This is a genomic window from Leucobacter exalbidus, from assembly GCF_017834145.1.
Lineage (GTDB): Bacteria > Actinomycetota > Actinomycetes > Actinomycetales > Microbacteriaceae > Leucobacter > Leucobacter exalbidus.
The window spans coordinates 1,842,797-2,765,542 of sequence record NZ_JAFIDA010000001.1; the positions used below are offsets into that span (position 1 = coordinate 1,842,797).

A 922,746-nucleotide genomic window follows, 5' to 3' on the forward strand; every position below is an offset into this window, starting at 1 on the left:
GTGCCGGCTTCCTTGCCGTCGGGCGCCACCACGATGATCGTGGCGCTTGTGCCACTCACCTCGGGAAAGGTGCGGCCGAGGGCATCGATCGCCGCCTGCGACTCAGTGCCGGGGATGGTGATCGGGGCATTCGCGCCCTGGGAGAAGAGGCCCGCGCCAATCCCCAAGACCGCGAGGATCGCGATCCAGACGATGAGCACCAGCCATTTCGCCTTGGTAGCCCAGAGTCCGATCGCGTGGAGCAGAGTCGACATGCGGCGCACGCCTTTCGTTGAAAGGTCTGTTCACGACGGGCTCGGGCGCTTGCAAGATCGAACCAGCGGGGTCGAACGCGAGCGCCAGGCGCCTTCGCGAGGGTTCGATACACGAGTGTATCCGATTCGATACACTCATGTATCCAGGTATCATTCAGGTGACAGCGTTCGCCGCAATGAGCGGCCGTCGGCGGGAACTGCCGCCGCATTCTTACCCGAAAGGTGGGCTTTCTCGATGACCGATGTACCCGCATCGACAGCGCCCAGCGCCCGCCGCCAGGCCACCCGCGAGCGCCTGCTTGAGGCCGCCTCTGAGGTATTTGTCGAAGACGGGTTTCAGGGCGCCGCCGTCGAGGCCATCTGCCAGCGCGCCGGGTTTACCCGCGGCGCCTTCTACTCCAATTTTTCGAGCAAGGAAGAGCTCTTCCTGGCACTGCTCGAGCGCGAGTTTGCGCGCCGCGCCGCGAACCTCGAGGCTAAAACGGCAGCCCTCTCCCCCGCGCTTCGGGGCCACGAGGGCATCATTGATCCGGCGCAGGCCGCCGAATACATCACCGCGTATCTGGCGCCCGATGGCGACGCCGCCACCTGGTACGTCTTAGAGACCGAGTTCGCGCTGCTCGCGATGCGCGACCCCGCCAACTCCCCCGGATACTCCGCGCTCATCGCCCGCTCACACGCGAGCATGGCGGGCCTCGTGGTCGCTGCGATTTCGGCGGCCGGGCGCCGCTTCACGCTGCCCGCCGAACACGCCATCGCGATCTTGGCGGGAGAGTACGAGCGCGCGCTGCGCATCACGGTGCTCGAGGGCGACGGCGCCTCGGGCGGCCTCAAACACGTTCCCGCGCTCATCAGCGAGCTGCTGTTCGCCATCACGGAGCCCACCCGCGGCTGACGGTCGCCGCGGATCAGCCCAGCTCAACTCAACTCCGCTCAACTCAGCAGCGTCGACCCCAGTCGCGCCGCTTCAGTCGATGCGGCCGCAAATGCCGCCGCGGCTTCCTCGGCACCCAGTTCAGGGATCATCCCGGCAAGCGTGCGGCTCGTGCCCACCACGTGCACATCCATCCCAAACACCGTGCCGAGCAGGTGACTCAGCGGCGCCGTCACGAAGTCTTCAATGCCGGGTTCGAGCGGACCGCCCTGCGCCGTGATGATCACGACGGGCTTTCCGCGCAGCGGAGCGGCGGGAGCATCGGGTCCACCAAACGGCGCCGTCACGCCCGGCACGTGCACCAGGTCTACCCATGCCTTCAGCGTCGACGCCATGTTGTAGTTGTACATCGGTGCGCCGATCACCACGACGTCGGCCGTGATCAGCTCGGCGATCAACGCGTCTTGCAGCCCAGCAGTCGCCGCGTCGAGCTCGGCACCCCCGTCGGCTAACGTGCCGCCAGCTTCGGCGGCCGCGCCCCGCAGGTGAGGCGGCCAGTGCTGCGCCCGCTGCGAAAGGTGCGGCGGCTGATCGGCGTGCAGGTCGCGCGTCACGACGTCAAACGAGTCACCGCGGGCCGCCCACGAGCGCGCCAGGTCAGCTGTGAGCTGGCGGGTGCGCGACTCGGCATCTGCGAGCGCCGAATCGATCTGCAACAGTACGGGCATGAATGAGCTCCTTTACTCGATGCCGGGCGCCAACACGAGAAGTTGAATCGAGAGGACGATCTCACCCGGCACGCCTAGAATAGTGGTTGTGCTGCTTTCAGACCGCGATATTCAGGCCGAACTCGCTTCAGGGCGAATCGGACTCACCCCGAGCGAACCCGAGATGGTTCAGCCCTCGAGCGTCGATGTGCGCCTCGACCGCTTCTTTCGACTCTTCGATAACCACAAGTACGCGGTCATCGACCCGTCGGTTGATCAGCCCGAGCTGACCCGTCACATCGAGGTCGATCCCGAAGAGGGGTTCATTTTGCACCCCGGCGAGTTCGTGCTCGGTTCGACGTACGAGCAGGTGAGCCTGCCCGACGACATCGCGGCGCGCCTCGAGGGCAAGAGCTCGCTCGGCCGACTGGGCCTACTGACCCACTCCACCGCGGGCTTCATTGATCCCGGGTTCACCGGTCACGTCACGCTCGAACTGTCGAACGTGGCGACCCTGCCGATTCGCCTGTGGCCCGGCATGAAAATCGGCCAGCTGTGCTTCTTCCAGCTGTCGTCGCCCTCTGAACGCCCATACGGCTCGGGCGCGACCTTCTCGCGCTACCTCGGCCAGCGCGGCCCCACGGCCTCGCGCTCGCACCTCAACTTCCACCGCGCTGACGTCACCGCGAGCGACGCTGGCGCCCCCGAGGCGTAACCCGCTGCCCGCGCACGCCGCTCATGCTGCGCGGCATCGCGGCAATAAAATAAGCTCCGGATCAGGCATTCAACCCGATCCGGAGCTTCATTTTTGCCCGCTTACCGCGTGACCTTTGAGTCGCGCGAGGCCTGCTTCGCGAGCATCTCGTTGTAGGCATTCAGCTCGGCGTCGCCCGAGCGGTCGGCCGCACGATCACTGCGCTTCTGCTCCTTCTTGTCGCTGCGCGCCCACTGCACCGCGACGATGAGGGCGAGCGCGAGGGTCGGCAATTCGCCGATGCCCCAGGCGATGCCGCCGCCCGCCTCTTGGTCGTCGAGCGGGGTCGCCCCCCAGGTGCGGCCCATCGCGCCGAACCAGTCGGCGAGCATCAGCCCGTTGCCCGTCATGATCGTGACGCCGAAGAACGCGTGCGAGGCCATCGTGGCGAACAGGGTCACGATGCGCAGCGCGAACGGGAACCGGTACGGCACCGGATCGATACCGATCATCGACAGCGCGAACAGGTAGCCTGAGATCAAGAAGTGGATGATCATCCACTGGTGACCCAGGTGCTCTGACATCGCCCACCTGAAGATGGGGGTGAAGTAGAACACCCACAGCGAGCCGGCGAACACGACCGCCGCGACCGCGGGGTGCGTGACGACCTTCGAGTAGGGCGAGTGTACCGCCCACATGATCCATTCGCGGCCGCCCCACGACCCGTCGTCGCGTTTGTGCGTGGCACGCAGCGCGAGCGTGACGGGCGCGCCCAACACGAGCACCAACGGAATCAGCATCGTCAGCATCATGTGGCCGAGCATGTGCACGCTAAACAGGTACTGTTCGTACGCGTTGAACGGGCCGTTCGTGGTGTAGAACAGCAGCGCGATACCGATCACCCAGGCGATCAATCGGCCCACGGGCCACTTGTCGCCGCGGCGCGCGAGCCTGATCGCGGCCGCGAGATACAGGCCGAGTGCGAACGCGCACACGAGCGCCCACGCGAGGTCGAACTTCCACTCGGTGAGGTAGCTCAGCGGGGTGAGCTCGGGCGGCAGCGGGTCACCGGTGAGCCATTCGGCTGGGCTGATGCCATCGCCCTGGTCACGGGCGGGCTCGAGCGCGACGGGGGTCGCGGTGCGGCCGAGGGCGCCGGCGATGCCGCTCGCGACGCCCATCACGGCGAGCTCGGCGAGCACGAACCACGTGAACATGCGGCCGCCCTTCGCCTCGGCGCCGATGCGGGCGATGACGCGTGTGCGCTGCAGCGCACCGAAGAGGCCGAGCACGACGAGCGCGCCGGTCTTCCACAGCACCAGCTGCCCGTACCCGGTGTTCACAAGCGCGTCCCACGTGCCGATGCGCAGCCACGCGCTCACGATGCCCGAGGCGGCCACACCGATGAAGGCGAGCAGCGCGAGCGACGAGTAGCGCGCGGTGATCACGGCGAGCCGCGGGCGGTCGACCGTGCGCGCGATGAACGCGAGCGTGATCAGGCCGCCCAGCCACACAGCGGCACCCACGAGGTGCACGAGCAGTGAGTTCACGGCCTGGCTGTGGCCTGAGGCCCCGGCTGCGTGGCCCTGCTGCGCGAGCGGCAGGGTGGTGAGCAGCGCCGCGACCAGCACGATCAGGGTGGCTCTGCGGCCCCTAATAGCGAAGGCCAGCACCGTCGTCACCGCGGCGAGCAGCAGCTCGTACATCCACAGCTGCCCCAGCTCAATCTCGGTGACGAACTGGGCGAGACCGGCCCCAAACATGGGGTCGCCCGAGAACGGCAGCCCCGATACGTCAACGTAGGTGAAGATGATCGTCGCCCCCACCGCCACCGTGAGCACGGCGGCCGCGGCTGCGGCGAGATCCATCGCGGCCCGGGTCTCGGCTTTCTCGCTGGCGAGCGCCCACACCGACATCAGCACCGAGCCGATCAGCACGGCGATCGACACGTTCACGAGGGTGCGCGAAATCGGCAGGCCGTAGCGCACCACGGCGCCCGGATCAGCGAGGGCGCGGGGTGCGGCTGCTTCGCCAATATGCAGACCCAACAGCAAAAATGCGAGAGTCGCGGCGAGCAAAATGGCGGGAGCTAATACGCGCAGGTAACGGGGCACCCCGCAAGCCTACGCGGTGCGGCTGAGCCGAAACGGGGTGCGGTACCGCGCACCCGTCACCAGCGGTTGTGCACCTCTTCTGCCCAGCCCTCGATGCCCGCGAACTCGATGCGTTCGCCAGCTGCCGTGGTGAAGGTGCCCGACCATTCGCCGAAGCACTGATCGGTGCGGCCCGAGAGCACCACGAAGTTGGTGCGCGAGCGTTTGTTGTAGTTCGGGGTGAAGGTGGCGTCGAGGCCGCCGCCCGTAATGCGCCAGGGCGTACGCCAGTTCTCGATGTCGTACTGCCAGCTGGTTTCGCCGTGGATCTTGTGCATGATGCCGTCCACAAAGAACGCGTTTTCTGACACCGAGGTGCTCGCCGTCCATTCGGCTCCCACCTGCACACCGATGACGCGGCCGTGCGAACGGCCCGATCCGGCGCCCCAGTTCCACTGGATGTCGTAGGGCCAGCGGCCGCGCCCGTGATCGAGCACCGCCCATGATTCGCCAGCCGGCACCGCGATCTCGACGCCGTCGAGCCGCAGGGTGCCCGATGCGGGCCGCGCCACGTCCTTCACTGTGTACTGGAATCGGTTCTGCGACCACGGCACCACGAGCGCCAACCGCTCGTGGCCCGCGGGCAGCTCGGCGACGATGTCAAATGAGGCGCCCCCGATCTCGGCGCGCAGCCGAGTGCCGCCGGGCACCTCATCAATGTCGATCGCGAGGCCGCGATCGCGCGCCGATGAGGAGCCCTGCTCGAGCCTGGGGGCCAGGGTGGCGCCCCGCGCCGGAATCAGCGTGGAGCCCTTGTGCCATTCGCGGCCGGTCGACCGGTCGAGCACCCACACCTCGTGCACGCACGCGTAGTCAATCGATGACACCGTGAGCGCGATGATGTGGGTGGGCGTCATCACGTTCCAGTATTCCCAGCGCTTATTGCGCCCGCGGCCGCCGCCCAGCGACGCCGTGTCAATAATGGGCTGTGTTGCCCACCCGATCGCGGCCGGGTTCAACCGGTTGCCCTTCCCCACGAGCGGGGCGGGGCCCTCGATCTTGGGTTCGTACAGCGCGTGTGCCTGCGTACTCATCTCTCGATATCTCCGTTGCGTGTCGATTGATCGGGGCGGCGATCCTGCGCCGGATCGCGCGAGGTTCATCAGCCAGCCAGCAGCGCAGCCAGACCGCGTGTGCCAACCCCGGGTAGTGCGTCGAGTGTATCGAGCGCAACCAACACGACGCACACCCGTTGGAGATCTCCCCCAGACAGCACAAAACCCCCGGCTCTACGAGCCAGGGGTTTCGTTCAACGTGAAGTTACTTCACAGCAGCCTTGAGCTTCGAACCAACCGAAACCTTTACGCGCTTGCCAGCAGCGATCTCGATGGTCTCACCGGTGCGGGGGTTGCGGCCGGTGCGAGCAGCAGTGGTTGCCGTCTCGAACGAAAGCCAGCCGGGGATCGAAACCTTCTCGCCAGCGGCAACGGTCTCAGAAACGGCGGTGAAGAAACCGTCGATCACGCTGGAAACCGCGGCCTGGCTCTGGCCAGTCTCAGCGGCGATCTTGGCAACGAGCTCGGTCTTGTTGAGTGCCATGTTGTGTCCTTCCAGGGCGCTACCGCAAATATTGCGTGGCCCCTGATCTGGTTCAGGTATCCCACCACCGTGGCGGGTCCGATCGGTTGATCGCTACGAATCTACCCTAATCTGGCGTAATGATGCGGATTTTCACGAAGATTCGCGGGGAACATCCTGAAAATACGCCACACGAGAACAGATAGGCCCGTGAATCAAAAAATGGGCGCAGATCCCAAAGGATCTGCGCCCATTTAAAAGCTCGTGCTTACCAGCTCGACTTGGTGATACCGGGCAGTTCGCCACGGTGTGCCATGTCGCGGAAGCGAACACGTGAGATGCCGAACTTCGTCAGCACGCCACGGGGGCGGCCGTCGATTACGTCGCGGCTACGCACGCGTACCGGTGACGCGTTGCGGGGCAGCTTCTGCAGACCCACGCGTGCGGCTTCGCGGCTCTCGTCGGTCCCGTTGGGATCGATGAGTGCCTTCTTCAGCTCAAGGCGCTTCGCGGCGTAACGCTCCACGATGACCTGGCGCTGCTTGTTCTTAGCAATCATGCTCTTCTTAGCCATGTTTAGCGCTCCTCTCGGAAATCTACGTGCTTGCGGACAACCGGATCGTACTTCTTGAGCACGAGGCGGTCGGGGGTGTTGCGACGGTTCTTGCGGGTCACGTAAGTGAACCCGGTACCGGCCGTCGAACGGAGCTTGATAATCGGACGGACGTCCTTATCTTTAGCCATTAGAACTTCACCCCACGCTTCTGAAGGTCAGCCATAACCGACTCGATGCCACGAGCATCGATCATCTTGATGCCCTTAACCGACAGGGTGAGAGTCACCTTGCGGCCGAGTGAGGGCACGAAGTAAGTCTTCTTCTGGATATTCGGATCGAACCGACGCTTCGTGCGACGGTGCGAGTGCGAAATGCTGTGACCGAAGCCGGGAACGGCGCCTGTCACCTGGCACACTGCTGCCATGATATTTCCTCTCATACCGTGAGACCGGACGGCCTCACCCAAGATTTCTTGTCTGCCAGAGCGTACAGACCAAAACAATTTCGGCCTGCGTTTGATCGCTCCTGCGGTCTGCGCACTGGGACGGCGCACAGCCAAGGGTTAAGCTTAGGTGAGGATCGCAGTGGGCGCAAGTTTTTCTTGCGCCCACTTTTCACGGCTGGGCTGCGGCTCGCGAGCTACTCCCCCGCGGGCATTCTGATGACCGCGCGCCCGGTGAGCGTTCCCGCGCCGAACTGCGCGTACGCGTCTTCGAGCTGATCAAACGGAAACTCAACAATGGGGCTCTGCAACAGGCCGCGCTGAGCCAGCGAGATCACGCCGCGCAGCTCATTAACCGAGGAGCCTTGGTAGGTGAACACTTCGCCGTCGCGGGGCAGGTCGTGAAACCAGCCCTGCTGGGAGGGCAGTGATCCGCCCGCGGCCCCAACTACACCGTACGAACCACCGCGGGCTGTCGCTTGCACACCGGCCGAGATGGTGGCGTCGACTCCCACAAAGTCGAGCACGACGTCGGCGCCGCGGCCGCCGGTGCGCTCCTTGATCGCCGCCACGGTGCCCTCATCGACCCCGTCAATGGCTTCGTCGGCGCCGAGCTTCAGGGCGAGTTCGCGGCGCTGCTCGTTGGGCTCGACCGCGATTACGTGGGCGCCGCTGAGCAGGTGCAAGAACTGCACGGCGTATCCGCCGAGGCCGCCCGTGCCGATCACGACGGCGGTGGTATCGGGGGTGAGCTTGTGCAGCACGCGATTGACGCCGTGGTAGGCGGTGGCGCCCGCGTCGGCGAGCGGCGCCGCGATCACGGGGTCGAGGTCGCCGATCGACACCAGCTGGCGCGGCGAGGTCACGATGACGTACTCGGCAAGCCCGCCGTCGTCGCCGTAGCCGCGACCGCTCGTGACGACGCAGTTCTGGTCTTTGCCGCGCAGGCAGTACCAGCAGCTTCCGCACGGGTTTGCGGCTGAGGCCACGACTGCGTCGCCGATTTCGACGCCAGTGGCGCCGGCGCCGAGGGCGGCCACGGTGCCCGAGATTTCGTGGCCGAGAGTGAAGGGCACCTTCCAGTTCAGCTGCGATGCGAAGTCGGCCGGGTAGCTCGGCAGCGCAATATCGGTGTGGCACAGCCCCACCGCAGATACCTTCAGCAGCACCTGACCGGGCCCGGGCGTGGGCACCGGCACCTGGTTAAATACTGGGGCGCTCTGCCACCCTGGAATCTGAAATGCGCGCATCTCGGCCATATTGTTCTCCCTCGAACGACCGCCGCGGAGCTTCCGCGGCTCGACTTCAGGCTATCGAGGCGGCCGCTCCCGAGTAAATACGCGCGCGCCAATCTGCTGCGGCGCTGGCTGGCTGGGCGCACTGCTGCTCCGGATCACGCGGTGCCCGACCACCCTCGACCCACGCGCTGGTCGCAGGTAACCAGCTGCGACTATACGGAGAGCGGTGGCGTTACCACGATCATTGCTGAAGCGCTCTCGTCGGTCCGATTATTCATACGGTGCGGCGAGGACGATCGAAACTGAAGCACATCACCCTCCGAGATCTGGTGCTCATCCGAACCAATCGTCACGCTCAGCCGGCCATGTGTACACATAAGAAACTCATCAGCGTCCCCGTAGACGTAATTCGCTTCACCCGATGACTGGCCAGGCTGCAGAGTTATCGAGTAGATCTCCACATTTGGATGAGCCGGCGGTGAAAGAAGCCGCTTCGAGTATCCCTCGGTGAGCCCCAGCTCTGGCAGATCACGAGCCCGCAAAAGTACGGTGTCGCTGTGATCAGTATCGAAAAGCTGAGTGAATCGAATACCCAAAGCACTCGCGAGGCGCCTGGCCGTGGCCACGGTCGCCCCCGTCTTGCCTCGCTCAAGCTGACTTAAAAACCCTGGAGTAACTCCTGCACGTTCAGCAAGCTGTTGCTGATTCATATGCCGCAGTTTGCGAAGTTGGCGCACCCTTGCGCCAAGCTCGTTCTCGTTGTGCTCGGCCTGCATGTTGCCCCTCGCTCACATTAGATGATTAATTCGAACATACCCCACTAAACCTTTTCGTAGTTTCACTTACAAAAAATTAAGTGATACTGTCGAAACGTCGTGAGCTCGCATTCGGATGCGCAGTAGCTCCGCACACCAAACAATGTAGTTAGGAACCAGGCCGAACACCGGAGTTCGAAGCCACGGAGAGGTAATGCAAAATGACTGAACCAGCATCAGTTGCGTTAGATGCCAAGGATTCCCCAGCGATGGGTGTTGATGAGGCTCGCACGAGAGTAGTAGACCTCAGCATCTCTTCCAAGGATCGAATGATCATGGAAGACACACGGCTACTGGGTCAGCCCATGCCGCTCCTGTACATCTTCAGTCTCGAGTTCTGGGAGCGGTTCTCGTTCTATGGCTTGCAGGCCATTCTCGCCATCTACATCTACTTCTCGGTCGCAGACGGCGGACTCGGGCTGGGCACAGGCACAGCAGTCGGCATTATTGCCGCCTACGGCGGAACCGTCTACCTCTCGACCCTCCTCGGAGCGTGGGTCTCTGATCGCCTCTTTGGTGCCGAACGCACCATTTTCTACTCAGCGGTCATTGTGGTCATCGGTCACGTCACCCTCGCTCTGGTTCCCGGTTTAGCTGGGCTACTGGTCGCACTGGTACTGACCGCAGTCGGAGCTGGCGGCGTGAAAGCAAACGCAGCGGCAATGGTTGGGCAGTTGTATAGTCCTGGCAGCCAGCGAAAAGACGGCGGCTTTGTTCTCTACTACATGTCAATCACTATCGGCGCGTTGTTCGGTCCGCTCCTCACCGGGCTGGCTCAGTCAGAACTCGGCTTCCACTACGGATTCGGTCTAGCCGCAATCGGCATGACTATCGGCCTCGTCATTTATTCGCTCACCAAAAAGCACCTCCCCGACAGCGCGAAGTTGGTGCCCAATCCGCTCCCCGTAAATCAACGGTGGATGATCCTCGTAGCCGCAGCTGCAGTGGTGGGCGCGTTTACGATCATCGTTTCCACAGGGCTTCTCAATATGGGGAACGTGAGCCAGTGGGTGTCCGGCATCTCCCTGGCAATGCTCATCATGTTTTACTACGTCTTCGTCACCTCGAAGAAGGTGAATCGCGCTGAACGGAAGCGAACGATTGCTTTCATTCCGGCACTGGTCAGCACAGTTGTCTATTTTGCGCTCCACTTCCAAGTGTTTGGGTTGCTCACCACCTACGCTGACACGAGCATGAATCGAAAGATCGGCGACTGGGAAATGCCCGTTGCGTGGCTGGTCACTATGTACGCAGTGCTCATCACAGTTGCCGCCCCGTTCCTGAGCCGCCTGTGGACACGACTTCGCAACAAACAGCCTTCCTCTTCGATGAAACTGGGCCTTGGCCTTCCGATCACTGGCGTTGCATTCTTGATGTTCATCCCGTTCGCAAATGCAACCGAACCAAACTCGACGCCCGTACTCTGGGTCGCGCTGATCTTGTTCTTGATCGGCATCGGTGAGCTCCTGGTCGGCCCCGTGGGTGTATCACTGGCCACAACCGTTGCACCAGCAGCTTTCAAGGCACAGACCGTCGGCGTGTACTACCTCTCCATCGCTTTGGGTAGCGCTCTCTCAGGAGTCCTTGGCCAGTTCTACGACCCCATGAACCAGGTCCCTTACTGGATCACTATGGGCGCCCTCGGACTGATCGCTGGGGCGGTTCAAATCATCATCGCCCGCCCCGTTTCGCGAGTCCTCGTACCCACCGTCTAACCGCCCACCCTGGGCATCATCCAACAGAAAGCAAGGAAAAGTGTCTCGATTGCGCATCGCGGTTATTGGTACCGGAACGATGGGGTCCCAAGCTCTATGGCAGCTCTCACAACAGGATTGTGACGTGGTCGGCTACGAGCTTTACCAACCCGGTCACGCTCGTGGCGCTGCTGCTGGCGAGAACCGAGTGTTCAATTTCATCGAGCTTGAAGACTTACGGGTGCTTCCCATGACTGATCGAGCAGATCAGCTCTATCGGCGACTCGAAGAAGACTCCGGAGTCGAATTACGAGACCTTCAAGGTGTTCTGGCGATCGGCGAAGAAAGCGCTGAGCCTACCCAGATTGCGCTAGAAACTGCGCGAAAATATCCCGACCGTTTTCAGGTACTCAGCAACGCCGAGACCCGTGCCAAGTATCCGAAGTTCAATATTCATGACAATGAGATCGCCATCTTCGACAAGGAAGGTGGAATCATCTTCCCTGATCGGACCATTCAGGCTGCATCCGCGTTAGCCGTAGAAAACGGGGCGATCTTGCACACTGAGGCCCGCGTAGCGAGCATCGAACAGCGTGACGGAAAAGTATATGTCACGAACACAGACCAAGAAGTTGAGACTTTCGACAGGGTAGTGGTCGCTGCTGGCGCTTGGACCGGTCAACTGCTGCCGTCCATGGACAAGTACTTCGCCATGCGCCGGCTCATCTCAACTTGGTTCCGGCCGAAGTTCCGGGAAACCATGGAAGGGCTACCCGCTTACGTCAGGACAGAGCCGAATTACTCATACGGCCTTCCGTCCCCAGACGGGACCGCTCTGAAGGTCGGCCTCGGTTTCAAGAATCACCTTGCGATCGCTTCACCAGATTCATCTGAGTACACGCTCAGTGATGCGGATCTTCTACCTCTGCGAAATCTTGTCCGCGATCTATTCCCATCGCTCGGAGATTACCCTTCCCGATTTACGGTGTGCCACGAGAGTTACACCAAATCGCGAATTGAATGGGTTCAGCCGCACCCCGAGATGAGCAACGTTCTGGTCATGGCGGGGTTCTCCGGTAAGGGCTTCAAGAACTCACCTGCACTCGGCGAAATTGGTGCCCGCTGGGCTTTGGGCCTACCCACGGAACCACATGCTGAGTTCCTGTTTGAACTCGATCATCTCCCGTTCGAAGAAACCGAAGCTGTAGCCCAGGGATAACTTAGCGAGGGCTCATAGCTCGATCAGGTTCTCCTCAGTGGCCCCCGCGCATATAGCGACGTGCACGGGGGTCGCACGGCCACCCTCGATCGCGAACCCGCGGCCCGGAGGAAAGTCGGCCCGCTTGACGCGGCCCAGGTGTTCTCGAAACGGGCTCTGGCTTTCACCCTCGTCGGGTTGCAACGCGAGCCCCCACGTGGGCTGTTTCAGCGCCGCGAACAGATCCCAAATCGCGCCGCCGGTGCCCTGCTCGAACTCGACGAGCACCAGGGCATCGGCCCGCCGCGCCGTTTTCACGAGCGCCACGAGTTCTGCGAGCGCCTCCGTTCCCTCAGCGGTTGAGGCCCGCTCGATCACGATCACGGGCCGCGAAACGGGTGCGGGGGTGGGCGACGCGGGATCCGGGACCAGATCAGGTACTGCTCCCGGCGCCTCCGCGCCGTGCACCGCATCGACCGGGCCGCCGATGAGCCCGGGCAAGAGTTGCGGGCCGCGCGGCGGCTTACCGCCTAGCCTGATCGTGAGCTCGCGGGCGAGATCGCGCACCGCGTCCTCTTCGTGCGCGATCCGGTCCCAGATGCCGCGCCGCCGCAATCCGTCGTCGGTGAGGGTGAGCAGGATGAGTTCTGTCGTTTCGCCGCGCGCCCGTGCCCCGCGCGCCGCCGCGATGGCGCAGGTCGCGGCCGCCGTGGATAGCCCGGCGCCCGAGGGCCCCGCGATCACGCCGAGCCCGCGGGTGGGCAGGGTGATCGGCGCGAGATCGCTCGTGTCGATGCCGTAGGTGGGGCGGTCGCCGATGCTCGCGGCGAGGTCGTTCAGTGCGATGAACGTGGGCGCCTTGCGCACCTCGGCGACCGGGGGCAGTTGGGCGTGACGCAGCTGCTCGGCGAGGGTTTCGACGGCTCGGGTTTGGGCGCGCAGTTCGGGCTCCCCACCCGCGAGCGCGAACTGCAGCTCGGTGAGCTGCGGCCCGCGGCGGCGGCCTGATGTTCCAGGGACGCCCGGGGCGCCGCTGGATCCTGCGGCTCCGGCGGTGTGCTGCGCTCCGCCCACGAGTACGGCTCGGCCGGGGCCCGCGCCGTCGAGCATTTCGGCGGCTCCGGCGAAGTAGCCGTAGTCGGCCGGGTTGGCGAGGCGCAGCACGTATTGTTCTTGCACGCTTGCGGCGAGCGCGGTGGGGATCGCCCCGGGTCGGTCGCAGGTCATGATGACGTGCACGCCGGCGGCCCGCCCGGTGGCCATGATGTCGGTGAGTTGTTGGAGCTGGGTGTGGGGGCCTGCGGGGGCTTCTGCGGCTTGGCGCAGCGCGGCGAATCCGTCGATGAGCAGCACGATGCGGGATGCGGTGGCCGTGCGGCGGTAGGCCGCGAGGCCGTTGCAGCGGGCGGCCGCGAATCGGCTCGCGCGTTCGGTGAGGGCGTCGAGTACCCGGCGCAGTACCCGGCCGGTGAGTTCGGTGTCGGCGAGGGGCACTACGGCTCCCACGGTAGGCAGGGAGCGGATCGCGTCGAGCGCCCCGCCTCCCGCATCGATGCCGTACAGCTCGACCGGGTGGTCCATGGCCTGCGCCGAGAGTGCCTGGGCCAGTGTGATCAGTGCACTCGTTTTGCCGGTGCCGCTCGCACCGATGATGGCGACGTTGCCGGTGTGTTCGAGGTCGATCATGACGGGTTGCTGGGCCTGTAGTTCGGGGAGATCGCTGAGCCCGATGGCCACCGCGTCGCTGCGTTCGGCGGAGCTTAAGGAACCAGCGGAGCCTGCTGCATCAGCCGTGCCCGCGGGCCGCAGTTCCGCGAGCCCCGCGAGCCCGAGCACCCTCGGCAGCTCATCGAGCCAGGGTTTGCGGGGCGCCGCCACACCCGCTTCGTGGGCGGCAGCCACGAGGTTGTCGCGCAGGCGTTCGATGTCGCGCGGCGGCTTGGCACGCACGGCATGATCCGGGGCAGCATTCAGCGCCTCAGCCAGCCGGCGGCCCCCAGGTTCGGGCGGCACCGCCCACGGCTCGCCCTCGGCGAATCCGAGGGAGCGGATTTCGAGGGTCGGCACGGGCGCCCGTTCGGTGGCCCGCCCACCCAAGTACCCCGTTTGGAAGTGCGCGATGCGGCCCGGGCCCACTTTGATCGCGCCCCGCCCCGGGGTTTCGGCGGCGAAGAATGCGGCGTCTTTCACGCCGATGACGTCGCTGCTGTCGGCTTCGTCGGCCATGCGCAGCGCCACCCGCAGGTTCGTGTTGGCCCGCAGGTTGTCTTTGATGACGCCCGCGGGGCGCTGCGTGGCAAGAATCAGGTGGAGCCCGAGCGAGCGCCCCCGCTGGGCCACGTCGACGACGCCCTCGACGAATTCGGGGACGTCGCTCGCGAGCGCAGCAAACTCGTCGATCACGATGACGAGCGCGGGCGGGGCTGCTGGGTCGCTACGGCGCTCCATCGTGGCGAGATCTTTGGCGCCGTGCTCAGCGAGCAGTTCTTCGCGGTACCGCAGCTCGGCGCGCAGCGAAGTCAGGGCCCGCCGCACCAGGTGTGGGCTGAGGTCGGTCACAAGGCCCACCGTGTGTGGCAGGTCGACGCACTCGGCGAACGCGGCGCCGCCTTTATAGTCGACCAGCAGATACGTGAGCCGGTCGGGGCTGATGAGGGCTGCGAGGCTCATGATCCAGGTCTGCAGAAACTCTGATTTGCCGGATCCGGTCGTGCCGCCCACGAGGGCGTGCGGGCCGTGGCGGCGCAGATCGATCATGGCGGGGCCAGCGGGCCCCTGCCCCACGGGGGCCGCGAGCGAGACCTCGTCGCGTTCGCTGCCGCGCACCCAGTTCGAGGCAAGCGTGCCCTGCCAGGCCCGCAGAATCGGCGCGGGCCCCGTGGCGAGATCGATCGGGTGGAGTTCGCGCAGCGCGACCTGTTTGGGGAGGTCGCTTTCGTCGAGCGCGCGGGCGGCGGCATCTTCGACGGGCGCGAGGGTGCGTGCGAGCTGCACCGCCACCGGCAGGTCGACGAATTCGGCCCGGCTGAGGGCCACGCGGGTGCCCGTGCGCACGAACCCCACCGTGCTTCCGGCCCGATCGAGGTCGACAAAGGTGCGGCACGCGGCGGGCAGCTCGGCACGCGATCGGGCCACCCAGATCAGGTGCACCCCCACGTCGGGCCCTGCCTCGGCCACCCCAATCAGGCGCGAGAGCGTCGCCGCGTCGGGTGCTGCGCCGTCGGCGAGCACGAGCGCGACCACCGCGGGCAACGGCCGCAGACTCTTCACCGCCTCACCTCGCCCCTCATCATTGCGGGTGTCGGCGGCCAAGTGCGAGCGCACTCCGCTGCCAGGTACTGCCCCGGATCTCCCCTCAATAAGCGCCTCGATCGCGATCAGTAACCGTGTGGTGGAGGCCTCGTCATCGGCGAGCTGCCAGGCGCCAATCGGGCTCGTCACCGGGGAGGAATGGGGCAACCATTTCAACCATTCCCAGGGCGCCCCGGTGATTGTTCCACCGCCCGCACGACCACCGCCCGCGAAGCACGCCAGCACGAGTTCTTCTGGCGAATGGAGCCCGGCCAGTTGCAGCACGAGGGACCTGGCCAGCCCCGAGGCGTACACGGGGTCACCGGCCACTCCGATCGATCCGCACCGGTCGAAGCGTTCAAGCACCGGCACCGGGTGCGCGGTGGCAAATTCGGTCTCGAGCGCACGCACCTCCGCCCAGTCTTCGTGGGGGCCGTCGCCCCGTGCAGGCGCGGTGAGGGTGGTGCGGCTGGGCAGTTCGCCTTCCCCCAGCCGTGCCTCTAGGAACGCACCGTGTTCGGGGCGCCTCGCCCACAGCAGGCCTGAGCGTGCGCTCATGGCGTCGGCGATCTCGGGAACAGTGGGAGTTTCGGTGCCGCGCACCGCTATTTCTTGTTCAAGCAGGGCTTCAAGCTCGGTGCGTTCTGCGGCGAGCGCCGCACGAAAGCGCTGACCTGCGCGGCGCTGCTTGCGGCGCTTGGTCACCGCGCCGTCGACCCAGCTGCCCAGCATCATGACGGGCGTGAACGCCATCATCATGAGCATCAACGCCTGCCCGGTGACGAGAAACAGTACGCCGCCCATGATGACCGGTGCAATGAGGGCCAGTGTGGGGATGCGGGTGGTTTGTGTGGCGGGCGGCGGCGCGGGGAGCTGCCTGTTCGTCTGTGGAAATACCGGGTCGATGCGCGGCGATCGGGTGTGGAGCGCCCGGTGCGGCAGCACTCGAGCAGACATTGTGTGGGTCGGCAGAATCTGGGGTGGCGGGCCCGGGGTGAATTTCAGCACCACGTCGCCCACTTGTAATTCAGTAGGGCCCCGCAGCCGCACACCCGCTGAGTTGTCGCTGTTCCTCGCGTGGCCGCCCTCGCGGTTTTTCTCGTCGGCCCCGTGATCACCGACACCGCCACCGGCACCAGCACCAGCACCAGCGTTCTCTGGCAGGGCGACTCGGGTGCCGTTCGCGCTTCCCAGGTCGTGCAGTCTGGTCTCGCCGTCGGTGCCGCACTCGATGGCGGCGTGCCTGCGCGAGACGCTGGGATCCTTCAGGTGCGCTCGTGAGCCGGGGTCTCGCCCCACCAGGTTCATCCCCGGCACCAGGCTGAAGAGCGCTCCCGCCTGTGATCCGGTCAGCACTTCGAGGTACCCCGCCGGGGTGACGAGCCGCTCGGCCGGCGCACCCCCGAACTCGGCCACCGGTTCGATCGTCCACCCCGACTGCAGCCCTGAGCCCGCAACCGGGCTGCCCGGGTCGAGCAGCACGGGCGGCGCAGTAGCGGTGCTGCTCCCACGGATAGTCACGGGGCGCAGCCGCTCGGCGGCGATGCGGCCGAGCAGCGGGTCGGCTGCGAGCCCCGCCCGAATAAGGGTGCGGGCCAGATCGGCGACCGTCGCGGTGACATCGCACGCAAGCGTGACATCGTGAGTGCCGCCGTCGGGCAGCTGCAGCGCGACCCGAAACTTCACGCGGTACTCCCGCTGCTGGCTGCAGCCTCGGTGCTCCTGGCGGCTCCGCCGCGGCTCACCTGCGCGGTCACGCACCGCTGGCCTATGCCCCGCTGATCCATGCCCTTCTGATCCATGCCACGCTCATTCATGTCCCGACGGTAGCCCGCAGCGGCCTTTCCGCGAGCGGACGGACGGGGTTCTGTGAAGAACTTGATCCGGGCCCTGAAAATGCGCCGTTGGGGACGAATCGCAGCAGCAGCCAGTGCGGCAAGACCTGGCGCGCAGCCGGCAGCGGTTCACCACACACTGAGATTTCACTAACTTCAGAGCGAAAGGCTCGAAAATCTCTGGAATTAGTGAAATCTCTGAACCTGGTGAAAGTGGTGGGACTGCTGCGGGCGACAGGGTGGCTGCGCGTGGTGCAGTGGCGGTGGGCACCGGGCAGTGGCGGGCTGGCAGTGCGCAAAAGCGGCCCGGATCAGTCAAGATCCGGGCCGCTTGGCAGGGTGTGGGCAGGGCCCATGCGCTCAGCAATACGTGTGCTGCAATACGCGCTGCAGCGCGAGGTCACGCGAGCGAGTGCTTCACCTCAGCGTCGCCGCCGTCAACGGCGTCTACCGTTTCGTCGGCTTCGCTCTGTGCCTGCGCTCCCAAGTTGCCCTTGGTGAGTTTGTTGAGGATCAGCGCGAGTGCGCCGTCGCCCGTCACGTTGGTGGCGGTGCCGAAGCTGTCGAGCGCGATGTACGCTGCGAACATCAGGCCGATTTCCATCTCGCCGAAGCCGAGCATCTGCGAGAGCAGGCCCGCGGCCGCAGCGATTGCGCCGCCGGGAACGCCGGGGGCCGCGATCATCATCACGCCGAGCATCAGCAGGAACGGGAAGTAGGCGCCGAACGACACGTCGCCGCCGGTGAGCAGCAGCACGGCGACCGAGAAGCAGGTGATCTTCACCATCGAACCCGACAGGTGGATCGTCGCGCACAGCGGCACCACGAACCCAGCCACCGCATCGGTGACCCCGTTTTTCTTCGTCGAGGCGAGCGTCACCGGAATGGTGGCGGCCGATGACGAGGTGCCGAGCGCGGTGAAGTATGCGTCGCGCATGTTCCACAGCGCCTTCAGCGGGTTCAGGCCGTTCATCAACCCACCAATGGTGAACTGCACCAGCAGCACCACGAGCGTGAGCGCGAACGACACAATGACCACGAGCAAGAACTTGGTGACGACCGTCACGGCCGAACCGCTCGCCGACAGGTCGAGGAAGATACCGAAGATGAACAGCGGCAGGGCGGGCACGATGATGCGGCGAATGACCGCCTCGATCACTGTGCGGAACTCGACGGCGCCGCGGAACAGCACCCGGCTCTTGAACCCAGTGATGCCAATACCCACCACGAACGCGAGCACGAGCGCGCTCATCACGTCGATCACTGGGGAGAGCACGATCTCGGTCGCTGAGCCGGTCGCGCTGGCGCCAAGGGTGATGTAGGGGGCGAAGCCCGATCCCGCGCCATCAGCGAGCGATTCGAGCCCGCCGCCGCCGAGCGACGCGGTGAACAGCCAACGGCTGACGACGTACGCGAGCAGGCCGGCGAGAATCGTCGAGCCGTACGCGAGGCCGGCGGTGAGGCCGAGCCACTTGCCGGCGCCCTTGCCCAGCTCTGCGATGGCGGGGGTAACGAGGCCCAAAATGATCAGGGGGACGGTGAACCCGAGGAAGCCCGAGAAGATCGAGTTGTAGGTGAGGAACACGTTTCCGAGCCAGATCGGCATGATCGGGCCGGTGAGAATTCCGAGGATGATCGCGAGGACAATCCAAGCAAGCAGCGGCATCGCGCGCAAAAGTTTCATGAGGTTCCTTGAGTTTTCGACTCGCGTCGTCGCGGGCCGTGCCACGCGCAGACGCACTCCATTGTGGAGAGCCTTCATAGATAGTAAGCGATGCCGCGAGATCCCCTGCCATGTGGCAGTCCCGCAGCCGCACGCGCCCAGCCCGCAGGCATAAGCTGAGTGGGTGAGCAAAGAACCCGGGCACGCACGTATTCGCTATGTCGCCATTGGTGACAGCTTCACCGAGGGCGTCGGTGACGAGCAGCCCGATAGATCGGTGCGCGGCTGGGCCGACCTCGTCGCACAGGGCATCGCCGACGCAGTGGGCGAACCGATCGCGTACGCCAACCTCGCCATCAGAGGCCGTCTGCTCGCGGCCATCATCGCCGAACAGCTTGAGCCCGCGCTCTCCCTCGGTCCTACGCTCATCAGCTTCAACGGCGGCGGCAACGACATGCTGCGCCCCGGCACCGATATGCCGTGGATCATCGCAGAATCTGAGCGCGCCCTCACCCGCATCGCCGAGGCTGGTGCGGCCCCCCTGTTGATCACGGGGGCGAACCCAACGGTGGGCATTCCGAACGGCGACAGCGTGCGCGCGAAGGGCGATCAGCTGACGCAGGCCGCGACCGGGCTCGCCACGAAACTCGATGTGCAGTACTGCAACAACTGGAGCGATGAGGTGCTCGCGCGCCGCGAATACTGGTCGACTGACCGCCTGCATCTTGCCCCGGTGGGTCACCACCGGGTTGCCGCGAACGTGCTTACCGCGCTCGGCTACGCGACCCCGGCCGACTGGGTGCTCGATGCCGCACCGCGGCCCGCACCCACGGTGCGCGATCAGCTGAAGTACACCCGCCAGCACGTACTGCCGTGGATCGGGCGCCGGCTCACCGGCCGCTCGAGTGGCGACGGTCGCAGCGCGAAGTACGCTTCATGGGTCGAGATCGCACCGCGCACGGGCGCGTAATCCTTGCGCACTAGCTGGCGCGCGAACTCGCAAACTCGCGGGTAACGCTCGCGCCCGCATCTCATCCCTGGGTATGAGGTGGTTGGTACCTCGGGTGGACGCGCCTCGCGCGGCCCCTGGCCAGGATGGAATGGTAGACCCCTATGCCCGTTGGCATGCGGTGGGTCGCTCGTCCGTTCCGTGAAAGGCCTCATGCATTTCCTCACCCTCGTCAGCCTCAAGAACCGGCTGATCGTCGGCCTCGCGACCATCGCGGTCGCCGTGATCGGCGTGTTCTCCATGGGAGCGCTCAAACAAGAGCTCATGCCCACCATGCAGGCCCCCATGGCCTACGTCTCGGTGCAATCCCAGGGCCTCGCCCCCGAGGAAATGTCTCGCGTGGTCAGCGAACCCCTCGAGCAGGCGATCGCCGCCGTACCCGGAGTGACCGACGTCACCTCGTACACCTCGAGCGGATACGCCAGCATCAACGCCTCGTGGAAGTTCACCGAGGGTGACGACGAGACCATGCAGGCCCTGCGCGCCGCGACCGATGCGGTGCGCGCTGGCCTGCCCACGGGCACCGAGGTCGAGGTGTACTCGGGCGGCACCGACGGCATGCCCGCGATGATGCTCAGCGCGGGCACCACGGGCGATGAGGCCGCCTTCGGTGACGCCCTGCAGCAGACCGTCGTGCCTGCGCTGCAGAGCATCGCCGGGGTGCAAAAGGTCGATTTGGGCGGGCGCCTAGACGAGCGCGTGGTCATCTCGCTGCGTGAGGAAGACGCCAACCGGCTCGGGGTGGAACCCACCCAGATTGCCGCGGTGCTGCAGGCGAACGGCGTCGCGTTGCCCGCGGGCGAAGCACGCAGCAAATCCGGATCAATGTCAGTCACCGTCGGCACCGCCCTCGGCGCCACCACCACCGATGAGGCGATCGAGGCCATCGGTGCGCTGCCAATTCAGGGCAAGGATGGCGTGGTGCGCGTCTCTGACTTCGCCGACGTCGCCTTTGAAACCGTGCCCGCCGAGTCGATCTCGCGGGTCAACGGGAAGCCCGCCCTCACGCTGCAGATCACCCCGGCGCAGGGCGCCAACGTCGTCGACATTTCGCACGAGGTGAACGCACAGCTCGACGAGCTCGCACCCTCACTCAAGGCCGAGTTTGTGGCCCTGTTTGATCAGGCCCCCTACATTGAACAGTCGATTCACGACCTGTCGGTCGAGGGCGGCCTCGGGCTGCTGTTCGCCGTGCTCGTCATTCTCGCGTTCTTGGGTTCCTGGCGGTCGACGGTGATTGCGGCAGTGTCGATTCCGCTGTCGCTGCTGATCACGCTCATCGGGTTGCAGTGGACCGAGAACACCCTCAATATGCTCACCCTGGGTGCGCTCACCATCGCGATCGGCCGCGTGGTCGATGACTCGATCGTCGTGATCGAGAACATCAGTCGTCGCCGCGGCACGGGCGAACTCACCCCCGCCGGGGTCGTGGCGTCGGTGCGCCAGGTCGCCGGGGCAATCACGGCGTCAACGCTCACCACGGTCGCCGTGTTCTTGCCGATCGCCCTCGTGTCGGGCGTCGCCGGTCAGCTGTTTCGCCCGTTCGCCGTCACGGTGAGCATCGCGCTGCTCGCATCACTCTTTGTCGCACTCACGATCGTGCCGGTGCTCGCGTTCTGGTTCATGCGCGGTGGCAAGTCCCAGCGCACGGGCGGCGCCTCAGCCAGCCATCCCGCTTCAGACCTCGATGAGATTCACACACCGCCCGACCGGCTGCAGCGGGCGATCATGCCGGCGCTCAGTGCTACGCGGCGCCGCCCCGCGATCACGCTCATCGTGTCGAGCCTGATGCTGGTCGGTTCGCTTGCGCTGATGCCGTTCATTACGACCGATTTCTTGGGGTCATCGGGCAATGAGAGCCTGCAGCTCACCCAAACCCCTCCCAAGGGCACCACGGGCAGCAAGAAGCTCATCGCGGCGGCCGAACCGGTCGAGGCGGCGCTCAGCAAGGTGCCGGGTGTGCGAGATGTGATGACGACGATTCCCGTGGGCGCGGGCGAATCGGGTGCCGGGCCCACCACCATTTCGTACAGTGTGCAGCTCGCCGACGATGCCCAGGTCGACGTTGTTGAGCCGGCTGTGCAGCGCACGCTCGACAAGCTCGAGAACGCGGGCGAGCTGATGTTGCTCACCGAAGATTCGTACACCGCGGGCGCTGGCGGCGACGATATTGCGCTGCAGATTCAGGGCAATGATCCGGCCGCGTTGCGTGCCGCAAGTGACCTTCTCGAGCAGCAGCTCACGGCGGTGCAGGGCGTGAAGGCGGTGAAGAGCGAGCTTTCGGGCGAGCAGCCGGTGCTGCGCGTGAAGCTCGATGAGGCGAAGGCGATGAGCCTGGGCTTCGACCGGGCCATGGTGGCGACCGCGATTCGTGACGCGCTCGAGGGTTCGAACGTGGGCCAGCTGATGTTTGAGGGCCAGGAGCGCGCGATCATCGTGCGCACCCCGGGCACTGAGCGCAGCGCGAAGAAGCTCGGTGAGCTGCTGCTGCCGGTCACCCCGCAGCAGACCGCCAACGCCCAGAAGGTCGAGGGCGATCGCCTGCAAGAGGAGGCGAAGGCTGAGGCCGAAGCCGCCCGCATGCAGGCGAACACCGAGCTGAGCAATCAGATCATCGAGGCCGCGAATGCGCGGGCCGAGGCGGCCGCGCAGCTGCCCGCGCTCAACGCGCAGCTCGAGGCGCTGCTGGCCGCGCCCGTCGCGCCCGAGCCGCCCCGCACCCCCGAAGAGGATTCGCAGGTGCGCGCAAGCACCGAGCGCGCCGAACAAATCGCGGCGCTTCAGGGTGCGATCGCGGGCGCCCAGGGTGGCATCGAGGGTCTCGATGAGCAGATCGCGGCGCTGCAGACGGCCCAGACCGAGGCCGCGAACCAGCTCGCTGAGCAGCAGGCCGCTGAGGCCGAGCAGAAGGCCGCCGCCGAGGTGACGGGCAAGCCGCTGCCGCTGTCGGCCATCGCGACGGTCGAGGAGGAGCTCACCTCACCCACCATTATGCGGGCCAACGGCGAGCGCCAGGTGACGCTGATGGTGACCCCCGAGAAGGGTCAGATGGATGCGGCGAGCGCGGCCATCGACGACGCCATTGCGACGGCCGATCTGCCCGCCGGGGTGTCGTTCCAGCTGAGCGGTGTCGGCGCTGAGCAAGACGATGCGTTCGCGCAGCTGGGCGTGGCGATGCTCGCGGCGATCATGCTGGTGCTGCTGGTGATGGTGGCGACGTTCCGCAACTTCCGCGGGCCGTTCGTACTGCTGGTGTCGATTCCGTTCGCGGCGACGGGCGCGATCTTGGGGCTGCTGCTCACGGATACGCCGCTTGGGCTGCCTGCGCTGATCGGGCTGCTGATGTTGATCGGTATCGTGGTGACGAACGCAATCGTGCTGATGGATCTCATCAACCGTCTACGGGCGGGCGGTGCGACCCTGAATGAGGCCGTGGAGCACGGCACGCGCCTGCGGCTGCGCCCCATCTTGATGACGGCCGCGGCGACGATCTTCGCGCTGATTCCGATGTCGCTGGGGCTCACGGGCGGCGGAGTGTTTATCTCGAAGCCGCTCGCGATCGTGGTGATCGGCGGCCTGATCTCATCGACGCTACTCACCCTCGTGCTGGTGCCCGTGCTCTACACGATGGTGGAGCGCAGTCGCGACCGCAAACTCATCAAGCGCCGGGCCCGCGCAGTGCGGCGGCTGGCTGGGCGTGACGCGCAGGCGGCGGCCGGAACAGGCTCGCTGAGTGAGCTTGGCGAGTTGAGCGAGCTCAGTGAGCTGAGCGACCTGGGCGAGCCCGGATCGCAGAGCAAGGGCGCGGGGAACTAAACTCAAGAAACTAACGAGGGCTCAGGCTCGGCGCGATAAGCCCGAGCCTGAGCCCTCGCTCGTTTCACCCCGCATTGCCCAGCCCACCTTGCCCCGCCACAAGAGTTAGGTGGCCACGTATCGGGGTACTTCCTGGCTCGGTACCCCGATACGTGGCCACCTAATGCTTCGTCGCTCGCGGTGAGGGTCTCAGCTGAGGCTCGACCTACCAAACCCATGCCTGTGGGTGCGGCCTCAGCCTGCTGCTGAAGCCTGTGTCTTAAGCCTGCTGCTGGGTACGGCAGGCCGCGCAGATGCCGAACAGGTCGATGACGTGCTCGATGTCAGAGAAGCCGTGTTCGGCACCAACGGCGCGCGCCCACTCCTCAACGACGGTTGCTTCGAGCTCGCGGGCTGCCCCGCAGCTACGGCAGATGAGATGGTGGTGGTGACTCTTCGAGCCGCACGAGAGAAACAGGTTCTCGCCCTCGGGCGCCTGGATCGTGTCGGCCTCGCCGTCTTCGGTGAGGCTGGCGAGGGCGCGGTAGACGGTCGCAAGCCCGATGGTCGAGCCACCGTCGCGCAGCGTCTGGTGCAACTGCTGGGCGCTCACGAATCCGTGCGCGCCAACGAGTGCGGCGCGCACCGCTTCACGCTGCCACGTGTTCCGTTTCGGCTTCACGCGCTACCTCCTACGTCGATCTGGTCCCCTTCACGGTACCGAACTTTTCTGGTCTCACGCGCACGAAGCCTGTTTGCGCCGCGCAGACCGGAGCTGATGATCAGGGCGACGAGGAACAATCCGGCCATGGTGAGGCCGATCGCACCGCCCGCTGCGACCGAGAACTCGCGTGAGATCCACAGCCCCACGAGCCCGCCGGCAACACCGAGGGCGGCGGCAATGGGGGGCACCCATTCGACGCGGGGGGCGAGCACGCGCGCGGCCGCGGCCGGGCCGATGAGCACGGCGACGCCCAAGATGGCGCCCACCGCGGGCATCGCTACGACCACGGCGGCCGTGATGATGGCGGTGACCACGAGTTCGACGGGCCACTGGCGGTAGCCCGCCGCACGAAATCCGGTGGGGTCAAAAGTGTGAAACAGCATGCGGCGGCCATACGTTGCCGCGACCACCAGTGTGACGAGCAGCACGATGGCCGTGATGCCGATGTCGGTGGGGGTGACCGCGAGCGGCGATCCCACGAGCAGCGCATCGACGGGCACGCCGAGCCCCGGGTTGAGGCTGGTGAGCAGGGTGCCGAGCGCGAACCCAAAGGCGAGCACGATGCCACTGGCGACCTGGCGGCCCTGCCCGGGTACGCGTGCGAGGGCCGTCATTACGAGCACCAGCACAACCGCGAACAGGGCTTGGCCGAGCAGCAGATTCCAGCCGGCGATTGCGAATACCACGCCGCCAGGAAAAGTGGCGTGGCTGAGCGCGACGGCGAAGAAGGAGCGGCGGCGCAGCACGATCAGTGTGCCGGCGATGCCCGAGAGCAGGCCGAGCAGGGTGAGTTCGATGGCCGCGAGTGCGAAATAGCTCATGCGCGCTCCCCCGACTGATCTCGCGCAGAGTGCGAACGCCCAGGCTGCGCGCTCCCCGGCTGAACTTTCCCAGGCTGAGCGTTCCCTGGCCGAGCTTTCAGAGGCGTAGCCTTCCGCACTGCAGCGCCCGTCAGCAACCGTGCCGCGACCGCAACCGCATAGAGCGCCACGAGAATGAGCACGACCACGGCGCCGGGTGACACGGTGGCGCCGAGGCGCACCGACCAGTCAAAGGCGAGCGTGAGCCCGGTGATGCCGGCGATGAGCGGGGTGAGGATCGCGATCGGCACGAGCCACGCGAAGCGGCGGGTCACAAGCCTGGCGACCGCCATCGGCACCACGGTGAGGGCGATCACCATGAGCACGCCGAGGGCCTGCACGCCGGCCACCACGAGCAGCGCGACCGCGACTGACAGTGCGAGGTCGGTGCGCAGCACGCTGAACCCGGCGGCCTCTGAGCCCACCCGGTCGAACGCGCGAAAGAGCTGGGCGCGGCCGGTGACCACGATCACGGCGACCGCCAGCACCGCCACGATGGCGATCTGCCACAGCTGCGTGCTCGTCACCGTGAGCAACCGCCCAAAGAGCAATTCTTGCAACTGCGAAACGTAGCCGTCTTGGCGCGAGACGAGCACCACGCCGAGGCTGAACAGGCCCGTCAGTACCACGGCGATGGCTGAGTCGGCGTCGATGCCGCGGCGTTCAAGCAGGGTAAAGAGCACGGCCGCGATTAGGGCTGCGGCGAGCGCTCCGGGCAGCACGGCGTCGGTGCCGCCGAAGGCCGCGCCGATGACGAGGCCGGGCAGTACGGCGTGCACGAGGCCGTCGCTCACGAATTCGAGGTCGCGAAAGCTGACGAAGAGCCCGACGACGCCCGAGGCGACCGCGAGCAGTGCGATGGTGACGAGCGCGCGCCACATGAATGGGAGCGCGAAGAAGCTGAACGGGCCGAGATCTGCGAGCTGGATCAGTTGCACCAGCGCCGTCACCCCTCAGTCTCGCGGGTGGTGGTGACGGTGTGCTGGTCGAGTTCGACGGTGACGTCTTGGAACGCGTGTTGCACGGCGCCGAGGGTGAGCGCTTCGTCGACCAGCCCGAAGGCTGCGGGGTGCCCGGGTTGGTGGGGCTCGTGCCCGCTCGACAGCAGCAGTGCGTGGGTGCACGCCTGCTGCGCGATTTCGAGGTCGTGGGTCGACACGATGAGGGTGCGGCCCTCGCTACTGAGCTCGCGCACGAGCTCAAGCAGGGTGTCGCGGTTCTCACGGTCGAGGCCGTTAAAGGGTTCGTCGAGCAGCAGCAGCTGGGGGTTGGCGACGAGCGCGCGAGCCAGAATGCCGCGCTGCTGTTGGCCGCCAGAGAGCTCACCAAACCGGCGGTTGGCGAAGGCCGCGAGTCCCACCCGTTCGAGGGTGTCGTTCACAGCGGCACGACCCGCTCGCCCGATGGGGCGCAGTGCCCCGCGGCTGCGGTAGAGCCCCATCGTGACGACCTGGCGCAGCGAGACCGGCAGGGTGGTGTCGCGGGTGTCGGCCTGGGGCAGGGTGCCCACCCGACTGCGTGCCCGCTCAGGGGTCTCCCCGAGCACGCGCACGCGGCCCGAGGTGTTCTCGGCCAGCCCCAGGATGCCGCGCAGCAGCGTTGATTTGCCTGAGCCGTTGGGCCCGATGAGGGCGACTGCAGCTCCGGTCGGAATGTCGAGGTTCAGCCGTTCGACCCGGGCGACGCCGTCGTAGCCGAAGGCGGCCTGTTCAAGCCGAATAGCGGGGTCACCAGAGACCGATGTGGTCTCCAGCACCCCGCTGACAGCGCAGTCTGTGCTGCGGGTCACCCAGTGACCTCGGCTGACTCGCTCAAGTCGGCGGCCTCGGGCGATCCGGAGCTTGCTGCGGCCGCAGGCAGCGGGTCGACCGTGAAGCCCCAGGCTTCGAGGATCACGCGGGCGTTGTGAGCTGTGGCGTCGATGTAGGTTTCGGCGCCCGAGTCGGCGGCACCCAGCGCATCGGCGTAGAGCGCGTCGGCGTCGACCACCGTTGTCCCCGATTCACGGGCGATGGTGCGCGCGAGCTTCGGGCTCATCGAGGACTCCACGAAGATGGCCTTCACGCCAAGGCTCTGCACCTCGGCGACGAGCGCATCGATGTCTTTCGCGCTGGGCTCGGCGTTGTCCTCGAAGCTCGGCAGAATCGCGCCGGCGAAGGTGATGTCGTAGTCGTGCAGGTAGTAGCTCAGGGAGTCGTGGCCGGTGACGAGCACCCGCTCCTTCGCGGGCACCTGCGCGAACTGCGCGGTCGTCCACTCATCGAGCGCGGCGAGGCGTTCGTTATAGGCGGTGGCGCGGGCTTCGTAGGCAGTTGCATGATCCGGATCGGCCTCAGCCAGCCCCCGGGCGACCTCATCGACCATGCTCTGCGCCTGGCGCGGGGAGGTCCAAATGTGCGGGTTGATCGCGCCGTGGTCGTGGCCCTCGTGCGACTCGGTCGCGGTGCCGGCCTCGGCCTCGTCGGTGTGCGCGGCGTGCTCTTCGGCAGTCTCGCCAGCGTGCTCGTCCTCAGCTTCAGCAGCATGCTCGGCGTGCTCTTCAGCAGTCTCGCCAGCGTGCTCGTCCTCAGCTTCAGCAGCGTGTTCGGCGTGCCCCTCAGCCGTCTCGCCCGCATGCTCTTCAGCCGTTTCGCCCGCATGCTCGCCTTCAGTTTCAGCCCCAGCTTCAGCTTCGCCGGAGTGCTCGGCATGCTCAGCTGCGCTTTCGGCGCCGCCCGCCATTTCGGCACTCACGGTTTCGGCCGCTTCGAGGTCGATCCCGTCGCTCGCCGTCACGATCTCGCCCTTGAACCCAGAGGATTCGATGGCGCTGTCGATGAAGGGCTCGAGCCCCAGGCCATTAACGACGAGTACATCAGCCTCGGCCAGCGCGAGCAGATCAGAGGGGCTCGGATCAAAGTGGTGGGCTGAGGCGCCGGGCTGCATCAGGCCATGCATCTCGATGTCATCGCCGCCCACCTCGCTCACGAAGTCTTCGAGCTGCGTGGTCGTGGTGACGACGCGCAGCTGATCTCCCGGTTGAGAGGCCGCTGCGCCGCTGCCGGGTGCCGCGCAGGCACTCAGCACCAGGAGGCCTGAAAGGCCTGCGACGAGCGCGAGCGAACGGGTGATTTTCGAACCGGTGGCCGAAGCATTATGAGTCATAACGAACTTTCTAAATGAGAATGAGTCTCAGTCTACCTGCTTGTGAGAACCATTCGCAACAACGTGTCGCATTGCCCCGACTCACACCGCAACATCAGCCGTAAACACGCCGCCAGCCACACCATCAGCCACGCCGCGACCCACCCCGTACCCCACGCCGCTGCACGACACTCGCCCACCCTCACGCAGGCGCAGCAGTAGGCTAGGGGTCATGAGTGAGACGCTGTCGCCACGAACTGCCAAGCAACTCCCCGAGTCTGCATATGTTCTGCGAGAAGCACTTCGCCACGGCGAGGTAACTTCGCGAGAGATTGTTGAGCGCTCCCTCGCTCGCATCGAGGCGTGGCCTGCGCTGGGCGCGTTCACCACGGTCACCGCCGAAAGCGCGCTCGCCGAGGCAGACGCCGCTGACCGCATACTTGCCGCCGACCGTATCGTGGCCGACCCGAGCAACCCGAACCCCGCCACGGGCACCCTCGAGTTCGCGCCCCTGCGCGGCCTCCCCCTCGCGTACAAGGATCTGCTCGACGTCGCCGGCACCCCCACCACCCGCGGATCAGCCGCCCTGCCCCACCCCATCGCGAAGCGTGACGATGCGGGCGTTGCCGTGCTGCGCACCGCGGGCGCCATCTCGCTCGGCAAGACGCAGGTGCCCGAGTTCGGCCTCAATTCGTACTCCGAGAACCTCATCGCGCCTCCGGCCCGCAACCCCCTCGATCCCTCCCGCACCCCGGGTGGATCATCGGGCGGCATCGCGGCCGCGGTGGCCGCGGGTCTCGTGCCGATGGCGCCGGGCACTGACGGGGGCGGGTCGATCCGGATCCCAGCCCTGGCCTGCGGGCTCGTCGGCCTGAAGCCCGGGCTCGGCTCGATTCCCAGCGATGTAATCGACGGGGTCACCGATGAATTTGGGGCACCGAAGCTCACCGTTTCAGGGCCGATCGCGCGCGACGCGCTCGATGCCGCGATGCTCTACGACGCGATGCGGGTGAAGCGTGCCGAGCCCTCGGTTGCCGCGGTGCGCGGTGCAGACGGACTGCTGGGGCTGCGCGTGGGTGTGAGCTTCGCGAGCCCGTTCGCAGCGGCCCACCCGACACCCATCTCGCCCGAGGAGCGCGCCGCGGTCGAAACCGCCGCGGCCATTCTTGAGGCCCGCGGGCACACCGTTGAGGATGCCGATCTGGCGTACGATCCGCGGTATCCCGAGGTGTTTGGGCGCGCCTGGACCGCGGGATTGTCGCTGCTGAAGCTGAACGCCGAAGCCGAATCGCGCCTCACCACGCTCACCCGCACCTTTCGCGACCGCGCGCTCGCACGCACGACGGCCGAGCATGAGGCGGCCGGGGCCGAGCTCTCTAAGATCGGGCGTGGCATGCGCGAGGCGTGGGGTGCGTACGACGTAATTCTCACCCCCGGGCTCGCGTTTGCGCCGCCCCGCATTGGCGATTTCATGGCCCTCGATGCCGATGGCGATTACCAGATGCAGTGCGAGTGGACGCCATTCACGTCGATGGTAAACGTGGCCGGGCTGCCTGCGATCGCGGTGCCCGTACAGACGCTGCCATCGGGGCTTTCGGTGGGCGTGCAACTGATTGGCGGGCCGGGTCGCGAACCTCGGCTGCTGCAGCTCGCCGCCCAGCTGATGGGCTAGGGCCGGCTACGCAGCCCAGCCAGCCGGGCGCCCGGGCCATCTAGCGCCCGGGCCGCAACCACCCCGCCCTACTCGTACGCGCCGGGAACGTTCTGATCCCAGTCGATGATCGAGCCCGTCACAACGCCGCTGCGTTCGCTGAGCAAGAAAACGATCGCATCGGCGATCTCTTCGGGCTGCCCAAGCTTGCCCATCGGCTGCGCGGCCGAGGCCTCGTCGAGCCAGTTTTCGGCCGCCCCGTGAAATGTGTGCTGTGTGACCGCTTCACCCGGAGTAGCCGTCCACCCAATGTTGAGCCCGTTGATGCGAATGCGGTCGAAACGGTGCGCGAAGGCGGCGTTCTTGGTGAGGCCCGCGAGCCCTGCCTTCGACGCCACGTAGGGTGCGAGGTAGGGCTGGCCGCCGTGCATTGACATCGTGATGACGTTGACGATGGTGCCGGGTGCGCCGCGCGACTGCATGTCGGCGACGGCTCCCTGCATCGTCATGAACGGCACGACGAGGTTCAGCGTGAGGTGATCGTTCAACAGCTCGCGAGAGGTGTCGAGCAGCGTGCCCCGGCTGGTGGCGCCCGCCGCGTTCACCAGCGAGTCGATGCGCCCAAAGTGTGCGATGGTCTCGGCGACCGCGCGCTCGGCTTCGCCCTCGACGCTCAGATCGGCGAGCACGGCGTGGGTGGCGACGCCCGATGCTGCGGCGCCGGTTCCTTCGGCGCCCGCTGCTTCGGCACCGTTACCCGCTGCACCGGATCCCGCGGCCGCAATCGCGGCCAGCGCGATCTCGGCCTTCGCTGCGCTGCGCCCCACGATGACAACGCCGGCCGCGCCCTCGCGCGCCGCTGCCTCGGCGACCGCAAGGCCAAGGCCTTGCGTGCCACCCGTGACCAATACAATTTTGCCCTGCATGAGTGCCTGCATGATCCATCCCACCTTTGGGTTTGTGTGAGTAAATAACCTTTTCGTACGGGCCAGTTAGTCGGTCAATCGGCCCGGGCGCACCGGCAGCCCTGCCGCGAGGTAGATGTCGTCGATGAGCGCCATAGTGGCGCGCGATCGAGCCAACCGTGCGGGGTCTTTGACGCCGCCGCGCAGCTCGGCGCGAATGCGCTCGAGCTGGAAGACGTAGGTAGCGGCAGTGCCCGCACGCTCCTCGCGGACCACTTCGCCCGCGTCGGTGACCGTGCGCACGATGATGCGGTCGTCGTCTTGCGGCTTCACGTAGCTCGGCGCGAAGACCGTGCCCGTCGTGCCGATGAGTTCGAGGCTGAAATCAACGGTGTCGTGCACCATGCTCGCGCGCAGGGTGACGGGTACGGTGCCGTTTTCAACACCGCCGTCCGCAGCACCAGCACCAGCACGCGTGAGCGTCAGTTGCGCGTCGACGAGCGAATCAACGAGGGGGTCGGCGGGCCAAAGTTCGGCGACGACCGAATCGACGGCGATGTTCGATCCGGTCGTTTCGGCCAGCAGCAACAGCGCGTGCACGGCGTAGCAACCCACGTCCATCATGGCGCCGCCGGCAAGCGCGAACTCCCACCGTGGGTCTGATGCGTCGGGCTCTTCCATGCGCATGCTCAGCTTGATCTCGCGAAGCTCGCCGATCTCGCCAGACGCGAGAATCTCGAGTACCCGTTGCATGAGCGGGTGGTCGTCGTAGTGGAAGGCTTCCCAGATCCATCCTTCACCCGCTTCGAGGCGCGCGGTCACCCGGTCGAACTCTGCGAGGTTGGCCGCGAACGGCTTCTCGACGAGCACCGAGCGCCCGGCCTCGAGGGCCTTTGCCGACCATTCGGCATGAAACCCGTTGGGCAGACCGATGTAGATCAGGTCGAGGGAGTCGTCTTCGACGAGCTCGGTGTAGCTGTCGCGAATACCGGCAAAACCGTGCTCGGCAGCATAGGCGCGCGCCCGCTTGGGGTCGCGCGCGGCGACGGCAGTGAGCTCGTCGCCCGTGTGCTGGCTCGCATCGATGACGGCCGACTGGGCAATGCGCGAGGCGCCCAGCAGCCCGAGGCGCATGGCCTCGAGCTGCTGGCTCCCAGCGCGCTGCGGCTCAGCCGACTGGGCCGCGGCCTGCAGGGCAGCTGCGTGCGCAGCATTGTGCGCCGGATCACTCGTCGACCGGGCGTCCACAACAGGCTGCTGATCTGGGGCTGGCATCGGCGTGCGATCCGGCGCGGCGGTCAACTTGCGACCGCCTGACGGATGAACTCGACGCTCAGGCGAGCGTTCTCGAGTGCGCGAGCGGCATCGGCTTCGTTCTCGACGACCGTGTCTTGCTCGAGCACGTACCACCCGTTGTAGCCGGCGGCGATGAGTGCCTCGACGATTTCACCGACGCGGGCGTCGCCCTTGCCGAGTGCCTGGTACATGCCTTGGCGTACGCCCTCGCGGTAGTCGATCTCACCGGCCTTCACGCGGTCGGACACCGCGACGCTGACGTCTTTGAGGTGTGCGTGCACGATGCGATCAGCGTGCTTGGTGACCAGGTCGATGGGGTCGCCGCCGCCAAGCGTGTAGTGACCCGTGTCGAGGCACAGGCCGATCGTGGAGCCGGCGACGACGCGTGCGACCGCGTCGGGGCTCTCAACGACGGTGCCGAGGTGGGGGTGCAGCGTGGCAACAACGCCCACTGCGGCGGCCGCGGCCTGGGCGCGGTCGAGGTTTGCGAACAGGGTCGCCCACTCGGCGTCGCTGAGCTCTGCGGCGCCGTCGTAGCCGGCCTCGCCGGTCACGGCCGAGAGCACGAGCGTGCTCGCGCCCGCAGCAACATACGCCTCGAGCTCGCGCTCGATCGCGGGGAGCGGATCTTGGTCGGCACGGTGCAGCACGGCGGGCACAAAGCCGCCGACGGCGCTCAGGCCGGCATCGGCGAGCACGCTGGCGCGATCGGCGGGAGCGTCGGGCAGAAAGCCCTCGGGGCCGAACTCGGTTGCGGTGATGCCGAGCGATACCATCTCTGACAGCACGCGGTCGCGGTCAAGCTGTACACCCCAGTCGGGTACCTCGATGACTCCCCAGCTGATGGGCGCCGATGCGATGCGTGCGTTCATTGATGAAACTCCTTTGTCATGACTTACGATATCGAGGTCTTACCGCGAACGGCAGTGCCAATTGTGCGAGCGGCGCTGTTGAGCGGGCCGCGCCGGGGCGATCGCCTGTGTGAGTCGATCGCCCCGGTAATGCGGTTTCGCGCGTAGTTACGCGATTGCGGCAGTGGTGCCCGCGACGGGTGCGCTCTGTGCCCAGCTGCGGTCTGCAGCCGAACGCTCAGCGGCCGAGCACACCTGAGCGGCCGACAGCGCATCCTGAATGTTCGAGTTGATGGCGGTGCGGCCAACAACGGCCTCGAGGAACTTCTTGGCCTCAATGACCTTGAGGTCGTCGTAGCCCATCGAGGTGCCTGCGCCAGGCTGGAAGCGGCTGAAGTCGCCCATCTCGGGGCCCGCCATGATGCGGGTGTAGCCCTGGCGATCGGCGCCCAGGCCGCTCGCGATGTGCAGCTCGTTCATGCGCTCGAAGTCCCAGTGAGCTGAGCCGTTCGTACCGTAGATCTCGATGCCGTAGCTGGCGCGGGGGCCCACGGCGACGCGCGATGCCTCGAGCGTGCCGACGGCACCAGCAGCCACTGCGTCACCCGAGAGGCGCACGAGCATGGCGGCGTAGTCTTCATTCTCAACGGGCTTCATGACGCCGTCTTCGATCACCGCGAAGTGCGTGCCGGTGCCCATGGGCAGCTCGGGGCGCTCGGTGTACACGGTAGAGGTGAGCGCGCTGACCTCGGCAATGGGGCCGAGCGAGTACTGCACGAGGTCGACGAGGTGACCCATCAGGTCACCGAGTACGCCCGAGCCCGCGAGGTTGCGCACGAAGCGCCACGACAGTGCACCCTTGGGGTCGGCCGAGTAGTCGGCGAACATGTGGCCGCGCACGTTGGTGATGCGCCCGAGCTCGCCGTCAGCGATGAGCTTCTTCAGGTGCTCGATCGCGGGGGCGTGACGGTAGTTAAAGCCGATGGTGCTGACGACGCCAGCCTCGGCTGCGGCCTCAGAGACGGCGAGCGTCTCTTCTTCGCCGCGGCCTACGGGCTTCTCAACCCAGAAGTGCTTGCCGGCTTTGGCCGCTGCGATCGCGATCTCGGCGTGCAAAAAGTTGGGGGCGCAGATCGATACGACGTCGACCTCGGGGTCGTTCAAGACCTCATGGTAATCGGCCGAGGCGCGCTCGTAGCCGAGCACTTCAACGGCTTCGGTGATGCGCGCGGGCGCCGTGTCTGCGGCGTGCACGAGGCGCGTGTGGATCCCCAGATCGGGGTACACGTAGCGCAGGTTTGAGTAAGCCCGGCTGTGCAGCTGGCCCATCCAGCCAACGCTAATCAGGCCAACGCCGATTGTGATGCTGCCGTCGTCATTCTTCTGCATGTTGGTTCTTTCTATCGAACTGGCTAGGAGCAGCGGCTGCACCGTTGCATGGCGTGATCCGGATCAATGGACCGGTCCAAATTGTAAGTACATACTACGCCAAGTGTCAAGCCAACACCTGGATTGTCGCCGCGCGCCGCCTCCTTGGCTAGCGTGCCGCCAGAACCAGAGATTCCACTTGACCCAGAGAGAATCTCGAAATTCGCTCTGCTCGAGCTGAAATCTCTGAGCGGAGCTAAATCAAGGCAAAGAGGGGCGCCCATTTGGGCACCCCTCTTCGCGATCCGGCATCGAACTACAGTTAGCGGCCGTCGTCCTCTTCCATCGGAATCACCTTGACGACTTCGGTGACGCTGATGCGACCCACGCCCGCAGCCCCGTCTTCCTCAATTTCGTCGCGAATGGTGCGCACGGTATCGGTGCTCGTACCCACCTGGCGCAACTCGTGCACGAGCTGTTCGAGCTCGGCACCGCCTGCCATCAGCCCCGTGAGCTCCTCGAGCGAGATATTCTCCTTCTCGTGGTAACCGATGCTCTGGCCGCGCTTCAGCAGCAAGAATCGGTCGCCCACCGGGTAGGCGTGGTGCGGGTTGTGCGTGATGAATACCACGCCCAGGCCACGGTCGCGGGCCTGGATGATGTAGCGCAGCACGACACCCGACTGCTTCACGCCGAGGGCGGCAGTGGGCTCGTCGAGGATGAGTACCTTTGCGCCAAAGTACACCGCGCGCGCAATCGCCACACACTGCCGCTCGCCACCCGAGAGGGTGCCGATTGGCTGGTCGACATCGCGCAAGTCGATGCCCATGTCGAGCAGCTCACGCTTGGCGGTCGCACGCATGAACTCGACGTCGAGGCGCTTGAACGGCCCCTTGCCCTTGGACTTTTCAGAGCCGAGGAAGAAGTTGCGCCACACCGGCATCAGCGGGGCCACCGCGAGATCCTGGTACACCGTTGCGATACCGCGGTTGAGCGCCTCACGGGGTGACCCCAGCTTGACGGCTTCGCCCTCGATCAAGAATTCGCCGCCGGTGTGCTGGTGCAGACCTGCAATGATCTTGATGAGCGTGGATTTGCCCGCGCCGTTGTCGCCCAGCACGCACATCACCTCGCCTGCGCTCACCTTCAGGCTGACATCGCGCAGGGCGATGATGTTGCCGTAGCGCTTCTCGGCCTCGCGTAGCTCTACGAGCGGTGCGTTGGCAGTAATTGTAGCGTTCACTTTTTACCTCCCCGGGCTGCGCGTCGCTGCAGCGTGAAGTTGAGCACGGTCGCTCCCAGAAGCATGGCGCCCAAGAAGAACTTGAGCCAGTCAGGGTTCCACTCTGCGTACACGACACCCTTGAGGGCCATGCCGTAGATCAGGGCGCCGATGGCGCCGCCGATGGCCGAACCGTAACCGCCGGTCATGAGGCAACCACCGACCACCGCGGCGATGATGTAGAGGAACTCGTTACCAATGCCCTCACCCGACTGCACCGTCTTGAATGCGAACAGCTGGTGCATGCCGAGCAGCCAGGCGCAGAAACCCACGCCCATGTACAGCAGAATCTTGGTGCGCACCACGGGCACGCCCACGGCGCGAGCCGCATCGGGAGCGCCGCCCGAGGCGAAGATCCAGTTACCGGCGCGGGTGCGCTTCAGGATCCAGGTAGCGATGATCACGAGCAGGATCCAGTAGAAGACCGTGATCTTCACCTTGACCCCGAATACCGGAATATCCGACGCAAACACTGCGGCTGCCGACTCGAAGCCGGGCCAGTTTGCGATCGAAGGGGCCGCAACCCCGCCCGTGATCAGACGCGTGACACCCAGGTTCAAGCCCGTCAACATGAAGAACGTGGCCAGGGTGATGATGAAACTCGAGAGCTTCGTCTTGGTCAACAGCCAACCGTTAATCAACCCCACCAGCAGCGAGAAGACGAGACCGATGATCGCGCCGACCCACACGTTGCCGCCGAACCAGTACATGAATAGCGAGGCAGACAGGGCAGATGAGATGACGCCGACGCCGGCCGACAGATCGACCTCGCCGCCAATCATCAGCAGCGAGACACCCACGGCCATGATGCCCACGGTAGAGGCACCGTAGAGGATCGTGGCAATGGATTCAGGCTGGGTGAACTGCGGTGACACCACCGCAAACATGATCGCCAAGACGATGGCGGCGGTCGCAGCACCCGATTCAGGCTTCGTAAAGAAGCGCGTGAACAGGTTGCCCGAGGCCACTCGTTCGTCAAACTTTGGCGCAGTAGCTGTAGACATAGAATTCAACTCTCTCGCGGCATTACTTGAACTGCGCGGCAACGCTCTCGGCGTTGTCTGCGTTCACGACTGCGGGACCGGTGAGCACGGCCTGGCCACCACCGAGGACGTAACCGCCATCGGTGAACAGGCGCACAGCCTCAACTGACTCGTAGCCCTGCATGAACGGCTGCTGGTCGATACCGAAGAGCATCGTGCCATCCTTAATGGCTGCGTAAACGTCGGGGTTCAGGTCGGTGGTGGCTAGTTTTGCCGAGCTCCCCGCATCTGAGATCGCGTCAACCGCTGTCATGGCGAACGGAGCGCCGAGCGTCAGCACGGCGTCGATGTCCTTGTTGGTCTGCAGTTTCGAGGTGATCGTCGAGGAGACGTTCGTCATATCAGTGCCCTGTACGTACAGGACCTCAGAGGTGCCCTCGAACTTATCGGCAAGACCCTCGCAACGCGCCTCAAGGCCGACGTGGCCCTGCTCCTGGATCACGCAGATGGCCTTCTTCAGACCCGCATCGTTGAGCTGTTCAGCTGCAGCCTGGCCAGCGATGAACTCGTTCTGGCCGAAGTGCGCCAGAATGCCCAGATCCTTATATTCCTCTTCGCCCGCATTGATGCTGAAGACGGGGATGCCAGCGGCGATCGCCTTCTCGACCTCGCCCGACATGGCGTCGGCCTTGGCGAGGGTGACGACGATGCCGTCGACGTCCTGGTCGACAGCCTGCTGCACGAGCTGTGCCTGGCGGGCACCATCGGGGTCAGAGGTGTAGAGCAGGTTGATGTTGTTGAGATCCGCTGCGTTCTCGGCGCCCGCGCGAATGGTGTCCCAGAAGGTGTCTCCGGGGGCTGCGTGCGTGATCAGCGCAACCTTCAGCTCTTCCGTCTTGGGTGCTGCGTCGTCACCACCAGCGGCTCCTCCGCCCGCACCAGCGGGGCTTCCACAGGCGGCAAGGAGCAGGGCTCCGGTTGCTGCGACGCCGGCAAAACCGGCACGGCTCCAACGCTTCATATTTGACTTCATTGTCTTCACTCCATCGTGTTGATTGAACTAATGTCGTTACAAAGATTAGCTCTGACTTGTACAGTACCCCAAGATCCGCGCTCTGGCGACTTTTCGGGTAAAGGTTGGGTAACAACCCGCTAACTTCTGGGCAAAGCTTTCGAAACAGCCTCGGCTGCCATTTGAAATGTCGCTGCCATCGCGGCTTTTGACAGCCCGGTGGTGTGCGGGCTCAAGAGCACACGCGGGTCGTGCGCAAGCGGGTGTGCGTGCGTGGGCTCGCTCTCGAACACGTCAAGACCCACCCCTCCCAGTTGGCCAGACTCCAACCCCCACACGATCGTGGCGGTCGAAATCAGCTCAGCCCGGGCACAGTTCACCACTACCAGGCCGGGCTTCGCCGTGGCCAGCAGCTCGCGCGGCACGAGCTCGCCGTCTCCCCCGGGCAAATGCAGTGTGAGTGCATCTGCGCGAGCGACGGCCTCAGCCAGCGACACATTCTCGAAGTCGTCGGCCTGTACGAAGGGATCGTGAATCAGCACACGCATGCCAAAGGCGGTCGCGAACCCGGCCACGATGCGGCCGATACGGCCATAGCCCAAGATCGCCAGCGTCAAACCGTGCGCGTCGCCGGGCACCGGCACCGGGCCCGATCCCCACTCATCAGCAGCGACGTAGCGGTGCGATTCGGGTACGCGCTTCACCAGCGACAGCAGCATCGCAAACGCGCCCTCGGCAACCGCCCTGGCGTTACTTCCCGGCGTGGTGGCGACCACGATGCCCCGGGCTTCAGCCTCGGCGACGTCGACCCGCTCGACCCCCACGCCGGTGCGCGCCACCACTCGCAGAGCGGGCATGCGATCAAGCAGCGGGCCGTCAACATCGTAGGCCGCGCGCACGATGGCGCCCTGCGCCACCGCGAAGTCGCCCGGCGAGGGATTGCTCACGAACTGCACGTCCTCGCCCAGAAATGGCGTCACGAGCGCCGGATCGACGGGCCCGAGACCCACGACGATCGGGCCCAGTACGGCGGGCGGCTGAAGAGCGGACGCCTGATCTCCGGGACTGCCCACACCGGCGGTCATGATGCACGCCCTAGGTTGGGCAGCGCACCGCGCACCGTCGCGGCCAGCAGCGTCGCGTCTGATCCGATGGCGATAAAAGTGAAGCCGCGTGCGAGATACGCCTCGGCGCCCGCTCGATCGTTCGTCAAAATACCCGCCACTTTTCCGTGTGCCGCGCACGACGCAACCACGCGGTCGAGGGCGGCCTGAAACACCGGTTCATCGAAGCGCCTGGGCACCCCCAGCGCATAACTGAGGTCTTGCGGGCCAACGAACAATACGTCGGCCCCTGGCGTCGCCGCGATCGCGTCGAGTTCGTCCATCGCCCCCGCGGTTTCGATCTGCACGATTCCCACCGCGCGGTCATTCGCGGCGTCGAGAGCAGCGACCTCGCCGCCCCAGCGGGCCGCACGATTGTAGGTCGCCACCCCGCGATCGCCCTCGGGCGGATAGAGCCGGTGGCGCAATGCGTCAGCTGCCTCTGCTGCACTCGAGATGCGGGGCAGCATGACCCCAGCCGCCCCAGCGTCGAGCACGCGCCCAACACGAATGCGATCGGGAGTTTCCACGCGCACGAGCGTGGCCACGCCGTAAGCCCCGGCCGCGGCAACGACGGCACCGACCTCGGCCTCGTCACCGCCGCCATGTTCAAGATCAACGAGCACCCAGTCGAGTCCGGCCGAGGCACACACCTCGGCCGAGGTCACTGACCCGAGCCCGAGGAAGGTGCCCACGGTGGGCTCCCGCGCGAGAAAGCGTGCGCGCAGGGCGCGGCCCGCGGCGAGCGGGCTGGTGCTCACCTGAACGGCGTTTGCCTGAGCAGAGCCTGCCTGTGCGGCGCTCATCCGTGCCACCGCTGATTCGCGCGGCCCTCAAGGTAGCTCGCGAGTTCAGCGCTCGTGTCGGGCCCCGCTGACTCTTCAGCCGGCGAAACATCCCACCACACCTCAGAGCCGGGCAGATCCACGTGCGGAATGGTCGGCACGACAATCACGACCGGGCCCTGCACATCGCGGGTCTCGGCGAGTGCCTGACGCACTTCATCGGCGGTGTACGGCTTGCGCACCACGGCACCCAGGCCTGCCGCGATCTGCACGAGATCGATGTTCAAGTAGTCGCCCTCGAGCCGGCCAGCGTCAGAGCCTGCGAGCGAGCCGCCCTCTTCTCGGTACCGAAACTCGTTGGCGAAGTGCTCGCCGGTGCGCCACATCTGCAGCCGACGAATCACCTGGTAGCCGTGGTTTTCAGAAACCACGAGGGTGAAGGGAATGCGTTCTTGCGCCGCCGTCACGATCTCGGTGGGCGCCATCACAAACGTGCCGTCGCCGATGAACGCGGTGACGCGGTGGCTGTGGTCGGGGTCAGCAAGCCGCACACCCATCGCGGCGGGCAGCTCGTAGCCCATGCACGAGAACCCAAACTCGAGGTGCGCGTGACGCCCGTTGGTGGCATCCCACACCTTCTGCAGGTCGCCGGGAGGGCCACCGGCCGCCGCCACGATCGTGTCGCCCGGCTGCGCGTGCTCCTGCAGCAGGCCAATGAGCTGGCCCTGCGTCAGGATGGCATCAGTATCGGGCACCTCTGGGCGGGTGGCCTTATCAAACACCTGATCCGGATCAAGCGCCGCCGCGCGCACCGGAGCCCACTTCGCGCGCGCTGCCGCAATATCAGCGGCCCATTCGGCATCAACCTGGTAGCTCTGCAGCACCCCGGTGAGCAGCTCGAGCGCGAGCCGGGCGTCGGCGACCGCGGCAAACGCGCCCTGTTTCACCGCGTCGTGTTCGACCACGTTGATCGAGGCAAACTGCACCTCGGGGTGCTGGAAAATCGACTGCGAGGCCGTCGCAAAATCGGTCAGGCGCGTGCCAATGTGCAGCACGAAATCGGCGCGCTCAACCAGCCGGTTCGTCTCGGGCGACCCCTCGAGGCCGATCCCATCGACGCGGAACGGACCATCTTCAGACACCGCGCCCTTGCCCGCGAAGGTCTCGCTGATGGGCAGGCCGGTGCGGCGCCCCAGCTCGGTGAGCTGCTCTTGCGCATCAGAGTAGATCACGCCGCCGCCCGCAATAATCAGGGGCCGGCGCGCACGCCTGAGCTTGCTCGCGATCTCGGCGATCTCGGCGGCATCGGGCACGCGGCGCCGGATCACCCAGTCGCGATCCTCAAAGAACTCGACGGGGAAGTCATAGGCGTGCGACTGCACGTCTTGCGGCAACGAGAGCACGACGGCGCCCGTTTCTTCGGGGTTCGCCAGCACCCGAAACGCCTGCGGCAGCGCCGTGAGCAGCTGCTCGGGGCGATTGATGCGATCAAAGAAGCGCGAGATTGGGCGGAACGCGTCGTTCACGGTGACATCGGGGGTGCCCGGCAGATCGATCTGCTGCAGCACGGGGCCCTGGCGGCGGGTGGCGTAGGTGTCGCCGGGCAACAGCAGTAGTGGGATCCGGTTGACGGTGGCGAGTGCCGCCGCGGTCAAGAGGTTCGTGGCGCCCGGGCCCACCGAGGCCGTGACGGCGAGGGTTTGGCGGCGCTTGGCCGCCTTTGCGAACCCCGTGGCGAGGTGCGCAATTGCCTGCTCGTTGCGGCCCTGCACGAAGGGCAGCACGTCTGCGTACTGCGCAAACGCCTGGCCGAGCCCGGCGACGTTACCGTGGCCGAAAATGCCCAGTGCGGCGGGCACGAAACGCCGCCGTACGCCATCGGCGACCGTGTACTGGGCTGCCGTGTACCGAACGATTGCTTGAGAAACTGTAAGCCTGACGGTGTTACCCGAGAGTCCTTGCACCATTGCTGTGCTCCTTGCTGAGCGATTAAAAGTGTGAAAAGTGGTGGCGGCGCGTTAGCTGTGCATGATGACGGTCTTGACCTCGGTCATCTCTTCGACCGTGGAGCGCACGCCCTCCTTGCCGTAGCCACTGGCCTTGAACCCGCCATACGGCATCAGGTCAGCGCGCCACAGCGGCGTCCATCCCAGGTGCACACTGCCGGCATCGATCTCGCGCATGGCCCGGATCCCCTCGGCGAGGGTGCCCCCGAAGACACCGGCGGCGAGGCCGTACGGGGTGCCGTTTGCAGCCTCGATGGCGGCGTCAAACGAGTCGACCGCAGTGACGGCGACAGCAGGGCCGAACAGCTCCTCCTGGGCAATCGCCTGGCGCGTGTGCACCCCGGCCACGATTGCAGGCGAGACGAATCCGCCGTCTCGGACGCCACCCGTCAACAACTGTGCGCCCTCGCTCACGGCCTGCGCCAGGCTACGTTCGACACGCTCTGCCTCGCGCTCGGTGATGAGCGGGCCGAGCGTCGTACCGGTCGCGAAGGGATCGCCCATGCGAATCGCCTCGACCTTGGGTACGAGGGCGTCAAGAAAGTCTCGCTCGATATCGCTGTGCACGATGACGCGCTGCACCGAGATGCAGACCTGACCGCCGTTGACGTAGCCGCCAGCGGCCACCGCGGTCGCGGCCTTTTCGAGGTCGGCGCCCGGCAGAATCAGCGTCGGCGATGAGGCACCGAGCTCAAGGGAGAGCTTCTTGATGCCGGCGAGGCGAGAAATGCGTTCGCCCACCCCCGTTGATCCGGTGAATGAAATCTTGCGCACTCGGGCGTCGCTCACGAGTGCGTCGCCGATGGTGCCGCCCGATCCGGTGACGACCGACAGCACGCCCTCGGGGAGGCCGGCCTCGACAAACAGCTGCGCGAGGGCGAGCGCGGTGAGCGGCGTAGCGCCCGCGGGCTTCAGAATGACCGCGTTGCCCGCGGCGAGCGCGGGAGCGAGCTTGTGCAGCACGAGCAGCGCCGGGTAGTTGAAGGGGGTGATTGCGACGACGATGCCCACGGGCTGGCGCAGCGTAAAACCGACCTTGTTCTGGCCCGTGCCGGGGTTGGCGTCGAGGGGCAGGGAGTCGCCGTAGAGCTGGGTGCCCTCGTGCGCGGCGAGCCTGATGATCGCGCCCGAGCGGCGGGCTTCACCCAGCGCCTCGCCGAGCGGTTTGCCGTTCTCGGCCGAGATGATGGCGCCGATGCTGTCGGCCCGCTCGTCGGCGAGGTTGGCGGCGCGCTGCAGGATCGCGGCGCGCTCGTGGGCCGGGGTACGGCGCCAGACGGCGGCGCCGCGTTCGGCTGCGTTGAGTGCGGCTTCGACGTCGGCCTCATTTGCAAGGGCGACCTCTCCGACGGCTCGACCGTCGAACGGTGAGCGTACCTCGCCGCGGGCGCCCGTGGCTGCCTCGCGCCACTCACCTCCGATGAGGAGACCGAAGTTACCGTGTTCGTGTGTGCCGTGATTACTCATGTCGTGCGCCCTTGCCTTGCCCGTCGACGTTGATCTGGACCGATGATTTGGACCGGTCCAAATTGTAAGCACATGTGGCCTGCCACGTCAACCTCGCCTGCGCCGGGCGCGGGCCGCTGCCTTTGGGGCGAGCCCGGCATGGCACGATAGACGCGTGACCACACGTGATGATGCGACTGCCCTCGAACGCGACTCGAGCACCGCGCTCCCTGCCCGGCCCACCATGCAGGATGTCGCCGATCGCGTGGGAATGTCGCGCCAACTCGTGTCCATCGTGCTGCGTGGAGCTCCTGGCGCGAGCGAAGCGTCGAAGGATCGCATCCTCGCGGCGGCACGCGAGTTGGGCTACCACCCCGACGACTCGGCACGCATGCTGCGCAGGCGCCACAGCGGCCAGATCGGCGTGCTCTTCACCATGCGTCAGCCGTTCGAGGTCGATCTGGTTGAGGCGCTGTATCGCCGCGCGGGCGATTACGGGTTCTCCCTCGCGCTGAGCACCATGGGTTCCACGCGCTCGCAGGAGACAGCCCTTGCTGAGCTCATGCGCCAGCGCATCGAGGCGCTGATTGTGCTGGATGCGGGCGACAGTGACAACGAGCAAGTGCCACTGCCCACCGGTGTCCCCGCACTCCTACTGGGCGGCCCGAACTCAGCCGCCCCCCATGACCGGGTCACGCTTGAAAACGGCGCCGGCCTGGAGCTAGCGGTCTCACACCTGACCAATCTGGGCCACGAACGCATCGCCTACTTGGGGCCACAGTCAGGGCCCAACGCGGCCGACCGCCTACACGGCTATCTCGCGGCAATGGCCACTCGCGCATTCCCTGCCCGCGTGATCGAAAGCGACTTCACCGAAGCGGGCGGCCACCGCGCCGCCACCGAAATCTTGCAAGAACTGGACAGCCCACAGGGACCCACCGCGCTCGTGTGCGTGAACGACCACTGCGCGATCGGCGCGCTGCAGACCCTGGTGCGCGCCGGGGTGCGGGTTCCCGAGGATGTGTCAGTGATCGGATTCGACGACAGCAGTGCGGCAGCGCTGCCGTTCGTGCGACTCACGAGCGTGCGGCCCGATCCGGATCATATGGCACAGCTCGCCCTCGAGGCCGTTCGTGCCCGCCTCGATCAGCCTGCGAGCGAGCTCTCGGTGTCGCGCGTCACTCCGACGCTGTGGGTGCGCGACAGCACAGCAGCACCGCGGTAGCGGGGGCGGCAACAGTGCTGCGATGCTTCCCTATTCGAACCATTAGCACGTGCTAGTAGTTCTTTGCTAGGGTGATGCAACTGCCACATTTGGCTTGCTCACCCCGCGAAGGAGCACCGTGACCACTGCACCGAGCCTGCTGGCGACCTGTTGGACCACCGCGGGCACCGCCCTGCCGCTTGCCGGCCAATCACTTAGCCCCATTCCCGTCGCCGAGCGCATCGCCGCCACGGCCGCGGGCGGCTGGCAGGGCTTCGGGCTCGTGCACGCCGACCTCGAGGCATTTCTTATCGACCACACGCTGGCCGATTTGCGGCTCATGCTGGCCGACAACGGCATCACTCACGTTGAGGTCGAACTTATCGAGCACTGGTGGGCTAGTGACGAGCGGCGGCCCAAGTCCGACCGAGTGCGGCGCGAACTCCTCGAGGCAGCGGAGGTGCTCGGCGCCCAAACCATCAAGGTGGGCCCCGAAACGGGCGGGCATCCCGTCGACCCGACCACCTTCGCCGAAGCGTTCGACGCCCTCGCGACCGAGGCCGCCGCACACGGCACCCGCATCGCCTACGAGTTTCTGCCATTCGCCACCCACGGCCCCTCGCTCGAGGCCGGCATCGAGCTGGTGACGCAGGTCGCGAACCCGACGGGCGGGCTGTGCATCGACATCTGGCACGTCGCCCGGCCCGGCACCGACTACGCGGTGATCGCCGAATCACTGCCCGGCGAGTACGTGTTCTCGGTCGAGCTCAACGACGCGGCGCCCGAAACGATCGGCACCCTCTTCGAGGACACCATTCACCGCCGGCTGCTGCCCGGCGATGGCAGCTTTGATGTGCCCGCGTTTATCAACGCGGTGCGCGCGACGGGCTTCGACGGCCCCTGGGGCGTCGAGATCCTCTCGGATCACCACCGCACGCTGCCCCTCGCCGAGGGGCTCGCCGCCGCTCGCGAGGCGACGCTCGCCTGCTTCGCGGAGGCCGATCGGCGCCTGGTCGCGTAGTTAGGTGGCCTAGGGCGCAGCGACTCCACGCAAACGTTCATTTTCTGGGTGGCAGATATGCTCGGAGTACTCATACTGATGACGGCTATTGAAAACTCGTCTCACTTCTTTGACCACAGGTGTCCCCGCGTCGAGTCCGAAGAACTCCGAATTGACCCCCAAGAGCATCGCTTGAAACTCGAACTCAGCATGGTGCGTTCGCGCACCGCTTTCCCGCAGCAACATCTCCATACTTTCTGTTTCGAGGCGCTCCGGCGCAAAGTCCATGTATTCGGATAGGACCCAGTTCTCGAGAACGGCGATGGGCTCATCATTCGCGCTGCGGTGCCTCAACGTGTGAGCAATGCGAGCTCCGATCGGCAGCTCTGTGAGATCTGCGAGCTCATCATCGATGATGAGCTCTTCAAAGACGAGCAACTTCGTGACTGGGCGCCGAGCCGAAGCAGAAATCTCGTCAAAAATAGTTGCAAAACTACCCGGCGTTCGGGTAATTGGTGCTGCACGGAGGATCCGCGTGCCTTTACCCCTCCCCCGTTCCCTGGAGACGATGCCGCGGTCCTCAAGTCTCGACATCGCCCTACGAAGAGTTGAGCGGGCAACATTAAACCCGGCACATAGCTCTGACTCCGAAGGGAGTAGGGCGTCTTGGGTCAACCGTCCACCGCGCAATGCACCATCAACCTGGAAAACGATCTGCAGGTACAACGGTATTGAACTTGCGTGGTCAACTGGTTCGAACGCAGTATCGAATTCGATTCGCATCACAGCTCCCCTTCCATTGCGCTGAATCGTGCCCACCTTCAGTCATGCTAAGGCCTTCCACTCACTAACACTGCACGTAAATCCGCAACGCGGAGGGGCCAGATAGCGAATCTGACCCCTCCGCTCTGCATTTCACAATGGAAGGTTACTGGCGGTTCGAGCGCCAGAAATCCTGCCACTTGACTGTGTTCTTATAGTCGTCCTCAAGGTATTCCGTACTGAATGGCTGTGCTTCGTTTGCGATCAGAGGATCGAGACCATGACTGTCCTCGGGCGCCACAACTTCGGGGTTATACGACCGCTTTCCATCCGGCATGATGAACTCCATGCCTTCCTGACTGGTGGCAAAGTGGATGTATAGTTTCGCAGCGTTGGGGCTCTTGCTCTTCGTTACGTACTGCATGGTCTGCGGAGTCGGGGTTGCAACGAAGGGTTCCAGGCCTGCACAGGGAGCATTGAAGAATCCCTTTTCGTCATTATTCCTGTACTTGGCAGCAAACATTTGCCCCATGGAAGGGTTCGCCTGACCTGGGGCACCTACGGCTTCCGAAACTTCTTCATCGCTCTTAAAAACCGCCGGGGAATTCCCAGCAAACCGCTTCAGCCACTCCTGAAACGCACTCGCTTCATCAGTTTCGAGAGCCTTGCCATAGAGCTTCTCATACGCTCCTGCGAAGGCTTCATCCTGATCCCGCGCTGCTTGGTTCCAGATATTGCTGTACATGGCACGAGCCTCCGGATCAGGCATGGAAATCTTGCCCTTCCAGTCCTCGTCAGTCAGTTCCCAGATATTTGAAACTGGGCAAGTATCTCCGTAAACCTCTGTGTTGTAGGTCCACCACAGCCAGTTGCCGCTCGTTAGGTAGGGATAGCGCGCCTCCTCAGGCAGCTTGTCGTAGGTGTCTCCTGGAACCCAGTTCGTGACGATTTCATCTGCGAGCAGCTCGGTATATACGGTCGCTGGGTCCGAAATGGCTAGCACGTCAGCGATGATGTTGTTAGAAGCACTCTCGCGCTTGATCTTGTCGACAGCATTGGCTTCGATCTTGATGCCCTCAGCCTCGATCCCGTACTTGGCGGTAAAGGCCTCAGCGATTTGCGTGACCTTGCCCGTCTCGTCATAGATCGTGATCGGGCCCTCACCCTTTGCCGCGTCAATAAGCGCGTCGAGGTCAAACCCGTCAGCAGTTTCGTCGGGCTGCAGTTCCACCGTGCGCTTGTCATCTTTTTGCACGTCTTCGCTCGCGGTGGCCCCTGGAGGGGCGCAGGCAGTAAGCCCGAACCCGAAAACCATAGTTAACGCGGCAGCGGCGACGGCTTTGTTCTTCATACTCTTACTCACCATTGAGCTCTTCTCTATTCTTGGTTGAAGTTTCTAAGTTGTAACCAGTGGCCGGTTGCTCTGGGTTCGCATGATCTCGTGCAGTACGTCGAACTTCGCGTCAGGAATCGCGGCCAAGTAGTGCGGGTGCGCATAGTCACGACTCTGGGGCTGCGCAGCTCCCGATTGGTATGCGACGTAGGTACCCCCGGCTTGGCGCACGATGAAGGCTGACGCAGCAACATCCCACGAGTTCGCACCAAACGAAATCGTGGCATCGATCCACCCGGCGGCAACCCAGCACAGCGAGATACAGCTGCTACCGAGCGCCCTCACTTGGGCAAACTGTTCAGTGACGTCGGCAAACTGCTCAAGGGCCAGGTCGCGGAAGTGTACAAGGTCACGAGGGAGCGGGAAGTTGCAAGCGACAGTTGCCTGCGCAGGCTCTGCGAAACCCCAGCTCCGTAAGGGCTCTTCCCCAAGAAAGGCGCCGCGTTCATCCGCCCAGAAAAGGTGGTCATTTGCAGGGTCGTACACAACTCCCACCGCAATCTCTCCATCGATCGCAATCCCAATACTTACCGCCCAAAGGGCCATGCCTCTGGCAAAGTTTGCAGTGCCATCGATGGGATCAATGTGCCAAGCAAGGCGGCCTGTTCCTTCGCTCGCCCCGTCTTCCTCGCCGATGATGGTGGAGTCAGGGTAGGCCGCGAGGATGGCGTCACGGATATGCACTTCGCATGCACGGTCATACTTCGTGACCATGTCGTGAAAATCGGCCTTGAGGTCAATACCCAAGTCCCTACTGCGAAAGCCTTCCATCGCGATCGCGCCTGCTTCGAGAGCAATTCTCTTAGTGAATTCGGTCAGTTGACGAATATCGGTCATGCTTCTACCACCTCAATACGGTTGTTCTCTAAATCAAATACGTGCACGTGATCAGCAGCCGTGACAAGTTCGACCTCATCACCGGTCTGCCAGTGTCCTCGTTGAAGAGTGGTTGCATACATGCGCTGTCCCCCAACCGTCACTTCGACGGTCCAGCTCCCACCCGTCGGCATTATCGACACGATCCGGCCAGGAAAAACGAGATCGCCAGCTGCTCGCCCAAGATCGGGAGCTTCAACCGCAATTGCCTCGGGCCGAATCCCCATTGATCCCACCTGCGCCGGCTGCGCGACTCGGCGCTCCAAGAAGCGGCCCGCCGCTGATCGTTGCGGGGTGGATTCATCCATCTCAATAAAGTTCATCGGTGGGACCCCTAGGAAACTGGCCACGAACCGATTGACAGGACGATCGTAGATATCCATAGGGCTCCCGACCTGCTGCAGAACCCCCTCGTTCATTACTGCGACACGCGTCGCCAATGTCATGGCTTCCCACTGATCATGGGTGACAAAGACGACGGTGGCCTTGAATTCTTCGTGAATTCGCTTGAGCTCCGCACGCATTTCTAGCCTAAGCCGGGAGTCCAGGTTTGACAGCGGTTCGTCCAACAACATGAGCTTGGGACTCACCGCGAGCATTCGAGCCAGTGCCACGCGTTGCTGCTGCCCACCAGACAGCTGTGACGGATAGCGGTCGCGATACTGTCCGATGCCAAGCGTCTTGGTCATCTTCTCAACCTGGGACGTGCGCTCCGCCTTGGGCATCTTCCGCAACTTCAGACCGTATTCCACATTTTCAGCCACAGTCAGATGCGGCCACAGCGCGTAGCTCTGGAATACGAGCCCGATGTCCCGCTTCTCTGGAGCCACGAATTGCTGAGTCATCGGCTCATCAACGACCGTGTCTCCAATGGTGACACGTCCGTCGGTGATGTTCTCAAGCCCCGCGATCATTCGCACCGTCGTCGTCTTCCCGCACCCTGACGGGCCGAGGAGGCACATGAAGTCACCGTCGTTAATCGTCAGGTCAAGCTTTTCAACCGCGTTTGAATCTGAACCGTAGTTCTTGAATACGCCTTCGAGTGAGATCGTGGGCATCTCAACCTCCCATTCCCTGAGCAAGATCTGTTTTCATTATTTTCTGGACGCTATATGTTCCGGCAAAGGCGATAATCGCTACCAGTAGGACCACCGCGTTGCCAGCTTGGGAGTACCCAACGTCGAGGAGCCTGATCGACAATGTTGTAAGTACGTCCATTCCCGGAACCGCAAGAATTACCACCAGGCTCAGGCTCTTCACCCCTGAAATAAATGCCATAACCATTCCGGTTGCGAGTGCGCCCTTCTGGATGGGAAGGACGATCGTAACGAACCGACGCCACCAGCCGGCGCCGGCCATTTGGGCGGCTTCTTCTGGGTCGGACCCCAACTGCATCATCGCGGAGATTCCGGCTCGCGAAGCGAATGGCATCTGTTCGGTGAAGTAGATCAGTACGAGCAGTGCGGCCGTTCCGTAAAGCGCAGGAATCGGCCCCCGCTGAACCGCAAAAAGTGACAGGTACGCCACCGCAAACGCGATGCCCGGCACCAAGTAGGGGAAGAATACGATCTGCCGGAGGGCTCCCGAAATGAATCGGGACTGGGAACGTACCACGACATAACCAACGATGATTCCCATGACGCCCGCCATCACCGAGGCCATCCCGACAATCCAGAGGCTGTTCCATGCAGCACTCCACACCTCAGTGTTAAATAGCACTCCATCAGGGAAACCCACAGTCGACAGGTTCTGGCCTACCCAGTACTGCAAGGTGAAGTTCTCGGCACTGAATACCCCCGGTAGCTTCATTACCGTTGAAAGGGCGAGAACCGTGAGCGGGATCGCGACGCTAATAAGGAATAGGCCAGTGCAGCCAAGGGTTGCAAAGATCCGGCTCACCCCAAGCTTCGTGACCGAGCCGCCCGCACCGCTCTTTCCTGAGATCGTGACAAATCGTTTCGCCTCACGCAGAAAGTGCATGTCGACCCAGAGCGAGATCGCGCCGATCATCACGATCACCGCCACCATGACCGCGGCGGATCCCTTCTGGTCGCTGTAAATATTTCGGTAAAGGCTTGTGGCAAGCACATTCATGTTCACCGGCAAGCCGAGAATGTATGCCACACCGAACTCACCCAACACCTTTGCGAGAATCAACGTAACCGCTGAGATCAGGGCAGGCCGCAATATCGGCAGCACAATCGAAAGCGCAGCCTTTCCGCGCGATGCACCCAATAGCCTTGCTGATTCCTCAAGGGTGGAGTCGAAACGTTTGAGCGCATTTCCTACGAGCATGATCACAAATGGCGAGAAGTGCGCGGCAAAAATTAAGATGATAGGTACTTTGCCATATGACAACCAGTCAGGGACGGCAACCCCCAGGTTTTCAAGCCAACCTGCTTGGCCACCCGTGGTTCGGTTTTTGAACATCGTCACCCACGACAGCGCGAACGTCCACGCAGGCAGCATATATGGAACAATCAGCGCGGTTGCAAACCACTTACGGCCCCACATGTTCGTGCGCACCATGAGCCAGGCGACGGTCACACCCACAATTAGCGCGAGGGCAATGCTTGAGAGCGCAATCACGAGAGTATTGGTCAGCGGCTCCCAGAAAATCGTCATGGCCTGAGGCGAAGCAAACACACGCCAGAGGTAGTAGGAGGTGAACGCCCCCTCCCCCTGTTGCGTAATCGCCGTGTCCTGGCGGTGTACGACCACCCCATCAACCAACAGGGAGATAATTGGCGCAATGATCAGGTAGCTGAACAGGAGCAGCGCGAGAACACCGATCGTTACAACTGGGTTCTGCGCATACAGACGGATTCGATAGCCGAGCGGGGGCTTTAGCGCGGCCCGGCCTTTCCGTTTCTTGACCCGATCCTTCCTCGGATCCGGAATGAGAATTGTCGTAGTCACATCGACGCCCTTGTCTAAGTTTAAACATACCTCGTTGGGTACCTTTAGAGTATGGCTCGACAAAGGTACCTTTGTCAATACCTTTTAGCAATGATTCTAAGATCGGACAACACCCAAGACTGGGCTCGGGTACGGGGACCGAAAAGGGAACGCCGCCGACCGCAGAGACCCACGAAACCCGGAACCGACAGGCAGCGGTCAGAACCTCAGCGCATGAGCTTTCCTGACCACGAAGCCAAGTCAGCCGACAGCAATCGGACTCAGCCCGTAACCGACGAGCCCCGCACCACAAGCCGCGGCTCGATGAGCACCTCGAGGCCCCGATCCGGAGCGTCAGCATCGAGCGCCGTGAGCAGCGCGGTCGCGGCATCGCGGCCGATGCGGCGGTTGCCCGGATCGACGCTCGTGAGTGAGATGCGCGGAATCGCCGCGAGCGAGGTGTCGTCGTAGCCGGCGACGCGGCAGCCAGCGGGCACTGCGATGCCCGCGGATTCGAGCGCTGAGATCACCCCGACGGCAGAGAGATCGTTGACCGCGATGATGGCCTCGGGCAACCGTTCCTCGGCGAGCATGCGCTCGACGGCGCGGCGGGCACCAGCCTCGGTAAAATCGGCTGATTCAACCCACGATCCGGCCCCGAGGCCGCGGCGAGCGATGGATTCACGGAAGGCAGTGGCGCGCGAGGCGGAGACCGTTCCGCCCTCGCCGCCCACGAGGGCGATGCGCGCGACACCCTGTGCGACCAGGTGCGCGATGACCAGGTCGACGCCGGCGTTGTCGTCGCTGCGCACCGTCGCCACAACGTCGGGGGTCGCGTCGATCGCGCTGGCGACGACGGTGGGGATCGTGGCCGCAAGCTCGGTGAGTTCGGCAAAACCGGGGATCGTACCCACCGTGATGAGCCCCGAGGGGCGCAGGTCGCGCAGCATGGCGATGTTGTCTTGGTCGAGCATCGCCGAGCCGCCGCCGTCGTCGACCTGGGCGCTCACGATCATGGTGCGCCGGCCCGCCTCGGCGAGCTGTGCTTTCGCGGCCCCCACGATCTCAGCAAACAGGGGGTTGTGCAGGTTCGAAACCAAAATGGCGACGATGTCGCGGCGCCCAGCAGACAGTGACTGCGCGACGAGGTTGGGGCGGTAGCCCAGCCGCTCTGCGGCGTGGAGCACCCGCAGGCGACGCTCCTCGCTGACGTTCTCGCCGCCGTTAAACACGAGCGATACGAGCGATTTCGACACTTCAGCCTCGCGCGCGACATCTCGAATCGTCGGCGGGCGGTGGGGCGCGCTTGTCGCGGCCCCTATTGGGTCAGTCATCGCACCTCCTTGCACGGGTCAATCCTATGGGCTGCCGAGGCAGGGCCCGGGTCGCGGCGGGTTCGCGCGTGATCCGGGCCCGTTCTCGGCGCCCCACTCCAGCGTTCAGAGCCGGTGTTTTCCGGTGCCAACGCTGAGCAGCAGCATCCGTGCAGGTAGCTAGCGCCCGTCGCCAAATGCGGCAGCAAAGGCATCGAGCGCGGCGTCGGAGTCGCCGCTCGCCCAGGCCTCCATGCCGATAACGCCCTCGTAGCCGAGCGAGCGCAGCGCACTGGCGACCGCCTCGTAGCGAATCTCTCCGGTGCCGGGTTCGCAGCGGCCCGGCACATCGGCGACCTGAATTTCGCCGACCCAGGGCAGCGCCTCGGTGACGAGTGACACCAGGTTTCCCTCGCCAATTTGTGCGTGGTAGAGATCGAGGTTGAGGCGCAGGTGCGGGTGGTTGACCCCGCGCACGAGTGCGAGGGTGTCGGCGGCCCGCGCAAACGGCACCCCGGGGTGGTCGACCGCGAGGTTCAGGTTTTCGAGCACGAAGATGCGCCCGGCAGCCTGGCCCAGTTCGGCGACTTGCCGCAGCGTCTCGGCCGCGTGCACCCAGTCCTCACCGGTGGTGTGTTCGTGTGGCACGACCGGGATTCCGCCGTCGCCGAGGCCGGTGCCGTGCAGGTTCAGCCGGGGTGAATCGAGGATCTCAGCGGCCGCGAGTGACTCGCGCGCCGTCGCGAGCAGCGCTTCGCGGCCCGCCTTCGTCGTGAGGTCACCGCGCAAGTACCCGGTCATCGAAGAGAACTCGGCCCCCGTTGCGGCGAGCGCTTCGAGGTCTTTGTTGCTCCAGTCCCAGATCTCCACAAGAAACCCGCGCTCGTGGATGCGTTTGACGCGCTCCACGAACGGTAGGTCGAGATATAGCATCTCTGCGCAGGCGGCCAACCGATATGTCGTCATGACCAGGCTCCGTGTCTCGGGCCGTTACAGCGCAACCGAGACGGCGACACCCTCGGTGGCCGAACGCTGTGCAGCGTCGGCGAGCACGAGGGCCGCGCGGCCGTCTTCGAACGTGGGGCTCGTGGATGCTTCGCCGCGCACGAGCTTGACGAACTCGCGCAGTTCTTCGGCGTAGGCCTCGGCGTAGCGCTCAAGGAAGAACGTCTCGTACGGTGGCTTCGCTTCGACCGCGTCGGCGGTCGACAGGCTCACAAGGCTTGTGGGTGCGTTGGCAACCTGCAGCGAGCCCTTCGCGCCGAAGGCCTCGATGCGCTGGTCGTAGCCCACCGCGCTGTGGCGCGAGTTGATGATGGTGACGATGGCCCCCGAGGCTGCGCGCAGCGTGGTCACCGCGGTATCGAAGTCGCCGTGCTCGCGGGCTCCGTCGTCGAAGGTCTGCGTGCCAGTAGCGCTCACCGAAATTATGTCGTCGAGGAAGAAGCGGGCCATGTCGAAGTCGTGGATCGTCATGTCGCGGAAGATGCCACCTGAGATCTTGACGTAGTCGGCGGGCGGCGCTGCGGGGTCGCGGCTGATGATGGTGAGCTGCTCGAGCTCGCCAATTTCTCCGGCGGCGACGCGGGCACGGGCGCTTGCAAACGCCGGATCGAAGCGGCGGTTGAAGCCGAGCGCTACCGGTACGCCTGATTCGGCGACCAGCGGGCGCAGCGCGTTGACGCGCTCGATATCGAGGTCGATGGGCTTCTCGCACAGCACGGGGATGCCCGCGCGCACCGCGGCGGCGATCAGGTCAACGTGGGTGGGAGTGGGCGACGCGATCAGCACGGCATCGATTTCGCCCGAGGCGATGAGCTCTTCGGGGTTATCGGTGACTGTGCCGCCGAAGCGTGCGGCGACGCCCTTCGCGCCCTCGATGAACGGGTCTGCGATCCAGCTCAGTGTCGCACCGGGGAGTGCGGCGATTGTGGCGGCGTGTACCTGGCCGATGCGGCCGGTGCCGATGAGTCCAAAACGAACGGGTTGCTGCGTCATTGCGATCCCCTTGGGGTCTGGATCGCGCTCACTTAGCACGATCTAAATTGATAAGACAATAAGATTATTCTACGGGGTACAGTGCCGCCTTTCCAAGCACAATGACTGACCTGCGCCGCTGTGTATGCTGCCGCCCTCGGAATGCGAGAATAAACACCATGGGCGAGGACACAGCTGCGCGTTACACCAGGCCGCCATCGCGCAGCGCCACAAAACGCGGCGTCTGGATTGGGGTCGCGCTCTTCGCTGCGAGCCTGATCGTGTGGGTGGGCGGCCCGCTCTCGGCGCCCCTGTTTCCCGAAGAAGTAATGACCAACTGCACGGTGCAGCAATCCTCGGCTTCGCGACGGCCCCGAGCACGCGTCTTGAGCGACTGCGGCAGCTTCAGATCGAAGAAGACCGCCGTCTGCACCGCCGACCCGAGCTTGCGAGTGCAGCTGGTCGCCGGCACTGACTACGACTTCGTGGTGCGCGGCGCCCACATCCCCCTCGTGCTCTCGCGCACACTAGCCTCGGCGACGGTCTCAGAAAATCAGCCTGCGCCCCCAGACAGAGGGGCGAAACTGCGCGCTGCCGCCGATGCGCTTGAAGAGCTTCAGCGCAGCAATGAGAGCAATTCGGCCGGCCCCGCAGAGCCCCCTGCCGAAGACCCTGAGGACGCCGAATTTCGCGAGAGCATCAAAAGACTCGAGGATCAGTTCTCGCCCGAGACACTGCGCGCGTTTGATTACGAGCAGCCCCCGTACTCGCCCGAGTGCGATGCGTCACGCAGGGTAATGACCACCCGGGGGCCGCAGATCATGAAGCCCGACCGCGCGGCCGAGGTATTGCGTGTACCGGCCGGCACCACCGCGCGCGACCCACTGATTCCGTGCGATCCCAATGAATGCCGCCGGTTCGACATCGAATAGCTCACGGCGAGGTCTAGTACGCCGCAACCGATCCGCGCGCAACCAGGCGGGGCGTGAAGCTGCGCGATGCAATCTGCGTGGCACCGCCCTCAAGCTTCGCGATGAGCACCTGTCCTGCGGCCTCCCCCAGCTCGCGGGGGTCACCGCTCACACTGGTGAGCGACACGAGCCCGTACGCCGCGATCGGCGAATCGTCGTAGCCGACCACCGACAGGTCGCCCGGTACCGCAATCCCCAGCTCGCGAGCGGCGCCGATGACGCCGACCGCCATCGGGTCGTTCACCGCAAAGACCGCGGTGGGGCGCGGCGCCTGCGCTGACTCAGCGCGGGCCAGCAGCTCCGCAGCCACCTCGCGGGCCGCGGCTTCGCCCGTGTCGGGCGCCCGCACGACCGTGGGCGTGAGACCCAATTCGGCGATGGCGTCGCAGTAGCCGCGCTCACGCCGTGCCGCGCTCGCGCCGGGGGCCGAGACACACGCGATGTCGCGGTGGCCCTGCACGGCCAGGTGCATCGTCGCAAGGCGGCCGCCCGCCGCTTCATCGCTAGCAATGACGGGCAACTCGGCCAGTTCGGCGCCGAGATCGCGCACGCCGAGCACGACGGCGGGCACCCCGCTGCGCGCGACCGCCGGGGCCGAGGCTTCGCCAGCCAACACAATGCCGTCGACGCGCAGTGCCCGAAATGCCTCGATGGGGTCGATGCCCAGGTGGGCGTTGAGGCTCGCGTCGGCGACGCTTAAGGCGTAGCCGCCTTCGGCGAGCGCGGTGCGCAGCCCAGCAAGCGCCTCAACGAACCAGAGGTTGGAGAAGTCGTCGATGATGACGCCGACGCTGCGCGTACGGGTGCCCGCGAGGCCTGCGGCGAGCCGGCTCGGGGTGTAGTTCAGCGCGGTCACGGCCTCGAGTACGGCTTCGCGCTTCGCGTCGCTCACCCGGGGTGAATCGCGCAACACGAGCGACACGAGTGACTTCGAGACGCCTGCGCGTTCGGCTACGTCGTAGATGGTCGGTCGTTTCTTCACGGTCATCTCTTTCTGTTCCCCTCGACGATACTGCGTTTACGCAAGCGCGGGGTTCCCAGCGACACGCAGCTTTCAACATTGACAGAACAAAGCTCCACGGGATAGCGTACTCATCATTGGAGCGCTCCAATACTAGCTAAAGACTACAGAACAACCGCGAGCGCCCCACACTGCTTCACCAGCCCCCCTGCAACACCCGCGGCCCTCAAGCCCTGTGAAAGGAACCACCGTGACCTCATCAATCGGCGTCGCCGTCATCGGCGCAGGCATGGCAGGCAAGGCCCACGCGGCCGCCTTCCGTGCAGCCTCTACCGTCTACTCTCCCGTACTACCCGAGATTCGCCTCGTGGCCATCGGTGATGTGTACGCCCCGCTCGGCCAGGAGGCCGCGAAGCGGTTTGGGTTTGAGCGTCACGAATCAGACTGGAAGGCCATCGCGGCCGCCGACGACATTGACGTCGTGAGCGTGGTCGTGGCGAACTCGCTGCACCGCGAGATCGTCGAGGGCCTGCTCGCCGCCGGCAAGCACGTGCTCTGCGAGAAGCCGCTCAGTGACACGATCGAAGACGCCCGCGCCATGGCCGACGCCGCCCGAGAGGCAGAGGCCCGCGGCACCGTCGCCCGCATCGGCTTCAGCTACCTGCGTGCCCCCGGCATCGCGTTCATGCGTCAGCTCATCGACGACGGCCGCATCGGCGACGTGTTCCACTTCTCGGCCCACTACTGGACCGACTACGGCTGCCGCCCCGATGTGCCCATCAGCTGGCGCTACCAGGGCCCCGCTGGATCAGGAGCGCTCGGCGACGTTGGCAGCCACCTGAGCTACATCGCCGAGCATCTGTGCGGCGGCGTGCAAGAGGTCTCGGGCGGCCGGTTCCACACCTCGATCACCGAGCGCCCCAAGCCCATCGGTCAGGTCGTGGGCCACAGCCGCGGCAACGTCAGCACCGAAATGTCACCCGTCACGAACGACGACTACGCCACGTTCAATGCCAAATTTGAACGCTGCGTCGGCTCCATCGAGGTATCCCGCGTCGCCGCAGGCCACCCCAACAGCCTCTCCATTGAGGTGTTCGGATCGAAGGGCGCCGCACGCTGGAGTCAGACCAACCCATCACAGGTGGAGGTCATGCTGCATGACGAGCTCGGCGACCTCGCCGGCTACCGCACCGTGCCCCTCGGCCCCGCGCACCCGCACTACGCGGGCGGCTGGGCGATGGATGCCCCGGGCGTCGGCATCGGCCAGAACGATCTGTTCGTGCACCAGGCGCGCGCGTTCCTCGAGGAGGTCGCGGGCCTGCCCGAGGCCGAATCACTGCCGCGCTGCAAGAGCTTCGACGACGGCGTGCACAACATGGAGTTTCTCGCCGCAGTTGCCGAGTCGGCCGCGCAGGGCGGGGCCACAGTTCAGGTTCCCGCCAACGCCGCCGGCACCACCAACACCGTCGGCACCAACACCCAGGAGGTCGCACGATGAAACTCGGTGTCTACAACGCGATTCTGCACGACCGCAGCCTGCCCGAGGCGATCGAGGTCATCAAGAACCTGGGCCTTTCGGGCATCGAGCTCAACTCGGGCGGCTTTCTGCCCGCCCACCACATCCCCACCTTTGACGACATTCTCGTCTCAGATACTGCCCGCGACGACTTTCTCGAACTCTTCGAGGGCACGGGCGTCAGCATTGCCGGCCTCAACGCGAACGGCAACCCGCTGCACCCCAACCGTGCGATCGGCGATGCGCACGCTGCTGACGTGCGCCGTTCGATTCAGCTCGCCAACCGGCTCGGGCAAGATCGCGTGGTCACGATGTCGGGGCTGCCCGGCGGCGAGGCCAGCGCCAGCGTCACCAACTGGGTGGTCAACGCCTGGAACTCGGCGGCGCTTGACGTGCTCGACTACCAGTGGGATGTCGCGACCAAGTTTTGGCGCGAGATGGATGGCTTCGCGGCCGAGCACGGCGTGAAGGTGGCGCTCGAGCTGCACCCGCAGAACCTGGTGTTCAATTCGGCTGACGTGCACAAGCTCATTGAGCTCACGGGCGCCACGCACGTGGGCGTTGAGCTCGACGCGTCGCACCTGTTCTGGCAGCAGATGGATCCTGTGGCCGTGGTGCGCCACCTGGGCGAGCTCGTGTTCCACGCGGCCGCCAAGGATGTGCGGGTGAACCCCGAGTGGGCCAGCATTAACGGCGTGCTCGACAACTCATTCCGTCGCCTCGCCCCCGAAGAGCCGCGCACCAACCTGGGCGGCGACGAGTGGGCCAACGAGTGGCCCAAGAATTCGGCGTGGGATTTCGTGGCGCTGGGCCGCGGCCACGACACCGCATTCTGGACCGAGTTCTTGCGGGCACTGCACGAGGTCGACCCCGAAATGTGGGTCAACATCGAGCACGAAGACGTTTCGCTCGGCCGCATCGAGGGCCTCGAGGTCGCCGCGCAGGTGCTGCGGGCGGCCAACGCGGCGCTGTAAGACAGGGCGCGATCCGGGGCTCAGCAGGTCTTTGCCTCGGATCGCGCTTTAGCCCGCCGTGCCCCGCGTCACCGCGCGCGCCAGCACCCGCGTACCCTGGGGGTATGCCTTCTCAATACGATGCCGCTTTGCAACTTGATATTCCGCTGGAAATGGCGCGACGTCACGGCATCCCCTCGAACATCTCGCAGGCCGATCTCAATGAGATCGACCAAAACCCGCCGGCCTGGCTCGCCCAGTCGCGCGCCAACCGCACCGGCAAGAAGAAGGTGTGGGCGACGCTGCAGTGCGCGATCTGCAGTTACTCAGAGCAGGCGCGCCCCAAGAAGTGGTGGCCCGAGTTCACGCTGCTCGCGTGCTACGACCACGAGGCGCACGAACTGCCCAAGCCGTTTAGTGCCGCAACCACGCGCACCTTTGTGTACGGTGTGGGCAGCCGCTTCACCGGCGTCATCGACGCCGACGAGAGCGCAGAAGGTGAATCAGCCGAAGCTCCCGAAGCCTAAGCCAACCGTCACATAAGCGCACCTTCGCCCCGCAACCGCGCGGGTGCGCTAGCATTTCAAGTAAACATACGTGCTCCGGGGTCGGTGAAATTCCGAACCGGCGGTGATAGTCCGCGACCCGAGGCCCCTAGGGCTGAGGTTGAATCGGTGAAATTCCGATACCGACAGTAAAGTCTGGATGAGAGAAGCACATGCGTGGGCGACACCATTTCGTGTACCCGCGTACCCTCGGCGACATGAACCCGAGAGGAACGCCTGCCCATCATGCACTGCTTGATCGAAGCTTTTAATTCTCAGTGGGTGCTACCCGGCGGCCAAACACTGCTCGTGCGCGAAGTCGTCGGCAACGTGTTTGGGCTCGCGAGCGCATTCGGCGGCATGCGGCGCAAGATCTGGGCGTGGCCCGTCGGCATCGTGGGCAATCTGCTGCTGCTCACCGTGTTTCTGGGGTCGATCATTAGCCCGGATCACGAACTGCCGAACCTTCTCGGCCAGGCTGGCCGACAGGTCATGTTTATCGCTGTTGCCGTGTTTGGTTGGGTGCGGTGGCGCCAGGCCAGCAGCAACGGCGGGCAGGTGACGCCCCGCTGGGCCTCAAATCCCACCCGCATTGGCCTCGTGCTGACGCTCGTGCTCGGCACGGTCGCACTCACGCCGCTGTTTCGCGCGCTGGGTTCGTGGGATCCTGTGTGGGCCGATGCGTGGACATTTGTCGGGTCGCTGCTGGCCACCTACGGCATGGCGAAGGGCTGGACCGAGTTCTGGCTGATCTGGATCGCCGTCGACGTAGTCGGGGTGCCGCTGTTGTTTAGCACCGGCTACTACGCGACCGGGTTTATGTACGTCTTCTACGGCATCTTTACCGCCATCGGCTTTGTGGTGTGGGCCCGGGCCCAGTCGCACAGTAAGCCGCGCATCGACAACATCATGCCCGACCCGCGCGTGAGCCGGGCCACAGAGCCCGCTGAGTAGTCGGGCAGCAACTCACGCAAAAGGCACCTTCCCCAGCGGGGAAGGTGCCTTTCGGTTTCAGCCTGGCTGGTGAGTGCTAACTACTAGCCCTTGCGGGGCACGTAGATCGCGCCCGTTGTGATGTCTGAGTCGAGCTCTTCGAGGGTGCGACCGCGCGTCTCGGGCACGAACTTCAAGATGAAGAAGAACGAGATCACGTTGACGATGGCGAAGATCACGAAGAGGCCCATACCCACCGCGCCAACAATGGTCGGCACGAAGGTGGCGACGATACCGTTGGTGACCCAGAGCACGCACACCGACAGGCCCATGCCCACGCCGCGCATGTGCTGCGGGAATACCTCAGACAGATACACCCAGGTCGCGATGTTGAGGAACAGCTGGATCGAGCCGATCATTACGACGATCAGCACCAGGAACACCCAGGGTCGGGCGGGGTTGCCCACGGGGAACAGGGCCATCATCGCGACGGCGATCAGCACGTGCGACAGCGCGGTCATACCGTAGCCCCAGAGGAAGTTGGTGCGGCGGTTGATGCGGTCCATGTAGATCACGGCGATGATGCCGCCAATGACGGCGATGATGCCGGGGGCGATGTTGACCCAGCCGATCATGTCCTCGCTGAAGCCGGCCTCGGCGAGCATGCGCTGGCCGTAGTACATGATGGCGTTGACGCCGGTGAACTGCTGGGCGACGCCCAGGCCGCAGGCGACGAGCAAAATCATGAGCAGGTTGCGGTTCTTCAGCACGGCCTTGAGGCCGAGCTGGCCACGAGCGGCTACTCGATCCTGAGCGGTACCGGCCTGAATGTCGGCGAACTCGGCTTCAGCGCGATCCTTCGAACGCACGGTATTGAGTACGGCGAGGGCCTCTGCATCGCGTCCCTTTTCGATCAGCCAGCGGGGTGACTCGGGCATGCGCAGCATGCCGAAGAATAGGAAGATAGCGGGCACGGCACACACGGCGAACATGATGCGCCACACGCCATCTTCGTGGCCCCAGAGTGCCGCGATAATCGCGTTGACCACGAAGGCTGCGAGCTGGCCGATGACGATCATCAGCTCGTTGCGGCCCGAGAGCGAGCCGCGAATTTCGTAGGGTGCCATCTCTGACAGGTAGACGGGCACGACCGCCGAGGCGCCGCCGACCGCGAGACCGAGCGTGATGCGCCCAAGGATCAGCATCGAGTAACCGATGGTGGTGTGGGTGCCGTGCTCGGGGCCGCCCGGTGAGGTGATAACGAGGATCGTGCCGAGGAAGAATAGCGTCGAGAGCACGATGATCGTGGGGCGGCGGCCGATCTTGTCGGCGAGGCGGCCACACACCATGGCACCCACAGCGGCTGCGAAAACGAGCGCGCTGATCACGATGCCGATCTGCAGCGAGTTGAAGCCCATTTCGGCTTGCAGTGGCCGCTCAGCACCATTGGCTACGCCGGTGTCGTAACCAAACAGCAGTCCACCGAAGGTTGCTACAAGAGCAACCGTTCCGAGCCTTTTGCGATGCGGCCCGTCCGTGAGGGGTGGCAACTTTGCAGTTGCTTGCGCTGAATGGACGGACATATTAAGACTCCTTCGTCATGAGCACGCAACGGGAATGTTCGTATGCGTGATCATGAAAGCCTAACAATGTCATATCAAAAGGACAAAACGCCCTCACACCTGGCTCCCAGAGTGCGAACCCCTGATCGCGCAATAGTTCCACCTCTCAGTCAATTATTGCCTGATAGCAACATGTTTTACCCATACCGCTCGAATTTCATCGCGCGTCACAAATTTGTCAGCACAAACGTGTCGGGTGCGTTGACCCCATAGTCTGTACTGGTGATGACGCTGCTGCCGACCCTGCCCCCGTTTGCTTGGGCGTTGCTCGCGTGCGCCGCGATGCTCGTCGGCTTCTCCAAAACCGCGGTGCCCGGCATCAACACCATCTCCATCGCGATCTTTGCCGCAATTCTACCGGCGCGCGCCTCCACGGGCGCCCTGCTATTGCTGCTGATCATCGGCGATATCTTTGCCCTCATCACCTATCGCCGGCATGCTAACTGGGGCACCCTCGTGCGTCTCATCCCGGCGGTTGTGGTCGGCGTTGCGGCCGGGGCGCTGTTTCTGGCGTACGCCAACGACAGCTCGGTGCGCCGCGTCATCGGCGCCATTCTGTTGCTCGTCATCGGCTTCACGCTGTGGCAGCGCTGGCGCACCGCCCGCATCGCCAGCGCGGGCAGCGGCGCGACCAGACCCAGCGCTGCGGCGAGTGCGGGGCAAGCGGGGCAGCTGGGCGAGTCGGGATCCGGATCAAATTCGACCCCCCAGCCCGCCCCCAAAGCCGCGGGCTCCGGCGCCCTGATGCGCTCGGGATACGGAGCGCTGGGCGGGTTCACGACCATGGTGGCGAACGCCGGCGGCCCCGTGATGTCGATGTATTTTCTCGCCGCCAAGTTCGAGGTGAAGGCGTTTTTGGGCACGGCGGCCTGGTTCTTCGCGGTCATCAACCTCGCGAAGGTGCCGGTGTCGGTCGGCCTCGGCCTGATCACGCCGGGGGCGCTCGCGCTCGACGCGCTGCTCGCCCCGGGCGTCGTGATTGGCGCGCTCATTGGGCGCCGGATCGCCTCTCGTATGAAGCAGACGACGTTCGAATGGGCCGTCACGGTGGGCACGGTGCTGGGCGCGGTGTACCTGCTCGTGGGCTAGTTTGCGCCGTTCGACGTATGGTTGTGCGGTGACCTCTAACTCCACGACGCTGCAGGCCCTTCGACATCCGCGCCGGTTTACGACCGAGGTGCTCGCGGGCATCGTGACCACGCTGGCGCTGATTCCCGAGGTGATTTCGTTCTCGGTGATCGCCGGGGTCGACCCCAAGGTGAGCCTCATTGCCTCGGTTGTGCTTGCGATCTCGATGTCGATTTTGGGCGGCCGGCCCGCCATGATTACGGCGGCCGCGGGCGCGGTGGCGCTCGTCGTCGCCCCCATGGTGCACGAACACGGTGCCGAGTATCTGCTGCCCACCGTGGTGCTCGCGGGGCTCGTACAGATTCTGTTTGGCGTGACGGGGCTGGCCCGCCTGATGCGGTTTATTCCGCGTTCGGTGATGGTGGGGTTTGTGAATGCCCTCGGCATTCTGATCTTCGCCGCGCAGGTGCCGCACCTGCTCGGGGTGCCCTGGCTCGTGTACCCGCTGTTTGCCCTCACCCTGGTGATCGTGATCGGGCTGCCCCGACTCACGAAGGCGGTGCCGGCGCCACTCGTCGCGATCGTGGTCGTCACCGCGATCGTGATGATCGCGCACTTCACGGTGCCGACCGTGGGCGATCAGGGTGCGGTGGCGGGCGGGTTGCCTGGCATTACGCAGCTGCTCGTACCACTCAACCTCGAGACCCTCACGATCATCGGGCCGACCGCCCTCAGTGTCGCGTTTGTGGGGCTGCTTGAAACCCTGCTCACGGCGAAGCTCGTTGATGATCTCACCGCATCGAAGTCGAACAAGGGCCGCGAGTCATGGGCGCTGGGCGTCGCAAACATTCTCGCCGGGTTTTGGGGCGGTATCGCGGGCTGCGCCATGATCGGGCAGACCATGGTGAACGTGAAGCTGGGGCAGGCGCGCACCCGCATCTCAACGTTTATTGCGGGCGTCGCGCTGCTCGCCCTCGTCACAATATTCAGCGACGTGATGGAGCAGATTCCAATGATCGCCCTCGCCGCGGTGATGATGGTCGTGGCGGTGTCAACCGTCGACTTCCACAGCGTGCGCCCGGCGACGCTAAAGCGCATGCCCATCTCAGAGACCGCGGTAATGGTGTTCACCGTGGTGGTCACGGTGTCGACCGGTAACCTCGCCATCGGCGTGGGGCTGGGAGTAGTGCTCGCCATGGTTTTGTTTGCCCGTCGCGTCGCCCACGTGGTGACTGTGAAGCGAGCGGTGCAGGTGTCGGGCCTGCATGTTCCCGATGCGGTCGTGTACACGGTGCGCGGGCCGCTGTTCTTTGGCAGCAGCAACGACCTCGTCGAGCAGTTCTCGTACGCCGACGACCCCACATCGGTGACGATAGATTTCTCGCAGGCGCAGATCTGGGACGCCTCGACGGTTGCCGCCCTTGATTCAGTGCAGGCGAAGTACGCCGAGCAACACATCAAGGTGCGCTTCACGGGGCTCGACGAGCGCTCAGATCAGTTTCACGGCAGACTGACGGGCACGCTGGGGTAGCTCGGGGTCATATCTGGGGTGAGTGGGTTTTGACGGTCGACGTCATTTCATCACTACAGTTAGCTAGATGGGAACCATTGATTCGCGGCCTACCAGCAACGCTACGCCGAGCGAGCAAGTCAAACTCATAGGTGGGCGCTTGCGGAGGGCGCGCGAAGACCGAGGTCTTACGATCCCCGAAACGGCCGCCTACACAGGCCTCACCAAGGGCTTCATTTCTCAAGTAGAGCTAGGTCGAACCTCGGCCTCAATTGCTTCTCTAGCTTCAATCTGTGATGCCCTCAACTTGCCCATGGCATCGCTCTTTGAACCGCCCGCCGTATACAAAGTCGCTTCAGATGCACGCGAGTCAACTAAGTTCCCCGGCAGAGATGTCTCAGACACCGTGTTGACTCCCCCCGGGCTGGGAGGGATGCAAATCATTGAGACGATCATCCAGCCCGGTGGAGGCAGCGACCCTAAGCCTTACCGGCTGCCCTTCGATCAAGAGTTTGTGACCGTCTTGGAAGGCGTTCTCCACATGACTATCGAGGGCAGCCAGATTGAACTATTAACTGGCGACTCTTTGACCTTTCGAGCGTCACTGCCTCACACCTGGTGGAACCCCTCAGAAGAGCAAGAGACGCGGGTCATGTGGGTGCTCACCCAACTCGCTCCATAAACCTAGATGTAGCTCTATTGAGCCCAAAGGCACATGTACTCATAGGCAACATGAGCTGCGGCGAGCGCGGTAACATCGGCGTGGTCGTAAGCGGGCGCCACCTCGACAACGTCCGCCCCCACTAAGTTCAGGCCCTTGAGCCCTCTCAACATGTGCAGCAGTTCTCGGCTTGAGAGCCCCCCGGGTTCCGGTGTGCCCGTTCCGGGCGCAAATGCAGGGTCCAAGACATCAATGTCAACAGAGATGTACAACGGTCGATCACCTACACGAGCTCGGATCTGCTCAACGATTCCGTCGATTCCAGTTCCGATGAATTCACTCGCCCTAATGCGCTGAAACCCTGTCGCATCGTCTTCGAGGTTGTCTTCGGGACCATAGACAGAGCCCCTCACCCCCACATGCATGCACCCCTCAGGGTCGAGGAGCCCATCTTCAAATGCACGCCTGAACGGCGCACCATGGTGCAAGTTTGCCCCAAAATAGGGGCCCCAAGTGTCGAGGTGAGCATCAAAATGTACGACTGCGATCGGCCCGTGCAGACGATGTAGGGACTTCAGCGATGGGTAAGCAATTGTGTGGTCGCCGCCCAGTAGTACCAGACGCTGGCTTCGTTCTGAAGCCTCATCGAGCCCTCGAACCATAGAAGCTACAGCAGACTCGATGCTGAATGGCGTCACCGGGATATTCCCCAGGTCAGCAACTTGGTGGCCCGCAAACGGGTATGCATCCATTTCTACGTGGTAAGGACGTAGCAGGCGGCTCGCACCACGGATCGCCTCCGGGCCAAACCTTGCACCAGGGCGAAAAGTCACCGCTGAGTCGAAAGGAATTCCGATGACACCGACCTGATATTCACTGACCTGGTCAAGCCTCGGAAGCCCGGCAAATGTAGGTGCAGACGCATACCTTGGGGTTGCCGCGAAGTCAATCTGCGTGAGGATTTGCTCCCCCGCCGGTGTCTGCAGCGAGCTGTGCTCAGGTAGCGGACTCATAATGTTTGCTCCGTTTCTGTACTTAGGATTCTGAAGTGATGCGGAGCCCCTCGGGTGCTTCCACAAGGATGACGGTGAGACGGGGCGAAGCCGCAGCTTCTCGGAGCGCCTCTGTGAGCTGCCCCGGTGACTGTACCTGCACAGGAGTCGCCCCTAGGCCAGCCGTCAGCGCAGTAAAATCTGGGGCGCTGGTAGCGACACCTACCGGTTCGATTTCTACTCGATCGAATGAAGCTTCAATTTCGCGATAACCACCGTTGATCCATATCACTACGGTGAGCTGCCTATTGAGGTCGACTGCGGTCGCGAGCTCAGCGATCGTGAACAGTGAGCTTCCATCCCCAGCAACGGCGATTACCGGCCGTTCAGGCTGCGCAATCGCAGCACCGACTGCCATGGGGAGAGCGGGCCCAAGCGTGCCATATCCGTAAGGCGACAACCATGTTGCCCCACTCGGAAGCTCCATGAACTGATGAGCTTGGTATGCCAACTGCGCCGAGTCCACCGCGATGATCGCATCATCGGGCAGCCCCTTGCGAAATGCTTCCACCCATTCGTAGTAAGGATCACTCGTGTAAGCGCTAGTCCACGAACGTCGAGCTGCAGCGGCCCGGTCAACACCGCGGGCAGCCCTCAACGACCTGGGGGTCGCCGTAAGGAGTGCCCTCAACCGCTGAAGGAACTCTGCGGCATCCGCGCAAATGGTGGGGGTTTCTTGGTCTTGATGCGAAGCTGAAGGGTCAATATCCACTCTGATGATGTTGTTGAGACGAACGGGCGTTGATCCGGTCGCAATGTATTCGAAATCTGACAGCTCTGTTCCGATGGCGAGAACGAGATCGGCGTCTTGCAGAAGTTGTTGTGTCCCCTCAAACGGTGTTGAGACATTAACATTTAGCGGGTTGTGATCAGATAACAGCCCTTTAGAGTTCGTGGTCAGCACCACTGGAGCGTCTAACCGTTCAGCAACGTCAGCCAGCAAGGCACCTGCGTTACGGCACCCTCCGCCGGCGACGATCACGGGAGCGTCAGCTGTGGCTAGCAGCGCTGCGACGCGCTCCATTTCTTGCGTGTCTACTTCGGGCAAGGCTTCTGGAGTGGTGTCTGCCCTCGAAGGAAGTTCCACAAGCTCTGCCAACACGTCAAGCGGAACACCGATGTAGACCGGGCGCGGGCGCTCTGTGCGCCATCGGTCGTACATTTCGTCCACTGAATCGCTAAATTCTGCGATCGAAGAAATATTTTTGCTGAAGAGCGTATACGGGCGCAAGGTGTCTGCAATGTCTGGGGTGTCATGCAGTGTCCCCCGGTGCTTGCCTACCTGCGAGGACTCCACCGTAGACGCCACGATCAACATAGGAATGGAGTCGTGCCACGCCTGGGCAATTGCGGTCAACGCGTTCAAGACACCAGGCCCAGTCACCAGGAAGCACACACCCGCCCGGCCACTGGTTCGGGCAAACCCATCAGCCATGAAACCGGCACCTTGCTCGTGTCTCGGCACCACTGCGGTGATTCCATTACGTTTGAGCCCGCGAAAAAGCTCCAGCGTGTGCACCCCAGGAATTCCAAACACCGTGTCAACGCCCTTGGACGACAGCACCGCACAGATTGCTTCACCGAATCGCATCATTGCGATCTCCTCCGTTTTTACCACTGTGGTCCTCTTCGATTCAGATTCCGGTTCATCACTTTGGCCGGCTCACAACACTCGCCGATGGGGAACCCGTTTCATGCCATTCAGCAATGTAACGCGCCGGATCGGTCTCGTAGTGACGCAGAGCTGCGTCAGATAGATATGCCGCGTGAGGCGTGAGGATTGATCGCGGGTGGACTCTCAATGGATGGTCGGCCACTGGCGGTTCACCCACCAGCACATCGAACCCGACGCCCGAGAGCTTGCCTGAGTCGAGTGCATCCACACAGGCCTGCAAATCCACGAGCTCGCCCCGTGAGACATTGATAAGTACGGCATGATCACGCATCTTGTCGATCACGTCGGCGTTGACTACCTCACGCGTGTCCTCAGTCAACGGTAGGTGCAGGGACACAATGTCTGCAGATGCTAGGACCTCGTCAAACGCTGCCGCTTTCGCGACCCCGTCCGACGGAGGGCTAAACGGATCATGCGCTAGAACCTGTTTGAAGAGCGGCGACGCGATGCGGGCGAGTTCGGCCCCGATACGCCCATAGCCGATCAGCCCTAACGTGAGCTCGCTCGTGCGCCGGGGAACCCGCGTGAGCTCGTCAACCCAGCCCCCCGAGCTCACTACTCGTGTCATCTCGGGAAGCTCACGAATGGTCGCGAGCGCAAGTGTGAGCGCGTGAGTCGCGACTTCCTGAGTCGCAGCCGTGCCCAGATTAGTGACCCAGATTCCCCGCGCGACTGCAGCTTCCAAATCAATCATGTTCGTACCATTACTAGAAGCAGCAATGATCCCGAGCCTAGGTAGCTGATCGATAATGCCCGCGGTGATCTGCGAATAACCAGCGATAATCGCGATTGCGTCACGTTGAGAGGCAGCAATCACTCCGTTACGATCCATGCTTAAAAGTTCTGTACGCAGCCCCTGTGCGGAGAGGAGCGCCCGAGCGGGTTCCGGGTCAAGATCTGAATATTCGGCAAAAAGCACAAGTGGCTGACTCACTGCGGTCTCCTTTGGTTAAGCGGCGGCTTCGCGACCCCGTTGGCAAGCAAGAAACTAAAGAACCTTAGAAAGGAAATTGCGCGTTCGTTCGTGCTGTGGATTGCCAATCACATCAGCGGGGTTGCCGCTTTCGACAACTTGCCCGTCGTGCAAGAAAGCAACCTGATCACAGACCTCTCTCGCAAAACCGATCTCGTGAGTGACGATGATCATTGTCATGCCACCGTCGGCGAGCCCACGCATAACATCGAGCACTTCTCCCACAAGCTCAGGATCAAGAGCGCTCGTCGGCTCGTCAAAAAGCATGACCTCTGGCTCCATTGCAAGCGCACGCGCGATCGCGACTCGCTGCTGCTGTCCACCCGAGAGCTGGTTTGGATAGTGTGCGTGGTGCGATGTGAGCCCCACCCGTTCGAGCAGCCTTTGAGCACGCTCAATCGCATCTCGACGCGAAAGTTTCAGAACGCTCATTGGCGCTTCGATCAAATTCTCGAGCACTGTCATGTGCGCAAACAGATTGAATTTTTGGAACACCATGCCCGTACGCAAGCGGCTCTTCGTCAGCGCGGCTTCATCGAGGTCATAGAGCTTCCCGTTTTGGGCACGGTAGCCTACGAGCTCGCCGTCGACCCAAATACGGCCCCCATCAATCTTTTCAAGGCTGTTGATGCAGCGCAGGAATGTCGATTTACCGCTTCCGCTCGCACCGAGCAAAGAAACCACTCCGCCTCGCTGGATATCGAGGTCAATTCCTTTGAGCACATGGTTGTCTCCGAATGATTTTTGAACGTTTCGAGCCGCAACCATGGGCAGCAACGAAGACGGTTGGACAGCAGTGACCTGACTCATGATCGACGTCCCTCCCGCTTCTCCTGAACTACTTCCAAGATTTGAGTGTTTGACAACCGCCCTGGGATAAGCCCCTTAGCTACCCTCTTCCCTATCCGCGGATGGGTCTGGCTAAAGCCGCGAGCGAAACGCTTCTCAATCTGCATCTGCAGAAGCGTGAAGATCGTAGTGAAAACGAGGTACCAGACGGTAGCAACAATCAGCAGCTCAAACACATAGAAGTTTCTCGCCGAAACTATTTGAGCCCGATTAAGCAGATCAGGGACCGCGATGACGGACACCAAAGATGTCATTTTCAACATGGTGATCAGGTTGTTACCCACCGGTGGGATGATGACGCGCATGGCTTGCGGCAAGATGATGCGCGACATGATTCGCCTACTACGCAACCCCAAGGCAGATGCGGCTTCCACTTGGCCTCGGTCAACTGACTGAATACCGCCTCGCACGATTTCCGCCATGTACGCACCTTCGTTGAGCCCAAGCCCAAGCAGTGCGGCCATGAATGGTGTCATGAAAATATTGGTGTCGACCGAAATCTCACCAAATCCCAGCCGAGGGAAGAAGAGAGCCAGGTTGAACCAGAGCAATAGCTGCACCAGCAATGGTGTGCCGCGGAACAGCCAGATATAGCCGTTTGAAACTGATTGGAGAACCCTGTTCGAGGACAACCGAGCGACCGCTAGGACGGTGCCCAACGTCAGGCCAATTGCCATCGCCAGTGCAGTGAGGAGCAGGGTGGTACCGAGGCCACGGAGAATTCCAGGGGCCGCAAGATTGTCAAACACAATTGACCATTTGATGTTCTCGTTGGTGGCCATCCGCCAGGCCAATGCAGCCAACAGAAGGATAACGAGAACGCCAGCTACGGCCTGCCATGGATGCTTCACAGAGACCGAGTGAATTGCCCCCGTTCCCTGCGCTTCTTGTTCGAGCTTTTCGATCTGATGATCGTTCAGCGCACTCGTGGTCACAGCGGGTTCACCTCAGACTGTTCGATTGCGCCCGATTCCAAGTTATTCTCCGTCAAAATTTCGAGGTATCGCCCCGAGGCGATAAGTTCATTCATCGCAGCGAGTACTGCGTCTCTCAGCTCTGGATCATCCTTACGGAACGCCTTGCCGAGGGTCTGCGGCTCGAGCTCAGGAAGCAAAATCGCCTCGAAGGTTTCACCTTCCCCAAAGGTCTCCGCGTTGTACTGTGCTGCTGGGAACTGAGCGAGGTGAGTATCAGCTCGGCCACTCTGCAGTTGCTGTAGGGCGTCACTGTCTGCGGGGAATGCCAGGATCTCCATCGGATCGTTTTTACACAGGTCCTCGTTTAAGCCTTGGAGGACATCAAGCTGATGCGACGCGTCGAGAACCGACACGTTGAGGCCACACAGATCGCTTGTTTCTTCAATGCCCAGAGGGTTACCTGCGAGAACAGTCACGCCCTGTGGCGTACTGAAATATGAAATAAAATCGTACTTCTCAACGCGCGTCTCGTTGATGCCAATCGCGGCGCTGATCATGTCAATTCGCCCGGCGTCAAGAGCTGGGAGGAGGCCATCCCATGCCATGTTCTCCAACTTGATCTTGACCCCGAGGACCTCTCCCAACGCATAAACGATGTCAGGATCCACACCAATGATGGTTTCCTGGTCCTCATCGAAATACTCGTGGGGCGGATAGAAAGCTTCCGTGCCCACTTTAATTTCGCCGGCCTCTTGGATACGGTCAGGAAGCAAAGCATGCAACTCCGGATCCGCTTCAAGGACGGGCCCTTCCTCAGCTTCCGGAGCACTCGAGCAGCCCATCAGCAAAACAGCAGCCGCGGAAGTTGCCGCGATGGAAGACAATACAGTTCTTTTACGAATAGACATTAAAGGACTCCTACTGGGTTTACTTTCAACCACCGAGCGGCTACTTTGCCTCTCGCGGGTTTGCCAAATGGCGGCAATGTGCATGGTGAGATTTCCGCATTACACTGGCCACCCCGAGGGACGCCAGGCCTCGCCAAAGCGCAATAACGGACCAATCTCTCGCTCGTCGATGAGCGACTCTCTTCCAAAAGATTAAAGAAAGAAGATCAGCAGTGCTGCTCTCGAGTATAGTATAGCAATACTTTATGATTGCGATAGTGGCACATTCGGGCAATCTCAAGTTGCTTCAGCGCATCAGTGAAAACAGTCATTGACTATTGCTTTGAGGCGTGCAGGAGTGGGGCCGCGATCAGGCCCTCTTGAAACGCCGCAGTCGATAGCGTCTTGAGACCACGAAGGTTCACCAAGCCAGGCAAGCAACGCATAAAGCGAGGCCCGTTAACTCAGAGTCGGCCGAGACCAGGCTGCTCAGCGCTCGAGCACTACCGTGCCAGCTTCATCGCGCGTCACTCGGCCTGCGTACGAGACGGTGACTGTGACCCGCGGCTCTTCCAGCCTCGCGAGGTAGGTTGCCGCGAGCTCATACTCTTGGCCCGTCAGCACAAGGTCGGGCCCGGTTTGGCGAAACCACGACACCGATATCGCTGCGGGGTCAGCGACGTCGCGTAGGGCCTCGACGAGCTCGCTCGGGCACGAGGGGCCGGTCAGTCCCTCGTCTTCGCAGGCGCCCTGCAACCGCTGAATTTCGGCGGCGACCGCAGGTTCAACGTCGGGCCTAAACGTGGGCCTGATGGCGTGGAGATCGTCGGTGGGGGTCTGCACCGTGAAGGCGGAGTCCTCAGCATCGGTCATCTCGAGCAACCCGGTCGGGTCGGCGTAGGTGAAGTCGTAGCGTGCGGGCAGCAGGGTGATACTGCCACTCTCAACCTCACTCGGCGTGAATGTGAATGCGTCGTTGATGGTGAGCGTGCCCGCATACGGCAGAAGCGAGATGTGCACCGACAGATGCGACCCCAGCCCGGTGATCTTCGGCACCCCGTCTTGAGTGCGCGCCCGCAGCTCGAGTGTTTCGGGGTGAGCCTGGTCATCGAGCACGTACTCGACCTGCGCGGTTACCCCGGTCCAGCCGTCACCCACGGTGCTCACAATGCGCGCATCAGATGGGATGGCTGCCGAGGCCGCGTACAGGTCATCGTCGATGAGCGCCGCGTCGAAATCTACGTCGGTGAGCGCGGCGGCGGCCGTCGCCTCGCCCGCTTCGAGGTGATCGAAAAACTGCTCGATGACCTCGATGCTGCCCGAATTATCGGGGGCGGGCGCCGAGGCCGCGCAGCCAACGAGGGCGACCGAGCCGGCCGCGACGAGGGCGATGCTGGCCACCACGCGGGCGGGCCCGCGTCGCCCGGCGAGCTCGCGCAGCCTGACAGATACAGGGAGCGCGCCGCCGGCTCGATGATCGATGCGGCTCATGGCGGGCTCCTCACACAGGTACGTCTCACGCAGGTACGTCGCGCACGCGCGAGTCACGCGCCACAACGGCCCCATCGTACCCCGGGGTACTCGCACCTCTCGGCAGAGCACCCCGGCAGGGAACACCCCCAGCGGTTACGCGTTCGCGATCAGTTCCTTGAGCATCGCCAGCTGCTCACGTGAGCAGTCATCGGCGTGCTCGTTCTCGGCGAAGACGTTCGACACGATGAGTGCGTCTTCGCGATCGAGGTAGCCCGTCGCCTTAAGCGTGCCGAACAGTTCGGCCCAGTCAACGTCGCCGTCACCGATCGACAGGTGCTGGTGCACGCGCACCGCGTTCCCCGGAGGGTTCGTGATGTAGCGCAGCCCGTTCGAGCGGTTGTGGTCGAACGTGTCGGCCGCGTACACGGCGCCGAGGCGGTCGCCCAGCTCGGGGATCAGTGTGGTGGCCTGATCGCCCATGTGGAACGAGTGTGAGGCGACGTACACGAAGCCCACCTGCGTTGAGTTCAGGCCGCGAATGATGCGCCAAGCCTCAAGCCCGTCCTCGACGAAGTCATCGGGGTGCGGGTCGATGTTCAGCTGGATGCCCTCGCGCTCGAGCACGGGAATCAGCTCTTCCATGGAGCGGTAGAACCCGGCCTCAGAGTCTTCCTCGCGCTCGGGGCGACCCGAGAACTCGGTGTTGACCATGGGCACACCGAGCTCTGCAGCGATCTCGATGTAGCGCTTCATGTTGCGCACGGCAGCCTCACGCTGCGGCTCTTCGGGCCACGAGAAGCGCTGCACCGGCAGCACCGACGTGATCGTTACCCCGGCGTCGCTCGCACGCTTCTTCAGTGCCTGCACCATTGAGGTGTCGACCTTCGGGTAGTGAAAGTGCCGCCCAAAATCGGGGTTGGGCGTGAGCTGCAGATACTCGTACCCGAGCCCCGCGACGAGGTCGGGGAAGTCGAGCAGGTGCACCGTGTCGTTGTACGGCGTCGGATCAAGCGCAATGCGAACCATGATGTCTCCTTGAAAACCTAGTGCAAGCTATGCGTAGAACGCGGGGCGTTCGGGGGCGGTGACGGGCACGATGCCGCCCCCGTGCATGGCCTTCACGCCGGCCTCGCACGACAGGGCCACAAGGTAGCCGTCCCACGCATTGGGGCCGTCGACGAGGTCGCCGCGGCGCACCGCATCAACCCAGCGCTGAATCTGCGCGTCGTAGGCCGAAGCAAAACGAGTCACGAACGTCTCGTGCTCCTTCACGATGTGGTTGCCGCGCTCCCAGCGCTGCATGCCCGAGGGCTGGCCGATGCGGGCAACGCCCTGCTCGAACACGGCCTCGGTGGCGACCTGGTAACCAAACCCAACGCTGACGTTCATTTCGACGTCGACGAGTACGCCGTTCTCGAGCTCCATGATCACGAGAATCGGCTCGCGCAGACGCTCGGGGGCGTGTGAGTTGCGGCGGGGGAACTTCACCTCAACGCTCGCGACGGGTGAGCCAGCAAGCCACGGCACGACATCGAACTCGTGTACCACCGAGTCGGTGATGAGCATGTCGTTTGTGTAGCTGTCGGGCACCGACGGGTTGCGGTGCACGGCGCGCACCATCATCAGGTCGCCGCTCGCGCCCGATTCCACGAGCTGACGCAGCTCCTGGTATTCGGCGTCGAACCGGCGCATGAAGCCCACCTGAATGTGGGGCTTGTCGAGTTTCTGCTCGAGCTCGAGTACCTCCCACGAGCTCGCCGAATCCTGCGTCAGCGGCTTCTCGCACAGAATGGGCAGGCCCGCATCGAGCGCGGGGCGCAACACGGGTGCGTGGAACTGGCCCGGCACCGCGATGAGCACGGCGTCGAGGGCGTCGGCCGCGATTGCGTCCTCGACGCTCGCGAACACAAGCGCTCCGGGCGCGTTTGCCGCAGCCGCAGCGGCGCGGTCGGCATCGGGCTCGACGACCGCCGAAACCCGGGCCCCCGCGATCCGGTGCGTAATGCGCTTAATGTGGTCGGCGCCCATCATGCCGGCGCCGACGACGGCGATACGAAGTTCGTTTGTCATGGTGTTTCCTCTCAGGAAATTCGGGCCAGGTGGGTGCATCCGAAGATATGTTCGCGGGTGCGCTTGGCGATGGGGAAGGGTGTATCGACGCCGCAGCCGTACATGTCTTGCTCGACGATCGCGAAGATCTCAGAATCGATATTGGCGACCGCTTCGATCACCGGCGCGAGATCGGGGATGCCCTGCGGCGGTTCGATCATGATGCCCTGCGTGACCGCATCGGCAAACGGCGTATCGTTCTTCAGCACGTCGAACAGCAGCGTCGGATCGACCTGCTTCAGGTGCAAGTATCCGATGCGTTCGGGTCGCTCCTCGATGAGCTTGACGTTGTCGCCGCCGTAGTATGCGAAGTGGCCTGTATCGAGGCAGAGGTTCGTGTAGCGCTCGTCGGTTTCGTCGAGGAAGCGTACGACCTCGCGTGTGGTGCCGATGTGGCTGTCGGCGTGCGAGTGGAACTGCTGCTTCATGCCGAATTCTTCGAGCAGGGCCTTGCCGAGGCGGTCGTGACCGGCGCCCAGCTTCTTCCACTGCGCATCATCGAGCGTGCGTGCCTCGAGCACCTCGCTCGTGGCGTCGCTGCGCCACAAATCAGGGATCACCACGAGGTGTTCTGCGCCAAGCTTTGAGGCGAGGCCCGCGACATTGAGCGCCTGGTCCCAGGCACGCTTCCACTCGTCTTCACCCTTGTGGAACCCGGTGAAAACGGTGCCGGCCGAGAGCTTCAGGCCGCGCTTACCAAGTTCGTCCTCTAGCTGGTGAGGTTCGGTGGGCAGGTACCCGTAGGGGCCCAGCTCGATCCACTCGTAGCCTGAGGCGACTACCTCATCAAGAAACCGTTCCCAGGGCACCTGGTTCGGGTCATTCGGAAACCACACGCCCCAGGAATCGGGGGCGGTGCCAATGCGCAGGCCCGGGTTCTGGGCCAACTGTTCATTCACGGTTCAAACTCCATCGTCGCGCGCTCGTGCTGGCGAAACCCCTACGGTCACGCCTTTGATATGACAATAGGCCAAAATGAGGGTGTTTTCCAGTTGCGCGCGCACGTCGCGGCAACAAATTTGAGAGAGCTCAGGTGAACCGCAGGTTTGGTGCCACGGGAGCACTGGGCAGGTATTTAAGATACCCAGAGAAATTAGATACCCATGAGCGCGATAGGCCCACAAAACGCAAGAATCCCCCACCGATACCCCAAGAGTGAACTGGGAATACCTGCGGGGGACTTGACTGTGGCGCGTGGCCAGGCTCAGCGCACAGCCCGGCTTAGCCAGCGGCGCTTGTTAGCCTAACAGCGGCTTCTGCGCGGCCTGCTGCTCGAGGTACTCGGCACGGGCGCGCTGCGTCGACTCGAGATCTGACACCTGGGGCACGGGCACGTCCCACCAGCCAGCGCCATCGGGTGCGTAGAGCAGCGGGTCGCTGTTGATGTGGATGAACGTGGCGCGATCCGAAGCCTTCGCCTGGGCCATTGCGGCCTCAAGATCCTGGATCGCCGAGGCACCCGGATCTACCTCGATGACGTCCATGCCGTAGCTGCGGGCGTTCATCGCGAGGTCGACGGGCAGAATCTGCTCGCCCTGGAAGTTCTTCGCTTCCTCGTCGTATTCGCGGTACCAGGTGCCGAAGCGCTCTGACCCGACGGTCTCAGACAGGTGACCGATCGACGCGTAGCCGTGGTTCTGAATGAGCACCACAATGATCTTGATGCCCTCGGCAACGGCGGTGACAAGCTCGGTGCTGAGCATCAGGTACGAACCGTCGCCCACCATCACGATGACATCGCGGTCGTCGCCGGCCTCGACGAGGCCGCGCTTGGCGCCCATGCCGCCCGCGATCTCGTAACCCATGCACGAGAACGCGTATTCGACGTGGTAGCCGAGAGCGTCACGCACGCGCCACAGCTTGTGGAGATCACCGGGCAGCGATCCGGCCGCCTGCACGATGACGTCCTTCGGGTCAGACGAGCGCTGCACCGCGCCAATGATTTCTGACTGCCCAGGGAGCTCGAGGCCCGAGGGCTCGAAAGCCTCATCGACCAGCGCATCCCACTCAGCCTTCAGCGCAGCGATGCGCTCGGCGTAGGCAGGTTCGACACGCAGCTCGTCGGCGGCGCCTGACCCGTGGGCGTCGATCAGCTCAAGGAGCATCTCGCGGGCGTCAGCGACAACGGCGATCTGCGTGCCGTGCTTGTAGGCGTCGAATGACGCAACGTTAATGTTGACGAACTTCACGCCGGGGTGCTGGAACGCGGTGCGCGAGGCGGTGGTGAAGTCGCTGTAGCGCGTACCGATGCCGATGATGACGTCGGCTTCGGCCGCAACCTTGTTCGCCGCGAGGGTGCCGGTCGCGCCCACGCCGCCAAGGTTCTGCGGGTGATCCCAGGCGAGCACGCCGCCGCCGGCCTGCGAGGTGCCAACGGGAATACCGGTGGCCTCAACGAAGGCGCGCAGCTGCTCTTCGGCGTCGGAGTACAGCACGCCGCCGCCGGCGATGATCATGGGGCGCTTTGCGCCGCGAATAGCCTCGAGCGCCAGTGCAAACGCGTCGCGCTCGGGGCGCGGGCGGCGAATGCGCCACTCACGCGGCTGCAAGAACTCCTCGGGCACGTCCATGGCCTCGGCCTGTACGTCCTCGGGCAGCGAGATGGTCACGGCGCCGGTCTCGGCCGGGTCGGTGAGCACGCGCATCGCGGCGAGCGCGATCGAGAACAGCTGCTCGGGGCGCTGCACGCGATCGAAGAACTTCGAGATCGGGCGGAACGCATCGTTGACCGTGAGGCCGATGTCGTGGGGCTGCTCAAGCTGCTGCAGCACCGGATCAGCGACACGGGTCGCAAAGGTGTCGCTGGGGAGCAACAGCGCGGGCAGGCGGTTGGTCGTGGCAAGCGCCGCGCCCGTCAGCATGTTGGCGGCGCCGGGGCCCACCGATGCGGCCGACGCGTAGGTGCCGCGGCGGCGGTGCATGCGGGCGTAGCCGACCGACTGGTGCACCATGGCCTGCTCGTTGCGGGCCTGGTAGTACGGCATCAGGTCAGGGGTGTGCACGTTGGCCTGCTTCAGCGCCTGGCCGATGCCTGCCACGTTGCCGTGACCGAAGATGCCGAACATACCAGGGATGGTGCGCTCGCGAATCTCGTTGCCTTCGGCATCGCGATCGACCGTCCACTGGTTGGCAAGAAACTCGACCAGCGCCTGGCTGACCGTCATACGGCGGGTGTTCATCGGGTCTCCTCGGTGGTGGTCGATACGGTGTTTGATGCCGCGTCTGCAGCGGCAGCGGTCTTGTACGGCAGGCGAGAGTCGAACTCTTGACCCTCCCAGGTGTCGCGCACCCAGCCGTGGGCCGGGTCATCGCTGATCAGCCAGCTGCGCTCGGGGTCGGGGCCCGCCATAACGTTCAGGTAGTACATGTCGTAGCCGGGGGCTGCGACGGCGGGGCCGTGGTAGCCGTAGGGCACGAGGGCGACGTCGCCGGTGAAGACGCGTGCGTCAATGTCGATGTCGCCTGCGGGTGACGAATAGGTGCTGAACATGCCAAAGGCGTGCTCTTCACTGACGTCCGCGGGGGCACCCTTGGTGGGTGCGACCTCGAAGTAGTAGATCTCTTCGAGCTCTGACTCGTGGTCAGGCTCGTGGATGTCGTGCTTGTGAGGCGGGTACGACGACCAGTTTTCAGACGGCGTAATCACCTCGACGACGATGAAGCGGGCCGCGTCGAGTGACTCCTTGCGACCGAAGTTGTGCACCTGACGGCTTGAAGCGCCGGCGCCGCGCAGCTCGACGGGCACCTCGTCAACCGGCATGTACGCCGAGGGGCGCACGATGTCGGTCGGTGAGGTCGCGACGAGGAAGCGCGTTTCACCAGCGGTGCGAGCCGTCACGGTCGCGGTGCTGGCAGACGAGAGGTAGAGCACATCGGTGGGGCCGTCGAAGACCGAGTTGCGGCCGTTGAGCACGGTCACCTCGTCGTCGTGTGCGATCTCGAAGGATCCCGATAGCGGAACGATCAGTCGTTCAACTCCGGTGCCCTCGAGCGCGATCGATTCGCCCTCGGCGAGCCGTGCCACACGCAATCCGGTGTGTTCCCACCCGGGAACGCGCTCGTCTACAACGGTTTCCCAACCGCCCTCGGCGAGTTCGCCGCGGCGGTGAAACCAGCGTTCGACCTGCTCAGTCATGTGCTCTACCCCTCGTACGGTGTACTACTTAGTCGTTCTGCGGGAAACCGAGGTTGATGCCGCCGTGCTTTGCGGGATCAAGCCAGCGGCTCGTGATGGCCTTCTCGCGGGTGAAGAAGTCGAAGCCCTGTACGCCGTACGCCTTTGCGTCACCGAACAGCGAAGCCTTCCAGCCGCCGAACGAGTGGTACGCAACGGGCACGGGGATCGGCACGTTGATGCCGATCATACCGACGTGGATCTCGTGCTGGAAGCGGCGAGCTGCGCCACCGTCGTTCGTGAAGATCGCGGTGCCGTTGCCGTACGCGCCCGAGTTGATGAGCTTGACGCCCTCTTCGAAGGACTCGATGCGCACAATCTGCAGCACCGGCCCGAAGATCTCTTCGGTGTAGGCACGTGACTCGGTCGACAGGTTGTCGATGAGGGTGGGGCCGAAGAAGAAGCCGTCCTCGTGGCCCTCGACCTTGAGGTCGCGGCCGTCAACAACGATGCGGCCGCCATCGGCCTCAGCAATGTCTACGTAGTTCTTAACCTTGGCGCGGTGCTCAGCGGTGATCAGCGGGCCGAGATCGGGCTCACCCGCCTCGTTACCTGCACCGTTGCCGACGCGCAGCGTTGCGATGCGCTCCTTGATCTTCTCGATCAGCTCGTCTGCGACGGGCTCAACAGCCAGCACGACCGAGAGGGCCATGCAGCGCTCGCCTGCGGCACCGTAACCGGCGTTTACGGCCTGGTCAGCGACGAGGTTGAGATCAGCGTCAGGGAGTACGAGCATATGGTTCTTGGCGCCGCCAAGAGCCTGAACGCGCTTGCCGTTCTTGGCAGCGGTCTCGTAGATGTACTGAGCGATGGGCGTCGAGCCAACGAACGAGATCGACTGCACCTCGGGGGCGTTCAGCAGGCCGTCAACGGCCTCCTTGTCGCCGTTGAGAACGTTGAAGACACCGTCGGGCAGACCGGCTTCCTTCCACAGCTCAGCCATCCACAGGGCAGCTGAGGGATCCTTCTCAGAGGGCTTCACGATGACCGAGTTACCGGCCGCGATGGCGATGGGGAAGAACCACATCGGCACCATCACAGGGAAGTTGAAGGGCGAGATAATGCCCACAACGCCGAGGGGCTGCTTCAGCGAGTACACGTCGATGCCAGTCGATACGTTCTCTGAGAACGCACCCTTGATGAGGTGGGGGAAGCCCGTTGCGAGCTCCACAACTTCCTGGCCACGAGCGATTTCGCCCATTGCGTCAGAAAGCACCTTGCCGTGCTCTTCGGTGACGATCGCGGCAAGCTCGGTCTTCTTGTTGTTCAGCAGCTCGCGGAACTTGAAGATGATCGCCTGGCGGCGAGCCATCGACATCTCGCTCCAGATCTCAAAACCCTTCTGCGCCGAAGCGACCGCTGCTGCGATCTCTGCTTCGTTCGCGAGGGCGACCTGTGCGATGACCTCGCCCGTGGCGGGGTTGTGCACGGGTGCGGTGCGGCCACTCGTCGACTCGCTGCGCGCGCCGTCGATCCAGTGGGGAATCACGGGGGTGGTTGCATTGCTCATAATGTGTGCTTCCTTACTTGGAAAGGGTATTGATCCGGATCGATGCTTGCGCACCCAATAAAGCCCGGTGGTCTGATTAAACGAGGCCCGAGTGCACGAGGCGTGCAGCGGTGTCGACGGCGTCTTCGACGCTGCCGCTCGCGGGGTAGAGCAGCGTGCGGCCAACGGTCAGGCCCCGCACACCGGGAAGCGCGAGGGCGCGTTCCCACTCAGCGAACGTGTCTTCGGGATCGCCGCCGTTGTCGCCGCCAAGCAGCAGCGTCGGCATGGTCGTTGCTTCCATGACGCGCTCCATTTCGGGCACGACGGGCAGCTTCATCCACGTGTAGGCGCTCGAGTTGCCAAGGCCTGAGGCGATCGCGGTCGACAGGATCACGGCGTCGGCGGTGAGGTCGTTGCCGACCTTGCCGTTGACGCGGCTGCTCAAGAACGGCTCGAGCATGATCGGCAGCTTGGCGGCCGCAGCAGCATCAACGGCGCGGGCGGTGGCCTCGAGCGTTGCTGCGGTGCCGGCGTCGTTCAGGTCAACGCGAATCAGCGTCTTCGCGAAGTCGAGGCCGTCGCGCACCATCGAGTCAACGTCGTAGGCGGTGTAGCGGTCGTCGAGTTCGAACGAGGCGCCGCGCAGGCCGCCGCGGTTCATCGAGCCGACGACGATCTTGTCGTCGAGCAGGCCGAGAGCCGCGAGGTCATCGATGATGTCGGGGGTGCCGAGCACTCCGTCAACGCCGGGGCGTGACAGTGCGATCGCCATGCGCTCGAGCAGGTCGTAGCGGTTGGCCATGGCCGTCGGGTTCGAGCCGACCGCAATCGCACCGCGGGCCGGGTGATCGGCCGCAACGATGAAGAGGCGACCGTCGCCCTGCACGACGCTGCGGCGCTTGCGCGTCGCGAATCGCTCGGCGATGGTGTCGGGGGCAGCGGCGCGCAGTTCGCGCAGCGCGGCGAAGTCGAGGCTCACAGTGCAGCCCCGTTCAATACGGCTTCGATCTCTTCAGCGTTGGGCATCGCCGTGGAGCACTCGAGGCGAGTAGCGACGATGGCGCCAGCCACGTTCGCGAACTTCAGAATGCGCTCAAGATCCCAGCCCTGCAGCAGGCCGTGGCAGAGGGCGCCGCCGAAAGCGTCACCCGAGCCGAGCCCGTTGACGACATCAACGAAGTGGGGCGGCACCTCAACGCGCTCGTTGCGCGTCTTCGCCATAACACCCTTGGGGCCCTGCTTCACGATGGCAAGTTCGATGCCACGCTCAAGCAGGGCATCTGCGGCGCGATCCGGATCAGTCTCGCCGACAGCCACCTCGCACTCTTCCTTATTGCCCACCGCGACCGTGACGCCCTCGAGCGCCTGTGCGACCTGCGCCGAAGCCTCGGCGGGATCGGCCCAGAACATGGGGCGGTAGTCGAGATCAAGGATCGTGTGCGCGCGGCGGCCGCGGATAGCGAGTGCCGCGTGGTGTGCGGCGCGGCTGGGCTCCTGGCTCAGGCCGGTGACCGTGAGCCACAGGATCTTCGCGTTCTCGATCGCCGCGGCGTCGAGATCTGCGGGCGCGATCTCGAGATCGGGCGCCTTGGGCTCGCGGTAGAAGTACAGCGGGAAGTCATCGGGCGGGAAAATCTCGCAGAACGTGACCGGGGTGCTGTACTGCGGGTCGGTCTTGACCTCGCGGGGATCGACGCCGAGGCGATCGAGCTCACGCAGCAGGTACTTACCGAAGGGGTCGTTGCCCACGCGCGAAATCAGCGCGCTGTTGTGGCCGTAGCGTGCCGCGGCAACAGACACGTTTGCCGCGCTGCCCCCGAGGTACTTCCCAAAGCTCGTTACGTCCTCGAGACCGACGCCACCTTGCAGAGGGTAGACATCTACTCCGAGGCGTCCCATAACCAGCACGTCATCAGGACGTCGTTGTTCCGACATTCAGCCGCCGCCTTTCATAGCGCAATGCGACGCCTACCGCGTCGCTGCATTTGTCCTAACAATAGCACGAAGAGCGTTCAACGACATAGTTGTTTCGGATTTGGCGGTAATGTTGTCAGCACAATGCATCAATAGGACCGCACGATGTTGTGTTGTCCACCCAAGGAGCACCTTATGAGCACCGAGCCAGTCTGGCCCGCAGAGCTATTCACCGATCTTGACCGCACCGGCCCGATCCCCCTCTACTACCAAATCTCGAGTCGCCTCGAACGCGCGATTCGCGTGGGCACGATCCCCGCGGGGGCCCGCCTCGAGAACGAGATCTCGATCGGAGAGCAGCTGGGCCTGTCGCGCCCCACCGTGCGCCGCGCCATTCAAGAGCTCGTCGACAAGGGGCTCTTGGTGCGCCGCCGTGGCATCGGCACCCAGGTCGTGCAGGCGCGCGTCAGCCGCCCCGTCGAGCTGACGAGTTTGCATGAGGATCTCAACCGCAGCGGCATCAGCCCCACCACGCGGGTACTATCGCTCGAGCGGATGCCCGCAGACGCGGCCACCGCACAGCTGCTGAACGTCGCCGTGGGCACCGAAATTACGCGCATTCGCCGGCTGCGCAGCGCCGATGGCACCCCCATGGCCGTGCTTGAGAACATGCTGCCGCCCGAGTTCGCCGACATCACTATTGAGCACCTTGAAGCCAAGGGACTCTACGAGATTCTGCGCGCACGCGGCATCACCATCAAGATCGCGAACCAGACGATCGGCGCGCGCCGCACCCACGGCGATGAGCACGAACTGCTCGATCTGCCCAAGGGCAGCCCGTTGCTCACCATGGAGCGCGTGGCGTTTGACCAGGGTGGCCGAGTGATCGAGGCGGGGCAGCACTGCTACCGCCCCGACCTCTACTCGTTCTCGACGACGCTGGTTGCGCGGTAGGGCTGTTTCGTTTAGGCTACCCGGCCTGAACTTCCTCGGCTCGGGGTTCTTTCACTCCGGGCTTCATTAGCTCAGGTTGGTGGCGGCCCAGATTTTCATGGCGCCGTTGATGACCTCGGCGTTGGGCTGCCCACCGTAGGTCGCAGCAAACCGCGCGTCGGCGACATACAGCTCGGCCAGCCCCGTGTACTCCTCGAGGTTGGGTGCACGACCGCCCCAATATTCGGTGACCCACCGGTGATGATGTGCAACCAGGGCCTGAAACGGTGCACCCGCGGGGTCATCGCCTGATTCGGCTGCGCTGCGCAGGGCGGCGTTCACGTCGAGGCTGCGTTGGTCGTCGTCGCGCTGCTGCTCGGCGCCCATATTGTCGCGGCGCTTGGCGCTTGCTTCCCAGGCACTGTCGCCCCAGCGCTCGCGCACCTCGCCCTCGTACTGGCCATGGTCAAACCCGGCGAAGATCTCTTCAATGCTCATGGTGCGGCCCTTCTGCAAGGTGTCGAGGGTGAGCTGCACAGCGGCAATTTGTTGCGCGGTGGCTACTTGCCGCGCTTCGAGCAGTGCGAGATGGTCAGCGATGGCCCGTTCAAGGGTCGATTCATCGGCAAGGGCGACCTGAATTGAGGCGAGCGGCAAGTCGAGCGCCCGCAGCGACAGGATGCGGTAGAGCCGAGAGAGCTCGGGCTCACCATAAAATCGGTACCCGTTGCTCGCCACCCGAGAGGGCAGCAGCAGGCCAATCTTTTCGTAGTGGCGCAGCGCACGGCTCGTCGGCCCGGTCGCCCGCGCCACGTCTTTAATGGGCCATTCAGCCCCGCCGGCACGGTGTTGTTGGTTCGTCTTTTTGTTCATGCCCATCACTCTGCCGGTTGACGTTGCGGCAGAGTCAAGGCCGTTACGCGGTACGGCCGGCGCAGGCCAGCGAGTAGGCCTCGACGAGGCGCTCACCCGATGCGATCCAGCTGCTGTTCACGGCGTGCTCGCGTGCCGCGGCGCCCATACGCTCGAGGCGTTCGGCGTCGCCCAGCAGGTTGGCGACCTCGGTCGCCCATACCTGCGGGTCATCTCCGGTCACCAGTACACCAGTCGTGCCGTCGATGACGGCTTCGCGCAGGCCACCGGTGGCGCGGGCGATCACGGGAACGCCTGAGGCCGCGGCCTCGAGGGCGACGAGGCCAAAGGTTTCGGAGTGCGAGGGCACGACCATGATCGTCGCCGCGCGAATGCGCTCGGCGAGCTCTGAACGGCGCAGCGCACCATCAAAGGCGGTGGTGCTGAGCATGCCGTGGCGCGCGACGGCCTCGTGCAGACCCTGCGCGTACTCGTCGCCATCGGGCGGCGGTGCACCCACGAGGCGCAGCACCGGGCGGGTTTCGGCGGGCATGAGCGCAATGGCCTCGATGATCAGGTCGAATCCCTTGAGGGGGTGCAGCCGGCCCACGACGATCACTTCGGGGCGGCCGCCGCGCTTCAGCCAGTCGCGCTGTTCGGCGCAGACGGTGGTGACGCACGGGTAGAACAGCTCGGTATCGACGCCCAGGGGCACAACTCGAATTTGATCCGGATCGCCACCCAGGCGGTCGATCACGGTCTGCCGTTCGGCTTCGCTCACCGCGATGATGAGGTCGGCTTCGCTGGCAAGAAGTTTCTCGCCCGCGAGGCGCCCCGGGGACTCGGGGCGTTCGCCGTCGGTCAGCGGCGAATCGGGCTCGGCCGCGATGGAGTGGTAGCTCTGCACGAGCGGAATCTTGCGGCCGCGCGCCACCGACAGCGCAGCGATGCCTGAGAACCAGTGCTCGGCGTGGAGCAGGTCGACGGGGTCAAGCTCGAGTTCGGCGTCAAGCAGGTGGCCGAACTCGTCCATCACTGCTTCGTGTTCGCCCTTGGCCAGCAGGCGGGCGGGGCCAGCGTCGAGGTGAATCACCGCGAGTCCGGGCTGCACTTCGACCCGCTTGGGTACCGCAGCGTCGCTGCGGCGGGTGTAGATGCGCACGTCGTGGCCGGCGCGGGCAAGCGCCTCGGCCTGGGCTTGAACGACGACGTTCATGCCCCCGGCGTCTTTGGTCCCCGGAATGTCGAGCGGTGATGTGTGCAGCATCACAAACCCGATCGTCAACGCTGCAGAGTTCATGGCTTTAGCGTACCCGGTGCGAACTACACGCCCGCTGGACTCAGGCCGCTCGGCGCGGCTTTGACTCGGTACATGGCCTCAATTTTCATTTACCTGCACCCGCAGTTGTCCTGCAGGCTTTGTCATGTGTGCTTTGTGACATGGAATGGCCATGGCGACCGCCAGCGGAACGCTCTTGGCGCGGACTCAAGGTCCGCGCCAAGAGCGCCAAATATCGCCCGCACAATGTGGGATGGCTGCGTAGATTTCGCAGTGTTTACAGCTTCACGCCCACACCAGGTCGCCACCGGTCCCAGGCACCTGACCGCTCAAACTCATGGTCGAGAGGCACCCCCGTACGATCCTTCAGGAGAGACGTCCCTACGAGCCCAAGCGCTGTCATGAAGAGCAGATATGCGACGATCGCCCAGGTGCTACCGAAGGACTGCAGGAGGAGCTGTGCAATGGTTGGCGCGAAAGCGCCACCGAGAACTCCACCGAGTGCATAGCTGATAGAGATGCCCGAGTATCGGACGGATGCTGGGAATGACTCCGCATACCAAACGGCCTGGGGGCCATACGTGAGACCGAGACCTAGGGCGAGCAAGCAAGTACCAGTGAGTACTCCGAGCACGCCACCGCCAGTGACGAACTGGAAGAGGGGGATGACGCCTGCCGCCTGCACAAACCAGCCAACAGTCACGACTGGTTTACGGCCAAAACGATCTGTCAAAATACCAGAGAGCACGGTCGACGCTGCCCAGACCACAGCCGCAGTGAGTACCGCAAGTTGCACGTGAACCGGGTTGTAGCCCAGCCCTCCCTGGTCCTCGGGCCGAGAGGCGAGACCTTGCACGTAGCCGCCGGTCAGCATGTAACCAACGGAGTTGTTACCGGCGAAGAAGAGCGCACAGATGATGATAAGAGGCGTGTGGCGCTTGAACACCCGTGCGACGGGGGCGGATTCTTGTTGTTTGGTCTGTGCAATTTCCTCAAATACAGGGGACTCCTCGACAGAGCTACGAATCACAAATCCAACGATGATCAGCACAAGAGAGAACAAGAAGGGTACGCGCCATCCCCAAGCAATGAACGCGTCGCCAGGTGCGACGAACTGCATAATCGCGAGCATCGCGGAAGCGAGCAGCATACCGAACGGCACTCCGAGCTGGGGAAAGATACCGTACAGGCCGCGTTTACGAACTGGCGCGTGTTCAACCGACATGAGCACGGCGCCACCCCATTCACCACCGGCAGAAAGGCCCTGCAAGATCCTGAGGAACATCAGGATTATAGGAGCCGCCATACCGATCGTGTCGTAGGTGGGCAGCAGCCCTATTCCGGTTGTGGCCACCCCCATAAGCAGCAACGTGATGACGAGCATAGGCCGACGGCCAAGTTTGTCCCCAAAGTGGCCCGCGAGGAACGCACCGAGCGGGCGGAAGAGGAAGGAGAGCCCAATCGTCACAAGAGACAGGATCTGCATCATTTCAGGCCCCGCGGGCTGGAAGAAGAGTTGGGCGAGCACTAAGTTCGCGGCGAACGCATAAATAAAGAAGTCGTACCACTCAATCGTGGTGCCAATAATAGAGGCCGCGACAACCTTACGGCGCTCGCGAGCACTGGTAGGCTGCGGCCGGGGTTGGGTGAGAGTCATGAGTGACGTCCTTGTCGAATCTGCATGGCGGGTGATGGATGCCCTGGCCTGACGGCCCGAACGGATGGAAAGGTGAAATAGGCGTGGGGTTATGAAACAGCCCCGAAAGGCGTTACCAGGTGATGGGAAGCTCGGTGATCCCGCGAAATACCCAACCGTCCCAGCTCGGCGAACGATCCGGTGCCAGATCGATGCCGGGAATCCGTTCGTAGAGACGGGGCAGTGCGTGTTCAGCGATAGCGTCTTTCGCGGCCCAGCGCCCGGCACACATATGAACCCCGCTACCGAACGCGAGGTGTCCACGTGCGGTTCGGTGCACGTCGAATCGGTCTGCGTCGGAGAATATCGAGGTGTCACGATTGGCGCTCGCAAGCAGCAGTCCTACGTTCGTGCCGGCCGGGAGGAAGGTCCCTTGAATCTCGGTGTCGATCGCAACTTCCCGCGGCACCATGCCGATCGGTGACTGCCAACGTGCAGTTTCTTCGAACACATCACCCCAGTTGACCTCGCCAGCGAGCACCGTGGCACGCTGATCTGGGTGCATCGACAGGGCCCACACAAGGTTGGTGATCATATGCTGTGGCTCGTTCATGCCACCGGAGATAGTGAGCTGAACGTTGGCCCGCACTATTTCTTCCGAGAGGCCCACCTGTAACAAGTGAGACGTAATCGACTCGTTGGGTTCGGTGCGAAGCCGAGGGAGGAGCTCGTCGAGAACTGCGTTGACCTCGGCTTGGCTTTGATCTGCACGACGCCAGATCTCGGGGTCATCGAGGAGATTTCCGATCCCCGCAATGTAAGAGGTCGACCACCGGCGCATATCCTCAACGGCGACGTCCGCGGGGAACCCCAGTAGATCAATCAGATTCTGACTGGCCAAGGGGGCCGCGAAGTCGCGGTTGAGATCGGCATCTGCAGGTCCAACCTCAAGCAGGTGCCCAATCCAACGTTCCACGTTCGCTTCAAAGCGCGGCGACCAAACCTGGGTTACGGCCCGGGGTCGCAGCGTCGGGTTAATTGCAGAGCGTTCGGCTGCGTGGCTTGGGTCATCTTTACGGAGCATCGGCCGCCCGCCGAGTGATCGAACCATGGTGAGATTGGTCTCGGAATACGAGCTAAAGATCTCAGGCCTGTGCTCAGCCTCGGCGACCGCAGCGTGCGTAGTCAAGAACACTCGGTTCACAACGGGAGCGTTCACGACCGGACCGAGTGCCCGGAGGCGCTCAAACTGTGGATAAGGGTCCCTCATTGCAGATTGGGGATCAAACCACTCCGCAACGGGAACCTCGAGCGTGGTGGGCGTGTTCGTCATCGTGCGGCTCCTTTGCCATGTCGTCGACGGGAAGACCCGAGTTCATGACCATCATGGCCAGAAACCATCCACGGCTCAAACGGTCATTTCCGGGATCATTCCCGGAGCAAACCGGGGAACCCTTGCCGGTGCGCTGTCTTAGATAGGAGTCACCCGAAGGCGGCTTCAAACTCGGGGCGCAGCTGCTGGACGCATGCAAGCACCGCCGTAACGCGAGGCGGAATTGGATTGTGCGGCCACACCATAAGGATCTGTGTGGCGCGGGGCGGCGGATCGATATTCAAGTAGGCGAGCCGGCTGCCATCCCAGGCCTCAGTCGTCAGGTCGCGGCGCATCAGCAGCGTGTAGCCAAGGCCGCGTCCGACGAGTGCCCGGCAGAGCTCATAGTCAGTCGTGCGGTGTTGAATTCGGGGTGTGATGCCCTGCGTGGACATCAGCTCAAGTGTGTGCGTGCGACTCGCCACGATGTCGAGCAACACCATAGGTTCATGAGCAACCTCGGCGAGAGAGACGGTTCCACGGGTAGCCAACGGATGCCCTGCAGCGACCACAAGCATGGCCTGAGTGGTCGTGATCGGGATCCGGGGGTATTCTGGCGGCACTCCGATATCAAACGTCACGACGAGGTCGAGTTCGCCGCTGTTTGTAGCCGTCAGCAAGCTCTCGAGGTCACCCGTTCGGTACTCAATGTGGATCCCTGGATAGGTGCGTTGCGTGGCGACAATGAGGCGAGGCAGGATCACGCTAGCAAGCGTTCCGATCACGCCGATCCGCACGGGCCCCACGACCGCGCTCAGCTCGTGCCCTACAGACGCACTGAGCTCGGCACCCTCGGTGAGTATCCGGCGCGCGATCGGAACGATCGTGATCCCGTCAGATGTGAGAGTGGCCCCACGGGAACGCTTCCGTCGGAATAGCTCCGCATCCAGCGCCCGTTCGAGCGCGGTAATGGAATCGGACACAGCGGAGTCTGAGGCATTGAGCGCAACTGCGGCGCGCGCAATTGATCCGGATGCAGCTACAGCGAGGAAGCATTCGAGCTGCCGCAGTGTGTATGGCAGGGGTGGGGTTTTCGCGGCAGAACTCAGTGGAGTGGCATCGATGTCGCTCATATGAATCAGTATCCCGGATTCTTCGGGAAAGTACAGCGGGTATTCCCGCTTCCATAGAGGTAGGCAAGTGCATGAGGATAGGAGCAGCGCGGAGAACTCACCGCAGCACAGAGCAGTGCAAGGAGCCAACGATGCCAAAAATTACCTATGTGGCAAAGGACGGGACCCCCGTCGAGATCACCGCCGAACCCGGGCAGAGCGTGATGCGCACGGCGATCCTCAACGGCGTTGACGGGATTGTAGGCGAATGTGGTGGCCAGGCAATGTGCGCCACCTGTCACGTTTTCGTCGAGCAGGTTAATGGAGGCGCTCCCGACCCCGGGGTCCTACCCGAGATCAGCGACGATGAGGACGAGATGCTTGACTGCACAGCCGATCCGCGTCAGCCCATCAGCCGATTAGGGTGTCAGCTCAAGGCTGGTACCGATTTCAACGACATCATTGTGCGACTCCCCGAAACGCAGGTGTGACATGCGCGGCAACGTAGTTGTGATCGGTGCGGGCCAAGCAGGACTGACCGCGGCTGTAACGCTGCGAGAGCGTGGCTGGTCTGGCGAGATTCATCTCATCGGGGAAGAGGCAGAAGATCCGTACCAGCGGCCTCCGCTTTCGAAGGGCTATCTGCATGGGAGTGAGAGCCGTAGCGACCTCCTCCTGCGCTCCCCTGACGCGCTCGCCCGAGACGGGATTCTGTTCCATCGCGGGAGCCAGGCAATCAGCATTGATCGTAAAGCCTGTGTCGTGACTCTTGATTCCGGTGTAGCGCTGAAGTACGAGGCATTGATCCTTGCAACGGGGTCTCAGCCCAGGCAGCTCACCCTGCCAGGAAGCGAGCTGGCTGGAATCCACTCAGTGCGCACGATTGCCGACTGCGATGAGCTCCGCGCTGATCTCGCCAACGGCGGCGACACGGTGTTTATCGGCGGTGGTTTCCTCAACCTCGAGGTTGCCATAGAAGCCAAACGGTACGGGGCCGTCACTGTTCTCGAGATGGCCCCCCAGATCCTTGGTCGGGTGTTGAGTCGAGAAGCGGCAAATGTTCTCGCCGAATACCACGAAGGGCTCGGGATTCGGATTAGCTGTGGCGCTGAGATCGTCGGCCTCACGGACTCACACGAGGGAGCAGATTCAGCGCCCCGCAGAGTCACCGGGGTGCAGCTGTCAGACGGCAGCGTAATCCAGGCTGAACGCGTAGTTGTGGCTATCGGTGCCGAACCACGTGATGAGCTTGCCCAGTCAACGGGCATCGAAGTCTCTGGCGGGATCGTAGTTAATTCGTCTCTGCGTACGAGCGATGAACGGATCTTCGCAATTGGGGACTGCGCCCGTTTCCCTAGTGTGCATGCCGGGGCGAAGATGCGTGTCGAATCGGTACAGAATGCGACGGATCAAGCTCGCTTCGTCGCCGCGCAACTCACCGGCACCGCATCAGACCGTTACGATGACGTGCCGTGGTTCTGGAGCACCCAGGGGGAACGACGGCTGCAGATCGCGGGCATCGCCCACCCCAGCGATGAGGCCAGGGTTACACTCGCCGAGGAGGGCGGCAAACTAGTGGTCGAGCGCATCCGAGACGGAGAAGTGGTCGCAGTCGAAACGATCAATGCGCCCGGCCCGCACATGCGCGCGCGGCGAGCACTCGCCATATCGGAGGCGACAGTCGCATAACCGATGTAACAGGTCGACCCCGAGCCGCAGCCTATCCATAGATAAGGTCGGCTCGGGTACGCCAATGTTGATCCAACGTTGTCTCGCAAGCTTCACCGAATGAGCTTGTACTGCTCCGAAACAGCAAAGCTCCCTGTGCTTGGCACCTGGCATCCGGAACCCTACGCCCTGCACCCTAGAAGGGTTCGTCGTCGCACCAATCTGGTGGGGAATCGGCGGGGTCGTTCTCACTGGGATGACTCTTGATGGAGTCGCTCTGGGTGGAGTAATTCTCGGTGGAGTCACGCTCGGTGGAGTCATTCGCCATGCACTTTGCCCCGATACGCGGCACGAAAGGCTTGTCCCAGCCGGGCCCCCACACTGATTCCGCCGAGACCCGCTCCACCGGAGGCCGTTCCGCCACTTCAGTTATTTCAGTTGCTTCAGTTGCTTCAGTTGCTTCAGTCGAGGGTGATTGCCCTGCCCCAGGTGGTCGATCAGGGGATGGCCCATCGGGGGTTTCAGGCCCACCTGTCCCCTCACCCGGGGGATCTGGCCTGAATCTCACCGCACTCTCGGGTATATCCTCATATTTCCGTCCCGTAGGACTCGTCCACGTATACACGCCATTCTGGTCTTGGATCACTTCCCAGGGAGTGGCGTGTTTAAGGGTATGGTGTCGGCGACAGATGTGGCCCAAATTGTCACTGCTCGTCGCCCCACCCAGAGCCGCATCAATGGTGTGATCAATGTCGCATTTTCGTAACGGCATGCGACACCCAAAGAACCGGCAATGCTGATCCCTCGCCCCCAAGAACCTTCGCAACTCTGCCGAGGGCCGATACGTGTCCACGGTGATGATGGTGCCCGTCTCCGCATCCACCTTCACCTGTTCCCAGCTACTGGTCGCGCAAGCCAGGTCTTTCGCGGTATCAGTATCGATGGGACCGTACCCCGCAAGCGAAGCCGGGTGACCCCTGTCACTTCCCGCCGTGTCTTCGGTCGCAGTTCCCGTGGTGGCCCCGGTCGCCTCTTCGGTCGCCGTCCCAGTGGCGGTTCCCGTGAGCCGGGTGATCGGCACGATCACCTGCACCCGCGCCGTGATACCACCCATCGGGGTGCCCGTCGTCATCGTCTTCAAGGGATCACTCACCAACAACATGTCACACAACAGATCGGCACGCACCTGATCCGTGGTGCGGGTATCCACAATCTCGGGAGATCTTGTCTCCCCGGATTCGCTCACACCGTCCTCGGGTGCCGCGGCTTCTCCCCCAGCACCGCCCTTACCGGCGGTGTCGCCGAAGGTTTCGGTATTACGGTTCGCGATGATGTGGTGGGAAAGCTGATCAACCTTGTCCTTGATGCCATGCGCGAGGGCTGCGGGGAGATGGGCGATCAGATCAGCCATCCCGTCTTCCCGGTCAATCACCATCACGTTGCGGCCCGCACACGCCCGCTCGTGACGTTCATCGATGGTCACTTCGGCACATCGCTCGGCCAGTTCCTTCACGATCGGGCGCACCCGCCCCACCGTTTCCGCCTCCGCCAACTGCAATGCTTCCCGCTCATACTTCTCGCGCCGCTTCGCGTCGGTAATAATGACGCCCGCATCCACGATCGCGCGCACGTGCCCTTCAGATACCCGGCCCGCGGCCAATGCCCGGTATGTGCCGGGGTAGTCGGTGATGAGGTCGGTCGCGCGCTCCATTTTCGCGGCCACTGTGCGATCTGATTCATGTACCGCGGCCCCGATATCTGTGTGGACCATGCGGTAAGCCATCGCTTGGCTCTTCGCGAGCGAACGACCCGACTGCACCCCGTGGGGAATGCACTGCGCGATCCCCTCAGCAATCGTCGACCCTGCCTGAAGGAGAAGTGCTTCGGCTGCTTGCAGGGAACTGATTTGCGCACGCACTGCCTGGATTCCTGACACGACGTTATCGAGTGCAGCGAGCAACTCCGTCGGTGGTTCCAGCAGTGAGAACTTCATGTAAACATTGTCTCAGGGACCCCCGACATTCAACTTCGATGGGGCGTTCTGCCGCGAGAATCCGCGGAATACGGGCGGTCAAGGACCTCAGTAACCAACGCCCGGCACCAACAACTGACAAACTGAAATTCAAACTTCAAATCTCAGTTTGAAACTTTAAATTACAGTTTCGAAGTTCAAATTACAGTTTTCTGTTTCGGTCGGGTCAACCACCCGGCATACGGTATTTCAGCGCCCCTGACCACTGGTCATTTCCACTTCGCCACCTGAAAGCGCTCGCTTTAACGCACAATCGGAGCTGTCCCGGCGAGAATCTCAACTCTTCGTGCAGTTCTCGCAAGCTTGCTTCCCCGCGCTGGCGAATTATCCCGAGAACTAGAGCCTCGTTTTAAAGTTCAAATTCAAACTTTAAATTGCGGTTTCACAGTTTCAATTGCAGTTTCACATTTGAGCGATTTTACGTCTCATCGCAGCGAATGTCTGTGGCATGCGCCAGACTGAAACCGTGAACATCTCGTCGTATGCGCTTGAGATCGTCAAGCAGGTCACTCCCCGCCTCGCGGTCGAGGAGGCGATGAGGTATGTGGCTCGGCAGCAGGTCGAGCTCACCCGCGTGGTTCGGTCGGGCAAACAGCTCTCCGCGCACGTACTTATCTCGGCGCTCAGCGGCGAGGAATCCGTCGAGATCAGCATCTTCGCCGATAACAGCATCGATTACACCTGCTCCTGCCAGGTTCAGCACCTCTGCGCGCACACCGCAGCCGGCCTACTGGTGCTCATTGCCGAGCACGGCACCGCGAGCTCACCTCGCACCCCGGCATCGACCGCCGAGGCAGTACCCAGCATGCCAGACGTAGACCGCTCACGATCACGGTCACTTGCAGGGCCAGGCTCCGGGCTATCGCGCCTCCAGCGCACCCAGCCACACCTGCCACCCCCGCCCCCACCACTGCCCGCTTGGCAGCGCGAGCTCGATCGCATTCTGCCGGGGGCACAGCGCGCCGCGCAGACCGAACTCTGCCTGTTCCTCACCGTTTTGCCCGCCGACCGGTCAGAGCATCGCCGCTTCGCTGCCCCCGGCCTTTCTCTGCGCCCCGGAGTGCGTGGCAGCCGCAACAAATGGATTCGAGGGAATGCCCGCTGGAGCAGCCTCGAGCACTTGGGTGCTTCACGTGAAACAACCCGAGCGTTCTTGCGGTTGCGGCGAGCGCTTGAGCTATCTGGCCTCTATTACTGGAGTGAGCACGACTGGATTGATGTGCTCGAGGTTGCTGGCGCCGATCTGTGGCCCGCGCTGCAAGATCTTCATGCCGCGGGAATCCCCATCGTCTCGGCGGGGAAGGCGCAGCATCAGGTCGAGTTTGTCCCCGAGATGGCCCAGATTTCGGGGTCCATCGTGCGCAGGGAGCACGGTCTCGAGATCACGGCGACGCTGCAGCTTGGTGATGATCAGATCGACGAGCGCACCGATGACACCTTTTGGTGGGTGGGTGCGCCCAGCACCGCGTTTGCCCTCGTTGCCGACGCTGCGGGGCCCACCGAGCACATCACGCTGGTCGGTCTCGATCGACCTGTCTCTGGGATCGCCGCGAAGCTGCTCGATTCGGCCGCCCCGCTCATCATTCCCGATGCTGACCTTGAGGCGTTCGAGGACCAGTATCTTCCCCGGTTCTTGGTGGCGCTGCCTTCGATCTCCCCCGACGGCAGTTTCGAGATGCCTGAGGCACCCCGGTCGCGGCTGCGCCTCACTGCCCGCTATGACGAGTGGCATACGCATCTTTCGTGGGCGTGGCATCACCCCGCGGGCCTCGCCCGCAATGCTGCCGCGGAGCGCGAGGTGCTGCAGGCCGTCGTGACCGCTGCGGGTGATCTGCTGCCCGAAATTTGGCCCGGGCAGGATCTGAGCGGGCCACCGCCGGCCTGCAAGTTGGGGCGGGCGCACAGTGTCCACTTCGTCACCGATCTGCTGCCTCAGCTGCGCGATCTTGACGGCGTCGAGATCCTCGAAGAGGCGGCTCCGCCCGAGTATCGCGCCGCCGAAATCGCACCGTTTGTCACCATTCGTCCCGAGGCCACCGGCGATTGGTTCGATCTGCACGTGACGATCGATATTGCGGGCGAAACGGTCGAGTTTGCTGAGCTCTTCACGGCCCTCGCGCTCAACGAGCCACTGTTTGTGTTGCCCAGCGGCACTTATTTCTCCCTGATGGCACCCGAGTTCGACAAGTTGCGAGAGATCCTCGACGAGGCCCGCGCGCTCACCGATGGCAGCACCGCGGCCTTCGCCCATGGGGTGCGCGTCAACCGCCACAATGTCGATCTGTGGGCCGAGCTGAGCGAACTCGGCATTGTGGCCGCGCAAGAGGCCGACTGGTGGCGGGCAATGAAGTCGCTCGCGCCCGGCACCGCGATCGCCCCCGTCGCCACTCCCCACGGAATCCACGCGACCCTGCGCGACTACCAAGAGCAGGGCCTCGCCTGGCTCCATTTTCTGCGCACCCACGGCCTCGGCGGCATCCTCGCCGACGATATGGGGCTGGGCAAGACGCTGCAGACCATTGCGATGATGGAAATTGCGCGCGAAGAGGATCCGGATCGCGCCCCGTTTCTCGTCGTTGCCCCCACGAGCGTCGTCAGTAATTGGGCGAGCGAGTGCGAGAAATTTGCGCCCGAGCTGCGCGTGGCCGTGATTGCGGGGATGGAAAGCAAGCGCGGGAAGCCGCTAGCCGAGGCCGTGGGTGACGCCCACGTCGTGCTCACGAGCTATGCCCTGTTTCGCGGTGAGGCTGAGGCTTATCGCGAGCTCGAATGGTCGGGGCTCATCCTTGATGAGGCCCAGCAGATTAAGAACCATGCCTCACATGGGCACCGCGCAGCCCGCACTCTGGGCGCTCCGTTCACGCTCGTGGTGACTGGAACTCCGCTCGAGAATAACCTGCTTGAACTGTGGTCGCTGGCGTCACTCGCGGCGCCTGGGCTGCTCGGTAATCGCACGAAGTTCACCGAGTTTTATCGCAACCCCATTGAGAAAGACCGCGATGCGGGCCGGCTTGCGCTGCTGCAGCGTCGCCTCGCCCCGTTCCTGCTGCGCAGAACTAAAGATCTGGTCGCCGCTGATCTACCGCCCAAGCAGGAGCAGGTGCTTGAGATCGAGCTGCACCCCAAGCATCGCAAGCAGTATGACCTGCGGTTTCAGCGCGAGCGGCAGAAAATTTTGGGGCTCGTGGGCGATATGGAGTCGAATCGGTTTCAGATCTTCTCGGCGCTCACCACGCTGCGGCAGCTCGCTCTCGACCCCGAGCTCGTCGGTGCGGGCAGTGCCCCGTCGGCGAAGCTTGATGCCCTCGTTGATCTGCTCACCGAGGCCGCCGACGAGGGGCACCGTGTGCTCGTGCTGAGCCAGTTCACGCGGTTCTTGGGGTCGGCCCGCGATCGCACCGAAGCGGCTGGCCTCGCCTCGTGTTATCTCGACGGCTCAACCACCAATCGGGGCGATGTGATCGCCGAGTTTCGCACCGGCGATGCTCCCGTCTTTTTCGTATCGCTCAAGGCCGGTGGCTTCGGCCTCAACCTGGTTGAGGCCGACTATGTGGTGTTGCTCGATCCGTGGTGGAACCCCGCGGTCGAGGCGCAGGCGATCGATCGCACCCACCGCATCGGGCAAGAGCGGCCCGTGTTCGTGTACCGCCTCGTGGCCGCCAACACGATTGAGCGCAAGGTGATCGCCCTGCGTGAGGCGAAGGCTGATCTCTTTAACCGCGTGCTCGACGGTGGCACGGGCGCCCCCAGCGGGCTTACCGCCGACGACATTCGCGACCTACTCGCGTAGCCGGGTCACGAGCCGTCCGGGTTGCGAATCATCGGAGCGCTAGCTGGCCGGGCGCCACAGCAGCGCACGCCGGCTGAGTCGCGAGCAAAACTTCAGCGTTTCAGCCAGATTCTTGTCATTTCCGCTTTACTTAGATACCCCCCGGGGGTATTGTTGGGAGCGTCGGGCCCCTCGTGTTCTCCACAGGAGCTTGAACGCAACCCAAATCTTGAGAAATACAGGGAGCATCATGAGCACCACCACCGAATTTCAGGTCACCGGCATGACCTGCGGCCACTGCGAGCAGGCCGTACGCGAAGAGCTTGGCGCCGTTGAAGGCATCACCGAGATCGCGGTCAGCGCCGAAACCGGCAAGCTCACCATCACGCACGACGCCCCGATCGCTGACGACGCCGTCATCGCGGCCGTCGATGAAGCCGGCTACGTGGCGGTGCGTAGCTAACACGCTGGCTCGCTGACCCGGTGTGCTTCCTGCGCCCGCAGCACAACGCGCACGGCAGCACCACGTGCACCGTAGTACTGCCGCACCGCTACATCAGCACCCACGGCGGCACCACCGCACGAGCGTCTCTCGGCCCCATCCACCTCGACTCCCCCGCGTTTCTCTCCACGTAAGGATCACACCATGTCACTCGCCAACTCCTTCGACCTCGAAATCGGCGGAATGACGTGTGCCTCCTGCGCGAACCGCATCGAGAAAAAGCTGAACAAGCTCGAGGGCGTTGAAGCCTCCGTGAACTACGCGACCGAGAAGGCGCGCGTGCATACCCCCGAGGGGTACGACCCGCAGCTGCTCATCGCCGAGATCGAGAAGACGGGGTACACGGCCGAGCTGCCCCCGCCGCCCGCAAGCGCACAAGCGGGCGATTCTGGCGCAAACGCGACAACTCCCCCAGTAGACCCCGAGCTCGTCTCGCTGCGCCAGCGCCTCATCGGCTCGGTGTGGCTGTCGGTGCCCGTGATCGTCATCTCGATGGTGCCGGCGCTGCAGTTCACGTACTGGCAGTGGGCGATGCTCGCCCTCACCTCACCCGTGATCGTGTGGGCGGCCTGGCCGTTCCACCGCGCCGCCTGGATCAACGCCCGACACGGCGCCGCCACGATGGACACCTTGGTGTCGGTGGGCACGGGCGCCGCCTACCTGTGGTCGCTGTACGCCCTCTTCTTGGGCACGGCCGGCGAAAAGGGCATGACCCACGCCTTTGAACTCACCATCCACCCGCACGACGGCGCCGGCAACATGTATCTCGAGGTTGCCGCGGGCGTCACCATGTTCTTGCTTGCGGGCCGCTACTTCGAAAAGCGAGCCAAGCGCCAGGCTGGCGCGGCCCTCCGCGCGCTCCTCGAGGTGGGCGCGAAAGACGTCGCCGCCATCAAAAACGGTGTCGAGACCCGCATCCCCGTGTCAGAGCTGCAGGTCGGCGACCACTTTGTGGTGCGCCCGGGCGAAAAGATCGCCACCGACGGCGTGATCATGAGCGGCGCGACCGCGATCGATGCGTCGATGCTCACCGGCGAATCGGTGCCCGTCGAGGCGACCGCGGGTGACCCCGTCACTGGCGGCACCGTCTCCACGAGCGGCCGCATCGAGGTGCGCGCGACCGCCGTCGGCGCTGACACGCAGCTCGCCCACATGGCCCAACTGGTGGAGGATGCGCAGTCGGGCAAGGCCGATGTGCAGCGCCTCGCCGACCGCGTCTCGGGCGTCTTTGTGCCCATCGTGATCGTGATCGCACTCGGCACACTCATCACCTGGCTCGCCCTCGGCTTCTCGGTGGCTGCGGCCTTCACCGCGGCCGTTGCCGTGCTGATCATCGCCTGCCCCTGCGCGCTCGGCCTCGCCACCCCCACGGCGCTGCTCGTGGGCACGGGCCGCGGTGCCCAGCTCGGCACGCTCATCAAGGGGCCTGAGGTGCTCGAGTCCACGCGCCGCGTCGACACGATCGTGCTCGACAAGACCGGCACCGTCACGACCGGCAAGATGACCCTCACCGATGCCGTGCCCGCCGCGGGCCAGAACCGCGATGAGCTGCTGCGTCTCGCCGGAGCCCTCGAGGCCGCCTCCGAGCACCCCATCGCCCAGGCGATTGCGCGCGGGGCCGCCACTGAATTGGGCGCTGCCCTCCCCGCTGTCGCCAACTTCGCCAATATCGCGGGCAAGGGCGTCACCGGCATGGTCGACGACCGCACGGTGCTGGTGGGGCGCGAGACGCTGCTGGCTGAGTGGGCCATTGATCCGGATCCCTCGCTGCTCGCCGAGCGCGACCGTCTCGAGCTCACGGGCCGCACCGTGGCCCTCGTGGCGTGGGATGGTGCGGTGCGTGGGCTCGTCGCGGTGGCCGACACCGTGAAGCCGACGAGCGCAGAGGCCATCGGCCAGCTCATCAAGCTTGGCCTCACCCCGATTCTGCTCACCGGCGACAACCGGGCTGTCGCCGAGCAGGTCGCTGCCGAGGTGGGTATCGAGCGCGTGCACGCCCAGGTGCTGCCGGGCGAGAAGGTCGACGTCATCAAGCAGTTGCAGGCCGAGGGTCGTGTCGTGGCCATGGTCGGTGACGGCGTCAATGACGCCGCGGCGCTCGCGCAGGCCGACCTCGGGCTCGCCATGGGCACCGGCACCGACGCCGCCATCGAGGCCGCCGACATTACCCTGGTGCGCGGCGATCTGCGCAGTGCCGCCGACGCGATCAGGCTCTCGCGCCGCACGCTCGGCACGATCAAGGGCAACCTGTTTTGGGCGTTCGCGTACAACGTTGCAGCGATTCCGCTCGCGGCCATGGGCCTGTTGAACCCGATGATCGCGGGGGCGGCGATGGCGTTTTCGAGCGTGTTCGTGGTGGGCAACAGCCTGCGGCTGCGCGGGTTTAAGAGTGTGACGCAAAAGGCATCTGTATGACCCCACCAACCAATCACGACTCGCAGAGCCCCGCACCCGGGGGCGACTGCGACCCTGATTTCAGTGCCGGGCACCCCGCCCGGCCAGCGGCCGCGGCCGCAGCGAGCGGGCACTCACACAGCCATTCCCACTCACATACCCACGGGCCTGATGCAGATCTCGCTCCGGCGGCCGGGGCAGACCTGCAGGGCGCGGCCACCGCGACCGGCAAGCACCGCAAGCGGCTCATCTGGGTGCTGTCGATCACCCTCGGGGTGTTCGTCGTGCAGCTCATCGGCGCGTTCATCTCGAACTCTCTGTCGCTGCTCGCCGACGCCGGGCACATGCTCACCGATGCAACCGGCGTCGCGATCGCGCTGATCGCGAGCCTGATTGCGGCGCTGCCCGCGACATCGAAGCGCACCTTTGGGTACCTGCGCGTCGAAGTACTCGCGGCCCTCGCCAACGGCATCGTGTTGGGCGTCATCGCGGTCGTGATTCTCGTGCAAGCGATTTCGCGCTTCGGCAGCGAGGTCGAGGTGCACTCGACCCCCATGCTCATCGCGGCCATTATTGGCGCCGTCGCCAACCTGATCTCACTGCTCGTACTGCAGTCTGCGCAGAAGGAAAGCCTGAACGTGCGGGGCGCCTACCTCGAGGTGCTGGGTGACCTACTCGGCTCGATCGCCGTCATCGTGGCCGGCCTCATCATCATGTACACGGGATGGAATATGGTCGATCAGATCGCTTCGATCCTGATCGCGCTGCTCATCTTCCCCCGCGCCGTGAGCCTGCTGCGCGAGGTGGTCAACGTGCTGCTCGAAGCTTCGCCCAAGAACCTCGACGTCGAGGTGGCGCGAAAGCACATGCTCGCGGTGCCCGGCGTCGCCGAGGTGCACGACCTGCACGCGTGGACGATCACCTCGGGGGTGCCGGCGTTCTCGGCGCACGTCACCGTCACCGATGATGCGTGGGATGAGCGCGGTTACCACGCCATTCTCGACGAGTTGAAAGCCTGCCTTATGACCCACTTCGACGTGGATCACTCAACCATCCAGCTCGAGCCCGCGAGTCACCACATCGCGACGAAGAACCCGCACGCCTAGCTGGTTGGATCGCGGGCACAGCGGGCCGGCCCAGCGGGGTGGGCGATCCGGAGCAGCAGGCTCAGCGAACCAGCACAGCACCCCAGAACCAAGACAGCGGGGCCGGAGGAAATGATTCCTCCGGCCCCGCTGCGGTACTGCAACTAGAACTTAGTTAGCTGCGTACTGGTCGCGCAGGATCTGACCCAGGTTCGCGTCAACGTTCGTCCAGTACTGGAAGAAGCGCTCGCGAATCTCGTCGATCGTGATCGACTGAGCCTGGCCGCCGAGGGTCGCGTGGAAGCGAGCCTTCTCGTCTGCCGAGTACACGTCGCGGTAGAGGATGCCGGCCTGACCGAAGTCGCCGTCATCTTCGCGCAGCGTGTAGGCGGTGCGCATGAGCTCGCCGTCTGACTCGAAGTTGCCCTCGACGCCAGCCTGTGCGTCAGCTGCGGGTCCACCGGCTGCACCAAACGAGTTGGGGTGGTAGACGCGCTGAGCTGCACTGGGGAAGTGGTACTGCATGTTGCCCTGGTGCATGTAGTTGTTCGCCTCGGTTGCGTGAGGCTGGTTCACGGGCAGCTGGTTGTAGTTCGTGCCGATGCGGTAACGCTGTGCATCGGGGTACGAGAATACGCGAGCCATGAGCATCTTGTCGGGCGAGATGCCGGTGCCGGGAACCTGGTTTCCGGGTGAGAACGCTGCCTGCTCGATCTCAGCGAAGAAGTTCTCGGGGTTGCGGTTCAGCGTGAACGTGCCCACCTTGATGCGGGGGTAGTCAGCCTTGGGCCAGGTCTTCGTGAGGTCGAAGGGGTTGATGCGGTACGTCTTTGCATCTTCGTTCGACATGATCTGCACGTAGACATCCCACGACGGGAAGTTGCCCTCGGCGATGGCGTTGAACAGGTCGCGACGGTGGAAGTCAGCATCGGTGCCCGCAAGCGCGTCTGCCTCTTCGCCCGAGATGTTCTTGACACCCTGCTGCGACATGAAGTGGTACTTGACCCAGAACTTCTCACCCTCAGCGTTGATCCACTGGTAGGTGTGTGAGCCGTAGCCGTTGACCTCGCGCCAGCTGGCGGGCAGACCACGGTCGCCCATGAGGTAGGTCACCTGGTGAGCCGACTCGGGTGAGAGGGTCCAGAAATCCCACTGCATGTCGGCGTCGCGCAGACCCGAGTCAGCCAGACGCTTCTGCGAGTGGATGAAGTCGGGGAACTTGATGCCGTCACGGATGAAGAACGTGGGGGTGTTGTTGCCCACAATGTCGAGGTTGCCCTCGGTCGTGTAGAAACGCAGCGAGAAGCCGCGCACGTCGCGCCAGGTGTCGGGTGAACCCTGCTCGCCGGCAACGGTCGAGAAACGGATCAGCGTCTCTGACTTAGCGCCGGGCTGGAACACAGCCGCGCGGGTGTACTTCGAAACATCTTCGGTGACTACGAACTCACCGAAGGCTCCGCCGCCCTTGGCGTGCGGGTTGCGCTCGGGGGTGCGCTCGCGGTTGAACGCGGCCAGCTTCTCAACGAGGTAGCGGTCGTGCAGCACGGTGGGGCCATTGGCGCCGACGGTGAGCGAGTGCTCGTCGTTGGCGATGGGCGTGCCAGTCTGCGTGGTGGTCAGCTTCTGATCTGTCATGAGACCTCTCCTGATTAGGTGAACAATGGTGAATGAAAACTTGTGGGGCCGCGGTGCCGCACCGGGTGGGCGCTAGGCCGCGGCGTTCGCGCGACAGCTGGGACAGATGCCCCGGTAGGTGACGTCTGCGGCAACAATCTCGTAGCCGTGGTCGTCGCTTGCGGTGAGGCAGGGTGCCTCGCCAATGGCGCAGGGCACATCGCGCAGCTCGCCGCACTCCACGCACACGATGTGGTGGTGGTTGTCACCCTCGTGCATCTCGAACAGCGCGGCGCCGCCCGATGTCTCGATCTTGCGCACCAGCCGCACCTCGGTGAGGGCGTTCAAGATGCCGTAGATCGCCTGCACCGAGGTGCCCGGCAGCTCAACGCGCACCGCTTCGAACACGTCGGTGGCGCTCCAGTGGCTGCCCCCATTGAGCAGCCGCAGCACGGCCGCTCGTGGTGTCGTGGAACGCAGCCCGGTCGCCCGCAAACGGTCGCGCAGTTCTGCGTCCGTTGCTGGGGTCAAGGTGTGTTCCATAGTTTCCAGTCTATCCGTTATTTTGAGTAATTCAAATTAACTTTTGCACCGTGTTTCGCATTCCATGGGCTCTCTGGCGCGCAAAAGGCGAACACAAGCGGCCCTGGCGGCCACGAACACACTGCTTTGGCACGCTCACGATCGCGCCGCCACGGCGGGCTTGGGCTGGGCAGCGCCAGGCACCTCACCGGCCTGTCCAACGGGGCTCGCGTCACCGCCCAATTCCTCACGCACCTCCAGCAGCCAGCGCACAAACTCGCGGGGTGCGAGCTGCGTCGGCAGCTCACCAGCCAGCGCGCCAGGCAGCGAAGCACCGCGCACCACGGTCAGCAAGAACGTCTGCGTCTCTTCGGGGCTGTCGCCGCCGTGCCCGCCGGCATCAACGTGCCCGTGATCGGTGGTGATCGCCACGATCCAGGTCTCGCCGTGCTCTTTCACGCGCGCATCAACCGCCGCGAGCAGGCCCGCCACCCGCGCATCGGTCGAGGCGATGGCCTCCTCATACTGCGGCGTGAATGTGCCGTAGTAGTGGCCGGCATCGTCGGTCTCGCAGAAGTACACGAATGACAGATCGGGGCCGCCGTGCCGCACCGCGAGCTGTGCACGCGCCGAAATCTCGGGGTCGATAACGCGGTAGCCGTAGAGCTCACCGTTCAGGCTGATGACGTGGTGCTGCCCCGTGCCAATCTGCTCGGGGCGCAGCCGAATGATCGGGCCAAGCCCGGCAGGGTCGGTGATGTTCGGCCATCCCGCAGCGGCATATGTGGTGGTCGCCGGGTTGCGCTGCCACTCACGCGTGAGAAAGTCGGGGTGGTCGGCGAGCCGGTGCTCGCGCATCATATTGTCGGATATGCCATGTTCGGCATGTGTCGCGCCGGTGAGGATGGTGGCCCAGCTCGGGCCCGAGATCGTCGGCCCCTCCACCTCCGAGCGCACGAAGTGACCCGCCTCACGCAGCGCGTCGAGGGTGGGCGCGAGACCCGTGCCGAAAGCGCGGTCGATGCGCAGCCCATCGATGCCGATCAGCAGCAGCTTGACGGCGCCAACGGGTGCAGCCTGGCTGACGTCGGTCACGGCGCTCATGCGTGCACCCCGCCCTCGGTGGCGAGCACACGCGTGCTCGATTCCATCGGCCGCGCCAGCGTCACCCGCACCCGGTCGCCCGTGCGCAGCGCGGTTGCGCGGCTCGTGGGCAGGTCGACGCGCACGCTGTGCTCGAGGTCGGCCAGCATCACGGTCGCGCTCGTCAGCCCGCCGCGCAGGGTGATGTCGGTGACGAGCCCGCCGCCGTCGATCTGCGAGGTGAGTTCGAGGTCTTCGGGGCGCATCAGCACGGCGCCGTCAGCGGTGACCGTCACCGAGGCTCGCGGCACCGTCGAACCAAACAGCCGCACCTCGGTCGAGGTGATGAAGCGCGGCGTCACCCGGTTCATGACACCGATGAAGCCCGCCACAAAGCCGGGCTCGGGTGAGCGGTAGATCGCCTGCGGAGTGTCGAACTGGGCGATGCGCCCCTCGTTCATCACGGCGACGCGGTCGGCCATGGCGAGGGCTTCTTCTTGGTCGTGGGTGACCATGATGGTGGTCGTGCCGCGCTCGCGGTGGATGCGCACGATCTCTTCGCGCAGGCGCTCGCGCACGAGCGCGTCGAGCGCCGACAGCGGCTCATCAAGCAGCAGCACCCGGGGTGCCACCGCGAGGGCGCGCGCCAGGGCGATGCGCTGCTGCTGCCCGCCCGAGAGCTGGTGCGGGTACTTCGCGCCGTGTTCTTCAAGCCCCACGAGGGCCAGCAGCTCTTCAACGCGTGAGCGGCGCTCGGGCCGGGCCATGCGCTGCACCTTCAACCCAAACTCGATGTTTTGTGCCGCCGTGATGTGGGGAAACAGCGAGTACTGCTGAAACACGATGCCGGTGCCGCGCGAGCGTGCGGGCAGCTGCGTGACATCGGTGTTGCCGATGGTGACCCGGCCGGCGTCTGCCCGCTCGAACCCACCGATGATCTTCAGCGCCGTCGACTTACCGCAGCCCGAGGGGCCCAGCAGCGACACCAGTTCGCCCGGGCGCACATCGAGATCGATCGCGCGCAGCACGGTCTTATCGCCGTACGTCTTTGAGACGCCGGTCAGCGACAGGCCCTCGGGGGTGGGGCCTTGTACGGGGTAGTGCGAGTTCACGGGAAGCCTTTCAAATGGAGAACTGGGTGGCCCGGTGCGCGGTGCCGCGGCGGCTGCCCGCAAACACCATGGCGGCCATAAGCAGCCACGATCCAACGATCGTGATGAAACTGAGGGCGGCCGCGAGCCGCACCTGCGATTGCCCCAGCTCAACGAGCAGGGTGGGGAAGGTGGTGTGCAGCAGCAGCGAGGCCATCACGAGCTCACCCGATGACATCATCACGACGAGCAGCGAGCCCGACACGATTGCGGGCCACAAGTTCGGCAGCACGACCCGAAAGAACGTGGTGAAGATGCCGCAGCCGAGGCTTTCGCTCGCCCGCATCAGGGTAGGCAGATCGAGCGCGCGCAGCCCCGAATCAATCGTGCGAAACATGAAGGGCAGCGTCATCAGCACGTAAAACGGCAGCAGGCTGTACAGGCTCACGAAGAACCCGGGGGCGAGCGGCCGCAGCACGAGATTCACGCCGCCCACGAGCGCAATCGCGGGGATCACGTAGGGCAGCAGCGAGGCCGTTTCGGCGGCGGGCAGCAGCTTGGGGGCGCGCAGGTGCATCCACACGAGCGTGGGAATCACGAGCGCGTACCCGATCACGACCGTGAGCAGTGTCAGCACCACCGTGTTAGTGACGGCCTTCACCGCTTTGGCCTCGCCAAAGAGTTCGAGCACCGGAGCGATCGTGAATCCGTCGACGACGTTGGTGAACCCGAAGACGCCCACCGACGCGAGCGGCAGAATTGCCACGACGAGAAACGTGATCAAGATGATGCGCGGCAGCGCATGCTTCGTGAAACTGCGCTTGGCGGCGAGCGGTGCCAGGGGCGCTGACGGCGCCGGCGGGGTGAACGGCCGAGGCTCTGCTGACAGGTCTTGCTGGGCGAACGGCGCAAGCAGATCCGGATCAACAAGCGCGCCCGCAGCGGGAGATGGGGTGTAAGTGGGCTGGGTCATGATCCGGCGCTCCATCGGGTTGCACGCTTGAGCAGCAGGCTTCGCAAGCCCATCGCGACCAGCATGATCGCGACCATGCCCGTGATCAGCGCGGAGGCGAGGCCCTGGTTGACGAGCACGTTGCCCGATAGGAAGAAGCCGATGAGAATCGGTACGAGGTTCGCGCCGCTGCCCGCCATGGCGTAGGCCGCGGCGTACCCGCTGAACGCGTTGGCGAACAGCAGCAAGAAGCCGCCCACGAGCGAGGGTGCGAGGATCGGCAGCGTCACCGTGAACAGGATGCGTGCGCGGCCCGCTCCGAGGCTCATGCCGCCGTCGAGCCATTCGCGCCGCACGCCCTGCAGCGCGGGAATAGACAGAATCGTCATCAGCGGGATTTGAAAATATAGGTAGGCGAGCACAATGCCCCAGAACGAGCTGACGGGAATCACCTGGTTGAGTTCGAAGCCAAACAGTTCGCGCAACCAGACCGTGAGGATGCCCTGCGCACCGATGAAGGCGATGAACGCGTACGCGAGCGGCGGGCCACCCATTTGTGAGGCGACGGCCGCGAGCGAGGTGACGCAGCGGTCGAGCCAGGCGGGCCCACGCAGATTGATGAGTGCCCAGCCGAGCACGAGGCCCACAATCGCGCCGATCACCGAGGTGACGAGCGAGAGGTTGATCGAGTTCATGAAGGCGTTGCGGTACTGCGCTTCACCCAGGGCGGCGAAGTTCGCGAGCGTGAATTCGCCCTCGGCGCCGATAAACGCCTTGGCCGTGGTCACGATCACGGGCACGACCAGAAACACACCGATGAAGAGGAAGTAGGGCAGCGTGCCGAGGGCGTTCACTGCGGCCCGCAGCCGCCAGCGCGGTGCAGCTGGTGCCGCGCCAGCGGCTGCGGGCTGCGCGGCGGGGGCAGCCCGGTGGGGCTGCCCCTCGCGTTCAGCGGTGAGGGTGTCGGGCATGAGCGTGCTAGAAGCCCGTCTTCGAGGCGACCTTTTCGCCCCAGCCGGCCATGATGGCTTCGGTGGCGGCGTCGTTCTCGCTCGGCGAGGGGAACACGATCTGCTCAACGATTTCGGCGGGCGGCAGCTGCTTCAGCACGTCGGCCGGAATCGCGTCGTTCTCGACGAGGGTCTGGTAGCGAGCGGGAATCGCGCCCGACTTCGCGTACGACACCGCTCCCTCATCGCTCAAGAGCCACTCGATCCAGAGGGCGCCTGCGTTCGGCTGCGGGCTATCGATCGTGAGCGGCTGCGCGTAGTAGGTGCCGAAGACGCCGTCTGACGGGGTCGCAACCTGCAGGTCAACGCCCGACTTGGCCATCTCCTCGACAATGCCGGGGAAGTTGAAGTTCCAGTCGAGCATGACCGCGGCTTCACCGGTCGACAGTGCCTGCGCGCCCGACTCTGCCGAGACAAGGTAGCCGTCGTCAGCGAGGCCCGCGAAGAATTCGATGCCCTTGCTGATGTCGTCGAGCGAGCCACCGTTTGCGAGGCCCGCGGCGAACACCGCGGCGAGCTGCGAGGCACCCTCGCGCGGGTCGCCGATGTAGATCTTGCCCTTGTACTGGGGATCCTTCAGGTCTTCCCATGTCTGAGGCACGTCGACCTCGTTCGCGTTGACGCCGATGCTCATGACACCGTAGTATGCGGCGGTCCAGTTGCCGTCGGCGTCCTTCAAATTCTCGGGGATCTCGTCGAACGTTGACGGCTTGTACGGTTCGATGAGATCTTCGTCGATGGCCTGCTTCGTGAACGTCGCGCCGATGTCAAGCACGTCGGGCTGCGTGGCCTGACCCTTGAGCGTGCGCACGGCTTCGAGCTCTTCTGCGCTCGAGCCGTCGGGGTTTGAGACCTCAACCTCAATGCCGAACTTCTCGGTGAAGCCCTCGAAAGATTCGCCGTAGTTCGCCCACGTCTTGGGGTAGGCGATGAGGTGCACCGAGCCCTCGTCTTTGGCGAACGTGGTGATCTCTTCGAGCGATGAGCCGAGCTCAGCCGAGGCTGCAGTTTCTGCTCCTGCAGCACTGCTGCATGCCGTGAGGCCGATGAGTCCAGCGGCAATTGCGGCCGCAATGAACATGCGAGCGCTGGAGGTCTTCGTCTGACGCAATGTGGGTTCTTTCTCTCAGAAAACTGATGACTATTTCAGTGTGAGAGGGCAACCTAACCGGTGAGCAACAACGGGGTTGCCACACGGTGAACAGCGCATGGAGGGTGGACGGGAGAGGAGCTCCCTCAGAGTGAGCCGCCACCCTCCAAAGATCGCTACCCGTGAGCGTCTATACCGCTTATGCCGCCTGGGCGACCATTCCCGTTGCCGCGGCCTCGTCGATCATGCGCGCCGCCTCATCCTCGGTCACCTGCAGCGCCAAGCTCAGCTCGACGGCGACGCGCGCACGGGCCTGGCGCAGCATCTGGCCCTCAGCCGATGCGGGAGGCTTCGGCCCGGCGAGGGTGATTTCGCGAATCACACGGCAGGTTTCTTTAATGTCGCCGCCGCTCAGTCGTTCGTTAAAATCCTTGATTCGGCGGGTCCACTGCAGGGGCTTGCCGCTGGGCGTTGCGGCGAGCAGGCCGAGATACTCAGACACCTGCTCGGGCGAGGAGACGGGGCGCAACCCGATCTCGTCTGCCCGGTGCACCGGCACCGCGATATCCAGGTCGATGGTGAGCACTCTGAGCTGCAGAAATGGGATCGTTTGACCGTTCACCTTGCGGTCGATGACCCCCTCCACCAGCACCGGGCCGTGGAAAGGGTGGACGATGGTCTGACCTTCGCTGAAGGGCACTCTTCACCTCGTACGTTAGGCGTAAATATCCGTCTCGTCATCTCTCGCCTGCGGGTCAGCAGGCGGAGTCGGCAACTGCGGCGTGGCTAGCGCCAGCGGGCACGGAACACTCTCACAAAGCATGGGCTTTGCACGAGTGCACTGCGAGTTCGACAGTTCCTATTGTATCGGGGCGCGCCGAAAAATGCCCGGTGCGGGCAGCAAAAAACGCGCGATGCAGGTTTCCCCCGCATCGCGCGTCTTATTGTGTGTACCGCGAGAACTTTAGTCGAGCAGCAGCGCCGGCTCCTCGAGCACCGAGGCCACGTCGGCCACGAAACGCGAGATCACGTCGCCGTCCACCACGCGGTGATCGAACGATCCGCCGACCGTGGTGACCATGCGCGGGCGCACCTCGCCGTCAACGACCCACGGCTTCAGCTTGATGGTGCCCATCGCCATGATGCCCACCTCGCCGGGGTTCAGAATGGGGGTACCGAAGTCCATGCCGAACACGCCAATGTTCGAGATGGTGATGGTGCCCTTCTGCATGTCGGCGGGCGGTGTGCGGCCGTCACGGGCCGTCAGCGTGAGCTGCTCGATCGCGCGCGCCAGGTCGAGCAGGCTGAGATCCTGCGCGTCCTTAATGTTGGGCACGATGAGGCCGCGCGGCGTTGCGGCCGCGATGCCGAGGTTCACGAAGTTGTGCCGAATGATCTCGGTTTCGGTGAACGACGAGTTGATCTCGGGGTTGCGGCGTACCGCCCACAGCATCGCCTTTGCGAAGATCAGCAATGGCGACACCTTCACGCCAGCAAAATCGGTGGACGACTTGAGGCGCTTCACGAACTCCATGGTGCGGGTCGCGTCGACGTCGGTAAATACGCTGACATGGGGAGCCTCGAACGCGCTCGTCACCATCGCCTGCGCGGTGATCTTGCGAATGCCCTTGAGGGGAATGCGCACCTCGCGCTCGGCGGCCGGCTCGGGCGTCTCGATGTTGCGAAACACCCGCACCTGCGATGCGTTGCGCACCACGTCATCGCGCAGAATCTCGCCCGCGATGCCCGTGCCCTCGATGCCGGCGAGGTCAACGCCGAGATCCTTCGCAAGCTTGCGAATCGGGGGCTTTGCGATCACCGGCGCGGCATCTGCCACGGGAATCACGCTGGGCTTCGAGGCCGCGAGCAGCGGTTCTCCGCCGCTGCGGCGGCGCGACTTCACTGCACCGCCCGTGCCGTAGCCGACGAGCACCGCGTTACCCGCGGGTGCCTCAGCAGCCGGAGCGGCAGCGTCAGCAGCAGGAGCGGCGGCCTGCGCGGGGGCCGCCGGTGCGGCAGCGGCCGGCTCAGCGGCCGACTCCCCTGCCACGGTGACGCGCAAGATGCCCTCGCCCACCGGCACGGTCTGTCCGATCTCGACCAGCAGCTCGGTGACCACGCCCGCGAAGGGCGACGGCAGCTCGACGAGCGACTTGGCGGTCTCGATCTCACAGATCACCTGGTTGAGGGTGACCGTGTCGCCGGGGGCGACGAACCAGCTGACGATCTCGGCCTCGGTGAGGCCCTCGCCTACGTCAGGGAGGGGGAAGGTCATCTCGCTCATGTCGGCTCCTTCGTGCGGTGCTGCAGGCAAACGCTGCGGCAGGGGTACTGTGGGTGGGTAGAAAAGTGGGCGGTACGCCGGGGCGTCCGCCTAGTAGTGCATGGTGCGGTCGACCGCTTCGAGGATGCGGTCGGCATCGGGCAAGAACACACCCTCAAGGTGTGCGGGCGGGAAGGGTACGTCGTAGCTCGATACCCGCAGCACGGGCGCTTCGAGCGAGTAGAACGCATGCTCGGCAACGTATGCGGCGATCTCGCTGCCGACGCTCGAATTACCCGAGGCCTCCTGCGCAACGACCAGGCGGCCGGTCTTGCGCACCGAGGCGAGCAGCGGCTCGTAATCGATGGGCGAGATGCTGCGCAGATCGACGACCTCGAGGCTCGTGCCCTCGGCGCCGGCCACCTCTGCGGCCTGCATCAGCGTGGTGACCATTGCGCCGTAGCCGACGACGGTGCAGTCGGTGCCGGTGCGGGCTACGCGGGCCGCGTGCAGCTCAGCGATGGGCTCTGCAAAGTTCACATCGCCCTTCTGCCAATACTTCGCCTTGGGCTCAAAAAACAGCACCGGATCAGGTGACTCGATCGCCTGCTGCATCATCCAATAGGCGTCGTTCGCGGTCGACGGGGCAACCACGCGCAGGCCCGGGGTGTGCGCAAAGTACGCCTCGGGGCTTTCTTGGTGGTGCTCGATCGCGCCGATGTGCCCGCCGTAGGGCACCCGAATCACAATCGGCATTTGGTAGGCGCCATCGTGGCGGCTCGTGATCTTGGCGAGCTGCGTGACGATCTGGTTGAAGGCGGGGAAGATGAAGCCGTCGAACTGAATCTCGATGACGGGGCGGTAGCCGCGCATTGCCAGCCCAATCGCGCTGCCCACAATGCCGGCTTCGGCGAGGGGGGTGTCGAGCACGCGAGCCGAACCGAACTCTTCCTGCAGCTTGTCGGTGACGCGAAAGACGCCGCCGAGGGGGCCGATGTCTTCGCCCATCAAGATGACCTTGTCGTTGGCGGTCATCGCCGCGCGCAGGCCCTCATTGATGGCCTTGGCGATGGGAAGCTCGCGCACCTGGGGTGCCGTAATCGTGGGGTCGCTCATGCTCCCGCCTCCTGATCTTCAAACGATGCTTCGTAGTGGGCGAGCCATTCACGCTGCTCTTCAATGCGAGGATGCGCCTCGGAGTATACGTTTGCGAACATCGAGTCAGCGTCAGGGGTGGGCAGGGTCAAGATGGCCTCGCGCACGCGCTTGGCCTCGTGGTCTGCGGCTTCGTGGGTCTCGGTGAAGAACTCCTCGGTGACCCCCAGTGAGCGAAGGTATGCCTCAAAGCGCATAAGCGGATCTTTGAGCTTCCACTCCTCGAGCTCTGACGCCTCACGGTAGCGGGTGGGGTCATCACTCGTGGTGTGCGCACCGATGCGGTAGGTGAGGGCCTCGATGTAGCCGGGGCCGCCGCCGTTGCGTGCCTCACGCAGGTACTTGCGCCCGACCGCGAATGCGGCGAGCGGGTCGTTGCCGTCGATCTGCACGGCACGCAGGCCGAAGCCGAGCGCGCGACGGTACAGCGGCGTGCGCGACTGACGCGCGACGGGCACCGAGATCGCCCAGCCGTTGTTCTGCACTACGAACACCTCGGGCGTCTGGTAGCTCGCCGCGAAGATCATCGACTCGTTCGAGTCGCCCTGGCTTGAGGTACCATCGCCGTAGAACACGATGGTGGCTTCGCCCGTTGAAGTCGCGGCCTCGCCAGCGTCGAGCTGCGTGCCGACCGGGTCGCCAGCGGCGGCAAGCCGCTGCTTCGCATCAAGCAGCTGCCCCAGCGCGTACCCGGTGGCGTGCTGCGTCTGCGCAGCGAGCACCAGCGTGTACAGGTGGAAGTTGCCGTTGGCGGGATCCGTGGGATCCCAGCCGCCGTGCGTGACCCCGCGAAACAGCGCGGCAATGCGCTCAAACGGCACACCGCGCACGTGACCGACGGTGTGCTCGCGGTATGCGGGGAAGATGTGGTCTTGGGGTTCGCTCGCGTGTGCGATGCCAACCTGGCAGCCTTCTTGGCCGACGCTCGGCACCCAGAGTGCGAGCTGGCCCTGGCGTTGCAGGTGCGTGCACTCGGTGTCGAAGGCGCGAGTCCACGCCATATCGCGGTACCACTGCTTGAAGTCGTCGACACCGACGCCCTCAAGTTCGGCCGCAAATTCTGCTGCCGAACCGGTGGGCGCATACGTGCCTGACTCGTCGAGAAAACGAATCGGCTCGGGGTCTATGCCTGTGTGCAGGGGTCCCGTTGGGGGGCGCTGGGCGCTCGAAGTAGTCTGCTCAGTCATCTAGGCCAGTGTAATCGGGCCCTATGCGCGCGGCCGGATATGCTCGGCGATCCGGGGTAAATTCCCGGTGAGTGCCGGGATCCGGATCATCGCGCTAGCGCGCGATCGTCGCGAGATGCGCGCGTATGATGCGCAGCACCTCGGGCAGGCTTTCGGGCTCGCCGATCGAGATGCGCACGCCGTGGCCGGGGAAGGGGCGCACGAGCGTTCCCGCCTCAGAGAAGTCTGCGGCGAGCGCCTGGGCACTGGGCACGCCGGCGCCAGATTCGGGGATCCACACGAAGTTGCCCTGTGCGGCGGGAATCTGCAGGCCAAGGTCGCGCAGCGCGGTCGCGAGTTCGTCGCGGCGTGCGGCGAGGGCGGCGATGCGGTCGTCGTTGGTGGCGCGGGCGGCGGGGGCGAGGGAGGCAATCGCGGCCGATTCGGCGATGCCGGTGACCGAGAGCGGAATGCCGACGCTGGCCGCGGCGGCGATGATCGAGGGCTCGCCGATGCCGTAGCCGATGCGCAGGCCGGCGAGGCCGTACGCCTTTGAGAAGGTGCGCAGCACGACGAGGTTCTTGTGCGCTCCGATGACATCGGCGCCGCGCACTGCCTCGGGGTCGGTGACGAATTCGGCGTAGGCCTCGTCGAGAATGACGAGCACGTCGGCGGGCACCCGCGCCATGAACCGGTCGAAGTCGCCGCGGCGAATGATCGGGCCCGTGGGGTTGTTGGGGGTGCACAGCAAGATCGCGCGGGTGCGGTCGGTGATCGCGTCGGCCATGGCGTCGAGGTCGTGCTCGCTGCGCTCAGTGAGCGGCACCCCGATGGCGGTGGCGCCCGAGGCGAGGCCCAGCGAGGGGTACGCCTCGAAGCTCGGCCAGGCGTGCAGGTACTCGTCGCCGGGGCCCGCGGCCGCCTGCACGAGCTGGAAGAGGATGGTGACTGACCCGGCGCCGAAGTGCACGTGGTCGGGGGAGACTGACCATTCGGCGGCGAGTAGGCCCCGCAGCTCGGTCATTGCGGCCGCCGCGTACCGGTTGCTGTCTTCGGCGCGGGCCGCGATCGCGGCAACGACCTCGGGGAGGGTGTCAAACGGGTTCTCGTTACTCGAGAGTTTGAAGCCGGGCTTCGTGGGCGCCGCCCCCTGTCGGTATGCGGGCACCGCGAGTACGCTCTCGCGGAGTTTGACGGGGGGAGTCGCCTGTTCGCTCATGAGCACCAGTGTAGTGATGGCGGGCCGCTGTTTTGTGCACGGGGCGGTGGCGGTCGCGTACCTGAGAGCCGGGTTCGTGGGGCAGTGGAAGAATAACCCCATGCGTACCATTATTCGAGTGCTCGTAGGCGCGTTCGCGCTGTGGCTGACCATCCTCTTCATGGGCGGCGAGGGTGATCAGCGCGTCTGGATCGTGCCGATCCCGTCTGACCACTTTCCACAGGTGCTCACGCTGCTGTTGGTGGCGCTCGTCTTTGGTCTCGTCAACAGCACGCTCGGCCGCATCGTGCGGTTCGTCTCGATTCCGCTGTACATCATCACGCTGGGGCTGTTCGGCCTGATTATCAACGGCGCGATGCTCGCGCTCGTCGCCTGGATCTCAGACCAGGTCGGTTTTGGCCTGCGCATCGAGACCTTCTGGTGGGGAGTCGTGGCGGCACTCGTGATGTCGATTCTGTCGGGCATCATGAACGCACTGCTCGGCACCAACAAGAAGAAGCGCCGCGGCGCATAAATCGCGGCCACGGCGCTCCGTTTCACCCGGCCCTCACGGTGGGCTGCTGCCGGTCGTTACCGGCAGCAGCGGCTCGCCTGGGGCCGGTCAGCTCGTTACCAACCGCTGAACGAGGCGTCCACAATGCTGGGCTTGCCATCACGCCAGCTGATGGAGCCCGAGAGCGATGAGTGGGCGGTGTCGAGCCGCGCACTCGCCGAGCTGCTGCGCACCTCGAACTCGTAGCTGTCAGTGGTGAAGTACTTTGCGTCGATCCCCGAGAAACTGCTCGGGTACTTCAGCACCCGCAGCTCAGATAGGCGCGTGTTGCGGGTGATGCTCGGGCAGGCCGCATCCATGTTGCTCGTGACGACCGAATTGCCGCCGATCGAGACGCAGCCGTCAGCGTAGCTCGTGGCCTGCGACAGGATCTCGGCCTCGAATGCCTCGTTGAGGAACGCGCTCAGCTCGACCGTGGCGAGCGAACCATCGAGCCTCGTGGTCAGCGACTGGCTGGTGCCCTCGAGGTAGGTGCCCAGATCGCCCGCGGCCACCGGGTACACACCGGGGTACACCCACACAGTGGTGGAATCTGCGCCCGTCATCGTTTCTGCGAGCAACACCTCGGTGCCCGCGAAATCAACCGCGGCCGGCACGTTGCCCGCGCTCACGGGCCCGGTGAGCGCGACGGTGGCTTCGACGACGAGCGGATCGTTGAGCTCCCACGTCTCGAGCACCAGCATCTCGTTGTCGCCGTGGTCGACCGTAAATTCGCGCTCGAATTCTTCGCCCGCGAGCGAGAGCTGCGCGATCACACGGGCACCCTCGGCATCGCGTTCAACGGTCTCGACCGAACGCACCAGCAGGCGCTCCTCGGCCGCACCGAGCACCTCGTCGGTGAGCAACGCATCGTTGTCGACGCCCGGGCTCACCAGCTTCGAGGCGGCCTGTGCCTTGCCGCTCGCGAGCAGGTCAAGATACTCCTCAACCTGCGCCGCCGGATCGCGGGAATCGTTCATCGATTTCACCGCAATAGCCGCACCGCCCGCAAGCAGCGCAACCCCCACGCCCACACTCACCCAGGTGATGAGGCGGCGCCGTGCCCTGCGCGACTCGGGGGTGGGTGCGGGGCGTGCCTGCGGCATCGGCAGCGGCCCGGCCGGTGGCCCCTGCGGCGGCGCCATCAAGCCCACCACGGGCGGGGCCAGCTGCGCGGGCGGAGTGCTCAACGGCGCGGTGGGCGGGGCAGCGGCCGGTGCAGCCATCGGTTGGCCCACGGGCGGCGGCATCGTGGGCGGCTCCCAGGCCCCCGTGGTCGGCGGCGCAATCTGGGGTGCGGGCGGCGCCGGAGGTGGGGGCGGCCCCGTCGGCGAAACCGTCGGCCCTTCAGACTGCGCGGGCACCGGGAGCGGCTGCGGGGGAAGCCAGGGCTTGGGTTCAGTCGGCGGGGGCTGCGTCATACGCCGAGCTTAGCAACGGGCACGCACCGCCCACCGATTCAGTGTGCACACCCCGCACGGGCACGAAATGGGCATGTGGGGGGATCCGGAGCGAGCCCATGAGCCGCCCCGGGCGCAGGCGGCCGCAGAGAGTGGGACAATAGGGGGAGCTTTGCCCGATATTCGCCGATTTGCACGGAGACATCATGACGCCTTTGCCCCCTCAGCCCATCAGCCCCCTCGACGGCCGGTATCGCGCCGCGGTCACCGAGCTTGGCAACACGCTTTCAGAAGCGGGCCTGAACAAGGCACGCGTGCACGTCGAGGTGGAGTGGCTGGCCTACCTCACCGAGCACTCGCTGCTGGGTGGGGCTCCGATGCCCGCCGAGCAGCTCGCGAGCCTGCGCGAGTGGGCCGCAAACTTCGGCCAGTCAGAAATTGACGAGCTAGCCGAGACCGAGAAGACCACGCAGCACGACGTCAAGGCCGTGGAGTACCTCGTGCGCGCACGCCTCGCGAAGCAGGGCCTGGGTCACCTCGCCGAGCTCACCCACGTGTGCTGCACCAGCGAAGATATCAACAACCTGTCATACGCGCTCACCGTGAAGCAGGCCGTCGCCGATGTGTGGCGCCCCCGCTTCGAGCGCGTCATCGCAGAGATCGCGCGCCAGGCCGAAGAGTACCGCGAGCTGCCCATGATGAGCCGCACGCACGGTCAGCCGGCGACGCCGACCACCCTGGGCAAGGAGCTCGCGGTGTTCGTCTACCGTCTCGAGCGCCAGCTCAACCAGATCGACGACAACGAGTACCTCGGTAAGTTTTCGGGCGCGACCGGCACGTTTGCCGCGCACCTCGCCGCAGACCCCGACACCGATTGGGCGCAGGTCTCGCAGGAGTTCGTTGAGGGCCTCGGCCTTGACTGGAACCCGCTGACCACGCAAATCGAGTCGCACGACTGGCAGGCCGAGCTCTACGGTCGCATCGCGCACGCCAACCGCATTCTGCACAACCTGGCCACCGATATCTGGAGCTACATCTCCATCGGCTACTTCCGCCAGATTCCCGTTGCGGGCGCCACCGGTTCTTCGACCATGCCCCACAAGGTGAACCCGATTCGCTTCGAGAACGCCGAGGCCAACCTCGAGCTCTCGAACGCGATTCTTGATTCGCTGTCTGAAACGCTCGTCACGAGCCGCTGGCAGCGCGACCTCACCGACTCGTCGGCACAGCGCAACATCGGTGTCGGCTTCGGTCACTCGGTGCTCGCCCTCGACAACATCCTCAAGGGCCTCGGCCAGATCTCGGCAGCGCCCGAGGTGCTCGCCGCTGATCTCGACTCAAACTGGGAGGTGCTCGGCGAGGCGATCCAGACGGTGATTCGCGCTGAGGTGGCCGCCGGCCGGTCAACGATCTCTGACCCGTACGCGGCACTCAAGGAGCTCACGCGCGGTCGCCGCATCGGCCAAGCCGAGCTCGTCGAGTTCGTCTCGGCGCTCGAAATTGGTGCCGAAGCGAAGCAGCGCCTGCTCGAACTGACGCCCGCCACCTACATCGGTGACGCTGTGCGTCTGGTTGATTTCCTGCAGCGCTAACCTCTCGCGGTTCGCTGGTGTGCGGTCCTGGGGTGCCCCTGGGGTCGCACACTAGCTCTCGCATCCGGCCTGGCCTCGTGTTTGATTGGGCCGCAGTTCGCCCCCTTCGCGGCACCCGTCTTGGGAGCCCCCGCAGGGGGCGAATTTTTGTGCACGGCTACGATGGATCCCATGGAGAGCTTCCCAAGCCAGAAGCGACGACGCTTCTCGGTCACCACCTTTCTCGACGAATTTTTCTTCATCGTCGCGGGGGTCGCGGCGGTGTGGCTCGGTTGGCTGCTGCTGAGCGACAGCCTCAGATTTGGCTGGTTCGGCATCCTCTATTTCTTCGTGTTCTGGGTGGTGCTCGCCTACCTCACCCTGCCGCGCCTGCACCGCATCCTCACGAACATCTACGTGCCCGACTACTTCATCGGCCGCACCCGCACGAGTGACGGGCTGCTCGGCGACCCCGTCAACCTCGCGCTGCGCGGCACTGAAGCCGATCTGCATGCGACCCTCGCGCGTGCCGGCTGGACCCGCGCCGACGACGTCACGCTGCGTTCGAGCCTGCGCATCGTCACCTCGACGGTGTCGCGCTCGAGCTACCCCGAAGCCCCGGTCAGCCCTCTGTTTCTCTTCGGCCGCATGCAGTCCTTTGCGTACCAGCAAGAGGTGGCTGGCAACCCGGCCAAGCGTCACCATGTGCGGTTCTGGCGCACTCCCGATGGCTGGCTACTGCCCGGCGGCGCCCTGGTCGACTGGCTGGCCGCGGGTACCTTTGACCGGGCCGTCGGCTTCTCGCTGTTTACGCTGCAAATCACGCACCGGATCGACGCCAACATTGACGTCGAACGCGATTTTGTGGTGCAGAGCCTTACCGCCGCAGGCCCCCACGTCAGCGTCGAGCACCTGCGCGATTTCTCCACGGGCTATCACTCGCGCAACGGTGGCGGCGATAGTGTGCACACGGATGGAGATCTGCCCATCATTGAAGTCGCTGCGGCAGCAACCGAAGCGATCGAAGGGGCGACGCACCATGGCTGAGTTGCAGCAGAAACGAAGCGCTGCGCCAGACGCGGCTTCGCAGCGGGATGACGCGGCGACCCCTGGTTCTAAGCGCCCCACGGTGCTCACGCTCGGTGCACTGCTCGTGTTTTTGCGCGCCGCGGGCGGAGTCATTTGGACAGTCAGCTTCATCCTGAATTGGCATCACGTAGCCAAGACGTACGACCTCGACAATGAGCTCGGTGCGGTGCTGTTCACGATCGTGTGCGTTACTGAGGCGATCTGGCTCGTGGTGCTCGTACTGCTGGCGTGGCTCGTGCTGCGTGGTTCTACGGTCGCGCGCATGCTCGTCATGGTGGGTTCGACGATCGGTATTTCGGTGGCCGCGTTCGACTATTTCACGGCCGGCCAAGAAATCACGATGCGCACCACGCTGTTGACGCTCACGCTCGATATTCTGCTGCTTTTGGCGTTGTCAAGCAGAGACACGCGCGCTTGGACCAGGGGTCGCAAGCGCGCGCGTCAGTTACCGCGTCGTAAGGCTTAGTGCCAAACGTCGTCGGGGCGCTGCAGATCTTTGCGGGCCGCTTCGTCTTCTGCGCTGGGCTTACCGCCCAGGCCGATGAGGGCGACCATCATGACGGTCACGATGAAGGCGACCGCCGCGAAGATTCCGCCGAGCACGATATCGCGCGTGGTGAGGAGAACAACTACGCCGGCAAAAACGGCGAGGACTGTCGAGAAGCCGACCAGCTCAAGCGGTCGCAGCCGGTCCTTGCGTGACGGGGTCACGGGCTCGGGAGTTGCGGCGGGCTCAGGTGTGCGAGGCATCGTGTGCTTTCTTGGCTATCAGCTAGGGGAGTTGGTGTCGAGAAGAGCGGAGGATTTGGCCGCAGCACCGCGACCATCAAAAGCTGAAATACCGAGGAATACGCCGGTGATAATCGCGTATGCGCCAAAGAATCCGACCACGGCTACGGGGTCTTCTCGTGCGAGCAGCGTAAACAGGGCGAGCAGTATGCCGGCGCCGCCGACGATCGTTGTGTCTTGGCGTACGCCCGGGTTTACTACGGCGCTCAAAAACTCGAGCAGCGAAGAAATCAGTGCCCACGCGGCGATCACCAGTGCATAACCCACCACCGACACCGTGAACGGTACGGCGATGGCTGCGGCTAGGCTAACGATGCCGAGCGAAAGCGCCACTCCGCTGCCCACGCGACCGCGGCAGACCATCGCGTGCGCCAGGTGAGCAAGTGCGATACCAGCCAGCCCGCACACGGTGACCGCCACATCGAACGCGAGGCGTTCGTGCTGGGTCGCTGTGAAGGTGATGGCCATGCCGACCGCGAGCAACATCGCCACACGAGTGAGACGGATAGCGCGCGGAGTCGCAGAATCAGGGGTCACCGATGTCACACTCTGAGATACAGCCGTGGTCATGAGGCCCCTTTCAACACATTTATTGTATCGCTTGCCCGCACCTGTCACCTGGGTGACGTGTGAGGCACGTTTAGATGCCGCTGGGCATGTCTTGGAATCTCGAGTAGTGACCCTGGAATGCGACGGTCACGGTGCCCGTGGGGCCGTTACGCTGCTTCGCAAGAATGAAGTCGGCCTCACCGGCGCGGGGGCTATCGCGGTCGCCCACGGCCTCGCGGTGCAGCAGGATCACCATATCGGCGTCTTGCTCGAGCGAGCCCGATTCACGCAGGTCGCTAATGGCGGGCATCTTGTCGGCGCGCTGCTCTGAGGCACGGTTCAGCTGTGACAGCGCAATCACGGGCACGTCGAGCTCTTTGGAGAGCAGTTTCAGTGCACGAGAGAACTCACTGACCTCTTGCTGGCGGCTCTCGACCTTTTTACCGCTCGACAGCAGCTGCAGGTAGTCAATGACGACCATGCGTAGACCGTGCTGCTGCTTCAGACGGCGGCACTTCGCGCGAATCTCAACGAGGGTGAGGTTGGGGCTGTCGTCGATGAACAGCGGCTTCTCGGCAATGCGCGCCTGGGTGGCGGCGAGCTTTTGAAAGTCACGGTTATCGAGCGTGCCCTTACGCAGGGTCTGCATGGGGATCGTGGCTTCGGCCGCGAGCAGACGCATCGCGATCTCGGCACGGCCCATCTCGAGCGAGAAGAAAACGGTGGGGGCGTCGGCGTGCACCGAAGCGTTGCGGGCGACATCGAGAGCAAGCGTCGACTTACCCATTGCGGGTCGCGCCGCGATGATGATCATCTGGCCGCCAGCAAAACCGTTCGTCATGGCGTCGAGCTCACTGAAGCCAGTGGGCACACCCATCATGCCGCCCGTGGCGCTGTTGGCCTTGTTAATTTCTTCAAGCGCCGCGTCGACCGCGAGCGACAGGGGGACATAGTCCTCGCCCTGGGCTTCGCCCGTGACACCGTAGATCTCAGACTGGGCAACGTTCACCAGGTCAATGGCTTCGCCCTCGCCCGCATAGCCCATCTGCACGATGCGGGTGCCCGCCTCAACGAGGCGACGCAGCAGCGCCTTCTCGGCGACGATCTCGGCGTAGAAGCTCGCGTTTGCCGCGGTCGGCACGATACTCGTGACCGTGTGCAGGTAATCCATACCGCCCGCGCGCTGCAGTTCACCGGCTTTGGTGAGCGCATCGGTGACAGTAATAACGTCGGTGGGTTCGCCGCGTGAGTAGAGCGACAGCACGGCTTCATAAATGACCTCGTGCTTGGGCACGTAGAAGTCGTTGCCCTTCAGGATGCCGGTGACGTCGGCGACCGCGTCCTTTGAGAGCAGCATGCCGCCGAGCGCACTCTGCTCGGCGAGGAGGTCGTAGGGCGGCGTGCGTTCGAAGCCGCGTGATTCTTCCTGCTCAAATTCGTCGGGGATCCCGAGGTGTGCGTTCGACACGCGACTGCTCCTTACACTGCAGATGGGGCGGTGCGCGCCCCGTGACTACTGGACCCCTCTGGTTCACGCTAGGCGTCAACAACAAAGAGGGCAACACCCACCAATTTAGCCTGTGGATAACTTTGTGCACAACTCCCGAGATTTCGCGGGATTCTGTCCACATGCTTGGGGATAACCTGTGGAGGAGTTTTATGCGACTCGCTAAAACTTGCTCTTGATCAGGTATTTACACTATCCACAGGGGAGAAAGTTATTCAACCTTCAGGCGTGAGGTGAAATGTTGTGTGCTGTGCATCATTGTGGAGAACTCGTACACATATTCGGATCATCCACACGCGACAGCACCGAGCTTCACCGGTACTACTTCATGCGCTGTTCTCTTAATATTGAGGGGAGAAAACGCAAACGGGGCGACAGTTCCATACAGAACCATCGCCCCGAGAGGCTGCTACTGAGCGGGATTAGCGCTGAGCAATAACCTGCAGCGTGATCCGCGCGTCAACGCCCTCGTGCAGGTGCACGACAGCCTTGTACTCGCCAGTCGTCTTGATCGCGGGAAGCACGACCTTACGCTTGTCGATCTCGCCGATGCCGGCTTCCGATACGGCTGCAGCCACCGAAGCGGGCTTTACCGAACCGAACAGGCGTCCACCAACGCCAGCCTTAGCGAACAGACGGATCTTGCCGTCCTGGAGCTTCGCCTTGAGCGCCTGAGCGTCCTCGGCCGAAGCGAGCGCACGTGCGTCGCGAGCTGCGCGCAACAGCGCAACCTGAGCTTCGCCACCGCGGGTCCAGTGGGCCGCGAAGCCCTGAGGAACCAGGTAGTTACGTGCGTAACCGGTCTTGACGTCAACAACGTCACCGGCGGATCCGAGGCCCTGGACCTCGTGAGTAAGAATTACCTTCGCCATGATTGCGCTTCTCCTTAGCGGCCAGAGCCGGCGTAGGGGAGGAGTGCCATCTCGCGGGCGTTCTTCACGGCCTTCGCGATCAGTCGCTGCTCCTGGACGGACACACCGGTGATACGGCGGGCGCGGATCTTTCCACGCTCAGAGATGAACTTGCGCAGCGTTGCGACATCTTTGTAATCGATGACGCCGACGGTCTGCTTTTTAGCGGGTGCGATGGTCTTCGCGTTCTTGCCGCGAGTCGGCTTGCGGCTTGCGCCGCTAGACTTGCCTGCCATTTTGGTCTCTTTTCGTGATGCGTTCCGGTTAAGGGAACAAGAAGTAAATCGAAGCTCGTGCCCTAGAAGGGCTGCTCGTCGTCAAAACCGCCGCCGAAGCCACCAGTAGCTGCGCCCTGACCAGAGTTGGTCCAGGGGTTATCTACGGGAGCTGCGGGTGCAGGCTGAGCCTGCGGTGCGGCTGCCGGCTGTCCCCAGCTCGGCTGACCAGCGGGCTGCGCGCCGCCGCCAAAGCCACCCACCTGGCCACGCGCTTGACCGCGTGACACCTGTGTAGTTGCAAAGCGGAGCGACGGGCCCACCTCTTCGACCTCAAGGTCGAGAGAGGTGCGCTGCTGCCCTTGGTTATCCGTGTAGCTGCGCTGAGTCAAACGACCCTGCACAATTACGCGCATGCCCTTCGTGAGCGATGCCGCGATGTTGTCGGCGTATTCGCCGTACGCGCGGCATCCGAGCCACAGCGGTTCGCCGTCCGACCAGTCACCCGACTGGCGGTCACGCACGCGCGGCGTCGAGGCGATCCGGAAGGTCACCCACGACTTGCCGGCCTGGCTTACGCGAGGCTCGGGGTCGGCAACTAGGTTCCCGACAACTGTGATCAGCGGCTCTCCGGCCATGGGCTACGCGCCAGCCTTAGCGGCGGCGCGAGCTGCCTTAGCCTGGTCGCGCTTCGTCTGTGCAGCGCGCTGAGCGATGAGCTCGTCAGAGCGGAGCACCTTCGTGCGCAGAACGGCCTCTGAAAGGCCCAGCTGACGATCGAGCTCAGCAGTGGCTTCGTAGGTTGCCGTGAAGTTCACAACAACGTAGATGCCCTCGGTCTGCTTCTTGATCTCGTATGCGAGGCGACGCTTGCCCCAGATGTCGATGTTCTCGATAACGCCTTCCGCATTGCGGATAACGCTCAGGAACTTCTCCATGCTGGGAGCTACGGTACGCTCGTCGATACCCGGATCGAGGATCACCATGAGTTCGTACGGATGCATGTACTACCCACCTCCTTCGGACTTCACGGCCACAGGATTTCTGTGGCAGGAGGGTGTTTGTGCATCGTGCCAACGTGCGACAAGGACCGTCACACGCAGACAACCTGTCCATACTATCACCTCTTGCCCCGCTTTTCAGGTCGGGAGAGGATCTAATTATGCAGAAGGTTATTCGGCCTGGCTGTCTCGCCCGGTGACCAGGCGAAATGATTCCAGATGTTCGATGCGCTCACGCTGACCGCCGACGTGCACGATCGAGTCACCGTCAACGGTGAGCTGCGTACCGTACGCGTGCATCGCCGAAATCTTGCGCCCCATCCACGGCGTCACGTCGTGGATTTCGACGCGTGCGGTGTCATCGACCGGGGCCGCGGGGGAGTCTTCTGACACGATCTCCCAGAACGGCAGGCCAAGCGCATCGGCGATCGCGCGCGACAGCCGGTGTGCGAGCACGTGATCGGGGTGGCCATACCCGCCACCGTCGTCGTAGCTCACAATGGCCTGCGCGCCTGCGAGCTGCGCGGCGGTGAGCAAATCGGTGAGCGGCTCAACGACCGGCACGCTGGTGAGCGCATCGGGGCCGACGTTGCTGGCGGGAATCGCGCGCGGGGGAGTTTCGGGGTGAGCCGGGTCGATCTCTGCCCACTCCATGCCCGAATCCTCATAGATGTAGGGGGCGCGGCCCTCGGCACGCGCCGGATCAACACCCAAGAAGACGTGTCGTTCGAGGCCCAGCATCACAAGCGCCGCAGTCAGCTCGGCCTGGCGGTGCGGGGCAAGCCCATCGGTGCCCTCGAGAGACGAGAAGGGGCCTGGCACAACCTCGCCGCGTTCGCCGCGCGTCAGCGTGACGAGCAACGGCTCGCGGCCGGCCTCGGCGAGGGCGGCGAGCGTGCCGCCCGTGGTGATGGTCTCGTCATCGGGGTGCGCGTGCACAAACATTACGCGTGCGCGGCCGTCAAACCAGTCTTGTGCATTCGTCATTACTGCGCATCCTTTTCAATCGTCGCCCACCAGGCCAAGAGGCGCTCAGTGGCAACCTCTTCGCCCACGGGGCCCTCATCGAGTCGCAGCTCGAGCAAAAATTTGTATGCCTGGCCGATAACCGGCCCGGGCTTGACGCCGAGCAGCGCCATAATCTGTTCGCCATCGAGCTCGGGGCGCACCGCCGCAAGCTCCTCAGCCTCGGCGAGCTCATCGATCCGGCGCTCGATATCGTCGTATGCGTGGTCGAGCCGCTCGGCCTTGCGCCGGTTGCGCGTGGTGACGTCAGCGCGGGTAAGAATGTGCAGCTGGCCGAGCTCGGTGCCGGCGTCGCGCACGTAGCGGCGCACGGCCGAGTCGGTCCAGGGCTGGTCACTGTAGCCGAAGAAGCGCAGGTGCAGCTCAATCAGCCGGGCCACACGCTTCACCGTGTCGTTATCGAAGCGCAACTCGCGCAGCCGCTTCTTCGCGAGTTTCGCGCCCACCATGTCGTGGTGGTGAAAAGTGACGCCGCTGGGTTCGAAGCGACGCGTCGCGGGCTTGCCGATGTCGTGCAGCAGCGCAGCGAGGCGCAGCACGATATCGGGGCCGGCCTCGGGGTCTTCGCGGCGCGCGATCTCCATCTCGATGGTCTGCGTGAGCACGGTGAGGCTGTGCTCGTACACGTCTTTATGGCGGCCGTGATCGTCTTGGGTGGCGACGAGCGCGGTGAGTTCGGGCAGAAAACGCTCGGCGAGCGTCGTGTCCACGAGCAGCCTGATGCCGGGGATCGGGTCGTGCGCGCACAGCAGCTTCACGAGCTCGTCTCTGATGCGTTCGGCCGAGATGATGTCGAGACGGTCGGCGAGACGCACCATCGCCTCTTGCGTATCGGGCACGACCTCGAAGCCGAGCTGGGCCGCGAACCGGGCCGCGCGCAGCATGCGCAGCGGATCATCAGAGAACGATGATTCTGCTGAGCCCGGGGTACGAATCTTGCGCGCGAGCAGATCTTCGACACCGCCCGACACGTCAACGAGCCGCATCTCGGGCAGCATCAGCGCCATCGAGTTGATCGTGAAGTCGCGTCGCACGAGGTCACCCTCGATGGTGTCGCCAAACGTGACCTCGGGTTTGCGCGAGTCGTCGCGGTAGATCTCGGCGCGGTAGGTCGTGATCTCGACGGTCTCACCCAGCACACGCGCGGCGATGGTGCCGAAGTCGCGGCCCACATCCCAAATCTTTGCGCCCATCTCGGTGAGAATGGCGCTGGTTTCCTCGGGTTGGGCCGAGGTCGTGAAATCGAGGTCGGTGACGGGGCGCCCGAGCATCGCATCGCGCACGGGGCCGCCCACGAGCGCAAACTCGTGCTCGTGGCGGGCGAAGGCGTTGGCGAGTGCAACAACGGGAGCGGCCGCGGCGATCTCTCGCAGCGCGACCATGGAATCGGCAACAGAGGGCATCTAGTTATCGTACCTGGGGGTGATGGCTCGGCACGCTCCTTACACTGGGTGCATGCGCATTCGCTCCCTCTTCACGGCCGCTCTGTCGGTCGCGCTCGTTCTTGGCGGCACGCTTTCGGCGCACGCGGTTCTTCCTATGGCCCCGGATCGCCCCGCGAATAGCGCCCGCACCGAAGCACGTGTCTCGCCGGCCGAGGCTACCGATGCCGAGATCGAGACTGATTCCGAGGGGTCGGGGGCCAAGGCCGATCGTGCGGCGGCAAAAGCCGAGGCTACAGCTGAAGATGACGCGGTTGCGCCCGCACCCTCGCTGATGGTGGCCCCGTCGCAGCCGATTCTGGCCGACGCAAAAACCAATCTCGAGCTCAGTGCGCAGCTGACAAACCCCACTGAGACCGAGGTTGCAGCCGGCGAACTGCTGATCGAGGTGAGTGAGGAGCCCGTCAAGAGCGTCGCCGCGCTCACCGACGCCGTGAACACCGCGATCCCTGGCGACAGCGCCGCTACCGACGCCGCTGCTGCCGACTCCGGCGCGCCCGGCACCGCGTTCACCACGCTGAAGACCGCTCACTTGGGGGCGACCGGGCCTGAGAGTGAACAGCGCACCACCGTCAATGTCACGCCCGAAGAGCTGCCGTTCACCGATCTGACGCCCCCGGGAACCTATCTCGTGCGCGCCAGCCTCACGCTCGAGGGCGCGTCCACCCCACACTCCGCCGCGACGACCCCTGTGGTGTGGCGCGGCACCGGCAAAACCAAAATCGATCTGAGCATGATCGTGCCGTTCGTACTGCCAGCCAAGATTCAAGCGATGCCCTCGCGTGAGCAGCTCTCTGACCTGGTGCGCGAGTGGGATGCGCTGCTCACCGCAGCCGAACAGGCGAAGGCAACCCTCGCGATCGACCCCCGCATCGTCGCCGGCATTCGCAGCTACGGCGTCGAGGCTTCGGGGCCGGCGCGCGAATTCTTGGCTCGCCTCGAGGCGAGCCCCAACCCGAGCTTTCTGCTGCAGTTCGCTGATGCCGATGTCGCCGCGCAGGCCGCCATAGGATTCACCTCGCTCGTCGAACCCACGAACCTTGATTTCGTGACGCGCTTTGGCAAGTTCGAGGCGCCGGTTCCTGCAGCTGACGCTGATGGGAAAGATACGGGCGGGGAAGATGCTAGTGGGGAAACCACTGACGCAGACACCACGGGCACCGAAGCCGCTGACGTAGACACTGACGTAGCGAACACCGAAGCCGCCAATGCGGAGGGTGCCGCCGAGGCACCCGTGGAAGCAGAAGCTCCTGCCGGGGTTGAAGCCGGCAGCGCGACCGAAACCGGTGCTGAGGCCAACGCTGACACCGACGCCAACGGCGAGCCCAGCACCAGCAACGGCGCTGAGGTTGACGCTGACGCCAAGCCTGAAACCAACGCAGAAACCGACAGCGATACCACCCCCGACGCAAATACCGGCGCCGAAACCGACGGTGAGGTGACCGAGGTTGCCCCGCCCACCCTCGCTGAGCTGCTCCAGTGGAAGACCGCGAGCGGCGAACCCGGCAGCAATAACAGTAACAACGCAGGCACAAGCAGCGGCAGCACAGACAGCGGCAGCGGCACCGCCGCGGGCACCGTGACCGGCGAGGTCGCTACCGCAGCGTGGCCCGCCGAGGGCGATGTTGACCGGGGCACCCTCGGTCTGCTCGCAGAGTCGAATATCACCTCGGTGGTGCTCGACTCGAGCAACGTGCGGCACTCGGGCGGCCCCCGCATCGCGCTCAACGACGGCGAAGCCATCATCACCGAGGCCTCCCTCGCTGATTCGGCGACCGCCGCGCTCGCGGGCGACACCGAGATTGAACGCGCGGCCGGCCTCTCGGCGCTCGCGGGCGAACTGTTCGTGCGCGCCCAGGCCGAAAGCACCGGGGTAGTGCTCGGGCTGAATCGGGGCAGTGTCGCCGATACGCAGGATCCGGCGTCGCTGCTTACCGCCATTGCCGAGCTCTCGTTCGTGCGCGCCACCAGCGTGGCCGATCAGCCCGAGGGCACCGGCACGCTGCGGGCCGCGGGGCCGCTTGAGCCCCGGCTCGCGCTGCTGCGTTCGGCCGCCAACCGTGAGGCGTCGGTGAACGAGGTGGGCGCGGTGCTCGTGCACCCGCAGTACCTCAGCGGCTACCAGCGCGTGCGCCTGATGTCGCTGTTCAGCACGCGATACGCGCCCGCCGAAAGCAACTTCGATGAGGTCTCGACGAAGTTTCGCACCCGAGATTCGAAGCTGCTCGAGGGCGTGCAGGCCATCAGCACCGAGCACACCCAACTCGTGGGCGTGTCAACGAGCGTGCCCGTGCAGCTGCACAACTCGCTGCCCTTTGACGCCAATGTCACCGTCGGCGTCGTGCCCGTCTCTGCCGCGATCGAGCTCGAAGAGCGCGTGTTCAGCGGGGTCATCGTGGGTGCTGAAGCCAACGAACGCGTGCTCGTGCCCGTGCGCAGCCGCGTGTCATCGGGGGAGTCGGGGCTCGTCGTCACCGTCAGCGCACACGGCGGCGAACCGACCGTCTACACCGGCACGCTCGACCTGAGCATCAGCAGCAGCGTCGAAGCCGTCGCCCTGTGGGTGCTCGGTGTGAGCGCCTCGCTGCTGCTGATCTTCGGCGTCTATCGCAGCGTGCGCAAACGCCGTAAGGCCTCAGCTGCCGCTCAGCCGAGCATCGCCACCAGCGAAACGGAAACCCCCGCGGAATAGTCCGCACCTAGGATGGGTTATATCGGAGGCGACGGGCATCGTGCGTCGCTTAGATCCGTCACACAAGCGAGGAGCCTCATGCGCCAGATCATCATCATCGGATCCGGTCCCGCCGGTTTTACTGCCGCCATTTACGCGGCGCGTGCGGGTCTCGAGCCGCTGATGTTCGCGAGCTCGGTCGGTATCGGTGGCGAGCTCATGAACACCACCGACGTCGAGAACTTCCCCGGGTTCCCCGAGGGCATTCAGGGCCCCGAGCTCATGCAGCGGATGCAAGAGCAGGCCGAGAAGTTTGGCACCGAGGTCGTCTACGACGACATCACCGACGTTGATTTCTCGGGCGACGTGAAGCGCGTCACCTCGGGTGACGGCGTCGTTCACGAGGCCAGCGCAGTGATCTATGCCACCGGTTCGGCGTACCGCAAGCTCGGCGTCGAGGGCGAAGAGAAGCTTTCTGGCCACGGCGTCTCATGGTGCGCAACCTGCGACGGTTTCTTCTTCCGCCAGAAGACGATCGCCGTGGTTGGCGGCGGCGACTCGGCGATGGAAGAGGCCACGTTCCTCACCCGCTTCGCCGACAAGGTGTACGTGATTCACCGTCGCGACGAGCTCAAGGCGTCGAAGATCATGCAGCAGCGTGCCTTCGACAACGAGAAGATCGAGTTCGTGTGGAACTCTGAGGTCGCAGAGGTTGTGGGCGACACCGAGGTGACCGGCGTGAAGCTGCGCAACACGGTCGATGGCACCGAGAGCGATCTCGCCATCGAGGGCCTGTTCGTCGCGGTCGGCAACGACCCGCGCACCCACCTGGTGCACGGCAAGCTGGATCTCACGTCTGAGGGCACGATCGCCGTTGACGGCCGCAGCTCACGCACATCGGCCGCGGGCGTTTTCGCCGCGGGCGATGTCATCGATGCTTCGTACCGCCAGGCCATCACGGCCGCCGGATCGGGCACCGCGGCCGCCCTTGACGCCGAGCACTACCTCGCAGCGCTCGACCAGGCCGCACTCGCGGCTGCCAAGTAATTCTCTGACACTTTCTCACCGACCAGGAGGTCACCATGAACGAACCGATTATCGTCGACGAGCAGTCCTTCGACAAGCTTGTTATGCAGAGCGAAGTTCCCGTGCTGGTGGATTTCTGGGCCGCTTGGTGCGGGCCGTGCCGCGCAGTCTCGCCCATCCTCGACAAGATCGCGGCTGAGCAAGAGGGCAAGATCATCATTGCGAAGCTCAACATTGATGAGAACCCCAACATTGCGGCAAAGTTCCGCATCACTTCGATCCCCGCGATGAAGGTCTTCCAGGGCGGCGAAGAGGTGCGCGAGATCATCGGCGCCATGCCCAAGCAGATGATCGAGGAGCACCTCAAGGGAATCATTTAATCCCTGTGGATTGATCCGGATCCCCTTCGCTCAGCTGCGTGCTGAGCGAAGGGGATTTTTGTTTAATTGGGGGCGCTGAATATTAACGGCTGCGATCTCGTCGCCTGTTATCGGGCGTAGTGCCAGTCAGCAAGGTGCCGAAGCTCTTTGGCGGCGCCCCAGCTGCCGCCTTCTGGGTAGGCCGCCTGCGATGTTGGCGCAGGGTGTGCCTGCGCGATCCGGCGCATCCAAGGTCTCTTTTCGATGGAGTGGACCCATGTCGCACTGCGGCCGGTGCGGCGCGGCTGCACCGCCGTGACGATGTCCTTTGCGGTGGGCATCTCGGGGAACGTTCCGGCCAGAAACTCTGCGTAGGCGTAAGGCCGACCACTTTCTTGGACTTCGTGGAGGTAGACGGTCACCCATTTTCCCGGCTGGATACGGATGGCCCACACGTCGCCCGCTGCGGCCGGGCCGCTGCCTGTGGACGCTGCGGGCTTGTCGGCTTTGGGAACGAGTCTGCGCATGCGTGCGCTGAGCCCGCCACTGAGCAGGTCTTTGAGGGCAGGGTGCGGAGCGGGTCGAGGAGCATCAAGGTGGACGGGTGGAATATTGAGTGGGCCGAAAATAGCATCTACTACTTCAGTGCGAATACCTGCGTCACCAGCTGTCGTGTCCCACCATGCCAACGGTGCTTGCACTTCGACTTTGATATTGGGGCGCTGATCGCGCTCCCGATAGGTGGTAAATTTCTCCCACATGCCGGGGCGGTCTGTGGGCGCCAGCACTCCGATGAGGGCGAGGTCTTCGAGCACCGCGTTGACCGCGCGTTTGTCGGGGAGAATTTTGGCCGCGGTGATCGCTTTGGCAGCCGCGGTGTAGCGAGATCCGGCTGGCAAAGAACGAATCACGGATATGATCGCGCCCAGCGCCCAGCGGTCATATTCAGTTGGCTCGGGTCGTTCTGCCGCCAGCCAGGCGAGCGCCTGAGCGTAGCCGGAAGGTTCACCGTCGAGCGGCGTACCCTCGGTGAGATAGGACGACCAGGCCGCTACCAGCTGCTGGGGTCGGTCACGATACCCGCACACTTGGCACAGATCTGTAACGGAGTTGCTCCACGGGGTAAACGGGTGTTCTGGAAGCTGCCGTTCGATCAGTACGCCCAGCAGTACCGCGCGCCACGCAGCCGGAGCGGACCATAGGCCAGCGACAAAAGCAGCGGCCGCATCGGGGACCGCCCAGTCTGCCGCTGCGACTCGGAGCTGCTGAATCGAGTCGCCGTGTGTGGGCCATTCGACTACATGCGGGTCGATCCCAGCTGCGGTGAGCGCTTCGATCAGTGGCGCATACTGCGGCAGTACCGGTGGACGATGCCACGAACCACCGATCTGCGCGTCCCAAGTGAGCGGCGATGCTTTCTCCAGGAGGCGCCAGCGTGCAACGTGGTCACCTAACGCACAGTCATGGGTCTCAGGTATCAAGAATCCGCTCATTACTGCGCCTTCCTGCTGAGATAAGCGTTGGCTTGTCATTCATGATTGAAGTCAATCACAACGGTGAGCACCGCGTGAGGGGAGCAGGGCGTGGATCTTGTGCCTCGTTCCTTGCGCAGAACCGCAATTTGGCACGAACACGCAAAATGGCCCTGCTGCACCGACAATGAAGTCGGCGAAGCAGGGCCAGTTTTAGCAGTGCTAAAGGTTTTCGCTACCCAAACCCGGGGTCACCCAGGTTGCTCAGCACGCGCTTGAGATCAGCGATCGTCGCGAAGTCGATAATAATCTGCCCCTTCTTCGCGCCCAGCTTCACCGCCACGCGTGTGTCGAAGCGGTCACCCAGGCGGTCAGCAATCTCGCCGAGCTGCGCCTGCACGCCGCCGGCACGCGCCTTGGGCACCTTCGGCTTGGGTTGTTCGGCGGCAAGGGCTTCGGCGGCACGCACCGACAGGCCCTCGTTCACGATCTTGTCTGCGAGGTGCAGCATCGCTTCGTAGTCACCATCGAGCGACAGGATCGCGCGCGCATGGCCTGCCGAGAGGACACCAGCGGCGACCTTGGCCTGCACCGATTCGGGCAGGCGCAGCAGGCGGATCGTGTTCGAGATCTGCGGGCGCGAGCGACCGATGCGGGTCGCGAGCTGCTCTTGAGTAATACCAAAGTCACCGAGCAGCTGCTGGTACGCCGAAGCTTCTTCGAGCGGGTTCAGCTGTGCGCGGTGGAGGTTCTCGAGCAGCGCATCACGCAGCATGTGCTCGTCGGCGGTGCTGCGCACGATCGCGGGAATCGTATCCAGCCCGGCACGACGCGATGCACGCAGACGACGCTCACCCATGATGAGTTCAAACCGCGGGCCCTCAGCTGGCGCGGGGTCGATCTCGCGCACCACGATGGGCTGGAACACACCGAACTCGCGCACGCTGTGCGTGAGCTCGTCGAGCGCATCCTCATCGAACTCGCGACGCGGCTGCAGCCGGTTCGGAACAATGTCGGCAACCGGCAGGCGAGTAAGCCGCGCACCGGGTACGTCTTGCAGATCGTCGGTCGCGGTGACCTCGGGAGCTTCAACGGGCTCGGGCGTCGCGCTCGAGGATCCGCTCGCAGGGAAGAACACATCGACCGGGCGTTCGCCACTCGTCGACGACTGCGGAATCAGGGCGCCAATACCGCGCCCCAGCCCGCTTCGTTTCTTAGCCGTCATCGGTTAAGCCCCTTCCATCACTTGAGTCTGCGCGGGTGCGCCGCGCTCGGCCACCTCAGCTGCGGCTTCGAGATACGCCAGGGCGCCAATCGATGCCGGATCATACGCGTGCACGGTTTGACCGTAGCTTGGTGCCTCAGAGATACGAACCGAACGCGGAATAACCGCGCCGATGACCTCAGCGGGGAAGTGTGCGCGAACCTCGCTGGCGACCTCGTGTGCAAGGTTGGTGCGAGCGTCATACATGGTCAGCATGATCGTCGACACGTGCAGGTCGGGGTTCAGGTGCTTCTGAATGAGCTTGATGTTGCTGAGTAGCTGACTCAGCCCCTCGAGTGCGTAGTACTCACACTGAATCGGAATCAGTACCTCGTCAGCGGCCACAAACGCGTTCACCGTGAGCAGGCCCAGCGAGGGCGGGCAGTCGATGAAGACGTAGTGGTAGGTGCGCTCAGAGGCATCCAAGAAGGTCTGCAGTGCGGTGCGCAGTCGCTGCTCACGTGCCACGAGTGACACGAGCTCGATCTCGGCGCCGGCCAGGTGGATGGTCGAGGGCACGCACGTCAGGTTCTCGTGATCCGTGGTGGGTGCCTCGGCGTCGGCGATCTCAGCATCGCCCAGTAACACGTCGTAGACGCTCGTCACTTCGGGGCGGTGGGGGACACCGAGCGCGGTCGAGGAGTTGCCCTGGGGGTCGAGATCGATCACTAAGACGTTGGCGCCACGACGAGCGAGCGCCGAGGCCAGGTTGACGGTCGTCGTGGTTTTACCCACGCCGCCCTTCTGGTTAGACACCGTGATGATGCGGGTGTGCTCGGGCAGCGGCGAAACTGTCTCGGCAAGCTTTCGGCGTCGCCGAATCTTGTCAACGAGGTGGTCGCCAACGATGGACTTCTCAGCTTCAGCCATGTCTCACGATTTTAGCTCGAAATACTCGGGTGGTCTCTACGTCTAGGCCCGCGCCAAGCTCTTCCACGGCGATTTCACGCACGCGGTGCTTGCGCAGCGCCTTCTCGGCCGCCTCGATCTCAGTCTGAATCGAGGCGCCCTTCAAGAAGAGCATCTCGCCGCCGTCGCGCAGCAGCGGCGCGGTCAGGGGGACGAGCTTCTTCAGCGCGGTGACCGCGCGTGCGGTCACCTGGTCGACCTCGAAGGCGTCGTGGAACTCTTCGACGCGACCGCGGCGCACCTCGGCGTTGGTAAGACCCAAGCGCTCGATCTGCTCGGTCAGCCAAGCGCAGCGGCGCTCCATCGGCTCGATGAAGAGGAAATGTGCATCGGGGCGCACAATCGCCAGGATCAGCCCGGGCATACCGCCGCCGGTGCCGATGTCGGCAACCGTCGCGCCTGACTGCACCAGGGGAGCGAGCAGCGCGCTATTAACAATGTGCCGGCTCCACAGTCGTGGGGCCTCGAGCGGACCAATCAGGCCCAGCTCTTCTCCGCGCTCACCCAGATCCTGGGTGAAGGCGCGCAGTACATCGATCCGGTCGCCAGCGAGCACAGCAGCCGCTGCGGGCTCTGGCTCAATGGCGGCCGGATCGGTTTCACGTGAAACGGTCACGACACCCTCTACTAAGACGCAGTGATGACGAGGCGGCGGTCGCGGCCTTCGCCTTGAGATTCTGAGCGGTACCCGCGCGAGGCGACCTCGTCGTGCACGAGCTTGCGCTCGTATGACGACATCGGCTCGAGCGCTACCTGTTCGCGGCCCGCGGCGATCTGTGCGATCGCCGCGTCTACGAGCCCGCGCAGCTGAATCGTGCGCGCGTCTCGTGAGCCACCAACATCAACAATGAGGCGTGAAAACCGGCCCGTGTGGGTCTGCACCGTGAGACGCGTAAGATCTTGCAGCGCCTGCACCACGTCGGGCGTGGCGATGCGCTCAAGCTCTGCGTCGCCGCCGGTCACCGAGACGTAGACGCGGCCGTTGGCCACGTCAATGTCGATATCGCCATCAAGATCAGCGATATCGAGCAAGCCCTCGATGTAGTCTGCGGCGCGATCGCCATCGGCCTCAAGCTCTTCGAGCGTCAGGTCTTCAGCGGGTCGGTCCTGTGGTGAACCAGTTGTCACGGGTGCCTCACTTGTTTTTCTTCTTCTTAGCGCGCTTGGCGCTGACGGGCTGCTGGCGCTGGCCCGCGTCAAGCTGCTCAGATGCGGGAGCCGCATCATCTTCCTTGAGCTTACCCTTTGCCTTGAGCCTGGCCTGGCGTGCGCGCCAGGCTTCGCTGCCGGGAGTGGGCATGCTGCGAATAACAATGAACTGCTGACCCATGGTCCACAGGTTCGATGAGAACCAGTAAATGTTCAGTGCGAGCGGGAACGTAACGCCCGAGAACAGGAACGCGAAGGGGATGATGTACAGCATGATCTTCTGCTGGCGGTACATCGAGGAGTTCTTCGTTTCATCAGAAACGTTCTTCGACATGATCTGCAGCTGAGTGAAGAACTGCGAGGCGATCATCAGCAGCATGATGGCGCCGAGCATGACGACAACCATCCAGTTGCCCTGCTCCCAGCCCTGGGTGAAGGTCATCTTGATGGGCGCACCGAAGATGGTGGCCGCGTTGAAGCTCTCGGTGAGCTCCTGCGTCATCATGCCGATGCCGGCCTGGCCGGTGCCGTCGCCGCCGCTGCCCGCAGCGCCCGAAGCCTGGCGCAGCACGTAGAACAGTGAGAAGAAGATCGGCATCTGGATCAAGATGGGCAGGCACGAAGCGAACGGGTTCGTACCGTGCTTCTTGTACAGGCCCATCGTCTCGCGGCTCATGGCTTCGCGAGAGAACTGGTCCTTCTTGCCCTTGTACTTGTCCTGGATCTTCTTCATCTCGGGCGCAAGATCCATCATGCGTCGCTGAGATTTGATCTGTCGCACCGTCACAGGGATCAGCGCCGAGCGCACCACAACCACCAGGCCGATAATTGCGAGCACCCAGGTGGCGCCCGCAGCCGGGTCCATCCCCACCCACGTCAGCAGCTGATGCCAGACCGCAAGCACGAGCTCAACGAGCCAGCGCAGCGGCCACAATATGGTTTCGATGAATTCCACCGGATTAGGCCTTTCGATGAGGGGAGCGGACGAAGCCGCGTGGTGAAAGCGTAAAGCGTGGGTGCGCGACTACCGGTACGTCATCGATACCGCCACCACTAAAGGGGTTGCAGCGCACAAGTCGCCACGCAGTCAGAGCGACGCCAATGATGAAACCTCGCTGCTGGTATGCCTCAAGAGAATATCGGGAGCACGATGGGTAATACCTGCACACCTCACCGTAGAGCGGGGAGATGAGTTTGCGATAGCAAATCATGAATCCGATCATCAGGTTTCGCGGCAGCAAGTAGCACTCAATCAGGGCTCGCACGGCGGTTACGCTTCCGCGGGCCGTGCGCGCAAGGCGCGCGTGAGCGCGCGATTGACTTCAGTCTCGAGTTCTTCGAAGCTGGCTTCGGTAATCGAGGGGAACGCGCGAAAGACAATGTCGACGCCCGCGGTGCCCTCAGCGATGCGGCGCTCGACAATCGTCTTCAGTCTGCGCCGAATCAGATTGCGGGTCACGGCATTGCCCACTGCCTTCGTGATGATGAATCCGAAGCGAGCGGGAGACGTGGGGGCAGAGAAAACCGCGTGGGTGATGCAATAAGCACCACCCACGCGGCGGCCGGAACGCACAGTGCGCCGGTAATCCTCTCCCCGAATAATTCGATGCTGCCTCGCGGGCATGATCGTAAAGGGGAGGCTGCTAGTTACGCGCTGAGCTTCGTGCGGCCCTTGCCGCGACGCGCAGCGAGGATGGCACGGCCGGCGCGGGTACGCATGCGGGTACGGAAACCGTGGACCTTTGCGCGGCGACGGTTGTTGGGCTGGAAAGTGCGCTTGCTCATAGTTGTACAGACTCCGTGACTTTTGGAACAGATCCCCAAGCACTCATTTGATGCTGAGGAAGTCGATTTTGGGCAGGACAGCGGAAAGCTGTCGCCCATACAAGATTGACACTCTACGCGCTTTTACGCGCAGCGTCAATGCAAGTGGTTTTGTCTCGATTCTAGCGTGCATATACATGAGAACAAACCTGGCGCCTGAAATAGGCATCAACCCTCGAATGAAAAGCCGAAACTTGCCTGTGGACAAATCTGTGACTAACGTTGGCGCAGGTGTTTTATCGGCGCGAGTAACTCACGGGTTTATGCGCCACAAGCCCCTCTGGCTTGTGGATAACTCTGGGTATAACATTGAATCATCTCACCCCACAATTAGAGTCGAGAAAACGCGTGACAGACGACGAAATTCAGCAGATCTGGGAACGGGTCACCCAAGCGGTGATGGGCGACCCCAGTGTGGGTGCCCCCGTCGGCGCCCAGCTCGCACTTGCACTTCCTCGAGGTGTCGCTGCGGGAACGCTGTACCTCGCTGTGCAGCTTGACTTCACCCTCAAGCTGCTCGAGAACCGACTGCGCCCGGCGATCATGGCCGCCCTCGCGAGCATCCCCGAAGCATCAGGGATCGATAACTACATTGTGATCGTTGACGAAGACGCTCACCCCTCGCTTGATCCGGAGCCGGTCGAAACGATCGCTCCCCCCGCGCCCCTCAACCATGCGGCATCGGCCCCGGCCGAATTTCGCGGTGAGCCGGCAGCGCGCCCTGTGTCTGAGCCCCGCACGCGCCACGGCGCGGGTGAGCCTGGCGAGGGTCGTCTCAACGCCAAGTACCTGTTCGAGAGTTTCGTCATCGGGCAGTCGAACCGGTTTGCCCACGCGGCTGCCGTCGCCGTCGCCGAGGCGCCGGCCCGAGCGTACAACCCGCTCTTCATCTATGGTGATTCGGGCCTGGGCAAAACCCACCTGTTGCACGCCATCGGTCACTACGCCCGTGAGCTCTTCCCTGACGTGCGCGTGCGCTACGTCAGCTCTGAAGATTTCACCAACGACTTCATTAACTCCATTGCCAATAACCAGGGCGCAGCTTTTCACGCCCGGTACCGCAGTGTCGATATTTTGCTCGTGGATGATATTCAGTTCTTGGCCGACAAGGTTGAGACGCAGGAAGCTTTCTTTCACACGTTCAACACCCTGCACGACCACAACAAGCAGGTTGTCATCACGAGTGATGTGCAGCCCAAGCAGCTGCGTGGCTTTGAAGAGCGCATGCTGTCGCGCTTCGAGTGGGGCCTGCTCACTGATATTCAGGTGCCTGACCTCGAAACGCGTATTGCGATCCTGCGCAAGAAGGCACAGCGCGAGAACCTCGAGATCGATCACAACATTCTCGAATTCATCGCTAGCAAGCTCACCTCGAATATTCGTGAGCTCGAGGGCACCCTCATTCGCGTCACCGCCTATGCGAGCTTGAACCAGCAGCGCATCGATATGCCTCTCGTGCACACGGTGCTCAAGGATCTCATCACCCTTGACGCCGACAACGAAGTGCAGCCGGCAGACATCATCACCCGCACAGCTGAATACTTTGAGCTGTCGGTCGATGATCTGTACGGGCCCACCCGTGCACAGCAGATCGCGACGGCCCGTCAGATTGCGATGTACCTGTGCCGCGAACTGACTCCGCTGTCGCTGCCCAAGATCGGACAGCTCTTTGGTGGCCGCGATCACACGACCGTGATGTACGCCCACAAGAAGATCTCGCAGCTGATCGCTGAGCGTCGCTCGATCTACAACCAGGTCACAGAGCTCACGACCCGCATCAAGCAGGCGTCGAAGTAAATGCCCATGGCACGCCAGAGCACAAGTTACCCCCAGGTTTATACCCCCCTGTGGATAACTGTGGATAGCTCGCGTGTCGCTGTGGACAACTTTGCTGACCCTGTGAGGGAGGGCTCGAGCCCCTCGAACTGGTCCCCAACCGAGTTTCCACATTTTTCAATTTCAGTGCACACCCGAGATACCCCCGGATCCCTTGCGTCATATGGCCCCTCGGGAGTTATCCACAGACTCCACAAGCGTTAACACTGTTAACACATCAATCTTTATACACGGGCACTCGATCACAAGATCCGAAAAATCGTGTTAACAGCTCTTGAGCCTGTGGAACAGCGCTTCACGGGGAGAGTGTGCAAAGATTGTGACGCTAGAACTACACGCGGGCTGTAGTTCACCGAAGGGAGCGAGATGCGATTCACCGTTAATCGTGACGTGTTCAGCGAGGCCGTCTCGTTCGCGGTCAAGTTGCTACCTCAGCGACCCACCCAACCTTTGTTGAGTGGTGCACTTATCGAGGCTCAGAACGGCGAGCTCACTGTCTCGACGTTCGACTATGAAGTGTCATCACGAACTGTCATTACGGCAGAGATCGTCGAAGCCGGTCGCGCACTGGTCTCAGGCAAGATGCTGAGTGAGATTGCGCAGCGCTTGCCGCACTCAGACGTAGAAGTGACGCTGATTGAAAATCGCGTTGAAGTTCGATGTGGTTCGGTGTCATTCAGCCTTCCCGCAATGCCCGTGGAAGAATACCCACAGCTGCCGAACATCACAGCCGTGTCTGGCTCAGTGCCGGCTGATGCTTTCTCAGAAGCTATTGCACAGGTTTCACTCGCGGCGTCAAAGGATGACGTCACGCCCGTGATCACTGGTGTGCAGCTCGAAATCCAGGAAAACTCGCTCACGCTGACGGCAACTGACCGTTACCGCGTAGCGACCCGCAGCATTGACTGGGAGAACCAGTCGGATCAGGGCGCCCTGAGCGCACTGGTTCCTGCGAAGATTGTGACCGAGGTCGGTAAAACCTTCGGTAACGATGGCATTGTGAAGATTGCCATTGTGAAGGACGACGATCGTGAGGTTATCGCGTTCACCGGTGGCAACAAGACCGTGACGTCGCTGTTGATCAAGGGCAACTACCCGCCGGTTGGCCGCCTGTTTCCCAGCAACGTTGATAACTACGCTGTGATGAGCACGAGTGAACTGGTTGACGCTGTCGGACGCGTGGGCATTGTGCTCGAGCGTGAGGCTGCGCTGCGGTTCTCATTCGCTGATGGTAACGTCACGCTCGAAGCAGCCGGCAACGAATCTGCGAAGGCTGTGGAAACCGTTGATGTGCACCTGATGGGGGAGGAGATGACGGTTTCATTGAAGCCTCAGTACCTGCTCGACGGTTTGCGCTCAACGCACTCTGAGTTTGCGCGCATTTCGTTTACTCGCACCGATAACCCTGCAAAGCCGGGTCCTGTGCTCATCACGAGCCAGCGCAGCAAGGAAGACTCTGACGACACGAGCTTCCGTTACTTGCTGCAGCCCAACTTGCTGCTGCGGTAGATCCTTATGCGCGTCGCGCATCTTTCGCTTCGAGATTTTCGAAACTACGTCACCGCGGAGCTTCCCCTCGAAGCGGGAGCAAACCTCTTAGTCGGTCGCAACGGCCAGGGTAAAACAAACCTGGCCGAAGCGATCGGCTATTTTTCAAGCCTTCGCTCTCACCGCGTATCCAATGACGGGCCGCTCGTGAGATTTGGAGAGCAGGCCGCATTTTTGCGGCTGCGCGTCGAAGCCAATCAGCGCACGGTGTTGCTTGACCTGCAGATTAATCGCGACGGCGCCAATCGCGCGCAGGTGAATGGCAACTCGGTGCCACCACGCGAGCTCATGCGATGGTTCGCAGCGGTAGCTTTTGTGCCAGAAGACCTCAGTATCGTTCGTGGAGAGCCCTCCGTTCGTCGGCGGTTCCTCGACGACGCACTCACTTCTCGCCATCCGGCGGCTGCGGGCGTGCTGCAGGACTACGATCGAGTGCTGCGACAGCGCACCGCGCTACTGAAATCTGCACGCGGCCGCTTGGCGCAGATTGAATCCACGCTGAGCGTTTGGGACGAGCAGCTCGTGTCGCTCGGCACTCAGATCATGTTGGCGCGACGAGAGTATGTCGCGGATTCGGCACCGCACCTCGTCGAATCGTATGCCGCTCTCGTGGGGGAGGACCACCACCCTCGCTGCGGCATGGTCGAGTCTGCGCTGGGCAATGTTTCACGTGGAACACTGCCCGTGGCCGATTCCGTTGATGTTTCACGTGAAACTCTCGAGTCGAAGTTTCGCGAAACCCTCGCACTTGTGCGCGGCAAAGAGGTCGATCGCGGTATGACGCTCGCCGGCCCGCACCGCGATGATCTCGAGATGTCTCTCAACGGGCTCCCCGTGAAGGGGTTTGCGAGCCATGGAGAATCATGGTCATTTGCGCTGGGGTTGAAGCTCGCGCTCGCTCAAGTACTGAAGGAGCAGTCATCGGCGGGCGATCCGGTGATGATTCTTGATGACGTATTTGCTGAGCTTGATAGCGAACGGCGGTCGAGACTCATGCGCTCAGTGAGCGCTTTTGAGCAGGTAATTGTCACCGCGGCCGTCGAAAGCGACGTGCCCAGCGACGTGGAATGGCACAAGGTACACGTCAGCGCCGGCACACTCTCGACTGAGGATCTCAGCCTATGAAATCCGCAAAACAGGGACCGTCATTTCCTACCGAAGCCTATCTGCGGGCGAAATCGGTGTGGCGCGGCGTCCCTGCACACATTCGCCGGAAGCGACTGGGGCAGGAGCCCGGGGGGAGTGCGTTCAGCAAGGGCCGCGATCCTAAAGCTTTGAGCGACGTGCTGCTGGTGATCTCTAACGACATGGGTTGGAGTGCCGATCTTGAGCGCGCTCGCCTGATCGAGGAGTGGCCCGTATTTGCTGGGGAAAGCACCGCCGAGCACACCACAATCATTGGCATCACGAACGATGTGTTGCACGTGCAATGTGACTCCACGACCTGGGCGACTGAGCTGCGCCGGCTGCGCGGTGAGATTTACTCGCGCATGCTGAAGGAGTATCCCGAGATCGACGTGAAGGACATTCGGTTCCTATCGCCGGGCGCACCCACCTGGCGTCATGGTCCACGCACGGTACAGGGGCGTGGGCCCCGAGACACCTACGGATAACGGCCAAATTTGCGCAGAACGAGGGTTCCTGTGCAGTGGCCCTCATGAATGCCCGAGACCAGGGAAAAGATTACCCCGCTAACGCCCGCTAACCGGGGTTTCGCGGGGTAATTTTGATAGGCTGGAGTGGGGAAGTGTTCCGGGTGGGAAAACGCCCTGAAACGGCCAGAAAAGGATTATTCAACGTATGAACTCAGAACAGGCCGCTGCCGCGGAAAGTTATGGCGCTGGAGCGATCCAGGTGCTGGAAGGCCTCGAGGCGGTTCGCAAGCGTCCGGGTATGTACATTGGATCAACCGGTCCTCGTGGTTTGCACCACCTCGTGTACGAGATCGTTGATAACTCAGTGGACGAGGCGCTTGCCGGCCACTGCGACAAGATCTTGGTGACGATCCTTGAAGATGGTGGCGTTCGCGTCATCGATAACGGGCGTGGTATTCCCGTCGATATGCACCCAACGGAGGGGCGTTCGACGGTTGAAGTTGTTTTGACGGTGCTGCACGCTGGTGGCAAGTTCGGTGGCGGCGGTTATGCCGTTTCGGGCGGCCTGCACGGTGTGGGCTCCTCGGTCGTGAACGCGCTCTCGAGCAAGTTCACAGTCGCCGTGAAGCGTCAAGGTTTCACGTGGAACATGTCATTTACCGATAGCGTTCCCGATGCCCCGCTTGCGAAGGGGGAGGCCAGTGAAGACACTGGCACCACGATTAACTTCTGGCCCAGCGCCGAAATTTTCGAAACTGTAGAGTTCGATTACGAGACGCTGCGTACGCGATTCCAGCAGATGGCCTTCTTGAACAAGGGCCTCACGATTGAGCTCACTGACCTGCGCCCGCGCGAGGCCGTTGAGAACGAAGCTGGCGAGCTGGTTCAGCCCGAGCCTCAGCACCACTCGTTCTGCTACGAAAAGGGCATCGAGGACTACGTACGCCACATCAACTCAGCCAAGCGCGCTGAAGTGGTGAACGAAGACATCATCTCGTTCGAATTCGAAGACACCGAGCGCAAGATTGCGCTTGAGGTTGCGATGCAGTGGACCACCTCGTATTCCGAGAGCGTGCACACCTACGCCAACACGATCAACACTCACGAGGGTGGCACCCACGAAGAGGGCTTCCGCGCCGCTCTGACGACGTTGATCAACCGGTACGCACGTGAAAAGAACATTATTCGCGAAAAGGACGAGAATCTCTCGGGCGACGACGTTCGTGAGGGACTGACCGCGGTAATCTCGGTGAAGCTCGCTGAACCCCAGTTTGAGGGTCAGACGAAGACAAAGCTCGGTAACACCGAAGTGAAGTCGTTCGTGCAGAAGGTCGTCACGGATCAGCTGGGGGACTGGCTTGAGCGTAACCCCGGTAACGCCAAGGATGTCATTCGTAAGGCGATCCAGGCGGCGACCGCACGCTTGGCTGCACGCAAGGCACGTGAAACTGCCCGCCGTAAGGGGCTCCTCGAGTCGGGCGGCATGCCCGGCAAGCTTTCGGACTGCACGAGCAAGGACCCGACGGTCTCTGAAATCTTCATCGTGGAGGGCGATTCGGCAGGCGGCTCAGCCAAAACCGGCCGAAACCCCTACACACAGGCCATCCTGCCGCTGCGCGGCAAGATTCTGAACGTTGAGAAGGCCCGGCTTGATCGCGCGCTGAACAACGCTGAAGTGCAGGCCATGATCACCGCGTTTGGCGCGGGTATTGGTGAGGACTTCAACCCTGACAAGGCGCGCTACCACAAGATCGTGCTGATGGCCGATGCTGATGTGGATGGCCAGCACATCACGACGCTGCTCTTGACGCTGCTGTTCAGGTACATGCGTCCCCTGATTGATCAGGGCTACGTGTACCTCGCCCAGCCGCCGCTGTACCGCATCAAGTGGACCAACGCCGAGCACGAGTACGTGTTCAGCGATGAGGAACGCGATGTGCGCCTCGCAGCCGGCGCCGCGAACGGTCGCCGCCTGCTCAAGGAGAGCGGCGTGCAGCGCTACAAGGGCCTCGGCGAGATGAACCATGAAGAGCTGTGGGACACCACTATGAACCCTGAAACCCGCACCCTGTTGCAGGTCACCATGGAAGACGCCGTGATCGCCGATGAAATCTTCTCAACACTCATGGGGGAGGACGTGGAAGCACGTCGTACCTTCATCCAGCAAAACGCAAAGGATGTGCGATTCCTGGATATCTAGCCGCTCGCCGGCAGATACCGAATCGGCAGCAGACTTGAAAGCAGAATCTTGATGAGCGACGACGTAACCACGAATACTCCTGAAAGCTCCGACGACGCGGTTCCCTTCGAGGACCCGGCAAATGAGCACCCCAACCACGGCCGCATCGATCAGGTCGAACTAAAGGTCGAGATGCAGCGCTCGTACCTCGACTACGCCATGAGCGTGATCGTGGGCCGCGCGCTTCCTGACGTGCGCGATGGCTTGAAGCCAGTGCACCGTCGCGTGATCTACACGATGTACGACGGGGGATACCGCCCCGATAAGGCCTTCTCGAAGTGCACCCGTGTCATCGGTGACGTCATGGGTCAGTTCCACCCGCACGGTGACACCGCCGTGTACGACTCGCTCGTGCGTTTGGTGCAGCCCTGGTCGCTGCGCTACCCGTTGGCGCTGGGTCAGGGTAACTTCGGCTCTCCCGGTAACGATGGCGCTGCTGCCCACCGTTACACCGAGACCAAAATGTCGCCCCTCGCCATGGAGATGGTGCGCGACATTGACGAAGACACCGTCGACTTCCAAGATAACTACGATGGTCGCACCCAAGAACCGACCGTTCTGACGAGCCGGTTCCCCAACCTGCTAGTTAATGGTTCAGTGGGTATTGCCGTCGGTATGGCGACCAATATCCCGCCCCACAACCTGCGGGAGGTCTCCGAGGCCGCCATCTGGCACCTGGAGAACCCGGACGCGACGCGTGACGAGCTGCTTGATGCCCTCATGGAGCGCGTCAAGGGCCCTGATTTCCCCACCGGCGCACAGATTCTGGGCACCAAGGGCATTCGCGACGCCTACCGCACGGGCCGTGGCTCGATCACGATGCGTGCTGTGGTGAGCATCGAGGAGTTGCAGGGACGTACCTGCCTCGTCATCACTGAGCTGCCGTACCAGGTGAATCCCGATAACCTCGCGGTGAAGATTGCTGACCTGGTCAAGGAAGGCCGCGTTCAGGGCATTGCTGACATTCGCGATGAGACGAGTGGCCGCACGGGCCAGCGTCTCGTTATCGTACTGAAGCGCGATGCGATCGCAAAGGTAGTGCTTAATAACCTCTATAAGCACACACAGCTTCAGGACAACTTCGGCGCAAATATGCTGGCGATCGTGGATGGTGTGCCCCGCACGCTGCCCCTCGACGGCTTCATTACCGCCTGGGCGAAGCACCAGATCGAAGTTATCGTGCGTCGCACCGAATTTAGGTTGCGTAAGGCCGAGGCCGAGGCGCACATTCAGCGCGGTTACCTGAAGGCGCTTGACGCACTCGATGAGGTCATTGCGCTGATCCGTCGCTCACCGACCGTTGACGAAGCCCGTGAGGGCCTGATGTCGTTGCTCGTTGTTGACCAGCTGCAGGCTGACGCCATTTTGGGTCTGCAGCTTCGCCGTCTTGCCGCTCTTGAACGCCAGAAGATTCTTGACCTCGCGGCCAAGCTCGAGCAGCAGATCGCTGAGTACGAGGCGATTATCGCTTCGCCGTCACAGCAGCGCGCCATCGTTGTGGCCGAGCTTGGCGAGGTCGTGCATAAGTACGCCGACGAACGCCGCAGCACGATTCTGCACGGCTACGACGGTGACATGTCGATGGAAGACCTCATCCCCGAGGAAGAGATGGTCGTAACGGTCACCCGTGGCGGCTACGTCAAGCGCACGCGCATCGACAACTACCGCTCGCAGCACCGCGGTGGTAAGGGTGTCAAGGGAGCGCAGCTGCGCGCCGATGACATCGTCGAGCACTTCTTTGTGACCACCACGCACCACTGGCTGATGTTCTTCACGAACACGGGCCGTGTGTACCGCGCGAAGACCTACGAGATTCCCGAGGGAGGTCGTGACGCAAAGGGTCAGCACCTCGCAAACCTGCTCGCACTGGCTCCTGACGAGTCAGTCACGCAGATTCTCGATATTCCTGACTACGAGGCCGGCTTCCTGCTGCTTGCGACCCGTGATGGCCTGGTGAAGAAGACCGCGCTCTCTGAGTACGACACCAACCGCACCGGTGGCATCATTGCCATCAAGCTGCGCGAGGGCGACGAACTTGTGTCTGCGCTGATCGCAGAGTCAGACGACGACATTCTGGTGGTCTCCAAACAGGGCATGTCGGTTCGCTTTACCGCCTCTGATCAGGCATTGCGCCCCATGGGTCGCTCGACGAGTGGTGTGCGTGGTATGAACTTCCGTGAGGGTGACACACTGCTGTCGGCCTCTCGCGTGAACGATGATCAGGGCTTCGTGTTCGTGGTCACCGAGGGTGGCTACGCCAAGCGCACCTCAGTGGGGGAGTACCGCGTACAGAACCGTGGCGGCTACGGCATCAAGGTTGCGAAGCTCGACGAGAACCGCGGCGACCTGGTCGGCGCACTGATCGTCGATGAGGGTGACGAGGTGTTGGTGGTGCTCGCGAGCGGTAAGGTAGTTCGATCGCACGTCGCAGAGGTGCCAGCAAAGGGTCGTAACACTATGGGAGTCGTATTCGCGCGATTCCCAGAGCGTGACCGTATTATTGGCATCGCGCGAAATTCGGAGCGTGGGCTTGAAGAGGAAGAGCCCGAGGGCCCAGCCGTCGAGACCGCTGAGAACGAGGATAACCTGAATGAGTAACACTGTCGCCGACAAGCTGGCTAAAAAAACGCGCAAAAAAGCGCCTGCAAAACAGGTGCGATTGAAGCTCGTTTACCTCGACTTCTGGTCGGCCGTGAAGTTCTCCTTCTTGGTATCGATTTGCCTCGCCATCGTGAGCGTGGTCGCCATTATCTTGATTTACACGGTGCTCGTGCAGACCGGTGTACTCGATCAGGTCGACTCGTTGTTCATGGATATCGTGGGCGAAGATAACAGCCTGATGAAGATCATCGGCTTCTCACAGATCGTCGGATTCGCGGTCGTTGTGGGCATTCTGAACACGATTGTGGGCACCGCGCTGGGCGCGATTGCTTCGCTGATTTACAACCTGCTGGTGCGCGTGCTGGGTGGTTTCCAGCTCGGTTTCACGAGCAACTAAGGCCGCCAAACGGCGGTAACACCGGAGGGAACACTCCCGGAATACGCGGTTGATTTTCCATTAACAATCGCATCGGGTAATGTTTTCTCAGGTCAGGGGCTATAGCTCAGGTGGTTAGAGCGCTTCACTGATAATGAAGAGGTCCCAGGTTCAAATCCTGGTAGCCCCACCGAGACTCAGATAGTGTAGTATGGTTGAGTCTCAAGCAAAAGAAATAGAATAAGGGTCCTTAACTCAGTTGGTAGAGTGCCTGCTTTGCAAGCAGGATGTCGGGAGTTCGATTCTCCCAGGATCCACAGTAATTTACCCCCTCGCTGATCATCAGATCGGCGAGGGGGTTTTGCTTTTTCTGCCGGGAAACGGAGCCGAGCGCGACACGCCGAAGCGCGAAAGTCAGTTCGGGAAGAACGCAAATCTCACCGGAAGTAGGGGAAACCCGAATCTAATGATCTGGCTGCCTCGGTGTTGAAAGCTGCGGGCTCGGCATAGCGTAGAAGCTATGACAGAGACACCCGACCAACAGCCGACCTTGCCGTTTGCGGCCGGCGCGCTCGCGGGCCTTCCCGGCGCGACACCTGCGCAGCCGACAGCGGTGCTGCCTGAGATCACGCAGCCGCACGCACACACCTCGGTGCTGAGCACTGAGCAGGTTACTGCGCCGCTGCCGGGATCGGCCCCCACGACGACATTGGCTCCCATGGCGGCACCGGATCCCACGACGGCACCGGCTACGGCCTCGATGCCGGCCCCCGCGGGCCAGCCCGTATTCGCGCCGGCCCAGATGTCGGCTCCTGCGGGGCGGCCAGCGCCCACAGCGGTGCCTTACGCGCAGCAGCAGCCCCCGCAGGTGCCTCAGGCAGCCCAGCACGGCCCTCAGGCGCCTCAGCGGCCCGCACAGCACCCGACGGTGCCCCAGGCGGCCAAACAGCCGCGAGAGGCCCGCCAGGGGCCGCCGTTTCGCATTGCGCTCACGATTTTGCAGCTGGCCGCGATCGGTCCCGTCGGATCGATGCTCGTCACGACGCTCTTTGGCTCATTCGGGCTCGGCATCGGGCTGAGCTTGTTGCTGGGCGTGGGTCTGCTGCTGCTCGTGGCTCTTGTCTACGCGGTGTTTGGCGTGGCCTGGTTCGAAAGCCAGCGCATCAGCGGGCTGTATGGCATCGCGGTGCCGACCATCGTCTGGCAGCCGCAAACTGAGCCCGGCTTCAAAGCCTGGTTCAAAGCGCTGTGCCAGCAGGCCATCAACGGCCGCATGTGGCGCTCGGTCGCAAACTTCGTGATCGCGAGCCTCATGGGCATGGGCGTGCTGTGGCTCGCCCAGGGATTCGTGCACGGCCTAATCTCGATGTTCAACACCACGAGCAGTGTGCTGCAGCCCGGCATCGTCGGCATGCTGCTGTGCGGTGGCGCGATCGTGGGCCTCGCCCTGCTGCACCGCATCGTGTCGGTCGCGATCCTCGGATCAGCCGTCGCAGAGGAGCAGCTCGAAACTCAGGTGCGCGTCACCTCGCAGCAACGCGAGGGAGCGGTGCGCGCCGCAGACGTCGAGCGCACCCGCATCGAGCGTGACCTGCATGACGGCGTGCAGCCCCGGCTCGTGTCGGTCGCGATGACGCTGGGCCTCGCCCAGCAGAAGATTGAGACCGACCCCGCCGGCGCGAAAGAACTCGTCGCTGAGGCACACACCTCGACGAAGGCCGCCATCACCGAGCTGCGGCAGTTGGCCCGCGGCATCTACGCTTCGGTGCTCGACGATCGCGGGCTCGACGCCGCGCTCTCAGCGCTCGCGGCGCGCTCACACATTCCGGTGCAGCTCGATGTGCGGCTCGCTGACCGCTACGAGCGCACGGCCGAGGCCGCGATCTATTTTGCGATCGCAGAATCGCTCACCAACGCTGCCAAGCACTCCCGCGCAAGCGAGTGCAGGGTGATGGTGCGCGAGCGCAGCGACGGCATGCTGTGGGCCCGGGTCGAAGACAACGGCATCGGCAACGCCCGCGTGGTGGCGGGCGGTGGCCTCGACGGCATCATGAACCGCGTGCTCGCCGCCGGCGGCACGACCCGACTCGACAGCCCGCAGGGCGGCCCGACCACACTGGAGGTGAGCGTGCCATGCGCATTCTGATTTGTGAAGATTCCGTGCTGCTGCGCGAGGGGCTCGTGCGACTGCTTGAGCACGGCGGCCACGAGGTGGTTGCTGCGCTGCCAGACGCGCGAGAGCTGATGGGGGAGGTGTCGACCGCTGATCCGGATCTCTGCATTCTCGACGTTCGCCTGCCACCGAGTTACACCGATGAGGGGATTCGGGCGGCGCATGAGCTGCGGCGCACGCGCCCGCAGCTGCCGGTGCTCGTGCTGTCGCAGTATGTCGAGGAGCGGTACGCGAGCGAGATGATTGCGGCGCAGGGCGGGGCCTTTGGGTACCTGCTGAAGGATCGCGTGGCCGATGTGGGCGAGTTCATCGAATCGGTCGAGCGCATCGCGCAGGGCGCGACGGTGCTCGACCCCGAGGTCGTTGCCCAGCTGCTCACCCGCCGCAGCCGCGATGACCGCATGCAGCAGCTCACCGATCGCGAGCGCACCGTGCTGTCTGCGCTCGCCGAGGGGCGCTCGAACCAGTCGATCGCCGCGCTGCTGTTTCTGTCGGAGGCGAGCGTGGAGAAGCACATCACCGCGATCTTCCAAAAGCTGGGCCTCGGGGCCGACGAGGGCGGCAATCGTCGCGTGCTCGCGGCCATTGCGCACCTCGAGAACGTGGGTGGCCCGGTGGCGGCCTCCATGCTCAACGACCATAATTCGACGACTCAGAGCGGAACAGCATCATGACCTACCCCAACCCGCCCCAGGGCGCGCAACGCTCCACGACGACCCGCACCGTGATTCTGATCGCCACCTCGGTGGTGGGCGGCCTCGCGCTGCTGGGATCGATGGGCTCGGCAATCGCCGGCATTCGTGCGGAACAGGCCTTCGAGCTGGCGCCGCCGCTCGAGGAGCAGTACTCCTCAGAGCCCGCCGAAACCACGCTCTATGCCGACGTCGCGGGCGCCACAGAGATCGAGATTGCGGCCTCGGCGGCCAACTTCAAGCTGGTGTACGGCGACGTGCCTGAAGCGCAGCTGAAGATTCGCGGCACCTGGGAGGGCGGCAACGACGGTTCAGACGGCTGGATCCTCGAGCGCAACGACAGCACCCTGGTCGTTGAGCGCGAGGGGCAGCTCTCCACCCAGGCGCAAAAAGTCACGCTGACGCTGCCCCGCGAGCTCGGTGAGCAGCGCGCCGCAAGCCTCGATGTGCAGCTCGCAACGGGCGCGTTCGAGGGATCCGGATCCTTCGATGAGCTCAGCCTCAGCGTCGCAGTGGGCGAGCTAAAGTTCACGGGCGATGCGGCTGAGCTGAACGTGGGCGTGAAGGTGGGGGAGGCCACCGTGGAGGTGGCCGACGTCACTGAGGCGAGCGTCGAGGTGACCACGGGCAACGGCCGAGTGACGCTCACCGGCGAGGCACCCAGCAACGTTGAGCTCAGCGCCCAGATGGGCAGCCTGACGGTGCAGCTGCCGCGCACGAAGTATCTCGTGGATACGCGCGGAGTGGTGGGCGAGATTGATAACCGGCTCGCGACGAGTGAAAAATCGGAGCGCCGCGTCGATGTTGAGGCCCGGGCCGCCGACGTCACCATCAAATAGATCCTGATGACACGGGGCTTCGGGGTGTTCCCCGAAGCCCCTAAGCTGTTGGCATGGCAGTGTGGCGCGAAGATATTCTCGGCGACGGCTTTGAATGCACCGATCTCGAGCTTGGGGTCGATGATGAGGGGCCGGCCGTGGCGACGCTCGTGCGCGCGAAGCCCACACGCCGGCCGTGGCTCACGAGGATGTTTCACGGGAAACGTCGCCTCGCAGACACCCGCGTGCTGTACGTGCACGGCTGGTCTGACTACTTCTTTCAGCGCGACCTCGCCGCCTACTGGACCGCCCAGGGTGCGACGTTTTACGCGCTCGACCTGCGCAAGTACGGCCGCAGCCTGCGTGAGGGCCAAACCGCGGGGTACTGTGATGACCTCGAGGAATATCACGAAGAAATCGAGCTCGCCCTCGCGATTATGCGTGAGGACGCCGGCGAACCGGCCACTGTTGCGGAGCCTGATGCGGAGCCTGCCCAGCGTCGCGGCCGCCTCATCTTGATGGGGCACTCGACCGGGGGACTGGTGCTCAGTCTGTGGGCAGACCGCAACCCGGGCCAGTGTGACGCCCTGATCTTGAACAGCCCCTGGCTCGAGTTTCAGCTCGCCGGGCCTGGCCGCAACCTGCTGAAACCGCTCGTCAACCTGGGGGCGCGCGTCAACGCACGCGAGATGGTGCCGCAACTCGATTACGGCTTCTATACGCGCGCCCAGCGGCTGGCTGCGACGAAGAATGAGCTCGACGACGTCAATCTCGTGTGGCGCCCCGAGCGCAGCCACCCGGTGCTGACGGGCTGGCTGCGGGCCGTGCTTGACGGGCATGCACGGGTGAGCCATGGGCTGAGCATCGAAACACCGGTCGGCGTGCTGCTCTCGGCCCGGTCAGCATTCACCCTGCGTTGGAACGAAGAGTGCGCCCGCGCCGACACCGTGCTCGAGGTTGACGAGATTGCGCGGGCCGCCCTGAAGCTCGGGCCCACGGTCACCATGATGCGCATCGACGGTGGGCTGCACGACGTGTTCCTGTCGGCCGCTGAGCCCCGCGCCGCGGCATACACCGCCCTCGACCGCTGGGTGACCGGCTGGAACGCCGCATACGGGCGATAATCGACGATCTGCGCCCGATCACCCAGTGATCACCCGCACCCCCGCGCGGCCACGGCTCAGCTTGCGCGCGACAGGATAAGCTTCACAACATGGATCTTCGAGTAGCCGCCTACGCGGTGGTAGAGCGGCGCGGCAAGATCCTGCTCACTCACTGGCGCCGAGGCCACCTGCACGGGTGGACGCTGCCGGGCGGCGGGCTCGATGCGGGGGAGGATCCCCGCGATGCTGTCGTGCGCGAAGTGCTCGAAGAAACCGGCCTTGAAGCCAAGGTTGGCAAGCTGCTCGGCATCGATTCGCGCGTAATGGTGCGCGAAGATGTGCCCGAGGGTGTCGAGCCCGAGCTGCACACGATCAGAATTGTCTACCGCGCGACCGTGAAAGACGGCCCGCTGCGTAACGAGATCGGCGGCTCGTCTGACGAGGCCCGCTGGGTTCCGCTGCGTGAGATCAAGACGCTGCGCACCCTGTCGCTCGTGCAGACCGGCCTGCGCATGGCCGGCATTACCCTGCGCAAGTCTCCCGTGAAAAGCAGCAAGGCGGGGCAGCCGAAGCAGGGCGCAAAGAACCCGGCCAAGCAGCCCAAACAAGGGCAGCCCCGGCAGAATCAGCCCAAGCAAAACCAGCCCAAACAGGGCCAGCCCAAGCAGAACCAGCCGAAGCAAGGGCCGGCCAAGCAGGGCCAACCCAAACAAGAGCAGAAGCCCGCGCAGCGCTCGGGCCAGCGGCACGGGCGGGCGCGGCGTCGCGCCGACAACACCGGCGGCGCGCAAAACGCTGCCGCGCAGACCTCTGCGCACACTCCCACTGCCGAATAACTGACGGGCCGCGGCGATTGATCCGGATCAAAGATCGCCAGTAGCCGCGCACCCGAGGTTTCGTGCACCGTAGCCGCTGGGGAACGCACAAGGGGGCGCAGGCGCTCCTGAGAACGTCTGCGCCCCCTTGCTTGGGCTCTCGCGAGGGTTAGCTCTCGGGGGCGATCCACAGCTCATCGTCGGTGCGGAAGGCCTGCCACAGGGCGTAGCCGACGCCAGCCGCCGCCGCGACGCCGAGGCCGATCGCGATGATGCCGCCGGTGCGGTTCTTCTTGGCGGGCTTCAAGTAGCCGCTGCGCTCACCGAAGCCGCGCACCTGCTTGGCCGCAACGGGGTTATCGAGCTCGTCGAGCGTGCGAATCGTGCGGGCCAGCGCGTTCGCCACGAACGGCGCCGAGACCCGGCGCACGCTGTCAGCGGCGCGTCGTGCCGACGCAACGCTGCGATCAACCGCGGGACGAACCGCTTCGAGCGTGTCGTCGACGCGCGGGGCAAGATGCTCGTCGCTCAGCTGCTTCGCCTGACGGCCAGCCTCCTGCAGCACAACGCCGGCGTGCCCGAGCACGACCCGCTGCTGATCAAGTAGCTCCTGGGCCGTTCCCTTGAGCTGGCGCAGCTCGCGGCGACGCTTCCGTGAGAGTGTCATACCTGTCCTCCTCGATTGGCCGGGCAATTACCCGTTGCGTGATCGCTTCGTAGACTCCACGCTACACCGAAGGAGCCGCCGCATACACTAGTGCTATGACCATTCACACTTCCGTTGCAACCATTCACACCAACCACGGCGATATCGTCATCAACCTCTTCGGCGATCACGCGCCCAAGACGGTGAAGAACTTCACCGACCTCGTAGAGAAGGATTTCTACAACGGCGTGATCTTCCACCGCATCATCAAGGACTTCATGATCCAGGGTGGCGACCCCACGGGCACCGGCACCGGCGGCCCCGGCTACAACTTCGACGATGAGATCCACCCCGAGCTCTCGTTTGACCGCAAGTACCAGCTCGCCATGGCGAACGCCGGCAAGCGCCCCGACATGACGGGCCGCCTCTCGGGCACCAACGGTTCACAGTTCTTCATCACCACGACCGCTCCCGAGTGGCTCACAGGCAAGCACACCATCTTCGGTGAGGTTGCAGACGACGCTTCGAAGGCCGTCGTTGACGCCATCCAGTCGGTCAAGACCGGTGCCATGGATCGCCCGGCAGACGACGTAGTCATCACCAGCGTCGACGTCGTCGAGGCGTAGGACTCACTTTGGCAGGCGCACCAAGCTTCGGCGAACGGGCGGCTTACGGGCCCAACGACGTCTGCTATCGGCACCCCAGCGTGCACAGCTTTGCGCTGTGTCAGCGCTGCGGCCGCACCATCTGTGGCGAATGCCAGGTGGTGTCGGCCGTGGGGGTGCTGTGCCCCGACTGCGTACGCCAGATGCAGCCCTCGGGCAGCACGCGCGCAAAGCGCAGCACCAAGGTACTCGGGCGGCGCATCGCGGCGCTCGATACCCCGGTAACGTACGCGATCATGGCGCTGTGCGTGGTCGTGTACCTCGCGCAGCTCGCCACCCACTACTTCGGTAACGATGAAGTGACGCGAGCGCTGTGGTACGCACCGCTGTATTCGGTGCCGCCATCTATGTTGCCGGCGGGGTTGGACTTTGAGCCCTGGCGCATGGTGACCTCGATGTTCACGCACTCGACCGGGTTCGTGTTTCACATCTTGTTCAACATGTACGCGCTGTGGCTGTTTGGGCGCAATCTCGAGGGAATGCTGGGGAAGTGGCGCTTCGCGGCGCTCTACCTGCTCTCAGGCCTTGGCGGATCCCTCGTGGTGATGCTGTGGTCGTACGCAGACCCCAACGCGCTCATGACGCCGACAGTGGGCGCCTCTGGCGCGATCTTCGGCGTGCTGGGAGCGACGCTCGTCGCCGCTCGAGCGGCACGCGTGAACGTCACCTCGCTGCTGGTGCTCGTCGCGATTAACTTCGGTATCGGGCTCATCCCCGGCGCCAACGTGTCGTGGCAGGCTCACCTGGGTGGGCTGATCGTGGGCGCTGGCACGATGTGGGCGCTGCTGCAGCTGCGACGCAGCTCGCCAGCAAAGCGCACTCTCGCGCTGAGCGGGATCGCGGGCGTGCTGGTGCTCGCCAGCTTTGCGTTCTTCTTCGCACTGCCGGTGTAAACCAGCTCAGACAACGAAAGGCCCGGGGGAGACCCCGGGCCTTTCGCTGTTATCCACAGCTTTGTCCCCAGCCTGGGGAGGAATTACATCGGTGTGATTTAGAAGTGGTGTGTGCGGGGAAAAGTTACTTCCACCAGGGCGTCATCAAGAATCCGACGAGCACGAGGCCGAATCCGACAAAGATGTTGGCCTGACCCAGCATGGGAAGCGGAAGCGGTGTGATCATCGAGCTCGTGACGTAATAGAGCACGATCCAGATCAGCCCGAGCAGCATGAAGCCGAACATTACCGGCTTAAACCACACGGGGTTGGGGGCGTCCTTGTGGGCCTCCTGACGCTCTGCGCGTGCCTGAGCTTTTGCGAGGTCGCCCGACTTCTGCTTGTCTACGTTCTTTCCTGCTGCTGCCATGTGTGAGAGTCTACCCGGAACGCAGCCCGACCTCAGTGTTCGCGGCTTAGAATGTGAGAGTGAAAGAGAAGCGTTCCGGTCGCGTACGTCGTGCGAGTCTGAGCCCGCTGACGGTAATCGGCGAACTTTTGCTGGTGGCCGGGCTGGGTGTCTTCGGATATATCGTGTGGCAACCGTGGCACACGGGCGTCGCCGTCACCGCGAAGCAGACCGAACTCGCGGCCCAAGACTCGGCCGAATGGGCTGATGCCGCGCCCGCTGTTGAATGGGATGGCGTGATTCCCGTCGCCGAGCGCCCGGGCCCCGCCGAGAACTTCGCTGTGCTGCACGTGCCCTCTTTCGGTACGACGTTTGCTAACCGCGTGGCCGAGACCACCGACTGGTGGACGGTGCTGAATCTTGATGACAAGGGTATCGGCCACTACGAAACCACCCAAATGCCGGGGGAGCCGGGTAACTTTGCGCTTGCCGGGCATCGATCCGGGCCCCTCATTAACTCATTTCGTGAGGTGATGAACCTGCGCGTTGGCGACCCGCTCTTCGTGGAAACGAAGGAGGGGTGGTACACGTATCGGTTCCGCTCGATCGAATATGTGCTGCCCGACGCGGTCGACGTGCTTAACCCGTTTCCCCGCATCGAGGGCACTCCGGGCGAAGACCAGATTCTGACCCTCACGACCTGCCACCCCAAAATGTCGGGCAGCGATGAGCGCGCAATCGCGTACTCGGTGCTTGAAGGGTTTCAGCCGCACAGCGCGGGCGTTCCCGCCGAGCTGATCGAGCTCAACCCAAGCCAGGGTGCCACGCAGGCACCGAGAGGAGACGCGGAATAATGTTTTCGCTGCTGTGGAGATTCTTCCCCGGGCCCGCCTGGCTGCGCGTCATCGTGCTGCTGATCGTGCTGGCCGCGATCGTGTACGCGCTCATTACGTATGTCTACCCGTGGGTTGCATCTCAACTCCCCGAAGAAGAGGTAACGGTCGGAACATGACCCATATTTTAGTGATCGATAACTACGACAGTTTCGTCTACACGATTGCCGGCTATCTGCAGCAGCTGGGCGCCACCGTGAAGGTCATTCGCAATGATGACCTGAGCATCGGTGAGCTCGAGAGCGCCCTCGCCGATTACGACGGCGTGCTCGTGTCGCCCGGGCCCGGCACCCCCGCAGATGCCGGGATCTCGATCCCCATGATCAATATCGCCCTGCGCACCGGTATCCCCGTGCTGGGCGTCTGCCTGGGCCACCAGGCCATCGCAGAGGCCCTGGGAGCGACGGTCACGCACGCTGAGGAGCTGATGCACGGCAAGGTGTCGCGCGTGCGCCACACGGGCGACCAGTTCTACGCTGACGTGCCCACCGAGTTCGACGCGACCAGGTATCACTCGCTCGCGGTCGTGCGCGACACGATTCCTGAGGTGCTCGAGATCACTGCCGAAACCGAGGGCGGCGTCGTGATGGCGCTGCGGCACCGCGAACGCCCCATTTTTGGGGTGCAGTACCACCCCGAGTCAGTGCTCACCGAGGGCGGCTACCAGCAGTTCGGCAACTGGCTCGAGCTCGTCGGCGCCAAGGGAGCGGCTGAGCGGGCGAAGTCACTGTCGCCGCTGATCATCACGCACTAGCCACTGAAACACAAAAGGCGCGTCCCCGCTTGGGGACGCGCCTTTTGCGTATGGAACGCAGTGCTGCGGGGCTTAGCCCCAGCAGTAGGACAGCTGCAGATCAGAACCCTGAGGCTGTGCCCCCACGGCTGACTGCCAGATCACGGGGTAGCCCGGCTGAGTCTGGCATGCTGAATCTTGAGTCGAGGTGACGTTGAGCCCCGAACCATCAAACATCTTGATCGCGACATCGAGCGGCTGGCCCTGTACGTCAGGAACCTGTACCTGCCCGCTCGAGACCTGAATCTCAACGCTTGAGCCAGACTCGAGCGAGGTACCGGGCTCGGGAATGACACCCAGTACTCGATCCTTCTTCTGGATCGGATCATCAACCGTCGACACCAGGCCCACCGAGAGACCGAGGTCTTCCAGAGCCTTGGTGTACTCGGCAAGCGACATGCGGTCAGGGGCCGGCACAGCAGCCGACTTCGGGCCACTCGAAATGTAGAGCGTGATCTCGTCGCCCACCGAAAGCACAGTGCCCGCTTCGGGGTCGGTCGAGATCACGTTTCCAGCGGCAATTTCTTCGTCGGTCTGCTCAACCTGCTTGGGCTTCAGCTCTTGCTTCAGCAGCGTATCCATCGCCGCCGTGCGATCGACATCAATCAGCGCAGGAATCTCGCGAGAGGTATCGGGAATGAACTGCTTGGGCGCCAATGTCACGAGCCAGAACACCACGGCGATGATGACGGCGCCAATGGTCAAAATCGCAGCCCAGGTCCACATCACCGGCGGGCGGCTCTGTGTGCGTGCGCCGCCGCCCTCAGACAGCTGACGCAGTGCGAGGTCAGACTCTGACACCTCGTCGCCGCCCGAGAACAGCACGGCCTCAGGGGCGTGCGTCGCCAGGTCGGGCATTTCACCGCGGGCCGCGGTGCGCAGGGCATCGCGAAACTCTGCGGCGGTTTGGAATCGCTTCGCGCGATCTTTCGCGAGGCCGTACAGCACCACACGATCAAGTTCAGGGGTGACCTGCGGGTTCACGACGCTGGGCGCCTTGGGGCGCTCGCTGACGTGCTGGTAGGCGACCGCTACGGCGGTGTCGCCGCGGAACGGTACGTCGCCGGCGATCAGTTCGTACAGCAGCACGGCGGTCGAGTACAGGTCGGTGCGCGCATCGATCGACTCGCCCTTGGCCTGCTCGGGTGAGAAGTAGGCCGCGGTGCCGAGAATTGCCGTGGTCTGCTGCAGCGTCGAAGACGTGTCTGACACGGCACGGGCAATACCAAAGTCCATCACCTTGACCTGGCCGGTCGTGGTGATCATGATGTTCGCGGGTTTGATGTCGCGGTGCACGATACCGGCGCGGTGTGAGTATTCCAGTGCCGTGAGCACCGAATCCACGATGCGGCAGACCTCAGCGTGCGACAGCTTGTTCTCTGCAGTGAGCTGGCGCAGGTTGGTGCCCTCGACGTACTCCATCACGATGAACGGCAGCCGTTTCGGGCCGTCAACCGTTTGGATCAGGTCATCGCCAGCATCGAACACGCGCACCACAGTGGGGTGCGCCATGCGTGAGGCAGAGCGGGCTTCCTGGCGAAAACGTGAGCGAAACTGCTCATCGTTTGCCAGATCTGCCTTCATCACCTTGATGGCAACCTGGCGACCGAGTTTTGTATCGGTGCCGCGGTAGACCGTAGCCATACCACCCTGACCGATGAACTCGCCGATGGCATAGCGTCCAGCGAGAATGCGCTGGGCACCGACGTCGGCCGTCTCGGGCATATCAACCTCTTCCGTGCTCATATGAGTGTTCTCAAAGTGTAGCGTTGCTGCGATAGAGGGAGCCGCAATACGCCATCTTTAATTAGTTTGATCCAGAAGACGCAGCGTCAGCGGTGTTTGTGCCGGTGGCGGCCGTCGTGCCCTGGCTTGAAGTCGAGCTTGAAGCCTTGCCCGCATCGGCGTCTGAATCGGCCTCTGAACCTGATTTAGAATCTGCTCTTGAATCTGAGTCTGAATCAGAATCTGAGTCAGCTTCAGGCTCCGGATCGGGCTCAGGGGCGGCCTCAACCGTGATCTCGAGCTTGTCAGAGGTGGGGGAAGCCATCGATGACGAGCCGTCTGAACAGCCAAACTTGTAATAAATGTTGAGGGTGCCGGGGGCGATCGCCTTTACCTGCACTGAGCTATTGGCCAGCTGGCTCATGAGGAGGCCAGTGTCTTCGGTGTAGGTGATATCAAAATCTTGCGGCAACAGCGGGGTCGGGCAGCTACCCGAGATGTTCTGCACGACGAAGGTATCGCCAACCTGCACGGTGGACGGCCCCGTGGGCGTGCCAGGGGTTTCGATCTCGCCGTACGGGATGGTATGCGTGACCAAGATGGTCTCAGACAGCGGCACCTTTGCGCCCGTGGGGTTCACACTGGTCACCAGCCCGGCCTGGTCGGCCGGAACCGACTCGCCCTCGAGCGTGCGCACATCGGTGAAACCGAGATTGATGAGCCGCTGAACAGCGTCGTCGAAGTGCAAGCCGATGAGCTGTGAGCCGTCAATCTCACCGGTGGTCGGAACGACATCTTCCTTCGGCGGCGTGGGCTTGGGCTTCGGCTCGACGGTGGGCGTCTCAGCCGTGTTGTTCGCGCCATTGATCAGGGCTACAGCGGTGCCGCCGCCCACAATCAAGAGCAGCGCGATCAACGTGATCAGCGGCCAGGTCCAGGCGCTCTTCTTTTTCTTCTTGGGCGCTTCCTCTTCACCAGCCAGGCCAGCTGCCGCTGCGGCTCCGGGGGCACCGGGGTTCGTCAGCGGGCTGGTCTGCGGCAGCGCGGTCGTGGCGGCGTCACCAGCGGTCGTGCTCGGAAGCACGGTGGTTGCCGGATCCTGCTGGCCCATGACCTGCGGCACGTAGCTTGCGGCGAGGGCCACGTTGCCACGGTGCAGCGCGGTGGCGGCCTGTGCCAGCTTTGCCGAGGTCAGCGGTCGCCCAGCCGAGTCCTTTGCGAGGCACGCGTATACGAGGTTGCGCACGTGCTCGGGTACGTCAGCGGGCAGCGCGGGCGGGGTGTCGTTGATCTGCGCCATGGCGATCGCGACCTGCGATTCACCGGTGAACGGGCGCTTGCCTGCGAGGCATTCGTACGCCACGATACCGAGCGAATAGATGTCGGTGGCGGGGGTGGCGGTGTGGCCACTTGCCTGCTCGGGCGCGAGGTACTGCACCGTGCCCATCACCTGGCCGGTCGCGGTGAGCGGCACCTGGTCGGCGATGCGCGCGATACCGAAGTCGGTGATCTTGACGCGGCCCTCGGGCGTGATCAGCAGGTTGCCCGGCTTGATATCACGGTGCACGAGGCCGGCGTCGTGCGCGGCCTGCAACGAGGTCGCGGTCTGCGCCACAATGCCCAGCACGCGGTTGGCCGGAATGCGGCCCTCGCGTTCAATGATCGCCGAGAGCGGTTCGCCAGGAACCAGCTCCATCACGATGTAGGCGCTGCCCTGTTCCTCACCGTAGTCGAAGACATTCGCGATGCCCTCGTGATTGACGAGCGCTGCGTGGCGGGCTTCAGCCCGAAAACGCTCGAGGAACCCGGGGTCCCCCATGTACTCGTCTTTCAAGATCTTAATCGCTACGGTGCGACCGATGATGCTGTCGCTTGCTTTCCAAACCTCGCCCATGCCGCCGACGGCGACTCGTGAGCTCAGCTCGTAGCGCCCGCCGAATGTGATCCCTGCCGCTGGCCTCATTCGCTCAACACCGCTTCCATAACTCGTTTTCCGACAGCTGTGGGGAGATCGAATGACCCACCCTCAAAACCATAGTTGGCACCGCCGCCATTTTCGATGACGACTGCGACTGCAACCTGTGGGTCTTCCACCGGCGCGAAGCCGGTGAACCACAGGGTGAACGGCACATCAGTACCGTCTTCGGCAACGCCATTCTCAGCGGTACCGGTCTTTCCTGCTACGCGCACACCGTCAATGGCGGCTTTCTGCGCGAGGCCCTCGGGGGTCGAAACGCCCTTCTCCATCATCCCAGTGACGGCCTCAGCCGTTTTTTCTGAGATCGGCTTCGAGAACTGCTCGGGCGTGTACTCTTTCTCGACGCGCAGATCGGGGGTGATGATCTTGTCGATGAGCTGCGGCTTCATGACGGTGCCGCCGTTCGCGATACCCGCAGAGACCATAGCGATCTGCATGGGCGTTGAACGCACATCGAGCTGACCGATCGACGACAGCGCGACCTGAGACTGATCATTTGGTTCGGGTGACGCACTCGGGGTGACCTTCAACGGGATCGTGATTTCTTGCTCGAACCCGAACGCGTGCGCCATGTTGGGCACCGCGTTCTTGTCCATGCTCATCGCCAGCTCGGCGATGGGAATGTTGCACGACATCACGATGGCCTGCTCGAGCGTCGCCTTTGATCCGGTGCCGCAGGTCGTGCGCGAAGCATTCTGCATCTCGTGCGTCGACTGCGGCAGCTTCAGCTTGTCGGGGTTCTCGAACGACGACGAGGGCTTCGCGTCGCCGGCCTCAATCGCGGCGGCCGCGACGATGAGCTTGTACACCGACCCTGGGTGGTACAGGTCGCCGGCGATCGCGCGGTTCTTGAGCGGCTGCGAGGGTTCGTCAGCGAGCTGACCGTAGTTCGCAATGATCTCGGCATCGTCGTTGCCCGACAGCAGATTCGGATCAAAACTGGGGGTCGAGGTCATGGCGAGCACGCGGCCGGTCTTGGGATCGAGCGCGACGACTGCGCCATCGACACCCAGCTCGCTCATGGCCTCGCTTGCGGCGCGCTGCACCTTCGCCTGGATGGTGGTCTGCACCGAGCTGCCCTGCGGCGATACCCCGTTGAGGGTGTTCTGAATGCGGGTGAAGAACTGCGCGTTGCCGATGCCCGAGAGGTCTTGGTTCATGGCCAACTCGAGGCCGCTCATGCCCTGGCTGTGCGAGAAGTAGCCCGTGATCGGGGCGTACAGCGAACCGGCCGAGTACTGGCGCACATACTTGTAAGAGTCGCCGGTGGGCGTCGAGTACGCGACGGGGTCGCCGTCGACGAGAATCGAGCCGCGCTCAACCTCGTAGCCGTTCTTGATGGTGCGCCCGTTGAGTTCGTTCGCACGCAGATCATCAGCCTGCACCACTTGCACCATGGTGACCGCGAAAAAGAGCACGATAAACAGCGCGAAGATCGTTCGCGTGAGTGCTTTCAGCTGCTTGTTCATGCGCGGATCACCAGCTTCGGTCGGTTACGAATGGAGCCTGACAGCAAGATCAAGATCGCGATTATGATCCAGTTCGAGACCAGGGATGAACCACCCGCGGCAAGGAACGGGGCGGTGAGGCCGGTGAGGGGAATCACGCGGGTGATGCCACCGACGACGATGAACACCTGAAACGCGAGCGAGAACGAGAGGCCAGCCGCGAGCAGCTTGCCGAAGTCGTCTTGGCCGGCGAAACCGATGCGCAGCCCACGGCCCACGAGCAGCAGGTACGCAGCGAGAATCACAAACAGGCCGATCAGGCCGAGCTCTTCGCCGAGGCTGGCGATGATGTAGTCGCTCTGCGAGAACGTGGTCATCTCGGGGTATCCCTGGCCGAGCCCGGTGCCGGTCATGCCGCCGTTGGCCATGCCAAAGAGCCCCGTCACCATCTGGTGACCGGCTCCGTAGGGGTCTGCGAAGGGATCGAGCCAGTTGTTGAAGCGCACCTTCACGTAGGCGAGGGTTTGGCTGGCAATGATGCCGCCCGCAAGAAACAGGCCGACGCCCAGCACGACCCAGCCGACGCGGCCGGTGGCGATGTAGAGCATCGACAGGAACAGACCGAAGTAGAGCAGCGAGGTGCCGAGGTCGCGCTGAAACACGAGCACGACCATCGCGGCGAGCCAGAATACGAGCAGCGGCCCGAGGTCGCGGGCACGCGGGAATCGAATGCCCAGAATCTTCTTGCCCACCATGGCGAGCGAGTCGCGGCTCTGCACCAGGTAGCCAGCGAAGAAGATCGCGAGCAAGATCTTGGCGATCTCACCGGGCTGGAATGAGAACCCGCCGATGTGAATCCACACGCGTGCGCCGTTGATTTCTTGCCCCACGAAGGGCAGCATCGGCAGCAGCAAGAAGACGAAGGCGCCCAGCCCCGAGAGGTAGGTGTATCGCAGCAGCACGAGGTGGTTGCGCACCACGGCCAGCACCGCGATTGCGCCCAGCACCGCGACCGATGACCATACGAGCTGGCGCACCGAAGTGGAATCCCAGCCGGTGAGCCCGGTGGCGAGGTCAATGCGGTAAATCATGGCCACGCCGATTACGTTCAAGAACGTGGCGATGGGCATGATCAGCGGGTCGGCATCGGGCGCAATGCGCCTGATCGTGAGGTGCAGAGCCAGCAAGGACACCACAAACAGTGCACCGGTCGGCAGCAGCGTCGTCGAAACCTCACCGTTCACGGTGAGGTCGATGATGAGCACCGCGGCGACGCCGATCGCAATGGCAAAAATGAGCAGCGACAGCTCAAGCCCGAGCAACAACTTGGGCGCGCGCAGCGCCGTGATCCGGTGCAGCACGGTTTCGCTCGTGCGCGTCTTCTCGAAAGAGCGAGGCTGCTGTGCTTCGTTACTCACTGGTCGGCCCCAATCTCAATACAATTTCGCGCGCTTCATCGATGGAGCTCGCGCTGAGCGTGCGCTCCACCTGGCGTTTGGCCAGCCCGTCGAGCTGGTCGAGGGGGATGCCCGTGTCTTCGGCTTCGGAGTGCAGCGATATCGAGCCGAGATCCTGCTGCACGCCCTGGTAAATGATGACGGTATCTCCGTTGGTGCCGACGAAGTAGCGCGACTGGGTCCACTGGTAGCCAACGACCAAGGTGCCGCCGATGGCGAGCAGCACGCACAGCCCACCGAGCGCCCACAGGAGGCGGCGGTTGCGGTTGCGGCGACGCGTTTCAGATATCAGCTCGGCGAGATACTCGTCAACGCGAGGCTCGAAGTGGCTCTCTTCAACGACCGGGGCGCGGCGCACCGCGCGGCGACCCATGATGCGGGTGCGCGCGGTCGAGACCGAGCCATCGCGGGGCTCTGGCGAGCTCGCAGCCGAGCCAGCGAAGCGCTGCTCTGACGGGCGCAGCTCGGTCGTCGTGTTGGGATCAAAATCGGGGGCCGCGACGGTCTCGACGACGACACAGGTGACGTTATCGGGGGCGCCGTGCGCGAGGCTCTTGTCGATGAGGCCGTCGACCGCGTTCTGCAGCGATGTGCGGCGGCGCAGAATCTTCTCGATATCGACGTCTTCGACGTAGCCGCAGAGGCCATCAGAGCACAGCAACCAGACGTCACCGGGGCGCGTATCGAGCACCTCGGTGTCGATCTGGGGCGATGAATCAACATCGCCCAGCACGCGCATCAGCACCGACCGGCGCGGGTGCGTTTTGGCTTCCTCTTCGGTGATCTTGCCGCTGTCAACGAGGCGCTGCACGAAGGTGTGATCCTTCGTGACCTGGCTCAGGTTGTTGTCGCGCAGCAGGTACAGGCGTGAGTCACCGATGTGAGCGAGGGCGAGCTTGTCGCCAATCGTGAGAAACCCAGAGAACGTGGTGCCCATGCCGGCGAGCTCGGGCCGGTCGCGCACGGTGGCGCGCAGCTTCGCGTTCGTTTCGAGCAGTGCGTGGCGCAGCCTGGATGCCGCGGCCGCGGGAATGCCCGCTGGCTCGGTGTCGAGCGCGGCCATGGCCTTGGTGGTGATGGCCGAGGCGACATCGCCGCCGGCGTGGCCGCCCATGCCGTCAGCGACGAGGAAGAGCTGCCCGCCCGCAAAGCCGGAGTCTTGGTTGTTGGAGCGCACCATGCCCACGTGGGAGCCGATGGCGCTGTCATAACTGACGGTCACGCCTATGGCCTCAGCTCGAACGTCGTCGTGCCGATGGTGACCGGTGTGTACGGAGGCACGGGCACGGGGTGCGTGACGCGCGCGCCATCGAGCCGGGTGCCGTTCGTCGAGTCAAGGTCGGTGAGGATCCACTGGTTGCCGCTGAGCGACAGGCGTGCGTGGTAGGTCGACGTGTATTCGTCAACGATGACGAGGGTCGATTCGCTCGAGCGGCCAATGGTGAAAATGCCGTCATCGAGGGGGATCGAGGTGCCGGCTGCCACGCCCGTCGTGATGACGAGGTTCTTTGCAGCTCCGGATCCGCCCGCAGTGGGCAGCGCACCGCCGCTGGGCGTGATGACCGGGGCGGCTGAGCCCAAGGCACCGGTGAGTGCGACGCCGGTGAGGGCATCGGGTGATCCCTGCGGTGCTTGCGCGACCGGGGCGGCCACGACGGGGGCCTGGCCCACAGGAACGAGGGACTGCACGTGCGGCCCAGCTGAGTCGCCCTTGAGCTTGCGCACGGGGGCGCCGAAGAGATCGCTGCGCAGCGCGTACACAATGGCGAAAATGAAGGCCCACAGCACCAGCAAGAAGCCGACGCGCAGAATCATCAGGGTAAGTTCGCTCATATCGCTCATAGGCCACTCCAAAAGTCTTGGTCGATGCCTGGCGTCTTGCCAGCGGCCCCAGTTTCGGGCCTTGCGCTTCGAGGTTCGGGGGCGGGTGCGCTCACAGGGGGAGGCGTAGGTGCCTGCCTGTTGGGGAGAGCGCTGGTGGGCGGCGGGGTCGCGGGGCGAGCCGCAGCCGCGCTGCCACTTGAGTGGCCCGGCACCAGTTGGAACTGGAGCGCGGTCTGCCCGATCGTGATGACAATACCGGGGGCGAGCGCCGCTTCGCGGAAACGCTCCCCGTTAATCTTTGAGCCGTTGGTGGAGCCCAGGTCGCGGGCGAGGCCCGCGGTGCCGTCCCACAGCAGGTTCAGGTGCTGGCGTGATGCCGCGGTGTCGCCGATGCGAATGCCGCAGTCGGTGCCGCGCCCCACCGTGGTGGTACCGCGCTTCAGTTCGTGCCGCACACCGTCAACGTCGATCGCCGCGATCCAATCGACCGCACCCTCGACGCGGGTGGCATCCACTTCAAAGACTCCGGCGGTGAGCTCGCGGTCAGCCCGCACCTCAACATCGGCCTCACCGAGCAGCTGGTAGTTTCCACGCTTCGCGTGCTTCATTACTACGCTGCGGAGTTCTTGTTCGAGGGTCGCGCCGAGGGCCTGCAGTCGAGCCGCATCCTTCTCAGCCACGCGCACCACGAAGTGATTGGGGGCGAGCACGCGGTCGCGATCAACCACGACTGCACCGATATCAAGCTCGCGCTTAATCGCAGAAGCAATCTCTACGGGCTGCACGCCCGAGCGGAAGGTCCTGGCGAATGCGCCGTTTACGGCGCGCTCAAGCCCACGCTCCACGCTATCTAGAATGCCCACGTGCCCTCCTCGCTCCGAATATAACTATCCCGCATGTCACTTGGCAGTTTAGCCCGCTTTGGTGTGAAGCGTCATGATCTGCTAAGCTATGGGAGTTGCTTGAAGCGGAAACGCTTCAGATCGACACTCGCGCGAGTGGCGGAATGGCAGACGCGCTGGCTTCAGGTGCCAGTGTCCGAAAGGGCGTGGGGGTTCAAGTCCCCCTTCGCGCACAAGATATACACGAAAGGCCCAGATCAGGTTTCTGATCTGGGCCTTTTGCGTTCCCCACGGCGGTTTCGCGCCACGCCCGGCCTGCGCGCTTTCGAGGTGCACATGGACCAATTTGGGGTCATTTTGCGCGCTTTTCGGCGCCCGAAGCTGCGGGGACCGGGGGCGCCGTGGCCCGGATCGGGGGCAAAATGCGCCCCTTGAGTGGCTCAACACGCCCGAAATGACGGGTTCGTGTGGGGCGAATCACAAGAATTGTCGGGGTCGTCTCGGAGTGCGGGGGCAGCGTCGTTTGCGGCGGGCGGGGGATTCTGCGCCTTCCGTCGTTGCCGTCGAGCTGCCGAGATGCGATCGATGAGCACGCCAGTGATAAGCGCGAACAGCACGCCAAAGACAGCGCTGAGCAATGGTTGATCAGTGAGCCAGTGGCCGGCGACAAACCCAATCAGCGCGCTGTAGGCCGCCCAGGTCACCGCGGCGACACCACTGAGAGGCAGAAATCGCCGCCACGGGTAGCGCAGTGCCCCCGCCGACATGTTGACGGCCACGCGGCCGATCGGAATGTAGCGGGCACCGAGGATCAATGGGGTGCCGCGGGTGCTCAGGGTGTTGCCTGCGCGGGTGAACGCCGCCGCTACTCGTGGGTGACGCATCCAACGAAACCGTGTGGCGCCGACCTTGCGGCCGATGCCGTAGGCGATGTTGTCTCCCAGCAGCGCGCCCACCGCGGCGACCAGGCACAGCAGCGCGATCGTCGAGAACGTGCCCGTCGCTGCCGCCACGGCGACCGTGGCAACGAGCACCGTTTCAGACGGCACGGGTGGGAAGAACCCGTCAATCATGGCCACCGCGAACATAACGAGCAATAACCACGGTGAGGCTGCCGCTTGGAGAATGAATTCGTTGATGACGTCCATATATAGAACCTAAGAACAAGTTCTTCGGTCGCGCATCATGCGGTGGTACCGACCTACCCTTACCGGGGTACCACTTATTGAGGGTGCAGCAGTTATGCAGGGGTCGCGTCGCTGTTCGCCCGGTAGAGATCGGTCATGGCCTCTGCCACGAGGTGTGCGCGCTCGGCGCCGAGCACATCGATGAAGCCTGCTCGATTGTGGGCCGCCACGGTGCTCGCAAGCTCGGTTGAGAGCGTCAGCCCCTCGGGGGTGAGCTCGAGAAACACTGCGCGGCGGTCATCGGTGCAGACGATGCGCTGGGTGAGGCCGCGAGTGGTGAGCTTGTCGGCGATTTTAGTGAAGCCGCCCGTTGAGAAGCCTGCCGACTTGGCGAGAAAGTTGTGTCGCGATCGATTCTCTGGGCAACGGAAGAGGCTTAGCAGGGTCTCGACCTCAGCTTCATTGAGGTTGAATTGCGCCTTCAGTTTGGCGTGCAGGCCACGATTGGTGACCTGAAACCCGTGGATCACCCGCCCCCACAGCTCAACCGCCGTCGCGTCATCGATGGGAGGTGATTGCTGGCTGTTCATGGGGTGCTCCTCGAGGGGCCACTGGGGGCTGTGGGTGTGTTCGTTAATAGTACTCTCGCAAATAGCTTGCGCGAAAGCTACTTCTGTGTAATCCTTTATGCATGCGCTTGCATGAAAGAAGCGCGGTTCATTATCGCGGCCTGACGGCCGAGCACCCACAGGAGTATCGTGACTAAGATCGCCATCATCACCGGTTCCACCCGCCCCGGCCGCATCAACTACGGTCTGGCTGAGTGGGTATTTGACCGCGCAGTCGAGCGTGGCGATGCCGAGTACGAGCTCGTTGATATCGCGGATTACAACCTGCCGATGCTCGACGAGGGCATGCCCGCTGCGTACGCACAGTATGCACAGGAGCACACCAAGACCTGGGCCGCCAAGATCGCCGAGTTCGACGGCTTCATCTTCATCACCGGTGAGTACAACCACTCGGTGCCGCCGGCCCTCGCAAACGCGATCAGCTACTTGAACGGTGAATGGGCCAACAAGGCTGCAGGCATCGTGAGCTACGGCTCAGCAATGGGCGTGCGTGCTGCCGAGCACCTGCGGGGCATCCTCTCAGAGCTGCAGATCGCTCACGTGCAGAAGCAAGGCATGTTCTCGCTCTTCACCGACTTCGAGAACTTCTCGACGTTCAAGCCCACCGAACTGCAGGCAGCCTCGGTCGAGCCGATGTTCGATCAGCTCACCGCGTGGACGCAGGCAATGCAGCAGGTGCGCAGCGGCGCACAGGCTGCCGCCTAAGCAGCTCAGCTGCTGACCGGGTGCTCTGCATGAGCACCCGGTAACCATTCCCCTTCCTCAGACGTACGCGTCAGAGGAAGGGGAATTTGTTATTTTACGGACTTACACATGGTGCATTTTAGGGAGGGAATGTAATGTCGGAGCTCCACGCGAACAACACCTGTTCAAGGCATCATGCGGCTTACGCCAACGCTGCCTGGTCTAGTGCGGAGGACCGAAAAGTTGAAAACACTCACTGCGTCAGCGCTGGCCGTAGGAACGGTCTTGGTTCTAGCGGGGTGTGCAACGTCTGCCCCACAGGGCGAGAGCAACGCCGCCTTCGTGACGCCGGTCTACGCAGACGCGCACACGATCGATTCGGCGATCGCCTTTCTCGAAACTGACTATGAACCGCTGCAGTCAAACCGAGAGGTCGCCGAGATTTCTGATGTCATCGTGCAGGGCAAAATCGTGACGGTGCGCGAGGGCCCCCAGTACGGGCGTTTGGGTGATGACCTGACTGATCTTTCCTCCGTCGTGATCGAAGTGCAATCAGAGAACATCGTGCAGGGCACACTTGCGGGCGACACCCTCTATGTGTCGATGCTCTCCCCGGCCGGTAACTCAATTGCTGACTGGAACCGCGGGCTGCCGGCAGGCGTCGACGTTGTCGTCTATGCCGAGCAATCATCTGAGGGTGTTGCCGGCGAAACCGGAGAGATCGACACCAATAATTGGGGCGCGGGCCGCCCTGATGGGGCCGCATTGTATTTGCCTCAGCCGCAAGGATTCGTCGTGCAGACAGGGGAAAACCGGCTGGTTTGGCCGCTCACCGGGGTGACCCGCGAGGCAACATTTGCTGATGCGCTCCCGGGCGACACCGCGGTCGGCGTGCCGCTGCCGGGTGAGGGCACACCCGCGCTCGACACCGTGGCATAACGCCCAGAAACTCGCGGCGCCGGTTACCGGCGGGGTGCCCCGGCGCGGGGCCTGCGCGGCACCCAGCACGACACCCGCTCACGGTACGCCGCGAAGTCTGGCCCGAATTTTGCCTCGAGGTCGGCTTCCTCGTGCGGCCGCACGACCCAATTCCAGATCAGCGAACCGCACAGGGCATAGACCACGACAAGCCACGACGAGGCGATGAGCCCGACCGCAATGCCCTGGGTGATACCCGCGACAGCCATCGGATTGCGCACGAAACGGTACGGGCCCGCAATTACGAGCAGGCGTGGCATTGCTGAAGGAAGCGGGGTGCCCGACCCCAGGGTCGACATCGTCACCGCCGACCAAATACCAAGCGCGCTCGCGACGAGCAGCAGCACCCCGCCCGCAATGCGCGCCCAGAGGGGCAGCTGAATACTGAGCCCCCAACGTGACTCGACGACCGCGATGATGCCCGGAATAAGCACGAGGCACGCGCCCCAAAACACCACGATCTGGCCGAATGTTTGGCCGAGATACCCAGCGCGGCCCGCGGGGGCGGCGCGAAAGCGAAACGGACCAAACACGATCCATTCGGTGGGAATGCGCTTAAGCCATACCAGCAGGCCCGCGGCCAAACCGCCACCGCTCGCCGCCACCATGATCAGTACGCCCCAGCCGGCGAGCCCGGTAACGGTGGCATACACCGCCAGGCCCATCGTGACGATCACCGTCCATGGCACCACCACCCAGACGAAGGATCGCAGTCCCAGCGCAACTGCCGCCGACGCCAGCACAAATAATGGGATGTCGAGGGCGCCGACCACCACGGGGTTCAGCTCACCCAGGGTGGTGTGGCGTACCCACGGCAGCGTGAAAACGCCGACCCACCACAGCGCGCCCGCGGCGGCCTGCAGCGTGAAATACAGGCGGCCGAGGCGTACCGCGAATGTGCCAGGTGTCACCGCATGGGTGTTTTCACCTGGCTGTGCTGTGCGGCTTGAAGGCAGTGGGAGCCTAGTCAATCGCGATCAAACGCGTGAACAAGCGCAGGGCCTTCTTGAACCCGTGGCTCGAGAGTGTTTCACCCCACGCCGGGTCAGCTGCGCGGTCGAGCGCCACGAACACCGAAGATGCCCCTGCTGCTGCAAAGGGAGCGAGCGCGGCTTCGAGAGCAGCGCCGTCGGCCGCGTACCCGGGCTCGGGCTGGCAACCGACCAACACGTCTGAGGTGACCCAGGTGTCATCGGGCCCCTCTTCAAGCCCGATCGCGAGGATCTCGGAGCCCTCCTCGAGGAGCACCTCGAGGCGATCATCATCGATGTCGCGTGCGCCCTGCGGTGCCCCACCCGTGGTCGGATCGGGGCGCAGCCAAGTCTCACCCTGCTCAACAAAGCCCGCGCGCTCATAGAACTTCAGGGCTGATTCGTTGCCGGTCATCACCTCGAGCGCGGTGACCTCTGCACCCCACTGCTCAATGGCTTCAGCTTCTGCTTCTTCCAGTAGCCAGCCGCCGAGGCCCTGGCCGCGCATCTCAGGTAGCACGACGAGGCTCTCAATAGTGACGACCGGGCCTTCGCTGATCTCTTCAATTGGCTCATCGGCGTAGGCGAGGGCGTAGCCGACGACCAGTTTGCCCTGGCGGGCCACGAGTACAAACGCCGGCTGCTGCTCGAAAATGCGGTGGTAGCGGGCGATGCGCAGCGGCCAGTTATCGCCCTGAGGCTGCACGGCCAGGCCCGCGGCGCCGCCGGCAACGTGGTGCTCAAACAGCGACTCCCAAAGGGGGCGCACTGAGGGCAGTAGCTCGGTGCCACCGAGTTCGACCTCGATGGCCTCTGAAGCAGAATTGGGGATGGATGATTCAACGTCGCGCATGTCAGCGATTGTACCGGCGTGCCGGCGCAGACGGCAGGGCGGGGCGCCAAGCCGGCCATGCAAGCAGCGTCGCGGTGAGCCCGAGGGGCATGAGAAAGAAGTGATGGCCGCAGCTCTGAGGCACCAGAGTGCCAGGGAGCTACGGCCACCAACGTTTCTTCGTTATGCGGTGATGCGGTTATACGTTTCTGCGGCGGCGCAATCCTGCAACCGTGAAGACGGTGCCGATGCCCAGCACGCTCACCCCTGCCGCGATCAACATGCCCAGGTCGCTACCGGTGGCTGCCAAGCCGCCTGCCTTGGGTGACTCAGTGGATGGGTCGGTCGGCGTGTCAGTCGGCGTCTGGGCCGGTGAATCTGCCGGTGAATCAGCGGGTGATTCTGCCGGTGATTCACCGGGAACCTCGGCGGGGGGAGCCGTGGGCTCTTCCGTGGGCGGAACTGTGGGCTCTTCCGTGGGCGGAACCGTGGGTTCTTCCGTCGGAGGAACCGTGGGGTCATCCGTCGGCGGTACAACCGGGGGATCAACCGGGGGATCAACCGGGGGATCGACGGGCGGTACCGGAGTCACGGCCTCAGCCGTCTCCACCTGGGGGTTATCGATCGCCCAGAACCAACCACCAGCTGGCGCCACCAGTTGCCAAGACACGGTCATCTGCTTCGCCCCATTGGGAACCGGCACCTCAGTGGTGACCAGATCAGCGGTGATGGCATCGGTGAGCTGCGCAATCTCGGTGGGCTCGCCGTCATCGAACGTGACCGACACCGTGGCGGTTTGGCCGTCTGCGGGGCGGTACTGCGTCATGAATGACACCGTCGTAAAGTCCAACCCGGTCACGTTGTACGGCTCAGAAGTGATCGTGGAATCGAAGCCGCCGGTGTGCTCAGCTGCACCCCACGCATCGGGGTCTGCCACAGCCCAGGTATCGCGCCCGCGCACGAAGTGCTCACGTTCTTCGAACTGGTTCGTGCCACTCCAGAACACATCGGTGGTGAGGCTCCAGCCACCCCACTCGGTGATGCCGCCGGTGCCCATGGCGTCATTGTTGACCGACCAGCCCTCGGGCATCTCGTGCGTCCACCCTGAATAGGCGGCGCCGGGGCCCGTGGCGTCCACTGCGGCCTGCAGCTTCGGCTTCATGGTGTCGAAGGGATCCTCAGACGCCGTGCCGAGCGGGATGCCATCGAGTGACGGATCAAGCTCGAAGCCCATGTGCGTCAGCGCGGTCGCCGCGACATCGACGATCTCGGGGTCACGCTCAGCGTTCACCTGGTTCGGGATCCCGGCACCCGCGGCGTAGACAAACACGCGACGCTCGTCGAGCGACGGCCCGCCGTGCCCTGTGCCAATGAAACCGTGATCGGGCGCCACCATGACGACCCATTCCTCGTCTGCGTAGCTCGCGCGAGACTGAACGGCCTCAAGCAGGCGGCCGATCCGGTCGTCGGTGTTTTCTGCCGCGATCCGGTACTTATCGGTGTCGCGACCGTGTGCGTGGCCCTGATCATCAGGAGAACCGTAGTACACGTACGCGACATCGGGGTTCTGAGTCGCAAGGATCTCTTGCATCGCGACCGTGGCCGCTTCATCGGCCGCGGGGTACCCGGGGTAGGCGCTCGGGCTGACCGGCATCGAGACATCGATGCCAGCTCCAAATACGCCAGCGTCGTAGAGCGCGAGCCAGCTGGCGGTCGAGATAGTCGAGAGCTCAGGGTTCAGCTGCTCCATGCGCGTGAGCATGTCGGGGTACTCGGTGAAGTTGCTCCCCGAGAAGGAGTTGTTGACGATACCCGACTTATCGGGCCAGACTCCCGTGAGCTGGGTCGCGTAGCCAGGCCCGCTTGAGGTGTCTGCAAACGTGGGCGCGTAGAGGTACGACGATCCCGCAAGACCGCTTGCCTGGATCTTATTGAGGTTTGGCATGTTGAACTTGGGGATGTGCTCCCATGCGAGCCCGTCGACGCCCACCATGAGCACCTTTTTCTTGCTGGTGCCCTCGGGTACGACGGGAACGGCGAGATCCGGATCAAAGCGTGGCTGCACCTGCACGTACCCGCTCTCGGGCATCGTGAACTGGTTCGCAGAAATGATGAGATTCGAGGGGTTCACCACGACCCACTCGCCCAGGTGGTAGCCCTCGGCGGGCGTCGCGGTCAACGTGACGACCTCGCCGCCGGCCGCACTTTCGACGCTCGCGGTCGCTGACCCGTTGTCTGACGGCAGGATGGTGATGCTGCCCTCTTCGGGAACCGAGCCTTCGGGCGCGACCGCACGGAACGCGGTAGACACCTGCTGCGCGTTCAGTGGCACATCGTAGAACGCAAAATCATCAAATGAGCCGCTCACCCACGTGGTGGGATACGCGTCCATGATGGCGCCCGTGCCGTCGGTGCCGAGGCGGAAAGGCAGCCCCGAAGTGAGGGTGCGTTCGCCGATATTGGCGGTGTTGACGAGGGCACCGTTGCGATAGGTCGACTGTGTCTGACCGGCGCTGTCCACCACGATGGTGATGTGGTTCCACTTGGGCAACGAATCGATTGTGCCAGATTCGAGGTTGAAGAGATCGCCCGTGCGGTTGCCGTTGAGCGCAACGTACGCGGCGGCTGACTCGGTGTTGCGGTTTGCAAGGGTGAGCCCGGGGTTTGACCCCGTGCTCCAGTTCTGGTTACTGAAAACGGCGCCGTCTGAGGAGTGTTCAGACTGCTGGTACCAGAATGACGCGGTCATGCCCGCGCTGCCGGGCTGGATGTCGCTGGGGAGCGAAACGTAGTTCTTTCCCTGGGTGACAGTGAGCGCCTGGCCGTTGACGCCCGCGCCGAATGCCGGATCATGCCCGAGGCGCGGTTCAGCACCGCGGCCTTGACCCGTTGCGTCAGCAAGGTCACCATCAAAGTTGTAGCTCACGGCGGGAGCCGGGGGAGTTTCTGCAGAAGCCGCTGTAGTGGGGAGTGCGACGAACGCACCCGCTGCGATCGGGAGAATGAGTAGCCCGGCAAGCAATCGAGACGAGCTACGGCTGCTCGGTCTGTGTTGGCGCATGGTGACCTTTCGGGAAGGGAATCTTCAAGAGCACCTCCAACTAACCGGGTCTGGGTCACCATCGGGTGAACGTAAGGTTGCCACTGGTGGGCGTGCATGTCGGATTACCCGAGAATCCTCAGACCTGTGTGCACAGTGGGTATTCCCACCCCGAGGCGGGCGTTACTGTTGTGCTTCGCCGGGCGAAAGCTGCGACGCCGCGAGCACTTCAAAAACGATCGTGCCGGGCACATAGCGGTCGTCATTTGACCAGAGGGGGCGTCCATCTTGGGTTACTGCGACATGCCGCACGCGGGTCAGCGGGCTTGACCGCCGCACGCCGAGTGTTGTCGCATCGACTGAGTTTGCTGCGACCGAGTCAATGAGATGCCGGCCGAGTGCCACTGAAACCCCACTCGCCCCAAATGACTGCACGATCGACGGCGTCGCGACCGGTAGATCGAACACGTGGCCCGCCAGCCATTCTGGAAAATAGGTGCGCTCAAGCATGACGATGCGGGCGTCTAGTGTTCTGACTCTCAGCACGCGGTACCCGTGGTCTCGGGTGCTGATGCGGAGGTCACGTGCCTCGGCAGCGCTGGGGTGCGCCCGTACTCGTTCAAGAATCTCGCCACCGCCCTGCATGCCGCGGCTCTGCGCCCATTGCGCAAACCCCATGAGGTGCGCAAATCCCTGCGTCTGTGACGTTGAACGAATGACCCAGCCGGTGCCCCTGACCGGCGCGACCACGCCCTTTCGTTCGAGGAGGGCGAGCGCGCTGCGAATGGTGCTTCGCGAGACCGCAAATTCTGAGGCCAGGGCCATTTCAGCCGGCAGCGAGGAGCCGATCGAAAATTCGCCCTGGTGGATTCGTGTACCGATGCGAGACGCGATATCTCGGTACTTTGCGGTCATACCGTCATAGTAGCGAGATGCTGGGGCTGGCCTTTGCTGTGGCCCTGACCGCTGCAGATAGGTGACCGCAAGTCAAACACGAGGTGCGTTCCGGCGTCACCGTCACCGGCATCGGCAGCGGCGCCGGATCCGGCGGGTACGCGCCTGAACCAACAAGTGTGCGTACCGGCCAGGGCGGGTACGCACACGAAGTGGTGGTTTAGAAGCCGTAATCCTTGCCCGCGGTGATGCCGCCGTCGACCACGAACTCGGCGCCCGTTGAGAATGATGACTCGTCGCTCGCGAGGTACACCACCAGGGCTGAGATCTCGGCCGGGGCCGCATCGCGGGTCATCGTGCTTTCAGTGAAGTCGATGGCGGGCTGCTCCTTGCCAAACGCCGTCATGGGCGTCTGCACGGCGCCCGGGTGCACCGAGTTCACGCGTACTCGCGATGATGCGAGCTCGAGCGAGGTCGACTTCGTGAGGCCGCGCACCCCAAACTTCGAGGCGGTGTAGGCGTGCATGGCCGCGATGCCCTCGAGGCCAGCGGCCGAAGAGATGTTGACGATCGAGCTGGGAGCCGAAGCCTTCAGTGCCTCGAGCGCGGCGGTGGTGCCCAAGAAAGGGCCGGTGAGGTTGATCGCGAGCGTGCGATTCCACTGCTCAATGGTGAAGGCACCCAGTGCACCGCTATCCAAAATGCCGGCGTTATTGACGAGCACGTTCAGCGCGCCGAACTCGGCCACGGTGAACGCGACCGCGGCCGCCCATTCGTCAGCGTCGGTGACGTTGAGGTGAATGTAGCGGGCGTTATCGCCCAGCTCGGCCGCTAACGCCTGACCAGCTTCGTCGCTGATGTCTGCGAGAACGACCTTCGCGCCGTGTGACACAAATGCCCGAGCGTGCGATGCGCCCATGCCGCTGGCTGCTCCGGTTACGAGGGCGACTTTGCCCGCGAGTCTGTTGCTCATGTACGTGTATTCCTGTCTGTGGGTGTCCAGGTAAATCCTGTTGCTGTGGAGACTATCGATGTTCGTTTCGCGAGGCTAGGGCGAGTGGTGTACGTTCCCGACCAGCGGGATTTACCTGATCTGGCAGGGTATTTGGACTAACCTGGATCATTTCTTGCGGCCGTAAATTGTGGCGCGCGGCCGGGAATAATGAATAGTTATCTGTAGTTACAGTTAATTAGTGAGTGAAATCCTCTAAGCGAAAGGCACACCATGCCGAACATCGGTCGTATCGCTACTGCGCGCAGCACACTTGAGTGACTAGCTAGACCTCGGGGGTCGCCGCAGTTGCCGCGTGGGGTGGCCTGCGCAGAGCGTCGAGGCCCTCCTGCTGTGTGAGCCGCTGCGCGAAACCGGCGATGGTCGCGAGATCCTCGTCTGGAATGAGTGCAAAGAACTCCTCCTCGACGCGTGCGAGGTGGGCCGCCGAGGCTCGAGAGATGAGATCGACTCCGGCGGGGGTGAGGTCGATGAGCACGATGCGGGCGTCGCTGGGGCATGCTGTGCGCGAGATGAGTGACATGCGCTCGAGCTGCTTTAAGAGATTGGTCGTGGAGCCCGAACTGTAAAGCAGGGCACGCCCCAGTTCGCTGGCGTTCACCGGCTCGCCGTGGGTGACTGTGAGTGCGCGAAGGGCCTCGAACTGCGCGATGGTGAGGCCGAAGTCACGCTTGAGTTCGGCGGTGAGGCGCAGCAGAATCGACCGCTGGCCGAACAAAAGATTGCCCCATATCGTGGCGCGGCTGTCGTTCGTCATGGTGGCCTCCGTGGAGATGTCAGCGCAGCATGCACGACATGCGCCTGTAATTACAGTTAATTGTACGACGGTGAATGAACTACCGAAGGGATCCTGACATGGCTGCCAATACTGACGCCAATACCGAGGCCAACGCAACGCAGGTTTCGCGACCGTCAAATTCCCCAGCCCGCACCATGCAGAGTGGGGTGTGGCCCGACCTGCCCGCCGCGCTGAGTGAGCAAGCGGTGCTGCCAGAGCACGCTGACTACTGGCGGCTGCGCTCAAGCTATATGCGCGTGGGTACACCCGGCGTCGTGCTGCGGCCGCGGCACGAAGACGAGGTCGCCTTGGCGATTGGGTACGCCGGCACGGTGCGGGGCGAGCTGGGCACAGCGGTGCCCTTCAGTGTGCGATCGGGTGGGCACGGCATCTCGGGCAGCTCAACCAACACCGATGGGATCGTGCTCGACCTCTCGCACCTGCGAGATATCGAGCTGCTCGATGTGCAGGCGGGCACATTTCGGGTGGGTGCTGGCGCCACCTGGGGCGACGTGGCAGCGGTGCTCACCCCGCACGATCTCGCGTTGAGCACGGGCAACTTCGGCGACACGGGGGTGGGTGGCCTCGCGACCGCTGGCGGGGTGGGCTATCTCGCCCGCTCGCAGGGGCTCACCATTGATCATGTGCAGCGGGTGAAACTTGCCACCGCCGACGGCCGTGTGCGCTGGGTCGATGCGCACCATGAGCCCGACCTGTTTTGGGCCGTGCGCGGTGGCGCCACCCAGGTGGGCATCGCGCTCGAGTTTGAAATCACCGCACCCCGATTGCACAGCAGCTCAGGCGATGCCGCGATCATTCATCAGCACATTCAATACCAGGTGAGTGACCTACCGGCCTTCACCGAAGCGTGGGGAGACTGGATTCGCGCGGCACCACGAGAGGCCGAAAGCTTCTTGATGATTCAGCCAGCTGGCAACGGCCGGGCCGTGGTCGAGGCCCGCAATGTGTGGGCCAACGATGACACCGATGCTGCGATTCCCACGCTGCAGGCGGCCGAAAGCCTCGGGCGGGTACTGGGAAACCAGGCTCAAATCTGCTCGTACCCCGCCATTATTCCGACCCCGCGGCAGCAGCACACGGGCCAGCAGCGCATACAGATGCGCGACGTGCTCGTCGATCGCGCCGACGCCGAGCTGGGTGCCGCGCTCGCCGCATCGCTCACCCATAGCGCCACGCTGCTCACCGAGCTGCGGGCGTTGGGCGGCGCCGTCTCAGACGTAGATGCGCTCGCGACCGCGTGGGCGGGCCGGCACCAAGAAGTGCTCGCCGCGACCTGGGTGCATCCTCGCGACATCGCCGCGATCGATGCATCATTCGCACCGATCCAGGCGCTGGGCACGGGCATGTACGGGGCGTACTCCTCTGACACGCGCCCGTCGGCCGCGCAGCTGACGTGGCCGGGCGAGACCGGCCGCAAGCTGCGTGCGGTTACCGAACAGGCTGATCCGGATCTGCTATTTGATCAGGGACTCCACCTGAGAGCCACGCCTACTCAGTGAGGGCGACCCGGGTGAAACTGGCGACACAACGCAGGGCCTCCCGCGAGCTGGAGCAACGCGGGAGACCCTGGGTGAAGCGCACGGCCGCAGCGGGCCGTGGCCGCTAGGCTGTGGCGGTAGCGGCCGATGAGCCAGTGCCCGCAGAGCCCTGGGTGTCGGCGGAGCGATCGGTATCGGTTGAATCCTTCGTGTCGGTTGATCCCTTCGAGTCCTTGGTGTCGGCGGAGTCCTTCGAGTCCTTTGAATCCTTCGTGGAGTCAGTGCCCTCGGCGCCGCCGCGGCCCTCGGTGTCTTGCCCGCGCTGGCTGCCCTGACCTTCAGAGCCGCCCTCGCGGCCACCCTCGAACCCGCCGTCACGGTCGCCACGGGAGCCGCCGTCGCCCTTGCCGCCGCGCTCGCCGTCGCGGCCGTGACCGTGGCCGCCAAAGTCACCCTCGCCCTGTTCCATCTGGGCGTGGTGGCCGCCGCGCCCGCCGTGGCCATCGTCACCGATGGCGTTGCCGATGCCGGCTCCGATGCCCAAGAGTAGTACGCCCGCCACGATCGGGGCGGTAATGAGCACCCACTTGCGCTTCATTAAGGGCGTGGGCTGGGCGTCCGCTGCCTCAGCGGCGGGCTGAGCAGTTGCGCCGTCGGTGCCGTCGCTGTTGCTGTGGTGATCGGCGCCATCGGCTGCGTCGCCGGTTGCGGGGGAGTTAGTTGCAGGAGCGCCGTGGTCGCCCGCTGAATAGGTTGCGGCGTGTGCCTCGCCGGGCGCCGGCAGCACGAGGGGCTCGACGCTTGCGGGCACTCCCGCCGAGGTGACCTCGGGGTTGATGGGGGTGGTGGGCTGGTTGTTCGGGTTGCTGTTGGTGTCGTTGTCCTTCGTCATATCTCTAGCTTTCTGGGCGGGCTCTAAGATCTCTCCAAGAGTTGATGCCGCCCAGCGATCTCCCAGCACAATGCTTCTCCTGTGTGAATTCTTAGTCCAGACTGGGCATGCTGAGAAGGTATTGAGTCAGGCCAAGATTCGCCGCCGGTGATCTGCCATTAGAAGGAGCACGTGATGCAGCATCATCGGAGGGGATCAGACCCCGATCACACCGCAGTGCGCCAGGTGGCGCGCAAGATCGGATTCAGGGTGGCGCTGTTAAGCGCCGTCATGGTTATCGCCGGCGTGCTGCTGCTCTTCAGCTACCTGTGGGTTGACGACCAGCAGCGCAGGCCGCACGGCCCACCCGGGTCTTCGCAGAGCGAGCACCGGGGCCGCGGCCTCGACGTGAAGCTTGACGTCGACGACCTCGTGCAGATCGCCCCGCTCGTCGGTATCGCCGTGATCGTGTTGGCGGGCGGCGGCGCGATGCTCTTTGCGCGGCAGGCCGTGCAGCCGCTCGAGGAGTCGATGCGGCGGCAGCGCAATTTCATCGGGGATGCCAGCCACGAGCTGCGCACGCCGCTGGCGGTGCTTGATGCGCGCATTCAGCAGGCGCAGATCATGGCCGGCAACGATGCATCACTGCAGCCTGTGCTCGCCGAACTGCGCACTGACTCACGGGTGATGGCCGATATCGTCAACGATCTACTCGCGGCGGTGTCTGACGCCGAGGTTGATTTTGATCCGGCGCAGCTCGCCACGATTCTGCACGAGGTGTACGCCGAGATGAGCGTCATCGCAGCTCATCAAGGCATCGAATTGCGGGTGACGGGGCGGGCCGCGGCCGACCCGGGGCTCTGTGTCGGCGTGCCCGAGATCGCCCTGCGCCGCAGCATTTTGGCGCTGGTCGATAACGCTCTGGGGCACACGCAAGAGGGCCGCCCGGTCACGATCGAGGCCACGGTCTCGGGCCGCTGGGCCATCGTGCGCGTGATTGATGAAGGCCGCGGGATCACGGGGATTGATCCGGATCAGGTTTTTGAGCGGTTCGCCCGGGGCGCGCAGCCCGCGGGCAGTGAGGCGCGGGCCTCCCACGGCATCGGTCTCGCACTCGTGCACGACGTGGCGACCCGCCACGGCGGCACCGTGGGGGTCGAGCGCACCGGCGCCACCGGCACCGTGATGCGCCTGCAGGTGCCCATTGTGAAGAAGAAGTGAGGCCACACATGACCGACGACGCACTCAAACTCTTGTTGCTCGAAGACGACCCCAAGCTCGGCCCCATCATGCGCGATATTTTGGCGCTGGATTGGGAGGTGACGCTCGCCACCGATCTCGCGGCGGCGCGTGCGTGCGCCGAGGCTGACATTTTTGACGTCGCGGTCGTCGACCGGCGCCTCCCCGACGGCGACGGCACCGAATTCATCACCTGGCTGCGCGGGCGGGGCAGCGGGATGCCGATATTGATGCTCACCGCGCTCGGCGAGATCGGCGACAAGGTCTCTGGTCTTGACGCAGGCGCCAACGATTACCTCGTAAAGCCCTTCGATTTTCAAGAGCTTGGGGCGCGGCTGCGGGCCCTCACCCGCGACTATTCACGCCGCGGCGAGGGCGTTGAGATTGGCGGCTGGACCTACTTTGCGCACAACGGCACGATCGAATCCCCCTATACCGGGCGGGTGGTGCTCACCGAGAAAGAGGCGGCGCTGCTGGGCGAGCTCGTGAAACAGCCCGACACCGCGTTCACCCGCCAGCAGTTGCTCACCGCGGTGTTTGACCGTGGTGAGCAAGAGGGCACGGTCGACACCTACGTGCACTACATTCGCCGCAAAACCGAGCGCAGCCTCATCGAAACGGTGCGCGGGGTGGGCTACCGGTTGGGCACCCCGGCGTAGCGCTTCGGGTGACATGGCCTCGCGAAAGCAGAAAGCACCATCTCACCGCGCATACGGGGCGCTGGATGAGATGGTGCGATCCGGGTCGAGAATTACCAGCCGCGCCCCGTGGTGGCGCCGCCGTCGACGACGAGGTCGTGGCCGGTGACGTACTGGGCCTCATCGGAGGCGAGGAAGACTGCGCCGTATCCCATCAGGTGCGGCTGAGCGGCGTAGCCGACGGGCTGCAGGCCGTCGAGCAGATCAGCCATGCTCGGGTTCGATGCGGCCATCGCGGTGAGCATCGTGCCGGGGGAGAGCGTGTTCACGCGCACGCCCGTGGGGGCCAGCTCGATCGCGGCCGCCTTGCTCATCGAGACGATGGCGCCCTTCGTGCCGCAGTACACGGCCATGCCGGCGGTGGGCGACACTGCACCGTTCGAGGCGGTGTTGATGATCGAGCCGAAGCCCTGCTCCTTCATCACGTTGCCTGCGGCGCGCAGACCGTAGAAGGCGCCGCCGAAATTGACCGCGGTGTTGCGCGCGAAGCCCTCATCGGTGGTCTCCAAGACGGGGCCGCCCAAGAAGATACCGGCGTTGTTGAACATGACGTCGAGGCGACCGTGCTCCTTGACGACACCCGCGACGAGGGCGTCGACCTCGGCCGACTTGCTGACGTCGGTGGGCACAAACTGCACACCGAGGGCCTTCAGGTCGGCAGCCACCTCGGGTGAATCGAGGTCAGCAACAATAACCGTGGCCCCCTCATTGAGGAAGAGTTGGGCTGAAGCGCGGCCGAGGCCCGAGCCACCTCCGGTGATGATTGCAATCTTTCCGGCAAGACGACCTGCTGACATGACAACTCCTTTGTTATGCGTCGTGAGGCATCATCGCGTCACGCGGGCAGTCTATGACGGAAGAGTCAGAAGGTGCCACGAAATGCTGCTGAGTGAAACCTGGGTGGTGTCGAGTGGTGCTGAGTGGTACTGGCGCCCATGCGCGCCCGCTGTAAATGCCGCGTCACACCGGCCGGTGTAGCTGGCGCAGACACTCCTTTGGGTTGGGGTTGAACCCTTCTCAGGTCGACGGAGGTAGCCTGTGCCCCATCTGACATTAGGTGACATTCGAGGCAGGGTTATGCTGTGGACATGGCAGAGTCAACGATTAGAGACATCACGCGCCGGGCTGTGCGAGCTCAGATCGTGCAGGCCGCAGACGTCCTTTTCGCCGAGCAGGGCTACGACGCCACCACGATCGATCAGATCGCTGAGCGGGTGGGCATCTCCCCGCGCACGTTTTTTCGGTACATCGGTTCGAAGGAAGAACTGGTGCTCGCCCACTTCACGAGGCTGAGCGAGAGCTTCGTTGAGCGGCTCGCAGCGCGACCCGAGGGCGAAGACGCCTGGGCCTCGCTGCGCCGCATGTTCGACCAGATTGTCGTCGTGAACAACGACCCCGAACTACACAAATATGGCTGGTTGGCGCAAGACATCGTCGAATCGAGCCCCACGCTGCTCGCCACCCACCTCGAGCGCATGGAAAGCGTGCAGCGCGAACTCACCGGCATTCTGCTGCGCAAGCACCAGGGTGACGACTGGCGCGGCACGCGGGCGCTCGTGGGCTCGGCTTTTGCCTGCATGAGTTCGGTGGTGTCGCGCCGCGACGATGCCCCGGCTGTAACCGACATGGCGGGCGAGCTCGATCGCGTCATGGGCAGTGTGCGCCCACTCACCCAGGCACCAAACTAACCCAGATCTCCGCCGGCCCGTCCCTCGTGCCGTCGACCACGCGTTCACCCGCACGAAGGAACCCAGCGACCACCTCACCTGCGCGCCAGTCGCCTCAGTCTCGCGGCACCAACGCGGGGTTTGCCCTCTCAATTTTCAGTCTGACGGCCATGATGGCGGGCGCGAGTGCCCCCTCGCCCTTCTACCCCGTGCTCGCCGAGACCATCGGCTTCAACGCCTCGGCTATCACCGTGATCTTCGCGGTGTACGCCCTCACGCTGCTGCTCACCTTGCTGACCGCGGGCTCGCTCTCCGACCACATCGGGCGCCGCCCAGTGGCGAGCACCGGGCTGGTGCTACTCGCCGCGAGCGTGCTCGTGTTCTGGCAGGCCGACACCGTCGCCCTGCTCGTCATCGCGCGGGTGGTGCAGGGCATCGCGAGCGGGTTGCTGCTCTCTGCGGTGTCTGCTGTGATTGTTGATTGCGAACCCCCATCACGCCCCGGATCAGCCGCCGCCTGGACCGCGGTCGCCCCGATGCTCGGGCTCGGCATCGGATCCCTCGTCGCGGGCATCGTGCTCGATCACGCAGACAATGCGATGGCGCTCGTCTTCGCCCCGCTCGTGGTGCTGTACCTCGTACTCGCGGTGCTGTGCTGGCTCGTATCCGAAACCTCGGCGCGCAAACCCGGTGCCTGGGCCTCGCTGCAGTTTCGGCTGACGGTGCCCGCCGCGATGCGCGCAGACTTCCTGCGCGGCGCCCCCGCGATCTTCGCCGGCTGGGCCACCGGCGGGCTCTTCCTCTCACTCGGCGCCAATATCGTGCACGCCGAGCTGGGCGGCGTCGCCCACATCTGGCAGGGCCTCGCCGTCGGCGTGCTCGCCGGCGCTGGCGCGATTGCCGCGTTCGCACTGCGTCGCCGCTCGGCGCGCACCATCTCGATCTACGGCACGGCCGCGCTCGCGCTCGGCACCGCCCTGTCGATCGTGGCGCTCGCCGCGGGCTCGCTGCCCGCATATCTTGTGGCCGTCGCGGTCACCGGCTCGGGATTTGGCACCGCATTCTTCGGCGTCGTCAGTTCGCTCGCCCCGCACATTCCGGCGAGCCAGCGCGCAGATGTCTTCGCCGTGATCTTCTTGGTGTCGTACCTCGCGTTCGGCATCCCCACTGTGATCGCGGGCGCACTCGTGCCCACCTTCGGGCTCACCCCCGTGAGCTACGGCTACGGCGCCGTGGTGATTGTGCTCGCGGCAACGGCCTGCATCCTCACAATGCGGCAGCGCCCCGCCGCGCCTACCCGTTCCTGAACGCGGCCGTGCCATAAAGCGCCTAGGCTAGGTAGATGCCTCAAAACTCTGCTGCCGACTCATCACGCCCCCCGATTCCCGTTACCATCTCGCTGAAAATGCGTATGGAGGTTGCGGTGAAGCTGTACGGCGAGGCTGAGGTCGTCACGCGCGCCCTCTCACTCATCGACGGCAACAACGAGGGCGAAGACTTCTTGCTGTTTGTGGGCGGCGAGCACGCCCAGGGCATCCTCGACGGCGCCCCCGTGCTCTACTGGCCCGAGCTGTGGGGCATGCGCTCCCTGCTGTACGTCTGGAACGACACGGCGACCCCCGCCGTCGTCAACGCCCTGCACAACACGGCCTGGCGCGTACGCGAGATGGCCGCCCGCGTCATCGCTGAACGCAGCCTGCCCGCCACGATGGAGCTCATTGAGCTGCTCGGTGATGACACCCCGCGCGTGCGCATCGCGGTGGCCCGAGCCCTCGCTGCGGTCGGCACGCTCGACAATATCGAAGACATTCGTCCGCTCACCAAAGACACCGAGATTGAGGTGCGCCGCGGCGCGCAGCAGTCGATCGACGCGCTGCGCGCCCGGTTCCCCAAGAAGTAACTTACTTGCGGCACTGTGGCCCGGTCGCCTAGCGACTGGCCTGCGCGAGTACGGGCTCCCCTGAGGCATCCTCGGGGGAGCCTTTGTCGTTGCTGCCATTGCTGTCGTTGCTGTCGTTGCTGCCGGGGATCACGGGTGCTGCGACCCGCTCGACGTCAGCTTTCGCTGCCGGAATGAATGCCACAATCACGGCCGCGATGAGGGCGACGCCCGCGCCGATGATCAGCACCGTGTGGAACCCGGCTTCGCTGGGTACCGTGGCACCCCGATACTGGATGGTCATCTGCGCGAGCACAATGCCCACGATCGACGAACCAATCGTTGTGCCGAGCGAGCGCATCAGCGTATTGAAGCCGTTGGCGGCACCGGTTTCGCTGCGCGGCACCGCACTCATGATGATGGCGGGCATGGCGCCATAGGCGAAGGCGACACCACTGTTGACGACGAGGCCAGCGAGCAGAATGCCCCACGCGTGGCTCATGGCGAGCAGTGCGACGCCGTAGCCCGCGGCGAGAATCACGACGCCGACGAAGAAGGTGAACTTCGGGCCGCGTGTGTTACTCATGCGGCCGCCAACGGGCGAGAGCACGAGCATCATGAGGCCAGCCGGGGCCATCCACAGGCCCGCCGCGAGGATGGACTGGCCCAGGCCGTAGCCGGTGCCCGACGACAGCTGCAGCACCTGGGGAAACACGAGCGAGCTGGCATACATGCCAAAGCCGACGAATACTGAGGCGACGTTGGTGAGCAGCACGCGCGGCTTCACCGTCGTGCGCAGATCAATCAGTGGATCAGTGGTGCGCGTCTCCCACACTCCCCACAGCACAAACACGACGGCGGCCGCGATCAGCAGCGACAGCGTGAGGGGTGAGCCCCAGCCCCAGACGGAGCCCTTCGAGACACCGAGGATGAGCGCGACGAGGCCCACCGCGAGGCCGGCCGCTCCCACGCCATCGAAGCGCTGACCCTTGGCTCCCGCGGGCACCGCCGGCACGATCAGCCAGATGGTGAGCACGATGAGGCCGGTGACCACGGCGGCCGCCCAGAACAGGATGCGCCACGACGAGAACTCGATGACCGCGGCGGCGATAGGAAGCCCGATGGCGGCGCCGGCCCCCAGCGTCGCACTGACGGTGGCGATACCCGAGGCGAGGCGCTCCTTCGGTACGACGTCGCGCAGAATCGCGATGCCGAGCGGCACCATGCCTGAGCCAAGGCCCTGCATGGCGCGGCCGGCGATCATGACCTGCACGTTCGGGGCCAGTGCACACATGATGGCGCCGATAATCAGCGGGATCGCAAGAATAAAGATCATGCGGCGCTTGCCAAACAGGTCACCGAGACGCCCCGAGATGGGCACCGCGATGGCAGCGGCGAGCAGTGTCGCCGTGAAGATCCAGGCCGTGTTTTCGGCGGTGGTGTCAAAGATGCCGGGCAAAAGCGCGACGAGCGGGGTGACCATCGTCTGCGTGAATGCCGAGGAAATGCCGGCTGATGCGAGCGCGGCAATGACTAATCCTGGGCGGGGTGCGGCCTTGGCCATGGGTGCGAGTCCTTCCAAAGAGCGACACATACCGTGATCATGTATGCATCATGCACAAGTAGTATATGCCTGTTTCTGGGAACCGTCTGTGGCGCAAAGCGTGATCGCCACGATGCTGTGGGTGACGAAAATTGAGACATGTGAGGTGTGTGAGCTGGCGAATGGAGTCGACTGCGTGGGGGTGCATCGGGTGATGCGACGGGTGACTCGTGGGGTGAAATAATTCCCTCAATCTAGGAGTATAAAGCGCAGATGAGCAGCGTTTTTACGGCCACTATGATTGATGCGCGATTTGCGCTGTACGTTGGCTCACCCGCTTCGATATGGTGGGGACAGCACACGCAGGGTGTGCATGGGGAGAGGGATTATTTTGCGCGTACTAGTTACCAGTTCTCGAAACACATTTGCGCTTGACATCATTCGCAAGCTCGGCAGCACCGGGCACACCGTTGTGGCGAGCGACACCTACGCGGGCGCGATCGGCAGCCACTCCAAGTACCTCGAGGCGCACGCGGTCACCGCTTCTCCCCGTTTCAAGACTGACCAGTTCATCGCTGATATCAGCGAGCTTGTGACGAAGCACAACATCGACCTCATTATTCCGAGCTTTGAAGAGGCGTTTTACCTCTCGGCTCGGGTGCATGACCTGCCCGCGGGGGTTACCCTGTTTGCCGGTGACTTCGAGAGCCTGGCACGCCTGCACGACAAGGCAAGCTTCCAGCGTCTCGCCGAGCAAGCCGGTGTACCGATTCCCGAAACCCTGGTGGTCACGAACACTGATGAGCTCAACGCCGCCATCGCACGGTACCCGCGCTACTTCGCCCGCGCTGCGTTCTCGCGCGGCGGCGTCGGCCTGCTCACCAACACCGGCCCCTTGGCCGGCAAGATGCAGCCCGAAGACTGCCACCCTACGGTTGATCAGCCGTGGCTCGTGCAGCCCTTCGTTGATGGCCCGATGGTGTGCACGTACAGCACCATCGTCAAGGGTCGCGTCACTGCACACTGCACCTACCGCGCCCCCGAGCAGTGGGCACACAGCACGGGCATCGACTTCTTGGCCATCGACAGCACCGACACCCTCGCGTACACCGAGAAGCTGGTGGGCGAACTCGACCCGAACTTCACCGGTCAGCTTTCCTTCGACTTCGTTGACCACGAGGGCGGGCTCAAGGCCATCGAGTGCAACCCGCGCTCAACCAACGGTGTCATTCTGATCGAGGCCGACGCACTGGCTGCGGCGCTCGAGGGCACGAACGAGACCACCGTGGTCGTAGAGCCCGGCGTCGAGCGCCAGGTCAGCCTCGCGGTGCTCGCCGACGCATTCACCGAGCCGATCAAGCACCTCCCCACCTCGCTGCACGACCTGATCAAGGTACGCGACATCGGTGCCGGATGGCACGACAGCATCGCCATGATGTGGAGCCCCGCCACGCTGATTCACGGCGCCAAGATGGCACACGGTAAGCGTCAAGAGATTCTCGGCGCACTGGGCGAAGACATCGTCTGGAACGGCGAAGAAATCGACGGCATGTCTGAGAGCGACGCCGCAGCGCTCGAAGCCGTGCACGGCCAGCGGGTCTAACTGCTGCCGGGCGGGTAGATACGCCCAACACGAGGCCCTGGGGGCGGTGCTGTGCACCGCCCCCAGGGCCCCGCATGTTTATACCTGCATGAACCGTTCGACCGCGAGTGCGGCCTGCAGCAGCGCGGGAAACCGGGCAGAAATGCCCCGCTTGGGCAGCTGATTGAGGGCGACCGTGTCGGCGGGGAGCTGCTCCTGCTGCCCGTTGACCAGCCGCCGAATCGCATTCAGCAGCGCCACCGGGTGCGTATCGAGTGCGCTGTGCCCGTTGTCGATCTCCACCAGCACCGCGTCGGGCGCTGCGGCCGCCACGCGTCGGGCGATCGCGGTGGGGGTGCGCAAATCGCGGGCACCCGTCAGCAGCACGAGCGGCCACGAGAAGTTCGCCGCCTGCGCCTGCAGATCGAATGGTTCGTGGGCGAAGGGCGGAAACTGATCGGCGATGAGGCCGTAGGTCAGTGCAGGGTCGAGTGGTCGACCATCGCGCGGTGCACCGTAGCCCAGCTCGCGAAACCCGATCGCCCCCACGAGATCAAACTCGTAGATGCCGGGCAGCTGGGCAATCGAGGCATCGCGGGTGGCATACGACGCGAGGAGCTTCCAGGTGAGACTGCCGCGGTGCCGGATCCGGCGGCGCAACAGCCGGGTGAGGAACGTGGCGCCGCAGAGCTCATATGCTGCCCGCACTACGTCGAGCAGTTCGCGCTCATCGATGCCGGTCGCCGCGAGCTCGTGTACCAGCGTGGGCAGCGGCTCATTGCCCTCCCAGAGCAGGTCGCGCAGCACCTCGCGCTCAAGATCGTGGTCGCTCGCCGACTGTAGCGCCGAATCGAGCAGCATGCCGGCCACCCGGTCACCGTGCCGAGCGCCGAACGAACTCGCGAGGTAGCTGCCGTACGAAGATCCGGCGATAAATGCCGTGCGCACGCCTTCGCGGTCGAGCACCGCAGCAATATCGTCGACCGCCTCAGTCACCCACATCGCCGAGACGGGAAGGTCGTGGCCGGCAAGATCGGTGCGCGAGCGCCCCACGCCGCGGTGCTCCACCATGATGAGATCGAGACCGCCGCGAGCGGCAAGCCGCCGCAACCGGCGATAGGGCAGCACCGAACCGAGCCCAGGCCCGCCAGGAATGATGACCGTGGGGGTGCTCGTGCGCGGGCCGGTGCGCACGTAGGCAAGATCGAAAGCGGGGGAGTTGTCGGTGGCCGGGCGGTGCACCTTGCGCAGCCCGGTCGTGCGGGCGGTGGCGATGAGCAGCAGCTTCGATGATGCGTTCATGAGTGGTCCTAACGAATAGCGGGGTCGAAGAACGCGAGCCACACAAACAACAGGCCGGCGGCGCACAGCAGCGCAGCGAGGTAGAAGCGGTAATCCCAAGTTTGGGCGGCCGCATAGAACCGGGTGATGCGGTCAGAGAGCCCCGGAATGCGCGCCCACACCCAGGCCAGTGCGAAGAACGGGGCCACCAGCGCCGCCAAGAACACGACGTAGGCGATCACGCGCAGCAGCAGATCGGGGGTGAGCCCCGCGATGAGGCGGCCGGTCAGATACATGATGGGCAGCGTGGTGAACCCGACGCAGGCGCCCAGCCCCAAGAAGAAGTAGCTGTAGGGGCGCGCACTGGGTTTGGGTGACTTAGCCGCTTTCCTCGGAAGCTGCGGGGTGCGCCGCTTCCACCACAGCACAACCCCCGCCGCGATCAGAAACAGGGCAGCAGCGATGATGTCAATGGTCTGGTTGACGAGCACGGCATCGAGCTTGCCGCGAGAGGCCTGCACAATACTCGTCGGGTTGACGCTGTGAAACAACGCCAGCAGCAGGGTGGCGCCCACGACGAGGCCCGCGGCCATCCATCGCAGCCGGGCGGTGGCCTGCACGTTGCGCGCCAACATGTCGGCGGTGGCGCCGTAGAGGGCGGGGTTCACGCCCATCGCAAGCCCGAATCCGACCAGCGTGAGCAGCCCTGGCCCCCACGCAATCACGCTGCTCATCGTGCCCCCAGGTCACGGGGTGCACGGGAAGCAGTCACGGCTCGACTGCGCTTGGCGCACATCACCTAGAACGCCGTCAGATCGACCTCGAACATGTTCGCGGTGGCCCGAGCCGTGGGGGAGCCCGCGTTGATGTCGGCACCGTGCTTCATCAGAATCGAGATCACCTCGGTGGCACGCTTAAACACGGCGCCCGCAATGGGGGTCTGCCCGCGATCGTTCTGGCGGTCAATGTCGGCATCTCGCTCAACCAGCGCCGCAACGAGCTCGGCGTGGCCGTGATAGGCCGCGAGCATGATCAGGGTGTTGCCCTTCTCGTCGGTGAGGTTGACGGGCACCCCCTGATCGATCGCGCTCGCCACAAACGCGACGTCGCCGCTGCGTGCCGCGTCAAAGAGACGGTGCGCAAACTCAAGGGCGTCATCGGGCAGTGCGGCTTCTGTTTCAGTCATGCGCCCATTCTTGCAAAGAATGCACGGTAGAGGGGGAGCGCGTGCCGGGCGGAGCGGTTGGGCCGGCTGCGGGGCCTGCTGCTGGCTCGGCAGCAGACCTCGCCACTGGCCAATTGGCTAGGGCACAGGCTGGCCTCGTAGCCGGGGTGCGGCGCGCACGATTCGCCAAAACTAGAAGCATGAACGACAACACGATCCCGGCCATTCACGCCGCCGGCCTCCACAAATCCTTTGGCGACTACGCCGCGGTCGAAGACGTCAGCTTTCTTGTGCCCTACGGCCGCGTGGTGGGGCTGCTCGGCCCCAACGGTGCGGGCAAGACCACCACGATGCGCATGCTCGTCGGCCTCGCCACCCCCACCCAGGGGGTCTCACACATCGCGGGCCGCCCCTACGCGGCACTGAGCCGCCCTGCCCAACAGATCGGGGTGGTGCTCGACGCGGGCGGGCTGCACCCCTCGCGCACCGCGAGGCAGCACCTGCGCATTGCCGCCGCCATGGCCCACATCGATGCGGCCCGGGTGACCGACGTGCTGAACGAGACCGGCATGATGGCCGCCGCAGACCGCCCCATTAAGGGGTACTCGCTCGGCATGCGGCAGCGGCTCGCACTCGCCACCGCCCTGCTCGGCGACCCCCGGGTGCTGATTCTCGACGAACCGGCGAATGGCCTCGATCCGGCGGGAATTCGGTGGCTGCGCGAGAACCTGCGCGCGTTCGCCGCCGCGGGCGGAGCGGTGCTGGTGTCTTCGCACCTGCTCGCTGAAATCGAGCACGTCGCCGATGATGTCGTCGTCATCGCACACGGCCGAGTGGCCGCTGCGGGCGAGCTGACGGCCCTCACCGCCCACCACGGCGGCGATCTCGAATCCTTCTACCTCGACCTCACCGCAACCACCACGGAGGTGCGCTCATGTTTCGCGCAGAACTGCTGAAGCTCTCAACCATTCGCTCCACCCAGATCGCCGCCTTCATTGGCATCGTGGGCATCGCGCTCACCCAGGGGCTGATGTTCTGGTTCGTGCCAGCCCTCACCTTGGGCCTCATTGACGTGCCAGCTGACATCGGGCTGCCCGCGTTCGACACGGGTAGCCACGCATTCCAAATCGCGGCACTCAACCTGGTGAGCGGGGGATCCGGATCAGGCTCCCTCAGCCTCGCACTCATCGCGATCGTATCGATCGGGGTGCTCGCGGCGACCACCGACTACCGCTTTGGCGGCATGGCCACCGCTGCCCTCGCCCAGCCCCGCCGCGTGAACATTCTCGCGGGCAAGGTCGCGGCCACCGCCCTGATCGTGGCGATCATCGGCGTCGTCTACGCCCTCGTGAGCGTGGGCGTGCTGTGGCTCGCGACGCAGACCGCGCAGGAGGCGCTCGTGATCTCGGGCGGCGACATCCTGTCGGCCGCGGCCCGCAGCATCGCCGCCCTCGCCCTGCTCTCACTCGCCGCGCTCGCTGTAGGCCTGCTGGTGCGCAGCACACTCGCCGCGTTTCTGGTCGTGATTGGGGTGGTGACGATCGAGCCCATCATTCAGGGGATCGGCATGATGACGGGGTCGGCCGCGGGCTGGATGCAGTGGCTGCCCCTCGCCCTCGCACAGACCGCCGCTGGCGACTTCGCCGCGGCCCCCGGGCCGAACCCGCTCACCGCGCTGGGCATGCTCGCCGCGGGCACCCTCGTGCTGCTCGTGATCGCGGGTGCGGTGCTGCGCCGCCGCGATCTCTAATCCGCGTGCGCCAGCCGGGCCACCGCGACCAGTATCCTCGCATCAGCCGACCCCACCCAGGATAATGAACACTATGCATGCGCCCGCCAGCCCCTCCGCCCTCTCGCGGCTCTGGCGGGCGCTGCCTGTGGTGGTGATCCTGGCGCTCGCCACCGTGTACGTGCTCACCGTCTCAGCGGGCATCTTGGGGGCGGTGACGGCGGCAGAGTTCTGGGTGATCGTCACAGCCCTCGTCGGCCAGGCCGCCCTGCTCGCGGCGCGGTATCGGTGGCCGCTGGCCGTGCTGCTGGGCGTGATCGTGCTCGATTGGCCGATGCTGATGATCTGGCACGGCGAGGTCACGGTGGGCTCTGCCGCGGTGATGATGGCGATGTACACCGTGCGGCGCACGAGCCCGGCCTCCCGGGCCTACCTGTGGGCCGCCGCCGGAGCCCTCGCGACCGCCGCCGTGATGTACATCACGCTGGGGGCGAGCGATGAATTGCTGGCCGAGTGGCGCTTGCCCGCCGCGGCTGGGCAGGCCGTCGCCACCTTCGCCCTGCCGCTGGTGATCGCCGAGGTCGTGCTCGTGCAGACCCGCCTCGCCACGGTGCTGCGCGAGCGTGCCGAGCTCGCCGAGCGCGACCGCGAGCGCAACGCCCGCGAGGCGGTGCAGCTCGAACGCAACCTGATCGCGCGCGAGCTGCACGACATCGCAGCCCACCACCTGACGGGCATCATCCTCACGAATCAGGCGGCGCGGGCGCTGCTGAAGCGTGATCCGGATCAGGTCAGTGGCTACCTCGATACCATTCAGACCGAGGCCCGCACCGCGCTCGAAAATGTACGGCAGACGGTCGGGTTGCTGCGCACCGACGGCGAAACCGATCTCGCCCCGGCGCCCGCGCTCAGCGACCTGCCCCAGCTCATCGCCGAGTATCGCGAGCGGGGCCTGGCGATCGAGTTCGCCGAGACCGGCGAGCGTGTGGCGCTCGGCCCGATCGCGGGGATCTCTGCCTACCGCACGGTGCAGGAGTCACTTGCGAACGCCGCCAAACACGCCCCCGGATCAGCCTGCGCCGTCACCGTCGAGTGGGGCGGCGGTGACACCGTTGCGGGGCTCCCCAGCTTGCGCATCAGCGTCACCAACACCCAGGCCACCCGCGCCGCGGCGATCGAAACGTCGCTGATTCCCGCGGGCGGCAACGGCCTAATCGGCATGCGTGAGCGTGCAGCGCTCACCGGAGGCACCCTCGTGGCCGGCCCCCGCGTTGATGGCGGGTGGGCCGTCGAACTCACGATCCCAGCAGAGAGCAGCCCATGATTCGCGTACTCATCGCCGACGACCAAGCCATCGTGCGCGCGGGCCTCACCGTCGTACTCGAGGCCGAAACAGACCTCACGGTCGTGGGCCAGGCCGCCGATGGCTACGAAGCGGCCAGGCTTGCCGCCGAGCTGCAGCCCGATGTCGTGTGCATGGACATTCGCATGCCCGGGCGCGACGGCATTCAAGCCACCCGCGACATCGTTGCCGAGCACCCCCACATCGGGGTGCTTGTGGTCACCACGTTCGATCTTGACGACTACGTCTTTGGTGCGCTCGAAGCGGGGGCTGCCGGGTTCCTACTGAAAGGGTCAGACGAGACCACCATCACCCAGGCCATTCGCTCGGTCGCCGCGGGCGACGGCACCCTCGACCAGCGACTCACGCGGCGCGTGCTCACCGAGTTCGCGCAGCGGCGACCCGCCCCCGAAGCCCAACGCACGAACATCGCCGAGCACCTCACCCCGCGCGAAATCGAGATTCTCGTGCTGCTGAGCCAGGGGCACTCAAACAAAGAGATCGCGGCGCAGCTGTTCATCGAGCCCACCACCGTGAAATACCACCTGGCCAGCCTGCTCACGAAAACCGGCACGAGAGACCGACTGCAGGTGGCGCTGTGGGCGCTGCGCAGCGGCATCGTGCAGTAACCGGGCCCTGCACGGCCAGGCGCTCGCCGCCGTGCGAAGATGACACCATGACGAACGCGGCCCAGCTCACCCCCACCGAAGCGATTGCCCTCGCGGCTCGCGCCGAAGCCATCGCGACGATTCTGCACCGCGGGCAGGCCGACAGAAACGGTGACGACTACATTGAGCACCCGCGCCGGGTCGCGGCACGATTCGACCCCGAGACCGACCCGCTGGCACACGCAGCGGCCTGGCTGCACGACACAATCGAAGACTGCGAAGTACTGCCCGAAGACCTGCGCGATGCGAAGATTCCCCACCCGGTGATTGACGCCGTGCTGTTTCTGACGCGACGCCCGGGCCTCGCCGATGATGACTACTACCGGGCGATCAGACGCGACCCCATCGCCCTGCGCGTGAAGCTCGCCGATATTGATGACAACACCGACCCCGTGCGCACCGCACAGCTTGACGAGGCTACACGCGAGCGGCTCGCACGCAAGTACGCCCACGCCCGCGAGGTGCTGCTGGGCTGACGCCACAGCTCAGCGCCGCGCCGCAGCGGCCCGGCACCGTGTCATTCAAAAGGATGATTTTGTAACCAACACTGCGCGCGATGCCGCCGGGGGCGCGACCGGCTTGGCTTGAAACATGACTCAAACTGGCATGTTTACGGGCCCTTCGCGGGGGCTGGCGGGGAAGCTTTCGCGTGGGCTCACTTCGCGGCGGGGCGCCCGCATCTCACTTATCGCGGTGCTCGTGGGGGTACTCGCACTCTTTGGGCTGCTCTCGGGCGCCGAGGCCCCTGGCGGCAACGCGCAGGCCCCGGCCACCTCTGAATCGATGCGGGCCAGCGAGCTGCTGGCAATATTTGAGGGCGCCGATGTGCAACCCGTGTTGGTGGTGGCCACGCGCACCGCGGGCGGCCCGCTTACGCAGGCTGACCAGGCCGCCCTGCAGGCGCTCGCCCCGCAGCTCACGCAGCTGTCTGATAACGAAGCCACGGGGCCCATGCTCAGCGATGACGGTGAGGCGGGGGTACTCGTCGTGCCGGTGAACGCACCCGCTCACTCAACCAACACTGACTCAGCCACCGCCGACTCAGCGAGTGACGCCCCGACCACCGCCGACGCGGTGGCGCAGCTGCGGGCCGACCTCGGGGAGCACGAGGTGCCCGGCCTCACCATGCAGGTGACCGGCGGCCCTGCCTTCGGCGCCGATGTCGCCGCCGCCTTTGATGGCGCCGACTTCACCCTGCTCTTCGTGACCATTCTGATCGTCGCCATCCTGCTGATCGCCACCTACCGCTCACCCGTGCTGTGGCTCGTGCCGCTCACCGTGGTGGCCCTGTCAGACTGGCTGGCCAGCCTCGCTACCGCGGCGCTGGGCAGCGCCCTCGAGCTACAGTTCGACGCCGGCATCATCAGCGTGCTCGTGTTTGGCGCCGGCACCAATTACGCCCTGCTGCTGATCTCGAGGTATCGCGAAGAACTGCTGCTCACCGACGACCATCGGCGGGCGCTCGCCGCGGCCTGGCGGGGGAGCGCCCCCGCCATCGTGGCCTCGAACGTCACCGTCGTGCTGTCGCTTGCGACCCTCGCCTTCGCGGTGATCCCCGGCACGCGCGGGCTCGGCCTGTCTGCCGCGTTGGGGCTCGTCATCGCCCTCGGCATGGTGCTGTTTGCCCTGCCGCCCGTGCTCGCGATCTGCGGCCGGCGCGTGTTCTGGCCGTTCGTGCCGCGCCCAGGCCAAGCGCCCAAGCGGGCCGGGCTGTGGCAGCGCACCGCCTCCTTCGTGGTGCGCACACCCGGCCGCTCGATCATCGCCGCGGGCCTCTTGCTCGCGGTCATGATGACCGGGCTTGCGGGCACCACCGTCGGCCTCACCCAGCTCGACAAGTTTCGGGTGCCCGCAGAGTCGGCGGCCGGGCTCGAAACGCTGTCACAGCATTTCCCCGCCGGCGAAGCGCAGCCCACACTCATCGTGACGCAGTCGGCGCAGGCGGGCGACGTGGTGGCCGCCGTGCGCGACATCGACGGTGTGGTGCGCGCACACCCCGCGGGCGAAACAAAGAACGGTGAGCTCACCAAAATCATGGTGACGGGCGAATACGCGCCCGGGTCACCGGCCGCGCTCGACCAGGTCACGCAGATTCGCGCGGCCGTGCACGCGATCCCGGCAGCCGAAGCGCTCGTGGGCGGCGGCGGGGCCACCGACCTTGACGCCCGGGCGGGCAACGAACGTGACCTGCTCGTCATTGCGCCGCTGATTTTGCTCGTCAGCTTTGTGGTGCTGCTCGTGCTGCTGCGGTCACTCGTCGCCCCAGTGTTGCTGCTGATCACCAACGTCGCCAGCGCCGCCGCCGCAATCGGGGCCGGTGCGTGGCTGAGCCGCACGCTCATGGGCCAGCACGCGCTCGACGCACAGGTTCCACTGTTGGCCTTCCTGTTTCTGGTGGCGCTGGGTATCGACTACTCGATCTTTCTGGTGCATCGGGCCCGCGACGAGGCCGTCGCACACGGCACCCGCGACGGCATGGTGCGCGCCGTCACCCACACCGGCGGTGTGATTACGAGCGCAGGAATCGTGCTGGCCGCCGTCTTCGCGGCGCTCGGGGTGCTGCCGCTCGTCGTGCTCGGGCAGCTGGGCCTCATCGTGGGCGTCGGTGTGATCGTTGACACCCTCGTCGTGCGCACGGTGATCGTTCCCGCCCTGTTTGGGTTGCTGGGTGACCGCATCTGGTGGCCCGGCGGAGGGGCACGTCGCGCAAACGACGCCGCGGCCTCACACTAATGACATGGACATCGTGAGCTCACCCCTGGACCAGGCCGCGACTGCCGCGGGGCGTCTCGGCCCTGCGGCAGCGACCGCGCGGGCCATGCGCCTCGGGCAGTACGCCATCGCGGCGGTGCTCACGGTGATCGGGGTGGTGCGCGCGATCACCGACGGCACGGCTGCCCCGGCCGCGGTTGCCGCGGGCCTCGCGGTGCTGGTGTGGCACGGCGCGGGCGCGCTGCTGCCCGCGAAATCCCGGCGCGTCACGATCGTGTGGTGGTTCGTGGGGCTGGCCGTGGTGTGGGGCGTTGCCGTCGCGGTTTCGGCCGAGTTTGTGTGGCTCGCATTCTTGCTCTGGCTGCTCGCCGGCCACCTGCTGCCCGGCTGGTGGGCCCTCGGGTTCTCGGCGCTCGTGTACGCCGTGGTCGTGGCCGCGCCGCTCATTCACCACGGCGCTACGAGTTACGCCAACCTCTTCGGCCCCCTCATCGGCGGGGTGTTCGCGCTGGGAATCTCGCGTGGCTACCTGCAACTGCTGCACGATGCGGTCGAACGCGAACGGCTCGTCGACTCATTGACGCGCGCCCGACACGAAACCGAGCTGCTGCAAGACGAACTCGCCCTCACCCAGCGCCGCTCGGGAGCGATGGGCGAGCGCGCCCGCATCGCCCGCGACATTCATGACACGGTCGCCCAGGGCCTGTCTTCGATCAGGCTCATCGCGCACGCCGAGGCGCTCGACCGCATCGAAATGATCGCGGGCGAGAGCCTCACCGATGTGCGCCGGATCATTGCAGCCCTCACCCCCGCCGAGCTTGAAGACGGTGCGCTCGAGGGGGCGCTGGCGCGCCTCGTGGCGCGCTTCGTGCAGGACAGCGATACTGGGCTGCCGCCCCAGGCCACCCCCATGCGCGCGCAGCTGCACGTCGACCCCGCGACGCCCCAGTTGTCGGTGGCCACCGAGGTGGCGCTTCTGCGCGTGGCCCAGTCGGCGCTCGCGAATGTGCGCCAGCACGCGGGGGCGACGCGCACCGAGGTGACGCTGTCGGCCGCGGGTGGGCAGGTGCGCCTTGACGTGCGTGACGACGGCGTCGGGTTTACCGTGACTGAGTGGGAAGCGGGCAACGGTGTGCCAAACGATGCCGGGCGCACCAGCTTTGGGCTGCGCCTGATGCGTGATCGCCTGCGCGATCTTGGCGGCGGGCTCGATATTGAAAGCGCGCCAGGCGAGGGCTGCGCGGTGAGCGCCTATCTGCCTATCGGTGCCGCCTCAACGCCACTACCGACGCCGGCCCCAACCCCAGCTGCGGCCCCGACCCAACCTAGTTCGCAGCAGTTAGATGAGACGGAGGCCACCCGATGACCACGAGCGTGATGCTGATCGATGACCACCCCGTCGTGCGCAGCGGGCTGCGCGCGGTGCTCGAACAACACGGCGGCATCACGGTGGTCGGCGAAGCCGGCACCGGGGAGGCCGGCGTTGAACTCGCACGGGCGGTGCGGCCCGATGTGGTGCTGTGTGATCTGCGGCTGGGATCCGGAATCGATGGAATCGAGACCACCCGGCAGCTGTGCGCCCTCCCTGAGCCGCCCGCCGTGTTGATTCTCACCACCTTCGACCGCGATGCCGAGCTCATCGGTGCGGTGGAGGCGGGGGCCGCCGGCTACCTTTTAAAGGACGTGGCGCCCGAGGCCATCATTGCGGGCATCGAACAGGCGGCGGCGGGCGGGCTGTACCTGCCGGGCGAGCTCGCGGCGCGGGTGCTCGACGTGATGCGCCGGCCGCGCCCCCAGCTGACACAGCGCGAGATTGAGGTACTCACCCTCGCGGCCACCGGGGCTGCGAATCGCGAGATCGCGCGCGACCTGTTCGTGTCTGAGGCCACCGTGAAAAGTCACCTGTCGCATATTTTTGGCAAGCTCGGCGTGGATAGTCGGTCGCGGGCGATCAGGGTCGCCGGTGACGCCGGGCTGATTTAACGCCCGCCGCCCCCAAAATTGGGGCAGCACCCAGTTAGTGTCTCGGGTTGCAGACACACTTCGCCGGGCTGTTGCGGTCACCGATGCTGGGTCGCAAACGGGGCACAATGAGGGATTTTCGAGGCAATGAGGGGGCGGCGCGGCGTTGTCATCAGAATGTAACAGAGCAGTTCGGGCGACAATATTGGCGAATTCATGCGAATAATACGCGCCGCACCATACCTGCTATTGAGCCTGGTAGACAGAATTTCTGGGGCTCCGCAGAAGGGGCAGTACACTCAAAATGACACGTACCCTCGGGCTTGTTACGTTCGCACTTGACAACCCCGAACTTCCCAACATGGAGTGATCAATGAAGATTCGCTACGCGCTTCCTGCCTTTGCTGCAGCCGCGCTTCTCACCCTGACCGGCTGCGTCAACAACGACTCAGGCACCGACACCGAAGCCCCCGCCGAATCGGGCGGTTCTTCGGTCACCGTCGACGAGGCAGCGGTTGCGCTGCTGCCAGCCGAGGTGAAGGAATCTGGCGAGCTACTCATCGGCACCGACGCCGAGTACCCGCCCAACGAATACAAGGACGGTGACGGCAACCCCGTCGGCTGGGGCGTTGAGCTCGCGACCGCCGTTTCAGAAAAGCTCGGGCTGACCCCCTCATGGGAGATCCTCGGCTTCGACAGCATTATTCCGCGCATTCAAGAGGGCGGCCTAAACATGGGCTCGTCTTCGTTCACCGACACCGTTGAGCGTCAGAAGTCAGTCGACTTCGTCAACTTCCTCAACGCCGGTAGCCAGTGGGCTGCGGCTCCCGGCTCAGACGTCGACCCCGAGAACGCGTGCGGGCTGACGATTGCTGTGCAGGCCACGACGGTGCAAGACACCGACGAGCTGCCCGCGAAGTCGAAGGCGTGCACCGACGCCGGCGAAAAGGCCATCGAGGTGTTGCGCTTTGACGGCCAGCCCGAGGTCACGCAGGCCGTGATCGACGGCCGCGCCGCCGCATTCTCGGCCGACTCGCCCGTCACCGGCGACGCGGTCACGAAGCTCGACGGCCAGCTCGAGCTGGTCGGCGACCTGTTCGACGCCGCCCCCTACGGTTTCGCTACGCAGAAGGACAGCGACATGACGGCGGCCGTGCAGGCAGCACTGCAGTCACTCATGGATGACGGTACCTACCTCGAGATTCTGACCTCGGCCGGTATCGAGTCGGGTGCGCTCACCGAGGCGACCATCAACGCAGGCGCCAACTAACCCACCGATCGAGATGCTGTGCCCCTCATTCGCTCGGCACGCGCAGGGACATGATCCCGGTGCCTGTCGAGCGAATGGCGGTTATAGCCACCATGCACAACCAGCTGACACACACTGATCGAGGTAAGAATCAATGAAGATCAAACTCGCTATTCCGGCGATTGCCGCCGCAGCCCTTCTCGCCCTCACCGGGTGCACCAACGCTGACGGCGTTGAGCGCGAACAGGTGAGCACCGACGTCATCGAGGGCATCAAAGCCGATCCAGCCGCTGTTAAACTGCTGCCCGCAGACGTTGCAGAATCGGGCGAGCTGCGCATCGGCGTCAACCCGAACTACGCCCCCATCGAGTACAAAGATGAGAACGGTGTGGCCATCGGCTGGGGCATTGACCTCGGCGATGCTGTGGCTGCAAAGCTCGGGCTCACTCCCAAATGGGAGCACATGAACTTCGACAGCATCATTCCGCGCGTGCAAGAGGGCGGGCTCGACATGAGCTCGTCGTCGTTCACCGACACGGTGGAGCGTCAGAAGTCAGTCGACTTCGTGAACTACCTCAACGCTGGCTCGCAGTGGGCCGCGAAGGTGGGCGAAGACGTTGACCCCGAGAACGCGTGCGGGCTGACCGTCGCGGTCAAGGCCACCACCATCCAAGAGCAGACTGAGCTGCCCGCGCGCAGCGAAAAGTGCGTCGCTGCCGGCAAAGAGCCGATCGAGATTCTGATTCTCGACCAGCAGCCCGAGGTAACGCAGGCCGTCATCGACGGTCGCGCCGTGGCATTCTCGGCAGACTCACCCGTCTCGGGTGATGCCGCCGTGCAGCTGTCAGATCAGATTGAGCTCGTCGGCGAGGTGTTTGACGCCGCACCATACGGTCTCGTAACCCCCAAGGACAGCGAGCTCACGAAGGCCGTGCAGGCGGCTATGCAGTCGCTGATGGACGACGGCACCTACCTCGAGATCCTCACCAGCGCGGGCGCGCAGGATGGTGCGCTGACCGAAGCCACGATCAACGCCGGTGAGAAGTAGAAGGACTCATCATGACTGAACAACAACCCTCTGGGGGCGGGGCAGTGACGCACCGCGAACCCGAGCAGTTACAAGCGATCAAGCTCAGGCATCCCTGGCGCAACGTGTTTGCAGCCGTGATCATTCTGGTCGCCGTTCTCTTCATCTATGACACCGCGTTCAACCGCTCGGTGTACAACTGGGGCGAGGTGGGCAAGTACCTCTTCGACGTGCGCATCATGCAGGGCGTGGGGTACACGCTGCAGCTCACGATCTACTCCATGGTGATCGCGGTCGCCCTGGGCATCACGATGGCCGTGATGCGCCAGTCGCCCAACCCCGTGGTGAGCTCGGTGGCCTGGGTGTACCTGTGGCTGTTCCGCGGCACCCCCGTGTACGTGCAGCTCGTGTTCTGGGGCCTCGTGCCCACGATCTACAAGTCCCTCGAGCTGGGTATCCCGTGGACCGAGGCCGTGGTCTCGCTCAACACGAAGGATCTGCTCAGCTACTTCACGCTCGCCGTGATCGGCCTCGCGCTCAACGAGGCCGCCTATATGGCCGAGATCGTGCGCGCCGGCCTGCTCTCGGTCGATGAGGGTCAGGCCGAGGCGTCGAAGGCGCTTGGCCTCGGCTGGTGGCACACAATGAGCCGGGTGATCTTGCCGCAGGCGATGCGCGTGATCATTCCGCCGACGGGCAACGAGCTCATCTCGATGCTGAAAACGACCTCGCTGGTGACGGCGGTGCCGTTCACACTCGACGTCTACGGGCGGCAGCGCGACATCGCCGCCGTGACCTACCAGCCGGTGCCGATGCTGATCGTGGCGTCGGTCTGGTATCTCGTGGTGACCTCGATTCTGATGGTGGGCCAGTACTTCCTTGAGAAGCACTTCGCCAAGGGCGTCACGAAGCGCCCCGACGTAATGAAGCCGTCAATCGAAACCTCAAGCATTTCGGTGGTCGGTGAGCACGGGGGCCAGACAACCCCCACGTACCCCAGTGCAGGAGGCGGCAGAAGTATCGTGCCGCCGCATGAACGACCAGGAGGGGGCGGAGCATGAGCACGCACGCGACCAGCACACCCATGGTGAAGGCCGAGGCCGTTTCAAAGGCCTACGGCTCGAACCTTGTACTGAAGTCGATCTCGCTCGAGGTGCAGCGGGGCGAGGTGCTCTGCCTCGTGGGGCCCTCGGGCTCGGGCAAATCGACCTTCCTGCGCTGCATCAATCACCTCGAGACGGTCAACGCCGGCCGGCTCTCGGTCGACGGTGAGCTCGTGGGCTATCGCCAGAAGGGCGACAAGCTCTACGAGATGCACCCGCGCGAGGCTGCAGCACAGCGCCGCGACATCGGCATGGTGTTTCAGCGGTTCAACCTCTTCCCGCACATGACGGCGCTCGAGAATGTGATGGCCGCCCCCATGCTGCTCAAAAAGGGCAGCAAGGCGCAGCTGAAGGCGCGCGCGCTCGAGCTGTTGGCCCGGGTGGGTCTGGGCGAACGCCATGATTACTACCCGGCACACCTGTCGGGCGGGCAGCAGCAGCGCGTGGCGATCGCGCGGGCGCTCGCCATGGAGCCCAAGCTGATGCTGTTTGATGAGCCGACCAGCGCGCTCGACCCCGAGCTTGTGGGCGAGGTGCTCGATGTCATGAAGGGCCTCGCCGAGAGTGGCATGACGATGATCGTTGTGACGCACGAGATGGGGTTCGCGCGCGAGGTGGCCGACAAGCTCGTGTTTATGGACGGCGGCGTGGTCGTCGAAGAGGGTGACCCGGCCCAGGTGCTGTCGAACCCCCAGCGCGAGCGCACGAAGGCCTTCCTGTCGAAGGTGCTGTAGGCGCTGAGGCGCTGAGGCAGGATCCGGATCGGGCGGTGCCGCAGAATTTTTCTGCGGCACCGCCCGCCGTGTCAGTTCGTGCACCGAGGTGACGTGGCCGCGCGGGCGCGATACGCTCGACGTTCGGGGTGCAGCGAAATGTAAGGGGAAGCCCGGATGAGCCTGGTCGATATCGCGGTGTATCTTGATGGCGTGCGCGTGCCCGGGGCAGGCACGCTGCCTGAGGCCGCCGCACAGGCGCGCGAGCTGGGCGGATTCGTGTGGCTGGGGCTGCTGAACCCGAGCGATGCCGAGGTGCAGCAGCTGGGCGAGGTCTTTGGCCTGCACCCGCTGGCGCTTGAGGACGTGTCGCAGGGGCATCAGCGCCCAAAACTTGAGCGCTATGACGACTCCACGTTCTTGGTGCTGCGCCCCGCACGGTATCTGCCCGATACCGAGCTCGTCGAGTTTGGTGAGCTGCACGTCTTCATCGGCCCGAACTTTATTGTCTCGATTCGCCTGGCCGAGCACCCGAAGCTTTCGGGCATGCGGCAGGATCTTGAGCAGCAACCCGAGGTGTTGCGGCTCGGGCCTCCTGCGGTGCTGCACGCGCTGCTCGACCGCGTGGTCGATGACTACGAACCCGTGGTGCGCGGCATCGAGAAAGCCGTCGATGAGATCGAAGACGAACTCTTTGACGGCTCGGGGAGCAGGCGTCAGCTTGCCCGGCGCATCTACCTGCTCTCGCGCGAGGTGATTACGTTTCAGCGGGCGGCCCGGCCGCTGCTGGAAGCGATCAAAGACCCGCACCAGGTGGAGGCGGCGGGGCTCACCCAGGTCGAGCTGCGGCGCTACCTGCGCGACGTCGTCGATCACCTGATTCCGATCTGTGACCGGATCGACAATTACCGCCAGCTGCTGCAGAACGCACTGACGGTGCACTTGAGCTTGGCAACGCAGGCGCGTGAAGAAGAGATGGCCCAGATGACGCAGACGAGCATTGAGCAGTCTGAGGCCATGAAGAAGATTTCGAGCTGGGCCGCCATTATTTTCGCGCCCACGCTGATCAGCGGCATCTACGGCATGAACTTTGCCACGATGCCCGAGCTTGACTGGGGCATCGGGTACCCGCTTGCGATGCTTGCCATGGGCGGGTTTGCGGTGACGCTGTACGTGATCTTCAAGCGCAAGAACTGGTTGTGATCGGCGCATAACGCAATCGAGCGGAGTGACCCCTGGGCAGGGGCCACTCCGCTCGCGCGGGTGCGCGGCATCAGCGCGCGGCAGTATCTAGGAGTTGACGCCGAGATCTCGCTTGATCTTGGTCGTCGAAACACCCTCGGTGCGGTCGAGGTAGATGACCTCGCAGTAGTCGCGCAGAATCTCGAAGCGGGGGTCGCCCTCCCAGTCGCCACCCATGACTACGGTGTCAATCTCGTACTTCTGCACGTCGCGAATCTTCTGATCCCACTCGGTCTCGGGAATCACGAGATCGACGTAGCGCACGGCCTCGAGCATATTCTTGCGAGTTTCGAAGTCGTGGTAGGTCTTCTTGCCCTTGCCCTCGTTGAACTCTTCGGTCGACGATGCGACGACGAGGTAGTCGCCGAGCGAGCGAGCACGGCGCAAGAGCCGAATGTGGCCCCAGTGCAGAAGGTCAAAGGTGCCGTAGGTGAGAATACGCTTCATCCCTCCATAGTAGAGTCACTGCCGCGCCAATGCGGTATCCAGGCTGTGAGGTTGCGGGCAGCGAGGCGCAGCCCTTTCGGGTTTGGGCGTGCGAGCGTAGGCTGTGGGTACGGGCCGGCAGTGCTGCGGCCCCGCCAGTTGAAGGAGGGCATGATGCTTTTTTCAGATGAGGTTCGAAGCCGTGACCACGATTCTGACCCCGCGCACACTCCAGGTGATGGTTGGGTAGGCGAGGGCGGCGCGTCACACCTGGGGCCGGCGACACATACCGGGTCGGCGCACGTCGACCACGATGATGATGAACCCGCAGACGACGACGGTGATACCGACACTGATGAGGATGCCTCAGCGGGCGAGTGAGCTGAGAAGCCCAGCAGGGGCGGGCGCGTAGGCTGAGCGCATGAGTGAGTATCGCCACATTGTGCGCAAGTGGGTAAAGCCCGAAGACCTCAATCAGCACGGCGCGCTCTTTGGCGGTCGGCTGTTGCAGTGGGTCGACGAAGAGGCCGCCATTATCGCGGTCGCCCAGCTGGGCCGCATCGACGTGGTGACCCGTCACATGTCGGAGCTGAACTTCGTGTCACGCGCCGACCGGGGCGACCTGCTCGAGCTCGATTACCGGGTCACCCGGTTCGGGCGCACCTCGATGACGCTGTCGTGCCACGTGGAAAACGCGGTCACGGGGGCCGCGGTGCTTACCCTCGACGAGATCGTGTTTGTCTCGGTCGATGAGGCGGGTGCCCCGGTGGCGCACGGCATCACCGAGTCCACCAGCGGCACCGAGCGGTTACGCGGGCGATAGATCGTAGGTCACCCACGGCGTCTGCTTCGCAACGCGATCGTAGACGCTGCGGGCGGCCGCGTTATCTTCGGCCGTGATCCAACGCACAAGCGCTGCGCGCTCATCGCGGGCGATCTCGGCCAGGCGCGTGATGATAGCCCCCGCGGCACCCGACCCACGTGCTGCGGGCGCGGTGAACAGGTCATCGAGGTAGAGGCCCCGCCCGCCGTCGATGGGGCGCGCAAAACTGCGAAAGTGCCCGAGCGCTACAGGGATGCCGTTCTTCAGCGCGAGTAAGCAACGGCTCTCGTGGCTCGTGTCCATCAGCCACGACCACACCGTGTCATAGACGGCCGGGTCGTGCGGCTTGTGATAGAAATCACGGTAGCCGCGGTAAAGCTCAGCCCACGTCTCACGGTCGCCGGCCTCGACTGGGCGCACCACGAGTGCGTCGCTCACGACAGACGCTCGATCTCAACGAAGACGATGGGGGAGGCCGAGGTGCGATTTTCGACCTGGTGCTCAGACCCGGCGGGCCGCGTGTAGCTCACCCCGGCCTCAAGCTCGGCGAGAATCACACCACCATCGGCCAGCACAACGTGCATGCGATCGGTGACCATCGGCACCACCACATACTCGTAGTCGTGCCGGTGCATGGGAATCACGCCCCCAGGCTGAATGGTCCACTCGGTCACCCGAAAGAATTCGTTCTCGAGCTGTACGACGCCGTTTGCTCCGGTACTCATGATCCTCCTTGATCGGTGCTGTTGAGCACAGCGTACCGGCCAGATGGAGGGGAAGAGAAGAGGCCCGTCGGCTACTTCAGCGCGGCGAGCGATTCGGCGGTGATGTCATCCTCGCTCTTCGCGAGAGTGATGTACTTGCGCAGCAGTACGAGCGACGCCGAAGACTTATCGAACTCGGCCGCCACGAAGCGATCGGCAGCAATCAACCCCAGCGCATCGCGCGCCGGCATCACGGCGCCGCGCATCAGGTGACGACGGTCACCGGGCACGACCGCGCGCAGCTCATCCATCGAGGTGAACAGGGGCAGCACGAGTTTGCCGGTGGTCGACCGGATCGTGCGAATGCGGTGCCGCTTCTTCTTCGACGGCTCACCCGTCACATCGACGACGAGGTAGCCCTCGCGCAGCGCATTCAAGAACGCCGCCAGGTGCTCGTAATCGGGCGTCGCCTGAAACGCGGTCAAGGCGGCTTGCGCCGATTCGTTCACATAATCGGGGTGAACGTCGTCGGGAATCTGCTCGGGAGTCTCTTCGGCCATGCCTCTAGCCTACGCCCGCGGTCGCGCCCGATGATCCGGATCATGATCACCCACGCCGCGAGCGGCCAGTGCCTCGCCCATCGCCTGGGCGTGGGCGACCGTGCGCAGCACGAGTGGCACGACCCGCGCCCGCAGGCTGCGGTCGAGCCCGCGTGCGCGCGCCGCCTGCTGCGTCTGCCGGGCGATCGTCACGATGCTGGGGATGGTCGAGATGGTGATCGAGAACGCGAGCGCGACCCGATCGGGGTCGACGCCGAAGCGGGCAAGCGGGCGCATGAGCCAGGCCACCGTGTCGAGCATGTCGGTCGCGGCGGTCGACGCCGTGACGGCGCTCGCGGCCAGAATCAGCGCGAGCAGATTGCCCACGATCGAGAAGCCCTGCAGTGGGCCGTGCTGCCACGCCTGAAACGCAAACAGCGGCACTCCAATGAGCAGAAAACCGCGTGCCACGCGCCATAAATCACGCCCGCGCAGCCCCGAGGCAAGCGCGAATGCGATGCCCAGCGCCAGCCACGCGGCGGTCCACCAGGGCCCCGAGGTCGTCATCACTGCGATGGCAAACAGGAACATGCCCAAGAGCTTGGCGCCCGGGCGCAGCCGATGGAGTGGCCCGCGACCGGGGCGGTAGGCGCCGAGGGGCGAGGGGGAGCTCACGCGTGAGCCCGATACCAGGCGATGGCGGCAGCGGGGGCACCGTCAAAGGCGACGCGGCCGTCGGCGATCACAACGGTGCGGTCGGCGCGGGCCGCGAGCTCAAGATCGTGCGTCACGATCACCGTTTGCTGGGGGAGGCCGATCAAAAGGTCTCCGATGCGGCGTGCATTTTTGAGGTCGAGCAGCGTGGTGGGCTCATCGGCAACCAGAATGCTCGGCTCGGTGGCGAGCACCGAGGCAATGGCGAGCAGCTGACGCTGGCCACCCGAGAGCGCGTGCACGCTGTGATCGGCGAGGTGGGCGAGCCCAAAACGGTCGAGGGCGCTCAGCGCGGCGGCGCGGCGCTCAGGCTTCTTGCGGTGCGTGCGGCGCAGCGAGAGCTCAACGTCTTCGATCACGGTGGGCATGATCATCTGCGCGGCGGGGTCGGTGAACACGAAGCCCACCGTGCGGCGCACGGCGTGACCGTCGTGGGCGGTGTCGAGCGCGGGGCTTGAGGAAGTGGGAGCGGAAGCGGGCGTGGCCGTGGCCCCGGCCGCACCGACTGCCCCGGTCGCCCCAGCTGCGCTCTCAGTGACCGGGTTCTGCGGCGTGATCGATACATGGCCAGTGGTGGGCTCAATGAGGCCGTTGATGAGGCGGGCGAGGGTGGATTTACCCGAGCCGTTGCCGCCGATGATCGAAATCTTGGGTTCGGTGAACGTGAGACTCACGGGGTGCAGAATCGTCAGGTCGCCGGTTTGGGTGGGGGCGACCACCGTTGCTTCGTGGAACTCGATCACGTTGGGAGAGCTTACTCGGTGGGGGCAGCGCCCGGGCGGGCGGTGGTTGTACGGGAAGCGGCCGGGCGGCGGCGCGAGGGCAGCAGTGCAGGGAATGCGCGGTGCACGGCGGTGGCCACGACCGCCACGAGCAGTGTCTTCAGCAGGTCGCCGGGCCAGAAGGCCAGGTCGAAGATGAAGGCGGCGCCCACCGGCATATCGGCGCGCCAGGCCAGGCCGAGCGGGCCGAGCAAGTGGATGCTCAGCACGTTTGCGATGACTCCCGCGAGAAAGATGAGCGGAACGCTCGACGCGGCCTTCCCACGGGGCAGCCGCTCGACGAGAAACCCGGTGATCCAGGCGACGAGGGGAAATGCCACGAGATAGCCCACGGTGGGGCCGGCGAACGGGGCGAGCCCGGCCGCCCCGCCGGTAAACACGGGGAGCCCGATGGCACCGACCGCAAGGTACAGCAGCACAGCGAGAAACCCGCGGGAAGCTCCGAGTACGGCACCGCACAGAATCACGGCGAAGGTCTGCAGCGTGATCGGGGCCGGGCCCAGGCTGAACCCCGGCACAATCGAGCACACCGCGATGAGCGCCGCGAACGTGGCGATCAGCGCGAGATCGGTGGCGGTGCTGCGACGGCGCGGCCGCGGGCCGGGGCGCACAGTCGCCGCGTCGATGGGCGGCTGGGAAGCTGCGTTGGCGGTCATGATCTCCCTCGGGGTGAAACGTTCGGCGCTCTACCTGAATAGTGTTCTGGTGAACGGTGTTCAGGTTAGCTGTAGAGTGAACGCATGCGCAACTCTTTGGCCGACGTCGTTGCCGCGGCCCTGCGCGTGCTTGGCGCACAGGGGCTCGAAAACTGTTCGATGCGTCGGGTGGCCGCAGAGCTCGGGGTGCAGCCGAGTGCGCTGTACCACCACGTGCCCGACAAGCAGACGCTGCTTGCACTCATGGCCGACGAGATCGTGGCCGGGGTCAACCTCGGCGCAGTCTCGGCGGGGCAGGCTGAGTCACGTATGGATGGCCCCGCGGCTGCGCGCCGCGTATGCGCCGAACTTCGGGCGGCCATGCTGGCGGTGCGCGACGGCGCCGACGTGGTGTCGACCGCATCGGCATTCAGGCTCGGTTCTTCGCTGGCCGAGGATTACCTCGCTGAACTGGTTGGCCGAGACGGGGCGCGCACGCTGCTGCTCTACACGTTTGGGCACGCGCAGGCCACCCAAATGCACCGCCACGCGGCGGCGTTCGGTGCGCTCATCGGCGGCGACCAGGTGAGTGAAACGAGCGGGGCAGATGACCTCGACGGGTCATACGTGCGCGGTCTCGACATCATTATCGCGGGCCTCGCCGTAGCCTAGGACGTCGCGATTGCATGCGATCCGGATCTGACGAGAGCGACCCGCTAGAACAGCGTGTTTTTGTCTTCCATGCCGCGCATCGCGTCGTAGTCGAGCACGAGGCAGCGAATGCCTCGATCCTCGGCCAGCGTGCGTGCCTGCGGCTTGATCTCCTGCGCCGCAAACACTCCGGTCACGGGGGCCAGCAGCGGGTCGCGGTTCATGAGTTCGAGGTAGCGGGTGAGCTGTTCGACGCCGTCGATTTCGCCGCGGCGCTTAATTTCGATTGCGATCGCGGTGCCCGAGGCATCGCGGGCAAGAATGTCGACGGGGCCGATCGCCGTCATGTACTCACGGCGTACGAGCGTGTGGCCGTCACCGACGAGGTCGATCTGCTCGGCGAGCAGCTCTTGCAGGTGCGCCTCGACGCCATCCTTCACGAGGCCGGGGTCGATGCCGAGGTCTTGTGCGTAGTCGTGAAACACCTCAAAGATTGACACGACGAGCTGGTCGGCGGTCTTTTTCTGCGTCACTTGCCAGGCCTCAACGATGCCGGCGGCGACCTGATCGTCGGTGAGCTCAAGGTCGGTGTGAGAGCACGGCGGGCTCATCCAGTTCAGCGGTTTATATGACCCGCCATCGGAGTGCACCAAGATGCTTCCGTCGTTTTTGAGCATGAGCACGCGCTTTGCCCTCGGAAGGTGGGCAGAGAGGCGCCCCGCGTAATTAACGGAGCAGTCAGCAACAACGATTCGCACTGGGTCAGTCTACCTAAGTCTTTCTAGCCCTTGAGGTCAAACACGGGGGCAATGCTGGCGTTCACGAGCGCCGGGCGGTCAGCGCGAAACGGTTCGATGGGGTGCTGCGAGCGGCCCTCGATGATGAGCTCGGCGAGAATCTCACCGAGCAAACCACAAAACTTGCCGGCGTGTGCGGCCCCCGAGCCGACGATCACGTTGGGGTGGCCCGGCATGAAATCGAGGATGAAGTCGCGATCGGGCGTCATATCGTAGGGGCAGGTTTTCGCGAGTACGACGCGGCCCGCGGCCTCGGGCAACCGCTCCGCCAAAAAGTCATGCAGCAGCGCGGTCTCTTCGGGGCGCGGTGCGGCGCTGCGGGTGTCTTGGGTGACCACGCGGCGTAGGTTCTCGCGGGCAAGCTTCACCGCGATTTCGCCGTACATCGGAAAGCCGTAGTAGAAGTCATCGCCGTGCCAGCACCAGATCGGAAAGTTCTCGACCGCGAAGGGCTTGAGGTCCTTCGGCTGCACATACACAACCTGTTCTTCGGTGACGGTCGTCTGCCAGGTCTGGCCGAGCGGCTGCAGCAGTGCATCGGTCCATGACGCGGCGCACACCACCACCTTGTCTGCCGTGAACACCTCGCCGTCGGTGATCACGCGCACGGTGCGGGTGCCGGTGCCTGTGCCGGCGCCAGCCGCTGAGCCCGCAACGCTCTCAATCGCGCGGGCCGCCGTGTGCTCGCGCACCTCGACCCCGAGGTTTTGCGCCATAGCGATGTGGGTGGCGGTGGCGCGGCGAATATCGATGAACCCCGACTCCTCCTGAAAAGTCGCCCGCACCTCGTCTTCGGCGATGTGCCACTGCGGAAACCGCTTCGCAAGCTGCGCCTTGTTGAGCGTCTCGAAGGGCACCCCGTTCGCCGCCATCACAGCGCGGTAGCGCTCGAGTGACGCGGTGCCAGGCGTCCCCTCGATCGCGATGTCGAGACCGCCCGTTTTGATGAACACCTGCTGCCCTGAGGCCGCCTCGAGCGCGGCCCAGTTGTCATACATGGGGCGGGTGAGCCGCCCGTAAATATCGTCGTGGTAGCTGTGCCGAATGATGCGGTGGTGATCGTTTGACGAGCCGTTCGCGTGCCCGAGCTCAAACTGCTCGAGCACCAGCACATCGCGCTGCCCGCCCTTGGCGAGCCAGTAGGCCGTCGCGCTGCCGATGGCTCCCGCGCCGATCACAATGGTGGAGTAGTGGGTGGGCATGCGGTCTCCTTCGGGTGCGATGCGTGGAATGCGTGTGGTGATCGGGGGTTTGTGTCAGCTCACGCAGCGGGTTGCGCCGGCGGCGCGGGCTCCTTCGCCGAGCGCGCGAGCACAAACGCGAGCGCGGCAAACGCGACGAGTGGCCAGAACGCGCTGAGCAGCCCGAAGTACTCGCCCAAAAACCCGATGAGCATCGGGCCGAGCAGCAGCGCGGTGTACGCGATCGCGGCGACGGCCGCGACATCGCGCGTCGCCGTCGCCGGGTTATCGGCGGCGGCAGAGATGCCAACAGGGAACCCGAGCGAGGCGCCCATGCCCCACAGCACCACACCCAGCACGCTCGCCCACGGGGCCGCGACGAGAATGACGATGGCGACACCGCAGAGCACGAGCACCGCACTGACGCGCAGCACGGGCACGCGGCCGAAGCGATGCAGCAGCCACGAGCCTGCGAACCGAGTCGCCGTCATCGAAACAAAGAACACGGTGAGCATCAGCGTGGCGTACTGGTTCGTCGCCCCGCGGCCATCGGCGAAGGCGAGCGGCAACCAGTCGCTCGCGGTGCCCTCGGCGAGGCTCATGCTCATCACGATGACGCCGACGGCGAGCACGCGGGGGTCGCGCCAGGGACTGCGGGTCTTGACGGGCGGGGTGGGCACGGCGGGGGTTGATCCGGATCCGGCCCCAGCATCAGCGCCTGCCGCCGTGCCCGCATCGGCGCCGGCACCCGCGTGCGTGGCCTGGCCGTGCGGCACGAAGCGCAGCGCGGTGAACACCCCGATGGTGATCAGCGCATACATGATGCCCAGGTGCACCGGCACCGCGATGCCCCCGGCCTCAGCGAGCGCGCCGATGCCCGTGGCTGCGACGCTGCCGAGGCTGAATCCGGCGTGCAGCAGCGGCATGCGGGGCTTGCCGAGCGCCTGCTCAGCACTCGCGCCGCTGACATTCATGGCGACGTCAGAGGTGCCAAACACGAAGCCAAAGATCGCGAGGCACGCGACCGCCGGGGGCACCATGCCCATCCAAAAGAACACGGTCGCGGTGGGCATCGCGAACAGCTGCACGACCACGCCGATCGCGAGGGTGCGGCGCGGGCCCAGCCACGACACCGTGTGCCCGGCGAGCACGAGGCCGAGCACCGATCCGGTCGCGAGCACGAAGCCAAACACGCTCATCTCGAGGGTGCTGGCCCCCAGATGGTCGCGCACCGCGGGAATGCGGCTGAGCCAGCTGCCAAATCCCAACCCCATGAGGGTGAAAATGGCGAGCACGCCATACGTCCAGCGCGTGGCAAATCGGCTGTGTTCGGAGGCCTGAGAGTGCACGATACTCCTGCGGTCGCGCGGCCCGGGTGAGCCGACGCTTCAGCGTACCAACGGGGCGCTCACCGGCGCATCACGCGCGCATTATGGGCGGCTCACCGGGGACCCGGATCTTCATCAGGCGCCCAGCACCAGCCAACGATCGCCGCGTGCGCGCAGCCCCAGGGTGACCGCGCGCGCCAGCATAAACACGATCGTAAAGCCCGCGGTGAGCGCAACGAGCCCGGCAGTGCCGGCGGGCGCCGCGGTCGTGAGCGCCCACAGTGCGGGGAGGTAGACGGCGAGGTTCACGAGGCTCGTCCAAGCGAGGTAGCGGGCGTCGCCCGCGCCCATCAGCACCCCGTCGAGCACGAATACGAAACCGCCGAGCGGCAGCGAAATGCCGAGTGTGAGGATCGCGGCGGGCAGCATCGCGAGCACCGCGGCGTCGTTTGTGAACACGCGCCCAATGACCGGGCTCGTCGCGGCCAGCACGACGCCGATGCCCACCCCGCAGCCCACCGCCCAAAAGATACAGCGCTTGACCACGGCCCGCGCACGGGCCTCGTCGCGCGAGCCGTGCGCCTCACCCACGAGCGCCTGCGCGGCAATCGCGAGCGCATCGAGGGCGAAGGCCGCGGTCGAGAAAATTGTGAAGACCACCTGGTACCCGGCGGTCGCTGCGGTGCCATGGCTCGTCGCCGCGAACAGGGTGGCGAGCAGCGCGGCCCGCAACCCGATCGTGCGAATAAACAGCCAGCCGCCGCTGCGACCGGCATGCCCCAACCCGTCACGATGGGGCAGCGGGCCAACACCCGCGCGCTTCGCATGCCGCGCAATCACCGCGAGATACACGGCCACCATGCCCCACTGGGCGATCACGGTGCCCCACGCGCTGCCGGCGACGCCCCACCCCAGTACATAGATAAAGACCCAGTTCAGCACGACATTTGCGGCAAAAGCGATCGTCGCGACGATGAGCGGGGTGCGCGTATCCATCAGGCCGCGCAGCAGCCCGCTCGCCGCAAACACCAGCAGCATCGCGGGCACGCCAAGGCATGAAATCGCCAGGTAGGTGCGGGCGTGCACCGCGGTCGCGGCATCGAGGTCGAACGCCGCGACGAGGGGATCGGTGAGCGCCCACAGCAGCCCGCCCACCACGATGCCGATGCCGAGCGCGAGCCACAGCCCGTCGATGCCCGCCTGCACCGCCCCCGTGAGGTCGCCCGCGCCGCGTCGCCGCGCCACCAGCGGGGTCGTCGAGTACGCCAGAAACACCATCAGCCCGACCGCGGTCTGCAAAATCGCGCCGGCGACCGCAAGACCCGCAAGCGGCGAAGCACCTAGGTGGCCGATCATTGCCGAGTCGGCGATCAGAAACAGGGGCTCGGCGATCAGTGCACCCAGCGCGGGGAACGCGAGTGCGCCGATCGCGCGGTCGATGCGGCGGTGCCCGGTGGCAGAAGAGCTCATGACTCACAGAATAGGTGGTGGGGCAGACATTGGCGCGTGTACTCCATCCGCTGCGCTCGAACCGCTGTGCCAGAACCGCTGTGCCTGCGGCGAACTCCTCACACCTCAACCCAGGGCTGATCGATAGGCTGGGGGCATGAGCAACGCAGCGCACGCTTCAGGCATCGACCTCGCAGAACTCGACCCCGAGACCCGCCCGCAAGACGATCTCTATCGTCACGTCAACGGGCGTTGGATGGATCGTACCGAGATTCCATCAGACAAGGCCCGCTACGGCTCATTCGCCGTGCTCGCCGAAAACGCTGAGGCCGCGGTGCGCGACATCATCACCGGCACCCCGGCACCCGCCGCGGGCGAGGGCGCACAGACCCAGGCCGATAAGGTCGCGGCCCTCTACGCCAGCTTTATGGACACCGAGCTGGCTGACACGTTGGGAGCCGCGCCCATCGCCGGCGTACTCAACCGCGTCAGCAAGATCGCCTCGATCCCCGAGCTGATCACCGTGGTCGGTGACCTCGAGCGCCAGGGCCTCGGCGGCTTCTACGGCATGTACATCGACAACGATCCGGGCGACCCCGCCCGCTACATCGTGTTCGTGATGCAGGGCGGCCTCGGCCTGCCCGACGAGTCCTACTACCGCGAAGACCAGTTCGCCGAGATTCGCGAGCAGTACCAGGCACACATCGCGCGCATGCTCGAACTGGCCGGCGCCACCGAGCCCGACACCACCGACGCCTGCGAGACGCCCGGCGAAACCCCGTCAGAGCACGTCGCGGGCCTCGCCTACGGCCTCGAGCAGCGCATCGCCGCCACCCACTGGGACAAGGTCGCCAGCCGCGACATCCAGAAGATGTACAACCTGCGCAGCTTCGCCGAGCTCGCCGAGCTCACCCCGCAGCTCGACTGGACGGCCTACCTCGCCGCGATGGGCGCCCCCGAGAGCGCGCTTGCCGAGGTCGTCGCCGCACAGCCCGACGCCATCTCGGGCCTCGCCGCCCTGCTCGTCGAAGACGAACTTGAAGCCTGGAAGGCCTGGCTGACCTGGGCCGTTGTGCGCGGCTCGGCTTCGCTGCTGTCGCAGGAGCTCTCGCTCGCCAACTTCGAGTTCTACGGCACCGCCCTCACCGGTGCCCCTGAGCAGCGCGACCGCTGGCGCCGCGGCGTCTCATTCGTCGAGGGTTCGATGGGCGAGGCCGTCGGCCAGCTCTACGTCGAACGCCACTTTGATGAGAACGCCAAGGGCGCCATGGACGAGCTCGTCGGCCACCTCATTGAGGCCTACCGCGACTCGATCACCGGCCTCGCCTGGATGAGCCCCGAGACCCGCGAACGCGCCCTCGAGAAGCTCAACAAGTTCACCCCCAAGATCGGCTACCCCGTGAAGTGGCGCGACTACTCGGCGCTCGCCGTCGACTCGGGCGACCTGTTTGGCAACTCACGCCGCGTCTCTGAGTACGAGTTCGCCCGTGAGCTGGCCAAGATCGGCAAGCCCATCGACCGCGATGAGTGGTTCATGACCCCGCAGACGGTCAACGCGTACTACAACCCGGGCTTCAATGAGATCGTGTTCCCCGCTGCGATCCTGCAGCCCCCGTTCTTCGACGTGACGTGGGATGCCGCGACCAACTTTGGCGCGATCGGCGCTGTTATCGGCCACGAGATCGGCCACGGCTTCGACGACCAGGGCTCGCGCTACGACGGCGACGGCAAGCTCGTTGACTGGTGGACTGAGGCCGACCGCACCGCGTTCGAGAAGCTCACCGGTGCCCTCATCGAGCAGTACAACGCACTGTCACCCGAGGGGGCCGACGGCCAGCTGGTCAACGGCGAGCTCACCATCGGTGAGAACATCGGCGACCTCTCGGGTCTCGAGATCGCGTGGAAGGCGTACCTGCGCTCGCTGGGCGGCGCCGAATCACCCGTGATCGACGGGCTCACCGGTGCCGAGCGCTTCTTCCTTGCCTGGTCACAGGCCTGGCAGCAGAAGTCGCGCCCCGAAGAGACGAAGCGCCTGCTGGCGATCGACCCGCACTCGCCCAATGAGTTTCGGTGCAACCAGATCGTAAAGAACCTCGCGGCCTTCCACGAGGCCTTCGCGACGAAGCCCGGCGATGCGCTGTGGCTCGACGAGGCCGAGCGCGTCTCGATCTGGTAGCGCTGGGTTCATGACCGCCGCCCCTGTCAGCGCCCCATTTAACGGGGAGCTGACAGGGGCGGCGGTGTGTTTGTGCCCCGGATTTGGGCGGGTCCTGCGGCAGCGGCCCTTAAGCGCTAGGCGCCTGGCCGGTGTAGAACCCAAAGGTCGCATCGGCCGAGCGCTGCGCCTGCTCGATCGAGGCACCCGCGGCCACGTGGGCCACGGCCCAGTGATCGGCAGCGCCCCGGTAGAAGCTCTGCCCCTCAGCGGTCGTGGCCCACGCCTCGGCCTCTGCGGGGGAGAGGCTGCCCGCCACGGCGCCCAGGTGCAAGGAAAGCCCGAGCAGGCCGCCGTCCCAGCCGACCCCCGTCGCGCCCGGGCCAAACGTCTCCCACATATCTGCGGGAACGTCTGCGGCGAGGGCCGCGTGCTCGAGCTCGAAACGGGTTTGAGCCGGGCCCTGAGAGGAAAGGCGCACCGTCAGCCAGGTGGCGCCGCCACCCATCTCCCACGTCACGCGATACCCGGCGGTGCGGGCCGCGGGCGCTGAGGTCTCGGTCTCACTCGTGTCAGCTGATTCACCGCTCTCGCCAGAGTCGGCCACGGGTGGGTGGCACTCGAGCACCTCGCCGCCAGCGTTGCCCGCGAACTGGTAGCGCCCACCGAGCGAGAGGTCACCCGTGAGCGGCAGAAACCAGGCGGCGATGCGGTCTGCGCGGCTCACCGCAGCCCACACCTCATCGAGCGATGTCGGCAGCGACTGCGTGAGCGTTTGCACGTTGAGGGGTGCGCCGTCGAGCTCGGTGAAACGCAGGCTGCGGGTTACTGAATTGAGCTGCTGAGAAACTTCAATGGGGGTCGTCACGCCTCCATGCTCGCGAGTGCTGCCGTCGGCGTCAACACAAAAACAGTGAGAGCCCTGCGATACGCAGAAATATCTCAGGCCCCCTGCGCGTTGCTCCTCATAACAACCGCGCGTGCGGTGGGGCGAGCGATTCGGGCTTTCAGAAAACGAATGGCTCACATTGACATAATTGAAGTATGAGCGCGACGAAGGACACCGACTTGAGTACTGCAATCTCCGCGCACGATGACTGGCGCACGAACCGGCACACCTCGCTGACCGGTCCCACCGGCAACCTCAGCCTGACCCTCACCCGGTGGTTCCCCACCGGCACCACCGAGGCTGAAGCTGCGGCCGAGGTGTCGGCCGCGCGCGCAGACGCCGCCGACGGTGTCACCGTGACCGAGCTGTCGCGCCGCAACATCAACACCGATGCGCCCGAGTTTGGGCTGCGCGTGTGGGACGCGAACTCTGCTGCGATTCAGGCGTTCACGGGCGTGGACGCCTTCGACTACAACCCCGACTGGGTCGTTGACGCGCAGTTCACCCCCGTGAGCTCAGACCGCACCGTGCCCTTCGAACACATTCGCGACGCCGGCGGCACCCGCAACCTCGTGGTGCCCGGCGACATCACGTTCGAGCGCGATGGCCAAACCTTTACGCTCGCCGCGTTTGACGACGATGGCACGCTGCTGCTCGTCTTCGGTGATCCCACCAACCGGGCCACCGATGACACACAGACCTATGGTGCGGGCCGGTTCTTGTTCGTCGAGTTCGTTGAGGGTGAGACGAACCACGCTGCTGGCGGTGCGGTGCGCCTCGATTTCAACCGCGCCTTCGTGCCGCCGTGTGGCTTCTCGGTGCAGTACAACTGCCCGATGCCGCCCGCACAGAACCGGCTGCCGTGGGCCGTGCACGCCGGCGAGAAGCTGCCCCGCTTCTCAGATGGCTTCGACATCTACGCGTAACCGCAGCTTCAAGGTGTTTGATGGCCACAAATCGTGGTTTTCGGCCCCGATAACAACGATTTGTGGCCACCAAACCCTCCCGAACCCCCTCAAACTTCTCTCCCACACAAAGGAACCCCTCATGCCTTCCCTGAAGAAGCACTTCTTCACCGCAGCGGGCGTCATCGCCGTCTCGGCGATCGCGCTCACCGGTTGCGCAGGATCGAGCGGAGGCAGCGGCGCGACCGGCGCCGACGCCACGATCAACATCGGCTCACTGTACGAGCCGGTCAACCTGAGTAACACCGCGGGCGGCGGCCAGGGTGTCACCGAGGCCCTCACCGGCAACGTGTACGAGAGCCTGTCAAAGCTGAACGACGACGGCACGATCTCGCCGATGCTCGCCACCGATCACGAGGTGAGCGAAGACGGCCTCACCTACACGTACAAGCTGCGCGAAGACGTGTCGTTCCAGTCGGGCAAGCAGCTCACCTCTGCAGACGTGAAGGCCAGCATTGAGGCCGTGCTCGCCCCCGATTCGCAGTCGGCACGCAAGGGCAGCCTCGAGGTCATCACCGGCATCGAAACCCCCGACGACTACACGGTCGTGCTGACGCTGAGCCAGCCGTCGATCTCGCTGCACTACCTGCTGTCGTACATCTGGATCGTCAACGCCGATGCCACCGACATCGAGAAGGAAGCCGACGGCACCGGCCCCTACACGCTCGGTCAGTGGAAGCGCGGCTCGACGCTCACGCTCGAGCGCTGGGATGACTACTGGGGTGAGCCCGCCTCAAACAAGCAGGTCGTGTTCAACTACTTCACCGACGCTACCGCCGAAGACACGGCGCTGAGCAGCGGCCGCGTCGACCTCATCACGAGCGTGCAGAACCCCGATTCGCTCGCGCAGTTTGAGTCGGGCGACAAGTTCACCATCAGCGAGGGGCAGTCGACCACGAAGGAGCTGCTCGCGTTCAATGACCGCGTCGCTCCCTTCGACGACGCCAAGGTGCGCCAGGCCGTGTACTCGGCGGTTGATCGCGAGAAGCTGCTGAACGCTATCTGGGGCGACTACGGCACCCTGATCGGTTCGATGGTGCCGCCGAGCGACCCCTGGTACGAGGATCTCAACGACCTCAACCCCTACGACGTTGACCGCTCGAAGAAGCTGCTCGCTGAAGCCGGCCTTGAAGACGGCTTCTCGTTCACGCTCGACACCCCGAGCTACGACCCGCACCCGGCGGTCGCCGAGCTGCTGCAGTCAGAGCTCAAAAAGGTGGGCATCGAGGTCAAGATCAACACGATCAGCGCCGACGAGTGGTACACCAAGGTGTTCAAGGAGCGCGACTTCGAGGCGACGCTGCAAGAGCACGTCAACGACCGCGACGTCGTTTGGTACGGCAACCCCGACTTCTACTGGGGCTACGACAACGCCGAGGTCACCGAGTGGGTCTCGCGCGCCGAGCAGGCCCCCACCGAGGCCGAGCAGACCGAGCTGTTGAAGAAGGCCAACAAGCAGATCGCCACCGATGCGGCAAGCGTGTGGCTCTACCTGTACCCGCAGATTGTGGTCGCCTCGACCGATGTTGAGGGATACCCGATCAACGGCCTGAACTCGCAGTTCTTCGCTTACGATATCGTCAAGAACTAATTGAATTCAGCCCTGTGCCGCGCACCCCGATAACGGGGTGCGCGGCATCTGGCTGCCAGGAAGGACACCCGATGCTCGGATACGTGCTGCGACGTGGCGCGCTCCTGCTCGGATCATTCGCAATTGCGATGGTGCTGATCTTTGTGCTGCTGCGGCTGTTGCCCGGCGACCCCGCGAACGCGCTGCTGTCGGTGGGCGCGACCGATGAACAGATCGCGGCCGCGCAGGCGCAGGTGGGCTCTGACCAGCCACTGATCATGCAGTTTGGGGCCTGGGCCGCACAGATTCTGCGGTTCGACCTGGGCGAATCGGTGATCACCGGCGCCGCAATCGGCCCCGATGTGGCCGCGAGACTGCAGGTCACGCTGCCGCTCACCCTGATGGCGTTTGTGATCGCCGTCGTGGTCGCCCTCGTGGCCGGTGTGACGAGCGCCGTGCGCGCCGACAAATGGTACGGCGTCGCCCTCTCGGGGGTCGCGCAGCTGGGCATCGCGGTGCCCGTGTTTTGGATCGGCATGATCCTCGTGTGGGTATTTGGGTTGCTGCTGGGCTGGTTTCCCACCGGCGGGTTTCCGACCGACGACTGGGCGTACCCGAGCGACGCGATCTCGTCGCTCGCGCTGCCCGCGATCGCTATTGCGATCGTGATGGGGGCCTCCCTCACGCGGTATGTGCGCTCGGCCACGCTCGATGTGCTCGGCAGCGACTACCTGCGCACCGCCCGCGCCCACGGCTCGGGCTTTGGCGAGGCGCTGTGGCGTCATGGGCTGCGCAACGGTGCGGTGCCCGTGATCTCGGTGCTTGGCATTGAACTTGCGTCGACGCTGCTGGGCGCCGTGGTGGTGGAGAGCGTGTTTGCGCTGCCCGGCCTCGGCAGCTACCTCGTCGACGGCATCGCGAAGCACGACTTCGCCGCTATCCAGGGAGTGCTTGTGGTCACCACACTGATGGTGCTGCTCGTCGGCTTTGCCGCCGATATTGCGCAGCGCATCGTCGACCCGCGGCTGCGGGCCCAGACGAAGGCCAGCGCATGACCGCCCCGATCACCGGCGCCACCGAGCTGCCCGGTGGAGCTGGGGGAGCCGGGGGATCCGGATCAAAGAACGCAACTCAGCCCGCAACCACGAACGCACCCCAGCGCCGCCCGCGCTTGAGCGCCACCCTGTGGGTCGGCGCCGCGATGGTCGCGCTGATCGTTGTGATCGCGCTCGTGTCGCTCGTGTGGCTGCCGTACCCGCTCGATGACACCACCGGTGGCCGGCTCGAGGGCCCGAACGCGCAGCACCTGCTCGGCACCGACAAGCTCGGCCGCGACCTCGTCAGCCAGCTGATGGTGGGCGCGCGCATCGCGCTGATGGTGGGCGCCGGGTCAGTCGTGATCGCGGCCGTCATCGGTGTCACCGTGGGCATCATTGCCGCGCTCGCCACCTCGTGGGTCGACGACGCGATCTCGGCGTTCATCGACGTCGCCATCGCGTTCCCGGTGTTGCTCACCGCGATGCTGATCGTGGCGCTGCAGCCGCCGTCGCTGGGGTCTGCGATCGTCGCGATCGGACTCGCGATGTCGGCCGTGGTCGCCCGCATCGCCCGCATTCTCGCGAAAACGACCGCGTCGGCGCAGTTCGTCACCGCGGCCCGCACGAGCGGCACGGGCACCTGGGGCATCGTGCGCCGGCACCTGCTGCCGAACATGGCGCCCACGCTGTACGTCACGTTTGCGCTGCAGTTTGGCGCGGCCGTGCTCGCCGAGGCGAGCCTGTCGTATCTGGGGCTCGGCGCCCCGCCGCCAAACGCGTCGTGGGGCCGGTTGTTGCAGGAGGCCCAGGGCACCGTGCTCACCGCGCCCGCTGGAGCCATCGCGCCCGGCCTCGCTCTCGTCGTGCTGGTGCTCGGCGTGAATTTTGTCGCCGATGGCCTGCGTGACGTCGCCGATCCCACGAGACGAAAGAAGAGCAAGGTATGAGCGCCCAGGCATCCGAACTGCTGCGCGTGAGCGACCTCACGGTGCACGCGGGCGACACCCCCCTCGTGGCCAGCATGTCGTTCTCGGTCGCGCCCGGTGAGCGGGTGGGGCTGATTGGCGAATCCGGATCAGGGAAATCCCTCACCTCCCTCGCCCTCACCGCCCTGCTTCCGGCCGGCCTCACGGCCGCGGGATCGGTGCGGTTGACCGGGGTGGAGACCGTGGGCGCGAGCGAGGCCGCGCTGAAGCCGCTGCGCGGCGCGGTCGCCGCCATGGTGTTTCAGGAGCCGCTCACCGCGCTCGACCCGCTGATGCGGGTGGGCAAGCAGATCGCCGAACCCATGCGCCGTCACCTCGGGCTGCGCGGCGCTGCCCTCGAGGCCGCCGTCACGGCGGCGCTCGCCGAGGTCAGCCTGTCGGAGTCGCGGCTCGCACGCGCGTTTCCCCACGAGCTCTCGGGCGGGCAGCGGCAGCGCGTCGCCATCGCGATCGCCCTCGCGGCGCAGCCGCAGCTACTCGTCGCCGATGAACCGACGACCGCGCTCGACGTCACCGTGCAGGCCGAGGTGCTCGCACTGCTCGGCCGGCTCGTGGTGGAGCGCGGCATGGGGCTGCTATTTGTGAGCCACGACCTCGCCGTCGTCTCGCGCATGACCGACCGCGTGCTGGTGCTGCAGCACGGGCGCACCGTTGAGGAGGGCGCCGTGCTCGATCTGCTGCGCGCCCCGCAGCACCCCTACACGGCGCAGCTCGTGGCACACGCCCGCGCGCTCGACACAGCGCTCGACGGTGCTGGTGCTGGCGCTGATGCTGGCAATGCCGGGCTTGGCGCTGAGGCCGATTCACGCAGTGCGGGAGCCCCTCGCGCAGAAGGCGGTGCACAGTGACGCTTCTGGAAGCCCGCGACGTCGACTTTTCATACGGCAAGCGGCTCACCCTCGAGGGCATCAACCTCGCGGTTGCCGCCGGCGACTCGGTGGGCATTGTGGGGGAGTCGGGGGCAGGTAAATCGACCCTGCTATCGCTGCTCTTGGGGCTTGCCGCCCCGAGTCGCGGCGAGATCTTGTTCGAGGGTGCCCCTCTGCAGCTGCGCAACCGCGCCCTCATGCGCAAGTTTCGTGGCTCGGTGCAGGCGGTCTTCCAAGACCCCTACTCGTCGCTCGACCCGCGCCAGCGCATCGACCGCATCGTCGCCGAGCCCCTGGAATCGTTGGGGCTCGCGCGCGGCGCTGAGGCGCGCACCCGGGTGCTCGCGGCGCTCGAATCGGTGGGGCTCCCCAGCGATGCTGCGACCCGATACCCGCACGAATTCTCGGGCGGCCAGCGCCAGCGCATCGCCATCGCTCGCGCCACGGTGGTGGCGCCACGCGTGCTCATCGCCGATGAACCGGTCAGCGCGCTCGACGTCAGCACTCGCACCCAGGTCATTGAGCTCGTCAACGAGCTGCGCGCCAGCCACGGGCTCGCGCTCGTGATGGTGTCGCACGACCTCGGCACCGTCGCGGCCACCTGTGATCGCACCGCGGTGCTCGAGCGCGGCCGCCTCGTCGAGGTCGGCCCCACAAGCGAGATTCTGGTGTCACCGCGCGAGGCCTACACGCAGCGCCTCATCTCGGCGATTCCGCGGCTGCCGGCGTAACCAGACCTCAGCCGGCGAACCTCGACCTACTCGGCGGCGCCGTCTGGGGCGGTGGGCCTGCGGCGGCCCGCGATCCGGAGCCGCTTGGTGCCCGGTTCGCGGGGTGCGCGCGGGGGTTTGGGTGCGCGGATTGCTTTTGGCGGGCGGGGTTCGATCTCGGCGAGGCCGGGCGGCAGGGTGAAGGGGGCCGCCCCGAACGCGGTGCGCGAGCGGGCGAGTACGCGGCGCGCGAGCACGTGGTTGCCCGTCGCGCCCACGACGGCGCCGACGCCGTAGGGCAGCGCCTTGCCGATGACCGAGGCGCTGCCGGCCTTGGCGGCCTTGCGCATGAACAGGCCCTTGAGCTGGTCAGCGACCGGGCCCACGAGCTGGCGGGGCAGCGAGGATCCGACGAGATTGCCCCAGAACGATTTGCGGGAGTCGCCGCCCGTTGCCTGGCCGGTGACCTGGCGCAGCAACATCAGGCCCTCATCGCCCACGAGCAGCGTGAGCACGAGGATGCGGGCGCGATCGGGGTCGGTGAGCGTGAGCCCGTGCAGCTCGGCGAGCGACTGGGCGTAGAGGGCCGTGGCCTCGAGAAAGCCGATGGTTTCGGCGCTCGACAGCGCGAGGGCCGTTACCGTGCCCACCCCGGGTACCGCGGCGGTTGCGCCGACGGCGGCACCTCCGGCGGTGACCGCAGCCAGGTACCGGTTCTCGAGCTTGCGCACCAGCTGGGCCGGGGTGGCCTGCGGGTTGCGCGCCCGCAGCTGCCGCAGGTGGGCCAGCACGAGCGGCCGCTGCACCGAGAACACCTTGTCTGCCGTGCGGTCAAGAAACGGTGCCCGGCCGGCGGGCTGGGGGAGCTCCTCGTACGGAGCGTAGACAGGGTATGGGGCGTAGACCGGGGGTGGAGCGTAGGCAGCGTTCGGAGCGAGCTGGGCGGGCCGTGCGGCCCGCCGCTCGAGCTCTGGGTCGAAAGCGTTATCTGAGTCGTGCACCCCTGCAGCGTAAACGCGCAAACTGAGTGTTTGATCCCGCGTTCGCCAGGGGCGTGCGTGGGATTCGCGAGCCGCCGCGTGGGCTGCTGCGGTGGGTTACTGCGCGGTCTGCTTCGCTGTGGCCGCGTGCTCTGCGCACACGACTTGCTCGTGCGTTGCGCACGCCACGAAGCGATTGCGGCAGTCGCGCGCTGCCGAGCAGTCGGCGAGCTGGTTCGAGGGCTCGTCGCACACGAGGCAGCGGCCGAGCACGGCAGCACCGGGGGCGAAATCGAGCGCCTCGCGGCCGTCAAACACCGCGAGGGAACCCTCCCACAGCCCGTCGTTGCCAAACGTTTCGCCGTAGCGCACGATGCCACCGTCGACCTGGTACACCTCGTCGAAGCCGCGCTTCACCATGGCTGCCGAGAGAATCTCGCAGCGAATGCCGCCCGTGCAGTAGGTCACGACGGGGCGGCCCTTGAGGCTGTCGTAGGCGCCCGACTCGATCTGCGAAATGAAATCGTGGGTGGTGCGCACATCGGGCACGATGGCGTCTTTAAACTTGCCGATCTCGGCTTCCCATGCGTTGCGCCCGTCGAAGAAGACGACGTCATCGCCGCGCTCCTCCACGAGGTCATTGACGGCCTGGGGCGAGAGGTGCTTACCGCCGCCGACCACACCGGCGGGGGAGACCTCGGTCTCGTCGGGGATGCCGAACGCGACGAGTTCGTCACGCACCTTCACGCTGAGCTTGGGAAAGTCGGTGAGGCGCTGCCACGGCACCGTGCGATCAACGCCGTGCAATCGCACCGGCTTGGTCTCGGCGAACCCGGTGCCCTCGCTCCACTTCACCTCGAGGCCTGCGAAAGGCGTGTACTCGCGGGTGCTGCGCAGGTACTGCTTGCAGGCATCGATCTCGCCGCCGACGGTGCCATTAATGCCGTGCTTCGAGATGATGATGCGCCCGCGCAGGCCAAGCGATTCACACAGCTCACGCTGCCACAGCTTGACCGCCTCGGGGTCGGCAACGGGCGCGAATACGTAGTACAGCAAAATCTTCGGGTGGCTCACCCATCCATCGTACGGGCTCGGGCTCCAAAGACGCACCTGACCGCTGCTCCGGATCCCATCGTAGAGTCAGCACGACCCTCACCGGCACGGCTACAGTAGCGCCCGCGCCCCCGCATAGGCGTCGGTCTCGTCGCGTACGGGCAGGTCGAAGACGCGGCTCGGGCCCAGGCCACCCCGGTCGGGCTCCCACCCGGGGTCACCGTGCTGGGCGAAGCGCACGAGGGCCCCGTGCACAGCGTCTGCGAGCTCTTGCGGCGGATGCTCACCGGCCACCCGGTGTACCCCGGGGGCTGCCAGCTGATCGAACACGAACGGTACATCGATGCAGTGCCCGGCCCGGGGAGGCTCGTCGGCGTGCCAGGCGAAGCGGTAGCTCCAGGTGGGGCCGGCCTGGCCCGTCGTGCGGGCGGCCGCGATGCGTGGCACCCACGAGCGAAACACGGCATCGGTGACATAGCGCCCGAGCAGCACGGCGCTGCTGTCGGTCGCCTGCGCCTGATCGCTCGCCAGCCAGCGGTCGGCGGCCGCAGCGCTCGCCCCCAGCGCGCGCACGGCGGCCCGCCTGGGCATATGGTCGAACACGGTGCCCGGCTTAAACATGCCGAGCAGCTCATCGTCTGCGGTGCCGAGCACGAGTGGCACCGCAGCGCTCGGCCCGTGAGCCACCCCGTGCTCAACGGGGCCAGGCACGATGCTGCCGTCAGCGACGGGGCCGATGAGTAGCCCGTCGCGCAACATTCCGTGCAGGTCGCGCAAGAGACGGGGCGCCGAGGGCGACGCGATTTTGGGCTGCAGCTCGAGAATGCGCGCTTCGGTCAGCTCAGAGAATCCATGCAGATCGGGCGTCACACGGGCCAGCTTGGCAAGCCGGTGGGAGCGGTCGCGGGCCGCATCCACCGAGGGGTCGGCGATGGCGGCGCTGAGCGCGTAGCCGCCGCTGAAGAGCCCGCGTGCGGCCGGGGCGCCCAGCAACGTGAGCACCGCACCGCCGCCAGCAGACTGACCAGCGATCGTGACGCGCTGGGGGTCGCCGCCAAACGAAGCGATGTTGAGTTGCACCCACTCGAGTGCGCAAATCCAGTCGAGCACCCCGCGGTTGGGCACGGCGCCGTCGATCCACCCGAACCCGGTAAACCCGATCCGGTACGACAGCGTGACGAGCACCACGCCGTCACGGGCGAAGGCGCTGCCGTCGTACCAGGTGCTGGCGGGGGAGCCCGAGGTGAACCCGCCGCCGTGAATCCACACGACCACGGGCAGCTGGGCCGCGGGGTCGAGCGTGGGCGTCCACACATTGACGTTGAGGGTGTCGTCGCCGGGCACGCTCGTCTCGGGGATGAGGGTGATGCCGGTATCGCCGCGCTGCGGCGTCGGGCCAAACTGGGTGGCATCAAGGATGCCGGCCCAGGGTTCACGCGGCACCGGAGCCGCGAAGCGCAACGGCCCCACCGGAGCCTGTGCGTAGGGGATACCGCGGAACGCCGCGATGGGCGGGGTCGACTGTGCCCACGTGCCGATCATGCGGCCCGATGGGGTGTCGGCTACCGGGGCTTCGGCATCACGCTGAACGGAGGGGAGCATGCTTGCATGCTATCGAGACGCCCAGCAGCGGGGGAAGAGCGGCGGCTAGACCTGCTCCTGCAGCTTGTCGTCTTGCACCTCGATGGCGTTCTCGATGCGCTGCTGCTGCTCGGGGGTGCGTGACAGCGCTGGAACGACCTCGTGCTGGTCGTTTACGATCACGACGTCGTGATCAACGTGATCAACCATGGCGTGCACCGCGTCGATGAAGTCACGGCGGCGAATTGCGTCGAGCACTCGGGCGTGGTCGCGTTCCATTTCAGCACCCGTGGCCACGTTTGCGAGACGGCCGCGGTGCTCGGGGAGGCGCAGCTGGTCGTTGACACCGGCATACAGCGAGGCGAGCAGGCGGTTCTTTGCCGAGTCAAACACGAGGCGGTGGAACTTGCTGTCGAACGCGTTGTCATCGTCGCTCGCGAAACCCATCACGGGGCAGCGGGTGCAGCCGCGCTCTTCTGCGGCGGCGCGTTCGAGCGCCACGAGGTCTTCTTCGGTGCGGTGAATGGAGGCGTGCTGTGCAGCCTCAATCTCGAGCGCACGACGGTAGCTCAGAATTTCTTCGAGCGTGAAGTCGGCCAGAAACTGGTTCAACAGCGCGCTTGTGGGGGCCGCCGAGCGCACAAATGTGCCGCGCCCAGGCAACGTTTCAATCATGCCCACTGATGCGAGTGACCGCACGGCCTCGCGCACGGTCGACCGGCCGACACCGGTCTGCTCTGCGAGTTCGGGTTCGATGGGAATGCGACTTCCCACCTCCCACTCGCCAGTGGTGATCTTGCGGCGAAGGTAAGCGAGAGTCGCGCGAGCGCGCTCAGATCCCGTAGTTCCAGCCATGTTGCCCCTTGTCTGGCGCCGAAATGCACCGAAGCCTAGTTCCCCGAGTATACCGGCGACTCTCAGTGGCAACCGGGAGATAACTGTCGCGGCGCCAAAGAGCCTCGCAGCGCGTGGTGGGAGGGCGGTGATCACGCAGCGGTAATCGTGTGGCTGTCAGGTGAGTGCGAAACGGGGTGAAAAACGGGGGTGATAACCGTGAGATCTAGCTTTCAGGGGTGGCCAGCTCGTACGCTGAAAACAGAGGCAATACCGGTGCGGTTGCCTCACACCTGTGCCAAGTAAGCATCCCCCCGCTCCTTGGCACGGTGAGACTTGTCCCCCCAAATGACATGTCTGGAATCCAAGGAGGTAGCGCGACGTCCCCCCGCCGCGCTACCTCCGATTCCTTCTTAAATGGTCATGCTTGCACGGTCGCGCGCACACGCTTCGAGCGATGCGCCGCAGCGATGATGGCCCACACCAGAGGCAACACGGCAAGCCACGCAAACACCATGCGTACGGGCGCGCTCCCGCTCGGGCCGACGCTCCACTCCATCACCGCGAGCGCACTGAGCCCGAGGATCGGGCCCGCGAGCTGACCGAGCACCCCCACCGCACTAAACGTGCCAATGTACCGCCCGCTACGCTGTGCTGGCGCGTGTTCGAGGGCGGTGGCCAACAGTGCGGAGCTATTGACCCCGACGGCAAAACCGCTCAGGGCAGCCGTCAGCAGCATTGCCCAGATGGGTAGGTCAACGGCGCGCAGTGCAAGTGAAGCTGCGAGCGATACGCCCGTGAATATGAGCACGCGGCGTGCGTTTGCGAGCAGTGTCGGGCGCACCAAGAGCACGATGCTTGCCGCGATGAGCCCGATGGCCGCCGCGATCAGCACTCCGACGGTGAGACGCGTCGCGGCATCTCCCGTCGCGCCGACTCGTTCCACAACGTCGAGCGGGTGATAGGTCACAAACGCGGCGAGTACGGCGCCAGCCATGCCCTGCACCAGCAGCACGAACCCCCGCGAAAGTTGCGCGGGGCCGGCAATGCTGGGCGCTGACGGGGCGGCCGCGGGCGCTTCTTGGGGCGGAACAATACGCCGCACCGAAGCCAAGAAAATGAACGGAATGGCGAGGCTCAGGGCCGCAAACCCGAGTGTTGTCTCCCAGATACGGCTGGGCATCAGCATCAGGGCGACCAGCGCGAGCGACATGCCACCGTACCCACCAAGCACGAGGAACACGGCGCCCCGCCGGCGTTGCGACGTGAGCGCACTGCCCAAGATGGTGCGTAAGACGGCCATGGAGCCCGAAAACCCGAGCTGGGCGATGCTCCAGCCGGCGATCAATTGCGGCACGGAAGCCGCAAAACTCAGCGTCACCAGCCCGGCAGCACCGATGGCCGACCCCAGCGCCACCCAATACCAGCGTTGATGGGCGCGCGTGAGACGCATATCGGAAAGCGCACCGAAGCTGAGCGCCCCAATGATCGCGCAGATGGATCCGATCGTGGCGGTCGTGGTCACGAGCGCTGCGGTTTCTAGGGCGTGCTGTTCGGCGCCGCCGAATTGCGTGGCACGCTGTGCGATGCCGGTGACGATGGGCGGGGTCAGCGCGGCGAGCTGAACAAACTTAGCGAGGTTGACGAACACCGCGATGTTTCGCGATGCCGCCTGATCACTGAGCTGATGCATCTGACTCGGGGTCAACGTTCAAGAGCCCGGCCTCACCAGCATTTCTGATGGCCTCGGCCCGGGATCGTGCGCCCAGTTTGCGGTACACCTGCTTGAGCTGGGACTTAGTGGTTGCGGGGCTCACGAAGAGCGCAGCTGCAGCTGCAGCGGTGCTGCCGTGCTCGACCACGGCAATGAAGGTGCGATGCTCGGCGGGCGTCAGCGGCACAATCTCGCGTACAGAACTCTGCAGGCTGAATTCGGCGGGGAGTTCGGGCACGAGACGTGCCAGGGCTTCAGCTGCATCGCGGGGGATCACCCGCATCGGGAGCGTGAGCGCATACTCCTGCATCAGGTTTGCCGCGCGCTGGGCTGCAGTGCGTGCGCCGTCGAGGTCGTCGACGCGTCGAGCGCACTCTGCCTGCAGCAGTAGATACTCGGCGCGCCTGCGGGGCTGGTTCGCGACGATCTCTTGGCGTTCAAGCCCCGCTGCGATGGCCCCGGCGATGAGCGGCTCCCCGCGTCGCAGCTCGGTAAAGACCGACTCAATGCCGTCGCCGAGGAGGCGTTTGCGGGGCGAGAGGGGTTGGCCTGACTGCCACTGCAGCCGGGCTTTCAGCTCTTGCAACACCTGGTGGGTGGCGCCAAAGAGGGTCGTGGCATTGCGCCTGCGGGTGATGTTTGTGGTGAGCCGGTGCAGGGCCTCATTCGGGCCGAGGCGAGTTTCAGTGATGAGCGCATCGAGCACCACCAGGTATGGCCAGTGTTCGATGGTTTCGAAGTGAGGGGCAAGTGCTTCGAGATGCTGGGCCGCGGTATCGGCGTCACCCGTCTCGAGCGCGCTGAGCGCAGCCGCGATGCGGTACCCGGTGCCGATATAGGCGCTGTCCCAGCCGACGGGCACCTGGGTGTCTTGGGCCTCGCTGATGAGCGTGTGCGCGGCGGGCATATCGCCACGCCACGCGGCAGACCACGTGATGAGCGCCAGCGCGTGTGCGCGTGCCGCGTGCAACATGAGTGTGGAGTCAGTGCGCAGGGGCTGCACCATGCGCTCGGCCTCGGCAAATTGGCCCGCGTGCAGCAGCGTAATTGCCGAGTGGGTGAGCGCCAGCTGCAGCGGCCCGCCGTACGTTTTGATGTCATCATCGGTGAGGGTGCCGAGGGTGATCCGCACGCGCTCGACCATACGCAGCGCGAGTGATTCGTTGCCCACGAGCCTGCCGGCCACCATGCGCAGGCCAGCCGCCACCGCACCGGTAATGCCTACGCTTTCAGATTCCACCGCGAGCGGGCGGCCGGCCAATATTTTGAGCCCATTGATGGCTCGGCCGGCGCGATTGGATGGATACGCATACTCTTCGAGCAGCGCAAACGTCTCAATCACGGGGTAGCGCTCCCGAACCGACGCCGGAATATCAGATAACCAAAGCTGCGGTCTTCTGCGCACAATGGCGGCCGAAGTGACCCGACGCACCAGCAGCTCGGAAACGAGGTCCCACTGCTCTGACTTCACGGCGCTCACCACCGCGAACTGCACTCGCACATCACGAAACGCGTGTGCGGCGCGCGCGTGCACGGCCTGCAACTGCTGCGGGGTGAGTAACGCCGCAGCCCGAGCGGCCAACTCGACGCGCAGCAGGTCGTGGTGCCGATACCACCTCGTGCCGTGGTCATCGACCCAGTGCGCGAAACTTGCCTCGAGGCCAGCCTCAAGGGTGTCTGCTACGAACTCTGGGGGCATCTGCAGTATCGCTGCAAGGGCCGGGGCAGAAACCTCGTCGAAGAGCGCCGAGACGCACACCACCTGCTGCACCTCGGGCGCACTGGAGTCGAGCAGCCGCGTCACCAGATTGCGAATGAAGGCACTCGGCCGTGACGGGCCCTGCGGTGAACCGACACCCGCCTGGCCCTGATCATTGCGTTCCACAATGAGGGCTTGAGCTGCGAGCGGCCACCCTTTTGACGAGCGATACACTTGCTCGGCGATGCCCGCCCGTTCGCTCGCTGGCAGCTGCGGCGCTCGAAGCCGCACGAGCTCATCAACCTCGGGTCGGGTGAGCGCAAGGTCGACGCCAGTGAGCTCAGCAATGGGAATGGATAACCGGGCTGCCGGTGAAAGTAACTCGGGGTGCGTCTGCCGGGTGGTGACGAGAATGGTTAACGCCGACGTCGATTCAAGCGCACGAATGATGTCGAGTGCGCCGGGGCCATCAAGCACCGTGTGGATGTCGTCGAGCACCAGAAACAGCTTGCGTGCATGCTCAGTTAATGCCCGCGCCGCCGTGTGCGGGTCAACATGTGAGACGCCACCGGTCACGATGCGCTCGGCCAGGCTGTCGGGTGTGAAGAGCCTCGCCTCGTGAATCGTGTCAAAGATTCGCTGCCAGACGCCGTCTGATCCGGCATCGTTTTCTTCGAAGGGCACCCATACCGCGTCAGTGTGATGCGGGTCTCGAGCCACGAACGCTGCTGCGATCTGCGCGGCGATCACCGATTTACCGCTGCCCCCGCCACCCCGCAGCACAATCAGTGCTGGGTCGCCGTGAAGCGCGCGGTTCACGAGATCTGGGCGCGCCAAAACGGCGTACCGGTGCACGGGAAAGAAGTGAGTGCTGCGAGTGTCGACCATTGACCTGCTGTTCGCCCCCAAGGAAAACGTGCGCTTCAACCGAAGCTACCCAGCCAACTATAAGGGGCACAGAAGTGAACGCTATGAACGGGGGCAGAAAGCGCCGATACACTGCGGGGAGGAGAACGATCTGCGCTCCAGCCGCGGCATACGCGGGCAGATCACCATTACGAGAAAGGGCTCGAAACGTGGCACATGAGATCCAAGGGCGGGGCATCTTCAATCCCTACGCCGGTATGCGACAGGTCGCATCATTCACCCTGCTGAGCGATGACATTCGCGACGGCGAACCCCTGCCCGCCGAGGTGTACGCAGAGTACGCAGGCGGCGCCAATAGTTCACCTCAGCTCAGCTGGTCAGGTTTCCCCGCCGAAACGAAGAGCTTCGTCGTCACCTGCTTCGACCCCGATGCCCCCACCGGCTCGGGCTTCTGGCACTGGGCCGTCGCCAACATTCCCGCCGCAGTCACCGAGCTGTCAGCCGGTGCTGGCGCCGAGGGGGCCACGCACCTGCTGCCCGAGGGCGCCATCACGATGCCCAACGAGAAGCGTGAACCCTCATTCACGGGAGCCGGCCCGCCCGAGCACACCGGCGTGCACCACTACTGGTTCGTCGTGCACGCCCTCGACGTCGACCACATCGACATCGACCCGCAGTCCACCCCGGCCGTGCTCGGATTCATGATGCGCGAAGCCGTGCTCGCCCGCGCGATCATTGTCGCCACCGGCGAATTCGGGGGAGCGGCCTAACCGGCACACCCCACCCCACACCCCGCCGCCCCGTCACCAGATCGACCCCACGGGGCGGCGGCACTGTCACCAACCACCCATAAACACCCGCCCACGCGAGCAACGGCTTGGTTACAAAGCCACACCCGTTTGGGTGAATGCGCGGTGGGGCGGTTACGATGCTGGAAACGGCGTATTGCTGCGCCGTTCACCCACTCGCCTCGGCACCGCTGCCGCGGCCAGCATCGTAAGGATTCGATAGCACATGAGCCAGATCTCATTTCGCCGCCGCGCGCTCACACTCGTAGGCATTGCCGCGGCCGCAACCCTCACCCTTTCTTCCTGCTCATCGGCTCCCGCCGAGAGCTCGGGCGCAGACGCCGCAGAGAAGATCACGATCGGCATCAGCCAGCTCGCACCGCACCCCGCGCTCGACGCTGCCACCGAGGGCTTCAAGCAGGCCTTCTTCGACGCCGGCTACGAAGATGACAAAACCGTCGAGTTCGACGTGCAGAACGCCAACGGTGAGCAGTCGACTGCCGTCACGATCGCGCAGAGCTTCGCCTCCTCAGACCTCGACCTCGTGCTCGCCGTCGCCACCCCCGCAGCGCAGGCCGCAGCGCAGGCGATCACCGACAAGCCCGTGCTCTTCACCGCCGTCACCGACGCGCTCGCCGCAGAGCTCGTCGATTCAGACGAAAAGCCCGGCGCTAACGTCACCGGCACGGTCGACGCGGTTCCCGAGGATGCCCTCGTGACCCAGTTCGAGCTCATCAAGGAGATTGACCCCGACGCCAAGAAGGTCGGCATCGTGTACGCATCGGGCGAGGTGAACTCTGAGGTGCAGGTCAAGAACGCTGAGTCCGTCGCCAAGGATCTCGACCTCGAGATCGTCACGAAGACCGTCACCACGGCCAACGACATCGCGCAGGCCACCGAGGCGCTCGGCGACGTTGACGCGATCTACGTACCCACCGACAACATGGTTGTCAACGGCATCGCCTCGCTCGTGCAGGTGGCAGAGACCAAGCAGATCCCCGTGATCGGCGCCGAGCCCGGCACCGTCGAGGGCGGCGCCGTTGCCACCTACGGCATCGATTACACCAAGCTCGGTAAGCAGACCGGCGAGATGGCTATCCGCATCCTCGAGGGCGCAGACCCTGCCACCACCCCCGTTGAAGAGCCGAGCGAGCTCAGCTACGTTGTGAACACCGCGGCTGCGAAGCGCATGGGCGTGGAGATCCCCAAGGGGATTCTCGACCAGGCAACGGTCGTCGAGTAACCAACGGTTTCTCGACTCGCGGGCCAGCAAGCTCGTAGGGGCGCGGTAACGTATCACGCATACCCTCACCGGCCCCCGCCGCCCATCAATCGGGCAGCGCGGGGGCCACAGTGCCAGGCGCGCATCGCGCCTGGCACTCGCCTTATCTTCGAGGCGAATGAACGCATGAAGGAACGGATAACGCATGATCGGTGCGATCGAACTTGGCCTCATCTACGGGGTGATGGCGCTTGGCGTCTATCTGACATTTCGGGTGCTGAACTTCCCTGACCTCACGGTCGACGGAAGTTTCACCACCGGAGCGGCCACCGCGGCCGCGCTGATCACCGCGGGCCACAACCCCGTGCTCGCCACTGCCGCGGGCGCCATCGTCGGCGTGATCGCGGGCGCCATCACGGGCCTGCTGCACACGAAGGGCAAGATCGACGGGCTGCTCGCCGGTATCTTGACCATGATCGCCCTGTGGTCGATCAACCTGCGCATCATGGGCACGGTGAAAGAGAACTCGGCGGTCGCGGCCAACCTGCCGCTGCTGCGCGCCGAGACCCTGTTCACCCCGCTGCGCGACGCGAACCTGCTCGGCAGCTGGGCAGGCATCGCGATCATCGCGGTGGGCGTGCTCGTGCTGAAGTTCTTGGTCGACTGGTTCTTGACCACCAACCTGGGTCTCGCGATTCAGGCCACGGGCGATAACGGCCCGATGATCCGCAGCTTCGGCGTCAGCACCGACGGCACCAAGATCCTCACGCTCGCAATTTCGAACGGCTTCGTGGGCCTGTGCGGCGCGCTCGTCGCCCAGTACCAGGGGTTCTCAGACATCAGCATGGGCGTCGGCCTGATTCTCGTCGGCCTCGCCTCGGTGATTCTCGGCCAGGCGATCTTCGGCCAGCGCTTCATCTGGGTCGCGACCCTCGCCGTGATCTTCGGCGCGGTGCTCTACCGCCTCATCATCTTCTATGCACTGCGCGTCGGCCTCGACCCCAACGACATGAAGCTCGTCACCGCGCTGCTCGTGGTGGCCGCGCTGCTGCTGCCCCGCTGGGGCTTGCTGCGCAAGATCCCCAAGCTGGGCAAGCGCGGCGGCAGCGTCGTGTTCGAGACGGTTCCTGCGGCGCCCAAACACGCTGATCCGGATCATGGCCCCGCGGCCGCGGCCGCCCCGGGCGCCGATGCCAGCGAGGCACCCGCACGAACGAGCGAGAGGTAAGCGCATGCTCAACATCGACACCATTGAGAAGACGTTCTTTGCGGGCACGATCAACGAACGGCGCGCGCTCGCCGGCCTGAACCTGCAGCTCGCCGAGGGTGATTTTGTCACTGTCATCGGGTCAAACGGTGCGGGCAAGTCGACGCTGCTGAACGCGATTTCAGGTCGCTACACCGTTGATTCGGGCAGTATCGAGATCGATGGCACCCGGGTTAACAAGCTCAGCGAGCACCAGCGCGCGAAGTTCATCGGCCGGGTGTTTCAAGACCCGATGGCGGGCACGGCCCCCGAGCTCACCATCGAGCAGAACCTGGCGCTCGCGGTGCGCCGCGGCAAGGTGCGTGGCTTAGGCCCCGCGCTCACCCGCCCGCTGCGCGAACGCTTTCGCACTGAACTGCAGTCGCTCGAGCTGGGGCTCGAGAACCGGCTCACCGCCAAGGTGGGGCTGCTGTCTGGCGGGCAACGCCAGGCGCTGTCGCTGTTGATGGCTGGGTTCACGCACCCGCGCATTCTGCTGCTCGATGAGCACACGGCGGCGCTTGATCCGCAGCGCGCCGCGCTCGTGACCGAGCTCACCGATCGCATCGTGTCGCAGGGCGGCCTCACCACATTGATGGTGACGCACAACATGGAGCAGGCGATTCAGCTGGGCAACCGCCTCATCATGATGCACGAGGGGCGCATCGTCTTCGAGGCTTCGGCCGAGCAGAAGAAAGCCCTCACGGTGCCGCTGCTGCTGGCCGAGTTCGCGAAGATCAAGGGCGCACAGCTCGACGATCGCGCGCTGCTCGCGTAGCGCGCCTCACCGCGCTCGCAGCGCACGCGACATACAGTGGGCGTATGCCCGCCGTCGTCATCACCGCTGAACCGTTCTGGGACGAGCTTGTTGACCGCGCACTCGCGCGTGCGACGGCCTGGAACGCCACCTCTCGTGACCTGTTTGCGGGGGTGACGGGCGACCCCGAGGGCGTCGAGTTCACCAGGCGACTGTTTGAACTGTTGCTCGGCGATGATGACGCCGTCACGTCGGCGCTCGAGCTGAAGCGGCTCGCCCCCGAGGCGCCAGCGTCGATGCCCGCCCCCGACCGCCTGCTGCTGCGGGCGGGCGGGGCGGTGTCGCTCGGGCTGCCGTGGGCGGTGATGCCGGTGGTGCGCCGTTGGCTGCGTGACCGGCTCACCCACCTGGTGTTGGCCACGAGGTCACCGGGCGCAATCGCCGAGGCGCTGCGCCGGCACACCGACGCCCGCGTGATGCCCGTCGTGCGCCCGCTCGGTGACCGGGTGATCGGCCCGGCCGGGGTGGCCCGCGAGACGGCCCGCCTCATCGCACTCGCCTCGATGCCGGCGGTGACGCACCTCGTTGTCGACCCCGCGCGGCTCGTGCCCGGTGGCAGTGACTGGTCGGCCGACGCTGATGCCGCGGCGACCGCGTGCGCGCTGCGCCCTATTTTGTTGGCCGCGCTCGAGCACCACACCGCGGTGCTGATCGAACCCACGAGTGTGCGCTGGGCGCGCCTCATCCCCACCATTCTTGAACTCGCGCTCGTCGACTCAGTGTTCGACCGGTTGCGGGTGGGCGTGGGCATCTTCGCCGAGCTGCCCGAATCAAGAGAGCTCTACAGCCAGGTCAGTCGGTGGGCGCTGCGCCGCGTCGCCGACGGCGGCGCCCCCGTTGAAGCCAGCATTAGCGTGGGCGGGGTCGCCGCGCACGAGCGGGTGAGCGCGGTGCGCTCGGGGCTGCCCGTGCCCGTGGTGGAAGACGATGTGGCCATCGCCGCCCAGCAGCTGGCGCTGATCGAACTCGCCCTGCACGCGGGCCGCGCGGCCGCGCTGCGCCCCATCATCGCGACCGAAGACCCGCTGATCATCGCCGCCGCCATTGAGGCCGCCGCGAAGCTCGGCTCACACGACCTGTTCTCGGTGCGCATGCGCGCGGGGGTGGCCCCTGGCTTCGCCGAACGGCTCGCGGCCGAACGCCGCGTGGCCGGGACACCCGAGATTCCTGAGGTGCGCGTGTGCCTGCCGGTGACTGATCCGCGCGAGTACAACGGCGCGATCGATCTGCTGGTGCCGCTCGCCTTCGAGGGCGCCGCGCGCGCCCCCGAACGCGAGGAAGCGCGCGAAACGGTCTTTCGTGATGCCGCGGTGCTCGCCTGCCGCGATGCGCGCACCTCGCACCGCACCCAGTCGCGCAGCCGCGAGTGGGATCCCACCGAGCGCGACAGCGCACTGTTTTATCGCGCCCCCGATGAGGCAGCGCGCTTTGACACCGGCGGCCTCACCGCCGCGGTGCTGGGCCTCACCCGCGGCGAAACCGGCGAGATCGTGCTCACCGAGGTGACCGAGGCCCGCGCGATCCCCGTGGTCTCGGCGACCGGGTTCGCCAACGAACCCGACACCGATGCCTCGCGCGCCGAGAACCGCGACTGGGCACGCCGCATCGTGACGCTCGCCCGCGCCGACGTCGCTGCTGCTGCTGGTGCTGATGTGGTTGACGAAGCTCGCGTACCCGGTGCTGGGGGCGCGGCGAATGATCCGGATCCCGCGGCCAGTCACGCCATCGACACCGTTGACGCCCTCACCGCCGCGGCCCGCTGGCGCCGGCTTGGGCACGGTCAGCGCGCGATTCACCTGCGCCGGCTCGCGCTCGGCGCCGTGGCGGCGCGCGACCGCCTGCTGCGCACGCTTATCGCTGAGACCGGGGCGCCCGTGCGCGATATTGACGCAGAAATCGGCCGCATTGTCGACGCCGCGCGCTACACCGGGCAGCTCGCCGAGGGCCTCGCCGCCGTGCGCGGCGCGACCTTCACCCCCGACGAGCTCGCGCTCGTGACGGGCGACGCCTGGGCCGGTATCGCTGCCCACGCCGAAGCCGTGCTCGCGGCGCTGGGGGCCGGCAGCGGGGTGCTGTGGGTGGCCCCGGCAAGCCTTGCGCAATCGGCCCGTGCGCTGCTCGAAGAGTGGGCCGCCGCGGGGCTGCCCGCCGGTAGCGTCACCCTCGAAGTGCTCACGCACCCTGAGCAGCTCGCCGAACTTGACGAGGTGGGCGGGGTCGATCGTGCCATCGTGCTCGGTGATCGCTCCGCGGCGACCGCGCTCGCACATCGCCGCCCCGAGCTCACCGTCGAGGGCCGCTTTCTCGCCCGCGGCAGCATCATCGTGATGCCCTCGGCCGAGCTCTCGCACGCGGTCGATGACGTGATTGCCTCGGCGTTCACCGGCTCGCTGCTCGCCCGCGCCAACCAGGTGATTGTGGTGGGCAGTGTGGGGCGCGTGCGCCGCTTCACGCAGGCGCTCGCCGATGCGGTGCGCAGCCTGCGCGTGGGGGACTCTTCGCGCTCGCTTGCGGGCGACAGTACCGGTGAGGGTGGCGAGCACGATCCGCTCGCGGCCTGGGTTGGCCCGCTGCCCGTGCCGCCCACCGCCGCACAGCTGCGCGCGCTCACGACCCTCGAGCGTGGCGAACGCTGGGCCCAGCAGCCGGAGCCGCTCGCGGGCGATACCGGGAGCGACGCCGATCGTGATCGCAGCCGTGACCGTGACCGCGGCCCCGACAGCGATGGCCACCGTGACCCGGGCGAAGCTCACGCGGCCAGCGGGAGACTGCGGCGCCCCGGCGTGCGCGCGGGCGTTGCCGCACACTCACCCTTCTGGGCTGCCGCGGCGGGGCTACCCGTCATCGGTGTGGTGCATGCGCACACGCTGGCTGAGGGGATCCGGATCCAAAATTCGGCCGGCAGCGGTGCGGTCGCAGGCCTGCAATCGACCTCGCCCTCTGAGGTCGGGGTGTGGCTCGAGAACGCCGAAGCGGCCACGCTCTCGCTCAACCGAGCCACGAGCGATGTGCGCGTCGAACGGCAGCCCGTTGGCGGTTGGAACGACGCCGGCATGGGGCTCGCGCCGCTCTCGGCCGGCCCCAATCGGCTCGTCACCCTCGGGTCGTGGCGGTTGCGGCCGGGCACCCCCAGCAGCACGCTGCACCTGCGCGGTCTGGCCCCGCAGGTCACCCAGCTCATCGAAACGATGCAGCCCGAGCTCTCATACGACGACTTCGATGAGCTGCGACGTGCGGCGCTCGCAGACTCGCTCGCGTGGCGCACCAGCTTCGCCCCCGACCGCGACACCGCGGGCCTCGGCACCGAACGCAACATGCTGCGCTACCACCCCGTGCCCTCGCTGATCAGGCTTTCTGAGGGCGCCCGCGTGGTGGAGCTCGTGCGCGTGATCGCGGTGGCGCTGCTCGTGGATGCCCCCATCACGGTGTCGACGGGGGAGGAATTACCCGCATCGCTCGCCATTCACCTCTACAAAAACGGCATCGAAGTGTCACAAGAGGGTGACGACGAATGGGTCGAGGCGGCGCTGGCCACCAAGGATGTGCCGCACGAAGCGTTCGAGCGACGCGTGCGCCTCATCGGAGGGGATGCCGAGCACCACGCGGCCGAGTTTGGCGGGCGCGACCTCGTCGCGCTGTGGGCCGAGCCGGTCACGATGGCTGGGCCGGTCGAAATTTTGTCGCTCGTGCGCGAACAAGCTGTGTCGGCTCGTGCACATCGGCACGGGCTCGCGGTGCCCGTGCCGGGGCTCGACGCGCGCTAGCGAATACGCATCTCGACGTGCGGAATATCGTCTTCGAGAAACACGTCACCGGTGACGCGAAACCCAAACCGGGCGTACCAATCAGCGAGGTGCGCCTGCGCATGAATTCTGATGGCGGCCGTGCCGCAGTGCGCAATCGCTGCCCGCAGCAGTGCTCCCGCGGCGCCGCGACCGCGCCAGGCGGGGGCGGTAACGACGCGGCCAATGCTCATGAGCCCCGCCTCATCTGCGGTTTCGTCGAGAATGCGCACCGAGGTGGCGATCTCGCCTGCTGGCCCCTCGGCCCACATCTGTAAGCATCCGGGCTCGAGATCGCGGCCATCAAGATCGAGATACACGCAGTTCTGCTCAACCACGAAGATCTCTTGGCGCAGCTTCGCGATCGCGTAAAAGGTGCGCGCGGGCAGCTCATCGAGGCTCTCAGTGATGCGCAGCGTGAGGCCGTCGGGCAGCTCGATCTGGTCGGGTGTGATGCTCATGAAGCAAGTGTGCCACGCCCATGTGCACTCGATTTCCATTCAGGGGCTCGAGCCGGTATCTTTAATTCTGGTTGTGCATGCACGATCATTTTGGCGGATTGCCCGAGCGGCCAAAGGGAGCTGACTGTAAATCAGCCGCGCAAGCTACGTGAGTTCGAATCTCGCATCCGCCACCAAGTAAAACCCGATCAGATCTCATCTGGTCGGGTTTTTTGGTACCCGCTCTCATCTGGTCAGGCGGGGCGCCTACCGCGAGATACGATGACGACGACGCCTGACACGGTCGTCACCTCGATGCGAAGGAGCCCCCATGGAAACCGCCCCGATTCTTGCTTGGACGTTGCGCAACGAAATTGCCATTCCGCAAGATGTCATCTCGCTGCTGCTGGAGGGCGAGCAGGCGGTGGCCTCGTTCCAAACTTTTCGAGACTCTGCGACCTTTACGACGAAACGACTCATCGTGCGTGATGCCCAGGGCATGACCGGCAAAAAGGTTGAGGTGTACTCGCTGCCCTACAGCTCAATCAACATGTGGTCGTCAGAGAACGCTGGCGGAATTTTGGACCGCGACGGCGAGATTGAACTCTGGACGCGTGCGGGGCACATCAAGGTGAAGCTCGGTAAGGGCGCCGATGTGCGACGCATCGACAGCCTGATCGCGTGGGCCGTGTTGCAGTCTCACTAACGGCCTGACTCCCCGGCAGCGCGCGGGCCGCTGCCGGGCTGGCAGCTTCGCCCCCTGTGGGCGGGCGCAGCCGTGCAAAAGTACGCGCGCCGGGGTGTTGACGCGGGGCTAAGGTTCATGAGGTAGGCAGGCGCACTGTGGCGCCCGCCTGGATCACCGGAGATCCGGAAGGAAACATCATGAATGACACACCCAAACCTGCGCACCTCGCCGATGAGGAGCATCTCGCCGTTCTCGGCTACGAAGGCAAGTTTGACCGCTCCATGAGCCTGTGGGCGAACTTCGCCCTCGGGTTCACCTACCTCTCGCCGCTCGTGGGCGTTTATTCGCTGCTCGCGATCGCCCTGTCGACCGGTGGCCCGCCCTCGATCTGGTGGATCGTGATCGTCGCCTGCGGGCAACTGCTCGTTTCGCTCGTGTTCGGCGAGATCGTCTCGCAGTTTCCCATTCACGGCGGCATCTACCCCTGGGCGCGCAGGCTGTGGGGCCGCCGCTACGCCTGGATGGCCGCGTGGGTCTACATCTGGGCGATGATCGTCACGATCACCTCGGTGGCCGAGTTTGGCGCGGGCTTCGTCACGAGCCTGCTGGGCATCGAACTCACCCCGCTGTCAACGCTGATCACCGCCCTCGGGCTGCTGCTTTTGGCCCTCGCCATCAACTTCACCGGCACCAAATCGCTTGCGCGTATCGCCCGCCTGGGCCTCTTCGCCGAACTCATCGGTGTCATCGGGCTCGGGCTCTACCTGCTGCTCTTTCAGCGCGTGCATGACTTCTCGGTGTTCTTCGACACCATGGGCACCGCGGGCGACGGCTCATACCTGCCCGTGTTCATGGCCTCGGCGCTCGCCGGCCTGTTCTTGTTCTACGGCTTCGAAGCGTGCGGCGATGTCGCAGAAGAGGTGGCTGATCCGGCGCGACGCATTCCCCGCGCCATGATCATGACTATTCTCGTGGGCGCCGTATCTGCGCTGTTCTCCTTCGGCGGCTACGTGCTGGCCGCCCCCAACCTGGAAGACATCGTGGCGGGCAAGGTCGCCGACCCGATCCCCGCGATCCTCGAGGCAACCCTCGGCACGGTGGGCGCCAAGGCATTCTTGGTGATCGCCGTGCTCGCGTTCATCTCGTGCGTGCTGAGCCTGCAGGCCGCCGCCAGCCGCCTGCTCTACTCCTTCGCGCGCGACGGCATGCTGCCCGGCTACAAGTGGCTGTCGCAGGTGTCGCCCCGCACCAAGGTGCCCAACAACGCGTTGATCGTGGCGTGCACGGTGCCCGCGCTGATCTGCGTGCTGATCTTCGTCAACGACGGCATTCTCGTGGCCGTCACGTCGTTTGCGATCCTCGGCATCTACCTGTCGTTCCAGATGGTCGTGCTCGCCAGCCTGAAGCAGCGGCTGCAGGGGTGGAAGCCCGCAGGCCCCTTCAACCTGCGCACCGCCGGCTTCGTGATTAACGTGCTCGCGCTGGCCTACGGCATCTTCGCCATGGTGCTGCTGGCGACACCTGGCAGCTCGGGCGATTTCTTTGCCGATCACATCGTGTTGATCGGCCTGGGCGTGGTGCTCGTGACCGGGTTCGCATACCTGTTTATCGCCCGCCCCGACGTGAAGTCAGATGCGCCGCAGGGCGACGCGAAGGTCGTCGCAGACGAGATTCGTCGCCGCACCGGGCAGATCTCAGTGCGGTAGCCACCAGGCTGCAACCGAGCCGCTTTGCGGCAGCACAAACGCAGCGAGGGCCGCTGCCGACCGGAGTGATCCGGTGGGCAGCGGCCCTCGCTGCGTGCGTTCAGCGGTGCCGACGCGTGGTGTGAAGCGGCATGCCCAGATCGCTCTTCAGCGGCAGAAACCCGTGAGAATCCCCCGATGAAAAGGGGTCAGGCATGCAAAAATCGCCTGGTGTGACAGCTCAGCTGGTACACCAGGGCGACTCAAAAATTATGCGAAACGGCCGCGCAGCTCGGCTGCGTGGCGAATGTCTCCCTCGAGGGAAGCCAACTGCTCGTCTGAGAGGCTGCCACGCTTCTTAGCGGCGTCGAGGCGCTCAAGGCCGTTTTCTACTTCTTGGTCGAGCCCGTCGGTGACGAGGCGCTGCACGCTGTCAGGCAGACGTTGAAAGCTGGAAGTGTCCATGTGGTCAGAATACCCCGAACTGGCCCCCAGATGCTGCACCAAGTTGTTAAGCACCAAATGTCGTGCTGTGTTCTCGGTGCACAAACAACCTCTGTGCGATGAATATTGCGATGCAATGGGTGAGCGAAATTGCGTGACTCTCGCCGGTTGGTGCACCCGCGCGAGGGCGAACGCTCGGTAGACTCGCGCTTATGAGCGAATTCGTCGTGTCACTGCCGAGCGATCCTGGTCTTCTTGAGGCCGTACAACACACGCTGGGGGAGACCCCCAACGTGCGATTTGTTGAGTGGGACTTAATTACCCCAGCACCCGCTGACTCAATAAACATTGTTGTTCCTCCCTATTGGGGCGGAGCGCGCAGGCTTGCGAATCTCGCCGCGGTGAACCCGCAGCTCGTGCAGTGGCAGTCGATCGGTTACAACGGTGTAGGGGATCACCTGCCCGAGGGCCTGCCGTTCGCAAACGCGAGCAGCGTGCACGAAGCCTCGACCGCTGAGCTAGCGCTCGGCCTCACCCTCGCCTCGCAGCGCGGCATCGACGCGTTTGTGCGCCAGGCCACGACTCACACTTGGGATCTGCGCTCGTACCCGAGCCTCGCCGATCGGCGCGTGCTGATCGTCGGCTACGGCGGCGTCAGCAAGGCCATCGAGGCCCGGCTCGCCGGCTTCGAGGTTGATGTGACCCGGATCGCGCGCACCGCGCGCCAAGACACCTCACTCACGGGCGCATCGGTGCCCGTGCACGGCATGGACGAGCTGAAGGCGTGCCTGGCCAATGCCGAGATTGTGATTTTGGCGGTGCCGCTGACGGCTGAGACGACGAGCCTGCTGGGCGCCGACGAACTCGCCGCGCTGCCCGATGGCGCACTGATCGTCAACGTCGCGCGCGGCCCCGTGGTCAACACTGACGCGCTCATGGCTGAGCTCAACGCCGGCCGGTTGCGCGCGGCGCTCGACGTCACCGACCCCGAGCCGTTGCCCGCCGACCACCCGCTGTGGGACTGCCCCAACCTCATCGTCACGCCCCACGCTGGCGGCGACTCGAGCGCGATGCTGCCCCGCATGTCGGCGCTCATCACCCGCCAGATCACGCACCTGCTGGCCGGCGAGTCCCCCGAAAACCTCGTGCAGGTCGGTTAGCCACGACCCACGATTCACGCGCGGCAGTGACCTGAGAATCTCTCGGGAATTGCCGCGCGCATGGTGGCCTCAATGCCACCATGAAAAGCACAGGCACGGCATTCGTGCGCTGTTCACTGAGACAGGAAACGATAACAATGGCGAAGTATCGAGTTCAAAACCCCGCGACGGGCGAGATTGTCGAGACCTTCGAATCTGCAACCGATGCGCAGATCGAGCAGTCGCTCGCAAGCGCAGACGCTGTATACCGCGAGTGGCGTGAGCGCAGCGTGCAAGAGCGCGCGCAGGTCGTCAAGCGCGTGGCCGAGCTGTTTGCGGAGCGCAAAGAAGAGCTCGCCGGCATCATCGCACTCGAGATGGGCAAGTCACTCGCCGAGTCAATCGACGAGGTCGAGTTCGCGATCGAGATCATCGAGTACTACGCGGTGCACGGGCCCAACCTCATCACCGATGTTGAGATCCCCAGCACCGTTCCCGGCAAGGCCACCATCGAGCAGCTGCCCGTGGGTGCGCTTCTGGGCATCATGCCCTGGAACTTCCCGTACTACCAGGCGGCTCGCTTCGCGGCACCCAACCTGCTGCTGGGCAACACGATCCTGCTGAAGCACGCCGATGTGTGCGCGCGTTCGTCGCTCACCATTCAGGCCATCATGGAAGAGGCCGGCGTGCCCGTCGGCGGCTACCAGAACGTGTTTGCCTCGCACGACCAGATCGCCACGATGATCGCTGACCCCCGCGTGCAGGGCGTCTCGCTCACCGGATCAGAGCGTGCCGGCGCCATCATCGGCGCCCAGGCTGGCGCGCACCTGAAGAAGTGCGTGCTCGAGCTCGGCGGCATCGACCCGATGGTCGTGCTCGACTCTGACAACGTGGCAGATGTGGCCCGCCAGGCGTGGGAGTTTCGCACCTACAACGTCGGCCAGGTGTGCAACTCGAACAAGCGCCTCATCGTGATGGATGACATCTACGACGAGTTCGTTGCCGAGCTCGTGCGCCTCGCTGAGGGCCTCACCCCCGGCGACCAGCTGAACCTGGGCGAGGGCGAATTCGTGCCGATGTCGACCCGTGCCGCGGCCGAAACGGTCAACGCGCAGGTGCAGAAGGCTGTTGCCTCGGGCGCCCGGCTGCTCGCGGGCGGCGTGCTGTCTGATGGCCCCTCGGCGCACTACTCGCCGGCCGTGCTCGTCGACGTGCCCCGCGACTCTGAGTCGTACGGCGAAGAGCTGTTTGGCCCGGTCGCCACGGTCTACCGCGTCTCGAGCGACGCTGAGGCGCTCGAACTCGCGAACGACTGCGCACTGGGCCTGGGCGGCTCGGTGTTCTCAACCGACGAGGCCCGCGCTGCACGCGTCGCCTCGAAGCTCGAGGTCGGCATGGCGCACGTCAACACGATCGCGGCTGAGGCCGCAGAGCTGCCCTTCGGCGGTGTGAAGCGCTCGGGCTTCGGCCGCGAGATGGGCCCGCTCGGCATCGGCGAATTCGCCAACAAGCGCCTCTACTTCGTCGCGAAGTAGCGCGCTGCACTAACGCCCCCGCGGGAATTTCCGCGGGGGCGTTGTGCTGCCCTCGATCCGGGTCCTGATGCGGCCGCGATGGCGTGCGCAGCGAGCCGCGCTGCGGTCGGAATGAGCGGATCCGGATCATGCCGCGCCGCCGCGACCCCGTCCTGGGCGCGCGAGCAAGCGGGCACCTGGGGCACCGGGAGCTTGCGAGAGTAGACTTGGTGGGGAGTGCGCCGGAATTCCGGCGTGCGTTCCCAAGATCCCCGCTTGCACCTTGGAGTGAAAAGAACATGGCTGAACAGTCCCGCCTTGATAAGGTCATCGCCCTTGCCCGCCACCGCGGCTTCGTATTTCAGGCGGGTGAGATCTACGGCGGATCTCGCTCGGCATGGGATTACGGCCCGCTCGGCACCGCGTTGAAAGAGAACATCAAGCGCCAGTGGTGGAAGACCATGGTGCAGAAGCGCGAAGACGTCGTCGGTATCGACTCGAGCGTCATCCTGCCCAAGAAGGTGTGGGAGGCCTCAGGCCACGTTGAGGTATTCAGCGACCCGCTCATCGAGTGCCTCAGCTGCCACAAGCGCTACCGCGAAGACCACCTGATCGAGGCCTTCGAGGACAAGAAGGGCCGCGCGCCCAAGGACGGCATGGCAGAAATCGTCTGCACCAACTGCGGCACCCGCGGTGAATGGACCGAGCCGCGCGCCTTCTCGGGCCTGCTCAAGACCTTCCTCGGCCCCGTTGATGACGAAGCCGGCATGCACTACCTGCGCCCCGAAACCGCTCAGGGCATCTTCGTGAACTTCGCGAACGTGCTGCAGGCCGCTCGCATGAAGCCCCCGTTCGGCATCGGCCAGATCGGCAAGAGCTTCCGCAACGAGATCACGCCCGGTAACTTCATCTTCCGCACCCGCGAGTTCGAGCAGATGGAGATGGAATTCTTCGTCGAGCCCGGCACCGATGAAGAGTGGCAGGAATACTGGATGGCCGAGCGCATGGCTTGGTACACCGGCCTCGGCATCAAGGCAGACAACCTGCGTTTCTTCGACCACCCGAAGGAAAAGCTGTCGCACTACTCGAAGCGCACCACCGACATCGAGTACCGCTTCGGCTTCACCGGCGGCGAGTGGGGCGAGCTCGAGGGCATCGCCAACCGCACCGACTTCGACCTGAAGACGCACTCTGAGCACTCGGGCAAGGATCTCAACTTCTTCGACCAGACCAATGACGCGCGCTACACGCCCTACGTTATTGAGCCCGCGGCAGGCCTCACCCGCTCGCTGATGGCCTTCTTGGTCGACGCCTACCGCGAAGAAGAAGTGCCCAACTCGAAGGGCGGCACCGACAAGCGCACCGTGCTGGGTCTCGACCCGCGCCTCGCGCCGATCAAGGTTGCCGTGCTGCCGCTGAGCCGCAATGAGAAGCTGTCACCCATGGCGCGCGAGCTCGCTGCAGAACTGCGCGAAGACTGGAACATCGACTTCGACGACTCGGGCGCCATTGGCCGCCGCTACCGTCGTCAGGACGAGATCGGCACGCCGTTCTGCGTCACGATCGACTTCGATTCGCTCGATGACAAGGCCGTGACCGTGCGCGAGCGCGACACCATGCAGCAGGAGCGCGTGCCGCTCGACAAGTTGTACGGCTACCTCGCCGAGCGTTTGCGCGGTGCATAACCACGCAACACGCGCGTGAAAACGAATCCTCTCACCCACGTCACCAGACGCGGGTGAGAGGATTGTTTGTATGACGAGCAGCACACCGAGCGATTTGAACTCGGCGCCACAGGATTCGCCCGCCCCGCCGCAGCCGGGGGCGACGCCGCAGCCCGCCCAGCCTGCGATGCCGCAGTGGGCGGCCCAGCGGCGCGTCTGGCGCACCGTCGAGACCGAACCGCTCGAATACCACCGCCTGCTGCGCGGCACCGCCGGGTATCGGTGGTGGAAGCCGCTGCTATTGCTGCTGCTGTCGGGCGTCTACTTCGGCGTCTTTACGGTCGTCGTGGGCTTCGCTTCGATCCCGCTGATGATGTGGCTTGATCCGTCGTACCTCAACGACATCGCAGCGGGCACCGGCGAGATTCTCGATACCCAGCGCCCCGTGTCGGTGTTCGTGAGCCTCGTCTCGATCATCGTCATGATTCCGGCCGTGATGCTCGCCATGCTGAGCATGGGGATGCGCCCCGTGGGTCGTATCTGGTCGGTGGCTGGCCGCATGCGCTGGGGCCTGTTTGGCAAGCTGATGGGGGTGGCGGTCGCCTCGGTGGTCGTCATGAACCTCGTGGGCATTGTCGCGGGTCTCGTGCTTGACCCCGCCACAGCGAGCGCCCCGCTGGCGTCGCAAGACGACAGCTTCAGCTGGCAGCTCGCCGGTATCTCGATGCTGCTCGTGCTCTTGCTGGTGCCGTTTCAGGCCGCAGCCGAAGAAGTTGTGTTTCGCGGCCTGTTCATGCAGGTTCTGGGCTCATGGGTGAAGAACCCGTGGCTCGCGATCTTGCTGCCCACGCTGGGCTTTGCCGCTGCCCACATCTATGACATGTGGGGGCTCGCCGCCGTCGGCCTGATGGGTGGCGTCGCCGCCTGGCTGAGCTGGCGCACCGGTGGCCTCGAAGCCGCCATCGCCATTCACATCGTCAACAACCTCATCGCGTTTGGGTTCATGGCCGCGGGGCTTGCCGGTTCGACCGCGCAGACCGAGTCGAGCGGCGGCGCAGGCACGCTGATCGGTGAAATCGCAGGTCTGGGCACCTTTATCTGGCTCACGCTGATCGTGTTTCGACGCGGCGGATACGGCCGACAGCGCATCGACCTCGTAAACATTGAGATGCCTGCTGCGCCCGCCGGGGCTGCGCCGATGGCTGCGCCTGCTGCGCCGATTGCCGCGCCGGCTGCACCTGTTGCGCCCGTTGCCACACCAACGCCCGAAGTCGGCACCGAAACCACCCCCGAGAACGGATCTTCACATGCTTGACGCCTACGTTGTCGGCCACGGCATTACCGAGCTCGCCGCCGCCCTTGAGCTGGCCGAGGTGGGGTTGCGCGTGCGCATCGCCGCCCCCGCGCAGGCCAGCGCACCCGCTGCTGCCGAAGCCAGCGCTGCCGGTCCGAGCCCCGAGGCCCCCGATCGCGGTGAGCCAGACGATGACGGCGCGATTCGTGCCCTGCTGGCCCACCTGGCCGCCCCAATTGGCACCAAGCCAGGGGAGGAGCGCGCAGCGAACACCGCTGTGCATACCGCGGCGGGGCTTGCGGCCATTACCTGCCCGCCCGGGCGCACGCTGCTGCGTGGCGCGAACGGGCAGTGGGCGCCGCTGCCCGAGGTAAATGTGTGGGGTATCCCCGCGGTGCCGATGTCGGGCGAAGCCGCGGCATTGCTGGGCGGCAGGGGTGCATTGCGCGCCTCGGTCGATCGGGTGCGCCCGGTGCTGACGATCGGTAAAACGGTGGGCCTGGGTGCGCTCGTGCGCAGCCGCATGGGCCAGCAGGTGCTCGACCGCGTGGTCAACACGCTCGTGGGTGCCCGCTATGGTGTGCCGGCCGACAATGTCGACGTCGCGATCGCGGCGCCGGGCCTGAATGGCGCGCTCACCAGCGCCGGATCGCTCTCTGGCGCAGTGCTCACCGAAGCCGAGAGCTACGTTGCACGTGAAACGCTTGTACGCCCCGCTGTGGGCTGGGCGGGGCTGCGTGCCGCGCTGCTCGAGCGCCTCGCGCTGTACAACGTGCAGTTTGGCGCCGCGGCGACCACGGTCACCGAACTCGCGGTTGATGCAGAGGCCCCCAACCAGCACATGACCCCGCACTGGCAGGTGCGCGAGGACACCGGAGAGGTCTTCGACGTGGTCGCACTCGCGGCCGGCCGCGACGGCTCGCGCGAAACACCGGCCGCGCTGCAGTCCATCGAACTCGGGCTGCACGCTGTGCCGGGGGCGGTCATCTGGCGCCCTCAGCTGACGGCCGTGGTGCCCGAGGCGAGCGTGCCCGAGCACGTGCTCACCGCGGTGGCTGCGCTCGAGGCGGCGGCGGGTGAGGGACACGGACGTGGATCAACACCCCACACCGTAAGCATCGGCACCGCAGCGATCGAGCCACTGGCCGTGGGCGCGGGCTGGTCGGTGCGGTACGAAGAAGCGGGCGCGGGCCACTGGCGCGTGACCGCCGCGGGGCCCGCGCAGATTGCCGCTGACGCCCTGAACACTGCCGATACGCCCCGCGCGCTGAGCGCCGACGCGCTCGCCCAGGTGCACGCCGAGGTGCCCGCGCTCGCGGGTGCCCGCGCCGCCTGGGTGCTCGCGCCCTGGGCGACCGTCACCGAGCGCGACGCGGCGGAGGCGGCGCTTGCGGCCGAGCGCAGCGACCGTGAATGGCTGCTGCACGCGGGCCGCGAGCTGCACGCAGGCAACCTTGCAGACAGCATCGCCGATGCTCGACAGGCCGCCGTGCACCTCAGGCGCAGGCTTGTGGGCATCAGCGACTAACTACATATTCCGCAACCGGTATGCGCGCCCCGGGCTTGGGCGGGTAGGCTGGCTGCATCTCACGAAACGCCATTGAGCGGGAGGCATCATGAAGGGCAAAGTCGCATTCGTACTCGGCGCAACAGTCGGGTATGTGTTGGGCACGCGAGCCGGTCGCGAGCGGTACGCACAGATTAAACGCGGTGCACAGACCGTGTGGGAAACCGCACCCGTGCAGCGCGGTGTCGCCTGCGTACGCGGGGCCGTGCAGCAGCGCGTTGACAACGCGAAAGCCGCGGCAACACGTGCAGGAAAGAGCGCGTTCGCCGCGTTTGTGCAGTCAGACACGCAGCCTCGCGGCACCGTGCCGCCCGAAGCGGGTGCACAGTGAGTCGCCGGGGCAACGAACCGCGCACGATCGAACTGCTGGCGCGGTTGCCACAGCAGATCGTCAACCTCGCGAAGATTGAATACGACAACGCCAAGCGCGAGGTCGTCTCGAAGGCGAAGAACGCCGGCATCGGACTCGGCGCGATTGTGGTCGCGCTGTTCTTCCTGTTCTTCATGCTCGAAGCGCTCGTGATCGCTGCGATTGCGGCGCTTGCGCTCGTGTGGCCCTGGTGGCTCGCCGCGCTGACGGTCGCGGCCGCACTGCTCGTGCTCGCCGCCGCCGCGGTGCTGGGTGGCGTGATGCTCATCAAGCGGGGCAACCCGGTGCCCACCGAGACCCTCGGCCGCCTTGAAAGCGATGCCGCCGTGCTCGCCGAGGTGCGCGTGAACTCTGACGCAGACACCGCCAAATCGCGCGGAGACATGCCGCAGGCAAACCAGGAAGGAAATTGGCGATGAACGCCGAGCAGAAGCAGCGGGGAATCGCTGATGCCGCCCGTGCCCGCGACGAGCTGTACGGCACGCTGGGGCAGCTGACTCATCAGCTGAACTACGCGCGCCGTATTGACGAGGCGATCGACGAGGCAAAAATTCGGGTTGGCGAGATGAAGCGAACCCGCCCCGTCGCCTTTGTTGCGGGCGTTGCCTGCGCCGCCGCTGTGGTGGGCCTTGGCGTGTGGGGTGTCGTGCGAGCGGTCTCGAAGCGCGTATAGTTCAGATGAGCCGAGGTTACGGTTCGGCTACATTTGCCGATCGGCGTGCCCTCGTTTTGCGTCAAGAGGGACACAGAGTAAGAATAGGGACAACGGATTTCCGTCGTCAGCCGGGTCAATGCTTTCAGGTATTGACTGCAGGCTTCAATGTTTAATGCGAGTGAGTTGGGGTCTATGTCGGCTGAGGCGAAACCGCTCAGTGGCCTGCGAGTGCTGGTCCCGCGCGGAGGCACTTGGGGTGATCTTGTCTCGAAAGCACTTCGTGAGCGAGGCGCACACACTGTCATTGCGCCGCTCGTTGACTTTGCTCACACGAGCGAAGAAGACAAGCTTGTCGCCGCTCTGAAGGATCTCGAGGCTGGCAAGTTTGATTGGATGACTGCGACCAGCTCGACGGTCGCCGATGTCATGCAGCACCATAATGCAGTGATCCACCCAGATACACGGGTCGCCCTCGTCGGCGAGGCCACCGCCGTGGCCTTCCACGACGCTGGCTACCAGATCACTCGCACCCCCAGTGAAGAGAACAGCACCCACGCACTGCTGCGTGAGTGGCCTGAGATCGACACCGGCGAGGTGTTGCGTGTGCTGACACTGCGCTCTGACGTTGCTATTCCCGTGGTCACTCAGGGCCTGATCGGTCGCGGCCACGATGTCACTCAGGTGCTCGCTTTCCGCACGGTCGGTGTGCCCGCTTCGGTGCACATTCGTGAAGACGTCGAATCGGGTCGCATTAACGCGATCGTGGTCGCATCGGCCAAGATCGCGCAAGAGGTGGCCACCCAGTTCCCCGAGTTGCACGAGGACACGCTGCTGGCGTGCGTCGGCGCCAACACGGTCGAAACGGTCGCTGCGCTGGGTCTGCCGGTTGAGGCAGACGACCCCGAGCACCCGCTGTACGCAACGAAGCGGGCTCTGCTCGACGCCGTCGAGTCAGTGATCGACCAGAGCGACACACTGGACTAACGCCATGGCTCGCGTCGAAGTGCACGCCGACCGCATCGTGATTCAACTCACCGCGGCCGAGAAACTTGCTGCCGTGCGTCGTCACGACATCACGCTTGATCGCTCAATGATCACCTCAGCGGTGATCACCGAGGATCCGTGGGTCTGGATTCACGGCGTGCGGTCACCCGGTACCCACGTGCCAGGCAAATATGCCGCCGGCACCTGGCGCAACCTAACGGGCCGAGACTTTGTGCTCGCGCGTTCGGGGCGCACCGCCGTGGTCATCGACTTCGAACGACCCGAGCACCCCGACGAAGAAAAGGGCTGGGTCGGCGAGTTCGACCGCTACTCACGCGTCATCTTGTCAACGGTGCACGCCGCAGATCTCGTGCGGGCGCTGCGCCTCGATGACTCAGGTGCTGATGCCGAGGTCGGGTACAGCGCAGGCTAACTCAGATCACGGGCGGTCACGCCGCCGGGCCAGATACACGCTCGAGCACATACACAAAAGCCGCGTGCCACGCCTCCCAGCAGGGAAACGCGGCACGCGGCTTTGTTGGTGTTAGTCGCGCACGATCACGATCTCATCGAGCTCGAACCGGGTGCGGGGTGCCAGCTCGCGCTCGCGCAGCGCCTCGGGCAGGTTATCTGCCGAGCCGATGGCGCCCACCGCGGTGATCGAGATCGGCTGGAAGCGGGCCTCGAGCTCAAACGACTCTGAGATGGCTGCGCGGTCAAAGCCGCCCATCTGGTGCAGGTGGAAACCCTCGCTCTGCGCCTGCACCGAGAGGTGCGCGACGGCCTGGCCCAGGTCGTACTCGGCCCACGGCAGGGCCTTGCCCTCGGCGTCGCTGAGCTCGGCGATGTTCACGATGAGCGCGGCTGCGCTGCCGGCCCACATCTGGTTGAAGCCCATGAGCGTGGCCTCGATCTTCGCGAAGCTCTCAGAACCGCGACGGGCGAGAATGAAGCGCCAGGGCTGCGTGTTGCTCGCGCTGGGAGCCCAACGAGCCGCCTCGAACATGCCGCGCAGGGCGTTCTCGGGGAACGCGTGTGCGTCGTCGAATGCGCGGGGGCTCCAACGCTCGGCGAGAGCGGGGAGTACGGGGGCGCTGGTCTGGGCGATACGCGGGTTCAAGGGGGCTCCTCTGAGTCAGTGGTTCGTGCCGTGAAAGTGAAACACTATCGCGGGCAGAATATTCCCGGGGTGCCGACTGAGTTTTGGCCGTTCAAGATCTGGGATCCGGATCAGCAATCAGCGCCCCGCCCGTGCGCCTCAGCCGAGTGCGGCCGCGGCCTCTTCGGCGATGATCGTCGAGAGCGTATCGAGCACGGGGGAGCGCAGGTTCCAGCGCTGCCAGTAGAGCGGCAGCGCGATTGCGGGCTCGTGGCCGAGCGCGACAAGGACACCGGTGGCGAGGCCCGGTGCGCACTGGAGCTGGGGGAGCATGCCCCAGCCCATGCCCAGCTCAATGGCGTGCGCGAACTCAGTGGATGAGGGCACGAAGTGGCGCGGGGGAGCGATCGCCGCCGAGGTGTGCTGGCGAATGAAGCGCGACTGGAAGGCATCGTGCCGGTCGAACTCGACGATCGGGGCGGCGGCAAGCGACTCTCCCGTGACACCAGCGGCAAAGTGCTCGGCCACAAATGCGGGGCTCGCGACGGCACGATAATGATCGGCGCCAATGCTCGTGGAGGTACAGCCGGGCACTGCCTCGGCCGTCGCGGTGAGGGCCGCCATCACCTCGCCGCTGCGCAGCTTCTCAGTCGACATGGTTTCGTCAGCACGCAGCACCTCGAAGCGGGCGCCGGTCTCGCGCGCCGCGCGTGCCAGCGCCGGCACAAACCAGGTCGCGAGTGAATCGGCGTTCACCACAATAGGGATGAGGGTGCCGCCCGCAGGCCCCGGCTCAAGCTCCGTGGCCACATCGCTTACGATCTGCGCGATCTGGCGGGCCGCGCGCAGCACCGTCGCGCCGGCCGAGGTCGTGGTGACCGGGCGAGTGCGACGCAGCAGCACCGAACCGGTGCGCTGCTCCATCGCGCGCACCCGCTGGCTCACGGCAGAGGGCGTGATGTGTAGCCGTCGGGCCGCGCCCTCGAAGCTGCCCTCCTCAATAATCACGGCGAAGGTCTGCAGGTGTTCGACGGGAAGCTCCATGTGCCTAAGTTAAGCACCACTAATGCAACTGAAGAAAGATGATGCACGCTGATGTAGCGGCCGGGGGCAGCGAGGCCGTACCGTCGAAGGGTGATCATCCCCATCCTCATTGGTATCGGCAGCGGCCTCTCCCTCATCATGGCCATCGGTGCGCAGAACGCGTTCGTACTGCGGCAGGGCATTCGCCGCGAACACGTGCTGCCCGTCGTGCTGATCTGCGGGCTCACCGACGCCCTGCTCGAAACGCTGGGCGTCGCCGGCATCGGCTTTGTGATCGAGCGGGCACCCGCCGTGCTCGAGATCGTGCGCTGGGGCGGAGTCGCGTTCTTGCTTTGGTACGCGTGGACCGCCGTGCGCCGAGCAATGAAACCGCAAGCCCTCGTCGTGGAGGGCGAGAGCGCCGGGTCATTGAAGCGCACCGTGCTCGCCTGCCTCGCCATCACCTATCTCAATCCGCACGTCTATCTCGACACCATGGTGCTGATGGGCTCGATCGGTAATGCACAGGGCGACCCGGCGAAATGGTGGTTCGCGTTGGGTGGGGCGCTCGCAAGCGTGATGTGGTTCTTTGCCCTGGGGTATGGGGCCCGCATGCTGACCCGCTTCTTTGCCACCCCCAAGTCATGGCAGATCCTTGACGGCTTCGTCGCCCTCGTCATGCTGGTGATCGCCGCCCGCCTCGCCTTTGGTGGCATGGGGGTGTGACGGTGCCGGTTTCCTCGCGCTGTTCGGCACATAGGTAGTGCGCCGCCGCAGCGTGAATATTGGGTGGATTTGGCATGAATACTCGCAACACGCCCGCGATAGTGGCGCGAGTTGCCCTCGCCCCCGCATCTGCGTATTGTTATCTCTTGTCGCTGCAACGCTGCCGGGCCGGAACAACAGTCCGGCTCATTAGCTTGCGCAAATACTTGCCAGTAGTTGTGGTAGGTTAGACAGGTTGCTCTTCGGAAGGCTTTGGCTGGTACGGGGGGTGTCTGGTCCTTGAGAACTCAATAGTGTGCACTTAAATTGTCAAATGCCAATTTATTTAAGAACCTGGTGCTTCGGTGCTGGGTTCGATTTTGGACAAATTATATGAACGTCAGTAATGATGTTCGTTTTTGTCAGGTTGAACTCGCTCCGTTCAGAGACTTTTTCCGTTTCTGTGTGGGGCATGTAATTTTTTACGGAGAGTTTGATCCTGGCTCAGGACGAACGCTGGCGGCGTGCTTAACACATGCAAGTCGAACGCTGAAGCCCTAGCTTGCTGGGGTGGATGAGTGGCGAACGGGTGAGTAACACGTGAGTAACCTGCCCATCACTCTGGGATAAGCACTGGAAACGGTGTCTAATACTGGATATGCACAGCGGCCGCATGGTCAGTTGTGGGAAAGATTTATCGGTGATGGATGGACTCGCGGCCTATCAGCTTGTTGGTGAGGTAATGGCTCACCAAGGCGACGACGGGTAGCCGGCCTGAGAGGGTGATCGGCCACACTGGGACTGAGACACGGCCCAGACTCCTACGGGAGGCAGCAGTGGGGAATATTGCACAATGGGCGCAAGCCTGATGCAGCAACGCCGCGTGAGGGATGAAGGCCTTCGGGTTGTAAACCTCTTTTAGTAGGGAAGAAGCGAAAGTGACGGTACCTGCAGAAAAAGCACCGGCTAACTACGTGCCAGCAGCCGCGGTAATACGTAGGGTGCAAGCGTTGTCCGGAATTATTGGGCGTAAAGAGCTCGTAGGCGGCTTGTCGCGTCTGCTGTGAAAACCCGAGGCTCAACCTCGGGCTTGCAGTGGGTACGGGCAGGCTAGAGTGCGGTAGGGGAGATTGGAATTCCTGGTGTAGCGGTGGAATGCGCAGATATCAGGAGGAACACCGATGGCGAAGGCAGATCTCTGGGCCGCTACTGACGCTGAGGAGCGAAAGCATGGGGAGCGAACAGGATTAGATACCCTGGTAGTCCATGCCGTAAACGTTGGGAACTAGATGTAGGGCCTGTTCCACGGGTTCTGTGTCGTAGCTAACGCATTAAGTTCCCCGCCTGGGGAGTACGGCCGCAAGGCTAAAACTCAAAGGAATTGACGGGGGCCCGCACAAGCGGCGGAGCATGCGGATTAATTCGATGCAACGCGAAGAACCTTACCAAGGCTTGACATGTAGAAGAACGGGCGAGAGATCGTCAACTCTTTGGACACTTCTATACAGGTGGTGCATGGTTGTCGTCAGCTCGTGTCGTGAGATGTTCGGTTAAGTCCGGCAACGAGCGCAACCCTCGTCCTATGTTGCCAGCACGTTATGGTGGGAACTCATGGGATACTGCCGTGGTCAACACGGAGGAAGGTGGGGATGACGTCAAATCATCATGCCCCTTATGTCTTGGGCTTCACGCATGCTACAATGGCCGGTACAATGGGCTGCGATACCGCGAGGTGGAGCGAATCCCAAAAAGCCGGTCTCAGTTCGGATTGGGGTCTGCAACTCGACCCCATGAAGTCGGAGTCGCTAGTAATCGCAGATCAGCAACGCTGCGGTGAATACGTTCCCGGGCCTTGTACACACCGCCCGTCAAGTCATGAAAGTCGGTAACACCCGAAGCCGGTGGCCTAACCCCTTGTGGGAGGGAGCTGTCGAAGGTGGGACTGGTGATTAGGACTAAGTCGTAACAAGGTAGCCGTACCGGAAGGTGCGGCTGGATCACCTCCTTTCTAAGGAGCACTCAACAACATTGTTGTTGCAGAATGTTCAGGACATCACCGTACGTGTGATGCTGAACGCTCATGGGTGGAACATTCGACAAAGTAAACTTTGATTTGCTCGTCTGTGCAAGTACGCCAGGTCCTTTACGGGGCAGGGTTGGAAAGCGTGGGTGAGTGGGTTCTAGTTTCAAGACAGTGCATACTATTGGGTCCTGAAGGCCCAGCCAGCTGCTCCTGTATGGGGGTGGGTGTTTGGTTTCTTCGGGCCCTTCTGCGTCGCACTTGTTGGTGGCGTGGTTGGGATCGACCGTACGTTGAGAACTACACAGTGGACGCGAGCATCTAACAACAACCTACGGGTTGTTGTTGATACTAAATTTTTTTCATTGGTCGCATTATTTATAATGTGATTTTTTTGATACTTATGTGATTTCAAATCTTTAAGAGCAAACGGTGGATGCCTTGGCATCTGGAGCCGAAGAAGGACGTAGTAATCTGCGATAAGCCTCGGGGAGCCGATAAACGGGCTGTGATTCGAGGATTTCCGAATGGGGAAACCCCGCCAGGGCACTTGTGTACCTGGTGACTCCCGCCTGAATATATAGGGCGGGTAGAGGGAACGGGGGGAAGTGAAACATCTCAGTACCCCCAGGAAGAGAAAACAAAAGTGATTCCGGTAGTAGTGGCGAGCGAACCCGGATGAGGCTAAACCGGTCATGTGTGATACCCGGCAGGGGTTGCATGGTCGGGGTTGTGGGACTTGTTGGATGGGTCTGCCGGCCTGTCAACGTGAGAGTGAAGCTATAGGAGAACGACTTGGAATGGTCGACCGGAGTGGGTGAGAGTCCCGTATCCGAAATGGTTTTACCGCGTGATGAGTATCCCAAGTAGCACGGGGCCCGAGAAATCCCGTGTGAATCTGTCAGGACCACCTGATAAGCCTAAATACTTCCAGATGACCGATAGCGGACTAGTACCGTGAGGGAAAGGTGAAAAGTACCCCGGGAGGGGAGTGAAATAGTACCTGAAACCGTTTGCTTACAATCCGTCGGAGCTAGCTTGTTCTAGTGACGGCGTGCCTTTTGAAGAATGAGCCTGCGAGTTAGCGATATGTGGCGAGGTTAACCCGTGTGGGGTAGCCGTAGCGAAAGCGAGTCTGAATAGGGCGATTCAGTCGCATGTCCTAGACCCGAAGCGAAGTGATCTATCCATGGCCAGGTTGAAGCGCGTGTAAGAGCGCGTGGAGGACCGAACCCACTTAGGTTGAAAACTGAGGGGATGAGCTGTGGATAGGGGTGAAAGGCCAATCAAACTTCGTGATAGCTGGTTCTCTCCGAAATGCATTTAGGTGCAGCGTTGCGTGTTTCTTGCCGGAGGTAGAGCTACTGGATGGCCGATGGGCCCGAAAAGGTTACTGACGTCAGCTAAACTCCGAATGCCGGTAAGTGAGAGCGCAGCAGTGAGACTGTGGGGGATAAGCTTCATAGTCGAGAGGGAAACAACCCAGATCACCATCTAAGGTCCCAAAGCGCGTGCTAAGTGGAAAAGGATGTGGAGTTGCTGTGACAACCAGGAGGTTGGCTTAGAAGCAGCCACCCTTGAAAGAGTGCGTAATAGCTCACTGGTCAAGTGATTCCGCGCCGACAATGTAACGGGGCTCAAGCACGCCACCGAAGTTGTGGCATTTAACGTATAGACAAGCCTTTTGTGGTTCAGTCCGTTGGATGGGTAGGAGAGCGTCGTGTGGCCATTGAAGCGGCGGTGTGAACCAGCCGTGGAGGCTACACGAGTGAGAATGCAGGCATGAGTAGCGAAAGACGGGTGAGAAACCCGTCCTCCGGAAGACCAAGGGTTCCAGGGTCAAGCTAATCTTCCCTGGGTAAGTCGGGACCTAAGGCGAGGCCGACAGGCGTAGTCGATGGACAACGGGTTGATATTCCCGTACCGGCGGTAAACCGTCAAAGGCCTAACGAGTAGTGCTAAGCAAACCTAAGCTTGCATGGATCCTTCGGGTGATGTGTGGGTGGTGGCTGCGAACCCAAAGCTCGGGTGGTGAGCGTGAGGTGTGACGCAGGAAGGTAGCCTGTGCCGGGCGATGGTTGTCCCGGTGTAAGTATGTAGCCTGTTCCTTATTAATAGTTTGGGACATGAAGGGTGAGATACGATGCGGACCCTTTGGGGGAAGCAGGTGATCCTATGCTGCCTAGAAAAGCATCGACGTGAGGTTTGCTGTTGCCCGTACCCCAAACCGACTCAGGTGGTCAGGTAGAGAATACTCAGGAGATCGAGATAATCATGGTGAAGGAACTCGGCAAAATGCCCCCGTAACTTCGGGAGAAGGGGGGCCATCCGCTTATTAGACTTTACGTTGAAAGGGTGTGGTGGCCGCAGAGACCAGTGGGGAACGACTGTTTACTAAAAACACAGGTCCGTGCTAACACGCAAGTGGATGTATACGGACTGACGCCTGCCCGGTGCTGGAAGGTTAAGAGGAGAGGTTAGGACCTTTGGGTTCGAAGCTTTGAATTTAAGCCCCAGTAAACGGCGGTGGTAACTATAACCATCCTAAGGTAGCGAAATTCCTTGTCGGGTAAGTTCCGACCTGCACGAATGGCGTAACGATTCCCCAGCTGTCTCCACCGTGAACTCGGCGAAATTGCAATACGAGTAAAGATGCTCGTTACGCGCAGAAGGACGGAAAGACCCCGTGACCTTTACTACAGCTTGGTATTGGTGTTCGGTGTGGCCTGTGTAGGATAGGTGGGAGACTGTGAAGCTGTGACGCTAGTTATGGTGGAGTCGTTGTTGAAATACCACTCTGGTCATATTGGATATCTAACTATGGACCCTGATCGGGTTCTGGGACAGTGCCTGGTGGGTAGTTTAACTGGGGCGGTTGCCTCCTAAAGAGTAACGGAGGCGCCCAAAGGTTCCCTCAGCCTGGTTGGTAATCAGGTGGCGAGTGTAAGTGCACAAGGGAGCTTGACTGTGAGACTGACAGGTCGAGCAGGGACGAAAGTCGGGACTAGTGATCCGGCAGTGGCTTGTGGAAGCGCTGTCGCTCAACGGATAAAAGGTACCTCGGGGATAACAGGCTGATCTTGCCCAAGAGTCCATATCGACGGCATGGTTTGGCACCTCGATGTCGGCTCGTCGCATCCTGGGGCTGGAGTTGGTCCCAAGGGTTGGGCTGTTCGCCCATTAAAGCGGTACGCGAGCTGGGTTTAGAACGTCGTGAGACAGTTCGGTCCCTATCCTCTGCGCGCGTTGGAAATTTGAGAGGATCTGACCCTAGTACGAGAGGACCGGGTTGGACAGACCTCTGGTGTGCCAGTTGTTCTGCCAAGGGCATGGCTGGTTGGCTACGTTTGGGATGGATAACCGCTGAAAGCATCTAAGCGGGAAGCCGGCCTCGAGATGAGATTTCCGTACACCATTTGGTGTGTGAGGCTCCCAGTAGATTACTGGGTTGATAGGCCAGATGTGGAAGCCCGGTAACGGGTGGAGCTGACTGGTACTAATAAGCCGATGGTTTGATTTCTTCCCACTTGTTGGGCATAAGATTTTTAGTGTAACGATTGTTCGCGTCTACTTTGTGGTTCCCAACGGACGGCCACACCCCCAAACAAGTCACTTTTTGGTGTCAGGGTTTGGGTGTGGTTTGTGTGTTGATAGAGTTACGGTGGTTATAGCATCAGGGAAACGCCCGGTCACATTCCGAACCCGGAAGCTAAGACTGATTGCGCCGATGGTACTGCACTCGGGAGGGTGTGGGAGAGTAGGTCACCGCCGGACACCTTTTCATGAAGGGGTCGTTAGGATGTTCACGATTGAGTGAGCGTGTCCTGACGGCCCCTTTGTTTTACCCACTACCACCATAGACGGTACAAGCTCGTTTCGGGTGTGTAAAACATTCAGCCCCAGGTCAAAGCCCGGCCCACCGCCGCGATACGATTTGGGTATGCAACTCAGTGATACCGATCAGAAGTACCTGGGCCTCGCCATCGAGCAGGCCGAAATTGGATGGGGCGAGGGGGGCGTGCCCATCGGCGCCGCACTCGTCCACCACGGCAAAGACGGCGACAAGGTACTCGCCGTCGGCCGCAACCGTCGCGTGCAGATGGGCAGTGCTATTCGCCACGGCGAAACCGACTGCCTCGAGACCGCCGGCCGCCTTCCCACCAGCGTCTACCGCGAGTGCACGCTCTACACGACCCTGTCGCCCTGCACGATGTGCGCCGGCACCGCGATCCTGTACGAGATCCCCCGCATCGTCATTGGCGAGAACCAGAGCTTCGAAGCCTCAGAAGAATGGCTGCTGAGCAAGGGCACCGAGCTCGTCATCGCCGAAGACGCCACCTGCGTCTCGCTGATGGAACGCATGATGACCGAACGCCCCGAGATCTGGGCAGAAGACATCGGCGTGGAAACCTCTGACCTGCGCCCGTCTGAGCCGACCGCGTGAGCACACCTGACACCTCGCGACCCGTCGCGGGTCAGGGCGGCGACCGCGCTGTAGGCGACGCCGGTGGCGATTCGGAATTCGCAGCTCACCAGACGACCGGGGGCGCCGAAGCCGCCACGGCCACTGTGATCGACAAAGACTACCCGGTGACCCCGGTACCCACTCACGCGCGCAAGGGCTTCTTCTCGCTCGCCGTGGTACTGCTGGGCTTCACCGTCTTCACGCCGACCATGGTGGCCGGCGCGCAACTGGGCGTGAGCTTCAACCTCAACGATCTCATCATCGTGATCGCGCTCGGTTCGCTCGTGCTCGGCGCCTACGTCGCCGCGCTCGGCTGGATCGGCGCGCGCACCGGGCTCACCACCGTCGTCATGGCCCGCTACACCCTGGGCACCCGCGGCTCGAAGCTCGCCTCCCTTTTGCTCGGCGGCACACAAATCGGCTGGTACGGCGTGTGTATCGGCATGATCGGTGACCTCACCGCGCAAGCGCTCGGCTGGGACACCTTCGCGGCCAAGGCCGCCATCATGATCGCCGTTAGTGCGCTGATGTGCATCACCGCCTGCTACGGCTACCGCGGCATGTACTGGGTGTCGCTGATCTCGACCCCGCTGATCTTGGTGCTCGCGTTTTGGGTGATGTCGCGCTCCCTCGCCGAAGTGGGCGGCTGGGCCGGCCTCGCCGCCATCGAACCTGAATCTCAGATGAGCATCGCGGTCGCCATTACCGCCGTGGTGGGCACCTTTGTGTCAGCTGGCACGCAGGCTCCCAACTGGACCCGCTTCGCCCGCTCAGGGCGGCAAGCCGTGATCGCCTGCCTCACCGGGTTCCTCATCGGCAATGCGCTGATGATCTTCTTCGGCGCCATCGGTGCGATCACGTTCGGTGAGGGCGACTTCGTGCTCATTCTCTACCGCATGGGGCTCGTCGGCTGGGGCCTGTTCTTGTTGTTCGGTAACCTGTGGAAGTCGAACGCCGACGCCGCCTACTCCTTTGGCGTCGCGGGCGCCGAAGCCTTCGAGAAGCCCAGCAAGACCCGCTTCATCGTGGTCGGCTCGATCATCGGCACCGTGCTCGCCCTCATCGGCGTGCACGAGCACCTGCCGCAGTATCTCGGGTTGCTGGGTACGTTCATCCCGCCGCTCGGCGGCGTGATCATCGGCGACTATCTCGCACGCTGGCGCCGCACGCAGATGCCAGAGGGGGAGAAGCTGCCCCGCTTCAACCTCGTCACGCTCGGCATTTATGTCGTCTCGTGCGCGCTCGCGTGGAGCGCCGGCGAACTCGCGATCGGCATTCCGCCCGTGATTGGCATTCTCGCCGCACTGGTGCTGTCACTGGCGCTCGCAAAGCTGTCGCCTAAGCGGTAGTCGCGCACGTAAGAGCACCCGCTGAGGCGGTGATGGGCTGAGGCCCGTCACCGCCTCGCGTGCTTTTATGCGCCGGCGAGTTCGGCGAGCAGCGCGTCGACCTGCCCCTCGCTCGTATCGAAGGCGCACATCAGGCGAAACAGCCCGGGAGTTGTGGGCCACTGCCCAAAATGGAACCGCTCGCGGGCGCGCGCCGCGGTGGCCTCGGGGAGTACCGCGAACACGGCGTTGGACTGCACGGGGTGGGCGATCCGGATCCCAGTATTCTGCGTCTCGAGCCGCGCGATACCGGCCCCCAAGCGCGCCGCCATCGCATTGGCGTGCTGCGCCGACCGCAGCCACAGGTCGCCCTCGTAGAGTGCGTTCAGCTGCGCCGAGATGAACCGCATCTTCGAGGCGAGCTGCAGGTTGATCTTGCGCAGGTACTTCATGCCGGGCGCCGCCGCGGGCCGAAGCACGATGACGGCCTCGGCCCCCATCAGCCCGTTCTTGGTGCCACCGAGGCTGAGCACGTCGATGCCGGTGTCGGTGGTGAGCTCAGCAAGGCTGGTGCCCAGGTGCGCGGCAGCGTTGCCGAGACGCGAGCCGTCGAGGTGCAGCAGCATGCCGTGCGCGTGAGCCTGCTCGGCGAGCGCGGTGATCTCAGCCGCCGTGTAACACGTGCCGAGCTCGGTGACCTGCGAGATCGAGACCGCCAGCGGCTCAGCGCGGTGCTCATTGCCCCAGCCCCAAGCCTCCTGCGCGACGAGCTCGGGAGTGAGCTTGCCATCGGGCGTCTCAACCGTGAGCAACTTCAGGCCGCCCGTTTTCTCGGGGGCACCCGTCTCATCACAGTGAATGTGAGCGGTGCGGGCACAGATCACCGCGCCCCAGCGAGGCAGCATCGCCTGCAGCGCGAGCACGTTCGCGCCGGTGCCATTGAGCACGGGGAAGGCCTCGGCGTGAGCGCCAAACAGGGTCTTGGCGAGTGCGTGGAATCGCGCGGTGTGGGAGTCGCCACCGTACGCAGGTTCGGCGCCCTGGTTGGCTGCGACGAGCGCATCGAGCACCTCGGGGTGCACCCCCGCCCAATTGTCTGAGGCAAATGATGGAATGGGTGCGCTGTGTGGGTTCGAGTGAGTCACACGATCAGTTTACGGCCCGGGTGCGCACGCCGCCGTAGGCGACTGCGGCGACCGCTGTGCACAGGTTGGGTGAGCTATCCACCGATCTATCCCCGAAGTTATCCACAATAGTTTCCACCTGTGCATAACTCCTGTGGATTCCTCCACAACCGGTGGAGAAACGTGAACTTGGTGTGCTGGTGCGGCAGACGCGAGAGGCGCGCCCGGCCCGTAAACGCGGTTTTCACAACTTACCCACACATTTATCCCCAGCTGTGAGTAATTACATGCGTGTAGTTCGATAAGTGTGTGGAATTTGCGCACTCGTGCATGGAGCGGGGAGCGGGGCGGCCCCGAAATGAACCCGTTTGCACATGGACACCCGGGTAAAACGGCCTTCGGGGGAGCCTTGGCGACGAAGCCACCCGCAAATCGCGATATTTGCTCCCCAATCGGACCGCGCAGGGGTGTGCAAAGTGAAGTGCCTGTGGATAGTTACAGCCGTGTAATTCACCGCCTGTGAACAGGGAAAATGGCCAAAATTCGGTGTGATCTCAACGAAGTTCGCCGCGCCCGGGCGACGAAACAAGAAAATCTTACACAGACTTCCCCACAGGCTGCGGCCGTAATTGTGGATAACTTTCTCGCGTGCGATCTTTGGCATCCACCGACCGGTGGATGCCAAAGATCAGCCTCCCCATGGCTGACGCTGCCAGGGGAAGCGAGCCAAGATGGAGACATGGATAACAGCAGCGGTGCGCACGGCACCAGCGCGGTGCGTGTGAGTGGCCTCACCAAGACCTACGGCACGCAACAGGTGCTGCGAGGCGTCGACCTCGACATCGCTGTCGGCGAGACCTATGCGCTGCTCGGCCCCAACGGTGCGGGCAAGAGCACGACTATCGAGGTGTTCGAGGGTATTCGTCGGGGTGACACAGGCTCGGTGCGGGTGCTCGGGGTTGACCCGCTCACCGCGCCGCGGCAGTGGCGGTCGCGGGTGGGCATCGTGGCGCAGAGCACGGGCGACCTGGGGCCCTTTACCCCGCGCGAACTGATCGGCTACTTCGGCTCGCTCGCCACCGCACCGCGCGGCGTTGACGAGGTGCTCGAGCTCGTGGGCCTGACGGCGCACGCCGGCAAGAGGGCAGCCAAACTCTCGGGCGGCCAGCAGCGCCGACTCGATGTGGCGCTGGGCATCGTCGGGCGACCCGAGGTGCTGTTTCTTGATGAGCCCACGACGGGCTTCGACCCCGAGGCCAGGCACCAGTTCTGGGACATGATCGCGGGGCTGTCGGCCGAGGGCACATCAATTCTGTTGACCACGCACTATCTCGACGAGGCGGCCCAGCTGGCCGACCGCGTCGGGGTGCTGTCGGGTGGCCGCATCGTTGCTGAAGCGACCCCCGAGCTGCTCGGCGGCGCTGAAGCGCGGGTGCCGGTGGTGCGGTGGCGAGACGTGAACGGTGACTGGTGTGAAGAACGCACCGAGCAGCCGGGGGAGCTGGTGGGCCGACTCTGCGCTGAGGCGCGAACGGCGGGCCTCGCGGGCGGGGAGCCCGAGGGCCTCGAAGTGCGCAGGCCCTCACTGGAAGACATTTACCTGGGGCTCATCGCCGCAGACGAAACCGAACGCGCAGCAGCGGAGGCCCAGCGATGAACACACAACCCACGAACGCGGGCCACGGCACCGGTTCACCTGCTCGCCCCCATGCCAGTGGTCTCCACGAACCACTCGCCGATGCTCGCCGCACACCCCGCGCCGGCGGAATCCTACGGCTAGGGCTCGCGGCCATCACCCTTGAGCTGCGCGCCTACTTTCGCACCTCTGACACCGTCTTCTTCACCTTCCTGTTTCCCATCTTGATGCTGTGCATCTTTGGGGTCGCCTTCGAATCGGTCGGCGAGATCGGCGCTGCACCCGACGGCACGGGCGGCATTACGATGGCCGCGTACTACCTGCCGGGCATGGTGGCCGCCGGGCTGCTACTCACCGGGGTGCAGAACCTCGCCATCGATATCGCCCGCGAACGTAGCGAGGGGTGGCTGCGTCGCTTGGGAGGCACCGCGATGTCGCCGGTGTCATACTTCATCGGCAAAGCGGGCATGATTCTCGTGACCTCTGTCGTGCAGCTTGCGCTGCTGCTCGCCTTCGCAAAGTTTGCGCTGCGGGTCGACCTGCCCGCAGAGCCTGCGCTATGGCTACGCTTCAGCTGGCTGTACCTGCTGGGCATTGTGACCATGACGCTGCTCGGTATCGCGCTGTCGGCGCTGCCCCGCTCATCGCGCAGCGCCTCGGCCGTCGTGCTGCCCGTCGTGTTGCTGCTGCAGTTCATTTCAGGTGTCTACCTGCAGTTCACAATGCTGCCGGGCTGGTTGCAAGACTTCGCCTCACTGTTCCCGCTGAAGTGGCTCGCGCAGGGGATGCGCAGCGTGTTCTTGCCCGAGCACTTCGCGCTCGCTGAACAGGGCGGCGGGTGGGACCTGGGCCTGGTGGCTCTCAACCTCGCGGGGTGGCTCATCGCGGGCCTCGTGCTGAGTCTCATCACCTTCAAATGGGTGCGCCGATCGTGAGAAGCTGAAGCCATGAACGCGCAGACGGCTGGCAATGCTGGGGCGTCGCGGCACCCCGCGGCAGCCCCGCAGCCGATTCCCGCCCCGCGCTCACGCCCACTGCTGTGGTGGGACGTGGGTGTTACGGCGCTCATCTTGCTGATGTGCGTACCCGGCGGTACCGGCGCACTCGACTGGTCTGACACCGCGGCGGGCTGGGGTGGCCGGCTCGCCCTCCACCTGGGGGCGCTCGCCGCATTCGTGCTGCTGTACCTCGCCCTCGGCCGCGCGGCCCTGCGCCGCGGCATCCAAGACATTCCACCGACCGCCGCGAGCTACGCGTTCTCGGCGCTGCTCCTAATAGTCGTCGGCGCTGCAGTCGCGATCGAACCGAGCTACGCCACCCTGCAAGCACTGGCGTACCCCATGTTCTGGGTGATGACGCCCCGCTACCGCAACGCGGTGATCTGGAGCGGGCTGCTCGCGACCGCGGTGGGTGTGGGGTCGGCTTACGCCTATCTGGTGCGCGCGATCGAGGATCCCTACTGGACCGCCCTCGCGGTCGCCATACTGTCCTTCGGTTTCTCGGTGGTGCTCGGCACCTGGATCACGCGGGTGTTCGAACAGGGCGAACGCCACCGCCTCATCGCTGAGCAGCTGCGGCAGTCCCAGCGCGAGGTTGCCGCGCTGTCTAGCGAGGCCGGGGCCGCGAGCGAGCGCGAGCGGCTCTCGCGCGAGTTGCACGATACCCTCACACAAACCCTGGCCGGGCTGGTGATGCTGAGCGAGCAGGCGACGCGGGCGCTCGATGCTGGGGATCCGGATCGTGCCCACGACCGCCTCAGCCGCGTCGAATCGGCAGCGCGTGAGGCGGTGGCCGAGGCGCGAGCGCTCGTCGCCACCTCGCAGCCGCTCGGCGATGGCGGCCTGCAGGCCGCCATCGAGCGCGTGGTGACCCGCATGGGCGCCGATACTGGGCTGAGCATCGATTGGGCGATGACCCCGGTGACCCTGAGCCGTGCACACCAAGTGATGCTGCTGCGCGCGGTGCAGGAGGGGCTGGCAAACGTACGTAAGCACGCCCGCGCGACGTGGGCGGGGGTCACCCTGACCGAAGATGTTGACGGTGCGCTGCTGCGCGTCGCTGATAACGGCATGGGTGTCGCGCACGACAGTGTAAGCGGGTTCGGGCTGAGTGGCCTTGCCGACCGGGTGGGCGCCGCAGGCGGTACCGTGAGCTTTGGCCCGGGCCCCGAGGGTGGCGCGCTGCTTGAGGTGCGCATTCCGCACCCGATGACTAACTCGGGGCCGACATCCCATCCAGAACAAGGAGCACCCGCGTGATCAAGATCTTGGTGGTCGACGACCACCCCATCGTGCGCGCTGGCGTCTCAGGGCTGCTCGAAACCGAGCCCGACTTCGACGTCGTGGGCGAGGCCGCGTCAGGCGAAGAAGCGCTCGCGCTCGCCGCAGCGACGGCCCCCGATGTGATCTTGATGGATCTGCGCATGCCCGGCATGGGCGGGGTCGAAGCTACCAGACGGCTCACACGGCAGCACGGACAGCAGGGCGGTCAGCATCCCGCGCAGGGTGAGGGTGCCCCGCCGCGCGTGCTGGTGTTTACGACCTACGAGGATGACGACGAAATTCTGGCGGCCATCGAGGCCGGCGCGAGCGGGTACCTCGTGAAGGCCGGGCCCGCCACCGAACTCGCCGCCGGGGTGCGCGCCGTGGCCGCGGGGCAGACGGTGCTCGCCCCCACCATTGCCGCGCAGATCGTCGCGCGGGCGCAGAAGGTTCCGGTCGCACTGACTCCGCGCGAGACCCAGATTCTGGGGCTCGTGGCCGAGGGGCTCAGCAACCCGGCCATCGCGGTGCGCCTGCACATCGGTGAATCGACGGTGAAAACGCACCTCTTGCACGTGTTCGAGAAGCTCGAGGTGTCAGACCGCACCCGCGCCGTGACGCGGGCCATGGAGCTTAAGCTGTTGCCGGCTCTTCCTGGCGCCACTGCGTCGTAACATCGACCCACTGCACTGAACCACTGAGCGTTTCGAGCGCATCGATCGACAGCTCGACGGCAGAAGTCGCGCTGCCCGCGGCGGGGAACACAGAATCGAAGCGGCGCAGCGACTCATCGAGAAATACGCGCGTCTGGGTGGGGTTCGCAAACGGGCAGACGCCGCCGATGGGGTGCCCGGTAAAGGCGAGCACGTCGTCGCGGCTGAGCATGCGCGGCTTGCCGCCAAACTGACGTTTGAACATGCCGCCGTTGACCTTCGCGTCACCCGCGGCGACGATGAGCACGGCGCCCTCGGGTGCCTCGGGGTCGTAGAATCCCAGTGTTTTGGCGATGCGCTGTGAGTCGACGCCCACCTTTTGGGCGGCCAACTCGACGGTCGCGCTGGAGTCGTCGAACTCGAGAATCTCGCCCGCCCACCCCCGCTCGGTGAGGTGTGTGCGTACCCGGTTGACTCCCATGTCTGACCCTCTCGTCAAGCGCGGCACCCGCAGTTTGGCGCCGATTCGTGATTGCTGCTTCGACACTATCTGGGTGCGCTGCTGCACCCAAACCTTGACGTAACAGTCCCGAGGTGTGTAGGTTCATTAGTGAAGTAACCAACCAACGAGGTTGGGTGGGGCGGCTGGTGATCCGGAGCCGCTTGCTCGCCCAGCACAGTCCCACAGAACGGAGGTCGCCGGTGTTTGACGACACACGCCCGATCTTCCAACAGCTCGCGGATCGGCTCGCAGATGAGATTCTGCGCGGCGTTTACCGAGAAGAAGAACAGGTTCCCTCAACGAACGAGCTCGCCGTGCAGCTGCGCATCAACCCCGCGACGGCGGGGAAGGCACTCACGCTGCTGGTCGAGCGGGGGGTGCTGTACAAGAAGCGGGGCATCGGTATGTTCGTTGCCCCCAACGCCCCAGCCATCATCGAGACCGAACGGCAGCAAGCATTTTCTGCCCGTTATCTCGTACCGCTGCTGGCCGAAGCGCGGGCGCTCGGCCTCAGCCCCTCAGACATCATCGAGCTCATTGAGAACGCCACCAGCGAGAGCTCGCCCCAGCCAGTAAAGGACATCGCATCATGACCGCAATTGCCATCGAGACGCGGGGGCTTACCCGAAGCTTTCGCGGCACCGTCGCCCTCGACGACGTCACGCTCGACATCCACGAAAACGTCATCACCGGGCTGCTCGGCCGCAACGGCTCGGGCAAAACGACGCTCATGTCACTCATCACCGCGCAGGATCAGGCCACCTCAGGTGTCGTGCACGTGGGCGGCGTCAGCCCCTTTGAGCACGCCGAGGTCATCGAGCGCATGTGTTTCATTCGCGACAACCAGCGCTACCCCGACGACTACAAGCTGAAGCACGCGCTTCGCGCCGCCGCCATCGGGTTTCCGAACTGGTCACAGGAGACCGCCGACCGGCTCGTGAAGCTGTTTCGTATTCCGACGAAGCCCATCGTGAAGAAGTTCTCGCGAGGCCAGCTCTCGGCGCTCGGCATTGTGCTCGGGCTCGCCGCGCGCGCACCCATCACCTTCTTCGATGAGCCCTACCTGGGCCTCGATGCCACCGCGCGCTCCATCTTCTACGAAGAACTGATGCGCGACTACGGTGAGCACCCCCGCACGATCATCGTCTCCACCCACCTCATCGACGAGATGGACCAGCTGCTCGAGCGGGTCATCGTGCTCGATCGTGGCCGTGTGGTGCGCCACTCTGACGTCGAAGAGATGCGCGGCGGAGTCTTCCAGCTCTCGGGCCGCGCGAGCGTGGTTGCTTCGTTCGTTACCGAGCTCGGTCTTGAAACGGTGTCGCAGCGCACGATCGGCGGGCTCGGCACCGCCGTGATCGAGGGCGTGCTGTCACCCGAGAACCGCGCGGCCGCAGCGGCCGGCGGCCTCGAGATCACTCCGGTCTCGCTGCAAGACCTCGTCGCCGCGTATGGGGTGGGGGAGCCCGACGGTGCCGCGGGTGGCGCCGCAGGCGCTTCGTCTGCTGCCGCCGCAACGTCCCCGGCATCGTCAGATTCATCAGATCAGTCAGGCCCGTCAGTCTCGCTCGAAAGGAGCGCATCATGAACCGCATCACTCGGGTGACTCGTTTTCACCTTGTCAAACGCCTCGAGTTCTTCGTGGTGCCGCTGTCGATCCTGCTGCTCGTGCTGGCGGTGTCGATCATCGTGGCGCTCGCGATTCAGCGCACGGGCGCCGATACCTCCTCGCCCGACTACATCGCCGGTGCCAAGCAGAACATGGCCATCATCTGGTCGATGCCCGGCTTCTTGATCTACTACGGCGTGCAGGCCGTGGCCACGAGCTACCCGCTCGCCCTCAGCCTCGGAACGACCCGGCGCAACTTCATTCTGGGCACGTTCATCGCCAATGCGATCCAGTCGGCCTTCGTGGCCATTCTGCTCGTGGCCATGCTGGGCCTCGAACTCGTCACCAACCACTGGTTCATGTCGGTGTACGTGCTCGACACCTTCCTGATGGGCGACGGCAACCCGATCACGCTCTTCATCACCGCGTTCATTGGGGTGCTGGTCTGCCTCACCCTCGGCGGCTTCTTCGGGGCCGTGTGGGTGCGCTTTGGCCCCAAGGGACCCATGGTCGTAGGTCTTGCGCTCGGATTGCTGCTGGCGCTGACAGTGCTCATCATCGCGCCGCGCATCGGTGAGGTGTTCGCCGCGATCACGAGCGCCAAGATGACCATCGCTGCCGCGGTAGTGCTCGTGCTGGCCCTCGGCGGCACCTGGTTCGCGATGCGCCGGGCGTCGGTGCGGTAGTCACGCGTCATCTCGGGCCTCATTATCGCCTGGTTGCACCGCGCTTCGGCGCGATCGCGGCCAGGCGACGTGGTTTCTGAGGCGGGGTCGAGTACCCTTGAGGCATGGCTGATTCCTCATTTGACGTTGTAAGCAAAGTCGACTCTATGGAGGTCGAGAATGCAGTGAACCAGGCCCGCAAGGAGGTCGAGCAGCGCTACGACTTCAAGGGTGTGGGCGCAGACGTCTCACTCTCGGGTGAGTCGATCATGATCAAGGCAAACACCGAAGAGCGCGCGCTGGCGATCCTCGACGTACTGCAGTCGAAGTTCATCAAGCGTGGCATGTCGATCAAGGTACTCGACACGGGCGAGCCCTACCCCAGCGGCAAGGAGACTCGCATCGAGTCGAAGCTGAAGGAGGGCATTGACCAGGCGACCGCGAAGAAGCTGAACAAGCTGATTCGCGATGAGGGCCCCAAGACGGTGAAGAGCCAGATTCAGGGCGACGAACTGCGTGTCTCGTCCAAGAGCCGCGACGATCTGCAGGCCACGATGGCACTGCTGAAGGGCGCCGACATCGACGTCGCCCTGCAGTTTGTGAACTACCGCTAAGGCGGCATCACGCAGTAAGTATTGCGATCCCTGTTTCGCAGCGCACAACGGCCCGTCACCTCTTGGAGGTGGCGGGCCGTTGTGCTTGGGGCTGCATGCCCCGGATCACGGGAGCCGAGCGCTTGCTGATCTTTGGGGCGTTGCTGAGACCGCCTGATCTGTGGAGATGGCTCGCCCTGAGCTAAGCGCGCGCGGTCATAGCTGCGCAGTCAGCGTAGCGATTGCTTCCACTTCGAGGAACATGCCAGGGGTCCCAAAGTTTCCGGTTTGGACAATCACACTTGCCGGTCGCGCTGCGCCCAAGAATGCACGGCGTTGGGGTACGAGCGCTGCCGTGTTGTCGATGTCAGAGAGGTAGATCGTCAAGCGAATCACATCACTCGGCGAGGAACCGCTGGCGGTGAGCAGTGTTGCGAGGCGTTCAAAGACGAAACGCGCCTGAGCATCAAAGTCCGTTGCAATGAGATCCCAGTTCGAATCGAGGGGCATCTGGCCCGTGGTGAAGACCATACCGTTGGCCACAACGGCATCGGAATAGAGCTGAGACTCCGTTGGCGGAGTGAGATTGACGTCTTTTCTGGGCATGAGCGGCTCCAACTTCCTTAAATGGGGATCTGTCTTTCGAGGGTTTCAGCGTGATCAGACCCAAGCGTTAGTGAGGTTTCCTATCGGATCGCAGATTTACTGTAATTTAAACGAGTGCCGGGGGGTCTCCCGATGGCTTACTTTGGGGATATACCACTCCGAGTTACCAATCAAAGAGGATTTTGCAGATGAGCCTGTCTGAGCGTTACTCAGTTCTTTTCGAGTCAGTGCAACTCGGCCCGAAGACTGCAAAGAATCGTTTCTGGGCGACGCCCCATGCGATTGGCTTTGGCAGTGACAGCTCTGGGTCAGCTGCTGGGTACCGCGGAACGCGTGCAGCGGGCGGCTGGGGTGTCGTTTTCACCGAGGCAACCACCATTGCCCCCGAGATGGACAAGACTCCACACCGAATGTCTCGTCTTTGGGACGAAGGCGACGTGCGCAACCTGGCACACGTAGCGTCGGCCATTCAAGAGCACGGTGCGCTCGCCGGCATCGAGCTCGAATACAACGCCGCCGTTGGTGTGATGAGTGAGGGCCGAGGGCTGACCCCGCGCAGCCCGGTTTCGACGCCAGGTGAGTCGGCACTCGCGGTACCTTACGCCGGTGGGCTGATCGAGCTCGACCACGATGGGATCGAAGAGATCAAGCAGATCTATGTATCGGCTGCTCTTCGTGCGAAGGACGCGGGCTTCGACCTCATCACGTTCCACTGCGGTCACGCCGCTTCGATTCTCGCTCACTTCCTTATTCCTTATTACAACACTCGCACCGACGAATACGGCGGGTCTCTCGAGAACCGCTCACGCTTTGCACGCGAGATGCTCCAAGCCGCGCGTGAAGCCGTAGGCCCCGATATTGCCATTGGCCTGCGTCTCGGCGTTGACACGCTTGACGGGCCGTTTGGGCTCGGAGACCGCGGCATCCGCTCAGGCGGCGACACCCCGCTGTTCATCGAACACATGGATGACCTCGTGGACTACTGGGACTTCGTCATCGGCGGATTCGATTGGGCGCAAGACGCACAGTCGTCACGCACGGTCGGAGAAAACTTTGAGAAGCCGTATGTCGACGGTCTCAAGCGATACACCAAGAAGCCGGTCGTCAACGTAGGGCGTTTGAACAGCCCTGACACGATGGTCGACATTATTCAGGCGGGTCAGTGTGACTTCATCGGTGCGGCCCGCGCAGGCATCGCCGATCCGTTCCTTCCCGAGAAGGTTCGCACGGGCAACATTGAGGATATTCGGGAGTGCATCGGTTGCAACTTCTGTGTATCGCGTGACATTGGTACGGCACCGATCGCGTGTACGCAGAACGCGACGACGGGCGAGGAATTCCGTCGTGGCTGGAAGCCCGAGGTCTACCTGCAGGCTAAGAATCACGAGAATGACGTTCTCGTCATTGGTGCAGGCGCAGCGGGTATGGAATGCGCCATGGTGCTCGGCAAGCGAGGCATGCGAAACGTGCACCTCGTTGATTCAGCATCGGCTATTGGCGGGAGCATCAACTGGGTATCGAAGCTGCCCGGGCGCCACGAATGGCGCCGGCTGATCGAGTACCGAGAGCACCAGCTGAGCAAACTCAGCAACGTTGAGGTCATTCTCGACACTGAGTTCACCGCTGAAGAAGCGCTCGATTACGGTGCTGGAATCGTCATCGTGGCCACGGGCTCGCACTACACGCGCAATGGTATCGACCCCCAGAACCGTTTGCCTTTCGGGCTAGAGCCGGCGTTTGGTGACAAACTCCTGACCCCTGAGCAGGTTGTACGAGACGAAGTTCCTGTGGGTCGCCGCGTGCTCGTGGTTGACTCTGACGGTTACTTCATGGGTCCCGGCATCGCAGAGCTCCTGGCTAAGAACGGCCACGAGGTGGTGCTCGCCACCAAGGGTGAGCACATTGGTGAGTACCAGCGCTACACCCGCGAGATCACGCACACGATCAACGATCTCCTTGGTCTAGGCGTGAAGCTTCGCACGGAGACCGCGGTAACAGCGGCCGGCCCGTCCACCGCGCTGCTGACCTCGCCCTACCGCGAGCCCGAACAATTCGAATTCGACAACATTGTTCTTGTGGGCACACGCAGCTCTGACAACTCCATCTTCCAGGGCCTGCTGCAGCGTCGTGGCGACTGGGAAGAGAACGAGATTTCAGCGGTGCACCGTATCGGCGACTGCGTGCGCCCCAATTTCATCGCTGATGCGATCTTCTCAGGGCACCGGCTTGCGCGCGAGATCGATAGTCCCAACCCGGCGCAGTCGTTGCCCTTCATTCGCGAGCGCCGCATTATTGGCGGCAGCGACGCTGACTTTGAACTGGGTGCACGGGCGCTCTTGCCCTTGTACTAAGCACAACAATTTTCACAACAGTCTGGAGCTCACATGGCACACGCGACACGTAATGTTTTGATCACTGGCGCAGGTAGCGGCATTGGTGCAGGGGTAGCTGCAGAGTTTGCGGCACACGGCGACCATGTACACCTGCTCGACATCTCGGCCGAGCGCCTTGCCGCTGTGGCGGCAGAACTGCCGAGCGATCTCGTCAGCACCTACACGGTCGACGTCACCGACTACGACGGAGTGGCCGCAGTGGTCGCCGAGATCGCCGGTAAGGGCTCCATCGATGTGTTCGCCGGCTGTGCTGGTGTGTTTGATGGCCTTGCTGGTATTGAGCAGACGACGCGCGAATTGTGGGACCGGATCATTGACATCAACCTCACCGGCACCTTCAACGTGGTGAAGCCCGTGGCGACCGAAATGATCAAGCAGAAGTCGGGCAGCATCGTGTTGATCGGCTCGATCGCTGCGTCGCGCGCGCTTCCCGATGGGCTGGCTTACGACACTTCGAAGGCGGCACTCGAGGGTATGACTCGTCGTCTGGCGGTTGATCTTGGTCAGTACGGAATCAACGCAAACCTGGTGGCCCCCGGCGTTGTAAAGACCAGTATTCGTGCGACCTCAGAAGAGATTCTTGGCGACATCGTTCCCGACACAAACGTCGGCGTTGGCACCAGTCCCGAGCTCATGAAGATGCTCATTCCGATGCAGCGCGGCGGGCTCCCCTCCGAGGTCGCCGCCACGGTCTACTTCTTGTCGAGCGAGGGTGCTGCCTACATCAGCGGCGACGTGATTCACGTCGACGGCGGTTGGATCGCGGCCTAACGCAGGCCTCGTTGAAGAAGGGTTGAACGCATGGCACTACAGCTTCCTGAAGGCAAACGCTTAGCGATTTCGTTGAGCCCTGACTTCGACGCCCACAGCGTTTGGATGGGAACGTTTCGTACCTCATCACAAACGGCGCTGTCGCGAGGAGAGTTCGGCGCTGAGGTTGGTGGACCGCGTCTGCTCGATACGTTTGACCGCTACGGCATCACGACGACCTGGTGCATTCCCACGCACACTATGCAAACGTTCCCCGATGCCGTTGCCTCGGTGGTTGATCGAGGTCACGAGATCGCTGCCCACGGCGTCTATCACGAGTACGTGCCCAAGCTAGAGCTTGACGAAGAGCGTCGACTCATGGAGTTGCAGCTGAAGCTCCACGAAGAACTCATAGGACTGCGACCTCGCGGGTACCGGTCGCCGGCGCTTGACGTCACCGACAACACGCTCGCGGTGCTGCACGAGTTTGGTTTGGAATGGGACTCATCGCTGATGGGCCGCGACTTTGAGCCCTACCATCCACGCATGGTCACCGTGATCGACCGTGAGGCGGGTAACCAGTTTGGGGAGCCATCACCGCTGCTCGAATTTCCAGTGTCGTGGGGGCTCGATGACTTCCCTGAGCTGGAGATGATCAACGGCAATGCGACGCAGCAGGCAAACGCCGTGGTGCTGCAGCGGTGGAAGGACGCGTTTGATTTTGCTTATGAACGCTGCCCCGGCGGCATGATGACGTGGACGCTTCACCCGCAAACGATCGGGCGCTCGCACAATCTGCTCATGCTTGAGCAGTTCATTGAATATGTGCAGTCGCACGACGGCGTATGGTTCCCGACGATCTCCGAGGCAGCTGATGCCTGGGTTGATCCGGTTTCATAAACACTTTCATTCTTCCATCGCGAAAGGGCGATCATGGCATCACGACATATTACGGCTGGTCTGACTGAGGAACATGTTGCGTTGCGCGGCATGGTTCGTGAGTTCGTTGATGCGTGGGTGATGCCCACCGCCAGCGAGCGTGAAGAAAAAGATGAGTACCCCGATGATCTGATTCCGAAGCTTGCAGAGCTCGGAATGTTCGGGATCACTGTCTCCGAAGAGTACGGCGGGTCTGACATGGACTACGTCAGCTACGGCCTGATCTTTGAAGAGCTCGCCCGTGGCTGGATGGCGCTGGCTAGCCTCGTCTACACGACGAGCTCGGGCGGTTACCTCATCAGCAGTTTCGGCACTGAAGAGCAGAAGGCGCGTTTGCTCCCCGACATCGTGGCGGGCAAGCGCATGAGCGGCATTGCGCTCACCGAGCCGTCGACGGGCAGCGATCTCAAAGAGATTAAGCTGACCGCTCGCCGTGAAGGCGATAATTACATCGTCAACGGCACCAAGATCTTCATCACTCACGGGAAGCACGCCAACCCGCTTGTGACGTTGGTGAACACAGACCCCTCGATTAAGCCGGCGCACCGCGGTGGAATCAGTCTGTTGCTGATCGAACACGATACTCCGGGCCTCAGCTACGGCGCCGATTTTAAGAAGATGGGCCACCGTGGCCTCGAACTGTGCGAAGTGATTTTCGAGAACGCTGTCGTTCCCGCGTCCAACCTGCTGGGCGGTGTCGAAGGCAAGGGCTTCTACCAGATGATGGGCGCCCTTGACCGCGGCCGTATTTATATGGCTGGCGCATCGACGGGCATGGCCCGTGCCAGCCTCGAGGTCGCACTTGATTATGCAAAGCAGCGAGAGACATTCGGCAAGCCCATCGGCGAACACCAAGCCATCCAGCACAAGCTTGCAGACATGGCCATCAAGGTCGAGGCCGCACGCTTGCTGTATATCAACGCTGCGTTGAAGACCGAGGCCGAAGGGCGCGCGAGCGCAGCGTCGGGCATGGCAAAGATCTACGCCACAGAAATGGGCGTAGAAGTTGCCTATGAGGCGATGCGCGTACTGGGTGGATACGGTTACATCAAGGAGTTCCCGCTTGAGCGAATTCTGCGAGACCAGGCGCTTATGCCCATCGGAGAGGGAACGAACGAGATTCTGCGCGGAGTTGTCGCGAAAGAAATTCTCGCTAACGGACTTTAGTCGTCTTACACGCAACTGATTGGAGATCAATTCAATGACTACACCTCGCGTACAGGTGGTTTGGGCGCACCCTAGAACCGCATCGCTGACGGCCACGATCACAGCGGACGTCATTGCGGAGCTGCACGCAGCGGGCATGGCCGTAGATGAGATCGACCTCTACCGCATTCCGTTTGACCCGGTATTGCGCGAGCAAGACGAGCCCCAGTGGGATGATCTCGATGCCCAGTACAGCGAAACTGTTATGGCCAGTATCGCTCAAACACGAGAGGCAGACGCGGTCGTGTTTGTTTTTCCCGTGTGGTGGTACTCATTCCCGGCAATACTCAAGGGATACATCGACCGGGTATGGAATCACGGCTATTTCTACGGCGGTGGGCGGCGGATCGGGGTGAAATCTATCCTGTGGCTTGGGCTTGCGGGGGACACCGACGTTGCTTTTGCGAAACGGAATTATGCTGACATGATGGCCAACCACCTCAACGTCGGTATTGCAGGTTACTGCGGTGCTCAGAGCAGCCGGCTTGAGCTTCTGTACAACACCCTGGGCGATGGCATTGAAGATATGCCGGGTCACGTGGCCAAGCTGCGCGAGACCGCGAGGGTATCTGTGCGCACGCTTGCTGAGGAACTTCCGAGTCTGTAACGGATACACCCACCCCTGACTATCGCGGCCAGACGACGGCTGCGATAGTCAGGGGTGTTTTTAATTTGTGCCGGATCAACGCACAAGAGGCCAGCACCCCTACCTTCGGGGGCTGGCCTCTTGTGCGTTATCGGGGAGATTACTGGCGCTTGAACATGACGTTCCAGATGCCCTCCTGGCAGACCTCACCGCGCTGGTTGAGCACCTTGACGTCGAAGGCAACGATGCCGCGGTCGGTTTTTGACCGTGAGGGGCGTACCTCAGTAACCGTCTCCACAACGTGAATCGTGTCGCCGATTTTCACGGGGGCGAGCATGTTCCAAGTCATGCCGAGAAACGCGATGGCCGTCTCTGATTTGATACCCAAGGTTGACTCTAGCCCGGTAGCAATAGCGAATACGCCGGGGCCGTGAAAGATCCGTCCACCGAACTGAGTCGTCTTGGCATACTCCTCATCAATGTGCAGAGGGTTGAAGTCACCTGAGATACCGGCGAATGCTGTGACCTCGGCGTCAGTGATGGTTCGCTTGGGGGTTACCCAATTCTGTCCGACCTCAAACTCCTCGAGATACAGCCCTGTGGCTCGGGTGGTTGTTGCGTCAGTTATTGTCATGAGTGCGTATTTCCTTTCGAAGCAGTGATCCTACTTAAATTCTGCTTCGAACGGGGGTGAAACGTAGCTGGAACTTGACCGAAGGAAACGCAGAGACGCTGTACACTTACCAACAATCTTCGGTTGGTTAGTACCGCATGCTCTTGGGAGGTTGAGTGACAGAGGTCACCCTCGAGGAAGCGTGCCGTGTTGAGGCGGATGGGACCCCCACTTTCGAAGCCCCCTCATCGGCGCCTAGGGTGCCGCGGTTGTCATGTTCACCATGTGCTGGGGTTGTTTGGAGATCTACGAGGTCAAGCGCCGTGGTTGCTAGGAAGAGTGAGGCGATAGCGGCTGGATCGTTGAGCTTCAAATCAAGCAGTTCCTCGACCTTGGCAAGTCTGTAGCGCAACGTATTGTGGTGAATGCCTAATGAGTCGGCCGTGGCATTAGTGTTCTGATCGTGTTCAAAATAGCGGCGGAGAGCCTGGAGCATCGGCTCCCGCTGGAGCAGCGGCTCTAGGAATGAGCGAGAAGTGTGTGCCATCTGTTCGAGGCCAACTGAGGCAAATACTCGAGTGGCAAAATCAAACTGCTCGTAAGACATACTCGAGTCATCGTGGCGGCCAGATTGGATGGTTCGGATCGCAATGAGAGCATCGGCATGTGCGCTTGGAATATCACCGATGGTATTGATTTCTCGTCCGACGCCAAAGAGCAGCGTCCCGAGGGCAGATTTGTTGATGCGCTGTATGCGCGTAATTGTGTCGACGCTGGCCTGAATGAGATAGACCGCTGTAGCCTCCCGTTCAGTGCTCAGAAATGGCGTGTCTGAGGCAAGCAGCGCGTTCTTGAGGGCTTGCCAAAGCTGCTGTGCGGACGACCGAGAGGTCGTTATCTGCTGGAGTCCTACGGACGCGACGACGAGCCTAAGTGGTGCGTTGAAGTCGATTCCAAGTGCACTCATTCGGCTTGCTAACTCAGGGGAATCTGGTTTCGGCGTCAGTGCTAGCACCTCGTCAAAGATTGAGGCCCTGATCGCATTCTCTTGCTTCTTTGTAGATAGCTGGATGCGCCTTGCGGCTTCGATCAACGAAGCTACAATGTGTGCCGCTGCACTATCTTGGCTGGTAGGAAACTCGCGCCTACGTGCGGCAACAATGAGCCAATCGGTTTTCTCTTGTTGTGAGGCATCGGCACTTTTGAGGCGAATCGCTTGCCCCTGCCAGCCCTCGACCGAAACATGTTGAGTGGCTGCTTCGGTCTTGCGTATTTGTTCAAGAAAGAGGCTGAGGGGCAGGCTCCCAGCGCTCTCTCGAACGCGACCCAAGTGGTCGACAACAAGGCAGGCGGCGTTCGATACCTTCTGGAGTCGACGCAGCAATTCATCGATCGCGTCCTCGTGTTCAAGCGCCTGGCTGAAGCTACGCTGCAAAGCAGTCAGTCGTCGAAGCTCATTAACGCTGGGAGATAACGAGAGCTGAGAAAGGGCGGTGAAAACTTCGGCAGCATCTTCGATGCGTGCCAATTGCATAGCGGCATGAGAGGAAGACTCTAGCTGAAGCTCCACGAGGGCTTCTTCTGACCAGCCGCAGAAAGCCCAGGCGTGAGTAGGAGAAGCGTGGAGCTGTGTGCGTAACGCTCTGACAGCGACCCGATCGATGGTCGCTGGCACGACAATGAGGGTATCGCGTCCCAATGAAACAGTGCCTTTGTGCCAAAGAGCTGCGGTGCGAACGGTAATCACATCTAGGTCGGCCTCCGTGGCGACCATGCGTGCGGGGCTGCCAATCGCTAAGGCAAGCGCGGGGAGACTGACCAGCCGCTGTGGACCTTCCATGGTGGGTCACCCTTCATTCAAACGCAAGAACGAGATATGGCACGTGCACATCTCTGTGTCTCGGTAAAAGTATCACAGGCAATACGCCTGATCTTTGGAGAAATTACGAATCATCGAATGCTTCCGTGAACCTAGCTTTGAACTATTACCCGAAATGCGGTGCAAGAGAAAGAAATCGTGATGAGTGAACCTACCCCTAAGTACTGGCAAACGTCGGTTAGCCAGATCACGCCCGAGCATGTTTACGTTCGAGGCTACGATCTGGAAGATTTGATTGGTATTCCCTTCGGGGCAGCAACTTACCTGCTTATCAAGGGCGAGCTTCCCACGCCGCAGCAGGCTAAAGTCGTCGATGCCTTGCTTACCGGCGTGCTGGATTATGGCCTTGAGAAAGCCGGCACCGTTGCTGCTCGCGCTGTAGTCTCTAGCAATCCCAACGTGCAGGCAGGTCTTGCCACTGCGATTCTTGCTGCGGGTGAGCACAGCCTCGCCCCGGAGAACGCGGCTCGATTCATCGCGACGCAGTATGCCGCGTTCGAGGCTTCTGAACTTGAACTCGAGGAGTTTGCCGCGCAGGTTGTGGCGCAAGCAAGAGCCGATCGCCTACGCATCCCCGGGTTTGGTCATCCTGTATTTCGGGGAGAGGACCCACGCGGCCAGAAGCTGAAACACATTGCCGTGAGCGAAGGGCTTTGGAACGGTCCCGCAGTGTTGTATGAGGCCATTCACCAAGAGTTTGTGAAGAACCCGAAGGTCGCCCACTTTCCGATTAATGATGTCGGAGTCATTGCGGCAATCTCTACGGCGCTTGGGTTCACACCAGAGGAGTCAACCGCGCTTGCGGTCATTGGCACGCTTCCGGGAATTGCGGCGCATGTGACGGAAGAACTGCGCTCGGGCCATTTGGTACGCCAGATTCCAGCTGGTGACGTGGATTACTCGGGTGAACAGCGCGATTATCGCGAGGATGCTGCTGCACGCGGCTGGTCCGATCCTGGTACTTTGAGCTAAAGATCGGCAAAGTCGCCGAATTAATGAGCCTTGTGAGGATGTGGACAGACGTGAACCCCGTACTTGATTCAGCTGACGTAGTCGTTGTGGGGGCCGGCATCGCCGGTATTACCACGGCATTGGAACTTCGTAACAGGGGATTTGACGTTGTAGTGGTAGAGCAACGATTCCCTGGATATGGGGCTTCAGGGCGGGGGATCGGCGCAATTTGGCTGCAGACTTGTCGTGCGGGCATCGAACTAGATCTTGCCCGAGCAGGGCGGGATAAGTACCTGGAGTACATTGAGGATCTTGGAAACGTCTTCGACTACCGCCAGAATGGCGGCCTCTTTTTCTTTGAGACTGAGGCTCAAGGTGCCATCCTTGAGAGCTATGTCGCGGATCGAGCTCGGGCGGGACTCGAAGTATCTTTCCTCAACGTTGACGAAGCTCGTTCGCACAGCTCGTTGCTCCCCGAGACCGCAATCGGTGCAGTGTTCTGCGCCGATGATGCCCAGGTCGACGCGACCCGATTCGTCAATGCTGTTGCGGGGGCCTGCGCTCGCAAAGGTGTAAGGATCTACGAGAACACTTCGGTCATTTCAACGATCCGTCGGGGTGAATCTACTCTGGGTGTGCGAACCATTCGAGGTGACGTTGTGGCGCCGGCCGTGGTCTGGGCTACAGGTGCGTGGACGGTCAATCTTTCGACCGAGGGTCTTGAAATTCCCATTAGTACTGCGCGGCAGGGGCAGATCTTGACGCAGAAGGTTGCACCAGTGCAATCGCCCATCATGCATGGACCTCGTGGAGTGAAATGGGCGGGGGCTCTCACCGCCCTCCCCGGGTACAACGCCAGTGACTTTGCCGCACCACAATCGGGTGGTAATAGCGCCAAGATCGAATATGACGACATTATTGCCCAGAACAGCGAAGGTGCACTTTTCGTTGGCTCCAGTATTGACGAGCCCGGGGCTCTGAACCCGCACATTGGCATACAAGCGACAACGGCATTGCTGGGTTCTGCACTAGACCGTTATCCGGAACATGCTTCACTTGGCATTGTCGGGCTGTGGGCAGGCATCGCGAGTTGGACGCAGGATAACCTGCCGTTGATTGGGCGTACCGATGGCATCTACCTGAATGCGGGACACTCACAAGGAGTCGCGACCGGGCCGATCGGCAGCGAGGTCATGGCCGCAGCCCTGTCGGGTGAATCACATCCATTCGCAGATCGGGTGCGGCCAGCCCGCTAATCGAGGGCGCGTAAACGTTTCCGACTGAAAATTGGAGCTTTTACTACGACCCTGTCACTTCTCTTGAATCTTTACTAACTTCGGCCCGGAACTCCCATTCTAGGCTGGGGTCACAGGCCCGAAGCCGTACATCGGAAATAGGGCGTGATTCAGGATCGAAGGGATCAATGGTGACGCACAGTCCTCGGATGAGTAACTACCTCCACACGTTGACGCAAGTCGGTCAAGAACGAGGTAAGGCTCTCGCGCTTACTGACGAACTGGGTGAGGTGAGCTACCAAGACCTGCTGGAGCAAATAGCGATCCGGGCAGTTGCACTACAGCGCGCCGGCGTCTCCTCGGGCGACAGGGTGGCTTTCGTAGCTGAGAACTCGACTCACTACGTGGTGAATGTCCTCGCTGTTTGGCAAGCGGATGGCGTGCCTGTGACGATCTATCCCTCCACTACCGCTGCCGATCTCAGCTCAACTTTGCTCGACGCAGATCCAGTTTTGGTGCTGAGCGACCAGTACACGAACGAACTTGTTTGCTCGGCTGTGCGCGAGGGGCTTCCTACTGCGCGAATCGATGAGCCTTTCCAGCTCGAAAGCGTTGCCGAAGGAGCCATCTCGACTCCGCAAGCGGTGCAGGGCGAGCTCGCCCTAATCTGTTATTCATCGGGCACTACTGCCCGGCCGAAGGCTATTATGCTCTCGGCCCAGGCGCTGTTGAACTCTGCACAAACTTTTAGCGAGACTTGGCGTTTGACCGTGGCCGATGTGACACTTGTGTGCCTGCCTATGGCCTGGCTGTTTGGGCTCACTACCGCGTCACTTTCTACCCTTTTTGTTGGCGGCACTGTGGTCAGTCGGCGTCGTTCGAAGCCTGAGCTACTGGCGACAGCGATTGAACAGCAAGGTGTTACGTTCTTGCCGGCGGTGACTACCGTGCTCACTAAATTTGCGAACTACCTTGACGCAGACGCGCGCGTTTGGGACTTATCTTCGCTGCGCTTCATTATTTCTGGTGGAGAACCGCGTAACGAGCAATCCTTCGCTCTGCTGAAGCGGTACACGAACATTTCGGTGCATGACAACTATTGCGCCTCAGAGATGCAGCCGCTGGTCACCTACGATCCGTTAGTTGATCCCGAGCCGCGCGAAGGATCGGCCGGCCGTCTAGTGCCGCGTTCAGAGCTTCGCCTCCTGGACGCTGATGGTAACGACGTTCAGCCAGGCGAAACAGGTGAAGCGATCTCTCGCGGACCCGGAATCATGCTTGGGTACTGGAACGATCCAGAACTCACTGCTGAAACGTTGACCCCAGAGGGCTGGTATCGCACAAAAGATCTGTTGAGAGTCGACAGCGAAGGTTACATCTACGTGGTTGGGCGCACTTCGGACATGATCATTCGTGGCGGAAGTAACGTATCACCGGGGGAGATCGAGTCGGAGCTGCGCCAGCACGCAGATGTCTTGGATGTCGCGGTGGTGGGCCTTCCCGACGCGTTGTATGGCGAAGAAGTCGTAGCTGCCGTGCAGTTCCGTGACGGTGCCGTTGTTGATGCAGATGCATTGCGTGAGTTCGCTGCAGCCCGTCTTTCGGGATTTAAAGTGCCGACTCGTTTCGTGCAGATAGATCAACTCCCGCACAACTCCACCACCCACAAGGTCAACCGCAAAGCTGTGAAAGCAATGCTCCTGGAAGGGGCCCCGGCATGACAAACCTCAGAGTAGCAAGCGTGCAGTTCTCATTGCGGCGAGAGACTTCACTCGACACCCACATCGCAGAGATGGATCGGCTTGTTGCTCAGGCCGTGGCAGGTGGAGCTGAAGTTGTTGTCTTCCCAGAATTCTCGAGTATGGGCCTTCTTGGAGCCATTGACGACCATGAGGTCATTGGCGAAACGGTCGCTGATGACTATCGCGAGTTTCTCGCACCGTTATTCCCTGAGATTTCGGAACAGGTGCGACAGCTGGCGCAGCGCTACCGAGTCACCGTCTTGGGCGGTAGCCATAATCGCATTGCCGCAGATGGCTCGCTCCGTAACACTGCGATTCTGGCCCACCCTGACGGACGTGTCGAGCTGCAGGACAAAATACACCTCACTCCGCCCGAACACGCTATGGGGGCAATTGGCGGTGACGAGATGCTCGTGACCAAGATCGGCGCGTTCACCGTTGGCGTGCTGATTTGTGCAGATGTGCAGTTCCCTGAACTCGCGCGTCACCTGGTTGCCAGGGGAGTGGATCTGATCCTCTGCCCGTCGCTGACTTGGAACCGACGAGGGGTCTACCGAGTGCGGACAGGTTGCTCGGCCCGGGCCATTGAGAACCAATGCTACGTGGTCATGAGCCCGCTCGTCGGTTCGAGCGGGCTACCGGCTGATGCTCCTATGTACGCTGTGGGGCGCTCAATTGTGACGACCCCGGTTGATAAGACATTTGGCCTGAACGATGGTGTGCTTGCTCAAGCACACGACGACAGCGAAGAGATCATCTTTGCTGATCTTGATCACGCAGTTCTAATCGCTTCTCGCGAGCGCCCTGAAGCGCCAGGGCTTAAGCTCCAGCGCCCTGAGCTCTACGCGAAGTTGCGCGAAGTGGTGAATATCTAATGACCCATTTCTTGCATCGCGTGCGCTATCACGAGGTAGATAAGCAGGGATACCTATTCAACGGTCGTTATTTTGAGATCGCTGATGTCGCGATGACCGAATACTTTCGTGACTTGGGCTGGAATTACGACGAACTGAATCGGCTTGGTGCTGACCCGTCGGTAGTCCACATCGAAGCAGACTTTGCTTCGCCCGCTCAATTTGATGACGAGCTTGACGTCACGACCGAATGTACCCGCGTCGGTACTAGTAGTTTCTCGCTCAGAACCGAGATTAGGAACCAGCTCAATCTGGTCGCGACGCTTCAGATCGTGTATGTCAATGTCGAAGCACAACTAGGAGAATCACTGCCGCTACCGGAGTTGGTGGCGGCGAAGATGCGCAGCTCAGTGACGCTGCAGGAAGTTGGCTCTAATGGCTAATCGGCACATTATTGATGTAATCGCAGGAGACGGCATCGGTCGCGAGGTTATGCCTGCCGCGATTCGCTGCCTCGACAAGCTGTCTGCAGTGCACGGGTTCGAGCTCGAATGGCGCGAACGTGACTGGAACTCCGAGCGTTACCTGCGCGACGGTGCAATGATGCCCAAGAATGGCATCGAGCAGATGTCTGACGGGGACGCGATTTTCCTGGGGGCAGTGGGCACCCCGGAAATTCCTGATGACGTTACGCTCTGGGGGCTTTTGATCCCAATCCGACGAGACTTCATGCAGTACATCAATTTGCGTCCGACCAAGTTGCTGCCCGGGCTTGAAGCACGGGTCAGGGGAGTCGATAGCATCGATTTGATGGTCGTGCGTGAGAACGTTGAGGGCGAATACTCCGAGGTGGGAGGCCGTGTTTACCGAGGCCGGCCTGAAGAGATCGCGATCCAGGAAGCGATCTTTACCCGTACGGGTGTCGACCGAGTCGCACGTTTTGCGTTTGATCTCGCTGCGCGCCGAACCGGGCGTCTGGTCTCAGCGACAAAGTCCAACGGAATTATTCATTCCATGCCGTTCTGGGACGAAGTGGTGGCTGGCGTTGGCGCAGAATACCCGCAGGTGGAGCTTGAATCGGTTCTGATTGATGCTCTCGCTGCTCGAGGGGTGCTTCACCCATCGTCTTTCGACGTGGTTGTTGCCTCGAACCTCTTCGGCGATATTCTCTCGGACCTTTTCTCAGCAGTAGCCGGATCCATTGGGATTGCCCCATCTGCAAACCTCAACCCCGAGCGTGAGTTCCCCTCACTCTTTGAACCGGTACATGGTTCGGCTCCCGACATCGCGGGCAAGGGCCTCGCGAATCCGGTTGGGCAGATGTGGGCTGGTGCGATGATGCTAGACCACCTCGGCGAGACCGCGGCGGCAGCCGAAATAATCTCGGCTTTTGAAGGAGTGCTCGCATCGGGCAACTCCACTCGCGATCTGGGTGGTTCGCTCAGCACGGATGATTTCACCGATGCTGTGTTCGACCGCCTCGGCGCCTAACTCCACTGATTTAGACAAGTAAAGGAAACATCATGAAGATCTTGGTGCTCATCAAGGAAGTACCCGACACCGCAGCAACGCGAATGCTGAACTCTGAGACCGGCATTCTTGATCGGGTGGCATCGGAGCCAGTCCCTGACGAGATCAATGAGCGCACGCTGGAGCATGCTTTGCGTTACCGTGACGGCGGTGCTGAGGCAGAGATCGTGGTTCTCGCTGTTGTCCCTGACACCGCGGTGACTTCGGTACGCAAGTTCCTCGCCATGGGCGCTGACTCTGCAGTGATCGTCTCAGACCCGAACATCGCCGGTGCAGACGCGGCCCGTACGTCTCAGATCATTGCTGCCGCCGTTGAACGGATCGCTCCTGATCTGGTTCTTGCCGGTAATGAGTCAACTGATGGCCGTGGCGGCGTTGTTCCGTCCATGGTTGCCGAGTACTTGGGCTGGCCCGTTCTGCCTTCACTCAACGAGCTCGAGATCACTGAGGGCACGGTTGCTGGCTCTGTCACGGTTGAGGCAGAGACGTTGCGACTCTCTGCGTCCCTTCCTGCAGTGGCGTCGGTGACCGAACGCTCTGCAGAGGCCCGCTTCCCGAACTTTAAGGGGATCATGCAGGCGAAGAAGAAGCCGCTTGAGACCTGGACCCTTGCTGACGTTGCTGTTGGCGAAGAGCGTGCCGCGAACTCTGTGATGGTCTCGGCAGCGCTTCGCCCGGCACGCACTGCCGGCACCAAGGTCGAAGACGACGGCACCGCAGTGGCGGCACTTGTTGATTTCATGGCTTCGAACCGCCTGATCTAGCTACCAGCGCATCGCAATTACTGAACTTAGGAATCGAAAAATGGCAAACATCCTTGCATTTGTTGAAACTTCACGCGATGGTGCGCTCAAGGCAAATGCTGCCGGCCTCCTCGCTGCGGCTGCTGAGGCGGGTACTCCGCAAGCAGTAGTACTGCTTCCCTCTGGAGTGGACAGCACCCCAGTCGTAGCGCAGCTCGGGAAGCTCGGCGCGACGACAGTGTATGTCGGATCGCTGACGGGAAGCGGCTTTGGCGTGAGCCAGGTGGACGCTATTGCGGCGGCTGTTGCCGTTTCTGCACCGCACGCGGTATTGCTTCCGAATACTAATGATTCACGCTCACTCGCGGGCAGGCTCACGATCCGGCTGAACGGAGCACTGGCTGTAGATGCGACTGGCCTTCGTTTTGATGCCGACGGTGACGAAGTTATCGTGGAGCACTCAGTATTCGGTGGCGACTACCGCACTGAGTCCGCTGTTGACGGGGGGATTCTTGTCGCAACGGTTCGGGCAGGCGCCGTCGAAGGGCAGGCTCCGGCGATAGAGAATCCTGAGAGCGTCGTGCTTGACGCGCCTCAGAGCGCGGGCAGAGCGGCTGAGACCGTTGCGGTTGAAGCATTGGTCGCGGAGTCCGACCGACCGGCCCTGCGTGAGGCAGGCACCGTCGTCTCGGGCGGCCGCGGTCTAGGAAGTAAGGAGCAGTTCGCACTCGTCGAACAGCTTGCTGACGCGCTTGGCGCCGGCGTGGGTGCCTCGCGTGCTGCGGTAGATGCTGGATACGTGCCCCAGTCATACCAGGTCGGTCAGACGGGTATCACCGTGACACCTCAGCTCTACATTGCACTTGGCATCTCGGGTGCGATCCAGCACCGTGCCGGCATGCAAACCTCGAAGTTCATCGTCGCAATTAACAAGGACGCAGACGCACCGATTTTCGAGGTCGCAGACTTTGGAATCGTAGGCGATGTATTCACCGTTGTGCCGCAGTTGATCGAAGCGATCAACCAGCGTCGCGCAGCGTAACCACACAACCCACTGAGGAAGCATCATGTCAGAGGAAGTCAGCAATTCGGCTCCGCGTAAGCAGCGCATGGGGGCTCCGCGCCCGCAAACGCCTCCAGTAGAGGCGGCAGCAGAATCAGCGGCGCCGACTGTAGCTGCGGCACCGCGTCAGCGCACCCGCATGGGCGGCGTGCACGCCGCGTCAAGTGCCCCGGCCGCCGAAGCGGCGCCAGCAGCAGCGGCTACTCCTCCAGTGGCTCGTACCCGCATGGGAGGCGCAAAGGCCTCTCCTGAGGCTCAGACGCCCCCCGGTGCATCCGCCACAGGGGCGCCCCCGGTCGCGCGAGCACGCATGGGAGCGCAGCCCATGCCAGAAGGCCAGGCCCCATCCCGCATGCGAGCCGCTGCGCCACCGACACAGCCTGCGGCAGCCACACCGGTGGTAGCCAAAGCTCCTGATAAGCCGTCAAAGTCTGGCTTGTCGGCGCGGGTGCCGTGGCGAAAGGTGCTGCCACTTATTGGTGGGGTAGTGGTGCTCGTTGTGGTGGCGGTGTTAGCTGCTCGATGGCTACGTACTCTGCCTGAGGTGCAGGATTTTCTACTGAGGAATCCGGGAAGTCCAACGCTTCCTGACTCCGCACCAACAGGTCTTCCTGGATGGATGGGCTGGCAGCACTTCTTCAACATGTTCTTCATGGTGTTGATCGTGCGCACTGGATTGCAGGTGCGCAACGAGAAGAAGGCGCCCGCATACTTCACTCCCAAGGCGCGCTCATTCTTCTCCCCGAAGGGGAGCACACCCAAGAAGGTCAGCATTTCGCAGTGGATTCATCAGGCACTCGATGTTTTCTGGATGCTTAACGGACTGATCTTTGTCGTGCTGCTCTTCGTGACCGGGCAGTGGATGAAGATTGTGCCAACCAGCTGGGATGTTTTCCCGAACATGGTGTCAGCCGGGTTGCAGTATGTATCGCTCAACTGGCCGCACGAAAATGGCTGGCTGCACTACAACGCACTGCAGATGATCGCTTACTTCGTCACGGTATTCATTGCAGCTCCCCTCGCCGTGATCTCAGGCATCCGGTTCTCGACGTGGTGGCCAGATCAGAATTCGCGCTTGACCAAGATCTATCCGGTTGAGTGGGCGCGCGCCATCCACTTCCCGGTGATGATCTACTTCGTAGCGTTCACCGCTGTGCACGTCTTCCTCGTGATGTTCACGGGCGTGCTCAAGAACCTGAACCACATGTATACCTCGCGAGACGTTGTTGACGGCTGGGGTCTTGCGATCTTTGTGGGTTCGCTGATCGTCATTGCCGCTGGCTGGGTACTGACGAAGCCGCTCTTCATGCAGCCCATTGCAGAGAAGTTCGGCTCGCTTTCTAAGTAGCTTTGAACTGATTCATGAACATATCCGGAAAGGTGCGTTTCAAATGAGCACAATCGACACACCCACTCTCCCTCTGCTGGAGCACATCATCGGTGGCGAGAGAGTCGCTGGGAACACGACGCTCCCGGTCTTCGACCCGAGCACGGGCAAGGAAATCGCTGCGCAGGCAGTCGCCACCGAACAGCACGTCGACATGGCCGTCAACGCTGCCTCACTCGCCTTCAAAACCTGGCGTCGCACGAGCGCGGCCGAGCGTTCCGAGTTGCTCCACAAGCTCGCAGACGCTGTCGCGGCTGAGCAAGAGAACTTTGCGCGTCTTGAGTCGCTTGACGTTGGAAAACCAATTAGTGCTGCCCGCGCAGACATGCCATATCACTGGGACACACTGCGGTACTTCGCGGGCGCCATTAGGGTCGCTCACGGGACAAGCCTGGGTGAGGTCGCGCCGGGCCTCCACTCTCGAGTCGAACGTGAACCTTTGGGAGTCGTTGGACTCGTCATTCCGTGGAACGCACCGCTGTTGGAAGCCCTATGGAAAATTGCGCCCGCCCTCGCCGCAGGTAATACGCTGGTAATGAAGGTGAGCCGGGTAACTCCGCTCACCACCACGCGCCTGTTTGAACTCGCGAGCGAGATCTTCCCTCCCGGCGTAGTCAACCTTGTGCTCGGCGATTCACTGGGCGGCAAGGCCCTTGCAGCACACCCCCGCGTCTCGCTGCTATCGCTTACCGGTTCAACGAATACGGGCAAGCAAGTTGCAGCGACTGGCGCCGGATCGCTGAAGCGCATGCACTTGGAACTGGGCGGCAAAGCACCTGTTCTTGTGCACCCCGGTATTGACCTCGCGAAAGCGGCCGCGGAGCTCGTGGCTACCGGTTACGTGGGGGCGGGACAGGATTGCACGGCAGCGTGCCGGGTAATCGTCCACGAAGCCGCATACGATGAATTCGTACCCCACTACCTTGCAGAGGTAGATCGGATTCGCATGGGCGCCGGGCTCGACGAGGCATCCACGATGGGGCCGCTAGTTTCAGACGTGCAGCGTGACTCGGTCCAGGGGTACGTTGATCGTGCGAAGTCCTACGCGACGATCGCTCGTGGCGGCGAAGGGTTCGTTGGTGATGGCTACTTTGTTCAGCCAACTGTCGTGCTTGATGCGGCACAGGACTCAGAGATCATCCAGCAAGAGGTGTTTGGTCCCGTGGTATCGATTCAGCGCGCTCGAAACGAAGAAGAAATGCTCACCTGGGCGAATGGCACGCCTTACGGGCTCGCCGCGAGCGTCTGGACGAACGACCTGAACGTCTCCCAGAGGGCAACCCGCGAACTCGACTTCGGCACGGTGTGGGTGAATACCCACATGCAGGTTATTCCGGATGCACCCTTCGGCGGCTTCGGCGAATCGGGATACGGAAAAGAGCTTTCCATGATGGCGATCGAGGAGTATTCCCGGTACAAGCACGTCATGGTCCAGTCCAACTAAGAATAACTCTCAGGTAAGGAAGTTCAGTGATGACAACGAATCCAACAATTCTTGATGTGTTTCATAAGCAGATGGCGGCATACGGCGAACGTAACGTCGAGCAGCTGATGACCACATTTAGTGAGGACTGTGTTCTGCAGGACATGGCCGACCCCGCGGCCCCCTTCGAGGGGCACGCTGCAGCTCGTGGCTTCCTCGTCGACTACTTCGCAGACCTTGCGAATGTAGACGTCAATATCACTAAGGTTGCCCAGAACGAAGACACCGTTTTTGGGGAACTTGATGTGACCGCGGACTGGGTAAGTGAGCCTTTCTCCCCCGAATCTCCCCGACGAGTGAACTTCAAGTACGTCATCGTCGACACCTTTAGAGACGGGCTTGTGGTGCACGAGCGGTTCTACTGGGACAGCGAGTCGCTGCAGAAGCAGCTGGTGGTGAGCGAAGACGCATAACGCCAAGCAGCTGTTTTGGTGCCGGCATTACGGGGACGATTCATATCCCGCAGTTCAGACTGCGGCGTATGAGTCGGCCCCGTTTTTGTGTTGTCAAAGTACTAAACAGCTCGTGGCGATTTGTAATATTACCGAATGGCGATAGCGCAAAGAATTCTAGATTGATAGGAGAGCAGAGCTCGATTAAGAGTTCAATCTATTCTTTGTTGCAAAGGAGCATCAGTCATGAGTACAGAGACCGGCCTAGCCGCAATCATCCCGCCTGACATTCGTGAGGAAGGCCAATTACACGGAAACCTAGGCGTCATCGACGTCATGTTTACCGTCATTGCCTATAACGGCCCAGCCGTCGTTTTTATGGGATTCCTCCCCGTGCTTATCCTGTGGGGTAACGGGGTAGGGGCGCCGGCAATGATCCTCGCTGCCGGCTCGCTGCTGCTGGTGATTGCGAGCGGATTGATTAATGTCTCGTCAGCGTTGAAGCGGCCCGGTGGTTTTTATGCTTTGGTCTCTGCGGGACTTGGCCGAATGGCTGGTCTTGGAACCGGGTTTACTGCTATTTTCACGTACTTCGCCGCGGTATTGAGTGTGTACGCTATTGCGGGCACGGCATTCTCCGATCTTCTGGAGAACTTCTTCGGTGCTGAGCGGGTTCCGTGGTGGACGGTAGGTCTGGTCTGCGTGGTAGCAGTAGGTTTTCTAGGGTATTTCAACATTCAGCTGTCAGCCAAAGTGTTGTACGTTTTCCTGACACTGGAGTTTTTGCTCATCATTGCGTACATCATTGCCGTGATTGCGCAGGGCGGCGCAAACGGCTTTGGACTTGACTCGTTTAAGCCGGAGTACATGTTTTCTGGAGCGCTGGCTGTCGGAGCGCTCTTTGCAATCACTATTTTTGGTGGGTTTGAAGCAACGGTAATCTTCAGAGAAGAAGTACGCGACCCGGACCGCACTATCAAGCGCGCTACGTACGGCGTTATTGCGCTTCTGGCGATTTGCTACGCGCTGCTCTCGTGGGTATTTATCTACGCGTACGGTCCCGGAGTTATTTTGGAAGTCTTAGGTCAGGACATCGCAGGTGCCGCGGGCCAGAGCGTTCGCGAATACGTTGGAGAAGCGGCCTACCTCTTCGCAAATATTTTGCTATTTACTAGTGCCTTCGCCTTGCAGTTGGCCTCGCATAACATTCTGACGCGCTACGTCTATAACTTTGGCAAGGATCGTATTCTGCCGAAGTCACTTGCTGCGATTCATCCTAAGAATGTTTCGCCGTACAAAGCATCGATTGCGGTATCGGTGGTGTGTGCAGTCGGCGTTGCTGGAATTGCGATCTCTGGGGTTCCAGACGACATCCTCTACGCAACAATTGCCTCGTTCCTCACTTACGGCATGGTGATCCTTGTGACGATGGTGTCATTCGCGATTGGCGTTTACATGCTCAAACACAAGACAAGCAACCTGTTCCATGCGGCCTTGATGTTCATCGGGGGTGGAATCTTTGCGATTACTACAGTGTTCGCAACGGTTCGATTCGATCTGTTGAGTGGGCTTGTTGGCACCCCGGCATTGATAATGCTTTCGGTGTGCTGGGCATTCATCCTCAGCGGTGTCGGCCTTGGGTATTACCTGAAGAAGAAGAAGCCCGAGATTTATCGCAACGTCGGGCGCCGCGACAACTAGGTACAAGGAAGCGTCTCTGTCTGTGCGGTGTGCTAGCGCTGCACAAACAGAGACGCCGCGGCAGCTCCGCACACCCGCCTCGGTGATTTCACAAACTCTCTAGGACATCGTTGGTGAAGCGCACAATCCCACTGGCTCTTTGAACGAGAGAGACTTGTGAAGAGGCCATCCGTGACGACCAAAGGAGTTCCAATCATGACACCTCAGATACAACGGGCCAATGATGAGCCGGCCGATGTCTTGATCGTCGGAGCAGGTGCCTCGGGTGCCACCGCTGCCCGAATCCTTGCGGAGAGCGGCTTCTCTGTCACCTGCCTAGAGCAGGGCGGATGGGTGAGCCGGCTCGACTTACCGAGCGCTAAGCCCGAGCGTGAGGTATTCACCGCTCGCGAGTGGAACCCGAACCCGAATGTTCGCAAAGGTGCTTGGGACTACCCGTGTGACGTTACGGACGCTGAAGTCCACCCGATTAACTTCAATGGCGTCGGCGGAAGTACGGTCTTCTTCGGAGCCGAGTGGCCTAGGTTCATCCCCTCCGATTTTCGCATCAAGAGTTTGTATGGCTTCGCTGATGACTGGCCTATGAGCTATGAAGACCTTGAGCCGTACTACGATCTCGTGGACGAGATGATCGGTTCTTCAGGACGGCCCGGAGATCCCGCGTATCCAGGTGGCGTGACGCCCCCGATGCGTGAGGCTCCGATTGGGCGACTTGGCGTTAAAGCTGCCGCGGGCATGAACAAATTGGGTTGGCACTGGTGGCCTGGCACGCACGCCATCATGACCAAGAACCAAGGCGACCGTGGCGCATGTGCCCGGTGGGCCATGTGTATGTCAGGCTGCCCTGAGGGCGCCAAGGGCGCGTTTGACGTGGCTATGTGGCCAGCCGCGATCGCGGCAGGTGCACAGATTATTACCGAGGCACGCGTGCGCGAGGTGACGGTCAATAAGCGAGGGCTGGCAACCGGAGCGACCTGGATCGACGCAGAAGGCAAAGAACACCACACTTCCGCCAAAACCGTTATCGTGTGCGGCAATGGCATTGGGACGCCGCGCCTGCTGCAGATGTCGACCTCGAGCCTGTTCCCTGACGGTCTCGCGAACTCCTCGGGGCTCGTCGGTAAGAACCTCATGATGCATCCGTTCGTCGGGGTGCTCGGAATCTACGAGGAGAATCTTGAGAGCTGGATGGGGCCGCTGGGCGCCAACCTGTACTCCCTTCAATTCGCGGAAACAGACCTGAGCCGCGGGTTCCAGCGGGGCGCGAAGTGGGCCGCCATGGGCATTCCTGGCCCGATGGATGTACTGGAACGCTATTCAGATCTGCCGCTGGCAGAGCGAACTGGGGCCGCCGGCCAGCGCATCGTGGAACGGGCGCTCGGAAAATCCTTTGAGTGGACGGCCTCCATCGAAGATATGCCGAGTGAGAGCAACTTCGTATCGCTGAGCAAGGATCTCACCGATGGTTCGGGCCTTCCTGCCCCCAAGATCACCTACCGCCTCTCGGATGACAGCAAGCGCAACCTTGACTGGAACGTGGAGCGCATGGAAGAGGCACATATGGCGGCCGGCGCTATCGAGACTAAGACGGTTCCCTGGATGCCCGCGGTTGGTTGGCACACCCTGGGCACCGCCCGAGCCGGCAACGATCCCGAACGTTCGGTCGTTGATGGATTCGGTCGCTCGCACGACGTGCCGAACTTGTTTGTGATGGACGGCAGCGTGTTCACCACCTCGTCGTCAGTAAACCCGACCCCGACCATTGCAGCTTTCGCGGCACGCGCCGCAGAACACCTCATGGAAACCGCGGCAGATCAGGAAGTGCCACTGTGAATCTAGACATCACCACCCGACTGGATGAAGCTACGCGTGCTGAAGTGACACGCATCATGGATGTGCTGCTTCCCGGCACTGACACGCTGCCGAGCGCGTCCGCGGTAGATGCCCAGGGCGAGCTGCTCGATATGGTGCTGCGCGCCGACCCCACGCTCGAGCCCCTTGTGCGGCTCGCGGGTGAGCGTGCGGCCGGTGTGGAGCTCAGTTTTGATGTTATTGAGAGCTGGTTCGGGGAAGACGCTGAACGCTTGGTGTTCGCGCTCCATGCTGCTTATTACATGTCTACCCAGGTGCGCGAGAAGCTCAGCTACCCGGGCCAAGTACGGGCACCCGTGTCTCTCGCAACTCCAGACCAGCTGTGCAGCGAAGAGCTGATTGCCCCCGTAGAGGCACGTGGTCCTATTTTCGTGCCCACTCCCACAGAAGCCTGACGGTGACCAAATGACTCAGCAGACAACGACACCAAGGACAATGTGCGCCTTGGTTGCTCGGGGCGGGGCGGTGGCGTTTGAAGAGCGTGACGTGCCCAGCGTGGGCCCAAGGGATATCTTGGTGCGCACCACGGCGGCTTCGATGTGCTCGGCAGACCCGGCAGCAGCCTCAGGCTCCTTCGATGTGGTTGCCGCCGAAGGAGACGCTGAATCTGTGCTTCCTGGCATTATCATCGGCCATGAAGCGGTAGGCGTGGTTCAAGAGATCGGCTCAATGGTCACGGGGTTCGCGGTGGGCGATCGTGCCGTTTCTGCCTCGACGACTCCCTGTGGCCGGTGCGCGAACTGTCAACGTGGCTTTGGCGGGCATTGCCGCGGAGAGATGTGGGGTGGCTATTCACCCGGAGTGTCCAGGGACGGCACGCTCGCAGAATATTTCATCGTGCCCGATGCCGAAGTGAACCTTGCTAAGGTCCCTGACGCGGTCTCAGACGCCGGCGCCGTATTTATCTCTGACTCCTTTTCGACAGGCTCAACCGCAATCGAAGAAACCGGTTTGCCGCTTGGCGGTACCGTTGTGGTCTTCGGTCAGGGGCATATCGGCCTGGGTGCGATTGCCGCGGCCAGCGTTGCGGGTGCCGGGCTTGTCATCGCAGTGCGTTCGCGCGCGGGCAGCGAAGACGTGGCACAGCGCATGGGGGCAGATATGGCTCTCAACCACGCCGAACATGACGTTATGGCAGAGATCCTCCGGCTCACAGACGGAGTAGGCGTTGATCTTGCGGTTGAAGCTTCTGGTTCAAAAGCAGCGTTCGCGCAGGCAATCGAAGCTACCCGTCTCGGGGGAGAAATAAGCGTGATCGCGACCTACGCCGGTGGCGACGACAGCCTCACCATTCCGCTTCCGAGCTGGGGCTGGGGCGTTGGAGATAAGACCATTCGTTCCAGGTTCCAGCGCTCTGGCGGAGAACGTACAGGGCGATTGCTCCGTCTCATCGAACGACACCGAGTGGATGTCACGCCAGTGTTCACGCACGAGTACTCGTTCGACGCTGCACTGCAGGCGTTCGCTGACGTGCGTGATGGTGCTCCAGGGCTCATTAAGCCTTTGATCCGATTTAACTAAACCACGAAAAATTAATTTAGAGGAAGAATACGTGATGTCAGAAGAACGCTGGGACGTTGTAGTCATCGGTGCTGGTTTCTCCGGCCTGACCGCGGCACGTGATTTGAGCGAGCAGGGCCGACGAGTCCTCGTCTTGGAAGGCCGCGATCGACCGGGCGGACGTACCTGGTACCGCAACTTTGCAGACACCGACCACCTCGTTGAAATGGGCGGTACCTGGATCTCTAACGTGTGGATGACCGCCCTCATGGAAGAGGTCAACCGGTACGGGGTTGAACTCGTTGACCAAGAAGGCATGGACTCCTTCTCGTGGGCCACTGGCGGGGAGGTGCGTAAGCACGCCCCGATTCCACCCGAGGAATTCGCAGCCGCGGAGCCGGCGTTAATCGCGCTCCACCAGGCCTTCCTTCGTACGCCAGATGGGGAGCTTCGAGAGGGGGACGACTACTCGGATCTTGACGTTCCTGTGTCGGAGTGGCCTCCCTTCGTTGCGCTCCCGACCGCGACCAAGGAGTTCGTCTTCGCCTGGGCCGCGATGTATGCCGGTTGTGGTCCTGAGAACGTCTCGGTCATGCACTTCAGCATGATGCTCTCAGGCTTTGGGAACAACGTGAGTGCACTCCACTACGGCTTGTCGCAGCGCTATTCGCACGGCACCAAGGAGCTCATTAACGCGCTCGCGAATAATCTTGACGTGCGTTACAACGAGGCGGTTAGCCGCATCGAAGACACCGCAGACGGCGTGGTGATCACTACGGAGACAGGCACCTTCGTAGCCAAGCGCGTTATTTGCACAGTTCCCATTAACTCGCTTCACCGCGTCACGTTCTCGCCCGAGCTTCCTGAGGCAGCCCGTGGTATGGCAAAGAAGGGTACTACGTCGCAGTCGATCAAGTCCTGGGCGCTCTGCCGTAACGTTCCGAAGGGCTTCCTCGGGATCGGTTGGAAGACCGGGTTCGAGTGGTCTGCAGAGGTCTACCGACTTGAAGACGAGACCTCATTGGTTTGCAGTTTTGGTGTTGAAGATAACTTGGTAAACGCCACCGATATTGAAAGTGTGCAGAATGCGCTGCGACGCTTTGAACCAGGCATCGAAGTCATCAAAATTGATAGCCACGATTGGCGCGCAGATAGGTTTGCAGACGGCACCTCGATGATCGTGGAGCCGGGTTGGATCGTAAATAACGACTGCCACGCATTTGCGGCTCCACATGGTTCGGTGTATTTCGCCGGCGCTGACCACTCGGTGCAGTGGACCGGCTGGATGGAGGGCGCAGTGCGCAGCGGAAAAGCTGTCTCTGCGCAGGTCCACGAGTCGCTGTAACCTCGCGGTTCTCTGTAAACCAACAACGGCCCGTCACCTCTCGGAGGTGACGGGCCGTTGTGCTTAGGGTTACGAAACTAGCCGCGCGGCACCACGATGACGCCGCGGTAAGCGGGGTCGCCCCAGCGGGTGACAAGGTCGACACCCGAAAACGGCATGGGCATCTCGCTCGTATCGACCCAGGTTTCACCCTGCTCAGACTCGACCCACGGGTCAGACACGATCAACGCGTCACCGATGACATCGTGCGCGAGCACCCAGTGCGGGGTCGGGTCGCCGATGAGCGGGTCGAGGTCAATGAGCAAGAACACGTCTGAACCCTCGGCCACGAGCTCAGCGATCTCTTCGACTGGCACCCAGCGGCGCTCGATCTCTACCCCGAGCTCTTTGGCCGCCCGCTGCGAGTCACGCTGCAGCTGCTCGCGCAGCCGGTACTCGTGCGGCTGATCGGCGTACCACTCAAGCAGCACGAGATCTTCGGCGCTCAAGATCACGCGGGGGAGCCCACGCGTAACCCCGGTCGCGGTGATCTCTTCGGCGGTGGCGACCGCGAGGCCCACCGGTTCGCACGCCGGCATGTTGGTGGCCCGGCGCCAGAACGACAGCTCACGGCTCTGGTTGGCGTCACCGTCAGCCCCGAACTTCGTCAGCCCCGCGCCCTCGAACATCATCAGTGACGTGACGGCCCCGCAGGTGACGTCGGTGGTCTGCCCGTAATACGGCGCGCGCCGGGTGGGGGCCGCACCGAGCCACTTCGACCAGCCGCGTGCGTGCGTTGCTGACCCTGGCCGGGTGCTCTCCACCGACGGCACCGGATCAACATCGCGCACAAACCCCAGATCGGCAAGGATCTCGGCGTGAGCCTCAGTGAGCGGGGCTGCGCCCGGGTGCTCCTCAAACTTGATGACGATGGGCTCGGGGCGGGTATCGCTCACGAAGCCGCGATCGGCCACGGCCGCCGCAACGGCGTCGCGAAACGCCTCGTCGGTGTCGGCGAACACGTCGACGATTTTGCGGGCCGAGGTGTGGGGGCGGCCAGCGGTGAGGGTCGAGGCGACGACGCGGCCGGGCTCGGCCTGCGTGGCACCTGCTTCGTGCACGCGCACGGTGCGCGGTGCCCAAAGTTCGCGCGGCGTGCTCCACAGGGTGGCGCGTGCTTCGCTTGTGATGGCTTCGGGGGCGAGTGCACCATCGGTGACGTGAATCTCGTGTGTGGTCATCGGGGATCCTCCTCAGGGGACAGCGTGCCGGGGGCCAGCGGGGCTGGCGCCAGCGTATCGGGCGTGACCTGGGTAGTCGTGGGTGCGGCCGGTGCGACTGAGATGGTACCGGCCGGGGCCTCGTTGGGTGCCGCGGCGCTCGCAGTGGCGTTGTCCGCAGCGGAGTCGCTCGGGTCAGTCGCCGGAGCCCGCTGAATGCTGTCAGCGGTGGCCGCCGCGACCAACACCTGCGTGTACGGATGCTGCGGGTTGCGCAGCACCTCGCTGGTGGCGCCGGCCTCAACGATTTCGCCCTGGCGCAGCACGATTGCACGGCTTGCGATCTGTGCGACGACCCCCAGATCGTGCGTGATGAAGAGCATGGCGAGACCGAGCTCATCGCGCAGCCGGGCAAGCAAACGCAGAATCTGTGCCTGCACCGACACATCGAGCGCCGAGACACTCTCGTCACAGATCAGCAGCCGTGGGTTGGGCGCCAGCGCACGGGCAATGGCCACGCGCTGGCGCTGCCCGCCCGAGAGCTGCGAGGGGCGACGATCGGCCAGGGCCACATCGAGTTCGACAAGCTGCAACAGCTCGTCGACCGATGACGCGGGCCGCTGGGCGGCGCTGAGCGCCTCCTGCAACGCCTGGCGCACCGTGAACGACGGGTTGAGCGTGGAGTAGGGGTCTTGGAAGACGATCTGCATCTCACCCGGGGTGCGGCCCTTGCGGCCGGTGGGGAGCGAGAGCCCGTCGAGCGTGACCGTGCCGGTGTCGGGCACATCGAGGCCCGCGATGCAGCGCGCGAGCGTTGATTTGCCAGAGCCCGATTCGCCGACGACGGCGACGACTTCGCCCGCGGCCACCGTAACCGAGGCATCACTGAGCGCCTGCACGCTGGCGAACCGCTTGGACAGGCCCTGCGCTTCAAGCACGACGGTGCCGCGGGCGGCGCCTGCTGCTGCCGCCGCTGTGCCAGGTGTCGATGCCGGATCAGCGGCTGCCGCAGAGTCGAACACCTGCTCGCCGGGCCCATCAGTAATGCTGGGGTTCGCGTCGATGAGCGCCCGCGTATACGGGTGCTGCGGATCGCTGAGCACCCGCTCAGTCGCCCCGCGCTCGACCACTTCGCCCGAGCGCATCACGAGCAGCTCGTTTGCGCGGCCAGAAACCACGCCCAGGTCGTGACTGATCAGAATGAGGCTCATGTGGTGCATGCGCTGCAGTTCGGCGAGCAGATCAAGCACCTCGCCCTGCGTGCTCGCATCGAGCGCCGTGGTGGGCTCATCGGCGATCAGCAGGCGCGGCTCGGCAGCGAGGGCCGCCGCGATCGCGACGCGCTGACGCATACCGCCCGACAGCTCAGACGGGTAGCGGCGTGCAATGGTGGCGGGCAGCCGCACCTCTGCGAGCCGCTTCGTGACTTCGGCCGAGAGCGCGGATCGTGACGGTGCCGGCTGGCCGGCAGCGCGTGCCCGCGCACGAATCGTGGCCGCGATCTGGGCACCGCAACGCATCACGGGGCTGAGGCTCGTGAACGGATCCTGCAGCAGCAGCACCGCGCGGCGACCGCGCACCTGCGCCCAGGTGTCATCGCGGGTGTCAGCCAAATCAGTGGCGTGCGCGTCGATGACGGCGATGCCCGTGGCTGAGGTGCCGCGGGGCAGTAGGCCGGTGAGGGCGCGGGCGGTCATGGATTTGCCTGATCCGGATTCGCCAATGATCGCGAGCGTGTGGCCCGGGCGCACATCGAAATCGAGCGGCTCGACGATCGTGCCCGCGGGGCCCGAGACAGACAGTCCCGTGACCGTGAGGCCTGAAACCGTGGGGCTTGTGGGCGAAAGATCGGTAGCGGTTTCGCTCACTGGAGCCCCCGTTCGCGCAGGCGCTCACCGAGGTGATCGCCGAGCAAGTTGATGGCCATGGTGACGAACACAATCAGCAGCGCCGGCACGATCAGCATGGCGGGATTGTCGCCCATGAGGCTGCGCCCGTCAGAAATTTGGCGGCCCCAATCGGGGGTGCCCGGGGCGACGCCGATGCCGAGGAACGACAGGGAGGAGAGCGTGACGATTGCGATGCCCAGATTGAGCAGCAGGTTCGTGAGGATCAGCGGCCAGACATTGGGCACGATGTGGCGGTACATGATGCGGGCGGGCGACAGTGACAGCATCTGCGCCGCCTCGACGTAGGGGCGGGGCGTCTGCTCGGTGACGCCGGCGCGCACGATGCGAATGTCTGACGGGCAAAACAGCAGCACCAGCAGCGCCACGGTCACCCAGTAGCCCGCACCGAAAATACCGGCGACCACGATCGCGAGCAGCATCACGGGCAGCGACAGCAGCACATCAACGATGCGCCCAATCACGGTGTCGGTGATGCCGCCGAGGTATCCCGCGAGGGTGCCAAACACGATGGCAAGCAGCATCGAGCCCACGGCGATGACGGCGGGGCCGGCGATGGCTGATCCTGATCCAGCGAGCGTGAGCAACAAAATATCGCGGCCCAGCTCATCGGTACCGAGCAGGTGCCCCGGGCTGCCCGGCGGCAGCAGCGAATCGAGAATGCTCTGCTTGGTGGCGAGGCCCACGAGCAGCGGGGAGATCGCGGCCGTGATCGTGACGGCCACCAGCAGCACGGCCGAGGTCACAACGGTCCAGTCGCGTCGCTTGCGCGCGGTGAACGTGCCCGCGCCGGTGCGCGGGGTGCGGGGGAGTGCGGTGGTCATCGGTTCAGCTCCTTCGCGCGCACGCGGGGATCGAGCAGCACGTAGCTGAGATCGACGAAGATCGTGATGACCGCGATGGTCGCGGCGACGAGCAGCGTCACCGCCTGCACCACGGGCAGGTCTTTAAACAGCACCGATTCTTGCAGCAGCGAGCCGATGCCGGGCAGCGCGAACACCGTTTCCACGATGATGGTGCCGCCCACGATGAAGGTGAGAATCAGGCCGGCTCCGGTGACGATGGGAATCGCGGCCGAGCGCAGGGCGACGGTGCGCACCTCGCGCTCAGACAGCCCGCGGGATCTTGCGAACGTGACCGCGTCGCTTTGCAGCTCGCGCAGCACCGCGGCACGGGTCATGCGCATCAGGATCGCCCCGATGCCGGCGGCAAGCGCGCACGCGGGGAGCACGAGATGCCAGAGCGTATCGAGGCCGCCGGTGCCGCCGCCGTACGCAGGAAACAGCGGAATTAGCATCGCGAACAGGTAGAGCAGCAAAATCGCGAGCGCAAATGAGGGCGCCGAGAGGCCGAGCAGCGCGAGCGCGCTTGCGACACGGTCAGTGGCCTTGCCCTCGCGTGCCGCGCTCAGAATGCCCAGCGGAATCGCGGTGACGACCGCCACGAGAAACGCGAGCACGATCAGCGCGACGGTGCTGCCGAGGCGCTGCCCGATCACCGTGGTGACGGGCTGTTGCATGCGAATCGAGACCCCAAAATCGCCACGCAGGGCGCTCCAGAGCCAGTCGAGATAGCGCACAAAGAACGGGTCATCGAGGTGATATTGCGCCCGAATGGCCGCGATCGCGTCGGGTGAGGCCGGCCTAGTGCCGAGCAGGTTCTTCACGAGGTCGCCCGGTGCGAGATACATCAGCGAGAACGTGAGAAATGAGATGACGATCAGGATCACGATGACCCCGATGATGCGCGCCGCAATGGCGCGACCGAGCGCCCGCCCCTGGCCTCCCGCGCGTTGCCGCGGGGAGTTCAGGGGCGGGGCCGGATTGAGATCGATCGAGGTCACCGGGTCACCATGTCATTGAGATTACTTGGTTGCGAACAGCTGCGAGCCCCACGACCCGAGGAACGTGTACGGCGTGAAGTCGTGCACCCCGATGCCGTTGTCGAAGTAGGTGAGGCTCTGGCCCCACCACAGGGGCGCGTTGACGGTCTGATCGGCGTTCAGCTGCTCGAGCTCAAGCAGCACATCGATGCGCTCGGCCGGGTCGGTGGTCGCGCCCGACTGGGCGACGAGATCAACCGCTTCTTGGTTCTCGAAGTGGTTGGGGTTCTCAAGCCCCAGCATGTAGCTGTTCACCTCGGCGGGGTCACCGGTGGTGGAGAAGTACCACATGAAACCGAGGCCGTGTTCGCCGTCACCGATCGTGGCGAGCCATTCCTCGAGAGGTACCTCGCGCACCTTGACCGTGATGCCGATCTCCTTCAGGTTCTCGGCGAGTGACTGTGCCGCGGTGCCGAGCTGCGGGCCCGTGTTGGGGAACGTGAGCTCGGTGGTGAAGCCGTCTGCAGAGCCCGACTTCTCGAGCAGTTTCTTTGCCTGGTCGAGATCGAAGTCGTGCTGCGTAATGCCCGCGAGCAGCTTGCGTGCCTCTTCGGCGCTGTACGCCTTGCTGAGCGACTCGGGCGTCATGATGGTCGTGGCCTTCTCGCCGTAACCGCGCAGCAGCTTGTCGACAATCGCGTCGCGGTCAACCGCGCTGGCGATAGCGGCGCGCACATCGGGGTCATCAAACGGTGCAACGTTCTGATCGAACATCAGGCCGACGTATGACAGGTCGTTGACGGCCTCGACGCGACCGTCGCCAATCTTCTTCCACTGCTCGGCCTGGTTGAGGGGCACGTTGAACGCAATGTCGATGTCACCCTTCTGGGCGGCCAGCAGGCGGGTGTTCTCGTCGGGAATGAAGTCAACGCGAATCTGCTTCACCTTGGGCAGTTCGCCCCACCAGGTGTCGACGCGCTCGAGGGTGACGTGCGAGTTCGGCTGGAACTCGGTGACCTCGTAGGGGCCGGTGCCCATCAGCAGGGACTGGCTGGTGCCGACCTTGCCGTCGTTGTCTTCCCAGAACTTCTGCTGGGTGACGGTCAACGCGCCCACGTTTGAGAGCGCAGTGAGGAACGAAGCATCGGGTGCCGTCGTAGTGACGGTGACCTCATGGTCGCCGGTCTTCTTCACCGAGTCAAGTGACATCAGGTAGTACGCCGTGTTGGGCGAGGTCTCGGGGTTGGCGGCCTGCTCGAGGCTGAACACCACGTCCTCGGGGGTGACCAGGTCACCGTTCTGGAAGGTGGCGTCGTCGCGCAGCGTGAAGACGTAGGTCGTGTCGTCGGGAGTCTCCCACTCGGAAGCGATGGCGGGGCCGAACTGGCCATCGGCGCCAATGCCGACGAGACCCTCCTGCACGGTGGCAGCGAGGTAGTAGTTCAAGATACCGGCCTCTTGGCCGATGTAAAGGTTGGCGAGTGAGCCGGGGAAGGCGACGGTGATCGAGTCGACCTCCTGGCCGCTATCCACGAGCTCTGTGGTGGGGGCTGCAGAGCCGCCGCCCGAGCACGCGCTCAGCACGAGAGCAGCAGCTGCGGCCACGGCCGCCAAGATCGCGCGGCGTGGGCGCCGGGCAGTAGTGGAGTGACGCATAGACAAGCTCCTTCATCGGACGAAATGGAATGCACCAATGGCTTAGATTATCGCGAGATAGCGGCTCGTGGAGCGAAACATACAGAATGTGACAATGGGCGTGACATTGCGCGTGAAAAGCACTCATGTTTTGTGTCATACGGGGCCCGGCTACACCGTCAGTACCAGCGGGTAGGCTGGCCCCATGATCGGCGAAAACCTCCTGGCCCCAGAGCCCACCCTGCTTGGCGAAGACACGGCGTTCGCGGCGCTCGCCGCCGGCGGCGACCCCGAGACCATCGTGCGCGCGCACCCCGAGTCACCGCTCGCATGGGCGACCCTCGCAGACGCTGCCAGCGCCGAAGGCCGCGAGATTGAGGCGTATGCCTTTGCCCGCGTCGGCTACCACCGCGGGCTCGATGCGCTGCGGCGCGCAGGCTGGCGCGGAACAGGCCCCGTGCCCTGGTCGCACGAACCCAACCGCGGCGTACTGAACGCGCTCTACGCGCTGCGCCGGGGCGCCATCGCCATCGGCGAGACGAGTGAAATCGATCGCCTCACCGAGTTTTTGAACGGCGCTGATCCGGCCGCGATTGCCGCGATCGAGGCTGCGTAAGCGATGAAACAGCCGTTCTTGCCCGACGCATCGGGGAAGAACGGGAGCGCACCCAGTCGATCGTCGGTAGACTGGACGAGTAAGTGCCGTGTCCGCAAAGGAAGGGGCTGAAATGCCCGCAGTTCTCATCACCGGTGCCCAGTGGGGCGACGAAGGCAAGGGTCGCGCGACTGACCTGCTCGGTAGTCGAGTTGATTATGTCGTGAAGTTCAACGGCGGTAACAACGCCGGCCACACCGTCGTCGTTGGCGAAGAGAAGTATGCGCTGCATCTGCTCCCCTCCGGCATTCTGACCCCCGGCGTCACCCCGGTCATCTCGAACGGTGTCGTTGTCGACCTGGAGGTGCTGAAGGGCGAGCTCGAAGCCCTCGGCGGCCGCGGCGTCGACGTATCGCGCCTGAAGGTCAGCGCCAATGCGCACGTCATCACGGCGTACCACCGCACGCTTGACAAGGTCAACGAACGCTTCCTTGGCAAGCGTCAGATCGGTACCACCGGCCGCGGCATTGGCCCGGCATACGCCGACAAGATCAACCGCGTCGGTATTCGCATTCAAGACATCTTCGACGAGGGAATCCTGCGTCAGAAGGTTGAAGCGGCACTCGAGTTCAAGAACCAGGTGCTCGTTAAGATCTACAACCGTCGCGCCATCTCGGCTGACGAGGTTGTTGAAGACCTGCTGAGCTACCGCGAGATGCTCGAGCCCATGGTCTGCGACACCGGTCTGCTGCTGCACAACGCAATGGAAGACGACAAGACCATTCTCTTCGAGGCCGGTCAGGCCACGATGCTCGACATCGATCACGGCACGTACCCGTTCGTGACCTCGTCGAATGCGACCGCTGGCGGCGCAAGCACCGGATCAGGTCTGCCCCCGCACGCACTCACCCGCGTGATCTCGGTGATCAAGGCCTACACGACTCGCGTCGGCGCCGGCCCGTTCCCCACCGAGCTCTTTGACGAGTCGGGCGACTACCTGCGCAAGCAGGGCTTCGAATTCGGCACCACCACGGGCCGCCCGCGCCGCTGTGGCTGGTACGACGCCCCGATGGCTCGCTTCGCCGCGCGCATCAACGGTGTCACTGACTTCGTGCTCACGAAGCTCGACGTGCTCTCGGGCCTCGAGACGATCCCCGTCTGCGTCGCCTACGACGTCAACGGTGAGCGCCACGACGAAATGCCCGTCAACCAGAGCGATTACCACCACGCGACTCCGATTTACGAAGAGTTCCCCGGCTGGAGCGAAGACATCTCGGGTGCGCGCAAGTTCGAGGATCTGCCGAAGAACGCCCAGGACTACATCGTGGCACTCGAGAAGATGAGCGGTTCGCGCATCTCTGCCGTGGGTGTGGGCCCCGAGCGCGAGCAGGTTGTCGTTCTGCACGATCTGCTGGGCTAACGCGCATGGCTGACGTGACTCCCGAGCAGCGCCTCGGTCGCCTGCGATCCAGCATCGACAACATCGATGCTGCGCTCGTGCACATGCTTGCTGAGCGGTTTCGCTGCACGCAAGAGGTCGGAATCTTGAAGGCCGAGCACGAGATGCCCGCCTCTGATCCGGCGCGCGAATCACGTCAGATCGCCAGGCTGCGCAGCCTCGCTGAGGACGCGAATCTTGACCCCGAATTCGCTGAAAAGTGGTTCAACTTTGTGGTTGCTGAAGTGATTCATCACCACACCGAGATCGCGGCAGAGCGCTAAACGAGCGTTCACCGCAGCTGTTGCACAGGCCGAGGGCCGTCACCCATCTGGGTGGCGGCCCTCGGTCGTAAGTGGGGTGCTGCGATCTTGATCCGGATCCCAGCTCGCAAAAACCCGCTTAGCGCGCGTGCTTTGCGGCCGCGATGGCGTCGAGGAGGCGAGCCCGAATCGCGTTGCCGCGCTCGGCAAAGCCCCGCTGCAGGCGCGCGTATTCCCGCTTCCCATCAGCATTTTCGATCGTGATGGGGGTGAGGGGTGCGCCGTCGGCGCCGTCGTATCCGGTGACGTCATAGGGAGACGCGCGCATGTCGACCTCGCGAATATCGCGGGCGAACACGAACGCGTCGAGCAGCACCTCGCCCGGCACGATCGGGCCCAGCTTCGCCGCCCACTTATAGAGATCCATGCCGGCGTGCAGGCAGCCAGCCTGCTCAGTGTCTTGCTGCGTGTCGCGGCTCAGCGGCAGCGTGTTCAGCGGCGCCGCATCGGGGGTGAAGAACCGAAACGCGTCGAAGTGCGTGCACCCGATCGTGTGCGTCTCGACGACCTCGTTGGTGGCCTCCTGCCCAATGCGCAGGGGCAGTGAGGTGTGCCGCAGCTGCTCGGGGGTCATGCGGTACACCATGGCCCACTCGTGCAGCCCAAAGCAGCCGTACCTGGGGGTGTGCGCGAGCGTCGCGGTGAGCAGCTCCTCGATGAAATTCACGGTGGCCTCGCGGCGGGCAAAATACGCCTCGATATCAACGATCGCGGCGGGGGAGCCATTGGGCGAAGCGACCTGGCCGTAGTACTTCCAAGCCGCGCGCTCTTCGGCCGCGCCTTCGAGTGCGACACCAGCCCCGGGATGCCACTTGTGCAGCTCGTTCGGCTTCACCGAATAGTAGGTCCAGAGGAAATCCTCGATGGGGTGCGTCTCGCCGCGCTGCTTGCGCGCGCGATGCGCATCGGTGAGCGCGTGGCTGCGCAGTGCGTGGGCCGCGGCGGCCTCGCGCCAGGTTGAAGAATCAATTGCGTGCACCACGAGAGTGTACCCCCGCCCGCGGTGTGCGTTGCCGCAGAGCGGGCCGCAAGGCGTTTACGATCCGGGCCCAGCCCACCGATCTGAGCCCGCCAGGGGCTTAGCCCAGTTCGTCCTCGGGCTCCATGCCCATGCCGCCATCTTGATCGCGCCCGCGCAGCCGATCGATGTCGCGACGCTCGCGCTTCGTGGGCCGCCCTGCGCCACGATCGCGAATAATATCGGCGGGCCGTTCTTCGCGCGGCGGGGTGGGCGGAGTGTGATCCTCGAAGTGCTTCGCAGCTTCGGTCGCACTGCCGCGGCGCGTGGGCAGCCCGGTGACCTTATAGATACGGTCGAATCCGTGTTGGCGCACGCGCACCTCGTCGCCGAGCTTGACGGCCTGCGAGGCCTTCGCGGTGTTGCCGTTGACGCGCACGTGGCCCGCGCGGCACGCGGTAGTCGCCTGGCTGCGGGTTTTTGCCAGCCGCACACCCCATACCCAACTATCTACGCGCACGCTCATGCCCCGATCGTAGCGCGAGATGCTGCCAGGCGGTGGCGGGAGGGCGCGCGCGAACTGCGAGAATGGGCAGATGACCGATCGCACGCAGTACGAAACGATCTCGGGCCGCACCGAAACCGAGATTGAGATCTCGCGCTCGCGATTTTTGACCCGGATCGAGCGCATCAGCGACGAAACCGCCGCGCGCGAGGTGATCGCCGAGGTGCGTGCCGAACACCCGCGTGCGCGGCACCACTGCACCGCCTTCGTGATCGGGCCCGATGGGCGGGTGCAGCGCTCGAGTGACGATGGCGAGCCGAGCGGCACCGCGGGGGCGCCGATGCTTGACGCGCTTGTATCGGCGGGGCTCAGTGACGTGGTCGCGGTGGTCACGCGGTACTTCGGGGGCGTGCTGCTGGGCGCGGGCGGGCTGACCCGCGCGTATCGTGCCTCGGTGGCCGAGGCCGTGCTGGCCGCCACGCGAGTGCCACGCGGGCTGCGATACCCCACCGTGGTGACGTCGGCGTACGATGTGGCGGCGCAGATTGAAGCCGAAGCGCGCAGGCGGGGCTTTGCGGTGGGGGAGGCCGCGTACTCCGACCGGGTAGCGCAAGAGTTTCTGGTGTCGGCAGATGAGCAGGCGGCGCTGACTGCGCTGGCGGCCGAACTCAGTGCGGGGAGCGCCGAGCTTGCGGTGAGCGAGCCGCGATACATCGACCTCGCGTAGTTCGGCGGTGCTTCGTGGGGCGCGATGTCAGCGGCGCACGGTACCCTTTCGGCATGGAGTTCTGGGCAGATATCGTCGGTCAGCAGGTCGCCGCACAGACCCTTGAACGGGCATCAGCGCCGGGGGGTTCTCCCTCGCACGCGTGGCTGATCACCGGCCCGCCCGGCTCGGGTCGTTCGAACATCGCATACCGGTTTGCGGCAGCGCTCATCGCGCGCACCCCGGCAGACCGCGAGCGCGTGTACGACCAGGTAGTTGCGCGCACGCACCCCGATCTGGGGGTGCTCACCACGCAGACCGCGATCATCAAGATCGATGCGGCTCGTGAGGTGGTCGCGAGCTCCTATTACGCCCCAGCAGAGGGGCGCTACCGGGTGTTTGTGATCGAAGACGCCGACCGCATGACCGAGCACACTTCGAACGTGCTGCTGAAGGCGCTCGAAGAGCCGCCCGAGCGCACCGTGTGGGTATTGTGTGCCCCGAGTGAGGCCGATCTGCTGCCCACAATTCGGTCGCGCACGAGATCGCTGCGGCTCGTCACGCCAGCCGTGGCCGAGATCGCTGCGCTGCTGCACGAGCGCGAGGGCATTGACCTCGCCGTGGCCGAGCGGGCGGCACGCCTTGCGCAGAGCCACATTGGTATGGCGCGCAGCCTCGCGCGCGATCCCGAAGCGTTGGAGCGCCGTGAGCGCGTGATCCGGTCTGCGCTCAGCGTCGAAACGCTGGGCGACGCGATGGCCACCGCGGCGCGGCTCATGAAGGTCGCCGAGGCCGATGCGGCCGCGGCCACCGAGCGCCGCGAGGTGCGCGAGCGCGAAGAAGCGATGCGCAGTTTGGGGCTCGCCCCGGGCGCCGCGATTCCGCCGCAGATGCGTTCGCAGATGCGCGCGCTCGAAGACGACCAGAAGCAGCGTGCCAAGCGTGGCGTGCGTGACGGGGTCGACCGTATTCTGACCGATGTGCTGTCGCTCTACCGTGACGTTGCGATGGTTGCGCTGATGCCCGAAGCCGAACTCGTGAACGCCGAGCACGCACGCCGCATCGGCGAGCTTGCTGAGCTGTGGCGCGGCGGGGGCGCACTGGCCGCCGTTGACGCGGTCGAAACGGCGCGCGATCGGCTGCGCAGGCAAATCACGCCGGGGCTGGTGCTTGAGGCGCTGTTCGCTGGTGTCGTGAACGCGGGGAGCGAGCGGTGAGTGACATGCGTGGCGAGATCCGGAATCAAACGCGCGAGCAGGTACGCCCGCAGCGCCGCAAGGCCGGGTGGGCCGTGGTTGCCGCCGTGGCGGCCGCAGCCCTCGCACTGAGCGGCTGCTCGGCATTGAGTGCCCTCGTGCCCGGCAACGGTTCGGCCGAGGTGCAGTCGAACGGGGGTGCCCCGCAAGAGCTCCCTGAAAAGCCCGCGGGGTCGGTCGTCGGCATGGGCGAGCAATCCCCCAACTGGCGTGACTGCGCTGAAGGGCTGCAGTGCGCTGACGTGTACGCGCCGCTGAACTGGGGCGACCCAGCAGGCGAGCTCATCACGTTGCGCATCGTGAAGCACGAGGCCACCGGAAGTGACCCGATCGGCACGCTCTTTGTAAACCCGGGCGGCCCCGGCGCCTCAGGCGTCGATTACGTGACGAACGCGTTGGATTATGCGATTCCGAGTGAGGTGCAGCGCGAGTACGACGTGATTGGGTGGGATCCGCGAGGGGTGGGATCGTCCTCTCCGATTACCTGCCTCGATGCTGCGGGCATGGATGAGTACCTGTTTGGGCTGGGCGATGGCGAGAATCTCGAGCCGGGCAGCGCAGACTGGATCACCGAGGTGCGCGCAGAATCGCGCCAGTTTGGTGCCGACTGCCAAAACTCAACGGGTGACCTGCTCGGCCACGTGTCCACCGACGACACCGTGCAAGACCTCGACATGCTGCGTGCGATCGTAGGCGACGAGCAGCTCAACTACCTGGGCTTCTCATACGGCACCTACATCGGGGCGCGGTACGCCGACGCCTACCCCCAAAACGTTGGCCGGCTCGTGCTCGACGGGGCCATGGACCCGGCATCGACCATGAGCGACGTGGTGCGCGAACAAACCCGCGGGTTCGAGCTCGCACTGCGCGCCTACGTCACGAACTGCCTCACCCAATCAGACTGCCCGCTGAGCGGCACGGTTGATGAGGCGATGCAGCAAATCTCGGTGCTGCTCGACGAAGCAGACACCCAACCGCTGCAGGGCAAAGACGGCCGGTGGTTGAGCGCCAACACGCTGCTCACCGCCATCATCACGCCGCTGTACGCCGAGAGCAACTGGGGCATGCTCGACCAGCTGTTTGCGGCGGTGCTGCAGGGCAACCCCGAGGTGGGGTTGGCGCTCGCCGACCTGTATTACGACCGCGAAGGCGGCGCCTACCTCTCGAACTCAACCGAGGCGTTCTCGGCCATCAACTGCCTCGATTACCCCGAGCGCGCAGTCGATGTGCAGCAGATGCGGGCCGAGGCCGCGCAGCTCACCGAGATTGCGCCCACCATCGGTCGTTTCCAGGGCTATGGGGCGCTGTCGTGCGCCGAGTGGCCCGTCGATTCGAGTTCTGACCGCGGGCCAGTGACCGCAACCGGCGCGGCCCCCATTTTGGTGGTCGGCACCACCGGTGACCCCGCCACCCCGTACCGCTGGGCGGAGTCGCTCGCCGAGCAGCTCGACAGCGGCGTGCTGCTCACTTACGAGGGTGAGGGACACACCGCCTACGGCGAAAGTAACTGCATTGATGAAGTGATTAATGCCTATCTGCTCACCGGCGAAGCCCCCGCCAAACCGGTCACCTGCAGCAGGTAAACGCCGGGTGACACGCGAGGGCGTCGCGCGTGAGTCGTGAGGGAGTGCAATCGCGTGCTATCGTGTTCCCTGGTATGCGAGAGATTGCAGACCACGCCGCCTTAGCTCAGTTGGTAGAGCGATTCACTCGTAATGAATAGGTCGCCAGTTCGATTCTGGCAGGCGGCTCGACTCGGCCCCCACCTCCTCGGTGGGGGCCGTTCCTGTTTCTAGCCACTCGACCGGCACGCCGGTAGCCTCCGACCATGCACGCAGGTACAACCCGCGCGGTGCGCGCTTGCCCTGCTCGTAGTTGGTTATCGAAGTACGCGAGATTCCCGACCGCTCGGCGAATTCGATCTGATCCAAGCCCGTTGTCTCGCGAGCTTTGCGAAGCCGATCCGCGAGCGTCCACTCGGGGATCATCGTTGCCATAGGCGCTAGTAGTGTCATGTGACACATTCTAGCAAACGTGAGCAAAAGATCACAGGGCGGCGTGTCAATCGGCATATATTGCAATCGTTTGCCAATGTGGTCATATGACCACACCCGCACTAATCACCACGAGGCAGCTTGCCGAGCGCCGAGGCTGCACTCGTCAGCATATTGCCCGCCTCGTGCGCGAAGGCAAACTCACCCCCGTAACGACACTCGACAACGGCGCGCACCTGTTCACCGAGGATCAGGGCGAGGTCACCAAGTGAGCATCGACGCCAGTGCAATCGTGTGGGCACACTCCGAGGCCACCGGCTCCGAACTCCTCGTGCTCCTCGCAATCGCTGACCACGAGGGCGACGGCGGCGCATGGCCCGCAATGGAGACCCTCGCACGCCGAGGCCGCGTCACCCGAGACGCCGCCCGCAAGATCGTTCGCCGCCTCGAACTACGCGGCGAGATCACCACCGACCTGAACGGCGGCGGCGGCTTACGCACGGCAGCACACATGCGCACGAACCGCTACGAAGTCAACCTGAAATGCCCCGAATGGTGCGACCGAACAGCCCGTCACCGTGACCTCAGAGAGGTCAAAGCAGACCCCCCAGCCGCAGGAACTGCCCCCAGCCGGTCGGCTGGGAGCCCCCCAGCCGCAGGAACTGCCGAACCATCCATTAACCACCCTAATAAACAAACACCTAGTAGCTCTGAGGTTATGGCGCAGCCAGAACTCGAAATTGATTCAAATCAGAGTGGTGAAAATTACAGCGAATGGTCGCCCGCAGATCAGCTCGCCAAAGCTCGACGCCGCATGGTCGAGGCCCGCGACCCGAAGCCCAAGACATCACACACTCGCCCCGGCTTCACCGTGCCGCCCGCGCCGCATGTGCCACGCTTCGACTCCCGCAGCCTCGCACCAGCCCCCGAGCACGTCAGCCCCGAGCAGCAGGCCGCCAACGGAGCAGCTGCGCAGCTCCGATGCCCGGCTCAGGGCGGCAAGTACCGGCACCTAATCCCACCGGCCACCGGTACGCACTGCGCACGCTGCAACGCCGCAGCTCACGACATCATCAACAGCCAGGAGGCCCACGCATGACCACCAAGATCCGCGCCAACGTCACCAAGATAAACGGCTGGTGGCTCACTCTGGCATACGTGACAGGTGAAAACCTCGTGCCCTCACAACACGCCTGGTCTAAATCTCACCCCGAGGCCATGCAAGCAGCACACATGCTCATATCCGACTTCAACGCCCGACTCATGGACGCCGTCAATGAGAGCCGCGCACGACGACGCAAGGAGTTCACAGCATGAAGCGACGCCCCGCCAACGGCACCCAAGCCCGCATCCTCACCGAACTCGCGAAACGGCTAGACACCTACGACGATCCCGCCGCTCGCGCTCGCGCCGCCGGCATCCGAGGCAGGCTCCCCGACATCCGCCTCATGTCACACAAAGCCGCCCGGCAGATGGCCGTCGATGCAGCGATGCACCTGCAGGAACTCGAAGAGGACAACTAATGGAACTCATGGCATCGACCGGGCTCGGCTCGTGCATCGTGCTCGCGATCATCACCGGCTACATCTTCGCGCTCATCGGCAAGGGCGACACCAAGTGAGCCGACACCACCGGGCGCAGAAGTGGAGCACGCACTCGCCCAAGCTCCGCAAGCTGATCGAGCCGCAGCTACCGCTGCCGTGCGTCGAGTGCCGTCGCCCGGTCATGCCCGGCGCGAAGTTCGATGTCGCGCACATCCAGGGCGCAGAGCACGGCGGCGCGCCTGCGCTCGGCAACGTCGGCCCGGCTCACCCTCAGTGCAACCGCAGCGCGGGCGGCAAGCGCGGTGCACAGATCACAAACCAAGGTCGTCGCGCGGCGACCAACCGAAGCAAAGGCATTCGCAATTGGTGACCGAAACCGAAACGCAAACACAAATTCCGCGCGCATTCTTTGAGATGTGGCCGGAACCTTCGCCTGGGGGCAGCACGACTTTTCTCCCCCCACTCCTAAAAATTTGGGAGAAGAACAGAGCGCGCGGAATCACCCCGAGGTGGCACGGAAAGCTAGACAATACGCCCGAGTTGAGGGCAGAGTTCCTACTCGGCGCATCACTCATGGGGTACGAGCTCGTCGACCTCAGCGACACCGCCTACATTGACGAGCTCGCGCTCATGGATCCGCCGCGCATGCCGCTGCAGCCGCAGCAACTCCTCGTCGCTGACGCGATCAATGCCGGCACGAAGCGCAACGCGATCGAGATGCCGCGCCGCTCGTCGAAGTCGACGACACTGTTCATGCTCCTCCTCGGCCGGTGCGCATCACGCCCCGGCTACCGGGTGACGTTCTCCGCGCAGACCGGCACCGCCGGCACCGAGATGTTCGAGGAGTGGGTGAAAGACGGCCTCGACTACGTGCAGCCGCCCGCCGACGCTGACCTCGCGCCCTGGATGCGTGGCCCGCGCGCGCTGCACACCAAAGCCGAGTCTCGGCAGATCGCCCTGTTCGGTGAAGTACTCGGCCCGGTCGACCTCGACGAGGGGCCGCGTAGCCTGAACAGCTCGGGACGCACGTTCACGACGCGCGTGGGGAACTCGCGCCCCGGTATCCGCTTCGACAACCACAGCACGTTTCGTATCCTCAAGCCCGAGGCTGGCGCATACCGAGGCAAAGCGGCCGACGTGTCGTGGCTCGACGAAGCCCAAGAGATTGACCCCTCCGAGGGGAACTCGATTATCGCCGGTGTGCTCCCACTCCAGGACACCCGCCCCGGCGCCCAGATCATCGTGTCCGGCACCGCCGGTGAAGCCAAGGCCGGCCCTTTCTGGCTGTTCCTCGAACGCCTCCGCAAGGGGGACCCCGCACTCGGCGGCGTCGACTTCGCCGCCCCCGTCACGACCGACTGGGACGAGATCGAAGACGAAGCCCAAGCGATGGCCCTCGTCAAGGCCAACCACCCCGGCGTGGACACCCTCACCACGATGGACGTCATGCGCGACAACTACCGCGACCCGACGATGGGCAAGCCCCAGTGGGCGCGCGAGTACCTCTCGATGTGGCCAGACGTCGGCCAGCTCTCAGTGATCACCGCCGCCGACTGGGACGCCACCGCGCTCGAACAGTGGCCAGACCGCCCCAAGCGTGTCGCGTTCGGCATGGACATCAAACCGGGCGGCGGCGCGGTCGCCGCGATCTGCGCAGCATGGCGCGACCGCGACGGCCTCGCATACATCGAGGTCGTCGACCATCAGCCCGGCACCGCATGGCTCGTGCCCAGAATGCAGTACCTCACCCGTGAGCGATACCGCGGCAGCTCGGTCGCGTTCGACAAGATCAGCGAGGGCGAAGCGACCTACGTCGCAAGCCGGTACGCGCACCCGCGCGCCAAACTCCAGATCCAGACGTGGAGCGAGACCGCGGCAGGATGCGTCACGTTTATGCGCGAGCTCGAAGCCGGAACGCTACGCCACTACGCCGCGCAAGGCGCGCTGAACGGGGCCGTCATGATCGCGAAGAAACGCGAGATCCGCGGCAACGACCGCGGCGTGTGGATCTTCACCGCCGAGCAGCAGCAGGACGTCACGACGCTCCTCGCCGCGGTGCGCGCCCTGCGCAACTGGGACCAACATTACGCCCGCCCCGAGGCGGCAGAGCAGACAGGAATCATCAGCGCATGACCGGTATCGAGTTCGACGAATCAACCAACAACGTGCTCCTCGTCTGCCACGACTGCCACGGCACATGGCGGGCGTTCGCCTGGGACATGGACGACGCAGAGACACGCGCCGCCGCGCACGAGGAGCGCTGCCACAAGGAGTCGCGCATCGTTCGCGACCGGCTCATAGCGCGACGCGCCCAACGCAAGAAACGACGCATAGTGGCCTAATGTCAAGGGGCCGGGTGTCTGGTTGTTCTTATGGCACTTCGGGATCTCTTTAAGCGACGCGGCGGCACTGGCACCCCGGTACTCAACACACCGGGCGTCGGTGTCGCCGTGTCTGGCATTGCGTCGCCGTGGTCAGACGCGCAGCTCTCGGGCCTCGTCTGGTCTGACATCTTCGGCGAAGAACATCGGCCCGTCACGCGCGCCGATGCGCTCCGCGTGCCCTCAGTCGCTGCCGCCCGTAACCGCGTCATCGAGAAGCTCGCAGGCCGCCCCCTCGTCGACTACACGGCGACCGGTCGCACAGCCTCGCAGCCGTTGTGGATCGAGCGCACCGACAACACCCTCGCAGTGTCGCCGTGGCACCGCATGGCCGCGACCCTCGACGACCTCATGTTCTACGGCTGGTCGCTCTGGGCAGTGCAGCGCGCAAGCGACGGCAACGTCACCCAGGCACTCCACATCCCATTTGAGCGATGGAGCGCCGAGGCCGACGGCACGATTTTGTTCGACGGCGAAGAGGCACCCGCAGATCAGGTCGTGCTTATCCCCGGCCCTCACGAGGGAATCTTGACCTGCGCAGCTGACACGATCCGCGCGGGCCTCGACCTCGAACGCGCATGGCGCTCGCGAGCCCGCAACCCGGCCCCGAACATCATCCTCGAAGAACGCGAGGACAACGGCATGACCGTCGAAGAAGCTACCCCATACGTCAAAGCCGTAGCAGCCGCGCGACGTAACCCCGACGGCGCGGTCATGTTTACCCCCTACAAGATCAACGCCCGCATCGAGGGCAACAGCGGCGAGAGCTTCCTCGAATCAGCGCGTAACGCGATCCGCATCGACGTCGCCGCCTATTTTGATCTGACCGCGCAGTCAATCGAAGCGTCAAAGGCTCAGAGCACGCTCACCTACGAGACCGCCGAGACCGCCGAAGCACAGGCCACCGACCGCATGGCGTTCTGGTCTGAGCCCATCGAACACCGGCTCTCACTCGACGACGTAGTGCCACGCGGCCACCGTATCCGCTTCAACTTCCACGCAGCAGACAATGCCCTCACCGGCACCCCAACGGAGGACTAACCCCATGCAAATCACATTCGAGGCAAACACCCTCACCGCAAACGAGGACGACCGCATCATTAGCGGCGTGCTCGTCCCGTACGGTGAACAAGGCAAGAGCAACCTCGGTGCATTCAGTGTGCCGCGCGGCGCGTTCGAGATCCCCACCGACCCCTCGCAGATGGGCGTCAACGTCGAGCACGCCCGCGAGGCCGCATTCGGTCACGGCGTCACGATCACCGACAGCCCCCGCGGCGTCATGTTCGCCGCCCGCGCCGCCGAGACGCCCGAGGGTGACCAAGCCCTTGCCGACGCCCGCAGCGGCAAGCGAACTCACTGGTCAGTCGAAGCCGCGAACGTCGTAGTTAAAGCAGGACAGGCCGTAGCAGGCCGGATCTTCGGCGCTGCACTCGTCGCGAAACCCGCGTTCCCGAGCGCCACCCTCATGGCCGCGTTCGAGGACGACGACCTCACCGAGATCACCACCGAGGACACCGACGCCGAACCAGTCGAGGGCGAGCCCCAGGAGACCACCGAGACCCACGTCGACGAATACGTCGACGAGGACGGGAACACCGTGACCGAGACCCGCACGACCACGACCGTGGTCGACGGGAACACGACCACGATCACGACCGAAACCGAAATTACCGAGACCCCCACCGAGACCCCCGACCCCGCCCAGGAGGACAACATCGTGAGTACCCTCACCGCATCAGCACGCCGCGGATCCACCCGCCCCAACCGCAAGCCCGCGACCGAGCCCGATAGCCTCGGCCTGACCGCGCTCTGCTCGCTCATCTCCGACGCAGCCACGTCGCAGAACCACGGCACCCTCATGGCCGCGCTCACCGATATTCCGTTCACCGGCACGACGGGCAAGGCGCTCGGCGAAAAGACGAGCGTGCCCGAGTTTCTCGGCCAGCTATGGAATGGCTCGCCGAACCCGCGCCGCGTTATCCCGTTGCTCTCAAACGGCACACTGAACAGTATCAAGGCCAAGGGCTGGCGCTTCACCACCGAGCCCGACGTGACGGAATGGGCCGGTAACAAGACGGCAGTGCCCTCGGGCACCGTCGAGGTCGAAGAAGTTACCTACGACTTCCAGCGATTCGCGGGCGCGTGGGACATTGCACGCGAGTACATCGACTTCGGTGAGACCGAGGTTATCGAGCAGTTCCTGCTCAAGGCCACCGAGAACTACAAGAAGAACACCGACACGTGGGCGCTCACCAAGCTCAAGGAGTTCGCCACGGTCGCCGAGGTGGGCACGCTGCCCGCCGAAGTGCCCGAGGTCGTCGGCAAGCTCGTGCGCGGTGCGCTTCGCGTCATCACCGCCGACGCGCTGCCGACCTACGCGCTCATCGCACCCGACCTATACGAACAGCTCCTCTTCACGAAGAAAGACGACGTACTCGCCTACCTCGAAATGAGTCTCGGGCTCTCAGAGGGCACGGTCGACAACTTCGCACTCGTGCCCGAGAAGCGCCTCGCCGCGGGCGAGGTACTCGTCGGAGCGAAGCAGGCCGCATGGTTCGACGAGCTCGGCGGCTCGCCGATCCGCGTCAACGCCCTCGACATCGCCAAGGGCGGCATCGACGAGGCCCTGTTCGGTTACGGCCGCTTCCGCGGCGAGTACGCCGACGCCGTGCAGCTCGTCACGAGCGCAGCGGTCGGAGGCTAACAGCATGCCCGCGCCGCAGCCCGACTACGGGACACCCCGCGACTGGCACGACGTCGCGAGCCTACGCACGCCACCCGTCGATACGGTCGGCGACCAGCCCGCAGTATGGGAAGCCGCCGACCATATCCCCGACGCGCTCCTCGGCGATCTCCTCGACGTCGCCCGAGACAGCGTGATCGCGTTCGCCCCAGTGCTTCCCGAGGACTACCCCCTCGGGAAGTGCCCGGCGTCGTACCGTCTGGCACACCTCATGCAAACCCGCAACCTATGGAACGCGGTCGAGGTCGACAGCAGCGGCGGCTTCGGCGATGGGGAATACACCATCCGCCCGATGCCCCTCGACTGGATCATCAAGCAGATTCTTCGCCCCAAGACCGGCGTACCGGTGGCGCTATGAACACTTCCCAGGTACGCGCGCAGCTCGGCGCAGCTCTCACCGAGGTGCTCCCCTCGGGGAAGTACCACATCGTGTCAAACGTGGGAACCGTCGACCGACTCGCGAAGCGACTCGTGCAGATCGAACTCTCGTCGTTCTCCCCATCGAACAACGCCAAAGGTGTGCGCACCGTCGAACTCACCATTCACGTTGCTACCCACCTCGACGGCACCACCGCCGCCGCCGAGGACGACGCCGAGGCAGCAGCATTCGAGGTATTCGCAGCCCTCGAAACGTTCGGGTGGGCGAACCCCACCCGCGCCGAGAAAACCGTTTACAAAGACAAATACCTCGGCTTCGACATCACTACCGAAATCCTCACGAAAAGGAACTAGACCATGCCAGTAATTGATATTGCCCCGCTCTACATGGACGGTGCAGACCTGAGCATCGAGGGCGACGATTACGCCGCCCATATCTCGGGCGCATCATTCGTCCCCACCTCGTCGACGGTGACGTGGACAGGCGCGAAGCCTAACGCCACGTTCACACGTCAGAGCCGCGCGACATGGGTGCTCACGCTCAACTACGCGCAGGATTGGGAATCGGCGAAGTCGCTCTCGCAGTACCTCCACGACCACGAGGGCAAAGTCGTCGACATCATCCTCGCGCCAGTGACCGGCGGCAAAGCGTTCACCGCGTCGGTCACCATCGCTCCGGGAACCATCGGAGCAGAGATCAACACGTTCGGCACTTCGACCGTGTCGCTCGGGCTGAACGGTCGCCCCGAGTACACCGTCATCGCACCGTAACCGAGAGGACTAGCGGCCATGCTCAGGATCGACGTGAACAGCTCACGCGAGCTACAGGCGTTGATCCTGAGCATTCGCAGGTCTGAGAAAGAAGTACAGGCCCAGATCCGCAAACACACCAAACCGATGGTGCAGTCGGCATGGCAGCAGGGACTCGCGCAGCACGCGAGCACCCGGTTCGAGCACAAGGTACTCGTCGAGACGGCGCGCGTCGCCGTCTCGAATCAAAACGTGAAACTGAAATCGGGCGGGCTCGCGAAGAAGCTTTCGGGCGGTGGGCGTGCGCGCGAACTCTACGTCGCCGCTGAATTCGGAGCGGATCAAAACCGAGAAACCCAGTACGGGCAGATCAGCAAGAACGGCAAACGATACAGCGTCACCCGCCATTCGGCCCGGCAGCTCCGCCCGCGCAACAAAAAGGGCTATGTGGTCTATCCAACCGCTGCCGAGATAATCCCCCGCCTCGCCGCACTCTGGACGCAGACCGCAGTGCGCACCCTCTACGAAGCATTCGAGAAGAAAGGCTAACCCAGTGGCAGGCTTTGAAATTGATATTGCCGCAAACGCGCGCGACTTCCAACGCGGAACCAAGGATGTCGAAGCGGCTCTCGAAGATGTCGCCGACGCCCTCGACGACGTCGCGCGCGACGCCCAGCTCGCGGGCGAGGAAATGGGCGACGGACTCGGCGACGGTGCGCAAGACGGTGCAAAGCAAACCGCAAAGTCGACCGGCGATATGTCACGCTCACTCAAAGAGGTGGGCGACGACGCCGAGCGCGCAGGCCGTGAGCTCGGCGACGAGATCGGCGACGGCGCGAAAGACGCCGAGCGCGCCACAGAGCGCGCCACCGACGATATATCGAAGTCGCTCAAAGACGTCGAGAAAGACGCCGAGCGCGCAGGCCGTGAACTCGGCGACGAGATCGGCGACGGCGCGAAAGACGCAGGCACCAGCGTCGAGCGCGTCGAAAAAAGCTTCAAGGAACTCGCCGACGCATCCAAACGCTCCACCACGAAAGTGGGCAACGACCTCAAGACAGACGTCAAACGAGGCACAGACGGTGCCAGCGAAGCCGTCGGCGAGTTCAAAGACGAAGCAATATCGAACCTCTCCGAGACCGTATCGAGCTTCCGCGGCGAAGCCGAGGACATCGCACAAATCGCGCAGGACACCCTCGGCGGCGTGGTCGCGAACCTCGGCCCGGTAGGCATGGCGGCAGGCGTCGCGGGCGCAGTCGGCATCGGCCTTATCATCGCCGAAATCGAGAAAGCCAAAGAGGCCGAACAAGAATTTCGCGAGAACGTCGCCGAGCTGGCCGACACCCTCATCGAGACGGGCGGTGACGGTGCCGACGCAATCGCCGCTATAGCCGACCGTATGCGCGGCCTCGCCACCGAGACCGATAAAAACGCGATGGACTTCGACAAGCTCCGAGGCATGGCCGAGGACATGAAAGTTCCGTTCGCTGACCTCGCGCAGGCCTATGCATCCGGCGACGGCGACCTCCAAAAATATATTAAAAATCTTGACAAACGTATCGACGCCGAGATTCTGGCCGCCCAGGAATCGACGAAGTACGTCGAGGGTGCCACCCTGGGCACCACCGCTCTCGGCCTCGAACTCGAAAAGCAGCGCGACCAGCTCAAGGGCGTCGCTGACCAATACAAGGAAGCGGGCGAAGACGCCGCCGCATGGGAAGAATCAGGCGGTGCAGCTATCGCGGCCCGCGCCGAAGCGATGGACACCCTCCAAGGGGAACTCGACGAGGCTATCGGCACATGGGGCGACTACATCGACGCCGAGACAGGCGCGGTCGACCCCGCTGGATACCTAGAGGGTATGCAAGCGCGCATGGACGCGACCGCGAATTTCAACACCAACGTGCAAGACATGGCCACGGAGTTCGGCCTGACCCAGGAAGAGGTGCAGACGATCCTCGACCAGGGCGTCGAGTTCGCGCCCATGCTGCAATCCATCCTGGATAGCGGCATGGGCGAGACCTACGCCGAGCAGGTGCGCTCCATGCTCGGCGGCGGGCAAGCGATCCTCGACGGCACCCCACTAAACTCTACGATCACCGCCGAGTCAAACACCGAGGACGCAGAAGCCGGCCTCGAAAAGACCCGCGCGACCGAGCGCACCGCGACCGTCAAAGGCACCGCCGACACCCGCGACGCCGACCGGTCACTCGAAGCAACCCGCGCCAAGCGGCGCACGGCCACGATCACTGGACGTGCTGACACCAGCGCCGCAGAACGGTCGCTCGAAGCGACCCGCTCGAAAACGCGCACCGCGATCATCGCCGCGAAAGCCGACACGACGGCCGCCCGCGCGAGCCTAGACGGCCTCACTAAAGCGCTCACGATCAGCGTGGGCGTGAACCTCTACCAGGCAGAGCGCGACCTCAACGCGTTCGTGACCCGTGCCCGCACCGCGATCGTCGACGTGCAAACCCGCAACGGAAAGGCCGTGCCCTAGTGAGTGTCATCGTCTCGTCGACCGCGTTCGACACACCCCCGGTCGCCCCCATCCTCGTCGAGGGCTGGGAAACCTCACGCGCTGCACGAAACGTCGTGCACGAGCGCCTGTTCAACGCTGACCCCATCGTGTCTATCCGGCCCGCGACCACCCGCAAGGGCACGCTCCGCTATCTGTTTGCGACCGCGAGCGCCGCGCAAGCCTGTTTCGAGATGCACGCCGCTCAGGCCGTTTTTACCGTCACCACGACAATCTCCGATGAACTCCCCGTCACCCTGCGCTACGTCGCCACCGACGAGGTAAAACAACTCCTCGACCCTGAGACCTCGCTCGTCACCATCATCGAAATCCCATACCGAGAGGCACCCCAGTGAGTACACTCATCGACTCGCACGAGATCATCGCGCGCATAGCAGGCCGCGAGGTCGAGGTAATCGACGCATCGCTCACCCTCGACCGTGGCTGGGCACCCTACGTGCAGGGCACGCTCACAATCCGCGACCCTCAGATTCGCGGCCTGCTCGACCCGCGCCAGCGCCCCCGCGTACACCTACAGCTCACCCGCCGCTACTCCGCATCACGCACCCTCGGCTATCTGTCAACCCAGTTTGCCGGGCAGACCATCGCCGCGATGTCGGCAGCATGGACAGGGAAAACGTTAGGGCAGGTATCAGCGCTATACCGCGAGGTATGGAACCCCGGCGGCCGCTGGGGGTCAGACGAGCCCCTCGCCGTGTCCTCGTTCCTGACAGGCTCGCGCCGACGACTCTCCGAGCCTGACCTATGGGAGATCAGTTTTCAGGGCGGCGAGTACCCGCTACAGACCCGCGCCTCAGAGACGATGCGGTGGACATCGCAGAACGCAACCGTGCGCGGCCTCGTGAACGATGTTCTCGCGAGGTTCGGATACACGCCTCTACAGCCCGGCACCGCGAACGCGACCGTGGAGGTCGACGAGGACGGCGAGGGGCCAGTCTGGGAGGCTGGCGTCACGGTGTGGGACTACCTCAACCCCATCGTGCAGGCCGCCGAGCTGCGGCTGTATTGCGACGAGAACCACCTCTGGCAGCTCGTCGGCGACGACGCAAACGCGGCCGGGTCGCACGACCTCGGCCCCGAAGCGATCGAGTGCGAGGACTCATGGAGTGCCGACGGCAGATTCTTTGACGGCGCGATCCTGATCTATGAGTGGGAGACCCGCAACGGCACCGCGAAAAAGGCCCTCGACACCTACAAGGTCGGCAAAGTCGCGACGTATGTCGAGCACATCGCGGGCAAGCTCACACGGCCCGGCCGCGCGAAGCGCATCGTCACCCGAGCGGTGCGCCGTGCGCTCGCGCAGACATGGGAATCAGTCGCCGACTATCAACTCAGACCAGGCCAGAAAGTCACCCTCCCGGCGGGTGAGACAGGCCGCATCGACTCGATCACCTGGACATATCCCGACGCCCGCATGACCGTACAGGTCATCGACGTCACTACCCCCGCACCCTAGAAAGGCATCATCATGGCACTCTTCACCCGCTACAAGTCGACCGACCTCGCCGACCCAGTACACACGCTCCTCAACCGGGCACCCCTCGAACTCGAAGCCGAACTCGAAGCCGCCAACGCCGCCATTTTCGGCCTCAACGTGAACGCCGACATGCTCAACGTGACGCGCACCGCAACCATCGACAGGATCGAATCCCGTGTGAGTTTCTCAGGCAATTCGTGGGTCGAACGTCGCGGGAACACGGTCGCGTTCACGCTCGGTGTTACGCTCAACGTCGCCGGTCTGATCGACTCCGGCGCCTATTTCCTGATCGGTCAGATCATGCCGACGCAGTTCCGGCCGACGCAGACCCGCTACCTGACATCGCGGGCAGCATCGGCGGGCTTCGCGCCCGCCGAGATTCGACCGAACGGCGAGGTCTATCTGCGAAAGTTCTCGAACTCGCCGCAGCCGTCGGCCGTCACGCTCGAATTCTCCGACACCTACCTCGGGGCGGGCAACATCGTATGACCGCCCTCGACCAGTGGGCGGGCGGTGTCGCGGGGCGTTTGGTCGACCGCGATGCTGCCCCCGCGCAGTACATCTACCAGTGTCACGACGTGTGGCTCGACTACCTCTACGAGGTCATCGGCGGGCAGCCTGGCGACGGGCACGCGCCCGGCGACGAGGGCTTCACCGTCGAGGTGTGGGCACGGTTCCCGCACCACCGGCCGCGCCTCGCGACCCTGTTCACGAAGCATTACGGGTCGCGTGGTATCCGCCCCGGCGATGTCGTGTTCTGGCCCGTCGGATCAGCCAACCACCCGGCATCGCACGTCGTGGTCGCACTCACCGGCATCGCACCGAACGGCACGTTTGAGTGCATCACGCAGAACCCCGGCCCCGCCGTGCGCGCCACCCTATCCATCTACCAGGTCGCAGGCTATCTGCGACCCATCACCGACCCCATGGAGGAACCCGTGACCCAGGAAGAAATCCAGAAGATCGCCGAGGCATCGGCACGCGCGACCGTCGACCGGCTGCTCGAAACCAAGATCACGATCAGCCCGGCCGCCAAGGGCCAGAAGATGACCATCGCGGGCATTCTCGGGACGATGCCCCGCCACATCGGCACGATCCGGTCACGCCTCGCGACGCTCCTCGACCGCAAGTAACCCGCGTGTCTGATCCCATCATCATCGTGATCATCACCACCGCAGCGGGCGGCGTCTCGGCCGCCTACCTGCGCATGTGGCGACGGATCATCGCGCTCGAAAAATCAGAGCGGCGTCTGTGGTGGTGGGCACGCATCATCGCAGACCACTACTACCGATACCGGCGCGAGGGCAGCCCCGACCTACCCCCGCCACCCAGCCCCGACGACAAGGAAACCACATGACTGCCAAAGAAATCATCCGCCTCGCGATCTACGGCCTAGCCGCCGTGACCGCTGCCGTGCTCGCGATCCTCGCGTACCTCCGAGGCGACACCGCGACCGTGACCGTCGCGCTGGGCTGGATCGCGACCAACGTGCTATCGGTGTTCAACGTCGGCAATACCTCGACCGGCGGCGATCACGCGGCGTAGGAACAGCAAAGACCGGCTACTCGAAAGTAGCCGGTCTTTGGTGGTCCTGTAATCACCGGTCGTCTACTGTGGGCTCCCAATCGTAACGATTGTCTTTGTACGCTTGACGGATAGCGTCATCGAGTTCCCAGAGCCCATCGCGGATCTCTTCGTGCAGCCTGTGGATCGCATCCGTGTCGGTGCTTGTCAACCAGCAAGGTTTTACCGGATCATGTTCCCACTCTGAGATCGTCCCCGTGGCCAAATGACGAGATTTAATCATGCGCCCATATGTGTTCGCTTCCCAAGCTTTTATGAACACCTTGTCTCCATCCTGTTCGACGCGGTATACAACCCAGGGCCACCTACGGGCGAGTGATTTTCTTCGAGCCATGAGTTGATCCTATGCGGCAAGCCTCAGGTTCAGCGATAGCGAATTGATTGCAGTCACTTTGGCACTCCATTGAGTGTCGGTGTAAATCTGAGTAGTCGATATATCGACGTGCCTCATGAGTTCCTGCACAACTCGCATGTCGGCCCCGCCCTGCACCAGTTCGGTGCCGTATGAATGGCGCAGCATATGGGGCGTGGCCTGATCGTACCCGGCGCGCACCATTGCACGCTTGATTGCCTGCCCCACGGCCTGCCTGCCGACGCACCCCTCGACGGTGTACGCCGGAAACCAGAAACCCGTGCGCGGCATCGTCTCTGCAAGCGCGCGAAGATCGGGGTGCAGTGGCACGATCTCGACCGCGCCACCCTTACCAACGATCAAGAGGGTATCCCGGTCGAGGTCGATGTCCTCACCGCGAATCTTCGCGATCTCGTGCACCCGCATACCCGCGAGTACCGCGAGCAGAACATAGGCCCGCGTGCGCGCACGGTTCGCGGCCGCGTACACCGACCGCACCGCAGCGATCGAAAGCGGCCGGGGCCGTGTCCTGGCCCGCTTCGGGCGCGGTGTATCGAGGGTCGGATCGTCGCCGCGTACTTTCGCCCGGATCATCCACACGCAGAACGCGCGCACGGTCGCGTGGTAACTCGCTTTGCTCGACGATGACAGACCGCGCCGCCCGCAGTAGGCAACGATGTCGCGCGGGGCGAGGGTGCGCGGTGTCGCGCCCGTCGTCGCGAAGAGGTGGCGCATCGTGCCCTCGCGCTCGCCGATCGTTCGGGCCGAGAGGTCTTGCGCTTCCTGCCACGCCTGCCAATCATCGAGCAGCGCGTCGGTGTCGTCCCAAAGGGTCGGTGTAGTCGTCATGACTAATTCTCACGCTCGCGCAGGTCGACGACCTCGTGATCGTAAACCCACGTCGGGCGAGGCGCGACAGTGCGATCGCCCCGGTGCTCGCCGTCGTGCCCGGCCTCGCGATAGCACTTCACGCGGAACTGCCCCCACTCGTCAATGAACGCGGCGGGCGACTTGCAAACGCGCGCGCCCATCAGACGCTCACCGTCCAAAGTGCGACTAGCTCGTCGACGGTATCGGGGCATCCGATTACCTTGTAATGAATAGGTCGCCAGTTCGATTCTGGCAGGCGGCTCTGAGATAAATAATCGAGAAAAAGTTCCCTCCGCCTCACGGCAGGGGGAACTTTTTTCGTTGGTGCGTCAATTTTTGCATCAATTGAGTGGTTCGCCGAGTGCGCGAAGTTCAGCACTGACGCAGCGCCGCAGCCGCATTGACGCAGCGGCGCTGACGCGACACTGACGCGGCAGCGGCCGTGAGGGGCTTCTTATGCGGTGCGCGCTAGTCTAAGCGCACGCGCAAAAGTCTGGAGGTCTACGGTGAGCACAAACGCACAGGGCGACGCGCCGCAGCTTACGCCCCAGGCGCCCGCCCGGCCCCCGCGCATCGCGCTCTGGGACAACGCGCGTTTTCTGCTGATCGTACTCGTGGTGATCGGGCACTCGATCTCGACCGTGCGCACCGACTCGACGCTCACGTTTGGGCTCTACACCTACATCTACCTGTTCCACATGCCCGCGATGATCTTCCTCTCGGGGTTCTTCTCGCGCCCCGAAGTCTCCCCGAAGGCCATCAAATCGACGCTGCAACTCATCGTGGTGTGGCTGATGTGGGAGGGCATCTGGGCGCTGATTCATCTGGGCGTCGACGACAAAGCCCCGGGCGATCGCTTCTTGGTGTCGCCAGCCTGGACCCTCTGGTTCTTGGTCAGCCTCGCGACCATGCGCATTCTGTTGCCCTATCTGGCGATGCTGCGCCGGCCCCTGCTGCTCGCGGTGGTGCTCGCGCTCGTTAGCGGGCTCGTGCCCGCCATGGGTACCGAATTCTCTGCCGCGCGCACCCTCTCGTTCATGCCGTTCTTCGTGGCTGGCTGGCTGGCAAGCTCACGCGGCTGGCTGACGCACGACTGGTTCACCAAGCCCACAGCGCGAGTGCGGGCAGCGGGCTGGGGCCTACTCGTCGCCATCGGCTGCCTGCTGGCATTCATCCCCAATCTCTACGAGGTCTGGCGCGTCGACACCTGGCTGACCTGGCGCGACGACGACGCCTGGCTGCTGCGCAACGCCCCCATCGATGAGTGGCATGCACCGAGCGAAGCCGCCGGAATGGCCACGGGCCTCGGCATCACTCTGCTGCTGCTCGTGATCGCAACGGCGATGACCCTCGCGCTGCTGCTCGTCGTGCCCCGCGGGCACAGCCGCATCACGCGCTGGGGCACCCGCACACTGTTCGTCTACCTGCTGCACGCGCCCATTATTTGGACGCTGCGCGAGACCGGTGCCATCGACGCGATCTATGGGCTGGGCCTCGGCGGCGTCGCGCTGCTGCTCACGCTAAGCATCGCGCTCGCGGTGTTGCTCTCGACGAATCTGGTGGCCCGGGTGACGCGGCCCTTCATCGAGCCCCGGATCACCTGGCTGTTTCCCCGTGACCGCCAGGGCGTGGCTAATGGCCAAAAAAGTGGACGGTGACCGAAGAAAGTAGACCGGCCACGCACTTCGCGATAGCGTCAGAGGCGACAACCCCGGGGAGTGATGATGCGGCACGGTAGCGGCAAGCAGCGAGCGCAGGTGGCTCGAGGGATGAGCGCTGCGGTAACGGTGACAGCGATGGGACTGCTGCTGGGCTGCGCACAGCTGCCCGCTGACACCAATTGGAGTCCACCCGACTGGCCCGCGCCAGCCACCATGGTGACCGTTGTGACGGCTGCAGGGGAGCCTGCGGAGGCGTCAGAGACAGTCGAGCCCGCGAAACCTGCAGCGAAGGCAGACGCGGCTGAAGCGACGAGCGCGGCACCGCTTGTGCCCGCCGACGCAGATCTCGCTGGTTTTATTGACGGCCGCATTCGCAACGATCGCGCGGGCGTGCAGATTCGCTATGTCGAGATCGTGGGCGCCGACTCCTTCAATGCGAGCGTGGCCACCATCATCGATGACGCGATCGCCAGCACCGGCATCTCAAGTTTCACCCCCGAAGTATTTGACACGGGCGCGGGGCTCGCCGAGCGGGGCTGCGTGGCCGGGTCTCTGGCGATCCCGGCCGCCGAGCTGCTGAAAGACCCCGCGTACGGGCCAGTTGACGGGGATGGCACCGCAGTGGTGTGCGAGGTCACCGCCGCATTTGGGCCCGTTGTGGGGGTCTCGTTTCGCATGGTTGCCGGCCTCGACGGCGATATCACCCGCGACACCACCACCGCCCTGTTTGCGAACCTCGAAACGGGCGGCGTGACCGCTGGCGCAGAATTGTGGACCGCGGAGGCCGCGGGGGAGCTGTGGCAGGGCACCGTTGATGGGCTGCGACGCGACGCGTGGGCATTAAGCGCAGCGCCCACGCAGCCGCCCAGCGACGAGCAGCTCGCGCTGGCACAGGCCGCGCTCGCGGGCGCCGGGTTTACCGGCGCGGGCGCCCGGTTGACGCTGCCCGCAGGCATCACCTCAGCCGAGCTGACCGCGTTGGGGGCGGGCGCTACGACCGTGCCCCTCACCGTCGAGGTTGACTCGCTCGACGGCTGGCTGACACCGGCGGGAGACGCGATCCTCGCGCTGCGGGGCACCCCGTTTGTGGGGGTGCCCGCCTGGAACGGCGCCCACCCGGTGAGCTGCGCGATCGATGCCTGCGTGGCGGTGACCTACGATGATGGACCCTCGGGGTTCACCGCAGAGCTGCTCGATACGTTCGCCGCGCACGAGTCGGCGGCCACGTTCTTCATGCTGGGCAACGCCGTGCTGGGCAACCCTGAGGTGGTCGCACGCGCTGCTGGCGCCGGGCATGAGCTCGCCAGCCACACCATGAGCCACCCCGATCTCACCACCATCTCGCCGAAGAAGGCACGCAGGCAGGTGCATCAGGCGGGCACGGCGATTACCGATGCTGCCGGGGTACCTGTGACGATGTACCGGCCGCCCTATGGGGCGGTGGATGCGGCGGTGATCTCGGCCGTGGGGTGGCCAGCGATCCTGTGGAGCATCGACACCCTCGACTGGCAGCAGCCCGGGCAGAAAGCGCTCGTGAAGCGGTCGGCGCAGGCCGCGACTCCCGGTGACATCATCCTGTTTCACGACACCCACGCCGACACCGTGAATGCCGCGGATGCCGTGGTGGAGGGGCTGCGCAACCGCGGCTTCACCCTCGTCACCGTCACCCAGCTCTTCGACGGCGAAGTACCGGGCGGGCGGGTGTCGAGCCGATGAGCCGCAAGGCGGCACAGGTGCCGTTCACCGAGGACGACCTCGTCTCCGGTGAGCTGCGCGGCGCACCCCGCACGCGCCGATGGCTCACGGTGACGGTGGTGACCGTGTCGTTAGTAGTGGTGGGTGCGGTAGCCTACTTGGCCGTGTTCGCGCCCGATCACTACGCCCAGTTCCACGCTGAGCGTGCCGCCGGATCAACCCAGGCGGTGGTGGGTGACGGCGTCACAGTGACGCCCGGCGAGGGGTGGGTGTCGCAGCCACGTGTGACAGACCTGCTGAACTGGAGCCCGCTGCCCCCGCTGCGTGACTGGGCGGTGCTCACGGGCGCAGAGACCGGGGTGCAGCTGCGCAGCCCCGATCACGAGCTGACGGTTGAACTGTCGATTGATCACGGTGAGGGGCCGCGCGCCGCACTCTGGCTGGGCGATGGCACCGTGCGCACCGAAACGCTCGCCTCAGGGGCGCAGCTGCAGCACGTCGATGGCGAGCACGAGATGCGCGCGATCGTCACGCTGGGCGCCCGTGAGGTGCGCGTGACGGCCCACACAGAGGGCGACCTCGCCGCGTACCGGCCGGCGCTGTCGGCGCTGCTCGAATCACTGAACGCGAGCTAACGCCTACGACACGTTAGAGCGTGTAAGTTTCGGTCGGGTACACGCCGTACGTCTCGAGCTCCTGAAGCAACTGCACCTCGCTGGGGGACTGCACTGAGAGGAACGAGGCTTCACGAAGCCTGCGGTTCGTGGCAGACGTGGTGACGTAGCCGCGACCACCCACGAGCGTGAGCTCGTGCCGTGTGGTGACGCCAGCGAGGCGTGCGATTTGGTAGCGCAGCACCGTGACCGAGCGGTGATCGACGGTGTCGATCCCGTCGATGTAGGCGTGCAGCGTCTGATCGAGCTCCTGCAGCTCCTGGGCGAGCTGCGCGTGGCGTGCAGCGAGCACACCGCCGGGGCCCTGAAGCTGCTTCGCCGCCTCTTCGAGCGAACGGCCCGCGAGTCCCGCGCAGAATGCGGCCTGCAACAGCAGGTGGGTGCTGCGGCGTGCGCGGCAGGCGTCGAACGAGTTCGCCACAACTGCTTCGGCGCCGACAAAGACCCCTTCGAACTGCAGCATGGCCGACCGCGTCGCGCCGAGCGCGAGGAGATCCTGCACCTCACGCGTGCTGAGGCCCTCTGATCCGATCGTGGTCACGAGAATGACCCGCTCGCCCGAGTCAGTGGCATCGTCAAGCGACGATGCAACGCGAGCCGGGAACACGACGACTGATCCGGGGGCGATGTTTGATGCCCAGGCAATGCGGCCGGTGACGCGGTAGCCGTCGCCTTCGCGCACCGCGAGCGTCGGCACAGCGCCGACGCCAGAAATCTCTTGCATGGCGGTCGCCATGGCGATTGATCCGGCGCGGCGACCCGCGAGCAGTTCGTCGAGTAACGCATCGAAGCCGCCTGCGGCCCGCAGGTACTCGATCACCATGCGGTGCGCCCAGAGTGAGAACGCAGAACTCATGCACTCGCCGGCGACGGATTCGAGGAGGCGCAGGTAGGCACTGAGATCTGATCCGCCATCTGCAGCAGCAGCAGCAGCTGCGTCGCGGTCGAGACCGAGGCGCAGCGCCCCGAGAGCACCGAGGCGCTCGAGCGCGGTCTCGCCCTGCAGGCCGTCGCGGTCAGTTTCGGCCGCGGCCTGCGCAGCGAGCGCGGCGGCCGCCCGCACGAGCTCCTCCTCGGCCGGCGTGAGCGAATAGCGCTCACCAGATACAGGAGCTACGGTGCTTGGGGCGAGGGTGTTCATGAGTGCTGCCTTCCGGTGCGGGAAAGAACGAGGTTGTGGAGGCCGCGGAAGACGCGGTCTAAGAGGAATCCGAGGAGGCCGATCGCCAGCATGGTGGCGGCGAGGGCCGAGTAATCAACGTTGTCGCGGCTGTTCAGTACGGCGTACCCGAGACCGTTGGTGACGCCGAGCATCTCTGCCGGCACGAGCACCACCCACGAGATGCCGAGGGCCACACGAATCGCGCCGGTCACCGGAGGGGCAAGCGCGGGGATGGTGGTGGAGCGGGCGGTCTCCCAACGGGTCGCGCCGAGGGAGCGCGCGACCGCCGCAAAACCCGGATCGAGCGCGCGCACGCCAGCCGATACTCCAAGCACGATCGGCCACACGGCGGCGAGGGAGATAAGCGCGATCACAGAGGCCGAACCGGTGCCGAGCAGCACGAGGGCGAGGGGCGCCCACGCAAGCGGTGAGGTCATGCGCAGCAGCTGCACGATGGGATCGGTGGCCTGCTCGACGATGCCGCGCGACCCGAAGAGCGCGCCGAGCGGGATGCCAATCAGCACCCCGAGGCCGAGGCCAGCAAGCAGCCGGTAGAGCGAAACTGCGATGGCATCGAGGAACGTTGCCTCGCCGAGAAGCCGCACGAGTCCCGTGAACGTGCTGACGGGCCCCATCTTCGAAACGACCGGGTTGGCGGCGAACACAACATCGGCGACGAGCCACCAGAGCACAATCGCGGCAACGATGACGCCGGCGCGTGTAGCAATTCGAGTAATCACGGCTGCAAGAGCTCCTGTCGCGATGCTGTGGCCCCGAAGGAAGCGAGACCGCCCGCTGATTCGACGGCGCGCAGATTGATGTCGGTGCTCACCAGATCGTTGTGCACCGCGGCGGCATCGACGCGGTCAAGCCAGGCGGTGCTGGCATCCATCTTGGTGAGCCGCAGTTCTTCAACGAGGCGTTCGGTGTAGCTCGGGTATGCGTAGGGCTGGAAGCCAATACGCGGCTGCTCCCACTCTGGGTGCACGACCGCGCCCGTCGCGGCGTAGGCCGCATGATCGTCGTCGTGCTCGATGAGCACCTTCGCGATGACCGGGGCAGGCTGAGGGAGGTAGCCGCCCTCGCTCAGCCGCGCGGCCGCGCCTGCCCGGTCATCGAGGATGGTGCGCTGGGCGGCGACGATCGCGTCTGCCACCCGCTGCGCCAGCTCGGGACGCTCATCGATCAGGTCTTCCCGCACCACCGTGACGCAGCAGGCGTGCTCACGCCACACGTCGCCGGTGAAGCGCAAAATCTTGCCACTTTCTTGTGCTTCGGCGACGGCGCAGAACGGTTCAGCGACGATGTAGCCCGCGATCGACCCGTTGCTGAGGGCCACGGGCATATCGGCGGGCGCGAGCACGGTGAGCTGGACGGTGCCCGCTTCTTGGCTCGGCGGAGTGTTAATGACAGCGGTCAGGCCCGCGGCCCGCAGCTGCTGCTGAAGCACAACGTTGTGGATGGAATACCAACCGGGAATCGCCACGGTGGTGCCCGCAAGCGACGCGACGTCGTCAACCTCATGCCTGACGGTGAGGGCTGACCCGTTGACATGGTTCCACGCGAGCACCTTCACCGGCACCTTGGCCTCATAGCGCAGCTGCATGGCGAGCGGCATGAGGAGGTGAGCGACGTCGATGCTGCCACCCTGAAGCGCTTCGACGAGCGACGCCCAGCTGCGGAAGAGCGTGGGCTCGGGGGTCTGGATACCGCGTTCTGCAAACGCTCCCGAATCGTGTGCAATCAGCAGCGGCGCCGCGTCGGTGATGGGGAGGTAGCCGAGCCTTAGCTCGGTGTTTTCCGCCGGCTCACTCGCGTCGCCCGGGTCTGCGCCCTGGGCCTGAGCTGAGGTGGATGCTGAGGCCGATGAACGATTCGCGAACGCGCTGGCGATCACGGGGAGCGCAATGAGCGCCCCGGCGCCAGCGACGGTCAAAATTTCACGCCGGCTTCGCTGTTTGGGCACGCGGGCCGCGGTGCGCTCTGCGGGCGCGCTCTCTTTTTCTTCGCTCGCGAAGCCAGAGAAGCTCAGCAGCAGCTTCTGCTCCAGCGCGACGTGGTCACCGCTGCTCGCGTCGAAGACCTCGGTGGCACCCCCGGGCTTCAGCACAACTACGCGATCGCCCAGTCGAATTGCCTCGGCGAGATCGTGGGTGACGAGCACCGTGCTGAGACCCAGCTTCTGATGCACCTCGCGCAGCCACTGCTGGGTATCCGTGCGTGTGAGGGAGTCGAGCGCCGAGAACGGCTCATCGAGCAGCAACAGCGTGGGATCGGCCGCAACGGCGCGGGCGATTGCGACTCGCTGTGCTTGCCCGCCCGACAACTCCTTGGGCATCCGATCGCCCAGTTCGCCGATACCGAGTTCGGTCAGCAGGGTCTCTACACGATTGTCTGCATCGTGAGCGTGGCCCAGGCCTCGCCCACCGTTGGCCTTGAACTCGAGCCCCAACCGAATGTTCTCTGCGGCCGTGCGCCAGGGCAACAGGCGAGGCTGCTGGAAGACGAGCCGGGTTGAACCACCATGTGCTTCTGGGCGGTCTACTTCGCCAGAGGTCGGCTGCAATAGGCCGGTGAGCAGGCTCAGCAGTGTCGACTTGCCCGCGCCAGAAGGGCCAACAATGGTGAGGAGCTCGCCGCGACGCACGTCGAGCGTGAGGTCCTTGAGGATTGCATTGTGTCCCAGGGTGAGGTTAACCCCGCGAAGCGCAGCAATGGGCTGGGCATCTGGTTTTCGCTGCGTCACGTTGAAGCTCCGTTGATCTGGGCGGGGCGGGTATTGTCGCCGAGCCTAGCAATCAACCAGACTTGTCTGTTCGCTCACGTGAAACATTACGTTACATAATGCGTGCCAGTCAAACTGCTTATGTGTCGGAGGTGTGCGCGGTGGGCAGAATTGCCGCCTTGACCAGCTCGCGTGCGCGCCGAATCGGCTGTGGCGATTGGGCGGCCTTTGCGCCAAATAGCGCCCCGTCGTAGGTGACCTGAATTTCTTCTGCCATGCGCACGGCATCTTGGGCCGGGCTGAGAGCTTCGATCCACTGATCGCGAATCCAGTCGCGATGCCTGCGAACTGCCAATGCCACGGGATGGGCGGGGTCAGGGAACTCGTTGAGCGCGTTCGCATAGACGCAGCCCACATAGTTCTCGCCTGCTGCGGCCTTTTCTGCCAGGTCAAAGGGCACAAAGACCTGGGCGATACCCTCGTCGGTGACGGCGGCCTGCTTGCGGTAGGCGCGCCTGTCGGCGACGTCACGCTGCTCGAGGTAGGCGACAACGAGGGCCTCTTTGGAGCCGAACGCGTGGTACAGGGTTGCCTTCGCGGTACCGGCCTCGGCAAGGATGCGGTCGATGCCGACGGCCCTGATGCCCTCTTTGGCAAATAGTGCACTTGCGGTGCGAAGGAGGCGATCGGCGGCTGGAGTTTGCGAAGTCACAACTTCATGTTACGGCCCGTGACTGGCAAAAAGACAGTGCTCTCGCTGGCTCGTTGGTGCTTGAGCGGATTTGGGTGTGCGTCCCGAGATGCATCGACTATGCTCAACCCAAGCGATCAGACAGGTCTGTTCGATCAACCCGAAAGGAATCACCATGTCACTGTTTCTTGTTGAAGCTGAACTGAACACGTCTGACCGAGCTGGGTCAAGCGCGGCGATTGAGGCAATCGCCGCCGCCTACGCCGCCTCGGGCGGCAGCCTGGTCGAAGCTCAGGTGCCGGCCTCGCACGCACACGCGTTCGTGATCCTGGAGGGTGACGCATGCGCTGGCGTTGTGCTCGACGCAGCAGACCTGCCCGGCGTCACCGAAATCAGCGAGGCCGTGGCCGTGCGCATCGTCGGCGCGACCGTTGAAGAAGTACGCTCACGCGGCACGGCAGCCGGCTACCTCGTGGAGTGGGATATCCCCGAGGAGATCACGATGGACAAGTACCTCTCGGCCAAGGAAAAGAAGACGCCGCTGTACGACGACCTCGACGACGTTGCCTTTCTCCGCACCTACGTACGCGAAGACACCCAGAAGTGCCTGTGCTTCTACGATGCTGACACCGAGGCCGCGGTGCGCAACGCCCGCGACGTCGTCAGCACCCCGATCAGCCGCCTGCACGAGCTCGACGGTGCCGCGGTTACTGCCTCCTAAGTGAGGTGACGTTCCTGCTCTGGCCGGCCACACACCGCTCAGAGCAGGAACTGCTCGCGCTGCACGGGATCGGGCCGAAGGCGATCCGGATCCTGCGTGAGAGCGGGGTGCAGTTTCGTGAGGACTAGGGCATGTCTCGTAAATGTTGTGTCCAGGCGATGACCGCGTGAAGTAACACTGCTGCCCGGTACGTCAACGACAGTTTGTCGTACCGGGTTGCGATGCCTCGCCACTGTTTCACGTGGCAGAACCGTCGCTCGATCACGTTACGTCCTCGATAGTTCTCGGCGTCGAGTTTGGGTGGGCGACCGCCCTGACTTCCGCGGCGTTTGCGATGCCCGATCTGGTCTCTCGGTTCAGGGATGACCGCCTCAATGCTGCGCTCGCGTAGATGGGCGCGAATTGCGCGAGACGAGTATGCCTTGTCGCCGCGGACCGCGTCCGGGCGAGTGCGCGGCCTGCCAGGCCCGGTTCGTTCCACACGCAGAATCTCAAGCAGCGGCAATAACATCGGCGAATCGCCGTCTTGCCCGGCCGTGCAGACAGTCACCAGCGGCAACCCGTTGCCGTCTACGAGCTGATGAATTTTAGTCGAGAGGCCGCCGCGAGAACGACCCACCGCATGATCAAGCGGCTCGGTCAGCAGATTCTTGTAATTCGATGTATCCCTTTTTTAGGCGCGTCACGTTCGTTGCGTGCTGATGCGCGCGAGCGATCGTGGAGTCCACCGAAATCGACCAATCAACCATTCCGGCAGCATCTGCCTCCGCCATCAATTGGCCAAGGAGGGCATCCCAGGTGCCGTCTGCGGCCATGCGGCGATGCCACCGCCACACTGTCTGCCAAGGTCCGAACGCGGCAGGAAGATCACGCCAAGCAATGCCGCACCGGTAGCGATAAATGATGCCCTCGACCATGGTGCGGGCATCGGCATAGGGGCGCCCTTGTCGACCAGTCGGGCCAGGAAGCGATCCCGAAATCAGGTTCCACTGGTCATCGTTGAGGAGCTGGAATCTTGACACGCATCAACGATCCCAGACTCCACCCCAAATCTTTACGAGACACGCCCTAGACCGAACCCCGTTCGCACAAGCTGCCGGCCACGGCCCATATTTCCTTGCCAAGTACTGGACCACGCAGCTAACGCGGTGCCGTGGGCAAGGTTCCTCGGAAGTATTTCGTCTTCCCGTGCGATGAACGGTTCGAGTAACCGGTCAACTTCATCGAATCGGCCTGCGTGCAACAGCGTAATGGAAGTTTGCGTCAGAGCGACCTCGAGTGAGTGGCTGTGAAGCACAGCATCATTATTGGGGATCTGATCCAGCGTCCCTTGCACTCGTTCTGCCATCTGCACTGCGAGGCTTTCATTTCCACTGAGACGGGACCCCACCATTCGCAAGACAGCGGCGGTCATCCCGGGAAGCCCAGACTCCTCAGACTCTTTCGCAAGTCTTGGTCCGGCGAGTAGTTTGAGGCCTGCAATCACTTGTCCGAATCTGCCCGAAGGAAACGCATACTCATCAATCAGAGCGAACGCTGCGATCACGGGATATTGCTCCCTGACATCACTGGGAATGTTATTCATCCAGACTGAAGGCCGTTCTCGGCGAAGCGAAAGATGCATCTGACTGATGAGGAGATCGGACAGGAGTTCCCATGCTTGCGCGTGGATAGCGGCCTCTTTAGCGAAGCGTGGTCGTACTTTTTTCAGCGCAATCGCTGCCCCCATATATATTTTGCGGAGCGAGGCGGCACCAATGACTGTATCGGCGTGCGATTGAAGCTCTACGCGGATCAGATCATGGTGTCGGTACCATCTTGTACCGCCCTCATCGACCCAGAATCCGAAGCTATGCTCGAACGCGCTCTCAAGGAGAGTATCTGCTTCGTCCGTTGAAAGCTCGAGCATCGTTCCTAGTGCTTCGGCGGAGATCTCTTCGAAGATCGCTGATGCGCACAGGGCAATTTGGACGCCTGGATCGTTCGATTCAATTAGATGGCTGACAAACTCGCGCACGAATGAACCATGACTGACTCTTCCGGTGACGTTGCGATTCGATGCCCTCTCGACGATCAGAGCGTGCGCGGCAAGAGGCCAGCCCCGACTCTGTTGAAGAATGGATTCAGCCAGAGAAACACTTTGTTCCGCAGCGAGCTTCGGGAAGTGAACCCGTAAGAGTTCGTTATTTTCCTCTGAAGAGAGGGCGAGGTCTCCTCCATCCAGTTCCCGGACTGGAACACGCATACGCGCGCTCGTAGAAGTCACACGTGGCAGGGAATGCCGGGTGGTGAGGAGGACGGTCAGTGTTGGCGTCAGTTCGAGCACATCGAGCAGGCTCTTCTCCATCGTGTCGGTAACAGTGTGATGAGCGTCGTCGATCACGATGAGAAATCTGCCGGGAAGCTCGGAGAAGGCAGAGGTGATGATGCTCGTTGATACCGTGGAGAGCCCGCCCTGGACAAGGCGTGCAGCAATTGAATCCCGGGACACAACGCCCGACTGGTTGACGGTTTGGAACACCCGCAACCAGAAATGCTCGTAACTGATGTCCTCGGGGTCTAGCCGCACCCATACTGCGAATGCATTCTGACGTGTCGAACTATGAGTGGTAGTTCGGCGTTCTGCAAATGCGCGAGCAATCTGCGCAGCGGCGATTGTCTTTCCGCTGCCGTGCTCAAGGGCGAGGTTGTTGACGCAACCTTCATGTCGGCCAAGGCGCTCGCTGCGTTCCTCGCCGAGACCATCGAACAGGCGCAAGCAGAAAACGTGCTGTACTCGCTGCACCTCAAGGCCACCATGATGAAGGTCAGCGACCCGATCCTCTTCGGTCACGCAGTCACCGCTTACTTCGCTGACGTTTTCGAGAAGCACGGCGCCGCTATCGAGCAGGCTGGCCTCACTCCCCGCAACGGCCTCGGCTCGATCCTCGCTGGCCTCGACGCCATCCCCGGTGGCCAGGTTATCGCCGATGAGATCGCCGAGCGTATCGCCACAGGCCCGCGTCTGTCGTACGTCAACAGCGACAAGGGCATCACTAACCTGCACGTGCCCAGCGATGTAATCGTTGACGCCTCGATGCCCGCACTCGTGCGCAACGGTGGCAAGCTCTGGGGTGTTGACGGCGCTGAAGATGACACCATCGCCGTGATTCCCGACTCTTCGTACGCGGGTGTTTACCAGGCCACCATCGAAGACGTTATCGCGAACGGTCCGCTCGATCCGGCTGTCATCGGCACCGTATCGAACGTCGGCCTGATGGCACAGGCAGCCGAGGAATACGGCAGCCACGACAAGACCTTCGAGATCGCAGGCGCAGGCCGCGTTGACGTCATTAACGCTGCGGGAGAAGTTCTGCTCTCGCACGAAGTTGAGGCCGGCGACATCTGGCGCGCCACCCAGGCCAAGGATCTGCCGATTCGCGACTGGGTCAAGCTTGCTGTGACCCGCGCTCGCGCCACCGGTGCTCCCGCGGTGTTCTGGCTCAATGAGGCACGCGCACACGATGCCAACCTCATTGCGAAGGTCAACACTTACCTCGCAGACCACGACACCGAGGGCCTCACAATTGAGATCCTGAACCCCGCAGATGCAACGATCTACTCGCTCGCGCGCATGCGCCGCGGCGAAGACACCATCTCGGTAACCGGTAACGTGCTGCGCGACTACCTGACCGACCTGTTCCCGATTCTTGAGGTCGGCACGAGCGCAAAGATGCTTTCGATCGTTCCCCTGCTCGCAGGCGGCGGCCTCTTCGAGACCGGCGCTGGCGGATCGGCTCCCAAGCACGTGCAGCAGCTCGTGGAAGAAGACTACCTGCGCTGGGACTCGCTGGGCGAGTTCTTCGCGCTCGCCGCATCGCTCGAGCACTACGGCGACTTCACCGGCAACAAGAAGGCCAACGTGCTTGCCGCCGCGCTCGACCGCGCCACCGGCACTTTCCTTGAGCTGGATCGTTCGCCCGGTCGCAAGATCGGCACGACCGACAACCGCGGTAGCCACTACTACCTCGCACAGTACTGGGCGCAGGAACTGGCACAGCAGACCGAAGACGCAGAGCTCGCAGCGGTGTTCGCGCCGATCGCTGAGCAGCTGACGTCTCAGGAAGCAAAGATCGTCGAAGAGCTCGTCGCTGTGCAGGGTAAGCCCGTTGAAATTGGCGGCTACTACCTCACCGATGCAGCGCTCGTTTCGCAGATCATGCGCCCGTCGGCCACGCTGAACGAGATCATCGACTCGATCGCGTAACGACGAGTGGGTGAGCCCGGCCCAATCGGCCGGGCTCACCCACTAGGGTCGAGCCCAGTCGGCGTTCTCGACCGACAGTCCCTGGCGCATCTCTTCCAGGAAACGAATTACCACGTCGCGCTCTGCGCGGCTCAGCTTGGCAGCAGCGTGAAACCTGCTTGCCTGCTGTTTACCAACGGTATTCATCGCTGAGGCTTCGGTGGAAGGGGTCACCGAGATTGCCATGGCTCGGCGATCCATCGGGTGCATCTGGCGTTCGATGTGGCCGCCGCTTTCTAAGCGATTGAGTAGTTTCGTCGTCGAGGCCTTAGAAATATCGAGGTAGCTCGAGAGCATCCCCGGCTGCACTAGCTCGCCTCGGTTTTTAGCAACGATCAGATAGTGCAGCGCTCGCATGTCTTGTGCGCCGAGCTTCATGTACTTTTGCGATGCGTCTGAGAGCGCCTGCTCGGTTTCGCGCAGCGCCGACAGCGTCTTCATGAGCTTGCTAATGTGAGCGATCTCTTCGGGAGAAAGCTCTGACCGGTCCACAAGCTGGCTGCGAGGATCACTGGACTCAACTTCATACATGTGAGCTGAGGTTGATTCCTGGGGTGTAGGAGTCATTTGCCGCGTCTTTTCGTCGTCTCAATATCGTTTACCATTGGCCGCTATAGTGACCATTGCGTTATTGTATCTTATGGGATACAGGAATCTTCCTGTCTCGTGTCATAGTCTTCACGGCATGACTACTCGTTCTGTTGTTCGCGTCTTTCTGGGCGGCTTTCTTGCCTTTGCCGGTATCGCCCACCTCACCTTTGCCCGCAAGGAGTTCAGCGCGCAGGTGCCCGATTTTGTGCCGCTTGATGTTGATACGACCGTGGTGGCTTCGGGTGCTGTTGAAATCGGGCTGGGAGCGGCAATGCTCACCTCTCGCCGTCACCGCGGGCTCGTCGGCATCATCACCGGACTCTTCTTTATTGCAGTGTTTCCGGGCAACCTGTCGCAGTGGATCAATGGTCGAGACGGGTTCGGGCTCGACACCGACACGAAGCGATTCGTGAGGCTGTTCTTCCAGCCACTGATGGTGTGGGCGGCGATCTGGTCGACGCGTCTGCCCAAAGACAAGCGCGCACTTAAGGAGAACCGCGACCGCAAGTAACCCTTAACTCGCAGTTGTGGCGCCTCACCTGTGAGGGGGCGGGCGCCGCAACTGCGAGCCGAAGCGTTGCTGCGGGCTGGGGCTAGCCGCGCAGGCCGGGAATCAGTGCCGGGGTGCGCTTGCGGTACGCGATGTACTCGGGGTCATCGCCCCATTTGCGCTTGGCCTTTTCGTCGAGCATGGGGATTCCGGTGACCTTGGTGATGAGTAGCACCACGAAGATGGGCGACAAGATTGCGACCCACTGCCACCCCTGCAGGGCGGGCAGTGCAACGATGAGTACGCCGGTCCAGAGCATCATCTCGCCGAGGTAGTTGGGGTGGCGCACGACTGACCACAGGCCAGTTCTGATGAATTTGCCCGCATTGCTCGGGTCTGCCTTGAACTTGGTCTTCTGTTGGTCAGCGATGACCTCAATGCCGAAGCCGGTCGCCCAGACTGCCACGCCCACCCAGCTGATCCAGTTCATCGGAGACGTGTGATCTGAGGTGATGGTGATCCAGGCGGCTGCGGCAGTCAGGCTGATCCACAAGCCCTGAAGGGTCCAGACTGACAGGAACCTTGCGGGCGATGACTTAATGTCGTCGAACCGGTCATCGCCGCCTGAGCGAATGTTGCGGGTAAAGAGGAACGTGCCAAGGCGCCCCGCCCAGATGATGACCAGGGCACCGATAATGATGCTGCGCAGGTCAAGTTCGGGGGCAATCAGTAGTAGAGCTACCGTGCCGCTGATGTAGGTGAGGCTGGCGGTGAGATCAAAATACCGGTCCGTGCGCGTGATTGCGGCGGGGATAAAGACGATCCACTGCACTGCGTAGGCGATGCCGACAGCGAGGACGAACCCTGGTAGCGGCCCCAGTAGCCAGCCATTTTGGGCACCGGCGAACGCCAGCGCTGCGCCGATCAGTACTGCAACTACGGTGATTGCCACAGAGGTAGAAAGTTGTCTAGGCACGTGAGCTCCTTGTTGAGTGGGGCTGATTAAAAGAGAGGGAAGTAAGTTAGGGGTTAGCGGTATAGCTCGTCAACGACGGACGTCAGTTCGGCGACGAGGGCCTGGCGCTTGAGCTTCATTGTGGGTGTGACGAAGCGGTCAGTGGCGTCTTCGCCGATCGAGATGTTGCGCCAGTACTGCACACGCTGTGACGGTGAGACAGACGCGTTGGCCGCTTCGACAGCGTGCGCGAGTTCGGCGGTGAGCTGTACGTCGTTACACACGGCAACGTCTGCCGTGGTAACTGCGCTTGGGACAGGCATGTCGAGTGATTTGAACCAGGCGGCGGTGGCTTCTTGGTCGAGCACAAGGAGGGCGGTGAGGTACGGGCGGTCCGTGCCTACGAGGGTGGCGTGGGCCACGAGGGGGTGAGCCTCTACCGCCTGTTCCCAGGCCTCTGGCGACACGGTGTAGCCGGTGGAGGTGACGATAACGTGCTTGAGGCGCCCGTGCAGGCTGAGCGAACCGTCAGCGTGCAGCTTTCCGAGGTCACCGGTGCGAAAGTAGCCGTCAACGAAGGCGGCCGCGTTCTGAGCTTGGTCGCGGTAGCCCGCGAATACGCCCACGCCCTGGGCGAGCACCTCGCCGTTTTCTGAGATTCTGACGGAGTTACCGGGGAGCGGCCTGCCGACATTGCCGGCGACGAGACTGCCGGGGCGACCGCCAGTGAGGGGAGCGGTGGTCTCGGTGAGGCCGTAGCCCTCGATGACGGGAACGCCGATGCCCCGAAAGAAGCGCGCCAGTTCGGGTTGCAGGGTTGCGGCGCCAGACAGCAGATATTCGATCCGGTTGCCCATGACCGCGCGCAGGCGCTTGTAGAACAGGCGGTCGAAGACTGCGCGCTGCACGCGCAGCCAAATCGGCGCTCGGGTCGCCTGGTGCTGGTCGAGGTTCTCGAGGTGCACGCCCCAGCTCTGCGCGACGGTGACGGCGGCCGACCACAGCGGTTCAACCTTCTTCTGTCGCGCCGAAGCTGCCGCAGCGGCCTGAATTTTTTCGAGCACGCGCGGTACCACCACGAGGAACGTGGGCTGCAAAATGGCGAGCGCCTGCACGACGTCCTTGGGGTTGGAGAGGTGCGCGACCCGCATACCGTTTGCCACGCAAATGAGCTGCAGTGCGCGCCCGAGCACGTGCGTGAGTGGCAGGAAGAGAATCGTATTGCCGCTCTCCTTGACGACCTCGCGGTAGGCATCGGCGGTGTTGAGCACCTGTCCCACGAGGTTGCGGTGGGTGATGAGTGCGCCCTTGGGGGTGCCGGTGGTTCCCGAGGTGTACACGATCGTCGCAATATCATCGAGCGCGGCGGTCACGCGACGAGTTTCGAGCTCGTCTGGTGTGACGAGGGTGCCGAGGGCTGCCAGTTCGGTCATCGAGCCGACATCGCCTGTTCTTGCCGAGTGCGGTGCGTAGTCGAACACCCACGTGGCCACTGTCGAGCCGTTGGCATAGGTGGCGGCTGCCGCCAAACGTCGCGCAATGACATCGTCTCCGGCAAAGGCGGCCGCGGGCTGCGCGTCGATAATGATTGCCCGCAATTGTTCGTCGGAGGCGGTGTCATACACCGGCACGACCACCGCGCCGGTAAAGAGTGCGGCGTGGTCGGCGACGGCCCACAGGTACTGGGTTTGCGCCATGATGAGTACTCGGTCGCCAGCCTGTACGCCGCTGGCGATGAGGCCGCGAGCCGCTGCAGCGACCTCGTCCATGAACTCGCTTGTGCTGATCTGGCGCCAGGGTGCGCTCAGGCTGGCGCCGTGGGAGCGGGCTTCAAAAGCGATGTGCTGCGGTGCCTGCTTGAACCGGTTCACCAGCAGATCGGTGACGTTTTGTACGCCTGATATGTCGACCAGCTGGGGGGTTGAAGAATTTTTGGAGGCGACGTGGGGGCCTGTCGGCGCCTGCGCAGGCGTGTGCCGTTCATTGAGGCTGGGCCCTGCATGGTTGGGCGAAGGGAAGGGCTCGTTCACGGGAGTGCTCCGATCGTAATGAAGAAGATGTGCAAAGTCGTCGGTGCTTCGTCTCGCGAACCGGTGCGGCTCAGGGCGTCTGAACCACACCGGATTCGTAACTATATGGATACTGTATCTAAATGTAAACAACTTGGCAACAGTGATCACCCCGTTGCTCAGTTTCCCGGTGAGATCCCTACGCTCTGTGCCAGTGGTTTGAAACCAAGAAGCACCGCGTGACCCAAACGAAACAGGGTCACGCGGTGCTTCTCACGCGTCCGCGAACTTACGATGCAAAAAACGTGTGCTGGGGTTTAGTTCTCGGTGGCGGGGGGCATCAGCACGGTGTCTACGAGGTAGACAACAGCGTTGGCCGTCTGCACGCCGCCGCACACCACGCTGACGTCGTTGACCTTGAGATCATCACCCGAACCGGTCACCTCAAGCTCTGCGCCGTTCACGGTCTCGTGCATGCCGGCAATGTCAGCGGGCTCGATCTGCCCGGGGACTACGTGGTAGGTCAGAATCGACGAGAGTAGATCACTGTCGGTCTTGAGTGTATCGATGGTGCCGGCATCGATCTTGCCGAACGCGTCATCGACCGGGGCGAACACGGTGAACTCGCCACCGTTGAGCGTCTCCACGAGATCAACATCCGGGTTCAACTGACCGCTGACAGCTGACACGAGCGTGGTGAGGAGCGGATTGTTTGATGCCGCAACCGCTACCGGGTCCTGAGACATTCCCATGATTGATCCGGCGCCATCGGGCACCGCTTCTGCGTATGCCGCGCAGCCCGGGCCCACCAGGTTCGCTGCGGGATCCATCTCAGTGGTCATCTCCTCAGTAACTTCCTGCTCCTGCATGGTGTCTACCTTGGGCTCATCCGTTGAGTCCATTGAACAGCCGGTGAGCGTTGCAGCCCCGATGAGCGTCAATGCAAATGCGGTGCCGACAGCCTTCTTAGCGAACATGAGTTCCTCCTCAGAATTTCGTTTCCACGGATTCCCGCGGCTTATCGAGCACTTCGGAGCCCTCGAAAAAGTGGATTGGAAAGTTTTTAAAAAAGTTTTCGGGCCCGAAACGGGCGTCGCCGCAATCCAAATGCCCCCGGGTTCCGAATACCCCAGTAACGAGAAAGGTGCACTCATGGATATCGTGCTTATTGGATTGCTGGGCGGCCTGATCACCGGCATCTCGCCCTGCATTCTGCCGGTGCTCCCGGTCATCTTCTTGACCGCGGGCGCAAAACCTGCTGTGCCGGGCAAGACCCCCGAGGTGATCCCCGCCAAGCGCAGCCGGCCATTCTGGATCATCGGCGGCCTAGTCGTCAGCTTCTCGGTGGTGACGATGCTGGGCTCGCTGCTGCTGGGGCTGCTGTCGATTCCGCAATCGACGATTCGCTGGGTTGGGGTCGGCGTGCTGCTGCTCATCGGCGTCGGAATGCTGTTCCCCGGTTTCGAGCAGCTGCTCGAAAAGCCGTTTCAACGGCTCCCGCGCCGCAAAGTGGGTGACGGCGGCAACGGGTTTGGAATGGGTCTAGCCCTCGGCACGGTCTTCGTGCCGTGCGCCGGCCCCGTGCTCGCCGCGATCATCGTGGCCGGCGCCACCGGCACGATCGGCACCGAAACGGTGTTGCTCACGCTCTCTTTCGCGATCGGCGTCGCGGTGCCACTGCTCGTGTTTGCCCTCGCCGGCAGCAGCGTGGCCCAGCGCATTCGCGGCTTCAGGAAGCGCGAACGCGCGATCCGGATCACGGGGGGCATCGCGCTCATCGCGCTCGCCACCGGACTCGCCTTCGATGTTCCCCAGGCGCTGCAGCGCCTGATTCCCGACTACACCGCGGGGCTCCAGAAGGAGCTCGCAGACAGTGATGCCGGGCAGCGGGCGCTCAGCCTCGGCGGCCTCGTGACCGATGAGAATCGCGAGCTCGACAACTGCATGGAAGACCCAGAAACGCTGCATTCGTGCGGTATTGCGCCGCCGCTGAAAGGCATCGACACCTGGATTAACACCCCTGACGGGGCCGCCATTGACCTGGAAGAACTGCGGGGTCAAGTCGTGCTGGTTGATTTCTGGGCCTACTCGTGCATCAACTGCCAACGGTCGATTCCGCACCTGGTCGCGTGGGACGAAACGTATCGAGATGCGGGGCTCACTGTGATCGGCGTGCACTCACCCGAGTACGCGTTTGAGAAAGAGACCGCGAACGTCAGCGCCGGTGCTAAGAAGTTCGGCATCGAATACCCCGTCGCGCTCGACAACAATCTTGCGACCTGGACGAACTACCGCAACCGATACTGGCCCGCCCGCTACCTCATTGATGCCACGGGCACCGTGCGACACATCTACTTTGGCGAGGGAGAATATGACACCACGGAGCGGCTCATCAGGGAGCTGCTGACCGATGCGAACCCCGGCATCAAGCTGCCACAGAAGACTGACATCGCTGATGCAACGCCCGAGCTGGGCAGCACGACCGCGGAAACGTTTCTAGGCTCGTCAAAGGATCGAAACTATGCGGGTCCCGGTGACTATCGCCCGGGTGACAACGACTTCGTGCTTCCCGAACAGCAAGCCGTCGATACCTTCGCGCTCGAGGGGGCGTGGAACATCGCCACCCAGTACGCCACCCCCACTGCCGAGTCCGGGGGCACCGTGCGCCTGAACTATCGGGCGCAAGAGACTCGCGTAGTGGTCGCCGGTGAAGGCGCGCTCGAAGCGGTGTTGCCGGGAGGTGAGGTGCACAAGGTGAAAGTCAGCGGCGCCCCGCAGTCGTACCAGCTCGTCGGTCCTGGTGACCCGACCGAGGGTGTGCTTGAGCTGCGAGTACCGCAGGGGCTGAACCTTTACTCATTCACATTCGGATAACACTCGCGCACAAACACACAGGACACGGGGGAGGTGAGTAAGCCATGATGGTGGAGATGGTAATCGATGGGATTGATATACCGGAGGACGGCGAACTCGCTGACCCTGCCGATGATGCCCTTGCGCGTGCCGGGCAGGGAGACAGGCAGGCATTCGGGCGGTTCTATGATCTGCTCTCTGCCCGCGTCTTTGGCCTGATTCTTCGTGTGCTCGTCGATCGCTCGCAGAGCGAAGAAGTCCTGCAAGAGGTGTTTCTCGAGGCGTGGCAGTCGGCCGCAAACTTCAACCCCGAGCGCGGGCACGCACGATCATGGGTGCTAACAATTGCGCATCGCCGGGCAGTCGACCGGGTGCGCGCGGTGCACGCAGAGCGGCGACGTGATGTAGTCGCAGGAGCCAAAGAACTGGCCACATCCCCACCGGGAGTCGAAGAAGAAGTGGAACTCATCGTGGATGGTTCAACCGCCGTTCACGGGCTCAATGAGCTTCCTGAACCCCAGCGCCAAGCGATCGTACTGGCATACTTCGGCGGCTACAGCCAACGCGAAGTGGCGGTGCTCGTGGGAGCGCCGCTGGGCACCGTAAAAGCCCGTATTCGAGACGGACTCACCAAACTGCGAGCTGTATTGGAGGCCACGAGATGAACGAAACAGAGTTCCGTGAGCTCTCTGCGGCGCGTGCGCTCCACGCCCTCTCACCCGAAGAAGAACAGCAGTTCTCTGCGGCCTGGGCGACGCACCCCGAGTGGACCCACATCGTTGACGCTGACCGCGAAACCGCGGCGGCATTGGGCGAACTGACCGAAGAGGTCGAACCGCCCGCGCCACTTCGTGCTTCCATTCTCGACGCGATCATGAGTGCCTCGCAGGACCTGCCCGCCGGTGAAACCAAAGCGCCTGCTGTGCCTGTTGCGCCTGATGTGGCTGGCGTGCCTGGCGCGCCCGCTGCTGAATCGGCGCACGCGGGCGGTTCCGAGGACGCAGACGTCGCAGCGGTTCAAGGTTCCAACAAGAAGCGACGAGCCGGGTGGTTTGCGCTCGCCGCCTCGGCGGCGGTGCTGCTGGCGCTGACGTTAACGCCCGCGATACGTGCATCTCTGACGCCTGTTGATCCGGTCGCCGTCGCGCTCGAGCAGGTTGCCGCAGCCCCAGACCTCAGCACCGTTTCGGCGGCGTTTGATGGGCAGGGGCGCGCGACGCTGCACTGGTCTGAGGCCGAACAGAGCACCGTGTTCTTGGCTGAGGGGCTGCCCGAGCTGTCTGCCGACCACGATTTCGAGCTCTGGATCGTGCGTGACGGTGAGCCGATCTCACGCGGCGTCGTCAAGGCTGATCACGCCAGGGATACCGCAGCGATCGTTGAAGGGTTCGAGCCCGGCGACGTCGTGGCCGTGACGATTGAGGATCGCGGCGGTTCGCCCGACGGTCTGCCCACGACCGACCCCATTCTCGCGGTTGATTCAGCGTAGGGGAGATCGCTCCGGGGCGGCTGTGCAAGCTATCGGTGTGATGAGGGGACTCGAATGACAACGCTCGTGTGGTTTCGAGATGACCTCAGAATTGCCGACCACCCCGCGCTCGCCGCGGGGTGCGAGGACCCCGAGGGCATCGTGGCGCTGTACCTGCTTGATGAGGAATCTGAGGGGATCAGGCCCCTGGGTGGCGCCGCGCGCTGGTGGCTGCACGAGTCACTCACCCGGCTGAGCGCGGTGCTCGCTGAGCGGGGCATTCCGTTGATTCTGCGCCGGGGTACCGCTGCCCAGGTGGTGCCACAGGTCGTGGCCGAGAGCGGCGCGGGGCGGGTGCTGTGGAACAGGCGCTACGGAGCTGAACGCCACCACGATGCTGAGCTGAAGCAGCGGCTGCGCGCTGACGGCGTCGAGGCGCACTCGTTTCGGGGTGGGCTGCTCTTCGAGCCAGGTCAGATCACCACCCGCACGGGCGATCTCTACCGCGTGTATTCGCCGTTTTGGCGCGCCTGCCTCGCGGCCCCGGCGCCCGCCAAGCCGCTGCCCGAACCTGCCCACGGGCAAGCCGCCGCCGCGCAACCCGCGAGCGATGATCTTGCCGACTGGGAGCTGCGGCGCGGGGCGGCCCGCTGGTGCGGCGAGATTGCCGGGCGCTGGGACGTGGGGGAGGCGGCCGCGGTTGCGCAGCTGCGCAGCTTTCTGCGCGACCGGGCCGCCACCTACGAGGCCAAGCGAGACACCCCCTCAATCGATGCCGGATCAGGCCTCTCTCCCTATCTGCGCTGGGGCGAGATCAGCCCCCGCACGGTTTGGCACGTTGCGCTTGAATCGGGTGCCAACGTCGGCAAGTTTCTGTCTGAACTGGGGTGGCGTGAGTTCGCCGCGCACACCGCGTTCGCACACTCAGACCTGCACCTGCGCGGGCTTGATCGCCGCTTCGACGCGTTCCCGTGGCGTGAGGAGCAGGACTACGCGGAAGACCTCACTGCGTGGCAGCGCGGCCAGACCGGGTTCCCGCTCGTTGATGCGGGCATGCAAGAACTGTGGCGTACCGGCATCATGCACAACCGTGTGCGCATGGTCGTGGCATCGTTCCTCACCAAGAACCTGCTGATCGACTGGCGCGTGGGCGAGGCGTGGTTCTGGGACACCCTCGTTGATGCCGACGCGGCGAGCAACCCGTTTAACTGGCAGTGGGTGGCCGGCTGCGGCGTCGATTCAGCACCGTACTTTCGGGTGTTCAACCCGAGCACGCAGCTTGCGAAGTTTGATCCGGAACGAAGGTATGCCGATCAGTGGGCTCCCGAGAGCCTGTTGCACCCAGAAATCGTGGACCTGCGCGCGACCCGCGTGCGCGCGCTTGCGGGGTACGACGTAGTGCGGCACGCGCCGCCTGCGTAACAGGCGAGGAGGTCGCGCGCGCAGCTGTTTGCCCAGCTGTTGCGCAGTCCGCCCGACGCAGGCTACAGCGGCTCTTACCGGTCTGTGAGCGCCGCGTCGATTGCGCCCGCCGCTGTGGCGTGGGTGAAGCTGAAGCCCGTTTTGGTGAGCACCCTAGGCTGCACCCGGGCATCGGCGAGCAGCAGCGAGTCGGCCGCGGTGCGGCCGAGCCCCAGCCGCAGCGCCCAGGCGGGGGCGGGCACCAGAAACGGGCGATGCATGCGCCGGGCCAGGTGGCGGCCGATGGTGGTTGCGCTCGCGGGCTCGGGGCCCGTGAGATTCACGGGGCCCGTGATCCGGTGCTGAAGAATGTGGCGAATTGCGCGCACCTCGTCCTCGAGCGAGATCCACGGCCAGATCTGGCGGCCTGAGCCCAGCGGCCCCAGCAGGCCAAACCGGGCGAGCGGAATGAGCGGTTTGAGCACTGCCTGCGGGTGCAAAATGGAGGCTGTGCGCAGCAGCGCGACGGGCACTTCGGGCCCCGCCTCGAGCGCTTCGCGCTCCCACCGAGCAGTGAGTTGAGCGAGAAATGTGTCGCCCGGGTTGCTCGCTTCGGTGAGCGTCAGGCCAGGCTGGCTACCGTAGATTCCCACGGCAGAGGCCGACAGGAACATCGGGGCGCCCGGGCCCAGTGCGCGCAGTGCCGTGGCGAGTGTGCGGGTGGGCAGAACGCGCGAACGCAGCAGGGTCTCACGGTAGCTCTTTGTCCAGGGCAGCTTGCCGATGCTTGCGCCATTGAGGTTCACCACGGCAGAGGCTCCGTCGAGCACCCCGGGGTCTAGCTCGTGTGCCCCGGGGTGCCACTCCACCTCGGTCGGGTTTTCGGCTGGTCGCCTGACGAGCCAGATGACATCGATGCCGTCGCTACGAAGTGAATCGGTGAACGCGCGGCCAATGAGGCCGCTAGCGCCAGATATGACGATTCTGCTATTCATTTGGTGCCTCCCAAAGGGGTTCGTTGCAGCGAGCCTAACGGCGTTCAGATAGCCCGGCCAATAGGCCTTTCAGGTGTTTCCCATAGAGTGGAAGACTGCTGTGCGTCGACGATGACGGTATTTTTCGGGTTCGCGCACGAGTAGAGAACTCTTGAAAAACAAAACATTGATGGCCGGGGGAGAGCCCCTCTGCTCGAAAGGTTTAAGTGCGACAGCAAAAGAGAATTGCGATTATCGGAGCGGGGCCCAGCGGTATGGCGGCCCTGCGAGCATTCGCGGCAGCGGAGCTCCAGGGCGACACGAACCCTGAAATCATTTGCTACGAGAAGCAAGACGACTGGGGCGGCCAGTGGAACTTCTCGTGGCGCACTGGCACTGATCACTACGGTGAGCCGGTGCACTCAAGCATGTACCGAAACCTCTGGTCGAACGGGCCCAAAGAGGCGCTCGAGTTCGCCGAGTACACCTTCGACGATCACTTCGGCCGGCCCATCTCGTCCTACCCTCCACGCGAGGTGCTGTGGGACTACATCAACGGCCGGGCAATGCAGTCGGGTGTGAAGGCTCGCGTACGGTTCGCTCACGCGGTGCGCTGGGTGGATTACAGCGAAGAAGCAGCGCAGTTCACGGTGACCGTGGACAACCTGCGTACCAAAGAAACGGTACGCGAGACGTTCGATGAGGTCATCGTCGCCACCGGTCACTTCGCGTTCCCCAATGTTCCTAACTTCACCGGCATCGAGACATTCCCCGGCGAAGTGATTCATGCCCACGAATTTCGTGGTGCTGAGCGGCTGAAAGACAAACGCGTCTTACTGATCGGTGGCTCCTATTCGGCCGAAGACATCGGCGTGCAAGCTCACAAGATGGGTGCGCAGCAGGTCACCATGAGCTACCGCTCGCAGCCACAGGGCTTTGCCTGGCCCGAGGGCATGCAAGAGGTGCCTGAAATCGTCGGCTTTGACGGTCAGACAGCAACGTTCGTAGACGGACAGGTTCGCGAATTCGACACGGTGATCTTGTGCACCGGGTACCTGCATCACTACCCGTTTTTGTCACGGGAGTTGCACATTGAATCGCCCAATAATCTGTACCCCGAGGGACTGTATCGCGGCGTTGTGTGGCAAAACAACCCGGGTCTGTGCTACTTGGGCGCGCAAGACCAGTGGTTTACCTTCAACATGTTTGACGCGCAGGCGTGGTACGTGCGCGACCTGATTCTGGGACGTGCAGAGCTGCCGAGTGCTGAGGCGCGGGCAGAGCATGCGCGGGCATGGCTCGAACGCTTCGAGGCGGCCCAAACGGTCGCGCAGCAGGTGCAGTTCCAGGCCGACTACATTCGCGACCTCATCGACGCCACCGACTACCCGTCATTCGACCTCGACGAGGTGGTGCGCATCTTCCTGGCGTGGAAGGCAGATAAGCAGGCGAATATTCTCACCTACCGCGACTGCACGTACCCCTCGGTGATCACGGGCACGATGGCGGTGCGCCACCACACCGACTGGCTTGACGAGTTCGATGACTCAATCGAACGCTACCTGGAAACACCCAAGCCGCAGGTCACACAGTAGCGCGGCCCCGGCGGCCCCGCGGGGCCGCCGGGCGTCAGAACCTGGTGAAGGTGTCGCCCTCGCCCCACTGCACAACCGGCGTCTCGAACGACGGAAACCCCTGAGCGTCCATCGGCGTCTCAAACTCTGTGAGCCGGTAACGCGGCATCGCACCGACCGCGTGGTCGTCGCCGCCCTGGTCTACCGGAGCGAGCACCCAGTCGTACGGCTGCAGCGCGAAGTTCATGCGGCCGATCGTGACAAAATGCCCCTCGAGTTCGTCCTCACGCGGCCCCATCAGCTCGTAGTCGTACGCTTCTTCCTCGATGGGAGAGAAGGACCCGCGTAGCCCGCGATCACGCAGCAGTTTCTCAACCTGCTCCACGACTTCGCTGACCTCCCAGTCGATGGGAAAGACCGCCAGCTGGTCAAGATCGGCCGCGGGGTTCGCCTGCGAGGTCGCCCAGATCACGGGCAGCTGCGGCTCGGGCACATGCGTGGGCATCGCCGCCGGATACACCGAATACTGCTCGAACAGCGAAGAGTCGAGCCCCATGATGGTCTGAACACCGAGCACTTCGAAGGCCCAATACCCATAGAACTTGGGGTTCGGCGATCCGGAATTTGAGGGGATCAGCACCTCGTCGCGCCTCCAGACGTCGCCCCAAGAATTGAGGTGCCGCGCCACCGCAGCCACCGGATTCTCGACAATAAACGTCTCGGTGAGCACGCGCGTGGACTTCGGAAACAGCAGCTTCTGGCTCACCGGGTGCTCGGCGTCGCGCCACACGATCAGCGAATCGATGAGGCGGTCGCCGTGCACGGGGGCTGAGGCGCGCTGGGCAGCCGCAAACTGCTCGTCGGTCACACCCATCGAAACCGCGAGCGACAACAGCCACAAGAACGTGCGATAGTCGGCGATATCGGTGCGGGTCTGGTACGCCGCGCGGTCGATGTAAGCCGCGGCGTGGGCGGCCCGGTCGCCCGCCTCGATCGCGGTCAAGAGCACCGGCCGCAGCTGCTCGGGCTCGTAGCCGCGGGAGTACATGGCGCTGAACTGGTTCAGGCTGAAGGTGAGATGCTCGTCCCAATCAAGAAAATCGGCGAGCGCGTCGGGGGTCTCGCGGGCCGCAATATCGCCCCGGATCTCGTTGATCGACGCCACGATTTCGGCGATTGCGTAGTCGAAGTAGGCATGGTCTTCGGGAACGTTGCGCATCGGAGGGATCCTCACTGGTTGTGCCTGCTGCTGACGATTGTGTCACGTGCGGTTACGAATGAGAGCACACTTCGCCGGATCGGCATTTTTACGGCGACTTCCTTCCGAGACGCTTTCGGGATACCATCAATTCGATACACGAACTTCTTTTCGCACAACGAAAAGAAGTGAGGGAAGTAAGCGGGTGGTAACCCATCCGTGGCGGCGTGCAAGGAGGCAGACGTTGATAGACAAGATCGTGCCATCGGTTGAAGCGGCGGTGGCAGGAATCACCGACGGTTCAACGGTGATGATTGGTGGGTTTGGCCGCGCAGGCCAGCCCGTAGAGTTGATCGACGCCCTCATCGAGCAGGGGGCGAGCGACCTCACCATCGTGAACAATAACGCCGGCAACGGCGACGTTGGGCTCGCGGCATTGCTCGCGAAGCGACGGGTCAAGAAGATCATCTGCTCATTTCCGCGACAGAGCGACTCGTGGGTGTTCGACGGCCTGTACCGTGACGGCGATATCGAGCTCGAACTCGTGCCGCAGGGCAATCTCGCCGAGCGCATCAGAGCCGCTGGCGCAGGCATCGGTGCCTTCTATACACCCACGGGAGTGGGTACCGAACTTGCCGCGGGTAAAGAGACGCGCGAGATCGACGGCCGCGTGTACGCCCTCGAATACCCGATCCGGGCAGACTTTGCGCTGATCAGCGCGCTGCAGGCAGACCGATGGGGCAACCTCGTCTATCGTGAAACCGCACGTAACTTTGGCCCCATCATGGCCTCGGCTGCGAAAACCACCATCGTGCAGGTGGATCAGACAGTAGAACTCGGCGCGATCAACCCCGAGCACGTCGTCACCCCGGGCATCTACGTCGACCGCGTGGTCGCTATCGGCGAGCGGCCCTGGCTGCGCAACGGTGAGTTCGTTGGCGGCGTCGATCTCGAAGGCAACAAACTGGCCGCCGATCCGGCAGCAAAATCGACCGCAGGGGAGGCAGCATAATGACCACTCGAATCAGCCGACAAGACCTCGCAGCCCGCATCGCCGCAGATATTCCCGAGGGCTCCATCGTCAACCTGGGCATCGGCGCCCCCACGCTGGTCGCGAACTACCTACCCGAAGACGAAGAGATTATTCTTCACACCGAAAACGGGATGCTCGGCATGGGCGAGGCACCCGCGGCGGGCAGCGTCGATCCCGATCTGATTAACGCAGGCAAGCAGGCCGTGACCGCGGCCCTCGGTGCCGCATATTTTCATCACGCAGACTCATTCGGCATGATGCGCGGTGGCCACCTCGACGTGTGCGTGCTGGGCGCGTTTCAGGTCGCCGAGACTGGCGACCTTGCGAACTGGTCGACGGGCGCACCCGGCGCGATTCCCGCGGTGGGTGGCGCGATGGACCTCGCGATTGGCGCGAAGAACGTGTACGTCATGACCGACCTGCTCACGAAGCAGGGTGACTCGAAGCTCGTCGCGGCCTGCACCTACCCGCTCACGGGGGCCGGATGCGTGTCGCGCGTCTACACCGACCACGCCGTGTTCGACGTCACGCCCGATGGCTTCTCGGTGCGCGAACTCTTCGGCGAAAACACGGTCGCCTCGCTGAATGAGCTGACCGGTCTCGCCCTCGCCGACGGCACCGGCGCATGAACGCCCGCACGCAGAAAGACAAGGATTACTAATGACCACCACCTATATCTATGACGCTGTGCGCACCCCGTTCGGTCGGGCCGGCGGAGCGCTCTCGACCGTACGCCCCGACGACCTCGCTGCCGTAGTTATGCGTGCAGCCGTAGACCGCACTGGTGTCGACCCGGCCCGCATCGAAGACGTGATCTTCGGCGATGCAAACCAGGCGGGCGAAGACAACCGCAACGTGGCACGCTTCGGTGCGCTGCTCGCCGGGTTTCCCACCACGGTGACCGGCGTCACCGTCAACCGACTGTGCGCCTCGTCGGTTGAGGCAGTGATTCAGGGGTCGCGGGCGATTGGATCGGGTGACGCAGACCTGATTCTCGCGGGCGGCGTCGAGTCAATGAGTCGCGCACCCTTCGTGGTCGAGAAGGCGGCGAAGCCGTGGCAGGCCGTTGGCAACCAGACGATGTGGAACACCTCGATCGGATGGCGCATGACCAACCGCGCGCTGCCCGTCCACTGGACTGTCTCGAACGGCGAGGCTGCCGAGCAGACTGCGCGCGAGTGGGGCATCACCCGCGAGGCGCAAGATCAGTTTGCCGTACGTTCGCACAAGCTCGCCGCCGAGGCGTGGGCTGCGGGGCACTATGATGCCGAGATCGTGCAGGTGCCTGGCGCCGAGCTGGCGCGCGACGAGGGCATTCGCGACGGGTCGACCGTTGAGAAGCTCGCGACCCTGAAACCGCTGTTCGCCGCCGACGGCAGCGTCACTGCGGGCAACTCGTCATCGATTAACGACGGTGCTTCGGCCGTGCTGCTCGGGCGCGAGGGGGTGCTCGACGCCGAACCGCTCGCGCGCGTCACCGGTCGCGCAGCACACGGCGTCGACCCCAACCAGTTTCCGACCGCCCCCATCGAGGCGGCCAACAAGGCGCTCGCGCGCGCGGGCAAGACCTGGGCCGACGTCGACTTTGTCGAACTGAACGAGGCGTTCGCGTCACAGTCACTCGCTTGTCTCAAGGGCTGGCCCGACCTCGACCTGGCGAAGCTCAACCCGCACGGTGGCGCTCTCGCCATCGGGCACCCGCTCGGTGCTTCGGGTGGCCGCATCATTGGCCACGCTGCGCACGAGCTGAAGCGCCGCGGGGGCGGTGTCGCCGTCGTCGCGATCTGCATCGGCGTGGGCCAGGGCCTCGCTATCGTGCTTGAGCGGTAGTGTGGATGCGTGAATAAACCTGTAACGAGTCGGTCGGCGGAGCCTGCGTCGGCCGACTTCGTGCAGTCCCTCGCGCGCGGCCTCGCCGTCATTAAAGCGTTCGACAGCGACCACCCCGAGCTTAGCCTCAGCGAGGTGGCCCGTCGCAGTGAGATGCCTGCCGCCGCCGCGCGCCGCTTCCTGCGCACCCTCGAAACTCTCGGCTATGTCTACGCGACGGGTCGCAGCTTCATGCTGGCCCCCCGCGTGCTCGAACTCGGATTCAGTTACCTTTCGGCGCTCAGCCTGCCCGAGGTGATGCAGCCGCACCTCGAACGGCTGTCGGCCGAGGTAGGGGAGTCGGTCTCTGCAGCCGTGCTCTCGGGCAGCGACATCGTCTACGTTGCCCGCGTGCCCGCGCGGCGCATCATGAGCGTGCGCATCAGCATCGGCACGCGATTTCCTGCGTACGCGACCAGCATGGGGCGTGTGCTGCTCGCTTTTGCGTCGGACCAAGACACACTCGATGCCCTCGTCGCCGAGCCCCCGCGACAGCTCACCGACCGCACCCTCACTCGCACCGACGAGTTGCTCGCCGAGTTCGCGCAGGTGCGCGACCGGGGCTGGGCACTCAATGATGGTGAACTCGAAGAGGGCCTCAGATCTATCGCCGTGCCTATTCGGGGGCGTGACGGGCGGGTGGTTGCCGCGGTAAACATTTCGACGAGCGCGACGCGCGACTCGGTCGAACACCTCATGGAGCACCACCTTCCGCTCGCGCTCGCCGCCGCCGCCGACATTGAGGTTGATCTGCGCCTGCTGTAGTGGTGGTGGCTTGCTCGGCTCGCCCTATTAGGGGGCAAAACCAAGGGACTGGAGCAAATTCTTGAAATGGGGTGTCCATCTTGTTGCCAATGACGCGCGCAGCGCGCCAGTCAGCGCGCGTTAGCAAGGGCAGCTTGTCAGCGTTTGTAGCGGGCCTGCTACATACGCATGCCTGATCGTGAAGAGGTATGGGCGAACGCGAAACACAAGACAGGCGGGAGGGAAAAGTTCTTGCGGAAGTACGCCGCGTTCAAAATTCTTATGTTTGATGAGGGACTCCTGGACCTGTCAGATGAGAGTCTGCGGTCGATGTTGTTCGAGTTGATCGAGCGGTGAGTATGCCGATGCGTTTACCGTGTTTTGCGCGCAGCATGCGTAGAAAGACTGGCATCAACGGCTGGGTGGTGGGGTACATGTTGACGCGATCATGTAGCATATTGTGCATTTCGCGGTGTGGGTAGAGACGGGCAGTATGAATATGCGCAAGTACGCTGCAGCCCGGCTGGCTTAACTGACGTGCCGGCGGGTGCTAGGGCATGTCTCGTAAATGTTGTGTCCAGGCGATGACCGCGTGAAGTAACACTGCTGCCCGGTACGTCAACGACAGTTTGTCGTACCGGGTTGCGATGCCTCGCCACTGTTTCACGTGGCAGAACCGTCGCTCGATCACGTTACGTCCTCGATAGTTCTCGGCGTCGAGTTTGGGTGGGCGACCGCCCTGACTTCCGCGGCGTTTGCGATGCCCGATCTGGTCTCTCGGTTCAGGGATGACCGCCTCAATGCTGCGCTCGCGTAGATGGGCGCGAATTGCGCGAGACGAGTATGCCTTGTCGCCGCGGACCGCGTCCGGGCGAGTGCGCGGCCTGCCAGGCCCGGTTCGTTCCACACGCAGAATCTCAAGCAGCGGCAATAACATCGGCGAATCGCCGTCTTGCCCGGCCGTGCAGACAGTCACCAGCGGCAACCCGTTGCCGTCTACGAGCTGATGAATTTTAGTCGAGAGGCCGCCGCGAGAACGACCCACCGCATGATCAAGCGGCTCGGTCAGCAGATTCTTGTAATTCGATGTATCCCTTTTTTAGGCGCGTCACGTTCGTTGCGTGCTGATGCGCGCGAGCGATCGTGGAGTCCACCGAAATCGACCAATCAACCATTCCGGCAGCATCTGCCTCCGCCATCAATTGGCCAAGGAGGGCATCCCAGGTGCCGTCTGCGGCCATGCGGCGATGCCACCGCCACACTGTCTGCCAAGGTCCGAACGCGGCAGGAAGATCACGCCAAGCAATGCCGCACCGGTAGCGATAAATGATGCCCTCGACCATGGTGCGGGCATCGGCATAGGGGCGCCCTTGTCGACCAGTCGGGCCAGGAAGCGATCCCGAAATCAGGTTCCACTGGTCATCGTTGAGGAGCTGGAATCTTGACACGCATCAACGATCCCAGACTCCACCCCAAATCTTTACGAGACACGCCCTAGGCGCCTTGGGGTCTAGTCGGCGCTGTCCTCGGCGACGAGCAGCTGGTGCTGCGCGAGTTCGCGGTACAGCGGCGTGCTCTCGACGAGCTCGGCGTGGGTGCCCTCGCCGACCACGCGGCCGCCGTCGAGCACAATGATCTTGTCGCTGTCGACGACGGTCGAGAGACGGTGGGCGATCACGACGAGGGTGCGGCCCGTGGCCACCGAATCGAGAGCCTCGCGCATGAGGCGTTCGTTCACGCCGTCGAGGCTCGCCGTCGACTCATCAAGCAGCAAGAACGGGGGAGCGGTGAGCAGGGCGCGCGCGATCGCGAGGCGCTGTTTCTCGCCGCCCGATAGCATCACGCCGTTCTCGCCCACCTGCATGTCGAGCGCGCTCGCCAGCCAGCCAGCGGGCCGCGCATCTGAGCGCGGCTGCGTGTCGGTGGATGATCCGGATCGATCAAGCAGCGAGCCCAGGTTCACCGCGCGCAGCACGCGCTCGCACGCGGCATCGCTCGCGTCGGGGGCGGCGAGGATGAGGTTGTCGCGCAGCGAGCCCGCGAGCACCGCAGCGTCTTGTTCGACGTACCCGAACTGGGCGCGCAGTTCGCGGCGGTCGAGGGCGCGCAGGTCGTTGCCGTAGAGCGCGACCTGGCCAGAGTCGGGGTCGTAGAACCGCTCGATCAGCGCGAGCATGGTCGATTTGCCGGCACCCGAGGGGCCGACGAGGGCGACGCGTGAGCCGCGCGGCACCGAGAAGCTCACCCCGTGCAGCACGGGGGTTTCGACGAGCTCGGCCGGGGCCGCCTCGGCGTCGCGTCGGGCCCCACGGCTGCCGCCGCGCACGAGATCGCGGGCGTCAGTGCGGGCGGGGGCCGCTGAGCGGTAGGTGAAGTGCACATCGGTGAATTCGAGCGCCGGGGCGAGGCCCGCGTCGTGCAGCGGCTCAATGCGGCCGGTGGGCGAGAGCGCGGCATCGTGCTCAGTCTCGGTGGGCAGCGAGGTGATCTCTTGGATACGGCCGAGCGCACCCAGCGCCTGGCTCACCGCCGAGATCGCGCCGAATGCCTGGCCGAGCGGCATCACCATTAAGAACAGGAAGATGATGAACGTGACGAGCTGCGAGATCGCGATTGAGCCGGTGGCGACGCGGTAACCGCCCAGGCCAATGACGACGAGAAATGACAGCTGCATCGCGAGGAACGAGACGGGCACGATGAACGCCGAGATGCGGGCGACGCGCACGCCAAACACGTAGGCCTCTTCGGCGTCCTTCTCGGTGGCGCGCTGCTCGCGTTCGGTGGCTCCGGCGGCACGAATCGTGCGAATCGACGAGAGCGAGCGGTCGACCTGGGCGGCGAGATCGCCGACCTTCTCTTGCGAGCGGGCCACAGCCGGGCGAATGCGGCCCGACACGACGACGACCACGACGAGTGCCGACACGATCACCGCAAACGTGACGAGAAACAGCGGGGCATCGATGACGAGCATGCCCACGAGAGCACCCACGAACACGAGCATGCCGCTGATGGCCTCAACAAAACCCTGCGTCAGCACCGCGCGCAACAGCGTCGTATCGCTGCCAACGCGCGACACAAGGTCGCCCGTGCGGCGGCGATCGAACTCAGAGATCGGCAGCTGCAGCATGCGCCCGATGAGGCGCTTGCGACTGGCGAGCACCACACCCTCGCCCATGCGCTGCAATACGTAGTGCTGCAAGCCGCCGAGTACCGCGCCGATGACCACGATGATGCACAGCGCACCGAGCAGCCAACCGAGCGGCTGTGACTCTTCAACGCGGGTGATCAGCTGGCCGAGCAGCAGCGGCTGCGCGAGCGACATTACGGCACCGACGAGCCCAAAGACCACGGCGAGCGTGAGCAATTTGCGCTGCTCGAACAAGTACGGCAGCAGCTGCTTCAGCGAGGCGCGCGGGCCGCGATGCTGCGGCTGCGGGCGCTTGCCTCGCCTGCGCGATGCGCCTTCTGAGGCGGCAACGCCAGCCGTCTGCTTCGCGGTATCTGGTGCGTTTTCTGGGTGCCCGGTCACGGCCCCACTCTAGGCCGACACCCCTGACAGTTCGCCCGAAGTGGCTGCGGGGCGGCTGCTGGGCGGCAGAGCCGCGAGCGCCGAATCGGGGTGCGCGGGCGCACGGCCCGATCCGGCATCGCGGTGTCTGTTGAATTAGCCCCGGATCGCGCGCATGGTCGCGAGCAGGTGCAGCGCGGCCTCTGCGGCCTCGCGGCCCTTTGATTCGGGGGCGCCGGGGCGGCCCGAACGGTCGAGCGCCTGCTGCTCGGTGTCGACGGTGAGCACGCCGAAACCGACCGGGCGGCCGGTGTCGAGCTGCACGCGCGTGAGGCCGTCGGTGACCGCGTTGCAGACGTAATCGAAGTGGGGCGTGCCGCCGCGCACGATCACGCCGAGGCACACGGCCGCGTCGAAGCGGGGTTCATCTCCCGGGGCCGCTGAGAGCGCGGCCTGCGCGGCGAGGGGCATCTCGAAGGCCCCCGCCACGCGAAACAGTTCGGCCGTGGCGCCCGACGCGGCGACCGCGCGCTGGGCCTCCTCGATCATGGGGGTGAGGATTTCGTCGTGCCAGTGGCCCGCGATGATGGCGACCCTGGTGCCGCTCGCATCGACGGACAGGTCTGGAGCTCCGGCTCCGCTCATGGGGTACTCCTTAGGTGAGGGAAACGTGGTGTGGTGATGGTGCGGTGCCGCTGGCTGGCCGTGGGTGCCGCTGGTGCGGTGCCGCAGTGTGCCGTGCCGCAGTTACGGCAGTGTGATGTCGGTGGGCAGCTCGTGCCGCATGCGGTCGCGCTTGGCCGACATGTAGCCGATGTTGACCTCATTGACGCCCACAACGAGCGGCACTCGCTCGGCGACCTCGATGCCGTGCGCGCGCAGCTGCTCGACCTTGTCAGGGTTATTGGTGAGCAGGCGAATGTCGGAAACACCCAGGTCAGCGAGGATATCTGCGGCCGCGGTGTAGTCGCGGGCGTCGCCGGGCAGGCCGAGCTGCAGGTTGGCATCGAGGGTGTCGACGCCCTGCTCCTGCAGCTGGTAGGCGCGCAGTTTGTTCGCGAGACCGATGCCGCGGCCCTCGTGGCCGCGCAGGTAGACGAGCACGCCGCCCTTTTCGTGGATCAGCTTCATCGAGGCCTGCAGCTGCGGGCCGCACTCGCACTTCAGCGAGCCAAATGCCTCGCCAGTGATGCACTCGGAGTGCACGCGCACGAGTGATCCGGCCCCGGGTGCCGAGCCATCGGGAGCGTTCGCAACGAGGGCAAGGTGATCGACGCCCGCGCGACGGTCGCGGTAGGCGCTCGTCTGAAATTCGCCGTGCTCGGTGGGGAGCAGGGTGCGGGCGCGCATGCTGATGCGGCGCTGGCTGGACGTGGCGGCGGTGCCGTGCTGGCTGGCCTGGCCGCTCTGGCCGTTCTCGTCGGCGATCGGGTCGACCTCGTTGAGGTGCTCGATGAGCTGCTCAATGGTGATCACGGGGATGCCCTCGGCGGCCCCGAGCTCGATGAGGCCGGGGAGGCGCATCATCTCGCCGTCTTCGGCCACGATCTCGCCGATCACGGCGACGGGTGAGAGACCCGCAAGCTTCATGAGCTCGACGCCGGCCTCGGTGTGGCCCGCGCGGGCGCGCACGCCGCCCGGCACCGCGCGCAGCGGCAGAATGTGGCCGGGGCGATTCACGTCGGTCGGCACACCTTCGGGGTTCGCGAGGGCGCGCAGCGTCGTGGCGCGATCGCTCGCGCTGATGCCGGTGGTGACCCCCTGGGCCGCATCGACCGTCACCGTGTAGGCGGTGCCGCGGGCGTCTTCGTTGCGCTCGACCATCATAGGCAGGTCGAGTTGGTTGGCGACCTCATCGGTCATCGGCGCGCACAGTAGCCCTGACGACCAGCGCACCGCCCAGCCGATCCACTCGGGGGTGGCGAGCTGGGCCGACAGGATGACATCGCCCTCGTTCTCGCGATCTTCATCGTCGGCGACAATGACGGGGCGGCCGGCCTTGATGGCGGCGACGGCCTCGGCAATGGAAGAAATGCCTGAAACGGTCATGATGCGGGTCCTTCGGTTGGGATGGTGGAGAGCGGAGAAGAAGAGGGGGTGCCCGGGGTGAACCCCATGCGCAGCATGCGGGCGACGTGGCGGGCGAGAATATCGGTCTCGACATTGACGAGATCGCCCGCGGTGAGGCGGCCGAGCGTGGTCGCCGTGAGGGTTTCTGGAATCAGTGAGACCTCGAACCAGTGCTCGGGCTGCTCGGGCGCCGACACGTTCGAGACGGTCAGTGACACCCCCGAGACCGTGATTGAGCCCTTATCGACGAGCAGCGCAGCGATGTCGTGTGCCACGGCGAAGCGCAGCACCCGCCACGCTTCGTGCTCGGTCACCGACACCAGGCGTGCGGTGCCATCGACGTGGCCCTGCACGATGTGTCCGCCGAGCCTGGTGTCCATGCGCACCGCACGCTCGAGGTTCACGCCCGACCCGGCAGCGAGCCCGCCGATCGTTGACATGTTGAGCGTTTGGGCCATCACATCTGCGGTGAACTGGCCGGGAGTGCTGCGGTCAATAACGGTGAGGCACACCCCCGATACGCAGATCGAGGCGCCATGATCGGCGTCGCTTGTGACGAGCGGGCCCGCGATGGTGAGCCTGAGTGAGTCATCGATAGGGGTAACCGCAACGATCTCCCCGATCTCCTCAATGAGTCCGGTAAACATTACATTCCCTTCGGAGTATGTGTGGGTAAAAGCGCGGGGGCGGCCGCAGGGTCTGCGGAAAGCGCGGGCGCAAGGTTTGGGGTGGGCGCGTGGGTCTGCCCGGGGCGGTAATCGAACTCTGCCGCGATGAGCCAGTCTGTGCCGAGCTGGGTCACGGTTGCATACCTGAGGGGCAATATGTCGGCGATGCTGCTGATCTCGAGATCTCCCAGCGCACACCGCGGGCCCCCGAGCAGCGACGGGGCGACATAGACGAGCGCCTCATCGGCCAGGCCCGCCGCGATCACCGCACTGATGATGGCGGGGCCGCCCTCGATGAACACGCTCGTTATGCCCTGGGCGGCGAGTGCGGCAAAGTCGGCGGCGAAATCCTCGCCCGTGAACTGCAACGGGGCGGTACGGCCGTGGGCGGCAAGCGCCGGGTGCTCATGAATGCGGGCGTCCGCGGGAATGGGACGCCGGCCGAGCACCACAGGAATTGGCTGCTCGGCCGCGGGCACCAACAGGCTGCCGTCGCTGGCGCGTGCGGTGAGGCTGGGATCGTCGGCGAGCAGTGTGCCCGTGCCAACCAGAATGGCATCGGCGGCGGCGCGCCTGCGGTGCACATCGGCGCGGGCTTCGGGGCCCGTGATCCACTGGCTCGAACCGTCGGCCGCGGCGGCGCGCCCGTCAAGGGTCTGCGCCCACTTCACGATGACGCGGGGGCGCTGCAGGCCGGTCGGCTGTTCGGGCTGTTCGGTCTGCGAGGCCTGCGCGGCTAACCAATCGCGCAGCAGCTCGCGCGCCTCGGCCGCGAGCACACCACTCTCAACTGCCACGCCAGCCGCGCGCAAGGTCTCGGCGCCGCCGGCAGAAGCCCCGCCAGAGGAGGCCCCGCCGGGGTCGGGCATCGCGTACACAACGGCCCCAATGCCGGCCTCGCGCAGTGCCACCGCGCACGGACCGGTGCGGCCCGTGTGGTTGCACGGCTCGAGCGTCACTACGGCGGTGAGCTCACCGGCGCGCGCACGCCACGACTCGGGCAGCCGGGCAAGGGCGGCGGCTTCGGCGTGGGGGGATCCGGATCCCAAATGCCAGCCCTCGGCCACGATCGCGCCTGAGCCATCGAGCAGCACGCAACCCACCTGGGGGTTTGCGTCGGGGGCGGGGCCGCGGCGCGCGATACGCAGCGCACGGTGCATCGCGTCTTCGATGAGTGCTGTATCAAGCATGGCGGCCGCCGTTTCCTGCATGCCGGGTACGCCAGAAGTCGCGTCAATTCGCGACTGCTTGCGTTCCTCTCATCCGGACTAGAGCAAAACCTACTTGCCCATCACCGTCGGTACCGGAGTTTCACCGGTTCAACATCGCGGATGCGACGCTCGCGGACTATCACCGCCGGTTCGGATTCTCACCGACCCCGGAACACATTTCCTATCGTAGCTCTTCGGCATCCCCGGGCGATAGGCCGTTCGGTGCAAGCGAACGGAGCTAGCTGATGAAGTCGGCCAGGAGTTTGCCGTTTGCGAGCACGTTGATGATGAGGCCGATGATGAGCGCGTTGAAGAAAAACGCGAGCGTCGTGTGCCACACGATCGTCCACCGCATGCGCGTGGAGAGCACCTGCACGTCTGACACCGAGAAGTTGGTGGCGTTGGTGAACGCGAGATACGCGAAGTCCACCAGCCGCGGATCATCGGTGCCGGGGAAGGCCAGCGGGGGCACCTTGGCGCGGTGATAGAGCGAGAAATAGATGCGCGCGTACCCCCAATTGAACATCACCCACGCCAGCATCATGGCCCACACCCCCGCCGCTTCGAACGCGGTGTCGTGCCGGTCGTGCCCCAGATCGGTGATGATGTCGATGGCGACGACGAGGCCGATGAGGCTGGCCCCAAAGGTGAACACCACCGAGAGTAGCCGCGACAGCGGGTGCCCGATCACGGTGCGCGTGAGCTGCGAATCTGCGTGCGGTGATTGGGCCTTCACGCTCAGGGTGATCGCCGTGGCGCCGAGATACACCGTCGCAATAATGCACCAGGTGAGCAGTACGGTCAGGTCGTCGGGATCGTTGGGGTGATCGGGGCCCCACAGCAGGTCGGCGCCCACCCACACGAGCCATACCTGCATCAGGATGCCTACGATTGCGGTGGTGAGCACGACCGCGGAATGCAGCGGGGACTCGGTCTGCGGCGGGCGCTTCGTGAGTGGGGTTGGCGCCGGATCGGCGGGTTGTTCGAAGGCCATCAGGGGGTGCCTCGGTGCGCGGTATCGGTGGGCGCTGACTGAGCTGTGGGTTTGGGCGCTGCGGGTTTGGGTGCTGCGGGCTCAGGCTTTGCAGTGGCCGACGCCACCAGATCGCGCAGTGACGCATCGGGCAGATAGGCGCGCGTGAGCGCGATGCCAATGCGCGGCAGATCGCCCTCGTCGCGGTAGATCAGGTGCAGTGACTCGTGACGCGGATTGAACTTCTGCTTGAAGCGGTGCAGCGACTTGAACCCGTAAAGGGGCTCGATGAGCCCACCCAACTGTTCGAGCACCTGGTCGATCGGGCCGGTCTCGGCATCGGCCGGGCGCACCAGGGGTGCACCCGAGAGTGACACAAATTCGTAGCCCTGCTCTGAGAAGTGCTGAGCCGAGGAGGCGATGAGAAACTCCATCACCGGGCCGAAGCCGCCGTCTCGGCGCCGCATCAGGTCGAGGGTCCAGCCGATAATGCGGGGTTCGCCCGTGACGGTATCTGCGGGGCCGTAGACGGGCAGCCACGAGGTGACGCCGTGCAGACTGCCCTCCTCATCGACCGCGATCCCCACGAGCACCCGAGGGTCAAGCGCTTCCTCGACCGTACCGAGCGTGAAGCGCATCTCGGGGAGTCCCTTATCGCCCGTCCACTGCTCAGAAATGGCGCGCACCTGGGCGAGTGTCGACCATGGTTCTTCTGAGAGACGCACCATACGAAACGTGATGTTCTCGCGGGTGGCTCGGTTGATAGAAGTGCGCACCGCGCCCCAGGGCTTGCCCTTAAATTCGAGGCCGGGTAGATCGACGATGGTGTCTTCCGCCACGATGACTGACCGCCAGCCGCGGGGGCGGGCCTCGGCCACCGCAGAGCTGACCGAGAACGCACACGGGGTGAGGCCTGCCTGCTGCGTGGTGTGCGCGAACTCCTTGAGCGCGGCCTGCGCGGTACTAGCGGCAACGATGGGGTCGCCGAGCATGACGGCTACTCCCGAGTGCGCTTGGTATGCGATCGCGCCGTGAGTTGCGGTCGTCCCTGAAATGACGGCGGCGGTGTTTGCGGTGAGTGCGGGGGCCGCTGAGTCTCCGGTGGCCGCTGAGGTCACGGTGGCAGATGTCGTCGAGGTCGCCGCGATGCGCTGATTCAGATCCCACGTGGTCATCCACGAGATGGTGCCCCCGCCAAAGCGCTCGAGCTGCGCAATGAGCTGTTCGCGGGTCAAACGATCAGATGCAAGCACGCGTTTGGAGCGTCGCCACGGCACCCTGAATGCGCCGCGTCCGACAAAGACCACGACCAGCAACGCGGCCCACAGCAAGCTGGGCGCGAGCGCGAGACCGAGCACATCGAGTGGCTCGTCGATGAGGCGCCACTCGATCAGCAGCGGAATCGCGAAGAAAGTGATGGCCGCGGTGACCAGGTTATAGAACCCCAAGACGAGGGTGGTGGCCCAGGCGAGCTTGTACCCCAGGCGTAGCCCATTGGCCACCAGCGCGATCACGACCACATCGACGGCCACGTCGATGAACGAGGCGATTGGCTGGTTTTTGCCGAGAGGGCCGTCGTACGGAACGAGCAGGTCGAGAAGCTGAATCACGCCGATGGCAATGATGCCAAAGAACGCTAGGAGGCGCCATTCGCGTTCGCTCGGTCGCCCGGCGCGGTGTCTAAACGCGGGAAGCATGCCGCTCACGATGAGCGCTGCGGTCATGGCAACCGCGTGTTCAAGGTCGTGCAGCCTGCCCAGGTAGAGCACCGAAATGGCCACCCACAGCACCACACCGATGCGGGCGCGTAACCGCCAGGGGGAGGGGAGCGTCGCAATCGCAAACACGAGCGCGGCGAGAGCTCCGCACGAGGGGCCAACGTCAGACACCGTCGTGAGGTGCACCGCCCAGTGCCATCCGGTCTGCGAAACCGCGGCGAGAATAGCGGCGGCGCCCAAAATGCCGACCACGTGACCGGCCGCGAAGATTGCGATGGTGCGCAGCGTGCCAAACCGCCACTCGGCCCAGCCCACACCGCCGATCAGCAGCGGAGTGATGCCGAGATATACCCACGGGTGATCCATGAGAAACGGCGAACTGAATATCGTCCACCATCGCGCCTCATGAAATGCGGGGAGGCCGGTCGCGACCTCCGAGAACCACGGCTGGTCGACCGCGGCCGACCACAGGCTCCCCGAAACAACGCCCACGACCAGCATCGCCAACACCAGCACGGTGGTGAACGGGGTGCGCCTGATCACCCGCAGCGCGGGGGCGAAACTGCGTTTGGAAGGGGATCCCGTGGGGGAAGACGAGACCGCGGTGTCACTCATATGCACAGTCTACGAAATTCGCGAACAGCTGTGGAATAATCACGCCGCAATGTTTGAGCGGTGTCCATGTTTTTCGTGCCCCGTGGCGTGGTGATACAGCAACGCCTGGGGCGGTGAAGCCCCAGGCGTGCAGCAGGTTATTGCGTCAACGGTGTGCGGTGACTTAGCGCAGCAGGCCCATGCGCTCGTAGACGAGCGACAGGGTCTGGTTGGCAACCTCGTTCGCGCGGTCGGCGCCCTGCGCAAGCAGGCGATCGAGCTCGGCGGGGTCTGCGAGCAGCTCCTCGGTGCGTGCGCGCACGGGGGCGAGGCTGCCCTCAACCACCTCAACGAGACCCTTCTTCAGATCGCCGTATCCGCGACCCGCGTACTCGTCGACAATCGAATCGATCGTGCGCTCTGCGAGCACCGAGTAAATGGTGAGGAGGTTCGATACCCCAGGCTTGGCGTCGCGATCGAAGCGCACCTCGCCCTCGTCATCGGTCACCGCGCGCATGATCTTCTTCTTGGTGACGTTGGCGGGGTCGAGTACCTTGATGAGGCCGGCTTCAGACTCTGCCGACTTTGACATCTTTGCGGTGGGCAGCTGCAGGTCGTAGACCTTTGCGGTGCCCTTTGCGATCTGCGCCTCGGGTACCACGAACGTGTCACCGAAACGTGAGTTGAAGCGGGTCGCGAGGTCGCGGGTGAGCTCAACGTGCTGGCGCTGGTCTTCGCCCACGGGCACCGAATTGGCCTGGTAGAGCAGAATATCGGCAGCCATCAGCACGGGGTAGGTAAACAGGCCCACCGAGGCGCTGTCGGCGCCGTAGCGCTGCGACTTGTCCTTGAACTGGGTCATGCGGCCGGCCTCACCAAACCCGGTGAGGGTGTTGAGTACCCATGCGAGTTCGGCGTGCGCTGAGACGTGCGACTGCACGAACAGCGTCGACTTCGCGGGGTCGATGCCCGCGGCAATGTACTGCGCGGCGGTGCGGCGGGTGCGGGCCACGAGCTCTGCCGGATCCTGCGGAACCGTGATCGCGTGCAGGTTGACGACGCAGTAGAACGCGTCGAAGTCCTCCTGCATTTTGGTCCACTGGCTCAGCGCGCCGATGTAGTTGCCGAGCTGGAGCGAATCGCTCGAGGGCTGCATGCCAGAAAAAAGGACGGGCTTGGACGTTTCAGTCATGATGGCTTCTTCTGTATAAGAGGTAATGGGAATAAGTAGTGGGGGTGGCGATGGCTGGGGCTTGCGCTCACCGCTTGGCTGGGTCTGGCAGGAGCGGCGGCGAAGCCGGTGCGACCGGAGGGCGGTGGGTGCAAGCCCCAGCCGTCACCAGCGAGCGACTTTAGACGCGGTAGTCAACGACGACGGGGGCGTGGTCTGACCAGCGCTCGTCGTAGGAGGCTGCACGGTCAATGACGTAGTTCTCGACGCGCTCACCGAGCTCGGGGGTGACGACGTGGTAATCGATGCGCCAACCGGTGTCGTTGTCGAACGCCTGGCCGCGGTTTGACCACCACGAGTAGGGGCCGTCAACCTCGCCGGCCCACTTGCGACCCACGTCAACCCAGCCGAGGCCGGGGCCTTCGCTGCCGTCGACACCGGTCACGGTTTCGCCCTTGGGGCCGAAGAACCGGTCGAAGTAGGCGCGCTCCTGGGGCAGGAACCCAGACTTCTTTACGTTGCCCTTCCAGTTCTTGATGTCGAACTCGCGGTGACCCACGTTGAAGTCACCCACGATCGAGACGAGCGCGCCCTCGGCGGCGAGCTCGCTCATGCGGGTGCCCATGGCGTCAAGGAAGGCCCACTTGGCTTCCTGGCGGGGGCTGCCCACCTCACCCGAGTGGGTGTAGTTGCTGATGACGGTGAAGGGCTTGCCGCCCAGCTCAAAGTCGGCCTCAATCCAGCGACCCGACGACTGAATGCGCTCTTGCGCATCAGCGGCGCCGAGGCCGACGCGGTGCGCGGTGGCGGGCACACGGCTCGCGATCGCGACACCCGCGCGACCCTTGATATCGCACGGATCGTGCAGCCAGTGCCAGCCGGCATCGCCGAGAAACTGCTGCAGGTGCTCGTCTTGGGCTCGCACCTCCTGCAGTGCGAGGACATCGACATCGCGAGCGGCAAGCCACTCACCCATGCCCTTGCGGTATGCGGCACGAATGCCGTTGACGTTGACGGAGGCGACGCGCAGTGTTTCGACCATGTGTTCCAGTGTACTTAGAAGACCATGGGGCGGTCGTACTCATCCTCAAAGGTGCCGCCGAGCAGGCTCGGTTCGATGTCGGCGACGACGGGCACGTGGTCGCTCGGGCCATCGCCGCGGCGTTCGTCGCGGTGGATCGAGGCGCCGGTGACGGCGTCAGCGAATCCTGGCGCGGCCATGATGAAGTCGATGCGCATGCCCTCGTCTTTGGGGAAGCGGCCGGCCTTGTAATCCCAGAAGGTGAATCCCTCGGGAACGATCGGGCGCACCACGTCATCCACGAGCGGCGTGAACGATTCGAACATCTCGCGCTCGACGGCAGAGACGTGGGTGGACTTGCCGACGGTGAACGAGGGGTCACCCATGTCGGCTTCGAGCGGAGCGATGTTCCAGTCGCCCATGAGCGCGAGGGCCAAATCGGGGTCCTCTTCAAGCCACGCCTCGGTGTTGCGGCGCAGCGCCGCGAGCCACTCGAGCTTGTATGCGAAGTGGGGGTCGTCAATGCCGCGCCCGTTGGGCACGTAGAGGCTCCACAGGCGCAGGTCGCCCACGGTCACGCCGAGGGCGCGGGCCTCGAGTGGCAGGTCGTTGGGGCCGGTGCCCTGCACGTCTTCTTGTCCCTTGATGGGCTTGCCGAAGCCGGGCATGCCGTCGAATTCGCGGGCGACGTCGGTCATTTCGTGGCGGCTCGCGAAGGCGACACCGTTCCACTGGTTGAGGCCGTGCAGCTCGAGGTGGTAGCCCGCGCGCTCAAAAGCTTCGACGGGAAATTGATCGGGGCGGCACTTGATCTCTTGCATGGCGAGTACGTCGATGTCTTCGCGAACGAGCCAGTCGACGACGCGGCCGACGCGAGTACGGATCGAGTTGACGTTCCAAGTGGCGATGCGCATGCCTCTAAGCCTAGGGCGTGCGCCTCCCTCGCGGCGTCCCCGCGGGTCGCCGATCAGCAAATACGTAATTTGCCCCGATGTCAATTTTGGCCACCGTCCATAGTCTGCACTTAAGGTAACAGCGCACACGGGGCGGTCACCGAGCGTCTGACGCGTGCGCATGAGCATTGGTGGAGAAGATGAATTCACGTGTGCGTGACACGGGCCGTAAGCCCGGGTCGCAACGTCGACCTGGTCGCAGCATTGCCGCGATCGTGTTTGCGGCGGCTCTCACAATGGGGCCAGGAGTGTTGGCCGCGCAGGCCGATGCCCCCGATCCCACGGTGGTGACGGCGGCGATCGAGCCCGCTGTGACCGAAGCCCTTCCGGCAGCGGAGCTTGCTCCCGAAGCTGCTCCGGATCCCGCCCCAGCCGCAGCGCCCCTGGCTGAGCCGGCGCCCGAGCCGGTCGCGGTCCCCGAGCCCGAACCCGTGGTGATCCCGGAACCCGTCGTGGTTCCCGCACCCGTGGTGGAACCTGCGCCGGTCGTAGTGCCCGAGCCCGTCGTGGTTCCCGAACCAGTGGTGGTTCCCGAGCCAGAGGTAGCCCCCGTGGTTGTGCCGGTGCCCGTCGAAGTTGACGAGACCGATGCCGCCCCCGCAGCAGATGAGTCTGATGCAGAAGAAACTATTGCGCCCGTGGCAGCGAAGTCACTCGCAAAGACTGCTGAGCAGCCGAAGACAGACGCACCGAAGGCAGAGTCGCCGAAGACAGTCGCACCGAAGACCGAGTCAAAGGGCAACGGCAACGACAACCCCGGCGAAAACGTACAGATCTGCCACGCCACCGGTAAAGCCGGCAAGTGGGTGATGAACTCGCCCAATAAGAACGGCAACGTGAGCGGTCACGCCGGTCACCAGGGTGGGCGCGACATCATTCCGGCGTTCGAATACAAGCACAACGGTGAAACGCTCTGGTTCCCCGGGCAGAACTGGGACGAAGCAGGCCAGGCCATTTTCAATAACGGTTGTGTGACTCCTGATGATCCGGATCCTAGCGACGATCCCGGGCTGACCATCACGCCCCCCGACTGCGTTGCAGCAGGTGAAGAATCACCCGCGAGCTTTACCGCAGTAGTGACCGTGCCCGAGGGGCGCGATTCCCTGAAACTGGTTGTCACCTCGGGTGAGTGGTCAGCCACCGTAGACGTAGACGGCTCAGGTACCTACGCGGTACCGCTCAATGGGCTCGGCGATTACCAGGTGGCGCTCTACGGCGAGGGTGATCTCGAAGCAAGCGAAAGCTTCACGCTCGCAGCATGCGACGACCCGGTCACTCCCGATCCCGCCAGCATCACGCTCGCAATTGACGAGTGCACCGTACCCGGTGGCGACATCGAAGAGACCGGCACCGTAGGCATCAGCGGCGCACAGGTTGGCGAAACCTACCTCGTGACCCTCGCACTCGACGGCAGTGAAACCTACAGCGTCGAGGTCGTCGCTGACAGTGCAGACTTCACCGTAGAGGTGCCGCTGGCCGGTGCAGGCGAGTACACGGCGACCGTTACCTCGGGCGACGAATCCAGCTCGGTAACGGCAGTCGTCACCGAGTGCCCGCCGGTAGTTCCTGAGCCGCCGGTAGTTCCCGAGCCCCCGGTAGTTCCCGAGCCGCCCGTGGTTCCTGAGCCTCCCGTGGTTCCCGAGCCGCCCGTAGTGCCTGAGGCTCCCGTAACGCCGGTGCCGCCGGCCGCAGTGGTGCCTCCGGTCGCCACCCCGGTGGTTACGCCTCCCGCAACGGTCACCCCGGCGCCCAAGGCCGCACTGGCCGTGACCGGCGCGAACGACGCAGGCGCACAAGCGGGGATCGCGGCACTCGCGCTCGCCGCAGGAATCGCGCTCATGATTGGTGCGAAGCGGAGGCGCAACGCGCTGACGCATCGCCCGTAAGCGGCGAAGCCAATACTGGTTCGACGCTGAGTGACACACATGGCCGCGGTGAAATTCACCGCGGCCATGTTTGTTATTCCAGGGCGTGCACAGTGGATTCGGGTAGATTTAAGGCTCGGTCATGTGCGCATCGCGCATCTATAGGCACGGGGAATACTGAATGGGCAAGAAACTCGCTGACGGAACACAGCGTTCAACGTTTGTGCGTCACGGCAAACTGCGCCGGTCAAAGAGCTGGAGCAATGCACTGCGCATCCTGCTGACGACCGCAATTGTGGTGGTGCTCAGCGGCGTCGCCACGGTGTCATACGCGGTGTGGGGCCTGGCGAAAGACATTCGCACGGTCGAACTCGCGGGTGGCCCCAACGGAGTGGGCGCCGGCGCCGAATCAATCGACGGCGCACTCACGATTCTGCTCGTGGGCTCAGACTCGCGGCAGGGTCAAGCCATCGATGATGGCGAAGAGGGCGAACTCAATGATGTGAACCTGATGCTGCACGTCTCGGCCGATCACCAGAACGCCACGGTTGTCAGCTTTCCGCGTGACCTCATGGTGCCGTTTCCGAGCTGCCCCGGCCCGAACGGTGAGCCCGAGTACTACTCGCCGATGAGTGAGCAGCAGCTCAACAGCGCGATGATGTACGGCGGGCTGCCGTGTGTGGCCGCCACGCTGTCTGAGCTGACCGGCATGCCGATTCCCTACGCTGGGCTCGTCACCTTTGACGGTGTGATTGGCATCTCGAACGCCCTCGGCGGCGTTGACGTGTGCTTGGCTCAGCCCATCGTTGACCCGAATGCAGATCTCGATCTGCCCGCGGGCATGAACAATCTTGTGGGCATGGATGCGCTGCAGTTCTTGCGCACCCGCCACGGCGTTGGCGACGGCGGCGACACCAGCCGCATCAGCAACCAGCAGATCTTCATGTCGGCGATGCTGCGCAAGCTGAAAGACGGCGATACGCTCTCTGACCCCGTGAAGGTGTACGGCCTCGCCAAGGCTGGCGTCGAGAATATGACGCTGTCGAGCAATATGGCGAGCGTGCAGTTCATGCAGTCGGTGGCTGGAACCGTTAAGGACATTGACCTCGAGCGCATCAACTTTGTGCAGTACCCGTCGTCTTCGCACCCGTACGAAAAGGGTCGCCTGACGCCGAACTACCTTGACGCCGAGACCCTGTTCGAGGTCATTCAGAGCGGCCAGCCGTTCGAGGTCGCCAGCGTGGGCGAAGGCGTTGAAGTCGAAGGCGAGGGCGACCCCGCTGTTGACCCTGCGACCGATCCCGCCGTTGACCCGGCCGCTGAGCCAGATCCTGCGGTTGACCCCGCAACTGATCCGGCTGTCGATCCCGCCGCAGAGCCAGATCCTGCGGTTGACCCTGCGACCGATCCCGCAGCCGAGCCTGCGCCGGTTGAGGATTCGGGCCCGATCAAGCTGCCCGAGAACATCACAGGCCAGCAGGCCAGCAGCGCGACCTGCTCGCTCGGGCGCACCGTCTTCTAGCCCCTGATAGCTCGGCCGCATCTCGCGCTTTATTTGCGGGATGCGGCACGAGTTTGAAGACACGCCGACATTTACCCCCGCGCCGATTTCTCGTGAGCGGGGTGCGTCCGGTAAGGTGGGGAACGGTGTTTACACCAGGAGACGTGCCGGAGCGGCCGAACGGACTTCACTGCTAATGAAGGGTTGGGGTTAACTCAACCGGGGGTTCAAATCCCCCCGTCTCCGCCAGATAGGTAACGTTAGAACCCCCGACAAGCGAAAGTTTGTCGGGGGTTTCTTGCTGCCTGCTCCCGGTCTGCCCGACGCCGTCGCGCACGACGGCCAACACGGCCTCGGCAACAGGGGTCAGGGTGACGGTGCCCGCTGGGACGGTCTCTGCTGCCGACACGGTGGCCTGGTCGCCGTGCTCGTCGTGTAGCTCCACCTTGAGTTGCGCAAACAGCGCATGCAACAGGTGCTGCTTCGCGTTCTCTGGCGCGACCCTGTAAAGCTGTGCGGCGTCGTGTGCCATCGCAATCACTTCATCGAGCCTCTGGTGCAGCTTGGCCGCGTCCGCTCCGTGTTCGGCCTCCTGTGCCTGCAACGCGGCCATTTCTCTTGAGATGGCCTCTTGGCGTGGCTTTAGGTCTTCCGCCGCGATGGCCTCGGCCATGTAAGCGTCAATGAGTTTCTGCTTGTCGCGTTCCAGCTTCTTTAGGCGCCTGGTGGCCTGCGCGGCCTTGTCGGCAGTACCTGTGAGTTCTTCGTCAAGGAGTTGGTGAGCGCGTGCGCCCCCAGCCTCAACTTGCTGCCCCGAGATGCTGACTTGTGTCTCGATAATGTGCAGCACATGCGCTTCCAGCCGCCCCTGCTCAATGTACGGCAGGTCGCAGGTGGTGCGTTTCGTGTGTCTGCCGAGACAGAAAAAGTAGTAATACTGTCCACCTCTGCCGTTACTTGGCCCATAGCCCATCCGACTGCCGCAGCGCCCACAAGTGAGTAGCCCCTTGAGGTGGTGCGTGTGTCGCCATGAGCGATCGCCACGGAGCCTGCGTTCAGCGAGGAGATCTTGCACCTTGAACCACACCCCATCCGGGACGAGTGACGTATGCGCCCCATCCAGCAGCTGCCCTTGGTAGAGAATCTGCTCCCGGTAGTACGGGTTTTTGAGCAGCCGGTGCACTTGTGACTCGGACAATGCTTTTGACCGGTAGCGGGCGGTTTCGCGCCCGCGTAGCCCGCGCACCTCAAGCTCGGCGGTCAGCCGTGAGATGCTCCACTCGCCGGTCGTGTACGCCTCGTATGCCCAGATGACGTGGTGCGCTCGGTCTTCATCAATAACGACCGTCTTGACGTCACGCCCAGCGATGCGTTCGACGGAGTTGAGGTAGCCGATCGGAGCGACACCATGCGTGCCACCGTTCTTCGCATTTTGGGCCATGCCCTTCTTTGCCTCGGTGGAGAGGTTGGCTGAATAGTACTCAGCAAGGCTCGCCATGATGCCGTGCATGAGTTTGCCGCCCGGTGTATCGTCAATCTGCTCTGACACCGACACCAGCTCGGCACCGCCCTGCTTAATCGCGGCGATAATCTCCACGTCGTCGGCACGGTTACGTGCGAGACGGTCAATCTTGTGCACGATGACAAAGTCAGCGCCCAGGCCTTCTGCAGTTTTGGAATCCTTCAGCCAGCCGAGCATTCGCTGTAGCTCTGGCCGGTTCGCCGACCGTGCTGACGCTCCACGGTCGACGAACTCCTCCACAACCTCCGCACCCAGCTCTTGAGCTTTGCGGTAGCAGTACTCCCGCTGCTGCGGAATTGAATATCCCTCCGCCGAGTCGCCTTTGGAGGCCTGCCGTGCAGTTGACACACGCAGGTAAATCACCGCGCGCTTGGGTGCGGTAACTATCTCCTGAACTGGTGAAATCTGTGTCTGTCTATCCATACTGCATGCATGTTCGCTCTTCTTGTCAGATAAGTCCAGTCCTCGGTAAACCTCATACTCCCGCGACCGACCACGGCGTAACAGGGGTCACTTACCCAAAACGGTGGCCACGTGAGTTGATGATGTAGAAAATGCAACGGGCATTGCAGAACAGAGGTGCGCTAGAGGCCGAGGCTTGCGCTCACGCTACCTGTCCGTCGCGCCGCTCACGGCCAGCTCCGATGCCCAGCAATGAGTCACCTCCACTTTGGTTCGAACTGTAGCGGAGTTCCGCCGCAAAGGGTGGAACCCTCTGGCGAGCGGAACGTCTACGGAAGCGTCTTCAACTCTGACCCCAAAGGAGTATCAGAATTCAGGGATCCAGCCGAAATCTCTGGATTGCGCTGTTGCTATCAAGCAAGTGAGAGGAAAAGCTTCTCGAGTTCTTCGGCGTCCGGTGCTCCATTCCCATCGGGGTCGGTGAGGCATTCACGGAGCGCTGTAGAGATGACGAGGAAACCGGCGCGGTCGAGGGCCTTGGAAACGGCCGACAACTGCTGAACCACGTCGCGGCAGGGGGCATCGCTTTCAATGGCGTTGATTACTCCGTCGAGTTGGCCTCGTGCCCTGCGTAACCGGTTCGCGATCTTGTGCTGTGCATCTGGGTCGGTGAGCGTATCCCGGGTCTGTGATGTTGTCATGTCGTCTCCTTTCGGCAATTTTAGACTTGACACTCATTATACCCCATGGGGTATAGTATAGATACCCCCGGGGGTATAATTGTGACGAGGAGTGAATGATGTGTCGAGCTGTGAAATGCCGCACCTGCGGTAAGACAACATGGGCCGGATGTGGACAGCATGTCCAATCGGTTAAGCGAACAGTACCGGCATCTGAGTGGTGCGGCGGTAGCCATACGCAGGCGCAACTTGATGCGGCAGCAGTGCGACGTGGGTGCTTCTTCTCCCGTCTTTTCGGCAGGTAAAGGAGGTTCATTGTGAGTACGCGAGACTTGACGTTAAAGGATTTTGGGAGCACCGTCACCGGTAGTGGCATCACTGTTGTCGACTTCTGGGCTGGATGGTGCGCTCCGTGTATCGGCTTCGCGCCGGTGTTTGAAGCGGCCGCGCAGCGGCACCCCGACATCGTGTTCGGGAAGGTGGATACGGAGGCTGAGCAACAGCTAGCCGCGTCGGCGCGGATTTCGTCGATTCCAACATTGATGGTGTTTCGTGATGGCGTGCTGGTCTTCTCGCAGCCTGGTGCCCTACGCGACCCACAGCTGGAGCAACTCATAGAGAACGCTCGAGCGCTAGATATGGACGATGTGCGTCGCCAGATAGCTGAGCGAGAAGCGAGCACCCTAGCTGGCTGAACGACCGAGTATCTGCTGGACAAATGAAAGGAGTTCAAGATGTGTGCACCTGCGACCTGCCCGATATGTGGCAAGAAAACGTGGACCGGATGCGGTCAGCATGTTGAAGAGGCACTGGCTGGCGTTCCCGCGAGCGACCGCTGTACCTGCAACAACTAAGAATAACCGACAAGAAACCAAGCAGTTGAGGAGGATCGCTTATGTTGATCAAACACATTTACGACGAAGATCTCGCCCAGGCGAGTTACTTCATCGGATGTCAGGCTAAGGGCGAGGCGATCGTCGTGGACCCCCGTCGCGATATTGACGAGTACCTGAATCTCGCGACCGAGAACGGGATGACAATTACGGCGGTCACTGAGACGCATATTCACGCTGACTACCTCTCGGGCACTCGGGAGCTGGCGAGTAGAACCGGCGCGACGATGTACGTCTCGGATGAAGGTGGCCCGGACTGGACCTATGGTGAGGCATTTGATGGCGCAGTACGGATGCGTGATGGCCATGAGATTACTCTCGGCAACATCATCGTAGAGGCAGTGCACACCCCAGGGCACACCCCAGAGCATTTGTCGTTCCTGATCACTGATGGTGTTCAAGCAGACGCGCCCGGGTTCATGCTCACCGGCGACTTCGTGTTCGTAGGTGATCTGGGTCGGCCGGACCTGCTGGATGAAGCAGCCGGTGGTATTGATACACGATTTCAAGGCGCGAAAGACCTCTTCGCGAGTTTGCGCGACCGGTTCCTCACTCTGCCCGATTATGTGCAAGTGCTGCCCGCCCATGGCGCTGGCAGCGCCTGTGGCAAGGCGCTCGGCGCAGTTCCCACTTCCACGGTCGGGTACGAGCGAGCATTTTCGTGGTGGGCACCGTATCTCGCGGCTAATGACGAGCAGGGTTTTATTGATGAGCTTCTGTCAGGACAGCCAGACGCGCACGCCTACTTCGCCCGTATGAAGGCGCAGAACAAGCTCGGCCCGGCTGTCATGGGTGAGCCGCTCGTCCTCGTGGAATATTCAGTAGATCAGCTAAATGTGGCGCTGCAAGCCGATGAGATCGTTTTCATCGACACCCGCCACAACTCGCTCGTGCATGAAGGAACCCTTCCCGATTCGCTAAACGTTCCGGGTGCCGCGAAAGCCGCCAGTTATGGGGCGTGGGTCTATGATCCCGAGCGCGAGCAGCGGCCAATCGTGCTACTTGCCGGATCCGCTGAGGAGGCCAGTGAGCTACGCGACCATTTCGTGCGGGTCGGTATCGACAACGTCACCGGCTACATCACCTCACTTGACGGTCTCGATCTCGTCACCCCAAAACTGGTGAAGCCGGAAGAGCTTGGCACCTTCGAGCACACGCTGCTGTTGGATGTGCGCAACAAGACTGAGTTCGCAGCAGGCCATCTGCCCGAGGCGGTGAACATCAGTGGTGGCCGTGTGCTGTGGGCGCTAGACCAATTGCCCAACAACGGCACGATCGTCACCTATTGCCAGAGCGGTGTCCGCAATAGCATCGCCGCCAGCGTCTTGCGCAGTCAGGGTTATGACGTAGTTGAACTTGAGGGCTCATACCTGGGGTGGGTTGCCGTCTCCGGCAATACACCAGTGACTGAACCGGATTTGATCGAGGCGGCATGATGGCGGATATTACCGTCAGCGAGGCGTGGCGTCGGGTCGGTGGTGACACGCAGTTCATCGATGTACGAGAAGACTTTGAAGTCGCGGACGGCATGATTCCGGGCGCACGCCACATCTCTCTATCAACGCTTTCTGCACGCCTAGGTGAGATCGACCGGACTCGTCCGGCGATCGCTGTCTGCCGGTCGGGTAACCGATCAGCGCAAGCGACGGACATTCTCTGGGCGGCGGGGTACCGCGTGGATAACATGGGAGGGGGAATGCTCGCGTGGCAGCAGGCGGGCCTCCCGATGGACCGTTAACTGGCTATGGACGCAACCATTCTTATTGCGCTCCTGCTAGCACTGCTGGTTGGAGTTTCACTCGGGCTGCTGGGTGGCGGAGGCTCGATCCTCACCGTCCCCATACTCACCTATGTGCTGGGTATGCCTCCACAGGAAGCGATTGCCGCATCCCTGTTCGTCGTGGGAGTCACCAGCGCTGTCAGCGTGTTCTCCCACGCACGTACGGGACGCGTGCGTTGGAAGACCGGACTGATCTTCGGTGCCGCAGGAATGGTCGGTGCGTTCATCGGGGGTTTCGTGGGCGGATTCATCCCCGGCGCGATCCTCATGGTGCTGTTCGCCGTTATGATGGTCGCCACCGCAACCGCAATGATCCGTGGGCGCAAGAAGACCTCTAGTAGGGACCGACCTGAGGGATTGCCACTTACCCGGATCATTCTCGACGGCGCACTGGTAGGAGTTGCCACCGGTCTTGTCGGCGCGGGCGGCGGCTTTCTGATCGTGCCCGCCCTCACGTTGCTAGGTGGCCTGCCGATGGCTGTCGCCATCGGCACCTCCCTCCTGGTGATCGCTATGAAATCTGCGGCTGGACTGGGTGGATACCTGTTCACCGTGCAGCTGCAATGGCCGATCGTCCTCGCTTTCACTGGCGCTGCCGTAGCCGGATCATTCTTCGGCACGATGCTGACTGGGAAGATCCCTGAGAACACACTCCGCAAAGGATTCGGTATTTTCGTACTTGTCATGGGTGTGTTCGTGCTAACCCAGGAAATTCCTCAGCTTTTCACTCTATTGGGGAGCACATGAGCCAGCCTCGCTTGTCTTTTGACGTGAACAGGCTCGCGAGCACCGGAAGGTATGCCTGATGAGATCGACAGTGCCACCCACTCCACGCATCGGGGTTTTGCGACCCGACTACGACGTCCCCGTCATTAACGAACGGGCAGTGCGAGCCGGGGCCGGTATCCTCTTTCTCGGCGGAGCGATCGCCTTCGGACTCAGTCTGGCCAATGACACGACCGCCCCGCTGCAGCCCTTCGGCATGCTGTTTATGATCGACATGCTGCTCCGCGTCACCGCCGGTGACCGCTGGTCGCCCACGCTCACGCTCGGACGACTCGTCGTGTACCGTCAGCAACCCGAGTGGGTCGGTGCACCACAAAAAGCATTCGCCTGGTGGCTAGGGTTCGCCCTCGCCCTCGTCGCCTGCTCCAGTATGGGTCTACTCGCCGCTCCACTCTGGCTCACCCTTGCCCTATGCGGGCTATGCCTCTCACTGTTGTTCCTAGAAACAGCGTTCGGCATCTGCGTCGGCTGCGCCCTGCAGCGAGTCCTCAGCAAAACATCGCCCCAGTACTGCCCGGGAGGCACCTGCACAACTAACTAACAACTCAATAGGAGACATTCATGAAAACACGTATTATCACCATTATCATCGGCGCCGCACTACTTATAGGAGCAGGCTTCTTCTTCATAAATAGATCATCCGAGCCAGCCACCGTTGCTGTCACCGAGCAGACTATTATTCTTGATGTGCGAACTCCCGCCGAGTTTGCCGAGGGTCACCTTGAGTGGGCCGAACTGCTTGACCTTAGTGGCGGACAACTCAGCGCAGCGATCTCGACTATGGATCCAGACGCTCAGTACTTCGTGTACTGCCGGTCTGGGAACCGCTCGGCACAAGCCGTACAGGTCATGAAAGACGCTGGTTTTACTGACGTCACAGACCTGGGATCACTCGACCAGGCCGCATCGGCTACGGGACTCACCAAAAACAGATCGTAGCTGCGACCTACAGTGGCAGCGGTCAGGGAAGCTGCCCGAAGAACGCTGCGGGTAGTCCTGTGGCTTCACCTTCCCGAGCAGGCAGACATTTGGTGGTGCACTGACCCTGATAAACAGGGTCAGTCACTGCCACTTTTTCCACAAAAATGGCGGATTCCCGCCGCAAGGGGTGGAACCCTCAGTCGAGCGGAACGTCTACGGAAACGTCTCGGGGTGGCGGTTGCACAGAAGCTCAGACTGCCACGGAGTATAGGAAGTCGCCGGCCTCCGCTCCATTTGACCGATCCGCCCTCATCTTGGAAAATAAGGCGCAGCATCTATATAAGCAAGACCACCATGAATGAAAGCAAGGCATCCACAACCCAAACGGCACAATCTGGCTCTCAACTGCAGGAGTTTCGACGCCGCTATGCATGCAATTGTCTCTATCTTTCCCTCAGTGTGCCCGCCAAAGTTAAGAATACAGGAAGCCTCGAACAACGTTGAAATTTCAACGAAGTTCGGGGCTTTCTGCTTGTTTGTGCCGCCATGATCACTAGTTGGCGCGCGTTGGCATGCCAACACATCGCAGTGCTGCGAAGAGTGCAGGCGTCGAGTGCCGCGGCCTGCGTCGTTGATGTCAGAGAGCGGGGGTTGGGGGCATCTCGACTACTTGAAGAGAGATGATGCCCAACATCTCTCCTCAACTGGCATTTAGGTAGAGGTGTGGGCTTAGAACTCTTTGAAAGTAGCGAGTGGCATGCCAACACATCGCAGCGCCGCGACAGCATTCGCTGCTGCATCACACCAACTCCGGAGATCTCACTAACTCCGGAGGTTGACAGTCAACTTGCTCCGGAACTACTGAAAGCTCCGGAGTTGGTTCAGGCGGGTGCTAGAGCGCATTAAAGGGCCGTGAGCATTTGCCATCAAGCCGAACCTAGATTGCCCGGCCGAATCTTACTCGCGCAGCCTCACTCGCCAGTTGGCCACGCGAAAGCGCCCGCGAAGTCGAGCAGTGCGCGGCTGCGCGCGGTGAGTGGCCGGTCGGGCGCCCAGATCGCCTCGACCGTGACTGGCGTCACCGGCGGCGTGATGGTTCGCGCGACGAGCGGTAGGCCCTCGTAACTCAGCGGGTTCGCGGTGCGTGACACCAGAATGCCGTAGCCGAGGCCTCGCGCCACGAGCGTGCGCACCATCTCGTAGCTGGCCGTGCGGTGCCGAATGCGGGGGCGCAGCCCGCGCTCGGTGAACACCGCGAGGGTGTGTTCGCCCGAGGGCGGGGCATCGAGCAGAATCAGGTCTTCCTCGATCACGTCCTCGAGGCGCACACTTGGGGCCTCGGCGAGCGGGTGCCCCGCCGGCAACACCATGTGCGCGCTCAGGTCAAAGAGTTTGGCCCGGTGCATCTCGCCAGGCACGAGGGTGTCGTACACGAACGCGACATCGATTTTGCCGGTGATGAAATCATCGGCCAGTTGATCTTGCGTGGCCTCAACGATTGAGAGACTCACGCCGGGGTGCAGCCGCGCAAACTCTTGAAACAGTGTCGGCACGATGAGCGGAGCGAGCGTGGGGTAACACCCGATCGTGACGGGCCCCGAGAGCTCAATCTGGCCGCGGCCCATTGCGTGCGTGAGCTCATCGGCCTCGGTGAGCATACGCCTGGCCACCCCCATCAGCAGTTGACCTGCGGGAGTGAGGGTGAGGCCGTGAGCGCGTCGCCGCACACAGAGGCGCTCACCCATCGCGGTTTCGAGTTCAGTGATGGCGTCTGACATGGCTGAGGCTGAAACGTGCAGGGCCGCCGCTGCCTCGGCGATCGTGCCGGCATCGGCCGCCGCGGTAAAATAGGCCAGCTGCTTAAGCGTAAAGGGTGGCACCGCATGGGGCGCGGGTGTCTGCTGCGTTGAAGACGTCATAACTCCAATCTAATCGAAGTATCACTCCCAATAAACCCGCTTTTCTTGTGGTGAGATTCGAGTCATACTCGGGGCATAGGACCGGCTGATGCTGATGCTGAAGCCAAACGAGAGCCACACCGCGAGCAATCGCACACAAAAACAAACGCAACGCACACCACCGCACAACACAAGGACGTGACCATGGCGAGCAAAGAAGCTCCGGTAGCTGACTGGGTAACCATTGCCGATCTGCATCGGGATCCCTTCCCCATCTACGAGCGGCTGCGCGCCGAGGGCGGAGTGCACTGGGTGCCCGCCGTGGGCCGCTACCTCGTGACCTCGTACGCCGCGGTGCACGAGACCGAACTCGACCAGCAGATCTTCTCGGCTGACGAGGAGGGCTCACTGCAGATCCGGGCCATGGGACACTCGATGCTGCGGCGCGATGACCCCGAGCACTACATCGAGCGGCGCGCGTGGCAGCCCATGTTGCGGCCGAGTGCGGTGAAGCGCATCTGGAAATCGACGTTCCAGCGCAACGCCGAGCACTACCTCGAAGAGCTCATCAAGAAGGGCTCGGGCGCCGATCTGGTGTGGGATTTCGCAGCACCCTACGCAGCCGAAAGCCTGCGCGAGATCATCGGCCTACACAACGCGACCCAGCAGGATCTGCAGCGCTGGTCGCAGACCATGATCGATGCGACCGGCAATTACGCCGACGACCCCGAGGTGTGGGCGCTCGGCAAGCAGTCTTTCGACGAGGTCGATGTCGCGCTCGACGAGATGCTGCAGTGGCATGCGCAGAATCCCAATGATTCGCTGCTCTCGCACCTGCTGCAGATCCCCGATTACAAGATGCCGATCGAGAGCATCCGCGCGAACGTCAAGATGACGATCGGCGGCGGGCTCAACGAGCCGCGCGATGCGCTCGGCGTGGCTGCCTGGGCGCTGCTGCAGAACCCGGATCAGCTCGCCTCCGTCGAATCCGACCCGTCACTGTGGGGCGCCACTTTCGATGAAACCATTCGCTGGGTCGCCCCGATCGGGCTGTACTCGCGGCAGGTGAAACAGGACACCGTGCTGGCCGGGGTGAAGCTGCCCGCGGGCGCGCGCCTGGGCATCTGCATTCTGTCGGCGAACCGCGACGAAGACGTGTGGGATGACGCCGCAGACTTCAACATTCACCGCGAGGTGAAGCCGCACCTGGCCTTTGGCAAGGGGGTGCACGTCTGCCTCGGCGCCTGGGTGGCCCGGTCAGAAATCGCCGACGTCGCACTGCCGCTGCTGTTCTCGTCGCTCGAGGGCCTCGCGCTCATCGACGACCAGCCCGCCGAGATCGGCGGCTGGGTATTTCGCGGCATGACCAAGCTGCCGGTGACCTGGACGGGGCGCCGCACCGCGGCTCGCGCGCAGACAGGCGCGCAGGGCGCCGGGGTTGCTGCGGGAGTGGGAAGCAGCGCCGGATCCGGAGCCGCTGCTGCCGGAGAACCGGCCGCAGCCGCTCCGCGCGTGGCCATTGTCGGATCGGGCCCCGCGGGCAGCTTCACCGCGCAGGCGCTGCGTCGCACGTTCCCGGGGGCGCCGATCGAGGTCTTCGACGAGATGCCCACTCCGTATGGGCTGGTGCGTTACGGCGTGGCCGCCGATCACCAGGGCACGAAGGCCGTGGCCCGGCAATTCGACCGCCTCTTCACCGAAGAGGGCGTGGTGTTTCGCGGCAACAGCAAGCTCGGGGTGGATTTCTCGCTCGATGAGCTGCGGCGCAACTACGACGCCGTCGTGCTCGCGACCGGGGTGCACGGTGATGCGCAACTCAGCGTGCCCGGGGCGCAGCTCGCGGGCGTGCGCGGAGCCGGGGCGGTCACCCGTTATCTGAACGGCCACCCCGACGAGGCCGCGCCTGAGCCCCTGGGCAGTGACGTGTTGGTCGTCGGCCACGGCAACGTGGCGATGGACGTGGTGCGGCTGTTGGTGCGCGACGCCGACGGGCTACGCGGCTCAGACCTCGACGACGATGCTCATGGCAGGTTCGTTGGCGCCGTACGCACGGTGCGGGTCGTGGGGCGTAGCGCGCCGCACGAGGCCAAGTTCGACCCCGTGATGGTGCGCGAACTCGCAGGTCTCCGCGGCGTTGAGCACGTGGTGCACGGCGCGGGGGAGCTTGCCGCCGACGGCCGAGACGCCCGCGTTGATGCGGTGCGGGCGCTCATCGACGCCGGGGCAGCGGCCGCGCAGCTCGCAGCCTTAGGCACCCCGCCGCGGGTGCGCGTGGAATGGTGGTTCGGGGTGAGCCCGCAGGCGTTCACCGGGGCAGAGCGCGTCGAAGCCGCAGTGCTGTCGAGCGCCGCGGGCGACATCACGCTCCCCGCCACCGATGTGATCACCGCGGTCGGTTTCACCGCCGACGCTGGCTCCCCGGTCGCGCCCGGCGCGCACCCCGATGGGCGCATCGAACCGGGGCTCTACGTTGCCGGATGGCTGCGGCGCGGCCCGCGCGGCACGATCCCCGATCAGCGGGCCGACGCACGCGACCTTGCCCGCTTGATCGCGGCCGACGTGCAAGCGGGCACAGGCGTTGCGGGAACAAAGCCAGCGGCGGGCGCGCAGGGACTCGTGCCCCTCGAGGGAACTGTTGACTTTGACGGCTGGCGCCGCATCGATCAGCTCGAACGCGCGGCGGCAGCGCCGAATCGTGAGAGGTCGAAGCTTCTCACCCGTGAGGCCCAGTTGGCGGCCGCGACCGACCTGAGCATTGCGCTGCCGGTGCTGGCTGCGGGTGGGGCCGAATCCATCGGCGCCGGCGTGCCCACCACCATCCTGTTTGGCACCGAATCGGGCGGGGCCGAACTCGTCGCCGACGAGCTCAGCCGCATGTTTGGGGAGGACGCTGACGTCGAGGTGCAAGATCTCGCCGACACGACGGTGACCGAACTCGATGTATCGCGCATGCACCTGGTGGTCTGCTCGACCTACGGTGACGGTGAGGTGCCGACCTCGGTGATTCCTTTCTATGAGGCCCTTGAAACCATGCGCCCCGAGCTTGCCGGGGTGCGGTATGCGATGTTTGGGATGGGTGATCGCAGCTACGACCGCACCTACTCGCGCGGCAGCGAGCTCGTCGACGAAGCCCTGCAGGGGTGCGGGGCGGTGCGCGTGGGCGAATACGGGCGACACGACGCTGGCGGGTCGATTGCGGCGGCCGATGCCGCCCGCGACTGGGCTGCCGGGGTATTTGCTGAGGTGCTCGCCTCAGCGGCCAGCTTGTAGCAGTGCGAAATCCGTTGAACCCACCAAAATGAACACCGTTCTCGGCGGTGCGCTTTGCGCACCGCCGAGCATTTCATTAGTCAGTCGATCTTGCACAGCCCGCCCCCTTGGCACTGTGCAGTATCGCGTAGCCGACTGCCCGGGGTGCCCCGTAGCCTGTGCAAGTCACCCGCACTGACGCGACGAAGGGGCAGCTATGCGAGCGAACTACAATAAACCTATTTCTCCAGCAACATCGGTAGCCCAGGTCATCACTGACTCTGACCCGAACGCACCTAAGAAGTTGCGTTCACGACACATCACGATGATCACGCTCGGCGGCATTATCGGCGCCAGTCTGTTCGTAGGCTCCGGCAACGTGATCCGCAACGTGGGCCCCGCCGCCCTGGTCTCCTACCTCATCGGCGGCCTCCTGGTCTTCCTCGCGATGCGCATGCTCGGCGAGATGGCCGCGGCACGCCCCTCAACGGGCTCCTTCATGGAGTACGCCCGCGTCGGCCTCGGCGACTGGGCCGCCTACTTCGTGGGCTGGCTCTACTGGTACTTCTGGGTCGGCGTGATCGCGTTCGAAGCCGTGGTGAGCGGTGCGATTCTGCACGGCTGGATGCCCGGCATCCCTGAATGGGTGTTCTCGATCGCAATGATGCTGATCTTCACGGGCACCAACATCATCTCGGTGCGCTCGTTCGGTGAGGTGGAGTTCTGGCTCGCCAGCATCAAGGTCGTCGCCATCATCGTGTTCCTCGGCGTGGGCGTGCTCTTCGCCCTCGGCTTCTGGCCCGGCGGCTCATTTTCGCTGCCGAACCTGTGGGAGCATGGCGGGTTCGCCCCCAAGGGCGTCTGGCCCATCATCGCCGGCGTCGCCGTCGTGATCTTCTCGTACTTCGGCACCGAGATCGCCGTGATGGCCGCCTCAGAGTCTGAAGACCCGGCCAAGGGCGTTCGCCAGGCCACCACCACGGTCATCTGGCGCATCCTGCTGTTCTTCGTGGGCGCTGTTGCACTGATCGTCATCATCGTGCCCTGGAACGAACTGCCCGACCCCCAGGTGATGGGCCCGTTCGTCTACCTGTTCACCCTTTACGGCATCCCCGCCGCCGGCCTCATCATGACCGCGGTCACTCTGACCGCGGTGTGCTCGGTGCTGAACTCGGGTCTCTACTCGGCCGCCCGCATGTTCGCGGCGCTGGCTGATCAGGGCTACGCCCCCGGCATCATCGCCAAGCGCTCACGCAACGGTGTGCCGATCGCGGCTGTGCTCGCGTCGACGCTCGGTGGCTACGCGGCCGTGATCGTGAACTTCGCGGCCCCAGAGTCGGGCATCTTCGACTTCATCATGAACTCGGCCGGCCTCGTTGCGCTGTTCGTGTACGCGTTCATCGCCCTCACCCAGATTCGCCTGCGTCAGCGCATGACGCCCGACGAGGTGAAGGGCTTGAAGCTCAAGATGTGGCTGCACCCGTGGCTCGGCATCCTCGTGATCGCGGCGGTGGCAGCCATTGTGGTCATCATGGTTGTGAGCGGCGAGGGCACCCGCACGCAGGTGTGGACGAGCCTCGTCTCGGTCGCCGTGCTTGCCGTGTTCTGGCCCGCCGTGCGCAAGCGCCTGGCGAAGGTGCGGGCGCAGCGCGCAACCGTCGAGCTTTCGGCAGACGAGCGCGCTCCCAAGCGCCTCGACGCAGATGCCGCCGGATCAGACGAAGTGCCCGCGGGCACCGGATCCGACCGCTAACGCAGCAGCCCGCCCCGGGATTGATCCGGGGCGGGCACGCAATCTCTCACAGGGAGCGAAGCCATCCAGGCTTCGCTCCCTGTGTGCGTTGCGGCGCGAAAACGAGGCGCACGAACGGCGCGATCTCGCGCGGGGAACGGGCACGACGGCCCATGATCCGGACCAAACAGCGCCGCAGCGCGTATCGCCGCCAGCAACGCCTCAGCAGCGTGGGCCCACGAGCAGGCACGCCCAGAAACGCAGCAGGGGGCGGGCCAGAGCGATTGCTCCGGCCCGCCCCCTGGGGTGCGTTAGCGCCTTAGATGCGGGCTCCGAGGAGCCGCGAGATCTCGTTGGCCGCAGCGACCGCCTGCGGTGCGAGCCGCTCGATGGAGGTGCCGGGGTGCTCGAGCAGAATCGACGAGACCGACATTCCGTAGGCAGCCTCTCCCCGGTGATTGAAGATCGGCGCCGAGACGCACACGGTGCCGATCTCGTTCTCGCCGAGATCGAGCGCATAGCCGCGCGAGTTCACGCGGGCCAGCTCTTCCAAGAGCAGCTCAACATCGGTGTATGTGGCATCGGTGCGAGCGGGCAGCCCGGTGCGCTCGGCGTATGCGCGCACGAATTCTTCCTCGCGGTAGGCCATCGTGGCCTTGCCCATGCCGGTCGAATGCATCGGAATCGCCAGCCCCACGCGCGAACGCATGCGGTACGGCTTCGATGAATCGGTGCGAATGAGATAGACCATCTCATCGCCGGTGACCGCACCAACGTGCACGGTGCAGTCAACATCGGCGACCAGCCGGTCGACGATGGGCTGCGCGAGGGCCGCAATATCGAGCTTGGACAGTGCACGGCCAGCGAGCGTCATGAAGCGACGACCCGCGTGGTACCCGTCGGTGGCATCTCCGGTGATGAACTCTGACTCGACGAGAAAGGCAAGGAGGCGGTGCACTGTCGATTTGGGCAGTTGCGCGGTGTCGACAATGTCGGTGAAGCGTTCGTTTAACAGTGCGGCTTCAAGCACCGCGAGCGTTTTCTGGCCCGCGCTTTGAGCGGCGGGTTTCGCTGTTTCTGGCATCGACATCCTTCCTTGAACTAAGTGGGGGCATTTACAGATTACAGAGCCCCGCCCCTCATCTACCTGCGATGAGGGACAGGGCCCACTTTCATGTGCGCTGTGCGCGCTTAGACCATCTCGCTGATCTGCACGTGATCCATGTCGTCAAACGACTGGTTCTCGCCGGCCATGGCCCACACGAAGGCGTATGCCTGCGTGCCGACACCCGAGTGGATCGACCAGCTGGGCGACATCACGAGCTGCTCAGAAGCGACCATCATATGACGGGTCTCTTCGGGCTCGCCCATGAGGTGAACGACGCGCTCGTTGGCGGGTACATCGAAGTACAGGTAGAACTCGGTGCGGCGCTCGTGTGTGTGCGCGGGCATCGTGTTCCACATGCTGCCGGCCTGCAGGCGGGTGACGCCCATAACGATCTGGCAGCTACGAATGCCGTTCTCGTGGATGACCTGGCGCAGGCGACGCGTGTTCGCCGTGGTCTGGTCGCCCAGCTCGCGGATCGTTCCCTCATCGGGGCCGGCCAGCGTATTGGGGAAGGCCGTGTGGGCCGGTGCCGAGAAGCCGTAGTACTTGGCGGGGGTGCCACCATCGGCCGAGTAGAACGTGACGTCGCGGGTGCCGCGACCCAGGTACAGCACGGCCTCGGGGGCCATGTCGTACTCGACGCCGTCAGCAACGATGGTGCCCTGGGCGCCGACGTTTACGAAACCGATCTCGCGGTGCTCGAGGAAGAACTCCGAACGGATCTCGGGCACGGCCTCAAGCTTGAGCGGTGCATCGGTGGGGACTGCGCCCACTGCGACGATGCGGTCGTAGTGCGTGGCAAAGGTGCGGGTCTCGCCGGGCACGAGCACTTTTTCGATGAGCAGGTGATCGCGCAGCTCCTGCTGCGAGAAACCAACGATCTGGTCGGGTCCGATTGGGCGAATCATGTTTGAAGCCATGAAATCCTCCTGGTAGTGATGTGGGTGTTAGTTGAGCAGCCCGGCCATGCGAGGCAGCCAGAGTGAAATCTCGGGGACGAAAACGATCACGAACAGCATCACGATGAGTGCGAGCATGAACGGCATCAGCTTCACGATGACCGGCTCGAGGCGCACCTTGGCGACTTGCGCGCCGACAAAGAGCACCGGGGCCGATGGCGGGGATATCACCGCGATCGACAGGTTGAAGACCATGATGATGCCGAAGTGCACCGGATCGATACCGTATGACACCGCAATGGGCAAGAAGATCGGCACGAAGATCAGCATCGCGGGCGTGGGGTCGAGCGGAATGCCGATGAGGAGCAGGATGCCCATCATGATCAGCATCACGATGACCTTCGAGTCGGTCCAGCCGAAGAGACCGTCAGCGATGATCTGGGGGAGCCTTGAGTAGGTCATGACGTAACCCATGATCGAGGAGACCGCGATCAAGAAGATCACGATGGTGCTCGTGCGGCAGGCGTCGTACAGAATCTTGCCGAGATCGCGCAGGCCGATCGTGCGGTAGATGAAGGAAAGCAGCAGCGCGTAGACAACGGCGACGGCCGAGCCCTCGGTGGGGGTGAAGAAGCCGACGATGATGCCGCCGATGGCGACAACGATGAGACCGAGTGAGGGGAGCGCCTTGAGGAACGTGGTGAAGAATACGTTCCAGCCGGGGAAGCTGGTGCCCTTGAGCTCGGGGTGCTTGCGTGCGTACAGCGCAATGATGAACGCACAGGTCGCGGCCCAGAGCAGACCGGGGATGTAGCCGGCCATGAACAGTGCACCGATGGAGGTGCCGCCCGCGGCGAGCGAGTAAATGATGAGCGTGTTGCTCGGGGGAATGAGCATGCCTGCGGGGGCCGAGGCAACGTTGGCGGCTGCCGACATCGAACGGTCGTAGCCTTCCTTGCGCATCATCGGGCTCACGGTTGAACCGACGGCGGCGGCGGTGGCCACGGCCGAACCTGACACGGCACCGAAGATCGTGTTGGCCACGACGGTGGTCTGCATCAGTGATGCGGGGGCGCGGCCGACAAGCACGCGAGCGAAGTTAATCAGCCGCTCGGCGATACCGCCGTTATTCATAATGACGCCGGCAAGCACAAAGAAGGGGATAGCGAGCAGTGCGAACGAGTTGGTGCCGCGCAGCATTTGCTGGGCCGAGGTGATGGCGCCGCGATCGAAACCGGCGACGAGGAACATGCAGACTGCCGAGGGCAGACCGATGGAGACAGATACGGGGGCGCCGAGCGCGAGCAGCACAACCATGCCGCCGAGCAGTACGAGCCCGATGATGAGCGGATCAACCATTAGCAGGGAGCCCCAATTCCTGTGTTACTGCCTCAAGCTCGTCGTCGACGACCCTGTGACCCGGGTAGCTCTTCGAGAGCGTCCCTACGATGTGAAGAATGACGTAGAACGTCAGCAGTACGCCCGAAACGGGCAGCGCGAGGCTGAGCTGACCCTGCGTGAACGGCAGCAGCGGGTTCGTCTGCGTCCATGACATGGCCGACTGCATGTAGCCGCCGTAGAGCATGACGTACACAACAAACGCGAGCACTGCGAAGTACGCGAGCAGATCGACGTAGCGCTGAATCGCGCGGGGAAGCTTCTCGACGACGAAGTCCATGACCACATCTGCCTTTTCACCCACGGCGACACTGATGCCGATGAGGCTGAGCCATACGAAGGCGTAGCGGGCTGCTTCTTCACTCCAGGCGCTCGGGCTGTGGAGTACCAGGCGGGTGAATACCTGCCACACCACCAGCAGCACCAGCAGTGCAAACAGGGCGATGCAGAGGGCTCGTAGAGCTCTATCTAGCCAAAGGCGGAATATGGTCATGGACGTTCCTCGATTACGAAAAGCTCGAAATTACTTGGCGGCAGCGATGGCGTCGTAGATGGTCTGCGTCGTCTCGGTGGTCAGCATCTCCTTGTGGAGAGGCAGAACCTCCTTCTTGAACGCTTCAACGTCGGTCTCAACGAACGTGGCGCCACCCTCTTCTGCGCGCTTCTTCGCATCGCTGACTGCGGTGTCGAAGGCCGCGAGCTGCACGTCGACCGACTCGTCGAGCAGAGTCTCAAAGATCTCGCGTGACTCTTCGTCCATGTCGGCGATGACCTTGGGGTTGCCCACCAGGTAATCGGGCATCATGAGGTGCTTGGTGTACGAGTACACGGGGGCGATCTCGTAGTGCGACATGGTGCCGTAGATCAGCTCGTTGTTCTCGCCGCCGTCGAGCACGCCCGACTGCATTGCGGTGTAGACCTCATCCTGGGCCATCGGAGTGCCGACGCCACCCATGAGCTCCATCAGGCGCACGTTGGTGGGCGAGCCGATGACGCGAATCTTCTGGCCAGCGAGGTCTGCGGGCTTCTCAACGGCCTTGCTCGAGTAGACGTTGCGCACGCCACCGTGAACGGCAGCCAGAATCTCGATGTCTTGATCGAGCAGGGTGTCGTAGAGGTCGCCGACGATCTCAGGATCGTTGAGCACCTCCATCTGGTGCTCGGGTGACTCGTAGATGTAGGGCAGGTTCACGACCGAGAAGTCAGGGTTGAAGCTCTCAAGCAGTGAGCCAGCGATGAAGGCGAGATCGATGGTGCCCGACTGGACCTGCTCGATGGAGGCCTCCTGCGAGCCCAGCGTGCCATCGGCGAACAGTTCGAGCTTGTACTTGCCGTCGGTCTGCTCTTCGAGCTTGTCTGACAGATCAAGGATGGCCTCGGCCTGGGGGTGCGTGGGGGACTGGTTGAACGCAACACGGAAGACGGTCGTGTCGGCGCTGTCGCCGCCCGCTCCGTTGCTGCTGCAACCGGTCATTCCGAGTGCGAGTGCAGCAACTGCCGCGATCGCGAAAGCTGCAAAGGCACGCTTATTCATTCGTTTTCTCCTCATTGAGTAATTCGCGGGGATCTGGAGCAAAGCATCAGATAGGGACACAGTACATGAAAATGGAACCAAGTTCCAATTAGTGATACTGTGAGTGGAACAGTGTTCCATGATTGCACAACTTTGGACGCTGCTTGGACTGTTTTGCTCAGAGAAGAGAGAAATACGATGGCACGTGAGAATTATGCAGGTGGCGGTCGCGCAGCCCAGTACATCGGTGACGGTGATATGCGTGTGGTGGATCAGCCCGTTCCCACCCCCGGCCCCGGCCAGGTACGCATCAAGGTTGCATTCTGCGGTATCTGCGGCACCGATCTGCACATCTTGCACGGCAACATGGACTCGCGCGTCGAAACGCCGCAGGCCATCGGCCACGAGATGAGCGGCACCATCGACGCCGTGGGTGAGGGCGTCACCGCACTCGCTCCCGGCGCCGGCGTCACCGTGATGCCGCTCGACTGGTGTGGCACCTGCCCGGCGTGTGAAGCCGGTCACCAGCACATCTGCCAGAACCTCGACTTCGTGGGTATCGAAACGACCGGCGCAATGCAGCAGTTCTGGGTCGTCCCCGAATCGCTCGTTGTGCCGCTGCCCGAGGGCCTCGCGCTCGACCACGCCGCGCTCATCGAGCCGCTCGCTGTCGCCGCACACGATGTGCGACGCTCACGCCTCACCGCGGGCGAAACCGCCGTCATCGTCGGCGGTGGCCCGATCGGTCAGCTCATCTCGCTCGTGGCACAGGGCACGGGCGCTCGCGTCATTCTGGCCGAGCCCAACGCCGACCGCCGCGCTTTCGCCGAGCGCAACGGCGCCCAGGTCGTCAACCCGGTCGAAGAGAACCTCGCCGCCATCGTTGAAGCTGAAACGGGCGGCGCAGGCGCCGACGTCGTCTTCGAGGTCGCCGGCATCGCCGCGACCGCGCTCGAAGCGCCCCGCTTGGCACGCACCCGCGGCCGCGTCGTCATGGTCGCAATCCACGCCCAGCCGGTGCCCATCGACCTGCACCGTGTGTTCTGGCGCGAGCTCGAACTGATCGGCGCCCGCGTCTACGAACGCGAAGACTTCGAACGCGCCATCGAGCTGCTGGCCAGCGGCCACGTGCCCGCAGACGAGCTCATCACCCGCAAGGTGCCGCTCGCCGAGACCAAGACGGCCTTCAACGATCTCACCGATGCACGAGCACTGAAGGTGCTCATCGACGTACAGAACTAGCACGAAACAAGGAGACACAGAAGTCATGAATGAACTGTTCAACCTCACCGGCCTCACCGCAGTCGTCACCGGCGCACGCCGCGGCATCGGCTTCGCCATCGCTGAAGCACTCGCCGCTGCAGGCGCCGACATCATCGCCGCCTCGGCCACGCAGGAGCTTGAGGGCAGCGCCATCGAGAAGCGCGTGCGCGAACTCGGCCGCAACTTTGAAGCACACGCCGTTGATTTCAAGAGCCGCGAGGCCGTGCTGGCCTTCGCTGATCTCGTGAGCGACCGCGCCGACATTCTGGTCAACAACGCGGGCACGATTCGCCGCGCCCCCGCAGCCGAGCACCCCCTCGAGTGGTGGGACGAAGTGATCGACGTCAACCTCGACAGCCAGTTCGTGCTCACGCAGAGCATCGGCAAGAAGATGATCGAGCGCGGCAGCGGCAAGGTCATCTTCACCGCAAGCCTGCTGAGCTTCCAGGGTGGCATCAACGTTCCCGGCTACACCGCAGCAAAGTCGGCCATCCTCGGCCTGACGCGCGCACTCTCGAACGAGTGGGCCGCCAGCGGCGTCACCGTGAACGCGATCGCCCCCGGCTACATCGCCACCGACAACACCGAGGCCCTGCGCGATGACGCAGCCCGCTCGGCATCGATCCTCGAGCGCATCCCCGCGGGTCGCTGGGGCGAAGCCTCAGACCTCGGCGGTGCCGCAGTGTTCCTCGCGAGCCGCGCAGCCGACTACGTCACCGGCACGGTGCTGCCGGTCGATGGCGGATGGCTCGGCCGTTGAGCGCCGCAGCACGCAGCGTCTTCGACTTTCAGGTCGTTCCGCTCGCCGCGATCTCAGACCTTGACCGGGTGGCGGTCGTCGGCGACGGCCTCGTCGCGGGCGGGCTGCCCGTGGTCGAGGTGGCGCTTCGCGGCGACCTCGGTCTCGCGGCCCTCGAACAGTTCGCCAATCGCGGCGACCTGACGGTGGGCGCAGGCACCGTGCTGAGCGTCGACCAAGCCCGCAAGGTGCTCGACCTGGGCGCCTCGTTCGTCGTCACCCCGGGGCTCGACCCCGAGGTTGTGAAGTTTGTGCAGGATGCGGGGGTGCCGATCATTCCCGGCACGCTCACCCCGTCTGAAATTCAGGCTGCACGCGCGATGGGCCTGCACAAGGTCAAGCTGTTCCCCGCGGGTAACTTCGGTGGCCTGAACCTGATTAAGGCCTACGCCGGCGTCTTTCGCGACATGCAGTTCATGCCGTCTGGCGGCGTGAACCCCGCCACGGTGGCCGACTACCTGGCGCACCCCTCGGTGTTTGCCGCCAGTGGTAGCTGGATCGTTGAAGCCCCCAGCGTTGATGAGATTGCGGCGCTCGCTGCGCAAATTGGAAACGGAACCGCCTAATGTCCCTCCCCACGCTTCACGACGTCCTCACACTGGGCGAGAGCCTCGCGCTCATTACCGCGGCCGAAAACGGCAAGCTGCGCCGCGGGAGTGCACTCGAGCTCTCCTTTGGCGGGGCCGAAAGTAACGTCGCCATCGGGGTTTCGCGCCTCGGCGGTAACTCGGCCTGGATGGGACGCCTGGGGCGTGACGCGATCGGTGAGCTGATTCTTCGCGAGCTTCGTGCCGAATGCGTCACGACGTACGAATCCCGCGATGACGAGGTGCCCACCGCGCTGATGGTGAAGGAGCGACCCTTCCCCGGCCAGAGCCGACTCGCGTACTACCGTCGTGGGCAGGCCGGCAGCCAGCTGAGCCCCGCCGCAATCGATGAGCAGGCCATCGCTTCGGCGCAGGTGCTGCACATCACCGGCATCACCGCTGGCCTAGGCGAGGTGCCCACGAGCGCCCTGCACGCGGCGATTGATGCCGCCCAGGCCGCGGGCCGCACCGTCTCCTTCGACGTGAACCACCGCTCAACGCTGTGGAAGAGCGGCGAAGAAGCCGGTGCAGTGTACCGCGAAATCGCCAAGCGCGTGAACCTCATCTTTGCGGGTGAGGACGAGGCCGAACTGCTGGTCGGTGAGACCGACGTCGATCGCCAGATCGACGCGCTCTTCGCGCTCGGCGAGGCCTCGATCGTCGTCATCAAGCTGGGTGACGAGGGCGCGGTGGCGGCCACCCGTGAGGGCGAGCGGCTGCGCATGCCCGCCACTAAAATCAGCGTGGTCGACACGGTGGGCGCGGGCGACGCGTTCGTGGCCGGTTGGTTGGCCGAGCACGTGCAGGGCAAGGGGCTGCAGGAGTGCCTCGACACCGCGGTAGCCTGCGGGGCCTTCGCATGCACCGGCCTGGGCGACTGGGAGTCGCTGCCGACCCGCGACGAACTCGCGTGGTTGAACGCGGGCGACGCCGACCCCGTCATGCGGTAACTTCACTGCGTGACTGCGTAGGCAGCACAAACACTTCGCCCCGGCGACATCTAAAGATGTCACCGGGGCGAAGTGCGTTTCTTACTTCTTGCCGCGTGCGAGTTTCGACGGCCACCACAGCGTGCGACCGATATCGGTCGCGAGCGCGGGCACCAGTAGCGAGCGCACGATGAACGTGTCAAGCAGCACACCAAACGCCACGATGAACGCGATCTGGGCGAGGAACAGAATCGGAATCACCGCGAGCGCCGCAAATGTCGCCGCGAGCACGAGCCCGGCCGAGGTGATGACCCCGCCCGTGATGGTGAGGCCGCGACCGATGCCCTCGCGGGTGCCGTGCTCGAGGGATTCCTCGCGCACCCGGGTCATCAAGAAGATGTTGTAGTCGATGCCCAACGCCACCAAGAACACGAACCCATACAGCGGCACCGCCGGGTCTGCGCCGGGGAAGTGGAAGACGTGGGTGAACACGAGCGCGGCCACCCCCAGCGCCGTGCCAAACGACAGCACGGTCGTGGCCACCAAAATGAGCGGGGCCACGATCGAGCGCAGCAACAGCATCAAGATCAGCGTGATCACGAGCAGCACCACCGGAATAATCAGGGTGCGGTCGTGAATCGAGGCATCGTTGGTGTCAATCGCGGTCGCGGTGACGCCGCCCACGACGGCCGAGGTGCCGGCGAGGTCGCTGCGCAGCTCGCGCACGGTCTGCTCGGCCGCTGACGAATCTGCGGCATCGAGCAGGGTGGCCTGCAGCAGCACGTCGCCCGCGGCGACGGTGGGCTGCGGGGCCGGGGTGCCGGGCGGCCCAAACGCGGTAATGCCATCGACTGTGATGGGGGCCGTGCCGCTGGGGGAGTCTGCCGCGGTGACGCTGACGCCGTCAACGCCTGCGGTGTTCAGCAGCAGATCGGCGACCTGCTGCAGCTCAGATTCTTCGGTCAGTACATACACGGGGCTGCCCGATCCGCCGGGAAAATGCTCGCCCAGCGCCTGCTGGCCGTCGCGCGCCTCGCTCGCGCCGAGCACGAGGTCTGACTGCGGCACCCCGGTGGCATCGAGCTGCGACGCCCCGGCAACCCCGGCAATAAGCACCAAGACCGTGACGATCCAAATGGGGCGAGGGTGGGCGCGAATCTTCTTCGCGAGCGTGGCCCACGCGCCGCGCGGGCTCGCCTGCTCGGCGGCCACCTGATCCGGATCAAAGCGGGGTCGTCGCGGCCAAAATGCGGCGCGGCCAAACAAGAACAGCAGCGCGGGCAGCAGGGTGAGGGCGGCGAGCATCGCGAACACGATGCCGACCGCAGCGACCGGGCCCAGCGAACTGTTCGACTTGAGGTCTGAGAGCAGCAGGCACAGCAGGCCAGCGATCACCGTTCCGCCCGAAGCCAGAATGGGTTCGATCGAGCCGCGCAGCGCCTGCCTCGTGGCCTGGCCGCGATCGGCCATGACGCGCAACTCTTCGCGGTAGCGGGCCACATAGAGCAGCGAGTAGTCGGTGGCGGCGCCGATGACGAGAATGAACAGGATGCCCTGGGTCTGCCCCGAGAGCATAAACAGGCCCCATTTGGCGAGCCACCAGTTGACGAGCAGCGCGACCGTCAGCGCCATTACGCTCGTGATGAGCACCGCGACGGGCAAGAGCAGCGAGCGGTACACGATCACCAAAATGATGAGCACGGCGAGCAGCGTGACGCCAAGCAGAATGCCGTCGATGCCCGCGAACCCGTTGACCAGGTCGGCGGTGAATCCGGCGGGGCCGGTGACGTACACGTCGACGCCCGGCGGGGCAGCCTGACGCAGTTCGTCGCCGATGGCCGCGACCGTTTCATCAACGGGTTCAGACCCGTCGATCGGCACAAACGCCTGCGCGGCCAACCCATCTTCAGAGGGGATCAGCGGCGAGAGATCGGCGCCGATGCCGGGGACGGTATCGGGTAGCGCCGCGACCGCGTCGGTGAGCTCAGCGAGTTCGCTGTCACTGAGGGGTGTTTCGCTCGCGGCCACGACGACCGCGGGAATGGCCTCAGAATCGCGAAAGTCTGCGAGCCGCTCTTGCACCTGCGTGGCATCTGCCGAGCTGGGCAGGTAGGTGGTTTGGTCGTTGGAGGAGACCTCGCTGACCTTGCCAAAGTAGGGGCCACCGATGCTGCCGGCCCCCACCCACAACAGGATGAGCAGAGCAGGAACAACGATGCGGGTCCAGCCCCAGCCCCTTCGCCGACGCTCGGCGTGCTGCGGGGGAACGCTGGAGTGTATCTCCTTCGTGTGCTGCGGTGTCATATGTTGCCTCCGTGTGAGTGGCATGCGGGGTGCACGTTATAACCTAATTGATTGGCGGGTGTTGTGCACTTTCAGCCTAAAAAGTAGGTGGTCGTGTGCGCGAGTGAGGTTCGGCGTGGCGGCGAGGTTTTTAGTGTTCACGATCACCTTTTTCAGGTCTGGTGTCAGTCGAGAACCCATATGAGAGTTGAGGGCGGTGGGCACGGGTGCGTGCGTGTCGGGTGCGCGGGGAGACCAGTTGAAAAGTTGAACGACGAGTGACGCAGAACGGAAGAGTGTGTGCTGTCTCGGTGTGTTCTGTCGGGGATGGTCGTGACTGGCGAAACTGTGTGGTGGCGCAGCAACTTCGCGCGCCATCCGAATTTGAGAACATCTCAACACAGCTTGGAGATTCCCCCGTGAGGAAAACCGCGATAGGTGCATCGCTCGGCGTTCTGCTGCTCGGCATCACTGGTGTGTGCGCTGCAGCGCCCGCCTTGGCGAATGACGCCCCCGCAACGCAGCTCACCCCGAAAACTCTCGTGATTGGCGTAGACGGCGCCTCTTTTGACGTGATGGCCCAGGCCAACATGCCTAACGTGAAGGCTCTGCAGGCCGGTGGCCTCACCGCCGCGAGCAACCTGCCGGCTTCGCCCATGGCGCAGACGGTTTCAGGTGCCGGATGGTCGACCATCGCCACGGGTGTGTGGCCCGATAAGCACGGCGTGCCCGACAACAGCTTCTCGAACCCGCACTACGACCAGTACCCCGACTACCTGACGCGCGTCGAGCAGAACCTGCCCGACCGCGCCACGTTCGTGGCCGGCACCTGGGGCCCCATCGCGACGACCATCTTCGGTGGCGGCGTCGACACCCGCGTTGAGGGCGGCAACGATGAGGGCACCACCGCCCGCGTGGTTGAGCAGCTCACCACCGGCCAGCCCGACGACATCTTCGTGCACCTCGACGAGGTTGACGGTGTGGGCCACGGTTACGGTTCAAGCTCGGCCGAATACCTCGTCGCGCTCGACCGCGCTGACGCCCAGATCGGCGAAATGGTGGCGGCCGTCAAGGAGCGCCCCACCTACGCCAACGAAGACTGGCTCATCGTGGTGACCGCCGATCACGGCCACAAGCCCACGGGCGGCCACGGCGGCCCCACCAAGCTCGAGCGCAAGACCCACGTCATCGCGCAGGGCACGGGCATGACGCCCGGCCTCGTGCGTGACGACGTGAAGATCACCGATATTGCCCCCATCGTGCTGGGTCACGTGGGCATCGCGAACGATCCGACGTGGGATCTTGACGGTCTCACCGTCGACCAGATCATCCCCGACGACTTCGACACCCTGCGCCCGGTGCTGCAGACGGCCGTCACCGAGACCGGCCCCGAGCGGCTGCTCGGCTGGACGAACCAGGCGCCCGAGGGCTGGAGCGTTGACAACTCGAAGATGCCCACCGGCGGCACCCCCGAGTTTCACGGCTGGACGTTCATGACCGATGACTTCTTCTCGAACGTCGAGCTCGGGCAGAACCGCGAAAACAACGTGCGCTCACGCAACGTGTTCGCCGTCGCCGACTCTGATGAGTGGGATGATGCGGGCGATAAGAGCAGCAACAAGTTCGATTCGACGCTGGTAACCCCCGCGTACGAGCTCAACGGTGCAAGCACGGTTGATGTGTCGTTCGTCTCTGACTACGCAGTTGATGGCCCGCAGGGCGCCACCGTGTGGGCCTACTTCGACGAGGAATCAGGTGCACAGCGCCAGAAGCTCATCGAATACCCCGCTGACGGCACGCGTGAGAACCCCGTGAACAAGATCGAGCGCCTCGCCATCGAGCTGCCGCGCGGCGAGAACGGTCAGCTGCCCAAGACCGTAAGCCTGCAGTTCTCATACGCCGGCGTCAACAGCGCCTTCTGGGCCATCGACCAGGTGCGAGTCACCCAGCCCGACGCCCCGATCCCCGCAGAGCTGACGCTCTCGGCCAGCGAGGTCGCCGCCGGTGACACGATCAACATCTCGGGCACCGGGTTCACGGCCGAAGAAGCGCTGCGCGTTGAGCTGCGCTCGACCGTGCAGCACCTGGCCGATCTGTCTGCAGGGCTCGATGGCTCAATCGGGGCCGACATTGAGATCCCCGCCGCGACCGAAGCTGGCGACCACACCCTCGTAGTGGTGCGCGCTGATGGTTCAGAGGTGCAGCAGCCGCTCACCGTGACCGCCGCGCAGGGCACCGCCGATGCTGCGGGTGCTGAGGCCGACGCACAGGGCGCCGCTGACGGCGCTGGCGCTGAAGCCGATGCACAGGGTGGCGCTGGCGCTGCTGGAGCAGAGGCCGAGGGCGCTGCCCAGGGTGCGGAAGCTGACGCTCAGGGCGCAGCTGACGCAGCGGGCTCCGTTGCAGACGGCTCGGGCACCGCGGCAGCTGACGCGAAGCAGGCTGAGGCCAACGCGACTGGCTCGGCGCAGGGCGACAAGCCCGCCGACACGACCAAGCCCGGCGACACCGTTAAGCCCGGCGACACCGGTGCGAAGCTGGCCGCCACCGGCCAGGCCGCATCGATGGGTATCTTCGCGGCTATCGCCGCAGCAATTGTTGCCGCAGGCACCGGGCTCGTGTTCTTCGCGCGCCGCCGTCGCAACGCCTAACGCGTCGCAACGCTGATGCGCCGCCGCGTGCATCACATCAGCCCGGGTGGGTGAGCCAAAATGGCTCAGCCACCCGGGCTGGTTGCGTTGATCCGGGGCAGGGTTACGCGGGGAGTTCGGCCCGCACGAAGAAGCCGCCCGCGTCGGTCGCGCCGTGCATCACCGCGCCACCGACGGCCTGCACGCGCTCGGTCAGCCCGGCGAGCCCGAGGCCCGCGCCGGGGGAGGACACAGGGGACGCGCCCGCGGCAGCTCCGTTCATGACCTCGACCATGACCTCGCCGTGGCCCGAAGCCCGGCCCGCGGCGAGCTGCACGGTGACCTCGATGGGGGATCTGGGGGCGTGCCGCACCGCGTTGCTGAGCGCCTCTTGCACTGTGCGAAATGCGGTGAGGCCGGTCGCCGCTGGCACCGTTTCGAGCGCCGCAGCCGCCTCGGGCATGCGCAGTGAGATTTGCGCGCCCGAGTGCCGGGTGGCCGCGACCAGCGCGGGAATATCGGTGAGCGTGGGCTGCGGGGCGAGCTGCAGGGTCTCACGATCCTCGGGTGAGCGCAGCAGCCCGAGGAGACCCCGCATCTCAGACAGCGCCTGCCGCGACGACTGCTCGATCGTGTGAAATTCGTGCTCGGCATCAGCCGGCATCTCGGGCAGGCGGTACTTCACGGTCATCGCTTGCACGCTGATAACCGACATGCTGTGGGCCACGACGTCGTGCAGTTCTTGCGCGATGCGGGTGCGCTCATCGAGCTGCCGACGCTGCTCGGTGAGGCCTTCGGCCGCGAGTCGCTCGGCGCGCAATGCGCCGCGGCTCGTCACCAATTGGCGCAGCACCGCACCGAGCACGCCCGCGGCGAGCGAGACGCTCGCCGACACGATGATGTTGGCCCTCGACGCCGACCCCATGCCCTGCGGCAGAGCCAGCAGCACAGTGGCGAGCAGCACCCCAACCTGCGGAATCACCCACGCCGCCAGCGCCCACGGCCACGGCCGCCGCAGCGCGACAAGCAGCACCAGCAGGGCCTGCACGATGAGCATCATGACGGGCCAGGGCGCGGGGGCCGAGGCGACGTGCGCGCACAACACCGCAACGACCAGGGTGGCGACCGTGTGCAGGGCGATGCCGATGACCGGCCAGCGGGGCACCGTCACCAGGGCTGCCGCGCCCGCAAGCGCGAGGAGTATGGCGATCACGACGGGCACGCCGTAGAGCGACGCCAAGAGCGGCCAGTTGATCGCGACCGAAATGAGGGCGATGGTGCTCGTGACGATCAGGGTCCATCCGGATCGCGAGATGTTCGACGCGGGGATGGCGCCGGGGGCGGCTGGCAGCGTGGCGGGGTTGGCGCCTGCGGGCAGGGCAGCGGGGCTCGCTGCGGCACCTGAGGTCGCGGGTGCACCGCCGAGTGCGGCCGCGGTGACGGCGGCATCGAGGCGTGCCAGCCCGCGCATCACGAGCGGAATCGTGACGAGGAAGATGACGCCACTGACGACATTCGCGCCGATGTCGAGTGCGAGCGAGTGCGCAACCTCGTCGGGGAGCGCCCCGAATGTGAGCCACTTCGAGACGACCGCGGTGAGCTCATCGCGCGGCACGTATCCGACCCACAGCGGGTACGAGATGCCGCCGAGAGCGCCCGCTGTCCAGGTCGCCATGACCACGAACGTGAAGAGGCGTAGCGGAAACGCGATCAGCGCCTCGAATACGAGGTCAAGCCACCTGCGCGGTTCAGTCATGAGGCCGAGCAGCCCAGTGATGCCGGGGCGCTGTGGGGCGTACTGCACCGGGGCGAGCTCGGCGCCCCACCAGTGCAGGCGGGCCCGCGAGATGCGGGCAAGCAGTGAAGCGAGCAGCAGCGCGCAGGGCAGCAACAGGGCGCCCACCCACACCACGAGCGTGCCAAAGGCGAGCGCGGTGAGCGGCAGCAGCACAGTGAACGCGATCAGCGAGATGATGAACCCGGGCGCGACGTAGGCGTAGTCCTTGGCGACCTGTTTGGGGGAGTAGATCGGCCTGCCGGGGGTCGCGCGGGGAACTTTGGTCACCCCGTCAGCTTCGCGTATTTGGAGGTCGGGCGCTACTTGTGCGGTGTTGGGGGCTGGCGCTGCGGGCGCAGTCGGTGTGGACAGTGAGGGGTGCATGATGCTCACGCTACGGGCCGTATTAGCGCCCGCACATCACCCGTGGGGGTGACTGCGGGGGATACTCGCGGGGGATCTTTTTACGTGTGCCGCTCGTTATCATCGATACTATGCAGCCAGCTGAAGCAGACCAGGCCCCCATTCGCGTCGCGATTGTCGACGACCAAGCGATGGTGCGCGAGGGCTTCGGTGCGCTGCTGTCGGCGCAATCCGATATGACGGTGGTGGGCAGCGCCGCTGACGGCAGCGAGGCCGTGGCGCTTGTGCGGCGGGCACGGCCCGATGTGGTGCTGATGGACATTCGCATGCCGCGCATGAATGGGCTCGACGCCACCCGTGCCGTGCTGGGGATGCCTGGCGACGAACACCCGCGGGTCATCATGCTCACGACCTTTGACGCCGACGAGTACGTGTTCTCGGCGCTGCGAGCGGGCGCGAGCGGTTTCTTGTTGAAGGATGCCACCGCAGACGCCCTCGTGTCGGCGGTGCGGGTCGTCGCCGCAGGTGACGCGCTGCTGTCGCCATCGATTACCAGCAAGCTCATCGCCGACTATGCGGCACGGCCGGCACCCCGCGAAAACTCGACGATGCTCGCCGCGCTCACCACGCGTGAACTCGAGGTGATGACGCTGATTGCCTCGGGCAGATCGAACGCCGAGATCGCGCAGGAGCTGTTTCTTGCCGAGCAGACCGTGAAAACGCATGTGTCTCGGGTGCTGGGCAAGCTTGGTCTGCGCGACCGCGCCCAGATCGTGGTGGCGGCGTACGAATCTGGCCTCATCAGCGTGGGGCGGTAGCCCCAACTTGACCCTGACCCTAAGGGGAGGGTTTATGGTTCTCGCAGGAGGTGCACATGCACATCGGAGAACTCGCGCGCCTGGCCGGGGTGACGGTGAAGGCCGTGCGGTATTACGAACAGCTCGGCCTGATCACGCCCGTTCGTGAATCGAACGGGTACCGCTCGTTTACCGACGATCACGTTCGCGCGGTGATAGAGATTCGTGAGCTGGGCGAGATCGGTATCTCCCCGCTGAAAGCGGCACCTTTTCTAGAATGCCTCGACCTGGGGCACGAGCGCGGTGACGAGTGCGTCAGCTCGCTCGCCGTGTACCAAGACACGGTCGCCGAACTCGACCACATGATCAGCGCGCTATCGGTTCGACGGGCCGCCCTGCAGCATCGGCTCGAGCACAGCGCGGGGCGGTCATTTTCTGAGGTACCCGAAGCGCCCGCGGTCCTGGAGGTAGCAGCAGCCCCAGCACCCGCCGATTACACGGCGCTCCCCGAGGGGCTCCCCGTGCCGGCAGACGACGGTGCCGCCAGTCACCTGACCGGCATGGCGCTGCCCGCACTTACGCTCCCCACCAGCGGCGGCGAGGCCGTTGAGCTGGCCGGGCTGGGGGCGGGGCGCTCGGTGATCTACCTCTACCCGCTTACGGGCAAACCCGGTGTCGATCTGCCTGAGGGCTGGAACGCGATCCCGGGGGCGCGCGGCTGCTCGACCGAGGCCTGCGATTTTCGCGACCACTTCACGCTGTTGCGCGACGCCGGCGTCGAACACGTGTTTGGGCTGTCGAGCCAGACACCGCAGTACCAGGCCGAGGTCGTCGCACGGCTGCGCCTGCCCTTCGCAATGATCTCTGACGAAGAGTTTGCGCTGGGCGCGGCACTGAAGCTGCCCACCTTCGCAGCCCCCGGGCACGACCGGCTCTATGCCCGCCTCACGCTGGTGGTCACCGGCGGCGTCATTGAGCACGTGTTCTACCCCATTTTTCCGCCCAATACTCACGCGCAACAGGTGCTTGCCTGGCTCGAAGCGCACCCGCTGACAGAACAGGACCCCCAATGATCCAGTCACCCAGTGCAACGCCGCAGCAGGGCCCCAATGGCGCCGACAACGGGGCCGCTGCGCCAGCGGTATCGCCGATGACGTTTACGGGGTTGAGCGCGTTTCCGCTCACCCCGCTGCACAACGACCGGGTGGATGAGGCCGCCTTCACCGGGCTGATTCGGCGTCTCGCCGAAGCCGGCGTCGACTCGATCACCGTGCTTGGCTCGACCGGCTCGTACGCCTATCTCACCGCAGACGAGCGCGCGCGAGTGGCCCAGCTCGCGGTGCAGCACGCGCAGGGCACGCCGGTCATCGTGGGCATCGGTGCACTGCGCACCTCGCAGGTGCTCGAAAACATCGACCGTGCAACGGCCGCCGGAGCGAACGGGCTGCTGCTGGCACCCATGACCTATCAGGCGCTGACCGACGACGACGTCTACGAACTATTTCACACGGTGAGCGAGCACACCCAGCTGCCAGTCGTGGTCTACGACAACCCGGGCACCACACACTTCACGTTCAACACCGAGCTCTACGGTCGCATCGCCCGGCTGCCCGGGGTCGCCTCCATCAAGATTCCCGGGGTGCCCGTTGACCAGGCCGAAGCCCGCGATCACGTGAATGCTATTCGGGCGGCCGTGCCCGGCCACATCACGATCGGTGTCTCGGGTGACGCGTTCGCCGCTACCGGCCTCAACGCCGGGTGCGACGCGTGGTACTCGGTGATCGGTGGCACACTGCCCGCCCCCGCACTGGCCATCACCCGGGCGGCGCAAGCAGGTCGCCCGGCCGATGCTGAGGCCGCCTCAGCACGGCTTGCGCCCCTGTGGCAGCTGTTCGCCGAGTTTGGCGGCAGCCTGCGCGTGGTCGCCGCAATTGCCGAGCAGCTGGGCCTCGCCCCGCACCATAGCCTGCCGCTCCCCATCCAGGGGCTGACCGACAGCGACCGGGCACGCGTCGCCGGGGTCGTGCAAGAACTCGGCCTTGGCCAGTAGCGACGCCGGTAACCGCACGAACACGAGCCCCAACGGTGGGCGTCGCAGTGCCGTGTTAGCACGGTATGTGCTTGCGGCGACCCTGGTGCGCTCGGCCGACGGCGGCGCGATCGTCGCCATCGTGCTGCTGGCGCAGACCTCGGGGCAACCGGGCTGGGTCGCGGGGCTGCTCGGGGCATCGATTACGGCCCCACACCTGTTCGGCCCGTTCATTGCCCGCCGCCTCGATACCGCACCAGACGGCCGCAAGATCATCGCGCTCGCCGCCGTGATCCACGGCGTATTGCTGGCCATCGCGGCGTTGTTGCTGCCGGTGACCTGGCCGGTGGTCCCCGCGCTGCTGCTGATCGTGTCGGGGCTCTTCGGGCCGATGCTCACCGGCGGGGTCAGTAGTCGCCTGCCATCGATCGCGGGGCCTGCGCAGCTGAGCCAGCGGCGGGCGCAAGGCTGGGATGTGGCGAGCTACGGCTTCAGCGGCACACTGGGCCCGGCCGTGGTCGCGTGGGCGGCAGCAACGGTGAGCCCGCTGGCGGCCACCCTGCTGTTAGCCGGCGCTGCCGTGGTCGGTGCTGCTGCGGTGCTCACCCTGCCCCGCCAGCCCGGGCAGCTTGCCGCCGCGAGCGTGCCCTCGCCAATGCACACGCTCGCGGGAATCTTGCGCTCTGGGCCGCTGCGACGCACGCTGGGCCTCACCGTGGTGGTGGCATTCTCGGTGGCGGTGCTGCCGATCTACGCGGTGGTGGTGGGCCCGGTACTGGGCGGCGCCGCGCTGGCCGGCACGCTGATCGCGGGGTACGGCGTGGGCAACCTCGCGGGGTCTGTGCTGTTGATGATCTGGCCGCTGCGGGGCGACGCCGACAAACTCACGGCTGTGCTGGCCTTCACCGTGGCGCTCGCGCTGGCCACCGTGATCGCCATGCCCAACCTGGCCACCCTGCTCGCAGCGTTCGCGGCCACGGGCATCGTCAACGCGCTATTCTTCGCCGCCACGCTCGCGGCACGCAGCGAGTACGCTCCCGCGCAGTCACGTGGCCAGGTGTTCATCTGGGTCGGGGCGCTCAAAATCGCCGCCGGATCAGCGGGCACCGCGACCGCTGGCCTGCTGATCGCCGGCACCGCCTGGTTGCCGGTGGTGCTGGTGGCCGCGATCACCGCCGCGTCTGCGCTCTGGTGCGCCGTGAGCCTGGCTGGCCAGCGCGGCGGCACACCCTGACCCGGCAATCTTCGGTGGCGCGGCACACGGTGACTTGACCTGCGTCAAGGCCGAAGTGTGACCCGGTCGGTAGCGTGCATAGTGACGGCCAAGGAGTCGCCTGGCCACACCCCGCAACCGGGGTGACGTGAAAGGAATCACCATGACGAATGCTGTTGACACCACCCACACGCTGCTTCGCGCCGAGGGATTCTCATGCCCGTCCTGTGTCACCAAGATCGAGAAACAGGTCGGTCGGCTCGACGGCGTCGAGAACGTGACGGTGCACTTCGCATCGGGCCGTGTCGAGATTGATCATGACGCAGCCAAGACGTCGGTCGACGAGCTGATTGCGGCGGTCACGAAGGCGGGCTATTCGTCGAAGGCTGCTGCGTTCTAAACCCTACGGTCAATCACACGATACGTTCCTGATTCGAAAGGCAGCACACTCGTGAAGGCTTTGCGCACGTGGCGATACGGCAACTGGTTTATTTCGGTGGTGTCTGGTCTGCTCATTCTCGTGTCATTTGGGGCCGAGCACCTCCTCAATGGAGCGTGGAATGTGACGGTCGGCCCCAAGTGGTGGGTTGATGCGGGTGAGCACGCTCACGGGTCGGGCCTCGTCTTCACCCTCGCGAACGTGTTCATGTTGGCCGCGGTAATCGTGGCGGGCTACGGCATCGTGGTGAAGGCCGTGCGCGCGCTGCTGGTCAAGTTCATCAGCATCGACCTGCTCGTCTCGATTGCGGCGATCGGCGCGACCCTCATCGGCAACTTCTGGGAAGCGGCCGCCGTCACCTTCCTCTTCGCTGTCGGCCACGCCCTCGAAATTGGCACCATGAATAAGACCCGGGCAGCACTTGCTGAGCTCGTGGCCGTCGCGCCCGATACCGCCGTGGTGCTGCGCGATGGCGAGCAGGTCGAGATCGCCGCGCACCAGGTGCGCATGGGCGAGATCGTACTGGTCAAGAACGGTGCCAAGGTGCCCGTTGACGGGCAGGTGGTGTCAGGCTCGGGCGCGATCGATGAGGCCTCGATCACGGGTGAATCGATCCCGGTTGAAAAAACTAAGTCAGCCCACGTATTCGCTGGCACCATCTCGCGCGGCGGGTTCTTACAGGTGATGGCGACCGGTGTGGGGGCCGACACGACCCTCGCTCGCATCATTCACCGCGTCGAAGAAGCGCAAGACGCCAAAGCAAAAACGCAGGCCTTCATTGACCGGTTCTCGAAGTGGTACACCCCAGCCGTGATGGTGCTCGCCCTCGTGGCTGGCCTGCTTTCAGGCGACGTGGTGCTTGCGCTCACGCTGCTGGTCATCGGCTGCCCCGGTGCGCTCGTGATCTCGATTCCGGTGGCGATCGTGGCGGGTATTGGCCGCTCCGCCCGCAACGGAATTCTCATCAAGGGCGGCGAGTATCTTGAAACATCGGCCAAAATCTCGGCCGTGGCCGTGGACAAGACCGGCACCCTGACCGAGGGGCGCCCGCAGCTGACCGACGTGGTTGTGCTTGACGCGCATCTCGATCGCCGCGAGGTGCTGCGCTGGGCTGCGGCCGCAGAGGCCGGATCAGAGCACCCCCTCGCCCGCCCCATCCTTGACACTGCCCGCACTGAAGGGGTGTACCCCCGGGGGATCCCGGGCTCAGTTACACCGGTGGTGGGCAAGGGCATCGTGGCCGAAGTTGACGGCAAGCGCGTGCTGGTCGGCAACGCCCCGCTGCTGACCCAGTACGGCATCGTCAATGACGCGGGCGCGGCAGCCGCCGCCGACCACCTCGCGGCCGCGGGCAAAACCCCGATGATCGTTGCGGTCGATGGCGCGGTGCTCGGCGTGATTGGCGTCGCCGACACCATTCGCGAGGACGCCCCTGAAATGATCAGGCGGTTGCACGCCGCCGGCGTCGAAAAAGTCGTCATGCTCACCGGCGACACCCGGCTGGTCGCCGAAGCGATCGGCAAGGCAACCGGTATCGATGAGATCTATGCGTCGCTTCTGCCCGAAGATAAACTCGACGCCGTCGCGCAGATGCAGCGCGACGGGCACACCGTGGCGATGGTGGGCGACGGCGTGAATGATGCCCCCGCGCTGGCCACCGCTGACATTGGGGTGGCAATGGGGGCAGCAGGCTCGGCGGTGGCCGTCGAAACGGCAGACATCGCCCTGATGGGTGACGACTTGCTCAAACTGCCCGAGGCGATTCACCTCGCCAAGCGCACGGTGAACGTGATGCGCCAAAACATTGCCATTGCGCTGCTCACCGTGATCGTACTGCTGGTCGGCGTCTTTTCTGGCGGCGTCACAATGTCGATGGGCATGCTGGTGCACGAAGGCTCGGTGCTCGTGGTCATTCTGAACGCGATGCGGCTGCTGCGTAACGCCAACGGCGACACGAGCATGTCGCAGGCGCGAGCATCACGCTCCCGCACGAGCGCACCCATCATGGCAAGCTGAGGGTGAGCAACGCGATGGTTGCGGCGAACTACCCAACTGAAGGAGAGGCCCCGTCATTGTCTGTGGCAACCGAGGTGCAGGGTGACCAGTCGGGCGAGCTGTGTGTGGCTCGAGTACCGCTGTTTCGCGGGCTGACGCGTACCCAACAGCTGGAGGTCGCGGGGTTTGCACGCACCGTCAGATTAGACGCCATCGAGCAGGTCTATGCGGCAGGCTCCAACGTGTCGCAGCTGATGGCGGTGCACACCGGCAAAGTGAAAATCTCGCGCACCAGCCTGGCCGGGCACGAGCAGTTGATTCGAGTGCTCGGCCCTGGTGACTTCATCGGAGAATCGGCGTTCCTCACCGGCGCGACCCCCGAACACGCGGCGGAAGCGCTGGAATACACCGAGCTGTGTGTCTTTCGGCATGCAGACCTCAGTCGGCTCGTCGAGAAGCACCCGAGCATCGGGCTGCAGATGCTGCAGGGCGTCAGTCAGCGTTTGGACGACACCGAAGCTCGGCTCGCAACCGTCATCTCTGGCAACGTGAGTTCGCGCCTCGCAGATTACCTGCTCTCTTTGCCGGCGAAACCAGGCAACGATGCAGCCGTGCACGTTACGTTGCCCCTGGCGAAGAAAGACATCGCCTCGCTGATGTCGACCACCCCAGAGTCACTCAGCCGTCAACTGCGCAAGCTCACCGATGCGGGGGTGATCTCGCAACAGGATCGGGGCCAGGTCACCATCTTGGATGTGACTGCCCTCAGCGCACTGTCTACGCTCGCGAAGACCGGCTGAGGCGGCGCCGGATCAACAACAACGGCCAGCACGCTTGCGCGTGCTGGCCGTTGTTGACGGATGGTGTCTTGGCTTGCTTGCTTAGTTGGCGCTCGTCGAGGCCGAGGGGGCGTCGAGCGGCGCGGGCAAACCCAGCAGCGCATTTTCCACGAGCTCAGACAGCGCCGGATGGATCCAGTACTGTTTCGTGGCGACATCGTGTGCCGTCTGCCCAAATGACATTGCTTGAATCAGCGGCTGAATAATCGTTGCTGCCTCGGGGCCAATGGCATGGGCACCGAGCAGCAGACCGGTTGCGGGGTCTGCGAGCACTTTCAAGAAGTGGCCGTGATCCTCGCGGGCCCAGCCTGCAGCAATATCTGAATAGTTTTGAGTCTTCGAGACGTAGGCGATGCCGCGCGTGATCGCTTCGTGCTCGGTCACTCCCACCGAGGCAATCTGCGGGTTCGTGAACACTGCGGCCGGAACAAACCGGTGATCTGAGGCAATCAGGGCGTCAGGGTGCTTCAGGTTGTGCTTCACGACGCGCGCCTCATGGTTTGCGACGTGCTTGAGCTGGTGCGCAGCTGAAATATCACCCAGCGCGAAGATGCCCTCGACGTTGGTGCGCTGGTACTCATCGACAACGACGCGCCCGTGGGTATCGAGCGCGACGCCGGTCAGCTCAACCGCCAACCGCTCAGCGTTGGGCTGGCGGCCGGTCGCCACGAGCAGCACATCAGCCCGCAACGTTTGGGCGCCCTCGGGGCCGTCAACACTCAGCTCAACACCGGTGTCAGCTGGGCGCACCTCTGAGACCTGCGTGTTGAGCAGCACGGTGTAGCGTTTGGCCGCTTCAGTCGTGAAGAGCGCTGCCACGTCTTGATCCTGGGATTTGAGTAGCTGGTGGCCGCGTGCAATCTGGGTGACCTGCACCCCGAACGATGAGAACACGTGAGCGAACTCTGCGGCGATGTATCCACCACCGAGAACGATGATGCTTTTCGGCAGCTCATCGATGCGCATGATGGTGTCTGACGTGTGGAAGGGGGCCGCGCCGTCCACCAGCCCGGGAACGTCAGGGATCACCGCGTGCGCACCGGCAGCCAACACGAACTGGTCGCCGGTGATCTCGGTGGTGCTGCCGTCGTGCAGGTCAACGCTCAGGGTTTTCATTCCGGTGAATCGCCCGTGCCCCGAGAATACGGTGACGTTGGGGTTTTCGGGTCCTTCGCGGTATTCGCGACCCCCAGCTTCGATCGCATCGATACGGCCAAAGATCCGGTCTCGAATGCCGGGCCAATCGACCGCATTCAGCTGGGCATCGACGCCGAGGTTCTTGCCCTGCCGTGCGGCATCGGCGAGCTCTGCTGGGTGCACGAACATCTTGGTGGGGATGCAGCCCACGTTCAGGCATGTTCCGCCAAAGAGGCCAGCTTCAACGATTGCGATGGACTGGCCATCGAATTCGGGGCCCGGGATCGAATTGCCAGAGCCGGTACCGATGATGACGAGGTCAAAATGAGTCATAGTGAGTGCTTCAATCTGTCGAAGAGGCGGGGGAACAAATCAAGATGGGGGAGAGGCCGAACGGGTGCCCTGAGCGTCACACTCAGGGCACCGATGTCGGGTCAGGCGGGGTTAGCTGGACTGCGGGTACTCGGTGCGGCTGCGCTTGATCTCAAAGAAATACGGGTATTCGGCAAGGGCGACGGTCGCATCCCAGAGCTTCCCAGCCGCTTCGCCCCGGGGGATGCGGGTGATCACCGGGCCGAAGAACGCCACTCCATTAACTGCCACGACGGGGGTGCCCACGTCTTGGCCAACGCGGCTGATGCCGTCGCTGTGGCTGACGCGCAGATCTGCATCGTGCGCATCAGTGGTGGCGGCCGCCGCAAGTTCAGCGGGCAGCCCCACCTGCGTGAGGGCCTGAGCGATGACCTCGTCAAGATCCTTGGTGCCGTTAACGTGGATCGCGGTTCCCATGGCGTCGTAGAGGGGCTTAATCACTGAGGTGCCGTGAGCGGCGGCTGCCGCGGTGATGACCCGCACCGGGCCCCAACTCGCGTCAAGCATCGCGCGGTACTCGGGGTCAACGTCATTGTGCTCGTTGAGCACTGACAAGCTCATGACGTGCCAGTCAGCTGAGATGCTGCGCACGGTAGAGACTTCGTCCACCCAGCGTGAGGTGGCCCAAGCGAACGGGCAGATCGGGTCAAACCAGAAATCGACTTTTTCAGTGGTGGGCAGGGTGCTGACCGACACGATAGAACTCCTTGATTGAGATGCTGACTACTGCATGGTGTTGACGATGAGGGCGGTGAAGTTCAGCGTGCTGTGGCGATGCGCCAGAGCTGCGTGCGGAGTGCGCCGATCTCGTCCTCGTTGAAGTCACTGAGGGTGTTGGAAACGCGTTCGTCTCGCCGGGAAAGCGCCTCGTCGAGCACGCTCTGCCCAGCGGGGGTGGTGCAGGGAATGCGCACGCGACGATTGCGCGGATCGGTGTTTCGCACCAGGAACTCTTGTTTCTCGAGGCGGTCGAGAATCGACATCAACGTTGTCTTATCAAGCCCGAGTGTCTCAGCAATCTCGATCTGGGTGCGGTCAATGCCATCGCCGCACACCGCGAGTACGAGAGTGTCTCGCATGTCCTTCAATCCGACCTCTGCGCAGACGGCGTCGAAGTCGTTGGTGAGGACTTGCACAGCGCGATGCATCAGCCACGTCAGGTCTGAGGTAAACGGGTTGTCCATGATCGAGCAGGGCTTGAGGGTTGGAGTCTCTAAGTCAACATTGGGAAGCACGCTATCAGCCTACCGGGAATCGCTCGGATGATCCATCATGGGATCATCTTGATTCGGATAAACAGGGTAGATGGGGCCTTGGAAGGATCTTGAGATCTAAATAAAGGCGATTTCTCGGGTTGCGTCGTTATCGTTTCTGGGTATGGATGACACTGAAGGCCATAGACCGCGGCTCACCCGTTCAGCATTTGTTGGGGGTGAGCGATGACCGGGGAAATCTGGGGCATCCTGGCGGGTGTCCTCTTAACGGTCGGCACCGGATTGTTCGTGGCATCAGAGTTTGCGCTGGTGAGTCTCGATCGGCCAGAGCTCGAACAGCGACGCAACCGTGGCGAGAAACGGTTGGGGCCGACGATCTCGGCGTTGAAGATTACCTCGACGCATTTGTCAGCAGCGCAGCTGGGAATCACGCTGACCACGTTGCTGGCCGGCTATACGTTCGAGCCGGCGATCACCTCATTGATGAGTGGACCGTTACTGGGGCTGGGCGTGCCCGCTTCCGCAGTCGCAGGAGTCGGAGCAGTGGTATCGATCGTGATCGCAACGCTGTTCTCGATGATTCTGGGCGAGCTGATTCCGAAGAACTTCGCGCTCGCGGTGCCGTTGGCAACGGCGAAGCTCGTTATTCCGTTTCAGATCGCCTTCACCTGGGTGTTTCGCCCGATCGTGGCGCTGCTGAATGGCACGGCGAACCGGTTGATCCGAGCGATGGGGATCGAACCAAAGGAAGAACTCTCGGGCGCCCGCACCGCAGAAGAACTGAGCTTTCTGGTGCGCCGTTCTGCGCTCGAGGGCGCGCTCGACCACGACGACGCTGCGATGCTGCACCGCACTCTCGTGTTCTCGTCTCACACGGCTGAAGAGGTGATGACGCCTCGTGTGCTCGCTGAAATGCTGCCGCGCACGGCGACCGCCGCAGACGTCGTGCGCCTCGCGGCAGAGACGGGGTACTCCAGGTTTCCGGTGGTGGGTGACAGCGTCGATGACATACTCGGCGTCGTGCACGTGAAATCGGCGTATGCGATCGACTTTGAGCGACGCGAATTCACCCCGGTGACTGACTGCATGTCGGAAGCAATTCGGGTGCCCGAAACGGCTGGCGTGGGATCAATGCTCGAGGTGCTGCGTCGCCGGGGGTTCCAGTTCGCCGTTGTGGTCGACGAGTACGGCGGCACCGCAGGCGTCGTCACCCTCGAAGACCTGGTGGAAGAACTGCTCGGAGAAGTGCATGACGAGCATGATGAACCCGAAGACGAGATCATTCGAAGCGACAACAGCATCTTGTTTTCGGCTTCATTGCGCCCAGATGAGCTCTTTGACCGCACCCGAATCAGAGTGCCTGAGAGCGAAGAATATGAGACCGTCGCAGGCTACGTGTTCGATGTGCTCGAGCGCATCCCAGATCTCGGCGAGGAAATTCCGCTCACGCATGGTCGGTTGCGCGTCGACAGTATCGATGGATCGCGCATCACCCGGGTGCAATACCTTTCTGACGACCCCGCGTCAGACCCCGTGTTTGGCAGCACCAGGGACGGCATGATGGACGCATTCGAGCAAGGAGCCGAGCGATGAACGAGTACCTGCCCGGCCTGATCTGGCTAGTTGTGTTGCTGGTGGTGAATGCGTTCTTTGTGGGCGCTGAATTTGCGGTGATCTCTGCGCGACGCTCGCAGATCGAACCCCGAGCGGCCGAGGGGAGCAAGGCCGCAAAGACCACGCTGTGGGCAATGGAGCATGCCACGCTCATGCTTGCCACGAGCCAGCTCGGCATCACCGTGTGCTCGCTCGTCATCTTGAACGTTTCTGAGCCGGCGATCCACCACCTGCTCGAGTATCCGCTGCTGGCATGGACCGGGCTGACGGCCGAGATGGTCTCGATCACGGCGTTCGTCGTTGCCCTCTTGCTCGTCACCTTCCTGCACGTGGTTTTTGGCGAAATGGTGCCGAAGAACCTCGCTTTCTCGGTTCCGGATCGGGCGGCTCTGCTGCTCGCGCCGCCCCTCGTGTTTGTGTCAAAGCTTGTGAGCCCGGTGATCAAATCGCTGAACTGGGTCGCCAACATGGTGTTGCGCTTGTTTGGCGTCACACCAAAGGATGAGGCCACGAGCGCATACACGCTCGATCAGGTGGCGACGATCGTTGAGCAGTCCACCCGTGAAGGCACCCTGGAAGACACCGGGGGCACGCTTTCGGCCGCGTTCGAGTTCACCGAGAAGCGCGTGAGCGACGTCGCAGTGCCCCTGTCTCAGATCGTCCAGCTCCCGCTTGATGTGACACCACGTCAGGTGCAGCAAGCGGTGTCTGCGCACGGATACTCCCGATACGTGCTGCAGGGCCCAGACGGGTCGCCTGCCCGATACCTGCACATCAAGGACATCCTCGTGCTCACGACGCAGGAGGCGATCGACGCGCCAGTGCCCGCCGAGCTGACGCGCGCACTGCCCGAGGTTTCCCGCGCAGATGATCTTGAAGACGCGATGGATGCGCTTCGAGCGAGGGGTGTGCATATCGCCGGCGTTCGCGATGCTGCGGCGAAAATCACCGGGGTGCTCTTTCTGGAGGACATCATCGAGGAGCTTGTCGGTGAGGTGCAAGATACCGCCCACACCATGTAGATGGTCTGCGCCGAGAAAGCTGCGATAGCGGGAAAGTAAAAACTCCGGCACGATTTCTCGTGCCGGAGCTTTTGCATCTTGCGTATCTGGTGCGCCCGAAGGGATTCGAACCCCTGGCCTTCTGATCCGTAGTCAGACGCTCTATCCAGCTGAGCTACGGGCGCTTATTGGCTTGCCAACTCGATAAACCTTACACGAGCGTAGTTGTGAACGCGCTTCGCTGCGATCCCCGGCGCGCCAGATCTCGATCGCGCCACCACCCGCAAACGCAAAAATACCCGGTGTGAAATGATTTTCACACCGGGTGTTTTTGCTACTGTGCGCCCGAAGGGATTCGAACCCCTGGCCTTCTGATCCGTAGTCAGACGCTCTATCCAGCTGAGCTACGGGCGCTTATTGGCTTGCCAACTCGTTAAACATTACACGAGCCTGCTGTAAAGCAAAAATCAGCGCCCCAAAAGGGCGTTCCCCGGGCGGGTCGCCACGAGGGGGTATCCTAGAGCGTGACCGAAACAACCGCACAGCTTGCCCTTGCCCGCGCCGAAGACCTGATTCTCGAGATTCCTGATTACCCCAGCGAGGGGATTATCTTTCGAGACATCACCCCGCTGATCGCCGATGGTGACGCGCTGCGTGCCACGGTCGACGCCATGATCGCCCCGTTTGCGGGCCAGTTTGATGTCGTCGCCGGCCTCGAGGCCCGCGGGTTCCTCTTTGCAAGCGCGGCCGCATACACGAGCGGTGCCGGTCTGATGCCGGTGCGCAAGGCGGGCAAGCTGCCCCGCCCCGCAGTGACCGTTGAGTACTCGCTCGAGTACGGCAGCGCCGTCATCGAAGCCCACGGCGACTTCCCGCGCGGCACCCGCGTGCTGATCCTTGACGATGTGCTCGCAACGGGTGGCACGCTGGCCGCCGCGCACGATCTGATGGAGCAGCTGGGTTACGAGGTTGCGGGCACCGCGGTGCTGTTCGAAATTGAGGGCCTGGGCGGGCGCGAGGCGCTGGGCGACCACGAACTGCACACGGTTTTCACCAGCTAATCGCACGGCGATAGCGCGCTGCCGGGGGCCGCCGGGGCCGACGCCTCGGCCCCGGCGGTCGCCGCATGCCCCAGATCGCGAGACAATGGGCACATGACTGACGCGACACTGACGTTTCTTGCGGCCCGAGACCAGCTGCTGAGTCTGGCTGGCGATCCCGATCGCGCTAGGCGCGAGTTTCGCTGGCCCGATGTGGGCGCGCACTTCAACTGGGCGCACGACGTCTTTGACGTCATCGCCACGGGCAACGACACGACCGCGCTGTGGATCTCTGAGCGCGACGGCAGCGAACTGAAGATCAGCTTCGATGAGATGCGCCGCCGCTCAGATCAGGTCGCCAACTGGATGCGCGGCATCGGCGTGCGCAAGGGCGACGTCGCGATGCTGATGCTCGATAACCGGTTTGAGCTGTGGGAAATCATGCTCGCCGCGATGAAGTTGGGCGTCGCGATCCTGCCGACGTCGATCGTGCTCGGCGCCGCCGAGCTCGCCGACCGCATCAAGCGCGGCGGCGTGAACTGGGTGTTTGCCGGCCCCAACGACGCCGTCAAATTTGCGGGCGTACCCGGCCGCTACCGCGGTGTGGGCGTGGGCCTCGAAGCCGGCACCCAAGACCAGCGCGCCCTGCTGTACGACTGGGAGCGCTACGAAGAGTCGCGCGCCGCGGGCACCGCCGCGATTCCCAACCGTTCGGGCAGCAATGATGCCGCGATTATCTACTTCACCTCGGGCACTACGAGCCTGCCCAAAATCGTTGAGCACTCGCACGTCAGCTACCCGCTCGGGCACCTCACGACCCTGGCCTGGATCGGCGTGCGCCCCGGCGACACCCACCTCGTCATCAGTGCCCCCGGCTGGGGCAAGCACGCCTGGTCGAGCTTCTTTGGCCCCTGGCACGTGGGCGCCACGGTCTTCGTGGTGAACTCGCCCCGCTTTGATCCGGCGCATTTGATTGCCGAGCTCGATCGCGCCGAAGTCGCTACGTTCTGCGCCCCGCCCACCGTCTGGCGCATGCTCATTCAGCACAATCTCACCGAGAAGCCCCGCGCGCTGCGCGAGGTCGTCTCGGCCGGCGAGCCCCTCAACCCCGAGGTGATCGCGCGCATCAAGGAGTGGTGGGGGCTCGAAATTCGCGACGGCTACGGCCAGACCGAAACCACGGCCCTGATCGCGAATATGCCAGGTGACCCCGTGGTCGCGGGCGCCATGGGGCGCGCGCTGCCCGGCGTCGATATCGCGCTGATTGATCCGCTCACCGGCGCAGAAACGAGCGAGGGCGAGATCTGCCTGCGCATGGGCGAGCCCGGATCGCGCCCCGTCAACCTGATGACCGGGTATCTCGGCAACCCCGAGGCGACCGACCAGGCGATTCAGGGCGGCCTGTTTCACACCGGCGATGTTGCGGTGCAGAGCGAAGATGGCGTGCTGACGTTTGTGGGCCGCACCGACGACATCTTTAAGTCGAGTGACTTTAAGGTGTCGCCGTTTGAGGTGGAGAGCGCGCTCCTCGAGCACGATCTCGTTGCCGAGGCGGCGGTCGTGGGTGCTCCCGACGACACGAAGCTGAACATCACGAAGGCGTATGTGGCACTGGCCGCTGGCGTCGAACCCGATGCCGACACCGCGCGGGCCATTCTGGCGCACGCCCGGGTGGCCCTGCCCGCCTATATGCGGGTGCGCCGGGTCGAGTTCTTTGAACTGCCCAAGACCGCCTCGGGCAAGATTCGCCGGGTCGAGCTGCGGCAGCGCGAAGAACGCGTGCACGAGCTCGGCAAACGCAACCCGAATGAGTGGCGCGAGGAAGACTTCCCCGACCTGAAGGGGTGAGCTGTCATCTGGCGTCACCTAATTGGGGCGGTGGGCGCGCGATCTGTAGTTTCAAAGCATGACGAAGATTGAGACGACCACCGCCGGAAGCCTGCCTCGCACGCAGGCCCTCATCGACGCGAACGCTGCACGCACGTTCGAGGACGACGGCTTCACGCTGAAGTCGACGCCCGAGTACGAAGGCCTCGTGGCCGAGGCCGTGCGCGACGTCGTTGAGCGTCAGCGCAACGCCGGCATCACGCAGCCCGGCGACGGCGAGTTCGGCAAGGCCATGTCGAACGCGGTCGATTACGGTGCCTGGTGGGCATACTCGTTCCAGCGCAACGCTGGCCTGTCACTGACCGGCCAGAACATCTACACGCAGGAGCCCGTGCGCTCAGAGCCCGGCAACGTGCAGCTCACTTCGTTCCCCGATCGTCGCGACTGGAGCATCTTCGCTGAGGCGTACCAGGATCCCTCGAGCGGCATCTCGACGGGCAAGAACGCCACCGAGTTCCCCGCCACGACCGGCCCCATCAGCTACACCGGCCAGGCCGCCATCGCCGCCGACACCAAGAACCTATCGGCCGCCCTCGAGGCCGGCGAGACGGGCTTCTTGACCGCGATCGCTCCCGGTTCGGCCGCGCGCATCGACAACAAGTTTTACCCGACCGAGCAGGCACACATCGATGCCTGGACGGCGTCACTGCGCGAAGAGTACAAGGCCGTCACCGACGCGGGCCTCATCGTGCAGCTCGATGACCCCTCGCTCGCTGAGAACTGGGATCAGATCAACCCCGAGCCGAGCATCGAGGACTACCTCGCGTTCACGCAGATTCGCATCGACGCGATCAACGAATCCATCAAGGGCTTGCCCAAGGAGCTCGTGCGCCTGCACCTGTGCTGGGGTTCATGGCACGGCCCCCACACCACCGACATCGAGCTGAAGCACATCCTCAAGACCGTGCTGAGCGCCAACGTCGGCCAGATCTCGTTCGAGGCCGCCAACGCGCGCCACGAGCACGAGTGGTCGGTATGGGAAGACAACAAGGACATCATTCCCGATGACCTCGTACTCGTTCCCGGCGTGGTGGGTCACTCGACGAACCTCGTCGAGCACCCCGAGCTCGTCGCACAGCGCATCGAGCGCTTCGCGAAGGTTGTGGGCCCCGAGCGCGTCATCGCGGCGACCGACTGTGGCCTCGGCGGCCGCGTGCACCCGCAGATCGCATGGGCCAAGCTCGAGTCGCTCGGTGAGGGCGCTCGTCTGGCTGCAGCACGCATCTAAGTAACAGCGAAACCCCGAGCTTTGAAAGCGAATGCTTTCAAAGCTCGGGGTTTTGTGTGCCCGGGCCTCTTAGGCGCGCTCCGAATGCGCGCCCAGCGGGCCTAGCTCGCGTTGGCGAGGATTGCGTGGCACCTGGCCACGCGATCCCGCCACCAGGTGTCGCGATCCGGGGCCGCTTCGAACTTCGTCAGTAGTTCGTCGTCGAGCACGGGGCGCCGCACCGCGATCGCGCCGTCAGCTGGCACGAGCGAATCGCGCGTGACATCGCCCGCGAGCAGCGCCACGGTGCCGAGCCCGCACGCGCCCGCGAGCATCCCCTCGGGCAGCGCCGCCGCGAGCTGCAGGCCCATCGCGATGCCGACCGAGGTGTCGAGTGCGCTCGAGACGACCACGGGCAGCCCGGCTTGCTCGACGATCTCGAGCGCCCGGCGCACCCCGCCCAGCGGCTGGGCCTTGATGATGAGCAAATCTGCGGCTCCGGATCGCGCCACCGCAAGCGGGTCACTCGCCTTGCGCACGCTCTCGTCGGCCGCGATGCGCACGAGCGGTGCCATTGAACCGGGAACCCGCTGATTAAGAGTCACGAGCTGCGCCCGCACCTCCACCAGCTCGTCGACGGTCGTGCAGGGTTGCTCAGCGTAATCGAGATCGAACTCGGCGAGCGCGGTGAGTGCGGTGACCGCTTCGTCGACGCTCCAGCCGCAGTTCGCGTCGACGCGCACGAGCGCATCGGGGCCCATGGCCTCGCGCACGGCGCGCACCCGAGCGACGTCGTCGGCGAGGGTCTGCCCGCGCTCGGCCACCTTTACCTTGGCGGTGCGGCAGCCAGGAAAACGGGCGAGAATGGCCGGCACCTCGTGGGCGGCCACCGCGGGCACGGTCGCGTTCACATCGATGTTTTCGCGACGGGCCGCGGGCTGCTCATGCCAGCCGAAGTCGAGGGCCGCGGCGAGCCAGGCGGCCGCTTCTTCGTCGGCGTACTCGAGAAACGGCGAGAACTCGGTGGGACCCTGCGGCCCGTCGATGATGACGGCCTCGCGCACCGTGACCCCGCGAAAGCTGGTGCGGGTGGGAATCGCGACCACTCGCGCACGCGCCAGCACGTCGGCGAGCGCGGGGAGCACGGTCGGCTCGAGTGGGGGAGCGGTGGGAAGATCGGCCCGATGAGCAGTCATACCTCGATCTTGCCACTCATCGGGCGCGCACCCCAGAAAGCTGCGCGCCCTGGTTAAGTTAGGCGGCGAGCCAACCCAGCGCGTTCGCGGTGATCGCCCCGAGCATCAGCGCCGCGACGGCCGCGCCGCATGAGATGAGCACCGTTCTGAGGATCGCGACGGTGTCGATCTTTTCGCCGCCGGGCGTTGCGTCACGCTGTGCCACGCGCTGCGCGAGCTCCACACGCGACGGTGAGGCCATCGACGAGAACCCGGTGGTGGAGTTCTGCAGGCCGAGCGTGGCCGCCGAGTTGATGCCGAGCGAGTTCGAAGCGCCCGTGAGGCCGCCGGCGAGCATCGCGGCCGCGCCACTGTTCGAGTTGGTGATGTAGCCGCCCAAGAAGCCGATGACGGGAATCAGGGGCACGAACCAGCGCCCGAGGCCCGCGGCCTGGTCGGCAAGTTCGGCCGTCATGCCGTTCACCGACAACAGGGTGCCAAACATGATGTAGAGCACGTTCACACTGCAGATCGGAATCCATAGGCGTGCCCCGCGCCCCACCGACAGCTGCGCATCAGAGCGGGCGATGCCCACGAGCCTTGGGGTGAATGCGGCCGTCACCATCAGCCACAGCCCCGGGCTCGTGAGGAGAGCGGTCCATGCGCCAAACCCGATGACCAGGTTGAACGCCGACACCGCGAGCATCGACACCGTGAGCACGCCGTAGGGCAAGAAGGCGCGCACGGTGACGCGGTCCATGCTGGGTGGGCGGTGTCCGTGCAGAGCGGCGGCGACCAAGAACACGATGATGCCCACGAGCGAGGCGAGCACGCCAGCGATCGCGGGGGTGAGCCACACGTTCACGGTGAGCAGGGTCGCCCACATCAGCACCGACGCCGTCACCCATTCGCCGGCCCAGCGCAGCGCACGCTTCGCCCCGAGACCAATGATCGCGACCGAGGCACCGAGCACGAGCTGCGGCAAAATGTTGAACTTCGCCGCCCAAATGCCCAGCTGCGAGAAGTCGACCCCGCTGAGCTCAGACGCAATCAAAATGCCGGGGCCAAGCGAACCCCAGGCACCCATCGTGAGCCCCACCAGGCCCACCGTGGCGGCCTTGGTGAGCCCCAACCCGAGCCGGGTGAGCAGCGGTACCGCGATGATGACGCCCACACCGAAGCCCACGAGTGACTCGGCCAGCGGGGCCACACAGATACCCACCATCAACATGGAGCGCTCAAACCCGCCCGCGGCCCGGCCCAGCCAGTCGCTGATGCGGTCTTGCGCGCCAGACGCCGCCAGGTGCTCTGACAAGACGATGCCGCCCAACAAAATGAACATCACTGATACCGTCACCGTCGACAGCGAGACAGCCCGATCGGCGAGCTGTGCGCCCTCGATCGGAAACCAAAATCCGAGCACCAACGCCACCGCAATGGAAACGACCACGGCGTACAGTGCGGGGACTCGCAGCAGAATCAGTCCAATAACGCACAGTACGGGCAGCGCTGCAAGCAGCGTGTGTAAGGTCTCCAACGATCACTCTTCTCTGGGTGGCTCAGTGAGGGATCAGCACGCGCGATTCCCAACTCACCAGTCTAGGGCCGTGGGCGAAACCATCTGACACGTGTCGACGAGTGTGTGGCACGATCGAAGAGTCCCCATGCCCCAGGCGAAAGGCAGCACCCGTTGACGCAGACCACCCCGGCGAACGCATCAGCATGGATGACCTCGTGCAGTGTAAGCAATGATGCTCCTTCTTAAAACAAATGAAGTCAAGGGGATGTGGGAAACCGTTTTGTTACGAGTCCAGAACCTCCATCTGGATCAGTCTAAGGTCGAGTTTGGCGCTCGATGCAGGAACCGTCATATCAGCTTCGGCAGTCCGTGGGAGGCGAATCCTAGAACGATGGATCGTTCAAAGGTGAGATTGTAGTGAGCCGTTGCATTAGGCGGTGAGCAATTCTCATGAATTCAGCCGTTGCCGGAGAAATTGCGCCGCCCTTTTTTGTGATGAACGCATATCGCTCGTAGTGCGGAGGATCGAGCGGCGCCCAATAGAGGTTTCGCTCTTTTACGAGTGAACGTACTACGTGGTAGGACGCGAACGTATCGCCGAGTCCTTCTGCGGCAAGATTTGCCGCATGGGTGCTGAACTCAACCTCGATAACTGGCTCCAAACGAATACCAGCACGCTGCGCGCGCTCGAGGAGAGAAATTCGAAGTGGATCTCGTAAGGACCAGCTTGATTCAGCAAGGATGAGCGGACGGTCCGCCATGTCAGCAATACTGACTCCAGTAGGGTTCGGTAGCGGGTCTTTCGATATGTAAATGACTTGGTCAGAAAAAATAGCGGGGCTGACCTCAAGCTCACGATCATCGACGGGGAGCTGTACGAGCCCAGCCTCAAGCTGGCCTGAGCGCACGCCATCAGCGACCTCGGAGGAGTTCAGCCCAGTAATTCGAACTTTCACGTTTGGGTGTAAGCCTCTGAATTCGCGGATCAGATCAGTAAGTAAATAAAGATGCGCGCTGCTGAAGGTTCCGAATGAGACCATGCCGACTTCGACCGAACGGAGCCGACGACTCCACTCGGCAAAATCCTTAATACTGCGTAGCGCTTCCCCAGCTAACGGCAGCAACTGTTTGCCCGCATCCGTGAGCTGCAGGCCTCGTGAAGTTCGGGTGAATAACGAGACTTCCAAACTTTGCTCGAGATTACCGATTTGTTCTGAAATGCTCGGCTGCGCAATGTGGTTCTCTGCAGCAGCGCCAGAAAAGGTACCGATCTGGGCGGCAGAGATGAAATATTCGAGCTGACGGACTGAAGGAAGTTGCATGCTACTCACCTTTGAGTGGTTCTACGGATTGGCGTCGGCCATGTTTCGTGGAGATTAAAGATTGTCGGTTTGAGCGGCAATGACCTGGAGATAAACCGCGGGAAACTGCCAAAGCTATCGCATCATAGGTTAAACCTATTGCTGATAGTCGCTAATTAGCATTGTCCTGGGTATTGATGCCTGTTGCAATAGTGCCCAACGCAATAAAGGAGTTCAGCGTATATGAATGCAGAGATTCAGACCGTAGTCGTCACTGGCGCAGCATCAGGGATGGGGCGCGCAACCGTCGACCTTTTCCTCGCAGAGGGGTGGAATGTGCTGGGGCTTGATGTAGTCCCAGTCGATCTTGACTCGGAAGGCTCCGGCCGGTTCTCGAGTCATATAGCCGATGTCCGGTCTCGCACGTCAGTCGAAGAGGCTCTCGCGGATCTATTGCCGGCTGACGGGCACATTGACGCTATCGCAAACATTGCGGGTATATACCCACCCACCAGTCTTGACTCATATACCGAAGAGGCCTATCGGAGGATTTTTGACATCAACGTTTTCGGTGTGGTCAATGTGGTTGCTGCGGCAAAGCCGTATATGAGTGACGGGTCGGCGGTAGTGAATTTCTCCTCCGTGGATGCCTTTGAGGTCTCGCCGGGACAACTTTTCTACGGCGCATCAAAGGCAGCAGTTGTCATGCTGACAAAAGCTCTCGCGCTTGAATTGGCGCCGCTTGGAATTAGAGTCAACGGCATTGCTCCTGGGTGGGTTGCCACTCCGGGCAACGCGGCGACTGGGCGGATGGAAGCTGCCGCAGCAAAGATTCCTCTTGGGCGAGTAGCGCTTCCCTCAGAAATTGCGGATTGGGTCCTGTTGCTTTCAACACCTCGCTACACGGCATTCATGACCGGAGACACCGTGACCTTGTCAGGAGGAGCAGTGATCAGGCAATAGGGGTACTTGAGACATCACTCGATAACTTAAGGAAGGCAATAATGGCCAAGATATTTTCCTCCGAAACCACGGTCGTTGTGACGGGGGCTGCACGCGGTCAAGGCGCGGCTCATGCGTCGTTGTTAGGCCGTCCTGGAGTGCGAATTATCCTGACAGACGTTCTCGACGACGAAGGTGAGCGAACTGCGGCGGTACTTCGAAGCTCTGGAGCAGACGCGCATTATCGTCGACTTGACGTGACGAATCCGGATGATTGGAATCTGCTTGCGGAGGAGTTACGCGGGTCTGACCTGCCGTTGACGGGGCTCGTCAATAACGCAGGAATACTGCGCTATTCCTCAATAGTCGAGACAAATTTGGATTCCTGGAAACTTCATGAGCAAGTCAACGTGCATGGAACCTTTCTAGGTATCCAATCATTGGCGCCGTTGATGGTTGCCAACGGTGGAGGATCGATTGTGAACGTCTCATCGACTGCCGCGTTGAACGGAGCAAAAGGATATGCAGCCTACTCAGCTTCGAAAGCAGCGGTGCTCGCCCTCACTAAAGTCGCGGCGTTGGAGTTCTCCCCCAAAGTCCGAATAAACGCGATCTGCCCGGGTGGAGTCGAGACCCCAATGAACGACTTTGAGCCGCAGGGCGGTTCAAGTAGCTCGGCACCGTTAGGGCGGAGGGCCCTCGTGGAGGAAATATCCCCCCTTATCGAATACTTACTGAGCGCCCGAGCATCATTCGTTACTGGGGCTAGCTACACGATTGACGGCGGACTCACCATCTAACCCAGGACTGGCGCAAAGACGCGCTTCAGGACCTTCCCTAGAGAGAAATGGAATCAAAATGAAGAAGAGTAAGAAGCTCACGAAATATGTTGTTGCTGCGGCTACATTTGGGCTTGCCTCGATGATGCTGGTCAGCTGCAGCAGCGCGGGCAACGACGCCAGTGCGCCAAAAGAAGACTGCACCCCAGCTACCGAAGGGCTCACAACAGTTTCCGACGGCACGTTGACAGTAGGTGTTCCCGAAAACCTGCCCTATACCCAGACGACAGGTGATGACGCTGATGGCTTTGAAATTGCTTTGGTGCGAAAGCTCGCTGAGGCCGAATGCTTGTCGCTCAAGTTTGTATCAATTACCTACGGCAATGGGGTGCCGATGATTAGCGAGCAGAAGTCTGTCGACATGATTACAGGAGGCTGGTACGTCACGGAAGACCGTGCCAAGAAAGTAGGGTTTACCACCCCCACTTACTTCGATTCGATGGCGATTGTCTCTGCATCTGGAGCAAACACTGTTGAAGACCTTGAGAGTATCGGCGCTGTCGGCAGCGCCGCAGGGTTCTCCTGGGAAGCTGACATGACCAAAGTCCTCGGAGACAACTTGAAAACCTATCCGAGCACTATCGAGATTAAGCAAGACCTGATTGCTGGCCGGCTTAAAGCGGCGCTCGATGGTTATGCGGTCGCAACAGTGGCATATGAGGACACTGATTTTAAAGTCGAGATTGCAGGACCTGATGATCGCGTAGCGATCACCACGGACCAACCCGTTATCGCCTTCCCCGTTTCGAAGGATAATCAGGAACTCAATGACGCATTGAGCGTACAAATTGATGCATTCCGGGGAGATGGAACTCTGGCCGAAATTCTTGCGGAGTGGAACCTGCCTGAAGACCTTGTGATCCCGGCAGAGCGGGCCGCGAAGTCTATCCGATAGAAGTTGCGATGAGGGCGGGGTAATAACCCCGTCCTCACCCAGTCTCAAGAACGGAGAAAGATCAGCATGACCACCCCCATCCTCACCAAGGCAATCGACATTCCGCGCGCGGGCGTCGAAGTGCGTAATCTCTCGAAAAGCTTCGGGAGCAACCACGTGTTGCAGAACATTTCTATGACGGTCAAACCTGGTAGCGTAACGGCACTCATCGGACCATCAGGCTCCGGTAAAAGTACCTTATTGCGCTGCATTAATTTCCTCGAGCAGCCTGATCGGGGGACGATCGCCGTGGGTGACACCATGATCGATTCCGAGAAGACGATACGAGATATTGAGCTTCTCGCGCTGCGCCGCGAAGTTGGAATGGTATTCCAATCATTCAATCTTTTCCCTCACATGTCTGTGCTTCGGAATATTGCGTTTCCGCAAGAAAAAATTCTTGGGCGAAGCCGTGAAGAAGCAGAAGAACGCGCACTTACGTTATTGGCCCGTGTTGGGTTGAAAGATAAAGCTAACCAGCATCCAAGCCGATGTTCAGGTGGGCAACAGCAGCGTATTGCCATCGTGCGTGCTTTGGCCCTCAACCCCAATGCCATGCTGTTCGACGAGCCGACTTCAGCCCTTGACCCAGAAATCGGGTTGGAAGTACTGGCCGTCATGAGAGATCTCGCGGAGTCTGGCATGACGATGATCGTTGTGACTCATGAAATGCAATTCGCTCGCGACGTTGGAGACCATCTCGTCGTAATGGCAGACGGGGGCATTATTGAGGAAGGTAATCCCGCTCAAATAATGTCTGCCCCTCAGGAAGAACGCACTCGGCGTTTCCTGAATGCGGTGCTGGAGCGTTGAAATGAAAGAAGCCTTCCTTACCGTCCTAATAGGGCTGCCGATGACTTTGCTGGTCACAGCTTTGTCCTTTGGGATCGGCCTGATCGGAGGATTCCCGATCATGCTGGGGCTTCGGTCTCGGCATAAGGGTATTCGTCTGAGCGTCCGAGTGATCGTCGACCTAATTCGCGGAGTTCCACCAATTGTGTGGCTCTTCTTGATCTACTTCGGTGTGCAGTTCGGGGCGATTCGGCTGAACTCACTCACCGCAGCGGTTCTAGGGTTAGGTATCATTTCGAGCGCGTACCTCGCTGAAATATATCGAGGTGGTTTTCAAACGCTCCCAAAGGGTCAAACAGAAGCTGCATATGCGCTCGGGTTTAACCGATTTCACACATTTGTGTTTATCCTCACCCCTCAAGCATTCCGAACGGTGCTGCCCTCAATCACTACGTTCTTGTTATCGCTTATCAAAGACTCGTCAATCGCTTCGACCATTGGTGTAGCTGACATGGTCTACATGGCGAACCAATTTGCCAGGCAAAACCCCGATGTGGCGGGAATCGTGCCATTCGTCCTTGCCGCATTCGTGTATCTCGCAGTTAGCATCCCCATTGCGCTACTCGCGAGAAAACTTGATTCGCGTATGAGGGGAGCACGATCATGAACTTTGTTGAATACCTACCCAGGCTCGGCGCCGGTCTTTTCGTCAGCTTGCAACTCACCGTTATCTCTGTGGTCTGCGGTTACATCATTGGCCTGTTGTTCGCGCTTGGATCCAGCTCAACCCGTCGTTGGATTCGCTGGCCGGCTATTACTGTCGTGGAAATCGGACGAGGAATTCCTGCTTTAGTCGTGCTGTACATGGTCTATTTTGGGTTGCCCGCCTTTGGCCTATTACTTGAGAACTTTGCGGCCGCAGCGGCAGCATTGACATTTACAGTCGCTGCCTATTCGTCTGAAATGATCCGAGGCGGAATTATGTCCGTGGATCGGGGACAGTATGAAGCTGCCCAAGCGCTTGGTCTCGGCGCGACAACTCGTTTTCTGAGAATTATTCTGCCGCAAGGACTTAGATCATCCATCCCCGCGTTGATGGGTCTTGCCATCATGTCGTTTCAAGGAACTTCGTTGGCATATTCGATTTCGGTAAATGAGCTCATGAGCCAGGCATATCAAGTCAGCACAATTACATTTGAGTATTTGGCGGTATACGGGATCACTGGGCTGATCTATGCAGCGATTGCAGTCCCAGCTACATGGCTGTCAGTGCTTGTCGAACGCAAGCTCTCTCAGGGAACTTGATCTGAATGGGCTGGGTGGACCACGACATAATTATGAACGGATATGGAGACTTCTTTCGTGGTAGATAAAGATGCACTGAAGACTCTTGCCTGGGTTGAAGCTACGCACGGTGATCCGAGACTCGACAAACTTTGGAGTTTTCTTCGCAACGAGATAGAAGGACTTGCGCAAGGTCGCGTAAATGTTGATTTTGTTCATGTCCCATTCGCGAGCGGAGGTATTCGCAGCGAAGCAAATAGGCTCCTCAACGATACTGCGGTGTTGTTCGCCGCAGTTGCGCAAGCTGATCATGCTGATGCTGTGGTGATCGGGTGTTGGGGCGCACCCACCGAAGCGGTGCGCTCCGCGATGAACTCGGCTGAGAATCCGACGGCCGTAACTAGCTTGCCGGACGCGAGTGTCAGGCTCATAGGGAGCCTGGCCAAGCGGGCTGTCTTAGTTACTGTGGCGCCAACTCTGGTGCCGATATTTGAAGAGGACTTGCGTCGGATGGGGGCGCTGGGATTCCACGAGGGCCGTCCGGTGCGAGCGTATAGTCCGGAATCGACGCATCAGGATGTATTGGCCGCTCTGGAAGACCCAGAAATACTGATTTCCAGGTTCGACGCCGAAGCGCAGCGCGCCGTTGACGATGGCGCTGATGCGATCGTTGTTGGGTGCGGTTACCTCGCTCCAATTTTTACTCAAGCAGGATATACCAGCGTGCGAGGTCATCCTCTTGTTCCGGTGCTTGACTGTGGGCTGATTGCATTTGAACATGCGGTCATGCTTCTAAAGCTTCAAGCTGCTGGGATTGCCCCCACGCAAGGAGGGTACGCTTCTCCGCAGCATGGTCAGCAGGAGGCCTTGATGAGATTAGTCAAAGCCATGGGCCGCGGCATGTAGCGGCGGGCGAGGCGGATCTCGCAAGGGTGCACGGATGTGGCAGCATCGAGATATCCCGTTGCATATTGTGAGAGGACGCTTCAATGAGCTCAACTGCGCATCCCAAACGTATCGATATTGCTCCACTGGAAACGCAGGTGGCTCAGCTGTTAGGTGAGGCAGGTGCTTCTCCGCATGTCGCACGGATCATTGCCGCCAATTGTGTCGGTTGCGAGCGTGACGGGGCGCTGAGCCATGGCGTATTTCGCGTGCCTGGTTATCTCAGCTCCCTACGCCTCGAAGGTCACGTTGACGGGGCAGCAACTCCTGTGATTGAACCAGTGTCAGCGTCATACATTCGGGTAGATGCCGCCAACGGCTTCGCACAGCCAGCGCTTGCTGAGGCCGAACCTGCGATTGAGGCGGCGCTTGCTGAGACTGGTCTTGCGTTGGTGGCGATGCGTGACTCGCACCACTTTAGCGCCCTATGGCCCGACATCGAGCAGTACGCCCGCCGTGGGTATTTTGCACTCACAATGGTGGCTGCGGGTATCCCCTATGTTGCGCCACGCGGATTGACACAGCCAGTGTTCAGCACCAACCCATTCGCCTTTGCGTCGCCATCAGCTGGTTCCGATCCTGTTGTAGTGGACTTCGCGACCTCGGTTATGTCACACGGAGACGTACAGCTCGCTCGAGATGCAGGTCGCCAGGTTCCCATCGGTGTCGGAACGGATGGTGCCGGCAACGATACGACAGACCCTCACGAGATTTTGACCGAGGGTAACCTGTTGCCGTTTGGGGAACACAAGGGGGCAGCACTGTCAATGATGATTGAGCTGCTCGCAGCAGGCCTCACCGGCGGCAAGTTCTCGTATGAGCACGCTGGGGAGAAGCCCGCAGGGGCGGCTACCTCGAGGACCGGCCAGCTGCTCATTGTTGTCGACCCTGCTGCCGGTAACAACGACGCGTTCGCGCACCGTGCTTCTGCGTTATTCGATGTGCTCCGAAACAGCGGCATGGACAGGCTCCCAGGAGACAAACGTTACGCGACCCGAGCGCGGTCATTGCGCGATGGAGTCTTGATAACTCCAACGATCGAGGCCTTGTTTGCGTAGTCATAGGTAAAACCTGTGTCTCTTAGGTAGATATCAATATTTCCCTATTCGCTGTGCTCGCATACCTTCGAAACAACCCGGAATCCTGGTTCTCAGGCTGAGAAACAGGTTGATCAACATCGAAGGAGCATCATGACCCGTTACTGCGTCATTGGCGGAGGAGCCGCTGGGATGTCGGCCTTGCAGCAGCTGCGCGAAGCTGGCTTTGAAGCCGACTGCTATGAGAAAAGTGACAAGGTCGGTGGACACTGGCAACGTGATTATGAGGCATTGCACCTCATCACATCGCGAGATACAACTCACTTTGAGGGCTTCCCGATGCCGGCGGACTATCCGCATTTTCCTAGCCGTAAGCAGGTCGTGGAATACCTGGAGTCGTATGCGAAGGAAAAAGGTCTCGATGAAGTCATTCAGTTCAACACCGCTGTTGAAACAGTGACGCCGATCGAGACGACAGGTGAGGTCGGCTCGGCAGGTTGGACGGTCACGCTCAGCAACGGCGAGAGCGTAGATTACGATGGCGTACTCGTGGGCAACGGTCACCTGTGGGATCAGAAGGTGCCTCAGTTTCGCGGCGAGTTCACCGGCAAAACAATCCATTCAGGTTCATACAAAAACACAGCTGACATTGAAGGTGATCGGGTTCTCGTAGTAGGGGTTGGTAACTCAGGCTGCGACCTTGCCGTTGATGCGGCTCAGCATCGGTTCCAGGTAGACATCGTGATGCGAGAAGGCACACATTTTCAACCCAAGATGTATTTTGGTGTACCTCGACAGGAAGTTTCGCTGTTCGCGGGGTTTGCCCCCGATGAGGTGGATCTGCTGTCGCGACTACTGGCAAAGGTGTCGATTGGAGAAGCTAAGAACTATCCGGGAATGCCAGAGCCGAAGACACGAACCTTAGCTGCGGGTCGGGCTGTCGTGAACACACTGATGCCCTATTGGGTGCACCATGGACGGATCAGCATTGTTCCTGGGATTGAACGATTTGACGGGAAAACTGTTCACTTTTCGGACGGTTCTTCAAGGGAATATGACACGATTCTGTGGGCGACAGGGTTCCATGCGAGCGTGCCATTTCTGAACGAAGAATTGATTGAACGCCGTAACGGTGTGCCCCTACGATACGCTGCGGGCATCGTGCCGCAAGGGCTCGAGAAGCTTTACTATATTGGTCTCACAGCGCCCAGAGGGCCGCAGCTTCCAATTTACGGCGTGCAGGCTAAACGAGTGATTGAGATGATTAAACTGCATGAGTCGTCGGAGTCTGGATTTGCGCCAATTCAGTCGTACTTGTCTCAGCTCCAGGAACCGGATGACGTTATCGATATCGTTCGTGTGGTTTGGGAAGAACAGCTCGCAGACACAGATCGCCTAATTGCTGCATTCTCCTCGGCCCGGGGCGCGGAGCACCCCCAGGTAGCTGCAGTCGTGTAGCGAGTGGAGTTGCGTGTGATCCAGGCACCAGCCTTTCCTTGCTTGCCGAGCGGTGCAATGACGGCCAGAATCAAGTCATGAGCACTGAGACGGTCGACAGCATGCAGCACGACAACGAGCCCCACGACACCAAGATCGGGCAGAAGCTGAACTGGTTGCGGGCCGGGGTGCTGGGCGCGAACGATGGCATCGTGTCGACCGCCGGTGTCGTGATCGGTGTGGCCGCGGCCACCCCGGGCAACGTGCTCGCGATCGCCACCGCGGGCCTTGCCGCCCTCGTTGCCGGTGCATTCTCGATGGCCGGCGGCGAGTACGTGTCGGTGAGCACGCAGCGCGACACCGAGAAAGCCCTCATCGAGAAAGAGAAGCGCGAGCTCGCCGAGCAGCCCGAAGAGGAGCTGCGCGAACTCGCCGGGCTGTACGAGCAGCGCGGGCTCACCCCGCACCTCGCCATGCAGGTCGCCGAAGAGCTCACGGCCCGCGACGCCCTCGCCGCGCACGCCGAGGTCGAGCTCGGCATCGACCCCAATGAGTACACGAGCCCGTGGATCGCCGCGGTGTCATCGTTTGTGGCTTTCACCGTTGGCGCACTGATTCCGCTGATCATGATCCTGCTGCCGCTGGGCGAGCACCGCGTGTGGGTGGCGGCGCTTGCCGTGGTGATCGGGTTGTTGCTCACCGGCTGGATTAGTGCGGTGCTGGGCGGGGCCCCGCGCGGCCGGGCCATCATGCGCAACGTCGTCATGGGCGGCGCCACCATGGTGGCCACATATGGGATCGGGCTGCTGTTTGGCGGGATCGTGGGCTAAAAGTTCTCCGCGCCCATAGGCTAGGGGTATGACACAGCAGGTTTCTGAGCTCTTCGACCCACTCGAGTGGGAGATCGCCCCCGGCGCCGCGAATTACACCGACATCACGGCCCATTTGAGCCTCGATGGTCGCATCTCGCGCATCGCGTTCAACCGGCCCGAGGTGCGCAACGCGTTTCGCCCGCACACGGTAGACGAGCTGTTTGATGCGCTCGAGCGCGCGCGCATCAACCCGCGCGTGGGCGTCGTGCTGCTGACCGGCAACGGCCCGTCTCCCAAAGACGGCGGCTGGGCATTCTGCTCGGGCGGCGACCAGCGCATTCGCGGGCGCGACGGGTACAAGTACTCAGACTCCGAGACGGCGGTGGGCCCCGAGGGGCTGGCGCGCGCCGGCCGGCTGCACATTCTCGAGGTGCAGCGCCTCATTCGCTTCATGCCGAAGGTCGTCATCGCCCTTGTGCCCGGGTGGGCTGCGGGCGGCGGGCACTCGCTCAACGTGGTGTGCGATCTCACGATCGCGTCGCGCGAGCACGCCAAGTTTAAGCAGACCGACGCTGACGTCGGATCGTTCGATGCCGGCTACGGCAGCGCCTACTTCGCACGCCAGGTGGGTCAGAAGAACGCGCGCGAGATCTTCTTCCTCGCCCGCGAATACGACGCAGACCGCGCCCGCGAAATGGGCGCCGTCAACGAGGTCGTGCCGCACGCCGAGCTCGAAAAGACCGGCATCGAGTGGGCGCGCACCATTCTCGGCAAGTCACCGACCGCGATTCGCATGCTGAAGTACGCGATGAACGCCGTTGACGATGGCATCGTGGGCCAGCAGCTGTTCGCGGGTGAGACCACGCGCCTCGCCTACGGCACCGACGAGGCCGTTGAGGGCCGCGACTCGTTCCTCGAGAAGCGCGAGCCCGACTGGAGCCCGTTCCCGTACTACTACTAGGGAAGTGCGGGCGGGGCTGCAGCCCGCTGCTGTTCCTGAGCGGCGCAGCCCCCAGCCCCCTCCCGCGCACAAGCGAGTACCCTTAAAGCCGTGACTATTCCCAAGGGGCTCCGCGTCATTCCCGTTTCAGACCGTGCCTGGTTAATGGCCGCGCTCGGTGACGCTCTTGCAGGCGGTGCGCCGATCCTGCCCATTACCGACGACCCCGGCCAGGCCGAGCACGCTGCCGCATTGCAGCGCGCTGACCTGCCCGAGGGCACGGCGGTCGTTATTCGCACCTCGGGTTCGAGCGGGGTGCCCAAGGCCGTTGCGCTGTCGGCTGCGGCCCTGCGCGCGAGCGCCGAGGCCACCCACGAACGCTTGGGTGGCCCAGGCCAGTGGCTCGTGACGCTGCCCGCGCAGCTGATCTCAGGGCTGCAAATGCTGGTGCGCAGCGCGCACGCCGGTACCCAGCCCGTGTTCTTCGACGGCCACTTCGAGCCCGAGGCACTGCTTGCCGCAGCCGAGCGCATGGAGGGCGAGCGCCGCTACGTGTCGCTCGTGCCCGTGCAGTTCATGCGGCTGCTCGACCTCGCCGAGCGCGATGCAGCCGCCGCCGAAACGCTGCGCCGCTTCGACGCGGTGCTCGTGGGCGGCCAGGCGATCACGCTCGAGATGCGCCGCCGCGCCTACGCCCTCGAAATCGAGTTGCGCCGCAGTTACGGCATGACCGAAACCGCGGGCGGGTGCGTCTACGACGGCGTCGAGATCGGCGACACCCTCGTGCGCATTCGCGGCGGCGAAGTGCAGCTCGCTGGCGCCTCCCTCGCACTGGGCTATGTGGGCGACGCCGCACTCACGAATGACTGCTTCATCACCGAGGCCGACGGCACCCGCTGGTACCGCACCGGCGACGCCGGCGAACTGCTCGGCGGCATGCTCACCGTGACCGGCCGCCTCGACCGGGTGATCATCTCGGGCGGCATCAACGTCGCGCTTGACGAGGTGGAACGCGTGGTGCGCGAACTGCCCGGTTGGGCCGACGCCTGCGCGCTGGGAACGGCCGACCCCGTATGGGGCGAGCGCGTGCACCTGGTGCGCACTACGAGCACCGATACATCTGACACTAGCTTTGCCGACGCCAGCGCCGCCGTTCGTGCCGCGCTGGGAGTGGCCGCCGAGCCCACGGGTGAAACCGTGGTCGACGCGATCCCGCGGCTTGCGGGGGAGAAGCCCGACCGGGCAGCGCTGGCCGCGCTGTGCGGTACGGCCGCGCCCGATGCGGGCGCCCCCGCGCAGAAGACTGACGATACAAAGGAGACGGCGTGAGCCACGCGAAGAATCGACGCCACTCAGGCAACCCCGCCGTGCGCGCGGCCGCTGAAAACCTGGTGGACGCAGGAATGTCATCTACGATCACCTGGCGCAACTGGGTCGGCGGCGCACGCCTGCGCACCGTGCCGCTCGCCATCGCACCCGTCGTGGTGGGCGCCGGCATCGCGCACATGCTGCGCGGCTTCTCGCTGACCCTCACCCTGCTCGCGCTCGCCGTGGCCGTGTTCTTGCAGATCGGCGTGAACTACTCCAACGACTACTCCGACGGTATTCGTGGCACCGATGAGCACCGGGTGGGGCCCGCGCGGCTCACCGGATCTGGGCTCGTGAACCCCAAGAAGGTGCTCGCGTGCGCGATGGCATTCTTCGCGCTTGCCGCGGTCGCGGGGCTCGTCGCCGTGCTGCTGAGCGGCCGCTGGTGGTTCCTCGCCCTCGGCGTCATCGCCATCGTGGCCGCCTGGTACTACACCGGCGGCAAGAAGCCGTATGGGTATGCGGGGCTTGGCGAGGTCGTCGTCTTTATCTTCTTCGGACTCGTCGCGACCGTCGGCACGGTCTGGCTGCAGACCGATGTGCGGGCGCAAGAGACGTGGATCGCGGGCACCGCCGTGGGGCTGTTCGCGGTCGCCGTGCTGGTCATCAATAACGTGCGCGATATCCCCACCGACACCCTCTCGGGTAAGCGCACGCTCGCGGTGCGCATGGGCGACCGGCCCTCACGCATCCTGTTTGCCGTGTGCGTGCTGCTGCCCTTCGTGGTGCCCGCCATCTACGTGATGGTGTACCCGGGCATGGTGCTCGTGTGGCTCGTGTTGTTCATGACGGTGCCCGCCGTGATCATCGCGCTCACCGCAAAAACACCGCGCGAGCTGATCCTCGTGCTGCAGCTCACCAGCTTTGCAGCGCTCGCCTACGGCGTGCTGCTGGGCGCCGCGTTCGCGTTCTAGCGTTCGCTGGGTGACGGGGTTGCTGCCGAATCGGCTTCGGCGGCAACCTCAGCTTCACCCGCAACCTCAGCGGCGGGCGTTGCCGCAGCCTCGGTAGCTGCGTCGACCGCGTCTTCTGCGTCGCCGTCGAGCACTGCGTCTTCTGCGATGTCATCGGCGGTGCGATCACGGTTGCGCCAGTCAACGATGCTCTGGGCGGCCTGCTCGCGCGGGCGTGACAGCACGAGCATTGACAGTGCCATGCTGAACAGTGCGGCGATCACTGCGGCGACCCCGCCGGCGAGGGGCAGCGAGAACTGCAGCTGCAGGCCGAGCCAGTAGACGATGCCAAACGGCACCACAAAAAACAGCAGGCGCAGCACAACGTAAATGGTCCAGGCAGAGCGAGTCGATTTCACCCGACTGAGTTTACCCGGGGCGCCTGAACGGCCTCGCAACGGGCGCGCATCTTGGGCCTCCCAGAGTGGGTAACATGGGGGCATGGTGCGCTTTGTCATTATCGGAATTGTCATTGCGGTGGCGTTCACGCTGTTCGCGCTCGTGGACGCGGCTATGACCGACCACAATCGTGCCCGCGGGGTGCCCAAATCAGTGTGGGTGGTGCTGATCGTGCTGCTGCCGGTCATCGGCGGCATTCTGTGGTTCGTGATCGGTAAGGGCGACAGCGCGATGGTGCCGCCCCGGGCTCCCGACGACGACCCCCGGTTCACGGGCACCAAGCTGTCGAGCACCGAGCTCAATACGCACATGGCTGATCTTGAGAAGCGGCTGCTCGAGCTCGACGATGAGGTGTTTCCCGGCGAGGCTGGCAAGGCCAAGCCTGCATCGGGCGCGACCGACGCTGGCCGCACCGAGACGCCCCCGACCGCCCCGGGCACCGACGAGCCAAAGGGCCCCCGCACCGACGGTGACACGACCCCGTGACCGCCCCCGCAGCCGCCTCGATTTTCTCGGTGGAGCTGCTCGCTGAGCTGATTCGCCGCGGCGTGCAAGACGTAGTGGTGTGCCCCGGATCGCGTTCGCAAGCCCTCGCGCTGGCCGCCGCTGCCGCAGAACAAGCCGGATCAATCAGGCTGCACGTGCGCATCGACGAACGGTCGGCCGGGTTCTTCGCGCTGGGCCTGGGGCGCGAAACCGGGCTGCCCGCCCCCATCATCGTGACGAGTGGCTCAGCCGTCGCCCACCTGATGCCCGCCGTGCTTGAAGCGCACGAGTCTCGGGTGCCGATGCTGCTGCTCACCGCAGACCGGCCCGCAAGCCTCCACGGAATTCGCAGCAACCAGACGACGAGCCAAGCTGGCATTCTCGGCCCGGCCGCGCGATTGTCGCTCGATATTGAAGCGCCCGAATTTGGTGCGAACGGTGATCTCGTGCGCGCGGATGGCCGCGATCCGGCCGCCCTCGCACCGCTCGCGCTCGCGGCGGCACTGGGCAGGCCCGGGCGCACACCGGCCGGGCCCGTGCAACTGAATATCGCCTTTGTTGAACCACTTTCGGGTACCCAGGGGTTTGAATCCATGATCGCGCAGGGGTTCGCCGCCGCCGCGGTCGAAGGGGATGCCGCGCGCGCGGCCCGCGAGGCTGCGGCTGCAGCTGCAGCGCCCGCGGGCCCAAGCGACGACCGTGACGAGCAGACCTATGTGCACCGCGGCGACGCGCTCGCCGTGGTGATCGCGGGCGAGGGAGCGGGCGCCGAGGCCGAGGCCTTCGCGCACGCGGCCGGCCTGCCACTCATCGCCGAGGTCGTGAGCGGTGCACGGTTTGGGCGCGAAGCGATCACCGCGTACGCCACCCTCATCGATGACCCGGCGGTGGGCGCGCTCACCGAGCAGGCCATCGTGTTTGGGCACCCGACCCTCACTCGCCAGCTGCCCGCGCTGCTGAAGCGCGACGACGTCGACGTTGTGGTGGTTGACCCGCACACGGGCACCGACCACTATGACCCGTCGCGTGGCGCCCGCGTGGTGCAGCGTGCCACCGTCGCCGCAGACCACGATCCCCGCGCCCTGCGCCGCTGGTTGGGCGCCTGGCTGACGGCCGATCTCGCGCTGCGCGATGAGCGCAGCACCGCACACGAACCCGATCTGGGGGCGGCCCTCGCCACCGGTTACAAAGAGCGCAGCGCATACGCACGCGCCGAAGTGGCCGCGATGCGTGAGCCCATCACCCGCGAACTGCTCGCCGAAAGTGTGTGGCGGGCCAGCTGGCCGCATGACCGGCTGGTGCTCGCGGCCTCCCGCATGGTGCGGGTGCTCGACTCTCTCGCGCAGCCGCGCAAGGTGAACGTGCACGCGAGCCGTGGCCTTGCCGGCATCGACGGCACGGTCGCCACCGCCCGCGGTATCGCGGCGGCTAGCCAGGGCACCGATGACCCCCGGCTTGCTGCCGGCACCACCCGCGTGCTGCTGGGCGATTTGGCCCTGCTGCACGACGCCGGATCCCTGCTGCTCACCGAGGGCGAGCTGCGCCCGCGGGTGCAGCTGTTTGTGGCCAACGATGGTGGCGGCACCATCTTCAGTGGGCTCGAGGTCGCAGACACCACCCCCGCTGACAGCTTTGCCCGGGTGATGACGACGCCGCAGCAGGTGCCGCTCGAGACCCTCGCCGCGGCCTACGGCTGGCGCTATCGCAGGGTGACCACGCGCGCCGAGCTCGAAGAACTGTTGATCTCGCAGGTCACCGGCCCCGAGCTGATTGACGTGCCGATTTTCGCGTAGCGGCCACCTTTCGCACGCGACAAATGTTGTTGTTTTTCGCAACACGAGTGACAGCGTGATCTGCCCGCCGATAGGCTGGCGAGGTCGAAAGGAACCGCAATGGGGCAGGTCGCAGTAGATCAGGCGTACACAAACGAGGTCACCGATACGGGTGAAAAATTTTGGCGGAAAGACGTCGCAGACCTGCTTCGGGTGCGCGAGGGTTTTCAGCTGAGCGAGATTGATCCAGATTCACTACCGGGTACGCACGCCTCGAAAGCCGAGGGCCACGCTGAGCTGCTCCGTTCCGAGCAGCCCCTGCGTGAGCTGCAGGAGCGACTGCTCGCGCGCAGCTGGGCCGGATCACGCGATCGCGTGCTCGTGGTCTTGCAGGCGATGGATGCCGCCGGCAAGGGCGGCGTCGTCAACCACGTGTTTGGTGAGATCGAACCATACGGGCTGGGACTAGCCGCGTTTAAGGCGCCCACCGCTGAAGAGCGCGCCCACGATTTTCTGTGGCGCGTGGAACCAAAGGTGCCAGTGCCCGGGGTGATCGGGGTGTTTGACCGGTCGCACTACGAAGATGTGCTCGTGCAGCGGGTGCACCAGTTCGCCCCGCCCGAAGAGATCGAGCGCCGCTACGGCGCGATCAATGAGTTTGAGAAGCGCATGTCAGACGATGGCGTGCACATCATCAAGATCATGATGCATATTTCGCCTGAAGAGCAGTACCGCAGGCTCTCTTCGCGTCTCGACGAGCCCACGAAGCACTGGAAGTACAGCGAGAGCGACGCCAACGAGCGGGGCTTCTGGGCGCAGCACATGGAGGCGTTCCAGATTGCCATCGAGCGCACCCATACCGCTCATGCGCCCTGGTACATCGTGCCGGCAAACTCGAAGTGGTACGCCCGCGTGGCGATTCAGCGCATCGTCATCCAAAAGCTTGAGCAGCTGGGGCTGACCTGGCCTCCCGGTGACTTTGACCTTGAGGCTGAGCGTGCGCGCCTCGACGCCACGAGCGGCCTCACCTGGCCGGCCTAGCACCTGGGCCACACCTCAGGCCGCAGGTCTGACACCCGATGCCGAGGCGTGAGCGCGCAGTTAGCGCGCGAACGCCTCGGTGACCGGGCGAAATTTTGAGACCGTTTCGCGCAGCTCGCCCGCGGGGTCTGAGCCTGCGACGATGCCGCCGCCGGCGCTCGCGATAATCTCGCGGGTGCCGGTTGCGGGGTCAGCCTCGCCGAGCTGCGCGCACCGCAGCGCGATCGCCCACTCGCCGTCGCCCGCCTGATCGATCCAGCCCACCGCGCCCGAGTACCGGCCCCGGTCGAAGGGCTCGAGCGCGTCAATGGCCGCGATGGCCCCCGCGGTGGGGGTGCCGGCTACCGCGGCAGTCGGATGCAGGGCATCGACGAGCGAGAGCGAGGATCCGGCTTCGCCAAGATTCGCGCCCAGATCGGTCGCGAGGTGCCACACATTGGGCAGCTCGAGCGCAAATGGTTCTTCGCTCGTGCGCAGGCTGGTGACGTGCGGCGCGAGCGCGGTGACCACGCTCTGCACCGCGAACGAGTGCTCGTGCTGCTCTTTCGAACTCGTGAGCAGGTCGGTGCGGGCGCGGGCATCGTGCGCGGCGTCTTCGGGGTGGCGACCCCGGGTGCCGGCGAGCACGCGGGCCGACACCGAACCGCCGGTGGAGCGCACGAGCGTTTCGGGGCTCGCGCCGATGAGGCCGTCGACGGCGTAGGTCCAGCAGTCGAGGTAGCGGTCAGCGAGCCGGCCGATGGGCGTGCGCAGATCGGCGTCGGCATCGAGTGACCCGCGCACCTGCCGGGCGATCACGATTTTTTCGAGCTCGCCACGCGCGATGCGGTCATCGGCCTCGCGCACTCCGGCGAGATATGCCGACACCGAGGGGGCCGCTTGCTCACGCAAATCGGCAAACGCGACACCAGGCCAGAAGCCTGCGGCCGTGGCCTGCGGCAGATCGGCCGCGCTCACATGATCGGCAGCGGAGTCGGCGGGATGCTGATCAGTGGACAGGTCGGTGACCCGCGTCACCCACCACAGATCGCGGTGCCGCGCCACGATGGTGCTGGGCACGATCAGGGTGCTGGCGGTCGCGCTGCTCGACGCGAATGCGAACGCGCCAAACGCCACGAGGCCTGAGCCGGGCATATGCACCGGATCATCGACCGTGGCCGCCTCAGAGATGAGTCGCCACGCTTCCGCCGCATCGCGAAACCGGGTGGGGCCGTGAAAGGTGAGGCGCAGCGCCTCACCGATGCCGACGGCACCGCGGTCGCCACGCAGCCACGCAAGCGGTGCGGCGGGGTCAGTAAGGGGGAGCAGATCGACGCCGCCTGCAAGGGGGCGTGTCACCGCGTGAAGACGGGGTGTGCTGGGTGTTGACACCCCACTAATCTACCCGTGCGGGCTGAAAGTGAGGTGCCGAGGGTCGCAAAGCTGAACACAAAGCGGCGACGGCCAGCTCACGCCCGGCAACAACGGGATAGCATGGAGCCTGTGACTCGCCCAGACACTTCCACCAAGCACGCCGACGAGGTTTCGGCCATGTTCGATGAGGTTTCCCCCAGATATGACCTCATAAACGACGTGCTGACGGTGGGTAACGACCGCCTCTGGCGCATCGCGACCACGAAAGCGGTCGGACCTCGCAAGGGAATGCGCATTCTTGACCTGGCAGCCGGCACCGGCACCTCGTCAGCCGCCCTCGCCGCACACGGCGCCCACGTCGTCGCTGCAGACTTCTCTGAAGGCATGCTCGCCGAGGGGCGTAAGCGCCAGGCAGGCAACGATCTCATCGAGTTCGTGTGGGCCGATGCGACCCAGCTGCCCTTCGAAGACAACAGCTTTGACGCCGCCACCATCTCCTATGGCCTGCGCAACGTCAACGACCCGCGCAAGGCCATCGCCGAGATGCGCCGCGTCGTGAAGCCCGGCGGCCGCGTCGTGATTGCCGAGTTCTCGACCCCGCCGTCGTCAGCGATTCGGGCACCGTATGCCTGGTACGGCAAGCACGTGCTGCCGCGCATCGCCGGTGCGATTAACCGCGAAGCCGCAGCCGCCTACAGCTACCTCAACGAGTCGATCGAGGCATGGCCGTCGCAAGACGAGCTCGCCTCGTGGCTGCGCGATGCCGGTCTCGAGCGGGTCGCCTACCGCAACCTCACGTTCGGTATCGTGGCGCTGCACCGCGGGTTCGTGCCGCGCGAGCCGGTCGTGGTGACCGCCGCCGATACGGCCGCTGCAAAGCCTGCCGAGCAGAAGCCTGCCGCGAAGAAGCCCGCGGCCAAGAAGCCTGCTGCTGCGGCGAAGCCCGCAGTCGCGAAAAAGCCGGCCGCGAAGAAGCCTGCAACGCTGAAGCCCGCTGCTGCCAAGCCTGCTGCTTCGGCTAAGCCGGCCGCTGCGAAGCCTGCCGCTACGGCGAAGCCTGCTGCTGCCGCGAAGCCGGTAGCGCCGAAGCCCGCCGCCGCGAAGCCCGCTGCGACAGATACTCCCGCGAAGCCCGCGGCCCAGCCAACGACCACCGGAGACGTACAGTGAGCCGACCCGCCGCCGCCGATACCGCCACCCAGGCGCTGCCCATGCGGTTGTTCCGCGGCGCGCAAGATAGGCGCCACGCAAAAGAGATCCAGGGACAGCTGGAGCAGATCGAAGCCGAGCTGATGACGCACCTCGCGTTCGCTTCGCCGGTCGCCGACGCTCCCGCCCGGTACCTCATGGAAGCCGGCGGCAAGCGCATCCGCCCCGTGCTCACCCTGCTCACTAGCGAACTGGGCTCTGGCCCCAACGAGCTCGTACGCCGGGCAGCACAGGCCGTCGAAATGACGCACCTGGCCTCGCTTTACCATGACGATGTGATGGACGACGCGCACCTGCGCCGCGGGGTGCCCTCGGCGCAGACCGTGTGGTCGAACTCGATCGCGATTCTCGCCGGTGACCTGCTGTTCGCCCGCGCTTCGACCCTCGTGTCGGGCATGGGCGAGGATGCAATCCTGTTGCAGGCCCGCACCTTCGAGCGTCTCTGCCTCGGTCAGCTGCACGAAACGGTCGGCCCGCAGGCTGGCGAAGACCCGATTCCGCACTACATTCAGGTGCTCGCTGACAAGACTGGCGCCCTGATCGCGACCGCCGCACGCATGGGAGTCATGTTCAGCGATGCTCCGGCCGAATACGCTGACGCGGTGACCGAGTACGGTGAGCGCATCGGCGTCGCCTTCCAGCTCATCGACGACGTCATCGATCTGTCTCCCAAGAAGGAACAGACCGGCAAGAAGGCGGGCACTGACCTGCGCGCCGGTGTCGCGACGCTGCCGCTGCTGCTGCTGCGCGAGAGCGCCGCCGCGGGCAACGCGGCAGACGCCGAGCTGCTCGCACGCATCGACGCGGGTGTTGCCGCGATCGCCGAGGGCGCAGACCCCGCCATCCTCGACCCCGAGGTCACCGCGCTGCGTGAGCACAACGTGACCCGCGAAACTGAGGAGACGGCTAGGCGCTGGGCCGCCGACGCGGTCGCAGCGCTCGACGTGCTGCCGAAGTCATCGGTGAAGCGTGCGCTCGAGCACATGGCCGACTCAATCGTTCACCGCGAGGGCTAACCCTAGCGAGCCGCGGGGCATCGCCCCACACAACTTTTCCGTTTCGGGAATGGAAGGAACTGACTGAAACGATGGAAACCATGCGACTGGCAATTGTTGGAGCTGGCCCCGCCGGTATCTATGCCGCCGACCTGCTGCAGAAGGCAGAGCGCGACTTCGAGGTCGAAATCGACCTCTTCGAGCAGCTTCCCGCCCCCTACGGGCTGGTGCGCTATGGCGTCTCGCCCGATCACCCGCGCATCAAGGGCATCATTAACGCCCTGCGCGACGTGCTCGACAGCGGCAGCGTGCGCTACTTCGGTAACGTGCGCTACGGCCAAGACGTGGTGCTTGACGACCTGAAGAAGCACTACCACGCGGTGATCTTCTCGACCGGCGCGATTCGCGATGCGGCGCTGTCGATTCCCGGTATTGACGCCGAGGGCTCATACGGCGCGGCCGATTACGTGAGCTGGTTCGACGGGCACCCCGATGTGCCGCGCACCTGGCCGCTCGAGGCGCAGTCGGTGGGCGTGATCGGCAACGGTAACGTCGCGCTCGACGTTTCGCGCATGCTGATCAAGCACGCCGATGACCTGCTGCCCACCGAGATTCCGCAGAACGTCTACGAGGGGCTGAAAGCGAACCCGATCGAAGAGCTGCACCTGTTTGGCCGCCGCGGCCCCAAGTACGTGAAGTTCACGCCGCTTGAGCTGCGCGAGCTGGGTGAATTGAACGACGTCGACATGGTGATCGACGAGCGTGACTTCGACCGCGAAGACGCCTACGCCGACGAGGTGCTGGCGAAGAACAAGCAGGTGCTCGTAATGACGCGCATCATGGACAAGTGGCGCAAGGATCAGCAGGAGCGCGAGGCCGCCGGTGAGCAGGCGTCACGCAAGCTGCACATGCACTTCTGGTCGAAGCCCGTCGAGGTTGTGACCGAAGACGGCCGCGTCACCGGCCTCAAGATCGAGCGCACCGCGCCCGATGGCGAGGGTGGCATCATCGACACCGGCGAGTTTGAGATTATTCCGATGCAGTCGCTGTACCGCGCGGTGGGCTACTTCGGTTCGCCCGTCGACGAGGTGCCCTTCGACGAGGCACGCGGCGTCATCCCCAACGCTCAGGGGCGCGTGCAGAACCTTGAGGGCGACCAGGTGCACGGCGTGTACGCGACCGGCTGGATCAAGCGCGGCCCCGTTGGCCTCATCGGCCACACGAAGTCTGACGCGATGGAGACCCTCGAGTCGCTGATGGCCGACCGCGCCACCTGGTGGCAGCCCGAGGCTCCGACCGCCGACGCGATCCCCGCGCTGCTGCAGGAGCGCAAGGTGCCCTACACCGATCTTGAAGGCTGGCACCGCCTCGACGAGCACGAGCTCGCCCTCGGCGCCGCCGAAGACCGCACCCGCATCAAGGTGGTGCCGCGCGACGAAATGACGCGCATCTCCCGCGGCGAATAATCGCAACCGAACATCTGCGCCGGATCAGGTGGCTTACGCAGCCACCCGATCCGGCGCTATTGTGCGTGCGGTGCCGGGCCTCGTCCCCACGCGTGATCATCAGTTGTCGCCGATTGCCTCCGCAAAACACATCACTGGGGTGTTCGGCGCGCCAAAGCCGCGTGCGGGGTCAGCGAATTCAGCCAGGTTTACTACTATTGGCGAGGTAATTACCGTGTTTGCGATCAGCGACCTCGACCTCGACCTCTTGCGATGAATGGTGTGCCAGATTTTCTGGGGCGGCGTTCGCGCAGCGGCCCGATGGGACTGCGACCGCGTTGTTTTCATGCTTTCGAAGGAGAACCGCCCTTGTCTGAATCCTCTCCCACCGAGCAGGCTGTGCCGACCACTCGGCTGTTTCTGCCCACCGACAACTCACTCGAGCTTGAGGCCCTTCGCGGTTTCGTGGCGTCGCACGGTGACACGCTGAGCCTCACCGAGGAGCCGCTGTTCGTATCGGTGCGCGAGACCAACCCGGCCCGCGTTGTCGGCCTGGTTTCTGGTGGTGGGTCGGGCCACGAGCCGCTGCACGCCGGGTTTGTGGGACAGGGCGGGCTTGATGCCGCCGTTCCCGGTCGCGTTTTCGCGAGCCCCCACAATACGCAGGTGCTGGAGGCCTCGAAGAAGGTTGCCGGTTCAGATGGCGTGCTGCTGATCGTCAAGAACTACACGGGTGACATCATCCACTTCGGTATCGCCGCCGAGCGCCTCGCCATGGAGGGCGTGCCCGTCGCGCAGATCGTTGTGGACGACGACGTCGCCACCGACGATCCCACCACGGGCACCGGCCGCCGCGGCACCGGCGCCACCGCCGTTGTTGAGAAGCTGCTCGGCGCACGCGCCGATCAGGGCGCCTCGCTTGCTGAGCTGGAGCAGCTCGGCAACGAGATCATCGCCGACAGCCGCAGCCTCGCCGTGGCCACCGGCCCGCTGACCTCGTTTGCGACCGGCGAAGAGGCCTTCGAGATCACCCCCGGCACCGTCGAGTACGGCATCGGCATTCACGGTGAGCCCGCCCCCGAGACGGTCCCCGCGACCAGCCTTGAGGCCCTCGTGAAGCGCATGACCGACGACATTCTCGCGTCGCTGCCCGGCGGCACCGATCGCGTGATCGCGGTCGTCAACGGCCTCGGCGGCGCCACCCCGCTCGAGCTCGGCGCCATCATGCACACGCTCGAGGCCAACCTCACGGCCCGCGCCATCACGATCGACAGCGCACTCGTGGGCACCTTCGTGTCGGCCCTCGACATGCGCGGCTTCATGATCACGCTCACCAAGAGTGACGATCAGCGCCGTGAGCTGTGGCTCGCCAAGGCCGCCCTGCCCGGCGTGCCCGCAACCTCGGCCTACGTGCCCGTGGTGCAGCCCAAGAGCGAGACCGCAGCCGTGTCGATCCCCGCAAACGCGATCGTCGACGCCGTCGCAGCTCGCGCCGCGGCCGCGCACGCCGCACTCACCCGCCTCGACCAGCTCGCCGGTGACGGCGACTTCGGCGACAACCTCGTATCGGGTGTCACCGGTGCCGCCAACGAAGCCGACGACAACGGCATCGAGCGTCTCGCACGCAGCTTCCTCGACAACGTGGGTGGCTCGAGCGGGCCGCTGATCGGCCTGCTGCTGTCGGCCGTGTCTGCCGCATTCGCAGACCAGGGCGAGAATATCAACTCGGTCGACGCCGCCGTGCGCTTCCGCACCGGCATCGCCGAGGGCCTCGCCGCCATTCAGCGCGTGGGCGGCGCCCAGCCCGGCGACCGCACCATGGTGGATGCGCTGCACGGCGCCGTCACCTGCACCGAAGACAACACGGTGGCCCTGTGCCGCGCGCTCATCGCGGGTGCGCAGCAGACCTCAGAGCTGCGCGCCAAGCGCGGCCGTGCAAGCTACGTTGGCGAGCGCGCACTGGGCGCTCCCGACGCTGGCGCGATCGGCGTCTCGATGGTGCTCACCACCATCGCCGGGTCGATTGACCCGGCCAACGCGGCCGAGTGCGCAGCACTCTTCACCGCGCTGCTCGACGAGCTGACCGCCGCCGCACAGGCCGCGTAACCTCACGCACACACTGGCGCCGGATCGGGCGGGCGAAAGCCCCCTGATCCGGCGCCGTTGTGTTTGCCCGCGACTACCCGCGGCCCGGTAGGCCCGCGGCGGTTAGCTGCGCGAGTCACCCGCAGCGGCCGCAGGCCGGCTCAGGCCAAAGAACATCTCTCGCCTAAGCGCGTCAACGTGCTGACGCGTCACCCGCACCGCGGCAGCGGGATCATTCGCGCGAAAAGCCGCCACCAATGCGCGGTGCTCACAGCGCGAATTCGACATCCGATCCATGGGATAGGGCACGTAGTACCGGGTGAGCGCCTCGTAATAGGCGGCGTAGGTCGCCGTCTCAGGCAGCCCGCTCATCTCGGCGCAGTAGAGGTGAAACTCGCGGTCGGGCAGGTGGTGTTCGAGCCAGCTTTCTGCCGCCTCAGAGCGATCGAGAAAGCTGTCGAGCACCGCGCACTGCGCGGGCGTCGCGGTCTGCGCCGCAGCGAAGACGATGGCGCTCTCCATCAGGCTGCGCTGATCAATGAGCCGGTGGATGGCCTGCTCGTCGGCGCGATACGCCACGACCGAGGAATCCTGCAGCTGCGGCGGGCTATCTGACACGAACGTGCCACCCCCGCGCCCGCGCCGACGCACGAGCACCCCATCTTCGACGAGGCTCTCGAGGGCGCGACGGGCGGTGATTTCGCTGACTTCGAGGCCCGAAGCGATGAGCGGGGTGCGCGGCAATTTGGTGCCCGGCGTGATGAGCGCGTGCTCAACCGCGAGCAAAATGCGTGCGCGCACCGTGTCGACCGCCGAGAGTCGCGTCGCGGCAGCAGCGCCGGGAGCATCAAACAGCGTCGAGGTGAGATCTGCCGCAACTTCACTACCTCGCGAATCCATGACTTGAGTATATCGAGACATTCGCATATATTGATCAAAATGAACACTTATCAGGCGGGGCAGGTGGCAGCGCTGCCGAGCGAAGACGGGCCACTCTTTATCGGCCTCGCACAGCGATCTCCCATCGCGTACGAAAACCCGCTGCCGCAGTTTCGTCGCGATGTCGCGGCAACGCTCGCGGCCCGGCCCGAGATTGGGCTGCTGGTGTACCCCGAGATGCACCTGCACGGTACCGAGCACCTCCCAGAGGCCGACCGGCCGGCGGCGTTGAAATCTGCCGCGGCAGCGCTCGACTCGACATTTGTGCAGGCGCTTGGCGAGATCGCCGCAGAGTTTCAGATCTGGTTGAGCCCGGGCAGCATCGGCGAGCGGGGCCCCAATGGCGAGTTTTATAACACCCAGCTGCTGTTTGATCCGGCCGGGCAGCTGCGCGCCCACTACCGCAAGATTTTCCCATGGCGGCCATTTGAGCCCCACCTCCCTGGCACCGAGTTTTCGGTGACTGAGATGGACAGCCTGGGGGCCGCGGGGCTCTCCATTTGCTACGACGCGTGGTTCCCCGAGCACTCCAGGCAGCTGGCCTGGTTGGGCGCCGATCTGGTGCTCAACATCGTAAAGACCACGAGCGACGACCGCGAACAAGAGCTGGCGCTCGCCCGGGCGAACGCAATCGTGAACCAGAACTACATGATCAGCGTGAACTGCGCAGGCCCGGTGGGCCGTGGCCGCAGCATCGCGGTGGGCCCCGAGGGTTGGGTGCTCGCTGAAGCCGGGCTCGGCGAGGAAACGCTGGTTGTGCCGTTCTCGCGCGCAGAGGTCACCCGGGTGCGCACCGAGGGCACCGCCGGATCCAACCGGCTGTGGCACCAGTTCGGCCCGACCGATGCGCCGGTGCCCCTGCCGATGTACGAGGGGCGCATCGACCCGCGCACCTGGACGCCGCGCACCACCGCTGATTAGAAGCACCACCCCTGCACTGCTGCACGCTGCACCCTGACTGACGATTAACAACGGAGTACCATGTCACAACCACCAACAGCGATCACGCTGAAACGCACGCTGAACCTGTCGTCGCTCGTCATCTTCGGCCTCGCGTATCTCACCCCACTGATCGTGCTGGGCATCTTTGGGGTCATCGCAGCAGAGACCGACGGGGCCAGTTCGAGTGCCTACCTCATCGCGCTCGTCGCCATGCTGTTCACGGCGAACAGCTACGGCCGCATGGCCTCGGCCTACCCCGAGGCCGGTTCGGCGTACACCTACGTGCGACGCACGATCGGCGGCCGCATCGGTTTTCTCGTCGGCTGGGCCACCATGCTCGACTACCTCTTCTTGCCCATGGTGATCTGGCTCATCGGCGGCTCGTACCTGCAGGCCCAGTTCCCCGGCATTCCCATGCCGGTGTGGATTCTCGGCTTCATCGTGCTCACCACCGCGCTGAACATCATCGGCATCAAGGTGGCCGACCGGGTGAACCTCATCTTGATGTCGTTCCAGATTCTCGTGATCGTATTCTTCGTGGCGCTCGCCTTCGCTGAAGTGGCGCGCACCGACGGGGCCGCGGGCCTCATTAGTACCTCACCGTTCGTGGGCGAGGACTTCGGGCTCACGGGCATCACTGCCGGCGCCGCCATCGCCGCGTACTCGTTCCTCGGCTTTGACGCGGTCACAACGCTCACCGAAGAAACGATCGAACCTAAGAAAACCGTGCCCAAGGCGATCATGTTGATCGCGCTGATCGGCGGCGGTATCTTCGTGCTCGTGTCATACGCGGTGCAGCTCGTGCACCCCGGTGGCGTGTTTGAAAACTCTGACGCGGCAGCATTCGAAATCGCCGTGCGCATCGGCGGCGCCTTCTTCGGCGCCGTGTTCTTGGCGGCGCTCGTCGTCGCTCAGTTCACCTCGGGTATCGCGGCGCAGGCCGCGGGCAGCCGCTTGCTGTTCGCAATGGGCCGCGACGGCGTACTGCCCAAGCGCATCTTCGGCGTGCTCAACCGCCGGTTCCACACCCCGCTGTTCAGCATTCTCGCGATCGCCCTCGTTGGGGTCATCGCGATCTTCATGGACGTGGCTACCTCCACCTCGTTCATCAACTTCGGCGCATTCATCGCGTTTACGATGGTCAACCTGTCGGTCATCGTGTTCTGGGCGAAGCGGCGCAAGGCCGGTGAACACCTGAACGTGTTCCTCTACCTGCTGTGCCCGATCATCGGCGTGCTCGTGATTTTGTTCTTGCTCGTGCAGCTCGACATTCACGCCATCACACTCGGCAGCATTTGGGTCGCTGTCGGCGTGATCATTCTCGCCGTGGTCACCCGCGGGTTCCGTCACCAGCCTCCGTCGCTCGCGGTCACCGAGTAGCGATTGATCACCCGGTGCTGCGGCTCACCCCAACAGGTCGGCCGCGGCACCGAGCACCTCGCTCGTGCCGCCCTCGATGCGCAGCGTGGTCGAGGCGCGGGCATCGACGGCGGTCGGGCCATGATTGATCACCACAATCGGCAGCCCTAAGCGTTCGGCCCGGTGCACGAGCCGCATGCCCGTGTTCACCGCGAGCGAAGTGCCCGCAAGAATCAGGCTGCCGGCGTGCTCCACCAGCGCCGCCGCCGATTGAAACACGGGCGTGGGCACCATTTCACCAAAGTAGACGACGTCGGGCCGCAAGATCCCGCCGCACGCCTCACACTCGGGCACCGCGACACCCGCCAACTGGGTGACCTCGGCGTCACCGTCGGGTGCGATCTGGGCGTGCGCGTGCGCCTCGGCATACCCGGGGTTGCGTGCGTCAAACTGCGCGAGCACCGTGGCACGCGTGAACGTGCGATGGCAGCGGGTGCACACGATGACATCGCCACGACCGTGCAGCTCGACAACGGTGCGCGATCCGGCAGCGCGGTGTAGCCCGTCGACGTTTTGCGTCGCCACCCCCGTGACGTGCCCGCCCATTTCGAGCCGGGCCAGCGCGAGATGCCCGGTGTTGGGGCTGAGGCCCGACATGCGGGCCGCGCCCACGCGGGCACCGGCCCAAAACCTGCGGCGGTAGGCCTCATCGGCCATGAACTCACTGATGCGCATGGGGGTGCGGGGCGGGGATCCGGCGCCGCGATAATCGGGGATGCCAGAGTCGGTTGACAGGCCCGCGCCCGTGAGCACCGCCGCGGGGCCCGCGGCCACGATCTCGGCGAGCCGCGCCAGCTCGGCAGATGGGTGGGAGTCGTGCTGCACGGGGCCTCCGATCGGGCCTCACGCGACGGGCGTGTGAGGCGGGGTGTCAGCGCGTAACTGCAACCACACTGCCAGCATCATATCTGGCTCGCCCAGGGGCAGCTCGGTGTGCTGCTCGATCTGGCGCAGCCGGTACCGCACTGTGTTCTCGTGCACGCCGAGGGCGCGGGCCGTGCGCGCGATGCTGCCAAAGCTCGCGCACCAGGCCGCGAGCGTGGTTGCGAACTCGGGGGAGTCTGTCATTAGGGCACGCAGCGCCGGATCGCGCAGCTCGGGGGCCGCCGCAAATAGCTTCTCGACCTGTTCAAACAGCAGCCGCGGCCGCAGCAGATCAACCGTCACGATGCGGGCGGCAGGTGGTGCGGGGGAGCCCGCCTGCTCGGGGGTCGCGAACCTTGGCGCCGGGCCCGCCGCGAGCGCGAGCAGCCGGTCGGCGATCTCTCGCAGCCCCGCCACCGAGCTTGCCCGGTGCGCGATGCCGGGCAGTGCCACCAGCGTGCCCGGGGTGATCAGCCGATCAATGATCGGCAGCAGCGGGGCCACGAGCTCACCGAGGGGGCGCGTGGGATCGTGCGTGACGAGCGCGTAGACGCTCGTGCCGCGGGTGAGGGTCACCGTTTCAGTGTGGTGTAGCGAGAGGTGGCGCTGCACCGTCGACCGCAGCTGTGCCAGCACCGAACCGTGCTCGACCGCGGGCGGGCTGAACGCGAGCAGTGCGGCGCCGCGCTCCTCGGTCATACCCAGCTCGGCGAGCTCGCTGCCCACCACCTGATGCCCGTCGAGCAGGGTGCGCAGCCGATTCTCGCGTGGAATCTGGGTGGCATTGCGCACCTGAATGTTGTCGAGCATGTGGGCGGCGGCCACCGACGCGGCCGTCACCACCCGCTCACGCTGCTCGGCGGTCAGCCCGGGCTCACCCGAGGCATCGATCACCCAGATCGTGCCGAGCGGCAGCCGGCCCGCCCGAATCGCCATCGCCACACGGGGCTCCTCGTCACCGAGCCGCGGGTACTTAATCGGTTCGGTGGCGCGCAGCACGGTGCGGTACTGGTCATCATTAAACGGCGACCCTGGCACCTGGCGGGTCAAAATGCCCTGGGTTCTCAGTGCGTCGATGAGCTGCCCGGGCACTGACGAGTACGCGATGATGCGGCGCCCAAGATCTTCGACAGCCACCGAGCCGCCGAAGAAACTCGCGAGCTCGTTGGCGAGCGCATACAGTGGCTCGGTGCCGCGGTTGCGGTGCGCATCTTCGCTGTGGCGCCGCTCCCCAAACGACTGCGCGAGCAGCGCGTCGAAGAGCCGCCAGCTCAGCCGCTCGGGCAGCCGCAAAAACACGAGCCCGCGACGGTGCGCGATGGCGCCAAGCATCGGCAGATCATCATCGACGCACTTGATTGCGACCGCCGCGGCCCCCGCAGCCACCGCGTGCTGCGCGAGCTGCTCATACGCCGCCGCATCGCCGCCCCCGGCCGACGGCGCCAGCAACACCACATCGGGGTCACCTGCCTGCACATCAAACGGATCGTAAAACTCGGCACCGCGCACTTCACGGCCGCCGTTAGCCTGGCCGATCTGCGCACACACGTGCTCACCGAGCTCAGCCAGTAGTTCGTGCAGCGTCATGGTGCGCAGCACATCATCGCGCACGGGCACACCGTCCACCGGGCTTGGAGCTTTCACCGAATCCATACGTTGAAGTTATCTGAAAACTACAAAACTTGCGAGGGCATTGCGCAATAGTGTGGACAAGCAACGACGCGAACGGAGACAACATGGCAACGACGTCAGCGCCCCTCACCACGGCAGCGCACACGCGGCACGCACAGCCCGCCCCCACCGGCACCCGCCTCGGCGAACTCTGGGATGTGCTCCCCGAAGAATCAGGCAGCACCCCCGAAGGCACCCTCACCCTCGGCGGAGTCAGCGTCACCGCACTCGCCGAAGAATATGGCACCCCGCTGCACATCGTCGACGAAACCGGCCTGCGCCGCCAAATCAGACGCTTCATCGACGGGCTGCGCGAACGCTGGCCCAACTCAGAAGTGCTCTACGCCTCAAAGTCACTGCCCGCCGTGGGCATGTACCGCGTCGCCCAAGAAGAAGGCCTCTCCGTCGACATCGCCGGCGGCGGCGAACTCCAGCTCGCGCTCGCCGCAGGGGTCGACCCCGCACGGCTCTACTTTCACGGCAACGCGAAGACCGAGGCCGAGCTGCGCATGGCGCTCGACGCGGGCGTCGGCACCATCATCGTCGACAACGAAGACGAACTCGACCGGCTCGAGCGCGTCATTACCCGCCCCCAGCGGCTGCTGTTGCGCGTGATCCCCGGCGTTGAAGCCGAGACACACGCCTCGCAGGCCACCGGCGGCAACGACTCGAAGTTTGGGCTGCCCATGGATCAGGCCGGGCACGCCATCGATCGCATGCGCGCCCACCCGCTGATGGAGTTTGAGGGAGTGCACCTGCACATCGGGTCGCAGATTCTCAACACCCGCCAGTTCGCGCAGGCCGTCGAAAACATTTCGTCGGTGGGCACGTTCGCCACCTACGACGTGGGCGGCGGGCTCGGCGTGAAGTACACCTATGACGAGCAAGCCCCCAAGGTGGAGGACTACCTCGACTCGATCGTGCAGGCCGCCCGCGCGCACCTGCCAGCAGAGGCCAAGATCATGATCGAGCCGGGCCGGGCAATCGTGGCCCGCGCAGGCGTCACCCTCTATCGGGTGGTGTCGGTGAAGCGCACGGGCAAGGTGTTCGTCGCCGTCGACGGTGGCCTCGCCGATCAGATGGATATTGCCCTCACCGACCAGCGCTACGAAGCGATCATCGCCGATCGGCTCACCGAACCGTGGACGGAAGAGGCGCAGCTGGTGGGGCGCCAGTGCGAATCTGGCGACCTGCTCGTCGACCGCGCCGCGTTTCCGCCCGCCCGCGTGGGCGACCTCGTCGTGATGCCCACCACCGGCGCCTACGCCTACACCATGTCAAACAACTACAACGGTGCGCTGAAGCCCGCCATCGTGTTCGTGAAGGATGGCGCAGCCCGCCTGGTCACGAGGCGAGAGACCTACGCCGATCTCCTCGCCACACACGAGCCCGCGATCACCGCACCGTCAGGCCAGTAATCTCTTGCCCGGCCCACACCCCGTGGGCCGGGCAACGTGCTTTCTGGGCATCCAGCCCACTACCCCCGCTGTCGCAGTACCCCCTTTCAACGATGAAGGAACCCCGATGAAGAAGACACCCCTAACCCTGCTCGCCACCGCCGCCGCCGCGCTCGCCCTCGTGCTCACCGGATGCTCTTCGGGAGCGGGGGAGTCAGACGCCGCCGACACCGGCCTGAACCTGCCCGCAGGTGATGAGATCAGCACGACCACTGATCCGGAGCTCACCAAGCTGCTGCCCGCCGAGATCATCGAAAAGGGCACGATCAACGTGGCCGTCGATATTCCGTTCCCGCCCATGGCGATGTACGACGAGAAGAACCGCGAGATTGGGTTTGATCCCGAGCTGGCGCGGTTGCTCGGCCAGAAGCTGGGCGTGAATGTATCGCTGAACAAGCAGGCGTTCGACTCGGTGATTCCGTCGCTGCAGGCCGACAAGAACGACATCATTATGAGCGGCATGAATGATACGCCCGAGCGCCAGAAGACCTTGAGCTTCATCGATTACACCCACGGCGGCTTTGCGATCGCGGTGAAGAAGGGCAACCCCGACAACATCACCACGCAGCAAGACCTGTGCGGCATGACGGTGTCGGTGCAGAAAGCGACCGTGCAGGGCGACCTGCTGCGGGCGATGGACTGTGACGTGAAGGTGATGGAGCTGCCGGGTGACCTCGACGCCCAGACCGCACTGCGCGCCGGCAAGAGCCAGGCCTACGTCGCCGACGCAGTGGTCGCCGAGTACGTCGTCGCCACCACCGAAGACGGCGAAGCGTTCGACATTGTGCGCGACCCCATCAACCCCGCGGGTTTCAACCCCGTCTTCAGCGGCATCGGTGTGCTGAAGTCAGACACCGAACTGATCGACGCGGTGCAGCAGGCGCTGCAGGCCCTGATCGAAGATGGCACCTACCAAGAGGTGCTTGACCGCAGCAACATTGGCGCCTACGCGGTGGAGGCCTCCAAGGTGAACCAGGGAGCTGACGCAGAATGACGGTCACGGTAGACCAGCTGCAGCTCGGCACCGACGACGATGTCGTCGCGGTGCCGCTGCGCCGGCCGTGGCGCTGGATCAGCGCCATCGTCGTCTTGGCCCTCGTGGTCAGTTTCGTGGCCGCCATCGCCACGAACCCCAACCTCGACTTCGACACGGTGGGCGAGTTCGTCTTCGACCCCCGCATCATCGAGGGCGTGTGGCTCACCCTCGTCATTACCGTCGTATCAATGGTGGTCTCGACCCTGCTCTCCATCGTGATCGCGGCGATGCGCCTCGCCACAAACCCCGTGCTCACCACCGTGGCGTGGTTCTACGTGTGGGCATTTCGCGGCACCCCCGTGCTCGTGCAGATCGTGCTCTGGGGCTACCTCGGCCTGCTCTTTGACAAGATCACCCTCGGGGTGCCGCTCACCGACGTGGTGTTCTGGCAGATGGACACCAACTCGCTCGTCACCCCGTTTGTTGCGGGTCTGCTCGCGCTCACCCTCAACCAGGCCGCGTACTCGTCAGAGATCGTGCGCGCGGGCATGATGTCGGTGGATGAGGGGCAGCGCGAAGCCGCCTACTCACTCGGCATGGCCCCGCTGTACACCTTCCGCCGCGTACTGCTGCCCCAGGCCATGCGCGTCATCATTCCGCCCATGGGCAACGAGCTCATCTCGATGCTGAAGAACACCTCGCTGCTGTCAGTGATCGCGGTGATGGAGCTGTACACGCAGGCCTCGGTAATCTCGTCATCGAACCTGAAACAGGTGGAGCTACTCATCGTGGTGAGCCTGTGGTACCTCTTCATGACCAGCGTGCTGTCGGTGCCGCAGTACTACCTCGAGCGCCGGTACGGCCGCGGCAGCAGCCGCAACCTGCCCCTCACCCCGCTGCAGCGCCTGCGCGCGGCCGCCAATAAGCGCAAGCCCGGGCCGCCGCCCGCCCCGCCAACCGAGATTGTGAGCGTAGTGGTATGACGATCGTGACTGATAACCAGGCGCCCGCCCGCCCAGGCGCACACCAGCCGGGCGAATCACTCGTCGAAATTCGGCGCGTGCGCAAAAGCTTCGGCAACCATCAGGTGCTGCGCGATGTTTCGCTCGCGGTGCCCGCCGGCACCGTCACGGTGCTGCTGGGCCCCTCGGGCTCGGGCAAATCGACGCTGCTGCGCTGCGTGAATCACCTCGAGACCATCGACGGCGGCCGCATCATCGTCGACGGTGAGCTGATCGGCTACCGCCAGGCGGGGGCAAAAACCCACGAGATGACGCCCAGGCAGATCGCGAAGCAGCGCCGCAGCATTGGCATGGTGTTTCAAAAGTTCAACCTGTTTCCGCACCTCACCGCGCTCGAGAACGTGTGCGAAGCCCCCATCGGGGTGGTGCGGCGCAGCAAGAGCCAGGCGCGTGCGCGGGCCATCGAACTGCTCGACCGCGTGGGGCTCGCCGATTTCGCGGGCCACTACCCGGCGCAGCTGTCGGGTGGCCAGCAGCAGCGCGTGGCGATTGCCCGCGCGCTCGCCATGGATCCCAAACTGATGCTGTTTGACGAGCCGACGAGCGCGCTCGACCCCGAGCTCGTGGGTGACGTACTCGACGTGATGCGTGAGCTCGCTCGCGAGGGCATGACCATGATCGTGGTGACCCACGAGATCGGGTTCGCCCGCGGCGTCGCCGACCAGGTGGTGTTCATGGACGGCGGGGTCGTGGTTGAAGCAGGAACGCCCGAGGACGTGCTCGGAAACCCGCAGCGCCAGCGCACCCGCAACTTCCTCGAGAGCGTGAAATAACGCGATGCGATATTGCCCGGTGGCCCCACGAGGGGTGGGGCTGCCGGGTAGAATCGCGGTATGACCACCGCGCGCGAACAGCTGATTGAACTCATCACGAGCGAGGCCGTGTTTCACGGCGACTTTACGCTCACCAGTGGCAAGAAGGCCACCTACTACATCGACCTGCGCAAGCTGTCGCTCGACCACCGGGCCGCGCCCCTGATCGGCCAGGTCATGCTCGACCTGATCGACGACATCGACGGCGTCGTCGCCGTCGGCGGGCTCACCATGGGCGCCGACCCCATCGCCTCGGCGATCATGCACCAGGGCGTCGCCCAGGGCAAGATGTACGACTCATTCGTCGTGCGCAAGGAGCCCAAGGATCACGGCCGTGGCCGCCAGGTTGAGGGCCCCGATCTCAACGGCAAGCGCGTCATCGTCGTCGAAGATACCTCAACGACGGGCGGCTCACCGCTCGCCGCCATCGAAGCCCTTAAGAAGGTCGGCGCCGAGGTTGTGGCCGTGGCCGTGGTCGTTGACCGCCAGGCCCCCGCCAAGGCACGCATTGAAGAAGCCGGGTACGAGTACCGCTTCGCAATCGGCCTCGAAGACCTGGGCCTCGACCCCCAGTAGCTTGCTCGGCCGGTGAGCCTCCCTGCCGCGCTGACACAGGTCGCGGCGGGGAAGCTCAGCTGGGCGAGCGCATTACCTCCTGCGTTATTTGAACGACACGAAGGCGTCACGCGATATGGCCCAAGAAATTCGACCCCACGCGATCTGGTTGGCACTGATTGGGGTCGCTGGCGGCCTCATGTCGGGCCTGTTTGGTGTCGGCGGGGGCACGATCATCGTGCCGGCGCTGGCCATCTGGCTGTCGATGCCGCAAAAACTATCTGCGGGCACCTCGGTGCTTGCGATCTTGCCGACGGCGATCGTGGGAGCGACGACCTACGCACTGCAGGGCCAGGTCGACTGGATCGCGGCGATCTGCCTCGCGCTGGGCATGATCGTGGGCGCGCAGCTGGGCACCATCCTGCTGCAAAAGCTTTCGGTTGATGTGGTGCAGTGGTCGTTCATGATCTTCTTGGGCATCGTGATCGTGACGCTCTGGTTCGTGGTGCCGCACCGCGATGCACAGATCGACATGACCTTCTGGACCGTCTTCTTCCTTGTGGTCACCGGCTTCGCCGCGGGCATCCTCTCGGGGCTGCTGGGCGTGGGCGGCGGAGTAATCGTAGTGCCGGTGCTGATGTTCTTCTTCGGCGCGAGCGACCTGATCGCGAAGGGAACTTCGCTGCTGATGATGATCCCCGGCTCCATGTCGGCCACCCTCGGCAACGTGCGCCGCCAGAACGTCGACTTCCGCGCCGCCGCCTGGGTGGGCCTGGCCGCCTGCCTCTTCGTGCCACTCGGATCGCTGCTCGCTGGCTGGATCGACCCGTTCTGGGGCAACGTCGCGTTCTCGCTCTACCTGGTGTTCGTCGTCACGCAGATGCTGCTGCGCTGGTTCAAAAACCGCGCCAAGTAGCGTGCGGCGCCGGCCTCGCTGAGGCACGGGCCCGCTGCGATCTGGGATCCGGATCAAAAAAGCGCCGCGGTGTGATGATCGCTCATCACACCGCGGCGCTGATTGTGGGCGCAGCCCGAAACTTCGGTTACAGCAGGTCGGCGACCGACTTGAGTACCTCGTCGGGGCGGAACGGGAAGCGCTCGATCTCGGCGCGATCGGCGATGCCGGTCATCACGAGCACCGTGTGTAGGCCAGCCTCCATGCCCGCGACGATGTCGGTGTCCATGCGGTCACCGATCATGCCGGTGTTGTGCGAGTGCGCACCAATCTTGTTGAGCGCCGAGCGGAACATCATGGGGTTCGGCTTGCCAACGACGTAGGGAATCTTGCCCGTCGCCTTGGTGATCAGCGCGTTGATGGCGCCGGTCGCGGGCAGCACGCCCTCCATGCTGGGGCCCGTCGCGTCGGGGTTCGTCGAGATGAAGCGCGCGCCGCCGATGATCAGGCGAATCGCCTTGGTGATCGCCTCGAACGAGTAGCTGCGCGTCTCGCCCACGACCACGAAGTCGGGGTTCGACTCGGTCATCGTGTACCCGGCGTCGTGCAGCGCGGTGTGCAGGCCGGCCTCGCCGACCACATAGGCCGACCCGCCGGGCTTCTGCTGCTTCAAGAATGCGGCGGTGGCCAGCGCGCTCGTCCAAATGCGATCCTCGGGCACGTCGATGCCCGATGCGGCGAGGCGCGCGCTGAGATCGCGCGCGGTGTAGATCGAGTTATTGGTGAGCACGAGGTAGGGCGTATCGGTGTCGCGCCAGTGCTGCAGCAGCTCAGAAGCGCCCGGAATTGCCTGATTCTCGTGCACCAGCACGCCATCCATGTCGGTCAGCCAACATTCGATCGTTTCGCGGCGGGGGTGCGGCTCTACATGCGTCATATCAATAGCGTAGCCCGCGTGTGTGAACCGCGTGTTACTGGCAGACTAGATTCATGCATGAGCGAGCAGGGGTACCGGCCACCGTCGAGGATCTGATTGATGTCGAGGCGCTGCTTGCGGCGTATTTCGCGGAGGTGCCAGACCCGCGGGTTGCCGCCGAGCGTGTCGTCTTTGGCACCTCGGGGCATCGCGGGTCGTCGCTGAAGCGATCCTTCAACGAGGCGCACATCATTGCGATCAGCGCAGCCATCGCCGAATATCGTGCGGCGCAGGGCATCGCGGGCCCGCTGTTCATAGGCGGCGACACGCACGCGCTCTCTGAGCCCGCTGAGCACACCGCACGCGAGGTGCTTGCGGCGGCTGGCGTGCACGTGTTGGCGCGATCCGGATCAGGGGATGAGGTCTTCGTTCCGACGCCCGCGCTCAGCCACGCGATCCTCGCCCACAATGCGGGTCGCGATGCTGACGACCCGCAGCGCGCCGATGGCATCGTGATTACACCGAGCCACAACCCGCCGGGCGATGGCGGGTTCAAATACAACCCGCCCCACGGCGGCCCCGCAGACACCGACGCGACCAACTGGATCGCGGCCCGCGCCAACGAGCTGCTCGAATCGGGCGTCGCGCAGGTGCCGCGCGCCGGGCGCGACGGCGTCGAAGGCACCCCGGTGGGGCGCTATGACTTCCTCGGTGAATACGTCGAGTCACTGGGCGAGGTGATCGACATGGCCGCGATTCGCGAGGCCGGCGTACGCTTCGCCGCGCACCCGCTTGGCGGCGCGAGCGTCGCGTACTGGGCGGCCATTCGCGACCGCTTCGAGCTCGATCTCACGGTGCTGGGCCCGGGCGTCGACCCGCAGTGGGCGTTTATGCACCTCGATTGGGATGGCAAGATTCGCATGGATCCGTCGTCGGCGAACGTGATGTCGACCGTGGCCGAGCACCGCGACGACTTCGCGATCGTCACCGGCAACGACGCAGACTCCGATCGTCACGGCGTTGTGACGCGTGACGCGGGGCTGATGAACCCCAACCACTATCTCGCGGTCGCGATTGATTACCTGCTGTCGCACCGCCCCGATTGGCCCGTGACCGCCGGCATCGGCAAGACGCTCGTATCGTCGGCGCTGATCGACCGGGTCGTGGCCGGGCACGGCCGCGAACTGCTCGAGGTGCCCGTCGGGTTTAAGTGGTTCGTACCGGGCCTCGCCGATGGCAGCGTGGTCTTTGGTGGCGAGGAGAGCGCGGGGGCGTCGTTCCAGCGCTTCGACGGCTCTGCGTGGAGCACCGATAAAGACGGCATTTTGCTCGCGCTGCTGGCCGCCGAAATTCTTGCGGTCACCGGCCAGACACCGTCTGAGCGGTACCGCGAGCTCGCCGACCGCTTCGGTGAACCTGCTTACGCCCGCATCGATGCGGCGGCGACCCCCGAGCAGAAGGCCCGGCTGGGTGCGCTGTCTGCCGCAGACGTCACCGCGACTGAGCTTGCGGGCGATCCGATCACCGCGATTCTCACCGAGGCGCCCGGCAACGGGGCCCGCATTGGCGGCCTCAAGGTACAGACTGCGAACGCGTGGTTTGCCGCGCGCCCCTCGGGCACCGAAGACGTGATGAAGATCTACGCCGAATCATTCTTGGGCGCCGAGCACCTCGCGCTCGTGCAGCGTGAGGCGCAGGCGCTCGTGCAGCGGGTGCTCGCGGGCTAACGCCTCGGCGGCGCCCGCGAAACGGTACCCTGATGACTATGACTTCGACCCCTGCACCGCTGCGCCGTTACTCCTACCTGGGGCCGGCCGGAACCTTTACCGAGGCGGCGCTGAAGCAGGTGCCCGAAGCGGTGGGGCAAGAGTGGCGCCCGGTCGATAACCTCGGCGAGGCACTGCAGCACGTCGTCTCGGGCGAAAGCGACGCCGCGATGATCGCGATCGAGAACTCGATCGATGGCGGGGTCACGGTGGCGCAAGACGCGCTCGCGACCATTCCGGGCTTGCGCATCGTGGGCGAGTACCTCGTCTCGGTGAACTTCGTGCTGGTCGCACGCCCCGGCGTCGCGCTCGAAGACATCACCGTGGTGTCGGGGCACCCGGTGGCGTATGCGCAGTGCCGGGCCTGGCTCGACCGCGCGGTGCCCCAGCATCGGCACCTCGTCGCGACCTCAAACGTGCAGGCCGCCGCCGACCTCTTTGACACCGCCAAGGGGGTCGACGCGGCCATCGCGCCGCCCGGCATTGACGCCCACTATGACGTCGAGGTGCTGGGCGAAGCGCTCGCCGAAAACCCCGACGCGGTCACCCGCTTCGTGCTCGTGAGCCGCACGGCGCCCGTCGCCGAGCCCACGGGGGCCGACAAAACCTCGCTCATCGTCGAACTGCCCGAAGACCGTGCGGGTGCACTGCTCGAACTGCTCGAACAGTTCTCGACGCGCGGCGTTAACCTGACGCTGATCGCCTCGCGCCCCATCGGCGACCGCATGGGCCGCTACCGCTTCGTGCTCGACGCCGAGGGGCACGTGCGCGATGAACGCGTCGCCGATGCCCTGCTGGGTGTGAAACGCTTCAGCCCCAATGTCGTGTTCTTGGGGTCATACCCGCGCGCAGACCAGGTGGTGGCGAGCATCAGGTACGCGCAAGATGACGCGGCCTTCCGCGAAGCACGCGACTGGCTGAGCGCGGAGTGCTTGGGGGAGTAACCCCGCTTCGACTGGCTTGGCGCTGGCCTCAGCAGGCTGCCCCGGGCTTAGCCCTGGGGCACCCACTCGGGCAGAATGCGCACGACGAGCGCCCCCGCATCGACGGCGCCGTTCACCGCTGTCGCCAGCCCAAAGTCATCGCCATCCAGCTGCACGGGCTCGGGTGACGGCACCGAAAGCGAGAACCGCTTCGCCTGCATATAGGTGACGCTCTTCGTGTCATTGACGAGGTCGATGATCTTGCGCCCCGTTTTCGACTTGCGCAAGACGCCGTTCTCCCAGCCGATCTTGTTCCAGATGCGCAGCCACGAGAACGGGCCGAGCGGCCGCAGCGCCACCACATCGAGCTTGCCGTCGTCGAATTTTGCGTCGGGAATCAGCAACACCCCGCCGGGCAGCAGCCCGCAGTTGCCGATCATCACGCTGTACACCGAGAGGTGATCGGCGGGGGTGCCATCGACCGAGTAGTGCACCTCGAGCGGGCGATCCTTAATCATGGTGCGCACGCCAGCATCAATGTAGGCCAGCCAACCCACCCGCTTTTTCAGTGCCGCCTGGGTGGTGGAGATGGCGCGCGCATCGAGCCCCATCCCCGCGAGCACCAAAAACACGTGCTCGCTCTCGCTGTCATCGCTGCGCAAAATGCGAGCAATGCCGAGGTCGATTTTGCGGCTGCGGCCAAAGAATGCGGCGCGGGCGCACTGCTCAACATCATTCAATGGCATGCCGAGATTGCGGGCGAGCAGATTGCCGGTGCCCTGGGGCATCACCGTGAGCGGCACCCCGGTGCCGCGCAGCCCCTCGGCCACGGCCCGAATGGTGCCGTCACCGCCGCTCGCAAGCACCACATCGGCGCCATCAGCGAGCGCGCGCTTCGTAGCCCCCACCCCAGCGTCGGCCTCTTCGGTCTCATACCACTGCGTGGGTGTCCAGCCAGCGAGCTGCTCTTGTGCCGAGACCGCCGCACGTAACGCGACGAGGTCAGTCTTGAATGGGTGGTAAACGACGGCCGCGCTGGGTTGCGTGCGCGCGGGGGAAGAAGGCATGGCTCCAGCGTATCGCGGCGACCCGAGCCCCAGCCTGTCACTTGCACACCTACAAGCCCGCACTTCCGCCGAATTCATGCACACCACACCACACGCGCCCAGCCGCGCCCGAGTAAGCTAGAGCCGTGATCGATCCAGTACTGCTCCGCAACGATCCCGAGTCCATCAAGCGCTCTCAGCGCGCCCGAGGCAAAGACGAGGCGGTGGTTGACGAGGCACTCGCCGCCGATGCCGCGCGCCGTCAAGCCCTCGGCGAGTTTGAGACATTGCGCGCCGAACAGAAAGAGTTCGGTGGCCGGGTCAAAACTGCGCCCAAAGACGAAAAGCCCGCGCTGATTCAGCAGGCCCAGGTGCTGTCGGCCCAGGTGAAGGCTGCCGAAGCCCGCGCGAAAGACGCCGAGCTTGCGCTCGAGACGCTCGCTTTGCGCATCGACAACATCGTCATCGACGGTGTGCCCGAAGGCGGCGAAGAGAACTTCGTCACGCTGCGCACGGTGGGCGACCAGCCCACGTTCGACTTCGAACCGCGTGACCACCTCGAGCTGGGCGAACTGCTCGGCGCGATCGACATGGAGCGCGGGGCAAAGGTCTCTGGCGCCCGCTTCTACTTCTTGCGCGGCATCGGTGCGCGCCTCGAACTCGCGCTCATGAACATGGCGCTCGACCGCGCGCTGCAGCACGGGTTCACCCCGCTGATCACGCCGACGCTCGTGAAGCCCGAAATCATGCAGGGCACCGGCTTCCTCGGTGAGCACGCCGACGAGGTTTACCACCTGCCCACGCAAGATCTGTACCTGACCGGCACCAGCGAGGTCGCCCTCGCCGGGTACCACTCCAACGAGATCCTCGATCTCGAGCGCGGCGCCATGAAGTACGCCGGCTGGTCCACCTGCTACCGCAGCGAGGCCGGGTCACACGGCAAAGACACCCGCGGCATCCTGCGCGTGCACCAGTTCAACAAGCTCGAAATGTTTGTGTACACGACCCCGGCCGATGCCGAGGCTGAGCACGACCGCCTCGTGTCGTACCAGGAAGAGATGCTCACCGCGCTCGGCCTGCACTACCGCGTCATCGACGTGGCGGCCGGCGATCTCGGCTCGAGCGCCGCACGCAAGTTCGACATCGAGGCGTGGGTGCCGACGCAAGATGCGTACCGTGAACTCACCTCGACGAGTAACTGCACCACGTACCAGGCTCGCCGCCTCTCAACCCGCTTCCGCGGCGAGACCGGCAAGACCGAGCCTGTTGCCACGCTGAATGGCACGCTCGCGACCACGCGTTGGCTGGTTGCGATCCTCGAGACGCACCAGCAGGCCGACGGCAGCGTCATCGTGCCCGAGGCACTCCGCCCCTACCTCGGCGGCCTCGAAGTACTCACCCCAACCACAGGAGTCTAATTTCCATGCTGCCCCAGGTTGCGCCAGCCGAGCGCCACATGATTGCGCTCGATCTCGACGGAACCGTGCTCGACCACGGGCAACACGGTGACGATCAGATCCCGGCTGAGGGCTATATTGATCCGGATCTTGCTCGCGCCATTCGCGCGTTGCACGAAGCTGGGCACGAGGTCATCATCGCGACGGGCCGCTCGGTCGACGCGACGCTGCCTATCGTGGAAGCGCTCAAGATTCGTCCCACCTGGGTCATCGCAGCCAACGGGGCAGTGACATTGAAGCGCGATGCCCTCGCGCCGCGCGCCTACCGCAGCGAGATCGTGGAGGCGTTTGACCCCACGAGCGCGCTGAAGAAGATTCGTAAGCAGCTCACGAACGCCCGCTACGCGGTTGAGCTCGCGGCCGGCGGCTTCCTGTACACCGATCAGATTCCGGCCGGCACGTTGCCCGCCAACCAGCGGCGCGTGCCGTTCGAGGAACTGCTCGGGGTGCAGGCCAGCCGCGTGGTCGTGTTCTCGCCCGATGAGCAGCTGGAGTCGTTCATGAGCGCCGTGGAATCGCTGGGGCTCACCCACGTGTCGTACTCGGTGGGCACCTCATCGTGGCTCGACATCGCCCCCGACGGGGTGACGAAGGCGAGCGCGCTCGAACTGCTCGCCTCGCGCCTCGAGATCGACCGCTCGCGCGTCTTCGCCGCGGGCGACGGCCGCAACGACATCGACATGCTGCGGTGGGCGGCCCGCCACGGTGACGCGGTGGCCATGGGCCAGGCGACACCCGAGGTGCAGGCGGTCGCCAGCCGCGTGACCGGTCCTGTTGAAGAGTCGGGGCTGCTGCACGCCCTGCGCGACCGCTTCCCCGAGCTCTCAGCGCTCGTCTAAGGCGCTGCCCGCGCGGCGCGTGTACACACGCGCCGCGCTCCGACCGCGTTAGGGCAGTTCGCCCGTCGCAACGGGAAGCTCGTCGTGGTTTGACCACTGCGACCACGAGCCGGGAAATAGGGCGCCGCCGAACCCGGCGAGCGCGAGGGCCACGAGCGTGTGCGTCGCGGTGACGCCCGAGCCACAGTACGCGGCGATGGCCTGAGCGCTATCGACCCCGACCGTGCTGAAGCGTGCCCTGAGCACGTCACCGGGGAGGAAGAAGCCGTCGCGCGTGAGGTTGCCGCCGGTCGGTGCGCTGACCGCCCCGGGAATATGGCCCGCGCGCGGATCGATCGGTTCTTGGATGCCCGCATACCGTTCGGCCGCTCGCGCATCAATGAGCTTGCCACCGGCGGCCACGAACGGTTCCACCTCGGTGAGTTCAATCGCGGGGAGCTGAGCGCTGCTCAGCGTGACATCGCCGGGCTCGACTGCGGGGGATCCGGTTTCAAGCGTGCCGCCCGCGGCGACCCACGCCGGGAGCGCACCGTCGAGCAAACGCACGCGGCCGAAGCCGGCGTTGAGTAGTAGCCACCAGGCGCGCGCCGACGCATAGTTACCGCCACCGTCGTACACGACCACTTCGTCGTCATCGTTCAGCCCCCATGAGCGGGCGGCTGCCTGAAAGTCTGCGGGGTCGGGGAGCGGGTGCCGGCCATCTTGCGCCGTTTTATGCTGCGCGAGCTGCGTATCGAGGTCGACGTACACGGCACCTGGCAAGTGGCCGGCAGCGAATGCCTCCCGGCCGTCGGGCTGCGGCATCGTCCACCGCACATCGAGCAGACGAGTGCGGGGCGACCCCGCAGGGAAGTCGCGTTCTGATTCAAGGCGGGCTTGTAAGGCATCGACGGTGATGAGGATCGAGTCGCGGTTCGTCATGGTTTGGACTCTAACGGTGATGGCGGGTGGCGCGCGCGAGACACCGCGTGCTGACGGCGAAATCACGGCGATTCTGAGCGAGTTTTCGTGTGCATTTCATTTCTGGGCACTTGTTTTGCTAAACTCGTTCGTGGAGGGTTGTCCGAGCGGCCGAAGGAACTTGTCTTGAAAACAAGCATGTAGTGATCCTGCATCAGGAGTTCAAATCTCCTACCCTCCGCCACTAAAGCCCCTGACCGGAATTCGTTCCAGGTCAGGGGCTTTTTCGTTGCGCTCCGAGAGTGCGCCAGCTGCGGCGCTGTCGGTAGGATGCCGGTATGTCATCGCTGACGCACTCTGAATCCATTGTCATCTCGGCTTCACCAGACGAGGTGTACGCCGTCGTGTCAGATGTCACTCGCACGGGGGAGTGGTCGCCCGTGTGCAACGCCTGCTGGTGGGATAAGGGCGACGGCCCCCGGATAGGCGCGTTCTTTACCGGGCGCAACGTGACCCCGGAGCGTACGTGGGAGACGCGCAGCGAAGTGGTGATCGCCGAGCCAGGCAAAGCCTTCGGGTGGAGCGTGGCCGAGGGGCGCGTGCTGTGGACGTACTCGATGCAGCCGGTTCCCGCGGGCACCGAACTCACCGAGTCGTGGGAGTTCACCCCGACGGGGCAGGCGTTCTTCGCGCAGAAAATGGGCGAACGGGCCCCCGCCGAGATCGAGAGCCGTCGGCAGGCCGCGCTATCGGGTATTCCGGTCACGCTCGCGGCGATTAAGCGCATCATCGAACAGGGCTAATTTCGGGATCCCTCGTGAGCGAAAACGCGACCGAAATGAGGCCCAACGAGTAATCGTGTGGCCCGCAATAGAGCGGCGCAGATGAGCGGTGCATTTTCAGTAAACCGGCCCGCTGCGGCGCTGGACGGCGCCCCGACCCGTGGGTGAGAGACCTGATATTACGGCGTGTTTTTACGCCGCGCACAAAGGCAAAGCTGAACGTTAGGTGAATCTCTCCAATACCCTCAATTAGGGCGAGCGTCAAGCGTCGACTATTCTTTTCAAGTCCCTTCTCAGGATCGCCGCGTTCTCGTGCCGATCGAGCCAGTCAGGAACTTCCCTTCATATGAAATCCGCCTCTCCCCAAGAGGGTCCGTCGCACCCCAAGTCAACTGATGGCTTGAACCAGCACGGCGGCAAAAAGCTTCGCCCCCGTCACGTCACCATGATCGCCCTCGGCGGCATCATCGGCGCCAGCCTCTTCGTCGGATCCGGCAACGTGATTCGCTCAGTCGGCCCCGCCGCCATCATCTCCTACCTCGTCGGTGGCCTGCTCGTATTCCTCGCGATGCGCATGCTCGGCGAGATGGCCGCCGCCCGCCCCGCGATCGGCTCCTTCATGGAGTACGCCCGCGTCGGCCTCGGTGACTGGGCCGCCTACCTCGTCGGTTGGCTCTACTGGTACTTCTGGGTCGGCGTACTCGCGTACGAGGCCGTGCTGGGCGGCGAAACCCTCAATGCTTGGTTCAGCTTCCTCCCCTCGTGGGCCTGGTCGCTGCTGCTGCTCGTGCTCTTCGTCGGCACCAACCTGATCTCGGTGCGCACCTTCGGCGAGGTGGAATTCTGGCTCGCCAGCATTAAGGTGCTCGCGATCATCGTGTTCCTCGGCGCCGGTGTGCTGTTCGCCCTCGGCTGGTGGCCCAACTCAAGCTTCTCGATTCCCAACCTGTGGGAGCACGGCGGCTTCGCCCCCAACGGGTACGGAGTCGCCTTCACCGGCGTGGCCCTCGTGATCTTCTCGTACTTCGGCACCGAGATCGCAGTGATGGCTTCGGCCGAGTCTGAGGACCCCGCAAAGGGTATTCGCCAGGCGACCAGCACCGTGATCTGGCGCATTCTGCTGTTCTTCGTAGGTGCCGTCATGGTGATCGTGACGATCGTGCCCTGGAACGAGCTGCCCGAGCCCACCAACGTTGCGAACGCTCCGTTCACTTACGTCTTCACGCTGTTTGGCATGCCGGGTGCTGCGATCGTGATGCAGCTCGTGATCTTCACGGCCGTGATCTCGGTACTGAACTCGGGCCTCTACTCGGCCTCACGCATGTTCTCCTCGCTCGCCGAGCAGGGCTACGCGCCCAAGCTCATCGCGAAGCGCGCCAAGAACGGCGTGCCCGTGATGGCGCTGATCGCATCGACGAGCGGTGGCGTCATTGCCACGATCGTGAACTTTGCGTCGCCCGACTCGGGCATCTTCCAGTTCATCATGAACTCGGCCGGCCTCGTCGCCCTCTTCGTGTACGTCTTCATTGCGCTCACGCAGATGCGCATGCGCATGAAGATGACGCCCGAAGAGGTCGCCGGGCTGAAGCTCAAGATGTGGCTGCACCCGTGGCTGAACATCTTGCTCATCGTGTCGATCATCGCGATTCTCGGCGTCATGCTGAGCAGTGAAGATGGCCGCACGCAGGTGTGGACCAGCCTCGTCGCCACTGGCGCACTCGTGCTGTTCTGGCCGCTCGTGCGCCGCAACCTCGCCAAGAAGCGCGCCGAGAAGGCCGCCGCCGAAATGGCTGAAACACCCGCCGCGTAACGCAGGCAATATCGCAGCGCCCGTGGGATCAAACCTGATCTCGCGGGCGCTGCTGTATCTGGGTGCGAGATGCAGCTACTGTGTGAGCACGAGACCAGCAGTTGGGGGCAACGATCGGCGAGGCGGCCGCGCGTTGTGTCTTGGCAACGAAAGGCACGCACATGCTCAGCACACGTCGCACGCACGGCAGCCCGCAGCGGGCCGGCGCTGAGCCGCACGGGTCACCCGTGCCTCAGGGGCAGCCGTCGCTCACGCTCACGCTCGGCAGGGGGTTGCTGGCCGCGCTGATTGTGGTGGCAGTGGTGGCGACCACGCTCGATACGGCCTCGCGCACCCCGATCAACCCGTTCAACTTCTTCGGGTACTTCACGGTGCAATCCAACATTTTGATGGCGGTGATCTGGGCGGGCTGCGTGGTAGCCGCCAGCGCCAAGATGGCGCGGCTGCCGCGCGCGTTTGCGTACGCCCGCGGCTGCGTCACCACTTACATTGTGATCGTGGGCATTGTGTACGCGCTGTTGCTCGCGCCCCTCGGTGCTGCGGGCGGGGTGCCGCTGCCCTGGGCTAACGTGGTGCTGCACATCGTTACGCCCATCGCGGCGCTGCTCGACTGGCTGCTCACGGGAAGCGAGCAGTCCCTGCGCTGGCGGCGACTGCCCATCGTGCTCGCCTACCCGCTCGTGTGGCTGGCGGTCGTGCTGGTGCGCGGCGCCACCGACGGCTGGGTGCCCTACCCGTTCCTCGACCCCGCCACCGGCTACGGCAGCATCACGGTCGTGGCGATCGGCATCGCGGTCGCGACGCTCGCGATCGGCGCGCTCGTGTTCGCGCGCTCACACCGCGGCGTCAAAGTGGCAAGCTAACGAACGGCGCTGGGGAGACGGGGCATGATCCGGATCATCCCCCGTGCCTCGCTACGCGAGCGGGTGCCGCATCATCTCGCCCTCGCCCGCGTACTCCTCGACCTCGGGCTTGGGGTCGCGCGCATCGGCGTAGGCGAACGCGATCGCGGCACCGAGGAACCCGAACGAGACGATGCCGAGCGGGTTACACAGCGCGATCGACATCTCGGCCAAGAACGCCGAGCCCGCCGCGTGGCTGAGGATCGACTGCAGCTGGCCCGCCACGAGATCGGGCACGGTAAACCCAAACCCGATCGCGCAGGCCCACGAAAGGATCTGCGTGACGACCGTGGCGCGGCCGATGCGGCGGCCGCGGGCGCGCGTCACCGCGATGCGGCGCGCAAGCCAGTACGACACCGCAATGTAGCCGAGGCCGATGGTGGGCAGGTACCACCAGGTGAGCTCGCCACCGAGGCCAAAAGCCCAGCGGCCCAGCGTCATCCACGCGGCCATCAGCACGCCCATAATCATGGCGAAACGAGTCATCGAATTGGCTCCTTTGTTCGGAATCAACTGTAGTCTCGGTGGCCTGTGCGATGCCGCTACGCCTTGCCACGAATGGAGACACGCCCGCGCTGCATGGCTGACTTTCGCCCTGGCCAATAATGCTGTTATTCTATAACGGTTGTCATCGCAAGGTGGCTTCGCCCTGATAGCTCAGTGGTAGAGCACTTCCATGGTAAGGAAGGGGTCCCGGGTTCAAATCCCGGTCGGGGCTCTGACTTGTTTCATCTTCGGGTGAAGAAGTTTTGGCTGTGTAGCTCAGCTGGTTAGAGCGCACGACTCATAATCGTGAGGTCGCGGGTTCGAGTCCCGCCTCAGCTACGAGAAGTTCCAGAAACCCCCGCTTATGCGGGGGTTTTTGCGTACCCGGGGTAGCTGCGGGCTGGCTCGAGCGTTCACGCGCCGTGCCGGTGGGCCGTTGATGGGGCCGGTTGGTGCGGCAGCCGCATCGCGGTCAAAGCACAGTAGGCCCGGTGTGCCACCCTCAAATAGGTGGCACACCGGGCCTGCTGTCTTACTGGTTATGCGTTGCGGCGCTTCATGCGAGCGACAAAGGCTGCTGCGACGCCGAGGAGTACGAGGGCGCCGCCCGCGATTCCGACGGTCGCGGGCAACCCGGCCCCCGTGACCGCGAGAGCGTCTGCGTCTGCAGCCGCGTTGGCATCTGCCGCTGCATCAACGTCGGCTACCGGTGCCGCTGCCGGTTCTGCGTGCTCAGTGGGGGTGTGCACGATGTCGTAGTGCACCTCGGGGGCGTTCTCGTCGGGGATCACGCGGTAGGTGAACTCGTTATCGGTGAGCTCGGTGATCGGTACGACGCGGGTGAACATGGGTTCACCGTTGTCGTCGAACGCGGTGATGGTGCGGGTGCTGCCCTCTGCTGCAACTTCCCAATCACCCTGCATCTTGGGCGAATCATCGAGGTTGTACATCGTGAACGTGCCGTTCACGTCGTAGTACGCCCAGCCGACAAAGTTGGCGACGGCCTCGTTGTCGAGGGCGACGGGGTTGCCATCTTGGTCAACGGCGCCCGTGGTTTCCCACGCGGTCGAGGCGAGCACCTCTGACGGCGACTGCGCCGCGTTCTCGGCCACGGCCACCACCGAGGTGAACGGGCTCGTTGCCGGAGCCATCGTGCCCGCTGTGGCGAACGCGCCGGCCGCAGGCAGCAAGCACATCGACGTGGCTACGACCGCGGTCGCTGCCAAAAGCTGGCCACGGCCACGCAGACGGGTACGCTGCATCGGGGCTGAGGTGGCTGAATCTGAGTGAGAAATACGATCAAACATGAGAAATCCTTGTCATCGGCGTTCGCTAACTTCACAGGCCGGTCGAGTGCGGCCTCTGCGATCGCCTGCCCCGAAACCGGGATTAACTGGCGACTGATTCCAGATTACGAGCGATGAAAACGGAGCGAATCAATCGATCGGTTGAACCTGCTTTTCTCACGCACGGCTCAATCTCACCATTGCTGGCGGGCGCAATGCTCCTTAGATCCGGATCAAACCCCGCCGCACCGCCGTCGCCACCGCAGCCTGCCGGTTATCGGAACCCAGCTTGGTGAACGCGTGATGCAGATGCGTTTTCACGGTCGCCTCGCTCACCACCAGCTCACTCGCGACCTCGCGGTTCGACAGGCCCGCCGCCACGAGCGCGAGCACCTCGAGCTCACGGCCGGTGAGCGCGTCATCGGGGTGTTCGGTGCGGCGCCCGAGCCGCTCAGTGATGTTGCCCGCCTGCGCTCCCTGCCCGGTGGCCGCCGCGCGAATCGCGTGAAACACATCATTCGGCCGGCTATCTTTCACCAGGTACGCGGTGGCGCCGGCATCGGCCGCGCGCACCACATCGGCATCAGAATCAAACGCGGTAAACACGATCACCCGGGCCGGGTTTGGCAAGGCGCGCAGCGCACGCGTGACCTCAATGCCGCCCGGCACACCGTCCCCCAGATCGAGATCGACGAGCGCAACATCGATGGGATGGGTGTTGGCCTGGGCCTCAGCTTCAGCGAGTGACCCGGCCTCTGCGAGCACCTCGAAATCGGCCTGGGTTTCGAGCAGCGCCCGCATTCCGTGCCGCAAAATGGGGTGATCATCAACGAGCATGATGCGAATCATGAAGGGGTCTCGCTCTCTGCACGCTGGGTGCCGGTGCCGGTGGCCTCGCGGTCGGTGGCGCTGGCTGTATTGGTGTTGGTGTTGGTGTTGGTGCTGGTGCTGTTGTTTGCGTCGGCGCGATCGAGCGGAATGCTCGCGGCGATCACGGTGCCGCCGCCGGGCCGAGATTCGATTGAGAGCGTGCCGCCGAGGTTCTGCGCGCGCCAGGTCATCGCGCGCAGGCCGAACCCGACGCCCTCGCGCTGCGCGACCGCATCGGGGTCGAACCCCGGGCCAGCATCAGCAATGTCCACGCCCACCGATTCGGGGAAGAAGGTGACCGTGACCCGCGTCGCCGTTGAGCCCGCATGTTTGGCCGCGTTCACGAGCGCCTCTCGGGTGATGCGCTGGAGGGCGTGCACGGTCTCCTCTGCCACGAGTGTTTCGTGGCCCGAGAGCACGAACTCGGCGCCCGCCGCCTCGGCCTCCGCCCGCAGTGCGCTCGTGACGGTGGCACCACGGGTCTGCGGATCTGCGAGCCCATGCACGAGCCGCCGCGTCTCAACGAGGGTCTCTCTGAGGGCTTCGCCAGCGGCTGACACCGTCGACTGTGCGGCCGGCCCCTCACCCAGGTGCTGTGCTGTCTCGATCATCAGCAGCGCACTCGCGGTGCGCTGCACAACAGTGTCGTGGAGTTCACTCGCGACCCGGTTGCGCTCGCTCAGCACACCGGCCTCGCGTTCAGAGCGTGCGAGCTGGGACCGGGTCTCGGTGAGCTCGGCGATCACCGCACGTTTCTCGTCGAGCGTGCGGGTGACCGTGGCGTACGCATACGACAGCACGAGGCCGCCAAAGAACGGGCCCAGCACGAGGCCAAGGTCTTGCCCCTTCGACATCAGCCACAGCCCGAGGCTCACCGCGATCACGATGAGGCCCGAGACCGCGAGCGCGATACGGGGCGTCAGCACCCGGTGCATCGCAAAGATCAGCGCAAACGCGCACCACCCAAAGGACGGGGCGATGACCGCGAGTGGGAGCCACAGCAGGGTCGCGAGGAACAACCCGATCCGCTGCCCGCTGAGCGGCCCACCCACCGCGGCCGCGCGCTCGGCAGCCACCGCGGCGGCGACATAACTGAGCCCGGTGCCGAGCGCCAATACCAGCACGACCACGCCGGTGCCCGCGAGCGCGTGAAACGCGAAGTAGCGCAGGGCGCACACCGAAAGTAACAGCGCGAAGCCGAGATCGACGGCGCGATCGAGTGCGGGGCGGCTCTCTCGAAGGGCAGATCTGGTGCGAAGGCTCACCCCGGTAGGTTAGCGCGTGCGCACCTCGGGCGGCCAGATTTGTGAAGCGCAGCGTACTGCAGCGAGCTGCTTGTTACATGCAGTGGTCAGGAGTACATTGGGGCCAGCGCGGCGCGGTGCGCTGGCCCATACACGACCCTTGAAAAGGAACTCAATGTCAGACGTACTGGTAGTTATCGGAATCGGCGGAATGGGCGAGGCCATCGCGCGACGCATGGGAGCCGGCAAGAAAGTATTGCTCGCAGACTTCAGCGAAGAAGCCCTGCAGCGTGTGGGATCGGCGCTCTCGGGCGACGGCATCGATGTGACCACAAAGCGCGTCGATGTGTCATCGCGACAGTCTTTGATTGAGCTGGGCCAGGAAGCAACCAAGCTCGGTGCGGTGCGCCAGATCGCCTTCACCGCGGGGCTGTCACCCGTGCAGGCGCCGATCGGGGCCATTCTGAACGTCGATTTGGTGGGCGTCGCCTACTTCCTCGAAGAGTTCGCGAGCGTGGTGGCTGAGGGCGGCTCGGCAGTCGTGATCGCCAGCATGGCGGGCACCTTCGTCGCAGGCCGACTCCCCGCTGAGCTCGAGGCCGCGCTGGCGCACACCCCCGCCGACGAACTGCTGGCGCTGCCGTTCTTGCAGGGCGAAGCGGTGCCCAACAGCGGTGCCGCCTACGGCATTGCGAAGCGCTGCAACCAGCTGCGCATGCAGCCCGCCAGCATCACCTGGGGTGCCCGTGGTGCCCGCGTGAACTCGATCAGCCCCGGCGTGATCTCCACCCCGATGGGTCAGCAAGAGCTTGAAGGAGAATCGGGCGCAGGCATGCGGTCAATGGTTGAGGGCTCGGGCACCGGTCGCCTCGGCACCCCCTTCGACATTGCCGCGGCCGCAGCGTTCCTGCTCGGCCCTGACGCCAGCTTCATCACGGGCACCGACCTGCTGGTCGACGGCGGCGCTGTCGCCGCAGTCAAGACGGGCACCGTTCAGCTCGCGGGGGCATAACCCCGACCCCCGACCCCTGACCCCGCCTGACACAACAGGCGGGGTCTTGACGCCGGTTACCGGAGCAGCGCGTAGCGGTGCTCCGGTCGACCGGTGAGGCCATATTGCAGCCGCACACCCACCTTCATGCGGGTGGCCAGAGCAGCCAGGTGACGCTGCGCGGTGGCGCGAGAGATGCCCAGCCGCTCGGCGACCTCCGTCGCCGATGACTCACCGGCGCGCAACTCATCGAGCACCAGTTTTTCGGTCGCCGATCGTGAGAGCGTGAGTGGGGCATCGGTGCCGTTCAAAATGGCGAGCGCTCGGTCGATGGCCTCCTGCTCAAGGTCGGTGCTGCCCGCCAATAGATTGGCGTAGCGCGAATACCGGTTGAGGCGTTCGGCGAGCACCCGGCGTTCGAACGGTTTGATGAGCACCGACAACGCCCCGGCCCGCAGCGCGCGACGTACGGTGGGGCCGTCGCCCGCGGCCGTAATAATGAACGCGTCGATGTTGCACGCGCGCACGAGTTCGATGCCGTCGCCGTGCGGCAGATGCACATCGACGAGCAGTAAATCGGGCTGTTCGGCCTCGATGGTGGCCAGGGCATCGGCGACCGTGAGCGCGGGCTCGAGCGCCACGAACCCCGGCTGCGCATCAATAATTTCGCGATGAATACCGGCGACGCGAAAATCGTCATCGATGATGAGGGTGCGAATGGGATGGGTCATGAGCCGTCCTCTGCTGCGTCGAAGGTATACGGGAGGGGTGAAACGGCTTGGGTGATCCGGGCCGCAAAGACTGCGCCCCCGTGGCCTGGCCCACCCGGGTCCACCACCCAGAGGTCGCCGCCGGTGGCGCACACGATCTCGCGGGCAAGCGAGATGCCGACGCCGTGCCCGTGGACGGGCCCAGCCATATTCGCCGCGCGCTCACCGCTGCCCGCTGCAGCCGGGCCCCGCTGTTGAACGGTGCGGTCGAACACGTCGACGCCGTCGGTGATGCCGGCGCCAGAGTCGGTGACCGTGAGGATCAAATCTGTCTGGTCATTGAGCGCTGACACCTCAACCCACCTGGGGGCGGGCGCTTTCACGGCCGCCTGAACGGCGTTATCGATGAGGTTGCCCAGTACCGTGGCCGTGGCCTCGGGCCTGTAGAGCGTGCCCATGACGTGTGAGTCATCAGCCACGCGCAGCCGCACGCCGTGGGCTCCCGCCTCGATCGCTTTGGTTTTGATAAACGACCTGAAGAACTCGTCATCGAGGGCGTCAAGCCCGGGCACCGGGTATTCGACTGATCCGCGCAGGGACAGCTCGCCCAGAAAGTCCCGGGCCTCAGTGACGCGATTGGCGTCGATTAATCCGGTGGCGACGTGAATGCGGTTCGCAAATTCATGCCGCTGCACGCGCAGTGCGCTCGTGACCGCTTGCGCTGTTTCGAGCTGCTCATGCAGGGTCACGACGTCGCTTTGGTCGCGCACAATCAGAATCCATCCGAGCGCTTTGCCGTTGTGCACCACGGCGCGCTGCTCGATGAGCAGGGTGCGGCCGTTGTGCACGATGCTGCGTGGCCGGTCTGCCGGGCTTGGGCTTGGGACTGCGTCTATGCCCGCTTCAACACCGGGGGTCAGCGGCACGGGAATGCCGAGCTGGGCCACTGCAGAGCCCACGGGGGAGTCGAGCCCGAGCAGCGTTTCGGCCGCCGAATTACACACCTGCACAATGCCATCGGCGTCGATGCCCAGCATGCCGTCGCTGATGCCGTCGAGCACGGCCGTTTGATGCTGCACGAGGGCGGTGAGATCGTCGGGTTGCAGGCCGAGCGTGGCCAGCTCAAGCCGGCGACGAATGAGCAGCATTGCTGAAGCGGCGAGGGCGAAAAGAGCCAGCGTAAACAGCACGGCAAATCCCACGAGGGTGGGCAAATTGGTGAACACGCTTTCGCGTTTGAACCCCACGCTCACCTCGCCCACCGGCTCACCGTTTGCGAGGGTATCGTCGCCGGGTTCGAGCCCAAAGATCGGCACCTTTGCGCGGGCCGATTCACCCAGCGTGCCCTCCTCCCACTCCACGACTTCATTGCCGAGCAGCACCTGTTCATACGGGGTGCTCACCTCGAGCCCCAAGCGAGAGGGATGGGGATGCGCGAGCCGAATGCCGTGGTCATCAGTGATGACGATGAAGAGGGCACCGGTGCGCGGGGCGAGCGCGAGCGCCGCTTGTTGGAGTTCGCCCGTTTGCAGTTCAGCGGCGGGAGGTGTGCCCGGCAGGCGCGAGTACTCGGTGACGAGCTCTCGCACCGAAACATCTTCGGCGACCGTGCGGGCAATGCTGAGGGCTGAGGTTTCTGAAGCTTTGCGCAGCTGCTGCGCGGCCAGCCCCCAATACACGCTCACGCAGAGCGCGAGAATGGCGGCGATGATGCCCAACGGAGCCAGGATGGTGCGGGTGGTGAGCCGTAAGCGCACCCGGTCTGGCCTGGTCATGCGTTCCATCCTGTCAGGTGATGCGCACAAATCCGGTTGCACATAATGCGCAAAACCAATGCTATGCGCAGAACGTTCAAATCGAGTGCTACCGGGGCAAAAGTGGTCGCTTGCCCCCATGATGGGCAAGACCGCCGACGGCGGGTTGACGACAAAGGAGTTATCAATGCGTGCACGTGTGATCGGAATGCCCTTCCTCAGTGAGGAGGCTCCCCAGTACGATTTGGCGTTTATGCCGCCCGAGTGGGTGCTCGTGATTCTCGGGTTCACCATGGTCTTGGTCTTTATGACGCTCATCATGACCAAGCGGCTCACCCCGATGGTGGCGCTCATTCTCGTACCGACCATCTTCGGGCTCTTTGCGGGCGCGGGCCTGGGGCTTGGCGACATGGTGCTCGACGCTATTGCCAGCATGGCTCCCACGGCCGCGCTGCTCATGTTCGCGATTATGTTCTTCGGGATCATGATCGACGTGGGGCTCTTTGACCCCCTCATCAAATTCATCACCCGGTTCTTGGGCGATGACCCGGCCAAGGTCGTTCTCGGCACCGCCATTCTGGCCGCCGCAGTGTCGCTCGACGGTGACGGCTCAACCACCTTCATCATCACCACCTCGGCGATGCTGCCCATCTACCTGCGGCTCGGCATGAGCCCGGTGGTGCTCACCTGTGTCGCCGGCCTTATGAACGGCACCATGAACATCCTCCCCTGGGGCGGGCCGACCGTGCGCGCGGCGACCGCACTCGATCTGCAGGTGTCAGATGTTTTCGTACCGATGGTGCCCGCCATGGTGGTCGGCCTGCTCGTCGCGCTCGGGTTCGCGTGGATGCTCGGGCTGCAGGAGCGTAAGCGTTTGGGCCACTTCGATGACCTGCGCCTCTCGGGCGACTCGGCTCAGGGGCTGGGTGCTCCCAAGTTCTTTCGGGGCGCAGACGCCAAGCCGGGGGCGCGTGCTGCGCTCAACACCGGCAATCTGGTGACGATCGCGGGCGGTCACGGCTCAGTGCCCGTCGCGCAGGTTGACCCCGCCGATACCGCCATGGCCGACACCATGCTCGACCCCGATCGCGATACGCTGCGCCCCAAACTGGTGTGGTGGAACCTGCTGCTGACCACCGCGGTGATGGTGCTGCTGGTGCTCGACATCATGCCGCTGCCGTACGTGTTCATGGTGGGCGCCGGCCTCGCGCTCGTGCTGAACTTCGGCAAGATGAAAGATCAAGCCGCCGAGATCGTCGCCCACGCCCCGAGTATCGTGGGCGTCGTCTCCATGGTGCTTGCCGCTGGCGTGCTCGTGGGCGTGCTCTCGGGCACCGGCATGGTCGACGCGATGGCCTCCTGGATCACGAATGTGTTGCCTGCGGCCGTGGGCCCGTTCCTCGCCCCCATCACCGGCATCCTGTCGATCCCGTTCACGTTCTTCATGTCAAACGACGCGTTCTACTACGGCATTCTGCCTGTGCTCTCACAAAGCGCATCGGTGTACGGCATTGAGCCCGTCGAAATGGCCCGGGCCTCGATCATCGGGCAGCCCGTGCACCTGCAGAGCCCGCTCGTGCCAGCTATTTTGCTGCTGGTCTCACTCGCCGGAGTGAACCTCGGCGATCACCACAAGAAGGTACTGTGGCGGGCGGTAGTGGTGTCCTTGGTGATGCTCGCGATTGGGTTGGTCTCTGGCGCGATCCCGTTCTTCGCCAGCTAACCGATTACGGGGCAGCGCCTCCCGACAGGCGCTGCCCCGCTACGATGCGTATATGAGCAACTCCTCACCCCGCTCTCGTGTACACCGGCGTGCGCTGATCGCGATCATCGCGGGTCTTGCCGCGGGCACCGCCGTCACCCTGCACATGGATCTGGCCACCGGCATCGTGGCCGGCTGGGGCGTCCTCGCCTTCGTGAACGTGCTGTGGGTGCTGCTCTTTATCTGGCCGATGGATGCCGAGGCCACGCGCGCGCACGCGATTGAGCAAGACCCGGGGCGCAGCCTCACCGACACAATCTCGGTGGTCGGCAGCCTGATTAGCCTCGGCGGGGTCGCCCTCGTCATCGCCCACTCCGAAGAAACCCACGATCCGGTGCAGCAGTACCTGCTCTCGGGCGTCGCCGTATTGAGCGTCGCGACCTCGTGGGCACTGATCCAAATCGATTATGTGCTGCGATATGCGCGGGTCTATTACGCCCCGGCGGCAGCTCATTCGCGCCCCGGATCCCCACTCGACAGCCCCACAGACGGACTTTCTGGCGGCATCGTGTTCAACCAAAAAGAGCTGCCCGAATACACCGACTTTATTTACTTCGCGATTGGGCTCGGCATGACCTATCAGGTCGCCGATACCAACGTCACCAACAACAGGATTCGCCGCATCGTGATCGGGCACACGGTGCTGGCGTTCCTGTTCGCCACGGTGATCCTCGCGACCATCGTCAACTTGGTCACCAGCATCGGGTCGTAGCCCCGAGGGCGCGGGGCCTGGGCACCCGGGCCGCGCTACATCGGGTATCTAATTCCTCGGCGGGTATCTTAAATACGCTAACAAGGCCCTCGCGCGTGAATAAGATACCCGCGCAGAAATTAGATACCGGCTGCGGCCGCAGCAGCCTCAGCCGCTCCCGGCGCCGCCAGTCGCACCGACTCCAGCTGCTCGGCGCGCGTGGGCGCCGCGTGCACCGTGATCAGTTCGTCGACGTCGGCGTAGCGCGCGAACGCCTCAAGCTCAGCGTGTACCCGTGCCGGGCCGCCGATCGCGGTGTGCTTCAGCATGCCGCGAATCTCGATGCCAGCCGGGGTGTCCACGAGGGTCGATGCCTCGTCGTGCGTTAGCATCTCTTCGCGGCCGCGCGACAAGAACTGTCGCACGCGGGCCACCTCGGTGCGTGTGAAGAGCGCTTCGGCTTCCTCATCGGTGGCGGCGGCCACCACGTTCACGCCAGCGCTCACATACGGTGTGGGGTGTGCCTCGCTCGGCTGGTAGTTGGCGCGGTAGTACGCTACGGCCGCCTCGAGCTGCTGGGGCGCGAAGTGCGAGGCGAACGAATACGGCATGCCCAGCTGCGCGGCGAGCGACGCCCCAAACATGCTCGACCCGAGAATCACGAGCGGCACCTTGGTGCCCCGGCCGGGGTACGCGTTCACTGCGGTGCGGGGCAGCTCATCTGACAGGTATCGCTGCAGCTCGAGCACGTCTTGGGGAAACGCGTCGGCAGCCTGCATGGTGCGGCGCAGCGCGCGGAACGTGGCGCCGTCGGTGCCGGGCGCGCGGCCGAGGCCCAGGTCGATGCGGCCGGGGTGCAGTTCGGCAAGGGTGCCGAACTGTTCAGCGATCACGAGGGGGGAGTGGTTGGGCAGCATCACGCCGCCCGAGCCGAGCCGAATGGTTGAGGTGTGGGCCGCGATGTGCGCGATGAGCACCGCGGTGGCGCTCGACGCGATGGTCGGCATGTTGTGGTGCTCGGCGTACCAAATGCGTTGGTACCCGCTCTTCTCAGCGAGCTGGGCGACCTGCACCGAGTGCGCGAACGATTCGGCGATGCTCCCTCCCGCTTCAACCGATGCCAGATCCAGAATTGAGAGGGGAGTCGATGCCATAACTCATACAACGCGCCCCGCCCCGGGATATTCCCGGGGCGGGGCGCGTGGTGCGGCGAGAAACTCGGCCGACGAACAGTGCTCGACGAACTGCAGCGGTTACGCGGCGTCGACCGCCGTTTCAGCGTCGACGATCGACAGCAGCACGTGGCCGCTCGCGACGGTCTGACCGATGGGCGCCTCGATGCCGGTGATAACACCCGCACGGTGTGCGTAGATCGACTGCTCCATCTTCATCGCCTCAAGCACGACGACGAGTTCACCCTCGACAACCTCCTGGCCCTCTGCAACCGCGAGCTTTACAACCGTGGCCTGCATGGGGGCCGCGATCGAGTTGCCGCCCGACGCGTGCACGCCGGCACCCTTGGCGCGGCGGGGTGCGGGGCCACGGGTGACCTCCTGGTCACCGAGCGGCACGAGCGTCGCCGGCATGACGACCTCAACGCGGCGGCCCTCAACCTCGACCGTGACGGTGCGACGCTTGGGATCGAGCGCGATCGGCGGTACTTCGCCCTCCCACGGCTCAATGGTGTTGTTGAACTCTGACTCGATCCACGTCGTGTAGATGCCAAACTTGCCGTCGGGGGCGGTGAACGCCTCGTCGCGCACGATGGCGCGGTGGAACGGGAGCACGGTCGGCAGACCCTGCACCTCGAACTCGTCGAGGGCGCGGCGGGCACGCTGCAGCGCTTCGTCACGGGTGGCGCCCGTGACGATCAGCTTGCCGAGCATCGAGTCGAATGAGCCCGAGATGACGTCGCCGGTTGCGACGCCGGTGTCGACGCGCACGCCGGGGCCCGACGCGGCCTTGAACAGTGCGACGGGGCCGGGGGCCGGCAGGAAGCCGTTGCCCGCGTCCTCGCCGTTGAGACGAAATTCGAACGAGTGACCGTGCGCGACGGGGTCTGCGTAGTCGAGTACGCCACCCTCGGCGATGCGAAACTGCTCGCGTACGAGGTCGATGCCCGTGATCTCTTCAGACACGGGGTGCTCGACCTGCAGGCGCGTGTTGACCTCGAGGAACGAAACGGTGCCGTCCTTTGCCACGAGAAACTCGCAGGTGCCGGCGCCCACGTAGCCGACCTCCTTCAAGATCGCCTTCGATGACGAGTACAGGCGCTCGATCTGCTCATCGGTCAAGAACGGCGCGGGGGCCTCCTCGACGAGCTTCTGGTGGCGGCGCTGCAGCGAGCAGTCACGGGTCGACACGACGACGACGTTGCCGTGCTGATCGGCGAGGCACTGGGTCTCAACGTGGCGGGGCTTCTCAAGGAACTTCTCGACGAAGCACTCGCCGCGACCGAACGCGGCCACGGCCTCGCGGGTCGCCGACTCGAACAGCTCGGCCACCTCGTCACGGTCATAGGCAACCTTCAGACCACGGCCACCGCCGCCGAAGGCAGCCTTGATGGCGATGGGCAGACCCACCTGGTCCACGAACGCGAGCACGTCTGCGGCACCCTCAACGGGGTCGCTGGTGCCGGGGGCGAGCGGGGCGCCCACCGTTTCGGCAACGTGGCGGGCTGACACCTTGTCACCCAGGCGCTCGATGGCGTCGGGGCTGGGTCCGATCCAGGTCATTCCCGCGTCGATGACGGCCTGCGCGAAGCTGGCGTTCTCGGCGAGGAAGCCGTAGCCGGGGTGCACAGCATCGGCGCCCGAGCGACGAGCGACACCGAGCAGCTTCTCAATGACCAGGTAGGTTTCGGCGCTGGTGGTACCACCGAGCGCGTACGCCTCATCTGCGAGCTGCGCGTGCATGGCGTCTCGATCTTGATCTGCGTACACCGCCACAGAGGCGATGCCACTGTCAGCGGCGGCACGGATAATGCGGACGGCGATCTCACCGCGGTTAGCGATAAGCACTTTACGAATGCGCGACATGCGCTCCAGCCTATTCCAGAGAGGGGCTCCACTCTTGGATATATCGCACAAACCTTCGGGAGAATCGTTGCCGGTGCGCACAGCGATCCCCCGCGATCCCGCTGAAATCGCGGTAAAGCGCCCAGATTGCGGGGCGAAGCAGCCGGGTCGGGCGCTCAGAAGCATCGGCGCGCGAAGAACCAAACGGGCCGCAATGGCGCGCACCGAACCTTCCAACGCCGCACCGCGACCCGATAATCTGAGGGTGTCTACGATGTTTTCGATGCACCGGCACCCGATGGAGGGCCCCATGGCTAATGAATCTGAACTCAACGCGCTGCTCAACCAGATCCCCCTGGGCGATCTCGCCGCCAAGTTTGGTGTCGATGAAGCGACCGTCAACGCCGCAGTGCGCCAGACGCTCCCCGGTCTCGTGGGCGGTATGGCCGTCAATGCGAGCGACGAGGCTGGCGCTGAGAAGCTGCAGGCCGCGGTGCAGAAGCACACGCCCGCATCGGGCAAGCTCAATCTTGCCGCGATCGACACCGAAGACGGTCAGAAGATCGTCAAGCACGTGCTCGGCGAGAAGAAGGACGACGTCGCGCTCGCCCTCGGCGCGAAGGCCGGCGACTCGGCGATCGCCGATCTTATCCCCAAGCTGCTGCCCCTGCTTGCGCCGCTCGTGATGCAGTTCTTGGCGGGCAAGATCGGCGGGGGCGCGGCAAGCGGCTCCGGATCAGCCTCCGGCGGCCTCGGCGGCGTGCTGGGCGATCTGCTCGGCGGCCTCGATAGCGGTGCGCAGGGCAAGGATTCCGAGGGCGGCCTGGGTGACTTGCTCGGCGGGCTGCTGGGCGGCGGCAATGGCAAGAGCTCGGGCGGCGGCCTTGGCGGCTTGCTCGGCGGCCTCTTCGGTAAGTAACCAAAGGCTTCAACCTGCCTCACCGGTGTCGCGGCCTTCTTCGCGGGCTACATCGCGACCAGCTTCGCGGCCCAGTTCGCGACACCGGGTGAGGCGTGGTAATGCCTCGCAGGGGCCAGATGTAAACTGGCAGCGTGGTAAATCCAGACATTCAGGGCCGGGAATACCCGCCCACGACTCCCTACCTCGTCGGCCGTGAAAAGGTGCGCGAGTTCGCTCGCGCAGTTGCGAGCGCCTCGCCGATCCATCTCGACCCCGCGGCCGCGCAGGCCGCAGGCTTCGCTGACGTTGTGGCCCCGCCCACCTTTGCTGTGGTGGTGCAAGAAGCAACGCTCGCGCAGCTCCTCGCCGACGAAGACGCTGGCGTCGACTTCACCCGCGTCGTGCACGGCGATCAGCGCTTCAGCTACACGCGCCCCATTGTCGCCGGCGACGAGCTGACGGCCACCCTCACGATCGCTGCGGTGAAGCAGCTCGGCGGGCACTCGATGGTCACCGCGTCGAGCGCGATCACCGACGCTGCCGGCGCCCACGTGGTGACGGCAATCTCGACGCTCGTGGTGCGCGGCGCAGAGCCCGAAGAATCAGCTGAGCCCGCCGCGGGCGAGAAGTAAAGGGGACTGCCATGAGCACGAACGCATTCGACTCCCTCGAAGCCGGCACCGTTGTAGCCGAGCGCGAGCTGACCCTCACCCGCGACAACCTCGTACGGTACGCGGGCGCCTCGGGCGACTTCAACCCGATCCACTACCGCGACGACGTCGCCCAGTCCGTTGGCCTGCCCGGCGTGCTCGCGCATGGCATGCTCACCATGGGTGTTGCTGGCTCGGTGGCCACCGACTGGCTGGCCGAGTTCGACCAGGCCGCCTGGGTGCAGGATTACCAGTCGCGCTTCACCCGCCCCGTGCCCGTCGACGCCGCTGAAGGCGCCGTGCTCACGATCACGGCGACCGTGGGCAAGCTCGACCCCGAGGCCCGCACCGCACGCATCGACCTGCGCGTCACCTTCAACGGTGCAACCGTGCTGGGCAAGTCGCAGCTCGTGGCGGCGTTCGCGTGACCCACGCTGACGTCGCCCCCGAGGCGCGCGCAGATCTCGACCCCGCGGTAGCGCAAGAGGTATTCGCGGCCGATGTCGCGCTCGCACAGCTCACCACCATGCGCGTGGGCGGCCACGCCGAACGCATTCTGGTGGCGCGCAGCAGCGCCGAATTGGCTGAATTCGCGCGCGAGCTGTGGGACGACGGCGAACCCTGGTTGCTGCTCGGCGGCGGCTCGAACACCGTCGTCAGCGACGACGGATTCCCCGGCACCCTCGTGCTCGTGCGCAACACCGGCATCGACGCGATCGCCGATGCGACCCTCGCCGACGGCGAAGTGCGCGTGCGCGTGCAGGCCGGCCACGACTGGGATGCGCTGGTCGCTGCAACCGTCGAACGCGGTCTCGCGGGCATCGAAGCGCTGTCGGGCATTCCCGGCCTCGCGGGCGCGGCCCCCGTGCAGAACATTGGCGCGTACGGCTGCGAGCTCGCCGACGTGCTGCACTCCATCGAGTTTCTCGAGAGCGGGCACGCTGAGCCGCGCCGCATGTCGGCGGCCGAGCTCGAGCTCGGCTACCGCGACTCGGCGATCAAACAGGGGCTCGAGGGCGTCGTGCTGTCGATCGATCTGGTGCTCACCGATCGCTCGCCGGCTCACGGCGCGCATCAGGTGGACGGGCAGGGTATCGATCCGGATCAAGCCGAAGCCACCGCCCCCGTGCGCTACGCCCAGCTTGCTCAGGCGCTCGGTGTTGAGCTTGGCGCGCATGTGCCGCTCACGCAGCTGCGCAGTGCCGTGCTCGCGCTGCGGGCGTCCAAGGGCATGGTGCTTGACGCCGCAGACCACGACACGTGGAGCTCGGGGTCGTTCTTCACCAACCCGATCGTCGCCGCAAGCTTCGCGGTCACCCTGCCCGAGAATGCACCGCGGTTTCCCGTGCAGGAGGCCGAAGTGGCTCCCACCGTCACGAGTCTCGAAGACATCGCTGCCGGGGCGCCGCTGCGCGCGTCACACGGGGCAGCTGGCACGCCGTCGCGGCAGGTCAAGCTGTCGGCCGCCTGGCTGATTGAGCACGCCGGTATTCCGCGCGGCTACCGCCTCCCGGGTTCTGGCGCGGCCATTTCGTCAAAGCACACGCTCGCGCTCACCAACCAGGGCGGCGCAAGCGCAGCTGATGTGGCCGAGCTTGCACGGTTCGTGGTGCAGCGGGTGCAGCAGGAGTTCGGTGTGATTCTTGCGCCCGAACCTCGGCTGTACGGCCTCGAGGTCTAGGCCAGACAGCGCGTTGAGGTCTAACTCTCACTGAGTGTTGAGGTCTCACCCTCACTGCGCGTCGGGCTACCTCGCGTGTAAACAACTGCGACCCGGGTGCGGTGCTGAATTTCATCAGCACCGCACCCGGATCGCAGTCGTTTCTCCCCGTGCGGGAGTGCAGCAAGGCGGGAGCGTGCTCGCGCGGTTAGCGCGCTGCGCCCACGAGGCTGCCCTCGAGCGCGGCCACCCGGTCGAGGCCGCCGCGCAGGTCAGTGATCAGATCCTTCACCGATTCGATGCCCACCGAGAGTCGCAGCAGGCCCGGCGTAATGCCCAGCTTCTCGTTGATCTCGGGGGCGAACGTGGCGTGCGTTGACGTGAGCGGATGGATCACCATCGAGCGGGTATCGCCGATGCCGGTCATGCGCGAGAACACGCGCAAGCCGTTGACGAAGGCGCGCGCGCCGTCGATACCTCCGCGCACGGTCACCCCAAAGACTGATCCGGTGCGGCCGTACCCGTCGGCGTCTGCGCCGTAGTCGCGCTTGGCGAGTTCATACAGCGGGTTTGAGGGCAGGCCGGCGTAGTCGACGAGCTCAACCTCGGGCTGATCCTCGAGCCAGCGTGCGATGGCGATCGTCGATTCAACGTGTCGTTCCATGCGCAGCGACAGCGTCTCCATGCCCTGGTGCAGCAGAAAACCGTTGAAGGGGGAGAGGGTGGGGCCGATGTCGTTGACGACGGCCTCGCGGGCAGCCTGGGCATACGCCGCGTTGCCGAAGCGGTCGAGCAGCGACCCGAGACCGGGGCGCGGGGCGCCGGTGATCAGCGGGTACGAGCGGCCGGCGCGCTCGGCGGCGGCCCAATCGAACGTGCCGCCGTCGACGATGGCGCCGCCCACTGCGGCGCCGTGCCCCGTCAAGAACTTGGTGGTGGAGTGCACCACGATCGAGGCGCCGTGCTCAAACGGGCGAATGAGCGAGGGGGTGCCGACCGTGTTGTCGACGATCACAGGCAGGTTGTAGCGGGCCGCGACCTCGGCGATGCGGCGCAGATCGGTGACGTCGCTGCGCGGGTTCGGAATCGTCTCGGTGTAGATCGCCTTCGTGTTGGGGCGAATTGCGCGCTCCCACTCGGTATCGTCATCGGCGTCCCACACATAATCAAACTCGATGCCGAAGCGCTTAAAGCTGCGGCCAAACAGAATGCGGGTGCCACCGTAGACCGAAGCGGTTGAGACGATGTGGTCGCCCTGCCCCGCGAGCGTAAACAGCGCCGACGAGATCGCGGCCTGGCCACTCGATACGGCGACGGCGGCCGTGCCGCCCTCGAGCGAGGCGAGGCGAGCCTCGGCCACCGTGTTCGTGGGGTTGCCCTGGCGCGAGTAAATGCGCTCGCCCGAGCGGCCCGCGAAGCGGTCGACCTGATCGTCGAAGTCATCAAATACGTAGCCTGCCGACACCGCGATGGAGGGTACGCGCAACCCCGAGTTGAGATCGGGGGTCTCGCCGGCGTGTACCTGACGGGTGTCGAAATCGAACCCGTCCCACTCGGTGATGGGTGCAGCTGCGGGGATCGTCGTCATCGCGTCTCTCCTGTCGGTGTCGGTATTGGCTTCGGGTGTGGTGATGGCTTCGGGGCTAGTGCGAGCGCCGGTTTCGGCGGCGGGGTTCGCCGTGAAATCGGTGGCGAGGGGCGCGGTCATGCGGGTCTCGCACCGGGCAAAATGGCGGCGATGCGGTCGACGGCCTCGATGATCGTGGCCGGCGCGCACGCAAGGTTGAGGCGCACGTGCCCGGCCCCACCCTCGCCAAACGCGGCCCCGTCGTTGAGGGCCACCTTGGCGTCGGTGAGGATACGCTCGTGCGGGTTCTCGCCAAGCCCGGCGGCACTGAAGTCGAGCCAGGCGAGGTAGCCGGCGGCGGGCCGGGTGTACCGCACGCCCGGCAGCTTCGCCTCAACGAGCTCGGCGAAGAGCGCGTCGTTGGCTTCGATTTGGGCGATGGCCCGGTCGAGCCACTCGCGCCCTTTGGCAAAGGCCGCGACGCCGGCGTGCAGGCCGAGAATACTCGCGCGCACGGGCGTCTCGGGAGGCAGCTGCAGCAGCAGCCGGTTGGCGGCCTCGTCAGCGGCGATGATCACCGAGCACTTTGCGCCGGCCAAGTTCCATCCCTTGCTCGCCGATGTCGTCGTGACCGACAGCGCCCCGGCGGCCGCCGCGATCGGCGCGAACGGAGTAAAGGTCACCCCGGCGTGCGTGAGCGGCGCGTGAATCTCATCCGAGATGACAAACACGTCGTACTGCGCCGCGAGCTGGGCGAGGCGCGTCAAATCTGCGGCCGAGTGCACGAGGCCGTGCGGATTATGCGGGTTGCACAGCACAAACGCGTCGATCCCCTGGGGGCTCGCGAATGCGCGCTCGATCGCTACGAGGTCGAGGCGGGCCTGCGGGGCGTGATCCGGATCAATGATGGTCAGCGGAATCTCAACAACCTCGAAAGGCACCTCCTCGAACATTTCGAAGAAGCTCGGATAGGTGGGGGTGGCGAGCGCCACGCGGCCACCGGCCGGGCGCCCCACCCGCAGCGACTCGACGACGCCCGTGGCGACATCGGTGGCGAGGTGCACGTACGCGCCGGGCACTTCCCAGCCCCAGCGGTCGCGCGCGAACCCCGCGAACGCGTCAGCGAGCGGGCCGGGGGAGTCGAGGTAGCCGGTGTCAGAGGCCTCGATGCGCGCTACGAGCGTGTCGCGAATCTCGGGAGCGAGCGTGAAATCCATCTCGGCGACGAACAGCGGCAGCACGTCGGCGGGGAAGCGCGTCCACTTGATGCTCGTGCGCTGGGCCCGCAGCAGCGCGGGGTCGAGCTGGGCGAACGGGATCCCTGACGGATCAACCTCGGTCAGCGCCGAAGCATCGGTGCGAACCGCACCGCTCGATGCGGGGGTATTGGGGGAACAGTCGCCAGCGCTCATGAGTACATGGTGGCGCGACTTCGCAGGTGGCGCGACTTCGCAGGTAAAGCGGCGTCATGTAACGACGTCTGGTGTAATGAAACGGGGGTTGGGCGCGAGATATGTGCCAGGATTTTCAGCGTCACCCCGTATTCTCGAAGCATGGTTGACCCCTACGCCGACGATGCTGAGCGAGCCCATCGCTTCAGTCGCAAGATCGCCAGCTTCATGGAGCGGTGGCGGGGCATGATCAGGCGGCGCCCGTGGCTCAACACGGTGTACAAGGTGTTGGTGACCACGCTGGGCGTGCTGATCGTGATCATCGGGCTGATTTTGGTGCCGCTGCCCGGGCCCGGCTGGCTGATCGTCTTCATCGGCCTCACCCTGCTGGGCACCGAGTATCACTGGGCGCGCAGGCTCTTGGGTTGGCTGCGCAAGGTGCTCGCCAGGTTTTGGGAGCGGTGGAACATGTGGCGGGCGGCGCGCAAGGAGCGCCGCGCTGAGCGAGATGCGGCGCGGGGCAAGGCGTCCGATGATCCGGATCCCAGCTAACCGCCTTCTCGCCAGCTAGCCCGGCCGCGTTTTCATGCGCCAATACCGCCAACACCGCGAACGCCGCGGTTCCCAGGTGGGGCCACGGCGTTCAGCAGCTGCAGGAGCTATGCGGTCTCGCGGGTGATGAGGTCACCGGGCTCACAATCTAGCGCCTCGCAGATTGCCTCCAATGTCGTGAAGCGCATCGCTCTGGCGTGGTTGTTTTTGAGCAGTGACAGGTTGACGGTGGAGACCCCCACCATGCGAGAGAGCTCGGCGAGCGTCAGCCCTCGAGCCTCAAGGAGTTCGGCGAGGCGAATCTTGATGCGGGTGGGCTCTGCCATTTAAACCACCCCAAAAGCGTCTTCGGCGAGCTTGCCGGTGCCCCGCAGCGACCAGCCAAAGATTGCGATGGCGAGGCCGATGATCACCGGAATGAAATTCACGCCCGATACGAACCCGGGTTCCATCCACGACCCGGTGCTGCCCCGCAGCGCTGTCGCCAGCGATTCAGCTGCCGTGGTGGCCAGGTTCTGTGAGATGAATGATGCGATCGCGGTGGTGGCGCCGATGATGATAACGCTGAATGAGAGTGCGGCCCACGACAGTCGACCGCGGAAGAACGCGACGGCGCTCCATGCCACGAGCGCACACGTGGTGAGGGCAATCACCGCGGTGATCACTGAAGCGGTCGTGAAGCTTGCGAGCAGTTCGGGGGCAACGTCTGCAGCGCCGACGGTTGCCGAGCCACTGTGGGCAAACTCCACGCCAGGGTTCCAGCCCGCCATGAGCGACTGGAGGTCTTCGTCTTGGAGGGGGATCTCGGCTGCGAAGGTCTGGCCGGTGTTGAAGCCCAGCAGGGAGATTGCGGTTGCGGCGGATTGCACAAGGTGCCAAGCGGCCGCGATAACCGCGATCAAGGCGACCGTGATGGTGGCACGGTGGCGCGAAACAATAACTGGACCATTATGTTTATCGTTGTGCATGGCATGACGATAAACGTTATGTTTAGGGTGTGTCAAATCGCGTATGGGCGAGCGCTACCACGAGGCTGGGCGCCGCCAACGAGGTGTGCTGCGGCTCGCGCGCAGACAAAACACAGACAAAAAACGCTGGGCCGGGAAGCTGATTTGCTTCCCGGCCCAGCGTTCTTCGTACTGGTATCGCGCTACTTGATGAGCGGGATGTTGAAGATAAACGGGGGCTTCTGGCCGCGGCGGTAAGCCTCGGGGGTCTTCGCGGCTGCCATGATGTGGAACACGAACAGCACCACTGAACCGATCCACAAGAGCACAACAAACAGCCATCCGATTGCGGGGATGGCGCCCAAGATGTAGCTCGCGATGACTACGCCGGTGCGCAGCAGCGAAAAGTTGAGGTTCTCGCGGTGGTAGTCGAGCGCCTGGCGGTTGCCCTTGTCTTTTTCGATGAGGAAGAAGATCAGGGCGGGGATCCAGGTAAAGAACACCGACAGCCAGTAGTTCAGCGTGATGTTGCTGAGCGGGTCGGCCGTGGGCTGCTGGGCGTACGGCTGCTGGTATCCGCCGGGTGGCACCTGGCCGCCGCCGGGCTGCTGGTACTGGGGCTGCTGGGGTGCGGCCGGCTGCTGGTACTGCGGCGCCGGGGGAGCCTGCGGTGCTTGCGGGGCCTGGGGCGCGGCGGGCTGCGGCGCCTGCTGCGGGGGCAGCGGAGCCTGCGGGGGAACGGCGACCTGAGGCGCCTCGGGCACCACGGGATCATTCGTGGGCTGGCCGCCAGGAACCTGCGGCTCGGATCCCTCGGGGGGAAGCGTAGTCATGTCGATCTCCTTACTTGAGGGTAAGTCAGTGCATTAGACGTTACCGCAGGCGCCGCGCGAACGAAAGGAACGCACGGCCCAAGTGAGATGAAAAGAGGTGGCCGGGCCTAGAACAGGTCGGGGCTGGGGGCCGAGGTCTGCAGCACCTGTACGTCGGCGTGGCGGTCAAACCGGTAGCCGGTGCCGCGCACGGTGCGCACGATGTCTTGGTACTGCGCGAGCTTCACGCGCAGGCGACGAATGTGTACGTCGATGGTGCGCTCGCTGGGAATCTCTTCGCCCTGAGCGTCAGCCCACAGGCCGGTGATGAGCTCTTCGCGGCTGATCGTGCGGCCCTCGCGCAGTACGAGGTACTGCAGCAGTTCGAACTCACGGAAGGTGAGGGCGGCGGCAACGTTGTCGAGCAGCACGCGCTTGCGTGACAGGTCGAGGATGACGCCGCTTTCGACGCGATCTTCGGCCGAGTGTGCCTGTTGCTTCTGGCGGGCGTGCGCTGCCGGGTCGCCGAGTGCGAGGCGTACGACGTCGACGTCGCGGCCGCCGGTGCCCTCGGGGGCAAGCGCCACTGCGGCGTACGTGTCGGCGGCGGGCGCCAGCTGTGCGACGAGCTGCTTGATCTGTGCCACGACCGCGCCGAGCTTGGGGTCGGTCTCTGACAGCTTGGCCTCGGCGAGGCCGACGTAGATGGCGAAGCCGCGTACCTCGGTGCCCTCGGGCACGTTGCGTTCGGGTGCCGGAATGTGAGCGATCTTCGCCGAGAGGTCAGGGCGAGCGATGGTCTGCGTGGTGGGCTGAGTGATGGTAGCCATGATGATGTCCTTGGTGCTGCGTTGCGCCGGTGGGGCGGGTATCCGAAATACTGTGAGTGAGCAGGTGCTCAGAAACTCACAACCGCACAAACCTTTGGTTTGCGCGAATGAAACGAAACTGCCTAAATTACTGGTTCGTTACATGCACATTCGGCATCGCATGTCACTCTGGCCGGGCATCATCATGCCAGCGTCCCCAAAATTCACCTCGAAGGTGGACAGGGTGAGAGTGATGTTCTGCATGTTGCTTAGTAAATCAAAGTGTTGCGCCCGATGTCAAGCACTTGGGTGAACTCTGTAACATTCGGGGAGATCGCAGGGCGACTTCATGGGTGAAACGCCTGGTGGCCCCCTGCAAATGCAGGGGGCCACCAGAGCAACAGACTTTCGCTCAGAAAGTCACACGGCGTAACTATTCGCCGGCGGTGCCGTACAGGCGGTCGCCTGCGTCGCCCAAACCGGGCACGATGTATGCCTTGTCGTTGAGCCCCTCGTCGAGTGCGCCGAGCACGAGCGTGACCTTGCGGTCGCCCGCGGCCTCGCGAATCGTCTCGATGCCCTCGGGAGTGCCAAGCACGCAGATCGCCGTGACGTCATCGGCGCCGCGGTCGAACAAGAACTTGATAGCGCCAGCGAGTGAACCGCCGGTCGCGAGCATCGGGTCGAGCACGAAGCACTGGCGGCCTGCCAGCGAATCGGGCAGACGCTCTGCATAGGTCGTGGGGAGGAGGGTCTCCTCGTCGCGCGCCATACCGAGGAAACCGACCTCGGCAGTGGGAACGAGCTTCACCATGCCCTCGAGCATGCCGAGGCCTGCGCGCAGAATAGGGACGATCAAGGGCAGCGGCTGAGTCAGTCGCACGCCCATGGTCTTGGTGACAGGGGTTTCAATTTCATAGGGTTCGACGCGTACTTCACGGGTCGCCTCGTAGGCGAGCAGTGTCATAAGCTCCTCGGTCAGGAGCCTGAACGTCGGCTGCGGCGTATTCTTGTCGCGCAGCACGGTCAGCTTGTGGGTGATGAGCGGATGGTCCGCCACGAAAACTCGCATGCGCATATTCTATTCCTGTGACCTTGATCCCTCCATCAGCTTTTGAAATTACCGCCATGGGCTATGCGCTCGATGCTGCCCGCGAAGCCGCAGCGGCTGGCGAAGTGCCCATCGGGGCGGTGCTGTTGGGCCCTGATCTTGAGGTGTTGGGGACGGGGCGAAACACGCGCGAAGCGGTGCCGGATCCCACGGGCCACGCCGAAGTACTCGCTATTCGGGCGGCCTGCGCCAGCCTGGGTGACCGCATCCTTGAGGGGTGCACCCTGGTGGTCACGCTCGAGCCGTGCGTGATGTGCGCCGGCGTCATTCTCGCCGCCCGGGTACCGACGGTCATCTTTGGGGCGTGGGATGAGAAGGCCGGCGCCGCTGGCAGCGTGTATGACCTGCTGCGTGACGGGCGTCTGCCCCACCCGGTTCCGCAGGTGGTGGTGGGGGTGCGCGAAGACGAGTGCGCCGCGCTGCTTGAGGAATTCTTCGCGCGCATGCGCTGAGCGCGGGCTCCCGCTCCGACTTCCACGGCCTTGTTCAGCCTTCCTCAGCCTGGCTCTGACACCCACAACCTGGTTCAGGCATCCACAACCTGATTCAGCCATCCACGGCCTGGTCCATGTGCTCACGCTGCCCCCGCCACCGCCCGCTGTCTGGCCCGCAGCTCGTTAGGTGGCCACAAATCGTTGTAAACGGCCTCCATTGCAGCGATTTGTGGCCACCTAAGGGATGGGTCCAAGCTGCAGAGAGTTTTATTGGGATTGGGATTGGGTTTGGGTTTGGGTTTGGGTTTGGGCTTGGCTTGGTGTCAGATGCACGCCACCCCGCTGCTCGCCCGCCGCCCGACCCGCAGGTCGTTTGGTGGCCTCGTCTCGGGGTACCTTAGCTCGCAGTACCCCGAGACGAGGCCACCAAACGGAGCCACCCTGGAGATTTGTGCCCCTGACGCGGGCGTCGAGTGTAGTTATGCGCAGGCGGTGAGCGTGGTTACGCGCGTGCGGTGACGGTGACCGGGGTACGCACGAAACTCACGCGCACCGCGTCACCCGGCCGAAACTCGTGCGCGGCATCGTGCTGCGAGGCGAGCTCGGTGCCATCACTGAGGCGCACGACGGTACGCCGCACCGACCCTAGAAACCCGCTCGACACCACGGTCGCGCTAATTGATCCGGTGCTTGCGGCGGCCCCAGCATCAGCGCCAGACCCCGCTCCAGCACCAGCAGCAGCGCCAGCAAGACCCGCGGCCGAGGGCGCAGCCGCGGGGCTGAGCAGCACGTGCTCGGGGCGCACGAACGCGGTGACGCGTGCGTCACGCGGCACCGCTTCGGTGATGAGCGCCGGCAGCCGGGCGCCGTGCAGCTCCACCTCATCGCCCGCAAGCGTCGCCGCGATGCGGTTCGACAGCCCCACAAAATCGGCGACAAAGGGTGACGCCGGGCGCCGGTACAGCTCCTCGGGGGTGCCGAGCTGGGCGATCTGGCCCCGCTCCATCACCGCGACGCGATCTGAGATCGCCAGCGCCTCGGCCTGATCGTGGGTCACGAACACGGTGGTGATGCCGAGCTCGGTCTGAATCGCACGAATCTGATCGCGCAGCCGCACGCGCACCTTCGCATCGAGCGCCGAAAGCGGCTCATCGAGCAGCAGCGCGCGGGGCCTCGTGACGAGCGCGCGTGCGAGCGCGACCCGCTGCTGCTGGCCCCCCGACAGCTCGTGGGGGTATCGCTCAGCGAGATCGGCGAGGCCGACAAGGTCGAGCATCTCAGTCACGCGGCGGGCCCGCTCAGCCCGGGGCACCTTGCGCATTGACAGCCCAAACGCGACATTGTGGGCCACCGTGCGGTGAGGAAACAGGGAGTACTGCTGAAACACCATGCCAATGTCGCGCTGGTGCACGGGCACGCCCGTGACATCTTCGCCGCCGATCAGCACGCGGCCACCCGAGACCGTTTCGAGCCCGGCGATGCACCGCAGCGCCGTCGTTTTACCGCAGCCCGAGGGCCCCAGCAGGCTCACCAGCTCACCGGGGCGCAGCGCAAGATCAACCCCGTGCAGCACCGTGGTCTCACCGTATGACTTGGTGACCTGGCGTAGCTCGATGGCTGATCCGGCGGCAGAGATTGGCGCGTTAGTCACTCGACAGCATGACGATCGAGCTCGTCGACGGCGTATCTGCGTTGGGATCGAGATAGATATCGGGCTCGATGTAGATCACACTGGCCGCGGGCACCGCCTCGCGCACCCGGCGCTCGGCCAGGTTAATGATGACCGACACCTCATGCATCGTCGCCGACGGGGCAATATCAACCTTCGCACCCACCATGAACTCATCCGGGTTCACGTACAGCGTCTTCATGTGGATGACTCGCCGCACATCCTTCGAGTGCAGCAGCGCGGCCTCGATCTTGGCGGCGTCCTCGACGCTTGCGCCCTCGCCCACGAGCAGGCTCTTCACTTCGAGGCCCACGACGAACGCGACGATCACGAGCAGCACGCCAATGGCGACGGTCGCGATGCCATCAAAGATGGCGTTGCCGGTGAGCACGGTGAGGCCCACACCGAAGAACGCGAGCACCAAGCCCAGCAGGGCAGCGAAATCCTCGAGCAGTACTACGGGCAGCTCAGGAGCCTTCGACTCGCGAATGAACTGGCGCCAGCTGCGCGAGCCCTTCAACGGCCGGCTCTCGCGCATCGCGGTGCGCAGCGACAGGCTCTCGAGCACGATCGCGATGGCCAGCACAGCGAGCGGCAGCCACCACATCTCGAGTGGGTGGGGCTCACGAATCTTCGAGATACCCTCGTATACCGAGAACACGCCACCGACCGAGAACAACACGATCGCCACGACGAACGCATACACGTACCGCACGCGGCCGTAGCCAAACGGGTGGGACGCGTCGGGAGCCTTTGCCGCACGCTTGCCACCGAGCAACAGCAGTAGCTGGTTGCCCGAATCGGCGAGTGAGTGCACGCCCTCGGCGAGCATGGATGAAGACCCCGATAGTGCCCACGCAATAAACTTCGTGACTGCGATCCCGAGGTTCGCGAGTAACGCCGCGATGATTGCTTTACTGCCGCCCGACGCGCTCATGTTCAGATGCTCCCTTGAATACTGCTTCAGTGTCGCTATTCTATGACCCTCAGGCACGCGAACCCGGAATGTGCGCATGCGCGCGGCGTCCACCCGAAGTTCTTAGACTGGGGGGCGTGACCGAATCAATTGAGCAAGAGTTTCAGCTGCCCCGCACCGCCATGATCGGCGTCGGCTCGATGGGAGGTGCGATTCTCTCGGGCCTCACGGCCCCTGGGATCCGGATCGCGCTGCCCATTACCGTCACCACCCAATCGGCGGTGAGCGCCCAGGCGCGCGCCGTCGACGGGAGCGTTATTGCGCTCGCCGCAGAGACCGACCCGGCCGCAAACCGGGCCGCCGTGCGCGGGGCGGGGCTTGTGATCCTCGGCGTGAAGCCGTGGCTGATCCACGACGTCGTGCGCGATATCGCCGGTGACCTTGCGCCCGGCACGGTGCTCGTGAGCGTCGCCGCTGGTGTGACGAGCGCAAGCATCGAAGCACTGCTGCCCGCGGGCATCGCGGTGGTGCGGGCCATGCCCAACACCCCTTCGCACCTCGGCCTGGGCATGACGGGCATCGCGGGCGGCGCAACCGCGAGCGCCGCCGATATCGCGCTTGCACACGCCCTGTTCAGCACCGTGGGCGAGGTGCTCGAGGTGACCGAATCACAGATTAACGACATCGCAGCCGTCTCTGGATCGGGCCCCGCCTACCTGTTCCTGTACGCCGAGCACATGATCGATGCGGCGGTGCGCCGTGGCTTCACCGAAGACCAGGCGCGCCTGTTGGTGCAGCAGACGCTGCTGGGATCGGCGACCCTGCTCGCGCGCAGCGACGACGCCCCCGCGCAGCTGCGCCGCAATGTGACGAGCCCCAAGGGCACCACCGAGCGCGCCATCGAGGTGCTGCAGGGTGATGACTGGGGGCCGCTGTTTGACCGCGCGCTCGCCGCCAACGTGCAGCGCTCAGAGGAGCTCGAGGGCGCGTAGCGCGCCGCGTATCTCGCACAAACAAGAAAACCCCCGCGGTGTGCGGGGGTTTTCTTTTTTCAGAGGGACCGACGGGAATCGAACCCGCATTCTCAGCTTGGGAAGCTGATGTCTTACCACTAGACGACGATCCCGAACTCGGGGGTGACGCCCTCGCCGCACCAACTATAGCAGTTTGGCGAGGGCTCCCGTGCACACCCGAATTGTGGGCCGTGTTACTGGCAGATCGCGGCTTTGCTCAGCGCTTTGGTCTGGTCTTCGACACTCCAGGGCAGCTCGGGGCCGAAGCCCTCTTCAGCCGAGATGGCGGCGAGTTCAAACGCGAGGCGCTTCACGAACTTGCTGCCGGCCGAGGAGTTATTCAACGCCACGACGACCGAGTAACCGGTGGTCGGGTCGGTGTAGGCGGCCGTGAGTGTGCCCGTGATACGCCCGGCGCGGCCGTACAGGGGACCGCTCTTCTCGGCGCCGAACGCCCACTGGAGGCCCTCGGTGTCGGGCTCAGTCTTCGGCTGGCCCTCGGCGTCACGCTTGGGGTTCTTGACGGGAATCGTGTCGGTGACGAGCGACGAGTATGAGCTGCCACCGAAGGTGCCGCCCGTGAAGTGCTCGTAGAAGTTCTTCAGGTCGGTGACCGTGGTGACCGTGGCGCCTGCGCCCGAGAGCATCGAGGGCGAAACATCGGGCACCGCGACGGGCTCAACGTCGCACTGCACCTTGCCCTTGCGGTTTGCGGGGTAGGTGAGGCCCGACAGCGTCGAACCTGAGATGGTGGTCGAGCCCAGGTCGGGGTAATAGGTCGACCCCATGCCGGCCTTCGAGAACACGTGAGACTGCAGCATCTCTGAGGGTTCCTGGCTCATCTTGACCTTGAGCACGCGCTCGAGCAGTACCAGGTTGGTGTCTGAAATGTTCACGTTCAGGCCAGGCCACTTCAGCGGCGAGTGGGCGAAGCCCTGCGCGAGAAGCTCTTGCCCCGGCCAGAAGCGGGCCGGGTTGTTTGTGAAGAGGGTGGAGTACCCGTCCTTGAAATCAGCGAGCCCCGAGCGCATGTCGCACAGCTGGCGGTACGTGATGCCCTCGATGCCCGACTGACGCGTCAGATCCTTCGAGATCTCGCGGTCGAGCTCGATGCTGCCCGCCTCGGCGAGATCCAGCAGCAGTGCACACATGACCGGGCCCGTCGCTTGGGCGCCCCGAATCTTGGTGTTGGCATTGACGCCGTCACCGTAGCCACGCACATACTCGGCGTCACCGGTGCCCCAAACGCCCACCACGGCTTCGGTTGAACCGCTCTGCGCCATCGCCGAGGCGATGGCCTCGTCGATGCGGGTCGCCGCGCCATCTGACACGGTCGACACGTCAGACGCTGAGGGAACGGTGGGATCGCCAGAGCAGCCACTGAGCAACAGCGCTGCTGACGCCACGAGTGCAACCGCTGCAAAACGGCCTCGATGTGCAAGGTTCGAAATCAAACTCGTCCGCCAATCAACGCTTCGAATCCACGTCAGGTGAATAAAGACAAAACAACGGAATTCTACTGGTTGGGGCTGGGAGTCGCGGGCTCACGCGCCCGGGTTTGAATTCACGACGTGGTTTCTTCCGCAGTGAGCGGCCTAGAATAAGGGACGTGACGAACTTTGCTGAAGACGTAATCGCCGGGGTAACCGGCCACATGAATGGTGACCATGGGGAGGACAACCTGCTGATCGCTCGGGCGTTCGGCTACCCCGAAGCGTCTGAGAGCACGATGGTGGGCGTCACTGGAGACGCTGGCATCTGGCGTGTAATCGATGCTGCGGGTGAACACGAGCTGTCTGTGCCGTGGCCTGCGGCGCCGATCTCAGAGCGTGCCGAGATTCGCCGGGAGGTCGTGCTGGTGTACCGCGCTGCCTGTAAGGCGCTCGGTATTGACGCCCGCGAAGAGCACCAGGCTGAGCCCGCGGGGCACGGCGAGCACGGGGGCCACGCCCACGGCGGCAACCCGCACGCTGCCCACGGTGGTAACCCGCATGCAGCTCACGGCGGTAACCCGCACGCGGCCGCAGAATACGCCGATGGCGGGAAGCCGTTCTCGGTTGTTGTACGTGAAAGCTCATGGGGCGACCACTCGAGCAGCGAGGGCGCCACGTTCATGGAAGACATCATGCGCGGCAAGGCCACCAAGCAGGACTACATCGACCTGTCGGTGCAGCACTACTTCATGTACCTCGCTCTCGAAGAAGCCACCGCGCAGCACGCCGGCAACGCCACGCTCGCGCCGTTCCACCGCGCAGAGCTCGAGCGTATCGCGGCTCTCGAAGCCGACCTGGCCTTCTTGATTGGCGCTGACTGGGCCGACCAGATCGCGGCAGTTCCCGCAACTGATGCCTACGCCGCACGCATTCGTGAGGTGTCGGCTGAGGGCTGGATCCCCGGTCTCATCGCGCACCACTACACCCGCTACTTGGGTGACCTGTCGGGCGGTCAGATGATCGCTCGTCGCGTCGCGAAGCAGCACGGTCTTGAGGGTGACGGCCTGTCGTTCTACGATTTCACGGCGCTGGGCTCGCTCGACGAGTTCAAGGCCGGCTACCGTGGCGCCCTTGATGCTCTCGGTGTCACGCTGAACGAAGCTGAGCAGCAGCGCATGCTCGCCGAGGTGGGCGCGGCCTACGGTTTCAACACCGCCGTGTTCGTTGACCTGGGCAAGGCAAAGCTCGAAGCGGCAGCCGCAGCCTAACTGCCCTCGCTCTGGTCACCGCGACCGGGATATACATCAGCCGGGCACTTACCTCTTTGAGGTGAGTGCCCGGCTGATGTGTTGGTGCGGCACCTGTGTGGCCGGGCGGGACGCCCGGGATCCGGAGCATGGTGATTGACCACTCTGGCGCCCGCAGCGCCGTTACGCGGAGGCGGCCTGGCCCACGCCGCGCTCCTGCATGAAGCGCACCACGTTGGGATCGACGATGACATCGCGTGGCTGCAGTGGGCGTGCCAGATACAGGCCCTCGAGCGAGCGCACGCGGCTGAGCGCCACGTAGGTTTGGCCAGCGCTGAACGCGCGCGGGCCGAGATCGACGTTCGCGGCATCGTAGGTGTGACCCTGCGACTTGTGCACGGTCACCGCCCACGCAAGGCGCAGCGGAAACTGCTCAAACTCGGCCACAACCTCTTTCTCAAGCTTCTTGGTGTCGGCGTCGTAGCGGTACCTGAAGCGCTCCCACACCGTGGGCTCGACCTCGAACTCCTCGTTGTTCACCTCGACCCATACGGTGCCCTTTACCTGGGACACCACGCCAATCGTGCCGTTCACCCACCGGCCGTCGGGGTCATTGCGCAAAAACATCACCTGGGCGCCGGGCTTCAGCTCGAGCACCTCGTCTGCGGGGTAGGTGTTTTCCTTGAAGTCGCCCGTCACCTCGGCGACGGCTTTCAGGCCCGATCCGCGAATCTCAGCGAGCCTGGCCGCGTTGATGCGGTTCACGGTCGCGTTGGTGGTGGCGAGGGTGATGACATCGCGCGGTGCGGGCCGGGCACCAGCAGCATTGAGCTCGCCAGCCTGATCGGCGTCGACGACGCCGTGGCGCACCGCACCCAAGATCTGCTTAAAGCGGTTATCGCTTTGCCTGTGTACCTCGGTGAGCTCAATCGCCGCGAGGTCGGCCTGCTGCCACACCTTCGCGTCAAAGAACCACAGCGACCGATAGGTGTCGTGGAAGTACGCGCGCTCGTGCGGGTCACGCGGCGGCACCGGTGGCAGCTGGAAGGGATCACCAAACATGATGATCTGCACGCCACCGAACGGGTCAAGCTTCTTACCGCGAGCCTGACGCAACGACCGGTCAATCGCATCCATCAAATCGGCCGACACCATCGAGATCTCATCGATCACGAGGGTGTCGATCGCGGCGAGCATCTTCTTCAGCTCAGCCGGCTGATCGAGGTCGTGATCGGCGATGATGCCGGTCGGCAACCGCAACAGCGAGTGGATGGTCTGGCCGCCCACATTCAGCGCAGCGACGCCCGTGGGGGCACACACCGCAATCGTCTTGCTGGTGTTCCACGCGAGGTGGTTCAGAATCGTCGACTTACCGGTGCCAGCGCGCCCCGTCACAAAAACATGTTCGCGGGTGTGCTCCAGGCGTTCGTAAACGTCGAGCTGTTCGGGGGAAAGGGGAGGGCGGGCCACCTCACCAGGGTACCGCCCAGCGCCCTAGCCGCGGCGCAGCACCGCTCACTAGAGTGGCAACCATGGAATCCGCACTGTCGCACGCTCCCACGATCACTCTGTCGGGCGGGGCCGAAATGCCCGCCCTCGCCTTGGGCACCTGGCCCATGAACGACGCCGAAACAGCCGACGCGGTCGCGTCGGCGCTCGCCGCAGGCTACCGCCACATCGACACCGCCGAGAACTACCAGAACGAACGCGGTGTGGGTGAGGGGCTGCGGCGCAGCGGGGTGCCACGCGAAGACGTGTTCATCACCACGAAGTTCAACCGCGAATGGCACAGCGTCGCAGGGGCGCAGCAGGCATTTGAAAACTCGGCCGAGCGGCTGGGGGTCGACACCATTGACCTGCTGCTGGTGCACTGGCCAAACCCCGATCAGGGTCGCTACGTCGACGCGGTGCGGGGGTTGGCGCAGCTGCGCGACGCCGGCAAGATTCGGGCCTACGGGGTGTCAAACTTTCTGCCCGAGCACCTCGAAGCCGTGTTTGCCGCGGGGCTTACGCCCGAGGTGAACCAGATTCAGCTTGACCCCGCGCACGTGTGGCCCGCAGAGCAGCAGCTGCACCGCGAGCACGGCATCGTCACTATTGCGTACAGCCCGCTGGGCCGTGGCGGCGATTTTCTCGACTCCGACCCAGTGCAGCACGCGGCCGCCGCACACCGTAAAACGCCCAGCCAGATCGTGCTGCGCTGGCATGTGCAGCAGGGCAACGCGGCCGCGCCCAAGTCGGGAAACCCCGCGCGTCAGCGCGAGAACCTCGACATTTTCGACTTCGCGTTGAGCGACGCCGAGATGGCCGCGATCACCGCGCTCGACACGGGCGAGCCCGGCCGGCACTCCTCGCGCGACTTCGGCCACTAAGCGGTTGCGGTGTCGCCCGCGTCGAGCGTGAAGAGTGTGCCGGGCGCCGCGCGTAACGCTCGCTCGAGCGTCGCTGCATCAATCAGCGAGCGGTCGGCGAGCACCCGTAGCGCCGCGTCACGGTCGGCAAGCACCTGTGCGAGTGCGGCCCGCGGAATCTGAGCCACCGCCGACCGTGACTCCTGCGCGGTGCCGGGCACTGGGCGTGCTTCCTCGGGCGGGTGGTGCCGGGCCCGGATCGCGACAGCGACCGCGAGCGTGCAGCCGAACAGCAGCGCTAGCCAAACAGGTACGTAGGCGAGGTTAGGCAGTTCATGCGCATCGCGCGTTGCTACCCGGGGCATGCTGATCAGCGCGAAGCCAGCAAACAGCGCCGATACAACACCGAGCCCGCACAGCACGCCAGACCAGTACGCACCTGACCGCAGCCAGGCGATAAGTACGGCTACTAGGGTGACCGCGCTCAGCACAAAAGCCCAGGATGCCACGGGCACGGATACGCTTGCGGGCACCCGGTCGATGAGAAAAGACTCGGCTCCGATGACGCTCACCGCGGCGATGGGGGCGACCGCGCCCAGCGCGCACAGGGCCATCACGAGGCCGGTGATGAGGCGGGGCCCTGATCCGGGGCGAGATCGCCGAAGAATGCCAGCGATCGCGGCACCATCCTCACCAAACGTGGGGACCGCGCTGGGGTGCGCCTGAAACGCGACTGCCTCGAGCATGCCGAGCCGCGGGCGCGTGGCGGCGGAATGCGCGGCTGCCCATGATCGCGCGTCGGGGTGAGCGAGTGCCATGATCGCGCAGGTTACGGCTTGGGCACGCGCACCATGAGCAGCAGTAGCAGGCCTACGAGCAGCACGAGCGCGATGCCCAAGATGCCGTAGATCGCGGCACCGCCGAGCGAAACAGCGATCGTGAATGCGCCGGGGGCGAGGAACGAAACGGCGCGGCCCGTCGTCGCATAGAGGCCAAAGATTTCTCCCTCGCGCCCCGCAGGAATGAGGCGTGAGAGGTAGGAACGGCTCGCCGATTGCACCGGGCCGACAAAGATGCACAGCAGCAGGCCGAACACCCAGAACACCCAGGTGCCCAGCGGGGCGAGCAAGAACACAAGCATCGCGGCGATCACCATGCACATGATCGACCACATCATGATGGGTTTGGCGCCGATGCGATCCTCTGCATAGCCAGCCGCGATCGTGGCGACGCCGGCGATGACGTTGGCGGCGATCGCGAAGATGATGACGGTGGTGGGGCTAAACCCGAAGCTCAGCGCCGCAATGACGCCGCCGAAGGTGAAGACGCCCGCCAAGCCGTCGCGAAACACAGCGCTTGCGACGAGGAAGACGAGGGTCTGGCGGGTGTCGCGCCAGAGGTCTGCGATGAGCTTGAAGAGGGTGCCGTAGGAGGAGAGCACGCCGCGCATGCCCATCTTGCGGTGGGGATCTGCAGCAACTTCGGGCACCGCGAAGAAGACCGGAATCGCGCACACGGCGAACCACAGGGCCGAGATGATCATGGCGACGCGCACGTTCCAGCCGTTTTCGTGCGTAACCCCAAACCAGCCGGGATCGGGGAAGATGAAGCCGACGAGCAAGATCGCGAGCAGCACGATGCCGCCGAGGTAGCCCATGCCCCAGCCAAAGCCCGAGACTCGGCCGACATTCTTATTCGTGGAAATCTGCGACAGCATGGCGTTGTAGCTCACGCCGGCGAACTCGAACGCGACGTTGCCGATGGCAAGCAACACGAGGCCGAGCATGAGGAATTGCTGTTCGGGGGCGACGAGCACGAGCAGCGCGGTGCAGGCCACAACGACCGCAGTGTTGATGCCCATCCAGAGTTTGCGTTTGCCCGCAGCATCAGAGAGCTGCCCGGTGACCGGGGCGAGCAGAGCGACGGCGAGGCCGGCGATCAGCAGCGCGGTGCCGAGCTTGGCCGACACCACTTCTTCGGGCCCGAACGCTTCTTGTGTGATGTAGACACTGAACACGAACGTGGTGACGACCGCTTGGAACGCGGCAGAGCCCCAGTCCCACAGCGACCACGCAAACACGGTGCGCTTCTTGACGGGGTTGGCCGGTGAAATTGCGGGGGCCTCTGGGGCGAGCTCGCTCATGGTGCAAGCGTATCTGTACGGCGGTCATATCGCTGCGAAACTGAAAGTTGAGTGTGATCGACTCAAGTTCTGGTGAATCGACTTGACTCTCGCCGAGCGTTTACTAAACTTGAGTCCATCAGGCTCAATCTCGAGAATGCAACATTCTGGGGAGCGAGCACACAGACCAGGGCGCAACCAGCGCCGCAGTGTTCAAGAAGGAGAAATGTATGTCACGTGCAGTCGGCATTGACCTCGGCACCACGAACTCAGTTGTTTCAGTTCTTGAGGGTGGCGAGCCCACCGTCATCGCGAACGCTGAGGGTTTCCGCACCACCCCCTCAATCGTTGCGTTCACCAAGGACGGCGAAGTACTCGTCGGCGAGACCGCAAAGCGCCAGGCAGTCACCAACGTCGATCGCACCCTCGCATCGGTCAAGCGCCACATGGGCACTGACTGGAAGACTGACGAGATCGACGGCAAGCGTTACACCGCTCAGGAGATCAGCGCTCGCACGCTGATGAAGCTGAAGCGCGACGCAGAGACCTACCTCGGCGACAAGGTCACCGACGCAGTGATTACCGTCCCCGCATACTTCAACGACGCAGAGCGTCAGGCCACGAAGGAAGCCGGCGAGATCGCTGGCCTCAACGTGCTGCGCATTATCAACGAGCCCACCGCTGCCGCACTGGCATACGGCCTCGACAAGGGCAAGGAAGACGAGCTCATCCTCGTATTCGACCTGGGTGGCGGAACGTTCGACGTTTCTCTGCTCGAGGTGGGCAAGGATGACGACTTCTCAACCATTCAGGTACGTTCGACCGCTGGCGACAACCGCCTCGGCGGCGACGACTGGGATCAGCGCGTTGTTGACTGGCTGATCACGCAGTTCAAGAGCTCGACCGGTGTTGACGTGTCGAAGGACAAGATCGCCCTGCAGCGTCTGAAGGAAGCTGCAGAGCAGGCGAAGAAGGAGCTCTCGAACTCGATGAGCGCCCAGATTCAGCTGCCCTACCTCTCGCTCACCGAGAACGGCCCCGCGAACCTCGACGAGACGCTGACCCGCGCCAAGTTCGAAGAACTCACCAAGGATCTGCTCGAGCGCACCCGCAAGCCGTTCCAGGACGTCGTTGCAGAGGCCGGCGTGAAGGTCTCTGAGATCGCTCACGTCGTGCTCGTTGGCGGTTCAACCCGTATGCCCGCAGTCACCGAGCTCGTCAAGAGCCTCTCGGGCGGCCGCGAGCCCAACAAGGGCGTCAACCCCGATGAGGTTGTAGCCGTAGGCGCAGCCCTGCAGGCTGGCGTGCTGAAGGGCGAGCGCAAGGACGTTCTGCTCATCGACGTCACCCCCCTGAGCCTCGGTATCGAGACCAAGGGTGGCATCATGACCAAGCTGATCGACCGCAACACGGCGATCCCCACCAAGCGCAGCGAGACCTTCACCACCGCTGAAGACAACCAGCCTTCAGTAGCGATCCAGGTCTTCCAGGGCGAGCGCGACTTCACTCGCGACAACAAGAACCTGGGCACCTTCGAGCTCACCGGCATCGCGCCGGCACCCCGCGGCGTGCCGCAGGTTGAGGTCACCTTCGACATCGACGCCAACGGCATTGTTCAGGTTTCGGCCAAGGACAAGGGCACCGGCACCGAGCAGACGATCACCATCTCGGGTGGTTCGACGCTGTCGAAGGAAGACATCGAGCGCATGGTGCGCGAGGCTGAAGAGCACGCTGCAGAAGACAAGCAGCGCCGCGAGGCAGCTGAGCAGCGCAACGTTGCTGAGCAGCTCGCTTACTCGGTTGAGAAGCTCATCGCTGACAACGAGGACAAGCTGCCCGAGGACGTCAAGACCGAGGTGCAGGGCGATCTCGACGCGCTGAAGCAGGCGCTCGCGGGCGAAGACGCAGCCGCAGTGAAGACGGCAGCTGACAAGCTCGGCGAGAGCCAGAGCAAGCTCGGCGAAGCTATCTACGCAGCCGCACAGGCTGAGGCTCCCGAGGGTGCAACCGAAGAGTCGAACGAAGACGACGTCGTTGACGCCGAGGTCGTTGAAGACGACGAGGAGAAGAAGTAACCATGACGAACGAGGAACAGCACGTGCCCGGCGCGAACGACGACTCTGTCGGCGACGAGCAGCACGGCAGTGAGGTTCCTGCAGCGGGGCCGGAGGCGAATGCCTCCGGCCCCGTGCCGCAGGAAGGCGACCTTACGGTCGAGGACATCCTGAACTCGGAGCAGAACGCGGCAGCCGCCGATGCTGATGCAACCGAGGCCGTGGATCCCGCGAACGACGAGGCGAACCCCTACCTCGAAGATCTGCGTCGCCTGAGCGCCGAATACGCGAACTACCGTAAGCGCACCGAGGCCAATGTGGGAGTTGAAAAGCAGCGTGCACTCGCTGCGGCAGTGTCACCCCTGCTGCCCATTCTCGATGACCTCGACCGCGCTGAGCAGCACGGCGACCTCGTTGAAGGCTCAGCTTTCAATGCGATCGCGCAGAAGCTGCGCGGCACACTCGAGAAGTTTGGCGTCGTCAGCTACGGCGAAAAGGGCGACCTGTTCGACCCGCAGCTGCACGAAGCCATCGCCCAGGTGCCGGTTCCCGGCACCGAGCAAGACACCGTGCTTGATGTCATCGAGCGCGGCTACCGCCTCGGTGACCTCGAGCTGCGTCCCGCCAAGGTGGCGGTGGCGGTGGGTGCTGATGGCTAGTCAAGATTGGCTTGAGAAGGACTTCTATCAGATCCTCGGCGTCTCGAAGAGCGTCAATGATGCTGACCTGAAAAAGACCTATCGCAAGCTGGCCCGCAAGTATCACCCGGATTCAAACCCGGGTGATGCGGCGGCCGAGGCGAAGTTCAAGGAGATCAGCGAGGCATACTCGGTGCTCTCTGATACTGAGCAGCGTGCCGAATACGACCAGATCCGCGCGATGGGCGCAGGCGGTGCGAGGTTTACCTCGGGCGGCGGCGGAGGTCAGGGCTTTGACGATGTCTTCGGTGGCATGTTTGGCGGCGGTGGCGGTGCCCGGGGTGGCCAGTACGGCGCCCAGGGCGGCGGCCAAAACTTTGAAGACATCTTCAACATGTTTGGTGGCGGCGCACGCGGCCCCCAGCCCGGTCGCGATGTGCAGGCGTCAACGACGCTCGACTTCGAAACCGCGGTCACGGGTCACACCATCAGCCTTCAGGGGCCTGCTGGCACCGTGAAGGTCAAGATCCCTGCCGGGGTCGCTGATGGCCAGAAAATCAAGGTGCGCGGCAAGGGCGAAGCCAGCCCCAACGGCGGGCCCGCGGGCGACATCATTCTCACGATCGCGGTGCGCAAGCACCCCGTGTTTGAACGCGATGGCCAGAACCTGCGGCTGAAACTGCCCGTCACGTTCTCAGAGGCGGCGCTTGGCGCAACGGTCGAGGTGCCCACGCTGGGCGGCTCAACTGTGAAGCTGAAGATTCAGCCCGGCACCCCGAGCGGCCGCATGCTGCGCGTCAAGGGCCGCGGTGTGACGAGCTCGAAGGGCGTCGGTGACTTGCTCGCCGAGGTTCAGGTGGTTGTTCCCAGCCACCTCTCCGACGAAGCCCGTGAAGCGCTCGAAGCGTTCCACGCGGTCGAATCACGGGAGAATCCCCGAGAGGATCTGCTGGCCCGCTCACGCGGCTAAGCAGCTCCCTCACTGTGCGGGCGGCCCCGGCCGCCCGCACTCTCAACTTTCCGATGATCCGGATCCTGCGGGGTGCGGCATCATCCAGCATCTTGGCCGAGGAAGGCAATATGGCGAATGAGCAATTGGATCGGTACACCCCGGTGTTTGCGATCGCCGCTGCCGCCGAGCTGGCCGAGATGCACCCGCAGACCCTGCGGCAGTACGACCGCATCGGGCTCGTGTCACCGCGCCGCACGCGCGGCAACACGCGCCGTTATTCACTGCACGATGTTGCTCAGCTGCGCGAGGTTGCCCGGCTGTCGATCGAGGGGCTCAGCCTCGAGGGCATCAGGCGGGTGTTTCAGCTCGAAGCCAAGGTGCGCGATCTCGAGACGCGCGTGCGCGATCTCGAACGCACGCTCACCGAGGAGCAGCTGCGGCGCCCCGATCGGCGCGTATTTGCTGCCGGATCTGCCGGCGGCGAGGTCATTACCCTGCACCGCGGCACTCGTGTACGCCGTGCCGCCGAGGTTGTGGTGTGGAAGCCATGACCGACGCACACAACGCCGACGAACTGCCCACGAAAGACGCCATTGAAGCGTTTTGTGAGCGGCTCTCGCGCGACCCCGATTTCGATGCCGAAGAACTGCGCGCGTTCGACGCCGCAGACGTGCTGCTGCTCGACCAAGCTGGGGAAGCCATTCAGGCGGCGAGCCCCGGCGAGCTCGCCATTATTGGCGACCGACACGGTGCTCTCACCCTGGGGGCGGCGCAGTTGTACGGGGCGAGCCAGATTCGCACGCATCAAGACCCGGTGCTGGGGGAGCGCGCGCTCGCCGAGAACGCGCAGCGTGCAGGGCTTACCGAGCACTACAGCTCGCAGCCGTTGAACAGCGAGCTGCTCTCGGGTGCCCGGGTGGTGCTGATTCAGCTGCCGCGCGGTCTCGAAGCCCTCACCGAAATCGTGTGGGCCATCGCCGCGTTTGCGCACCCCGAGGTGCGGGTGTTCGCGGGCGGCCGCGAAAAACACATGAGCCGTCGCATGAACGAAGTGTTGGCCGAGCGCCTCGACAACGTTACGGCTGGGCTGGGCTGGCGCAAATCACGGGTGCTGTCGGCCGTGGGCGTGCGCGAGCTGGGCACAGACGCGGCGGGGCTCGCGGCGGCGCCGTTTCCCAAGTGGGGCAGCGACCCCGCCCTCGAATTTCAGGTGGCTGCGTTCGGGCAGACCTTTGGCGGCCCAACCCTCGATCACGGCAGCCGACTGCTGCTCGAAACGTTGCGTGCCCACCCGCCGCACCGCACCCAGCACGTCGTCGATCTCGGCTGCGGCAACGGCGTGCTCGCCGTGTCTGCCGTGCGCAGCTGGCCGCACGCGAGTGTGATCGCCACCGATCAGTCGGCCGCCGCCGTGGCCGCGACTGAGCTCACCGCCGCCGCTGCTGGGGTCGCAGACCGGGTGAATCCGCACCGCGGCGACGCCCTTGAAGCGGTCGCCGATGGCTGGGCTAATCTCATCTTGCTGAACCCGCCGTTCCACACGGGTGCCACCGTGCACGCCGGGGTGGCGCATCGCCTCATTCGCCAGTGCACGCGTGCGCTGGCTGCCGGGGGAGAGCTGCGGGTCGTGTTCAACTCACACCTGCGCTACCGCCCGCTGATTGAGCGCGCGGTGGGCCCCACGCGTGAGCTCGCCCGAGACCGCACATTTACCGTGCTGTCGGCGCGCGCCCGCGACTAGCCGAGCCAGCTGCGTCATTATCCGGCGGCGTTGGCGCCAGGTGCCTCGGGCGCATCCCCGTCGTCACCGCTGTCGTGCGTCTCAGGTGATGCCTCAGCTGACCCCTCGGGCGCCGCGGTGGGTTCAACAGCCTCATCGCGCTGTTCAGCGCGGCCGCGAATGAGGTCGCGCACCGTGAACCGGTGCGCGCGCACGCCGTAGTCATCGGCGACGATTCCTGAAAGGAAGATCCCCGGATCCACCTCGAGGGCCGTCGCCAGTCGCACGAGGGACTCGGCCGTGGGGCTCGACGCGCCCCGCTCGATCTTGCCGATGCTGGTCCAGCTGATTTCAGACAGTTCGCCCAGGTCTTCGAGCGAAATACCGAACTTGCGGCGCACAGCACGAATGCGTGCACCGATCTTGACGGCTGCAACCGAGCTTACTTTGGCCATCTTTTAAGGTTGTCGGTCCAGGAACCCTGATGCCAGTCACTCAGATTATTGGTGGTTTGGGACCCAGAACTTAAAGCACTGTGCTTTTGGGGTGAGTAATGAGACATTTGGGGGATGCGTTCGGGCTCAAAGATGGCACCCTGGTCTGATATTTAGCTCACCTTTGGGTGACGATGACGTTTTACGGTGTTTCGGAGAGGCCCGTTCAATACACTGGGGGCTGTTCAAAGTATGTGTGCAGCGCTCGATTTATAACCGGCGCAGCGCAGCGCAAAATACGATGCGCCACGACCTAAGGATTTGAGACTCCGTGAGCCAAGCTGACACCCCGCGACCGATGCGTATTCTGCTCGGGTGTGACACCTTCTTGCCCGATGTCAACGGGGCGGCACGGTTCGCAGAGCGGCTCGCCGCCGGTCTTGTGGGGCGCGGGCATGATGTGCACGTGGTGGCGCCGTCAAAAACGCACGCCTCTGCTGGCAGCTTTGTCGAGACGATCGAGGGTGAGCCGCTGACGGTGCACCGCTGGGCGAGCTGGCGCTGGTACCCGCACGATTGGCTGCGATTCGTGATGCCGTGGCGTGCCAGGCCGCAGGCGCGCAAGCTGCTCGATCGGGTGCGCCCCGATGTGATTCACATCCAGTCGCACGTCATCATTGGTCGCGCACTCGCGATCGAGGGTCGCAAGCGCGGTATTTGCATCGTCGCCACGAACCACGTGATGCCCGAGAACGTGCTCGATTTCACGCTGCTGCCCGAGCGTGCCAAGCGCGTCTTCGTGCGCTGGGGCTGGCGCGGCGCCGATCGCATCTTGAAGCTGGCCTCGGCAGTCACGACGCCCACCCGTCGCGCCGCCGATTTCCTCGAGCGCAACACTCACCGCCGCGGCGTACTGCCGGTGAGCTGCGGTCTGCGCGCCTCAGACTATGAGGCCGTGGTCGGCCCCCGCGACGAACACAAGATCGTGTTTGTTGGCCGGGTCACCCTCGAAAAAGAGATTGATGTGATTCTGCGGGCCATTCCCCGTCTCGATCACGCACTCAACGCCAGCTTCACCATTGTGGGCGACGGCGACCAGCGCAAGAACCTTGAAAAGCTCGCGGGCGAACTCGGCATTAAAGACCGCGTCACCTTCACCGGCCGGGTCACCGATGCCGAACTGCGCGCGCACCTGACCGGGGCGAGCGTGTTCGTGATCGCCTCGATTGCTGAGCTGCAGTCGATCGCGACGATGGAGGCGATGGCGTCGGGGCTGCCGATTGTGGCCGCCAACGCGATGGCGCTGCCGCACCTCGTTCACGAGGGCGAGAACGGCTTCCTGTTCCAGCCCGGTAACGACCGCGAGCTGGCCGACCGCCTCGGGCAGGTGCTCACGTTCTCGCCCGCAGAGTACGAGCAGATGCAGCGTGCCTCGCTCGAAGCCGTGAAGGTGCACGACATTGATCGCACACTCGACACCTTCGAGGCGCTGTACCGCGGCGAAAAGCTCAGCCGCTAATGCACGTACTGATCGTCACCGACCAACACCCCGACTCACTGGGCGGGGTGCAGGTGGCGATCCGGCTGCAGCGCAAGTACCTCGAGCGGCTTGGGCACCGGGTGACCATCGTCGCCCCCGCGCTGCACCGGGCGGGCTACGAACCGCTCGCTGCCGACCGCGACGCCTACATCGATCTCCCGTCGCGGCCCATCACCGCCGATCGTGAATACGGTATCTCGTGGCCGGGCGCCCGCACCGACCGGGCGCTGTCGCGCGCGCTTGCAGCGCTGCCCCGCGTCGATGTGGTGCACGTGCAGGGCGACTTTTGGGGCGCCCTGATTGGGCTGCGTGCCGCTCGCGGGCTGCGCGTTCCCGTCGTGCACACGATGCACAACCACGTTGAAGAGGGCACGCGCGCCGTCACCCCGTTTCGGTGGGTGGCGCAGGTGGCATTCACTGGCCTGCGCGCCTGGCGGGGGCTCGTGCTGGGTCGCGCGCGCGGCGCGGTTGACCCGGCATCGCGGGGCGCCTGGCGTTATCTGGCCGAGCTCGCCGCCGAAGCCGCGGTGGTCACCGCGCCCTCGCGGCACTTTGCCGAACTGCTTGAGGCCCGCGGAGTGAGCGCACACGTGCTCGTCACCCCCGGCGGCGTCGACGACGAGGCCATCACCGCGCAGCTCGCGGCGCCCAGAACGCCCAGGTCGCGCCCCGCACTCGTGTGGCTCGGGCGCATGAGCCAAGAAAAGCGTGTGCTCGAATTTATTGACGCGATCGCCGAATCGGGCATCGACGCCGACGTCACCCTGCACGGCGCGGGCCTGCTGCTGCCCAAGGTGCGCGAGCGCATCGCCGAGCTGAAGCTGTCAGACCGCGTGCACCTCGCGGGGCCGGTGCCCTACGCAGACGCGCTCGCGGCGATGCGCAACGCAGATGCACTGGTGCAAACCTCGATTGGTTTCGAAACGCAGGGGCTCACCCCGTTTGAGGCTGCCGTGCTGGGCACCCCCACGATCTTCAGTGACCCCGAAGTGGCCGCCGATGTGGCCGTCGACCCGGTATGGGTGGCCGCGGGCCCCACGGTGGCCGATCTGGCCGCGGCGCTGCGTGCCGCGGTCGCTGAACTCGCCGCCTCGGGGCTCGGTGCTGCTGGGCTTGGTGCTGCTGAGCTCGGCGCTGAGCCGGCAACGGCCGCTGTTCGATCCGGATCACGCGACGTGCGCGTCGCCGCCGACGCTGGTGCCGCGTTTCTGCAGTCGCAGCGCATGCAGGCGCTGGTGGACGCGTACGAGCGCGCGCTCGCCCACTAATACACAAACGCGAGGGCCTGAGCTCGATAGGAATCGAGCTCAGGCCCTCGCGGTGTCACGCTGCGGTGCAGCGGTGAAGTGTGTGGGGCTTAGAAGCGCCAGACAGCTGCTTCGAAGCCTGCGGGGGACTGGGGTACCCAGTTCTCTTCTTGCGAGACGAGGCCCGAGCCGCCGGGGCTGTTCGACTGAATGATGGTGAAGGTGCCATCGTCGTTCACGCCCGTGATCATCACGGTGTGCACGCCGGTGACCCAAGAGGTGGGGGAGCTCATGAACTCGTACTGGATGATGTCGCCGGGGGCTGCCGTGGCGAGTGTCATGCGAGTTGCGTTGTTGTAGTTCGATACGGGGTCGCCGCCGCCGGTCCAAGCGCCGCCGCCGGCTACGATCCAGCGCTGCGCCGACATGATGCATTCACCGGGCTGGCTCCAGCCGGTGGGACGGCTCGTACCGATTTCTTCTTCAGCGAGCGCAATCGCAGCCTTCACGTCAAAACCGTGGGGCACGTTGGCGACCTCTTCCATCGCGAGGATGGAATCAATGGCGACGCCAGCGAGCGGATCGCCGGTGGTGGCGAGTGACTGCGTGACGCCGGTGGTGGGCTGCAGGGCTGCTGATGAGAAATCCGTAACGGGAGTTTCTGCGAATGATGGGGCTGCACCGAACGCGAAAGTTACGGAAGACACCAAGCCCACAATCAATACCTTGGCAGGAAATCTCACGTACTTAACTCCTCTAGTTCAAACAAATTGGCGCCTAGCCGAGGCCGGGGCGCCTCAATAAGTATGCGTTACCATTCCGTTACTTTCAAGTCGAGGGTCGAAAACTCTCAGGAAAGCGACGCTCGGTCGACCGGCGTGCGGGGGTGCATAGCGGGTGAATACGGGTGTCGATTCGGAGCTGTGGCGAGAAACCGGTAGACTTCCAAGCGCTGGCTTTTGCCAGTGAGGAGGATTCGCCTAGCGGCCTATGGCGCACGCCTGGAACGCGTGTTGGGTTAACGCCCTCAGGGGTTCAAATCCCCTATCCTCCGCAGTAAAATAGCCTCTGACCTGGTGTTTTGACACCAGCGTCGGGGGCTATTTTGTTTCCCAGGCGAAGCCGGGGGCTGGCCCAGGCCCAGCGGGCTCAGCCGCAGCAGCTCAACCGGGTGTGGCCCACGCGGGGTGGCAACGGCGGTAGGCGCTCTGGTAGCGTCGCTTGAGGGTGTCCAACTGATACGTGTTGGTTAAGCGGGCGCTCGTTCGAAGCACACCGAGCGAAGGAACTCACAGACATGACCGAAGGAACTCCCCAGAAGCCTGCAGCAGGCTGGTACCCGGATCCGAGCGGCTCGGGCCAGATGCGGGAGTGGGACGGCGAGCAGTGGACGCAGCAGACGCGCGCCGCTGAACCCGTGGGCGTGACCGCATCCACCGCCAACCTGGGTGCTGGCTACGGCGCAACGCAGCAGCCGTTCCAGCAGTCATTCCAGCAGCAGCAGGCTCCGGCTCACTCGGGGCAGGCTGGCTTCTTCCGCAGCCTGTTCGACCTCAGCTTTGCCGCTGAGCGCTCGGTGACGACCGGCTTCGTGAAGGTCATCTACCTGATCTTCGTGATTCTGCTCGGGCTGGGTTGGATCGGCACCGTCGTGATGATGTTCATCTTGGGTGGCATCGCCAGCGCCGCGAGCAGCGCGTTCGGTGGCGGCGGCGAACCCGCCTACATGATGTTTGGGGTGCTCTGGCTCGTCTTCGGCTGGATCCCCGGCTTCATCAGCGTCATCTTCGTGCGCATCGGCCTCGAGCTCGTCACCGCGCAGATTCGCACCTCGCAGCACACCGCTGAGCTCGTGCGTCTCGGCCGCGAAGCCGCAACGCAGCGCTAACACCGCAGCACTAACACCGCTGGCCCGGGCACTTTTTGTGCTCGGGCCAGCGGCGTTTCAGGCCTGAATGGGGCTGCGGGGCCGGCGGGATCCGGATCAGTCGTTGACGAGAGCGGCGAGGCGTGCGAGCGCCGTATGGATGACGGCCTCGTCCTTCACGAACGTGAAGCGCACCCAGTTGGCGAGGGCGTGCGCGGTGGGGGAGCCGTCGCGGCAGAACGCCGACACAGGCACGCAGGCTACTCCTGCGACGAGGGGGAGCGCGCGGGCAAAGGCCGCGCCGTCGATGACCGGGGTGCCCGTTTTCGCCGCGACCGCCGCGAACAGCGGGGAGGCGTCGGCGCACACGAAGTAGGTGCCACCCGGGCGCACCGGGTCGAGGCCAACATCACGCAGCCCCTGCAGCAGCAGTTCCATGCGGGCCCCGAGGCTCTCGCGCAGCTCAGCCACATCGGCCGCCCCGTCATCGAGGGCGCGCGCAATCGCGGGCTGAAACGGGGCACCGCCCGAGTACGTCAGAAACTGCTTCACCGTTGCGACGGCGTCGATGAGCGCCCGGGGCCCGGTCACCCAGCCGATCTTCCATCCCGTGAGGGAGAAGGTTTTGCCGGCCGATGAAATCGTGAGCGTGCGCTCGGGCATGCCGGGCAGCGTGGCGATGGGGGTGTGCTCGGCACCGAACGTGAGGTGCTCGTACACCTCGTCAGTGATGACGATGGCGTTGACGCGCTGGGCCGCGTGCGCGATCGCGGCCAGCTCTGCGCCCGTGAGCACCGTGCCGGTGGGGTTGTGCGGTGAATTCACCAAGATGATGCGGGTGCGCTCACCCACCGCCTGCTCAAGCGCTGCGAGATCGAGCGCAAAGTTCGCGGGTGCCGCGGCCGGGGTGAGCGGCACGGTGACGTGCATGGCACCGGCCAGCGCGATCGCTGCCGCGTGCGCGTCGTAGAACGGTTCGATCGTGACGACCTCGTCATCCGGGCCCGCCAGCGCCGTAATCGCGGCGGCCAGTGCCTCAGTGGCGCCGGCGGTGACAAGCACCTCATGATCGGGGTCGACGGTAATGCCGTAGTGGCGCTGCTGATGCGCCGCGATCGCCTGCCGCAGCTCGGCAACGCCGCGCCCCGGCGGGTACTGGTTCGCGCCGGCCCGAATCGCCTCAACCGCGGCCTCCCTCACCCAAGCGGGGCCATCAGCATCAGGAAAACCCTGGCCCAGGTTCGCGGAGTCAGTGCGCATCGCGAGCGCGGTCATCTCAGCAAAAATGGTGGGCTGGGGGACACCCTGGGCGTTCAAAAGCCCGGTTGCCGCCGCTACGTTACGCCATCGTTCATTCACGAAATCAGCCTAGCGAACGGCGTGCGCCATGTTACGCCCGGCCGCGATTGCGGCGACGCACCTCTCGGGGCGGTCGGCCGCCGACAAATGATGCACCGGGATCAACGACGAACCCCTGCTGCAGGGCTTCGCGGCCGATCAGCATGCGAAACACCATCTCTTCACGGTCGGTGAGCGTGAGCTCAACATCGACCTCGCGGCCGACCAACCCGAGAGTCACGAGCACGACCGGTCGTGACTCGGTATGCCCAGAAGAGCTGCGTACGAGGCGCCTGTCGTGCACGGGCAACTCGACATCGACGGCGTCAGCTTCGCTGGTTTGCCAGGGCTGCACGGTGAACTTCACCCACGGCGCGCCGTCTCGCTCAAACTCGGTGATGTCGGTGGCATGCAACGCAGAGGTTTGTGCGCCGGTATCAACCTTTGCCTTTACCCACGATACGCCGATGCCGTCGAGGCGCACCCATTCACGCCACCCCGTAAGAGTGCTTGAATAGGAGAGTCCGCTCACACTTCTATCTTGGCAGGTATCACGGTGAAACTGGCGATTCTCTCGCGCGCCCCTCAGGCGTACTCGACGCAACGGCTCTTGGCCGCTGCCGAACAGCGCGGTCACAAGGTGCGAGTGTTAAACACTTTGCGCTTCTCAATCGACCTCGCGGGCGAAGAACCCGACTTGCTGTACCGGGGTAAACGGTTGAGCGACTACGACGCGATCCTGCCCCGCATTGGTAGCTCGATCACCTATTTCGGCACCGCCGTGGTGCGCCAGTTCGAGCAGATGGACGTCTACACGCCCAACACCGCGAACGGTATTTCGAACGCGCGCGACAAACTGCGCGCGACGCAGATCCTGTCAAAGCACAACATTGATATGCCGGCCACCGCATTCGTGCGCAACCGAGCCGATGTGCGCCCCGCCATTGAAAGCGTGGGCGGCGCACCGGTAGTCATCAAGTTGCTCGAGGGCACCCAGGGCATTGGCGTGATTTTGGCGCCGCAGGTGAAGGTCGCTGAGGCGATCATCGAGACGCTGCACTCCACCCGGCAGAACGTGCTGATTCAGCGCTTCGTATCTGAGAGCCGCGGGCGTGACGTGCGCGCGCTCGTCGTGGGTGACCGCGTGGTGGCCGCCATGCGTCGCACCGCCGCCGGCGATGAATTTCGTTCGAACGTGCACCGCGGTGGCACCGTCGAAGCAGTCACGCTTGAACCCGCGTATGAGCAGGCAGCGGTGCGGGCCGCCCAGATCATGGGCCTGCGCGTTGCCGGCGTCGACATGCTCGAGGGCGATGAGGGCCCGCTCGTGATGGAGGTGAACTCGTCACCCGGGTTGCAGGGCATCGAAGCCGCCACCGGCCTCGACGTGGCCGGCGCGATCATCGACTACATTTCAGGCCAGGTTAACTTTCCCGAAATTGACGTGCGCCAGCGGCTCTCGGTATCGACGGGGTACGGCGTCGCCGAGCTCACGATGCACGGTTCAGAGCACGTCGGCAAAACTCTCGGTGACCTGGGTCTGTGGGACCGCGACGTCACCGTGTTGACGCTGCACCGCGGTGTGCAGGTGGTGCCGAACCCGCGCAAGCACGTGGTGCTTGAGGCCGAGGATCGGCTACTGTGCTTCGGCAAGCTCGAAGAGATGCGCGGCATGATCCCCGAGAAGAAGCGCCGCCGTGCGCGGGTGCGCAAGCTGCCGCCCGAGGCTCAGGATCTCGCTGACGGCTAAGGCCTGATGGCTGCCGTCACCCCTGGGGTTTAGCTCGCGCGGTCGAGGGTGCCAATTTCGTCACCCTTGTTGTTGAACACCTGCAGCACATCGCCGTCAAGTGCGACCTCACTCGCGCCCTTCAGCCAGTCATCGACGCCCTGGCATGCCATTTTGGTGGAGGCAAACGGTGCCAGCACGGCGCGTTCACCGTTGAACGTAAACGTTGAAGAGATGCGGTTGCAGCCGTCGGTGCCGGTGACCGCGCCCTCATTCGCGAAGACGGGCGTGGGCTCACCCTTCGCGTCTGACGACCAGGTGCCCAAGAGCTCGGCGGGCGGTGCCACAGTGTCAGCGGGATCGGTGGTCTGTCCCTGGTTTTGTCCCTGACCCTGGATCTTGGGCGCCGATGGATCGCCCGATGCGCTCGAGGCGCATGCCGACAGCGTCACCGCCAAAAACGAGACACCAACGAGGCTTATGAGTGCAGACCGTGAACGGTTCTTGTTTGCTTTTCTAGTCATAGCGACAGGCTAACCGCCTATTTTGCGTGTGCAATGACAATTTTTTAAGTTGATTTGTGACCGGGAATTTTACGTATTCACGGGCAATTCAGGGAACACGTGTTGGTTGTGAATTTGAACATGTCGGGTTACTTTTGCTGCGGCCACTGGTGGCTTCCCAGATTTAACACATCAGACTCTGATGTGTTCTCTGGGGCAGCACTTCGCTAGTGGTCAGCTTATGCACGCACACACCACCATTTGGGGGACCACTTCGGGTTCTCGCAGTTCGGCGGACCGGGCAACAGCGTTGGTGCTGAAAACGATCCGACCTCGACCGATATCTCGATCATCAAGGTCACGAACCCCGATCTGAAGCTGCACCCCGAGGTCACCGACTGGACCACGGCCGCGAGCGACGACCTTGCCGCGAGCACCACAAAGATCACCGGCATTGCCGAGCCCGTCTCGGGCACCGTGACGAAATCGGGTCGCACAACCGGCATCACCACGGGTAGCACCTCGCTCAACCTGCTCTACACCGACGGTAACGTCTACCCCACTGAGATCCTTGACGGCTACATGCAGATCAGTGATCGCTGGGTGCACGGCTTCATGGGCGGCGCGCTGACCGAGTCGGGTGACTCGGGCGGAGCCGTCTTCCAGGGCACGAACGCCGTGGGCGTTGTCAGCGGCGGCCCCAGCGAAGCACCTGCACAGGGCGATGACTGGGCCTGGTACACGCGTCTGGTCGACGCAATGGAACAGGTTCAGGGTGATTACGAGCTCGCGATCTACCTCGACAAGCCCGTACTTGAGTCTCCCGCAAACAACTCGACTGTGGCGCCCGGTTCAGAGATCATCATCTCTGTACCCGCACCCGCTGACGAGCTTTCGATCAGCAACCGCCCCAACTCGGGTGAGGTTGTACCGGTAGTCGACGGCCAGGTTTCGATGCTCGCTCCTGCTGAAGAGGGCACCTACAACTACACGGCAGCAGCAAAGAAGGGCGCGAGCTCTTCTGAGAAGCTGGAGTTCACGATCACGGTCGAGCAGACCACGGCCGCTCCCACGATCGAGTCACAGGATCTTGTCGCAGACGCGGGCGAGAATGCCGCTACGACCGATCTCAAGGGCACCGGTATCGCTGGCGCCGAGATCGAGATCAACGAGACCTGGAAGACCACCGTTGAGGCAGACGGCACGTGGACGTTCGCAGACGCCAACTTCGGTATCGGTCAGAACACTGTGACGGCAACTCAGACGGTAGACGGCGAAACGTCAACCAAGGCTGAGGGCATGATCTCTGTATCGCCTGCAGCTCCCGTGATCATTTCGATCTCGCCTGATCAGGAATTCGCAAACGCTGATGCACCGTCACAGGTCATCGGTTCGGGTCTGGCAGAGGCAGAGGTTGAAGTAACGCTTGATGGCAAGCCGGTTACCGAAGCTCAGGCAGCTGCAGCAGTCGCTCAGAGTGCTGTGAACGAAGACGGTATGTGGGGCGCTGAATTTGGTGAAAAGGTAGCCGCTGGCTCGCACACCATCACCGCGAAGCAGACCTACAACGGTGTCGCATCGGCTGAAGCGACGGTGGACTTCACGGTCGCCGCAGCGCCTGTTGACCCGGTAGATCCCGTTGACCCGGTTGACCCCGTGGACCCGACTGATCCCGTGGATCCCACGGACCCCGTCGATCCGGTAACCCCGGTTGATCCGACCACCCCGGTAGCACCTGAGGAGCCCACCACTCCGGTGACTCCCGCTCCCGAGGCTCCCACCACCGGTCAGCTTCCCCTCACCGGCGGTAGCGACCTGCTGATGCCTTTCGCACTGACGGCCCTGGGCCTGCTCGTGCTGGGTGGCGGCGCAACGGTGCTCGCGGCTCGTAAGCTGAAGGCAACCGAGGGCTAACCTCCTCAAAGGGGTGAAACACCCTGAACACCAACGAACCCCCGACCAATTGGTCGGGGGTTCGTTGCGTTCAGCTGCGGGTCGGCTCAATGCCAGGTGAGCCGCAGAGGTGGGAACCGGGCCAAGGGCTGCCCAGCAAGATGCCGAGCACTGGCGCTGTAGCCCTGGGGTAGTTTTTACGGCTTTGCGGCGGTGAGCTGAAACTCTACGGCTCCTGTGGGGGCGACCGAGACGAAACCGAGGCGGGGCGCCTCAACACCAAAATCGGCGAACGTGATGGGAATCGAGCCTGCGATCTCGGCGGTGGTGCCGTCGCTACGTAACTCGATCTGTGCGGTCACTGGCTGGCTCTTCCCTGCAATGGTGAGCTCACCCTTTGCTTCGGTCGACACGATGTCGCCCGCAAGGGGCGCGCTCTCGAGCGTGACGGGGTCGGTGAGGGTGAATGTCGCCGTCGGAAACTCTGAGGTGCGCAGCGCCTGGCTACGGAAGTAGTTGTCGCGGCTGTCGTTGTCGGTGATGATCGATGCGACGTCGACCGTGAGCTCGGCCGAGTCGAGGGTTAACCCCGTATCGGCGATAGCGAAGGTGCCGGTGACCTGGTTCGTGCGGCCGGTCACCGTGATCTCGGTGCCGTTGAGCACTTCGTCAACACGGTAACCGGCCTCAGAACCATCAGCGACCTGCCACTCGCCCGCCAGCGCGGCCGCGTCTAAGACACTGCCCGATGTTGCCGAATCGGTGCCCCCAGTGCTGGGGGCCACCGCGGGCTCCTTGGCCGCACCGAGCACCGACTGATCTGCCGACAGTGTGGGGGCCTGCACCGGGGGTGCCGCTATGAAGTCGCGATAGATGACCGGGCCAGCCAGCGCCGCAGTGACGCCCACGGCGAGCACCCCAACGGTGACGCCAACGAGCAACTTACGAGACTTCTGCACGGGGACTCCTGGGGTGCGGTGATCAATGGAATTCCATGATGACAGCGCAGCCCATGAGAACCCTTGATGCTGCTCGTGAGGAGGCTGGGAGAGTGGCGACTACCCAGGTAACCCGGTCTGCTAGGGGGTCGCGCTACTCGGCTGCCACCCGCACCTGCAGGGCACCCGCCAGCACGGTCACGTCGAACGAGGTGACCTCGCCCACCTCATCGCCATCGACTTCGAACTCGAGCGCCGTGGGCAGCTCCACCCGCACACGCGTGGCCCGCCCGTGTTCGGCAGAGTCAGAGCTTTCGGCCGAGGTAGCGCGCGTAAGCAGCCGCTTCAGCCCGTTGTCCCACATCATATTGCGCATGGTGTCGAGCCAGGCCGTCACCCCGTCGGCGCTGAGCAGCAGCAGATCGAGCTCACCGTCATCGGGCTGCGCATCGGGCAGCAGCGTAATGCCACCCTGCAGCGTGCCGCAGTTCGCCACGAGCAGGGTGTGCGCCTGCATCGTGACGGGGTCACCATCATCGCGGGTGAGCGTGAGATCAACCAGATCGGTGCCCGAGACGGCCCGGCCGAGCGACTCGACATAGGCGAGCCAACCGGCCTTCGCCTTCAGATCGTCATCGGTCTCGACAATCATCTGGGCATCGATGCCAAACCCGGTCATCACGACAAACCCTTCTGCATGCTCAGACTGGTCGGCCGACACATACCGCACCTGGCCCAAATCAATGGGGGCGGTCTTACCCGCGAGTGCGAGGGCAAACGCCGCCTGCGGGTCGCCGAGGGGAATAGAGAGGTTGCGGGCCAACAGGTTGCCGGTGCCCAGCGGCACGATTCCGAGGGTGGCCCGCGGCGTGCCGGTCTCACCGAGCGCCGACGCGACGGCGCGCACCGTCCCGTCACCGCCCGCGGCGATGACGAGGTCGCATCCGGCCGCCAGCGCCTCCTCGGTGGCCCCGCGACCCGGATCATCAACCGTGGTTTCGATCCAGTGCACCGCGGCCTCGCCCGTACTGTGCTCAGCGCTCGCCGCAGTAAACGCGGCGCGCAGCTCATCCTCCTCAACCTTTGAAGGGTTCCAAACGATTGCGATCTGCTGGGTCATGTGCCTCTCCTTATATGGGGGTGAGCGCCCGGCCCGGGGTATGGGCCAGGCGCCCGGTTACAACTGTGCGAGCAGGGCCTTCCAATGCGCTCGCCAACCCTCGATGGCCTCGCCCGTGGGCAGGCCGTCGTGACTGACGGCAAGCGTGACCTTGTCATCTCCCTTTGGTGTTGCTGAGACTTCGACACGACCGCCGTTTTCAAGGTCGAAACGCCAAAACGAACGCTTGTCGGTGCGCGACTGCCGGGGGTTGAGTACGGCGTGATCCAACTGCTGAGCGGCGGCTCCGTGCGCGGCCACCCACGCGGCGATCGCGGCATCACGATCGAGGGGCAGCGTGCGACTCGCACTCACGCGAAACAGCCCGTCAGATCCCTGCCCGGGCACCCGCAGCCCCGAGTGCTGCTCGAACGCGATGGCCACGGCCTGCGCCCACCAATCGGGGTTCTGCACCGAATCGGGCAGCGCGGCCCGTGCAATGCGCGCGATCTGGGTGTGCCCGGCCGTCAGCGCTTCAGCGGCCGCAAACAGTTCTAACCAGCTCGCCCAGTCACGGCCCGACATGCGCTCGATCGCGGGAATGCTCTCTGCGCGAGTGCCGGTGGAAGCTGCGGAACGTGCGGGGGTGCTGGCGGTCATCGCGGGTCTCCTAGCGTTTGTGCCCGCAATCATAACGCCCCAAGGTGGGGTGCGCTTGACTATCGCGCGACATGCTTGAATGGAGATATGCTGACGCAGGATCCCGCGGTGGAGCGGAACGATGGCCATGATCCGGATCACCCCAGTGCCCCCGGAATCTCACCCGAGCCCGCTCGCGAGGCGCGCCGCTATGTCGAGGTCGAGGCTTCGCAGCACCGCCCGCCAGTGGGGGCGTTGCGGGAGCCCGGTGAGACCGGGGTCGCAACGGGCCGCCGGGATCCGCTGGAGTACCGCATCGATCTCGAGCGCATTCGCTTCTCGTCGTACTTTGCCCGGCTTTCAGACGTGACGCAGGTGATGCCGCAGTCGGGGGTGGGCCCCGTGATGCACAACCGGCTGACGCACTCACTGAAGGTGAGCGCGGTGGCCCGCGTGATCGCTTCGAACCTCGCCGGCCACGAAGCCGCCCACCTCGCCTATGAGCGCGGCGACGCCCCCGTTGACGACGACACCGGCGCCATCATTGCGCGCCTGGGCGGCTGCGACACGATCGTCGCGCAGGCCGCCGCGCACGCCCACGACCTCGGCCACCCGCCCTTCGGGCACCTGGGGGAGCGCGTGCTCGACCGGGTCGCCCGCGAACGCCTCGGCCTCGCCGAAGGCTTCGAGGGGAACGCGCAGAGCTTTCGCGTTCTCACCAAGCTCGACACCCTCGGTAGGCAGTTTCCGGGTCTGAACCTCACCGCCGCGAGCCGCGCGGCAACGCTGAAATACCCGTGGACGCGCGGCGAATGGGCCGGCGCCGAAGTCGGCGCCGAAGTGCCCGCGTCTGACCGGCCCCGCGGGGTCGGCAGCGACGCCGATAACGGTGCCGAAAAGTTCTCGGCCTACGCGCTCGAAGCCGACGAAATGGACGCCTCGCTCGCGGCGTTCCCCGCCATCGCCCGGGGCATGCAAACCGTCGAGTGCGCCGTCATGGACCTCGCCGACGACATTGCCTACGCCGTGCACGACCTCGACGACTTCACTCGGGCCGGGGTACTGCAGCAAGCCTCAGTGGTGGGCGAGCTGCGCGCCTGGCACTCGGGCTCAGCGGCGCTCGCCGCCGTGCACCGCGGCGAACTTGCCGCGAGCTGGCGCACCCCAGGCCACGCGCTCGAGCTGCTGTGGCGGCGCCTCAGTGAGAAGGACGGCTGGATCGCCGACCACGACGCGTTCACCGCCGCCGTGCTGCGGGTGCGCGATGAACTGGGCGAGGGGCTGCTTGCGGTGCCCTACGACGGCGGTATCGACTCTGAGCGGGCGGTCTCGGGCTTCACGCGAAGGTGGATCGAACACCTGCGCACCTCGATCGTGGTCGAAGAGCACCCGCACGTGCGCAGCGGCCCCGTGCGGCTCAACCGACAGGCCTGGCATGAAGTGGCCGTGCTGAAGTTCGTGCACGCGCACTTCGTGCTCGAACGCCCCGAGCTGGCGCAGCCGCAGCGCGGCATGGGTCGCATCGTTGAGCAGCTCACCCTCGGCTTTGATGACTGGTTGGGTGACCCCGATGATGCGGGGCGTGCCCCGCGCAAACTGCTCGAGTGGGTCACCGAATCCACCGAAGCCACGTTTGCGCTGCGTGACACCCGGCCCGAGCTGCTGCTGGGTGACACGAGTGACGCCGGGCTGTGGCGGCAGGGGCGTGCGCGCGCCATTCTCGACTATGTGGCGTCGCTCAGCGATCAGCAGGCCGTCGCCGCGCACCGCAGCATGATCGGCGGCGACGTCATCGGCTAAGGCGCAGGTCGGCTGCGGCCCTTGCGCGGCACGGTTGCCCGGTTCGCTGGGGTACCGTAGAAACCGTGAGCGAAGAACTAACTGCAGCCGACCTGATCGCACAACTGATTGAGGTGGGCCGCGATGCGGTGGGCCGCGGTCTCGTACTCGCGAGCGCAGGCAATCTGTCAGCGCGCGTGAGTGACACCGAGTTCGTCGTCTCGGGTAGCGGCACCTGGCTTGATCGGTTGCAGCCCAGCGATTTTGCGACGCTGGCGCTCGACCCGGCAGAGACGGGCGCCGCCCGCGACGGCGAGATCAAGCCGTCAAGCGAGTGGAAGCTGCACCACCGCGCCTACCTCGCACGCCCCGACATCACCTGCGTGCTGCACCTGCACCCCCGCACCGCGGTCGTGATGGCGAGCCTGAATAAGCCCGTGCGCATGCTGACCCTCGACCACGCCTACTACCTGGGATCGATCGGGGTCACCCCGTTCTTCCACAACGGCACCGAAGAGCTGGCCAACACCGCGGCCGATGCGCTGCGCGAGCACAACTGCGTCATCATGCAGCACCACGGCTGCTCGGTCGTCGCCGACTCGGTCGACATGGCATACCGTCGCGCGCTCAACCTCGAGGATGCGGCGCAGGCCTCAGCCCTTGCTTTGCAGCTCGGCGACACCGATACGGTGTTCCCCGATACGGGCGCGGCGCACGCGTAACGGCGCACGCGTAACGGCGCACGCGTAACGGCGCACGCGTAACGGCGCACGCGTAACGACGCTGCCGTCGCGTCAGGCGCGCGGCGAACCGATTACGGTTCGACCGGAATCTCGTGTGAGGTGTCCCACGGCGACGCCCACCCGAGCTCGTCGAACAGGTTTGACAGCAGCACCCCGGTGAACCCCCACACGGTGTGACCGCCGAGCCTCGGCGCGAGCTCGAACGCGGCACCCCGGTATGACCTGGGGCCTCGGCTGAGCACCGAGGTGCCGCGTGCCGCGGGGTCGAGAAGCTCGGCCACCGGTGCGCGAAACACGTCGACCGACTCGGTGTGGTCTGCGGTGATCTCGCTGGGGGAGTGCCACCAGCCGAGCACCGGGGTGACCAGATTATTGCTGATGGGCAGTGGAATCTCGGGCAGCCCACCCAAGATTTCAACGCCCGCGGGGTCGAGCCCGGTCTCTTCGTGAGCCTCGCGCAGCGCGGCGGCGCGGGCATCGTGATCTTCGGGGTCGATGCCGCCGCCAGGAAAGGCGATTTGGCCGGCGTGATGGCGCATGCGGCTCGCGCGACGCGTCAGCAACACATCAAGCTCGGGCGCGATGCGAGGTGACGCCGGGAGCTCGGCGGGCGCGCGATCGAGCGCACCAAACAGAATCAGCACCGCCGAGCGGCGCACCGGGCGATCGCTAAACGGGCCCTGGGGCGGAAACTTGATGGCCACGCCACGATCAACAAACACGCGCAGATCGCGCAGCGCATCATCAGCGGTGAGGCTCTGCATCATGGCCTCAGCCTAGCGTGTTGGCAGATTACGCGACGGAGCCCGGGCCAGAAGAATCTGGCCCGGGCTCCGTCACATGCGTGCAGCGTGTTACCCGTCGATCAGCAAATCGCTGATGCGCTCGGGCACCCGCTGTGAACGAGCCCAGGGCTCGCGCTCGCGGCGTTCGACGCGCTTCACGCGCGCAGTTTCTTCCGCGCGCATCTGCGTCAGCACCGCGATCACCGCGGCGCGTTCGGTGTCAGAAACCTGCTTCGTCACAAAGCGAATGTCTTCGCCCAGCAACACATCAGTCACCTCGGCCATCTCGCCCCGGCGGGCCGCATCGCGTGCGGCAGCGTCGGGGGGAAGCAGATCGGCGGGGGCTTGATCCGGGGCCGCGTTGAAGGCAGCGTTCATCTCGTCAGTCATCGTGATCGCTCCCGCTTACAGCGGAATGTTGCCGTGCTTCTTGGTGGGCAGCTCGACGCGCTTGCCGCGCAGACCGCGCAGCGCCTTGACCACCGCGAGGCGGGTGCCTGCGGGCTCAAGCACGTTGTCGATCTCGCCGCGCTCAGCCGCGAGGAACGGGCTCGTGACGTCAGCGGTGTACTTCGCGGTGAGCTCGGCACGCAGCGCCTCAACATCCTGCCCAGCCTCGGCCGCGGCCTTCAGCTCCTTGCGATACAAGATGTTGACGGCGCCAGAGCCGCCCATGACGGCGATCTCGGCGGTGGGCCACGCGATGTTGACGTCGGCGCCCATCTGCTTCGAACCCATCACAATGTAGGCTCCGCCGTACGCCTTGCGCGTGATGATCGTGACGAGCGGCACGGTCGCCTCGGCGTAGGCGTAGAGCAGCTTCGCGCCGCGGCGAATGACGCCCTGCAGCTCTTGATCGGTGCCGGGCAGGTAGCCGGGCACGTCAACGAGCGTGATGATCGGAATCGAGAACGCGTCGCAGAAGCGCACGAAACGTGCCGCCTTCTCGCTCGCGTCGATGTTCAGGGTGCCCGCCATCTGGTTGGGCTGGTTCGCGACGATACCGACCGAGCGGCCCTCGACGCGGCCGAAACCGATGAGCATATTGGGGGCGAACAGCGGCTGCACCTCGAGGAAGTCGCCGCCGTCGAGGATGGCCTCGACCACGGTCTTCATGTCGTAGGGCTGGTTCGCGCTGTCGGGAATCAGGGTGTTGAGCTTGCGGTCGAGATCGGTGATCTCAAGCGCGGTCTCAGAGTCGTAGACGGGGCTTTCTGCCAGGTTGTTGTCGGGCAGGTAGCTGACGAGGGTGCGTGCGTAATCGAGCGCATCGTGCTCGTCGCTCGCGAGGTAGTGCGAGACGCCGCTCTTCTGGTTGTGCGTCAGCGCGCCGCCGAGCTCTTCAAAGCCGACGTCTTCGCCGGTGACGGTCTTGATGACGTCGGGGCCGGTGACGAACATGTGGCTCGTCTTGTCGACCATGATGACGAAGTCGGTGAGGGCGGGTGAGTACACCGCGCCGCCAGCCGACGGGCCCATGATGAGTGAGATCTGCGGGATAACACCCGAGCACATCGTGTTGAGCTTGAAGATGCTGGCGTACTTCGAGAGCGCAACGACGCCCTCTTGAATGCGAGCTCCGCCCGAATCGAGGATGCCGAGGATCGGTGCACCGGTCTTCAGCGCGAACTGCATCGCCTTCACGATCTTCTCGCCGGCAACCTCGCCGAGCGAGCCGCCAAACGTGGTGAAGTCTTGCGAGTACACGACGACCTGACGGCCGTGGATCGTGCCCGCGCCAATCACGACGGCGTCGCCCACGGGGCGCGAGTTTTCCATGCCGAAGCCGTGGGTGCGGTGCTTCACATACTTGTCGAGTTCGACGAATGAACCCGGATCAAGCAGGGCGGCGATGCGCTCGCGGGCGGTCAGCTTGCCGCGCGCGTGCTGCTTTTCGGCAGCGGCAGCGTCGCGGTCGCCCACAGCCTCCTGATACTTCTGGCGGTGGTCGGCAATACGACCTGCGGTCGTAGCGAGGTCGATGTTGTCTCCAGTCACGCATGCCAGCCTAGCGCGGGGTACATGCCTGTGGCTTCAGATAATCGACAATGGAACTGGGAATCCTTAGTCGAAACCCTACGGGTCTTGCGAATTGGGGCGGCAGCCGCCGCGTGAACAAGCCCGTGCTGGGGCGCGAAATGGCGTGCTGGTGACCCGAAACTGGGCTGCTGTGGCCGCCGCAAACCGCCGTACGCACACAACGCCACGCACAAGGGGTGCGACGTAACTGTTGGTTCTGCACCACTGAAGCCGAAATACGAGCCCTGGCCCACGAAGCGGAGTAGCCTCGAAGCGTGGAACTGAAGCGAACGCGCGAACTGCTGCCTGAGGTGTTCTGGCGTGAGGAAGCGACCTCAACCAATGCCGAACTGCGAGAGCTGGCGCAGGAGCGCGCCCGCGAGGGCACCCCGCTGCCGCACGGCACCGTGCTGGCGACGGCGAACCAGACCGCGGGGCGCGGTCGGCTCGACCGGCAATGGCTCACCCCGCCCGGCACCGCGATCGCCATGTCGGTGTTCGTGCGCGGGTTCGGTGCGAAGTCGGGCAGCGCGCAGTCGACCGGTTGGGGCGAGCTCGGGCCCGCCTGGCTGCCCCTCATCGTGGGCTCTGCTGTGCAGGCCGCGCTGCAGCCCCTCTTTACCGCCGTGTGCGATGGCGAATCTGACGGCCAGGGCGAAGACCTGCTGGGGTTTGAACAGCGCGAGGTGTTGCGCGTGGGCGTGAAATGGCCCAACGATGTGCACGTGCGCAATGAAGACGACGCGATGGAGGGCCGCCCCGGTAAAAAGCTGTGCGGCATTCTGTGCGAGCTGCTGCCCGACGGCACCGCCATCGTGGGCGCGGGCGTCAACCTGCTGATTCCCGAGTGGGAGCTGCCAACCGACCGTGCGACGTCGCTGCTCGCCGCGGGGGCGGCCGTGACAGACGCCGAGTCCTTTGACGACCCCGCGGGCGCCGAGCTCGCCGACCGTGTGTTGGCTGGCATCGCGGGGGAGCTGCTGAAACTCACTGAGCTCGCTGCGGTGCACCCGGAGGCCGTGCGCAACCGGGTACTGCGCAACTCGCTCACCATCGGCACCGAGGTGCGGGTGCACCTGCCCGGCGGTCAGCTCATCGACGGCCGGGCACGCTCGCTCGCCGAAGATGGTTCGCTGATTGTCGATCTGCCCACGGGCGGCGAACTCACGGTGTCTGCCGGCGACGTGGAGCACCTGCGGTAACGAGTCAAACGTTACGTCCTGTCTGAGTGCTTCTTTCGTGAGGGCACCCAGACAGGACAGTATCTAAACGTGCAGAATATGCTTCCCGGCAACGCGAGACACCGGGGCTGCGAGCGTATCTGCGACAAGTCTGGCGAATGAAGCCTCTCGGCCACTGAGTGAATCCGTGATGATGATGCTGGCGCCCCCGGGGTCGTCCGCGGTGCGAAGGGCCGGATCAAGCGCGAGCGTCCACGCCTCTGAAGCGGCCTTAACCGCCGCGTAGTTGGCACTGCTGGGGGTGGGGCGCCGCGCGATCGGTGAGCTCACCGTAATAACACGTGGCGAAGCCGTCTTGAGTAGCCCATCATGAAACTCTCGCGAGACGTTACGTAGCGAATGGAAAGAAGCTGCGAGTAGATCGTATTTCTCATCGCTCTGGCCTGTGATGCCCTTGCCGCCTGCCCAGCCACCGACGAGATGTACCAATCCAATTACCTCGAGACCGAGTCGCGCGATATCAGCGCTCAGCTGCGTGACTTCCTTGCCGTCGGTGAGATCGGCAGAGAAGTGCGTCGCGGTCAACGCATTGACTGAAACTGGAGCAGCGCTCGCTGCGGACTGGCTGACGATGACGACGGCAATGCCGCGGCCAAGGAGCTCCTCGGCCACGGCAACACCGGCAGCGCTCATCCCTCCGGTGAGAAGAATGACTGGTGTCATTACGCGGCAGGCTTTTCGTATAGGTGACGATTCTGCGGGTGCGGCGGGCGCACGTAGCCAAACTCGACGTCAAGCTGAGGACCTTCCTCGAGATCCTTCGAAAGCCAGTACTGACCAGCGCGGTCAAATGAAGCCTCCACAACAATTGCGTGCTGTGAAGCGGTCATCATGTCGCGGAAGATTCGCTCAATACGAAGACCTCTGACGGTGCCGACTGCACCGACCTCCTTGAAGATCATCTCGACGACCTGGCGCGATTCAGCCACCACATGAACATTTACCTCGTGCATGAGTACTCGTAGTTCGTAATCAATGTGCACGTTCGTTTTTGCGGACTCGTAGGCCTTGCCGATGATGTCACGCATGAAGAGTCGCGCTGAGCGAATCTTGGCGTCTGCCTTGCCGACGGCGATGGCGTTGCTTTGCTCTTTACCCAGGCGTGCTTGGCGAAAGGAGCCAGGACGGGCGCGCATGCGGGTGGACTTCTTGAATTCTTCGAGCGCAGCGACCGCGAGGCCGAGCGCGTGGGCTGCGTGCGCCGAGAGGTTGAAGTTCGCGCGCATCAGCGGGGAGTCATAGTTATGCGTCCAGATGCCAGTTTCATTGACCATCTCGGTAGGTACGAAGACTTCTTCGATGGTGATGTTGCCACTACCAGTACCGCGCAGGCCGAGGCCATCCCAGTCGTTGTGTACCTGGACGTCTTTAGCAGGTACATACCCCGAGATGTAGTAGGGCAGGCCGTCACGGGGGCTGATCATCGGTTCGCCATTTTCATCGTGCAGCACGGAACGGCCGTACAGGAATGTGGCTTCGGGGGAACCAGAGCAGAAGGGCCATTTGCCCTTGATCATGTAACCGCCGTCGACTTTGCGTGCAATACCGCTTGCGCGACCGACGTTGCCTGCGGTGATCCAACGCTCGGTCTTGAGAATTTCCTTCATGGCTTCGGGTTTGGCCCAGGTTGAGCCAGTGTGCAGCATGCAGAGCCAACCAACTGAGCCATTCATGCGCGAGATCTCTTCGACGGCCTCGAGCCATTCGTTGGGGTGTACATCGAGCCCGCCGAGTTCCTTGGGTAGGAACGCGCGATACATGCCGCAGTCATAGAGAGCGTCGGTGATCTCGGTGGGTACTCGTCGTTCGTTCTCAATGATCGTCTCAGCGTCGAGGATCATCTGTTCGTACTGCTGCACCACCTGTGCGAGGCGGGGTTGAGTGGCCGAAGTTTCGGTCATGGGACTTCCAATCCGTACTATATTGATACTCGCATGCCATTATGCGAATCTTTATTATTCAGAGTATAGACACGAAGTGAATCATAAAGCCAGAATTCTGCGCAAAATTATTCAATTGAATATAGTTATTATGATTAAGGCATCTCACCTCGTGAGGTGCGGCTCGTGCGCGAGCGCCCCAAGATCAATGCGGATCGGAAGAAGAGTTATGGAACAGGCGACGGCAGCAGGGCCCACCGGCATCGATGTCGAGGGCAACCTGGTTGAAACTGAAACGCGTGTGCGCCAGACGCATCGCGCTGGTGACCCTTTTGAATATGACGCCACGGCGGGAACTCTGGTTGTGCGTGAGAACGATGGCGCTCCCATCGCGAGTATGTTTTACACCGCATATGAGGTCCCAGCCGAGGGTTCAGATCGCCCTGTCACCTTCCTTTTCAATGGCGGCCCCGGCTCGGCGAGTCTGTGGTTGAACATCGGCGGCTTTGGCCCGCGGCGCGCACCGACTCAGACGCCCGCTGCTACCCCGCCGGCGCCATACGTCTGGGGCGATAACCCCCACACGTTGCTGCCCGAGTCTGATCTGGTTTTTATCGATGCGGTGGGCACGGGTTTCTCGCGCTTCGCGCCTGGTGTTGACCCGGCACGGGGCTGGGGCGTTGATGAAGATATTGACCTTTTCGCGCGCGCAGTAACCCGTTATCTATCCAAGACCGGATCGTGGAACCGCCCGCGGTTTCTTTTCGGGGAGTCTTACGGCACAACTCGTGCCGCTGGGCTCGTGCAACGGCTGCAGAATCAGGGCATCGACTTCAATGGCGTTGTGCTGCTGTCGACCGTGCTCAACCGCAGCACTGCATTCGATGCGGGCGATCACTTCTATGTCAATCTGCTGCCCAGCTACGCTGCCACTGCGCGCTTCCATGGAAAAGCGCAGTTCGCGGACCTCGATGACGAAGCATTCCTCGCTGAAGCCCGCACGTATGCGCTTGGCGCATACAGCTCGGCACTGCTAGCCGGCGATCGGCTCTCGAGCGATGAGATGCAAGAACACGCGCAGCGGCTCTCAAGCTTCATTGGCATCGATGCCGATGAGCTTGCGCGCCAGCGGCTGCGGCCCGAGATGGAGTGGTTCCGCGAAGCGTTGTTGCGTGACGAGGAACGTAAGGTTGGCCGCTTCGATGCCCGTTTCTCGGCAGATAACGGTTACATTATTGGCACGGGTCAGCATGATCCTGCGACCGATGATGCGGCCACGGCTGCGGTAAACAGTGCACACCTCGCTGCCTATCGCGAACACCTTGCGAAAGATATTGGCTTTAATCCCGAGCTGCCGTACTTGCCCCTGAATAATATGCAGGTAAGTGGTGCCTGGAACTGGGCGCACAAGGCCCCGGGTATTAACGCCCCGCTGTTGGTGCCGGATCTTGGGTATGACCTTGCCTCCGCAATGCGCCGAAATGAAGCGTTGCAGGTGCTCGTAATGGGTGGCATATACGATCTAGCTACCCCGTTCTTCCATGCGGAGAATGACGTTGCGCGGATGTTCTTGACGCCCAGCGTGCGCGCTAATATCTCGTTCTCGTGGCATGAATCAGGTCACATGACCTTCGTAGATGAGCTAGCCATCACCAAGATGCGCGGCGAGCTCACTGAGTTCTATCGCAGCGCGGTGCAAGGTAAGTAGTAAGGCGCCAATAACACAGCCAATGCAATGATTCCAGGTACCGACATGGCTCGGCATCGGGTACCTTAAAGTTCTAATGGTTATACAGGATTCGAAAGAGTGGCGATAGACATCGTGAGTAAGTTCGCATCGGGCAGCGGGGTTCCCGCCTCGCGCGCGCTCGCAGATACCCTGGTTGATGTGCTCGAACAAGAGATTCGAGAGGGTGACCTGCAGCCCGGCTATTTTGTGGGTACCAAGCGTGAATTGCTGGACCGATTCAATGTCGCGCCGGCCACACTGGGCGAAGCAATTCGGGTTTTGCGTAACCGCGGTGTTATTTCTGTGAAGCCCGGCCCGGGCGGCGGTATTTTCCTCGCCGAGCAGTCACCCATTATGCGGCTCGGACACGAGCTGATTCAACTGCGCGCTGAGGACTCCACCGTTGATGAATGTCTGCGCATTACTGACTCCTTGGACCAGGTGATTCTGTCTGACGCAGTTATCCACCGCACGGCGAAAGACGTCAAAGATCTGGAAAAGCTCATCGCAGAGCTTGAGCGGGTGTGGGAAGACTCTGACCTTGCGCAGCCGTTGAATTGGCAGCTGCACAAACGTATTGCCCAGATCTCACCCAACAAGATTCTCAGCATGGTGTACACGAACGTCGTTGACTTTATTCTGACGAACCTTGATGGTCTGCCTAAAGCTGAAGGGTTTTCGGCAACCTCTGAAGAGAGACTGGCAGTGCATCGTCAGTTGGTTGATGCCATTGTGAACCGAGACCTGGATGCCGCGCTCGCTGCAGTGCGCGATCACCAGACGGTGCTTTCGAGCAAGTGATTACCGCGGCTGAGCAACGCTCGACGACAGTGTCTCGTGCGATTGACCTGTTGTATCTGCTCGCTGAGCATGAGGCCGGCATGTCGATTACTGAACTAGCTCGAGAGCTCAGCACGCAGCGGCCACCGTTGTACCGCATCGTCGGCAGTTTGATGGAGCGAGGGCTGGTTCACCGCACGTCTACGGGGAAATATGTGTTGGGGGCTGGGCTGATTGAACTCGCTCGCCCACTAGAGCGCACCCTTGACGAGCTCGTTGCGGGCCCGCTGCAACGCGCTGCTAATGCCTCGGGTGCAGGTGCGGTGCTCGTGCTCGACACTGCCGACGGTCTTGTCGCAGCGGTGAGTAAGTCACCTGAAACCGTGCAAATGCATCTCGTCACCCCTGTGGGTCACCGTTTCAGTGAGGGGCCGATCGCACCTCGGCTTGCTATTGACAGCGTGAATCACCCTGAACGGGCAGAGCTTGCGGAGATTCGGGACCGCGGATACGCGACGAGCTCTGGACAAGCGTTTGCAGGCTCGTGGGCTGCGGCTTTCTCGGTGACGCTGCCCGACCAATACGGGGTCGCCTGCGTAATGCTTGCGACGATGCATCCCGAAGACGAAGACCGGTTAATCACCGTGGGCAATGCTGCCGTCGCTGAGATTGCAAAGTTCTGCGGGCGAGCTTAACTCGGCCCGCAGAACTTGCATGGCAAGCTAGTTACGCTGCAGTGACTTGGCGAACGCGATGAGGCGATCGTTTGCTTCCGTTTCGGCGATGGTGGCCCGGAGTCCTTCGCCGGGGAACGGCCGTACGATGAGCCCTGCCTGCTCGAGCAATGTAGCGGCTTCTGGCGTAGCTTCTCCGAGGGGCAGCCAGACAAAGTTTGCCTGCGTTTCAGGGTGCGAAACGCCAGCCAACGCGAGGGCCTCAACGACGCGCTCGCGTTCGGCGATGAGCGCGTCAACGCGTACCTGCAGCTCATCCTCTACCTCGAGCGAGAGCACTGCGGCTGCTTGGGCGAAGGCGGTTACGCCGAAGGGAATAGCGACCGCGCGCATGGCTCGGGCGAGTGGCGCAGGGGCGATGGCGTAGCCCACGCGCAGGCCAGCGAGGCCGTATGCCTTTGAGAAGGTGTGTGCCACCGCGATGTTAGAACGCCGCTTGAAGATCTCGACGCCAACAGGGGCATCTTCCTGGCGGTTGAAATGCTGGTAGGCCTCATCGATGACGACGGTAATGTTCTCGGGCACCTGCTCCAAGAAGCGTTCGAGGGCTTCGGCACTCACCGTGGTGCCTGTCGGGTTGTTGGGGTTGCAAACGAGAATGAGACGCGTACGGTCAGTTATCGCCGCGAGCATTGCGTCTAAGTCGTGGCATAGGTCGGCATCGAGGGGCACCATGACAGGCTCGGCTCCACCGGCACGCACCAGCATGGGGTAGGCCTCGAATGAGCGCCAGGCAAACAGGACCTCGTCACCGGGGCCGGCGGTGGCGCGGATGAGTTGAGACATGATTTCAATGGAGCCGCTGCCCAGCACGATATTTTCGGTGGCTACGCCATGCTGCTCAGAGAGCGCACCAACGAGAGCTGCCCCTGAGGAGTCGGGGTAACGGTTCACGGTCCCTGCAAGCTCAGCGATGAGCGTCTGCACTGAAGGCAGCGGCGTGTACGGGTTTTCATTAGACGAGATCTTATAGGTCTCGAGGTCGGAGAGATCTGCTGAGGCTGATTTGCCCTGACGGTACTCGGGGATGGCTGCGAGATCTTCGCGAATGCTGAGGCCAGTCATGCGTAACTCCTTTTGGATTTGCTGAATGGGGTCGCGCACGCGCCCCGGATTGGATAAATTGATTATAACCAATTGAATTGAATTGAGGCGAAGTTGAACGACTGGAAATCAAGTGCACAGGAATTCCAAGCTGGTTTAGCGGCCAACGGTGGTGCAGGGCGCACATTCGTTGGCCATGTTGAACGGTTCACGGTGCGTGGCCCCGGTGGGCAGCCGCTCGGCACTGCCCATACAACTGCGTACGTGATTGAGCCGCGCGAGGACGAGGCCAAGCGGCCCGTCGCCTTTGTGTTTAATGGCGGGCCGGGCGTCTCCTCGGTGTGGCTGCACATCGGTGGTGTGGGGCCGTTCCGCGTCGCAGTGCCCGAAGACCTGACGCAGGGCATGCTCCCGCCGTATGAACTTGAGGAGAATGGTGGCAGTCTTTTGCGGGCTGCCGATCTGGTGTTCATTGATCCAATCCGTACGGGCTATGGGCGCATTGATCCGGATCAAAACCCCGCTCTTGCCTCGGAGCTCACCAGCGGCGTCGAAGGTGACGTCGACCATTTCGCCGAGATTATCAGTGACTGGCTACTGCGCCATGATCGCCTCGGTGACGCCGTGTATCTCGTCGGAGAAAGCTATGGCACCATTCGTGCGTCATTGCTGGCCACCCGCCTGCAGCTGCTCGACAACGCGATTGCGATCTCTGGCATTGCTCTCATTGGGCAGGCCGTGAATGCACAGGAAACCACACAGCGCCCCGGTAACCCCGTGGGTTACCTTGCCGCAGTGCCGTATCTTGCGGTTACCGCGCGTTACCACGGTCTTGGTGCATACACCTCGATGGGGGTTGATGAGCTGGCCGAGAAGGCTCATGAGTGGTCACTGGGACGGTACGCCGCAGCTCTTTTGCAGGGCGACGCGCTTGCCGCTGATCAGGCGCGCGAAATCGCGCAAGAGCTCTCGGATTTTTGCGGACTGCCGGTGGAGACGCTGCTTTCATTGCAGCTGAGAGTGAATAAAGAAGACTTTAGGCGCGCGCTCATTCCGGGTCAGGTTATTGGGTTGACCGATGGGCGCTACACGCTCCCGAAAGCTCAAAACGGATTCCCCGAACTCGAATTTGAGCCCACGGGAGCGCATCTCGATGCAGCGTACACCGCGCTTATCCATCGTCACTTTACGCACGGGCTCGGTGTCGAAAGCGATGTGCCGTACCTGCTTGCCGACGCGGGCACGCATGAGCGGTGGGATTACCAGGAGAGCCGTGCCGCGGGTGCGTTTGGGGGAAGCCCGATGCCTTCACCATTCGCTACGTTCGACTATGCCGCAAATCTGCGGGCGTGGATGCGCGCGAATCGCGCCGCGCGACTGTTCGTGGGTACCGGGCACTATGACTCGCTGACCACGGTGGGGGCCGCTCAGAATATGTTGAGCCAGAACGCCCTACCGCGCGACCGGGTCACTTTCTGTACGTATGAGGGTGGGCACATGATGTACACCGACCGGGCTTCAGCGCACAAACTGGGCGCTGACTTGCGCGCATTCATCGCAGGGACCGCACCCGCTCAGGAGGGCAACGCATGAGCGAATCAGAGTTTATTATCGTCGGCGCACGTACCCTGACCGGTGCGGGCGAGGTGTTCGAGGCGGGCGCCGTTCATGTGAATGATGGCCGCATAGTGTGGGTCGGTGAGGAAGCCGACCTCGTTGGACTGCCCTCCGATGTGCCGCGCGTCGACGCGACCGGAAGCTGGCTGACGCCTGGCTTGATCGACGCCCACAGCCATATTGGTGCCCACGAAGACGGCAATGGGTGGGCCGGCGCTGATGCCTCTGAGCTGGCCCGCCCAAACACCGCTGGGGTGCGCATTATTGACGCCGTCAACACCGAGGATGTCGCCTTTGCGGACGCCATCGGTGGTGGCGTCACTACGGTGGTTATCAAGCCGGGCTCAGGTAACCCCATTGGTGGCCGCACCGTGGCGATCAAAACGGCAGGTTCGCGTATTATCGACGACCGAGTGGTGCGGGCCGACGTGAGCGTGAAATCGGCACTGGGTGAGAATCCAAAGCGCACGTATGAGAGTCGGTCGCAGTCTCCCATGACCCGGTTGGGTACGGCGCACGTGATTCGGCAAGCAATGAGCGATGCGCAGGATTATGCAAGGCGTCGAGCTTCCGCCGAAGTTACGGGCGATCAGCTGAAGGTTGATCTTGATCTTGAAGCGCTCGCCGCGGTGCTGTCGGGGGAGCTGTTGTGGGATCTGCACGTGCACCGGCACGATGACATCGCCACAGCGCTGCGCATTGCTGATGAGTTCGGTCTCAACGTGGTGCTGAATCACGGTACCGAGGCGCACAAGCTTGCCGAAGTGCTTGCTCGACGTGACGTACCGGTGATTTTTGGGCCGATTCTCACCACCCGCGGCAAAGTGGAGTGTGCTGAAGCTGATCCGGCAAATCTGGCTAGGCTCTCGGAAGCTGGCGTGCGCATCGCGTTGACAACGGACCATCCGGTCGTGCCCCAGCAGTACTTGGCGTTGCAAGGCAGCATCGCCATACGCGCAGGGTTGTCTTGGGAAGCCGCGATGGCCGCGGTTACGGCATCGCCGGCCCAGATCGCACGAATCGATGACCGGGTGGGGACGCTGGCCCCGGGGCTCGATGCTGACCTCGTGCTGTGGTCGGGTGACCCCTTCGACGCGGCCAGCGTTGTACGAGCAGTGTTTATCGAAGGTCAGCGGGTGGCCGGAGTTGGCGAAGGTCTCGAATAAATATTTGCCTTAATTGAATATAATCAATAATATTGATCGAGATCGGGTGCCGACACCGATGTTGATGCGTGTACGATCGCGCAGTGCCCAACGCAATGGAGCAAAAGAGGACACGATGACTGAGATGACTGGTGGCGAACTTCTCGCCGAATCGCTGATCGCCCAGGGGGTCACCAAGATTTTTGGGATCCCTGGTGTGCAGCTCGATGGTGCGACTGATGCACTCTACGATCGCAAAGACCAGATCGAATTCGTCTGCGCCCGTAACGAGCAAGCCACAACCTACATGGCTGACGGGTACGCGCGCAGCACCGGCGACGTTGGCGTCGCGATGGTTGTTCCCGGCCCAGGCGTATTAAACGCTCTCGCTGGCGTCGCGACCGGCTATGCGACAAACTCGCGTCTGCTGCTGATTGCTGGCCAGATCAACTCGCAGGCCATCGGCAAGGGTCTGGGAGCGCTGCACGAGATTCCTGATCAGACTGGCATCCTTGAACGCATCACAAAGTGGAACGGTATTGCACGTACCGCGGCCGAAGTGCCCGATCTCGTTGCTGAGGCGTTTCGTCAGCTGCGCTCAGGGCGCCCGCGCCCCGTCGCCCTCGAAGTGCCGCCCGATGTGCTTGCCGCATTCGCCCAGGCCGAGATTCCCTCATACATCGAGCCGCAGCGTCTCCCCGCTGCCACCGACCAGATCGCGGCGGCAGCCGAGTTGCTCGCTACCGCGAAGCACCCGCTCATTGTGGCCGGAGGTGGAGTCGGGGCGTCTGACGCGGGGAGAGCTCTACTCGAACTTGCAGAGCGCCTCGAGGCTCCAGTGCTCGTTACGGAAGGCGGTCGAGGTTCTGTAGACGCGCGCCACCGCCTCGTGTTCGATTCGTTGGCATTGCGAGAACTGCGTGAGCGTGCCGATGTTGTGCTTTCGGTCGGCAGCCGGTTCGTGAGTACTTTCGGTACGCAGGTGAACGTTGCCGATGCTCAGGTCATTCTGTTGAATGCTGAGGAAGCTGACATGCAGGATCCCCGCGAGGCTGCTGTGCGCGTTCATGCCGACGCTGCGGCGGGCGTGGAAGCGCTGCTCGCGGCTCTGCCGCAATCAGAACGCCCGAGCCGTGACGCTGAACTCGCGATTACTCGCAGCTGGCTCGAGGGGCACCTCAGCCAGCTTGCACCGCAGCGCGAATACCTCTCTGCGATTCGGCAAGCCCTGCCCGAAGACGGCGTCTTTGTTAGCGAGTTCACCCAAGTGGGTTACGCGGCGAGTGCCTGCTATCCAGGCTATGGTCCGCGCACTTATATCGGCCCCGGCTACCAGGGCACCTTGGGATATGGCTTCGCGACGGCACTTGGGGTAAAGGCTGCTGATCCGCAGCGTGCGGTGGTCTCGGTGAACGGCGATGGTGGGTTCTCGTGGACGCTCCAGGAGCTGTCAACGATGAAGCGGTACAACTTGGGTCTGATCGCGATCGTGTTCACGGACGGTTTCTACGGCAACGTACGACGCATTCAGAAGAACAACTACGACGCTCGTTATTTCTCGAGTGATCTGACGAACCCTGACTATCAGCAGCTTGCCGCGGCCTTTGGCATTCGATCGGCGAAGGCGTACACGCCTGACGAGCTTGCTGCTGTGCTTGCTGAGGCCATTCCTGCCAACGAGCCATTGCTCATCGAAGTGCCTGTGGGCGAGTTTCCCTCTCCGTGGCATCTCATCCACGAGGGCCTCAAGGCTCCTGCGCCGCTCGCGCACGGTGCACATCTGATCCCTGAGGCAGAGCGCCAATGACTACCGAGGCAGTGCACTACATCTCAGGTAACTGGGTGGAATCGGCCGATCGTGAATGGACTGACGTAGTTAACCCCGCCACGGGGGAGACCGTGGGTCGTTCCATGAGGGGCACCCCCGGTGACGTTGATCGTGCGGTTTTGGCTGCACGTCAGGCCCTGCCAGCATGGTCGGCGGTGCCCATGGCAGACCGCATTGACGTTGTCGAGCGGCTTGCCGAAGGCATTGCCGCAGCGCGAAGCCGACTCGCTGATGCCCTGGTGCTTGAAGTGGGGGTGCCGGTCAGTTTCGGTCGGGCTGCCCAAGTGGGTGTGGCTTTGGGGGATCTTGCCGCGCTTGTCGCTGCGGCTCGTGATCATGTGGAGCGCACCGCGGTATCGAACTCGCTCGTGGTTTCGGTGCCGGTGGGAGTCGTGGCAGCTATTACGCCGTGGAACTTTCCACTTCATCAAATCGTTTTGAAGGTGGGCGCTGCACTCCTTGCAGGCTGCACGGTAGTGCTCAAGCCAAGCGAGGTCTCACCTCTGAACGCCGCAATTCTTGCCGAGATCATAAATGATTTGCGGCTCCCCGCAGGCGTGGTCAATGTGGTGTTTGGTGATGGAACCGGTGTGGGTGAGCCGCTGAGCGCGCATACCGACGTTGATTTGGTGTCGTTCACCGGGTCGAGGATGGTTGGTGAGCGCATCATGGCGAACGCGGCGCGCAATATCACCAAGGTCTCACTCGAGCTTGGGGGCAAATCAGCCGCCATTATTCTCGACGATGCGCCAATCGAGGAATCAGCTGCTCAGGTGCTGGGATCTTGCTTCGCGAACACGGGGCAGACTTGTGCCGCACTCACTCGGGTGCTTGTGCCGAGGGAGCTTGCTCCCGCGTGGGAGGAAGCAGCTCTCGTGGCGGCGGCGCATTGGGTGCCGGGGGATCCAGCGCAGGAGTCAACCGTGATGGGCCCCGCAGCCTCAGCGCTGCAGGCAGATCGAATTCGCGGTCACGTGCGTGCCGCGATTGCCGATGGCGCTCGTCTCGTGGTGGGAGGACCAGCTTCACCCGACGACCTCGTGGGTGATGCCTGGGTGCAGCCGACCATCTTTGCCGACGTTACGCCCCAGATGAGAATCTTCCGCGAGGAGGTGTTTGGTCCGGTGCTGGCGATAAGTGTCTATGACACGGCAGAGGAAGCGATCGCGCTGGCAAACGATAGCGATTATGGGTTGGCCGGTGGCGTTTGGTCGGCGAATCCGCAGCGTGCGCTCGATGTGGCGCTGCGCATTCAAACAGGCACGATCGGCATCAACGGCGCAGGCCTTGACGTCGGGGCTCCGTTTGGCGGCGTGAAGCAGTCGGGCATCGGTCGGGAATGCGGCGTGCACGGATTCGAGGAATTTCTTGAAACGAAATCCATCATGGGAGCGACCGCATTACTTGGCCCTACGCGGCCATAACGCATATGCCAAGCCGTGATGTTTCAGGGATGTTAAGAAAAACCAATATTCATACAAATGAATTAGTGTTATCTTGCAGTGAGGCAAGATCTCAACGAGAGGAAATGCAATGAAGCGAAACACCGCCGCAGTTGTCGGTGCTCTAGGAATTATTGCGCTCGCAGTCACCGGATGCAGTGCATCGTCAGGTGCCGGCGGGGGAGAAGCTGCCCCCGTCGACGGCGCAAAGATCAAGGTCGCAGTCAGCAAGGATCCGGGAGCGATTAACCCGATTCTCAACGCCACGGGTGCGGGCACAGATATCGCTGCCTACGGCTATGATTCCCTGCTGTCATTCGCGGCGGGCAAACCTGCTTCAGGCGTGCTTGCAGAATCCTGGGAAGAGTCCCCGACCGAAGCCACGTTCACGCTCAAAGAAGGCATCCTGTGCCAGGACGGCACTGAGCTGACCGCCAGCGACGTGAAGGCTACCTTCGAGTACGCCAACGAAAACGGTTCACCCTACATTGGAGTGTATTTCGACCCCGAGGTCGCCATCGACGCAGATGACGCCGCACGCACGGTCAAGTTCACCAACCCCGCCCCCGATAGTTTCTTGGCACAGAGCGTGGGCGCCCTGCCCATCGTGTGCGCCTCAGGCCTCGAAGATCCCGCCAAACTTGACACCGAACAGTTTGGTACTGGTGCCTACAAGCTGGTGGATGTCGCCCCCGGGCAGAACTACACCTTTGAGCTGCGCGACGACTACACCTGGGGCCCCGACGGGGTTACTAGCGACACCGAGGGTTTGCCTGCAACGGTAGAAGTTTCGGTGGTTGAAAGTGATGCCACTCGTGCAAATATGATGCAGTCGGGTGAGCTTGATATTGCCACGGTCACGGGCACCGAGCGTGATCGTCTGCAGAGTGAAGACTTTGCGCAGGTACTTGAACTTCCTCTGCGCCCGGGTCTCGTGTTCTTTAACCAGAACGAAGGTCGCGCCACCAACGACCTCGCGGTACGCACGGCCATAGCAAACGCGCTCGACCGTGATGAGATCGGCAACGTCTCTTCATCGGGCCGCGGCGCGCAGCTCGTCACTCTCGTGCCTGAGATCGGCGCAGCCTGCACCGCAATGGATAGTTCTGCTGCCCTGCCTGCGTTTGACACTGCGGCTTCTGAGAAGGGTCTCGACGCAGCCGGCTGGAAGGTCGGGTCGGATGGAATCCGCGAGAAGGATGGCAAGAAGCTCAGCATCAAGCTGCTCTACCCTGTCAACGAAAGCGCCAGCGTCACCGCAGCAATTGAGCTGATGCAGGTCAAGCTGAAGGTAGTGGGCATCGACGGTGTTCCCACGCCGACTCCCGCTTACACCGACGTTATTTTCAGCGGTGGCGACTGGGATCTCGTCTGGGCTCCGATCTTTACGAGCCTCCCCAGTAACTGGGCTGGCATCCTGGGCGGAGACTTCCCGCCCAACGGTGGCAACTGGACGTACAACACCAACGAAGAATACTTCGATCTCGTAGCTGAGGCCAGCAAGCTTGCTGGCGAAGACAGCTGCGGAGCGTGGGAAAAGGCGCAGGACTCACTCTTCTCTAACCTAGAGATTCTGCCCTTCTACTCAGGCACCGAAACCGCGTATGGAACAAATGCCGAGTTTGCTTACTCGAAAGAGTCGCTCTCGCCGATTTCCATCCGAGTCGTGAAGTAACTACAGAAACCCGCATATGACGACGCAGCCACTCACTCTGCAGTCGAGCGGCAACGCTGCGGCCCTGGGAACTCCCCGGGGCCGCAGCGGTAACCGCTGGCTGAAATTCCTCCTTCGACGCATGGTGCGCATGGTGGTGTCACTTTTTGTGATCGTCACTGCGGCATTTATGGTGCTCCGTCTCGCAGGCGGTGACCCGGTGCGCTCAGCGCTCGGGCCCACCGTCGATGAGGCAGTCGTACAAGCAAAGCGAGATGCACTGGGCCTTAATGACCCCATCCTCGTGCAATTCTGGAACTATCTCGTCGGGCTCCTTCACGGAGACCTCGGCGCCTCTCTCATCACGGGCCGTTCCGTGACAGAGCTCGTTGAGTTTCGGCTGCCCGCAACACTGCAGCTGGCAGGCCTCGCATTCGTGCTCGTGCTCATCGTGGCGGTGCCGCTCGGGCTCTCGATTGCCTTGCTTACCCAGGGCGGTAAGCGACGCGGCACCGAGCTCACCTTCACCAGCGTGACCGGTGTGCTCGCCGCAGTACCCGAGTACCTTCTGGCGGTGTTCATGGTGCTGATCTTCTCGGTCACGTTGAAGCTGTTGCCTGTCGCGGGTAACTCAGAGCCACAGTCATACATCTTGCCGGTGCTCGCACTGGCGCTCGGATCTTCGGCGTCACTGTCTCGTATTGCTCGTATCGAAGCGCTGAACACGCTGTCTGAGGACTACATCCGTACGGCCCGTTCAAAGCGCCTACCCGCGTGGATGGTTAATTTTCGGCACGCGCTTCCCAACATGCTTACCGCCACGCTCACGCTGGGAGGCTCGTTGCTGGCTTCCATGATTGTGGGCAGTGTGCTCGTCGAGCAGGTCTTTAACTGGCCTGGTCTGGGATCCGCCTTCGTGCAGGCCATCGTGACCAAGGATTACGGCATCGTGCAAGGTCTTGCAATTGTGTATGCCTCCATTATTTTGGTCGTCAACTTCGTCGTCGATATCGTGCTTTCGCTCATCGACCGACGCACTACTCTTCTGGAGACGGCATGACATCCCGACGCAGTTCATTCTGGCGCTCGCCAATGGCGGCCCTTTCAGGGGGCATCGTCACGCTGCTGGCTTTGCTCGCCATTTTCGCCCCCATTTTTTGGGGCGAAGCCGCCGCGACTCCGGATCCGACTGCGCTGCTGCAGTCCCCGAGCGCAGCGCATCCGCTCGGCACCGATAGTCTCGGTCGCGATCTGCTGTTGCGCACATTGGTCGCGACCCGCACCTCACTCGTCATGGCACTCATCGCCACCGCATGCGGTGCCGTAGCCGGGCTTATTCTGGGTGCGTTGCCCGCTGTGCTGGGCGTGCGTGCGCAGCGTGCTTTCAGCGCGGTCATCAATACCTGGCTCGCATTCCCTGTGCTGCTTGTCGCCATGCTCACCGTGATTCTGCTCGGGGCGGGTCCTGCAACCTCAGTGATCGCACTCGCGCTCACGATGACACCGTCCTTTGCGCGACTCGCTCAAACGCTGTCTTCTCGTGTGGGCGGTTCTGAGTATCTCGCCGCCGCAAAAATGTTGGGTGTCTCTAAGCCCCGCCAGTATCTCAAGTACGTGCTGCCGAATATTGGTGAGCCGGTCATCGTCAATGTGACCATCTCTATTGGTGGCGGTTTGCTCGCGCTCTCGAGCCTGAGTTTCTTGGGCGTCGGTATTCAGCCGCCCGAGTATGACTGGGGTCGCATGCTCAACGAGGGCTTTGCGCAGGTCTACAGTCAGCCTTCGGCGGTGGTGGGCCCTGGTGTGCTCGTCGTCCTCGCCGGTTTGTCGTTTGGCATGTTGGGCGAGGCGCTCGCCTCACACATGCGGCAGCAGGGCCGAGGCCGTATGCTCTCGGCACGTAAACTCGGCCCCGCGCCGAGCGCGAAGGCCGATGCGATCGAAGGCAATCCGGTGCTCAGCGTGCCTGGCAGCGCCTCAGGGCACAACGCCGGCAGCGAAGTGCAGCCCCTGCTCGAGGTCGAAGGCCTCGCGGTCTCATTCCCTGGCGAAGAAGGGTGGATTCGCCCCGTGAGCAACGTGTCCTTCTCCATCATGCCCGGTGAACTCGTCGGGGTGGTGGGTGAATCGGGCAGCGGTAAGAGCGTCACCATGATGTCTGTGGCTCAACTTGCGCCAGCCAACGCCGCAGTAACCGCCACCAAGCTGAAGTTCAACGGGCAGGAGCTTTCCCACCTCTCGGCCGTCGAAGCAGGGCAGGTGCTCGGAACTCAGGTTGGCGTCATCTTCCAGGATTCATTGACCGCGCTGAACCCGGCATTGCGGGTAGGTACCCAGCTCGCTGAGGTGCCTCGCGTGCACGAACACGTGAGTCGTAAAGTTGCCCATGCGCGGGCCGTCGCAGCTCTGGACGAAGTGCGCATCCCAGAGCCCGAGCGTCGGGCTATGCAATTTCCGCACGAGTTCTCGGGCGGCATGCGGCAGCGCTCCCTCATTGCGATGGCGCAGATTGGCAGCCCGTCTCTCATCATCGCCGACGAGCCCACTACCGCGCTAGATGTCACCGTTCAGCAGCGAGTGCTGGCCCTGCTCCGCGCTAAGTGCGAGGAAACTGGCGCCGCTGCCATTGTGATCTCCCACGACATTGCGGTGCTCGCTGAGCTCTGCTCACGCATCCTCGTGATGTACAAGGGCGAGATCGTTGAAAATATTGACGTACGAGATCTGCCGCATCCTGAGCGACTGCAACACCCGTATTCGCGAGCGCTCGTCGAATGCATGCCTGATTTGACGACGGACCGGTCGCTGCCCCTGGCAACCATCCCCGAGGATCCTCAGTACCTCACGGAGTCGGTTGATGATGAACACCCCACATGGGAACGTAAGCCAACACAGCTCATCAGCGTGGTGGAAGACGGTGCTGCTGCGCGTCGAGGCGCAGACCTGGTGGTTGATGATCTCGTCGTGACGTTTGGGCATGGAGCTAAGGCTTTCAACGCGGTCGACGGCGTATCATTCGAGCTCGCAAGCGGTTCTGTCCTCGGGTTGGTGGGCGAATCCGGATCGGGGAAATCCACGGTGGCGCGTACCATCGCAGGCCTGCAGCCTGCGACTGCTGGCCGCGTGAGTATCGGAGGCGATGATCTCTTGCGCACCGCAGGGGTGAACCGGCTCGAGCGGGCACGTGATGTCCAAATGATTTTCCAGGATCCGTATTCATCGCTCAACCCGCGCATGAACGTGCGCGAGGTACTCGATGAGGTGCTGATGACCCATGGCATGACGAACGCGCGTGAACGACGCACCCAAGTGTCTGAGCTGCTCGACCTTGTACGGCTGCGTGCCAATACAGCTGACCTCTACCCCGGTCAGATGTCGGGCGGTATGCGCCAGCGTGTGGCGATCGCTCGATGCCTCGCAGCTAAACCACGGCTCATCATCGCCGACGAAATTACTTCGGCGCTCGATGCTTCAGTACAGGGTGCAGTGCTGAACCTGATTCGTGAATTGCAGCGCGAACTCGATATCTCGATGCTGTTCATCACGCACAACCTGGCAGCGGTGCGATATATCGCAGACCGCACCGCCGTCATGCAGCACGGCCGCATTGTCGAGATTGCTGATCCAGACAAGCTCGTGCGTGCGCCTGAACACCCCTACACCCAGACCCTGGTCGACGCGATTCCCCGCATCGACAACGCGGGCACTGATGCGCTACTGAGGAGTCTCAGAACATGAACGCCGACACCACCTTGCTGACCGCGTTGAGGGCAGGCGCCGAGGCTATGCTCCCCGAGTTAGTTGCGCTCAGGCGCGAGATTCACCGTGATCCGGAGCTGGGGTTGGCGTTACCGCGCACGCAACAGCGCGTGCTCGAGGCCCTCGATATCGAGGGTGTCGAGCTCTTGAAGGGGCAGCAGATCGGTTCAGTAATTGGCATTGTGCGCGGTGCGCTGCCCGGTGAAACAGTCATCTTGCGCGGCGACATGGATGCTTTGCCGATGCGTGAACGCACGGGGCTTGATTACGCGGCCGAGGGCGACGCGATGCATGCCTGCGGTCATGACCTGCATGTCGCGGGGCTTGTCGGTGCCGGTCGACTGCTCGCTGCCCACCGTGACCAGCTCGCAGGTACCGTCGTGCTCATGTTCCAGCCGGGCGAAGAGGTCGGCGATGGCGCGCGGTTGATGCTTGAAGAAGGCTTGCTGAGCGTGGTAGACCCTGCGCCAAGCTCGGCATACGCGATTCACGTAGTACCCGGGGAATACGGGTACTTCTCGACGAAGCCGGGGCCGATAATGGCCGGATCACTGGAATTCGGTATCACCGTGAAGGGCCGTGGCGGCCATGCCTCCGCACCCCATCTGGCGATTGATCCGGTGCCGGTGGCCGCCGATATTGTGGGCGCGCTGCAGGCATTTGTGACGCGCACGTTTAGCGTGTTTGACCCGGTGGTGCTGTCGGTGACGCAGCTGTCGACTGGGGGCAGCGCGCGCAACGTGATTCCTGATGCGGTTGAGATGGGCGGCACCATTCGGGTGCTCTCGGCCGAGACCCAGCGGACGGTCGAAGAACAGCTGCCCGCGCTGGTCGAGGGGCTTTGTGCGGCCCGAGGATGCGAAGGCGAAATTGAACTGAATCTACTGTGCCCCAGCACTGTCAACGACGTCGAACGCACCGAGCACGCGCGGGCTGCGCTGGGGGCGGCGTTCGGAGAAGACCGAGTGTGGGAATCACCGGCTCCAGTGATGGGGTCAGAAGATTTCGCCTACGTATTACGCGAGGTGCCGGGCACCTTGCTGTTCTTGCGTGCAACACCTGCCGATATAGATCTTGCACAAGCCGCCCCGAATCATTCGCCCGAGGTGGTGTTCGATGACGCCATACTGGCTGATCAGGCGATCGCGCTGGCCGCTCTCGCGCTGGTGAAAGCATAAACGGCGCCAGTACCGCATTGCGCCCTTCGATGTAATCCATTATATTGAATTACATCGAAGGGGATCCAATGGTGGATCCTCCGTAAATACACGGAAGTGGGGCGCGCATGAGTCCGAAGCGCAATGACATCGGTGAATTTCAAGAGGGCTCGAAGCTCTATCACCCGCCGCAGCATCACTTCCGTGGCAGCTTGGGTCGCTTCGCCACAGGGGTGGCCGTGGTGACGTTTATTGGTCCCGAGGGTGAGCGGCGTGGCATCACGATCAATTCATTCACTTCGATATCAATGGATCCGCCTCTTGTTCTTGCGTCGATCGGTACGCAGGCTCGGTCGCATGAAGATCTCAAGGGCCGCCCCTTCACCGTGAACATCCTTGGTGCTCAGCAGCAGGCCCTCGCGAGCGAATTTGCGGGCCGCCCTGGATCAGCTGAGCCCACCTGGATAGAGGGGGAGCACGCACCCCGACTGGGCGGCACGATTAGCTGGTTCGAGTGCACCCCGTGGGCTGAATACCCGGGCGGTGACCACACCATGTTTTTGGGTGAAGTGCAGAACTACGACTACAGCAGAGGCGATGCCCTGGGGTTTGTGGGCGGTCAGTTCACGACCATTTCAGAGCTCGCCGGCGGTCAAGAAGAACTGTTCTAAACACCGCGCACTGTGGGCACAGGCCCGCGTTTCTTCCTCAATGACGACAGAATCTCAGAAACGGAGCGTGTGATGAGCATTCGCACTGGCCAGCAGTACCTCGACCGACTTAACGAGCGGACGGGGCAGATTTATCTCGACGGAGAGCTGATCTCCACCAACATTGCTGAGCACCCGAAGCTTGCGCCGGGGGCTCGCGCTTTCGCCAAGCTCTATGACATGCAACACGACCCCGCACACCGTGACGTGCTGACATTTGAGTCGCCGACGAGTGGTGAACGCGTCAGCACGTCGTTCCTGGTGCCGCGCACCGAAGCTGATTTGGTGCAGCGCCGAGAAGCAATGGCATTGGTTGCTCGCTCATCGCATGGCTTCTTAGGGCGCACAGGTGACTACATGAACAGCGCGCTCGCGGCGCTGTCAAGCGCCAAAACTTTCTTCGAGCAGGCAGACCCCGTGTTTGGCGAGCGCATTGAACGCTACACCGAGTATGTCCGTGAAAATGATCTCCTCACCGCCCACGCACTCATCACCCCGCAGGCAAACCGCGCCGAAACCGGTAGCCAGCCGATGGGTGACTCCCGCATTGCCGCGCGCATCGTCGAAGAACGTGAGGACGGCATCGTTGTGCGGGGCGCCCGCATGCTGGCCACTAATGCCCCGATCGCAGACGAGCTGCTCGTGTTCCCCTCAACCGTGTTGCGTGGAGCCCCGCAAGACGCACCCTACTCGTATGCGTTTGCCGTGCCGAGCGATGCCCCCGGCCTGAAGTATTACTGCCGCGCTCCGCTGCACGCCGGGGCTGGCAGCCTCGACGAGCCTCTGGCGAGTCGATTTGAGGAGCTTGACGCCTTTGTGGTGTTCGATGACGTGTTCGTACCGAACGACCGTATCTTCATGTTGGGGAATCCACGGCTGCGCAATGAGTGGTACTCGGCCACGGGAGCTGGCGCGCTGATGACGCACCAGGTGGTGTGCCGCACACTCGCGAAAACAGAGTTCTATCTTGGTCTTGCCGCTGAACTCGCCGATGCAATTGGCATTGAAGATTTCCAGCACATTCAAGAAGATCTCGGTGAGCTCATCACATATGTCGAGCTTGAGCGTGCGCTGTTGCGTGCCTCCGAAACTGAAGGTGAAGTAAGTGCAGACGGCGTCTACCTGCCCAAATGGAGCACGCTGAACGCCGCCCGCAACTGGTATCCCAAGAGTGTCTCGCAGCGGTTGCCCGAGATCATACGTAAGTTCTCAGCATCGGGTCTTATGGCCTTGCCGAGCGAAGCCGACCTCGATAACCCTGACGAGCGAGCAGATCTTGACCGGTACCTACAGGGTGCACGGGTTGACGCTCAAAGTCGCATTCGCCTGTTCAAACTTGCACTGGACGCCTCAGTTTCGGGTTTCGCTGGTCGTGAAAGCCTGTACGAGTATTACTTCTTCGGTGACCCTGTGCGAATGAAAACAGCACTTGTGAAGGGCTACGATTTTGGCGTCGTGCGTGAACGTGTACGCGAACTGTTGGTGTGAGCGGCATGACGATTGAAGTTCATGTTCGTGAAGCCCTGCGCATTCGTGCTGCCTCATTGCAGCCCGAGCTCGTGGAACTACGTCGCGCACTGCACCGCATTCCAGAGCCTGGGTTTGAGGTGCCGCTGACTCAGCAAGCGGTGCTCGAGGCGCTGGCTGGGCTGCCGCTTCAGATCACCACCGGTGCTTCGCTCGGATCGGTGACGGCGGTGCTCACGGGTGCGCGCCCGGGGCCGAGCGTGCTGTTGCGCGGGGACATGGACGCCCTGCCCATTGCCGAGGAAACGGGCCTTCCATATGCCGCGACGAATGGCGCCATGCATGCGTGCGGGCATGATCTGCACGTGGCAGGCCTCGTAGGAGCGGCGAAGTTGCTGTGTGAAATGCAGGCTGATCTTGCCGGGTCGGTCGTTTTCATGTTTCAACCTGGTGAGGAAGCTGGGGGCGGTGCACCGCGCATGATTACGGAGGGCGTACTTGAAGCGGCGGGTAGCCGGGTCGAGGCCGCCTACGGCATTCACGTGCTGCCAGGGGTGCGCGGTACTTTTCAAACCAAACCAGGCCCGCTGATGGGCGGCGCTAATTTGTTCACCGTGACGGTGCACGGCAAGGGCGGCCACGGGTCGCGGCCGCACGAAGCGATTGATCCGGTGCCGGTGCTGGCCGAGATGATCCTCGCGCTGCAGAGCTACGCCACACGCCGGCTGTCGCCCAATGACCCTGCGATCATCTCGGTGACCAAGCTGTCAGGGAGCAGCGCGGTGAATATTATTGCCGACGAGGCTTCCTTCTCGGCGACAGTGCGTACGTTGTCTCGTGATGTGCTCGAACAGCTGCGAGTCGGCCTGCCTCGCATGGTCGCTCTGATCGCCGAGGCTCACGGCTGCACGGTCGATGCAAATTTCACGGTCGTTTATCCGGTCACAGTGAATGATCATGCGGCGACCAGCGGCGCCATCGACGCGCTCACAGAAACATTTGGTGCAGAGCGAGTGGAGACGCTCACCGCTCCGATTATGGCATCTGAGGATTTCTCATTTGTGCTCGACGAAGTGCCAGGAACGTTTCTGTTCTTGGGTGCTACGCCGCCAGAGATCGACCCTGCAGATGCTGAAATGAACCACTCGCCGCGTGCGCAATTTGATGATGCGGTGCTGGGGGATCAAGCTGTGGCGCTCGCGGTACTCGCGCTGCAGCATCTAAGCTGACAGGACAAGGCTCATGCCGCATCTGCGGCAAAGTGAAGCGCTTTGACGTGCTCATATAAAACGCGCGGCGGTGCGCTGTTCTGAATGTTTAGAACAGTGCACCGCCGCGTATCGCTGCGCGAGAACCTACCCGCGGTCGCCGTGCAGCGGGTACTCCTCGCCGAGCTGATCGATCTGCTCGGTGGTGGGGTCACTCTCTGAGAAGTCCATCATGGGCACGGGGCGCTTGAAGCCGCCCGTGACGATCGCGATGATGACGACGCCGACGGCGACCCAGATGCCGCCCACGAGCCAGGTAGTCGCCTCGAGTGACGTCCACAGCCAGATGGTGAGGGCGAAGCCGATGAGCGGGGCGACGCCGTGCACCAGAATCGAGCGGGCGGTGAGGGGCTGCCTGCGGCCGCCGCGGGGAAACAGGTAGGTGCGAATCACCGACAGGTTGACCATTGCGAACGCGGCGAGTGCACCGAAGCTGATCATAAAGGCGACAACGTCGAGCGACAGGAACAGCGCCGACAGCGCAAACACCGAGACGACGACCGCGGCGACCACCGGGGTGCCGAAGCGGCGGTGCAGGCGCGAGAGCGGGCGGGGCAGCATGCCGTCGCGGCCCATGGCGTACAGAATGCGAGACACCGACACCTGGCCGGTCATGCCCGAGCCGAATGCGCCGACGACGTAGACGGCCACGAAGAATGCGGTGAAGGCCTGGCCGCCGATGTTGTCCATCACGGTGACGCCGGCCGCGTCAACCTCAGCGGTGGTGAGCGCCGCCCAATCGGGGGCGTAGGCAATAGCGCCAGCCCACGAGACGAGAATAAACATGAATCCGCCGACCAGCGTCGACAGCACGATGGCGCGCGGAATATCCTTGCGCGGGTTCTTGGCTTCCTCAGACAGCGTCGATACGGCGTCAAAGCCCAAGAACGAGAGTGCGAGGATGGCGGCGCCCGAGGCCACCGCACCGATGCCGCCCTCACCGAAGGTGAAAGGTTCGAGCAGGCCGATCTCAGTGTTGCCGCCGATCGCGTGCTTAAACGCGAGCACCACGAACACGATCACCAAAATGACCGACAGCGCGATGATCGCGATATTGAGCTTATTGACGAGCGTGATGCCCAGCACGTTGAACAGCAGCACGAGCAGCAGCGCCGCGAGCGTGAACGCCCACGCGGGAATCGAGGAAAACTGCGTGTTGAGATAAATGCCAATGAGCATGAAGTTGATCATCGGAATGAAGAGGTAATCGAGCAGCATCACCCAGCCGGTGAGAAAGCCCGCAGCGCCGCCAAACGACTGCTGTGTGTAGGTGTAGGCCGATCCGGCGACGGGGTACCGGCGCACCATGGCGCCGTAGCTGGCCGCGGTGAAGAGCATCGCGACGACCGCGACGACGTATGACGCGGGCAGGTGGCCGTCAGTTTCTTGGTTGACGATGCCGTAGGTGGTGAAGACCGTGATCACGGTCATGTAGGTGACGCCGAACAGGGTGAGTCCGACGAGGCCCAGGGAACGTTTGAGTTTTGGGCTCTGAGAATCGCTCACAGTATCTCCTTTGATAGTGCACATGCGCGGGTCGCAAGATGACCCAGTGGCTCAAGTTTAGCGCGGATTCCTCAAAAATGAACAGTGTTCTCTGGGTGCTGGGAACGCGAATTTTGATCCGGATCCCGCCGCATACGCCGCAACGGCGCTTGCTCCGTATCGAATCGAGGATTCGAGGGAGCAATCGCCGTTGCTGGGCGTACTGCGGAGCGCGCTGCCGGTCGCGAGTTGCCGCGCTAGTTCTTGGCGTAGGTTACATCGCCCGCAAGCCAGGTGCCGCGTACTTCAAGCTCGGGCACCAGCTCGGGGGCCACCTCGAGTGGGTTCGCCGAGAGCCACACGAGGTCAGCGACCCGCCCCACCTCGAGGGATCCGCGATCGTGCGCGAGTGCCTGGCGCGCAATGCCCTCGGTGTATGCCGCGTAGGCGGTGGCGGGCGAAATGCACTCGTCGGGCAGCCACGTGGGGTCTTCAGGGTTCGTGACATCGCGGCGCGTGACGGCGGTCGCGAACGCCGGGCGCCAATCCTTCGTGGTGACGGGCCAATCGCTGCCAAACGACACCGTCGCACCCGAGCGCGCAATCGAGCCGATCAGGTACTGCCACGAGTCGCGGTCGTGCCCAATATGGGGGATCGTGAGCGACTGCATCACCGCGTCGCACTGCGCCCAGTAGGGCTCAAAGTTGGCGATCACGCCGAGCTGCGCAAACCGCTCAACATCGGCGGGGGCGAGCATCGCGACGTGCGCGACGACGTGGTGGCGGTCGCGCCCGGGGTCGACGTCGCGCGCCGCCTCGAGCGCGTCGAGGGCGATGCGCACCGCGCGATCACCGATCGCGTGCAGGTGCAGCTGGAAGCCCGCGGCATCGAGCGCGGCCACGGCCGCGGTCAGATCGTCTTCGCTCCAGTTCGCCAGCCCGCGATCACCCGGGGTGTCTGCGTAGTCATCGGTGAGGGCGGCGGTGTGGTTCTCGATGACGCCGTCAACAAAGAACTTGATGGTCTCGGCGCTCAAGCGCGGGTGTGCGAGCGCGCGAATCTCCTTGCGCACCGCGATGAACTCGGCGATCTGCTCGCGCCAGTTCGCGGGGTCGGCGCGCAACGCCAGGTTGACGCGCGTGTGTAGCCGGTCGGTGCGGGCGGCGACGCGGTAGGTGTCAAGATCTGCGGGATCAACCCACGCATCTTGCACCCACGTCGTGCCCTGCTCGGCGTACGCCAGCGTCGCGGCCTCGAGGGCGCTCACGCGCGTCTCGAGGGCAAAGGCGGGCACCACGTTCGCGAGCAAATCGTTCGCCGCGGCCTCCTGCAAGGTGCCCAGCGGGGCGCCGTTCTTGCGGCGCAAAATGCGACCGAGCTCGGGGTCAGGGGTGTCTGCCGTGATGCCCGCGGCCTTGAGGGCCGCCGTGTTTACCCACACCGTGTGGTAATCCCACGACCGCAGCACGGTGGGCGTATCGCCCGTCACCTCGTCGAGCCAGCGGGCATCAAACCGGCCGCCAGGCGCAAACGTCGCGTCGTAACTGGCGCCCACGATCCACTCGGCGCTGGGGTTCTGCTGCTTCCACGTCTTCACAGCATCGAGGATCCCCGCGAGATCCTTCGCCTCGCGCACCGCGGGGCCCTGGGCCTCGAGGCCGCCGAGCACGGGGTGCGCGTGGCCCTCACCCACGGCAGGGGCAAGCGTGCCGCCCGCAAGATCGATGGTCTGTGCGCCATCTTGCGAGGCGAGATCGAGGGCCGCGCACCCGTGGGCCACCACGCGCCCGGCCTCGATGGCCAATGCCTCGGTGAGCTCAGTACTGCCATCGGCTCGCGCTGCCACCACAATGGTGCCGCCGGTAAACACGGTGAGGGTCATATCGGGGTCCTTAAGCGTTTGGAGCTGGGGTGCGTGCGGGCGCGGGTTGCAGCGGCAAATGCAGCTGCGGTGACGCGGCGCAAAAACTTGTTAAATGAACGTCGTTCTTTTAACCTCGAGTTGACCCTAGTCGAATCTTAGGCGCCGCGCAATCAGTTGTCAGTCGCGCAATCTGCCCGGCCAGACGCGCGCACCCGGGGCCGCACGCACGGGATACAGTGGCAGCAACGATAGGAGCAACGTGGCACACCTAGAACGCACCGAGCCTGGCGCCGACACCGCGAAACGCAGCGTGGGCAGGCCGAAGCAGAGCGTTCTGTCATCGCGCCTCATCATGGAAACCGGGCTGCAACTCATCGACGAGAACGGCGCCGAGGGGGCCGGTATGCGCGCCATCGCGAAGCGCCTCGGCGTGCGCCCGTCAGCCCTGTACAACCACATCAGCGGCCAGGCAGAACTGGTCGCGGGGGTGCGCGAACTCATCTGCGAACGCATCTCAACCGAAGCTTTTGACCGCCTGCCGTGGGACGAAGGGCTCGAGGAGTGGGCGCGGCACTACCGCGCGGCCTTCGCCTCGCACCCCGCAACGATCGCGCTGCTCGCCGTGACCCCCCTGATGGGCGCGGGCTCAACGACCCACATGTACGACCGCGTCGTCGAAGCGCTCGTGCGCGGCGGATGGGCTGAAGACCGCGTGCTCGTGATGATCGTGGCGCTCGAGTCGTTTATCTTGGGGTCGGCCCTCGACCTCGCCGCGGCCGACGACATGCTCGATCCGGGGCCCGAAAGCGACGCCGAATCATTCGGGCGCGCGTATCGAGCGCGCGCCGATTCCCTCGCCAGTCATGCCGTGCGCCCGGCAGACGCCTCGTTCGAGGTCGGCCTGCGCGCCCTCATCGCGGGCTTTCGGGCCGAGCTCGCTGGCGTGTAATGACACAAAACAGGCCCCGGATCACTGATGATCCGGAGCCTGCTGCGCATGAATTTCGTGCGATTGCCTGGTGCTATGCGGTTGCCCGGTGCTAGCGGAAGATAATCGTGCGCTCACCGTCGGCGAGCACGCGGTTCTCGGCAAACCACTTAACTGCGTTGCGCAGCGCGCGCGACTCGATGTCTTGGCCGAGCAGCGTGAGCTCGCGCACCGAATACGAGTGATCCACGCGCACGGTGTCTTGCTCGATGATCGGGCCCTCGTCGAGATCTGAGGTCACGAAGTGCGCGGTGGCACCGATGAGCTTCACGCCGCGCTGGTGCGCCTGCTTGTAGGGGTTGGCACCCTTGAATCCGGGCAAGAACGAGTGGTGAATGTTGATGGCCTTACCCGCGAGCGCTTCGCACAGCTCGGGGGAGAGGATCTGCATGTAGCGGGCGAGCACGACGAGCTCGATGTTCTGCTCTTCAACGACCTCGAGCACGCGGGCCTCGAACGCGGCCTTGTCTTCTTTGCCTGCGATGGCGCGGTGCTCGAAGGGCACGTTGTAGAACTCGGCGATGTCGCGCACGGCCTCGTGGTTCGAGAGCACCAGGGGCACCTCGATCGACAGCTGACCGCCGCGCTGACGGTACAGCAGGTCGTTGACGCAGTGAGTGGCCGTCGACGCGAGCAGCAGGGTGCGCACTGGGCGACCGGCGCGGTCGAGGCGCCAGGTCATGTGGTACCGCTCGGTCACGGGCGCGAGGGCCGATGCGAAGCGGGCATCGAAGGTGTCGGGCTGGGCGACGGCCTCAACCTGCAGGCGCATGAAGAAACGACCGGTGTCTGCAGAAGCGAACTGCTGGCTCTCGGCGATGTTGCCGCCCGCCGCGACGATCGCACCGCTGATCGCGTGCACGATGCCCGGGCCGTCGATGCAAGAAAGGGTCAATACCCACTGAGAGTTAGCGTTGGTTGCTTCAAGAGAGGTCACGGTATTCAAGGTTATCCGATTGTGCTGAAAGGGTTGGTGTGGGGCTGGTGACGTGCACGGGCGCATCGAACGACGTCAGCCAGGACGTCAGCCAGAGAGTCGCGACGTCAGCCTGCGAGCACTTCGGATCGTGACCGGGGAAGCGCGCCCGGGAAGTAACGCCAGATGACGCAATATCAGATAGTCGCGCCCACTCTAAAGGCGAGAGTTGCTAAGCTATGAAGCGTCGTGACTGGCGTGCAGATGGGCCACCATCGGGGAACGACATCTTTAGTCAAGGCCGCTCGCCTGGGTCGCAAAATTCATGGAGGAAGATCTATGTCAACCCAGTCAGAATTCTTTAACGAGCCGCTCGAAACTGTCGATCCTGAGATCGCAGCAGTTCTCAAGAACGAGCTTGGCCGTCAGCGCAACACGCTCGAGATGATTGCGAGCGAGAACTTCGTACCGCGCGCGATCCTCGAAGCGCAGGGCTCGGTGCTCACCAACAAGTACGCCGAGGGCTACCCCGGCCGCCGCTACTACGGTGGCTGCGAATTCGTCGACGTTGCAGAGGATCTCGCACGCGACCGCGCAAAGTCGCTCTTCGGCGCCGCATACGCCAACGTGCAGCCCCACTCGGGCGCCTCGGCCAACGCCGCAGTGCTCTCGGCAATCGCTGAGCCCGGCGACACCATCCTCGGCCTCGAGCTGTCACACGGTGGCCACCTCACCCACGGCATGAAGCTGAACTTCTCGGGCAAGCTCTACAACGTCGCCTCGTACGGCGTTGACCCCGAGACGTTCCTCGTCGACATGGACGTTGTGCGCCAGAAGGCACTCGAGACCAAGCCCAAGGTCATCATCGCTGGCTGGTCGGCATACCCCCGCACGCTCGACTTCGCCGCATTCCGCGCGATTGCCGACGAAGTGGGCGCCACCCTGTGGGTAGACATGGCTCACTTCGCTGGCCTCGTTGCCGCGGGCCTGTACCCCAACCCGGTGCCCCACGCACACGTTGTTTCGTCGACCGTGCACAAGACCATCGGCGGCCCCCGCTCGGGCTTCATCCTCACGAACGACCTTGAGCTCTACAAGAAGATCAACTCGAACGTGTTCCCCGGCCAGCAGGGCGGCCCGCTAATGCATGTCATCGCTGCCAAGGCAACCGCGTTCAAGCTCGCCGCCACCGACGAGTTCAAGGATCGCCAGGTGCGCACCCTCTCAGGCTCGAAGCTGCTCGCTGCCGCGCTCACGACCGAGGCCTCGAAGGCTGCCGGCGTTGACGTGCTCACCGGCGGCACCGACGTGCACCTCGTGCTCGCCGATCTGCGCCACTCGTCACTCGACGGCCAGCAGGCCGAAGACGCGCTGCACAACGTGGGCATCACGGTGAACCGCAACTCGGTTCCCTTCGACCCCCGCCCGCCGATGGTTACCAGCGGCCTGCGCATCGGTACCCCCGCACTCGCGACCCGTGGCTTCGGCGACGTAGAGTTCGCTGAGGTTGCCGACATCATCGCGCTCACGCTGCAGCAGACGGGCGACCTTGAGGCGCTGAAGGCTCGCGTTACCGCGCTTGCCGACGCATTCCCCCTCTACCCCGGCCTGGAGCAGTGGTAACCCACGTGACTGATTCTCAGCAGACCGCTCAGAAGCTTGATGGCACCGCCGCTGCGGCCGCCATCAAAGCTGAGCTCACCGAGCGTGTAGCCGCGCTCGCCGCGCAGGGCGTTGTGCCCGGGCTCGCCACTGTGCTCGTGGGCGCAGACCCCGGGTCGCAGTGGTACGTCGCGGGCAAGCACCGCGACTGCGCCGAGGTGGGTATTTCGTCGCTCAAGCGCGAGCTGCCCGAGACGGTCACCCAGGAGGAACTTGAGGTCGTCATTGCCGAGCTCAACGCGAACCCCGAGTGCACCGGTTACATCGTGCAGCTACCGCTGCCCAAACACATCGACACCGATCGCATTCTCGAGTGCATCGATCCCAATAAGGATGCCGATGGGCTGCACCCGACTAACCTCGGGCGCCTCGTGCTCAACGCCAACACCGAGATCACCTCGCCGCTGCCGTGCACGCCGCGCGGTGTGATCGAGCTCGTTGAGCGCAACGGTCTGTCGTGGGCTGGCAAGCACGTGGTCGTGGTGGGTCGCGGGGTAACCGTGGGCCGTCCGATCGGGCCGCTGCTCACGCGCCGCGAGTACAACGCAACCGTGACGCTCACCCACACGGGCACGAAGGATCTCGGCGCTGAACTGCGTCGGGCCGACGTGATCGTGGCCGCCGCTGGTGTCGAAGGCATCGTGCGGGCAGAAGACGTGAAGCCGGGCGCGATCGTGCTCGACGTGGGCGTCTCGCGCAAAACTGATCCCGAGACCGGCAAGAGCCGCGTCGTGGGTGACGTCGATCCCGCCGTCGCAAACGTCGCATCGTGGATCTCACCCAATCCGGGTGGGGTCGGTCCGATGACCCGCGCACTGCTGCTCAAGAACGTGGTTGAGATGGCTGAGCGCGCTCAGGCGTAACGAAGCAACTGGCTCCGGATCACCCGGTGCCGCACACAGGCCCCTGGTCATCACTTCTGAGTGGTGGCCAGGGGCCTGTGTGGTTTTGGCTGCGGTGGTCGGTGGGCAGAGATGAATGGCGCGGCGTTGAGTGGTGGCGGGGTCAGCTTGCTCCCACCGGTGGGAAGTCATAGCCTAGCCAGAGGAAGCCTCCCGCCAATCAATAGCGTGCGTGAGGCGTGGGCCATCACAAATGATCGGAAGATTATGCGAAACCTGCGGCAGCAACGAAGCCGAGTAATGTTCAGTCTGTTACTGGTCGCAGGGTGCGCAGTGACAACGGTGGGTTGCGGCGCGAGCTCGCAGTCGGAAAAACCCGTCGCGGTTGAAGCGCCGGCCGAGAAATCGTCGAGCGATGTGCAGCGCAAAGCTGAGGTCGACGAGCTGACCCGCATGCAAGCGGCTGAGATTGAGCGGGCCGAGGCTGCCGCGCAGCAAGAGGCCGAAGATGCCGCGAAGACCGCGACCGCAAAAGCGGAGAAGGAAGCCGCGGCTGCTCAGAAAGCGGCTGATGCACGAGCAGCCGAAGCCGCTGCTGCCACCGCGGGGCTGGGCAGCTGCGAAGAGCTGTTGCCGATCGACCAGGCCCGCGCAGAGCTGGAGGTCGATACCGTTCAGTTCTCCGAACAGTCCAACGATGCCGCGCGAGTGATCACCCATGGCGCCTATGGCCCCGCGGCGACTGCCGCCTTCTCTGCCGCAACTGACGCGCGTAGTTGTGTGTGGGTGATTCCCCAGTCAGACGGCTTTTTGTACTTCACCGTGGCCACGATCCCAGACGAAGCCCGCGAACAGTTCTTGGCAGCGTTGCGTGCTTCGGACTATGTCGAGTCAGCGGAACACGGCGTGCCTTCGTTCGAGCTCATGGTAGACGGCGTGGGGTGGGGCGGCGGCGAAGGCCCCGTACGATTCGCGTTTGTCGGGCCGCACGTCTACACCTCAGCGGCGTTCACCGGGCAGACGCTGATGGGGCGAGTCATACCTGCGCTCAGATAGGGCGTGCCCGTACGTAGCATCACAGGCAGCGGCGGTCGCGGGCAGCTGCGAGTTCTCGCCCCGTTCGCAGATGCCCGCTGGTAACGTGAACTCGTGACTGCATACGCTGTGATTTCTGCGCTCCCCGCCCTGCTCGGTATCGACTGGCTCGACCCCGAAACGCTGTTGAGGGCCGGTGGCTGGGCCGCACTGATCCTCGCGTGCGCGTTCGTGTTCCTTGAAACCGGCGTGCTCGTGCTCGCGTTCTTGCCCGGTGACTCCCTGCTGTTCACGGTGGGCCTGTTTACCGCGACCGGCATCATTGACGTGCCGATCTGGATCACCTGCGTGCTGCTGTTCTGCTTCGCCTTTGCCGGTGATCAGCTGGGCTTCACGATCGGGCGCAAGCTCGGCCCGGCCATCTTCAAAAAAGAGAAGAGCAAGTTCTTCAACCCCGAGAACGTTGAGCGCACGCACGTTTTCTTTGAAAAGCACGGCCCCAAGGCGATCATCATCGCCCGCTTCCTGCCCGTGTTTCGTGCCTTTGTGCCGGCCGCAGCCGGCATCGGCAACATGAGCCGCCGCCACTTTGCCGCTTACAACGCGATCGGTGCCCTGCTGTGGGCGGTCGGTGTCACCCTGCTGGGCTTCTTCCTCGGGCAGATCGAGTTTGTGCGCGAGTACAGCGAGATCTTCATTATCGTGCTCGTGCTGATCCCCGGTGTGCCGATCCTCTTCGAGCTGTGGCGTGCATTCCTCAGCTGGCGCGCGAAGCGCAAGGCCGAAGCTGCAGGCATGGCTGGAGACGTGGCCGACGCCGAATAACGTGCTGAAGGGGTGGCGTGCTGACGAGAGGTCGGCGCGCCACCCTTTTCATACGACCGTGATGAAGCGGCTGAGCGTGTCAAAGAGCAGGCTCGCGAGGCCGGTTTCCCGCTGCATCTCGGTGCGCGCCTGCAGCCCGAGATCGGGGCGATCTGAGACGATGCCGTCGCTGTCGCGGCGCAGATGTTCGCGAATACCCGGTTCGTCGTTGACCGTCCACGCCATGAACCCGAGGCCGGCATCCCACGCCTCATCCTGCAACTCTTGAGTGGCCGTCCACTGCTCAACCACGATGAAGTCGGCTGGGGTATTCGGAATACCTCCGCCCGCCACGGGCATGGTGTAGCCCACCGACAGGTTGGGGCGCAGCGTCTTTAACCTAGCGACGCTGGCAGGGTCAAGCGAGTGATAGATATTTGATTCGAGAGCGCCCAGCGATTCGAGCTCAGTGACGAGCCGGTCGACATGGTCGGGGGTCTCTGCGCCGCTGAGCTTGATCTCGATGAGCAGTGGCATCTCGATTTCGAGCGCCCGGGTGACGTAGTCGGCGAAACTGGGAATGGGTGCCTGGTGGCCATGCATATCGTGCACGGTGATGCCGGTGAGCTCATCAAGGGTGAGATCTTTCACCGCATCGCTGCGATCAGCGAGCCGGTCAAGCGTTGCATCGTGCATCGCGACAAACTCACCATCCCGCGTCTGCATGACGTCCATTTCCACCAGGTCGGCGCCCGCCGTGGCCGCGGCTTCGAGACCCGCAATCGTGTTCTCGACGCCGCCCTCACTGAACCCGCGATGCCCGAGCACGAGGGTGCTGGGCTGCTCTGTGAGCTGAGCAAGGGTGCCCATACTCGCCGACCCCAAGATGAGCGCCATGACGATGGCTCCCGCCGCCACACCCCAGTTGATCGCCCGGCTGCCAGCCGGTGACGGTGAGGTGGCGCGCGCAGGGGGAGGGGAGAGCGCTGCTGCGGGTGCGTCTCGGGGTGCTTCGTGCCCCAGCGGCTGGGGCTCACGCGTCGCCAACGTCACCCCGGTGGGCAGCTGGGCGGCCGAACGTGCCACGCGGGCCATCAAAATTGCCGCGATGAATGCGGTCACCAATCCGGTCAGCAGGAAACCTGCGACCTGCGCGACCCCGAGGGAGTACGCGGCGACCACGTGCGACATTGCCGGCGCGACCGCATCAGTGAGCGCGGTGGGCAGCACCGCCACAAATATGAGGGCCGTCGCGGCCACGGCGGCCACCGCGAGCACGGTCACCACCGCGCACACGAGTGAAGCCTGGGTGCGCAGCCCACGGGTCAACCGCCAACTTGACCTGGCCGAGCGGCCGCCAGAGGTGAGCACGAAGATGGGAACAGTGAGCGCCCAACGAATATTAAGCACCACCAGTGTGAGGGAGAACACCGCGAGCACGACGATGCCGGTGGAGCTCTTGGTGAGCTCTGCACCGAACGACGGCGGCAGCGCGATGCCCTGCGTGAACGCCGAGACAAACCCAAAACCGGTGAAGGGTACGAGTAAGAAGAGGTACAGCACGAGTGACGCCGAGCGCGGCCGCAGCAGTTCGCGAGCCACCCGACCCAGCTCGCCAGCAAACTCACGCAGGGTGAGGTGGGGCCAGCGCAGCAACACCACGACCGACGTGAACTGCATGGACAGCAGCCAAAATGCGACGATCACAATGACGGCGATCAACGCGAGCGTGAAGGGGATGCCGGTGGCCGAACTGAAACTGCTCATGTCGAGCCCGTGCATGCCACCGGCGCGCAGCGCCTCACGAAACAGCCACGAGATGACCGGCAGCGCAACAACCAAGATCAGGGCCTGCGAGACCAAGATCAGCCCGGCGAGACGCGCCCCGCCCGCGCGCACCATGCCCCAACCCTGAGATAGGAGAGCACGATACTCGCGCCAGACGCCCGGCCGATCCATCGTTTGGGGGTTCATCGCTTGCGGCGCAGCTTGCTATACGGGTGCGTCTGCACCCGCTCGGTGACCTCGGTAATGAGGTCCTGCGATGTCTTGCCCGTGCGCGAGGCAGCGATGAAGCGGCGGGTGACCTTTGCCGCGGCGCGCAGGTTCATGGGGCGACCATCGATCCCAAACAGCAGCAGCGCCCAGTCGGGCAGCAGTGAAAGAATGCCGTCTTGAATGTTGACGCCGACCCACACTTTGACGGGGTTGCCCGATAGTGCGGGTTTGCGCAGATTGCGTGAGATCTCCGCCGCGGGCAGTGTCAGTGCCATCCACTGTTTGTTGTCATCGATGTACGCGTCGAGCCTCGCACGGTCACCCGGCAGAAACGACGGTTCGGTGATGCCCACGAGCCGGGCCGCCGTGTGCTGCTCAACGATGAACCTGTTTTGCTCGGCGAGGGTGAGCAACGGGCCAAAAGCGTCGGCCGCGCGCAGCACGCCATAAACGATGCAGTTGTGGGTCCATGCGAGCCACTCTTGGTTATCGGCGCGCAGCTCTTCGCCGGTGCGGGGATCCACCCAGGTGCTCGCGGCGTGCAGTCGCTGCACGGCCTCGCCCGCAGCATCGGCGTGGGCGCGATCACCAAACACGGTGGTGTCGATGTATCGGCCGGTGCGCTCGCCGCGACCCTCAACGTCAGTGGCGTAACTGCTGCTGCCCTCAAATACGCGCATCATCATGGGGTTCAGCGACTGTAACAACAGCGCCGCCACCCCTCCCAGTTTTGAGGCGGGGTCTGAGAATAAGCGCCAGCTGATGCTGTCGGGCCCGAAATAGCCGACATCAACGCCGGCATCAGCGCGGGAAGCGTCGCTTGATCCGGAGCCCATGGAAGTTGAGCCCGCAGCAGTAGCGCCCGCGCCCGAAATGGCAGCTGGCCCTGCAGCTGGCCCTGACCCGCTGTGAGTCACGGGGCATCCCGCGGCGAGCGTGCTGGCGGCACCCCCAGCCGCTGAAGCGTGAGTGTGCGGTCCGTCGGCAGTAGCCATCGCAAGTCCCCCTTGATCATGCGAGCCCGGCTCGGATGATCACGGCGCCAGGCAAGTTTGGATGTTGCCCAATAATAGCCTGAAGCGTGAAATCTGGGGTGGCGGGTGCCCGGCTACTCGTGCACTGACGGGGTATACGGTTGCCCGGCCGGGGCCTCGGGTGCCGCGGCCTGTGATGTGCCGCGCGAGCGCCCCACCAGAGCGAGCATCGGCAGCAGCATGACGGTGAGCATCGCCGCCCCGACCATCGCGGCGGCGAGGGTCTCATCGAGAATGCCGTGATCGGTGCCAATCGCGGTCACCGCGATGACGAGGGGGAGTGTGGTCGCCGAAAAGAGTGCGACGGTGCGACGGTCGCTCGCATTGGTGCCCTTCGCGGCCACAAACCAGCCAGGCACCCCGCGCACCACCAGCATCAGCGCCGCCATGAGGGGCAGCAAGATGAGCGTTTCAGGCTCGCCCAGCAGTGCGGTGAGCGGAAAGGTGATGCCCGTAGAAACAAAGAAAATGGGCACCAAGAACCCAAAGACCACCGAATCGAGCTTCGCCTCGATCACCCGCATCTCCTCGGGGTCTCCGCCCTGCAGCACCGCGCGCGCCAGCATGCCGGCGGTGAAGGCGCCGAGCAAGAAATCCACTCCGAGGGCGATCGCGAGCGAAACGAGCGCGGCCAACAAAAGCAGCACGAACCGCACCGCAAACTGCCCACTCGTGTGCAGCGTCAGCGACACCATGCGCTTCAGCCAATGGTGCGGGCCGCGGCGCGCGGCCCAGAACGCCACCGCAGCGAGGGCGAGAAAGATCACGAGCACGAGCGTGCCCGCGAGGGGCTGCCTGCCGCTGAGAAACACCGAGATGGCAACGAGCGGGGCGAATTCACCGATCGCTCCGGTGACGCTGATGACCTGGCCCAGCGGCGTGCGGGTTAGGCCCGCATCGCGCAGCATCGGCATGATGGTGCCGAGCGCGGTGCCCGTGAGCGCGACCGCGATGATGATGGCGGCCTCGGTGTCTTCGCCCAGCCTGCCGGCGATGGCGAACCCGGCGGCCAGCGCGAGCACCGCAGAAACGCCCCACCAGCCCAGGGCCTTACCCGCCGCGCGGCCACGCAAGATGCCGGGGTCAATCTCGTTGCCAGCCATGAAGAACAGCGCGGCAAGGCCAAACTGTGACAACACATCGAGGGTGGCGCTGTCAGATACCCAGCCCAGCCCCGAGGGGCCGATGGCCATGCCGAGCGCGATCTCGAAGACCACGAGCGGAATCACCAGCACCCGGCTGATGAGCGCGGCAAGGATCGGTGCGATGACAGCCGCCAGTGGCACCAGCAGGGTCGTGAGCTCGGTGTTGTTCACGCGGTCCTCTCGGGTTGATAATGCTCATCGTACTGACACCCGGGGCCCGCTGGTGCGGAGTCTGCGGTGTGTGCGACGCCGGAGGTTGCCGTGTCGACGAACTGGGTATGGGGGTTGCTGGCGTAACGGTGGCGCCAAACGCGGGGGTGCGGGCTGCGGTCGTTGCCCCTGTTCCCAGGCAGTTTCTGGCGGGGAAGGCTATTCTGGGGAATTGTGCTGACCGAGTTAGAACAGTTCTCAACGATCGCCCTGTATTCGGCGATGATCGTGTATTCCATTGCCTTCGTGTTCTACGTTGTAGACCTCGCAAACCGCAGCGGTGACGTTGCGCTGCGCGAGAATGCTGCCCCCGCGGCCGCGAAGCTTGCTGCTGCCGGCAACGGCGGAGGTACGACGGCGACGCTTGAGCGTGCCGCTGCGGCGCCTGCCGCCCCGGTGAAGAAGCGCCGTTCGCGTGCGATCCGGATCGGGTTCTCCCTCACGGTGCTCGGCTTCCTCTTCCACCTCGCCGCCACGGTGCTGCGCGGTATCGGCGCCGAGCGTGTGCCCTGGGCCAACATGTACGAGTTCGCGCTGACCGCGACGTGCGCGGTGGTGCTGGTCTTCTTGGTCGTGCAGTTCGTCGTAGACCTGCGCTTCTTGGGCGCCCTCGTCACGGGCATGACGATCTTGTTCCTCGGTGTTACGAAGCTCAACTTCTACGTGGCCATTGTGCCGCTGCCGCCGGCCTTGGATTCGTACTGGCTGGTCATCCACATTCTCGTGGCGGTGCTGGCGGTGGCGTTCTTGACGCTGTCGTTCGGGCTGTCGATCGTGCAGCTGATACAGGCCAAGCGCGAAGCCCGCATCGCGAGCGGCGAGCCCGGTGCCGCGAACTACATGGCGAGCCTGCCCAACGCGGTGCGCCTCGAAGACCTGTCGTACCGCATCGCCATTATTGGCTTTGTGTTCTGGACATTCACCCTCATCGCCGGATCCATCTGGGCCGAGGCCGCATGGAGCCGCTACTGGGGCTGGGACACGAAGGAAGTTTGGACCTTCGTGATCTGGGTGCTGTACGCCGGGTTTATTCACGCGCGTGCGACCCGTGGCTGGCGCGGCACGCGTTCGGCCTGGCTGTCGATCATCGCCTACGCCGCGATCATCTTCAACTACGCAATCGTCAACGTATTCTTCAAGGGACTGCACGCCTACTCAGGCCTGTAAACAGCTGCCCTGCCCAACGCCCCGCATGCTCGGATATTCCGAGCATGCGGGGCGTTGGTGTTGCCCCAGGTGAACGGGGCGCGCCTCTGGTGTGCGGGGAGTGCGCCCGCTACTGCAGCACCTCGATGATCTCGACGAGTTCGATGAACCGGCCAATGCGCGGGGCGACGGGCAGCTCGGCGGTGGGAGACGCGAGATCGGCAACCTCATCGGCCTCAAAGATCGCGAGATCAAGGGGCGCGCGCTGCGCAACCGCGATCCACTGGTAGGGCTGCTCATCGAGGGCGAGGGGAGCCTCGCCGTCGGCGTGCACCCCCAGCGAGCTCGACACCCGAATCAGCGGGCTCAGCAGATTGCTGCGGCGCAGCTCGCGTAGGCCCCACTGCAACCCCTCGGCGGTGTCGCCGTGCAGCCAAACCAGCAGGTCTGCGTCGTGGTGCAAGCCACTGACGTCATACCAGCCGCGCACCGTGACGTGCTCATTGTCGAGTAGCTCGGTGACGTCTTCGAGTTCTTGCACGAGTCCCTGCACGTCGCGGCCGTCGACGACCAGCGGATGCGTGGAGCTCACCCGAAACGTTGCGACCATCGAGTAGATCGAAGTCGATTCGGTGGCGGTGTCGTAGTCCTCATTGATTTCGCTCATGCTTCATGGTGGCCCTCGCCAAGCAATGGCGCAAGAGGCGGGAAGCATTGTTCGCGCACATATCATCTGGGGTGCGGTGCCCAAGCACACGAATGCCCCCGAACCGCGTGAGCGGCCCGAGGGCATCGTGTAACGGGCTGCTGGGGCGCTAAGGCACCAGCTGTAGCCCACGGCCGGGTTCGTGCGTCACAGCCCCGGCTGGCGCGTGATTAGCCCTGCGGCACTTCGGCGCCGGGCTGCACGTTCACCACGTACTCATCGAGGGTGCCCGTGGCGAAGGCCTCCTGCACCAGTGCGAGCTCATCCCAGTTGGGCAGCACGATCGACTGGCCGTCGGGTGAGGTACCGGTGCCCAGCGTGGGGCTGGTGAAGAAGGTGATGTCGTCACCGCGCACGTTACGTGACTGCAGGCCGAGGCTCACGAGCGTGGGGGTGTCGAAGCCGTCGTCGAGCACGAGGTACGGCTTCAGCGCGTCAAACGTCGACACGATCTTGCCGGGGCTGGTGAGCGTATCGGCGCTCAAGATGCCGCGGGTGAGGCCCTTGAGGTAGGTCTGCTGGTTGCGGGCGCGCTGGTAGTCACCGTCTGAGAAGGCGTAGCGTTCGCGCACGAAGCCGAGGGCCTGCTCGCCCGAGAGCGTGATGTCGCCCGGCTCGAAGGTGAACTGCCCGTCGCTCGTGGTGAACGCCTGGTCGTTGGTGACCGTGACGCCGCCGAGGGCATCAGTGAGACCCTTAAACGATTCGAAGTCGACCATGGCGACGTGGTCGATGCGTGCACCGATGAAGTTCTCGACCGTGTTCACCGCGAGGGGTAGACCGCCCAGCGACATTGCCGCGTTGATCTTGGCCTCGCCGTGGCCCTGAATCTCGACCCAGTTGTCACGCATAATCGACATCACCGTGACGCTGCCGCCGTTGGGGGCGATCTGGGCGACCATGATCGAGTCGCTGCGGTTGCCCGTGAGGTCAGAACCTTCCAAGCTCACATCGGTGGCCTCGGTCGCGTCTGAGCCGAGCAGCAAAATGTTCGTGCCGATCGATGACGTGGGGCGCTTCAGCGACGGATCTTGCTCGAGGCTGACGCGCTTAATGTCGCCGAACGAGCTCGCAATGAGCGCGAATACCACGCCCGCGATGATCGCGAGCACCGCGATGATGCTGGCGAGTACGATGAGGAATCTGCGTAGCCCGCGGCGTCGTTTCGGCGCGGGTTCCTCACCGGGAATGATGGGCAACTCTTGGGTATTGGTGTGAATGTCGGACACACCGGGATGCTAGCGCATAAGTCGTGCGATCGCCTGCGAGGCCTCGTGGAGCTTCTCGGCGGCCTCAGCACCGCCGTCGGCCGCGGCCGAGGCGACGCAGTGCCGCAAATGATCGTCAAGCAGCGCGAGGGCGACCCGCTCGAGGGCCTTCGTCGCGGCAGAAACCTGGGTCAAAATATCGATGCAGTAGGCATCTTCATCGACCATCCGGTGCACGCCGCGCACCTGCCCCTCGGCACGCCGCAGCCGCTTCAGCAGATCCTCTTTGTGTTCGATATAGCCGTGGGTCTGGTGGGTGCCGCTCGATTCCTTCGACCCGGATCCCTGGGCCGCTGCCGTTTCGACGGTCGCTGCGTCTGTTGCTGACGTCGCCGTGACCGCAGGCTGCGCTGCGGCAGGTGCCGCGCCGCCGCAGCAGGACCCGGCTCCCGGTGTTACTTCGCTCATGGACAGCACCCTACCGTGGCCGGCGGGCGCGCACCATCTGCGAGATCCCGCCGCCCAAAATGGTGAACACTGCCACCCACACGGCCAGGTAGATGCCCCACTCCAAGTCGATGATGCGCTCGCCGATGAGCAGTGCCGCGATCATCAGCAGCGCCGGCTCGAGGTAACTGAGCAGCCCAAACACGCTCATGGTGAGCAGGCGTGACGCCATGATGTAGAGCACGAGGGCACCAGCGGCGCAGGCCGAGTACACCGGCACCGACCAGGCGAGCGCCGGGTTGACGGCGAGGGCCGTGCCGCTCGAGAGCTCAAACACCAGCAGCACGACGGCGAGGGGAATCAGCACGATGAACTCCCACAGCATGCCGCCGAGGTGGCCGGTGCCAATGACGCGGCGCAGCGTGAAGTAGATGGGGTAGCCAATGGCGACGAGCAGGGTCTCCCACGAGATCTCGCCCACACGCACAATCTCGAAGGCGACGCCGGCTGCCGCGACCGCCGCGGCGGCCCACTGCCACCAGGCGAGCTTGTCTTTGAACGCGAACCGGCCCACGAGCACGAGCACGAGGGGCAGCAAGAAGTAGCCGAGCGCCACCTGCAGCCCCTGGCCGTTGAGCGGTGCCCAGGCGAACACCCACAGCTGCGCGGCAATAATCGCGCCGCACACGAGCACACCCAAAATAACCCAGGGTTTGCGGCGCATGAGGCGCGCAACGTCACCAAAGAGGTGCCACTGCCGGGCCATCACCAGCGCGAGCGCGATGATGGGGATCGTGATGATGTTGCGCACGGCCCAGATCGACTCTGCGGGCGCGGGCGACAGCAGCGGGGTCAGAAAGTAGATGCCGCCGAAGGCGACTGAAGAGCCAATCGATGCGAGCGTGCCGCGCGCATCTTGACCGAGCGCGCGGGACATTCCCTAGAGCGCGATCGCGCCGATGACCTCGCCGTATGGCGTTTCACCGACGGGCACAAAACCAATGTGCAAGAAGAATTCTTCGGGGCCGTCTTCGCCGCGCTCCCAGAGCACGGTGAGGCGCTCAACGCTGCGCTTGCGGGCCTCGTCGATCAGCGCGCTCACTGCGAACGTGCCCACGCCCTTGCCCTGTGCATCGGCGTCAACGTTGATGCGCCACAGGGCCGCACGAAACTCTTCGTGCGTGGCACCGGGATCAAAGTTGCCGTGAATGAATCCCACGACTCGATCGTCTGAAAGCACCACGCGCTGCCATGCGGTGTGAGCCGGCGTGACAGCCGCGGCGGCCGCGTATGAAACCGGCGTGATGAACTGCTCCTGGCCAGGCTTCAGCCCCAGGGTATTGACGGCCACGATGGTGGCAGCGGACAGTTCTTCCAGTCTCAGGGCGCTCATGTTCCCAGGCTAGCGTGCCACGCGATTCCCGCAAGGGGGTACGCGCCGGTATTTGGTTGAAATGACGTGACGTGACGTCTTGAGGTATACATTCGGGCGCAAAAACCGGTCCAATACTGCCAGGGCAGCATCGGACCGGTTCGGAGACAGCTAGCGAATGGCTGCGAGGGCGGCCCCGGTTGCCGCCGCGGGGGAGTCGTTGTCGAGATACTGCACCCGGGCCGACAGGCCGAGCGGGGCAAGGAACGGCGACTGCGCAGACCATTCGTCGAGCTGGCGGGCGATCGCGTCGAAGAGCGGGGCGCCGATCTGACGCAGACCGCCGCCGATGACGATCGTGGTGGGGTCGAGTGTGAGCACGATGAGACGCACGCTGTTGGCCGCGCCGCGCACGAGGTTATCGAATGCGGCCTGCGCCTCAGCGTCGCCGGCGGCGATTGCGGGCAGCAGGCTGGGGCCGGGGTGCTCGCCGGCGCCCGGCCAGAATCGCTTCAGTGCCGAGCCGCTCGCCACGGTTTCGAGGCAACCGAACTGGCCGCAGGGGCAGGGGCGCCCCAGGTGGTCAATGGCGAGGTGCCCGATTTCGCCCGCGACGTCTTGTGCGCCGCGCAGCGGGTGGCCGTCGATGACGAAGCCGGCCGCGAGACCGGTGCCCAGGTTGAGGTAGGCGACCGAACCGTCGAGGCCCATGAGGTGTGCGGCGCCAATCGCGGCCGCCGTCACGTCGTTATCGACGGTGACGGGAATGCCCACGCGCTCGCTGAGCAGCTGCGCGAGGGGCAGCGATTCAATACCAATGTTGTAGGCGTGACGCACGAGGCCCTCGGCGCGGTCGATCTGGCCGGGGATGCCGATGCCGATGGAGGCGAAGTCGCCGGGTGCGCGACCCGTCTGCCGGGCCAGCTCGGCGACAATGCCTTCGGCGGTGTTCAAAATGCCGTCGGTGCCGGGCACGGTGACCGTGCGGGTGTGGCCGGCAATATTGCCGTCGTCGTCGAGGGCGATCGCCTCAACCTTGGTGCCGCCGATATCCATACCGATGCGCATCGTCGCAGTCATGTTTCTCGTGCCCTCTTGGAAGATGTGGTGTGCGGGGTGCCGCTGGTGCATGCCTGTGACGGGGGCGGGGCTGGCGCAATGCCTGCGATCCCGCCCCCGTCATCAGCGTGAACTAGCTGATGCGCTGGCCGGTGCCCTTGTCGAAGACGTGCATGCGGCTGAGCGTGGGGACCAGGGTGACCCGGTCGCCGCCGTGCGGGTGCACGCGGCCGTCAACGCGGGCCACAACCTCGAACGCCTCGGGGCCGGCGCTGTGGCCGTAGAGGTATCCATCTGCGCCGAGCTCTTCGACGAGGTCAACGATGACCTCGAGGCCAGCCTCACCGTTGGTGGCGAGGGTGAGATCCTCGGGGCGCACGCCAGCGGTGACGGCGTTCGACGTGGCCTGCACGCGCACACCAGCGTCGACGGGGGCGAGCACCGAACCGAACTGCACGCCCTGCTCTGAGAGCGTGGCGGGGAACAGGTTCATGGCGGGTGAGCCGATGAAGCCGGCAACGAAGTCGTTGGCGGGGGTTTCGTACAGCTCGCGGGGCGTGCCCACCTGCTGCAGTTCGCCAGCCTTCAGCACGGCGATGCGGTCACCCATGGTGAGCGCCTCGGTCTGGTCGTGCGTGACGTAGACGGTCGTGACGCCGAGGCGACGCTGCAGCGACGCGATCTGCGTGCGCGTCTGCACGCGCAGCTTGGCGTCGAGGTTTGAGAGGGGCTCATCCATCAAGAAGGCCTGGGGCGAACGCACGATGGCGCGGCCCATGGCCACACGCTGACGCTGGCCACCCGAGAGGGCCTTCGGCTTGCGGTCGAGGTACTCCTCGAGGTCGAGCATGCGTGCGGCCTCGAGTACGCGGGCGGCGCGATCCTGCTTGTTGACGCCAGCGATCTTGAGCGCGAAGCCCATGTTCTCACCAACGGTCATGTGGGGGTAAAGCGCGTAGTTCTGAAACACCATCGCGATGTCGCGATCCTTGGGCGGCATGTGGGTGACGTCGCGGTCGCCGATCATGATCTGACCCGAGGTGACCTCTTCGAGGCCGGCCAGCATGCGCAGCGTCGTTGACTTGCCGCAACCCGAGGGGCCAACGAGTACGAGAAATTCGCCGTCACCGATCTCAAGGTTGACTTCATTTACCGAGGGGCGCTCAGCACCCGGGTAGACGCACGAAATGTTGTTAAACGAAACAGTAGCCATGTTTCTTTTCCTCCACCGGCAGGTACGTGCCGGACGATCCGTTGTGAAGCCGGCGGCTGTGACGCCCCCGGTGTCCGTCGTTGGACCCGATTAGCGTAGCATTTCTGGCCCACAAAGTGTGGCCTATCTCGCGATGCGCCAGAACCTGGCTGCATGCGCCCGGTCAATCGGCACGATCGCGTCGCCTAGGATGGGATTTTCCGAGCTAGACGCGATTCTTGCGAGCTGAAGCTCACAGGGAGTGCGACCACAGGAGGTCAGATGGAGATCGTCATTGTTGCTGATGGAGCCGCCGTTGCTGCGCGCGCAGCGCAGATCATGGCCTGGGCGATACGTGCGGTGCCGCAGCCGGTGATCGGCGTCGCCACCGGATCTTCACCCCTGGGGATCTACCGCGAGCTCGCCGCGCAGGTGCGCGCAGGTGAACTCGATGTGTCGAACGTCACCGCTTTCGCGCTTGACGAATACATCGGGCTCGCCCCCTCGCACCCCGAGAGCTACCATCACGTCATTGACGAAACCGTAACGAAGCAGCTGGGTCTTGACCCGGCGCGCGTGCACGTGCCCAACGGGCATATCAGCGACATTCTGACGTCGGGCGATGATTACGAGCGCGCGATCGTGGCCGCGGGCGGCATCGATATTCAGCTGCTGGGCATCGGCGCCAACGGCCACATCGGGTTCAACGAGCCCGCCTCGTCGTTCGCGTCACGCACCCGCATGAAGACGCTCGCCCCGCAGACCCGCGAGGATAACGCCCGCTTCTTCGGCTCGATCGAAGAAGTGCCCGTGCACTGCATCACGCAGGGCCTCGGCACCATTCTTGACGCCGGGCAGCTGCTGCTCGTCGCCCAGGGCGAGAGCAAGGCCGACGCCGTGGCCGCGATGATCGAGGGCCCGGTCGCGAGCATGTGCCCCGCGAGCGCGCTGCAACTGCACCGCTTCGCCACCGTCGTTATCGACGAGGCCGCGGCATCCAAGCTGCAGCTGGGCGACTACTACCGTCACGTGCAGCAGCATCGAGGGGCCATCACGGCGTAGCTTGCTGGCGGGGGTGGATCCGGATCATACCCCCGCAAAAGCCGCTCAGATCGTGACCCACCCGCGCGCCCAGGTATCTCGATGTCGAGATATTTCATGGGAGTCGGGTAGTATGGCCGATGGCCCTTACTCGGGCCATTCTGAGAGCAGTAGCCATGCTGCCGCTCGCAGTGCGCGTGCGGCACGCAACATCGCCGTTCGCCCCCGAGCTCACACGATACGACACTGGGAGACGCTTTGGCGAAGATTAAGGTTGAAGGAACGGTCGTCGAACTTGACGGCGACGAGATGACTCGCATCATCTGGCAGTTCATCAAGGACCGCCTCATCCACCCGTACCTCGACTTGACGCTCGAGTACTACGACCTGGGTATGGAACACCGCGACGCGACCGATGACCAGGTCACGATCGACGCAGCACACGCGATTCAGAAGCACGGCGTTGGCGTCAAGTGCGCAACGATCACGCCCGATGAGGCACGCGTTGAAGAATTCGGCCTGAAGAAGATGTGGCGCAGCCCCAACGGCACCATCCGCAACATCCTCGGCGGCGTGATCTTCCGCGAGCCGATCATCATCTCGAACATTCCCCGTCTGGTGCCCGGCTGGAACAAGCCGATCATCATTGGCCGCCACGCATTCGGCGACCAGTACCGCGCCACCGACTTCCGCTTCGCGGGCGAGGGCACGCTCACGGTTGAGTTCACCCCGAAGGACGGTGGCGAGGCTCAGAAGTTTGAGGTCTTCCAGGCTCCCGGTGACGGCATTGCACAGGTGCAGTACAACCTCGACGCTTCGATCGTTGACTTCGCGCGCGCATCGCTGAACTACGGCCTGTCACGCAACTACCCCGTGTACCTCTCGACGAAGAACACGATCCTGAAGGCCTACGACGGTCGCTTCAAGGACATCTTCCAGGAGGTCTTCGACACTGAGTTCAAGGACCAGTTCGAAGCTGCGGGCATCACCTACGAGCACCGCCTCATCGACGACATGGTCGCTTCGGCCATGAAGTGGGAGGGCGGCTACGTTTGGGCTTGCAAGAACTACGACGGCGACGTTCAGTCTGACACCGTTGCACAGGGCTTCGGCTCGCTGGGTCTGATGACCTCGGTTCTGGCTACTCCCGACGGGAAGGTCGTTGAGGCAGAGGCCGCTCACGGTACCGTGACGCGCCACTACCGCCAGCACCAGCAGGGCAAGCCCACCTCCACGAACCCGATCGCGTCGATCTTCGCGTGGACCCGTGGCCTGGCTCACCGTGGCAAGTTGGACAACAACGCCGAGCTCATCGAGTTCTCGCACACCCTCGAGGACGTCGTCATCAAGACCGTTGAGTCGGGCAAGATGACCAAGGACCTCGCACTGCTGGTCGGCCCCGAGCAGGGCTACCAGACGACCGAGGAGTTCCTCGCGTCGATCGACGAGAACCTGGCAGCGCGCCTGGGTTAATCTCGCCGCTGCGTCAGCAGCTGGTTACACACAAACGGCCGGTGTCCCTTCGGGGGTGCCGGTCGTTTTGTGTTGCGCGGCGGTTATTTTGCGTTGTATGACGGTCATCTTCCGTCACAATGATGGCGCGATCCCCGCACGTCGACATAACCTAGCACAATGCCTCCCATAACGAATAGCTAAGATTGGTGTTCAGGGTGGTTGACCTCTCTCGACGCAAAGGATCCACTCATGCCTGCCACTCTGACCACACACCGCCCCGCACACCTCACCGCCATTTGGGGTACCGCCGCGCTCACCGCCCTGATCGCTCTGACCGGGCTGACGGGATGCAGCGCGGCTGCGCCCGGCGAAGACCGCGCGAGCGCCGTTGCCCCGGGCGCCGAAGCATTCGCGGGCGCATCGCCCTTCGATCTCACCTCGGCCAACGCTGCCGGGAGGCCCCGCATTGATCCGGTGCCTGAAGCGGTCGCGGCGTTGAAAGCGAGCGGGTTCGCACCCGTCACCGCGGGCAAGCTCACCGTCGCGGGATCGGCCTCAGTTCCACCGCTCGGCTTTCTGGCAGAGGACGACAACCAAACACTGCTCGGTGTCGAACCCGATATCGCCCAGCTCGTCGCCGACGGCCTGGGGCTCGAGTACGCCCCAGAGGTGGTGGCCTGGGCTGACTGGCCCCTTGGCGTCGAATCTGGCAAGTACGACGTGGTGATCTCGAACGTGACGGTCACTGAGGAGCGTAAGGACCTGTTTGATTTCGCGACGCATCGCAACGACGTGCTCGCGTTCTCGGTGAAGGCAGACAGTGACATCGACGCCATTGCCGAGGCGAAAGATGTCGCGGGCTTGAAAGTGGTCGTGGGTAGCGGCACGAATCAAGAAAAGATCTTGCTCGACTGGTTCGCGCAAAACGAAGCCAACGGCCTCCCCGCGGGCGAACCGGTGTATTACGAAGACAACGCGGCGGGGCAGCTCGCGCTCGTCGCCGGCCGGGCAGACGCGATCTTTGGGCCGAACCCCACTGCCGCCTTCAACGCCGCGGTGACCGGCGAATCGAAGGTGGTCGGCACCCTCAACGGCGGCTTCCCCGAGAACGCGCAGATCGGGGTCACCACCGCCAAGGGCAACGGGTTGATCGAGCCCGTTGCGATTGTGCTCAACTCGATTATCGCCAGCGGCGAGTACGCCGACGCCCTCGACCGCTGGGATCTGTCAGACGAAGCCGTAGCTGAGTCGCTGGTGAACCCGGCGGGTCTGCCGCGGCCGTAAGGCTACGCGATGCGGCGAAACCTGGGCCCGCTGTAGCCCTCCCGCTCGACATGCTCCGCGAACATGTCGAGCGGGCGCACCCAAAAGCTGTAATCGTCGTAGAGCTTGCGGTAGAACACCTGGGCCTCCTCTGTTTCAGAGTGACGCCCCGTGCCGATCACCTCATAGCGTGCGCCCTTGAAGTGTTCGTAGATGCCTGGTTCAACCTCGCTCATGCCAGCAGCTTACTCGGCCAGCAGCGCGCGCACCCGGGGGATCACTTCGCTGCCAAAGAGGCCCACGCTCTCCATCAGCATCGCGTGCGGCATGGTGCCGTTCGCGTACTTCAGATCGAAGCGGTCGGCGTCGAGCAGTCGAACGGTGTGCGCGATCTTCGCGGCGACGGTCTCGGGGGAGCCGACGTAGAGCGAACCGGCATCGGCCTCTTGCTCGAACTCGGCGCGGGTGGTGCGGGGCCAGCCGCGCTCGGCGCCAATGCGGTTGCGGTTGCGTTCGAAGTGCGGCCAGAGCTGCTCGCGGGCCTCGGCATCGGTCGCAGCGACGTGACCGGGGGAGTGCACGCCGAGCGGCATCGCCTCACGGCCCAACTCCTGCTGGGCTTCGCGGTAGAGATTCGCGAACGGCGCGAAGCGGGCGGGGTCGCCGCCGATGATCGCGAGCATCATCGGAATGCCCACCTGCACGGTGCGCAGCACCGAGTGCGGGCTACCGCCCACTCCGATCCAGGCGTTGACGCCGTTGGGCTGCTCGGTCTTCGGGAAAACCTCCTGGTCGACGAGCGGGCTGCGCATCGTGCCCGACCAGGTGACGGGGCCCTCACTGCGCAGCTGCGCGAACAGTTCGAGCTTCTCAGAGAACAGGGCGTCGTAGTCGCTCATGTTGAAGCCAAAGAGGGGAAACGACTCGGTGAATGAGCCGCGGCCCAAAATCACCTCGGCGCGGCCATTGCTGACCGCGTCGAGGGTGGCAAAGCGCTCGTACACGCGCACGGGGTCGTCGCTTGAGAGTACGGTGACGCCGGTGCCGAGCAGAATGCGTTCGGTGCGGCCCGCAATCGCCGCGAGCGCGATCTCGGGTGAGCTCAGCGCAAAGTCGTCGCGGTGGTGCTCACCCAGGGTGATGGCGTCGACGCCGAGGCTGTCGGCGAGCACCGCCTGCTCGACAACGTCACGAATCACCTGCGCGTGCGAGACGCGCTCACCGTCGAGGGTGAGAGTGACGTCGCCAAACGTGTCGAGGCCGAGCGAGACGTTCTCGACACGTTTGGCGGGGGCGCTGTGCTGCGCGGGTGTAGTTTCGGTCATGCCAGGGTCAACGACCGGCGGCGGTCGGGTATTCCTGACAGTGCCGTTACTTCACGCTGCCAGCGGTGAGCCCGCTCACGAGACGCTTCTCGATGAGCATGAACAAGATCACCACGGGCAAGATCGCAACGAGCGAGACCGCGAAGACGTACTGCCAGCTGGTTTCGTACTGGCCCACGAACTTCGTGAGCGCAACCGACATGGGCTGGTTGCCCGCGGTCGACAGGATGACGAGGGACGCGGCGAACTCGTTCCAGCAGGCCACAAACGTGAACACGACGGCGGTGACGATGCCAGGCCACACGAGGGGCAGGTTGATCTTGAACAGTACGGTGAGGCGACCCGCACCATCGATCTGGGCGGCCTCATCAACCTCCTTGGGAATCCCCGCGAAGAACGAGTGCATGATCCATACCGCGAATGACAGGTTGAACGCCGCGTTCACCAAAATCATCGCGAGCCACGTGTCTGAGATGCCCATCGTCACGAACTGGCGAAACAGGCCCGAGGTGAGCACCGCGGGCTGCAGCATCTGGGTGACGATCACCAAGAAGAGAAACACCATGCGGCCGGGAAAGCGGAAGCGGGCAGTGTAGTACGCGGCGGGAAGCGCCACGAGCAGCACGAGCAGCGTCGCAAACACCGAGATCACGACCGTGGAGATCATGTTCTGCAGCAGCGGTGTCTCGGGCGTCGCCCACATCGTGACGAAGTTCTCCCACCGCCATTCGGTGGGGAAGTAGGTGGGGTCGACCGAGCGAATTTCGGGCTTCGACTTCACCGCTCCGAAGAACATGATCGTGTACGGCAAGATGAACACGACGAGCACCACAAGGCCGGCGAGCATGCGCAGTGCAATGCGGCCGCGTGAGGCGCCGCCGTACGAGGCGCGGCGGCGTGCGCGGCCCGCGGGCACGACGATCGCGGTGGTGGAGTCGGCGGTGGGGGCAGGTCGCCCGGGCGTAAGAATGGCCACGGTCTAGACCTCCTTCATGGGCTTGACGGCCTTGACATAGATGGCAACGATGACCATGACGATGAGGAAGCCGATGACCGACAGCGCGCTCGCGACATCGACCTTGTGCTGATCCTGCATGTATTTAAAGATCATGGTCATGATCGTGTCTGCGCTGTACCCGGGGATGGATCCGGTCATGATGCGCAAGATGGGCAGCGAGTTGAACACGTTGATGATGTTGATCAAAATCGCGACCGCGAGTGCGCTGCGCAGCTGCGGCAGCACCACCGCGAAGTAGGTGTGGGCCGGGCCCGCACCGTCGACGCGCGCCGCTTCGAGGGTGTCGCCGGGAATCGCCTGGAGCCCGGCGAGGATCGTGTAGGTCGTAAAGGGGAGCGATACGAACACGGCGATGGCCATTGACCAGGCGAACGCGGTATCGGCGTTGCGGGTCCAGCCAAAGCCCTCGGGGGTATCGATGAGCCCAACATCGACCAAGAATTTGTTGATGATGCCGAAGTACGGTTCGAGGCCGTAGTAGAACACCATGGTGGTCATAACGACCGAGGCGGCCCACGGCACGATGACCGCGAGGCGCACGAGCTTGCGGCCGGGGAAGGCCTTGTTGAGCACCTGCGCGACGACGAGCGACAGCGCGACGGTGAACGTGACGACGACGATCACCCAGATGATGGTGCGCAGCAGAATCGGCCAGAACTCGGCAAAGCCAAACACCGTGGCGTAGTTATCGAAACCGACCGAGCCCTTATCGATGCCCGACTGCGAGATGTCTCGCGTCGAGTTGAAGAACATCAGGCCGGCGGGGAAAAACACGACACCGAAGATCAAGATCAGCGCGGGGCCGATCCAGGGGAGCGCCTGTAACAGGTCGCGCCCGCCAGAGTTCTTGCGGCTAATTGGTGTGTGCGTTTCCCCACCGCCTCGGGCGGAGCGGCCATTGGCCGCCCCGCCCGAGGCAGGAGAGGAGTCGGTGGTGAGGGTCATGTCTCTTCCGATCCTGGTTCCTGGCTATTGCGTACTGCGTGAAACGGGTGCTTAACCCTCGTCAGCCTGCGTCTGAATCTCGGTCAGCACATCGGCCGCCGACTTCTTCTGCAGCTGGCCGAAGAGCGCCTTAAACGCCGAGTCGGTGGCTGACCAGTTGGGGTTGGTGCTCGGGAAGAACTGAGCATCGGGGAGCACGTCGAGGAAGGGCTTGAGGGCCTCATCATCGGCAAGTGCTTCGGCGCCACTCTTCGTGGTGGGCAGGAAGCCCTCGGCCGAAACCCACGGCACGTACGTGTCAGCGGCGAAGACGTAGTCGAAGAACTTCGTGATCGCTTCCTGCTTCGAGCCGTCGTTCTTGAACGCCATCAGCTGGTCGGCAACGCCAACGGTCATGGCCGAGCCATCCTTGGTGGGGATGGGAGTGATCGAGTAGTCGAGATCGGGGTTGTTCTCGGCGATCTGGCCGACGGTCGGCGGCAGGCCCACCTGCATGCCGATCTTGCCCTGCACGAAGATCTCCATGAGCGGTGAACGCTGCGTGGAACCCGGATCAGCCTGGGTAGCGCCCGCATCGATCATCTTCTTGATCTGCTCGGCACCCACGAGGTTTTCGGGGGTATCAACGGTGATCTTTTCGGCATCGCCGAAGGATCCGCCGCCGCCCCACAGCCAGATGGCTGCTTCAGCCTGCGCCTCTTCTGAGCCGAGGGGCATGCCGTAACCGGCAACGCCGCCGCCAAGCTTCGAGACCTTCGTGGCGGTGTCGAGCAGTTCGTCCCAATTCTTGGGGGCCTCGTCGACGCCCGCCTGCTTGAGCAGGTCGTTGTTGACGAACAGCGCGCGCGCCGAAGCGATCCACGGCAGAGCGTACGCGTCGCCCTCGTAGGTCTCGTTCTCGAGGAACGACTCCTGGAAGTCTGAGAGGGTGTCGGGCGAGGTGACCTCTGACGACTTGTAGAGCAGGTCATCTGCGGCGAAGCCCACGAATGGGCCACCGTTGTAGATGTCGGGAGCCTGGTTGCCCGAAACCTTGGTCGCGATCACCGATTCGAGGTTGTCCCACGACTGCACCTCGAGGTTGACCTTGATATCGGGGTTGGCCTCTTCGAAGCCGGCGATGACGTCGTTCCACAGCTTTTGGGTGTTGTCTGAGTAGCTGGGAACGAGCAGGTTGAGGGTGCTCGAACCTGAAGAGGCATCTGAACTGCCTGATCCGCCGCTAAAACCGCATGAGGTTAGGGCGAGCGCCGCGGCCGCCGCGATGGCGACAGAGCCGAGCTTGATGGATTTCTTCATTGAATTTCCTCACTTTGGTTCACTCATATAACTGAGCGTTTGCATCGGTGCAAAATCGATGTGTAGGTCGAGTCCAACAAAACCTCGTCTGCTGAGGTGCCGAATGCTCCAGCTATCGAGCTAAATTGCATCATCGTCAAGCCGATTGTGCAATTTGTTACTCGGATGTGGCCAAATATCCCCAAACAGACACGAAAGTGATGCATATCTGAAACAAACATCATTGGAATGATTGAAAGTAGTGTGGCACAATCATTTCTAATCAACACTTTCGAACGCGAAGGCAGGGACCAATGACGCAGGCACGACAGCCCGGGGCATACATGGCTGAGGAGATCGCTTCACAGCCCGACACCTGGGCACAGGTTGCGCAGATGCGCGACGCTCACGCACAGCTCCCGGCACGCGGTGAACGCGTCGCCGTGATCGGCTGCGGCACCTCATGGTTTATGGCGCAGTCGTACGCATACCTGCGTGAGTCGACCGGCCAGGGCATCACCGACGCATTCGCCGCTTCAGAGTCGTTTGTCGACCGCGGCTACGACTCGGTCGTCGCACTCACGCGCTCGGGCACCACGAGCGAGGTGCTCGAGATCGTTGAGCGCCTGCGTGGCAAGGTCAAGACCGTCGGCGTCATCGGTGACCCCGAGTCACCGCTGCCCGGCATGGTCGACGAGGCCATCCTGCTGCCCTTCGCTGACGAGCAGTCGGTGGTGCAGACCCGCTTCGCAACCACCGCGCTCGCACTGTTCCGTGCGTCGCTCGGCGAAGACCTGTCGCGCGCCATCGCTGACGCCGCCAAGGCCGTCACCGAAGAGCTCCCCGAAGAACTGCTGACGGCCGAGCAGGTCAGCTTCCTTGGCCGCGGCTGGACCGTGGGCCTCGCTCACGAGGCCGCGCTGAAGATGCGCGAGGCCGCACAGGCGTGGACCGAGTCGTACCCCGCCATGGAGTACCGTCACGGCCCCATCGCGATCGCCGCCCCCGGCCGCGTCACCTGGCGCTTCGGCGAAGCGCCCGAGGGCCTCGCCGAGCAGGTCGCCCGCACCGGCGCCCACTTCGAAGCCAGCGAGCTTGATCCGCTCGCCGATCTCGTGCGCGCACAGCGCGTCTCGCTCGAGCGCGCGCTGCGCCTCGGCCTCGATCCGGATCAGCCTCGTAACCTGACGCGCTCCGTCATCCTTGAGCCGTGATCAGCCTGCCGAACGTCGGCCCCGGTCGCTCCGTCATCGCGTTCGACGTGGGGGGCACCGACATCAAATCGGCCCTCATCGACGAACGCGGTGAGGTGCGCGGGTTCGGTCGTTCGGCGACCCCGGTTGAGCGACTGAACCCGCTCACCCCGGGGGCCAACGGCAACCTGGGCGCCGCGCCGCAGATCATCGCGCAGCTGCGTGAACTGCAGCTCGAGCTCACCCGCGCGCACCCCGATGTGACGCCCGTTGCGGCGTCCATCGTGGTGCCCGGGATCGTGGATTCCGACCGTGGGGTGGGCGTCTTCGCCTCGAACCTCGGTTGGAAAGACGCCCCGATCAGGGCGCTCGCTGAGCAGGCGCTCGGGATTCCGGTGGCGTTTCACCACGACATTCACTCGGCTAGCTCGGCCGAGCTGAAATTCGGCAGCGCGCGCAATGTGCGCAACGCGGTCGTCGTCGTGCTGGGCACGGGGATCGCCGGCACCGTCATCATCGACGGGGCACCCTACCTCGCGGGTGGGTTCGCCGGCGAGATCGGGCACTCGCCCGTCGCCGATGGGCCGCAATGCCCATGCGGTGGGCGCGGCTGCCTCGAAACCATTGCGTCGGGCGGCGCGATCGCCAGGCGCTACCGCGACCGGGTACTTGCCTCGGGCGACGGCCGGGCCACTCCCGATCGGGTGCGCGATATTTTGACGCTCGCCGACGCGGGTGACGTTGATGCCCGCGCAGTGTGGGAGGAAGCGCTTGACGCGCTGGCGCTCGCATTCGCGCAGATCACGGCCGTGATTGCGCCCGATGCGATTGTGCTGGCTGGCGGGCTGAGCCTGGCCGGCGATGCTCTCGTGCGGCCACTGCGCGAGCGGCTCGAAGCGCGCCTGTCGTTTCACCGCCGGCCCGAGATTTTGACCGCCCAGCTCGGCGGCGACGCTGGGCTCATCGGCGCCGTCCTGTTCGCGCGGGCGCTCGCCGAGGCCAACGAAGCGGCCGCGAACGCAGCCGCGGGCACACCATTTAGTTCTGACGAAGCCTAGGAGGCTGTCGTGACGCACGTCATCGTGACGGTTACCCCCAACCCCGCCCTCGATATGACGTGGGTGGCCGACAGTGTGCAGGCGGGTGGTTCGCACCGCGTTGACGCGGGGCGGGCGCGGGCCGGCGGTAAAGGCATCAATGTCGCGCGGGTGGCCCACGCCGAGGGGTATCCCGTTGTCGCCGTGACCACGAGCGGCGGCGCGGTGGGTGCCGAGTTCGCCGCAGAACTGCGTGACAGCGGTGTGCCGCACACCCTCGTGCCGGTGGCCGCGCAGACCAGGCGCAGTATCGCCGTGTTCGACGAATCGGTGTCAGACACCATGATCTTCAACGAGCGCGGCGAAACACCCACCGGCCCCGAATGGACGGCTCTCGTGGCCGCGGTCACCGCGGCGCTTGACGCAACTGCCGGTGCTGATACCGGTGCTGATGCTGATGCCGGTGCCGATGCCGCCGCCGGGGCGCTCGTGATCTCGGGCAGCATGCCTCCCGGCATCGGCGAGGCCGAGCTGCAGCAGCTGATGGCCCCCGCCATTGCGCGCGGGGTGCCCGTCATTGTCGACACCTCGGGGCCGCTGCTGTTGGCCGCGGCCCGGGCCGGGGCGTCACTGCTGAAGCCCAACCGCGAAGAGCTCGCCGCGGCCACCGGCATCGCCGAGCCGATGGCGGGCATCGCCGCCCTCTGCGCCCTCGGCGCAGGCGCGGTGCTGTGCTCGCTCGGCAGCGAAGGCATGCTGCTCGCCAGCGCAACAGACCCCGCCGAACGCAGCGGACAGCGCGCGCGGCGCGCCAAACTCGACACCCCGCTGCACGGCAACCCCACGGGGGCCGGTGACGCCGGGGTTGCCGCGGCCGCCACCCTCGCCGCCGAGGGCGTCTCGCTCGGCGACTCCCGCGTGCTGCGCCGCGCCACCGCCTGGTCTGCCGCAGCTGTACTGATGCCCATCGCCGGTGAAATCTCACCGCGCCACGAAGCGCTCGAACGCGAGCTTGTGCTCGACACCGTCACCCCCGCCGATCTCGCGGCGCCCGCCCACCATCGCTCGACCGAAGGAGCACCCGCATGAGCCTCGTCACCACCCACGAACTCCTCGCCGAAGCCAACGCCAGCGGTGTCGCTGTCGCCGCGCTCAACGTGGTGCACCTCGAAACCGCCGAAGCGCTCGCGCAAGCCGCCGAAGCCGCCGGCTACCCGGTGATCTTGCAGATCTCGCAGAACTGCGCTGACTTTCACGGCGGGCTCGCCCCGATCGGCCTCGCCACCCTCGAAATCGCGAAGCGCAGCAGCGCCCGCATCGCCGTGCACCTCGATCACGCCGAACGCGTCGAGCTCGTCGACGAGGCGATCGCGCTGGGCTTCAGCTCGGTGATGTACGACGGCGGCAAACTGCCCTACGACGAAAACGTCGCGGTCACCGCCGAGGTGGCTGCGCGCTGCCGCGCGGCCGGCGTCTTCATCGAAGCCGAACTCGGCGAGGTCGGCGGTAAAGACGGCGCCCACGCCCCAGGGGTGCGCACCGATCCGGAAGAGGCCCGCGCGTTCGTTGAGGCCACCGGCGTCGATGCCCTCGCGGTCGCGGTCGGTTCATCGCACGCGATGAACGAGCGCACCGCCGCGCTCGATCTTGAGCTCATCGAGCGCCTGCGCGCGGCCGTTCCCGTGCCGCTCGTGCTGCACGGATCATCGGGCGTGCCCGATGAGGTCATCAGCCAGGCTATCGTTGCAGGCATGCGCAAGATCAACGTGTCGACCCACCTCGTGGGCTTCTTCACCCGCGCCATTCGTGAATCACTCACCGTCCAGCCCAATGTGGTCGACTCCCGCAAGTATGTGGGCGCAGCGCGCGCGGCCGTGGTGCCCGAGGCTGCGCGTCTGATTCGTTTGTTTGCCGGCGGAAATAACTAGAGGACTCTTCCCATGGCAAAGCCAGATCGTCTGCGCGCGGTGCTCGAGCTGTTGAGCGAGCACGGCCGGGTCGAGATCGATGATCTCGTCACGACCCTCGGTATTTCGCCGGCGACCGCACGCCGCGATCTCGATACCCTCGCCGAGCAGCGCATGCTCACGCGCACCCGGGGCGGGGCCGAAGCGCTCACCGTGGCGTACGATCTGCCGCTGCGCTACCGCGATATGCGCGACCCCACCGCTGTGAAGCAGCGTATCGCGGCCGCGGCCAGCGCGCTCGTGCGCGTGGGCGATGTGGTGGGGCTCTCGGGCGGCACCACGACCACGGCGATTGCGAACGCTTTGGCCACCCGGCCCGACATCATGGCGCAGTCGCACGAACCCAATCTCACGGTCGTCACGAACGCGGTGAATATCGCGGCTGAGCTCGCTACCCGGCCGCAGGTGAAACTGATGGTGTCGGGCGGCATTGTGCACCCCCGCAGCTACGAGCTCGTGGGTTCGTTCGCAGAAGACACGATCGGGCAGGTGTCGCTTTCGATCGCGTTTATTGGGGCGAATGCGCTCAGCCTCGATCACGGCGCCACGACGCACAATGAGCGCGAGGCCGTGGTGAACGCGCTGATGGCGACGCGCGCCGACCGTGCGGTGCTCGTCGTTGACTCGTCAAAGATCGGCAGCAAGGCCTTCGCCGCGATGGGCGGGCCCGATAAATTCGACACCATCATCACCGATAACGGCATCACCGACGCCGATCACGCCGCGCTGTCGAGCCGCGGCTACGAAGTGATTATCGCTCCGTAACGCGCCACCCGCGACCACAGAAAGACACGCTCATGGCAGCCACTGCTACCGTCATCCACTCCGCCAGACTCCTCACCGGCCACGAAGAAATCGCTGATGCGTGGGTGCTTTTGTCTGATGGAATCATCACTGCCCGCGGCTCCGGATCAGGCTGGCGCGATGCCCTCGCCGCCGTGCCCGGCGGCGGCGCTGAGCCTGCGATCGACGTGGTCGATGCGGCCGGGCTCACCCTGCTGCCCGGGTTTATTGACATGCACTGCCACGGCGCAGCAGGCGTCGCCTACGACGACCCCGATCAGGCCGAGATTGAGCGGGCGCTCGCCCTGCACCGCAGCCACGGCACCACGCGCAGCGTGCTGTCGCTCGTCACCGCCCCCGTCGATGCGCTGGTCACCCAAGTGGCGCACATCGCCGAGCTCACCGGGCAGGGGTTGGGGGTGCTGGGGTCGCACCTCGAGGGGCCGTTTCTCGCTGACGAGTTTAGGGGCGCACACGACCCCACGATGCTGTGCTCGGCCGACGCGGCCAGCATTGACCGCCTCGTCGCGGCGGGCGCGGGCACGCTGCGGCAGGTCACCCTGGCCCCCGAGCTCGATGGCGGCATGGCGGCCATTGAACGGTTCGTGGCGGCTGGCGTTATAGTCGCCGTGGGGCATACGGCCACCGACTATGCGGGGGCTCGCGCCGCATTCGCAGCGGGCGCCTCGGTTTTGACGCATGCCTTTAATGGCATGCGCGGCATTCACCATCGCGCACCGGGGCCCGTGGTGGCCGCGATGGCCGAGCCGCAGGTGACGCTCGAGCTCATCAATGATGGCGTGCACGTGCACCCCGACGTGGTGGCCATGGCGTTTGCCGGGGCACCGGGGCGTGTGGCACTGATCACCGACGCGATGGCCGCGACGGGCTGCAGCGACGGCCCCTACCTCTTGGGGTCGCTTGAGGTGGACGTGCTCGACGGCGTCGCCCGGCTTGCGGGCGGCGGCTCGATTGCGGGCTCAACGCTCACGCTCGACAGGGCGCTGCTGCACGCGGTGCAGGGATGCGGGGTGCCCGAGCAGCAGGCAGTGGCTGCGCTCACCTCGGTGCCCGCGCGAGCGCTGGGCCTGGCCGACCGCTTCGGCGATCTCGCCGTGGGCTACGCAGCAGACGCTGTGCTCGTTGACGTCGACTTCACCGTGATCTCGGTCTGGGCAGACGGAGCGCGCGCGGTCTAAGCGCGCACTCGCGCATGCTTCAGCGGTCCCTGCGGGCCGCACTAGATTCGAGGTTTAGCTGACCGTTATTTGGTAGCGCGAGCCTTGAATTCGCCTCGGCGGAACTCTTCAAGCCCGCGCTGCAAGTGCTCGTTGTTTGCCGGAGTGGACTTTAGGTAATCAGTTGTATCTTGATCCGAGGTTTGCCCCTTTTTCAAAACAACAGCTTTTCCCGCGAGAACATACCGAATTTGCTTGACCCGACCTGTAACAATTCCGGAACCGGAATCGTGAGTAGATATCCCCACAACGGCTCCTTTCAATATTGAATTCAGCCACCGCTAAGTGCCGTCAGGCTACATGAGATGCGCCAACATAGCACTCCCGGCTTTGAACGGCGGGGCGCTTAATTCGCTTACTTGAGGTTCGCCACAGAAGCAAACGAAACAAGCAAGACGTTGGAAACTTAGCCGCGGCGTGCCGAGGTGGTGAAGCCGACGACGGCTCCGACGACGCCGAAGAGTGCGGGCCAGACCCAGAAGACGCCGAGGAACAGCAGTGCGGCAACGGCGGCGGCGAGCAGCATCAGCTCAACCAGTGCCTGACCAAAGCGGTCGGTGCGCAGCACCGGTTTGGGCGATAGGAACAGTGCCCAGATCACGACGGTGAACGCGAGCAATCCGAGGCCCGCAAGGATGCCGGGGAACGGCAGCGGCCACGACAGAAAACCCCACACCGTGATGATGACCACGGATGCCAGGTGGAACAGTGCGCGCACGAGCGGCAAGATAACGGTCGAACGGGGGGCGCTGGGGTTTGCGGTGCTGGTCACGTGGTCAGTCTACCGGTGGGTAGATCAAGAAACCTGGCGTGCGCATCAACGCCGCCCGCGCACGCCCGCGGCGCCGGGTCGCGGCCGGGTCGTGGCCGGACCGTGGCCGAGTGGCGGCCGCGTGGTTCACCGCAGACTCGCGTGCGTGGTCTATCTGAATTGTGCCAGATAGTGTGAAGTTATGAACCATGATCGGTCGTACATCGCGGTGCGCAATGTGCGCGTGTGGCGTGATGACGCCACCTTCTCGGCACCCACTCGCGTGAGCTGGACGGAGGGGCTTTTTGACCCCCTCGCCTCGGGCGATGACGCTCACGCTCACGCTCACGATCACGGCCCCGACCTCGATGGCACCGGGCTGTGGCTGATCCCGGGGTTGGTCGATGCGCACCTGCACGCAGGGTGGCAGGCCTTCAACGCGGCCGACCGCGATGCGCTCGATGCTGATGCGACCCACGCCCTCGTGGCAGCGGGGCTGCGCCGCACTCTGCAAGCGGGCTTCACGAGTGCGCGCGATGCGGGCGGGCTCACCCCCGAGGCAATCGCGCAGATCCCAACATACGAGCGCCCCCGTATGCAGGCCGCAATCGCGATGATTGACCGCGGGGTGGCCGACCGCGCCGGCGGTATCGAACGCGCGGTTGATGAAGTATTGTCGCAGGGCGCGCAGTGGGTCAAGCTCGTTGCCACCGCAGGCGTTGCCTCGCCCGCGGGCGCGGGCCTCGAAGCCCACTTCACGCGCACCGAAGTGCAGCGGGCCGTATCCCTTGCCGGCGCCGCTTCGGCACAGGTGATGGTGCACGCCTGGGGCGGCGCCGCCATCGACGACGCAATCGAGGCCGGTGCGGCCAGCATCGAACACGGAATTTTTCTCACCCCCGCCCAGGCCACACGCATCACCGAGCGCGGGGTCACCTTCGTGCCCACGCTGCGCATTTACCGGCTGGTGCAGGCCATGATCGAGCGCGGCGAACTGCCCGCGAGCTTCGCGGCACGCGTCGCCGAGGCCGTGTCTACCCACCCGCACGCGGTGCGCATCGCGCGCGACGCCGGCTGCCAGATCGCCCTCGGCACCGACTACGGCACCCCGGGCCAGCACGGCACGGGCCGGCTCGAGTTTGACGTGCTTGTTGCGGCGGGCCTCACCCCCGAGGCCGCACTGGTGGCGGCCACCAGGGGCGGCGCGCAGCTGCTGGCGGGGGCTGATCCGGATCAATCCCTAGCGCTTGCCGGTCGCATCGCCCCCGGCGCCCCAGCCGATGCGGTGCTGCTGCGCCGCGACCCGCGGCAGCCCGGCGCCCTCTCAGACCCGGCGGCCATCGCCGCCGTTATTGCTCACGGGCGCCTCGTCGCCGATGTATCTTACGAAAGGAACCCATCATGAAGTTCACTGCACGCGCACGCGGGTGGCGCATCGCAGCGGTCGCCCTCACCGCGGCCCTCGCGCTCTCAGGGTGCGCCGCCGAAGCACCCGCGGCCAGCTCGGGAAGCGGGGAAGGCCCGGTCTCAGGCGGCACGCTCACCTTTGGGCGCGCTGCATCGGTCACCGACCTCGACCTGCACCAGCAGATCACCGCCAACAACGCGTTCGCGATCGACAAGATCTTCGAACCGCTCGTGAGCTTTGATGCCGACGGCAAGATCATTGCGTGGCTCGCAGACTATGAGGTCTCGGGCGACGGGCTGACCTACACGTTCACTCTGCACGACGGCGTGAAATTCTCGGACGGCACCGAGGTGACCCCCGAAGACGTGGTGTTCTCGATCACGCGGCACCTCGAAATGGAGGGATCGCCGCTGCCCATCGAGGCGCCGGTTGACACGATCGAGGCCACCGGTGATCGCGAGATCACGATCACGCTGAAGTCGGCGTACACGCCCTTCCTGTCGGAGCTTGCGGGCTTCTCGAACGGGGTGCTGCCGAAGGACTTTGGTGGTGCGAACGAGGCTGAGTTTTTCAAGAGCCCGGTGGGCACCGGGCCGTGGGTGCTCGATGAGTGGGATCCGAACGGTGACCTGTCGTTTGTGAAGAACGAGCACTACTGGCAAGACGGTAAGCCCTACCTCGATGGCCTCGTGTACAAGTTTGTGGCCGACCCCACGCAGTTGCAGCAGCAGCTCGTTGCCGGTCAGGTTGATGCGGTGGAGCAGGTGCCCGCCGCGAACTCGGCAGAGGTGGGCGGCAATGCCGCGCTGCAGCTGATCGAGGCCGCGGGATGGTCGGCAGATCAGGTGTTCTTCAACACGTTGAACGAGCACTTCGCCGATGAACACGTGCGCCGTGCGATCGCGCACGCGATCGACCGCGACGGCATCGCGCAGGCCACCGGTTTTGGCACCTCTGAGGTGGCCAACGCGCTCGTGCCGACGGCGATCGAGTACTCGGCCAACGACCAGGGGTACGGTCTCGCCTACGACGTTGACGCCGCGAAGGCCGAGCTTGCGAAATCGAAGTTTGCAGATGGCTTCGCCACGACCCTCGCGATTCGCAACGACCGCCCCGAGTTCGCGCAGATCGCCCAGATCGTGCAAGAACAGCTCGCCGCCATCGACATCGACGTGACGATCGAATCACTGGACTACGCCGTATTCAAGGAGCGCGTATACGCGAACCTCGACTACGACTTCATGCTCAACAACGGTCAGGCTGACGCCCCCGACCCCAACGGCATCATCTCGTTCCAGACTGACGTCACCGGGTTCTCGAAGTCATACTGGACGAGCTTCTCAGACCCCGAGGTGAACAAGCTCGTCGAACAGGGGCGCACCACCGCAGACGGCCCCGAACGCGAGAAGATCTACTTCAAGATCCAAAAGCTGCTCGCAGAGAAGGCCCCGTTCATTCCGCTGTCGTTCCCTGCAAACCTGCAGGGCACCACCGCCAGCGTGCACGACTACACGCTGCTGCCCAACGGCTCGGTGCGCTTCCAAGACGCCTGGATCGCGCAGTAACTCGCTGTAGGTGAGGCCCGGGTGCAGAGGTCGCCCGGGCCTTTGTGCGCCCTGAAGAATGAACGTAAAGGTAGAACATCAGGAGGCGTGATTTGGTGAGTGTCCCGTACTTTTGCGGTGATTAAGGGCCACAGTCGTGAAAAGACGCCCCCTTGAACGCGAGATTCCATCTCCCAACGCCGCATCGCGCAACACACCCGCCCCGTAAGGGGCTGACACGCCCCACCACGAATTGAAACGGTAGTAGCTTGAACAAGATGAGCGTAGAGGGGCAGCACACTGTGGGTGATGACCGACCCCAGGGGGGAACCGGGCACCGTGGCAGCGCTGACGCGCACACCCCGGCGCGCTCCGTCGCGCGCACCCTGGGCCGCTTGCTCGGCCGCACCGTCGCCACCGTACTGCCCGTGATGATCGGCGTCGTCGTGGCCGTGTTCTTCCTGCTGCGGCTCGTGCCCGGCGACCCCGCTGCCATGATCTTGGGCGACCGGGCCACCCCCGCACAGCTCGACCGGCTGCGTGAAGAGATGGGGCTCACCCTGCCCCTCGCTGAACAGTTCGGCAACTTCGTGTGGGGCATCATCACCCGCTTCGACACGGGCGACTCCCTGATCACGGGCGTCTCCACGCGCGAAGCGATCCTCGCCAAAGCCCCCATCAGCCTGGGCATTGTGGCGCTCGCCGTGATCTTCGCCGTCGCCCTCACCGTGCCCCTCGCGCTCGCCGCCGCCCGCAACCGGGGCGGGTTCGCCGATCAGGTCGTGCGCATTATTCCCACGATCGGCATGGGCATGCCCACGTTTTGGGTGGGCCTGCTGCTGATCATCGTGTTCGCCGTGCAGCTGGGCTGGTTTCCCGTGGGCGGGGTCGCCCCAGGGCCACTCGGCACTCTGTGGAGCCTCGTGCTGCCCGCCGCGGCCGTCGCCATTTCGCTCGTGCCCCCGCTCGTACGCTCCCTCAGGGCCCAACTGCTCGAGGTCGTCGACGCCGACTTCGTCACCACGCTGCGGGCCGCGGGGGTGCCCGAGCGCACCATTCTCACCCGCCACATTCTGCGGGGCGCCGCGCTGCCAACCATCGCGCTCTTCGGGGTGAACGTCGCCTACCTCATCGGCGGCACCCTCGTCGTCGAAAAGGTGTTCGGCATTGGCGGCGTGGGCACCCTGCTGTTCCAGTCGATTGGCAGCCGCGACTTTCCCGTCGTACAGGGCATCGCCCTGTACTGCGCCATCGCCGTCGTACTCATCACCCTCGCGGTGGACGCGCTCGCCACCTGGATTGACCCTCGACTGCGCGGGAGGCAATCATGACCGCAGGTCAACACGTGCCGCACACACTGCACGGGCAGCTCGCTCCTGCACCCACCAGATCGACGTTTTGGGGGAGGGCGAAGGGATCCGGATCATTCATCGCCGGCACCCTCATCCTCGCCCTCATTGTGATCGCGGCCATCGCGGCCCCGTGGCTCGCGCCGCACGTGCCCACGGCACAGAACCTCACCGGTGGCCTTTTGCCGCCGTCGGCCGAGCATTGGTTCGGCACCGACCAGCTGGGCCGTGACGTGTTCTCGCGGGTGCTGTTCGCCGCCCGCACCGACCTCGCGCTCGCGTTCACTGCGGCCCTCGCCCCGTTCGTGATCGGCGTGACCGCCGGGCTGGTCTCGGGGTATGTGGGGCGCCGCACCGACTGGGTGATTTCGCGGGTCGTTGACACGGTCATCGCGTTTCCGTTCTACGTCATCATCATCGCGCTTGCCTTCGCGCTGGGCGCCGGGCCCGCCGGCATCATCGCCGCGTTCGCTCTCGTCGGCTGGGTGGGATACGCCCGCGTGATCAGGGCATTGACGGCATCGATGCGCGATCAAGAATGGGTGCGGGCCGCCCGCGGATCGGGCCTCTCGCACATCCGGGTGCTGCTGCGGCACGTGCTGCCCAATGTGCTGCCTCAAGCGCTCGTGCTGTTCATGAACGAGGTGCTGCTGATCATGGTCGCGATCGTGACCCTCGGCTACCTGGGCCTCGGCATTCAGCCGCCGACCCCCGACTGGGGCACGATGATTGCCGACGCGCAGCCGTTCGTCACCACCAAGTGGTGGCTGGCGGCGCTGCCCGGCCTCGCGGTCGTGCTCACTGGCGTGGGTTTGTCGCTCACCGCCGACGGGCTGGGCGATGCGCTGCGGGTGCGAGACGCGGGGGGAGACCGCTCAGCGTCCCGCCCTCGCCGCAGATCCCAGTGCCGGGGCGGCGTGCCCGCCGGGGCTCCTCGCGGCAATCCTGCGCCGCTGGCCCCGTTGCCCACGGGGGCCGTGCGCGTGCAGGGTCTCGCTGTGTCTACCGTGTCGGCCGGGAGTCGTCCCCTCGTCGCGGGGGTGAGCTTCGCGGTCGCGCCCGGGGGCACTCTCGGCATCGTGGGGGAGTCGGGCTCGGGGAAGAGCCTCACCCTGCGGGCGATCCTGGGGCTGCTGCCCGCGGGAGTGAGCGTTACCGCGGGTACCGCCCGGCACGGCGGCCGCATCGGCATGGTGTTTCAAGACCCGCTCACCGCTCTCGACCCCCTCACCCGGGTCGGTACCCAGCTGGGGGAGGCCGTGCAGGCTGCGGCTGGTCATGCTGCGCGGCAGCAAGCCGACGGTGTTGGCGGTGATGTCGGCGTCGGCAGCGAGCGTGGCGCCGGTGCCAGCCGTGGCCGCCGGATCCGGGCGCTGACTGCGGGTGAGCGAGCCGCGCGCGTGCGCGAACTCCTCGAGCAGGTACGCCTCCCCGACCCCGCACGCATCGCCCGCGCCTACCCGCATGAACTCTCGGGAGGTCAACGGCAGCGCATCGTGATTGCGATGGCGCTCGCCGCACGCCCTGCCGTGCTGCTGTGCGACGAACCCACCACCGCCCTCGACGTCACCGTGCAGCGCGAAGTACTCGACCTGCTGCGGGAGCTGCGCGACACCAGCGGCCTCACTCTCATCTTTGTGAGCCACGACCTCGCCGTTGTGGCTTCGATGTGCGACCAGATCTTGGTGATGCGTGACGGCGCAGTCGTCGAAGCGGGCCCCGCCCGAGATGTGCTGCGTGCGCCGGGTGACCCCTATACACAACGGCTCGTCGACTCCGTACTGCAGCTGCCGCCACTCGCGACCGCGGTGGCGCCGGCGGGGTTGCCTGAAGTTGCTGAGATGCTTGCGGGGCCAGCCGCACTGCAGGCGTGCGACGTGACGATTTCGTACGGTCACGGCCGCGCCACCGTTGCAGGAGTGAGCTTCGACGTGCCCGAAGGCGGCGCCTTGGGCATCGTGGGGGAGTCGGGCTCGGGCAAAACCACCCTCGCGCGGGCTCTCGTCGGCCAACTACCCATCTCAGGCGGCAGCATCATGCTTGACGGTGCTGAGCTCCCCGCGCGCAGGCCGCGCGAGCTGCTACGCGCCATCCAACTCGTGCCGCAAGACCCCACCTCATCACTCAACCCGCGTATGCGCATCGCAGACACCCTCGCCGAAGTGCTCGCGCAATCACCGCGCACCGGTGAAACTGGTGAGGCAGGCGCGCGCGAGCTCCTTGCCCGGGTGCAGCTCGACGCCTCCATTGCCTCGCGCTACCCCCACGAACTCTCGGGCGGTCAACGGCAGCGCGTCGCCATCGCACGCGCACTCGCGGCCCGCCCCCGCATACTCGTCGCTGATGAACCCACGAGCGCACTCGACGTCTCGGTGCAGGCCGAGATCATTGATCTATTGCACCGGTTGCGCACTGAACTGGGGCTCACCCTCATACTCATCTCGCACGACCTCGCGGTGGTGCATGAGTTGTGCGACAGCGTGCTGGTGATGCGCGCGGGGCGTGTGGTCGAGACCGGCGGGCGCGAGTTTTTCACGGCGCCGCACTCGCAATACGGGCGTGAACTTGTCAGCGCGGTACCCAGACTCCACCAGTAACGTCGGTGGCCATTGGTACGCTTGAATCACAATATTCAAGGAGGCCAACATGGACGGCATTATGAACTGGATCGAGCGTTTGTTCGACGGCTCGCTTTTTGCTGGCGGTACCTTCTTGATTATCGGCATTGTGGGGGCCGTGCTGTTGCTGCTTTCGCTGCTACTCGACGGCATTTTTGATGCGTTCGATTTCGGCGATGGCCCGCTCAGCCTCACCTCCATTGCGGCATTCACCGCGATCTTTGGGTTCACCGCGTTCGCGAGTATTGGCGCTGGGGTTGATACCCCCATGGCTGCCGTATTGGGTGCGCTCGCGGGCCTCGTGGGTGGCGCTGCAGCCTGGTGGCTGTCGCGCACCATTCACCGAGCCGAATCAAGCACCGCAGTGCGGGGCGAAGACCTGCTGGGCGATTCATGCTCGGTAGTGCTCGCGATTCCCGCTGGCGGCCTCGGCGAGGTAGCGCTGACCCGCCACGGTGAACGCATTTCACTCTCGGCCGCGGCCGATGCCCCGATTCCCCGCGGTGCGGCCGTGCGCATCGTGCAGCTCATCACCTCGACGTCGGTGCGCGTCGAAGCGATTGACCCTGACTCATCGACCACCACCGGCGTCGAGCCTGCTCCTGGCGTCACACCCTCGCACGACTGAATGAAACGGAGAACTCATGTTTCTTGCTAGCCCAGCGATCGTTGGCATTTTTGGCGCGGTGATCGCGCTCGTTTTGGTGGCCCTCGTCATCATCAAGCGATACCGCATTGCCAAGCCCGATGAGGCGATCATTGTGACCGGCGGTAAGGGGAAAGAGGTCGTTGACCTCGCGGGTAACCGCAGCCGCGACCTCTCGGGCCAGAAGGTCGTCACGGGCGGTGGCGTCTTCGTCGTACCGTTCGTGCAGAAGTCCTTCACGATCTCGCTGCGCTCGCGTCGCCTGTCGATCACCACTGAAGCGCAGACCACCGACGGCATCACGATGCAGGCGCAGGCCGTTGCGGTCGTCAAGGTGGGTGGCTCGCAGGAAATGATCCGGGCCGCAGCCCAGCGCTTCCTCTCAAACTCAGATGAGATCGACGAATCAACGCAGGAGGTGCTGTCGGGTTCGTTGCGTTCGATCATCGGTGGCCTGACCGTGCTGCAGATCATTCGCGATCGCGCCGTCGTGGCTCAGAGCGTGCTCGAAGCCGCAGAAGAAGCGCTGACGAAGCAGGGACTCGTCGTGGATACGCTGCAGATCCAAGAGATTCGTGACGGCGCCGACTACATCGCCAACATTGGTCGCCCCGAGGCTGCCAAGGTGCGTCAGCTCGCAGATATCGCCGAGACGAACGCCTACCAGGCCTCGCAGGAAGCCAAAATTGCGGCCGAGAAGGTGCTGCTTGACCGTAACCGTGAGCTGAAGCTGCGCCAGGCCGAGATTCAGGTTGAAACCGACAAGGCGCTCGCGCAGGCCACGGCCGCTGAGCCCCTCGAGCAGGCGATCCAGCAGCAGGCCATCGTTGAGCAGCAGCAGATCACCGCACAAAAAGAGGTTGCGCTGAAGACCCAGCAGCTGAACGCCGACGTGCGTGCCGTTGCTGAGGCCGAGGCCTACCGCGTTGAGACCGAAGCTAAGGCAGATGCAGCGGCGGCGGTGTCGGCCGCAGACGGTCGCGCACAGGCCGTCGAGCGCGAGGGCCTCGCAAACCGTGAAGCCCGTATTGCCGCATCAGAGGCACTCGAGGCCGAGGGCCGCGCAGAAGCCGCAGCGCTGCTCGCCAAGGGCACCGCAGAGGCCACCGCTATTGACGCCCGTGCTCGCGCACTCGAGACGCAGTCGCAGGCTGTGCTGGCGCAGGAGCTCATCCACCTGCTTCCCGAAATCGCTGGCCAGTATGCGCAGGCGATCGGTTCGATCGACAGCATGACCGTGGTGTCGGCCGACGGTACTTCGAAGGTCGCGGGCGACGCGATGGGCAACATCAAGGGCCTGCTGGAGATGGCGCGCGAGACGGTTGGTATCGATCTCGTGGGCATGCTCAACGGTGTCGTCGCTGGCGGTGCTGCAGGTGGCGCGGCTGGCCGTGCACAGGCACAAGCCCAGACCCAGCCGAGCAATCAGGCTCAGATCCTCACGCAGCCTGCGCCCGCGCACGCTGATGTTGAAGATCAGGGTGCTGACGCCGAGGGGCGTGCTGAATAGGGGAATGGCAGTACGCAAAACATTTTCGGTGACCGCGGAGGTCGACGCAGTTCTTGGGCCTCCGCCGGTTCACCATACGCAGGCTGAGGTCGTGGTGCTGAAATTTCGGCGCCACGGCCGCAGGCTTGTATTTCCGATCTTCGTATTAATGCTGGTGGCCGCGGCCACCGGGTACTGGGCGGGCACCTTTGCCGAATCCTGGGTGAACCTGCTCGCTGGCGTCGGCGCCGGGCTCGTTGCCCTGCTGCTGGGCGTTATGCCCATTCTTGCGTGGCTCGCCCGTCGCACCACGGTTACCACCAATCGGGTGATTAGCCGCAAGGGCGTGTTCGTGCACGAACGCACCGAGGTCTCGTGGAACCGGGTGCGCGAGGTGCGCACCAAACGCAGCGTGCCGCAGCGCCTCGTGCGTGCGGGTGACATTGAGCTGTTTCACGACGCCGAGAGCACAGTGCTGCACGACGTACCCAACAGCAGCATTGTGGCCGAAGCCATGCAAGAACTGATGGAACGCAACTTCAAGCGTGCCACCAGGGAATCGCCTAGGTTTTCCTAGAGAAACATGCATGAGCATCGTGTCTAAAATTTGAGTGACATATGCAGTCTCAGCGAGTATGCTTGTCCGGTTTGCCAACGCGGGGAGTTGGCGGAGTTGAATTGAGTTACTGAGTTTGGGATTGTAGGCATTACATGAAGTTGGCTGTTTCCGCACGACGAATAGATAAACGTGGGGTCGGGGCTAAAACTCTCGCAGCACTTGTAGCGATCACTGTGGGGCTCGCGAGCCTGCTGGGCTTCGCGCCGGCCGCGATGGCAGCTCCGACTGAGGGCCTCACTGCCACGCTGCAGCACAACGGCATGGAGGTTACTGCCAGCACGATCGTCAACGAGGGCGATGTGCTCTCGCTCGCTGTCGCGTACAACCAGAGCCTCAAAGGTGGATCGACCGCGGTTTTCGAACTGGGTGCTGCAGTCACGCTCTCGGTAAGCGACCTGCAGCAGAACAATGATGCTTTCGAAAGCGTCACGATTGAGGGCAACACCGTCACGATCGTCTTCAAGGAGTCGATTCCTGTCAACCAGGGGCCGTATCTTCTCGCTCGATTTCAAGGTGAACCCTGTTGAGCAGAGTGGGGTCACTCCCATCACCTGGAAGCTCGATGGTGAAGAAAGCTCCGTCTACGTCATCGTCAAGAAGAGTGGCGACGAATTCGTAAACATCACGAACAACTCTGGCAAGGGTCTTACCTCAGGTAACCTGAACCAGTACGTTTCGCTCGGTGAGGACTGCGCGGTCACCGTGAGTGACAACATCCTCAAGCACGACATCTCATACACGCTGAACGTCGATAGCAAGGAAGCCCGCTCGGGCCTTCCGATTACCGATCAGCTTCCCGCTGGCTTCGCATACGTAGACGGCTCGTTCAACGGCACCATCAATTTCTGGGATGCCGACGGCTACAACAAGCAGACCGCACCGTTCGACTTCGCTCCGACCGTCTCAGATAACTCGTTTGCGACCACCATCGATACCCCCGCGAACTCCAAGTTGGCTCTGACCTACAAGGTGCGCGTCACCGATAAGTCGGTTCTCGAAGCAGAACTGACGGCAAAGTGCAAAGCGCTGAACGGGGCCAAGGGCACCTTCACCGCTGAGTTCACGAACACCGCCAACTTCGGCACGGTAGCTCGTACTGCCACGGGCAAGATCTCGGGCAAGATCAAGGGCATCTCGCTCGGTGCCGGCGCACTCCGAAAGACTGCGTCGGTTTCTACCGCCAACGTAGAGGTGGGCGAAGACAACAAGCTCACCCCGGCGCTGCCTGTTACCTTCACTCTCGAGTCCTCGCTGGCTCAGTGGACCGGTGCGAGCCCGCTCTTCGAACTCACGAAGAATGTGGTGTTGGTCGACAAGCTCCCCGCCCAGTCAACGTGGGATACGTCTGCCGCTGATTTCATTACCTCAACCGGTATTACGCTGACCCAGGCTGATTCTTGCCCTGTGCTCGGAAGCTTTGAAGGCGATGCGTTCGTTGGCCAGTACTGCGTCAACGGCCAGACCCTGATGGTCAACATCGGCAAGGACAAAGCAACTAAGGCTGTCGTTCAGGCGAAGGCCCTGATCACTACCGTCCAGGGGCTTCCTAAGGGATCTACCTCGGTGGTAGACGCTTCAGCGTTCGATCTTGCAAACGTTGTTACCGCAGACTTCGGCGCGAACGGCGGCGCAGGCCGGTCGACCACGCATACCAACTTGGTTGTGCTGCCCGACGGTTCCGAGGGCTACCGTGATGAGAAGGCTTTCAGTAAAAAGAGCCCGGCTCAGACGCTGAACGCAAAGGCCGGAGAGTCGATCGAGGTTCCGTTCGACTTCACGGTGGGTGCTGGCAACGGCATCGATATGCGCGCGAGCACGATCGTAGATTACGTTGATGCCTCGCTGTTTGAATTGGGTGATCTGGCTGCTCTTCCCATTTCGGGCAAGTACGGTAACACCGCGCTGAACCAGTCTCACTTCTCGCTGGCGCAAGACGCCGACGGTAATCTGCTGGTCACGCTGAGCGACGCCGGTAAGACGGTCGTGGACAACCAGGGCGTATCGAAAACCTTCACGATGCGGCTTGTTCTCACGACGAAGCCGTTTGACGGCAAAGAAACGATGGCGCTGAAGAACAAGGCGACCTTGTTTGGTGCCGATGGCACGCCGCTCTACTGGAGCGAGACCACAGCGGATGCCACGTCGTATGGCACCGAGGCAGAGGTTCGCAAGAGCCTCATCGACCCCAACACGGGTGACTCCGTTGAGACACTTGATGCAGTCGTCGACGCCGAGGGCAACCTGGTGCAGAACGTCTACTCCTACCGGGTCGAGTTCATTCCTCACGGTGGCTTCGACAACGTAGCAATTAGTGACGTTGAAGATGTGCTGCCGGCAGAAACCAGCTTCGTGGGATTCGTGACGGCTGAGAACGCCGCGACGGCGAAGAACCCCGTCGCTGGGCCGATCTCGCTCAACGGCAATATTGAAGCCACCTACACCGAAGGTGTGGTCAAGCTGGTGCAGAAGCCTGGCACGAAGCTTCAGGCAGGCAAACCGATTGAGGCTTACTTTGCGGTCAAGGTGAACGATAAAACCGCGGCACCGGTGATTAACCGCATCGGTAACGAGACCGAAGCCACCATCGTTCCCGTAGCGAGCTTCAACCTGTCTAAGACCGTGGTCGGGGCACAGCAGAAGAACACCGCTGTCCCCACGACTGTTGATGTCACTGCCACCTGGAATGAAGCAGACGAGTCTGTATCACGGGTCATCACGGTTCCCACCGACGGCTCTGCAACACCGTTTGGCATCAACCTGCCTTTGGGCACTGAGGTCACGCTGACCGAAGCGCCACTTGTCGACGCAAACGGCATCGCGTGGGGTGCGCCCACGTGGTCAGGTACGGGCGTTACCGCGAATGATCAGGGCGCAGCCACGATCACCATCGGTGAGGCCGACAATGCTGGCGTGAAGCTTGAAAACCATGCCGGTAACGCGTTCGGCAGTGCCAAGATCGAGAAGAAGCTCGAAGGCGGCGCGGCTGCTCTGGTTGAGGCAGACCAGGAGTACGTGGTCACCGCAACGATTGACGCAGGTGACGCACAGACCACTCGCGCGGTCAACGTGCGCGCTGGCGAGCCGGTGCCGATGGACAACCTTCCGGTAGGCGCAACAGTCACCTTTTCAGAAGTGAAGCCCGTCGATACCGACGCGCTGACCTGGGCTACTCCGGTTATTTCTCCCGAGAGCATCACGATCGAATCGGTACAAGATGAGATTCCCACCATCACGGTGACGAACTCGGTTGAGCGCACCGTCGGTACCTTCAGCCTCACGAAGACTGTTGCAGGTGAAGAGGCTGCTAACTCGGCCGTCCCTGAGTCGGTCGAGGTGACGGCTACTTGGGAACAGGACGGAACTCCTGGCTCCAAGGTGCTCAAAGTGCCCACCGACGGTACCCCCGTTGCTCTGGGTGAGAAGCTGCTGATCGGCACGAAGGTGACGCTCACCGAAACCGCGATTGCGGATGGTTCGGGCATTGCTTGGGCCGCTCCCTCTTGGGGCGGCACCGGTGTGAAGATTGAAGCTAACGGCGACGTCACCGCGACCATCGGTCACGATGCCGCCGCTCAGGTCACGCTCACCAACCACGCCGCCACCTCCACGGGTGGCATCAGCTTCATTAAGCAGCTGACCGGCGACGCGGTTGACGCGGTGCCCGCAGACACTGAGTTCAAGGTGCGCGCATCGTGGGATGCCGGTAAGGGTGTCGAGTCCAAGGACCTGACGATCAACACGGTAACCCCCACCCCGCTGGGTGAGGAACTGCCCGCGGGCACGGTTGTGACACTGACCGAGCTTGAGCGCCCCGAGATTGCCGGTGTCGACTGGGGTTCCATCGTGTTCTCTGGCGAACAGGTCACGCCCGTTGACGGCGAATCTGCTCAGATCTTCGTGTCTGATCAGCAGGGCACGACTGAACTGCTGACCGTGACGAACGAGGCGACCTGGTCACCTGGTACGTTCACGATCTCAAAGCAGATCGAGGGCATCGCTCTTGACCAGGCCGAGGTACCCGCGACGGTAACGGTGCAGGCGACCTGGACCGACGGCGCTGACGCGAAGTCGAGGGACATCGAGATTCCCACCGACGGCACCCCGGTTCCGTTCGGCGAGAACCTGGCCTACGGCACGCAGGTTGTGCTCACTGAGACCGCAGTAGAAAGCTCAGCGCGTATGACCTGGGCGACACCCGTCTGGGCTGTCGGCGAGGCTGAAGCACAGCAGAACACTTCTGCTGAGGTCATCATCGGTGCCGCGACCGACACTCAGGTGACGCTCACGAACACCGCCATCGCTACGCTCGGCGAGCTGTCAGTATCGAAGCTCCTGACCGGTTCGGGCACCGCCGAGGTTCCTGCAGATGCAGAGTTCCCGGTGAAGGCAACCTGGAGCGACCTCTCGGGCGCTGTGCAGGAGCGTGACCTCACGGTCACGACGAGCACTCCCGCGGTGATCACCGAGCTGCCCCTCGGCACCGAAGTCTCGCTCAGCGAGGGTGATCTCCCTGATTCCGCAACAGCCAAGTGGCTCTCAGCCGCATGGTCGAGCGAAAACGATGCCGTGAAGGTTGCGGCAGACGGAATCGCAGCTACGGTGACGGTGACCGGCGATGCCGGCGTCTCAGCCGCAGTGGCGCTCACCAACGAGTACGAGACCGGTATTACTCCCGATCCCGAGGATTCGAACGAGTCCATCGCGCCGATCGATGAGACCACGGACCCTAAGGATCCCAAGCAGGATCCGAAGCAGGGCTCGAACGGCTCGACGGAGGCTCCCAAGCAGGGTCAGGGCAACGACCTTGCCAACACCGGCTCTGACATGCTGGCTCCGCTCGTGGGTGGCGGCATCACGCTGGTGCTGCTGGGTGCAGGCGCTGTGCTGCTGGCACGACGCGCACGCAAAACCGCGTAAGCGGTAAGCGCACGCAGAAATACATCTGTGCGGTGCAGGGCCCGGGGAAACCCGTGGCGCTGCACCGCACTTGTGCTTTAGGGTGACAAAACCGATATGACACGCGCGGGGCTATGTCACCTGCAGATTTTTCTTGGCCGGGTCTGTGGGGCTGGACAGCCGATGTAGTGTGCGCGCTGTGACGAGGCGCAAGCCGCTGAGGGAGTGCTAGCTCGTGCGATCGATGAGTAGATCGATGAGTTGGCCGGCCATGTTTACCAGGCGTGCGATCTCATTCTCGTCGCGGTCGATCCAGCGAAACTCGGGGTCACCGACGGGCACAAAGTTCTCGTGACGCTCCCACACCATCAGCGTGCGCTCGGCGCCGAGTACGTACTGCTGCCACCACACCTGGCGCAGGTAGTGGCGAGGAATGGTACGCCATACCTTGTTTGTGGTCTTGATCTCAGCGAGCTCAATCACGCCGCTCTCGCGCTGCACCACGCCGTCAGGAGTGGCAAGATGACGCAGATCTGTCTCTGCGTGGAAGAGAGCCTGGCTCGGTAGGATTCCGTAGCCCTGCTGCACCCATGCCGCAATCTCGGGCTCGCGGGCCCGCCCGTGATCGGTGAACGCGTTACCCGAGAAGCTGCTGCCATATAGCTTGGCTTGCGCGGCCGTTTCAATGGACCTGGGCGTGGAGAGCTTTGCGACGTCGGTCGCGGTGATTCCCCGGGAACGTGCGCGCATCCACGCGTCGTGATCGGTGCCATCTGTGACGATGCGGTGGGTGAGAGCGGGCGCGGGAGAAAACACTCCTCTAGTCTCCCACGTCTGCCTCACACAAACATTTGCACAACGTATGGTGGCTATTTCTAAAAAACACACAAGGTCGCACGTTGGAGTGTGTGCAGTAGTTCAGGGGTTGTTCAGTCGGCGGGTGGAGTCTAGGGGGATGAATTCCAACACACTGACACGACTTGACGGGGGAAAAGTTCGAGCGTTGGTGGTAGATGACGAAGAGTCGATTACCCAACTCGTCTCGATGGCACTCCGCTACGAAGGCTGGGACGTGCAGACCGCATCGACCGGCCAAGAAGCACTCGAAAAAATGCGCACCTTTGCGCCCGATGTCGCAGTCCTCGACATTATGCTCCCTGATTACGACGGCATGCAGTTGCTGTCACGCATTCGCTCTGATGGCGACATGTGCCCAGTACTCTTCTTGACCGCGCTTGACTCAATCGAAGACCGCGTGAACGGTCTCACAGCTGGCGGTGACGACTATGTCGTGAAGCCGTTCAGCCTCGAAGAGTTGATCGCGCGGTTGCGTGGGCTGGTGCGCCGCTCGCAGGTGACGCTCGCTGAACGACCTGACCCGGTACTGCGGGTCGGCGACCTGACGCTGAATGAAGACAGCTATGACGTGATGCGTGGGGGCGCATCCGTTGTGGTCACGAACACTGAATTTGAACTGCTGCGTTACCTGATGCGCAACCCGGGCCGAGTGCTGTCAAAGGCGCAGATTCTCGACCGCGTGTGGGCCTACGACTTCACGGGTAAGTCAACCGTGGTTGAGCTGTACATCTCGTACCTGCGCAAAAAGATTGACGCTGGCCGTGAGCCGATGTTGCACACCGTGCGCGGCGCAGGCTACATGTTGAAGCCCGTGGTGTAACTTTCTCAAAAACCGTGGTAGGGTTGTCTCTGGCCATAGACCGCCGGTAAGAATCGCAAGATTCTCATAACGTTCACGCAAGTGAAGACCAGCGCAGGTGCGAGACCTCCTTGAGTGAGGGATGCAAATCCCAAGCAGAGTGAAGCTCCGTGCGTGCGCGCCGGAGCTTTTTTGTATTTTACGGGGTAACCCGCGCAGAATCGCTTCGAGCGGCACGGCCCCCATACGGCAATCGCCGTCTGGGCTACGACAAGCTAGGGAGCGCCATGGCTACAAAGGACGCTACGGTTTCCGATCTTCAGCGCAAGTTTGAAGAGTCGAACGCCGTTCTGCTGACTGAGTACCGCGGTCTCACTGTTGCACAGTTGCGGACTCTCCGTAACAGCATCCGTGAGCACGCGACGTACGCCGTGGCGAAGAACACGCTAACCAAGATTGCGGCAAACAACGCCGGAATCACCGCATTCGATGACGAGCTCGCCGGTCCTTCGGCTCTCGCCTTCGTTCACGGTGACACCGTTGCTGTCGCAAAGGCTATGCGTGACTTCGCCAAGGCAAACCCTCTTCTGGTAGTAAAGGCGGGCTATTTCGATGGCAACGCTCTTACCGCCGCTGAGGTAGGCAAGCTTGCCGATCTCGAGAGCCGCGAGGTGCTGTTGGCTAAGGCCGCTGGCGTCATGCAGGCCGCTCTGGTCGGTGCAGCACAGCTGTTCGCCGCCCTGCCCGCTAAGGCCGCTCGCGGCTTCGGCGCGCTGCAGGAGAAGCAGGACGCGTAAAGACTCGGCTCTTGCCGATCGGTACACAAAAACCCGCCCGTGATGCGCAAGTATCCGGGTAACAATCAAGGAGAAATACAATGGCTAAGCTTTCGACTGAAGAGCTTCTCGCACAGTTCAAGGAGCTCACCCTCATCGAGCTCTCAGAGTTCGTAAAGGCCTTCGAGGAGACCTTCGACGTATCGGCTGCTGCTCCCGTTGCTGTTGCAGCTGCTGCTGCTCCGGCTGCTGAGGCTGCTGAAGAAAAGACCGAGTTCGACGTGATCCTCGACACCGTTGGTGACAAGAAGATCCAGGTCATCAAGGTTGTTCGCGAGATCACCGGCCTGGGCCTGGGCGAGGCTAAGGCTCTCGTTGAGGCTGCACCCAAGAACGTGCTCGAGGGCGCGAACAAGGATGCTGCTGAGGACGCAAAGAAGAAGCTCGAAGAGGCTGGCGCTGGCGTAAAGCTCGGCTAAGTTTTTTCGCTTCTGCGAATTTCGGGGCGGGGTCACCTTCGGGTGGCCTCGCCCTTTCGCGTTCCCAGAAACTTGCGCGCGCATCACACAGCGACGTGAGATGCGGCTACCCTAAGAAAGTATGTCGGCCGCGGTGATCCGGCACTCACAAGGCACCTGGGATCGCGGCTGCTGAAAGGATTACTGTGGCTCTCATCTCCCTGGTACTCAGACACGCAAAACGGTACTGGGTGTTCATTTTGCTGGTGTTCGTGCTGCAGCTCGCCGCGACCATCGCCGCGCTGCTGCTGCCCAGCCTGAACGCACAGATCATCGATGACGGTATTGCCCAGGGCGACACTGAGTTCATCTGGAAGACCGGCGGGGTGATGCTCGCGGTCTCGCTCGCGCAGGTGCTCGCGGCCGTGGCCGCCGTGTATTTCGGCGCTAGAGCCGCAATGGGCATTGGGCGCGACCTGCGCCGCGAGGTCTACCGCAAGGTTGATTCGCTCTCGACGCTCGAGGCCACCAAGTTTGGCGCGGGCACCCTGATCACGCGTGGCACCAACGATGTGCAGCAGGTGCAGATGCTCGTACTCATGACCTGCAACTTCATGGTCACCGCGCCGATCATGGCGATCGGCGGCATCATTATGGCCCTGCGTGAAGACGCCGGCCTCTCGTGGCTCGTGTGGGCATCGGTGGCGATGCTCGCCGTCATCGTGAGCTTTCTGGTGTGGCTGCTGCTGCCCCTGTTCCGTAAGATGCAAGATCGCGTTGACGACATTAATGGCGTGCTGCGCGAACAGATTATGGGCATCAGGGTGGTACGCGCGTTTGTGCGCGAGCATTTCGAGCAGGATCGCTACGAGGTCGCCAACCGCGGCATCACCGAAGTGTCGGTGAAGGTGGGCAACATCTTTGTGCTCATGTTTCCCGTCATCATGATGGTGCTGCACATGGCCACCGCCGCCGTGCTGTGGTTCGGCGGGCACCGAGTCGACTCGGGCCAGATGGACGTTGGCTCACTGACCGCGTTCCTGCAGTACCTGCTGCAGATCCTCATGGCCGTCATGATGGGTGTGTTCATGACCATGATGATTCCGCGCGCCGTCGTGTGCTCGGAACGTATTCGCGAGCTGCTCGATACCCGCTCCACCCTGCAGTTCACCGATGAGGCCACGCTGCCGACTCCGGCGCACGGTCGCGTGGAATTCTCGGGTGTCACCTTCGGATTCCCCGGCGCCGAAGAGCCTGTGGTGCGCGACATCAACTTTGTGGCCGAGCCCGGGCAGACCACCGCCATTATTGGTTCCACCGGCGCTGGGAAGACCGTGCTGCTGAACCTGCTGCTGCGCCTCTATGATGCGCAGTCGGGGGCGATCACCATCGACGGTGCCCCCGTTCATGAGCTCACGCGCGCGCAGCTGGCCGGTTCGGTCAGGCTCGTGCCACAGCGGCCCTACCTTTTCTCGGGCACGATTGCGTCGAACCTCAGGTTCGGTCGCGAGCGCGCAACTGACGCAGAGCTGTGGGAAGCGCTACGGGTGGCCCAGGGCGACGACTTCGTGCGCGACAAAGAGCTGGGGCTCGAAGAGCCCGTCTCCCAGGGCGGCACGAGCGTCTCTGGCGGCCAGCGGCAGCGACTCTCCATCGCGCGGGCGCTCGTCGCAAAACCCCGCGTGTATCTGTTCGATGATTCGTTCTCGGCGCTCGATGTGGCGACCGACGCGCGATTGCGCGCAGCGCTCCCCGAAGCCACCGCAGGCGCGACCGTGATCGTCGTCGCGCAGCGCGTATCTACGATCGTTGACGCCGATCAAATTTTGGTGATTGAAGCTGGCGAGATCGTGGGCCGTGGCACCCACCGCGAACTACTCGAATCGAACGAGGTGTATCGAGAAATCGTGCACTCCCAGATGTCTGAGGCGGAGGCAGCGTAATGGCAACACCAGACACCGCAGACATTGAACTGCCCGATGACTACGAACCAGACAACAATGACTGGGGCGGCCAGCCCACCAAAAAGGCCAAGCACTTTTGGCCCTCTGCGAAACGACTCATGGGGCTGATCGCACCCGAAAAATGGTTGTTCTCGTTTGTTGTGCTGCTCGTGGTGGGGTCGGTGGCGCTCACCGTGATTGCTCCGAAGCTGCTCGGCCAAGCGATGGATGTCATTTTCAATGGCATCTTGGGCAAGCAGCTGCCCGCGGGGGTGCCCATCGAGGCGCTGATCGAGGGGGCGCGGGCCGAGGGCAATAGTCAGTATGCTGACATGCTCGCCGGCGCCAATGTGGTGCCAGGCGAAGGCATCGACTTCGGTCACCTGTCGCGACTCATTCTGGCGGTGCTGGCCCTGTACCTGGTGGCCTCAGCGCTGATGTGGTGGCAGGGCTACGTGCTCAACCAGCTCGTCATGCGGGTGGTCTACAACCTGCGCCGCGATATCGAAGAGAAAATCAATCGCCTGCCGCTGGGCTACTTCGATAGCCGCCAGCGAGGCGATGTGCTGTCGCGCGTCACCAACGATGTCGACAACATTCAGCAGGCGCTGCAGCAGGCCTTCTCGCAACTGGTGCAGTCGCTGCTCACGGTCATCGGTATCACCGCGATGATGTTCTTGGTGTCGTGGCAGCTCGCGCTCATCGCGCTGATTGCGCTACCGCTGTCGGGCATCATCGCCGGAGTGGTGGGCGTGCGCGCGCAAAAGCTGTTCGTGGCGCAGTGGAAGAACACGGGCGATCTGAATGGGCACATCGAAGAGTCGTTCACCGGGCACGAACTGGTGCGCATCTTTAACCGTGACGTTGAGATGACGGCCGAGTTCGATCGTCGCAACGAGGGCCTGTTCGAGGCCTCATATAAGGCGCAGGCGCTGTCAGGCACCATCATGCCGGCGATGCAGTTCGTGCAGTACCTCAGCTACGTGCTGATCGCGGTGGTGGGTGCGCTGCGCGTGACTGCGGGCCAGATGACCCTCGGTGACGTCACTGCGTTCATCCAGTACTCCCGCGAATTCTCGCAACCCGTGGGCGAGATGGCGGGCATGGCGAACATGCTGCAATCGGGTGTGGCCTCGGCTGAGCGCACGTTCGAATTGCTCGATGCCGATGAACAAGATCCGGATCAAGCCAACGAGCACCTGCCCGAGCGAGCCGACGGCCACGTCGTGTTCGAGGGCGTCTCGTTCAGTTATGACCCGGCGCAGCCGCTCATCTCAGACCTGTCATTGGAAGCGCGCCCCGGGCACACCGTCGCCATTGTGGGGCCGACCGGGGCGGGCAAGACCACGCTCGTGAACCTGGTGATGCGGTTCTACGAGCTTGATGCGGGCCGCATCTTGCTCGATGACGTTGATATCACGCAGCTCAGCCGAGCCGAACTGCGCGGTCACGTGGGGATGGTGTTGCAGGATGCGTGGCTGTTCGAAGGCACGATCCGCGAGAACATTCGCTACGGACGGCTCGACGCGAGCGACGAAGAGGTGGTGGCGGCCGCGCAGGCCACCATGGTTGATCGTTTCGTGCGCCAGCTGCCCGAGGGCTACGACACCGTGATCACCGAGAACGCTTCGGCAATGTCTGCGGGTGAACGTCAGCTCCTCACCATCGCACGCGCATTTATTGCGAACCCATCGCTGCTGATCCTCGACGAAGCCACCTCCTCGGTTGACACCCGCACCGAGGTGCTGGTGCAGCAGGCAATGCAGGCGCTGCGCGCCGATCGCACCTCGTTTGTGATTGCGCACCGGCTCTCGACGATTCGTGATGCCGACACCATCTTGATGATGGAGGCGGGGCGCATCGTCGAGCAGGGGTCGCACGATGCACTGATTGCGCGCCGCGGCCCCTACTATGAGCTGTACCAGGCACAGTTCGCGGCTGGTCAAGAAGAGGAGCCCACCGCATGAGCGCAACGCACCGCTGTTTCGATGTGACCGCGATATGACTTCGGGTCAGCGAGTGCAACACCCGCTGGGTGTGGGTGATCTTGAGCCTGCTCCGGTGGATCTGCGCGAGAACGATTCGCGCAGCGCGCGCATCAAATGGTTGCTGGTGGGGCTCGTGAGTTTGGGCATCGCCCTATGGGTGCTGAACCAGAGCTTTGCCGCCGACCTTGCGGCAAGCCAGGTTCGGCGCACATTTGGGGCGGGATTCTTCGCCATCCTGGCGCTATTCGCGCTGGGGCTCAGTGCACGGCCGCAGCGCGACACCAAGTTTCAGTTGTTGAATGCGACCGTGTTGACCCGGGCCGACCGGCCTACCGCAGACTCATGGGTGCACTTTGCGCAGACGCGGGCCGCCAGTGTCCCGATGCTACTGGGCTTCGTGCTTGCCACGCTGGGCTGCCTGGGCATGGCAACGTTCGCGGGTCTCCAAGCATTCGGCGCGATCCCACTGGTGAACCCAGATGTGAGCTCAGCCGGGCCCGCCCTCGCGATGATCGCCATGGGGGCGTTCGGGGTGGCGCTGGGCTGGGTGACCTCGCTGATGATTCGCCGGCACAAACGCGCGGGCAGCGTCGGGGCGCGGCCCAGTGGTGTGGGCCTCGGTGAAACCTGCGTTACCGTGCGGGTGCCGGGGCGAGACGTTGAAATTCCCTGGCGTCAGATCAGCAGCGCGCATCTCATCGCAGCGGGCCTCGCGATGAATGGGCAGTCGATGCCCCCGATGATCAAACTGAATCTGGCCAAGGGTCCGGTCGCTGAGCGCGCGCAAATGCTGGCGCTTGACGGATATCGGGTGCCGGGCAGCGCGCTCTACACCGCGTTGCGCTGGTATCTTGCCCGGCCCGAGTCGCGGTGGGAACTGGGGCGCATCGAGGGGGAGCGGCGGCTCGAAGGCTGGCGACAGCAGGCGCTTGACCGCGAAGCCGCGGTGTAGCTGCCGGGGCGCAGTACGCCCCTGAGCATCACGGTCGTTTGGCTTTGGTGATGCGGTCGCCTACGCTGATCACAGTATGCATCAGTCGTGGTGTATTGGCGTGATCACGAGCGCAAGCAGGCGGCAGTAGAAAGAGAACTCAATGAGGGTGGGGCGCGCATTTGCGGCGTGCAGCGCGGTGATGCTCGCGCTGCTGCTTAGTATGCAGGGAACGGCATATGCGGTTTCCGAGAGCGAAGACGCGCCAGTAACGGTGACGCCAGAGGCAACAGAGGCAACAGAGGCAACAGAGGCAACAGTGCCGACAGCCACCCCTGAGCCCGACCTGCCCAGCGTCACCGGTTCGGGTCTCGGCGACGCCGTCATCGCCGCGGTCGAAGCCGGGGTGGCAAGCGAGGCAGAACTCGCTGCAGCGGTGAGTGTCGCGCCCCAGACTTCGGGCGGCGGATTCACCTACGACGGTGAGGGCCGCCTGCTGGTGACCGTGCTGATCGACCCGGCGGCTGGTGACCCGGCAACGCTCATCAGGCCGCACGCCGTGCTCGAGGCGGCACTCGATCCGATCCCCGGCGCGATGGCATGGGTCGCCCCGGCGCACCTTGACGAGCTCGCAGCGACCGCTGGGGTGACCAGCGTGATCCCCGCGCTCGCCCCAATTCACGCGAGCGGCCACAGATCACGCCCGGCACGCCCGCTGACTGCGACGCCTGACGCGCCGGCTCCTGAAGCGCTGGCTCCTGAAGTACCGACGTCTGACGCGCCGACGGCGGCATCGACCACATCGTGCGCGCCCGTGCCGATCGAGGCAGACGGCCCGCTCGACAGCGCTGAAGCCCGCGCCCGGTTCGGCGTTGACGGCACGGGCGTGACCATCGGGGTGATCTCTGACTCGTTCCACAGCACTGAGTACCCCACATCATGGGACGACGACGTTGCTGCAGGCGCACTGCCGGGCCCGGGCAATCCGTGCGGGCGCACGACCCCGGTCACCGTGGTCGCGCACACCCGCACCGCCACCGATGAAGGCCGGGCGATGGCGCAGCTCGTGCACGGCGTCGCCCCCGGAGCCACGCTGCTCTTTGCCGACTCGGGCAACACCGAATTCGAGATGGCCGACCACATTCGCAAGCTTGCTGAGGCCGGCGCAGACATCATCGTCGACGATATTACGTACCTGACCGAGGCGTACTACCAGCGGGGCTTCATCTCGCAGGCCATCGAGCAGGTGCAAGCCGATTACGGCGTGCTCTACCTCACCTCTGCGGGCAACTCGAACGGCGTCGGCGATCGGGGCGCCTCGACCGGGGTGCCCGTCTCCTCGTGGCAAACGGCCCACTACCGCGAGATGCCCTGCCCCGCCTGGGTGACGCAAGGGGCCACGGGCGCCGCGCTGCCTGCGGGCAGCGACTGCCTCGATTTTGATCCGGATCCTGCTGGGCAGCAGGCCTACGATGTGCTGCAGCTAAAGGGCCACAGTGGCACCGTCGATGTGCTGCCGGTCGCGTCGATCGGGGAGCCGGTCGGCGGGTTGACCACCTCGTATGAGCTGCACCTGTATGAGTCGTGCACTACCCAGCCCCGATTGATTCGGGCGATCCCGTCGCTCGGGGGAGAACTCGCGTCAGGGCAACTGTTGTACCCGGGCCTCGCCGGCGCAGCGACGCTTGACCTGGGCAGCGAGGTTTGCCTCGTGATAGTGCGCACCGCATTTGAGGCGGGCTCCCATCCCGCCGTGTTTCTTGAGTTCTTGCGCGGGGGCGACGCGATCGCCGAGCGCCAGTTCTTAGGCGACCGCCGCCCGGGTGACGCGGCCACCGATCGGGTGGGTGCCACCGTATTTGGCCACGCGGGGGATGGCTCGGCGCTTGGCGTCGCCGCGACCGACTGGCAAGATCCCGCATATATGGCCAGCTACAGCGCGGTGGGGCCGGGCACGCTGCTGTTCGATACGGTTGACGTCGATACCTTTGACGCGGCTCCGCGACTGCCCATGCCGCTGCAGGTATCTTCGCCGAGCATCACCGCGGTTGATGGGGTGCGCACCACGTTCTACGGTGAGAACGACGGGGAGGACTACCGGTTCTACGGTACTTCTGCGGCCGCGCCACTGGCCGCGGCCGTCGCCGCACTGGGGAAGGAATTCGCGCCGGGCCTCACCGGGCAGGAGCTGGGTGACGCACTCGCCTCGACCGCCCGCGGCACCGCAGCCGGGGGCCCAGAAAACCCGTATGCCGAGGCCGGGTTTGCCGATGAGTTCGTGTTGGGGGCGGGGCTGGTCAGTGCCACACGGCTCATCGAATCGTTTACTGATCCAGTGGAGGCGCCGACGGCGCCCACCGGGCTGCGGCTCGCAGCCGTCACAGATGCCTCACTCGCGTTTAGTTGGGGGCAGGTGGCACACGCCGCTGGGTTGACCGTCGAACTCTACGACGGCGAGATCGCCGAGGATAACCAGCTCGAGGCGGTCGGACTGGATGTCACCGCGACCTCATACCGGGCCGAGGGGCTCGACCCCAACCATGAATACAGCCTGTTGGTGACTGCGGTGGGGGAGACGGGCGACGCTGCCACGGCACAACTCGCGGTGTACACATTGGCGACGGCCCCGTCAGACCTCGCGGTTGATCACACGGGGGAGCGCGCACTATCGGTGAGCTGGCGCGAGGATTCAGCACCCGATCACTACCTCGTGCGCGTGGTGCCCGTGGTCGCGGGGGCAATCACCAATAGCGATGACGCACCTCCAGTACCCGAGGCCGAAGCAGCAGGGTGCATCGTGCCCGTGGAACTGGAGTCGGGTTCGACACGTTTCACGTGTAACGGACTCATCGCTGATACTCCGTACGCGATCACCGTCGAAGCGATCAACGATGCCGACCAGGCGTCGAGCGCCACCGTTCAGGCACGAACAACGAGCGCAACGCAGGCACCCCACTCCGGCGCGCACCCTGACGCACTGCCCAATGCCACGCCGGGGGAAACGCCGCTCGCGGTGAGCGGCGGCGCAAGTCTTACCCGGTGGTATCTCGGCGGGGCAGGGCTGCTTGTGCTCGGAGCGGGCGTGATCGTGTTCGCGCGGCGACGCGCACGCAAAAACACGCCCGACGAACCTGCTTCAGGCGACGCCACGAGCGCAAAACCGGGGTCGAATTCGCGCTAGCGAAATCTTCCGCTAAGCTAGAAGCGCCCCCCATGTGGCGGTATCTCGGTCAACTCCCCCAGGACGGAAACGTAGCAAGGGTCGCCGGGCTCTACCGGGTGCATGGGGGGTATTTTTGTGCCCAAAAGTATGCCGACTTTTTATCCAGGTGTTGTTGACTGGGAATAAACTTCAGGTTTGTTTTTCTCCCAGCCCCCTCTAATATCGATTACTGGGGGCATCGGTAGGTTCTACGTACATACGCAGAATGCTGCTTGTTTGGTGTCCCCCAAGGGGAACAAACGAGGGGGAACTCGTGGACGCTGAACGGCAGCATTTAAAACACCGTAGAAAAGGCCAGCGAATCGCTGGCATCGGTGCTGTATCGCTGAGCGCGGCAATGGTCGCCAGCTCACTGATCGCACCTGCAGCATTCGCTGATGATAAGACGACCACTGCGGTTTCAGCAGCACACGGTCACGCTCTGGGGCTTGACGCTCTCGGACTTGACGTGCTCGGCGCAGCTGACACTCTGAGCGAATATCCTGACGCCGTAGGACCCGACAAGAGCGCATTGGACCTGGCTCTGCTCGGTCTGGTGAACGTCGACCTCGGTGCAGTTAACCTGCCCCTCATCGGAGACGGCACGAACGGTGGGCTTCTGAACCTCGGCGACCTGGGCGCACTGTCCAGCTACGCCGAGTCACCCTCGAAGACGCGCTCAACCGCATCTTCAGGGCTCGTTACGGCCGATGGCGCAATCGACCTCGGGGCTGGCGAAGACGCAACGTTCGACAAAGCGAAAATTGATCTGAGTGGCCTGCTGCGGCAGTTGCTCGGCGATACCATTGTCGACACGGTGCTCAACGAAGCTTCGTTGAGCGTTGGCGCAGTTGCTTCACACGTTGAGGCTGACCCGGCAACTCTTCCCCAGGCAGGCAGCGAATACATGCTGACCGGTCTGGGTCTTGACGTACACAGCCCGCTCGTTGGCGGTCTCGTCGACACGGTAGACAGCACCGTCGCGGGAGTTCTGGCTCCCGTTGAGGCGCTGATTGGCCCCGGCGGCGGCATCGAAACGCTCGTGGGCGGCCTGCTCTCAGCGATCGGCGCACTGCCGCTGGTGGACGCAAGCCTGAACAACCTGTCGCTCGACACGACACCGCTGACCGATGAAGTTCGCCGCGTACTGCTGCAGACGCCGGTGGAGAACGCTGAAGGCAGCGTCAGCGTCGACCTCAGCACGGGCACGATCCACGTTGACCTCGATGAACTGGTTGTTGACAGCCAGGGTGCAACGAGCCTCAGCACGTTGGATCCGAATACTGAGGTACTCGACGACGCCACGATCAACGCCATTCTTGATGGCGCTACCGACGCACTGACCGGAGCCGGCGAGAACGCGCTGATCTCCAAGGTCGTCGACATCGTGACCACGGGTATCTACAACCTCGAGTTCAAGCTCGACATCCAGGTGTCGGTTGGCTTGCCTCTCGTGGGTAACCTTGTCAACGCCCCAGTCACGATCGATAGCACCGTGGGTGGCCTGCTCGGCATGACCGGCCACGATGCACCCGTGATCGACGTCAGCAAGATCGATATTGTCGGCATCCCGCTCGGCACGGTTCTGCAGCCGATCGTGAACCTGCTGAACGGTATCGTTACGTCAATTGGTGGCGTGCTCGAGCCCGTCATCGATGGCGTCATCGACGGCCTGCAGCCGCTTCTGATGGATCTCGTGCAGCCCATCGTGACGTCTGTGGTCGGCGGTGCACTCGAGCCCGTACTAAACCAGCTCGTTGCGGTCACGATTAATGAGCAGCCCGCCGAAGGCGACTTTGGCCCCGGCAGCTTCACGGTGCGCGCGCTGAGCGTGTCGGTACTTCCTGGCGCGAACGCAGTCAACCTCGATCTCGCTTCGTCGACGATCAAGGCAGAGCCCGCAGTTGTTGCTCTCGTTGCTGACCCGAGCAGTGTGGAACAGGGCGGCACCGTCGCGCTGACCGCCACTGGCTTTGAACCTGGCGAAGAAGTGACGATCACGGGTGCAGGCGCACCTCTCACCGCAACGGCTGGCGCTGACGGCACGGCCACCTTCTCGTGGGACGTACCTGCAGATCAGGCTGTTGGCGCGGTCACCCTGACCGCAACCGGTGGCACATACAACCTGGCCGCTAGCACTGACGTCACGGTAACCGAGGTCGTAGACCCTGGTGCAGACGCTCTTGCTGCTACTGATGCAGACGCTACTGCTGATGCAAACGTGAATGCTTCGGCTTCGGCGTCAGCTTCGGCTAACGCTGATGACCAGAGCAACGCTGGTGCGCAGGTAGCGGCTCAGGCTGCTGCTCTTGCAGACGCATCCACGACGGCTACGGCTGCGGCAAACGCAGACGCTTCGGCTGCTGCTGAATCGGCAGCAACCGCTGATGCTTCATCGGCTGCTTCGGCAGACGCCACGGTTGATGCGAACGCTGCAGCTATTGCTGCTGCGACCGCTTCGGCTGACTCGACCGCTGACTCGGCTTCGGCCGCTGACGCTGATGCAGCTGCGAACGCAGATGCCGCTGCTGCAGCCGCAGTTGCTGCTGATGCAACCTCGTCAAGCACGGCTTCGGCCGACGCTGCGGCTGACGCAGATGTTGATGCTGATGCAAACGTGAACGCTTCGGCTTCAGCTGCTGCTTCGGCAAACGCTGATGATCAGAGCAACGCTGGTGCACAGGTAGCGGCTCAGGCTGCTGCTCTCGCAGACGCGACCACGACGGCTTCGGCTGCGACGAACGGTGACGCAACGGCAGCGGCTCAGGCTGCGGCTACGGCTGATGCTTCGTCAGACGCTTCGGGTGATGTCTCGACTGACGTGACTGCTGCGGCTACGGCTGCTGCAACTGGTTCGGCTGATTCGACGGCTTCGGCGAACGCTGCTGCTTCGGCTACGGCTGAGGCAAACGCTGCCGCTTCGGCTGCGGTTGCTGCTGACGCTGATGCTTCGACGACGGCTTCGGCTGACGCTGCTGCTGACGCCAACGGCGCCGCTGATGTTGATCCGGTTGTAGACGCTACGGCTGATGCAAACGTGAACGCTTCGGCTTCGGCGTCGGCGTCGGCGTCGGCTAACGCTGATGACGACAGCAACGCTGGTGCACAGGTAGCGGCTCAGGCTGCTGCTCTTGCAGATGCGACCACGACGGCTACGGCTGCGGCAAATGCAGACGCTTCGGCTGCTGCTGAATCGGCAGCAACGGCTGACGCTTCATCGGCTGCTTCGGCAGACGCCACGGTTGACGCGAACGCTTCAGCAGTTGCTGCCGCAACCGCTACGGCTGACTCGACCGCTGATTCGGCTTCGGCCGCTGACGCAACCGCTGCAGCTAACGCTGATGCTTCGGCAGCAGCTGCGGTCGCTGCTGATGCTGATTCATCGACGACGGCTTCGGCTGACGCTGCAGCTGACGCCAACGGCGCCGCTGATGTCGATCCGGTTGCTGCTGACGCGAACGTGAACGCTTCGGCTTCGGCCGCTGCTTCGGCGAACGCAGATGACGACAGCAACGCTGGTGCACAGGTAGCGGCTCAGGCTGCTGCTCTTGCAGACGCAACCACGACGGCTTCGGCTGCGGCAGAGAGCAACGCAACTGCTGCAGCTTCGGCTGCGGCTGAGGCTGACGCTTCGGCTACGGCTTCTGCTGATGTTTCGGCTGATGTGACTGCTGCGGCTACGGCTGCTGCAACTGGTTCGGCTGATTCGACGGCTTCGGCGAACGCTGCTGCTTCGGCTACGGCTGAGGCAAACGCTGCCGCTTCGGCTGCGGTTGCTGCTGACGCTGATGCTTCGACGACGGCTTCGGCTGACGCTGCTGCTGACGCCAACGGCGCCGCTGATGTTGATCCGGTTGTAGACGCTACGGCTGATGCAAACGTGAACGCTTCGGCTTCGGCGTCGGCGTCGGCGTCGGCTAACGCTGATGACGACAGCAACGCTGGTGCACAGGTAGCGGCTCAGGCTGCTGCTCTTGCAGATGCGACCACGACGGCTACGGCTGCGGCAAATGCAGACGCTTCGGCTGCTGCTGAATCGGCAGCAACGGCTGACGCTTCATCGGCTGCTTCGGCAGACGCCACGGTTGACGCGAACGCTGCAGCTATTGCTGCCGCAACCGCTTCGGCTGACTCGACCGCTGACTCGGCTTCGGCCGCACAAGCGTCCGCTGCAGCTAACGCGAACGCTTCGGCAGCAGCTGCTGTTGCTGCTGATGCAACCTCGTCAAACGACGCATCGACCGACGCTGCAGCTGACGCCAACGGCGCCGCTGTTGAGGGCGATGCAAAGGCTGAAACCAGTGCAGACGCTGACGCGAAGGCAGATGCCAAGGCAGACGCTAAGTCTGATGACAAGGCTGACACTGGTGCAAACGCTGACGCCAAGGCAAGCGCATCGGCTAACGCCGCTGCGTCTGCCAACGCTAACGCTGCTGCAAACGCAAACGGTGCGAAGAGCCCGCTTGCTGCTACCGGTGGCAACGAAATGCCCGCTTGGGTATTTGGTGGCATCGCGTTGATGCTCCTTGCTGGTGCGAGCCTGATGGTGGTTACCCGCCTCAAGCGCCGTACCTCAGCGCGAGCAGATCACTAATAAGTGACGGGGAGGGATATGGCGTGAACGCCATATCCCTCCTTTCTCGAAATACATCATGACGTTGTGTGCTGCCCAAGATAGATTCTTGGGCAGCACACTTCGTTAATCGAGGAGAACAACTCAATGGCTGAACCTCAGCTCAAGCGCAGGCCACTCGTCGTACGCGGCGCTCTCGCCGCAGCTACGCTTTTTGTCGCGTGGCACATTTTTGCGTCGTTTCTCTGGATCGCACCGTACTCGCCGCTGCGAGAGGTCATCCCCGGAAACGCGCTCACAAATTACATGATTCCCATGTTTGGGCAGTCCTGGAGCGTCTTCGCCCCAGAGCCGATTAACGGCGACTACCGCATTCAGGTGCGCGCTGTAGTGGAAGAAGACGGCACCGAGCGTGAGACCGAATGGGTCGATGCTACCGAGGTCGAGCTCTCCATGATCCAGTACAACCTGTTCCCGCCCCGCGCCGGTATCGGCGCCGTCGAGGTTGCAAGCCAGCTCAAGGGCTCCTTCGACAAACTCACCGCCGATCACAAAGTGATTGCCGGTCTCAACTACTTCGAAGACGGTTGGGACGACCGTCTCGCTGAAAAAATGAAGTCATACGGTAACCCCGAGCTCGTCGACGCGTTTGTTGAGAAAGAACAGCAGACGCTCGCCTACGCCACTCAGGTGGCCTACGCCATGTGGGGCGAAGATAACGTCGTGCGGGTGCAGTACCACGTCACCCGCCAGAACGTCATCCCGTTCGGCGAGCGACACAACCCCGAAGCGGTACGACCGGGGTTGCAAAACGTTGACACTGGATGGCGCGGCACCGTGGTCCTTCCGGGTCAAAGCACCAAGGCCTTCTCTGACGTGTTCAAGAAACAACACGACAAAATCATGCCGAACGGAGACGCCTCGTGAGCAACCGTAGTAATCAGGGGTCTGTCTTCGGCACGATCGGTAACTTCATCAAGATCCTCGCGACACGGCTCGCAGGGATCTTCGGTGCAACCTTCGTCACCGGTCTGAACTTCTTTGAGACCTGGATGCTTGAATCGCGCAAGGCTCGATACGGCATTTCGGTGACCCGCATGCTCATGGGGCTGTCGGCCCTTGGGCTGCTGCTTTCGAACTTCTCCACGCGACTGTACAGTTTTGCGTCGGGCTCAGTGTGGAACGGCGAGGTGGTCGAGGCGAACAGCGATTTCGCGAAGACCTGGATCTTCAGCGCATTCCACCACGCCATCACCAACGACGCGGTCTTCACCGTGCTCTACCTGCTGCTCATGGTGTTGGCCGTTATTGTCGTGATCGGCTGGCGCACGCGCATCGTCATGCCCGTGTTCTGGGTGATGTGGATCTCGTTCATCGAGTCCAATGACATGCTCGGCGATCAGGGCGACAACATGTTCCGCATCGCCATGCTCATCATGCTGTTCATGGACACCTCGTCACGCTGGTCACTTGACGCGCGCAGGCGGGCACGCCGCGCAGAGCGACCCGCTGACGCACCGATCACGCAGATCACCAACCTCGTGCATAACTTTGGACTCGTCGCGCTCACAGCGCAGGTATCTTTTGTCTACGCATCAGGCGGCCTCTACAAGGCTGGCGGTAGCCCGTGGTCAGGCGGCTACGCGGTCTACAACCCGTTGCAGACTGAACGCTTTGGCACGTGGCCGATCCTGTCTGACTTCGTGACGAGCTGGGGGCCGGGCGTCGCGATCATCTCGTGGGGCTCGATCATCTTGCAGATCGCATTCTTGTTCATGCTGCTAACCCGCCCCACGCGAGTGATCGGTCTCCTCGGCATTCTGAGCTTCCACATTGGTATTGGCGTACTCATGGGGCTGCCGTGGTTCTCGCTCACCATGATCGCGATTGATTCGATCTTCATTCGCGACCGCACCTGGAGCGCGATGGCCACGGGGCTGAAGGAAATGGGTCAGCAAGCGGCGCATCCCGAAGCTGAGCCAGCTCGGGCCACGGCTCAGGCGGCTGCTGAACCAGCTGCTGAATCCGGATCAGCGACGGTTCCCCAGCCCGTGGGAGACCGCGCGTAAGCGTCGTATAACCCAGGCCTCAGCCAGGTCTTTCGCAATGGTGTCAAACGACCCGGTACCCGAGTTCTTCTCGCGATACCGGGTCGTTTGCTGTCTGCAGGGCGCCGCCAAGCAAGCGGGTGAGCGTGTGACGCTCGAGCTCTTCGGTACGATCGAAGTATGAATTCCTCTTCGGGCGCAGCCGTCGTTGGAGCAGGGCCCAACGGGCTTGCTGCCGCAGTTACTCTCGCACGCGCGGGGGTGCCGGTCACGGTCTACGAAGCCGCCGAAACCATCGGCGGCGGCACCCGCACGAAAGAGGTCGTAGAGCCTGGCGTGCTGCACGACGTTTGTGCCGCGATCCATCCGACCGCGATCGCGACCGGCTTCTTTCAGGCGTTTGAGCTCGAAAAGCGGGTTGAATTTGTGGTGCCCGAGGCGTCATACGCGAACCCGCTCGACATAGCTGGCGGCAGCCGCGACGGCCGCGCCGCGATCGCCTACCGTGATCTCGAGCGCACCGCACACGAGCTCGGTCGCGACGGCGCCGCGTATGCGCGGGTGTATGCCCCGATTCTGCGCCGGCTTGAGGGCGCGATCGATTTCGCGTTTGGCGGCAGCATGCTGCGGTGGCCCAAGGATCCGCTGGGGGCGGCCGCGACGGGGCTCGCTACGTTTGTGCAGGGCACGCCGCTGTGGAACCTCGGGTTCAAAGAAAGTGCCGCGCCGGCCCTGATCTCGGGCGTCGCGGCGCACAGCATCGGCCGCATGCCCAACCTCGCGACCTCGGCGGTGGGGGTGATGCTCGGCGCGCTCGGGCACGCGGGTGGCTGGCCGGTGCCCGTGGGCGGGTCTCGGGTGATCACCGATGCCCTCGCTGCCGATCTGGTCGCGCACGGCGGCCGCATCGAAACGAACCACGCCATCGAAGACGTGCGCGAACTCGACGGCTTTAGCAGCGTGATGTTCGACACATCAGCGCGCGGGCTCGCCAACATCGCGGGCTCACGACTGCCAAAGCGCTACGAACGGGCGCTGCGCAAGTTTCAATACGGCGACGCCGCAACGAAGGTCGATTTCGTGCTCGATGGGCCAATCCCATGGAGCGACCCCCGCGTGGCAGAGTCGCCCACGGTGCATCTGGGGGGCTCGCGCGCCGAGACCGCCCGCGCAGAAGCCGAGGTCGCCAAGGGAAACCACCCTGATCGGCCCTATGTGCTGCTCGCGCAGCCGACGGCTTTTGATCCGGATCGAAATGCCCCCGGAGTGCACGCGGTCTGGAGCTACACCCACGTGCCTGCGGGGTCGACGGTCGATGTTGCTGAGCGCGTCATCGCCCAGATCGAGCGGTACGCTCCCGGGTTTCGCGACCGCATCACCGCCGTCAAAATGACGACCGCGGCCGAGCTCGCAAGCTACAACCGCAACTACCACGGCGGAGATTTCAGCGCCGGTGCGGTGACGCTGCCGCAGCTGCTGGCACGGCCGACGCTGTCAGCCACGCCGTGGCGCACGCCCACGAAGGGGCTGTACCTGTGCTCATCATCGACGCCTCCGGGCCCCGGTGTGCACGGGCTCTCGGGCTGGTATGCGGCGCTCGCGTCGTTGCGGGATGATTATGGACTGCCTGCCCCGCACCTGGGGCTGTGAATAAGTCCCACCGTTGTCGGTGGCCCCGGCTACCATAGAGACTGTGGTTGCCGCACTATATCGCCGTTATCGGCCAGAGTCCTTTTCCGAAATGATCGGCCAGTCTCAGGTGACTGAGCCGCTAATGACGGCGCTCCGGAACGGCCGGATCGGGCACGCTTACCTGTTTAGCGGCCCGCGCGGTTGCGGCAAGACGACGTCTGCCCGCATTCTTGCGCGCTGCCTGAACTGCGTGGAGGGTCCCACCGACACCCCCTGCAACGTGTGCCCCAGCTGTATCGAGCTCAGCCGCGATGGCGGGGGATCGCTCGACGTCGTCGAGATTGACGCCGCCAGCCACGGTGGCGTCGACGACGCGCGCGACCTGCGTGAGCGGGCGGTCTTTGCGCCGGCCCGCGACCGCTACAAGATTTTCATTATTGATGAGGCACACATGGTGACCTCGGCGGGCTTTAACGCGTTGCTCAAGATCGTGGAAGAGCCGCCGCCCCACATCAAGTTTGTGTTTGCGACGACCGAGCCCGAGAAGGTTATCGGCACGATTCGTTCGCGTACGCACCACTACCCGTTCAGGCTTATCGCGCCCGCGCCGCTCATCGACTACGTGCAGTCACTGTGCGACAGCGAAGGCGTGAAGATCGAACCCGGTGTGCTGCCCCTCGTGGTACGCGCCGGCGGCGGTTCCGCGCGCGACACCCTGTCCATTCTTGACCAGCTGATCGCCGGTTCAGAGGCCGACTTCGTGACGGCAGAGCGCGCGGCAGGGCTGCTCGGCTTCACGGGCAGTGAGCTGCTTGACGACGTGGTGACCGCGTTTGGCGCACGTGACGCGGCGGGCGCGTTCAGCGCGACCGATCGGGTGGTGCAGACCGGGCAAGATCCTCGGCGCTTCGTCGAAGACCTGCTCGAACGTCTACGCGACTTGATCGTCGTCAGCGCGACGTCGATCGAGGGCGCCGCAGCGGTGTTCCGTGGGGTGCCAGAAGATCAGCTCAGCCGCATGTTTGAGCAGGCGCAGCGCTTTGGCCCCGCTGAGCTGTCGCGCATCGCCGATGTTACGAGTGAAACTCTCGACCGCATGGTGGGCGCCACCGCGCCCCGCTTGCAGCTCGAACTGATGATCGCGCGCGCCCTGGTCGCGCTCGACGAACTGCGTGGCGCAGGGCGTGCGGCAGTGGCTTCGGGCCAGGTTGCCCCCGTGCAGCAGCAGGTGCATCAGCCCTCGGCGCAGCCGACCCAGGCAGCCCCGGCACAGATGCAGCAGCGCCAGCAGCCGGTGCCGCAGGCTCAGACTCAGGCACAGGTTCCCGCCCAGGCTCAGGCCGCTGCGCAGCAGCAGGTCCAGCTGCAGGCCCCGGCGCAAGATCCGATCTCGGCGCTTGCCTCCGCCCGCAGCGCGGCCACACAAGCTGCCGCTGCACCGGCTGTTCCGGCTCCGGCAGCTGTGCCCGCCCAGCAGGCTCCCGCCGCACCGGCAGCCGTGCCGAACGCGGCGCAGACCGCGGCCTCCATTCGTGACTTCCTGCGCGAAGAGCCCGCCGGCGCCCCTGCGCCGGCGAATAATGCGCAGCAGCAGCAGCAGCAGCAGCAGCAGCAGCAGCAGCAGCAGCAGCAGCAGCAGCAGCAGCAGCAGCAGCAGCAGCAGCAGCAGCAGCAGCAGCAGCAGCAGCAGCAGCAGCAGCAGCAGCAGCAGCAGCAGCAGCAGCAGCAGCAGCAGCAGCAGCAGCAGCAGCAGCAGCAGCAGCAGCAGCAGGCACCGGCTGCGCCTCAGGCACAGGTTGCCCCGCAACAGGCTCCTGAAGCGTCGCAGGCAGCAGCGCCTGCCCCCGCACAGCCGCAGGCACCTGCTCAGCCCGCGGCAAGCGCTCCGGCACAGCCTGCTCCGACGCAGCCGGCGCCGGCAGCCGCCTCGGCCCAGCACGATCCTTCGAAGCCGCACCCCAACGAGGGCGCAGCCAAGTTTGGGCGTTCGATTTCGGCCGTGTTGAGCGCAGAACAGATCGCGAGCATCGGCACCGAGAAGACGCCCGCCCCCGCAGCACAGGCACCCCAGCCCGCAGCCGCGGCACCCGCCGCACCGGTCGCAGCACCTGCTTCGCAGCCTGCCGCGCAGCAGGCCCCCATGCAGCAGACTCCAGGCAATAACGGTGCGGCTGACACCGATGCAGAGTTCGCTGAAGAAGCCGAGGGTGGGTTCAACGACCTGCTCGAGGTCTGGCCCGATCTGCTCGAGGAGATCCTTGAGCAGGATCGTGCGGCCTGGAACGCGGTCAAGGCCGTGCAGCCCCTCGCCCTCGAAGGTGACATACTTCATTTCGCTGTCGCTTCGCCATCAGACCTGAACGCGTTTAAGGCAGCGGGCTCGGGCCCGCTGCGCGAAGCTATCCTGTCGGCTGTGGGAATCAGCGTGAAGTACCTGCGCAAGCCCATGCCTGAGGGCGGTGCCCCGGCGACTCAGACTCCGGCTGACGGTTCGTCTGAGCCCGCCGCAGGGGAGCCCCATCGAGGGGCCCCAACTACGCAGCAGCAACCCGGCCACCAGGCCGCAGGCCAGCCAGCACAGACTTCGGCCGCGAACGATCCGGTAGCGCGAGCCACCGCGCGGCTGAGTGCCCTGGGCCCGGCATTGGCGGCCCCGGCGTGGGCTGATCCGGTGCCGAAGGCTACGGAGGCAATTCAGGCAGTGCAGGTCACGCAGGCTCCCGTGCAGCAGACCGCACCTGCGGCACCTGCGGCACCTGTGCGCGAGCAGGCACCTCAGCCTGCGGCAGTTGCACCCGCGGCTGCTGCACCCGCGCCTGTTGCAACGTCGGCTCCTGCCGCCGCGCAACAGGCACCGGTCGCACCGGCACAGGCACCAGCTGCCGCGCCGGTTGCCCAGGCGCCTGCCGCTCCTGCCGCTGCAGCACCGCAGCGGCCCGTGGCCGCGGCCAACCCGCGGCCCGCTGCCCCAGCACCGCAGCCCCCGGCATCAGATGACCCGTATGCGAACGATCCGTACGCGGGGGAGCCCTCTGACGCTGACGGGTATGACGACCCGTATGCTTCGGGATCGGGCGGCGGATTTGCGGCACAGGCGCCAGCCCCGGCGGCTGCTCCTGCGCCCGCTCGAGCTGCAGCTCCGGCCCCACTACAGGCGGCCCCAGCGCCGGCGGCATTTGATCCGGCACCGCAGTCAGCGCCCGCAACTGCGCCGCAGGCTGCAGCACCCGCGGCCCCGGCGGCTCAGGCCCCCCGCTCCGACTCACCAAAATTCACCAGATACGGTGAAGCGGTCGTGCGCGAAGCCCTGGGCGCGCGCTTCGTCGAGGAGCTGCCGCGCTTGCAGGAATAGCGGCCCACACTTTACGCACCACCTGAAAGGATGCTCGTGTACGACGGCATTGTGCAAGACCTGATCGACGAATTCGGCCGACTTCCTGGCATTGGGCCGAAATCGGCTCAGCGTATTGCGTTTCATATTCTGCAGACGCAGAGCTTTGATGTTTCGCGCCTCGCGCTGCTGCTCACCGAGGTGCGCAGCCGCGCCAAATTCTGCGAGGTATGCGGCAACATCACCGAGAGCGAGCGGTGCTCGATCTGCAGTGACGCGCGCCGTGACCAGACCATTATTTGCGTCGTTGAAGAATCAAAAGACGTGGTGGCGATCGAACGCACCCGGCAATTTCGCGGGCTCTACCACGTGCTCGGCGGCGCCATCAGCCCGATCGACGGCATCGGCCCCGATGACCTCTCGATCCCGGCGCTGCTGCGCCGCATCGGAGAATCAGAGATTCGTGAGGTGATCCTCGCGACCGACCCCAACCTTGAGGGCGAAGCCACCGCGGCCTACCTGTCGCGGCTGCTCACCACCATTGAGGTGCCGGTGTCTCGCCTGGCGTCGGGCCTGCCAGTAGGCGGCGACCTCGAGTTCGCAGACGAAGTGACACTCGGGCGCGCATTCGAAGGGCGCCGCAAGGTCGAATAGCGGTCATGTTACGCTTCGCGACGTATTTGCGCGCGCGCATGCACGAGGCAGCCTGTGTCGTTCGATAGACTGCAAGCTGGAGTTGGAATTTGAGGAGGAACCCGCGTGGCTTTGATCGTACAGAAGTTCGGGGGTTCGTCACTCGCTGACGCCGAGAGCGTCAAGCGGGTTGCGAAGCGCATCGTTGAGACTCGCAGGGCAGGCAATGAAGTAGTCGTAGCGGTGAGCGCCATGGGCGACACCACCGACGAGCTGCTTGACCTCGCGGCAGAGTGCACGCCGATTCCGGCGCCACGAGAGCTCGACATGCTGCTCACCGCTGGCGAACGTATCTCGATGGCACTGCTTGCCATGACTATCAAGGGCATGGGTATCGAAGCCCTGTCGTTCACGGGTAGCCAGGCCGGCATGATTACTACCGCTGAACACGGCGCGGCAAAGATTGTTGATGTCACCCCGGGGCGTGTGCGCGAAGCACTCGACCAGGGCGCCGTCGCCATCGTCGCAGGTTTTCAGGGTTTCAACCGTGACTCACGCGACATCACAACGCTCGGCCGCGGTGGTTCTGACACCACCGCCGTCGCGCTCGCGGCAGCGCTCGACGCCGACGTGTGTGAAATTTTCACCGACGTCGACGGCATTTTCACGACCGACCCCCGCGTCGTCGCGAAGGCCCGCAAAATTGATGCGATCACGGCCGAAGAAATGCTTGAGCTTGCTGCCTCAGGCGCGAAGGTGCTGCACCTGCGCGCCGTAGAGTACGCGCGCCGTCACGGCGTTGTACTGCATGTTCGTTCCTCTTTCTCAGGCGAAGAGGGCACCATTGTTTATGACCCGTCTAAGGGTCACCCGAAGGGAGATCTCGTGGAAGACTCGATCATCACCGGTATCGCTGCTGAGAAGAGCGAAGCGAAGATTACCGTCGGCGGAGTTCCAGATATTCCGGGCAAGGCCGCACAGATTTTTGACATCGTCGCAAAGACGAAGGCCAACATCGACATGATCGTGCAGAACGTGTCGGCGGCACACACCAACCGCACCGACATCTCGTTCACGCTGCCCCTGGGCGACGGCAAGCGCGTCATCGACGCTCTCGAGGCCGAGCGCGAAGTTCTCGAGTTTGAGGCGCTGCAGTACGACGATCAGATCGCCAAGGTCGCGGTCGTGGGCGCTGGCATGCGCACCAACTCGGGTGTGTCAGCCAAGCTGTTCCGCACCCTGTTCGAGGCCGGCATCAACATCGAGATGATCTCAACCTCTGAGATTCGGATCTCGGTAGTAACCCGTGCCGACGTCATGGACAAGGCCGTGCAGGTGCTGCACACCGCGTTCGGTCTCGACGCAGAAACTACCGCCACCGTTTACGCGGGCACCGGTCGCTAACCCACCACTCGTTTTACGCTTCACAGTGAGCGCGCGGTGCGTTATCGTGCCGCGCGCTCACGCATATCCCCACAGAATAGGAACACACAGATGACTGCACAGCAGGGTCTTTCGATCGCCGTCGTCGGCGCTACCGGACAGGTCGGCGCAGTGATGCGTCGCCTCCTCATTGAGCGCGAATTTCCGATTCGTACTATTCGTTTCTTCTCGAGCGCACGCTCGGCAGGCACCACCCTCGAGTTCAACGGCGAGCAGATCACCGTTGAAGACGTCGCCACGGCCGACAAGTCGGGCATCGACATCGCGCTGTTCTCGGCGGGCGGCACCCCCTCGAAGCTCTACGCTGAGGAATTCGCGGCAGCTGGCGCAACCGTGATCGATAACTCGAGCGCGTGGCGTCTCGACCCCGAGGTTCCTCTTGTGGTCAGCGAGGTCAACCCGCACGCGATTGACGAGGCCGTCAAGGGCATCATCGCGAACCCCAACTGCACGACGATGGCAGCGATGCCCGTCATGAAGGCGCTCCACAACGAAGCCGGCCTCGAACGCCTCATCGTGACGACCTTCCAGGCCGTGTCTGGCTCAGGACTTGCGGGCGCCCGCGAGCTCGCTGGCCAGGCCATTGCCGCGGTCGAGGCCGGTGGCCTCGAGGGGCTCGTGCACGACGGCCAGGCGGTAACCTTCCCCGCACCCCAGGTGTACACCAAGACCATCGCGTTTGATGTGCTGCCGCTCGCCGGCTCCATCGTCGACGACGGCGAGGGTGAAACCGACGAAGAGAAGAAGCTGCGCAACGAGAGCCGCAAGATTCTCGAACTGCCTGAGCTGCTGGTCTCGGGCACCTGCGTGCGCGTGCCCGTGTTCACCGGCCACTCGCTGTCGATCAACGCTGAGTTCGCAAACGCGATCACGGCAGATCGCGCCCGCGAGGTGCTCGCGGCGGCTCCTGGCGTCGAACTGAGCGACGTACCCACCCCGCTCGAAGCTGCCGGCAAGGATCCCTCATTTGTGGGCCGGATCCGCGAAGATCAGTCAGCTCCGGCCGGCCGCGGCCTCACGCTGTTCATCTCGAACGACAACCTGCGTAAGGGTGCCGCGCTGAACGCGGTGCAGATCGCAGAGCTCGTCGCCGCGAAGAAGCTCGCGGCGTAAGCACTCGTAGGGGCGTTATCGCCCCTCAACGCAATAACCCGGAGAGGAACTTCACGTTCCTCCCCGGGTTATTGCGTTGCCGCTGAAACGCGTTAGTGCGCAGCCTCGAGGGTCAACAGGCTCGCCTCTGGGCGGCACGCAAAACGCACCGGCGCATAGATTGAGTTGCCCAGCCCCGCACTGACGTTGAGGAACGCCGCGTGGTGCGCGTCATGCCAGACGCTCAGCCCGCGTGCCTGCGCCGTGGGCAGGTCACAGTTCGCCGTCAACGCCCCGACGCCGGGCACGCGTACCTGGCCGCCGTGGGTGTGACCCGCGAAGATCACCGCCGCACGGTCATCGAGCAGATGCCCCAGGGGCTCCTGGTACGGCGCATGGACGACTCCGAAGCGTACGGGCGGCGTTGCGGCCGCGTTCGTCTCAAGCTCGGCCAGGCTCTCGCGCATGCGGTTCACGTCGTCGTAGCGAATGTGGGGATCGTTCAGCCCCAGCAGCTCAATATCGGTGTCCCGCAGCGTGAGCGCCGCAGCCCGGTTATTGAGGTTGATCGCGCCCAGGTCTTCGAGACCGGCCGTCAGCGCACGGTTATCGATGTCTGGGGTGCGCGTCGACAAGCGACTGGGCTCCAGCAGATACTTCACCGGGTTCTTCAACATCGGGCCGTAGTAATCGTTCGAACCGTGCACGAACACGGTCGGTGCAGCCTCAATGAGTGGTTTGAGCGCGTACAGCAGTGCGCCCCGCACCTGCAGGTGCCCCATAAGGTCGCCCGTGAGCACCACGAGATCGGGGGCCAGCTCGGCGAGCGAGCGCACCCAATCGATTTTGCGGGCCTGCCACGGGGCCAAGTGCAGATCGGACAGGTGCAGCACCCGCAAGGGGGCCGCGCCCGAGGGCAGCACCGGCAACGTGTGCCGGCGCACCGTGAAGAGCTGACGCTCAATCAGAGTGGACCAGACGGCGACGCCCGCCGCAGCAGCTCCGAGAGCTACTGCGGCGGGCTTCAAGCTAGACGCCATGCGCTAGTCGTCCTTCGACTTCTTGCCACAGTCGAGCGTGACGGTCACGGTGCTATCCATGTTGGCTTCAGAGCCGCTCTCGGGTGAGACCGAAACGACGCGCTGTGAGCCGGGGTTCGTCTTGCCCTTCGCTTCACAGCTGAAGTCAATGTTGTTGAATCCGGCATCGCGCAGCGCCGACCTCGCGTCGTTGCCCGACTGACCGGTCAGCCCATCGGGAATAGTGCCGCCCTTGCCGTTGCTTCGCTGGAGCGAAATGCCCGAGCCAAGGCCGACCTGTTCACCAGCGCCGGGGCTGGTGCCCGCCGCGGTGTCCTTGGGGGCCGACGAATCAACTTCGCCACCGTCTGAGACGTTGAAGCCCGCGCTGGTGAGCAGCTTCGTGGCCTCCTCGAACGACTTACCCTTCACCTCGGGCACCGGCACGAGGGTAACCTTTACCGAAGCCGCTGAAGGCTCGGGGAACGCGTCGCCGCCATACTTGGCGTCAGCAACGTTCATGACGGCCGGCCACAGCGTCTGGTCGGCGTACATCAGGTTGCCGATGTGCTGCGTCGAGACGCGGCCCCAGGAGCCGTCGGCGAACTGTACCGGGCCAGCGTTGCCCACCCATGTGGCGGTCGCAACCTTGGTGCTTGCGCCCACGGTCCAGTTATCGATCACGTCATCAGACGTACCGGTCTTGGCGAGGTGAGGCACACCGTAGGCAGAACCCGCGTGCTTGGCGAGGCCGTTCGTGACAGCATACTGCAGCGCATAAGCCACACCCGCGGCGACCTCGGGGGAGACGCCCTCGGTGCACTTCGACTTGGTGAACGGTACTTCCTTACCGTCGGTGTCGACAATGCTGTCGATCGGCACGGGGGTGCAGACGGTGCCGTCGCCGGCAAATGCACCATAGGCGGTGGCCATGGTGATGGGCGCGATCTCGTCAATACCGCCGTAGACGTTCGACGGCACCATCGTGAGATCGGTTGTGCCGTAGTTGGCGACGTCGGGGTTGGTCTGCACCGACGCGCGGTGGATGCCCAACTTCTTGGCGGTGTCGAACGTTTCGCAGAGGTCCATCTTCTGCTGCATCGACACAAGGCCGCCGTTCACGGAGTTTCCGATTGCCGTGAGCACGGGCTGGTTGCCGCGCGTGCCCTCGTTATCGTTGGTGAACGAGAACGAGCCAAAGCCGTATCGGCCATCGGGCATACAGGAGGCTGCAAACGAGCTCTCCTCAACGGTGCGAGAGTTCACGTTGACGACATCGCGCACCGAGTGACCGGTGCGAATCCACTCGGCCAGGGTAATGGCCTTAAACGTTGAAGCGACCTGGAACCCGTTCGAGCCACCGTACTCAAAGTCGGTGTTGTAGTTGATGCCGGTGTAACTGGGGTTATCGTCAAGGAACGCTTGTTCGTTGCTGTACGGCTTGTTCTGCATCATTGCGAACACACGCCCGGTGCCCACCTCAACACTCGAAGTTGCCGCGCCCACGTCGATGCCCTCGGTCATGGCAGGCACCGTGTTGTGCATGGCGTCGAGGCCAGCGGCCTGCATGTCGAGATCGATCGTGGTCATGATCGAGTACCCGCCACGGCTGAAGTTGAATTCGCGGTCGGTGGGGTTATCACCAAACGAGGCATCCTGCTTGATGTAGCGCTGCACGTAATCGCAGAAGTGGCCCAGGCCGTAGTTCTTCTCGGCGAGGAAGCAGCCAGCTTCGCGCGGTGTAATATCAGGCGTCACCGGTGTGGCGATGGCCTCGTCAAACTGCGCCTGCGTGATCTTGCCACGGGTCAGCATGCTGTTGAGGATCTTGTCGCGGCGCTCAGTGTTCGCCGGGATGTTCTCCTCGACGTCAATCTGCAGCTTGGCCGGGTTATTCACAATCGCCACGAGGCTGGCCGACTCGGCCAGCGACAGGTCTTTCGCGTCTTTGTTGTAGTAGTAGTGCGCGGCAGACTGGATGCCGTAAATCTTGCGACCGAAGAGCGCAATATTGAGGTACCCGAGCAGGATGTCATCCTTGGCGTACTGCTTCTCAATACTGATCGCGTACCGCATCTCTTTGAGCTTGCGGTCGGTGGTCTGCTCCATGGCCTTCTTATAGGCCGCGGTCTGCTCTTCAGGGTCAGGGATCGCGATGGACTCCTGAATGAGTACGTTACGCACGTACTGCATCGTGACCGTCGAAGCGCCCGACAGGTTCTGCCCGGCCGCGTTCTGCAGCACTGCGCGTGCGGTCGCGAGCACGTCAACACCGCCGTGCGTGTAGAAGCGCGGGTCTTCCTCTGCGACGGTGGCGTCCTTGACGAACTGGGGAATGTCATCCCACTGCACGGTTTCACGGTCTTGGTCGTAGAACTCGGCCAGCTTGAGCTGCTGGCCATCGGCGCTTGTCGCGTAGAGCGTCGAGGGTTCAGCGAGGCGGCTGGGGTTCAGGTGGTTGGGCAGCTTCTCGAAAATGTCGATCGCGCTGCCCGCTGAAATGCCGCTGATAGCTACAACTGGGGTGACAGCTGCGGTGACAAGAACACCGGCGATGAGACTCATCGCGAGAGCTCCAATAATGCCACCGAGGGCTCCACCAGCGGTGCGAGGCTTCACTGTACGCACACGTGAAGACGAGGATGTCTGACGGGTCATAGAATCTAGACTAGGTGACGTTGCTGGAAAAACAGCACGCCAGCCCTGTGGAAAGGGTGAAACGTCGTCACCAATCCACACCGGTACCGAAACAACTCAGGGAGATCTGCACGTGAGCGATACCAGCGAAACCCCCAAATGGGAATACTTTGTCACCCCGCTTCTTCTGCACAATGAAGCCCAGATCTTGAACAACTGGGGCGCCAAAGGGTGGGAACTCGTGCAGATCATCGAAGGACCTGCCGGTGGCAATGTTGCGTATCTGAAGAGGAAGGCCTGAAATGTCGTCTGTGATTGATGAGCGGATCGCCGAGCTGGGGTACGTCGTACCCGAGGTTGCGGCTCCCGTTGCGGCGTATGTCCCCGCGGTACGCGAGGGAAACTACGTCTACACCAGCGGCCAGTTGCCGTTTGTGGACGGCAAGCTGCCCGCTACGGGCAAGGTCGGCGTAGGTGAGGGACTCGTCTCTCCCGAAGACGCCGAAGAAATGGCGCGACTGTGCGCACTCAACGGACTGGCTGCCGCTCGTGGGCTGCTCGGTTCGCTCGAGCGCATCACCCAGGTGGTGAAGGTGACGGCGTTTGTGGCCTCTGACCCTTCGTTCACCGGCCAGCCCGCCGTCGCCAATGGAGCATCGGTGTTCTTGGGTCGCGTGTTCGGTGACCTCGGTATCCACGTGCGTTCGGCTGTGGGCGTGGCAGTGTTGCCGCTCGACGCTCCCGTCGAGATCGAGTTCATGTTCCGCGTCGCTGACTAAGCGATCGAACACACAACAATGGCGGGCGGTAGATTTCTCCACCGCCCGCCATTGTTGATTACAGAGCTACACCCTGCGCGTTACTTCTTACCGATGACCTGATCTTGAATGGTCGACATCACCATGGTGTCGGCCAGCGTCGAAGTGTCACCGATCTCCTTGCCCTCGGCGATGTCCTTCAGCAGCCGGCGCATGATCTTGCCCGAGCGCGTCTTGGGCAGTTCGGCCACAATGTACACATTGCGGGGGCGTGCGATGGCACCGATCTGCTTGCCGACGAACACGCGCAGCTCTTGATCGAGCCCCTCGGTGTTGACGTGGTCGGTGAGGTAGCTCTCCTTCAAAACACAGAAAGCGACGACGGCTTGTCCCGTGGTCGGATCGTCAGCACCCACGACGGCAGATTCGGCGACGGCGTGGTTTTCAATGAGCGCCGATTCAATCTCGGCGGTTGACAGGCGGTGGCCCGAGACGTTCATCACGTCGTCAACGCGGCCGAGCAGCCACAGATCACCGTCCTCGTCGAGGCGGGCACCGTCACCGGCGAAGTAACGGTCACCGAACTTCTCCCAGTAGGTTTCCTTGAACCGCTCATCGTCACCCCAGATGGTGCGCACCATGGCGGGCCACGGGCGCTGCACGACGAGCAGGCCGCCCTGGCCATTGCTCACCGGGTTGCCATCATCATCGGCGACAGTCGCCGAGATGCCGGGCAACGGTGCCTGGGCGCTGCCAGGCTTGAGGTGCGTGAGCCCGGGCAGCGGGGCGATCATCATCGCCCCAGTTTCGGTCTGCCACCAGGTATCGACAATGGGAGCTGATCCGGCGCCGATGACCTCGCGGTACCACCGCCATGCCTCGGGGTTGATCGGTTCGCCCACAGAACCCAGCACGCGAATGCTCGAGAGGTCGTACTGCTCGGGTACCTGGCGGCCGATCTTCATGAAGGACCGGATCGCGGTGGGAGCCGTGTAGAAAATCGAGACGCCGTACTTCTGAATGATTTCCCACCAGCGGCCCCAGGTGGGGGTCTCGGGGGTGCCCTCGTAGATCACCTGGGTGGCGCCGTTGGCGAGGGGGCCGTACACGACGTAGCTGTGGCCGGTGATCCACCCGATATCGGCGGTGCACCAGTAGACGTCGGTCTCGGGTTTGAGGTCGAAGACGTTGCGGTGCGTCGTCGAGACCTGGGTCAGGTAGCCGCCCGAGGTGTGCAGGATGCCCTTGGGCTTGCCGGTGGTGCCCGAGGTGTACAGGATGAACAGCGGGTTCTCGGCGGGGAAGCCCTGGGCCTCGTGATCGCCGTCGTATGCCGTGATCTCTTCGTGCCACCACAGGTCGCGGCCCGGCTCCATTGTGACGTCGTTCTTGGTGCGCTCGACCACGAGCACCTTCTGCACCGTGCTGCCGCCGCCGTGCAGCGCGAGCGCGTCATCGACGGTGGGCTTCAGCGCCGATACCCGACTCTTGCGGTAGCCGCCGTCGGCGGTGATGACGAGCTCGGCCTCGGCATCGTCGATGCGTGCGCGCAGGCTCTCAGCACTGAACCCGCCAAACACGACCGAGTGCGCGGCACCCAGCCTGGCCACCGCGAGCATCGAGATGACGGTCTCAGGAATCATCGGCATGTACAGGGCGACACGGTCGCCCGCCGTCACGCCCAGGCTCGTCAGCATATTGGCGGCCCGCTTCACCTCGTGGGTGAGTTCGGCGTAGGTGATGGAGCGTGCGTCGCCGGGCTCGCCCTCAAAGTGGATCGCTACGCGATCGCCCAGCCCCGCGGCGACGTGCCGGTCGAGACAGTTCACCGAAACGTTGAGTTCGCCGTCGGCAAACCACTTCGCGAACGGCGGGTTCGACCAGTCAAGAATTTCAGTGAATGGTTTTGTCCACTGCAGGTTGGTTGCTTCATCGGCCCAGTACCCCTCGGGATCTTGGGCCGCGCGCCAGTACACCGAAGGGTCATTAACCCTGGCCTGCGCTTTGAACTCCGCGTTCGGCGGGTAGGTTTCTGCTACCTCACCGTGGTGCACGGGGTGGCTTTCAATGGTGCCGTTTTGCTCAGTCATGGACGCCCTTATCCGATCGTGGTATTGATGCACTTCACCGCGGCAGATGTTGCGTATTGGGTGCCGCGGGGAGGAGCGCGAATCCAGCGTATACCTTTGCGGCCGATCCGCTCACACCGGCTGTAATCTCTCGCGATCTCCCAAGTTCTCCACAGAATAGAGTTTGGGACGCTGCCCGCTGCCAGAGCGTGATTGGCTGGCCGCATGACCGCCCCTGATGAGGCCGCGACGGCATCGACCGTGGGCCCGGTGCCGACCCGTAGCGCGGCACTCGGGCTTGCCGCCCGGCGCGCGTTTGGAGGCCTGCTTTCGTTGTTGGACGACCCCGAAGTGCGCGACATTTTGGTGCACACCAGGGCGGGTGCGGGCGAGCTGTGGCTCGACCGCGGGGCGCGACTTGAACGCGTGACCGGGTGGGAAGCGAGCGCCGAAGCCGTGCGTGGGTTAGCGACGGCATTGATCGCCGCGGGCGGCAGGCACCTTGACGAACTACAACCTTGCGCCGATGTGCGGTTGGGCGACGGGATTCGCGTACACGCCGTGTTGCCCCCGGTGAGCGTTGCGGGCGCGGCGGTTTCGATTCGGGTGCCCGGTATCTTCGCCCCCGACTTTTCGCAGCTGGTGCGCCGGGGGCTGTGCAGCGAGCCCACTGCCTGGCGGCTCGCGCAACTCGTGGAAACTCGCCGCAACTTTCTGGTCACCGGTGGCACCGCGAGTGGCAAGACAACGCTGTTGACGGCCCTGCTCGGGCGCTGTGACCCGGGGGAACGCATCGTCACCATCGAAGACGTCGCCGAAATACGGTTGCAGCACGACCACGTGATCGCGCTTGAAGCGCGGCCTATGAGCGCCGAGGGCGTGGGGGAGGTCACCGTCGAACGGCTGCTGCGCGAGGCCCTGCGCATGCGCCCCGACCGCATCGTGCTGGGGGAGTGCCGCGGGGCCGAGATCGTGACACTGCTCACCGCACTCAATACCGGGCACGACGGGGGAGCCGGCACGCTGCACGCCTCAAGCCTTGCTGACGTACCCGCACGCCTTGAAGCTTTGGGATCGCTCGCGGGGCTTGACCCGGGCGCGCTCGGCCGGCAGGCAGCGTCGGCGCTGCACGCGATTGTGCAGGTGGAACGGGGGCCACTTGGCCACCGTATCTCTGCAATTGGTGAACTGCGGCTCGGCGCGGGCGGGGTACTCGAAGTCACCGAGGTGCAGTGATGAGCCGCCTCATGCCCCCACAGGTTTCCGGCGTGCTCGCACGCCTGCGGGCAATGGGCCGGGCCCTGCGGTGCACGGGCGAACGACTCAGCCCGGCGCAGCGCCAGGCCCCGGCCCCCGCGGCAGAACACGAGGGGGCGGCGCGGGTCGCCCGGCAGATGAGCGCACTGCTCGCAGGCGGGGTGTCGACCGAACGCATGTTTGAACTTGTGCGGCACGACGTGGCAGACACAGGGGAGGCCGGGCGCATCACGCGCCTCGTCGCTGACGGGGTGGCACCAGCCGACGCCCTCGCGAGCGGCCGCGGGCCCGAATGGCGGGTACTCGCCGCGGCCTGGGATCTCGCCGTTACGAGCGGGGCACCCCTGGGGCCCGCACTGTCGCGCATGACTGAGGCGCTCGCCGCACTCGAACGGCTGCGGGAACGCCGCAGTGTCATCCTCACCGGGCCCAAAGCGACGGTGGTGACGGTGGCCGCGCTGCCGCCGCTCGCACTGCTGCTGGGGGTGGTGCTGGGGTTTGACCCGACACCGATCCTGGCTAGCCCCGTGGGCGGGCTGCTGTTGGGTGTGGGCGCCGTGCTGCTTGCCTGCGGGGTGGGGTGGGCGCGCATGCTGCAGCGCCAGGTGGAAGCCAATGATCACGTGGCGGGAATCGAGTGCGAGCTCGCGTGGATCGTGATGCGCGGGGGAGGTGACCCCGGCACCGCGCCCCGCCTCGTGGCCGACGCCGTTGACCGGGCCGGGGCCGAATGGGTGCCGTTCACCCAATTTCTCGCTGGCGCACCCCTGCGGCGTGCCATTAGCTCAGCGCAGGCCGCTGGGGTGCCCCTCGCCTCACTGCTTTTGGAAGAAGCTGAGGCCGAACGGGCGAGATCGCACGCCCAACTCGAGCGCGACGCCGAACAGCTGGGCATACGGGTGCTGATTCCGCTGGCGGTCTGCGTGCTGCCGTCATTCATTTTGGTGGGTGTGGTGCCCGTCGTACTGTCGATGCTGCGCGGATAGGTTCGCTGGCGATGCGTCCACACCCCAGGGGTGACGCCCAAACCCGTGACTTCTCCACAGAAACGATTTCTGGCCCCCACTCGGCAGTGCAGCACAGCAGCATAGAAGCACCGGTACTCGCCGGGCCGTGCACGCAAAAGAGGGAGACTCCCATGGAGACCAAACTGCAGCTCGTGCCCGAACTACCGGGCGACACCCATGAGGTCGTGCCGGCCCGGCCCGCCGAACCCCACCACCCGCACACATCCCGCGCGGGTACCGCACCCGGCGATGTTGCCAGTGATGACCCTGAGGCCGACTTCTGGTTCTCGTTTGTTGCTCAACCCACCAAGACGCGCGATGCCATGCTGCGGCGCACGGCCAGCTCCGTACGCTCGGCCCCCGCGGCTATGCCACGCAGACTTTGGCCACGCCCGAGCCAGCGTCGCGCAGGGGGCGGCCTCGAACGTGACCGCGCTCAGGGGCATGGGCGGGTGAAGCGGTGGCGACAGCTGATTAGCGAGGAGCGCGGGGCAGTGACCGCAGAGTACGCAATTGTGATTATGGCGGCGGTAGCATTCGCCGGCATCCTCGTCGCCATTTTGCGCTCCAACGAGATCAGGGCCATGCTCGTGCAGCTCGTCGAAAATGCGTTGGGCGCGGCGGGCTAAACCGGCCGAGCGGGGTGACCGCGCACGCACACTGCGACACGACGAGCGCGGCACCGTCACCGCAGAATTCGCGGTGGTCGTGCCCGCAGTGCTCGTGGTGCTGGCCCTGGTGATTGGCGGCATCGTGATCGCCACCAACCGACTCACCCTCGCCTCGGCCGCCGCCGACATCTCACGGCTTGAAGCACGCGGAGACACCGCCCTCGCCGAAGAGCGTATCTCACAATCCGGCGCGGGCCTCACCATCAACCGCGAACGCCGCGGGGCACTGCTGTGCATCACCCTGCACGCTGGCGCCCAACGCGGGCTCCTCGCCGCCCTCTCGGTGAGCGGAGAAGGCTGCGCCGCCGTCACCGATGACACGGCGCCCACACCCAGCCCGTGACCTGCCGACCACCCAATCATCACACACCGCACACCACAGAAAGGACAACACACATGAGCGCAGCAGCCCTCGTCGGTTGTGTCGCCGCCGCCCTGTGCATCGGGGTGCCCGTGCTAGCCGCGAGCAGCCACCTCGTCACCGCACACCGCGTCACCGGTGCCGCAGACGCCGCCGCGCTCGCCGCAGCTGATGCGCTTGCGGGGTGGCTCGACGGCGATCCCTGTGACAACGCCGCCGAGGTGGCGGTAAGCGTAGACGCGACGATTGCGCAGTGCGATATCGAACAGGCAAGCGGTGATGTGCGGGTCGTGCTGCGGGTGAGCACCCCCATCGGCGAGGTCACCGCACGTTCCCGCGCGGGCGGGGTGCCTGCGGCTGGCGGTGGGGCGAGCGGTACGCCGGTCAGCGGCGGCCCGGGAGGCGGCGCTGCTGCCGGGCACTGGGTGTGGCCGGCAACCGGGCGCGGAATCGCACAGGGGTTTCACGACGGGCTCTCGATCGATCTGAACGCGCCGTTGGGAAGCGCGCTCTTGGCGCCCTTCGATGGGGTGATCGTCGCGGCTGGCCCAGATGGCGGGCAGATCCCGGCGGTGTGCCGCGCCACACCGGCGTGGTGGCGTGGTGAAAACGAAACCGTGATCGTGCGGCACGAGTACGCGGGGCACACACTTTTCAGTTCGCACAATCACATTGCGCCGGGCTCGACACGGGCGTTGGGACTGGCCGTGGGTGATCGGGTGGCCGCAGGAAGTCAGGTGGCGACTGCCGGAATGAGCGGCTGTACGTCTGGCCCCCACACCCATTTCACGCTGTCAACGCGGCCCGAAAACTCGTTTCCTGACCTCAATCCGTTCGCATTTCTGACCCCGCCGTAATTCACAGGCCGCGAGGGGGTCATAATGGAGGGGACTGGGTAGCGCAAGATTCCCGGGCACATGTGTGTATCGTGTCGTTGCAGAAGCATTGGTCAGATCCCTGGCCACGGCGCGGATGAAGTGAGTACGAAGGAGACCCGTGAAGGGCACGAAAAAGCTCGTGATCGTCGAGTCGCCGACCAAGGCGAAAAAAATCGGCGACTATCTGGGCCCCGACTATGAAGTCATTGCATCGGTCGGGCACATTCGTGACCTTGCCGAGCCCTCACAGCTGCCTGCTGAGCTGAAAAAGGGACCGTTCGGTAAGTTCGCTGTCGATGTCGACAACGGATTCGCTCCGTATTACTCGGTAAACGACAATAAGAAGAAGACCGTTGCCGAACTCAAGCGAGCTCTGAAGGACGCCGATGAGCTGCTCCTCGCAACTGATGAGGACCGCGAGGGCGAGGCCATCGCGTGGCACCTGCTTGAAGTACTGAAGCCCAAGGTGCCGGTCAAGCGCATGGTGTTCCACGAGATCACCAAGGAAGCCATTGAAGAGGCCAGCCGCAACACGCGAGACCTCGACATTGCGCTCGTTGACGCGCAAGAAACCCGTCGTATCCTCGACCGACTCTACGGCTACGACATCTCACCGGTGCTGTGGCGCAAGGTAGCCCCCAAGCTTTCGGCGGGCCGCGTACAGTCGGCCGCCACCCGCCTCGTGGTGGACCGCGAGCGTGAGCGCCAGGCGTTCAACGCCGCAGAATACTGGGACCTGACGGCGACGTTCGTGCCCGAATCAGCGACTGCCTTCGCCGCACGCCTCGTGCGCATCGACGCCAAGCGCGTCGCCACGGGCAGCGACTTCGGCGACGACGGCGCACTGAAGGAGAAGTCGGTTGCGGCTGGTGTGATCCGGCTCGAGAAGCAGCGCGCAGAAACCCTCGCGCAGCTGTGCGCTCCGGGCACCTCAGCCGACGTTGTGTCGGTGGAGACGAAGCCGCACACGCGTCGCCCCGCAGCCCCGTTCACCACGTCGACCCTGCAGCAGGAAGCGTCGCGCAAGCTGCGTTACAGCTCGCGGCAGACGATGTCGTACGCGCAGTCGCTGTACGAAAACGGTTACATCACCTATATGCGTACCGACTCGCCCACGCTGTCAAAGCAGGCGATCACGGCCGCGCGTTCGCAGGCCGCCATGCTCTACGGCGCCGAGACGATCCCCGAGAAGCCGCGCGTGTACACGGGCAAGGCCAAGGGTGCGCAAGAAGCACACGAGGCTATTCGCCCCGCGGGCGACGTGTTTGAGCGCCCCACCGCGCTCAAAGGCAAGCTGACGCAGGGTGAGCACGCGCTCTACGAACTGATCTGGAAGCGCACGGTCGCCAGCCAGATGTCTGACGCCAAGGGCTCGACCGACACGGTCACCCTGGGCATCAGCGTCACCGAGCCCGGCCAGAGCGCGGCGACGCGCGCCGAGTTCACCGCGAGCGGCACCGTCATCACGTTCCCCGGCTTCTTGCTCGCCTACGAAGAAGGCCGAGACGAGAAGCGCGGCGACGCCGAGCAGAACGTGTCACTGCCGCAGCTGGCCCAGGGCCAGCGCCTCGGCGTCACCGACACCGAGGCCAAGGGCCACGAGACGAGCCCGCCCCCGCGCTACACCGAGGCCAGCCTCACGAAGCGTCTTGAGGAGCTCGGCATCGGGCGCCCCTCGACGTACGCGGCGATCATCAGCACGATCATGGATCGCGGCTACGTCTCGAAGAAGGGCCAAGCGCTCGTACCGAGCTGGATCGCCTTCTCAGTGGTGCGCCTGCTTGAAACGCACTTCTCGGCGCTCGTGGACTACGACTTCACCGCGTCAATGGAGAACGACCTTGACCGGATCGCGGCCGGCCAGGCCGACCGCACCACCTGGCTTGGCGAGTTCTACTTCGGCAGCGACTCACACCCCGGCCTGCGCGGCGTCGTCGATAACCTCGGCGAGATCGATGCGCGCGCGATCAACACCATCAAGATTGATGATGCGATCTCGCTGCGCAACGGCAAGTACGGCCCCTACCTCGAGGTAGTGGACGACAAGTGCGTGGCCGACGAGGCCGGCGAGATCAAGCCGCGCAGCGTGAACATTCCTGAGGGCCTGGCGCCTGACGAGCTGACCGTTGCGCTCGCGCACGAGCTTGCCGATGCCGAGCCGCTTGAAGACCGCATTGTGGGGCTGCACCCCGTCACCGGTAAGCGCATCGCGGCGAAGAACGGCCGGTTCGGTCCGTTCGTCACCGAGCTGCTTAACGAGGGCGAAGAACTGCCCAAGGGTGAGAAGCCGCGCACCGCGTCGCTGTTCAAGAGCATGGACCCGGCCACGGTAGAGCTCGACACAGCCGTTGCGCTGCTCGATCTGCCCCGCGTGGTGGGCACCGACGCCGAGTCTGGCGCCGAGATCACCGCGCAGAACGGGCGCTACGGCCCGTACATTAAGAAGGGCACCGACTCTCGCTCACTCGCGAGCGAAGACGCGATCTTCACCGTTGACCTGGCCGGCGCACTTGAACTGTTTGCGCAGCCCAAATACGGCGGGCGTAAGGCCTCGAGCTCGCTCAAGGAGTTTGACGCTGACCCGGTCAGCGGCAAGCCCGTGAAGGTGAAGGACGGCCGCTTCGGCCCGTACGTCACCGACGGCGAAACGAACGCCACGATTCCTCGCGGTGACACCGTTGAGGATCTCACGTTCGAGCGTGCGATCGAGCTGCTCGCGATCAAGCGCGCCAAGGGCCCCGCGAAGAAGAAGGCTCCGGCGAAGAAGGCTGCTGCGAAGAAGCCCGCCGCAAAGAAGACGGCCGCCAAGAAGCCCGCGGCGAAGGCCGCTGGCGCGAAGGTGGTTGATCCGGTGCGATCGGCTGCCGCGAAGAAGGCAGCCGAGACGCGCAAGGCCAATGCTGCGAAGAAGGCCGCAGAAGCTGCTGCGGCCGAGGCGAACGCTGGGGCGTGAGCATGACCGGTATGTTTATCACCTTTGAGGGCGGCGACGGCGCTGGGAAAACCACCCAGGCCGAGCTGCTCTCGGGGTGGCTGGCGGCCCGCGGTCACGAGATCGTGCGCACCCGCGAACCGGGCGGCACGACGCTTGGCGCGCGCGTACGCGAACTGCTGCTGCACGGCGGCGACGAGATCGGCGCCATCGACCCGCGGGCCGAAGCACTGCTTTACGCGGCCGATCGTGCCCAGCACGTCGCCCAGGTGGTGCGCCCCGCGCTCGCCCGCGGCGCGGTCGTGGTGCAGGATCGCTACATTGACTCATCGCTCGCGTACCAGGGCGCGGGCCGCGTGCTCGACGTCGCCGAGGTGCGCGAGCTCAGCGAGTGGGCCACGGGCGCGCTCTGGCCGCACCTCACGGTGCTGCTCGACGCCACGACCGAGCTTGCCGCGAAGCGTCGCGAGGCCCGGGGCGGGGCCGCTGACCGGCTCGAGGCTGAAGCTGTCGAGTTTCACGCCGCGGTGCGCGCGGGTTTCAGGGAGCTCGCGCAGCAGGATCCGGATCGCTACCTCGTACTCGATGCCGCGCTGCCCGCAGACGAGCTGCACGCCCGCGTGCTGACCCGTGTGACGGCGCTGCTGCCTGGCGCGTAGCGCTCCAGCAATTTATTCTGCGTTATGTGAATATCGCAGAAGCCCGGCTTCCTGGTCCATGCCGCTGGCGCGAGCAGTTTCGGCTATCCCGCATAAGGTGCATGAGTTTCGACGTTTCCGCCGATAGTGCCCACCAAACATGAGGACCGGCCCTGGACCTACCGAGGTAGGCGGAACCGGTCTTAGCGGTTCCAGAATACGCGAGCGCTCGGGCATCGTCCAGCTGGGCGCTGGGCATTTTGACATGCCAAGACCTGACCGCTGAATGCAGGCAAGCTCAGACGCACTAAACAACAAAGCGGCCTGTGGTTCTTCTCAGAACCACAGGCCGCTTTGTGCGTGTAGCGGAGAGTTACTCCGCGATCACCGCACCGAATCGTGCCGGCAGCGTGGCGCGTGACGCGGCACCCAGCTCAGCGAGGGGGAGCGTGAAGCGATCCTGCACCTCGATGGACGCGTCAGCACCCGAACCGTCGGTGACGCCGATGCGCAGCACGGGGATCTCGCGACCCGAGCACAGGCCGCGGAACTTGACCTCTTCCTCATGAGGCACAGCCACGAGTACACGTGCCTGCGTCTCTGAGAACATGGCGGCGGTCTCGTCGACACCGTCGCGCGTCAAGATCTCGTCGATCCACACGCGAGCGCCCACGCCGAAGCGCAGTGCACCGTCGGTGAGGGCCTGCGCGAGGCCACCCTCTGACAGGTCAACCGCGCCCGAGAGCAGACCGCCCTGCGAAGCTGCGTGCAGCAGCTCGGCGAGCGAACGCTCTGCGGGGAGGTCGGCGATCGGCGGGCGACCACCGAGGTGCTCGTGGATGGTCTCGGCCCAAGCCGAACCGTCGAGCTCGTCGCGGGTCACGCCGAGCAGGTAGAGGTGTTCGCCCTCGTCCTGCCAGCCTGACGGCACGCGGCGGGCCACGTCGTCGATGATGCCCAGCACGCCGACCACGGGGGTCGGGTGGATGGGGGTATCACCCGTCTGGTTGTAGAGCGAAACGTTACCGCCGGTCACGGGAACCTCGAGTGCGAGGCACGCGTCAGACAGGCCCTCAACGGCCTGCGAGAACTGCCACATGACCTCGGGGTTCTCGGGGCTGCCGAAGTTCAGGCAGTCGGTGACGGCGGCGGGAACCGCGCCCGAGGTGGCCACGTTACGGTACGACTCGGCCAGTGCCAGCTGTGCGCCAACGAACGGGTCGAGGTAGCAGTAGCGGCCGTTAGCATCGGTCGAGATCGCGACGCCGAGGCCACTCTCTTCGTCAACGCGAATCATGCCGGCGCCATCGGGGAACGACAGGGCGGTGTTACCGAGCACGTACTTGTCGTACTGGTTGGTCACCCATGACACGTCAGCCTGGTTGGGAGACGCGGCCACGGCCACCATCTGCTCACGCAGCTGGTGACCCGAGATGGCGCGGGCGAGGCCCGAAGCGCGAACGCCCGATGCCTGCAGCTCGTCGATCCAGGTGGGGTACGCAACGGGGCGATCGTAAACCGGGCCGTCAACGGCAACGGTTGAGGGATCGACGTTGACGATCTCTTCGCCGCGCCAGTTGATCACGAGGCGGCCGGTGTCGGTCACTTCACCGAGCACGCTGGTCTCAACGTCCCACTTCTGGGCGACAGCGAGGAACGCGTCGAGCTTGTCGGGGTGCACAACAGCCATCATGCGCTCCTGGCTCTCCGACATGAGGATTTCCTCAGCGGTGAGTGAGGGGTCGCGCAGCAGTACGCTGTCGAGCTCGATGAACATGCCACCGTCACCGTTGGCTGCGAGCTCAGACGTAGCGCATGAGATGCCTGCGGCACCGAGATCCTGAATGCCCTCGACGAGTTCGTCGCGGAACATCTCGAGGCAGCACTCAATGAGCACCTTCTCAGCGAACGGGTCGCCAACCTGCACTGCGGGGCGCTTGGTGGGGCCACCCTCTGCGAAGGTGTCAGACGCGAGAATCGATGCGCCGCCAATGCCGTCGCCACCGGTGCGGGCACCGAACAGTACAACCTTGTTGCCGGGGCCCGACGCGTTGGCGAGGTGCAGATCCTCGTGACGCAGCACGCCAACACCCAGGGCGTTGACGAGGGGGTTCTGCTGGTAGACGCTGTCGAAGACGGTCTCGCCGCCGAGGTTCGGCAGGCCCAAGCAGTTCGCGTACGACGAAATACCCGAGACCACACCGTGCACCACGCGAGCGGTGTCGGGGTCGTCAATGGCGCCGAAACGCAGCTGGTCCATCACTGCGACGGGGCGAGCGCCCATCGAGATGATGTCGCGAATGATGCCGCCGACGCCGGTAGCGGCGCCCTGGAACGGCTCAATGTATGAGGGGTGGTTGTGGCTTTCTACCTTGAAGGTGACAGCCCAGCCTTCGCCAATATCGATGACACCGGCGTTTTCGCCCATGCCTACGAGCAGGCGCTCCTTCATCTTGTCATTGACCTTCTTGCCAAACTGGCGCAGGTAATTCTTAGATGACTTGTATGAGCAGTGCTCTGACCACATCACCGAATACATGGCGAGTTCGCCAGAGGTAGGGCGACGGCCCAGAATCTGCTTGATTTGTTCGTACTCGTCGGGCTTCAAGCCCAGCGCCTCGAACGGCTGCTCCTTCTCGGGCGTTGCAATGGCATCTGCAACGGTGTCGGGGCGGGGGCCGGTCACGGCCTCGTCGATGTCAGTCACGCTCGATGTGCTCCGTCTACTCACTTTGTAGGATCGGCACCATTGCGGGCCGAAAGGTACTCCCACAGTCTACCCCTGAGAAAGGGTGCTTCTGGTTGCGCCGCCACGGCGCGCACACGATTGTGGGAAGAGCTGTGCGCTGGAGCTGGATAATCACAGCGGAACGCGCGAAACTAGACAGCATGAGCGACCCGAATACGAGCCAGGATCAGCCGGTGCCGAGCGCATCGCACGAAGCGTCCTACCCCGGCGTGCCAGAACATCAGGCCGCCCAGGGGAGCCAGGCGACCCAGGGTGCCCCGGGCACGCACCAAACGCTGCCCATGCAGGCCAACCTGGGCGCGGCTGCGCCCCAGAAGAACGGCCCGCGGCTGTCGACCTTCTTGAAGGTCAGCATTATTTTGCTCGCCGGCCTGACCATCGCGTCGATTTCACTGCTGTTCATCGGCGATTTCGAGGGCAAGTTCGAGCGCGTCTTTTCGACGTTCGTACTGTTCGCGGTGTTCGTGCTGTTTACCGCGATCGATACGCGCCGCGGTCAGAAATCTGAGTGGTACGCCCCTGTCGCACTGATCGCGAACGCCTACATTCTGGCGCTGCTGCTCATCGTGATCTGGATGACGCCGTACACCTCGTACGGGCTGATGTTCGAGATCTTCTGGAAGTCGCTGCTGGTGATCGCGGTCACGAGGCTGGTGATTGTGTGCTGCCAGCTGCTGCTGAAAACCGGCAATCAGCTGCCCGCCGTCGTCACTCGCTTCGCATTCATCACGAGCGTGCTGGCTGTGCTCGCGGGCATTTTGTTCACGGCGCCGGTGGGCATCGAAGCGTTCGATCTCACCGTGCCCGACGTGTACTGGAAGATCTCTACGGCGCTGCTGATCCTAACGGCGCTCGGCCTCTCGATCACGCTGCTGCTGCGCTGGTCATACGGTGCCGGCGAACGCGAGGCGGCCCGCGAGGCCGATCGCCTCGCGGCTGCCGCGGGCTACGGCGCCGGATCCCCGTACCGCGCGCAGGCAGCTCCCGGCTACCCGGTGCAGCCCCAGGCTGCGGTGCCGCAGGGCGCCGCGCTGCTGCCCTGGCCGACGTTCGCTGATGGTCGCCCGCTGCCCGCAGGCCCCGATGGCCAGCCCGATTTCAGCGTCCCTGGCGCTCCGCTGCGGTGAGCCGGGGATACCAGCCCGAAGGTTTCCACGCCGGTAGCTCAGGCGGCTCTGGCGGCGCGCACGCTGCTGCGGCCGCCGGGGCTACTGACGCTGCCCGGGCAGGCCATTCGGGCCCCGCGGCGGCTGCTGGGGTACGCCTCAGGCTGATCCGGATCGAAGAAATGAGCGCCGTTGGCGCGCTCGCCAGAACCGCCTATGACGAGTCGTATCCCGGGCTTCCCGCTGATTATTTGGCCGAGATTGAGGCCGTGGCCGAGCGCGCTCGCACCGCGCAGGTGTGGGTCGCCGAGGATGATGCCACCGGCGCCATTTTGGGCACCGTGACGCTGCCCGAGCCCGGTCAGGTGCTCAGCGCAGTGGCACGCGACGGCGAGATCGACGTGCGACTGCTCGCCGTGGTCGGCATCGCGCGCGGCCGAGGCGTGGGCGGGCTGCTGATGCGGCTCGCGATCGACACCGCTCGTGAGCGGGGTGCGTCACGCCTCGTGCTGAACACGAGCACCGAGATGCCCGGCGCGCGCAGGCTGTACGAGCGCATGGGATTTCACCGGTTGTTCGAGCGAGAAGAAGACATTGTGCGCGAGGACGGATCGGCGTTTACGCTGCTCGCCTACGGGTTCGAACTGTAGTTCGGTGGGCTAGCGCGCGGCCGTCGCCTCCCGCGCTAGCCCACCGGCTCCAGGGCGCTGCTGCCAAACAGCGTCTGCACGGCGGCCGCGGCGACCGGTGCCTGGCCCGTGCGGCCGAGCGCCCGCAGCCGCAGCGTCGGTTCGTGCAACAGCCGGCCGGCGAAGTGACGCAGCGCCGCCTGCACCTGAGCGGCCTCAGGGCCGAGCTTTGCTGCCCGCGCGATTTCGGCCTCGAGCACCGAATGCACGTGGTCGCGCAGCGCCAGCACGCTGGGCACAGCGGCGCGCTCGGCCTGATCGGCCGCAAACTCGGCGGCGGCAGCGCTCGTGATCTGGCGCGCCTCGGTTTCAGAGCTGAGCTCTTCGACCCCCGCGTGCATCGCGATCACCTCAAGGTCGAGCACCTCGACCCCCGGCACCTGCGCGGCCTCGGGGGCGATATTGCGGGGCACGCCGAGGTCAATAAAGAGCCGCTGACGCGGCAAATCTGCCGTGCCCGCACGCCCCGTGAAACTCGTGCAAAACGGGCGCGGCGCGGCGGTCACCGTGCGGGCGACTAGTTCGGCGTCAACGATCGGATCTTGCGCGGTGCTGCACGCAATAATCACGTCGGCCGCCGCGAGCTCAGCCGTGAGGGCGTCTCGTTCGAGCGGGCGCACCTCGCGTGTCTTGGCGAAGGTGTGTGCCCGCCCCGAGGGGGAGTGCACGGCGATGTGGCGTGCCCCGCGCTCACGCAACGCCGCAAGGGTGACGGCGGCGTAGGCGCCGGTGCCCACGAGCAACACGCGGGTGCCCGCCCAATCGCCGATGCGGCTCTCGGCAAGGAGCAGGGCGAGGCGAACGAGAGAGCGCCCCTGGGTCTGCACCCGGGTGCGTGCCTTCACAGTTTTGGAGACGGTAGCCGCGTGCTGAAACAGGCGCTCAAGCTCGGGCGTGGTGGAGCCCGCAAGTTTTGCCTGTGAGAATGCCCGACGCACTTGACCGCCGATCTCACCCTCGCCCATCACTACCGACTCGAGACCGCTCGAAACTTCAAAAAGGTGATGCGCGGCATCGACGCCGTGGCGCACACGCGTGGCCTGAGTGAGTTCAGTTTCAGGCACGCCGGTGATCCGAGCGATCGCCCGAATGGCCTCTTCGGGTGCGCTCGAATTCGCATCGAAATAGGCTTCAAAACGGTTGCAGGTGGCGATCACCACAGACCCGTTCTGCTGGGCATCGTCGGCGCCAGAAATGACGCCCTGATCCGGAGTTTTTGAGTCACCGGCGAGGGGAGTGTGCCCCTCGTTTTGCGTGAGGGTCTGCACGAGTTCGTCGGCGTGTCGTTCGACGCGCTCAAGCAGCGAAAGAGACGCGCTTTTGTGGTCGATCGAGAGACACGACAAGCCGCCAGAGGTGGCTGAGGCCGTGTCTGAAAACTTGGTGTGTACAAGTGAAGAGTTCATCAGATGAATAAGTTACCATTCATCTGATGAACGAGCTTACAGGGTCCCACCCCTTGGTGGATGGACGCACAACTACTTCTTCGCTGGTGCGCGCCATTCAGGGCGTACGCGGCGCACACACTCCGGTTTGGTTTATGCGCCAGGCCGGCCGATCGCTGCCCGAGTACCGCGCACTGCGCACGGGCCGCGACATGATCGAGTGCTGCCTCGACCCCGCCACCGCAGCAGAGATCACCTGCCAGCCGGTGCGGCGCCACGGCGTTGACGCCGCGGTATTCTTCAGCGACATCATCGTGCCGCTGAAGCTCGCCGGCGTGCCCGTCGAACTCGTGGCCGGTCGCGGCCCGGTGTTCGCAGAGCCCGCCCGCACCGCAGCAGATATCGCAACGCTGCGCCGCGAGTGCACGGTCGAGCGGCTGCGCGAAAACCTCGCACCGATCACCGAGGCCGTGCGCCTGGCCACCGACGAACTGGGCAGCACCCCGCTGATCGGCTTCGCCGGCGCACCGTTCACGCTCGCGGCCTACCTCGTCGAGGGTGGCCCGTCGAAGGACCACATGCGCGCTCGCACCCTGATGCACGCAGACCCCGCCGCGTGGGCCGAGCTCACCGCGTGGGCCGCCGAACTCAGCGGAGTGTTCCTCGAAGCCCAGGTACAGGCGGGCGCGAGTGCCGTGCAGCTGTTCGATTCGTGGGCGGGCTCGCTCTCGGTCGACGACTACCGCACACACGTTGCCCCGGCTTCGCGCCACACCCTCGAACGGGTGAACGCGCTGCACTACCGCGATGCCGAAGCCGAGGGCTACACCGCGCAGCCCATGCAGGTGCCCACAATCCACTTCGCCGTCGGATCAGGCCACCTGCTCGAAGCGCTCGGCGAGACCGCGGGTCACGCGATCGGCGTTGATTGGCGCACCCCGCTCAACGAAGCCAACACCCGACTCGGGGGGCGTTTCCCGCTGCAGGGAAACATTGATCCGGCGCTGCTGCAGGCGCCCCAAACCCAGCTCGATGCGCACGTTGACGACGTGCTCGCCCAAGGTGAGGCCGCGCCCGCGCACATTGTGAACCTGGGGCACGGGGTGCCGCCCGAGACCGACCCAGATCGACTCACCGGCATTGTCGAACGGGTGCACAGTGCCCGTTTGTGACCGAGAATTCGACGCGCTGGTGATCGGGGGCGGCGTCGCCGGCCTCGTCACCGCGCGCGATCTCGCTCGCGCAGGGCAGCGCGTCGGCCTCGTCGAACGAGGCCCGCGCCTCGGCGGGCGAGTGCGCGGATCGCGGCTCGCCGGGCTGCCCGTCGAACTGGGCGCCGAAGCCTTTGCGACCCGCACGGGGGACGTGCATATGCTGCTCGCCGAGCTCGGGCTGGGCAACCACATCGTGGCGCCGCGGCGCGATCCGGCGTGGGTGATTACGAATCAGGCGGCTCATCCGCTGCCCGAATCTGGTGTGCTGGGGATTCCCGCGCGCCCGCTGAGCGCGGCCACGATTCGCGCGATCGGCTTTGCTGCCGCGTGCCGCGTGGCTTGCGAGCCCTGGCGCCCACGCAGCAGTCACGACCCCGGGGCCTCGGTTGCGAGCGTGACCCGCGACCGTCTCGGCGTGCGTGCGCTCACCCAGCTCGTCGCACCCGTGACCGAGGGCGTGTACTCGGCGTCGCCCGAGACGCTGCCGTTCGCGGCACAAGCTGAGCTTGCCGCGGCCTATGAACGATCGGGCTCGCTCGTGCGCGCCGCCCGCGAAGTGCGTGCGTCGCGGCTCGCCGCTGGCGGGGCCGTCGCCAGCCTCACCGGGGGCATGCAGGGGCTCATCGCCGCGCTCGACGCCGACCTGCGCGACCTCGGCGTGACCGTGGTCACCGACGCCCCGGTCGACAGCGTGGCGCCGGCCGAAGCTTCGGCGAACGCGCTCAGCGGGGCCGCGTCGGATGCAGCAGCCGGTGTGGCGGCGAGCCCTGGAGCCGAGGCACCGTCACGGTGGCGCGCCAGCTGGGCCGGTGGCTCAGCCGAGGCCGCCGCGATCGTGCTTGCGATTGCGCCGCGAGAAGCGACTCGATTGCTCGCTCAGCCGGGGGCTGCGCCGACGGCGCCGACCGTGCCGACCGGTCCGACCGCGCCCGCCGCGCCGACCGCTGAAATTGCGGTCGAAACGGTCACGCTCGTGGTCGACGAGGCACAGCTCGACCAGTTTCCGCGCGGCACGGGTGCTCTGATTCGACCGGGGCACCCGCGCATCGCGGCGAAAGCGCTCACCCACGCCACCGCCAAGTGGGCGTGGCTGCGTGACGCAGCGCCCGCCGGGCGCCACGTGCTGCGGCTCTCCTACGGCACGCGGGGCCGATCGCCTGCGACCGCGCCGCTGAACGATGTCGAATCGGCGGCGCTCGCGTTGCGAGACGCCGGTGAGGTGCTGGGCGTGCCACTCGCCCCCGCATCGCTGGTGGCTCACGAGCGTGCGCGGTGGGTGATCCCCGGGCGAGCTGACGCCCCGCAACTGCCGCCGGGCCTGTTCTGCACGGGCGAAGCGGTGGCCGGCACCGGGCTCGCGAGCGTGGTGCCTCACGCCCGTCGCACCGCGCGTGACGTGCTCGCTAGGCAGCCGGTCCACCAGCGAAACCCGTGACCCGCGGCCTCCTCCTCACCCCAATCTTCCTCACCCCAATCTTCCTCACCTCAAACTCCTCAAACTCCCCAAACTTCTACGGCCCGAGCCGCTTCATCCCGCATGAATAGCGCTCCCGCCATCTCACCGTATTAGCCAGTTTCACGCTGTATCTTCTTCGCAGTTGAAAGGAATCAACCTCATGACCAGTCATCCCGTCATGGAACAGACCGGTGAACAGTCACCGTCGGGTTACACCCTCTGGGCGGTGTTTCGCCGCGACCCCGCGGCAGCGGGCACAGCTGGTGACGCCGCTGCGGGCACCGCAGAACTAACGGCGGCGGTCGACGCGGTTACCGCCTCGGGTGTGACACTGCGCGGCTGGTATGACGTGTCGGGGCTGCGCGCTGACGCCGACCTGATGGTCTGGTTGCACGGCGATACCGCCGAGGGGCTGCAATCGGCACTGCGGGTGCTGCGTCGCACCGCGCTGATCGCGGGCCTGCTGCCCACCTGGAATGCCCTCGGTGTGCACCGTGACGCCGAGTTCAACCGGGCACATGTGCCAGGGTTCTTGCGCGGCGAGGCCGCGCGTGACTGGCTCGTGCTCTACCCCTTCGTGCGCGACACCGAGTGGTACCTGCTGCCCGAGGCCGAGCGCCGTCGCATGCTCGCCGACCACGGCCGCAAGGGCGCCGAGTTTCGTGGCGTCGTCGCAAACACGGTGTCATCGTTCGCGCTCGGCGACTACGAGTGGCTGCTGCCGCTCGAGTCAGACGATCTCACCGAGCTCGTTGACCTGATGCGTGCCCTGCGCGCCACCGATGCGCGCCGCCACATGCGCGAAGAAACCCCCTTCTACACGGGCCGCCGGGTGACGACGGCCGAGGTTGCCGAGGTAATCCGATGACACTGCAGACCGTGCTCACTGCGCCCACCGCCCAGTTCGACACCGAGGCCCACGCCTATGACGCCCTCGTGCTGCTCGGCTTTGGCGGGCCCGAGGGACAAGACGATGTGATTCCGTTTCTGCGCAATGTGACGCGCGGCCGCGGCATCCCCGATGAGCGCCTCGAAGAGGTGGCCCATCACTACCGCCACTTTGGCGGCGTCAGCCCGATCAACGAACAGAACCGGCAGCTGCGCGACGCGTTGCAGGCCGAACTTGAGCGCCGTGGCATCGAGCTGCCGGTGCTGTGGGGCAACCGCAACTGGGCGCCCTACCTGCCCGAGGTGCTGGGCGATGCTGCCGCCCAGGGCCACGAGCGAGTGCTGGTGCTGCCGACGAGCGCGTTCGCGTCGTACTCGGGGTGCCGCCAGTACCAGGAGAACCTCGACGAAGCCCTCGCCGGCATCAACACCGCAACCGAGCGCCCGCGCCTCGTCGTCGACAAGGTGCGCCCCTACTTTGACCACCCCGGGTTTCTCGACCCCTGGATCACCGCCACGCGCCGCTCGATCGCCGAGCTGCTCGTACGCGAACCCGATCTCGAGGCCGCCCGCGACGTGCGCGTGATCTTCACCACGCACTCGGTGCCCAATTCATACTCGGGCGCTTTCGGCCCCGATCATGAGGCGCTCGCGGGCCAGGGCGCCTACGAGGCACAGCACCTGGCGGCCGCCGCCGAAATCGCTGCGGCCGCGTGCCCCGGCGTGACCTGGGAGCTCGCGTACCAGTCGCGCAGCGGCCCGCCCTCGCAGCCGTGGCTCGAGCCCGACATCAACGACGCTATCGCCGAGCTGCCCGCGCAGGGCGTGCGCGGCGTGGTGATCGTGCCCGTCGGATTCGTGAGCGATCACATGGAGGTGCTGTGGGATCTCGACACCGAGGCCCTCGATACCTGCGCTGAGCTGGGGCTTGCCGCGGTGCGCGTGCCAACCCCCGGCATCGACCCCGTGTACGTTGCGGGCCTCATCGATCTGGTGCTTGAGCGCCGCGACGGCACCGCCGTGGCAGATCGCCCGTCGCGCACGAATCTCGGCCCGTGGTTTGACGTCTGCGGCGCTGGCTGCTGCGAGACACCGGCTCGCGCGGCCGCCGCTGCGGCGCGCCTGAACCGGGCTGCTCACGCGCAATCAGCAGAGGCCCACCAATGACCCAGACACCGCTCGAAGACGCCGCCGAGATTGCCGTAGTTCGCGGCCCGCTTGCGGCCCGCGACGGCCTGATCCGGGTGGGCACGCGAGGCAGCGCCCTCGCCGTCACCCAAACCACCGGGGTGGCCCGCCGCATTGCGCAGGCGACCGGCAGCGAGGTCGCGCTCGTCATCATCACGACCAAGGGCGACGTGTCGACCGCCCCGCTCGCGCAGCTCGGTGGCACCGGGGTGTTTGTGAGCGCCCTGCGCGACGCCCTCATCGCAGGGCAGTGCGATCTCGCCGTGCACTCGCTGAAGGATCTGCCCACGGGCGAGTGCCCCGGCATCATCCTGGGCGCGATTCCCGAGCGGGCCGACGCGCGCGACGCACTGTGCGCGCGCGATGGGCTGACCCTCGCTGAGCTGCCTGCGGGCGCTCGTGTTGGCACCGGATCCCCGCGTCGCGCCGCCCAGATTCTGCGTATGCGGCCCGACCTCGAGGTGTGCGACCTGCGCGGTAACGTCGATTCGCGGCTTGCGCGCGTGGGCGCTGACCTCGACGCGGTTGTGCTGGCCGCTGCAGGCCTCATTCGCATTGGCCGCGACGCCGCCATCACCGAATATTTCGAGCTCGATCGGGCACCGGCGGCGCCGGGGCAGGGCGCGCTCGCGGTCGAGGCGCGCTCAACCGAGACGAGCACCGCCATCGCGGCGGGGCTCGCCGCGCTCGACGACGCCGAAGCGCGCGCGTGTGCACTCGCCGAGCGCAGCATTCTCGCGGGGCTCGAAGCCGGGTGCCAGGCCCCGGTGGGCGCGTGGGCTCGCTGCGACGGTGACCAGCTCGTGCTCACGGGCGAGGTGTACCGCGTTGACGGCAGCGAACAGCTCACCGAAACGCGCACCGCAGCATGGGGTGCTCAACCTGACGACCAGCTCGCCGCGGCGCAGCTCGGCGTTGACGTGGCACAGCAGCTGCTGCAGGGCGGCGCCATCGAACTCGCCCCGCCGGGCACCCTCGGCGTGATGACGCTCTCAGTCCAGGCCTCGGCCGACACCGTCACTGAAACCTCTGACTCAGGAGCCACGCGATGATCGCGCACGTGAAACAGCCCCTCCTTTCGCTGCGGGGGCTGCGCATTCTGATTCCGCGAGGCGGTGACCTGGGCGCCGCACTGCACGACAAAATCGTGGCCCGCGGCGGAATCCCCACGATCGCACCCCTGCTCGAAACGGCCCCTCCGGCAGACCCCGCAGCCTTCGCGGCCGCGGTGGCGCGGTGGAACGCGGGCGAGTACGACTGGATCGTTGTCACCAGCGCGACCACGGCCACCGCGCTCGAAGCGGCCGGTATTCAGCCCAAGCCGCAGGCGAAGACGGCGGCCGTGGGCCCCGTCACTGCGGCCGCGATTCAAGCGATCGGGTTTCCCCTCCACGTGATGCCCGGCCGCGACTACTCTGGGCGCGGTCTCGCCGAATCACTGTTGGCGGCACTGCCTGATCCGGAGCAGCGTGCGTCCACTCAGCCCGCGGGCCACCCGGCCGCGGCGCCCGTGCGCATTTTGCTGCCCGTCTCAGATCTCGCCGACGACACCGTCGAGCGTGCGCTCGTTGAGGCCGGGTACCTGGTCGATCGCGTCGGCGCGTACACGACCGCCGTCACCGACGAAATTGCGGGGCTGCGCGAACGCGCGGCAGCCGCAGCATTCGACGTCGTGCTCGCCACGAGCGGTTCGGCGGCCCGCGCGATTGCGGCGCGATTGGCTCCGCTGCCGCCCGCCACCCACATCGCCGCGATCGGGGCCCCCACGGCCCGCGCGCTCACCGCGGCCGGCCTGCGCGCCGACAGCATCGCCGTCACCTCAACCACCGACGGGCTGCTCGACGCGGTCGCCGTCGCGCTGATCGAGGGCGCCCGCGAATCATACGAACACACGCACCAAGGAGACAACCGATGACTTCCTCATTCGACAGCGGCTTGGGGATCAGGCCGCGCCGCATGCGCCGCACCCCGGCGCTGCGGCGCCTCGCGGCCGAGACCCGCGTGCACCCCGCCGAGCTGATTCTGCCGGTGTTTGTGCGCGAGGGGCTTGATGCACCGCGCCCCATCGAAGCCATGCCCGGTGTGATGCAGCACACACTCGAGTCGGTGCGCCAGGTCGCGCGCGACGCTGTTGCGGCGGGTATCGGCGGCATCATGCTGTTTGGCGTGCCCGCCACGCGCGATGCGATCGGCAGCCAGGCCGATCACCCCGAGGGCATTCTGAACCTCGCGATCGCGGCCGTGCACGAAGAAGCCGGCGACCAGCTTGTGGTGCAGGCCGACCTGTGCCTCGACGAGTTCACCGACCACGGCCACTGCGGCGTGCTCGATGCCGCGGGCGAGGTCGATAACGACGCCACCCTCACCCGCTACGAAGCCATCGCCATCACGCAGGCCCGTGCGGGCGCCGCGGTGCTCGGCGTCTCGGGCATGATGGACGGCCAGGTCGCCGCCGTGCGCACTGCGCTCGATGAGGCGGGTCACGCAGACACCGCGATTCTGGCGTACTCGGCGAAGTATGCCTCGGCGTTCTACGGGCCGTTCCGCGAGGCAGTTGACTCGCAGCTGTCGGGCAATCGCCGCGGCTACCAGCAGGATCCCGCGAACCGCCGCGAGGGCGTGCGCGAGGCCGCCCTCGATATCAACGAGGGCGCCGACATCGTGATGGTGAAGCCCGCCTCGACCTACCTCGACGTGCTTTCAGACGTCGCCGAGATGAGCCCCGTGCCCGTGTGGGCCTACCAGGTGTCGGGCGAGGCCGCGATGATCGAGGCCGCAGCCGCCAACGGCTGGATCGACCGCCGCGCCGCCATCGAGGAGTCCATCGTGAGCATCCGCCGCGCGGGCGCCGATGCTGTGCTCACGTACTTCGCACTCGAGCTCGCGGGGTGGCTGCGATGAGCGCGCACATTTCAGCACCCGCTCCCGTGAGCGCCGGATCAGCCCCCGTCAGCGCCGGCCTCGCCGCGCGCGCAAGCCAGGTGATCGTGGGCGGCGTGAACTCGCCCGTGCGCGACTTCGGCTCGGTCGGTGGTACCCCACGCTTCTTCGTGAAGGGGCGCGGCGCATGGGTGACCTGCGCCGACGGGCACGACTACGTCGACCTCGTAGCTGCGTGGGGCCCGGCGCTACTCGGGCACGCGCACCCCGACGTGATCGCTGCGGTGCAGCAGGCCGCGGCGCAGGGGCTTGGGTTTGGGGCATCGCACCCGCTCGAGGCCGAACTCGCCGAAGAAATCACCGCCCGGGTGCCGCACGCCGAGCGCCTGCGCTTCGTGTCGACGGGCACCGAGGCCACCATGACGGCGATCAGAATCGCGCGCGCGGCCACCGGCCGCCCGCTGATTGTGAAGTTCGCGGGTCACTACCACGGCCACTCCGACGGGCTGCTTGCGGCTGCCGGATCAGGCCTCGCCACCCTCGGGCTCCCCGGGTCTGCCGGGGTCACCCCCGAGACCGCCGGTCAGACCATCGTGCTGCCCTACAACGATCTGGGCGCACTCGAAGAAGCTTTCGCAAGCCACGGCGACCAAATCGCCACCGTGATCACCGAAGCGGCCGCCTGCAATATGGGCGTCGTGCCGCCCGCCGCGGGGTTCACCGCCGCGCTGACCGAGCTGTGCCACCGTCACGGTGCGCTGGTGATCAGCGATGAGGTGCTCACCGGGTTTAGGTCTGGCCCCGCTGGCTACTGGGGTGTGGAACAGGCGGCAACGCCCGACCTGGTCACCTTCGGCAAGGTTGTGGGCGGAGGTCTGCCGCTCGCCGCTGTGGGCGGGCGCGCCTCGCTGATGGAGCTGCTGGCCCCCATGGGGCCGGTCTACCAGGGCGGCACGCTGTCGGGTAATCCGGTGGCGGTGGCCGCTGGGTTGGCCACGCTGCGCGGCGCCGATGATGCGGCCTACGCACGTCTAGCTGCTGCATCAGAACAGGTGCAGGCGATGGTCAGCGCGGCGCTCACCGAGGCCGGTGTGGCGCACGTGGTGCAGACCGCTGGCACGCTGTTCAGTGTGTTCTTCGGTCGCGGCGAAGTGAGTGCGGCTGGTGCTGGTGCTGGTGCGGCTGGTGAGCCAACCCTGGGCACTGCCGCGCCGGTGCTGGATTATGCCACCGCGCAGGCCCAGCACACCGATCGGTACCGCGCGTTCTTCACCGCGATGCTTGAGAACGGTGTGTCGCTGCCCCCGAGCCCCTTCGAGGCCTGGTTTGTGACGGCGGCCCACGATGAGGCCGCGCTGGCGCACATCCGTGCGGCTCTGCCGGCGGCGGCCGCGGCCGCGGCGGCGGTTCCCGCGCTGTAGTCGGGTGGCTGCAGCCTCTTTTAGGGGCAGCGGCCACCCCTGACAGGAAGTTTCAGTAACTCCGGAGGAATCAGCCGGTTTCCTCCGGACTTACTGAAACTTCCTTTTTTGATGCGCGGGGCAGGTCAGCTCAGGGAAGGGCGGGCAGGTCGAAGCTGGGCACTGCAGGGGTGGGCTTTCGCTACGGTCAGAGATTTGACCAGAACCAGATGAATATCACCCAAATCAACTGGGCGGCATGAAATCTCTGCGCCTAGCGAAATGGGCTTCGCGTGAGGCACCCCCAAAACACAAAAAAGCTTCGGCCCAGGGAAAACCCTGGGCCGAAGCTCTTTCACACCGTGCTTAGATGCGCGCGGTGAGCGCCTCAACGGCCGCTTCGAAGAAGCGCAGACCATCAAGGCCCGAACGCATAGCGTCGGGCGTGTCGGGGCCAAAACCGGCCTCGACAGCGTGCTCGGGGTGCGGCATCAGGCCGACAACGTTGCCGCGCTCGTTGGTGAGCCCTGCAATGTCATTGACCGAACCGTTGGGGTTCACACCGGCGTAGCGGAAAGCGATGAGGCCGTCGCCCTCGAGGCGCTTGAGCGTCTCGTCGTTCGCGATGTAGCCGCCGTCACCGTTCTTCAGCGGGATGACAATCTCTTCACCCTTGGTGAAGCGGTGCGTCCACGCGGTGTCAGCGTTCTCAACGATCAGCTTCTGATCGCGGCGAATGAACTGCTGGTGTGCGTTGCGAATCAGACCGCCAGGAAGCAGATGAGCCTCAACGAGTACCTGGAAGCCGTTGCAAATGCCCAGCACGGGCATGCCCGCGTTTGCGGCTGCAACAACCTCGGTCATGATCGGTGCAATTGCAGCGATCGCGCCGGGGCGCAGGTAATCGCCGTAGCTGAACCCACCGGGCAGCACGATCGCGTCGACACCCTGGAGGTCGTGATCGGCGTGCCACAGGGCAACGGGCTCTGCGCCAGCAATGCGAATGGCACGCTGGGCATCGCGGTCGTCAAGCGACCCGGGGAAAGTTACGACACCAATGCGGGCCGACATTATTCGGCCTCGTCCTCGAGCTCGATGAGCTCGTCGTCGACGGTGATTGCGACGACGTCCTCAATCACGTCGTTCGACAGAATCTCGTCTGCAACCTTGCACACCTCGGCGAGTACCTCAGAGGTAACTTCGCCTTCTACGGTGAACTCAAAACGCTTGCCAACGCGCACGTTCTGAAACTTTTCATAACCGAGCCGAGCTAGGGCGCCAGTAGTGGCCTTGCCCTGGGGATCGAGCAGTTCGGCCTTCGGCATGACATCAACGACAATCTTGGGCACCCGGGATCTCCGTTTCTTGTGTGAAGCTTGGTTTAATTCTCGCACATCGGGGGCGGCAGAATTCCGCCGCGCCCGCGAGGGGGTTGCTGGTGGGGGACGAACCGCGCGGGGCGGCGGCTCGTGGGTCTATGCGGTGGGTTGATCCGGATCAGCAGAACCCGCGAGGCGATCGAACAGTTCGCTGTACTGGCCGAGGGTCTGCTCGATGATTTCGGCGGGGAGTACCGGGGGAGTGCCCTGCTTGTCCCAGTTCGCAGCGAGCCAGTTGCGCACGATCTGCTTATCGAACGAGGCCAAGCGCTCAGCGCGCGGCAGCGTCTCGTCGGCGTAGCGCGCCGAATCCCAGTAGCGCGAAGAGTCGCTCGTGAGCACCTCGTCAGCGAGCACCATTTCGCCGGTGCGCGGGTCGCGGCCAAACTCAAACTTCGTGTCGGCGAGTACGACGCCGCGCGAAGCAGCGAGGGCACGGGCCTCGGTGAAAATGCGAATCGAAGTGTCGCGCAGTGCCTGCGCAACCTCGGCACCCACGAGCTCGACGCTGCGTTCGTAGGTGATGTTCTCGTCGTGCTCGCCGAGCGGCGCCTTGTAAGCGGGCGTGTAGATCGGGGGATCGAGCTGGTCGCCGTCTTGCATACCCGCGGGCAGCTCGATGCCGCAGACCGAACCGAGCTGCTGGTATTCAGCAAAGCCCGAGCCGGTGAGCGCACCGCGCACCACGCACTCGATGGGGTACATCTCGAGCTTGCGGGTGAGCATTGCGCGCGGGGCAACATCGGCCGGAATCTCGGGGAGCTCGGGCACGTGGGGCACGAGGTGGTTGGGTACGTCGATCTGCTCGAACCACCAGTTCGACAGCGCCGTGAGCACCGCGCCCTTGCCCTCGATGGGGGGCTCGAGTACGAAGTCGAACGCGCTAATGCGGTTGCTCGCGACCACGAGGAGGTACGAATCGGGACCGTTCTCGGGGACGTAGAGGTCACGCACCTTGCCCGAGTAAATGTGGGTCCATCCGGGCAGAGGCTTGGGAGTGGGAAGCTCAGTCACCTGTCCATTCTCGCACTCTCTGCGGTGCCGCGCGTCCCCAGGCCTCGGCAATCCTTTTCGACTAAAGTTCTCAATAGGAAACATCACGGGTGTGTGCCCGCAGAGGTTGACGAAGGAGCACTATGATTCCGCTGGGCCCGGTCGTTGCGAGAAGCCGAACAAAAGCCTCACGTGCAATGGTGTGGGCGTACCTCACCGATCCGAGCCTGCGCGCTCAATGGTGGGAGCCGCTGCAGTTTGATGCCGGCCTGGGCGGCTCGGTGCAGGCGCAGCGCGTGGGCGCTAATGCCGACGGCGAAGACGCTGATGCTGAGTCGCTGAGCCGCGATCTCGTGGGCGCCGTTGACGTGTGGGTTGCCGGGCACGCGCTGGGGTTCTCGTGGAAGACCGAGGATGAAGAGCGTGGCACCGCCGTGCTCGTCACCCTCAGATCACAGGGGTACCACACGGGCGTGACCGTCACCGAGACCGGGTTTGATGCCCTGCGCGAGGGCGCAGCGCGCGCTGCCGAAGCCGGTTACGACTGGAGCCGGTTTGTCGACGCGCTCGCTGAAGCCAGCCTCGTTGAAGTGGATCTCGATGCTCGTGCCGCCGTTGCAGAGGGGCAGTCGGAGAACACAGCTGGAGCTGGAGCTGGAGCGGGTGCCGCTGCTGGCGTTGCAGCCGGTGTCGTGGGTGCGGTGGCTGCCGATGCGGCGCCGACCGCAGACGACGCTGCCGCCGAGGTTGCCGCCAACGATGCAGCAGACAACACAGCTATCGACGCAGCTGACGACTCAGCGATTTCTGCTGAGGCGCAGGCCGCTGCTGAAGCTGCTGAACTTGAGCTTGCTCCGCTCGAGATCGATGGCGAGCTCGCCGAAGACGACGAGAACTTGCTCGCCGAGGCCGCTGTTGAAGTTGAAGCAGAACCCGCTGTGGGTGACCACCTCGAACTCGTGACCGGGCCCATTGCGGTGCAGGCCCCTGAGTTTTTCCACGCTGCGGTAGTCGAGAAGGAGCGCGTGCCAGTGCGCACAGATGATGCCCCCGAGGACGAAGGTCTGGTGCCGCTCGTGCTTCCCGGCCCGCCTACCGAATCGGCCTCGTCAGCGCAGCCTCACCCAGATTCGCTGCTCGAAAAAACAGCCGTGCTCGAAGAACCCGTAGTTGTTGGCGACACCGCCGCAGCGAGCGGCCGCGAAGATATTGAAGACGCGGTGGTCGTCGAAGAAATCATCATCGAAGACGCTGTCGTGTTGCCTGCCGCTGACGAGAACGCCGCAGACGGCGACGACGACGATGACAACGCCGAGCCCGATTTCGACTCGCTCATTCGGGGGCTGTAGTTTCGTAGACTGCCGCTGCAATGCAAAAGGTCGGGCCCAGCTGATGCTGGGCCCGACCTTTTGCGTTGGTGACCGCGGTGGTGTTCGCCGCGGTCACCAGTTAGGCGACGCGCGCCGCGATATCGGTGCGGTGCTGCGAGCCTTCGAGCTTGATGTGCGCTGCGGCTTCGTAGGCGCGCTCGCGTGCCTCGCCAAACGTTGCGCCACGGGCTACGACGCCGAGTACGCGGCCGCCGGTGGAGATCCAGCTGCCACCCTCGCCGCGCTCAGTGGCGGCGTGCACCACGTGTACGCCCTCAACGGCTTCGGCTGCCTCGAGGCCCGTGATCTCGCGGCCGGTGGCCGCGGTCTCGGGGTAGCCCTCGCTCGCCACAACGACGATGACCGCCGGATCGGGCGAGAACGTCGGTGCCTCAAGCTCTGCGAGCCGGCCCTCGGCCGTGGCCAGCAGGTACTCGCTGAGTGATGACTCGAGGCGGGCCAACACAACCTGCGTCTCGGGGTCACCGAAGCGTGCGTTGAACTCGATAACGCGCACACCCTTTTCGGTGACGATCAGGCCGCAGTAGAGCAGCCCGACGAACGGGGTGCCCTCTGCCTCGAGCTGGCGCACGGTGGGCACCGCGACGGTGCGGGTGATTTCTTCGACGAAGTCATCGGCTACCCAGGGCAGCGGTGAGTATGCACCCATGCCGCCCGTGTTGGGGCCCTTGTCGCCGTCAAAGATGCGCTTGTAATCTTGCGCGGGCGACAGCGGCAATACGTTGTGACCATCGGCGAGGAAGAACAGCGAAACCTCTTGGCCGTCAAGGAACTCCTCAACGAGCACGTCACCCTGCGGGGCCCAAGTGGCCACGTGGTTCAGCGCAGCGTCGCGATCGCTCGTGACGAGCACGCCCTTGCCCGCGGCGAGGCCGTCGGCCTTCACCACGTAGGGGGCACCGAATTCGTCAAGCACGCGTGCGGCGTCTTCAACGCTGGTAACGCGCTCGGCGCGGCCGGTGGGCACGTTGGCCTCATCCATGATGCGCTTCGCGAACGCCTTCGAGCCCTCGAGGGCTGCAGCCGCCTGATCGGGGCCGAATACGGCCACCCCGGCTGCGCGCAGCGGGTCAGCGACGCCCGCGACGAGCGGCGCCTCGGGCCCGATGATGACGAGGTCGAAGCCGCGCTCGGCAACGAAAGCAGCCACCACGGCGGGGTCGGTGTACGCCAACTCGGCGACTTCAACTCCGCTCGCGGCAACGCCGGCGTTTCCAGGCGCGCAAACGATCTGATGGTCGGCGGTCTCAGCGAGGAGAGCAAGGACGATGGCGTGTTCGCGGGCGCCCGGCCCCAAAACGAGGATCTTCACAGCCCCAGCCTATCCTGGGGGTGTGGCACGACGAAGAATTTCAGACCAGGATGGCCGGGCAGCGCTCGCAATAGTGCGGGCGGGAGGCGCCGCGCGACCCGCTGTGGCGACCGCGGTGAGGTATTTGCTTGAGGAGCTCGCGGCGATCGCCCCGGGCAATTCGGTTGAGGTGCGGGTGCCCCCGTTTGGGGCGACTCAGTGTGTCGCGGGGCCGCGCCACTCCCGTGGCACGCCCGCGAACGTCATCGAGATGGACGCCGAGACTTGGCTGGCGCTGGCAACTGGTGCGTTGGGGTGGGATGACGCGATGGCTGCGGCCCGGGTGATCGCCTCGGGCTCGCGGGCGACGCTCGACGGCCTGCTGCCGATCGTGCGGTCGGCTGAAGCGCCGACGCCGACAGCCTGAGCCAGCACCTCCGCAGCCGCCCGCGCAGGCCCCCGCAGTCGACGCAGAGACGCTCAGCTAGAGCCTGAGAGAATAGAGACCATGAACACCCCTGATCCCGCGACCGGTGAGCCGCGCGAGGCTCTCGACACCACCGCAGCCGAGCCCGTAGCCGCGACCATCGAGCCCGCCGTGGCCGAAGCTCCCGCTGCGCACGCTGAGCCTACTGAGCCAGCAGAGCCCGAGGCCCCCGCAGAGCGTGAGCCCGTTGTCAGCAAGATCGAACGCGAGGTGACGCTCGAGCGTGGCGTGCGCGTCGGCCGCGTCGTGATTTCGTTCACGATCGCCGGAGCATTTATCGCCATGCTGCTCGCTCTGCTCGTGCCGCTCGGCTTCGATGCCGATTACACTGTCGGCCAGATTGTGGGCTTTATGGCGCTGATTGGTGCCATTCTGGGCCTCGCGGTTGGCTGCCTGCTCGCGATTATTTTGGGAGCAATTGCAAAGCGTCGCACCGGCACCGGTGTGGCGATCCAGACAGACGTGCGATAATCGCGACATCGAACTGTTGATCGGAGCTTTCTGATGCTTGCAAATCTTGGTGGATGGCACATGTTGGTCATTCTGTTTGTCGTGCTGTTGATGTTTGGTGCACCCAAACTGCCGGGCCTCGCGAAGAGCCTGGGACAGTCGGCGCGCATCCTGAAGAAGGAAGTGCGCGGCGAAGAAGAAGCTTCGACGACGGTTCCTGCCGCCACGGCAAAGTCAGAAGAAGCTGAGCCTCAGAAGTAAAGTCCTGTCATACTGATCTGAATCCTACGATCGGAGCACACCGAATGTTCGGAAATCTTTCCGGCCCCACGCTGCTGGTGATTCTATTCATCGTCCTGCTGTTGTTTGGTGCACCCAAGCTTCCCGCGCTCGCGAAGAGCCTGGGGCAGTCGATGAAGATTCTGAAGAAGGAAGTGCGTAACGACGCTGATCCGGATCAGGAATCAGCTGCGGCATCGACCCCGCCGCCCGCGACTCCCGCGGCACCGGCAGCGCCCGCCGCTCCGGCGACCCCTGCGGCTCCCGCAGCATCGCCCGCTCCGGCGGCCGATGACCTAGGTACGCCCGGCGTCGATAAGCCGTAAGTTTCAATGAGCCGCAGGCTTCACCAAGTCTGAGACTTACACGCAGCAGGGCCCCGAGCTGAAAAGCTTCGGGGCCCTGCTGCGTTCTAGCTCTGCTGTGTCTAGCTCTGCTGCGTCGCCTCAACCCAGGCGAGGTACTCGGCGTTGATGTCACCGGTGATGTACTCGCCGGTGAAGCAGCTTTCTTCGAGCTTCGTTACCGTGTTCTGGCCCGAGAGAATGGCACGGTTCATGCCTTCGACGGTCTGGTAGACGAGGTGATCGCTGCCGAGCTGCGCGTTGATCTCATCATTGGTGCGGTTGTGCGCGATGAGTTCGTCACGGGTGGGCATGTTGATGCCGTAGACGTGCGGGAACAGCACGGGGGGAGCCGCCGAGGCGAACGTGACGCTCTTCGCGCCAGCCGCACGGGCCATCTCCACGATCTCCTTCGAGGTCGTGCCGCGCACGATCGAGTCGTCCACCAGCAGCACGTTCTTGCCCTTGAACTCAACGCTCATGGCGTTGAGCTTCTGGCGCACGCTGCGCTTGCGCACGGCCTGGCCGGGCATGATGAAGGTGCGGCCGACGTAGTGGTTCTTGAAGAACCCCTCGCGGTAGTCGATGTTGAGCTTCTGCGCGAGCTGCATAGCGCTCGGGCGGCCCGACTCAGGAATCGGCATGACCACGTCAATATCGCCCGTGGAGAGCTCGCGCTCGACCTGCTCGGCGAGCGTCTCACCGAGGCGCAGACGCGCGTCGTACACCGAGATACCGCTGAGCACCGAGTCGGGGCGTGCGAGGTAAATGTACTCGAACGCGCAGGGGATCAGCACCGGGTTCTTGGCGCACTGGCGCGACACCATGGTGCCGTCATTCGAGATGAAGATCGCCTCGCCCGGGGCGACATCGCGCACGATTTCGTAGCCACCCGATTCGAGTACGAGCGACTCTGACGCAACAATCCACTCGTCCTTGCCCTCGGCCGAGTCGCGACGACCCAGCACCAGGGGGCGAATACCGAACGGATCGCGGAAGGCGAGGAGGCCGTAGCCGGCGATCATCGCGATCGAGGCGTACGAGCCCTGCACGCGCTCGTGCAGGCGAGAAACCGCTGCGAACACCTGCTCCTCGTCGAGGCCAGGCCCCGTCATGCCGTCCTGCAGCTCGTGCGCGAGCACGTTGAGCAGCAGTTCAGTGTCGGAGTGCGTGTTCAGGTGACGGCGATCCACGTTGTAGAGATCTGCAGTGAGCTCTCGCGTGTTCGTGAGATTGCCGTTGTGTACGAGGATGATGCCGTAGGGGGCGCTCACGTAGAAGGGCTGTGCCTCTTCTTCGCGGCTGGCGTCGCCTCGGGTGGCGTAACGCACGTGGCCGAGGCCAACGTTACCCGCGAGGAGGCGCATGTCACGAGTGCGGTACGCCTCGCGTACCTGCCCCTTTGACTTCACGACGTTGAAGAAATCGCCGTCAAGCGTGGCGATGCCCGTAGAGTCTTGTCCACGGTGTTGCAATAGCAGCAGGCTGTCATAGACCTGCTGGTTAACGTGCTCAGTGGAAACGATGCCGACGATGCCGCACATACTGTGGTGTTTGCTCCCTGCGAGGTGGGTGGTGCGGGCATGATTGACCGCAGCCCCTAGTTTCGCACACGCGAGCAGGTGCGCGAGCAGGGTACTCTTATGGTGTGACCGAAAACACGTCGATTTATGCCCAATCCGGAGTTGACACCCAGGCAGGTGACCTCGCCGTCGAGCTCATGAAGTCGGCCGTGGGCCGCACGCATGGTCCTGAGGTTATCGGGGGTGTCGGCGGTTTCGCCGGTCTCTTCGATGCTTCAGCCCTCACAAAGTACAAGCACCCGCTGCTGGCCAGCTCGACCGACGGCGTCGGTACGAAGGTCGCGATTGCTCAGGCGATCGATAAGCACGACACGATTGGCCAAGACCTTGTGGCCATGGTCGTTGACGACATTGTCGTCGTGGGCGCGAAGCCTTTGTTTATGACTGATTACATCGCCTGCGGCAAGATCGTTCCGCAGCGCATCGCCGATATCGTGCGCGGTATCGCTGAGGCGTGTGAAGCGACGGGCACCGCCCTCGTGGGCGGCGAAACCGCTGAGCACCCCGGCCTGCTGGGCGTGGACGACTACGACGTTGCCGGCGCGGCAACCGGTGTGGTCGAAGCTGACAAGATGCTCAGCCCCGCACTCGTGAAGGACGGCGACGTCGTACTCGCGATGGCCGCCTCGGGTCTGCACTCGAACGGCTACTCGCTCGTGCGCCACATTCTCGCGCAGCAGGGCATCAGCTACGACCAGCATTCGAACGAGCTGGGCGCGAGCTACGGCGAAGCGCTGCTGACCCCCACGGCGCTCTACACGAGCCCGCTGCTGCGCGTGCTCGAGGATCCGACGCTCGACGGCGCGATCCACGTGCTCAGCCACGTCACGGGCGGCGGCATCGCTGCGAACCTGGCGCGCGTGCTGCCCCAGGGCTCGTGGGTTGAGGTCGACCGCACGTCGTGGTCACCGCTGCCCGTGTTCCGCCACCTCGCCGATCTCGGCGGCCACACGCTCGAATCGCTCGAGGGTGCTTGGAACCTCGGCGTCGGCATGTTCGCTGTCGTCGACGGCAAGAAGGCGCAGCACGTTGCTGCCGCGCTGACCGCTCAGGGCCTCGACACCTGGGTGGCGGGTCAGGTTTCGACCTCGACGCGCGACTTCACCGGGTTCGAACAGGGCGCTAAGGGCGTCGACGGCGGCGCGGTGCGCCTCGTCGGCTCGTACGCGAACTAACTCCCGCAATCCCTTAGATCCGGATCCCTGGCGCACTGCCGGGATCCGGATCTTTTGAGTTTCTGGGCCCGGGCCGCCTGCGCCACGAACGGATCTGCGGTCTACATCAACGCATTGCCCGGCGAGGGCGGTTAAGCGTCGGCGACGACCGCGAAGAGCGCCGGGTATTTGAGGCCGGGCCAGGTGCCGCGCAGCACCCATCCGAAGGGGGACTCTGGGGTGGCGCTGCCGAGCTCGCGCAGCACCGTGAAGCGATCTGCCTGGGGCGCCGCCTCGCCGAGCGTTGAGCCCGCCGAACCCGATCCCCACACCTTCGTGACCGTCTCGCGCTGCACGGGCGTCGACGAGTGGTCAGCGGCCACGAATACGGCTGCCTCGCGACCGCCCGTGGTAATGGTCTCGGCGAGCGCCGCCTGGTACACCGGGTCGCCGGTTGCGTCGTAGAACCAGCGCTCACCGAGCTCACTGTCCTCGGCGGTTCCGAGCAAGAACGCTTCGCCGCCTGCGAGCGGAGCCCCGCGGTAGGTGAGGGGCACGTGATAGATCGTGTCGTCGCCCGCCGTCAAAATGTGGCCCTCCATGCCGACCTCGCCAGCGGGGTCGTCGAAGCGGTATGCGCCGATCGCCTCGAGCTGTGATGCGTCGCCGTGAAACCAGTCTTGGGTGGGTAGCCAGGCGGCCAGCATCTCAAGTTTGGAGGGGCGCAGGGTCGTAGAAAAGATCAGGGCCATACCGCTGATCCTAGAGCGCCCCGCACATCTTCGCCCGTGCACACACGAAAGCTGCGCGTCGGTTCGTGACCCGAGCTCGCTAGTCGCGTTCGATGAGTGCGTTGGCGATGACGGCGACGCCTTCGCCGCGGCCGGTGAATCCGAGGCCGTCGGTGGTGGTCGCAGCGAGCGACACAGGGGCGCCCACAAGATCAGTCATCACGGCCTGCGCTTCGGCCCTGCGCGGCGCAAACTTGGGGCGATTGCCCACGATCTGCACCGACACGTTTACGGGCCGCCAGCCCTCGGCTGCGAGCCGCTGCAGGGCGAGCCGCACGAACCCGGTGCTCGCAGCGCCCTCGGTTTCGGGTTCATCGACGCCCACGAGGCCGCCGATATCGCCCAGGCCTGCCGCCGACAGCAGTGCATCGACTACCGCGTGGCACACCGCATCGCCGTCGCTGTGCCCCGACAGCCCTGGTTCGCCCGGCCAGTCGAGGCCCGCGAGGCGCAAGGGTGAGGCTGCGTCGTAGGCGTGCGTATCGAATCCCGTGCCGACCCGGATCATGCGCGCGAGTCGATTCCGGCCGCGTTGGCGGCGAGGAAATGTTCGAGCACGGGCAGGTCGCCGGGGGAGGTGAGCTTGTGCGCCTGGAGCTCGCCCGCGACGGTGTGCACGGTGCCGCCGTCGCGCTGCACGAGTTCGGCGTCATCGGTGGGCAGCTCGCCGTGCAACTGCGCGGTGGAGTGCGCCGACTCGAGCACGTCGCGGGGAAAACCCTGCGGGGTCTGCACAGCCACGAGCGTTGAACGATCGACGGTCTCGCGCACGACGCCCGCCTCATCCACGCGCTTGAGTGTGTCAACGACGGCAATTGCGGGGATGACGCCGGCGCCGGTGCGGCGCACCTCAGCGATTACCCGTTCGAACAGTTCGGCGCTCGCAAAGGGGCGAGCGGCATCGTGCACGAGCACGGTATCAACGTGTTCGCCGAGGGCTGCCAGACCGAAGCGCACCGACTCGTGCCGTTCGCGGCCGCCTGCGACGACTGACACGTCCCATGAGGAGGTTTCGGGAAGCACGGCATCCACGATGCTCAGCGTCGCCGCTGCGTGCGACTCGGGGGCCACGATCACCAGGTGGCCGGCGTGCGGCAGCGAGGTGATGACGGCGATGCTGAATTCGACCAGAGCGCGCCCGTGTAGTTCGTAGAACGCCTTGGGAACGTCGGCGCCGAGACGTTCACCGCGCCCGGCGGCCACGAGTACGACGCCCAACGAGGCCATCGTGTGGGGGGTATGCTCCGTGCTGCTCATAATCCCAAGGGTACTCGTGCCCGGCGTTGAACGGGGGAAACGAAGTGGGGGAGACGAACGGAGATAGGGACACGCCGAAGCGTGCACCCCGTCAGAAAAGACAAAAGGCGCTTTGCGTTGCCGCAAAGCGCCTCAAGGCAGTGGTGCAGAGCTTACGAAGTAAGCACCTGATCCAGTACCTCGGAAGCCTTTTCTTCATCAGTCTTCTCGGCGAGCGCGAGCTCAGAAACGAGAATCTGACGGGCCTTCGCGAGCATGCGCTTCTCGCCAGCTGACAGCGAACGCACCTCTTGGTCGCGGCGCCACAGATCGCGCACTACCTCAGACACCTTGATGACATCGCCAGAGGCGAGCTTCTCAAGGTTGGCCTTGTAGCGACGTGACCAGTTCGTGGGCTCTTCAGTGAACGGCGCGCGCAGTACCTCGAAAACTTCCTCGAGGCCTTCCTGGTTAATGACGTCACGAACGCCGACCAAGTCGCAGTTCTCAGCAGGAACCTCAATAGTGAGATCACCCTGATTCACCTGCAGCTTCAGGAAGAGCTTTTCCTCTCCGCCGAGTTTGCGCTTCTTCACCTCGATGATTTTGGCAGCACCGTGATGGGGGTAGACAACAGTCTCTCCGACCTCAAATTGCATTGAGTGGCTCCTTTACAGTCCAGAGACTAGAATACCACACTCGCCACGCCTGGGTTAGGCTTGCCTAAGCTGCGGTTGTAGGATGGTCGCGGTTATGATGAATTCAAACCGTGTTTGCGGCTCACCGCGCACGACGTCGTATCGACCCACGGCTCGGAGGACCCCCTTGAAGATTCGGATCGCCTCATCTATTGCTCTCGCTGCTGCGCTCGCGCTCGGCGCGACCGGATGCAGCCTGATCGCGCCCCAGGGCACGCTTGAGCCTTATGCGCCCAGTGACGGTGTAGAAGTCACCATTGAGGGCGTTGATGTACGCAACTTGATGCTCATCGCTGACGAAAGCGGTGAAAACTTCAATGTGGTGTTCACCGCGTACAACCGCACTGGCGCAGACAGCGACGTCACCATGACGTTCGTGACTGAGGATTCAGAGACCGCTAGCGCCTCGTTCGTTCTGCCCGAGGGCACGACCGCGTTCGGTAACCCCGCAGCGCCCGAGACGCCGGTGCTCGTGTCGATCCCCGATCTGGTGATCGGTTCGACCATCAACGCGTACTTCCAGGTGGAAGGCGCTGCTGAGGCCGAGCACAAGGTTCCCGTGCTTGATGGCACGCTGGCCGAGTACCAGGATTACGTGCTGCCCGCAGACTTCTCGAAGTCGGCAGACACCACGAAGGCTGAGCTGCAGGCTGCTGCAGAAGAGGCTGCGGCATCGCAGTCGAAGATCGGCGACGACACCAAGGGTGAAGAGACCGACGAGAAGTCGGCTAACTAGTCACCTGCGGTTCGGCTCACGCCGAACGCACACCAAAAACGCCCCGGGAGACCGGGGCGTTTTTCGTATCTGCACGCGGGTGATGCCCCGCGCAGGCCGACCGATAGGTCGTTCGGGCCACCCAGCACGCGCTGGGCGACCCGTGGGCGCTAGCCGAAGCGGTAACCCACCCCGCGTACGGTTGAGATGAGGCGCGGCTCTGACGGGGCCTCCTCGATCCGGGCCCGAATGCGCTTGATGTGTACATCGAGCGTCTTCGTATCGCCGTAATAATTGCTGCCCCACACCCGGTCGATCAGCTGACCGCGGGTGAGCACGCGGCCCGAGTGGCGCATCAGAATTTCGAGCAGTTCGAACTCGCGCAGCGGCATTGCGGTCTCGTCGCCGCGCACGAGCACCGTGTGGCGTTCGACATCGAGCTTGATGCCGAGCTCATCGAGCACGAGCGTGTCGGCGGGGTCTTCGGGCTCAGGCTCGGGGGCAGCGCTTGCTGCCCCGCGCCGCAGCGCCGAACGCACCCGCGCGAGCAGCTCACGCGTCGAATAGGGCTTCGTGATGTAGTCGTCGGCGCCCAATTCGAGGCCCACGACAATGTCAATCTCGCTGTCCTTGGCGGTCAGCATGATGATGGGCACCTGCGACTTCTGGCGAATGCCGCGGCACACCTCGGTGCCCGGCACATTCGGCAGCATCAGATCGAGCAATACGAGATCGGGGTTGTGCTCGCCAAACAGCGTGAGTGCGCTGGCGCCGTCACCCGCTACGGTCACGCGGTATCCCTCGCGCTCAAGCAGATAGGCGAGTGGCCGTGAGATGGACTCTTCGTCTTCGACGAGGAGAATGTGCTGAGCCACTATCGGGGGTCCTTTCGGTCAGAAACGAGGGTGGACGGCGGGGCTTCGGTGAGAACACCCAGCGTACGCTTCACCTTCTTTTTTGCGCGCTTGCGTCGATCTTCTGCCGCATCGTGCAGTGGAAACGTGAGTGAAAAACTTGAGCCAACGCCGGGCTGTGACCAGACGTCAACATCGCCGCCGTGCGCGCGCATCGTGTGCCGCGTAATGCTGAGGCCGAGCCCCGTGCCGCCGGCGTCGCGGCTGCGGGCCTCATCGACGCGGTAGAAGCGCTCGAAGATGCGCGCGAGGTTTTCGCCCGCGATGCCCTCACCCTGATCGGTGACGGTCACCACGAAACGCTTCTTCTCAAACGCCATGCCCACGCCCACCCGCTCGCCCTCGGGGGAGTGCCTGATCGCGTTGCTCAAGAGGTTGGCGACCGCCGCCGCGAGGGCGGCGGGGCGGCCCATCAGGCTGGCATCGCGCTCGGTATCGAGGGCATCTGTGATCACCAGCGTGACGCCGCGCTGCTCGGCGAGCGCACGATGCGCGTCAACCTCCTGCCGCACGAGCGGGCGCAGTTTAACGCGTTCGCGGTCTTCGGGGCGCAGCGCCGATTGCGCCTCTGAGAGCTGAATAATGTCGCGCGAGAGTGAACCGAGCCGGCGCGACTCCTTCACAAGAGTGTTAGAGAACTCGCGCACGATCTCGGGATCCTCTGCCGCCTGCTGCACGGCCTCTGCGAGCAGCCCAATTGCCGCAATGGGGGTCTTGAGCTCGTGGCTGACGTTGGCGATGAAGTCACGACGCATGGAGTTCACGCGCTGTTCTTCCCCCAAATCCAATGCGAGCACCACCACAAAGCGGCGCTGCAGCCGAAACAGGTGAGTGCGCACATTGTCTGTGTGGTCGGCCGGATCGGGCTCATGGGTGTCGGGAACACCCGACGACATCACCCGGCGAACGCGTGCGAGAAAGGAAGGGGAGCCGAGCTCGTCATCGCTCAGATTACGTTCTTGGCGGGCCGTGGCGTTTGCATACACCGTGGTGAGTGAGGAGTCGAGAATCACCGCGAACGCGTCGATCTCGTCGAGCAGAATGGTCACCACTTCAGGGAGTTCGGGGCGCATCTCTTGGGCCCGCATGCGGCCCGCTTGCCTGGCACCAATGACGCCCATCGTGGCACCAACGCCGATGGCAGCCCCAAGGGCGGTTCCTGCAAGCACAAGGGCAGTGGGATCCATGATCCTTATCGTAGGGGGCAGGGCATGCTTGATAGGTGAAGTTCAACTGTTGTTCACCTCCTGGTGCGGTACGGTTTACCCGCACCAATCACACTTGTGGGGGCGGTGATTTTTTGCGGGCTTCCGCATGAGTGGCCGCCGCCCAATTTGAAAGGAATTCTGAATGCGCGAGGTATTTCAGCAGTCGCTGGCCGAGGTGCAGGAGCGCCTGGTCGATATCGCTGAGCTGGTCGAAACTTCGATCGCTGATGCGACGGGCGCGTTCGGTGGGTCTGATGTGACCCGGGCCGAGAGCGTGATTGACGGCATCGAACGCATCGAGGAGCTCGCCGCCGAGCTCGACGAACTGGCGATCGATATTCTCGCCAGGCAGCAGCCGGTCGCCTCTGACCTGCGGCTCGTGGTGGGCGCACTGCGCATGAGTTCATCGCTCGAGCGCATGGGCGATCTCGCCCAGCACATCGCTCAGCTGGCGCGCTACCGCTACCCCGAGAGTGCCATCCCTGAGGGGCTCTCGAAGACGTTTGTGCGCATGGGAGCACTCGATGTGAAGATGGCCGGCCTCATCGTTGAGCTGCTGCGCGACCAAGACTCCAGCCTCATCGACAAGGTGCGCGATATGGACGCCGATCTTGATGAACTGCACGCCAAGGTGTTCGAAAAGGTGCTCAGTGACAAGCTGGCCAACAACCCCACCGGGGTCGTCGATGCCACGCTCGGTAGTCGATACCACGAGCGCTTTGGTGACCACGCGGTGAAGGTCGCCAAGCAGATGCAGTACTTCTTGAGTGGTTCACTCGACTAACTCGAAGCAAATTCGAGGTCACCGAAACGGGGCGACTTGAGCGGGCGAGGGGTCGTGGTGGTGCAGCAATTGCACCCTGCGACCCCTCGCTCTTTTCTTCTCACAACGAAGCGCCCACCTGGTCAAGGTAGGCTGTCAGGGTGAAACAACGCATCTATGACTCGCGCGCGCAAGCGCTCGTCGACTTTGCACCCCGCGAAGACGGCAAAGTGGGCATGTACGTGTGTGGGCCGACGGTTCAGTCGGCGCCGCACATCGGCCACCTCCGCAGTGCGCTGGTGTACGACCAGATGCGCCGGTGGTTTGCGGCGACGGGGCTCGATGTGACCCTGATTCGCAACGTCACCGACATTGACGACAAAATCCTCGACAATGCACGCATCGCGCAAGCCGCGGGCGGCACCGAGCAGTGGTGGGCCCTGGCCTACCGCGTGGAGCGCGAATTTACTGCGGCTTACGAGGCGCTGGGCGTGCTCGCGCCGACGTACGAACCGCGCGCCACGGCCAACATTGCCGAGATGATCACGCTGATCGAGCAGCTCATTGAGCGCGGCCACGCATACCCTGCAGCCGACGGCTCGGCGAGCGTCTATTTCGATACGGCGAGCTGGCCGACCTATGGCGAGCTGACGCACCAGATGCGCGACCAGATGGAAGACGCCGCTGACTCTGAGCCCGTGGGCAAGCGAGATCCGCGCGACTTCGCGCTCTGGAAGGCGTACCGCGACACCGAGCCCGAGACCGCGTCATGGGATTCCCCGTGGGGCCTAGGGCGCCCCGGCTGGCACATTGAATGCTCGGCGATGGCGACCCGCTACCTCGGCACCGAATTTGATGTGCACGGCGGCGGGCTTGACCTGCGCTTCCCCCACCACGAGAACGAGCTCGCGCAGTCGCGTGCGGCCGGTCACGGCTTTGCCCGGCACTGGGTGCACAACGGCCTCGTGAACACGGGTGGCCAGAAGATGTCGAAGTCGCTGGGTAACTCGCTGTTCGCGAGCGACCTGCTGGCGAGCGCGCGCCCGATCGTGCTGCGCTATTTCTTGGGATCGGCGCACTACCGCTCGGTGCTCGAGTTCTCAGAGTCCTCGCTGAGCGAGGCCGCTTCAGCCTTTGAACGCATCGAGGGCTTCCTGACGCGCGCAGCAGAACAGCTCGGCGACAGCGCAGCCGTAACGCCGCAGACCGAGTCTTCCCTCGCCGATCTGCCCGCTGAATTCATCGCGGCCATGCTCGATGATTTCGCACTGCCGCAGGCCCTCGCGGCCCTGCACGGGGCGGTGCGCGCGGGCAATACCGCGCTTGAATCCGGCGATGAGGCGGGGCTTGCGACGCACGCCCGCGAGGTTGCCGCGATGCTAGACGTACTGGGCCTGAACCCGCGCGATGCCGCGTGGGCAGAGGGATCCGGGCCCGAAGATGCCAGCGACCGCAGCGCCCTGGGCGCGCTCGTCGAGGCACTCATCACGCAGCGCGCCGAGGCGCGCGCACGCAAAGACTTCGCTGAGAGCGATGCGATTCGCGACCGTCTGCTTGACGCAGGAATCGCGCTGGAAGACACACCCAAACAAACCCGTTGGAGCCTGACATGAGTAACAAGAGCAACCGAACCGGCGCCGTGCGCAAGAAGGGCCTCGGCAAGGCAGTCGGCTCAGGCGGGCAGGGGCGCCAGGCGCTCGAGGGCCGCGGCCCCACGCCGAAGGCAATCGAACGCCCGTACCACCCCGCTGCAAAGGCAAAAGCTGCGCAGGATCGCTACACGGCGGCCAAGGAACGCTACGCAGCCCGCACCGGCCGTGCCCCCGAGCGCAGCCGCAGTGGCGGCGGCGGCCGTGACAAGCCCGAGTTCGAGCTGGTCACCGGCCGCAACTCGGTGCTCGAGGCACTGCGCGCGAAGATCCCCGGTAAGACGCTGTACATCGCGGCACGCGTCGAGATGGATGATCGCATGCGCGAAATCATGCGCCTCGCGACGAACCGTCAGATGGCAGTGCTCGAGATCATGCGCCCAGAAATGGACCGCATGGTTGACCGCGACGCCGTGCACCAGGGCGTTGTGCTGAAGGTGCCGCCGATGGAATACTCCAACCCCATGGAGGTTCTCGACGAGGTCATCGAGCGCGGCGAGGTGCCCCTGTTCGTGGCACTCGACGGCATCACCGACCCCCGCAACCTGGGCGCGATCATTCGCTCGACCGGTGCATTTGGCGGCCAGGCCGTCATCGTGCCCCAGCGTCGTTCGGCGAGCCTGAACTCGGCCGCATGGAAGACGTCAGCGGGCGCCGCTGCGCGTATTCCCGTGGCGATGGCCTCGAACCTGACGGCCACGCTGAAGGAATTCAAGAAGCAGGGCGTCTTCGTAATTGGCCTTGACGGCGGCGGCGACCTCGATCTGCCCGGCCTCGCGCTGGCTGATCGCCCGCTCGTTATCGTGATTGGCAGCGAGGGCAAGGGCCTGTCGCGTCTCGTCACCGAGCACTGCGATGCGATTGTCTCGATTCCGATTCAGGCGGTCACCGAATCGCTGAACGCCGGCATCGCGGCAAGCGTGGCGCTCTACGAGGTTTCGAAGCTGCGCGCAGAAGGTGCAGCCAAGGCTGCAGCCGCGGTCACCAGCAAGTAACCAGATATTCAGCGCTGCCCACTCGGGCGGCGTGCAAAACGGCAGTGCCCCAGGGCACTGCCGTTTGTATTGGTGGCCCTACATCACCACCAGTTCGGTGATGCGCCACCGGCGGTCGCGATACTCCAGTCGCATGGCGACGGGGTGGGTGCGCGGTTCGGCATAGAGCGAGACAGCGGCCTCGATCACGTGCGGCACCGGCCGATCAATGTGCACGGGGCCGGGGGTCGCCACCACAAGGCGGTCATCGCAGTACAGGGTGCGCCGCTCGGTGCGGGCGGCCCGGCGTTCATGCAGGGCATCGGCGACCCGCGGCGTGATCCACGCGGCGAGCTGCCCGACCGAGCGCACCCCCTCGAGGGCTTCAAATGCATACAGGGCGAGGCGCTGCAGCACCCGGGGTGCGGGGGCCGGCACATCGGCGGCGGCGCTCGTATCGACGGCGACCTGGTTCGCGTGCCGGTCAAAGTCTTCGACCGGGCGCAGGTGCGGGTGCGGTGTGCGCTTCGCTGCGCTGGTGATGCTGGTGACCCCGCTCGGCGTGCGGCGGGGGCCGGGTCTGCCCGGTGGATCGGAATCAGCAGGCAAGGCCGAGCTGAGGGAGCGTTCACCTCGATCTGCATAGTCGCTGTGGTGCGCGTGGCTGGCGTGCGGCATGGCGGTCTCCTTCGCTGTGAGCCCCCAGCAGCCTGATTCGCGTAACCCCGAACTGACGTGAAATCGAAGACTGGCTAGGTCGTTGGAGCCCCAACGATAGGTGGCGTTGGCTCACACTCGTCAAGTAAAAAGTTGGATACTGGTCAAATTTGACGCGCCTCACACGTGTCCGTTTGCGAGAAAGTCTTGCGCGAAAGGCGGGAACAGCAGGGGTTGCGGCGCGCCCAGGTGCGACCTGAACGCCGCGGTGCTCTACTCTGGTGACGTGGCGACTTTGCGTAACCTTTCCATCAAGTATTCGACCCTCAAAGAAGAGGAGATCGAATGGCTTGAGTTTCTCGCGCTTGATTTGCAATTGCTTGCAGATCTCGCGCTCAGTGACGTGGTGCTGTGGGCTCCCACAGAAGACGGCAACTATCTCGCGATCGCGCACGCGCGCCCCGCGGGCTCGGTGACGCTGTTCTACCGCGACGTCATCGGCGACTTCTTGCGCCCCGACTGGCGCGAGCTGGTTGACGAGGCCATGGCCACCGGCCTGCCGGTGGAATCAACCTCGCCGGCCTGGTTCGAAGAGAACCCGATGCGCCTCACCGCGCACAGCGTGAGCCGCACCGACACCGAGGGTGCCGTGTTTGGTCCGTTCGCGGTCGTCACGGTGCACTCAAGCGTGATCGATACGCAGAAGGCCTCGCGCATTGGCGCCGCCTTCCGCGAGGTCGCCGACGACCTCTTTGGCATGATCGAGGCCGGCCTGTTTCCGTCTCGCGGTAAGTCGCGCGTTGGCCAGCAGGGCGCCCCGCGCGCCTCAGATGGCCTCGTGCGCGTCAACCTCGAGGGCATCGCGACGTTTGCGAGCCCCAACACGCAGACCACCTTCAACGCACTCGGATTCCGTGACGAGATCGAGGGCGAAAACTTCAGCGAGGTGATCGCCGAGGTCGTGAAGGGCCAGTTCGACACCGACGAGTCGCAGCCGCTCGTCGCACAGGGCAAGATCGCCAAGCGCATCGAAATCGATGCCCGCGGCCGCACGGTGGCACTGCGCTCGATCCCCGTCACGCGCGACGGCCAGCGCGTCGGCGGCGTGGTGCTCACCCGCGACGTCACCGAGCTGCGCCAGCAGGCGCAAGAGCTGATCACCAAAGACGCGACGATTCGCGAGATTCACCACCGCGTGAAGAACAACCTGCAGACCGTGGCCTCGCTGCTGCGGGTGCAGGCGCGTCGCGCCCGCAGTGAAGAGGCGAAGCAGGTGCTCGGCCAGGCAATGCGTCGCGTTGCTGCGATCGCGGTCGTGCACGACACGCTCTCGACCGGGCTGGCACAGATCGTCGACTTCGACGTGGTGTTCGCGCGCGTGCTCGGCCTCGCTGCCGAGGTAGCGAGCCTGCACGGCACGACCGTGCACCCGCACAAGGAGGGCTCGTTTGGCGAGCTCCCCTCTGAGTACGCAACGCCGCTCGCACTCGCGCTCACCGAGATCGTGACCAACGCGGTTGAGCACGGCCTCGCGGGCCGCGAGGGTGACGTCGACATCACGGCGCACCGCACCGAAGACCGACTCTCGGTCGAGATCATCGACACCGGCACGGGGCTGCCCGGCGGCACCGTCGGCGACGGCCTCGGCACGCAGATCGTGCGCACGCTCATTGAGGGCGAGCTGGGCGGCAGCATCACCTGGGGCCCCGATGTTCGGGGCGGCACGCGCGTGGCCATTCAGATTCCGCTGCACTGGATTGCGGCGCAGACGCGCGAAATTCCGCAGGTGCAGTAACGCGGTTTCGCGCGCAATAATTCAGATCCGGATCGGGCCCAGCGCCCGATCCGGATTTTTTATGCCCAGTGGGCTGGTTCTGTGAAATGTTGCGTCATTTTGTTGCGGGCACCCCGGGGTGATGAAATAAGCTCACAGCATGTCTCCCATAACAGTAACGAATGTATCCCTGTCGGCGCGCACCGGGCGCCTGATGCTAACCGCAGCGGCGCTGCTCGCGGTGGGTGGGCTCGTCGCGTGCTCGGCACCCGGGGAAGGTGCCGCGGGTGGCGTCCCCGAGGGGGCATCGGAGCAGACGAGCGGCTTCGACCTCACCTCCAAGAACATTGACTCCCGGCCCCACATTGACGAGGTGGCCGAAGCGGTGGCCGCGCTGAAGGGCAGCGGATTCACTCCCATCGAGGCCGGCGAACTGACGGTTGCGATCAACGGCTCGGGCACTCCGCCCACGTCATTTCTCGCCGAAGATGACGTGAAGACCATGCTTGGCTCTGACTCAGACGTGGGCTCGCTGATTGCCGAGGGGCTCGGGCTCGAATACGCGCCGATCAACGTGGCCTGGGCCGACTGGCCGCTCGGCGTCGAATCGGGCAAGTATGACCTCGTCATCTCAAACGTGGGCGTCACCGAGGAGCGCAAGGACCTCTTTGACTTCGCCACCTACCGCGACGCCATCATGGGCTTCGTGGTCGGCTCGGGCAGCGACGTGCAAGAAATCTCGAAGCCCGAAGACGTTTCGGGGCTGAAAGTAGTGGTCGGCTCGGGCACCAACCAGGAGGCCTACCTGCTCGACTGGTTCGCACAGAACGAAGCGGCCGGTATCGCACCCGGCGAAGCAGTGTACTACGACGACCAGGCCGCGGGGCTAATGGCCATCACTTCGGGCCGAGCCGACGCAAGCATTCTGCCCTACTCGCTCGCGGCATTCCAGGCCGAGACACTGGGGGAGACCCGCATCGTGGGCAAGTTCAACAGCGCCTACCCGATCGACGGCCAGGTGGGCATCGCCACGGCCAAGGGCAACGGCCTCGCCGAGCCCGTCTCGATCGTGCTCAACAGCATCATCGCCTCGGGCGAATACGCCGAGGTGCTCGACCGCTGGGGCCAGGGCGAAGAAGCCATCGGTGAATCGCTCGTTAACCCGCCGGGGCTGCCGCGCCCGTAACGGCGCGTGTGTCACGAAGCGTCATGTAGTAGCTCCCCACGAAACTCTTACATAAGGTGAATGCATGTCTTCCATAACCCAGAGCAATAACGATGTGGTCACCGTCGGGCTCGCCCTCGACGGCGCAGGCTGGCACCCGGCCGCGTGGCGCGAAGCGCAGGCACAGCCCGAGCGGCTGTTCACCGCGAGCTACTGGCAGGAGCTCATCGTCGCAGCCGACGCGGCCGGCCTCGACTATGTCACGCTCGAAGATAGCCTGCGGGTGCCCGGCCCCACGGCCGATATCGCGACCTCACCGGCGCGCCCCGCACCCGGCACCGTGAGCGGCCGCCTCGACGCCGTAATGGTCGCCAGCTGGGTGGCCCCGCACACCCACCAGATCGGTATTCTGCCGACGGTCACCACCACGCACACCGAACCGTTTCACGTAGCCACCGGGCTGCAGACGCTCGACCACATCAGCGAGGGGCGTGCCGGCTGGCAGCTGCGCGTCTCGCTCGGCGCAGCAGAGGCTGACGCTTTCGGCCGCAAACAGGCCCCCGAAGTTGACGTGACGACCCTGATCGCGGGGCGCCCCGATGCGGGCTTTGGAGAACTGGTTGACGAGGCTGCCGACGTGGTCGAGGTCACCCGCCGACTCTGGGACAGCTGGGAAGACGACGCAATCATTCGTGACGCCGCCACCGGCCGGTTCCTCGACCGCGACCGCGTGCACCACATCAACTTCGAGGGCGACAAGTTCAGCGTGGTCGGCCCCTCGATCGTGCCCCGCTCACCTCAGGGGCAACTGCCCGTCACCCTCCTCGCGCACAACCCGCAGGTCACCGAACTCGCGGCGCGCTCAGCCGACGTGGTGTTCATCACCCCCGAGAACGCATCGGCGCAGGCGGGTGCCTCGCGCGGTTTGAGCGTGGCCGACCTCGTGCAGGGGGTGCGCGACGCCGAGCAGCGTGTGGGCCGTGATCCGCACGCCCCGCTCAAAATCGTGGCCGACCTTGTCGTCGTGCTCGACACCGACACCGAGACGGCCACCGACCGCCTCGACCGCTTGAACCACACGGCAGGTTTCGCCTTCGAAAGCGATGCCCGCATTCTCGCCGGCTCGGCCGACGACGTCGCCGACCTTATTGCCGAGTGGCGCGCACACGGCATCGACGGGGTGCGGCTGCGCCCGGCGGTGCTGCCCGATGACCTCACCGCCATCACCTCACGCCTCGTGCCCGTGCTGCGCGAACGCGGCCTACTCGCGGCCACCACCCCCACCACTTCACTGCGCGATCGCTTCGGCCTCACCCCGGCAGCGAACCGCTACGCAACCGCACGACTCGAGACCACGGAGGTCGCACGATGAGCAACAAACGTCAGGTCCACCTGGTCGCCCACTTTCCGGGCGTCAACAATTTGACGGTGTGGAACGACCCGGCCTCGGGTAGCCAGATCGACTTCGCTTCATTTCGTCACTTCGCGCAGACCGCCGAACGCGGCCTGTTCGACTACGTCTTCCTCGCCGAGGGGCTGCGCCTGCGCGAGCACGGCGGAGAGATCCATGATCTCGACGTCGCGGGTCGCCCCGCTACCCTCGCGATCATCACGGCGATGGCCGCGGTGACCGAGCGCATCGGCGTCGTCGGCACCCTCTCGAGCACGTTCAACGAGCCCTACGAGCTGGCCCGCCAGCTCGCTTCCATCGATCACCTCTCGGGCGGCCGCGTCGGCTGGAACGTTGTGACCTCGTCTGACGCGTTTCACGGCGCGAACTTTCGCCGCGGCGGCTTTCTGCCCTACCCCGAACGCTACGTGCGCGCGGCCGAGTTCGTCACCCTCGCGAAGCAGCTGTGGGATTCGTGGGGCGCAGACGCCCACGTGGCGAACAAACACACGGGCCAGTTCGTTGACGACGCGCAGGTGGACGACGTGCGCTTCGCGGGCACCCAGTTCGATGTGTCGGCCACGAGTACACTGCCGCGCAGCCCGCAACGCTACCCCGTGATCGTGCAGGCCGGCGACTCACCCGCCGGGCGCGACTTCGCCTCAGAGCACGCAGAGATCATCTTCACCCGCAAGGGCACCCTCGAAGAGGGGCAAAAGTTTTACACCGATGTGAAGGGCCGCCTTCCCAAGGTGGGCCGCACCGAAGATTCGTTGCGCATCATGCCCGGTGTCAGCTTCGTGATCGGCGACTCGGCGGCAGACGCCGAAGAAAAATCGAGGGCCATCGCGCTCGCCCAGGTCAGCCCGCAGACCGCCATCGCGTGGGTCGAAGCGATCTGGGGCCGGGAACTGCCGGGCCTCGACCCCGATGGGCCGCTGCCCACGGTTGATCCGGGTGAACAAGAACAGCGCCAGGGCCAGGTATCGACCCAGGTCAATGACCGCCTCGCCCGCGTGCAGCAGCTGCGGGCACGCGCCGAAGCCGAGAAGCTCACCGTGCGACAGCTCGTCGTGAAAGAGACATCGCGCCACGACTTCGTGGGCACCCCCGCCCACATCGCCGCCGAGATGGACAAGGCCGTGCAGCTGCGGGCCGCAGACGGCTTCGTCGTGATTCCGCACATCACGCCCACAGGCCTCGACGAATTCGTCGACCGCGTGGTGCCCGAACTACAAGATCGTGGCGTCTTTCGCACCGATTACCCGCAGAGCGAGACCGGGGAAACGACCCTGCGCTCCACGCTCAACCTGCCCGACCCGCAGGCAGTCAACGCACGCGAATATGAGGAGGCCATCGCATGAGCGACACACTTATTGCGCCCAGCGCGGTGCGCGACGACGCCAGCTTGGGCGGTGACGCCGCCGCTCCGACCCTCGAGTTTCGGTACGTCGCGGCAGATGACGCCCTCGCGAAGCCGCTGCTCGCAGACCTCGAGCGTGAGTACGACACCCGCTACCGTCACGTTGCCGGGCACGAACCCGCCAAGGTTGAGATCAACCGGTACGCTCCGGCGAAGTTCGCGGCTCCCCACGGTGCCTTTCTGCTCGTGCTCGAAAACGGCGAGCCTGTCTCGGGCGGCGCGTTCTATCGCCTGAATGACACCACCGCCGAGATCAAGCGCGTGTGGACCCGCAGCGATCGCCGCGGTCGTGGCTTTGCCCGCATCGTGCTCACCGAGCTTGAGCATGAGGCCCGGCGCCTCGGCTACACGCAGGTGTACCTCACCACGGGGCACCGGCAGCCCGAGGCCGTGACGCTCTACCGTGCGCACGGCTACACGCCGCTCTTTGACGTTGCGCTGCCGGCCGCCGATATTGGCCTGCACGCCTTTGAAAAGTCGGTCGAGCACCTCGACGTGCTGCCTCGCGCGGTGGCCGCGGTGCCGCCCGTGCGTGAGCGCAAGTCAGGTGCGGCCGACACTGCGCTTGTGGCGTCAGCCCCCGCTGCGGCGCCCACCGAAACTCAGCCGGCCTCCCCGCGCCGGGTTGTGAACCGCGGCCAGGAGCGCCCACCGGTGGCTTCCGATCGCGGCGCGACCACCGGCGACACCGAGTCGCCTGCGCGCCGGGTGGTCCCGCTGAAGCACTGGGGCCGTTGGATCTTCAGCGCGCTCGCCCTGTTCGTGGTCGCCCAGCTGGTGTGGACCTTCTTCTCGAACCCGCAGTGGCGGTGGCCGATCGTGGGGGAGTATCTCTTCAACGATGCCGTGCTGCGCGGGCTGTGGCTCACCCTCTGGCTGACGGCAGTGTCGGCGGTCATCGGGTTCGTGCTCGGCAGCGTGCTTGCGCTCGCCAGGCTCTCGGGCTCGGGGCTGCTGAACTCATTCGCGTGGGGCTTCATCTGGTTCTTCCGCTCGGTGCCCATGATCGTGCAGCTGGTGCTCTGGTACAACCTCGGGTACCTCTTCCCGCAGCTCGGCTTCGGCTGGCCGTTCAGCTACGACTTCTGGCTCGTCGAGTTCGACACCGTGAAACTGATCTCGGCCACCATGGCCGCCATCATCGGGCTCTCACTGCACCAGGCCGCCTACTCGGCCGAGATCATTCGCGGCGGGCTACTGTCGGTGGATCAGGGGCAGTTGGAGGCCGCCAAGGCCCTCGGTATTCCGCGCAGTCGCCGCTTCTTCAGAATCACAATGCCGCAGGCCGCCCGCGCCATCTTGCCGAGCGCGTTCAACGAGATCATCGGCCTGCTCAAGGGCACCTCGGTCGTCTTTATCGTGGCGCTGCCCGAGCTGTTCTACACGACGCAGGTGATCTACAACCGCAACCAGCAGGTGGTGCCGCTGCTGCTCGTCGCCACCATTTGGTACACCGTGTTCACCTCAATTCTGAGCGTGGCCCAGTACTACATTGAGCGCCACTTCGCCCGCGGCTCGGCCCGCGAGCTGCCGCCCACCCCCATCCAGCAGGTGAAGCTGCGGTTGCGCCAGGCGCAGCAGCGCTTCGTCGCCGGCCGCGATGCCGACGGCAGGGCCAGGGGCGCCACGGCGGCCACCTCGTGCGCCGCCGCCAGCCTCGACACCGACCAAACGCCCGTGCAAACAGCACTCGCCGAAACCCGATAGGACCCCCAGATGTCGACACTGACCGCTCAACCACCGGTTGCTCGATCGCTCGCAGGCTCGGGCCTTGTCGAGATTCGCGGCGTGCACAAGTCCTACAGCGGGCTTGAGGTGCTGCACAACATCTCGCTCACCGTCGAGCCCGGCCAGGTCGTCGCGCTGCTGGGCCCCTCGGGCTCGGGCAAATCGACCCTGCTGCGCGCTATCAACCACCTCGAAACGATCGACGCTGGCGAGATCACCATCGATGGCGAGTTCATCGGTTACGAACAGCGCGGCGGTGTGCTGCACGAGCTCCCCGAAAAGAAGGTGCTCGAGCGCCGCACCCAGGTGGGCATGGTGTTTCAGAACTTCAACCTGTTTCCCCACCTCACCGCCCTCGAAAACATCATCGAGGCGCCCATCGCGCTGAAGCGCATGAACAAGGCCGCGGCCACCGAGCGGGCCCTCACGCTGCTCGCCCGGGTGGGGCTCGCCGACCGCGCCGATCACTACCCGCGCCAGCTCTCGGGTGGCCAGCAGCAGCGCGTTGCGATCGCGCGGGCACTCGCCCTCGACCCCGGCGTACTGCTGTTCGACGAACCCACGAGCGCGCTCGACCCCGAGCTCGTGGGCGAGGTGCTCGACGTGATTCGCGGGCTCGCCCAAAGTGGCACCACGCTGATCATCGTCACCCACGAGATGGGCTTCGCAGCCGAGGTCGCAGACCAGGTCGTGTTCTTGGATCGCGGCCGAATCGTCGAACAGGGCTCGCCCAGCCAAGTGCTGCGCAACCCGCAGCACGCCCGCACCAGGGACTTTCTGAACAAGGTGCTGTAGCTCCGGGCACGGGCCGCGCGATTTCGCGGCCATGATCCGGATCAATCAACACCCACCCCGCCGCACGACACACACTCAATGAACGAGGAACGCACCATGACCACTCTCACCACCCGGCACCGCTTCGCGCGCGTGCAGCGCGCCGCCACCGCAGTTCTCTTCGTGGCAGCCCTCGGCGGCGGTCTTGCGGCCTGCTCAGCAAGCGACGCAGGCGGGGCTGCCGCGGTCGCGGGCGAGGTCGCGAACGAGTCGCCGTTTGACCTGACCACGGCGGGGCAGGCCGACCGGCCGCGCATTGAAGAAGTGCCCGAGGCCGTGGCCGCGCTGAAGGCCAGCGGTTTTGAGCCCGTGACCGACGGCAAACTGACGGTCGCGTCGAACGCGTTCACCCCGCCCTCGGCGTTCTTCGCTGAAGATGACAACAAGACGCTGCTCGGCGGCGACCCCGATATCGCGCTGCTCGTCGCCGACGGCCTCGGCCTCGAGTACGAACCCGTCAGCGTGGCGTGGGCCGACTGGCCCCTCGGCGTTGAATCGGGCAAGTACGACCTCGTCGCCTCGAACGTGACGGTCACCGAAGAACGCAAGGATCTCTTCGACTTCGCCACCTACCGGGCCGACAAACTGTCCTTCGCGGTGCCCACCCCGAGCGAGGTGGAATCGATCAGCGAAGCGAAAGATATCTCGGGCCTGAAGGTGTACGCCGGCAGCGGCACCAATCAGGAGGGGATCGTGCTCGAGTGGATCGCCGAGAACGAGAAGAACGGCATCGACCCCGGTGAGATCGTCTACTTCGAAGACGACAGCGCGGCACGACTCGCGATGCTCTCGGGTCGCATCGACGCGCTCTTCCAGCCGAGCGTCGCGAACGCCTACTCCGCAGCGGTTGACGGGCAGACGAAGGTGGTCGGCACCGTGCCCGGCGGCTACCCCCATGACGCACAGATCGCGCTGGGCACCGCCAAGGGCAACGGGCTCATCGAACCCGTCGCGATCGTGCTGAACCACATCATCGAGAGCGGCGACTACGACGCCGTCTTCGAGCGCTGGGGGCTGCAGGATGACGCGGTCACCGAATCAGTGGTCAACCCGGCCGGAATCCCGCGCCCGTGAGCACCGCACCCGTTACCCCAGTAACACCCGCCCCGCAGGGGGCACCCGCGCCGGCCGGCATCGTGATCATCGGTGCCGGCCCGGCGGCCGTGATGCTGCTCGAACGCATCCTCGCGAACCACGCGCGAGACACTCCGTCGCAGCGCCTCGACATTCAACTCGTTGACCCGCACGAGCCCGGCGGCGGGCGCATCTGGCGCCGCGCACAGTCGCCGCTGTTGAAGCTGAACTCGATGTTTGCTGACGTCGCGTTCTTCACCGACCCCTCGTGCCAGATCGCCGGCCCCGTCGCGCAGGGCCCCACGCTCAGCCACTGGGTGGAGCTCGTGCGTGCGGGCGATATCGACCTACCCGAATGGGCCGATGAGCGGATCTTCACCGAGGTCGCGACGGCTGGCCCACAAGACTTTCCCACCCGCAGGCTCAACAACGCCTACCTGGGGTGGGCGTACGAAGAGGCCCTGCGCCGTGCCGCCCCCTCCGTGACGGTGGAATGGGTGCAAGACCTCGCCGTCTCGGTCAACGCGGGCGGGCACACCCCGGGCGACCTACACACGGTGCGGCTCGCCTCGGGTGCCGAACTGTGCGCCGATGCCGTCGTCTACGCCCTCGGGCACAACGGCTCGATGCCCACCAACGAAGCGATCAAGCTCTCAAGTTTCGCCGACCGGCACAACCTGGGCTACGTCGCCCCCGGGTTCACCGCCGACCTCAACCTCGACTGGGTGCCCGCGGGCGAACCGGTCATCGTGCGCGGCATGGGGCTTGCCGCCGTCGACCTCACCGTGCTGCTCACCGAGGGGCGCGGCGGCACCTTCGCCCGCACCCCACAGGGCACGCTCGCCTACACCCCGAGCGGCCAAGAGCCCATCTTGCACCTGGGGTCACGCCGCGGGGTGCCCTACCGCTCCAAGATCACGAGCACCCCGGTGGGCGAACCGGTGGCGCTCGAATACCTCGGCGCCGAGTTTCACGCCTGGGTGCGCGACCTCGGCCGCCCGCTCGACTTCGCCGCCGACGTGTGGCCGCGCATCGTCGCCGACCTGCTCACCGGGTACTACCGCGAGCTCTTCACCGGGCACCCCGACCGCGTCACCGGCACCTGGGACGATTTCGCAGCCGGGCTGCGCGAAATTCTGGGCACCCCGGCCGGTTACGAATCGGCCGATCTCATCACGCTGATCACCGCCCACGTGCCCCACGCCGACGACCGCTTCGATCTCGCCAGCTTCGATATGCCGCTGGCGGGCCCGGGCGTATCGGTGCCCAGCGAAGCAGCCCCAGCTGCATCAACCGCAGGCGCTACAGCCCCCGATCTCTCTCCCACAGATCGCGTGCAGCAGCGCGTGCGCGAGCACATCGCGCAAGATCTGCGCCAGCGCACCAGCCCCGAGCACAGCGCCACGCAGGCCCTGTTTCTCACCGCCCTGTTCGCGCACATGGCGCTCGCCGAAGTGCCCGTCGAAAAGTGGAACGCGACGAGCCGCACCCAGGCCCTCCCCAAACGGTGGCAGGGCTTCTTCAGCTACCTGGCGAGCGGCCCGCCCGGCCACCGGCTCGAAGAACTGCTCGCGCTGGCTGAGGCCGGGGTCGTGCACTTTCTCGGCGGATCAGTGCAGCTCGAACTGCACGACGGCGACGCCGCCGCGCTCGATCTGGCGGGCCGCCCCATCGACGGCGGCTGGGGATCTGGGCAATTTATTGGATCCGGATCAGCAAACATCGCAGGCGAAATCGCGCAGACCCGGGTCGTGGCCAACACCCTCATCGACGCGTGGCTGCCGAGCGCAGAGGCTGCGGGCAGCGATAATGTGCTGCTGCGGCAGTTGATCAGAAGCGGGCAGGCGAGCGAGCTTCGCGTCGCCGATGCCACCTACAGCGGCACCACCGGGCAGGTCGAAGTGGCCGATCACGGCGTGATTCCCGGGGCAGAACGACAGTTCGCCCTCGGCTCCTTCACCTCAGATATGAACGCGGGCGCCTTCGCTCGGCCCGGGCTGAATTCGCTGCCGTTTCGGCAGCACGACCGTCTCGCGCGGCAGGTTCTGGACGCCGTGAGTAGCGTGGGCGTAGGCAGCGACGCACACGCTTTGCCCGGGAGTTCGCCAGTTGCATCGCGGCAGCTGGTCAGCGCGGCCCGCAGGAGGGATACGATAGGGGAGTGATTACACGGCTCAGCAACTACTTTCTGAAGACTCTTCGCGAGGATCCCGCCGAGGCCGAGGCCGAGGTCGCCAGCCACAAGCTGCTGGTGCGCGCCGGTTACATTCGGCGCCAGTCGCCGGGCGTATTCGCCTGGCTGCCACTGGGCTTGCGCGTGAAGGGCAAGCTCGAGCAGATCGTGCGCGAGGAGATGGCCGCCGCGGGTGCCCACGAGGTGCACTTCCCGGCCATGCTGCCGCGCGAAATGTACGAGGCCACGGGCCGCTGGGAGGAGTACGGCGACGCGCTGTTCCGCCTGCAGGATCGCCACGGTGCCGACCACCTGCTCGCCCCCACCCACGAAGAGCCCTTCACCCTGATGGTGAAGGATCTCGTATCGTCGTACAAGGATCTGCCGCTCACGCTGTTCCAGATTCAGGACAAGTACCGCGACGAGGCACGCCCGCGCGCAGGCCTCCTGCGCGGCCGCGAGTTCACGATGAAGGACGCGTACTCGTTCGACGTCACCGATGAGGGGCTCGCCGAGAGCTACCAGAAGCAGCGCGACGCCTACGAGCGCATCTTCACCCGCCTGGGCCTCGAGTACGCCATCGTGTCGGCAGACGCCGGCGCCATGGGCGGCTCACGCAGCGAGGAATTCTTGCTGCCCACCGAGATCGGCGAAGACACGTTCGTGCGCTCGGCAGGGGGCTACGCCGCCAACGTTGAGGCATATGTGACGCCGGTGCCCGAGTCGCTTCCGATCGAGGGCCTGCCCGCCCCCGTCGTCTACGATTCGCCCGACACCCCCACCATCGACACCCTCGTGGCGCACACGAACGCCGTGCTGAAGCGCGAAGATGGCCGCGCGTGGACCGCCGCTGACACGCTGAAGCACGTTGTGCTCGCGGTCACGCACGTCGCCGGCGAGCTTGCCGGTGAGCGCGAGATCGTCGTCGTTGGCCTGCCCGGCGACCGCGATGTCGACATGAAGCGCGCCGAGGTTGTGTTTGCTGGCTGCGATATTGAGCCCGCGACCGCCGCTGACCTCGCGAAGCACCCCGGCCTGCTGCGCGGCTACATCGGCGCCGCCCGCGTGGCCGCCGATGGTTCGACGACCGCGGTGCTCGGCACCGAGTCAGAGACCGGCGTGCGCTACCTGCTCGATCCCCGCATCGTGCCCGGCACCTCATGGGTCACGGGTGCCAATGTTGACGAGCAGCACGTGGCGTACCTCGTCGCGGGCCGCGACTTCACCGCCGACGGCATTGCCGACCTCTCTGACGTGCGCGCGGGCGACCCCGCTCCCGACGGATCGGGCCCCATCGAAACCGCTCGCGGCATGGAGATCGGCCACGTCTTCCAGCTCGGCCGCAAGTACGCCGAAGCCCTGGGCCTGAAGGTGCTCGACCAGAACGGCAAGCTCGTCACGGTCACCATGGGCTCCTACGGCATCGGCGTCACCCGCATCATGGCGGTGCTCGCTGAGCTCAACCGCGATGACCGCGGCCTGATCTGGCCGCGCCAGGTGGCTCCGTTCGACGTGCACCTCGTTGCCACGGGCCGCGACGCCGGCATCTTCGAGACTGCTGAGGAACTCGCGGGTACTCTCGAGGCCGCTGGCCTCGACGTGCTCTTCGACGACCGCCCCAAGGTTTCGCCCGGTGTGAAGTTCGGCGACGCCGAGCTCATCGGCGTGCCCCGCGTGGTGGTCGTGGGCCGCGACGCAGCCGACGGCATTGCCGAGGTTTGGGATCGCGCCACCGGCGAGAAGAGCAAGGTCGCGATCGCTGAGATCGCGGCGCTGCTGAGCAAGTAGTACTGCAGCGCCCCCGATCTCGCAGCTGATCGAGGCGGCGGGCTGAAACCGCGGGAGTGCGGGCCTTAGGGGCCGCACTCCCGCGGTTTTTTGTGCGCGCGGCTGCTTCGTAGCGCGGCTGCTTCGTCCCCACGGCTCCGGATCCCGCCCCGCCAGCGAGTTATCCACAGATTGCCGGGGCCCCGGTTTTGCGTCCCCGAACCGGGTTAGTGTGCTTGCTACGCGGCCACCGTGGCGGCGATCATCGCAGGCAACGACGCCGCGGTGGCTCAGGATTGAGGTGGAACACCATGGCGAATATCAACGTCTCCTACGCCGATATGGAGCAGGCCGGCACACAGCTCGGGGGAGCGCGAGATGAGATCTCGCAGAAACTGCAGCAGATGCAAACGCTTATCGGCACCCTGGTGGGATCGGGGTTCGTCACCGATCAGGCCTCGGGTAAATTTCATCAGGCCTACGCCGAGTACACCACGAGCGCCAACACGGTGATCGCGAAGCTCACCGAGATTCAGGCCTTCCTGTCGCAGACGGCCACCGCCATGCACGACATGGATTCGCAGATCGCGGCCCGCATTAACTAAAACTTTCGACTCGTGGGTGTGGTGCGGCGGGCGTCCCCGGTTACCGCCGCACTGTGCCCACGTCATAGGGGGTGTGCGTCATGAACGACCGGCTGGGATTCACCGATGCTGCGCTCGACACGGCAGCGTCGACGTGCGAGGCGGCGAACGAAGCGCTCGCGGTGCCCGCACGCATGACAACGCCGGCACTCTCGGGGGTCACCGACCTGCCTGCCAGGGTCGGTGAGTTCGTGTCGACACTGGCGATCGCGTGCGCGGTGCTCGGGTCATCAGCGAGCAGCGTGGGCCGCAGCGTACTGGCCTGCAAACAGGGCAGCGATGACGCAGACGCGCAAGCTGCAGCGGCTCTCGCCAGCGCGACCCTGCCCGCACCGGCCGGTTACAGAGCGCCGTGATGGCCGACATTCCGGTCTCGGCGACCGCCGTGCTTCCCACACCGTCACCGGTGTGTGACGGTGACACCGATGCGTTCGACGCTGTACTCACGCAGGCTGAAACGGGCGCGCTCGAGTGCCGCGAACATGCAGCGCAGGCGGCCGCTTCGCTGTCAGCGACGCGGGGCACCGCCGCTCATGCGTTGCAGACCAAACTGTCGCACCTGCAAACGAGCGCCTCGCTCGTGGAACGATGCGCCGCCGCTGCCTTGCGGGCCGTGAGTAGTTATGTACGAGACATCGCCCAGGTGCATGTCACCGCTCAAAGCGTCGAGCAGGAGGTCGTGCGGCAGCTCACTGTATTGCGTACGCACGCGGCAACCATTGAAGACATCAGCGTTCGGCGGGGGATCGCGGTGAGTGATGACTGGCGCGTCGCACCACCACTGTTCATGCCACCCACAGCAGCAGACGCTGATGCGCCGACCACCCTGACCGGCGGTGCTGACACCTTCAATTGGACACTCGCCTCAGGCGCGTGGGCGGGGGCCGTAGCCGCCATTGACGAGGGCTGCGACCGCTGGCGCGGCCTCGTGCAAGAGCGGGAAACCATTGAACGAACGCTGGTGAACGCGCTTGCCCGCGTCTCGCTCGTCGACCTCGGTGAGGGGGCCTCGGCGCCGAGATCGGCGATGGTGCGGGCGCTCACCTCACTGCTCTCGAAAGAGACGCCGTGGGAGACCCCCGCGGTGCGGCGTCTGCTCGATGGAGCACTCACCCCGGCCGAGGTGGCCGACCTGTGGAAACAGATCGAAGCCAGCGGCGCTGATATTGCCGAGCTGATCGAAAAGTACAGCTTCGAGCTCGCGGCACGCGACGGCCTGCCCTTTAGCGTGCGCGATCAAGCAGGCCGTGCCGCTCTCGACTACGCGCTGAGCGGCAGCACCGAACTCGCGCACGCTTTCGCGCGCATGGGACTGGCGCCCAGTGACATGACGCTCACCGAGTTTCGGCGGGATCTGCAGGCGGTGCGCGACGCATTAGCGACGTACGCAGAGAACGAAGACGGAATCGAACTCGTCGTTCAGCTGGCTTCTCTGGGTAGCCATGACGGCTCCGTTACTGCTGCTGTCTCGATTGGTGACCTCGATTCGGCCAGCGAGATCGGCGTATTCGTGCCGGGCATGAACTCCTCGGTGCGCGGCATCGGCGAACTGAGCAAAGGGCTGCAAGAAATCCATTCTGGGAGCGAGGGATCAGCAGTAGTGACATGGGCCGGGTATCGGTCACCGACCGTGGCAGAGGAACCGTTCCAAGGCCGGGCCGAGCGCGGCAGCTGGCCACTTGCCGACTTTCTCGCGGGGATCACGGCTCACCGCGTGGGCGACCCGCTTGATCACTTCGCGCTGATCGGACACTCCTACGGCACGAACGTCGCGGCCGAAGCTTTGAAACACGGTAATCATAAAGTTGATGCGTTCATCTCGCTGGGGTCTGCGGGGCTGAAACACGGCACGAAGGCAGGCGACCTCGGTGTGCGCGACATCCACGCAACCCACGCCGCAGGCGACAACATTGCGCCGTTCGGCCGTGGCGTCCATTTCAGGCCAACCGCTGACGGCGGGGTCGGGTACCTGCCGCGGGTAGACCCCAGGCAACTCGATGGTGCGAACGTGTTCTCTTCAGAGAAAAGCGCCAACGGCAAAGCCGTCACGATGCACAATCTGGTGGTGCCGATTCACTGGGGCAGCGCGCAATGGGCGGCAGACGTGCTCGATGGGACTGCAAGGGACCTCGAGGTGGGCTACCTCGACCCGTCATCTACGACGGTGCAGCAGCTGATCAAGTTGATGAGAGGTAGAAGATGACGAATAGGCGCTGGTATCTTGCAGCCGGGTTAGTGGCCCTGCTGGCGGTGGCCGTGGGAAGCTGCACGGCCTGGACCCAGCGGGAGATTCCGCCCGTGCGAGACGCTGCGGGCGTCACCGAAGTAGAATCACAAGAACTGACAGTGCGCGAGCAGTTCGATCTCGTGCATGAGCGTTACGAACTGTTCAATGACCAGATCTCGGTAACCATGAGCCAAATTCACCCGGGGGAGTGGAAACTCCCGAACTCAAGTAACGGGGCCATGGTGATGGAAGGCAACGCGTTCAGAGGGGCACTCAAAGGCGAAGGGACCGCCGCGAATAGCTATTACCTCAGCAGGTTCTGGCGGCTTGACGACGTCGCCAACGGGGAGGCGAAGCTGCGCGAGGCGAAACAGCGCTGGGAAGAACTGGGATGGAAGACCGAGATGTACGACAGCGACATCTACCCAGGCGAGTATCGGGCCTCGGCGATTACCTCAGACGGTGCCTGGATCGCCCTCGATATGCTGCGGGATGGGCTCAATGTCACGGCCTACTCAGGGGTCTATTGGGGTGACACTGAGACGTTACGCAGGGCGATATGGAACATCCAACAGAGCGAACGAGACGAAGGCACACGATGGCGACCAGAGAAAATCGATGACAACAGCAACGGCTACCTGATGGCGGGGGAATACCCGCCATTTCCCGAGTGGCGCGCCGCAGCACTGGGGCCACGACTTCCAGACTCGCGCGACTGAGCGAAGTGTCGTAAGCTAGATCCTTCGATCCGTGTTTTTTGGATTGCACATCTGAATAGACATTTCAATACCTGAAGGAGAGCATCGTGAAGATTGAACTCGCCACCCTGCGGCAGATTGAGCGCGAGAAGGAAATTCCCTTCGACGAGCTGGTCGAAATTATTGAGCAGGCGATTCAGTCGGCATATCTGCGTCACGCAGAGAACCAGAACCTTCCGGTACCGCGCGAGAGCGACGTACGCGTCACGCTCGACCGCAAGACGGGCGATATCGCAGTGCGTATCCCCGAACTCAACGACGAAGATCAGGTCGTTGGCGAAGCTTTCATTACGACCGATGAGTTCGGTCGCGTCGCATCAAGCGCGGCCAAGCAGGTCATTAACCAGCGTCTGCGCGATCTAAGCGACGACGCAGTGCTGGGTGCTTTCAAGGACAAGGAAGGCCAGATCGTATCTGGCGTCGTGCAGCAGGGTACTAACCGCCGCATGGTGCAGGTTGACCTGGGTGACCTCGAAGCCGTGCTGCCCCCTGAGGAGCAGATCCCCGGCGAGAACTACCCCCACGGCATGCGCGTGCGCGTGTACGTCACGAGCGTCTCAAAGGGCCTGAAGGGCCCGCAGGTCATCGTGTCGCGCACCCACCCGGGTCTCGTGCGCAAGCTGTTCGAACGTGAAGTACCCGAGCTTGCCGAGGGTCTCGTTGAGATCGTTTCACTTGCGCGCGAAGCCGGTCACCGCACCAAGGTTGCCGTGCGCGCGAAGAAGTCGGGCATCAACGCAAAGGGCACCTGCATCGGCGAGATGGGCAGCCGCGTGCGCGCCGTCATGGCCGAGCTGGGCGAAGAGAAGATCGACATCGTCGACTACTCACCCGAGCTCCCCGCGTTCGTTGCCAACGCACTGTCACCCGCAAAGGTGACCGACGTGTTCATGCTGAACGAATCGCTCAAGCAGGTACGCGCGCTGGTACCCGATTTCCAGCTCTCACTCGCGATCGGCAAGGAGGGCCAGAACGCCCGCCTCGCCGCAAAGCTCACGGGCGCAAAGATTGACATCCAGCCTGACTCCATCATGAACGACTAGTTCTGGACTTGAGGGCGCGGGCACATAATGTGCCCGCGCCCCTCTGGTGCGACTCACCTGTGAATAGAAAATTGGGGGAGCTGGTAAGATGGATCCGGTTCGGACCTGTGTCGCGTGTCGCAAGCGTGCCTCACGCGCAGATCTGCTCAGGGTGGTGCTGAGCGAAAATCAACTATTGGTTGATGATCGTGCAGTGTTTCCCGGTCGCGGAGCCTGGGTACACCCCAGCTCTGCATGTTTCGAACAAGCAGTCACGCGTTCGGTATTCGCGCGTGCGCTGCGAGCTTCGGGGAAACCCGACGCTGGCCCTTTAGAGAACAGGCTGAAATTAATCATGGATAACTAATGAGCGGCTCACAATGAGACCCGTCCAATAACTCATGGTTCTCGCCTGTCTGGCGTGAACCCAGACAGGAGAAAAGTGGCTAACCCACGCGTACACGAGATCGCAGCTGAGATCGGTGTCGATAGCAAGGTCGTACTGGCCAAGCTCAAAGATATGGGCGAGTTCGTTAAGGCGTCCTCGTCAAGCGTTGCACCCCCGGTTGCACGCAAAGTAAAGGCCGCACTTGCGGCCGAGGGAGTCGGCTCAACGAGCGACGCCCCCGCAACTTCTAAGCCCGCTGCTGCCGCTGCAAAGCCCAGCACCGCGGCTAAGCCTGCTGCTGCACCCAAGCCCGGCACCGCGCCGAAGCCTGGGATGAAGCCCGGCCCCAAGCCCGCAGCTCGCGCTGAAGCACCCGTGGAGGCAGCACCTGCTGTTAAGCCCGCGGCTGTAAAGCCTGCTGCGGCAAAGCCCGCAGTTGCAAAGCCCGCGGCCGCCAAGCCTGCTGCTGAAGCCCCCAAGGCTGAGGCTCCTAAGGCAGATGCGCCGAAGGGCCCCAAGGCTGACGCGGTCAAGCCCGGCGCTGTTAAGCCCGGTGCCCCCGCTGCGAAGCCCGGCATGAAGCCTGGCCCCAAGCCTGGCGGACCCCGCCCCGGTAACAACCCGTTCGCGTCGAGCCAGGGCATGGGCATTCCCCGCCCGCCCCGTCAGAACAACAACAATGCGCCCGGTGGCGCACCCGGCGCAGGCCGTGGCCCCGGTGGCGGCGCAGGTCGTCCCAGCCCCGGTAACATCCCGCGTCCCGCTCCGCGCCCCCAGGGTGCAGGCGCAGGCGCTGGCGCAGGTCGTCCCGGTGGCGCTGGCCGCCCCGGTGGCGCAGGTCGCCCGGGTGGCGCAGGTCGTCCCGGCGGCGGACCCGGTGCAGGCACTGGTGCACCCGGCGGCTTCGGCGGACCCCGTCCCGGTGGCGGATTCGCCGGCCGTGGCCGTGGTGGTCGTGGCGCTGGTACCGCTGGTGCATTCGGCCGCGGTGGCTCCAAGAGCAAGGCACGCAAGTCGAAGCGGGCAAAGCGGGCAGAATTCGAGATGCGCGAGGCGCCGTCACTTGGCGGCGTAAGCGTACCTCGCGGCAACGGCACGACGCAGATTCGTCTGCGCCGTGGCGCTTCGCTCTCGGATTTCGCTGAGAAGATTGGTACGAGCGCGTCGAACCTCATCACGGTTCTGTTCCACCTTGGTGAAATGGCTACCGCGACTGAGTCGCTCGACGAAGCAACGTTCACGATCCTCGGTGACGAGCTGGGTTACAAGATCCAGGTCGTTTCTCCCGAGGACGAAGATCGCGAACTCCTCAGCGGCTTCGACATCGATATCGATGCCGAGCTCGAAGAAGAGGGCGATGACGTACTTCAGGCACGTCCCCCGGTTGTTACCGTCATGGGTCACGTTGACCACGGTAAGACCCGCCTGCTCGACGCGATCCGTAAGGCAAACGTCGGCGGCGGCGAAGCTGGTGGCATCACGCAGCACATCGGTGCGTACCAGGTTCACACCGAGCATGAGGGCATCGATCGCGCACTGACGTTCATCGATACTCCCGGTCACGAGGCGTTCACCGCCATGCGTGCCCGTGGTGCTCAGGTCACCGATATCGCCATCCTCGTTGTTGCAGCTGATGACGGCATCATGCCTCAGACGATTGAAGCGCTTAACCACGCTCAGTCGGCTGGCGTGCCGGTTGTCGTCGCGGTCAACAAGATCGATAAGGAAGGCGCGAACCCCGAGCGCGTTCGTCAGCAGCTCACCGAATTCGGTCTGTTGTCTGAAGAGTGGGGCGGCGACGTCATGTTCCGCGACGTGTCGGCCAAGAACAACGTTGGTATTGCAGAGCTGCTTGACGCAGTGCTGCTCACCGCTGACGCTGGTCTCGACATGCGTGCCAACCCGAACAAGGACGCACGTGGTGTGGCCATTGAGGCGAAGCTCGATAAGGGCCGCGGCTCGGTTGCTACCGTGCTCATCCAGTCGGGTACGCTGCGCATCGGTGACGCAATCGTTGCCGGTACCGCATACGGCCGCGTACGTGCGATGACCGATGAGAACGGCGATGCTGTTCTTGAGGCCACCCCGTCACGCCCCGTACAGGTACAGGGTCTGTCGAGCGTTCCTCGCGCCGGCGACACCTTCCTCGTTACCGACGAAGACCGTACGGCTCGCCAGATCGCTGAGAAGCGTGAAGCAGCCCAGCGTAACGCTCTGCTGGCGAAGGCGCGCAAGCGCATCAGCCTGGAAGAGTTCACGCAGGCGCTTGAAGACGGCAAGGTTGAGTCGCTCAACCTCATCATCAAGGGTGACGTTTCGGGTGCTGTTGAGGCACTTGAAGAGTCGCTCATGAAGATCGAGGTCGACGACTCGGTGCAGCTGCGAATTCTGCACCGTGGCGTTGGTGCGATCACCGAGTCGGATGTGGATCTTGCCACGATCGACAACGCGATCGTCATCGGCTTCAACGTGCGCCCTGATGTTAAGGCCCGCGAGCGCGCAGCGCGCGAGGGTATTGACATCCGCTTCTACAACGTGATCTACAACGCACTCGACGACATTGAGGCATCGCTCACCGGCATGCTCAAGCCCGAGTACGAAGAGGTCCGTTCGGGCGTCGCCGAGATCCGCGAGGTATTCCGTTCCTCGAAGTTCGGCAACATCGCTGGTGTTATCGTGCGCAACGGTACGATCACGCGTAACGCTAAGGCTCGTGTTATCCGCGACGGTGTCGTGATTGCTGATGGCCTGGCCATCGAGTCGCTGCGCCGCTTCAAGGACGACGCCACCGAGGTCAAGACTGACTTCGAGTGTGGTATCGGCCTCGGTAAGTTCAACGACATCCAGCCGGGTGACGAGATTGAAACGACCGAAATGGTGGAGAAGCCCCGCGCATAATCGCGTAGGGTGCGCCGCAAAGCGCCACTAACTACGAATGGCCGGCCAGTTCTGATGAACTGGCCGGCCATTCGTGTATCTAGACGGAACCGCATCCGTCGTGGGGCCCTGCAGCGCCTGGTATCTGGTGACTGGATGCTGCTGCAGCCTGTCCTCGTATGCAGAAGCGACCTGCGTACAAGACCGCCTAAAACGTACTGAGCCCCAGCCCGCGAATGGGCTGGGGCTCAGAAAGCGCCGGGGTTAGACGTCGAAGCGACGACCCTCGGGCTTTGACGGCAGGATCGTGAATACGAGAACCACGATGCTGCCGATAGAGGTGAGGCTCAGGAGGTAGAACGGGCCAGCAAAGTTGGCGTCGTGCAATCGGCGCCAAGCCGCACTGATGGTGGGGAGCAGCGTGCCGAGCCCGATCACGAGCATCAAAATTCCGCCTACGATCATGAGCAAGACGCCCATGCCGGTGGCGGCATCTGAACCGTCGGAGTCATATGAGTCGTACGAGCCTGAAACGGTTCCCGCGGCGACTATGACCACGCTGATAACGTACAGTGCCATCGGGACCAGCATGATCAAGAACAAGAAGAGCTGTGCCCACCAGTACTCGCTGCGTGACGCGCGACCTTTGAAATTCACGTAGTTCTTAAAGAAACGGCGAATTGCCTGACTAAACGTCGCGCCATACAGCGGGCGAGTGAGGTCATCGGCGTCTGCAGCACCGTTGAACGGCTCACCAACACCGGGTTCGCCGTACACGACGGGAGCCTGCTGGTACTGAGGTGCCTGCTGGTACTGGGGCGGCTGCTGCGCGTACTGCGGAGCCTGCTGCTGGTACTGCGGCTGCTGGTACTGAGGAGCCTGAGGTGCCTGCGGCTGCTGAGGGTTGTACTGCGGCGCCTGGGGCTGCTGGGGCTGCTGAGGTACCTGGGGTGCCTGCGGCTGCTGCGGGTTGTACTGGGGCGCCTGGGGAGCCTGCGGCGCCTGGTCGCCGTTGCCTGGCTGCTCGGGGATGGTCATCATGCGTCCGTTCCGCGGCGCAAAAGCAGCCCGAAGGCTGGGTACTTCTGAAACCGCAAGTTGAATAAGTTACTGCCGTGCATCGTCAATCTTTGCTTACTGCTATCTCATCGTATTGGTTTCGATAGCCCCACGGGGGTGTTCTTTGCACAGAATGTAGGCGATTGCGCGGTACCCTAGATACATGAGTAATCCACGGACCGGAAAGGTCGCCGAGCGCATCCAGCAGATCATTGCTATGCGTCTCGACAAGGGGCTGCGCGATCCGCGGCTCGGCTTTGTCACCATCACTGAAGTTCGCGTGACGGGTGACCTGCAGCACGCAAGCGTGTTCTACACCGTCTACGGCAGCGAAACCGAGCAGAAGGACAGCGCCGCTGCGCTGAAGGCTGCCACCGGCATGCTGCGGCGCGAGGTCGGCAAGCAGCTCGGCACGCGCCTCACGCCCACCCTCGAGTTCATCCACGATGAGCTTCCTGAGTCAGCCCAGCAGATGAGCGATTTGCTGGCAGAAGCGAAGCGTCGCGACGAAGAAGCTGCAGCAATTGCGGCTAACGCGAGCTACGCAGGTGAAGAAGACCCCTACGTCAAGCCCCGCGAAGACGAAGACGCATAGCAACTGACGCACGAGCTACCGCTCGTCGCGCCAGCAGCACTACGGCAGCCTCGCTGCGCCCTCGAACTCGATCATCAGCCCATCGGCGATGAGCGAGTCGTAGGCGCGGCGGGGCTGTTCTGCATCTGCCACCCCGCCATCGGCCGCCGCTGCGAGCGCGGCTTCTGTCGTCACAGTGCCCGGGGTTGCGCGGAGCAAGGCCATGATCCGGCCTCGAATTTGGCGGTCACTTCCCTCGAAGCGCGCCTGCTTCGGGCGCTTCTTGGGGGCGTTATCAGGGTAGCCGGCGCCGCGCCACTCGCACCAGGCTGCGACCGGGCAGCTGTCGCAGGCGGGGGTGCGGGCCGTGCACACGATGGCACCGAGCTCCATCGCCGCGGCATTAAACACCGCAGCCCGCGCCGGATCTTGGGGGAGCAGCGCCTCCATGTCGTCGAGATCGGCTGCCGCGGGCATTCCCGCCGCAGCCTTGCCGTGCACCGCGCGGGCAATGACCCGGCGCGTGTTGGTGTCGACCACGGGGTGCCGGTCGCCATACGCGAAAGCTGCGACGGCGCGAGCGGTGTAGGGGCCGATGCCGGTGAGCTCAAGCAGCGTTTCGACGCTGGTGGGCACCTGGTCGTTGTGCTCGGTGGCGATCTGGATGGCGGCGCGATGCAGCCACAGCGCGCGGCGTGGGTAGCCCAGGCGCCCCCACGCGCGCACCGCATCGCCGGGTTCGGCCGCGGCCAGCGCCGAGGGAGTCGGCCAGCGCTCCATCCATTCGAGCCAGCGCGGCAGCACACGGTCGACCTGGGTTTGCTGCAGCATAAACTCCGACACCAGCACGGCCCAGGGTGACGCGCCGGGTTTGCGCCAGGGGAGGTCGCGGGCAGAGCCCGTAAACCAAGTGTTCAGTGCGCCAGAAAACTCATCGTGATCCATCGTATGCAGTCTATGGTGTGGCTGCGGCCGGGCCTGAGGCCTGGCTGATGGGCCCGGATCATACGGAGCTACTCGCATCTCAAACGCCCGAACGCGGTCAGCCAGGGCCTCGCCAGGTGCCCCCGGGTAGGCTAGTTGGGTGCTGAGTGAACCCGTGCAACTGCCGCCACAGGGCGGGATCCTGTTTGTTGATAAGTCTGAAGGCTGGACAAGCCACGATGCGGTCTCAAAGACCCGTCGCGCGCTCGGCACCCGTAAAGTTGGCCACGCTGGCACCTTAGACCCGATGGCGACCGGGCTGCTCGTGCTCGGTGTCGGCCCCGCAACCAGGCTGCTGACCCATCTCGTGGGGCTCGATAAGTGCTACACAACCACGATTCGCTTGGGCATCTCTACGGTGACCGACGACCGCGAGGGTGACCGGGTTGAGATCGCCGACGAAGCTCTGGTGACCGAGGTTGCCGCCGATCTCGAGCGCATCACCGCGGGGATCGCACGCCTCACCGGCCCGATTGAACAGTCGCCCAGCGCCGTCAGCGCGATCAAGGTCGATGGGCAGCGCGCCTATGACCGGGTGCGCGCGGGCGAGCAGTTCGAGCTGAAAGCACGCCCGGTGACCATCCACGCGTTCGAAGCTGGGGCACCGAAGCTGACCCGCACCGAAGACGGTATTGCGGTGATCGATATTGAAGCCACCGTGCGCTGCTCAACCGGCACCTACATTCGGGCGTTGGCTCGAGATCTGGGAGCTGACCTGGGAATCGGTGGGCACCTGATCGAGCTGCGCCGCACCGAAGTGGGCCCGTTCTCGCTCGAAGGGTCGACCCTGTTTGATGAGCTGCTCGACCGCAAGGTGCGAGCCCTTGAAACTCCCACCGATATTGCGCGCAAGCTGTTTCCGATTCTCGTACTGACCGACGATGAGGCCCGCGACATGGGGCACGGTAAACGCCTCGAGATTGACACAGAGCGCTGCGCCGATGCCGCGCTCGTGGCCGCGGTTGCGGGCGATGACCGCCTCGTGGGGCTCGTTGAAGTGAAGCGTGGGCGCACTCGCGTGATCACGAACTTTCCGACACAGGGGAACGCCGCATGATTACTTGGTTTGCCGTTACCATCATTGCGGTCGCGATCATTGGGGCCGTGACCTGCGTTATTGCGGCGGCCCGGGGTCTCGGCCCCAACGATTACACGATGGGTGCGACGCTGATCGTCGGGCTGCTGCTCGTCGCCCAGATCGTCGTGAGTATCGTCGCTCCCATGACCGGCAACACTGCGGTCGGTGACCCGCTCGAGTTTTGGATGTACCTCATTGTGGCGACTCTGTTGCCATTTGGTGCGGGGTTTTGGGCACTCGTTGACCGCACAAAATGGGCCAACATCGTCCTTGCCGTGGTGCACCTCTCGGCGGCGGTAATGACATACCGCATGTTCGTTATCTGGGGGTAACTGTCAGCCAGTTTGTGTACGTTTCAGACACGTAGGTGTGTCCTAACCCTCAATCAATTCTTGACGGTTTAGAATCTCCGGCTTGACTTGAGCGAATCACAACGGTGTAATTATGGAGTGCCCGCGCATAACACCGAACCAGATAGGAGTCCCCGTTGAGTGAAATACCCCACGCACCGGTTCCCAGTAACTGGTTTGTAGACCCTGTTTACTTGGGCGTACCAGGGGTGCGACCCGAGAATGACGGGCTCACCTGGCAGGGCGATGCGCTTTGCGCACAGACCGATCCCGAAGCATTCTTCCCCGAAAAGGGCGGATCAACCCGCGAAGCGAAGCGCATCTGCGAAAGCTGCGAAGTTCGCTCAGAATGCCTCGACTACGCGCTTGAGAATGACGAACGCTTCGGCATCTGGGGAGGTTTGTCAGAGCGTGAGCGTCGCAAGCTGCGTCGCGACGCAGTGTAACTGCCGGCTACACGCGAAGCCCATCTGCGTAAGCAGCCTGAATCTTCGGCATGGCATCAGGGCACGCACACCAGCGCCCCCTAGACTAAACGCGATATGCGCACCAAAGTAACCGCCATTCTGGTCGCCCAGCGGGGCGGTACATGGCTCGACGAGACCATAGCTGGGATTGCTGCGCAACGCGCAGCTCCCGCAGCGATCATTGCTGTCAACAACGGCGGCGGCGATGCCCTCGCCGCGCAGCTCATAGGAAGCGGCGCAGACCGAGTCGTGGGCATTAGCCAACGTGTCTCCTTCGGCAAAGCGATCGCGCAAGCGGTGGCGGTGGCAGAGGGTGATCGCTCAGGCGTGCGCGCCACGAGCGCCTCCGGCACAGCGGGCTCCGCTGACACGGTCGTTTCTGATGCCGGATCATCGACTTCATCGCTGGCCGACGGCAGCGACCGCAGCGTCGGCATCGAAGACGTCGACAGTAACAGCGCAGACCTCGACAGCGACAATGACAGCGACGACGCTGACACCGTACTTGCTGCAACGGCTGAATCACAGACGAAAGCTGCGACCTCGGCCAGCCCGGTCGCCACGCTCGCCGCCGAAGACACGAACCCGCAGCACGAGTGGCTGTGGTTCTTGAGTGAGGATTCGTGCCCCGAGCCCGAGGCACTCCTCAGCATGCTCAGCCGGGTGCAGCGCGCCCCGTCGGTTGTCGTGGCCGGCCCCAAAATCGTTGACTGGGATGCCCCAGATCGCATTATCGAACTCGGCCAGAGCCTCACGCGCTACGGCGCACGCTGGACCTTGCGCCGGCAAGAGCTCGACCAGCAGCAGTACGACCACATGGAAGACGTGTTGGGCGTCGGCCCCGTCGGCATGCTCGTGCGCCGTGACGTGTGGGAAGAGATGGGCGGCTTCGATCAGGCGCTGCCCGTTTACGATGACGGCCTCGATTTTTGTGTGCGTGCGCGCCTCGCGGGTCACCGCGTCGAGGTGGCCCCCGAAGCTCGCGTGCGGTTTGCCCGCAGCGGCGTCGCTGGCCCCCGCATTGACCGCAGCCGATCGGTGATGCGCGTTGCGCACCGTCAGTCGCGGGCCGCGCACATGCACCGCCGCATCGCCTACGCGCCCGCGCCGTTCGCATTCTTGGCCTGGTTGGGGCTGCCCATCCACGGCCTGTTGCGGGTGCTGTGGGCACTGATTCGCGAGCAGCCGGGTCACATGATCGGCGAGTTTGTTGCCGCACTGTCGGTGTTCTTCAAACCTCACGCACTCCTGTCATCGCGCCGCAAACGCAAACACAGTTCTCGGGTGGGCTGGGGAGCGCTGCGCGACTTGCGCATCGATCCGAAGTCGGTGCGCACCGCGCGCATCATCGACCGCGAAGCGGTGCTGGCCTCCTCGGGCAGGCTGCGCCGTGAGCTGCACTTTATTTCTTCGGGTGGCCTCGCGGTCGTCACCACCGCCATCGTGGCCACGATCGTGCTCACCTGGTGGGCGCTGTCAAAGACCAGCCTCGTGGGCGGCGGATTACTGCCGCTGAGCTCATTCGGCGAGCTGTGGTGGAACACCCACATCGTCGACGGCATCCCCGCCGACCCCTTCACCTGGGTGCTCGCGGTGCTGGGCACCTTAACGTTCTGGAACCCCTCGCACGCCGTGGTGTTGCTGCTCGTCGCCGCGGTGCCGCTGGCCGCTCTCGGCGCCTGGATTTGGGCCGCGGGCCTCACCGAATCGAAGTCGGGCCGCGCCCTGGTCGCCCTCGGCTACGCGTTCAGCCCCGTGCTGCTGGGATCGCTGGCCTCTGGCCGGTTGCCGAGCCTGGTGCTTGCGATCGTGCTGCCGTGGCTGATTCTGGCGGCGTCTCGCAGCCGTGAATCGTGGAGCTGGGCGGGCACCGCCTCGCTGCTGGCCGGTGTTGCCCTCGCGGCAGCTCCCACGCTGATTCCCGCCGCGCTCGTGCTGCTGGTGGCGGGCCTCGTGATTTCGGCGCGCGGTATCGCCCGCGTGCTCACGACCACGATCGTGCCGATCGTATTGTTCGCCCCCAAATTGGTGATGTGCATCGTCGAGGGGCGCCCCCTCGACGTGCTGATCGATCCGGGTGTCGCACTCGCGTTTGAGCCCGGAACCACCTGGCACATGCTGCTCAGCTTCCCCCAATTCGGCCTCGAAGGCTGGGGCGCTATTCTCGACGGAATGGGCTTCGGCGGCCCGCCCGCCACGCTGCTGGTCGGGCTGATGCTCGCCCCGATCGCGGTGATCGCGCTCGCCGGCGCGCTCACCGCCCAGGTGAAGTCGACGATCTTCTTGGCGCTCGTGGGCGGCATGGGCATGGCCACCGCGCTCGCTTCCGACCACCTGCTGCTGGTAGTGGTGGGGGATCAGTCGGTGGGCCTGTGGACCGGGTCTGGCCTGACCGTCTACTGGCTCGCGGTGCTCGGGCTTGCTGGCCTCGGCGCGACCGCGCTGCGCCGTGCTGCGGCGCCCGCGGTGTCGCTCGCCCTCATCGGCGCAGTGATCGCGATTTTGCCCCTGGGCGCGCAGCTCGCCACGGGGCAGGTGCCATTCGCCGCCGGATCAACGCAAATGCCCGCCATTGTGCGCGCTGCAGGCGAGGCCGACCCGGGAGTGCGCACGCTCATGATTGCCGCGCGCGCACCGCACACGGTGGAGGCCGGGTTTGCCGTCGGCGGCGGGCAGCGGCTCGACCAGATCAGGTCGGCCCCCGCAGCGCTGGGCGCCACCGACGCCGATCGCGAGATCACGGCGCTCACCGCCGGGCTCGCGAGCGAGGGCGGCGCTGATATGACCGAGACGCTGCGTGACGCCGGGGTCGGTTTCGTGCTGCTCGAAGACGGCGGCAACGACGTTGAGCGTGCGCAGCTGCAGCGCGTGTTCGACCAGAACCCGGCGCTGGCAGCATCGAGCCAGACCGACCAGGGCCTGCTCTGGCGCGTGCTCGATTCAAAGACCGCGGGCGAGATGCCGGGCGATGTGTCGAAGCGCCTCGACGGCACGTCAATCAGCGGGCACACGATCTGGGTCGGGCAAATCGCGATCTTGCTGGGCATGCTGCTGCTGGCGCTGCCGACGGGCGAGGTCACCTGGCGCCCCGAGCACCGGCGCAGGCAGCCGCGTGCCCCCAAGACGAGGAAGCGTTCATGAACACAAAAAGCTCACCCCTAACGATTGGCATGCGTGCCACGGTTGGTGCGCTCGTCATTGCGGCCGCAACGGCCGCGGTGGTGCTCGTGGGCTCGGTCGAGGTGCCCTCGGCCGTGCGCGAACCGCTCTCGCTGGTCGCCGATACCACCCAGAACACGGCGCGCACCCTGGTGTGCAGCGGCAGCTTTGGTGAGCTGGGGGCTGATCCCGAGCAGGCCGAGGTCGCCGTGCCCACCGGCCCGCCGGTGCTCGCGAGCGCCGGGGCCAAAACCGAAAACAGCTCACTCGAGCGCGCCACCGGCGGCGAAGGTCTGCCCGAGGTGCTGCGGGCCGGCAACACCGAATCTATTGCCGCGGCGCAGCTGCAGCACGTCACCACCGAGAACCTGAGCGGTGCGGTGGCGAGCGCGTGTGCCGAGCCTCTCAACGAGCAGTGGCTGATCGGTGGCGGCACCGACGCTGGAGTCTCGACGACCCTCGATTTGGGTAACCCTGGCAGTGTGCCTGCCTCGGTGCAGATCACCGTCTTTGATGACGAGGGCGAGGTCGACGCGGTGCAGACCGCCGGGGTGATCGTGCTGCCCGGCACTCAGCAGACCATTTCGCTGAACGGCTACGCGCCCGATCGCGCACATATTGCGGTGCGCGTCACTAGCTCTGGCGCCCCCGTCACCGCCTCAATGGGCGTTGCGCAGCGGGTCGGGCTGTCATCGTTCGGCGTCTCGTCGGTTGACCGGCAGGCCGAGCCCAACACCCAGCTCGTCATCGCGGGCATTAACAACGCCGCAGACCACGGCCACGAGGCCACCGATGCGGGCGAGGGCGACCCCTATCCCGTGATGGTGCGCGCGTTTGCCCCCGGCGGCGAAGCGACCACTGTGCGCCTGCGCGCGCTCGATGCCAAGGGTCACGCCACCGACCTGGGTGAGATGAATCTCGCCGAGAACGCCGTCGGCAACTTCAACGTCACGACCTGGCCCGAGGGATCGGCCGCGCTCGTAGTGACCGCCGATGTGCCGGTGATCGCTGCCGCCCTCGGCTCAGCCGAGACGGTGAAGAAGCACGACTATGAGTGGTTCGTGCCGTCACCCGTCATCGCCGCCGGTGAGGTCGTCGATGTGCCAGTGGTGCCCAACGGTACGCTCGTGCTCGTGCACCCCGGCGAGGGCAAGGCCGAGGTCACCATCACCCCGGTGAAGGGGAAGCCGCGCAAGCTGACGCTGTCGCCCGGTGCGACGCAGTCACTCGAGGTCGCAAATGGCTCGACGATCACCGCTACCGCTGACATTTTCGCTGGCGTGCGTTACGAAGAGGGCGCCAGCATTGCTTCGTACCCGGTGCTGCCGCCGAGCCAGCGCGACGGCACGCTGACGGTCTTCACGCGCTAGCGGCGTAGACTTGACCACATGTTTGGATGGGATCGATCTGCGAGGCGTGCTGCGCGCGCTGAACGCGCAAGCGGCCCCGGCGGGGCTGCGGGTGCTGGCGCGACGGGCGCTGCTGGTGGCGGCGCCGGATCGCGGTCTGCGGTGAGCCGCCGACACGATCGGCGCCCGCAGCGGTCGTCGATGACGGGGCCCACACTGCCCGATCCCAATAGCCGATTTAAGCGCTTCGAAACCGATGCCCGCGGCGTCGTTGAACTGCTGCAGGCCCACTTCCCCGAAGAGTTGCACGGCGTCAACATCGGGTTTCAGACGGCGCCCGCAAGCCTGGGCGAGAGCAAGTTTCCGCTGCTGTACTCGATTGATCGCAAGTCAAACACGATCATGATGTTTCGCATGCCGATTCAGCGCGCGCGGGGTTTGCACGTGAACGATGACGAGCACCGCCGCTACTTCGTGCAGCACTGCGTCTACCAGGCCGTGTGCGAATATTTGGGCCGTGAGCCGTGGGAATTGTTGCCCGGCCGGTTCGAACACTACTAACGCGCCGCGCCCACGAAGCGGTAACCGCCGATTGTGAGTTTTTGCAGCCATAATGGGAGTCATGAGCGCGCGCATCTTGGTGGTTGATGACGATAGGGCACTCGCAGAGATGCTGAGCATGGCCTTGCAGGCTGAGGGTTTTGACACAGATCACGCGGCCGACGGCGCTGAAGCGGTCGAACTGTTTCGTGAGGTCAAGCCCGATCTCGTGCTGCTCGATGTGATGCTGCCCAGCCTCGACGGCATTGAAGTGTGCGAGCGTATTCGCGCCGAATCAGGCGTGCCGATCATTATGTTGACGGCCCGCACCGACACCCGCGATGTGGTGCGCGGGCTTGAGGCCGGCGCCGACGATTACGTGGTGAAGCCGTTTAAATCGGCTGAGCTGGTGGCCCGTATTCGTGCGCGGCTGCGCGAACCCTCGCAAGAGGTGAGTGAGACGCTGCGGGTGGGCGACCTGACCATCGACGTGTCGGCGCACGAGGTGCGCCGCGGGTCGCAGCCGATCTCGCTGACCCCGCTAGAGTTTGACCTGCTCGCGATTTTGGCGCGCAAACCCCAGCAGGTGTTCACCCGCGAGGTGCTGCTCGAAAAGGTGTGGGGCTATCAGTACAAGGCCGATACCCGCCTCGTGAACGTGCACGTGCAGCGGCTGCGCGCAAAGATCGAACAAGACCCCGATCGCCCGACGATCGTGACGACAGTGCGCGGCGTGGGGTATCGCGCGGGCACCCCGACCTCGTAACCCGTATGGTTTCGCGGCGCTCACGACTGGGCAGGTGGCTGCGCCGATTGCAGCTGCGCTGGGTGAAATTCTCGCACCCGGTGCTGCGGCCCTTCCGCGTGCGGTGGCGCCGCTCGCTGATGCTGCGCACCATGACGGTGACGGGCATGGTCACCGGCTTCATGATTTTGATGGCCGGCATATTCATCGTCACGAGTGTCAGCGACGACCTGTATTCGTCGCGCCGTGACGCGGCGCTTGAAGACTCGGCCCGTGCCACGCTCGCTGCGCAACGACAGATCGATGCGTCTGACCGGGGCAGTCTCTCAATCTTGTCGGCCGATGTGCGCCGCACTGTGCAAGACACCTCATCGAGTCAGCTCGTCTACCTGCGGCGGCAGCCGGGCCAGGCCTCCAACCCCGAGGCGCCGCCCTCGTCGCGCACCAACGCGATGCTGCCCGAAGCGGTGACCGCCGAGCTCTCGGCCGCGGCCATGGTCGGCGATACGCCGCAGCTGTGGCAGCCTGTCACATTCACCGACGATACGGGCAACCCGGCTCCCGGCATTATTGTCGCCTCGACCCTCACCTTTCCCGCCGGTGCCGGGGTGTACGACCTGTTCATCGGGTACACGCTCGATGACACCCAAGACACCCTCGCGTTTGTGCAGCGCACCCTGCTCGTGACCGCCGCGGTGATGATGGCGTTCATTGGCATTTTGGTGTGGATCATTTCGCGCATCGTGTTTCGCCCGATTCGTGTGGCGGCCAACACGAGTAGGCGACTGGCGGGCGGCGAAGCTGACGCGCGCATGCCGCTGCAAAACGATGTGCACTTTGACACCCTCTCTGAGGGCTTCAACGACATGGCCGACACGCTGCAGTCACGCATCCAAGAGCTTGATCAGCTCTCTGAAATGCAGCAGCGATTCGTGTCTGACGTCTCGCATGAGCTGCGCACCCCGCTCACCACGATCAGGCTGGCGAGCGAGGTTCTTGACTCGGGCTCGGCCGAGCTGGGGGCCGGTCAGCAGCGCGCCATCGAGGTGCTGGGCACACAGGTCGAGCGGTTTGAATCGCTGCTCGAAGATTTGCTCGAAATCTCACGCTACGACGCCGGCCGAGTGATCCTCGACACCGAACCGACAAACATGGTGTCGCTGATCGAAGAGGTGGCCGAGTCACTCAGACCGGTCGCGAACAACGACATCGAAGTGGTCGCGCAGGGCGGTTTCTCGCCGATCGATGTCGACCCGCGTCGCATGCGCCGCATCCTGTCAAACCTCATCGGCAACGCGATCGAACACGGCGAAGAACACCCGATTGTGGTCACCGTGGATTCGAACTCGACCGCGGTAGCGGTGTGCGTGCGTGACTGGGGGATCGGCATGAGCGAGGAGCACACGGTGCACGTGTTTGACCGGTTCTGGCGCGCTGACCCGTCACGCAAACGCACCCTGGGTGGCACGGGCCTCGGCCTGGCGATCGCGCAAGAGGATGCGGCAGTGCACGGCGGCATTCTCGAGGTGTGGTCGCGCCCCGGTGAAGGCACTAACTTTCGGCTCACCCTGCCGCGCGGTGAAGCGGTGCGGGCCTTCGTCTCGCCGCTCGACCTGGTGCCCGAGGGGCAAACCTCAAGTGAGCACGATCAGACTGGACCCGGGCGCTGGCTGAAACGCCCGGCACGCTTGATCCGGAGGGAGAAACGGTGATGCAGCAGCGACGTAGGCGACGAAACGCCAGAACCCCCCTCGCGCGGGTGGCCGTGCTCGCGGTGATTGCGCTGCTCGCTGGGTGCGCCGCGATTCCCGGCGCAGGCAACGTGAAGGTCGGCCTCACCGACCTCGAACAGGCCGAGCAATTTTACCAGTTCACCCCGCAGAGCCCCACCGCCCAGGCCAGCCAAGAAGACATCGTGCGCGGCTTCGTGGCCGCGGCGACCTCGAACGCCGATGACTATGCGGTCGCGCGCGAATTCCTGTCGACCGAATATGCGAACCAGTGGGATCCGTACTACGGCGTGCTGATCGACGAGGGCAGCAGACCGTATCGCGCCGCAGGCGACACCGCCGGTGTGCTCTCGCTCAGTGCGACCGCCAAAGTTGACGAGGCGGGCCAAATGCTGCCCGTTGAACCCGGGCCCGCCACCGATATGCGGTTCGAATTTACGCGGATTGATGGCGAATGGCGCATCGCGTCGGCCCCCAGCGGCATTATTCTCGACAAGAGCATGTTCTTGGCGATCTGGAGCTCGCACCAGCTGTATTTCGTGGGCACCAACGAAATCTTGGTGCCGGTGACGCGCTGGTTTGTGGCCGGCGCTGCGCTCGCCACCGAGATTGTGGGCGCGCTCGTGAGAGGCCCCAGCGAACACATGCGCGAGTCGCTGCACAGCGGGTTTCCCGCCGGCGCCGTGCTCGTCACCAAAGCGGTGCCCGTGCTCGATGGGCGCGCACGCATCGACATGAGCAGCGAAGTGCTTCAGGCGAGCCCGCAGGCGATCGCCGAGCTGCGGCAGCAACTCAAGCTCAGCCTGCAGAGCATTCCCGGCGTGAACGGGTTTGATCTGCTGGTGGAGGGCACCGCGATGAGCGAGCTGGGCGGCGGCATTGAACCCGAGCTGGTGAACGAAATCGCGATGCCCACAGGGCTCATCGACGGGGTGTTTGGGGCCGTCTCTGGGGGCGAACTCACGCCCATGCTCGGCTTCGCTGACCGGGTGGGGGAGCTCGACCCGCAGGCCATCACGCTCTCGATCGACGGCACGCAGATGGCTGTGCTGTCTGAGCCGGGGGTGACGCGTCTCGACGCGGCCGGCAGCGCGCTGCTTGACACCCGAGCCAAACAGATCGCGCCCTCGATCGACGTGTTTGGGTTTCTGTGGACCGCCACGCGCTCGGGCGAACTGCAGGCGCGCGGCGGCGATGGCGTTGCGATTCAGGTGCCGGCGCCGTGGCTTGACGGCCGCAAGGTGGCTGCTGTGCGCCTGGCCCCAGACGGGGCACGCATCGCGGCGCTGGTTGCCAGCGAGGGCGGCGCGCAGCTGCTCATCGCCGGGGTCGTGCGCGACGATCAGGGCACCCCGATCCGCACCACCGACGAAGCCGCCACCGAGCTGTGGGTGACGGGGGATCCGCTCGATTTTGACTGGGTGGGGCCCACGAAGTTTGCGGTGCTCTCGAAGGGGGCGACCGCCACGAAGGTGACGAGCGGCGGCCCTGGCACGTTCAGCACCGAGCAGGGCTCGATTCCGGGTGGGCGCCAGCTCACCGGCGGCGGAGCCTACGCGCAGCTGCGCGTACTCGGCAGCGAAGGCGACCTGTACGCGCCGCAGAACAGCGGCTGGCAGCGCGGCGACTACGACATCGAGGTGCTCGCTAAACGCGGCTGAGGTGGCCGCCGCGAGCCGAGACGTCCACACCAAGCTGAGCTGGTAAGTTATCCACCACTTGCGCGGGGGCCGTCTCGCGCCAGCCCTTTGCGTGCACACTGGGGGCATGGCTGTCACCCCCGCCGCACCGACTACCGCACCGCTCGCCACCACGGCACGCGAGCTGCTCGCTGACCTTGGCGCGCTCGTATGGCCGGTGGCCTGTGTGAGCTGCGGCGCCGCAGATCGGGCGCTGTGCGATCCTTGTCGCACTCGGCTGCGCACGGCGGCGCCCCTCGCATACGAGAGCGTGCTCGCACCGGTGCCGGCGTACGCGCGCGGCCCCTATGCGGGCGAGCTGCGCGCCGTGGTCGTAGCGTACAAACACGAGCAGCGCACCGGGTTCGCCCGCGTGCTCGGTGAACAGCTTGCGCATCCGCTTGTCCGCGCCCTCAGCCACGCCTCCGAACCGCCGCTGCTCATCGCGGCGCCCTCACGCGCGAGCCAGCTGCGAGCCCGCGGGTTTCGACACGTCGACGCGATGATTGCGGCGGCCATGAAACATGATCCGGATCGCGCAACGCTCATGCGTGCCCTCACATCGACCCGGGGGCGACGCAGCCAGGTCGGCCTCGACGCTGCGACCCGCGCCCAAAATGCGGCTCGAATCGCCGTGCGCAGATCGTGCCACGCCCGCCTGCGCGGGCGAGAAGTGATTGTGGTCGATGACATTATGACGACCGGGGCGACCGTGCGCGCGGCCTGCGAGGCCTTGCAAGCTGTGGGAGCGCGCGTGATTGCGGCGGCCGTTCTCGCTTCGGTGTCGTACGAGGGAACGCCCGGAAAATAAATGGAGGTGGCCGCGACATCACTTCGTGCAGTAGCATTCGTGAAAGGCGTAACGGTGCGCTAGAACGGCCCACCCGCCTGAGCTACCTGGGAGGTCACCATGGACGTGAACATCCGCGGCAAGAACGTCGGTATCACTGATCGTTTTGAAGACTATGTCGGTACCAAGTCTGAGAAGGTGGCTGGCCTGCTGCCTAAAGCTCAGAAGTTCGAGGTGAAGGTTTCTCGGCTTTCTGACAAGAGCCCGCAGCACGGCGACGTCGTAGAAATCACGCTCGTTGGCCCCGGCCCCGTGATTCGCGCAGAGTCGTTCGGCGGTGACAAGTACACCGCATTCGATATGGCATACGGCCGCGTGCTCGAGCGCATTCGCCGCATGAAGGACCGTCGCCATGACCGTCGTGGCGCAGGCCGCACCTCACTGGGCGACGCCGCCGCAGCCGGGTTCGAAATGGTCGACGTCACCCCTGCACCGCTTGAGGTGCTTGAAGCTGTCGCAGCCGGTGTCGCGCCCCTCGTGACCGAGACCGAAGAAGAGATCTACTCGCCCGTGGTGATTCGCACCAAGGAGTTTCCGGCCGAAAGCCTCAGCGTGGACGACGCCGTCGACCAGATGGAGCTGGTCGGGCACGACTTCTTCCTGTTTGTCGAAACCGAATCGGGGAAGCCGAGTGTGGTGTACCGCCGCAAGGGCTGGAACTACGGTGTGATCTCGCTCGCTGAGTAGCGAGCACACCAACACACAGTGAATTCGAAGTGACGTGGGGGCGGCCAACTGGCCGCCCCCACGTTGCATTTGCGGCCGATTTGAGGCGCCAGCACGACATTTCACCCTCAGCGCAACTTGCGTCTATATAGGGGCTATCCAGCCGGGAGGGCAGTTTGCATTGCTAAGCTGGTGACTTGTCACGATTCGGCAACGAAGGTGACCTAGCGATGCGGCTCGATTCCCCGGGCACAACTTACAGGAGTGACAACGTGGCAACAGTTCTCGAGAAGCTGCTTCGCGTCGGCGAAGGCCGCACGCTGCGAAAGCTTGAGCGTCAGGCGAAACTCGTCAGCGACCTCGAATCATCGTTCGCCGATCTGAGCGACGAAGAATTGCGTGACGAAACCAAAGAGTTTCGTGCGCGACTAGCGGCGGGCGAGACGCTCGACGACCTACTTCCTGAGGCATTTGCTGCGGTGCGCGAGGCTGCGCGCCGCACCATCGGCCTCCACCCGTTCCCCGTACAGGTGATGGGCGGTGCAAACCTCCACCTGGGCAACATCTCTGAAATGAAGACTGGTGAGGGTAAGACGCTCGTCGCCACCATGCCGGCCTACCTCAATGCCCTCGCAGGCAAGGGTGTGCACGTGGTGACGGTGAACGATTACCTCGCGAGCTACCAGAGCGAGCTCATGGGCCGCATCTTCCGCGCGCTCGGCATGACCACCGGTTGCATCGTGTCGGGCCAAGACCCCGCCACCCGTCGCACCCAGTACGAAGCAGACATCACCTACGGCACGAATAACGAGTTCGGCTTCGATTACCTGCGCGACAACATGGCTTCAACGGCAGAAGAGCGTGTGCAGCGTGGCCACTTCTTCGCCGTCATCGATGAGGTCGACTCGATTCTGATCGATGAGGCGCGTACGCCGCTCATCATCTCGGGCCCTGCCTCGGGCGACGCAAACCGCTGGTTTGGCGAGTTCTCGCGCATCGCACGCAAGATGAAGGTCGGCGTTGACTACGAAGTCGACGAGAAGAAGCGCACCATCGGTGTGCTCGAACCGGGCATCGAAAAGGTCGAGGACTACCTCGGCATCACGAACCTGTACGAATCAGTAAACACCCCGCTGATCTCGTTCTTGAACAACTCGCTCAAGGCCAACGCCCTGTTCACCCGCGACAAGGACTACGTCGTGTTGAACGGCGAGGTCATGATCGTTGATGAGCACACCGGCCGCATCCTCGCCGGGCGCCGCTACAACGAGGGCATGCACCAGGCCATCGAGGCGAAGGAAGGCGTGCAGGTCAAGGCCGAGAACCAGATGCTCGCCACCGTCACGCTGCAGAACTACTTCCGTCTCTACGAGAAGCTCTCGGGCATGACGGGTACCGCCGAAACTGAGGCGAGCGAGTTCATGTCAACGTACAAGCTCGGTGTGGTGCCGATTCCGACGAACCGCACCATGCAGCGCAAGGACCAGCCCGACTTCGTGTTCAAGAACGAACAGGCGAAGTTCCAGGCCGCCGTTGACGATATCGCTGAGCGCCACAAGAACGGTCAGCCGGTACTCGTGGGTACCACCAGCGTTGAGAAGAGCGAGTACCTCTCGCGGCTGCTCGCCAAGGCTGGCGTGCGCCACGAAGTGTTGAACGCGAAGAACCACGCGCGTGAAGCCGCGATCATCGCGCAGGCTGGTCGCCTCGGCAGCGTCACCGTTGCCACCAACATGGCCGGCCGCGGTACCGACATCATGCTCGGCGGCAACGCCGAGTTCCTCGCCGTGCAAGAAATGGCTGCGCGCGGGCTGTCCACCGAAGACGATTCAGACGCCTACGAGGCCGCCTGGGACGACGTGTTCGCCGCGGTGAAGGAAACCGTGGGCACCGAAGCCGAGAAGGTTTCGGCGGCAGGCGGACTGTACGTGCTCGGCACCGAGCGCCACGAGTCACGCCGCATCGATAACCAGCTGCGCGGCCGTTCAGGCCGTCAGGGTGACCCCGGCGAGAGCCGCTTCTACCTGTCGCTCGCTGACGACCTGATGCGCCTGTTCAACTCGGGCGCCGCTGCGGCCCTGATGAACCGCGACAGCTTCCCCGACGATCTCGCGATCGAGTCGAAGGTGGTGTCACGTGCCATTCAGAGCGCACAGAGCCAGGTCGAAGGCCGCAACGCCGAGATTCGCAAGAACGTCTTGAAGTATGACGATGTGCTCGACCGTCAGCGCAAGTCGATCTACGGCGACCGCCAACAGATCCTTGACGGCGAAGAGATCGAAAGCCGTATCTCGTCGTTCCGCGAGTCAACGATCGACGCGATCCTCGACTCACACGGCGGCACCGGCGAAGACTGGGATTTCGACGCGCTGTGGGCTGACCTCAAGCAGGTCTACCAGGTCGGCATCACCGTTGACGAGCTGCTCGCCGAGGCCGGCACCTCGAAGGTGGATAAGTCATTCTTGCGCCGCGAAATCTTGTCTGACGCCGAGGTCGCGTACACGAACCGTGAAGAAGCGCTCGGCACTGAAGCTATGCGCGAGCTCGAGCGTCGCGTCGTGCTCGCCACGATCGACCGCCGCTGGCGCGATCACCTCTACGAGATGGAATACCTCAAGGAGGGCATCGGCCTGCGCGCGATGGCTCAGCGCGATCCGCTCGTCGAGTACCAGCGCGAGGGCTTCACCATGTTCTCGGGCATGATGGGTCAGATCAAGGAGGAGTCCATGGGGCTGCTCTACAACCTCGAGGTTAAGGTTCGCCCGGCCGAGGGTCCCCAGGATCACGTCCACCTTGAGGGTGGCGGGCTCGAAGATACCAAGAGCCCCGACACGGCAAAGCTCACCTACAGTGCACCCGACGAAGATGGTGCACCGGCTCAGAGTGGCGCGGCTGGAAAGAAGACGCGTGGCGCCTTCGGCCAGCAGACCGACGGCGGCGAAGTGGGCGAGCCTCAAAATCGCGCCGATCGTCGCTCCACCAAGAAGAAGTAGAAACGCACACACCTAGAAACGGGTGCTTCGCTCACGCGAAGTTGCCGGGAGAATCACATGGCTAACGAATCTAATACTCGCCTCACCAAAAACGAGCGACGTGCCCAGGCGCGTGAACAGGCTCGCATTGCACGCGAGCAGGAGAAGAAGCGCGAGAAGCGCAGCCGGCTGTTCCTCCAGGGCGGTATCGTCCTGGGTGTGCTCGCCGTGCTCGCAATCGTGGGCCTCGTTCTCACGCAGACCATGAAACCCGCGGGCCCCGGCCCCGAGAACATGGCCTCGGGCGGCGCGGTGTTCACGAAGGACCTGAAGGTCGTTGAGACCGGCGCACTGCAGCCCGACACCGAGCGCGTTGCGCCCGAGGTTGACCGCAAGGAGCTGCCGCTCGATGTGACCACCTACGTGGATTACATGTGCCCGGCGTGTGGTGCGTTTGAGCAGCAGTACGGCACCATGCTCGAGAACTATGTGGGCTCGGGCGACATTAACCTGCAGGTCTTCCCCATCAACTTCCTCGATGGCACCTCGAAGGGTACGAAGTACTCGACTCGTGCAGCGAACCTGTTCAGCTGCGTGGTTGAGCAGGACCCCGACGTCGCGTTCAAGCTGCACAATCGTCTGCTGAGCGCAGAGGTACAGCCCGCTGAGGGCACCACCGGCCTCACCGATGAACAGCTGATCGATCAGGCGAAGGAAGCTGGCGCCGAGGTCACCACCGAGCTGAAGCAGTGCGTGAAGGACAAGACGTTCGCTGGTTTCATCGATGGTAACTGGAAGCAGGTCAGCGAGACCGGTCTGCTGGGTCTTGCCAAGGGCGAGCTGATGCTCAGCGCAGATGGTGTGAACTTCCAGGCCGAAGGCCCGCAGCGTTTGCAGTCAACCCCGACCGTGATCGTCAACGGTAAGCAGTGGAACCAGGCTCGCGATGGCGACCTCGAGTCCTACCTACTGAAGGTCAAGGGCGAGTTCGAACAGAAGGCCGATTCTGAGAAGTCGACCAAGTCCTAGTAGACTAGTCAGGATGGCCACGCGAGTGGCCGTCCACATGCCGCCTTAGCTCATCTGGTAGAGCAGCGCCCTTGTAAAGCGCAGGTGATCGGTTCGAGTCCGATAGGCGGCTCCAAATAATTTCATGCTCCGCGCCCGCGGTTTTCGTGGCGGGTACGGCCTGCTGTGTCGGTGACCTGCGCGCGACGCGCCGTCACCGTGTTTTTCGTCACCTGCGCCGCGGGTAGCCCGTCAACACCGTAGTGTGGTGGTCGTGCGTGCAAAATTGAGGGTCTGGGCAGCGCTAGTGGGCTCGGGGCTCGCTGGCGTGCTGGTGGCGTTGCAGTCCCGTATCAACGGCGGGCTTAGCCAACACCTGGGCAATGGGTTTGTGACCGCGGCAGCATCGTTTGCCTCGGGGCTACTCATTTTGAGTATTTTGATGGTGTGCTCCCGGCGTGGACGGCGCGGGCTCACCCTTTTGAAAGCCGAAGTGAAGTCGAAGCGGCTGCCCGTGTGGGCGCTGTTTGGTGGGGCTGGCGGGGCACTGTTTGTGCTGAACCAAGGGCTCGTGGCACCCATCACCGGGCTCGCCCTGTTCACCGTCGGCATTGTCGCGGGGCAAGTGCTTGGCGGCCTCGTGCTCGACCGGGCGGGGCTCGGGCCTGGCGGCCGCATCGATCCCACGCTGCCACGCGTGCTGGGTACCGCGCTCGCGGTCGTCGGCGTCATCGTCTCGGTGGGCACCGGCGGCGGCTCAGTCGTGTGGCTCGTGATCTTCCCCGTGATTGTGGGCGTGGGGGTGGCCGGCCAGTCGATGGTCAACGGGCTGGTGCGCGCCGCAGCGCACAGCGCGCTCGCCTCAACCTTCATGAACTTCATCGTGGGCACCACGCTGCTGGTGTTCTTCGCGATCATCTCGGTCGTGGCCACGGGCTGGCCCACCGCTTGGCCCACTGAGCCCTGGTACTACCTCGGCGGCGCGACCGGCACCATCTTTATTGCTATCGCGGCGATGCTCGTGCGTACCGCAGGTGTGTTGCTGCTGAGCATGTCAAACGTGGCCGGCCAGCTGATTGCCGCGGTGCTTTTCGAGAACGCGACACCGCTCGCGGGCGGCCTCTCAACCGGCATGCTGATCGGATCTGCCGTAGCGCTGTTGGCGGTGGCCGTGGCCGCACTGCCGTCGCGTACGCGCGGCACACAAAAATAAGCCAGCGCTGCACCGTGCCCCAATAGGGCACGGTGCAGCGCTGGCTGAGCGACCTCGATTAGAGCGCCGACAGGTGCTTCTGCAGGTCAAGCGGTTTGCGCGGCTTCTCCTGATCCTTGCGGCCCGGCACCGAACCCACGTAGAGCCAACCGAGTAGATACTCGTGCTTCTCGAGCTGGTGCGCGCGGTGTACCGCGCGGCTGCGGGTGTGTGATCCGGTGCGCCAGATCACGCCCCAGCCCGCTTCGTCGAGCATCAGGGTGAGGAAGTGGGCGACACCTGAAGCGACCGCCTCCTGTTCCCACTGCGGCACTTTGCTGCTGTCGCGGGGGCTCGCGACGATCGCGATCACCAGGGGAGCGCGGTGCGCCTTCTTGATGAGCTTCTCGGCATCGCGCGCATCGGAGGCCTTGGCGAGAGCCTCGCCCAAAACTGTGCGGGCCTCGCCGCGCAGCTCGATGAGGCGCCAGGGGCGCAGCCCCGAATGATCGGCGACGCTTGTCATCGCGGCGACGAGCTGCGAGAGCTCGTCATGCGATGGCGCCGGATCAATGAGTTTCGAGTGCGACCTACGTCGCACCAGCGCTTCGAGCGCCTGGGTCACGCCTCGTCCTCGGGCGTGAAGCCGAGCGCGAGGGAGTTCATGCAGTAACGGTTGCCGGTGGGAGTGCCAAAGCCGTCGGGAAATACGTGGCCGAGGTGCGACCCGCAGTTGGCGCAGCGCACCTCGGTGCGCATAGTACCCATCGACATATCTTCGATGTACTCAACGGCGCCCTCGCGCACGCTCTCGTAGAAGCTGGGCCAGCCGCAGCCCGAGTCAAACTTGGTGCCCGCGATGAAGAGCTCATTGTTGCAGCCGCGGCAGGTGTAGAGACCTGCGCGCTCTTCGTTGAGGAGTTCACCGGTGCCGGGGCGCTCGGTAGCCGATTCGCGCAGTACGGCGTACTCGGCGATGCCGAGTCGGTCGCGCCACTCGTCTTCGCTGAGCTGGAACGGGTAGTTATTCGTGTTGTCTTCGTGTGCCACGGTATGCCTCCTCGACATGGTTCGGCCCCAGTCTACGCGCGTGGGTTGTTAGGCGTAGGGGAGCCTCATGGGAGCTTTCTGGGCGACACATTGCCGCAAATGTGGCAGCCAACTTGCAACATCTGATGATATTCGTCAGACTATTAGATGGTGCTCTTTGGTTAGGGCTGCCTAAGTTTGATCCGATGAGCTCTGACTTACCCAAAACTTCTGGGGATCCAGGCCTGTTATACGAAAAGGAGTGCTCTCGTAATGACTGCACAGAAGAGCTTACGAAAGAAGCTCGTAACTGCGTTTGCAACAGCAACAACTGCCTTAGTTGCTGCTGCAGGTCTGGCTTTCGTGCCGATGGCTGCCCACGCGGTAGACGCACCAGTTCCCACGGTGAGCGCTTCGGTGACGAATGCTTCTGAGACTGGCTTGGATCTGAGTGCGACGGTTTCTGGCATCGTGTTGCGTGCCGGTGCTGATGTACCTGACTCGGGCAAGGATGACCAGGGTGTGTATGTTGCTGTGATCGAGAAGGATCTTGTTGGCGAGTTGGCTAACGGTTCTGACGCTGCATTGGTTGCTGATTTTGCGTACATGAGGTCCATTACTGATGGTGCTGTAACGCGTAACATCTCGGTTCCTGCTGCAGAGCTTGATCGCGCGAAGGAATATGTTGTTGTGTCGTGGCTTGCTCATGGCACCTTGAATGATGACCGTTTCATTGGTCAGGCTGATCTTGTGGTTTCTGATGCTCAGTGGGATGCAGTGTTCCCTCCTGTTGTGGCTTCGGTGACGAATGCTTCTGAGACTGGCTTGGATCTGAGTGCGACGGTTTCTGGCATCGTGTTGCGTGCCGGTGCTGATGTACCTGACTCGGGCAAGGATGACCAGGGTGTGTATGTTGCTGTGATCGAGAAGGATCTTGTTGGCGAGTTGGCTAACGGTTCTGACGCTGCATTGGTTGCTGATTTTGCGTACATGAGGTCCATTACTGATGGTGCTGTAACGCGTAACATCTCGGTTCCTGCTGCAGAGCTTGATCGCGCGAAGGAATATGTTGTTGTGTCGTGGCTTGCTCATGGCACCTTGAACGATGACCGTTTCATTGGTCAGGCTGATCTTGTGGTTTCTGATGCTCAGTGGGATGCAGTGTTCCCTCCTGTTGTGGCTTCGGTGACGAATGCTTCTGAGACTGGCTTGGATCTGAGTGCGACGGTTTCTGGCATCGTGTTGCGTGCCGGTGCTGATGTACCTGACTCGGGCAAGGATGACCAGGGTGTGTATGTTGCTGTGATCGAGAAGGATCTTGTTGGCGAGTTGGCTAACGGTTCTGACGCTGCATTGGTTGCTGATTTTGCGTACATGAGGTCCATTACTGATGGTGCTGTAACGCGTAACATCTCGGTTCCTGCTGCAGAGCTTGATCGCGCGAAGGAATATGTTGTTGTGTCGTGGCTTGCTCATGGCACCTTGAACGATGACCGTTTCATTGGTCAGGCTGATCTTGTGGTTTCTGATGCTCAGTGGGATGCAGTGTTCCCGTCAGAAGCGCCTGAAACACCTGCACCGGTCGTTGAAATCATCGGAGCCTCGAACGGTGAAATCATTCAGGGCGCTGAAGTTGTATTCGAAGGTACGAACTTCGTAGCTGATGAAACGGTGCATGTCGCTGTGCACAGCGATCCGATCGAGCTCGGAGCCTTTGGTGCAGATTCAGCTGGGACCGTGTCAGTACCTTGGACCGTACCGGCCGACTTTGAGACCGGTGCTCACGAAGTTATTTTCACTCCCGAGACCGGCGAAGCGATTAGCCTGGCCTTCACTGTGGCTGCTGCAGACGCAGAAGAAGGCACCGATGGCACCGATGGAACTGACGGTACCGATGGAACTGACGGAACTGATGAGACCGACGGAACTGATGCTCCTGCAGAATCAGATCCTGACGGATCTGGTACTTCTGGCGGAGACGAAACTTCTGAGGGCAGCGGAACTGCAGAAGGCGCTTCTGGAAACTCTGACGCAGGAAATGTAGCCAACTCGGCAGTCAAGGCAGCGAACACTACCGGTGCACCTGCACTGGCTACGACCGGTGCAGGTAGCCTCGCGGCGCTTACCGCAGCTGGTGTGGTTGCGGTATTGGTCGGTGCTGGCATCCTGTTCGTGCGTCGTCGCAGCGTATCTGCTGAGTAATTAGGATCCTCTTGGCAGTAATCCTGGTTTAGTCTCCCCGCAAGTGCGTACGCGGAGACCTAAAGTTGGGCGGTTGCTCTCAGCGAGCAACCGCCTGCTGTCATTATTTGGGTGGTTAGCCTGCACAGGTTGCCGGGTCTAGCAAATGGATCTGTAGCTCCCAAGTATTTGGGCATCAATCTGAAACTGAATGAGAGAATCCGCGTTGCGGGCCTCGCGTCGAGAATATAGAAGGAGTGCGTTAGTTATGACTGCGCAGAAGAACTGGCGGAAGAAATTTTCGTCACTACTCGCCACAGGCACGGCAGCGCTGATCGCTGTTACGGGTCTAGTCGCTGTACCAGTGGCAGCCCAGGCTGCACCGATGGCAGTTGAAACGGCGACCTTTGACTGGGGAGTAAAGACTTCATTCCGTGAGTACATTTCGGGAACAATCGCAGGCGGAACCGTGACCCCTCTCGGTAACACTGATTCAACCCTGAATGGTGCAATATTTCGTTGGACGGGCGGAGTCGGAAATGCCTCAGCTGCCGGTGACACCGCGGACTTGAATTTCACGGGAGACAACGGTGTTCGGTTTGTCGGACACCATGGAGTGCTCGACGTCTCAATTACGAATCCCCGTATTGAAGTAACTTCGGCATCGACAGCAAAGTTGTATGTGGATGCTGACGGCCTCAACTATAACAATGAAAATCACGGCCAGCCCTATAGCTACGATGGCGTCTACGTTGCTGATATGACTCTCACTGCCCCGGTTATCGTTGACGGCGTGATCACCTGGACAAATGCCCCAGCCACACTCGTCAACAGTCCAGAAGCATTGAATGTATTTGCTGGCTTTTATGGCGGTGGCGTTGAACTCGACCCCATCACTTTCAGCACTGGCCCCAGCAAGGACACTGCCCCGATTGAGACAACGCCCACCGTGACGACGCAGCCAAAGGCGTTGACCGTTCCTGCTGGAACAGCTGCAGTGTTTACGGCAGAGGCCTCGGGTCAACCAGCACCGACGGTGCAGTGGCAGGCAGATACAGGCAAGGGCTGGACGAACATCTCTGGTGCCACGAGTAAGAAGTACACCGTCTCTAAGGTTCGCGCCTCCGCATCAGTAGCAAAGTATCGGGCAATCTTTACGAATACCGCTGGAGAAGCTAAGTCAGGCACCGCGAGGCTCACGGTGGCAGCCAATGCCACCACCACAACTGTCGCGTTTACGCCTACAACGTTTGGCTATAACGTTGCAAAGACCGCCAAGGTGACGGTGAAGAGTGCCCGTGGATCTCTCGTTCCCGCTGGCTCAGTAGCGATGAAAATCAATGGCGCAACATATAAGGCCAAGTTGACGGGTGGCAAGGCATCGATCAAGCTCACGAAGCCGGCTAATGCTGGCAGCCGCGCTGTATCGGTGGCCTACACAAGTAACGTTCCTGCGGAGTTTAAAAACTCAACGGGTTCAACCAAGGTCAAAATAACCAAGGTTGCACCGAAGGTGACTGCCACATTCGCGAAGTCACGCGTGACCAAGAAGCAGAATGCCACGGTCAAAGTAACCGTGAGCGTTCCGGGCACGTTGAAGGCTAAAGCATCGAAGGTGAAGGTGCAGGTGTTCGACGGCTCGAAGAAGATCAAATCTGCGACTTTGAACAGCCAGGGCAAGGTCAACGTGAAGCTTCCCAAGCTTAAGGCGGGTAGCCACAAGATCAAGGTCAAAGTAGTTGGAAATAGCAACCTTAAATCTAAGTACAGTTCCGTGCGCAAACTGACGGTGAAGTAGTTCTTTACCCGCTTTGCGGGGTGGGCGGGCTCTGTTGCTGTCCACCCCTGCAGGGCTTTCGGGTAGTGCCACGTCAAGTTGCAAGTTTGGCGAGAAACCACAAGCTTGTATTGAAGTATTTAGGGTAACCTGACTTCAGTCAGATGATGTGTTGGAAGTTGTTCTCTGCTTCCAATCCGCTCCAGAATTCAAGAAGGTATGCCATGTCTGCACGCGCACGTCTAGCTAGAGTGGCGTCAATCGCGCTTGTGACGCTGTTGTTCACCGGTAGCGCATTGGTCTTGGGACCCAGCGCATTTGCTGTGGCCGATGAAGCTACCGAAGCGGTGCAGACGAACGAGATCATTGAACTGGAGCCGGCGGAAGAAGGGGTTGGAGCACCAGACGCAGTTTCAGCACCCGAGGTGGTTGCTGAAGCGGAGCTTCCGGCTACTGACGAAGCTGATCTTGGCGACATCGCTGTCGCAGACGAAACAGACTCAGGCGACTCGCTTCCGAGCACAGACGATTCGGGAGATCTCCCCACTGAAACTCCTGTGGCACAGGCGCCAGTAGAAACGGCTGAGGACCCAGCTGAGGACGCCGAAGAGGCAATAGCCGTAGACGTTCCGGTTGCGAAGACTGCGAAGCAACCGCTGGCCAAAGAATCCGTCGAGCCTGCGATCGCGGAGCCCAAAGCGGGCGACGCAGACGCCAGTGATGCTGCCACGCTTGAGTGGGGTGTGAAGGCGTCGTTTCGAAACTACATCTACAATATGAAATCGTTTGAAGGCACGAGCGCGTTGCTCGGCACCACGGATCAATTCCCCGAAGACACCGGCAACTTCATTTGGGCCGAGGGGACTGGTTTTGCCAACGAATCGGGCACCTTGGCAAATGTGAAGTTTGGCGAGGGCAACGGCGTCCACTTCCAGTCACACCCGATGACATTCAATGGTACAAAGGCGTACTCCTTGGATATGCAGTTCACGAACCCGCGGATCATCGTGAGCTCAGTGACGACAGGTGAATTGTACGTCGACGCTGTAGGGCGCGATTTTATAGATATGACATCGGTTGGCCCAGAGTACAAATTTGAGAATGTGCTGATGGCCGATCTTGAACTGGAAGCACCTGTGATTGCCAACGGCAGGGTGACCTGGACAAACGCAGAGGCAACCCTGGCCGACAGCGGCGTTGCAGCGTTTGGCGCGTTCTACGGAGTCGGTGAGGAACTTGACCCCGTAACGTTCAGCGCCCCCATTGGTGAAGTTGAGGTTGGGCCGACACCAGAGAGTCCTGAAGCCTCTGCAAAACTGACGACTACGACGGTGAAAGCTTCAACGACGAGCACCACCGAGGGTGGCACGGTAAAGCTCACCGCGAACATCTCACCGAAGGCAGCCACTGGTGCTGTGCAGTTCATGGATAACGGTGCCAAGCTGGGCAAAGCAGTGACGGTGAAGAACGGTGCCGCGACACTGTCTACCAAGAAACTCACGGTGGGCGACCACGCGATTACCGCGAACTTCGTGCCGGGTAACTCCACGAAGTTCAAAGCTTCAAAGTCGAAGGCAACGACCGTGACCATTGAGGTCGACGCTCAGGTGGCTGGAGCGAGTCTGACCTGGGGTGTGAAAGGTTCCTTCCGCAACTACATCTACAACTTCAAGGCATTTGAGGGCAAAACGGCCCTGCTGGGAAGCGCCGAGCAGCCCACTGCAGAAGGCGTGTTTGTCTGGTCTGACGGTGTCGGGTCAGCTGCCAACGACGGCACCGAAGCCGACGTGTCTTTCGGTGCTGGTAATGGAGTGCACTTCCAGTCACATCCCATGGCTGGTGGCCACGCCCTCGATCTGAAATTTACGAACCCTCGAGTGGTCGTTACATCAGCGACCACGGGCGAGCTGCGCTTGGACGTTGAGGGGCGTGAGTTCATCAGCACCACAGAGATGGGCGACGCCTATACATTGAAGGACACCAAGGTAGCGACCCTCACACTGCCCGCACCCACGGCGAAGGGCAACACGCTCTCCTGGAAGAACGCGGCTGCTGTGTTGACCGCTGACGGTTCGGCTGCGTTTGGCGATTTTTATGCCAAGGGAGAGGCCCTTGATCCGGTCTCGTTCTCGCTACCGCTGAGCACCGCTGTCACCACAAAGAAAGCCACCTCGACCCAGCTCAAGGCATCGGCTGGGACGATTGCCTCGGGTGGATCGGTAACTCTGACCGCATCGGTGGCCCCCAACGTTTCGGGCGCTGTCACGTTCAGTGCGGGTGGTAAGAGCCTGGGAAGCCCGGTCACCGTTGCCAACGGAAAGGCGAAGACCACGATCAAGCCAGCTGCAGGAACACAGTCGGTGATCGCCTCGTTCGTGCCCGCGAGTAGCAAATATGGCCACTCGGTGTCGGAAGCTGTGACGATTAAGGTCGAGAAGAAAGAGAAGCAGCGGCCTGACGCCGCTGCTCCGAACACGAACGGCGCACAGGGTGCCGGCTCCCTCACCTGGGGCGTTTCATCAGCGTTCGCTGATTATGTGACCGGACCCATCGCAAAGGGCGAAGTAACCACGAGCGGTGTGGGCTCAGCGGGTGGAGCCTACCTCTTCCCCCAGGTTTCTGGCGGAAGCTGGGATGCCAAGACCCAGACCGGCAGCGTGCAGTACTCGGGAACGGTCACCTATACCGGGCACAAAGGTTTGCTGAGCGAGGGCGTCTCGAACCCGATGATTACGGTCACCGGGCCGACCACCGCTGTGTTGTCTTCGGGCGGGGCGCAGTGGGCCACCCTCGATCTTGGGGGAGCGAACAAGTCGGTTGGCGCTGGCGGAGAAGTGACGTGGAGTGGCGTTGCCGTCAACGGCGGTTTCAGCGGCGGCTCAGGCGCGGGTAGCAGCTACACCCTGCCAGCCGATGCCCTGAGCTTCACGGTCGGTGCAGTCAGCGGGGCAAGCTTCGGCTCAACAGCCGTCAGTAACGAATCCAAGAAGCGCACCGTCGCCGATGCCGCGCCGAGCACCACCGGCATCAACATCCTCACGAACCCGAAGAAGATCACGGCTGGCGCCGAGATCGAGTTCGAGGCTCGCGGATTTGAAGCGGGGGAGCGCGACATGATCGTGGCGCTCTACCCCGGTGTGACCGTGCTCGACGAGGCCGCTGGAGCCGATGACCAGGGCACCGTGCGCTGGATCGGCATTCTTCCCGAAGACATCAAACCGGGCGAGTACATCATCTCGTTGCAGGGCAGCGGTGACGCGGGTGCAGAGTTCATCGTGCGCGACGCCAAAAAGGTGAAGAAGGACAAGAAGGAAGCTGAAGAGGCCGAGGTGCAGGCCAAGCTTGCACAGGGTGTTGACCCCGCCTCTGTCTCTTCTGCGGGCGTCGCACCGGCCGGCACAGGACCGGTGTGGCTGTGGTGGGCGGGCGCTGGCGCGCTGATCGCTATCGCGGGCGCCATGGGCGGTCTTGTTGCCATGCAGCGCCGAAACGCAGCCAAGTAACACACGGGCGTAGCCCGTTAGCATTGAGCCAGAACACTCGCGCATCACCAAGGAGATCTCAGCGTGCTTAGCCACTCACGAACCCGATTCACCCCTGCTGCGCGTTGGGCGGCTGGTTTGGGCGCTGGTGCGCTCGCCACGATCGGGCTTGTGAGCCCGGCTTTTGCGGCTCCGGTGCAGCCCGCGACCGACCAGGTCGCGGGCGCCAGCTGCGAAGTGAGCGCCGCGACGCTGAACTGGGGCGTGAAGGAAAGCTTCCGTTCCTACATCAGCGGCAGCATCGCCAATGGTGAGTGGACCGTGAGCGACGACATGCGTTACGAGACGCCCGAATTTATTTGGGACCAGGCTTCGGGCAGCATCGACAGCAACGTCGAATCGGGCGAGATCTCCTTTACTGGAGCAGTCAACTTCACCGGCCACGACGGGGCAATGGAACTTGACCTCGCTGATCCGTCGATCGAAATCACCGACGCCGAGACCGCCTACCTCATTCTCGCGATCAGTGCGACCGATGAAGCATCGACCGGAGGCACCGCCGAAGCGGCCCGGGTACGCGCGGCAAAGCTCGACCTCACCGACGTCGTAGACGCCGGCGGCGCAGCATTCGGCATCACAGGTGCCGTACCGCGGCTGACCGCTGAGGGCGCTGCGGCGCTCAACGGCGAATACGGCAGCTATGTCGCGGGCGAAGAACTCGATGCCATCACGCTCACCTCGACGCTCGCTGGTTGCGAGTTAGGTGAGCAAGCCGCCGTGGCACCCACCACGCCTGCAGCGCCCGAGCAGGAACAGCCCGTCGCCGTTCCTGCCGAGCCTGCCCAGGAGATTCCGTGGCTGCCCATTGGTATCGGTGGGGTCGCGCTGCTCGTGATCGGTGTCACCGGTGGGATGCTCGTGGCCGGCCGAGGCAAGGGAAACACCGCAACGAACGACGAAGCCGCCGCAGAGTAACGTTGCGGCCCTTCTGGGCGATAAACAACTGAGGCGGGAATGGGACTCAATCCCATTCCCGCCTCAACTGTCTGTAGCGCTTGACGCGTGGTTAGTGGCGCTTGGGCATCACAATGCCCTGCCCGGTCACGGGGTGTTTAATGACCTCAACCGGGGTGTTATAGACGTGACTGACAATCTCACTCGTCAGCACGCGCTCAGGGGCGTCACAGGCGATGATCTGCCCGTCACGCAGCAGCGCGATGCGGTCGGCGTACGCTGCCGCGAGGTTCAGGTCGTGCAGCACGACGAGCACCGCGTCACCGGCTTCGGCGCGTGCGCGGGCAAGGCCAAGTACGGCTTCTTGGTGGCCGATATCGAGTGCCGCGGTGGGCTCATCGAGCATCAGTACGCCGGTGCGGCCCGCCATGACGCGTGCGAACGCGGCACGGGCACGCTCACCGCCCGACAGCGACGGTACCCGCCGGCTGCCGAGGTGCGCGATGTCTGCCGTGTCGATGGCCTCGCTGATGGCCTCATTGTCTTCGTGCTCGCGGTCGGTGCGGCGCCAGGGCGCACGCCCCATCTCGACGACCTGGTGCACCGTGAACGGAAACAGCAGCTGGTTGTCCTGCAACAGGACGCTGCGGCGGCGGGAGAGGTCAACGAGCGACCAGTCGCGAATGCCGCGGTCACCGAACTGTACCGAGCCGCTGTCAGGCGCGACATCGCCCGAGAGCAAGCTGAGCAGTGTCGACTTACCCGCGCCGTTGGGGCCGAGCAACGCAAGCACCTCGCCTGCACGCAGCTCAAGCGACACCTCTTTGAGGAGGTCCTTGCCACCGCGTGAAACGCCGACGCCCTCGGCGGCACAAACCACCGCGCCTGCGGGGGTGCGCTCGGGAAGCGCAATGTGACGGGCGTTCATCCCCAGCCTCCACTTCGTTTGCGGGTTCTGCGCAGCAGCCAGAAGAAGAACGGGCCGCCCACGAGCGCCGTCAGCATGCCGATGGGCATCTCAGCCATCGGCACCAGCGTGCGCGCCCCCAGATCGGCCAGGGTAAGCAGCAACGCGCCGCCCAGCGCAGAAGCGGTGACGAGCGGAATGTGGGCGGGGCCCATAACCATGCGCATCAGGTGCGGAATCACGAGACCCACAAACGAGATGATGCCCGCGAAGGCCACCGAAGCGCCCACCAGCAGCGCAACGACAAAGATCATGACGATGCGCAACAGCTCGACGTTGACGCCGAGGTGACGGGCGTTACGTTCGCCCAGGGCAAGGAGGTCGAGCTTGCGGCCCGCAGCATAGGCCGCGAACAGACCCACCGCGATCACGGGCGCGGTGATCCACACCTGCGCCCACCCCGATCCCTGCAAACTACCGAGCTGCCAGAACACGATCTGCTCGCGTGACTGGGTGTCACCCAAGAACGTGAGCAACGCAATTGCGGCGCCACCGATCGCGTTGACCGCGATACCGGTGAGCACGAGGGTTACGACCTCGGTTTTACCGTCGGCCCGGCTCATACCGTAGACAACGAGCGTGGCAATGAGGCCGGCCGCAAAGGCGAGCACCGCGGTCGTCCACTGGCCGAAGAAGGTCAGGCCAAACACGATCGAGAGGCCGGCGCCCACTGCAGCACCCGATGAGATGCCGATCACGCCAGGTTCGGCGAGGGGGTTACCGAAAATGGCCTGCATGATGAGGCCAGAAACAGCGAGACCCGCGCCGACCAATACGGCCATCGCAATGCGGGGGAACCTGATGGTCCACAACGTCGCGTCGCCTGCAGCGTGTGTGGGGGCGGGGAGCCAATCGATCCCAATGTGGTGCAGCAGCGAGCCGAGCACCTCTTGCGGTGGGATCTCGAGCTGGCCGGTGCCTGCTGAAACCAGAATCGATGCCACCAGTGCGATTGACAACACAGAGAACAGGATTGTGGTCTTCAGCGCATGCCGTTTGGCGGTTGTCCGGTCAAGGGGATTCATGCGTCCGTTGGAAGCTTTCTGCGGGGTGCGGGAGTAATGCCGACGCCTCTCACCACGGGTGGGAACGGGCGCTTTCACACTTCATCATATCTTTATTGGGTTAGGCTAACCTGGCACGGTATTGAGCTTCGAGTTCCGGTCCGCGCGGCGGGAAACCGCCACACATTCCACGCCGAATTTTCAGAGGGGTCACCCATGCTCTCGCTCCGTAAAGCGCGCGTTCGCAGCGCTCTCGCCGTTGTTTTGCTGAGCAGTATTGCGCTCACCGGCTGCCAATCAGGCGCCCCCGAAAGCGCCAATACCGATGCTGCCGCGCAGATTGAGTTGCCGCCGCTGTCGGAAATCACGCCGCTTGAGAACCCTCGCGATTACGAGGGGGAGACGACCGCGGTGATTGGCGGCCCGACGCTCACCGGGTTCAACACTGTTCCGGATCCGAAGCTGCCGGTTACGGTGACTTCGCACGACCGTGCAGGCGACGTCGACGTTGAAGTGACTGATTCCTCGCGTGTGCTGGCCCTGTCGATGAGCGGCTCACTGGCTGAGCTGGTGCACTCACTGGGCATGGGCGACAGTCTGATTGGTCGCGATGTCTCGACCAATTTTGAAGGTGCAGAAGATCTCCCCGTGGTAACTCGATCAGGCCACGCTATCGATGCTGAGGGTGTGCTGGCGCTCAACCCCTCTTTGATTCTGACCGATGGCACGATCGGCCCGAATGATGTGGTGTTGCAGCTGCGTGACGCGGGGATTCCCGTCGTGACCGTTGACCGTGCGGTTGATGACAAGACCACCTACGAAACAGCGCAGCAGGTTGCTGATGCGCTGGGCGTGGGACACATCGCCGATGATTTCAACGCTGAGATCCAGGCTGCAGTCGCAGCGAAAGAAGCTGAGGTCGCTGAGCTACTGCCCGCAGACGAAGCCGACCTGCCACGCGTAGCCTTCTTGTATGTGCGCGGCACCTCGGGCATCTACTATCTCTTTGGCGAGGGAAGCGGCATTGACAGCATGATCAGTTCAGTGGGCGCCGTGGACGTTGCGAAAGAAATTGGTTGGAAGGGCGAACGCCCCATGACCGATGAGGCCCTCGTGGCGATCGACCCCGATATTCTGCTCGTGATGACACAGGGCCTCGAAAGCGCTGGCGGAGTTGACGGGCTGCTCGCGGCCCAGCCCAGCATCGCGCTGACGTCTGCGGGTGAAAAGCGCCGCATCATTGACGTCGACGAGAAGCTCCTGTTTGCGGGCGGCACACGCCTGCCCGATGTCATCGATGGTCTCGCCCGCGCGATCTACGCCCCCGATTCGCTTCCCACCCCCGAGAAGTAGACACTCACTGATCTCGGTCAAACCGGTTGTGGCCTCGCGAAATCACCACGCTTGCAGCCACCGCACTGTAATGTAGGGGCGAATCGTCGGTGTTGTGTGACCGACCGCTATATGAGGAGCAGCGTGGGGCAAACTACCGCAGGGTCAGGGGAGCGTCAAAGCTACCCCGAGGACCGCTTCGACCGGGTCGTCCGTTCAGGTCGAGTGGGCGCTCACCGCGTGATTTCGCGCCCGCGCTACGTCTGGCAATACGTGATCGCAGGGTTGCTCGGCTTCGCGCTTCTGACGACCCTGGGCGTGCTCGCTGTGCACAGCGTGGGCAGTTCAGGGAAGCTCCCGGCGTTGGACAAGGGCGCACCCGTCGCCCAGGCGGCCAAGACTGAGCCCGAGCTAGATCCCAACGCCACCGTCGCCGTCATTAACGGCAGCGAGATCCAGAACCTTGCCGCCGCGCTCGACAAAATCATCGTCGACGAAGAGTGGGGCCAGATCCTGTTCTCGGGCAGCGCGGCCACCACAGACGTCGCGATCTCTGCGGTGTTCTATTCAGACCCGGCTGATGCTGAAGCTGCTGCGGGGCTCGCCGCAAAGCTGGGCGGCCTCTCGACCTACACCACCGAGGACTACAAGGAATACGGTGCACAGCTGGTCGTGCTGCTCGGCGCAGATTATGCAGGCCCCGGCCACGACGAAGCCGCAGCGCTGACCGCGGCAGGCGAAGGCGCAAAGGAATCGTCATCACCCGAGGCTCCCGAAGAGGGCGTCGAGCCGAATCCCGCAGGCGAAGCTGACGCTGACAGCGAACCCCAGCAAGCGGCTGAAGGCGGCGTCGACGGCGTCCCTGAAGCGCCCGTTGAAAACGCTCCTGCAGCACCGCTCGAGGCCCCAGCTGAGGCACCCGTTGACGTTCCCGCGCCGGCGCCCGCTGAACAGCCCGCGCCGCCCGCCGAGGAAACCACGCCGTAACCCCGCTGGCCATCAGCTGAATGCCTGGAAAATAAGGTGTTCGCTGTGCGCGAGCTTCTTGCACTCACACACCACGAGTGCCAGTATTGTTATTAGCAGTCGGATTGACTGAGTGCTAACGGTGACGACTTACGTCGGCGCTCACAGTTTTCGAGACCGTCCGAAAGGGGCGAAATCACATGGCAAAGATTATTGCGTTTGACGAAGAAGCACGTCGTGGCCTAGAGCGAGGCCTGAACATCCTCGCTGATGCCGTGAAGGTAACGCTCGGCCCGCGCGGCCGCAACGTTGTGTTGGACAAGAAGTGGGGCGCTCCCACCATCACGAACGATGGCGTTTCAATCGCCAAGGAGATCGAACTCGACGATCCGTTCGAGAAGATCGGCGCCGAGCTCGTCAAGGAGGTCGCCAAGAAGACTGACGACGTCGCAGGCGACGGCACCACCACCGCAACCGTTCTCGCACAGGCACTCGTGCGCGAGGGCCTGCGCAACGTTTCGGCCGGCAGCGATCCCATCGCGATCAAGAAGGGCATTGAGAAGGCTGTAGCAGCCGTCACCGCTCAGCTCCTCGCGAACGCCAAGGAGATCGAGACCACCGACGAGATCGCGGCAACCGCATCCATCTCGGCCGCTGACGAGCAGATCGGCGCACTGATCGCCGAGGCTATCGACAAGGTCGGCAAGGAAGGCGTCGTCACCGTCGAGGAGTCGAACACGTTCGGCACCGAGCTCGAGCTGACCGAGGGCATGCGCTTCGACAAGGGTTACCTGTCGGCATACTTCGTCACCGACGCAGATCGCCAGGAAGCTGTATTCGAGGATCCGTACATCCTCATCGTCAACAGCAAGGTCTCCAGCATCAAGGACCTGCTCCCCGTTGTTGATCCCGTAATCCAGTCGGGCAAGCAGCTCCTCATCATTGCTGAGGACATCGAGGGCGAAGCACTCGCTACTCTCGTACTCAACAAGATCCGTGGCATCTTCAAGTCGGCTGCTGTGAAGGCTCCCGGCTTCGGCGATCGCCGCAAGGCAATGCTGCAGGACATCGCGATCCTCACCGGCGGCCAGGTCATCTCGGAAGAGGTTGGCCTCAAGCTCGAGAACGCAACGCTCGACATGCTCGGCACCGCACGCAAGGTCATCATCACCAAGGATGAGACGACCATCGTGCAGGGTGGCGGCGAGGACGACGCAATTGCAGGTCGCGTCACGCAGATCCGTCGCGAGATCGAGAACACCGACAGCGACTACGACCGCGAGAAGCTCCAGGAGCGCCTCGCGAAGCTCGCCGGCGGCGTGGCAGTCATCAAGGCTGGCGCAGCGACCGAGGTTGAGCTCAAGGAGCGCAAGCACCGCATCGAGGATGCCGTTCGCAACGCGAAGGCAGCAGTCGAAGAGGGCGTTCTGCCCGGCGGCGGCGTGGCGCTGATCCAGGCTGGCAAGACGGCATTCGCTACGCTCGAGCTCACGGGCGACGAGGCTGTTGGCGCTCGCATCGTTCAGGTTGCTATCGAAGCACCGCTGCGCCAGATCGCATCGAACGCAGGCCTCGAGCCCGGCGTTGTTGTGAACAAGGTCAGCGAAATGCCTAACGGTCACGGCCTGAACGCCGCAACCGGCGAGTACGGTGACCTGGTAGCCCAGGGCATCCTCGACCCGGCCAAGGTAACGCGCTCGGCTCTGCAGAACGCAGCGTCGATCGCTGGTCTGTTCCTCACCACCGAGGCTGTTGTTGCTGACAAGCCGGAGCCCGTTGCGGCTGCGGCTGGCGACCCCACGGGTGGCATGGACTTCTAAGTCCTCACGCAAGTGAAGCGAGGTCGCGCCTTCGGGCGCGGCCTCGCTTTGCTATATGCGGGGCCACTCCCGGTAACTGGAAGCACGGTGTGCCCAATGTTACGATCAATTGTTACCCATCAGGTGTTTCCGAAAGGTCGAGCATGCAGCATCCGTACCCCGCGGGCCCTGAGCCGAGCGCAGCCGGGCTTCACCCCGATCTGACTCCCACCCAGTTACGTGACGTACTGCAGGCAATGCCCGAGCAGTCGCTCGCGGTCGCGATCCACCGCAACGCCGACACCGCGCTCAGAGCGTGGCTGTGGGAAACGGGGGAGGGCGTGCTTCGGTTAGCCATGTATAAGCACTACCTCGCGCAGCGTGACCAGCTTTCGGCGCAGGGTCAAGCGCTGCCGCAGGACGCGGCACGGTTCGACCAAGCGGTGGGCGAGACCTACACGCAGTGGCAAAACGCCCTCGCGGTCGCTGCAGGCGAAGACGCCACAACGACGACGTCAATGACCTCAACGATGACGTCAACGCTGACCGACAGTAGGCCCGCGCTGACCCCGCAGGTGACCCCGCTGGAAACGGCGGCTCCGCAGCACGCCGAGCCCGCTATCGAAACGCCCATCGCCGCCGAGCCTGCAGAAGCTGCTGAGCCGGCTGAACCTGCTGAGCCGAAACTCGCAGCTGCTGAGCCGGAACTCCCGGGTCAGAGCGAACTCGACCCCCACGCTGTCGCCTCACCGCAGCCCGAACCTCTCGCCGAACCGCAGCCCGAGCCACAGCCCGAGTTGCTGCCTGTGGTCGAAGCTACGGCGCCGCAGCCCCCGCTGGCGATGCTGAGCCTCCCCGATGGCGTGCTGTGCGCGGTGACTTCTGCGCAGGTATTGATTGGCCGTAACCCAGACTGTGACCTCTACCCGGGGTCGCAGGTGATTGCGGTGGCCGATGACCGTCGACTGCTCTCCACCACCCACGCGATGCTGCGGCTCCACGAGGGGTACTGGTTTATTGACGACCTCGGCTCCACCAACGGCACGATCATCGGACATGACCCGCAGGGAGCGGGCCTTGCCGAGGGTGACACCCAGCATCTGCCGGGACCGTTTTTGCTGGGCGGCTTACCGTTCATGATCGAGATGGGAGGGGCGCGATAATGGCTGCTGGCCCCAAGCTTGAACTCATATATGGCAATGACGTGCGTTCGCTCTCGCCCGCGCAGTTCTTCATCGTGGGTCGTTCCAACGGCGCAGACCTGCGCATCGACCTGCCGATTGTGTCGCGTCGACACCTGGTCATCGGGTACAAGAACGGCTGGTACGTCGAAGACCTGGGCTCGCACAACGGCGTATTTGTGCGCGGCGAAAAGGTTGAGCGGGTCGCACTGACCGAAGCCACCGAGGTGCGCCTGGGTAACGCGAAGAACGGGCCCGTGCTGCAGCTGCAGCCCGATGCCGCTTCGGTATCGGCGGCGGCTACGCGCAGCCTCACCCCGCAAGAGTTCAGCCAAATGCTGCGCACGGTGGCCGCGCCGCCGCTACTCACGGGCGCACTCGAAGCGTTGACGGTGCGGGCCCACCACGCGCCTGCGGCCTCGTACGCGGGTGCGCCACCGCAGCCCGGCGCAGCCCCGGTGGCGGGGCTCGCTGCGCCCGCGGGCGCAGCGCGGATGGCGGGCCCAGCTACGCTGACCGGCGGTCTCGAGGTGCGCGGGCTCGAATTCACCGTCGAGGGTGGCAAGAAACTGCTGCGCGACATTACATTCGATGCGGGCCGCGGCACGCTGACCGCGATCGTGGGCCCCTCAGGCGCGGGCAAATCGACCTTTGCGCGCGCTGTCTCGGGGCTCACCAAGCCCAGCGGTGGCCAGGTTTCTTTTGACGGCGTCGATGTGCACGCACAGTACGATCGTGCGAAGTCGATGATCGGCATGGTGCCGCAGGAAGACGTGATTCACGGCCAGCTCAAGCTGTTGCCGGCCCTGCGCTACGCGGCGAAACTGCGCCTCGGGTCTGATGTGACACCGGCCGAACGTGAAGCCCATGTGCAGCGCGCGCTGGCGCAGCTCGACCTCGAGGCCCACATTCACACCCGCATCTCGAAGCTCTCAGGCGGGCAGCGCAAGCGCGCATCGGTGGCGCTCGAATTGCTCACCGAGCCGGCCTTCTTAATTCTTGATGAGCCCACGTCAGGGCTTGATCCGGCGCTTGATCGTCAGCTGATGTCAGAGTTTCGGGCGCTCGCAAATGGCGGCAGAACCGTGCTCACCATCACCCACTCGGTGGCGTGCCTCGACGTGTGCGACCAGGTGCTGGTGCTCGTTCCCGGTGGCGCTCCCGCGTTCATCGGTAGCGAGCAGAGCGCCTTCGCCTACTTCAACACCATCGACTGGTCGAACATTTTCGACCTGCTCAAGAACGACCCCCAGGGGTGCGCCGACCGGTGGCTGGCCTCGGTCGAAGCCCGTGCCCTCGCGGTGGAACACTCACTGAAGCCCGCGCAGCCTGTGCCTGATACCGAGGCTCCGCAGCGCGCCACCAGCCGCCCGATGCAGTTCTTTACGCTCGTGCAGCGGCAGCTTTCGCTAATGCTCGCCGACCGCGGATACACGGCATTCTTGATCGCGCTGCCGTTTGTGATTGGGCTGTTGCCTCTCGTAGTGCCGGGGGAGACCGGGCTGACCCGAGTGCAGGGCGCCAAGAACGCGCAAGAACCCCAGATGATCCTCACCCTGCTCACGATCGGCGCCGTGTTTATGGGGATCTCGATGAGCATTCGGGATCTCGTGGGCGAGCGCAGTATCTACGAGCGCGAGCGGGCGGTGGGGCTGAGTACCTCGGCCTATTTGGCCGCGAAGATCTTTGTGTACGTGCTGCTGGGCATCGCCGGATCAATCATCATTGTGACCATTTCGAGCCTGCTGAAAGACCCGCCCACCGGTGACGGGGTGCTGGGCCTGGGCGCCCGCACCGAGCTCACGATCGGTATCGCGGTCACGATCTCGGTGGGCGTGCTCATCGGCCTGCTGCTTTCGGCGCTCGTGAGCTCGCAGAACCAGGTGATGCCCGTGCTGATCGTGGTGCTGATGGTGCAGATGGTGCTCAACGGCGGGCTGATTCCGCTGATCGATAGCGGGCTGCTCAACAGCATTTCGATGACGGTGCCTGCGCGCTGGTCGATGTCAATGGGGGCGGTGAGTATTGACATGCACCATCTGCTGTCGATCGCCGACGAAGTGGAGCGGGCCGCCGCAGCCAACTCGATGCCTGAGCTTGACCCCATGTGGAACCCGAACGCGCTGCGTTGGTGGCTTGCGGCGGGTGTGCTGAGCGCAATGTCGGCATTGATGGTGGCGGTCACCTGGTGGCGCACGCGTACGCGCTAACCCCGTAGCGACCACACAACGCGGTTGTTGCCTCACCCATCGGGTGAGGCAACAACCGCGTTTTCGTTATTCGATGCGGGTCACCGGCACCGTAGCGTCGGTGGGCGCTCCGGGGAGTTCAACGCGGAACGTTGCCCCGCCACCCGGCGTCTCGGTGATGCTCACGGTGCCCTTGTGTGCATTCACGATCGACTGCACGATGGCCAGGCCGAGGCCTGAGCCGCCCGTTTCGCGGTTACGGGAGGTGTCGGCACGCCAGAAGCGGCCAAAGATCTTCTCGCGAATCTGCTCAGGCACCCCCTCGCCGTGGTCGACGATCTCGAACCGTGCATACTGCTTGCCATCCGGATCGGGGAGCTGAGACGACACCACAACCTCAATGGGGCTGCCCTCGGGGGTGTGCCGCATGGCATTGCCGATCAGGTTGGTCATCAACTGACGCACCTTGTGCTCATCGCCCACCACCGACGGGGAGGCCGGGTCTTCGACCACGGTCACCACACGGTCGGGGGCCTGCGCACGGGCATCAAGCGCGGCATCGCTCGCGAGCTTGTTCAGCGGCAACGCGGCGAAGTTCAGCGACCGGCGCTCATCGAGCCTGGCGAGCGCGAGCAGATCCTCGACGAGCGAGGTCATGCGAATCGCTTCCTTCTCGATGCGCTCCATCGCCTGAGCGACCTGCTCTTTATCTTGCAGAGCGCCCATGCGGTAGAGCTCGGCGTAGCCGCGCACCGACACCAGGGGCGTGCGCAGCTCGTGGCTGGCGTCACCGATGAAGCGGCGCATCTGCTCGATCGTGTGGGCGCGATCCTTCAGCGACCCATCGAGCTGATCGAGCATCACGTTGAGTGACTCGCCCAGGTGCCCCACCTCGGTGTGTGGGCTCGCCACCATGATGCGCTTGGAGTAATCGCCGCGCGAGATCTCGAGCGCTGTTTGCTCGACCTCTGCAAGCGGCAGGAAGGTCGTGGTCACGAGGAGCCTCGTAAGCGCAGCGCCCAACAAAATGACGGCGATCCCAAAACAGGTGAAGATGATGACGAACTGCGCGACCATCTGATTGATGCCCGCGGTTGACTGCGCGATCAGCAAAATGCCGCTGGGCCGGTCGTCAACAAGCACCGGGGAGGCGACCGCCTGCCACTCGGTGCCATCGGGCGCGGTGATCTTAATGAGCGAATCAGGCCGCTCGAGCACCGCCTCGAGGGTCACCGAAGGTATATCTGACACGAGGGGACCGTGCGTGCTGTGCGTGTTGTCGTACTGCAGAAACCCGTCGGGGTCGAGCACCGCGACGTAATACTGCATATTGGCATACAGCACGTCATTGCGCGACAGATCGTTCACGTCTGCGCCGGTCGCAAGGGCAAGCGACGGGTCGCTGCGCACGTTCGACAGCGAGTTCTCTTGGTTCGAGATCAGCATCGGGCGCAGCACCGAAAGGGTGCCGACGCCCGCCACGATGAGCCCGAGAAACAGGATGAAGACCGTAACGCTCGTGATCTTCGCGCGCAGCGAGACGTCGGCAAAGCGGTCGCCAAATCGCGACATAGTGGAAGTTACTTCGATTCGGTCTTGAGCATGTACCCGAAGCCGCGCTTCGTCTGAATCAGCGATTCTTCGGTAAGCGGGTCAAGCTTGCGACGCAGGTACGAGATGTACGACTCGACGATGCCAGCATCGCCGTTGAAGTCGTACTCCCACACGTGGTCAAGGATCTGGGCCTTCGACAACACGCGGTTGGCGTTCTGCATGAGGTACCGCAGCAGCTTGAACTCGGTGGGGGAGAGCTCAACCGAGGTGCCCTCGACGTTGACCTCGTGGGTGTCTTGGTCCATGGTGATCGGGCCAATCGACAGCACCGAATCTTCGTCTTCCTGAATGGTGCGACGCAACACGGCCTTAATGCGGGCGATCATCTCATCGAGGCTGAACGGCTTCGTGACGTAGTCGTCGCCGCCCACAGTGAGGCCCTCGACCTTGTCTTCGGTGTCGTCCTTCGCCGTCAAGAAAATGATGGGGGCGGTGTAGCCGGCCGAGCGCAGACGCTTGGTCACGCTGAAGCCGTTCATATCGGGCAGCATGACGTCGAGCACAATGAGATCGGGCTCTTCTTCCAGTACGGCCGAGATGGTCTGCGCACCGTTTGCAACGGAGCGTACGCCAAACCCTGCAAAGCGAAGGCTCGTGGAGAGCAGCTCGCGGATGCTGGGCTCGTCGTCGACGATAAGAATCCGGGGTCCCTTTGGCTGAGTGTTCATGTTCCCAGTCTCTGATGATTCACTATGAACCAGCTGGGAGTGTGCGCCGGGCTCTTGTGGAGTGGCGCTGAACTACACCTCGTCGGCGTTCAAGATCGTGTACGCGTACCCCTGCTCGGCCAAGAAGCGCTGACGGTTCTGCGCGAAGTCTTGGTCGACGGTGTCGCGGGCAATGAGCGTGTAGAACGACGCCGTCGCACCGTTTGACTTGGGGCGCAGCAGTCGGCCCAAACGCTGCGCCTCTTCCTGGCGTGAACCGTACGAGCCCGAGATCTGCACGGCCACCGAAGCGTCGGGCAAATCGACCGAGAAGTTCGCGACCTTCGACACCACGAGCGTCGTGATGTCGCCCGCACGAAACGCCTGGAAGAGGCGCTCGCGCTCGTCGACGGGGGTCTGCCCGGTGATGAGTTCGCTGCCGAGGGCCTGCGCCATCGATTCGAGCTGGGTGATGTACTGGCCAATCACGAGCACGCTCTCACCGGGGTGCTTATCGATGATGCGCTGCGCCAGCTCTTGCTTCGCGGTGGTGGAGGAGGCGATGCGGTAGCGATCCTGATCCTCGGCAATGGCGTAGTCCATGCGCTCGTTTTCGGGCAGGTCGATGCGCACCTCGAAGCAGGCTGCGGGCGCAATGAACCCCTGTGCTTCGATGTCTTTCCATGCGGCGTCATACCGCTTGGGTCCGATGAGGCTGAAGACGTCGCCCTCGCGGCCGTCTTCGCGCACGAGCGTCGCGGTGAGGCCGAGGCGGCGGCGGGCCTGCAGCTCGGCCGTGAGCTTGAAGACGGGCGCGGGCAGCAGGTGCACCTCGTCATAGACGATCACGCCCCAGTCTTGCGCCGACAGCAGCGACAGGTGCGCGTACTCACCCTTTCGCTTGCTGGTGAGGATTTGGTAGGTCGCGATGGTGACCGGCTTCACCTCTTTCACCTGGCCCGAGTACTCACCAATCTCGTCTTCGGTGAGGTTAGTGCGGCGAATGAGCTCGTCGCGCCACTGGCGGGCCGAGACCGCATTAGTCACGAGAATGAGCGTTTTCGCGCCTACGGCCGCCATCGACGCGGCCCCCACGATGGTCTTGCCCGCGCCACAGGGCAGCACAACGACGCCTGAGCCGCCGCGCTGAAACGCCTCAACGGCCTTCGCCTGGTAGTCGCGCAACAGCCAGCCGTCTTGCGCCAGCTCGATCGGGTAGGGCTCGCCGGGGGTGTAGCCCGCGAGATCCTCGGCGGGCCAACCGCGCGCGACGAGCTGCTGCTTCAGCTCGCCGCGCGCCCACGGCTCAATCGGGTAAGTGCGATCGTCGATGCGGTTGCCCAGCAGCGGCGCAATCTTCTTCGCGCTGGTGACCTCGCGCAAAATAGCGGCGTCGTCGCACCGAAGCACGAGCAGCGGAGCCTCGGGGGCATCCTCGGCATTCACGATCGGGTCATTCACGACCGCGGGGTTCACGATCGGGGTGTCACCGAGGACGGCGACGGCGGGCGCGGCCGCTGCGGGGTCGGCGGGGGCTGATCCGGATCCTGCAATCGCCCCAGCACCCTGCCCCTCGGCGGCAGTGACCGGGTCGGCCGCCGAGAGATCGATCGCATCGAAGCGTTCGATCGTGAGGCGCCCGTAGCGCCGCATGGTGTCGCTGATTTCGAGCGCGACACCACTGGGCACCGGAAACTTGGCGTACTGGTTCAGCGTGCCAATAATCTCTTCAGCGGAGTGCCCAGCGGCGCGCGCGTTCCACAGCCCGAGCCGCGTGACGCGGTAGGTGTGGATGTGTTCGGGAGCGCGTTCGAGCTCGGCAAACACCGCGAGGGCGTGCCTCGCGTCTTCTGCATCGGGGTGCGCAACCTCCAGAAGGACAGTGTGGTCGCTTTGCACGATGAGGGGGCCGAGAGTCATAACGACCTAGTTTACGCTGGGTCCACTGACACAATCATCGATACGGGGAATGTGCGCTCAACTCCGGCCGGGCCGTCGGTCGCCCGCAGCCGCCCATCGGTGAGCGCGACGGGCAGCAGCTTGAAGGTGCGGCGCTGCCCGCGAGACTCGGCGGTGACGTTCACGGGAGTTTTATCGCGGATCGCGAGCTCGAGCCGGCGCGTGAACGCGGCCGCCTCGGGTTCGGTGCGGGCCGCCACAAACACACGTTCAATCAGGGCTTCGTAGGGGTGAGGCGCGGGAGCCTCGTCGGTGGTCGCTGCGGTTGCGGGCGCCGAGACCGCGATCGCCGCGGTGTCGGGCGCCGCCGAATCGGGCTGAGCCTGCTCCTCGCCGCCCGAAGCCACAGCGGGCGCATCGGGTGACTCGGCGGGCAGTTCAGTCGCCGCATCGGCCCCGGTATACGTCGTGGGCTCGGTTACGGCAGATGTCGACGCGGCCCCCGTGCCGCGCGAGTTGAGACCGCGCGCAGCCGGGTCGCCCGCGAGCGACGCGTGGTAGCGCGCCTCACTGAACGCCGTGACCACGTGGTCGGGCCGCAGCCGGGAAAACAGCACGGTGACGTCGCCGGGCAGCGAAGCGCTCGCCCGGGTGAGCTGCAGGTGCTGCAGCTGACGGTCAACGAGCACCGTCTCGGCAAGCGCCGGCAGCGCGACGCGAATGCGGCTGCGCCCCTCAGCGCCGTAGTGCTCTTGCACCACGATGCGACCGATGCGCTCGGCCACGCTCGTCAGTAGGTAGTCGAGGGGCTGGGGCACCCCGGTGAACGACAAGCGTTCAAAGGTCTCCCTGGCCTCGGCGGGGGTGAGCCCGCGCTCGAATGCTGCTGCCAACGAAGCCTCGGTGATGCGGCGCATCGAGGCCGGCCCAATCTGCTCGGGGAGCGTGAGCTCAGCAAGCAATGCCTCCGACTGCGGATCGAGCGGGCCCGGGGCGAGCACCGTGAGATCAGGCTGCAGATACACGTTGACCGCGGCCGCGGGCAGCATCGCCGCGACCTCCTCGGGTGTCACCTCAACACCCGAGAGCAGGCGGTGCGCGATGGGGGTAAACAGCCCCATCGCGGTGCAGCCGAGGTGCTCGGCATCATTCACGAACTGCCGTGCCGCATCGACATCATTCTCGGGCAGCAGCGGGAAGCGCTCGCTGAGCTCTTCGCCTGCGCGCCCCAGGTGCGAAGCCAGCTCGCCCTGCTCGGTGATGAGGGTGTCGCGCAGCGGGCCGGGTAGCGTCTGCAAGAACGCGCCGGCCAGCACGAGCCAGCGGTGCTGGTGCGCCAGGGTGAGCCACGCCGCAGCGTCAGCCGACGCTACCAACTGCTGACCCGCGGTGACCGTGAGGCCCGAGCGGTCGAGCTGGCGCAGCGCGTGCGACACCGAGGCCGAGGTAATCGAGGCGCGCTCGGCGAGATCGCGCGCCGCAGCCACGCCCACAGAACCGCTGCGATTGAGGCGCAACCCGCCGCGCTGCAGCGCACGCAGGCACTCAGCAGCTTCGCTCACCGAGGTGAGCGCGGGGGTAAACCAGGCACCGGCGCGGTGCTCGGCCTCGAGTGCCTCGGTGGCCGCGCTTTCCGCGGTGTCTGACTGCGCAGCGGCGTGTGTGCCCGCCGCGTCAGCATCGCCCGCGGGCTCCGCCAGAAACGCATCCCAGTCGACATTGATGGCCACAAGCGCGGTGCGCAGCGCGGCATCCACTTCGGGCAGGGCAACAAACGGCACCGGATCAGCGGCCGGCGCGCTCGCCGCCGCTGAGGGCTCGACGGCGGCGCCAGCGCCCACCAGCCCCAGCTTGATGAGCCGGTCGGCGATCTGCGGCGAAGACTCCCAGCTGTGCGCCGCGAGCACGCGCAACATCGCGCGGTCGAGCGGAGCCAAAGCTCGGGTGATGGAATCGGGGCGCAGCAGCTCAGATGCGAGCCCGATCGGGTCGGCAACGCCATTGGCTGCCTGAGGTTTGCGCGTGTGCACGAGGCGCGCAAGAGAATCACGATCGAGTGTCGCGATTGACGAGGCGAGCGCCAGTGTGCCGGTCACCTGCGTTACCCGAGAGATTTGCGGCCAGCCTTGCCGCGGTTCGTGCCTGACGCTGAGCTGGTGTTGCGGGCCTTTGAGCCCGCCGCGAGCGCTTGATCTTGCGCAGCCTCGCGCTTGCGACGCGCCTGCGTCAGGATGAGTAGTACGACCAGCAGCACGAACCCAATGGGCAGTGCGTAGATCGACAGGCCGTAGACAAACGACCACAGGCCGCTGGCCATGGCCTCTCGGTCATTTAGTCCGATGATGAGGGTGGCGAAGAATGAGAGCAACGCGGCCGCAATGATACTGAGCGACGCATAGGCCAGTATTCGCTCGAGGAGCGTGGGGGCGCTGGATTCTGAGGTGGACATCTTCGCTATTTTATCCCTCTCGCGTGCCAGCGTGCGCCGCGGGAGTGGAGGGGCGGGCAGTAGACTTGCGTGGATACTCGGGCAGGGCCCGTAGGTCAGCATGCGCGGGCGAGCCCCGCGGGAAAGGGCAGGGGCATGCCAAACGGCAAGGTTCGGTTCTACGACGAAGAGCGTGGCTTCGGATTTATTCAGGGCGACGATGGCGCTCAGGTGTACCTTCACGCGTCAGTCATACCCGAAGGCGCAGATGTGCAGCAGGGCACACGGCTTGAATACAGTGTCGCTGACGGCCGCAAGGGCCCGCAGGCACTGTCGGTGCGGGTGCTTGATACGCCCCGGGCCGCGACTCGTGCGCGCACGCGCAACCGCAAGTCGGCCGATGACATGGCGATCATTGTTGAAGATCTGGTGAAGCTGCTTGACGGCCTCGGCGGGCACCTCAAGAATGGGCAGTACCCCGAGCGTGCTCAGGGCCGCAAGGTAGCCACGATGCTGCGGCACGTGGCTGATGATTTTGATGCTTGATCACGATATGAGAGACGGGCAAGACGTGACCGCTGAAGTGATAGTGCCGGATCAAGAGCTGCTCGCAGCTCGCGCTCAAGCGCGCCACGCGCTCGAGGAAATCACCGAGGTGCACTCGATCGGCGCTGAAGCTGGTTACGAAGTGCACGAGGAACGCGTCGTTACACTGTTTTTTGACTGCCGCATGGCCGGGTACCCCGGCTGGCGCTGGGCCGCCACGGTCGCCAAGGTTGACGCCGATGCTCCCGTGAACGTGCTCGAGGTTGAGATGCTGGCCGGTGAAGGCTCAGTGGTCGCCCCCGATTGGGTGCCCTGGTCTGAGCGCCTGGCGCAGTTCCGTGAAACTCAGTCGCAGCACGCCACCGACGGCAGCGATGACGATGAAGACGACACAGATGAGACGGCAGCGGCTCGTGCTGCCGCCGCAGAGCTCAGCGATGAAGACGATGCCGAAGACAACCTGCTCGACAACGACTTCAGCGACTTCGACGATGAAATCGATCTCGACTCAGACGATGATGACTCAGACGATGACGATGACGATGACGATGACGATGACTCAGACGACGATGACGAGTCTGACGACGACGGCGATGAATCTGATGATGACGAGTCTGACGACGATGATGACTTCGACGACGAGTCAGACGACGAAGACTCTGACGACGAAGACTCTGACGATGAGGACGAAGACGCGGCCCCCGCGGTCGAGTATCAGCCCCGCAACAGGTCACGATCGCAGCCGAGGTCACACTCGAGGTCGCGCAGGCGCTAACTCAAAATCAGCCCGAGATCAGTCCAATTCGACTGGCCTCGGGCTTTTTTGTGCCATAAATGTTGCTTATTGGGCACAAATACGTAATTGTTCCCGATGTTTGGACACCGTCCTAAATATTAGGTTTATGTCTGTAACGGGGGAACTCTGACATAGAGGTTCAGACACATCATCGATGGTGGCCTTCCCTCGTCAAGGTGAGACGAGGCCGCGATGAGGCACCCAGGTTTTTCCGCGCGCAGACGCGAATTGCGCGTCCCTAAACACGCAAGGCAGATGCAGCGGAAACCTCGAGGGTTTGCTCGCGCGGTTACGGTCGCGGGCGTGAGCGCTGCGCTCGCCCTGATGGGCACTGTGCCGGCGCTTGCGATTGATACCGATCAGTCGACGGGCACCGGTACGTCTGAGGCCCCGCTGACGACCGAGACGCCGGTTGCTCCCGTAGCGCCCGTCGACGAGGAGGCAGCGGGCGTCGCGCCCGCGCTCCCTGATGAAGAAGGCCAAACGTCTGCGGAGGGCACGCCTCCCGCAGACGCAAACGGCGAGCCGGGCACTGAGACTGGCGCCACCGACGAACCCGCGACGGGTGAAAGCTCCGTAGAGGGCGCCGATGTCGTTGACGAGACCACCGAGGGCGCAGACGCCACCGAGGAGCCCGCAGCTGCGCCAGCGTCTAAAAAGACGGCTGCCCCCAAGCTCGCGTCTGACGCGGTTGCGCTCGCGGGCCCGGCCGGGTCACTCGCGTCGGGCACCTACAACCGTGAAAAGGATAATTCAGATCCCGGCGGCGCCGGCGGCTGGGTGACTGGCGGCCCGCCCCCGGGCCAGGTCGAGTTTGGTAACTTCGTGAGCTCGGCGACCCCCGTTGGGTCGAAGTGGGAGTATTCAGCGAGCTGGACCCGCCCCGGCAGCACCGGCAACTTCGGCTGGACCATCGAATACACGGTGGCCGGCGAAACGTGGGGCCCCTCAGGCCTCGAAGCCTCGTCGCAGGTGCCTCGCCCCGACCGTAGCGAGGGCGGCACCGCCATCAAGGTGGACAGCCGAGGCACTTCTGCCACGATTTGTACCTACTCATCGCAGTCGGATTACCCCTCGAGCTGGACGGGTAGTAACTGCGCGACGATCCCCAACGCGGTGTCGTATGGCGATAACACGGTCACACTCGACTTCATGCTGCCCGGCAGCGTGCTCGGCCAGGCTGGTTGCCCGCCCGAGTTCGGGTCACTCGCGTACCTGCGCGGTTGGACCGGATCCTCGATGAACCTCGTAAGCTGGGTGGCCCCCGCACCGTTTGATCCGCCGAGCACCTGCCCCTCGATCGTCATGATGAAGGGCGACCTGCGCACGAGCCTCGACTCGGGCGGCATCAACGTGGCCTCGACCTACACCGAGGGTGCACAGTTCGCGCTCTACACGAGCGAAACCTCGACCGACGCAGTTGATACCTGCACCATCACGGTGCCCGCAGATGGCTGCCGCTTCGGCGCGGTCACGCAAACGGGCAAGCTGTGGGTCGGCGAAATTGATCCGGTGCCGGGTAGCCCCGCCGCACTGCACTATTCAGCTCCGCTCGGCTCGCTTGCCACCGGCACGCTCGGTGCATACACCGAGCGTAGCTACCGCTACGCGACCCCCGTGATCACGTCGACCACGACGGGCACGATCACACTGCCCGAGGCTTCGGGTCGCAACACCGGTGGCGGCTGGGCAGCCTCAAGCCAGCGCTACGCCAACCGCCTACTGAACCCGAACCTCGAGCTCGATTGCGCCGTGGGCATTAACGTCGCCCTGGTGATGGACCTCTCGGGATCGGTAGCCCAAGCAGGGGCAGCTGACACGCTGCGCGACGCGGCCCTCGGGTTTGTGGACGCGCTTGAAGGTTCTGGCTCATCGGTGGCGCTGATCTCGTTCGGTAATGCCTCACCTCGTGCGGGCACCACGAACCAGACCATTCCGCTGCAGGTCGATGACGCTGCGCAGCGCGCGGTGATCAACGACACCATCCAGCAGTACCGTGATCACACTGTGCGTGATCAGGGCACGAACTGGGATGCGGGTATGTGGGAGGCCTCGCAAGAAGCTGCCAGTTACGACATTGTGTTCGTACTCACCGACGGCAACCCGACCTTCTCGGGCACCTCGCCTGACGGCTCGGGAAGCCTGACCACGTTCGCTGAACTCGAGCGCGCAGTGTTCTCGGCCAACGCAATTAAGGAGGCCGGCGCCCGCGTCATCACCGTGGGCATTGGCGACGGACTGTCGGACTCGAACCTCGCTGCGGTCTCGGGCCCCGTCCCGTTCACCAGCGGTGAGACGCTTGACCAGTTTGATTTCATCAACACTGACTGGCAGGCGCTGCAGACAGTGCTGAAGAACTTCGGTGCGCACCTGGGTTGCTCGGCTGATGTCACCGTGACGAAGCTGGCCGGCGAGAACTCGGCCACCCCGGCTCCCGCAGCCGGGTGGACGTTCACCGCCGCAGCCGAGGGGGCCACACTGAGCCCCGCGGCAGCGCAAGAGACCAATGAGGCCGGTCAGGCTTCATGGCGGGTCGCCCTGCCCGGCGTCAACGCCGAAGCTGCGGTGACGCTCACCGAAACCCAGCGGGCTGACGCCGGCTGGGAGCTCACCGACCTGGCGTGCACGGTCAACGGCACCCCCCTGCCGCTCGACGTGGGGCTTAGCGCCACCGTCTCGGGCGTGGTCGCCGGTGACGACGTGCAGTGCACCTACACCAACGTGAAGCGCAATGCGACGCTCACGCTGGTGAAGGAGGTCAACAATCAGTACGGCGGCACCGGCACCCCCGGTGACTGGCAGCTGACGGCCGCGGGCGACACCAAAACCCTCACGGGTGCCACGGGTGAAGACGCTGTGACCGCCGTGCAGGTACCCCTCGGCGAGTACGCCCTGTCAGAGGCCGACGGCCCCGCAGGCTACGACCCGAGCGCCTGGGCGTGCGTGGATGCGGGATCTGATCCGGCACAGACGCTCACGACCACGGGTGGCACGGTGACGTTGCCGGCCGGCGGTCAGGTGACCTGCACGATCACGAACAGTGATCTGCCGGGAGCTGTGACCTGGAGCAAGACCGCGGCAATCGGTGGCGATCTGCTCGCCGGATCAGAGTGGAAGATCGACGGCTCCACCGCGATCTCGACGCTGACCGACTGCGACGAAGCACCGTGCCCCGCGGGCGGCGACCAAGACCCCGCAGCCGGCGCATTCTCCCTGACCGGTCTGGCCTGGGGCGAATACGAAGTGACCGAAACCAAGGCCCCTCCGGGGTACGTGGGCGGCGCATCGTTCACCTTCACGGTGTCGGGTGATACGGCCGGCTCGGTCATCGCGATCGGTGACGTGACGAACGATCAGCAGGCTGGGGTGGCCTTGCCCCTCACCGGCGGAGTGAGTCGCGAAATGATCACGCTGGGCGGTGCCGCAGTCGCGCTGCTCGCCCTCATCGCAGGCGCACTGTACACGGTACGGCGACGCGCACGTGCCGAGGCCGTATGACTGCCGCACGCATGACCTACACACATCGTTTTGCATCTGGTGCGCAGCTCGCGCACACAAAGGAAGAGGAAGACATCATGACTCAACACAAAGGCGGCGGGATGGCCCGGCGGGCACTCGCGATCTTTGGTGCCGCGGCGCTTGCCACCCTGGGGGTGTTCGCTGGCGGGAGCGCAGCTCACGCAGCGGAGCCACTGCCCGGCAATATTGAGGGCAGCTCCGGATCACTCACCATCCACAAGCACACCGGCACCCCCGGTGATGTAGGGAATGGGCAGGAGCTCGCCGACGCCTCGACCATCGCTGGTTTGGGCGTGGGGCTTGAGGGCGTGACGTTCAGCGTTGAGCGCGTCGCGTTTGACGGTGCCGCGATTGACCTGTCGACCGCAGCAGGCTGGGACCAGGCCGAGGGAGCAACACCCGCCAACGCGGCAACTGCGCCCTACAGCCTGCCCGCCGCAGACGCACAGTCAGTAACGACCGGCGCCGACGGCACCGTGAAGCTGTCTGACCTCGCATACGGCCTGTACCTGGTCACCGAGACCGGCGCGGGTGCAAACCCGATCGTTGGCGCGGTTGAGCCGTTCTTGGTATCGGTGCCGTACCCCAACGCCGAGACCTCGTCATGGAACTACGACGTGCACGTCTACCCCAAGAACCTGCTCGCCGATAACCCGACGAAGGAAGTTTCGAGCGAAGGCGCCATCAAGCAGGGCGACGTCGTCACCTGGACCATCACGGTGCCGGTACCCCGCCCCGCCGAGGGCAACGTCTACACCAACTTCAGCATCACCGATGATCTTGACCCGCTGCTGACCCTCACGGGAGTCTCGGTAAGCCTTGACGGAACCACGCTCACCGAGGGCACCGACTACGTCGCCACCCCGGCCACGCTGCCCGCGGCAGACGGCCCGCTCGTGACCGTCACCCCCAACCTCGCCAACGTGCAGACCGGCCAGACCTACGTCGTCACCCTCACCACCGAGGTCACCGGCGCAGGCGAGATCGTGAACTACGCTCTGCGTAACACCAACGGTGTCGAGAAGGAGATTGGCCCGGCACAGACGAACTGGGGCAAGGTACAGCTCGTCAAGGAGAACCAGTCAGGCGCCACCCTGCAGGGTGCGAAGTTTGAACTCTGGAACGCAGACAAGACCGAGATTGTTCTCGCCGAGCAGACCACCGACGCATCGGGTGTCATCAACTTTGACGCCGTGTGGGTCGGTAACGACGCTGACAAGACCGAAACCTACTGCCTGAAGGAAACCGCGGCTCCCGCCGGCTACGTGCTTCCCAACGATCCGTGGACCTGCGTTGAGGTTACCTCAAACGCCACCGGCATCGCCGTTGGTCAGCGCGTCATCAACACGCAGCAGGTCGGCCCCCAGCTGCCCCTCACCGGCTCGAACGGCTCGACCATCGCTATGGCCGGTGGCATCGCCCTCGTACTGATCGCAGGCGGCGCAACACTGGTAGGCGCTCGCCGCAAGTCACGGGCAGCCAAGTAACACCATGCCGACACATGAACAGCAGCAGCGTTGGAGGTGGCCGCGCTTCGTCACGTTGACGACGGGCATCGCCATCGCCGGGCTGCTGCTGTTCATGTACCCGAGCATCGCCTCATGGTTCGCACAGCTGAACCAGTCACAGGTGGTGCAGTCGGTGAACAGCACGATGCGTGCCGATTCGAATACCGACCTCACCACCGAACTCGACCGGGCACGCGCCTACAACGAATCACTCGTGGGCGGCGCGCTCGTCGGGGCACACAGTAACGTGCCCACGAGCGCCGAGGGTGACTCGGCCGCACAAGACGACGGCGACTACGAAGCGCTGCTGCGCGGCGACGCGGCAGGCACGATGGGCCGATTGCGCATCCCCGCGATCGCGGCCGATCTGCCGATCTATCATGGCACCTCAGACGAGACCCTTGCCAAGGGGGTGGGGCACCTGCAGGGCACCTCACTACCAGTGGGCGGGGCATCGCAGCACTCCGTGCTCACCGCGCACCGCGGTCTCGCAGACGCCCAAATGTTCACTCAGCTTGACCGGGTGAAACAGGGCGACACCTTCACCATCGAGGTGTTTGGTGAGGTCATTACCTACCGGGTGTTTGACACGCAGGTCGTGAAACCCGAAGACACCGAGTCGCTGTATCCCGTCTATGGCGACGACCTCGTCACGCTCGTGACGTGCACCCCGATTGGCATTAACTCACACCGCATTTTGGTGACGGGGGAGCGGGTGACCCCCACCCCGCAGGCCGATCTTGATCGGGCGGGTGAAGTGCCGAATATTCCTGGATTTCCGTGGTGGGCCGTGGGCCTGGGCGCAGCTGTCTTAGGCGCCGGCGCCTATATTTGGCTGGCCGGTCGACTACCACGGGCAAAGACCCGGGGGAGCGGGAGTGTTCACGCGCTTGCTGCAGCCCCCGTGGAATCGCGAAGCTAAGCTTCGCAAAAAACTGCCGGGTCCAACATGTGGTTCCCCCTACATGTTGGGCCCGGCAGCTTTATGTTTGTGCGTTAGCCCGCACCGCAGTGCAGCGCTGCTGGCTAGACCAGGCGCTCGAGCACGTAATCGATGCACGCGGTCAGCGCGCGCACATCAGCGGGCTCAATCGCGGTGAACGTTGCGACGCGCAGCTGGTTGCGGCCCAGCTTGCGGTACGGCTCGGTGTCGAGGATGCCGTTGGCGCGCAGCACCTTGGCGATTGCCGCCGCGTCGACCGACTCGTCGAAATCAATGGTGACGACGACCTGCGAGCGGTGATCCGGGTTCGAAACAAAGGGAGTGGCGACCGGGGTCGCTTCGGCCCAGTCGTACAGCGCCTGAGAGGACTCAGCCGTGCGCGCAGCAGCCCATGAGAGGCCACCCTGCTCGTTGATCCAGCGCACCTGCTCGTCCATCAGCGCGAGCGTTGCCAGTGCCGGGGTGTTGAGCGTCTGGTTCTTGCGTGAGTTCTCGACCGCGCCCTGCAGGTTGAGCGTCTCAGGAATGTAGCGGCCCGAGGACGTGACGCGCTCGATGCGCTCGAGCGCTGCGGGCGAGACGAGAGCGAACCACAGGCCGCCATCAGATGCGAAGTTCTTCTGCGGTGAGAAGTAGTAGACGTCGGTCTCGGCCGCATCGAAGTCGATGCCGCCCGCGCCGCTCGTGGCGTCGATCACGGTGAGCGCGTCGGCGTCAACGCGCTTGATCTGCGTCATCACGCCGGTCGACGTTTCGTTGTGGGGATACGCGTACACGTCGACGCCTTCGGTGACGACGGTCTCAGAGCGTGAGCCCGCGGGGGCCTCGCGCACATCGGGGGCCTCGAGGAACGGGGCAGCCTTTGCCGCCGTTGCGAACTTGGCGCCAAACTCACCGAAGGTGAGGTGCTGGCTGCGGCGCTCGATCAGCGAGTGCACGGCCGAGTCCCAGAAGGTCGTCGCGCCACCGTTGGCGAGCAGAATTTCGTAACCCTCGGGGGCGCGGAACAGATCGGCAAGGCCGTTCTGCACACTCGCGACGAGGTTCTTGACGGGGGCCTGGCGGTGCGAGGTGCCGATGGTGCCGGGCTGCAGTGACGCCAAGAAGTCGAGCTGAGCGCTGCGAACCTTCGAGGGGCCACAGCCAAAACGGCCATCGGCGGGCAGGAGCTGGGCGGGGATCGTAATGTCGGCCATACGCATGATTCTATCGACGCTTGAGGGGCTTGGGTGCCGCATCTGGCGAAGCTAATTTTTTGGACCCGCGGCGGCGGCCCGCGACGGTGCCATTCACGGCCGCGGTAAGGTCGGCCGGGTGGCGCTCGAACCACACGCAGAGCTCCTCGCGGCTCTGTACGCCCACCTTCGCAAAGATGTGCGCCAGGTGCGTTTCCACGGTGCGGGCTGAGATGCCCAGCCGCTCGGCGATGAATCTTGAGGTTCGCCCGAGCGCGGCAAACAGCGCCACCTCACGCTCACGCGGGGTGAGGCCAGGAGCAGGCGGCAACGGCACCCACACGCCCAGCTCGGCCAACAGTCGCACCTCGAGGGAGTCATCGATCGGGGTGGCCGATGCGGGGTCGGCCTGGCAGAGCCGTTCGATGTGCGCCATGACACCCGCGGCCTGCGCTGATTCGAGCCCAGCGGCCAGTGTGCGGGCGCGCTGAAGTTGCTCTGCGGGGAGGGTGCGGCGGCGGTAGCAGGCGATGTGCAGCGCCATCAGTTCGATGTACTCGAGCTGCTCGTCAGCGGCCCACGCGGCGAGCTCGTCAGCCATCGGGCCGACGTCGCCCTCGCCCAGCCATGAGTGGGCGCGCAGCTGGTAGCCGCGGCACAGGCCAGTGAGCATTTGACTGACGCCCCACACGGGGATGGTGGCGAGGTGCAGATTGGCGAGAGATTCTTCGCGCTGCCCCAGCACCGCGAGCGCATAGCCGCGGGCGGCCGAGACGAACGGGCGCAGCCCAAAGCTGTCGGCGAGCTGCAGCTCTTGGAGCAGCTGGTGGGTCTGCTGAGCCACGTCACTCCAGCGGCCGTTTTGGATCGAGACGATCACCTGTGCGGCGTTGAGTAGGCCGGCGTGGTGCGACTCTGAAGATGCGAACGTGAGCGGCCCGAATGCGAGCCCCTCCCATACCTCGGTGGCGCCGTCTGAGCGGCCGCCCATACAGCAACTCACCACCCACCCGAAGGCGTGGAAGTCGACGAAATCGCGGCGTGCGAGGGGGCCGAGCTGGGTGAGCGCGTGCATGCGCTTCGACATGCTGGCGGCCTGCTCGGTCTTGCCGCGCTGCGCGAGGATGAGGGCCATGCTGCCGCGGGCTGACGAGCGAATCCACTCGAGCGCGAGATCGCCTGATACCGGGGTATCGTCATCGAGTTCGCTGGCGAGGCGAAGCTCGCCCGCGCCCGCGTGGGCGTACACGCGCGAGGCTCGTAGCACCTCTCGGGCGTGCGGGGTCGCATCGGTGAAGCGAGATTCGATGGCCTGCAGCTCGGCGATGGCGGCCGCGGTGTCAACGGGCGGCACCACCAGCAACCTGATGGTGGCCACAAGCATTGCCGCGTGCACGACGGGTTCGATGCTGTCGATCTGGGCCGTGTCATTGAGCAGCCGCACGATGGCGTGCCCCGAGAGCTGCTCAGTGTCGTAATCACCGATGAGGCTGGCGAGGCGAGCGGCTTCGAGTAGCGCGACGGCCCGCTGCTGGGGCCGCAGATCGGGGTGAGCGCCCACCCGCACGGCGAGCCGCAGCGCTTCGTGCGGGTTGGTGCGGCGCACGCCGAGATCGAAGGCGTTCCACAGCCAGGCGGCAGGAAGATCACGGTCGGCGAGCAGCCCGACGGTCACGAGCCTGATGAGGCGCTCGGGAATGTGCACGGGGTCGAGGCCGTGGCGATCAGCATCGAGCAAGTCGAACACGGTGTCGTAGATTTCAAAGCGCCGTGTCGGGGCGAGCGAGGCCCGAATGGACTCGGCGAGCAGCGCGTGAGTGATGACGAGTGCTTGTCGGTCGGGGTGTTGCCGCCACGACAGAAACCCGAGGCTGAATAGGCGCGCCAACACCGTTGCATCGAAGCTGCGCAACAGGCTCGACTCGGTGACGGGCTCGGCGAGCGCAATCACCTCGAGCATGCGGCGCTCGTCATCGGTGCACCCCGACGTGTGAATCTCGGCGAACTCGCCAGATACCGAGTCGTCACCGCGCGCGACCCAGGCGACCCCGCCGTTGCGCTGCAGCCGGCCAGAGCTTGCCGCGTTGAGACCGAGCGCTGCGAGGCCGTAGCTGGTGCCGCGGGCGAGCTCGTGCCAACGGGCCAGGGTGTCGTGGTCAATGCGCTGCACGCCCAACAGGGTCGACAAATATTCGTCTGCGTCTTGGAGATCGAGCGGAGCGACCGAGAGCTTGGTGTGCCCCAGCCCGCGCATCAGCGACTCCACCTCATTGCTCAGCCCCGTGGCGATCGCAATTGTGCGGGGGGCGTGGGGGTGACTGATGATGAGTCTGAGAAGCTGCAGGTCACCGGGGGAATACGCGTCGACGTCGGGGGCGATGAGCGTCATAGCGGGGCGCAGCGCATCTGAGGCGAGCGAGGTCAGAATGTGGTTCGCGCGCTCCTGCGGCGTCGCGGCGATCGAAAAGTCATTGCCGAACACCGAGTTCACGCCGCTTGCGCCTGTGGGCGGAGTGGGCAAGACGGTGACGGGGGAGGCCGCAACCGCGACGGAGTTCACCCCTGAACGCGAGTCGCCCTGGGGCTCTTCGGCGGCGAGAATGCGTGCCGCTGAGGTCGCGAGAAAGAGGCGACCATTGCCGCGCTCACCGAGCAGCAGGGTCAGCGAACCGACCTCTCGCGTGGCCTCCAGCACCTGCGCGAGCCTGCGCGCGGGCGGCCGGGCGGCAGGGAATTGTGGCGTGACAGGTGACGACCCGGTGACACCGAGCCGTTGCAGTTCAATATTCAAAAGAGGTCCCCATGCTATCGCCCCACACAGGCGATACACCCATTTTCTGCTTTTGACTATCTATTGTAAAGCTTTGTAGAAAACATGCGTTTGTTAGACCCGGTCTGCATTCATTTTTGGACACCGTCCCAGAAGCGGTGTGGGGCTCAATATTTGAGGCCCCACGGGGAGCGACGCGGGGCCAAGATGTCGGCATGCACAGGCACTATGCCGTATGGTGGAAACCGTATATAGGTGAATGAGGAGGGTAGCGATGGCGGATCTTATTGATACGACGGAAATGTACCTCCGCACAATTCTTGAGCTCGAAGAAGAGGGGATCGTGCCTCTGCGCGCACGTATCTCTGAACGGCTCGGTCACTCGGGCCCCACGGTTTCGCAGACGGTGGCACGCATGGAACGCGACGGCCTCGTCGTCGTTACCGATGATCGCCGCCTCGAACTCACTGTTGACGGCCGCAGCAAGTCGGTGCGCGTGATGCGTAAGCACCGCCTCGCAGAGCGCCTGCTCTCTGACGTCATTGGCCTCGAATGGCCCTACGTGCACGAAGAGGCATGCCGCTGGGAGCACGTGATGAGCGAGCGCGTCGAGCGTAAGTTGCTCGAGATTCTCGATCACCCCACCGAATCTCCCTATGGCAACCCGATCCCCGGGCTCGAAGAGCTCGGCGAGATTCGCGCCGGATCTTTCCAGACCGGCGTCGTGGGCCTCGTTGAGCTGTTGATCGAAGCCGATCGCACCGCCACCGCGCGCATCAAGCGCCTGGCCGAACCGGCGCAGGTTGATCCGGAGCTGCTGCAGGACCTGGCAGCTGCTGGGGTCGTACCCGGCAAACAAGCTTCCTTTACTAGGCGCGGCGACATCGTGCGCGTCGAGGTAGATGGAATGAGTGATGCGATCGATCTCCCCATGGAGATCGCCGCTCATATTTTCGTCTCACTATAGAGACACCGCTCGTTTGCGGCTTTCTCGCACGCGGGCAGACCAGTGTGAGGAATTAGCCCAATTGAGGGCTGTCCTCCCGTAACGGAGTTGATAGACCGAGGAGTCCAAGTTGTCCCTTCCTACCCCTGAAGCGCACATTCGCGCGGTCACTGATGCGGTTCAGGCTCGCAGCACAGGTGAGCCTGAATTCTTGCAGTCAGTGCATGAGGTACTGGAGTCACTGCCTCCTGTGCTGGCCGAACACCCCGAATTCATTAGCGGCGGCATTCTCGACCGTCTCGTTGAGCCCGAACGCCAGCTGATTTTCCGTGTGCCGTGGGTTGACGACCAGAACCAGGTGCGGGTCAACCGCGGGTTCCGCGTGCAGTTCAACTCGGCGCTCGGCCCGTACAAGGGTGGGCTGCGGTTTCACCCCAGCGTGAACCTGTCGATCATTAAGTTCTTGGGCTTCGAGCAGATCTTCAAGAACGCGCTCACCTCGCAGCGCATCGGCGGCGGCAAGGGCGGGTCAGACTTCGACCCGACCGGCAAGAGCGACGGCGAAGTGATGCGGTTCTGCCAGAGCTTCATGATGGAGCTCGTGCACCACATCGGTGAAGACACCGATATTCCCGCCGGCGACATCGGCGTGGGCGGCCGCGAAATCGGTTACCTGTTCGGTCAGTACCGCCGCAGCACGCAGCGCTACGAATCGGGCGTGCTCACCGGCAAGGGTGTTGGTTGGGGCGGTGCCGAAGTGCGTACCGAGGCCACCGGCTACGGCGCAGTATTCTTCGCAGAAGAAATGCTGCTGCGCGTGGGCGAGGCCATCGAGGGCCGCCGCGCCATCGTGTCGGGCTCGGGCAACGTGGCAACCTACGCCATCGAAAAGATTCAGCAGCTCGGTGGCAAGGCCATCACCGCTTCTGACTCGAGCGGCTACGTCGTTGACGAGGCCGGCATCGATCTTGAGCTGCTGAAGCAGGTCAAGGGTGTCGATCGCGCTCGCATCTCTGAGTACGCAGAGCGTCGCCCCGGTGCGCACTTCGTCTCGGGTGGATCGGTGTGGGATGTGCCGGGTGCGCTTGCGTTCCCCTGCGCCACGCAGAACGAGCTGCACGAGTCTGACGCCCGCACCATGATCGCTAACGGTGTGCGTGCCGTCACCGAGGGCGCGAACATGCCCACGACCCCCGCGGCGGCCGAACTGTTTCAGCAGGCCGGCGTGCTGTTTGGGCCGGGTAAGGCCGCGAACGCCGGTGGCGTCGCCACCTCAGCGCTCGAGATGAGCCAGAACGCAGCCCGGTCGCGCTGGGATCGCGACACCAGCGAGAACCGTCTGCACAAGATCATGCGCGACGTGCACGAGGCAACCTACGCGGCTTCGGCACGCTACGGCCGCCCCGGCGACTACATTCTGGGTGCGAACTCGGCCGCCTTTGTGCGGGTCTCGCAGGCCATGCTTGAACAGGGCCTGATCTAGCCCGTCGACTTTGGCGCCGCGCGCCTGAAAGAACTGCTCCTCTTGGTTGGTCACTGAACTTTTCAGTCCAGCTGCGGGGAGCAGTTCTTTTTGCCTGTTTTGGGGAACAGTTGCGGCTATTTTCCCAAGATTGGCGATTTGTGGGAAAACAGGGCTGCAGGGTTTTCGCCTATAAGAAGGGGGAAATCGGCTGGCGGGGAATGCTGCGGAGAAGGCGTTCAGTGTTGAGTTCGCGGTTGTGGCTGCGGTTGCGGCTGCGCTTGTGGTTTCGCACATGGGCTGGGGCGGGTGTGCTGGGGCGATCCGGGGCAGGCATGTCAGTTACTTAGATAGCGCGTAAGTCTCTCGATATCGAGACAACCCTGAAAATGGTGAGGGCCGAAAATTGGCGTAAAACAGCCAACATTCAACCTCTAGCTGAGGGATTTCGGTCTCAGCGTGACATTCCCGTTATCTTCAGTTACCCTTGAACGGTCGCGAACTCTAGCGGTTCGCACCCTTTAGTAAGAGAACGTACGCAAACGAAGTTAGGCAGTTATTCTCGTGAGTTTTACTCCCAGCACGGACCTCGTGGTGTCTGCACACACCCCGAAGCGCTCAGTATCCACCTCGAAGCGCTTCGCCCAGATGGCCGGCGCGGCCGTACTGAGCGTTGGCCTGGTCGGCACGTTCAGCCTCCCGGCTTACGCAGTGGCACCCGAAGTTCAGGGCATCCCTGATGGCTTCGCCGCTGCTCAGTCACTCGAGACCTCAGACGTCGACGCGGCACCGCTCGCCCTCGCTGCACCCGAGGGCGCAGTCGATTCAGAGATCGTCGCAGCCGAGAAGGCTGAAGCAGAAGAGAAGAAGGCTGCAGAAGCAGCTGCCAAGGTTGCAGAGGAAGCAGCTAAGGCTGCGGCCGCTGCTCCGGCTGGCGCAGCTGCGGCTGCTCCGGCAGGCGCCCCTACCGGCGTTGACGTGCCCGCTGGCGCTGGCGCCCAGGGTATCGTGTCGGCTGCGCTCGCGCAGCTGGGCGAGATGCAGGACTGCACCGCGCTCGTCGAGCGTTCACTGCGGGCCATCGGTATTCCTGCCGGCGACCTTGGCACCCAGATCGGTGAATACACCGGCCTCGGTGGCGTCAGCGTTGCGGGCGGCGACTACGCACCCGGTGACGTGCTCATCTGGTCGGGCCGCCACGTAGCCGTGTACATCGGTAACGGTCAGGCAGTTCACGGTGGCTACGGTGGAAACCAGACCGTCGTTGCAAGCGCGTTCCTCGACGGTTCGCCTGACGGCGTCGTTCGCTTCGGCTAATAGCCCAAGCTAATACCCGAGTCGTGCAGACTCACAACTAACTTCGTATAGACGAACGGGCGGGGCTCAGGCCTCGCCCGTTCGTTTTCTGCGTCTGTGGGCAGGCGTGTTGAGCGCGATAAGTGCTCGCTGACCTGCGCTATACTCGCAGGGGTTGAAAGGTAATTTCACCTACGCCTTGGTAGCTCAGTGGATAGAGCACTTCTCTCCTAAAGAAGGTGTCGCGGGTTCGATTCCCGCCCAGGGCACAAATTAAAGAATCATGAAATACCAGGTCATGGCCTAAATCGGGCTCTCGGCTGAAGCTTTCGCTTTTTAATGAAGGTGTCAGCGTGGGGCAAACGTGGGGCAGAAGCCCTGCAAACACCGTTGGGCGTCGACGACGCTTGCGGGAAGAGCTATGTGCTTTCGCGGTGCCGCGCAGAGATCTTTGGATGCTGTGGTGGCCTCGGTGTTGGCTTCGGGTAGCCGGTGCGCGTACTTTCTTATCATTGCGGTTGAAGCGTGGCTAGAAGGTTTGTTAGTTTTGTGGGCGGTCAGTCGTCAACGAACTTCTTGGCCACACGGGCCATGACTGATGGGGTGGCTCTGCTTTGAGCCCTCAACGTGGGACATGTTCGCTAGGGTGCACCCTTCAAATGTGCATCAGCAGCCAGTCTGGGCGGCTGTTTGGACCTTTGGGCGTTTAGTTGCTGAGCTGTCTGGGGGCCTCAGCGCATTACCGCACGTATTTCCGCGGATTCTCGCGGCAGAACGCCCCATCGAAGTTGAATGTCGGGGGTCCCTGAGACAATGTTTACATGAAGTTCTCACTGCTGGAACCACCGACGGAGTTGCTCGCTGCACTCGATAACGTCGTGTCAGGAATCCAGGCAGTGCGTGCGCAAATCAGTTCCCTGCAAGCAGCCGAAGCACTTCTCCTGCAGGCGGGGTCAACGATTGCGGAGGGGATCGCGCAGTGCATTCCCCACGGGGTGCAGTCGGGTCGTTCGCTCGCGAAGAGCCAAGCGATGGCTTACCGCATGGTCCACACCGATATCGGGGCCGCGGTACACGAATCGGATCGTACGGTGGCCGCGAAAATGGAACGCGCGACTGACCTCATCACTGACTACCCGGGAACATATCGGGCGTTGGCCGCGGGCCGGGTATCTGAAGGGCACGTGCGCGCGATCGTGGATGCGGGCGTCATTATTACCGACGCGAAGCGGCGCGAGAAGTATGAGCGGGAAGCATTGCAGTTGGCGGAGGCGGAGACGGTGGGGCGGGTGCGCCCGCTCGTGAAGGAACTTGCCGAGCGGTGTGCCGAAGTGACCATCGATGAACGTCACGAGCGTGCGTGTGCGGGCCGCAACGTGATGGTGATTGACCGGGAAGACGGGATGGCTGATCTGATCGCCCATCTCCCCGCAGCCCTCGCGCATGGCATCAAGGACAAGGTTGATCAGCTTTCCCACCACATCATCGCGAACCGTAATACCGAAACCTTCGGCGATAAAGCAGGTAAGGGCGGTGCTGGGGGAGAAGCCGCGGCATCCGAAGACGGTGCGAGCGACTCTGGCGAAACCAGATCTCCCGAGATCGTGGATACCCGCACGACGGATCAGGTGCGTGCTGATCTGTTGTGTGACATGTTGTTGACGAGTGATCCTATGAAGACGATGACGACGGGTACCCCGATGGGTGGTATCACGGCGCGGGTGCAGGTGATCGTGCCGATCACCCGACTCACGGGAACCACCACCGGAACTACCACAGGAACCGGAACCGCGACCGGGACCGAAGATACGGCGGGAAGCGGCAGGGGCCACCCGGCTTCGCTTGCCGGTTACGGCCCCATCGATACTGATACCGCGAAAGACCTGGCCTGCGCGACCAGCAGCTGGGAACAAGTGAAGGTGGATGCCGAAACGGGCACCATCATCACCGTGGATACCTACCGGCCCTCGGCAGAGCTACGAAGGTTTCTGGGGGCGAGAGACCAGCACTGCAGATTCTTTGGGTGTCGCATGCCGCTACGAAAATGCGACATCGACCACACCATTGACGCGGCCCTGGGCGGGGCAACGAGCAGTGACAATTTGGGCCACATCTGTCGCCGACACCACACCCTCAAACACGCCACTCCCTGGGAAGTGATCCAAGACAAGAATGGTGTGTATACGTGGACGAGTCCCACCGGGCGGAAATATGAAGACATACCCGAGAGCGCGGTGAGATTCAGACCAGATCCCCCGGGTGAGGGGACGGATGGGCCCGAAACCCCGGACGGGTCGCCCCCTGATCAACCACCTGGAGCAGAGCAACCACTCTCAACAGAAGCAACTGAAACAACAGGCGTGACTGAGCGGCCCCGGGCAGAGCGGGTCTCAGCGGAATCGGTGTGGGGGCCGGGCTGGGACAAGCCTTTCGTGCCACGCACCTCGGCAAAGCGGGCGGCGAGTGACTCTACCGAGAGTGACTCCACTGAGAATCGCTCCACCCAGGGCGACTCCATCAAGAATCGCTCTACCGAGAACGACCGCACCGATTCCCCATCAGATTGGTGCGATGACGAACCCTTCTAGGGGTAGGTGGATTGGCGGGGTGGGAGCCTAAGGAAAAGCGCAAGCTGTAGCGGATGCAATGACGGGTTCGCTGAGGCCTGCGGCAATTGCTGCTGAGCACCTGCAAGTGAAGGCTCTTGACCTGAACCCGCTGCTGACGGTGTGACCTCTCGACTTATGTCGGCGCTGGCGTGCGCCACTGCTGTTGGGGTTGGGGTTGGGGTTGGGGTTGGCCTGGATATCGGTGCTGACGTTGGGGTCGGTGCTGGCTTGGACGGAATCACTGACGCTGACGCTGATGTCAGTGCTTGTCTTGTCTCAAAGCAGCTGCTCTTGCGCTTGTTCCTGCTTGGGTTTCAGGCTGCACTAGTCGAGTGTGGGCTGGGTGATGCTCGTGATCCGATCGTCTGCGCACCGCGCGTCGTTTGCCATGCGTCCATTCTTTGAATGATAATGATTCTCATTATGGTTAATTGGTTACGCAATGCGGCGACAGCCGAACACCGAGCCCCGGCGCTCGAAGAAACACCGCAGCGCGCAGTGGTTTCCCTGCGTGAGATCTGTGTGCAGACAGCAGACGGGCGCACCCTGCTGTCAATCGACGCGCTCGACGTCTGCGCCGGTGACCGGATCGTCGTGACGGGCACCTCTGGGAGCGGCAAATCACTGCTGCTCAGTGTGCTCACCGGTCGACTGCCCGCAGGGCTTAGGCTTGCAGGCGAGCGTCGTAGCGTGGTGACGCGCATCGGCTTCGTGCCCCAGCGGGGATCAGAAGCCCTGCATCCGCTCACCAAGCTCGGGCGGCAGCTGCGGGCCGTTACGCGCACTTCAGCGCAGGCGGTCGCGGCCGCGCTCGAAAGCGTGGGACTGGGTGACCCCGCCTTCGCCGGCCGCCGCCCCGCGGAGCTTTCGGGTGGGCAGGCACAGCGCGCGGCCGTGGCCCTCGCGATGCTCAGCGATGCCCCATTGGTGCTCGCCGACGAACCCACGAGCGCCCTCGACAACGAGACGCGCGAGGGGGTGGTGCAGCTGCTCGCCGATGCGTTCGCGGGCGACCGCACCCTCATCGTGACCACGCACGACGCAGTCGTCGTGCGTGCACTCGCGACCCGGCACATCGTTGTGCGCGACGGTGCTCTCACCGAACTGCCCGTCACCCACACCCCGGCGCTCGCCCTGTGAACGGGGCAATGGGGCAGACCCCCGCAGGACGGGCCCGACCTGTGGCGCTGAGCCTCGCAGGGGTTACCGCTTCACACCGCACGGGGTCGCTCGCCCGCGTCGCGCTTGCCCCCACGACTCTCGAGGTGCACCGCGGCGAAACTGTGGCGGTGATCGGCCGCTCGGGCGCCGGCAAATCAACCCTCGCCGATATTGTGCTGGGGCTTCGCGCGCCCTCAAACGGCCAGGTTGAGGTGCTGGGCGAAGCCTGGAACAGCGCCTCCCGCTCCCCGCAGCGTGCCCTCCGTCACCTCGTGCAGGGTGTGCCCCAAGACCCGGCCACCGCGTTCGTACCGCGCTGGAGCATTCGCCAGAACATTGCCCGCGCCGTGCGGCAGCTCACTCGGGACACCAACGCCGAACCCCGCATTAGGCGCGCGGCCGATCTTGCCCAGCTTGACGCCGATCTGCTTGACCGCAGGCCCGCCGAGATATCGGGCGGGCAGGCCCAACGGGCGGCCATCGCACGGGCGCTGGCCGTTGATCCGGCGGTATTGGTGGCCGACGAGCCCACCAGCGCGCTCGACCCAGCCACCGCCCAGGCTGTTTCGGCCGCGCTGCTCGAGGTCGCCGCCGACGCGCATATCGCGCTGCTGCTCGTCACCCACGACCTTGCGTTGGCGGGCCGCTGCCACCGCACGATCACCATTTCTGCACCGACTCACTGACCCGTCCGCGAAAGGACACCGATGTTTGCTTTGAACCGTTTCTCGCTGCGCACTTCGCGGCCCCAGTCCCAGGCCCAGAACCAACGACCGCAGCAGCAACCGCAACAATCCCGTCGCCGAAGCCTGCTGCTGCGCGCTCCTCTGGCCAGTATCGCGATTCCGGCGGCCGTCGTGCTCTCACTCACGGGGTGCTTTGCGCAGCCCGCGGCCACTGGCGACGATGACGAGCGCATCTCGATCGCGATGCTGCAGCCGCCGCGCTCGGCGATGAACCCGCTCAGCGACGACGCGTTTAAGCTCGCGCGCTGGGCCACCGCCGAAACCCTCATCGTCATCGACGACGCGGGGGAGGCCCTGCCCGCGCTCGCCACAAAATGGGAGCGCATTTCAGACACCAGCTGGCAGTTCACCGTTCGCGAGGGAGTGCAGTTTCACAACGGCGGCGCCCTCAGTGCCGACACCGTGGTCAATTCGCTGCAGCGCGCGATAGATGCCACCCCGCTGCCCCGCATTCTCGACGGGGTCGACATGACCGTGCGGGCCGAGGGTGACACCGTGATCATCGACACCGCCGCCCCCGATCCGCTGCTGCCGCACCGACTCTCGAGCCCGCAGCTCGCCATCCTCGATGCCGAAGCGTACTCGAAGACCGGGGTCAACCCGATCGGCACCGGATCAGGCCCCTTCGAACTCGTCGATGTTGACGGCGTCGTGGGCGCCACCCTCGACCGCTTTCCCGAGTACTGGGGCGAGTCGGCTGAGGCTACGGGGATCGATGTGAAGTTCGTGCCCGACGGCACTGCCCGGGCGGCCGCGCTGCGCACCGGCACCGCCGACATTGTCGAGGCGATTCCCGCAGGCCAAGCAGCCGAGATCGATGCCTCGCTGATCACCGAGGTGCCGATGCCCCGCACCAACACCCTGTACCTCAACACCGAAGCCGGGCCGTTCGCCGACCCAGCGGTGCGGGCCGCCGCACGCGAGGCCATCGACCGGGCCGCGATCGTTGAATCGGTGTATGAGGGGCGCGCCGACGTCGCCGAAGGGCTGCTCGGCCCGGCGCTGCCGTGGGCCGCCGACTACCGCTCCGAGCCTGAATTACAAGAACTGCTCGCCGCCCGCCCGCAGGCCGCGAAGGTCGACGGCGTGAAAATCTCGCTGGGCACCTTTACCGACCGGGCCGAGCTGCCCGAAGTAGCGGTGATGCTTGAGCAACAGCTTGAGGCCGCAGGCTTTGAGGTGCAGCAAGACGTGCGCGAATACCAGTTCATCGAGGCCGACGCGCTCGAGGGCAAGTTCGACGCCTTCATTCTGTCGCGCGCCACCGTGCTCGATTCGGGTGACCCCGTCGCCTACCTCGCCTCAGACTTCACCTGCGAGGGCGGGTTCTCGATCGCGCAGCTGTGTGAGCAGCCCGTCGACCAGGCCATTCAATCCGCGTCAGAAGCCGAAGCTGGTCCGACCCGGCAGCTCGCCACGATGCGCGCCGAGACCGAAGTCTTGGCAACCGATGCGGTGATTCCGCTGCTGCACGAGCGCGTGATTCAGGGCGAGTCTGAGCGAATCGAGAACGCGGCCCGCGACCCGCGCGAGCGCCTGCTCGTCACACCCGACACTCACCGCACCGCAAAGTAGGCGACCCCGCTCATGCGACACAACCGCACCCTCGGGGTGGCCTCCCGCCTCATCAGCGTGGTCGCCCTGCTGCTGGTGGCCGGCGCGCTGCCCTGGCTGTCACAGCGCGACCCCGCGGCCTCGGTGCTGCGGGCCAGATACGCCGAGCTCGAACCCACCGCGCAGGCGCTCGCCTCGGTGCGCGCCGAGCTGGGTCTCGACGCCGGGCCCGTGGCCATGAGCGTGAACTGGTGGCTGGGGGTGCTGCGCGGCGACCTCGGTCACTCGTGGGTGAGCGGCGGCGAGATCGGCGCGGGCGTGTGGCACGCGCTCGCCGTGTCGGCCACGCTCACCGGGTTCGCCCTCTTGGTTGCGGCGTTGGTGGCAGCGGCGCTGGTTGCCCCGGCCGCGCTACGCATTCTGCGCGACGCACCCCAACGCGGATCAGGCGCCGCCGGCGTTGCTCTTACCGCGCTGCCCGAGTTTCTGCTCGCAAGCGCACTGCTGGTGGTGATCGCGGTGCAACTGCGGTGGCTGCCACCGTATGGCTGGACGGGCCTCGAGACCGCGATTTTGCCCGCGCTCGCCCTCGGCATTCCCGGTGGCGGGCTGCTGGGACGGTTGCTGGTCGACGCGATTGGGGGCGTGGCCGAGGCCCCCTGGGTGCGGGTGTGGCGACTCGCTGGCGCCCCCGCCCACGTGGTGCTCGGCGGCGTGCTGCGCCGTGCCGCCGCCGCGGTCATCGACCAGGTAGGGCTCGTGTTGATTGGCATGCTGGGCGGGGCGGTGGCCGTCGAGCAGGTGTTCGCGATCCCGGGGCTCGGGCGCTACCTGCTGGGCGCCGCGAACGCGCAAGATTTGCCGGCGCTGCAGGCCGGCGTGCTGCTGATGGCGCTGGCGGCAACGGCCGTGGGCGTGGGCTCGGGCATTGCCCGGCGTGCGCTGCTGGGCGGGCCGCTCGCGCCCGGCGCGATTCCTGCCCCACCCGAGCCGCGTGGTGACGGCCGGGTCGCGCGCTACGCTGCGATCACTGCGCTGGCCGGGCTCGCACTGATTTTGGTGTGCGGGCTGCCGCGCGACCCCTACGCGCTCGCCCATGACCGCCTGGCCCTGCCCAGCGCGAGCCTGCCATTCGGCGCCGACGCGAGCGGCCGCGATCTGCTTGCGCGGGTGGCCCACGGCACCGTATCGACGCTCGGGCCGGCACTCGCGATTGTGCTCGTGGCCACGCTCGTGGGGGTGGTGCTCGCGCTGCTGGGGGAGGCCGCGCGCGGCCCCGCCGAGATTGCGAATGCCACGCCCCCGATTCTCGCGGGCGTGATCATCGCCGCCCTGCTCGGCCCCTCGGTCGGCGGAGCCGCGCTCGCCGTGCTGTGGGTCACCTGGCCGCCGCTGACCGCGCACGCCGCGGCGCTGATCGACGAAGCCACGGCGACGCCCTATGTCAGGTGGCTGCCGCTGACCGGGGTGTCTCGGGCCGAAATTTGGGGCCGGCACGTGCTGCCCGCGGTCGCCCCCGCGCTGCTGCGCCACGGCATGCTGCGCCTGCCCGGCGTCGCCCTCGCCCTCGCGGCCCTCGGATTCTTGGGCCTCGGGGCGCAACCCCCGCTGCCCGATTGGGGGCTGCTGTTGGCCGAGGGCATCGACTATGTCGAGCGCGCTCCCTGGAGCACCGCGGCTCCGGCCGCCGCGCTGATCCTCACCTCGGTGTGCGCGGTGGCGATCGCGGGGCTGCGCGCCCTCGGGCGCTGGCGGGCACGGGGCGATGCTCGATCCGGATCACAGCCTGCCTCATCCCAGCAGGTGTCTGCCGCCGCCCATCAGGCGCAGCGCGTAGTCTTGGCGTATGAGTCGTCGCCCCAAGAACCCGCAGTCCAACAAGTCCAAGCCCAAAGGTGAGGAGCCCTCGCCCGCAGCGAAGCGCAAGCAGATGTTTTTGGCGATCGGGATGGGCCTGGCCGTGGGCCTCGTGCTGAGCCTGATCACTCAGTTTTGGCTCTGGCTTCCTGCCGGGTTGGCGATGGGCTTGGCGACCGGCGCGATCATGAGGCCACCGGCCGAGTAAGCGGCGCAATCAAAGGGGGAGCCGGGCCGGGCGGGCCCGGTCGATGCAGCGCGGCACAAAATGTCAACTGCATTGACATTCACGTTTACATCTGGCGTTCGATGTGTCATGATCGTGAGTGGACATCGAAGACGAGGACTCCATGAAACCCACCATTTTTGAAACACACCGCCCCGCAGCGAAGATCGTTGAAGACTCACTCTCAGACACGAAGCTGGGCTGCTTCTGGGTCGAAGATGTGGCAGATTCTGCCGCACGCTACCCCGTGCTTGCCCAAGACGCACGCGTCGATGACGTCGTCGTGGGCGGTGGCTACGCGGGCCTGTGGACCGCGATCAAGCTGAAGACCGAGCACCCCGAGCGCCGCGTCATGCTGCTTGAGGCCGTGCAAATCGGCTGGGCCGCATCGGGCCGCAACGGTGGCTTCTGCGAGGCCAGCATCACCCACGGTGAGCCCAACGCCGAATCGCGGTGGCCCAACGAAACCGGCGTGCTCAGCCGACTCGGCTACGAAAACCTCGACGCCATGGAGCGGTTCTTCGCCGAGCACGAGCTCGACGTCGATTTTGAGCGCACCGGTCAGCTCGCCGTTGCCAACGCCCCCCACCAGGTAGATTGGCTGGGCGAGAGCGACGACCCCACCGTTGAAGTGCTGAACGCTGAAGAGGTGCAGGGCCGCATCAACTCGCCCACCTTCTTGGGCGGCGAATTTGCACCCCGCGAAAACGCTAACCTGCACCCCGCGAAGCTGGCCGCCGAACTCGCGCGTCACGCCGCGAAGATCGGCGTCGAGATTCACGAGGGCACCCCCGTGAAGAACCTCGAAGGATCGACCGATACCCCCATGCGGCTCACCACCGACGGCGGCATCGTCACCGCCGAGCGCGTGGCACTGTGCACGAACGTGTTTCCGTCGCTGCTCAAGCGCTACCGGTTCCACACCGTACCGGTGTACGACTACGTGCTGATGACCGAGCCACTCACCGACGAACAGCTCGCCTCCATCGGCTGGGACGGCCGCGAAGGCCTCGCCGATATGGCGAACCAGTTTCACTACTCGCGTCTCACCGCCGATAACCGCATTCTGTGGGGCGGCTACGACGCGGTCTACTTCTCGGGCGGCAAAATCAAGCGCCAGTACGAAGACCGCATCGAAACGCACCGCAAACTGGCGAGCCACTTCTTCACCACCTTCCCGCAGCTCGCGGGCGTGAAGTTCAGCCACCGCTGGGCCGGCGTCATCGACACTTCCACCCGCTTCTGCGCCTTCTTCGGCCAGGCATACGGGGGACGCGTGCAGTACGTTGCCGGGTTCACCGGCCTGGGCGTGGGCTCCACCCACTTCGCCGCAGACGTGCTCGTCGACCGGTTCGAGGGGCGCATCACCGAGCGCACCGAGCTTGAGATGGTGAGGCAGGTGCCACTGCCCTTCCCGCCCGAGCCCGCAGCCTCGATCGGCATCAACGCCACGAGGTGGGCCCTCGACCGCGCCGACCACAATGACGGCAAGCGCAACGTCCTGTTGAAAACGCTTGACGCCCTCGGCCTGGGCTTCGACTCGTGAGCGCCGCACAGCCTGAGTCAGGCGAGCTGCTGCCCGAGGGGCAGAACCTGGCCATCAGCGCGCTGACCGCGCCCGTTGCACTCGAAGCAATCGCCGAGGACGACATCGTCTCGGGCGAACCCCAGCAGGGGTTCACCGAGCTCGGCTCCATCGCGGGCGCCGAGGTGGGCATCTGGGAGCTGCGCTCAGGCGTGGTGACCGACACCGAGGTCGATGAGCTGTTCATCGTGCTCTCGGGTGAGGCCACGATTGAAATTCTGTCGGGCGACGACGCTGGCCGCGAGGTCACCGTGCGCACGGGCGACACGATGCGGCTCGTGGGTGGCACCCGCACGAAGTGGACCGTGGGCGACCACATTCGCAAGGTGTATATCGCAGCAGAATAACCCAAATCGATCACCCGTTCTCGCGTATACCGAGCGATCAGCGGGTGATCGGTAGGATTATGACGTGGAAGAGCGCAGAAGCGATACCAACCCCACCGAGAGCGCGGAGCAAGAGCTCCCTCTGGGTGTGAGAATTGCTGCTGCCTGGTCGTGGCGTTTGATCATGATTGCCCTCGCTTTGGCGGGGGTGCTGTGGCTCATCGTGCAGGTGCGAATCATTGTGATTCCCGTGCTTGTGGCCATTTTGCTCACCGCGTTGCTGTCACCCGTGGTGCGGTGGTTTGAGAAGCACGGCGCACCCAAATGGTTTGGTGTGCTCGTCGCCATGGCCTCATTCGTGGCCGCGGTGTGGGTGCTGATCACCCTGATCGTGACGCAAATGCGCAACGGGCTGCAAGACCTGAGCACGCGCTCGACCGAGGTCTGGCAAGACATGCTGACCTGGGTTGAGCACAACTCGTTTGGTATTTCGGCCGATCAGATTGATTCGTTTGGCACCCAGCTCATGAAGACGATCGAGGGCCACCAGTCTGAGATCTGGAACGGTGCCCTGGGGGTTGCGACCTCTGCGACGCAGTTCGTCACCGGCCTGCTGCTCACTATTTTCTCGCTGATCTTTATGCTGATCGACGGCAAGCGTATTTGGTACTGGGTGCTTGGCTTCTTGCCGGCGAACGCCCACGCCCCCGTCGATGCCGCCGGCAGCGCCGGTTGGGTGTCGACCGGCCAGTACGTACGCGTGCAGATCTTCGTCGCGTTCGTTGATGCCGTTGGCATCGGCGTGGGCGCGGCGCTGCTCGGGGTGCCGATGCCGATTCCGATCGCCATTCTCGTGTTCTTGGGATCGTTCATTCCGTTTCTCGGTGCGATCTCGACGGGCCTGCTCGCCGCCTTCGTGGCGCTCGTTTACAACGGCCCGGTCAACGCCCTCATCATGCTGGGCGTGGTGATTCTCGTCAACCAAATCGAGGGCCACGTGCTGCAGCCGCTCGTCATGGGCAGCGCGGTGCGCGTGCACCCCCTGGGTGTCGTGCTCGCCGTATCAACGGGTGCACTGCTCGCCGGTATCCCCGGTGCCCTGTTCGCCGTGCCCGTCGCGGCCTCGGCCAACGCAGTGGTGAACACGCTCGTGAAACGAGAATGGGTGCCCGGGATCGACCCGGTCGCAGAGTATCACCGACGCGAAAATACGCGCTCTACCGCTAAAAAACGCGCACGTTCATTCGCACGATTTACCCGCAAGGAAGGACACTGATGGCCGAGGTTTACACCGCACCCACACTGGCCGAGTTCGAACGAGCCCTTGAGGTGGTGCACCGTGTGACGCGGCGTACGCCCCTCGAGTCTTCTCGTTTTCTCGCCGAAAGCCTGGGGGTATCGCGCGTCTACATGAAGTGCGAGAACCTGCAGCGCACCGGTGCGTACAAGCTGCGTGGCGCATTCAACCGCCTGAACCAGCTCACCGAAGAAGAGCGGGCCCGCGGCGTTGTCGCCGCGTCTGCCGGCAACCACGCCCAGGGCGTGGCCTACGCGGCGCGCGAGCTCGGCATCAAGGCGACCATTTTCATGCCGCTCGGTGTCGCGCTGCCCAAGCTGCAGGCCACGAAGGGCTACGGCGCTGACGTGCAGCTCGTTGGCGCAAGCTTTGACGAGACCAACCAGGCCGCACAGACATTCGTCGCCGAAACTGGTGCGGTGTTTATTCCGCCGTTCGACGACGACGCAGTCATCGCAGGCCAGGGCACGGTCGCCCTTGAGATGCTCGCGGTCGCCCCCGAGATCGAAACGTTCGTGGTGCCCATCGGTGGCGGCGGGCTTATCGCCGGTGTCGCTGCAGCGGCCAAGCAATGGGCTGCTGCCAACGGCCGCACCATCAGGGTCATCGGCGTGCAGGCCGAGAACGCCGCGCCCTACCCCGCGTCGCTCGCGGCTGGCGAACCGATCACGATTCAGACCAAGTCGACGATCGCCGACGGTATCGCGGTCGCCCGCCCGGGTGTGCGCAACTTCGACGTCGTGAACAAGTACGTCGACCAGGTTGTCACCGTCAGCGATGACGACATCGCACGCGCCATCGTGATGCTGCTCGAGCGTGCCAAGCTGGTGGTCGAACCCGCTGGTGCGGCCGGTGTCGCGGCGATTCTCGCGGGCAAGGTTTCGGCCACCGGCGTCACCGCCACGGTGCTCTCTGGCGGCAACATTGACCCGCTGCTGCTGCAGCGCGTGATTGGTCACGGCCTCGCGGCGTCTGCGCGCTACACCAAGCTGCGCATCCTGCTGCCCGACAAGCCCGGTCAGCTGGTGCGCACCGCCACCATCGTCGCCGAGAACAACGCGAACGTGGTGGAGGTCATTCACACCCGCCACGCGACTGAGCTGCCCGTCAGCGAGGTGGAGCTCGAGCTGCACGTTGAGACCCGCAGTCTCGAGCACGGTGAGCAGGTGGCGCAGGCACTGCGCGACGCGGGCTACGTGGTGCGTGTGGGCGAGCGCTACTAGCGCAGCGTTACTGGCCTCGAGCTGCATAGATTACAAAGCGCCGCGGTGCGCTGACCGGTATTGGTCAGTGCACCGCGGCGCTGTGTTGTGCGGGCCTATGTGCAGAGCGAACGGGGCTGCCGAGCGGGCGGAGCTGCCGCTGCGCTACGCCTCGGGGAAGATCTGCCCCACAGCTTCACGCTTCTCGGCCTGGAACCCGTCTTCGGCGCGGCCGAGGGCCCAGTATGCCGACAGCGAGAGCGCTCGGCGTTCGATTCCCCAGCCATTGTGCAGCAGTAGGCGCAGCTGCTTCATCGCGTCACGCTCACCGTGTGCGAACACCTCGGGGTGCACCTCAGGCTGCGGCAGCTCGCGCGCGGCCGCCACGAGCACGGTGCCGTGCACCGCGGGTGCGGCGGGTTCCGTGCCTGCTTCTGGTTGTACAGGAGCGCGGTGCAGCCAGCGCACCTCGACCCCCGCGGGAGCCTCGAGCTGCAGCTCATCGCCGGCGTCACCCACCTCGATGAGTACGAGCCCGGTGGCAGCCGCAGGCAGCGCCTCGAGCGCCGCGGCAATGGCGGGGATCGCCGATTCATCGCCGAGGTACAGCCGGGGGAGCGTTGCGTCGGCCGACGGCAGAAACTGCCCGCCGGGGCCCGACAGCGTCACCACATCGCCGGGCTGCGCGGTCGCCGCCCATGGCCCAGCGATGCCATCGCTGCCGTGCACCACAAAGTCGAGGGCCATGGTGCCGGCGGCCTCGTCGATCGACCGCACCGTGTACGTGCGGTTGACGGGCAGATCAGCCAACGGAAGCTGCTCGCGCAACACCTCGAGATCGTAGGGATGCTGCAGCCCCAGCTCGGGCTTCGCAAACAAGAGCTTCACGTACTTGTCGGTGCGCGCCACGCGTTCGGGATCGGCCGCGCTAAGAAACGCTGCGAAGCCCTCTCCGCCCAAATGCACGCGCACGAGGTGCGGGCTCAACTGCTCGGTGCGCACCACGGTGAGGGCGCGCGGAACCCCGCCTCGGCGACGAGGCGGAACAATGTTTTGCGTCATGACTTCACCGTAGCCGGTATAGGTGCAAGCTCGCCGGTGCCCGGCGTAAAGTTACGCCCGGCACCGAAAGCCGCACCCGATGCCGCCTAATGGCGTCGCGTGGCGAGGGTAGTAGGGCCGCTGCCGACGTGATTACTCGGGCTGCTGTGCCGATCGCACGAGCACGAACTCTTCGCCTGCGGTATCGGTGAGAATCAGCTCGTGGTCAGAGGTGACCTCGGCGTGAATAGCGCCCCAGATCGCGGTCGGAATATTGACGTTGTTGCACGCAATCAGGGTCATGGGGCCGGGTTCACCGCCCATGAAGGTGCCCTTCGTATCGACCTCCCAGGTGCTTGACGCACCGTTGCAGCCGTCTGAGGCCTTCCACGTGTCGTCATCAGAGAACACGACGAACGCTTCTTGGTTGGCTGGCTTGGGTGCCTGCCAGCGCCCCAGAATGGCCATATCGATGGGCTGCGCTGAGCCCTCGTTCTCGGGCCCCGAGCCATCGGCCAGTGTGTTTTCATCGTGCGCGTCTTCGGCCGGAGTCTCTTCCGTGCCGGTGCTCGACGCGCTCGGCGGCCCAAACACTGGCGCAGTGAGTGCGTGCGCGGTGAGCACCAGGCCGAAAGCGAGTACGCCTGAACAGGCTATTCCCAAAGCAAACTTCAACGTTGACATTGCGACTCCCGAATCTGTGACGTGTGGTCGTGAGATCGAGTGTAACGGTGAACCACCTCGCATATCGGGGTGATTCGGGGTGGAACGCGGGTGATATCCCCGGGCATTGACGCGCTGGGTGCGCAGGGGTGGCGGGGGTGCGGCCGGGTATACCCGCGGTGCAGCCAGTAACTATTGCGCTGAACGCTCGAGCACGAACGTGAGGCCGATGTCGTCGAACAACAGCAGCGAGGGGCCTGCAGCCACTTCAACGCGGGTGGCACCCCTGAGCGCCCGGGGGATGAGCGCGTTATAACAAGCGATGAGGGTGGTCGGGGTTTCGACTCCGCCGTCGAACGCACCCTGCGGGCCAACCTCCCACGTGCTCGCCGCTTTGTTGCATCCGTCTGAAGCCTGCCACGTGCCGTCGGCATAAAACTCGACGTAGGCCTCTTGGTTCGCAGGCTCGGGTGCTTTCCACCGACCAATGAGCTCCCGGCTGAGCGGATTCGTGGTGTGCTCCTGCCCGCTTCCGCCTGCGCCGCCCGGCCCAAACGCCGGCAGCGTGAGCGCGTGGGCGGTGAACACGAGCCCAAAGGCCAGCACTCCCGCGCACAGCATTCCCAGCGCATGTTTCATCGTTGACATGAAAGCTCCCCAGCTGTGACGTGTGTCGTGCAACCGAGTGTAAACGTCAGGGCAGCGGCGCGGCTAGGGCAATAGAGCGGTTAGGGGAGCGGTGCGGCTCTGGCAAAGGCCTGGCTAGAACCGCGAGAAACCGCCTGAAACGTTACTTCAGCGCGTCGGGTGCTTCAGCGCCCGGCGCGGGCGTGAGCCGCTGCTCAAGCACATCGGTGAGTTCGGCGATGCGTAGGCTATCGCGGCGCAGCTCGTCGATTTCGTGCTCCAGCGCGGTGACGCGATCGCGTTCATGCTGCAGTTCATCTGCGATGCCTGAAACGCTGGGGCTGAAGAGACGCCGCAGCCGTGACTTGATGCGGTGGCGGGCGGGGCTGGTCATGGGGAGCCTCTCTGGGAGCGGTGAATACGGGGCGGTCGGCTGCGCGAGCGACACCGTGGTGCCGGTGGCTTCGCGGCTGCCGCCGAGCGATCTGAAGGTGAGCGCGAGCCCAAACCGTTGGGCTTCTGTTTCGAGCTGTGCGCGGCTGAGATGCCACCCGGTCGGATCCTCAAAGGTGACATCAACAGCGTGTTTCTCGTGAAACGTGAACCGCGCTGAGCCGCCGGTGGCCAGCGCCATGCGGGCCAGCCGCCACACCTGCTCGCGACCCAAATGCCCGAGCTGTTCGAGCAGGTGATTCGCAACGAGGTCGAAAGCGCCGACGACGCCCACATCATGCGGCAACGCGAGGGCGGTCACGCGATACAGATTGGCATGGGCGTATTCGGGCGGCGTATGATGATCCGGATCATGCTGCTCACCCCAGTTCGAAGCTTGGGCGAGCGCAATTTCGCAGAAATCGGCGCCGATCACGCGGCGCGAGGGGCGCTGCGCCGCGAACGCGCGCGTGAGGGTGCCCGCGCCCGATCCCAGCTCGATCAGCGTGGGGGCGTGTGCGTCGCCGGTCTCCAGCCACCAGCGCCCCGCAGCCCATTCGGCCTCGCGCGCCTCGGCCAGCGGGTCGCCCGAGAAATGCTCGTCCCAAAACTCGCGGTGCAGGTTGAACGCACCAAACCAGTTGTTGAAGCGCCGCCGCGTGGCATCGGGGGTGACGAGCTGGTAGCCCGGAATGGGGGTGCGCCAGTTCTTGTCGTAGTTGATGGTGAGCCAGTGCTCGGTGTCGGCGGGGGCCGGAAAATCGGTGTCGTTGATGCGCACCGTGCCAAAGGGCAGCATCTGGTCGACCCGGGTCGCATCGCGCACGTGAAACGGTTGATTAACGCAGCCGTCTGCCGTGAAGAACGCGGTGAACACGTCAATATAGTGCTGAAGCGCACCCGCCTCATCGCGGAACATCAGCTGCAGGTGAGCCGCGCTGTGGCGCCGCACCTCGTAGCCCGCGGCCGCGATGGCGTGACCGAGGCGGAATGCCTCAGCGGCCACCTCAACGGGGTCGGTGTGCGTCGACAGATACGCGATATCGGCGTCGTCATCGTGGGGCAGCAGCGACTGCGAACGCACCGCCCCCAACAGTGTGCCGCCCACCACGAACGGGCGCAGCCCGCGCGCGGCGAGGAAATCGACGAGCTCGGCGGCGCGCTGCACAATGCGAGTTTGCACCTCGTCGCCCATGACCTCGAGGGCGACTCCGAGCCGCCCCCATTTATTGATCACGAGCGTGGCGCCCGACGCGTCGATCACGCGGGTGCGCTGCGGAGCCTTCGTGAACTGTGTTTCGGCGCCCGCGAGCTCTGCGCCAGAGGCCGAATCGGTGAGGCTGACGCGGGCAGAGCCCACGAGGTACGGCAACAGCGCGGCGGGCCACTCGACCTCGCCCCCCGGTACCGGCTGCGATGTCGAAGCGCCGTTCGCCCGTTCGCGCACGTCGATGGACCACACGCGGGCGTCGTCAAAGTACACGTCAACAGACGCGGTGCCGGCGGGCAGTTCGGGGAGCGTAAGCGCGGTGAGAGAAGCAGTCAGATGCATAAGTTTTGGGACCTTTGGCAGGAAGCCCCTAGTCTACCGGTGACCGCTAAGGGAGGGAGCAACTAAGCTAGTGCTCATGGATCTTCTCGTAGTCGGATCAGGTTTCTTTGGACTCACCATTGCCGAGCGCGCAGCCGCCGCAGGCAAGAAGGTGGTTGTAATCGATCGACGCTCACATATCGGCGGTAACGCATACTCGCAGGCGGAGCCCGAAACGGGCATCGAAGTGCACACGTATGGCGCCCACCTCTTCCACACCTCAAACGAGACCGTGTGGGAGTACGTGAACCGCTTCACCAGCTTCACCGGTTACGTGCACAAGGTGTACTCGAACTTCAAGGGCGAGGTGTACCCGCTGCCCATCAACCTGGGCACGATCAACCAGTTCTTCCGCGCCTCACACGGCCCCGACGCCGCACGCGCGCTGATCGCCGAGCAGGCCGAAGAGTTCGACACGAAGGAAGCAAAGAACCTCGAGGAGAAGGGCATCTCGCTGATCGGGCGCCCCCTCTACGAAGCGTTCATTCGCGACTACACGTCGAAGCAGTGGCAGACGCCCACCACCGAGCTGCCCGCCGAGATCATCTCGCGCCTGCCCGTGCGCTACACCTACGACAACCGCTACTTCAGCGACAAGTACGAGGGCCTGCCCGTTGACGGCTACACCGCGTGGATCGAGAAGATGGCCGACCACCCCAACATTGAGGTGCGCCTGAACACCGACTTCTTCGACGAGTCGCAGCCGCTCAACAAGAAGGACGTCGTCGGCAAGGTGCCCGTCGTCTACACCGGCCCCGTCGACCGCTACTTCGACTACGCCGAGGGCGAGCTGGGCTGGCGCACCCTCGACTTCGAGCAGGAAGTACTGCCCACGGGTGACTTCCAGGGCACGAGCGTGATGAACTACGCGGGCGCCGATGTGCCGTACACGCGCATCCACGAGTTTCGTCACTTCCACCCCGAGCGCGACTACCCGACCGACAAGACGGTCATCATGCGCGAGTTCTCGCGCTTCGCGACCCGCGAAGACGAGCCGTACTACCCGGTAAACACGCCTGAAGACCGCGAGCGCCTGCTGAAGTACCGCGCGCTCACCGATGGTGAAACCGGCGTGTACTTCGGTGGCCGCCTCGGCACCTACCAGTACCTCGATATGCACATGGCCATCGGTTCGGCGCTGTCGATGTACAACAACAAGCTCGAGGGCACGCTCTAACCAAGCGCTGATCACGCGGCGCCCAGGCGCTGACCACGCCGCGCCCAGGTGCTGCGGTGCGGCGCGTGATCGCCGCCCCACGAATTACGGCCTCCCCGACGGTGCCAGCTGCTGAGTTTTTTCAGTCAGCACATGGTCGGGGAGGCTTTATGCTGTCAGCGGGCGCAAACAAACTGTCACGTGTTGCGCTTTACGGTCTACGCTGAGGGACACTGAAGCGTGTGGCGAACCTGGGGGAGGATGTCTGTGCGTTACCTATCACGAGCCGTCGCTGGGGGTGTGCTCGCGGTTGCGCTGGTGCTGAGCGGATCGCCGGCACAAGCCTTTCAACTGAACGATGCGCGCCTCGATGCGGGGCTTCGAACACCGGCCACGGCCGAGGCACTGTCAGATGCGGTGCCGGGTGACGCGGGTGTCACCGAGGCAGAGGCCGACGGGAACGGCACGTCTGCAGCAGGGGAAGGACCTGCTGCTGGGGACTCGGCGGGCGGGGACTCGACGGGCGGGGACTCTGCTGGCGGCGATTCTGCTGCTGACGCTGACGCTGACGCTGACGCTGATGCCGGATCCGGGCCAAGCGCCGACGCCGGGTCTGAGGCGCAAGCTGATGCTGGGGCTGGTGTTGAACCTGACGCCGATTCTGATGCGGGCTCTGAGGCAGGCGCCGACGCGGTTGACGACTCAGCCGGATCCGGTGCTGACGCTGAAACAGCTGCGTCGGCGAACGAAGGTGCAGAGACGCCAGCTGACGAAACATCAGCTGCCGACACTCCTGATCGCAAGACCGTCAAGAAGCAGGCGAGGCAGACGAATCCTGCGGCAGGTTCCGTGACGGTGCCCGAGCAGCTCGCCGTCGACGGCAACATCATCATCGTTCCCGATGAACACGGCGCCATCAGTCTCGAAGACTTGACCGCGGGGCACGTTCCCGAGGTCAGCGCGGGCGCCGTGTTGGTGGCGACGAGCGACCTTGGAACACTGCCGGTCGATGTAGCTGCTGTGCAGGGCGACATCGTGCCGGGGGGCAAATTTAGTGGCGTTGTCACGCTGAGTGATGAGGCGATCGAAGCGACCGAAGAGCTGTGGGAAGCGAGCGATCACCAAAGCGGTGATGAGCCGAGCGCGGCCGAGGTGGCTGAGCTTGCGGTCGCAGCTGCAGCAGATGTGGGGCAGCCCCTCGTGGCAGACGGAACGGTCACCCCCACCGCCGCGAGCGAGGCGTACACCTCGAGCCTGGCGAACTCTGACGCGGTCACCAACGCGGCGGTGTCGCGCAGCCACCCCGTCGACATCGTGAACTTTGGGGGCACCGCGCGTACGCAGGCCACGCAGGCCGAAATGACAAAAATCGTGACCGATACCTCGGCGTTCTGGAAATCACAGACCAACGGTCAGATCAGCGCGATGCCGGTGGCCAGCTACCGCGCAGCCACCACGAAACTCAATCTGTGCATGGACCCGACGAGAGACGCGCGGCTGTGGGATGAAGCGGCAAAGAAGGCCGGGTTCAGCGACATGAACCGCTACGTGGGGTCGGGCCGTCACCTCGTCGTGTTCGTGAATGCGAACTGTGACAGCACCGTCGGCTGGGGCAACATTGGCACCCTGCACAGCGGCGGCGTCACCTGGATCAACCTGGGTGCGAGGCCCGCAGGGGTGGCCGTGAGCGACATGACGCACACCACCGCGCACGAGATCGGCCACAACCTGGGGCTCGGTCACGGTGACGCACGCTCGTGTGCATCACCGCACTCGGCGGGCCCGACCTCGGGCGTGAACGGGTACCCCACAGGCGGCCGCGGTTGCCAAGACTTTGGGTATCTCGATCTGTGGAACGTGATGGGAATGTACCTGCAAACGTACGGTACGAAGCCCCCGGCCCTCGCGATGAGTCAGAAGCGGCTGCTGGGTGTGACGAACTCCACCATGCTGAAAGAGGTCACCTCATCGGGTGGCCTGAGTCAAACCTTCACGCTCTCAGGCGCGGGGCTCAACAGCGGCCTGCGTGGCCTGCGGGTGCAGACTCCATCGCCCGGTGGCACGATCTTTGTGGAGTACCGCAACGGGCTCGGGCAGGATTCGGGGCTTGCGATGCTGGGGCGCGGTGAAGTCATGTTCAACCGCGGCACCAACCAGCAGGTGAGCGTGGGCACCGGCGTGAAAGTCATGCAGGGATATGCGGGCGTGGGCAGACGCAGTGTCGCGGCCAACACCTGGTCAGGCGGCAGCAGGCACCTCACCATGAACCAGGGTGCGACGCACAAAACGTATGGCGACACCGCACGCGTGTACGTGTCGGCGGCTGCATCGAATGCGACCGCCAGCACCGCCTCGGTGCGCGTGATGTACAAGGGGTTCAAACCCGGTGGGAAGACCGTGTCAATCGCGGTAGAAAAGGGTGGCTCGGCGCTCGCTGGTAAAAAGCTGCAGGCCAAACTTTCGGGTCGGTGGGCTGTGTCATACGGCGGGATCCCGACGAGTATCAAGCTGAGCTACCGGTGGTACCGCGACGGCAAAGCGATCTCGGGCGCCACGGGCAAGTCGTACCGCACCAAGGCTTCAGACACCGGTAAACGAATCACGGTGCGGGTGAAGCCGTCGGCGGCTGGGTATGTGACCGGCGCGGGGTCGCTGTCGAGCGCGAAGAAGATCGCGAAGACGCCCTATTACGACGTCGCCTGGGGGCACAAGTATTACAAGGAAACCGCGTGGGTGAAGTCTCGCGGCATCACCGCCACGATCACGTCGGGCGGCAAATCCTACTTCAAACCCACTGGCGGCCTGACGCGCTCGGCGATGGCCGTGTTCATGTACAACCTGAACACTCCGAAGGGAGCGACGAAACCCAGGGGGTTCAAGGTACCCAAGAAGTCACCGTTTAAGGACGTGTCGACGAAGCACAAGTATTACAAGCAGATCGCGTGGATGTCGACCTCGGGAATCTACACGGGCACCAAAACATCGACGGGGCATACATTCTCGCCCGGCGCCACTGTGACGAGGGCGCTGATGGCCAACGTCACTTACCGCATGGACAAAAAGGTGGCGTCGAAGACGAGTTTCAAGGCCCCCGCGAAGTCGCCGTTCAGAGACGTGTCGACGAAACACAAGAACTACAAGCAGATCGCGTGGATGTATAAAACGAACCTGCACCGTGGGGTCGCGCTCGCAACGGGCAGGTCGAAGTATCAGCCGACCAAGAAGGTGACGCGGCAAGAGTTTGCCCGCGTGCTGTACCGGTATACACACTAGCCACGCACGCACGCATGCACAACGCACAAAGCACAACCGCGGCGCCCTCAGATGAGGAAGCCGCGGTTGTGCGTTATGGTGTGCGAGGTGAGATCGCGCTCGATTGCCTAGCGGCCCTCGAAGGTCTTCTTCCACTCTTCGACCGAGGTGATCTGGGGGAGTGCCGCGCGGTACTCGGCGGCCAGACGATCCCAGTTCTTTTCGATGCGGCGGCTGAGCGCGCGTGATTCGCGCAGCAGGCGACGGAACTTGACGCGGTCGTGGCGGTACCACATCTTGCCGCTGCCGTCGGCGGCGCCGACAATCACGCTGGAGTGGTGCGGAATCTGCCACCACGCGGCGTCGCGCTTCGCGTACTCAAGCTCGGGCGCCCGCATCTCGGCCTCAGCGCTCGCACGGCGCCAGTGCTTGGGCACCATGCGCAGCGTGAACAAGGCGAGCCTCAGTCCCTTGGGAGACTCGAGCGACTCTTCGAGCGAGGGCAGTGCGCGACCACCGATGGCGACCGGCGTGTGCTCATCGTGCGGCTTGTACACGCGGGTCTCGGGGTAGTCAGCGGCGCGGGCACGTGCCGCTGGCATATCCTTCGAGATCGACTTGTGTAGCTCGTGCGGGCCGCGCAACACCGAGCGCATGCCCTCGACGGCGAGCTCGGTCGCGTAGTACTGCATGTTCAGCAGCTTCTTAATGTCTTGTCGGCCGCTGTTTTGGATCAGCTTGCCGCCGTGCGGGCGGTCAGAGTGCAAGAGACCAGCGACGATGCGGTTGCGGGTGTGGAAGAACGCCTGCCAGTCTTGTGAGTCGTCCTTATCAAGCCACGACACGTGCCACAGTGCCACACCGGGCATCGAGACCGTGCGGTAGCCGGCGGCGCGGGCGCGCAGGCCATACTCGGCGTCATCCCACTTGATGAACACGGGCAGCGACAGGCCGATCTCGGCGATGATCTTCTTCGGGATCATGCACATCCACCAGCCGTTGTAATCGGCATCGAGGCGGGCGTGCATCCACTTCGTCTGGCGCAGGTTCTGCTTGCGGAAGTCGTGGCGGTGCTGCTCCTCAAACGAAGGGCCCCACATGAACGGCTCGGGGCGTACGACCTCGGCCCAGGCATGCACCACGGGCTTATCGAGAAGGTCGAACATGTGCCCGCCAACGATCACGGGTTCGCTGTTGAAGCGGCCAAACTGGAGGCCGCGCAGTGCGCTCTCGGTCTCAAATTCGACGTCGTCATCGAGTAGCATCAAGAAATCTGAGTCTTCGCGCTCAAGCGTTTCGGCCATCGACCGCGAGAAACCGCCTGAGCCGCCCAGGTTGCCCTGTTCGATGAGCTGCAGCTTCTCGCCCAAGTGCGCGGCCACCTCGGTGAAGCCCGCCTGGTCGCGCACCTTCTGCGTGCCCTGGTCGACCAAGAAAATGCGGTCGATGCCTTCGAGCAGCGCCGGGTCAGCGGCCACGTTCTCGAGCGTTGAGACGCAGTAGTCGGGCTTATTGTAGGTGGTCATGCCGAGGCTGAGCTTGCCGGTCTGCACCGGGGTCGCGTCGGTGGTCCACGCACCGCTTTCGAGCACGAGATCATCGGTGCTGGCGATCAGGTCGAACCAGTACCAGCCACCGTCGCTAAACATGCTGAGGGGCAGATCGAAGACGTGCTCGGCGCTGCCTGAGACCTCGCGGGAGTCGACGCGCTGCTGCACGCCGCTCGCGTTCGAGCGGTACACAATGACGGTGCCGGGGCCCTGGGTGCGCAGCGTCAGGCGCACCGCGTTAACGACGGTCCAGCGCTGCCAGTAGGCGGCAGGAAACGCGTTGAAATAGCTGGCGAAAGACACGCGCTGGCCGGCACGAACCCGGCTGCTCGAACGCGACAGGACATTGTCGATGTGCGCGTTCTGACTCAGGCGTACCTGCTTGTCGCCGATCTTGGACCAGACCTCGGCGTCTGCGTACAGCGGCAGCACATCGGGATCCTTGTTGATCGGAAATACAACGTTTTGCAGGGTGGTCGGCATATAGCGCGCGCCTCTCTAGCGGCTGACAAGGGCAATTTGGCTATTCTACTGGCGTGCCGCCGAGTGCGGCCTGATCTGGCTTGATCCGGCCGCATCTGCACTACGAGATTTCGAGCCGGTCGCCCGCACGCCACACGGCGACGGTGAGCTCGGGAAACTTGGCGGCGATTTCGCGCAGAATCTGAAACTCGACCCGGTCGGCGTTACGGGTGTGGGCGTCGGCATCGGGGCCGCCCGCGCGGGCGGTCAGACGGGCGAGCGAGTACTGGGCGAGTAGCCCGAGCTCTTCGAGTCGATCCTCGCGCAGCGAGTACACCACCAGCTCGTCAATCTCGGGGACTTCTTCAGACGCGGTGGCCGGGTCTTGCCCGCCGCGCACCAGTGATTCCATGGCGGTTTCACGTTCGAGCCTGGCGTAGGCGCGCAGGGTGGCGAGTTGGTCGCTCGAGCTCTCCATGATGGGGTTACCTCTGGGTTTCTTTGAGCGTAATCACGCCGGTGTCGCGCGGAATGGGCACCCGGCGCCAGGCGAGCTTTTTGGGTTCGGCGTCGAGAGAGGGGAGCTGAAAATCGTAGCGTGATTTTACGGCAATGAGTACGAGCAGCACCCAGTTTCCTTCGAGCAGCAGTCGGCTCTCGGTGAACGACTGCACAATGAGCGCGATCATCACGAGATAGGGCCACAGTGCACTCGTGGCGTAGGGGAGTGCCGGGCCAAAGCCGCGGCGGGGCGGGTCGACGGCCCGAAACCACACGCGCCACACGGTGAGGGCGACGAGTGGCAAGAACACGAGCACACCGACGATGCCCAGCTGCAGCCAGACATCGAGCCACGCGTTGTGCGCGCTCATCACCTGCAGGCCAGCCTTCCGATCGAGGGAGGTGAACGGCTCGGTCCAAAACGGCCAGTAGCTCACCCAACCCCAGCCAAACCAGGGGCGATCTTCGGCGAGCCCGATGACCTTGGTCCAGGTGTCGACGCGGCCGGTGAGGTCGCCGCTCTTACCGAGCAGCCCAAACACGAAGTCGCGGGCAAACAGGGTAACGGCGATACCCGCCGCAATCAGGCTGATCGCGGTGATGTAGAGCGGTACCCGGCGCTCGGGCCGCAGCCGCCTCGCCCACAATGCGAGGGCGAGGCCGGCCGCGCATGCGGCGAGCGCCACCCACACGGTCGCGCCGCGGGTGAGCAGAATGGTGCCGAAGGCGACGGCCACCCACAGCCAGCCGGTGACGGGGCGTACGAGGCCGGCGCGCAGTTGAATGCCGAACACGATCAGGCCGATCAGGGCGATGAAGCCGAGCAGCACCGAGCTTGCGACGAGTCCCTGAATGGGGCCGCCGGTGAAGAGTAGGTCGCGGCTCCAGTACAGCAGCTTGGGGGTTTTGCCCTCGGGCTTTTCCATCCACAGTGGCATCAACGGGTGTTTGATGACCAGTGACACGAACAGTTCAAACACGAGGGAGAGGCCGAGCAGGTAGCGCAGTGCCGTGCTGAGGGTGCGCAGCACTTCCTGCCAGGTGAGCACGAAGGCGAGCACGACCGCGAGCAGCGTGGTGGCGAGCTGCGCGATGACGCCCAGCAGCGTCTCGAATCGGTACTGTGACCAAATAATCGACAGTACGGCGAGCCCTAAGAACCAGTACAGCGGTGAGGGCAGTCGGTACCACCTGAACCGGGCCGGTTTTTCGCGCACGAAGATCACGATGCCAAACACCGTGAGGACTACGGCAAGCGCGAGAAACCCGGGCCAGCCGAGCAAATTACGCACTCCGTTACTTCCGAGCACAAATACAAAAGCGCAGATCGCATAAGCGCTCACGCCGAGTCGGGTCTTGCTCTGGGCCATAGTCGGTATGGTAGAGCATGCTTCGTGCTGAGCCCTGATGTAGTCGTGAAGGAGTGGTGTGCTGATCTTCATCGAGAACACCCCGCGCAGTTATGCGTGGGGCTCGACTGACGCGCTCCCCGAGATGCTCGGCACGCTCCCCAACGGGTTGCCGCAGGCCGAACTCTGGTTGGGTACGCACCCGGGAAGCCCGGCGCACATCGCGAAGGCGACGCCCGCACCGCACACTGTGATTGATCTGGTGGAGGCTGACCCCGCACGCTACGGCGTGAATGGCGGCCCGCTGCCGTTCCTGCTGAAGGTGCTTGCGATTGGGGCGCCGCTCTCGCTGCAGGTGCACCCCGATCTGGCGCAGGCGCAGGCGGGCTTCGCTGCCGAAGAGGCTGCGGGCGTGCCGCGCGATGCCCGCGAACGCAATTACGGTGATGCCAATCACAAACCTGAGCTGCTGGTCGCGCTCAGCGAGGTGAGCGCCCTGTCTGGGTTCAGATCCCTCGTTGCCGCGCGCGATGACCTCAGCCGGTATGTGCACGCGGCCACCCAAGCCGGTGACATGCAGGGCGCCGCAGCGCTGCAGACGGTCGCGAACCACATCTGTCCCAACGCCACCCACACCCGCGACGACGATCTGCGCCGCGCATTTCTGGCCTGGGTGTTTAGCCCCGATCCCGCAGTGGCGAGCGCGCTTAAGGCCCTCGCGTCGCTTGCGGCGCGAGGCACGCATGATCCGGATCAAGAACCCACCCCGCGAGATCGGGCCCTGCGCGCCCTGATCCGCACGAACCCGGGTGACCCGGGCGTGCTTGTCGCCCTGCTGCTGCACCACGTGCTGTTGCAGCCGGGGGAGTCGATCTACCTGGGGGCGCGGCAGCTGCACGCCTACCTCGGGGGGATCGCTGTCGAGGTGATGGCTGCTTCAGACAATGTGTTGCGCGCGGGCCTCACCGAGAAACACATCGACGTTGCCGAGCTCACCCGCATTCTCGACCCCGCAGAGCTCGAAGAACCCCGCTGTCACCCCAGCCGCCTCGCCCCGGGGCTCGACGCCTGGCAGCCCGCTATCGACGACTTTCAGCTCGTGCGTGCCCGCCTGTGCGATCCCGAAGAAGACACCGGCGGCCAGGTCATCCCCGTCAGGTATGAGGGTGAAGCCCGCGCCGTCACCATCCACCTGCCGCAGCCCGCCGTGCTCATGGTCACCCGCGGGCGCATTCGCATCGAACGCGCAGACGCCGCAGACCACGGCCTCGAGGCTGGCGAACCTGAGGCCCGGGTCGCCGAGGTTGCCGCAGCCCGCCGCGGCCAGTCACTGTATGTGTCAGCGGGCGCCCCCATCAACCTCACCGGGCACGGCGAAGTGTTTCTCGCCACCGTCGGTGGAATTGATCTGCAGCCACCGCGGGTAAGCTGAACCTCGTGTCGTTCGTGAAGCAGCGTGATCCCGCGCGCCCATCAGGTAAGCCAGCTCAGACCGGTCGCCTCGGCGGGCTCGGCCGCGTACTCATCGTGTTCTACATCGTGCTCGCCCTTGCCGCCAGCTTCAGGTCGATCTACCAGATCATCTCGAAGTTCGACGAGGCGCCCCTCGCGTACTCGCTGTCGGCGCTCGCCGCAGTCGTGTACGTGCTTGCGACGGTGGCGCTGATTCGTCGTCGCGGGGTGTGGCGGCCGATCGCCTGGATCGCGCTGACGTTTGAACTGTGCGGTGTGCTCGTGGTTGGCGTGCTGAGCCTCGTGGCACCGCAGCTGTTTGGGCATCCGTCGGTGTGGTCCAACTTCGGCCAGGGATACATTTTCATTCCGCTCGTGCTGCCCATCCTCGGGCTGCTGTGGCTGCGCGGTGACGCGCGTGCTACTCGTGCTGCTGCCGGTGTTGCTGCTGCTCAGCACTCCACGCCCACGCAGGGAGACGCCGATGCTGGTCTTTGAATCGCTGGATGCGCTTGACCCCGCGGTCTTTGCGACAGGCAGCTGTGTCGCCGTCGGTAAGTTTGATGGCCTGCACCGGGGGCACCAAGCGATTTTGCAGCAGCTCGAGCGCGCGGCCACGTGTGACGCCGAGCAGGGGGAACGCAGCCGCACCGTCGTGCTGACGTTCGCCAATAACCCGCTGAGCTATCTCAACCCGGCGCACTGCCCGCACCCACTCATGAGCAAAGCGCAGCGGCTCGCCGCTTTTGCTGACGCCGGGGTGGATGTCTGCGTGATGCTCGAGTTTGATGAGAAGCTTGCGAGCATTCCGGCCCACGATTTTGTGGCTGACGTGCTGGTGGAGAAATTGCGTGCACGGCACATCGTCATGGGCGCTGATTTTCGTTTCGGTCACCGCGGTGCCGGTGACGGCGCGTTACTTGAACAGCTCGGTGCCGAGCTCGGGTTTCGTGCTGAGCTGGTCGAGTGGGTCGAAGACAACGAGGGAGAACAAATGTCATCTTCGCGTGTACGAGAGGCCCTCGCGGTCGGAGATGTTGAAGCAGCGCAGCGCATGCTGGGCCGGGCCGCCGTGGTGCGCGGCGAGGTCGTGCACGGTGATGCGCGCGGGCGTGAGCTCGGGTTTCCGACGGCCAACCTCGGCGGCAACCTCGAAGGATTTGTGCCCGCCGACGGCGTGTACTCGGGCTGGGTCGTCATTGACGGGGTGCGCCGTGAAGCCGCGATCTCGGTGGGGAATAACCCCACCTTCACCCCCAACGAGCAGTCACGCGTTGAAGCCTTCATTCTTGACTTCGAGGGCGACCTCTACGGTCAGGCCATGGAGGTGCATTTCGCGCACCGGTTGCGCGGCATGGTGAAGTTTGAATCGCTCGTCGCGTTGATCGATCAGATGCACGACGATGTGGCACGTGCACGCGTGCTGCTCGCTGGTGACTAAAGACCTGAAGTCTGCTGCGCTCGGGGCACACCGCTGAATTCTGTGCGCAGCTGCGCAGCGGTCATTCACAAAACCTGGGCCAGGGGTGTCTGACTGTGAAGCCCCCGGTGTTAGACTGGACACACGGTTGCCGGTGACGAGTGCGTCACGAGCCCCGCGTGCCATGAGATCTTGCACGCGATGTCTGGCCAGATGCTCGCCCAGCCGCCCGCGCCTCGGTCGCATGCCGAGACCGCATCACGCCGATCAGGAGTTCCATTGGCAAGCAATTCTTCCACGCGCAAGGCCGGCCCACGGGGCGGATCAAAGTCGCGTAGCAACGGACGCCGCAAGCAGACCCACAACGAGGGCATCATTCCGCTCTTGGCCCGAGCCGTGCGCGAAGTTGAAGCTTCGGTACAGCGCGGCAAGGCGACCCCTGCGAACCGCACCAAGTTTCACGTCATCGCCCTGTTGATGCGCGAAGAGCGCGCCAGGGTAAAAACCGAAGAGGGCGTGAGCGACGCCGAACGCACTGAGACGCTGAAGCGCCTCGACGGCGTAGCCGCCATCCTCGCCAAGACCGCTGCGCGTGACACGAGCCTCATTACGCTGCTCGAGCCCACCGCCCCGATCACCGAGGCGACGCGTCTGCTCAAGCGCAAGATGATCGGCCAGGCCGGCATCGAACTGCCCGAACTCGAGCCCGCGACGGTCTCAGCTGTGACGGCGACGCGACAGGTGGTTGTGCCGCCCGAGCTGGCAGAGCGTCAGGTGGAGCCCGCGGGCATCGTCGCCCGCAAGCTGGCCAGCCCCTTCCTGCAGCCCAACCTGGCACCGCCCACGCAGCCGACCCCCGTGGTACGACTCGCGAACTGGGAGCTGCTGTCGCCGCTGCTGAAGTCCTTTGAACAGGGCGGCGGCGGTTCGGCATGCATGCCGCTGCCCGAGCCGCCCGTGCCCGATCGCTTGGCCCCGGTAGGCCGCGAACTGATGCCCCACCAGGCGAAGTTCTTGGCGAGTGTGCGCGACGGCCACCGCAGCTTCTTGCTGGCTGATGAGCCTGGCCTGGGCAAAACAGCGCAGTCGGTCATCGCCGCTTCGGTGGCAGAGGCGTACCCGCTGCTCGTGGTCGTGCCCAATGTCGTCAAGATGAACTGGGCGCGCGAGGTTGAGCGCTGGACGCCGGGTCGCCGAGTGACCGTCGTGCACGGTGATGGCGCCGAGATCGATGCGTTTGCCGATGTGTTCGTGATCAACTACGAAATTCTTGACCGCCACCTGAGCTGGATCTCAGACTTCGGTTTCAAGGGCATGGTCGTTGACGAAGCCCACATGATCAAGAACACGAGCTCGCAGCGGTCACGCAACGTGCTCGCGATCGCTGATCGTATTCGTGAGCGCACCCCGGGCACCTCGCCGCTGATGGTCGCACTGACGGGCACCCCGCTGATCAACGACATTGATGATTTCCGCGCCATTTGGCGGTTCTTGGGCTGGACCGACGGCGATAAGCCCGGCGCCGAGCTTATGGCCAAGCTGGAGCACAACGGCTGGACCCCGGCCAACACGTCGTTCTACCCCGAAGCGCGTCAGAGCGTCATCGACATGGGCATCGTGCGCCGTCGCAAGCTCGATGTTGCGAAGGACCTGCCCGCCAAGCGCGTGGTTGATCTGCCCGTTGAGCTCGACGACGACATGGGCCGAGGCATCATCGAGGCTGAGCGCAAGCTCGCCGACAAGCTCGTATCTCGCTTCACCACGGTGAAGAACGGCAAGCTCGGGCTGAAGCTCTCTGACGACGCCATCATTCGCATGGTGTGCCTGCAAGAACTCGAAGAGTCGAACGCGTCGGCCGACGGCCTCAACGTGTTCACGATGGTGCGCCAGATCGGTCAGGCGAAGGCCGGCCTCGCCGCCGATTACGCGGCTCAGCTCGTGCGCTCGGTGGGCAAGGTCGTGTTCTTTGCCAAGCACGTCGACGTCATGGACAAGGTGGAAACGCAGCTGGCCGAGGCTGGCCTGCGCACCGTGTCGATTCGTGGCGATCAGACCGCCGTGTTCCGGCAAGAACAGATCGACCTGTTCAACACTGACCCCGAGGTTTCGGTGGCGGTGTGCTCGCTGACCGCCGCCGGTGTGGGCGTGAACCTGCAGGCCGCCTCAAACGTGGTGCTGGCCGAGCTGTCGTGGACCGACGCCGAGCAGACGCAGGCGATCGACCGCGTGCACCGCATCGGGCAGGAAGAACCCGTCACTGCGTGGCGTATCGTCGCCGCCCAGACCATTGACGCGCGCATTGCCGAGCTCATCGACGGCAAGGCCGGCCTCGCCGCCCGCGCCCTCGACGGCGGCCCCGCACGCGAAGAGGATGCTGACCCCGTGCAGCTGCTCGCGCTGATGCAGGTACTGCGTCGCGCGCTTGCCGCCGCGTAGTACTGGGCGCAACGTTTAGGCTCAACGCCTAGGGGCAACGCCCCGCGCTGAAATGAAGGCCGTGGCAGCCGGTTCCCATTACGGGAACTGGCTGCCGCGGCCATTTTTTGTGCGCAAAACGGGTGCGAAGCAGGCCTGAATTAACGCGCAGGCACAACCCGTGCGAAACCTGGCAGTATTACCACTCACGCATCGTATAGCTGCCACCGATAGCATGGAGCTTGAGGCATTGTGGCCCGCGCCAGGCGGGCGTCGAATGAGGAGAAACATGCGCATAGGTGTGCTTTGTTCAGGTGGCGACAGCCCCGGCATGAACGCTGCGATTCGCGGCGCGGTGCTGCGCGGCGTCGATGTACACGGCTTTGAGATGGTCGGCTTTATGGACGGCTGGCGAGGCTTTCACGAGGGTGACCTCATCGAGCTCGACCGCACGGCCGTGCGCGGGCTCTCGCCGCTCGGGGGAGTGGTGCTCGGTACCAGCCGGGTACCTCCCTTCGAAGCGCCGATCGGTGATGACGTAGAAGCGGGTCTCGCCCCGATTGAAGCCAAAATGGAGCAGTACGGCATCGACGCCTTTATGCTCATCGGGGGCAACGGCACCCAGACCGTGGCACAGATTCTGTCAGGCGGGGGGATCCCGGTCATCGGGCTCCCTAAAACCATCGACAATGACTTGAGCGGCACCGACTTCACGTTTGGGTTCGACACCGCGGTCTCGATTGCGGCCGAAGCCATTGACCGGCTTCGCACCACCGGTGACTCACACCGTCGCTGCATGGTGCTCGAGGTGATGGGACGCGACGCGGGCTGGATCGCACTGCACGCCGGCATGGCCGGCGGCGCACAGGTCTCGCTGATTCCCGAGCGCCCCGAGTCCATCGAGCAGGTGAGCGAGTGGGTACTCAGCGTGCGCGACCGCGGACGTTCGTCGCTCGTGGTGGTGGCCGAGGGATTCAAGCTCAAGGGCGGCGAATCGGTGGTGCGCGACGGCCTCGACGGGTACGGACGCCCCAGGCTGGGCGGCGTCGCAGAAACTCTTGCACCTCTGATCGAGCAGCACACCGGCATTGAAACCCGGGCGACGGTGCTCGGGCATGTGCAGCGCGGTGGCTCACCCACCGCATTCGACCGGGTGCTCGCCACGCGCACCGGTATGGCCGCGGCCGACGCCGCCCGCTCGGGGCAGTGGGGCACAATGGCGGCGCTCAAGGGGGACCGCGTCGAAATGGTGCCGCTCGAAGAAGCGGTGGGCCGGCTCAAGACGGTGCCCGTGGCCCGCTACGAAGAAGTGCGCCTGAACTTCGGCTAACCCTGAACGTCGGATAGCACTGAACTTCGGTTCACCAGACGTAGCAATAGTTCGGCCCGGGGCGTGTGTACGCCCCGGGCCGAACTATTATTCCCAGCGATGCCTGCGTTAGATACCGAGCGCAGCCTTCACATCGTTAATGCTCGGGTTCGTGGCCGTCGTGCCGTCGGGGTAAATCACGGTCGGCACCACCTGGTTGCCGCCGTTGATCTCGCCGACGAGCTCGGGCGTACCCGGCGTCTGCTCGATATCAACGATCGTGTACCCGATACCGGTCTTATCGAGCATGAGCTTGAGGCGCTTGCAGTAGCCGCACCACTCGGTCGAAAACATGGTGATGGTTCCGGCGGCGGGCGTAAATTCTGCAACAGTGCTCATTGAAGCTCCTTAAGGTGTTTATTTCAGTCTAGATTGTGCAACCTGCTCCCACCCCGAATAATTCCGGCTGACAGGCACCCCATAGCGCATGAATGCTGCTTTCAGGTGAACGGAGGGTGAACACGCAAAGCCTGGCTTGACCTCACACCGTTCTGGTGGAACCATAAGTGTGGCGCACGCGGGTCTTTCGACTGCCTCAACAAACGGTGAAGTTTAGATGACTTCGCGGGGTGTCCCCAGGAACCAAATACCTAACGAAAGACGCCGGTGGAACTCACTCTCATCGTGCTGCTGGTCATCGTACTGGCTCTCTTCTTCGACTTCACTAACGGTTTCCATGACACCGCGAATGCGATGGCTACCCCCATCGCGACCGGTGCGCTGAAGCCCAAGACCGCGGTGATTCTTGCCGCGTGTCTGAACCTAGTCGGAGCCTTCCTCTCTACAGAGGTTGCCAAAACTATTTCGGGCGGCATCATCAACGAGGGTGAAGGCGGGGTGCTCATCTCGCCAGAGATGATCTTCGCTGGTCTCCTCGGTGCTGTGGTCTGGAACTTGGTTACCTGGCTCTACGGTTTGCCGTCGAGCTCCTCACACGCACTCTTTGGTGGCCTGATTGGCGCCGCTGTGGTCGGTGCAGGCTTCGAAGCAATTAACGGCGCGGGTCTCCTCTCGAAGGTGCTCATCCCCGCGCTGGCTGCTCCGCTCACCGCCGGCATCGTGGCGTTCATCGCCACCAAGGTGGCCTACGCGATTACGCGACGCAACGACGGCAAGAAAGACGGCCGCGGTCGCTACCGCTACGCCCAGATCGCTTCGTCATCGCTGATCGCCCTCGCACACGGCACGAACGACGCCCAGAAAACGATGGGTGTCATCACGCTGACGCTCGTCGCTGCGAACCTGCAGGATCCAGACACTGGCCCGCACATCTGGGTCGTCGTCACCTGTGCGCTTGCAATCGCCCTGGGCACCTACTCGGGCGGCTGGCGCATCATTCGCACGATGGGTGCGGGTCTCACGCAGGTGAAGCCCGCTCAGGGCTTTGCCGCTGAGACGAGCACCGCCGCAACGATCCTCGCCTCGACGCACCTCGGCTTCGCGCTCTCAACAACGCAGGTCGCCTCGGGCTCGGTCATCGGCTCAGGCCTCGGCCGCCGCGGATCAACGGTGCGCTGGCGTACCGTCGGCCGCATCGCCTCGGGCTGGCTGTTCACGCTGCCCGCCGCTGGCGCGGTAGGCGCGCTGGCTGCGGTTATCGCGCACATCGGCCCGGTCGGCATCATCATCGACGCGGTGATTGGGTTCGGCGTCATCTTGTTCATCTTCTGGCGCTCAAACCGCAACAAGGTGGATCACGATAACGCGATTCCCTCGCCCGACGTTGCCGAGTCTGGCTACGCCGTGCGTATTCGCAAGGGCACAGTCAAGGCAGAGACGACGCCGACCGGTTCGGTGCAGTCACTGTCACCCGTTGAGCAGTCTGCCGTGCGAGACGACCGTGCAGCGCGCGAGGCCCGCAAGGCCGCAGAACGCGCGGTACGAGCTGCCGAAAAGGCCGAGCGTGCAGCACGCAAGAAAAACGGTAAGGGCAAGAAGTCGGGGGACGCACGATGATCGACTGGATGGCATTCGTCACGGTATTCGTGGTCTCGCTCGGTTCGGCCGTGTTTGTGGTCGCACTGTACTCCCTCGGCATTCGTTTCCTCGCGACTCCCGCGGCCCCGGCCCGGCGTGCTGACGGCACGCTCGAGCCGGTGGGCGCGCCGCGTGATGACGAAGATGACGACATCGAAGAGGCCGAGCGCCCCGCGTGGGCTACGTTCTGCGCGCGCCTGTTCTTCGCACTGTCAGTGATTGTCGCGGCCGTGGGAATCTTCCTGATTATTCCTGCGCTGCACCCCTGGTAGCGAGATCCGGATCATTCGTCGTGCGCCTCAGGCCACGACGAACTCGGCTCGCTCAAGTAGGGTGTGGATATGAACGCCGCATCAGCACATCAGGTCACTAAAATTGTGGCCGGGCTGCGGCACGGCTTTGAGCAGGGGATTACCAGGCCAGAGTCGTGGCGCAGAACCCAGCTCATCCACCTGCGTGATCTCTTGCTGGAGCGCGGCGCCGATTTCGAGCGCGCGCTGCAGCAAGACCTCGGCAAATCAGCCGCCGAAGCGCAGGTCACCGAGATCGGCTTTGTGGTTGCCGAGATCGGTCACACGCTCAGCCAGCTGCGTAAATGGATGCGCGCTAAGCGCGTAGATACTCCGCTCGCGCTGGTGCCGGCCACGGCCAAGATCGTGCCTGAGCCGCTCGGGCTCGCGCTCATCATCACGCCGTGGAATTACCCGCTGATGCTCGCGCTGTCGCCGCTCGTCGGCGCGATTGCCGCGGGTAACGCCGTGATCGTGAAGCCGAGCGAACTGGCGCCAGCCACCTCAGCGCTGCTTGCGCGGTTGCTGCCCGAAGCCCTCGACCGGCGTGCGATCGCCGTGGTCGAAGGGGCGGTCGAGACGACGACCGCGCTGCTGAGCGAAAAGTTCGACCACATCTTTTACACCGGCAGCGGCAAGGTGGGGCGCATTGTTGCGCGCGCAGCCGCCGAGCACCTCACCCCGATCACCCTCGAACTCGGGGGTAAATCACCCGCCTACGTTGATCGCACCGTGCCGCTCGCAGACGCTGCGAAACGTATCGTGTGGGGCAAATTCATGAACGCGGGGCAGACCTGCGTCGCCCCCGATTACGTGCTGGGCGACGCCGATACGCTCGCCGAGCTCGCACCTCACCTCACCGCGGCCATTCACGAGCTCTACGGCAGCGCAACAAAAGACAACCCCGACTACGGGCGCATCATCAATGACGCCAACTTTGGCAGGCTCGTGAGCTACCTGGCAGACGGGCGCATCGTCACGGGCGGCGACTACGATGCCGACGCGCGGCACATCTCGCCCACGGTGCTCGCCGACGTCGACCCCGAAGCCGCTGTGATGCGCGATGAGATCTTCGGCCCGATCCTGCCGCTCATCGCGGTCGATTCGCTCGATGCCGCGCTCGCGTTTGTGACCGCACGCGACAAACCGCTCGCAGCGTACGTATTTAGTGACGACGCGTCGGTGCGCCGCCGGTGGGAGCGCGAAACCAGCTCGGGTGCGCTCGGTCTTGGGGCGCCCGTATTGCACCTGTCGGTCACCGACCTGCCCTTTGGCGGGGTGGGCGCGAGCGGTACGGGCGCCTATCACGGTGAACGATCATTTCTTACCTTCAGCCACGAGAAAGCGGTGCTCACGAAGCCGCTGCGCCCCGACACCCTCGCCGCGACCGTGATGCCGCCGTACACCCGCGCAAAATCACGATTGATCACGCGCTGGCTTCCCAAACTGATGTGACGGCTTGAGGGCGCTAGAATTATCGATTGGTGTGGGCGACGACGCCCCACGCATATTTGAATAGCGCACTGAAGGAGCTCTAATGACGTTGCCGTGGACCCCGCATGGAGATGGCCGCACTGTCGCGCCTGACGCGATCGTACTGCCAGAGGAACGGCTGAGTTGGGGCCGCACCATCGGGTTCGGCGCGCAGCACGTGGTGGCGATGTTTGGTGCGACCTTCCTCGTGCCGCTCATCACCGGGTTTCCGCCCACCGCCACGCTCTTCTTCTCGGGCTTGGGCACGCTGCTGTTCTTGGTGCTGACGGGCAACCGCCTGCCCAGCTACCTGGGCTCATCGTTCGCGTTCCTCGCGCCGATCGCCGTGGCGACCGCCGGCTTCGAATACGGTGAACCCGGCGGCCTCGCCCGCGCCTCCTTCGGCATCCTCGCCATGGGTGTGCTGATGGCGATCGTCGGTATCGTGGTGCAGCGGTTTGGTACCGGCTGGATCAACGCCATGATGCCGCCCGTGGTGATGGGTGCCATCGTCGCGCTGATCGGCCTGAACCTGGCCCCCGCGGTGAAGAACAACTGGCTCGGTGACCCGGCCAACAACCCCGACGTGAACCAGGGGCTGCACTCAACGGCGGCGCTCATCACGATCGGCTCGGTGCTGCTCATCACGGTGCTGTTCCGCGGTATCTTGGGCCGCCTCTCAATCGTGCTCGGCATGGTCGTGGGCTACATCTCGGCGGCGCTCATGGGTATCGTCAACTTTGACGCGGTCGGCGAAGCGGCCTGGGTGGGCCTGCCCGATTTCCACCTGCCCGCTAACCCGTTTGCAGACCCCTCGCTGTGGGGCATTCTGCCAGCGTTCTTGCCCGTCGTGCTCGTGCTGATCGCCGAGAACGTCGGCCACGTGAAGAGCGTCGGCCTGATGATCAACCGCGACCTCGACCCTGTCACGGGCCGCGCCCTGCTCGCCGACGGCGCAGCCACGATTCTGGCCGGCTTCGGCGGCGGCTCGGCCACCACCACGTACGGCGAGAACATCGGCGTGATGGCCGCTACCCGTGTCTACTCGACCGCGGCCTACTGGGTCGCGGGTATCCTCGCGATGCTGCTCGGCTTCTCGCCCAAGGTGGGCGCGTTGATCTTCTCGGTGCCCGCCGGCGTGCTTGGCGGCGTGACTGTCGCACTCTACGGCCTGATCGCCCTCATCGGTGTGAAGATCTGGCTCGATAACAAGGTCGATTTCTCGAAGCCGATCAACCAGTTCGCGGCCGCCATTCCGCTGATCGTGGGCATCGCCGATTTCAGCCTGCAGATCGGCAACGTGGTCTTCAACGGCATCGCGCTCGGCTCGATGTCTGCGATCGCCGTCTACCACGTAATGAAGGGCCTGCAGAAGCTGCGTGGCGGCGCCGAGGTTGAAGTTGCCGACCCCGTAGTGACGGCACAGACCAACATTCGGTAATCACTTTTTGCCGCCCCGGCCGCGAAACTCCGCACACGTTGCGGCGATTCACGGCTGGGGCGTTTAGGGTGGCGATGTGTGGAGTGTAGATCGGCGTCGGCGACCAGAACAGGGTCGCGAGGTTCGCGGCGCTTCAAACGAGGTAACGAGCCAAGAAACAGAGCAGCTCATCCCTGCGAATGAGGGTGCGTTGGCGCGTGCGCCGCAACCAAAAGAACCAGAGCCTGACTTGGCAGCAGAACTGACCGGCCCGGTATCGCTCGTCGATGCCTACGCCGACGAGCACGCCCAGTGGCGTGCCGAGCTCGCCCGCGTCGGCGGGCGCAACCCGCTGCTGCACTTCGATGATCGGCCTGCAAACCGCATCGAGCTGTCTTCGACTCACCCGGGTGGTCTGCCCCAGTTCATCACGGGCAATAAAATTTTGTTGTCGGCGCTGATCCGCGACGACCTCGCGCTGCGGCACGCCAAGTTCGCGGCAGGCCGCGTCACCGACAAAGCCATCGAGATGCGCACCGTGCGCGGCCTCGAAACCGTGCACCTCGGTGTGGGCATTGCCAAGTGGACCTTCGAGGGCGAAGAGTTTTGCGCCCCCGTGCTGCTGCGTCCCGTCGCTATTCGCCGGTACGGGCGCGACTACGAGCTGAAGCTCAAGCAGTTCCCCGTGGTGAACTCAGAACTGATTCGCGTGATGCGCGAGCAGTTTGGCATTTCGGTTGACGCACGCGTGCTCATCGAGCTGTCGCAGTCCGAGGGTGTCTTCAAGCCGCAACCGGTGATCGACCGACTGCGGCAGATGGCCGCCGGGGTGCCCGAGTTTGTGGTGCAGCCAAGGCTGGTGGTGTCGTCGTTCCACAACGTGTCACAGCTGCTCGTGTCTGACGCCAAAATGCTTGACTCTCAGCTGCTCGCAGCGATCTGCGGCAGCGAACCCGCGCGCAAGGCACTGCGCGAGGGCTTTCGCCCCGTCACCCCCGCCCCGTCAGACGAACGCTCACCCGATACCGACCGGTACCTGTACGACGCCGACGCTGAACAAGACGATGTGCTCGCGCAGATCGCCGCGGGGCACTCGCTCGTCGTGCACACCCTGCCCGGCACCGGTGGCACCCAGACCGTGGTCAACGCCATCGGCGGCCTCGCCCGTGCGGGCAAGCGCGTGCTCGTGGTGTCGCCGCGGCGCGCCACGCTCGACGGCATCACACACCGACTCACCCGCGCAGGCCTGCCCGGCCTGTCGGTGTCGCCGCGTCGCCTGCGCCGTGGGCTGGTCGAATCGATCAGCCGCAACGAGAACGCTCGTGGCGAGCAGCTGCGCGACGTCGACGCTGCGCTCACCCGCCTGCGCGGTGCGCTCGTCGATTACCGATCGGCGCTGAAGAGCGACGACCCCCGGTTTGGGGTGTCGCCCATTGAAGCGCTGCGTGAACTCACGCAGTTGTCGCTCGCCGAGCACCCGCCGTCGACGACGGTGCGCCTCAACGATCAGGCGCTCGCGCAGCTGATGATCGACCGTTCGGCGACCGCTGAAGCACTCACCGAGGTCGCGCGCCTCGGCCAGTTCCAGTACGGCCCCGAAGACTCACCCTGGTACGGCGTCAGCTTTGGCACGACCGACGAGGCGCGCAAGGCGTATGCGCTCGCGGTTGATCTTGCCGAGTCGCAGCTGCCGCGCCTGATTTCGATGGCGAACGAGCTCATCGGCCAGACGTCGATGCGCCCCTACGAGACCATCGCCGAGCTCGGGGTGTACCTGCGGCTGCTGATGGGGCTGCGCGACACCCTCGACCGCTTTAACCCCGACGTGCACGACCGCTCGCTCGCAGAGGTGATCGCAGCGCACGCTCCCCGCGGCACTGACGATATGACCGCGGCGAACAAGCGCCGTCTGCGCAAGCTCGCCCGCGAGCTGGTGCGCCCCGGTGTGCACATCACCGACATGTACTCGCGCCTGATGCAGATTCAGCAGCAGCGCGTGATGTGGCAGCGCTACAGCACGATCGAGGGCGCCCGCCCCGAGGTGCCGCTGGGCATCTCAGACGTCGTGAGCGCGTACCAGACCGCCTACCAAGATCTTGATGCGCTCGACCGCATTCTCGGCACGGTGTCTGAGCGTGACCGGTTGAAGAACCTCACCCTGGGCGCCCTCGCCGAGCGCATTTCTGATCTCGCCCGCGAGTCAGAGGTGCTGCAGAACATTCAAGAGCGCACCACGATTGTGGAGCGCATGCGCCAGGCGCACCTGGAGCCGCTGCTCGATGACCTCTCGGCGCGGCACGTGCCCGCCGATGAGGTCGCGGCCGAGCTCGAACTTGCCTGGTGGCAGTCGGCGCTCGAGCGCATGCTACAGACGAACCAGGCACTGCTTGGTGCGAACACGACCGTGATCGAACGCCTTGAAGCTGACTTCAGGCTCGTCGATGATGCGCACTGCGGTGCGAACGGCACGCTGCTTGCGGCGTCGCTCGCCGATGCGTGGCGCGTGGCCGTGCTCGATCACAAGCACGAGGCCCTCGCGATGCGTGAGGCGCTGCGTAGCCGGTACGTCACGGCCGCGGTGCTGGCGCAGCACGCCCCGACTCTGCTGTCGACGCTCGCCCCCGTGTGGGCGATGTCGCCGTACGAGGTGGCGCTGCTGCCCGACTCGATGAAGTTTGACACGGTGCTGCTGGTTGATGCCGGCGCCACCACGCTGGTGGAGAACCTCGGCGCGATTAGGCGCGCGACCCAGGTGATTGCGTTTGGCGACACCATGACGCAGAGCCCGTCACCGTTTGAGATTGCGGTCGGTCCCGTCGAGGAGCCCACCGATTCGGCCGTTGATGAGGCGCCCGCGCACGAGCAGTCGGCGTTCGCGCAACTCAGCGAGGTACTGCCCACGCTCACGCTCACGCGCAGCTACCGCGCCGGCGGCGAAGACCTCACGCACCTGGTGAACACCAGGTTCTACGACGGTGCGATTCAATCAATGCCGTGGGCCGGATCCTTCCTCGGCCGGTCAAGCCTGACGTTTGATTTTGTGCCCGGTGGGCAGGGTCTGCCCGATAAGCACACGGGCGCGGTGGAGAGCACCGACGCCGAGGTGGAGCGGGTGGTGCAGCTCGTCCTCGAGCACGCCCACGACCGCGCGAGCGAATCCCTGATGGTGATCACCGCGAGCGAGCGGCACGCGGTGCGCGTCTACCAGGCCGTGCTGCAGGCGTTCTCGAAGTTTCCGCAGTACCGCGAGTTCTTGCTCGGCGAACGCGCCGAACCGTTCGCGGTGCTCACTCTTGAGCAGGCGACCGCGCAGAGCCGCGACCGCGTGATCTTCTCGATCGGCTACGGCCGCACCCCGCACGGCCGGGTGCTGTCGAACTTTGGTGGCTTGGGGAAGCCGGGCGGCGAGCGGTTGCTCGCGGTCGCGATGACCCGGGCCCGCCGCGCGATGACCATTGTGAGCTGCTTTAAGCCCAAGGATCTTGACGCCGCACGCATCAAGCACGGCGTCGTTGATCTGGCCGAACTGCTGGCCCACGAACACCCGGCGCCCGTCGAGCAGGCACTGCCGGCGCAGCGCGACCCCATGCTGGGTGAGCTCGCCGACCGCCTCGAGGCGTACGGCATGCACGTGGTGCTCGACTACCTCGGTGTGATTCCGATCGCCGCATCCTACGGGGAACGCGCGATTGCGATCGACATCGACCTGGGTGACGGCTCCGACAGCCTGCGCGATACGCTGCGGCTACGGCCGGCGGTGCTCAGGCGCCTCGGCTGGCACTACCACCGGGTGCAAAGCTTCGACCTGTTCAGCGACTCTGACGGGGCGGCGCAGCGCATCGCCCGCATGGTCGGATGCGAGCACAACGGTGCCGGTGCCGCCGCAGGCGACGCACAAGAAACCGCTGCCATTGCGGGCGATACGCCCGCGGCGCAGTGACCGGCACAGTGACCTGCGAACCGGGCACGCCTGGTGTGCCGGGCACAGTGGGCACGTCGGGTACTCCTGGTGCGCCGGGCACGCCTGTGGTGCGCCGTAATCGGCGTGCGACGCGGCCGGCGCCCGCGGGCGTCGATCCGCGCCCGTCGCAGCACGCCCTCACCTCACGCGCGAGCGAAGACCGACCCGAGGGCTGGGGTGATGCCTCAGCATCGAAACAGGTCAGTTCGTACGACGCAGAACTGCAGCGAGACAAGCCGCCGCACTGGGGCTAGGCGATCCGGGGACGCGGTTTCTTGATAGAAAGATCGCGCGACCGCAGTGACTGCGGTCGCGCTGCGAAGCCCACGATGGCTTCGATTCGTGAAAATTAGTCGCTGGACGAGCTGGAGCTTGACGAGCTTGAACCTGAGCTTGACGAGCTTGACGAGCTTGAAGGCTTTGCTGCCGAGTTACCCGCGCGCGAATCGGTGCGGTAGAAACCCGAACCGTTGAAGGTTACGCCGAGCGATCCGAAGACCTTGCGCAGCTTACCTTCGCACTCGGGGCACACCGAAAGTGCGTCATCGGAGAACGACTGGTAGATGTCAAAGGCGTGGCCGCAATCAGCGCAGCGATAAGCGTATGTAGGCACAGTGCTCAATGCTAGCCGGTACGGCTGAGAGACGTGGTGACCGCGCCGGGCGAGACGGCGCCGGTGACCGCAATATCGTGGGGATCTCGGGGGATCTGGGGAAGCCGATCGGCGTCGAACACCACCGCGTACACCGGCAGCGTGGCGGGCAGCTGCACGAGGCAGCGGTCATAATATCCCATGCCCCAGCCCAGCCGGGTGCCGCAGCTATCGACCGCGCACGCCGGCACAAGCAGCACATCGGTGCGGGCCGGGGCATCGCCACCGAGGAGCTCGCCCGTGGGCACGGTGATGCCGTGACGCCCGGGCACGAGTGGCGCGCCCTCGTGCCGCACCCAATCGAGTTGCGCGTCGGGCAGCGACACGGGCAGCAACACCTCGAGGCCCTGCGTGAGCGCCCAATCAATGAACGGGCCGGTGTCGGGCTCATCGGGCACCGCGCTGTAACACGCGACCGATGTGGCCGCCGAGCGCTCGACGAGCGAGATCAACCTGCGGGTGAGCTGTTTGGTTGCGATCATGCGATCAGCCGCGGTCATTGCCGCGCGGCCCCGGCGTACGAATGCCCGAATTTCGGCCTTGGTGGGGTGAGCGCTCGCCTGCATGCTCCCAGCATAGATCGGTCGAGTTCGCGCGGGTCTCAATACAGGTTGTATGACCGCAGAATGCGCGAATACAGGGCGCTCGGTGCGACTGCGGGTAGGCTGACTGGTATGACTGAAGCGCACAAGCCCCGCCAGACGGTGTCGAAGGCGGTCATTCCGGCCGCGGGCCTGGGGACCCGGTTCTTGCCGGCGACCAAGGCGATGCCCAAGGAGATGCTGCCGATCGTGGATAAGCCCGCGATTCAGTACGTCGTTGAAGAAGCCGCGCAGGCTGGCCTCGGCGATGTGCTGATCATCACGGGCCGCAACAAAGACAATCTGCTCAACCACTTCGATAGCGTGCCCGAGCTGGAATACACGCTCGAGCGCAAGGGTGACGAGGGCAAGCTCGACAAGGTTCACCAGTCGAGTGAGCTGGCCGAGGTGCACTTCCTGCGTCAGGGGCAGCCCAACGGGCTGGGCCATGCGGTGGGGCGTGCGCGCTGCCACGTCGGCGATGAATCGTTTGCGGTGCTGCTGGGTGATGATCTGATTGATGCGCGTGACCCGCTGCTTGATCGCATGATCGCTGAGCACGATTCCCGTCAAGCGACCGTGATCGCGTTGATGGAGGTGCCGGCCGAGTCGATCCATCTGTATGGTTGCGCCGCGGTTGAGGCGACCGATGTTGATGACGTGGTGCGCATTACCGGGCTGGTGGAGAAGCCGTCGGCCGATGAGGCGCCGTCGAACCTGGCCGTGATTGGCCGGTACGTGTTGCGCCCCGAGATCTTTGATGTGCTTGATGTGCTGCCGCCTGGCCGCGGCGGTGAGATTCAGCTCACTGATGCGTTGCATCATCTGGCTGAGGGTCACGGTGACGCACCGGTGTACGGTGTGGTGTTCCGTGGTCGCCGGTATGACACGGGAGACCGTGCTGACTGGATCAAGGCGAACGTGTTGTTGGGTGTTGATCACGAAGAACTGGGTGAGGAGATCACCGATTGGGTTATCGGGTTCGCCGAACAGCTTCGCGCACGACGCTCAAACGGCTAACGGTGCCGATCGGGCACGAGATTAGCGAGCCCGCGCCCCGCTTTGCCGGGCGGGTGGGGCTGCGACTGGTGCACCCCCGCGACGCCAACGTGCTTGCCGTGCTGCTCACTCAAAATCGGGGCTGGCTGACCCAGTGGGAAGCGACGCATCCTTCGGGGCGGGGGAGCGTACCCGGATCAGTACCCATGCGCCCGATCATCAAGTCGATGCGCAAACAACTGCGTGCCGGCACCGGGGTGCCCTTCGTGATCACCTACGACGGTGAGATCGTCGGGCAGCTCAGCCTTGCCGAGATCAGTGGCGGAGCACTGCAGTCGTCACAGATCGGGTACTGGGTCTCGCAACACGTGGCCGGGCGGGGGATCGTACCCACCGCGGTCGCGCTCGCGATCGATTACCTGTTTGAAGAACTGGGGCTTCACCGGGTCGAAATTTGCATTCGCCCCGAGAACGCGGCCTCGCTGCGCGTGGTCGAAAAACTCGGGATCCCCTACGAGGGTCGCCGTGCCTCCTACATTCATATCGACGGTCAATGGTGCGACCACGACTGCTTCGCGGTCGTGCGCGACAATATCCCGCCCGAACTTTCTGCAGCGTTACGGCGGGCCTTCGAGGTATAGCCTGCGAGGCCGCTATGCCTGGCGCGCGCAAAATTGGTGCGTGCCAGGGTTGCAACTTGGGGCGAACTATGGCCTCGCTGGAGAAGCGGTGAAAGATTTTCGTCGCACACGCCGCCGCAGAAAATTCGGCGGCGCGCCGGGCGCCGTTCTCCAGCTGAACACCGTACAGTGAGATTCATGACTGGCGGCGTACTCGGAGGCGGAGTGATCTTTGTGGTCGCTGCGCTGCTTTGGGCCGCCGTGTTGGTGCCCTCGTGGATGCGGCGCCGTGAGTTTCGTGCGGCCGAGCGCAATGCCCTGCGGTTGCAGCGCACGCTGCGCGTGCTCGCCGAAACCAGCGAAGTGCCCGAAGAGATTCGTCTCGAGGCCACCGCCAAAGAAGCGCTCGCGCACGAGAAGATTCTGCGCAGTGCCCGTAAGCAGCTCGACGCTGAACGTGCAGCCGACCTGGCTGATGCTCGCGCCGAGCAGGTGCGCGCTGAGATTCGTGCCCAGCAAATGAAACGAAAAGAGCGCGCTGCGGTGCATGCTTCACGATTGCGCCGCCCCGTTGTTCGTCGCGTGCGCGCCACCGCTGCCCTCGGGGCAGTGCTCGGTCTGCTTACGATGCTCGTGGGTGTCGGCGTGGCTATCGCCGGCGTCGGCGCTGCCGCACTGATCTGGGGTGCGCTCGTCACCGCCACCTCGGTGGGCGCGCTCGTGCTGCTGGCCCCCGGCCGCGTGCGCACGAAGGTGCTGCCGGTCGAGATTGAAGTGTGTGACGAAGCTGCGCAGCTGCCCGTGCAAGTGGAGCCCGTGGCCGTTACCGACGTTTCGGCCCAGGCTGAAGCGCACCGCCGCGCACAGCAGGCAGCGGCCGAACGCATCGAGCGAGCACGCGCACTGGCTCGCGCCCGTGCTGCGCGCCCCGCGCCCCGCGAAAACCAGATCGACTCCATGTTGCTGGGCGAACCGGGTGCGGTTGCTGCCGCGGCTGCTGCCGCCGTGGGAACCCTGCAGCCCGAGCGTCGCACGCTGACGCCCGAGCATGTACCGGCGCCTCGGCCTGCGGTGGCCCGCCCCGCAGCCGCTGCATACGGTGCAGCTGCGCCCCGCCCCGCGGTGCCTCAGGCCCCGCGGTACACCTCGCAGCAAGAAGCGGCTCGCGCTCGCCTGCGGCAGATGGGCGTAGTGGGGGACACCAGCGAGGGCATGCTGAATCTCGATGACGTGCTGCGTCGTCGTCGCAGCAGCTAGAACCCGCAGTTCAGCGTCATATTTGTGACGCACAAACGGCGTGTTTAATTTTTCTGCGCCGTTACCCGGCTGATATTCTGAAGCTCGTTAAGGGTCTGTAGCGCAGTTGGTAGCGCGCCTCGTTCGCATCGAGGAGGTCAGGGGTTCGATTCCCCTCAGATCCACTCTAAATAAGCCTCTGATCAGGTTTTTCTCACGGCGCTGAGATTATTTCATCTTCGTGTCAACACTCACGCCAACGGGACACATGTTTTCGTTTGCTGTGCTTCACTTGCAGGCCGCGGTCTGCAAGGCCGTTCTTGGGGTGGCGCTGCGGTAGCGCTAAACTTCGATCACTTGCGTGCGCATGAAGTGGGGCGGCTGGGAACTAGAATATGCAAGTGACCCCCACTATCTGGCTTTCCCTTGTGTCTACGAGTGTAGTTATTAGCCTCACTCCCGGTGCCGGAGCCATCAACACCATGGCGAATTCGCTGTCAGTGGGGTGGAGGCGCTCCTTCTGGGGCGTACTTGGCCAGCAGCTTGCGTTAATGGCTTACCTGATCATCGTCGCGGCTGGCGTCGGAGTGTTCGTGGCGAACTCTCCGATCATGTTCAATACCATTCGGTATCTTGGAGCGGCCTACCTGGTCTACCTCGGTATTCGACAGCTTCTCGCCCGGCCGACGGCCTCAACGGCCCCCGACAAGACCGAGATGGAAGCCGTCGGCGCGTCAGTCGGAGCGCTCATTCTGCGTGGATTCTGGGTGAACATCTTGAACCCCAAGGCTGTGGTGTTCTTTTTGGCCTTCGTGCCCCAGTTCATTAAGCCCGACCTGCCACTGGTGCCGCAATACACACTGCTCGCCGTGACATTGGTGGCTGTGGACGTATTAGTCATGTGGGGGTTCTTTGCGACCGCTGCGAAACCATTTCGTGGCTTCGCAGCAACCCCGCGAGGGCAACGCATCATCGGCCTCGTGTTTGGGGTGCTGTTTGTGCTCATGGGAATTCTGCTGCTGTTCTTGCACTAGACACGAACACGCGGGTGTACAAAACAGGGTCTGACATCCGCTAAGCTTAGTTCTTGGGCCCCTATAGCTCAGCGGTAGAGCTTCGGACTTTTAATCCGCAGGTCGTAGGTTCGATCCCTACTGGGGGCACCAAAGTAACACAATAATACGCCTGGTCAGAAACTATTTCTGACTGGGCGTTTTTTTGTTGTCGTAATAATCCGCAGGTCACGTGGGGCAAATCTGGGGCAGCGACGTCGCCCTAGGCGAGCGGCCTCCGTGTTAAACCTCACCTTTTATGCCTGGTGGAGCGTACCGCGGTACTGAGTATTTAGTCGATGCGGTAGGACTCAAAGTTTCCAGTGACTTGGCGCCTAGGGCATGTCTCGTAAATGTTGTGTCCAGGCGATGACCGCGTGAAGTAACACTGCTGCCCGGTACGTCAACGACAGTTTGTCGTACCGGGTTGCGATGCCTCGCCACTGTTTCACGTGGCAGAACCGTCGCTCGATCACGTTACGTCCTCGATAGTTCTCGGCGTCGAGTTTGGGTGGGCGACCGCCCTGACTTCCGCGGCGTTTGCGATGCCCGATCTGGTCTCTCGGTTCAGGGATGACCGCCTCAATGCTGCGCTCGCGTAGATGGGCGCGAATTGCGCGAGACGAGTATGCCTTGTCGCCGCGGACCGCGTCCGGGCGAGTGCGCGGCCTGCCAGGCCCGGTTCGTTCCACACGCAGAATCTCAAGCAGCGGCAATAACATCGGCGAATCGCCGTCTTGCCCGGCCGTGCAGACAGTCACCAGCGGCAACCCGTTGCCGTCTACGAGCTGATGAATTTTAGTCGAGAGGCCGCCGCGAGAACGACCCACCGCATGATCAAGCGGCTCGGTCAGCAGATTCTTGTAATTCGATGTATCCCTTTTTTAGGCGCGTCACGTTCGTTGCGTGCTGATGCGCGCGAGCGATCGTGGAGTCCACCGAAATCGACCAATCAACCATTCCGGCAGCATCTGCCTCCGCCATCAATTGGCCAAGGAGGGCATCCCAGGTGCCGTCTGCGGCCATGCGGCGATGCCACCGCCACACTGTCTGCCAAGGTCCGAACGCGGCAGGAAGATCACGCCAAGCAATGCCGCACCGGTAGCGATAAATGATGCCCTCGACCATGGTGCGGGCATCGGCATAGGGGCGCCCTTGTCGACCAGTCGGGCCAGGAAGCGATCCCGAAATCAGGTTCCACTGGTCATCGTTGAGGAGCTGGAATCTTGACACGCATCAACGATCCCAGACTCCACCCCAAATCTTTACGAGACACGCCCTAGTACTCGGTGATGGTTATTGAGCGGGCTCAATAATCGAGTAAGGATAAAGCCGCATCCTGTGCTCGATGGAAAAGTGAGCAAGGCTGCTCTGCACGCAAAGCAGCCTTGCTCTTTCAAGACGTGAATGCTTCACTGGCTGCATGAGCCACTTGTCCTCTGCGATCGTTCGTTACACCGCGTGCGCGCTGGGCGTTTTCTCGGCAGGGCTGGCCCTCGCCGGGTGCGCGAGTTCAGCCGCAGCCCCGTCAGAGACGCCTGCTGAGTCTGTCGCTGTGCTGGGAACCTGGGCCGAAGCGCAAAGCGCCCACCCCGCAAACATCGAGATCAAGGACGGCAACCAATTTGTCGCGTTTGACGGCTGCAATACGTTGAACGGTACCTGGCAGCAAGACGGGGAGACCGTCGCTTTCGAGACGATTTCTACGACTGAAATGGCGTGCTCAGACGAGGCCTGGCTCACTGGCCTCGCAACCGGGCACATTGCGGGCACCGAAATGACCATTCTTGACGCCGAAGATCATGAACTGGGGCGTCTCATTCGTGACAAATGATCGACCGCCACGCGCACGATAGCTGCGCTCGAGGTGAACTTCGGGTGGTCTCGGGTGTGTGATCAGCGAGACCCGCGTAGACTCGCTGAGTCGACCGGCTGTCCTCGGTCACAGGTGGAGTGAAATCGTGTCTCGTGAATATATGCGCCCCGTGCTGCAGCCCAGCGCACGCTTCGACTGGCGTATCGGCGCCGACGAACCCGGGGCCGTCTCGCGCCTCGCTCAAGAGACCTCCTGGGCGCTGCTCGACCGCGTACGCAGCGTTGCCGACCCCGCCGTAGTTGAGCGAGTCGTGGGCCTCGCGGCAGGCGACGAGGGTATCGACGACATCGCCGAGCTGTGGGCTCGCGAAGGCGAGCACTCGCTCGCGGGCGTGCTGTGGCGCCTGTACTTGCTGCGTCGGGCGGTTGCCGCTGATGCCGCCGGATCAGCCGACCTGTTTCGCCGCGGCATCGTGGCCGCAGAAACCATTGACCCGGTGGTGGCGGGTGCCACCGATCCGGTGACGCCCGAGTCGATCTCACTGCTGTGCGAAACAATATTGCGTGGAGCTTTCTTGGGGGACATGGGTGCCGCGCTTGATCGGGCGGCCAGCTACTGCCGCGTGATGTCATTGGGGTCGGCCGATCTGGCTGATGCCCGCGACATCTTGGACGACGAACACGCGGCTCACCTTACATCGCGCGCCCTGCGGTATTCCACGATGGCCCACGAACTGCACGCCGGGGCACGCCGCTGGCGCGACGGTACCCTCGCGTAGTTGAGGAGCTCAGCGGATGAGGTAACCCTGGGACGCAGGCGCACCCGGGCCGGGGAACCTGTGCACCAAACAGCACTCTCCACTACAATTAAGAATGCCGGGCCGCAGTAACCCCGGGCTCCAATTTTTGCCGCTTCGAGCGGCCTCCCGCCGAGAGGCGTTTCTGCGGCTCGGTTTTTTCATGCCCAAAATAATGGGCGGCAGAACTTTGTTCCGTGAGTGGTTATGCCCGCTATGTTTACGGTCGCCGTATCTGAAGCAGCGATGGGCGCAGCGCTACCCCACATGCACCCATGGGCGATGCTGCACCTGGGGTTCTGCCTCACGCAGCACCTCGCGCGTGACGGGGGCAATTTCACCCTCACCGAATAACAAGAACCGCAGCAGATTCAATGCCGGGTTGCCCTCGGTCCACCTGAAGTACAGGTGCGGTGAGACGCCGGCCACGGCCTGCAGATGCAGCGCCACAGCGGCCAACGCGTTGGGCACGCTCGTGCTTTGTACCGTGAAAATGTCGTACCCGTAGCGATTGGTGCCCTTCACCTCGAGGTCGCCCTCGAAGTCAGAACTGTCGGTGATCTCGACCTCGATGAAAATAACCGAGGCGTGAGGCAGCCCGTGGGCGGCACGCGCATGCCGCAGTTTCGCCTCGTACCGTTCGGGGGAGACATCGGTGGGTTCGTGCGCGATCAACCGCACCACCTCGCCCTGAGCGTCGAGCATCTGCTGCGCTGCGGCATCGAGGGTCACCGCGGTCGCCCGAAGCTCCATCGAGCGGGCAACGCGTGACACGAAGCTCACAATCACAATGCCCAGAATGAAGAGCCCCGCGATTCTGATGCCGTCGGGCCGCTCGATGACGTTCGCAATCGTGGTGTAGATGAACACCACCGAGATGATGGAGAAGCCGATGGTGGCGCCCTTTTGGTGTGCCGCCCGCGCGTGCAGGGTGACGGCGATTGCGGCCGATGTGATGAGCACGAGCACGCCTGTGGCGTAGGCGCTGCCCTGCGCGTCAACGCTCGCCTGAAAGATGATCGTGATGAGAAACCCGACCGCGGTGAATACGAGCACGAGGGGGCGGGTGGCGCGGGCCCACGCGGGTGCCATGCCGAAGTGGGGCAGGTAGCGGGGCACGATGTTGAGCAGCCCAGCCATGGCCGATGCCCCGGCGAACCACAAGATGGCGATCGTGATGGCGTCATAGGCGGTGCCAAACCCCTCACCCAGATAGGTGTGGGCGAGGTAGGCGAGGGCACGGCCGTTCGCGGCGCCGCCGGGCTGAAACTCGGCCGCGGGAATCAGGGCGACCGTCGTAATGGACGACGTCACGAGAAACCCACTCATAATGAGCGCTGAGGTGGTGAGCAGCCGCTTTGCGCCGCGAATACGGCCGACAGGGTTCTCTTCGGTGTCGTTGGCGTCACCGCGAATCTGAGGCATTACCGCGACGCCGGTCTCGAACCCCGAAAGTCCCAGCGCGAGTTTCGGAAATACGACGAGCGCGATGGCGATCACGAACAGGGGATCGCCGTGCTGGGTGGTGAGCACGTTCCACCAGTCACCGAGCATCACCGGGTGCTGAATCAGCTCGGCGGTAGCGACCGCGATCACCACGAGGTTGGCGACGAGAAACAGCCCCACGAGCACGGTGGCGAGTTTGATGGCCTCGCGAAAGCCGCGCAGAAATACAACGCCGAGGCCCGCGAGCAGGGCGAGGGTGATTACGACTTCTTGGCCGTGAAACGCGGCGGGTGTGAACGGGTTCTCGATGAGGTGGGCCGAGGCATCGGCTGCAGACAGCGTCATCGTAATCATGAAATCGGTGGCCGCGAAGCCGAGCAGCGCGAGAATCACCAGCTTGCCGCCCCAGCGCGGCAAGAGCTTTGCGAGCATCGAGATGGATCCGGTGCCGTGGGGGCTTTGCTCGGCGACCCTGCGGTACACCGGCAGGGCGCCCGCGAGGGTGATGGCGACGAGCACGATGGTGGCGAGGGGAGCGACCGCGCCCGCCGCGAGTGCGGCGATGGCGGGCTGGTACCCGAGCGTTGAGAAGTAGTCGAGGCCGGTGAGACACATCACGCGCAGCCAGTGGGTGCGGCGTTCGGGTTCGGGCCGACCGTGCGGGCCAGAGTGCCGACCGGGGGCCTCAGCAGTCTCTGCGGTGAGCCACACCCTCTGCGGTGAGCCACACCCGTAGTGCTGCGCGCGTTGGGTGGCGTGCGGGTTCGGGCGGTACATTTTCAAGCGACGATTGCGTCGCGCTATTGATCACGGCGCAACATTACTCCTCGCGGGGCCGCGGCACTACCACTAAATAAAGCCCGGCTCCCAGCGAATTCGAAGCGAATGCTGGGAGCCGGGCTAAAAGACCTGGTGGGTTATCCGAAACGGCCACTCACGTAGTCTTCGGTGGCCTTGATCGCCGGCGTCGAGAAAATCGTTGACGTGTCATCGAACTCGATGAGCTTGCCGGGCTTACCCGTGCCAGCGATGTTGAAGAACGCGGTGCGGTCTGAGACGCGCGACGCCTGCTGCATGTTGTGCGTCACGATCACGATCGTGTACTGCTGCTTCAGCTCCGCGATGAGATCCTCGATCGCGAGGGTCGAGATCGGGTCGAGGGCCGAGCACGGCTCATCCATCAGTAACACCTGGGGGGAGACCGCGATGGCACGCGCGATGCACAGGCGCTGCTGCTGGCCGCCCGACAGACCCGATCCGGGCTTATCGAGGCGATCCTTGACCTCGTTCCACAGGTTCGCACCGGTCAGTGCGCTCTCGACCAGCTCCTCAGCGTCACTCTTCGAGATGCGGCGGCTGTTGAGCCGCACGCCCGCGAGCACGTTCTCACGAATCGACATCGTGGGGAACGGGTTGGGGCGCTGAAACACCATGCCCACCTGGCGGCGCACGAGCACCGGATCAACGCCGGGGCCGTAGAGGTCTTCGCCATCGAGCAGCACCTCACCCTCGACGCGTGCGCCGGGGATGGCCTCGTGCATGCGGTTGAGCGTGCGCAAGAACGTCGACTTGCCACAGCCCGACGGGCCGATGAACGCGGTGACGGTGCGGGGCTCGATGTTCATCGTGACGCCCTCTACCGCGAGGAACTTGGAGTAGTAAACGTTGAGGTCAGAGATCTCGATGCGCTTCGACATGCTGAGTGCTTTCTGTTGGTGAGAAGTGTGTGGATCTTGCGCGGGGCCGCAATCGGCGGGAACGTGTGCGCGAGATGAGGAGTGGTTAGCGGCCGAACTTCGGCGAGAACCACTTAGCGATGAGTCGTGCCAGCAGGTTGAGTACCATCACGATGACAATCAGCAGCAGCGCGGCGGCCCACGAGCGCTCGATGAACGCGAAGGCCGGGTTGCCCTGGTTGGCGAACTGCGTGTACACGTACACGGGCAGCGACTGCATGCGGTCTGAGAACAGGTTCAGGTTCATCGATGCGGTGAAGCCGGCGGTGATGAGCAGCGGGGCCGTCTCGCCGATGACGCGGGCGATGGCGAGCATGATGCCCGTGGTGATGCCCGCGATTGAGGTGGGCAGCACAACCTTGATGATGGTGCGCCACTTGGGCACGCCGAGGGCGTAGGCGGCCTCACGCAGTTCGTTGGGCACGAGGCGCAGCATCTCTTCGCTCGAGCGCACGACGACCGGGATCATCAGCACCGCAAGCGAGACCGCGCCCACGATGCCCATGCGCACGCCGGGGCCGAGGAACATGGCGAAGATCGCGTACGCGAACAGGCCCGCGACGATCGAGGGGATACCGGTCATCACGTCGATGAGGAAGGTGATGGTGCGGGCGAGGCGGCCGCGGCCGTACTCGACGAGGTAGATCGAGGTGAGCAGGCCCATCGGCACAGCGATGATCGTGGCCGCCAGTGTGATCAGCAGGGTGCCGTACATGGCGTGCAGCGCGCCGCCGCCCTCACCGGTGACGTTGCGCATCGAGGAGTTGAAGAACTCGACGTCGAAGCGGGCGACACCGTTCGACACAACAGTGATGCCCACCGAGATCAGCGGCACCATGGCAAGCGCGAACGCGCCGGTGACGAGGCCGGTGACGAGGCGATCAAGCGCCTGACGGCGACCCTCGATGAGGCTCGACATTATCCAGATGATGACGAGGTAGCCCAGGGCACCCACCACAGCAGCGCCGACGAGCGAGAACTCAGACCCGTTGGCGACAGCGAGCAGGATGAACAGCGCGATCGACGCGACATAGCTTGCACCCAGCAGAATCCAGGGGGCGCGCTTCGAGAGCCGGTTACCGGCGAGGCTCGAACCGGCCTGTACGGGGCGCACGGTGATCGGCGGGCGGGTCGCCCGATCCGGAGCAGCGTTCGTGAGCTGGCTCATCAGTTTGCCTCCTGGAATTCGGCGCGGCGGCTAACGATCCAGCGCGCGAGGGCGTTCACGAGGAACGTCACGATGAAGAGGATGAGGCCGGTGGCGATGAGAATGTTGATGTTCTCGCCGTAAGCCTCGGGGAACGACAGCGCAATATTTGCGGCGATCGTGGAGGGGTTCTCAGAGGTGAGTAGCTTCAGGCTGACGAGGCCGGTGGCCGAGAGCACCATGGCAACGGCCATGGTCTCGCCCAGCGCGCGTCCGAGGCCGAGCATGGCCGCCGAGACGATACCGGGGCGGCCGAAGGGCAGCACCGCGAGCTTGATCATTTCCCAGCGGGTGGCGCCGAGCGCGAGCGCGGCCTCCTCCTGCAGCTTGGGAGCCTGGAGGAACACCTCGCGGCAAATGGCGGTCATGATCGGCAGGATCATCACCGCGAGCACGATGGCCGCGGTGAGAATCGTGCGGCCAGTGCCCGAGACAACCCCGCCGAAGAGGGGGATCCAGCCGAGATTGTCATTCAGCCACACATACACGGGGCGAATGGTGGGCGCGAGCACACCGATGCCCCACAGGCCGAAGACCACGCTGGGCACCGCGGCGAGCAGGTCGACGATGTAGCCGAGCAGCTGCGCGAGGCGCCGGGGCGCGAAGTGCGAGATGAAGAGCGCGATGCCGATCGACAGCGGCAGCGCGAACAGTAGCGCGAGGGCCGCAGCCCACACCGTACCGAACACGAGCGGGCCAACGTACGACCAGAAGTTGCTGGTGAGTAGCGAGGCGGTCTCATTGGTCGCGTTGAACGCGGGGATACTGCGCACAATGAGAAACAGCGCGACGGCGCCGAGAGTGACAAGAATCATGCTGCCTGCGAAGACAGCGGCGCGTGAGAAAACGCGGTCGCCGATGCTCAGCACGGTCTTAGACCGTGATGCTGAGGCACGCAGCGTATTCGGTGACGGGTCACCTGGGGGCGTAGCGCCAGCAGGTGAGGTACCTGTGGGCGTTGCGCCCGAGGGCGTGGCAGTGGAGTGGGTCACTCGGGCTCCTGTGTGGGAACGGGCTGGACGACCAGAAGAGGGCCGCGAGGGTTACCTTGACGGTAACCCCTGCGGCCCACTCTTGGCTAGCTGATGGCGTCGATCGCGGGGGTGATCTTGTCGCGCAGTGAGGCGGTGATGGGCGCGCTGCCCGCTGCCTCGGCGGCGGCCGACTGGCCCTCTTCGCTCACGATGTAGCTGAAGTACGACTTCACGAGCTCTGCGTTCGCGGGGTCTGCGTAGGCTTCGCAGCCGACGAGGTAGCTCACGAGCACGATCGGGTAGACGCCGCTCTCGGTCGACTTTCGGTCGAGCGTGATCGCGAGGTCGGTGGCGCCGCGGCCCTCTTCGAGCGGTGACGCGTCAACGATGGCCGCTGCGGCCTCGGGGGTGTACGCGACGTACTCTTCGCCGACCTTGATCTCGACGGTGCTGAGCTCGCCAGCCTGTGACGCATCGGCGTAACCGATGGTGCCGACACCCGAGGTGACCGCTGCAACGACGCCCGAGGTGCCCTGGGCACCCTCGCCGCCGAACTCTGAGGGCCATGACTCGATCGCGCCGACAGACCAGTCATCGGGGGCTGCCGCTGCGAGGTAATCGGTGAAGTTTTCGGTCGTGCCCGACTCATCAGAGCGGTGTACCGCGGTGATTGCGAGATCGGGGAGTTCGACGCCTTCGTTCTGATCAGCAATTGCCGGATCATTCCACTTGGCGATCTTGCCCTCGAAGATCTGCGCAACGGTGGGCGCATCAAGCTTGAGGCTTTCGACACCTTCGACATTGAAGATCAACGCGATGGGCGAGATGTATGCGGGGAACTCGACGATGCCGCTGTCTACGGCGCAAGCTTCAAAGGGGCCGGCGGTGATTTCTTCGGCCTCGAACGCGCGGTCTGAACCAGCGAATGAGCTGGCACCCTGCTGGAACGTTTCGCGGCCGGCACCTGAGCCGGTCGGGTCGTAGTTGACCGTAACGCCTGAGTTGGCGGTCTGGAACCCAGCGATCCATGCGTTCTGCGCGGCATCCTGTGACGACGCGCCTGCACCGATGAGCTCACCGGCGAGCGATGACGATGAGGTCTCGCCGTCAGAAGCCGCGGGGGCCTGCTCGTTGGCTGCGCAAGAGGTCAGAGTAAGTGCTGCGAGGCCGCTGATGGCTGCGACCTTGGTCAGAGCTGAGAGCTTCACTGGGGTGATCCAATCTAGAGAACGGATGTTGTCATGGCCTGTGCCACGTCACTAACACTAGAAAGCTTGGGTGTCTTGCGGCTCGCTAATGGGTGAACAGCGGGTGAACTCGAGCACGAAGGAAGCTGAGGGGGCTTTGTGGCGCAGGTGTCGTGGGCTGCGACTACCATTGAACAAATGAACGGGATCAAGAAATATGCACTGGCAATGTCGGCGGCGCTGCTCGTCTTAGCTTCGGTGGGCTGTGCGCCAGAGCCCGGCACTGAAGCCGATACCAAGACCTCAACGTCTGCAACAGATGCCAGCGCTGAGGAGTCAGGCGCGGGCGAATCAGACGCTGCGGCCACCCCTGAGGCACCCGCGGCCGAGCCCGTGTCGCTGCCCGGCGCTGGCCCCGAGTGCCCCACTGACCACTGCGTGAGCGTGGCGGTGTCGGGTGACCTGTTGTTCCACGAAGGACTGTGGTCGCAGTACGCGATCGAAACGAACGAGGCGGGTCAGAACTTTGACTTCGTGCCTTTGCTCGAGGGCCAGAAGGCGTATCTCGACCAGACCGATCTTGCGGTGTGCCAGATGGAGACGCCCCTCGCCCCGGTGGGCGGCCCCTACCTGGGATACCCGGCGTTCAGCACACCGCCCGAGCTCGCAGCCGCGGTGAAGGCCGTCGGCTACGACGTGTGCACCACCGCCTCAAACCACACGGTGGATCAGGGTACCGAGGGGCTGCTGCGCACCCTCGATGGGCTCGATGCCGCGGGGATCGCGCACACCGGCTCGTACCGTGCCGAGGGCGATCGTGACGAACCGCTGATCGTTGAAGCGAACGGCGCGAAGGTGGCCATCTTGACCTCGACGTTCTCGCTGAACGGGCTGAACGCTGAGCACGACTGGCAGGTGGACTTTCGCATGGAAGAGCCGCGCGTTGATCCCGAGCGCATGATTATCAAGGCGCAGAAGGCGCGCGACATGGGCGCCGATCTCGTCATCGGTGTGCAGCACATTGGCGAGGAATACTGGTCAGAGCCGACACCGGGTCAGATGGAACTGGCACACCAGCTGCACGACAGCGGGCTGTTTGACTTTGTCTACCAGCACCACGCACACGCCGTGCAGCCGCTCGAAGACTACAACGGTAAGTGGGTGCTCTACGGCACCGGCAACACCATTAGCGAATCAGCGCCCGCGGCGCAGCAGGTGAACAACGAGTTCTTGATGACGCGAGTGCAGTTCGCGAAGCAGGCCGACGGCACTTGGACCACCAACGATGTGGCCTGGAACGCGGCCACGAACACCCAAGATGGTGCGTATAAGTGGTGCTCGGTGATGCCCGATCAGCCGCAGGGTGTGTGCCAGTCACCCGAGTTCGACAGCGGTGTGCTGTCGCGCACGGCCGCCACGGTGAACGCGATGGGCGCTGCAGAATCAGGCGCACACGAGTGGCTCGTGACGCAGGAGTAGCCCGGGGGCTACGCCGCTAGAACAGTGAGCGCGCCGGGCATCGACTGCACATGAAACGGGCCAACGCCCACTTCGTCGCCGTCGGCAAATGCGATCTCATCGCCCGCGTCGATACACACACTCTCCACCGAGGTGATGCGCACCTCGGGGAGGGTGGTGTGTTGGCCGCGGGCGAGCAGCCCCAGCACGCTGAACAGCCGCAGCTTGCGGGCGTGCGATACCTCGACCAGCTCGAGCCGCCCGTCATCAGTACGCGATAGAGGTGAGATTGGGATCCCGCCGCCGAGCGTGCGAATGTTCATCACCGTGGCCAACAGCCCGGTGTAGCTGCGGTCAGCGGTCTGCTGCGTGTGCGGGGTCTGTGTGCGCGGGGTCTGCTGCGAGATGCGGAACGTGCGCGTGCGCAGCGCCAAGATCTCGGCGATCAGACCGTAGGCGTAGCGCAGCGGGCCGATGGGCAGCCGCAGCGCGTTCGCACGACGATTGATCGCGGCATCAAAGCCGATGGAGAGCCCGCCCGCGAACCAATGCTCGCGAGGGCTGCCATCAGCGCCGTGAAATGTGACCCTCCCAAGGTCGACCCGCCGCGGTCGCACTTCGGCGGCGAGCAGCCCCGTCACCGCGGTGGCGGGGTGGCGCGGCAGATCAAACTGGCGCGCAAAATCGTTGCCGCTGCCCGCGGGCACGATGCCGATGGGCAGCTTTCTGGCCGTGGGCACCTGCAACACGGTGCTGATGAGCCCGTCGCCGCCGACCAAAATCAGGCCGCGCAGGCCGCCAGCAATCTCTTGCGCCAGCTGCCGCTGGCTCTCAGCCGCCGAAGACGCCGAAATCGTGACCCAGGTCACCCCGGCCGCGCGCAGGGCACGGCCCACCTTCGCTGCCACCCGCGGCCCCCGCCCCAGCGCTGAAGCGGGGTTCACGACGAGCGCGAAGGGGAGATGAGCGGGCGAGCGCGGGGCGCCGGTCAATGCTTAAAGGGGTACATTTCGACCCCAAGAATGCCAGCACCCGGGCGGGTGCGTGAGAAGTGAAACACCGAAAATCCGCCGGGCGGCAGCGCGGTCGCCTCGGCCAAATAGTCACCGGGCACGCTGCCGGTGGCGAGCACGAGTTCGCGGGCGAGATCGGGCAGCACCGGCCGGTGGCTGCACACAATCGCGTTCTTGCCACGCTTCACGATTTTGCCCACGAGTGAACGGGTGAGCGATAAATCGCCGGCATCCCAAAAATCTTGGCTCAGCGCCTCGTTAGCGCGCACCCGCTTGTCAAGGTGCTCGGCAATCGGCGCCACGGTCTCGAGGCAGCGCACCGCCGTCGACGAGTAGATGCGCCGCGGCCCGAAGGCTGCAAGCGACGGCACCAACACCTCGGCCTGTTCGTCACCCACCGTGGTGAGCGGCCGCTGGTGATCCTCGGGGGAGAGCGGGCTGCGCGGCGCGGCCTTGGCATGCCGCAGCAGCGTCACCGAGAACGTGTCGAGCAGATCGTGCGAAGCCAGCCGCAAAAACACGTCAAAGAGCTCGCGGTCGGCTTTATAGCTCAGACGGGCGCGGGCACGCGACGCGGGCACCCACTCGAGGGCCTGCACCTCACGATTGGGGGTGAACGTAGACGCCAGCGCACACGCGGGGGTCACCTCAGCGGCCCAGTACTGCACCGTTTTGCGGGCGGTATCGCCCACGGTGTAGTTAATGGTGCCCAGGTTGAGGCCGAGCGAGACCTGCAGCCCGGTCTCCTCGTGCGTTTCGCGCACGGCCGCCTGTGGCATGCTCTCGCCGGGGTCAACCTTGCCCTTGGGGAAGGACACATCACCCTGTTTGGTGCGGTGAATGAGCAACACCATCAGCTGATCAACGGGGGGCACCACAGCGGCGCCGGCCGTAGCGGCCGAGCCGCCCGCGACGGTCGTAGCGCTCGCCGGGGTGCCCGTGCCCGATCGGGCAGCGGCTTCGGCGGGCACGCGACGCCAGCAGACGGTGCCCGCGGCAAGAATTTCGCGACTCAACGGGGTCTCCGTGACCGCGCCTGGGTGCGGTCGTTCATCACGAGGTCTTGCAGGTCTGGGAGCAGGTCACCTCGCTCATTAACAATTCGGCGCTGCCAGGTACCATCGGCGAGCATGCGCCACGACGATACTTCGTCGCTGAACGCAAACTCAAAGAAGCGGTCGATGCGCGCGAGGTGCTCACGGTCGGTCAACTGCACGAGCACCTCGATGCGGCGATCGAGGTTGCGGTGCATGAGGTCGGCGCTGCCGATGAAGATCTCACGCGATCCGGCATTCTCAAAAGCGTAGATGCGTGAGTGCTCGAGGTAACGGCCGAGCACCGAGCGCACCTGAATCGTTTCAGACAGCCCGGGGACCCCGGCGCGAATCGAGCAAATGCCGCGTACCCAGACCTCGATAGGCACTCCGGCCTGGCTGGCCACGTACAGCGCATCGATGATGGCCTCGTCGACCATCGAGTTGGCCTTCAACTTGATGCCACTGGGCAGCCCGGCGCGGGCGTTATCGGCCTCGCGGGCGATGCGGTCGAGCAGACCTTGGCGCAGCTGCAGCGGGGCCACGAGCAACCGGTCGTAATCGGTTTCGATGGCGTAGCCCGAGAGCACATTGAAGAGCTTCGTGACGTCGCGCCCCACGTCGGGTGACGAGGTGAACAGCCCAAAGTCTTCGTAGATGCGGCTGGTCTTCGGGTTGTAGTTACCGGTGCCGATGTGGCAGTAGTGCGCGAGCCGGTCGCCCTCGTCGCGAATCACCTGCACAAGCTTGCAGTGGGTCTTCAGGCCCACCATGCCGTACACCACGTGCACACCAGCCTGCTCCAGTTTGCGGGCCCACGAAATGTTGGCTTCCTCATCGAAGCGGGCCTTCACCTCAACGAGCGCGAGCACCTGCTTGCCGGCCTCGGCCGCCTTGATCAGCGCGGCAACGATGGGGCTATCGCCCGAGGTGCGGTACAGGGTCTGCTTAATAGCGAGCACATCGGGGTCGGTGGCTGCCTGCTCGAGGAACGCCTGCACACTCGTGGCGAATGACTCGTACGGGTGGTGCACGAGCACCTCGCGGCGTGCGATCGCCGCGAACGTATCGGGCTTGTCACTGGGCGAGTTCGTGCGAAACTTCGGGTGCGTGACCGGAATATGCGGCGCAAACTTGAGGTCTGGGCGGGGAATGCGTGCGAGCGCGAACAGGCCACTCAGATCGAGCGGCGCGGGCAGCGTGTACACCTGCTCGGCATCGATATCGAACTCGCGCACGAGCAGGTCGAGAGTGGCCTCGTCCATGTCATCAGAGATCTCGAGGCGAATGGGCGGGCCGAAGCGGCGACGCAGCAGCTCTTTCTCGAGCGCCTGAATGAGGTTCTCGGTCTCGTCTTCCTCGATCTCCATGTCTTCGTTGCGTGTGACACGGAAGACGTGGTGGTCGAGTACCTGCATGCCGGGGAAGAGCCCGTCGAGCTGGTTCGCGATGAGCGCTTCGAGCGGAATGTAACGCACATCGTCTTCGGTTTCGCGGCGATCCACGCGCACATAACGCGGAATCATTTGCGGCACCTTGAGGCGCGCAAACTCGGTCTTTTCGGTGTTGGGGTTGAACACGCGAATCGACACGTTGAGGGCGCGGCCCGAAATGTAGGGGAACGGGTGAGCCGGGTCAACAGCGAGCGGCATCAGCACGGGGTAAATGTTGTGCTCGTAGTAGTTCGTGAGAATTTCGCGGTCTGCGCTATCAAGCTCTGACCACTCGACGATACGAATGCCGGCCTCGGCAAGCTTGGGCTGCACCTGCTCCTTAAAGCAGGTCGCGTGCCGCAGTTGCAGTTCGTAGGCAACCCGGTTAATGTCGGCGAGCACGTCAGTGGGGGCGCGCCCCACATTGGTGGGCACGGCGAGACCGGTGACGATGCGGCGCTTCAACCCGGCGACGCGCACCATAAAGAACTCGTCGAGGTTTGACGCGAAGATCGCGAGAAAGTTTGCGCGCTCAAGCAGCGGAACCGTGGCATCCTCAGCGAGCTCAAGGACGCGCTGATTAAATGCGAGCCAACTGAGCTCGCGATCGATGTAGCGGTCTGCCGGCAGGGCTTCTACGCCCTGGACGATGCTGGTTTCTTCGCTCATGTGTCCATTCTGTCACTAGGGGTGCCCAAATCGGGCCTTAGCCACTGGCGGCTACGTGAATCAATGGTGAACTCGGCGCGTTCATACAGCCCCACGGCGGTGCTGTTGTCACCGTCGACGTACAGGCTGACGGCGCTGGGGCGGTGCTCGGCCATGCGCGCGAGCGTGGCCCGGAGTAGCAGCTTGCCCAATCCCTGGCCCGCATAGCTGGGGCGCACGCCCACGGCGTACAGCTCGCACGACACGTCGCCGCCATCGCGCAGCGTCTTCACCCAGGTTGATCCGGCAAGCTCGCCGCCCGCGTCGAGCAGCAGCAAATCATCACTGTCAAACCAGGGCTCGAGGCGCATCTGGGCGAAATCGGCGACCGTGATGCGGCCCTGCTCGGGGTGCGTCGCGAACGCGGCAGCGTTCGCCGCGACCCACGCGGCCGCATCGGCGTCGACGCTCGCCTCCGCGCCAAACGCCCGCAACCGCAGCCCGGCGGGGGTGGGAAGCGCGAGCGGCGCAACTTGGTCGGTGGGCAGCAGATCCGGATCAAGAGCCATGCGGTACAGCGACCGTGCGGGGTGGAAACCCGCCGCGGTCAGCGCGGCATCGGTCTCGGGGCGGTCGCCGTGCACCCACGAGCGCACTTCGCCCGGGGCACGCTCGAGCAGCAGGCGCAGGGTCTGCGCCGTGAATTCGGGGGAGCGCAGGCCCGCGATGATGGCGAGGTCGAGCTCGCCCTCGCCGATGATGCCGACGCCCGCAAGGTCTGCGGGAATGGAGTGGCTCGCGGGGAGCGGGTCGCCCGCCGTGATGAGAAACAGCTCGCGGAGGCCGGCGGCCGCGGCCAGCATTGCCTGGTCAGATACGGGCGATGCGCCGTCGGCGAGCTCAATCTCGGTGAGCAGCGCGCGGGCGTGCGCCAGCGATTCGGGCTGTGTCACAGCGTGCAGTTGCGGGTTCGACATCGGTGCTCCTTCACTGCGCGGGGGCGCGGTTACGCGAGGAAAATTTACTCGGCGTCTGCCTGATGGTCATCCTCGGGCGTGTCGCGCGCACGGGCAAAGCCGTAGCCCACGCCGCGCACCGTGCTGATGAGGCCATCGTGCTCACCCAGCTTGGCACGCAACCTGCGCACATGCACGTCAACCGTGCGGGTGCCGCCGAAGTAGTCGGTGCCCCACACCTCAGACAGCAGCTGTTCACGTGTGAACACGCGCTCGGGGTGCGCGACTAAGAAGTAGAGCAGCTCAAACTCTTTGTAGGTCAGGTCGAGTGGCCGGCCGTGGAGGCGGGCGGTGAAGTTGGCCTCGTCGATGACTACACCGGCGGCGTGCACCTCAGTTTGGGCGCCCTGCTCGGCCACGTTGACCGCGGGGCGCAAAAGCCGCAGACGCAGTTCAATCTCTGCGGGCCCGGCGCCGGGAAGCAACACGTCGCTGACACCCCAGTCGGGCTGCACCACGCCGAGCGCAGACTCGGGGAGCACCGCGATGCGCGGGGCGCAACTGGTGGAGGCGAGCTCTTTACACACCTCGCGCGCAAGCCGCACATTGTGCGAACCGTCGACAATGATGCAGTCATACTGCGAGCGCATGGCGGGCGGTAACCGCAGCCCCAGCGGGGAAACCCGCAGGTCGTGGACCAGCAGCTCAAGCGAGGGCAGGGCATCTGCCGGGGCGCGGTCAGTGAGGCAGAGTAGCTGCATGGGCGCGTCCCTTCGCCGACGGAGGTGGGGTCGTCGACCATATTACTGGTCGCGGCATAGACCCCGTTGCCACCCGGGCTGTGGGACAATGGCCAGGTGAACGACACCACCGAGCCAGACGCACCCGAAATGTCGAGTGTGCAGTCCTGGCACGTCCCCCGCCTCATTACTGCGTGGGCCGCTGCGCTGGTGATGGGAGTGCTGGTGACAGTGCTCGTGCAAGAAAGTGATCGTTTTTCTTGGCTCGTGCTCGCCGTCGGTGTGTCGACCCTCGTCACCTTTGCGCTGCAGATCGGCACGGCCGAACGCGTCGGATTCATCACGCGAGTCTCTTTTAGCGTCGCCGGATCAGTGGTCATCATCGCCGCGATCGACATCGCCGTGCTGATCGCGACGCGTCTTTTCTAGCGGCTGACTAGCAGTAAGGCTGAGCCGTATCTCGCCGCTGGGATGGGCCGTCGCGACATCTGTGCCGCATGGCACCGCAAAGCGCTCACGAGTTGCTAGACTGACCGCATGCTGCTTGCACTTGAACTCTTCTTTCTTGGACTCCTGGGTCTCGCATCGCTCGCGATTGCTTGGGTCTCTGGCACCGTTATCTACAAGCTCTTCAAAGGTCAGCACTAGAAGCGCTTTCCATTAACGAACAGTCTGCGGCGATGAGCGTATTTCTCGATCTCCCCGCAGCGATCGCTGACGAGGCCACCGGTGTGGCCGCCCACTACGGGGAGCCGCTGCGTGAGCAGCGTGCCCTTGAAGGCGGCACCGCTGTCGTTGACCTGTCCCACCGCGGCATCGTGGTGGTGTCGGGTGATGACCGGTTGTCATGGCTGAACTCGATGACGAGTCAGCAGCTCACAGGGCTGCGACCCGGCGAAAGCACTGAGACCCTGCTGCTCGACCCCAATGGGCGTATCGAGTATGCGATCAGGGTCGTTGACGACGGCACCCAAAGCTGGTTGCTCGTTGACGAGGGGCTGGCCGAGCGGCTGACGGCGTTCTTGACGCGCATGCGTTTCGCACTGCGCGTCGTCGTCGCTAATCGCAGCGAAGACTTTGCGGTGGTAGGCGCGTTCGGCAACGGCGCTGCCCTGCGGTTGCTGCGCGAGCTAAACCCTGAAGTTGAATGGGTTGACCCGTGGCAGGGCGTGCAGCGCGGCGGTGTGCAGTATGCGCGCGGCGAGCATGCTGGTGCCCACTGGGAATTCACGCAGTGCGTGTTCGCGCGCGACCGCCTGGCCGCCGTTACCGCGGGGCTCGGCCCCGACGTGCGCGCCGCGGGATTGATGGCGCTTGCCGCGCTTGAGGTGCGCGCCTGGCGCCCTACCCAGCACGGTGACCTCGACGAGCGCTCCATCGCACACGAGTTTGACTGGATGCGCACCGCCGTGCACCTCACGAAGGGGTGCTACCGCGGGCAAGAGACCGTCGCCAAGGTGCACAACCTCGGGCGGCCGCCTCGCCGGCTGACGCTGCTGCACCTCGATGGTTTTCGGGGCGAGCTGCCGGTGCCCGGCGCGCTCGTGTATCTCGCAGACACAGCTAAGGACCCTGAAGCGCGCCCCGTGGGCCGCATCACCCGCGCCACGCTGCACTACGAGTGGGGCGGCATTGCGCTGGCCCTGCTAAAGCGATCGGTGCCCGAGGATGCAGAGCTCGAGGTGCGCAGCGGCGACGCCGGCGCAGACCCCAAATCAAGCGAGGGCGATGTGATCGCCGCGTCACAAGAAGTCATTGTGCCCGCCGATGCCGGTGCCTCGCGCGACATTCCGCGGCTGAAACGGCTCTAAACAGCGGTGCTTTGTGCGCCGAGGCGCCCAACAAACTAAGCTGGAGATATGACGAACAAGCTGATTTTGCTGCGCCACGGCCAGAGCGAATGGAACGAAAAGAACCTGTTCACGGGATGGGTTGACGTACGCCTCACCGATCAGGGACGCGGTGAAGCGGCGCGCGCCGGCGAACTGCTCGCTGAGTCGGGGGTGCTCCCTGATGTGCTGTACACTTCGGTGCTGAGCCGTGCGATTCAGACCGCCAACCTGGCACTCGAAGCCGCCGACCGCATGTGGATTCCCGTTGTGCGCTCATGGCGCTTGAACGAGCGCCACTACGGTGCACTGCAGGGCCTTGATAAGGCCGAGACACTGCAGAAGTACGGTGAGACGCAGTTCATGGAGTGGCGTCGTTCGTACGACACCCCGCCGCCCGTGCTCGAAGACTCCAACGAGTGGTCGCAGGCCAACGATGCGCGCTACGAGGGCATCGACGGAGAGCGCCCTCAGACCGAGTGCCTCGAAGACGTTGTTACTCGCCTGATCCCGTACTGGGAGAACGTGATTCTGCCCGACCTGCGCGCGGGCAAGACCGTACTCGTGACGGCACACGGCAACTCGCTGCGCGCCCTTGTGAAGCACCTCGAAGGCATCTCTGACGAAGACATCGCCGGGCTGAACATCCCCACCGGTATGCCCCTCGTTTACGAGATCGGCGAAGACGGCACCCCCAGTGGCGCCGGCACTTACCTTGATCCTGAGGCTGCTGCCGCTGGCGCTGCCGCAGTGGCTGCGCAGGGTAAGTAACCAGCGCGCCTCACGGCGACGCGCAGATTCAAAGAAAGGGCCCCTCGGAAGAGGGGCCCTTTCTTACGCGCTCAGATAGCTGGAGAGCTGAGACGTCTCGCACGCTCAGGTATCTGATGTACTGCGAAGCGAGGAGGAGTTATTCCTCTTCCTCTTCTTCGGCGCCGTACTTGTTCGCGTACTCCGCCCAAGGGTCTTCATTGTTTTGAGCTTCGGCTTTCGCCGCGAGTTCACGTTCAAGCGCATTGTAGTTCGTATCGGGACTGAAATACTTCAGCTCCCTGGCGACCTTTGTGTGCTTTGCTTTCTGACGGCCGCGCCCCATGCGTGACCCCCTTACACATTCGGGCCCCGCGAAATTACCACGAGGCAGGTACCAATTGAAATAGACGTATGGTGGCGATTCTAGCATGACCGGTCACGCATGCAGTGCGCTGGGGCGCCGGATAGGATGAGGGAATGAAGATTTCGCGTGCTCGACGCAACAGAATTATTCTGTTTGCCTTACTCGCGGTTGCGGTGGTCGTGCTCATCGCTGTGGTGGCCATACTTGCGCCTATTTTGACGCATAAAAGTGCGGGCGGATCTGGGCAAGCTCTCCCCATTGACTATGTTTCAGAGGTCTCTGCGACGGGGGCTGACGGTCGCACGCGCAGCCTCGAGGTCACCGAAACTTCGGGCGAATCTTTTGATCCCGCCAGTGTGCGGCCGGGCGAGTCGCTCACTGTTACTGGCTCGGGTTTTGATGCCGCAATCGGCATATATGTCGCCATCTGTGCGATCCCGAGTGACCCCTCGGTGAAGCCTGGCCCCTGCCTCGGCGGAATTCCTGAGGGCGCAACCGAAGAGTCGGCCGACACCTCGAAGTTCTCGAGCGTGTGGATCTCAGACGATTGGGCCTGGCGTGCGTTTGCGACACAGGGCTACAACGACCCCAAAACGGGCAGCTTCACGACCAGTCTGCTGGTGCCCGCCGCCCAAACCGAGGGCCTTGACTGCACAGTCACGCGCTGCGCCATCACCACCCGCGCCGATCACACCGCGGTCAATGACCGCGTGCAAGACCTGCTGATTCCCATTAGCTTCGCGAAGTAAGCAATAGCGGGCCAAACGCAGGTGCGTCAGCTCAAGGCCCGTCAGCACACGGCGCGTCAGGTCAACCGCTAGCCGATAGCGAGCGGGGCGAGCACGAGCGTCGCCACCGTGAAGATCGCGAGACCCGCAAGGGCGCCCACCACGGTGCCGTTGATGCGAATGAACTGCAGGTCACGGCCGACCTGTAGTTCGATCTTCTCAGCGGCCTCCTGCGCATCCCAGCGCTGCACCGTCTCAGTCACAATGTGCCCGAGGTCGTGACGGTACTCACGCACGAGGTGCTCGACGACCCCCATCACCCAAACATCGATCTTGTACTGCAGGGTGGCGTCGGCGAGCAGCTTGCGCCCAAAGTCCTCTGCCGCGGCGGTCATGCGTGACCGCAGTTCGCTCTCGGGGTCGCCCAGCATGTCGACGACGGCCGCACGCGTTGCTTCCCACGTGCTTTCGGCCAGCGCGCGAATGCGGGGGCTGTCAAAGACCTCGTGCTTAAACGTCTCGAGCTGCGCACGCAAGTGTTCCTGCTGCTGCAAATCTCGCGCCAGGTCTTGCAAGAACTTACGTAGGGCCACGCGAAACGGATGGCTGCGGTCTTCGCTGACGCGGCGCGCAAACCGTACGGCCTCGGTGTGGAGCCGCTGATCAATGAAGCGATCGAGCACGCTCGGCATCCACGCCGGCAGCTGCGAAGACGCGACCTGGTCGAACGCGCCGGGGTGGGCGTCGAGCCAGTCACCGAAGCGATCGGCGGCGATGTCAATGAGCGCTTCCTCGTGCTCACCCGAGATGAACGATTCAATCGCACGGCCGGCCAGCGGCCCCCACTCGGGGTCGACGATGTGTCGGCGTACGAGCGACTCGACAAACGCGCGCACGTCATCGTCATCGAGCACATCGAGGGCGCCCAGCGCCGCGGCCGCCGCGAGGTCGCTGGTGCGGCGTGCGCCAGCGGGGCCCGTGAGCCAGGCGCCAGCGGCCCGCGCGCCACTAATGTTGGCCAGTTTGTCGTGCACCACATCTTCGGCCAGAAAGTTATCTTCGATGAACGACCCCAGGCCCTCACCGATCTCATCTTTCTTGCGCGAGATGAGATTGGTGTGCGGAATCTTGATGCCCATGGGGTGGCGAAACAGCGCGGTGACCGCAAACCAGTCTGCGAGTGCACCGACCATGCCGCCCTCGCTGGCTGCCCGCACGTACCCCCAGGCCGGGTGCACCCCCTGCAGCAGAAACGAAATAACAAACAGCACGGCCATAAACCCGAGCAGCGCAAGCGCGATGATCTGCATGCGGCGCAGACCTCCGAGCCGCTCAAAATCTTCGGGCGTGCGGGCTCCAAGCGTGCGGCGGGGGCGGGTCGGCGACATACCAGTCATTATGCTCCCGGGCGCTGTGCGGTCGCGCATGGAATAATCAAAGACATGCATCTGCTCACGGCGTTCAGCCTGAAGAATCGCGCACTCATCGCGCTTGTGACCATTGTGGCCGCGGTGTTCGGCGTGATCGGGGTAGGTTCACTGAAACAGGAGCTGATGCCCTCAGTCCAGTTTCCGGCCATCGCGGTCGTAGCGACCTATCCGGGCGCGGCCCCCGAGGTCGTGAATGCCGACGTTTCGGGGCCCATCGAAACGGCGTTGCGCGGGGTGCCGCAGCTCGAAGGCACGAGCGCTACCTCAAGCACCGGATCATCGATGGTGTTGGCCCAGTTCACGTACGGTGTCGACCTTGCGGTCACCGAGCAAAAGGTTGAACGGGCCATTAGCCGCATCTCAGCGATGTTGCCGGCCGAGGCTGACACCCAGGTGATCTCGGGCAGCATCGACGACTTCCCCGTGATTCAGGTGGCGGTCACACCGGCTGAGGGGCAAAGCGCTGAGGACGCCGCGGCGCTCGTCACGCGACTGGTAACCCCCAAGCTCAGCGACATTGACGGTGTGCGCGATGCCCAGCTGTCGGGTGACCGCGCTGAACGGGTCGTGATTCGGCCCGATCTGGGGGCGCTCGCAGCTGCCGGGCTGACGACGCAGACGCTCACTGACACGCTGCAGCAAAGTGGTGTGCTGATCGCCGGCGGCACCGTCAGCGAAGATAACCGCACGCTCGCGGTGCAGGCGGGGTCGACTGTGACCTCGGCCGAAGACATTGCGGCGTTGCCGATCGCGGGCACCCCGCTGCCGCCCGCGCCCGCAGAGCTTGAGGTCGGGGGAGCGCTCACTCCGGGCCAACTGCCCGCGCCCGATATGCCCGCCGAGCCCGCGCCGCCGATCACAATCGGCAGCGTTGCCGCGGTCGCAATTGAGCAGGCCCCCGAGTCGAGCATTTCGCGCGTGGACGGGAAGCCCGCGCTCACGATCGCGGTCACGAAGATGTCGGCGGCGAACACGGTTGAGGTATCGCACGCGGTGCAGACCGAGCTCGATGCGCTGGCTTCGCAGCTTGACGGCGCCAAGGTGTCGGTCATCTTTGACCAGGCGCCCTACATTGAAGATTCGGTAGAAACGCTCACCACCGAGGGGCTGCTCGGCCTGCTCTTCGCGGTGCTCGTCATCTTGGTGTTCTTGATGTCGGTGCGCGCGACGCTGGTCACCGCGATCTCCATTCCGGTCTCGGTGCTGTTCACCTTTATCGGCTTAAACTTTGCCGATTACACCCTCAACATGCTCACGCTGGGCGCGCTGACAATCTCCATCGGCCGCGTGGTCGATGACTCGATCGTGGTGATTGAGAACATTAAGCGGCACCTGGGCGAAGCTGGCGACGCGGCTGCGGGCCAGAGCGCGCAGCTGATCGTGCGCGCTGTGCGCGAGGTCTCGGGCGCCATCACCGCCTCAACGGTGACGACGGTCGCGGTGTTCCTGCCGATGGCCTTCGTCGCCGGTATGGTCGGCGAATTGTTCAGACCCTTCGCGTTCACGGTGACGATCGCCCTCGTGGCATCGCTGCTCGTCTCGCTCACCATCGTGCCCGTGCTGGCTTTCTGGTTTCTGCGTACGACCCCGGGGCGCGCACCGCGCAAGGGCATCTGGGGGCGCGCAGCGCGATCCGGATCAGCTTCGCAGGCCCACGCCCCAGAGGCAGCCACCGCGATGCAGCGTGGCTACCGCCCGATCATCGAATGGACGCTTGCGCGGCCCGCGGTCACGCTCATCATTGCCGCGGTGATTTTGGGCGGCACGTTTGCCGCGACGCCGCTGATGAAGACCAACTTCATGGGCGCAGACGGCCAAAACTCGGTCAGCCTCGTGCAGACGCTCGAACCGGGCACGAGCCTCGAAGCACAGCTTGCGCAGGCCGAACGCGTCGAGGAAAGCCTCGACGGCATCGCCGAGGTCGAGTCGGTGCAGGTCACCATCGGCAGCGGTGGCGGCGGTATGGGCGCTATGTTTGGCGGCGGCGGTGACGGTGCGGTGAACTACTCGCTCACCACGGCGGCCGACGCCGATCAGGCGAAGCTGCAAGACCAGATTCGTGACGAGCTCGCGGCCCTCGACGACGCCGGTGAGTTCGCCATTAGCCAGTCGAGCGGCGGCGCAGGCATGTCGAGCTCGATCGCCGTTGACGTGGCGGCGCCAGACCAGGCCACCCTCGCCGACGCCAGCGATGCGGTGCTCGCCGCGCTGCGCGATGAGCCCGGGCTGCAGCAGGTCGAAAGCGATCTGGGGCAGTCACGCCCCTACCTGAGCGTGACGGTGAACCGTGAGCTTGCGGCCTCGGCCGGGGTCAGCGAAGCCGCGGTCGCAGGCCAGATGGCGCAGCAGATGCAGCCGCAGCAGATCGGCCAGATCACGCGCGAGGCAAACGTCACCAGTGTGTACCTCGTGGCGAACGAGATTCCGACCGACCCCGCCGGGGTCGCCGCGCTCGCGATCCAGACCGCGACCGGGCCGCAGCGCCTCGACGCGCTTGCCGCGCTCGAAGTGGTCGACGGGCCCGTGTCGATCCACACCGCCGATGGCGCCCGCACGGTTACCGTGTCGGCGCTGCCCGTGGGCGACGACCTGACCGCTGCAGGCTCGGCGGTCAGCAACGCGCTCGACACGGTCGACCTGCCTGCCGGGGCGACCGCCTCAGTTGGCGGCGTGATGTCTCAGCAGTCTGAAGCATTCGAACAGCTGGGCATTGCGTTGCTCGCCGCAATTCTGATTGTGTACGTCGTGATGGTGGCGACGTTCCGCAGCCTGCTGCAGCCGCTCTTGTTGCTCGCCTCGGTGCCGTTCGCGGCGACGGGTGCGTTGCTGTTGCTGATCTTGACGGGCATTCCGCTAGGGGTTCCGTCGCTGATTGGTGTGCTGATGCTCATCGGTGTCGTCGTCACGAACGCGATCGTGCTCGTCGACCTGGTGAACCAGTACCGTGCGCGCGGTGACGCGCTGCGTGATGCGGTGCTGCACGGCACCCTGCAGCGTCTGCGCCCCATCGTGATGACGGCGCTCGCGACCATTCTCGCGCTCACGCCCATGGCGCTGGGCGTCACCGGGCAGGGCGGGTTCATCTCGCAACCGCTCGCCGTCGTCGTGATCGGCGGGCTGCTGTCATCGACCGTGCTGACGCTCGTTGTGCTGCCGACCCTGTACTACGCGGTCGAGGGGCGACGGGGGCGTGGCCGTGGGCCGCGCCGCTCGGGCGGGCCTGGTGGGACGGGCGGGCCCGGCGGGCTCGGCGGTGCTGGTGGTGAGGCTGCTGTTGCTGGCGTTGCTGGGCTTGGTGGTCTTGACGGCGACACTGGTGAGCGTCGCCGCGCTGGCGGGCCGAGGCGTGCCCGCGGTGCCGGAGTGATTGCGGGTGCCGAGCCGGCCGGTAGCGCTGATCTAGCTGGTGCTGGAACGGGTGCAGGCTTGGCCGGTGCCGGTGCTGCATCTGATGCAGCCGGTGCGATACCGTTTGGCGCGGTGAGCGCTGGCTCTGCTGTTGGGGGCGCCGCTCTTGCCGGTGCCGGGTCGGCTGTCGCCGGGCTGACAGGGGCTGGGGCCGGAGTTGCTGGTGCTGGTGCTGGTGATGGGCCGGCAAGCGCCGACGCTGATGCTGACACCACCGCGAACAGTACATCCGAGGCTGATGGTGAGGCCGCGCAGGAGACAGTGGTCGATGATGCCCCCACCGGGCCTCGTCGTCGCAGCCGTCTGCGTGAACAGCGTGAGCAACGTGAACCCCGCGCACCTCGAATGTCACGCATCGAACGCGCCGTGCGTGAGGCTGACGCAGCCAGTACGGCGGCGGCGGCCGCTGCTGCTGGCGCTGGTGTTGGAGCCGCTGGCATCGCCGCCGGCACTGGCATTACAGGTGGTGCAGCCGCTGAAGCTGCCACGGTTCCTGCAAACCTAGGTGCTGAGGCCATTAGCGCTGATGCGGCTGGTGCTGAGACCGCTGGAGCTGAAACCGCTGATGCTGCGGGCACGACGCCTGCTCCCTCGCACGCAGCAGAGCCCACGCCTGTGGTTCTTCCCGAACAGGCGGAGCCTTACACGCCCAAGCTAAATGCTGCGGACGAGGCCCCGAGTCTGGTTTCTGCGGTGCGGGCTGCTGCGCCTGAGCCTGCCGAGCCCGCTGCACCTGCTGCGCACGCTCCCGCCGCAGTAACTCCGGAAGATTCACTAATTCCGGACACGGAGAGAGAGCTGGGCTCCGGAATTGGTGAAAGCTCCGGAATTGGTGAGGCCAAGACGGCCGAGCCCCAGCCCGAGCTCGACCCCGAGCTCGATGTGCTGCCTGAATCAGCAGAACCTGAGGGTGTGCGCAAGGCCCGAGCCGCTCCGGTGGTGACCGAGCCCGCAAACACTGATGCGCCGGTGGAAATGTCGACCGCGACCGCCGAAATGAGCCTCGCGCTCGAAGATCTCGGGTTCACGGGTGACCAGAATCCGCTGGTGTCACGCTCGGTCGACCCCAGCGTGGCTGCGCGGTTGCGTCGGGCTGAGCAACCGCTCACTGAAGACGTCATGCCTACGCCTCCTGCGAAGTTTGCGTCTGATGTGTGGGATCCGACCTCGCGAGACGATCTGGCTCCGTTGGTGCTGCCCGGTCCGCTTGAGGCCGAAGCTCAGGGCGCGAAGTCTGCAAGCTCCGCAGCAACGGCAGCCCCCGAGGACCACGAGGAAATCTCGCTGCCCTTGATGCCTGGCGAAGTTGCGCCGGTGGTTGAAGCTGAGGTCGAGGCTGCGGCGGTGCCCGAGGCTGCGCCGGTGGTTGAAGCTGAAGCCGAGGCTGCGCCCGAGCCCGCAGCGGTCGCCGCAACGCGGCTCATGCCCGAGGTCGAGCCTGATCCCGAGCTCGTCGTTGCCACGCAGGTACTGCCCGTGGTTGCGCCCGACCCCGCCCCGGCTCCCGCAGAGGAACCGTGGGACATCGAAGCCGACGAAGCTGATGAATCCAACGAAGCTGAGCGCTCTGACGACGCTGATGAGTCGGCTGAACCCGAGGCGCCAGCGATCAACCGTCCACTGGCACCCCCTGGCATGTTCCAGGCGCCGCCGGTGACCGCCCCTCCCGTTACGGGAGAGCTGAACTGGGAGCAGCTGATGTGGGAGGCAACGCAGGAGGCCGAGGGTGGCCCTGCAGACGAGCCAACAGCGGAGGCCAGCACCGAACCTGCGGCTGCAGAACCCTCTGACCAGGCACCCATCAGTGCCAACGATCCGGCCGAATCATCGGCCCCCAAAACTCACCCGGCGGAGGATTCCGACCGGGTAAATGACACCGGCAAATCGCCGAGCGAGGAGCACTAGTCTTATGGCCAAGGGCCGAAGCGGTGGGTTCAAACCCCCCGCCAATTTCGAGCCGGGGCGCAACCCCCGCAACAAATCATCGCGCTTCCGCGACGCCGCAGGTAAGCCTGCTGGCGGCGGCAAGTCTCGCGATACCGACGGGAACGGCGGCAAGAACGGCGGCGCCAAGAACGGTGGCAACATCGACCGGTCGGCGCCCCGCAAGAGCGGATCAGCCAACGTGGTCACCCCGCGATTGGTGGGAGGGCGCCCGGCTACTGGGCGATCCGGATCAGAATCCACGAGCCACCAGAGTTCTGAGCGACTTGCTTCAGAGCGCTACACGGGCGGCAAGAACGCGGCCGCGCGTGCATCGCGCGTGCACGGTCGCGCGGTTGACCCGCAGAAGGAAGCGATGGAGCGGCAGCGCGAGCTGCACCGCGCCCCGCTGCCCGAGGCCGTACACACCACGGTGGCCGACGCCGCTGGCGTCACCTTTGCCGATCTCGGCCTGGGCGGCAACCTCGTGCGCGTGCTCGGTGAGCTGGGCGCCGAGACGCCGTTTCCGGTGCAGGTCGCCACGATCCCCGATTCGATCGCGGGCCGTAACGTGCTCGGGCGCGCGAACACCGGGTCGGGTAAGACCATTGCCTTCGGTGCCGCGCTCGTGGAGCGCATGCTGAAGCTGAAGGCCGAGGGGCTCATTCCCCGCACGCCGAAGCCCGCCGCCGCCCAGCGCGGTGTGCGTGGCAAGGCACCCGCGGTGCGCAACCCGAAGGCACTGATTCTGGCGCCGACGCGTGAGCTCGCGCTGCAGATCGACCGCACCATTCAGCCGCTGGCGCGCTCGGTGGGGTTCTACACGGCGCAGCTCGTTGGCGGTGTGCCGATCGACTCGCAGATTCACGCGCTTGAGCGCGGGGTCGACATTATTATCGGCACCCCCGGCCGTATTCAGGATCTCGTGGATCGCCGTCGCCTCGACCTGCGCGAGGTGCTCGTGAGCGTCGTTGACGAGGCCGATCACATGTGTGAGCTCGGCTTTCTCGAGGCCGTGCAGAAGGTGCTGCGCCAGACCGTGCGCGGCAGCCAGCGGTTGCTGTTCTCGGCCACGCTTGACGGCGAGGTCGCAGACCTGGTGGCTGAGTTCTTGCGTGACCCCGCGGTGCACATTGCTGAAGAGCGTGCGCCCGGAAACGTCGACCACAATGTGCTCGTGGTGAAGCGCGAGGAGCGCGACGCGGTGCTCGTGCAGCTGGCCAAGCGTCGCGGGCGCACCATGCTGTTCTGCCGCACGCGCGCCTACGCCGAAGCCGTCACCAATCTGCTCGAGCTTGAGGGCGTGCGCGCCGTTGAGCTGCACGGCAACCTGAGCCAGGCCCGCCGCGAGCTAAACCTTGAAAAGTTCAGCACCGGCAAGGTGTCTGTGCTGGTGGCCACCGACGTGGCCGCCCGCGGTATTCACGTGGATGGCGTGGACTATGTGGTGCAGGCCGATCCTCCCGCAGATTACAAAACCTATCTGCACCGCACCGGTCGCACCGGTCGCGCGGGCAGTGACGGCGAAGCCACCCTGCTGATTTCGCGGGTGCGGCAGGCGCGCACCGATGAATTGTTGGCCGACGCAAAGATCACGCCCAACTTCTTCGCCGACTTCACTCCGGGTGATCGTTTGCCGCGGGGGCAGTCCTCGAGTCGTTGATGAAAGTGACACACGAAGCGGCCCATTTATGTAGGGTATAGCTAAGTGGTGTGGGCGGGGGTGGGGCGACATTTGTCGCCCCACCCCCGCTTGCTTGAAAGCACAGGGGCGGATGCCTAGGCTGGCGACAGCGCCGGGTTGCCCGGCATGCACAATGCTGTCACACGCAGATGCTGTCAAAAGGAGCACTCATGAGCACCACCAGCCCCCAGTCGACACCCCGCATTAACGTCACCCAGGTGGGTGACGCCCTGCTCGGCCGTTGGAAGGCCGAGCGACTCGAATCTCGCGCCCTCGCCTCAGACCCGCGGCTGCACACCATCCCCGGGCAGCCGATGGCTGAACACCGTGAGCGTGCGCTGTCGCAGCTCGGTATTCTCGTCGAGAACGGCGCCATTCAGCGGGCCTTCCCCTCAGATCTGGGCGGCGCAGACAACCACGGCGGCAACATCGCTGCATTCCAAGAGCTCGTGCTGGCCGACCCGTCCATGCAGATCAAGGGCGGCGTGCAGTGGGGCCTCTTCGGCGCAGCCATCTTGCACCTGGGCACCCGCGCACACCACGAAGCGTGGTTGCCCGACGTCATCAGCCTGAAGCTGCCCGGCGCCTTCGCCATGACCGAGATTGGTCACGGCTCTGACGTGGCCTCGATCGGCACCACGGCCACGTATGACGAGGCCACCGAAGAATTTGAAATCCACACCCCGTTCGCGGGCGCGTGGAAGGAATTCCTTGGCAACGCCGCACTGCACGGGCAGGCCGCGGTGGTCTTCGCGCAGCTCATCACGAAGGGCGTGAACCACGGCGTGCACGCCTTCTTCGTGCCCATTCGCACCCCTGCGGGCGACATGCTGCCGGGCATCGGCAGCGAAGACGACGGTGTCAAGGGTGGCCTGAACGGCATCGACAACGGGCGGCTGCACTTCACACACGTGCGCATTCCCCGCACGAACCTGCTCAACCGCTACGGCGATGTTGCCGCAGACGGCAGCTACTCGTCGTCGATCGACAGCCCGGGCCGCCGCTTCTTCACGATGATCGGCACCCTCGTACAGGGTCGTGTGTCACTCGACGGCTCGGCGGTGCGCGCGATGCAGGCTGCGCTCACGATCGCGATCACCTACGGCAGCCAGCGCCGCCAGTTTCCCGGCGCCTCGGGCCGCGAGACGGTGCTGCTTGACTACGGTCAGCACCAGCGCCGCCTGATCCCCAGGCTGGCGCAGAGCTACGCGATGGCGTTCGCTGATGAGAAGCTGCTGACGGTGTTCGATGAGGTGTTCTCGGGTGCCCGCGACACCGCCGAGAACCGCGAGGATCTCGAAACGCTCGCCGCTGCGTTCAAGCCGCTGTCGACGTGGGCCGCGCTCGATACGCTGCAAGAGACCCGCGAAGCGTGCGGTGGTGCCGGGTTCATTGCGAAGAACCGGTTCACCTCACTGCGCGCCGATCTCGACATCTACGTCACCTTCGAGGGCGACAACAACGTGCTGCTGCAGCTCGTGGGCAAGCGCCTGCTGAAGGACTACGCGGCCCAGTTCGCCGGCGGCGACAAGGCCGCGCTGGCGAAGGCCGCGGCCACCCAGCTGGGCGACAAGGTGAGCCGATTTGGGCTGCGCCAGATGGGGCAGAGCATCGCCGACCTCGGCCAGGTGAGCCGCTCGGTCGAGAGCGTGCGCGCGCCCGAGGCGCAGCGCGCGCTGCTCGCCGATCGCGTCGAAACGATGGTCGCCGAGGTGGCCCTCGCCCTGCGCGAAGCCGGGAAGGGGATTCCCCGCGAGCAGAAGCAGGCCCGTGCCATCGCGCAGGAGGCTGCCTTCAACGCGCAGCAGCACAAGCTGATCGCTGCGGCCCGCGCGCACGCCGAACTGCTGCAGTGGGAGGCGTTCACCGAGGCACTCGAAGGCATCACCGACGCCGATTCGAAGCGGGTACTCACCTGGCTGCGTGACCTCTTCGGCCTCGGCCTGATCGAGGAGCACGCCGCCTGGTACCTGATCGCAGGCCGCATGTCGGCGCACCGTGCCGAAGCCGTGACGGCGTACATTGACCGGCTGATCGGCCGGTTGCGCGACCAGTCCCTCGACCTCGTTGCCGCGTTTGGGCTCACCCCCGAGCTGCTGCGCGCCGAAATCGCTACGGGCATTGAAGCCGAACGCCAGGCTGAGGCGCAGGCCTACGTCGAGGGCGAGCGGGCGGCGGGCCGCTGGCCGATCCACGAGAAGGAGCTGCGCAGCAAGGCAAAGGCCGCACGCAAGGCCGAGACCGCGGTCGGTTAAGCGCGTATGTAATTTGATCCGGATCCCGGCCCAGCCCGCGAGTCGCCTACAGGCGCTCGCGGGCTGGGCTCGTTGTGGGGCTGGCGCCACCGGGCCTCGGGGACACCGGGGCCGAGATGCGGGGCCTCGTAGCCACGAATGCTCGCTACAGTGGAGGGCATGACTGAGCTGCGTAGCCTGTACCCGCCCATTGAGCCCTATGACCACGGCATGCTCGCCGTGGGGGATGGGCACGAGGTGTACTGGGAGGTGTGCGGTAACCCTGCCGGCAAGCCCGTGGTGTTTGTGCACGGCGGCCCGGGCGGCGGTTGCGGCACCGATCAGCGGAGGTTCTTCGACCCCGAGAAGTACCGCATCGTGTTGTTTGATCAGCGTGGGTGCGGGCGCAGCCTGCCGCACGCGAGTGATCCCGCTGCCGACCTCGCGACGAACACAACCTGGCATCTCGTGCGCGATATGGAGCTGCTGCGCGAGCACTGCGGGTTCGACGCCTGGCAGGTGTTTGGTGGATCGTGGGGGTCGACGCTCGCGCTGGCCTACGCGCAGACACACCCCGAGCGCGTCACCGAGCTCGTACTGCGGGGCATCTTTACCCTGCGCAAGAGCGAACTTGAGTGGTTCTACCAAACGGGCGCTTCGCACCTGTTCCCCGATGTGTGGGAGGAATACCTGGCGCAGATTCCCGAGGCCGAGCGGGGCGACCTGATGGCCGCGTATCACCGCAGGCTGTTCGACGTTGACCCGGCCGTGCACGTGCCGGCAGCCGTCGCGTGGACTGTGTGGGAAAACTCAACGGTGCACCTGCACCCCGATGAAGCGGCCATCGCAGAGGCCCGCGCCGATGAGGCCGCGGCCGTGGCGTTCGCGCGCATCGAGAACCACTTCTTCATGAACGGTGGGTTCATGGAAGACGGGCAGCTCATTCGTGACGCCGCCGACAAGCTCGCGGGCATTCCCGGGGTAATCGTGCAAGGGCGCTATGACGTGTGCACGCCCGCCCGCACTGCGTGGGATCTGCACCGGGCATGGCCCGAAGCCGAGTTCGAGATGGTCGCCGACGCCGGGCACACGGCACTCGAGCCCGGCAACATTGATGCGCTCGTGCGCGCCACCGATCGTTTCGCTGCCGCGGCGGGCGAAGGCGCGGGCGAATAAATCTTGCGCGTCACACCGGTACGACGATGGGCGCCTTAAGCGTCTTCATTACGATCGTCGATGTGATCTTGCGCACGCCGGGGAGCCCCGAGAGCACCTCGTCGAAGAATCGCTGGTAACTCATGAGATCTGGCGCGAGCACCCGCAAGAGGTAGTCGATATCGCCGAAGAGGCGCTGTCCCTCAACCACCTGCGGTTGCTCGTCGACCTGGCGCTCGAACTCACGAATGGTGGGCCCATCAGTGAGGTTGAGCTGCACAAACACAATGGCTTCAAACGAGAGGCCCACACGCTCGGGGTCAACGTCGGCGTGATAGCCGCGAATCACGCCGCTGGCCTCGAGTTCTTTCATGCGACGCAGCGTCGGCGCCACGGTGAGCCCCACGTGTTGGGCCAGTGTCGTGGCACTTTCTCTGCCCGAGATTTGCAACTCGTGCAATATTTCTCTATCAATCGCGTCCATAGCGCTAATTCTATGCGCGATACCCGGGGGTTTGCGCTCAATCGCACCAGCACTTGGTGACGATTTTTCCCTACGCTTCAGACCATGGACATGGCACTGCTTGGCGCATTCGCAATTTCGGGGCTCGGCTTCGCCGTGCTGCCCGGCGCAGACTGGGGATACGCGATCGCTACAGGAGTGCGCGGCCGCGGTATTTGGCCTGCCATTTCGGGCATGGTGCTCGGCTATGTGATCCTCACCGTTGCCACCGCCTTTGGCGTGGCCGCACTGATCGCTTCGTCGCCGCGGGCACTCGGCATCATCACCCTGGTGGGCGCCGCCTACCTGAGCTGGCTCGGTGTGCAGACGCTGCGCTCGGCGCACGCGGCGAGCTACGCCGAGGCCGCAGGAACGCCGGGATCGCTGCGTCGCATGTTTGCGAAGGGCGTGGCCACGAGCGGCACGAACCCCAAGGGGCTGCTGTTGTTTGTGGCGCTGCTGCCCCAATTTGTGTCGTTGCAGGCCGGGTGGTCAGCGAGTGCACAAATGCTCGTGCTCGGCTTCGTGTTTACGATCACCGTGGCGGTGATCTACACGCTCGTTGCATTTATGTCGAAGCGGGTAGTGTCGCAGCGGCCCGAGTTTGCGCGCTACGTGTCGTACGCGAGCGGCGTCATGATGCTCGTACTCGCCGCTGTGCTCGTCGCTGAGCAGCTACTGGGGTAACGGGTCACCCGGGGGCTGAAAGTGCCCGAGAATCCATTAAATCCTTGTGTATCGCGCACGTGATGTGTGCGATGCACAAGGATTTAATGATGGAATGAGAAGCTAACGACGCTTTCCTGAGCCCTTTTTGCCCTTGCGTTCAGCCCGCCGTGCGGCCTTTTCGCGCTCGGCCTTCTCCTTTGCCGCAGCGAGCTGGGCGCCACGAGAGTTGGGCTTCAGCTTGGGTTTCGCCTTCTTTGGCTGAACCTGTCGCACCTTGGCCGGTGCCGCGGTGGGGGCGCCCGCGGCGGGAGACCCCTCGCGTGAACTGCGTGCGGTGCGGCCGCGCAGAATGCCGGCGAGCTGCTGCATATCAGCGTTGTCGCTGTCGATCTCCCACGTCGCCCACACCGTGGTCGCCGCGAGCGCCGGGTTCCCCACGACCTTCAGCAGCGCATGCGCCTTCTTGCTCGACAGGTGGCGCGACAGCGGCATCGGCAACAGCATGCCGCCCGCACCGGTGGCGACGAGATCGAGCGCCGAGCGCGCGTTGCGGGGCTTCCACGCCGGGTCATCCCACGGGGTGGGGGCCGGCCACTCGGGGGCATGATCGGGGTGGTCGAGCAAATTGATAAGCGATAAATCGTGCACGTGAATCTCGGCCTCTTCGGCGAGCTCGTGATCGACGGGCACTACCAGCGCGATCGACTCGTCATACAGTCGCAGTGCGCGGCGGCTTCCGTTGGGGCCGGTGTGCTCGGGCTCAGCACCCGGGGCGGTGCGCTCGAGCAGCATGTCGTAGTCGGGGCTGATCTGCTTCTGCGGTGAGAACGCCGCAGCCACCGGCACCAACTGCAGCTGCGTGTGAGTGGCGACCAAGTACCGCTTTGCCCACTTCGTAGGCGCGATGCCGCGCACGAACCCGAGACGCAAGCCCAGCGCAGTCGCGGTGGGATCGGGCACGGCCTCAGCTGTACCGGTTACCTCGAGATCGGTCACCGCAAGATCAGTGATCTCCAGTTCATCGGTCTCGGGGGCGTGGGTATCGTGTTCGCTCACAGGGCGACCTCCGCGTAGATTTCGTGCGTGTAGGGCAGGCGGGCGCTTGATAGCGCGAGCCGGTAATCGGTGGTGCTGGGGGATGTCGTGGTGGGGGAGCCCTGATCTCGGGGAAACCGCAGCGGAGTGCCCTCGTCAAGATAGTGGGGCAGCGCAAGCTGTGCGTGTCCCTGCGGTGGCAAACCGCTCGCGGGCACCACCCGCCACCACGGCACCGCGTGGCCAAACAGGGCGAGTACCCGACCCACCGCGCGCGGCGCCGAAGAGCCGACCGCGAGGCCCACATCACCGTATGTCATGACCCGGCCCGCTGGGATGCGGCGCGCGACGTCAAGCACGGCGTCGACGAACTCGGGGCTGGGCATGGGATAAGACTACGCGCCCACCGGGCAGCGCTGGTGCGCGTAACTCAGAAAACGGCGGTGCGGGGGCAGCTGAGCCCAGAAATGACACAGGCCGACCCGCGCTCGCGTTACTGCTGCGAGGGCGGGTCGGCCTGTCACTTCGCTGGGGTTAGCGGCGACCGAACTGCGCCGCGGCCGGGCAATCGAAGGGATCGCGTGCGGCGAGCCCCACGCGGTTCAAGTACTCGATCACAATGGCGTACGACTGCATGATCGTGGTCTCGGTGTAGGGCACGTTGAGACGCTCGCAGTGCTCCTTGACGATCTTGCTGGCGCGGCCCAGGTAGGGGCGGGCCATGCTGGGGAAGAGGTGGTGCTCGGCCTGGTAGTTCAGGCCGCCGAACAAGATGGTGGACCACCAGCCGCCGCTCACGTTGCGTGAGGTGCGCACCTGCTTGGTGAAGAAGTCGAGCTTGGCATCGTGGGCGATGACCGGCATGCCCTTGTGGTTGGGGGCGAACGAGGCACCCATGTACACGCCAAACACGGCGATCTGTACGGCCGAGAACGCGAATGCCTTACCGAGCGGCAAGAACATGAAGATCGGAGCATAGAACAAAATGAAGCGCGCGGTGATCATCGACAGCTCGGCCCAGCGGCCCTTGACGGGGCCACGGCTGCAGAGGTGACGAATACCGTGCAGGTGGAGGTTGAGACCCTCAAGCGTGAGCAGCGGGAAGAAGAACCAGCCCTGGCGCTTGTTAATGGCGCGCACAAAACCGCGAGCCTGCGCCGCATCCTCTTCGAGGAACGCGATCGTGTCGACCTCGATATCGGGGTCCTTGCCGACGCGGTTGGGGTTCTGGTGGTGCCGCGAGTGCTTTGAGTCCCACCACGAATAGCTCATGCCCACAGAGGCGATGATCACGCGAGCGAGGCGATCGTTCGCGGGGCCCGTGTTGAGCACGATGCGGTGGGCCGCTTCGTGGCCGATAAAGGCGACCTGAGTGAGCATAAAGCCCACGCCGAAAGCGATGAGGAGCTGGAACCAGCTGTCACCAAGCAGAATGAACCCGGCGGTGAGCGCCGCAAATCCGAGCAGAATGCCGCCACCGAGCAGGGCGTAGAACCAGCGAGCACGCTTCAACAGGCCCGCTTCGCGCACCTCAAGAGAAACTTCCTTGTAGGCCTTCGCGATCGGAGGGAAGTCTTGAGCACGGGCGCGTGTGTAACGCAGCTCGCCGAGCTGACCTTGTGGCTGTTGGCCTTGCTGATCCTGGGCAAGGGTAGACGTCAGCGTCATGATCGGCACCTGGTTCCCTTCGGGCGACGCGAAGACGCCCGGTCGGTGAAACTGAAGCTAAAGGCATTTGCCAATCGCTGCGCCCAATGTACCTGCTTTAGCATGCACGAACCGGTATGTGGGCCGTGTAACTGGTGTGCATGGCGGTTTGGGGGAGAAACGCGGGATCCGGATCAAGATCAGATCCCGCGCCCAGTGCGCGCGTGAGCGGGGTGCCGCGCCCGCCCCGCGCCACCCGGTTAGCTAAATTCTGAGACGCCCAACAGCATGCCGATGGTGTAGGTCGCCGCGACCGCGACGGCGCCGAAGACGAGCTGGCGCAGTGAACCCTTGATCCAGCTGCGGCGGGTGATGCCCGCGGCGGTTCCGCCGGCGATGAGGAGGCCGGCGCCGCCAAACGCGAGGCCCCACCACAGATCGCCGAAGCCGAGCAAGAACGGCAGCACGGGAATGATGGCGCCGATGCTGAATGAGATAAAGGAGGAGACGGCCGCGACGAGGGGCGACGGCTTCTCTTCGGGGCTGAGCCCGAGCTCGTGCGCCAGGTGCACGCGAATCGCCTTCTCGCTGTTGGTGTGCACCTGCTCGGCGGCGGCGTTCGCGGTGCCCTCGTGCATGCCGAGGCGGCCAAACAGCGCGGCCAATTCGGCCTGCTCGCCCTCGGGGTTGCGGGCGTGAGCCTCGCGTTCGACGCTGACCTCGGCGTCGAGCTGCTCGTTGGCGGTGCGCACCGAGGTGAATTCGCCCAGGGCCATCGAGATCGCACCCGCGATGAGCCCCGAAACGCCCGTGAGTGCGACGACGCCGGTCGGCGCACCCGCCGCCGCGATGCCCGCGATCAGGCCGACGTTCGAGACGAGCCCATCCATGGCGCCGAAGACGCTGGCACGCAACCAGCCAGATGCGACGTCGGCGTGGCTGTGGTCGTACTCGTGCGGTTTTGCGATGTCGAACTCGCTCATGACTCAATTCCTGTGGGGGTGATGGGCATGGCGCCGAAACACACGGCGCACGCCGTGATGCTGACTCGTTACCGTACCAAGGATCCCGAGTGAGAGAGAAGCCCAGATCACACGTCGGCCAGAGGTATGTCGTGAGTTCGTGATGACGAACATTTTGCAGCGTCGCGGTCAGCGCGGCGAGATACGCTGGAACCAAGCTTGAGGAGGCCCCGTGGATATTAGTGGACGTGTTGTCACTCGTGAGGGACACAGGTATTTGCAGATGGCTCGCTCGCTCGCGATGCCGATCGAGGAAGCCTGGGAATATCTGACCGATTCTGAACTGACCGAACAGTGGTTCGGCCCGTGGGAGGGCGATGCGCGCCCCGGCGGAAGCGTGCGCGTGCGCATGCGGTTCGAATCTAACGAGCCCGCCCTGCGCGTGAGCATTCGCGGCTGCGCGGCCCCCAAGGCCCTCGTGCTGCACGTGCTTGACGAGGGTGCCGACTGGGAGATTTCGTTCCAGCTGCAAGAAGACGGCCCCGAAGACACGCTGCTGCTGTTCACACATCTGCTCACTGAGCGCGTGGAGATTGGTGAGATTGGCCCCGGGTGGGAGTACTACCTCGACCTGCTGGTGGCCGCGACCGAGGGCGCCGAAAAACCGAGCTTTGAGTACTACTTCCCGGTGATGAGTGAGGCCTTTCGGGCCATGTAAGTCGAGTGGCGTGTGGCTCCGCCGAGCTGCTTCGGCTACGCCCGTGGCGCCCACACTTCTTGCCCGCTGAACACTCCAGTTTTCTACTAAACTCGACTGCATCAGCCAGCCGTGAAAACGGTATGGATCCACCGGCGTCACCCAGCGGCCCTCAGGGACAGGAACGGCTTTGACCTTCAACGATAATGTGCGTATCGATTCCAGCAAGGTGTCGAAGCGCAGCGGCGCCAAGCGCGGCGGCATGATCGCGGGCGGCGGCATCGGCGTGGTGTTGCTGCTCGCCCTGGGGTCACAGCTGCTGGGTGTCGACCTCACCTCCTACGCCCCCGTGGTGGAGCAGATCATTGGCGGCGGCAGCTCGAACTCGCAAGAGCAGTCGGCCCCGCTCGACGAGTGCACCACGGGGGCTGCGGCCAACAGCGACACCGAGTGCCGCATGGCTGGTGCCAGTGACTCGCTCGACCGGTTCTGGGCCACCCAGGTAGACAACTATCGCGGCCCCGAAGACGTCGTGCTGTTCGAGGGGCAGACCCAGTCGGGGTGCGGCGCCGCTTCGGCCGCGACGGGGCCGTTCTACTGCCCGGCAGACGAGTCCATCTTTATGGACGTCGCATTCTTCGAGACGCTGCGCAGTGACTACGGCGCATCGGGCGGGTCGCTCGCTCAGATGTACGTGCTTGCGCACGAGTGGGGTCACCACATCTCAAACCTCATCGGTTCCATGCAGGGCGTCGGCAATGAGACGGGCCCGGCCTCGGGCTCGGTGCGCCTCGAACTGCAGGCCGATTGCTTCGCCGGAGCTTGGGTGAAAGACGCCACGACCGTCACCGACAACCAGGGCGTACCATTCTTGAAGCCGGTGACGAACGCACAGGTCGCAGATGCGTTGAACGCCGCCGCCGCGATCGGTGACGACACGATCATGGAGAACGCCGGTATGAAGGTCAACCCCGAGCGCTTCAGCCACGGCACCTCTGAGCAGCGCCAGCGCTGGTTCGATGTGGGCTACACCGAAGGTGCCGGATCATGCGGCACCTTCGACGTCGCAGCCAACAAGCTGTAACGCGGTCACCAAAGCCACCCGTCTGCACCTCGCTCATCGCGGTGCAGGCGGGTGGCTTTGTGCTGCCCGGGTGTAGCAACCGGGGTGGGTAGAAACCTGACCGAACGCTCCAAACCTGAGAGAAATCAACTTGCGATGCTTCCTTTACGTTCGTAAAGTAGATGCATGACCGAGATTGATCCCCGCGCTGCACGCAGTCGCGCCGCTCTCGTTGAGGCCATGATCGGTGCGCTCGACGAGGGAACCCTTCCTGCTTCGATTAGCATCACCGACATCGTGAAGCTGGCGGCGGTGAGTCGCCCCACGTTCTACCAACACTTCAAGAGCATGTCTGCGCTGGTGCACGCCGCGGCGCTGATGCGCCTCAACAGCGCGTTCGCGTTGGTGCCCGCCCCAGATCCGCAGGCCGAGTGGGAGACCGTCTCTCACGAGTCGATGACCATTCTGCTCACTCACCTCACCGATTACTCGGTGTTCTACCTCGCGGTGCTGCACGACTCGGGGATCACCCCGGTCTCCGACATCATCGACATTCTCGCCACCAGGTTCCTCGACGTCGCACCGTTCTCGCCCGCGATCCGGGCAGATAACGAGGCCGCTCGCGAGCGGGCCGAGTTTCTCGCCGCGGGAATTACGTGGTCGGTAGTGCGCTGGCTTGAAGCTGGCGGCACCGATCTGCAGTCGGCCGCGCACCGGTTCTCTGCCATTCTCATTTCTTCTGTCCCCGCCTCACGGGCGGCATGATTCACCCCTGCTGAAAGACCTCATGAAATCGAAAGACCGAATCTTTACCGCGCTCTGGCCCATTGTGGTCTGCGCCGCCATTGCACTTATCCCGCTGATTTATGCGGGGCTGCTGGTTTGGTCGAACGTTGATCCCACGCACAATCTCAGCTCGATTCCCGCGGCGATCGTAAACGTCGATGAGGCCGCAGAGGCCGCCGACGGCAGCACCCAGCACCTGGGCGATGACCTCGTCGATGAATTGCTCAGCAACGAAGAATCGACAAACTTCGACTGGACCGTGATGGACGCTAACGATGCGGCGGCCCAGCTCGAAGCGGGCAAGCAGCTCGTGGTGCTCACGATCCCCGCCGACTTCTCGCAGGCCGCGGTTTCGGCGGGGTCTGACGAGGTCGCCGATGCCGCGCAGGCCAAGCTCGTGATCGCCACGAACGACGGATCGAACCTCATCATGGGCAACATCGCCGCCACGGTGGGCGAAAAGATCACCGATACGCTGCGCACCCAGGTGAGTGAAACGTATCTCGAGAACGTCTACCTCGGGTTCACCGATGTGCACGGCAGCATCACCGACGCCGCCGATGGCGCGAGCGAACTCGCGGGCGGCGCGGTCGATGCCGCAGACGGCTCGGGCGAGCTCGTCGTCGGCCTGCAAGAAATCGCCGACGGCACCGTTGATCTGTCTGATGGCGCGGCCACGCTCGCTGCTGGCACCGTAACTGCGACCGAGGGCGCTTCGTCGCTCGCGACCGGTCTTCAGACGCTCAACGAGGGGGCCGCCGCGGTACCCGAGAACACGAAGGCGCTCGCCGATGGTGCCGTGCAAACCGCGACGGGCGCGGGCACCCTCGCGACCGGTGCGAGCGAGGTCGCGACGGGCGCCTCATCGCTGTCAGAAGCGCTTGGCACCCTCGCGCTGGGGGCCGGGCAGGTAGCCGATGGCGGCGAGACCGCCCTCGCCGGTGCGCAAACACTTAACACCGGCGCCGGTGCCGCGCTTACCGGGGCCACCACGCTCGACGACGGGCTCGACGCACTCATCGCGAACTACAGCGTGATGACCGACGACCAGCGCCTCGCCACCCTCAACGGGCTGGCCGCGGGCAGCGCTTCGCTCGTGGGCGAGAACGGAACAGGGCTCACCGCGCTCGCCGCGGGCACCACGGCGCTCGTGGGTGACGAGGAAACCGGGCTCACGAAGCTTGCGGCCGGCGGCCGCTCCGTGGCCACCGGGGCCCAAACCGTGTCTGACGAGTCGACGAAACTCGTCACGGGGGCCGACCAGGTTTCTGACGGAGCCGCGCAACTCTCGGGCGGTGCTACGCAGGTCTCTGACGGGGCGAGCGCGCTGCAAACCGGGCTCGCCACCCTGGTCGAGGGCATCGGATCGGCGCACACCGGCGCCGACCAGCTCGCGGCCGGCATGCCGGCGCTGAGCTCGGGCGCTGCGCAGCTCGCGGAAGGCACCGTGACGCTGAAAGACGGCGCCTCGTCTGCGGTCACCGGGGCGAGCACCCTCGACGACGGCCTCGGCGAACTCTCGAAGGGGGCCGACGAACTCTCCACGGTCCTGAACGACGGCGTGCACGACATTCCCAACTACTCAGACGACGAGGCCCGCCAACTGTCGCAGGTCTCGGCCGCCCCCGTGGTGCTCGAGCAAGAACGCATCAACGAAGTGCCCGAATACGGTTATGGCCTCGCCCCCTACTTCATGGGGCTGTCGCTGTGGGTGGGCGCGCTCGCATTCTACATGATGATGCCTGCGCTGAAGCCCAAGCTGATGGCTGGCCGCGGCAGCTCAATTGGTGTCGCGCTGCGCAGCCTCGCGCCCGGCGCGCTGATGGCGCTGGTGCAGAGCATGCTGATGGTTGGTGTTGTGCACTTCGCGGTCGGCATTGAACTCGAGAATCTCGCCGGCGCCTTCGGTATCGCGCTGCTCACGAGTCTCACCTTCTTCGCCATCAACCAGGCACTGATCGCGCTGCTCGGGCCCGCGGGCCGCTTCGTCGCGCTCGTGTTCATGGTGTTCCAGCTCGCTTCTGCGGGCGGGTCATATCCGATCCAAACGGCTCCCGATCTTTTCCAGACCCTCAACTCTTGGTTGCCCCTGACCTATCCGGTTGAAGCGTTCCGTTCGATGATTGCGGGCGGCACGATCGGCGTGAGCACCGCCGTGTGGGTGCTGTCGTGCTGGTTTATTGGCGCGGTGGTAGTCGCAGTGGGGGCGGTGACGCTGAAGCGTCGCGGCCTGTCACACGCAGAACCGGCAGGAGCCGAGATACCCGCGGGGGTGCTGGCCGCTGCATAGGCCTGCGTTCTCGCCGGTGGCTTCGAAGGTGCTTTCGTCGGTGCCTTCGCTGGCGGCGCGCTATGGGCGATCGCGCGGGGTCCAGCCCACTGGCAGGGCCCCGGCCGCGGCGCCTCGCGCGGCATCGGCCTGCGCCGACCACCCCTGCACCACCTCACGGTCGGTGAAGCCACCCCGCGCGACACGAAATCCGAGATCGGTGTGACTCATATCGGGGGCACCGCCGCGGCGGGTAGAGGCGCGCACGCTCCACGCGGGGTCGGCGAACCCGCCGCCCCGAAAGACGCGGTAGTCGCCATATCTCGCGGGGTCCAAAAAATCCCAGCACCACTCCCACGCATTACCAAGCATGTCGTACAGCCCAAACGCATTAGGGGTTCTGAGTCCCACCGGCTGCGGTTGCTCGAGGCCGTCGAGCGCGGTCCACGCGGCCTCACCGAGCGGGGCATAGTGCGGGCCAATCGTGTGTGTGCGGCACGCGTACTCCCACTCGGCCTCGGTGGGAAGTCGGTAGCCGTTGGCCTGCACATTCCAAACGATGCCTGATTCATGCAGCTCGTAGGCGGGGGAGAACCCTGCCTGCAGCGATGCCGCGTTGCAGAAGCGCACCGCATCGAGCCAGGTCACATTGACTGCCGGGGCAGACCCGTTGGGCACGGTGGCGTTCTGTTCGACTGCGTTCGCCATAGTGGTAGCCGCCGAGGCTGCGTCCGCTCCAGTGATGCTCGCGTACTGCTGCGCGGTGATCGGCACCTCTGCGATCGCGAACGGCTCAAGGGCTTCGGTCCACCGCCGGCCACGGCGAGCATCGTGCAGCTCCACCGTGCCTGCCGCAAGATCGCGAAGCCTGAAATCAATCACGCGCCCAGTGTCTCACGGGGCACGACAGCCGAACAGAGCCGCGGTAACGAGGAGTCACCTGCACCGCATTGATAGAGTGCGAGCATGCAACGGCGAATCGTATCTCTGGGTATTTCAGCGGTGATGGTGGGAGCCCTCGCGGCGTGCGCGCAGAGCCCCACCCTTGATATGACCGACGCCCAACAGCAGGCGGCTGAATTCGTCGAAGCAGCGTTCACCACAGAAGATGCCCTCAGCGGCGGCACCATCCAGGTGTAGGCGGTCGACTCGAAAACGGCTGTGAACGGCGGTGTCACGTTCACCTACCCAGAGGTGGTGCGACTTGATCGTCTCAGCATGGCCTGTTTTGGCGGTGCGGTCATCGACGTGACCTACAGCGTGCAGAGCGCCGCCTCTGCCACGAGCGGCGGGCCGGTGAGCCTTGAATGCGATGGCGAGACACACCGCGAGCTGCTTGCCACACCTGCGGAAGGCGTCGAAAGCCTCAATTTCAACGCCACCACAGATGACGAACAGGGCGCGGCGCTGGCCGTCGTCATACCTGCCATGGCATCGCACGAATAGCCCGGCCCGAGGCTGAGGTGGGGTTGGGTCGAACAACCCTGGACAACCCTGAACTGGCCGAACTACTGGTGCATGGGATTGAAATATCAAAGCACTGGTGGCTACGGCCTGTATGTCTGATGCGCCATATGAACCGTTGCTAGTTGGGGAGACACCCTTATGATGAACGATGGTTCGGCTGCGTAAGCACTTTCAGAACCGCTCGACCGTTTCGCTATTGAACTGCAGCACCTGCGTGAGACCAGCGGAATTTCATACGCCGATCTTGCGCTGCAGATATCTGAGTTGCGAGAGACGCGAGGACTTCACGAGGCCGCCGCGCGCACCCCGCGATCCACGGTCTACAGCTGCTTTCGCACGGGGCGCGCACGAATCGATACGGCTCTGCTGCAAGACATCGTGCTGGTGCTCACCGGCGACGAAGCAGAATCCGAACGATGGCTGACCCGCTATCTTGACGCGCGCAGACAAGCCGAGCGCTCGCCGCAGACGATTCAGGAGACTCGGACTACTCAGGAGACCCCGGCCCGAACGTCACTGACCTCATCAGCTTTGCGCCCGGTGACCAACGCGATCGAAACGCTGCGTCCAGCGAAGTTGAGCTGGGGAACGGTCGTATGGGTGATGATCGCAGCGGTGCTCATTAACCGCATCGGTAGGGAGCTGAACGTACACTTTGGGCTGTCGCTATTTCTCGACATGATCGGCACCTGCATTGCCGCCATTGTGCTGGGCCCCTGGTACGGGGCCGCCGTCGCGGTTGCGTCCCAGGGGCTGGCGCTCTTCACTTACTTCGATTCCGGTATTTTCTTCGGCCTCGTGAACGTGACGGGTGCCCTGGTGTGGGGCTATGGGATTCGCTACTTCAAGATGGGCAGCGACTTCTGCCGGTTCGCACTTCTTGGAGTTGCTGCGGCGCTCGCTTGTTCGGCCGTCGGGGTGCCGATCAACCTGATCCTCACGGGGCTCAGCTCAGAGGAAGCCACTGTGTTTGACGCGCTGCAGTCGCTGGGGCCGGCCTTCGCGGTGGCCCTGCTGTCTGAGAACGTCATAACCTCTGTGATCGACAAACTGCTGGCGAGTTTTCTCGCGTTGGCGGCCTTTGTCTACCTGCATCGCACCATGCAATTCCCCGCAAGCCATGCGCCGCTCGTGAAACACCTGGGTGAACTGCGGGTGGCGCAGCGCTTGCGCCCTGCACCCGTGCTGGTCTGAGCTTAGGAGCAGGTTAGGGATTCTGTCCGAGTAGGGGCGCATCGCCGTAACGAGCGAGCAACAGCAGAATGAGTGCGGCACCCGAAAGTACACCGTCTGCGATGCCCGCGGGCAGCATGAATATCATGAGCGCGAGCGTGACGACGCAGTTGATCATGCTGAGCATGTACCCCCACATGCGGTCTTTGAACAGCCCAACGGCACCGATGATGCGCAGCGCGGCAAAGACTCCGCTGAGCGCCATCATGAGAAAGAGATTGTCGTCGAAGAACGGCACGATAAATGAGAACCCGCGGGCGAGCATCGACCCGTCTACCCCGAAGGCTAACAAGATCGGAAGCGCGAGGAAGGGGAGGCCTTCCAACAGGCCACCCTGCACGAGTTGAAGGATCGCTGCCCATCGAATTTGCCGCCTGGAAGATGGCCGTGGGGCTGGCTTCGTCACGATTCTCATTGTATGGCGGCGCGTGAATACCGGCCAGGGTACGCCGCTCAGGAGCTTGAATTTGGCTGCCCATGATTAGATCGTGAATAAGCGATGAACCCATTTTGTGAGGAGCGGCGATGACAGCCAGAAACACGTTGAAGATCGTCGATGATGCTCTCATCGTGATTCCCCGGGGCATGGATCGAGTGTGGGGGTTGCGAAAGCGAATCACCGTGCCGCTGTCATGCATCACCGACGTACAGATAGAGCACCGCCCGCATTGGGTACCTACCGGGTGGCGTGGCCCTGGGCTCGACGCATTCGGCAAACTGGTCGGTACGTTTCACCCAGAACAGGAGCGGCACTACTGGAACTTTTCGGGTCGAGGCTCGGTATTAACCATCGCAGTATCGGGTGGGCGGCCGTTTGACAGGTTGTACCTGTCAGTCGCTGACCTTGAAGCGTGCCAGCAAATGGTCAGTACTGCGGCGCAGCTCGACTAGAGCGTGTACCCCCTCGAATAGCCCCTACGCGTTCAGCTTCCAGCCTGGCGCAGGAGCAACATGCACGGCGAATATCTCGAGAAAGTGCGGGCTGCATTCGAGCCGTGCAGAGGGACTAGTCGATTGCCAAGTTCTTTCGCATCTTGATGCTTGTGGTTTCGTACCCGAGCGAATCATAGAGTTTGCGCGCGGAGGTATTGAACCCGAAGACACTGAGACCTAGGGTGGCTGCCCCGTGCGAACGCGCATAACCCTCAGCGAGTTGCATTCCTGCCCTGCCGTATCCCTTCCCTCGGTGCTCCGCCTCGATCAAGATGTCCCACACCCACCAAGCAGTGGGGTCTTCCGAATAGTCGCGCCCGACCCATGCGTAGCCGATGACCGAAGAACCTTCGTCCTTCACATGAAATACGGCATTCTCTGCAGTTGGGTGGCCTTCGGGGAAAGCCCCGAGAAGAGTTGTCCTGGCCTTCTGTTCTGCCGCTTCTCGAGTATTTCCGAGAGAAACGAGATCGGACGCATACTCTCGCGTGCTGCGTTCCAGCCACTCAGGGAAATCCTCGGGGGCCAACGGCGACAGGGTGGGACTCATGGTCGAACTCTATTGGGTCTCTATTAGAGCGTGCACCACTGAACAGGCCCCTCCGTATTCGACTTCCAGCGGAGCGCGGATGCTGCGTGCTTCGCAAACGGCTCGAGGACGTGCAGGTTGTATTCGGGGCCCAGCTGGTTCGTGGCCGTGTGCAGTTTCTAAGTGATCTGTAGGCTTGCTCATCAACTGGGAAGCGCAGAACGGAGTGGTTTAGATGCAACTTACCAATTGGATCGACTCTGCGGAAACACTGATGGAGAGGCTCGATGGCGGCCCACTTGTTTCCGGTCTGGTACCGAGCGGATTTGAGCGATACTTACGGATATTCAGTCCGGTACCGGTGTCGAATAACCCAGAGCCTGGGGCATTGGAACTGCAGCTGCCGTGGTCGCTCATATGTGAACAGCTCGGTGTCGAGCTCAAACCCAATACGTTTTGGCAACGAGACATCGTTGCTGCCGACCCGCGAATAGCAGACTTTCAAGGGCCAGGGTTTGATACGCGCGACACCCGAGTGCTTGAACGAGTAGGCGAGGTCTTACAACGCTTTGAAAGAGTGGATCGCTCCTGGTATTTTGCCAGCTGGGTTGGGTTTGGAGTAGCCGAAGGCGGGCAGCCCGTATGGTTCCCGACACATCACCACGATGCGTTAGAAATGAGCATCTTCGAGCGTTGGAACGAAGCCGCCAACTCATTCACCGTTCCACTTGTGCCAGGAAATCCTAGAAGTTGGACTCCGCTATCAGTATTTGGGGACGGGGTTCCGGCCTCCATTGATCCGCCGGATCAACTCCCGATGTACTGGTGGCCTGACGGCCAGGAGTGGGTCATTGGTCAAGCTCTGTATGGCCGGAGCTTGTACCTTGCCTGCAATAACGCAGTTGCTGACGCTGTGTTATCAACCCCAGGCGTCGAAACGATGGAAGTAGCGTCTTGCGATGAAGCAGAGCACGAAGAATGACCAACGCGTGAGCTAGTGCGAGCGCGCCCAAGAAACTTTGGGTGCGCTCGCACTGGCGTTAGAGCGCGTATCCCTGAACGGGTCCTTCGGTGTTCGACTTCCAGCCGAGCGCAGGCGCGACGTGCTTCGCAAACGACTCGAGGATGTGCAGGTTGTACTCGGGGCCGAGCTGATTGGGGATGGTGAGCATCAGCGTATCTGCGGCCATGACGGCTTCATCGGCGAGCAACTGTTCGATGAGGCGATCGGGCGTAGCGGCGTAGGTTTTGCCGAACGTGGAGCGCATGCCGTCGATGACACCGACCTGGTCGTTGCTCTCACGTGAGCGCAGCCCGAAGTAGGCCTCGTCCTCTGCCGTGATGATGGGAAACACGCTGCGGCTCACTGCAACGCGGGGCGTGCGGGTGTGCCCGGCCTCGCGATACGCCGCGCGGTAGAGATCGATCTGCTCGCGCTGCAGCTCATGGAAGGGCTGCCCTGTGGCTTCGGTGAGCAGCGTGGAGCTCATCATGTTGAGGCCCTTGCGGCCGGTGTCTTGTGCGGTTTCGCGCGATCCGGCACCCCACCAGATACGGTCGCGAAGCCCGGGTGACTGCGGTTCGATCGCGAGTCGGCCAGGGGGAGCCATCTGCGGGTCTGCCTCGGCGACCTGGTCGCCGTCGATGGCCTGCAAGAAGAGCTCGAACTTGTCGCGGGCGATGTCGGCGCCGCGGGGGTCTTCCGACCCGGTGTAGCCAAACGCCTCGTAGCCGCGCACCGCGGGCTCGGGGGATCCCCGGCTCACGCCGAGCGCAATGCGGTTCTTCGCGATGAGGTCGAGCGTGGCCGCTTCCTCTGCGAAGTAGAGGGGGTTTTCGTACCGCATGTCGATCACGCCGGTACCGACCTCGATGCGTTTCGTGCGGGCCGCCATCGCGGTGAGCAGCGGCATGGGTGAGGCAGCCTGGCGTGCGAAGTGGTGCACGCGCACATAGGCGCCATTCACGCCGATCTCATCGGCGCCCTCGGCGAGCTCGATGGTTTGGTTCAGCATGTCGCCGGCGGTGCGCACCCGCGAGCCAGGAACAGGGCCGTAGTGCCCAAATGACAGGAATCCGAATGCTCTCATGAGAACTGCAACCTGCATGCCGGTGCATGTATTCCCGCACGAAGCTGCGTGTTGTGTTGCCGCCGCCATACCGTGGTCTTTGTACACGTGGTACCTGGGGCCCATGCTGGCGGTACCGCAGGGCGATCCGCGACCATGCCCCTCGCCAGTAACTTCGAAGTATGGATATTCAACCGAGTGAAATGGGCCTCGTAGCCCGCGTGGCACACCTCAGCAAGTTCTATGGCGGAGGCGCCGGCGCACAGCAAGTCACCGCCCTCAACGATGTCTCGATCGGCATCAAGCGCGGCCAGTTCACCGCCATCATGGGCCCGTCGGGCTCGGGCAAATCAACCCTCATGCACGTTATGGCCGGCCTCGACACCGCCACCGAAGGCCGCGTATGGCTGGGCGACGACGAGATCACGAGCCTCGGCGACGCCGCGCTCACCAAGCTGCGCCGCCGCCGCATCGGCTTCGTTTTTCAGGCGTTCAACCTCGTGCCCACCCTCGACGTGCTCGGCAACATTCGCCTGCCGTTCGAACTCGACGGCCGCAAGCCCACCGGCGCCGAGCAGGCCCGCATCGATGCGCTGCTCGCGCGCTCGGCCTCGCCGAGCGCACCGGGCACCGCCCCCACCAGCTCTCGGGCGGCCAGCAGCAGCGCGTCGCCATCGCGCGCGCCCTCGCCACCCAGCCCGATGTCATCTTCGCTGACGAGCCCACGGGTGCCCTCGACTCACGCACCGGCCGCGAGGTGCTGTCGCTGCTGCGCTCGGCAGTCACCGACGCTGGCCAGAGCATCGCCATGGTGACCCACGACCCGGTGGCCGCGAGCTACGCCGACCGCATCCTGTTCCTCGCCGACGGCAAGATCGTGCTCGATCGCCCGGCCATGACTCCGGCCGAAATCTCATCGACCATGCTGAGCCTCGAAAACCTGCTGCCCGGGGCACGCGCATGATCCGGCAGCTGAAGGAATACGGAGCCACCATCTTCGTGACCGCCCTGAGCACCCTCTTCGCGGTGGGGCTCATTCTCGCGACCGGCATCATGTCGGCCGCGATCGATCCCGAGCTCACCGAGGGCTCAAGCACCTTCCGCAGCGTGCTGCTCACGGTGTCGTTTGTGTTCATCGTGATCGCCCTGTACGTGGGCGTCATCGTGACCACCAACACCTTCGCCACGATCATCGCGGGCCGCACCCGCTCCATCGCGCTGATGCGCCTCGTGGGCGCGACCGCTAACCGCGTGCGCTCACGCGTCGCCGCAGAGGGCCTCGTGATGGGCGCCATCGGCTCGGTGATCGGGTTCATTCTCGCGACCGGGCTGTGCACCGCCATCGTCGCCATCGGCCAGGCACAGGGCTGGCTGCCCGAGGGCCGCGACTACCCCATGATCGACCCCCTCGCGCTGGGCGCTGCGGTCATCGTGTTTTTTACGACCTGGGCGGCTGCCTGGGCCGGATCGCGCCGCGTCGGCACCGTCTCACCCATTGCGGCGACGGGCGCCTCGGTTGAGCTCTCGGCAGAAGACGCCAAGGGTCGCACCGGCCGCACCGTGTGGGCCCTGCTGCTGCTCATCGGCGGCGCCGCCCTGCTCGGCCTCGGCATCGTGATGAGCGCCCTCACCGAGTTCGCATTCATCGTCGCCTTCTTTGGCGGGCTGCTCTCCTTCACCGGTATCGCGGTGGGCGCGCACTTCATCATGCCGCCCATGCTGCGCCTCACCGGCAAGATGCTGGGTCAGGGCCCCACCGGCCGTCTCGCCGCGGCCAACGCCGTGCGATTCCCCGAACGCAGCGCCCGCTCCACCATCGGCCTCGTCATCGGTGTCACCCTCGTCACCATGTTCGCCGTCGCTCTCGCCACCTACAGCGACATGACGCTGAAGGCATTCGATAACAGCCCCGAGCTCGCCGCATCACTCGACCAGACGCTCGCGATCACCACCGGCGTGCTGGTGGCCCTCGTCGGCTTCTCAGCACTGATCGCGGCCGTCGGCCTCGTCAACACCCTCTCCATGAGCGTGCTGCAGCGCACCCGCGAACTCGGCCTGCTGCGCGCCCTCGGGTTCACCGGCACCCAGATTCGCCGCATGGTGATCGCAGAAAGCCTGCAGATGGTCACTGCCGCACTCGGCCTCGGCCTCGTAATGGGCATCTTCTACGGCTGGATCGCCGCACAGACCCTGCTCGGCAACATGGTCGGTATGGTCGGGCCCAGCATCCCCGTACCCGTCATCGCGGGTGTGGCCGTGTTCGGTGTGCTGCTCGCCATCATCGCCGCGGCAGCACCGGCGCAGCGCGCGATCCGGATCTCGCCCGTGGTGGCGCTCGGCGCGTTGTGAGCCTGCGGCACTAGGCTTAGGGACATGAGCGTTGTGATTGATTCTGCATTCGATCCGGTCCCTTCCCTTACGCGCGGTACGAGCGTGAGCCTAACTTCTGAGCCGCCCACCGGCCACGGTGCGCAGGCGGTGTTCGTCACCTCTGAGGGTGACCTGCCCGCAGGCTTGGGCCTTGACCGCGCGGCGCTCGCCGCAGCGGGTTTCACCGGTGCCGCCAAGCAGACCCTCGTGCTGCCTGGCGCACCGCTTACCGTGCTGGTCGGCACGGGCAAGCTCGGCATCGAAACCGATGCCGAGCTGCGTGACGCCGTAGCGGCGTTCGCCCGTGCCGCGCGCGAGTGCGGCCGCATCGCGGTTGACCTGGGCGAGCTGCTCGCCGAGGGCGACTGGGATGCGGGCGTTGCCGCGCAGGCAGCGATCGAGGGTGCCGCCCTCGCCCGCTACCGCTACAACGCACTCAAGAGCGAGCCCACCACGGTCGAGCTCGAAGAGCTCAGCCTGCAGGTGCCAGCCGAGTTCACCGAGGAAGCCGAGCAGGGCGTCGCCCGCGGCCTCGTGCTCTCGCGCACCGCAGCGATCGCACGCGACGTGGCGAACACCCCGCCCCGCCACCTCAATGCCGACAAGTTCGGTGAGATCATCGATGAGATCGCACCCGAGTTCGGTCTCGAGGTCGAGATCTTCGACCTGAAGCAGGTTGAAGACATGGGCCTCGGCGGCCTGCTCGGCGTCAACGCCGGCAGCATCGCAGAGCCCCGCATGATCAAGATCTCGTACCGCCCCGCAGACCCCGAGGGGCACCTCGCCCTGATCGGTAAGGGCATCATGTACGACTCGGGCGGAATCAGCCTGAAGCCGTCAAACGCCATGCACGCCGCCATGAAGTTCGACATGATGGGCGCCGGCGCAGTGTTCGCCGCGATGACCTCGTTCGCTGAACTCGGGGTGAAGAGCGCAGTCACCGGCTGGCTCATGTGCACCGACAACATGCCCTCGGGCAGTGCCATGAAGCTCGGCGACGTGCTCACCATGCGCGGCGGCAAGACCGTTGAGGTGAAGAACACCGACGCCGAGGGCCGCCTCGTCATGGCTGACGGCCTCGTGCTCGCGACCGAGGATTCGTCGGTGGCGAACCAGCGCCCCGACGCGATCGTCGATATCGCCACCCTCACCGGTGCAGCGATGGCCGCGCTCGGTACCCGCACCGCAGCGATGCTCGCCAACAACGACCAGGTTGCCGCGCAGCTCGAGGCCGCGGCCGAGGCCAGCGACGAGAACATCTGGCGCCTGCCGCTCGATCACCGCTACCGCGAGCAGCTCAAGTCGAACGTGGCTGATCTGTCGAACATGGGCGGCCAGTACGCCGGTGCGATTCTCGCTGCACTGTTCTTGAACGAGTTCGTCGATGGCACCCCCTGGGGTCACCTCGACATCGCGGGCACGATGCAGGCTGAAAGCGACGACCTGTGGCGCTCAGTGGGCTCCACCGGTTTCGGTGCGCGTCTGCTCGCCGAGTTCGCGGCATCATTCGAGGCACCCGAGCGCGCTGACGATGCGGCAGACGCGAGCGCTGAGTAACCCATGACCGGTTTGCTGCGGGATCAAGACTCCTATATTGAGGCGATGGCTGGATTTGTCGCCGCGTCTCCCAGTTCGTACCACGCGGCACACGCGCTGGCAGACGCACTTACCCGCGCTGGGTTCATCGGCCACGATGAAGCCAGCGCGTGGGATCCCGCAGCTGCCGAGTCGCGCGGCTTTGTCGTGCGTGATGGCGCGCTGATCGCCTGGCGTGCGGGGCAAGACGTCTCGGCGACCAGCCCCGTGCGCATTCTGGGCGCGCACACCGATTCGCCCGGTTTCGTGCTGAAGCCTCAGCCTGACTTCGTGTCAGACGGCTGGGCACAGGCCGGCGTTGAAATTTACGGTGGCCCGCTGCTGAACTCATGGCTCGATCGCGACCTTGGGTTTGCGGGCCGGGTCGTGACCCGCGACGGCGCCGAGCACCTGGTGCACACGCATGCGGTGGCACGTATTCCGCAGCTCGCGATTCACCTCGACCGCGACGCCAACAAGGGGCTTACGCTCGATCGCCAGCGGCACACGCAGCCGGTGCTCGCGACGACCGCTGGGGTGTCGGTGTACTCATTGCTCGCTGACGCCGCGAACCACGCTCCCGCGGGCACGTTTACCGAGACCGCTTCGGCGCGCTTGGCCGCTGACCCGCGTGGCGTGGTGGCCGAAGACATCGTCGGCACCGACGTGCGTTTGTATGACACGCAGGGTGCGGCACGCATTGGCGCGGCGGGGGAGTTCTTCGCCTCGGCGCGGCTCGATAACCTGAGCTCGACGTTTGCGGGTCTTGTGGCGCTGATTGAAGCGGAGCCGGCTCCCGGCACCATTTCGATGCTCGCCGCGTTTGACCACGAAGAGCTGGGTTCAGACACCCGCTCGGGCGCCAGCGGCCCGTTTCTTGCCGAGGTGCTCGACCGGCTGCGCGCCGGCCTGGGCGCCACGGTGGAAGACACCGCACGCGCAAACTCAGCTTCGTGGTGCCTCTCGGCAGACGCCGGGCACTCAGTGCACCCGAACTATCCCGAGAAGCACGACCCGCATGTACGACCGCTCGCCGGCCGGGGGCCGATGCTGAAAGTGAACGCTAACCAGCGTTACGCCACAGACGCGCACGGAGCGGCCCTGTGGGCCGGTGTGTGCGCGACAGCGGGCGTCGCCACCCAAGAGTTCGTCTCGAACAACACCGTGCCCTGCGGGTCAACGATTGGCCCGCTGACGGCCACCCGCCTGGGCATTCGCACCGTCGATGTGGGCGTACCACTGCTGTCGATGCACTCGGCGCGCGAACTCGCGCACGTCGACGACCTGCACGGTCTCGCCCGCGCAGTCGGAGCGTTTTACGAACGAGCCTAAAACAGGCAGGCTTCCCGCTGCGATGCAGCGGGAAGCCCACGAAAGGGGGCCAGGGGCACGCAACTTTTTGCGCGCCCCTGGCCCCTTGGCGTGAGGCTCGCCGAGTTCGGTCTAGTCTGCGGGCGCTATCGTTCGCTAGGATCGAGCTATGAGTGAGATGCAGCAGACGGGAAGCGGCGGTGTAGCCCTTTCGCGAGACGCGCTTTCGCCGAGTGTTCAGCGCATCGGCAATCGTGACATCGAGTTCACCTACCTGGGAACGAATGCCACGGGGCAGCCGACCTGGATCATGTGGGCGCCGAGCGAACCGTACCTGATTGGCATGCTGTGCCAGGGGCGTATGGGGTACCACTTTGAGCAGCGCACGAGCACAGGTGTGCTGCTGCACGAGAACATCTCGTTGAGCCGCGTACAGCGCGCTCTCGGCGGCTAAAGCACGCTGGCTCTGACCTTTCGATTTTCAGTCGAACGCTCTGCCAACTGAGCTGCAGAGCCAGGCGATCCCCGCATGGTCCTGTTTGGAGACTCTGCGAGCGCTGCGCTGCCTGCGCTACTTGCGGTGTCTGCAAGGCGTTACTTGGCGACCTCGCTGGAGGGTCACCGGCAAACCAAAGGGTGGGCTGGTGGGCCCGCGAAAGAGCGGCAAATCTGCGTGCGCGACAAACGGCCGCCGGCATCTACGTGGGCGTTGGGGCCACTCAGACGATTGCAGAAACCGCGTAATCATGCGGTTCTTGGCGTTCGACACGCCAGGGATGCCCGGTTTAGGGGGCTCGATTTGCGGGGGGTTGATTTAGTCGCGTAGGATCATATCTTGTTAGCGAGGAAGTCAAAAACTAAATCGCTTCGGCCCCATCGTTTAGCGGCCTAGGACACCGCCCTTTCACGGCGGCAGCACGGGTTCGAATCCCGTTGGGGTCACTAACACCGTATGTAATTGAATAATGAAGTAAGTAAGGCCCTGTAGCGCAGTTGGTTAGCGCGCCGCCCTGTCACGGCGGAGGTCGCGGGTTCAAGTCCCGTCAGGGTCGCCAGGTGGAGAACCCTTCTTTTAGAAGGGTTTCTTCGTCTCAGGTGACACATTGTAAAATGCATCGCCTGGCTCTGTAGCTCAGTTGGTAGAGCGTTCGACTGAAAATCGAGAGGTCACGGGATCGACGCCCGTCGGAGCCACGAAGGTCATTACACCTTCACCGAACCCCCATGAGGCTTCTACTTGTGGGGGTTCATTTATTTTCCTCGCCGCAAGGCGTGTGCGGCTGGTCGCTGGCCAAGACACGCCAAGCCGCCCGGCCGAGACGCGAATCTACCCGAATATCGGGTATGCTTTCTCGAGTAGTCAGCGATGCTGACTCGAGTAATTAAATAGCTGTAATTCTGGCCCTGTAGCGCAGTTGGTTAGCGCGCCGCCCTGTCACGGCGGAGGTCGCGGGTTCAAGTCCCGTCAGGGTCGCCTGTGTGATGTCTCAGGACATCATGGACACCTGAACCCACGGAAACGTGGGTTCAGGTGTTTTTCTTTTGGTAGTTCTTTTGGGTATCGATCGTGTATTCGCCCAAGACTTCCCCGGTATGTGTGATCACGGTCGCGTGGTCGCCGTTCACGAGACAAATCACTTCTGTGCGCGCGTACCCTCTCCCGATGCCCAGGTGGCGTAGCTTGCCGGCATATCGGAGCGTGATACTCCCGTTGGCATCGACAATGTCGTACCTCACTTGCCATAACGCTGGCGATGATGGTTTCGCGGGGCTGGCTTTCGGGATCAACGCATACGCAAACGCCGGCGTTTTGCGCCCCAGTGCCCGGTGTGGCCGCTGTTCGTTATAGAACTCACGAAACTGGTCCAAAACGTTTTGCAGGTCAGTGATCGTGTCGGCGGGGTGCTGAGCCAAATACTTTTTGAGTGTCTGCCAGAACCGTTCGATCTTGCCTTGCGTGGTCGGTTTATACGGGCGTCCGTTCTTCTGGGTAATGCCCTCGATTCTGAGTAACGTTTCGAACGCGTTGAGGCCGGCCTGGCGTCCCCCGCGCGCCAGCCTGGCGGTGTAGACCATCCCGTTATCGGTCAATGTTGACGCGGGAAACCCGTGTGTTTGTGCCGCCGTGGTGAATGTCTCGACCACGATTTTGCCGGTCACCCGGTGATGGACGGTGAGGTGCGTGAGGAACCGGGCATGGTCATCAAGCCAGCCCACAATCTCGACTTCCTGGCCGCTAGTGAGTTGCCAGTGCGTGAAGTCAGACTGCCACATCTCGTTGGGTTGCGAGGCTTCGAATCTCTTCCACGATGACCGCGGTCGTTTCTGGGGTTGCGGGGTGATGTGGTGCGCGCGCTGCAGCACACGCCAGACCGTGGTGCGCGAAACAACAATGTTTTCTCGGGCGAGATAGCTGCAGATCGTGTCGGCGCCGGCATCGCTGCCCTCAACGGTGAGGGACTCGCGAAGCGCGAGAATACGGTCGCGTATCTCAGGGGCGGTCTGGTGTGGGGAGGTATGTGGTGCTCGGGATTGGGGAGCGAAGGCGGCGTCGCGGTAGCTGAGGCCTTGCACGGTGATAGCGAGGATGAGGAGTGGGTTGCGGTGCACTGTCCACTATGTCCTGAGACATGCGTGGATGGGCAAGGGGGTGTGTCCACGATGTCTGGGGACAGGCGTCCACTATGTCCTGAAACCACACACCGTCAGGGTCGCCAAAGAAAAACCCTTCCTCACGGAAGGGTTTTTTCGTATCTGGGGCCATTCACTTGCAGCGCGCACGAGCCTGCGATGTGCTGCGCAACACCAACGGTGACGATGAGTGGGCGCGGGTCGGGTACGCTTCCTGAGTGACTCGTATTCTGTTCTTCGAACCCCGCATCGCTGGCAACACCGGCAACGCCATTCGTTTGGCCGCCGGCACCGGCGCTGAACTGCACCTGGTGCGGCCGCTGTTTGACTTCGATGATGCCAAGCTGCGTCGGGCCGGGCTCGACTATCACGACCTCGCCAACGTGCACGTGCACGATTCGCTTGAGGCCGCGCTCGAAGTGCTGCTGCCGTGCCGCATTTTCGCATTCACCGCCCACACCGACCGGTTCTACACCGACGTGGCCTACGAGCCCACTGACGTATTACTGTTCGGCCCTGAGCCCACGGGCCTGCCCGACGACGTGCTCACCCACGACGCCATCACCGACCGGCTGCGCATTCCGATGCAGTCGGGGCGGCGCTCGATGAACCTTGCGAACTGCGCAGCGATCGTGACGTACGAGGCCTGGCGGCAGCAGGGCTTCAACGGGGCGTTGTAGCGTCACGCGGGGATAGACCAGGGGGCCTGCGCAAAGTGATCACAGTTTCCTCCGACCGGCCTTAGATTCGGCTCGCTAGAATTTGAGCATCCCTAATCGGGGCGTACACGTGCTTGGAAAGGAACTCAGCAATGGGAGATTCACTTCGCGACAAAGTCGCAATTATTACCGGTGGCGCAAGTGGCATGGGCGCAGAAGATGCCCGCCTGTTCGTAGCTGAAGGTGCCAAGGTTGTCATTGCTGACCTGAATGAAGAAGCTGGCGCTGCTCTCGCCGCCGAGCTCGGCGACGCCGCGATCTTCCAGCGCCTGAACGTCACCGAAGAGGACGAATGGATCGCCACGGTTGACGCCGCGGTAGCTACCTTCGGCCGCCTCGACGTGCTCGTCAACAACGCGGGCATCCTGTCGATGAAGCCCACCGAAGAGCTCTCCAAGCGCGAGTTTGATCTGGTGATGGCCGTGAACACCACCAGCGTGTTCCTCGGTATCAAGTCGGTCAGCGCACTGTTCAAGGCACAGGGCTCAGGCTCGATCATTAACATGTCTTCCCTCGCTGGCCTCGCCGGCCAGATTTCGGCGCTGGCGTACTCGGCATCGAAGTGGGCAGTTCGTGGCATGAGCAAGTCGGCCGCACTCGACCTTGGCCCGTTCGGCGTGCGCGTGAACTCGGTGCACCCGGGCACTATCGCCACCCCGATGACCGCTTCCAGCGGTGTCGTTGAGGGCAAGCCGCTGCCGTTCGCCGCCATGAACCGCCCCGGCCTTCCCACCGAGGTCGCCAAGGTCGTGGCATTCCTCGCCTCTGACGCCGCGTCATACGTCAGCGGCGCCGAGATCTCGGTTGACGGAGCATCAGCAGCCGGCGACAGCGCACAGATCTACGGCATCCTCGCGAGCCTCGCAGGTAAGCAGGACTAATCATGTTCACCGTGTCAGCCTGCAGCTGACCACCACCCAGGCCCTCGGTAGGGAAACGCGTGACGCGTGCTTCCTGCCGGGGGCCTTCGTGCGTGGCCGGGGCGGTGGCAACCTGAGCCCTCACCTGTCAGTAACGGGCAAGGGGCACGGCTTCATGGCGTAGGGTTCGAAATGCCGGGCCATTTGAGCTCGATTTCAGGGTGGATATCGCGGGTGCCGCGGCCACCCGTTCGATCGCTCTGGAAACGCAGGTACTTCATGACCCTCACCATCGGAATATACGGCCAGTCATCGCTCGAAAACGAGTTTCGCCTTCCCATTCACCCGCAACACTTTTCGCGCATTGACGCCGAAGTTGCACGCTCCCTCTATGTTGAGGTGGGGTACGGCCTGAAATTCGGGGTGTCAGATAGCGAGCTCGCCCAATACGTCGGCGGGGTGCTCGACCGCGCCGAGCTGATTGCGCGCTGTGACATCATCTTGCTGCCCAAAATGCAGGCGCAAGATCTTGCCGCGCTGCGCGACGGACAAACGGTGTGGGGCTGGCCGCACTGCGTGCAAGACATCGAGATCGCGCAGCTCGCGATTGATAAACGCCTCACCCTCATCGCCTTTGAAGCGATGAACCACTGGAATAGTGACGGCTCATTCGGGCTGCACGTGTTCCACAAGAACAACGAGCTCGCGGGCTATGCCTCGGTGCTCCACAGCATGCAGCTGATGGGTGTGACGGGCGATTACGGCCGCAGGCTCACCGCCGCGGTGATCGGGTTTGGGGCGACTGCGCGCGGGGCGGTCACTGCGCTCAATGCGCACGGCGTCCACGACGTGCGGGTGCTCACGATGCGTAACGTGTCGGCGGTGGCCTCACCGATCCACTCGGCACAGATCGTGCAGATCGATCATGCCGACGACGAGGGCGGCGGCAGCTACGTCACGATCGAGGACGACGGGCGTAAAGAACTCGCCCCATACCTGGCCGAGAGCGACATCGTGGTGAACTGCACACTGCAAGATCCTGAAAACCCCGTCACTTTCCTTACCGAGGCTGATCTTGCCGCATTCCAGCCGGGTTCGCTCATCGTTGATGTGTCGTGCGATGAGGGTATGGGGTTTTCCTGGGCGAAGCCGTCGACGTTCAACGATCCGATGCGCGTGGTGGGCAACCAGGTGCACTATTACGCGGTCGATCACACGCCATCGATGCTGTGGAACTCGGCGACCTGGGAGATCAGCGAGGCGCTCCTCGGCTATCTCGATACCGTGATCGCCGGGCCCGCAGCGTGGCAGCAGCACCCGATGATCAAGCGCGCCATCGAGATCCAAGATGGCATGGTGCTGAACCCGGCGGTGCTCGCGTTCCAGGGGCGCGCGGCCGCATACCCGCACGACCGCGAATAGCGGCGGGGTGCCGGGGCGATGTTTGATCCGGATCAGCATGCCCCAGCCCGCTCACGCTTGAGCGGCCCGTGAACGCACTCAGGGGTGCCGCAGACCATGTCTGCGGCACCCCTGAGTGGTGTGCGGGCGAAGGTGCCCGAAGTGTTTGGTGGCTTAGCCGCGCTTGGTGGTCGGAATCACATCTGATGGCTCAGACTTGCTGCGCTTCGCAGCCCGCTTCTCCTTGAGTGACGACTGTGCGGGTTTCTTGGTGGTCTTCTGACCGCGATCTTTTCCAGACATTGCAGTTTCCCTTCGTTGGAAATATGTGCCCGAGCCCGACCATAGCCCACTTCGCGGTGAAAGTCTCGGGGCGTCATCGCAGGGGAGCGCAGGGCTGAGACAAGAACCTGGATTTGATGCGGGGTCGACTGCACGCTGCGGGCCAACGGCCGCTGCGATAGCCTGGATCGGGGCTCGAGCGGGGATTCGGGCTTGTATTGAGCCTGAATGGAGCATGATGAGCGCAGCACCCGGTTGGTATCCCGATGATTCGGGAACGATTCGGTACTGGGATGGCGGTCAGTGGACCGAGCACACCCAGCCGGCTGCGGCCCCTGCCGTCCCTGACGCTGTGCAGTACGAAGCTCCGCAGTACGAGGCCCCTGCAGCTCCGCAGTACGAAGCTCCCGCAGCTCTGCAGTACGAGGCTCCTGCCGCACCAGAGTATGAAGCTCCTGCTGCACCGCAGTACGTCGCTCCGCAGGCTGAAGTACAGGCCTACGAAAACCCGCAATACGCGGCTCCGCAGTACGTGCAGCAGCCCGTCTACCAGCAGGCCTACCCGCAACAGATCGTGGGCACCGGCGCCGCAAATGGTGTCGCGACGGCCGGGTTTGTCGTCGGCCTTGTGGCGGTGTTCTTGCCCCTGTTCTTTGGCTTTGGGGCAGGCGTTACCGGGCTGGTGCTCTCGATTGTGGGCGTCTCGAAGAGCCGCATCACCGGCACCGGCAAGGGCCTCGCGATTGCTGGCATCGTGCTGAGCGCGGTCGCGATCGTGTTCATCCTGTAACCACCCGGGCCACACGTGAGCGTCCTTTCACGCACAGGCATCCAGCCCTGCGCGAGCGTCCGTTCAATCGGGGGAGTAGCCGGTTAGGACAGGCTGCCCGCCCGATGTTCATCGGTGAGCACGAGGCGCTTGCGCAGCTCGTCGATGAGCTGCGCCGAGAACCGGTTGCACGTTTCGACGGCGGTGCGCAGCGCATCGTAGTTGGCCTCGCTGCCTTGCCGTTCAAACTCGAGCGCCGCATCGCGCACGAGGTCGAGCTGCAGCGCGATGTTCGCGATGTGGCGCAAAATGTCTTCGTTGTCTCCGCTTGACGCGAGAAACGCGGTCCACCTGCTGAGCGCGTCTGACAGCGCCCGCCGCTCGGTCACGACCTGCTCGCGCAGGTGCTCCAGCGCGCCCAGATGCGCTTCGGTGTGCCCGCCATCAGCGGCAGGTCCCTCGGCCAGCGCGGCCGACAGATCGAGGGTGCGCGGCACGAACTCACCCAGTGCGATCTCGCTCGCCTCATCATCAACGATGGCGTGCAGAAACTCGGTGATGGCGAGCCTATTGATGGGTGCCCACCGCCTGGCCGAGTTACGGTCGACAATGCGGCCGAGCACCAGCACCGTCAATACAAAGGTGACGAGACCGGCCGCGAGACCCGACAAAATCACCAGGTCTTGCCACACCCCGGTGGCCACGTCGAGCCACACGATCACCACTACCACGATCAAACCACCAGTTGACGTGGCGATCTGGCGAATACGGCGGAATGTAAGGGGGGTCATGGCGACGCTCCTGAAACAGCAGAGAAGGATGACACGGTCTCATTCACCATATCCCGTAACTCCAAATGCCGCTGCTCATACACCAACACGTTCATTAATGCAATGGGCACGCTGTTTGATACTCTGAAAGTTCACTAACAATTTGTGGTGCCGGGCGTGGCTGTATAGCGCACACGGCACCTGATCCGGCATCGAAGGGAGCCGCACCCCGGGCTACTCGTGTGCGCAAGATGTTCTCGCCGCAGCGGTCCAGGTTCGTTCATTTTTCCACCTCACGAAAGGATTCACTGGTGCCCGCATTTTCGGCGCGCTTTACTGATTTCACTCCCGCGGTACTTTCCACGCGAAAGCACTTTCACCTCACGCCCACTTAGCGTCTTTACTTCTCCGACCAGCACCCGCAGCTCGTTTCGAGCGCGGGGCAGATACACGAGATAGAAAGACACTCAATTGGAAAACTTCCAGACACTCTCGGGCCCCATTACCGTGGCCCTCATGGTGTTGTTCTTCGGCGGCAGCCTTTACATGTCCATTCGCATCTCCAAGAAACGGGAGAATGCTGACGGGTACATGACGGGCGGCGGCAAGATCGGCTTCGGCATTTCAGCGGCCTCGATGACCGCGACCTGGATCTGGGCGGCATCAATGTACGCCTCAGCCACCTCAGGTTACGTATACGGCATCTCTGGCCCGATCCACTACGGGCTCTGGGGCGCGCTCATGATCTTGCTGATCTACCCGTTTGGCCGCCGCATTCGCCAGGTTGCGCCTCGCGCGCACACCATCGCCGAGGTTATGTATGCCCGGCACGGTCGCTCGAGCCAGCTGATGCTCGCGGGCTCCAATGTGCTCGGCAGTCTCATCAGCCTCACCTCAAACCTTATTGCCGGCGGCGCGCTCATCTCGATGCTGTCGCCGTTCACCTTCACACAGGGCATCATTGCGATCGCCGCCGGTGTGCTGCTCTACACGCTGTGGTCGGGTTTTCGCGCTTCGGTGCTGACCGACTTCGCACAGGTCATCGCGATGCTTGGCGCCGTGGCCATCATCATTCCCGTCGTGTTCTTCGCGGCGGGCGGGCCCGGGCTCTTCGAGTCTGGCGCTCACAACCTCACCCCGCAGCAGGGCGACTTCTTCTCGTCTGACGCGTTCTTCAACCAGGGCGCCCCCTATATTGCGGCCGTGCTGGCGTACGCCATCGGCAACCAGACGATCGCGCAGCGGCTGTTTGCGGTGCGCGAAGATCTCATCAAGAAGACGTTCATTACCGCGACCGTTGGCTACGGTGCCACGATCATCGGTATTGGCATGCTCGGCGTGATTGCCCTGTACGCAGGTATCTCACCGCTTGACGGCGACGTCAATAACTTGATCCCGCAGATGGCCGCCACCTACCTCGGCCCGATCTTGATCTGCGTGTTCTTCGTCATGATCATCGGTTCGCTGGCCTCAACGGCAGACGCCGATATGACGGCGCTGGCCTCGATCATGATGGCCGATATCTACGGCCAGAACATCGCGGGCAAGAAGAACGTGAACCCGCGCACCATGGTGCTCGTGGGCCGCATCACCATGATTGTGGCCACCGCGATCGCCCTCGTGTTCGCCTCGATGCAGTTCAACATTCTTGACCTGCTCGTGTTCGTGGGCGCTATGTGGGGTGCCCTCGTGTTCCCCGTGATCGCGAGCTTCTACTGGGGCCGAGTGACGAACCTCGCGTTCAGTGTCGCCGTCGTCGTGGCACTCGCTATCTTCGTGCCGGTGCGCTTCGAACTGGTGCCGCTCGTGGGCGTGACCAGCGTGTTCGTCGACATCCTGTCGGTGATTGGCGTGGGCGTGGTGCTCGGGCTGATGGCCTTCGGGTTCTTTGGCAAGCGCGTCGCATTCGGCGTGGGGATCGTTTCGACTCTGGCGGTCGCACCGTTTGGCATCGGGTTCTTGCACACCTACCCGGTGCTGGCAGGCTCACTCGTCGCATACGCCGTATCGACGCTCGTGTGCGCGGGCCTCTCCATGCTCAACAAGGGCAAGAGCTTCGATTTCGCACTCATCAAGGAGCGCACGGGTGACTTCGACACCCGTGCCGACGAAGCTGACACCGAGGCTGCTGCCACGGCCCCCGCGGCCCCGGCAGCCGATGACGCTACCGACGCCGATCCAGGCGTCGCGACCGACGTTGATACCGAATTTGAAGGAGTCACCCGATGACCGCGACATTCTGGCTCACCCTGTACGTGCTCATCTGGCCCGTAGTGGTCGTGGGCACGCTCAGTCTGATCATTCGTGCCTTCGTGCGTGACGCGCGCGAAGCCAAGCGAGAAGGCCGCAGCATTATCTAGCGCGCCGCTGCCCGCTTGCGGGCGCTGAGGGGCCGGGGTTGCATTACGCAACCTCGGCCCCTCTCGCATGCGGGCGGCGTACCCTGGGTGAATGGAACGCGCACGAGAGCACAGGGCCGGGGATAATGCTGGATCCGGATCAGCCCACCCCAGCATCCCGCTGCCCCTGGGCAGCGCGTTCGCAGATGCGTTCCCCGAGCTGGGGGAGCCGTGGGCGGCGATCGTGCCCGAGCACCCCGAACTCGTGGTGCTCAACGAACCGCTCGCCCGCGAACTCGGGTTAGACCCCGCCCAGCTGCGCACCCCGGCCGGCGTGCGCGCGCTGCTCGGCAACGACCTCGCCTCCACCGCCCGGCCCGTTGCCCAGGTGTACGCCGGGCATCAGTTCGGCCATTACTCACCCAGGCTCGGCGACGGCCGCGCCCTGCTGCTGGGTGAACTGCACACCCCATCAGGCACCGTCTACGACGTGCATCTGAAGGGTTCTGGTCCCACCCCCTTCTCGCGCGGGGGTGACGGCTATGCCGCGCTCGGCCCAATGCTGCGCGAGTATCTCGTGAGCGAAGCCATGCACGCCCGCGGCGTGCCCACCACGCGCGCACTCGCGGTGATTAGCACGGGGCGCAGCATCGCCCGCGACGGCGAACTCGTGCCGGCCGCCGTGCTCGTGCGCATCGCGACCAGTCACCTGCGGGTGGGCACCTTTCAGTATGCGTTCGCCACCGGTGACACCGAGCTGCTGCGCAGACTGACCGACTTCGCGCTCGCACGCCACGCCCCGGGCCGCCCGTATGCATCAGCGCAGCAGAGCCCCGCCCTCGAATTGCTCGACCACGTGGTGCACCGGCAAGCCGAGCTCATGGCCCAGTGGACGCTCGCAGGCTTCGTGCACGGCGTAATGAACACCGACAATATGACCATCTCGGGCGAAACCATCGATTACGGGCCGTGCGCATTTCTCGACGGCTACGATCCGGCGGCCGTGTTTAGCTCGATTGATCACCAGGGCCGGTACGCATTCGGTGCCCAGCCCGGCATCGCCCTGTGGAACCTGACGCGCCTCGCCGAAGCGCTGCTGCCCATCGTGATGGTGGAGCAAGATGAACCGTGCAGTGAGTCCCCGGGCACTGCTGGCCCGGGTGAGGCTCCGCAAGACGCAGACGCAGACGCTCAGGAGCTCGCGATTGCGGCCGTGCGCGAAGTGCTCGCGCGATACGGCCCGGCCTACGATGCCGCCTGGACCCAGGGCATGCGTGCCCAACTGGGGATGCCAGACGCCACCGACGAGGTCGTGGTCGAGACAGCCACGGTGCTGCTGGGTGCCCTTGAACGCGATCGGCTCGATTACACGACGGCCATGCGCGAGGCCAACCCGGCCAACCCCCTCTATATTCCGCGCAACGCGCAGCTTGATGCGGCGCTCGCCGCAGCCACCCATGGCGACCTGGCCCCGTTCCATCGCATGCTCGAGGCAGTGTTGCACCCGGCGCAGGCTCGGGCAGAGTTTGTTGATCTGGCGGAGGGCCCCGACCCCCGATCTCGCGGGCACGTCACCTACTGCGGCACCTAATGTTGGCCAAGGCAACGAAATTAGTATTGAAATGTCGATTTGACGACTGAAATAGTGACGCTATACTCAAATTGCCGAGGAAAGCACGAAATTCTGGGGTAACGCATGCCCCCGTGCCACCCGGCTTATTTTGGAGTGATACCCGTGACCGCCCCAGGCCACAACCCGAGCGTGCACGCGCACGCTGTTTCTCTGCCCGAGGCTTCGGCCACCGCACACGAAGTTTTGGCCACCGCGCAGGTGACGATTACCCAGGCCGCAGCGCGTATCGCTGCCGCGACCGGGCAGCTCGCAACCGTCGTGACGCAGGCCAAGCCGCGTGATGCGAGGTTCTTCGCCACCACCCCCGTGCTGCGCCGCATCGCCTTCGTGATCGGCTACGAGGGTCTCAGCCTGATCTTCACCATCTTTGTGCTCGGCGCGCTGCTCGGGCACGGAGGTGGCGAATCCACCCTCACCGCCGTGCTCGTGACGATCACGGCGACCGCATGGAACTACGTGTGGAACCTGCTGTACGAAATGATTGAGCGCCGCCGCGGAATGCGCGGCCGCGGCATCTGGTCGCGCGCTATTCACGCCTTCGGGTATGAGGGCGGGGTGCTTGTGTTCACGGTGCCGCTGGTCGCCTTCATCCTCGGTGTGAGCCTGCTCGAGGCCTTCGCGATTGAGGGCGGGCTGCTCGTCTTCTTCCTCGTGTTTACGCTGGTCTACACCTGGGGCTTTGACCGGGTCTGCGGTCTGCCCGCCTCGGCACGCTAGCCGCTGCACCAGGCACACGGCGCACCGGTTGCGCCCCCACGAAGCCACTAGGCTCAATGGGGGCGCAGCCGCAGATCGCGTGCGCAAGAAAGGCGGGGCTGATGACCATTCGCATTGGAATTGTTGGATACGGCAACCTAGGGCGCGGCGTTGAAACCGCGATCGCTGCCCAGCCAGATCTTGCGCTGGCAGGCATCTTCACCCGCCGCGATCCGGCCACGTTGGCCACCCTGGGCAATGCACCGGTGTTCGCGCTCGACGACATCGATGCCCACGCGAATGACATTGATGTGCTCGTGCTGTGCGGCGGCTCGGCGAGCGACCTGCCCGTGCAGAGCCCCGATCTCGCGAAGCGCTTCTCGCTCGTCGACAGCTACGATAACCACGCAAAGATTCCTGCGCACTTCGCCGCCGTCGACGCGGCGGCGAGCGCCGGGGGCACGACCGCGGTGATTTCGACGGGGTGGGATCCGGGGCTGTTTTCCCTTAACCGCCTGTACGGCGAAGCCATTTTGCCGCAGGGGGAGACGTACACTTTCTGGGGTCGTGGGCTCAGCCAGGGGCACTCAGACGCCGTGCGCCGGGTGCCGGGCGTCGCGGGCGCCGTGCAGTACACGCTGCCCGCCGAAGATGCGATTGCCCGCGTGCGTGCGGGCGAGCAGCCCGAGCTTTCGACCCGCGATAAGCACACGCGCGAGTGCTACGTTGTGCTCGCCCCGGGCGCCGATGCTGAGGCCGTGCGTGAGGCGATCGTCACCATGCCGAATTACTTTGAGCCCTACGACACCACGGTGAACTTCATCACTGCCGAGGAGCTTGCACGCGACCACGCGGGCATGCCCCACGGTGGGTTTGTGATTCGCAGCGGTGAGTCATCGGCCGGTGTCTCGCAGACCATTGAGTACCAGCTCACGCTCGAATCAAACCCCGAGTTCACCTCGAGCGTGCTCGTGGCCTATGCCCGCGCCGCAGCCAGGCTCGAGGCCAAGGGCGACCACGGCGCGAAGACCCCGTTCGATATTGCGCCCGGGCTGCTGTCGCCGAAGTCTGCCGAAGCATTGCGGGCCGAACTGCTGTAACGCACCCGCACCACCGCAGTCCCACCGAAGCGGCCGCTCCCATCCACGCATGGGAGCGGTCGCTTTTGTCGTAAAAAAATGTGCGGCCGCGTCAGATGAGCGACGGCTGAAACGTCTATAAGGGGGACCCCACGTATCTACACCCGACTGTAGGAAAAGTGATGAGCGACCGAAAGATACTTGTCAAGATCGCGTCCTACCGAGACCCCGAGCTGGTGAAAACCATCGACTCGGCGCTTGCAGCCGCCGAACATCCCGAGCACATTAACTTCGCGATCGTCAACCAGGTGAGCGACGAGACCCGCGGGCAGCTCGACGCATTTCGTGAAGACCCACGGTTTCGCGTCACCGAGATCGACGCCGCTGAATCACTTGACCCGCGCTGGGCGCAACGCATCTGCGACCAAATGTGGAGCGGGCAGGAGTTCACGCTGCAGCTTGCTGCGCCCACGCGTTTTCTGCCGGGCTGGGATCGCCGATAGTGGTGGGGCGCCGGCTGCGGACCGCGGGATAGCGGCATCGCGGCGGCTGCCTCAACCTGTGCGTTCGAGATTCTTTTGGCGCCCTCGTCAGATCGGTGCGTGGCCAATCGTCTGTATGGGGGATCGCTTATAAAAATGCGCGGAACGACTGAGCGCCCGGGGCGCTGTCGAAGGTGGCGCGCAGCTACAGGAGGAATTACACATGGGGCAACAACACTACGGCGGCGCTGACACGCCACCCACATCAGTGTGGAAACGAGTGGGCAGCAGTGTTGCTGGGCTCGTAACGACCATGCTGCTGCTCGTCGGCGGTGGCACGAGTGCCGCGTTGGCCGCGCCGCCATACGTCACCGAGGCCACTATTTCTGACATTCGGTTTGTCGAGACCTCGGTGAACGAAGGATCGTATGCCGAAATCTCGGCGACCTGGGCGCTGCCCGACAACCCACAGCCCAAGGCCGGCTTCACCATCCCACTGCCCGCAGGGGAGCTTTCGGGGCGCGGCGACAAATTCCAGATCCTTGAGCAGGGCACCGGGGCGGTCATCGCGAACTGTATTGCCAACGAGACGCAGCTTGAGTGTGATTTCGATGACACCTACATCACCGAAAACCCCAGAAACCTGACGGGCGATGTGCACTTCTGGGTGCGCATTGACGCGCAGGTCGATCAGACCGAAGAACACACGTTCGTATTCGGCTCTGAAACGTCGACGGTGACCGTGGTGCAGCCCAGCCCGTGGGTATGCACGAGCGACTGCGATTTCTCGTGGAACTACTCCAAAGACGGTGGCTACAACTACAGCTCAGACACGATCACCTGGTGGCTACACATCGCGGCGGGCGAGAACGGTATGGAGGGCGGGCTGAACGTTGAGGTGCGTGATACTCCCGGCCCCAACCAGACGCTCATCCTCACCGATGATCGACCCGTGCTGCAGAAGACCAACAAAAAGGGTGACATCGGTAACGGCGCGATTCGCCCAATCGAATGGCAGAACGTGCCGCGTTCGGAGTTCACGATTGATGCCGCGGGCAACATCCAGTTCGTGTCTGAGGCCGGCTACTTTTATCAGGTGGTGTACTACACCCAGGTCACCGATGGCGGCGCCTCGGAAACCTACACCAACGCTGCTGAATTCATCATTAACGGCGTGAAAGAGGGGTCAGCCCCGGGCCAAGTGCGTTACGCGGGCGGTGGCGGCACCGGCATCGGCACGAACGTAGGCGTCTTCAGTATTTCCAAGGTCGTCGCAGGCACCGCAACGGGGCTTCCTGCCGACCAAACCTTCACCGGCACTTATACGGTCACGACTCCCGCGGGTGACGTGATCGATGGCGAGTTCGCTGTGCTCGCCGGCGAAACATGGAAGAGCGCAGAGTTTCCGCGTGACTCCACGGTAAAGCTCACTGAGGTCACCCCGGTAGGGCCTGAAAACGTGACGTGGGAGACCCCGGTCTGGTCGCAGAACGACTTCACGCTCGCCGGTGGCACCCTCACCGAGGTGACGCTCACCAATACGGCGAACGTGAAGCTGGGCGGCTTCTCGCTCAAGAAATCGGTCTCGGGTGATGCCAGCGGGCTGGTCCCAGCCGGCACGATTTTTACGGTGGACTATGAGTGGGCTGTCGAGGGCGGGCAAACGGGCAACGGCACACTCGAAGTCGCTGCGGGTGGTGAAGCGGTTACCGTCCAGGGGGTTCCCGCGGGCGCTGCGGTCACGCTGACCGAGACGACTGCCGCCGTGATTGACGGCGTCGAATGGCTTGCCCCGCAGTTCTCTGACAACGGCTTCACGATCATCGCGGGCACCGTCGTCGAGATCGCACTCGACAACCCGACCGCGCTGAAGCGGGGCGCGTTCACGATTCGTAAAGCGCTCGAAGGCGACGGCGCCACGACCGTCCCCGCTGAAACCGCGTTCACGGTCGAGTATGCATACCCGGCTGGCGAAGGGTTCGAAGCGGGCTCAGGCGAGCTCACCGTGCTCGCTGACGGTGTGGCGGTGCAGTCTGACCCTATTCCCTACGGTGCAGAGGTGACGCTTGCAGAGCGTGAACCCGCAGCTCTTGCCGGGGTGACGTGGTCGGGCGGCGTCTTCGATCGCGCAGAACTCGTGATCGGTGACGACTCGGTTGAAGACGTTGTGCTCACGAACACGTATGAAACTGTTCCGAAGACACCTGAAGATCCTGAAGCACCCGCGCCCGAGAAGCCCGAGGTGCCGAAGACTCCTGAGACACCTGAGGGGCCTGAAACACCTGAGGCTCCGACGCCTGTACCTCCGGTAAACACCGCCCCGGGCAAAGCACCCAGCGCGGCGCCGGGCACCGCCCCCGGCTGGTCGCTTGCGACGACGGGCTCCAGCGGCAATCTGGCTCTCGGCGGGATTGCCTTGGCCGCCCTGTTGATGGGTGCCGGTGCCGTGTGGGTCGCGCGCAAGCGAGGCTCAGCCACGAGGTAACAGAAACGGGTGAATCCCTCGCTGCAGCCACTCTTCGGAGCTTCCGCAGCGAGGGATTTCTCGTTGGCTGATGACTCGAGACGAAAAGAGCCCGCTGAAACGACAGGGGGGATGTCGTTTCAGCGGGCGAACAGCTATAGGAGACCAGGCGAATATTCGGGGGATGAATACCTGGTCAAGCTGCACAGGCCGGCCGGGGTACGGCCTGCCTGCATGTATAGAGACAGATCACACGTGCCAAACCTGATGCGGTTTCAAAATAGTTTCAAAAAGTTCAGCGGTGCAGGCCTGAACGGCTAACTCGAGGGCGCAACTAACCGCCAGATGCGCTGCGGCCCGACCGATGTGTCGCCCTGCCAATAGGTGAGATCGCCCAGGGCATCCTCAGCACTCATTACGATGAGCTCGGCCTGGCCGGGTGAAGTCTCATCAAGCTTTGACACCAGTGAGCCGAGCGTTGAAGAGTCAATATTCACCACCTGGTTTTTAGACGGTGCGCCAAACCCGGTGACGGTGATGCGCGACATGCGGGGGTGAATCTCGGTGACTGAGATGCGTAACCCGTCGCCCACGGCAAACTCGCCCAGCTCGGTTGACTCCTCGACGTAACTGGTGCCGTTTCGCTCATACCGCTGCACGGCGGTAATCGTGAGCACACCGCGGGTATTACTCGGCGTGAACTGCCACTCACCGTCGGCGTCAACAGTGGTGGTCGCTTCTTGGGTGAACCCGGCCTCGTTGCGCACAGTGACATCAACGGTGGCCCCGGGCACTCCCGATCCCAGAAGTCGTGGAAATACGCCGGTCTCGACCCCGTCAGCTGGCGCAGCGGTGAGCGTCGACGGCACGACCACCGGGTCCTCTGAGGGCACCTGGCTAGGTGTGGGTTCTTGCACCGGGGGCTTTTCGGCCGGGGGCGCTAGGGCGTGTCTCGTAAAGATTTGGGGTGGAGTCTGGGATCGTTGATGCGTGTCAAGATTCCAGCTCCTCAACGATGACCAGTGGAACCTGATTTCGGGATCGCTTCCTGGCCCGACTGGTCGACAAGGGCGCCCCTATGCCGATGCCCGCACCATGGTCGAGGGCATCATTTATCGCTACCGGTGCGGCATTGCTTGGCGTGATCTTCCTGCCGCGTTCGGACCTTGGCAGACAGTGTGGCGGTGGCATCGCCGCATGGCCGCAGACGGCACCTGGGATGCCCTCCTTGGCCAATTGATGGCGGAGGCAGATGCTGCCGGAATGGTTGATTGGTCGATTTCGGTGGACTCCACGATCGCTCGCGCGCATCAGCACGCAACGAACGTGACGCGCCTAAAAAAGGGATACATCGAATTACAAGAATCTGCTGACCGAGCCGCTTGATCATGCGGTGGGTCGTTCTCGCGGCGGCCTCTCGACTAAAATTCATCAGCTCGTAGACGGCAACGGGTTGCCGCTGGTGACTGTCTGCACGGCCGGGCAAGACGGCGATTCGCCGATGTTATTGCCGCTGCTTGAGATTCTGCGTGTGGAACGAACCGGGCCTGGCAGGCCGCGCACTCGCCCGGACGCGGTCCGCGGCGACAAGGCATACTCGTCTCGCGCAATTCGCGCCCATCTACGCGAGCGCAGCATTGAGGCGGTCATCCCTGAACCGAGAGACCAGATCGGGCATCGCAAACGCCGCGGAAGTCAGGGCGGTCGCCCACCCAAACTCGACGCCGAGAACTATCGAGGACGTAACGTGATCGAGCGACGGTTCTGCCACGTGAAACAGTGGCGAGGCATCGCAACCCGGTACGACAAACTGTCGTTGACGTACCGGGCAGCAGTGTTACTTCACGCGGTCATCGCCTGGACACAACATTTACGAGACATGCCCTAGTGGCTCGGGCGCCGGGGTCGCCTCCCGCGGTGGCATCTCTGGTGCGGGCGCCGGTGCCTCTGACGCAGGCCCCGGATCAGAAGCCGCGGGCGGGGTCGCTTGCGCAGGCGCACGACCAAAGGGCGACACGACTGCCGGTGCCTCAACGGAGGAGGACGGGCGAGTCTGCACCGCATCGGGTGGGGCCTGGTCGAGCTTCGCGGGTGGCTGTTCGTCCACCCCCTGCGCGATGCCGGGGGTGCGCGGTGGCTCTGCAGCCGTGCCGCCCAGAAACGTCACCGCTACGACGGCGACGGCGACCACACCGGCCGACGCTGCCGCCACCACAGCGACGGGAAAGTGGGCGGCGCCGCTGACGGCGGCACCCTTGATGCTGACTGCTTCGACAGCGGCGATCTTGGCAGACGTGCCGTGCACGGCCAAGCCCTGCACCGCGTGGGCCGCCACCGCGACCTGGTTGTGCCCGGCCTGAATCCACGCGAGATAGCCGGCGGCCGCGTGGCCGCCGAGAAACAGCGGCAGCAGAATGAGCGCGAGGCGCTTATGCACGTTCTGAGATTCTTCGGCCACGATGGCGCAACGGTGGCAGGTCGCCAGGTGCGCCTCAATACGTTTGGTCACCGTGGCGGGTGCACGGCCGCGCACATACTTGGGCAGTTTCTCAACGAACCACTCGCACTCGGGCGACAGCTGTGAAGCGGGGGTAATGTTTGCCGCGATCCATGCCTGCTTGAACCCCTCGCGGGCACGTTTGACGAGCGCCGTGGTGGCATTCTCGTTCAGCCCGAGAAAGGAACTGCACTGGTTGATGGGCAGGTCTTCGACATCGCGATACCACAGCGCCTCTTGCCATTTTGTGGGAAGCGACGAGAACACCCCGAGGGTGAAGCTGTTGCTCAGCACAGTGTCGGCCATGTCTTTGGGGGCGCGGTCGGTGTGCTCAAACACCTCGTCTGCGGCGCCGGTGACCTCGTTGTTGCTGTGCTTACGTGCCATGTTCGTGGCAATGTTGCGGGCCGTCACCATGGCGTAAGCACGAAACGCGGTTTGTGGCCCCTGCCCAGATTGGATCTGATCAAAGATGCGCGTGAACGTTTCTTGCACCACATCATCGGGATCAAACCCGGTGAACGACCGAGTGGCCGCGATCACTGCCCCCGAGTGCCGCTTCCAGAGCTCTGCGAATGCGTCATTGAATCCGCCGCGAGAAAGTTCAACGAGCGCCATGTCTGAAGCGTGTGCGAGATCAAGTCCCTTGCTCAAAGCCCCTCCTGAAGGTTCTCAATGATTTTGAGGGCATACACCCTTTGACGCTTATGCAGACACCTCAGTAAGCGGCAATCTGACGCGATCCACAATTCTTTTATGCGTCTTCATGCGTGCGGGGCCAAATAGCGGCAAAAAACAGGAGGGGTAGCTACTCCGAACGCGGGGGCTACGCCACGTTCAGCAGCGCGGGGAAGACGAACTCGGTGTTCAGCGGGGCCAGATCGGTGCGGGGCAGCACCGGATCGATCCATTCCAGCTGTGCAATCTCAGCCTGCGGGGCAGCGCTCAACGACTCCGCGAAGAACGGATAGGTGTAGACCGTGGCCTCGAGCGCATAGCCCGGCTCGTTGGCGGCGGCGGTGCGAAACCGCCCCAGCAGCGACAGCGCGCTCAGCTCGAGGGTGAAGCCCAGCTCTTCCTCGACCTCGCGGGCCGCCGTCATCGCGGCATCCTCACCAGGCTCGGGTTTGCCGCCAGGCAGCATAAACATGTGGGTGCCGCGCTTGCGCACGTTGAGGACGCGGCCGTCTCGGTCACGCAGCACGACCGCGCTGACGTGAATGACGCGGTCGACGATCGCCGAGTGTTGATTCACGAGCGCTTACTCGGCGTAACCGGGGGCAACCGGGAGCCCGAAGAACTCCTCGAGCGTGGACACACCGGTCGCGCGCATTTCGCCCGCGAGCTCGGTGCCGACATAGCGGAAGTGCCAGGGCTCGGGGGTGAAGCCGGTTACCGGCTCCTTGCCCGAGGGGTAGCGCACAATGAACCCGTAATCGGCGGCGTTTGCTGCCAGCCACTGGCCGGCGGGGGTTTCGCCGAAGCACGCCGCCAAATAGCAGGTACCGTAATCGTCGAGGTCAACGGTGAGGCCGGTCTGATGCTCAGAATGCCCGGGGCGGGCCGAATAGGTATCGGCGGCGGCCTGGCCATCGCGCACGATGTAGCCGTTGTACAGCTGCACCTGCAGGTCATAGTTGCGGTACGCGCTAATAATGCGCACGTCGTGGCCGGCCTCGCTCGCGCCGGCAATGAACTGCTCAACGGCGCGTGCGGTGGCCTCACGAAGCGGCTGCCCGTTGTCGTTGGCGACCCCCTGCGTCGGTACGAGGTCGGTGGGCTCGAAATTCTCGGGAGTCAGCGGGCGCAGCTTGTTGCCGACGACCCAAATTGACATCGGATCATCGATGGAGTGCAACGCACGATCGAAGCCGGGGCTCACGAGATCGGGGGCGGCAGGCGCGGCCTGATCCGGATCAATGGGCGCGGGGGATTCAGCACCCGGGGCCTCGGGGACGGGCTCAGCCGCGGGGGCTTCCTCGGTCTGTTTCGCCTTGGCCTCGGCGGCCTGCTCAGCAGCCGGCTTCTTGGGAGCGCGGGCCTCGGGCTCAGGCGCAGCGCCACACGCGGCCAAAGAACCAGCAAGCATCAGCGCGATGAATGCGGGAACGGCTCCCCGCAACTGAAACGAAGTCATAGGAACATCGTAGGGGACGAAGCCACCCCGCTCAGCGGGTCGGCACTGAGCCGGGCATACGCCTGAGCGTCAAGCCGGTCAGCGATCACCGGAAATTCTGCGCGCGTAAGCCGCACCGCATCGCGGGGCAGATCTGCGAACACGATCTCCTCACCAGCTCCGCACTCAACGATGATGCGGCCGCGCGGGTCAACGATGCGACTAAACCCGCCCAGCTCCACGCCACCCTGATCTCCGCTGGCATTACACGCCAGCACCCAGATTTGATGCTCGATCGCGCGCGCCTGCGTGAGTACGCGCCAGTGCTCACGGCGGGCAGCCGGCCACGCGGCAGGCACGATCGCGGCCTCAGCGCCGCGTTCACTCATCTGCTGCCAGAGCCCGGGAAAACGCAAGTCATAGCAAGTGGTGCTCGCAAGCGGACCCACCGGGCTTGCCACCACGCTCAGCGCGGCCCCCGGGGTCAGCAGCTCAGCTTCGAGCGACTGATACCCAAAGACATGAATCTTGCGGTACACCTGAGCGATCTCACCCGCAGGATCGATCAACACCGCCGTGTTAAACAGCTGCCCGGTGTCAGCCCGCTCAATAATGCTGCCCATGTGCACCCAGCTGCCCGTCTCACGCGCCACCAGGCACATCGCCGCTACGGTCGGCCCGAGCAGTGATTCAGCACGCTCGGCATACTGCTCAAACGAAAAGTATCCCGGGCTCCACAGCTCGGGCAACACAAACAGATCAACTCCAGGTTGCGCGCGCAGCAGCGCCGCCACCCGGGCAATCCGATCAGCAGGCGTTTCATCGAGGGGACTCGACACCTGCACAAGAGCGACACGGGCCAACGCTGAAGCAGGGTTCGTCTGAGTATCAGGCATACCCACCACACTACGCCGCAGACCCGCGCACGCGGAACCCGCGATGCACCGTAGCGCCGACATGGCGAAACCGAACGGGCGACATTGCTGCACCGCACGGTCGTGTGCGGCACAATGGTGCGTGGTGGGGTCGTAACCGCGACCGCTGCCCAGAGCCGCACATCGGAGGGCGAACACGCATGAGCATCGACACGGCGCCACGGCCCGAAGACGATCACCGACCCAGCAACCCGGGCTGGCTCAACGAAGAAGAACTGCGCTTCGTGCGCGGCAGACTGCCCATGCTCTACGTTGAAGCCGTACCGGTACGCATCAACGGGCTCGGCCAAGTCACCGAAGTCGGGCTACTGCTGCGCAGCACCCCCGATGGCGTCATGAACCGCACCCTCGTGTCAGGCCGCGTGCGCTACGGCGAACCCGTACGCGAAGCACTCGCCCGCCACCTCGAAAACGACCTCGGCCCGATGGCCTTCCCACAGATGCCCACCGCACTGGTGCCCATGCAGGTCGCCGAATACTTTCCCATGCCGGGCATCTCGCAGTACGTCGATGACCGCCAGCACGCCGTCTCCCTCGTCTACGTGGTGCCGGTAACCGGCACCTGCAACCCGCGGCAAGACGCCCTCGAGGTTACCTGGATGACCCCCGAGAAGGCCCTCTCAGACGAAACGGCCCGCGAACTCTCGGGCGGGCGGGGCACCCTGTTGCGCCAGGCGCTCGCCGCAGCCGGCTGCTAGTTCTGTTGCGTGCGTGCGCGCCAGGTGATCATGTGCGCGCGCGCGAATGATCGCGAACACTTCGCGCACGATTGCTCGCGGGTGGGGCGGCGAAACTTGAAGTGTTCGTGGCCCGCCGGGCACGTGCCCACCCAGCTGGCGTGCTCGTGCGCGATCTCACCGTGGTGTGTGCGCCCGCCAACGTAGCCGATGGATTTGGCGATGAGGCGCCAGTGCGGGCCGTGCCCGGCCCGGGGGCCGGCGATGGCGTGAGCCACTTCGTGTAACAAAATCTGATGGACCTCATCGTCGTCAAATTTTGCCGCGAGATAGCGTGACACCGTGATGCGCTTGAGCGTGAAATTACACAATCCAGCGCGACGCTTTGCATGGTCGAAGCCAAAGCTCCAATGATCTGAGTCGAGGTGCATCTTGATCAGCGCCTCAGCCCACACCCGCACGCGCGCCAGCTCAGCCACGGCCGAACAGCTCCCTCGCCGGTTTTGGAGAATCGATCGCGGTGGAATCGGTGACAACTTTCGCGCCGCGCACCAGCTCTGAGAGCTCGCTGCCGTGCAGCATGCGTGCCGGGTGTGGGCCGCCGGCCAGCAGCCGGGGGAGCCAATCGAGCGCGTCGAGTGAATCAGTGGACGCTACAAACACAATGTTGCCGAATCTGCGCCCCTTGAGTACCTGCGGCTCGGCGATCGCCGCGACCGAGGGGAATAAACTCGACAGCGTTGCCGCTTGACCGCGAGCAAAGGGGAGACCCGTGCCGTCTGCGGTGTTGATCGCAATGACACCGCCAGGTGCCAGCAGCGGCCGAATGAGTTCGTAGAACTCGACGCTTGAGACGTGCGCTGGTGTGCGCGCGCCAGCGAAGATGTCGACGACGACCAGATCCATCGCGCCCTGCATGCCCTCGGGCAGCTTACCGAGCATTTCACGGGCGTCACCCCGGCGCACGCGCATGCTGGCGCGCTTGGGCAGCGGGGCCGCCTCGCGCACGAGGTCAACGATGGCGCCCTCGAGCTCGATGATCTGCTGGCGGCTGCCGGGCCGGGTGGCCTCGATGTAGCGCGGCAGCGTGAACGCGCCGCCACCCAGGTGCAGCGCCGAGATGGGGTCGCCCTCGGGGCGAAACAGATCGATCACGTGCCCGATGCGGCGCACGTACTCGAAAAAGAGCTCTGAGGGGTCGGCAAGATTCACATGCGACTGCGGGGTGCCATCGATGACGAGCTGAATGGCGTCTTGCACCCACTCATCGTGTTCGATTGCCGCGACGAGCCCCGAGGGTAGCGTGATGGGAGCGGGAAGAATGCTTTTAGCCACGAGCCAACCCCAGCTTCTCGATCATGTGTAGCATCTCGGCGTTTGACGGCTCGACCTGGTGGCTGCGGTCGGGGTACACAATCACCGGAATATTGGTGCGCCCGCTGATGTCACGTGCCACATCGGCGGCCGCGGGATCTTGGGTGAGGTCAACGTAGCGGTACGGCACGCCAGATCGCTCAAACACCAGCTTCGCGCGGCGGCAGTCGCCGCACCAATCAGCACCAAACATGATCGTTTCGGCCTGCGCTGCATCAGCAGCGGGTGCGGCTGCATCGGCTTGCGATGAAGAAGAGGATGAATCGTGGGTCATGCCCCCAGCCTAAAGTGAGCCACTGACATTGACTTGATCGACCGTGCGTTCGGGGTGCCACAGTGCGAGTGCAATCAGCGCAGCTGCCGTGCCCAGCAGCGCGCCCGCGAGGGTGTCGGTGAGCCAGTGCACGTGCAGCGCGGTGCGACTCCAAGCCATTGTTGCCACCCAAAGAATTGCCACGCTCCATACCCCGGCTGCCTGGCGAGACGTGAAATCGTAGGCGCTGCACGCCACGAGCGCGATTGACACGGCGAGCGCGGCCGCGCCCATGGTGTGCCCTGACGGATATGAACTGCCCGCGGCGCTGTAGAGCTGGTCCCACGGGCGGGGCCGTGACACCAGCGCCTTCAGCAGCTCAGACCCCGCAATGCCCAGCAACATTGCGGTGAGTACCGTTGCCGCGCCTCGCGGTAGCCGCACCGCGAAAAAGAGTGCCGCGGCAATGGCGGCGCAGGAGGCCGCCCCGATGCCGCCGCCCACCTCGGCCATAAACACAGCGAGTGCGTGCCCCAATGACGAGCGTTCGACCCGAGCAGCCCCGTGCCACCAATCATCGATTGCGAGCGGTCCGACCGAGACGAAACCGAGATAGGCGCCGAAGCCCACCACCACCGCGATGGCGAGAAACGCCCAAGTTGAAGCGTTGCGGGGGAGCGGGGTAGGCTTGGTTGCAGTGCCGCTGGACGGGTGTGAAACATCATGCATCTGGCCACAGTAGCGCCGCGACCTGCGGGTTTCGATAAACACCGCGCGTCACACTCCAGGCAGCTATAAGCCGGGAATATGCTGGGACACCGCAATTTTGGCGACGAATGCCCCGTAAATCGTAGACAGTACGTAACGATGATGTTACAGTAGATAGCTGCACTACGGACACCAGTGTGCCTTCATATAGTGGTAGGCCCCGGGAGCTGGCGCGAAAGCGCATATGAGCCTCGATCTCGTGATCCGATGCACTTCTCGCAAGACCAGGTCAACCGGCCCGACGGGGCCCACGGAGGTAGTTTCCTTGGCTGCTGCGCGCAACGCATCGTCCACCATTCAACCGAAGAACGGTCGCAATCACGAGCGACTTTCCTTCGCCAAGATTTCCGACACGCTGTCGGTGCCAAACCTTTTGGCGCTGCAGCTTGAGAGCTTTGATTGGCTCGTCGGTAATGACGCCTGGAAGCAGAGCGTCATCGAGGCACAGGCTCAGGGGCGCGATGACATCGCGCTGAAGAGCGGCCTCGAAGAAATCTTCGACGAGATCTCACCGATCGAAGACAACGCTGGCACTATGCAGCTGTCGTTTGAGAACCCGATTCTCGACGAGCAGAAGTTCACCATCGAAGAGTGCAAGGAACGCGGCAAGACTTACGCGGCTCCTTTGTACGTCGAGGCTGCGTTCTACAACACCGAGACTCAGGTTCTGAAGAGCCAGACCGTCTACATGGGCGATTTCCCCATCATGACGGACAAGGGCACCTTCATCATCAACGGCACCGAGCGCGTCATTGTGTCGCAGCTCGTTCGTAGCCCCGGTGTGTACTTCGAGCGCGCACAGGAGAAGACGAGCGATAAGGACGTCTTCACCGCACGCGTTATTCCGAGCCGTGGTGCATGGCTCGAGTTCGAGGTCGACAAGCGCGATCAGGTCGGTGTTCGCATCGATCGTAAGCGTAAGCAGTCGGTCACCGTGTTCCTGAAGGCACTCGGCATGACCAGCGCCGAGATCCTCGAGGAATTCGCCGGCTACGAGTCGATCGCTCTCACCCTGGAGAAGGATGCTGTCCTGACCCAGGAAGAGGCACTCAAAGATATCTACCGGAAGCAGCGCCCGGGCGAGCAGGTGGCAATTGAAGCCGCCAAGGCTCTGCTCGAGAACAGCTACTTCAACGAGAAGCGCTACGACCTCGCAAAGGTGGGTCGCTACAAGATCAACCGCAAGCTGGGTATCGACGCGCCTATCACCGATTCGGTGCTGTCGCTGGAAGACATCGTTGCGACGATCAAGTACCTCGTGGGCCTCCACGCTGGCACTGAGACCCTTCCCGGCATTCGTGACGGCAAGGAAATCAACAACCGTCTCGACACCGATGACATCGATCACTTCGGCAACCGTCGCATCCGCGCCGTTGGCGAGCTGATTCAGAACCAGGTGCGCACCGGCCTCAGCCGTATGGAGCGCGTTGTTCGCGAGCGTATGACGACTCAGGACATCGAAGCCATCACGCCGAACACCCTGATCAACACGCGCCCCGTGCTCGCAGCGATCAAGGAGTTCTTCGGTACTTCGCAGCTGTCGCAGTTCATGGACCAGAACAACCCGCTCGCGGGTCTGACGAACAAGCGTCGTCTGTCTGCTCTTGGCCCCGGTGGTCTCTCACGTGACCGCGCAGGCGTCGAGGTGCGAGACGTTCACCCGTCCCACTACGGCCGCATGTGCCCCATTGAGACCCCTGAAGGCCCGAACATTGGTCTGATCGGTGCACTCGCAACGTTCGCGCGCATCAATGCGTTCGGCTTCATCGAGACGCCGTACCGTCGCATCATCGAGGGTGCTGTCACTGATCAGGTTGACTACCTCACCGCCCACGAAGAGGACGAGTACCTCATCGCACAGGCTGGTGCACCCCTGACCGCTGAGGGCAAGTTCGCTGACGCTCAGGTGCTCGCACGCCCCCGTGGCTCCGAGGTGGTTCTTGTAGACGCAGAACGCGTGCACTACATGGACGTTTCGCCCCGCCAGATGGTGTCGGTTGCAACCTCGCTGATCCCGTTCCTGGATCACGATGATGCGAACCGCGCACTCATGGGTGCCAACATGCAGCGACAGGCTGTGCCGCTCGTGCGCAGCGAGTCGCCCGTGGTCGGTACCGGTATGGAGGGCTACGCAGCCATCGACGCCGGTGACGTGATCGTTGCCGAGAAGGCAGGCGTCATCGAGGAAGTTTCGGCTGACGTCGTCACGATCCAGCTCGATGAGGGTGGCCGCAAGAGCTACTTCCTGCGCAAGTTCGATCGCTCGAACCAGGGCACGAGCTACAACCACCGTGTGATCGTCAAGGAAGGCGAGCGCATCGAGGTTGGCGAGGTCATCGCTGATGGTCCCGCTACCGAGAACGGCGAGCTCGCACTCGGCAAGAACCTGCTCGTGGCATTCATGCCGTGGGAAGGCCTCAACTACGAGGACGCCATCATCCTGAGCCAGAACCTGGTGAAGGATGACACGCTGTCATCGATCCACATCGAGGAATACGATGTTGACGCACGCGACACCAAGCTCGGCAAGGAAGAGATCACCCGTGACCTCCCCAACGCCAGCATGGAAGCGCTGAAGGATCTCGACGAGCGCGGCATCATTCGTATCGGTGCTGAAGTTGGCCCCGGCGATATCCTCGTTGGCAAAGTCACGCCCAAGGGTGAGACCGAGCTCTCGGCTGAAGAGCGCCTGCTGCGCGCTATCTTCAACGAGAAGAGCCGCGAAGTTCGCGACACCTCACTGAAGGTGCCGCACGGCGTTTCGGGCACGGTCACCACCGTTAAGGTGTTTGACGCAGAGAACGACAACGACGATGAGCTTGGCTCGGGCGTCAACCAGCGCGTGGTGGTTTACATTGCGCAGAAGCGTAAGATCACCGAGGGTGACAAGCTTGCTGGCCGTCACGGCAACAAGGGTGTCATCTCGAAGATCCTGCCCGTTGAGGACATGCCGTTCCTGGCAGACGGTACCCCCGTCGACGTGATCCTGAACCCGCTCGGTATTCCCGGCCGAATGAACTTCGGTCAGGTTCTCGAGCTGCACCTGGGCTGGATCGCCAAGCAGGGCTGGAAGGTTGAGGGTAACCCCGAGTGGGCTTCTCAGCTGTCAGAGCAGGCACTTGAAGCTGCCCCGAACACGAAGGTCGCAACCCCCGTGTTCGACGGCGCGTCAGAGGCTGAAATTGCCGGTCTGCTTGACTCCACGCTGAAGACGCGTGATGGTGACCGTCTCATCGGCAGCTCGGGCAAGACCCGTCTGTTTGATGGTCGTTCAGGCGAGCCGTACCCGTACCCGATCTCGGTTGGTTACATGTACATCCTGAAGCTGCACCACCTCGTGGATGACAAGATCCACGCGCGTTCAACGGGCCCCTACTCGATGATCACGCAGCAGCCCCTGGGCGGTAAGGCTCAGTTCGGCGGCCAGCGCTTCGGCGAGATGGAAGTTTGGGCACTCGAGGCCTACGGCGCCGCATACGCGCTGCAGGAGCTCCTCACCGTCAAGTCTGACGATATTCTCGGTCGCGTGAAGGTCTATGAGGCCATCGTTCGCGGCGAGAACATCCCAGAGCCCGGCGTGCCTGAGTCCTTCCGCGTTCTGATGAAGGAGATGCAGTCGCTCTGCCTGAACGTTGAGGTCCTGGGATCTGACGGCAACGTCGTCAGCCTGCGCGACAACGACGATGAGGCACACCGCACCGCGGAAGAGCTCGGCATTAACCTTTCCTCCCGCTTCGAGACCTCGTCTGTTGACGAGATCTAAGCCGGACCAGACGATTTAGTTACCAAGGGAGAACATTTTGCTCGAGGGTACAGACTTTAATGAGCTTCAGATCCGTCTGGCGACCGCGGATGACATTCGCAGCTGGTCGTTCGGCGAGGTCAAGAAGCCTGAAACGATTAACTACCGCACGCTGAAGCCTGAGAAGGACGGTCTGTTCGGCGAACAGATCTTCGGGCCGAGCCGTGACTGGGAGTGCGCGTGCGGCAAGTACAAGCGTGTGCGTTACAAGGGCATCGTTTGTGAGCGCTGTGGCGTAGAAGTAACGAAGTCCAGCGTGCGCCGTGAGCGCATGGGCCACGTTGAGCTGGCGGCACCCGTCACGCACATCTGGTACTTCAAGGGCGTGCCGAGCCGTCTCGGCTACCTGCTTGATATGGCGCCGAAGGACCTCGAAAAGGTCATCTACTTCGCTGCCTACATGGTGATCGACGTTGACGACGAGGGTCGTCACGAAGACCTCGGCGAGCTGGAGGCAGAACTGCGCCTCGAGCTGAAGACGCTTGAGGACCAGCGCGACATCGCAATTGCGAAGCGTCAGCAGCAGGCCGAGTCTGATCTCGCAGCGCTCGAAGCCGAAGGGGCGAAGGCCGATCAGCGCCGTCGCGCTGAAGCTTCAGCCGAGAAGGAAATGACGGGCATCCGCAAGGGCTTCGACGAGGAAATTTCTCGTCTGCAGCGCGTGTGGGAAGACTTCCGCAACCTCAAGGTGGGCGACCTCAAGCCTGAGGACGCCGTCTTCGCTGACCTCATGGACCGCTACGGCGATTACTTCGAGGCCTACATGGGCGCCGAAGCAATCAAGAAGCGTCTTGAGAGCTTCGACCTCGAATCTGAAAGCGAACTGCTGCTGCTGCAGATCGCCGAGGGTAAGGGCCAGAAGAAGATCCGTGCGATCAAGCGTCTGAAGGTTGTCAACTCGTTCCTCACGACGGGCGCAAGCCCCGCTTCGATGGTGCTCGACGTTGTTCCCGTGATCCCGCCCGAGCTTCGCCCCATGGTGCAGCTCGACGGTGGCCGCTTTGCGACCTCAGATCTCAACGATCTGTACCGCCGCGTGATCAACCGCAACAACCGTCTGCGTCGTCTGCTTGATCTCGGTGCTCCCGAGATCATCGTGAACAACGAGAAGCGCATGCTGCAGGAAGCTGTCGACGCACTGTTCGACAACGGCCGCCGTGGTCGCCCCGTTACGGGCACCGGCAACCGTGCTCTGAAGTCACTGAGCGACATGCTCAAGGGCAAGCAGGGTCGTTTCCGTCAGAACCTGCTCGGTAAGCGCGTTGACTACTCGGGCCGTTCGGTCATCGTGGTTGGCCCGCAGCTCAAGCTGCACCAGTGTGGTCTGCCCAAGCAGATGGCACTCGAGCTGTTCAAGCCGTTCGTCATCAAGCGCCTCATGGATCTGTCACACGCACAGAACGTGAAGGCCGCGAAGCGCATGGTTGAGCGCGCACGCTCAGAGGTCTGGGACGTACTCGAGGAGATCATCCGCGAGCGCCCCGTGCTGCTGAACCGCGCACCGACCCTGCACCGCCTCGGCATCCAGGCGTTCGAACCGCAGCTCGTTGAGGGTAAGGCTATCCAGCTGCACCCCCTCGTCTGCACCGCGTTCAACGCTGACTTCGATGGTGACCAGATGGCAGTTCACCTGCCGCTGTCGGTTGAGGCTCAGGCAGAGGCACGCGTGCTGATGCTCGCCTCGAACAACATCCTGAAGCCCTCAGACGGCCGCCCCGTTGCTCTTCCCTCACAGGATATGATCATCGGTCTGCACCACCTCACCACGCTCAAGGAAGGCGCAGCCGGCACCGGTCGCGCATTCGGCTCGGTTTCCGAGGCGATCCTGGCTATGGACGAGCACACGCTCGACCTTGGCTCGCTGGTGAAGATCCGTCTCACGGGTTACACCGATGCTCAGGGCGTCACCTCCGAGAAGCCCGTGATCGTTGAGACCTCGCTTGGTCGCGCGATCTTCAACGAGGCGCTTCCCGTTGATTACCCCTACTTCGAGCGCGTCGCCGACAAGGGCTCGCTGTCAAGCCTGGTCAACGACCTCGCTGAGCGCTACCCGAAGGTGGAGGTCGCTGCGACCCTCGACCGCATCAAGGACGCTGGTTTCTACTGGGCTTCACGCTCAGGCGTAACCGTTGCGCTCTCTGACGTGGTGACGCCGACGAACAAGGGCGAAATCATTGCGAAGCACGAGCAGCGTGCCGCAAAGGTTCAGCGCGATTACGATCTCGGTATGATCCAGAACAGCGATCGCCACAAGGCGCTCGTTGAGATCTGGACCGAGGCAACCGACGAGGTCGCTCAGTCGATGCGCGACTCGTTCCCCGAGGACAACACCATCTTCCGTATGGTGTCGTCGGGTGCTCGTGGTAACTGGCTGCAGATCCGTAACATCGCGGGTATGCGTGGCCTCGTATCGAACCCGAAGGGTGAGATTATCCCTCGCCCGATTATCAACTCGTACCGTGAGGGCCTGTCGGTTGCGGAGTACTTCATCGCAACCCACGGTGCTCGTAAGGGTCTGGCTGATACCGCTCTGCGTACCGCAGACTCGGGTTACCTGACGCGTCGACTGGTAGACGTTTCGCAGGATGTCATCATCCGCGAAGAGGACTGTGGCACGCGCCGCGGCCTCGATCTGCCGATCGCTGCTGCAGACGCAAACGGCGTGCTCGTCATCGGTGAAAACGTCGAGAACTCGGTATACGCACGTACGCTGTCTTCAGAGGCTGTTGCCGCTGACGGCACCGTGGTGGCTACCAGCGGTGCCGACGTAGGCGATGTGCTCCTCGAGCAGCTCGTCAGCGCTGGCATCACCGAGATCAAGGTGCGCTCCGTGCTCACGTGTGAGTCGGCTGTTGGTGTGTGTGCAACGTGCTACGGCCGTTCACTCGCAACCGGTCAGCGCGTCGACATCGGCGAGGCCGTTGGTATTATCGCGGCCCAGTCGATCGGCGAGCCCGGTACCCAGCTGACGATGCGTACCTTCCACACCGGTGGTTCGGCTTCGGCAGACGACATCACGCAGGGTCTTCCCCGCGTGCAGGAGCTGTTCGAGGCACGTACCCCCAAGGGTGCATCGCCCATCGCTGAGGCCGCAGGCCGGATCATCATTGAGGACACCCCGAAGGGCCGCAGCATCCTGCTGACGCCTGACGACGGCACCGAAGAGAAGATCTACCCCGTGCTCAAGCGCGCCACGCTGCTGGTTGCAGATGGCGATCGCGTCGAGCTCGGCCAGCCGTTCCTCCAGGGCACCCTGGATCCGAAGGATATTCTGCAGGTCGGCTCGACTGAGCTCGGCAAACACATCCCCGGTGAGCGCGCCGTGCAGAAGTACCTCGTTGAGGGCGTACAGAACGTGTACCGCTCACAGGGTGTACCGATTCACGATAAGCACATCGAAGTTATCGTTCGCCAGATGCTGCGTAAGGTGACCGTCGTTGACCACGGCGAGACCGACATGCTGCCCGGTGCTCTCGTTGACCGCGCGACGTACCAGCGCATCAACCGCGAGACCGTGATCGAGGGCAAGCGGGCTGCTACCGCTCGTCCCGAGGTCATGGGTATCACGAAGGCGTCGCTTGCGACCGAGTCGTGGCTGTCGGCCGCCTCGTTCCAGGAGACGACCCGCGTGCTCACGCAGGCCGCGATGGAAGGATCGAAGGATCCGCTCATCGGCCTGAAGGAGAACGTCATCATCGGTAAGCTCATTCCGGCCGGCACCGGCCTGAGTGTCTACCGCGACGTCACCGTGCAGGCGACTGAAGAAGCGAAGGCGGAGCGTTACCCGAACCGCCTGTTCGCGACCGAAGGCACCTTCGACGAGAACGACCTGTCGTTCGTGGACTTCGACAGCTTCAACGCTGACGAGTTCAACCCGGGCAACTACAGCTAATTAGCTGGCCCCAACGCGCATGGGCGTTCGCACTTCGGTGCGGGCGCCCATGCGCGTTTTTCGTGGTGTTTTCGTGATATCGGCGAGTGACTGCGCCAAACCCCAGATGAGCTTATACAGTGACTGGAGGTGTATCTACACCAATGATTTTCGACCCAAAAGGTGGAGCGATGAGCGAAGAACGCGAGAATCTAGCATCGAGAGCTGCGGAAGCTTCCGAGGCGCCCGCGAATCTCGGCGCACCGGTCGCCGAGACTGAGGCGAGCGCGACCGAGGTGCTTGAGGCCGTCGAGCGCGCCACGAGCGCCCCCGCCGACGCTGCCGCACACCCCGCTGCCGATGCCGCAGCCAGCGAGGCCGTCGAAGCGCCCCAGGCGCACGACGTGGCTGGATCCGGATCCCACGACGCCACCAACATCGACCCGGGCGTGGCTCCGACCCCCGAGATTGCCGAGCAGGCACGCCGCGAGGCGATCTCAGAGGTCGACACTCAGCTGAACATCGACATGCGGGGCGGCCAGGCCGACCCCACCATGACGCTCGATGAGCTGCCGAGCGCCACCGAAGACGTGGTGCGCGACGGTGAGATTCGTGTCGCAGCAGACCACCCGATGGCCGCGCTGTACATGCAGTCGCCCATGCCGCCCGAGCTGCGGGGCAACCGCGGCGCCGGCGTGCTGATTGCACTGCTGGCCACCGTCGGCTTTGCGATCGTGGGCGCCGGCATCGTGTCGGCCCTGCTCGCCCCCTCGCTCGCGCCGTCGCAGTTCGTGGACGGCCTCGTGAGCAACCTGCTCTCGTGGGGCTACATCGTGGCCATTCTCGGCTTCTTCGTCGGCCTCGCGGTGCTCGTGCTGATCGTGGGCCGCGCGGGCTGGTGGGCCTACGTGCTCGGCGGCTTCTTCGTTGGCGCGTTCGTGTGGGTCGCGGCCACCATCGGCCTCGTCATTGATGAACTCAGTGTGAGCGCGCTGATCGACGTAGCACCCGGTGCCCTGATCGAGAAGTTCGGCCTGAGCCTGCCCGCGATCGCCGCCGGCCTCATTGGCCGCGAGGTGACGATCTGGTTTGGTGCATGGATCGGTGCTCGCGGTCGCCGCGTGAAGCAGCGCAACGCTGACGCCATTGCCGAATACGAGATCGCCCTGGCAGAGGTGCAGGCGAAGCAGGCATGACCGTGCAGCGCCGGCGAGGCGTCACCCGCGGCTACGTGACGGCGCTGGTCGCCGCCACGTCGGTGGTCGCGGTGGCCCTCGTCGTCGCAAGCTGGGGAATGATCGCGCTGGCCACGGGCCGCGACCCGGTCGCCACCGATCATGTCGCGAGCTGGGCCGCGCCCGTGCTCGTGATGATTGCGGTCGCGCTGTTCGCCACATCGCTGTGGCGCCAAGCGATCGCGCTGCTGCGGGGGCGTCAGCGCCCCTCGTGGGGCCTGATGGTGAGCGCGATCGCCGGCAGCTACCTCGTGTGGAGCCTTGGCGGCATGCTCGCGGGCATGACGCTCGCCGAGACCTGGCTGAGCCCCTACGCGCTGGCGCTTGCCGCTTCGTGGCTGCTCGCGAATCTCGCGGGCTGGGGCGTGCTGGTGCGCCGGGTCTACACCGATCGCCCCGCGCCGAGGTGGCCGTGGGAGCGTGCGGAGGAGAACGAATAGTCGTGTCGGTCGTTGAAGATCGGGTCTTGGTCGCTGTTGACGCGTGGCTCAGGTGGCTGCCCTCGTGGAGCCCCGGTCATCATCGCGGGCGCGCGCGGGTGTGCCGCCGCTGCACCGGATCCCCGCTGCTCACCGCCGCGGGCATCGGCCGCGACGTGCCGCACCAGGTGACGCACGCGCTCACGACCCGCATGCAACGCATCATCGATCGCATCGTTGATGACTTCACGCAGCAGGAACTGCCCATGCTGCACGCCGAGCTCACGGGGGAGGAGCAGCGCGCCTCGGGCGGGTACGATCCGAGCGCGGGCCTCGAACCTGAATTCGATGGGCTCGATCCTGATCCGGATCCAGCCGACGGATCACAGCCGTACCTGTTTACGCTCGCGGGCCTTGCGGCCGAGGCTCAGCCGCCAGCGCCGGAGCCCCGCCCGCCACTCACCGCGCGAGAGCGTGAGGTGCTGCGCGCCGAGATCGCGCGCGCAGATGAATGCGCAGAAACGGTCGGCAACGAGCTGTGTTTCGCGCTGATGGCGCACCGCACACGCATCGAAACGGCCATTGAACGCTTCGTGGAACCCCAGGTGCAGGCCCTGCTCGACGAGCTCAGCGCCGGCCTCGAACCACCCCAATAAATCGCGAGCCTGTGCGTCAGCCGTGCGTCCCTTGCGCCCGGGGCACAGTAGCGCGTAAGCTAACTTACTGGTGTGCACCCGTTTGCGCTGCCCTGAGGCGGTAAACGGGCGTGCACTGTAGGGTCGTCCGTCGCAAGGCGGATACCCCCACGGCATAGCTGAACCCGCGCGCGCGAGAACCCTAGGGTTTCCGAGTGCGCAGCAGCTCATTCGCCGCGTAAGCGACGATGCATGCTCATCCATTGGAAGCATTCCTGTCACCGTGCAGGACTAAATAGGAGAATCATTGCCTACCATTCAGCAGTTGGTTCGCAAGGGTCGCACGCCGAAGGTCGTTAAGACCAAGGCGCCTGCCCTTAAGGCGAACCCGCAGCAGGCAGGGGTTTGCACCCGTGTCTACACCACCACCCCCAAGAAGCCCAACTCGGCAATGCGTAAGGTTGCTCGCGTAAAGCTTCGTAACGGCACTGAGGTCACCGCCTACATTCCGGGCGAGGGCCACAACCTGCAGGAGCACTCACTCGTGCTCGTACGCGGTGGCCGCGTTAAGGACCTCCCGGGCGTTCGTTACAAGATCGTCCGCGGTGCTCTCGATACCCAGGCAGTCAAGGATCGCAAGCAGGCTCGTAGCCGCTACGGCGCGAAGATGGAGAAGAAGTAATGCCTCGTAAAGGTCCTGCTCCGAAGCGCCCCGTAGTCGCTGATCCGGTATATGGCGCACCCATCGTGAGCCAGCTCGTCAACAAGATTCTGCTCGACGGCAAGAAGGGTCTCGCAGAGCGCATCGTTTACGGTGCACTCGAGGCCGTTGCTGAAAAGTCAGGTCAGGATGCCGTGACGGTTCTCAAGAAGGCGCTCGATAACGTTCGCCCCACCCTTGAGGTTCGTTCACGCCGCGTCGGCGGTAGCACCTACCAGGTGCCCGTCGAGGTTAAGCCTCACCGTGCGAACACGCTCGCACTGCGTTGGCTGACCAGCTACGCGAAGGCCCGTCGCGAGAACTCGATGACGGATCGCCTGACCAACGAGATCCTCGACGCATCCAACGGCCTTGGTGCCGCTGTGAAGCGCCGCGAGGACACTCACAAGATGGCAGAGTCGAACCGCGCGTTCGCTCACTACCGCTGGTAGTCATCACTCGGTGAGGTGGGTGGCGCATCGACGCTTCGGCAACGTGCGCCGCTCACCCCGCCGGTTGGTTCTCATAGCTGGTGCTGTGCCGGGCCCCGCACGGGTCTTCACGTCCAGCGCACTTCAAACTTTCATCCCCACCCGGAGGAGACCCCGTGGCACAAGACGTGCTCACTGACCTGAGTAAGGTCCGCAACATCGGCATCATGGCTCACATCGATGCTGGCAAGACCACCACGACCGAGCGCATCCTGTTCTACACGGGTGTTAACCACAAGCTGGGCGAGACCCACGATGGCGCCTCGACCACTGACTGGATGGAGCAGGAGAAGGAACGCGGCATCACGATCACGTCTGCCGCCGTGACTTGCTTCTGGAACAAAAACCAGGTCAACATCATTGACACCCCCGGTCACGTTGACTTCACCGTTGAGGTAGAGCGCTCACTGCGCGTCCTCGACGGCGCCGTCGCTGTGTTCGACGGCAAGGAGGGCGTTGAGCCCCAGTCGGAAACCGTATGGCGTCAGGCTGACAAGTACGAAGTTCCCCGCATCTGCTTCGTCAACAAGATGGACAAGATGGGCGCTGACTTCTACTTCACCGTAGACACCATCGTCAACCGCCTCGGCGCAAAGCCGCTCGTGATGCAGCTTCCGATTGGCTCGGAGTCTGACTTCATCGGCGTCGTCGATCTGTTGTCGATGAAGGCATTCGTCTGGGAGGGCGACTCGAAGGGTGACGTTACCCTCGGTGCAAACTACGAAGTTCAGGAGATCCCCGCTGATCTTCAGGACCGCGCTGAAGAGTACCGCGCAAAGCTCGTCGAGACGGTCGCTGAGACCGACGACGCTCTGCTCGAGAAGTTCTTCGCTGGCGAAGAGCTGTCGATCGAAGAGATCAAGGGCGGCATTCGCAAGCTCGTTGTTGGCAACGAGATCTACCCCGTGTACTGCGGCTCGGCCTTCAAGAACCGCGGCATCCAGCCGATGCTCGACGCGGTTGTTGATTTCCTCCCGAACCCGCTCGACGTGGGCGCCATCGAGGCACACGATCCTCGCGACGAAGAGATCGTCATCGAGCGCCGTCCGGCCGCTGACGAGCCCTTCTCGGCTCTCGCGTTCAAGATCGCCGTTCACCCGTTCTTCGGTCGTCTGACCTACGTTCGCGTGTACTCGGGCCAGATTCCTTCGGGCTCACAGGTCGTCAACTCGACCAAGGGCAAGAAGGAGCGCATCGGCAAGATCTTCCAGATGCACGCCAACAAGGAAATCCCTGTTGACCAGCTCACCGCGGGTAACATCTACGCAGTGATCGGTCTGAAGGACACGACCACGGGTGACACGCTGTGTGATCCCGACAAGCAGGTAGTGCTTGAGTCGATGACCTTCCCCGAGCCCGTCATCGAGGTTGCAATTGAGCCGAAGACGAAGAGCGACCAGGAAAAGCTGGGCGTCGCCATTCAGAAGCTTGCTGAAGAGGACCCGACGTTCCGCGTAAGCCAGAACGAAGAGACCGGCCAGACCGTTATCGCGGGTATGGGCGAGCTTCACCTCGACATCCTGGTTGACCGTATGCGTCGCGAGTTCAACGTGGAAGCAAACGTGGGCAAGCCCCAGGTTGCATACCGCGAGACGATTCGTGGCACGGTTGCGAAGTACGACTACACCCACAAGAAGCAGACCGGTGGTTCGGGTCAGTTCGCTAAGGTGCAGATCGCTATTGAGCCGTTCGAGGTTGAGGGCGACTCGATCTTCGAGTTCGAAGACAAGGTCACCGGCGGCCGTATTCCTCGCGAATACATCCCCTCGGTCAAGGCTGGTATCCAGGACGCAATGTCGTACGGCATCCTCGCGGGCTTCCCCGTCGTTGGTGTGCGCGCTCAGCTCCTCGATGGCGCTTTCCACGATGTTGACTCGTCTGAAATGGCGTTCAAGATCGCCGGCTCGATTGCGTTCAAGGAAGCCGCTCGCCTCGCGAAGCCGGTTATCCTCGAGCCGCTGATGGCCGTCGAGGTTCGTACTCCTGAGGAGTACATGGGCGACGTTATCGGTGACTTGAACTCACGTCGTGGCCAGATCCAGTCCATGGAAGACGCCAGCGGTGTGAAGGTTATTCGCGCACTGGTTCCGCTTTCAGAAATGTTTGGGTACATTGGCGACCTGCGGTCTAAGACCAGCGGCCGCGCCGTGTTCTCGATGACCTTCGACTCCTACGCTGAGGTGCCGAAGGCAGTAGCCGAAGAAATCGTTCAGAAGGCTAAGGGCGAGTAATTCCGCCCAGCGGTGGGCGGTTGGCGACATGCTGACCGCCCGCCGTGAGGCTCAGGTCGCGATCGCGGCGCTGAGCTTGTAACATAGTAAACAAACCTGGTATTTGTACCCTTCGAAATGGTCGAAGGAATGCAGTACTCGATGTCCTGAGGAGGACCATAGTGGCGAAGGCCAAGTTCGAGCGGACCAAGCCGCACGTAAACATCGGTACGATCGGTCACGTTGACCACGGTAAGACGACTCTTACCGCCGCTATCTCGAAGACGCTTGCTGACAAGTTCCCGTCAGACGTCAACGTGCAGCGCGACTTCAACACGATTGACTCGGCTCCCGAAGAGCGCCAGCGCGGCATCACGATCAACATCTCGCATGTTGAGTACGAGACCGACACGCGCCACTACGCGCACGTTGATGCACCCGGCCACGCCGACTACATCAAGAACATGATCACCGGTGCTGCCCAGATGGACGGCGCAATCCTCGTGGTTGCTGCTACCGACGGCATGATGGCACAGACCAAGGAGCACATCCTTCTCGCGAAGCAGGTTGGCGTTCCTTACCTCATGGTTGCACTGAACAAGTGCGACCAGGTCGACGACGAGGAAATCCTCGAGCTCGTCGAGATGGAGGTCCGCGAGGAGCTCTCCAAGCAGGGCTACCCCGGAGATGACGTTCCCGTTATCCGCGTTTCGGGCTACCAGGCACTGCAGGGCGAAGAGAAGTGGGTTAACTCCATTCTCGAGCTCATGACTGCTGTCGACGAGAACATCCCCAACCCCGTGCGTGACAAGGACAAGCCGTTCCTCATGCCCGTTGAGGATGTCTTCACGATCACCGGTCGTGGCACCGTTGTGACCGGTCGCGCCGAGCGTGGCACGCTGCAGATCAACTCCGAGGTCGAGATCGTTGGCCTGCGTCCCACGCAGAAGACGACCGTCACCGGTATTGAGATGTTCCACAAGCAGCTCGACGAGGCATGGGCCGGCGAGAACTGTGGTCTGCTGCTTCGCGGCACCAAGCGCGAAGACGTAGAGCGCGGCCAGGTTATTGTTAAGCCTGGCTCGATCACGCCTCACACGAACTTCGAGGGCACCGCCTACATCCTGAAGAAGGAAGAGGGCGGCCGTCACAACCCGTTCGAGACGAACTACCGTCCCCAGTTCTACTTCCGTACGACTGACGTGACCGGTGTTATCACCCTGCCCGAGGACAAGCCGATGGTTATGCCCGGCGACACCACCGACATGGTCGTTGAGCTGATCCAGCCCATCGCTATGGAGGATGGCCTCGGCTTCGCAATCCGTGAGGGTGGCCGCACCGTCGGCGCCGGCACGGTGACCAAGGTTCTTTCCTAATTCTTTAGGTTGAACTAACAAAACCCCCGGGAGTAATCCCGGGGGTTTTGTGCGTCTGGGGGCGGTTTTCAACGCCCGGCGGGGCGTGCAATGACGGTTGTACACCCCCGTGGGAGTATCCTGGAATGATGGGGGCAGAGTTGTGCCCCGTTATCGCTGATCGAATGGAGCAGGAGTGCCGCACACCGCAGCCGAACGCATCGCCCACTTTGCACGGCACTATGGCGCGCTCTTCTTGCTCGACGCGCTGGCCTGGGCGATCGGTATCCTCGTCGCACTCGTGCTGCGTTTTGACTTCGCGCTCGGCCGCATTCACTGGGGCTGGACGCTCACGGTCATCGGGGTCACCATCGTGCTGCAGCTCATTGCGGGTTGGCTCACCTGGCTCTATCGCAACAGGTACGCCATTGGCAGCTTTGACGAGGTGCGCGCCATCGTGATCGACGTCACCTGCGTGATGGTGTGTGCTTGGGTGTTCGCCTTCTTGGTGGGTTACGGCAATGGCATTCCCCGCAGTGCGCTGGTGATTGCTGCGCCGATCACCTTCAGCCTGATGGGCGTCGCGCGATACATTATGCGACTGGCCAACGAACGGCAGCTGAAGCCCGGCGACGAAGCTGAGATTACGCTGCTGTATGGCTGCGGTTACTTGGGAGTTGAGACGGCCAAACGCCTGCTCACTGATGCCCAGAGCACGTCGCTGCCCGTGGGCTTCATCGATGACGATCCGGTGAAGCGACACCAAGAGGTGCGTGGTGTGCGCGTGCTCGGCGGGCTCGCAGATCTTGAACGGATCGCCTCAGAGACCAAGGCCACGAAGCTTATCGTGTGTATCGGTGACGCCGACGCCGCCATGATGCGTCGGGTTGATGTAGCCGCTGCGGCCTCGGGGCTCACCGTGCTGGTGCTGCCGCCACTTGACCGCATTCTGCAGAACGTCTCATCGATCTCTGAGGTGCGAGAGCTTTCCATCGAGGACATCATTGGGCGCCACCCCGTGCGCCTCGAAACCGAATCCATTGCGTCCTATCTGCAGGGCAAGCGCGTGTTGGTCACCGGCGCGGGCGGATCGATCGGTTCTGAGCTGTGCCGTCAGCTTGTAAAGTTCAAGCCGAGCGAACTGATCATGCTCGACCGCGATGAAACCGCGCTGCAAGAGAGCCAGCTTGCTATCAGCGGCCACGGGCTGCTCGACACCAATGATGTGGTGCTCGCCGATATTCGTGACGCTGAAGCTCTGAAGCAGATCTTCCTCGAGCGCAAGCCTGAGGTGGTGTTCCACGCGGCGGCGTTGAAGCACCTGCCGATGCTTGAGCAGTATCCAGACGAGGCCTGGAAGACGAATGTGCTGGGTACCCTGAACGTGCTGCGTGCCGCCCAGGGGGCCGAGGTCGGCACCTTCGTGAACATCTCGACCGATAAGGCCGCGAACCCCACCAGTGTGCTGGGTCACTCCAAGCGCGTTGCCGAGAAGCTGACGGCGTGGATGGCTGAACAGACCGGCCAGCGGTACCTGTCGGTGCGCTTTGGCAATGTGTTGGGGAGCCGCGGTTCGATGCTGCCCACCTTCCGCAAGCTGATTGCGGCTGGCGGTCCGATGACAGTGACCCACCCAGACGTCACCCGGTACTTCATGACCATTCCTGAGGCGTGCCAGCTCGTGGTGCAGGCCGGTGGTATCGGTCGCCCGCGAGAGGTGCTCATCCTTGAGATGGGGGAGCCGGTGCTGATTCTCGATGTTGCCAAGCGCATGATCGCCCAGTCGGGCAAAGACATTGAGATTGTGTTTACCGGGCTGCGCCACGGCGAGAAATTGCACGAGGAGCTCACCGGGGCAGGCGAGGGCGATGAACGCCCCTTCCACCCGATGATCTCGCACGCCCACGTCGACACCATTTCACCCGAGGTGCTCAATCATGAGGGCTGGGTGGCCCGCATGAACCTTACGGTGGCCGCAGAGGAGCGAGTGCAGTGAACCCGATGACGATCGCGCTGCTTGCTGGCGGCGTATCTTTGGCGTGCAGTCTGCTGCTGCCGCTCGTTGTGCGACCGCTGCTGGTGCGGCTCGGCATCATGGATGTGCCCAATGAGCGCTCCTCTCATGCACGACCCGTGCTGCGCGGGCTGGGCCTCGCCGTCTTGATCGCCATGGTGATCGCGGGGATCACCGCGGTGCTCTTGCTGCGCAGCGAAGCTTCGGCGTCGCAGGCATGGCCGACGCTGCTCGTCGTGGTCATTGGTTCATTGTGCGCTGGGCTACTTGGGCTCACCGAAGACCTGCGCGGCCTCAGCGTGCCGGTGCGCAGTGTTTTGCTGCTCGTCATCGCACTGCTCGTGCCAGTGCTGCTCATCGCATCCAACGGTGAACCCGTACTCAATTTTGTGGGTACGGGCGGCACCGCCGCGTTGTCCATCGGCGGCACGATCGTGCTCGTGGTCTACGCGGTGCTCTTTATCTCGAGCTACATCAACGTCGCGAACTTCATGGACGGCCTCAACGGCATCAGCGGGTTCCACGGTGTGATCGCCGGGCTCACCTTCGCGGCGGCAGGCTGGCTCACGGGGCACGCGTGGCTGATCGCAGCTGGTTTGATCCTTGCGGCGGGTTTCGCGGGCTTTCTGCCCTGGAACCTGACGAAGCCTGGCGCCTTTCTGGGCGACGTTGGGAGTTACCTGCTGGGCGGCGCAACCGCGATCACGAGTTTTGCGGCACTGCTCGCGGGGGTTCCGCTGCTCGCATCGATCGGTCCCATGGTGATTTACTTCGGTGACGTTGGCGTCACCCTGGTGAAGCGGATGCGCGCCGGCCACAAGTGGGATGAGCCCCACAAGGAGCACACCTACCAGCGCATTCAGCAGATGGGGTACACCCACGTGCAGGCTTCGGCCTGCACCGCGGGCGCCACGCTGCTCGCGTCGCTGCTGGGCTTGGCCTCGTGCTTTGTCGGGCTGCTCGGCACGCTCACGCTGCTGGTCGCGGGCCTGGTGGTGCTGGGTGTGTACCTTGCGCTTCCGAAGCTGCTGCCCCTGCGCGCAGCATAGCCACCCTCGCAGCACCCCCAAGGGGGTGCCAAACATGCCGCGACGCGCGGTGAAACGAGAAATAAGACACGCCCGGGTTGCGTGTTCTGCGATGGCGTGCGAGAATATACAGGTTCAGTACTCCACGTTTCCGCGTGGGTCACTGCCAGGCAGTGCATAATCGTCTCAGGCAACTGGGGCTCGGATTAGGCCGCGGGCAGCGAACGAAAACCATACGCATTCTGACGGTCAGGTTTCACCTGTCCGTCTTTGTGTGAGTGGGCCGTCTCCGATCATTCGGGTGCGGTTTTGACAGGTGAACAGAGACCCAGCACGTAGAGCCCTAGGGCTCAGCTATGCCAGGGCGCTGGTACGTAAGACGTCCAATGCGCCGCGTTATGACTGACGCGGGGTAAGACGCAAGTAGAAAGTAGAGATGTCATGGCGGGACAAAAGATCCGCATTCGACTCAAGTCGTATGACCATGAGGTCATCGACAGCTCAGCACGAAAGATCGTTGACACGGTAACCCGCGCGGGTGCAACTGTCATCGGCCCCGTGCCGCTTCCCACCGAGAAGAACGTGATCGCAGTGATCCGTTCGCCTCACAAGTACAAGGACAGCCGCGAACACTTCGAGAAGCGCACGCACAAGCGCCTCATCGACATCGTGGATCCCACGCCCAAGGCAGTCGATTCGCTGATGCGTCTCGATCTCCCTGCCGATGTCAACATCGAGATTAAGCTCTAAGGGGGATCCGAACATGTCAGTAGTACGTAACGTGAAGGGTCTTCTGGGCACCAAGCTCGGTATGACGCAGGTATGGGACGAGAACGGCAATGTCGTTCCCGTGACCGTGATCGAACTGGCCCCCAACGTGGTCACGCAGATCCGCACCCCCGAGGTCGACGGCTACAGCGCCGTGCAGATCGCCGCGGGCCAGATTGACCCCCGCAAGGTGAACAAGCCGACCGCGGGTCACTTCGAGAAGGCAGGCGTTACGCCTCGCCGTCACCTGACTGAGGTACGCACGGCTGACGCCGCTGAGTACGCACTCGGCCAGGAGCTCACCGTCGACGCCACCTTCGAGGCTGGCCAGAAGGTCGACGTCGTGGGTACCTCGAAGGGCAAGGGCTTCGCCGGCGTCATGAAGCGTCACAACTTCAAGGGTGTCTCGGCTTCGCACGGTGCTCACCGTAACCACCGCAAGCCCGGTTCCATTGGCGGCGCGTCGACCCCCGGTCGCGTGTTCCGTGGACACCGCATGGCTGGACGTATGGGTGGCGAGCGCGTAACCGTGCAGAACCTCATCGTTCAGGCGATCGACGCAGAGAAGGGCCTCATCCTGGTGAAGGGTGCAGTTCCCGGTGCTCGCGGTCGTCTCGTTTTCGTTCGCAACGCAGTGAAGGGGGCGTAGTTCATGGCTACCGCTACCAAGCTCGAGGTGCTCGACGCCAAGGGGCAGAAGGCTGGGTCGGTTGACCTGCCGGAGTCCATCTTCGCTGCCGAGACCAATGTCCCGTTGATCCACCAGGTGGTCACCGCTCAGCTCGCAGCTGCGCGCCAGGGCACGCACAAGACCAAGAACCGTGGCGAACGCTCCGGTTCAGGTGTCAAGCCGTTCAAGCAGAAGGGTACCGGCCGCGCCCGTCAGGGTTCGGTTCGTATGCCTCAGCACCGCGGCGGCGGCATCGTTCACGGTCCCGTGCCCCGCGATTACTCGCAGCGCACGCCCAAGAAGATGATCGCTGCAGCACTCATCGGCCTGCTTTCGGATCGCACCCGTGCGAACCGCCTGCACGTTGTTGACAGCTTCGGCATCGAGAACAAGCCCAGCACGAAGGCCGCACGCGATTACCTCGCACAGGTCGCTCCGGGCAACCGCGTTCTCGTTGTGATCGCTCGCGAAGATGAAGTTACCGCGCTCAGCGTGCGTAACCTCCCGTTCGTGCACGTCCTGTTCCAGGATCAGCTCAACGCCTACGATGTGGTCGTCAGTGACGATCTCGTCTTTACCAAGGCTGCTTTCGACGCGTTCGTCGCAAGCCGCGCCGCCAAGGAGGACACGAAGTGAGCCTGAACAAGTCTGCACACGACGTCATCATCCGCCCCATCGTTTCCGAGAAGAGCTACGGCCTGATCGACGCAAACGGCCAGTACACCTTCGAGGTACAGCCGACTGCGACGAAGACCGAGATCAAGTTCGCAATCGAGACGGTTTTTGGAGTTAAGGTCGCTTCGATCAACACTCTGAACCGCAAGGGCAAGACCCGCCGCACCAAGTTTGGCCAGGGCAAGCGCAAGGATACCAAGCGCGCCATTGTCAAGCTGAAGTCGGGCTCCATCGACATCTTCACGGCTGCGCTGTAGAAGGGGCGAAGAGGAACACACTATGGCTATTCGTAAGTACAAGCCGACGACCCCCGGTCGTCGCGGGTCGAGCGTCGCCGATTTCGCCGAGATCACGCGCTCCACGCCTGAAAAGGCGCTGCTGCGTCCGCTCCCCAAGACGGGCGGTCGTAACAACCAGGGTCGTATCACCACGCGTCACATCGGTGGCGGCCACAAGCGTCAGTACCGCGTCATCGACTTCCGTCGTCATGACAAGGACGGCGTAAACGCCAAGGTTGCTCACATTGAGTACGATCCCAACCGCACGGCGCGCATCGCGCTTCTGCACTACGTGGATGGCACGAAGCGATACATCATCGCTCCGAACAAGCTCAACCAGGGTGACATCATTGAGTCGGGCGCACTGGCCGATATCAAGCCGGGTAACAACCTCCCGCTGAAGAACATCCCCACGGGTACTGTTATTCACGCGATCGAGCTGAAGCCCGGTGGCGGAGCAAAGATGGCACGTTCGGCAGGCGCATCAGTGCGTCTCGTCGCTAAGGACGGCCCCTACGCTCAGCTGCGTCTGCCCTCAGGTGAAATCCGCAACGTTGATCTGCGCTGCCGCGCAACGATCGGCGAGGTCGGTAACGCCGAGCAGTCCAACATCAACTGGGGTAAGGCCGGCCGTATGCGCTGGAAGGGCGTACGCCCGACCGTTCGTGGCGTCGTCATGAACCCTGTTGATCACCCGCACGGTGGTGGCGAAGGCCGCACCTCAGGTGGCCGTCACCCGGTCAGCCCGTGGGGCCAGAAGGAAGGCCGTACGCGGCATTCGAACAAGGAAAGCGACAAGCTCATTGTTCGCCGCCGCAACGTCGGCAAGAAGCGCTAGTCCGCGGGTAGGAGAGAGTAGAAGATGCCTCGTAGTCTCAAGAAGGGCCCCTTCGTTGATAATCACCTGCTAAACAAGGTGGTTGTCCAGAACGAAGCTGGCACCAAGAATGTGATCAAGACCTGGTCGCGCCGTTCGATGATTATTCCCGGCATGCTGGGACACACCATCGCGGTTCACGACGGTCGCAAGCACATTCCCGTATTCATCACCGAAACCATGGTTGGTCACAAGCTGGGCGAATTTGCGCCCACTCGCACCTTCCGTGGCCACGTGAAGGACGACAAGAAGGGCCGTCGCCGCTAAGCGGCGACGTGAAGGAGGAAGAGAAATGGTGGAGTCGACCGCAAGTCTGCGTCATATCCGCATTACCCCCCAGAAGGCCCGTCGCGTTGTTGACCTGGTTCGTGGAAAGAACGCGCAGGAGGCCCTGGCCATCCTGAAGTTCGCACCTCAGGCTGCAGCTGAGCCCGTGTTCAAGCTGGTTGCTTCGGCAATCGCTAACGCACGTGTGAAGGCCGAGAAGGAGAACCTGCGTCTGAACGAAGACGAGCTCGTTATCGCTCGTGCTTTTGTTGACGAGGGCGCAACGCTGAAGCGTTTCCGCCCCCGTGCACAGGGCCGCGCGTTCCGTATCAACAAGCGCACGAGCCACATCACGGTTGTTATTCAGTCCGCTGATGAGCTTGCAACCGCGAAGAAGGGAGCCAACTAATGGGCCAGAAGATTCATCCCTATGGCTTCCGCCTCGGGATCACCACTGATCACGTCTCGCGTTGGTTCTCGGACTCGACCAAGAAGGGTCAGCGTTACGCTGACTACGTGGCCGAGGACATCAAGATCCGTCTGCACCTGACCAAGCAGCTCGATCGTGCCGGCGTTTCACGCGTCGAGATCGAGCGCACCCGTGACCGTGTTCGTGTGGATATCCACTCGGCACGCCCCGGTATCGTCATTGGCCGTCGCGGCGCAGAGGCAGAGCGTATTCGCGCTGACCTCGAGAAGCTCACGGGCAAGCAGATCCAGCTGAACATCCTCGAGGTCAAGAACCCCGAGGCTGACGCTCAGCTCGTTGCACAGGGTGTAGCCGAGCAGCTCGCTGCTCGCGTGGCATTCCGCCGTGCAATGCGCAAGGGTCTCCAGGGCGCACAGCGCGCTGGTGCCAAGGGCATCCGCATCCAGGTCTCAGGCCGCCTTGGCGGCGCCGAGATGAGCCGCTCGGAGTTCTACCGTGAGGGTCGTGTGCCGTTGCACACCCTTCGCGCGAACATCGATTACGGTTTCTACGAGGCAAAGACCACCTTCGGCCGTATCGGCGTGAAGGTTTGGATCTACAAGGGTGACCTGACCAACAAGGAACTCGCGCGCGAGCAGGCGGCTCAGAAGCCGTCTCGCGACCGTGGCGATCGCCGTCGTGCACCTCGTGGTGCACAGGCCGAGGCTGCACCCGCTGCAGCAGGAGCGGAGAAGTAAGCATGCTGATTCCCCGTCGAGTCAAGTACCGCAAGCAGCACCACCCCGGTCGTAGTGGCCAGGCAAAGGGCGGCACGAAGGTTTCCTTCGGCGAATTCGGTATCCAGGCCCTCACCCCCGCTTATGTGACGAACCGTCAGATCGAGTCCGCTCGTATCGCGATGACCCGTCACATCAAGCGTGGTGGCAAGGTATGGATCAACATCTACCCCGATCGTCCTCTTACCAAGAAGCCTGCGGAAACCCGCATGGGTTCGGGTAAGGGTTCGCCCGAGTGGTGGGTGGCCAACGTCAAGCCGGGCCGCGTCCTCTTTGAGGTCGCTGGCGTTGACGAGGAGCTTGCGCGCGAGGCACTGACCCGCGCAATCCACAAGCTTCCTCTGAAGGCCCGCATTATTAAGCGCGAGGAGGGCGACGCGTAATGGCGATCGGGACCAAAGAACTGGCTATCACGGAGCTAGATTCATACGAGAACGAGCGTTTGGCTGAAGAGCTCAAGAAGGCTAAGGCCGAGCTGTTCAACCTGCGCTTCCAGTCGGCCACGGGCCAGCTGGAAAGCCACGGCCGCGTTCGCCAGGTAAAGCGCGACATCGCTCGCATTTACACTGTGCTGCGTGAGCGCGAGCTCGGCATTCGGGTAACCCCCGTAGCCGCGCCGGCTAAGGCCGCTAAGGCCACCAAGAAGACCGAGCAGGCGGACGCCGCCGCTGACACGAAGGAGGCCTAATCATGGCTGAGGTCGAGAAGGAACAGCGCGCCGACCGTAAGGCTCGCCGCGGCTACGTCGTCAGCGACAAGATGGACAAGACCATCGTCGTTGAGGTCGAGGACCGCGTTAAGCACCCGCTTTACGGCAAGGTGCTGCGCCGTGCGTCCAAGGTGAAGGTTCACGACGAGCTGAACGCCGCTGGCGTTGGCGATCTCGTGCTCATCCACGAGACCCGTCCGCTGAGCGCCTCCAAGCGCTGGCGCCTGGTCGAGATCCTCGAGAAGGCGAAGTAAGCCTCAGGCTTACTGAGTAAGGAGTAGCTAGTGATTCAGCAGGAATCCCGACTCAAGGTTGCCGATAACACCGGCGCCAAGGAGTTGCTTACCATTCGTGTTCTCGGAGGTTCGCGTCGTCGTTACGCCGGTCTCGGTGACACGATCGTCGCGACCGTCAAGGACGCGATCCCCGGCGGTAACGTGAAGAAGGGTGACGTCGTCAAGGCTGTTATCGTTCGCACGCGCAAGTCGACTCGTCGCGTTGATGGCTCGTACATCAGCTTCAGCGAGAACGCTGCCGTCATCCTGAAGGCCGACGGGGAGCCCCGCGGCACCCGTATCTTCGGGCCGGTCGGTCGTGAGCTTCGCGATAAGAAGTTCATGAAGATCGTCTCACTCGCACCGGAGGTGATCTAGTCCTATGGGCATGAAGATCAAGAAGGGTGACCTCGTAGAGGTCATCTCGGGCCCGTCGCAGGAACGCGGCGGCTACAAGGGCAAGCAGGGCGTTGTTCTCGAGGTTTTCACCGAGACGAGCCGCGTGCTCGTTGAAGGCGTGAACTTCGTTACGAAGCACGTTCGTGTTGGCCAGTCAAGCCAGGGCGCCCGCGAGGGTGGCATCGAGACCGTTGAGGCCCCGATCCACATCTCTAACGTCGCCGTTGTCGACCCCGAGACGAAGAAGCCCACTCGCGTTGGCTTCCGCGTTGAAGAGGTTGAGAAGGATGGCAAGAAGAAGACCGTGCGCGTTCGTTACGCCAAGAAGTCTGGGAAGGACCTCTGATGACTGATCAGGCTGTCAAGATCCAGCCCCGCCTGAAGCAGCAGTACCGGGAAGTAATTGTTCCCGCGCTGAAGGAAGAGTTCGCTTTCGAAAACGTCATGCAGGTTCCCGGCCTTGTTAAGGTTGTTGTGAACACTGGCGTTGGCGAAGCAGCACGCGATAGCAAGGTTATTGAGGGCGCAATTGCTGACCTCATCAAGATCACGGGTCAGCGACCCATGGTCACCAAGGCTCGCAAGTCGATCGCACAGTTCAAGCTGCGCGAGGGCCAGGCCATTGGCGCACACGTCACGCTTCGTGGCGATCGTGCCTGGGAATTCCTGGACCGTCTTGTGAACCTCGCACTGCCCCGTATCCGCGATTTCCGCGGTCTTTCGGCCAAGCAGTTCGACGGAAACGGCAACTACACCTTCGGATTGACTGAGCAGAGTGTATTCCACGAGATCGATCAGGATAAGATTGACCGCGTGCGTGGCTTCGACATCACTGTTGTAACCACGGCCAAGACTGACGACGAGGGTCGTGCGCTGCTTCGCGCGCTCGGCTTCCCCTTCAAGTCAGAGTAATTAAATAGTCCAAGCGGCACGGGTGCCCGGAGATTTCTCCGGGCACCCGCACCGTGTGTCACCCAGGTCACGCTCCTTGTACCGGAGCGTGATACCAGGCGAGAAAGAAAGAGTCAATCATGACGATGACTGATCCGGTCGCAGATATGCTGACCCGACTGCGCAACGCAAATAGCGCACATCATGACGACGTTTCGCTTCCCGGCTCAAAGCTGAAGGAGCGGATCGCAGAGATCCTCAAGCGCGAGGGCTACATCAAGGACTGGAAGGTCGAACCCGCACGCGTGGGCACCTCGATCACCATGTCGCTGAAGTATGGTCCTAACCGCGAGCGCTCGATCCAGGGGATCAAGCGCGTGTCAAAGCCCGGCCTGCGTGTTTACGCAGCCTCAACCGAGATCCCCAACGTTCTCGGCGGCCTTGGCATTGCGATCCTGTCCACCTCTTCGGGCCTCCTCACGGGGCGCGAGGCCGATCAGAAGGGCGTAGGCGGGGAAGTCCTCGCTTACGTGTGGTAAGACGTCATGTCACGTATTGGTAAGCTTCCCATCACCGTTCCCGGTGGTGTAGATGTAAAGATCGACGGCCAGAACGTCACGGTCAAGGGTGCGAAGGGCGAGCTCACGCTCACCATCGCAGAGCCCATCCGCGCGTCGGTTGAGGACGGCCAGATTCTGGTTTCGCGCCCCAACGACGAGCGCGATTCCCGAGCACTGCACGGTTTGACCCGCACGCTCATCAACAACAACATCATCGGTGTGACCGAGGGCTACTCCAAGCAGCTCGAGGTCGTTGGCACCGGTTACCGCGTGCAGCTGAAGGGCACGGGCCTCGAGCTCGCACTCGGCTTCTCGCACCCGGTTCTTGTTGACGCACCTGAGGGCATCACGCTCTCGGTTGAAGGCAACACGAAGATCACCGTTTCGGGGATCTCAAAGCAGGGGGTCGGAGAGGCCGCCGCTAACATCCGCAAGCTGAAGAAGCCGGAGCCCTACAAGGGCAAGGGCATTCGCTACGCTGGCGAGATTGTCCGTCGCAAGGCTGGAAAGGCTGGTAAGTAAGATGGCCGCTTCAATTTCCCGCGGTAAGGGACGTACGGCTGCGCGAGTACGCCGCCACACCCGCCTGCGTAAGAAGATCGTCGGCACGGAGACTCGTCCCCGTCTCGCAGTGACGCGCTCAGCGCGCCACATCTTCGTTCAGGTTATCGACGATTCCAAGGGCTTCACCCTGGCATCGGCTTCGACCATGGAAGCCGATCTTCGTGCTTTCGAGGGCGACAAGACCGCCAAGGCCCGCAAGGTCGGCGAGCTTGTAGCCGAGCGCGCTAAGAGCGCCGGCATCGACGCTGTGGTCTTCGACCGCGGTGGCAGCCGGTACGCCGGCCGCGTTGCAGCGATCGCCGATGGCGCTCGCGAAGGGGGGCTGACCCTGTGAGTAACGAGACTAAGGAGCAGCAAGTGTCTGCAGAGACTCCGGCTGAGACCCAGACTGCGACCGCAACTGCGCCCGCACAGGATCACCGCAGCGAGCCGCGCGAACAGCGTCGTGGCAGCCGCGATCGTGGTACCCGTAACGAGCGTGGTGGCCGTGACCGCAACGAGAGCCAGTTCCTCGAGCGCGTCGTCACGATCAACCGCGTGTCGAAGGTCGTCAAGGGCGGCCGTCGCTTCAGCTTCACCGCGCTCGTCGTGGTTGGCGATGGCAACGGTACCGTTGGCGTTGGCTACGGCAAGGCGAAGGAAGTTCCCCTCGCTATTGCAAAGGGCGTCGAAGAAGCCAAGAAGAACTTCTTCCGCGTGCCTCGCGTAGGCAGCACCATTCCCCACCCCGTGCAGGGTGAGGCAGCAGCCGGTGTGGTTCTGCTTCGTCCCGCAGCCGCAGGTACCGGTGTTATCGCCGGTGGCCCTGTTCGCGCCGTACTCGAGTGCGCTGGCATCCACGACGTTCTGAGCAAGTCGCTCGGTTCATCGAACACCCTGAACATCGTGCATGCGACCGTTAAGGCCCTGCAGCTGCTCGAGGAGCCCCGCTCCGTTGCAGCTCGCCGTGGCCTTGACTTCGACCGCGTCGCCCCGGCTCGCATTGTGCGCGCTGAGGCGAAGGCCGCGGCCGACGCTGCGAAGGCAAAGGCAGGTGCGTAATGGCTGTGAGCCTGAAGATTACGCAGACGAAGTCCATTATCAGCGAGAAGCAGAACCAGCGTGACACGCTGCGCAGCCTCGGCCTCAAGAAGATCGGTCAGACGGTCGTTCGCGAGGACACGAAGGCAAACCGCGGTTACGTTCGCGCTGTTGCTCACCTGGTAGAGGTTGAGGAGATCGACGCATGAGCGAGAACATCGAGGAGCGCGGAAGCGTTCTGAAGGCTCACCACCTTCGCCCCGCAGCGGGTTCTAAGAAGAGCAAGACCCGCGTGGGTCGTGGCGAGGGATCCAAGGGTAAGACCGCAGGCCGCGGCACCAAGGGCACCAAGGCACGTTACCAGGTTCGGGTTGGCTTTGAGGGTGGGCAGATGCCTCTGCACATGCGCACCCCCAAGCTGCGCGGCTTCAAGAACCCGTTCCGTACCGAGTACCAGGTAGTGAACGTGGCGAAGCTTGCCGAGCTGTACCCCCAGGGTGGAGAGGTCACGATTGCTGACCTCGTCGCCAAGGGCGCAGTCCGTGCAAACCACCCCGTAAAGGTCCTCGGCGACGGCGACCTGCAGGTTAAGCTCACCGTTTCGGTCGACAAGGTCTCTGGCTCAGCTGAGCAGAAGATCGTTGCCGCCGGTGGCGAGATCAAGTAAGTATCCTTTCTGATACTTGAGTCACGCACGCTTTGGCGTAAATGACTGGGGGAGAGGTAGACCGGTGAGATCACCGGTCTACCTCACCCCTTTTTTTATGGATTTTATCGTCGCCGATAGTTGCGGCGGTTTCATACAGTCACACGCTGGCGTGTAGGCTGGTGCAATCGGTTCTCGTCGTTAGGCGAAGGCCCCAGGCGACGTTTCCCAGGAGGCAGATTTTGTTCAGCGCCATCGGACGGATCTTTAGGACCCCGGATCTGAGACGGAAGATCGTATTTACACTTGCGATCGTTTCTCTCTTCCGGCTCGGTTCGTTTATCCCGACGCCGTTCGTTCAGTTCAACAACGTTCAGTCGTGTCTCGCGGCGAACACAGCAGGCGCCTCAGGCCTCTATGAGATGGTGAATCTCTTCAGTGGCGGCGCACTATTGCAGCTTTCAATCTTCGCCCTCGGCATCATGCCGTACATTACGGCGTCGATTATCACGCAGCTGCTGCGCGTAGTGATCCCTCACTTCGAGACGCTCCACAAGGAGGGTCAGGCAGGTCAGGCGAAGCTGACGCAGTACACGCGTTACCTCACGATCGCCCTCGCAGTGCTGCAGTCGACCACGCTGATTACGGTGGCACGCTCAGGTCAGCTCTTCGGCTCGATCGCGAACGACGCCTGCCGCAACCTGGTCTCGCAAGAGTGGTGGGCGATCATCATCATGATCCTCACGATGACCGCGGGCACGGGCCTCATCATGTGGTTCGGCGAGCTCATCACCGAGCGCGGTGTCGGTAACGGCATGTCGATGCTGATCTTCACGTCGATCTCGGCAACGTTCCCCAATGGCATGTGGGTCATCAAGGAGTCGCAGGGCTGGGAGGTCTTCTTCCTCGTGCTCGCAGTGGGTCTCTTGATCGTCGCTGCCGTGGTGTTCGTTGAGCAGTCACAGCGTCGTATCCCCGTGCAGTACGCCAAGCGCGTCGTCGGCCGCCGCACCTACGGTGGCTCGAGCACCTACATTCCGATCAAGGTCAACATGGCAGGCGTGATCCCCGTGATCTTCGCATCTGCGATCTTGTACCTGCCGATGCTGCTCACCCAGTTCAACCAGCCGAAGATCGGTGAAGACCCGAAGCCTTGGGTTGTTTGGGTGCAGAACAGCCTCGTTGACGGTGACCAGCCGCTCTACATGCTGGTCTTCTTCTTGCTCGTGATCGGTTTCACCTTCTTCTACGTGCAGATCACGTTTAACCCTGAAGAAGTGTCAGACAACATGAAGCAGTACGGTGGCTTCGTTCCCGGTATTCGTGCCGGCCGTCCCACCGCTGAGTACCTGAACTATGTGCTGATGCGCATTACCTCGGCAGGTTCGCTCTACCTCGGCGTGATCGCTTTGATCCCGCTTATTGCACTCTCGTTCTTCGGAGCGAACCAGAACTTCCCGTTCGGTGGTGCATCCATCCTGATCATCGTTGGCGTCGGCCTCGAGACAGTCAAGCAAATTGACGCTCAACTGCAGCAGCGCCACTACGAAGGGCTACTTAAGTGACAGTAACTTCCTCAACCCGACTGCTTATTGTGGGCCCGCCTGGTGCGGGCAAGGGCACCCAGGCCACTCGCATCGCAGAGCGCTACGGCGTTCCGGCGATTTCGACCGGCGACATCTTCCGCGCGAACATCAAGGGCGGCACGCCGCTCGGCCAAAAGGTGCAGGCAATCATCGAGAAGGGCGAACTCGTTCCTGATTCGCTGACGAACGAGATTGTTGCCGATCGCCTCACGCAGGCTGACGCTGCAGGCGGGTTTCTACTTGACGGTTACCCCCGCACGGTCGATCAGGTAGCTGCGCTCGACGGCATGCTCGAGGGCAACTCGCTCGATGCCGTTGTGCTGCTCGAGGCTGACACCGATGAGGTTGTTGCCCGACTGCTGAAGCGTGCACAGCTCGAGGGTCGCGCAGATGACACTGAAGACGTGATTCGTCACCGTCAGAGCGTCTACGCAGACCAGACGGCTCCGCTGATCGAGCTGTTCTCGGCTCGTGGCCTGCTGGTGTCGGTTGACGGCATGGGCGGCGTTGATGAAGTGGCCGAGCGCATTGCCGCCGGTCTTGATGCGCAATTGAGCGCGAAGGTGGTTAGCTAACACGTGGCACGGCGGGGAATCCTGAAGCGTTCGATCTACAAGTCACCAGCGCAGCTGCGGCTCATGATCGAGCCCGGTCTCGCGACGGCTGCCGCGCTTGCGGCGGCCCGCGCGGCCATTCGCCCGGGTGTCACCCCGCTCGAACTCGATGCGTTGGCTGAGGCTGCGATTCGCAACCTCGGTGGCGAACCCAACTTCATGCTGGAGCCTGGGTACCGCCACACCATCTGTGCGAACGTGAACAGCGATGTTGTGCACGCCATTCCCACAGATAAGCCGCTCGAACCCGGTGACATCATCGCGGTTGACGCCGGTGCGATCTTGAACGGCTGGAACGGCGACGCGGCATTTACCGCGGTCGTACCGAACCCCGCCGATCCGGAGCGCACGGCGCAGCTCGAGAAGCTCGACCGCGTGACAGAGCTCGCCATGTGGACCGGTATTGCGACGCTTGCGCGCGCAAAGTACCTCAATGAGGTTGGCGAAGCGATCGAGCGGTGCGTGCACCGTGAGAGCGACTTCGGCGTGCTCGAGGACTACATCGGCCACGGCATCGGGCGCAGCATGCACGAGGATCCGCCGGTGTTTAACTACGCCGTGCGCGGTCGCGGGCCCGAGGTCAAGCCCGGTCTCGTCGTCGCGATCGAGCCCATCATTTCTGAGGGCAAGATCGAGACCGTGATCCAAGACGACGGCTGGACAGTCTCAATGGCCGACGGCCGCGCAAGCGCCCAGTGGGAGCACTCGGTCGCCGTGCACGCCGACGGTATCTGGGTGCTGACGGCCGAAGATGGCGGCGCCGCAGGGCTCGCCCCCTTCGGCATCACACCGGTGCCGATTCCGTAATTTTGATCCGGATCCCGCATCGCCCAGCAGCCCCCGTGTTTTCACGGGGGCTGCTGGCGTTTTCGGCCGCGTTGTTACGCCGCGACTTGGTCGACCGGCAAACATCGGCCACGATAGGGGAGAACTCGAAATGCGCGCCCGCGCCTCAATGAGGAGGAACCATGTCCACACTGTCTCATCTGCTGACCGGGTTGAGCACCGGATCCATTCGCGTGATCGACCTCACCAACCCGCTGTCGGCGTCGACGCCGACGCTGCGGTTGCCCGCCCCGTTCGCGAACCTCATCGACTTCAGCCTCGAAGAAGTGAGCGCGTACAACGAGCCCGGCCCGTTTTGGAAGCACCAAAATATTCACACCGGTGAGCACATCGGTACCCACCTCGATGCGCCCGTGCACTGGGTGTCGGGCCGCGACGGGCTTGACGTGTCACAGATTCTGCCCGAGCGGCTCGTGGGCCCCGCCGCTGTCATCGACCACAGCGCAGATGCTGCGGCCGACCCCGATTTTCTGCTTGAGATCGCGCACGTTGAAGCGTGGGAGGCTGAGCACGGCCGGCTCGAAGCCGGCAGCTGGCTGCTGTACCGCACCGGCTGGGATCGTTTCGCGCACGACCAAGACGCGTTCTTGAATGCCGATGAGGCCGGATCGCACACGCCGGGCATCTCGGCCGAGTGTGCCCTGTGGCTGTCGACCGAGCGTGAGATCTCGGGGCTCGGCGTCGAAACCGTGGGCATCGATTGGGGTCGCGGGCATGAACTCGACCCGCCCTTCCCCGTGCACTACCACCTGCTCGGTAACGACAAGTACGGGGTGACGAGCCTGCAGAACCTCGCGAGCCTGCCCGCGACGGGCGCGATGATCATCGTCTCACCGCTGCCAATCGTGGGCGGCACCGCCAGCCCCGCGCGCGTGTTCGCGTTTGTAGAACAGGCTTAGCGGTGGCACACGCTCCCGCACACGCTGCCCCGGCCGCGGCTGCACCCGAAACGATTTCGGTCGCCGAGGCGGTCGCGCAGACGCTCGCGGCGCTGGGCGCCGGCCACTGCTTCGGGGTGGTGGGCTCGGGCAACTTTGAGATCACGAACGCGCTGCGCGCCAGCGGCGTCCCATTTACGGCGGCGCGGCACGAGGGCGGGGCCGCGACCATGGCCGACGCTTACGCGCGCATGTCGGGCCGTGTGGGGCTGGTGAGCGTGCACCAGGGGTGCGGCCTAACCAACGCAGCCACCGGCATCGGCGAAGCGGCCAAGAGCCGCACGCCGGTGATTGTGCTCGCGGCCGAAGCGACGGCGGCGAGCGTCGGGTCGAATTTCTCGATGGATCAGCCGGGGCTCGCGCGCGCGGTGACCGCCGAGGTGCACCGGGTGCACTCGGCGGGCAGCGCCATCGCCGACACGGTGCGCGCGTTTCGCACGGCACGTGATCAGCGCCGCACCGTCGTGCTGAACCTGCCGCTGAACGTGCAGGGGGAGCGGGTGCCCGCAGCGCAGGTACGTGCCCTGCAGGCGACGCCGCCTCCCGTGCCGATGCGGGCGGGTGACGAAGCGGTGACCGCGCTCACTGAGCTGCTGGCGGCGGCTGAGCGGCCCGTGCTGGTCGCCGGCCGTGGCGGGCGGGGCGCAGGCCAAGCGCTGCGTGCCCTCGCGGCCGAATCTGGCGCGCTGTTGGCCACCTCGGCCGTCGCGCACGGCTTGTTTCGCGGTGACGACTTTGACCTGGGCATTTCGGGCGGCTTCTCGTCGCCGCTCACCGCAGAGCTGATCTCGGGCGCCGACCTGATCGTCGGCTTTGGCTGCGCGCTGAACATGTGGACGATGCGGCACGGCCGACTGATTACCGCAGGCACCCGGGTGGCGCAGGTCGACCTCGACGAAGCCGCGCTGGGCGCGCAGCGACCGATCGACCTCGGCGTGCTGGGCGACAGCGCGGCGACCGCCGAGGCCGTCACGGCGCAGCTGCGCGCACGCGATGCTGCGCGGGGGAACGCTGCCGATGGGGGTGCTCGGCACGGCGGGTACCGCACTGAAGCAAATCGGATCCGGATCAAGGCCGCGGCCCGTTGGCGCGATACGCCCACGCCCGATTTGAGCGGGGGCGGCAAGATCGATCCCCGCGAGCTGAGCCGCGTGCTCGATGAGTACTTGCCCGCAGAGCGCATTGTGTCGATCGATTCGGGCAACTTTATGGGATACCCGAGCGCATACCTCGATGTGCCCGATGAATTTGGTTTCTGCTTTACCCAGGCGTTCCAGTCGATTGGGCTGGGGCTCGGCACGGCCATTGGGGCCGCGCTCGCGCAGCCGGGCCGGCTGCCGGTGCTCGGTACTGGCGACGGTGGGTTCTTGATGGGCATCAGTGAGCTCGAAACCGCGGTGCGGCTGCGGCTGCCACTGGTGTGCATCGTCTACAACGACGCCGCCTATGGCGCCGAGGTGCACCACTTTGGCGGGGGAGCGACGCCGCCAGATATGGGGGCCGTCGAGTTTCCTGACACTGACATCGCCGCAATTGCGCGCGGATTTGGGGCGACCGGCATCACGGTGCGCGGCGTCGCAGATCTCGCTCCCGTGCGCGAGTGGCTCGCATCTGCGCCCACAGCACCGCTGGTGATTGACGCCAAAATCGCCTCTGACGGCGGCGCATGGTGGCTCGCGGAGGCCTTCGCTGGGCACTAGCGACCGCTCGCGAAAATAATAATTCGCTTTGTGAGGGTCCCAGGGCTTTACAAACGGGATCAGGGCGGCTACTCTTGATCTTTGGTGCTTTGCGCCTGTTTTTGCGTTCGCAAAAGCAAGGTCAGAGCATTCGCATGACCAGCATAACTACTAGGCGACAGTGAGGCTATGGCGAAGAAAGACGGCGTCATCGAGATCGAGGGACACGTTGTCGAGGCTCTGCCCAACGCGATGTTCCGCGTTGAGCTGACCAATGGACACAAAGTGCTCGCTCATATCTCGGGCAAGATGCGTCAGCACTACATCCGCATCCTCCCCGGGGACCGCGTGATCGTGGAGCTGACGCCCTACGATCTGAGCCGCGGCCGCATCGTCTACCGCTACAAGTAGACGCTGGAAAGTAACGGCGCGCGGCACCCTGCGCGTACGAGGACAGCGAATCGTTAAGGAAACATCATGAAGGTAAAGCCCAGCGTTAAGAAGATCTGCGACAAGTGCAAGGTCATCCGCCGCCACGGTAACGTCATGGTGATCTGCGAGAACCCGCGTCACAAGCAGCGCCAGGGTTAATTTAACCCCGGTCCTTTGGGACTTGCAGAACACGTAATTGAATATCTAATCGCGCATCTAAGAACCCGCGCAGCGCAAGCTGAGTGGGGGACACCTCGGGTCGGAGGCCCGAATCCCCGATGCGCATCACACCTCCACTACCGCCAAGGAGAGCCAGAATGGCACGTCTCGCCGGAGTAGATATCCCACGCGATAAGCGCGTTGAGATTGCACTCACATACATTTACGGCGTCGGCCGTACCAGCGCGCTGAAGACGCTCGCTGAGACCGGGATCGACGGCAACATCCGCGTCAAGGATCTCACCGACGAGCAGCTGGTGCTGCTTCGCGACCACATTGAAGGTAACTTCAAGGTTGAGGGTGACCTTCGCCGTGAGGTCGCAGCCGACATCCGCCGTAAGGTCGAGATCGGTAGCTACCAGGGTATTCGCCACCGCAAGGGCATGCCTGTGCACGGTCAGCGCACCAAGACGAACGCTCGTACCCGTAAGGGCCCGAAGCGCACCGTCGCCGGCAAGAAGAAGTAACTGCCGGTCCGTTAGACCTACACACAGAGCTTTTCAGGAGAATACTCAATGGCTGCACCAAAGACTGCGGCGCGCAAGCCGCGTCGTAAGGACAAGAAGAACGTTGCAGTGGGCCAGGCCCACATCAAGTCAACGTTCAACAACACGATCGTTTCGATCACGGACACCACCGGTGCTGTGATCAGCTGGGCTTCCTCAGGTGGAGTTGGCTTCAAGGGTTCGCGTAAGTCGACTCCCTTCGCTGCTCAGCTCGCTGCTGAGTCAGCTGCGCGCAAGGCGCAGGAGCACGGCATGAAGAAGGTTGACGTCTTCGTAAAGGGCCCCGGCTCAGGTCGCGAGACGGCGATCCGTTCGCTGCAGGCCGCTGGTCTCGAGGTTGGGTCGATCAACGACGTAACCCCGCAGACGCACAACGGCTGCCGCCCCACGAAGCGTCGTCGCGTCTAACGCACGAGTACGAGCGCGTGATGGTGTGCCGCGAACTTTCGCGGCACACCTTCCCTTCCCTCATTCCCGATACCGCATGAGTCATATAGCGGACTCCAGCGAAAGGACCACACAACGTGCTCATTGCACAGCGACCCACTCTGACTGAAGAATCGATCTCCGAGTTCCGTTCGCGTTTCGCGATCGAACCGCTCGAGCCCGGCTTCGGATACACGCTCGGCAACTCGCTTCGCCGCACGCTACTGTCGTCGATTCCCGGCGCCGCAGTGACGAGCGTTCGTTTCGAAGGTGTCGCCCACGAGTTCACCACCATTCCTGGTGTGACCGAGGACGTCACCGAGATCATCTTGAACATCAAGGGCCTCGTCGTCTCTAGCGAGCACGACGAGCCGATCACCGCTTACCTGCGTAAGACTGGCGCTGGCGAAGTTACGGCAGCTGATATCTCTGCACCCGCTGGTGTCGAGATTCACAACCCGGAACTCGTAATCGCAACGCTCAGCGACTCGGCTCAGTTTGAGCTCGAGCTGACGATCGAGCGTGGCCGTGGCTACGTTTCGGCCGCGCAGAACCGCAACGACGACGCCGAGGTTGGCCGCATTCCGGTCGACTCGATTTACTCGCCGGTACTGAAGGTGACTTACCGCGTCGAGGCAACTCGTGCCGGTGAGCGCACTGACTTCGACCGCCTGGTCGTTGACGTTGAGTCGAAGCCTGCGATCACTCCTCGTGATGCGATTGCATCGGCTGGTTCAACTCTGGTGGAGCTGTTTGGCCTCGCTCGCGAGCTGAACACCGCTGCCGAGGGCGTAGAGATCGGTCCTGCACCGGTCGAGGTTGTGGCCGAGGGCGAGCTGTCGATCCCGATCGAGGATCTCGATCTTTCGGTTCGCAGCTACAACTGCCTGAAGCGTGAGGGCATCAACACGGTGAGCGAGCTCGTAGCGCTTTCCGAGGCTCAGCTCATGAACATCCGTAACTTCGGCCAGAAGTCCGTATTCGAGGTGCGCGATAAGCTCACCGAGATGGGTCTTTCACTGAAGGACGCTGTTCCCGGGTTTGATGGCGCTCAGTTCTACAGCTACGAAGACGACAACAACTAACGATCCGGCATCGCCTGCCTGATCACACCCCGATGGAGTAAATCATGCCTAAGCCCACTAAGGGCGCCCGCCTCGGAGGCGGCCCCGCACACGAGCGCCTGATGCTCAACCAGATGGCCTCGCAGCTCTTCGAGCACAAGCGTATCCAGACGACTGAGACCAAGGCAAAGCGCCTGCAGCCCCTGGCTGAGCGCCTGGTGACCTTCGCGAAGCGTGGAGATCTGCACGCTCGCCGTCGCGTCATGCGTCGCATCCTCGACGATTCAGTGGTACACGAGCTCTTCACCGAGATCGCACCCCTGGTCGAGAACCGCGAAGGTGGCTACACCCGCATCATCAAGACGGGTTACCGCAAGGGCGACCGCGCTCCCCTCGCAGTAATCGAGCTCGTTCTCGAGCCCGTAAACCCGAAGCCCAAGAAGGCCGCTAAGGCTGAGGCTCCCGCAGCTGAGGAAGCTCCCGTTGTGGAAGCTCCCGCAGTTCAGGAAGCCGCTGAGGCAGCTGCTGAGTAATTCTCGGTAGCGTTTCGAAAACGCCCCATCGATCGTCATGATCGGTGGGGCGTTTTCGTATCTGCGGGCGTGTGGGGGAGTGTGCCCAGCCGCGCTGCGTGTGGTCGCTTAGGAAAGCGAGGGCGCATTCCAACGCAGGGTCGCGAGCACGTGTTGCCGCGAGGCGTGCTCGATTTCGGCGGCGTCGGCCCCCGCGATGATGAGCTCGAGAATGTGGGTGTGCTCGCGCACCGACTCCTGCGCGCGTGACACGCAGATCAGGTGCCTCGCGTCTCGCAGATTGGCGAACCGGGCCCACTCGGTGCGCGCCAGGTCGAGCACCCGCTGGTTGGGGCAAAACGTGTTGATTGTCTCGTGAAACTTGGCGTTGAGGGCGCTGTACTGTTTCGAATCGAAGGATTCGAGCAGCGCGGTCAGCTCATCATTGATGCTGCGTGCGTGTGCCAGACCCGTCTCGTCGATGTGCGCAGCAGCGAGTGAAGCGGCCAGGCCATCGAGCATGGCGAGGGACTCCATACCCTCGCGATACGCGCGCGAGTCAAACGCGGCCAGCCGGGCCCCAACGTTGTGCTCGAGCGTGACGATGCCCTCGGCGGTGAGGCGTTGAATCGCCTCGCGCACGGGCACGATGCTGAACCCCAGCTCGAGCGCAATCTCGCCGGGCAGCAGCCGAGCCTCGGGCTCGAACTCGCCGCCCTCGATACGTGCGCGCAGGTAATCGTATGCGCGCTGACGCTTACTGGGGGAGCCACCACGTGCCCGCTGGGGGGTGGTACTGATGCTGGGCACTGCATGCCTCGCCTTCGAAGTGCAATTGAATGAACGCAGGTTGAGCGCGCGTTCATGGGGGTGTCAGTAGGCTACCGCACCCACGTTACGTCACTGTTGCGTGCGAGCGGATCGTTTAACTTGACAATGCGATCTTATATTATAAGATTTGCAACGGGCCGAAATTACGGTCGCTTTTTGTTTTGACAAGGGAGTCACCACGGCCATGAACGCGCACCTCGCAGCGTCTGATCTGCTCACGCAGACCGGAACGATCTCGACCCCGAAAGACCGGCGTCGCGTCGTCTTCGCGACGGTCATCGGCACCACCGTTGAGTGGTACGACTTCTTCATTTACGCTTCTGCGGCTGGCCTCGTCTTCGGGCAGCTCTTCTTCGCTCCCGCGGGGGCTCAGTTCGCCACGGTGCTGGCGTTCATTTCGGTGGGCATCAGCTTCCTCTTCC

The 922,746-nt window shown here is 64.2% G+C and carries 824 protein-coding genes, 21 tRNA genes, 3 rRNA genes, 1 other RNA gene, 2 pseudogenes and 3 riboswitches (2 of these 854 only partly in view); of the genes and pseudogenes, 521 read left to right on the top strand and 330 right to left on the bottom strand.

Annotation, left to right across the window (positions count from 1 at the left end; translation table 11 throughout):
* A protein-coding gene (locus JOF28_RS08325; protein ID WP_209705335.1) for an MMPL family transporter crosses the window boundary here: on the bottom strand, positions 1–254 show its start. It extends 2,533 nt beyond the left edge of the window; the window shows 254 of its 2,787 coding nt (coding positions 1–254); the start codon lies at positions 252–254; its stop codon lies beyond the left edge, outside the window.
* A 235-nt stretch (positions 255–489) separates the two neighbouring features.
* Between JOF28_RS08325 and JOF28_RS08330 the strand changes: the two genes are divergently transcribed.
* Positions 490–1,149 (top strand): TetR/AcrR family transcriptional regulator, encoded by a 660-nt coding sequence (locus JOF28_RS08330; RefSeq protein WP_209705336.1) that lies wholly within the window; start codon positions 490–492, stop codon positions 1,147–1,149.
* 38 nt (positions 1,150–1,187) lie between these two features.
* Here JOF28_RS08330 and JOF28_RS08335 read toward each other — a convergent pair whose 3' ends face one another.
* Positions 1,188–1,856, bottom strand: coding sequence for an FMN-dependent NADH-azoreductase (locus tag JOF28_RS08335; protein ID WP_209705337.1), 669 nt, complete (start codon positions 1,854–1,856; stop codon positions 1,188–1,190).
* An 88-nt stretch (positions 1,857–1,944) separates the two neighbouring features.
* On the opposite strand from JOF28_RS08335, the gene dcd reads away from it, so the two are divergent.
* Entirely contained in the window at positions 1,945–2,550 is a 606-nt protein-coding gene (dcd, locus tag JOF28_RS08340) for a dCTP deaminase (protein ID WP_209705338.1), read from the top strand.
* Positions 2,551–2,651: 101 nt separating this feature from the next.
* Here dcd and JOF28_RS08345 read toward each other — a convergent pair whose 3' ends face one another.
* The 8 genes from JOF28_RS08345 to JOF28_RS08380 form a co-directional block, all read right to left on the bottom strand.
* Positions 2,652–4,643 carry a bifunctional copper resistance protein CopD/cytochrome c oxidase assembly protein gene (locus JOF28_RS08345; RefSeq protein WP_209705339.1) on the bottom strand — a complete coding sequence of 664 codons (1,992 nt, stop codon included), beginning with the start codon at positions 4,641–4,643 and terminating at the stop codon, positions 2,652–2,654.
* A gap of 56 nt (positions 4,644–4,699) precedes the next feature.
* On the bottom strand, positions 4,700–5,716 hold the full coding sequence (locus JOF28_RS08350; RefSeq protein WP_209705340.1) for a DUF2804 domain-containing protein: 1,017 nt from the start codon (positions 5,714–5,716) through the stop codon (positions 4,700–4,702).
* Positions 5,717–5,942: 226 nt separating this feature from the next.
* Complete coding sequence (locus JOF28_RS08355) at positions 5,943–6,221, bottom strand: HU family DNA-binding protein (RefSeq protein WP_209705341.1); 279 nt, start codon at positions 6,219–6,221, stop codon at positions 5,943–5,945.
* 247 nt (positions 6,222–6,468) lie between these two features.
* Positions 6,469–6,774: a 30S ribosomal protein S14 gene (rpsN, locus tag JOF28_RS08360; protein ID WP_209705342.1), complete on the bottom strand. Its 306-nt coding sequence runs from the start codon at positions 6,772–6,774 to the stop codon at positions 6,469–6,471.
* A gap of 2 nt (positions 6,775–6,776) precedes the next feature.
* Positions 6,777–6,944, bottom strand: a complete 168-nt coding sequence (gene rpmG / locus JOF28_RS08365) for a 50S ribosomal protein L33 (protein ID WP_208044867.1) — start codon at positions 6,942–6,944, stop codon at positions 6,777–6,779.
* Positions 6,944–7,180: a 50S ribosomal protein L28 gene (gene rpmB / locus JOF28_RS08370; RefSeq protein WP_209705343.1), complete on the bottom strand. Its 237-nt coding sequence runs from the start codon at positions 7,178–7,180 to the stop codon at positions 6,944–6,946. The genes rpmG and rpmB overlap by 1 nt, the downstream gene beginning before the upstream one ends.
* Before the next feature lie 215 nt (positions 7,181–7,395).
* Complete coding sequence (locus JOF28_RS08375) at positions 7,396–8,457, bottom strand: alcohol dehydrogenase catalytic domain-containing protein (RefSeq protein ID WP_209705344.1); 1,062 nt, start codon at positions 8,455–8,457, stop codon at positions 7,396–7,398.
* 191 nt (positions 8,458–8,648) lie between these two features.
* On the bottom strand, positions 8,649–9,212 hold the full coding sequence (locus tag JOF28_RS08380; RefSeq protein ID WP_209705345.1) for a helix-turn-helix domain-containing protein: 564 nt from the start codon (positions 9,210–9,212) through the stop codon (positions 8,649–8,651).
* A 200-nt stretch (positions 9,213–9,412) separates the two neighbouring features.
* Between JOF28_RS08380 and JOF28_RS08385 the strand changes: the two genes are divergently transcribed.
* Complete coding sequence (locus JOF28_RS08385) at positions 9,413–10,966, top strand: peptide MFS transporter (RefSeq protein WP_209705346.1); 1,554 nt, start codon at positions 9,413–9,415, stop codon at positions 10,964–10,966.
* A 40-nt stretch (positions 10,967–11,006) separates the two neighbouring features.
* Positions 11,007–12,164, top strand: coding sequence for an FAD-dependent oxidoreductase (locus JOF28_RS08390; RefSeq protein WP_209705347.1), 1,158 nt, complete (start codon positions 11,007–11,009; stop codon positions 12,162–12,164).
* Positions 12,165–12,176: 12 nt separating this feature from the next.
* On the opposite strand, the gene JOF28_RS08395 is transcribed toward JOF28_RS08390, so the two are convergent.
* The gene (locus JOF28_RS08395; protein ID WP_209705348.1) at positions 12,177–17,120 is read right to left on the bottom strand and encodes a type VII secretion EssC family protein; all 4,944 of its coding nucleotides are present in this window, start codon (positions 17,118–17,120) and stop codon (positions 12,177–12,179) included.
* A gap of 549 nt (positions 17,121–17,669) precedes the next feature.
* Positions 17,670–18,953 carry a dicarboxylate/amino acid:cation symporter gene (locus tag JOF28_RS08400; RefSeq protein WP_209705349.1) on the bottom strand — a complete coding sequence of 428 codons (1,284 nt, stop codon included), beginning with the start codon at positions 18,951–18,953 and terminating at the stop codon, positions 17,670–17,672.
* A 163-nt stretch (positions 18,954–19,116) separates the two neighbouring features.
* Between JOF28_RS08400 and JOF28_RS08405 the strand changes: the two genes are divergently transcribed.
* Both JOF28_RS08405 and JOF28_RS08410 read left to right on the top strand, forming a co-directional pair.
* The gene (locus JOF28_RS08405; RefSeq protein WP_342452128.1) at positions 19,117–19,902 is read left to right on the top strand and encodes an SGNH/GDSL hydrolase family protein; all 786 of its coding nucleotides are present in this window, start codon (positions 19,117–19,119) and stop codon (positions 19,900–19,902) included.
* A 192-nt stretch (positions 19,903–20,094) separates the two neighbouring features.
* A complete protein-coding gene (locus JOF28_RS08410) occupies positions 20,095–23,757 on the top strand; it encodes an efflux RND transporter permease subunit (RefSeq protein WP_209705350.1) in 3,663 nt (1,220 codons plus the stop codon).
* Between the two features lie 259 nt (positions 23,758–24,016).
* On the opposite strand, the gene JOF28_RS08415 is transcribed toward JOF28_RS08410, so the two are convergent.
* From JOF28_RS08415 to JOF28_RS14700, 6 genes are all read right to left on the bottom strand, one after another.
* Entirely contained in the window at positions 24,017–24,418 is a 402-nt protein-coding gene (locus JOF28_RS08415) for a Fur family transcriptional regulator (RefSeq protein ID WP_209705351.1), read from the bottom strand.
* Positions 24,415–25,281, bottom strand: a complete 867-nt coding sequence (locus JOF28_RS08420; protein WP_209705352.1) for a metal ABC transporter permease — start codon at positions 25,279–25,281, stop codon at positions 24,415–24,417. Before JOF28_RS08420 ends, JOF28_RS08415 begins: the two co-directional genes overlap by 4 nt.
* Positions 25,278–26,258 (bottom strand): metal ABC transporter permease, encoded by a 981-nt coding sequence (locus JOF28_RS08425; protein ID WP_342452129.1) that lies wholly within the window; start codon positions 26,256–26,258, stop codon positions 25,278–25,280. The genes JOF28_RS08420 and JOF28_RS08425 overlap by 4 nt, the downstream gene beginning before the upstream one ends.
* An 8-nt stretch (positions 26,259–26,266) precedes the next feature.
* Entirely contained in the window at positions 26,267–27,109 is an 843-nt protein-coding gene (locus tag JOF28_RS08430) for a metal ABC transporter ATP-binding protein (protein ID WP_342452130.1), read from the bottom strand.
* Positions 27,106–28,464, bottom strand: coding sequence for a metal ABC transporter substrate-binding protein (locus JOF28_RS08435; protein ID WP_209705353.1), 1,359 nt, complete (start codon positions 28,462–28,464; stop codon positions 27,106–27,108). Before JOF28_RS08435 ends, JOF28_RS08430 begins: the two co-directional genes overlap by 4 nt.
* 81 nt (positions 28,465–28,545) lie before the next feature.
* Entirely contained in the window at positions 28,546–28,677 is a 132-nt protein-coding gene (locus JOF28_RS14700; RefSeq protein WP_280909317.1) for a hypothetical protein, read from the bottom strand.
* Between JOF28_RS14700 and JOF28_RS08440 the strand changes: the two genes are divergently transcribed.
* Entirely contained in the window at positions 28,676–30,115 is a 1,440-nt protein-coding gene (locus tag JOF28_RS08440) for an amidase (protein ID WP_209705354.1), read from the top strand. The two genes, JOF28_RS14700 and JOF28_RS08440, sit on opposite strands and share 2 nt — an antisense overlap.
* Positions 30,116–30,183: 68 nt before the next feature.
* Here the strand turns inward: JOF28_RS08440 and JOF28_RS08445 are convergent, their stop codons facing one another.
* The 11 genes from JOF28_RS08445 to JOF28_RS08495 form a co-directional block, all read right to left on the bottom strand.
* Positions 30,184–31,032: an SDR family oxidoreductase gene (locus JOF28_RS08445; RefSeq protein ID WP_209705355.1), complete on the bottom strand. Its 849-nt coding sequence runs from the start codon at positions 31,030–31,032 to the stop codon at positions 30,184–30,186.
* Positions 31,033–31,086: 54 nt separating this feature from the next.
* Positions 31,087–32,274 carry a Gfo/Idh/MocA family protein gene (locus JOF28_RS08450; RefSeq protein WP_245189909.1) on the bottom strand — a complete coding sequence of 396 codons (1,188 nt, stop codon included), beginning with the start codon at positions 32,272–32,274 and terminating at the stop codon, positions 31,087–31,089.
* Between the two features lie 23 nt (positions 32,275–32,297).
* The gene (locus JOF28_RS08455) at positions 32,298–33,167 is read right to left on the bottom strand and encodes a sugar phosphate isomerase/epimerase family protein (protein ID WP_209705356.1); all 870 of its coding nucleotides are present in this window, start codon (positions 33,165–33,167) and stop codon (positions 32,298–32,300) included.
* Positions 33,168–33,314: 147 nt separating this feature from the next.
* A complete protein-coding gene (locus JOF28_RS08460; RefSeq protein ID WP_209705357.1) occupies positions 33,315–34,535 on the bottom strand; it encodes a Gfo/Idh/MocA family protein in 1,221 nt (406 codons plus the stop codon).
* Positions 34,536–34,836: 301 nt separating this feature from the next.
* The gene (locus tag JOF28_RS08465; RefSeq protein WP_209705358.1) at positions 34,837–35,757 is read right to left on the bottom strand and encodes an ATP-binding cassette domain-containing protein; all 921 of its coding nucleotides are present in this window, start codon (positions 35,755–35,757) and stop codon (positions 34,837–34,839) included.
* Positions 35,754–36,800 carry an ABC transporter permease gene (locus tag JOF28_RS08470; protein WP_209705359.1) on the bottom strand — a complete coding sequence of 349 codons (1,047 nt, stop codon included), beginning with the start codon at positions 36,798–36,800 and terminating at the stop codon, positions 35,754–35,756. The genes JOF28_RS08465 and JOF28_RS08470 overlap by 4 nt, the downstream gene beginning before the upstream one ends.
* 22 nt (positions 36,801–36,822) lie before the next feature.
* Positions 36,823–37,800, bottom strand: coding sequence for a substrate-binding domain-containing protein (locus JOF28_RS08475; protein WP_209706930.1), 978 nt, complete (start codon positions 37,798–37,800; stop codon positions 36,823–36,825).
* A gap of 131 nt (positions 37,801–37,931) precedes the next feature.
* Positions 37,932–38,876 carry an NAD(P)-dependent oxidoreductase gene (locus JOF28_RS08480; RefSeq protein ID WP_209705360.1) on the bottom strand — a complete coding sequence of 315 codons (945 nt, stop codon included), beginning with the start codon at positions 38,874–38,876 and terminating at the stop codon, positions 37,932–37,934.
* Entirely contained in the window at positions 38,873–39,700 is an 828-nt protein-coding gene (locus JOF28_RS08485) for an HpcH/HpaI aldolase family protein (protein ID WP_245189910.1), read from the bottom strand. The genes JOF28_RS08480 and JOF28_RS08485 overlap by 4 nt, the downstream gene beginning before the upstream one ends.
* The gene (iolD, locus tag JOF28_RS08490; RefSeq protein ID WP_209705361.1) at positions 39,697–41,646 is read right to left on the bottom strand and encodes a 3D-(3,5/4)-trihydroxycyclohexane-1,2-dione acylhydrolase (decyclizing); all 1,950 of its coding nucleotides are present in this window, start codon (positions 41,644–41,646) and stop codon (positions 39,697–39,699) included. The genes JOF28_RS08485 and iolD (JOF28_RS08490) overlap by 4 nt, the downstream gene beginning before the upstream one ends.
* Positions 41,647–41,697: 51 nt before the next feature.
* Entirely contained in the window at positions 41,698–43,152 is a 1,455-nt protein-coding gene (locus JOF28_RS08495) for an aldehyde dehydrogenase family protein (RefSeq protein WP_209705362.1), read from the bottom strand.
* Positions 43,153–43,306: 154 nt separating this feature from the next.
* On the opposite strand from JOF28_RS08495, the gene JOF28_RS08500 reads away from it, so the two are divergent.
* Together JOF28_RS08500 and JOF28_RS08505 are read left to right on the top strand one after the other, a co-directional pair.
* Complete coding sequence (locus tag JOF28_RS08500; RefSeq protein ID WP_209705363.1) at positions 43,307–44,356, top strand: LacI family DNA-binding transcriptional regulator; 1,050 nt, start codon at positions 43,307–43,309, stop codon at positions 44,354–44,356.
* Between the two features lie 118 nt (positions 44,357–44,474).
* On the top strand, positions 44,475–45,356 hold the full coding sequence (locus JOF28_RS08505; RefSeq protein WP_209705364.1) for a sugar phosphate isomerase/epimerase family protein: 882 nt from the start codon (positions 44,475–44,477) through the stop codon (positions 45,354–45,356).
* Between the two features lie 9 nt (positions 45,357–45,365).
* Here JOF28_RS08505 and JOF28_RS08510 read toward each other — a convergent pair whose 3' ends face one another.
* The 8 genes from JOF28_RS08510 to iolG all read right to left on the bottom strand — a co-directional run bounded on the left by JOF28_RS08510 (position 45,366) and on the right by iolG (position 54,575).
* Positions 45,366–46,118: a GntR family transcriptional regulator gene (locus JOF28_RS08510; protein ID WP_209705365.1), complete on the bottom strand. Its 753-nt coding sequence runs from the start codon at positions 46,116–46,118 to the stop codon at positions 45,366–45,368.
* A 145-nt stretch (positions 46,119–46,263) separates the two neighbouring features.
* Entirely contained in the window at positions 46,264–47,448 is a 1,185-nt protein-coding gene (locus tag JOF28_RS08515; protein ID WP_209705366.1) for an ABC transporter substrate-binding protein, read from the bottom strand.
* Between the two features lie 45 nt (positions 47,449–47,493).
* Positions 47,494–48,327, bottom strand: coding sequence for an inositol monophosphatase family protein (locus JOF28_RS08520; protein ID WP_209705367.1), 834 nt, complete (start codon positions 48,325–48,327; stop codon positions 47,494–47,496).
* Positions 48,324–49,424, bottom strand: a complete 1,101-nt coding sequence (locus JOF28_RS08525; protein ID WP_209705368.1) for an ABC transporter ATP-binding protein — start codon at positions 49,422–49,424, stop codon at positions 48,324–48,326. Before JOF28_RS08525 ends, JOF28_RS08520 begins: the two co-directional genes overlap by 4 nt.
* A 1-nt stretch (position 49,425) precedes the next feature.
* Positions 49,426–51,285 (bottom strand): ABC transporter permease, encoded by a 1,860-nt coding sequence (locus tag JOF28_RS08530; protein WP_209705369.1) that lies wholly within the window; start codon positions 51,283–51,285, stop codon positions 49,426–49,428.
* A 260-nt stretch (positions 51,286–51,545) separates the two neighbouring features.
* Positions 51,546–52,598 carry a LacI family DNA-binding transcriptional regulator gene (locus JOF28_RS08535; RefSeq protein WP_209705370.1) on the bottom strand — a complete coding sequence of 351 codons (1,053 nt, stop codon included), beginning with the start codon at positions 52,596–52,598 and terminating at the stop codon, positions 51,546–51,548.
* 159 nt (positions 52,599–52,757) lie between these two features.
* The gene (locus JOF28_RS08540; protein ID WP_209705371.1) at positions 52,758–53,543 is read right to left on the bottom strand and encodes a TIM barrel protein; all 786 of its coding nucleotides are present in this window, start codon (positions 53,541–53,543) and stop codon (positions 52,758–52,760) included.
* 24 nt (positions 53,544–53,567) lie between these two features.
* Positions 53,568–54,575: an inositol 2-dehydrogenase gene (iolG, locus tag JOF28_RS08545; protein WP_209705372.1), complete on the bottom strand. Its 1,008-nt coding sequence runs from the start codon at positions 54,573–54,575 to the stop codon at positions 53,568–53,570.
* A gap of 158 nt (positions 54,576–54,733) precedes the next feature.
* On the opposite strand from iolG, the gene JOF28_RS08550 reads away from it, so the two are divergent.
* Complete coding sequence (locus JOF28_RS08550) at positions 54,734–55,486, top strand: hypothetical protein (RefSeq protein WP_209705373.1); 753 nt, start codon at positions 54,734–54,736, stop codon at positions 55,484–55,486.
* A gap of 13 nt (positions 55,487–55,499) precedes the next feature.
* Here the strand turns inward: JOF28_RS08550 and JOF28_RS08555 are convergent, their stop codons facing one another.
* Positions 55,500–56,513, bottom strand: coding sequence for a LacI family DNA-binding transcriptional regulator (locus JOF28_RS08555; protein ID WP_209705374.1), 1,014 nt, complete (start codon positions 56,511–56,513; stop codon positions 55,500–55,502).
* Between the two features lie 223 nt (positions 56,514–56,736).
* On the opposite strand from JOF28_RS08555, the gene JOF28_RS08560 reads away from it, so the two are divergent.
* The 4 genes from JOF28_RS08560 to pnuC all read left to right on the top strand — a co-directional run bounded on the left by JOF28_RS08560 (position 56,737) and on the right by pnuC (position 60,454).
* Positions 56,737–57,984 carry a Gfo/Idh/MocA family protein gene (locus JOF28_RS08560; protein ID WP_209705375.1) on the top strand — a complete coding sequence of 416 codons (1,248 nt, stop codon included), beginning with the start codon at positions 56,737–56,739 and terminating at the stop codon, positions 57,982–57,984.
* Positions 57,981–58,976: a sugar phosphate isomerase/epimerase family protein gene (locus JOF28_RS08565; RefSeq protein ID WP_209705376.1), complete on the top strand. Its 996-nt coding sequence runs from the start codon at positions 57,981–57,983 to the stop codon at positions 58,974–58,976. The genes JOF28_RS08560 and JOF28_RS08565 overlap by 4 nt, the downstream gene beginning before the upstream one ends.
* Before the next feature lie 104 nt (positions 58,977–59,080).
* Positions 59,081–59,482, top strand: a complete 402-nt coding sequence (locus JOF28_RS08570) for a hypothetical protein (RefSeq protein ID WP_209705377.1) — start codon at positions 59,081–59,083, stop codon at positions 59,480–59,482.
* Between the two features lie 67 nt (positions 59,483–59,549).
* A riboswitch (FMN riboswitch) is annotated at positions 59,550–59,676 on the top strand.
* A 70-nt stretch (positions 59,677–59,746) separates the two neighbouring features.
* Entirely contained in the window at positions 59,747–60,454 is a 708-nt protein-coding gene (pnuC, locus tag JOF28_RS08575; RefSeq protein WP_209705378.1) for a nicotinamide riboside transporter PnuC, read from the top strand.
* An 83-nt stretch (positions 60,455–60,537) separates the two neighbouring features.
* Here pnuC and JOF28_RS08580 read toward each other — a convergent pair whose 3' ends face one another.
* Positions 60,538–62,016: a sugar porter family MFS transporter gene (locus JOF28_RS08580; protein ID WP_209705379.1), complete on the bottom strand. Its 1,479-nt coding sequence runs from the start codon at positions 62,014–62,016 to the stop codon at positions 60,538–60,540.
* 264 nt (positions 62,017–62,280) lie between these two features.
* Here JOF28_RS08580 and JOF28_RS08585 point away from each other — a divergent pair, with 264 nt between their 5' ends.
* From JOF28_RS08585 to JOF28_RS08595, 3 genes are all read left to right on the top strand, one after another.
* Complete coding sequence (locus JOF28_RS08585) at positions 62,281–63,144, top strand: sulfite exporter TauE/SafE family protein (protein WP_209706934.1); 864 nt, start codon at positions 62,281–62,283, stop codon at positions 63,142–63,144.
* Between the two features lie 28 nt (positions 63,145–63,172).
* Positions 63,173–64,654, top strand: a complete 1,482-nt coding sequence (locus JOF28_RS08590; RefSeq protein ID WP_209705380.1) for a SulP family inorganic anion transporter — start codon at positions 63,173–63,175, stop codon at positions 64,652–64,654.
* A 67-nt stretch (positions 64,655–64,721) separates the two neighbouring features.
* Positions 64,722–65,315, top strand: a complete 594-nt coding sequence (locus JOF28_RS08595; protein ID WP_209705381.1) for a helix-turn-helix domain-containing protein — start codon at positions 64,722–64,724, stop codon at positions 65,313–65,315.
* Between the two features lie 14 nt (positions 65,316–65,329).
* On the opposite strand, the gene speB is transcribed toward JOF28_RS08595, so the two are convergent.
* The 15 genes from speB to iolC form a co-directional block, all read right to left on the bottom strand.
* Positions 65,330–66,307 (bottom strand): agmatinase, encoded by a 978-nt coding sequence (speB, locus tag JOF28_RS08600; protein ID WP_209705382.1) that lies wholly within the window; start codon positions 66,305–66,307, stop codon positions 65,330–65,332.
* A gap of 22 nt (positions 66,308–66,329) precedes the next feature.
* Complete coding sequence (locus JOF28_RS08605; protein ID WP_245189912.1) at positions 66,330–67,940, bottom strand: 5-guanidino-2-oxopentanoate decarboxylase; 1,611 nt, start codon at positions 67,938–67,940, stop codon at positions 66,330–66,332.
* Positions 67,941–67,995: 55 nt separating this feature from the next.
* Complete coding sequence (locus tag JOF28_RS08610; protein WP_209705383.1) at positions 67,996–68,955, bottom strand: C-terminal binding protein; 960 nt, start codon at positions 68,953–68,955, stop codon at positions 67,996–67,998.
* A 54-nt stretch (positions 68,956–69,009) separates the two neighbouring features.
* Complete coding sequence (locus JOF28_RS08615) at positions 69,010–69,804, bottom strand: amino acid ABC transporter ATP-binding protein (protein WP_280909318.1); 795 nt, start codon at positions 69,802–69,804, stop codon at positions 69,010–69,012.
* Positions 69,801–70,778 (bottom strand): amino acid ABC transporter permease, encoded by a 978-nt coding sequence (locus tag JOF28_RS08620; RefSeq protein WP_209705384.1) that lies wholly within the window; start codon positions 70,776–70,778, stop codon positions 69,801–69,803. Before JOF28_RS08620 ends, JOF28_RS08615 begins: the two co-directional genes overlap by 4 nt.
* Positions 70,775–71,668 carry an ABC transporter substrate-binding protein gene (locus JOF28_RS08625; protein WP_209705385.1) on the bottom strand — a complete coding sequence of 298 codons (894 nt, stop codon included), beginning with the start codon at positions 71,666–71,668 and terminating at the stop codon, positions 70,775–70,777. The genes JOF28_RS08620 and JOF28_RS08625 overlap by 4 nt, the downstream gene beginning before the upstream one ends.
* Positions 71,669–72,136: 468 nt before the next feature.
* On the bottom strand, positions 72,137–73,138 hold the full coding sequence (locus JOF28_RS08630; protein ID WP_209705386.1) for a hypothetical protein: 1,002 nt from the start codon (positions 73,136–73,138) through the stop codon (positions 72,137–72,139).
* 135 nt (positions 73,139–73,273) lie between these two features.
* Entirely contained in the window at positions 73,274–74,146 is an 873-nt protein-coding gene (locus JOF28_RS08635; protein WP_209705387.1) for a sugar phosphate isomerase/epimerase family protein, read from the bottom strand.
* A 27-nt stretch (positions 74,147–74,173) separates the two neighbouring features.
* Positions 74,174–75,190, bottom strand: coding sequence for a Gfo/Idh/MocA family protein (locus JOF28_RS08640; RefSeq protein ID WP_209705388.1), 1,017 nt, complete (start codon positions 75,188–75,190; stop codon positions 74,174–74,176).
* Between the two features lie 11 nt (positions 75,191–75,201).
* On the bottom strand, positions 75,202–76,128 hold the full coding sequence (locus JOF28_RS08645; protein WP_342452131.1) for a sugar phosphate isomerase/epimerase family protein: 927 nt from the start codon (positions 76,126–76,128) through the stop codon (positions 75,202–75,204).
* A gap of 339 nt (positions 76,129–76,467) precedes the next feature.
* A complete protein-coding gene (gene iolD, locus JOF28_RS08650; protein ID WP_209705389.1) occupies positions 76,468–78,408 on the bottom strand; it encodes a 3D-(3,5/4)-trihydroxycyclohexane-1,2-dione acylhydrolase (decyclizing) in 1,941 nt (646 codons plus the stop codon).
* Positions 78,405–79,364, bottom strand: a complete 960-nt coding sequence (iolB, locus tag JOF28_RS08655; RefSeq protein ID WP_209705390.1) for a 5-deoxy-glucuronate isomerase — start codon at positions 79,362–79,364, stop codon at positions 78,405–78,407. Before iolB ends, iolD (JOF28_RS08650) begins: the two co-directional genes overlap by 4 nt.
* 28 nt (positions 79,365–79,392) lie before the next feature.
* A complete protein-coding gene (locus JOF28_RS08660) occupies positions 79,393–80,913 on the bottom strand; it encodes a CoA-acylating methylmalonate-semialdehyde dehydrogenase (protein ID WP_209705391.1) in 1,521 nt (506 codons plus the stop codon).
* A 76-nt stretch (positions 80,914–80,989) separates the two neighbouring features.
* Positions 80,990–81,874: a class I fructose-bisphosphate aldolase gene (locus JOF28_RS08665; protein WP_209705392.1), complete on the bottom strand. Its 885-nt coding sequence runs from the start codon at positions 81,872–81,874 to the stop codon at positions 80,990–80,992.
* The gene (iolC, locus tag JOF28_RS08670; protein ID WP_209705393.1) at positions 81,871–82,830 is read right to left on the bottom strand and encodes a 5-dehydro-2-deoxygluconokinase; all 960 of its coding nucleotides are present in this window, start codon (positions 82,828–82,830) and stop codon (positions 81,871–81,873) included. Before iolC ends, JOF28_RS08665 begins: the two co-directional genes overlap by 4 nt.
* Positions 82,831–83,004: 174 nt before the next feature.
* Here iolC and JOF28_RS08675 point away from each other — a divergent pair, with 174 nt between their 5' ends.
* Positions 83,005–83,763, top strand: a complete 759-nt coding sequence (locus tag JOF28_RS08675; protein ID WP_209705394.1) for a GntR family transcriptional regulator — start codon at positions 83,005–83,007, stop codon at positions 83,761–83,763.
* 66 nt (positions 83,764–83,829) lie between these two features.
* Here the strand turns inward: JOF28_RS08675 and JOF28_RS08680 are convergent, their stop codons facing one another.
* The 5 genes from JOF28_RS08680 to JOF28_RS08700 form a co-directional block, all read right to left on the bottom strand.
* Entirely contained in the window at positions 83,830–84,615 is a 786-nt protein-coding gene (locus JOF28_RS08680) for a MerR family transcriptional regulator (RefSeq protein WP_209705395.1), read from the bottom strand.
* 43 nt (positions 84,616–84,658) lie between these two features.
* Complete coding sequence (locus tag JOF28_RS08685) at positions 84,659–85,894, bottom strand: glycosyltransferase (RefSeq protein ID WP_209705396.1); 1,236 nt, start codon at positions 85,892–85,894, stop codon at positions 84,659–84,661.
* A gap of 256 nt (positions 85,895–86,150) precedes the next feature.
* Positions 86,151–87,530, bottom strand: coding sequence for an MFS transporter (locus JOF28_RS08690; protein WP_209705397.1), 1,380 nt, complete (start codon positions 87,528–87,530; stop codon positions 86,151–86,153).
* 112 nt (positions 87,531–87,642) lie between these two features.
* Positions 87,643–88,842 (bottom strand): cytochrome P450, encoded by a 1,200-nt coding sequence (locus tag JOF28_RS08695; RefSeq protein WP_209705398.1) that lies wholly within the window; start codon positions 88,840–88,842, stop codon positions 87,643–87,645.
* Between the two features lie 149 nt (positions 88,843–88,991).
* The gene (locus JOF28_RS08700; RefSeq protein WP_209705399.1) at positions 88,992–89,954 is read right to left on the bottom strand and encodes a LysR substrate-binding domain-containing protein; all 963 of its coding nucleotides are present in this window, start codon (positions 89,952–89,954) and stop codon (positions 88,992–88,994) included.
* A 131-nt stretch (positions 89,955–90,085) separates the two neighbouring features.
* On the opposite strand from JOF28_RS08700, the gene JOF28_RS08705 reads away from it, so the two are divergent.
* Both JOF28_RS08705 and JOF28_RS08710 read left to right on the top strand, forming a co-directional pair.
* Entirely contained in the window at positions 90,086–90,424 is a 339-nt protein-coding gene (locus JOF28_RS08705) for a 2Fe-2S iron-sulfur cluster-binding protein (protein ID WP_209705400.1), read from the top strand.
* Position 90,425: 1 nt separating this feature from the next.
* Entirely contained in the window at positions 90,426–91,622 is a 1,197-nt protein-coding gene (locus tag JOF28_RS08710; RefSeq protein ID WP_209705401.1) for an NAD(P)/FAD-dependent oxidoreductase, read from the top strand.
* A gap of 175 nt (positions 91,623–91,797) precedes the next feature.
* Here the strand turns inward: JOF28_RS08710 and JOF28_RS08715 are convergent, their stop codons facing one another.
* Positions 91,798–93,594 (bottom strand): HNH endonuclease signature motif containing protein, encoded by a 1,797-nt coding sequence (locus JOF28_RS08715; protein ID WP_209705402.1) that lies wholly within the window; start codon positions 93,592–93,594, stop codon positions 91,798–91,800.
* A 487-nt stretch (positions 93,595–94,081) separates the two neighbouring features.
* On the opposite strand from JOF28_RS08715, the gene JOF28_RS08720 reads away from it, so the two are divergent.
* The 4 genes from JOF28_RS08720 (at position 94,082) to JOF28_RS08735 (ending at position 101,404) form a co-directional block, all read left to right on the top strand.
* Positions 94,082–97,423, top strand: coding sequence for a DEAD/DEAH box helicase (locus JOF28_RS08720; RefSeq protein WP_209705403.1), 3,342 nt, complete (start codon positions 94,082–94,084; stop codon positions 97,421–97,423).
* Between the two features lie 229 nt (positions 97,424–97,652).
* Complete coding sequence (locus JOF28_RS08725; protein WP_209705404.1) at positions 97,653–97,865, top strand: heavy-metal-associated domain-containing protein; 213 nt, start codon at positions 97,653–97,655, stop codon at positions 97,863–97,865.
* A gap of 183 nt (positions 97,866–98,048) precedes the next feature.
* Positions 98,049–100,319, top strand: coding sequence for a heavy metal translocating P-type ATPase (locus JOF28_RS08730; RefSeq protein WP_209705405.1), 2,271 nt, complete (start codon positions 98,049–98,051; stop codon positions 100,317–100,319).
* Entirely contained in the window at positions 100,316–101,404 is a 1,089-nt protein-coding gene (locus tag JOF28_RS08735; RefSeq protein ID WP_245189913.1) for a cation diffusion facilitator family transporter, read from the top strand. The genes JOF28_RS08730 and JOF28_RS08735 overlap by 4 nt, the downstream gene beginning before the upstream one ends.
* A gap of 150 nt (positions 101,405–101,554) precedes the next feature.
* Here the strand turns inward: JOF28_RS08735 and JOF28_RS08740 are convergent, their stop codons facing one another.
* The 12 genes from JOF28_RS08740 to JOF28_RS08795 form a co-directional block, all read right to left on the bottom strand.
* Positions 101,555–103,018 carry a catalase gene (locus JOF28_RS08740; protein ID WP_209705406.1) on the bottom strand — a complete coding sequence of 488 codons (1,464 nt, stop codon included), beginning with the start codon at positions 103,016–103,018 and terminating at the stop codon, positions 101,555–101,557.
* A 72-nt stretch (positions 103,019–103,090) separates the two neighbouring features.
* Positions 103,091–103,540 (bottom strand): Fur family transcriptional regulator, encoded by a 450-nt coding sequence (locus JOF28_RS08745; protein WP_209705407.1) that lies wholly within the window; start codon positions 103,538–103,540, stop codon positions 103,091–103,093.
* Positions 103,541–103,675: 135 nt separating this feature from the next.
* The gene (locus JOF28_RS08750; protein ID WP_209705408.1) at positions 103,676–104,623 is read right to left on the bottom strand and encodes an alkaline phosphatase family protein; all 948 of its coding nucleotides are present in this window, start codon (positions 104,621–104,623) and stop codon (positions 103,676–103,678) included.
* Entirely contained in the window at positions 104,620–105,714 is a 1,095-nt protein-coding gene (locus JOF28_RS08755; RefSeq protein WP_209705409.1) for an ABC transporter ATP-binding protein, read from the bottom strand. Before JOF28_RS08755 ends, JOF28_RS08750 begins: the two co-directional genes overlap by 4 nt.
* A 10-nt stretch (positions 105,715–105,724) precedes the next feature.
* Positions 105,725–106,666 (bottom strand): ABC transporter permease, encoded by a 942-nt coding sequence (locus JOF28_RS08760; protein WP_209705410.1) that lies wholly within the window; start codon positions 106,664–106,666, stop codon positions 105,725–105,727.
* The gene (locus tag JOF28_RS08765) at positions 106,663–107,616 is read right to left on the bottom strand and encodes an ABC transporter permease (RefSeq protein WP_209705411.1); all 954 of its coding nucleotides are present in this window, start codon (positions 107,614–107,616) and stop codon (positions 106,663–106,665) included. Before JOF28_RS08765 ends, JOF28_RS08760 begins: the two co-directional genes overlap by 4 nt.
* Positions 107,617–107,623: 7 nt before the next feature.
* Positions 107,624–108,766 carry an ABC transporter substrate-binding protein gene (locus JOF28_RS08770; RefSeq protein ID WP_209705412.1) on the bottom strand — a complete coding sequence of 381 codons (1,143 nt, stop codon included), beginning with the start codon at positions 108,764–108,766 and terminating at the stop codon, positions 107,624–107,626.
* 178 nt (positions 108,767–108,944) lie between these two features.
* The gene (locus JOF28_RS08775; RefSeq protein ID WP_209705413.1) at positions 108,945–109,445 is read right to left on the bottom strand and encodes a CarD family transcriptional regulator; all 501 of its coding nucleotides are present in this window, start codon (positions 109,443–109,445) and stop codon (positions 108,945–108,947) included.
* Positions 109,446–109,709: 264 nt separating this feature from the next.
* Complete coding sequence (locus JOF28_RS08780) at positions 109,710–111,029, bottom strand: dihydrolipoamide acetyltransferase family protein (RefSeq protein ID WP_209705414.1); 1,320 nt, start codon at positions 111,027–111,029, stop codon at positions 109,710–109,712.
* A 90-nt stretch (positions 111,030–111,119) separates the two neighbouring features.
* Positions 111,120–112,124 carry an alpha-ketoacid dehydrogenase subunit beta gene (locus JOF28_RS08785; RefSeq protein WP_209705415.1) on the bottom strand — a complete coding sequence of 335 codons (1,005 nt, stop codon included), beginning with the start codon at positions 112,122–112,124 and terminating at the stop codon, positions 111,120–111,122.
* Complete coding sequence (locus tag JOF28_RS08790) at positions 112,121–113,350, bottom strand: thiamine pyrophosphate-dependent enzyme (protein ID WP_209705416.1); 1,230 nt, start codon at positions 113,348–113,350, stop codon at positions 112,121–112,123. Before JOF28_RS08790 ends, JOF28_RS08785 begins: the two co-directional genes overlap by 4 nt.
* A 94-nt stretch (positions 113,351–113,444) precedes the next feature.
* The gene (locus JOF28_RS08795; protein WP_209705417.1) at positions 113,445–114,548 is read right to left on the bottom strand and encodes a histidinol-phosphate transaminase; all 1,104 of its coding nucleotides are present in this window, start codon (positions 114,546–114,548) and stop codon (positions 113,445–113,447) included.
* Positions 114,549–114,648: 100 nt separating this feature from the next.
* Between JOF28_RS08795 and JOF28_RS08800 the strand changes: the two genes are divergently transcribed.
* Positions 114,649–115,062, top strand: a complete 414-nt coding sequence (locus JOF28_RS08800) for a phage holin family protein (RefSeq protein WP_209705418.1) — start codon at positions 114,649–114,651, stop codon at positions 115,060–115,062.
* A gap of 95 nt (positions 115,063–115,157) precedes the next feature.
* Here JOF28_RS08800 and JOF28_RS08805 read toward each other — a convergent pair whose 3' ends face one another.
* A complete protein-coding gene (locus JOF28_RS08805) occupies positions 115,158–116,060 on the bottom strand; it encodes a hypothetical protein (protein WP_209705419.1) in 903 nt (300 codons plus the stop codon).
* Between the two features lie 64 nt (positions 116,061–116,124).
* On the opposite strand from JOF28_RS08805, the gene JOF28_RS14705 reads away from it, so the two are divergent.
* From JOF28_RS14705 to JOF28_RS08825, 4 genes are all read left to right on the top strand, one after another.
* Positions 116,125–116,514 (top strand): hypothetical protein, encoded by a 390-nt coding sequence (locus JOF28_RS14705; RefSeq protein ID WP_209705420.1) that lies wholly within the window; start codon positions 116,125–116,127, stop codon positions 116,512–116,514.
* Positions 116,515–116,686: 172 nt separating this feature from the next.
* Complete coding sequence (purB, locus tag JOF28_RS08815) at positions 116,687–118,072, top strand: adenylosuccinate lyase (RefSeq protein WP_209705421.1); 1,386 nt, start codon at positions 116,687–116,689, stop codon at positions 118,070–118,072.
* Positions 118,073–118,243: 171 nt separating this feature from the next.
* Positions 118,244–119,098 (top strand): LssY C-terminal domain-containing protein, encoded by an 855-nt coding sequence (locus JOF28_RS08820; RefSeq protein ID WP_245189914.1) that lies wholly within the window; start codon positions 118,244–118,246, stop codon positions 119,096–119,098.
* A complete protein-coding gene (locus tag JOF28_RS08825) occupies positions 119,091–119,606 on the top strand; it encodes a hypothetical protein (RefSeq protein ID WP_209705423.1) in 516 nt (171 codons plus the stop codon). The genes JOF28_RS08820 and JOF28_RS08825 overlap by 8 nt, the downstream gene beginning before the upstream one ends.
* On the opposite strand, the gene JOF28_RS08830 is transcribed toward JOF28_RS08825, so the two are convergent.
* The 9 genes from JOF28_RS08830 to JOF28_RS08870 form a co-directional block, all read right to left on the bottom strand.
* On the bottom strand, positions 119,603–119,890 hold the full coding sequence (locus JOF28_RS08830; protein WP_209705424.1) for an ABC transporter ATP-binding protein: 288 nt from the start codon (positions 119,888–119,890) through the stop codon (positions 119,603–119,605). The genes JOF28_RS08825 and JOF28_RS08830 overlap by 4 nt on opposite strands.
* Before the next feature lie 18 nt (positions 119,891–119,908).
* Positions 119,909–120,499 (bottom strand): hypothetical protein, encoded by a 591-nt coding sequence (locus JOF28_RS08835; RefSeq protein ID WP_209705425.1) that lies wholly within the window; start codon positions 120,497–120,499, stop codon positions 119,909–119,911.
* A gap of 70 nt (positions 120,500–120,569) precedes the next feature.
* Positions 120,570–121,946 carry a replicative DNA helicase gene (gene dnaB / locus JOF28_RS08840; protein WP_209705426.1) on the bottom strand — a complete coding sequence of 459 codons (1,377 nt, stop codon included), beginning with the start codon at positions 121,944–121,946 and terminating at the stop codon, positions 120,570–120,572.
* Between the two features lie 461 nt (positions 121,947–122,407).
* Positions 122,408–122,857 carry a 50S ribosomal protein L9 gene (gene rplI, locus JOF28_RS08845; RefSeq protein ID WP_209705427.1) on the bottom strand — a complete coding sequence of 150 codons (450 nt, stop codon included), beginning with the start codon at positions 122,855–122,857 and terminating at the stop codon, positions 122,408–122,410.
* A 14-nt stretch (positions 122,858–122,871) separates the two neighbouring features.
* Positions 122,872–123,132, bottom strand: a complete 261-nt coding sequence (rpsR, locus tag JOF28_RS08850) for a 30S ribosomal protein S18 (protein ID WP_209705428.1) — start codon at positions 123,130–123,132, stop codon at positions 122,872–122,874.
* 62 nt (positions 123,133–123,194) lie between these two features.
* Positions 123,195–123,749 (bottom strand): single-stranded DNA-binding protein, encoded by a 555-nt coding sequence (gene ssb / locus JOF28_RS08855; RefSeq protein ID WP_209705429.1) that lies wholly within the window; start codon positions 123,747–123,749, stop codon positions 123,195–123,197.
* Between the two features lie 3 nt (positions 123,750–123,752).
* A complete protein-coding gene (rpsF, locus tag JOF28_RS08860; RefSeq protein ID WP_209705430.1) occupies positions 123,753–124,115 on the bottom strand; it encodes a 30S ribosomal protein S6 in 363 nt (120 codons plus the stop codon).
* A gap of 168 nt (positions 124,116–124,283) precedes the next feature.
* Positions 124,284–125,099: a PIG-L family deacetylase gene (locus JOF28_RS08865; RefSeq protein WP_209705431.1), complete on the bottom strand. Its 816-nt coding sequence runs from the start codon at positions 125,097–125,099 to the stop codon at positions 124,284–124,286.
* A complete protein-coding gene (locus JOF28_RS08870) occupies positions 125,099–126,541 on the bottom strand; it encodes a CCA tRNA nucleotidyltransferase (RefSeq protein ID WP_209705432.1) in 1,443 nt (480 codons plus the stop codon). Before JOF28_RS08870 ends, JOF28_RS08865 begins: the two co-directional genes overlap by 1 nt.
* Positions 126,542–126,593: 52 nt before the next feature.
* On the opposite strand from JOF28_RS08870, the gene JOF28_RS08875 reads away from it, so the two are divergent.
* From JOF28_RS08875 to trxA, 3 genes are all read left to right on the top strand, one after another.
* Positions 126,594–129,272, top strand: coding sequence for a DUF6049 family protein (locus tag JOF28_RS08875; RefSeq protein WP_209705433.1), 2,679 nt, complete (start codon positions 126,594–126,596; stop codon positions 129,270–129,272).
* 78 nt (positions 129,273–129,350) lie between these two features.
* Positions 129,351–130,298: a thioredoxin-disulfide reductase gene (trxB, locus tag JOF28_RS08880; RefSeq protein ID WP_209705434.1), complete on the top strand. Its 948-nt coding sequence runs from the start codon at positions 129,351–129,353 to the stop codon at positions 130,296–130,298.
* Positions 130,299–130,333: 35 nt separating this feature from the next.
* Positions 130,334–130,657: a thioredoxin gene (trxA, locus tag JOF28_RS08885; RefSeq protein WP_209705435.1), complete on the top strand. Its 324-nt coding sequence runs from the start codon at positions 130,334–130,336 to the stop codon at positions 130,655–130,657.
* Positions 130,658–130,764: 107 nt separating this feature from the next.
* On the opposite strand, the gene JOF28_RS08890 is transcribed toward trxA, so the two are convergent.
* The 9 genes from JOF28_RS08890 to rpmH all read right to left on the bottom strand — a co-directional run bounded on the left by JOF28_RS08890 (position 130,765) and on the right by rpmH (position 137,215).
* Positions 130,765–132,129: a hypothetical protein gene (locus tag JOF28_RS08890; protein ID WP_209705436.1), complete on the bottom strand. Its 1,365-nt coding sequence runs from the start codon at positions 132,127–132,129 to the stop codon at positions 130,765–130,767.
* Positions 132,130–132,343: 214 nt separating this feature from the next.
* A complete protein-coding gene (locus JOF28_RS08895) occupies positions 132,344–133,333 on the bottom strand; it encodes a ParB/RepB/Spo0J family partition protein (RefSeq protein ID WP_209705437.1) in 990 nt (329 codons plus the stop codon).
* A 3-nt stretch (positions 133,334–133,336) separates the two neighbouring features.
* Positions 133,337–134,242 (bottom strand): ParA family protein, encoded by a 906-nt coding sequence (locus JOF28_RS08900; protein ID WP_245189915.1) that lies wholly within the window; start codon positions 134,240–134,242, stop codon positions 133,337–133,339.
* A complete protein-coding gene (rsmG, locus tag JOF28_RS08905; protein ID WP_209705438.1) occupies positions 134,235–134,897 on the bottom strand; it encodes a 16S rRNA (guanine(527)-N(7))-methyltransferase RsmG in 663 nt (220 codons plus the stop codon). The genes JOF28_RS08900 and rsmG overlap by 8 nt, the downstream gene beginning before the upstream one ends.
* 11 nt (positions 134,898–134,908) lie before the next feature.
* On the bottom strand, positions 134,909–135,409 hold the full coding sequence (locus JOF28_RS08910) for a Jag family protein (protein WP_209705439.1): 501 nt from the start codon (positions 135,407–135,409) through the stop codon (positions 134,909–134,911).
* A gap of 7 nt (positions 135,410–135,416) precedes the next feature.
* Positions 135,417–136,385, bottom strand: a complete 969-nt coding sequence (yidC, locus tag JOF28_RS08915; protein ID WP_209705440.1) for a membrane protein insertase YidC — start codon at positions 136,383–136,385, stop codon at positions 135,417–135,419.
* 4 nt (positions 136,386–136,389) lie between these two features.
* Positions 136,390–136,653, bottom strand: a complete 264-nt coding sequence (gene yidD / locus JOF28_RS08920) for a membrane protein insertion efficiency factor YidD (RefSeq protein ID WP_209706946.1) — start codon at positions 136,651–136,653, stop codon at positions 136,390–136,392.
* Between the two features lie 47 nt (positions 136,654–136,700).
* Complete coding sequence (gene rnpA / locus JOF28_RS08925) at positions 136,701–137,054, bottom strand: ribonuclease P protein component (protein WP_209705441.1); 354 nt, start codon at positions 137,052–137,054, stop codon at positions 136,701–136,703.
* Between the two features lie 23 nt (positions 137,055–137,077).
* Entirely contained in the window at positions 137,078–137,215 is a 138-nt protein-coding gene (rpmH, locus tag JOF28_RS08930; protein ID WP_209705442.1) for a 50S ribosomal protein L34, read from the bottom strand.
* A gap of 438 nt (positions 137,216–137,653) precedes the next feature.
* Here rpmH and dnaA point away from each other — a divergent pair, with 438 nt between their 5' ends.
* The 14 genes from dnaA to JOF28_RS14820 all read left to right on the top strand — a co-directional run bounded on the left by dnaA (position 137,654) and on the right by JOF28_RS14820 (position 153,071).
* Entirely contained in the window at positions 137,654–139,051 is a 1,398-nt protein-coding gene (gene dnaA, locus JOF28_RS08935; RefSeq protein ID WP_245190244.1) for a chromosomal replication initiator protein DnaA, read from the top strand.
* A 405-nt stretch (positions 139,052–139,456) separates the two neighbouring features.
* Entirely contained in the window at positions 139,457–140,599 is a 1,143-nt protein-coding gene (gene dnaN, locus JOF28_RS08940) for a DNA polymerase III subunit beta (protein WP_209705444.1), read from the top strand.
* Positions 140,600–140,605: 6 nt separating this feature from the next.
* A complete protein-coding gene (recF, locus tag JOF28_RS08945; RefSeq protein ID WP_209705445.1) occupies positions 140,606–141,763 on the top strand; it encodes a DNA replication/repair protein RecF in 1,158 nt (385 codons plus the stop codon).
* A complete protein-coding gene (locus tag JOF28_RS08950) occupies positions 141,760–142,251 on the top strand; it encodes a DciA family protein (protein ID WP_209705446.1) in 492 nt (163 codons plus the stop codon). The genes recF and JOF28_RS08950 overlap by 4 nt, the downstream gene beginning before the upstream one ends.
* A gap of 187 nt (positions 142,252–142,438) precedes the next feature.
* Complete coding sequence (gene gyrB, locus JOF28_RS08955; RefSeq protein WP_209705447.1) at positions 142,439–144,433, top strand: DNA topoisomerase (ATP-hydrolyzing) subunit B; 1,995 nt, start codon at positions 142,439–142,441, stop codon at positions 144,431–144,433.
* A 51-nt stretch (positions 144,434–144,484) separates the two neighbouring features.
* Complete coding sequence (gene gyrA / locus JOF28_RS08960) at positions 144,485–147,070, top strand: DNA gyrase subunit A (RefSeq protein WP_209705448.1); 2,586 nt, start codon at positions 144,485–144,487, stop codon at positions 147,068–147,070.
* The gene (locus JOF28_RS08965) at positions 147,063–147,470 is read left to right on the top strand and encodes a DUF3566 domain-containing protein (protein ID WP_209705449.1); all 408 of its coding nucleotides are present in this window, start codon (positions 147,063–147,065) and stop codon (positions 147,468–147,470) included. Before gyrA ends, JOF28_RS08965 begins: the two co-directional genes overlap by 8 nt.
* Before the next feature lie 95 nt (positions 147,471–147,565).
* Positions 147,566–147,639: transfer RNA gene (locus tag JOF28_RS08970), tRNA-Ile, on the top strand.
* 54 nt (positions 147,640–147,693) lie between these two features.
* A tRNA-Ala gene (locus JOF28_RS08975) sits at positions 147,694–147,766 on the top strand.
* 485 nt (positions 147,767–148,251) lie between these two features.
* On the top strand, positions 148,252–149,595 hold the full coding sequence (locus JOF28_RS08980; RefSeq protein ID WP_209706948.1) for a sensor histidine kinase: 1,344 nt from the start codon (positions 148,252–148,254) through the stop codon (positions 149,593–149,595).
* On the top strand, positions 149,583–150,296 hold the full coding sequence (locus tag JOF28_RS08985) for a response regulator transcription factor (RefSeq protein WP_209705450.1): 714 nt from the start codon (positions 149,583–149,585) through the stop codon (positions 150,294–150,296). Before JOF28_RS08980 ends, JOF28_RS08985 begins: the two co-directional genes overlap by 13 nt.
* A complete protein-coding gene (locus tag JOF28_RS08990) occupies positions 150,293–151,153 on the top strand; it encodes a DUF4097 family beta strand repeat-containing protein (RefSeq protein ID WP_209705451.1) in 861 nt (286 codons plus the stop codon). The genes JOF28_RS08985 and JOF28_RS08990 overlap by 4 nt, the downstream gene beginning before the upstream one ends.
* Positions 151,154–151,206: 53 nt before the next feature.
* A complete protein-coding gene (locus JOF28_RS08995) occupies positions 151,207–152,256 on the top strand; it encodes an alpha/beta hydrolase (protein WP_209705452.1) in 1,050 nt (349 codons plus the stop codon).
* An 89-nt stretch (positions 152,257–152,345) separates the two neighbouring features.
* Positions 152,346–153,071, top strand: coding sequence for an NUDIX hydrolase (locus tag JOF28_RS14820; protein ID WP_342452132.1), 726 nt, complete (start codon positions 152,346–152,348; stop codon positions 153,069–153,071).
* A 148-nt stretch (positions 153,072–153,219) separates the two neighbouring features.
* On the opposite strand, the gene JOF28_RS09005 is transcribed toward JOF28_RS14820, so the two are convergent.
* Complete coding sequence (locus JOF28_RS09005; protein WP_209705453.1) at positions 153,220–153,717, bottom strand: DNA/RNA helicase; 498 nt, start codon at positions 153,715–153,717, stop codon at positions 153,220–153,222.
* Between the two features lie 95 nt (positions 153,718–153,812).
* Here JOF28_RS09005 and JOF28_RS09010 point away from each other — a divergent pair, with 95 nt between their 5' ends.
* Entirely contained in the window at positions 153,813–154,322 is a 510-nt protein-coding gene (locus tag JOF28_RS09010) for a peptidylprolyl isomerase (protein WP_209705454.1), read from the top strand.
* A gap of 8 nt (positions 154,323–154,330) precedes the next feature.
* Positions 154,331–155,254: a rhomboid family intramembrane serine protease gene (locus JOF28_RS09015; RefSeq protein ID WP_209705455.1), complete on the top strand. Its 924-nt coding sequence runs from the start codon at positions 154,331–154,333 to the stop codon at positions 155,252–155,254.
* A gap of 124 nt (positions 155,255–155,378) precedes the next feature.
* Here JOF28_RS09015 and JOF28_RS09020 read toward each other — a convergent pair whose 3' ends face one another.
* The gene (locus JOF28_RS09020) at positions 155,379–155,663 is read right to left on the bottom strand and encodes a cell division protein CrgA (RefSeq protein ID WP_209705456.1); all 285 of its coding nucleotides are present in this window, start codon (positions 155,661–155,663) and stop codon (positions 155,379–155,381) included.
* Positions 155,664–155,722: 59 nt separating this feature from the next.
* On the opposite strand from JOF28_RS09020, the gene JOF28_RS09025 reads away from it, so the two are divergent.
* The 3 genes from JOF28_RS09025 to JOF28_RS09035 are packed head-to-tail and all read left to right on the top strand — an operon-like array spanning position 155,723 to position 157,289.
* Positions 155,723–156,496, top strand: coding sequence for a class E sortase (locus JOF28_RS09025; protein WP_342452133.1), 774 nt, complete (start codon positions 155,723–155,725; stop codon positions 156,494–156,496).
* Positions 156,496–156,654 (top strand): hypothetical protein, encoded by a 159-nt coding sequence (locus tag JOF28_RS09030; protein ID WP_209705457.1) that lies wholly within the window; start codon positions 156,496–156,498, stop codon positions 156,652–156,654. Before JOF28_RS09025 ends, JOF28_RS09030 begins: the two co-directional genes overlap by 1 nt.
* Complete coding sequence (locus tag JOF28_RS09035; RefSeq protein ID WP_209705458.1) at positions 156,651–157,289, top strand: anthranilate synthase component II; 639 nt, start codon at positions 156,651–156,653, stop codon at positions 157,287–157,289. The genes JOF28_RS09030 and JOF28_RS09035 overlap by 4 nt, the downstream gene beginning before the upstream one ends.
* 72 nt (positions 157,290–157,361) lie before the next feature.
* Here the strand turns inward: JOF28_RS09035 and pknB are convergent, their stop codons facing one another.
* The 7 genes from pknB to JOF28_RS09070 form a co-directional block, all read right to left on the bottom strand.
* Positions 157,362–159,074 (bottom strand): Stk1 family PASTA domain-containing Ser/Thr kinase, encoded by a 1,713-nt coding sequence (gene pknB / locus JOF28_RS09040; RefSeq protein ID WP_209705459.1) that lies wholly within the window; start codon positions 159,072–159,074, stop codon positions 157,362–157,364.
* Between the two features lie 61 nt (positions 159,075–159,135).
* Complete coding sequence (locus tag JOF28_RS09045) at positions 159,136–161,016, bottom strand: protein kinase domain-containing protein (protein WP_209705460.1); 1,881 nt, start codon at positions 161,014–161,016, stop codon at positions 159,136–159,138.
* Positions 161,013–162,500, bottom strand: a complete 1,488-nt coding sequence (locus JOF28_RS09050; RefSeq protein ID WP_209705461.1) for a peptidoglycan D,D-transpeptidase FtsI family protein — start codon at positions 162,498–162,500, stop codon at positions 161,013–161,015. The genes JOF28_RS09045 and JOF28_RS09050 overlap by 4 nt, the downstream gene beginning before the upstream one ends.
* Positions 162,497–163,897 carry an FtsW/RodA/SpoVE family cell cycle protein gene (locus JOF28_RS09055; protein WP_209705462.1) on the bottom strand — a complete coding sequence of 467 codons (1,401 nt, stop codon included), beginning with the start codon at positions 163,895–163,897 and terminating at the stop codon, positions 162,497–162,499. Before JOF28_RS09055 ends, JOF28_RS09050 begins: the two co-directional genes overlap by 4 nt.
* Positions 163,890–165,158, bottom strand: a complete 1,269-nt coding sequence (locus JOF28_RS09060; protein ID WP_209705463.1) for a PP2C family protein-serine/threonine phosphatase — start codon at positions 165,156–165,158, stop codon at positions 163,890–163,892. Before JOF28_RS09060 ends, JOF28_RS09055 begins: the two co-directional genes overlap by 8 nt.
* Before the next feature lie 2 nt (positions 165,159–165,160).
* Positions 165,161–165,769 carry an FHA domain-containing protein FhaB/FipA gene (locus JOF28_RS09065; protein WP_209705464.1) on the bottom strand — a complete coding sequence of 203 codons (609 nt, stop codon included), beginning with the start codon at positions 165,767–165,769 and terminating at the stop codon, positions 165,161–165,163.
* 5 nt (positions 165,770–165,774) lie between these two features.
* Positions 165,775–166,623 (bottom strand): FHA domain-containing protein, encoded by an 849-nt coding sequence (locus tag JOF28_RS09070; RefSeq protein ID WP_209705465.1) that lies wholly within the window; start codon positions 166,621–166,623, stop codon positions 165,775–165,777.
* 129 nt (positions 166,624–166,752) lie between these two features.
* Between JOF28_RS09070 and JOF28_RS09075 the strand changes: the two genes are divergently transcribed.
* Positions 166,753–166,835, top strand: a tRNA-Leu gene (locus tag JOF28_RS09075).
* Positions 166,836–167,042: 207 nt separating this feature from the next.
* On the opposite strand, the gene JOF28_RS09080 is transcribed toward JOF28_RS09075, so the two are convergent.
* Both JOF28_RS09080 and JOF28_RS09085 read right to left on the bottom strand, forming a co-directional pair.
* On the bottom strand, positions 167,043–167,750 hold the full coding sequence (locus JOF28_RS09080; protein ID WP_209705466.1) for a DedA family protein: 708 nt from the start codon (positions 167,748–167,750) through the stop codon (positions 167,043–167,045).
* A 92-nt stretch (positions 167,751–167,842) separates the two neighbouring features.
* Positions 167,843–168,319 (bottom strand): MarR family winged helix-turn-helix transcriptional regulator, encoded by a 477-nt coding sequence (locus tag JOF28_RS09085; RefSeq protein WP_209705467.1) that lies wholly within the window; start codon positions 168,317–168,319, stop codon positions 167,843–167,845.
* Between the two features lie 168 nt (positions 168,320–168,487).
* On the opposite strand from JOF28_RS09085, the gene JOF28_RS09090 reads away from it, so the two are divergent.
* Both JOF28_RS09090 and JOF28_RS09095 read left to right on the top strand, forming a co-directional pair.
* Positions 168,488–169,063, top strand: a complete 576-nt coding sequence (locus JOF28_RS09090) for an NADPH-dependent FMN reductase (RefSeq protein WP_209705468.1) — start codon at positions 168,488–168,490, stop codon at positions 169,061–169,063.
* A 321-nt stretch (positions 169,064–169,384) separates the two neighbouring features.
* Positions 169,385–169,981, top strand: a complete 597-nt coding sequence (locus tag JOF28_RS09095) for a hypothetical protein (RefSeq protein WP_209705469.1) — start codon at positions 169,385–169,387, stop codon at positions 169,979–169,981.
* A gap of 23 nt (positions 169,982–170,004) precedes the next feature.
* Here JOF28_RS09095 and JOF28_RS09100 read toward each other — a convergent pair whose 3' ends face one another.
* The 6 genes from JOF28_RS09100 to JOF28_RS09125 form a co-directional block, all read right to left on the bottom strand.
* Entirely contained in the window at positions 170,005–170,931 is a 927-nt protein-coding gene (locus tag JOF28_RS09100) for a methyltransferase family protein (protein ID WP_342452134.1), read from the bottom strand.
* Positions 170,932–170,983: 52 nt separating this feature from the next.
* On the bottom strand, positions 170,984–171,844 hold the full coding sequence (locus tag JOF28_RS09105; protein WP_209705470.1) for a GNAT family N-acetyltransferase: 861 nt from the start codon (positions 171,842–171,844) through the stop codon (positions 170,984–170,986).
* Positions 171,845–172,022: 178 nt separating this feature from the next.
* Positions 172,023–174,884, bottom strand: a complete 2,862-nt coding sequence (locus tag JOF28_RS09110; RefSeq protein WP_209705471.1) for an alkaline phosphatase family protein — start codon at positions 174,882–174,884, stop codon at positions 172,023–172,025.
* Positions 174,885–175,046: 162 nt separating this feature from the next.
* Positions 175,047–175,778 (bottom strand): GntR family transcriptional regulator, encoded by a 732-nt coding sequence (locus JOF28_RS09115; RefSeq protein WP_209705472.1) that lies wholly within the window; start codon positions 175,776–175,778, stop codon positions 175,047–175,049.
* Between the two features lie 199 nt (positions 175,779–175,977).
* The gene (locus JOF28_RS09120) at positions 175,978–176,730 is read right to left on the bottom strand and encodes an SDR family oxidoreductase (protein WP_209705473.1); all 753 of its coding nucleotides are present in this window, start codon (positions 176,728–176,730) and stop codon (positions 175,978–175,980) included.
* Positions 176,731–177,034: 304 nt separating this feature from the next.
* Positions 177,035–177,526 (bottom strand): MarR family winged helix-turn-helix transcriptional regulator, encoded by a 492-nt coding sequence (locus JOF28_RS09125; protein ID WP_209705474.1) that lies wholly within the window; start codon positions 177,524–177,526, stop codon positions 177,035–177,037.
* Between the two features lie 98 nt (positions 177,527–177,624).
* Here JOF28_RS09125 and JOF28_RS09130 point away from each other — a divergent pair, with 98 nt between their 5' ends.
* A complete protein-coding gene (locus JOF28_RS09130) occupies positions 177,625–179,067 on the top strand; it encodes an FAD-binding oxidoreductase (protein WP_209705475.1) in 1,443 nt (480 codons plus the stop codon).
* Between the two features lie 103 nt (positions 179,068–179,170).
* Here the strand turns inward: JOF28_RS09130 and JOF28_RS09135 are convergent, their stop codons facing one another.
* On the bottom strand, positions 179,171–179,938 hold the full coding sequence (locus tag JOF28_RS09135) for a hypothetical protein (RefSeq protein ID WP_209705476.1): 768 nt from the start codon (positions 179,936–179,938) through the stop codon (positions 179,171–179,173).
* 174 nt (positions 179,939–180,112) lie between these two features.
* Between JOF28_RS09135 and JOF28_RS09140 the strand changes: the two genes are divergently transcribed.
* On the top strand, positions 180,113–181,138 hold the full coding sequence (locus tag JOF28_RS09140) for a sensor histidine kinase (RefSeq protein WP_209705477.1): 1,026 nt from the start codon (positions 180,113–180,115) through the stop codon (positions 181,136–181,138).
* 8 nt (positions 181,139–181,146) lie between these two features.
* Positions 181,147–181,815 (top strand): response regulator transcription factor, encoded by a 669-nt coding sequence (locus JOF28_RS09145; RefSeq protein WP_209705478.1) that lies wholly within the window; start codon positions 181,147–181,149, stop codon positions 181,813–181,815.
* Positions 181,816–181,907: 92 nt separating this feature from the next.
* Here the strand turns inward: JOF28_RS09145 and JOF28_RS09150 are convergent, their stop codons facing one another.
* Complete coding sequence (locus JOF28_RS09150; RefSeq protein WP_209705479.1) at positions 181,908–182,651, bottom strand: SDR family NAD(P)-dependent oxidoreductase; 744 nt, start codon at positions 182,649–182,651, stop codon at positions 181,908–181,910.
* 291 nt (positions 182,652–182,942) lie between these two features.
* Here JOF28_RS09150 and JOF28_RS09155 point away from each other — a divergent pair, with 291 nt between their 5' ends.
* Genes JOF28_RS09155 through JOF28_RS09165 form a run of 3 tightly spaced genes read left to right on the top strand, consistent with a single transcriptional unit; the run spans position 182,943 to position 185,421 of the window.
* Positions 182,943–183,542, top strand: a complete 600-nt coding sequence (locus JOF28_RS09155; RefSeq protein WP_209705480.1) for a TetR/AcrR family transcriptional regulator — start codon at positions 182,943–182,945, stop codon at positions 183,540–183,542.
* 26 nt (positions 183,543–183,568) lie between these two features.
* Entirely contained in the window at positions 183,569–184,828 is a 1,260-nt protein-coding gene (locus tag JOF28_RS09160) for an MFS transporter (RefSeq protein ID WP_342452135.1), read from the top strand.
* Positions 184,829–184,863: 35 nt separating this feature from the next.
* A complete protein-coding gene (locus JOF28_RS09165) occupies positions 184,864–185,421 on the top strand; it encodes a HEAT repeat domain-containing protein (RefSeq protein ID WP_245189916.1) in 558 nt (185 codons plus the stop codon).
* 28 nt (positions 185,422–185,449) lie between these two features.
* Here the strand turns inward: JOF28_RS09165 and JOF28_RS09170 are convergent, their stop codons facing one another.
* On the bottom strand, positions 185,450–186,964 hold the full coding sequence (locus JOF28_RS09170; RefSeq protein WP_209705482.1) for an MFS transporter: 1,515 nt from the start codon (positions 186,962–186,964) through the stop codon (positions 185,450–185,452).
* Positions 186,965–187,316: 352 nt separating this feature from the next.
* Here JOF28_RS09170 and JOF28_RS09175 point away from each other — a divergent pair, with 352 nt between their 5' ends.
* Positions 187,317–188,546 carry an ATP-grasp domain-containing protein gene (locus tag JOF28_RS09175; RefSeq protein WP_209705483.1) on the top strand — a complete coding sequence of 410 codons (1,230 nt, stop codon included), beginning with the start codon at positions 187,317–187,319 and terminating at the stop codon, positions 188,544–188,546.
* Between the two features lie 78 nt (positions 188,547–188,624).
* Here the strand turns inward: JOF28_RS09175 and JOF28_RS09180 are convergent, their stop codons facing one another.
* From JOF28_RS09180 to JOF28_RS09190, 3 genes are all read right to left on the bottom strand, one after another.
* On the bottom strand, positions 188,625–189,827 hold the full coding sequence (locus tag JOF28_RS09180) for an alpha/beta fold hydrolase (protein WP_209705484.1): 1,203 nt from the start codon (positions 189,825–189,827) through the stop codon (positions 188,625–188,627).
* 8 nt (positions 189,828–189,835) lie between these two features.
* The gene (locus JOF28_RS09185; protein ID WP_209705485.1) at positions 189,836–190,540 is read right to left on the bottom strand and encodes a hypothetical protein; all 705 of its coding nucleotides are present in this window, start codon (positions 190,538–190,540) and stop codon (positions 189,836–189,838) included.
* Between the two features lie 65 nt (positions 190,541–190,605).
* Positions 190,606–190,992 (bottom strand): ankyrin repeat domain-containing protein, encoded by a 387-nt coding sequence (locus JOF28_RS09190; protein ID WP_209705486.1) that lies wholly within the window; start codon positions 190,990–190,992, stop codon positions 190,606–190,608.
* Between the two features lie 179 nt (positions 190,993–191,171).
* Between JOF28_RS09190 and JOF28_RS09195 the strand changes: the two genes are divergently transcribed.
* From JOF28_RS09195 to JOF28_RS09255, 13 genes are all read left to right on the top strand, one after another.
* Complete coding sequence (locus JOF28_RS09195; RefSeq protein WP_209705487.1) at positions 191,172–191,927, top strand: ABC transporter ATP-binding protein; 756 nt, start codon at positions 191,172–191,174, stop codon at positions 191,925–191,927.
* Complete coding sequence (locus JOF28_RS09200; RefSeq protein ID WP_209705488.1) at positions 191,906–192,721, top strand: hypothetical protein; 816 nt, start codon at positions 191,906–191,908, stop codon at positions 192,719–192,721. The genes JOF28_RS09195 and JOF28_RS09200 overlap by 22 nt, the downstream gene beginning before the upstream one ends.
* Before the next feature lie 73 nt (positions 192,722–192,794).
* Positions 192,795–194,024, top strand: coding sequence for a sensor histidine kinase (locus JOF28_RS09205; RefSeq protein WP_209705489.1), 1,230 nt, complete (start codon positions 192,795–192,797; stop codon positions 194,022–194,024).
* A complete protein-coding gene (locus JOF28_RS09210) occupies positions 194,021–194,671 on the top strand; it encodes a response regulator transcription factor (protein WP_209705490.1) in 651 nt (216 codons plus the stop codon). Before JOF28_RS09205 ends, JOF28_RS09210 begins: the two co-directional genes overlap by 4 nt.
* A gap of 47 nt (positions 194,672–194,718) precedes the next feature.
* Positions 194,719–195,186, top strand: coding sequence for a phosphohydrolase (locus JOF28_RS09215; RefSeq protein WP_209705491.1), 468 nt, complete (start codon positions 194,719–194,721; stop codon positions 195,184–195,186).
* Positions 195,187–195,301: 115 nt separating this feature from the next.
* Complete coding sequence (locus tag JOF28_RS09220) at positions 195,302–197,443, top strand: MMPL family transporter (protein WP_245189917.1); 2,142 nt, start codon at positions 195,302–195,304, stop codon at positions 197,441–197,443.
* Between the two features lie 4 nt (positions 197,444–197,447).
* Positions 197,448–198,788, top strand: a complete 1,341-nt coding sequence (locus JOF28_RS09225; RefSeq protein WP_209705492.1) for a sensor histidine kinase — start codon at positions 197,448–197,450, stop codon at positions 198,786–198,788.
* Entirely contained in the window at positions 198,785–199,405 is a 621-nt protein-coding gene (locus JOF28_RS09230; protein WP_209705493.1) for a response regulator, read from the top strand. Before JOF28_RS09225 ends, JOF28_RS09230 begins: the two co-directional genes overlap by 4 nt.
* 352 nt (positions 199,406–199,757) lie before the next feature.
* Positions 199,758–200,654 (top strand): ABC transporter substrate-binding protein, encoded by an 897-nt coding sequence (locus JOF28_RS09235; protein ID WP_209705494.1) that lies wholly within the window; start codon positions 199,758–199,760, stop codon positions 200,652–200,654.
* A 133-nt stretch (positions 200,655–200,787) separates the two neighbouring features.
* Positions 200,788–201,681 (top strand): ABC transporter substrate-binding protein, encoded by an 894-nt coding sequence (locus tag JOF28_RS09240; protein WP_209705495.1) that lies wholly within the window; start codon positions 200,788–200,790, stop codon positions 201,679–201,681.
* A gap of 11 nt (positions 201,682–201,692) precedes the next feature.
* Positions 201,693–202,721, top strand: a complete 1,029-nt coding sequence (locus JOF28_RS09245) for an amino acid ABC transporter permease (protein ID WP_209705496.1) — start codon at positions 201,693–201,695, stop codon at positions 202,719–202,721.
* On the top strand, positions 202,718–203,497 hold the full coding sequence (locus tag JOF28_RS09250; RefSeq protein WP_280909319.1) for an amino acid ABC transporter ATP-binding protein: 780 nt from the start codon (positions 202,718–202,720) through the stop codon (positions 203,495–203,497). Before JOF28_RS09245 ends, JOF28_RS09250 begins: the two co-directional genes overlap by 4 nt.
* A gap of 156 nt (positions 203,498–203,653) precedes the next feature.
* Positions 203,654–204,679, top strand: a complete 1,026-nt coding sequence (locus JOF28_RS09255) for a magnesium and cobalt transport protein CorA (protein WP_209705497.1) — start codon at positions 203,654–203,656, stop codon at positions 204,677–204,679.
* A gap of 87 nt (positions 204,680–204,766) precedes the next feature.
* Here the strand turns inward: JOF28_RS09255 and tagD are convergent, their stop codons facing one another.
* Positions 204,767–205,165: a glycerol-3-phosphate cytidylyltransferase gene (gene tagD / locus JOF28_RS09260; RefSeq protein WP_209705498.1), complete on the bottom strand. Its 399-nt coding sequence runs from the start codon at positions 205,163–205,165 to the stop codon at positions 204,767–204,769.
* A gap of 150 nt (positions 205,166–205,315) precedes the next feature.
* Between tagD and JOF28_RS09265 the strand changes: the two genes are divergently transcribed.
* Positions 205,316–205,525, top strand: a complete 210-nt coding sequence (locus tag JOF28_RS09265) for a hypothetical protein (RefSeq protein WP_209705499.1) — start codon at positions 205,316–205,318, stop codon at positions 205,523–205,525.
* Between the two features lie 40 nt (positions 205,526–205,565).
* Positions 205,566–205,967: an acyl-CoA thioesterase gene (locus tag JOF28_RS09270; protein WP_209705500.1), complete on the top strand. Its 402-nt coding sequence runs from the start codon at positions 205,566–205,568 to the stop codon at positions 205,965–205,967.
* Here JOF28_RS09270 and JOF28_RS09275 read toward each other — a convergent pair.
* The 6 genes from JOF28_RS09275 to JOF28_RS09300 form a co-directional block, all read right to left on the bottom strand.
* Entirely contained in the window at positions 205,953–206,405 is a 453-nt protein-coding gene (locus JOF28_RS09275; RefSeq protein ID WP_209705501.1) for a GNAT family N-acetyltransferase, read from the bottom strand. The genes JOF28_RS09270 and JOF28_RS09275 overlap by 15 nt on opposite strands.
* Positions 206,402–206,692 carry a cupin domain-containing protein gene (locus JOF28_RS09280; protein ID WP_209705502.1) on the bottom strand — a complete coding sequence of 97 codons (291 nt, stop codon included), beginning with the start codon at positions 206,690–206,692 and terminating at the stop codon, positions 206,402–206,404. The genes JOF28_RS09275 and JOF28_RS09280 overlap by 4 nt, the downstream gene beginning before the upstream one ends.
* A 71-nt stretch (positions 206,693–206,763) precedes the next feature.
* Complete coding sequence (locus JOF28_RS09285; RefSeq protein ID WP_209705503.1) at positions 206,764–207,231, bottom strand: SseB family protein; 468 nt, start codon at positions 207,229–207,231, stop codon at positions 206,764–206,766.
* A 9-nt stretch (positions 207,232–207,240) separates the two neighbouring features.
* Complete coding sequence (locus JOF28_RS09290) at positions 207,241–207,885, bottom strand: energy-coupling factor transporter transmembrane component T family protein (protein WP_209705504.1); 645 nt, start codon at positions 207,883–207,885, stop codon at positions 207,241–207,243.
* Entirely contained in the window at positions 207,882–208,667 is a 786-nt protein-coding gene (locus JOF28_RS09295) for an energy-coupling factor ABC transporter ATP-binding protein (RefSeq protein WP_209705505.1), read from the bottom strand. Before JOF28_RS09295 ends, JOF28_RS09290 begins: the two co-directional genes overlap by 4 nt.
* A gap of 11 nt (positions 208,668–208,678) precedes the next feature.
* A complete protein-coding gene (locus JOF28_RS09300; RefSeq protein ID WP_209705506.1) occupies positions 208,679–209,362 on the bottom strand; it encodes a biotin transporter BioY in 684 nt (227 codons plus the stop codon).
* Positions 209,363–209,446: 84 nt separating this feature from the next.
* Here JOF28_RS09300 and JOF28_RS09305 point away from each other — a divergent pair, with 84 nt between their 5' ends.
* Positions 209,447–210,013: a TetR/AcrR family transcriptional regulator gene (locus tag JOF28_RS09305; protein ID WP_209705507.1), complete on the top strand. Its 567-nt coding sequence runs from the start codon at positions 209,447–209,449 to the stop codon at positions 210,011–210,013.
* A gap of 44 nt (positions 210,014–210,057) precedes the next feature.
* Here the strand turns inward: JOF28_RS09305 and nucS are convergent, their stop codons facing one another.
* The 4 genes from nucS to JOF28_RS09325 all read right to left on the bottom strand — a co-directional run bounded on the left by nucS (position 210,058) and on the right by JOF28_RS09325 (position 214,768).
* Positions 210,058–210,750, bottom strand: coding sequence for an endonuclease NucS (nucS, locus tag JOF28_RS09310; RefSeq protein WP_209705508.1), 693 nt, complete (start codon positions 210,748–210,750; stop codon positions 210,058–210,060).
* 23 nt (positions 210,751–210,773) lie between these two features.
* Positions 210,774–211,991, bottom strand: coding sequence for an N-methyl-L-tryptophan oxidase (gene solA, locus JOF28_RS09315; protein WP_209705509.1), 1,218 nt, complete (start codon positions 211,989–211,991; stop codon positions 210,774–210,776).
* A 59-nt stretch (positions 211,992–212,050) separates the two neighbouring features.
* The gene (locus JOF28_RS14825; protein WP_342452136.1) at positions 212,051–213,319 is read right to left on the bottom strand and encodes an MFS transporter; all 1,269 of its coding nucleotides are present in this window, start codon (positions 213,317–213,319) and stop codon (positions 212,051–212,053) included.
* A 114-nt stretch (positions 213,320–213,433) separates the two neighbouring features.
* Entirely contained in the window at positions 213,434–214,768 is a 1,335-nt protein-coding gene (locus JOF28_RS09325) for an MATE family efflux transporter (protein WP_209705510.1), read from the bottom strand.
* Between the two features lie 136 nt (positions 214,769–214,904).
* Here JOF28_RS09325 and JOF28_RS09330 point away from each other — a divergent pair, with 136 nt between their 5' ends.
* Positions 214,905–216,923, top strand: coding sequence for a M13 family metallopeptidase (locus tag JOF28_RS09330; RefSeq protein WP_209705511.1), 2,019 nt, complete (start codon positions 214,905–214,907; stop codon positions 216,921–216,923).
* A gap of 109 nt (positions 216,924–217,032) precedes the next feature.
* Here the strand turns inward: JOF28_RS09330 and JOF28_RS09335 are convergent, their stop codons facing one another.
* A complete protein-coding gene (locus tag JOF28_RS09335) occupies positions 217,033–217,770 on the bottom strand; it encodes an SRPBCC domain-containing protein (RefSeq protein ID WP_342452137.1) in 738 nt (245 codons plus the stop codon).
* A 176-nt stretch (positions 217,771–217,946) separates the two neighbouring features.
* Between JOF28_RS09335 and JOF28_RS09340 the strand changes: the two genes are divergently transcribed.
* From JOF28_RS09340 to JOF28_RS09365, 6 genes are all read left to right on the top strand, one after another.
* Positions 217,947–218,717, top strand: coding sequence for a DUF1684 domain-containing protein (locus JOF28_RS09340; RefSeq protein WP_209705512.1), 771 nt, complete (start codon positions 217,947–217,949; stop codon positions 218,715–218,717).
* 121 nt (positions 218,718–218,838) lie between these two features.
* Entirely contained in the window at positions 218,839–220,347 is a 1,509-nt protein-coding gene (locus JOF28_RS09345; RefSeq protein ID WP_209705513.1) for an ABC transporter substrate-binding protein, read from the top strand.
* Between the two features lie 71 nt (positions 220,348–220,418).
* Complete coding sequence (locus JOF28_RS09350; RefSeq protein ID WP_209705514.1) at positions 220,419–221,381, top strand: ABC transporter permease; 963 nt, start codon at positions 220,419–220,421, stop codon at positions 221,379–221,381.
* The gene (locus JOF28_RS09355) at positions 221,378–222,310 is read left to right on the top strand and encodes an ABC transporter permease (RefSeq protein ID WP_209705515.1); all 933 of its coding nucleotides are present in this window, start codon (positions 221,378–221,380) and stop codon (positions 222,308–222,310) included. Before JOF28_RS09350 ends, JOF28_RS09355 begins: the two co-directional genes overlap by 4 nt.
* Positions 222,307–223,197 (top strand): ATP-binding cassette domain-containing protein, encoded by an 891-nt coding sequence (locus JOF28_RS09360; protein WP_209705516.1) that lies wholly within the window; start codon positions 222,307–222,309, stop codon positions 223,195–223,197. The genes JOF28_RS09355 and JOF28_RS09360 overlap by 4 nt, the downstream gene beginning before the upstream one ends.
* On the top strand, positions 223,194–223,949 hold the full coding sequence (locus JOF28_RS09365; RefSeq protein WP_209705517.1) for an ABC transporter ATP-binding protein: 756 nt from the start codon (positions 223,194–223,196) through the stop codon (positions 223,947–223,949). The genes JOF28_RS09360 and JOF28_RS09365 overlap by 4 nt, the downstream gene beginning before the upstream one ends.
* A 26-nt stretch (positions 223,950–223,975) precedes the next feature.
* On the opposite strand, the gene JOF28_RS09370 is transcribed toward JOF28_RS09365, so the two are convergent.
* From JOF28_RS09370 to JOF28_RS09395, 6 genes are all read right to left on the bottom strand, one after another.
* The gene (locus JOF28_RS09370; RefSeq protein WP_209705518.1) at positions 223,976–224,929 is read right to left on the bottom strand and encodes a hypothetical protein; all 954 of its coding nucleotides are present in this window, start codon (positions 224,927–224,929) and stop codon (positions 223,976–223,978) included.
* Between the two features lie 96 nt (positions 224,930–225,025).
* On the bottom strand, positions 225,026–225,982 hold the full coding sequence (locus JOF28_RS09375; protein WP_209705519.1) for a tRNA uridine(34) hydroxylase: 957 nt from the start codon (positions 225,980–225,982) through the stop codon (positions 225,026–225,028).
* A 90-nt stretch (positions 225,983–226,072) separates the two neighbouring features.
* The gene (locus JOF28_RS09380; protein ID WP_209705520.1) at positions 226,073–227,563 is read right to left on the bottom strand and encodes a carboxylesterase/lipase family protein; all 1,491 of its coding nucleotides are present in this window, start codon (positions 227,561–227,563) and stop codon (positions 226,073–226,075) included.
* Between the two features lie 45 nt (positions 227,564–227,608).
* Positions 227,609–228,397: a FadR/GntR family transcriptional regulator gene (locus JOF28_RS09385; protein WP_209705521.1), complete on the bottom strand. Its 789-nt coding sequence runs from the start codon at positions 228,395–228,397 to the stop codon at positions 227,609–227,611.
* A 400-nt stretch (positions 228,398–228,797) separates the two neighbouring features.
* Complete coding sequence (locus JOF28_RS09390; protein WP_209705522.1) at positions 228,798–230,069, bottom strand: MFS transporter; 1,272 nt, start codon at positions 230,067–230,069, stop codon at positions 228,798–228,800.
* A complete protein-coding gene (locus tag JOF28_RS09395; protein ID WP_209705523.1) occupies positions 230,053–232,677 on the bottom strand; it encodes an NB-ARC domain-containing protein in 2,625 nt (874 codons plus the stop codon). Before JOF28_RS09395 ends, JOF28_RS09390 begins: the two co-directional genes overlap by 17 nt.
* 188 nt (positions 232,678–232,865) lie before the next feature.
* Between JOF28_RS09395 and JOF28_RS09400 the strand changes: the two genes are divergently transcribed.
* The 5 genes from JOF28_RS09400 to JOF28_RS09420 all read left to right on the top strand — a co-directional run bounded on the left by JOF28_RS09400 (position 232,866) and on the right by JOF28_RS09420 (position 240,493).
* A complete protein-coding gene (locus tag JOF28_RS09400) occupies positions 232,866–233,426 on the top strand; it encodes a YbhB/YbcL family Raf kinase inhibitor-like protein (protein ID WP_425342478.1) in 561 nt (186 codons plus the stop codon).
* A gap of 244 nt (positions 233,427–233,670) precedes the next feature.
* Positions 233,671–234,687 (top strand): ABC transporter substrate-binding protein, encoded by a 1,017-nt coding sequence (locus tag JOF28_RS09405; protein WP_209705524.1) that lies wholly within the window; start codon positions 233,671–233,673, stop codon positions 234,685–234,687.
* Between the two features lie 184 nt (positions 234,688–234,871).
* Positions 234,872–235,894, top strand: a complete 1,023-nt coding sequence (locus JOF28_RS09410; protein WP_209705525.1) for an ABC transporter permease — start codon at positions 234,872–234,874, stop codon at positions 235,892–235,894.
* 4 nt (positions 235,895–235,898) lie between these two features.
* Positions 235,899–236,690, top strand: a complete 792-nt coding sequence (locus tag JOF28_RS09415) for an ABC transporter ATP-binding protein (RefSeq protein WP_209705526.1) — start codon at positions 235,899–235,901, stop codon at positions 236,688–236,690.
* 44 nt (positions 236,691–236,734) lie between these two features.
* Positions 236,735–240,493, top strand: coding sequence for an aldehyde dehydrogenase family protein (locus JOF28_RS09420; RefSeq protein WP_245189918.1), 3,759 nt, complete (start codon positions 236,735–236,737; stop codon positions 240,491–240,493).
* Here JOF28_RS09420 and JOF28_RS09425 read toward each other — a convergent pair.
* Positions 240,490–240,972: a GNAT family N-acetyltransferase gene (locus JOF28_RS09425; protein WP_209705527.1), complete on the bottom strand. Its 483-nt coding sequence runs from the start codon at positions 240,970–240,972 to the stop codon at positions 240,490–240,492. The two genes, JOF28_RS09420 and JOF28_RS09425, sit on opposite strands and share 4 nt — an antisense overlap.
* Positions 240,973–241,064: 92 nt before the next feature.
* On the opposite strand from JOF28_RS09425, the gene JOF28_RS09430 reads away from it, so the two are divergent.
* The 3 genes from JOF28_RS09430 to JOF28_RS09440 all read left to right on the top strand — a co-directional run bounded on the left by JOF28_RS09430 (position 241,065) and on the right by JOF28_RS09440 (position 243,345).
* Positions 241,065–241,148, top strand: a tRNA-Tyr gene (locus JOF28_RS09430).
* A gap of 134 nt (positions 241,149–241,282) precedes the next feature.
* Positions 241,283–241,657, top strand: a complete 375-nt coding sequence (locus JOF28_RS09435) for a PH domain-containing protein (protein WP_209705528.1) — start codon at positions 241,283–241,285, stop codon at positions 241,655–241,657.
* Between the two features lie 179 nt (positions 241,658–241,836).
* Complete coding sequence (locus JOF28_RS09440) at positions 241,837–243,345, top strand: APC family permease (protein WP_245189919.1); 1,509 nt, start codon at positions 241,837–241,839, stop codon at positions 243,343–243,345.
* A 249-nt stretch (positions 243,346–243,594) separates the two neighbouring features.
* On the opposite strand, the gene JOF28_RS09445 is transcribed toward JOF28_RS09440, so the two are convergent.
* Positions 243,595–243,789, bottom strand: a complete 195-nt coding sequence (locus JOF28_RS09445; RefSeq protein WP_209705529.1) for a hypothetical protein — start codon at positions 243,787–243,789, stop codon at positions 243,595–243,597.
* Between the two features lie 191 nt (positions 243,790–243,980).
* On the opposite strand from JOF28_RS09445, the gene JOF28_RS09450 reads away from it, so the two are divergent.
* From JOF28_RS09450 to JOF28_RS09495, 10 genes are all read left to right on the top strand, one after another.
* Positions 243,981–244,928 carry a 2-hydroxyacid dehydrogenase gene (locus tag JOF28_RS09450; RefSeq protein ID WP_209705530.1) on the top strand — a complete coding sequence of 316 codons (948 nt, stop codon included), beginning with the start codon at positions 243,981–243,983 and terminating at the stop codon, positions 244,926–244,928.
* 137 nt (positions 244,929–245,065) lie between these two features.
* Entirely contained in the window at positions 245,066–246,442 is a 1,377-nt protein-coding gene (locus JOF28_RS09455; protein WP_209705531.1) for an NAD-dependent succinate-semialdehyde dehydrogenase, read from the top strand.
* Between the two features lie 278 nt (positions 246,443–246,720).
* The gene (locus JOF28_RS09460; RefSeq protein ID WP_209705532.1) at positions 246,721–248,106 is read left to right on the top strand and encodes a glycine--tRNA ligase; all 1,386 of its coding nucleotides are present in this window, start codon (positions 246,721–246,723) and stop codon (positions 248,104–248,106) included.
* Positions 248,107–248,176: 70 nt separating this feature from the next.
* Entirely contained in the window at positions 248,177–249,400 is a 1,224-nt protein-coding gene (locus JOF28_RS09465) for a CPBP family glutamic-type intramembrane protease (protein WP_209705533.1), read from the top strand.
* On the top strand, positions 249,393–250,907 hold the full coding sequence (locus tag JOF28_RS09470) for a hypothetical protein (RefSeq protein WP_209705534.1): 1,515 nt from the start codon (positions 249,393–249,395) through the stop codon (positions 250,905–250,907). Before JOF28_RS09465 ends, JOF28_RS09470 begins: the two co-directional genes overlap by 8 nt.
* Before the next feature lie 88 nt (positions 250,908–250,995).
* A complete protein-coding gene (locus tag JOF28_RS09475) occupies positions 250,996–251,277 on the top strand; it encodes a YtxH domain-containing protein (RefSeq protein ID WP_209705535.1) in 282 nt (93 codons plus the stop codon).
* Positions 251,274–251,735, top strand: coding sequence for a phage holin family protein (locus JOF28_RS09480; RefSeq protein WP_209705536.1), 462 nt, complete (start codon positions 251,274–251,276; stop codon positions 251,733–251,735). The genes JOF28_RS09475 and JOF28_RS09480 overlap by 4 nt, the downstream gene beginning before the upstream one ends.
* Positions 251,732–251,989 carry a DUF3618 domain-containing protein gene (locus tag JOF28_RS09485; protein WP_209705537.1) on the top strand — a complete coding sequence of 86 codons (258 nt, stop codon included), beginning with the start codon at positions 251,732–251,734 and terminating at the stop codon, positions 251,987–251,989. The genes JOF28_RS09480 and JOF28_RS09485 overlap by 4 nt, the downstream gene beginning before the upstream one ends.
* A 147-nt stretch (positions 251,990–252,136) precedes the next feature.
* The gene (locus tag JOF28_RS09490; protein WP_245189920.1) at positions 252,137–252,955 is read left to right on the top strand and encodes a uroporphyrinogen-III synthase; all 819 of its coding nucleotides are present in this window, start codon (positions 252,137–252,139) and stop codon (positions 252,953–252,955) included.
* 4 nt (positions 252,956–252,959) lie between these two features.
* Complete coding sequence (locus JOF28_RS09495) at positions 252,960–253,388, top strand: hypothetical protein (RefSeq protein WP_209705538.1); 429 nt, start codon at positions 252,960–252,962, stop codon at positions 253,386–253,388.
* Positions 253,389–253,499: 111 nt separating this feature from the next.
* Here JOF28_RS09495 and JOF28_RS09500 read toward each other — a convergent pair whose 3' ends face one another.
* Entirely contained in the window at positions 253,500–254,075 is a 576-nt protein-coding gene (locus tag JOF28_RS09500; RefSeq protein ID WP_209705539.1) for a nitroreductase family protein, read from the bottom strand.
* Positions 254,076–254,213: 138 nt separating this feature from the next.
* Entirely contained in the window at positions 254,214–255,098 is an 885-nt protein-coding gene (locus JOF28_RS09505; RefSeq protein WP_209705540.1) for a LysR family transcriptional regulator ArgP, read from the bottom strand.
* A 90-nt stretch (positions 255,099–255,188) separates the two neighbouring features.
* Between JOF28_RS09505 and JOF28_RS09510 the strand changes: the two genes are divergently transcribed.
* From JOF28_RS09510 to codB, 6 genes are all read left to right on the top strand, one after another.
* The gene (locus JOF28_RS09510; RefSeq protein ID WP_425342479.1) at positions 255,189–255,803 is read left to right on the top strand and encodes a LysE/ArgO family amino acid transporter; all 615 of its coding nucleotides are present in this window, start codon (positions 255,189–255,191) and stop codon (positions 255,801–255,803) included.
* Positions 255,804–256,263: 460 nt separating this feature from the next.
* Positions 256,264–257,790 (top strand): 16S ribosomal RNA (locus JOF28_RS09515).
* Between the two features lie 421 nt (positions 257,791–258,211).
* Positions 258,212–261,322 (top strand): 23S ribosomal RNA (locus tag JOF28_RS09520).
* Between the two features lie 137 nt (positions 261,323–261,459).
* A 5S ribosomal RNA gene (gene rrf, locus JOF28_RS09525) occupies positions 261,460–261,576 on the top strand.
* Together the 16S, 23S and 5S rRNA genes form the textbook arrangement of a ribosomal RNA operon.
* A gap of 166 nt (positions 261,577–261,742) precedes the next feature.
* Complete coding sequence (locus JOF28_RS09530; protein WP_209705541.1) at positions 261,743–262,246, top strand: nucleoside deaminase; 504 nt, start codon at positions 261,743–261,745, stop codon at positions 262,244–262,246.
* Positions 262,243–263,616 carry a cytosine permease gene (gene codB, locus JOF28_RS09535; protein WP_342452138.1) on the top strand — a complete coding sequence of 458 codons (1,374 nt, stop codon included), beginning with the start codon at positions 262,243–262,245 and terminating at the stop codon, positions 263,614–263,616. Before JOF28_RS09530 ends, codB begins: the two co-directional genes overlap by 4 nt.
* Positions 263,617–263,681: 65 nt before the next feature.
* Here the strand turns inward: codB and JOF28_RS09540 are convergent, their stop codons facing one another.
* A complete protein-coding gene (locus JOF28_RS09540; RefSeq protein WP_209705542.1) occupies positions 263,682–264,740 on the bottom strand; it encodes a threonine aldolase family protein in 1,059 nt (352 codons plus the stop codon).
* Between the two features lie 718 nt (positions 264,741–265,458).
* Here JOF28_RS09540 and JOF28_RS09545 point away from each other — a divergent pair.
* Genes JOF28_RS09545 through JOF28_RS09560 form a run of 4 tightly spaced genes read left to right on the top strand, consistent with a single transcriptional unit; the run spans position 265,459 to position 269,290 of the window.
* Positions 265,459–266,376, top strand: coding sequence for an ABC transporter ATP-binding protein (locus tag JOF28_RS09545; RefSeq protein WP_209705543.1), 918 nt, complete (start codon positions 265,459–265,461; stop codon positions 266,374–266,376).
* Entirely contained in the window at positions 266,373–267,290 is a 918-nt protein-coding gene (locus tag JOF28_RS09550; protein WP_209705544.1) for an ABC transporter permease, read from the top strand. The genes JOF28_RS09545 and JOF28_RS09550 overlap by 4 nt, the downstream gene beginning before the upstream one ends.
* Positions 267,291–267,302: 12 nt before the next feature.
* The gene (locus tag JOF28_RS09555; RefSeq protein WP_209705545.1) at positions 267,303–268,613 is read left to right on the top strand and encodes a sensor histidine kinase; all 1,311 of its coding nucleotides are present in this window, start codon (positions 267,303–267,305) and stop codon (positions 268,611–268,613) included.
* The gene (locus JOF28_RS09560) at positions 268,610–269,290 is read left to right on the top strand and encodes a response regulator (RefSeq protein ID WP_209705546.1); all 681 of its coding nucleotides are present in this window, start codon (positions 268,610–268,612) and stop codon (positions 269,288–269,290) included. The genes JOF28_RS09555 and JOF28_RS09560 overlap by 4 nt, the downstream gene beginning before the upstream one ends.
* Here JOF28_RS09560 and JOF28_RS09565 read toward each other — a convergent pair.
* Positions 269,250–269,816, bottom strand: coding sequence for a YbaK/EbsC family protein (locus tag JOF28_RS09565; RefSeq protein WP_342452139.1), 567 nt, complete (start codon positions 269,814–269,816; stop codon positions 269,250–269,252). The two genes, JOF28_RS09560 and JOF28_RS09565, sit on opposite strands and share 41 nt — an antisense overlap.
* Before the next feature lie 155 nt (positions 269,817–269,971).
* On the opposite strand from JOF28_RS09565, the gene JOF28_RS09570 reads away from it, so the two are divergent.
* The 4 genes from JOF28_RS09570 to JOF28_RS09585 all read left to right on the top strand — a co-directional run bounded on the left by JOF28_RS09570 (position 269,972) and on the right by JOF28_RS09585 (position 272,659).
* Complete coding sequence (locus JOF28_RS09570) at positions 269,972–270,364, top strand: GntR family transcriptional regulator (protein ID WP_209705547.1); 393 nt, start codon at positions 269,972–269,974, stop codon at positions 270,362–270,364.
* Positions 270,361–271,359 carry an ATP-binding cassette domain-containing protein gene (locus tag JOF28_RS09575; RefSeq protein ID WP_209705548.1) on the top strand — a complete coding sequence of 333 codons (999 nt, stop codon included), beginning with the start codon at positions 270,361–270,363 and terminating at the stop codon, positions 271,357–271,359. The genes JOF28_RS09570 and JOF28_RS09575 overlap by 4 nt, the downstream gene beginning before the upstream one ends.
* Complete coding sequence (locus JOF28_RS09580; RefSeq protein WP_209705549.1) at positions 271,356–272,066, top strand: hypothetical protein; 711 nt, start codon at positions 271,356–271,358, stop codon at positions 272,064–272,066. The genes JOF28_RS09575 and JOF28_RS09580 overlap by 4 nt, the downstream gene beginning before the upstream one ends.
* Before the next feature lie 104 nt (positions 272,067–272,170).
* Positions 272,171–272,659, top strand: a complete 489-nt coding sequence (locus JOF28_RS09585; RefSeq protein ID WP_209705550.1) for a YajQ family cyclic di-GMP-binding protein — start codon at positions 272,171–272,173, stop codon at positions 272,657–272,659.
* Positions 272,660–272,854: 195 nt separating this feature from the next.
* On the opposite strand, the gene JOF28_RS09590 is transcribed toward JOF28_RS09585, so the two are convergent.
* Entirely contained in the window at positions 272,855–273,244 is a 390-nt protein-coding gene (locus JOF28_RS09590; protein WP_209705551.1) for a RidA family protein, read from the bottom strand.
* Positions 273,245–273,432: 188 nt separating this feature from the next.
* On the opposite strand from JOF28_RS09590, the gene JOF28_RS09595 reads away from it, so the two are divergent.
* From JOF28_RS09595 to JOF28_RS09615, 5 genes are read left to right on the top strand one after another with little or no spacing between them, the layout of a single operon-like run.
* Positions 273,433–275,595, top strand: a complete 2,163-nt coding sequence (locus JOF28_RS09595) for an FAD-dependent oxidoreductase (protein WP_209705552.1) — start codon at positions 273,433–273,435, stop codon at positions 275,593–275,595.
* A 33-nt stretch (positions 275,596–275,628) separates the two neighbouring features.
* Complete coding sequence (locus JOF28_RS09600; RefSeq protein WP_209705553.1) at positions 275,629–276,408, top strand: SDR family NAD(P)-dependent oxidoreductase; 780 nt, start codon at positions 275,629–275,631, stop codon at positions 276,406–276,408.
* Between the two features lie 30 nt (positions 276,409–276,438).
* Positions 276,439–277,287, top strand: coding sequence for a polysaccharide deacetylase family protein (locus JOF28_RS09605; RefSeq protein ID WP_209705554.1), 849 nt, complete (start codon positions 276,439–276,441; stop codon positions 277,285–277,287).
* 33 nt (positions 277,288–277,320) lie between these two features.
* On the top strand, positions 277,321–278,493 hold the full coding sequence (locus tag JOF28_RS09610; RefSeq protein WP_209705555.1) for an acyl-CoA dehydrogenase family protein: 1,173 nt from the start codon (positions 277,321–277,323) through the stop codon (positions 278,491–278,493).
* A 34-nt stretch (positions 278,494–278,527) separates the two neighbouring features.
* Complete coding sequence (locus JOF28_RS09615; protein WP_209705556.1) at positions 278,528–279,139, top strand: NAD(P)H oxidoreductase; 612 nt, start codon at positions 278,528–278,530, stop codon at positions 279,137–279,139.
* Positions 279,140–279,278: 139 nt separating this feature from the next.
* Here the strand turns inward: JOF28_RS09615 and JOF28_RS09620 are convergent, their stop codons facing one another.
* On the bottom strand, positions 279,279–279,752 hold the full coding sequence (locus JOF28_RS09620; protein WP_209705557.1) for a MaoC/PaaZ C-terminal domain-containing protein: 474 nt from the start codon (positions 279,750–279,752) through the stop codon (positions 279,279–279,281).
* A 127-nt stretch (positions 279,753–279,879) separates the two neighbouring features.
* Positions 279,880–281,571: a PucR family transcriptional regulator gene (locus JOF28_RS09625; RefSeq protein WP_209705558.1), complete on the bottom strand. Its 1,692-nt coding sequence runs from the start codon at positions 281,569–281,571 to the stop codon at positions 279,880–279,882.
* Positions 281,572–281,730: 159 nt separating this feature from the next.
* Here JOF28_RS09625 and JOF28_RS09630 point away from each other — a divergent pair, with 159 nt between their 5' ends.
* The 16 genes from JOF28_RS09630 (at position 281,731) to JOF28_RS09705 (ending at position 299,408) form a co-directional block, all read left to right on the top strand.
* Entirely contained in the window at positions 281,731–282,582 is an 852-nt protein-coding gene (locus tag JOF28_RS09630) for a citryl-CoA lyase (protein WP_209705559.1), read from the top strand.
* Positions 282,583–282,632: 50 nt separating this feature from the next.
* On the top strand, positions 282,633–283,817 hold the full coding sequence (locus JOF28_RS09635; RefSeq protein ID WP_209705560.1) for an NAD(P)/FAD-dependent oxidoreductase: 1,185 nt from the start codon (positions 282,633–282,635) through the stop codon (positions 283,815–283,817).
* A gap of 188 nt (positions 283,818–284,005) precedes the next feature.
* The gene (locus JOF28_RS09640; protein ID WP_209705561.1) at positions 284,006–285,517 is read left to right on the top strand and encodes a class I adenylate-forming enzyme family protein; all 1,512 of its coding nucleotides are present in this window, start codon (positions 284,006–284,008) and stop codon (positions 285,515–285,517) included.
* Positions 285,514–286,413 (top strand): nitrilase-related carbon-nitrogen hydrolase, encoded by a 900-nt coding sequence (locus JOF28_RS09645; RefSeq protein WP_209705562.1) that lies wholly within the window; start codon positions 285,514–285,516, stop codon positions 286,411–286,413. The genes JOF28_RS09640 and JOF28_RS09645 overlap by 4 nt, the downstream gene beginning before the upstream one ends.
* Positions 286,413–286,835 (top strand): acyl-CoA thioesterase, encoded by a 423-nt coding sequence (locus JOF28_RS09650; RefSeq protein WP_209705563.1) that lies wholly within the window; start codon positions 286,413–286,415, stop codon positions 286,833–286,835. The genes JOF28_RS09645 and JOF28_RS09650 overlap by 1 nt, the downstream gene beginning before the upstream one ends.
* Entirely contained in the window at positions 286,828–287,883 is a 1,056-nt protein-coding gene (locus JOF28_RS09655) for a tartrate dehydrogenase (RefSeq protein ID WP_209705564.1), read from the top strand. The genes JOF28_RS09650 and JOF28_RS09655 overlap by 8 nt, the downstream gene beginning before the upstream one ends.
* A gap of 32 nt (positions 287,884–287,915) precedes the next feature.
* Positions 287,916–288,686, top strand: a complete 771-nt coding sequence (locus JOF28_RS09660; RefSeq protein WP_209705565.1) for an electron transfer flavoprotein subunit beta/FixA family protein — start codon at positions 287,916–287,918, stop codon at positions 288,684–288,686.
* Positions 288,687–288,726: 40 nt separating this feature from the next.
* On the top strand, positions 288,727–289,707 hold the full coding sequence (locus JOF28_RS09665; protein WP_209705566.1) for an electron transfer flavoprotein subunit alpha/FixB family protein: 981 nt from the start codon (positions 288,727–288,729) through the stop codon (positions 289,705–289,707).
* Positions 289,708–290,347: 640 nt separating this feature from the next.
* A complete protein-coding gene (locus JOF28_RS09670) occupies positions 290,348–291,076 on the top strand; it encodes a cytochrome b/b6 domain-containing protein (RefSeq protein ID WP_245189922.1) in 729 nt (242 codons plus the stop codon).
* 43 nt (positions 291,077–291,119) lie between these two features.
* Complete coding sequence (locus JOF28_RS09675; protein WP_209705567.1) at positions 291,120–292,559, top strand: aldehyde dehydrogenase family protein; 1,440 nt, start codon at positions 291,120–291,122, stop codon at positions 292,557–292,559.
* A 29-nt stretch (positions 292,560–292,588) separates the two neighbouring features.
* A complete protein-coding gene (locus tag JOF28_RS09680) occupies positions 292,589–293,011 on the top strand; it encodes a nuclear transport factor 2 family protein (protein ID WP_209705568.1) in 423 nt (140 codons plus the stop codon).
* Positions 293,012–293,236: 225 nt separating this feature from the next.
* Positions 293,237–294,691 (top strand): APC family permease, encoded by a 1,455-nt coding sequence (locus tag JOF28_RS09685; RefSeq protein WP_209705569.1) that lies wholly within the window; start codon positions 293,237–293,239, stop codon positions 294,689–294,691.
* Positions 294,692–294,886: 195 nt separating this feature from the next.
* The gene (locus tag JOF28_RS09690) at positions 294,887–296,524 is read left to right on the top strand and encodes a GMC oxidoreductase (RefSeq protein ID WP_209705570.1); all 1,638 of its coding nucleotides are present in this window, start codon (positions 294,887–294,889) and stop codon (positions 296,522–296,524) included.
* Entirely contained in the window at positions 296,521–296,958 is a 438-nt protein-coding gene (locus JOF28_RS09695) for a hypothetical protein (protein ID WP_209705571.1), read from the top strand. Before JOF28_RS09690 ends, JOF28_RS09695 begins: the two co-directional genes overlap by 4 nt.
* A gap of 49 nt (positions 296,959–297,007) precedes the next feature.
* Positions 297,008–298,084 (top strand): alcohol dehydrogenase catalytic domain-containing protein, encoded by a 1,077-nt coding sequence (locus JOF28_RS09700; RefSeq protein WP_209705572.1) that lies wholly within the window; start codon positions 297,008–297,010, stop codon positions 298,082–298,084.
* Positions 298,085–298,118: 34 nt separating this feature from the next.
* A complete protein-coding gene (locus tag JOF28_RS09705) occupies positions 298,119–299,408 on the top strand; it encodes a flavin monoamine oxidase family protein (RefSeq protein ID WP_209705573.1) in 1,290 nt (429 codons plus the stop codon).
* Between the two features lie 77 nt (positions 299,409–299,485).
* Here the strand turns inward: JOF28_RS09705 and JOF28_RS09710 are convergent, their stop codons facing one another.
* From JOF28_RS09710 to JOF28_RS09730, 5 genes are read right to left on the bottom strand one after another with little or no spacing between them, the layout of a single operon-like run.
* Positions 299,486–300,628, bottom strand: a complete 1,143-nt coding sequence (locus JOF28_RS09710; protein ID WP_209705574.1) for a peptidase C39 family protein — start codon at positions 300,626–300,628, stop codon at positions 299,486–299,488.
* Positions 300,625–302,475 (bottom strand): dipeptide ABC transporter ATP-binding protein, encoded by a 1,851-nt coding sequence (locus JOF28_RS09715; protein ID WP_209705575.1) that lies wholly within the window; start codon positions 302,473–302,475, stop codon positions 300,625–300,627. Before JOF28_RS09715 ends, JOF28_RS09710 begins: the two co-directional genes overlap by 4 nt.
* A complete protein-coding gene (locus tag JOF28_RS09720) occupies positions 302,472–303,338 on the bottom strand; it encodes an ABC transporter permease (RefSeq protein WP_209705576.1) in 867 nt (288 codons plus the stop codon). Before JOF28_RS09720 ends, JOF28_RS09715 begins: the two co-directional genes overlap by 4 nt.
* A complete protein-coding gene (locus JOF28_RS09725; RefSeq protein WP_342452140.1) occupies positions 303,335–304,357 on the bottom strand; it encodes an ABC transporter permease in 1,023 nt (340 codons plus the stop codon). Before JOF28_RS09725 ends, JOF28_RS09720 begins: the two co-directional genes overlap by 4 nt.
* 21 nt (positions 304,358–304,378) lie before the next feature.
* Positions 304,379–305,992, bottom strand: a complete 1,614-nt coding sequence (locus JOF28_RS09730) for an ABC transporter substrate-binding protein (protein WP_209705577.1) — start codon at positions 305,990–305,992, stop codon at positions 304,379–304,381.
* Between the two features lie 184 nt (positions 305,993–306,176).
* Here JOF28_RS09730 and JOF28_RS09735 point away from each other — a divergent pair, with 184 nt between their 5' ends.
* The 3 genes from JOF28_RS09735 (at position 306,177) to JOF28_RS09745 (ending at position 308,288) form a co-directional block, all read left to right on the top strand.
* A complete protein-coding gene (locus JOF28_RS09735; protein WP_209705578.1) occupies positions 306,177–306,587 on the top strand; it encodes a DUF3151 domain-containing protein in 411 nt (136 codons plus the stop codon).
* A gap of 112 nt (positions 306,588–306,699) precedes the next feature.
* A complete protein-coding gene (locus tag JOF28_RS09740) occupies positions 306,700–307,986 on the top strand; it encodes an adenylosuccinate synthase (protein WP_209705579.1) in 1,287 nt (428 codons plus the stop codon).
* 5 nt (positions 307,987–307,991) lie between these two features.
* The gene (locus tag JOF28_RS09745; protein WP_209705580.1) at positions 307,992–308,288 is read left to right on the top strand and encodes a chorismate mutase; all 297 of its coding nucleotides are present in this window, start codon (positions 307,992–307,994) and stop codon (positions 308,286–308,288) included.
* Between the two features lie 118 nt (positions 308,289–308,406).
* Here JOF28_RS09745 and JOF28_RS09750 read toward each other — a convergent pair whose 3' ends face one another.
* Together JOF28_RS09750 and JOF28_RS09755 are read right to left on the bottom strand one after the other, a co-directional pair.
* Positions 308,407–309,306, bottom strand: a complete 900-nt coding sequence (locus tag JOF28_RS09750) for a 3-methyladenine DNA glycosylase (RefSeq protein ID WP_342452141.1) — start codon at positions 309,304–309,306, stop codon at positions 308,407–308,409.
* Positions 309,307–309,406: 100 nt separating this feature from the next.
* A complete protein-coding gene (locus JOF28_RS09755) occupies positions 309,407–309,811 on the bottom strand; it encodes an RNA-binding S4 domain-containing protein (protein ID WP_209705581.1) in 405 nt (134 codons plus the stop codon).
* A gap of 70 nt (positions 309,812–309,881) precedes the next feature.
* On the opposite strand from JOF28_RS09755, the gene JOF28_RS09760 reads away from it, so the two are divergent.
* The 4 genes from JOF28_RS09760 to JOF28_RS09775 all read left to right on the top strand — a co-directional run bounded on the left by JOF28_RS09760 (position 309,882) and on the right by JOF28_RS09775 (position 313,503).
* Complete coding sequence (locus tag JOF28_RS09760) at positions 309,882–310,517, top strand: YigZ family protein (protein WP_209705582.1); 636 nt, start codon at positions 309,882–309,884, stop codon at positions 310,515–310,517.
* Positions 310,518–310,570: 53 nt separating this feature from the next.
* Positions 310,571–311,713 carry a DNA polymerase III subunit delta' gene (locus tag JOF28_RS09765; RefSeq protein ID WP_209705583.1) on the top strand — a complete coding sequence of 381 codons (1,143 nt, stop codon included), beginning with the start codon at positions 310,571–310,573 and terminating at the stop codon, positions 311,711–311,713.
* Between the two features lie 5 nt (positions 311,714–311,718).
* Positions 311,719–313,335: an alpha/beta hydrolase gene (locus JOF28_RS09770; protein WP_209706983.1), complete on the top strand. Its 1,617-nt coding sequence runs from the start codon at positions 311,719–311,721 to the stop codon at positions 313,333–313,335.
* Positions 313,336–313,430: 95 nt separating this feature from the next.
* Positions 313,431–313,503: transfer RNA gene (locus tag JOF28_RS09775), tRNA-Thr, on the top strand.
* On the opposite strand, the gene JOF28_RS14925 is transcribed toward JOF28_RS09775, so the two are convergent.
* Entirely contained in the window at positions 313,459–313,824 is a 366-nt protein-coding gene (locus JOF28_RS14925) for a helix-turn-helix domain-containing protein (protein ID WP_209706985.1), read from the bottom strand. The two genes, JOF28_RS09775 and JOF28_RS14925, sit on opposite strands and share 45 nt — an antisense overlap.
* A 29-nt stretch (positions 313,825–313,853) precedes the next feature.
* Here JOF28_RS14925 and JOF28_RS09785 point away from each other — a divergent pair, with 29 nt between their 5' ends.
* The 20 genes from JOF28_RS09785 to JOF28_RS09880 all read left to right on the top strand — a co-directional run bounded on the left by JOF28_RS09785 (position 313,854) and on the right by JOF28_RS09880 (position 327,103).
* Positions 313,854–314,018: a type IV toxin-antitoxin system AbiEi family antitoxin domain-containing protein gene (locus tag JOF28_RS09785; protein WP_209705584.1), complete on the top strand. Its 165-nt coding sequence runs from the start codon at positions 313,854–313,856 to the stop codon at positions 314,016–314,018.
* Entirely contained in the window at positions 314,015–314,845 is an 831-nt protein-coding gene (locus JOF28_RS09790) for a helix-turn-helix domain-containing protein (protein ID WP_209705585.1), read from the top strand. Before JOF28_RS09785 ends, JOF28_RS09790 begins: the two co-directional genes overlap by 4 nt.
* Complete coding sequence (locus JOF28_RS09795) at positions 314,842–315,063, top strand: hypothetical protein (RefSeq protein WP_209705586.1); 222 nt, start codon at positions 314,842–314,844, stop codon at positions 315,061–315,063. The genes JOF28_RS09790 and JOF28_RS09795 overlap by 4 nt, the downstream gene beginning before the upstream one ends.
* Entirely contained in the window at positions 315,060–315,269 is a 210-nt protein-coding gene (locus tag JOF28_RS09800) for a hypothetical protein (RefSeq protein WP_209705587.1), read from the top strand. The genes JOF28_RS09795 and JOF28_RS09800 overlap by 4 nt, the downstream gene beginning before the upstream one ends.
* Before the next feature lie 94 nt (positions 315,270–315,363).
* Positions 315,364–315,660, top strand: coding sequence for an HNH endonuclease (locus JOF28_RS09805; protein ID WP_209705588.1), 297 nt, complete (start codon positions 315,364–315,366; stop codon positions 315,658–315,660).
* 170 nt (positions 315,661–315,830) lie between these two features.
* The gene (locus tag JOF28_RS09810; RefSeq protein ID WP_209705589.1) at positions 315,831–317,423 is read left to right on the top strand and encodes a hypothetical protein; all 1,593 of its coding nucleotides are present in this window, start codon (positions 315,831–315,833) and stop codon (positions 317,421–317,423) included.
* Positions 317,420–317,632 carry a hypothetical protein gene (locus JOF28_RS09815; protein WP_209705590.1) on the top strand — a complete coding sequence of 71 codons (213 nt, stop codon included), beginning with the start codon at positions 317,420–317,422 and terminating at the stop codon, positions 317,630–317,632. The genes JOF28_RS09810 and JOF28_RS09815 overlap by 4 nt, the downstream gene beginning before the upstream one ends.
* 30 nt (positions 317,633–317,662) lie before the next feature.
* Positions 317,663–318,712: a hypothetical protein gene (locus JOF28_RS09820; protein ID WP_209705591.1), complete on the top strand. Its 1,050-nt coding sequence runs from the start codon at positions 317,663–317,665 to the stop codon at positions 318,710–318,712.
* A gap of 4 nt (positions 318,713–318,716) precedes the next feature.
* Positions 318,717–320,375 carry a phage major capsid protein gene (locus JOF28_RS09825; protein ID WP_209705592.1) on the top strand — a complete coding sequence of 553 codons (1,659 nt, stop codon included), beginning with the start codon at positions 318,717–318,719 and terminating at the stop codon, positions 320,373–320,375.
* 4 nt (positions 320,376–320,379) lie between these two features.
* A complete protein-coding gene (locus JOF28_RS09830) occupies positions 320,380–320,772 on the top strand; it encodes a hypothetical protein (RefSeq protein ID WP_209705593.1) in 393 nt (130 codons plus the stop codon).
* Positions 320,769–321,146 (top strand): hypothetical protein, encoded by a 378-nt coding sequence (locus tag JOF28_RS09835; protein WP_209705594.1) that lies wholly within the window; start codon positions 320,769–320,771, stop codon positions 321,144–321,146. The genes JOF28_RS09830 and JOF28_RS09835 overlap by 4 nt, the downstream gene beginning before the upstream one ends.
* A 3-nt stretch (positions 321,147–321,149) precedes the next feature.
* A complete protein-coding gene (locus JOF28_RS09840; protein WP_209705595.1) occupies positions 321,150–321,563 on the top strand; it encodes a hypothetical protein in 414 nt (137 codons plus the stop codon).
* A gap of 33 nt (positions 321,564–321,596) precedes the next feature.
* Entirely contained in the window at positions 321,597–322,091 is a 495-nt protein-coding gene (locus JOF28_RS09845; protein WP_209705596.1) for a hypothetical protein, read from the top strand.
* 4 nt (positions 322,092–322,095) lie between these two features.
* Entirely contained in the window at positions 322,096–324,042 is a 1,947-nt protein-coding gene (locus JOF28_RS09850; protein ID WP_209705597.1) for a hypothetical protein, read from the top strand.
* Positions 324,042–324,416 carry a hypothetical protein gene (locus JOF28_RS09855; protein WP_209705598.1) on the top strand — a complete coding sequence of 125 codons (375 nt, stop codon included), beginning with the start codon at positions 324,042–324,044 and terminating at the stop codon, positions 324,414–324,416. Before JOF28_RS09850 ends, JOF28_RS09855 begins: the two co-directional genes overlap by 1 nt.
* A complete protein-coding gene (locus JOF28_RS09860; RefSeq protein ID WP_209705599.1) occupies positions 324,413–325,537 on the top strand; it encodes a hypothetical protein in 1,125 nt (374 codons plus the stop codon). Before JOF28_RS09855 ends, JOF28_RS09860 begins: the two co-directional genes overlap by 4 nt.
* Positions 325,538–325,549: 12 nt before the next feature.
* Positions 325,550–326,047, top strand: coding sequence for a hypothetical protein (locus JOF28_RS09865; RefSeq protein WP_209705600.1), 498 nt, complete (start codon positions 325,550–325,552; stop codon positions 326,045–326,047).
* Positions 326,044–326,691 (top strand): hypothetical protein, encoded by a 648-nt coding sequence (locus JOF28_RS09870; RefSeq protein WP_209705601.1) that lies wholly within the window; start codon positions 326,044–326,046, stop codon positions 326,689–326,691. The genes JOF28_RS09865 and JOF28_RS09870 overlap by 4 nt, the downstream gene beginning before the upstream one ends.
* Positions 326,692–326,696: 5 nt before the next feature.
* Positions 326,697–326,915: a hypothetical protein gene (locus tag JOF28_RS09875; protein WP_209705602.1), complete on the top strand. Its 219-nt coding sequence runs from the start codon at positions 326,697–326,699 to the stop codon at positions 326,913–326,915.
* Positions 326,912–327,103: a hypothetical protein gene (locus JOF28_RS09880; protein ID WP_209705603.1), complete on the top strand. Its 192-nt coding sequence runs from the start codon at positions 326,912–326,914 to the stop codon at positions 327,101–327,103. The genes JOF28_RS09875 and JOF28_RS09880 overlap by 4 nt, the downstream gene beginning before the upstream one ends.
* Before the next feature lie 382 nt (positions 327,104–327,485).
* Here the strand turns inward: JOF28_RS09880 and JOF28_RS09885 are convergent, their stop codons facing one another.
* Complete coding sequence (locus JOF28_RS09885; RefSeq protein ID WP_209705604.1) at positions 327,486–328,343, bottom strand: tyrosine-type recombinase/integrase; 858 nt, start codon at positions 328,341–328,343, stop codon at positions 327,486–327,488.
* Between the two features lie 527 nt (positions 328,344–328,870).
* On the opposite strand from JOF28_RS09885, the gene JOF28_RS09890 reads away from it, so the two are divergent.
* From JOF28_RS09890 to JOF28_RS09900, 3 genes are all read left to right on the top strand, one after another.
* Positions 328,871–330,022 carry an acyltransferase family protein gene (locus JOF28_RS09890; RefSeq protein WP_209705605.1) on the top strand — a complete coding sequence of 384 codons (1,152 nt, stop codon included), beginning with the start codon at positions 328,871–328,873 and terminating at the stop codon, positions 330,020–330,022.
* Positions 330,023–330,133: 111 nt separating this feature from the next.
* Positions 330,134–331,741, top strand: coding sequence for a polysaccharide deacetylase family protein (locus JOF28_RS09895; protein WP_209705606.1), 1,608 nt, complete (start codon positions 330,134–330,136; stop codon positions 331,739–331,741).
* Complete coding sequence (locus tag JOF28_RS09900; RefSeq protein ID WP_209705607.1) at positions 331,738–332,355, top strand: hypothetical protein; 618 nt, start codon at positions 331,738–331,740, stop codon at positions 332,353–332,355. Before JOF28_RS09895 ends, JOF28_RS09900 begins: the two co-directional genes overlap by 4 nt.
* Positions 332,356–332,368: 13 nt before the next feature.
* Here JOF28_RS09900 and JOF28_RS09905 read toward each other — a convergent pair whose 3' ends face one another.
* The 4 genes from JOF28_RS09905 to JOF28_RS09920 all read right to left on the bottom strand — a co-directional run bounded on the left by JOF28_RS09905 (position 332,369) and on the right by JOF28_RS09920 (position 336,993).
* A complete protein-coding gene (locus JOF28_RS09905) occupies positions 332,369–333,535 on the bottom strand; it encodes an acyl-CoA dehydrogenase family protein (protein WP_209705608.1) in 1,167 nt (388 codons plus the stop codon).
* Positions 333,532–334,296: an ABC transporter permease gene (locus JOF28_RS09910; protein WP_209705609.1), complete on the bottom strand. Its 765-nt coding sequence runs from the start codon at positions 334,294–334,296 to the stop codon at positions 333,532–333,534. The genes JOF28_RS09905 and JOF28_RS09910 overlap by 4 nt, the downstream gene beginning before the upstream one ends.
* Complete coding sequence (locus JOF28_RS09915) at positions 334,293–336,302, bottom strand: ABC transporter substrate-binding protein (protein WP_209705610.1); 2,010 nt, start codon at positions 336,300–336,302, stop codon at positions 334,293–334,295. The genes JOF28_RS09910 and JOF28_RS09915 overlap by 4 nt, the downstream gene beginning before the upstream one ends.
* Positions 336,303–336,420: 118 nt before the next feature.
* Complete coding sequence (locus JOF28_RS09920; RefSeq protein WP_209705611.1) at positions 336,421–336,993, bottom strand: TetR/AcrR family transcriptional regulator; 573 nt, start codon at positions 336,991–336,993, stop codon at positions 336,421–336,423.
* 154 nt (positions 336,994–337,147) lie between these two features.
* On the opposite strand from JOF28_RS09920, the gene JOF28_RS09925 reads away from it, so the two are divergent.
* Positions 337,148–337,693: a DUF4242 domain-containing protein gene (locus tag JOF28_RS09925; protein ID WP_209705612.1), complete on the top strand. Its 546-nt coding sequence runs from the start codon at positions 337,148–337,150 to the stop codon at positions 337,691–337,693.
* A gap of 5 nt (positions 337,694–337,698) precedes the next feature.
* Entirely contained in the window at positions 337,699–337,821 is a 123-nt protein-coding gene (locus JOF28_RS14710) for a helix-hairpin-helix domain-containing protein (protein WP_280909355.1), read from the top strand.
* Here the strand turns inward: JOF28_RS14710 and JOF28_RS09930 are convergent.
* Positions 337,818–338,715 (bottom strand): IS5 family transposase gene (locus JOF28_RS09930; RefSeq protein WP_209705613.1). Its coding sequence is split into 2 segments (ribosomal slippage): positions 337,818–338,357 and positions 338,359–338,715, totalling 897 coding nucleotides; the frame shifts between segments, so codons are not numbered across the junction. The genes JOF28_RS14710 and JOF28_RS09930 overlap by 4 nt on opposite strands.
* Before the next feature lie 32 nt (positions 338,716–338,747).
* Positions 338,748–340,262 (bottom strand): hypothetical protein, encoded by a 1,515-nt coding sequence (locus JOF28_RS09935; RefSeq protein WP_209705614.1) that lies wholly within the window; start codon positions 340,260–340,262, stop codon positions 338,748–338,750.
* A gap of 33 nt (positions 340,263–340,295) precedes the next feature.
* On the opposite strand from JOF28_RS09935, the gene JOF28_RS09940 reads away from it, so the two are divergent.
* The gene (locus JOF28_RS09940; protein WP_209705615.1) at positions 340,296–341,939 is read left to right on the top strand and encodes an NADP-dependent isocitrate dehydrogenase; all 1,644 of its coding nucleotides are present in this window, start codon (positions 340,296–340,298) and stop codon (positions 341,937–341,939) included.
* A 42-nt stretch (positions 341,940–341,981) separates the two neighbouring features.
* On the opposite strand, the gene JOF28_RS09945 is transcribed toward JOF28_RS09940, so the two are convergent.
* Entirely contained in the window at positions 341,982–342,545 is a 564-nt protein-coding gene (locus JOF28_RS09945) for a MarR family winged helix-turn-helix transcriptional regulator (RefSeq protein WP_209705616.1), read from the bottom strand.
* A gap of 118 nt (positions 342,546–342,663) precedes the next feature.
* Between JOF28_RS09945 and JOF28_RS09950 the strand changes: the two genes are divergently transcribed.
* Positions 342,664–343,080 carry a DoxX family protein gene (locus JOF28_RS09950; protein WP_209705617.1) on the top strand — a complete coding sequence of 139 codons (417 nt, stop codon included), beginning with the start codon at positions 342,664–342,666 and terminating at the stop codon, positions 343,078–343,080.
* An 82-nt stretch (positions 343,081–343,162) separates the two neighbouring features.
* Here the strand turns inward: JOF28_RS09950 and JOF28_RS09955 are convergent, their stop codons facing one another.
* From JOF28_RS09955 to JOF28_RS09965, 3 genes are all read right to left on the bottom strand, one after another.
* Positions 343,163–344,035 carry a DUF1295 domain-containing protein gene (locus tag JOF28_RS09955; RefSeq protein WP_209705618.1) on the bottom strand — a complete coding sequence of 291 codons (873 nt, stop codon included), beginning with the start codon at positions 344,033–344,035 and terminating at the stop codon, positions 343,163–343,165.
* Positions 344,036–344,088: 53 nt separating this feature from the next.
* Entirely contained in the window at positions 344,089–346,044 is a 1,956-nt protein-coding gene (locus JOF28_RS09960; protein WP_342452142.1) for an AMP-dependent synthetase/ligase, read from the bottom strand.
* 296 nt (positions 346,045–346,340) lie between these two features.
* Positions 346,341–347,000, bottom strand: a complete 660-nt coding sequence (locus JOF28_RS09965) for a fasciclin domain-containing protein (RefSeq protein ID WP_209705619.1) — start codon at positions 346,998–347,000, stop codon at positions 346,341–346,343.
* 175 nt (positions 347,001–347,175) lie between these two features.
* On the opposite strand from JOF28_RS09965, the gene JOF28_RS09970 reads away from it, so the two are divergent.
* Genes JOF28_RS09970 through JOF28_RS09985 form a run of 4 tightly spaced genes read left to right on the top strand, consistent with a single transcriptional unit; the run spans position 347,176 to position 351,766 of the window.
* On the top strand, positions 347,176–348,897 hold the full coding sequence (locus JOF28_RS09970; RefSeq protein ID WP_209705620.1) for a cytochrome c biogenesis protein DipZ: 1,722 nt from the start codon (positions 347,176–347,178) through the stop codon (positions 348,895–348,897).
* A gap of 44 nt (positions 348,898–348,941) precedes the next feature.
* Positions 348,942–349,541, top strand: a complete 600-nt coding sequence (locus JOF28_RS09975; RefSeq protein ID WP_209705621.1) for a sigma-70 family RNA polymerase sigma factor — start codon at positions 348,942–348,944, stop codon at positions 349,539–349,541.
* Positions 349,538–350,365 carry an anti-sigma factor gene (locus tag JOF28_RS09980; protein WP_209705622.1) on the top strand — a complete coding sequence of 276 codons (828 nt, stop codon included), beginning with the start codon at positions 349,538–349,540 and terminating at the stop codon, positions 350,363–350,365. The genes JOF28_RS09975 and JOF28_RS09980 overlap by 4 nt, the downstream gene beginning before the upstream one ends.
* A 54-nt stretch (positions 350,366–350,419) precedes the next feature.
* Entirely contained in the window at positions 350,420–351,766 is a 1,347-nt protein-coding gene (locus JOF28_RS09985) for a cryptochrome/photolyase family protein (protein ID WP_209705623.1), read from the top strand.
* 74 nt (positions 351,767–351,840) lie between these two features.
* On the opposite strand, the gene JOF28_RS09990 is transcribed toward JOF28_RS09985, so the two are convergent.
* Positions 351,841–352,740: a TIGR01777 family oxidoreductase gene (locus JOF28_RS09990; protein WP_209705624.1), complete on the bottom strand. Its 900-nt coding sequence runs from the start codon at positions 352,738–352,740 to the stop codon at positions 351,841–351,843.
* Positions 352,741–352,946: 206 nt separating this feature from the next.
* On the opposite strand from JOF28_RS09990, the gene JOF28_RS14830 reads away from it, so the two are divergent.
* Entirely contained in the window at positions 352,947–354,314 is a 1,368-nt protein-coding gene (locus JOF28_RS14830) for an NAD(P)-binding domain-containing protein (protein WP_342452143.1), read from the top strand.
* A gap of 34 nt (positions 354,315–354,348) precedes the next feature.
* On the opposite strand, the gene JOF28_RS10000 is transcribed toward JOF28_RS14830, so the two are convergent.
* Positions 354,349–355,512, bottom strand: a complete 1,164-nt coding sequence (locus JOF28_RS10000; RefSeq protein WP_209705626.1) for a PoNe immunity protein domain-containing protein — start codon at positions 355,510–355,512, stop codon at positions 354,349–354,351.
* Between the two features lie 223 nt (positions 355,513–355,735).
* Here JOF28_RS10000 and JOF28_RS10005 point away from each other — a divergent pair, with 223 nt between their 5' ends.
* Genes JOF28_RS10005 through JOF28_RS10020 form a run of 4 tightly spaced genes read left to right on the top strand, consistent with a single transcriptional unit; the run spans position 355,736 to position 359,158 of the window.
* On the top strand, positions 355,736–356,503 hold the full coding sequence (locus JOF28_RS10005) for a 3-oxoacid CoA-transferase subunit A (RefSeq protein ID WP_209705627.1): 768 nt from the start codon (positions 355,736–355,738) through the stop codon (positions 356,501–356,503).
* On the top strand, positions 356,503–357,153 hold the full coding sequence (locus tag JOF28_RS10010) for a 3-oxoacid CoA-transferase subunit B (protein WP_245189924.1): 651 nt from the start codon (positions 356,503–356,505) through the stop codon (positions 357,151–357,153). Before JOF28_RS10005 ends, JOF28_RS10010 begins: the two co-directional genes overlap by 1 nt.
* A 31-nt stretch (positions 357,154–357,184) precedes the next feature.
* Positions 357,185–358,354: a thiolase family protein gene (locus JOF28_RS10015; protein ID WP_209705628.1), complete on the top strand. Its 1,170-nt coding sequence runs from the start codon at positions 357,185–357,187 to the stop codon at positions 358,352–358,354.
* A gap of 9 nt (positions 358,355–358,363) precedes the next feature.
* Positions 358,364–359,158 (top strand): IclR family transcriptional regulator domain-containing protein, encoded by a 795-nt coding sequence (locus tag JOF28_RS10020; protein WP_342452144.1) that lies wholly within the window; start codon positions 358,364–358,366, stop codon positions 359,156–359,158.
* 529 nt (positions 359,159–359,687) lie between these two features.
* Here JOF28_RS10020 and JOF28_RS10025 read toward each other — a convergent pair.
* The 11 genes from JOF28_RS10025 to JOF28_RS10075 form a co-directional block, all read right to left on the bottom strand.
* Positions 359,688–360,585 (bottom strand): IS5 family transposase gene (locus JOF28_RS10025; protein ID WP_209705613.1). Its coding sequence is split into 2 segments (ribosomal slippage): positions 359,688–360,227 and positions 360,229–360,585, totalling 897 coding nucleotides; the frame shifts between segments, so codons are not numbered across the junction.
* 62 nt (positions 360,586–360,647) lie between these two features.
* Entirely contained in the window at positions 360,648–362,666 is a 2,019-nt protein-coding gene (locus JOF28_RS10030) for an ABC transporter ATP-binding protein (RefSeq protein ID WP_209705629.1), read from the bottom strand.
* Positions 362,667–362,801: 135 nt separating this feature from the next.
* Positions 362,802–363,290 (bottom strand): 6,7-dimethyl-8-ribityllumazine synthase, encoded by a 489-nt coding sequence (ribH, locus tag JOF28_RS10035; RefSeq protein ID WP_209705630.1) that lies wholly within the window; start codon positions 363,288–363,290, stop codon positions 362,802–362,804.
* 102 nt (positions 363,291–363,392) lie between these two features.
* Positions 363,393–364,694, bottom strand: coding sequence for a 3,4-dihydroxy-2-butanone-4-phosphate synthase (gene ribB / locus JOF28_RS10040; protein ID WP_209705631.1), 1,302 nt, complete (start codon positions 364,692–364,694; stop codon positions 363,393–363,395).
* Positions 364,691–365,362 carry a riboflavin synthase gene (locus JOF28_RS10045; RefSeq protein WP_209705632.1) on the bottom strand — a complete coding sequence of 224 codons (672 nt, stop codon included), beginning with the start codon at positions 365,360–365,362 and terminating at the stop codon, positions 364,691–364,693. Before JOF28_RS10045 ends, ribB begins: the two co-directional genes overlap by 4 nt.
* Complete coding sequence (ribD, locus tag JOF28_RS10050) at positions 365,362–366,573, bottom strand: bifunctional diaminohydroxyphosphoribosylaminopyrimidine deaminase/5-amino-6-(5-phosphoribosylamino)uracil reductase RibD (RefSeq protein ID WP_209705633.1); 1,212 nt, start codon at positions 366,571–366,573, stop codon at positions 365,362–365,364. The genes JOF28_RS10045 and ribD overlap by 1 nt, the downstream gene beginning before the upstream one ends.
* Before the next feature lie 57 nt (positions 366,574–366,630).
* Positions 366,631–366,773, bottom strand: a riboswitch (FMN riboswitch).
* 59 nt (positions 366,774–366,832) lie between these two features.
* Complete coding sequence (locus JOF28_RS10055) at positions 366,833–367,588, bottom strand: DUF1345 domain-containing protein (RefSeq protein WP_245189925.1); 756 nt, start codon at positions 367,586–367,588, stop codon at positions 366,833–366,835.
* The gene (locus JOF28_RS10060) at positions 367,588–369,900 is read right to left on the bottom strand and encodes a bifunctional lysylphosphatidylglycerol flippase/synthetase MprF (RefSeq protein WP_209705634.1); all 2,313 of its coding nucleotides are present in this window, start codon (positions 369,898–369,900) and stop codon (positions 367,588–367,590) included. The genes JOF28_RS10055 and JOF28_RS10060 overlap by 1 nt, the downstream gene beginning before the upstream one ends.
* Before the next feature lie 163 nt (positions 369,901–370,063).
* Complete coding sequence (trpS, locus tag JOF28_RS10065; protein ID WP_209705635.1) at positions 370,064–371,071, bottom strand: tryptophan--tRNA ligase; 1,008 nt, start codon at positions 371,069–371,071, stop codon at positions 370,064–370,066.
* A gap of 160 nt (positions 371,072–371,231) precedes the next feature.
* Complete coding sequence (locus tag JOF28_RS10070; RefSeq protein ID WP_209705636.1) at positions 371,232–372,092, bottom strand: exodeoxyribonuclease III; 861 nt, start codon at positions 372,090–372,092, stop codon at positions 371,232–371,234.
* 14 nt (positions 372,093–372,106) lie between these two features.
* Positions 372,107–372,985: an exodeoxyribonuclease III gene (locus JOF28_RS10075; RefSeq protein WP_209705637.1), complete on the bottom strand. Its 879-nt coding sequence runs from the start codon at positions 372,983–372,985 to the stop codon at positions 372,107–372,109.
* 179 nt (positions 372,986–373,164) lie between these two features.
* Between JOF28_RS10075 and JOF28_RS10080 the strand changes: the two genes are divergently transcribed.
* From JOF28_RS10080 to JOF28_RS10095, 4 genes are all read left to right on the top strand, one after another.
* Entirely contained in the window at positions 373,165–374,910 is a 1,746-nt protein-coding gene (locus tag JOF28_RS10080) for a hypothetical protein (RefSeq protein WP_209705638.1), read from the top strand.
* A gap of 160 nt (positions 374,911–375,070) precedes the next feature.
* Positions 375,071–376,411, top strand: a complete 1,341-nt coding sequence (locus JOF28_RS10085) for an LCP family protein (protein WP_209705639.1) — start codon at positions 375,071–375,073, stop codon at positions 376,409–376,411.
* 137 nt (positions 376,412–376,548) lie between these two features.
* Positions 376,549–376,639: transfer RNA gene (locus JOF28_RS10090), tRNA-Ser, on the top strand.
* 49 nt (positions 376,640–376,688) lie between these two features.
* Positions 376,689–376,829: a hypothetical protein gene (locus tag JOF28_RS10095; RefSeq protein WP_209705640.1), complete on the top strand. Its 141-nt coding sequence runs from the start codon at positions 376,689–376,691 to the stop codon at positions 376,827–376,829.
* A 414-nt stretch (positions 376,830–377,243) separates the two neighbouring features.
* On the opposite strand, the pseudogene JOF28_RS14930 reads toward JOF28_RS10095, so the two are convergent.
* Positions 377,244–378,335, bottom strand: a pseudogene (locus JOF28_RS14930) (recombinase family protein); the annotation flags it as partial.
* A 392-nt stretch (positions 378,336–378,727) separates the two neighbouring features.
* A complete protein-coding gene (locus tag JOF28_RS10105; RefSeq protein ID WP_209705641.1) occupies positions 378,728–379,015 on the bottom strand; it encodes a metal-sensitive transcriptional regulator in 288 nt (95 codons plus the stop codon).
* Positions 379,016–379,311: 296 nt separating this feature from the next.
* Here JOF28_RS10105 and JOF28_RS10110 point away from each other — a divergent pair, with 296 nt between their 5' ends.
* The 6 genes from JOF28_RS10110 to JOF28_RS10135 all read left to right on the top strand — a co-directional run bounded on the left by JOF28_RS10110 (position 379,312) and on the right by JOF28_RS10135 (position 383,392).
* Positions 379,312–379,689 (top strand): thioredoxin family protein, encoded by a 378-nt coding sequence (locus JOF28_RS10110; RefSeq protein WP_209705642.1) that lies wholly within the window; start codon positions 379,312–379,314, stop codon positions 379,687–379,689.
* A gap of 200 nt (positions 379,690–379,889) precedes the next feature.
* Positions 379,890–381,323: an MBL fold metallo-hydrolase gene (locus JOF28_RS10115; RefSeq protein WP_209705643.1), complete on the top strand. Its 1,434-nt coding sequence runs from the start codon at positions 379,890–379,892 to the stop codon at positions 381,321–381,323.
* Complete coding sequence (locus JOF28_RS10120) at positions 381,323–381,625, top strand: rhodanese-like domain-containing protein (protein ID WP_209706995.1); 303 nt, start codon at positions 381,323–381,325, stop codon at positions 381,623–381,625. The genes JOF28_RS10115 and JOF28_RS10120 overlap by 1 nt, the downstream gene beginning before the upstream one ends.
* A gap of 6 nt (positions 381,626–381,631) precedes the next feature.
* On the top strand, positions 381,632–382,414 hold the full coding sequence (locus JOF28_RS10125) for a sulfite exporter TauE/SafE family protein (RefSeq protein ID WP_209705644.1): 783 nt from the start codon (positions 381,632–381,634) through the stop codon (positions 382,412–382,414).
* Positions 382,415–382,484: 70 nt separating this feature from the next.
* Positions 382,485–382,994, top strand: a complete 510-nt coding sequence (locus JOF28_RS10130) for a DUF4395 domain-containing protein (RefSeq protein WP_342452145.1) — start codon at positions 382,485–382,487, stop codon at positions 382,992–382,994.
* Positions 382,995–383,014: 20 nt separating this feature from the next.
* A complete protein-coding gene (locus JOF28_RS10135; protein ID WP_209705646.1) occupies positions 383,015–383,392 on the top strand; it encodes a rhodanese-like domain-containing protein in 378 nt (125 codons plus the stop codon).
* A 953-nt stretch (positions 383,393–384,345) separates the two neighbouring features.
* Here the strand turns inward: JOF28_RS10135 and JOF28_RS10140 are convergent.
* The gene (locus tag JOF28_RS10140; RefSeq protein ID WP_209705647.1) at positions 384,346–385,293 is read right to left on the bottom strand and encodes a LysR substrate-binding domain-containing protein; all 948 of its coding nucleotides are present in this window, start codon (positions 385,291–385,293) and stop codon (positions 384,346–384,348) included.
* Positions 385,294–385,476: 183 nt separating this feature from the next.
* Here JOF28_RS10140 and JOF28_RS10145 point away from each other — a divergent pair, with 183 nt between their 5' ends.
* Both JOF28_RS10145 and JOF28_RS10150 read left to right on the top strand, forming a co-directional pair.
* On the top strand, positions 385,477–388,542 hold the full coding sequence (locus JOF28_RS10145) for a cytochrome P450 (protein ID WP_209705648.1): 3,066 nt from the start codon (positions 385,477–385,479) through the stop codon (positions 388,540–388,542).
* A gap of 196 nt (positions 388,543–388,738) precedes the next feature.
* Positions 388,739–390,274 carry an amino acid permease gene (locus tag JOF28_RS10150; protein ID WP_209705649.1) on the top strand — a complete coding sequence of 512 codons (1,536 nt, stop codon included), beginning with the start codon at positions 388,739–388,741 and terminating at the stop codon, positions 390,272–390,274.
* Between the two features lie 298 nt (positions 390,275–390,572).
* On the opposite strand, the gene JOF28_RS10155 is transcribed toward JOF28_RS10150, so the two are convergent.
* The 5 genes from JOF28_RS10155 to JOF28_RS10175 form a co-directional block, all read right to left on the bottom strand.
* Entirely contained in the window at positions 390,573–391,337 is a 765-nt protein-coding gene (locus JOF28_RS10155; protein ID WP_209705650.1) for an IclR family transcriptional regulator, read from the bottom strand.
* A 107-nt stretch (positions 391,338–391,444) separates the two neighbouring features.
* Positions 391,445–392,281, bottom strand: a complete 837-nt coding sequence (gene kduI, locus JOF28_RS10160; protein WP_209705651.1) for a 5-dehydro-4-deoxy-D-glucuronate isomerase — start codon at positions 392,279–392,281, stop codon at positions 391,445–391,447.
* 27 nt (positions 392,282–392,308) lie between these two features.
* The gene (locus JOF28_RS10165) at positions 392,309–393,619 is read right to left on the bottom strand and encodes a TRAP transporter large permease (protein WP_209705652.1); all 1,311 of its coding nucleotides are present in this window, start codon (positions 393,617–393,619) and stop codon (positions 392,309–392,311) included.
* Positions 393,612–394,151 carry a TRAP transporter small permease gene (locus JOF28_RS10170; protein WP_209705653.1) on the bottom strand — a complete coding sequence of 180 codons (540 nt, stop codon included), beginning with the start codon at positions 394,149–394,151 and terminating at the stop codon, positions 393,612–393,614. Before JOF28_RS10170 ends, JOF28_RS10165 begins: the two co-directional genes overlap by 8 nt.
* Positions 394,152–394,181: 30 nt before the next feature.
* Positions 394,182–395,192 (bottom strand): TRAP transporter substrate-binding protein, encoded by a 1,011-nt coding sequence (locus JOF28_RS10175; protein WP_209705654.1) that lies wholly within the window; start codon positions 395,190–395,192, stop codon positions 394,182–394,184.
* Positions 395,193–395,369: 177 nt separating this feature from the next.
* Here JOF28_RS10175 and JOF28_RS10180 point away from each other — a divergent pair, with 177 nt between their 5' ends.
* The 4 genes from JOF28_RS10180 to JOF28_RS10195 are packed head-to-tail and all read left to right on the top strand — an operon-like array spanning position 395,370 to position 398,770.
* A complete protein-coding gene (locus tag JOF28_RS10180) occupies positions 395,370–396,413 on the top strand; it encodes a zinc-dependent alcohol dehydrogenase (protein WP_245189926.1) in 1,044 nt (347 codons plus the stop codon).
* Between the two features lie 25 nt (positions 396,414–396,438).
* Entirely contained in the window at positions 396,439–397,194 is a 756-nt protein-coding gene (locus tag JOF28_RS10185) for an SDR family oxidoreductase (protein WP_209705655.1), read from the top strand.
* Positions 397,191–397,799: a bifunctional 4-hydroxy-2-oxoglutarate aldolase/2-dehydro-3-deoxy-phosphogluconate aldolase gene (eda, locus tag JOF28_RS10190; RefSeq protein WP_209705656.1), complete on the top strand. Its 609-nt coding sequence runs from the start codon at positions 397,191–397,193 to the stop codon at positions 397,797–397,799. Before JOF28_RS10185 ends, eda begins: the two co-directional genes overlap by 4 nt.
* Complete coding sequence (locus tag JOF28_RS10195) at positions 397,799–398,770, top strand: sugar kinase (protein ID WP_209705657.1); 972 nt, start codon at positions 397,799–397,801, stop codon at positions 398,768–398,770. Before eda ends, JOF28_RS10195 begins: the two co-directional genes overlap by 1 nt.
* Positions 398,771–398,851: 81 nt before the next feature.
* Here JOF28_RS10195 and JOF28_RS10200 read toward each other — a convergent pair whose 3' ends face one another.
* Positions 398,852–401,053 (bottom strand): MMPL family transporter, encoded by a 2,202-nt coding sequence (locus JOF28_RS10200; protein ID WP_209705658.1) that lies wholly within the window; start codon positions 401,051–401,053, stop codon positions 398,852–398,854.
* 398 nt (positions 401,054–401,451) lie between these two features.
* On the opposite strand from JOF28_RS10200, the gene JOF28_RS10205 reads away from it, so the two are divergent.
* Positions 401,452–403,683 (top strand): alkaline phosphatase family protein, encoded by a 2,232-nt coding sequence (locus JOF28_RS10205; RefSeq protein WP_209705659.1) that lies wholly within the window; start codon positions 401,452–401,454, stop codon positions 403,681–403,683.
* 103 nt (positions 403,684–403,786) lie between these two features.
* Here the strand turns inward: JOF28_RS10205 and JOF28_RS10210 are convergent, their stop codons facing one another.
* Positions 403,787–405,727 carry a sensor histidine kinase gene (locus JOF28_RS10210; RefSeq protein WP_209705660.1) on the bottom strand — a complete coding sequence of 647 codons (1,941 nt, stop codon included), beginning with the start codon at positions 405,725–405,727 and terminating at the stop codon, positions 403,787–403,789.
* 206 nt (positions 405,728–405,933) lie between these two features.
* Between JOF28_RS10210 and JOF28_RS10215 the strand changes: the two genes are divergently transcribed.
* The 7 genes from JOF28_RS10215 (at position 405,934) to JOF28_RS10245 (ending at position 413,075) form a co-directional block, all read left to right on the top strand.
* Entirely contained in the window at positions 405,934–406,620 is a 687-nt protein-coding gene (locus JOF28_RS10215; RefSeq protein WP_209705661.1) for a response regulator, read from the top strand.
* 56 nt (positions 406,621–406,676) lie between these two features.
* Positions 406,677–407,672 (top strand): MerR family DNA-binding transcriptional regulator, encoded by a 996-nt coding sequence (locus tag JOF28_RS10220; protein ID WP_209705662.1) that lies wholly within the window; start codon positions 406,677–406,679, stop codon positions 407,670–407,672.
* A gap of 77 nt (positions 407,673–407,749) precedes the next feature.
* Complete coding sequence (locus JOF28_RS10225) at positions 407,750–408,649, top strand: dihydrodipicolinate synthase family protein (RefSeq protein WP_209706999.1); 900 nt, start codon at positions 407,750–407,752, stop codon at positions 408,647–408,649.
* Positions 408,639–409,862: an MFS transporter gene (locus JOF28_RS14555; RefSeq protein WP_245189928.1), complete on the top strand. Its 1,224-nt coding sequence runs from the start codon at positions 408,639–408,641 to the stop codon at positions 409,860–409,862. Before JOF28_RS10225 ends, JOF28_RS14555 begins: the two co-directional genes overlap by 11 nt.
* Before the next feature lie 142 nt (positions 409,863–410,004).
* Positions 410,005–410,241, top strand: a complete 237-nt coding sequence (locus tag JOF28_RS10235) for a heavy-metal-associated domain-containing protein (protein WP_209705663.1) — start codon at positions 410,005–410,007, stop codon at positions 410,239–410,241.
* A 51-nt stretch (positions 410,242–410,292) separates the two neighbouring features.
* A complete protein-coding gene (locus JOF28_RS10240) occupies positions 410,293–412,296 on the top strand; it encodes a heavy metal translocating P-type ATPase (RefSeq protein WP_209705664.1) in 2,004 nt (667 codons plus the stop codon).
* A 62-nt stretch (positions 412,297–412,358) separates the two neighbouring features.
* On the top strand, positions 412,359–413,075 hold the full coding sequence (locus JOF28_RS10245) for a Crp/Fnr family transcriptional regulator (protein ID WP_342452191.1): 717 nt from the start codon (positions 412,359–412,361) through the stop codon (positions 413,073–413,075).
* Between the two features lie 81 nt (positions 413,076–413,156).
* Here the strand turns inward: JOF28_RS10245 and JOF28_RS10250 are convergent, their stop codons facing one another.
* The 3 genes from JOF28_RS10250 to JOF28_RS10260 all read right to left on the bottom strand — a co-directional run bounded on the left by JOF28_RS10250 (position 413,157) and on the right by JOF28_RS10260 (position 415,858).
* Positions 413,157–414,584: a mycothione reductase gene (locus JOF28_RS10250; RefSeq protein ID WP_209705665.1), complete on the bottom strand. Its 1,428-nt coding sequence runs from the start codon at positions 414,582–414,584 to the stop codon at positions 413,157–413,159.
* 111 nt (positions 414,585–414,695) lie between these two features.
* A complete protein-coding gene (locus tag JOF28_RS10255; RefSeq protein ID WP_342452146.1) occupies positions 414,696–415,319 on the bottom strand; it encodes a mycothiol-dependent nitroreductase Rv2466c family protein in 624 nt (207 codons plus the stop codon).
* Positions 415,320–415,381: 62 nt separating this feature from the next.
* The gene (locus JOF28_RS10260) at positions 415,382–415,858 is read right to left on the bottom strand and encodes a MarR family winged helix-turn-helix transcriptional regulator (protein ID WP_209705666.1); all 477 of its coding nucleotides are present in this window, start codon (positions 415,856–415,858) and stop codon (positions 415,382–415,384) included.
* Between the two features lie 204 nt (positions 415,859–416,062).
* On the opposite strand from JOF28_RS10260, the gene JOF28_RS10265 reads away from it, so the two are divergent.
* Together JOF28_RS10265 and JOF28_RS10270 are read left to right on the top strand one after the other, a co-directional pair.
* Positions 416,063–417,430: a hemolysin family protein gene (locus JOF28_RS10265; RefSeq protein WP_209705667.1), complete on the top strand. Its 1,368-nt coding sequence runs from the start codon at positions 416,063–416,065 to the stop codon at positions 417,428–417,430.
* Complete coding sequence (locus JOF28_RS10270) at positions 417,427–418,473, top strand: hemolysin family protein (protein ID WP_209705668.1); 1,047 nt, start codon at positions 417,427–417,429, stop codon at positions 418,471–418,473. The genes JOF28_RS10265 and JOF28_RS10270 overlap by 4 nt, the downstream gene beginning before the upstream one ends.
* A gap of 87 nt (positions 418,474–418,560) precedes the next feature.
* Here JOF28_RS10270 and JOF28_RS10275 read toward each other — a convergent pair.
* Both JOF28_RS10275 and JOF28_RS10280 read right to left on the bottom strand, forming a co-directional pair.
* Positions 418,561–418,637: transfer RNA gene (locus JOF28_RS10275), tRNA-Arg, on the bottom strand.
* A 155-nt stretch (positions 418,638–418,792) separates the two neighbouring features.
* Positions 418,793–418,866 (bottom strand) — tRNA-Arg (locus JOF28_RS10280).
* Between the two features lie 110 nt (positions 418,867–418,976).
* Between JOF28_RS10280 and JOF28_RS10285 the strand changes: the two genes are divergently transcribed.
* The 3 genes from JOF28_RS10285 (at position 418,977) to JOF28_RS10295 (ending at position 422,607) form a co-directional block, all read left to right on the top strand.
* Complete coding sequence (locus JOF28_RS10285) at positions 418,977–419,513, top strand: adenine phosphoribosyltransferase (RefSeq protein ID WP_209705669.1); 537 nt, start codon at positions 418,977–418,979, stop codon at positions 419,511–419,513.
* A gap of 93 nt (positions 419,514–419,606) precedes the next feature.
* A complete protein-coding gene (locus tag JOF28_RS10290; RefSeq protein ID WP_209705670.1) occupies positions 419,607–421,340 on the top strand; it encodes an AMP-binding protein in 1,734 nt (577 codons plus the stop codon).
* 58 nt (positions 421,341–421,398) lie between these two features.
* Positions 421,399–422,607, top strand: coding sequence for a cobalamin-independent methionine synthase II family protein (locus JOF28_RS10295; RefSeq protein ID WP_209705671.1), 1,209 nt, complete (start codon positions 421,399–421,401; stop codon positions 422,605–422,607).
* 101 nt (positions 422,608–422,708) lie between these two features.
* On the opposite strand, the gene JOF28_RS10300 is transcribed toward JOF28_RS10295, so the two are convergent.
* The 3 genes from JOF28_RS10300 to JOF28_RS10310 all read right to left on the bottom strand — a co-directional run bounded on the left by JOF28_RS10300 (position 422,709) and on the right by JOF28_RS10310 (position 426,602).
* A complete protein-coding gene (locus JOF28_RS10300) occupies positions 422,709–423,782 on the bottom strand; it encodes an o-succinylbenzoate synthase (RefSeq protein WP_209705672.1) in 1,074 nt (357 codons plus the stop codon).
* 58 nt (positions 423,783–423,840) lie between these two features.
* Positions 423,841–425,298 carry an L-lactate permease gene (locus tag JOF28_RS10305; RefSeq protein ID WP_209705673.1) on the bottom strand — a complete coding sequence of 486 codons (1,458 nt, stop codon included), beginning with the start codon at positions 425,296–425,298 and terminating at the stop codon, positions 423,841–423,843.
* Between the two features lie 365 nt (positions 425,299–425,663).
* Positions 425,664–426,602, bottom strand: a complete 939-nt coding sequence (locus tag JOF28_RS10310; RefSeq protein WP_209705674.1) for a LysR family transcriptional regulator — start codon at positions 426,600–426,602, stop codon at positions 425,664–425,666.
* Between the two features lie 222 nt (positions 426,603–426,824).
* Between JOF28_RS10310 and JOF28_RS10315 the strand changes: the two genes are divergently transcribed.
* The 13 genes from JOF28_RS10315 (at position 426,825) to JOF28_RS10375 (ending at position 438,825) form a co-directional block, all read left to right on the top strand.
* Positions 426,825–427,544: an SDR family NAD(P)-dependent oxidoreductase gene (locus JOF28_RS10315; RefSeq protein WP_209705675.1), complete on the top strand. Its 720-nt coding sequence runs from the start codon at positions 426,825–426,827 to the stop codon at positions 427,542–427,544.
* Positions 427,545–427,585: 41 nt separating this feature from the next.
* Positions 427,586–428,323, top strand: a complete 738-nt coding sequence (locus JOF28_RS10320; RefSeq protein ID WP_209705676.1) for an SDR family NAD(P)-dependent oxidoreductase — start codon at positions 427,586–427,588, stop codon at positions 428,321–428,323.
* A 58-nt stretch (positions 428,324–428,381) separates the two neighbouring features.
* A complete protein-coding gene (locus JOF28_RS10325; RefSeq protein WP_209705677.1) occupies positions 428,382–429,257 on the top strand; it encodes a substrate-binding periplasmic protein in 876 nt (291 codons plus the stop codon).
* A gap of 66 nt (positions 429,258–429,323) precedes the next feature.
* Positions 429,324–430,109 (top strand): amino acid ABC transporter ATP-binding protein, encoded by a 786-nt coding sequence (locus JOF28_RS10330; protein WP_209705678.1) that lies wholly within the window; start codon positions 429,324–429,326, stop codon positions 430,107–430,109.
* A gap of 1 nt (position 430,110) precedes the next feature.
* A complete protein-coding gene (locus JOF28_RS10335; RefSeq protein ID WP_209705679.1) occupies positions 430,111–430,755 on the top strand; it encodes an amino acid ABC transporter permease in 645 nt (214 codons plus the stop codon).
* Positions 430,752–431,393 carry an amino acid ABC transporter permease gene (locus JOF28_RS10340; RefSeq protein ID WP_209705680.1) on the top strand — a complete coding sequence of 214 codons (642 nt, stop codon included), beginning with the start codon at positions 430,752–430,754 and terminating at the stop codon, positions 431,391–431,393. The genes JOF28_RS10335 and JOF28_RS10340 overlap by 4 nt, the downstream gene beginning before the upstream one ends.
* A gap of 57 nt (positions 431,394–431,450) precedes the next feature.
* Entirely contained in the window at positions 431,451–432,278 is an 828-nt protein-coding gene (locus JOF28_RS10345) for an aspartate/glutamate racemase family protein (protein ID WP_209705681.1), read from the top strand.
* A gap of 83 nt (positions 432,279–432,361) precedes the next feature.
* Positions 432,362–433,375, top strand: a complete 1,014-nt coding sequence (locus tag JOF28_RS10350) for an Ldh family oxidoreductase (protein WP_209705682.1) — start codon at positions 432,362–432,364, stop codon at positions 433,373–433,375.
* Between the two features lie 132 nt (positions 433,376–433,507).
* Positions 433,508–434,812 carry a flavin-containing monooxygenase gene (locus tag JOF28_RS10355; RefSeq protein ID WP_209705683.1) on the top strand — a complete coding sequence of 435 codons (1,305 nt, stop codon included), beginning with the start codon at positions 433,508–433,510 and terminating at the stop codon, positions 434,810–434,812.
* 77 nt (positions 434,813–434,889) lie between these two features.
* The gene (locus JOF28_RS10360) at positions 434,890–435,621 is read left to right on the top strand and encodes a VIT1/CCC1 transporter family protein (RefSeq protein ID WP_245189931.1); all 732 of its coding nucleotides are present in this window, start codon (positions 434,890–434,892) and stop codon (positions 435,619–435,621) included.
* A gap of 28 nt (positions 435,622–435,649) precedes the next feature.
* On the top strand, positions 435,650–436,564 hold the full coding sequence (locus JOF28_RS10365; protein ID WP_209705684.1) for a 1,4-dihydroxy-2-naphthoyl-CoA synthase: 915 nt from the start codon (positions 435,650–435,652) through the stop codon (positions 436,562–436,564).
* Positions 436,565–436,654: 90 nt separating this feature from the next.
* The gene (locus JOF28_RS10370) at positions 436,655–437,872 is read left to right on the top strand and encodes an AMP-binding protein (protein WP_342452147.1); all 1,218 of its coding nucleotides are present in this window, start codon (positions 436,655–436,657) and stop codon (positions 437,870–437,872) included.
* Positions 437,869–438,825, top strand: coding sequence for a 1,4-dihydroxy-2-naphthoate polyprenyltransferase (locus JOF28_RS10375; protein WP_209705685.1), 957 nt, complete (start codon positions 437,869–437,871; stop codon positions 438,823–438,825). The genes JOF28_RS10370 and JOF28_RS10375 overlap by 4 nt, the downstream gene beginning before the upstream one ends.
* Here JOF28_RS10375 and JOF28_RS10380 read toward each other — a convergent pair.
* A complete protein-coding gene (locus tag JOF28_RS10380; RefSeq protein WP_342452148.1) occupies positions 438,822–439,223 on the bottom strand; it encodes a DUF4229 domain-containing protein in 402 nt (133 codons plus the stop codon). The genes JOF28_RS10375 and JOF28_RS10380 overlap by 4 nt on opposite strands.
* A gap of 82 nt (positions 439,224–439,305) precedes the next feature.
* Between JOF28_RS10380 and JOF28_RS10385 the strand changes: the two genes are divergently transcribed.
* From JOF28_RS10385 to JOF28_RS10395, 3 genes are all read left to right on the top strand, one after another.
* Positions 439,306–439,749 carry a PLD nuclease N-terminal domain-containing protein gene (locus JOF28_RS10385; protein WP_209705687.1) on the top strand — a complete coding sequence of 148 codons (444 nt, stop codon included), beginning with the start codon at positions 439,306–439,308 and terminating at the stop codon, positions 439,747–439,749.
* Positions 439,746–441,542 (top strand): 2-succinyl-5-enolpyruvyl-6-hydroxy-3-cyclohexene-1-carboxylic-acid synthase, encoded by a 1,797-nt coding sequence (gene menD, locus JOF28_RS10390; protein ID WP_209705688.1) that lies wholly within the window; start codon positions 439,746–439,748, stop codon positions 441,540–441,542. Before JOF28_RS10385 ends, menD begins: the two co-directional genes overlap by 4 nt.
* 99 nt (positions 441,543–441,641) lie before the next feature.
* Positions 441,642–442,562: a PPK2 family polyphosphate kinase gene (locus JOF28_RS10395; protein WP_209705689.1), complete on the top strand. Its 921-nt coding sequence runs from the start codon at positions 441,642–441,644 to the stop codon at positions 442,560–442,562.
* Between the two features lie 60 nt (positions 442,563–442,622).
* Here the strand turns inward: JOF28_RS10395 and JOF28_RS10400 are convergent, their stop codons facing one another.
* Complete coding sequence (locus JOF28_RS10400; protein WP_209705690.1) at positions 442,623–443,900, bottom strand: isochorismate synthase; 1,278 nt, start codon at positions 443,898–443,900, stop codon at positions 442,623–442,625.
* Positions 443,901–444,035: 135 nt separating this feature from the next.
* Between JOF28_RS10400 and ubiE the strand changes: the two genes are divergently transcribed.
* The 4 genes from ubiE to JOF28_RS10420 all read left to right on the top strand — a co-directional run bounded on the left by ubiE (position 444,036) and on the right by JOF28_RS10420 (position 449,670).
* Positions 444,036–445,085 (top strand): bifunctional demethylmenaquinone methyltransferase/2-methoxy-6-polyprenyl-1,4-benzoquinol methylase UbiE, encoded by a 1,050-nt coding sequence (ubiE, locus tag JOF28_RS10405; RefSeq protein ID WP_209705691.1) that lies wholly within the window; start codon positions 444,036–444,038, stop codon positions 445,083–445,085.
* 41 nt (positions 445,086–445,126) lie between these two features.
* Entirely contained in the window at positions 445,127–446,140 is a 1,014-nt protein-coding gene (locus JOF28_RS10410) for a polyprenyl synthetase family protein (protein ID WP_209707011.1), read from the top strand.
* A gap of 71 nt (positions 446,141–446,211) precedes the next feature.
* Complete coding sequence (locus JOF28_RS10415; protein ID WP_209705692.1) at positions 446,212–447,585, top strand: FAD-dependent oxidoreductase; 1,374 nt, start codon at positions 446,212–446,214, stop codon at positions 447,583–447,585.
* A 348-nt stretch (positions 447,586–447,933) separates the two neighbouring features.
* Entirely contained in the window at positions 447,934–449,670 is a 1,737-nt protein-coding gene (locus tag JOF28_RS10420) for a dihydroxyacetone kinase subunit DhaK (protein WP_209705693.1), read from the top strand.
* 102 nt (positions 449,671–449,772) lie between these two features.
* Here the strand turns inward: JOF28_RS10420 and JOF28_RS10425 are convergent, their stop codons facing one another.
* Positions 449,773–450,549: a FadR/GntR family transcriptional regulator gene (locus JOF28_RS10425; RefSeq protein WP_209705694.1), complete on the bottom strand. Its 777-nt coding sequence runs from the start codon at positions 450,547–450,549 to the stop codon at positions 449,773–449,775.
* A 39-nt stretch (positions 450,550–450,588) separates the two neighbouring features.
* Between JOF28_RS10425 and JOF28_RS10430 the strand changes: the two genes are divergently transcribed.
* Together JOF28_RS10430 and JOF28_RS10435 are read left to right on the top strand one after the other, a co-directional pair.
* A complete protein-coding gene (locus JOF28_RS10430; protein ID WP_209705695.1) occupies positions 450,589–451,509 on the top strand; it encodes a carbon-nitrogen hydrolase family protein in 921 nt (306 codons plus the stop codon).
* Positions 451,510–451,569: 60 nt separating this feature from the next.
* Positions 451,570–452,910, top strand: a complete 1,341-nt coding sequence (locus JOF28_RS10435; RefSeq protein WP_209705696.1) for an APC family permease — start codon at positions 451,570–451,572, stop codon at positions 452,908–452,910.
* A gap of 24 nt (positions 452,911–452,934) precedes the next feature.
* Here JOF28_RS10435 and JOF28_RS10440 read toward each other — a convergent pair whose 3' ends face one another.
* Positions 452,935–453,774, bottom strand: a complete 840-nt coding sequence (locus JOF28_RS10440) for a Sir2 family NAD-dependent protein deacetylase (RefSeq protein WP_209705697.1) — start codon at positions 453,772–453,774, stop codon at positions 452,935–452,937.
* Positions 453,775–453,792: 18 nt separating this feature from the next.
* Positions 453,793–455,466, bottom strand: coding sequence for a PucR family transcriptional regulator (locus tag JOF28_RS10445; RefSeq protein WP_209705698.1), 1,674 nt, complete (start codon positions 455,464–455,466; stop codon positions 453,793–453,795).
* Between the two features lie 83 nt (positions 455,467–455,549).
* Here JOF28_RS10445 and lysA point away from each other — a divergent pair, with 83 nt between their 5' ends.
* From lysA to JOF28_RS10475, 6 genes are all read left to right on the top strand, one after another.
* Complete coding sequence (gene lysA, locus JOF28_RS10450) at positions 455,550–456,902, top strand: diaminopimelate decarboxylase (RefSeq protein ID WP_209705699.1); 1,353 nt, start codon at positions 455,550–455,552, stop codon at positions 456,900–456,902.
* 106 nt (positions 456,903–457,008) lie between these two features.
* The gene (locus tag JOF28_RS10455) at positions 457,009–457,935 is read left to right on the top strand and encodes an ABC transporter substrate-binding protein (RefSeq protein WP_209705700.1); all 927 of its coding nucleotides are present in this window, start codon (positions 457,009–457,011) and stop codon (positions 457,933–457,935) included.
* Positions 457,932–458,900, top strand: a complete 969-nt coding sequence (locus tag JOF28_RS10460) for an amino acid ABC transporter permease (protein WP_209705701.1) — start codon at positions 457,932–457,934, stop codon at positions 458,898–458,900. Before JOF28_RS10455 ends, JOF28_RS10460 begins: the two co-directional genes overlap by 4 nt.
* Entirely contained in the window at positions 458,897–459,712 is an 816-nt protein-coding gene (locus JOF28_RS10465) for an amino acid ABC transporter ATP-binding protein (protein ID WP_245189932.1), read from the top strand. The genes JOF28_RS10460 and JOF28_RS10465 overlap by 4 nt, the downstream gene beginning before the upstream one ends.
* A gap of 60 nt (positions 459,713–459,772) precedes the next feature.
* Positions 459,773–460,327 carry an orotate phosphoribosyltransferase gene (gene pyrE / locus JOF28_RS10470; protein ID WP_209705702.1) on the top strand — a complete coding sequence of 185 codons (555 nt, stop codon included), beginning with the start codon at positions 459,773–459,775 and terminating at the stop codon, positions 460,325–460,327.
* Positions 460,328–460,442: 115 nt separating this feature from the next.
* Positions 460,443–461,222: a sulfite exporter TauE/SafE family protein gene (locus JOF28_RS10475; protein ID WP_209705703.1), complete on the top strand. Its 780-nt coding sequence runs from the start codon at positions 460,443–460,445 to the stop codon at positions 461,220–461,222.
* Positions 461,223–461,349: 127 nt separating this feature from the next.
* Here the strand turns inward: JOF28_RS10475 and JOF28_RS10480 are convergent, their stop codons facing one another.
* Positions 461,350–462,138, bottom strand: a complete 789-nt coding sequence (locus JOF28_RS10480) for an HAD-IIA family hydrolase (RefSeq protein ID WP_209705704.1) — start codon at positions 462,136–462,138, stop codon at positions 461,350–461,352.
* Positions 462,139–462,191: 53 nt separating this feature from the next.
* On the opposite strand from JOF28_RS10480, the gene pgm reads away from it, so the two are divergent.
* The gene (gene pgm, locus JOF28_RS10485) at positions 462,192–463,844 is read left to right on the top strand and encodes a phosphoglucomutase (alpha-D-glucose-1,6-bisphosphate-dependent) (RefSeq protein WP_209705705.1); all 1,653 of its coding nucleotides are present in this window, start codon (positions 462,192–462,194) and stop codon (positions 463,842–463,844) included.
* A gap of 38 nt (positions 463,845–463,882) precedes the next feature.
* Positions 463,883–464,827, top strand: coding sequence for a prephenate dehydratase (gene pheA / locus JOF28_RS10490; RefSeq protein WP_209705706.1), 945 nt, complete (start codon positions 463,883–463,885; stop codon positions 464,825–464,827).
* 47 nt (positions 464,828–464,874) lie between these two features.
* Here pheA and JOF28_RS10495 read toward each other — a convergent pair whose 3' ends face one another.
* Positions 464,875–465,873, bottom strand: a complete 999-nt coding sequence (locus JOF28_RS10495; protein ID WP_209705707.1) for a diacylglycerol/lipid kinase family protein — start codon at positions 465,871–465,873, stop codon at positions 464,875–464,877.
* Between the two features lie 125 nt (positions 465,874–465,998).
* On the opposite strand from JOF28_RS10495, the gene serS reads away from it, so the two are divergent.
* Together serS and JOF28_RS10505 are read left to right on the top strand one after the other, a co-directional pair.
* Positions 465,999–467,270, top strand: coding sequence for a serine--tRNA ligase (gene serS / locus JOF28_RS10500; RefSeq protein WP_209705708.1), 1,272 nt, complete (start codon positions 465,999–466,001; stop codon positions 467,268–467,270).
* Between the two features lie 5 nt (positions 467,271–467,275).
* The gene (locus tag JOF28_RS10505; protein ID WP_209705709.1) at positions 467,276–468,148 is read left to right on the top strand and encodes an HAD family hydrolase; all 873 of its coding nucleotides are present in this window, start codon (positions 467,276–467,278) and stop codon (positions 468,146–468,148) included.
* A gap of 48 nt (positions 468,149–468,196) precedes the next feature.
* On the opposite strand, the gene JOF28_RS10510 is transcribed toward JOF28_RS10505, so the two are convergent.
* Positions 468,197–469,069 (bottom strand): sulfurtransferase, encoded by an 873-nt coding sequence (locus JOF28_RS10510; RefSeq protein WP_209705710.1) that lies wholly within the window; start codon positions 469,067–469,069, stop codon positions 468,197–468,199.
* A 132-nt stretch (positions 469,070–469,201) separates the two neighbouring features.
* On the opposite strand from JOF28_RS10510, the gene JOF28_RS10515 reads away from it, so the two are divergent.
* From JOF28_RS10515 to JOF28_RS10530, 4 genes are all read left to right on the top strand, one after another.
* Positions 469,202–469,292 (top strand) — tRNA-Ser (locus JOF28_RS10515).
* Positions 469,293–469,386: 94 nt separating this feature from the next.
* On the top strand, positions 469,387–469,851 hold the full coding sequence (locus tag JOF28_RS10520) for an SRPBCC family protein (RefSeq protein WP_209705711.1): 465 nt from the start codon (positions 469,387–469,389) through the stop codon (positions 469,849–469,851).
* Between the two features lie 325 nt (positions 469,852–470,176).
* The gene (locus JOF28_RS10525) at positions 470,177–471,640 is read left to right on the top strand and encodes an amino acid permease (protein WP_245189933.1); all 1,464 of its coding nucleotides are present in this window, start codon (positions 470,177–470,179) and stop codon (positions 471,638–471,640) included.
* 161 nt (positions 471,641–471,801) lie between these two features.
* Positions 471,802–472,503 (top strand): Pr6Pr family membrane protein, encoded by a 702-nt coding sequence (locus tag JOF28_RS10530; RefSeq protein ID WP_209705712.1) that lies wholly within the window; start codon positions 471,802–471,804, stop codon positions 472,501–472,503.
* Between the two features lie 51 nt (positions 472,504–472,554).
* Here the strand turns inward: JOF28_RS10530 and JOF28_RS10535 are convergent, their stop codons facing one another.
* On the bottom strand, positions 472,555–473,028 hold the full coding sequence (locus JOF28_RS10535; RefSeq protein ID WP_245189934.1) for a hypothetical protein: 474 nt from the start codon (positions 473,026–473,028) through the stop codon (positions 472,555–472,557).
* Positions 473,029–473,188: 160 nt separating this feature from the next.
* Between JOF28_RS10535 and JOF28_RS10540 the strand changes: the two genes are divergently transcribed.
* Positions 473,189–473,260, top strand: a tRNA-Thr gene (locus JOF28_RS10540).
* 33 nt (positions 473,261–473,293) lie between these two features.
* A tRNA-Met gene (locus JOF28_RS10545) sits at positions 473,294–473,367 on the top strand.
* Positions 473,368–473,567: 200 nt separating this feature from the next.
* Here JOF28_RS10545 and JOF28_RS10550 read toward each other — a convergent pair.
* The 3 genes from JOF28_RS10550 to JOF28_RS10560 all read right to left on the bottom strand — a co-directional run bounded on the left by JOF28_RS10550 (position 473,568) and on the right by JOF28_RS10560 (position 476,449).
* Entirely contained in the window at positions 473,568–474,335 is a 768-nt protein-coding gene (locus JOF28_RS10550; RefSeq protein ID WP_209705713.1) for a DUF4822 domain-containing protein, read from the bottom strand.
* 201 nt (positions 474,336–474,536) lie between these two features.
* Positions 474,537–475,163 (bottom strand): response regulator, encoded by a 627-nt coding sequence (locus tag JOF28_RS10555; RefSeq protein WP_209705714.1) that lies wholly within the window; start codon positions 475,161–475,163, stop codon positions 474,537–474,539.
* Positions 475,160–476,449, bottom strand: a complete 1,290-nt coding sequence (locus JOF28_RS10560) for a sensor histidine kinase (RefSeq protein WP_209705715.1) — start codon at positions 476,447–476,449, stop codon at positions 475,160–475,162. Before JOF28_RS10560 ends, JOF28_RS10555 begins: the two co-directional genes overlap by 4 nt.
* Positions 476,450–476,603: 154 nt before the next feature.
* Between JOF28_RS10560 and JOF28_RS10565 the strand changes: the two genes are divergently transcribed.
* Positions 476,604–477,440, top strand: coding sequence for an SDR family oxidoreductase (locus JOF28_RS10565; RefSeq protein WP_209705716.1), 837 nt, complete (start codon positions 476,604–476,606; stop codon positions 477,438–477,440).
* A gap of 56 nt (positions 477,441–477,496) precedes the next feature.
* Here the strand turns inward: JOF28_RS10565 and JOF28_RS10570 are convergent, their stop codons facing one another.
* Both JOF28_RS10570 and JOF28_RS10575 read right to left on the bottom strand, forming a co-directional pair.
* Positions 477,497–478,150, bottom strand: coding sequence for a response regulator (locus JOF28_RS10570; protein ID WP_209705717.1), 654 nt, complete (start codon positions 478,148–478,150; stop codon positions 477,497–477,499).
* A complete protein-coding gene (locus JOF28_RS10575; protein ID WP_209705718.1) occupies positions 478,147–479,904 on the bottom strand; it encodes a sensor histidine kinase in 1,758 nt (585 codons plus the stop codon). The genes JOF28_RS10570 and JOF28_RS10575 overlap by 4 nt, the downstream gene beginning before the upstream one ends.
* Before the next feature lie 187 nt (positions 479,905–480,091).
* On the opposite strand from JOF28_RS10575, the gene JOF28_RS10580 reads away from it, so the two are divergent.
* Complete coding sequence (locus JOF28_RS10580) at positions 480,092–481,606, top strand: CitMHS family transporter (protein ID WP_209707019.1); 1,515 nt, start codon at positions 480,092–480,094, stop codon at positions 481,604–481,606.
* Between the two features lie 52 nt (positions 481,607–481,658).
* Positions 481,659–482,357, top strand: coding sequence for a DUF1345 domain-containing protein (locus tag JOF28_RS10585; protein WP_209705719.1), 699 nt, complete (start codon positions 481,659–481,661; stop codon positions 482,355–482,357).
* 119 nt (positions 482,358–482,476) lie between these two features.
* On the opposite strand, the gene JOF28_RS10590 is transcribed toward JOF28_RS10585, so the two are convergent.
* Both JOF28_RS10590 and JOF28_RS10595 read right to left on the bottom strand, forming a co-directional pair.
* Positions 482,477–483,490, bottom strand: a complete 1,014-nt coding sequence (locus JOF28_RS10590) for an LLM class flavin-dependent oxidoreductase (protein WP_209705720.1) — start codon at positions 483,488–483,490, stop codon at positions 482,477–482,479.
* 99 nt (positions 483,491–483,589) lie between these two features.
* Positions 483,590–485,374, bottom strand: coding sequence for an ATP-binding protein (locus tag JOF28_RS10595; RefSeq protein WP_209705721.1), 1,785 nt, complete (start codon positions 485,372–485,374; stop codon positions 483,590–483,592).
* A gap of 289 nt (positions 485,375–485,663) precedes the next feature.
* Between JOF28_RS10595 and JOF28_RS10600 the strand changes: the two genes are divergently transcribed.
* The 4 genes from JOF28_RS10600 (at position 485,664) to JOF28_RS10615 (ending at position 488,585) form a co-directional block, all read left to right on the top strand.
* Entirely contained in the window at positions 485,664–486,272 is a 609-nt protein-coding gene (locus JOF28_RS10600) for a DUF937 domain-containing protein (RefSeq protein WP_209705722.1), read from the top strand.
* 134 nt (positions 486,273–486,406) lie between these two features.
* Positions 486,407–486,886, top strand: a complete 480-nt coding sequence (locus JOF28_RS10605; protein ID WP_209705723.1) for an FAS1-like dehydratase domain-containing protein — start codon at positions 486,407–486,409, stop codon at positions 486,884–486,886.
* 11 nt (positions 486,887–486,897) lie between these two features.
* Positions 486,898–487,332, top strand: coding sequence for a MaoC/PaaZ C-terminal domain-containing protein (locus JOF28_RS10610; protein ID WP_209705724.1), 435 nt, complete (start codon positions 486,898–486,900; stop codon positions 487,330–487,332).
* Positions 487,329–488,585, top strand: a complete 1,257-nt coding sequence (locus tag JOF28_RS10615) for a UDP-N-acetylmuramate dehydrogenase (protein WP_342452149.1) — start codon at positions 487,329–487,331, stop codon at positions 488,583–488,585. Before JOF28_RS10610 ends, JOF28_RS10615 begins: the two co-directional genes overlap by 4 nt.
* A 187-nt stretch (positions 488,586–488,772) precedes the next feature.
* On the opposite strand, the gene JOF28_RS10620 is transcribed toward JOF28_RS10615, so the two are convergent.
* Complete coding sequence (locus JOF28_RS10620; RefSeq protein WP_209707023.1) at positions 488,773–490,152, bottom strand: O-acetylhomoserine aminocarboxypropyltransferase/cysteine synthase family protein; 1,380 nt, start codon at positions 490,150–490,152, stop codon at positions 488,773–488,775.
* Positions 490,153–490,268: 116 nt separating this feature from the next.
* Complete coding sequence (locus tag JOF28_RS10625) at positions 490,269–491,543, bottom strand: MalY/PatB family protein (RefSeq protein WP_209705725.1); 1,275 nt, start codon at positions 491,541–491,543, stop codon at positions 490,269–490,271.
* 141 nt (positions 491,544–491,684) lie between these two features.
* Between JOF28_RS10625 and JOF28_RS10630 the strand changes: the two genes are divergently transcribed.
* Positions 491,685–492,074 (top strand): TIGR02611 family protein, encoded by a 390-nt coding sequence (locus JOF28_RS10630; RefSeq protein ID WP_245189935.1) that lies wholly within the window; start codon positions 491,685–491,687, stop codon positions 492,072–492,074.
* A gap of 107 nt (positions 492,075–492,181) precedes the next feature.
* Here JOF28_RS10630 and JOF28_RS10635 read toward each other — a convergent pair whose 3' ends face one another.
* The 5 genes from JOF28_RS10635 to upp form a co-directional block, all read right to left on the bottom strand.
* The gene (locus tag JOF28_RS10635) at positions 492,182–492,400 is read right to left on the bottom strand and encodes a helix-turn-helix domain-containing protein (RefSeq protein ID WP_209705726.1); all 219 of its coding nucleotides are present in this window, start codon (positions 492,398–492,400) and stop codon (positions 492,182–492,184) included.
* Positions 492,401–493,042, bottom strand: coding sequence for a hypothetical protein (locus JOF28_RS10640; RefSeq protein WP_209705727.1), 642 nt, complete (start codon positions 493,040–493,042; stop codon positions 492,401–492,403).
* A gap of 182 nt (positions 493,043–493,224) precedes the next feature.
* Positions 493,225–493,854 carry a DUF4870 domain-containing protein gene (locus tag JOF28_RS10645; RefSeq protein ID WP_209705728.1) on the bottom strand — a complete coding sequence of 210 codons (630 nt, stop codon included), beginning with the start codon at positions 493,852–493,854 and terminating at the stop codon, positions 493,225–493,227.
* A 107-nt stretch (positions 493,855–493,961) separates the two neighbouring features.
* Positions 493,962–494,663: a winged helix-turn-helix domain-containing protein gene (locus tag JOF28_RS10650; RefSeq protein WP_209705729.1), complete on the bottom strand. Its 702-nt coding sequence runs from the start codon at positions 494,661–494,663 to the stop codon at positions 493,962–493,964.
* 412 nt (positions 494,664–495,075) lie between these two features.
* The gene (upp, locus tag JOF28_RS10655) at positions 495,076–495,714 is read right to left on the bottom strand and encodes a uracil phosphoribosyltransferase (protein ID WP_209705730.1); all 639 of its coding nucleotides are present in this window, start codon (positions 495,712–495,714) and stop codon (positions 495,076–495,078) included.
* 56 nt (positions 495,715–495,770) lie between these two features.
* Here upp and JOF28_RS10660 point away from each other — a divergent pair, with 56 nt between their 5' ends.
* Positions 495,771–496,205: a nucleoside deaminase gene (locus tag JOF28_RS10660; RefSeq protein ID WP_209707027.1), complete on the top strand. Its 435-nt coding sequence runs from the start codon at positions 495,771–495,773 to the stop codon at positions 496,203–496,205.
* 484 nt (positions 496,206–496,689) lie between these two features.
* Here JOF28_RS10660 and JOF28_RS10665 read toward each other — a convergent pair whose 3' ends face one another.
* Together JOF28_RS10665 and JOF28_RS10670 are read right to left on the bottom strand one after the other, a co-directional pair.
* Entirely contained in the window at positions 496,690–497,838 is a 1,149-nt protein-coding gene (locus JOF28_RS10665; RefSeq protein WP_209705731.1) for an ABC transporter ATP-binding protein, read from the bottom strand.
* A complete protein-coding gene (locus JOF28_RS10670; protein ID WP_209705732.1) occupies positions 497,831–498,793 on the bottom strand; it encodes a cation diffusion facilitator family transporter in 963 nt (320 codons plus the stop codon). The genes JOF28_RS10665 and JOF28_RS10670 overlap by 8 nt, the downstream gene beginning before the upstream one ends.
* Positions 498,794–498,954: 161 nt before the next feature.
* Between JOF28_RS10670 and proC the strand changes: the two genes are divergently transcribed.
* Positions 498,955–499,764 (top strand): pyrroline-5-carboxylate reductase, encoded by an 810-nt coding sequence (gene proC, locus JOF28_RS10675; protein ID WP_209707030.1) that lies wholly within the window; start codon positions 498,955–498,957, stop codon positions 499,762–499,764.
* A gap of 63 nt (positions 499,765–499,827) precedes the next feature.
* Here proC and JOF28_RS10680 read toward each other — a convergent pair.
* Both JOF28_RS10680 and JOF28_RS10685 read right to left on the bottom strand, forming a co-directional pair.
* Positions 499,828–499,898: transfer RNA gene (locus JOF28_RS10680), tRNA-Gly, on the bottom strand.
* An 81-nt stretch (positions 499,899–499,979) separates the two neighbouring features.
* Positions 499,980–501,191, bottom strand: coding sequence for a serine hydrolase domain-containing protein (locus JOF28_RS10685; protein WP_342452150.1), 1,212 nt, complete (start codon positions 501,189–501,191; stop codon positions 499,980–499,982).
* Positions 501,192–501,394: 203 nt separating this feature from the next.
* On the opposite strand from JOF28_RS10685, the gene JOF28_RS10690 reads away from it, so the two are divergent.
* A complete protein-coding gene (locus JOF28_RS10690; RefSeq protein ID WP_342452151.1) occupies positions 501,395–502,486 on the top strand; it encodes a biliverdin-producing heme oxygenase in 1,092 nt (363 codons plus the stop codon).
* A 162-nt stretch (positions 502,487–502,648) separates the two neighbouring features.
* Here JOF28_RS10690 and JOF28_RS10695 read toward each other — a convergent pair whose 3' ends face one another.
* Positions 502,649–503,935 carry an ATP-dependent DNA helicase gene (locus JOF28_RS10695; RefSeq protein ID WP_209705734.1) on the bottom strand — a complete coding sequence of 429 codons (1,287 nt, stop codon included), beginning with the start codon at positions 503,933–503,935 and terminating at the stop codon, positions 502,649–502,651.
* Between the two features lie 62 nt (positions 503,936–503,997).
* On the opposite strand from JOF28_RS10695, the gene JOF28_RS10700 reads away from it, so the two are divergent.
* Complete coding sequence (locus JOF28_RS10700; protein WP_209705735.1) at positions 503,998–504,837, top strand: aldo/keto reductase; 840 nt, start codon at positions 503,998–504,000, stop codon at positions 504,835–504,837.
* Here JOF28_RS10700 and JOF28_RS10705 read toward each other — a convergent pair.
* Together JOF28_RS10705 and JOF28_RS10710 are read right to left on the bottom strand one after the other, a co-directional pair.
* Positions 504,834–505,634 (bottom strand): hypothetical protein, encoded by an 801-nt coding sequence (locus tag JOF28_RS10705; RefSeq protein WP_209705736.1) that lies wholly within the window; start codon positions 505,632–505,634, stop codon positions 504,834–504,836. The two genes, JOF28_RS10700 and JOF28_RS10705, sit on opposite strands and share 4 nt — an antisense overlap.
* Before the next feature lie 11 nt (positions 505,635–505,645).
* A complete protein-coding gene (locus JOF28_RS10710) occupies positions 505,646–506,959 on the bottom strand; it encodes an MFS transporter (protein WP_209705737.1) in 1,314 nt (437 codons plus the stop codon).
* A gap of 209 nt (positions 506,960–507,168) precedes the next feature.
* Here JOF28_RS10710 and dnaK point away from each other — a divergent pair, with 209 nt between their 5' ends.
* The 5 genes from dnaK to JOF28_RS10735 all read left to right on the top strand — a co-directional run bounded on the left by dnaK (position 507,169) and on the right by JOF28_RS10735 (position 512,323).
* Positions 507,169–509,013 carry a molecular chaperone DnaK gene (gene dnaK, locus JOF28_RS10715; protein ID WP_209705738.1) on the top strand — a complete coding sequence of 615 codons (1,845 nt, stop codon included), beginning with the start codon at positions 507,169–507,171 and terminating at the stop codon, positions 509,011–509,013.
* A 2-nt stretch (positions 509,014–509,015) separates the two neighbouring features.
* Positions 509,016–509,651 carry a nucleotide exchange factor GrpE gene (locus JOF28_RS10720; protein ID WP_209705739.1) on the top strand — a complete coding sequence of 212 codons (636 nt, stop codon included), beginning with the start codon at positions 509,016–509,018 and terminating at the stop codon, positions 509,649–509,651.
* Positions 509,644–510,600, top strand: a complete 957-nt coding sequence (locus JOF28_RS10725; protein WP_209705740.1) for a DnaJ C-terminal domain-containing protein — start codon at positions 509,644–509,646, stop codon at positions 510,598–510,600. The genes JOF28_RS10720 and JOF28_RS10725 overlap by 8 nt, the downstream gene beginning before the upstream one ends.
* Positions 510,601–510,710: 110 nt before the next feature.
* Positions 510,711–511,133 carry a heat shock protein transcriptional repressor HspR gene (locus JOF28_RS10730; protein ID WP_209705741.1) on the top strand — a complete coding sequence of 141 codons (423 nt, stop codon included), beginning with the start codon at positions 510,711–510,713 and terminating at the stop codon, positions 511,131–511,133.
* Positions 511,130–512,323, top strand: a complete 1,194-nt coding sequence (locus JOF28_RS10735) for a class I SAM-dependent methyltransferase (RefSeq protein WP_209705742.1) — start codon at positions 511,130–511,132, stop codon at positions 512,321–512,323. Before JOF28_RS10730 ends, JOF28_RS10735 begins: the two co-directional genes overlap by 4 nt.
* A gap of 17 nt (positions 512,324–512,340) precedes the next feature.
* Here the strand turns inward: JOF28_RS10735 and JOF28_RS10740 are convergent, their stop codons facing one another.
* Positions 512,341–512,757 (bottom strand): helix-turn-helix domain-containing protein, encoded by a 417-nt coding sequence (locus JOF28_RS10740; protein ID WP_209705743.1) that lies wholly within the window; start codon positions 512,755–512,757, stop codon positions 512,341–512,343.
* A 337-nt stretch (positions 512,758–513,094) separates the two neighbouring features.
* Between JOF28_RS10740 and JOF28_RS10745 the strand changes: the two genes are divergently transcribed.
* Together JOF28_RS10745 and JOF28_RS10750 are read left to right on the top strand one after the other, a co-directional pair.
* Positions 513,095–514,255, top strand: coding sequence for a glycosyltransferase (locus JOF28_RS10745; protein WP_209707034.1), 1,161 nt, complete (start codon positions 513,095–513,097; stop codon positions 514,253–514,255).
* On the top strand, positions 514,255–515,544 hold the full coding sequence (locus tag JOF28_RS10750) for a glycosyltransferase (RefSeq protein WP_209705744.1): 1,290 nt from the start codon (positions 514,255–514,257) through the stop codon (positions 515,542–515,544). The genes JOF28_RS10745 and JOF28_RS10750 overlap by 1 nt, the downstream gene beginning before the upstream one ends.
* A gap of 89 nt (positions 515,545–515,633) precedes the next feature.
* Here JOF28_RS10750 and JOF28_RS10755 read toward each other — a convergent pair whose 3' ends face one another.
* Positions 515,634–516,230: a CHAP domain-containing protein gene (locus JOF28_RS10755; RefSeq protein ID WP_342452152.1), complete on the bottom strand. Its 597-nt coding sequence runs from the start codon at positions 516,228–516,230 to the stop codon at positions 515,634–515,636.
* A 262-nt stretch (positions 516,231–516,492) separates the two neighbouring features.
* On the opposite strand from JOF28_RS10755, the gene JOF28_RS10760 reads away from it, so the two are divergent.
* Positions 516,493–516,577 (top strand) — tRNA-Ser (locus JOF28_RS10760).
* Between the two features lie 243 nt (positions 516,578–516,820).
* Positions 516,821–517,411, top strand: a complete 591-nt coding sequence (locus JOF28_RS14560; RefSeq protein WP_245189936.1) for a DUF4282 domain-containing protein — start codon at positions 516,821–516,823, stop codon at positions 517,409–517,411.
* 96 nt (positions 517,412–517,507) lie between these two features.
* Here JOF28_RS14560 and JOF28_RS10770 read toward each other — a convergent pair whose 3' ends face one another.
* Together JOF28_RS10770 and JOF28_RS10775 are read right to left on the bottom strand one after the other, a co-directional pair.
* Positions 517,508–518,749: an aminotransferase class I/II-fold pyridoxal phosphate-dependent enzyme gene (locus JOF28_RS10770; protein WP_209705746.1), complete on the bottom strand. Its 1,242-nt coding sequence runs from the start codon at positions 518,747–518,749 to the stop codon at positions 517,508–517,510.
* Positions 518,750–518,780: 31 nt separating this feature from the next.
* A complete protein-coding gene (locus JOF28_RS10775; protein ID WP_209705747.1) occupies positions 518,781–519,260 on the bottom strand; it encodes an ATP-dependent zinc protease family protein in 480 nt (159 codons plus the stop codon).
* Between the two features lie 24 nt (positions 519,261–519,284).
* Here JOF28_RS10775 and JOF28_RS10780 point away from each other — a divergent pair, with 24 nt between their 5' ends.
* Positions 519,285–520,478 (top strand): RimK family alpha-L-glutamate ligase, encoded by a 1,194-nt coding sequence (locus JOF28_RS10780; RefSeq protein WP_209707036.1) that lies wholly within the window; start codon positions 519,285–519,287, stop codon positions 520,476–520,478.
* 29 nt (positions 520,479–520,507) lie between these two features.
* Here JOF28_RS10780 and JOF28_RS10785 read toward each other — a convergent pair whose 3' ends face one another.
* On the bottom strand, positions 520,508–520,981 hold the full coding sequence (locus JOF28_RS10785; protein WP_209705748.1) for an META domain-containing protein: 474 nt from the start codon (positions 520,979–520,981) through the stop codon (positions 520,508–520,510).
* A gap of 240 nt (positions 520,982–521,221) precedes the next feature.
* Between JOF28_RS10785 and JOF28_RS10790 the strand changes: the two genes are divergently transcribed.
* On the top strand, positions 521,222–522,874 hold the full coding sequence (locus JOF28_RS10790; protein ID WP_209705749.1) for a trypsin-like serine protease: 1,653 nt from the start codon (positions 521,222–521,224) through the stop codon (positions 522,872–522,874).
* A gap of 176 nt (positions 522,875–523,050) precedes the next feature.
* On the opposite strand, the gene JOF28_RS10795 is transcribed toward JOF28_RS10790, so the two are convergent.
* The 3 genes from JOF28_RS10795 to JOF28_RS10805 all read right to left on the bottom strand — a co-directional run bounded on the left by JOF28_RS10795 (position 523,051) and on the right by JOF28_RS10805 (position 525,550).
* On the bottom strand, positions 523,051–523,812 hold the full coding sequence (locus JOF28_RS10795; RefSeq protein WP_209705750.1) for a YceI family protein: 762 nt from the start codon (positions 523,810–523,812) through the stop codon (positions 523,051–523,053).
* Positions 523,813–523,945: 133 nt separating this feature from the next.
* Positions 523,946–524,911 (bottom strand): diacylglycerol/lipid kinase family protein, encoded by a 966-nt coding sequence (locus JOF28_RS10800; RefSeq protein ID WP_209705751.1) that lies wholly within the window; start codon positions 524,909–524,911, stop codon positions 523,946–523,948.
* Positions 524,912–524,968: 57 nt separating this feature from the next.
* Positions 524,969–525,550, bottom strand: coding sequence for a hypothetical protein (locus tag JOF28_RS10805; protein ID WP_209705752.1), 582 nt, complete (start codon positions 525,548–525,550; stop codon positions 524,969–524,971).
* Positions 525,551–525,637: 87 nt separating this feature from the next.
* Between JOF28_RS10805 and JOF28_RS10810 the strand changes: the two genes are divergently transcribed.
* Both JOF28_RS10810 and JOF28_RS10815 read left to right on the top strand, forming a co-directional pair.
* On the top strand, positions 525,638–527,329 hold the full coding sequence (locus JOF28_RS10810; RefSeq protein ID WP_209705753.1) for a deoxyguanosinetriphosphate triphosphohydrolase family protein: 1,692 nt from the start codon (positions 525,638–525,640) through the stop codon (positions 527,327–527,329).
* Positions 527,330–527,394: 65 nt separating this feature from the next.
* On the top strand, positions 527,395–528,030 hold the full coding sequence (locus JOF28_RS10815) for a class II aldolase/adducin family protein (protein ID WP_209705754.1): 636 nt from the start codon (positions 527,395–527,397) through the stop codon (positions 528,028–528,030).
* 92 nt (positions 528,031–528,122) lie between these two features.
* Here the strand turns inward: JOF28_RS10815 and JOF28_RS10820 are convergent, their stop codons facing one another.
* From JOF28_RS10820 to JOF28_RS10830, 3 genes are all read right to left on the bottom strand, one after another.
* The gene (locus JOF28_RS10820) at positions 528,123–528,815 is read right to left on the bottom strand and encodes an NUDIX hydrolase (protein WP_209707038.1); all 693 of its coding nucleotides are present in this window, start codon (positions 528,813–528,815) and stop codon (positions 528,123–528,125) included.
* A 90-nt stretch (positions 528,816–528,905) separates the two neighbouring features.
* Complete coding sequence (locus JOF28_RS10825; RefSeq protein ID WP_209705755.1) at positions 528,906–529,226, bottom strand: hypothetical protein; 321 nt, start codon at positions 529,224–529,226, stop codon at positions 528,906–528,908.
* A gap of 15 nt (positions 529,227–529,241) precedes the next feature.
* Positions 529,242–530,834 carry an acyl-CoA carboxylase subunit beta gene (locus JOF28_RS10830; RefSeq protein ID WP_209705756.1) on the bottom strand — a complete coding sequence of 531 codons (1,593 nt, stop codon included), beginning with the start codon at positions 530,832–530,834 and terminating at the stop codon, positions 529,242–529,244.
* Positions 530,835–531,130: 296 nt separating this feature from the next.
* Here JOF28_RS10830 and JOF28_RS10835 point away from each other — a divergent pair, with 296 nt between their 5' ends.
* Positions 531,131–532,057 carry a biotin--[acetyl-CoA-carboxylase] ligase gene (locus tag JOF28_RS10835; RefSeq protein ID WP_209705757.1) on the top strand — a complete coding sequence of 309 codons (927 nt, stop codon included), beginning with the start codon at positions 531,131–531,133 and terminating at the stop codon, positions 532,055–532,057.
* A gap of 63 nt (positions 532,058–532,120) precedes the next feature.
* Here the strand turns inward: JOF28_RS10835 and JOF28_RS10840 are convergent, their stop codons facing one another.
* The gene (locus JOF28_RS10840) at positions 532,121–532,759 is read right to left on the bottom strand and encodes an SDR family oxidoreductase (RefSeq protein WP_209705758.1); all 639 of its coding nucleotides are present in this window, start codon (positions 532,757–532,759) and stop codon (positions 532,121–532,123) included.
* Positions 532,759–533,997 carry an acyl-CoA dehydrogenase family protein gene (locus JOF28_RS10845; RefSeq protein WP_209705759.1) on the bottom strand — a complete coding sequence of 413 codons (1,239 nt, stop codon included), beginning with the start codon at positions 533,995–533,997 and terminating at the stop codon, positions 532,759–532,761. Before JOF28_RS10845 ends, JOF28_RS10840 begins: the two co-directional genes overlap by 1 nt.
* Between JOF28_RS10845 and JOF28_RS10850 the strand changes: the two genes are divergently transcribed.
* The 3 genes from JOF28_RS10850 to JOF28_RS10860 all read left to right on the top strand — a co-directional run bounded on the left by JOF28_RS10850 (position 533,978) and on the right by JOF28_RS10860 (position 537,180).
* Positions 533,978–535,684: a S10 family peptidase gene (locus tag JOF28_RS10850; protein ID WP_209705760.1), complete on the top strand. Its 1,707-nt coding sequence runs from the start codon at positions 533,978–533,980 to the stop codon at positions 535,682–535,684. The two genes, JOF28_RS10845 and JOF28_RS10850, sit on opposite strands and share 20 nt — an antisense overlap.
* Before the next feature lie 114 nt (positions 535,685–535,798).
* On the top strand, positions 535,799–536,506 hold the full coding sequence (locus JOF28_RS10855) for a FadR/GntR family transcriptional regulator (protein WP_209705761.1): 708 nt from the start codon (positions 535,799–535,801) through the stop codon (positions 536,504–536,506).
* Between the two features lie 29 nt (positions 536,507–536,535).
* On the top strand, positions 536,536–537,180 hold the full coding sequence (locus JOF28_RS10860) for a helix-turn-helix domain-containing protein (protein ID WP_209705762.1): 645 nt from the start codon (positions 536,536–536,538) through the stop codon (positions 537,178–537,180).
* A gap of 27 nt (positions 537,181–537,207) precedes the next feature.
* Here JOF28_RS10860 and JOF28_RS10865 read toward each other — a convergent pair whose 3' ends face one another.
* On the bottom strand, positions 537,208–538,284 hold the full coding sequence (locus JOF28_RS10865) for a histidinol-phosphate transaminase (RefSeq protein WP_209705763.1): 1,077 nt from the start codon (positions 538,282–538,284) through the stop codon (positions 537,208–537,210).
* Between the two features lie 243 nt (positions 538,285–538,527).
* Between JOF28_RS10865 and JOF28_RS10870 the strand changes: the two genes are divergently transcribed.
* The 11 genes from JOF28_RS10870 (at position 538,528) to JOF28_RS10920 (ending at position 554,271) form a co-directional block, all read left to right on the top strand.
* Complete coding sequence (locus tag JOF28_RS10870) at positions 538,528–539,856, top strand: S10 family serine carboxypeptidase-like protein (RefSeq protein WP_209705764.1); 1,329 nt, start codon at positions 538,528–538,530, stop codon at positions 539,854–539,856.
* A complete protein-coding gene (locus tag JOF28_RS10875) occupies positions 539,853–541,046 on the top strand; it encodes an amidohydrolase (protein ID WP_209705765.1) in 1,194 nt (397 codons plus the stop codon). The genes JOF28_RS10870 and JOF28_RS10875 overlap by 4 nt, the downstream gene beginning before the upstream one ends.
* A 115-nt stretch (positions 541,047–541,161) precedes the next feature.
* On the top strand, positions 541,162–542,832 hold the full coding sequence (locus JOF28_RS10880) for a thiamine pyrophosphate-dependent enzyme (protein WP_209705766.1): 1,671 nt from the start codon (positions 541,162–541,164) through the stop codon (positions 542,830–542,832).
* Positions 542,829–544,277 carry an aldehyde dehydrogenase family protein gene (locus JOF28_RS10885; protein WP_209705767.1) on the top strand — a complete coding sequence of 483 codons (1,449 nt, stop codon included), beginning with the start codon at positions 542,829–542,831 and terminating at the stop codon, positions 544,275–544,277. The genes JOF28_RS10880 and JOF28_RS10885 overlap by 4 nt, the downstream gene beginning before the upstream one ends.
* Positions 544,278–544,386: 109 nt before the next feature.
* On the top strand, positions 544,387–545,970 hold the full coding sequence (locus JOF28_RS10890) for an ABC transporter substrate-binding protein (protein ID WP_209705768.1): 1,584 nt from the start codon (positions 544,387–544,389) through the stop codon (positions 545,968–545,970).
* A gap of 16 nt (positions 545,971–545,986) precedes the next feature.
* Positions 545,987–547,009, top strand: coding sequence for an ABC transporter permease (locus JOF28_RS10895; protein ID WP_209705769.1), 1,023 nt, complete (start codon positions 545,987–545,989; stop codon positions 547,007–547,009).
* Positions 547,010–547,041: 32 nt separating this feature from the next.
* Positions 547,042–549,687 carry an ABC transporter ATP-binding protein/permease gene (locus JOF28_RS10900; RefSeq protein WP_209705770.1) on the top strand — a complete coding sequence of 882 codons (2,646 nt, stop codon included), beginning with the start codon at positions 547,042–547,044 and terminating at the stop codon, positions 549,685–549,687.
* On the top strand, positions 549,684–550,886 hold the full coding sequence (locus tag JOF28_RS10905) for a M20 metallopeptidase family protein (protein WP_209705771.1): 1,203 nt from the start codon (positions 549,684–549,686) through the stop codon (positions 550,884–550,886). Before JOF28_RS10900 ends, JOF28_RS10905 begins: the two co-directional genes overlap by 4 nt.
* A gap of 107 nt (positions 550,887–550,993) precedes the next feature.
* A complete protein-coding gene (locus tag JOF28_RS10910; RefSeq protein WP_209705772.1) occupies positions 550,994–551,536 on the top strand; it encodes a flavin reductase family protein in 543 nt (180 codons plus the stop codon).
* A gap of 72 nt (positions 551,537–551,608) precedes the next feature.
* Positions 551,609–553,063 carry a 4-hydroxyphenylacetate 3-monooxygenase, oxygenase component gene (hpaB, locus tag JOF28_RS10915; RefSeq protein WP_209705773.1) on the top strand — a complete coding sequence of 485 codons (1,455 nt, stop codon included), beginning with the start codon at positions 551,609–551,611 and terminating at the stop codon, positions 553,061–553,063.
* Between the two features lie 5 nt (positions 553,064–553,068).
* Positions 553,069–554,271: a M20 metallopeptidase family protein gene (locus JOF28_RS10920; RefSeq protein WP_209705774.1), complete on the top strand. Its 1,203-nt coding sequence runs from the start codon at positions 553,069–553,071 to the stop codon at positions 554,269–554,271.
* Between the two features lie 126 nt (positions 554,272–554,397).
* Here JOF28_RS10920 and JOF28_RS10925 read toward each other — a convergent pair whose 3' ends face one another.
* Both JOF28_RS10925 and JOF28_RS10930 read right to left on the bottom strand, forming a co-directional pair.
* Positions 554,398–555,816 carry an APC family permease gene (locus tag JOF28_RS10925; RefSeq protein WP_209705775.1) on the bottom strand — a complete coding sequence of 473 codons (1,419 nt, stop codon included), beginning with the start codon at positions 555,814–555,816 and terminating at the stop codon, positions 554,398–554,400.
* A gap of 236 nt (positions 555,817–556,052) precedes the next feature.
* Positions 556,053–557,678: an amidohydrolase gene (locus tag JOF28_RS10930; protein WP_209705776.1), complete on the bottom strand. Its 1,626-nt coding sequence runs from the start codon at positions 557,676–557,678 to the stop codon at positions 556,053–556,055.
* A gap of 241 nt (positions 557,679–557,919) precedes the next feature.
* Between JOF28_RS10930 and JOF28_RS10935 the strand changes: the two genes are divergently transcribed.
* The gene (locus JOF28_RS10935) at positions 557,920–558,609 is read left to right on the top strand and encodes a TetR/AcrR family transcriptional regulator (RefSeq protein WP_342452153.1); all 690 of its coding nucleotides are present in this window, start codon (positions 557,920–557,922) and stop codon (positions 558,607–558,609) included.
* Between the two features lie 91 nt (positions 558,610–558,700).
* Here JOF28_RS10935 and purU read toward each other — a convergent pair whose 3' ends face one another.
* Positions 558,701–559,585 (bottom strand): formyltetrahydrofolate deformylase, encoded by an 885-nt coding sequence (purU, locus tag JOF28_RS10940; protein ID WP_209705777.1) that lies wholly within the window; start codon positions 559,583–559,585, stop codon positions 558,701–558,703.
* A 218-nt stretch (positions 559,586–559,803) separates the two neighbouring features.
* Positions 559,804–559,886: riboswitch (ZMP/ZTP riboswitch) on the top strand.
* 17 nt (positions 559,887–559,903) lie between these two features.
* On the opposite strand from purU, the gene glyA reads away from it, so the two are divergent.
* The 4 genes from glyA (at position 559,904) to JOF28_RS10960 (ending at position 563,928) form a co-directional block, all read left to right on the top strand.
* Positions 559,904–561,187, top strand: coding sequence for a serine hydroxymethyltransferase (glyA, locus tag JOF28_RS10945; RefSeq protein ID WP_209705778.1), 1,284 nt, complete (start codon positions 559,904–559,906; stop codon positions 561,185–561,187).
* 5 nt (positions 561,188–561,192) lie between these two features.
* On the top strand, positions 561,193–562,089 hold the full coding sequence (locus JOF28_RS10950; RefSeq protein ID WP_209705779.1) for a bifunctional methylenetetrahydrofolate dehydrogenase/methenyltetrahydrofolate cyclohydrolase: 897 nt from the start codon (positions 561,193–561,195) through the stop codon (positions 562,087–562,089).
* A gap of 312 nt (positions 562,090–562,401) precedes the next feature.
* On the top strand, positions 562,402–563,124 hold the full coding sequence (locus JOF28_RS10955) for a hypothetical protein (RefSeq protein WP_209705780.1): 723 nt from the start codon (positions 562,402–562,404) through the stop codon (positions 563,122–563,124).
* Between the two features lie 93 nt (positions 563,125–563,217).
* Complete coding sequence (locus JOF28_RS10960) at positions 563,218–563,928, top strand: VTT domain-containing protein (RefSeq protein WP_209705781.1); 711 nt, start codon at positions 563,218–563,220, stop codon at positions 563,926–563,928.
* A gap of 48 nt (positions 563,929–563,976) precedes the next feature.
* On the opposite strand, the gene JOF28_RS10965 is transcribed toward JOF28_RS10960, so the two are convergent.
* The 3 genes from JOF28_RS10965 to JOF28_RS10975 form a co-directional block, all read right to left on the bottom strand.
* Positions 563,977–565,881 (bottom strand): glycerophosphodiester phosphodiesterase family protein, encoded by a 1,905-nt coding sequence (locus JOF28_RS10965; RefSeq protein ID WP_209705782.1) that lies wholly within the window; start codon positions 565,879–565,881, stop codon positions 563,977–563,979.
* Positions 565,878–566,822: an oxygenase MpaB family protein gene (locus tag JOF28_RS10970; protein WP_342452154.1), complete on the bottom strand. Its 945-nt coding sequence runs from the start codon at positions 566,820–566,822 to the stop codon at positions 565,878–565,880. The genes JOF28_RS10965 and JOF28_RS10970 overlap by 4 nt, the downstream gene beginning before the upstream one ends.
* Before the next feature lie 191 nt (positions 566,823–567,013).
* The gene (locus JOF28_RS10975; RefSeq protein WP_209705783.1) at positions 567,014–568,255 is read right to left on the bottom strand and encodes a cation:proton antiporter; all 1,242 of its coding nucleotides are present in this window, start codon (positions 568,253–568,255) and stop codon (positions 567,014–567,016) included.
* A 261-nt stretch (positions 568,256–568,516) separates the two neighbouring features.
* Between JOF28_RS10975 and ccsB the strand changes: the two genes are divergently transcribed.
* Entirely contained in the window at positions 568,517–569,461 is a 945-nt protein-coding gene (gene ccsB, locus JOF28_RS10980) for a c-type cytochrome biogenesis protein CcsB (protein WP_209707044.1), read from the top strand.
* 109 nt (positions 569,462–569,570) lie between these two features.
* Here ccsB and JOF28_RS10985 read toward each other — a convergent pair whose 3' ends face one another.
* The 7 genes from JOF28_RS10985 to JOF28_RS11015 all read right to left on the bottom strand — a co-directional run bounded on the left by JOF28_RS10985 (position 569,571) and on the right by JOF28_RS11015 (position 575,445).
* Complete coding sequence (locus JOF28_RS10985; protein WP_209705784.1) at positions 569,571–570,107, bottom strand: chlorite dismutase family protein; 537 nt, start codon at positions 570,105–570,107, stop codon at positions 569,571–569,573.
* A gap of 209 nt (positions 570,108–570,316) precedes the next feature.
* Positions 570,317–571,375: an LCP family protein gene (locus JOF28_RS10990; RefSeq protein WP_209705785.1), complete on the bottom strand. Its 1,059-nt coding sequence runs from the start codon at positions 571,373–571,375 to the stop codon at positions 570,317–570,319.
* A gap of 9 nt (positions 571,376–571,384) precedes the next feature.
* The gene (locus tag JOF28_RS10995; RefSeq protein WP_209707046.1) at positions 571,385–571,651 is read right to left on the bottom strand and encodes a metal-sensitive transcriptional regulator; all 267 of its coding nucleotides are present in this window, start codon (positions 571,649–571,651) and stop codon (positions 571,385–571,387) included.
* Between the two features lie 181 nt (positions 571,652–571,832).
* Positions 571,833–572,738, bottom strand: coding sequence for an EamA family transporter RarD (rarD, locus tag JOF28_RS11000; RefSeq protein ID WP_209705786.1), 906 nt, complete (start codon positions 572,736–572,738; stop codon positions 571,833–571,835).
* 3 nt (positions 572,739–572,741) lie between these two features.
* Complete coding sequence (locus JOF28_RS11005; RefSeq protein WP_209705787.1) at positions 572,742–573,194, bottom strand: GNAT family N-acetyltransferase; 453 nt, start codon at positions 573,192–573,194, stop codon at positions 572,742–572,744.
* Between the two features lie 150 nt (positions 573,195–573,344).
* Positions 573,345–574,253, bottom strand: a complete 909-nt coding sequence (locus JOF28_RS11010; protein ID WP_245189941.1) for an ROK family protein — start codon at positions 574,251–574,253, stop codon at positions 573,345–573,347.
* 112 nt (positions 574,254–574,365) lie between these two features.
* The gene (locus JOF28_RS11015; protein WP_209705788.1) at positions 574,366–575,445 is read right to left on the bottom strand and encodes an ABC transporter ATP-binding protein; all 1,080 of its coding nucleotides are present in this window, start codon (positions 575,443–575,445) and stop codon (positions 574,366–574,368) included.
* Between the two features lie 261 nt (positions 575,446–575,706).
* On the opposite strand from JOF28_RS11015, the gene nagB reads away from it, so the two are divergent.
* The 3 genes from nagB (at position 575,707) to JOF28_RS11030 (ending at position 579,204) form a co-directional block, all read left to right on the top strand.
* Complete coding sequence (gene nagB / locus JOF28_RS11020; protein ID WP_209705789.1) at positions 575,707–576,486, top strand: glucosamine-6-phosphate deaminase; 780 nt, start codon at positions 575,707–575,709, stop codon at positions 576,484–576,486.
* Positions 576,487–576,723: 237 nt separating this feature from the next.
* Positions 576,724–577,938, top strand: a complete 1,215-nt coding sequence (locus JOF28_RS11025; protein ID WP_209705790.1) for an NADP-dependent isocitrate dehydrogenase — start codon at positions 576,724–576,726, stop codon at positions 577,936–577,938.
* Between the two features lie 231 nt (positions 577,939–578,169).
* The gene (locus JOF28_RS11030) at positions 578,170–579,204 is read left to right on the top strand and encodes an ABC transporter substrate-binding protein (RefSeq protein ID WP_209705791.1); all 1,035 of its coding nucleotides are present in this window, start codon (positions 578,170–578,172) and stop codon (positions 579,202–579,204) included.
* Between the two features lie 2 nt (positions 579,205–579,206).
* On the opposite strand, the gene JOF28_RS11035 is transcribed toward JOF28_RS11030, so the two are convergent.
* The 5 genes from JOF28_RS11035 to JOF28_RS11055 are packed head-to-tail and all read right to left on the bottom strand — an operon-like array spanning position 579,207 to position 583,770.
* Entirely contained in the window at positions 579,207–579,419 is a 213-nt protein-coding gene (locus tag JOF28_RS11035; protein ID WP_209705792.1) for a DUF1653 domain-containing protein, read from the bottom strand.
* A gap of 9 nt (positions 579,420–579,428) precedes the next feature.
* The gene (locus tag JOF28_RS11040) at positions 579,429–580,508 is read right to left on the bottom strand and encodes an LLM class flavin-dependent oxidoreductase (RefSeq protein WP_209705793.1); all 1,080 of its coding nucleotides are present in this window, start codon (positions 580,506–580,508) and stop codon (positions 579,429–579,431) included.
* Positions 580,509–580,554: 46 nt separating this feature from the next.
* Entirely contained in the window at positions 580,555–581,484 is a 930-nt protein-coding gene (locus JOF28_RS14565) for a carbohydrate ABC transporter permease (RefSeq protein ID WP_342452155.1), read from the bottom strand.
* A 3-nt stretch (positions 581,485–581,487) separates the two neighbouring features.
* Complete coding sequence (locus JOF28_RS11050) at positions 581,488–582,471, bottom strand: carbohydrate ABC transporter permease (RefSeq protein ID WP_209705794.1); 984 nt, start codon at positions 582,469–582,471, stop codon at positions 581,488–581,490.
* Between the two features lie 51 nt (positions 582,472–582,522).
* Complete coding sequence (locus JOF28_RS11055; protein WP_209705795.1) at positions 582,523–583,770, bottom strand: extracellular solute-binding protein; 1,248 nt, start codon at positions 583,768–583,770, stop codon at positions 582,523–582,525.
* A 293-nt stretch (positions 583,771–584,063) separates the two neighbouring features.
* Between JOF28_RS11055 and JOF28_RS11060 the strand changes: the two genes are divergently transcribed.
* Genes JOF28_RS11060 through nagA form a run of 6 tightly spaced genes read left to right on the top strand, consistent with a single transcriptional unit; the run spans position 584,064 to position 589,928 of the window.
* A complete protein-coding gene (locus JOF28_RS11060) occupies positions 584,064–584,963 on the top strand; it encodes an SIS domain-containing protein (RefSeq protein WP_209705796.1) in 900 nt (299 codons plus the stop codon).
* Positions 584,960–586,000, top strand: coding sequence for an ROK family protein (locus tag JOF28_RS11065; protein WP_209705797.1), 1,041 nt, complete (start codon positions 584,960–584,962; stop codon positions 585,998–586,000). The genes JOF28_RS11060 and JOF28_RS11065 overlap by 4 nt, the downstream gene beginning before the upstream one ends.
* A gap of 9 nt (positions 586,001–586,009) precedes the next feature.
* On the top strand, positions 586,010–587,068 hold the full coding sequence (locus JOF28_RS11070; protein WP_342452156.1) for a 1-phosphofructokinase family hexose kinase: 1,059 nt from the start codon (positions 586,010–586,012) through the stop codon (positions 587,066–587,068).
* Positions 587,065–587,907, top strand: a complete 843-nt coding sequence (locus tag JOF28_RS11075; RefSeq protein WP_209705798.1) for a class II fructose-bisphosphate aldolase — start codon at positions 587,065–587,067, stop codon at positions 587,905–587,907. Before JOF28_RS11070 ends, JOF28_RS11075 begins: the two co-directional genes overlap by 4 nt.
* A gap of 12 nt (positions 587,908–587,919) precedes the next feature.
* A complete protein-coding gene (locus JOF28_RS11080) occupies positions 587,920–588,711 on the top strand; it encodes a DeoR/GlpR family DNA-binding transcription regulator (RefSeq protein WP_209705799.1) in 792 nt (263 codons plus the stop codon).
* A 32-nt stretch (positions 588,712–588,743) separates the two neighbouring features.
* Entirely contained in the window at positions 588,744–589,928 is a 1,185-nt protein-coding gene (gene nagA / locus JOF28_RS11085) for an N-acetylglucosamine-6-phosphate deacetylase (RefSeq protein ID WP_209705800.1), read from the top strand.
* A 445-nt stretch (positions 589,929–590,373) separates the two neighbouring features.
* Here the strand turns inward: nagA and JOF28_RS11090 are convergent, their stop codons facing one another.
* Entirely contained in the window at positions 590,374–590,739 is a 366-nt protein-coding gene (locus JOF28_RS11090; RefSeq protein ID WP_209705801.1) for a DUF2568 domain-containing protein, read from the bottom strand.
* Positions 590,740–590,920: 181 nt separating this feature from the next.
* Here JOF28_RS11090 and JOF28_RS11095 point away from each other — a divergent pair, with 181 nt between their 5' ends.
* The 9 genes from JOF28_RS11095 (at position 590,921) to JOF28_RS14835 (ending at position 605,308) form a co-directional block, all read left to right on the top strand.
* Entirely contained in the window at positions 590,921–592,123 is a 1,203-nt protein-coding gene (locus JOF28_RS11095) for an amidohydrolase family protein (RefSeq protein ID WP_245189942.1), read from the top strand.
* Positions 592,120–593,691, top strand: coding sequence for an ABC transporter substrate-binding protein (locus JOF28_RS11100; RefSeq protein ID WP_209705802.1), 1,572 nt, complete (start codon positions 592,120–592,122; stop codon positions 593,689–593,691). Before JOF28_RS11095 ends, JOF28_RS11100 begins: the two co-directional genes overlap by 4 nt.
* A 257-nt stretch (positions 593,692–593,948) precedes the next feature.
* Positions 593,949–595,001, top strand: coding sequence for an ABC transporter permease (locus tag JOF28_RS11105; RefSeq protein WP_209707057.1), 1,053 nt, complete (start codon positions 593,949–593,951; stop codon positions 594,999–595,001).
* Positions 594,998–597,616 (top strand): ABC transporter ATP-binding protein/permease, encoded by a 2,619-nt coding sequence (locus tag JOF28_RS11110; protein WP_209705803.1) that lies wholly within the window; start codon positions 594,998–595,000, stop codon positions 597,614–597,616. The genes JOF28_RS11105 and JOF28_RS11110 overlap by 4 nt, the downstream gene beginning before the upstream one ends.
* A gap of 49 nt (positions 597,617–597,665) precedes the next feature.
* Entirely contained in the window at positions 597,666–598,265 is a 600-nt protein-coding gene (locus JOF28_RS11115; RefSeq protein ID WP_209705804.1) for a hypothetical protein, read from the top strand.
* Positions 598,266–598,281: 16 nt separating this feature from the next.
* The gene (locus JOF28_RS11120) at positions 598,282–599,793 is read left to right on the top strand and encodes an SPFH domain-containing protein (protein ID WP_245189943.1); all 1,512 of its coding nucleotides are present in this window, start codon (positions 598,282–598,284) and stop codon (positions 599,791–599,793) included.
* A 91-nt stretch (positions 599,794–599,884) separates the two neighbouring features.
* The gene (locus JOF28_RS11125; protein WP_342452157.1) at positions 599,885–600,349 is read left to right on the top strand and encodes a PH domain-containing protein; all 465 of its coding nucleotides are present in this window, start codon (positions 599,885–599,887) and stop codon (positions 600,347–600,349) included.
* A gap of 134 nt (positions 600,350–600,483) precedes the next feature.
* On the top strand, positions 600,484–600,918 hold the full coding sequence (locus JOF28_RS11130; RefSeq protein WP_209705805.1) for a hypothetical protein: 435 nt from the start codon (positions 600,484–600,486) through the stop codon (positions 600,916–600,918).
* On the top strand, positions 600,905–605,308 hold the full coding sequence (locus JOF28_RS14835) for a DUF5979 domain-containing protein (protein WP_209705806.1): 4,404 nt from the start codon (positions 600,905–600,907) through the stop codon (positions 605,306–605,308). The genes JOF28_RS11130 and JOF28_RS14835 overlap by 14 nt, the downstream gene beginning before the upstream one ends.
* A 207-nt stretch (positions 605,309–605,515) precedes the next feature.
* On the opposite strand, the gene JOF28_RS11140 is transcribed toward JOF28_RS14835, so the two are convergent.
* Positions 605,516–606,103, bottom strand: a complete 588-nt coding sequence (locus tag JOF28_RS11140) for a YqaJ viral recombinase family protein (protein ID WP_209705807.1) — start codon at positions 606,101–606,103, stop codon at positions 605,516–605,518.
* Positions 606,104–606,242: 139 nt separating this feature from the next.
* Here JOF28_RS11140 and JOF28_RS11145 point away from each other — a divergent pair, with 139 nt between their 5' ends.
* The 16 genes from JOF28_RS11145 (at position 606,243) to JOF28_RS11220 (ending at position 631,015) form a co-directional block, all read left to right on the top strand.
* Complete coding sequence (locus JOF28_RS11145) at positions 606,243–606,965, top strand: response regulator transcription factor (protein ID WP_209705808.1); 723 nt, start codon at positions 606,243–606,245, stop codon at positions 606,963–606,965.
* Positions 606,966–607,231: 266 nt separating this feature from the next.
* Entirely contained in the window at positions 607,232–607,741 is a 510-nt protein-coding gene (gene rplJ / locus JOF28_RS11150; protein ID WP_209705809.1) for a 50S ribosomal protein L10, read from the top strand.
* 80 nt (positions 607,742–607,821) lie between these two features.
* The gene (rplL, locus tag JOF28_RS11155) at positions 607,822–608,199 is read left to right on the top strand and encodes a 50S ribosomal protein L7/L12 (protein ID WP_209705810.1); all 378 of its coding nucleotides are present in this window, start codon (positions 607,822–607,824) and stop codon (positions 608,197–608,199) included.
* A gap of 185 nt (positions 608,200–608,384) precedes the next feature.
* Positions 608,385–610,121 (top strand): ABC transporter ATP-binding protein, encoded by a 1,737-nt coding sequence (locus tag JOF28_RS11160; RefSeq protein WP_209705811.1) that lies wholly within the window; start codon positions 608,385–608,387, stop codon positions 610,119–610,121.
* Complete coding sequence (locus tag JOF28_RS11165) at positions 610,121–612,088, top strand: ABC transporter ATP-binding protein (RefSeq protein ID WP_209705812.1); 1,968 nt, start codon at positions 610,121–610,123, stop codon at positions 612,086–612,088. The genes JOF28_RS11160 and JOF28_RS11165 overlap by 1 nt, the downstream gene beginning before the upstream one ends.
* 34 nt (positions 612,089–612,122) lie before the next feature.
* Complete coding sequence (locus JOF28_RS11170) at positions 612,123–613,061, top strand: hypothetical protein (RefSeq protein WP_209705813.1); 939 nt, start codon at positions 612,123–612,125, stop codon at positions 613,059–613,061.
* A gap of 298 nt (positions 613,062–613,359) precedes the next feature.
* Positions 613,360–616,221, top strand: coding sequence for a S8 family serine peptidase (locus tag JOF28_RS11175; RefSeq protein WP_209705814.1), 2,862 nt, complete (start codon positions 613,360–613,362; stop codon positions 616,219–616,221).
* A 22-nt stretch (positions 616,222–616,243) separates the two neighbouring features.
* Positions 616,244–616,338: signal recognition particle sRNA small type (ffs, locus tag JOF28_RS11180), an RNA gene on the top strand.
* A gap of 262 nt (positions 616,339–616,600) precedes the next feature.
* Entirely contained in the window at positions 616,601–620,836 is a 4,236-nt protein-coding gene (locus JOF28_RS11185) for a choice-of-anchor G family protein (RefSeq protein ID WP_209705815.1), read from the top strand.
* A gap of 126 nt (positions 620,837–620,962) precedes the next feature.
* A complete protein-coding gene (locus JOF28_RS11190) occupies positions 620,963–621,742 on the top strand; it encodes a DUF5819 family protein (RefSeq protein ID WP_209705816.1) in 780 nt (259 codons plus the stop codon).
* Positions 621,739–622,884, top strand: a complete 1,146-nt coding sequence (locus JOF28_RS11195) for an HTTM domain-containing protein (RefSeq protein WP_342452158.1) — start codon at positions 621,739–621,741, stop codon at positions 622,882–622,884. The genes JOF28_RS11190 and JOF28_RS11195 overlap by 4 nt, the downstream gene beginning before the upstream one ends.
* Positions 622,885–623,043: 159 nt before the next feature.
* The gene (locus tag JOF28_RS11200) at positions 623,044–624,513 is read left to right on the top strand and encodes a phytoene desaturase family protein (RefSeq protein WP_209705817.1); all 1,470 of its coding nucleotides are present in this window, start codon (positions 623,044–623,046) and stop codon (positions 624,511–624,513) included.
* A 91-nt stretch (positions 624,514–624,604) separates the two neighbouring features.
* Positions 624,605–627,847, top strand: coding sequence for a DNA polymerase III subunit gamma and tau (locus JOF28_RS11205; protein ID WP_245189944.1), 3,243 nt, complete (start codon positions 624,605–624,607; stop codon positions 627,845–627,847).
* Positions 627,848–627,883: 36 nt separating this feature from the next.
* On the top strand, positions 627,884–628,480 hold the full coding sequence (recR, locus tag JOF28_RS11210; RefSeq protein WP_342452159.1) for a recombination mediator RecR: 597 nt from the start codon (positions 627,884–627,886) through the stop codon (positions 628,478–628,480).
* A 105-nt stretch (positions 628,481–628,585) separates the two neighbouring features.
* Entirely contained in the window at positions 628,586–629,863 is a 1,278-nt protein-coding gene (locus tag JOF28_RS11215) for an aspartate kinase (protein ID WP_209705820.1), read from the top strand.
* 90 nt (positions 629,864–629,953) lie between these two features.
* Positions 629,954–631,015 carry an aspartate-semialdehyde dehydrogenase gene (locus JOF28_RS11220; RefSeq protein WP_209705821.1) on the top strand — a complete coding sequence of 354 codons (1,062 nt, stop codon included), beginning with the start codon at positions 629,954–629,956 and terminating at the stop codon, positions 631,013–631,015.
* Positions 631,016–631,107: 92 nt separating this feature from the next.
* On the opposite strand, the gene JOF28_RS11225 is transcribed toward JOF28_RS11220, so the two are convergent.
* Positions 631,108–632,034 carry a metallophosphoesterase gene (locus JOF28_RS11225; RefSeq protein ID WP_209705822.1) on the bottom strand — a complete coding sequence of 309 codons (927 nt, stop codon included), beginning with the start codon at positions 632,032–632,034 and terminating at the stop codon, positions 631,108–631,110.
* Between the two features lie 3 nt (positions 632,035–632,037).
* On the bottom strand, positions 632,038–634,671 hold the full coding sequence (locus JOF28_RS11230; protein ID WP_245189945.1) for a transglycosylase domain-containing protein: 2,634 nt from the start codon (positions 634,669–634,671) through the stop codon (positions 632,038–632,040).
* 112 nt (positions 634,672–634,783) lie between these two features.
* On the opposite strand from JOF28_RS11230, the gene sp36 reads away from it, so the two are divergent.
* Both sp36 and JOF28_RS11240 read left to right on the top strand, forming a co-directional pair.
* The gene (gene sp36, locus JOF28_RS11235) at positions 634,784–634,951 is read left to right on the top strand and encodes a Sp36 family protein (protein WP_209705823.1); all 168 of its coding nucleotides are present in this window, start codon (positions 634,784–634,786) and stop codon (positions 634,949–634,951) included.
* A 1-nt stretch (position 634,952) separates the two neighbouring features.
* Complete coding sequence (locus tag JOF28_RS11240) at positions 634,953–635,429, top strand: RidA family protein (RefSeq protein ID WP_209705824.1); 477 nt, start codon at positions 634,953–634,955, stop codon at positions 635,427–635,429.
* Positions 635,430–635,509: 80 nt separating this feature from the next.
* Here the strand turns inward: JOF28_RS11240 and acs are convergent, their stop codons facing one another.
* On the bottom strand, positions 635,510–637,498 hold the full coding sequence (gene acs / locus JOF28_RS11245; RefSeq protein ID WP_209705825.1) for an acetate--CoA ligase: 1,989 nt from the start codon (positions 637,496–637,498) through the stop codon (positions 635,510–635,512).
* A gap of 204 nt (positions 637,499–637,702) precedes the next feature.
* Between acs and JOF28_RS11250 the strand changes: the two genes are divergently transcribed.
* The 7 genes from JOF28_RS11250 to tmk all read left to right on the top strand — a co-directional run bounded on the left by JOF28_RS11250 (position 637,703) and on the right by tmk (position 645,242).
* The gene (locus JOF28_RS11250; protein WP_209705826.1) at positions 637,703–638,713 is read left to right on the top strand and encodes a TadA family conjugal transfer-associated ATPase; all 1,011 of its coding nucleotides are present in this window, start codon (positions 637,703–637,705) and stop codon (positions 638,711–638,713) included.
* Between the two features lie 11 nt (positions 638,714–638,724).
* Complete coding sequence (locus JOF28_RS11255) at positions 638,725–639,720, top strand: type II secretion system F family protein (protein ID WP_245189946.1); 996 nt, start codon at positions 638,725–638,727, stop codon at positions 639,718–639,720.
* A gap of 152 nt (positions 639,721–639,872) precedes the next feature.
* Complete coding sequence (locus JOF28_RS14575) at positions 639,873–640,370, top strand: DUF4244 domain-containing protein (protein WP_245189947.1); 498 nt, start codon at positions 639,873–639,875, stop codon at positions 640,368–640,370.
* The gene (locus tag JOF28_RS11265; protein ID WP_209705827.1) at positions 640,348–640,755 is read left to right on the top strand and encodes a TadE/TadG family type IV pilus assembly protein; all 408 of its coding nucleotides are present in this window, start codon (positions 640,348–640,350) and stop codon (positions 640,753–640,755) included. Before JOF28_RS14575 ends, JOF28_RS11265 begins: the two co-directional genes overlap by 23 nt.
* Positions 640,756–640,808: 53 nt before the next feature.
* Positions 640,809–641,630, top strand: coding sequence for a M23 family metallopeptidase (locus JOF28_RS11270; RefSeq protein WP_209705828.1), 822 nt, complete (start codon positions 640,809–640,811; stop codon positions 641,628–641,630).
* A 139-nt stretch (positions 641,631–641,769) separates the two neighbouring features.
* A complete protein-coding gene (topA, locus tag JOF28_RS11275) occupies positions 641,770–644,604 on the top strand; it encodes a type I DNA topoisomerase (RefSeq protein WP_209705829.1) in 2,835 nt (944 codons plus the stop codon).
* Between the two features lie 2 nt (positions 644,605–644,606).
* Positions 644,607–645,242 carry a dTMP kinase gene (tmk, locus tag JOF28_RS11280; protein WP_209705830.1) on the top strand — a complete coding sequence of 212 codons (636 nt, stop codon included), beginning with the start codon at positions 644,607–644,609 and terminating at the stop codon, positions 645,240–645,242.
* Between the two features lie 352 nt (positions 645,243–645,594).
* On the opposite strand, the gene purL is transcribed toward tmk, so the two are convergent.
* A complete protein-coding gene (purL, locus tag JOF28_RS11285) occupies positions 645,595–647,928 on the bottom strand; it encodes a phosphoribosylformylglycinamidine synthase subunit PurL (RefSeq protein WP_209705831.1) in 2,334 nt (777 codons plus the stop codon).
* Positions 647,929–648,110: 182 nt separating this feature from the next.
* Here purL and JOF28_RS11290 point away from each other — a divergent pair, with 182 nt between their 5' ends.
* Positions 648,111–649,097, top strand: a complete 987-nt coding sequence (locus JOF28_RS11290) for a hypothetical protein (protein WP_209705832.1) — start codon at positions 648,111–648,113, stop codon at positions 649,095–649,097.
* A complete protein-coding gene (locus JOF28_RS11295) occupies positions 649,094–649,726 on the top strand; it encodes a GNAT family N-acetyltransferase (protein ID WP_209705833.1) in 633 nt (210 codons plus the stop codon). Before JOF28_RS11290 ends, JOF28_RS11295 begins: the two co-directional genes overlap by 4 nt.
* Before the next feature lie 35 nt (positions 649,727–649,761).
* On the opposite strand, the gene JOF28_RS11300 is transcribed toward JOF28_RS11295, so the two are convergent.
* Positions 649,762–651,171 carry a glutamyl-tRNA reductase gene (locus JOF28_RS11300; protein ID WP_209705834.1) on the bottom strand — a complete coding sequence of 470 codons (1,410 nt, stop codon included), beginning with the start codon at positions 651,169–651,171 and terminating at the stop codon, positions 649,762–649,764.
* A 26-nt stretch (positions 651,172–651,197) separates the two neighbouring features.
* Between JOF28_RS11300 and hemE the strand changes: the two genes are divergently transcribed.
* The 8 genes from hemE to JOF28_RS11340 all read left to right on the top strand — a co-directional run bounded on the left by hemE (position 651,198) and on the right by JOF28_RS11340 (position 660,197).
* The gene (gene hemE / locus JOF28_RS11305; protein ID WP_209705835.1) at positions 651,198–652,322 is read left to right on the top strand and encodes a uroporphyrinogen decarboxylase; all 1,125 of its coding nucleotides are present in this window, start codon (positions 651,198–651,200) and stop codon (positions 652,320–652,322) included.
* Complete coding sequence (locus tag JOF28_RS11310) at positions 652,309–653,799, top strand: protoporphyrinogen/coproporphyrinogen oxidase (protein ID WP_209705836.1); 1,491 nt, start codon at positions 652,309–652,311, stop codon at positions 653,797–653,799. Before hemE ends, JOF28_RS11310 begins: the two co-directional genes overlap by 14 nt.
* A gap of 181 nt (positions 653,800–653,980) precedes the next feature.
* Positions 653,981–654,688 (top strand): hydrogen peroxide-dependent heme synthase, encoded by a 708-nt coding sequence (gene hemQ / locus JOF28_RS11315; protein WP_209705837.1) that lies wholly within the window; start codon positions 653,981–653,983, stop codon positions 654,686–654,688.
* Complete coding sequence (locus tag JOF28_RS11320) at positions 654,685–655,875, top strand: ferrochelatase (RefSeq protein ID WP_209705838.1); 1,191 nt, start codon at positions 654,685–654,687, stop codon at positions 655,873–655,875. Before hemQ ends, JOF28_RS11320 begins: the two co-directional genes overlap by 4 nt.
* Complete coding sequence (gene hemC, locus JOF28_RS11325; RefSeq protein WP_209705839.1) at positions 655,872–656,948, top strand: hydroxymethylbilane synthase; 1,077 nt, start codon at positions 655,872–655,874, stop codon at positions 656,946–656,948. The genes JOF28_RS11320 and hemC overlap by 4 nt, the downstream gene beginning before the upstream one ends.
* Positions 656,945–657,811 (top strand): uroporphyrinogen-III synthase, encoded by an 867-nt coding sequence (locus tag JOF28_RS11330; RefSeq protein WP_209705840.1) that lies wholly within the window; start codon positions 656,945–656,947, stop codon positions 657,809–657,811. The genes hemC and JOF28_RS11330 overlap by 4 nt, the downstream gene beginning before the upstream one ends.
* A 41-nt stretch (positions 657,812–657,852) precedes the next feature.
* On the top strand, positions 657,853–658,797 hold the full coding sequence (gene hemB / locus JOF28_RS11335; protein WP_209707069.1) for a porphobilinogen synthase: 945 nt from the start codon (positions 657,853–657,855) through the stop codon (positions 658,795–658,797).
* Positions 658,794–660,197: an aspartate aminotransferase family protein gene (locus tag JOF28_RS11340; protein ID WP_209705841.1), complete on the top strand. Its 1,404-nt coding sequence runs from the start codon at positions 658,794–658,796 to the stop codon at positions 660,195–660,197. Before hemB ends, JOF28_RS11340 begins: the two co-directional genes overlap by 4 nt.
* 345 nt (positions 660,198–660,542) lie before the next feature.
* Here the strand turns inward: JOF28_RS11340 and purQ are convergent, their stop codons facing one another.
* The 3 genes from purQ to JOF28_RS11355 all read right to left on the bottom strand — a co-directional run bounded on the left by purQ (position 660,543) and on the right by JOF28_RS11355 (position 662,569).
* Entirely contained in the window at positions 660,543–661,247 is a 705-nt protein-coding gene (gene purQ, locus JOF28_RS11345) for a phosphoribosylformylglycinamidine synthase subunit PurQ (RefSeq protein ID WP_209705842.1), read from the bottom strand.
* Entirely contained in the window at positions 661,247–661,525 is a 279-nt protein-coding gene (gene purS / locus JOF28_RS11350) for a phosphoribosylformylglycinamidine synthase subunit PurS (RefSeq protein WP_209705843.1), read from the bottom strand. Before purS ends, purQ begins: the two co-directional genes overlap by 1 nt.
* 126 nt (positions 661,526–661,651) lie before the next feature.
* A complete protein-coding gene (locus JOF28_RS11355; protein ID WP_342452160.1) occupies positions 661,652–662,569 on the bottom strand; it encodes a phosphoribosylaminoimidazolesuccinocarboxamide synthase in 918 nt (305 codons plus the stop codon).
* Between the two features lie 122 nt (positions 662,570–662,691).
* Here JOF28_RS11355 and JOF28_RS11360 point away from each other — a divergent pair, with 122 nt between their 5' ends.
* Complete coding sequence (locus tag JOF28_RS11360) at positions 662,692–663,897, top strand: SRPBCC family protein (protein ID WP_209705845.1); 1,206 nt, start codon at positions 662,692–662,694, stop codon at positions 663,895–663,897.
* Positions 663,898–663,997: 100 nt separating this feature from the next.
* Here the strand turns inward: JOF28_RS11360 and purD are convergent, their stop codons facing one another.
* Complete coding sequence (purD, locus tag JOF28_RS11365) at positions 663,998–665,251, bottom strand: phosphoribosylamine--glycine ligase (protein ID WP_209705846.1); 1,254 nt, start codon at positions 665,249–665,251, stop codon at positions 663,998–664,000.
* A gap of 22 nt (positions 665,252–665,273) precedes the next feature.
* Here purD and JOF28_RS11370 point away from each other — a divergent pair, with 22 nt between their 5' ends.
* The 4 genes from JOF28_RS11370 to tatA (JOF28_RS11385) all read left to right on the top strand — a co-directional run bounded on the left by JOF28_RS11370 (position 665,274) and on the right by tatA (JOF28_RS11385) (position 666,772).
* Positions 665,274–665,657: a sterol carrier family protein gene (locus JOF28_RS11370; RefSeq protein ID WP_342452161.1), complete on the top strand. Its 384-nt coding sequence runs from the start codon at positions 665,274–665,276 to the stop codon at positions 665,655–665,657.
* Positions 665,658–665,738: 81 nt separating this feature from the next.
* Positions 665,739–666,188, top strand: a complete 450-nt coding sequence (locus tag JOF28_RS11375; RefSeq protein ID WP_209705848.1) for a hypothetical protein — start codon at positions 665,739–665,741, stop codon at positions 666,186–666,188.
* 33 nt (positions 666,189–666,221) lie between these two features.
* Positions 666,222–666,428: a twin-arginine translocase TatA/TatE family subunit gene (gene tatA, locus JOF28_RS11380; RefSeq protein ID WP_209705849.1), complete on the top strand. Its 207-nt coding sequence runs from the start codon at positions 666,222–666,224 to the stop codon at positions 666,426–666,428.
* A gap of 44 nt (positions 666,429–666,472) precedes the next feature.
* Positions 666,473–666,772 (top strand): twin-arginine translocase TatA/TatE family subunit, encoded by a 300-nt coding sequence (gene tatA, locus JOF28_RS11385; protein WP_209705850.1) that lies wholly within the window; start codon positions 666,473–666,475, stop codon positions 666,770–666,772.
* A 101-nt stretch (positions 666,773–666,873) separates the two neighbouring features.
* Here tatA (JOF28_RS11385) and purF read toward each other — a convergent pair whose 3' ends face one another.
* Positions 666,874–668,334, bottom strand: a complete 1,461-nt coding sequence (gene purF / locus JOF28_RS11390; RefSeq protein ID WP_209705851.1) for an amidophosphoribosyltransferase — start codon at positions 668,332–668,334, stop codon at positions 666,874–666,876.
* A 104-nt stretch (positions 668,335–668,438) separates the two neighbouring features.
* Between purF and purM the strand changes: the two genes are divergently transcribed.
* Positions 668,439–669,548, top strand: coding sequence for a phosphoribosylformylglycinamidine cyclo-ligase (gene purM, locus JOF28_RS11395; RefSeq protein WP_209705852.1), 1,110 nt, complete (start codon positions 668,439–668,441; stop codon positions 669,546–669,548).
* Between the two features lie 131 nt (positions 669,549–669,679).
* Here the strand turns inward: purM and JOF28_RS11400 are convergent, their stop codons facing one another.
* The 4 genes from JOF28_RS11400 to JOF28_RS11415 form a co-directional block, all read right to left on the bottom strand.
* Positions 669,680–670,279, bottom strand: coding sequence for a CG0192-related protein (locus JOF28_RS11400; RefSeq protein WP_209705853.1), 600 nt, complete (start codon positions 670,277–670,279; stop codon positions 669,680–669,682).
* A 79-nt stretch (positions 670,280–670,358) separates the two neighbouring features.
* Positions 670,359–670,826: a 2-C-methyl-D-erythritol 2,4-cyclodiphosphate synthase gene (ispF, locus tag JOF28_RS11405; RefSeq protein WP_209705854.1), complete on the bottom strand. Its 468-nt coding sequence runs from the start codon at positions 670,824–670,826 to the stop codon at positions 670,359–670,361.
* Positions 670,823–671,575, bottom strand: coding sequence for a 2-C-methyl-D-erythritol 4-phosphate cytidylyltransferase (gene ispD / locus JOF28_RS11410; RefSeq protein ID WP_209705855.1), 753 nt, complete (start codon positions 671,573–671,575; stop codon positions 670,823–670,825). The genes ispF and ispD overlap by 4 nt, the downstream gene beginning before the upstream one ends.
* Positions 671,576–671,727: 152 nt before the next feature.
* Entirely contained in the window at positions 671,728–672,213 is a 486-nt protein-coding gene (locus tag JOF28_RS11415) for a CarD family transcriptional regulator (RefSeq protein WP_209705856.1), read from the bottom strand.
* Between the two features lie 166 nt (positions 672,214–672,379).
* Here JOF28_RS11415 and JOF28_RS11420 point away from each other — a divergent pair, with 166 nt between their 5' ends.
* Complete coding sequence (locus JOF28_RS11420; RefSeq protein ID WP_209705857.1) at positions 672,380–672,988, top strand: DNA modification methylase; 609 nt, start codon at positions 672,380–672,382, stop codon at positions 672,986–672,988.
* 149 nt (positions 672,989–673,137) lie between these two features.
* Here JOF28_RS11420 and JOF28_RS11425 read toward each other — a convergent pair whose 3' ends face one another.
* Positions 673,138–673,842, bottom strand: coding sequence for a response regulator (locus JOF28_RS11425; protein ID WP_209705858.1), 705 nt, complete (start codon positions 673,840–673,842; stop codon positions 673,138–673,140).
* Complete coding sequence (locus JOF28_RS11430) at positions 673,842–675,068, bottom strand: sensor histidine kinase (protein WP_209705859.1); 1,227 nt, start codon at positions 675,066–675,068, stop codon at positions 673,842–673,844. Before JOF28_RS11430 ends, JOF28_RS11425 begins: the two co-directional genes overlap by 1 nt.
* Positions 675,069–675,231: 163 nt before the next feature.
* On the opposite strand from JOF28_RS11430, the gene phoU reads away from it, so the two are divergent.
* From phoU to rlmB, 3 genes are all read left to right on the top strand, one after another.
* Entirely contained in the window at positions 675,232–675,873 is a 642-nt protein-coding gene (phoU, locus tag JOF28_RS11435; RefSeq protein WP_209705860.1) for a phosphate signaling complex protein PhoU, read from the top strand.
* 140 nt (positions 675,874–676,013) lie between these two features.
* Positions 676,014–677,465, top strand: coding sequence for a cysteine--tRNA ligase (cysS, locus tag JOF28_RS11440; RefSeq protein ID WP_209705861.1), 1,452 nt, complete (start codon positions 676,014–676,016; stop codon positions 677,463–677,465).
* A complete protein-coding gene (rlmB, locus tag JOF28_RS11445) occupies positions 677,462–678,496 on the top strand; it encodes a 23S rRNA (guanosine(2251)-2'-O)-methyltransferase RlmB (protein ID WP_209705862.1) in 1,035 nt (344 codons plus the stop codon). The genes cysS and rlmB overlap by 4 nt, the downstream gene beginning before the upstream one ends.
* Before the next feature lie 78 nt (positions 678,497–678,574).
* On the opposite strand, the gene JOF28_RS11450 is transcribed toward rlmB, so the two are convergent.
* The gene (locus JOF28_RS11450) at positions 678,575–679,153 is read right to left on the bottom strand and encodes an Rv3235 family protein (RefSeq protein WP_245189951.1); all 579 of its coding nucleotides are present in this window, start codon (positions 679,151–679,153) and stop codon (positions 678,575–678,577) included.
* A gap of 265 nt (positions 679,154–679,418) precedes the next feature.
* Here JOF28_RS11450 and JOF28_RS11455 point away from each other — a divergent pair, with 265 nt between their 5' ends.
* From JOF28_RS11455 to infB, 16 genes are all read left to right on the top strand, one after another.
* Positions 679,419–680,927: a sensor histidine kinase gene (locus JOF28_RS11455; protein WP_209705863.1), complete on the top strand. Its 1,509-nt coding sequence runs from the start codon at positions 679,419–679,421 to the stop codon at positions 680,925–680,927.
* A 139-nt stretch (positions 680,928–681,066) separates the two neighbouring features.
* Positions 681,067–682,092: an ABC transporter substrate-binding protein gene (locus tag JOF28_RS11460; protein ID WP_209705864.1), complete on the top strand. Its 1,026-nt coding sequence runs from the start codon at positions 681,067–681,069 to the stop codon at positions 682,090–682,092.
* 64 nt (positions 682,093–682,156) lie between these two features.
* Positions 682,157–683,443: an LLM class flavin-dependent oxidoreductase gene (locus JOF28_RS11465; RefSeq protein ID WP_209705865.1), complete on the top strand. Its 1,287-nt coding sequence runs from the start codon at positions 682,157–682,159 to the stop codon at positions 683,441–683,443.
* Positions 683,440–684,825 carry an NtaA/DmoA family FMN-dependent monooxygenase gene (locus JOF28_RS11470; RefSeq protein ID WP_209705866.1) on the top strand — a complete coding sequence of 462 codons (1,386 nt, stop codon included), beginning with the start codon at positions 683,440–683,442 and terminating at the stop codon, positions 684,823–684,825. Before JOF28_RS11465 ends, JOF28_RS11470 begins: the two co-directional genes overlap by 4 nt.
* The gene (locus JOF28_RS11475) at positions 684,822–686,591 is read left to right on the top strand and encodes an ABC transporter permease subunit (RefSeq protein ID WP_209705867.1); all 1,770 of its coding nucleotides are present in this window, start codon (positions 684,822–684,824) and stop codon (positions 686,589–686,591) included. The genes JOF28_RS11470 and JOF28_RS11475 overlap by 4 nt, the downstream gene beginning before the upstream one ends.
* Before the next feature lie 9 nt (positions 686,592–686,600).
* Positions 686,601–687,407 (top strand): amino acid ABC transporter ATP-binding protein, encoded by an 807-nt coding sequence (locus JOF28_RS11480; RefSeq protein ID WP_209705868.1) that lies wholly within the window; start codon positions 686,601–686,603, stop codon positions 687,405–687,407.
* Positions 687,408–687,503: 96 nt separating this feature from the next.
* Positions 687,504–688,520 (top strand): ABC transporter substrate-binding protein, encoded by a 1,017-nt coding sequence (locus JOF28_RS11485; protein WP_209705869.1) that lies wholly within the window; start codon positions 687,504–687,506, stop codon positions 688,518–688,520.
* Positions 688,517–690,685: an FAD/NAD(P)-binding protein gene (locus tag JOF28_RS11490; protein ID WP_209705870.1), complete on the top strand. Its 2,169-nt coding sequence runs from the start codon at positions 688,517–688,519 to the stop codon at positions 690,683–690,685. Before JOF28_RS11485 ends, JOF28_RS11490 begins: the two co-directional genes overlap by 4 nt.
* Positions 690,682–692,481 (top strand): proline--tRNA ligase, encoded by a 1,800-nt coding sequence (locus JOF28_RS11495; RefSeq protein WP_209705871.1) that lies wholly within the window; start codon positions 690,682–690,684, stop codon positions 692,479–692,481. The genes JOF28_RS11490 and JOF28_RS11495 overlap by 4 nt, the downstream gene beginning before the upstream one ends.
* 290 nt (positions 692,482–692,771) lie before the next feature.
* Complete coding sequence (locus JOF28_RS11500) at positions 692,772–693,065, top strand: WXG100 family type VII secretion target (RefSeq protein ID WP_209705872.1); 294 nt, start codon at positions 692,772–692,774, stop codon at positions 693,063–693,065.
* A gap of 80 nt (positions 693,066–693,145) precedes the next feature.
* Entirely contained in the window at positions 693,146–693,460 is a 315-nt protein-coding gene (locus tag JOF28_RS11505; protein WP_209705873.1) for a hypothetical protein, read from the top strand.
* Entirely contained in the window at positions 693,460–695,307 is a 1,848-nt protein-coding gene (locus JOF28_RS11510; RefSeq protein WP_209705874.1) for an alpha/beta hydrolase, read from the top strand. The genes JOF28_RS11505 and JOF28_RS11510 overlap by 1 nt, the downstream gene beginning before the upstream one ends.
* On the top strand, positions 695,304–696,050 hold the full coding sequence (locus tag JOF28_RS11515) for a hypothetical protein (RefSeq protein ID WP_209705875.1): 747 nt from the start codon (positions 695,304–695,306) through the stop codon (positions 696,048–696,050). Before JOF28_RS11510 ends, JOF28_RS11515 begins: the two co-directional genes overlap by 4 nt.
* Before the next feature lie 86 nt (positions 696,051–696,136).
* The gene (gene nusA, locus JOF28_RS11520; RefSeq protein ID WP_209705876.1) at positions 696,137–697,132 is read left to right on the top strand and encodes a transcription termination factor NusA; all 996 of its coding nucleotides are present in this window, start codon (positions 696,137–696,139) and stop codon (positions 697,130–697,132) included.
* Between the two features lie 88 nt (positions 697,133–697,220).
* On the top strand, positions 697,221–697,478 hold the full coding sequence (locus JOF28_RS11525) for a YlxR family protein (protein WP_209705877.1): 258 nt from the start codon (positions 697,221–697,223) through the stop codon (positions 697,476–697,478).
* A gap of 75 nt (positions 697,479–697,553) precedes the next feature.
* On the top strand, positions 697,554–700,397 hold the full coding sequence (infB, locus tag JOF28_RS11530) for a translation initiation factor IF-2 (protein WP_209705878.1): 2,844 nt from the start codon (positions 697,554–697,556) through the stop codon (positions 700,395–700,397).
* A 243-nt stretch (positions 700,398–700,640) separates the two neighbouring features.
* Here the strand turns inward: infB and JOF28_RS11535 are convergent, their stop codons facing one another.
* Complete coding sequence (locus JOF28_RS11535; RefSeq protein WP_209705879.1) at positions 700,641–701,417, bottom strand: DUF805 domain-containing protein; 777 nt, start codon at positions 701,415–701,417, stop codon at positions 700,641–700,643.
* Between the two features lie 181 nt (positions 701,418–701,598).
* Here JOF28_RS11535 and rbfA point away from each other — a divergent pair, with 181 nt between their 5' ends.
* Positions 701,599–702,030 (top strand): 30S ribosome-binding factor RbfA, encoded by a 432-nt coding sequence (gene rbfA / locus JOF28_RS11540; protein WP_209705880.1) that lies wholly within the window; start codon positions 701,599–701,601, stop codon positions 702,028–702,030.
* Between the two features lie 39 nt (positions 702,031–702,069).
* Here rbfA and JOF28_RS11545 read toward each other — a convergent pair whose 3' ends face one another.
* A complete protein-coding gene (locus JOF28_RS11545) occupies positions 702,070–702,954 on the bottom strand; it encodes an A/G-specific adenine glycosylase (protein ID WP_209705881.1) in 885 nt (294 codons plus the stop codon).
* Positions 702,955–703,093: 139 nt separating this feature from the next.
* On the opposite strand from JOF28_RS11545, the gene truB reads away from it, so the two are divergent.
* From truB to JOF28_RS11620, 15 genes are all read left to right on the top strand, one after another.
* The gene (gene truB / locus JOF28_RS11550; protein WP_209705882.1) at positions 703,094–704,050 is read left to right on the top strand and encodes a tRNA pseudouridine(55) synthase TruB; all 957 of its coding nucleotides are present in this window, start codon (positions 703,094–703,096) and stop codon (positions 704,048–704,050) included.
* On the top strand, positions 704,047–704,403 hold the full coding sequence (locus JOF28_RS11555) for a hypothetical protein (RefSeq protein WP_209705883.1): 357 nt from the start codon (positions 704,047–704,049) through the stop codon (positions 704,401–704,403). The genes truB and JOF28_RS11555 overlap by 4 nt, the downstream gene beginning before the upstream one ends.
* 155 nt (positions 704,404–704,558) lie before the next feature.
* Positions 704,559–704,867, top strand: a complete 309-nt coding sequence (locus JOF28_RS11560; RefSeq protein ID WP_209705884.1) for a WhiB family transcriptional regulator — start codon at positions 704,559–704,561, stop codon at positions 704,865–704,867.
* A 96-nt stretch (positions 704,868–704,963) separates the two neighbouring features.
* Positions 704,964–708,029: a glycosyltransferase gene (locus JOF28_RS11565; protein ID WP_245189952.1), complete on the top strand. Its 3,066-nt coding sequence runs from the start codon at positions 704,964–704,966 to the stop codon at positions 708,027–708,029.
* The gene (locus tag JOF28_RS11570) at positions 708,026–709,417 is read left to right on the top strand and encodes a DUF5719 family protein (RefSeq protein WP_209705885.1); all 1,392 of its coding nucleotides are present in this window, start codon (positions 708,026–708,028) and stop codon (positions 709,415–709,417) included. Before JOF28_RS11565 ends, JOF28_RS11570 begins: the two co-directional genes overlap by 4 nt.
* An 18-nt stretch (positions 709,418–709,435) precedes the next feature.
* Positions 709,436–709,957, top strand: a complete 522-nt coding sequence (locus JOF28_RS11575; RefSeq protein WP_245189953.1) for a metallopeptidase family protein — start codon at positions 709,436–709,438, stop codon at positions 709,955–709,957.
* A 61-nt stretch (positions 709,958–710,018) separates the two neighbouring features.
* Positions 710,019–710,702, top strand: coding sequence for an MtrAB system response regulator MtrA (gene mtrA / locus JOF28_RS11580; RefSeq protein WP_209705886.1), 684 nt, complete (start codon positions 710,019–710,021; stop codon positions 710,700–710,702).
* Positions 710,703–710,764: 62 nt separating this feature from the next.
* The gene (mtrB, locus tag JOF28_RS11585; RefSeq protein ID WP_342452162.1) at positions 710,765–712,393 is read left to right on the top strand and encodes an MtrAB system histidine kinase MtrB; all 1,629 of its coding nucleotides are present in this window, start codon (positions 710,765–710,767) and stop codon (positions 712,391–712,393) included.
* A complete protein-coding gene (locus JOF28_RS11590) occupies positions 712,393–714,072 on the top strand; it encodes an LpqB family beta-propeller domain-containing protein (RefSeq protein ID WP_209705888.1) in 1,680 nt (559 codons plus the stop codon). The genes mtrB and JOF28_RS11590 overlap by 1 nt, the downstream gene beginning before the upstream one ends.
* Before the next feature lie 106 nt (positions 714,073–714,178).
* Entirely contained in the window at positions 714,179–714,901 is a 723-nt protein-coding gene (locus tag JOF28_RS11595) for a ComF family protein (RefSeq protein WP_209705889.1), read from the top strand.
* A 99-nt stretch (positions 714,902–715,000) separates the two neighbouring features.
* Complete coding sequence (gene hpf / locus JOF28_RS11600) at positions 715,001–715,627, top strand: ribosome hibernation-promoting factor, HPF/YfiA family (protein WP_209705890.1); 627 nt, start codon at positions 715,001–715,003, stop codon at positions 715,625–715,627.
* 251 nt (positions 715,628–715,878) lie between these two features.
* Positions 715,879–718,599 carry a preprotein translocase subunit SecA gene (secA, locus tag JOF28_RS11605; RefSeq protein WP_209705891.1) on the top strand — a complete coding sequence of 907 codons (2,721 nt, stop codon included), beginning with the start codon at positions 715,879–715,881 and terminating at the stop codon, positions 718,597–718,599.
* A gap of 57 nt (positions 718,600–718,656) precedes the next feature.
* The gene (locus JOF28_RS11610) at positions 718,657–719,607 is read left to right on the top strand and encodes a DsbA family protein (RefSeq protein WP_209705892.1); all 951 of its coding nucleotides are present in this window, start codon (positions 718,657–718,659) and stop codon (positions 719,605–719,607) included.
* Positions 719,608–719,646: 39 nt separating this feature from the next.
* Positions 719,647–719,722 (top strand) — tRNA-Thr (locus JOF28_RS11615).
* A gap of 138 nt (positions 719,723–719,860) precedes the next feature.
* Positions 719,861–720,799: a DMT family transporter gene (locus tag JOF28_RS11620; protein ID WP_209705893.1), complete on the top strand. Its 939-nt coding sequence runs from the start codon at positions 719,861–719,863 to the stop codon at positions 720,797–720,799.
* A gap of 58 nt (positions 720,800–720,857) precedes the next feature.
* Here the strand turns inward: JOF28_RS11620 and JOF28_RS11625 are convergent, their stop codons facing one another.
* Together JOF28_RS11625 and msrB are read right to left on the bottom strand one after the other, a co-directional pair.
* Positions 720,858–721,403 carry a nitroreductase family protein gene (locus JOF28_RS11625; RefSeq protein WP_209705894.1) on the bottom strand — a complete coding sequence of 182 codons (546 nt, stop codon included), beginning with the start codon at positions 721,401–721,403 and terminating at the stop codon, positions 720,858–720,860.
* Positions 721,400–721,828: a peptide-methionine (R)-S-oxide reductase MsrB gene (msrB, locus tag JOF28_RS11630; protein ID WP_342452163.1), complete on the bottom strand. Its 429-nt coding sequence runs from the start codon at positions 721,826–721,828 to the stop codon at positions 721,400–721,402. The genes JOF28_RS11625 and msrB overlap by 4 nt, the downstream gene beginning before the upstream one ends.
* Before the next feature lie 252 nt (positions 721,829–722,080).
* Here msrB and JOF28_RS11635 point away from each other — a divergent pair, with 252 nt between their 5' ends.
* The 4 genes from JOF28_RS11635 (at position 722,081) to JOF28_RS11650 (ending at position 730,222) form a co-directional block, all read left to right on the top strand.
* Positions 722,081–724,009, top strand: a complete 1,929-nt coding sequence (locus JOF28_RS11635; protein WP_209705896.1) for an LPXTG cell wall anchor domain-containing protein — start codon at positions 722,081–722,083, stop codon at positions 724,007–724,009.
* Between the two features lie 247 nt (positions 724,010–724,256).
* Complete coding sequence (locus JOF28_RS11640; protein ID WP_209705897.1) at positions 724,257–725,786, top strand: HtaA domain-containing protein; 1,530 nt, start codon at positions 724,257–724,259, stop codon at positions 725,784–725,786.
* Between the two features lie 203 nt (positions 725,787–725,989).
* Complete coding sequence (locus JOF28_RS11645) at positions 725,990–729,268, top strand: HtaA domain-containing protein (RefSeq protein WP_209705898.1); 3,279 nt, start codon at positions 725,990–725,992, stop codon at positions 729,266–729,268.
* A gap of 63 nt (positions 729,269–729,331) precedes the next feature.
* A complete protein-coding gene (locus tag JOF28_RS11650) occupies positions 729,332–730,222 on the top strand; it encodes an HtaA domain-containing protein (protein ID WP_209705899.1) in 891 nt (296 codons plus the stop codon).
* Positions 730,223–730,313: 91 nt separating this feature from the next.
* Here JOF28_RS11650 and JOF28_RS11655 read toward each other — a convergent pair whose 3' ends face one another.
* Both JOF28_RS11655 and JOF28_RS11660 read right to left on the bottom strand, forming a co-directional pair.
* Positions 730,314–731,129: a heme ABC transporter ATP-binding protein gene (locus JOF28_RS11655; protein ID WP_209705900.1), complete on the bottom strand. Its 816-nt coding sequence runs from the start codon at positions 731,127–731,129 to the stop codon at positions 730,314–730,316.
* The gene (locus JOF28_RS11660; protein ID WP_209705901.1) at positions 731,126–732,193 is read right to left on the bottom strand and encodes a FecCD family ABC transporter permease; all 1,068 of its coding nucleotides are present in this window, start codon (positions 732,191–732,193) and stop codon (positions 731,126–731,128) included. Before JOF28_RS11660 ends, JOF28_RS11655 begins: the two co-directional genes overlap by 4 nt.
* 195 nt (positions 732,194–732,388) lie before the next feature.
* Between JOF28_RS11660 and JOF28_RS11665 the strand changes: the two genes are divergently transcribed.
* From JOF28_RS11665 to JOF28_RS11685, 5 genes are all read left to right on the top strand, one after another.
* Entirely contained in the window at positions 732,389–733,525 is a 1,137-nt protein-coding gene (locus tag JOF28_RS11665; RefSeq protein ID WP_209705902.1) for a heme/hemin ABC transporter substrate-binding protein, read from the top strand.
* A 123-nt stretch (positions 733,526–733,648) separates the two neighbouring features.
* The gene (locus JOF28_RS11670; protein WP_342452164.1) at positions 733,649–734,491 is read left to right on the top strand and encodes a LytR C-terminal domain-containing protein; all 843 of its coding nucleotides are present in this window, start codon (positions 733,649–733,651) and stop codon (positions 734,489–734,491) included.
* A gap of 179 nt (positions 734,492–734,670) precedes the next feature.
* Positions 734,671–736,290 (top strand): chaperonin GroEL, encoded by a 1,620-nt coding sequence (gene groL, locus JOF28_RS11675; RefSeq protein ID WP_209705904.1) that lies wholly within the window; start codon positions 734,671–734,673, stop codon positions 736,288–736,290.
* 143 nt (positions 736,291–736,433) lie between these two features.
* Positions 736,434–737,432, top strand: coding sequence for an FHA domain-containing protein (locus JOF28_RS11680; RefSeq protein ID WP_209705905.1), 999 nt, complete (start codon positions 736,434–736,436; stop codon positions 737,430–737,432).
* Positions 737,432–739,660: an ATP-binding cassette domain-containing protein gene (locus tag JOF28_RS11685; protein WP_209705906.1), complete on the top strand. Its 2,229-nt coding sequence runs from the start codon at positions 737,432–737,434 to the stop codon at positions 739,658–739,660. Before JOF28_RS11680 ends, JOF28_RS11685 begins: the two co-directional genes overlap by 1 nt.
* Before the next feature lie 66 nt (positions 739,661–739,726).
* On the opposite strand, the gene JOF28_RS11690 is transcribed toward JOF28_RS11685, so the two are convergent.
* The 5 genes from JOF28_RS11690 to JOF28_RS11715 form a co-directional block, all read right to left on the bottom strand.
* Positions 739,727–741,211 (bottom strand): sensor histidine kinase, encoded by a 1,485-nt coding sequence (locus JOF28_RS11690; protein WP_209705907.1) that lies wholly within the window; start codon positions 741,209–741,211, stop codon positions 739,727–739,729.
* Positions 741,212–741,219: 8 nt separating this feature from the next.
* The gene (locus JOF28_RS11695) at positions 741,220–741,921 is read right to left on the bottom strand and encodes a response regulator transcription factor (RefSeq protein WP_209705908.1); all 702 of its coding nucleotides are present in this window, start codon (positions 741,919–741,921) and stop codon (positions 741,220–741,222) included.
* Between the two features lie 72 nt (positions 741,922–741,993).
* Positions 741,994–743,820: a DNA repair helicase XPB gene (locus JOF28_RS11700; protein ID WP_245189955.1), complete on the bottom strand. Its 1,827-nt coding sequence runs from the start codon at positions 743,818–743,820 to the stop codon at positions 741,994–741,996.
* 11 nt (positions 743,821–743,831) lie between these two features.
* Positions 743,832–745,895, bottom strand: a complete 2,064-nt coding sequence (locus JOF28_RS14840; protein ID WP_209705909.1) for a helicase-associated domain-containing protein — start codon at positions 745,893–745,895, stop codon at positions 743,832–743,834.
* A 5-nt stretch (positions 745,896–745,900) separates the two neighbouring features.
* Positions 745,901–746,248, bottom strand: coding sequence for a hypothetical protein (locus JOF28_RS11715; protein ID WP_245189956.1), 348 nt, complete (start codon positions 746,246–746,248; stop codon positions 745,901–745,903).
* A gap of 135 nt (positions 746,249–746,383) precedes the next feature.
* Between JOF28_RS11715 and JOF28_RS11720 the strand changes: the two genes are divergently transcribed.
* The 5 genes from JOF28_RS11720 to JOF28_RS11740 all read left to right on the top strand — a co-directional run bounded on the left by JOF28_RS11720 (position 746,384) and on the right by JOF28_RS11740 (position 753,518).
* Positions 746,384–746,773 (top strand): cold-shock protein, encoded by a 390-nt coding sequence (locus tag JOF28_RS11720; RefSeq protein WP_209705910.1) that lies wholly within the window; start codon positions 746,384–746,386, stop codon positions 746,771–746,773.
* Positions 746,766–747,548, top strand: coding sequence for a DUF3027 domain-containing protein (locus JOF28_RS11725; protein WP_245189957.1), 783 nt, complete (start codon positions 746,766–746,768; stop codon positions 747,546–747,548). The genes JOF28_RS11720 and JOF28_RS11725 overlap by 8 nt, the downstream gene beginning before the upstream one ends.
* Positions 747,549–747,872: 324 nt before the next feature.
* A complete protein-coding gene (locus JOF28_RS14585) occupies positions 747,873–751,067 on the top strand; it encodes a SpaA isopeptide-forming pilin-related protein (RefSeq protein ID WP_209705911.1) in 3,195 nt (1,064 codons plus the stop codon).
* A gap of 77 nt (positions 751,068–751,144) precedes the next feature.
* Positions 751,145–752,575 carry a SpaH/EbpB family LPXTG-anchored major pilin gene (locus JOF28_RS11735; RefSeq protein WP_209705912.1) on the top strand — a complete coding sequence of 477 codons (1,431 nt, stop codon included), beginning with the start codon at positions 751,145–751,147 and terminating at the stop codon, positions 752,573–752,575.
* 4 nt (positions 752,576–752,579) lie between these two features.
* Positions 752,580–753,518 carry a class C sortase gene (locus JOF28_RS11740; RefSeq protein WP_209705913.1) on the top strand — a complete coding sequence of 313 codons (939 nt, stop codon included), beginning with the start codon at positions 752,580–752,582 and terminating at the stop codon, positions 753,516–753,518.
* A 104-nt stretch (positions 753,519–753,622) separates the two neighbouring features.
* On the opposite strand, the gene serC is transcribed toward JOF28_RS11740, so the two are convergent.
* Together serC and JOF28_RS14590 are read right to left on the bottom strand one after the other, a co-directional pair.
* A complete protein-coding gene (serC, locus tag JOF28_RS11745; protein ID WP_209705914.1) occupies positions 753,623–754,735 on the bottom strand; it encodes a phosphoserine transaminase in 1,113 nt (370 codons plus the stop codon).
* Between the two features lie 10 nt (positions 754,736–754,745).
* Positions 754,746–757,505 carry a helix-turn-helix transcriptional regulator gene (locus JOF28_RS14590; RefSeq protein WP_245189958.1) on the bottom strand — a complete coding sequence of 920 codons (2,760 nt, stop codon included), beginning with the start codon at positions 757,503–757,505 and terminating at the stop codon, positions 754,746–754,748.
* A 253-nt stretch (positions 757,506–757,758) separates the two neighbouring features.
* Here JOF28_RS14590 and JOF28_RS11755 point away from each other — a divergent pair, with 253 nt between their 5' ends.
* From JOF28_RS11755 to ilvA, 14 genes are all read left to right on the top strand, one after another.
* The gene (locus tag JOF28_RS11755; protein ID WP_209705915.1) at positions 757,759–758,451 is read left to right on the top strand and encodes an iron-dependent transcriptional repressor DtxR; all 693 of its coding nucleotides are present in this window, start codon (positions 757,759–757,761) and stop codon (positions 758,449–758,451) included.
* 109 nt (positions 758,452–758,560) lie between these two features.
* Positions 758,561–759,913, top strand: coding sequence for an NADP-specific glutamate dehydrogenase (gdhA, locus tag JOF28_RS11760; RefSeq protein WP_209705916.1), 1,353 nt, complete (start codon positions 758,561–758,563; stop codon positions 759,911–759,913).
* 573 nt (positions 759,914–760,486) lie between these two features.
* Entirely contained in the window at positions 760,487–761,209 is a 723-nt protein-coding gene (locus JOF28_RS11765; protein ID WP_342452165.1) for an NlpC/P60 family protein, read from the top strand.
* 175 nt (positions 761,210–761,384) lie between these two features.
* Positions 761,385–761,457 (top strand) — tRNA-Arg (locus tag JOF28_RS11770).
* 552 nt (positions 761,458–762,009) lie between these two features.
* Positions 762,010–763,776: an HNH endonuclease signature motif containing protein gene (locus JOF28_RS11775; RefSeq protein ID WP_209705917.1), complete on the top strand. Its 1,767-nt coding sequence runs from the start codon at positions 762,010–762,012 to the stop codon at positions 763,774–763,776.
* A gap of 444 nt (positions 763,777–764,220) precedes the next feature.
* The gene (locus JOF28_RS11780) at positions 764,221–764,937 is read left to right on the top strand and encodes an ATP-binding cassette domain-containing protein (RefSeq protein WP_209705918.1); all 717 of its coding nucleotides are present in this window, start codon (positions 764,221–764,223) and stop codon (positions 764,935–764,937) included.
* An 8-nt stretch (positions 764,938–764,945) separates the two neighbouring features.
* Complete coding sequence (locus JOF28_RS11785) at positions 764,946–765,644, top strand: ATP-binding cassette domain-containing protein (protein WP_209705919.1); 699 nt, start codon at positions 764,946–764,948, stop codon at positions 765,642–765,644.
* Positions 765,645–765,665: 21 nt separating this feature from the next.
* Positions 765,666–767,279 (top strand): ABC transporter substrate-binding protein, encoded by a 1,614-nt coding sequence (locus JOF28_RS11790; protein WP_209705920.1) that lies wholly within the window; start codon positions 765,666–765,668, stop codon positions 767,277–767,279.
* A gap of 12 nt (positions 767,280–767,291) precedes the next feature.
* Entirely contained in the window at positions 767,292–769,157 is a 1,866-nt protein-coding gene (locus JOF28_RS11795; RefSeq protein ID WP_209705921.1) for an ABC transporter permease subunit, read from the top strand.
* On the top strand, positions 769,105–769,323 hold the full coding sequence (locus JOF28_RS11800) for an HPP family protein (RefSeq protein WP_209705922.1): 219 nt from the start codon (positions 769,105–769,107) through the stop codon (positions 769,321–769,323). The genes JOF28_RS11795 and JOF28_RS11800 overlap by 53 nt, the downstream gene beginning before the upstream one ends.
* A gap of 142 nt (positions 769,324–769,465) precedes the next feature.
* Positions 769,466–770,887 (top strand): NAD(P)/FAD-dependent oxidoreductase, encoded by a 1,422-nt coding sequence (locus JOF28_RS11805; RefSeq protein WP_209705923.1) that lies wholly within the window; start codon positions 769,466–769,468, stop codon positions 770,885–770,887.
* Positions 770,884–771,273, top strand: coding sequence for a cupin domain-containing protein (locus JOF28_RS11810; RefSeq protein ID WP_342452166.1), 390 nt, complete (start codon positions 770,884–770,886; stop codon positions 771,271–771,273). Before JOF28_RS11805 ends, JOF28_RS11810 begins: the two co-directional genes overlap by 4 nt.
* A gap of 64 nt (positions 771,274–771,337) precedes the next feature.
* Positions 771,338–772,528, top strand: a complete 1,191-nt coding sequence (locus tag JOF28_RS11815) for an AI-2E family transporter (protein ID WP_209705924.1) — start codon at positions 771,338–771,340, stop codon at positions 772,526–772,528.
* A complete protein-coding gene (gene ilvA / locus JOF28_RS11820) occupies positions 772,528–773,772 on the top strand; it encodes a threonine ammonia-lyase (RefSeq protein WP_209705925.1) in 1,245 nt (414 codons plus the stop codon). The genes JOF28_RS11815 and ilvA overlap by 1 nt, the downstream gene beginning before the upstream one ends.
* Positions 773,773–773,916: 144 nt before the next feature.
* On the opposite strand, the gene JOF28_RS11825 is transcribed toward ilvA, so the two are convergent.
* The 4 genes from JOF28_RS11825 to JOF28_RS11840 form a co-directional block, all read right to left on the bottom strand.
* Positions 773,917–774,813, bottom strand: coding sequence for a siderophore-interacting protein (locus JOF28_RS11825; protein ID WP_209705926.1), 897 nt, complete (start codon positions 774,811–774,813; stop codon positions 773,917–773,919).
* A gap of 132 nt (positions 774,814–774,945) precedes the next feature.
* On the bottom strand, positions 774,946–775,476 hold the full coding sequence (locus tag JOF28_RS11830; RefSeq protein WP_209705927.1) for a hypothetical protein: 531 nt from the start codon (positions 775,474–775,476) through the stop codon (positions 774,946–774,948).
* Between the two features lie 171 nt (positions 775,477–775,647).
* A complete protein-coding gene (locus tag JOF28_RS11835) occupies positions 775,648–776,103 on the bottom strand; it encodes a hypothetical protein (RefSeq protein ID WP_209705928.1) in 456 nt (151 codons plus the stop codon).
* A gap of 142 nt (positions 776,104–776,245) precedes the next feature.
* Positions 776,246–778,066, bottom strand: a complete 1,821-nt coding sequence (locus tag JOF28_RS11840; protein ID WP_209705929.1) for a class I SAM-dependent methyltransferase — start codon at positions 778,064–778,066, stop codon at positions 776,246–776,248.
* Between the two features lie 76 nt (positions 778,067–778,142).
* Between JOF28_RS11840 and glf the strand changes: the two genes are divergently transcribed.
* Positions 778,143–779,282 (top strand): UDP-galactopyranose mutase, encoded by a 1,140-nt coding sequence (glf, locus tag JOF28_RS11845; protein WP_209705930.1) that lies wholly within the window; start codon positions 778,143–778,145, stop codon positions 779,280–779,282.
* A 246-nt stretch (positions 779,283–779,528) separates the two neighbouring features.
* A complete protein-coding gene (locus JOF28_RS14725) occupies positions 779,529–782,534 on the top strand; it encodes an S-layer homology domain-containing protein (protein ID WP_209705931.1) in 3,006 nt (1,001 codons plus the stop codon).
* A gap of 107 nt (positions 782,535–782,641) precedes the next feature.
* On the opposite strand, the gene JOF28_RS11855 is transcribed toward JOF28_RS14725, so the two are convergent.
* From JOF28_RS11855 to JOF28_RS11865, 3 genes are all read right to left on the bottom strand, one after another.
* Positions 782,642–784,546, bottom strand: a complete 1,905-nt coding sequence (locus JOF28_RS11855) for a glycosyltransferase (RefSeq protein ID WP_209705932.1) — start codon at positions 784,544–784,546, stop codon at positions 782,642–782,644.
* A 100-nt stretch (positions 784,547–784,646) separates the two neighbouring features.
* The gene (locus tag JOF28_RS11860; protein ID WP_209705933.1) at positions 784,647–785,003 is read right to left on the bottom strand and encodes a hypothetical protein; all 357 of its coding nucleotides are present in this window, start codon (positions 785,001–785,003) and stop codon (positions 784,647–784,649) included.
* A gap of 7 nt (positions 785,004–785,010) precedes the next feature.
* Positions 785,011–786,396, bottom strand: coding sequence for an O-antigen ligase family protein (locus JOF28_RS11865; protein WP_209705934.1), 1,386 nt, complete (start codon positions 786,394–786,396; stop codon positions 785,011–785,013).
* A 58-nt stretch (positions 786,397–786,454) separates the two neighbouring features.
* Here JOF28_RS11865 and manA point away from each other — a divergent pair, with 58 nt between their 5' ends.
* The 5 genes from manA to JOF28_RS11890 all read left to right on the top strand — a co-directional run bounded on the left by manA (position 786,455) and on the right by JOF28_RS11890 (position 792,992).
* Complete coding sequence (manA, locus tag JOF28_RS11870; protein WP_209705935.1) at positions 786,455–787,807, top strand: mannose-6-phosphate isomerase, class I; 1,353 nt, start codon at positions 786,455–786,457, stop codon at positions 787,805–787,807.
* A gap of 14 nt (positions 787,808–787,821) precedes the next feature.
* Positions 787,822–788,325 (top strand): hypothetical protein, encoded by a 504-nt coding sequence (locus JOF28_RS11875; RefSeq protein WP_342452192.1) that lies wholly within the window; start codon positions 787,822–787,824, stop codon positions 788,323–788,325.
* Positions 788,312–789,268 carry a bifunctional riboflavin kinase/FAD synthetase gene (locus JOF28_RS11880; protein WP_209705936.1) on the top strand — a complete coding sequence of 319 codons (957 nt, stop codon included), beginning with the start codon at positions 788,312–788,314 and terminating at the stop codon, positions 789,266–789,268. The genes JOF28_RS11875 and JOF28_RS11880 overlap by 14 nt, the downstream gene beginning before the upstream one ends.
* Positions 789,269–789,526: 258 nt before the next feature.
* Positions 789,527–791,683 (top strand): DEAD/DEAH box helicase, encoded by a 2,157-nt coding sequence (locus tag JOF28_RS11885; RefSeq protein ID WP_209705937.1) that lies wholly within the window; start codon positions 789,527–789,529, stop codon positions 791,681–791,683.
* A 268-nt stretch (positions 791,684–791,951) separates the two neighbouring features.
* Positions 791,952–792,992, top strand: a complete 1,041-nt coding sequence (locus JOF28_RS11890; protein WP_209705938.1) for a 6-phosphofructokinase — start codon at positions 791,952–791,954, stop codon at positions 792,990–792,992.
* A 108-nt stretch (positions 792,993–793,100) separates the two neighbouring features.
* On the opposite strand, the gene JOF28_RS11895 is transcribed toward JOF28_RS11890, so the two are convergent.
* The gene (locus tag JOF28_RS11895) at positions 793,101–793,370 is read right to left on the bottom strand and encodes a mycoredoxin (RefSeq protein WP_209705939.1); all 270 of its coding nucleotides are present in this window, start codon (positions 793,368–793,370) and stop codon (positions 793,101–793,103) included.
* Between the two features lie 267 nt (positions 793,371–793,637).
* Between JOF28_RS11895 and JOF28_RS11900 the strand changes: the two genes are divergently transcribed.
* The 6 genes from JOF28_RS11900 to JOF28_RS11925 all read left to right on the top strand — a co-directional run bounded on the left by JOF28_RS11900 (position 793,638) and on the right by JOF28_RS11925 (position 802,406).
* Positions 793,638–794,987: an inorganic phosphate transporter gene (locus JOF28_RS11900; RefSeq protein WP_209705940.1), complete on the top strand. Its 1,350-nt coding sequence runs from the start codon at positions 793,638–793,640 to the stop codon at positions 794,985–794,987.
* A gap of 8 nt (positions 794,988–794,995) precedes the next feature.
* Positions 794,996–795,280, top strand: coding sequence for a hypothetical protein (locus tag JOF28_RS11905; RefSeq protein ID WP_245189959.1), 285 nt, complete (start codon positions 794,996–794,998; stop codon positions 795,278–795,280).
* Positions 795,281–795,349: 69 nt separating this feature from the next.
* Positions 795,350–796,753: an aldehyde dehydrogenase family protein gene (locus JOF28_RS11910; RefSeq protein ID WP_209705942.1), complete on the top strand. Its 1,404-nt coding sequence runs from the start codon at positions 795,350–795,352 to the stop codon at positions 796,751–796,753.
* Positions 796,754–796,835: 82 nt separating this feature from the next.
* Complete coding sequence (locus JOF28_RS11915) at positions 796,836–798,212, top strand: uracil-xanthine permease family protein (protein WP_209705943.1); 1,377 nt, start codon at positions 796,836–796,838, stop codon at positions 798,210–798,212.
* 229 nt (positions 798,213–798,441) lie between these two features.
* Entirely contained in the window at positions 798,442–802,131 is a 3,690-nt protein-coding gene (locus tag JOF28_RS11920; RefSeq protein ID WP_245189960.1) for an AAA family ATPase, read from the top strand.
* Complete coding sequence (locus JOF28_RS11925; RefSeq protein WP_209705944.1) at positions 802,128–802,406, top strand: hypothetical protein; 279 nt, start codon at positions 802,128–802,130, stop codon at positions 802,404–802,406. Before JOF28_RS11920 ends, JOF28_RS11925 begins: the two co-directional genes overlap by 4 nt.
* A 95-nt stretch (positions 802,407–802,501) precedes the next feature.
* Here JOF28_RS11925 and JOF28_RS11930 read toward each other — a convergent pair whose 3' ends face one another.
* Together JOF28_RS11930 and JOF28_RS11935 are read right to left on the bottom strand one after the other, a co-directional pair.
* The gene (locus JOF28_RS11930; protein WP_209705945.1) at positions 802,502–802,765 is read right to left on the bottom strand and encodes an FmdB family zinc ribbon protein; all 264 of its coding nucleotides are present in this window, start codon (positions 802,763–802,765) and stop codon (positions 802,502–802,504) included.
* 11 nt (positions 802,766–802,776) lie between these two features.
* Positions 802,777–803,370, bottom strand: a complete 594-nt coding sequence (locus JOF28_RS11935; RefSeq protein WP_209705946.1) for a 5-formyltetrahydrofolate cyclo-ligase — start codon at positions 803,368–803,370, stop codon at positions 802,777–802,779.
* 108 nt (positions 803,371–803,478) lie between these two features.
* Here JOF28_RS11935 and galU point away from each other — a divergent pair, with 108 nt between their 5' ends.
* From galU to JOF28_RS11965, 6 genes are all read left to right on the top strand, one after another.
* The gene (gene galU, locus JOF28_RS11940; protein ID WP_209705947.1) at positions 803,479–804,405 is read left to right on the top strand and encodes a UTP--glucose-1-phosphate uridylyltransferase GalU; all 927 of its coding nucleotides are present in this window, start codon (positions 803,479–803,481) and stop codon (positions 804,403–804,405) included.
* A 2-nt stretch (positions 804,406–804,407) separates the two neighbouring features.
* The gene (locus JOF28_RS11945) at positions 804,408–805,025 is read left to right on the top strand and encodes a GNAT family N-acetyltransferase (protein WP_209705948.1); all 618 of its coding nucleotides are present in this window, start codon (positions 804,408–804,410) and stop codon (positions 805,023–805,025) included.
* A 177-nt stretch (positions 805,026–805,202) separates the two neighbouring features.
* Positions 805,203–806,261, top strand: a complete 1,059-nt coding sequence (locus JOF28_RS11950) for a hypothetical protein (protein WP_209705949.1) — start codon at positions 805,203–805,205, stop codon at positions 806,259–806,261.
* Positions 806,262–806,352: 91 nt separating this feature from the next.
* A tRNA-Ala gene (locus JOF28_RS11955) sits at positions 806,353–806,425 on the top strand.
* Between the two features lie 210 nt (positions 806,426–806,635).
* On the top strand, positions 806,636–807,274 hold the full coding sequence (locus tag JOF28_RS11960) for a LysE family transporter (protein ID WP_209705950.1): 639 nt from the start codon (positions 806,636–806,638) through the stop codon (positions 807,272–807,274).
* Positions 807,275–807,331: 57 nt separating this feature from the next.
* A tRNA-Lys gene (locus JOF28_RS11965) sits at positions 807,332–807,406 on the top strand.
* A 221-nt stretch (positions 807,407–807,627) separates the two neighbouring features.
* On the opposite strand, the gene JOF28_RS11970 is transcribed toward JOF28_RS11965, so the two are convergent.
* Positions 807,628–808,525, bottom strand: a protein-coding gene (locus JOF28_RS11970; protein WP_209705613.1) for an IS5 family transposase whose coding sequence is annotated in 2 segments (ribosomal slippage) — positions 807,628–808,167 and positions 808,169–808,525 — 897 coding nt in all. Because the reading frame shifts where the segments join, the coding sequence is not laid out codon by codon here.
* 190 nt (positions 808,526–808,715) lie between these two features.
* Between JOF28_RS11970 and JOF28_RS11975 the strand changes: the two genes are divergently transcribed.
* Both JOF28_RS11975 and JOF28_RS11980 read left to right on the top strand, forming a co-directional pair.
* Complete coding sequence (locus tag JOF28_RS11975) at positions 808,716–809,126, top strand: META domain-containing protein (RefSeq protein WP_209705951.1); 411 nt, start codon at positions 808,716–808,718, stop codon at positions 809,124–809,126.
* Positions 809,127–809,253: 127 nt separating this feature from the next.
* Entirely contained in the window at positions 809,254–809,886 is a 633-nt protein-coding gene (locus JOF28_RS11980) for a hypothetical protein (RefSeq protein ID WP_342452167.1), read from the top strand.
* A 276-nt stretch (positions 809,887–810,162) separates the two neighbouring features.
* Here the strand turns inward: JOF28_RS11980 and JOF28_RS11985 are convergent, their stop codons facing one another.
* The 5 genes from JOF28_RS11985 to pstS all read right to left on the bottom strand — a co-directional run bounded on the left by JOF28_RS11985 (position 810,163) and on the right by pstS (position 816,475).
* Positions 810,163–812,127 carry an APC family permease gene (locus JOF28_RS11985; RefSeq protein ID WP_425342489.1) on the bottom strand — a complete coding sequence of 655 codons (1,965 nt, stop codon included), beginning with the start codon at positions 812,125–812,127 and terminating at the stop codon, positions 810,163–810,165.
* Positions 812,128–812,267: 140 nt separating this feature from the next.
* Positions 812,268–813,047: a phosphate ABC transporter ATP-binding protein PstB gene (gene pstB, locus JOF28_RS11990; RefSeq protein WP_209705952.1), complete on the bottom strand. Its 780-nt coding sequence runs from the start codon at positions 813,045–813,047 to the stop codon at positions 812,268–812,270.
* An 85-nt stretch (positions 813,048–813,132) separates the two neighbouring features.
* Entirely contained in the window at positions 813,133–814,254 is a 1,122-nt protein-coding gene (pstA, locus tag JOF28_RS11995) for a phosphate ABC transporter permease PstA (protein ID WP_209705953.1), read from the bottom strand.
* The gene (gene pstC, locus JOF28_RS12000; protein WP_209707090.1) at positions 814,254–815,192 is read right to left on the bottom strand and encodes a phosphate ABC transporter permease subunit PstC; all 939 of its coding nucleotides are present in this window, start codon (positions 815,190–815,192) and stop codon (positions 814,254–814,256) included. The genes pstA and pstC overlap by 1 nt, the downstream gene beginning before the upstream one ends.
* 179 nt (positions 815,193–815,371) lie before the next feature.
* Positions 815,372–816,475 (bottom strand): phosphate ABC transporter substrate-binding protein PstS, encoded by a 1,104-nt coding sequence (pstS, locus tag JOF28_RS12005; protein ID WP_209705954.1) that lies wholly within the window; start codon positions 816,473–816,475, stop codon positions 815,372–815,374.
* Positions 816,476–816,652: 177 nt separating this feature from the next.
* Between pstS and JOF28_RS12010 the strand changes: the two genes are divergently transcribed.
* Positions 816,653–817,933: a CapA family protein gene (locus JOF28_RS12010; protein WP_209705955.1), complete on the top strand. Its 1,281-nt coding sequence runs from the start codon at positions 816,653–816,655 to the stop codon at positions 817,931–817,933.
* Between the two features lie 8 nt (positions 817,934–817,941).
* Here the strand turns inward: JOF28_RS12010 and JOF28_RS12015 are convergent, their stop codons facing one another.
* From JOF28_RS12015 to JOF28_RS12035, 5 genes are read right to left on the bottom strand one after another with little or no spacing between them, the layout of a single operon-like run.
* Positions 817,942–818,904, bottom strand: a complete 963-nt coding sequence (locus JOF28_RS12015) for a diacylglycerol/lipid kinase family protein (protein ID WP_209705956.1) — start codon at positions 818,902–818,904, stop codon at positions 817,942–817,944.
* On the bottom strand, positions 818,901–819,941 hold the full coding sequence (locus JOF28_RS12020) for an NUDIX hydrolase (protein WP_245189962.1): 1,041 nt from the start codon (positions 819,939–819,941) through the stop codon (positions 818,901–818,903). The genes JOF28_RS12015 and JOF28_RS12020 overlap by 4 nt, the downstream gene beginning before the upstream one ends.
* Positions 819,938–822,061, bottom strand: coding sequence for an RNA degradosome polyphosphate kinase (locus tag JOF28_RS12025; RefSeq protein WP_209705957.1), 2,124 nt, complete (start codon positions 822,059–822,061; stop codon positions 819,938–819,940). Before JOF28_RS12025 ends, JOF28_RS12020 begins: the two co-directional genes overlap by 4 nt.
* A complete protein-coding gene (mshD, locus tag JOF28_RS12030; RefSeq protein ID WP_209705958.1) occupies positions 822,058–823,017 on the bottom strand; it encodes a mycothiol synthase in 960 nt (319 codons plus the stop codon). Before mshD ends, JOF28_RS12025 begins: the two co-directional genes overlap by 4 nt.
* A 44-nt stretch (positions 823,018–823,061) precedes the next feature.
* A complete protein-coding gene (locus JOF28_RS12035) occupies positions 823,062–823,757 on the bottom strand; it encodes a winged helix-turn-helix transcriptional regulator (RefSeq protein WP_209705959.1) in 696 nt (231 codons plus the stop codon).
* A 96-nt stretch (positions 823,758–823,853) separates the two neighbouring features.
* On the opposite strand from JOF28_RS12035, the gene JOF28_RS12040 reads away from it, so the two are divergent.
* The 3 genes from JOF28_RS12040 (at position 823,854) to JOF28_RS12050 (ending at position 826,336) form a co-directional block, all read left to right on the top strand.
* Entirely contained in the window at positions 823,854–824,165 is a 312-nt protein-coding gene (locus JOF28_RS12040; protein ID WP_342452168.1) for a hypothetical protein, read from the top strand.
* 251 nt (positions 824,166–824,416) lie between these two features.
* A complete protein-coding gene (gene ygfZ, locus JOF28_RS12045; RefSeq protein WP_209705960.1) occupies positions 824,417–825,547 on the top strand; it encodes a CAF17-like 4Fe-4S cluster assembly/insertion protein YgfZ in 1,131 nt (376 codons plus the stop codon).
* A 48-nt stretch (positions 825,548–825,595) separates the two neighbouring features.
* Entirely contained in the window at positions 825,596–826,336 is a 741-nt protein-coding gene (locus JOF28_RS12050; protein WP_209705961.1) for a phosphoglyceromutase, read from the top strand.
* Positions 826,337–826,475: 139 nt separating this feature from the next.
* Here JOF28_RS12050 and JOF28_RS12055 read toward each other — a convergent pair whose 3' ends face one another.
* On the bottom strand, positions 826,476–826,661 hold the full coding sequence (locus JOF28_RS12055; protein WP_209705962.1) for a DUF3073 domain-containing protein: 186 nt from the start codon (positions 826,659–826,661) through the stop codon (positions 826,476–826,478).
* A 134-nt stretch (positions 826,662–826,795) separates the two neighbouring features.
* Here JOF28_RS12055 and JOF28_RS12060 point away from each other — a divergent pair, with 134 nt between their 5' ends.
* Positions 826,796–827,431 carry a hypothetical protein gene (locus JOF28_RS12060; protein ID WP_209705963.1) on the top strand — a complete coding sequence of 212 codons (636 nt, stop codon included), beginning with the start codon at positions 826,796–826,798 and terminating at the stop codon, positions 827,429–827,431.
* A 68-nt stretch (positions 827,432–827,499) separates the two neighbouring features.
* On the opposite strand, the gene JOF28_RS12065 is transcribed toward JOF28_RS12060, so the two are convergent.
* Positions 827,500–828,798, bottom strand: coding sequence for a DUF445 domain-containing protein (locus tag JOF28_RS12065; protein ID WP_209705964.1), 1,299 nt, complete (start codon positions 828,796–828,798; stop codon positions 827,500–827,502).
* A gap of 54 nt (positions 828,799–828,852) precedes the next feature.
* On the opposite strand from JOF28_RS12065, the gene JOF28_RS12070 reads away from it, so the two are divergent.
* The 4 genes from JOF28_RS12070 (at position 828,853) to pip (ending at position 839,265) form a co-directional block, all read left to right on the top strand.
* Entirely contained in the window at positions 828,853–834,153 is a 5,301-nt protein-coding gene (locus tag JOF28_RS12070; protein WP_209705965.1) for an efflux RND transporter permease subunit, read from the top strand.
* Positions 834,154–834,157: 4 nt separating this feature from the next.
* Positions 834,158–835,834: a DEAD/DEAH box helicase gene (locus JOF28_RS12075; RefSeq protein WP_209705966.1), complete on the top strand. Its 1,677-nt coding sequence runs from the start codon at positions 834,158–834,160 to the stop codon at positions 835,832–835,834.
* A gap of 191 nt (positions 835,835–836,025) precedes the next feature.
* The gene (locus JOF28_RS12080; protein WP_209705967.1) at positions 836,026–838,110 is read left to right on the top strand and encodes an acyl-CoA dehydrogenase family protein; all 2,085 of its coding nucleotides are present in this window, start codon (positions 836,026–836,028) and stop codon (positions 838,108–838,110) included.
* 159 nt (positions 838,111–838,269) lie between these two features.
* Positions 838,270–839,265, top strand: coding sequence for a prolyl aminopeptidase (gene pip, locus JOF28_RS12085; protein WP_209705968.1), 996 nt, complete (start codon positions 838,270–838,272; stop codon positions 839,263–839,265).
* 10 nt (positions 839,266–839,275) lie between these two features.
* On the opposite strand, the gene JOF28_RS12090 is transcribed toward pip, so the two are convergent.
* A complete protein-coding gene (locus tag JOF28_RS12090; protein ID WP_209705969.1) occupies positions 839,276–839,728 on the bottom strand; it encodes an Lrp/AsnC family transcriptional regulator in 453 nt (150 codons plus the stop codon).
* 84 nt (positions 839,729–839,812) lie between these two features.
* Here JOF28_RS12090 and JOF28_RS12095 point away from each other — a divergent pair, with 84 nt between their 5' ends.
* Positions 839,813–840,433: a LysE family translocator gene (locus tag JOF28_RS12095; protein ID WP_209705970.1), complete on the top strand. Its 621-nt coding sequence runs from the start codon at positions 839,813–839,815 to the stop codon at positions 840,431–840,433.
* Between the two features lie 102 nt (positions 840,434–840,535).
* Here JOF28_RS12095 and JOF28_RS12100 read toward each other — a convergent pair whose 3' ends face one another.
* From JOF28_RS12100 to JOF28_RS12115, 4 genes are all read right to left on the bottom strand, one after another.
* Positions 840,536–841,471, bottom strand: coding sequence for a LysR family transcriptional regulator (locus JOF28_RS12100; protein ID WP_342452169.1), 936 nt, complete (start codon positions 841,469–841,471; stop codon positions 840,536–840,538).
* A complete protein-coding gene (locus JOF28_RS12105) occupies positions 841,468–841,836 on the bottom strand; it encodes an MGMT family protein (RefSeq protein WP_209705971.1) in 369 nt (122 codons plus the stop codon). The genes JOF28_RS12100 and JOF28_RS12105 overlap by 4 nt, the downstream gene beginning before the upstream one ends.
* A gap of 148 nt (positions 841,837–841,984) precedes the next feature.
* A complete protein-coding gene (locus JOF28_RS12110) occupies positions 841,985–843,118 on the bottom strand; it encodes a fatty acid desaturase family protein (RefSeq protein ID WP_209705972.1) in 1,134 nt (377 codons plus the stop codon).
* A 239-nt stretch (positions 843,119–843,357) separates the two neighbouring features.
* Positions 843,358–844,080: a VIT1/CCC1 transporter family protein gene (locus JOF28_RS12115; RefSeq protein ID WP_209705973.1), complete on the bottom strand. Its 723-nt coding sequence runs from the start codon at positions 844,078–844,080 to the stop codon at positions 843,358–843,360.
* Between the two features lie 262 nt (positions 844,081–844,342).
* On the opposite strand from JOF28_RS12115, the gene JOF28_RS12120 reads away from it, so the two are divergent.
* The 4 genes from JOF28_RS12120 to JOF28_RS12135 all read left to right on the top strand — a co-directional run bounded on the left by JOF28_RS12120 (position 844,343) and on the right by JOF28_RS12135 (position 848,895).
* Positions 844,343–844,777, top strand: coding sequence for an SRPBCC domain-containing protein (locus tag JOF28_RS12120; protein WP_245189963.1), 435 nt, complete (start codon positions 844,343–844,345; stop codon positions 844,775–844,777).
* Positions 844,778–844,946: 169 nt separating this feature from the next.
* Positions 844,947–845,840 (top strand): KPN_02809 family neutral zinc metallopeptidase, encoded by an 894-nt coding sequence (gene ypfJ / locus JOF28_RS12125; protein ID WP_209705975.1) that lies wholly within the window; start codon positions 844,947–844,949, stop codon positions 845,838–845,840.
* A 165-nt stretch (positions 845,841–846,005) separates the two neighbouring features.
* Positions 846,006–846,584: a TetR/AcrR family transcriptional regulator gene (locus JOF28_RS12130; protein WP_209705976.1), complete on the top strand. Its 579-nt coding sequence runs from the start codon at positions 846,006–846,008 to the stop codon at positions 846,582–846,584.
* Between the two features lie 22 nt (positions 846,585–846,606).
* A complete protein-coding gene (locus JOF28_RS12135; RefSeq protein ID WP_209705977.1) occupies positions 846,607–848,895 on the top strand; it encodes a YhgE/Pip family protein in 2,289 nt (762 codons plus the stop codon).
* 60 nt (positions 848,896–848,955) lie between these two features.
* Here JOF28_RS12135 and JOF28_RS12140 read toward each other — a convergent pair whose 3' ends face one another.
* The gene (locus JOF28_RS12140) at positions 848,956–849,756 is read right to left on the bottom strand and encodes a formylglycine-generating enzyme family protein (RefSeq protein WP_425342480.1); all 801 of its coding nucleotides are present in this window, start codon (positions 849,754–849,756) and stop codon (positions 848,956–848,958) included.
* Positions 849,757–849,840: 84 nt separating this feature from the next.
* Between JOF28_RS12140 and JOF28_RS12145 the strand changes: the two genes are divergently transcribed.
* The 3 genes from JOF28_RS12145 (at position 849,841) to JOF28_RS12155 (ending at position 851,535) form a co-directional block, all read left to right on the top strand.
* Positions 849,841–850,014 carry a hypothetical protein gene (locus JOF28_RS12145; protein ID WP_209705978.1) on the top strand — a complete coding sequence of 58 codons (174 nt, stop codon included), beginning with the start codon at positions 849,841–849,843 and terminating at the stop codon, positions 850,012–850,014.
* A gap of 21 nt (positions 850,015–850,035) precedes the next feature.
* The gene (locus JOF28_RS12150) at positions 850,036–850,320 is read left to right on the top strand and encodes a hypothetical protein (RefSeq protein ID WP_209705979.1); all 285 of its coding nucleotides are present in this window, start codon (positions 850,036–850,038) and stop codon (positions 850,318–850,320) included.
* A 399-nt stretch (positions 850,321–850,719) separates the two neighbouring features.
* Positions 850,720–851,535, top strand: coding sequence for a hypothetical protein (locus JOF28_RS12155; protein ID WP_209705980.1), 816 nt, complete (start codon positions 850,720–850,722; stop codon positions 851,533–851,535).
* 13 nt (positions 851,536–851,548) lie between these two features.
* On the opposite strand, the gene JOF28_RS14600 is transcribed toward JOF28_RS12155, so the two are convergent.
* Positions 851,549–851,980, bottom strand: a complete 432-nt coding sequence (locus tag JOF28_RS14600) for a DUF2127 domain-containing protein (protein ID WP_342452170.1) — start codon at positions 851,978–851,980, stop codon at positions 851,549–851,551.
* 119 nt (positions 851,981–852,099) lie between these two features.
* Between JOF28_RS14600 and JOF28_RS12165 the strand changes: the two genes are divergently transcribed.
* A complete protein-coding gene (locus tag JOF28_RS12165) occupies positions 852,100–852,465 on the top strand; it encodes a hypothetical protein (RefSeq protein ID WP_209705982.1) in 366 nt (121 codons plus the stop codon).
* Positions 852,466–852,580: 115 nt separating this feature from the next.
* Here JOF28_RS12165 and JOF28_RS12170 read toward each other — a convergent pair whose 3' ends face one another.
* Positions 852,581–853,057 carry a GNAT family N-acetyltransferase gene (locus JOF28_RS12170; RefSeq protein WP_209705983.1) on the bottom strand — a complete coding sequence of 159 codons (477 nt, stop codon included), beginning with the start codon at positions 853,055–853,057 and terminating at the stop codon, positions 852,581–852,583.
* A 214-nt stretch (positions 853,058–853,271) separates the two neighbouring features.
* Here JOF28_RS12170 and JOF28_RS12175 point away from each other — a divergent pair, with 214 nt between their 5' ends.
* The gene (locus JOF28_RS12175; protein WP_209705984.1) at positions 853,272–854,018 is read left to right on the top strand and encodes a hypothetical protein; all 747 of its coding nucleotides are present in this window, start codon (positions 853,272–853,274) and stop codon (positions 854,016–854,018) included.
* 58 nt (positions 854,019–854,076) lie between these two features.
* On the opposite strand, the gene JOF28_RS12180 is transcribed toward JOF28_RS12175, so the two are convergent.
* Entirely contained in the window at positions 854,077–855,126 is a 1,050-nt protein-coding gene (locus JOF28_RS12180) for an LLM class flavin-dependent oxidoreductase (protein ID WP_209705985.1), read from the bottom strand.
* A 161-nt stretch (positions 855,127–855,287) separates the two neighbouring features.
* Here JOF28_RS12180 and JOF28_RS12185 point away from each other — a divergent pair.
* The 9 genes and pseudogenes from JOF28_RS12185 to JOF28_RS12225 all read left to right on the top strand — a co-directional run bounded on the left by JOF28_RS12185 (position 855,288) and on the right by JOF28_RS12225 (position 861,835).
* Positions 855,288–856,069, top strand: a pseudogene (locus JOF28_RS12185) (ABC transporter ATP-binding protein).
* A complete protein-coding gene (locus tag JOF28_RS12190) occupies positions 856,066–857,454 on the top strand; it encodes an ABC transporter permease (protein WP_209705986.1) in 1,389 nt (462 codons plus the stop codon). The pseudogene JOF28_RS12185 and the gene JOF28_RS12190 overlap by 4 nt, the downstream one beginning before the upstream one ends.
* Before the next feature lie 24 nt (positions 857,455–857,478).
* A complete protein-coding gene (locus JOF28_RS12195) occupies positions 857,479–859,032 on the top strand; it encodes a leucyl aminopeptidase family protein (protein ID WP_209705987.1) in 1,554 nt (517 codons plus the stop codon).
* Positions 859,033–859,035: 3 nt separating this feature from the next.
* Entirely contained in the window at positions 859,036–860,382 is a 1,347-nt protein-coding gene (locus JOF28_RS12200; RefSeq protein ID WP_209705988.1) for a M18 family aminopeptidase, read from the top strand.
* Between the two features lie 148 nt (positions 860,383–860,530).
* Complete coding sequence (locus JOF28_RS12205; RefSeq protein ID WP_209705989.1) at positions 860,531–860,815, top strand: hypothetical protein; 285 nt, start codon at positions 860,531–860,533, stop codon at positions 860,813–860,815.
* 415 nt (positions 860,816–861,230) lie between these two features.
* A tRNA-Glu gene (locus JOF28_RS12210) sits at positions 861,231–861,303 on the top strand.
* Positions 861,304–861,339: 36 nt separating this feature from the next.
* Positions 861,340–861,416, top strand: a tRNA-Asp gene (locus JOF28_RS12215).
* A gap of 66 nt (positions 861,417–861,482) precedes the next feature.
* A tRNA-Phe gene (locus JOF28_RS12220) sits at positions 861,483–861,555 on the top strand.
* 206 nt (positions 861,556–861,761) lie between these two features.
* Positions 861,762–861,835, top strand: a tRNA-Asp gene (locus JOF28_RS12225).
* Positions 861,836–861,888: 53 nt separating this feature from the next.
* Here JOF28_RS12225 and JOF28_RS12230 read toward each other — a convergent pair.
* Positions 861,889–862,971, bottom strand: a complete 1,083-nt coding sequence (locus JOF28_RS12230; protein WP_209705990.1) for an integrase core domain-containing protein — start codon at positions 862,969–862,971, stop codon at positions 861,889–861,891.
* A 239-nt stretch (positions 862,972–863,210) separates the two neighbouring features.
* On the opposite strand from JOF28_RS12230, the gene JOF28_RS12235 reads away from it, so the two are divergent.
* The 3 genes from JOF28_RS12235 (at position 863,211) to JOF28_RS12245 (ending at position 865,993) form a co-directional block, all read left to right on the top strand.
* Complete coding sequence (locus JOF28_RS12235; protein WP_209705991.1) at positions 863,211–863,672, top strand: tRNA (cytidine(34)-2'-O)-methyltransferase; 462 nt, start codon at positions 863,211–863,213, stop codon at positions 863,670–863,672.
* A gap of 131 nt (positions 863,673–863,803) precedes the next feature.
* Positions 863,804–864,592 carry a glucose 1-dehydrogenase gene (locus tag JOF28_RS12240; protein ID WP_209705992.1) on the top strand — a complete coding sequence of 263 codons (789 nt, stop codon included), beginning with the start codon at positions 863,804–863,806 and terminating at the stop codon, positions 864,590–864,592.
* 258 nt (positions 864,593–864,850) lie between these two features.
* Positions 864,851–865,993, top strand: a complete 1,143-nt coding sequence (locus JOF28_RS12245; RefSeq protein ID WP_209705993.1) for a N(5)-(carboxyethyl)ornithine synthase — start codon at positions 864,851–864,853, stop codon at positions 865,991–865,993.
* Between the two features lie 153 nt (positions 865,994–866,146).
* On the opposite strand, the gene JOF28_RS14730 is transcribed toward JOF28_RS12245, so the two are convergent.
* Positions 866,147–866,275: a hypothetical protein gene (locus tag JOF28_RS14730; protein ID WP_280909462.1), complete on the bottom strand. Its 129-nt coding sequence runs from the start codon at positions 866,273–866,275 to the stop codon at positions 866,147–866,149.
* Between the two features lie 214 nt (positions 866,276–866,489).
* Between JOF28_RS14730 and JOF28_RS12250 the strand changes: the two genes are divergently transcribed.
* A complete protein-coding gene (locus JOF28_RS12250; RefSeq protein ID WP_209705994.1) occupies positions 866,490–867,044 on the top strand; it encodes a DUF2510 domain-containing protein in 555 nt (184 codons plus the stop codon).
* A gap of 83 nt (positions 867,045–867,127) precedes the next feature.
* Here the strand turns inward: JOF28_RS12250 and JOF28_RS12255 are convergent, their stop codons facing one another.
* Positions 867,128–867,814, bottom strand: coding sequence for a hypothetical protein (locus tag JOF28_RS12255; protein WP_209705995.1), 687 nt, complete (start codon positions 867,812–867,814; stop codon positions 867,128–867,130).
* A 495-nt stretch (positions 867,815–868,309) separates the two neighbouring features.
* Between JOF28_RS12255 and JOF28_RS12260 the strand changes: the two genes are divergently transcribed.
* The 7 genes from JOF28_RS12260 (at position 868,310) to JOF28_RS14735 (ending at position 876,507) form a co-directional block, all read left to right on the top strand.
* Entirely contained in the window at positions 868,310–870,022 is a 1,713-nt protein-coding gene (locus JOF28_RS12260) for a sodium:solute symporter family protein (RefSeq protein WP_245190337.1), read from the top strand.
* Positions 870,019–870,153 carry a putative transporter small subunit gene (locus JOF28_RS12265; protein ID WP_209705996.1) on the top strand — a complete coding sequence of 45 codons (135 nt, stop codon included), beginning with the start codon at positions 870,019–870,021 and terminating at the stop codon, positions 870,151–870,153. Before JOF28_RS12260 ends, JOF28_RS12265 begins: the two co-directional genes overlap by 4 nt.
* A gap of 91 nt (positions 870,154–870,244) precedes the next feature.
* Entirely contained in the window at positions 870,245–871,723 is a 1,479-nt protein-coding gene (locus JOF28_RS12270; protein ID WP_209705997.1) for a protein adenylyltransferase SelO, read from the top strand.
* Positions 871,724–871,867: 144 nt separating this feature from the next.
* Positions 871,868–872,482, top strand: a complete 615-nt coding sequence (locus JOF28_RS12275) for a PACE efflux transporter (RefSeq protein WP_209705998.1) — start codon at positions 871,868–871,870, stop codon at positions 872,480–872,482.
* A 101-nt stretch (positions 872,483–872,583) separates the two neighbouring features.
* On the top strand, positions 872,584–873,561 hold the full coding sequence (locus JOF28_RS12280; RefSeq protein WP_209705999.1) for a diaminopimelate dehydrogenase: 978 nt from the start codon (positions 872,584–872,586) through the stop codon (positions 873,559–873,561).
* Positions 873,562–873,722: 161 nt separating this feature from the next.
* Positions 873,723–874,043, top strand: coding sequence for a GlcNAc-transferase family protein (locus JOF28_RS12285; RefSeq protein WP_209706000.1), 321 nt, complete (start codon positions 873,723–873,725; stop codon positions 874,041–874,043).
* Positions 874,044–874,245: 202 nt separating this feature from the next.
* Complete coding sequence (locus tag JOF28_RS14735) at positions 874,246–876,507, top strand: DUF5979 domain-containing protein (RefSeq protein WP_209706001.1); 2,262 nt, start codon at positions 874,246–874,248, stop codon at positions 876,505–876,507.
* Positions 876,508–876,803: 296 nt separating this feature from the next.
* Here JOF28_RS14735 and JOF28_RS12295 read toward each other — a convergent pair whose 3' ends face one another.
* Positions 876,804–877,403 (bottom strand): Ig-like domain-containing protein, encoded by a 600-nt coding sequence (locus JOF28_RS12295; protein WP_209706002.1) that lies wholly within the window; start codon positions 877,401–877,403, stop codon positions 876,804–876,806.
* Positions 877,404–877,476: 73 nt separating this feature from the next.
* Here JOF28_RS12295 and JOF28_RS12300 point away from each other — a divergent pair.
* A protein-coding gene (locus JOF28_RS12300; RefSeq protein ID WP_209705613.1) for an IS5 family transposase occupies positions 877,477–878,374 on the top strand; the annotation gives its coding sequence in 2 pieces (ribosomal slippage) (positions 877,477–877,833 and positions 877,835–878,374; 897 coding nt in all).
* Here JOF28_RS12300 and JOF28_RS12305 read toward each other — a convergent pair.
* The 4 genes from JOF28_RS12305 to JOF28_RS12320 form a co-directional block, all read right to left on the bottom strand.
* A complete protein-coding gene (locus JOF28_RS12305; protein WP_209706003.1) occupies positions 878,357–879,637 on the bottom strand; it encodes a sigma-70 family RNA polymerase sigma factor in 1,281 nt (426 codons plus the stop codon). The genes JOF28_RS12300 and JOF28_RS12305 overlap by 18 nt on opposite strands.
* 172 nt (positions 879,638–879,809) lie before the next feature.
* Positions 879,810–880,238, bottom strand: coding sequence for an NUDIX hydrolase (locus JOF28_RS12310; protein WP_209706004.1), 429 nt, complete (start codon positions 880,236–880,238; stop codon positions 879,810–879,812).
* Positions 880,239–880,244: 6 nt separating this feature from the next.
* A complete protein-coding gene (locus JOF28_RS12315) occupies positions 880,245–881,120 on the bottom strand; it encodes a M15 family metallopeptidase (protein ID WP_209706005.1) in 876 nt (291 codons plus the stop codon).
* Positions 881,117–881,995, bottom strand: coding sequence for a nitrilase-related carbon-nitrogen hydrolase (locus JOF28_RS12320; protein WP_209706006.1), 879 nt, complete (start codon positions 881,993–881,995; stop codon positions 881,117–881,119). The genes JOF28_RS12315 and JOF28_RS12320 overlap by 4 nt, the downstream gene beginning before the upstream one ends.
* 179 nt (positions 881,996–882,174) lie before the next feature.
* Here JOF28_RS12320 and JOF28_RS12325 point away from each other — a divergent pair, with 179 nt between their 5' ends.
* Positions 882,175–882,732 (top strand): NUDIX hydrolase family protein, encoded by a 558-nt coding sequence (locus JOF28_RS12325; protein WP_209706007.1) that lies wholly within the window; start codon positions 882,175–882,177, stop codon positions 882,730–882,732.
* Here JOF28_RS12325 and JOF28_RS12330 read toward each other — a convergent pair.
* The 4 genes from JOF28_RS12330 to JOF28_RS12345 all read right to left on the bottom strand — a co-directional run bounded on the left by JOF28_RS12330 (position 882,729) and on the right by JOF28_RS12345 (position 885,067).
* Entirely contained in the window at positions 882,729–883,190 is a 462-nt protein-coding gene (locus JOF28_RS12330) for a SprT-like domain-containing protein (protein ID WP_209706008.1), read from the bottom strand. The two genes, JOF28_RS12325 and JOF28_RS12330, sit on opposite strands and share 4 nt — an antisense overlap.
* The gene (locus tag JOF28_RS12335) at positions 883,183–884,046 is read right to left on the bottom strand and encodes a spermidine synthase (protein WP_209706009.1); all 864 of its coding nucleotides are present in this window, start codon (positions 884,044–884,046) and stop codon (positions 883,183–883,185) included. The genes JOF28_RS12330 and JOF28_RS12335 overlap by 8 nt, the downstream gene beginning before the upstream one ends.
* Positions 884,039–884,278, bottom strand: a complete 240-nt coding sequence (locus JOF28_RS12340; protein WP_245190340.1) for a glutaredoxin domain-containing protein — start codon at positions 884,276–884,278, stop codon at positions 884,039–884,041. Before JOF28_RS12340 ends, JOF28_RS12335 begins: the two co-directional genes overlap by 8 nt.
* Positions 884,279–884,368: 90 nt before the next feature.
* Positions 884,369–885,067: a phosphatase PAP2 family protein gene (locus JOF28_RS12345; RefSeq protein ID WP_209706011.1), complete on the bottom strand. Its 699-nt coding sequence runs from the start codon at positions 885,065–885,067 to the stop codon at positions 884,369–884,371.
* A 304-nt stretch (positions 885,068–885,371) separates the two neighbouring features.
* Here JOF28_RS12345 and rpoB point away from each other — a divergent pair, with 304 nt between their 5' ends.
* The 42 genes from rpoB to rplQ all read left to right on the top strand — a co-directional run bounded on the left by rpoB (position 885,372) and on the right by rplQ (position 921,514).
* The gene (gene rpoB / locus JOF28_RS12350; protein ID WP_209706012.1) at positions 885,372–888,869 is read left to right on the top strand and encodes a DNA-directed RNA polymerase subunit beta; all 3,498 of its coding nucleotides are present in this window, start codon (positions 885,372–885,374) and stop codon (positions 888,867–888,869) included.
* A 37-nt stretch (positions 888,870–888,906) separates the two neighbouring features.
* Complete coding sequence (locus JOF28_RS12355) at positions 888,907–892,800, top strand: DNA-directed RNA polymerase subunit beta' (RefSeq protein ID WP_209706013.1); 3,894 nt, start codon at positions 888,907–888,909, stop codon at positions 892,798–892,800.
* 170 nt (positions 892,801–892,970) lie between these two features.
* Positions 892,971–893,975: a hypothetical protein gene (locus JOF28_RS12360; RefSeq protein ID WP_209706014.1), complete on the top strand. Its 1,005-nt coding sequence runs from the start codon at positions 892,971–892,973 to the stop codon at positions 893,973–893,975.
* A complete protein-coding gene (locus JOF28_RS12365) occupies positions 893,972–894,454 on the top strand; it encodes a hypothetical protein (protein ID WP_209706015.1) in 483 nt (160 codons plus the stop codon). The genes JOF28_RS12360 and JOF28_RS12365 overlap by 4 nt, the downstream gene beginning before the upstream one ends.
* 2 nt (positions 894,455–894,456) lie before the next feature.
* Entirely contained in the window at positions 894,457–895,089 is a 633-nt protein-coding gene (locus JOF28_RS12370; protein ID WP_209706016.1) for a spermidine/putrescine ABC transporter substrate-binding protein, read from the top strand.
* Between the two features lie 286 nt (positions 895,090–895,375).
* Positions 895,376–895,750, top strand: coding sequence for a 30S ribosomal protein S12 (rpsL, locus tag JOF28_RS12375; protein ID WP_209706017.1), 375 nt, complete (start codon positions 895,376–895,378; stop codon positions 895,748–895,750).
* The gene (rpsG, locus tag JOF28_RS12380) at positions 895,750–896,220 is read left to right on the top strand and encodes a 30S ribosomal protein S7 (protein WP_130453700.1); all 471 of its coding nucleotides are present in this window, start codon (positions 895,750–895,752) and stop codon (positions 896,218–896,220) included. The genes rpsL and rpsG overlap by 1 nt, the downstream gene beginning before the upstream one ends.
* A gap of 155 nt (positions 896,221–896,375) precedes the next feature.
* Complete coding sequence (gene fusA, locus JOF28_RS12385; protein WP_209706018.1) at positions 896,376–898,490, top strand: elongation factor G; 2,115 nt, start codon at positions 896,376–896,378, stop codon at positions 898,488–898,490.
* 161 nt (positions 898,491–898,651) lie between these two features.
* Positions 898,652–899,845, top strand: coding sequence for an elongation factor Tu (gene tuf / locus JOF28_RS12390; RefSeq protein WP_209706019.1), 1,194 nt, complete (start codon positions 898,652–898,654; stop codon positions 899,843–899,845).
* 175 nt (positions 899,846–900,020) lie between these two features.
* Positions 900,021–901,820 (top strand): polysaccharide biosynthesis protein, encoded by a 1,800-nt coding sequence (locus JOF28_RS12395; RefSeq protein ID WP_209706020.1) that lies wholly within the window; start codon positions 900,021–900,023, stop codon positions 901,818–901,820.
* Positions 901,821–901,825: 5 nt separating this feature from the next.
* A complete protein-coding gene (locus JOF28_RS12400) occupies positions 901,826–902,887 on the top strand; it encodes an MraY family glycosyltransferase (protein WP_209707100.1) in 1,062 nt (353 codons plus the stop codon).
* A gap of 420 nt (positions 902,888–903,307) precedes the next feature.
* Positions 903,308–903,616, top strand: coding sequence for a 30S ribosomal protein S10 (gene rpsJ, locus JOF28_RS12405; RefSeq protein WP_010156393.1), 309 nt, complete (start codon positions 903,308–903,310; stop codon positions 903,614–903,616).
* Positions 903,617–903,629: 13 nt separating this feature from the next.
* Positions 903,630–904,283: a 50S ribosomal protein L3 gene (gene rplC / locus JOF28_RS12410; RefSeq protein ID WP_209706021.1), complete on the top strand. Its 654-nt coding sequence runs from the start codon at positions 903,630–903,632 to the stop codon at positions 904,281–904,283.
* Positions 904,284–904,286: 3 nt separating this feature from the next.
* Positions 904,287–904,940 (top strand): 50S ribosomal protein L4, encoded by a 654-nt coding sequence (rplD, locus tag JOF28_RS12415; protein WP_209706022.1) that lies wholly within the window; start codon positions 904,287–904,289, stop codon positions 904,938–904,940.
* Positions 904,937–905,236, top strand: a complete 300-nt coding sequence (gene rplW / locus JOF28_RS12420) for a 50S ribosomal protein L23 (RefSeq protein WP_209706023.1) — start codon at positions 904,937–904,939, stop codon at positions 905,234–905,236. Before rplD ends, rplW begins: the two co-directional genes overlap by 4 nt.
* Before the next feature lie 22 nt (positions 905,237–905,258).
* On the top strand, positions 905,259–906,095 hold the full coding sequence (rplB, locus tag JOF28_RS12425; protein ID WP_209706024.1) for a 50S ribosomal protein L2: 837 nt from the start codon (positions 905,259–905,261) through the stop codon (positions 906,093–906,095).
* A gap of 24 nt (positions 906,096–906,119) precedes the next feature.
* Positions 906,120–906,401, top strand: a complete 282-nt coding sequence (gene rpsS, locus JOF28_RS12430) for a 30S ribosomal protein S19 (protein WP_209706025.1) — start codon at positions 906,120–906,122, stop codon at positions 906,399–906,401.
* Positions 906,402–906,426: 25 nt separating this feature from the next.
* Positions 906,427–906,810, top strand: coding sequence for a 50S ribosomal protein L22 (gene rplV / locus JOF28_RS12435; protein ID WP_209706026.1), 384 nt, complete (start codon positions 906,427–906,429; stop codon positions 906,808–906,810).
* On the top strand, positions 906,810–907,568 hold the full coding sequence (rpsC, locus tag JOF28_RS12440; RefSeq protein WP_209706027.1) for a 30S ribosomal protein S3: 759 nt from the start codon (positions 906,810–906,812) through the stop codon (positions 907,566–907,568). Before rplV ends, rpsC begins: the two co-directional genes overlap by 1 nt.
* A 2-nt stretch (positions 907,569–907,570) precedes the next feature.
* Complete coding sequence (gene rplP, locus JOF28_RS12445; protein ID WP_017793373.1) at positions 907,571–907,990, top strand: 50S ribosomal protein L16; 420 nt, start codon at positions 907,571–907,573, stop codon at positions 907,988–907,990.
* The gene (gene rpmC / locus JOF28_RS12450) at positions 907,990–908,295 is read left to right on the top strand and encodes a 50S ribosomal protein L29 (RefSeq protein ID WP_209706028.1); all 306 of its coding nucleotides are present in this window, start codon (positions 907,990–907,992) and stop codon (positions 908,293–908,295) included. The genes rplP and rpmC overlap by 1 nt, the downstream gene beginning before the upstream one ends.
* Positions 908,296–908,297: 2 nt before the next feature.
* Positions 908,298–908,570: a 30S ribosomal protein S17 gene (gene rpsQ / locus JOF28_RS12455; protein WP_209706029.1), complete on the top strand. Its 273-nt coding sequence runs from the start codon at positions 908,298–908,300 to the stop codon at positions 908,568–908,570.
* Between the two features lie 30 nt (positions 908,571–908,600).
* Positions 908,601–908,969 (top strand): 50S ribosomal protein L14, encoded by a 369-nt coding sequence (gene rplN, locus JOF28_RS12460; protein ID WP_209706030.1) that lies wholly within the window; start codon positions 908,601–908,603, stop codon positions 908,967–908,969.
* 4 nt (positions 908,970–908,973) lie between these two features.
* Positions 908,974–909,336: a 50S ribosomal protein L24 gene (gene rplX / locus JOF28_RS12465; protein ID WP_209706031.1), complete on the top strand. Its 363-nt coding sequence runs from the start codon at positions 908,974–908,976 to the stop codon at positions 909,334–909,336.
* Positions 909,336–909,902: a 50S ribosomal protein L5 gene (gene rplE / locus JOF28_RS12470; protein ID WP_209706032.1), complete on the top strand. Its 567-nt coding sequence runs from the start codon at positions 909,336–909,338 to the stop codon at positions 909,900–909,902. The genes rplX and rplE overlap by 1 nt, the downstream gene beginning before the upstream one ends.
* Positions 909,903–910,021: 119 nt before the next feature.
* On the top strand, positions 910,022–910,420 hold the full coding sequence (gene rpsH / locus JOF28_RS12475; protein WP_209706033.1) for a 30S ribosomal protein S8: 399 nt from the start codon (positions 910,022–910,024) through the stop codon (positions 910,418–910,420).
* Positions 910,421–910,426: 6 nt separating this feature from the next.
* Entirely contained in the window at positions 910,427–910,963 is a 537-nt protein-coding gene (gene rplF, locus JOF28_RS12480) for a 50S ribosomal protein L6 (protein WP_209706034.1), read from the top strand.
* Between the two features lies 1 nt (position 910,964).
* Positions 910,965–911,339: a 50S ribosomal protein L18 gene (rplR, locus tag JOF28_RS12485; RefSeq protein ID WP_209706035.1), complete on the top strand. Its 375-nt coding sequence runs from the start codon at positions 910,965–910,967 to the stop codon at positions 911,337–911,339.
* The gene (rpsE, locus tag JOF28_RS14740; protein ID WP_209706036.1) at positions 911,336–912,046 is read left to right on the top strand and encodes a 30S ribosomal protein S5; all 711 of its coding nucleotides are present in this window, start codon (positions 911,336–911,338) and stop codon (positions 912,044–912,046) included. The genes rplR and rpsE overlap by 4 nt, the downstream gene beginning before the upstream one ends.
* A complete protein-coding gene (rpmD, locus tag JOF28_RS12495) occupies positions 912,046–912,234 on the top strand; it encodes a 50S ribosomal protein L30 (protein WP_209706037.1) in 189 nt (62 codons plus the stop codon). The genes rpsE and rpmD overlap by 1 nt, the downstream gene beginning before the upstream one ends.
* The gene (gene rplO, locus JOF28_RS12500; protein ID WP_209706038.1) at positions 912,231–912,692 is read left to right on the top strand and encodes a 50S ribosomal protein L15; all 462 of its coding nucleotides are present in this window, start codon (positions 912,231–912,233) and stop codon (positions 912,690–912,692) included. The genes rpmD and rplO overlap by 4 nt, the downstream gene beginning before the upstream one ends.
* A 221-nt stretch (positions 912,693–912,913) precedes the next feature.
* Positions 912,914–914,236, top strand: coding sequence for a preprotein translocase subunit SecY (gene secY / locus JOF28_RS12505; protein WP_209706039.1), 1,323 nt, complete (start codon positions 912,914–912,916; stop codon positions 914,234–914,236).
* On the top strand, positions 914,233–914,832 hold the full coding sequence (locus JOF28_RS12510; RefSeq protein WP_209706040.1) for an adenylate kinase: 600 nt from the start codon (positions 914,233–914,235) through the stop codon (positions 914,830–914,832). Before secY ends, JOF28_RS12510 begins: the two co-directional genes overlap by 4 nt.
* A gap of 3 nt (positions 914,833–914,835) precedes the next feature.
* Positions 914,836–915,678, top strand: a complete 843-nt coding sequence (gene map, locus JOF28_RS12515; RefSeq protein ID WP_209706041.1) for a type I methionyl aminopeptidase — start codon at positions 914,836–914,838, stop codon at positions 915,676–915,678.
* A 161-nt stretch (positions 915,679–915,839) separates the two neighbouring features.
* Positions 915,840–916,616 (top strand): cyclase family protein, encoded by a 777-nt coding sequence (locus JOF28_RS12520; protein ID WP_209706042.1) that lies wholly within the window; start codon positions 915,840–915,842, stop codon positions 916,614–916,616.
* A gap of 2 nt (positions 916,617–916,618) precedes the next feature.
* Positions 916,619–918,355, top strand: coding sequence for a thiamine pyrophosphate-binding protein (locus JOF28_RS12525; protein WP_342452172.1), 1,737 nt, complete (start codon positions 916,619–916,621; stop codon positions 918,353–918,355).
* 168 nt (positions 918,356–918,523) lie between these two features.
* Positions 918,524–918,745 carry a translation initiation factor IF-1 gene (gene infA, locus JOF28_RS12530; RefSeq protein ID WP_209706043.1) on the top strand — a complete coding sequence of 74 codons (222 nt, stop codon included), beginning with the start codon at positions 918,524–918,526 and terminating at the stop codon, positions 918,743–918,745.
* A gap of 66 nt (positions 918,746–918,811) precedes the next feature.
* On the top strand, positions 918,812–918,925 hold the full coding sequence (rpmJ, locus tag JOF28_RS12535) for a 50S ribosomal protein L36 (RefSeq protein ID WP_017793389.1): 114 nt from the start codon (positions 918,812–918,814) through the stop codon (positions 918,923–918,925).
* Positions 918,926–919,083: 158 nt separating this feature from the next.
* Entirely contained in the window at positions 919,084–919,452 is a 369-nt protein-coding gene (gene rpsM / locus JOF28_RS12540; RefSeq protein WP_209706044.1) for a 30S ribosomal protein S13, read from the top strand.
* 48 nt (positions 919,453–919,500) lie between these two features.
* Positions 919,501–919,899 carry a 30S ribosomal protein S11 gene (rpsK, locus tag JOF28_RS12545; RefSeq protein ID WP_209706045.1) on the top strand — a complete coding sequence of 133 codons (399 nt, stop codon included), beginning with the start codon at positions 919,501–919,503 and terminating at the stop codon, positions 919,897–919,899.
* A gap of 116 nt (positions 919,900–920,015) precedes the next feature.
* Positions 920,016–921,002 (top strand): DNA-directed RNA polymerase subunit alpha, encoded by a 987-nt coding sequence (locus JOF28_RS12550; RefSeq protein WP_209706046.1) that lies wholly within the window; start codon positions 920,016–920,018, stop codon positions 921,000–921,002.
* A gap of 44 nt (positions 921,003–921,046) precedes the next feature.
* Positions 921,047–921,514 (top strand): 50S ribosomal protein L17, encoded by a 468-nt coding sequence (rplQ, locus tag JOF28_RS12555; RefSeq protein ID WP_209706047.1) that lies wholly within the window; start codon positions 921,047–921,049, stop codon positions 921,512–921,514.
* Between the two features lie 108 nt (positions 921,515–921,622).
* Here rplQ and JOF28_RS12560 read toward each other — a convergent pair whose 3' ends face one another.
* Positions 921,623–922,303, bottom strand: a complete 681-nt coding sequence (locus JOF28_RS12560) for a GntR family transcriptional regulator (RefSeq protein WP_209706048.1) — start codon at positions 922,301–922,303, stop codon at positions 921,623–921,625.
* Positions 922,304–922,508: 205 nt separating this feature from the next.
* On the opposite strand from JOF28_RS12560, the gene JOF28_RS12565 reads away from it, so the two are divergent.
* Positions 922,509–922,746 carry the 5' end (the start) of an MFS transporter gene (locus JOF28_RS12565; RefSeq protein WP_209706049.1) on the top strand. 1,148 nt of this gene lie beyond the right edge of the window, so 238 of the gene's 1,386 nt are visible here — the first part of the coding sequence; its start codon is at positions 922,509–922,511; its stop codon lies beyond the right edge, outside the window.

Bases quoted from the DNA above. Each gene is read 5' to 3' on its own strand.
- JOF28_RS12065 (WP_209705964.1), bottom strand. From the start codon at position 828,798: ATGTCGCCGACCCGCCCCCGCCGCACGCTTGGAGCCCGCACGCCCGAA.
- hemB (WP_209707069.1), top strand. From the start codon at position 657,853: ATGCGCCGCACCCCGGCGCTGCGGCGCCTCGCGGCCGAGACCCGCGTG.
- JOF28_RS09590 (WP_209705551.1), bottom strand. From the start codon at position 273,244: ATGCCCAGAAAAGACGTCAATCTCACTCCGCCAACGGAGTCTCAGCTC.
- JOF28_RS08625 (WP_209705385.1), bottom strand. From the start codon at position 71,668: ATGTCTATTCGTAAAAGAACTGTATTGTCTTCCATCGCGGCAACTTCC.
- JOF28_RS10320 (WP_209705676.1), top strand. From the start codon at position 427,586: ATGGCCAAGATATTTTCCTCCGAAACCACGGTCGTTGTGACGGGGGCT.
- JOF28_RS09330 (WP_209705511.1), top strand. From the start codon at position 214,905: ATGAGCAACGCAGCGCACGCTTCAGGCATCGACCTCGCAGAACTCGAC.
- JOF28_RS09050 (WP_209705461.1), bottom strand. From the start codon at position 162,500: ATGAACAAGCAGCTGAAAGCACTCACGCGAACGATCTTCGCGCTGTTT.
- JOF28_RS09675 (WP_209705567.1), top strand. From the start codon at position 291,120: ATGAGCACAATCGACACACCCACTCTCCCTCTGCTGGAGCACATCATC.
- JOF28_RS09215 (WP_209705491.1), top strand. From the start codon at position 194,719: ATGACGAACGCGGCCCAGCTCACCCCCACCGAAGCGATTGCCCTCGCG.
- JOF28_RS12035 (WP_209705959.1), bottom strand. From the start codon at position 823,757: ATGCAGCTACTCTGCCTCACTGACCGCGCCCCGGCAGATGCCCTGCCC.
- JOF28_RS11510 (WP_209705874.1), top strand. From the start codon at position 693,460: ATGGCCGACATTCCGGTCTCGGCGACCGCCGTGCTTCCCACACCGTCA.
- JOF28_RS11790 (WP_209705920.1), top strand. From the start codon at position 765,666: ATGTTTGCTTTGAACCGTTTCTCGCTGCGCACTTCGCGGCCCCAGTCC.
- JOF28_RS09605 (WP_209705554.1), top strand. From the start codon at position 276,439: ATGGCACTACAGCTTCCTGAAGGCAAACGCTTAGCGATTTCGTTGAGC.
- JOF28_RS11915 (WP_209705943.1), top strand. From the start codon at position 796,836: ATGACGTTGCCGTGGACCCCGCATGGAGATGGCCGCACTGTCGCGCCT.
- JOF28_RS10700 (WP_209705735.1), top strand. From the start codon at position 503,998: ATGGAATCCGCACTGTCGCACGCTCCCACGATCACTCTGTCGGGCGGG.
- JOF28_RS10535 (WP_245189934.1), bottom strand. From the start codon at position 473,028: ATGACTCGTTTCGCCATGATTATGGGCGTGCTGATGGCCGCGTGGATG.
- JOF28_RS09145 (WP_209705478.1), top strand. From the start codon at position 181,147: ATGACCGACGACGCACTCAAACTCTTGTTGCTCGAAGACGACCCCAAG.
- JOF28_RS11635 (WP_209705896.1), top strand. From the start codon at position 722,081: ATGACTGCACAGAAGAGCTTACGAAAGAAGCTCGTAACTGCGTTTGCA.
- iolB (WP_209705390.1), bottom strand. From the start codon at position 79,364: ATGACTGAGCAGGTCGAACGCTGGTTTCACCGCCGCGGCGAACTCGCC.
- JOF28_RS11700 (WP_245189955.1), bottom strand. From the start codon at position 743,820: ATGACTCTCGGCCCCCTCATCGTGCAAAGCGACCACACTGTCCTTCTG.
- JOF28_RS09030 (WP_209705457.1), top strand. From the start codon at position 156,496: ATGTTTTCGCTGCTGTGGAGATTCTTCCCCGGGCCCGCCTGGCTGCGC.
- JOF28_RS08635 (WP_209705387.1), bottom strand. From the start codon at position 74,146: ATGGTTCGCATTGCGCTTGATCCGACGCCGTACAACGACACGGTGCAC.
- JOF28_RS11005 (WP_209705787.1), bottom strand. From the start codon at position 573,194: ATGAGCGCCCTGAGACTGGAAGAACTGTCCGCTGCCACCATCGTGGCC.
- JOF28_RS08690 (WP_209705397.1), bottom strand. From the start codon at position 87,530: ATGACTCTCACCCAACCCCGGCCGCAGCCTACCAGTGCTCGCGAGCGC.
- JOF28_RS08480 (WP_209705360.1), bottom strand. From the start codon at position 38,876: ATGACCGCCGGTGTGGGCAGTCCCGGAGATCAGGCGTCCGCTCTTCAG.
- ilvA (WP_209705925.1), top strand. From the start codon at position 772,528: ATGGCCGAGGTTTACACCGCACCCACACTGGCCGAGTTCGAACGAGCC.
- acs (WP_209705825.1), bottom strand. From the start codon at position 637,498: ATGACTGAGCAAAACGGCACCATTGAAAGCCACCCCGTGCACCACGGT.
- JOF28_RS09470 (WP_209705534.1), top strand. From the start codon at position 249,393: ATGCTTGACGCCTACGTTGTCGGCCACGGCATTACCGAGCTCGCCGCC.
- JOF28_RS11975 (WP_209705951.1), top strand. From the start codon at position 808,716: ATGAGCCACTTGTCCTCTGCGATCGTTCGTTACACCGCGTGCGCGCTG.
- JOF28_RS11460 (WP_209705864.1), top strand. From the start codon at position 681,067: ATGTCTCCCATAACAGTAACGAATGTATCCCTGTCGGCGCGCACCGGG.
- JOF28_RS08565 (WP_209705376.1), top strand. From the start codon at position 57,981: ATGAAACTCGGTGTCTACAACGCGATTCTGCACGACCGCAGCCTGCCC.
- JOF28_RS10270 (WP_209705668.1), top strand. From the start codon at position 417,427: ATGAACGAGTACCTGCCCGGCCTGATCTGGCTAGTTGTGTTGCTGGTG.
- JOF28_RS09415 (WP_209705526.1), top strand. From the start codon at position 235,899: ATGCTCAACATCGACACCATTGAGAAGACGTTCTTTGCGGGCACGATC.
- JOF28_RS12115 (WP_209705973.1), bottom strand. From the start codon at position 844,080: ATGAGCGAGTTCGACATCGCAAAACCGCACGAGTACGACCACAGCCAC.
- JOF28_RS12320 (WP_209706006.1), bottom strand. From the start codon at position 881,995: ATGCCTGATACTCAGACGAACCCTGCTTCAGCGTTGGCCCGTGTCGCT.
- JOF28_RS12050 (WP_209705961.1), top strand. From the start codon at position 825,596: ATGACGAACAAGCTGATTTTGCTGCGCCACGGCCAGAGCGAATGGAAC.
- dnaA (WP_245190244.1), top strand. From the start codon at position 137,654: ATGGGCGACCCCAGTGTGGGTGCCCCCGTCGGCGCCCAGCTCGCACTT.
- pstB (WP_209705952.1), bottom strand. From the start codon at position 813,047: ATGTCGAAGCGCATCGAGATCTCTGACCTCAACGTTTACTACTCCAAG.
- JOF28_RS14560 (WP_245189936.1), top strand. From the start codon at position 516,821: ATGACCGAAGGAACTCCCCAGAAGCCTGCAGCAGGCTGGTACCCGGAT.
- JOF28_RS10395 (WP_209705689.1), top strand. From the start codon at position 441,642: ATGGGGCAGGTCGCAGTAGATCAGGCGTACACAAACGAGGTCACCGAT.
- JOF28_RS08585 (WP_209706934.1), top strand. From the start codon at position 62,281: ATGACGCTGCTGCCGACCCTGCCCCCGTTTGCTTGGGCGTTGCTCGCG.
- JOF28_RS10175 (WP_209705654.1), bottom strand. From the start codon at position 395,192: ATGAATAAGCGTGCCTTTGCAGCTTTCGCGATCGCGGCAGTTGCTGCA.
- JOF28_RS09900 (WP_209705607.1), top strand. From the start codon at position 331,738: ATGAGCCGCAAGGCGGCACAGGTGCCGTTCACCGAGGACGACCTCGTC.
- rnpA (WP_209705441.1), bottom strand. From the start codon at position 137,054: ATGCCCGCGAGGCAGCATCGAATTATTCGGGGAGAGGATTACCGGCGC.
- JOF28_RS10165 (WP_209705652.1), bottom strand. From the start codon at position 393,619: ATGGTTGATCCGCTCATCATCGGGCTCGTACTGCTCGGCGGCATGGTT.
- rplX (WP_209706031.1), top strand. From the start codon at position 908,974: ATGGGCATGAAGATCAAGAAGGGTGACCTCGTAGAGGTCATCTCGGGC.
- JOF28_RS10525 (WP_245189933.1), top strand. From the start codon at position 470,177: ATGAAATCCGCCTCTCCCCAAGAGGGTCCGTCGCACCCCAAGTCAACT.
- JOF28_RS09905 (WP_209705608.1), bottom strand. From the start codon at position 333,535: ATGAACACCCTCGCCCCAAGCACCGTAGCTCCTGTATCTGGTGAGCGC.
- pgm (WP_209705705.1), top strand. From the start codon at position 462,192: ATGCATGAGCGAGCAGGGGTACCGGCCACCGTCGAGGATCTGATTGAT.
- JOF28_RS11030 (WP_209705791.1), top strand. From the start codon at position 578,170: ATGCCTGCCACTCTGACCACACACCGCCCCGCACACCTCACCGCCATT.
- JOF28_RS11320 (WP_209705838.1), top strand. From the start codon at position 654,685: ATGACACTGCAGACCGTGCTCACTGCGCCCACCGCCCAGTTCGACACC.
- JOF28_RS10645 (WP_209705728.1), bottom strand. From the start codon at position 493,854: ATGACTACGCTTCCCCCCGAGGGATCCGAGCCGCAGGTTCCTGGCGGC.
- JOF28_RS10250 (WP_209705665.1), bottom strand. From the start codon at position 414,584: ATGACTCATTTTGACCTCGTCATCATCGGTACCGGCTCTGGCAATTCG.
- JOF28_RS11865 (WP_209705934.1), bottom strand. From the start codon at position 786,396: ATGGCCCAGAGCAAGACCCGACTCGGCGTGAGCGCTTATGCGATCTGC.
- JOF28_RS09950 (WP_209705617.1), top strand. From the start codon at position 342,664: ATGACTACTCGTTCTGTTGTTCGCGTCTTTCTGGGCGGCTTTCTTGCC.
- JOF28_RS08475 (WP_209706930.1), bottom strand. From the start codon at position 37,800: ATGAAGCGTTGGAGCCGTGCCGGTTTTGCCGGCGTCGCAGCAACCGGA.
- JOF28_RS11105 (WP_209707057.1), top strand. From the start codon at position 593,949: ATGAGCGTAGAGGGGCAGCACACTGTGGGTGATGACCGACCCCAGGGG.
- JOF28_RS09945 (WP_209705616.1), bottom strand. From the start codon at position 342,545: ATGACTCCTACACCCCAGGAATCAACCTCAGCTCACATGTATGAAGTT.
- rpsH (WP_209706033.1), top strand. From the start codon at position 910,022: ATGACGATGACTGATCCGGTCGCAGATATGCTGACCCGACTGCGCAAC.
- JOF28_RS10150 (WP_209705649.1), top strand. From the start codon at position 388,739: ATGCGAGCGAACTACAATAAACCTATTTCTCCAGCAACATCGGTAGCC.
- JOF28_RS09505 (WP_209705540.1), bottom strand. From the start codon at position 255,098: ATGGAGCTTCCCGTCGAACACCTGCAGACCTTCGCCGTGATTATTGAG.
- JOF28_RS09435 (WP_209705528.1), top strand. From the start codon at position 241,283: ATGGAAACCGCCCCGATTCTTGCTTGGACGTTGCGCAACGAAATTGCC.
- JOF28_RS10460 (WP_209705701.1), top strand. From the start codon at position 457,932: ATGACGGTCACGGTAGACCAGCTGCAGCTCGGCACCGACGACGATGTC.
- JOF28_RS09085 (WP_209705467.1), bottom strand. From the start codon at position 168,319: ATGAACAGCCAGCAATCACCTCCCATCGATGACGCGACGGCGGTTGAG.
- JOF28_RS08570 (WP_209705377.1), top strand. From the start codon at position 59,081: ATGCCTTCTCAATACGATGCCGCTTTGCAACTTGATATTCCGCTGGAA.
- JOF28_RS08410 (WP_209705350.1), top strand. From the start codon at position 20,095: ATGCATTTCCTCACCCTCGTCAGCCTCAAGAACCGGCTGATCGTCGGC.
- JOF28_RS08825 (WP_209705423.1), top strand. From the start codon at position 119,091: ATGGCTGAGTTGCAGCAGAAACGAAGCGCTGCGCCAGACGCGGCTTCG.
- kduI (WP_209705651.1), bottom strand. From the start codon at position 392,281: ATGGCTTCAAACATGATTCGCCCAATCGGACCCGACCAGATCGTTGGT.
- rplE (WP_209706032.1), top strand. From the start codon at position 909,336: ATGACTGATCAGGCTGTCAAGATCCAGCCCCGCCTGAAGCAGCAGTAC.
- JOF28_RS09680 (WP_209705568.1), top strand. From the start codon at position 292,589: ATGACAACGAATCCAACAATTCTTGATGTGTTTCATAAGCAGATGGCG.
- JOF28_RS12010 (WP_209705955.1), top strand. From the start codon at position 816,653: ATGAACGGGATCAAGAAATATGCACTGGCAATGTCGGCGGCGCTGCTC.
- JOF28_RS11095 (WP_245189942.1), top strand. From the start codon at position 590,921: ATGAACCATGATCGGTCGTACATCGCGGTGCGCAATGTGCGCGTGTGG.
- JOF28_RS11515 (WP_209705875.1), top strand. From the start codon at position 695,304: ATGACGAATAGGCGCTGGTATCTTGCAGCCGGGTTAGTGGCCCTGCTG.
- JOF28_RS08420 (WP_209705352.1), bottom strand. From the start codon at position 25,281: ATGAGCTATTTCGCACTCGCGGCCATCGAACTCACCCTGCTCGGCCTG.
- JOF28_RS12200 (WP_209705988.1), top strand. From the start codon at position 859,036: ATGACCGGTTTGCTGCGGGATCAAGACTCCTATATTGAGGCGATGGCT.
- JOF28_RS08640 (WP_209705388.1), bottom strand. From the start codon at position 75,190: ATGACAAACGAACTTCGTATCGCCGTCGTCGGCGCCGGCATGATGGGC.
- JOF28_RS09450 (WP_209705530.1), top strand. From the start codon at position 243,981: ATGAGCGAATTCGTCGTGTCACTGCCGAGCGATCCTGGTCTTCTTGAG.
- JOF28_RS09990 (WP_209705624.1), bottom strand. From the start codon at position 352,740: ATGAATAGCAGAATCGTCATATCTGGCGCTAGCGGCCTCATTGGCCGC.
- JOF28_RS11725 (WP_245189957.1), top strand. From the start codon at position 746,766: ATGCTTGATCACGATATGAGAGACGGGCAAGACGTGACCGCTGAAGTG.
- JOF28_RS10985 (WP_209705784.1), bottom strand. From the start codon at position 570,107: ATGAGCGAAATCAATGAGGACTACGACACCGCCACCGAATCGACTTCG.
- JOF28_RS12135 (WP_209705977.1), top strand. From the start codon at position 846,607: ATGAAATCGAAAGACCGAATCTTTACCGCGCTCTGGCCCATTGTGGTC.
- JOF28_RS09495 (WP_209705538.1), top strand. From the start codon at position 252,960: ATGGCTCGCGTCGAAGTGCACGCCGACCGCATCGTGATTCAACTCACC.
- JOF28_RS10060 (WP_209705634.1), bottom strand. From the start codon at position 369,900: ATGAGTGACACCGCGGTCTCGTCTTCCCCCACGGGATCCCCTTCCAAA.
- JOF28_RS09770 (WP_209706983.1), top strand. From the start codon at position 311,719: ATGCGTGGCGAGATCCGGAATCAAACGCGCGAGCAGGTACGCCCGCAG.
- JOF28_RS09825 (WP_209705592.1), top strand. From the start codon at position 318,717: ATGCAAATCACATTCGAGGCAAACACCCTCACCGCAAACGAGGACGAC.
- JOF28_RS11240 (WP_209705824.1), top strand. From the start codon at position 634,953: ATGTCGTCTGTGATTGATGAGCGGATCGCCGAGCTGGGGTACGTCGTA.
- JOF28_RS09940 (WP_209705615.1), top strand. From the start codon at position 340,296: ATGAGTGGTAGTTCGGCGTTCTGCAAATGCGCGAGCAATCTGCGCAGC.
- JOF28_RS11830 (WP_209705927.1), bottom strand. From the start codon at position 775,476: ATGTCAACGTTGAAGTTTGCTTTGGGAATAGCCTGTTCAGGCGTACTC.
- dnaK (WP_209705738.1), top strand. From the start codon at position 507,169: ATGTCACGTGCAGTCGGCATTGACCTCGGCACCACGAACTCAGTTGTT.
- rpsF (WP_209705430.1), bottom strand. From the start codon at position 124,115: ATGCATCCGTACGAACTCATGGTGATCCTCGATCCGGGTATCGACGAG.
- JOF28_RS11400 (WP_209705853.1), bottom strand. From the start codon at position 670,279: ATGGCCCTGATCTTTTCTACGACCCTGCGCCCCTCCAAACTTGAGATG.
- JOF28_RS11205 (WP_245189944.1), top strand. From the start codon at position 624,605: ATGATCGGCCAGTCTCAGGTGACTGAGCCGCTAATGACGGCGCTCCGG.
- JOF28_RS08605 (WP_245189912.1), bottom strand. From the start codon at position 67,940: ATGATGCGATTCGGTGAAGCAATCTGTGCGGTGCTGTCGTCCAAGGGC.
- JOF28_RS11015 (WP_209705788.1), bottom strand. From the start codon at position 575,445: ATGGCTACTGTTTCGTTTAACAACATTTCGTGCGTCTACCCGGGTGCT.
- JOF28_RS08765 (WP_209705411.1), bottom strand. From the start codon at position 107,616: ATGCCCGACACCCTCACCGCTGAACGCGAGGGGCAGCCCCACCGGGCT.
- JOF28_RS08495 (WP_209705362.1), bottom strand. From the start codon at position 43,152: ATGAGTAATCACGGCACACACGAACACGGTAACTTCGGTCTCCTCATC.
- JOF28_RS08735 (WP_245189913.1), top strand. From the start codon at position 100,316: ATGACCCCACCAACCAATCACGACTCGCAGAGCCCCGCACCCGGGGGC.
- JOF28_RS11780 (WP_209705918.1), top strand. From the start codon at position 764,221: ATGGTTAATTGGTTACGCAATGCGGCGACAGCCGAACACCGAGCCCCG.
- JOF28_RS12090 (WP_209705969.1), bottom strand. From the start codon at position 839,728: ATGGACGCGATTGATAGAGAAATATTGCACGAGTTGCAAATCTCGGGC.
- JOF28_RS10895 (WP_209705769.1), top strand. From the start codon at position 545,987: ATGACGACGCAGCCACTCACTCTGCAGTCGAGCGGCAACGCTGCGGCC.
- rpsK (WP_209706045.1), top strand. From the start codon at position 919,501: ATGGCTGCACCAAAGACTGCGGCGCGCAAGCCGCGTCGTAAGGACAAG.
- JOF28_RS10650 (WP_209705729.1), bottom strand. From the start codon at position 494,663: ATGGCTACCATCACTCAGCCCACCACGCAGACCATCGCTCGCCCTGAC.
- JOF28_RS11860 (WP_209705933.1), bottom strand. From the start codon at position 785,003: ATGGAGAGCTCGAGCGACCAACTCGCCACCCTGCGCGCCTACGCCAGG.
- JOF28_RS10330 (WP_209705678.1), top strand. From the start codon at position 429,324: ATGACCACCCCCATCCTCACCAAGGCAATCGACATTCCGCGCGCGGGC.
- JOF28_RS11610 (WP_209705892.1), top strand. From the start codon at position 718,657: ATGGCTAACGAATCTAATACTCGCCTCACCAAAAACGAGCGACGTGCC.
- JOF28_RS09045 (WP_209705460.1), bottom strand. From the start codon at position 161,016: ATGAGGCCAGCGGCAGGGATCACATTCGGCGGGCGCTACGAGCTGAGC.
- JOF28_RS09255 (WP_209705497.1), top strand. From the start codon at position 203,654: ATGAGCCTGGTCGATATCGCGGTGTATCTTGATGGCGTGCGCGTGCCC.
- JOF28_RS08380 (WP_209705345.1), bottom strand. From the start codon at position 9,212: ATGCAGGCCGAGCACAACGAGAACGAGCTTGGCGCAAGGGTGCGCCAA.
- JOF28_RS10015 (WP_209705628.1), top strand. From the start codon at position 357,185: ATGACCACCACCTATATCTATGACGCTGTGCGCACCCCGTTCGGTCGG.
- JOF28_RS09185 (WP_209705485.1), bottom strand. From the start codon at position 190,540: ATGAGCAGCGTGATTGCGTGGGGGCCAGGGCTGCTCACGCTGGTCGGA.
- JOF28_RS08715 (WP_209705402.1), bottom strand. From the start codon at position 93,594: ATGAAGTTCTCACTGCTGGAACCACCGACGGAGTTGCTCGCTGCACTC.
- JOF28_RS11800 (WP_209705922.1), top strand. From the start codon at position 769,105: ATGAGTCGTCGCCCCAAGAACCCGCAGTCCAACAAGTCCAAGCCCAAA.
- JOF28_RS08870 (WP_209705432.1), bottom strand. From the start codon at position 126,541: ATGCCCTCTGTTGCCGATTCCATGGTCGCGCTGCGAGAGATCGCCGCG.
- JOF28_RS10195 (WP_209705657.1), top strand. From the start codon at position 397,799: ATGTCCCTCCCCACGCTTCACGACGTCCTCACACTGGGCGAGAGCCTC.
- JOF28_RS09765 (WP_209705583.1), top strand. From the start codon at position 310,571: ATGGAGTTCTGGGCAGATATCGTCGGTCAGCAGGTCGCCGCACAGACC.
- JOF28_RS09830 (WP_209705593.1), top strand. From the start codon at position 320,380: ATGCCCGCGCCGCAGCCCGACTACGGGACACCCCGCGACTGGCACGAC.
- iolD (WP_209705361.1), bottom strand. From the start codon at position 41,646: ATGGTGCAAGGACTCTCGGGTAACACCGTCAGGCTTACAGTTTCTCAA.
- JOF28_RS09150 (WP_209705479.1), bottom strand. From the start codon at position 182,651: ATGTCAGCAGGTCGTCTTGCCGGAAAGATTGCAATCATCACCGGAGGT.
- JOF28_RS09645 (WP_209705562.1), top strand. From the start codon at position 285,514: ATGACAAACCTCAGAGTAGCAAGCGTGCAGTTCTCATTGCGGCGAGAG.
- JOF28_RS10290 (WP_209705670.1), top strand. From the start codon at position 419,607: ATGACTGACGCGACACTGACGTTTCTTGCGGCCCGAGACCAGCTGCTG.
- JOF28_RS08450 (WP_245189909.1), bottom strand. From the start codon at position 32,274: ATGCCAGCCCCAGATCAGCAGCCTGTTGTGGACGCCCGGTCGACGAGT.
- JOF28_RS10810 (WP_209705753.1), top strand. From the start codon at position 525,638: ATGCTGACGCAGGATCCCGCGGTGGAGCGGAACGATGGCCATGATCCG.
- JOF28_RS11895 (WP_209705939.1), bottom strand. From the start codon at position 793,370: ATGAGCACTGTTGCAGAATTTACGCCCGCCGCCGGAACCATCACCATG.
- JOF28_RS09180 (WP_209705484.1), bottom strand. From the start codon at position 189,827: ATGAACGCATCATCGAAGCTGCTGCTCATCGCCACCGCCCGCACGACC.
- JOF28_RS11450 (WP_245189951.1), bottom strand. From the start codon at position 679,153: ATGCCGCACGCCAGCCACGCGCACCACAGCGACTATGCAGATCGAGGT.
- JOF28_RS10335 (WP_209705679.1), top strand. From the start codon at position 430,111: ATGAAAGAAGCCTTCCTTACCGTCCTAATAGGGCTGCCGATGACTTTG.
- JOF28_RS09270 (WP_209705500.1), top strand. From the start codon at position 205,566: ATGAGTGAGTATCGCCACATTGTGCGCAAGTGGGTAAAGCCCGAAGAC.
- JOF28_RS10430 (WP_209705695.1), top strand. From the start codon at position 450,589: ATGAACACTTATCAGGCGGGGCAGGTGGCAGCGCTGCCGAGCGAAGAC.
- JOF28_RS10900 (WP_209705770.1), top strand. From the start codon at position 547,042: ATGGCGGCCCTTTCAGGGGGCATCGTCACGCTGCTGGCTTTGCTCGCC.
- rplB (WP_209706024.1), top strand. From the start codon at position 905,259: ATGGCTATTCGTAAGTACAAGCCGACGACCCCCGGTCGTCGCGGGTCG.
- JOF28_RS10155 (WP_209705650.1), bottom strand. From the start codon at position 391,337: ATGCCAGAAACAGCGAAACCCGCCGCTCAAAGCGCGGGCCAGAAAACG.
- JOF28_RS09360 (WP_209705516.1), top strand. From the start codon at position 222,307: ATGAGCGCCCAGGCATCCGAACTGCTGCGCGTGAGCGACCTCACGGTG.
- JOF28_RS08745 (WP_209705407.1), bottom strand. From the start codon at position 103,540: ATGGAACACACCTTGACCCCAGCAACGGACGCAGAACTGCGCGACCGT.
- JOF28_RS12190 (WP_209705986.1), top strand. From the start codon at position 856,066: ATGATCCGGCAGCTGAAGGAATACGGAGCCACCATCTTCGTGACCGCC.
- JOF28_RS09665 (WP_209705566.1), top strand. From the start codon at position 288,727: ATGGCAAACATCCTTGCATTTGTTGAAACTTCACGCGATGGTGCGCTC.
- JOF28_RS10660 (WP_209707027.1), top strand. From the start codon at position 495,771: ATGGGCTATGCGCTCGATGCTGCCCGCGAAGCCGCAGCGGCTGGCGAA.
- JOF28_RS10730 (WP_209705741.1), top strand. From the start codon at position 510,711: ATGGCGAATGAGCAATTGGATCGGTACACCCCGGTGTTTGCGATCGCC.
- JOF28_RS08535 (WP_209705370.1), bottom strand. From the start codon at position 52,598: ATGACTGACCCAATAGGGGCCGCGACAAGCGCGCCCCACCGCCCGCCG.
- hemE (WP_209705835.1), top strand. From the start codon at position 651,198: ATGAACGAGCTTACAGGGTCCCACCCCTTGGTGGATGGACGCACAACT.
- JOF28_RS11505 (WP_209705873.1), top strand. From the start codon at position 693,146: ATGAACGACCGGCTGGGATTCACCGATGCTGCGCTCGACACGGCAGCG.
- JOF28_RS11010 (WP_245189941.1), bottom strand. From the start codon at position 574,253: ATGACTGCGACGATGCGCATCGGTATGGATATCGGCGGCACCAAGGTT.
- upp (WP_209705730.1), bottom strand. From the start codon at position 495,714: ATGCGAGTTTTCGTGGCGGACCATCCGCTCATCACCCACAAGCTGACC.
- JOF28_RS10435 (WP_209705696.1), top strand. From the start codon at position 451,570: ATGTCACAACCACCAACAGCGATCACGCTGAAACGCACGCTGAACCTG.
- JOF28_RS09720 (WP_209705576.1), bottom strand. From the start codon at position 303,338: ATGACCACCGCACTCCCCCGCACCCCGCGCACCGGCGCGGGCACGTTC.
- JOF28_RS10595 (WP_209705721.1), bottom strand. From the start codon at position 485,374: ATGTCGCGCATTCGTAAAGTGCTTATCGCTAACCGCGGTGAGATCGCC.
- JOF28_RS12365 (WP_209706015.1), top strand. From the start codon at position 893,972: ATGACCGTGCAGCGCCGGCGAGGCGTCACCCGCGGCTACGTGACGGCG.
- iolG (WP_209705372.1), bottom strand. From the start codon at position 54,575: ATGACGCAGCAACCCGTTCGTTTTGGACTCATCGGCACCGGCCGCATC.
- JOF28_RS09305 (WP_209705507.1), top strand. From the start codon at position 209,447: ATGCGCAACTCTTTGGCCGACGTCGTTGCCGCGGCCCTGCGCGTGCTT.
- JOF28_RS12325 (WP_209706007.1), top strand. From the start codon at position 882,175: ATGAGCATCGACACGGCGCCACGGCCCGAAGACGATCACCGACCCAGC.
- JOF28_RS09730 (WP_209705577.1), bottom strand. From the start codon at position 305,992: ATGCGTCACTCCACTACTGCCCGGCGCCCACGCCGCGCGATCTTGGCG.
- JOF28_RS10530 (WP_209705712.1), top strand. From the start codon at position 471,802: ATGCTCAGCACACGTCGCACGCACGGCAGCCCGCAGCGGGCCGGCGCT.
- tatA (WP_209705849.1), top strand. From the start codon at position 666,222: ATGCTTGCAAATCTTGGTGGATGGCACATGTTGGTCATTCTGTTTGTC.
- JOF28_RS09595 (WP_209705552.1), top strand. From the start codon at position 273,433: ATGAGCCTGTCTGAGCGTTACTCAGTTCTTTTCGAGTCAGTGCAACTC.
- tatA (WP_209705850.1), top strand. From the start codon at position 666,473: ATGTTCGGAAATCTTTCCGGCCCCACGCTGCTGGTGATTCTATTCATC.
- JOF28_RS12080 (WP_209705967.1), top strand. From the start codon at position 836,026: ATGAGCACCACCAGCCCCCAGTCGACACCCCGCATTAACGTCACCCAG.
- JOF28_RS08440 (WP_209705354.1), top strand. From the start codon at position 28,676: ATGAGTGAGACGCTGTCGCCACGAACTGCCAAGCAACTCCCCGAGTCT.
- JOF28_RS09745 (WP_209705580.1), top strand. From the start codon at position 307,992: ATGGCTGACGTGACTCCCGAGCAGCGCCTCGGTCGCCTGCGATCCAGC.
- JOF28_RS10200 (WP_209705658.1), bottom strand. From the start codon at position 401,053: ATGACACCGCAGCACACGAAGGAGATACACTCCAGCGTTCCCCCGCAG.
- JOF28_RS11200 (WP_209705817.1), top strand. From the start codon at position 623,044: ATGAATTCCTCTTCGGGCGCAGCCGTCGTTGGAGCAGGGCCCAACGGG.
- JOF28_RS12195 (WP_209705987.1), top strand. From the start codon at position 857,479: ATGAGCGTTGTGATTGATTCTGCATTCGATCCGGTCCCTTCCCTTACG.
- iolC (WP_209705393.1), bottom strand. From the start codon at position 82,830: ATGTCGGAACAACGACGTCCTGATGACGTGCTGGTTATGGGACGCCTC.
- JOF28_RS09610 (WP_209705555.1), top strand. From the start codon at position 277,321: ATGGCATCACGACATATTACGGCTGGTCTGACTGAGGAACATGTTGCG.
- JOF28_RS09245 (WP_209705496.1), top strand. From the start codon at position 201,693: ATGACTGAACAACAACCCTCTGGGGGCGGGGCAGTGACGCACCGCGAA.
- JOF28_RS10475 (WP_209705703.1), top strand. From the start codon at position 460,443: ATGGCCCAAGAAATTCGACCCCACGCGATCTGGTTGGCACTGATTGGG.
- JOF28_RS12130 (WP_209705976.1), top strand. From the start codon at position 846,006: ATGACCGAGATTGATCCCCGCGCTGCACGCAGTCGCGCCGCTCTCGTT.
- JOF28_RS10885 (WP_209705767.1), top strand. From the start codon at position 542,829: ATGACTACCGAGGCAGTGCACTACATCTCAGGTAACTGGGTGGAATCG.
- JOF28_RS11525 (WP_209705877.1), top strand. From the start codon at position 697,221: ATGGATCCGGTTCGGACCTGTGTCGCGTGTCGCAAGCGTGCCTCACGC.
- JOF28_RS09410 (WP_209705525.1), top strand. From the start codon at position 234,872: ATGATCGGTGCGATCGAACTTGGCCTCATCTACGGGGTGATGGCGCTT.
- rpmB (WP_209705343.1), bottom strand. From the start codon at position 7,180: ATGGCAGCAGTGTGCCAGGTGACAGGCGCCGTTCCCGGCTTCGGTCAC.
- rlmB (WP_209705862.1), top strand. From the start codon at position 677,462: ATGAGTAACAAGAGCAACCGAACCGGCGCCGTGCGCAAGAAGGGCCTC.
- dnaN (WP_209705444.1), top strand. From the start codon at position 139,457: ATGCGATTCACCGTTAATCGTGACGTGTTCAGCGAGGCCGTCTCGTTC.
- JOF28_RS09225 (WP_209705492.1), top strand. From the start codon at position 197,448: ATGGACATCGTGAGCTCACCCCTGGACCAGGCCGCGACTGCCGCGGGG.
- JOF28_RS09395 (WP_209705523.1), bottom strand. From the start codon at position 232,677: ATGGTCGACACTCGCAGCACTCACTTCTTTCCCGTGCACCGGTACGCC.
- JOF28_RS08485 (WP_245189910.1), bottom strand. From the start codon at position 39,700: ATGAGCGCCGCACAGGCAGGCTCTGCTCAGGCAAACGCCGTTCAGGTG.
- rpsC (WP_209706027.1), top strand. From the start codon at position 906,810: ATGGGCCAGAAGATTCATCCCTATGGCTTCCGCCTCGGGATCACCACT.
- JOF28_RS08540 (WP_209705371.1), bottom strand. From the start codon at position 53,543: ATGACGACATATCGGTTGGCCGCCTGCGCAGAGATGCTATATCTCGAC.
- JOF28_RS11360 (WP_209705845.1), top strand. From the start codon at position 662,692: ATGATTCCGCTGGGCCCGGTCGTTGCGAGAAGCCGAACAAAAGCCTCA.
- JOF28_RS12145 (WP_209705978.1), top strand. From the start codon at position 849,841: ATGCAACGGCGAATCGTATCTCTGGGTATTTCAGCGGTGATGGTGGGA.
- JOF28_RS09740 (WP_209705579.1), top strand. From the start codon at position 306,700: ATGCCCGCAGTTCTCATCACCGGTGCCCAGTGGGGCGACGAAGGCAAG.
- JOF28_RS10910 (WP_209705772.1), top strand. From the start codon at position 550,994: ATGAGTCCGAAGCGCAATGACATCGGTGAATTTCAAGAGGGCTCGAAG.
- rpmH (WP_209705442.1), bottom strand. From the start codon at position 137,215: ATGAGCAAGCGCACTTTCCAGCCCAACAACCGTCGCCGCGCAAAGGTC.
- JOF28_RS12270 (WP_209705997.1), top strand. From the start codon at position 870,245: ATGGAACGCGCACGAGAGCACAGGGCCGGGGATAATGCTGGATCCGGA.
- glf (WP_209705930.1), top strand. From the start codon at position 778,143: ATGGATCTTCTCGTAGTCGGATCAGGTTTCTTTGGACTCACCATTGCC.
- JOF28_RS11985 (WP_425342489.1), bottom strand. From the start codon at position 812,127: ATGTACCGCCCGAACCCGCACGCCACCCAACGCGCGCAGCACTACGGG.
- JOF28_RS08740 (WP_209705406.1), bottom strand. From the start codon at position 103,018: ATGACAGATCAGAAGCTGACCACCACGCAGACTGGCACGCCCATCGCC.
- JOF28_RS10745 (WP_209707034.1), top strand. From the start codon at position 513,095: ATGCGTATTCTGCTCGGGTGTGACACCTTCTTGCCCGATGTCAACGGG.
- JOF28_RS12520 (WP_209706042.1), top strand. From the start codon at position 915,840: ATGTCCACACTGTCTCATCTGCTGACCGGGTTGAGCACCGGATCCATT.
- JOF28_RS10905 (WP_209705771.1), top strand. From the start codon at position 549,684: ATGAACGCCGACACCACCTTGCTGACCGCGTTGAGGGCAGGCGCCGAG.
- JOF28_RS11250 (WP_209705826.1), top strand. From the start codon at position 637,703: ATGACCGCCCCTGATGAGGCCGCGACGGCATCGACCGTGGGCCCGGTG.
- JOF28_RS09005 (WP_209705453.1), bottom strand. From the start codon at position 153,717: ATGACACTCTCACGGAAGCGTCGCCGCGAGCTGCGCCAGCTCAAGGGA.
- JOF28_RS09240 (WP_209705495.1), top strand. From the start codon at position 200,788: ATGAAGATCAAACTCGCTATTCCGGCGATTGCCGCCGCAGCCCTTCTC.
- speB (WP_209705382.1), bottom strand. From the start codon at position 66,307: ATGAGTCCGCTACCTGAGCACAGCTCGCTGCAGACACCGGCGGGGGAG.
- JOF28_RS10620 (WP_209707023.1), bottom strand. From the start codon at position 490,152: ATGACGACGATCCCCGCAGCTGCACCCATCACCGAGTGGGACGGGTTC.
- JOF28_RS10365 (WP_209705684.1), top strand. From the start codon at position 435,650: ATGACACAGCAGGTTTCTGAGCTCTTCGACCCACTCGAGTGGGAGATC.
- JOF28_RS10820 (WP_209707038.1), bottom strand. From the start codon at position 528,815: ATGCAGAGCCTCACCGCTGATGATGCGCTGCGCGATCTGCGCGTGTTT.
- JOF28_RS14730 (WP_280909462.1), bottom strand. From the start codon at position 866,275: ATGTCTGGAAAAGATCGCGGTCAGAAGACCACCAAGAAACCCGCACAG.
- JOF28_RS10410 (WP_209707011.1), top strand. From the start codon at position 445,127: ATGCGGTTGTTCCGCGGCGCGCAAGATAGGCGCCACGCAAAAGAGATC.
- JOF28_RS09355 (WP_209705515.1), top strand. From the start codon at position 221,378: ATGACCGCCCCGATCACCGGCGCCACCGAGCTGCCCGGTGGAGCTGGG.
- JOF28_RS11115 (WP_209705804.1), top strand. From the start codon at position 597,666: ATGGACGGCATTATGAACTGGATCGAGCGTTTGTTCGACGGCTCGCTT.
- JOF28_RS09445 (WP_209705529.1), bottom strand. From the start codon at position 243,789: ATGGACACTTCCAGCTTTCAACGTCTGCCTGACAGCGTGCAGCGCCTC.
- JOF28_RS11470 (WP_209705866.1), top strand. From the start codon at position 683,440: ATGAGCAACAAACGTCAGGTCCACCTGGTCGCCCACTTTCCGGGCGTC.
- JOF28_RS09235 (WP_209705494.1), top strand. From the start codon at position 199,758: ATGAAGATTCGCTACGCGCTTCCTGCCTTTGCTGCAGCCGCGCTTCTC.
- JOF28_RS08875 (WP_209705433.1), top strand. From the start codon at position 126,594: ATGCGCATTCGCTCCCTCTTCACGGCCGCTCTGTCGGTCGCGCTCGTT.
- JOF28_RS11225 (WP_209705822.1), bottom strand. From the start codon at position 632,034: ATGGCGTCTAGCTTGAAGCCCGCCGCAGTAGCTCTCGGAGCTGCTGCG.
- JOF28_RS12205 (WP_209705989.1), top strand. From the start codon at position 860,531: ATGAGTGAGATGCAGCAGACGGGAAGCGGCGGTGTAGCCCTTTCGCGA.
- trxB (WP_209705434.1), top strand. From the start codon at position 129,351: ATGCGCCAGATCATCATCATCGGATCCGGTCCCGCCGGTTTTACTGCC.
- JOF28_RS08985 (WP_209705450.1), top strand. From the start codon at position 149,583: ATGCGCATTCTGATTTGTGAAGATTCCGTGCTGCTGCGCGAGGGGCTC.
- JOF28_RS08680 (WP_209705395.1), bottom strand. From the start codon at position 84,615: ATGAACAAAAAGACGAACCAACAACACCGTGCCGGCGGGGCTGAATGG.
- JOF28_RS11570 (WP_209705885.1), top strand. From the start codon at position 708,026: ATGAACACAAAAAGCTCACCCCTAACGATTGGCATGCGTGCCACGGTT.
- ccsB (WP_209707044.1), top strand. From the start codon at position 568,517: ATGATCGTGTATTCCATTGCCTTCGTGTTCTACGTTGTAGACCTCGCA.
- JOF28_RS10465 (WP_245189932.1), top strand. From the start codon at position 458,897: ATGACGATCGTGACTGATAACCAGGCGCCCGCCCGCCCAGGCGCACAC.
- JOF28_RS09035 (WP_209705458.1), top strand. From the start codon at position 156,651: ATGACCCATATTTTAGTGATCGATAACTACGACAGTTTCGTCTACACG.
- JOF28_RS08800 (WP_209705418.1), top strand. From the start codon at position 114,649: ATGCGTACCATTATTCGAGTGCTCGTAGGCGCGTTCGCGCTGTGGCTG.
- JOF28_RS11855 (WP_209705932.1), bottom strand. From the start codon at position 784,546: ATGCCGACCACCCTGCAAAACGTTGTATTTCCGATCAACAAGGATCCC.
- JOF28_RS12240 (WP_209705992.1), top strand. From the start codon at position 863,804: ATGGGAGATTCACTTCGCGACAAAGTCGCAATTATTACCGGTGGCGCA.
- JOF28_RS09685 (WP_209705569.1), top strand. From the start codon at position 293,237: ATGAGTACAGAGACCGGCCTAGCCGCAATCATCCCGCCTGACATTCGT.
- JOF28_RS09230 (WP_209705493.1), top strand. From the start codon at position 198,785: ATGACCACGAGCGTGATGCTGATCGATGACCACCCCGTCGTGCGCAGC.
- JOF28_RS10825 (WP_209705755.1), bottom strand. From the start codon at position 529,226: ATGACTGACGAGATGAACGCTGCCTTCAACGCGGCCCCGGATCAAGCC.
- JOF28_RS08400 (WP_209705349.1), bottom strand. From the start codon at position 18,953: ATGAAACTTTTGCGCGCGATGCCGCTGCTTGCTTGGATTGTCCTCGCG.
- pheA (WP_209705706.1), top strand. From the start codon at position 463,883: ATGACTTCGACCCCTGCACCGCTGCGCCGTTACTCCTACCTGGGGCCG.
- JOF28_RS12280 (WP_209705999.1), top strand. From the start codon at position 872,584: ATGACCATTCGCATTGGAATTGTTGGATACGGCAACCTAGGGCGCGGC.
- purQ (WP_209705842.1), bottom strand. From the start codon at position 661,247: ATGTCGGCCCGCATTGGTGTCGTAACTTTCCCCGGGTCGCTTGACGAC.
- JOF28_RS08470 (WP_209705359.1), bottom strand. From the start codon at position 36,800: ATGTCTACAGCTACTGCGCCAAAGTTTGACGAACGAGTGGCCTCGGGC.
- JOF28_RS09835 (WP_209705594.1), top strand. From the start codon at position 320,769: ATGAACACTTCCCAGGTACGCGCGCAGCTCGGCGCAGCTCTCACCGAG.
- JOF28_RS09710 (WP_209705574.1), bottom strand. From the start codon at position 300,628: ATGACCACACACGAGATTCACGTCACCGATGGTGCACTCGCCCCCGAA.
- JOF28_RS10000 (WP_209705626.1), bottom strand. From the start codon at position 355,512: ATGCGCAACGTTCCCGAAGACCATGCCTACTTCGACTACGCAATCGCC.
- rplF (WP_209706034.1), top strand. From the start codon at position 910,427: ATGTCACGTATTGGTAAGCTTCCCATCACCGTTCCCGGTGGTGTAGAT.
- JOF28_RS08865 (WP_209705431.1), bottom strand. From the start codon at position 125,099: ATGACGAATGCACAAGACTGGTTTGACGGCCGCGCACGCGTAATGTTT.
- ribD (WP_209705633.1), bottom strand. From the start codon at position 366,573: ATGCTTGATACAGCACTCATCGAAGACGCGATGCACCGTGCGCTGCGT.
- JOF28_RS09080 (WP_209705466.1), bottom strand. From the start codon at position 167,750: ATGGACGTCATCAACGAATTCATTCTCCAAGCGGCAGCCTCACCGTGG.
- infA (WP_209706043.1), top strand. From the start codon at position 918,524: ATGGCGAAGAAAGACGGCGTCATCGAGATCGAGGGACACGTTGTCGAG.
- phoU (WP_209705860.1), top strand. From the start codon at position 675,232: ATGCGCGAGGTATTTCAGCAGTCGCTGGCCGAGGTGCAGGAGCGCCTG.
- JOF28_RS12400 (WP_209707100.1), top strand. From the start codon at position 901,826: ATGACGATCGCGCTGCTTGCTGGCGGCGTATCTTTGGCGTGCAGTCTG.
- JOF28_RS09965 (WP_209705619.1), bottom strand. From the start codon at position 347,000: ATGTTCGCTAAGAAGGCTGTCGGCACCGCATTTGCATTGACGCTCATC.
- JOF28_RS08460 (WP_209705357.1), bottom strand. From the start codon at position 34,535: ATGCAGAAGAATGACGACGGCAGCATCACAATCGGCGTTGGCCTGATT.
- JOF28_RS10445 (WP_209705698.1), bottom strand. From the start codon at position 455,466: ATGGATTCGGTGAAAGCTCCAAGCCCGGTGGACGGTGTGCCCGTGCGC.
- JOF28_RS12025 (WP_209705957.1), bottom strand. From the start codon at position 822,061: ATGAGCGAAGAAACCAGCATCGTCCAGGGCGTAGAAGCCCTGCCGGCA.
- JOF28_RS10570 (WP_209705717.1), bottom strand. From the start codon at position 478,150: ATGACCCATCCCATTCGCACCCTCATCATCGATGACGATTTTCGCGTC.
- rpsR (WP_209705428.1), bottom strand. From the start codon at position 123,132: ATGGCAGGCAAGTCTAGCGGCGCAAGCCGCAAGCCGACTCGCGGCAAG.
- JOF28_RS11475 (WP_209705867.1), top strand. From the start codon at position 684,822: ATGAGCGACACACTTATTGCGCCCAGCGCGGTGCGCGACGACGCCAGC.
- JOF28_RS10350 (WP_209705682.1), top strand. From the start codon at position 432,362: ATGAGCTCAACTGCGCATCCCAAACGTATCGATATTGCTCCACTGGAA.
- JOF28_RS11680 (WP_209705905.1), top strand. From the start codon at position 736,434: ATGCAGCATCCGTACCCCGCGGGCCCTGAGCCGAGCGCAGCCGGGCTT.
- JOF28_RS12095 (WP_209705970.1), top strand. From the start codon at position 839,813: ATGGACATGGCACTGCTTGGCGCATTCGCAATTTCGGGGCTCGGCTTC.
- rplO (WP_209706038.1), top strand. From the start codon at position 912,231: ATGAGCGAGAACATCGAGGAGCGCGGAAGCGTTCTGAAGGCTCACCAC.
- JOF28_RS09760 (WP_209705582.1), top strand. From the start codon at position 309,882: ATGACCGATCGCACGCAGTACGAAACGATCTCGGGCCGCACCGAAACC.
- JOF28_RS09210 (WP_209705490.1), top strand. From the start codon at position 194,021: ATGATTCGCGTACTCATCGCCGACGACCAAGCCATCGTGCGCGCGGGC.
- JOF28_RS10425 (WP_209705694.1), bottom strand. From the start codon at position 450,549: ATGGATTCGCGAGGTAGTGAAGTTGCGGCAGATCTCACCTCGACGCTG.
- JOF28_RS09975 (WP_209705621.1), top strand. From the start codon at position 348,942: ATGATGGTGGAGATGGTAATCGATGGGATTGATATACCGGAGGACGGC.
- rplP (WP_017793373.1), top strand. From the start codon at position 907,571: ATGCTGATTCCCCGTCGAGTCAAGTACCGCAAGCAGCACCACCCCGGT.
- JOF28_RS09620 (WP_209705557.1), bottom strand. From the start codon at position 279,752: ATGACAATAACTGACGCAACAACCACCCGAGCCACAGGGCTGTATCTC.
- JOF28_RS11655 (WP_209705900.1), bottom strand. From the start codon at position 731,129: ATGAACGCCCGTCACATTGCGCTTCCCGAGCGCACCCCCGCAGGCGCG.
- JOF28_RS11720 (WP_209705910.1), top strand. From the start codon at position 746,384: ATGCCAAACGGCAAGGTTCGGTTCTACGACGAAGAGCGTGGCTTCGGA.
- JOF28_RS11775 (WP_209705917.1), top strand. From the start codon at position 762,010: ATGAAGTTCTCACTGCTGGAACCACCGACGGAGTTGCTCGCTGCACTC.
- JOF28_RS08790 (WP_209705416.1), bottom strand. From the start codon at position 113,350: ATGACTGAGCAGACTACTTCGAGCGCCCAGCGCCCCCCAACGGGACCC.
- JOF28_RS09420 (WP_245189918.1), top strand. From the start codon at position 236,735: ATGCCCGCCGTCGTCATCACCGCTGAACCGTTCTGGGACGAGCTTGTT.
- proC (WP_209707030.1), top strand. From the start codon at position 498,955: ATGATCGGCGTCGGCTCGATGGGAGGTGCGATTCTCTCGGGCCTCACG.
- JOF28_RS11685 (WP_209705906.1), top strand. From the start codon at position 737,432: ATGGCTGCTGGCCCCAAGCTTGAACTCATATATGGCAATGACGTGCGT.
- JOF28_RS12165 (WP_209705982.1), top strand. From the start codon at position 852,100: ATGACAGCCAGAAACACGTTGAAGATCGTCGATGATGCTCTCATCGTG.
- JOF28_RS10505 (WP_209705709.1), top strand. From the start codon at position 467,276: ATGCTGCCCCAGGTTGCGCCAGCCGAGCGCCACATGATTGCGCTCGAT.
- JOF28_RS10080 (WP_209705638.1), top strand. From the start codon at position 373,165: ATGAATTCACGTGTGCGTGACACGGGCCGTAAGCCCGGGTCGCAACGT.
- JOF28_RS10640 (WP_209705727.1), bottom strand. From the start codon at position 493,042: ATGCACAACGATAAACATAATGGTCCAGTTATTGTTTCGCGCCACCGT.
- JOF28_RS09840 (WP_209705595.1), top strand. From the start codon at position 321,150: ATGCCAGTAATTGATATTGCCCCGCTCTACATGGACGGTGCAGACCTG.
- JOF28_RS10670 (WP_209705732.1), bottom strand. From the start codon at position 498,793: ATGAGCGCGTCGGGCGGCAGTAAAGCAATCATCGCGGCGTTACTCGCG.
- JOF28_RS10880 (WP_209705766.1), top strand. From the start codon at position 541,162: ATGACTGAGATGACTGGTGGCGAACTTCTCGCCGAATCGCTGATCGCC.
- ygfZ (WP_209705960.1), top strand. From the start codon at position 824,417: ATGAGCGTATTTCTCGATCTCCCCGCAGCGATCGCTGACGAGGCCACC.
- JOF28_RS09640 (WP_209705561.1), top strand. From the start codon at position 284,006: ATGAGTAACTACCTCCACACGTTGACGCAAGTCGGTCAAGAACGAGGT.
- JOF28_RS11080 (WP_209705799.1), top strand. From the start codon at position 587,920: ATGGCAAAGCCAGATCGTCTGCGCGCGGTGCTCGAGCTGTTGAGCGAG.
- JOF28_RS11565 (WP_245189952.1), top strand. From the start codon at position 704,964: ATGCGCACCAAAGTAACCGCCATTCTGGTCGCCCAGCGGGGCGGTACA.
- JOF28_RS10635 (WP_209705726.1), bottom strand. From the start codon at position 492,400: ATGGCAGAGCCCACCCGCATCAAGATTCGCCTCGCCGAACTCCTTGAG.
- JOF28_RS12120 (WP_245189963.1), top strand. From the start codon at position 844,343: ATGGCTCGCTCGCTCGCGATGCCGATCGAGGAAGCCTGGGAATATCTG.
- JOF28_RS09655 (WP_209705564.1), top strand. From the start codon at position 286,828: ATGGCTAATCGGCACATTATTGATGTAATCGCAGGAGACGGCATCGGT.
- JOF28_RS14925 (WP_209706985.1), bottom strand. From the start codon at position 313,824: ATGCCGATTGACACGCCGCCCTGTGATCTTTTGCTCACGTTTGCTAGA.
- JOF28_RS10105 (WP_209705641.1), bottom strand. From the start codon at position 379,015: ATGACAACATCACAGACCCGGGATACGCTCACCGACCCAGATGCACAG.
- purF (WP_209705851.1), bottom strand. From the start codon at position 668,334: ATGTGCGGCATCGTCGGCATCGTTTCCACTGAGCACGTTAACCAGCAG.
- groL (WP_209705904.1), top strand. From the start codon at position 734,671: ATGGCAAAGATTATTGCGTTTGACGAAGAAGCACGTCGTGGCCTAGAG.
- JOF28_RS12110 (WP_209705972.1), bottom strand. From the start codon at position 843,118: ATGACGCTGACGTCTACCCTTGCCCAGGATCAGCAAGGCCAACAGCCA.
- pyrE (WP_209705702.1), top strand. From the start codon at position 459,773: ATGACCACCGCGCGCGAACAGCTGATTGAACTCATCACGAGCGAGGCC.
- JOF28_RS09440 (WP_245189919.1), top strand. From the start codon at position 241,837: ATGAATGACACACCCAAACCTGCGCACCTCGCCGATGAGGAGCATCTC.
- JOF28_RS10575 (WP_209705718.1), bottom strand. From the start codon at position 479,904: ATGACCAGGCCAGACCGGGTGCGCTTACGGCTCACCACCCGCACCATC.
- JOF28_RS11590 (WP_209705888.1), top strand. From the start codon at position 712,393: ATGCAGCAGCGACGTAGGCGACGAAACGCCAGAACCCCCCTCGCGCGG.
- ubiE (WP_209705691.1), top strand. From the start codon at position 444,036: ATGGAGCCTGTGACTCGCCCAGACACTTCCACCAAGCACGCCGACGAG.
- JOF28_RS10725 (WP_209705740.1), top strand. From the start codon at position 509,644: ATGGCTAGTCAAGATTGGCTTGAGAAGGACTTCTATCAGATCCTCGGC.
- JOF28_RS09985 (WP_209705623.1), top strand. From the start codon at position 350,420: ATGACAACGCTCGTGTGGTTTCGAGATGACCTCAGAATTGCCGACCAC.
- JOF28_RS08750 (WP_209705408.1), bottom strand. From the start codon at position 104,623: ATGAGCGCCGTGACCGACGTCAGCCAGGCTGCACCCGTTGGCGCCGTC.
- JOF28_RS10180 (WP_245189926.1), top strand. From the start codon at position 395,370: ATGGCACGTGAGAATTATGCAGGTGGCGGTCGCGCAGCCCAGTACATC.
- JOF28_RS10215 (WP_209705661.1), top strand. From the start codon at position 405,934: ATGCAGCCAGCTGAAGCAGACCAGGCCCCCATTCGCGTCGCGATTGTC.
- hpaB (WP_209705773.1), top strand. From the start codon at position 551,609: ATGAGCATTCGCACTGGCCAGCAGTACCTCGACCGACTTAACGAGCGG.
- JOF28_RS11290 (WP_209705832.1), top strand. From the start codon at position 648,111: ATGAGCGACCCGAATACGAGCCAGGATCAGCCGGTGCCGAGCGCATCG.
- JOF28_RS11545 (WP_209705881.1), bottom strand. From the start codon at position 702,954: ATGGATCACGATGAGTTTTCTGGCGCACTGAACACTTGGTTTACGGGC.
- JOF28_RS09175 (WP_209705483.1), top strand. From the start codon at position 187,317: ATGGGGAGAGGGATTATTTTGCGCGTACTAGTTACCAGTTCTCGAAAC.
- JOF28_RS11950 (WP_209705949.1), top strand. From the start codon at position 805,203: ATGACTGGCGGCGTACTCGGAGGCGGAGTGATCTTTGTGGTCGCTGCG.
- JOF28_RS10145 (WP_209705648.1), top strand. From the start codon at position 385,477: ATGGCGAGCAAAGAAGCTCCGGTAGCTGACTGGGTAACCATTGCCGAT.
- rpmD (WP_209706037.1), top strand. From the start codon at position 912,046: ATGGCTGTGAGCCTGAAGATTACGCAGACGAAGTCCATTATCAGCGAG.
- JOF28_RS10220 (WP_209705662.1), top strand. From the start codon at position 406,677: ATGCACATCGGAGAACTCGCGCGCCTGGCCGGGGTGACGGTGAAGGCC.
- JOF28_RS08995 (WP_209705452.1), top strand. From the start codon at position 151,207: ATGGCAGTGTGGCGCGAAGATATTCTCGGCGACGGCTTTGAATGCACC.
- solA (WP_209705509.1), bottom strand. From the start codon at position 211,991: ATGCCCACCCACTACTCCACCATTGTGATCGGCGCGGGAGCCATCGGC.
- tmk (WP_209705830.1), top strand. From the start codon at position 644,607: ATGACCGGTATGTTTATCACCTTTGAGGGCGGCGACGGCGCTGGGAAA.
- JOF28_RS11805 (WP_209705923.1), top strand. From the start codon at position 769,466: ATGAAACCCACCATTTTTGAAACACACCGCCCCGCAGCGAAGATCGTT.
- JOF28_RS11100 (WP_209705802.1), top strand. From the start codon at position 592,120: ATGAAGTTCACTGCACGCGCACGCGGGTGGCGCATCGCAGCGGTCGCC.
- JOF28_RS10415 (WP_209705692.1), top strand. From the start codon at position 446,212: ATGGAAACCATGCGACTGGCAATTGTTGGAGCTGGCCCCGCCGGTATC.
- JOF28_RS10805 (WP_209705752.1), bottom strand. From the start codon at position 525,550: ATGACCGCCAGCACCCCCGCACGTTCCGCAGCTTCCACCGGCACTCGC.
- JOF28_RS08510 (WP_209705365.1), bottom strand. From the start codon at position 46,118: ATGCGAATCGAATTCGATACTGCGTTCGAACCAGTTGACCACGCAAGT.
- rplL (WP_209705810.1), top strand. From the start codon at position 607,822: ATGGCTAAGCTTTCGACTGAAGAGCTTCTCGCACAGTTCAAGGAGCTC.
- JOF28_RS10705 (WP_209705736.1), bottom strand. From the start codon at position 505,634: ATGGCACTCGCTCACCCCGACGCGCGATCATGGGCAGCCGCGCATTCC.
- JOF28_RS08525 (WP_209705368.1), bottom strand. From the start codon at position 49,424: ATGCCCACGATCTCACTCGAAGGCGTATTCAAGAACTACGGTTCAGAT.
- JOF28_RS11690 (WP_209705907.1), bottom strand. From the start codon at position 741,211: ATGTCGCGATTTGGCGACCGCTTTGCCGACGTCTCGCTGCGCGCGAAG.
- galU (WP_209705947.1), top strand. From the start codon at position 803,479: ATGACTGAAGCGCACAAGCCCCGCCAGACGGTGTCGAAGGCGGTCATT.
- JOF28_RS09350 (WP_209705514.1), top strand. From the start codon at position 220,419: ATGCTCGGATACGTGCTGCGACGTGGCGCGCTCCTGCTCGGATCATTC.
- JOF28_RS09110 (WP_209705471.1), bottom strand. From the start codon at position 174,884: ATGCGCCAACACAGACCGAGCAGCCGTAGCTCGTCTCGATTGCTTGCC.
- JOF28_RS08760 (WP_209705410.1), bottom strand. From the start codon at position 106,666: ATGACCCAGCCCACTTACACCCCATCTCCCGCTGCGGGCGCGCTTGTT.
- JOF28_RS10070 (WP_209705636.1), bottom strand. From the start codon at position 372,092: ATGGTCGAAACACTGCGCGTCGCCTCCGTCAACGTCAACGGCATTCGT.
- JOF28_RS10580 (WP_209707019.1), top strand. From the start codon at position 480,092: ATGCCCTTCCTCAGTGAGGAGGCTCCCCAGTACGATTTGGCGTTTATG.
- JOF28_RS08780 (WP_209705414.1), bottom strand. From the start codon at position 111,029: ATGAGCGAGATGACCTTCCCCCTCCCTGACGTAGGCGAGGGCCTCACC.
- JOF28_RS10480 (WP_209705704.1), bottom strand. From the start codon at position 462,138: ATGACGCATGTAGAGCCGCACCCCCGCCGCGAAACGATCGAATGTTGG.
- JOF28_RS09120 (WP_209705473.1), bottom strand. From the start codon at position 176,730: ATGAGCAACAGACTCGCGGGCAAAGTCGCCCTCGTAACCGGAGCAGCC.
- JOF28_RS09140 (WP_209705477.1), top strand. From the start codon at position 180,113: ATGCAGCATCATCGGAGGGGATCAGACCCCGATCACACCGCAGTGCGC.
- JOF28_RS08555 (WP_209705374.1), bottom strand. From the start codon at position 56,513: ATGACCGTGAAGAAACGACCGACCATCTACGACGTAGCCGAACGCGCA.
- JOF28_RS08675 (WP_209705394.1), top strand. From the start codon at position 83,005: ATGAGCACCGAGCCAGTCTGGCCCGCAGAGCTATTCACCGATCTTGAC.
- JOF28_RS10265 (WP_209705667.1), top strand. From the start codon at position 416,063: ATGACCGGGGAAATCTGGGGCATCCTGGCGGGTGTCCTCTTAACGGTC.
- iolD (WP_209705389.1), bottom strand. From the start codon at position 78,408: ATGAACACCCGCCGTATGACGGTCAGCCAGGCGCTGGTCGAGTTTCTT.
- lysA (WP_209705699.1), top strand. From the start codon at position 455,550: ATGGCAACGACGTCAGCGCCCCTCACCACGGCAGCGCACACGCGGCAC.
- JOF28_RS11715 (WP_245189956.1), bottom strand. From the start codon at position 746,248: ATGTCCACCTCAGAATCCAGCGCCCCCACGCTCCTCGAGCGAATACTG.
- JOF28_RS08355 (WP_209705341.1), bottom strand. From the start codon at position 6,221: ATGGCACTCAACAAGACCGAGCTCGTTGCCAAGATCGCCGCTGAGACT.
- JOF28_RS10225 (WP_209706999.1), top strand. From the start codon at position 407,750: ATGACGTTTACGGGGTTGAGCGCGTTTCCGCTCACCCCGCTGCACAAC.
- JOF28_RS08595 (WP_209705381.1), top strand. From the start codon at position 64,722: ATGGGAACCATTGATTCGCGGCCTACCAGCAACGCTACGCCGAGCGAG.
- JOF28_RS09200 (WP_209705488.1), top strand. From the start codon at position 191,906: ATGTTTCGCGCAGAACTGCTGAAGCTCTCAACCATTCGCTCCACCCAG.
- JOF28_RS09115 (WP_209705472.1), bottom strand. From the start codon at position 175,778: ATGACCGCAAAGTACCGAGATATCGCGTCTCGCATCGGTACACGAATC.
- JOF28_RS09530 (WP_209705541.1), top strand. From the start codon at position 261,743: ATGCAACTCAGTGATACCGATCAGAAGTACCTGGGCCTCGCCATCGAG.
- JOF28_RS10875 (WP_209705765.1), top strand. From the start codon at position 539,853: ATGAGCGAATCAGAGTTTATTATCGTCGGCGCACGTACCCTGACCGGT.
- pip (WP_209705968.1), top strand. From the start codon at position 838,270: ATGACTGAGCTGCGTAGCCTGTACCCGCCCATTGAGCCCTATGACCAC.
- JOF28_RS09460 (WP_209705532.1), top strand. From the start codon at position 246,721: ATGGCTGAACAGTCCCGCCTTGATAAGGTCATCGCCCTTGCCCGCCAC.
- JOF28_RS08895 (WP_209705437.1), bottom strand. From the start codon at position 133,333: ATGACGGCTAAGAAACGAAGCGGGCTGGGGCGCGGTATTGGCGCCCTG.
- JOF28_RS08805 (WP_209705419.1), bottom strand. From the start codon at position 116,060: ATGAACGATTCCCGCGATCCGGCGGCGCAGGTTGAGGAGTATCTTGAC.
- JOF28_RS10325 (WP_209705677.1), top strand. From the start codon at position 428,382: ATGAAGAAGAGTAAGAAGCTCACGAAATATGTTGTTGCTGCGGCTACA.
- JOF28_RS09735 (WP_209705578.1), top strand. From the start codon at position 306,177: ATGATCGGCGAAAACCTCCTGGCCCCAGAGCCCACCCTGCTTGGCGAA.
- JOF28_RS11110 (WP_209705803.1), top strand. From the start codon at position 594,998: ATGACCGCAGGTCAACACGTGCCGCACACACTGCACGGGCAGCTCGCT.
- JOF28_RS11190 (WP_209705816.1), top strand. From the start codon at position 620,963: ATGGCTGAACCTCAGCTCAAGCGCAGGCCACTCGTCGTACGCGGCGCT.
- rpsN (WP_209705342.1), bottom strand. From the start codon at position 6,774: ATGGCTAAGAAGAGCATGATTGCTAAGAACAAGCAGCGCCAGGTCATC.
- JOF28_RS08330 (WP_209705336.1), top strand. From the start codon at position 490: ATGACCGATGTACCCGCATCGACAGCGCCCAGCGCCCGCCGCCAGGCC.
- JOF28_RS10085 (WP_209705639.1), top strand. From the start codon at position 375,071: ATGGGCAAGAAACTCGCTGACGGAACACAGCGTTCAACGTTTGTGCGT.
- JOF28_RS11330 (WP_209705840.1), top strand. From the start codon at position 656,945: ATGATCGCGCACGTGAAACAGCCCCTCCTTTCGCTGCGGGGGCTGCGC.
- JOF28_RS08580 (WP_209705379.1), bottom strand. From the start codon at position 62,016: ATGTCCGTCCATTCAGCGCAAGCAACTGCAAAGTTGCCACCCCTCACG.
- rpsS (WP_209706025.1), top strand. From the start codon at position 906,120: ATGCCTCGTAGTCTCAAGAAGGGCCCCTTCGTTGATAATCACCTGCTA.
- JOF28_RS09285 (WP_209705503.1), bottom strand. From the start codon at position 207,231: ATGGCCGAAGAGACTCCCGAGCAGATTCCCGACGACGTTCACCCCGAT.
- JOF28_RS09650 (WP_209705563.1), top strand. From the start codon at position 286,413: ATGACCCATTTCTTGCATCGCGTGCGCTATCACGAGGTAGATAAGCAG.
- JOF28_RS09155 (WP_209705480.1), top strand. From the start codon at position 182,943: ATGGCAGAGTCAACGATTAGAGACATCACGCGCCGGGCTGTGCGAGCT.
- JOF28_RS12260 (WP_245190337.1), top strand. From the start codon at position 868,310: ATGGTGTTGTTCTTCGGCGGCAGCCTTTACATGTCCATTCGCATCTCC.
- JOF28_RS11595 (WP_209705889.1), top strand. From the start codon at position 714,179: ATGGCTGTCACCCCCGCCGCACCGACTACCGCACCGCTCGCCACCACG.
- JOF28_RS10355 (WP_209705683.1), top strand. From the start codon at position 433,508: ATGACCCGTTACTGCGTCATTGGCGGAGGAGCCGCTGGGATGTCGGCC.
- JOF28_RS10170 (WP_209705653.1), bottom strand. From the start codon at position 394,151: ATGACCATATTCCGCCTTTGGCTAGATAGAGCTCTACGAGCCCTCTGC.
- JOF28_RS08720 (WP_209705403.1), top strand. From the start codon at position 94,082: ATGCGCCAGACTGAAACCGTGAACATCTCGTCGTATGCGCTTGAGATC.
- JOF28_RS11035 (WP_209705792.1), bottom strand. From the start codon at position 579,419: ATGAGCGAGGTTGAACCAGGCATCTACGAACACTTCAAGGGCGCACGC.
- JOF28_RS08785 (WP_209705415.1), bottom strand. From the start codon at position 112,124: ATGAGCGACCCCACGATTACGGCACCCCAGGTGCGCGAGCTTCCCATC.
- JOF28_RS10360 (WP_245189931.1), top strand. From the start codon at position 434,890: ATGAGCACTGAGACGGTCGACAGCATGCAGCACGACAACGAGCCCCAC.
- JOF28_RS12315 (WP_209706005.1), bottom strand. From the start codon at position 881,120: ATGACTTCGTTTCAGTTGCGGGGAGCCGTTCCCGCATTCATCGCGCTG.
- JOF28_RS10555 (WP_209705714.1), bottom strand. From the start codon at position 475,163: ATGATTCGCATCATGCTCGTTGATGATCACCCCATTTTGCGGCACGGA.
- JOF28_RS10385 (WP_209705687.1), top strand. From the start codon at position 439,306: ATGGTGCGCTTTGTCATTATCGGAATTGTCATTGCGGTGGCGTTCACG.
- JOF28_RS11265 (WP_209705827.1), top strand. From the start codon at position 640,348: ATGCGTTGGGCGCGGCGGGCTAAACCGGCCGAGCGGGGTGACCGCGCA.
- yidD (WP_209706946.1), bottom strand. From the start codon at position 136,653: ATGATCGGATTCATGATTTGCTATCGCAAACTCATCTCCCCGCTCTAC.
- JOF28_RS12175 (WP_209705984.1), top strand. From the start codon at position 853,272: ATGCAACTTACCAATTGGATCGACTCTGCGGAAACACTGATGGAGAGG.
- JOF28_RS09970 (WP_209705620.1), top strand. From the start codon at position 347,176: ATGGATATCGTGCTTATTGGATTGCTGGGCGGCCTGATCACCGGCATC.
- JOF28_RS09490 (WP_245189920.1), top strand. From the start codon at position 252,137: ATGTTTAATGCGAGTGAGTTGGGGTCTATGTCGGCTGAGGCGAAACCG.
- JOF28_RS11960 (WP_209705950.1), top strand. From the start codon at position 806,636: ATGCAAGTGACCCCCACTATCTGGCTTTCCCTTGTGTCTACGAGTGTA.
- JOF28_RS11905 (WP_245189959.1), top strand. From the start codon at position 794,996: ATGGCATTCGTCACGGTATTCGTGGTCTCGCTCGGTTCGGCCGTGTTT.
- JOF28_RS11645 (WP_209705898.1), top strand. From the start codon at position 725,990: ATGTCTGCACGCGCACGTCTAGCTAGAGTGGCGTCAATCGCGCTTGTG.
- JOF28_RS11060 (WP_209705796.1), top strand. From the start codon at position 584,064: ATGACGCAGGCACGACAGCCCGGGGCATACATGGCTGAGGAGATCGCT.
- JOF28_RS09795 (WP_209705586.1), top strand. From the start codon at position 314,842: ATGACCACCAAGATCCGCGCCAACGTCACCAAGATAAACGGCTGGTGG.
- JOF28_RS10740 (WP_209705743.1), bottom strand. From the start codon at position 512,757: ATGGCCAAAGTAAGCTCGGTTGCAGCCGTCAAGATCGGTGCACGCATT.
- JOF28_RS11430 (WP_209705859.1), bottom strand. From the start codon at position 675,068: ATGGATCCCACTGCCCTTGTGCTTGCAGGAACCGCCCTTGGGGCTGCC.
- JOF28_RS08350 (WP_209705340.1), bottom strand. From the start codon at position 5,716: ATGAGTACGCAGGCACACGCGCTGTACGAACCCAAGATCGAGGGCCCC.
- nagB (WP_209705789.1), top strand. From the start codon at position 575,707: ATGGAGATCGTCATTGTTGCTGATGGAGCCGCCGTTGCTGCGCGCGCA.
- rpsJ (WP_010156393.1), top strand. From the start codon at position 903,308: ATGGCGGGACAAAAGATCCGCATTCGACTCAAGTCGTATGACCATGAG.
- JOF28_RS08835 (WP_209705425.1), bottom strand. From the start codon at position 120,499: ATGACCACGGCTGTATCTCAGAGTGTGACATCGGTGACCCCTGATTCT.
- JOF28_RS09870 (WP_209705601.1), top strand. From the start codon at position 326,044: ATGACCGCCCTCGACCAGTGGGCGGGCGGTGTCGCGGGGCGTTTGGTC.
- JOF28_RS11660 (WP_209705901.1), bottom strand. From the start codon at position 732,193: ATGAATCCCCTTGACCGGACAACCGCCAAACGGCATGCGCTGAAGACC.
- JOF28_RS10630 (WP_245189935.1), top strand. From the start codon at position 491,685: ATGGTTGACCCCTACGCCGACGATGCTGAGCGAGCCCATCGCTTCAGT.
- JOF28_RS10710 (WP_209705737.1), bottom strand. From the start codon at position 506,959: ATGAGCGAGCTCGCCCCAGAGGCCCCCGCAATTTCACCGGCCAACCCC.
- JOF28_RS09105 (WP_209705470.1), bottom strand. From the start codon at position 171,844: ATGCGCGACGTTGAATCATCCATCCCCAATTCTGCTTCAGAGGCCATC.
- JOF28_RS11785 (WP_209705919.1), top strand. From the start codon at position 764,946: ATGGGGCAGACCCCCGCAGGACGGGCCCGACCTGTGGCGCTGAGCCTC.
- rplC (WP_209706021.1), top strand. From the start codon at position 903,630: ATGTCAGTAGTACGTAACGTGAAGGGTCTTCTGGGCACCAAGCTCGGT.
- JOF28_RS08700 (WP_209705399.1), bottom strand. From the start codon at position 89,954: ATGAGCGACATCGATGCCACTCCACTGAGTTCTGCCGCGAAAACCCCA.
- JOF28_RS10235 (WP_209705663.1), top strand. From the start codon at position 410,005: ATGACGAATGCTGTTGACACCACCCACACGCTGCTTCGCGCCGAGGGA.
- JOF28_RS09455 (WP_209705531.1), top strand. From the start codon at position 245,066: ATGGCGAAGTATCGAGTTCAAAACCCCGCGACGGGCGAGATTGTCGAG.
- JOF28_RS12055 (WP_209705962.1), bottom strand. From the start codon at position 826,661: ATGGGGCGCGGCCGTCAGAAAGCAAAGCACACAAAGGTCGCCAGGGAG.
- rplQ (WP_209706047.1), top strand. From the start codon at position 921,047: ATGCCTAAGCCCACTAAGGGCGCCCGCCTCGGAGGCGGCCCCGCACAC.
- JOF28_RS09385 (WP_209705521.1), bottom strand. From the start codon at position 228,397: ATGGCTGGAACTACGGGATCTGAGCGCGCTCGCGCGACTCTCGCTTAC.
- gyrA (WP_209705448.1), top strand. From the start codon at position 144,485: ATGAGCGACGACGTAACCACGAATACTCCTGAAAGCTCCGACGACGCG.
- mtrA (WP_209705886.1), top strand. From the start codon at position 710,019: ATGAGCGCGCGCATCTTGGTGGTTGATGACGATAGGGCACTCGCAGAG.
- JOF28_RS08375 (WP_209705344.1), bottom strand. From the start codon at position 8,457: ATGGCCGAGATGCGCGCATTTCAGATTCCAGGGTGGCAGAGCGCCCCA.
- JOF28_RS11640 (WP_209705897.1), top strand. From the start codon at position 724,257: ATGACTGCGCAGAAGAACTGGCGGAAGAAATTTTCGTCACTACTCGCC.
- JOF28_RS08725 (WP_209705404.1), top strand. From the start codon at position 97,653: ATGAGCACCACCACCGAATTTCAGGTCACCGGCATGACCTGCGGCCAC.
- JOF28_RS11795 (WP_209705921.1), top strand. From the start codon at position 767,292: ATGCGACACAACCGCACCCTCGGGGTGGCCTCCCGCCTCATCAGCGTG.
- JOF28_RS08385 (WP_209705346.1), top strand. From the start codon at position 9,413: ATGACTGAACCAGCATCAGTTGCGTTAGATGCCAAGGATTCCCCAGCG.
- JOF28_RS10010 (WP_245189924.1), top strand. From the start codon at position 356,503: ATGACCACTCGAATCAGCCGACAAGACCTCGCAGCCCGCATCGCCGCA.
- JOF28_RS11835 (WP_209705928.1), bottom strand. From the start codon at position 776,103: ATGTCAACGATGAAACATGCGCTGGGAATGCTGTGCGCGGGAGTGCTG.
- JOF28_RS12345 (WP_209706011.1), bottom strand. From the start codon at position 885,067: ATGCATGATGTTTCACACCCGTCCAGCGGCACTGCAACCAAGCCTACC.
- JOF28_RS11050 (WP_209705794.1), bottom strand. From the start codon at position 582,471: ATGACCCTCACCACCGACTCCTCTCCTGCCTCGGGCGGGGCGGCCAAT.
- JOF28_RS08980 (WP_209706948.1), top strand. From the start codon at position 148,252: ATGTCGGCTCCTGCGGGGCGGCCAGCGCCCACAGCGGTGCCTTACGCG.
- pstA (WP_209705953.1), bottom strand. From the start codon at position 814,254: ATGAGCCAGCTCACGAACGCTGCTCCGGATCGGGCGACCCGCCCGCCG.
- JOF28_RS11935 (WP_209705946.1), bottom strand. From the start codon at position 803,370: ATGCAGGCGAGCGCTCACCCCACCAAGGCCGAAATTCGGGCATTCGTA.
- JOF28_RS11485 (WP_209705869.1), top strand. From the start codon at position 687,504: ATGACCACTCTCACCACCCGGCACCGCTTCGCGCGCGTGCAGCGCGCC.
- JOF28_RS11910 (WP_209705942.1), top strand. From the start codon at position 795,350: ATGAACGCCGCATCAGCACATCAGGTCACTAAAATTGTGGCCGGGCTG.
- JOF28_RS09195 (WP_209705487.1), top strand. From the start codon at position 191,172: ATGAACGACAACACGATCCCGGCCATTCACGCCGCCGGCCTCCACAAA.
- rplD (WP_209706022.1), top strand. From the start codon at position 904,287: ATGGCTACCGCTACCAAGCTCGAGGTGCTCGACGCCAAGGGGCAGAAG.
- JOF28_RS11255 (WP_245189946.1), top strand. From the start codon at position 638,725: ATGCCCCCACAGGTTTCCGGCGTGCTCGCACGCCTGCGGGCAATGGGC.
- JOF28_RS09250 (WP_280909319.1), top strand. From the start codon at position 202,718: ATGAGCACGCACGCGACCAGCACACCCATGGTGAAGGCCGAGGCCGTT.
- JOF28_RS09600 (WP_209705553.1), top strand. From the start codon at position 275,629: ATGGCACACGCGACACGTAATGTTTTGATCACTGGCGCAGGTAGCGGC.
- JOF28_RS12105 (WP_209705971.1), bottom strand. From the start codon at position 841,836: ATGCCCAGCCCCGAGTTCGTCGACGCCGTGCTTGACGTCGCGCGCCGC.
- rpmC (WP_209706028.1), top strand. From the start codon at position 907,990: ATGGCGATCGGGACCAAAGAACTGGCTATCACGGAGCTAGATTCATAC.
- JOF28_RS10120 (WP_209706995.1), top strand. From the start codon at position 381,323: ATGGCGGATATTACCGTCAGCGAGGCGTGGCGTCGGGTCGGTGGTGAC.
- JOF28_RS11575 (WP_245189953.1), top strand. From the start codon at position 709,436: ATGTTTGGATGGGATCGATCTGCGAGGCGTGCTGCGCGCGCTGAACGC.
- JOF28_RS10965 (WP_209705782.1), bottom strand. From the start codon at position 565,881: ATGAACCCCCAAACGATGGATCGGCCGGGCGTCTGGCGCGAGTATCGT.
- JOF28_RS09615 (WP_209705556.1), top strand. From the start codon at position 278,528: ATGACTACACCTCGCGTACAGGTGGTTTGGGCGCACCCTAGAACCGCA.
- JOF28_RS12245 (WP_209705993.1), top strand. From the start codon at position 864,851: ATGACCCTCACCATCGGAATATACGGCCAGTCATCGCTCGAAAACGAG.
- glyA (WP_209705778.1), top strand. From the start codon at position 559,904: ATGTCAACCCAGTCAGAATTCTTTAACGAGCCGCTCGAAACTGTCGAT.
- JOF28_RS10135 (WP_209705646.1), top strand. From the start codon at position 383,015: ATGAAAACACGTATTATCACCATTATCATCGGCGCCGCACTACTTATA.
- JOF28_RS12250 (WP_209705994.1), top strand. From the start codon at position 866,490: ATGATGAGCGCAGCACCCGGTTGGTATCCCGATGATTCGGGAACGATT.
- JOF28_RS10565 (WP_209705716.1), top strand. From the start codon at position 476,604: ATGTCAGACGTACTGGTAGTTATCGGAATCGGCGGAATGGGCGAGGCC.
- JOF28_RS11130 (WP_209705805.1), top strand. From the start codon at position 600,484: ATGAAGTTGGCTGTTTCCGCACGACGAATAGATAAACGTGGGGTCGGG.
- JOF28_RS08990 (WP_209705451.1), top strand. From the start codon at position 150,293: ATGACCTACCCCAACCCGCCCCAGGGCGCGCAACGCTCCACGACGACC.
- JOF28_RS09205 (WP_209705489.1), top strand. From the start codon at position 192,795: ATGCATGCGCCCGCCAGCCCCTCCGCCCTCTCGCGGCTCTGGCGGGCG.
- JOF28_RS08445 (WP_209705355.1), bottom strand. From the start codon at position 31,032: ATGCAGGCACTCATGCAGGGCAAAATTGTATTGGTCACGGGTGGCACG.
- JOF28_RS12075 (WP_209705966.1), top strand. From the start codon at position 834,158: ATGGCCAAGGGCCGAAGCGGTGGGTTCAAACCCCCCGCCAATTTCGAG.
- recF (WP_209705445.1), top strand. From the start codon at position 140,606: ATGCGCGTCGCGCATCTTTCGCTTCGAGATTTTCGAAACTACGTCACC.
- JOF28_RS09125 (WP_209705474.1), bottom strand. From the start codon at position 177,526: ATGACGAACGACAGCCGCGCCACGATATGGGGCAATCTTTTGTTCGGC.
- JOF28_RS08660 (WP_209705391.1), bottom strand. From the start codon at position 80,913: ATGAGCAATGCAACCACCCCCGTGATTCCCCACTGGATCGACGGCGCG.
- JOF28_RS10585 (WP_209705719.1), top strand. From the start codon at position 481,659: ATGAGCAACTCCTCACCCCGCTCTCGTGTACACCGGCGTGCGCTGATC.
- JOF28_RS12060 (WP_209705963.1), top strand. From the start codon at position 826,796: ATGAAGATTTCGCGTGCTCGACGCAACAGAATTATTCTGTTTGCCTTA.
- JOF28_RS11055 (WP_209705795.1), bottom strand. From the start codon at position 583,770: ATGAAGAAATCCATCAAGCTCGGCTCTGTCGCCATCGCGGCGGCCGCG.
- JOF28_RS09545 (WP_209705543.1), top strand. From the start codon at position 265,459: ATGGATAACAGCAGCGGTGCGCACGGCACCAGCGCGGTGCGTGTGAGT.
- JOF28_RS09485 (WP_209705537.1), top strand. From the start codon at position 251,732: ATGAACGCCGAGCAGAAGCAGCGGGGAATCGCTGATGCCGCCCGTGCC.
- JOF28_RS10785 (WP_209705748.1), bottom strand. From the start codon at position 520,981: ATGACTAGAAAAGCAAACAAGAACCGTTCACGGTCTGCACTCATAAGC.
- JOF28_RS09300 (WP_209705506.1), bottom strand. From the start codon at position 209,362: ATGACCGCCAACGCAGCTTCCCAGCCGCCCATCGACGCGGCGACTGTG.
- JOF28_RS14820 (WP_342452132.1), top strand. From the start codon at position 152,346: ATGGATCTTCGAGTAGCCGCCTACGCGGTGGTAGAGCGGCGCGGCAAG.
- nagA (WP_209705800.1), top strand. From the start codon at position 588,744: ATGGCAGCCACTGCTACCGTCATCCACTCCGCCAGACTCCTCACCGGC.
- JOF28_RS11555 (WP_209705883.1), top strand. From the start codon at position 704,047: ATGATTACTTGGTTTGCCGTTACCATCATTGCGGTCGCGATCATTGGG.
- JOF28_RS12180 (WP_209705985.1), bottom strand. From the start codon at position 855,126: ATGAGAGCATTCGGATTCCTGTCATTTGGGCACTACGGCCCTGTTCCT.
- rarD (WP_209705786.1), bottom strand. From the start codon at position 572,738: ATGTCCCGCGCGCTCGGTCAAGATGCGCGCGGCACGCTCGCATCGATT.
- JOF28_RS09580 (WP_209705549.1), top strand. From the start codon at position 271,356: ATGAACCGCATCACTCGGGTGACTCGTTTTCACCTTGTCAAACGCCTC.
- JOF28_RS08695 (WP_209705398.1), bottom strand. From the start codon at position 88,842: ATGACGAACACGCCCACCACGCTCGAGGTTCCCGTTGCGGAGTGGTTT.
- JOF28_RS11220 (WP_209705821.1), top strand. From the start codon at position 629,954: ATGACTGCACAGCAGGGTCTTTCGATCGCCGTCGTCGGCGCTACCGGA.
- rbfA (WP_209705880.1), top strand. From the start codon at position 701,599: ATGAGTAATCCACGGACCGGAAAGGTCGCCGAGCGCATCCAGCAGATC.
- JOF28_RS12170 (WP_209705983.1), bottom strand. From the start codon at position 853,057: ATGAGTCCCACCCTGTCGCCGTTGGCCCCCGAGGATTTCCCTGAGTGG.
- JOF28_RS09170 (WP_209705482.1), bottom strand. From the start codon at position 186,964: ATGGCCAAGGCCGCACCCCGCCCAGGATTAGTCATTGCCGCGCTCGCA.
- JOF28_RS11120 (WP_245189943.1), top strand. From the start codon at position 598,282: ATGTTTCTTGCTAGCCCAGCGATCGTTGGCATTTTTGGCGCGGTGATC.
- JOF28_RS11740 (WP_209705913.1), top strand. From the start codon at position 752,580: ATGCCGACACATGAACAGCAGCAGCGTTGGAGGTGGCCGCGCTTCGTC.
- JOF28_RS11695 (WP_209705908.1), bottom strand. From the start codon at position 741,921: ATGAACACTCAGCCAAAGGGACCCCGGATTCTTATCGTCGACGACGAG.
- JOF28_RS09190 (WP_209705486.1), bottom strand. From the start codon at position 190,992: ATGACTGAAACAGAAGCCGCACTGCCCGATGACGCCCTTGAGTTTGCG.
- JOF28_RS10600 (WP_209705722.1), top strand. From the start codon at position 485,664: ATGGCTAATGAATCTGAACTCAACGCGCTGCTCAACCAGATCCCCCTG.
- JOF28_RS10295 (WP_209705671.1), top strand. From the start codon at position 421,399: ATGACGAAGATTGAGACGACCACCGCCGGAAGCCTGCCTCGCACGCAG.
- JOF28_RS10045 (WP_209705632.1), bottom strand. From the start codon at position 365,362: ATGTTTACCGGACTCATTGAGGAGATCGGGGAGATCGTTGCGGTTACC.
- JOF28_RS11825 (WP_209705926.1), bottom strand. From the start codon at position 774,813: ATGACGCAAAACATTGTTCCGCCTCGTCGCCGAGGCGGGGTTCCGCGC.
- JOF28_RS11270 (WP_209705828.1), top strand. From the start codon at position 640,809: ATGAGCGCAGCAGCCCTCGTCGGTTGTGTCGCCGCCGCCCTGTGCATC.
- JOF28_RS09325 (WP_209705510.1), bottom strand. From the start codon at position 214,768: ATGAGCTCTTCTGCCACCGGGCACCGCCGCATCGACCGCGCGATCGGC.
- JOF28_RS08685 (WP_209705396.1), bottom strand. From the start codon at position 85,894: ATGAACTCTGCAGCGTTGACGATCGGGTTTGTGATGCTGCACACATCA.
- JOF28_RS12255 (WP_209705995.1), bottom strand. From the start codon at position 867,814: ATGACCCCCCTTACATTCCGCCGTATTCGCCAGATCGCCACGTCAACT.
- JOF28_RS10800 (WP_209705751.1), bottom strand. From the start codon at position 524,911: ATGACCCAGCAGATCGCAATCGTTTGGAACCCTTCAAAGGTTGAGGAG.
- JOF28_RS08550 (WP_209705373.1), top strand. From the start codon at position 54,734: ATGGGCGAGGACACAGCTGCGCGTTACACCAGGCCGCCATCGCGCAGC.
- JOF28_RS11415 (WP_209705856.1), bottom strand. From the start codon at position 672,213: ATGCAATTTGAGGTCGGAGAGACTGTTGTCTACCCCCATCACGGTGCT.
- JOF28_RS10890 (WP_209705768.1), top strand. From the start codon at position 544,387: ATGAAGCGAAACACCGCCGCAGTTGTCGGTGCTCTAGGAATTATTGCG.
- ribB (WP_209705631.1), bottom strand. From the start codon at position 364,694: ATGACCGTTTCAGGCATTTCTTCCATTGCCGAGGCCGTCGCCGCCATC.
- JOF28_RS08830 (WP_209705424.1), bottom strand. From the start codon at position 119,890: ATGCCTCGCACACCTGAGCCCGCCGCAACTCCCGAGCCCGTGACCCCG.
- JOF28_RS09345 (WP_209705513.1), top strand. From the start codon at position 218,839: ATGCCTTCCCTGAAGAAGCACTTCTTCACCGCAGCGGGCGTCATCGCC.
- rpmJ (WP_017793389.1), top strand. From the start codon at position 918,812: ATGAAGGTAAAGCCCAGCGTTAAGAAGATCTGCGACAAGTGCAAGGTC.
- JOF28_RS09390 (WP_209705522.1), bottom strand. From the start codon at position 230,069: ATGCATCAGCTCAGTGATCAGGCGGCATCGCGAAACATCGCGGTGTTC.
- JOF28_RS11185 (WP_209705815.1), top strand. From the start codon at position 616,601: ATGGTCGCCAGCTCACTGATCGCACCTGCAGCATTCGCTGATGATAAG.
- JOF28_RS09020 (WP_209705456.1), bottom strand. From the start codon at position 155,663: ATGGCAGCAGCAGGAAAGAACGTAGACAAGCAGAAGTCGGGCGACCTC.
- JOF28_RS09575 (WP_209705548.1), top strand. From the start codon at position 270,361: ATGACCGCAATTGCCATCGAGACGCGGGGGCTTACCCGAAGCTTTCGC.
- serC (WP_209705914.1), bottom strand. From the start codon at position 754,735: ATGGCCGACATTACGATCCCCGCCCAGCTCCTGCCCGCCGATGGCCGT.
- JOF28_RS10185 (WP_209705655.1), top strand. From the start codon at position 396,439: ATGAATGAACTGTTCAACCTCACCGGCCTCACCGCAGTCGTCACCGGC.
- JOF28_RS08520 (WP_209705367.1), bottom strand. From the start codon at position 48,327: ATGACCGATATTCGTCAACTGACCGAATTCACTAAGAGAATTGCTCTC.
- JOF28_RS10750 (WP_209705744.1), top strand. From the start codon at position 514,255: ATGCACGTACTGATCGTCACCGACCAACACCCCGACTCACTGGGCGGG.
- JOF28_RS11375 (WP_209705848.1), top strand. From the start codon at position 665,739: ATGAACACCCCTGATCCCGCGACCGGTGAGCCGCGCGAGGCTCTCGAC.
- rplV (WP_209706026.1), top strand. From the start codon at position 906,427: ATGGTGGAGTCGACCGCAAGTCTGCGTCATATCCGCATTACCCCCCAG.
- JOF28_RS10865 (WP_209705763.1), bottom strand. From the start codon at position 538,284: ATGACTGGCCTCAGCATTCGCGAAGATCTCGCAGCCATCCCCGAGTAC.
- gyrB (WP_209705447.1), top strand. From the start codon at position 142,439: ATGAACTCAGAACAGGCCGCTGCCGCGGAAAGTTATGGCGCTGGAGCG.
- JOF28_RS09885 (WP_209705604.1), bottom strand. From the start codon at position 328,343: ATGACGACTACACCGACCCTTTGGGACGACACCGACGCGCTGCTCGAT.
- JOF28_RS09425 (WP_209705527.1), bottom strand. From the start codon at position 240,972: ATGAGCATCACACCCGACCAGATCGAGCTGCCCGACGGCCTCACGCTG.
- JOF28_RS10455 (WP_209705700.1), top strand. From the start codon at position 457,009: ATGAAGAAGACACCCCTAACCCTGCTCGCCACCGCCGCCGCCGCGCTC.
- JOF28_RS10340 (WP_209705680.1), top strand. From the start codon at position 430,752: ATGAACTTTGTTGAATACCTACCCAGGCTCGGCGCCGGTCTTTTCGTC.
- JOF28_RS08630 (WP_209705386.1), bottom strand. From the start codon at position 73,138: ATGAGCCGCATCGATCATCGAGCCGGCGGCGCGCTCCCTGTATCTGTC.
- JOF28_RS10495 (WP_209705707.1), bottom strand. From the start codon at position 465,873: ATGCCTTCTTCCCCCGCGCGCACGCAACCCAGCGCGGCCGTCGTTTAC.
- JOF28_RS09670 (WP_245189922.1), top strand. From the start codon at position 290,348: ATGGGCTGGCAGCACTTCTTCAACATGTTCTTCATGGTGTTGATCGTG.
- JOF28_RS11735 (WP_209705912.1), top strand. From the start codon at position 751,145: ATGACTCAACACAAAGGCGGCGGGATGGCCCGGCGGGCACTCGCGATC.
- pnuC (WP_209705378.1), top strand. From the start codon at position 59,747: ATGCACTGCTTGATCGAAGCTTTTAATTCTCAGTGGGTGCTACCCGGC.
- JOF28_RS11145 (WP_209705808.1), top strand. From the start codon at position 606,243: ATGAATTCCAACACACTGACACGACTTGACGGGGGAAAAGTTCGAGCG.
- trpS (WP_209705635.1), bottom strand. From the start codon at position 371,071: ATGACTGAAACGTCCAAGCCCGTCCTTTTTTCTGGCATGCAGCCCTCG.
- JOF28_RS10055 (WP_245189925.1), bottom strand. From the start codon at position 367,588: ATGGCCTTCGAACAACCCGCCGATCCGGCGCCAACCCCACTCACGAAG.
- JOF28_RS09625 (WP_209705558.1), bottom strand. From the start codon at position 281,571: ATGGAAGGTCCACAGCGGCTGGTCAGTCTCCCCGCGCTTGCCTTAGCG.
- JOF28_RS11535 (WP_209705879.1), bottom strand. From the start codon at position 701,417: ATGATGACCATCCCCGAGCAGCCAGGCAACGGCGACCAGGCGCCGCAG.
- rpsG (WP_130453700.1), top strand. From the start codon at position 895,750: ATGCCTCGTAAAGGTCCTGCTCCGAAGCGCCCCGTAGTCGCTGATCCG.
- JOF28_RS09265 (WP_209705499.1), top strand. From the start codon at position 205,316: ATGATGCTTTTTTCAGATGAGGTTCGAAGCCGTGACCACGATTCTGAC.
- JOF28_RS09135 (WP_209705476.1), bottom strand. From the start codon at position 179,938: ATGACGAAGGACAACGACACCAACAGCAACCCGAACAACCAGCCCACC.
- JOF28_RS10735 (WP_209705742.1), top strand. From the start codon at position 511,130: ATGACCGACGCACACAACGCCGACGAACTGCCCACGAAAGACGCCATT.
- JOF28_RS09660 (WP_209705565.1), top strand. From the start codon at position 287,916: ATGAAGATCTTGGTGCTCATCAAGGAAGTACCCGACACCGCAGCAACG.
- JOF28_RS09925 (WP_209705612.1), top strand. From the start codon at position 337,148: ATGTCACTGTTTCTTGTTGAAGCTGAACTGAACACGTCTGACCGAGCT.
- mshD (WP_209705958.1), bottom strand. From the start codon at position 823,017: ATGTCGAACCCGCAACTGCACGCTGTGACACAGCCCGAATCGCTGGCG.
- JOF28_RS09010 (WP_209705454.1), top strand. From the start codon at position 153,813: ATGACCATTCACACTTCCGTTGCAACCATTCACACCAACCACGGCGAT.
- JOF28_RS09865 (WP_209705600.1), top strand. From the start codon at position 325,550: ATGGCACTCTTCACCCGCTACAAGTCGACCGACCTCGCCGACCCAGTA.
- JOF28_RS10590 (WP_209705720.1), bottom strand. From the start codon at position 483,490: ATGGCATCGACTCCCCTCTCAATTCTGGATCTGGCATCGGTTGAAGCG.
- JOF28_RS10720 (WP_209705739.1), top strand. From the start codon at position 509,016: ATGACGAACGAGGAACAGCACGTGCCCGGCGCGAACGACGACTCTGTC.
- hpf (WP_209705890.1), top strand. From the start codon at position 715,001: ATGGACGTGAACATCCGCGGCAAGAACGTCGGTATCACTGATCGTTTT.
- JOF28_RS12265 (WP_209705996.1), top strand. From the start codon at position 870,019: ATGACCGCGACATTCTGGCTCACCCTGTACGTGCTCATCTGGCCCGTA.
- JOF28_RS09585 (WP_209705550.1), top strand. From the start codon at position 272,171: ATGGCTGATTCCTCATTTGACGTTGTAAGCAAAGTCGACTCTATGGAG.
- JOF28_RS09065 (WP_209705464.1), bottom strand. From the start codon at position 165,769: ATGAGCGAACTTACCCTGATGATTCTGCGCGTCGGCTTCTTGCTGGTG.
- JOF28_RS11665 (WP_209705902.1), top strand. From the start codon at position 732,389: ATGCTCTCGCTCCGTAAAGCGCGCGTTCGCAGCGCTCTCGCCGTTGTT.
- JOF28_RS08335 (WP_209705337.1), bottom strand. From the start codon at position 1,856: ATGCCCGTACTGTTGCAGATCGATTCGGCGCTCGCAGATGCCGAGTCG.
- JOF28_RS12070 (WP_209705965.1), top strand. From the start codon at position 828,853: ATGCATCTGCTCACGGCGTTCAGCCTGAAGAATCGCGCACTCATCGCG.
- JOF28_RS09380 (WP_209705520.1), bottom strand. From the start codon at position 227,563: ATGCTCCCCTCCGTTCAGCGTGATGCCGAAGCCCCGGTAGCCGACACC.
- JOF28_RS11465 (WP_209705865.1), top strand. From the start codon at position 682,157: ATGTCTTCCATAACCCAGAGCAATAACGATGTGGTCACCGTCGGGCTC.
- JOF28_RS11880 (WP_209705936.1), top strand. From the start codon at position 788,312: ATGCTGGTCTTTGAATCGCTGGATGCGCTTGACCCCGCGGTCTTTGCG.
- JOF28_RS12285 (WP_209706000.1), top strand. From the start codon at position 873,723: ATGAGCGACCGAAAGATACTTGTCAAGATCGCGTCCTACCGAGACCCC.
- ispF (WP_209705854.1), bottom strand. From the start codon at position 670,826: ATGATCCGGGTCGGCACGGGATTCGATACGCACGCCTACGACGCAGCC.
- JOF28_RS09280 (WP_209705502.1), bottom strand. From the start codon at position 206,692: ATGAGTACCGGAGCAAACGGCGTCGTACAGCTCGAGAACGAATTCTTT.
- JOF28_RS09705 (WP_209705573.1), top strand. From the start codon at position 298,119: ATGTCAGAAGAACGCTGGGACGTTGTAGTCATCGGTGCTGGTTTCTCC.
- JOF28_RS11755 (WP_209705915.1), top strand. From the start codon at position 757,759: ATGGCGGATCTTATTGATACGACGGAAATGTACCTCCGCACAATTCTT.
- JOF28_RS10625 (WP_209705725.1), bottom strand. From the start codon at position 491,543: ATGAGCGCTGGCGACTGTTCCCCCAATACCCCCGCATCGAGCGGTGCG.
- JOF28_RS09475 (WP_209705535.1), top strand. From the start codon at position 250,996: ATGAAGGGCAAAGTCGCATTCGTACTCGGCGCAACAGTCGGGTATGTG.
- JOF28_RS11230 (WP_245189945.1), bottom strand. From the start codon at position 634,671: ATGACCCGTCAGACATCCTCGTCTTCACGTGTGCGTACAGTGAAGCCT.
- JOF28_RS09165 (WP_245189916.1), top strand. From the start codon at position 184,864: ATGCCTCAAAACTCTGCTGCCGACTCATCACGCCCCCCGATTCCCGTT.
- rpsM (WP_209706044.1), top strand. From the start codon at position 919,084: ATGGCACGTCTCGCCGGAGTAGATATCCCACGCGATAAGCGCGTTGAG.
- JOF28_RS08965 (WP_209705449.1), top strand. From the start codon at position 147,063: ATGAGTAACACTGTCGCCGACAAGCTGGCTAAAAAAACGCGCAAAAAA.
- JOF28_RS10510 (WP_209705710.1), bottom strand. From the start codon at position 469,069: ATGACGAACCGCGACTCGATCCTCATCACCGTCGATGCCTTACAAGCC.
- JOF28_RS10845 (WP_209705759.1), bottom strand. From the start codon at position 533,997: ATGACCGAAACTTCGGCCACTCAACCCCGCCTCGCACAGGTGGTGCAG.
- JOF28_RS14700 (WP_280909317.1), bottom strand. From the start codon at position 28,677: ATGACCCCTAGCCTACTGCTGCGCCTGCGTGAGGGTGGGCGAGTGTCG.
- JOF28_RS11170 (WP_209705813.1), top strand. From the start codon at position 612,123: ATGACTTCGGGTCAGCGAGTGCAACACCCGCTGGGTGTGGGTGATCTT.
- JOF28_RS09800 (WP_209705587.1), top strand. From the start codon at position 315,060: ATGAAGCGACGCCCCGCCAACGGCACCCAAGCCCGCATCCTCACCGAA.
- JOF28_RS10840 (WP_209705758.1), bottom strand. From the start codon at position 532,759: ATGACACCAGTCATTCTTCTCACCGGAGGGATGAGCGCTGCCGGTGTT.
- trxA (WP_209705435.1), top strand. From the start codon at position 130,334: ATGAACGAACCGATTATCGTCGACGAGCAGTCCTTCGACAAGCTTGTT.
- JOF28_RS09550 (WP_209705544.1), top strand. From the start codon at position 266,373: ATGAACACACAACCCACGAACGCGGGCCACGGCACCGGTTCACCTGCT.
- JOF28_RS08615 (WP_280909318.1), bottom strand. From the start codon at position 69,804: ATGAGTCAGGTCACTGCTGTCCAACCGTCTTCGTTGCTGCCCATGGTT.
- purB (WP_209705421.1), top strand. From the start codon at position 116,687: ATGACGCCTTTGCCCCCTCAGCCCATCAGCCCCCTCGACGGCCGGTAT.
- JOF28_RS11500 (WP_209705872.1), top strand. From the start codon at position 692,772: ATGGCGAATATCAACGTCTCCTACGCCGATATGGAGCAGGCCGGCACA.
- tagD (WP_209705498.1), bottom strand. From the start codon at position 205,165: ATGAAGCGTATTCTCACCTACGGCACCTTTGACCTTCTGCACTGGGGC.
- JOF28_RS12360 (WP_209706014.1), top strand. From the start codon at position 892,971: ATGAGCGAAGAACGCGAGAATCTAGCATCGAGAGCTGCGGAAGCTTCC.
- JOF28_RS08890 (WP_209705436.1), bottom strand. From the start codon at position 132,129: ATGAGCGGATTCTTGATACCTGAGACCCATGACTGTGCGTTAGGTGAC.
- ribH (WP_209705630.1), bottom strand. From the start codon at position 363,290: ATGAGCGGAGCCGGAGCTCCAGACCTGTCCGTCGATGCGAGCGGCACC.
- JOF28_RS09755 (WP_209705581.1), bottom strand. From the start codon at position 309,811: ATGAGCGTGCGCGTAGATAGTTGGGTATGGGGTGTGCGGCTGGCAAAA.
- JOF28_RS09405 (WP_209705524.1), top strand. From the start codon at position 233,671: ATGAGCCAGATCTCATTTCGCCGCCGCGCGCTCACACTCGTAGGCATT.
- JOF28_RS11075 (WP_209705798.1), top strand. From the start codon at position 587,065: ATGAGCCTCGTCACCACCCACGAACTCCTCGCCGAAGCCAACGCCAGC.
- JOF28_RS09880 (WP_209705603.1), top strand. From the start codon at position 326,912: ATGACTGCCAAAGAAATCATCCGCCTCGCGATCTACGGCCTAGCCGCC.
- JOF28_RS08820 (WP_245189914.1), top strand. From the start codon at position 118,244: ATGGAGAGCTTCCCAAGCCAGAAGCGACGACGCTTCTCGGTCACCACC.
- JOF28_RS09555 (WP_209705545.1), top strand. From the start codon at position 267,303: ATGAACGCGCAGACGGCTGGCAATGCTGGGGCGTCGCGGCACCCCGCG.
- JOF28_RS10310 (WP_209705674.1), bottom strand. From the start codon at position 426,602: ATGCAACTTCCTTCAGTCCGTCAGCTCGAATATTTCATCTCTGCCGCC.
- JOF28_RS08730 (WP_209705405.1), top strand. From the start codon at position 98,049: ATGTCACTCGCCAACTCCTTCGACCTCGAAATCGGCGGAATGACGTGT.
- JOF28_RS08900 (WP_245189915.1), bottom strand. From the start codon at position 134,242: ATGGCTGAAGCTGAGAAGTCCATCGTTGGCGACCACCTCGTTGACAAG.
- JOF28_RS08950 (WP_209705446.1), top strand. From the start codon at position 141,760: ATGAAATCCGCAAAACAGGGACCGTCATTTCCTACCGAAGCCTATCTG.
- JOF28_RS09465 (WP_209705533.1), top strand. From the start codon at position 248,177: ATGACGAGCAGCACACCGAGCGATTTGAACTCGGCGCCACAGGATTCG.
- JOF28_RS14575 (WP_245189947.1), top strand. From the start codon at position 639,873: ATGGAGACCAAACTGCAGCTCGTGCCCGAACTACCGGGCGACACCCAT.
- JOF28_RS09980 (WP_209705622.1), top strand. From the start codon at position 349,538: ATGAACGAAACAGAGTTCCGTGAGCTCTCTGCGGCGCGTGCGCTCCAC.
- rplI (WP_209705427.1), bottom strand. From the start codon at position 122,857: ATGGCGAAGGTAATTCTTACTCACGAGGTCCAGGGCCTCGGATCCGCC.
- pknB (WP_209705459.1), bottom strand. From the start codon at position 159,074: ATGAGCACGGAAGAGGTTGATATGCCCGAGACGGCCGACGTCGGTGCC.
- rpsQ (WP_209706029.1), top strand. From the start codon at position 908,298: ATGGCTGAGGTCGAGAAGGAACAGCGCGCCGACCGTAAGGCTCGCCGC.
- JOF28_RS09130 (WP_209705475.1), top strand. From the start codon at position 177,625: ATGGCTGCCAATACTGACGCCAATACCGAGGCCAACGCAACGCAGGTT.
- ssb (WP_209705429.1), bottom strand. From the start codon at position 123,749: ATGGCCGGAGAGCCGCTGATCACAGTTGTCGGGAACCTAGTTGCCGAC.
- JOF28_RS08515 (WP_209705366.1), bottom strand. From the start codon at position 47,448: ATGAAGAACAAAGCCGTCGCCGCTGCCGCGTTAACTATGGTTTTCGGG.
- JOF28_RS09820 (WP_209705591.1), top strand. From the start codon at position 317,663: ATGGCACTTCGGGATCTCTTTAAGCGACGCGGCGGCACTGGCACCCCG.
- rplR (WP_209706035.1), top strand. From the start codon at position 910,965: ATGGCCGCTTCAATTTCCCGCGGTAAGGGACGTACGGCTGCGCGAGTA.
- JOF28_RS09340 (WP_209705512.1), top strand. From the start codon at position 217,947: ATGAGCGCGACGAAGGACACCGACTTGAGTACTGCAATCTCCGCGCAC.
- JOF28_RS11480 (WP_209705868.1), top strand. From the start codon at position 686,601: ATGTCGACACTGACCGCTCAACCACCGGTTGCTCGATCGCTCGCAGGC.
- JOF28_RS09690 (WP_209705570.1), top strand. From the start codon at position 294,887: ATGACACCTCAGATACAACGGGCCAATGATGAGCCGGCCGATGTCTTG.
- JOF28_RS08455 (WP_209705356.1), bottom strand. From the start codon at position 33,167: ATGAACGCACGCATCGCATCGGCGCCCATCAGCTGGGGAGTCATCGAG.
- JOF28_RS10075 (WP_209705637.1), bottom strand. From the start codon at position 372,985: ATGCGCATCGCCACTTGGAACGTCAACTCGATCCGTACTCGCGTCGGC.
- JOF28_RS08710 (WP_209705401.1), top strand. From the start codon at position 90,426: ATGCGCGGCAACGTAGTTGTGATCGGTGCGGGCCAAGCAGGACTGACC.
- JOF28_RS09220 (WP_245189917.1), top strand. From the start codon at position 195,302: ATGACTCAAACTGGCATGTTTACGGGCCCTTCGCGGGGGCTGGCGGGG.
- hemC (WP_209705839.1), top strand. From the start codon at position 655,872: ATGACCCAGACACCGCTCGAAGACGCCGCCGAGATTGCCGTAGTTCGC.
- JOF28_RS14735 (WP_209706001.1), top strand. From the start codon at position 874,246: ATGGGGCAACAACACTACGGCGGCGCTGACACGCCACCCACATCAGTG.
- JOF28_RS09815 (WP_209705590.1), top strand. From the start codon at position 317,420: ATGACCGGTATCGAGTTCGACGAATCAACCAACAACGTGCTCCTCGTC.
- JOF28_RS10140 (WP_209705647.1), bottom strand. From the start codon at position 385,293: ATGACGTCTTCAACGCAGCAGACACCCGCGCCCCATGCGGTGCCACCC.
- JOF28_RS10920 (WP_209705774.1), top strand. From the start codon at position 553,069: ATGACGATTGAAGTTCATGTTCGTGAAGCCCTGCGCATTCGTGCTGCC.
- JOF28_RS11165 (WP_209705812.1), top strand. From the start codon at position 610,121: ATGGCAACACCAGACACCGCAGACATTGAACTGCCCGATGACTACGAA.
- JOF28_RS09785 (WP_209705584.1), top strand. From the start codon at position 313,854: ATGACCACACCCGCACTAATCACCACGAGGCAGCTTGCCGAGCGCCGA.
- JOF28_RS11040 (WP_209705793.1), bottom strand. From the start codon at position 580,508: ATGACCGAAACTACACCCGCGCAGCACAGCGCCCCCGCCAAACGTGTC.
- JOF28_RS10125 (WP_209705644.1), top strand. From the start codon at position 381,632: ATGGACGCAACCATTCTTATTGCGCTCCTGCTAGCACTGCTGGTTGGA.
- JOF28_RS11340 (WP_209705841.1), top strand. From the start codon at position 658,794: ATGAGCGCGCACATTTCAGCACCCGCTCCCGTGAGCGCCGGATCAGCC.
- JOF28_RS10300 (WP_209705672.1), bottom strand. From the start codon at position 423,782: ATGACTGCTCATCGGGCCGATCTTCCCACCGCTCCCCCACTCGAGCCG.
- JOF28_RS10315 (WP_209705675.1), top strand. From the start codon at position 426,825: ATGAATGCAGAGATTCAGACCGTAGTCGTCACTGGCGCAGCATCAGGG.
- JOF28_RS08705 (WP_209705400.1), top strand. From the start codon at position 90,086: ATGCCAAAAATTACCTATGTGGCAAAGGACGGGACCCCCGTCGAGATC.
- JOF28_RS12340 (WP_245190340.1), bottom strand. From the start codon at position 884,278: ATGTTTGGTGCTGATTGGTGCGGCGACTGCCGCCGCGCGAAGCTGGTG.
- JOF28_RS08435 (WP_209705353.1), bottom strand. From the start codon at position 28,464: ATGACTCATAATGCTTCGGCCACCGGTTCGAAAATCACCCGTTCGCTC.
- JOF28_RS10550 (WP_209705713.1), bottom strand. From the start codon at position 474,335: ATGTTTGATCGTATTTCTCACTCAGATTCAGCCACCTCAGCCCCGATG.
- JOF28_RS09895 (WP_209705606.1), top strand. From the start codon at position 330,134: ATGAGCGCTGCGGTAACGGTGACAGCGATGGGACTGCTGCTGGGCTGC.
- JOF28_RS11890 (WP_209705938.1), top strand. From the start codon at position 791,952: ATGCGCATAGGTGTGCTTTGTTCAGGTGGCGACAGCCCCGGCATGAAC.
- ispD (WP_209705855.1), bottom strand. From the start codon at position 671,575: ATGAGCAGCACGGAGCATACCCCCCACACGATGGCCTCGTTGGGCGTC.
- hemQ (WP_209705837.1), top strand. From the start codon at position 653,981: ATGACCAGTCATCCCGTCATGGAACAGACCGGTGAACAGTCACCGTCG.
- JOF28_RS10930 (WP_209705776.1), bottom strand. From the start codon at position 557,678: ATGACCCTCACCGTGTTTACCGGCGGCACCATTGTGGTGGCAGCGCGA.
- JOF28_RS08795 (WP_209705417.1), bottom strand. From the start codon at position 114,548: ATGAGCGAACAGGCGACTCCCCCCGTCAAACTCCGCGAGAGCGTACTC.
- JOF28_RS10610 (WP_209705724.1), top strand. From the start codon at position 486,898: ATGAGCACGAACGCATTCGACTCCCTCGAAGCCGGCACCGTTGTAGCC.
- JOF28_RS11840 (WP_209705929.1), bottom strand. From the start codon at position 778,066: ATGCATCTGACTGCTTCTCTCACCGCGCTTACGCTCCCCGAACTGCCC.
- JOF28_RS11300 (WP_209705834.1), bottom strand. From the start codon at position 651,171: ATGAACTCTTCACTTGTACACACCAAGTTTTCAGACACGGCCTCAGCC.
- JOF28_RS10520 (WP_209705711.1), top strand. From the start codon at position 469,387: ATGTCATCGCTGACGCACTCTGAATCCATTGTCATCTCGGCTTCACCA.
- JOF28_RS10115 (WP_209705643.1), top strand. From the start codon at position 379,890: ATGTTGATCAAACACATTTACGACGAAGATCTCGCCCAGGCGAGTTAC.
- rplJ (WP_209705809.1), top strand. From the start codon at position 607,232: ATGGCTACAAAGGACGCTACGGTTTCCGATCTTCAGCGCAAGTTTGAA.
- rpmG (WP_208044867.1), bottom strand. From the start codon at position 6,944: ATGGCTAAAGATAAGGACGTCCGTCCGATTATCAAGCTCCGTTCGACG.